Origin of the sequence: Qipengyuania sp. HL-TH1, from assembly GCF_036365825.1 — a bacterium.
In the GTDB taxonomy this organism is placed as follows: Bacteria; Pseudomonadota; Alphaproteobacteria; order Sphingomonadales; family Sphingomonadaceae; genus Qipengyuania; species Qipengyuania profunda.
The window spans coordinates 57,672-965,314 of record NZ_CP142675.1 but is presented as its reverse complement, the minus strand read 5'-3'; the positions used below and the strand labels follow the sequence as shown (position 1 = coordinate 965,314).

Here is a 907,643-nt window from a genome sequence, read left to right as displayed (position 1 = left end):
CGGTCCCATTCGGAAAGCGCTCCCTTGGTCGCTTCGTCGAGCTTTCCGGTGACGGTGAGGTCATTCGCTTCCTGGAACCCGCGCAGCGCGTTTTCGGTGCTCATGCCCATCTTGCCGTCGATGACGCCGGGACCGAAACCCACCCGGTCGAGCACGACCTGCGCCTGCATAATCGGGCGCTCTTCGGGATCGGGAATGTCGGTGGTTTGCGCCTGGTCGCCCGACGCGTCGTCGTTCGATGCCATCGTATCGGCGTGGTTGTCCGTGCCATAGGTCTCGTAGCCGACGTCGTCCCCGCTCTCGGCGCTGGCGACGCTATCGGTATCCTGGTCCTCGTCGGACCCTTGTGCGCCACAAGCAACCAGGGCGAACGATGAAACGGCGGCGAGAATAAGGGTACGCATGAGGGGACCTCTCCTGAAATGACGGGACGCGACCGCCCCTTTCAGAATAGCCAACTCACGCGGCGGCGATTTGCTCCGCAAAGGCTTTCACCGCAGCCACTTCGTCACCATTCCAGATCGCCCCGGACACGGCGAGGAAATCGGCCCCGGCCTCGACCAGCGGCTGGCAATTGGCGGGCGTGATTCCGCCGATCGCGACGCAGGGAATCTCGAACAGATTGCTCCACCATTCGAGGATTTCGAGTTCGGGACGATGTTCGCTCGCCTTGGTCGTGCTGTCGAAGAAGGCGCCGAAGGCGACATAGTCCGCGCCCGCTTCGCCCGCTTCCATGGCGAAATGCTTCGACGCGTGGCAGGTCACGCCGATCTGCGCCTCGCGGCCGAGTTCCTCGCGCGCATCGCGCGGCTCGCCGTCGCCCTGCCCCAGGTGCACGCCGTCGGCCCCAAGCCGTTTGGCCAGCGCGACATCGTCATTGACGATAAAGGCGACGTCATGCGCCGCGCAGATCGCCTGCAGCGGCGCGGCCAGGCGCGCCGCCTCGTGCTGGTCGAGCCCCTTCACACGGAACTGGAAGGCGGTAACCAGCCCGGGGCCCGCCTCGATCGCGCGCTCGAGCCGCTGGGGGAAATCGCCCGATACGTCGAGCGGCGAGATAAGATACAATTGGCAATCGGTCATCGCGCCGCCCTAATGCGCTTCGCGGGTTTCGTCACCTGTTCAGGCAGGTGAAAGCGGCGGCGCGTTCTATCGCCTGCATGAAAACCCTCCTCGCCTCCCTGATGCTCGTACCGCTCGCAGCCTGCGCGGTGATTCCCGACACGCCGCGCGCCAATGGCGACGCTGCCTCGCAAGGCAGCGCGGTCGCCATCGGTCAGCCGGTATGGACGGGCGATACGATCCTGACGCCGCTGGCGGTGACCGAGGACAGCCGGTGTCCGATCAATGCGCGCTGCGTGTGGGCGGGCAAGCTGACCGTCTCCGCCCGCATCGCCGCCACCCACTGGGCGCAGACCGCCCCGCTCACGCTGGGCGAACCCTATGAAGTGATGGGACGGACCTATGTGCTGGTTTCGGCCACGCCCGGGCAAACCACCGACCGGGAAATCCCGGCCGGCGAATATCGCTTCATATTCGAAAAGCGCTGAAGGCCTCAGGCCACGCTGGCAGCCTGGATCTTGTCCATTGCGGCAGACAGCGTCGCATCGAATTCGGCATCGTCCTGCGCGGCGCGCAGGTCCTGCAGCAGACCGCGGCTGAAGCTGGCGATCATGCCGGGGTTCTTGGCCAGTTCGCGGCAGGCGTCGTCGGTCGAATAGCCGCCCGAGAGCGCGACCACGCGCAGCACCTTGGGATGGTTGGTCAGACCGCCATAGATCCCGGCTTCCTTGGGGATCGACAGCTTGAGCATGATCTGCTGGCCTTCGGGCAGCGCGAGGAGGCCTTCCTCGATCGCTTCGAGCATGATCTTCTCGCCCTCGGCGCGGTCGGCAGCCGTGATGTCGTATTCGGGTTCGAGCATGGGGACGAGGCCGCAGGACAGGATACGCGCACCTTCGGCGAACTGCTGGCGAACGGCTTCCTTGATGCCGACGGGGTTGGCTGACTTGATGACAGAGCGCATCTTGGTGCCGAACACGCCGAGTTCGCGCGCGCGGTTACACATCGCTTCGAGGCCGGGATTGGGCTTCATCAGCTGCGCGCCGTTGCGTTCGTCCTCGAGCCCCTTGTCGACCTTGAGGAAGGGCACGATGCCGCGTTCCTTGAGACGCGCGGGCACGCTCTTGCCGCCGCTCGTCCCGTCCATAGTCTTTTCGAACAGGATCGCGCCGATGACCTTGCCATTGCCGAAGCAGGGGCTCTCGATGATCCGCTGGCGCATTTCGTGGATCAGGCCGAACATCTCGTCTTCGGTGGTCCAGGTATCCTCGGCAACACCGTAACCGGCCAGCGCCTTGGGGGTCGAACCACCCGACTGGTCGAGCGCCGCGATAAAGCCCTGGCCCTCGGCAATACGCGCCTTCATTTCATCGAAAGTCATCTGGAAAACCCCGTCGCTGGTAGTGGTACTGCAATCGTATGCGCGCCGCATACAAAAGCGTCCTTAAGGCTGCAACTATGGCGCGAAACTATTGTCACAGTGATTTCACGCCGCGCCGAACCGGCGCCCGAAGTCCGCATGCGGGGGCATGGCCGCAAGCGTCTGATCGAGCTGCGCGCGGATCGTACCCAGCGCGCGGTCGAGCTGGCGCGGGTCGAAAGCCTCCGCGCGGCGATCATGCCGTTCGGGGATCACGCCGAAAGCCATGAGCAGGTCGATCCAGAACTGGCGATCGACCACCTCGCCATCGAATTCGGGCAAGCGACCCCGACTGCGGAACTGGTCGATCCGCAAGGCGAGCCCCTCGGGCGGTGCGGCTTTGCGTAAGTTCCGCCAATGCCGTTCGGTCCGCCGGCTGAGGAACAGCGGGGCGGCGACCAGTTCATCGAACCGGGACACGCTGCGCGAATGGAGCTGGTTGAAGCGCCGCGCCTCCACTGACATGTCCGCGCTGGCGGGCAGGCATTGCGCAAGGTGCACCGCCTGCGTCAGAAGCAGCCGACCGTCCACCGAGAATAGCGACCCGAGCCAGGCAGAGGCGGGGCCGAGGCGGATCAAATTGGCCACCCATGGTGCCTGCAACGCAAAGGGCCGAGCCGTAGAAGGCGATGACTTTGCTTGAGCGATGTAGCGAGGCAGCGGTTCCGCATTGAGGTGCGCCCGAACCGCCACCCCACCTGCGAACGCCGTATCAAGCACGGGGAGCGCCATAGTCTCCCCGCCGTCCACCGTTTCACCCGGATCGCGTAGGTCTATAAACACATCGGCGGTCACCTCCGCGCCATCCTCAGTCCATGCGGCGAGCACCCGGCCATTGTTGTCACGGTCCAGTCTCGCGATTTCGCCCGCGACGCTTTTAACCCGATCGTTGGCGAGGCGTTGGACGAGCAGCGAGGCCAGTGCCGAACTGTCGATGATCGCCAGCGGCCCGAGCATGGCGAGCGGCGAGTCCGGCGCATCTCCGGGCAAGCCCATGCGCCCCTCGGCCGCAGCGCGGGCACAGAAGCGGAAGCCCTCGTACAGTTCGGCCAGTCGGTCCAGTGCCCCGGCCTCACCTGCGACGCGCCGCAGGACATGGTGAAGCGCCAGCCCCCCGATGGCCGGAAGATCACCCGAAGGTGCGGCGACGATCTGCGACTCCGAGCCGAGAAAGCCATCGAGCGCATAGCCAAGCACAAAACTCGCTCCGGCATGGGCCAGGTCCGGTGCCCTCAGCTCCAGCGCGTGGAAGTAAGGATCCTCAACCGGCAGCGCGACCAGCTCACCGGAGCGGTCCGCGTCCTCGACGACCGTGATGGCAATGCTGGCGGGTAGCTGTGCGGCGAGCATGGCCGCCACCGGCCAGACGTCGGCTTTCGCGCCAAACAGGAGGTAGGAGCGGACGGGCTGGCTCATCCTGCGGTTTCGCCCAAAGCCTCAAATGCAGCGCCAGATCGGGCAATGAAATCGAGATGATCGGGCATTGCCGCAGCGTCGCGGGCGATGCGCTGGTGTATCCCCTCGAGCCAGGTGGCGAGTTCGGCTTCGGGCAAGCCCGCGGTTCGTGGGTCCCATGCCTCGGGCACCACATTCTGGCCGAGGAAGACCGATATCCAGCTCACCTGCTGGAACAGGCCATGCGCATACTCGGGCAGGATCGCACGGCAGCGAAAATCCTCGATCTTCTCCGCCAGGCTGTCGGGGATCGCCATGGTGCGCATCGCGCGCCAGAACTCCGCACCCTCGCGCTGGTTGGCGACATAATGCAACACGAGAAAGTCGCGGATACGCTCGAATTCGAGATCCATCAGGCGGTCGTACTCGCGCCTGGCGGCGGGTTCGATCGCCGCTCCGGGAAACAGGTCGACGAGATTGAGGATACCGCTCTGGATCAGGTCGATACTGGTCGATTCGAGCGGTTCGAGGAACCCGCCAGCCAGACCGATGGCGACGCAATTACCTTGCCATAGCGAGCGGCGGCGCCCGGTCGTGAAGCGCAGCTGGCGCGGCTCTGCCCCCGCCTCGCCCTCCAGATTCGCCATCAGGCAATCGGCAGCGTCCTGATCGTCCCACCAGGCATCGCAATAGACCAGCCCGTTGCCCACCCGGTGCTGCAAGGGGATGCGCCATTGCCACCCCGCCTTGCGTGCCGTCGCGCGGGTATAGGGGCCGTGATCGCCGCCATTGGCACAGGGAACCGCGTATGCGCGATTGCAGGGCAACCAATGGCTCCAGTCCTCGAACGCCGTGCCCAGCGTGTCGCCGATCAAGAGCGCGCGGAAGCCCGAGCAGTCGATAAACAGATCGCCTTCGATGGCCTCGCCCGATTCCAGGACCACCGCATCGATGTCGCCGCTCTCGCCCTTGCGGCGAACCTCGGTGATCTTGCCCTCGCGCCGGGCAACTCCCACCTGCTGCGCGAGTTCGGCGAGCCATGCGGCATAGAGCCCGGCATCGAATTGGAAGGCAAAGTCATAAGGCTGGCGCACATCGTCCGGCTTGGGCGGTTCGAACCGCCCCGTCCATGCGGCGACAATCGGCAGCGAATAGTCGCCGATCGGTGCTGCCTTGCCCGCTGCGCGAGCACGCGCCCAATAGTCGATGAAGCTCGCTTGCCCGATCTCTTCGCCATAGGTGCCGAAGGGGTGGATGTAGCGATCACCGATCCGGCCCCAATCGCGGAATTCGATACCCAGCTTGATGGTCGCGGCGGTGCGCGCCATCATCTCGCGTTCGTCCAGTCCCAGCAGGCGGTTGAAGGTGCGGATCTGAGGCAGCGTCGCCTCGCCCACCCCGACCGTGCCGATGGCAGTGGATTCGACCAGCGTGATCGACAGGCCCAGCCGCCCGAGCAGACGGGCCAGCGCGATCGCGGTCATCCAGCCCGCCGTCCCGCCGCCGACGATCACTACCCGGTCGATCTGCTGCGCTCGCGCGGTCATGCACAAGCCATAACCAGCGTGGCAAAGACCGACAACTGCGCGGGGTAACTATCTCGTCGCCAATGCGTATCTCAGGCACACCCAAGGAGGAAGCATGCTCGACCAGACCCAAGAGACCTTGTGCGACGAGAACACGACCGACTTTTCCGACCTCAAGGCGCTAACGATCAACTGCACGCTCAAATCCTCGCCCGAGGGGTCGCATACCGACAAGCTGCTCGGCGTGACCGAGGCGATCCTGGTGCGCAACGATGTCGCACTCGAACAGGTGCGACTGGTCGACCACACGATCGCGCCCGGTGTCTATCCCGACATGACCGAGCATGGCGCAGCGCAAGACGATTGGCCCGCGATCTGGGACAAGGTCGCTGCCGCCGATATCCTCGTGATCGGCACGCCGATCTGGCTGGGCGAGAAAAGCTCGGTCTGCCAGCGGCTGATCGAACGCCTCTATGCGCATTCGGGCCAGACCAACGACAAGGGACAATACGCGTTCTACGGCAAGGTCGGCGGCTGTATCGTCACCGGCAATGAGGACGGCATCAAGCATGTCGGCATGGGCGTGCTCTATTCGCTGCAGCATGTCGGCTACACCATCCCGCCGCAGGCCGACTCCGGATGGGTCGGTGAAGCGGGGCCCGGCCCGAGCTATGGCGACGCCAAGGAAGACGGTGACGGCTACGAAGGGTTCGACAACGATTTCACCCGCCGCAACACCACCTTCATGGCCTGGAACCTGATGCACATGGCACGCATGCTGAAGGATGCGGGCGGCATTCCCGCGTGGGGCAATTCGGTCGATCTGTAGCAGGAAGGCCGCCGCTTCGACGCGCCCAATCCCGAATACCGCTAGCGGGCGAATTCTTCGAGGAAGCGCTGCGCGATAGGGCTTTGGGCAACCTCGGCCTTGACCAGCGAATTGTCCCACCAGATCGCCTCGGTATTGGCGAGGACGATCAGTGTCAGCCGCTTGCCGGGCACCTTGAGGTAAAGCGCGGAGCCCTTCTGCTCGTTCCAGCCCGAATGCCACAGCAGGCGCTGGCCGTTCCAATCCTCGAGGAACCAGCCGCGCCGATAGTCGCCAAGCGGGCCGATATCGGCTTCGACCAGCTCGCGGATCAGCGCTGGTGGGATGAGCACGCCGGAATCGAAGGCGATATCGAACTTTGCCATCTGGAGCGGGCTGGCAATAATACCCGCAGCCGCGCGGAAATCGTCATCGGGCAGGACCTGCTTGACGAGACGCCCATCGACCGGGTGGAAGGGCGGTGCGAGGAACCGCAGGGCATCGCCGCCTTCGGGATCGCGCCAGCCGAGCGCGACGTTGCGCATCCCCGCGGGCTCGGCCACGCGGTCCCGCACGATGGCGCGCAGATCGCGCCCACCCGCGCCGCTGATGGCGCGGTCGACCCGCGCATAGGCAATGGGGTTGTAAACGAAGTCCTCGCCATTGGCGCGCATGTCGAGCATTTGCGAGAGCGTCAGCTGCTTGGCGCAATCCATCGCCGACACTGCATTGCCATGCCGGTCCTCGCCGCCGCTGCCAAAAGGAATCGGGGACTGCGACAGCCAGTCGCATGTGTCGGCAAAGCCTTCGTCCGCACGCATCGGCAGGTCGAGCGACAGCCCGCCCGCGAGTGCCTCGGCCATGATCGCCGTAGCAGCGATGGGCTTGGTCGTCGAAGCGATCTTGTAGGTGGTATCCGCGCTGGTTGCGACCTCGCCTTCGTCATCGGCCCAGCCGTAATAGCCTTCCCACGCGATCTGCCCGTCGCGGACGATCACCGCGCTCAGCGCCGGGACGCTGTTTTCCTCGCGGAATTCGGCGAGAAACCGGTCGAAACTCGCGAACTCATCCGCCGGGTCGCCCGCTTGCGCCGAGGTGACCGAGGGCAGCAGAAGCAGGGCGAACAGGCAGAGAAAACGCACGGACCTATCTCCTGGTGATCTTCCGGATAATGCCGTTGAAGCTGAGCACCGGCTTGCCGTCGGCGCGGATCATGCCGACGACATAGATCGTCTTGCCGCCTGCGCGAACGACTTCGCCGCGCGCCTCGATCAGCTGGCCGACGCTGGCCGGATCGAGGAAATCGCCCGCGAGATGCATGGTGACGCCATGCGATCCGGCGAGTTCGTCGGTCGCGATGGTGAAGATCGCGCTGTCGGCGAAGGTCATCATGCAGCCGCCGTGCATGAAGCCCGCGCCGTTCATGTGCCGCTCCTCCGCGCGGAAGGCGGCGACCATGCTGCCGTCATCATCGCGCCGTTCGTAGAACGGGCCCGCGCGCTGCTCGAAAGCATCGCTCTGCCAGGTCGACCAGCCGGACCATTCGCCCTCGGTGACGGGTACGAGCCCGCCGCTCGCGCCTACTGCTTCGTTCTCGCTCATGCGGTCAGCGCCGCCACGCCGGGAAGCGGCTTGCCTTCCATCCATTCGAGGAAGGCGCCGCCTGCGGTCGAGACAAAGGTGAACTCGTCCTTCACCCCGGCATGCGCGAGCGCGGCGACCGTATCGCCCCCGCCCGCGACCGAGATCAGCGAACCGTCCTGCGTCAGCGCCGCGGCGGTCCTGGCCAGCGCGACGGTGGCGGTGTCGAAAGGTTCGGTCTCGAATGCGCCCATCGGGCCGTTCCACACCAGCGTACGGCAGGTCTTGAGCACGTCGGCCAGCGCCTCGGTCGCCAGCGGGCCGACATCGAGGATCATCTCGTCATCCGCAACCTCGTGGACATTGCAGGTACGCAGGGACGCGGGATTGGCGGCAAATTCCTTCGCCACCACGACATCATAGGGCAGGTGAACCGTGCAGCCCGCATGCGCGGCTTCGTCGATGATGCGATTGGCGGTGTCGGTCAGTTCGTGTTCGCACAGCGACTTGCCGACATCGACACCCTTCGCCGCGAGGAAGGTGTTCGCCATCCCGCCGCCGATGATCAGGTGCTGCACCTTGCCGACCAGATTGGTCAGCACGTCGAGCTTGGTCGAGACCTTGGCCCCGCCGACGACCGCGGCGACCGGCGCTTCGGGATTACCCAGCGCGGCGTCGAGCGCCTTCAGTTCGGCTTCCATCGCGCGGCCCGCATAGGCCGGGAGATGGTGCGCCAGCCCCTCGGTGCTGGCATGCGCGCGGTGCGCCGCGCTGAACGCGTCGTTGACGTAGAAGTCGCCATGCGCGGCCATGCCACGCGCGAATTCGGGATCGTTAGCTTCCTCGCCCGGCCAGAAGCGGACATTGTCGAGCAGGCCGATATCGCCATTGGCAAGGATGCCGATCGACTGTTCGACCACGGGGCCCATGACCTCGGGGATGAACATGATCTCCTTGTCCAGCACCTTCTCGACATCGCCCTGCACGAAGCTCGTGCTCATGGTCGAATAGCGCTTGCCCTTGGGACGCCCGTAATGCGCGAGCAACAGGACCTTGGCACCCTTTTCGGCGAGTTCGAGGATGGTCGGCTTGACCGCCTCGACGCGCGAGACGTCGGTGGCCGAACCATCCTTCATCGGCAGGTTGAGATCGACGCGCACCAGCGCGATCTTGCCGGTGATGTCACCGAGATCGTCCAGGGTCTTGAAGCTGCTCATTGGTCGGGCGTCCTTTGGCGGAACTTGGCGTTAGAGGAACTTCGCCATCACGCCGGCGGTGTCGATCATGCGGTTCGAAAAGCCCCATTCATTGTCGTACCAGCTGACGACGCGGGCAAGCTTGCCTTCCATCACGCTGGTTTCGAGGCTGTCGATGGTCGAGCTGGCCGGATAGTGGTTGAAGTCGCTGCTGACGAGCGGCTGGTCGGTATAGTCGAGCACGCCCTTCATCTTGCCTTCGGCGGCTTCCTTGAGCGCGCCGTTCAATTCTTCGACGCTGGTGTCGCGGCCGGGGGTGAAGACGAGATCGACGAGGCTGACATTGGGCGTCGGCACGCGCACGCTCGAACCGTCGAGCTTGCCCGCCAGTTCGGGCAGGACGAGGCCGACCGCGCGCGCCGCGCCGGTGGTTGTCGGGATCATGTTCTGCGCGCCGCCGCGCGCCCGGCGCATGTCGCTATGCATCTGGTCGAGCATGCGCTGGTCGTTGGTGTAGCTGTGGATCGTGGTCATGAACCCGCGCTCGATGCCGACGGTGTCGTGCAGCACCTTCGCCATCGGCGAGAGGCAGTTGGTGGTGCAGCTGGCGTTCGAGACGATCACGTCCTCGGCGCTGAGCGTTTCGTGGTTCACACCGTAGACGATCGTGGCCGAAACGTTCTTGGCCGGGGCCGAGATCAGCACGCGCTTGGCGCCCGCCTTGAGATGCGGTTCGGCGGCTTCGTGGCTCTGGAAGAAGCCGGTGCATTCGAGGACGATGTCGACGCCCTGGTCGCCATGCGGCAGGTCGCCCGGATCGCGTTCGCTGGTGACCGCGATCGACTTGCCGTTGACGATGATAGCCTTGTCGCCGACCTCGACCGTGCCGGGGAAGCGGCCATGCGTGCTGTCATACTGGAACAGCAGCGCATTCGACTTGGTGTCGGCCAGGTCGTTGATGCTGACGAGTTCGAGATCGTGATCGTCACGCTCGAGAATGGCGCGCGCCACGAGGCGGCCGATACGTCCAAAACCGTTGATTGCAACCTTCGTCGCCATTGCAAAAACTCCTGCTTAACCGTTCAGTTTGTTCATGATTTGCGGAACGATGGCGTCCGCAGTGAAGCCGAATTTCTCGAACAGATCGCCCGCCGGCGCGCTGGCACCGAAGCGGTCGATGCCGATCCGCAGACCGTTGGTCATCGTGTAGCGATCCCAGCCGAATGTCGTCCCCGCCTCGATGCTTACGCGAAGCGTTTCGTCGGGCGAGACGTCGGGCAGCAGCTCGGCCTTGTAGGCATCGTCCTGCTCGTCGAACAGCTGGGTGCAGACCATCGACACGACGTCCGCGCCGATGCCTGCCTTCTCCAGTGCGGCGGCGCATTCGGTCGCCAGGCTGACTTCCGATCCGGTCGCGATCAGGATGACCCGGCGCGGCGATTCAGCGGCCTTGAGACGATAGGCCCCGCGTCCGCTGAGGTTCTCCGCAGCCGCCTCGGTGCGCAGCTGCGGCAGCCCTTGGCGGGTCAGCGCAAGAACCGTCGGGCGGTCCTTCTCGCGCAGCGCGATGTCCCAGCATTCGGCGGTTTCGACCGTGTCTGCGGGGCGCATGACCAGCAGGTTCGGGATCATCCGCAGCGACTGGATGTGTTCGATCGGCTGGTGCGTCGGCCCGTCTTCGCCCAGCCCGATGCTGTCATGCGTCATGACATAGACCACGCGGGCCTGCTGCAGCGCGGACAGGCGGATCGCGGCGCGGCAATAATCGGTGAACACCAGGAAGGTGCCGCCATAGGGGATCACGCCGCCATGCAGCGCCATGCCGTTCATCGCCGCGGCCATGCCGAATTCGCGGATGCCGTAATAGATATAGCGTCCGCTGCGGTCGTCGGCGGTGAACGGACCGATACCGCCCGCTTTGGTGTTGTTGGACCCGGTCAGGTCGGCGCTGCCGCCGATCGTATCGGGCAGGTTGGCGTTGATTTCGCCCAGCGTCATCTCGCTCGCCTTGCGCGTCGCGACCTTCTGCGGTTCGTCGATCAGCGACTGGATATAATTGTCCAGGCTGAAGCTCTCGGGCAGATCGCCCGCCATCCGGCGTTCAAATTCGGCCTTGTCGCCATGAGCCTCGAGCCGGTTGCGCCATTCGGCGCGCTCCGCCGAACCACGCTCGGCCGTCCCGCGCCAGTCGGACAGCACCTGTTCGGGAATTTCGAACGGCGCCGCGTCCCAGCCCAGCACCTCGCGGACTGCAGCGATTTCATCATCGCCCAGTGGTGCGCCGTGAGTGGCACTGGTGCCCTGCTTGTTGGGTGAGCCCTTGCCGATGACCGTCTTGCACGCGACCAGCGAGGGTCGTTCGTCGGCTACCGCTTCATCGAGCGCGCGGCGGATGTCGTCGAAATCGTGCCCGTCGCAGCTGACGACATGCCAGCCGGTCGCTTCGTAGCGCGCCTTGATGTCTTCGCTGGTCGACAGATCGGTGGTCCCGTCGATGGTGATGTTGTTGTCGTCCCACAGCACATTCATGCGGCCGAGCTTGAGATGGCCGGCAAGACCGATCGCTTCGTGGTTGATGCCTTCCATCAGGCAGCCGTCACCCGCGATCACCCAGGTGCGGTGGTCGACGATGTCGTCGCCGAATCCCGCGTTGAGGTGCCGCTCGGCAATCGCCATGCCCACCGCCATCGCCAGACCCTGCCCCAGAGGGCCGGTGGTGCTTTCGACGCCGTCGAGCAGGAAGTTCTCCGGGTGGCCGGCACAGGGGCTGCCAAGCTGGCGGAAATTGCGGATATCCTCCATCGTCGGGGCGGCATAGCCCGACAGGTGGAGCAGGCTGTAGATCAGCATTGAGCCATGGCCCGCGCTGAGCACGAAGCGGTCGCGATCCGCCCAGTCGGGTGCGGCGGGGTCGTGCTTCAGATAGTCGCTCCACAGCACGGTCGCGACATCGGCCATGCCCATCGGCATGCCGGGGTGCCCCGAATTCGCCGCCTGCACCGCATCCATCGAAAGTGCCCTGATGGCATTGGCCATCGGGACCATGCGAGCGGTGGCAAGACTCATGGGATTTATTCTCCGGAAACTGGGTCGATTCGACGCGCGCGAAGCCTTCGCGGAGCGTAGGCGCGAGGTCAACCCGCGCACCGCGCCATGCACAGCCGGCAATTCCCTCATTCCACTTATCAACAGAATAGGCCAAGCCTTTGACCGGACGCGGCAATCTTGGTATTTCCTACGGTGTCATGACTTCGCAACGCATTCAATCGGCGATGGACCGCATCGACCGCGCGCTGGCGCGGATCGAAACGCAGGCCGCGCTCGCCTCGCATTCCCCCGCTGCGGGCGCGCCGACCAATGCCGAACTCGTCGCCCGCCACGAAGCGCTGCGCGAAAGCGTGACGACCACCATCTCGCAGCTCGACGCCCTGATCGAAGGGCTGGCCCCATGAGCGATGTCAAACTGGCCGTCGGCGGGCGCAATTACACCGTTTCCTGCGCCGATGGGCAGGAAGATCACGTCCAGCGGCTGGCCGGCATAATCGACAGCAAGCTGGGCTCGATGGGCGCCAACCTGTCGAGCAATGAAGCCAAGAACTTGCTGTTCGCCGCCTTGCTGGTGGCGGACGAACTGGACGAGGCCAAGCGCGCGGCAGAGCCGCCCCCGGAACCCGATTTCGACACCGAGCGGCTGGCCGGACAGCTCGAACGGATGGCGGCGGCGCTGGAGAATGCGGCATCGACCCTTGAGGGCGAGGCTCCTGCGTCCTAGATAGCATGATGGCGGGGCTGCCCGGCACGAGCCGCATGAACATCCCTGAGGCTATAAGCATTCCTAGGGAGCTGTCCCTGTCCTGGTCTACCGGTTCGGCCGTGGGACCGGGACATACGGAACCCACCTGACGTTTACGCGTCAGAGGATTTCGCCGGAAACGACCCATGGTGGTCCCGCCACTTTCCGGACTAGCTATCGGCACCAGCCCGCGCCTTTCACCGGGCGGCGGCGGCAGCCATCGACGCATGGCGATAGCGCACCCACGAGCGGGGCCATTGGACGCGCCGCGCCTCTACCGATAAGGACCCCTGCGTGACCAAGGACGAGCTTCGCAAACACCTGCGCATTACGCGGCGCGAGGAAGCCACCGCGCTACCGGAAAACATGCGCACGCTGGTGTTCATGCGCCCGCCTGCGCCGCTGCTCGAACTGGTCCCCGAAGGTGCGGTGATCGGCCTCTACCGCGCCAATCCCTATGAAGCGCCCGCGGCATCCTATGCCAGGTTCTTCTTCGAACAGGGGTACGATCTCGCCCTGCCCCGCTTCGCCGACCGCGGCGCGGCGATGCACTTCGCGCAGTTCAGCGACCCGTTTGGCGAACGCGATCTCGAGACTGGCCCGTTCGGACTGCTGCAACCCATGGCCGATGCCGCAGCGCTGGAACCGCGCGTGCTGTTCGTGCCGCTGGTCGGGTTCACCGCCGAAGGCGCCCGGCTTGGCCAGGGCGGCGGGCATTACGATCGCTGGCTCGCAGACCACCCGGGAACGACCGCCATCGGGCTTGCCTGGGACGGCCAGCGGGTCGATGACCTGCCGACCGAGGCGCACGATATCCCGCTTGCGGCAGTCGTTACGCCCACCCGCATCTATGGACCTTTCGCATGAGGCAAGAACCCACCTGGCGTATCCCGGTCGGCATCCTCGGATTGCTGCTGGCCCTGACCATCTATGGCGTGGTCATTGCACGCTATGCGCCCGGGCTGATCGGCGACTGGCCGACACTGGTCCAGACGCTGATCTATGTCGTGCTCGGGCTTGTCTGGCTGCTCCCGCTGCGCCGCTTCCTCATCTGGATGGAAACCGGCCGCTGGAGCTGATTGCCAAGTCGACTGCCCTACCCTAGCCTCCATGCCCAAGGGAGAGGGCATGACCACACGCGAAGCGGTGGCCGACAAACCGTCGGTCTGGCTCAAGCTGGCGCACGGATCGGGCGCTGCCGCGTTCGGCATCAAGAACGGCGGCTTCGACTATTTCCTGTTGCTGTTCTACGGCACGGTGGTGGGGCTCGAACCCGGCCTCGTCGGGCTCGCTATCCTGATTGCACTGGTGGTCGATGCGATCAGCGATCCGCTGGTCGGCTATTGGTCCGACAATCTGCGCAGTCGCTGGGGACGGCGCCATCCCTTCATGTATGCTGCGGCGCTGCCCGTTTCGCTGAGCTATTTCCTGCTGTGGAATCCGCCCGACTGGGGCCAGGCGGGATTGTTCCTCTACCTGACAGCGCTGGCGGTGCTGATCCGCACCTTCATCACCTTTTACGAAACGCCCAGCTCGGCGCTTATTCCCGAGCTCACCACCGACTATGACGAACGCACCAGCATGCAGGCCTATCGCCTGCTGTTCGGCTGGTCGGGCGGCACCGTGATGAGCATTGTGGTATTCGGAATCCTCTTCACCGGGCCGCTGGGAATGCGCGATCCCGAAGCCTATGCCCAATACGGGATCATCGCATCGGCGCTGATATTCGCAACGATCATGATCTCGGCGCTGGGAACGCACAGCCGTATTCCCCATCTCCACCGCCCGGTCGCGACGGGCGAGCGGTTCAGCATCGGGCGCATTTTCCGCGAGATGATCGAGACGCTGAGCGAGAAAAGCTTCCTCGCATTGTTCGTCGCCACCGTGCTGTTCGCCATTGCGACCGGCCTGTCGGCGGCGCTCGCCTTCCTGATACTCAACTATTTCTGGGGGTTCAGCGAATTCCAGATCTTCATCTGGACCTGCTCGGTGCTGCTCTCCGCACTGATCGGTTTCCTGATTGCGCCATGGGCGACCCGCAAACTCGGCAAGAAGCGCGCGACTATCGTTCTGGGCCTGCTCGCCTTCACCATCCAACCCTCCCCCGTCCTGCTGCGGCTGGCCGGGCTGATGCCCGAAAACGGCGACCCGCTGCTGTTCCCGCTGGTGCTGGGTATCAATGTGATCGACCTGGCACTGATCATTGCAGTGCAGGCGGTGGCCTATTCGATGATCGCCGACCTGGTCGAAGCCAACCAGGTGCGCACCGGTCGGCGTTCGGAAGGCGTCTATTATGCGGCGATGACCTTCACGCGCAAAACCACGCAGGGGTTCGGCGTGCTCGCGGCGGGCCTGATCCTGTCGCTGATCGACTTTCCCGAAGGTGCCGACCCGGCGAGTGTGGACCCCGATATCCTGTGGCGACTGGGTGCGTCCTACGCGCCCGCATTGCTGATCCTGTGGCTTTCCGCGCTGTTCTTCATTGCGCGCTACCGGATCGACAAAGGCATGCATGAAGAGAACCTGCGCCGACTGGCGGATGCGGAAAAATCCGCATCCGCCTAGGCGTCAGACTATTGTCAGAAAACGTCCCAAGTGGCGCGAGTGACGGGGCTCGAACCCGCGACCTCCGGCGTGACAGGCCGGCACTCTAACCATCTGAGCTACACCCGCTTGAAGCGTTGCACCGCTTGGGAGCCGCGCCACTAAGGCAGGGTCCGATTCCTGTCAATGGCCGATGTTGCGGTTTTTTGGCACTTGTCCGCACGCGCCGAAACCGGGACCGGATTTACCCATTTTTAACCCTCTTTGCCGATAATCTGATCAGACTTTGCACGCGGGGTAAAATGGGGGGCTGACATGCTGACAAGAGCCATTCTCGCCTTTTCCATCGGCCTGCTTTGTGCCGGCGGAGGTGCGACCCAATCGGCTTTCGGCATCCAGCAATCGGCCTATATCGCACCGGGGTCCGGCGGCGACGGCGATACGCGGATTAGCCGCCTCGCCCAGCGGCCCTAACAGCTTTCATATTTCCAGTTACGCCGCTTGCCCTCGCCGATCCATACGGCAGCGGTGGCAATGCGTTTCGCGCGGGTCGCTTCGCGTTTGGCGCTTACCACCCAATCGAGATAATCGCGTCGCTGGGCATCGGTAAAACCCTTCCAGACGGCAATCGCACCGTCGCACCTGGCGAGCGCATCGCGGAAATCGTCGGGCATCGCGATCGGCGGCTTCGGCCTCTGCCGGGCGGCCATAGGCGCTTGCGCATCCTGGGCCGCCTGTTTGAACCGCGCGATCAGCTCATCATCGGCGGGAAGCATGTCGAGCGCGGTGATCCGGCCGAAATTTCCCATTCCGCCGCCAGCGAATTCTTCGCTGCACAGCATTAGGGACGCATGGTTCTTGAACGCCGCCATCCCGACGGCATTCTTCCCGCCTACCACGAAATGCGGGACGCCCCATTTGATCGCCTCGACCGTATCGGGCAGCGCCCGGTGCACGAGATCACGAATGTGGTGCAGGATCGGCTGCGCAAAAGGCTGCGCCCTGTCGATGTATTCGTCGACTCGGCTGTCACGCGTCATGCGTGACAGCCTAGCAGATCAATCCACGAGGATCAGCGCCGGGGTTTCGAGCAGCTTCTTGAGCGCCTGGACGAAGCTCGCCGCGTCCCAGCCATCGACCACGCGGTGGTCGCAGCTAATCGAGATATTCATCAGCTTGCGCTTCTCGATCCGCTCGGCGCCATCGCTGCCGGTGACATACATCGGGCGTTCGATGATGCGGTTGGGGCCGATGATCGCGACTTCGGGGCGATTGATAACCGGTGTCGTCGCCACGCCGCCCAGGGGGCCGAGCGAAGTGACCGTCAGCGTGCCGCCCTGCAATTCCTCGCTCTTCGCCGTGCCGCTACGGGCTGCCTCGGCCAGGCGCGAGATTTCGTTGGCGAGTTGCCACGGGTTCTTCGCCTGCGCATCCCGGATCACCGGGACCATCAGCCCGGCATCGGTCTGCGCAGCCATGCCCAGATGCACCGCGCCGTGACGTGTCACCACACCGCCTTCGTCGTCGTAGCGGGCGTTGATCATCGGGAAGTCGGGCAGCGTCTTGCAGATCGCGGTGATCAGCAGCGGCAGGATGGTCAGCTTGGGCTTGTCGCCGCGGTTGCTGTTGAGCTGCGCACGCAGCACTTCCAGATCGGTGACATCGCATTCCTCGACATAGGAGAAATGCGGGATGTTGCGCTTCGATGCAGCCATGTTCTCGGCGATACGGCGGCGCATGCCGATGACCTTCTTCTCTTCGTCCGCACGGGGCGCGGCGGCGGCGCCATAGCCGGCATTGTAGGACAGGAACTGGTCGAGATCGCCGTGCCGAACGCGGCCGTCCTCGGCCGGCTTCACCTGCGCCAGGTCGACGCCGAGGTCCTTGGCGCGCTTGCGCACCGCCGGGGTGGCGAGAACTTTGGCGTGCTGGACCGGTTCGGGCGCGGGCGTCGGCGCAGGAAGCGGCTCGGGCTTCGGATCGGCCGCCAGCGCATCGTCGGCATCGGACGCATCCGAGTTCTCGACCTCGATCCGTTCCTCGACCGCCTCGTCCTTCGGCGCGGGGGCCGATGCGGGCGCAGCCTCGGTTGCAGGCGCGGCTTCCTCGACGACATCCTCAGGCACTTCGCCTTCGACCTCGATGACGACGAGCATCGAGCCGATCGATACCATGTCGCCCTCCCCGCCGGCGATCTCGAGGATCTTGCCGTTCACGGGGCTTTCCATCGGCACGGTGGCCTTGTCGGTCATCATGTCGACGAATTCTTCGTCTTCGCTGATCTGATCGCCGACCTGCTTGTGCCATTGCACAATCTCGGCCTCGGCGATGCCTTCGCCGATATCGGGCATGTTGAAGGTGAATTTCGCCATGGGATCAGTCCTTGAGGATCTTGTCGATGGCCTCGCCGATGCGGATCGGACCGGGGAAATAGGCCCATTCGAGGCTGTGGGGATAGGGTGTGTCGAAGCCGGTCACGCGTTCGACCGGGGCTTCGAGATGATAGAAACAGCGCTCGGTCACCAGCGCGGAAAGCTCCGCCCCGAAACCGCTCGTCCGGGTCGCTTCGTGCACGATCAGGCAGCGCCCGGTGCGTTCGATCGAGGCTTCGATCGCTTCGATGTCGAGCGGAACCAGCGTGCGCAGGTCGAGGATGTCGGCTTCGACGCCCTTCTCGCGGCACACCGCCTCGACCACATGGACCATCGTGCCATAGGCGAGGACGGTCAGCCGGTCGCCTTCGGTGACGTGCCGCGCCTTGCCCAGCGGGATCTTGTAATAGCCTTCGGGCACGACGCTGGCGTCGAACTTCTTCCACGGCTGCACCGGCTTGTCGTAATAGCCCGAGAACGGGCCGTTGTAGATGCGCTTGGGTTCGAAGAAGATGACCGGGTCATTGTCCTCGATGCACGAGATCAGCAGCCCCTTGGCGTCATAGGGCGTGGCCGGGATAACCGTCTTGAGGCCCGATACATGCGTAAAGATCGCTTCTGGGCTCTGGCTGTGCGTCTGGCCGCCGAAGATGCCCCCGCCAAAGGGCGATCGGACGGTCATCGGTGCAATATATTCGCCTGCCGAACGATAGCGCAGGCGCGCCGCCTCGGAGATCAGCTGGTCGAGCCCGGGGTAGATGTAATCGGCGAACTGAATCTCAGGCACCGGGCGCAGGCCATAGGCGCCCATCCCCACTGCCACCGCGATGATCCCGCATTCGTTGATCGGCGTGTCGAACACGCGCGTCTTGCCGTATTTGTCCTGCAGCCCCGCGGTGCAGCGGAAGACGCCGCCGAAATAGCCGACGTCCTCGCCCATCACCACGACATCGTCGTCGCGGCCCATCGACACGTCGAGCGCATCGTTGATCGCCTCGATCATATTGAGACGGCGTTCACCGTCCTGCGTGCCTGCGGGCAGGTCCTTGGTCTGGGTCTCGCTCATGCCTCGGGCAATCCTTCGGGAAACTTGGTCTTGCGCTCGTGCACCGCCTGGTCAGCCTGCTCGCGCAGGTGCCAGGGAAGCTCTTCGAAGACGTCTTCGAACATGGTGCGGAACGGGTGGTGGAGACCGTGGCCGAGGATACCGTTGGCCTCGGCTTCCTTGGTCACCTTCTTGACGTGTTCGGCCGCCTCGAGGTCCATCTTCTCCTGCCGCTCCTCGTCCCATTCGCCAAGCGCGATGAGGTGGTTCTTCAGCCGCATCACCGGATCGCCGAGCGGCCATTCGCTGCGTTCCTGCGCGCTGCGATAGCCGCTAGGATCGTCCGAGGTGGAATGCCCTTCGGCCCGGTAGGTAAAGAACTCGATCAGCGTCGGCCCGGCGTTGGCGCGCGCGCGATTGGCTGCCCAGCGTTCAGCGGCATAACACGCCAGCGCGTCGTTGCCGTCCACCCGCAGACCCGCAAGGCCGTAGCCCAGTGCGCGTGCGGCAAAGGTGGTGCGCTCCGCCCCGGCGAAACCACTGAAGCTGGAGATCGCCCACTGGTTGTTGATAACGTTGAGGATAACCGGTGCATTATACACCGTCGCGAAGGTGCAGGCCGAATGGAAGTCGCCCTCCGCGGTGCTGCCCTCGCCCACCCACGTCGCGGCGATCCGGCTGTCGCCCTTCATCGCGCTGGCCATTGCCCAGCCCACCGCCTGCGGGGTCTGCGTCGCGAGATTGCCGCTGATGGTGAAGAAGCTGTGCTCGCGGCTCGAATACATGATCGGCAGCTGGCGGCCCTTCAGCTTGTCGCCCTTGTTCGAGTAGATCTGGTTGATCATCTCGATCAGCGGGTAACCGCGCTGGATCAGGATGCCCTGCTGGCGGTAGCTGGGAAAGACCATGTCGTCCCCCGCCAGCGCCATCGAGGCCGAGACGCTGGTCGCCTCCTCGCCGGTGCACTTCATATAGAAGCTGGTCTTGCCCTGCCGCTGGCCGCGAAACATGCGTTCGTCGAACGCGCGCGTCATCGCCATGTGGCCGAGCATGGCGCGCAGCGTGTCCGCGTCGAGCTTGGGATCCCACGGCCCGTGTGCCTTGTCGTCATCGCCCAGCACGCGGACCAGCCCATAAGCCAGATCGCGCATCTCCGCAGGGTCACAGGCCTCGTCGGGCCGCGCCATGCTGCCGGCCTCGGGCACGTCGATGTGCGAGAAATCGACCGTGTCGCCCGGCCGGAACTTGGGTTCGGGCACATGCAGCGAGAGAGCCGGACGGTTCTCGCCTTCTGCACTACCCTTGGGCCTGTCGGCCATAGAATCGTCTCCCAGACGCAATCTTACGCTTAGGCGTTATTTTATTTCACGGATGGGAAACGGTCAAGTCAGGGGCCGAATCACACCGCGACGGGCGCCTTGATCGGCGCATGCGGCGTGTAATCGTGAACCACGAAATCCTCGATCGCGTAGTCGAAGATGGAAGGCGGACGCCGCACTATCTCAAGGCGCGGGCGACCCTGCGGTTCCCGCGACAGCTGCTCGTCTATCAGTGCTTCGTGGTTGAGATAGAGGTGCGTGTCCCCGCCCGTCCAGACGAGCTCGCCGGGCTCGAGGCCGACCTGCTGCGCGATCATCCGCGTCAGCAACGCTGCCGACCACAGGTTGAACGGCAGCCCCAGCGCGACATCGCAGCTGCGCTGGTAGAGCAGGCAGTTGAGGCGATCCCCCGCAACATGGAACTGATAGGTCTTGTGACACGGCGGCAGCGCCATCGCATCGAGTTCGGCGACGTTCCAGCCCTCGATGATATGCCGCCGGCTACCCGGATTGCTGCGCAGCGATTCGACCACCTGCGCGACCTGGTTGATCCCCGGCCCCGACCGGTAGCTGCCATCGCCCTGCGCTTCGTAGGTCGGCCAATCAACCCATTGCTTGCCGTAGACCGGGCCGAGGTCGCCCCAGCGCGCGGCGAAGGTTTCGTCCCCCGCGATCCGCTGTACGAATTGCTCCAGCGCGATCGCCTCGCCCGTTTCCTTCACATAGCGCGCATGCGGCCATTCGTTCCATATCTTGACGCCTTGGAGCACGAGCGGGCGGATGTTGGTGTTGCCGGTAAGGAACCACAACAATTCGCGCGTCGCGGTCTTCCAGTAAACCCGTTTGGTCGTCACCAGCGGCATCGCGCCGTCGGCGAGGTCGAACCGCAGCATCGCGCCGAAGACCGACCGCGTTCCGACGCCGGTCCGGTCCATCCGTTCGTCACCCTCCGACCAGATGCGGCGCATGAGTTCGAGATAGGGCTGTTCAGGGTGCGATTCGGACACGGGATGCTCGTTTTGCTGCGGAGATTCTTCCTAGGCCCGATTTGCCCGAATTGCCTGCTTGCGTGTGCCGCAATCCCCACCTATAGGGCGCGCCTTGCTTCGCACCCAAGGCTTCACAAAGCCGCGGGCCGATCCGGTCGGGGAGTAGCTCAGCCTGGTAGAGCACTGTCTTCGGGAGGCAGGGGCCGGAGGTTCGAATCCTCTCTCCCCGACCAACTTCTATTGTAGCATCCAGATCGAGGATCCGCTTGCGTCCCTGTGGCGGAACGGCACGCGGCCGCGCGCGATTTGAGCTGATCACTAGCCGCTTTCGGCGTGTCCGGATGCGTCCCGGAACACAGGCCAATATCCGCTTTACGCGCCATCCGGATCGGTAAGCGCCAGCAAGCAGGCCAGCATGGTGGCGGCGACGGATTCGATCTGTTCGCGCGTCGTGGTGCTCATTTTCAGGCCGACGATCGAATGGTGGAGCATTTCGCCAAGCCCCTTGGCGGTAATGTGCCGGCGTTCGAGCGCCTCCTGATATTCGAGCAGGAATTCACAAAGATTGCGCTGTGCCTCGAGGTGAACCTCGACGAGTTCCTGCTTGATCGTGGTGGCCAGTTCGAGCTCGAGCTCGTCGGCATGCGGCATCGACTGCATCGATTCCCAAGGCTCGATGACCAGATTGTCGAGCAATGCCTCGAACCGTTTGCGCCGGTCAGGGGTCGTGGCGCAGAACTCGCGTATCGCCCTCCACTTCGATTCGAAATGATACCGCGCGACGCCGAGCAGCAGCGCCTCGCGATTCGGGAAGACATTGTATATGGTCTGGCGCGAAACTCCCGCTGCCGTAGCGACATCGTTCATTGTGGCGCGTCTGATGCCGTACTGGCTGATGACCCCATAGCCCGCCGCGGCGATCCTGCATGCTCTCTCTTCCATGCAGGTTAACTGGACATCTGATGCAAAAATGTCAATTTACAAGTGTATCGAAATTGTCAAAACGCGGCGCTAATCGCACCACCGGTCGCAGGGTGAGTCGCACCTCGCAAGGAATCCCCATGACGCATCTTCGCACTCTGCTCCTGCTTCTGCTCGGTCTCGTAGCCGCCGCCTGCTCGTCACCCGATACGGCGCCAGAGGGCCAGGCCATCCCGGTCCGGACGATCACGGTCGGCGAAACCGATCTCGACAACATTCTCGAACTGCCCGGACGCGTCGAGCCGGTCCGGGTCGCGGAAGTCCGCGCACGCGTCACCGGGATCGTCCAGCAGCGGGTCTATGAAGAGGGCACCGATGTCGGACAGGGGCAGGCACTGTTCCGCATCGATCCGGCGGAACTGCGCGCCAGCTATGCGCAGACGCAGGCCAGCCTCGCGACCGCGCCAAGGCCACTGCGGCAAATGCAAATGCAGTGGTCGCACGCTATCGCCCGCTGGTTGCCGAGAATGCCATCAGCGGTCAGGAATTCGACGCTGCGCAGGCCGCCGCGCGCGAAGCCAATGCCAATGTCGCGCAGATCCAGGCGCAGCTGCGCGCGTCCTCGCTCCAGCTCGGCTATACCACGGTTCGCGCACCGATTTCGGGCCGCGCCGGACGTGCTGCGGTGACCGAAGGCGCGCTGGTGTCGCAGGCGGAGGGAACGCTGATGACGCGGATCGAGCAGATCTCGCCGATCTACGTCTCCTTCTCGCAATCGGCCACCGAAGTGCTCCAGATCCGCCGCGCGATTGCCAGCGGTCAGCTTGACCTTGCTCCCGGCGATGCGGTCGAGGTCCGGCTGCTGTTCCCCGATGGGACCGAATACGAACTGCCCGGTCTGATCGAATTCCTCGACTTCTCGGTCGACGAGGCGACCGGCACGGTCCAGCTGCGCGCCGAGTTTCCCAATCCCGACGGGCTCCTGCTGCCGGGCGAATTCGTCAACGCGCGAATTTATGCCGGCAAGGTCACCGATGTAATCGCCATTCCGCAGCGCGCGGTCACGGTGGCCGATGCGGGCGGCACGGTGATGATCGTCGACAAGGACGGGAAGGCCGCGGTCCGCCCCGTCAAGCTGGGCCAGCTGATGGGTGATAGCTGGGTCGTGGAAAGCGGGCTCAAACCCGGCGACCGGGTGATCGTGTCGAACCTGCAGAAACTGCAGCCCGGCATGCCCGTGCAGATCGCCAATGCCGCCACCGGCCGCAAGGCCGCAGCCCCCACGCCCGCTGCAAAGGCGGATTGATCATGGCGCGTTTCTTCATTGACCGGCCGATCTTCGCCTGGGTGATCTCGCTGGGCATCCTGCTGTCGGGCTTTATCGCCCTGCGCGCCTTGCCGATCGAACAATATCCCGAGGTCGCCCCGCCTTCGTTGGCGATCAACGTGGTCTATCCCGGCGCCGATGCGGAGACGCTCGAGCAGAACGTCACACAGGTGATCGAACAGCAGCTCAACGGCGTCGAGGGTTTCCTCTACATGGCCTCGTCGAGCCTTTCGAACGGGACCGCCTCGATCACGCTGACCTTCGAAGCGGGCACCGATATCGATATCGCGCAGACCGAGGTGCAGAACCGGCTGAGCACGGTCGAGGCCCGGCTGCCCGAGGAAGTCCGCCGCCAGGGGATTACCGTGCGCCAGGCGAATGCCGGCTTCCTGATGATCGTCGCGCTGACTTCGGAATCGGGCACGCTCGACTCGACCGATCTCGGCAATATCGCCTCGACGCAAGTGATCGATGAATTGCGCCGTGTGACCGGCGTCGGCGATGTCACGCTGTTCGGCTCCGAATATGCGATGCGCATTTGGCTCGATCCCGAAAAGCTGGCTTCCTACAATCTTTCGCCCAGCGCCGTGGTGGCCGCGATCCGCGAGCAGAATGCGCAGACCGCGGGCGGTTCTCTGGGCGCGCTGCCGCTGCAAGAAGGCCAGCAGATCACCGCCACGATCACGACCGAGAACCGGTTCGAGACCGAGGACGAGTTCCGGCGGATCATCCTGCGCGCAGATGCGGGCGGCGCCAGCGTCCGGCTGGGCGATGTCGCGCGGGTCGAGATCGGCGCGCAGAGCTATGCCACATCGACCACGCTCAATGGTCAGGCGATGGCTGGGATGGCGGTCCAGCTGGCCACCGGCGCCAACGCGCTGGCAACCGCCGAGGGGGTCAACGAACGGATGGCCGAAATCGGTGCGGGCCTGCCCGACGATGTCGCCTGGTCGATCCCTTACGATACCACGCCCTTCGTCGAGGTTTCGGTTGAGGAAGTGGTCAAGACCCTGATCGAGGCGATGGTGCTGGTCTTTCTCGTCATGTTCCTGTTCCTGCAGAACTGGCGCGCGACGCTGATCCCGACGCTGGTCGTCCCGATCGCGCTTGCCGGTGCCTGTCTGGGCCTGTGGCTGTTCGGCTTTTCGATCAACGTGCTGACGCTGTTCGGCATGGTGTTGGCGATCGGCATCCTCGTCGATGACGCAATCGTCGTGATCGAGAATGTCGAGCGCATCATGCGCGAGGAAGGGCTCGGCCCGCTCGCGGCAACGCGCAAGGCGATGGACCAGATCACCGGCGCGATCATCGGGATCACGCTGGTCCTGATCGCGGTGTTCCTGCCGATGGCCTTCTTCCCCGGTTCGACCGGCGGGATCTACCGCCAGTTCTCGGTCACACTCGCGATCTCGATCTTCTTCTCCGCCGTGCTGGCGCTGTCGCTGACGCCCGCGCTGTGCGCGACTTTTCTGCGGATGGAAGACGTCCAGGATCATAATGCAACAGAAGAAGGCGAGCTGGACGAACCGCGCCCACTGCCCGAGGGCTGGCGCGGACGGGTCGAACAGGGCCGCCGTGCAGCGGGACGCTTTTTCGGCGGCTTCAACCGCTGGTTCGCGCGCATGACCGAGAAATACGGCCGCACGAATGCCGCAATCCTCGGCCGCCCGATGCGTGGGCTCGCGGTCTTCCTTCTGCTGGCGGGGATCACCGGCCTGCTGTTCGTCCGCCTGCCGGGCGGGTTCCTCCCGACAGAGGACCAGGGCTATGTGATCACGGTGGTGCAATCGCCCACTGGCTCGACGCAGGAACGGCTCGACGAAGCCATCGCACCGGTCGAGGCATTCTGGCAGTCGCGCGAGGAAGTCGAACGCGTGGTCGTGGTGCGCGGCTTCAGTTTCTTCGGCCAGGGCCAGAACAACGCGATGATGTTTACGCCGCTCAAGGACTGGAGCGAGCGCAGCGGAGCCGAAAGTTCGGCCGAAGGGCTGGTGGGCCAGGCCATGGGGACGTTCATGCGGCTCGACAATGCCCTCGCCTTCGCGATCCAGCCGCCTGCGATCCAGTCGCTCGGCCAGGCCAGCGGCTTCACGATGAAGCTGCAGGACCGCGCCGGTCTGGGCCGCGATGCGCTGACCGACGCGCGCAACCAATTGCTCGGCATGGCCTCGCAAAGCGAGACGCTGGCCAATATCCGCCCCGAAGACCAGCCGCCCGCGCCGCAGTTGCATGTCGAAGTCGACCGGGTGCAGGCCCGCGCGATGGGCTTGTCGATGGACGATGTGAACAATGCGTTGTCGATCAATTTCGGGTCGGCCTATGCCAATGACTTCAACCGCCAGGGGCGGGTCCTGCAGGTGCTGGTGCAGGCCGACGCGCCGCACCGGATGACGCCCGAGGACGTGCTGTCGCTGCGCATCCCCAATGCCCAGGGGGCGCTGGTGCCGTTCAGTTCCTTCGCCACTGCCGAATGGACCGCGGGCCCGCCCAGCCTGGCGCGCTACAATGGCTATCCGGCGATGACCCTTTCGGGAACCGCGGCCCCGGGCCAGTCCTCGGGGGCGGCGCTGAGCGAAATGGAACAGCTGGCAAGCCAAATGCCCGAAGGGATCGGCTTCGAATGGACCGGGATCAGTTATGAGGAAAAGCAGGCGGGCGGCCAGATCGGCCTGCTGCTGGGCCTGTCGGTGGTGATCGTCTTTCTCGTGCTCGCGGCGCTTTATGAAAGCTGGTCGGTGCCCCTCTCGGTACTGCTGATCGTTCCGATGGGCGTGCTGGGTGCGGTATTGTCCACCATGGCGCGCGGCCTGTCGGCGGATATCTACTTCAATGTCGGACTGATCACCATCATCGGGCTGGCGGCCAAGAACGCCATCCTGATCGTGGAATTCGCGATCGAGCAGGAAGACGACGGCAAGAGCCCGCTCGAGGCCGTGAAGACTGCGGCACTCCTGCGCCTGCGGCCGATCATCATGACCTCGCTCGCCTTCATCCTCGGCATGGTTCCGTTGGTGCTGTCGACGGGGGCCGGCGCGGCCAGCCGCATTGCGGTCGGTACCGGCGTCATGGGCGGCATGATCGCGGCGACGCTGATCGGGATTTTCGTGATCCCGCTGCTCTACCTGCTGGTCCGCACGCGCATCGGCAAACGCAAACCTACGCCCGCCAGCGACCTCGAAGGAGAACCGGCATGAACCGCATGCTCTGCGCCAGTGTGATGGCGCTGGCGCTGGCCGGCTGCGTCAATATGGCGCCCGACCACACGCGCCCGCCGCTCGCCAGTGCCCCGGCTTACGATCCCGAGTATCGCCCCGACGGAACGGTCGTCGCCAGCACGCTGTCCTACCGCGACTGGTTCATTGACCCCCGCCTGGTCGCGCTGATCGATACCGCGGTAGCCAACAATCGCGACCTGATTGCCGCGACCGCGCGGATCGAACAGGCGCGCGCGCAGTACCGCATCCAGGACAGCCGCCGCCTGCCCACCGCCGTGGCCAACGCTTCGGCCAGCCGCACGCGCACACCGCTCGGCACGGTGGACCCCGCGGCGAGCGGATCGGTGACCACCGATCGCTTCGATGTCGGTGTCGGGGTCACGTCCTTCGAGCTCGACTTCTGGGGCCGGGTCGCCAATTTGTCCGACGCGGCGCGAGCGCAATATCTGGCCACCGAAGCCAACCAGCGCGCCTTCTATCTCTCGCTGATCGCCGATGTCGCCTCGACCTATTTCGAGCTGCTCGAAACCGATGACCAGATCGACCTTGCCCAGGCCACGCTGGAAAGCCGGCAGGAGGGATTGCGGATCGCGCAATTGCGGCTCGATGCGGGCGTGACCTCGGCGCTGCCGTTCCGGCAGGCGGAAACGCTGCTCACCACGGCGGAGCAGCAGCTGGCATCGGAGAAGCTGGCGCAGGCGCGGCTGCGCAACCAGCTGTCGGTACTGGTCGGCGGCGGGTTTCCCGCCGATCTGCCTGCCGCGCTGCCGATGGTCGCGCAGGAAAACGCGATGGTGCTCGACGCGGCAACGCCGTCGGATCTCATGCTGGTCCGGCCCGATATCGTCGCTGCCGAGGAACAGTTGCGTGCCGCGCGCGCCAATATCGGCGCCGCACGGGCCGCCTTCTTCCCGAGCATTTCGCTGACCGGCAGCGCCGGTTTCGCCTCGAGCGAGCTGGGTGATCTGTTCGGTTCGGACGGGCTCAGCTGGTCGTTCGGCCCCTCGATCTCGTTGCCGATCTTCGACTGGGGCGCCCGCGAAGCCGACCTCGATCTCGCCAGGGCGCGCGAAACCGAACAGGTCGCGCTGTATGAAAAGGCGGTCCAGACCGCATTCCGCGAAGTGTCGGACGGGCTTGCCGGACGCCGCTGGCTGGCCGAGCAGGTCGCCGCGCAGGAACAGGGCGTCGCCGCTCAGGAACGCATCGCGCGACTGGCGCGCCTGCGCTACCGCGAAGGCGTGGCCGATTACCTCGAAGTCCTTGATGCCGAACGCAATCTGTTCTCCGCCCGCCAGCAATTGCTCGCCACGCGCCGGGCCTATCTGCAGAACGGCACGACGCTGTTCGTCGCGCTGGGCGGGGGTCTCGACCGCTCTCCCTAAGAGAACCTATGGCGGGCTGAGGACCGCCTACCCTGCCCCCAATGGATCGGGCCGCGGCTAAAGCCCCACTTCTACGCCGGCCCAGACCGTGCGCGGGACGCCGAAGTCGATCGATCCGCCCTGGTTACGCGTGACAATGGTCTCGTCGGTGAGGTTCTCGCCGCGCAGGACCAGCGCGATAGTGTCGGTCAGCGGCACTTGGACGAAGGCATCGAGCGTGGTGGCCGCGGGCAAAAGGTCGGTTTCCAGATCGTCTTCGAATTGTGCGCCGACATGGCGCAGCGTGGTCGACAGCAGCCAGTTTTCCGCCGGGCGCCAGGCCAGCGTCGCGCCGGCGACGAACCGCGGGGTCTGCGAGGGGCGATTGCCATCGAGCGCCGCGGCGAAGCCCGAACCCTGCGCTTCGGCATCGGTCCATGCTGCCGAGGCATCGAACGACACCTCGCCCAGGGTCGCGGAAATAGATGCCTCAATCCCCCGCGCATGCACCGCATCGATGTTGCGGCGCTGGCGCAAATTGGTGTCGAGCGTGACATTGGCGACCGCATTCTTCACGCGGTTGTCGAACGCGGTCAGCGACAGGCCCACCCCCGGCGCCGGAGTCACATCCACGCCCAGTTCGAAGCCTTCGAGCCGTTCGTTCTCGAGCGCCGCATTGGCCTGGGTCACCACGGGGAAAACCACGAAGGGCCGGTAGAGCTCGTTCAGTGTCGGCAGGCGCAGGCCCGAATAGGCTGCGGCGCGCAGCGCCACCCTATCGCTTGCGCGGAAGAGCAGACCGCCGCGGAAGGAGGCATCCCACCCCGCACGGTCACCATAGGTGGTCGCCAATACCGGCGCTCCGGCGCCGTCGTTCTCGCGGTAGAAGCCATCGCGGATGGTCCAGCGGTCGAGCCGCGCCCCCGCGGTCAGCACCAGCGCGCCCAGCGTCCAGTCGTCCTCGGCAAACACGCCCAGATCGGTATTGGTCCCCCCCGCATTGCGGCGCGCGGTGACCGCGCCAGAAAAGGCACTGATCGCGGTTTCGAACAATTCGCCGTCCGCACGTCGATAGTCGACGCCCAGCCGCAAGACATGTGCCCCGCCCACCGGCGGCCGGATCTCGAACTTTCCGCCCAGCCCCGTCGCCGGCGTGTTGCGCTGGTCGAGCACGGGCACGAAGCGGGTCGAGCTGACCACGATGTTGGTGAAGTTGCGCGCCTGCACATAGCCGATGGCGTCGAATTCCCACGCACCGCGCCCGACCAGGCGCAGGCTGGCGTCCTGCCCCTCGATGCTGCTGTCCGCGCCGTCGAACCGCAGCGTGCGTTCATCGCGATAGGCCAGCCCGCGAACCTGCAGTTCGATATCCTGCGATAGGGGCGCGACCCCGCGGATCTGCGCGGACCAGCCGTCGAATGCGGCGCGCGCGCTGAGCGGGGCGCGATCGGCTTCGGGCGTGGTGAAGAAGCCCTTCCCGCGGTCCCAGCGGCCCGAAGCAACCACGAAGCCGCTCCCCAGACTGGCGCCCGCGCTGCCCGACAGTTCGGTTTCGCCGCGGTCGTTGACGAGCGCCTGTCCGGCGAAGCCATCCAGCGCGTCGATCCCGGCGCTTTCCAGCTCGATCGTACCCGCGAGCGCGCCTGCGCCGAACGGACCCGATCCGCCGCCCCGCGTAACGCGGATCTGCGCAAGCCGCTCGGGCGCGATCGCGCTGAACGGGATATAACCGAAGAAGGGATCGCTCATCGGCACGCCGTCGAGCAGCACCAGTGCCCGGCTGGTGGCGTTACCGCCCAGCGCGCGCAACGTCGCCCCTTGCGCCGAGGCATTGGCCGAACGGCTGTCCGACCGGCGGAATTGCTGGAACCCGGCGACCGCGGACAGCGCATCCTCGATCCGCCCCGAAGGAACCGCGACCAGCTGGTCGCGGTCGATCACCTGCGTATCGTAGGCGGGTGCGGCGGGGGTCGCATCGAGACCCGCACCGGTGACGACGATCACCTCGTCCCCATCTGCGTCTTGCGCGGCCGCGGGTTCGACAAGGGCCAGCGCGAGGGCTGTACCGGACATCAGATATCTCAGAATAGGCATCGCCGCGTGCCCTAACCGGTGATCCGCGCGAAGGCGAGAGCAAGCTAACCGTTGCAGCCGCGCGGCGATTGCCTAGAGATGGTCTTGGAAGAGGAGACAATCGGGATGACCGACGCAGATGCGCGTTCGCAATGGGTAAAACGGCCCGCGGCAGCGACCGAAGGGACAAATTGCCCGCTCGAGGAATACCAGGCGCTCTACGCCCGCAGCATCGAGGACAGCGATGCCTTCTGGGCCGGGCAGGCCCAGCGGCTCGACTGGATCACGCCGCCCAGGACAGTGGCCAACTGGTCCTATGATCCGGTGTCGATCAAATGGTTCGAGGATGGCGCGCTCAACATCTGCCACAACGCTGTCGACCGCCATGTCGCGGCCGGCCATGGCGAGCGGCTGGCGCTGATCTTCGAGCCCGACGATCCCGCAGGCGAGGTCCGCCGGATCACCTATGCCGAACTGCAGGCCGAAGTCATCCGTATGGCCAATACGCTCAAGGCGATGGGCGTCGCCAAAGGCGACCGGGTGACGATCTATATGCCGATGGTGCCCGAAGGCGCCTTTGCCATGCTGGCCTGCGCGCGGATCGGTGCAATCCATTCGGTGATTTTCGGCGGCTTCAGCCCCGAGGCGATCGCCGGCCGGGTCGAGGATTGCGAGAGCGACTGGATCGTCACCGCCGATGAAGGTCTGCGCGGCGGCAAGCGTATCCCGCTGAAAGCCAATGTCGATGCCGCGTTGGACAAGGTCCCCGCCAAGGCGGTGCTGGTCGTGCGCCACACCGGCGGCGACGTGTCGATGACCCCGGGCCGCGACCATTGGTATCACGAGCTTTCGGCGGATGTGGCGAGCGATTGCCCGTGCGAACCGATGAATGCCGAGGACCCGCTGTTCATCCTTTACACTTCGGGTTCGACCGGCAGCCCCAAGGGCGTGTTGCACACCACGGGCGGCTATGCGGTGTGGACCGAGACGACCTTCCGCTATGTCTTCGACTACCGCGAGGGCGAGGTCTTCTGGTGCACGGCCGATATCGGCTGGGTCACCGGGCACAGCTATATCGTCTATGGCCCGCTGTTGAACGGGGCCACCGCGCTGATGTTCGAGGGCGTGCCCAATTATCCCGATCACGACCGGTTCTGGGCGGTCTGCGAGAAGCACAAGGTCAATATCTTCTACACCGCGCCCACCGCGATCCGCGCACTCATGCGCGAGGGCGAGAGCCATGTGGTGAAACACGATCTGTCCGCACTGCGCCTGCTGGGCAGCGTCGGCGAACCGATCAATCCGGAGGCCTGGCGCTGGTATCACGACACCGTCGGCAAGGGTGAGTTACCGGTCATCGATACCTGGTGGCAGACCGAAACGGGGGGCGTGATGATCACCACCCTGCCCGGCGCGCATGATATGAAGCCGGGCAGCGCGGGCCGACCGTTCTTCGGCGTTTGTCCGCAGCTGGTCGACAATGAGGGCGAGGTGCTCGACGGTGCTGCCTCGGGCAATCTGTGCATCACCCGCAGCTGGCCCGGCCAGGCGCGCACGGTCTATGGCGATCACGCGCGCTTCGTGCAGACCTATTTCAGCACCTATTCGGGCAAGTATTTCACCGGCGACGGCTGCCGCCGCGACCGCGACGGCTATTACTGGATTACCGGCCGGGTCGACGATGTGATCAATGTGTCGGGCCACCGCATGGGGACCGCCGAGGTCGAAAGCGCGCTGGTGCTGCACCCGCAGGTGTCCGAAGCCGCAGTCGTCGGCTTCCCGCACGATATCAAGGGTCAGGGCATCTATTGCTACGTCACGCTCAATGCGGGCGAGGTTGCGGATGACGATCTGACCGGAGCGCTACGCGCGCATGTGCGGAAGGAGATCGGCCCGATAGCCACGCCCGATCACCTGCATTTCACCCCCGCACTGCCAAAGACACGCAGCGGCAAGATCATGCGGCGTATCCTGCGCAAGATCGCGGAAAACGAATTCGCTGCGCTGGGCGACACATCGACGCTTGCCGATCCGAGCGTCGTCGATGCGTTGATCGAGGGACGCAAGAACCGCTAGGTCTGCCGCCAGCCAATCGAGCGATATGCGGGAACCGCCCGTATTATCGTTATCGGGTGATTAACCGGGCTTCTGCATAAGCCTCATATGAATGTGGACCGTGCGCAATGTGGGTGGTGAAACAAATCGCCACGCGGTCGCGTGGATCCGATTGGCGTGGCTATTTCCTGATCGCCTGCGTCATTATCCTCGCGCTGCTGCTTGCCGGCACCAGCTGGAGCGCATGGCAATCCTCGATCGAGCGCGCGGCGGCCGAGGCCCGTCAGGATTACACGCTCGAAGTCCTGCTCGAAACCGATCAATTGCGCACTGCCGCACTGCAGCAGATCCGCGGCGGACGCGGATATCTGCTCACCGGCAAGCGCATCTTCCTGACCCCCCATACCGAGGGCAAGCGTAGTGCCAGCGCCGCCTATGACCGGCTGTCGGGCTTGCTGGCAGACGATACCGACCAGGCCCCCCGCATCAGGGCGCTGAAGACCGATCTCGCCCATCTCGACACCGTCATCGGATCAATGATCGCCAGCGCCGCCGACGGACGCCAGGCCGATGCGCTGCGGACCATGCGCAGCGGCAGCGACCGCGACGCAATCGAAGCGATCATACGCACACTCGACGAGATCGAGGGCACCGAGCGCGCCGCACTCGCCACGCGCACGGCGATTGCACAGAGCCGGGCAATCGCCAACGAACGCTACCAATATATGCTCGCGGGTATCGGCCTGCTGCTGCTGTGGCTGTCGATCCTCGCGACGGTCTATGTCCGCAAGGCGCTGGCGCGCGAACATGCAGTGCGGCGCGAGCTCGAACAGTTCGCGCTGACCGATCCGCTGACCGGGCTGCCCAACCGGCGCGCTTTCATGAAAGCGCTGACCCGATCGATGGCCCGGGCCGAAGTGGACCGCGACCGCAAGCTCAGCCTCGCCATTTTCGACATAGACCACTTCAAGCGGGTCAACGATCTGTTCGGCCATCCGGCGGGCGATGCGGTGATCAAGGAAGTCGGTGCACGCGCATCCAGGGCGCTGCGCGAGCGCGATCTGGTCGGACGGATCGGCGGCGAGGAATTTGCCGTGCTGCTCCCCCGCGCCGACATCGAAACCGCACGGTTCGCCTGCGAACGGCTGCGCGAAGCGATCGCCGGGGCGCCCATCGTCCATGGCGATGCGATCATCCCCGTCACCGCCAGCATCGGGATTGCCGAGTTTCAACCGGGCGAAGATAGCGACAATCTGATGATCTGCGCCGACGCCGCGCTCTATGAAGCGAAGACCGGCGGGCGCAACCAGGTTCGGCTCGCCGCCTGAAGGTTGCACATTCCGGCATCGCCGGATTAGGTGGGCCGCATGGCAACACCGCGTATCCTGTTCGTCTGCCTCGGCAATATCTGCCGTTCCCCGCTCGCCGAAGCGGCCTTTCGCGAGGCGGCGCGCGAAGCCGGGCTCGAGGTCGAGGTCGATAGCGCCGGAACCGCCGATTACCATGTCGGCGAGCCACCCGACCCGCGCAGCATTGCCGAAGCGCAGCGGCGCGGCATCGATATCACCGGCTATCGCGGGCGGCAGCTACACGCGCAGGATTTCCATGTGTTCGATCATATCCTCGGCATGGACCGGTCGAACATGACCAATATCGCGCAAGTCGATCCGGGTGACGGCAAGGCCAAGGTCGCGATGCTGCTGGATATCGTGCCGGGCCAGGAGGGCCGCGAAGTAGCCGATCCGTGGTATGGCGAAGCCGACGGGTTCACTGCGACCTGGGCTGAGGTGGATGCCGGTGCCCGCGCGCTGCTTGCGGTGCTGCTCGACCAAACATCCTGACCCTGCGGCAGTGCAGGCGCGCAGCCGCTAGCCGCCGCGTAGCGTCTTCACCCCGAAATCGCGCTCGAACAGATAGAGCAGCACGCGCGCCGCTTCGCCGCGCTTGCCTTCGAGACCGCCGTCGCGCTCGATCAACAACCGCGCATCGTCATGCGCCTTGGGCAATAAGGCGGTGATCTGCTCCAGCGTGGCAACGTTGAACGCGCTGTCGCCCGATTGCCGCGTACCGAGCAATTCGCCGCCGCCGCGAAGGCGCAGATCCTCCTCGGCCAGCAGGAAGCCATCCTGCGTCTGGCGCATCAGCTTGAGCCGTTCCTGCGCGGTTTCCGACAGCGTTTCGCCATGCAGCAGCACGCAAAGGACTTCTCGCTACCGCGGCCCACGCGCCCGCGCAGCTGGTGCAATTGGGCCAGCCCGAACCGTTCGGCCTGTTCGATCACCATCAGCGTGGCATTGGGGACATCCACCCCGACTTCGATCACGGTGGTCGCGACCAGCAGCTTGGCATCGCCGCGCGCAAAGCGTTCCATCGCGGCATCCTTGAGTTCGGGGGCAAGCTGGCCGTGGACCATCACCACATCGTCGCCGAACCGCTCCTTCAGCATGGCATAGCGCGCTTCGGCAGCAGCGATATCCTCGGGCCCGTCCATCTCGCGCACCATCGGGCAGACCCAATAGGCCTGCCGCCCCCCGGCGATCTGCGCGGCCAGCCGCTCGATCAACGCGGGCAATTTGTCCTGCCCCATCACCACCGTGTCGATCGCCTGCCGGCCGGGCGGCAATTCGTCGAGCTGGCTGACGTCGAGCTCGCCATATTGCGCCAGCGTCAGCGTGCGCGGGATCGGCGTCGCGGTCATGGCGAGCACATGCGGCGCGCGCTTGCCCTTGCTGGCGAGCATCAACCGCTGGCCGACCCCGAAGCGGTGCTGCTCGTCGATCACCACCATCGCCAGATTGCGATAGGCGACCTTGTCCTGGAAAATCGCATGGGTGCCGACCACCAGGTCGATACTGCCATCGAGCAGCCCCATCAGCGTCGCTTCGCGCGCGCGGCCCTTGTCGCGCCCCGTCAGCAGCGCGACGCGCGCACCGGTGGGTTCGGCCAGGCGGCGCAGGCTCTCGTAGTGCTGGCGCGCAAGGATCTCGGTCGGCGCGAGAAGCGCCGCCTGCGCCCCCGCCTCGACCGCGATCAGCATTGCTTCGAGAGCGACGACGGTCTTGCCCGCCCCGACATCGCCCTGCAGCAGCCGCAGCATCGGCGCTTCCTGCGCGAGGTCACCTTCGATCTCGGCAATCGAGCGCTTCTGCGCGCCGGTCAGCGGAAACGGCAGGTCAAGCTTGGCGCGATAGCTGCCGTCACCCTGCAATTGCTGGCCCTTGCGCTTGCGATTGTCTGCGCGGACCAGCATCAGCGCAAGGCTGTTGGCGAGCAATTCGTCATAGGCCAGCCGGTCGCGCGCCGTCGCATTCTCGCCCTTGTGCGCCAGCATCAGCGCATCGCGCCAGCTGGGCCAGCCTTCCTGGTCCACTTGCGACGGCTCGATCCATTCGGGCAGTTCGGGGGATCGCGCGAGCGCCTGATCGACCAGCCCCGCCAGCTTTGGCTGCGTCAGCCCTTCGGACAGGCGGTAGACCGGCTCGCACAATCGCTGCAGCGTCTCGCCGCCCTCTTCGACCACATGGTCGGGGTGGACGATCTGGAGCATGTCGCCAAAGCGTTCGAGCTTGCCCGCCACCCAGCGTGTTTCGCCCTCGGGAAGCTGCTTCTTCGCGGTGTAGGAAGCGCGGCCGAAATAGGTCAGCGCGAGCACATTGCCGACCGCATCCTGCGCCAGCACGCGATAGGGCGCGCGCGGCGACCGGCCGCCGCGATGCTCGGTCACGGTCAGCTTGACGACGATCTGCTCGCCCTCGCCCGCCTCGTCCACATTCTCCACTGCGCGGCGCGTCACGAAGCGTTCCGGAAGATGGTAATCGAGGTCGCGCACCCGCGTCAGGCCGAGCTTGTCGAGCGGCTTCTTCAGCTTGGGACCCACGCCGTCGAGCGTCTCGCTTTCGGCGAACAGCGGGTTGAGGATATCGGGGCGCATCGCCGCTTCCTAGCCCAAGGCAAAACGGCCCGTCACCCCCGTGTGGGCGGGCCCCCCGATAAGCTGTCGATATCGCTCGGGCCTGATGTTCGCTGGATCCCTGCCTACGCAGGGATGACGAGGCGAAAGTTTGGCGCTAGTGGACCCACCATGGTCCAAGCCCTGACATTTGAAGGCCGCAAGCAACGCGCCAGGTTCCGCGCCTGGCATCGCGGCACGCGCGAAGCCGATTACATGATCGGCGGCTTCTTCGACCGCTATCATGAAAGCTGGGACGAGGGGGAACTCGCCTGGTTCGAGGCACTGCTCGAACAGGACGATGTCGATGTCATGGCATGGGCGCTCAAGACCCAGCCCACCCCGCCGCCCTTCCAGGGGCCGCTGATGATGGCGATGCAGGAACTCGACTACGTCGATATTCCGCGTTGACGGGCTAGCCACAGCCCCTATCTCCCTATTCGCACACCGCGCACCCCCTTCCCGTCCGGGCAGGGGGCATTCTTGCGTGTGCGGAACGCGCGGCCCCTTCGAACGCTAGGAACACGATGTCCGATCTTTCCAATATCCTGAACGCCCGCGAACCGCTCACGCTGGCGCAGGTGGCACGGGGCGCGCAGCCGCTGGTCCTGGCCGATCTGGCCCGCGCCAGCACGGGGCGCGCGGTGTTCATCGCACCCGACGATGCAGCGATGCGCGGGATCGTCGAGGCGGCGGCGTTCTTCGCCCCCGAACTCGACGTGATCGAATTTCCCGCGTGGGATTCGCTGCCCTACGACCGCGCCAGCCCGGCGCTGTCGATCAGCGCACGCCGGCTGGCCGCGCTTCACCGGCTGCAGACGGGCAAGGCCAAGGCGCAGCTGATCGTTACCACCGCCAACGCCGTTCTCCAGCGCGTGCTCACCCCGTTCCGCATCCGCGAAAGCGTGCGCGAGTTCAAGGTGGGGACCGAGATCGGGCGCGAGAGCCTCGCCGCGTTGCTCCAGCGGCAGGGCTACAGCCGTGCGGACACGGTGATCGACAAGGGCGAATATGCCGTCCGCGGTTCGATCGTCGACATTTTCCCGAGCGGTATGGAAGAGGCGCTGCGGCTCGACTTCTTCGGCGACGAATTGGAGAGCCTGCGCACCTTCGATCCCAATACGCAGATGAGCACCGGGCGGCTCCAGTCGCACCTGTTGCTGCCCGCCAGCGAAGCGCTGCTCGACGATGACAGCATCAAGCGGTTCCGCAGCCGCTACCGCGAGATGTTCGGCGCCAATGCCACGCAGGACCCGCTTTACGAAGCCATCAGCGAGGGGCGTAGGCTGGCGGGGATGGAGCACTGGCTGCCCTTGTTCGAGGACAAGCTGGCCACGCTGTTCGACCATCTCGGCAAGGACGACCTCATCGTGATCGACCAGGCGGCGCTGGCCGCTGCGGACGAGCGCGTGAAGGATATCGGCGATTATTACGACCAGCGCACCGCCATCACTGGACAGGCCAAGGGCAATTACCGGCCCCTGAAGCCCGATGCGCTCTATCTCACTGCGGGCGAATTCAAGGCCGGCCTTGCTGCCGCCCCCGCCCACCGCGCGACGCCTTTCGATGAACCCGAAAGCGCCAAGGTGGTGAATTTCGGCTTCCGCTCGGGCCGCGACTTCGCGCCCGAACGTGCCCGCGGGGACAATGTCTATCCCGTGCTGGCCGACCACCTCAAAGCGCTGGCGAAAGCGGGCAAGCGTCCGCTGCTCGCCGCCTATTCCAAGGGTAGCCGCGCGCGCATCGCCTCGATCCTGGAGGAAGCAGGTACGCCGGTACAGATGGCCGACACCTGGCAGGAAGCGCTGGGCCTCTCGGCTGCGAAGGGATCGGGCGTACCCAGGCCCACGGCGATGATCCTGCCCATCGAAGCCAGCTTCGCCAATGACGAGCTCGAACTGCTGACCGAGCAGGACATCCTTGGCGACCGGCTGGTGCGGCGCAAGAAGAAGCGCAAGGATGCCGACGCCTTCCTCGCCGAATTGCAGGCGCTCAGCGTAGGCGATCTGATCGTCCACACCGAACACGGAATCGGCAAATATCTCGGTCTCGAACCGATCGCGGTGGGCAAGTCCAAGCACGATTGCGTCCAGCTCGAATACAAGGGCGGCGACAAGCTGTTCATCCCGGTCGAGAATATCGACGTCCTCAGCCGCTATGGCTCGTCCGAAGAGGCGGTGCAGCTCGACCGGCTCGGCGGCGAAGCATGGCAGAAACGCCGCGCGCGGCTGAAGGAGCGGATCCTCGAGATTGCCGGCGAACTGATGCAGGTCGCCGCTCAGCGTGCACTGAAGAAAGCCCCCGTGCTGGAGGTGGAGGACGGCCCCTACAACCAGTTCCTCGACCGCTTCCCGTGGGAAGAAACCGACGACCAGGAACGCGCGATCGAGGATGTCCTTGGCGACCTCGAAAGTGGCAAGCCGATGGACCGGCTGGTCTGCGGCGATGTCGGGTTCGGCAAGACCGAGGTCGCACTGCGCGCCGCCTTCGTCGCGGCAATGAACGGCCAGCAGGTCGCGGTGGTCGCGCCGACCACCCTGCTCGCGCGCCAGCATTTCGAGAATTTCGCTGCGCGCTTCAACGGCTTCCCGCTCAAGGTCGGCCGCCTGTCGCGGCTCGTCCCGGCGCGCGAGGTGAAGGAAACGCGCGCGGGGCTGGCCGATGGGCAGGTCGATATCGTCGTCGGCACGCATGCGATCCTGTCGAAGCAGACCAACTTCAAGAACCTCGGACTGGTCATCGTCGACGAGGAACAGCGCTTCGGCGTCACGCATAAGGAAAAGCTCAAGCAATTGCGCGCCGACGTGCATATGCTCACGCTCACCGCCACGCCGATCCCGCGTACGCTGCAAATGGCGATGACCGGGCTGCGAGAGCTGTCGACCATCCAGACCCCGCCGGTCGACCGCCTCGCGGTGCGTACCTATGTGATGGAGTGGGACGACATGGTGATGCGCGAAGCCCTGCTGCGCGAACATCACCGCGGCGGGCAAAGCTTCATCGTCGTGCCCCGGATTTCCGACATGGAAGCCATTTCCGACTGGCTCCACGAGCACGTGCCCGAGGTCAAATTCGTCGCCGCGCATGGCCAGATGGGTGCAGGCGAGATCGAGGAGCGGATGAGCGCCTTCTACGAGGGCAAATACGAAGTGCTGCTGGCGACTACCATTGTCGAAAGTGGGCTCGACTTGCCCAGCGCGAACACGATCATCATCCACCGCGCCGATATTTTCGGCCTCGCCCAGCTCTACCAGCTGCGCGGACGCGTGGGCCGTTCGAAGCTGCGCGCCTATGCCTATCTCACCTACGCCACCGACACGCAATTGTCCGAAGTGGCGGAAAAGCGCCTCAAGGTGCTGGGCGATCTCGACAGTCTCGGCGCAGGCTTCCAGCTTGCCAGTCACGATCTCGACATTCGCGGTGCGGGCAATCTGCTTGGCGACGAACAATCGGGCCACATCCGCGAGGTCGGGTTCGAACTCTACCAATCGATGCTGGAGGATGCGATCCTTGCAGCCAAGGCGGGCGAACTGGGGCTGGAAGCCAAGCCCGAACGCGTCAGCCCGCAGATCACCGTCGATGCGCCGATTATGATCCCCGAGAACTACGTCCCCGACCTCGCGGTGCGCATGGCTCTTTACCGCCGCCTCAACGATGCGCAGGACAAGCCCGAGATCGATGCGCTGGCCGCCGAGATGATCGACCGCTTCGGCGATCTACCCGCTGCCACCGCCAATCTCGTCAAGCTGATCGAGATCAAGCACCAGGCGATCGAGGCCAATATCGCCAAGATCGATGTCGGGGCGCAGGGTACGCTGGTGACCTTCCACCAGGACGATTTCCCCGATCCGGTGGGGCTGCTCGCCTATGTCGACCGGCTGAAGGGCACCGCCAAGCTGCGCCCCGACATGAAGCTGGTCATCAGCCGCGCATGGGGTTCGCCCGAAAGCCGCCTCAACGGCTTGATCCAGCTGACCAAGGGGCTGTCGGGTATCGTCAGGAAATCGCGCAAGCGCGAGAACGCGGGGGCCTAGGTTCCGTCAGGTCAGGCTGAGGAACGCGCTTGCGCTCATCGGCTTGGCGCGCAGGAACCCCTGGTAATATTTACACCCTTCCTTGCGGACGAATTCGCGCTGCTCCTCGGTCTCGACTCCCTCGACCAGCACCTGCAGGTCGAGCGCCTCGGCCATCGCTATGATCGCGCGGATCACCGCCCGGTCGCGCTCGTCGTCCAACACGCCGTCGAGCATCGAGCGATCGAGCTTGAGAGAGTCGATTGGCAGGACCTTGAGATAGCGGAAGTTGCAGAAGCCTGCGCCGAAATCGTCCAGCGCGATGCAGATGCCGAACAGTTTCAACTGTTCGAGCACGCGGCAGACACGGTCGAGATCGGCGAGCAGCACCTGCTCGACAATTTCCAGCGTGATCCGCTCGAGCGGGAAGCCCGTCTTTTCCGCCATCTGTGCAAAATCGATGGCGAAATTCTCTGCCGCCAGATCTTGTGGGGTGATGTTGAGCGACAGCTGCAGGTGCTCGGGCCAGTGCAGCGCCTTTTCCAGCGCGCGCATCACGATATGGCGTGACAGGTGCGCCACATGGTCGGCCCGCTCGGCAACCTGGAACAGCGTCCCGCCGCCAATGCGGCCGATCACCGGATGGTCCCAGCGGGCCAGCGCCTCGGCCCCGATCAACCGGTCGTCGTCGAGCGCGTATTGCGGTTGGAAGAGGATCTCGATCTCGTTGCGGTCGATTGCCGCGAGCAGATCCGCTTCGAGCTGCTGGTTCGAGCGGCCCGAGCGCGCGACATCGCCCGTCGACCAGTCGATCCGCCGCCGCGCGCTGTCGCGCATGCGGGCGGCGACTTCCGACAGGCGATCGAGCACGCTGTCGGGATCGTCGTTCTGGGTCACGCGCATCAGGGCGATGCGCGGCCACAGCCGCAGGCTCGCTCCGCCCTCGGGATTGGCGATCGGCATGCCGATGGCATCGGCCAGCGCCTCGGCCAGCCACTGCCAGCGTTCGCGGCTGCATTCCTGCCGCGCAACGAGGAGGAAATTGCCCCCGCCAAGGCGCGCCGCGGTCCAGGCGCTGCTGCTTTCGAGTTCGTCGCCCGCGAAATGCCGGATGCGCTGCGCCACTTCGACCAGCGCCCCGTCGCCCGCCGATTCCCCGAAGGCGACATTCACCGTATCGATCCGCCCGAGCGTGATCATCATCGCGTGCATGGGGCAGGCGATCGTGTCGCGGGGCCATTCAGCCAGCCAGCGCTCGATCGTCTCGCGCGCCTGGGACTGGTCCGCCAGGCCGGTTAGCGCATCGCGCGTGTCGCCGGTTGTGTCGCTGGGTATGCTGGCCATGTGACAGTCCTTATGAGGCCCGGGGCTAAGCGGTATCAGTTTTTGCAGTGTGTTGCCAAATGGGACGCGCGACCATAGGAAACCCGCGTGCCCGGCGAGCTCGTCCCGGCACGGGAGGATGCGAGGGGACCCATGTCCGAATTCAGCCGACTGGCCTTGCTCGTGTCCGACGCCCCGCGTGCGCAGGAAGCCGCCGACAAGGAATTCCGCGCGGTCGCCGACTGGGTGCCGCTCGAAGAAGCCGATGCGGTGGTCGTGCTCGGCGGCGATGGTTTCATGCTCCAGACGCTGCATGCCATGCTCGACAGCGGCCGGATCATTCCCGCCTACGGGCTCAACCTCGGCACGGTCGGCTTCCTGATGAACCGCAACCGCAACCCCGAAACGCTGCTCAAGCGGATCGGGCGGGCCAAGCGCCACCATATCGCCCCGTTGCGGATGGAAGCGACCACGCAGGCTGGCGCGCAGCACACCTTCTGCGCGATCAACGAGGTCAGCCTGCTGCGTGAGACGCGCCAGACCGCCAAGCTCGAAGTGACCGTCGACGACAAGGTGCGGATCCCCGAGCTGGTCTGCGATGGCGTGTTGCTCGCCACCCCCGCAGGATCGACCGCCTACAACCTCTCGGCCGACGGCCCGATCCTGCCGCTCGATTCGAACCTGCTCGCGCTCACCCCGATCAGCCCCTTCCGCCCGCGCCGCTGGCACGGCGCGATCCTGCCCGACCGCAGCCGCATCACGCTGCGCGTGCTCGAGCAGGAGAAACGCCCGGTCTCGGTCGTGGCCGACCAGCGCGAACTGCGCGATGTGGCGGAAGTGAACCTCGAAATCGCCCGCGACAGCGAATTGACGTTGCTGTTCGACCCCGGCCACGCGCTCGACGAGCGCATCGTCGCCGAGCAGTTCGTGGTCTGAGCGGCACAGCGGAACCGCGGCGCACAATTTTTGCCATTTGCCCGCTTGCCAAACCGTATGACCGCCCATATAGGCGCACCCCTGCCCAGCGGGCTGCTCCCCGATAGCTCAGCGGTAGAGTAGGTGACTGTTAATCACTTGGTCGTTGGTTCGAATCCAACTCGGGGAGCCACTTTTCTCATACATTCAGCAGCAAGCGCCCGCCCACCCAGGCGGTGAGCGCGGCTGTGCCGTAGCGGATCCAGCGTTGCGGCAGGTATTTGAGCGCCAGCAGGCTGCCGATCTGCCCGCCGATCGCGACCGCGACCAGCAGCGGCAGGCCGAAATCGATCGCGGCACCGAGGCGTCCCGTGCCGCCCTTGAGCAATTGCCCCGCCAGACCGAACAGCGAATTGACGAGGATGAACAGGCTCGCAGTCGCGGCAATTGCGCGCGCGCTGTCCCAGCGCGTCAGGTGCAGGAACGGGGCGAGGAATATCCCCCCGCCAATGCCGACCAGACCCGCGAGATAGCCGAGGGGCACCGCCAGCACCGGCATCAGCCGCGCGAACCGCGGCGGCGCTCCCGTCGCCGTATCGCGCGGTCGCAGCAGGAGCGTCAGCGCGGTCAGGACGAGGCTGGCCCCGAGAATGGTGAGGAATGTCGTCTCGTCGATCGGGGTGAGGCCGCCGAGCAAGGCGGCGGGCGCCGCGACCCCCGTCAGCAGCAACGCATTTCGCCACGGCGTTACCTTGGCGCGGGCAAAGCGCAGCGAACTGCCCGCCACCACCACGATATTGCACGCCAGCGACAGCAGCGGAAGCAGGCGATAGTCGATCTCGGCGAGCGCCAGCAGCGCGGTGTAGGTCGACCCGCCACCGAACCCGACGCTGGCATAGAGCAAAGCTGCCACGAAAAATGCGACGACGAGGGAGGCCATGGCGCTCGCCTAGACCGCCACCGCGCAGCGCGCTAGCGTCGCGGCACGGGAGGACGAGGGATAATGCAGGCAGGTAACATCGAACTTGGCGAGGCGCTTGTCCGCGCCGGGCCTGGCGATGCCCGCAGGATCGGCGACATCACCGCCGAGGCCTTCCGCAACGATCCTTTCAACCTCTGGCTGTTCGGCAAGTTCGCCGGGATCCGCAACCTGTTCCACCTGCAGGCGCGGCGCATCTACGTCCCGCGCGGCTATAGCTATTCGCTGGGCGACGAGGGCGCGTGCATGTGGATGTTGCCCGGCGGCGAGGCGAGCTTTTCGCTGCGGGATTATGCCGCTTTCGCCCTCCCCACGCTGTTTCGCTGCGGACCGGGAGCGGTGGCGCGCGGGATCCGTACCGGCGATGCAATGGCGCAGTGCCATCCCGCCTTCGATCACGCCTATCTGTTCAGTATCGGCCTGCGTCCGGCGGCGCAGGGCAAGGGACTGGGGCGCAAGCTGATCCGGCCGGTGCTCGATGCCTGCGACCGGATGCAGCTGCCCGCCTATCTCGAGAATTCGAACCCGGCGAACACCGGCTTCTATACGTCCTGCGGCTTCGAGCCCTTTGGCGTCCCGATCCATCCGGAACCCGGCAGCCCGCCACTGGTACCGATGGTCAGGCAGCCCCGCCGCACCTAGCGGCAGAGCTGCCCCGACCGGGCATCACGCATTGGCGCTGATGGCGCCGTGGCAATGCTTGTACTTGTTGCCCGAACCGCACGGGCACGGCGCGTTGCGGCTGATGTCCATGCCCGCATAGGGGTTCTCGCTCACCGAACCGCCCGGCCCGACCGCAGCGCGCGAACTGCCCGCCAGTGCACCGAACAGCGCCGCGCGTCCGGCCGAGCCATCGCCGTCGTTGGAATTGTCGAGCCCGGTCAGCGGGTCGATGTGACCGGTAAGGAAGTCGGGCAAGTCGGGCAGATCGACCTGCGGCAACGGCGCAGGTTCGACCAGTTCGAGCCGGATGAGCTTGTTGGTCACCGTCTCGCGCAGCTTGTCGAGCATGGTTTCGAACAGGCTGAAGGCTTCCTGCTTGTATTCGTTGAGCGGCTGCTTCTGCGCATGCGCGCGCAGGCCGACCACCTGGCGCAGCGCGTCGAGCGTGGCGAGGTGGTCCTTCCACTGCCCGTCGAGTTCCTGCAGCAGCACGCTCTTTTCGATCCGCCGCCACAGCGCGGGATCGGCCGCAGCGATCTTATTGTCCATGATCGTATCGATTTCGCTGGCCAGCCGTTCCTCGATGATTTCGGGTTCGACCTGGTCTTCCTCGATCCAGTGCTCGATCGGCGGTTCGATCGTCAGCACTTCGGCAATGCGCGTCTTGAGCGCCTCGATATCCCACTGCTCGGGATAGGAACCCGGCGGGCAGGCTTCCGAGACGATCGAATTGATCGCATCGTGACGCATGTCGACCACCACATCGTCGACCGCCTCGCTGTCCATGATCTCCGCGCGCTGTTCGTAGATGACCTTGCGCTGGTCGTTCATCACATCGTCGTATTGGACGACCTGCTTACGGATTTCGTAATTGCGCGCCTCGACCTTCTTCTGCGCGGTCTCGATCGCCTTAGAGAGCCATTTCGAGCCGATCGCCTCGCCATCCTCGAGATTCGAGTTGAGCATCTTGGAGAACAGCGTGTCGGGTCCGAAAATGCGCAGCAAATCGTCTTCCAGACACAGGTAGAATCGGCTGAGGCCGGGATCGCCTTGGCGGCCCGAACGGCCGCGCAACTGGTTGTCGATACGGCGGCTTTCATGGCGTTCGGTGCCGAGCACGAACAGGCCCCCGGCCTCGAGCACCTTTTGTCGCTCGGCCGCGACCTCGGCGGTGATGCGAGCGATTTCGAGGTCCTTCTTGGCCCCGTCCTCAAGCTCGGAGAGCTCGTCGCCGATCCGGAAATCGACATTGCCGCCCAGCTGGATGTCGGTCCCGCGGCCGGCCATGTTGGTAGCGATGGTCACCGCGCCGATACGCCCCGCCTGCGCCACGATATGCGCCTCGCGTTCGTGCTGGCGCGCGTTGAGAACCTCGTGCTCGACGCCTTCCTGCCGGAGGAATTCGCTGAGCATTTCCGATTTCTCGATCGACACCGTGCCGACCAGCACCGGCTGGCCAATGGCGTTCTTCTCGGCGATCGCCTTAGCGATGGCTTTGAACTTGTCCTGCGTGTTCTTGTAGAACTCGTCATCCTCGTCGATGCGCGAAACGGGGACATTGGTCGGGATCTCGACCACGTTCATCTTGTAGATGTCCCAGAATTCGGCCGCTTCGGTGGCCGCGGTGCCGGTCATGCCCGACAGCTTGGGATACATGCGGAAATAGTTCTGGAAGGTGATCGAGGCGAGCGTCTGGTTCTCGGGTTCGATCTTGACGCCTTCCTTGGCCTCGACTGCCTGGTGCAGCCCGTTCGACCAGCGGCGACCATCCATCATGCGGCCGGTAAATTCGTCGATAATGACGACCTTGTCGTCCTTCACGATGTAATCGGTATCGCGCTTGAACATGTGCACCGCGCGCAGCGCCTGGTCGAGATGGTGGACCACCTGCGTGTTCTCGACATCGTAAAGATTGTCGGTTTCGAGCAGGCCTTTTTCTATCAGCAGCTGTTCGACCGCTTCGGTGCCTTCTTCGGTCAGCTGGATGCTGCGCTGCTTTTCGTCCTTCTCGTACCAGTCCTCGGGGAACTCCTTCACCACCTCGTCGATCGAGGTGTAGAGATCGGACTTGTCCTCGGTCGGGCCGGAGATGATCAGCGGAGTACGGGCCTCGTCGATCAGGATCGAATCGACTTCGTCGACGATAGCGAAATTGAAGGGGCGCTGGACCATCTGGCCGCGCTCGTGCTTCATGTTGTCGCGCAGGTAATCGAAGCCAAGCTCGTTATTGGTCGAATAGGTGATGTCCGCGTTATAGGCCTCACGGCGCTGGTGCTCCGGAAGGTTCGGAACGATCACGCCGACAGTCAGGCCGAGGAACTGGTGCAGCCGGCCCATCCATTCGGCATCGCGCGCGGCGAGGTAGTCGTTGACGGTGACGATATGGACACCCTTGCCCTCGATCGCATTGAGATAGGTCGCGAGCGTGGCCACCAGCGTCTTGCCCTCACCCGTGCGCATCTCGGCGATTTCGCCGCGGTGAAGCACGATACCGCCGACCATCTGCACATCGAAATGGCGCATGCCGAGCACACGGACCGAGGCTTCGCGCACGGTGGCGAAGGCTTCGGGCAGGATGTCGTCGAGCGTCTTGCCATCGGCCAGCTGCGCGCGGAACTTGTCGGTCTGCGCCGCCAGTTCTGCGTCCGAAAGCGCCTGCAGCTGCGGTTCGAGCGCGTTGATCCGGTCGACGATCTTGCCGATCGATTTGACATAACGGTCGTTGGACGAACCGAATACGGTCTTCATGATGGAATTGAACATAGGGGGCCTGGCGCCTTCCGGATGAATTCTATGGGGTATGGTGGGAAGCCCGCGCACAGCGTGCGTGGCGGACGAAAATCGGGGGATGTCGCGACCGGCCTATTCGTAGGCGCGGTCGATGCCCATCTGCACGGTCGGGATGACGACCGAAAGGACCGGCGCCGGCTGGCCCGGTCCGGTCGCACGCGGCGCAACCAGCGAATGGCGAGCCGTGTGGAGACGGATGCTTACCTCGCCGTGGCAGGGCTTCTCGGTATCGGCTGCGCGCTCGACGCCCGATGCCGCATCATAAACCACCGCATGGGCAGGCGCGCCGGCAGCAGCGAGGCCGGTCAGGAGCGCGAGGCAGGCGAGCAGGCGTTTAAGCATCCTGACCGGCGAGATAGTGACGCGGAGGCGGATCGTCCAGCCCGAAGCCGGTAAACTCGCCGAAAGTCCCGCCTCCGGCGCTGGGGACAGATGCGGGCCAGCAGTCGAATTATCTTTCCAGTAAACATACGCTCCTAAGCGTCGCACTCGAAACGGGATTGCAGGGGGCAAGAATGAGCACTGTCGACGGGACCTTGGGTAGCAAGCCGAGCGGCTATGAAGAGCGGGATGACCCCGCCGTCGTTACCCGCCTGCTGCTGGCCAGCGGGCTCATGCTCTTCGTCGAACTCGCGCTGATCCGCTGGCTCGGTTCGAGCGTCGTCCACCTGTCCTATTTCTCGAATTTCGTCCTGCTGGGGTCGTTCCTCGGCATTGGCGCAGGCTTCCTGATCAGCCGCAAGGAATGGTCGATCTGGCCGATTTCACTGCCGCTGCTGGCGATCCTCGTGATCGGCGTGATCCAGTTTCCGGTCTCGATCGAACGGCAGGGTTCGGACCTCATCTATTTCACCGCGCTCGAAATCGAAGGACCACCCGCCTGGCTTGCGCTGCCCGTGGTCTTCGGGCTGGTCGCGGTAATCCTTGCCGGACCGGCGGAACTTGTCGGGCGGTGTTTTCCCAAGATGCGCCCCCTGTCTGCCTATCGCTATGACCTGATCGGTTCGCTGGCCGGGATTCTCGGCTTCACTGCCCTGAGTTTCCTCCATGCACCCTCGCTCGTCTGGGGCGTGGTCGCCATGGTTCCGATCATGCTGCTGACAGCGCCCAACCGCCGGATCATCAGCGCCGGCTGGGGCGTGGTGCTGCTGGCGGGCCTCGCGATGGAAACCTTCACCCCCGGGGTGAGCTGGTCACCCTATTACAAGATCAATGCCGAACAGATGGAAGAAGCCGATTCGGGTTTCGTCCTGATCCGCGCGAATGGCGTCCCGCACCAGTTGATGGCTCCGGCGGAATGGAAGCTGGAACAGGGCGAACGGATTTACGAGACGCCCTATCTGCGGCTTCCGGGCAAGCTCGACGACGTGCTGATCGTCGGCGCTGGGTCGGGTTCGGACGTTGCGATCGCGCTGCGCGAAGGGGCCAAGCATGTCGATGCCGTGGATATCGACCCGCGCATCATGCAGATCGGGGTCGAGATGAACATCGACCGCCCCTACGCCAACCCCGGCGTCCAGCGGCATGTCAACGACGGCCGCGCTTTCCTCGAAAACACCGAGCGCAAATACGATCTCATTCTTTTCGCGCTGCCCGATTCGCTCACGCTGGTGAGCGGCGCATCTCAAATCCGCCTCGAATCCTTCCTCTTTACCGAGGAGGCCATCCAGTCGGTCCGCCGCGCGCTCAAACCCGACGGCGCGTTTGCGATGTACAACTATTACCGCGAACCCTGGCTGATTGACCGGCTTGCCGGGACCACGCAGGCGGTGTTCGGCCATGAACCCTGCGTCGACACCTGGGCCGATGCGCAGGCCGTCGTCAGCATCGCGGTGCAGGTGGAATCGCAGACCTGCGGCGAACCCTGGGTTCCGACAACCGAAATCACCACGGTCAAGGACGATGCCCCGTTCCTCTATTTCCGCGGAAACAGCTTCCCGCCGCTCTATGCCTTCACCATCGGGGCCATCCTGCTCGCCTCGCTGGTGACCGTGCGGCTGCTGGGCGGCCCGCTCGGCACGATGCGGCCCTATGCCGACCTGTTCTTCATGGGTGCGGCGTTCCTGCTGCTCGAAACCAAGAACATCGCGACCTTTGCCTTGCTGTTCGGCACCACATGGTTCGTCAACGCGCTGGTGTTTGCCGGCGTGCTGGTGATCGTCCTCGCCGCGGTAGAGACCGAGCGGCGGGTCAAGACACCGCCACTCAAAGTGGTCTTCATCGCGCTGGCGGCCTCGCTTGCGGCGGCCTGGGTCATCAAGCCCGAATGGCTGCTGCCACTGGCTTTCTGGCCGCGGCTGGTCGTGGCGACCGTGCTAGCCTTCCTGCCGATCTACCTCGCCAATATCGCCTTTGCGAAACGCTTCCGTGAAAGCAGCGATTCGCAATCGGCCTTTGCGATCAACCTGCTCGGCACGATCGTCGGCGGGTGTCTCGAATATGCGGCGCTGTTCACCGGCTACAACAACCTGCTGATCGTGACCGGGCTGCTGTATCTGGTCGCCTTCCTGCTGGTGCCGAGGGTTGCGGGCCGCGCAGCCTGACGCTTGTCTGGCGCGCGGCGCGGGGCTAGCGCGCGGGGAATGGATCTAACGCCTTCTCCGCTCGCCCGCCCCTTCCCCGCGCTGCCGGTAATCGACGGCGTAACGCTGCGCGTGGCGCGCGCGGGCTACAAGGCGTGGAACCGGTCCGATCTGACCTATGTCGAACTCGCCGCCGGCTGCGCCGTGGCGGGGGTCTTCACCAAATCGGCCTGCGCCTCGAGCGAGGTCGAGATGGGCCGCGCGCAGGTGGAGCAAGGCCGCGCGCGGGCGCTGATCGTGAATGCAGGCAATTCCAACGCCTTCACCGGCTATCGCGGGCGCGAGGCGGTCGAGCAGATCGTCGCCCAGGTAGCCGAGGCACTCGACTGCCCGGGGGACGAGGTGTTCGTGTCCTCGACCGGCGTGATCGGAGTGCCCTTGCCCAAGGACAAGGCGCGCGCCGGCGTGGCTGCGGTGCTCGGTGCCGAAAGCTGCGGCTGGGAAGACGCGGCGAGCGCGATCGGGACCACCGACACCTTCACCAAGGGCGCGGCAGCGGCGGCTTTCATCGGGGACCAGCGGGTCGAACTCGCCGGGATCATCAAGGGCAGCGGCATGATCGCGCCCGACATGGCGACGATGCTGGGCTATGTCTTTACCGATGCGGCAGTGGATCCGGCCTTCCTGCAGGAGATGCTGTCCAAGGCGAATGAGGCGACGTTCTCCTGCATCACGGTCGATGGCGATACCTCGACCAGCGACACGGTGCTGCTGTTCGCAACCGGCAAGGCCGGCAATGCGCCGCTGACCACATGGGACGACCCCGGCGCCGATGCCTTCTACGCGGCGCTGCACGATGTCTGCCGCGAACTCGCCCTGCTGGTCGTGCGCGACGGCGAAGGCGCGCAGAAATTCATCGAGATCGCGGTCACCGGGGCGGCGGACGACGCCAGCGCGCGCCGCGTCGGCCTGGCGATTGCCAACTCCCCGCTGGTGAAGACCGCGATTGCCGGGGGCGATGCCAATTGGGGCCGCGTCGTCATGGCGGTAGGCAAGGCAGGCGAACCCGCCGACCGCGACCGATTGTCGATCGGCTTCGGCGGGACCTGGGCCGCACGCGATGGCCAGCCCGTCGCCGATTACGACGAGGCGCCGGTCGCCGCGCATCTTGCCGGGCAGGACATTCGCATCGAGGTCGATCTCGGCCTCGGCGAAGGCCGCGCGACCGTGTGGACCTGCGATCTCACGCATGACTACATCTCCATCAATGCAGACTACCGCTCGTGAGCGCGCTCGACCGCGATATCCTCGCGCTGATGCAGCGGGTCACCGAGCAGGCGATCCTCCCGCGCTACCGCAACCTCGCCGCGGGCGAAGTCGAGGACAAGGGCGGCAACGACCCCGTCACGGTGGCCGACAAGGAGAGCGAGGCGCTGCTGCGCGAGGGGCTGGCCGCGCTCGACGATACGCTCGCCTTCGTGGGCGAGGAAACCGCGCATGCGGACCCGGGCATACTCGACCGGCTCGACCGCCCGTGCTGGATCGTCGATCCAGTCGACGGGACCCGCAATTTCGCCAGCGGCAAGCCGCCATTCGGGATCATCATCGCGCGCGCCGAAGGCGGGGAAGCACAGTCCGGGTGGATTTACGACTGCCTCAGCGGTCGCTTCTGCACCGCGCATCGCGGCCAGGGGGCGCAGGTTGATGGCGCCAAGGTCGCCGCCCGCCCCACCGGCATGACGCCGCCGATCGCCGCCCTGTCGCTGATCTTCATGCAGGAAGAGCGCCGCGAGGCGACACGGCGGCATATCGCGCCGCAGTACGAACTCGTCGACATCCCCTATTGCGCCGCCGAGCAATATCCGCGGCTGGCGCTGGGCGTGAACGATGTGTCGATTTTCGAACGCACGTTGGCCTGGGACCACGCGGCGGGTGCGCTATGGCTCAACGAGGCGGGCGGAAAAGCAGCGCGGCCCGACGGCTCACCCTATCGCGTGGACGAGGTGGGCCGAACGGGCCTGCTGGGTGCGGCGAGCCCGGCCCTGTGGGACGAGCTCGCCGAGCTATATGCGAAGCTGGATTAAAGCTCGCTCTCAAGCCACTGCTTGAGCTGGCCCTTGGGCGCAGCGCCGCGCATATGGGCAGCGGCTTCGCCATTCTTGAACAGCACGAGATAGGGGATCGACTGGACGCCCATCGAACCGGGGACGTCGGGGTTTTCCATGATGTCCATCTTGGCGATGGTGACCTGCTCGCCCAGTTCCTCGCTCAGTTCTTCGAGCGCGGGTGCAATCATCTTGCACGGACCGCACCAGTCGGCCCAGAAATCGACCAGCACGGGCTTGTCGCTTTCGAGCACGTCGGATTGGAAGCTGGCGTCGGTGACGGCGGTGGTGGCCATGGGAAATCTCCTGAAATTCGCTTGGCCCCCGATGTGGGCAGCCCGGTCAATTACACAACGGGCGGCAGGGTAAAACTTTCCTGCGGCGCCGCAAACGCGCTCTTGTAAGCAGCCAGTATCGCGGGCGGCAAGGCGAACAGCTGCGGCGTCTGGGTATAGAGCACTGCGGCTTCGACCCGCCGTCCGGGATAGATCGTCTCCAGCGCGGCGACATAGGCCGCCATCTGCTTGAGCGTGCTGTCGGGAATGTCACCAAGCGTGGCCGGCGGGCGCCGCGCGGTCTTGAAATCGACCACGGTGACCGTCTCGCTCGTGACCAGCAACCGGTCCGCCGTGCCCATCACGACCTGCCCTTCGACCGTCGCGGCGAGCGGCACTTCGGCCAGCGCCTGCGGACCGAACACATGCGCGAAGGCCGGGTCCTCCAGCACCGCGCGAACCCGCGCGAGCATTTCCGCGCGCTCCGCCTCGGTCAGATCGGGGGCCTGCCGCGCGAGCCAGCCGCGCGCCTGTTCTTCGCGCATATCCTCGGCCAGCTGCGGCATCCGTTCGAGCAGCGCGTGGATCAGCGTCCCGCGCCACACCGCCTCTGCCGCATGGGCGGGAGGAAGCGGCGGATCGCTGCCCTCGACCTCGCCCAGCCCCGAGGGCGCGAGCGGGCGCGGCGGCCGCGGTTCGGGACCGATCGGGCGCGTGGCCCATACGGGCAGCATCGGCTGCAAAGTCTCGGTGGTGTGCTCGGCCGCTGGCGCTACTGACGGGGCGCGTTCGCCGATTTCCCAGCGCGCGCCCCAGATCGGGTCAGCCAGCCCCTCGTCCTCGCCGAACAGCGGCTTGAGGCGCGCATACCAGCTATCCTCATGCGGGCCGTTCTTCGCATCGCGCGGACCCAGCGAGCCGGTGATGAACAGCGCCTCCTGCGCCCGCGTCAGCGCGACATAGAGCAGCCGCCAGTGCTCCTGCATTGCCTTGGCGGTTTCGAGCTCGCCCGCCAGCCGCACCGGACCGACCTGTTCGCCCTTGGCAAGGACGGGCAGCGGGACCGCGCGTGCCTCGCCCCCACCGGGGAGGTCCTCGTGCAGAACCACCTCGCCCGCACCATCGGGGCGGATCGCGCTATCGGCAAGGATCACGATCGGCGCTTCGAGCCCTTTCGAGCCATGCACGGTCATGACGCGGACCTGGTCGCCGCCCTCGCCCGCTTCGCGTTTCAGGTCGCCATCGCCGGCATCGAACCAGCGGATGAAGCCCTGCAGGCTGGCGGTATGCGCGCTGGCATAGGCATTCGCCGCATTGAGCAATTCGTCGATCGGATCGTTCGCCTCGCGCCCCAGCCGCGCGACCAATTGCCGCCGTCCGTCCATCGGGCCGATCAGCATCCAGTGGAGCAATTGCTGCGGACTGTCGTAATCGGCGCGGCGCAGGATTTCGCGCAGGATACCCATGGTTTCCTCCACCCGCTCGGCATCGCTTTCGCGCAAATGCTCCCACAGCCGGACCCGCGGCGGGCGATGGCCGTAGCGCAGCAATTCGTCCTGGCTCCACCCGATCAGCGGCGAGACGAGCAGGCTGGCGAGCGTGAGATCGTCGAGCGGTTGCGCGGCAAAGCGCAGCGCCGCCATCAGATCCTTCACCGCCAGCGGATTGCCGAGCCGCAGGCGATCGACCCCGGCGACGGGAACACCGTGACGATAAAGCCGCGCGACGATCAGCGACGCCAGCTCGCGCCGCTTCTGCACCAGGATCATAACATCGCCGGCGGTCGCGCGGCGCGGATTGCCCTTCGACAGCGTGAAGCCCTCGCCCGCAGGATCGAGCCACTGTGCCACTTGCTGCGCGATACGATCGGCCAGCTGGCGATCGTGCCGTGCAAGCCAGCCTTCGCGCTCGCCGTCATCGTCCTCGCCTTCCGTGACCCGGACGACCTGCCACAAGCCGATCAGTCCCGGCTCCGCGCTGCCCGTATGCGGGTCGCCGCGCTGGTCGAGACCGAAACCGTCATAGCCAATCGCGTCGATCGCCCGATCGACGAAGCCCAGCACCTGCTGGTTGGTGCGATAGCTGCGCCCGAGCCCGTATTCCTCCAGCCCGCGAACATCCGGCGCGCCGCGGGTTTCGCGCGCGGCCTGCGCAGCGGCATCCAGCTTGTCGCGGAAGTAATCGCGCGCTTCGCGGAAGTTTTCCGGACTGGTGCCCTGGAAACCGAAGATCGCCTGCTTGTAGTCGCCGACTGCAAAGATGGTGCGCACCGCATCGCCCTGCGCCCCGGCCCCGTCGAAGTAATCGTCGGTCAGCGCCTTGACGATGCTCCATTGCGCCGCATTGGTATCCTGCGCCTCGTCGACGAGGATATGGTCGAAACTGCGGTCGAGCTTGTAGCGGATCCACTCGGCCATCGCGCTGTTCGACAGCAGGCTGGCGGCACGCGCGATAAGGTCGTCGAAATCGACCAGCCCCTCGCGCTCCTTCGCCTTATGCCAGGCGAGCGCGAAGGCGCGCCCGGCCTCGAGCTGCGGAGCGAGGAATGCCGCCAGCTCGATCAACGCGGCGCGTTCGCGCACCAGCGCCACGGCCTCGGCCACCTGCTGCTGGTTGTCCGGAAAGGCAGGATCCGCCTTCTCCGCCCCAGCAAGTTTGCGCGGCGTTCCGTCCTTCTTGAGCAATGTGGCGCAGAAACCCTCGAGACCAGCTCGGCGCGCATCCGCATCACCGGCGAGCCAGCTCTCGATGAAATCGGCGCATTGCTGCCCGGTCTTGGCGGGCCATGCGCGCGTCGCGGGCAGGCAGGCGCGCAATGATTCCACCGGGAAGGCCTCGTCCGAACAGGCCTCGGCCACCCACGCCTCATCGGCATCGGCGGGAATGCCTAGCAGGCGGTGGACGCGTGATTGCATCGGCGGCTGCCAGCTTCCCGGTCCGCGCCATAGTTCCATGTGCCGTGCGCAGCGCATCAGCCAGCCGCGGACCGCATCGGGGCCCTTGCGCTTGCTCATCTCGGCAATCGCGCCGGTTATGCGAATGTCGCCTTCGCCGAGCAGCGCCGCAAGCACCTCGCGGCTGAGCAGGTCGCGCTCGCGGTCTTCCATCGGGCGCGATCCGGGCAACATGCCCGCTTCGCCGGGGAACGCGGCGAGAAGATACTGTGCGAAGGCGTGGATCGTATCGATCCGCAAGCCGCCGCCGGGACAATCGAGCACGCGCGCGAACAGTGCGCGGGCCCGCGCGCGCGTGGCGAGATCGGCCGGCGCGCCAAGATAGCCGAGCTCCTTGCCCAGCTGCGCATCGTCCATCCGCACCCACCGCGCGAGCACCGCGTTGACCCGCACCGCCATTTCTGCCGCGCCTGCCTTGGTGAAGGTCAGGCACAGCACCTGCGAAGGATCGGCACCCGGTTCGAGCAGCAGCCGCAGCACACGCGCCGACAGCACCTGCGTCTTGCCCGTCCCCGCGCTCGCCGACAGCCACACGCTGTCCTGCGGATCGACCGCGAGCCGCTGCTTGTCCTGCAGTTCGTAAACGGTCCCGCTCATGCGTCCTCTCCGCCATCCTGATGCGCGATCCATTCATCGAGCCGCATCAGCTGGTCATAGGTGTCGTAGGCGGGGTAATTGGGGTTCTCGCGCGCGGTGAAGGGATCGCGGCCCTTGATGAAACGGCCGATAGCCAGCGTCAGCTTCTCGGCGGTGAGCGGGAGGAATTCCTCGGGCAGCACACCCGAAGTCTTGCGCCCGACCTTGAGCGGGATGTCGACATAGCCGAAGCCGAACGGGTTATCGTCATTATGCGCCTTGCCCAGCGACCAGTATTCATAGCCGTGCGGATCGCCCGACAGGCCGCCAAATCCGCCCCGCTCGGCGATCAGGCCGAGGATACCGAGCTGGAGCGCAAAGCCCTGCTCGACCATCGCCGCGCTGGGCGGCTTGCCGGTCTTGTAGTCGATGATCGCAAGACCGCCGTCCTCGAGCCGGTCGATCCGGTCCGCGCGGCCATGCACCTGCACGCCTTCGAAAGTCATCGCGCCCTTCTTTTCGACCGCGAGCACGCGGCGATCATCGTAACCGGTCACCTGGTCCTCGATCCAGCGCAGCGCTGCTTCGAGGCGGGGCTGCCACAGCCCGCGCATCAGCGGATCGGCGTTCTCCTCGTCGAGCACCGCGTCCATGATCGGTGCCAGCGACGCCGCCGGGTCGGCCTCGCGCGCCTCGTGCCAGCGCTGCAGGATCGTATGCGCGACATTGCCCTGCCACAGCGCCGACGGCTCGGCATCGAGCGCGTCGAGGTCGGACAGACCCATGATCTTGCCCGCATAGAACTGGTAGGGATCGCCCAGCAGTCGATCGAGCGCGGTGGCAGAAATATCGACATCGCGCTGTTCCGGCGCCGGATCGGGCGCGGGCCGCGGATAGCGTTCGGCCGCCGGTGCGCGCGTCATGGCGCGGGCCAGCGCGACCGCTTCGCGTTCCTCGTAACGCGGCTGCATCTCGCCCAGCAATGCCTGGACCCGCAGCAGGAAACGCGAGGGGATCGCAGGGCCGGCCTCGTCGCGCTCCGACCGCGAGAGCACGACCTCGGGCGCCCCCATCGCGCCGGCCAAATCGTGCGCCGACAGGCCGATGCGGAAATCGGAGCCGGGAATGCCCAGCGCGCGCAGCACGGCGGGCGCGAGCAGCGCGTCGATCCCGCCCCTGGTGGGCCAGACGCCTTCGTTGAGGCCCGCACAGATGACCAGTTCGGCGCGGTTCATCCGGCTTTCCAGCAGACCGAGAATTTGTACCCGCGCATGCCCGCCATAGGGCGGCCGCACTGCGACCTGCTCCATCGCATCACGCAGCGCGATGCCCGTCTCGGTCGGCGCGAGCGCAAAACCCGCCTCGCGCGCATGCAGGCGCAAATCCTCGACAAAGGCGGAGAGCGCGCGGCCGTCTTCCCTGGCCCACAACTTCTCGCCGCACAGCGCCTCGCCCGCTTCGGCCAGCGCATCCAGCACTTCGGCCAGCGGCGCGCTTTCCTCCTGCCGCAATGCGAGCAGCGGCATCAGCGCCTGTTCGACTACCGCATACCATGCGCCGACGCGCGGGTGGGTTTCGAACAGCCGGGCTGCGATCTTCGCAAGCGGGACAAGGCCGCCCGCCTGCCGCGGCCCGCGCAGGTGCCGCTCGACCCGGCGCAGCTGGCGCAGCCAGGTACCGCGCTCCATCCCGCCATCGACCAGCGGATGCGCCAACAGCCCCATCAGCGGCACGGGCGCGGCGTCCTCCGCCATCACCTCGGCCAGCAGCAGGAGCAACCGCCCGGCCGGGGTCTGCGAGAGCGGGCGGCCCGCCGAATCGTCGGCAGCGATATTCCAGCGGTCGAGATGATGCACCACCCGCCGCGCCAATGCGCGGTCCGGGGTGACGACTGCCACGCGCCGTTCGGGTTCCTCGAGCGCTTCGCGCACCAACAGCGCGATCGCCTGCGCCTCTTCCTCTGGCGTCGCGCAGGTCATCGTCCGCAGGCCAGACAGGCGGCGCTTTTCGGGCGGCAGATCGACCCAGCCCTTGCTCGCCTCGGGCGGGAGAAACAGCGAGCCGATCGCGTGACTACGCTCTGGCGGCGCCGCGGCGAGGCCCTTGCGATGCCACGGCTGCACTTCCCCGCGCGCCACCCCCATGCGATTGAGCAGCAGCTTGAGGTGATATTGCGGATGCGTCACCGCATCGTCGCGCGCAAACGGCGTCGCTCCCGGCTCGGGCGTCGCGCCCGCCCGCCCCAATTCATCCCAGACCGCCTGCGGCATCGTCAGGTCGAAATCGGGCAGGATGACCGCGCCATGTTCGAGATCCGCCACGACGCGCAACAGCCGCGCGAGCGACGGCGCCGCGCTGGTCACCCCCGCAGCCACGATCGGCGTGGGCGGCGGGGTTTGCTTCCAGCGCGAGGCGGCCCAGTCGAACAGACGATTGCGCCGCGCGGCCGCGTCGAGCGCGTCCCATTCGCGCAATTGCGCCAGCCATTGTGCCTGCACGCTGGCGAACAGGTGGAGGCTTTGCTGCCAATGGCCCGATAGCGATCCGAACAGGTCGAGCACGGGCTTGCCAAGCAGTTCCTCGGGGTCCACGCCTTCGACCAGCAGCCGGTCCATCGTCGCGCCCATCTCGCGCGCCAGCCGGAGCAGGGTCGCCCCGCCGGGCGCCTGGTCGCCCATGGTTTCGCCAATAAGCTGGGCCAGCGCGAACAGCCGCCGCTGCGGATCGATCGCGGGCGGAACATCTGCCGCCCCAAGCGGGTCGAGCAGCGGGCCGAGCGTCTCGTCGAGATCGAGATCGCCAACCACCGCCATGCGCGGCATCAGCAGCCCCGGTGTGGCATGCTCGCCCGCGTGACGGATGAAAGCCTCGGCAATCGTCCGCCGCGCACGGCTGCTCGGGACCAGCAGCGTCAGCCGCGCAAGGCCGAACTCGGGTTCCGAATATCGCGGGACGAGACCCGCCACCAGCGCATCGGCAAAGCCGCGGTGGGCAGCAATCGAATAGACCTGCGGCAGGTGCCGTTCAGCCACCCTTGAGCGCCTGTTCGGTCGGGCGAATATGCGCCGGCGTGCCGACTTCGTACCAGTGCCCGGTAAAGGCGAGCCCGAACAGGCGGCCTTCGGCGATCGCCCGGTCCCACAGGACATTGGTCGAGAACTTGCCTTCGGGCGCATCGCGCAGCAGCCGCTCGGACACAAGCTGGATCCCGGTATAGATGAAAGGTGCGATCCGCCCCGGCAGCTTGCGCTGCAACAGCCCCGCCCCGTTCATGTAGAAATCGCCCACGCCGTCGAAATTATACGCCCGCGCGTGGTTCACGACCAGCAGCAGCGCGTCCATCCGGTCGGGGTCCCAGCGCGCCGACAGATCGGCAAAGGCATTGCGCGGACCATCGAGCCAGATGCTGTCGGCATTGCAGGCGAAGAACTGGCTGGGCAGCAGGCCCGCCGCCGCGGCCTTGACCATGCCGCCGCCGGTTTCGAGCAAGTGTTCACGCTCGTCCGAGAAGGTCACAGCGGGCGCCTTGCGCGGCCCGATATGCGCCTCGATCGCATCGGCGAGATAGTGGACATTGACCACCGCCTTGGCGATCCCGGCTTCCTCCAACCGGTCGAGCGCCCGGTCGATCAGCGGCTTTCCCGCGACGCGTACCAGCGGTTTGGGCGTGCTCGCGGTCAGCGGGCGCATCCGCTTGCCCAGGCCCGCGGCCATCAGCATGGCGGTATCGGAGGCCAGTTCGCTCACTGGATTTCCCCACCCGCCGTATCGCGGATTTCCTGCGGGATATTGGCGGCAAACCAGTCGGCGACCGGCCGCAGCGCTTCATGCGCGAGATCGCGCTCCATCGCGGTCCAGACCCGCGGGATCATCGCGAGGTAGCGGGCCTTGCCATCGCGCTTCCACAGCCGGGTGAAGATGCCGACGATCTTGGCGTTCCGCTGCGCGCCGAGCCGCGCGTAATCGGCTTCGAAGTGCTCGCCCGGATCGGCCGCAGCACGGTAGCGACCGAGCATTTCGCATTCGAGGTCTTCGGCAACATCGCGGCGGGCATCCTGCAGCAGGCTGACGAGATCATAGGCGGGGTGGCCGACCAGCGCGTCCTGGAAGTCGATCAGCCCCTGCGCGCCCGCCAGCTTGCCGGGCTCGAGCAGCATGATGTTTTCCGCATGGTAATCGCGCAGCACGGTTACACCCGGCGTCTGGCGAGGCAGCACGGGCTCGAAAACGGCCTCCCACGCCTTGCGATAGCCCTCGACATCGACGTCGAGCCCCATCGCCGGACAATACCATTCGACCAGCAACATGGCTTCGCGCAGGTAAACCGCCATGTCGTAGGGCGCGAACGGACCCGGCGGCAGCCGGTGCAGCTGCACCAGCGTGTCGATCGCCTTGGCATAGATGTCGCGTTCGTCACCCGGATTGTCGTCGATCCATTCGCGCATCCGCTGGTCGCCGAAATCTTCGGTCAGCACCCAACCGCGCGCGGCGTCTTCCGACAGGATATGCGGCGCGCGCAGGCCGCTGGTTTCCAGCCAGTGCGCGACATGCAGGAAGGGCCTGGGATCTTCCTCGGGCGGCGGCGCATGCATCAGCATTGCGCTCTTGCCGCCGAGCTTGAGCCGGAAGTACCGGCGGAAACTGGCATCGCCGACGAGCGGGGCGATCTCCGCCCCTTCCCATTCGGTATCGCCAAGGAATGCGTGAATATCGTCAAGAAGCGCGTCGCTCATAGCCAGCGCCCTTGCCAAGATGTGCCCGGGGTTACAACGGCCTCGCGCCCGTCACCCACCTTTTCGAGATCAATCGCGAGACACGTCGGCTCATGCGCGAAGCCGCCGGCATGGTCGGGCCATTCGGCAAGCAGGACCGCGCCCTCGCGATAGTCGTCGAGCCCGAGCTCCTCGACCTCGGACGGATGTTCCAGCCGGTAGAAATCGGCATGCACCACCGGCGGGTTCAGCTCGTCATAGGTCTCGATAATCGTGTAGGTTGGCGACGGCACTTCGCCGGCATGGCCCAGCGCGGCAAGGATCGCCCGGGCGAGCGTGGTCTTGCCCGTCCCGAGGTTGCCCGAAAGCGCGACGACATCGCCCGGGGCGAGCAGGGCCGCGATACGCTGGCCGAACGCCTCCATCGCTGCGAGATCGGGCAAGGCAATGGTCACGGCAGGGTGATCGTGGCCGTGGTACCGCCGTTCTTGCGGCTGTGGATTTCGAGCGTTCCGCCATGCGCTTCGATCAGCTGCCGCGCGAGCGGGATACCCAGCCCCTGCCGCCGCTCGATCCCCTTGCCATCGGCAGACATGCGGATGCCCTCGAGCGCGCGCGCCAGTTCGTGCTGGCTCATCCCGCGGCCATTGTCGGCGATGACGATCTTGGTCTCGCCGCGCTTGCGGCCGATATCGACCAGTATCCGCCCGCCGCGCGGAGTGCCGTTGATGGCATTGTCGAGCAGCTGCGAAATTGCCCGGCGCAACTGGTGCGGATCGGCGGTGACGCTCTTCTCGGGGCTTCCCTTGAGGTCGAGCGTCAGCCCGCTGTCGAGTATCCGCCGTTCCTGCTTGCGCACGATCTGCGTGACGAAGGGCAGCAGTTCGAGCTTGCTCTGGCGCAGCGGCATCAAGCCCGCTTCGGATTGCGAGAGATCGAGGACGTTCTCGACCTGCTCGGTCAGCTTGCCGACCGACAGCGAGATTGCCTGCGCATATTCCTCGGCCTGCGGGGGCAATTCGCCCGCAATGCCGCTGGTCAGCAATTCGGCAAACCCGCCGATCGAGGTCAGCGGCGTACGGAATTCATAGCTCATGTTCGCCAGGAAGCGCGTCATCACCGCATCGGCTTCCTCCAGCGCGCGGTTACGCTCGCGCAAGGCCTGTTCGGCCTGGCGCGAGGCGGTCACGTCGAGCACGGTCAGCAGGCCATTGCCATCGGGCAGCGGGACCCCGGTGAAGTCGAGCGTGCGCCCATTGGCGAGTTCGATGCGGCCATCGCTCTTCTTGCGATCGAGCGTCGCCGCACGGATGACCTGGTTGATCCGCGAGACCGCGCTGGGATCGGCAAGGTTCGGGGCAATCGCGCCGAGCAAATCCTCCGCCTGCGGGTGGCCGTCGAGAACTTCGTGTTCGATCCCCCAGGCGCCGGGAAAGCCGCGGTTCCACAATTCCAGATGCCCGTCGGGAGCAAACACCGCCAGCGCCTCGAACAGATTGTCGAATGTCGCGGTGCGCGTGCGCAGCAGCGTGTCGCGCGTCGCCGACAGCGCGAGCTGCTCGGTCCGGTCCTCGGCGATCATCACCAGTCCGCCATCGGGGAGCGGCTGCGCGACGATCCGCAGATGCGTGCTGTCCGACAGCGACCAGGCTTCTTCATGCGGCTCGTCGCGCTGGAACCACTCGGCCAGTTCGTTGCGCCAGGCGGGGAAGTCGCGCACTTCGGGGATGCGGCCGTTCTCGCGGGCAATCAGCAGCATTTGCTGGAAGGTCGTGCGATCATTGACCACGCCCGGCGGCAGCGAGAACACGCGGTGGAACGGCTGGTTGGCGAAGGTCATCCGGTGCGCCGCATCGAATTGCGCCACGCCGATAGACAGCTGGTCGAGCATCGAGCGCTGCGCCTCGCGGAAAGCACGGAATTCGCGGGCCTGCTCCTCCATTTCCTCGATATCGACCGCGTAACCGGCAATGCCTTCGCCCATCAGCGGCAAGTCGGTCACCCGGATGGTGCGCCGCGCACGGTCGATCGTCGCGCTGACAATGCGCTCGATCGGCTGGCGCCGGTCGGCCGCCTGTTGCGCGACCTCGGTCGCCGTCCGGCCATTGACCGTTTCGACCAGCTCGATCTGTTCGGTGACCACGCGGTCCGCGCTGTCCGCGCCGACGGCTTCGACATAGGCCTGGTTGACCAGCCGCAATTGCATGTCCGCACCGCGGAACCACATCGGCATGGGTGCGGCTTCGATCAGGCCGACGAGCGCACCGAAATCCTCGCGTGCACGCGCGGCTTCCTCGCGCAATTGCAGCAGTTCGGCTTCGCTCTCACTGAAATCGAAGACCCAGATCAGCGCCGCCCCGCCCGGCGAAACCGCGGGGTCTGCCAGCGAACCCTGCATCGCCAGCGACTTGCCCGAGCCCGGCGCCACGGTGATCGCCATGCGGAAGGGCTTGGCGGTTTTCTGCGTGCGGCGCACGTTGCGCGTCAGATCGTCCATCTGCGCTTCGGTCAGGCCGCGGCCATCCGCGCCCGCCAGTTCGGACATGTATTCGGGGACCTTGTCGAGCCCGATCCAGCGCGCCAGCCGGTCGGGCGCCTCGATCCGCCCGTCGGCGCGGACCAGCAGCGGGATCGCGGGGGCTTCCTCGATCAGGCGCGAAAGGCGCTGCGCAACCTGCCTGCTGGCGATCGATTTCTGCTCGCGTCCGCTCGCGCGCAGCATCGCCCAGACTGCACCTGCGGTCCATAAGGCCAGCAGAAGGCCGACGATGGCCAGCAGTGCGGGAGAGGTTTCCATTACCGCCAGCTATGCGGACGCGCGCGGGGATGCAATGCCCCCGCGCGCGTTCGTGCCACGGTAGTGCCGCAGTTTGCGGCGATCAGTAGCGGTAGTGCTCGGGCTTGAACGGGCCATCGACCGGCACGCCGATGTAGTCGGCCTGCTTCTGGCTGAGCTTGGTCAGCTTCACGCCGAGCTTGTCGAGATGCAGCGCCGCGACCTTCTCGTCGAGATGCTTGGGCAGGACATAGACGTCGTTCTGATATTCATCGCCCTTGGTCCAAAGTTCGATCTGCGCCAGCGTCTGGTTGGTGAAGCTGAAGCTCATCACGAAGCTGGGGTGACCGGTCGCGCAGGACAGGTTCACCAGCCGGCCCTTGCCGAGCACGATGATTTCCTTGCCATCGGGGAACTTCACCAGGTCGGTGCCCGGCTTGAGTTCGTTCCACTCGTAATTATCGAGCGCGGAAATCTGCAGCTCGCTGTCGAAGTGACCGATGTTGCAGACGATCGCCTTGTCCTTCATCGCCTTCATCTGTTCGGCGGTGATGACATGCTCGTTGCCGGTCGCAGTGACGAAGATATCGGCAACACCGACCGCTTCGTCCATGGTCACGACTTCGAAGCCGTCCATGGCCGCCTGCAGCGCGCAGATCGGATCGATTTCGGTCACCAGAACGCGTGCGCCGCCATTGCGAAGCGACTGCGCCGAACCCTTGCCGACATCGCCGAAACCGGCGACGCAGGCGACCTTGCCCGACAGCATCACATCGGTCGCACGGCGGATCGCGTCGACCAGCGATTCGCGGCAGCCATAGAGATTGTCGAACTTCGACTTGGTCACGCTGTCGTTCACATTGATCGCGGGGAACGGCAGCTTGCCCTGCTTGGCGAGGTGATAGAGGCGGTGGACGCCGGTGGTGGTTTCTTCCGAGACGCCAACGATGTTCTGAACCGACTTGGTCAGATATCCCGGCTTGGCCTTGAGGAACGCCTTGAGCGCACGCTGGAATTCGATTTCCTCGGCGTTCTGCGGCTCGGGCAGTTCCTCGCCCGCTTCGATGCGCGCGCCCCACAGCGCGAACATGGTGGCATCGCCGCCATCGTCGAGAATGATATTGGCGGTGCGGTCGGCATCGTCCTCGGTCGACCAGTCGAAGATGCGGCCGACATAGTCCCAGTAATCGGCGAGGCTTTCACCCTTGATCGCGAACACGGGAATGTCCTGCGCCGCGATTGCAGCGGCGGCGTGGTCCTGCGTCGAATAGATGTTGCAGGTGGCCCAGCGCACATCGGCGCCCAGCGCGACCAGCGTTTCGATCAGCACGGCGGTCTGGATCGTCATGTGCAGCGAGCCGGTGATGCGCGCGCCCTTGAGCGGCTTGTCGGCATATTCCTCGCGCAGCGCCATGAGGCCCGGCATTTCGGTTTCGGCAATGGCGATCTCGTCGCGGCCGTATTTGGCCAGCGCCAGGTCCTTGATAACGTAATCGGTAAATTCGGTCACGATGATGTCCTCGACTTTTCGGGGTGGTGACCGCACGCAAAAGGGGCGGCCGCCGCATTGGCGCCGCCCCTAGCCCCTCCACGAACCGGGGGCAACAGCCCCCCGACCGTTGCGAACCCGAAGGGGCCCCGGCGCGCCGCGAACCGTCCCCCGTTGCGCGGCGCAGCAGCGAGCCGTTTCATCGCTGCAATCTCGCATTTCATGGGATAGGGTAAAGGGATTACAGTAACTTAAAGCGGCGCGGTAAAGACGTCTTAACGCTTGCACGGCGGTTCCGCGGTGCCGTGCCCGTCGAGGAAGGTTGCGCGGGCCTTCGCGCCCGCCTACCCATGCGCCGGACGACATTAACGGAGTTTCCAACATGACGATTTCGGTGGGCGACAAGCTGCCTGATGTGAAGCTGGTCAAGGCGACCGAGAATGGCCCCGAACAGGTCAGCTCGAGCGAATATTTCAAGGGCAAGAAGGTCGCGCTGTTTTCGGTGCCCGGTGCCTTTACCCCGACCTGTTCGGCGCGCCATCTGCCCGGCTATGTCGAAAAGGCCGGCGACCTGAAGAGCAAGGGCGTCGACGAAATCGTCGCGACTGCAGTCAACGACGCTTTCGTCATGGGCGCGTGGAAGAGCTCGGCCGGATCGGACGACATCACCATGCTCGCCGATGGCAATGGCAATTTCGCCGAAGCCGTGGGCCTGACGATGGACGGTTCGGGTTTCGGTATGGGCAAGCGCGGACAGCGGTATTCGATGGTTGTCGAAGACGGCGTGGTCACGCAGCTCAATGTCGAGGCACCCGGCGATTTCTCGGTCTCGAGCGCGGAACACATGCTCGGCCAGATGTAGGCCTGTTTCGGCCTGCGCCGTTACGGAATGACCGCCCCGCCCGGCCCTGCGCCGGGTGGGGCGTTTTCGTGAGTCCCGTGCGAAGGTCGCCCTCCCGCCTGACCAAAATATACAAGACACGGGCCAAAATACCCTGAAGCCTGTCCCGATCGCCCCCCCATCAAGGAACCCGATCGGTACCCTCAGCTCCCTGCAAGCGGGCCCTCTCGCGACAGGGCAGGTTGAGGCACGACTCAATGCCTATGATAGAAAAAACAAGAGATTATGTCACCGTTCTCCGACAGCAGGCCACGCAGCTGAACGAACTTGCCGATACGCTGGAAAAAGACCTTGGCTGCGCTGCCCGCCCAACCAAACCGGCTTCCGCTCCGAAAGTATCACCGGTCGAATTGGTCCCGGTAGCCCAAGCGATGTTCTCGCTGCGACGCAGGCGCGAAAAAATCCTGCCGCCGAAATTCCTCGGCGAACCGATGTGGGACCTGCTGCTCCATCTGTTCGAACGCACGGCGAACGACCACCCGGTATCGATCACCAAGGCCAGCTATGCGGCGCACGTTCCACCGACCACCGCGCTACGCGCCATTTCGGTCATGGAGAACGAGGGGTACCTCGTCCGGACCAAGCCCTGCGCGAATTCGCGCAATGTCCAGCTGAAGCTGACCGACAATGCGATGGATGCCATGTGCAGCTATCTGCAATCCTCGGATCCGCCGCGCCTGTATACCGAGGCGCTGGTTCGCAGGATCGGTTAAATCGGCGTGTCCTGATGGGCCGACTATACTCCGAATGCCGTTGAGACTGCACTCGGGGAAGCGAGGTCAGCCGTACCCCATCAGGCGGAGCACTTCCTCGCGGCTGCGGTGATCGTCGAGGAACGTACCCATCATGCGGCTGGTGACCATGCCGACACCGGGGGTTTTGACCCCGCGCGCGGTCATGCAGCTATGCGACGCCTCGATAACCACGGCGACGCCCTGCGGCTGAAGGTTCTCCCAGATGCAATCGGCGACTTCCGCGGTCAGGCGTTCCTGCACCTGCAAACGCCGCGCGAAACCGTGCAGCACCCGGGCCAGCTTGGAAATGCCGACCACGCGGTCATGGGGCAGGTAAGCGATCGCCGCCTTGCCGATGATCGGCGCCATATGATGTTCGCAATGCGACTGGAACGGGATGTCCTTGAGCAGGACGATCTCGTTATAGCCGCCGACTTCCTCGAACACGCGGCCGAGATGGTAGGCGGGATCTTCCTCGTAACCGAGGCAATATTCCTTCCACGCGCGCGCCACGCGGGCGGGGGTATCGAGCAGGCCTTCACGCGAGGGATCATCGCCGGTCCATTCGATCAAGGTGCGAATGGCATCCTGGACATGGTCGGGTACCGGCAGCTTGCCGCGGGGATCGTCCTCGTCGGGTCCAACTAGGCTGCTCACGTTCCCTTGATCCTCCTGAACTTTTCGCGAAACCGCGCGAGCCTGCTGCCTTTGCGGAAAAGGCCGCCCTTTGCAAATGGCTCGAACATCTCTTCCGGGTGCTCGGGATCGAGCAGCGCGCTTTCGGCCAGGGTCTGCTCGACTCCATTGAGTTCGGGCGCGTGGTAACGCCGCAGATTGCGCCCGCCGTCTTCCTGCGAGTGGTCGATCAAACGGGCCATCGACCCGTAGCGCGACAGCAGCTGGCCGACCTCCCCTTCGTCGATCCCGCAATGCTCGCCGAGCAGCGATCGCCGCAGGTCGGCAATGCCGGCACGCGCGTGATCGTTGCCCTCACGCGTGGCATCGATGAACACGTCGCATTCACTATCGAGTCCCATCGAGCGATTGTTGAGATTGGCCGAGCCGATCCGCAGGATATCGTCGTCGATGATCATGATCTTGGCGTGGACATAGATCGGGGTCTCGCCGGAAAATGGTGACCACAGCGAGAACCGGTGGTGCTTATCCGCCTCTTCTATCGCGCGCACCAGTTCGGCGCGTGCGTGGTCCATCGCCTGCTGCTCCAGCCAGCCATCGGCATGGCAGGGATGGACGATGACGATCTCGGGCGGTTCGTCTTCCTGCAGCCGGGCGATGATCGCCTCGGCAATCGCGCGCGAGGCGAAATACTGGCTTTCGGCGTAGATGAAGCGTTTGGCCGCCCCGATCTGCTTGAGATAGAGTTGCTCGATCTCGTCGACCGCCTCCCAGTCACGATAGGATGCGCGGGTGCGGGCGATGCCGATTTCGACATTCTCGAATTGCGCCTCCAGTGCATCGGGCCAGGGCGTACCGGGGCTTTCGGGCACGTCGGGAAGTTCATCGCCGCCAGCGCAGGTCCAACGGTCGTCCCCCAATTGTGCAAGGGCGACGGCGATTTCGCCTTCCATCATCATCGCGGCATCGTGCCACGGCTTATAGGGCCGCCCATGCGGCGTCTTGCGCCGCGGATCATCTTCCTTGTGTTCGCGCGTGTCCCAGCGCTGGTCGGTCATGTCTATCCCGCCGCACACGGCGACCTGGTTGTCGAGCACCGCGATCTTCTGGTGGTGGGTACAGCCGACCGGATGGGCGGTGTCGAATTTGAAGGTGATCCGCGAATGCCGGATCCACCGCGCGAGATCCCACCACATCGAGGCACGCCCGATGGTCGAAAGCGCACCGACGCTCCATTTGAGGATACGGATATCAAGCTGTTTGCGGTGCCGGGCAAGCCAGGCGATGAAACTGCCCAGGCGCGAGGGATAGCCGCGCTTCCACCCACGCTGCCACCAGCGACGTCCGCGTTCGAGATGGATGCGTGTATCGAAGTCCCAACCGATCAGCAGGATACGCCGCCGCGACTTGAGCATCGCTTCCTGCACGAGGGCGAAATAGTCAGCTGCGTCGACGATAACGCTGGCGCGCGTAGCCTTGGCATAGCGCCACACCCCCGGTTCGACCGAAGGTTCGAGCCCGGAAACCCGGCTCGGGTCGCTTGTGCCCGCTTTGCTCACCTCCCGCCCCCTGCCAGCGCTATTCCTTGGCGTCTTCCTTTTTCTCGGGCGTGACCTCGGCCTCGGCCATTTCCTCGCGCTTGCGGCGCTCGAACACCTTTTCCATGTGCTTCATGTCGTCATCGTCGAGATATTGCTCGAAGTCGGGGAAGTGATCTTCCTCTTCCTCGTTGATGTGATGACGGTACTGGTGGTCGAAATTCTTGAACTTCGTCAGCCAGCCACCTTCCGACATATCGGTAGCCGCCAGATCGTTGAGCGCTTCCTCGATCTCGTGGTGCTCGGCGACCGAGTGGCGCGTCTCGCCGGTGGTCGGCGGTTTGCGCAGCATGGTCGAATAGAGCGCCTGTTCCTCTGCCGCGGCGTGCGACTTGAGTTCCTTGGTAAGCTCTTCGAACAGCGTCACGCGCTCGCTGCTGTCGCCGCTCGTCTCGAGCAATTTGTCGAGCAGCTCGCGGTGCTGGTCGTGATCCTGCTTGAGGCGCGCGAAAATTTCTGAGGCGTCGGTCATGGAAAATGATCTCCTTTCACCAATGAACCGGCTACCGGCGGCGCGGTTCCAGTCTTGTGCCGGGCGGCGCGCGGTCCCATCTCCATGGCCATGCACGACCGCCAGGCCCCGTCGAAACCGCAGATGCAGATGATGGCGCAAGCCGCACTCGCTGCCCTGCCCGCGCAGTTCCGCGAGCAGCTGGGCGATATCGTCCTGCAGGTGGAAGACTTTGCCACCCCCGAGCAGCTAGCTTCGGTCGGCATGGAGGAACGCTGGCACCTATCCGGCCTCTATGAGGGCGAGCCCCTCCCCGACCGGTCGATCTGGGAAAGCGGACGCCTGCCGCCGCGAATCTGGCTGTTCCGCGAACCGCTGATTGCCGAATGGCGCGAGACCGGCGTGCGCATGGATGACCTCGTTCGCCACGTGGTGGTCCATGAAGCCGGCCACCACTTCGGCTTCAGCGACGACGATATGCATTGGCTCGAGGACCAGGCGGACTAGCGCCGCACCCGGAAGGACAGGCCACCGCGGTAGCGTGGGTCTGGCCGTCCTCAGCTCTCAAAAGCAAATTTCCCTACGCCAGAACCACAAGAGGCCACCCCTCTTGCGAGAGATGGCCTCTTGTGGCGCGCCCGGAAGGATTCGAACCTCCGGCCCCCAGATTCGTAGTCTGGTGCTCTATCCAGCTGAGCTACGGGCGCGCTTGGAGGGCGGCACATAGGCAGGTGCCCCCAGCTTGGCAATCCCTAATTCAAGGTTTTGCAAACAAGTGCCGCATGAGCTCGATATCGAGCGGCGGTTTGTCGAGCGACTCGATCTCGCGCGGCGCAAACCATGCGATTTCGCCCCCTTCGCGGGCCTCCACCGGACTGCCGTCCCACACCGACCTGTAAAGCATTATGACAATCGGCGGACGCGCTTCGGCAAGCGTTTCTTCGGCGAAGGCGACCGGCCAAACCTGCTCCGGCGCAAGCGCCAATCCGAGCTCTTCATCGATCTCCCGGACCAGCGCATCCCGCGGTTTTTCCTCGATTTCCACCTTGCCGCCGGGGAATTCCCACAACCCGCCATGGTGCTTGTGCGCGGGCCGCCGGTGCATCAGCCAGCGGCCCTTCCCGTCGCTGAGCGCCAGGGCCACCACACAGGTCCATGTCGGAATATTTTCCAAAACCTTCGCCGCCCTCAACCCTTTCTTAACCCGATCAGCCGTACTCACCGATTGTCAGCTTAGGCAAGTGACGAATGGGGCAACGAACATGGTCGAATTCCTGCGCAATCTGGGACGCGACACACGCGGAGCCACAGCCGTCGAATACGGGCTGATCCTCGCACTGATCTTTCTTGCCATGATTGGCGGGATTCAGGCCTTCGGCACTACGGCTACGGCCATGTGGACGAGCATTGAAGCCGCGGTTGTCGCGGTCACGAGCGGCTGACGGGGAAAATGGGATGCTCGGAGTGTTAGGATTTTTTCAACCACTTCGATGCAAAACCGAAAATGTTCGAACCGGATTTTCGGGACGGACCGGGTACGAAGACTGAACCAGGAGACGACACATGAAGTTTTTCCGTAAGCTGCGCCGCAATGAAGAAGGCGCAACCGCTATCGAATACGGCCTTATCGCTGCCCTGATCGCCGTTGCTGCGATCACCGCAATGCAGAGCCTGGGTGACGAACTCAGCACGACCTTCAACAAGGTCTCGACCACGCTGAGCGCCGAAAACTAAGTTCGACGCGATCGATAAAGAGAGGGCGGCGGGTTCAACCCGCCGCCCTTTTCTTTTGTCCGGCGTCGGCGTGACGCGTTAGCGCCCGCGGACGACGATCTTCACCTTCTGCCCCGCGCTGACCCCTTGGTTCGAGGCCAGCCCGTTGAGCACGCGGAAACGTTCTACCTGATTGTCGCTATAGGCCATCCGGCTCGCCAGTGAATTGACCGTATCGCCGCTCCGCACCGTGACCACATCGATCACGCGCGGGATGATATTGGCCGCGGTCTGCGCGTCGATCCGCCGCATCGAACTGAACATCTGGTTGAACGTCGATGCCTGGCCCGCCGGCGTGATGGCGAGGAAGTGATAGGCGACACTGTTCGAAAATTCATACGCGAACACCGTCACATCGACCTGCCCATTGCCCGAGTTTACCCGCGCGGTTCCGTAAGCGGCCGGCAATCCGTTGACGGTCGTCTTCTGGATCGACTGCGGGCGGATCTGCTGCTGCTCGCTCACCCCGGCGAAGACGCTGGTGACGTAGCTGTCGAGATTGTTGCTGTACGGTGCGAGCGTGAACTGTGCCTGTCCGCTCTGGCCGTTGATCGACACGGCGCGCGTGCCATTGACCATGTAGAAACCCTGCGGCGCGGTGAAGGCGAGCCGCAGTTCGGGATGGATGAACTGACGGCCTTCGACCACGCCCTGCGCCGGGTCGTCGCCATAGGTCAGCCCGTCGATCCGGGTGAGGAAGGTGTCGCGATTGGTGATCCCGCCGCCGACGCCCGCGGCTTGCGCGGTCGTCATGGCGCTCTGGACGCGGCTGGCCGGATCGGGGTGGGTCGAAGCCCATTCGGGAATGCTGGCATTGTCGCGGCCCTGGACCCGGGCATCGAGCGCGTTCTGCATCGCCAGGCTCTGCAGGACGGTCGCCATCGCGCGCGGATCGTAGCCCGCCTGGTTGAGATAGCGGATGCCAAGTTCGTCGGCTTCCAGTTCCTGCGAACGCGAGAATTTCAGCGTCAGCAATTGCGAACCCTGCAATGCGGCCTGGCCGATCTGCTGCCCAATCCCGCTATTGCCGAGCAGGATGCCCGACAGGATGGCACCTGCTGCGCCAAGCAGCGTATTGCGCTGCGAGGCGGCCTGGCGCCGCTGCGAATGGCGCGCGGCGACATGGCCGACCTCGTGCCCGAGCACGCCGGCCAGTTCGGCTTCATTGTTCATCAACGCGACCAGCTGGCGCGTCGTGTAGATATAGCCACCGGGGATCGCGAAAGCGTTGTTCACCGGGCTGTTGAGCAGCGAAACCGTGAACGATTCGCGCGCATTGCCAAGCCCGGACTGGACCGCGATGTTCTTGCCCACCTGCTCGACATATTGCGCATGGCTGCCGCTCATCGCGCCGCCGAATTCGGCGAGCAGCTGCGGATGCGCTTCGGCACCCATCTGCGCTTCGCTTTGCGTAATCGGGGTGGATGCGCTCGGAATGTCGCCCCCGCCCATGCAGCCGGCCAGCGCCAGCGACAAAGCGGTGACGGAGGTGGCGGCGGTAAATCTGATGCGCGACATAAAAGGTCTCCCCGATTGGCAAACGCGCGCGGGCCGACTTGAAGCGACCCGCGCGGCGGTGTTTCATACAAAAGGGAAAACCTGAACGGGGGGAAGTTTGTTCCCGCCTTGGCGGTTGGGGGTCAGCCCGCCAGCGTCAGGAAACGCTCTTCCCGCAAGCGTTTGAGTTCGTGCGGCGCATAACGGCCAAGCTTGTCGAGCTCTTCGGCGATCGCGATTCCCAGCGTGCTTACCGCCAATCGCGGATCGCGATGGGCGCCGCCGACCGGTTCGGGCACGATGCGATCGATCACGCCGAGGCTGGCGAGATCCTGCGCGGTGACCTTCATCGCCTCCGCCGCATCGGGCGCCTTTTCAGCGGTCCGCCACAGAATCGACGCACAGCCCTCGGGCGAAATGACCGAATAAACGGCGTGCTCCATCATCAGCACGCGTTCGGCGCTGGCCAGCGCCACCGCGCCGCCCGATCCGCCCTCGCCCACGATGGCTGCAACCATCGGGACAGGCAGTGCGAGGCAGGCCTCGGTCGAACGCGCGATCGCCTCCGCCTGGCCGCGCTCTTCGGCTTCGACGCCGGGGAAAGCGCCCGAGGTGTCGACCAGCGTGACCACCGGCAGGCCGAACCGCCCCGCCAGTTCCATCAGGCGGATCGCCTTGCGATAGCCCTCTGGCTTGCCCATGCCGAAATTGTGCCGGATGCGGCTGGCGGTATCGTTGCCCTTCTCGTGCCCGATGACCACCACCTTGCGCCCGTCGAGCTTGGCAAATCCGCCGAGGATCGCCTCGTCATCGCCATAACATCGATCGCCGCCGAGCGGGACGAACTCGTCGAACGCATGTTCGATATAGTCGCGGAAATGCGGGCGCGAGGGATGCCGGGCCACCTGCGTCTTCTGCCACGGGGTGAGCGCCTCATAAGTGCTGGCAAGCAGCGCAGCGCTCTTCGTCTCGAGCCGCTGGAGCTCGGTGGAGATGTCGACGTCGTCGCCCTCGGCTGCATTGCGCAGTTCGGCAATGCGCTGTTCAAGCTCGGCGACCGGCTTCTCGAATTCGAGATAGGAAATCATGCGGTGGCGCTAGTCCGAAGCGCGCTGCTGCGCAAGCGGGTGCCGCTCGTTGACCAGTCTCACCAGCCGTGCGGCATCGACATGGGTGTAGATCTGGGTGGTCGAGATATCCGCGTGGCCGAGCAATGTCTGCAAGGCGCGCAAATCCGCCCCGCCCTCCAGCAGATGCGTGGCAAAGGCATGGCGCAGGACATGCGGGCTGAGCTTTTCGGGCGGCAGATCGGCGCGCACTGCCAGTTCGCGGAGCAGCTGGAACAGCCGTACACGCGAGAGATGCCCGGTGCGCGAGGGAAACAGCCAGGGGGAATCGCTATCGCGCAAGGGCAGCCACCGCTGCAGCGCGGCACTTGCGCGCTGGCTGACGGGGACCATACGCGCCTGCCCGCCCTTGCCGATCACCGTCAGGAAGGGCGCATCGCGCGGGACCGCCGATAGCGGCAGCGCGACCAGCTCGGTCGCCCGCAAACCCGATCCGTAGAGCAATTCGAGAAAGGTGAGCATGCGCACGGCGGCGGGCGAATCGGCAGTCGCCGCCTCTTCGGCGGCGGCGAACAGCGCCTCTACTTCGGCATGGGAAAGAATCCGCGGTAGCGGGCGGCGGGTTGCCGGGCGTGGCAACGCATGTGTGGGATCGTCTTCGCGCAGCCCTTCGTCGATCACGAAGCCGAAGAATTGCCGCAGCGCCGAGATCTTGCGCGCCAGTGTCGACGGGGCGAGCGACGACCAGCCTTGGCCCAGCCGCGCCAATTGTGCCGGACTCGCCTGATCGAGGGTTCCCCCGACCAGTTCCTCTGCCTGTTCGAGGTCTCTCCCATAGGCAAGGATCGTGTTTCTCGCCGCCCCCCGCTCTGCCGCGAGCATGGCGAGGAAATCGGCGATCGCGCTCACGTCAGGCGCGCGCGACCGCCTCCGCGGCGATCATCCGGGCTTCGGCCTCGAGACCCACGCGGCGCAGTGCCGAAACGATGTGATAAAGGTGGCGGGCGGTCATGCGGTCCCAGCTCGATCCCTGCATGCCAAGGCCTGCGAGCATCGCCACCAGCGCGGGATTGTCGACCTCGGCCGCGCGATCGATCATCCGCGTCCAGCGGGTCTGCGCGGAAAAATCCAGGCCCAGCCGCCCGCTATACTCGGCGATCTCGCCGCTGCCGATCCGCTCGAGCCCGGCGAGCCCGGCAAGCAGCAGCCGCGAACGGCGCTGGCCTGCGGACCCGTCATCGTCGACGAAACTGTCCAACTCGCCGTCGGTGACGCCCACCGTGCGGCGGGGATCGGCCAGTGCCAGCAGGGCCCATGCCTCGCTGCCCGCATCCACCGTGCCCGCCCAGCGCATGGCATCGCCATCGAGGCCCGCGGTCAGCATCGACGCAATCAGGGCGCCCGTGTCGTCACCAAGGTCGGCATCGACCGGGAGGCGCGCCGCCGCATAGGCGGTCAGGACCATGCGACCGTACGCATAATCGCCGCCGCCCGACCAGATATCGCGGATTGCCGCCAGCCGCCGCATCGGGTCAGTCCCGACATAGGCTTCGCGCAGGCGCGAGGCGGTCAGCGCAGCATCGCCCTCGGCGCCTTCTTCGGCGTAGAGCTGGCTGTAGAGATCCACCATCGCCGAGGCCGACAGGATGCCGCTCGCCCCCGCGATCTCCGCACCGCGTGCGCGCTGGACTGGCGCGAGTGCGGGGGTCAGCGCCGCGGTGCGCACCAGTTCGGGGGCTGCATCGTCCAGCAACCCTTCGGGGATCGGTTCGCCCAGCGCATTGGCGAGGGCAAAGCGCCACGGGGTGATCGCGCCCGTACCGTCCCATTCGATCGTCACCGCACGGCGCCCGCGGCCGGCCGAGCCGGCAAGTCGCTGCGCTAGCAATACGTCGATCCGGTCGTCTTCGGTGCGGGTGAGCAGGCGGCGCAGATCATTCTGCGCGCGGGTCGCCTCGCCGGCGTAGGCGTTGCAAATCCCCGCCAGCATCTGCCATTCCTGATCGTCGCGCCCGGTTTCAACCAGGCGCACGGCCGGGCAGGCACCGACTATGTCGGCGGTGCCGATATAGGCGGCAACCGCGGCATCGGTCAGCGCGGGCGAGTAATTCGCGGTGTCGACATCCTGCACCAATGCGCGGGCGACACTGTGTTCGCCCATCGTGTTGAGCACTTGCACGCGAAGGGCCGCGAATTCGACTGGGTCCATGCCTTCGGGCGCCGCCAGCCTGCTGGCCAGCGCGCGGCGCAGCAGGATATGGCCCCAACGCGAAACCATCGGCTGCTGCATGCCCGCGAGCACCGCGCGGACCAGCGCCGCGGGCTGGCGCGCCAGTGAGCCTGCGGGCAGGCCGCCCTCGCTTGCATCCATCACACCGACCCGGTCCATCGACCGCCGGGCCGCAGGCGGGATATCGAACTTCGGCTTCAGCCCGAGCAATTCGTCGAGATCGTCGGTCGACATCGCCTCCAGCTCTTCGAGCGTAGGCAGATTGGACAGATCGAGATCGGCACGCGGCGCCGCGGACTGCACCGGCAGCGGCTGGACGATCTCGCCCGCCTGGCTCTCGGTCGCCTGCTGTGCAGCGGGCTGCTCAGGTGCCGCCAGCGCGGGCGTGCGCGTAGCGCGCGGGGTAGGTGTCGGCGAAGGCGCCGGGCTGTCGAAGCCGGGGGGCAGCAGGTCCACGGGCGCTTCCTGCGCCAGCACCATCGCGGAACTGAACGCGAGCGCCGCGCCGCCGACAAGCCATGCCGATTTCATCGCGCTGCCTCCGGCAATTCGACCGCCTGCTCGATCGGGTGCAGCGGCTCTTCCCCGCCATCAACCAGCGCCACGGCGAGCAATAAAACGAACAGCACCGCCAAGAGGCCTCCGATCCTTCTGCCGCTCATCGCCAAGATTTTCACGTCCCGTTTCAAGTGCTGATACCTTGCTCGCGCCCTAGCCCAGTTCTAGGCACGGCGGCAATGACCCATGCAACGACCCTCACCCCTGCCGACATCGGCGGCATCGCGCGCCGGATCGACCGCCCCGTGGTGCTGGTCGGGCTGATGGGCGTGGGCAAGTCCACCGTCGGCCGAAGACTGGCGGCAATGCTCGACAGGGACTTCGTCGATGTCGATGAAGAGATCGAACGCGCCGCCGACCGGACGGTGAGCGAGATTTTCGATTCCCATGGCGAGAGCTATTTCCGCGACGGTGAGCGCCGCGTGATCGCGCGGTTGATGGACGAGGCGCATGGGGTGATCGCCACGGGAGGCGGCGCGTTCGTCGATCCCGAGACCCGCGCCGCAATCCTCGACCGGGCGATCGCCGTGTGGCTCGATTGTGATATCGACACGCTGGTCGAGCGGACCGCACGCCGCGACAATCGCCCGCTGCTGCGCTCGGGCGACCCGCGCGAGATACTTACCGCGCTCAAGGACCGGCGCGGTGCCGCCTATGCGGAAGCACAGATTCACGTGGTCACCGACGACGCGCCGCATACCGAAACCGCGCAACGCATCCTGGAGGCGATCGACGCATGGCTGTGATTCCCGTCGAACTGGCCGGGCGCGAGTATGAGGTCCGCGTCGGGACCGGCCTGTTGGCCGATGTCGCAGGACAGGCGCGTCCTTTCCTGCGCAAACACCAGGTCTGCATCGTAGCCGATGAAAACGCGCGCGCACATTGGGGCGAGACAATCGCCGGGTCACTCGGCGCAGCCGGGATCGAACCGCGCTGGTATGATGTAGCGCCGGGTGAAGGCTCGAAAAGCTGGGATAGCCTTGCCCGGCTGACCGACTGGCTGCTCGCCCAGGGAGTCGAGCGCGGCGACCACGTATTTGCCCTGGGCGGCGGGGTCGTTGGTGATCTGACCGGGTTCGCCTGCGCCATCCTCAAGCGCGGCTGCGGCTTTGTGCAATTGCCGACCACGCTGCTGGCGCAGGTCGACAGTTCGGTCGGCGGGAAGACCGCGATCAATACAAGCGCGGGCAAGAACCTTGTCGGTGCCTTCCACCAGCCCGCGCTGGTGCTGGCCGATCTCGATACGCTCGGCACGCTCCCTGCACGCGAATTGCGTGCAGGCTATGCCGAAGTGCTCAAATACGGCGTACTGGGCGACCGGCCGTTCTTCGAATGGCTTGAAGGACACGGCGAAGCGGTGGTTGCGCTGCAACCGCAACCGCTCGAACAGGCGGTTGCCACCAGCATTGTAGCCAAGGCCCGGATCGTGGCCGAAGACGAGCGCGAAACCAGCGGCGCGCGGGCGCTGCTCAATTTGGGCCACACATTCGGTCATGCGCTGGAGGCGGAAACCGGCTTTTCGGACCGCTTGCTGCATGGCGAAGGCGTGGCGCTCGGCATGGTGCTGGCAGCGCGTTATTCGGCGCGCCGCGGCGCGCTTTCGCTGGACGATGCCCGGCGCGTTACCCGCGCGGTCGATGCTGCGGGGCTGCCTGCGGAAATCTCGGCGCTGGGTCTCGAGTGCGACGGCCGCCAACTGGCCGATCACATGCTGCACGACAAGAAGATGGATGCAGGCACGCTGCCTTTCATCCTGCTGCGTGCGATCGGCGAAGCGCATCTGGCACGCGATGTCGAACTGGCCGATGTCGCCGCCTTCCTCGACGAGGAATTAAAGGCGCATTGAGCTTAGCCGGAGGCGGCAGGCTCAGCCTGTCTGCGCTAGCTGAGACGCGGTGCCAGCCGGGTGATCTTGCCCACGCCGACCGGTTGATAGTCCGCCATCATCGCATCGTGTTCGGCAAACAGCCGCTCGATCTCGCCGCGGCGGTCGAGCAGCGTGCAGGCGATGCCCGGGGCCAGGCTTTCGCCGTCACCGATCTTGCCGAGGATGCTGGCGAGATCGCTCACCGTCGCCTCCTCGGGCGATTTGAAGAAGTGGCCCCTCGCGTCGAAGAACCCGGTACCCTTGCGTGCCATGTCGCTACCTCCCGCATGAAAGCATGAGCCGACTCAGAGCGCACAGGATTCCCCGCAGCGGTCAGCCTTACCAGCGCGTTTACCAACAAAGCCGGTGAACTCGGGCAAATTCGCAACAACGATACTCTATCAGGCGCCGAAAATTGCGCGTTGATGTGAGAATGCGCCAGTCCCGCCTGCCTATTCGAGCTCGAGAATCACCTCGTCTACAGCCAGGCTGTCGCCCTCCGCAGCGTTGATCTTGCCGACCGTGGCCTGCTTTTCGGCGCGCAGGATATTTTCCATCTTCATCGCCTCGACCGTGGCGAGTGGCTGGCCGGGATGGACTTCCTCGCCCTCGCCCACATGCAGTTTTACCAGCAGGCCGGGCATCGGGCAGATCAGCATCTTGGACAGATCGGGCGGTGTCTTCTCGATCATATGCGCGGCCAGATCGGCGATGCGCGTCTGCAGGATGCGCAAGTGATGCGTCGCGCCGCGCGTGGTCACCGCGTAGCCGGTGCGCATGGATTTGAGCTGGAGGGTATAAGCCTCGACCGGGTCGGCATCTTCGTCCGCCCCGTTCTCGAACAGCGCGACGTCGACCATCGGTTCGCCCGGCGTGTACTGCATCTCGATAGTGACCGGTTCGCCGTCGACGGTCAGCGCGTTCTCTTCGAGCCGCACCTCGTGCGACGTCGAGCCTTCCTCGCGTTCGCCGATGCGCACGGTCCAGTCGCCCGGAGCGTAGAGGTCGTCTGACAGCTGGCCCGCGATGCGCCGCGCACGGTCGGCATCGGCGGTGGCAACCACCCCGCCAACAGCGGCCAGAACCCTCGTCAGCTGGTCGGACGCGGGCGCGCCGGTGAACCCGTCGGGATATTCCTCGGCGATGAAGCCGGTGGTCAGTTCGCCCGAACGGAAGCGCGGGTGCTGCATGATCGCGCTGAGGAAATCGACATTGTGCCCCAGCCCTTCGATCCGGAAGGCATCGAGCGCCGCGATCTGCAGATCGGCCGCCTCGTCGCGCGTCTCGCCCCAGGTGACCAGCTTGGCGATCATCGGGTCGTAAAACATCGACACTTCGCCGCCTTCGAACACGCCGTCGTCGACGCGAACGCCGTCGACGCCGCGGCGGCCATTCTCCTGCCCGTCATCGGCCCAGGGTTCGACCGGCGGCTGGTAGCGCACCAGGCGGCCGGTGGACGGCAGGAATCCGCGATAGGGATCTTCGGCATAGACGCGGTTCTCGATCGCCCAGCCGTCGATCTTCACATCATCCTGCGTCATCGCCAGCTTCTCGCCTGCCGCGACACGGATCATCTGCTCGACCAGGTCGACCCCGGTGATCGCCTCGGTAACCGGATGCTCCACCTGCAAACGGGTGTTCATTTCGAGGAAGTAGAAGCTCTCGCCGGTCTTGTCGGCGCCGCTGACGATCAGTTCGACCGTGCCCGCGCTGTGATAGCCCACCGCCTGCGACAGCGCGACGCATTGCTCGCCCATCGCCTTGCGCATCTTGGGGGTGACGAAGGGCGACGGAGCCTCTTCAACCACCTTCTGGTGGCGGCGCTGGATGCTGCATTCGCGCTCGTTGAGATAGATCACATTGCCGTGCTTGTCGCCGAGGATCTGGATCTCGATGTGGCGCGGGTTGAGGATGAACTTCTCGATAAACACGCGGTCATCGCCGAAGCTGTTGAGGCCTTCGCGCTTGGTCGCCTCGAAGCCTTCGCGCACGTCCTGTTCGGAATAGGCGAGCCGCATGCCCTTGCCGCCGCCGCCCGCGCTGGCCTTCATCATCACGGGGTAGCCGATTTCGTCGGAAATCCGCACCGCATGTTCGGTATCCTCGATCTCGCCGACGAAGCCGGGGACGACGTTGACGCCCGCTTCCATCGCGAGCTTCTTGGACTCGATCTTGTCGCCCATCGCGGCGATGGCGTTCACCGGCGGGCCGATGAAAGCGATGCCTTCCGCTTCCAGCGCTTCGACGAAGCTCGCGCGTTCGGACAGGAAACCATAGCCCGGATGCACCGCTTCGGCGCCGGTCCGCTTGGCCGCGGCGATGATCTTGTCCGCCACCAGATAGCTTTCCGAAGCGGTTGCGGGGCCGATATGCACCGCCTCATCCGCCATGCGAACGAAGGGCGCGCGCGCATCGGCATCGGAATAGACCGCCACGGTCGCGATACCCATGCGCTTGGCCGTCTTGATGACGCGGCAGGCGATTTCGCCACGATTGGCGATGAGGATTTTCGTGAACATCGGTGTCAGTTCTCCGTTCCGGGTTTCGCTTCGCCGGACATCTGATTGCGCGTCAATTCGCGCAGTTCTTCGGTTCGCCGCTCGGTCAGAGCGGTCATGCAGGTGCTGTGGAGGAGCGGTTGCATCGTTCCCCCGCGCGCATCGTAGCTCGACAGCCGGCAATGCGCGTCGCGGTACGCGATCCAGGCGCGCTGGGCCTCCAGCAGGCTTTCCCAATAGCCCGGCTGGTCATCCTCGACCGCAGACCCGTCCTCGCGCTGCATGATCGCGCGCACTTGCGGCCACAGCGCGTTCAGTTCGGCATCGGCCTGCTCCCATTCCCGATGCGCGCAGATGTTCATCTCGCTTTGCACTTGTGGGTCGGCGCAGTCGGGCATGCCGGCAGCGGCCTGCGCAGTCAGCAGCAGGGACGACAGGATGATCATTCGGCCGGCTCGGCCACCTTGCAGGCGCGCATCGGTTCTTCCTGCTGCAGCGCCGTCAGGCCCAGCTTGGCGAACAATGCGGCGTCGGTGTCGTCGCCCGCATTGGGCGCGGTGAGCAGCTTGTCGCCGGTGAAGATCGAATTCGCCCCGGCGAGGAAGCACAGCGCCTGCGTGGCCTCGCTCATGCTCTCGCGTCCGGCGGACAGGCGCACCATGCTCATCGGCATGGTGATGCGCGCGGCCGCGACGGTGCGGACGAATTCGATATCGTCGATCTTGGCGAGCGGCGTGTCTGCCAGCATATCGCCCAGCACCGTGCCCTTGACCGGGACAAGCGCGTTGACCGGGACGCTTTCGGGATGGCGTTCGAGTGTGGCGAGCGTGTGGACGAAACCCACCCGGTCGCTGCGCGTTTCGCCCATGCCGACGATCCCTCCGCTGCACACGTTGATGCCCGCATCGCGGACGTTCTGCAGCGTATCGAGACGGTCCTCATACTTGCGGCTGGAGATCACGCGTTCGTAATATTCCGGCCCGGTGTCGACATTGTGATTGTAATAGTCGAGGCCCGCTTCCTTGAGCATGTCGGCCTGTTTCGGCGTAAGCATGCCCAGCGTCATGCAGGTCTCCAGCCCCATCGCGCGCACGCCTTTCACGATCTCGACGATCGCGGGCATGTCGCGGTCCTTGGGATTGCGCCAGGCGGCGCCCATGCAGAACCGCTGGCTGCCCGCATCCTTCGCCTGCGCCGCGCGCTGAAGGACCGATTGCACTTCCATCAGCTTGGTCGCCTCGACCCCGGAATCCGCCTTCACCGATTGCGAGCAATAGCCGCAATCCTCCGGACAGCCGCCGGTCTTGATCGACAGCAGCGTGCACAATTGCACCTGGTCTGCGGGATGGAACTCACGATGCAGCGTGGCTGCACGGAAGAGCAGCTCGGTAAAGGGAAGGTTGAACAGCTCCGCGATTTCCTCGCGGGTCCAGTCGGTGCGGATGTCAGTCAAAATTCCCTCTTTCTAAAAAATCGATGGGTCGCGTAGCCCCACAGTCCTATCGTGATAGCGGCGATGACCGCTGCATCGCGTCGCTTGTCACTCATGCATTCCTCAAAGCCTGCCTCGAAAGGCGGCAAGCATTCCGACATCGCATTCATGACGAAAAGTCCGAATCCGATACCAAGGATCGGCGCAGTGACGAAAAAGAGCCAGGCAGCCCACCTCACTCCGCCGCCTCGCCCAGATCCTCACCCGCTGGCGGCATGTTGTGTCCCAGCAGGCGCAACACATCCGCTGCGCATTCGACGACATTGCTGCCCGGGCCGTAGATCCCCTGTACCCCGGCATCGCGCAGGAAGTCGTAATCCTTCTGCGGGATCACCCCGCCCGCGATCACCTTGATGTCGCTGCGGCCCGCCTCCTTGAGCAGCCCGATCAGTTCGGGAATCAGCGTCTTGTGACCTGCCGCAAGGCTGCTGGCGCCGATCGCGTCGACGTCCTTGTCCAGCGCCATGTCGCGGGTTTCCGCCGGTGTCTGGAACAGCGGACCACTGACCACCTCGAAACCCATATCGCCAAAGGCGCTGGCGATGACATTGGCGCCGCGGTCGTGGCCGTCCTGCCCCATCTTCGCGACCATCAAGCGGGGCGCGCGGCCCAGACGGCGTTCGACCGCCTTCACGCCTTCGACCACCTGCCGGTAGCGATCATCCTCGGCATAGGCCTTGGAATAGATCCCGCGCACGGGGGTGGGCAGCGTGTCATAGCGGCCATAGGCGTCTTCCATCGCCTGGCTGATTTCGCCCAGCGTCGCATCGTGCCGCGCAGCCTCGACCGCCAATGCGAGCAGATTGCCTTCGCGCTGCGCCGCCCCGCGCGCCAGCGTATCGAGCGCGGCCTTGCAGGCGAATTCATCGCGTTTGGCGCGGACTTCCTGCAGCCGGGCGATCTGGCTCTGGCGCACCGCGTGATTGTCGATATCGAGTGTGTCGATCTCGTCCTCGGTCTCGCGGCGGTACTTGTTGACGCCGACGATAACCGTTTCGCCGCGATCGACGCTCGCCTGCTTGGCCGCGGCTGCGCTTTCGATCGCCGCCTTGGGTTTACCGCTGGCGACATATTCGGTCATCCCGCCGGCCGCCTCGACCTCGTCGAGCATGGCCTTGGCCTGTTCGACCAGCGCGGCGGTGAGGCTTTCGATGTAATAGCTGCCGCCCAGTGGATCGGCGACATTGGTGATGCCGGTCTCCTCCTGGATCACCAGCTGCGTGTTGCGCGCGATGCGGGCGCTGAAGTCGGTTGGCAGCGCGATCGCCTCGTCCAGCGCATTGGTGTGCAGCGACTGCGTTCCGCCCAGCACCGCCGCCATTGCTTCCACGGTGGTGCGGATGACGTTGTTGTAGGGGTCCTGCTCCTGCAGGCTCACGCCGCTGGTCTGGCAATGGGTGCGCAGCATCTTCGACTTGGGGTTCTGCGCCCCCAGCCCTTCCATGACATCGTGCCACAGCGCGCGCGCGGCGCGCATCTTGGCGATCTCCATGAAGAAGTTCATGCCGATGCCCCAGAAGAAGGACAGGCGCGGTGCGAAGGCATCGATATCGAGCCCCGCTTCCATCGCGCGCTTGGCGTATTCCTTGCCGTCGGCGATGGTGAAGGCGAGTTCCTGCACCGCGGTCGCCCCGGCTTCGTGCATGTGATAGCCCGAAATCGAAATACTGTTGAATTTCGGCATGTTGGCCGAAGTATATGCGATGATGTCCGAAACGATCCGCATGCTCGGTTCGGGCGGATAGATATAGGTGTTGCGGACCATGAACTCCTTTAGGATGTCGTTCTGGATGGTCCCCGACAGCTTGTCCTGGGCGACGCCCTGCCGTTCGGCGGCAACGATGTAGAAAGCCAGCACGGGGATGACCGCGCCGTTCATCGTCATCGATACGCTCATCGTGTCGAGCGGGATCTGGTCGAACAGGATCTCCATGTCGCGCACCGTATCGATCGCGACGCCCGCCTTGCCGACATCGCCTACGACGCGCGGGTGGTCGCTGTCATAGCCGCGGTGCGTGGCGAGATCGAATGCGACCGACAGACCCTTCTGACCAGCGGCAAGGTTGCGGCGATAGAAGGCGTTCGATTCCTCTGCCGTGGAGAAGCCAGCGTACTGGCGGATGGTCCACGGGCGCCCGGTGTACATCGAGGCGTAGGGCCCGCGCGTGAACGGCGCGATCCCCGGCACCCCGGGATCGACGAGCGTGGCGGTGTCCTGCGACGTATACAGCGGCTTTACCGCGATTCCTTCGGGCGTGTGCCAGGTGAGATCGCGCCCCTTCACTTCCTTGTCGGCGAGGGGCTTCCAGTCGTCATAAGTCGGCTTGTCGGTCATGCACGGTCCTAAACCACAATCGTATGCACAGGAAAAGAGCGGGCTCTCGTATCTGAGGCCAACCTTCCACGTCACCCCCGCGAAGGCGGGGGTCCAGATAAGGGTGCGATCAATGGCAAGCTTGGCTGGATTCCCGCCTTCGCGGGAATGATGACGATGGTCGGGGTGGCCCTACTCGCCCTTGAAGTCCGGCTTGCGCTTCTGGAGGAAGGCCATGCCGCCTTCCATCGCATCCTTGCTCGCGCCCGCCAGCCGCTGGCCCTCGGCCTCGGCCAGCAGCACCTCGGTGATGGTGCCATCCATCGCAGTGGCGATGTTCTTCTTCATCGTGGCGTAGGCCAGCGTCGGACCATTGGCGAGCTTGTGCGCCAGCGCCCGGGCTTCGCCGATCAGCGCGTCGTCATCGCAGGCCTTGTAGATCAGGCCCCAGTCCTCGGCCTGGCTGGCCCCGATTTTCTCGCCCAGCATCATCATCCGCGTCGCGCGGGCGCGGCCGATCGCGCGGCTGAGCAGCCAGGTCGATCCGCCATCGGGGACGAGACCGATATTGACGAAGGCCTGGAGGAAATAGGCGCTCTTGCCCGCGAGAACGAAGTCGCCCGCCAGCGCGAGGCTGCAGCCGACGCCCGCGGCAGGGCCGTTGACCGCGCAGATCACGGGAACGGGCGCGCGCAGCACCTGGTTGATCGCGGGATTGTAATGGTTCTGCAGCGCACGGTGGCTGCCGCCCTTGTTCTGCAGCGCGCTGCCCTCGCCCCGCGCGGCGAGATCGGCGCCCGAGCAGAAACCCTTGCCCGCGCCGGTTATCAGAACTGCGCGGCTGTCGCCCAGATCGTAGAAAGCCGCGCCGATTTCGTCCGCCATCTGCGGCGGCATCGCGTTCAGCCGGTCGGGCCGGTTGAGCGTGATGGTGGTCAGCGGGCCGTCTTTCTCGACGATGATGGTTTCGTAGCTCACGCGTCTCTCCCAAAGGTTTCTTTTCGCCACCGACCTTGGCTGCGATGACGCTTGCGCGCAAGGGGCTTGCGCAGCGAACGGAGTTCAGGCGGACGCGCTCGACCGTGCCGATACCCGCTCATGCCATGCGGCCAGCGTCGCGCATTCCCCGGGCATTTCGAGCCCGACGAACTTGGCGAAATCGAGTGTGGTCAGCAGCAGGATATCCGCAGCGGAAAAAGCCTCGCCGGCAAGGTGGTCGCGCCCTTCGAGCGATTCGTCGAAGAAGCGCATCGCCTCGGCCACGCGCGGCCGATTGGCCTCGCCCCACTCCGTATTGCGGCCCGGAAGCGCGGCGGTGAAGGGATGCGTGTGGACCCAAACCGCACCGACCGGCGGCATGAGGATCATCTCGACCCGGCGGCACCACATCTCGATGTCCGCGATTTCGCGCGCGGTGGTGCCGAACAGCGGCGGCTCGGGATGCTCGGCCTCGAGATAGCGCATGATTGCGACGCTTTCGGCGATCACCGTGCCGTCGTCGAGCTCGAGGATGGGCGTCTGCCCGCGCGGGTTCTTGGCGACGAAGTCCTCCGCCTTCTGCTCGCGCTTGGGGATCGAGACTTCCTTGCTCGGCAGCTCAATGCCCTTCTCGGCGGCGAAGATACGCACGCGGCGCGGATTGGGCGCCGGGTTCGGGCTGTCGTAGAATAGCATCGAAGTTCCTCTCATTTCCGCCGTCTTTTCCTCGTCATCCCCGCGAAGGCGGGGATCCAGATAACGGTCGTTCAGTCTCGCCAGGTCAGCTGGACCCCCGCCTGCGCGGGGGTGACGAAAAAGGTTGGTTGGGGCGCGATCAGATCCCCACCCACCCCTCAGTTCGACCAGTGCGCGTCGTCCTTGGGCGTTTCCATGATCTCGGTCAGCTGGCCCATCATGTCCTTGGGGTGCAGGAAGAAGATCGGCGTGCCATGCGCGCCGATGCGCGTGGGGCCGAGGATGCGCTTACCCATGTCCTCGAACCACTTACGCGCGTCCTCGATGTCCTCGACTTCGTAGCAGAGATGGTGCTGCCCGCCGGCGGGGTTCTTGGCGAGGAAACCGGTCAGCGTGGACTGCTCGCCCAGCGGCTCGATCAGCTCGATCTGCGTGCCATTGGTGCCGTTCTCGCCCGGCGTGTCGACGAAGCAGACCGTCACGCCCTGCTCCTCGAGATCGAAGGGCTCATGCGTGATGCTAGCGCCCATAACATCGCGATAATAGCGCAGCGATTCCGCGATCGAAGGCGTCGCGACGCCGATATGGTTCAACCGTCCCAGCTTCATGCGTCTACTCCTCTCAATTCGTCATGCTGAACTTGTTTCAGCATCCAGTCTTCCTACTGCAATGACCGCGCGTTCCCAAAGCTGGACCCTGAAATAAGTTCAGGGTGACGGAATTCGGCGATGCGCATCATCGCTCAATGGCGGGTGATACGATAGAGTGCCATCACAAAAGCCCCATTCTCTCAAGAAAGAGAACAGCACCCATCGAAAACAATATTAAGCCCAAGACGAGGACAAACAGATTTGATGCCTGGCCTAGTCGGTACTTAAGTGGGGTGTAGGATTTGTCCCATCGAATGTTCCATTCCTCGAATTCGACAGCCCTTTGTCGGACGCTTTTTCTGTGAGCCAGCGACATCCAGATTGTGAGTACCAAGCCCACCACGATTAAGACAGGTATCGAAGGCTCTATCTCGCTCACAACGGAATATTGTCGTGCTTCTTCCACGGGTTCTCGAGCTGCTTCGTCCGTAGCTTCCTGAGCCCCAGCGCAATCCGCTTGCGGGTCGAGTGCGGGTAGATCACCTCGTCGATATAGCCGCGGCTTGCCGCCACGAAGGGATTGGCGAAGCGGTCTTCGTATTCCTTGGTCTTCTCGGCGATCTTGTCGGGATTGTCGCGGTCCTGGCGGAAGATGATCTCCACCGCGCCCTTGGCGCCCATCACGGCGATCTCGGCGGTCGGCCAGGCGTAGTTGAGGTCGCCGCGCAGGTGCTTGGAGGCCATCACGTCATAGGCGCCGCCATAGGCCTTGCGGGTGATCACGGTGATCTTGGGCACGGTCGCCTCGGCGTAGGCGAACAACAGCTTCGCGCCATGCTTGATAATACCATTGTGTTCCTGGCTGGTGCCGGGAAGGAAGCCGGGCACATCGACGAAGGTCAGGATCGGGATCTCGAAGGCATCGCAGAAGCGCACGAAGCGCGCGGCTTTCTTCGAAGAATTGATGTCGAGCACGCCCGCGAGCACCATCGGCTGGTTGGCGACCACGCCCACCGTGCGCCCCTCGACCCGGCCGAAGCCGCAGATGATGTTCGCGGCATGGCCCGGCTGCACTTCGAAGAAATCGCCTTCATCCAGCGTCTTACGGATGACTTCGTGCATGTCGTAAGGCTGGTTGGCATTGTCGGGGATCAGCGTGTCGAGGCTCGGCTCCTCGCGGTCCCAGGCATCGCTCGTCGGCCGCTCGGGCACCTCCTCGCGGTTGGACAGCGGCAGGTAGTCAAAGAAATCGCGCGTCGCGAGCAGCGTCTCGATGTCGTTCTCGAAGCTGTTGTCCGCCACGCTGGTCTTGGTCGTATGCGTCTTCGCACCGCCCAGCTCTTCCTGCGTCACGACTTCGTTGGTCACCGTCTTCACGACATCGGGGCCGGTGACGAACATGTAGCTCGAATCTTCGACCATGAAGATGAAATCGGTCATCGCCGGGCTGTAGACCGCCCCGCCCGCGCATGGCCCCATGATCAGGCTGATCTGCGGTACCACGCCGCTGGCGAGCACGTTGCGCTGGAACACCTCGGCATAGCCGCCCAGCGACGCGACGCCTTCCTGGATGCGCGCGCCGCCGCTGTCGTTGAGGCCAATTACCGGCGCGCCGACCTTCATCGCGGTGTCCATGACCTTGCAGATCTTCTCCGCATGGCGTTTCGACAGCGAGCCGCCGAAGACGGTGAAATCCTGGCTGAAGACATAAACCAGCCGCCCATTGATCGTGCCCGATCCGGTGACCACGCCGTCGCCCGGGATCTTCTGGTCCTGCATGCCGAAATCGACGCAGTCATGTTCGACATAGGTGTCGAGTTCTTCGAAGCTGCCTTCATCGAGCAAGATGTCGAGCCGTTCGCGCGCGGTCAGCTTGCCCTTGGCGTGCTGCGCGTCGATCCGCTTCTGCCCGCCGCCCATCTTGGCGGCATCGCGGCGGCGTTCCATTTCGGCGATATTGGCGGACATGCTCTCTCCGTGAATAGGTTTTGATGTGCGACTAGTGCCAAGCGAGGCGCAAGGTCAATCGCGCGGCGCGCTTCTCTCGGCGCTGATGAGGAACTCGATATTGCCTTCGGGGCCGGTGATCGGGCTTTGGGCGATGCCCTGGACCACGAAGCCCAGCGCCTCGGCCCATGCGCGTACGTCGTCGCAAACGCGGCGGTGTAGCGCGGGGTCGCTGACCACGCCCTTCTTGCCCACTTCCTCGCGCCCGACCTCGAATTGCGGCTTGATCAGCGCGACGAGGCGGCACTGCGGGGCCGCGAGCTGGAGCGGACGATCGAGTACCTTGGCCAGCCCGATGAAGCTGGCATCGCACACCACCCAGTCGCATGGCCGGTCGATCATGTCCGGCGTGAGGATGCGTGCGCTGGTCTGTTCGAGCACGGTGACGCGCTCGTCCTGCCGCAGTTTCCACGCCAACTGGTTGGTGCCGCTATCGACCGCGAAGACATGCTCCGCCCCGCCCTGCAGCAATACGTCGGTGAAGCCGCCGGTCGAACTGCCGATGTCCATCACCACCGCGCCGCGCGGGTCGAGGTCGAAATGCTCGATCGCATGCGCCAGCTTGATGCCGCCGCGCGAAACCCAGGGGTGATCGCGCCCGCGCACGTCGAGCGGCGCGTCCACGGGCAATTGCTGGCCGGGTTTGGCCAGTTTCTGTTCGCCGCTGAACACCAGCCCCGCCATGACCAGCGCCTGCGCGCGCGTCCGGCTCTCCACGAGCCCGCGGTCCACCAGCATTTGATCGAGGCGCATCTTTTTCGGCATTGGAAACATGCGCGTTAGCGATCATTGTGCAGGCATGAAACCGATCTATTTGCATCTGGGCGGCGCGCTGGCGCTGAGCTTCACCATCGCGGCCTGCGTGCCCGCTCCGCAGCCGACGCCCGCGCCCACGCCCGCACCGACGCCGGTTGCGACTACCCCGGCACCGCGGCCCCCGATGCCCGCGCCCGCCCCGGCAGAGAACTGGATCGACCGTCCGCAGACCGCCGGCAACTGGACCTATTCGGACCTCGGGGAGAATGCGCTCGCGCAATTCGTCGATAGCGGCGGCGCGCCTGCTTTCTCCTTGCTGTGCCTCACCGCCGACCGCCAGGTCGGGCTGGTGCGCACTGCCATGTCGGGCGGCGCAGGCCAGATGATCATCCGGACCGAAACCGCCGACCGCGCGCTGCCCGCCCGCGCCTTCACTCCCGACAGCGCCGGACGGCCCCGATCGATCGCCTATCTCGACGCGCGCGACCCGCTGCTCGATGCGATGGCGCTGACGCGCGGGCGATTCGCTGTGGAGACTTCGGGCTTATCCACACTTTACCTTCCGGCCTGGGCCGAGGTGACGCGCGTGATCGAGGAATGCCGCTGAGCGGAGTCGCAGGATCGGCCGCCTCCGGCATGAGCGCGGCGAGCAGGCACAAAAATGGCCCGGAAACCGATCCGAGCCAGAAACGCCAATTCTGACGTGGGAAAACTTTTTTACAAGGGTTGTTTTAACCCTCTGGAAGACTCAAATATATCCACAAGATCAGCGGCGAAACGCGGTCTTGTTCCCCGGAGACGGGGTACTTTGGCTCTAAACAGCGCGAAAGGAGGTGATCCGATGTCTCATGGTTCAGCAGAGAGGTCGGCAAGTTTCCGCGCGGAGCACTATCGGTAAAACCAAACCCTTAGAGGCTTCGTGAGCGGCACTTCCCGCCGCTGACCATGCGAAGGGCAGTTCCACCTACGGGCGTGGGGCTGCCCTTCTCATTGTGCCAGGTCCAAACCGGACCGGTTTCCCGCCTTCGCCGCATCCATCGGTTTTTGCCGGTGACAGACGCCCATCAGACTCATCCTTGCCTCGCGCGCGCCTTCCGATTACCCGCGCTGCATGGATTTCGAGCATCTTCCCCACCCCGCCCCCGTCCCTGGCGAAACACGCCAGCAGGCGCTTCTCGACCCCGGTTTCGGCAAGCTGTTCACCGATCACATGGTTGTGATCGATTACGACGCCGACAAGGGCGGGTGGTACAAGGCGACGCTGCGCGCGCGCGAGCCGATCAGCCTAGATCCGGCGGCGGCCGTGCTGCATTACGCGCAGGAAATCTTCGAGGGCATGAAAGCCTACAAGCAGGAAGACGGCTCGCTTGCGCTCTTCCGGCCCGAGCAGAACGCACGCCGCTTCAATGAAAGCGCGCGGCGGATGGCGATGCCCGAACTGCCCGAAGAACTGTTTCTCGAATCGATCCGCCAGCTGGTCACCCGCGATCGCGACTGGGTGCCGACGATTGCCGATGGCGCACTTTACCTGCGACCCTTCATGTTCGCCTCCGAAGCCTTTCTCGGCGTGCGGCCCGCGCGGCAGTACAAATATGTGCTGATCGCATCGCCCGTCGGCGGCTATTTCAAGGCTGGCGCGCAATCGGTGAAAATCTGGGTCAGCCGCAATTACACGCGTGCTGCGCCCGGCGGCACCGGCGCGGCCAAGACCGGCGGGAATTACGCTGCCAGCCTGGTCCCGCAGGCCGAAGGCATCGAGAATGGGTGCGACCAGGTCGTCTTCCTCGATGCGGTCGAGAAGAAATGGGTCGAGGAACTGGGCGGGATGAACCTGTTCTTCGTGTTCGACGACGGCAGCGTGATCACCCCGCCGCTGACAGGTACGATCCTGCCTGGTATCACCCGCGACAGCCTGATCCAGTTGCTGCGCGAAGAAGGCCTGGAGGTGCGCGAGGAGCCCTACAGCATCGACCAGTGGCGCGTGGACGCCACCACGGGTCGCCTGCTCGAGACGATGGCCTGCGGCACCGCCGCAGTGGTCACCGCGGTCGGCACGGTACTTGGCCCCGATGGCGAGTTCACCATCGGCAGCGGAGGTACCGGCCAGATGACCAACAAGGTCCGCGAGAAACTGGTCGCCATCCAGAAGGGTGCCGTCGCCGATACCCATGGCTGGACAGTAAAGCTCGGCTGATCAGAACCGCGGGCGGACCAGGAACCGGCGGGTGAAGGTTTCGCTCGGCCGCAGCACGATGATGGCGACGCCGGCCAGCGCAATGCCGCCGCCAACGACCAGCCGCCCGCCAATCGCGTCCCCCGTCAGCCATGCGCCGAAGACGATGGTCAAGATCGGCGTGAACAGCGTCAGCGGCACGATCAGATTGGTATCGTATTCGCGCAGCATCCGGTAATAGGCGGTATGCGCGCCGACCGACACGACGATTGCGGCGAAGAACAGGCACGCGGCCAGCTTCCACGGTGAGGTGGCCAGCGATGCGACCTGCCCGCTTTCCATCACCGCGGTCAGCGGCAACAGCACCGCGACCGAGGCGAGCGCCGCCCATGCCTGCAAACGGATCGATGACAGGTCGAGCCGTTTGACGAAGACCGTGCCGAGCGCGCCCACGACTGCAGAGATGAATACCAGCAACAGGCCGGTGCTGGTCTCCATCTGGTTCTCGCCCGCCATGGCGAACAGCACACCGCCGAACGCCAGCCCGATCCCGAGCCCGCGGCGCCAGCGGATACGCTCGCCCAGGAACAGGATCGCGAACAGCACCGTCATCGGCGCGCCGGTCAGGCTGACGACCCCGGCAGCCGAGGGGCTTGCGGTGACCAGCCCCATGAACAGCAGCGCAAAGGACCCTCCGCTGATCGCCAGACCGATGAGCAGCACACGCCCGAGATTCTCGGGAAGCGGACGCAGCAGCGGGATGAGGACGATCGCCACGATCAGCGACCGCAGCAGCGCATAGAACAGCGGCGGCGAAGCTAGGTCGACGATCGCCACCTTGCTGACGACGATATTGAGTGCCCAGACGATGTTGCACATCATCATTATCAGCAAGGCCCGCGCCGACATGGTCAGTCACCATCCAGCGGCGGGAGGGCCGCGGCGAGTTCGGCGATCCACGTATCGGCCACCGCATCGCTGGGCGCGCGCCAGTCGCCCCGCGGGCTCAGCGCGCCGCCCGCGCTGACCTTGGGCCCATTGGGAATGGCGCTGCGCTTGAACTGGCTGTACCCAAAGAAGCGCTTGAGAAACTTCTCCAGCCAGGCCGCGATCGTGGCGAGCTCGTATTCGTTCTTCGCCTTTTCGGGGAAGTCGATCGGCCACAGTCCCGCGTCCGCCTGCTTCCAGGCATGCCACGCAAGGAAGGCGACATGGCTGGGCTTCTGCCCCCAGCGGATGATGTGGTGGAGGAAGAAGTCGTTGAGTTCGTAGGGGCCGATGATCGATTCGGTGCTTTGGATCACACCGTCCTCGCCCGCGGGAACCAGCTCGGGGCTGATTTCGGTGGCAAGGATATCGGTCAGCACGGCGTCGACGCCCGCATCGAATTGCGCGGTCTGCGTGGTCCAGCGAATGAGGTACTGGATCAGCGTCTTGGGCACGCCCGAATTGACCGCGTAATGGCTCATCTGGTCGCCCACGCCGTAGGTACACCACCCCAGCGCGAGCTCGCTAAGGTCGCCGGTGCCGATGACCCAGCCGCCATTCTGGCCGGCGAGGCGGAAGAGATAATCGGTGCGCAAGCCCGCCTGAACGTTCTCGAAGGTCGTGTCATAGACCGGTTCGCCATCGGCGAAGGCATGACCGATGTTCTCGAGCATCAGCCGCGCGGTGGGCGAGATGTCGATCTCCTCGGCGGTGATGCCGAAGGCCTCCATCAGCCGCCAGGCATTCGACTTGGTGTCGTCCGAGGTGGCGAAGCCGGGCAAGGTATAGCCGCGGATATCGCTGCGCGGACGCCCCAGCCGGTCCATCGCCTTGGCTGCGACGATCAGCGCATGCGTGCTGTCGAGCCCGCCCGAAATACCGATGGTCAGGCTTTTCGGCCGGGTTGCCTGGATCCGCCGCATGAGCGCATCGACCTGGATGTTGAACGCCTCGTAGCAGTCCTCGTCGAGCTTGTCCGCGCGGTTGGGCACGAAGGGGAACCGCCGGATCGGGCGGTTGAGGCCGATATCGGCGCGCGGCGCCGCGCGCTCGAACGCGATCCGCCGGTACCAGTCCTCGGGCCGCCCGGCGGCCTCGGCGGCATCGTTGAAGGTCTGCATCCGCATTCGTTCGGACAGGATGCGCTGCGTATCGATATCGGTGACGCACAGTTCGGGGGCGAGATCGAAGCGCACGCTTTCGGCCATCAGATCGCCCAGCTCGTAGATCATCCCCTGCCCGTCCCACGCGAGGTCGGTGGTGCTTTCGCCATGCCCGCTGGCCGAATAGGCATAGGCGCAGACCGACCGGCTCGAGCTTGCGCGGCTGAGCAAATGGCGTTCGTCAGACTTGCCGATGACGATGTTCGATGCCGAGAGGTTGAGCAGGATCGTCGCCCCCGCCAGCGCGGCCATGGTGCCGGGCGGATTGGGCGCCCAGAAATCCTCGCATATCTCGATGCCAAAGGTGAACCCCGGCAGATCGCTGGCGGCGAAGATCAGATCGGTACCGAAAGGTACCTCACGGGTGCCACAGCGGATCGTCAGGCCGACGCATTCGCGGCCATGCGCGAACCAGCGCTTTTCGTAATACTCGCGATAGTTGGGCAGGAAGCTCTTGGGTACCACGCCGAGCAATTCGCCCCGCGCGACGACCAAGGCGCAATTGTAGATCCGGCCATTGCGGCGCAGCGGTGCCCCGAAGACCAGCACCGAGCTTAGTTCGCGCGAGGCGGCGATGATTGTCTCGACCTGCGCTTCGACCGCATCGAGCAGTGCGAGCTGCATATGCAAATCGTCGATCGTATAGGAAGACAGCGCCAGTTCGGGATAGAGCAACAGGTCGACATGCTGCGCATGCGCCTTGTGCGCGGTCTCGAGAATACCCTCGGCATTATAGGCGATGTCGGCTGTGCGCACCTTGGGCGTACTCGTCGCGAGGCGGACGAAGCCATGCGTGTGCATGTCGTAGAAGGGATGCGTCGCGCTTCCGCTCATGGGGGCGGTACCTTTCTGATCGGATGGTGCAGGAGCCGGTTCGAGCCAGTCGGCCGGCTGGCAAATGCCCAGTTCGGCCAGCCGTTTCTGGACGGTGGCGCGCGCGATCTTGCCCTTCGCCTCCCAGCCATAGACGGTCCGGCTTGGCCAAGGCTGCGGCTCGCCGAAACGCGCACCGAAGTCCTCCGCACTGAGCGGAGGGCGCTGCGCTTCGCGCCACTGGCGTATCTTGAAGCCGGCCAAATGCATGGCCGCCGAGGTATCCTTTTAGGCTACCCTACGCAAGTTCGGACTGGTCTTCCTTGCGCATTTCGGTGCGGAAGCCGTTGAGCACGGGCCCCGCATGATGCGTTGCCTGGGCCTGGGCGGCAAAGGCGGCAAGCAATTGGCTGCCCAGTCCGCCGCCCGGATCGGTAAAGGCATCGGCGCCCACACCGTCATCCTCGATAGTGAACCGCCACGTGTCGCCGCGCACGTGGAAGAAGACCGCGATCGTGCCGGTCCGGTCATCGGGAAAGGCGTATTTGCACGCATTGGCGACTGCTTCGTTGAGATAGAGCCCGATCGCCACCGCCTCGTCGGGGGTCAGCGTCGCCTGGTCGATTTCGCGGAACAGCCGCACCGATGGCGGCAGGCTCGATCCCTCGATCCGGTCAAGAAGGTATTCCAGATAGGGCTTCATCGCGACATCGGGATTGTCCGACTGCTCCAGCGCCAGCGCCGAATAGGCATCGGCAAAGGTCCGCACGCGGCCCACCGCGTCGTCGAGCGGGGCATGGAGTTCGCGCTGCGGGATACGGCGCTTCTGCAATTCGAGCATGCTGGCGACCAGCGCGAAATTGTTCTTCGTGCGGTGCTCGAGCTCGGCCAGCAATGTCAGTCGCCGGTCGGCGCGCTCGCGGATTTCGTCCATCGTCGCATGCGCGGCACGGCGAAAGGCCTCGGCGAAGACGAGCACGATCAGCGCGCAGGCGGCATTGAGGACCACGCGTGCGGGATCGGTAAGGTCGGCGAACAGGAACGAACGCGACGGCGGCAGGATAAAGAACCACGCCCAGAAGAAGGTAATCGTAAAGGCGACCACGCCCGCGCGCCAGTGTCCGTAAAGCGTCGCCAGCAGGATCGTGGGATAGATCAGCGCGAAGGGCCCGGAGACCGGCGCCCATACGTCGACCAGCGAACGCAGGCCGACCATGGCCGCAGCGCACATGGCACCGAACACCACTTGGGCGGCAATCTTGCTGCGCGGGCTGAGGAATTGGCGACTGACATCGAAATTGGCGAGCCGGTGCATGGATACGACATTCCGGCGGAGAACCGATGCCCGCCGTTGCCCCGTTGCACGCGCGGACGCGCGATGGCTCCGCACCATCGGCACCCTGCATCTATCGCAAACTTCCGAAAAGCAGAAGCCCTTCTCGCGTCTGCGCGCTACGCGGCGAGCAATTCCTGCGCGCTCGGACTTTCCTGCAACAGGTTGATAAGCCCGCGTTCTTCGCGGGTCAGCCAGCGCGTGGCGCGCGGCAGGCGCAATTGCGCGCGCCAGCTTTCCTGATCCTCGAGCAGTTCGAACACCGCCGGGTGGATATAGCTCTTGCGGGTCACCGCGGGCGTATTGCCGAGATGATCGGCGACGCATTCGAGCAGCGCCTTCATCGGCATCGCGCCTTCGCCGTCACGAAGGCATGACAGCGCCTTTACGCTGGCATGCCAGGTGCGGAAATTCTTGGCGGTGAAGTCCTGCCCCATGGTCTCGCGCAGATAGTCGTTCACATCGCTCGACCCGACCGTGTGTAGATCGCCTTCATCGTCGGTATATTTGAACAGGTGCTGCCCCGGCAGGTCCTGCATTTTGCGCACCATGCGCGCCAAGCTACCATCGGACAGCGTCACTTCGCGCAGCTTGCCCGCCTTGCCCTTGTACCGCAGGCGCAGCACCTTGCCGGTCAGTTCGGCGTGGCGCTGGCGCAAGGTGGTGGCACCGAAACTCTTGTTGGCCTTGGCGTAGCCTTCGTTTCCGACGCGCACCGCGCCGAGGTCGAGCAGGCGAACGACACTGGCGATCGCGCGTTCACGCGTCAGCTTGTGACCGCGCAAATCCGCCTCGACCCGCTTGCGCACCAGCGGCAAGAGGCTGCCAAAGGTGACACAGCTGTCGAACTTCTCGCCTTCGCGCGCCGCGCGGAATTCGGGATGGTAGCGATATTGCTTGCGCCCCTTGGCATCGATCCCGGTGGCGAGGATATGGCCGTTGGGCGCGGGGCAGAACCAGGCATCGGTATAAGCGGGCGGAAGCGCAACCGCATTGAGCCTGCGCTTCTCCGCTGCATCGGTCAGCAGCTTTCCCTCGGGGTCATAATAGGCCCATCCCCTGCCCGCCCCCTTGCGAGTGATTCCGGGCAGGTCGTCGTCGACATAGATGAGCTTCGTCATGGCGAAGGGAAGAACCGTGGGACGCCGGTCACGGTTCCCCACCTTGCGACGAATGGAAGGCTGTTTTAGCCCATCCGCCTGAGGAGAACGATCTTGGCCGATTCCATCTATACGCCGCCCGAAGTTTGGACCCACGATTCCGAAAACGGCGGCCGCTTCGCCAATATCAACCGCCCTACGGCGGGTGCGCGTGAGGACCGCGAGCTGCCCGTGGGCGAGCATGACTTCCAGCTTTATTCGCTCGCCACGCCCAACGGGGTTAAGGCAACGCTGATGTTCGAGGAATTGCTCGAGGCGGGACATGCTGGCGCCGAATACGATGCCTGGACGGTCAATATCGGCGAAGGCGACCAGTTCGGCTCGGGCTTCGTCGACCTCAATCCCAATTCCAAGATCCCGACCCTGCTCGACCGTAGCGGGCCTGAGCCCGTTCGCATCTTCGAGAGCGGCGCGATCCTGATGCATCTGGCCGAAAAGTTCGGAGCCTTCCTGCCCACCGATCATACCCGCGCCGAAGTACTTAGCTGGCTGTTCTGGCAAGTCGGCAGTGCGCCCTTCATCGGCGGCGGGTTCGGTCATTTCTATGCCTATGCACCTGAAAAGTTCGAATATCCGATCAACCGCTATGCGATGGAAACCAAGCGCCTGTTCGACGTCACCGACCAGCGACTGGCGCAAAGCGAATTCCTCGGCGGCAAGGACTACACGATCGCCGATATGGCCACCTGGCCCTGGCTGTCGCCCTTCGTTCTCGGCAATATTTACGGCGAGGCGCGCACCTTCCTCTCGATCCACGAATACACCCATGTCGAACGCTGGGTGAAGCAGATCGCCGAACGTCCTGCGGCGCGCCGCGGCCGGATCGTCAACAAGACCTGGGGCGATGAAGACGCGCAGCTGCGCGAACGCCACTCGGCAGCCGATTTCGACGGCAAGGCAATCTGACCCGCCGCCCGTTTGGCTTGACTTAACCCCTCCCATGCCGTCCCATCGCGGCGGTATGGGAGGATACAGATTTGCGTGATCCGGTGCGCCCCGTCGGCCGACTGGAGAAGATCGGCTATGGGATGGGCGATCTCGCGTCGTCCTTCTATCTCAACTTCTTCAATCTCTACCTACTGTTCTTCTTCGTCGAGCTGGGCGGCGTGGCGCCTGCAGCCATGGGGCTGATGCTGTTCCTGACCAAGCTGATCGATGCGGTGACCGACCCGATGATGGGCGCGCTGGCCGATCGCACGCGCAGCCGCTGGGGCCGGTACCGCCCCTACCTGTTGTGGGGCGCGATCCCCTTCGGCCTGACCGGGGCGGCGATCTTTGCCGCGCCCGATCTCTCGCCCGGCTCGATGCTGATCTGGGCCTATGTCACCTATACCGCGACCATGCTCGCCTTCACCGCCGCCAGCGTGCCCTATTCGGCGCTGATGGGCGTCATTTCCCCCAGCGCTGACGAGCGTTCGAGCTTCGCCGCCTATCGCATGGTGTTTTCCGCCGCTGCGGTGATCCTGATCGGGGTGGTCGGGACGACGCTGGTGCGCGAACTGGGCGCGGGCGACGAGCGGCGCGGCATCATGCTGACCATGTTCGTACTCGCCGGACTGGGCGTCGCGACCTACTGGATCGCCTTTGCCGCCAGCCGCGAGCGTATCCCGCCTGCACCCACCAACGGCCGCATTATCGACGATCTCAAGGTTCTGGTGCGCACGCCCGCATGGATCGCCGTGGCGGTGGCCGCGCTGCTCGCCCCGGTTGCGCTCTCTGCGCGTGCGGGCAGCGCGCTGTTCTGGTTCCGCTATGTCGCGGGCGACGATGGCGCGCCGGTGTTTTTCTTCCTCGACCGGATCGGGCTGTTCTATTCGGCGCTCGCCATCGGCCAACTGATCGGCGTTATCGGGGCCAATTACCTGGCCCGTAGGTTCGACAAGCCGGTGCTCTTGATCGTGGCCGGAGGGCTGAAAATCGCCGCCATGCTGGTTTTCTACATGCTGCCGTTCGATGCGGTCTGGATGCAGACCTTCGTGCAGCTGTTCGTCGGCGTGGGTTTCGGCATGATGATGGTGCTCGCCTATTCGATGTTCACCGATATCGCCGAATATCTCGAATGGTCGAGCGGGCGGCAGATGACCGGCCTGGTGATCTCCGCCTCGATCTTCGCGATCAAGGCGGGTGTGGCCTTCGGTGCGGCGCTGCCGGGCTTCCTGCTGGCGCTGACCGGCTTCGAAGCGGGCGCGATCCAGTCTGCCGAGGCGCGCATGGGGATCGAGCTCGCCTTCGCGCTCGTCCCCGCCGCCGCGATCGTTCCGGCGGGTGTGGCGATGTATTTCTACCGGCTCGACCGCGCGACCATTGCGCAGGTCGAAACCGAACTGGCCGAGCGTCGACTCGTTTCGCCTTCCAACCCCTTCCCTTCCGCGCCCGAGGCGTTATAGGGGCGCTCACTCGCTGGGGTGTAGCCAAGTGGTAAGGCACCGGTTTTTGGTATCGGCATTCGCAGGTTCGATCCCTGCCACCCCAGCCAGCTTTCCAAGTGATCCACGCGACTAAAGCCAAGGTTTGCCTGCGGGCCAACCCGCCCGGCACCCTGCGGTAATACGCTTTCGCGATATCGATCACCACTCCGAACTACCGAGACGATCGCGAGCAAGCGCGCCGGACTGCCCGCGCGCTTCATCCGCAATCAAGTGTATGGTTAGGGCATCTTAACTCTCACCCCTTAAGCTCCTGCGCGGGAAGTAGATGGGGGCAGGGAACAGCCGATGACGGCGGCGTTCATTCTCGGGATCAACATGTTCATCGCCGCGCTGTTCGGCGTGGCGTTTGCGGTGGTCGCGCGCTCGAACCCGGTCGCCCGGGGCGCAGGTTGGTTGGCCGCCGCCTATGCGCTGGGTATCGTCGATGTGATGCTCGAGTTCATCATGCGTTGGACCGAACATCCCACGCCGGTCATCACCGGCATCTTCTTTACCTATCTCGCGGCACTCACCTGCGGCCTTGTCGGCGTAGCGAAGTATTATCGCACTGGTCCGCAGACCAGGCCCATAGTGGCCGTCTGGATCCTTGCCGGAATGCTGGCCCCCGTGATGCTGATGCTTCCTTACGGCACGGGCGCTCGCACGCTGCTCTATCACCTTCCCTATTTCACCATGCAGGTACTGATGACCTTGATCGTGATCCGGTCCGGGCGCCGCATGCTGCTCGACCGCTTGCTGGTCTTCGTCAGCTCGGCGGCTGCGCTCTCCTATCTGGCCAAGCCGCTTATCGCCTGGCGGATCGGGGGTGCCGACACGCCACAGAACTACCTCGCATCGGATTACGCCGCGATTTCACAAAGCCTGGGTTCTGTCATCCTGATCGCGCTCGCGCTCGTACTGCTGCTGGTCATGATGCGCGACATGACGATCGAGATGATCGCGCGCTCGGAAACCGATCCGCTATCGGGCCTGCGCAACCGCCGCGGGTTCGAGGTTCATGGCGAGCAGATGATCGCTAACGCCATCCACGGTCACCAGCCCCTGACGCTGGTGACGGTCGATATCGACCGCTTCAAGACGATCAACGACCGCTTCGGCCACCCGGTCGGCGACAAGGTGATCATCGCGGTCGCCGAGTTGCTTTCAAGTGCGACTGGAGAAGGGGATCTGGTGGCACGGCTCGGGGGCGAGGAATTCGCGCTCGTGCTTGCTGGGCAGGAGATCGAGCAGGCGGCGCGTTCGGCCGAACTAATGCGGCAGCGGGTGCAGACCGAACTGTCGCAGGCGGTCGGCAACGCGCAGGTAGTCTCGGCGTCCTTCGGCCTGGCCCAGCTTTCCCCGGACGAAGCGCTGTCCAGCCTCGCCCGCCGGTCTGACCTCGCACTCTACGAAGCCAAGAACACCGGCCGCAACAAGGTTTCCCTTGCCCCGCTCGAACAGACGCCAACACGGCCGGCACGTCCCGTGCTAGCGACGCGCAGGGCCGCTGCCTGATCGCACCAGGCCGGGTGCAAGGTGGTTCTTGCCCCCAATTCTCCTCCAGGTTTCGGTTGCAGCATGAAACCCGCTTGCTAGGCAGGGCAGCAAGAGGAGAGCATGCGTGCCCGAGCAGGATCCCGAGAATATTCCCGTCATCGTCGGTGTCGGACAGGTCAACGACCGCCCCGAGAACCCCGGGGATGGGCTCGACCCCATCCACCTGATGGCCGAGGCGCTGCGACGGGCCGATGCGAATGCGGGCGGCGACCTGCTTGCCGAATGCGATTCGCTGGCGGTGGTGGCGCAACTGGCCTGGCCGCAGCTCAACCCTGTCGATGGCAAGCTGGCCGAGGTACTGGGGATCGATCCTGCGCACCGGATGCAGACCGCGATGCCCAATGGCGACAGCCCGATCCTGCTGCTCAACGAAGCCGCCAATCGCATCGGTCGCGGCGAGGCGAAGATTTGCGCAGTGACCGGCGGCGAGGCTCTGCGCACTGCGGGCCAGCTGGCAGCGCTGAAGAAGCGCACGGATGGCGCAAAGCCCAACGCCCTGCGCGATGCGAGCCACCGTGTCCGCAAGGGCTATGCGCAAGGATACGGGCTGGTCGTGCCGACCGATGTCTACCCGCTTTATGAAAACGCCGGACGCGCCGCTTACGGGCAATCGCTCTCCGAAGGACAGGCGGAAAGCGGCGCGATCTGGGCCGGGATGAGCGAGGTCGCAGCGCAGAGCGAAGGCGCCTGGATCCGCAAGCCGGTGAGCGCGGACGATGTCGTCACGCCCTCTGCCAGCAACCGCCCCATCGCCTTTCCTTACACCAAGCTCCAGGTCGCCAATTCGTCGGTCAACCAGGGCGCCGGGTTTATCGTAACTTCGCTGGCCGAAGCGCGGCGGCGCGGGATTGCGGAGGACCGGCTGGTCTATGTCGGCTACGGCGCGGCGGCGCATGAAAGCGACAGCTTCCTGTCGCGCGATCGCTATGACGCCTCCCCCAGCCTCGCCACCTCGATCGAGCGGACGATGGCGCTGAACGGTGTCACCACCGCCGACCTCGCGCATGTCGAGCTTTACAGCTGCTTTCCCTGCGTGCCGAAAATGGCGCGCCGGGTGCTCGGCTTGCCGCTCGAGCGGCCCGCGACCGTTTTCGGCGGATTGACTTTCGGGGGCGGTCCGATCGGCAATTACATGAGCCATGCGGTCGCCGCGATGGTCGAGAAGCTGCGCGGCACCCGCGACAAGGGGCTGCTGTTCGCCAATGGCGGCTATGCCACGCACAACCACACGATCCTCGTATCGGGTGCCCCGACGCAGGCCGCCTTCCCGCAGGACTTCGACTACCAGGCCGAGGCCGACGCGCGGCGCGGGGACGTTCCGCCGCTGGACAAGACCTATACGGGTCCCGCGACGATCGAGAGCTACACCGTGCATTACGACCGCACCGGCACGCCAAGCTCGGGCGTGATCGTGGCCCGCACGCCCACGGGATCGCGCACGCTGGCCAGCGTTTCCGGCGATGATGGCGATATGATCGCCTTCCTCACCGAAGGACGCGGCGAACCCGTGGGAAGCGGCGGGATGATAACGCGCTCGGGTGAGGGTGAGGCACTGGCGCTCTGGTCGCGCGACTGACCGCTGGACCCGCGGCTTAGAACTGCAGCGCCTGCACCTTCGCCCCTACCGGCAATTCGGCTTGGCCCGGCGGGCAGCGGATAAGCCAGTCCGCACGGGCCAGTCCGCCCTGCACGCCGCTGTCCTGATTGCCGAGCGGGCACAGCCCCTCACTCACCCAGGCGGCCCGTGCGAAGGTTTCCCGGTCGCCGGTCGCGGGCAGGCCCCCCGCCAGCGGCATGCTGCGCCAGCGGTGCGCAGTGCTCGCGCCCTGCAGCAGCGCGAGGATCGGCTGGAGGAACAGCCGTGCGGTCACCATCGCCGAGGTGGGATTGCCCGGCAGGCCCAGCACCAGCGTTTCCCCCGCGCGGCCCAGCCACACCGGCTTGCCCGGCTTGATCGCCACCTTGTCGAAGAGCTGCTCGAGCCCGTGCGCCGCGAACATCGGTTTCGCAAAGTCACGTTCGCCGACCGACGCGCCGCCGGTGACCACCACCAGATCGGCACTGCCGAGCAATTCGCCCGCCTGTCGTTCGAGCGCGGGCAAATCGTCGAGCCCGCGTTCGCGGGTGGTCACCACCCCGCCCTCGCGTTCGACCAGCGCCGCCAGCGCATAGCTCGTGCTGTCGGGGATGGCGTAAGGCGCGCGCTGCGCCGATCCGGGCTCGGCCAATTCGTCTCCAGTGGCGAGCAGCGCCACCTTCGGTTGGCGATGAACGGCAGTTTCGGACCTGTCTCCCGCCGCAATGGCGACCAGCGCTTTCGGGTCGCAGCGCGTGCCCTGCTCGAGGACGATATCGCCTTTCGCGAAATCACTTCCCTGCTGGCGGATGTGGCGGGCCGGGCCGAACCCGGCGGAGAAACGCACATCCTCACCCTCGCGCGAGGCATGTTCCTGCATGATGACGCAATCGGCGCCCTCGGGCAGCGGCGCCCCGGTGAATATCCGCACGGCCGTCCCGGTGGCCAAAGGGCCGTCATAGGGGCAGCCGGGCCGCGCTTCACCGACCACCCGCATCGGCGCGTCGGAGACGACACTCTCCAGCCTTACCGCATAGCCATCCATGGCGGAAATCGTCCGGCGCGGTGACGGGATATCGGCAGTAACATCGGCGGCGAGAGTCCGTCCTGCAGCCTTGGATAGCGCAATCGTCTCAGCCTCGAGCGGAGCGATATGCTTGGAAAGCAGCGCCATCGCCTCGTCGAAAGATATCATGCGCGCTGCCAGTCACCCGACTGGCCGCCTTCCTTGGCGGTGACGCGGATGTCCGCGATGGTCATGCCCTTGTCGACCGCCTTGAGCATATCGAACAGCGTCAGGCAGGCGATGGACACTGCGGTGAGCGCTTCCATCTCTACCCCCGTGCGTCCTTCGGTCCGCACCGCCGCTTCGACGATGAAGCCGGGCCGCGCATCGTCGAACGCGATCGTCACCTCGACCTGCGAGAGCGGTAGCGGGTGGCACAGCGGGATCAGGTCCGCCGTCCGCTTGGCGGCCATGACCCCGGCCAGTTCCGCAGTTGCGATCACGCTGCCCTTGGGGGTCTTGCCCGCCTTCACCAGCGCAATCGTATCGGCTGCGCAATCCACCCGGCCCGCTGCCGTGGCGCGGCGCCCAGTAACGGGCTTGTCGCCGACATCGACCATGCGCGCACGGCCCTGCTCGTCGATATGGGATAGCTCGGCCAATTGCGGGTCCTCGATTGCTGCGGTCGGGCGGCGTTCGAGCATCATCGCGCGCGCCTGTCGAGCGGCTTCGCGAAAAAGACCACTATCTACGGTCAGACGGTCCGCCATCAGGGGGAGAAACTCGCGGACCGCCGCAAAACCTCAAGTTTGATTGACATTCAAATTTCTGCCCATGCCATAGTTTATCGTGTGGGGTTCTGATTGGTGACGCGATGCATTGGTGCAGGATGCCGGCATCGCCGACCGCGACGCGCATCAGCGCGACTTGCGGGGTGCTGGCTTAGGCGCGAAGAACCGCACTCACCCCGGCTTGGACAAGCCGGCGACGCTTTGCGGGAGAATGTTGGCGCTTGGCGTAGCTGGCGCTTGCGCCAGCCGAACGGCTACGGGCGCGACCCGCTCACCGAAAACGGACAGGGGGTTTCGGCATCGTCGGCCGCATCCGCGTCAACGTCACCGATCTGCCGGTCGGCCAGGCGGTGGATGTTCGGCGCATCGGGTTCGCGATACTGCCCCAGCAAGGCCAGCACGCCCTCTTCATCGAGCGGGCGCCCGAGATAGAAACCCTGTCCGAACTCTGCGCCCAGTTCGAGCGCGGTCTCTCGATCGCCGACGGTGGCGATATATTCGGCAATGCTTTCAAGCTTCATCGCCTCGATCATCTTGATAACGCCGCGGAGCATGTCGCGCCCTTGCGGTTCGCGCGCGCCCCGGATCAGCGAGCCATCGATCTTGACCTTGTCGAACTTGATTTCGCGCAGATAGACCAGCGATGCAAAGCCGGCACCGAAATCATCGAGCGCGATGCGGCAGCCTGCGCTACGCAGGAGTTCGACATTCCGGCGGGCGACGTCGAAATTCACCAGCATGGCGGTTTCGGTGATTTCGAACTGCAGGCGGTCGGACGGGAAATTCTTCCGCTTGATCAGATTGACGATTTCCGCTGCGGCGTTCTCGCTGCAAATATGGGCGGCGCTGAGGTTAAACGACAGACGGCAAGGCGGGACCCATTCGGCTGCAAAATCGAGCGCCTTGCTAAGCAGCGAGAGGGTGATTTCGCCGATCCGGCCCAGACGCTCGGCTGCCGGAATGAACAGCGCCGGCGAAACTTCGCCGAAGGTCGGATGATTCCAGCGGGCAAGCGCTTCGAAAGAGGTCAGTTCACCCGTCTTGAGATTGAGGATCGGCTGATACGCGAGCGTCATGTGTTCGATCGTGCCAATTTCCATCAGCTCGGCTTCGATGGCGTGCAATCGCCCCGTTTCTTCCTGGATCGCGCCATCGAACAGCTTGGTGGTCTCGAGATTTTCGCGCTTGGCGACATACAACGCCGCATCCGCATCCCGCAGCGCGCGATCGACATCGGGTGCATCTTCGCCCAGCACGCATGCGCCCGCGCATCCCCCGACGCTGACCAGCGCATTCGACAGGCGCATGGGCTTGCGCAGTTGCACCAGCGCATCGTCACAGGTCGCGACCAGCGCGCCGAGTTCCTCGGGGCACGACGATCCGCCGATAAAGATGCCGAATTCGTCCCCGCCCAGCCGACCGACGATCGTTCCCGCCGGCGATACGCGTTGCAGGCGGCGGGCGACATGGCGCAGCACGACATCGCCGGCATGGTGGCCATAGAGGTCGTTGATCGGTTTGAAGCGGTCGAGGTCGATTACTGCCAGCAGCCCGCATTGCCCGCCGTCCAGCTTTGCCTCGACATCGTGGATGAAGGCGAGGCGGTTGCGGACACCGGTCAGATTGTCGAACTCGGCCTGGCGCTGGGCAGAGCGCCGGGCATCGATCAGTTCGAGATTGGTTCGCTCCATTCCAACCAGCGCTGCATCGGCATCGAACTGCGCCTTGAACAGGCGGAGCTGCATCTTGTAGCTCGTCTCGGCGAGATACAGGCTGACCACGGTCAGCACGATGACCGCGACCGAAGCCGGCAGGTTGTTGCCTGCGTAGATATACAGCACGGCAGCGGCCAAGGGCAGCACGAAGCAGAAGAAGATCACCCGCGAGGCGAAGATAATCCCCGTCAGCGCAGCGCCCTGGGTCAAGGCCGCCAGCAGCGCGAGCGAGAGAATCTGCAACCACGCCGTGTTACCATTGTTAAACGCGACGCTGCCGAACGCGAGCAAGAGATAGAACAGCGTCTGCGAGCAGGACAGCAGCACGACCATGAAACCTGTCACGCGTGCTGCAACCGGATTGACGTCTTCCGACGCGCCTGCGGGCAGCGGCAACACCCAATGCCGGAAGCGCGTGATAACAGCGAGCACCAGGACGCCTGCCATGATCCGGGTGGGGGTCTGGTCCCAGGTCACCCACGCGATCCCGATAAAGGGCGCGATGATGGTCAGATAATAGATATGGATCGTGTTGCGCACCGACTTGATGCGTTCCCGACTGAACTTGGCGGCGATTTCGTTGTCGGATTCAAATCCGATCAACCTATCTATACGCCGCCAAAATTGCACTCGAGCCTTAAACATTAAGCCGAGGTGGCAGGCCGGAACGAAGGTATGGTAAACCGCACATCAGGGGAACTACGGTGTTGTGGCGCCCCGACGCGTGCCGAAGAACCTCTCCAATGGTTAACGGCACCAACGAAACCGCGCGAAAAACCGGCTGGATCGTCACGACGCAGCAACCGTTCGGTTCGGCGAACCGGAGCACGGGGCGTCCCTCCATGCTCGTTCGGATCGCGTGCTAGCCCTTGCGACATGGGAAACGCCGCGTGCGAACTCGGGAATGCGCGCAATCCCTACGCGCTCACGCGCCGCAGAATGTCGTCGATCGCCGCGACGAGTGCGGCGTTCAGCGACGGGTCGAGCGCATCGGGATGCGGATTGCGAAACTGGCCGCTGTCATTGTCGAAATAGCGGCCCGAGGCATGGTCGAACTCCGACGACACGGCCGCCCGCCGCAGGATGTCGGCCCCGATGCCGAGGTCCTTGCCGTCCATTCCATAGGCTTCCTTGACCATCTTGCTGCCGAGGAGCGAGCCGGGGTTCACTGCAATCACCGCCGGTCCGGCATCGGCGAACTCGTCCGCCATGTGGCGCGACCACATGGTCAGCGCGAGCTTGCTTTGCGCATAGACGTCATTGTCGGATAGCCGCTCCTCCCCCGCGAGCGCGGCGAGCGATACCGGGGCCTGTGCCGCCGAAGACAGGTTCACGATCCGCCCGCCCATGCCGATATGGAACGCCAGTTCGCTGGCTAGCACATAGGGCGCAATCGTGTTGACGACGAAGCGGACGTCGAGCCCATCGCCCGTCATGGGTTTGGCGATGCTGAAGACGCCGGCATTATTGATCAGCACGTCGAGATCGGGCTCTGCGCGGCGGATTTCATCCGCGAGGTGCCGCGTCGCCGCAATCGAGGACAGATCCGCCTGGTAGGTCGCGATCCGGCCATCGCCGTCCACGGCCGCGACAGCAGCGCGCGCCGCGTCCAGTTTCGCTGCGCTGCGCCCATGCAGCAGGACGGAGTGCCCTGTGGCGCGGAGCACCTTGGCGGTCTCGAAGCCGATGCCATCGGTAGCGCCGGTGATCAGGATGGTTTTGCTCATGATTGTCCGTTTGATATGCCTAAGGGCCGCTGGCCGAAATCCATCCGCCAGCCGTTATTCGGCGACGGTGAAGGCCGCGCTCGTTCGAATATAGAGAAGGCAGTCGTCTTCGGCGTCGCAGCTGATGGTGTGGACAGCATTCCCCATCGATCCGAAATAGCTGCCCGCCCCCAGCGCCACTTCAGCCGTGGTCTGCGGATTGGTGTAGCGAATCCCGCCGGACGTAACGACAGCCCGCAAGGTCCCGGCGCCTGTCTCGATCCGCGATGACGAACCGCCAGGCAGGCGCAGAAGCGATCCGCGTTCGCCGGTTTCCCGATCAGCCCACAGGAACGCCGTCTGCGCGCCGGATCCGTCGCTGGCAGGAAGGAAGGTCACATCGCCGCCATCGAGCCACACGAGATTGGACGCCGCAACATTGATCGGACGCTCGCCATTGTCGAACGCTTCGGCGGACGGCTGGACGAGATACGGACCGGAATCGATTTCGATATAGGCCATGTTGAACGCACCCCTCGCGGCGGTGACATGATCCTCGCCAGCAGGCTGCGTCCAAAAGGAGGACGGCGACAGCCACAGCGGCGCAGCCTCCGGGTCGTCATTGTGGATCTTCCCGCCGATCACGATACCGCGATAGGTGACATTGTGAATATGCGGCGGGGAGGAGAACCCTTCGTCGAAACGGACAAGGAAACCGGAGGCCTTGTCGCGGGCCCGATCGCCCCACAGATCGCCGGCCCGCGGGCTCGCATCGCCGCGCGCCGGGTTGAGCGCGCCCCATTCGACTGCATCGAATTCAACCACCTCGTAATGCGGCGTATCCGCGGCCGCGGCAGGCAGCGACGCCAGCATGGAGATGGCAGTGGCGGCGGCTATGATCGGCTTGGTCACGGAACTGCTCCTGTTGAGCCGGTCCAGCAAGACGGCTCTGGTGATGTTCGAGCATTTCGACATAATAGAGTGCCTTTTCGATATAAATGCGCCATGTGAGGTAACAGTATTCGTAGATCGGGTATAATCGATGGACACTGACAGCCTGCGCCTGTTCGTACGCGCCGCCGAGAAACTGAATATCAGCGCTGCCGGGCGCGATCTGGGACTGGCGCCTGCGGTAGCCAGCGCCCGGCTCGCGAGGCTCGAGCATGAAGTCGGCGCCCAGCTTCTCCACCGCTCCACGCGCAAAGTCTCAATCTCGATTGAAGGTGAGGAATTCCTGCCCTTCGCGCGCGAAATCCTGGCGCAGCGCGATGCGGCTATGGCCGCGCTGGGGCATGGCCGCGCGCAGGCCGAGGGCACGATCCGGTTCGCCGCCTCGAGCACCTTCGCACAGCTCTACGTCGCGCCGCTGCTGCCCGAATTTCTCGCCCACAATCCCGGCCTCCGCCTCGATCTGCGGTTTTCGGATACGCCTTTCGATCTGCTCGAAGGCAGTTTCGATCTCGCGCTGCGCAACAGCGCGCTCGACGATAGCAGCCTGAAGGCGCGCAAGCTGGCCGAGGTGCGCGGCGTGCTGTGTGCTTCGCCGGACTATCTCGCGCGGCGCGGAACCCCCGCCTCCCCCGCCGATCTCGCAGACCATGACCTGCTAGCCTTTCGCAGCATGGGTACGAGGACGCTGATTTCGAGCCGCGGGGAGAAAGCCGAATTCGCCTGCCCCGAGGAAAACTGCCGGGTGGTGATCGACGATGGTGCGAGCATGCGTTTCGCCGCGATTGCCGGGCTGGGCATCTCTCCCCATGCCGACTGGAACGTCGAGCAGGCCCTGCGCGACGGTACGCTGTGCCGGGTACTTCCCGAGTGGCATGTGCAGGACAACACCGCGCTCTGGCTGGTCTATCCCAAGACCAATGTCCTGACCGCCAAGGTGCGCGTGCTGATCGACTTCCTCGTCGAGAAAATCGGTCGCGATCCGCCCTGGCTGCAGTAAACCGCGCAGCTCCCTTCCCGCCACCCTCCCACGAAGACCACGAACCCCGCATGTCCATCCGTCCCGCCACCAGCCACGATCGCGACGCGGTCTGGCATATCCTCGAACCGGTGTTTCGCGCTGGCGAGACCTATGCCGTCGATCCCGCGATCTCCAGGCAGGATGCCCTGGCCTATTGGATGGGCGGCGACAGCGAGGCCTTCGTCTTCGAGGACGCGGGCGCAGTCCTGGGGACCTATTACCTGCGCCCCAACCACGGCGGCGGCGGGGCCCATGTGTGCAATTGCGGCTATATCACGGCCACCGCAGCGGAGGGTCGCGGGATAGCGCGGCAGATCGGCGAGGACTCGCTGCGCCGCGCACGCGAGCGCGGGTTCCGCGCGATGCAGTTCAATTTCGTGGTCGCCAGCAATGTCGGTGCGGTTCACCTGTGGAAAACGCTGGGCTTCGCCGCGGTCGGCCGGCTGCCGAACGCCTTCGACCATCCGGCCAGGGGCATGGTCGATGCGCTGATTATGTATCGTCAACTATAGAACAACCGACCAGGCCGATGGGGTGGCGGCTTGATTATAGCGAAAACCGGAAAACTCTTTGCCGGTCACGGGCGGTTTTCTTGCTTTGCCAATGTAATTATCTCGACTGACAAGACACGCATGCTTCGCGCAGCGTGCACAACAGCCAAGAGGTAAGCATATGACCGCTCTCGCCCCCCTCGTCCGCACCGGCGACGCCATCGTCGAAACGGCCAAGGCCCGTTACACCACCAAGTCCTACGACGCCTCGCGCCGCATCCCCGAAGCCGATCTGCAGGCCGTGCGCGACCTGCTCCGCTTCAGCCCCTCGAGCACCAATGCCCAGCCCTGGCACTTCATCCTGGCGGGCACGCCCGAAGGCAAGGAACGCGTGGCGAAATCGACCGCGGGCGGTTTCGGGTTCAACCGCAGCAAGGTGATCGACGCATCGCATGTGGTGGTGTTCGCGGCGCGCACCTCGATCGAGGAGGACTATCTCCAGCATATCCTCGACGTCGAGGATGCCGATGGCCGCTTCGTCGCCGATCCTGCAGCACTGCGCGAACAGATGCACGGCGCGCGCTCGATGTTCGTCAACATGCACAAGGAAGCGGGCGATCTCGACGCCTGGAGCCAGGCGCAGACCTATCTCAACATCGGCCAGTTCATGCTCGGCGTCGCCGCACTGGGTATCGATGCCACGCCGATGGAAGGCGTCGATCTCGACCTGCTCGACGAGGAGTTCGGCCTGCACGAAAAGGGTTTCCGTGCGCTGGTCGTCGTATCGCTCGGCTACCGCGCCGAAGACGATTTCAACGCCGCGCTGCCCAAGTCGCGGCTACCTGAAACGGAGGTCATCACCGAAATCTGACCCCCCTCTCTTTGGTGATACCTTCGAAGGCCCCGTCGAGTGATCGGCGGGGCCTTTTTGCGTGTTCGATCACACCTGGAGGGAAGCGGGAGAGCGTGTCGGGGAGGCTGTATTCCGCCCCTCCCTAACACGCTCGCAATCACAGTCAGCCGACGCTTTCCATTGTCAGCACCTTGCCGACCCATTCGGGCGCCTCGACCGCATCGGCCAGCAGCTTCGCGACATCGCCGCGCGCAGCTTCGCCCTTGGGATCGACATTCTCGCCCAGACGGACCTCGCCGGTGCCGTCCGCATCGGTCAACGATACCGGGCGCAGGATCGCATATTCGAGATCGGTCGCCTTGAGATGCTCGTCGGCCTCATGCTTGGCTTGGAGGTAGTGCGCGAGTTCGCTGTCCGGATCCGGATTGTCCGCCCCGACGCTGCTGAGCATCACGAAGCGGCGCACGCCATTGGCCACCGACAGGTCGATGAGCCGCTTGGCGCCGTCGCGGTCGACCTTGTCGGTCATCTCCGCCGGCGTGTCTCCACCCGAGCCCGCAGCGAACACGACCACGTCGCATCCCTTGGTCACGTCATCGGCCAGATCGGTCAGATCGGCCTCGCGCTGCTCCACCCCCTCGGGCAGGCCCGAGGTATCCGAACTGGCGCGCACCATGGCGACGGTATCGAGGCCCCGGTCGTGCAATTCGCGCACGAGCCTGAGGCCGGTATTGCCGGTCGAACCGGCGACGAGGACTTGCATGGATATTCTCCGAATTGGGTTGATGGGTCGCTGTCGACCGGGGTTTTAGGAAGGCAGGAAGATCGCCTTGGCGTTGACGAATTCCTTCATGCCGAAGCCGCCATGTTCGCGGCCGTAACCCGAATCCTTGACGCCGCCGAAGGGCATGTTGGGGTCCGCGGCGCCGAAGGAGTTGATCCGCACCATGCCGGTATCGAAATGATCGCGCGCCAGCCGGATCGCCTTGTCTTCGTCCCTGGTGAAGATGCCCCCGCCCAGGCCATAACGGCTGTCGTTGGCGATCCGCATTGCATCCTCGTCATCCTTCGCGCGGATGATCGAGGCCACCGGGCCGAACAGTTCGTCGTCATAGGCGGGCATGCCGGGCTTGCAGTCGGCGAGCACGGTGGCGGGGTAGTAATAGCCCTCGCCCTCCTCCGGATCGCCGCCGCACAGCAGCGTCGCGCCCTGCTCCACGCTCTTGCCGACCTGCTCGACCAGCGTGTCGAACTGCTCCTGGCTCGACACCGGACCAAGCTCGGTATCCTCGGCGGTCGGATCGCCCATCTTTGCACGCTGCATGCGCGCGACGAAGGCGGCAACGAAATCGTCATAGACCGCCTCGGTCACTACAAAGCGCTTGGCGGACACGCAGGTCTCACCATTGTTATAGAGCCGCCCCTGCGCGCAGGTTTCGACCGCGAGGTCGATATCGGCGTCCTCGAGCACGAGATAGGCGTCGTTGGACCCCAGCTCGAGGACGGTCTTCTTGAGGTTCTTCGAGGCAAGCTCGCCGATATGGCTGCCCGCGCCGTCGCTGCCGGTCATGGTCACCGCGCGGATCAGCTTGTGTTCGATGACCTTGTCGGACAGATCGTGCCCGACGAGGATGACCTCGAACAAATCCTTGGGCAGGCCGGCTTCAAGGCACAGATCGCGCAGCAGCAACCCGCTACCGGTGCAGATCGATGCATGTTTGAGGATCACCGCATTGCCCGCCATCAAATTGGCGGCGAGCACGCGCACCGGCTGGTAAACGGGGAAGTTCCACGGCTGCACGCTGTAGATCACCCCGATCGGCGAGAAGGTCACGATCCCGCGCTTGCGCCCGCCGCTGTGCTGGCGTTCTTGGTCGGCCAGTTCCTTCGGCCCATGGTCCGCAGTATATTCGAAAATACGCGCGCAGATCTCGACCTCGGTCTTCCCGTCCTTGATCAGCTTGCCCATTTCGCGCGTCATCAGTTCGGCAAAGCGGTCGGCATTGGCCCGCAGGACCTCGGCGATCTTGCGTAGATAGGGCGCACGCTCGTCATGCGATTTGGTGCGCCAGTCGAGAAACGCGGCATGCGCCGCTTCGATCTTGGCGAACACCTCGCTCTCGCTCATGGTCTCATAGGTTTCGAGCGGCTCGCCGGTGGCGGGGTTGCGGGTCTGTATCTGGGTCATGTTTCGCTTTCTCGCTGTGGGGGGAGCGCTCGCCGATCCGCCCGGGACCGGCGCAGCTGCACGCCGCAAGGTTCAGCAAGACAACGGGAGCGACCACCCCCCGTTCCGTTCGCACCCGCAACAAACGCGTTCACGCGCTCGAACGTGCGTCAGGCAGGGTGGTTTGGCGCAAGGGGCCGGACAGGCCCACGACAGGCGTCGATTGGGGAGCGGGAGTTGCTAAGATGGGTCGTGCGCAGCAGCCGAAAGCTGCCGCTGCTGCACATAGCTATGCCAATTGAATTGGTAGCGGAGGAGGGACTTGAACCCCCGACACGCGGATTATGATTCCAACGGAAGCGGCTGGTAGACGCGTCTACGTAGAAGGTGTCAAAGTTCGCGGCATTGATAGCTGGAACCGCGTTTCAGAGCGGTCGGACAACACCTGCATTTCGCCACCATGAGCCTGGGCGATTTCCCTCACGATGAAAAGGCCGAGGCCCAAACCCTTCTCGCGATTGGAAACCTCCCCGCGCTGGAAGGGCATGAAAAGCTTCTCGCGAGCCGCTTCAGGGATCGGTTCGCCCTGATTAACAACCGCAAGATGGAACTCATCGCCTTCGACACCCGCTTCCAGTAAAATTGGTTTGGATAGGTCTCCATACCTGACTGCATTAGATAGCAGGTTAGAAACTAGCTGTCCGATCCGGTGCGTATCGCAATCGACCGCTTCCAAATCAGCAAGTGCGCAGTCAATTTCTACATCCACAGCAACAGCCGTTATCTCTTGGACAACATGACGCAAAACATCCGCTAGACTATCTTTGTTTGAATAGTCGAGCGGGATCCCCGTCCCCAATCGGCCCCTGGCGAAATCGAGCACGTCGTCGATCAGGCCATTAGCGCGCGCGAGGCTTCCCCTCATCTCCCTTATTACGGTCGATGTGCGTTCATCCCCCTCTGCGTGTCGCTCCAATATCCACGTTCCGGCCGCTATGGCCGCGAGCGGATTGCGCAGATCATGACCGAGAACGGCTATGAATTGATCCCGCAGCTCAAGTTGCGCGTGTTCATTCTTAAACCGCTCTTCAGCCCTGGCCCTAGCCTCAACCAACGAGCGCTCGAATTTCAGGCGTTCGGTCGCTTTGAACAGCGTGAGCCGGGTGAAGAGGTGCTCCCCGTTTAGTCCCCGCTTTTCCTTGGCATTCCCGATAACGGGAATCTTGTCAGCGTCACCGACTTGCAGGTCGAACGCGATCTCATGGGCTTCGCCTTGCAGCCGCAGCATCGGTGCGAGATGGGTCTCGAAAGCGATCTTGCCGCCGAACGACAGGATCTTATGGACCTGCTTACCCATTAAGTCGTCCGGCGAACAGTTTAACCAGTCGGCCAAAGTTTGATTCAACTTCGCAATCCGCGCGTCCGGAGTGACGGAGAGATACCCGCACGGAGCCTCATCATAAAGCTCGACTAGATTCTCAGTTGGAAGATTTGAGGAAGTCACGGATCGCGTTGATCACCTCGTCTGGCGCACTGAGATTTGGGCAGTGCCCGGTCGCTCTAAGCAACCTGTATTCGCTGTTCGGCAAGTTAGCATGAACATATTGCCCGACCTTTTCTGGAGCGATGATGTCCTGCTGGCACTGAAGAACCAGCGTTCGCGCGGTGACGTCCGGCAGATCCTTCCGGTTATCTCCGTAGAATGTCACCCTTGCGAATTCGCGAGCGATGTCCGGGTCGGTCGCGCAAAACGATTTCGTGAGCCGCTCGCCCAGTTCCGGTCTATCGCCGTTACCCATAATCTGGGGTGCCATTGCGGCTGACCATCCGAGGTGGTTCTCATCTAGAAAGCTTAGCAGCTCCTCGAGCTGCGCCTTAGAGAAGCCTCCCAAATAATCGTCGTCGTCGATGTAACGGGGCGATGGGCCGACCATCACGATCTCGCCAAACTGATCCGGTCGCCTGATCGAAGCGAGAGCGCCGATCATTGCGCTGACAGAGTGCCCAATGATCACAGCATTCTGAAGGCCGAGCGCATTTCCAATTTCAACCAAGTCGGACGCATAACCGTCTAGCGACGAGTATTTGGCTGGATCATAGGCTGATAAGTCGGACTCCCCCGCACCGACATGGTCGAAAAGCACAACCTGAAAGTCTGCCTCGAATTGGTGCGCAACGTCCTTCCACATGTGTTGATCACAACCGAAGCCGTGAGCAAAAACTAGCGCTCGTCCCTCGTTGCCGCGCACCGACACATTGTTTCGAGTCAGAACGAGATCATCCCCCATGCTCGGGTTCTAGAACTCGTTACAGAATTTGCAAATTGCGATGATCCGATGGGTTGGCGAGAGCATGTGCTCCGGTTTTTTGCAAGATGGCCCCCAACCCCGCCTCTCCCCAATCTCAAGGGCCACATTCTTCTCGGGATCACGAAGAACGTGAGTGTGGAATAGCGGAGCCGCAGATTATGATTCCAACGGAAACGGTTGGTAGACGCGTCTACGTTGATGAAGATTGAACTCTAGGACCCAATCCTTCGTTTCCCCTCCTCTAGAAAGTCGGTGAGCAATTCGGCTTTGTATCCGGCGTTTTCGAAACCGAGATCCAAGCCGCCACACCCACAAAATAGGCTGAGTATGGTTTGTTGAATAGGCATTGCAACTTTCAGAACCAATCGCCTGGCAGGCAACTTTCCACTCGTCACTACCTGAAGTTTCCAGCACTGCGCAACGGTTTAGGGCGATGTATGCTCTTACATCACCGGCTTCAGTGCGCCCATACCAAAGGGCCAGAATCTGGCAATAAGCTTCAACTGTAGAGCTAGCGCTTTACCAAATTTGGTAGCGGAGGAGGGACTTGAACCCCCGACACGCGGATTATGATTCCGCTGCTCTAACCACCTGAGCTACTCCGCCCCATAGAGGCATGCCGGGGCGATAGCCCCCTCGGCAGGCGGCGCATTTAGGGCGGTCCGCGATTGCGGTCAACCGCGCAAATGCGCCTCGTCCGCGTTTTCTGCGGATGCTTGCGATGCCGCCTCGTTCATGCGCCGGACCTTGGCTGCCAGCCCACGGTTGAGCGCATGCGTCAGCGCGGTATCGACCTCGGGCACGGCGCGCGCATAATGCGCCAGCGCATCGCGGTCGAAAGTCGCCACGCGGGTGCGTTCGGTCACCACCACCGTGGCCGAGGCGGTCTGGCCCGACACCAGACTCATCTCGCCGAGAAACTCCTCCGGGCCGCAGGTGCCCACGACCTTGCCGTCGCACTCCACCCGCGCCGCGCCGCGCGCCACATAGATCAGCGGCGGGTCGGGCTGGTGCTGGTTCATCAGCACCGCGCCCGCGTCGACATCGCGCCATTCCATCAGATCGCGCAGGCGCTGCTGGCGGCCGGCATCCTCGATACCGAGCAGGCGCTGGAACAGGCTGGTTTCCTCTTCCAGCATCGCGCCGCGCCGCGCACGGCGGCGCAGCACCGATATCTGCATCCCGTTGATGATCAAAAAGACCGCGGCGATGATTGCCCAGCCAAGCTGGTCGGTCAGCGCGAAATGCGCCAGCGCTGCAAGCCCGGCGACAAACATCGCATAGCGCAGCTGCCTGATCGTGGTCGCTGCCATCGCCGCGACCGCCAGCAACGCCGCAGCATAAGCCAAGATAGTGGCGATTTCAGCCATCCCCCGTCCCCTCGTAAAGCACGGCTCTTATGCCGCGCTCCGGCCCCTGAATGCAAATTCCTTTACCGCTTCCCACGGCCCGCCGCGATAGCGAAAGAGCGCAAGGCCGCGAAAGGCGAAGGGGCGGGGTTCGATCGTGCCCGCCAGCGCCGCTTGCAGCGCCTTGGCCTCCTTGGCGGTGACCTTGTTCTGGATCGTGACGTGCAAGCGCGGGCGATGCTGGTCCTGCTGCGTCAGCATGCCGCGAAAATGCTCGGCGATCATGTCGCGCAGCGCGAGCATGTCGGGGCTGGACAGCTTGATCGCAGTGCCGCCGCCGAGCGACATCAACCCCTCGACCTGCCCCGCAACCGGCGCGAATTCGCCCGCAAGGCGTTTGAGATGGGTACAGGCCTCCGCCTCGCACATGGCCGGAAGCGCGTGGAACAGCGTGACATGCGCGTCGAGATAGTTGCGCTCGGGCGGGAAATGCTCGGTTCGCAGCGCCGTGTAACGGGCGTGCAGGTCGCGCGGCAATTGCGCGGTGACGATCAGCGGGGCGGCGTCCGCCGCGCTCACATTTCCCCGCGGCGGCGGCGGATCTCGAACCATTCGGCGACGTTGCGGTTATGCTCTTCCAGCGTCTCCGCAAAGGCATGCCCCCCGGTGCCATCGGCAACCATGTAGCGCGCGCTCGTTTCCGCGGGGTTCAGCACCGCCGCGATCGCTTCGCGCCCGGGATTGGTGATCGGCCCCTTGGGCAGGCCGACCATCGTATAGGTATTGTAATCGTTGATCGCGGCGATTTCGGACTGGCGGATGCGCCGCCCCAGCGGCTTGCCCTTGGTGAGCGGGTAGATGATCGTCGGGTCGGCCTGCAGCAGCATGCCGTCCTTCACGCGGTTGGAATAGAGCCCGGCGACCATCCTGCGCTCGCGCGCGACCCCGGTTTCCTTCTCGACGATCGAGGCGAGGATTACTGCGTCCTTCACATTGTCGACCGCGATGTCGGGCGCGCGCTTGGGCCAGGCTTCGGCGAGATAGTTCTGCATGGCCGCCTGCATCCGCGCGAGCACCGCGCTGCGCGCCTCGCCGCGCTCGAAGTCATAGGTATCGGGCAGCACCGAGCCTTCGACCGGCACCGGGATTTCGCCGGTCAGGTGATCTTCCGCCATCAGCCGTTCGTGGACCAGTACCGAGGGCAGGCCTTCGGGAATGGTCACGAAGCGCCGGATCACCTCGCCATGCTGGAAGGTGTCGAGGATCTGCGCATTGCTCACCCCGGCGGGCAGCAGAAATTCGCCCGCCATGATCGGATCCGACGAACCGAACAGCTTGGCGCGCAGCAGGAAGCCTTCGGGATTGGCGATCAGCCCTTCGTCACCGAGCTTGTCGGCGACCGAAGTCAGGCTGGCCCCCGACGGAACGATGAAGTTGGTGTCCTCGTCGATCTCGGCGGTGCCCCACCAGCCCGACAGGAACCAGATCGCCCCGATGGCGAGAACCAGCGCGAGGACGCCTGCGAGGAGGCACCCGGCCTTTTTCACGTCAATCGACCTGTTTGAGGATCAGCGATGCATTGGTGCCGCCGAACCCGAAGCTGTTGTTGAGCACCGCCTTCACTTCGCGCTGCTTGGCCTGCTTGGGGACCAGGTCGACACCTTCGGTGCCCTCGTCGGGATTGTCGAGATTGAGTGTGGGCGGGACGATCTGGTCGCGGATCGCGAGGATGCAGAAGATCGCCTCGACCGCACCGGCGCCGCCCAGAAGGTGCCCGATGGCCGATTTGGTGCTGCTCATCGATGCACCGCCCAAATCGTCGCCCAACACGCGCTTGACCGCGCCCAGCTCGATCGTGTCGGCCATGGTCGATGTGCCATGCGCGTTGACGTAATCGATATCCGCAGCGGTCAGGCCCGCCTTCTTGAGCGCCATGCGCATGGCCAGTTCGGCGCCCTTGCCTTCGGGGTGCGGCGCCGTGACGTGATAGGCATCGCCCGACAGGCCATAACCGACCACTTCGGCATAGATCTTCGCGCCGCGTGCCTTGGCGTGTTCGTATTCCTCGAGCACCACCACGCCCGCGCCCTCGCCCATGACGAAACCGTCGCGGTCCTTGTCATAGGGGCGGCTGGCTTCGGTGGGGCGGTCGTTCATGCTCATGTTGAGCGCGCGCGCCTGCGCGAAACCGGCCACGCCGAGCGGGTTGATGGTGCCTTCGGCGCCGCCCGCCAGCATGACGTCGGCATCGTCGAGCGCGATCATCCGCGCGGCATCGCCGATCGAATGCGCCCCGGTCGAACAGGCCGTCACCACCGCGTGGTTGGGGCCCATCAGCCCGTATTTGATCGAGACCTGGCCCGAGATGAGATTGATCAGCCGCCCATGGACGAAGTGCGGCGACACGCGGCCGGGGCCGCGCTCGTGCAGCACGATGCTTTCCTTCTCGATTCCCGGCAGCCCGCCGATGCCCGAGCCGATCGAGACGCCGGTGCGCAGCTTGAGTTCGTCGTCCATCTCGTCGAGGCCGGCGTCTTCCAGCGCCTGGCCCGCGGCATCAATGCCATAGATGATGAACGGATCGACCTGCCGCTGGACCTTGTGGTCGACGCGCTTGTCGGGGTCGAAGCCGAACTCGTGGTCCTTGGGCTTCACCTCGCAGGCGATGGTGCATTTCTGCCCCTCGGTGTCGAAGCGCGTGATTTGCGCGGCTCCGCTCTTGCCCGCGATCAGGTTCTTCCATGAAGTCTCCACGTCACCGCCCAGGGGGGTGACGAGGCCAAGTCCGGTTACGACCACACGACGCATGTAATTCTCCGCAGATAAGACAACAGGCCCGGCCCGCTATGGGGTCGGGCCTGTCCGGTCCCGCATATAGTGCGGGATTCGAAAAGCGCGAGGCTTAGCCCTTGTGCTCTTCGATATACTTGGTCGCGTCGCCGACGGTGGTGATCTTCTCAGCCGCATCGTCGGGGATTTCGACGCCGAATTCCTCTTCGAAGGCCATGACCAGCTCGACGATGTCGAGACTGTCCGCACCGAGATCGTCGATGAAGCTGGCTTCCTGGGTGACCTTGTCGGCCTCGACGCCGAGGTGCTCGACGACAATTTTCTGCACGCGGTCGGCAGTATCGCTCATTTGTGTCCCTCTCAGATTGGGGGTTTGTGAATTGCCTGTCGCCCTAATGAACGCCGCTGGCAAGCGCAAGGGGCTCGCGACAGCAGCATAATAAAGCGATTTCCCTACCAAACGCCAACCGCGCCCAGCTTATCCCGGCGGATAGCGGCGGTCGAGCTGGCGTTCGGCGCGCATCCGGCTCGCCACGCGGTCGAGACCGGCTTGCGCATAGGCCCGCCCGTCGGCCGTCATCCGCGTGCGCTGATACAGATCCGCCGCTTCTTCCAGCCGGCCATCGCGTTCGGCGCACAAGCCTGCATTGAACAGGAGCGACGCATGATCGGGATAGGAGGGCAGCATCGCTTCGAACTGGACGCAGGCCGCCGCCTGATCGGACTTGGTCAGCCGGACCGTCTCCCTGAAAGCGCTGGAATCGGCGTTCGCCAGGCCCTTGCGGCTTTCCATGATGCGCACATCCGCGCGCCTGAATTCGGGAGCAAGGTCATAGCGTACGCGCTGGGCAAACTCGTCCACCATCGAATCCATCATGCGCGCGGGCGAAGGCTCGGACTTGTCGTTCGCGCAATAGCGCTGCGATTGCACCAGGTCGTCGTCCGCCGCGTAGAGCGTCCCGCCTTCACGCGCGATGAGTCGCAGCGAAGGAGAGAAGCGAACGGTCATCTTGCGACAGCGGAACACATCGACCGTTTCCTCGATGCATTTCTTGTTATCGTCGCGGCGCACGCAGCGGGTGCGCTTCTCCGACCCGTCGCGGACTTCCGAAACCTCGCCGCTTGCGGTGCCCCGCAGCGTGGCTCCTACCGGACCGCTGAAGGCCTCCTCGGGCGCCCCACCAGCCGCACCGTAGATATGGTAGGTGTTACCGCCGCCCGTCGCCGACTTGATCGTGAAATAGGGCTGCGAATCCAGCCGGACATCCTCCAACCGGTCGGTGATCGCAATGGCGAGCTGTTCGCCGACATCGCCGCCGAAGCGTTCGACCGTGATTTCCTCGACCTCGACCGCACCGGCCGTGCGCGCCGGGTAGACACCTTCGACGGTCAGCACCTCGGCCAGCGCGATATCCGGGCTGGCCAGTGCCAATCCCGCCATCGCCAACAGTGAATATGTCCGCATTCCATCCCCCGTTTCTCCGAGGGAAGGTCTAGGTCAGCGCGGTGACGCTGTCATGAACAAATCGGTCAGCTATTGTCAGGCTTCGGCGCTTCCACGGTCCGGACATGCACGTCGCGCAGCTGGCGCGGGCTGACGAGATTGGGCGCGCCCATCATCAGGTCCTGCGCCTTCTGGTTGAGCGGGAAGGCAATCACTTCGCGAATGTTCGGCTCGTCGGCTAGCAGCATCACGATGCGGTCGATCCCCGGGGCCGAACCGCCATGCGGCGGGGCACCCAGCTTGAACGCCTCGATCATGCCGCTGAAGTTCTCGTCGACATCGGCCTGGCTGTAACCGGCCAGTTCGAACGCCTTGTACATGATGTCGGGGCGGTGGTTCCGGATTGCGCCCGAGGACAGCTCGTAGCCATTGCAGACGATGTCGTACTGCCACGCGAGGATATCGAGCGGGTCCTTGGTTTCCAGCGCTTCCATCTCGCCCTGCGGCATCGAGAAGGGGTTGTGGCTGAAATCGATTTTCTTCTGTTCTTCGTCATATTCGAACATCGGGAAATCGACGATCCAGCAGAATTTGAAGCAGCCTTCCTCGATCAGGCCGAGTTCCTCGGCCACGCGGGTGCGCGCGGCGCCAGCCAGCTTGGCGGCGTCCTTTTCCTTGCCCGCGGCAAAGAACAGGCCATCGTTCTCGCCCAGCCCCAGCTCGGCATAGAGCTTTTCCATGCCTTCGGTGCCGTGGTTCTTGGCGATCGGACCGCCGAATTCGCCGCCCTTGCGGGTGACATAGCCAAGGCCCGCGAAACCTTCGCGGCGCGCCCAGTCGTTCATCTCGTCGAAGAACTTGCGGCTCTTCTCATGCGTGTTCGGTGCGGGGATCACCCGCACGCGGCCGCCACCGCCGACGATCTTCTCGAACAGGCCGAAGCCGGAGGTTTCGAAGTGTTCGGTCACGTCCGAGATGATCAGCGGGTTGCGCAGGTCGGGCTTGTCGCTGCCGTATTTGAGCATCGCTTCGGCATAGGGGATGCGCGGGAATTCGCCCGCGGGGGTCACGCTCTTGCCGCCCGAGAATTCCTCGAACACGCCCGCCAGCACGGGTTCGATCGCCTGGAAAACGTCTTCCTGCGTGACGAAGCTCATTTCGAAGTCGAGCTGGTAGAACTCGGGGCTGCGATCGGCGCGCAGGTCTTCATCGCGGAAACACGGCGCGATCTGGAAATAGCGGTCGAAGCCGGCGACCATCAGCAGCTGCTTGAACATCTGCGGCGCCTGCGGGAGCGCGTAAAAGCGGCCCGGGTGCAGGCGGCTGGGTACGAGGTAGTCGCGCGCGCCTTCGGGGCTGGAAGCTCCCAGGATCGGCGTCTGGAACTCGCTGAAACCCTGGTCGGTCATCCGGCGGCGCAGCGAGGTGATGACCTTGTTGCGCAGCATGATGTTGGCATGCACGCGCTCGCGCCGCAGGTCGACGAAGCGGTACTTCAGACGCGTCTCTTCCGGATAGTCCTCGGCCGAGTTGACGATCAGCGGAAGATCGTCCGCGCGGCTCTGGACGGTGACCGCGCGGGCAAAGACCTCGATCCCGCCGGTCGGCAGGTTCGGGTTCACCGCGGCATCGGCGCGCGCCTTGACCACGCCATCGATGGTGACGACCGATTCCAGCTTGAGCTTGTCGAGGACCGGCAGCGCCTCGCTGTCTTCGTCGGCGACGATCTGGGTGATGCCGTAATGGTCGCGCAGATCGACGAACAGCACACCGCCATGATCGCGCTTCTTATGCACCCAGCCCGACAGGCGAACGGTATCGCCGACATTGTCCTTGGTCAGCGCGGCGCAGGTATGGGTACGATAGGCGTGCATCTAAAGCTCGATCTTTCTGCCGGAGATTGGTTGGAACCGCGCGCGCATCCGGGCGCCGCACGAGAGCGCGCCCCTAACAGCCACCAAGGGCCGTTTTGTCAAGATTTCTCTGGGTCCGCGCTAGGCGAGTCGCGCGCGGCGCAAGGCGCGCAGCGTGCCGGCTCGCACCCACGGGCGCACCCCCGGCTCGGGCGCCCTCACCCCGCAGCGCGCGAGCAGGCCGTTCATCGCCCAGGCATCGTCCTGCATCAGGCTGCTGTGCGAACGCCAGGTCACCGAGAGCGAGATCGACGGCTCGGTCCCGACCGTGACCGTGTGCGGGGCCTTGAAGGGAACGTGGAGCGCATCGCCCGGGGCAAGGTCGAAGGGCCAGCCCTGCGCCGCCAGTTCGGGTCGCCATTCGAGCAGATTGTCGCCGCTGCGGTGGAAGCGTTCATTGTCCGACCGGGACGGCAGGCCGCAGGATGGCGGCAGGATCGTGAACCGTTTGCGGCCGGAGATCTGGAACAGGATATTGTATTCCGGATCGAAATGCAGCGGGGTGACGAGCCCCGGCGAGCTGATGAACAGGAACGCGGTGGGTTTGACGATCGCCCCGGTACGCGGCTCGACCACCGGCGCCACGGCCTGCAGGATATCGGCGACGAGCGGCGCGAAATCGGGCCATCTGTCCAGCTCGCGCAGCATGATCCAGCGCTTCGCGCCCTCGAGGCCGGGCACCATGGGCCGCAGGTCCGCCGGATACTCGGGCAGCACGCGGAAGCGCTGCTGCGGCGTATCCTCGCGTATCTCGATCAGCGCGCGATCGGCCGCCGCGATGGTATCGGCCAGCCGCGACCAGTCGAAGCACGGTTCGACGTCGAGCCGGTGCGAAAGCAGGTGCGCGGCTTCGGGATAGGCCCCCCACAGCGGTGCGCGGTCGAAGCCGGGCGTGGCTGCGACTGCATCGAAAGCATGCTGGAATTCCATGCGGGACATGGGGGGCACCATGGCACCCCAAGCGTTAAGACCAGCTTGACCGGACTTGCGGCAGGTCTAAAGCGGCGCGCATCGCGACGGTGCATAGTTGCCGCCGAACGATTGCGGGCCACGCCAGACGCGCTAGCCTGAACCTGCGGGACAAGCCCGCAACTCGATGGGCCCCGGCCCGGGGGCGGCACTCCGCCCGACAGAAACGAAAAGATACGATGAAAATACACGAGCTTATTACCGAGACTGCACCGCTGGCCGAATTGTGCGAGCGACTGGCGAAAAGCGATTTCGTCTGCGTCGATACCGAATTCATGCGCGAGAACACCTATTGGCCCGAGCTGTGCCTGGTGCAGATCGGCAATGAGGAAGAGGCCGCGGCGATCGACCCGCTGGCCGACGGCATCGACCTCACCCCGCTGTGGGACCTGATGTGCGACAATGACGAGGTGCTCAAGGTCTTCCACGCCGGCGGGCAGGACGTCGAGATCGTCTATAATTTCACCGGCAAGACCCCGCAGCCGATCTTCGATACGCAGATCGCGATGATGGCGATCAGCCAGAGCGAACAGATCGGCTATGCCAATCTGGTCGAAAGCTGGCTGGGCCTCACGATCGACAAGGGAGCGCGGTTTACCGACTGGGGCCGCCGCCCGCTGACCGAGCGGCAGATCGAATATGCGATCGGCGATGTCACCCATCTGGCGGACATCTTCCCGCGCATCCTCAAGAAGCTGATGAAGACCGGCCGCGGCGTGTGGCTCGATGCCGAAATGGAAAAGCTGGCCGATCCGGCGAATTACGCCAATGACGCCGACATCGCGTGGAAGCGCATTCGCTCGCCGGGGCGCAATCCGGCGGTGCTCGGACGGCTCAAGGCGCTGGCCGCGTGGCGCGAGAGCGAGGCGCAGCACAAGAACATCCCGCGCGGGCGCATCATGCGCGACGAGACGCTGGCCGATATCGCCAGCCACCCGCCCAAGAAACAGCCCGACCTGATCAAGGTCCGCGGCCTGTCGAACGCGTGGAAAGACAACGACATCGGCAAACGGCTTCTCAAGGTGCTCGACAAGGCCGAACCGCTGCCGAAAGAGGAAATGCCCGACAAGCCCAAGCGCGGTGCACCGCTGGGCAAGGAAGGCGCGCTGGTCGCCGATCTGCTCAAGCTGCTGCTCAAGATCCGCGCGCGCGAGATCGACGTCGCGTCGCGCCTGCTGACCAAGGCCGACGAGATGGAAGCGCTCGCCGCGGGCGCGCGCGACCTCAAGATTCTGACCGGCTGGCGCTACGAAGTCTTCGGCAAGGATGCGCTCGAACTGGTCGAAGGCCGGCTGGCTTTCGCGGTCAAGGACGGCCGCCTGCTGATGACCCATGTCGATGAACTGCACGCGGGCATGGTCGAAGCGCAGGCAGCGGAGTGATCCGCGCGGCAAATATCCTCCCCGAGACGGGGAGGGGGACCATCCGCAGGATGGTGGCGGGGCACGTCGATAGGCTCCGAACCGACGATTTTGCCCCTCCACCCCGCTTCGCGCGGTCCCCCTCCCCCGTCGGGGGAGGCTACGCATGAGCACTTATCTTCCCACGCTCAAGCAGCTCCAATATCTCGTCGCGCTCCACGAGCACGGCCATTTCGGGCGCGCGGCGGATGCCAGCTTCGTGTCGCAATCGACGCTGTCGGCGGGCATTCGCGAGCTCGAATCGCTGCTCGGCGTAACGCTGGTCGAGCGCAGCCGCCGGGTCGTGCGCTTTACGGCGCTGGGCAACCAGGTGGTCGACAAGGCGCACCGCATCCTGCGCGAGGCGGAGGAACTGGCCGATCTGGTGCAGGCCGCGGGCAAGCCGCTGGCGGGCCAGCTGCGGATGAGCGTGATCCCCACGATCGCACCGTTCCTGCTGCCGCGCTTCCTCCCGCGCCTGCGCCGCGAACGGCCCGACCTCGAACTGCTGCTGCGCGAGGAAACTAGCCACGATGCAGTCGAATCGCTCCAGCACGGCCGCGTCGATTGCGTGCTGCTCGCGCTGCCCTTCACTACCGGCGAGGTGGAAAAGGCGCATATCGCGCATGACGAACTCTACGTCGCCTTCCCCAAGGACGACCCGCGCGATCCGCCCGAATTCGTGCCCCCGAGCATGATCGACGAGGGGCGGCTGCTCCTGCTCGAGGACGGCCACTGCCTGAAGGACCACGCGCTGGCCGCGTGCAACCGCCCCGAAATGCGCGCCAGCGCGACGATGATCGGCACCAGCCTGCACACGCTGGTGCAGATGGTCGATAACGACCTTGGCCTGACCATGCTGCCCAAGATGGCGGTCGATGCGGGGATCCTCAACGGGACCGACGTCGTCGCCCGCCCGCTCAAATCGAAGAACGCCACCCGCGAGATCGCACTGATCTGGCGCAAGAACTCGCCAAGGCGCGCGGATTTCGAACTGCTGGCCGAGGAATTGCGCGCGGGTTAGGCGGCAAGGGACGGCATTTGTCCCATTGCCGCCAAAGCAAGTTTACGCGGATTTCGTCCGCCTTGCGCCCTTGCGTCGGTCATTCGCGAGTAGCTACTTAGCTCCCAGTTCCAGTCACTACTCCCCTTAGCGCCACCCTTGACAGGCATTCTCCACGGGCACCTTCTTTGGAAGGCGGGCGGCCAGAGCGCGAAACCTCTCTCGTCCACACCTTGATATGAAGCACAAAATTCTGCGCTTTTTGGAAGGCGCTCTGTGGCAACCGAAGTATCAATGTGGAATGCGTATTGCTGATCGTAGATGATCGGGCGTTTTGCCGCTAAACTATTCGAATGACGGTTCAGATATTTACCAGCCGGGAAGAGCTTGAGCCCCATATTGAATCCATCCGTCAAGCGGCGGATTCTGAGCGCGCATCCTTTGGCTTCTTGCCCCCGAATGCCTACCGAGAGTTCGTGCAGCAAGGGCGGGCGGTCGCGGCCATCGATGGCTCGGGCGAAGAGCTCGTAGGATATTGCTTGTATGGGGGAGTGTTTCCCCAAGCGAAGATATTTCAAACTTATGTAGCGCCTAATTTTCGCGGCCATTCTATTGGTGAAAGGTTGCTGACTACCGTCTTGGAGGGGCTTGAAGAAAAAGGCTTCTTGAGCGCCGTAGCAAACGTCGCAGCCGACCTATCTGCGGCCAACCGATTCTACGAGAAAATGGGTTTTGATGTCGTCGCGACGAAGGAAGGCGGCAAAACGACGAAGCGGCTTATCAAGGTTCGTGCAAAGGAGCTTTCATCTCCCAGCTTGCTTGATCTGATCGACCAGCCGGCAAGCCAAGCTCGCGCACCGGTAATGCGAGGACCAAGACCCACTTCGGTGCCTCGATATGTTCTCGATCTAAATGTCATTTTCGACGTTACGAAGATGAGGCCTCGTTCGGAAGTCGCACAAGGTGTCGTGGCGGCAGCACTGGAAAACGACGTGAAGCTCGCGATTACGGCCGAGATATCGGCTGAGTTAGAGAAGCATAGTCGAAAGGATCAGCCGGATCCGATCCTGAATCTCTGTCGAGCGATCCCAACATTGCGATTGCCCGATCAAAAGACCCTATTGAGGCTGCGCGAAGAGCTACTCCCGATGGTCTTCCCTGAGAAAGCTCATCAAACCACGCTAAAAGCAAATGATGAGGCGGACCTTCGCCACCTCGCGACTGCGATCGAGGAAAACGTTGTTGGTTTCATCACATCCGACGAAGCCATTCTTCGCGCGGCTGACAAACTCAATGCTCGATATAACCTAAGCATCTTATCTCCGAGTACTTTCGGTCAGGGGTTTGAGGCCGAATTTGGAGCCAGACCACGAGCGTTCATCCAGACAGCGTCCTCCACCCTTCAACCGGCGAGTTTTGAAGAACAAGACAGGGAAGCCATCGGGCAACTCTTGCGAAACTATCACCTAAGCGACGTCCGCATACGCGGTACTCTCGCCGCAGGGACCGCAACTTCACCTCGTCGACGAGAGCTTGTTCGATCGGCAGAGGGGCTAGTGTGCTTTGCTAGCTGGGACTCGCCGCGACCTTCGGTCGTCGAGCGAACCTTACATATCTATGCGGACGAAACTCACCCCGACGCGATTCTGGCCATTAGGCACCTGCTGCGAATTGCTTGTCAGGACACAGGCGCGTGCCCCCTCACAATCTTCTCAATTAAGCCGCACCTTATGCAGCACCTAATTAGGAAAGTGGCTGTCGCGAACCATTTCTATGCGGATGGTTCCGATGCACCAAGAAATCCTGCCCTCCGTAAGGTTTCGCTCGGACGTGCGGTTCAAAGCGAGAATTGGTCAAATGCAGCGTCGACAATCGAACAAGCCACCGGCGTAAAACTCACTGGCGAACCGTCTACGACTAATGCGACGGCGATCCAGTTGACCGATGCCAGAGGCTCGAAGCGTTTTGCGAGCCTGAAAGAGATTGAAGAACTCTTCAGTCCCACGATTATCTGCGCCAGTGACCGCCCCGGCGTTATATTACCTATCAGGTCTGGATACGCTGAAGAGCTCTTCCACGGCGGGCAGCAACCCTATCTACTTGACCATGCCCAAGCCGCGCTAAAGGATACAAAAGCCTACATAGGAGGCAACTACGGCAGCGTCCCCGAAGGTGGGTTGGCATTCTTCTACGAGTCTGCTCCGCGTGGAGGACGAAAGGCGATCACGGCAGTTGCTCGAATCTTAGCGCGCTATGCTTTGCCTACAGATCAAGCTGCTGCAATCAGCCGCGACCGTGGTGTCTTACCTGTTGCAGAGTTTGAAAAAGCACGCGGGCGCGGGCTGAAGACGGTTATCGACATCGATACGGTGATGCTGTTTAGGAATCCCATCAGCAAGGATCGCCTTTGTGAAATCGGGTGCTGGGATGGCGCCAACCTCGTGACTGCGAAGGTTATCGATCCCGCCTCAGTCGCAACGCTCATGAAAGAAGGGATGCCGCAGCTTGGCTAAGAGTGAGATCCTAATTTCTGTCGAGCCAAGGTACCTTGCCAGCATTCTGTCTGGTGAGAAGACAGTCGAACTTCGTCGAAGAGCTCTCCGCATAACCGAGGGAGCGACAATATGGCTGTATTGCAAAGCCCCAATTGCGTCGATTTCGGCGGTCTGTCAGCTTCGCTATTCAGAGACCCTATCCGTGGCTGATCTCTGGGCTAAACACAGCTCTCAATTGGCGCTTTCGAAATCCGAATATGATGATTACGTTGAAGGACGTGATACCGCGCACGCTTTAATTCTGAGCGAGGTCAGATCGCTCGATAACCCAATCGATTTGGAGGCAGCGCGAGCTCTTCGGCTCAATTTCCAGCCTCCGCAATTCTTTATGCACCTTCGACCAGGTTGCGAATTGAAGGAACGCTTATCGATGTCCGCAGGATAGACATGACAAGACGATGCCGGTCGGAACGGACCGATTTTCCCCGAGGGGCTAGTTTACCAAATGTCGGCTCTACCCGTTCCAAGGTCAACGAGAGGACAGTCCGCTCCCGTCCCCATCCCGACATTTCCTACTCGCCCGCGCTCCGCTAAAATGGCGCCCGCTCTTTCTCGCCGTCGAACCAGCCCGATCCCGCCCCTTTCGCACCCCCGCGTTTTTTGCGCTTGGACCGTGTAACACCCGGTCCATGTCTACAGAGTGGCCGAGGGCGAATCCTAATCCATGTGCTTGAGGCCGACGCGCAGGTAATCCCAGCCGGTGATTACCGTCAGCACGGCTGCCGCCCACAGCGTAGCGAGGCCCACCGTGTGCGGGATATTCGCTTCGACCGCGCCGATCATCATGGTCCATTGCGGCAGGCCCTGGCCGAGGATCAGCGCGCCCAGCGCGACCATCTGGAAGGTCGTCTTCCACTTGGCCAGCCGGCTCACCGGGACCGAGACCTGCAGCGGGCCGAGAAACTCGCGCAGGCCCGATACGGCGATCTCGCGCATCAGGATGATCAGCCCGGCCACGACATGCATGTCGCCGACATAGGGTCCGCGTAGCACACCCTGCGCGGCCAGCACGAGGATCACCGCGGCAACCATGATCTTGTCCGCGATCGGATCGAGGAAGATGCCGAGCTTTGAGACGGTCCCGCTGGTGCGCGCCAGATAGCCGTCGAAGTAATCGGTGATGCCCATCAGGCAGTAGAGCCCGAAGGCGAGCAAAAAGCCGGTTTCCCAGCCTGGCCACCACAGGAACCAGGCGAGCAGCGGAATCGCGAAAATACGCGACAGTGTCAGCATGTTGGGCAGCGTCAGCATCGTGACGCCAGCCCTAGCGGCAATCGTCCCGTCGCAAAAGCCGCTGTGTGCCCTTGTCCGCCACCGCGATGGCACTAGACTTGGGCCACAAATGGGTTTCTGCCCGGGGGGTCATGCTTACATCCACGCATTTGCTGCGGCGCCGGCGGTTCCTGCCGCTGTTCGTCACGCAGCTGTTCAACGCCTTCAACGACAACCTCTACAAGACCACCATGGTCCTGTTCGTCGTTTACGCGGTCTATAATGACGAGACGACCGAGGCGGGGTTCAGCGGGCTCGCTTCCGCGCTGTTCATCCTGCCGTTCTTCATCCTGTCCGCGCTGGCGGGCCAGCTCGCCGACATGCGCGACAAGGCGAAGATCATCCGCACGGTCAAGCTGTGCGAGATCGGGTTGATGATGATCGGCGCGGCCGGCCTCTACATGGCGTGGCAGGGCATCATGGTGCAGACGGTGGCGATCCCGCTGCTGCTGCTCGCGCTGTTCCTGACCGGGGTGCAGTCGACCTTCCTCGGGCCGATCAAATACGCGATCCTGCCGCAGCACCTCAAAAAGGAAGAGGTGCTCGCGGGGACCGGACTGGTCGAGGCCGGGACCTATATCGCCATTCTTGCCGGCACGATCCTCGCCGGGCCGCTGGCGGTGGAACATACCGGCTGGGCCGCGATCGGCATTATCGTGACCGCCTGCATCGGCTATCTCGTCAGCCGCCAGGTGCCCCCCGCCCCGCCCATGGGCGAGATCGAGAAGCTCGACTGGCACATCCTGCGCGCCTCGGCGAAGCTGGTGCGCGATACGATGCACAATCCGGAAGTCTATTACGCGATCCTCGCGATCAGCTTCTTCTGGACCATCGGCGCGGTGCTGTTCATCCAGTTCCCGCCGCTCGCCAAGAACACGATCATGGCCAGCCCCGAAGTCGCCAGCCTGTTCCTGGTGGTGTTCTCGGTCGGCGTGGCGATCGGATCGGTGGCGGTCAATGCACTGCTCAAGGGGCGCGTCTCGGCGCGGTTTGGACCCGGATCGGTGATCGCGATGGGGGTGTTCGTGGTCGCCTTCTACGTCGTGGCGAAACTGTGGGAAGCGGACCAGCCGACCAGCCTGCTGGGGGTGAGCGAGTTCCTCGCCTGGCCCATGGCAGCGGTGCTGCTGCTGTGCCTGCTGGGCATCTCGGTCGCTGGCGGAATGTTCGTGGTGCCGCTCTACGCCTTCCTCACCACGCGCGTTTCGCCCGACAAGGCCTCGCGCACGATCGCGGCGAACAATATCGTCAATTCGGGCGCGATGGTGGGCGGGTCGCTCGTGGCGATGGGCATGAGCGCCATCGGGGTGCCGATTACCGAACAGATCCTGCTCTGCGCAGCGATGTGCCTGGTTTCCGCATGGCTCGCACGCAGGCTGATCGCGGCGGAGAACCACGCGGCCGCCGAAGCCGTTGCTGCCGGCGCCTAAGCGCTACACGATAAAGGCGAACACCGCGGCGAGTGTGGCGAAATAGGTCGTTGCGACCCCGCGGACATCGTCGCGGGTCAGGCGCCAGTCGACCGTCCTGCTGGCGGGTAGATCGGCGAAGGCCGCACGTCGCTGCGGCAGGCTTGCCCGGAACCAGTGGCGGGCGGCTTCACTCGAAAGGACCAGGGCGCGTCGCATAGGCCCTTGTTAACGCTTTCTTAACCTTTTGGAACCGCTTTTGGTCCAACTGTCCCCGACTGGAACGGCGCGCGCGCAAATCGCCGATCGAGCTCGCAATTGCGCCGCTGCATCAGGCGGGCTAACCGGCGCTATCATGCAAGCGCCCAACACCCCGCCCGCCGCCCGATTGCTCGTCGATTGCCTCATCGAACAGGGCTGCGACCGCGTCTTCACCGTGCCGGGGGAGAGCTTCCTCCAGGTGCTCGACGGTCTCGGCCAGCAGGACGCGATCGACGTGGTGACCTGCCGGCAAGAAGGCGGCGTGGCCTTCATGGCCTGCGCCGATGGCGCGATGACGGGCCGCCCCGGGGTCGCCTTCGTCACGCGCGGTCCGGGGGCGACCAATGCCAGCATCGGCGTGCATGTCGCAATGCAGGATTCACAGCCGATGATTCTGTTCGTCGGCGATGTCGATAGCGAAATGCGCGACCGCGAAGGTTTCCAGGAAGTCGATTTCGCGGCGTTCTTCGGACCGATCGCCAAATGGGCGGCGCGGATCGATTCCGCCGAGCGCATCCCCGAATATATCGCGCGCGCCTATGCCACCGCGATCTCGGGGCGGCCCGGACCGGTCGTGCTGGCTTTGCCCGAAGACATGCTCAGCCGGGACACCACGGCGAGGCCTCGCCCGCGTGTCGAACGTCCGGCCCAGGCGCCCTGCCCCGATGCGATGCAGGCGATGATGGCGCTGATTGCCGATGCTGCAGCGCCCGTGGCGATCATCGGGGGCGCGGGCTGGAACGCCAAGGCCCGCGCACATTTCCAGCTCTTCGCCGAGCGGCTCGGCATTCCGGTGGCGACGGCGTTCCGCCGGCAGGACGCGATTTCACCCGCGAGCTCGGTCTATGCCGGCAATCTCGGGTACGGACCCAACCCCGCGCTGGTCGAACGCGTCAAACAGGCCGACCTGATCCTCGCGATCGGTGCGCGGCTCGGGGAAGCGACCACCGATGGCTACACCGTCCCGCCGCTGACCGCGCCTGAGCGCAAGCTGGTCCACGTTCATCCCGATGCAAACGAACTCAACCGCGTCTACCCCGCCGATCTGGCCATCTGCGCCAGCATGGATGAATTCGCGGAAAGCGCCGCACTGTGGGACGACGGCGATGCAATCGACTTCGATGCCGGGTCCGAGGCGCATGCCGAATGGGAAGACTGGGCAACCGCGCACCCCAACGACCATGCGCTGGACATGGGTCAGGCGGTCCAGTTCATGCGCGACACGCTGCCCGCAGACACGATCATCTGCAACGGCGCGGGCAATTTTGCCGGCTGGTGGCATCGCTACTGGCGCTACGAGGGCTTTCCGACCCAGCTCGCCCCCACCTGCGGCGCGATGGGTTACGGCGTTCCCGCGGCGGTCGCTGCGGCGCTGCGGTATCCGCAACGCACCGTGGTCGCGGTGGCAGGCGATGGCGACTTCCTGATGAACGGGCAGGAACTGGCCACCGCGGTCCAGCATGGCGCCAACCTGCTGGTCATCGTGGTCGACAATTCGGCTTACGGCACGATCCGCATGCACCAGGAACGCGAATTTCCCGGCGAGGAACGGATCAGTGCCACCCGCCTTGCCAATCCCGACTTCGCCGCGCTCGCCGAAGCCTTCGGCGGCTGGTCGGCGCGGGCGGGAACGACCGAGGAGTTCAAGCACGCGCTGGTCGAGGCGCAGGGTCGCGGCGGTGTGCGGCTGATCCACTGCACCATCGATATCGAACAACTCGCCGCCAGCGGCGCCAGTATCAGCGGCCTGCGCGGCGGTTAGCGTCTCGGGCGGCTAGATCCCGGCCGTCGCGCAGATCACAGACCATTCGTCGGGCTTGATCTCGGCCACCGACAGGCGCGAGAGCCGGACCAGTTCGCAATCCGCCAGCTTGGGTTCGGCCTTGATCTGCTTGAGCGTGACCGGATGCGGCAGCTTGGTTTTAGGCTTGACCTTCACCGCGGCCCATTTGCCTTCGGGATCGGTCGGGTCGGTAATGCCCGCCACGCTGACTTCGCAGATGCCGACGATCTCGAGCCCTTCGCGCGAATGGTAGAAGAACGCCTGGTCCCCCACTTCCATCGCCGCGAGATTGTTCTTGGCCCGGTGGTTGCGCACCCCGTCCCACGTGCCTTCCTTCTCGGCGATGAGATCGTCCCAGCCATATTTGAAGGGTTCGGATTTCAACAGCCAGTAACGCATCGGGGAACCTGCTCCGTCAATTTTGCTCGGGTTCGCAGCGGGTAGCGCGTGCAGCCCGCAGTGACCACCCACCGCAGTCCCCGGTTAACCTGTTTTTAGGCGGCCTTGCCTAAGCAAGCCCTGCAGCCACAACTCAGGGGGCGGGCTTGACCGCGAAAACTGCCAAGACACATGAGGATCGACGCACGCAAGCGGGCAGGAAACCTGCGCCTCGCGAACGTGATTTCGTCACTCTCGGGATCGCCTTTGCGGCGATTATCTTGTTCGTGGGGACGGCGGGCGTCGTCCTTCCCGACCTGATCAAGGCATGGACCGGCAAGGAGGCGTCGCCCGACACCGCATTAACCAATGCCCTGCTGCTCAATATCGCGCTGATCCTGCTCGGCTGGCAGCGCTACAAGGCACTGTCCGACGAGCTGGACACCCGCCGCGCATCCGAGGAAGAAGCGCGCCGCCTGGCCGATCTCGACCATCTGACCGGCTGCCATAACCGCCGCAGTTTCACCACCGCGCTGGGCGACCTGCTCAACGACCTCGAGCGCCGCGAACAGGCGCTGGCGGCAATTGCTGTCGATCTCGACAATTTCAAACAGGTCAACGACCTTCACGGCCACCAGGCCGGCGACGAAGTTCTGCGCACCACCGCGGCGCGCATCCAGCGCCTGCTGCCCGATGGCGGGATCCTGGCGCGGCTTGGCGGCGACGAATTCGTCTGCGTCGTGCCCTATCACCCGCAGGTCCCCGATCGGGTCGACCAGCTTGCCACGCGGATGATCGAACAGGTCGCCCGGCCGGTTCCCTATGGGGATTCGCCGGTCGATGTGACCATGTCGATCGGCATCGCCTCGAGCACGCAGATCGAAGACATGCGCCACGGCACGACGTCGGCGCAGAAGTTGATGCACAAGGCGGATATCGCGATGTATCACGCCAAGAAGCAGGGCAAGAACCGCTTCTACTGGTTCGAACCGCCGATGGAAAACGAGCTGCGCTTTCGCAACGAGCTCGAAGCGGGCATTCGCAAGGGCATCGCCAATGGTGAGTTCCGGCCCTATTATGAACAGCAGGTCGATCTTGAATCGGGCAAGCTGGTCGGCTTCGAAATGCTCGCCCGGTGGGAATCGCCCGAAATGGGCGTCGTCGGCCCCGATATCTTTATCCCGATTGCCGAGGAAATCGGCGTCATCGGCGAAATGAGCGAAGCGCTGATCGCGCGCGCCTTCGAAGACGCCAAGGAATGGGATTCGCAGCTCACCCTGGCGGTCAATATCTCGCCCGTGCAGATGCGCGATCCGTGGTTCGCCCAGAAACTGCTCAAGCTGCTCGTGCGGCACAATTTCCCTGCCAACCGGCTGGATATCGAGATCACCGAAAGCTGCCTCCACGAAAATGTCGGCATGGTCCGCTCGATGATCAGCAGCCTGCGCAACCAGGGCGTCGGGGTCAGTCTCGACGACTTCGGCACCGGCTATTCGAGCCTGTCGCAGCTGCGTAGCTTGCCGTTCGACCGCCTCAAGATCGACCGCACCTTCATTTCCGAGCTCAAGCAGGAAGAACATGGAGAAAAGCTGGTCGATGCGATCCTCGCGATGAGCGACGGGCTCAAGCTGCCGGTGACCGCCGAGGGGATCGAGAACGAAGTCGTGCTCGAAGCGCTCAAGCGGATGGGCAAGATGAAGGGCCAGGGCTATCACTATGGTCGTCCCGAACCCGCCGGGCTGGTCCTTGAACGGCTGAGCCGGCAGGACCTGCTCGCCAAGGACAAGCTCGACAATGTCACCGAGGTCGATTTCACCGCGCAGGGTAGCAAGCGCGCTGGCTGAGACGGCACTGGACGCTGCGGCGGCGAGTGCATAGATGCGCCGCACGATGCGCGTCGATTTCATCAAGATGCACGGCCTGGGCAACGACTTCGTCGTGCTCGACGCCCGCACGCGTACCCTCCCCGCGATCGACGCGCCCGTTGCCCGCGCACTGGCCGACCGCCGCACCGGGATCGGCTGCGACCAGCTGATCCTGCTCGAGCCGAGCAAATCCGCCGACTTCCGCATGCGCATCTTCAATCAGGACGGCACCGAGGTCGGCGCCTGCGGCAATGCCAGCCGCGCAGTCGCGCTGCTTCATGGCGCTGCCGTCAGGGTGGAAACAGCGGGCGGCGTGATCGCGGTCGAACCCAGCGGCACTGGCGCCAGCGTCGACATGGGCGAACCGCGCTTCGACTGGGAGGCGATCCCGCTTGCCTATGGCATGGACACCGCCGTCATGCCGGTCGGCTGGGAGACCCTCGACCAGCCCGGCGCGGTCAATGTCGGCAATCCGCATGTGATCTTCTTCGTGGAGGATACCGACGCGGTGCCGCTCGAAACCGTCGGCGCGCAAATCGAGACCGATCCGTTGTTTCCCGAGCGCGTGAACGTCAACGTCGCGACAATCCTCGACCGCCGGCATATCCGCCTGCACGTATGGGAACGCGGTGCCGGTATCACGCGCGCCTGCGGCACGGGTGCCTGCGCGACCGCCGTGCACGCCATGCGGCGCGGGCTGGCCGAACGCGAAGTGACCGTCACCCTGCCCGGCGGCGATCTCGTCATTGCATGGGGCGAGGACAATCGCATCCGCATGACCGGCCCCGCAGCGGAGGCCTATCGCGGCAGCTTCGAATGGGACGATTTCGCGTGAGCGAGGCGCAGGTTATCTCGCTCGGCTGCCGGTTGAACATTTCCGAAAGCGAACAGATCCGCGCGATGCTGGGGCAGGAACGCGACCTGGTGGTGGTCAATAGCTGCGCAGTGACCAGCGAGGCGGTACGCCAGACGCGGCAGGCGATCCGCCGCGCGCGGCGCGCACATCCCGATGCACGGCTGCTGGTGACCGGCTGCGCCGCCGATATCGAGCGCGACCAGCTTGCCGCCATGCCCGAAGTCGACGGTCTCGTCGCTAACACGGCCAAGCTCGATGCGCGCGCCTGGAATGTCCCCGCGGAAACACCCGCCATTCCGCAGGACCGCACCCGCGCCTTCATCGCGGTCCAGAATGGCTGCGACCATGCCTGTACCTTCTGCGTCATTCCACAAGGCCGCGGGCCCAGCCGTTCGCTGACCATCGCGCAAGTGCTGGCCGAGGTCGAACGCCATCTTATCCACGGAGCGCCCGAGGTGGTGCTGACGGGCGTCGATGTGACCTCGTGGGGCCATGATCTGCCCGATACGCCGCCACTCGGAGAACTGGTCCGCGCGGTACTCGACCGCTTCCCCGAATTGGTGCGCCTGCGCATGTCCTCGCTCGACGGGATCGAGATCGACCCGCTGCTGTTCGATCTCTTCGCGGGCGAGGAGCGGCTGATGCCGCATCTGCATCTCTCGCTGCAGCATGGGCACGACCTGATCCTCAAGCGGATGAAGCGGCGGCATCTGCGCGGCGATGCGATTGCGCTGGTAACCCGGCTGAAAGAGCGCCGCCCCGATATCGCCATCGGCGCGGACCTCATTGCGGGCTTCCCGACCGAGACCGAGGAGCATCACGCGGCCAACCTCGCGATCATCGAGGAGTTGCAGATCGTCCACGGGCATGTCTTCCCCTACTCGCCCCGCCCCGGCACGCCCGCCGCGCGGATGCCGCAGGTCGAACGCGAAACCGTCAAACGCCGCGCCGCCGAATTGCGCACCCGTGCCAAGGTAACCCGCGACGGCTGGCTCGCGTCGCTCGTCGATAAGCCGCACAGTGTCCTCGCCGAGCGCGATACGACGGGCTACACCCCGCATTTCGCCCGTGTGGCCGTGCCCGAAGGCACACCCGCCGGGGCGATCGTCTCCGTGACGCCGACGCAAATCGAGAATGGCCTGCTGCAATGAATGACACATCGAGCTGGAGCGACCGGCTGTTCGGGGGCTTTCGCAAGACCTCCGAGAAACTGACCAGCAACCTCACCGAAGTCGTTGGCACGGCAAAACTCGACGATGCAACGCTCGACGATGTCGAGGATGCCCTGATCCTGTCGGACCTTGGCCCGGCGGCAGCCGCGCGGATCCGGACCAAGCTGGCCGAAAAACGCTTCGGGCTCGAGATAACCGAGCGCGAGCTGAAAGAAGCCGTCGCCGAGGAAATCGCCGCAATCCTACGCCCGGTGGCGAAACCGCTCGAGATTACCGCCTTCCCGCGCCCGCAGGTCCTGCTGGTGATCGGCGTCAATGGCAGCGGCAAGACCACCACCATCGCCAAGCTCGCGCATCTGTTCCAGGAAGACGATTACGCGGTCATGCTGGCGGCGGGCGATACCTTCCGCGCCGCTGCCATCGGCCAGCTGGCGACCTGGGCCGACCGCGTAGGCGTTCCCATCGTGCGCGGCCCCGAAGGCGGCGATCCGGCGAGTATCGTGTTCGACGCGGTCAAGAAGGCGACCGAGATCGGCACCGATGTGCTGATCGTCGACACCGCCGGACGGCTGCAGAACAAGCGCGAGCTGATGGACGAGCTGGCCAAGATCCGGAAGGTGCTCGGCCGCCTTAATCCCGAGGCCCCGCATGACGTGGTGCTCGTACTCGACGCCACCAATGGCCAGAACGCGCTCAACCAGATCGACGTGTTCAAGGAAGTCGCGGGCGTCACCGGCCTGGTGATGACCAAGCTCGATGGCACCGCGCGCGGCGGGGTGCTGGTGCAGGCGGCAGAACAGTACGGCCTGCCGATCCATGCGATCGGCGTGGGCGAGAAGATCGACGACCTGCGCCCGTTCGATCCCGACCTTGTGGCGCGCGTAATCGCGGGGGTCGCCTAGTTCAGCCCATCGTCATGGCGATGGGGCGAAGGCGAACCCGATATTTCCGCGCGATTGCGCTGCACGTAACGACTGACTGAGAGAATGATGAGCGAGACTGACAGCAACACCGCGGCCAAGCCGAAACCCAAGACGGGCTGGCTCAACATTCTCGTCGATTATGGGCCGCTGCTGGTCTTCCTCGGCGTGTACAAGTTCTACCAGCCGCCCGAAACCTCGACCTTCGGCGAGATCGCGGCGGTCATCTACGGCACCATCGCCTTCATGATCGCGGCCGTAGTGGCGCTGGTCTTCAGCAAGTTCAAATTCGGCCATGTCAGCCCGATGCTGATTCTCTCGACCGCGCTGATCGTCGGCTTTGGCGGGCTGACGATCTGGCTGCAGGACGAAAGGTTCATCCAGATCAAGCCGACCGCGATCTACCTATTGTTCGGCGTGCTGCTGATCGGCGGCTGGCTGCGCGGCAAGGCGCTGCTGCAAATCCTGCTCGAGGCAGCCTTCGAAGGCCTCGACCGCGAAGGCTGGCTCAAGCTGTCGCGCAACTGGGGGCTGTTCTTCTTCTTCATGGCCGCGCTGAACGAAGTCTTGCGGATGCAACTGGACTTCGAAAGCTGGCTGTGGGCGAAGCTTTGGGTGTTCATGCCGCTCAGCTTCCTGTTTACCTTCACCCAATTGCCCATGCTGATGAAACACGGGCTGGCGCTGGAAGACCGCGATGAGGTGGTGAAGGACGAACCGCCGACCGCGTAACTGCACGGTTCAACCCAGCGGCACAGGGCCGCGTTCAGGCCCTCTAAGCCCGGTCCTAAATCTCGACCTGGCTCCCCAGCTCGACCACGCGGTTGGTCGGCAGGCGGAAGAAATCCATCGCGGTCGCGGCGTTGCGCAGCATCCAGGCGAAGATCTTCTCGCGCCAGATCGGCATGCCGGGCTTGTCGCTGGCGAGCAGCGTCTGGCGGCTGAGGAAGAAGCTGGTGTGCATCATGTCGAACTCGCCGCCGCAGCGCGACATTTCCTTCAGCCCCTGCGGGACATTGGTTTCCTGCATGAAGCCGTAATGCAGCGTCGCGCGGTAGAAGCCGTCACCAAGGTCATGAATCTCGCACCTCTCGGTGGTGTCGACATAGGGCGCATCCGCGATCAGCACGGTCAGGATCACGACACGTTCGTGCAGCACCTTGTTGTGCTTGATATTGTGCAGCAGCGCGCTGGGCACGCCCGCGGTCTGGCTGGCCATGAAGATCGCCGTGCCGGGTACACGTGTCGCGGAATTCTTCGCGCTCTTGGCGAAGATCTCGATCGGCAATGCGGTCTCGCTCATCCGGTCGCGCATGAGCTTGCGCCCGCGCGCCCAGGTGGTGAGCAGCGTAAAGGCGACCAGGCCGACCACCAGCGGGAACCAGCCGCCATCGGGCACCTTGGCCAGGTTGGCGGCGAAATAGGCCCCGTCGACGATCAAGAAGAACGCCACCACCGGCAGCGCGATGAACCATTTCCATTTCCACACACCGACGAACAGCACGCCCATCAGCAGCGTGTCGATCGTCACCGCCCCGGTCACCGCGATGCCGTAAGCCGCCGCGAGATTGGAGGATGTCTGGAAGGTCAGCACCAGCAGGATAACCGCCACCATCAGCGACCAATTCACCACCGGAATGTAGATCTGTCCCGCCGCGGTCTCGCTGGTATGGCGGATCGACAGGCGCGGCATGAAGCCCAGCTGCATCGCCTGGTGGGTAATGCTGAACGCACCCGAGATCACCGCCTGGCTGGCAATAAAGGTCGCAACCGTGGCGAGGATGACCAGCGGCAGGCGCCATTCCTCGCCCGCCAGCAGGAAGAAGGGATTGCGCACCACTTCGGCGGCCTGTTCGGGCGGCAGGCCAGCGATCATGGCGCCCTGCCCGAAATAGTTGAGCAGCAGGCACGGCATGACGAAGCCGAACCAGCTCAGCCGCATCGGCCCGCGCCCGAAATGGCCCATGTCCGAATAGAGCGCTTCCGAACCGGTCACCGCGAGCACCACGGCCCCCAGCGCGAAAAAGGCCACCGCACCGTCGGTGACGAAGAACATTACCGCGTAATAGGGATTGAGCGCCCACAGGATGTCGGGATTGAGGATGATCTGGTTGAGGCCGAGCCCCGCGATGGTCACGAAATACACGATCATCACCGGTGCGAAGAGCGCGCCAACCTTGGCCGTACCGCGGCTTTGCAGCAGGAACAGGCACACCAGCAGCACCAGCGCGATGGGGATCACCAGCGGATTGAGCCGCTGGTCGACCACCGTCAGGCCCTCGACCGCGGACAGGACCGAGATGGCCGGCGTGATCATGCTGTCGCCATAGAACAGCGAGGTCGCGAAGACCCCCAGCAGCACGACCAGCCAGCCGTAGCTCGACTTGCCGATATGGCGGCTGAGCAAGGCGACCAGCGCGAGGCTGCCGCCCTGCCCCTTATTGTCCGCACGCATCAGAATGGTGACATACTGGATCGCCACGACGACCAGCATCGACCAGAAAATCAGGCTGACCACGCCGAGCACATGCAGGCGGTCGATGGCGATGCTCGCGGCCCCGGCGAACGTTTCGCGAAAGGCATAGAGCGGGCTGGTCCCGATATCGCCGAAGACGACACCGATCGCCCCCACCGCCAGCGCAGTGCGCGAGCCGCCGTGGCCGTGGCCACCCTGCTCGGTTACGGGAGGCACGCCATCCTGCTGGAGCGGCGCAGAAGCGGTATCATTCATGCGGGATTGGGTTCCGACAACATCGTGTCACATGGCCTGCTTGGCGAAGTCGCGGCGATTAGCAGCAAGGCTTCGCACTCGCAACAAATCGCGCATCGCATTGATTACTCTTCGCTTTGTTGGGCAGCGGATGGCTGTGCAACGCCCAACATCGTCTCCAGCCGGTCGAGTCGCGCGGCCAGCGGTGCCCGCCACTCGGCATTTTCGGGTGCCGCTTCGAGCAGTTCGCGCCACAGCGCGAGCGTGCGGCCCGGCTCCCCTGCCCGCAGGAATGCGAGCCCAAGGAAGTAGGTCGGCGCGGGATTATTCGGCGCAGCCTGCTCACCGCGCGAATAGGCGAACAGCGCCGCCGCAGTCAGCTGGCCATCGGCATGTTCCACCAGCGCATTGCCCAGCGCCACCCAGGCCTCGCCGTCATTCGGGTTCTCCGCCACCGCATTGCGCAGGAAATTCGCCGCCTGGTCGTGTTGGCCACGCCGGGTGAAGGCATCGGCAGTGACCACGAAGCGCGAGGGCAGCCTACCCGCCGGATAGAATTCGCGCCGCGCCTCGACCATCAATTCGCCGGTCTGCGCGGCATTGTCGGTCACCGGAGTTGCGGGCGCGCCGGCCTGTCCCGGGTGGCCCTGCAAGGCGTAGCCCGCGAGCCCGAACAGCAGCGCCGAGCCAAACAGCATCCACAGGCTGCGCGGCAGCTTGAGCAGGACGACCGCGAGGCCAAAGACCAGCGCCGCGAGAACAATGATCGGCAACCAGCTCATGCACGCCCCCGGAACCGGCGCAGCAGCACCGCGCCCGCACCCAGTATGAGCAGCAGCGGGATGGCGAAGAGCGGCCAGGTCGTGGCGCTCACCGCGGGTTTGTAGCTGACGTAATCGCCATAGCGCTGCATCAGCCAGCTGCGAATGTCGCCGGGGCTTTCACCCGCCGCGATGCGGATCCGCACCTGGTGGCGCATGTCGCCCGCCATGGGGGCGTCGCTATCGGCAATCGACTGCGACTGGCACTTGAGGCAGCGCAGCGTCTCCATCAGTTCCTGCGCGGCCTGTTCCTGCGCTGGATCGTCGAGCTGGCGATAGGCATAGGGTGCGGGCGGCATGCTTTGCTGCGCGGTAGCCGGCAGCGCGAGCGCGAGCACGAGGGCGGCCAGAAAGGCGCGGATCATCGGGCCTGCTCCAGCTGTTCCAGCAGCACCGGGACATCGCTCGCACGGACATCGCCGATATGCTGGTAGCGGATCACGCCCTCGCCATCGATCACGAAGGTTTCCGGCACGCCGGAAGAGCCAATCGCCAATTGGACTTCGGACAGGTCGTCGCGTCCGATGCGGCTGTAGGGATTGCCATGCTGCGCGAGGAACCGGGCAATGTCTTCGGGCCGGTCGCGGATCGCGACGCCGACGATCTCCGCGCCCTGCCGCTCGAGGCTTTCGAGATGCGGCGCTTCGGCGATGCAGGGCAGGCACCAGCTTGCCCAGATATTGAGCAGGCGCGGCCGGCCATCGGCAAAGGTTGCATTGGATACCCCTTCGACCCCGTCCATCGCCGGCGGAAGATCGAAATAGGGTAGTTCTTCGCCGACCATGCCGCTGGCGACGAATTCGTCCTTGGGCTGCGTCAGCTGATAGGCCGCGAGGCCGATGAACAGCGCGAACAGGAATAGCGGGACCCACAGACGCCAGCTCATGCGAGCGCCTCCCGGTCCGCGCGGCGCTCGGCAATGCGCACTGCGAGGCGGCGATGCCTCAGATCGCTCAGCAGCCGGCCGAGCAAGGCCAGCACGCCGCCCAGCGCCACCAGCAGGCCGCCGTACCAGATCAGCGGGACAAAGGGCTTCCACCACAGCCGGACCTGCCACCGCCCGTCGGGTGCGCGGTCGCCGATCACTGCATAAAGCTGGCCGTTCCACCGCGTGACCAGCGCGCTTTCGGTGGTCTGCTGCGGCGGGGCCCAGAAATTGCGCGATTGCGGGGTCAGGATGTGCGGTTCGCCGCCATCATAGCTTGCCGCAAGCCGCCCCTGGATCGCGGTCCAGTTGGGACCCGCGACCGGCTCGACGCCCTGCAAGGCGATCGTCCACGGGCCAACGGTGGCGTTGCCGCCTTCCGCCACGGCGGCGAGCCGTTCCTTGGTAAAGGCGCTTTCGCTCGCCATGCCGATCAGCGCCACCGCGATACCGAAATGGGCGACTACCATGCCCCATGTCGCAAGCGGGGTGCGGCCCAGCTTGCGGCGGCGCAGCGGCAGCAGGCTGGCGACCGCCAGTCCCAGCCCGAAGGCGAGCCCGAGCAGCGGCAGCAGCGCGATCTCCGCAAGCAGGCCGAACAGGACCAGCCCCGCGAGCACCAGCGCGGCGAACAGCGCCACTTCGCGGCCGATCCGGTCGATCCGGTCCTGCCGCCAGCGCAGCAGCGGCCCGACTGCCATGGCCGCGAGCATGGGGATGACGAAGATCGCCCCGACGGGATTGAAATAGGGCGGCCCGACCGACACGCGCACATCGAATGCCTCGGTCAGCAGCGGGTAGAGCGTACCCAGCAGCACGATGGCCAGGATCGAGCTCAGCATGACGTTGTTGAAGACCAGCGCGCCTTCGCGGCTGGCGAGCGCGAACCGTTCGCCCTCGCTGATCGTATTGGCGCGCAGCGCGAACAGCAGCAGCGCCCCACCGATGAAAATACCGAGCAGCACGAGGATGAAGGTCCCCCGCTCGGGATCGACGGCGAAGGCGTGCACGCTGGTCAGGATGCCCGAGCGCACGAGGAACGTGCCGACCATGCTCATCGAGAAGGCGACCACGCCGAGCATGATCGTCCAGGTGCGCAAGGCGTCGCGGCTGGCTAGAACACTGGCCGAGTGCAACAGGGCGGTGGCTGCCAACCACGGCATCAGCGAGGCGTTCTCGACCGGGTCCCAGAACCACCAGCCGCCCCAGCCAAGTTCGTAATAGGCCCAGTAACTGCCCGCGGTGATGCCCACCGTCAGCATGACCCACGCGCCGAGCACCCACGGCCGCATTGCGCGCGCGAAATCGGGGGTCACCTGCCGCGTCAGCAGCGCCCCCACGGCGAAGCTGAAGGCAACCGACAGGCCGACATAGCCGAGGTAGAGCGTGGGCGGATGGAAGGCGAGACCGATGTCCTGCAGCAGCGGATTGAGCCCCATCCCCTCCGCAGCGGGGGTCGGCAGGCGTTCGAAGGGATTCGAACTGAGCAGCAGGAAGGCGTAAAATCCCAGCGAGACCACGCCCTGTGCGGCCAGCGTGGCATTCATCGTCCGCTCGGGCAGACGCCGCTCGACCAGCGCGATCAGGGCACCGGCGAGACCCATCACGGTCACCCACAGCAGCATCGAGCCTTCATGATTGCCCCATGTGCCCGACAGCTTGAACACCAGCGGTTTCATCGAATGCGAATTGGAGGCCACCAGCTTGACCGAGAGATCGGTGACGGCAAACAGCCACACCAGCATTGCGAAGGAGAACGCGACGAGCACACCCTGGACGATCGCCGCGGGGCGAATCAGCCCGGCCAGTTCGCTCGCCCCGTCATTGCGCACCGCCATGAAGCCGACGGCCATCTGCAGCGCGGCCAAAGCAGCGGCGAGCCACAGGGCGGCAAGACCCAGTTCGGCGATCATTCCAGCCCGACCGTCGTTTCCTCGGCCATTTGCGCGGCCTGGTGCTGGTCCATGTCCTGCAATTCGCGCGGCACGTAATTCTCGTCATGCTTGGCGAGGAGATTGTCGGCGATGAATATCCCGCCGGGCCCCAGCCGCCCTTCGGCGACCACACCCGAACCTTCGACGAACAGGTCGGGCGCGATCCCGCTGAAGCGTACCGGCACGCGCGATCCGTCATTTCCCGTGACGGCGAAGGTCAGCGTGACCCCGTCGGCCGCGGTTTCGAGCGATCCTTGCTCGACCATACCGCCCAAGCGCACCGCCTGGCCGACCTCGGGCGGGTCGGCGAGCATCTGCCCGGGCAGATAGAAATAACTCGCCTGGTTGCGCAATGCATAGGCCGCGAGCAGGCCTGCCCCGACCAGCGCCACGAGCGCGAGGACGACCAGCACGAGCCGCTGGTGCTTGGGTTTGGGCGCGTTCATTTCCGGCGGCTTTCCTCGCGGCGCTTCTCGGCGCGTTTCATGTCGAGCCATGCCCAGCCGACCATCGCCAGCGTGCCGATCACGCCCACTGCATAGGCTGCGACGACGAAGGTCCATTGATCGAGTGCTTCGCGCATCAGGCGGCTTCCATCGCGCGGCGGCGCAGGCGCGCCTCGGCCTGCACATCGGCGAGCAGCGCGCGCATGCGTGCGAGTACGACTCCGCCGAACAGCAAAGAGAAGCCGGCCACTGCAACCAGCAGCGGCACGAGGAATTCGGCGTCGATCGCGCTCTTGCCCAGCGTGATGCTGGGCGGCTGGTGGAGCGAATTCCACCACACCACGCTGCGATTGATGATCGGGATGTTGATCGCGCCGAGCAGGCCGAAAATGGCCGGAATGCGCGGCGAAACACCTTCGCGTTCGGCGGCCTGCGCCAGCGCGATATAGGCGAGATAGAGGAAGGCGAGCACCAGCATGCTGGTCAGCCGCCCGTCCCACACCCACCAGGTGCCCCAGGTCGGGCGTCCCCAGATGGATCCGGTGGCGAGACAGATGATCGTGAAGACGAGGCCGGGCAATGCCGCAGCGCGTGCGGCCAGCGCGGCGAGCGGGTGCCGCCAGACGAGGAATACGAGGCTTGCCACGGCGATCGCGGTCCAGCCGCCCATCCCCAGCCATGCAGCCGGGACATGCAGGAACAGGATGCGCACCGTCTCTCCCATCAGACGGTCGGGAGGCACCTGGAACAGGCCCCAATAGAGCGCGGCCGCGCTCACCACCAAGCCGCCGACCAGCAGCAGCGGGGTCAGCGGGTTGGCGAGCGCGAGGAAGCGCTTGGGATTGGCGAAGCCATGCATCGAATATACCGTCCGGCACCGCTTTGGCAGCGCGCCACCGGCCTCGCAAGGGCGCAGTTCAGCGGCCGATCAGTTCCTGTGCCATGCGATCGGCAACCTGGTCGGGCGAGACCCCGCTCCGGTCGCTTTCCTGCCAGATCTGTTCGAGCCGCCCGGGGATCAGCGCGATGCGCTTGCGGACCTCGTTGATATCGCACGGCGCCTTGTCCCGGCGACAGAGATATTCGAGCGTTACCGAGATGATTCCGCCGGCATTGATCACATAATCGGGGGCATAGAGAATGCCGCGTTCGGCCAGCATCGGGCCATGTTCCGGACGCTTGATCTGGTTGTTCGCACCGCCCGCCACGATCTGGCAATCGAGCCGCGCAATACCCTCGTCGTCGAGGATCGCGCCCAGCGCATTGGGGCTGAAGACATCGCAGGAAACCGACATGATTGCATCGGCCGCAGCGGTCTCCGCACCGAGTTCGGCGGCAAGCGCTTCTGCGCGGCCCGCGTCGATGTCGGAAAGCGTCAGCCTGGCCCCATCGCGCGCCAGCAAGCGGGCAACGCCGCCGCCGACACTGCCCGTGCCCTGCAGCGCAACATGCACGCCTTCGATGCTGTCCTTGCCGAGCTTGTACCGCACCGCGGCCTTGATACCGAGGAAGATGCCGAGCGCGGTGAACGGGCCCGGATCGCCGCCTGCGGCGTCCTCGCCCTCGACCGGGAGGCCCGAGACATATTGCGTGCGCTGCGCGACCGCGGCCATGTCGGCTTCGGAAATGCCGACGTCTTCGGCGGTGACGTACTGGCCGTTGAGCCGCTCCACCGCATCGGCGAAGGCCGCCAGCATTTCGGGCGTCTTGGCGGTGTCCTTCTTGGCCAGGATCACGGCCTTGCCCCCGCCCATCGGCAGGCCCGCCATGGCGTTCTTGTAGCTCATCCCGCGCGACAGGCGAAGCGCATCGCGCATGGCATCGGCGGGTTCGGCATAATGCCAGAAGCGGGTGCCGCCGGCACCGGGACCGAGATGGGTCGAATGGAGCGCGATGATGGCGGTCAGGCCGCTTTTCGCATCGCGGACCACCTCGACCAGTTCATGGTCGTCGAAATCCGCTTCGGTCCAGAATGCCGTCATGCAGCGAGTCCCCAAAATGCTCTGATGGACGGCCATGATGGGGGAGAATATGGGGCGATCGACGGGGTTCGAACCCGCGACCTCCGGTACCACAAACCGGCGCTCTAACCAACTGAGCTACGATCGCCACATGCCCCCGGAACCGCCCGGGAAAGGGGGGCTGTTACGCATGAGCGGGACAGCGTCAAGCCGCCTGCGCAACGGCGCGTGCCTGTTGCACAATGAAGCCGAATAGGGAAGCGAAAATCGCAACCGCCGCAGCTGTGCGCAATTTTCTTTCGCGGTTGAAGCGCGTTGCGCGCGCGCTATCGTAAAAGTGATGACGGGACCGGGCGAGATCTTCGAGCGAGATGCTGCTGGCGCGCGAGGGCATGCAACGCGTGCCGAGCGACAAGATCGAGCTGTTCCAGCTGCGCGACTTCGTCCCCCTCGCCCTGCGTGCCGGATTGATCCGCCTGATCGAGCAGGACCGGCGGCCCTCGACGCTCGCCGATGCGGGCGACGACCGCTATTTTCGCACCAGCGAAACCTGCGACCTCGATACGACTGAACCTGCCGTCCAGGCACTCGAAGACTTGCTGTACGACCTCAACGGGATCGACCCCGCGCATGGCGAACCGCTGCAGGGCCAGCGCTATGACGTGGGGCAGGAATTCAAACCGCATTGCGACTATTTCAATCGCGGCGGGGCCGACTGGGCGACCTATTGCTCGGTCGCGGGCCAGCGGACCTGGACCTTCATGATCTATCTGAACGAGGTCGAAGGCGGCGGGGCGACCCGCTTCAAGGCGGTCGGTAAGACCTTCCAGCCCGAGGCGGGCAAGCTGGTCTGCTGGAACAACCGGCGCCCCGACCTGCGCGAAAACCCCAATACGCTCCATCACGGGATGAAGGTGCGCAAGGGGATCAAATATGTGATCACCAAATGGTACCGCGAGAAGCCCTGGGGCTGGTGACGCGGCTATCCGGCGCGCGGCGTTCGTCCAACGAGAAAGGGCGGCCCCGCGGGACCGCCCTTGCGTAAACTCTTGGACTGGTTGCGCTCAGCCCTTCTTGAGCGACAGGCCGCCGAAGCGCTTGTTGAAGGCTGCGACGCGGCCGCCTTCCTGGATCTGCTTGGTGCCACCGGTCCATGCCGGATGGCTGGTCGGATCGATGTCGAGCGTCAGCGTTTCGCCCTCGTTGCCCCAGGTGGAGCGCGTCTGGAATTCGGTACCATCGGTCATCTTGACCGTGATCATGTGGTAATCGGGGTGACCTGCGGCCTTCATGATAAACGTCCTTCTAGCATCGGAACGGTTCCGACCGGTCCAGCTGTTATGGGAAAGGCGCGCGCATAGCGGCGAGCGCCCGAATTGACAACCCTATTCGGGTGCGTCGGCAATCATCGCGGTGAACTGCACTTCGCAGGTCACCTTGCCATCCACGCTCGCCTTGCCGGCGAACTTGCAGACCTTGGCGCGCTTCTGCACGAATTCGGCCTTGAGATCGAGCAGCACGCCCGGCGTCACGGGCGCGCGGAACTTGGCGTTCTCGATCGCCATGAAATAGACCAGCTTGCCCGAATCCGCGAGACCGAGGCTCTCCACCGCGAGCACGCCCGCGGCCTGCGCCAGCGCCTCGATCTGGAGAACGCCGGGCATGATCGGCGCGCCGGGGAAATGGCCCTGGAAGAAATCCTCGTTGAAGCTGACCGCCTTGACCGCGTGGATACGCTCGTCGGCGACCAGTTCCTGCACCCGGTCGACGAGCAGCAGGGGATAGCGATGCGGCAGGCGCTTAAGCACCCCGACGATGTCGAAACCGGTCTCGCTCATCACCCTGCCCCTCTTGTCGTGCCTAGCGGCCGGTCGGCTGCGCGGGCTGCTGCTGCTGCTGCTGCGCGGCCTGCTGGGCTGCCTGCTGCTGCGCGACACCGAGGAGGACCTGCGACACGGTCTGCTGCGCGGACAGCGATTCCTGACGGGGACGCCAGTCGGCCGGCGGCGTGATCTGGACGCTCGGCATGCGCTGGTTGAGCGCGGCGACGAGGTCGTTGGTCACATTGACCGCTTCGGGTGCCCACTGGATCGCGTCCGGGTTCAGCAGCAGCTGGATGTTCTTCTGCTGGATGACCTGCTGCTGGACATTCTGGTAATCGTTGATCAGCTGCTCGATAGCATAGGTCTGCGCGAGCACGATCGGCTGCGAAGCCTGGCCAAGCTGCTGCTCTTTCTGCTGGAGCTGCTGCACGACCGTAGGGTTGGCCTGCGCTTCGGCCTGGCTCAGCTGGCCATTGTTGTCGGTATCGAGGCTCTGCTGCAGCGTCTGCATTTCCTGACGCAGCGTGCGGATCTGCGCGATCTGCGCCGAATACTGCTGGTCGATCTGCTGATAGGCATTGATGCGCGCCTGGCTGCGCACGATCACGGCTTCGGGGCTGCTGGTAGCGATGCCCGAAACCTGCGCGGCGGCGGGAGTTGCGATGGCTGCAGTGCCCGCAAGCGCGGCGGCAGCAATGGTCTTGGCAAAAAGTTTCATCAGAATTGCGTTCCTACGTTGAAGGAGAAGGTCTTGGTGTCGTCTCCGACCTGCTTCTTGAGCACGTGAGATACATCGATCCGGAACGGACCGAAGGGCGAGTTCCAGTTCACGCCAATGCCCACCGAAATACGCGGTGCGGGGCTGTCGCCGACGAAGACTTCCTTAAAGAAGGTCCCGCCGATGACGTTGCGTTCGTTCTCGGTCCCATCGGGTGCGAAGCGATTGGTTACTGCCTGGAGGATGTCGTTGCCTTCATCGTCTACGCCGGGCTGCAGATAAAGCAGATTGCCGTCCCCGTCAGTGGCTTGCAAGCCATCGGGGTAATCCTGCAGGACCGGGCGGGTAACGCTGAACAACGACCCTACGTCCAGGAAGATCGACGGACGCAGGCCCATCTCACGCGCTCCGCTGCCGAGCGGAATCTCGAGTTCGGCGCGGCCGAGGTAATAGGCCTTGCCGCCCAAGGCATCGTCCACGCGGCTATCGCTGGCGAGCGCTTCCTCGATCGTCTGCGAGACCCGCGGCGTGGCGGCATCGCCATCGTCGTCCAAATACTGCAGGCGCACGATGCGCGGTCCAACACCGCGGATGTCGAACCCGCGCATTTGCGGCTCGCCGAGGAAGAAACGATCGGTCAGGCGAACGTCGTCCTGCCCGGCTACGTTATTGTCCTCGAGGCTGCGAATCCAGCCGCCCTCGCCGGTCACCGAGAAGATGAAGCCGCCGCCGACGGGCCAGTACTTACCGGCGCGGGCGCGCGAACGGACATATTTCACATCGCCGCCGAGCCCGGCCAATTCGGTCGTCCAGCTGATCGTCTCGCCGCTTGTGGGACGCAGGCGACTGTTGAGCGTGTTGTAGTTGAGCGTGAGCCCGACGATCGAGCTGGTCCGCTGCCCGATTGCCTCGCACAGATAACGACTGGCAAGGATCGGATCGCAGGTCGCAACCCCGTCGCCATCGCGATCAGAGAAATACAGTCCTTCATCGAGCGTCACGTCGTCGTAATTGAACGTATAGCTGGCAACCGCCGAGGTGTACTCGGTCAACGGAACGCCCGCACGCAGCTGGGCGCCGGTGGTCGACTGCGCAAAGGTGGTGTTGCGCTCGTTATTGCGGAAGTTGAAGCTGTTGGTGTCGCGGCGATAGATATCGACGCCCGCCGAGATATTGCGGTCGAACACATAGGGTTCGGAAAAGCTCACCTGCGCCGATTTCGAATAGCGCGAATAGTTCAGGCTGAGGCCGACCGTCTGCCCGCGGCCGCGGAAGTTGCGCTGACGGATCGAACCAGCAAGAATGAAGCTCTCGAGGCTGGAGAAACCAGCCGATAGCTGCAGCTCGCCGGTCGCCTGTTCTTCGACATTGGCTTCGAGCACGATCCGGTCGGGGGCGCTGCCCTCGACCTGGTTGATTTCGAAGTTTTCCTGGAAATAGCCCAGCGAATTGATGCGTGCGGTCGAACGCGCGACCGACAGCGAATTGAAGGCATCACCTTCGGCCAGACGGAATTCGCGGCGCACGACCTTGTCCTGCGTCAACGTGTTGCCGTTGACGTCGATCCGTTCGACATAGACGCGGGGCGCTTCGCGCAAGGCGAAGGTCACGTCCATCGTCAGCGTGTCCTGGTTGCGGCTGAACTGCGGCTGGACGTCGGCAAAGGCGTAACCGAAGGTCCCGGCCAGCTCGCTGAGCTGCTCGACCGTGTCTTCGACCAGCTTGGCATCGTACCAGTCGCCGCCCTGCATCGGCAGACGCGCGGTCATCGCCTCATTGTCGAAATCGCGGATCTGCGATTCAACATCGACCGTGCCGAATTTGTACCGCTCGCCTTCCTCGACGACATAGGTGATGATGAAGTCGCGCTTGTCGGGGGTCAGTTCGGCGACCGCCGAAACCACGCGGAAATCGGCATAGCCTTCGGTCAGGTAATACTGGCGCAGCTTCTGCTGGTCAAAGGCCAGACGATCGGGATCGTAGCTGGTGTTGGAACTGAGGAAACTGGTCAGGCGGGCCTGCTTGGTCAGCATCTCGCCGCGCAGCTTCCCGTCGGAGAAAGCATCGTTGCCGATGATGTTGATCTGGCGAACCTTGGACTTGGGTCCTTCGCTGATCTCGAACACGATATCGACGCGGTTCTGCGACAGTTCGACCATCTTCGGCTCGACCGTGGCGGCGAAGCGGCCCTGGCGCTTGTACAGCTCGATGATGCGGGAGACGTCGGCGCGGACCTTCGAACGGGTAAAGATCTGCCGCGGCGACAGCCGGATTTCGGGCAGCACCTTGTCGTTCTTCAGCCGGCGATTGCCTTCGAGGATGATGCGGTTGATGACCGGGTTCTCGACAATGGTGATGACCACATCGCCATTGTTGTTGACCACATTGGCGCTGGAGAACAGCTCGGTCGCGTAGAGGTCCTTGAGGACCTCATCGCCCGCGGCCTGCGTCCACGTGTCGCCGGGGCGCAGCTTGATGTAGGACAGGATCGTCTGCGCCTCGAGGCGCTGGGCACCGCTGACAGCGATCGTGCGCACGACATCCTGCTGGACCGCCGGGGCGACTGCCGGGACTGAGGCAGCCTCTTCCTGAGCAAGAACCGCGGTGGGCACACCTGCAAGCATGGTGCTGGCCAGCAGGCCGATAGCCAGCCGCGCGGCAGGGTTGCGTCGCGTGGCGGCAGAAGCAAAATTAGTCATCGACAAGGAGATTCCCGTCCTCGTTACACTTACAGCAGACCCGGCTGGTGCAGCCCCGATCCGGCATCGGGCCGCGTTGTGCGGGGCGGCCTTGCCGTCCCCTGCCCCATGCGTCCGTGGCGATCAAGCTTTGCTGCGGTCTATTGCCGGTTACCCGCTCCCTTTCCCCGGCTAATTCCCGAAAACGGGAAGCGTCACCAGATCGTTGATTGTGACGAACACCATCAGCATGAGCACAAGGGCCACACCGGCGCGGTACGCCACTTCGGTTCCACGGGGGCCGACCGGCTTCCGGCGGACCGCTTCTGCCGCGTAGAAAGCCAAGTGCCCGCCGTCGAGCGCCGGAATTGGCAGGAGGTTGATGAATGCCAAGTTAAGCGAAATCAGCGCCGCGAAATTGATAAAGGCCATCGCGCCGAGGCTGAGCTGTTCGCCCGAGAATTTCGCGATCTTGACCGGCCCGCCCAGTTCCTGGACCGACCGCTCGCCGGTGAATATCTGGCCGATGCCGGTCACCATCATGTCGACGATCCCGATCGAGTGATCGACCGCCAGGCCAAGCGAGGCAACCACGCCCTGCGGTTCGAACTCGAAGCCCGCGGCCGCCGGTGCGATGCCGATCAGCCCGATCTTGGATACATTGCCGAACCGGTCTTCCATCTCGACGCTGCGGACGGGCACGGCAAAGCTCTGCTCGGCGCCGTCCCGTTCGACCGTGATATCGAGCGTACGCCCGGGATAGAGCATGATCGAATCCTGCAGATCGCGGAAGTCCTCGATCCGCTCGCTTTCGACCGCGACGATGCGGTCGCCGATCGCGATCCCCGCCGCACGTGCGGGCGAGATTTCGGCGAATTCGGCAACGGTCAGCTGTTCTTCGGGATTGCCCGGAACCGGCTTGCCGTAAAAGGCGAAGAAACCCGCGAAGATCGCCAGCGTCAGCAGGATATTGGTTGCCGGCCCGGCGAAAACGATCAGGGCGCGCTTCCATAGCGAGGCATGATGGAAGCTTCCCGCGCGCTCTTCCGCGCTCGCTTGTGCCGCGGCGTCGGCATCGGGAATGCTCGCCGGGTTCATATCGCCCTTGAACTGGACATAGCCGCCCAGCGGCAGCGCGCTGAGCTTCCATCGCGTGCCACGTTTGTCCGTGAAGCCCCAGAGTTCCTTGCCAAATCCGACCGAGAACGCTTCTGCATGGACGCCGAACCAGCGGCCGACCAGATAGTGGCCCAGCTCATGGATCGTCACCAATGGCCCCAGCAGCAGCGGGAAACCGATGACGTAATAGAGCCACAAAGGCAGGTTCAGTTCCAAGGTCAGGCAGGCTCCAGAATGCGGGTGGCACGGGTGCGGGCGTCTTCGTCTACGCGCAGGACCTCTTCGAGGGTCCGCGGCGCTTGGGGCAGATCACCCTGATCGAGAACGCTCTCGACCAATACCGCGATGCGGCTGAACGCAATCTGACGCTTCAGGAAAGCGGCCACCGCGATTTCGTTCGCGGCATTGAGCACCGCCGGGGCCGCCCCGCCCGCTTCGGCGGCCAGGCGTGCCAGTCGTGTCGCCGGAAAACGGTCTTCATCGGGGGCGAAGAAGGTCATCTCGCCAATTGCCGGCAGGTCGAGCGGAGCCATGGGCGTATCCATCCGCGCCGGCCAGGCAAGGCACGAGGCGATCGGTACGCGCATGTCCGACGGCCCCAGCTGCGCCAGTGTCGAACCATCGCGATATTCGACCATCGAATGGATCACGCTTTGCGGATGGACGACGATGCGGATGCGGTCGAGCCCGACGGGAAACAGGTGATGCGCCTCGATCAGTTCGAGACCCTTGTTGAACATGGTCGCGCTATCGACGCTGATCTTGGCCCCCATATCCCAGTTGGGATGCGCGATGGCCTGTTCGGGCGTCACTGCGGACAAATCCTCGACCATGCGCAGCGGACCGCCGCTGGCAGTCAGTGTGATCGAGCGGACGTCCGCGATCTTGCCGCCCTGCAGGCACTGGAAGATGGCGTTGTGCTCGCTGTCGACGGGTAGCAGCGTGGCCCCGTGCCGGGCGACGGCGGCGGTCATCACCTCGCCTGCGGACACCAGCGCTTCCTTGTTGGCCAGCGCAATCGTGCCGCCCTGCTCGATCGCCGCCATCACCGGGCCCAGCCCGGCGCAGCCGACGATTGCCGCCACGGTGATCGCGGCAGGACGCGCAGCCGCTTCGCAGAGCGCACTACGCCCGGCCGCGGCTTCGATCCCGCTGCCCGAAAGCGCGTCGCGCAGGTCATCGAGGCACTTCTCGTCGGCGACGACGGCAAGTTCGGCCCCGAATTCACGCGCTGCCGCAGCCAGCCCCGCGACGTTGGAATTGGCGGTTAACGCGACGACGTTCCAGTCCCCTGGATTGCGGCGGAGGAGGTCGAGCGTCTGCTCGCCCACCGAACCCGTCGCGCCGAGGATGGAGATCGAACGGGTCATTGCGCGGCACCCAGAAGGACGCCAGCGAGCAGCACGACGGGGATCATCCCGTCGGTCCGGTCGAACACGCCGCCATGACCCGGGATGAGCTTGGACGAATCCTTCACCCCCGCCTTGCGCTTGAGCCAGCTTTCGAAGAAATCGCCGGCCTGTGCTGCCACGGCAGTGAGCGCGCCAAGGCCGAGCATCTGGCCGAACCGGGTAACATCGATGGCAGCAGCCGCATCGCCGCGCATGGCGGGGGCGACGAAATAGCTCCAGACCGCGATCCAGATCGTCGCACCGACGATCCCGCCAAGCAGGCCCGCCCAGGTCTTCGATGGGCTGATCGAAGGCGCGATCTTGGGGCCACCCAGCGTGCGGCCGAAGAAATAGGCAAAGCTGTCGACGAACACGACGGCGCCGATCACGCCGACCACCAGCGGCAGCGGGAACCGCGCCAGCATATAGCCCGCAAGCCCGATATAGATCGCGCCGCCAAGGATACCGGCGAGGCGGAAGGCCACGGACGGGGTGGCTTTCACCATCAGCAGGACGAATTCGACCATGGTCGCAAGCGTGACGGCGAGGATGAACCAGCCCAGCCACGGGGCACCGGCGACCAATGCGCCGACTGCGAGCGCAATCATCACCACGGCGGAGACGACCCGTACGGGCAGATCTGCATTCTTGCGTACGGGCGATGCCGTAGATGTCTCAGCGTCCGCCAAAGCGCCTCTCCCTCTCCGCGAACTCGGCCAGCGCCTGTTTCAGGTGATCGGGCGTAAAGTCCGGCCAGAGGACGTCGAGGAACAGCATCTCCGCGTAGGCCGCCTGCCACAAGAGGAAATTCGACAGCCGCACTTCGCCGCTGGTGCGGATCAGCAGGTCGAGCGGCGGCAAATCCGCGCTGTAGAGATGCCGGGCGATGCCTTCTTCGGTGATCTCGCCCTCGGCCGCCGCTTGCCGCGCCGCCTGGACGATTTCGGCATGCGAACCGTAATTCAGCGCGACCGCGAGCGTGCGCGAGCCCTTCGCGGTCTGCTCCAGCGCATCCTCGAGCATTTCGACGATATCGGGCGCAAGTCCGCGCCAGTCACCGAGAATATGCAGCCTGACGTCGTTGGCCACGAATTCCGGCAGGTCCGATTTGATGAACTTGCGCATCAAGTTCATCAGATCGTCGACCTCTTCCTCGGGCCGCTTCCAGTTTTCGCTGCTGAAGGCATAGAGCGTCAGGCACTCGATCTCGGTGCCCTGGAGACCGCGCACCAGTTCGCGCACCGCTTCCACGCCCTTGCGATGCCCCATCGCGCGGGGCAGATGCTTGCGCTTCGCCCAGCGGCCGTTGCCATCCATGATGATGGCCACATGGCGGGCGCTCGCCCCTTCCCCAGTCATCCTTTCACTCCGCGTCCTGTCCGCCTTACTGCGTCAGGATTTCCTTTTCCTTCTGCACAGCGGCAGCATCTGCTTCGGCGACATAGGTGTCGGTCAGCTTCTGCACTTCATCTTCGCTGCGCTTGCGCTCGTCTTCCGAGATTTCCTTCTTCTTCTCGTCTTCCTTGAGCGCTTCCATCCCGTCTCGGCGGACATTGCGGATGGCGATCTTGGCCTGTTCGGCATACTGGCCGGCCAGCTTGGCCAGTTCCTTGCGGCGTTCCTGCGTCAGATCGGGCATCGGCAGGCGGACGTTCTGCCCGTCGATCATCGGATTGAGCCCGAGATTGGCCTTGGCTATACCCTTTTCGACCGCAGTGACATTGGCCTTGTCCCACACCTGCACGCTGAGCATGCGGGGTTCGGGCGCGCTGACCGTGGCGACCTGGTTGAGCGGCATCATCGAGCCGTAGACCTCGACCATCACGGGATCGAGCAGGCTGGTGTTCGCCCGGCCGGTGCGCAGGCCGCCAAGATCGCTCTTGAGGCTCTCGACGGCACCCTTCATGCGGCGCTCGATATCGGCTTTGTCGTACTTGGCCATGGCGGCTTCCTCTGTCTTGTCTTTGCGTTCAGTTCTTGACGATCGTCTGCACGCCTTCGCCGCTCAGCACACGGGCAAGATTGCCCTTGTCGCGGATCGAGAAGACGACAATCGGGATCTTGTTGTCGCGGCACAAAGCAACGGCGCTGGCGTCCATGACCTTGAGGTCGTCGGCCAACACCTTGCCGTAAGTCACGGTATCGAAACGTTTGGCGTCCGCGTTCTTCTTGGGGTCGCTGTCATAGACCCCGTCAACGCTGGTACCCTTGAGCAGTGCATCGCAATTCATTTCCGCCGCGCGCAGCGCAGCACCGCTATCGGTAGTGAAATAGGGCGCGCCGACACCCGCGGCGAAGATCACGATCCGGCCCTTTTCGAGATGGCGTTCGGCGCGGCGACGGATCACCGGTTCGCATACCTGGTCCATCTGCACCGCGCTCTGCACGCGGGTCTGGACACCAAGCTGCTCGAGCGCGCTCTGCATCGCCAGCGCGTTCATCACCGTGGCGAGCATGCCCATGTAATCGGCCTGCGCGCGGTCCATCCCCTGCGCTGCACCGGCCATGCCGCGAAAGATATTGCCCCCGCCGATGACGAGACAGATTTCGAGGCCGGTTTCCTTTGCCTGCTTCACTTCCTGCGCGAGTTCCAGCACGAAGGCCGGATCGATCCCGAATTGCTGGTCGCCCATCAGCACCTCGCCCGAAAGCTTGAGGAGGACACGTTTCATCGTCGAAAGAGGCATGGGCGGAGAGGTATCCGTGTAGCGTAGGGAGTTGCGGGTCCTTAGCCATGAAGCAGGAAACGCGCAAAGGGAAAGCCGGGGTTCGGCGCGGGAGGGGAAAACGGCGGGTCCCAGTTCGGAGACCTCGCGCGAGCGCGAGGCAAACGGCCCGCCGGACACGAAAGCGGTCGCCGAACCGAAGTCCGACGACCGCTCCCGAATTCACGCGTCCCGGAAACATCGGGCGCAGGAAACTGCACAGATAAAGAACTGACGGTCCAGCCCTTTATCGTGCGCGATACACAGAATTAGCCAGCGACGGCTGCCGCGACTTCCGCGGCGAAATCGCTTTCTTCCTTCTCGATGCCTTCGCCGAGCTGGAAGCGGACATAATCCACCAGTTCGATCTTGGCGCCGGCATCCTTGCCGGCCTGCTCGACGACCTGCGCGATGGGGGTCTTGTTATCCATCACGAAGACCTGGCTGAGCAGCGCGTTTTCCTTGGCGTACTTGCCGATCGCGCCTTCGACCATCTTGTCCTGCACGGCTTCGGGCTTGCCGCTTTCGGCAGCCTTTTCCTTGGCGATCGCGCGTTCACGCTCGATCACGTCGGCGTCGAGGCCTTCGGCGGTCAGCGCCTGCGGGAATGCCGCGGCGATGTGCATGGCCAGCTTCTTGCCGAGTTCTTCGAGCTTGGCGGTATCGCCTTCGCTCTCGAGTGCGACGAGCACGCCGATCTTGCCGAGGTCGGGGGCAACCGCGTTGTGCATATAGGGCACGATCACGCCGTTGGTGACCGAAACGGTCTTCATGCGGCGAACCTGCTGGTTCTCACCGATGGTCGCGACATTGTCGGTCAGCTTGTCCGAGACGGTGCCGCCATCGGGATAGGAAGCAGCCTTGAGCGTGTCGATGTCGTCACCCGAAACGCCCAGCGCGACCTGCGTGGTCTTGCGGACGAAGTCCTGGAACTTGTCGTTCTTGGCGACGAAGTCGGTTTCCGAGTTCACTTCGACGGCCACGCCCTTGGTGCCTTCGACGGCCACGCCGACAAGACCTTCGGCCGCGGTGCGGCTCGACTTCTTCTGGGCGGTGGCGAGACCCTTGGCGCGCAGTGCGTCGACCGCGGCTTCGATATCGCCATTGGCGCCTTCGAGGGCCTTCTTGGCGTCCATCATGCCCGCGCCGGTCTTCTCGCGCAGGGCCTTTACGTCAGCAGCAGTGAATGCAGCCATGGTCGTTTCCTTCTTGGTATGGTGTGCGGGCACCGGGCCAGCTGGTGGGCGGCCCGGCGCGTAACTCCGCTTTGTGACGGGCGCATGATGGCGCCCGGTCAATCGAGGGATCAGGCCTCGACGGTTTCTTCCGGCGGGTTTTCCATCGCGCCGACATCGGCACCCGAATCCTGCACGCTGTCACCCTTGCCGCTCTTCGCGGCATTGGCGACTGCATCGCAGTACAGGCGGATAGCGCGGGCCGCGTCGTCATTGCCCGGGATCGGGAAGGCGATGCCTTCGGGATCGACATTGGTGTCGAGCACCGCAACCACCGGGATGCCGAGGACGTTGGCTTCCTTGATCGCCAGGTCTTCCATGTTGGCATCGATCACGAACATCACGTCGGGAATGCCGCCCATGTTGCGAATGCCGCCGAGCGACATTTCAAGCTTGTCCCGCTTGCGGGTCAGGTCGAGCACTTCCTTCTTGGTCAGGCCCGCAGTGTCCCCCGACAGGCGCTCGTCGAGCGTCTTGAGGTACTTGATGCGTTCGCTGATGGTCTTCCAGTTGGTCAGCATGCCGCCGAGCCAGCGATGGTTGACGAAGTGCTGGCCCGAAGCGAGCGCGGCTTCGCGGATCGCGTCCTGTGCCTGGCGCTTGGTACCGACGAACAGCACCTTGCCGCCCGAACGTGCCGTCTGCTGGATGAAGTCGAGCGCACGCGCGAACAGCGGCACGGTCTGCGACAGGTCGATAATGTGGATGCCATTGCGCGCGCCGAAGATATACGGCTTCATGCGCGGGTTCCAACGGTGGGTCTGGTGGCCGAAATGCGTGCCGGCCTCGATCAGTTCCTGCATCGTGACGGTAGGAGCCGCCATAAGTAAATTCCTTTCCGGTTATGCCTCTGGAAAGCTGGAACCCGAATGCGGTGATGTCCCGCGGCGGGCACCGGTCTGTGCGCCTTCCATGTGGATTTGCCCGCTGCGCTGCAGCCGAAAATCGGCCGAATCCGCTGCGGACCGCGCGCACTTAGCGCCGATGAGTGGGAAAATCCAGACTCGATTTGCCGCAAAAAATGCGGGGCCGAACGGGAAACCGCTTGACAGTCGAGAACAAAAAGGGAACATTGTTCTCATTCGCCGGAACCTCCGGCGGGCGCTACGGGTTTTCCACTAGATTTCCCCGGTCTGTCAACAGGCTTGTCGGCAACCGGGCAGGGAGATTTCGCGATGTTCGCATTGTTCCTCATTACCCTTCTCGCTGCCATCGGCCTGGCAACCGCGACCGTGCTCGCCGACAGCGGGCTGCGCTGGTGGTCCACTTTCGCCCGGCTGCGGAGTGAATTGAAGGGCGCGCCCGCCCCATTGCCAGCACTGCGACCGGCCACGACTGCCGTTGCGCAGGCCGCGTTCGATCGGTCGGGTACGGTACGTTCCGCCGGCGGTAGGGTCAGCTACGCCGCTTGACCCGCGAATAGCGCAGCAGGCTGTAGGGGAGCAGCAACAGATACCCGGCGCAAATGGCGCTCAGCGTCCACCAGGGTTCGACCAGCAGCGCCGCGAAGGTCAGGCCCACAAATGCCAGAACCTCCAGCCGTATCCCGCGGCGCGGACGCAGCGAGGTCCAACTCGGCGTGGCCATGTTCGAAATCATCAGCAGCGCAATGACGGTCAGCCAGATCCCCACCAGCAGCGGATGGCGCAGCAAGTCGAGACCAGTGGCCATCCACAGATAGAAGGGCGAAAAGGCGAGCCCCGCCCCGATCGGTGCGGGAACGCCGGTCAGGAAGCCAAGCGATTTGTGCGGCTGCTCGGACACATCGATCTGCGCATTGAAGCGCGCAAGGCGCAGCGCGCAGCAAATCGCGAACGCCAGCGCGGCAAACCAGCCGAGGCGCGGCTCGGCCACCAGCGACCACAGGAAGATGATGATTGCCGGTGCAGTCCCGAAGCTCAGCGAATCAGCGAGACTGTCGAGCTCCGCACCGAACCGCGACTGCGCCTTGAGCGCGCGCGCGATCCGTCCGTCGACCCCGTCAAGGATCCCGGCGATGATCACTGCCACCACTGCAGCAGACCAGTTCTCGTCAATCGCGAACCGGATCCCGGTCAGGCCCGAACACAGCGCGGCCGCGGTGATCGCATTGGGGATCATCGCGCGTAGGGTCAGCGCCCGCGTGTGTACCTCGGTGGGTTGCTCGTCTTCCGTCGCCTTCGGGCCGAGGCGGGCTCCGCCCTCCGGGTCGGCGCTTGGGGGGGTCACTGCGACACGCCCTCGATCAACCGCTGCGAACCGATTTCGGCCAGCACGGTTTCACCCGCGATGACCTTCTGCCCGAGCAGGACCCGGGAATCGGTCCCGGCGGGCAGATAGACATCGACCCGGCTGCCAAAGCGGATCAGGCCGATCCGTTGGCCCACGCCGACACTGTCGCCGGGCTTGACGAAGGGCACGATCCGCCGCGCGACGAGGCCGGCGATCTGCGTGAAGCCGATCTTCTGGCCGTCCATCCGTTCGATCAGGACGTGCTGGCGTTCGTTTTCCTCGCTCGCCTTGTCGAGGCCCGCGTCGACGAAACTGCCGGGGATATAGACCACGCGGCGCACGGTCCCGGCGATCGGGGTGCGGTTGATGTGGACATCGAACACCGACATGAAGATCGAAATGCGCGTGACCGGTCCCGGCGTCAGCCCGGCATGGCCGCTGCCATCGTCGATCATCAATTCCTCGGGCGGTTCGACTTCGGCGATCAGCGACACCAGGCCATCGGCCGGGGCGACGAGCAGATTGTCATCCTGCGGCACCACGCGCTCGGGATCGCGGAAGAACGCGAACACGCCAAGCGACAGCAGCAACAGCGGCCAGCCAATGATTTCCCAGTCGAGACCGATCAGGAACACAAGGCTGACAAGCACCGCGATGACGCCGAACTTGCGACCTTCGGGATGGATCGGGGGCCATGACCAGCGAACATCGCCGCGGCCACGATTGTCGAGTAAATCACCTGCCATGTCGGCCAAGTAGGGCCTGCGGGCAGCAGTCACAAGATGTTATGCCACCTTACGCACGAACACCGCACCCGCCGAATAGCCCGCGCCGAAGCTGCAGATCAGGCCCGTATCGCCCGCGGCAAGGTCTTCATTGTGCTTGTGAAAGGCGATGATCGAACCCGCGCTCGACGTATTCGCATAGGTATCGAGCACCGTCGGGCTCTCGTCCGGCGTGGCCTCGTGGCCCAAGACGCGCTGTGCGATCAGGCGGTTCATCCCGGCATTGGCCTGGTGCAGCCACAGCCGCCTCAGCGTCTGCGGTTCGATGCCCAGCCGCTCGGCTTCGGTGACGATCATCTCGGCCACCATCGGGACGACTTCCTTGAACACCTTGCGGCCTTCCTGGACGAACAGCTTGTCCGGCTTGCCCTCACCCTCGGGCGAAGCGCGGTTGAGGAAGCCGAAATTGTTGCGGATGTTGTTCGAGAACACGGTCTTCAGCCGCGTGCCGAGAATATCCCAATGCTGCTTGGGCGCCACAGCGACATCCTCGACCAGCACCGCCGTGGCCACATCGCCAAAGATGAAATGGCTGTCACGATCGCGCCAGTTGAGATGGCCGCTGGTAATCTCCGGGCTGACCACGAGCACGCTCCTGGCATTGCCCGAGCGGATATAGTCGGCCGCAGTCTGGATGCCGAAGGTCGCCGAGGAGCAGGCGACATTCATGTCGAAGCCGAAGCCGTCGATGCCCAGCGCCTGCTGGATTTCGATCGCCATTGCCGGATAGCCCCGTTCCATGTTTGACGCCGCGCATACCACCGCATCGACATCCGCAACATCGCGGCCCGCCCGCTCGAGCGCCTGCCGCGCCGCCTTCACGCCGATTTCCGCCATCACCGAAAGTTCGTCGTTCGACCGCTCGCGCAGCCGTGGCGCCATGATTTCCGGATCGAGGATGGGCGCCTTGGTCATCACATGGCGCGCCTTGATTCCGCTCGCCTTTTCGATGAATTCGACCGAACTCGGCTGAAGCGCTTCGACTTCCCCCGATGCAATGGCTTCCGCATTGTCGGCATTGAATATCTCGACGTAGCGATTGTAGCTTTCGACGAGCTCTTCGTTGGTGATGGTGCCTTCGGGCGTGAACAGCCCGGTGGAGGAGATGACGGGGCGCCCCGTTAAATTGCTATCGTGACTCATGCCGGCTGGTTAGTCCGGCTCCGGCCATCCCGCAAGTTCCGGTCCTGCCCGCGGTGCAGACATGCCTTGGCATCGCCGCGGGCACCCGATAGTGCTGGCGACATGCAGGATATGCAGCCTTCGCGCCCCCGCAACTTTTGCGATAGCTGCGCCATTCGCAACCGGGCGATCTGCGCCGAGCTGGACGAGCGCGAGATCGACCTGCTCAACACCATCGGGCGGCGCCGCACCCTGGCAGCGGGCGAACAGCTGATGTGGGAAGGCGACGAGGCGGTGCTGGTCGCCAATGTGATCGAGGGCGTGCTCAAATTGTCATCGCACTCGGCCGACGGCAAGGAGCAGATCCTCGGCCTCGTCTATCCTTCCGATTTCCTCGGTCGGCCCTTCGGGGAAACCTCACCTTATGGCGTCGAAGCGCTGACCGAGGCGCAGATCTGCGTGTTCGAACGCGCGGACTTCGACCATTTTGCCCGCGAACATCCGCGCCTCGAACACAAATTGCTCGAACGCACGCTCGGCGAACTCGACCGAACCCGGCGCTGGATGCTGCTGCTTGGCCGCATGAATGCCGAACAAAAGGTCGCCAGCTTCCTGCTCGAAATGGCCGACCGACTGGGCAACGGCGTCGCGGGCGCGCAGACCAGCCTGATCCTGCCCGTGTCACGACAGCAGATCGCCGATGTACTCGGCCTCACGATCGAAACGGTCAGCCGTCAATTGACCCGCCTGCGCAGCGCAGGCGCGATCGAACTCCCCTCGCGGCGCGAAATCATCCTGCGCGACCGCGCCGACCTCGAGCAGCGCGCAGGGTAATCCCAATCACGCGGATTGCCGCCGAAGATCCCGACGACGTCAACGGATATGAGAGTTTCGGAAAGGGTGGCGGTGGTGGCAGGGCTTGAATCGAACTTCAAAAATAAGACTTTGAAATCAATCTAGTACTCAGATGCAGCGTAAACGCTCCCCCACACTCTCCCCCACATTTTTGTTCATATAAGCCTTGTTCGATTCAGCTTTTCGTCAATTAAGCTGAATATTTCGGTCTTTCGCAAGACACTCACATGCGATTTTCGGGGTCGTTGGAGACCTACCGAACTCCACCTACAGGCACCGTTCACGGCCGTCGAGCACCTGGGTGCAAGTTTGACGCGAGAACTAAATTTGGCCCCCTCCCCAGTTCTTGGTATTGACGTACGAAGCTCACACTGACTCAAGGAGTCCGATGAGAAGACATTGCGGACGAAATCTGATCGGCAGGTGCAACCATTCCAGCATCTTGCTAGGCGTCGGATAATGAAGACCGACCTTGATCACCTGCCGCCACAGAAGCAGCGCGAGCTGGAACGCGTGGTGCAGCTGATCTTCGAAGAGTTCGACGATGCCTTCGCGCTCGCCAGGCACGAATGGAAGAAAGCCGGGCGCATCCTCAAGGTGATCCTCTACGGCAGCTACGCGCGCGGTACCTGGGTCGATGAGCCGCATACCGCCAAGGGCTATCAGTCGGACTACGACCTGCTCGTTATCGTCAACGACAAGCGGCTGGTCGACCGGGTCAAATACTGGTCGAAGCTCGATGACAGGCTGATGCGCGAATATGGCGTGACCAAGTCGCTCAAGACTCCGGTCAATTTCATCGTGCACACCCTGCAGGAAGTGAACGATGGGCTGGCGCACGGGCGCTACTTCTTCATGGACGTAAAGCAGGACGGGATCGCGCTCTACCAGTCCGATGAAACTGAGCTCCACACGCCCAAGCCCAAGACCCCGCAGCAGGCATTGGCGATGGCGCAGGAGTATTTTGAAGACTGGATGCCGAGCGCATCAGATTTCTTCGACGGCTATGTCGACGCTAAGGCTCGTGGGAAGTTCAAAAAAGCTGTGTTCGATCTGCACCAATCGGCAGAGCGGATGTACCATACAGTTCTCCTTGTGTGCACTTTTTACACACCCCACGTTCACAATCTCGGCTTTCTACGCACCCAAGCTGAACGCATCGACGCGCGTCTCACCTATGTCTGGCCTCGCGAGACCAAACGCGATCGTGCGCGCTTCGAGAAGCTCAAGGAAGCCTACGTCAAGGCGCGCTACTCGAAACACTATCGCATCACGAAGGAAGAACTTGAGTGGCTCGGCGAGCAAGTCGAGGAGCTAGGCCGTGTCGTGCACGCGGTGTGCTCGGAGCGGCTTGCAAAGTTGAGGACTGAAACCAACGACTGATTGAGATCAGCGGTCAATGGCCACAGTCATCAACGTTAGGTCAGATCAATATTTCCGCTGGCGCAGTGCACTCATCACCTCGGTCACAAGCGATGTCGGTAGATCGAAGAAATCGAAGACATTGTAGAACGGTTGGAGGAACTGGTGGACCAGCTCGTTTGAGTTCGGCCCCAGCATCGCGCCATCGAACGCTGATCCAAGCGAAATTGTCGCTTGGCGGGAAATCCTATGGTGAATGTATCTGGTTCCGATGCTGTATAGCCTACGACCTTCCATCCCTGTGTAAGAAGCCAACAATCTCACACTGTAGGAGCCGCTCAATAAGCGACTTGCCAGACTTTCAATATACGCCAAGACTTCAGCTGTGATCGCTACGGGCCACTCGACCTCGATCCACGTTCCTGGTTCAGCGGGCATATTCCGGGAACCAGATAGATCATCTTCGCGATAGCCCCGTAGGAAGAAGCCGAAACCGTCAGGAGACACACGCCAGAAATCGGCCATTCCGGCTCCGTGATTGCCGAAACCCTCTTCGTTGTCGCCGCCGATCCAGCATTCTACCAGTCCTTCAAAGGGATAGGGGCGAATACCGAATCGCGTCGGGTACCAAAATGGCGGCCAACCACTCAGATTGACCTCAGAGTCGCGTAACGCCTCACTGAATTTGGCGCCTGGAAGCTCGCGCAATTCTCCATCAAATTCGAATGCGTACCACATGTAACCATGAGGGCATCGCTCGGGTGCATCTACTGGCAATCCATCTCGTAGATCGAGCCAACGCTCTAACGATTTCTCGCTCCATTCAGTCAGTCGATCTGGTGTCGTTTCAAGGGAAGCCTCGGGGACCGCTCCTGAGATTAGTGCCCGAATTTGGTCGAACATTTCATCACGCCTGTGCGACAAACAACGCGCCAATAGAGTGTCCCAATCATGTGCGGACTGCGGGACTTCGCTACGTGGTCCGGGACGCCGTATATAGATGCTGTTGTCTTTGACGATCTGCCCATTTGGGCCGCCGCGCTTGGATCTTACCGGGACGCGATGCCCGCCAGGTATCACGACAATCGGATGGAGCAGCCCGTCAGGTCCCGAACGAAGATGAACAGCGCAATGAAATGCCGGATCAGCGTAGTTGTGAATGATCCCGTTTAGATGATCTACCCCATAAGCTTCGAGGGATCGCGGTCGCCCCTCCGAGGGGACCATCCCTTCGTCAGTTTCAGTCATGCCGATGATGATGATGCCGCCGCCATTGTTAGCAAGCGCTAGGGCTGCCTTGGCGAAATTGGCCTTCGCATTCTCATCTGACTTCAGATCAAGCCAGTTTTTGACTTCGACGTCCAAATCTTCTCGAGGCTCGACAAGTAGTTCCGAAAATCGATCCTGCACTTCGTCCGTCATGGCAAGTTGAGAGCTCCCTTATATTTCGGCGCTGATGAGAAGGATAAGAAGGAATGGAAGGGATGGCGAGATAAAAGCAGCGCCGTCGGTCGGGCGGCAGGTGGTTGGTTTCGTTGAGCAATTTGCGACGGCTCTTAAAGCAACCGTGCGGCGGTCTTCAAAAATTTTCGTTTTTTTTCAGTTTAGTTGGCGACGGCGCTTGCTTGAATGATGCTCAAGATCGTCACGATTTGCCAGAGAGCTCTCGTCTAAACTTGTCCATACGGATGTGTGCAGATGCATCGTTCTCAGGCGATCTCGCACACCTGCGCACTGGAGTGAGATCGGCTGCCGCAGCGTAGAAACGTCATGTGGCGCAATCGGGCCTGATCGAAGGATAATCGGTGTCGATGGCGGGCCTGACCTGCTCCCCCTCTATGTCCCCAGGTCGGCCCGTCATCACTCTAAAGATGAAAGGACCGACCGGAATGTCGATACCGGACACGAGCAAGACTTCCGCTGACCCTAAGCACCGAACCACCATCGAACCGATCACAATGCGTGTTCCCCAAGCGTGTCGCTATCTAGGGATCGGACGAAGCACTCTCTATGTGCTGATCAACGAGGGTAAGATCGAGATCATTAAGCTCGGCAGTTCGACGCTTGTTCTGACCGAGAGCCTTAGATCTCTTGTCGAGAAAAAACGCAAAGGATTGAATCAATCTACCGACAAGGCTCCTTGACCATACATCCGCACCTTGTTCACACGGGAATCCTCACGGCAAGACCGCTTCTTGGAGCAGCAATGCAGCTAATTCTGAGCTTTCGCAGCTACTGCCTCCGGCCCGTCTGGAATTTCCTCATCTCGAAAGTAGCGCCACATTGCACGAACGAGATTCTTGAGCATTTCGCTCTCACGACCCTCTTCATGCGCCCGAATGAGCGTTCCATAGACGACGTCAGGTATTTTTTGGCTGTCCTTGCTTGGATGGACTCCAAATGGTTCACACGCTTCAGCAAGACATGCCGCGTGCACGTCAGGCGTAAGATCGTCCTTGAGTTTCAGTTCCAGCGTTTTCTCGAAGTGGGCGTAGCAATCCGCAATCAGATCAGTTGTCGGTGCGGCTTCAAACTGCTGCTCGGGCTTCGCTAGCCGAGAAAGCGCAAGATCGGTTGCGGGTGATCGCTTTTCTTCAGGCAACTGCTGGTCACAATCCCAGAGAATAAAGGTTGGGATGCCCAACTCGCGAAAGATCACATACGGACGGTCGAGATTTGCCTTTCCTTCGGCTGAGAGAATGGCGATTCCAGCCGCCTCGAAGTTCACACCCATCATGCGCGCCGTCGCTGTGAGCGCCGCCTTATCGCTGCGCCCCTCGACGAGAATGACGCCATTCGCAAAAAAGCCTTCGGAAAGTTCGGGGCCGAGAATGTGCAATCTCGGAATGAGAGTGAGGGCAGTAAATTGCTCCGGGGGCTTGTCCCAGGCCACACTGAGTTTGTGCGCAACGTTCGACAAGTCGAGTGCCTGCAATACGCATTGCTTGAACTCACTATCGGCGCAGGGCGCCCGCCGTGCCAATCTAATCTCATCAGCTTTGCCCATTGAAATGAACATAGGCGAATGGGAGCCAAATATTATCTGCGTATGACCTTGCACGCCTGGGAGCGTGCCGCTGCTCAAACCGCGCAGCACGTCCGCGAAGTGTCTCTGCTTTGTCGGATGCTGGTACAACTCGGGCTCTTCGATCGCCAAGATCAGAGTGGGCGCTTGTGCGGGTGCAACAACCGGCCCAGGCGCATCAGGATCGACGTTTGCATCCACGGTAACTTCGTTACCTTCCTTTACAGTTGCGCGCGCGAGATGCTGGAGGAGCGTGAAAATAAACGCGCGCTGGAGACCATGGCCCTGCCGATCGACAGGAGCGCCAAAACCATCGTCTTTAAGAAATACGTCCGCCATAGGCAGAGGGACCGGCATTTCGCCAATTTCGCGCCAGTTCAACGAGACTTCGGCATCCTGATACAAGCCTTGCAGATCGTTGGTGAGCGTTCCGGCGAGTGCGCCAAGTTCCGGCATGTTGTCGTCAGCTACCAACGCTTGGTACGCTTCAGTCATAGTTGCCTTGAAAGCTTGAACGTCGGGCCGTTGGAGAATTTGACTTCGCACCAATAGTTCGAGCAGTTTTCCGATCACACTGGCCTTACCGTCAGCCGCGTCTACAGACGCCTCTCGGACGGCAGGGATGAAAACGAAGCTAGTGTGTTGCTGAAGCTTGCCCCGACTGTTGTTTTGGAAGCCAAAAAACTGACCATCATCGAGGAGCAATTCGAGTTGCTCTGGATTGTTTGTTTCCCAATCGAGAAGCGCCTGATCGACCGCCGCCTGACTTCCGACTGTCGGTAGCCCAGCATAGACTGGATTGTTCTCGCGGAGCGCATTGTAGGCAGCACGTTTTGGCGTAGCGGCAGCGTGGGCGCGGATTGCTACAAAATCGGGATTCTGCGGCACGACACCGTGATACCTGCCGCTTGATGGGCTCTGATCGAAAATTCTTGTGACGACCAGCTTTCCATCACGCACTCGCTCCTCGAAAGCAGCGATCTCATGGTCACTCAGTTGGTGAAACGTTAGTTCGATCTCTATTGGCTGGGTCTGATCACGGCCGAAAAAGTCGTCGGCATCGCATGTCTTCGACGTAGAGTAAAAGGTCTCTATAGCCTTCAGGATTGAGGATTTGCCCGCACCATTGCCCCCGATCAGTGCTGTGTGCGTGCCGAATGCAACTTCGACATCTTTCAGTGATCTAAAATTCTTGATGCGCGCACGTTCAAGCTGCACCTCATCCTCCTAAATGTGAGCTACGGCCCTCATTTCACAGGCAGCCAAGAGACTTGTCAGCCAGCTCTTTGGAAAGCCCGCTACCAGGGCGACGTTTTCATCGCAGCTTTGCTGAATACCGCTTGCTCACGACCTTGTTTATGAAGGAGTTTAGGCCTTCCCCGGCTCGCGCAAGAGTCACCATTCGATCGAGATTCTCCGGCCCGACTGAGGTAGCTGTATATCGGTAAACTGCTCCAGTCTTGAATTGAACGTCAATTTGGCCCTCGGAAATCTCAAAGGCGCGGACTCCGGAATCGTTATCCCAATCTCTATATGGTTCCACAGTTCATCCCGATCTTGTTTGTTTGGTCAAAAGACTATGAGACAAGCGCCGGGCAATCAACGACATGCGGGCACGTTTCTTTTAGCCTATCAGTCTAGTTGCCTAATACCGTCCAGCAAAACCGCTGTAGCTCGGCAATCGTCCTCGTTGTAATCCAGAATACGCTGCTTGATAGCTGGGTCACCGCTCTCTACCCACCGATGAAACCATTCGATTGATGCGGCTCCTGAAGGATCCGTATCCCGCCACTCAAAGCCGAGGTGCTTCGCTAAGGTCTTGATCGAGTGATTATAGGTGGGCCACTCGGTCGCTTTCAGGACGACATCATAATAGAGATCGATGGATCGAGGGGGAGTGAAGAGCTCTTCGATATCTTCTGCAGAACAGACGTCCGGATAACGCTGTTGCAGCTTGCGATATTCCGTCCGCTCATACTTCGAATAATAGTAAAGCGTGGCGTTGGGGCGCTGCTTGATCCAATCTATTGCGCCAGCGAAGGCTTCTCGCTCGTGTTCCCGTTCCACTCCTTCCGCATAGAAGGCGGTGAATGTTTCTTTCGTCGGATCGCTTCGCAGCCTTTCAACAAATCCGTGAAGATAGACGAGATCACGCATCGGGTCGGCCTCGATGTCAAAGAAGATTTCCGTGTCAGTAATCGGAAGCTCAACTGGAGCGCGCAGGAAAGCTGTTGCCTCTGGCTCTGTGAGCATTTGCGCTCGTTGATGGAAGAGTCTCAGCCGGTCCGCACCAAGCCTCGGGAACTGAGTCTTCTTCCCTTCGATGAAGGCCTCAGGATCGCTAATCGCAAACTCCTGGACCGAGCCAATGGTATCCGACATTGTGTCACGGAGGGCTCGACCTAGCGCGGGAATGAGAGAAAGATCGCCGGCTCCGACGAGCTCAGTTTTGCACTTAGCTCGCCAGTGGCAAAGCCCGCAAATGGAGGCCAAGGCTCCCTTCGTTTCGACTACCCCGTCAAGAATTAGTGTGACCTCGTCGCGCACGCGCTCATAGAAGTCCCACCAAGTCTCTGTGCCCGTCTTCGTGCGTGTTTCGGAAAAATCATATGGGACACGCTCGCCTCGAATGTCCCATATTTCTGCTATGCGCCCCGAGCTTTGGCCGAGCTTCTCCAGAATCTCTGTGTAGAGGGCTACCTGGACGGCATAGTGGGGTTTGAGCGATCCATAGTCGCCTTCGTCGCCGCCGGTCTCGCCACGGCCAGACTTTATGTCAGCCGCGATGTAACCATTACCACGCAAGATCAGAAGGTCAGGCTCCCCTAGCAGGCCGTCCGACGCGATGCGTCCTCCATAGATGACCGGACGGCGTGCCGCGATTGCTTCGATTGTGCGGCTCAGCTTTTCTTCCCCCGCCAAATCCACGATAACCTCCGTTTCTTCTGGGAGGGTTTCAGCGACCTGCCGTTCGAAAGCACTGCCCCGCTCCCAAAGGAGGCGTACGAACGGGCTGACCTCTTCACGTTCGGCGATTTCCCCGAATGTATCGAGCGCAACTCTGTGGGGACACGCAATGTAGTCGTAAAGTTGTGCAGCAGTCACCTTGGCCATCGGAAATCTCCCCTCACCCGCTCTTTTCCTCAATCAAGCGAGCCGACACAGATTGAATTCTAGAAATTGATTTTCACTGCGAGACAGAAAATGAAGGCGGTAAGCTACCGACGTTGAAATTGCGCAAGCGTTGCGTCCGCTTCTCTGGAGGTCGCCCAGATGCAGACAAACCGCTTCATGCCCAGTCTCGGAAGCCCCCTAGTTGCCTCACCAGATCGCATTAATTGGCCGGATATGAGCTTGTGTTTATGGGCGTTCGTACCAAATTGTGCGAAGGCGACAAGGGAGGAAGCGCGAGAAGTGGCAAGCCTGTTCTTTTCATATTCGCACGCGGACGAAAATCTTCGCGATCAATTGGAAACTCAGCTTGCGATGCTAAGGCGGCAAGGCGCGATTGAGGTTTGGCACGACCGGCGTATCGGTGCAGGCGATGAATTCGAGCCCGAGATCATGCAGCATGTTGAGAACGACGACATCATTCTGCTGCTGGTAAGTCCTAATTTCCTCGCATCAGACTATTGCTATGATCGCGAAATGCTGCGCGCCATGGAGCGCCACGAGGCTGGCGAGGCAATCGTAATTCCCGTAATCCTACGCGCATGCGAGTGGCATCACGCGCCATTCGGTAAGATCAATGCAACGCCTCCGGATGGAAAGCCGATTACGCAGTGGCCAGACCGCGATCAGGCCTTCCTCGAAGTGGCCAAGGCAATCCGAAAAGCGGTCGAGAAGCTCGAGCCTGGCGCCCAGTCCGTTCAACTAAACCCTACTGTTCAAGTGCAAGGTAGGTTGGCGAACGAGGCGACGAATCCGAGGTCCAGCAACCTGCGATTGGCGAAGCAATTTACTGAGAGACAGAAGGATCAGTTTCGCGTCGATAGCTTCGAATTTATCGCTCGGTACTTCCAAAACTCGCTCGCTGAATTGCAGGATCGCAATGACGGAATCGAAGGCGTATTCCGCCGAGTTGATGGAAACCGCTTTACCGCGTCGGTCTATCGAAGTGGCAAAGCACTTGCCCGTTGCACAATTTTCCTGGGCGGCGGGTTCACCGGGAACGGCATAGCTTTCGTTCATGGTGAAACGGATTCCAGCAACACGCTCAACGAATCCCTTTCCGTCGATGCGGACGATCAATCGCTCTTTCTGAAGAGCTTTGGAATGTCTGCTGCGATCAACGGAAAGCAAGAGGCGAAGCTTTCTCAGGAAGGCGCAGCGGAGCATTACTGGGCAATGCTGATCGAGCCACTGCAGCACAATTGAGAGGAGCGGTCGATGCTATCACCCTCGGAACTTGCTGTAGGCGCGCTAGCCGGCGCACCTCACATGTCATTGGTGATCCCGCACGACGAGCGTTCAGGATGCTTCATCCCCTTGCGACTGGAAGGTCGCGGAACTTTCGCCGTTTTCCTAACCGGTGAAGATCGGTTCCGGTTCTTTCATTACGGGAGACCCGATGACGAGGAAGACGCCTATTTTCTGAAGGGTATCGTGATTTCGCAGATTGCAATCGAGCTTGATGAAACGTCGGTCTATGATCCTGATAGCGGCAATCGTGCGCTTGGATCGTTGATCCGCACACAGGACAGACTTGAGATAGTAGTCAGGAGTGCGCGTGAACGAGTAGGCCAAACCATGTCTCTTCCAATGATAACCGATCTGCCAACGTGCGAAACCAGTGCAAGAGCAGGCTTTACCAGATGGCGCATCGTTCTTGGAAAAGGTCAGGAAAAACGTGAGCTCGTGCTGGTCAATTGTGTGGAAGTTCAGGCCTGAGCCAATCTGCACGATTTCCGGATCGACATTCAAAGAATATCGAAACGAGGTTAGGTATCATCAGCAATGATAAGAAAAGCTGCGTCGCGCTGCTCTGCGTGCTTCCGAGCTGCCGCTTCGGCAAGTTCGACAGTCGCATATTCTCCATTCTCGGAAAATCCGGACATGGCGCCCTGAAGCATGAAACCTGATTGGACCTGACCATTCCAGCCCTTGCTGAGTTTCAGATACGCAACAGGTTTTCCCTTAGGTAGCCGAATAATGTCCATCGCATTCCCTCCGCAATATGGCCGACTAGGTCGTCCATTGAACAGCATCAACGCGGCGCTGGCGAGCTTGCTCGTGCATGTTCACAGGCGTTGCGCCCAGAACTCGCGTCACCATGGCGTTCAGAAAGCAAGACGGTGACAGGTTGGGTGGCGTGAGATCCGCCAGAATAGTCACTTTAGGCAATTCGGGGACAGACTGATCTTGATCTGACGTCGACGCGGCGGCTGAATCATCTTCATCTGCTAATGCTTCAGCGCCTGGCTCAAGTATGCCTTCGGGATCTGACTCTGTCTCGTCTACAGGCGCTGCGCCGTCGTCATCGTACTGCATCAGAATGAGGCAGGTCGCATGGTAAGCATCGTCTTCCTGCCCAAGCTTCGCCAGAAGATCGAAGAGCCAGTCTGCTGTTCTGGGTTCCTTCTGCAGAATGTCAGAACGCAGTCCGAACATGAAGCCCAGCGCAGCGAGGGGGTGGCGCAGCCGCAAGTTCTTGGCGTCGCCGTAAGATTCTTCAATACGATTAGGCGCATTCTTGCCGTAGGAGGAATCCATACGCTTGGTCGATATCAGGATCTCGGGCCCTGTTGCCCAATCTGTCATGATCACGTCGACCTGCTTCAAATAATTCTTGCCCAGGATCGCTGCCGACGATGAGGTCACCCCGGTAATTGAAGACTTGCTCTCGACACGCTGCGCGATTTGCTCACGCAGCTTCATAGGAAGCGATTGAATCAACGATGCGACGGGTGCAGGCAAGATACGCGGATTTGCCGGGCGCGGCCAAACCTGATCGCGGTCGAAGCCAGCGCGGCGAAGTTCGTAGCTCAGCCAGACGTCGAGCGCGAGCGCTGGCACACCAGACTGGGTATTTGCTTTGAGATAGAGGGGAACGCCAAGCAGTCGTTCAAGGGTGGCATAGTCGGGCTCAAATAGCAGTTCGCCGTTGGCCGAATTCGACCAAGGGTTGGTATGCGCACCGTCCGGTGCCGCCTCTGAAACGATGCGGTCAAAAAGCACCCATGCTTGCGACTTCGTCGAATCAGCCATTCGCTTGGCCTCCACGGTTCAAATTGTTGAATGAAGAAAGCCGGGACTGCCAAGCTGTGGAGTGTGCGGATCCAACCGAACATGCCCTTCCAAATGCCCACCTTTCAGTCAGCATAGTGGCGCCAGCGTTGCATTGTTTTCACTGCGTCTTCGAGTTCTTCGTCACGCTCTTTGCCGAACGTGGGGATAGCAGGGAAGACGATGCGACCCGCCTCGCGTGGCTCAAGCTTGAGCATTCCGCCGCCTAGCGCGTGACCTTCGAGTTCGCAGCTTAGGCGCACAAACGGCGAGGACCATTGTCCAAGATACTTTGCCGCTGCCTCTTTGTCCCTGATCCGGATCGAATGAACGCTGTTCGTACAGGAAACGCCGGCTGCATTGCGAACAAGATTGGCGCGACGTCCAGACATATAGCTGAGGACATAGTCGGGGATTTGAACGTCAGGCACTGCATACCAAGGCGCGCGATTACGGCACTTGTACCCTTGTCGCGCAGCTCGTCCGGCGCTGCTGTTGAGGTAATCGCGGATTGAAGTCGGCAGCTCCTGATCACGGGTGAGCCGAAGCAACAATATGGGGTCGTCATTGCGCTTCCAACTCTCGACGGTGGCTTTGGTGATTTGCCGCTCTGGCATGGCCCGCCCGTTGCGAACTGCTGGCTGCAGAAACCTGTCGGGGATACTAAGTCGCTCCGCTTCCGAAGGCCGCAAATGGAAAAAGTTGTTGTCGCCGCTGATATATCCGATTCCGACATTCGCGAAGTCAGCAAGGCGCCGGGCCTGCTGGTCATCGAGCGTATCAGCATAAAGATTGCGGACCGAGACGGGCAGCAGGTAGGGCCGAAGCCGCCGATTCCAGATGGAACGCCATTCGTCGAGATTGACCCGTATTGTTGGCTTAGGCGGAGCCTTCGTTGACTTGAACTCGTCGACAATAGTGAACTCAATAGCTTCGCTCTTGCCGCCGAAGCCCTCGGTGTAGAGCAACCAGCAGTCTTCCGAGAGATCTGGGAATAGCTTTTTGCGCACCGCGACAATCTGCACTCGGGTAAACGAGGCGACGAGATATTCGAGAAGCGGTGCTGCGTAAGGCGCATGGCCAATCTCAGCTGGCACGACGAAAGCCATTCGGCCGCCCTGTTTCAGGAGACCCGCAGTAGCGACCAGAAACGGTGCCCAAGATGAGGTAAGCCCGCTGAAGCGTGCGCCGAGATCAAGGCAAAGATCGAGTGCGCGACGTCGCATTTCGCCCTTGAAAGTCTGGTAGCGAATAAACGGAGGATTTCCGGCTGCACATTCGAAGCGCTCATGGGTTTCAATTGCCCAAGTGAAGAAATCGCCTTCGTGGACCAACGCGCCTGGAGCACGCTCGATTGCTAGATGGGCCGATACCGGGTTTTGCTCAATGCCGACGCTATTGCGGTGTTTGGCCAAGAATGCGCCATCGCCACACGAGGGGTCGATCATGCGATCGCTTGGCTTTTGGCAAGCCCAGGAAACGAGCGTCGCGCTGACGCTGTCGGGGGTAAAATAGGCCCCTGACCGCTTCTTTGAAAATTCCGGAGACGTACCCAACATGATGCACACCTTAGATTATTTGCGCTACCCGGCAACAGGGCGGAGTAGGAACATATAGTGAACATCAAGAATTGGCAACGCCCCTTCGGGGATAAGAAGCAGCGGTCGTCCCGAAGCTTTCTGTCGCACCGTTTCGTGGAGCGGCTGGTAGCAAGCCCGACAACCTACTCAATTTAGGCTCAAGATTTTAAAGCCCATATCTTGTATCGCATGTAGAGGCTGCCCTTGCGGGCGACCTGCTCTATCCGCTGCGCGGACCGGGCCTGTAGTCCCGGCCCATTCGGGTGACGATCAGGAGCAGTTTGATGTTGAGCGGGAATTTCTGGATGACGCGCTCTGTCCCGCGCTGCGCGCTCCTGAGGGCGCGGCGTCCTTGAGCTAACCCGCAGGCACTCTTGCCTCTCTCATTGCCGGAAGCCCGCTGGCGCACTGCTCGCGCGCGCAGGGCGTCCGGCTGCTTCGCGCCGTGCAAGGGTGCCGTTGTTTGTGTGGATCGCGGACGCGATCCTTGCGCGGGAACGCCAAGGGCTTCGCCCTCTCGTTCCCGAAACCGCAAATAGACGCCCCCGGGTGGCGGGCTGACGCCCGCTGGCCCGCGCCAGAGCATCGATTTGCGGTTTTCCCTCCCCCTCCCATCCTCGCCGGAAGGCAGGCGGCATGGCGAAGCCATGCGCGCCAGCGGTGGGAGTGGTGTGTCAGCCGAGGGCGTCGCGCTGGTCTTGCGCGTTGAGAGCTTCGCTGACTGTGACTGTACCGGAGCAATAGGCACCCCACGCATCCATGAGCTTCACTCGCATACCGGGGTCCTCTTTGGTGCCAAGGTATGTGGTACGGCGATAGGCAGCCTGCACCGCGTCGGGCGTCTTGTGCGCCAGCGCGGCCTCTACCACCGCGTTAGGGAAGCCCGCATTCGCCGCCCAGTCCGTGAAGGCCGAGCGAAAGCCGTGAACGTGGAAAGGCTCCTGCATGTCGCGCAGCACCTTTAGCAGCGTCATGTCGGACATCGCTTTGCCGGTTGCACCAGAGAAGACGACTTCGGCACCTTCGATCCGGAATGCATCTGCTTTCGCTAGCACTCCCAATGCAGCCTCCGAGAGCGGGACCACATGTGCCTTGCTGCGCTTCATATGTTCGGCAGGGATCGTCCAGAGCCGTTCCTCCAGATCGAATTCTTCCCACGTCGCGAGTCGGACCTCCTGCGAGCGCGTGCCGGTCAGGATCAGGAGATCGAGCGCGAAGCGTCCGAAGGATGGTCTGCGCCTCAATGCGGTCAGAAACGCTGGAATGGCGACATAGGGCATCGCCTTCCGATTCTGGGTTTTCTTGATCTGCCGTGGGAGGCCTCTCCCCGCTTTCAGGCTGCTGTTGCCAGATGGCGCTTCGGTCGAACGCCAGCCTTTGGCGTGTGCATAATCCAGCACGGCGCAAATCCGGTTGCGTACCTGGCGCGCGGTTTCCGGGATTTCCTGCCAGATCGGCGTCAGGACCTCGATGATGTCAGCCGCTGTGATGCTACCAGTCGGCAAATCGCCAAGCTTCGGGAAAGCGTAGTTCTCCAGACTGGCCAGCCACTGGCGCGCGTATACAGCGCTCTTCCAGCCCGCCTCGTTTTCGGAGTGATACTGTGTGGCGGCTTCGCGAAAGGTCACCTTGGCGGCAGCCTCGTCCTTGCGCTCCGTGAGAACGTCGCGCTTTTCGACCTTTATGGCCTTGCGGAGTTCGTTTGCTTTTTCGCGTGCGTCAGCAAGCGTCACGAGTTTAGCGCTGCCCAGTCCTAGGTCTTGTCGCTTGCCGTCCCGCTGAAGTCGCAAATTCCAATAAGCGCCTCCGCGCTTGTCCACTTTCAGAAAAAGGCCGTCACCGTCCTGATAGGTCCCCGGATTCGCCAAGGCTGCCTTTACCGCTACCGCCGAAAGTTTACCCATAATCTTACCCCCACACCTTTCCGCATGAGATCGCCAATCCGAAGTGTGGGGGTAAGCACCTTTACCCCCACATTACCCCCACACTTGACCTCGGATGCGGGTGGATCGCGATGGTCAGAGGTGGACGGAATAGAGGTAATATACCGCAGAAATCCAGGGGTTTCCATGGATTTCTGGGGATGCAGATAGATGCTAAAAGAAAGGGCGGTGGTGGACAGGGCTGGATTCGAACCAGCGTACGCTTGCGCGGGCAGATTTACAGTCTGCTGCCTTTAACCACTCGGCCACCTGTCCACACGGGCCATTTCGCTGAGGAAATCGAGGGATCGACAAGCCGACCCCGTGCCGAGAGGCGCCCCTTTGGCGAAGCGACGCTTGCCTGTCAATGCCCTCGCTGGCACAGGCCGCAACCAATGATGCAGACAGGACGAATTTGATGGCCAAAGGCGAACGCAGACGCGCGCTCCGTGGACGGGCAGGACGAATGAAGGGCGGTCGCGGCAGCGGGCGCGCGAGCACCGGGCAGGTCCGGCTGTGGGGCCGCCATGCGGTGGAAGCCGCGATAAAGAACCCCGACCGGGTCCATCAGAAGCTGTGGGCGACGCGCGAAGCGATCGACACGCTCGACGGCGAACTGCCGGCCGACTTCCCGATCGAATATGCCGATGTTGCCGATCTCGCCCGGATGGTCGCCAAGGATGCCCCGCACCAGGGGCTGGTGCTCGAATGCGCCGCGCTGGAAGATATCCATCTCGACGAGGTTCTCGACAGCGAGCCCACCCGTCCCATCATCGTGCTCGACCAGGTTACCGATCCGCATAATGTCGGCGCAATCCTGCGCTCGGCCGCGGCTTTCGGGGCGGCCGCACTGGTCACGCAGGATCGCCATGCGCCGCCCGAAGGCGGGGTGATTGCCAAATCCGCATCGGGTGCGCTCGAAACCGTGCCTTGGGTCCGCGTGATCAATCTCGCGCGCGCGCTCGAGCAAATTGCCGAGGCCGGATACTGGCGCATCGGCCTGACCGGCGCGGCGGAGGCAACGCTGGCAGAAGCGCTGCCGGCAGGCCCCGTGGCGCTGGTGCTGGGCGCGGAAGGCGAAGGGATGCGCCAGAATATCGAATCGCATTGCGACGCGCTGGCCAAGCTGCCGATTGGCGACCAGATCGAGAGCCTCAACGTCTCGAACGCGGCAGCCATCGCGCTTTATGCGGTCGCCACTAGGTAAATTAATTCGAATGGGGGGAGTTCATATGAAACGCATCGTGATCGCTTTGCTAGCACCGCTACTGCTGGGCGGGTGCCTGTTTTCACCCGGCAAATTCACCAGCGAATTGCAGCTGTTCGCCAATGACCAATTCGCGTTCACCTATGACGGCGAGATCCAGATGCTGGCGCTGGGCAAGCTCGCCGAAATGGCCAACAACAGCGACGAGAACTTCGTCGCGGAATGTTATGACGCCGATTTCGATATGGCCGAATGTTCGGAGGCGGAGATCGCCGAGCAACGGGCAGAATGGGATGCGGGTGCCGGGGATCGGCGCGCCGAGCAGGCCCGCGAAGCCGAAAAGATGCGCGCCGTTCTGGGCGGTATCGATCCGGCGAACCCCGAAGCCGCACAGGAAGTGGCCGCACGGCTCGAACGCCAGCGCGGTTGGCAGCGCGTTACCTACAAGGGCGATGGCGTGTTCGACGTGGCGTTCGCCGTATCCGGCACTCTCACGCATGACTTCACCTTCCCCACAATCGAGGGAATGTTGGGCGCCAATGCGTTCGTCAGCGTCAATCTGCGCGATGGGGCGCAAGTCCGCGTCGATGCGCCGGGTTTCAGCCGGCAACAGGACAGCAACCCGATGTTCGGTGGCGGCTCGCTTGCGGCGTTTGCCGCCATGGCCGAAGCCGATGATGGCGGGGACATGCCCCAGATCGTCATGCCCGAAGGGACCTTCACCATCGTGACCGATGGCCGCGTGCTGGCCAACAATACCGACGAAGGCCCTGCCCCACACGCTGCGGGCCAGTCGCTGTCGTGGAAGATCGGGGCCACGACACGGCAGGCGCCGACCGCGCTGATCGCCTTCGACTGACCGATAGGAAAACGCCGCGCATTCCGGATTGGAATGCGCGGCGAGGTTCGATCCCGTTGTCGCACCGCGAGGCGTGGCGGCGCGCCGGTGAGAGAAACCGGCTTAGTTGACTGCGTCCTTGAGACCCTTGCCCGCCTTGAACTTGGGCTGGTTGGATGCCTTGATCGTCATCGGTTCGCCGGTGCGCGGGTTGCGGCCCGTCGAGGCCTTGCGCTTGGCTACCGAGAACGTGCCAAAGCCGACCAGGCGCACTTCGTCACCGCTCGACAGGGCCTTGGTGATGGCATCGAACACGCCTTCGACGGAGCTCGCTGCATCGCTCTTGGAAAGGCCGCTGGAATCGGCAACCGCGCTGATCAGGTCGTTCTTATTCATTAGGAAAACCCCCTTGTTCTTATCGGGAAATGGTATTGGCTGAATCGCCTCGGCGAAGACGCCCAAATTGAGAGTTTTTTGCCCGCACTGTCAAAGGCAAAATCGGCTAAAAACGGCGGTTTCCGGGGCTGAAGCGGTTAATATTAGGGTGAAGCACTTATTCACCATCCCGATACCCGACCCGCAGCGGCGGGACGGGCCCCGGCATATCACCGGAGCCCGTCCGATTCGCTGCAGCGCAGCACATCTTTTGTTAATGTGCTGTCGGGGGCGGCGCGGGATGTGCGTGGCTCGGCTGACTCGCGAGATCGTCGGCCTCGGTCCATTCGATCGGCTCGGGCACACTGCACAGCGCCTGTGCGAGCACCTCGTCGACATGGCTGACGGGAATGATTTCCAACCCATCCTTCACATTGGCGGGTATCTCGGCGAGGTCCTTCACGTTTTCTTCGGGGATGAGGACCTTCTTGATCCCGCCCCGCAGCGCCGCGAGCAGCTTTTCCTTGAGCCCGCCGATCGCCAGTACACGGCCACGTAGCGTCACTTCGCCGGTCATCGCCACATCGGGCCGCACCGGAACACCCGACAGCGTCGAGACGATCGATGTGACCATTCCCACGCCCGCGCTCGGCCCGTCCTTGGGCACTGCGCCTTCGGGAAGATGGATATGGATGTTGCGGCGGTGGAACAGGCTTGGCTTGATTCCATAATGCGGCGCGCGCGCCTTCACGAAGCTGAAGGCCGCGGCGACGCTTTCGTTCATCACCTCGCCGAGCTTGCCGGTGGTCTTGATTTCGCCCTTCCCGGTCGTGGTGACGCTTTCGATGGTGAGCAATTCTCCGCCCACTTCGGTCCACGCCAGACCGGTGACCGCACCGACCTGCGCTTCGTCCTCGCCCATGCCGTGCTTGAACTTGCGCACCCCGGCGAAGTCGCTGAGATTGGCGGGAGTGATCGTGACGCTCTCAACTTCCTTTTCGAGGATCTTGCGCAGGCTCTTGCGTGCCAGCCGCGCCAGTTCACGCTCGAGCGTGCGGACGCCCGCCTCGCGCGTATAATAGCGGATCAGATCGCGCAGCCCGTCTTCGGTCAGTTCGAATTCGCCGGCCTTCAATCCATGCTCGCCAATCTGCTTGGGCAGCAGGTGGCGCTTGGCGATCTCGACCTTCTCGTCCTCGGTATAACCTTCGAGCCGGATGATCTCCATCCGGTCGAGCAGCGCCTGCGGCAGGTTTAGGCTGTTGGCGGTGGTGACGAACATGATGTCCGACAGGTCAAGGTCGAGTTCCAGGTAGTGGTCCTGGAACTTGCTGTTCTGTTCGGGGTCGAGCACTTCGAGCAGCGCCGATGCGGGATCGCCGCGGAAGTCCTGGCCCAGCTTGTCGATCTCGTCGAGCAGGAACAGTGGGTTGATCTTGCCCGCCTTCTTTAGGTTGGTGACGATCTTGCCCGGGAGCGAACCGATATAAGTGCGCCGGTGCCCGCGGATTTCCGCTTCGTCGCGCACGCCGCCGAGCGACTGGCGCACGAATTCGCGTCCCGTCGCCTTGGCGATGCTCTTGCCCAGTGATGTCTTGCCAACGCCCGGCGGGCCGACGAGACACAGGATCGGCCCCTTCAGCTTGCGCGTGCGCGCCTGCACCGCGAGATATTCGATGATCCGGTCCTTGACCTTCTCGAGCCCGTAATGGTCGGCATCGAGCACCTGCTGCGCTTCGCCGATGTCCTTCTTGACCTTGCTCTTCTTGCCCCAGGGCAATCCGAGCAGGACATCGAGGTAGTTGCGAATGACAGTTGCCTCGGCGCTCATCGGCTGCATCGCCTTGAGCTTCTTGAGCTCGGCCTCGGCCTTTTCGCGGGCTTCCTTACTGAGCTTGGTCTTGCCGATCTTCTCGGTCAGTTCGGCAATCTCGTTGCTGCCGTCCTCGTCGCCGCCAAGCTCGTTCTGGATCGCCTTCAATTGCTCGTTGAGGTAATATTCGCGCTGGGTTTTTTCCATCTGACGCTTCACCCGGCCGCGAATACGGCGCTCGACCTGAAGCACTGACAGTTCGCCTTCCATGAAGGACATGACCATTTCGAGGCGTTTGAGCGGGTCCTTCTCGACCAGTAGCGCCTGCTTGTCGGACACCTTGGCATTGATCGCCGCCGCAATCGTGTCGGCCAGTTCGCCGGCGTCGTCGATGTCGCCCAGCTGTTCGGCAGCTTCTTCGCCCAGCTTCTTGTTGAGCTTCGCGTATTCGCCGAACTGTTCGACCACCTGGCGCATCATGGCCACGACTTCGCTACCCGACGCGGTGACCGCGTCGTTCATGGCAACCGCCGCTTCGACATATTCGCCGCGTTCGCTCAGCTGCTCGAGCTGCGCGCGCGAACTGCCCTGGACCAGCACGCGCACGGTGCCGTCGGGAAGTTTGAGCAATTGGAGCACCTGCGCCACCACGCCGACATCGAACAGATCGTCGCGCTCCGGATCGTCGCATCCGGGATCGAGCTGCGCGAGGAGGAAGATGTCCTTGCTGCCTTCCATCGCCGCTTCGAGCGCAGCGACCGATTTATCGCGACCGACGAATAGCGGGACCACCATGCCGGGGAACACCACAATGTCGCGCAGAGGCAGGAGAGGATAGGTCTGGGTCATCAATCAAATTCCAAATCGAGGCCGTCTGTGGCCGTTCGCAAGGAATATGGTGAGCCGTGTCCCGCAACGCAACGCCATGCACCAAAGTCATGTGGATGGCGCACTATTACAATGAATCGCTCGTTAAGGTAAGGTATATGCGCCGGGAGGTGGGGAGAGGAAATTTATTTCCTTTTGGAGTCAGGACAATGCTGGGTTCGGTAATCTGCAAAGTTAGCGGCCATCGGGTAAACCGGCGTCGTGTGTGGCACGATGGATTGGATTTTCGTACCAATTGCGAACGGTGCGACCTTCCCTTGATCCGCGATATGGCGAAGGGGTGGCGGCCGTTCGACAGCGCGCGCGACCACCAGGCCCATCGCAAGGGTCATCCCCATCATGCGTGATGGAGCGCGCGCAAAATAACTCGGCCTTTGCGGCTCGGCACGCACCCCATGGTATGCCGCACGAAGGGTCGCCGGGTTTCCGTCTCGCTCTCGGAAGCCCGAACTCCGCGCTCACATTCCCGGCAGTTTGAAACCCGGCGGCAAGCCCACGTCCTGCTGGATTTTGTTCATTTCCTCGGCGGAAACGCGATCGGCCCGGTCGCGCGCATCGTTGAACGCCGCGGTCACCAGATCCTCGACCATCTGCTTTTCTTCGGGTTTCATCAGGCTATCGTCGATCGCAACGCCAAGGATGCGTCCGCGAGCAGTCGCGCGCACCTTGACCAGTCCGCCGCCGGCCGAACCCTCGACTTCGATATCATCAAGCTTGGCCTGCGCTTCGCCCATCTGCTTCTGGATGGTCTCGGCGGCCTGCTTGGCCTGCGCGAGCATTTCTTCCATGTTCATGCTTTTCTACTCCAGGGTATTTCGCGGCGCTCGGGGGGCGCGCCGCCTTCTTCGATCAATTCGGCATCGGGGAAGGCATCGAATGCCGCCTTCACCAGCGGGTGCGAGCGCATGGCAGCGGCTGCAGCCGTGCGTTCCGCTTCGAGCACTTCGACCAGCGACGGCGCACCGGCACCGCCGGCCACTTCCTCGACCGTCCAGCGCTTGCCGGTATGGCGATGCAGCGCCTCGCGCAGGACCGGGGCGATATCGTCGGTGAACTTGCCGTCGCGCCCGTAGCGCAAGATGCCGTCGGCAAGCTCGACGACCCGCACCTGCAGACGCATGATGCTGGCTTCCTGCAACAGGCCGGATGCATCGATGGCGTCGACCAGTCCCTGCCAGTCCGGTTGCGCGGTAGCGGTCGGCGCTGCCTCACCCCCGCCGGCGGGCATGGATGTGGGAGCCGGCCCAGCTTCCGCGAGCGCCTCGATCTTCTTCGCCAGCTTGCCCGGATCGGGCATTTGCCCGGCATGCAGCGTCCGCAGCAGTGCCATGCGCAGCGCCACCAGCGGATCGGGTGCCAGCCGGACTTCCTCGTGCCCCTTGAGCAGCAATTGCCACAGCCGGTGCAGTTGACCTGCCGGCAGGCGCGATGCCCATTCGGCCAATTGCTCGCGTTCGTCGGCGCTGGCGCCTTCGGGTTCGCTGCCCGAGACCTGCGCGACGGTGATACGATGGGCGACGTCCATCTGGGCGCGCATCAGTGCAAGCGGTTCCACACCAAGCGCATATTGCTCGTCCACTGCCTCCAGCAGGGCCTTGCCCTCGCCTTCGAGAATATGGCCGAACAGGCGGCGCTGCGCGCCTTTGTCTGCAAGGCCGAGCATGTCGCGCACCCGCGCCGCGCTCACCCGTCCCTCGGTATCGAGATCGGCATGCGCGATCGCCTGGTCGAGGATCGAAAGCCCGTCGCGGACCGAACCCTCGGCGGCATTGGCAACGATGTGCAGCGCTTCGGCATCGGCCTCGACGCCTTCCTTGCGGCAGATTTCGGCAAAATGCGCTTCGAGCAGTTCGACCGGGATTCGCCGCAGGTCGAAGCGCTGCGTGCGGCTGAGCACTGTGACCGGCAGTTTCTCGACTTCGGTCGTGGCGAAGAGGAACTTCACATGCGCCGGCGGCTCTTCGAGCGTCTTGAGCAGCGCATTGAAGGCATTGCGCGACAGCATGTGGACTTCGTCGATGATGTAGATCTTGTAGCGCGCCGAAACCGCCGCATAGCGCACCGCCTCGATGATCTCGCGCACGTCGTCGACACCGGTATGGCTCGCCGCGTCCATTTCGATGACATCGATATGGCGCCCTTCGGCAATCGCGCGGCATGGTTCGCATTGACCGCAGGGGCTGATCGTCGGGCCACCCTGCCCGTCCGGGCCGATACAATTGAGGGCCTTGGCGATCAGCCGCGCGGTCGAGGTCTTGCCGACCCCGCGCACGCCGGTCATCAGGAAGGCATGCGCCAACCGATCGCGCGCAATCGCATTGGCGAGCGTGCGCACCATCGCCTCCTGCCCGATAAGCTCGGCAAAGGTCTGCGGGCGGTATTTGCGTGCCAGTACGCGATAGGGCTGCGCCGGATCGGGTGTAACCGGTGGGGTCACGGGAGCGGTTGGGGGCGCGGTCTCAAGCTCGGCCTTCTGCTCGGGCTCGCCAGCAGGCGCACCGCCGAACATCGCTTCCTGTCCGGCGTCCTCGAGTTCCGCCACGCTCGGCGTGTCAGCCTCTTCGGCCCCGCTTTCCCACGGAAGGCCGTCAGGATTGTCCGGTGAATCACCCATGCCCGACTAGGTAGGCACTGGCGCGGCAAAAGTCATGCCATGGCGCATACGAAATGTGGGTGAAAAAGGAGCCGGCCGACCCGCCGCAATCCACCTGGGCTGCTTCCTTCCGGACCTGACCCGGTGAGCGAACGCAAACGTCCGACCGACTCCCGGCGCGCCATATGGCGGCGGGAGCGAGAAAAATCAATTACCGAAAATTGTCGGCGTAGGCCTGCAGCTTGAGGCTTTTGGCAGGCGTCGCGTGAACGCGCGCGACAATGCCGTATTTCTCGGCATAGGCCTTTGCTTCATCCTTGCTCGGGAAGGTCAACTGGACTTGTGCCTGCGTATCGCCGCTGCCGGTCCAACCCATCAGCGGATCGGCCTTGCGCGCTTCGGACTGCTCGAATTCGAGCACCCATTCGTCGGTACGTGCCCTGCCGGACTGCATGGCGTTCTTCGGTCGCTGGTAGATACGTGCTGACATTTCTCTCGATCCTTCAGGCGCCGGGCGGCAAACACCCCTCGCCTGGCTACCTCGCATGAACCCTAAACAGGCTCGCCCTTGCCTCGCCTTCGGCGTGGAAGTCAACTAGCGCGAGCGGTCGAAGGCGTTCCTGGTCTTCAAACTTGGCGCTTCGGTCCAGGGTTCCTCCGGCCAGCGATGTTTGGGATAGCGCCCCTTCATTTCCTTGCGCACTTCGGCCCAGCTTCCCCGCCAGAAGCCGGGCAAGTCGCGCGTCGACTGGATCGGCCGCCCCGCCGGGCTGGTCAGCTTGAGTAGCAACGGCGTGTCGCCGACCATGGGATGGCGCTCCAGCCCGAACAGTGCCTGGACGCGAACCTCGACGCTCGGGGCATCGTCGCCAATGTAGTCGATCTCGTGGGTGGTCCCTGCAGGCGAGGTAAAAGCGCGGGGCGCCAGCCGGTCGAGCCGCTGGCGGCTGTCCCAATCGATCTGGCCGAGCACGGCATCGACCAGCCTGCCCTGCGGCAGCGCCAGATCACGCCTGTCCTGAAGTAGGGGTGCCAGCCACACATGTGCGGTAGCGGCGAGGCTCGCACTGGAAAGGCTTTCGATGCCGGCATGACCGGCCCGAGCAAGCAGCGCTTGCGGAAGCAGCTTCGCCGGGTTCTCCAGAGCCTTGTCCACAAGCATGTCCACAATTGCGCGGGGGTCGGGTGCGGGATCGGGACCGCGCGCCAGCGTGATCGCGCCGAGCCTGCGCTCGAGCAAGGCCTCGACCCGGTCCCCCGTCCAGCGCAGGACCTGTCGGCGCTCGATACGGTCGGGGAGCCAGCGTTCCAGCTCGATTTCTTCCAGAGCAATACCCGAGGTTATCCGCGCGCCCTTCGCTTGCCCCTGCGCATCGCCCACGACCATGAACGCCGCGCGAGCGAGCGGGGAAGTCGGGTCAAGGACGAAACCCCTGCCGCCTGCGGCGAGCCACTGTTCACCGCTGGCATCGCGCCGCTTGGCAATGAATTCAGGCCGCCCAGCCGCCAGCAGGATCGCGGGCGGCGGCGCATTGCCGGTCGAAACCGGACCGGCAAGGTCGGCGGCGCGCTTGGCCCATCGCCCGGCCAGCTTGCGACTGGCATCGGCCCGGCGACCGCGATCGGCATTCCAGCGCGACAGACGCGCTTCCAGATCCTCCCCCGGACCACCCAGCCCGCGTTCCTGTAGCAACAGCGCCAGCCGCGCGGCTTGTTCGGCTGCGCCATGCTCGGCCCCGAACAGCACGGTCGCCGCACCTTGCGGATCGAGCGGCAGTTGCGCGAGCTTGCTGCCACGCGGCGTAATCCGGCCGGTTTCATCCAGCGCGTCCAGCGCCGCCAGCATTGCCGCGCCGCGCCGACCGAAGCTTCCGGGGGTGGATCGAGCCATGCGAGGTCCGCAGGATCGCCGCTTCCCCATTGCGCCAGTGCCAGCACCAGCGGGGCAAGGTCGGCCGTCACCATTTCGGGCGGATCGTAGGCGGGCCGCCCGGCGTGCCCGGCTTCCTCCCACAAGCGGTATGCCACCCCTGGCCCCTGGCGGGCCGCGCGCCCGGCGCGCTGCGCCGCCGCTGCCTGGCTTGCGCGATGCGTCACCAGATGCGTCGTGCCTGCGGCCCGGTCGAATTCGGCCCTGCGCGACAGCCCCGCATCGACCACTACCGAGACCCCGTCGAGCGTGAGCGAAGTCTCCGCGATCGCGGTCGCAAGCACCACCCTGCGCCGCTCGCCGGGATCGCGTTTGATCGCCGCGCGCTGGCCCGCCGGGTCGACCTGTCCGTGTAGCGGCAGGATGAGCGCAGCGGGCAGCCGCGCTTCGAGCCGTTCGCGCGTCCGCTCGATCTCGCGGACACCAGGAAGGAAGGCTAGGATATCGCCTTCCTCCTGACGCCATGCGGTGCCGATGGCCTGCGCCATGGCGTCCTCGACTGCGACCTGCGGCGACGAGCCGAGCCATTCGATACGCAGCGGATAGGCCCGGCCGGCGCTTTCGATGACCGGTGCATCATCCCCCAGCAAGCGCGCAAAGCGGCTGCCGTCGATGGTCGCCGACATGACCAGGACGCGCAAATCCTCGCGCAGCACCGCGCGGCTTTCGAGCGCCAGCGCCAGCCCGAAATCGCTGTCGAGATGGCGTTCATGCGCCTCATCGAACAGCACCGCCGATATGCCGGACAGTTCGGGATCGGCGAGGATCGTGTTCACGAAAATAGCCTCGGTCACGACGAGCACGCGGGTTCGTACCGAACGCTTGCTGTCGAGGCGGGTGAGATAGCCGATCGTTTCGCCAGGTTTCTCCCCCAGCGTTTCGGCCATTCGCTCGGCCGCTGCGCGCGCGGCAACCCGGCGCGGCGACGTCAGGATTATCGTCCCGCGACACCAGTCCTGGTCGAGCAGCGCGGGCGCGACCGCAGTGGTCTTGCCCGCGCCGGGCGGTGCGACCAGCACGGCACCGGTCTGCTCGCGCAGAGCATCGAGCAATTCGGGAAGGACGGAGTGGATCGGCAGTGCGGGCACGCCAGTGGCCCTAGGACGGATCAGTACCCGCGCGCTACCGCGAACAGCGCCGCCTGCGTCATCGCCTGGCGCGCGGTGCTGTCGGGGAAGATCGACAGTGCATCGATCGCCCGCTGGGCAAAGTGCCGCGCGCGCAGTTTGGTATCGTCGACCGCGCCATGGCGGTCGATCAGCGCAATTGCCTGTTCGAGGTCATCGTCGCTGGTCCGGAAGCCGCCGATCGCGGCTTTCCAGAAGGCCCGCTCTTCCTCGTCGCCGCGGGCATAGGCGAGGATGACCGGCAGCGTCATCTTGCCCTCGCGGAAATCGTCGCCGCGATCCTTGCCCATGGTAGCGGCGTTCGAATCGTAATCGAGCGCATCGTCGACCAGCTGGAATGCAACGCCGAGATTGCGACCGTATTCGTCGAGCGCCTGCTCCTGCTCGTCGCTGCACTCGGCAATGACGGCGGCAATCCGGCTGGCCGCGGCAAACAGCGCTGCGGTCTTGGCGCGGATGATATTGAGGTAGCGTTCCTCGCTGGTGTCGATCTTGCGCTGCGCGGTGAGCTGGTCGACCTCACCCTCGGCAATGATCGCGCTCGCACCCGAGAGGATCTTGAGCACCTTGAGGCTGCCGTCCTCGGTCATCAGTTCGAACGAGCGGCTGAAAAGGAAATCGCCGACCAGCACGGTCGCGGGATTGCCATAGATGATATTGGCGGCTGCCTTGCCGCGGCGCAGGTCGGACCCGTCGACGACATCGTCGTGCAGCAGCGTGGCGGTGTGAATGAACTCCACTGCGGCAGCGAGCTTGTGCTGGCGCGTGCCGCTGTAACCGACCAGTTCGGCCCCCGCGAGCGTCAGCATCGGGCGCAGGCGCTTGCCCCCGCCCGCGATCAGATGCCCGGCAAGCGCGGGGATCAGCGGCACTTCGCTCTGCATCCGGTCGAGGATGACCTGGTTGACCCGGTTCATGCCCTGCGCAGTGAGAGCCAGCATGGGTTCGATCGAGCCCTCGGGCTCTGCGCGATTCAGGGGGATTACGTCGGCAGACATTTCGGCTTGGCCATGGTCTGCCCAAGCTTTCTTGGCAAGACGGGATTTGCTGTTAGCGTGATCGCATGTCCGACGCCCCACAGACCGATGCCGTCCTTGCCGGCTTTCGCAAAAGCATCGACAATATCGATGCCGCGCTCATCCATATGCTCGCCGAGCGGTTCCGGATCACGCAGGCGGTTGGCGAATACAAGGCCAGGGTCACGCTGCCCCCGGCCGATCCGGCGCGCGAGCAGGAACAGATCATGCGGCTGCGCCGGTTGGCCGAAGACAGCGAGCTCGATCCCGAGTTCAGCGAGAAATTCCTGCGCTTCATCATCGACGAGGTGATCCGCCACCACGAACGCGCGGCGCGGCGCTAGATCCGGCTTACAGCGCGCTGCGCGGCAGGGTGAGCTTGACCAGCAGGCCGCCCAAATCCTCGCTCTCGCCCAGTTCGACCGAGCCGCCGTAGATCTCTACCACATCGCGCACGATGGCGAGGCCAAGTCCGGTTCCGGGCTTGCCCGTATCGAGCCGTGCACCGCGGTCGAAGATGCGCGGGCGTTCGCTTTCCGGGATACCGATACCGTCATCCTCGATCCAGATGATGCAGCGGCTTGCTGCCGGATCGGCATCGATGGTGACGAACACGCTGCCCCCGCCGTATTTGGCCGCATTCTCGATCAGATTGCCAAGGATTTCATCGAGATCCTGCCGCTCCATCGAAACCGCGGCATCTCGATTGCCATCGAGGTCGAAGCGGGTTTCCTCGTAGATACGGGTTACCGCACGCAGCACGCTTTCGGCGCTGGGCCAGACCTCGGCGCGGGCATGCCCGCTGGCGCGGCGGCCCACCGCGCGGGCGCGCGCCAGGTGATGTTCGACATGGCGCTGCATGGTCTTGGTTTCGCGGCAGACAAGGTCGGACAGACGCGGATCATGCGCGGTGGCGGCATTGGTCAGCACCGTCAGCGGGGTCTTGAGCGCATGCGCCAGGTTGCCCGCATGCATCCGCGCTTCCTCCGCCTGCTGTTCGGTATGCGCGAGCAGCGCGTTGATCTCATCGACCAGCGGCTCGACTTCGAGCGGGAGCGGATCGGTGATCCGATTGGTGCCGTGGGTGCGCATGGCCTGGATTGCGTTGCGCACACGCCGCAGCGGCGAAAGGCCGTACCAGCTTTGCAGCATCGCCATCGCCAGCAGGCCAAGCGCCAGGGCGGCGAAACTCCAGACGAGAATCGAGCGGATCCGCGTAATCTGGTAGTCGAGTTCGCCGCGCGCCGAGGCAACCGCGAAGGTCCAGCGCGTGTCGCTATCTGGCAGGATGACGGTCCGTTCGACGATCCGCAGGGGTTCGTTCTCGAACTGGTCCGAATTGTAGAAATGCGGCTCGTTGTCGATGTGGTCGCCCTCGACCGTCAGGCTGCGATCCCACAGGCTGCGGCTGGGAAACGGCTGGTGCCCCTCACCGGTGATCTGCCAATAGACGCCGCTATTGGGTTCGAGAAAGCGCTGGTCGCCGAGCGAGCGGTAGAGCTGCACATCGCCGAAGCTGTCGATTTCGGCCGAGGTAATCAGCGCGGTCTGCACATATTCGAGCTGCTCGTCGAAATTGTCCTCGACCAGCCGGACCAGCGTGCGGTCGAGCGCAAAGCCGCCGCCGAGCAGCAACACGCCGATCCACAGCGCGGCGATCGCCATCATGCGCCGCGCAAGACTGCGCTTCGCCGGCGGTGCAGCGAGGGTCACCGGGCTGTCGGCAGCCGGGTCTGGCGGCGGGGATCGCCCGACCTTCAGCACCGTGCCGGGCGCAGCATCAGGCGCGCGGCTGGTCGGCGGGGTCGTCGAGGCTGTATCCGAGTCCACGGATCGTCGTGATCACTTCGGCGCCCAGCTTCTTGCGGATGCGCGTGACGAAGACCTCGATCGTGTTCGAATCGCGGTCGAAATCCTGATCGTAGATATGCTCGATCAGTTCGGTGCGGCTGACCACCTTGCCCTTGTGGTGCATGAGGTAGCTCAGCAGCTTGTATTCCTGCGCGGTCAGCTTGACCGGTTCACCCTTGAGCGTGACGCGGCCTGAGCGCGTGTCCAGCCGGACATGGCCGGCAGTCAGTTCGCTCGACGTGTTGCCCGATGCGCGGCGGATCAACGCACGCAGACGGGCTATCAGTTCTTCGGTCTGGAAGGGCTTGGCGAGGTAATCGTCCGCGCCTGCATCGAGGCCGGCGACCTTGTCCGACCAGCTGTCGCGCGCGGTCAGGACCAGGACCGGGAACTTGCGGCCTTCCTTGCGCCACATGCCGAGCACGGTCAGCCCGTCGATTTCAGGCAGGCCGAGATCGAGGATCACGGCGTCGTAATCCTCGGTGCTGCCGAGAAAATGGCCGTCTTCGCCATCGGTGGACAGATCCACCGCATAGCCGTTCTGCTCGAGCGTCGACTTGAGTTGCTGGCCCAGGGTGGGCTCATCCTCGACGATCAGGATCCGCATAAATGTCCGTCCTCGGATTGTTTGAAGCGCGTTTCGTTCATGTAGATGAACGCGTCAACCTGAACGGAGTTGCACCGGCGGAAATCAGCGGCTGCGCCGAAGGACTTTCCCGGTGCGCGCATCGACATCGACATACATCACGCGGCCATCCCTGATAAACTTCAGGCGATAGGCCATCGCGGTCGAATCGTAGGCCGGGCCGAGATATTCCGCCCCGCGCATGGTCGGCAGGATACGCGCCTCGATATCGCGCAGTTGCAGGATATTGCCCGCACTCATCTCACGCCGCGCCTCGCCCTGTTCGGAACGGGGCTGTGCGACAGCGGGCGCGGCCATGATCGGGCCGGTAACGAGCCCCAAGGCGAGGAAAGAGGCGAAAATGCGTTTCATAATGCGAACCTGCCTAGCCTTGGGGCATTGAACAAGGACTGAATGTCCGTGCTTGCGCTCATCCGGCCTAGCGGGTCATCTCGAATTTTACGGTCAGCGAAACCATCGTGCCAACCAGACCCGGTTCGACCGGCGTCGGCGCCGCCGATACCTTGATCGCCTGGCGGGCATCCGATTCGGCAAAAGGCATCGGTCCGCTCGATGCGACGGATTCGCTCACTTCGAGCAGCCTCACGCCGCCAAAACCCGACCATTGGGCATATTCCTCCGCCTGTGCCCTCGCCTTGTCGAACGCCGCCTTGCGCGCCTGCGCGCGCGCCGGGCTGTCATCGTCGAGCGAGAAGCGCGGACCGCCGATATCGGTCGCTCCTGCAGCGACCAGCGCATCGAGCACCTCGCCGGCCCGCTTCACGTCGCGCAAGGTGACGCTCACGCGGTTCGAGGCCTGGTAGCCGCGGAACACCTGCTGGCGGGTCGACTGGTCGTAATCGTACTGCGCGCCAAGATTGATTCCGGTCGTCTGGATATCGTCTTCATCGATCCCGAGCGCCTTGATGCGGTCGATCACCGCGGTCATTTCCCGCGCGTTGATCTGCATCGCCTCGACCGCGGTGCGCGCCTGGCTGGTCACGCCGGCGCTGATGTCGACGATGTCGGGCTTGGCATCGACGGTTTCGCTCACCGACAGTTCGACCACCGGCCCCTGGCTGACGATCTGGACTTCGGCGGCCTGTACCTGCGAAGCGGTGGCGGCAATGGCCAGCGCGGGAATAGCGAAACGGATCATGGATTTGCTCCTCATTTGTCGAGCGTAATGTCGGCTTTACAGCTTTACGGCTTGCTGAACGGAAGTGTTCCCGCTTTTCTCGGCCCTTGCTTGCCGCTAGCCATAGCGCCGATCGAGAGGGAATGAATGACAGCCTGGAAATATGCGCTGGCCGCCTTGGCCATGGTAGCGACGCAGCCGCTGGTCGCGCAGATGGAGCCCGTGCCCGCGCGCGCCGCCGACGAGGGCGAAGGTCCCTTCGGCAAGCTGCTGATCCGCGGCGCGACGGTGATCGAGGGCAGCGGCGCGCCGCCGGCGGGACCGATCGACATCATGGTCGAAGGCAATCGCATCGCTGCGCTTTATCCGGGCGGCGCCCCCGCCGCCGAGGCGCAAGACGTGCAGCGCGTGATCGATGCCAAGGGCATGTATATCCTGCCCGGCTTCGTCGACGTGCATGGCCACAATGGCGATGCTTCGAAAGCGCCGCAGCCATCCTATGGCTACAAGCTGTGGCTCGCGCATGGCGTGACCACGGTCCGCGGGGTGAGCTTCTACTTCGGCCCCGATACGCCCGACCTTTCGGACGCGCGCCGCAGCGCCGCCAACACCATCACCGCTCCGCGCCTGATCCCCTACGCCGTCTTTGGCGATAAATGGTCGCGCGGAGCGCCCGACACCCCAACCGAGGCGCGCGAATGGGTCCGCTGGGCCAAGGCGCAGGGCTATTGGGGTGTCAAATTCTTCAACGGCTATTCGCCCGCAGTCTTCGCGGCGGCTTTCGACGAGGCGGAGAAGCAGCAGATGGGCACCGTCGCGCATCTCGCGCAGACCGGCGTGGCCGAAGTCAATGCGCGCAAGGCGGTCGAACTCGGCCTCGACGACGTGACGCATTTCTACGGCCATTTCGAAAGCCTGCTGAAAGACGCCGCGCTCCCCTATTATCCCGAGGACTACAATTATTTCGACGAGCAATCGCGCTTCGCCTGGGTTGCCCGGCTTGCCCCGCAGGCCGTCGAACCCGGTAGCGAGACGTGGGACGATTACGTTGACCTGCTGATCGAGAGCGGCGTGACGCTGAGCCCGACCTTCAACATCTACGCCGCCAGCCGCGACGTGATGCGTGCGCGCGGGTTCGATTGGCATGCACGGTACACACTGCCCTCGTTGATGGATTTCTACGCGCCCAGCGCGACCAATCACGGCAGCTATTACAAGGACTGGACGAGCGAGGACGAGGTCGAGTGGCGGAATTTCTACGCCAAGTGGTTTGCGCTGACCAAGGACTTCCATGACCGCGGCGGGCGCGTCACCGCCGGTTCCGACCCCGGTTACATCTACCAGACCTGGGGCTTCGCCTATATCGGCGAGCTGGAAATGCTGCGCGAGGCGGGCCTGTCGCCGCTCGCCGTCATTCGCGCGGCAACGCTCGACGGGGCGCGTGCGCTGTACGAACCGCTGGGCGAGGAACCGCCGATGGGCCGGATTGCCGTGGGCCAGCTGGCCGATCTGGTGATCGTGCCCGAGAACCCGCTGGCCAATCTCAAGGTGCTCTATGGCACGGGCCATACTCGGCTCAATCGCGAGACCGGCGTGATCGAGCAGGTCGGCGGGGTGCGCTGGACCATCAAGGACGGGATCGTTTACGATGCGCCGCAATTGCTCGCCGACGTCGCGCGGATGGTCGCGGAGCAGGAGGCGGCGCGCTAGCGTCTTGCGGAGCGGCGTCCGCGCGCCTACCTCGCGCGGCCTATGGCACAGCCCCCCATTCTCAGCCTCGAAGGCATCGCGCTGCAACAGGGCGGCAAATGGCTGTTCGGCGGGCCCGATCACGACCCGCTCGACCTGCATGTCGGCCCGCGCGACCGCATCGCGCTGATCGGGCGCAATGGGGTGGGCAAGACCACGCTGTTCCGGATGATCGACGGGCAGGTCGAAACCGATGCCGGCATCCGCAAGACCAAACCGGGCACGCGGATCGTCGTACTCGAACAGGACCCCGACCTTTCGGGCCATGCCACGCTGATGGAGTGGGCGCTGGCGGGCGAACATGCGCCGCAGGAGCACGAGATCGACGCCATTGCCGGCCAGCTCGGTATCGACATGGCGCGCGAGACCAAGGGCGCAAGCGGGGGCGAGAAACGCCGCGCAGCGATCGCGCGAGCGCTGGCGCAGGACCCCGACCTGCTGCTGATGGACGAGCCGACCAACCATCTCGACCTCGGCGCGATCGACTGGCTCGAAAGCTGGCTCGAACGCTACAAGGGCGCCTTTCTCGTCATCAGCCACGACCGGACCTTCCTCAAACGCCTGACCCGCACCACGCTGTGGCTCGACCGCGGAAGCCTGCGCCGCAAGGAAGTGGGCTTTGGCGGCTACGAGGCATGGGAAGAACAGGTCTATGCCGAGGAAGCCCGCGCGGCGGAGAAGCTCGACGCCAAGCTCAAGCTCGAGGCACACTGGCTCGAGCGCGGGGTCACCGCGCGGCGCAAGCGCAACCAGGGCAGGCTCGAGAAGCTGGGCCAGATGCGCGCGCAACGCGCTTCGATGATCGACGCCGCTGGCACCGCCAAGCTCAAGCTGGCGACCGAGGAAGACTTCAAGTCCAAATCGGTGATCGCGGCCGAGAACATCACCAAGGCCTATGGCGACCGGACGATCATCAAGCCGTTCTCGCTGCGAGATCCAGCGCGGTGACCGGATCGGCATTGTCGGCGCCAATGGCGCGGGCAAGACCACGCTGCTCAAGATGCTTACCGGCGAACTCGCACCCGACAGCGGCAAGGTCGACATCGCCAAGACGCTGACCGGGGTGATGATCGACCAGCAACGCCAGCTGCTCACCGCCGACAAGACGGTGCGGCACGTGCTCGCCGAAGGCGGCGACTGGATCGATGTGCGCGGCAATCGCAAGCATGTGCAGGCCTATCTCAAGGACTTCCTGTTCGATCCAAAGATCGTCGACATGAAGGTCAGCGTGCTGTCGGGCGGCGAACGCAGCCGGCTGCTGCTGGCGCGCGAGTTCGCCAAGGCGAGCAACCTGCTGGTGCTCGACGAGCCGACCAACGACCTCGACCTCGAAACGCTCGACCTGCTGCAGGAGGTCATCGCCGACTACGAAGGCACGGTGCTGATCGTCAGCCATGACCGCGACTTCCTCGACCGCACGGTGACCATTACGCTCGGCCTCGACGGGACCGGCAAGGTCGATGTGGTCGCGGGCGGCTACGAGGACTGGGAGCGCAAGCGCCGCCAGCCGGTCGCGGGCAAACCCAAGGCTGAGAAGCAGGCCGAGAAACCCGCCGCCCCGCCGCCCCCCGCAAAGTCGAACAAGCTTTCCTACAAGGACCAACGCGACTTCGAACTGCTGCCGACGCGCATCGAGGAACTCGAAACCGCGATTTCCAAGGGCGAGGCGATCCTGTCCGATCCCGAACTCTACACTGCCGATCCGCAGCGCTTCGCCAATATCTCCAAGGGCCTGGAGAACGCCCGCGCCGAGAAGGATGCCGCGGAGGAGCGCTGGCTGATGCTGGCGGAGGCGGTCGAAGGGTGAGCCTCGAGGCCGAGATCGCGGCCTGCCGCATCTGCGCCGATCACTTGCCGCACGGCGTGCGCCCCGTGGCCAGCTTCTCGGCAACCGCGCGGTTGCTGATCATCGGTCAGGCGCCCGGATCGAAGGTCCATGAAAGCGGCATTCCGTGGGATGATGCCAGCGGCGACCGGCTGCGCGAATGGACCGGGCTGAGCAAGGACCAGATGTACGACCCTGCGCGAGTCGCGCTGGTCCCGATGGGGTTCTGCTATCCTGGCAAGGCGAGCGGCGGCGACAAACCGCCGCGCCGCGAATGCGCCGCACAGTGGCACGAGCGCGTGCTCGACGTGCTGCCCGAGGACCGGCTGACCCTGCTGGTCGGCACCTACGCGCAGGCGCGATATCTGCCCGCGGCGCGCACGCTGTCGATGACCGACCGGGTACGCCAATTCCGCGACTACCTCCCGCACTTCATCCCCCTGCCCCACCCCGCGTGGCGCTCGACCATCTGGATGCGCCAGCACCCGTGGTTCGAAGCCGAAGTGCTGCCCGTATTGCGCAAGGCGGTTGCGCAGCGCGTATAGGACTGGACGGTTGGCTCCCAACGACATGGACCACATGGACCACTGTCCTGCGCAAAATATCCCGCCTCAGCCGATCCGGTAGAAAACCGCCACCCGGTCGAGCGCGAGCTTGAGCACCAGCTTGCCGCTGCGTGCGGGCCATTCAAGCGCGCGTTCGGCCCCCGGCAGCCCCTCGCCCGCACACGCGACACGCCATAGAATGTCGCTGAGCCCGGGTCCTGCCTCGCGCATCGCACAATCGAAGCGGTCCTTTGCCGCAAGCTGGTGCTCGGTCGGGGTAAGGTCGCGGTCCGCGGCGCCGCCATCGACCCGCACTGGATCCCAACGCATGGAGGTCGAAGGGGCGATCTGCGCGCGTTCGTAATCGGCGCGTAGCCGTTCCCCGGCATCGAACTGTCGCTCGGTCAGATGCCCGCGTGCATGCAGCCAGGTAAGCGGGCTTTCGGCGAGATTGACCGTTACGCTGCGCCGTTTGCCATGCGCGGCGGCGCCGCGGCGCGGCCCTTCCTCGGTCAGTTCGCGTTCGACAAGTGTGCGGCGCATGGCAGTCTCCCTAGTTCTGAAAGTTTGACCTTGCGCCGAGTCGGTTCCTGTAGGAAACAGGAAAAACCAAATCGGTTATCTGTGGGGCAGCCAAGTGATCAACCGGATCCGCGACATCCGCAAGCAGAAGGGCCTGACGCTGGCCGACTTGGCCGAGGCCTGCACGCCGCCGACCACCCCGCAGACGGTCGGACGGCTCGAGACCGGGATGCGCAATCTCTCGCTCAAATGGATGGAGCGGATCGCCGCGGCGCTCGAGGTCGATCCCGAAATGCTGGTGCGGAGCGAAAAGGCCGGGCACCCGCAGGTCGTCGCCACGCTGGCAAAGACCGGACCCGAAGCGCTTGCTACGCCGCAGGATGCCATCCTCGCCACCGATCTGGGCGGCGATGGTTCGCTGATGGTGCTCGATATCGCCTATCCGCATGGCGAGTACCGCCCAGGCGACCAACTGTGGTTACGCCAGCTCAATCCCGAAGAGGCGGCGCGCGCGATCAACCGCGATGTGCTGGTCCCCAAAAAGGGCGGGCGCTTCGCCTTCGGGCGGCTGATCGACCGGCAGGGCAAGATGGTCGGCCTGCTCCCTCCCGGGCATGGCGAGAAGCAGCAGGTGGTCGATAGTCCCGCCTGGATCGCGGTGGCGGAAATGCTGGTGCGCCGGCTGTGAGCGTCGCCAAGACCCGCCGCGTGCTGTCGCTGGCGACGCTGTTTCCCAATGCCGCCAATCCGCGCTTCGGCGTCTTCGTGGCCAAATCGCTCGAGGCGCTGCAGCGCGATACGCATTGGGATGTCACGGTGATCAATCCGCTCGGCCTGCCCCCGGTCGCGCTCGGGCGCTACCGCGCATTGGCGGGTGCCGCCGAGGATGGGCGCGAGTTCGGAATGGCAGTTTATCGCCCGACCTTTCGGCTGCTTCCGAAGATCGGTGGCAGGCTCAACCCCGGGTTGATCGCCAAGGCGGTGCTCCCCCTCGCCCGCCGCCTGCATGCGGACCATCCGTTCGACCTGGTCGATGCGCAGTTCTTCTATCCCGACGGACCCGCGGCGATGATCATCGCGCGCGAACTCGGCCTACCCTTCTCGGTCAAGGCGCGCGGGGCCGATATCCATTACTGGGGCGCACGCGCCTATGGCCGCGACGCATTGCTCGAAACCGCGCGCGAGGCGGCGGGTGTGCTGGCGGTATGCGCGGCGCTGGCCGATGACATGGCCACGCTGGGCATGGCACGCGACACGATCACCGTGCATTACACCGGGCTCGACCGCGACCTGTTCCGCCCGATGGACCATGTCGGGCTGCGCGCGCGGCTGGGCGAGACCTTCTCGATTCCCATCGCCAGCGGCGATCGGCTGCTGGTGAGTGTCGGCGCGCTGATCGAACGCAAGGGCCAGTCTTTGGTGATCAAGGCGCTGGCCGATCTGGCGCAGGCGCGATTGCTATTGGTCGGCAAGGGCGAAGACGAAACGAGCCTGCGCGCGCTGGCGAAAGAAGTCGGCGTGGCCGAGCGGGTCCATTTCCTTGGCAGCTTGGCCCCGACGATGCTGCCGCCGATCCTGTCGGCTGCCGATGCCATGGTGCTGCCTTCGGCCAGCGAGGGCCTTGCCAATGCCTGGATCGAGGCGCTGGCCTGCGGAACGCCGCTGGTCATCACCGACGCGGGCGGCGCGCGCGAAGTGGTGACCGCGCCCGAAGCCGGGGTCATCGTCGCGCGCAATTGCCGCGCCATTCGCGAGGGGATCGACCTGGTGACCCGCCGCCCCCGCTCACCCGAGACGGTGGCGGCGACGGTCGAGAAATTCAGTTGGGAAGCGAACGCCGCGGCGCTCGCCGCCCATTACGACGCGATTGCCTAGACCAGGCCGCGCGCCTTCTTTTCCTGCTGGTCGGCCACGGTTTCGGTAGGCACGAAGCTGTCGCTGGTGACGCCCAGCCAGACGAGGATCGGCGCCGCCATATAGACCGAGCTGTAGGTACCCACGAACAGGCCCAGCGTGATGCCAGCGACCATGCCGAACAGGCTGGCCGGCCCGAACAGCAGCAGCGGCAGCAGAGCGATCAGCAGCGTCAGCGAGGTCATCACCGTCCGCGCCAACGTTTCATTGACCGACAGGTCAAGGAGCGCAGGCAATTCCATCTTGCGGAACTTCTTCAGATTCTCGCGGATGCGGTCGTAAACGACGATGGTATCGTTGAGCGAATAGCCGATGATCGCGAGAATCGCCGCGATGATCTGCAGGCTGAATTCCATCTGGAACAGGGAGAACATGCCCAGCGTCAGGCTGACATCGTGGAACAGCGCGAACAGCGCCCCCACGCCGAACTGCCATTCGAACCGGATCCAGATGTAGAGCGCGATCGCCCCCATCGCGGCCAGCAGTGCATACAGCGCTGTTTGGCGGAATTCGCCCGAGACCTTGCCCGAGACATTGTCATTCCCGTCGAGCCGGAAGTCCTCGTAATCGGTCTGCAGCGTCTCGACGATATCGTTCGCGGCAGCCTGAGCGGCTTCCTTGTCGGCCGAAACCTCGTCGGGCAGGCGCACGCGGATCGAGACCTGGTTGTCTTCGCCGAAGCGCTGGACCACCGGATCGCCATAGCCGAGTGTGGCCACCTTTTCGCGCAATTCGCCCACCGGGGCTTCGACGCTCTGGGTGAAGGTCGCGCGCACTTCGAGGCCGCCGGCGAAGTCGACGCCGTAATTGAGCCCCTTGGTGAAGACCAGCGCCCAGCTGGCCGCGATCAACAGGATGCTGATGGCGAAGAAGGGCACGCGCCAGCGGAGGAACTTGATGTTGGTGTCGTCGGGGACGAGCTTGAGCAGTTTCATATCGTCGCCCTCCTTACAGCACGATGTCTTTGGGCTTGGCCTTGCGCAGCCAGTCGGCCACCCACATGCGGGTCAGCGTGACCGCGGTGAAGACGCTGGTGAACAGGCCGATGATCAGCACCACCGCGAAGCCGCGGATGGGGCCCGATCCGAACAGGAACAGCAGCACGCCGGCGATGAAATTGGTGACGTTGGCGTCGTAGATCGCACGGCTGGCTTCCTTGTAGCCGTTCTCGACCGCGGCAACCACGCGGCGCCCGCGCTTGCGTTCCTCGCGGATACGCTCGTTGATCAGCACGTTGGCGTCCACCGCCGCACCGATCGTCAGCACGAAACCGGCAATACCGGGCAAGGTCAGCGTGGTGTTGAGCGCGGCCATGATGCCCAGCAGCATGGCGACGTTGATGACCAGCGCGACCGTGGCGTAAACGCCGAAACGGCCATAGCTGGCAATCATCAGCGCGATGACCAGCAGCGAACCGACCAGCATGGCGAGCATGCCGCGCTTGATCGAATCGGCGCCGAGATCGGGACCCACGGTGCGTTCCTCGATCACTGCGAGGTCGACCGGGAGCGCGCCCGAGCGAAGCGAAATCGCCAGCTGGTTGGCAGTCTCGACCGAGAAACCGCCCGAGATCTGCGCCGTACCGCCCCGGATCGGCTCGTTGATATTGGGCGCGGACAGCACCGTATCGTCGAGGATGATCGCGAAGGGCTTGCCCACGTTCTCGGTGGTCAGCTTGGCGAAGCGGCGCCCGCCATCGCTGTCGAACTGGATATTGACCACCGGCTCATTGGTCTGCGGGTCGAAGCTCTGCTGCGCGCCGGTCAGATTGTCGCCGCGGATGCCGCCGAGGCGGCGCACTGCGAGCGAGGATCCGGCAAAGGCGGACGTATCGGCATAGGCGAAGATTTCGGACCCCGGCGGGGCGAGGCCCTGCTGCACATCGCTGGGCAGCGCGTTCTGGTCGACGAGCTTGAATTCGAGCTTGGCGGTCTGGCCGAGCAGCGCCTTGAGCTGGTCGGGGTCCTGCAGGCCGGGGACCTGCACCACGATGCGCGTATCGCCCTGGCGGATGATCGTCGGTTCGCGCGTGCCGAGTTCGTCGATACGCTTGCGCACGACTTCGGTCGCGCTTTCCATTGCATCGCCGACCGCCTGGTCGATCCCCTCGGAGGTGGGGGTGAGGATCATGCGATTGCCATCCTCGACCGCCAGATCCCATTCGCGCACCAATCCGGTGCCATTGATCGACGGCAGCAGCAGTTCGCGTGCGCGGTCGACCTGCCCCGGATCGTCGAGCATGAAGCTCAGCCGTCCGTCACGGGTCGATACGTCACCGATGCGGATCCGCGGTTCGGCGCGGCGCATGGTGTTGCGCACATTCTCTTCCATGTTCTCGAGCCGCTGCGTCGCCACCTGCGCGGCATCGGCCTCGAGCAGGATATGGCTGCCACCGGCAAGGTCGAGACCGAGGTTGACCATCGGGTCGGGCAGCGCATCGGGCCAGCGGACACTGGTGGCCGACAGCAGCGAGGGCAGCGCGGCGGCGATGCACAGACCGGTAATCAGCCAGAGCCAGACCTTACGCCAGGTAGGGAAATCGAGCATGGAGGTGAGGCGTCCCTAGTCGTTCGCGGCGGGCGTGTTGCGCGACGACAGCACTTCGCCGATCGTGTTGCGCACCGCCTTGACGGTCATGCCCTTGGCAAGTTCGACGTGGACGAAATGCTCGTCTACCTTGGTGATCTTGCCGACGAGACCGCCGGCGGTGACCACTTCGTCACCCTTGCCAAGCCCGGCAACGCGTTCGCGGTGCTGTTTCTGCTGGCGCATCTGCGGGCGCAGGATGAGGAACCACAGGATCAGCAGCATGCCCAGCGGCAGCACCCAGCCGGTCCATGCGGGCGGCCCGGCGGCGGCGCTTCCGGCGGCGGCGAGAAAATCGATCATCGGAGGAATACCTGTCGGAAATTTGCGTGTCGGTCGGATCCGCAATTGGGCGATGCGCGCGGCCGGTTCAAGCGGCCTGCGCAGTCCTTCTTGCGAAAGTGCGGCGCGGTTAGCAGCATTGCGATGCCGGGGCAACGAAATGCCTGCGAACTCCGCTTGCCATGCACAAACACCCGCCCTATAGGGCCGCCTCCACTGGTTTCGGGATGTAGCGCAGCCTGGTAGCGCACCATACTGGGGGTGTGGGGGTCGCTGGTTCGAATCCAGTCATCCCGACCAGTGGTTTCCCTCCCATTTCGCCGAACCGACGCGCCCAAGCGGACGCGCAAACACGCGAATCATTTTCCTACACGAACCGATGTGGTTATCTGATTCGGTCTCACCAACCGGAGACGCCTTATGCCGCTTATCGAATCGCTTATCGGCCCGATCGCCTCGATCATCGACAAGGTGATCCCCGACAAGGAAGCGCGGGCGAAGGCCAAGCTCGAACTGCTCGCGCTCGAGGGCACGCAGGAACTGCAGCAAATCGAGGCGCGCCTGTCCGCTATCGTCGCAGAGGCACAGAGCGCCGACCCCTGGACCAGCCGCGCACGGCCGAGCTTTCTTTATGTCATGTATGCGCTGATCCTGTTCAGCGTCCCGATGGGCGTGATCGCCGCCTTCGACCCCACCGCCGCGCGCGCGATCGGCGAAGGCATGACCCGCTACCTCGCCGCCCTGCCCGAAGCGCTCTACGCGCTCTTCGGCACCGGCTACCTCGGCTACACCGCGGCGCGCCAATGGGGAAAGGTCAAGGGCGTGGACCAGTAGTTGGGGAGGCTGCTATTGGGTGATGGGGTGGACGCCCCCCGACGGCATCGATGTGCCATAGTGGAGGTGTTTACACACCACTAGTGAAGGAGGCGTCCATGTCGGAAGTTAGCATAATTGGTCTCGATATCGCAAAGTCTGTTTTTCAGGTGCACGGCGCGGATGCATCGGGGCGCGCGGTGCTCCGCAAGAAGGTCAGCAGAGCCAGGCTGCTGGAGTTCTTCGCCTCGCAGCCGCCCTGCCAAGTAGTGCTGGAGGCCTGCGGCGGCGCGCATCACTGGGCTCGCGAGCTGAGCAAGCTGGGCCACGATGTCCGTTTGATCGCGCCGGCTTACGTAAAGCCGTTCGTGAAGCGTCAGAAGAACGATGCGGCGGATGCCGAAGCTATCTGCGAGGCGGCACAGCGGCCGAGCATGCGGTTTGTGCCGGTGAAGACGGAGGCGCAGCAGGCAGCCGCGCTGGTGTTCCGGGCGCGCGACCTGCTGGTCAAGCAGCGCACGCAAATCAGCAACGCCGTTCGCGGCCACATGACCGAGCATGGCTGGATCGCGCCGCAGGGTCTGGCGCATATGAAGAAGCTGGCCGCGCTGCTGGAGGATCCAGATGCAGTTCCGCAGGCTGCAAGGCCAGTGCTGAGAACCTTGCTGGACCAGATGGCAGTGCTGAGCGACCGCATTACCGAACTGGATAAGGAGATCGCTCGGCGTGCTCGCGAGGACGAGACCGCGCGCCGGCTCATGACGATTCCGGGCATCGGGCCGATCACTGCTACCGCGATCACCGCGCTGGCGCCGCCGCCGGGCACCTTTGCCAAGGGCCGCGACTTTGCCGCATGGGTCGGGCTTACTCCCAGGCAGCACTCGACTGGCGGCAAACAGAAGCTGGGCGCGATCTCAAAGATGGGCGAGCGCACATTGCGAAGGCTGCTGATCATCGGCAGCAGCGCAGTCGTGCTCCAGGCCAGCAGACGCGGTGCGCCCAAAGGATCGTGGCTGGAACAGATGCTGGCGCGCAAACCGCGCATGCTGGTAACGGTCGCGCTGGCCAACAAGACGGCGCGGATCGTTTGGGCAGTGATGACCAGGAACGAGGATTACAGAGCTCCGGTCGCGGTCGCGGCGTAAGCCGAGGCGGACCAGAGGTCGTCGGAAGGACGTAGGCGGACGAAGGAGAGTATGGCAAAACAGTCGGCGAGACGGGATCGGAAGAACCAGGGCTTTCCACCGTGCTTCATCAGCACGCTAAGGGTGATGTGGTTCCGGTCCGCGAACTCCCATACGGGCCCGCAGCACAAAAAGCTGCACCAGGAGGCCGGACAGATGGCAGCATCCGACTACGTGCCAAAACTCTCAAAAATCCGCTTGCATCCTGCGGGGCGTCCACAGATGGAAAGCGGACCATTCGAGAGGGTTCAATTGTCATCGGCAGCGAAGCGTTTCATAGTCGTTTGGTGAAAGCTATCTTCGTTCTCCCTTTGTTGACGCCACTTCTCGGTTGCGAGCAACCTCAACCTGCCATTTCGGATGAGGAATTTATCGCGTTCCGGGAATCCCATCCGGGCATGGTCCAAACCTGTCTAGACGAGGTTCGCTTTGGTGGTTTCATCGAGTGGCGCCCTGACGACCCTGATTGCTATGAAATGCTCCCAGCACAGCGATGGAGTGGGCTTTGGGAGCATGGGTGGGAATGGACTAACTTCTGTCCTGACCCAGCAGATACTTGCGATTGGATGGCAAAGCGCGGCATTTGGCTTGAGTTTGCGGATAACGTTGAACTGGATGACATTCCACCTGATGGTATCCATCGCATCGAGTTTGTGGGGAGACGAACCAAGGTGCCAGGATACTTCGGCCACGCCGCCAGCTACGAGCACCTCATGATCATTGACCAAATTATCTCGCTCGAACCCGTCACCGCCCAGCGATAGTTCATATCCTTCGCTGACGCGCTTGAAGGTCCGTTATCAGGTCGCCAGCCGACCTTCCGCTTTGCCATATTGCGGGCAGCCGCTAACCCCTTCCCCATGACCGACACCGTCTTTGTTCTAAACGGCCCCAATCTCAACCTGCTCGGCACGCGCGAACCGGAGATCTACGGCTCCGATACGCTCGCCGATATCGAGGCTATGCTAGGCGAGAAGGCGCGCGAACTGGGCCTCGAGATCGAATTTCGCCAGACCAATCACGAGGGCGTGCTGGTCGACTGGCTGCACGAGGCACGCAATGTCGGAGCCAAGGCGGTGCTGCTCAACGCCGCGGCCTATACGCATACCTCGATCGCGCTGCTCGATGCGATCAAGGCGATCGAATTGCCCGTAATCGAGGTCCATCTGTCCGACCCTGCGACGCGCGAAGCCTTCCGTCACATCTCCTATGTGGGCATGGGCGCGGTGGACGAGGTCAAAGGACTGGGCGCGCGGGGCTATGCCGTAGCGTTGGAGAAAGCGGCCGCGCTCTAATTCGCCCGCACACCCCTTGCCCTATCGCCGCGCGGGTAGCATAGGCGGCGCAAACAACACACAAGGGGTTCCATGGCCGATCGTAAAGCCAGCGCCGGCAAATCCGGCATGAATGTCGACACCGCTCTCGTACGCGAGCTGGCCGAGATGCTGGACGACACCGGACTTACCGAAATCGAAGTCGAGGATGGCGACCGCAAGATCCGCGTTGCGCGCGGCGGCGGCGTGGCCATGGCAGCCGCTCCCGCGATGGCGGCGCCAGCGGCGGCGGCTCCGGCAGCGCCTGCTGCTGCGGCTCCGACACCTGAAAGCGCAGGCGCCGCGCAAGCGGACACCGCCGGGGCGACCAAATCGCCGATGGTCGGCACGGTCTATCTGGCCCCCGAACCGGGTGCGGCCGATTTCATCAAGGTCGGCGACAGCGTCAAGGAAGGCCAGACGCTGGTCATTGTCGAAGCGATGAAGGTGATGAACCCGATCACGGCCGACAAGGCAGGAACGGTGAAGGCGATCCTCGTCGAAAACGCCCAGCCGGTCGAATTTGACCAGCCGCTCGTCGTCGTCGCGTAAGCCATGGGTATCTCGCGCATATTGATCGCCAATCGCGGCGAAATCGCGCTGCGTATCCACCGCGCGGCACATGAAATGGGTATCGAGACCGTCGCGGTGCATTCCACTGCCGACGCCGATGCCATGCATGTCCGGCTCGCCGATCACGCGGTGTGCATCGGGCCGCCGCCCGCGACCGACAGCTATCTCAATGTGGCCAACATCATTTCCGCGGCCGAGGTCAGCCAGGCTGACGCGATCCACCCGGGCTACGGCTTCCTGTCGGAAAACGCCAAGTTCGCCGAGATCGTCGAGGCGCATGACATCGCCTGGATCGGGCCCAAGCCCGAGCATATCCGTACCATGGGCGACAAGGTCGCGGCGAAGAAGACCGCCGGCGCGCTTGGCCTGCCGCTGGTCCCGGGTTCCGACGGCGCGGTCGAAACGGTCGAGCAGGGCCGCGCGATCGCGGACGAAATCGGCTATCCGGTGATCATCAAGGCTGCCAGCGGCGGCGGCGGGCGCGGCATGAAGGTCTGCGAAAGCGAAGACCAGCTCGAAACGCTGATGAAGCAGGCGGGCAGCGAGGCCAAGGCCGCCTTCGGCGACGCCACCGTCTATATCGAGAAATATCTCGGCGACCCGCGGCATATCGAATTCCAAGTCTTCGGCGACGGCAATGGCGGGGCAATCCACCTGGGCGAGCGCGACTGTTCGCTCCAGCGCCGTCACCAGAAGGTGTTCGAGGAGGCCCCCTCCCCCGTGCTGGGCGAGGACGACCGCATGCGGATGGGCGAAATTTGCGCGCAGGCCATGCGCGACATGGCCTATCGCGGCGCGGGGACGATCGAATTCCTGTGGGAAAACGGCGAGTTCTATTTCATCGAAATGAACACCCGCCTGCAGGTCGAACACCCGGTTACGGAAGCAATCACCGGCGTCGATCTGGTGCGCGAACAGATCCGTATCGCCGAGGGCAGGCCGCTCTCGATCACGCAGGACGAAATCGAGTTCAAGGGCCACGCGATCGAATGCCGCATCAACGCCGAAGATCCCTGGACCTTTGCCCCCTCGCCCGGCGAAGTGACACATTATCACGCGGCCGGCGGCATGCATGTGCGCGTCGATAGCGGGCTTTATGCCGGTTACCGGATTCCGCCCTATTACGACAGCATGATTGCCAAGCTGATCGTCTATGGCCGCACCCGCGAAGGCTGCATGATGCGCCTCAAGCGCGCGCTGGAGGAAATGGTGGTCGAAGGCGTCAAGACCAGCATCCCGCTGCACCAGGAACTGCTGCAGCAGGACGATGTGAAGAGCGGGAACTACTCGATCAAATGGCTCGAGGAATGGCTCAAGACGCGCGAGGGGTGACGACGGCTATCGGCCGGATGGCAGCTACCGGCATTCAAGCTTTCCGGCCTCTTTTCGAACCAGGCGGAACAGTTTCTCGACCCGCGGTGACCGGGCCCTTCGCTTGAGTTCCACCAGATGCAGTTCGAGGAAACTGGGCTGGGGGCATTGCGCAATCGAAAGCTGCTCGCGCCCCGGGTACGCGAGGACCCCGCTGCGCGGGAGGATCGAATAGCCCAGTCCCCGCGCCACGGGCTCGGGAATTTGCCCGATCTGGTTGACGGTGCTGCGGACGTGCAGTCTTTCCGCGCCCCGGTATTCCTTGGCGAAGTTCGATCCGAGCACGGCATCCGCATAGGTCGTGCCGTCCGGATGCTGGACGAACCCCAGCGATTGCAGGTCCTCGAAACGCGGCTGGCGTCCGTCCCATTTGCGGGGCAGGATGAGGTCCAGCGGCTCCGCCCCCAGATATTCGGCGGTCAGGCGGGGATGGCGCGGCGCGTTCGCGATCACGCCGACATCGTAGCTCCCTGACAGGACCCCCGCGACGATACTGTCCTCGGGCGCCGCCGTAAGGCTTGCGGAAATTCCGGGCGCGTCCGCCATCCACTGTATCAGGGCAGGATAGAGCAGCATTGCGAAGCTGCTCGAACTCGCCGCGCTAATCTTGCCGCGGTCTTCGTCTTCATCATCGAGGCTTTCGAGAAAGTCGCGTTCCTCGCGCCATCGCGCGCGCGCCATGGCGAGGGTTTTCTCTCCTGCATCGGTCAGGGCGAACCCCGGGGCATCGCGTTCGATAAGCGCCACGCCCAGTTTCTGCTCCAGCTTCGCAATGTGCTGGGACATGCCGGGCTGGGTCATGTTGAGGCGCGCTGCCGCTCGGGTGAAATGGCGTTCCTCGCACAGGACGGTGAAGGACTTTAGCCATAGGGAATTGAGGTCATTCATAACCTGACCTTATCACGATTATGAGATATGATAATTTCAAATTGTCATGTGCGAGGTCGATATCGGCGGGGTCAGCGAGTGAAAGGATCCCCCATGAACGTATCGCCCAAGACCTTCTCCCATATCGGCCTCTCGGTCCCCGACCTCGAAGCCGCGGTCAAATTCTACACCGAAGTCCTCGGTCTCTACACCATCATGGAGCCGACCGAGGTGTTCGAGGACGACAGCCCGATCGGCGTGATGTGCACCGATGTGTTCGGCCCGAACTGGAAATCGCTGAAGATCGTGCACCTTGCCACCGCCGACCGCGTGGGCATCGAAATCTTCGAGTTTCCGGGCAATTATGCCCCCGAGGACAATCTCGCCCACAAACGCCACGGAACGTTCCACTTCTGCGTGCAGGATCCCGACGTCGAAGGGCTGGTCGAAAAGATCGTCGCTGCCGGTGGCAAGCAGCGCATGCCGATCCGCGAATATTACCCCGGCGAGAAGCCCTATCGCATGTGCTATGTCGAGGACCCGTTCGGGATCGTCTTCGAAATCTACAGCCACAGCTACGAGCTTACCTATTCGGAAGGCGCGTACTCGTAACCCCGGCGCCGGGCGGGGCGGGTTCTCTCGCCTCGCCCGGCTTGCCCGATACCTTGCAGGTGGGCGCCAGTCCCTGCCCGCCACCGCTGACGCTAGTCGAAGGTGAAACCCGCAGCCTTGGCTTCCGCGATCACCTCTTCGCCGGTCTGGCGCGGATGGTCGCCTTCGATGCGGCACCAGTCGGCGCGTTCGTCGACGAAGATCTCTTTCTCGATCGCATGGTGGGCCGCCGCATCGAACAGGCCCGCGGAAAAGCTGCGGTTGCCGGTCGGCAGGAAGCGGAACCACAGATTGCTGCCGCATTGCGAGCAGAAGGCGCGTTCGGCCCATTCGCTCGAGCGGTATATGGTGGCCTTGTCCTCGCCCGTAATCTCAACGCGCTCACCGGTCTGCGCAGTGTAGAACGAGCCGCCCCAGCGCCGACACATGGCGCACTGGCAGATCTCGATTTCATGCGCCGGATTGTCGAGCGCGATGGTGACCGCGCCGCACAGGCAATGGCCCTCGATCCGCTCGACCGCGCTCATAGCGGGACGCCGGGTTCGTGCTTGCTGGTGCGGATGGTGAGCGAGGTTTTCACGCTCTCCACATTGGGCGCCGGCGTGAGCTTGCTGGTCAGGAATTCCTGGAAGCTTTGCAGATCCCTGCTGACGATCTTGATGATGAAATCGATCTCGCCGTTGAGCATGTGCACTTCGCGCACCTCGGGCAGGTCGCGCATCGCGACTTCGAATTCGCGCAAGGCGTCTTCCGCCTGGCTCTTCAGACTGACCATCGCGAAGACGGTGATCGAGAAGCCCAGCTTCGACGGATCGAGCTCGGCATGATAGCCGCGGATAACGCCCTCTTCCTCGAGCGCGCGCACGCGCCGCAGGCACGGCGGTGCGGTCAACCCGACCCGATGGGCCAGTTCGACATTGGTGATTCGTCCTTCGGACTGGAGTTCCGCCAGCAAACGACGGTCGATATCATCAAGATTGGCCATATACGCTGCCCCTGCTAACCCTGCGCCACGAGCGAGTCATCGCGAAACTTCCACGAAATGTTGGAAACGCGATGCAGCCCTCTTGGCTAACATTATTAGCTCTGCCAGCAATTGTCCCGCTTTGCAACGCGAAGGCAACTTTCCGTTCAGCCTAAGTTTTACACCTGTAGAAACGTTGTGCTGCGATGGGTTACGTGTAGCGGACCCCCACGCCACCCGGAGAATCAATGCATTTCGACGATCGCCTTGCCACTGTGCTGCGCCACCGCGCTGCGGGCGAGCGCGCGGCGAAGACGCAGTTCCGGCAATTGCTCGATCTGCTTGGCGAGCGGCCGCAAGGCGGTGATCCTGCGCTCAAGGCGGCGGCGTATCTGCGGCTGATCGCGCTCGCCGAGGTGATCCCGACCGACGAACGCGCGGGCATCGTGGGCGAGAACGGCTGGCGCTTCCGCAACCCCGAACTCGTGCGCTGGTTCGGCGAAGCGCATCCCGCCATCGCCGGGGCCGCGCTGTATCGCGCGCAATTGACCGACGAGGAATGGGCTGCGCTGATTCCGCGCCTGCCGATCCGCGCGCGCGGCTTCCTACGCCATCGCCGCGATTTGCCCGCCGGTGCGGTGCGCGTGCTCGACCGGCTCGGCGTATCGGATCGCGCGCTGCCGGCGCCAGCACCTGCGCCCCAGCGCAAACCGGCCGCGCAGGACACACGCGACCCGATCGATCTCGAAGAGCTCGAACCGCTGGTACTGCGCCCCGCGAACGAGAATGCCGTGCCCACGGATGAGCCCGACGGCATCGTTGAAGCGGATCCGCAGCCCGCGCCGGTACCAGTCGCTGAAGACACCGCTCCAGCATCCGAGGCGGAAACGCCTGCCAAATCCGATGGCATCCGTGCGCTGGTCGAGCGGATCGAGACGTTCCGCAAGGCCCGTGCGCCCGGCGCACAGGGAGCCAGTGCGCCGACACTGCCGATGGCGGGGCTCGAAGAGACGGCGCAGCGCAAACCGCTTGACGGGTTCAGCTTTGGGACCGGGTCCGAAGGCCGGATCGACTGGGCCGAACCCGAAATCGCTCCATTGGTGATCGGGATCGACCTTTCGCAGCGGCGCGCAGGTAGCCAGGTGGGCGAGGATTTCGCCACCGCCTTCGTCAACCGCCAACCGGTCCGCGACGTGCCGATCAGCCTGCGCGGGGCCGAGGCGATCGAAGGTAACTGGATCGTCGATGCCGCCCCGCGTTTCACTCGCGGCGACGGGCGTTTCTATGGCTATGTCGGGCGCTTCCGCCGCGCGCTCGCACCGGTCGACAACCGCGCCCAGCGCAGCGCCGATCGCCTGCGCCAGTTGCTTCATGAGCTGCGCACGCCGGTTAATGCGATGCAGGGCTATGCCGAGGTGATCCAGCAGCAGGTCTTCGGGCCCACCCCGCATGAATACCGCGCATTGGCCGCGACGATCGCGGGCGATTCCGCGCGCATCCTTGCCGGGTTCGACGAGCTCGACCGGCTCGCGCGGCTCGAGACCGGCGAATTGGATCTGGAAGCGGGCGAGAGCGATTTTGCTGCCATCGTTCGCGCGCAGGTCGGTCAGTTGCAGACTGTGCTGGGCCCGCGGGTTGCGCGGTTCGATGCAGAGATCGCCGAAGCGCCTGCCCCAATGGCGCTGGCGCAGAACGAAGCCGAGATGCTTGGCTGGCGCATCCTGGCGACGCTTGCAGGAGCGACCGGAGCGGGCGAGAACGTCGCGCTGGCCCTCGCGCTGGATGGCGAACAGGTTGCGCTGCGTGTGCAGCTACCCGCCAAGCTGGCTGAAACCGAGGACGTCTTCGTCTCCGATGTCCGCTCGGGTGGCAGCACCTTGAGCTCGGGCATTTTCGGCGCCGGCTTCTCGCTCCGCCTCGCGCGCGCTGAAGCCCGCGCGGCTGGCGGCGAGCTCCTGCGCGAAGAGGGCGTCCTCATCCTCGCGCTCCCGCTCTTGACCGGCGTGGATGCGCTGCCTAGCCCTGCCGATGCACCTGATCGCGCCGCCGGCTAGGACCCACCGCCATCGCCCATGCCAACCTCCTCGACCCGCCCCACCCATCGCAGGTCGCGCGCTATGCAGACGGGTTCGGCCAGCGTTCGCTGCTGACGGTCGATACCGAGGAAGAATTCGACTGGAACGCCCCGTTTCGCGCCGATGGCTATGGGCTGGACCATGTCCGCGCGATCACCGGTTTCCAGGAGTTCTGCGAAGGGCTCGGCGTCTCGCCCGTTTACATGGTCGACTGGCCGATCGCGACCGACCCGCTGGCGCGCGAGATCATCGGCGATGCGGTGCGCGCGAAAAAGGCCGAAGTGGGCGTGCAATTGCACCCCTGGGTCAATCCGCCGCACGAGGAAGAAGTTACCACGTACAATAGCTTTGCCGGCAACCTCCCGCACGAGCTGGAGCGGGACAAGTTTTGCCGCCTGCGCGATGCGATCGAAGAAGGCTTCGGCACCGTTCCGCGGATTTATCGCGCGGGCCGCTATGGCCTCGGCCCGCAAACCGCCAAAGTGTTGAGCGAGACCGGCGTGGCGATCGATAGTTCGGTGCGCGCGCGTTACGATTATTCCGACGCGCACGGCCCCGATTACAGCCGCCATCCGGTCGTCCCCTACTGGACCGATGCCGAGCGCACATTGCTCGAACTCCCGCTTACCAGCGTGTTCTGGGGCATGTTGCGCAAGCAGGGCCAGCAGATCTTCCCGCTTGCCCGCAAACTCCCGCTGCTCGGCGGCGCGCTGGCGAAGCTCGGGCTACTCGAACGCATCGGGCTCACCCCCGAAGGCGTGACCAAGGAAGAGGCGCTGCGCGCGGTCGATATCGCGATCGACGACGGCCTGCCGGTACTGGTGCTGAGCTTCCACAGCCCCTCGCTGGCGCCCGGTCACACACCCTACGTCCGCACCGAAGAAGACCTCGACGCGCTCTATGACTGGCTGCGCGGGGTCTACGGCTATCTCGACATGCGCGGCGTCCGTCCGACCACGGTCGCGGAAATCATGACGGCAGTGGACGCCTAGCGCTTGCATGCCTCACGCCCCGGGGCTAGGCGCGCTGTTCCGCAGGGCGTGCCTTGGGGCCTGTAGCTCAGTTGGTTAGAGCTGGCCGCTCATAACGGCTAGGTCGCGGGTTCGAGTCCTGCCGGGCCCACCAAGCTCGGCGTCTTGCGGGAAATCGGTCGGGGAGTGGCGCAGCCTGGTAGCGCACTTGTTTTGGGTACAAGGGGTCGCTGGTTCGAATCCAGTCTCCCCGACCAGTATTTCGTAATGCGAAGCCGCCGCGTGGGCGGCTTCGTCCGGCAGGCTTCAGCCGCCGTTGCGGGAGTTCCACCGTTTGAACACCGCCGCCTCGCCCACCATCGACACCCGGCTGATCTGGGCCATCGCGCTGCCCGCCATGGTGACCAATGTCGCCACCGCACTGATCGGCGTTGGCGATATGTGGATCGTCGGGCGGCTGGGCGATGCCTCGACGCAGGGCGCGGTCGATGTCGGCGCCAAGCTGTTCGCGGCGCTGTTCACCGTGATGAACTTCCTCAAGACCGGCACCACGGGCATGGTCGCGCAGGCGGGTACGCGTTCGGGCGCGCAGGCGCAGGCCGAGGTGCTGATCAAGGGGCTGGTGGTCGGCCTGTCGATCGCCGCGCTGCTGCTGCTCGCCAAGCCGGTGCTGCTCCCGCTGTTGCTCGACGCGCTGGGAGCCGAGGCGCAGGTGCGCAGCGCGGCGCTGGTCTATGCCGATATCCGGTACTGGAGCGCCCCCGCCGTAATGGCGAATTTCGCGCTGGTCGGCTTTCTCGTCGGACGCCGCCGCATGCGCGAGGTGCTGGCGATCGAGGTATTCTACAATCTGCTCAATGTCGCGCTGGGCCTATGGCTGGCGCTGGCGCTCGACTGGGGCATCGCGGGGATCGGCTGGTCGAGCTTTATCGCCGAATTCGCCAAGCTCGCCGTCGCGGGCGTCGTGATCTGGCGGATTGCAGGCAGCGATATCCGCGCGGCGCTGCACACTGGGACCAGCATGTCGCTCGCAGCGCTCAGGCCCTTCCTGTCGGTCAATCGCGACCTGTTCCTGCGCACGGTGGTGCTGATCATCGCCATTGCCGCGCTAACCCGGCTGGGGGCAGAACGCGGACCGGTGGCGCTCGCGGCGAACGGGATCGTGTACCAGCTCTTCGTGCTCTCCGCGCTGCTGCTCGACGGATTCGAGAATGCCGCGCAGGTGCTCAATGGCGAACGCGCCGGGGACAAGGACCGCGCTGGCTTCACGCTCTATATCCGCGCGATCCTGTGGCGCTGCCTGGGCGTGGCGGCCGTGCTGGCGCTGTTGTTTGCCCTCCTCGGCGGGCCGATCACCGACAGTTTTGCCGCCACCGCCGCAGTCGCCGCCGAAGCGCGAACGCTGTGGCCGTGGCTGGTGGCGATCCCGCTGGCGGGCTTTGCGGGTTTCGTACTCGACGGCGTGTTCGTGGGCGCCAGCTGGACCCGCGCACTCCTCCTCGCAATGGCAGGCGCGGCGGCGGGCTATGGCGTAATGCTGTGGCTAACCTGGCCGCTTGGTAATCATGGATTATGGGCCAGCTTCGTCGGGTTCCTGCTGCTGCGTGCGGCGATGCAAGCAGCGCTCATGCCGCGCTTGCTGCGGCGGGAACTGGGCTAGGCGCGCACTTCGCGCGGATCGGGACCCTGCTTGAGGGGGGAGACGACGGCGCGTGGTCTGTCGTCGCCATCGGCGGAAGTGCAATTGCGGCCGCCTTCCTTTGCCCGGTAGAGCGCGGCGTCGGCACGCGCGAACAGCCTGCCATAACCTTCGTCCGTGACCCATTGGGCGACGCCGAAGCTAGCCGTCAGCCGGACGTCATCCGAAATGCCCTCGATCGGCAATTGCTCGAACCGCGCGCGGATACGTTCGGCTAGGTTAAGCGTGGGCTCCTCCGGGCAGTTCCACACGAGGATGCAGAACTCCTCCCCACCGATGCGCCCGGCAATGTCGGTATCCCGGATCGTCGAGCGCAGCAGGTCCCCGAAGCTGGCGATCGCCGTATCGCCGACCTGGTGCCCCCAGATATCGTTGACCCGCTTGAAGTGATCGATATCGGCCACGATCACGCTCACCGGGACGTCCTTGTCGCGAGCGCGGTTCAGCATGGCGATTGCCTGGGCTTCGAAGGGGCCCCGCATCTTCAAACCGGTCAGCGCATCGCGCTCCGCATCTTCGCGCACCGCCTTGGTCTGGTCGGTCAAGGCCGCCCCCAGCAAGATCAGCGCCAGAGATACCGCCGCAAGCGCCAGCGACACGACCATCAGGGCGTAGAACGGCGTTTCGCGATATTCGGCAGCGGTCATCGACCCTTCGACCATGATCGCGACCAGCGGGCGGACGAAGAACTGGAAGGTGCCGATGGCAAGAAGGAGAATTATCGCCTTGTCGAGCAACTCCGTGCCTGCCTTGCGCGCGGCTGTCTGGGTGCCGAGAGCAAGGATCAGGCCGTAACAGGCGTTGGCGGTATACAGACGGGCATTGTAATCTACCCCGAAGCTCGCGCCGATCATCAGGATCATGCCGGTAACGGCAATCGCGATATAGAGCCTGTGATTGATCGGCTGCCCGTACCGTGCGCATATTCCCCACACCAGGCTGATCGTGCCGAGCGAATAGCACAAGTGCATCAACACGATCGCGATGATCCCATTGGGGTCGTCGGTGAAATGGAAAATGAAAAACCCAAGCGCGCTGGAGAAATATCCCACGGCTATGATCGCGATCCAAGTGGCGCTGGGGTCGCGTCGCCACAAGATGAAGAACGCAAGGGCGAATACCGTGCTAAGCATCGGATTCGCCAAAGCTAAAATGTTCTCTGACATGCGCTACCCCGACCCTCTCACCCGATCCCTAGGTGATAACAGTTAAGGCCCGATTGAAAAACATCGGTTTAGTTTTCGCAGGACAAGTGGCTTGGCGCAGGGACATAGCGCAGCTTGATTCGAGTTCTTGGCTAAACGCTCGCTTCGCGCCGCTCCTCGACGCTCTGCGTGATCGAGGTGACCACGTTGCGTTTCTTACCCGCACTGTCGCGCACCGTGCGGTTGCGGCCGCCTTCCTTGGCCCGGTAGAGCGCCGCGTCGGTCCGCGCGAACAGTCGGCCGTAACCTTCGCCCTCGATCCGCCCGGCAGCGCCGAAGCTGGCGGTGAGCCGGTGATCGTCGGGCATGCCCTCAACCTGTGTGTGCGCGAACTTGGCGCGGATGCGCTCGGCCATGGTGACCGCCGCGGTTTCGTCGCAATTCCACGCGAGAATGCAGAATTCTTCGCCGCCGATACGCCCGGCAAGGTCGCTATCGCGAATTGTCCCGGTGATGATCTGGCCGAATTGCGCGATCGCATGGTCGCCGACCTGGTGACCCCAGACATCGTTGACCGCCTTGAAGTGGTCGATATCGGCCACCACCAGCGAGACCGGCAGGCATTCCTGCTTCGCTCGCTCGAGCAGTTCGACGACATCCTGTTCGAAGGCGCGCCGCGTGCGCAGCCCGGTCAGCCCGTCCACCTCGGCCTGTTCGCGCACCGCCTTGATCTGGTCGTAGACGCACGCACCGACCAGCGTGACGGCCGTCATTAACGACTGAATGGTGACGGCCACGCTCAGAACCGAATAGTAGATGGATTCGCGATAGGCGCTCGCTTCGCTGCCGCCAGCCAAAAGCAGCGTGAGCACCGGCCGGATGAGGAACTGAGCCGATGAGACAGCGAACAATAGGATAACCAGCGTGTCGATCGCGGTACGGCGCTGGGCCTGCAGCATTGCCAACGCGCCCATCAGGAACATGACGGCATAGCCCGCATTCACGATATAGAGGCGGGGTTCTGTCTGCGACGACAGCGCTACGGCGACCGCCAATGTGGTTGCTGACAACAGATAGACAATACCTAGGCCCGTCAGCGAGATCGGCTGCCCCATTCGCCGCGCGGCCCCCCAAACGGCGGCGACACTCCCCAGCGAATAGAGGCCTTGCGTCAGGTGGAACACATACCATTGGCCCGGATCGACCGCATGGGTCGCAAGAAAGCCGAGGCCGAAAAAGAAATAGGCACCGGCGAATGCCAGGACGTAGTCGCCCATCCGGCCTCGCCGCCACAGCACGAGAAAGACGACGACGAATACCATCGCCATCATCGGTGTTATCAGCCCTAGAATCTGTTCGCGCATGGACTGCCCCTGCCCTCCTGCCAATGCGATAAAGAGGTTCGGTTAAGAGTTGGTGTAGGTGAAACCCCCGAGTGCCGGCCCCATTCGTTTTATTGCCGGCTTTGTCCAGATGTCATTGCGCGTTAACACGCAATTCCCGTCGCGATACCTGCAGCGGCGAAGCTGTGCCCTCGTCATACTTGCCCCGCGAGGCTCGGACGACTATCTGCGCCCCCAAACATGAGGGCCACTGTGCCCGCCCAGCCAATTCCATTTCTCGAAGGATTTTCGCCCGATGGCCGCCCAGTACGCTTTCGTCATGAAGGACATGACCAAGACCTTCCCCGGTGCGCCCAAGCCGGTGCTCAGCAACATCAACCTGCAGTTCTACCAGGGCGCCAAGATCGGCATCGTCGGCCCCAATGGGGCGGGCAAGTCCACGCTGATCAAGATCATGGCCGGGATCGATACCGATTTCACCGGTGAAGCCTGGCCGGGCGAGAACATCACCGTCGGCTATCTCGAGCAGGAGCCCGAGCTCGACGAGAGCAAGACCGTGCTCGAAAACGTCAAGGACGGTGCGCGCGAAACCGCCGGGCTGGTCGACCGCTTCAATGCGATCAGCGCAGAAATGGGCGATCCGCAGGACGACACCGATTTCGATGCGCTGATGGAAGAAATGGGCGATTTGCAAGCCAAGATCGACGCAGTCGACGGCTGGACGCTCGACAACCAGCTCGAAGTGGCGATGGAAGCGCTGCGCTGCCCGCCGGGCGACTGGTCGGTGACCGACCTCTCGGGCGGCGAAAAGCGCCGTGTCGCGCTGACGCGTCTGCTGATCCAGAAGCCCTCGATCCTGCTGCTCGACGAACCGACCAACCATCTCGACGCCGAAAGCGTCCAGTGGCTTGAAAACCACCTCAAGGAATATGCCGGCGCGGTGCTGATGATCACCCATGACCGCTACTTCCTCGACAATGTCGTGGAATGGATCCTCGAGCTCGATCGCGGCAGCTACTATCCCTACGAAGGCAATTACTCGACCTATCTCGAAAAGAAGGCCAAGCGTCTCGAGCAGGAAAGCCGCGAGGAAAGCGGGCGCCAGAAGGCGCTGGGCCGCGAACTCGAATGGATCCGGCAGACCCCGGCCGCGCGCCAGACCAAGTCCAAGGCGCGTATCCGCAAGTTCGAACAGCTCCAAGATTCGCAGAAGGACCGCAAGCCGGGCAAGGCGCAGATCGTCATCCAGGTCCCCGAACGCCTCGGCGGCAAGGTGATCGAGGCCAAGAACATCACCAAGGCCTATGGCGACAAGCTGCTTTTCGAAGACCTCTCCTTCATGCTGCCCCCGGGCGGGATCGTCGGCGTGATCGGCCCCAACGGCGCAGGCAAGTCGACGCTGTTCAAGATCCTTACCGGAAAGGAAGAGCCCGATAGCGGGACAGTTGAAATCGGTTCCACCGTGCATCTGGGTTATGTCGACCAGAGCCGCGACCATCTCGATCCGAGCAAGAACGTGTGGGAGGAAATCTCCGACGGGCACGATTACATGAAGGTCAATGGTCACGACACCAGCACCCGTGCCTATGTCGGAGCGTTCAACTTCAAGGGCGCCGACCAGCAGAAGAACGTCGGCAAACTGTCGGGCGGTGAACGCAACCGCGTCCACATGGCCAAGATGCTCAAGGAAGGTGGCAATGTCCTCCTGCTCGACGAACCGACCAACGATCTCGACGTCGAGACGCTCGGCGCGCTCGAGGAAGCGATCGAGAACTTCGCCGGATGCGCCGTGGTCATCTCGCATGACCGTTTCTTCCTCGATCGCCTCGCCACGCATATCCTGGCCTTCGAAGGCGACAGCCATGTCGAATGGTTCGAAGGCAATTTCGAAGCTTACGAGGAAGACAAGCGCCGTCGTCTCGGCGATGCGGCAGATCGTCCCACACGTCTCGCCTACAAGAAGCTGACGCGTTAAGCCTCCGGTAAGGCCCGGCCATCCACGCCGCGGCCAAGGGGGGACTGAGTTGGGCAGGCAAAAGTTTGCGGTTTCGGCGGGCTCGGAACTGACGTGGGCGATCATCTTCAGCCTCGGCTGGCTCGTGTGCGCGATGATCGCACTCGAGCTCACCCAAGGTGCGGATGGCCTGGCGGCGGTCTGGCCTTCCAGCGGCATTTTCGTCGCTGCGCTGCTGCTGCTCGGCCCCCGCGGGCGCAAGCTGACCAGCATCGGCGTAGCCCTCGCCAGCTTTGCAGCAAATATGTGGTCCGGCGTGGGGGTCTTGCCCTCGGTGGGATATACCATTGCCAATCTGATCGAAGGCTGGCTGGTCTTCGTGCTGATGGGCGGCGGGCGTGCGGAACATGTCCTGCTGGCGCGTCCGCTCAACCTGCTCCGTTTCGCCGCCTCCGCATTGGTAGGCGGCATTGCCAGCGCAATCATGGCGGGCATCCTTTCCAGCAATTTCGATACCGTGTTCCTTACCTCGTGGATGAGCACGGTGACGCTGGGCATGCTCGTGGTGACCCCGGTCGTCATGTTCCTCCATCAGGACGAAGCGCACGAGACCCGCATGCTGTCGCTGCGCGGCTTCTGGACCTTCGTATTCGTCGCGCTGACCGCGCTGGCGGCCTTCGGGCAGGCCGAGTTCCCCTTGCTGATCCTGCCGCTGGTCGCGATCTCGATCACCACTGCGGCATTAGGTCTGAGCGGCGCGATGGTCGCGCTGCTGCTCGTGACCGCGATCGGCTCGGTCCTGACGATGTTCGATCTCGGTCCGGTGGGTGCCTTCTTCCCCCCGGTCGAGCAGCAGGTGCTGGTGTTCCAGGTCTACCTGCTCGCCCTGCTGGTCTCGACCCTGCCCGTTGCGCTGTCGCTCGCCCGCAACCGGCGCGATCTCGAGGAAATTGCCACCAGCAAGCGGCTTCTCGAAGCTGCGGAGCGCGCCGCCAAGGTCGGCCATTGGCGGCATGACCCGGATACCGATGCCATCTATTGGTCGGAAGAAGCCGGCAGGATGCTGGCGCGCGACCCCCTGCCTGCCACACTGACCGAGATGGCGGAGATGTTCCACGAGGATGACCGCCCGCGGGTGATGGGCTTGCTGGCGGGCGCACGCCACACCGGCATCCCGTTCATATTCGAAGCCCGCATCGATTCACCCGATGGCACGCCGGGCTATTTCGAATGCCGCAACGAGGTGGAAACGAACACTCGCCATGGGCCCGCGATCATCTTCGGCACCATCATGGATGTGACCGAACGCACCGAGGCCATGCGCGAACTCGAGCAGGCAAAGCTGCGGGCCGAGACCGAGGCAGCCGAAGTCAGGATCCTGGCCGAGACCGACCATCTCACGGGCATTCCCAACCGCCGCAAGGTGCTGTCCCGGATCGGCGGGCAGATAGCGAAAGCCTTTTCCGGCAGGCATCGGTTCACCATCGCGATGATCGACATCGATCACTTCAAAACCATCAACGACCGGTTCGGCCACGAGATCGGCGATCTCACGCTGGTAAAGGTCAGCCAGGTGCTGGAGGCGCATTTGCGCTCGGGCGAAATGGTGGGCCGCGTCGGCGGCGAGGAATTCCTCTTCGTCTGGCCGGGCAGTGACGCGCTTGCGGCACGCGAACGCTGCCTGGCCATCGGCCGCGCGCTGGCAGCTACCGAATGGCACAAAGCCGGCCTCGAACCGGTGACTGTCAGTATAGGCATCGCGGAATATGACGTGCGCTGGGACGAAAGCCAGCTGCTGCGGTCGGCCGACGACGCGCTATATCGCGCCAAGCACGCCGGCCGCGCGCGCTGCGTGATCTACGAAGAACCCGCCGTGATCTAACGGACCGCGTGGATCATCCCCCACCCTAGGCGATGAATCGGCAGGCAGTGAGCGAGCTGCGCCGACTGCATTTGACTAGCACCGGCTGAGTTGCGACAATCAGGGGCAAGGCGCTCGATTACGAGTGCGTTCCCGGACGGCCCATGGCGGCCGCAAAATCCAATTTCGAAAAGGACATTTATGCCCACTCCCAAAAACGGTGATACCGTATCCATCGACTACGTCCTGCGCCGGAGCGACGGCGAAGTGGTCGGCAACACCGAAGAACAAGGCCCGCAGGACATCGAACTGGGCAGCGGCCAGATCTTCCCGCAGATCGAGCAGGCGCTGACCGCGATGGAAGTCGGCGACGAAGAAACCGTCGCGATCGAATGCGAAAGCGCCTTCGGTCCGCGCCGCGACGAGCTGATCATCGAAATCCCGCGCGAGAACCTGCCGCCCGAACCCGCTCCGCAGCCCGGCATGGCGCTGCAGGCACAGCAGCAGGACGGTTCGCCGATGACGCTCTATGTCGTCGATGTGAACGACCAGTCGATCAAGGCCGACGGCAATCACCCGCTGGCCGGTGAAGACATTACTTTCGCCATCACGCTGCGCGAGATCAAGCAGGCAGCCTGACGGAATACTGGCGGGCGGTCCGGGCCCACGGCCCCGATCGGGCACGTGGATGGCCGCCCGCCATCGTATCGATACATGCGCGAGAGACCGAAGCGGCTTGACCGATCCCAGGCTCTAAGGCGCAATCCAGCGGGCGGCGCCGTGGCGCGCCAGCACCGCCCGGCGATGGCCGTGGTGGGCCAGCGAAAACCAGTCGATCTCCTCGGCCTGCATCACCAGCACCGCGAAATTCTCGCGCGCGGGGACAAGCTGGACATCATCGGGCTCGTCGCGCTCGAATTCGAGCGGTAGCCCCGAGGTGGGCACATCCGAGATCGCACCCGGCCCTTCCCCAAGGTAGCAACGCCGCGCGAAATTGGTGCTTTCTGCCCACGCCGCATCGACCATCGCCCCGTCGCGTTCGATCCGTGCGGTGCCGCGCAGGCGCAACTGTATCTTGGCGTCGCGGTCATAGGCGAGCACCGCCATACGCGGATCGCCTTCGATCACCGCGACCTTGGGCGACCGGGCGTCGGTGTGGAAGCGCAGCGTCCAGTGATCGGCATCGAAGGCGCGCAGGACCATCACCCGCGCATCGGCATCCGTCGTCGCCACCACCGGCGTGTGCATGGGTGAATGGCGGTTTGCCGCCGCATTGGCCAGCCTGGCGGAGATATCGGCGCGGACTTCGTCGAGTGTATCGTACATGGCCGTAGCAATGCCTGCGCACCGACCCGGTGCCAACCCCCACGACATTCATATTTTCCTATCGAAACATGAACGAAACCCCGACAGGCCGGTTCAGTTTGGGGTCAGGCCGTTGTGTTACAAACTGCGACATCGACAAATGCCGCGGGTGGTGGAGCGGTACCAAGCGTAAGAAGAGGACACGCTCCATGAATCTGACCAAGCTCCTGAAAGGAAGCGCGCTGAGCGCTCTCGCTGCGGCGATGGCGATCACCGCCCTGCCCGCAGAAGCCGAAGCGCAATCGCGCGACCGGCAGGAACGCGCCCAGCGCGACCGCGGCGACCGCAGCGAAACCCGCCAGCGACGCTCCGCTCCGCGCGCCGAGCGCCAGCAGCGCAGCGAACGCCGCGCCCAGCCCCGCGAGGCACAGCGCCCGCAACGCGTCGAGCGGGTGCAACGCGCGGAATCGCGTGGCAACAATCGTGCGGACATTGCGCAGGCCCGTGGCTCAAGCACTTCGGACCGGCGCGGAGAAGCGGCTCGCGAACGCAACAGCCGGCGCGAGATCCAGCAGCGTACCCGCAGCTCCACGGGCGATCGCAACCGCGCCAATGCCGACCGCGACCGCGCCAATGCTGATCGCAATCGCAGCGAACGGCGAAGCGAACAACGGACCGACCGACGCGAAGACGCGCGCCGCGAAGCCTATCGCGACGGTCGCCGCGACCAGCGCGAGCGCAACACGCGCGAGGAGCGCCGCAGCCGTAGCGATGCCAATCGGACCAGTTCGCGCAGCGTGCGTCACGACAATCGCCGGGCGCGTTATTACGACGGACGTCAGTGGCGGGATTACGATCGGTGGGACCAGCGCCGCTGGCGCAGCAACAATCGCTACGACTGGCAGCGCTATCGCTACAACAATCGCAGCACCTACCGGCTCGGTCGCTACTACGCGCCCTATCGTAACTACAATTATCGCCGCCTGAGCATTGGCCTGCGCATCGGCAGCCTGTTCTTCGGCAGCCGCTACTGGATCAACGATCCCTGGCGGTATCGCCTGCCCGAGGTCTACGGCCCCTACCGCTGGGTGCGCTATTACGACGACGTGCTATTGGTCGATATCTACAGCGGCGAAGTGGTCGACGTGATTCACAACTTCTTCTGGTAAGTCACGCCGCCGACCGGATTTCGTGAGTAGTCCGGGCGGCAATCAGGCCCCCGCCACGTGACTGGCGGGGGCTTTTTCGTAGCCCGCCTCAGCTCGGCACCTTGCCGAAGGGCAACATGCGGAAAATGCCGCCGTTGCGATCGAAGAAAGTATGCTTGAGCGCGCCGAGTATGTGCAGGCCTATCAGGGCAATGAAAATCGATCCACCCAGGGCATGGGCGTCGAAAATCTGACCTGCCAGATCGCTATTCTCGCCGACCGGGAGCGCGGGAATGGTGAACAGTCCGAAGACGTCGATCGTACGTCCTCCCAGCGAATTGGCCAGCCACCCGCCCAGCGGAAGACCGATCAGCAGGACATAGAAAATCGTATGCACCGTGCGCGCCAGTGCAGCTTCCCAGCGGGCGAGGTCAGCGGGAAGCGGCGGAACGCGGTGCGTGAACCGCCACATCAGCCGACCCAGGGTCAGAGCGAGGATCACCATGCCCCAGGCCTTGTGATAGCCGAAAACTTCCGCCTTGAGCGGCATCTCCAGCGATCCAGCGCGTTCGGCGATCTGCCAGTTCATGATCACCAGGATCGCGATTGCCCAGTGGAACAGCATGGCTCCCTTGGAATAGCGGCGTGCGTGCGTCTCGCTCATCATTCACTCCCTATGGATAGGACGCCATCCTAGCGCTCGCGACCTGCCCGGCAAGCGGCTTACTTGAAGCCCTGCGCATGCTTGCTAACAAGGGCCCCGATGACAAAGACCGCTACCGTTCCCGACCAGGATGCTCTCAAACGCGTCGGCGCCATGGTGCGCAAGCGCCTTGATGCCGACCCGCAGGCATACAAGATCCCCACCGATCGGGCAGAAATCTACGCCATTGGCGATTTCCTCTCGCCCGATGAATGCCAGCGCCTGATGGGCATGATCGATGCCGTCGCGCGCCCGAGCGAGCTGCACGAAACCGCCTATATCGCCAAGTTCCGCACCTCCTATTCGGGCAATTTCGATCCGCACGATCCGTTCATCAAGGCGATCTCGCGGCGGATCGACGATCTGCTCGGACTGCCGGGCAAGACGGGGGAAAACATCCAGGGCCAGCGCTATCTTCCCGGGCAGGAATTCAAGCCGCACAATGACTGGTTCTATACCGACCAGGAATATTGGCAGCTGGAACGCAAGCGTGGCGGGCAACGCTGCTGGACCGCGATGGCCTTTCTCAACGAGGTCGAGGAAGGCGGGCATACGCATTTCGTCGAGATCGGCGCCTCGATCGAACCGAAACCCGGCGTGCTGATGGTATGGAACAATGCCACGCCCGAAGGGCTACCCAACGAGGACACGCTCCATGCCGGGACCCCGGTGATCGCGGGACAGAAATACGTGCTGACCAAGTGGTTTCGCACGCGCAAGCACGGGTAACCCCGCTCAGTCGAGCGCGCGCGCCGCTGCGGGTACGCGGATGGTGGCCTGGAACCCCGTGGGTTCGAAGCGCATCTCGACCCCGCCGCCAAGGCCGCGGATAACGCCTTCGATCAGCCGCGTGCCCGAACCCGTACCCTTGATCTCGGGATTGGCTGCAAGCGGGATCGCCCCCTGTCCGCGTGTCTCCTCCCATTCGATCACCAGCGTGCCTTCCGCGACCTCCCAGTCGATCGTGACCTTGCCGTCCTGATGCGCCAGCGCGCCGTATTTGAGCGCATTGGTCGCCAGTTCGTGCAGCGTAAGGCCCAGCGGGGTGACATGCTTGCGCGGCAATTCGATGAGTTCGCCGCCAAGGTCGATGCGGTCGCCGCGCGCACTGCGATAAGGCCGCATGACCGCTTCGACGAGATCGCGCAGATTGCTGCGGTCGTGGTTGAGCCCTTCTGCCGCCAGCGAGACCCGGTGCGCCCCCGCGAGTGCTTCGACCCGCCGCTCGATCTTGCTCGAAAGTTCGCCGACGTCCTGCGAATTGCGCGCCGACAGCCGGACGATGGCGACCAGGACGGCGAACAGATTGTCGGTCCTGTGCCGCAATTCCTCCGCTACGCGCTCGTTCTCGACAATCGTCTCGCGCGCGGCGAGCAGTTCGGTGATGTCCCATTGCGAACCGAACAGATACGCCAGATCGCCATTCTCGTCGTAGATCGGGCCGACATGGACCGCGTTCCAGAAAGACGATCCGTCCTTGCGGTAGTTGAGGATATCGACGACCGTATATTCCCCGCTCCGCACCGCTTCGGCGAGCTTTGCGACAGCCGAGGGCTTGGTGCCGCGCCCTTGCAGGAAGCGGCAATTGCGGCCGATAATCTCGTCGCGGTCATAGCCGGTCAGATCGACAAAGGCCTGGTTGCAATAGACCAGCGGGCAATCGTCCTGATGCGGATCGGCGATGGACAGCGCCATGCGTGTCTGTTCGGTCGTCTGCATGAATAGCTGCGACGAGCCGATCTTGAGATCGGCAAGACGGCCGACCATGCGCGCCTCATGCTCGGCGCGTTCGACTGCCTTTTCGACCCCGCTGGAAGGTGGAGTCCGCCCATTGTTGCCGTCCATGGCGCGACCCATGGCGCCTCCCCCTCTCAACTACCCATCTATCCGGAGTAGAGACTGTCGCGGTTGGACAGGGATTGCAAGTCCCTGCCCCGGCGTTTCTGCGACGCTCGGTCGAGGTTCTTGGACCGGTCAGCCGCGTGCCAACGCCTCGGCAATGAGCTTGCGCGTATTCGCGACCCCGTAAAGCGCGATGAAGCTGCCCATGCGCGGACCCTGATCGCTGCCGAGCAGCGTCTGGTAGAGCGCCTTGAACCAGTCGCGCAGCGAGGCGAAGCCATAGTCTTCGCTTTTGCCGATCTCATAGACCTGCGTTTGCAGGTCTTCGGCGCTGGTATCTTCGGCGGCCCCCGCAAGATAGCTGTCGAGCGCGCGCAGCGCGTCCGCTTCGTTGGCGGTGGGCGCGCGCTTGGACAATGTCGGGACGATGTAGTCGCGCGTATAGGTAACCGCAGTACCGATCAGCACTTCGAGCTCGGGCGTGATCCGGCCGTCGCCGATATAGCTGGCGAGGTAATCGCGCAGCGCATCTTCGCTTGCCTCGGCGCCCAGCACGCTGGCGAGGTTGAGCAGCAGGCCGTAGGTCACCGGCAGGCTTTCACCTGCGCCGGGCGCCTCCGCCGCCTCGAAGCCGCCATTGGCTCGCGCCAGATGCCACACCGGATTGCCGAGCTGCTTGTCGAGCTCCTGCTCGGCCAGCCGCTCGCGGAACTGCCAGTAATCGTCCACTGCACGCGGGATGACGCCGACGTGCAGCTGCTTGGCGCTCTTGGGATTGGGGAAGATGTAGAAGCCCAGGCTCTCTTCCGACCCATAGGTCAGCCATTCGTCGATGGTCAGCCCGTTGCCCTTGGACTTGGATATCTTCTCGCCGTTTTCGTCGAGGAACAGCTCGTAGATCAACCCCTCGGGCTTGCGCCCGCCGAGTACCTGCACGATCTTGCCCGACTGCACACCGCTGTCGGTCAGATCCTTGCCGTACATTTCGTAATCGACGCCCAGCGCATACCAGCGCATTGCCCAGTCGACCTTCCACTGCAGCTTGCTCATGCCGCCCAGCGCGCTCTGCTCGATGACAGTCCCATCCTCGTCGGTGAAGCGGATCGTGCCCGCCTCGGCATCGACTACCTCGACCGGCACCTGCAGAACGCGGCCGGTCTGCGGACTGACCGGCAGCACCGGCGAATAGGTCTGGCGGCGTTCCTCGCGCAGCGTCGGCAGCATGATGTCGAGGATCTGCTGGTTCTTGCGCAGAACCTGGCGCAGCGCCTCGTCGAAGGCACCCGAATTGTAGCGATCGCTGGCCGAGACGAACTCGTACTGGAAGCCGAAGCGGTCGAGGAATTCGCGGAGCATCGCATTGTTGTGCGCGGCGAAGCTGGCGTGGTCGGAATCGAAGGGATTGGGCACCCGGCTCAGCGGCAGGTGCAGATTGTCCTGCAACAGCTGCTGGTTGGGCACATTGTCGGGCACCTTGCGCAGCCCGTCCATATCGTCGGAAAACGCGACCAGCCGCGTCTTGCCGTCTTCGGGCCGCGCCCCAATCAGCGCTTCGAAGGCGCGGCGCACCAGCGTGGTGCGCAGCACCTCCTGGAAAGTGCCGATATGCGGCAGCCCGCTGGGGCCGTAACCGGTTTCGAACAGGACCGGCGAGCCGTCGGGCTTGGTGCCGTCGGGATAGCGTTTGAGCAGGCGCTGTGCCTCCTGGAATGGCCAGGCCTTGGACACGCGTGCAGCGGCGATCAGATCGGTCATGCTCATGTGAAACGCCATTGCGGGTGACCGCCGCTTTCGCAAGTGCGAAGTGTTGGACGCGTGTTGGAACGCGCGAAGACGAGTCCAGTCACATGGACCGCATGGACCACGGTCCTGGAAGAGAAAACCCGCCGGGCCTTTCGCAGATGTGATAGAGGTAGCGTTCAAGAACAAAGGTCTGCGGCATGCGCCGGGGAGTATCCGGAAAGCGCCGTGTAGGACAGACGTTGGCTTATATCGAACAAGGCGCGACGAAAGACGCTGCGGCACGATATGCTGCGATGGGCACAGTCGCCAATAGGGGCGCCTACTCGTCGGAGTAGACGCCCCTACCGCTGCGACACCTATCGAGGGTCAGGAGGGATTTAGGTCGTCGCAGGTCGCCAGCCGCGCAGTTCGGGCCAGACATTCGCGTACTGGCTGAGATCGATGCCCGGCTTGCGATCGGTGAAACGGGTACCAATCGATTGCAGGATGAGGCGGGCGCGCTTGGCACGGGCCTTGTGCGAGGCGAAGGGGTTGGCGCGATCGGGCCGCGCGTTGATCATCCGCTGGAGCAGGCGCCCCCGCTCGGCACGGCTAGGCGGCAGTTCGCTTGGCAACTCGACTGCTGCGCCATTGCTGGTAGCGGCGGATGGCGACTTACTCGCCAACGTGTTGCGCGCTTCAGGAGCATGCGCCGTCACAGGGGCTTCGCGCTCCACGATCGGCGACGCACCGACGATTGGCCGCTCGATAACTGGCGTATCGCCGGTGCGACGACGGCGGCGCGAGCGGAACAGCAGCAGCGCTGCCAGACCGATTCCCCCTGCGCCAAGGAGCGCGAAGAGCAGGGCCGCGCTCGAGGCGTCCCCTACGGGCTCCTCAACCGGTACGATCTCGGCCGAAGGGGCAGGCTGCACAGCGCTTGCGCCAACAGCCAGAGGAGCTTCCTCCGCTGCGACTGCGGTATCCGCCGTGGCCACGGGTGCAAGTGTCGCTTCTGGAGCGGTTGTAGTTGCTACGGCAGGTTCCCGAGCTTCAGCACGAGGTTGCGTCGGGGTGGCCTGCGTGGTCCGCGTGGTGGCGACCGGTGCGGGATCGTTCACGACCGGGGGTTCGACCACCGGTTCGGCCTGTGGCAGGTCGATCACGATCGGAGCAGGCGCGGGCGCTGAAATTACGATCGGAGCGGGCGATGCGGCCGGCGTTGGCGCCGGCAAATCGAGCACGATCGGTGGCGCTTCCTGAGCCATGGCGGCTGGTGTATGGAGCGCGGCCATCGCGGCAATCGCGATAGGGGCGCTGGCGATCATATGGCGGGTCTTGGTCATGCCAATAGAACGGGCATGATTTCGCCACAGTTCCTGTCATCTGGCGTTCAGGAAACTCCAAATAACTGATATTGAACGTGTTCTCAAAATCATTTCGCGGTCAAGCACCGACCGCTTGCGACGAACCGAAACGCTCTTGGCATAGTCTCGCCGCCCTCTGTTTACTTTTCGTTCCCGCCCTTACATGGTCTTTTCCGTGAGCCATTTGCTGCCCCTCCCCGCTCTTCATGCCAGCCACGCCGGCACCTGGCTGCGCGATCCGAATGGGTCGACGCGTGGGTGTTCGAAGGGCGAGGCGGTCATGGCCGCGGCCGATACGCCGCAGCTGCTGATGAATGCGCCGCTGGTGGCGAGTCGGCTCGGCTATCCCGACCTGTCGGGGCTCGACCTGCTGGAACTGTTCGCCTTCGTCCACCCGGCGACCTTCTGCGTGCCCACGCCCAAGGGGCTGGCGCATGCGCTGGGGCTGGACGAACCGGCGGACGATGCGGGCGTCCCCATGCTGCTGCAACAGGCGGCGGGAGTCCTGGTGGCGACCTGCGAGAGCGAAGACTGGTCGCAGCGCGAAGGCGCATGGTCGTCGCTGCAATCGCTGGCGCGGCTGCGCTGGCCCTGGGCAGGCGTGCTCGCGCCGCATATCAAAAGGCCCGATCGCGCGGAGAAGTGGCTGTTCAGCCGCCTGCCCGAATGGGAGGAGACGCCCGACCGTCCGCAGCCTGCACAGGTGCTGATCGACGAACCCGAGATCGAGGCACAACTCGAACGGCTGACCGGCGAAGGCGCGGAACGGCGCGAGGGCCAGCGTGCGTTTTCGAAGGGTGCAGGCCATGTCTTCGGCCCGCGCGACAGCCAGAAGCGCCCGCATATCCTGCTCGCACAGGCGGGTACCGGGATCGGCAAGACGCTGGGCTATCTCGCCCCCGCCTCGCTCTGGGCAGAGCGATCGGGCGGGACAGTCTGGGTCAGCACCTATACCAAGAACCTCCAGCGCCAGCTGCGCCAGGAAAGCCGCCGCGCATGGCCCGCCAGCCGCGCCGACGGATCACCCCCGGTGGTGGTGCGCAAGGGGCGCGAGAACTATTTGTGCCTGCTCAATCTGGAAGACGCCTTGCAGGGCGGTTTCGCGGGACGCCCCGCAATTCTCGCGCATCTGGTTGCGCGCTGGGCGGCCTATTCGCAGGATGGCGACATGATCGGCGGCGACCTGCCCGGCTGGCTCGGCACGCTGTTCCGCAAGCGCGGGATCGCCGCGCTGACCGACCAGCGCGGCGAATGCGTCTATGCCGGGTGCCCGCATTACCGGAAGTGCTTCATCGAACGCAGTGCCCGCAATGCGGCGCAGGCCGATCTCGTCATTGCCAATCATGCGCTGGTGATGGTCAATGCCGCGCGCGGACGCGATGCCGCGACGCGCCCGACGCGGATCGTGTTCGACGAAGGGCACCACGTGTTCGACGCCGCCGACAGCACCTTTTCCGCCGCGCTGACCGGGCAGGAGGCGATCGAGCTGCGGCGCTGGATCATCGGCCCCGAAAAGAACAGCCGCGGGCGCCGCCGGGGCCTTTCCGCGCGTCTCGCCGATGTCGCCAGCTATGACGACGCCGGCGGCGAAGCGGTCGAGGCGGCGGTCGAGGCAGCCAATGCCCTGCCCGCCGATGGCTGGCTCGGGCGGCTGGCCGAAAGCGGCCCCATCGGCCCGATCGAGGAATTGCTCGCCGCCGTGCGCGCGACCACTTTTGCGCGCGATGAAAGCGGGCTCGAGATGGGCTATGGCATCGAGACCGAGACTGCGCAGCTGCCGGGCGAACTGGTCGAGGCGGCAGGCACTGCGGCGCAGGCGCTGGCAACCATCCGCACGCCGCTACTCAAACTTGCCGGACGGCTCGAAGCGATCGTCGAGGACGCACCCGACTGGCTCGACGGGCAAGGCCGTGCGCGGATCGAAGGCGCGCGCCACTCACTCGCCTGGCGGATCGACCTGATCGCAGCGTGGGAAGCGCTGCTGTCGCGGCTCGGCGGGCCGGCCGATCCCGAATTCATCGACTGGCTGCAGGTCGACCGCAACGATTCGCGCGAATTCGATGTGGGGATCTATCGCCACTGGCTCGATCCGATGAAGCCATTCGCCAAGGTCGTGCTCGAACCCGCGCACGGGGTCATGCTGACCAGCGCCACGCTGACCGACCGCGACGAGACCGGGCCCGACTGGCCGCATGCCATCACCAAGAGCGGCGCGCAGTATCTGGAACTGGCACCGAAGACCGCGGAAGCGCAAAGCCCCTTCGATTACGCGGGCCGTGCAGAAGTGCTGATCGTCACCGATATTCGCAAGGGCGATATCCCGGCGCTGGCAGGGGCCTATGCGCGGCTGATCGAGGCGAGCGATGGCGGCGTGCTGGGGCTGTTTACCGCGATCCGGCGGATGCGCGCGGTCTATGGCCGGATCGCGGACCGGCTCGCACGCGCCGGGCTGCCGCTCTATGCGCAGCATGTCGATCCGATCGATACGGGGACGCTGACCGACATCTTCCGCGACGATGCGCGCGCCAGCCTGCTGGGCACCGATGCGCTGCGCGACGGGGTCGACGTGCCTGGCCGGAGCCTGCGCTGCGTGGTGATGGAAAGCGTGCCGTGGCCGCGCCCGACCATTCTCCACCGCGCGCGCCGCGCCGCCGCGGCGGACCAGGCAGGCGGCGCCAAGCGCTATGACGACCGCATCATCCGCGCGCGGCTGGCGCAGGCCTTCGGGCGGCTGATCCGGACGCGCGAGGATGCGGGCCATTTCGTCGTGCTTTCCCCCGCCTTCCCCAGCCGGCTGTTGTCCGCCTTTCCCGAAGGCACCCCCGTCACGCGGCTGACACTCGAAGAGGCTTTACAGCGCGTCACCGAGGGTGTTGTTAGCCCCGACCTTTCGACAGCGGAGACCCTGCCCCAGTGATGACGCGCGCATGAAAATCCTCGGCCTGCTGCGTCATGCCAAGTCCGACTGGGGCCAGAGCGACAAGCGCGATTTCGATCGCGGCCTGAACGATCGCGGCCGCCGCGGGGCGCGGGTGATCGGTGATCATATCCGCGCGCAGGGGGTGGATTGGGACCGGCTCGTCGCCAGCCCCGCCGAACGCGTCAAGCAGACGCTGGCCGCCGCGCTTCCCGCGCTCGCGCCGCAATGGGACGAGCGGCTGTACCTCGCCGGGACCGACACCATCATGGACGTGATCCGCGAAGCCGGGGGCGACGGCGATGCCCTGCTGCTTTCGGGCCACAATCCGGGGCTCGGCGACATGCTGTTCGAACTGGTCGCACCGAAGAACGAGAACGCGCTCTACGACGAGGCCAAGGTCAAATTCCCCACCGCCGCCTATGCGGTGTTCGAACTCGATATCGACGACTGGGCCGACCTGCGCACGGGCTGCGGCACGCTCGCCCATTTCGCCCGCCCGCGCGATCTCGATGCGGAGCTTGGGCCGGAGTATTGAAGCCGGCTGGTTCGGTTAGAGGTGCAGCACACTCGCTATGTTTTGCCGGCTTCTGAGTGAAAAGCGGACATCGGATCCTCCGGCCTAGAACGTGCCACGTTCAGTTGTTGTGGAGCTTCCAGTTACGTCTCGTAAAACCCCACCCTCGTATCTGAAGACAAGCGCGGCTGCGTTGGATCCATCTCGCAGCAACAGCACCTCCACCTTGATGGGTCCACATGCGGCTGTGCTAAACGGTCCAGCGCTAGCGGACAGGGTTTGATAGCTCGTTGGTTCAAGCTTCTTGAAGAACTCTACGGCTGCCTCCGGTCCAGTCTTCCGGGGGCCTGCGCCAACGTCACCATGGAACGTTGCGAACCGAGCATTCGGTGATATCGCTTTGCCTAGTGTCGCCGCGTCACCTTTCAACGCCAGCCCTATAAGTACCACCGAATGTCGCAAATAGGCGTTGTAAACTGATGCGACGTTACCCTCGCCGACTTGATCTGTTTCGCCACAGCGAAAATCGATAACGGGTGACTGAAAAGATACCGACGCAATCGACGCAATTAATATCCCGCTCATTCAACCTTCTCCGTGCTTGCGTTATCAGAATGTGAAGACGGAAATGCGGGTCGTCCGCTGTGCGGATGCTAGCGAGCCGTCTGCAACTACCGCAAAACCCGCGGCCCCGGTCCGCCCTCGGCGGCGATGTCGTCGGGGTTGTAGAGCTTGCAGGTCTTGAGGCTGAGGCAACCGCAGCCGATGCAGCCATCGAGATTGTCGCGCAGTGCCTGCAGTTGCGCGATGCGGCGGTCGAGGCTTTCGCGGATGGCTTCGCTGATCTTCCACCAGTCGAAACTGGAGGGATTGCGTCCCTTGGGCAGGCTGCGCAAGTGATCGCCGATTTCTTCGAGCGAGAGCCCCAGCTTCTGCACGATCAGGATAAAGCTGAGCCGCCTGATATCGCTGCGCAGGAAGCGCCGCTGGTTGCCCGCGGTGCGGAAGGATTCGATCAATCCCTTGTCCTCGTAAAAGCGGATCGCCGAGGCGGAAAGGCCGGTCCGGCGCGCCAGATCGCCGATGCTGAGGTGGTCGTTCGCATTCATCGATCAGAGTGATAGGGCAATTGAAGCTTGATCTCAAGTGAAGTTGAAGTTGCATATGCCTGTGCATCGCAAACCGGCGGTCCGGCCAATCCATGGCCCCGCCCCCGCAAAGGAGATGCACCATGGCCAAAGGCCGCCTCGAACACGCCAATATCTCGGTTACCGATCCCGAACGCAGCGCCGCGCTGCTGAAGGATTTGCTCGGCTGGGAGGAGCGCTGGCGCGGCCCCTCGCAGAAATACGGGCGTTCGGTCCATATCGGGGGCGAACACGATTACATCGCGCTCTACACGGGCGACCATGTTCGCGGCGAGTTCGCCAAGGGCCACCCGCTCAACCATATCGCCTTCACCGTCGACGATCTCGACGCAGCCGAAAAGGCAGTGACTGCGCATGGCCTCACCCCCTTTGGGCATGACGATTACGATCCCGGGCGGCGGTTCTATTTCTTCGACTGGGACGGGATCGAGTTCGAGGTGGTCAGCTATGAATGAGCCCATGCCCCGCGCGCCTATGTTTGCGCGACGCGCCGCTCGCCCGCAGGTCCGTGAAAACCCGACATCGCGGCCAGCGGAACCTCCTCGAACCGGCCCAGCCAGCGGCGTGCGATCTTGGCCAGCGGCACCGGGTTGAGATAATGCCGCTTGCAGCGCCCGTCGCGCTCGGAGGCGACCAGTTCGGCCGCCTCGAGCACGGCGAGGTGCTTGGCCACCGCCTGCCGGGTCATCGGCAGGTCTTCGGCCAGGTCGGACAGCGTCAGCCCGCCCGTCTCGCTCAGCCGGTCCAGCAGGAGCCGCCGCGTGGGATCGGAAAGGGCGGTGAAAGTGTCCGTCATGCGACCATGGTTAAGAAGGCGCGGCCGAGTCGCTCAAGATTCGGCGCGTCTCCCCCGCCGACTTGTCCACCGCCGGAAGCTAGCGCGGCAGGGTGCCGGTCTGGCGCAAGGCTTCTGCCAGCGCGATCGCCGCGCTGGTCGCGACGTTGAGCGACCGCACTTCGGCGCGCATCGGCAGGCGGACCATGGCGTGGCTGGCCGCAGCCACATGCTCGGGCACGCCCGCGCTTTCCTTGCCGAACAGCAGCACATCGTCGGCGCGAAAGGCGAAATCATAGGCCGACCGTGTCGCCTTGGTGGTAAACAGGATCACTCGCCGTTCACCCAGCTCCGCGCTGAATGCGTCGAAACCGGAGTGGCGCGTGACCTCGACCTCGTCGATATAATCCATCGCCGCACGTCGCACGCGGCGGTCGTCCCAGGTGAAGCCGAGCGGTTCGATCAGGTCGATACCCGCGCCCATGCACGCGCCAAGACGCAGCACTGCGCCGACATTCCCCGCGATCTCGGGCTCGAACATCGCGATGCGCATACCCATCACGCATTACCCACGACAAAGCACGCCGCGGCAACCAGCGCGCCGGTCCAGCGATTGGCACGGAAGCGGTTTAGCGGATTGGCGCCATCGGTCCCGTCGAGCGTGGCGACCTGCCATGCCAGATGCGCGGCTGCGGGAAGCAGCGCGAGCAGCGCCACCCAGTCCGCGCGGTAGAGCCAGAAGGCCAGCGCCCACAGCGCGACGGCGCCCGTATAGAACAGCGCCACCCCGCCCTGCACATGCCCGCCCAGCCGCAGCGCGCTCGAGCGGATACCGACCAGTGCATCGTCTTCGCGGTCCTGCACGGCGTAGATCGTGTCATAGCCAATCACCCACAGTGCCGCGCCGGCATACATCGCCGCAAGCGCATCCCAGTGGTCGGCGCGCAACTGCGTCCAGCCGACCAGCAGCCCCCAGGTGAACACCATGCCCAGCCAGGCCTGCGGCCACCAGGTGATCCGCTTCATGAATGGATAGGCGGCGACCAGCGCTACGCTGGCGAGCGCCACGCCCTGCGCGAGCGGACGCAATTGCAGCAGGACCAGCAGCCCGATGGCGCACAGCACGAACAGCCAGCCCCATGCGAGCTTCTTCGATATCCGTCCGCTTGCCACGGGCCGCACCGCAGTACGCGCGACCTTCCGGTCGAGATCGGCATCGACGATGTCGTTATAGACACAGCCCGCACCGCGCATCGCGATAGCCCCCAGCAGCAACCAGGCAAGCAGCGCCAGCTGCCAGCCCGCGCCGGTCAGCCAGACGCCCCAGGCGCAGGGCCAGAACAACAGCCACCAACCGATGGGGCGGTCGAACCGCGCGAGCTGCGCCAGATCGCGCGGCATTTGCGGCAGCCGCGCGACGAGGCCGCGGTGTTCACTATCGGGGACGACGGTTTCATTCATCGGGATGCGCCCTATCAATCTCGTCATCCCAGCGGAAGCCGGGATCGCTGCCGGCCTTCTTGCCAGAAGTGACCCGATCCCGGCTTTCGCCGGGATGGCGGATGTGATTAGAGGGGCCATGCCCGCTACCCCCGCCTGGCCGCCCAAGAGCGCACCCCGTCTGTTTGTCGAACAGCCGCTTTCCGCTAGCGAACCGGTGACGATCGAAGGCAACCAGGCGCATTACCTGTCCAAGGTCATGCGCGTTGCGCCCGGCGACGCGGTGATCCTGTGCGACAATGTCACGGGCGAATGGGCCGCCGAAGTGATCGAGGCGGGCAAGCGGCAGGTCCTGCTCCAGCCGCGCGACCACCAGCGGCCGCGCGAGCCGGTGCCCGATTTCTGGCTCTGCCCCGCGCTGCTCAAGAAGGACCGCTTCGATCTCGTGCTCGAGAAGGCGACCGAGCTCGGTGTGGCGCGGATCGCGCCGGTGCTCACGCGGCGCTGCGTCGCCGACAAGCTGAATGCCGAACGCGCTGCCGCAATCGTGACCGAGGCGGCCGAACAATGCGCGCGCACCGCGCTGCCCGAAATCGCGCCCGTGGCGAAGCTCGACGCATTGCTGCGCGACTGGCCGCAGGAGCGCGACCTGTTCTTCGCCGACGAGGAAGGCGGCGAACCTGCCGCCGATGCGTTCTGCTATGCTGATCGCCCCGCAGCGCTGCTGATCGGCCCCGAAGGCGGGTTCGACGAGGCCGAGCGCGCGGCGATCTGCGCCCATCCCGCCACCGTCGCGATCAGCCTCGGTCCGCGTATCCTGCGCGGTGAAACCGCGGCCATTGCGGGCATGGCGGTATGGATGGCCGAAGCGGGCGACTGGCTCGACGCAGATTAATTTCCTTTTCACGCAAGGTTCGGTTGCCTATCGCCACGCGTCATGAGCACGCGCGAAACATCGGGGACCGAAGATCCCATTATCGAAAGCCGCGACCAGCTGGTCGCCCCGATGCAGCGCGGCGAGAAGCCGAAGGCCGACTGGCGCATCGGTACCGAGCACGAAAAACTGGTCTATTGCTGCGATGAACATCGCGCGCTGTCCTATGACGAAGAGGGCGGCATCCGCGACATCTTGCTGTCGCTGCGCGAGTTCGGCTGGGAACCGGTCGAGGAAGGCGGCAAGGTCATCGCGATGCGGGGCGACGACGGCACCGTCAGCCTCGAGCCCGCGGGCCAGCTCGAACTGTCGGGCGCGCCGCTCGAAAACCTGCACGATACCTGCGCCGAAACCGGGCGCCATCTCGCGCAGGTCAAGGAAATCGGCGAGCGCAAGGGGGTCGGCTTCCTCGGTCTGGGCATGTGGCCCGACAAGACGCGCGAGGAACTGCCGGTCATGCCCAAGGGGCGCTACGACATCATGATGCGGCACATGCCCAAGGTCGGCAATCTGGGCCTCGACATGATGCTGCGCACCTGCACTATCCAGGTAAATCTCGACTATTCGAGCGAACCCGACATGGCGCAGAAGTTCCGCACCGGGCTGGCGCTGCAACCGCTGGCCACTGCGCTGTTCGCCAACTCACCCTTCACCGAAGGGAAACCCAACGGTTACCTGTCGTATCGCAGCCATATCTGGAGCGATACCGATCCGCATCGCACCGGCATGCTGCCCTTCGTCTTCGAAGACGGCTTCGGCTACGAGCGCTACGTCGATTACATGCTCGACGTGCCGATGTATTTCGTCTTCCGCGACGGCAAGTACATCGACGCCGCGGGCCTCAGCTTCCGCGATTTCCTCGAGGGCAAGCTGTCCGTCCTGCCCGGCGAGAAGCCGACCGAAAGCGATTGGTGGGACCATCTGTCCACCGCCTTCCCCGAAGTGCGCCTCAAGAGCTTCCTCGAAATGCGCGGTGCCGATGGCGGCCCGTGGAGCCGGATCTGTGCATTGCCCGCCTTCTGGGTCGGCCTGCTCTACGACCAGTCCGCGCTCGATGCGTCCTGGGATCTGGTCAAGCACTGGTCGATGGAAGAGCGTGAGACCCTGCGCAATGCAGTGCCCAAGCTGGCGCTCGACGCGCCGCTGCCCGGCGGCGGCAAGCTGCACGATCTGGCCAAGGAAGTGCTGGCGATCGCGCGCTCGGGCCTCGCAGCCCGCGGCCGTCTCAACACCTCGGGCGACAATGAAACCGGCTTTCTCGAAACGCTCGACGAGATCGTCGCCACGGGCAAGGTCCCGGCGCAGGTGATGCTCGACCGCTATCATGGCGAATGGGGCGGCGATATCGACCGCATCTACAAATACAGCTTCTGAGAAGCGTGGGAGACAAGCGATGATCCAGATCAACGGCACCATCAAGCTGGGGCGTTCGATCGACGCCGCGACGCGCAAGGCGATTGTCGAGATGGTCCGCGCCAGCCGCGCCGAGGACGGGTGCCTCGATTACGCTTTCGCCGGCGACCTCGCCGATCCGGACACGCTGATCTTGTTCGAACGCTGGCGCGATCGCGCCGCGCTCGACGCGCATGGCAAGTCCGAACACATGGCCGAGTTCCAGACCTTCATGGCCGCCAATCCCCCCAAGGCGCGCGAATTGCGTGTCTATGAAACCGACGAAGGCCAGCCGCTCGGCTGATTACTCGGCGGGTTCCGCCGTCAGCGACGGGCGCGGCCTGATCCGGTTCCACAACCGCGTCAGTGGCGCGGTCAGCAGGCCGTGCTGCGCCATCCACGCATGGTAGGCGCGATATTTCGGGTCTTCGGCGAGCAGATGCGCTTCCTCGGTCTTGGCGCGCCAGAAATAGATGCCGTTCACCACCGCGAGGAAGAAGCAATTGCGGATCGCCTCGACCGGCGAGCCGCTGGTCACCAGGAACGGCAGGATCGCCGCCCACCAGAACAGGTTCTTCGAGACATAGGCCGGATGCCGGGTGAAACGGTACGGGCCATTGGTCACCACACCGCGGTAGGTAAGGTTGGAAAAGCGCAGGCCGAAAGCGAAGGTCGCCCAGGCGTAGATGCCGGTCAGCACCACCAGCAGCGCGCCCCACAGCGCGATCAGCGTGTCATTGCCCGCCATCCAGTGCAGCCAGCCCGCGGTATCGTATTCGTAATTGATTGCCCGGCCGCCGCCGAGGATGCCCCACACGATCGGCGGGTAACAGATCAGCGCCGCGACCCAGCCGCCCAGCAGCGGATTGCCCGAGCGAATATGCGCGTCGAGCGGGCGCATGGTGACGATATAGCCGACGGTGCCGATCATCACGTCGATCATGAACATCGCCTCGATGATCGTCAGCGCGATCCGTTCGGGCCGGGCAAACACCTCGGCGAAGTTCGCGGTCACGATATGATTGAAGGCGAAGGGGGTGATCGAGAGCATGAAGGCGGTGAAGAAGGCCTTGATGATCCACGCCTGCCAGTGCTTGGCAATCTGGCCCATGTCCCAGCCCGGGCGCATCAGCAACAGCGCGCCGAAATGCCACGCGGCATCGCGCCGGTTCACCAGCGCGCGGTCGATCCACAGGACGTAAGGCACCGACAGCACCACCAATGGCAGCGCGGCATAGGCGAGCACCTGCATTGCGAAGACATATTGCCCCTCCCAGTACCAGCGACACAGGCAATAGAGCCCCGCGATGATCGCCCAGGTCGCCCACAGGCCGACCAGCTTGACCAGCGTGACACCGTGATCGGGCGCTCGGCTACGCACCAGCGACCAGTCGAGCCCGGTCGAGGCGCGCAGATGCACCTTGTCGACCAGGATCGACCATGCCGCCATCGGGATCGCGGCGGCGAGCAGGCCCACCAGCGCCGAATTGCGCCCGCCCAGCGTATCGAGCGGTACTGGCCAGTCGAAGGCTTCGGCCAGTGCGGGAAAGGCACGCGCGAACGCCACCCAGGCAAACAGCCCGGCCAGACCCACCAGCCCCACGGCCGCGGAGACATCGCTCTTCGGCCGGGCGTGGGGTGCTTGCTCCGTCGCGCTCATGACCGTCCCTCGTTAGCCCGATTTGGTTAACACGGCGGTCACGCTAGCATGGAAATCACCGGAAAGCGGTAATCCTGCCGCTGTCGTCGAGGATGTAGAGCGTGTTGTTGGCCACCACCGGCGCCAGCGACACCGGCTGGTCGAGATCGGTGAACAGGCTGGCCGAACCCTCGCCCGAACTGATGCGGTAGACTTCGCCTTCCGAATTCACCGCCCACAAATTGCCTCCGGCGAGCACCGGTCCCGACCAGAAGATCGGACCCTTCTTGTCCTCTTCATCGCGCCAGCGCGGCAGCTGCGTCAGCCAGCGCACCTTGCCCGTGGCGCGCGCGATGGCGAGCAGGCGGGCATCGTCGGTCAGCGTGAAGATCCATTCGCCCGCGATTGCCGGGGTCGAAATCCCCGCAAGGTTGAGTTCCCAGATCCGCTGGCCGGTGACGAGTTCGTAGGCGGCCATGCGGCCACCCTGCCCCAGCGCGTAAACGCGGCCATTGTCGATGATCGGATCGGCATCGATATCGGTAAGCGAGCCGACCTGCGTCGAGATCGAGGTGCGCGCCAGCGCGTCGGCCCACAATGTCCGCCCGTTTTCATAGCGATGCGCGATCAGTTCACCCGAGCTGTAGCCGGCGATTACCGTGCCCTGCGCGGCTGCCGGAGCCGCGACCCCGAACACGCCCGCCTGCGTCGACGAACCCGATTCCTGCCACCGCACCGAACCGTCGGCGGCATCGAGCGCGAAGATCTGGTTGTCCTGCGTCATCACGAAGACCGAACCGAAGGCGATCGTCGGGGCGCCGCGCAGCGGGCCCGAAGGCTTGACCTTCCACAGTACCGATCCGCTGGCGGCGGTCAGCGCGACGACGTCGCCCGCGCCATCGGTCATATAGACCTTGCCATCGTCATAGCTGGCGCCGCCGCCGAAGGCCGAGGATTTGAGATCGCTCGCGAGATCCGGATTGTAGCTCCACCGCTGCGCGCCCGACTGGGCATCGAAGGCCGTCAGGATGCCGTCGCTGCCGACCGCGAAGAGCATGCCCTGGCCGATGACCGGAGAGGCACCGAAGCGGCGGCGCTGGCTGGCACCTTCGATCGAGACGGTGAAGGCCTTGGTGGGCGAACCCGACAGCGCCAGATGGCCATAGGACTTGCCCGCATTGCCCCCCGCCTGCGCCCAGGCATCGTTGACCTGCGCCGGGGGCAGGACCACCGACACGCCGGCCAGCGCCGGATCGACCTGTGCGCCGGTTTCGATACGCGAGAGGATCGGCTGACGATCGCCCAGCGTCGGAGTGACCTTCTTGTCTCCGCCGCCGCCGAAGAGACCGCCGCTGCAGCCGCCCAGCCCGATGGCCAGTGCCGCAACGAATGCCGTACGCGATAGGTTCTTGCGCTTCATCTGTATCCTCGTTCCGTATCTCTTGGCGGGCCGCAGGGGCCTATTCGGTTGCGGCCGCGGCGTTTTCGCTCGCGGCTTCGTCACGCTGGACCCCTTGCTCCTCGAGCACCGCATCGACATCCTCGATTGCATCGACACCGAGCACACCCGCCATCTGGCGCGCACGCGAGCGGACCGATTCCGGGCTATTCTCATCCTTGGCGATCTGGGCGAACATGGCCCCGGCCTCGGCGCGCTTGCCCTGGTCGAGATAGGCATGCGCCACGAACTCGCCCGCGCTGGCGAAATAGGGTTTTCCCGGTACCGCTAGAGGCTTGAGCGTGGCGATGATATCGGCGCTCTTCATGCTGTCGTAATTGAGCGCCACATCGCGCAGGCGGGCAAGATCGCGCATCGCGGGCGCCGCGCTGTCATTGTCCGCAACGCGTTTGAAGATCGTCGAGGCTTCTTCACTATCGCCGCGCTGCTCGGCAATTCCGGCGCGCATCATTGCCGCAGCGACCGCCGCGCCGCCGCCTTCGCGGCCCGCAAGCTCTTCCAGCCGGTCGTACCCGCTGTCGATATTGCCCGACTGGATCTGGTCGAGCGCGCCCACGAGCGCCTCGGAATCGCGTTCCATCGCGGCTTCCTGGCGGCTGTCCCAATAGAGATACCCGCCGAAGGCCACGAGCCCCGCGACCAGCAGGCCGAACAGCGGCTTGCCCCAGCGATCGAGAAACTGCTCGGCATCGCTCTGCCGCACGGCTTCATCGACTTCGCGCAGCAGCGCTTCCTGCTGGGCATTTTCCTGCTTGGCGCGCTTCTCTTCGCGGGACAGTTCGTTCTTCGGTGTCAGGGCCACAGGGGCGGGCTCCATCTGGATAGATATCGGTTTGGGCGGCTCTTTAAGGCCCGGCGCGGACAAGGGCAATGGTCGCAACCGCCTGTCCCCGCTCGCGTGAACGCTGGCTGAAACGGCTTAGAGGTCAATTTTCATCGCACTCGAATAAAGGCGGCGATAGGTCGCGATCATCTTCGCCGCGTCGAATTCGGCAACCGCCTTCGCGCGGTTCGCCTCGCCCACCTCCTTGCGCAGTTCCTTCGACACGGCGAGCTGGACCAGCGCCATCCGCAGTTCTTCCTCGTCACCCGGCGGGGCGATGAACTCCGCATTCGGCTGCGACACCATCCCCGCGATATCGCCGACCGCCGGGGCGACGACCGGCAGGCCCGCCGCCATCGCTTCCACGACCGACAGCGGGAATTGTTCGGAATCGCTCGACAGCGCGAAGATGTCGAACAGGCCGACGACCCGTTCCGGCGCGGCGACCGCGCCGGGCAGATGGACCCGGTGGTTGATCTGCAATTGGTCGGCCTCGGCAAGGATCGCATCGCGCGCCTCGCCTTCGCCCAGGATCACCAATTGCCAGTTTTCGGGCAGGTCGGTGAATGCCCGGACCAGCCGCGGCAGGTTCTTGATCGTGCGGAGCCCCGCCAATGTGCCGACCCAATATTCGCCCGGTCGTTTGATCAGCCGCAGCGCGTCCTTCTTGGGGCGCATGGCGAAGGCCTTGGTATCGATCCCGTTGGGAATGCGGCGCACCCGGCCCAGCGGCTGCTGCCAATCGACCAGCGCGATCTCCTCGAGCCGTTCGGACGGCACGACCAGCCCGGCGCTCTTGCCCAGTGCAATGCGGCGATACCACGTGCGGCTGGTCTTGAGCTTCTTCAGCTCGCTTTCGTCGAAGCCATCCTCGTGATGGATCAGCGGCGGCAGATTGTGCAGGTCCTTGAACAGCGTATGCGCCATCACCGCATCCATCGCGCCCCAATTGTAGGTGCAGACGAGATCGAAGCCGCGCATCGCCTTGGCCAGTTTCTGCAGCCGCCCCGGTGTGGGCCGCCCCTTGAGGCTGGGAAAATCGGGCTGCAGGCGGACATCGATGGTCCGGGCAATCCGTTCGGCCGCGCCCAGCCGCTCGGGTTCCGCCGAGACGATCGTATGCCGCGCCTTCTTGCCGAAGGCGTTGATCAGCTGGACCGTGCGCAATTCCTTGCCCCCGGGGGCGAAGGTCGAATGCAGGTGGAGGATATGCGGGACCGCCCCGCCGCGCGCCGTGTTCATGCGACACGCGCCAACAAGGCGTCGATCGCGGCGCGGGCTTCGGGCTCATCGAGCGTCGGCGCATGTCCGACATGGGGGATCACCGCGCTGTCCGCCCCCGTCGCAACCTTTTGCATATCGGCAAGGCTGCGCGCGGACAGCAGCGTGGACAGTTCACCGCGCAGCAACAGCAGCGGCTTGCCCTTGAGCGCGTGGAATGCGGGCCACAGATCGACCGGTGCCGCCGCCTCGGGCGTGGCAAGGATTGGTTCGGCCAGCTTCATGTCATAGTCGAACACGATGCGTCCGCTGCTCGACAGCGTCATCGTGCGCTTGGCCATGGCGATCCACGCGTGGAGATCGAAAGCCGGGAAGGATGTGCCATGCACTTCCTCGAGCGCGCGTGCCGCGTGCATCCAGGTGGGAAAACTGCGGCCCTGCCCGACATAGGTCTTGATCGTATCGAGACCCGCGGTTTCGAGCACCGGCCCGACATCGTTGAGCACCGCCGCGGCAATCCGTTCGGGCTGCGCCTGCGCCAGCAGCATCGTCATCAGCCCGCCCATCGATGTCCCGATCGACACGAATTGCGTGATGCCTTCCTGCTCCAGCAATGCCAGCAGGTCGTCGACATAGGTCGGCAGCGCATAGCTATCCGAAACCTCGGCATAATCGCTGTCGCCGCGCCCGCGCATCGACGGGACCAGCACGCGCCAGCCCTGCGCGGCGATATGCGGCGCAAGCGCTTCGAAATCGCGCGCATTACGCGTCAGGCCGTGCAAGCAGATCACCGGTGGGCGATCGCTGGCCGTGCCGTATTCGCGGCAATGCAGAGTGAGACCGTCGGCGCTGTGCCAGTGACGGTCGGTGAAGCTGGTATCCATGTCTGGCGGCGAAAACCTTAGTCGCTTGGCAATCCTGCCCTTGTATCGGGCTGTTTCGCCGCCCACTATCGCCGTATGCGCGCCGAACCGCAACCTGTCCCGAGCAATGTCGCAGCGGACGCGAGCTATCGCGCCGATACGCCGATCGAAACCATGGCTGAATGGATCGGTGATGAGGTCGCACCGGCGGCCTTTCCCGAAACCATCCTGCGCTTTCGCAACGATCGCCATGCGGCCGGTATCGGCCTGGCGCAATTGTCGGACGCGGACTGGGTCAAGCATTTCGGGCGGTTCGAGCCGTTGCCCGGCAATCTGCCCCGCCCGCTGGCGCTGCGCTATCACGGGCACCAGTTCCGCGTGTACAATCCCGAGATCGGCGATGGCCGCGGGTTCCTGTTTGCGCAGCTGCGCGACGGCGCGGATCGCCTGCTCGACCTCGGCACCAAGGGATCGGGCCCGACGCCGTGGAGCCGGAGAGGCGACGGACGACTGACGCTCAAGGGTGCGGTGCGCGAAATCCTTGCGACCGAAATGCTCGAAGCGCTGGGGGTCTATACGTCGAAGACCTTCAGCGTGATCGAGACGGGGGAGGAGCTGACCCGCGGCGACGAACCTTCGCCGACGCGCTCGGCGGTCATGACCCGGCTGAGCCACGGCCATATCCGCATCGGCACGTTCCAGCGGCTGCTGGCGCTCGAAGAGCGCGCGCATATGGCGCAGTTGGTCGATTACTGCCTCGAACAGTTTCCCGGCCCGCCCCCGCCCGAGGATGCGCCGGGGCGCGACGACCCCGCAGTGCGGCTGATGCATCTGGTGGTCGAGCGGATGGCGGATCTGGCAGCCAGCTGGATGGTCGCGGGCTTCGTCCACGGCGTGCTCAACACCGACAATATGAACATTTCGGGCGAAAGCTTCGACTACGGTCCGTGGCGTTTCCTGCCCCAATGGGATCCGGGCTTCACCGCCGCCTATTTCGACCATCAGGGGCTTTACGCCTTCGGGCGCCAGCCCGAGGCGCTGCACTGGAATTGCGGCCAGTTCGCGATTGCGCTGCGGCTGCTGGCCGATGCGCCGCCGCTGATTGCCGCGATGGAGCGCTTCGGGCCGCTCTACATGGAAGCGATCGGTCGGCGCTGGTGCTGGCGGCTGGGCGTTGCCAGCCGCGGGCCCGAGGGCGATGCCGCAGTGGTGGCGGCGAGCGAGAAGGCGTTGAGCGAAACCGGCGTGGCGCCCGACCGATTCTTTTTCACCCACCGCGCCGGGCGCGCCGCCGAAGGCGATCTGGCGGATGCGCTTGCAGGGTACGAACCGCTCGCCAGCGAACATTCCTATTGGGACGGACCGGGCCCGCAGTCCATGCTGATCGACGAGGTCGAGGCGATCTGGGCGGCCATTGCCGAAGCCGACGATTGGCAGCCGCTGAGCGACAAGGTTGCCGCCCTGCGCGACATGGGCGCGGCGCATGGCGCACCCCCGCTGCCCGCCGGCCATGTGTGGGACACCGCCACGACTTGAATTGACGTTGCGCGCCGGACCCCCCACTTAAGACGCACTTCGAGGCGCAAACAGGAATATCATACCGTAATGGCAACCGATCTGGTCTCAACCGAACCGGCGACCGGCAAGGAAATCTGGCGTGGCAAGTCGGGCAATGTCGATGCTACAATCGAGCGCGCGCGCAAGGCGATGCGCGACTGGGCGCGCGAGCCGCTGGCCCGCCGGATCGAATTCATGCGCCGCTTCGCCAATGAAGTGCGCAAGCATGCCGAACCCTTCGCCGAACTGATCGCGCGCGAAACCGGCAAGCCGCTTTGGGAAGCGCGGACCGAAGTCGAAGCCGTGATCGGCAAGGTCGAAATCTCGGTCACCGCCTATGCCGAACGGACTGGTCAGAAGAAGCTCAACAGCGCGCTTCAGGGCACTGCCGCGCTGCGCCACAAGCCGCATGGCGTGATGGCGGTGTTGGGCCCCTACAACTTCCCCGCGCATCTGCCGAACGGCCACATCATCCCCGCGCTGATCGCGGGCAATGTCGTGATCTTCAAGCCAAGCGAGAAGACCCCGGCAGTGGGCGAATTCTTCACCCGCTGTTTCCACGAGGCCAAGCTCCCCGAGGGCGTGATCCAGTGCATCCACGGCGGAGTCGAGGTGGGCCAGGCGCTGGTCGAACACTGGATGGTCGACGGCGTCCTGTTCACCGGTTCGGCGCGCGCAGGCATCGCGATCAACCGCAAGCTCGCCTCCGACCCGGGCAAGATCGTCGCGCTGGAAATGGGCGGCAACAACCCCATCGTCATGCTCGACACGCCCAAGATCGAGGATGCTGCGGCAACGATCGTCCAGTCGGCGTTCACTACCGCGGGCCAGCGCTGCACCGCCGCGCGGCGGCTGATCGTGGTCGATTCGGTGTTCGACCAGATCGTCCCCGCGGTGAAGGCGCTGACCGAAAAGCTGATCGTCGACGAACCCTTCGCCGATCCGCAACCCTTCATGGGCTGCGTGATCGACAACAGCACCGCCGACCTGCTGTCGGAAAGCTTCGTCGCGCTGATGAGCCGCGGCGGTTCGCCGATCATGCATATGAAGCGGCGCGACGAGAACCTGCCGTTCCTGTCGCCGGCGATCCTCGACGCGACCGATATCCATGAACGGCCCGACATCGAGCTGTTCGGCCCGCTGCTGCAGGTCGTCCGCGTGGCCGATTTCGACGCGGCAATCTACGAGGCGAACGCCACGCGCTATGGCCTCTCGGCCTCGCTCATCGGCGGCAAGCCGCAGGATTTCGAGACGTTCTGGAACGAGATCCGCGCCGGCATCGTCAACTGGAACCGCCCGACCAACGGCGCGTCCTCGTCCGCCCCCTTCGGCGGTGTGGGCCTGTCGGGCAACCACCGGCCGGCGGCCTTCTATGCCGCGGACTATTGCGCCTATCCGGTTGCCAGCAATGAGATGGAACAGCCGCGCGCCAGTATCGGCGTTGGCATCAAGGGAAGCTAAACCGCTCTTCAGTCGGTGGTGACGAGGTCGATTTCGGTCACACCCTGCGGCAGCCGCCGACCGTAGACGACATAGGCCGACTTGCCCTTGGTCCCGCTCAGCACGTTGTCGCCCGCGCTGACGACATGCTCGGCGCTGTAGCCGGACGCCTTGGCGCGGGTGTGATAGAACGACAGCACGTCCTCAAGCGCGACCGGCGTAAGAAAGGTGACCACGCGGAGCGCGCAATCGCCTTCGTCGGTCCCGGCTGCTTCCTGCGTATTGCCGCGCGGATAGACGGGGAAAGCGGCGGGCAGTTTTGCCGCCCAGGCCGAGGTGTATTCGACCTTCTCGCCGCAATTCTCGCCCCCGGGGGCAACCGCGGCGCGGGCTGCAGCGACCATCGCCTGGCTCGGTTTTGCGTCTTCAGCCAGTGCCCGTGCAGCGGGAACCGCGATCAGCGCGCTGCGCCCGCCGACCAGTTCGGCCGCGCGGCTGCGCGCAGCCTCGATGGCGCGCGGCGATTTGTCGATATTGGGGATCGCGGCATTGCCCGTGCCCGACAGCGCGGCATTCGCCTCGTTGCGGCCAGCAAGATCCGGATCGGTCATCAACTCGTCGTTGAGAGCCTGTTCGCTGGCCGGGTCCATGGCGTCGCCTGCCGCCTCGTCCTCGGTCTTGTCGCCGCAGCTTGCGAGCAGGACGACGGGAACAAGGGAGGCGAGCAGGCGACGTTTCATCGGTAGACCTTCAGCTTGGGAACACGAACGGCATAAGACCGGACCGCCAAACTGTGCCAGTCCGGCGAACACCGTTGCACCATAGCGGGACATGCGCGCATGCAAAGGTTAAAGGGCGCCGCCCGCCTCCTCTGTGGGAGATCGGACGACGCCCTCACGGCTCGGTGGAACCGTGGTATCCGGCCGTGGGTGGGCACGGCCGGAACTGGTAAAGCTGATTATCCGCAGCGTGTGCTTGAGCGGTCGATCGAACGGCCGAGCAAGGCCCCGGCTGCGCCGCCGAGGATGGCGCCCAGCGTGCGGTCGCCGCCGCTGCCCGCCACTTCATGGCCGAGCAGCGCGCCGACCCCGGCTCCGACCAGCAGGCCGGTCGTGCCATTGTCGCGCTTGCAGTAGTAGCGCCCGTCATTTCCACGCCAGACACGGGTATTGGCGCGGACCGGCTGACCGTATTGGCGGTCGTAGCCCATGTAATAGGGGCGGGACTGCGCGCCGCGATAATCGTTGTTGCGGTTGCGATCATGGCCGTGCGAGCGCTGTCGCTTGTGCTCGAAACTCATGTCCCCGATGACCGTAACGTGGGCGCCGGGGGCTATATGCGTGGCAGGGGCAGCGCTGGCCGGCACGGCGAATGCCAGACCCGCTGCGGCGATCGCCATCGAGGCGTTCCGAAACGATTTGAGCATGATAGGTCCTTTCCTGAGCGGGAGCCGAGAGGGGCACCCCTGCAATGCCGTTAAGCTTTAAGCACTCTAACCTGAACCGTTTGCAACGCCGCCGTCAGCTTTCGGGAAATTCGACGAAGCGAGGTTTGGGCGCCGACGAATTGCCGCTTGCGGGCGCCAGCGCACCCGCCTAGCGCGCGGGGAATGGATGCGAGCGCCCCACCCCAGCATGACCGGACGGGCCTCGCCGCGGCCTTTGGCGCCTATGTCATCTGGGGCTTCCTGCCGCTCTACCTGATTCTCGTCCGCAGTGTTCCGGCCTTCGAATTCGTCGGCTGGCGGATCATCTGGACGCTGCCGCTGTGCCTGCTGATTGTGCTGGCCCGCAAGCAATGGCCCGATTTGCGCACCGCGCTTCGAAACCGGCGCACGGTCGCCTGGCTCGCCGCGAGCGCAACGCTGATCGCGATCAACTGGGTGGTCTATGTCTGGGCGATCCAGAACGGGCAGGTCTATGCCGCAAGCCTGGGCTATTACATCAACCCGCTGGTCAATGTGCTGCTCGGCACGTTGCTGCTGGGCGAGAAACTGACCCGCGCGCAATGGGTGGCGGTCGGCCTCGCCGCGATTGGCGTATCATTGCTTGCAGCCGGCGCGCTGACGACCTTGTGGATCAGCCTGACGCTGGCGCTGAGCTTCGGCACATACGGCCTTATCCGCAAGCAGCTGGATGTGGGCGCAGTGCCCGGCCTGACCATAGAATCGACGCTGTTGCTGCTGCCTTCGCTTGGTGTGGCATGGTATTTCGCGCAGACGCAGGGCTCGTCCTTCGCCGTGTCGACCGAGATGAGCCTGTCGATCATGGCGGGTGGCCTGCTGACTGCCTTTCCGCTGCTGCTGTTCGCCATCGCCGCGCGCAAGCTGCCCTATTCGACGCTCGGCTTCATCCAGTTCCTCGCACCCAGCATCGTCTTCATTCTCGGCCTGACCGTCTTCGGCGAGGAGCTGAAGCCCGCGCAGGCCGCGTGTTTCGCCTGCATCTGGGCAGCCGCGGTGATCTTCATGTGGGACATGGTCAAACGGTCACGCAGCCAGAGCAGGATCAGGGCCGCCAGCTAGGTCCGCGCCAATCAGGCTTGCACGCGCCAGTCGAGTGTTTCGCCCGCGTGGAACGGCACGATCCGCGCCTCCCCGCCGTCGACTTCGGCAGGCACCGTCACCGGGGCCTTCTCCAACGTGATCCGCTCCTCATTGGGCGCGAGACCGTAGAAGGCAGGACCGTTGAGGCTGGCGAAGGCTTCGAAATGGCCGAGCGCCCCCTCATCCTCGAATACCTGGACGTAGCTTTCGAGCGCAAAGGGCGCGTTGAAGATACCCGCGCAGCCGCAGGCGGTTTCCTTGGTATGCCGGTGGTGCGGCGCGCTGTCGGTGCCGAGGAAATACTTGGCCGACCCGCTGGTCGCCGCGCCGCGCAGCGCCAGCCGGTGCTGTTCGCGCTTGGCCACCGGGAGGCAGTAGAGATGCGGGCGAATACCGCCGACGAGGATGTCGTTACGGTTGATCTGCAGGTGCTGCGGGGTGATCGTCGCCGCGACATTGGGCCCCCCGTTTTCCACGAAGCCGACCGCCTGCATGGTAGTGATATGTTCGAAGATCACGCGCAGCGTTGGCAGCCGATCGACGAGCGGCTGCAGCACGCGGTCGATGAACACTGCCTCGCGGTCGAAAATGTCGATATCGGGCGTGGTCACTTCGCCATGGACGCACAGCGGCATGCCGATGTCGGCCATCCGTTCGAGCACACCCATGATGTTGGCGACGTCGGTGACGCCGTGCGCGGAATTGGTGGTGGCGCCAGCGGGATAGAGCTTGGCGGCGGTAAGCACGCCGTCGGCATGCCCTGCGGCGAGATCGTCCGCATCGCTTTCATCGGTCAGGTAAGCGGTCATCAGCGGGGTGAAATCCATCCCCGCGGGCACCGCGGCAAGGATCCGGTCGCGATAGGCCGCGGCCAGCGCGGTGGTAGTCACCGGAGGCGCCAGATTGGGCATCACGATCGCGCGGGCGAATTGCCGCGCGGTATGCGGGACCACGGCACGCATGGTGTCACCATCGCGGAAATGCAGATGCCAGTCGTCGGGGCGGCGGATTGTCAGCGATTCGACCATGTGGTTGCCTATGGCGTCGGGCGGCCTATCTGTCACCCATGACTGCTACCCGCCTGTTCGACCGCGCCGTAATCCGCCTGAGGACCGAGGACCCGGAGGAAGACGTTGCCGACTTCCTTCAGGGGCTCGTCACCAATGACGTTGCTGGCACGCTCCCCGCCTATGCGGGGCTGCTGACGCCGCAGGGCAAGATGCTGTTCGATTTCATCGTCTGGCCGGGTGCCCAGCGCGAGTTGCTGCTCGATTGCGAGGCAGATGCGGCGGACGATCTGGTGAAGCGCCTGTCGCTCTATCGTTTGCGCCGGAAGATCGAGATCGCGGTCGATCCCGAAGTCGCGGTGCACTGGCAGCGCGAGATGGGCGATGGCGGCGCGGCCGACCCGCGGCTGGGCGCGCTGGGCCAGCGTTGGCTCGCTCCCGCCAGCGAGAGCGACGAAGCGGCAGACACGGCGTGGCAGGCGCACCGCCTTGCGCTTGGCGTTCCCGAAGGCCGCGCGGAACTGAGCGATATCCTGTGGCTTGAAACCAATGCGGTCGAACTCCACGGGGTCAGCTTTGGCAAGGGGTGCTATGTCGGGCAGGAAAACACCGCGCGGATGAACTGGCGCAGCAAGGTCAACCGGCGGCTGGTCGTGGTGCCGCTCGACCAGTCGGAGGAGAAACGCCGCAAGGCGGAATATCGCGACCTTGGCCTGGCGGTGGACCACTTGCGGGTGGCGGACATCGATCCTGAAATCGCACCCGACTGGATGCGGGGCGCGCTTAGCCCTGCGGAACCGTCGGATCAATCGAACGGGTAAGCATACGCTCGGCGCGGTCGCGCGCGGCGGTTTCGGGCAGGCCAAGCGACCGCGACAGCGCCGTTCCGATCAAGGCATCGCCCATCGCCATAAGGACCAGCGCGAGCGTTTCCTCATGCACTTGCAGCGGGCCAGCGCCATGCCCGGCCTCTTCGGGGGCGATTTCGTCGACCAGTTGATGGATGGTCTCGACGATCGGCGTCAGCGCGTCTTCATTGCCGGTGAGGATCATCCAGCTGGCCAGCGCGCCCGCGCCTTCCTTGTCGAAAGCGTCGAAAGCGAGGTCCACCACTTCGCGCGGGCTGCCGAGCCCGGCGCGGCTGGCGCGGACCGCATCGATGATCGTGTTGCAGACCGTCCCCGCCAGATGCCCGGCAAGCGCCTTCTGCAGCCCCGCGGCCGAGCCGAAATGATGCAGCAGATTGGCATGCGTACGCCCGATCCGCGCCCCGACCGCCTTTAGCGTGACCGATTGCGGGCCGGTTTCGATCAACAGCAGGCGGGCTGCCTCGAGCGCGGCGAGGCGCGATTCCTCGGGGCTAAGTCTTTTGCGTGTCGCCATATACCGCCTGCGTTAACCCATCGATCGGGTCGTGGGAAGCAGCTAGACCCCGTTATTGACAGTCCTGTAAGTAAGCGTTACTTACATCAATGTCAGTTAAATCTCGCGGAGCTACCCATGAACGCGCCCGTTTCGATCGATTCAGACTACCGTACAGCCGCGCCGACTCCGGCCGATCTCACCATCACCGTGCGCGACGAGCGCTTCAACCGTGGCACCAATCCGCGGCGCTGGTGGGCGGGCGAACCGTTCGGCACCGCCTGGCACAATGCGCTATCGGCCACCTTCCCGCGCGGCGAGGCGTTCTTCATCGAAGCGGTCAAGGCCCATCGCGAAGGCGCACCGCCCAAGCTCGATGCCGAAATCCGCGCTTTCGTGAAGCAGGAAATCAACCACACGCGCGAGCATATCGCCTTCAACCGGCTCGCCGAAGATGCCGGCTATGACATCAAGGCGATCGACGCCCGCGTGGCCGAACTGCTGGCGCTGACCAAGGATCGCCCGGCCATAGCCAATCTCGCGGTGACCATGGCGCTCGAGCATTACACCGCGATGATGGCGGCCGAATTCCTCGCGAATCCGGCGCATTTCAAGGATGCCGACCCCGAAGTCCGCGACATGTGGCGCTGGCATTCGGCGGAGGAAATCGAGCACAAGGGCGTTGCCTTCGACACCTGGAACCACGCGACCAGGGACTGGAAACCAAGCAAGCGCTGGCAGGTCCGCAGCCTCGTCATGCTCACCGTTACGGCGCGCTTCTTCAAGAACCGCTGGACCGATTCGCTGGCATTGCTCGAACAGGACGGCATCACCGGCTGGAAGGCGAAGTGGGGCCTGTTCAAATACCTCACCGCCACCCCCGGCATCGTGCGCCGCATCTTCCCCGCATGGCTCGCCTATTTCAAGCCGGGCTTCCACCCGTGGGACCATGACGACCGCGCGCTGATCAAGCTGTACGAAGGCGACTTCGAAGACGCCGTGATGCCCGCCGAATAGGCGCTGGCACCAATCGGGACGGGCCGGAACAAGCAGGCCCCGCGATCGCTCGCGGGGCCTTTTCCTTATCACGCCGCGATCGGCGCGACCTTCTCGCATTCGTCGAGGCACAGGCGATAGAGCGCGCAGGGCACGTCCTCGCCGCGTCCCTTGCTGAACCGCGGCACCGCCCGCCCCGTGGGCACGAAGCCGAGCTTGCGCAGCACACGCCCCGATGCCGGATTGTCGAGGAAGTGCCCGGCGGTGATCTTGCGATGGCCGAGCAACCGGGCGATCTCGAGCACGCCGCGCGCCGCCTCGGTGGCATATCCCCGCCCCCAGAAAGGCCGTGCGATCCAATAGCCGAGTTCCACCCCGTCTTCATGGTCGCCCAGGCCGACCGCTCCGATGACCCGCGAGCCCTTGCTACCGGGCAGCGTCATCAGGAAGGCGGGCATTCGCGGATCGGTTTCGCGAGTGACGAATTCACGCGCATGTTCGGGAAGATAGGGCCACGGCGCGCGCGCAAGATTGCGGACGATCGCTTCGTCGGCGATCCCGCCAAACAGCGCATCGGCATCTTCGGGCCAGGCAGGCCGCAACAGCAGCCTCTCGGTAACATGGAACATCGGTTATCTCCCCTGTGGTCCACGCTCCGGGCTCCTAGGCCGGACGCGTGACAATTGCGTGATGGCGAAAGAAAGTTTCGCCGCGAAATCGAAGAGGGAGAAACGACAAGAGGGAGACGGGTCGGCCCCATCTCCCTCTTCGGTTGCCGGATCATGGACCCGGCTGGGACCGTCCTGTCTGGACGATCCCGTTATCGGAGCGTCCTGTTATTCGGCGGCTTCGGCCATCATTTCGACCGAGACGAATTTGCGGTCGAGTTTGCCCTTGTGGAATCGCACAATACCGTCGGTAAGCGCGAACAGGGTGTGGTCCTTGCCCATGCCGACATTGGCGCCCGGATAGACGCGCGTGCCGCGCTGGCGCACGATGATGTTGCCGGCGACGACGTTCTCGCTGCCGAACTTCTTCACACCGAGGCGACGACCGGCCGAATCGCGACCGTTGCGCGACGAACCGCCTGCTTTCTTATGTGCCATCGTCCGTGCTCCTTACTTCTTGTCTGCGGTCTTTTTGGCGGCGGCCTTCGCAGGCGCTGCCTTCTTGGCCGGAGCCTTCTTCTCGGCGGCTTCCTTCTTCGGAGCAGCCTGCTGGTCTGCAGCGTCGTCCTGCTTGGCCGCTTCCTTCTTCGGAGCTGCCTTCTTGGCCGAGCCGGTGCCGACATCGGTGATGCGCAGCAGGGTCATCTGCTGGCGATGACCGTTCTTGCGGCGATAGTTGTGACGGCGACGCTTCTTGAAGACGATCACCTTCTCGCTCTTGGCCTGCGCAATGATCTCCGCCGAAACGGTAACCTTGCCGGCATCCGAAAGCGTATCGCCTTCGCCTGCAAGCAGGATATCGCCCAGCGTGATGGTGTCGCCGGCTTCGCCAGCCAGCTTCTCAACCGCGATCTTGTCTCCGGCGGCAACCCGGTATTGTTTGCCGCCCGTGCGCACTACTGCGAACATGGTGGTTATCTCTCGTTCAAATTGCTGTGCCGTGATCTTGCGATTGCACGGCGCACCCGTCAGGCTGTCAGAGCCAGCCCCGGAAAGAAGCGTGCCGTTAAGCGATGGGTGGCCGCAAGTCAACGCCCGGTGCGAGGAAATTTGCATCCTCGCTGGCGCGCTGCGGCCCGCGTGATATGGAGAAGGCGATGATCGACCGCAAGCATCTCGTCCTTCCGCTCACCGTATCCCTGCTGGCGGGCTGTGCAGCCGGCTCGGGTGATGGCTACCCTTCGCTCGCCGTTCGCGATGTCGAACGGGCGGAGGGCACCTTCGAGCCCGTCCCCAGCCCGCGCCTCGATGTACCGCAGGTCCCGGTCGAATTGGCCGGCGGGCTCGATGCCCGGCTCTCCGCCCTGGTCGAACAGGCGCGGCAGGCGCACGCCGACTTTACCGGCGCCGTTCCCTCCGCCGAACGCCGGGTTCAGGCGGCATCGGGCAGCGCTATCGGCAGCGACAGTTGGGCAGCGGCGCAGGTCGCGCTGGCGGATCTCGATTCGGCACGCAGCATCGCCGCGATTGCGCTGGGCGATCTGGATATCCTCTATACTGCCGCGACGGTGCAGGCCGGGGATGCCACACCGATCGCCGCGGCACGCATGACGGTGATCACGCTGGTGGCCGAAGAGGATGATGTTCTGGCCCGGCTACGCGCGCAGGTCCGCTAGTTCCTACGCGCAAGCAACGCGGAGCCGGTTGCCCGGCCCCGCGCCTCTCCCCGGTATTCGATCGCTCAGACGAGCGCAGCGATCGTTACCGTGACTATGCCCCAGCAGAAGATCAGCGCCGGGAGGATCAGGACCTGCGCCATCGCGTCACGCGCCGTCACCCGGCCCGTATGCGTGGAGATGCCCTGGCTGGACAATTGGGCCCAGCTCATATTCCGGCCGCTGTGCTCCGGCCCGATCCGCGTCCACAGCGCCGGGAGACCGAAGCCTGCAACGATGAACAGCGTGAAGATGGCCATCGGGATGATCAATCCCGGCGACGCGAACCCGACTGCAGTAATCGCCAGAAAGCCCAGATAGAGCGCGACGGTCCCGACATAGAACCCCTTGGGCAGTTCGAAACTGCGGTCGGCCTCGTGCGCAACCTTGGGTGCGTCGCGGATGATGGCCTGTTCGGCAACGAGTTCACGGATCAGATGCTTGGACATGACGTGCTCCTTTGTTGGAGCCGTGATGCCGTCAGCTGAGCGTGCGGTCTTTGATCTGGATCAAGAACCGGCGATTAATTCCACCGCGCAAGGTCCGCGTGATCGCGGTCACGTGGAGTAATCCAGTGCCAGCCGTCATCGCGCTTCTCGCGTTTCCAGAACCAGGCGGCGGATTTGAGATGGTCCATCAGGTAATCGGCCGCCTCGAACGCATCCCGCCGATGCCGCGCCGCAGTAGCGACCAGCACGACCGCCTCCCCGGGCCGCATCACCCCGATCCGGTGCCAGGCGAGCACGCCGCCCAGACCGAATCGCGCCTGCGCCGATTGCGCCAGCGCCGCCATGCCCGAATGCGTCAGCGGTTCGTAATGCGTCAGTTCGAGCGCCTTCACACCGTCATCGGGCCGGACCTTGCCGAGGAAGGAAACGATCCCGCCCGCCTGCTCATGCGCGGCATTGAATGCCGCCAGCGCTTCGCCGACCGACAGCCCCTTGTCGAGCAGCCGGACGTCGAGCGGGGTCGCGAGCGTAAGCCTAGCCACCACTCACCGGCGGAAGCAGCGCGACTTCATCGCCATCGCGCGCGTCGAGCGCGGTCTTGTCGGCCAGCACCTTGCCGCCGCATGCCACATGCACGCGCGCGTCATCCAATTGCGCGGCGATCTCGGGACCGGCTGCGGCAAGCAATCCTGTCCAATCGAGCGGAGCGGCCACCTCACGCTCCTGCGTACCGGCGAGGTCGGCCAGCGGGCCCAGGAAGAGAATGCGCACGCTCATGGCTCAGGTCTCCAGATACTGCCCGGTAATCCCCGGTGCTCCGCCAAGATAGGCCGCGGTCGCGTCGACTGCCGGCCCCTCGCCCGCAACGATATTGATCCGGCGCGGCGTATGCTTACGGGCGAGCCCGGCCGCGATCGCCAGCCGCCATTCGCGATGCGTGTGATCGGCGGCGGGCAGCGCCAAAAGGACATCTTCGCCCGTTCGCAGGATTTGCTCGACATGCGCCAGCCAATGCTGGTGGAAGACTCCCGCCGCAGCCAGCGGGTCGCCGGGCAGCCCGTCGACCGTGATGCGTTTCATTCACGCCGCTCGCGGTGAAGCGTGATGCCGATCTTCTCGCCCGCCTCGGCAATCGCCAGCTTGACGATCTTCACCGTCACCGCGGTGATGCGCACATCCTGGAGGAACAGCGTTTCGCAGACGTGGTCGGCGACAGCCTCGATCAGCTTGAAGTGCACGCCTTCGGGCAAGGCAGCGGAAGCGGCGAACTTCAGGTCCATGTAGTTCTTCGAATGCTCGAGCGAGGTATCGGGCTCGTAGCGATGCAGCGGCTTCATCCGCGCCTGGATCGTGAACCTCAACGGCTGCGGCCGGCCGGTTTCTTCGGAATAGATGCCGGTGAGCACATCGTGCTCGAAATCGGCCACTTCGAGGATCAGCGAATCGTCCATGGGCAGCGTCCTAGCGCGGATTTGACCAGCGCGCGAAGATCGCGGTTGGAAGGAGCCGGCCATCGTCCTGTTCCTGCACCGCGAGGTCGCCATGTTCGATCGTGCCAGGCAGGTCGGCAAACAGTTCCTGCAGCAAGCCGGCCAAGGCAAGGCTGCTCATGCGGACGGCGTAGACGGTGAGAAACAGGAACCGGCTGTCGGCATCGAGCAGCTGGCGGCAATCGGACACCAGCTCCGGCAGGCTGTCCTCAAGCCGCCACACCTCGCCATCGGGACCGCGCCCGAACTTCGGCGGATCGAGGATGATCCCGTCATAGCGCCGTTCGCGCCGCACTTCTCGCGCCGCATATTTCATCGCATCCTCGACCAGCCAGCGAATCGGGCGATCCTCCAGCCCCGCCATGGCGGCATTCTCGCGCGCCTGCGCCACCGCCTTCTTGCTCGCATCGACATGCGTGACGCGCCCGAACCGGCTCAGCGCCTGGGTGCCCACGCCGGTGTAGCCGAACAGGTTCATCATCTCGGCATCGCGCGCATCGCCGAGTTGCCGGCCCATCCATTCCCACACCGGGGCCATGTCGGGGAAGAAACCGAGATGGCGGAACGGTGTGCATTGGGCCGTGAAACGCGCTTCGTCGCCCCAGCCCAGTGTCCAGCCATCCTGCGGGACGTCCTGTGCAAACTGCCAACGCCCGCCGCCATCTTCATCGCTGCCGGGGACGAATTCGCCATGCGCGTCCCATTCGACCAGACGCGGAGACCACATTGCCTGCGGTTCGGGCCGGATGAAGCGATAGGCGCCGTACTGCTCGAATTTGCGCCCATGGCCGCTGTCGAGCAGACGATAGGCATCCCAGCCTTCGCCCACCATCAGCACCGGATCGCGCCGCAGTTCCGCCATCAGGCCGCGTGCTCGACGATATGGTCGCGGACCGCCTCATAGGTGCCGGGCAATTCGATATAGGCTTCTTCGCGTGCGAACAGGTCGCCGACCCGCGTCGGCAGCGCGGGCCGATTGCCGGTGGCGCGTTCGACCGCGTCGGGAAACTTCGCGGGATGCGCGGTGGCAAGCGTCACCACGGGAGTATCGCCAGCCAGCTCGGCGTGGCGCGCCGCGTGGAGACCGATCGCGGTATGCGGGTCGACGATCTCGGTGCATTCCTCGCTCGCCCAGCGCATCGCGCGCGCCATGTCGTCCTCGTCCGCGCGCATGCTGGTGAACAGCGCGGCGGCGCCTTCGCGCTGCGCATTGGTCAGACGCATCGCGCGTGCTTTCTCGAACGCGCGCATCTGTTCGGCCATGGCGGCCCCGTCGCGTCCGCCGACGTCGAACAGCAGCCGTTCGAAATTGGAGCTGACCTGGATGTCCATGCTCGGCGCGGCAGTCGGGGTTACGGTGCCGGTGGAATAATCACCCGCACTCAGAGCGCGGTGGAGGATGTCGTTGACGTTGGTGGCGACGAGCAGTCTCTCGATCGGCAGCCCCATTTGCGCCGCGACATGGCCCGCGAAAACATCGCCGAAATTCCCGGTAGGAACGCTAAAGGCGGGTTTGCGCTCGGGTCCGCCCAATTGCAGCGCGGCGGCGAAGTAATAAACCACCTGCGCCATCAACCGCGCCCAGTTGATCGAATTGACCGCACCGATCCGGTGCTTATCGGTGACGTCCTTGTCGGCGAAGATGCGCTTCACCATCGCCTGCGCATCGTCGAAGCTGCCGTCGATCGCGATGTTGTGGACGTTGGGCGCGCGCACGGTGGTCATCTGGCGGCGCTGGACATCACTGACGCGCCCCTTGGGGTGGAGCATGAATATCTCGACCCGGTCGAGCCCCGCGACTGCATCGATGGCCGCGCTACCCGTATCTCCGCTGGTGGCGCCGACGATGGTCAATGTGCCGCCGTCCCGCGCAAGGAATTCCTCAAACAATAGGCCGAGCAATTGCAGCGCCACGTCCTTGAAGGCGAGCGTGGGGCCGTGAAACAGTTCGAGCAGCCACTGGCGCTCGTCGAGCTGGGTCAGCGGCGTGACCGCGGCATGGGCGAAACGGCCATAGGCCTTGGCGGTCAGTTCGCGCAGCCGTTCGGGCGTCAGACAATCGCCGACGAAGGGCTGCATCACCCGCGCGGCGAGTTCGGCATAGGGCAGGCCGCGCATCGCCGCGATTTCTTCCAGCGTGAACTGCGGCCACTGTGCCGGGACATAGAGCCCGCCATCGCTGGCCAGGCCGGCGAGCGTGACGCCGGCGAAATCGAGCGACGGAGCGCTGCCGCGGGTGGAAACGTATTTCATCGGTTGGGCGGTTAGCGGGGCATGCGAAGGCGGGCAAGCAAGCGGTCATTCGCCAGTCGTGATTTCCGCTTTGTCTTCGAGCGCCGACTTCAGCTGCAGGAGGCCTTCCGCCGCGCGCTCGGCATGGGGGCCGATCCAGCGGGCGTGCAGCGCCTGGATGGGCATGGCATCGAGATGGTTGAAGCGCTCGCGCCCCTTGCGCACAGGCACCACCAGCCCCGCCTCTTCCAGCACCCGCAAATGCATCATCACGGTGGTGCGATCGAGTTCGGAGAAGCAGCTGGCGAGCTGACCGGTGGTGAGCGGACGGACCTTCAACTCATCGCAGATCGCACGGCGAATGCGATTGGCAAGCGCCTTGAACACACGGTCGAGATCGTCGTCGGGAGTTCTGTTCTCGTTTGACATGTTAGTTTTTTATAACATAATGGACCGCGACTCAAGGGAGAAGCTCGATGGAAATCAATTTTCGTGTCTCCGGCCGCATCGCCAAGCCGCTCGAGGAAGTGTTCGAAGCAGTCGCGGACCCGGCGCAGCTATCGCAATATTTCACCACTGGCGGCGCCAAGGGACGCCTCGAAACCGGGGCCACGGTGATGTGGGATTTCCACGATTTCCCTGGCGCCTTCCCGGTCGAGGTGATCGAGGTGGTCCCCAATGAAAAGATCGTGCTCGAATGGCCCGGGCACGAAGCCGAGAGCGGCGAGATCGGCGCCAAGGGCCGAGATGGCGACTATCGCACCACCGTCACCATGCTGTTCAAGCCGACGGACGATGGCCGCACGCTGGTGGAGATCGTCGAGGAAGGCTGGCGCGAGACCGCCGAAGCGCTGCGCGGGTCCTATATGAATTGCGAGGGCTGGACCGGTGTGATCCTCGCGCTCAAGGCGTGGATCGAGCACGGCATCAACCTGCGCCAGGGGCTCTACAAATAGGTCAGCCCTGCTTGCGCAAACGCGCCCTCAGGGCGAGCACGTAGATCACCAGCGCGGTGAGCGCGAAAAAGAACCACTGCCCGGCATAGGCAAGGTGGTTGTTGGGCAGATTGGCAGGATCGGGGCGGGCGAGCGGTTCGAGACCGCCCTGCCCCTCGTCCGCGACCAGCTTCACCGTGTCGCCCTGGGGTGCGATCAATCCGCGGACGGCGCCGCCATCCCACGAGGGTGGCTGCGGCTCACGCGACCAGCCAATCGCGATATCGACCGTGCCCTCGCCACCGTTCGCGCAGCGGGCGATGTGCGCCCATCCCGGCGCATTCGAGCGCGAGCGACCCGCGACGCTATCGATCGCGCGAACGTCGCTGCATTCGACCGTGGTGTGCCGAAACAGGCTGGCTTCGTACTCGCTTGGCGATGGCCAATCGACATCGGCCGAATTCCGCAACGCCGTTTCGTAGCGCGTGATCAGCGCTTCCTTCTCGTTCATCCGGCCAAGCTGCCAGACGCCCAGCGCGACCATCGTGGCGATCGCGGCAGCGACTATGACGGTCGGAACGATCGGAAAACGCATTACAGATTCCAACTCTTTGTCTCGCGCGCATCGCCTGTAGGCGCTATCGTCCCAGCGCCCACTCGCGGGTATAAACCGAGAAGGGCAGCCTCGGCGGTGCCGGGCTGCCCTTCGCGTTGTTCGAGCCTGTCGGCAGCCATCAGTGGACGGCGGCGCCCCAGCCACCCCAGACGTAGACGGTGATGAACAGGAACAGCCACACCACGTCGACGAAATGCCAGTACCACGCTGCCGCTTCGAAGCCGAAGTGCTGGCGCGGGGTGAAGTGGCCGAGATAGGTGCGGCGCAGGCAAACGATCAGGAAGATCGTGCCGACGAGCACGTGGAAACCGTGGAAGCCGGTCGCCATGTAGAACGCCGAGCTATAGGTGTTGCCACCGAAGGCGAACGGCGCATGGGCATATTCATATGCCTGGATGGCGGTGAAGATCGCCCCGAGGATGATGGTCAGCCACAGGCCTTTCTTGAGCCCGTCGCGGTCGCCATGGATCAGCGAGTGGTGCGCCCAGGTCACCGTCGTACCCGAACACAGCAGGATCAGCGTGTTGAGCAGCGGCAGGCTGAACGGGTCGATGACCGCCTCGATCGCCGCGGGCGGGAACACCCCGCCGACCACGTCGGACAATTCGCTCGGGAACAGCGCGAAATCGAACCAGCTCCAGAACCAGCCCACGAAGAACATCACTTCGGACGCGATGAACAGGATCATCCCATAGCGCATGTGCAGCTGGACGATCGGCGTGTGGTCGCCGCGCTCGGCTTCCTTCACGATGTTCGAGAACCACGCATAGAACGTCGCGATCAGGCCGGCGATGCCGAGGCCGAGCACGAGGTGCGCGCTCCCCATTTCGTGCATGTACAGGACCATGCCGCTGGTGAAGGTCAGCGCCGAGAGCGAGCCGATCAGCGGCCAGATATCGGGTTCGAGGATGTGATATTCGTGATTGACGTTACCGGCCATTGTACTCGCGTCCTGGGTTTCGCTTTGCGGGTGCCCTTAATGCGCCATCGCGCGCGGGTCTAGGGGCTACTCGGCAGAATCCAGCGCCCGGTGGAAAGTATAGGAGAGCGTGATCTGCTCCACCCCGTCCATATTGGGATCGTCGAGCGCCTTGGGATCGATGTAATAGAGCACCGGCATGCGCACTTCCTGCCCCGGCTGCAGCACCTGCTCGGTGAAGCAGAAGCACTGGATCTTGTTGAAATAGGCGCCGGCCTGCTCAGGCTCGACATTGAAGGTCGCGGTGCCGGTGATCGTCTGGTTCGAATTGTTCTTGGCCAGATAGATCGCCATGTCGCGCTGCCCGATGGTGACGGTATCGGTCACCTGCTCGGGGCGGAAGCTCCACGGGACGTCACCCGCCGTGGTGCCGTCGAAGCGCACCGAAATCGTCTTGCCGCCTGCGCTTGCACCAAGCCGCTGGGCGATGTTCGCCTCGCTCTCGGTGGCGCGTTGGGTCGTGCCGCCGAAACCGGTCACCTGGCAGAACAGCTGGTACAGCGGCACTGCGGCATAGCCCAGACCGAGCATCGCCAGAGCGCCGCCAAAAGCCAGCAGCGCGGTGCGGTTCTTGCGGGTTTCGAGGGTTGCAGCAGTCATGGCGTGGCTCACATCCGGGCGATGGTAATCACATAGAACAGCACGGCGAAGAACAGCAGGATGCCGCCCAGCACGAGGTTGCGGCTCTTTTGCCGCCGCTTGAATTCGATTTCTTCTTCGGGGGTCATGCGATCCATCCCTGATAAGCCAGCACCCGGTCCGCGACCAGCGCGGCGAACAGGGCGAAAAGGTAGATGATGCTGAAAGCGAACAGGCGCTTTTCGGGCTTCATCGTGTCGTTGGCTCCAGTCTGCCGGAAAGCGACCGGGACCGAAAGCGCAAGGAAAGCAAGCGATAGCGCAAGCGAAGCAACACCGTAGACGAAGCCCGTCCCGCCGATGAACCACGGCGCGGCGGCAATCGGCACGAGCAGCGCGGCATAGATCAGGATCTGGCGGCGGGTCGAGGTTTCACCCTTGACCACCGGCATCATCGGAATGCCGACATTGGCGTAATCGGTCTTGACGAACAGTGCCAGCGCCCAGAAATGCGGCGGTGTCCACATGAAGATGATCGCGAACAGCAGCACCGGCATCAGCGTGATCTCGCCGGTCACTGCGACCCAGCCGATCAGCGGCGGAAAGGCCCCCGCCCCGCCGCCGATGACGATATTCTGCGGCGTGCGCGGCTTGAGCCAGATGGTATAGATGACCGCGTAATAGAAGATCGACAGCGCAAGGATCGCTGCCGCGAGCCAGTTCACCGCGAGCCCCATGATCATCACCGAAGCGGCCGAGATCAATACGCCGAAATCGCGCGCATCGGTGCGGTTCATGCGTCCTGCGGGAAGCGGGCGTGCAGCAGTACGCTTCATCCCCGCATCGATATCGGCTTCCCACCACTGGTTGAGCGCCGCCGCCCCGCCCGCGCCCAGCGCGATGCACAGGATGGCGCTGAAGCCGAGGACGGGATTGATATGGCCCGGCGCGGCGAGCAGGCCGCACAGGCCGGTGAAGATCACCAGGCTCATCACGCGCGGCTTGGTCAGCGCAAAGAAATCGCGCCATTCCGCGGGGAGGTGTGTGGGAACTGTCTGGGTCATGGAATCGGGCGGCATATAGGGCGTCAAAGGCGCTTTAGCCAGTCAATCAGGATCGAATTGACTGCATAGGGCCGCTCCTGCTGGGTCCAGTGCCCGACGCCGTCGAGAATATGCCCTTCGGCGCGCGGCGCAAACATCTTCACCAGCGCCACCGGATCCTCGATCGCGCCGAACAGGAAGGTCGCGGGATCGCGCGTGCCGCCGATGAACAAAGCGGGCTGTTCGATGCGCTTGCCCGCCCAGCCCTGCAACCATGCGTAATCGGCCTCGTGATTGCGATAGCGGTTGAGCGGACCGCGGAAGCCCGAGGCGGCGAATTCCGCCTCGTAGAAATCGAGATCGTCTTCGGTCAGCCAGGCGACCGGTGCAGGATCAGGGAGCCCTTCGAGGAAGGTCGCGCCCAGCGGCTTGTCCCAATAGTCGCCCGGCGGGACATCGCCGCTGATCGAATACATCATCCGCTGGACGAAATCGCGCGGGTCCTTCTCCGCCTCCGCCTCGGCGATACCGGGCTCCTGGAAATACTCCTGGTAAAAGAAGCGGCCCTGGCTGGTGAAGTGTTCGCGGAAGACCTCGGTGAACGGGCGGCTCGGCACGCCCGCGAAGGGCACTGACAGACCGGCAACTGCGCGGAAATGCTCGGGGTGCGTCAGCGCGGAATTCCACACGATCGGCGCGCCCCAGTCATGGCCGATAAGCACGGCGGGCGCATCGGGCGACAACGCCTGCCGCAGTCCGACGAGGTCACCGACGATATGCTCCATCCCATAGGCATCGACCGGCTCCGGCTTGTCCGACCCGCCATAGCCGCGGACATCGATCGCACAGGCGGTAAAGCCCGCTTGCGCTATCGGACCGATCTGATGGCGCCAGCTGTACCAGCTTTCGGGAAAGCCATGGACCATGATCGCCAGCGGCCCCTCACCTTCCACGGCGCAGCGCAGGCTGACCTTTCCCGTATCGATGGTACGCATTTCGAGCATGGCACTCCCCCGTGCAGATATCCGGCAGACAAAAGAAAACGGCCGGTCCACCATGGGACCGACCGTTTGCTTGTGTCCAGTGCTTCGCGCCTAGCTCGCGGCGGGCGCAGCCTTGCTCATGTGATCATGAGCGGTGTGATGATCCTCGATCACCGGCAGCGTCTCGAACTGGTGGAACGGCGGCGGGCTCGACAGCGTCCATTCGAGCGTCGTTGCGCCTTCGCCCCACGGATTGTCCGCCGCCTTCTTGCCCGCCACGAAGGCGTAGACGATGTTGACGAAGAAGAAGATCATCGAGCCGGCCATGATCACATAGCCGATCGAGCTGATCTCGTTCCAATAGGCATAGGCGTCGGCATAGTCGGGATAGCGACGCGGCATGCCCTGCAGACCGAGGAAGTGCTGCGGGAAGAAGATCACGTTCACGCCGATGAAGAAGCCCCAGAAGTGCAGGTGGCTGAGGAGCTCGGAGTGCATCCGGCCGCTCATCTTGGGGAACCAGTAATAGAACCCGGCGAAGAGCGAGAACACCGCACCCATCGACAGCACGTAGTGGAAGTGCGCAACCACGAAATAGGTATCATGGACCACGTCGTCGATGCCGCCATTGGCGAGATAGACGCCGGTGACGCCGCCGACCGTGAACAGGAAGATCATGCCGATCGCCCATACCATCGGGGATTTGAACTCGATCGAGCCGCCCCACATGGTCGCGATCCAGCTGAAGATCTTCACCCCGGTCGGGACCGCGATGACCATGGTCGCCGCGGTGAAATACATCTTCGTGTTCACGTCGAGACCGACGGTGTACATGTGGTGCGCCCACACGACGAACCCGACCACGCCGATCGCGACCATGGCGTAGGCCATGCCGAGATAGCCGAACACCGGCTTGCGGCTGAAGGTCGAGACGATCTGCGAGATCATGCCGAAGCCCGGCAGGATCATGATGTAGACCTCAGGGTGACCGAAGAACCAGAACAGGTGCTGGTAGAGGATCGGATCGCCGCCGCCAGCGGGATCGAAGAAGGTCGTCCCGAAGTTACGGTCGGTGATCAGCATGGTGATCGCGGCGGCCAGAACCGGCAGTGCGAGCAGCAGCAGGAAAGCGGTGACCAGCACCGACCACACGAACAGCGGCATCTTGTGCAGGGTCATACCCGGCGCGCGCATGTTGAAGATGGTGGTGATGAAGTTGGTCGCGCCGAGGATCGAACCGGCACCGGCAAGGTGCAGCGAGAAGATCGCGAAATCGACTGCCGGGCCCTGGCTGCCGGTGGTCGACAGCGGCGCATAGACGGTCCAGCCCACGCCTGCGCCCGGACCCGTACCGCCCGGCACGAAGAGCGAGAACAGCAACGACATGAAGCCCGCCACGGTCAGCCAGAAACTGACGTTGTTCATGCGCGGGAACGCCATGTCTGGCGCGCCGATCATCAGCGGGACGAACCAGTTGCCGAAGCCGCCGATCATCGCGGGCATGACCATGAAGAAGACCATGATCAGGCCGTGGGCGGTGATGAACACGTTCCACATATGCAGCGAGGTGTCGAAATCGGCGTTGCCGCCCATGAACTGCGCCCACCACTGCAGGTACTGGATGCCGGGTTCGGCCAGTTCCAGACGCATGATGCCCGAAATCGCGCCACCGACGATGCCCGCGATGATCGCGAAGATCAGGTAGAGCGTACCGATGTCCTTGTGGTTGGTGGACATGAACCACCGCGCGAAGAAACCGGGCGTATGATGATCATCATGCGCGTGGTCTTCGGTGTGGGCCTGGAAGCTGTCGGCGGTGGTAGCCATCGTGCTATACTCTCGAGCTAATCGTAAATCTTAAGCGGTCGGGGCGGCGCCGGCACCGGGTGCACCGGGAACCGAGCTTTCGGGTTCCTGCAGCGGCGCGACCGAAGCCGCGGCGTCTGCGGCACCGGCGACGGTGCCGCCCTGCGCCAGAACCCAGGCATTGTACTGCGCCATCGGCAGTGCTTCGATCGCAATCGGCATATAGCCGTGGCGCGCGCCGCACAGTTCCGAACACTGGCCGTAATAGACGCCGGGTTCTTCGATCAGCAGCAGCTTCTCGTTGAGACGACCCGGAACGGCGTCGAGCTTGAACCACAGGCTCGGCACCGCGAAGGAGTGGATCACGTCGGCAGCAGTGGTCTGCAGACGGATCGGCACGCCGGCGGGGACGACCATGCGGTTGTCGACTGCCAGCTGGTGCGGTTCACCGCTCGCTTCGGCCTCTTCCTCGGTCAGCATGTTCGAAACGACTTCGAAATCGCCATTGTCGGGATAGGCATAGCCCCAGTACCACTGGTAGCCGATCGCCTTGATGGTGATCGCATCCTTGGGGGGCGTCTTGTACTGCGCGCTCAACAGGCCGATCGACGGCACGGCGATGCCGAGCAGGATCAGCGCCGGAACGACGGTCCAGATCACTTCGATCAGCGTGTTGTGGCTGGTCTTCGAAGGCACCGGATTGGCGCGCTTGTTGAAGCGCACGATGACATAGAGGAACAGCAGCAGGACGAAGATGCTGATGATCGCCATGATCCATACCAGGGCGATGTGCAGCCCGTTGGCCTGCTTGCCGATCGGCGAGAACTGCGACTGCACGTCGATCGCACCCGCAACCGGCATGCCTTTGCCTTCGGTCGGCTTCATCGGCGTATAGGCGCCTGCACCGGCAGCCACATCTTCGCTCGATGCGTCGGCGGCAACCGCCGGGTCGAGCGTTTCAAGCTGTTCGGTCGCCGCAGATTCGGCAGCGTCCTGCGCCGCCGCGGCCTGCGCGCCGAAAGCCAGCATCGCCGCCATCGCCAGGCTGGCGACAATCCGGTGGAACCCGTGGAGGGAGCCGAAGTTCTTCATCGTCGTGGCACTCTTTCGTGTCGTGTCTCGTTCGGGGCCTGTGGCTGGGGCAAATCCCGCGCTGCGTGGCGGGACGCGCCCCATGCAAGGGCCCGATTGCGCCCGCCCTATAGGCAGGGATTGCGTATGCCTCAAGCGGCTGGCCGATAAAAATGTGCAAGCGCCTTTGCCTCTTGCGCAATCGCGCGCGAGACGCTTTGGACCACAGCATCATGACCGATGAAGAAATCCTCCACGAGTTCCGGGCCAGCGAAGCGCTGCTCGAGGGCCATTTCAAGCTGTCCAGCGGGCGCCACAGCGGACACTACCTGCAATGCGCGCGCGTGCTGATGAACCCCGACCGCGCAGGACGCCTCGCCTTTGCGCTCGCCCAGAAGATCCCGCGCGATATTCGCAGCCGGATCGATGTGGTGGTCAGCCCCGCTATGGGCGGGATCATCATCGGTCAGGAAATGGGCCGCGCGCTGGGCAAGGACGCGATGTTCCTCGAACGGCCCGAGGGCGAGTTCCACCTGCGCCGCGGCTTCCGGCTCGAGCCCGGCGCCAAGGTGCTGATGGTCGAGGACGTGGTCACCACCGGGCTCTCCAGCCGTGAAGCGATCGCCGCGGTTGCGCGTGAGGGCGGCGAAGTGATCGCCGAGGTCGCGCTGGTCGATCGCAGCAATGGCGCCGCCGATCTCGGCGTACCCTTCTTCCCGCTCGTCGACATCAATTTCCCGACCTATGCCGAAGGCGAAGTGCCCGCCGAACTGGCGGCGATCGGGGTGACCAAGCCGGGCAGCCGCGCGGCGTGAGTGCTCCCTTGCGCCTCGGGGTCAATATCGACCACGTCGCCACTATCCGCAATGCGCGCGGCGGCGATCATCCGGACCCGGTGCGCGCGGCGGAAATCGTCGCGGCGGTGGGCGGCGACGGGATCACTGCGCATCTGCGCGAGGACCGGCGGCATATCCGCGATGACGATCTCGAACGGATACAGAAGGCGACCGATCTCCCGCTCAACCTAGAGATGGCAGGCACGGAAGAGATGCTGGCGATCGCCCTTGCGCACAAGCCGCATGCCGCCTGCATCGTCCCCGAGAAACGCGAAGAGCGCACCACCGAAGGCGGGCTCGATGCTGCCGGGCTGCACAACCAGCTCGCCCCGATCGTCGGGAAGCTGTCCGACAACGGCATCCGCGTCTCGTTGTTCATCGAAGCGAACGAGCGGCAGCTCGAAGCAGCGCAGCGCTTGCGCGCGCCCGTGGTCGAATTCCACACCGGCGAATATGCGCATGCGGGTCTCGACGGCGATCACGACCGCGAGGCGCGCGAGCTTGAGCGGATTGCGGCCATGTCCCGGCTGGCGCGCGAGATGGGGATCGAGCCGCATGCCGGGCACGGCCTGACCTATGAGAACGTGAAGCCCGTTGCCGCCATCCGCGAACTCGCCGAACTCAACATCGGGCATTATCTTGTTGGCGAAGCGGTTTTCGTCGGGCTGGAAACCGCAGTGCGCCGGATGCGCGACCTGATGGACGAGGCGCGCTAGGTGTCGCTCGACAATGCCTTGAACATCTGGCGGTCGATACGGACCACCTTCGTGCTGTTCCTGGTCGTGGTTCCGCTCGTCATCCTCGCGAATCTGCACGGCGATGACAGCGCGGGATCCAGCTGGGACGAACTCGCGCTGCCGGCAGTGGGATTGGTCCTGGTCGCAGGGCTTTTCGCTGAAATCGGCCGGCGCCTGATCAACCACTTCGCCGGCACACCGATCTGTACCTGGAAACCCCGAGCATGATCATCGGCCTTGGCTCCGACCTGTGCAATATCGAGCGGATCCAGAATTCGCTCGACCGGTTCGGCGAACGCTTCGAGCAGCGCGTCTTCACCGAGATCGAGCGTGCCAAGGCCCGCCGCCGCCCCTTCACCATCGCGGGCACTTACGCCAAGCGCTTCGCCGCCAAGGAGGCGTTCTCCAAGGCAGTCGGTACAGGGTTCCGCCGCGGCGTGTTCATGAAGGATATCGGGGTGGTCAATGCGCAATCGGGCGCACCCACGCTGGCGCTGACCGGGGGCGCGGCGATCGTGCTTGCGGAAATGGTGCCGCACGGCCATGAGACGCGCATTCATCTCACCCTCACCGACGACCATCCATGGGCGCAGGCCTACGTCATCATCGAGGCCCTACCCAAGTGACCACCGGTGCTACGGCAGTGAACAAGACATCCGACAAGAAATCCGACGACAAGGTCGACTGGATCGCGGAAATTCGCGGGCTTGCGCTGATGCTGCTGGCGGTGTTCGCCTTTCACAGCTTCATCGCCAAGCCGTTCTATATCCCGTCGGAATCGATGATGCCCAATCTGCTGGTGGGCGACCGGCTGGTGGTGAGCAAATATCCCTATGGCTGGAACTGGAGCTCGATCAGCTTCCACCTCGCCCCGCGCGGTGACTGGCGAATTGCCGGATCGACGCCCGAATATGGCGACATCGTCATTCCCGTGCATCCCGAGCGCGACGAGGATTACATCAAGCGCGTGGTTGCGCTGCCCGGTGACCGGATCGCGGTGCAGAACGGCCGCATCATCCTCAATGGCGCGCCGGTCGAACAGAAGGTCGAGCCTGCCATCGCGCTGCCGCTCGATGCCAATTCGCGCTGCGATGGCTTCGGCTTCGACGATTTCCGCGCGGAGAACGCCGCCGGCACGCCCGTCTGCCGCGTACCGGTGATGCGCGAGACGCTGCCCAATGGGGCGACCTATCTGGTGATCGACCACCAGACCCAGGAACTCGACAATTTCGCCGAAATCACGGTGCCGGACGATCACGTTTTCGTGATGGGTGACAATCGCGACCATTCGGCCGACAGTCGCGAGCTCAACCATTCGCGCGGCCTGCTCGGCCCGATCCCGCTCGAAAACATCGGCGGGCGCGCCGAATTCATCACCTTCTCGCTCGACGGCACCACCTCGCTCAATCCGGTGAGCTGGTGGACAAGCCTGCGCGAAGGCCGCGCCTGGTCGACCCTGCGTCCCGCCATTGCGGAACGAAAAGCCGCTTCCGAGCGCTAGGGTCCTGAAACGAAGGGGCGCGCATGGCCGACGAGACGCAGGACATTCACGACCAGGACCTCGGCACCAGCCCTTCGCGGATCAACGATCCACGTATCCGTCACGAGGTTGCCCGTGCCATCGTATGGGTCGGCGTGGTCGGCGCAGTGGCGCTGGCGATCTGGATCGCCCGCCCTTTGCTGGTGATCTTCGGCGCCATGGTCTTCGCCTCGATGATCGATGGCGGCGCGCGCCTGCTTGGCCGGGCGCTCAACATCGCGCGGGTCTGGCGCGTCTCGATCGTTCTGTTCGTCACCGCCGCCTTCCTGCTGTGGCTGGCCTATTTCGCCGGATCGACGATTTCGCAGGAAGCGGCGCAGTTTCCCGCGATCATCGAACGGCAGATTACCGAGCTGATCGACTGGGCGGGCCGGCAGGGCTTCCAGGTCGACCAATCACAGCTGCAGAACTATCTCGGCAATATCGGCAGCGGCATCAGCACCGTCACCAAGGCGCTGGGCGGCATTCTCGGCGGCGCGGCGACCATCGTCCTGATCCTCGTGATCGGGGTTTATGTCGCGATCGACCCGCAGCTCTACGAACGCGGGGTCGCCTGGATGCTCCCACGCGAGCAGCGCGACCGCTTTTACGTCACCGCTGCGCGGATGGGCCAGACCATGCGCCGCCTGATGGCGGGGCGCCTACTCGGCATGGTGGTCGAGGCAGTGTTCACCTATGTGATGCTCGCCTGGGTCGCCCCGCTGGTGGGGATCGGCGCGGTGCCGATGGCGGCGCTGCTCGCGATCCTGACCGGCCTGCTGGCCTTCGTCCCTAATCTGGGCGCGCTGATCTCGGGCGCGCTGATGGTGCTGGTCGGCTTCTCGGGCGGGGCGGAAATGGGCATCTACACCATCGCGGTCTATTTCTTCGTGCAGAATTTCGACGGCTATGTCGTCATCCCGATGATCGCCAAGAAGACGGTCGATCTGGCGCCGGCGCTGGTGCTCGCGTTCCAGTTGATCATGGGCATATTGTTCGGGATACTCGGCCTGTTTCTGGCCGATCCGCTATTGGCGATGATCAAGGTCGCGCTCGAACGCCGGGCCGAACAGGCGAACGAGAACCAAACCAGAGAGGGTGCCAAAGATGGCGCGTAAGTTCCTGTACTTCATTGCGGTCTGCATCGTGCTGGTCATCATCGGCGGGATCGCGCTGACGATCTGGTCGCGTGAAGCGACCGAGATCGCTTTCGTCCCCCGTGGCGACTTCGTCGAGCAGGCGCCGCTCGACGCCAATGCCTACCAGGACCCGGAGATGTGGTATTCGCGCCCCGGCCTCGGCACCAGCGATCCGGCGCGCTACCAGCCGGCGGTCGCCGACGCCCAACCAGACCCGGCTGGACGCGAACCCTCGCCCGACGCACCCGCTGCCGAACAGAGCCTCGACCGCGGCGACCCGCTTGCGACCACCACCTCGACCACGGGCGAAGCGGCAGACCCGCAGGCGCTACCCGAGTTCGCGGTCTTCTTCGTTCCGCCGACCAGCTATATCCAGGCGGGCGGCGACTGGAACGCGACGCTCGAAGATGCGACCACCAACAATCGCGCGCGCGTCTTCCTCAAGGGACTTGCCAGCCCGTTCAATCGCGCGGACGAATTGTGGGCGCCCAAATACCGTCAGGCGGCGGCAGGGGCCTTCCTGACCAACCGGCCCGAAGCGCAGCAGGCGATCGATGCCGCCTATGCCGATGTCGCGCAGGCGTTCGACTATTTCCTCGACAGCGTGGACGAAGACAAGCCGATCGTGCTCGCCGGGCATAGCCAGGGCGCCGCGCATATCCTGCGCCTGCTGCAGGACAGGGTTGCAGGGACGCCGCTCGAAGCGCGGATTGCCGCAGTTTACGCGCCCGGCTGGCCGGTATCGGTCGAGCATGATCTGCCTTCGCTGCCCTTCCCCGCCTGCGCTTCGGCGGACCAGGCGCAATGCCTGCTCGCCTGGTCGGCCTTTTCCGACGATGGCGATGCCGACATGATCATGCGCCGCTACGAGGCCACCGTAGGCTATGACGGCGAGCCGCGTGGCACCGGGCCGATATTGTGCGTCAATCCGCTGACCGGCAGCGCAAATGGCGACGCCCCCGCCAGCGCCAATCTGGGCACGCTGGTCCCCGACGAAACCCTTTCGAAAGGCGAACTGGTCGCGGGCGCAATCCCGGCGCGCTGCGGCGCGAATGGCCTGCTCTATATCGGAGATCCGCCCGAGCTGGGCGAAGGCGTGCTGCCGGGCGGCAATTACCACGTTTACGATATCCCGCTGTTCTGGAAGAACTTGCAGGAAGACGTCATTGCACGGGTGAAAGCATGGACGGCAGCGCGGGTCTCGTAACCGACAACGCGCTGACCTATGGCGATGCATTGCCCGAGGGCGGTGCTTTGCTCGGGCTCGATCTGGGCACCAAGACCATCGGCGTCGCGACCTGCGATGCCGGCTGGCGTTATGCCACCGCGGGCAAGACCATCACGCGCAGCAAGTTCACCAAGGATTGCGGCGCGCTGCGCACGATCGTCACCGAGCGGAAAATTGCCGGTGTGGTGATCGGCCTGCCGCGCAATATGGACGGAACCGAGGGCCCGCGCGCACAGGCCAGCCGCGCTTATGCGCGCAATCTTGCGCAGACGCTGCACTTGCCCGTCCTGCTATGGGACGAGCGCTGGTCGACTTCGAGCGCCGAGGCCGCGATGATCGGGCAGGACATGAGCCGCGCCAAACGCGCCACCAAGATCGACAGCCATGCCGCCGCGATCATCCTGCAGGGCGCGATAGACGCGCTGGCCGGCGGCGGGCTATAGTGCCAGCCGCGATGCGGCTGATCGACGCCCTCAGGCACCTCGTGACCGGCGAAGGTGCGGATCCCGACACCGGGCTGGGCCACCGCGAACGCGCCTTGTCGCGGGCGTTGGCGATTATCGCTGCGATCTTCCTGATCCTCGGCTTCGCGCTGTTCGCGATGCTCTATGGCTGAAGCCGGGCGCGGCGCGCCTGCGCCTCGCGTGCCAGCATGACATCCCCCGCCAGTTCAGCCTCGCGCCACAGAGCGTCGCGCTCCGCCGCGCTGCTGGCGAGGCCCGCTCGCGCTTCGAAACAGGCCAGCCGCATCCGTCCGCTGGGATGGTGTCGTCCGAAGTCTTCGGCCAAATCGAGAGCGTCGGCATCGCCCAGCGCGACTGCGCAGCGCAGGAAGGTCTCGCTGGCCGAAGGGTTCAGCACCGCGCTCACTTCCGACCTCTCGAGGTCGAAGCCATATTGGTCGAACCAGTCCTGCCCCGCCCCGACGCGCATGATGTTGAGCGAAACCGAGGTTGCCTCGGGCGGGAGCTGCGCATGCACATCGAGATGCGCGCGGTAGTGCATCAGCCGCCCCTTATGCAGCGCGCTGCGTTCGACGAACCGTAACGCGACGCGCTCGCCTAAGTAGCCGGCGATCGAGGGGTAGTCGATTTCGTAATAGTCGCTGCGATAGCCGGGCCCGAAATAACCCGCAGTGAGGAAATCGAAATTGTGGTCGTGCGGCACGCCATAGACAAAGCTGCCCGCGCCGCTGCTGCGGAAACAGCTTTCATCCTCGCTCGGCCAGATATTGGCGCGGAGGAAACAGCCGCCGACCATTGGGGACAGCACGATGACCTGCGGTCCGTAGGCGCTGTCCTCGAATGTATCGCGATGCCGCTCGCGCAAATGGTCGATCAGCAGGTCACCGAGAAAATTGCGGTTGTTGGCCAGCCGCGCGAGCGCGGCTGCCGCTTCCATGGTGCTGCTCTCGTCCTGCGGATCGAACCCGTCGGCAATCGCTTCCACGGTTTCAGCGAGGCTCGCCAACCGGGTTTCGTGGTTCGCGATTATGCGGGGCATGGAGCGGGCTCCCATCGAGCGAGCTGCGGATGGGCTTCCACCAGCCGGGCGCGCAATGCGCCCGCCTCGGGGGCCAGATCATCGGTGGGATCGGTTGCAATCCTGCCGAGCGCGGCAAATCCCGCCGCGCTGTCGAGCGCCAGGCACTCGCGCAAGGCCTGCCAGCGCAAGTGATCGCTGCCCGAACGGGTCATCGCTGCAAGCACGGGCGCGGCATCCTTGCGGCGCATCCGGCCAAGCAAGGCCATCATCATCTCGTCACGGCTTTCGTGCCGGTCCCCGCTCGCGCGATGCACCAACCTGCCCGTGGCGAGGTCGTACTGGCGGGTCGGCCGGGGCCGTGGGGCGATCCGGGTGAGGCGCAGAGTGAGAAACCGTCCGTAAACCCGGCGGACCATCCGTGATTTGGCCGCGCCGGCAAAGCTGAGCCGGTCGCCTGCCCCGATGGTGCGGCAGCTTCTGTCGATGACCGCATGATCGCGACGCTCTCCGCGGATTTCGAGCAGCGCGATATCGGCCGCCCCCGCCAGCACGATTTCATCCCATTCGCTATCGGGGAACGTCGCCACTGCATTGGCATCCTGCGCCGCTTGATCGTCGTGGAGCGCCAGACCCAGCGCGGCGCGCCCCTTTGCCGCCAGCTGGAGAAAGTGGAACCCCGGGCGCGACTGGTGGCGAAATGCCAGCTGTGCGAGCGGACACGCGCGGTGCACTTCCACCAGCCTCCCGACGAGCGGCGCCATGACGCGCATCGCCGCCCCGCCATTGGCAAAGAGGCCCGTGAGCGCCGGACAATCATCCAGCCTTGCCCCCGAACCGTAGGCCTCGAGCTCCCGCAGGACAGGCGCCAGGCCCGCGTCCTTGCGGCACTCCGCAACAATTTGGACAACTGCCTCGCTCATGGCGCGCTGCGCGGCAGTGTCGCCACGCAGCGCGCCGATTTGCGGATCGATATGCATCTCGCCGTCAACCGGTCAGAGCAGCATTTCGACCAGCATGTGGTCGTAAACATAGACCATGATCGCCACGATCGTGTCGTCCGGTCCAGCGGACGAGAAGCTGCCGAACAGCCCGGTCGCGGCATCCAGATCGGGCAGACTGCCCAGCTCGATCTCGGGAAATTTCATGTGGTTCTCCTACATTCGGGCGAACCCCGACCCCGTGTCCCCGTCCGCCACTGGCGAGACTGGCGAAGCGCGCGGCCCGCATGAAATTAAAACATTGTAAGCGCGTGAACTGCGCGGCTATCGCGGCAGGCGATGAGCGAGCAGCCGCGAAAATTCGATCCGTCCAAGGCGACGTCCTTCTTCACGGGACGCGGCCATCCGGGCTGGCTGGGGCTGAAATATTCGGACCATGGCGACGACTGGGTCGAACTCGAACTGCCGTGGCGCGAAGACCTGCTTGGTGAAGAAGGCCAGCGCGTGCTCGCCTCGGGACCGATCCTCAGCCTGATGGACATGGCCAGCGGCATGGCGATCTGGCGCGCGATGGACGAATTTTCCGCCATCGCCACGCTTGACCTGCGCGTCGATTACGTGCGCCCCGCACGTGAGGGGGCGAGCGTCTTCGGGCGGTCGCAATGCTATCGCCTCACGCGCAGCGCGGCGTTCGTCCGGGGCCTCGCGCATGATGGCGATGCCGATGATCCGGTGGCCCATATCCAGGCGGTCTTCATGAAGATCGCGTCGACGGCGAGGCTGTGACCATGGCGGATATCCCCGAAATCGAGGCGTTGACGCCCTATGCCCGTTCGCTCGGCATTACGCTCGACAGCTGGGAGGATGGCACGCCAATTCTGTCGGTGCCGTTCGACGAGATAGTCGAGGGACGCCCAGATCATTACCATGGCGGTGCGACCGGCGGCCTGCTCGAAACCGCGGGCTACGCCGTCTTGCGTGCCGAGCTGGCACGGCAGGACCGTGCCGCCATGCTCAAGCCGATCAACATCACCGTGCAATATCTCGCGGCGGGCAAAAGCCGCACCAGCTACGCAAAGGGGCGGATCACCAAGCTCGGGCGGCGCAGCGCGAACATCACCGTCGAAGCCTGGCAGGACGAGCGCAGCCGCCCGATAGCGACTGCCGTGATGAATGTCCTGATGGCCGGACCGACCGGCTAGTTACCCGCGTCCTCGGTCTCGCGCAGCCGCTCGTCGCGGCGGTTGCGGATCGCCTCGAAGCGGCGCTCGTCCGCGCGGCGACGGGCTTCCTCGATCGCTTGTTCGTCCACGGCGAGGCCATCCTCACCGATAGTAATGTCGACCGGGATGCCGTCGATCTCGGTCGAGAATACCGCCTCGCCATCGCGGATGCGCAGGCGCGAATTGCCATCGCCCAGCGGAATATCATCGAGGCCGGGGACGTCGAGCGGCTCGATCGGCGTGCCGGGGTCGTTTTGTTCGCGCGGCGCGGGCTGGCTCGGCGCAGCCTTCACGTTCATCGCCCCGTTCATGAAATCGCGCCAGATCTTCGCGGGCAGCCCCCCGCCGCTGATCCCGCCTGCGAGCGGCGAATTGTCGTCGTTCCCGATCCATACGCCGACCACCAGATCGCCCGCATAGCCGACGAACAGCGCATCGCGATTGTCTTGGCTGGTCCCGGTCTTGCCGAAGTTCGGCCCGCGCAGCATCGCCGCGCGCCCGGTGCCGTCATTGATGGCGGCGCGCAGCATACCCTGGATATCGTCATGTGTCCGGCCCGATAGCGAACCCGGCCCGTCCCACAGCGTCTCCCACCAGCCCTTTTCCTCGCGCGCGAAGGCATGCGGCTCGACCGGGAAGGCATTGGCGGCAATCCCCGCATAGGCGGCGGTCAGTTCGATCAGCGTCATGCTGGTGGACCCCAGTGCGATGCTCGGATCGCCTTCGACGAAAGAGGCGCGGATGCCGAAGTCGCGCGCGGTCTGGATTACCTTCTCCGAGCCCACTTCGTTGAACAGCCGCAGCGTCGCGACATTGCTCGACCGGGCAAGCGCATCACGCAGCGTGATCGTGTCCGAATAGCGCTCGTTGGCATTGCGCGGGCGGTAGCTGCCCTCGGTGATCTCGGTATTCGCGATCTCGTCGTCGGGCGACCAGCCATCGCGCAGCGCCGCCAGATAGACGAAAGTCTTGATGGTCGATCCCGGCTGGCGCTTGGCCTGCGTGGCGCGGTTGAAGGGCGATTTCGCATAGTCCTTGCCGCCGATCATCGCCACGACCTCGCCATTGCGGCGCATCGCGACAAGCGCGACCTGCGCCCCGCCCAGCGGCGCGCGCTGCGTCACCTGCCGCGCGATATTCTGCAGGCGGCTGTCGAGCGTGGTGGTCAGCGTCTGGCGTTCATAGCCCTGCTCGGTCAGTTCGCGCGCGCCGGGCAGCGCCCAGTCGGCGAAATAGGTCCCCGTGGGCAGATCGTTGCGCGTGCGCACATCGAGCGCGGGCGGCTTCATCGCGCGCGCTTCGGCCTCGGTGATATAGCCCGCATCGACCATCGATTGCACCACGATCCGCATGCGCCGTTCGGCGCGGTCGTAATGCCGCGTCGGGGCGTAGGCGCTCGGCGCCTGCAACAGCCCCGCGAGCATCGCTGCCTGGTTGGGCTTGAGGTTCTCCGGCTTGCGATAGAAATAGTGCAGGCTCGCCGCGCGCAGTCCGTAAACATTGTCACCGAAATAGGCGTTGGAGAGATAGCGGCTGAGGATGTCGTCCTTGGTCAGCCAGCTTTCCAGCCAGAAGGCGATCAGCGCCTCGCGCGCCTTGCGCGTCAGCGTGCGTTCGGGGGTCAGGAAGGTGAACTTTGCCAGCTGCTGGGTGATCGTGCTGCCCCCGCCGGTCCCGGTGAAGGCCGCCCGGGCAATCCCGCGCGGGTCGATCCCCCAGTGCGAATAGAAGCGCCGGTCCTCGGTGGCGAGGAACGCCTCGACCACATGCGGGGGGAGGTCCGCGACCGCGACCGGTTCGTCGGTTATCGCCCCATTGCGTGCGATCGGCGTGCCATCGGCGGCAAGCAGCGTGATCTGCGGGGCGGCTATCGGTTCGAGCGATTTCGACAGCGGCGCGGTTATCGCCAGCCATGCGACCAGCACGATGAACAGGGCGATTATCGCCGCGAGTATGCGCCCCAGCCACCAGCGCTTGCGGCGTTCGCGCCAGTAAACGCGTTGCCACCAGCGCAGGCGCTTTTTCTCTTCCGCCTCGAGCGCGCTGTCGTGGCGGTCGAGCCGGCTGTCCCAATCGTCGTAATCGAGCGCATCGTGGGTGGCGTAATAGCCGCTATGCGACGGAAGTTCCGCCTGCGGCTGCGGCCTGCGCCGGAAGAGGTTGAATACGCCCATCGCCTACTGTGTTAACCGAACAATACAGGCAGCGATAGGGGGTCTCGCCTTAACTCTTGCCAACCACGCTCTCGGGCAGGTCGTCGCCGAACACGCGCTGGTAGTATTCGGCCACCAGCATGCGCTCTTCCTCGTCGCATTTGTTGAGGAAGGACAGGCGGAAGGAGAAGCCGACATCCTTGAAAATGGCGTAGTTCTGCGCCCACGTGATGACCGTACGCGGGCTCATCACGGTACTGATATCGCCATTGATGAAGCCCTGCCGCGACAAATCGGCGACCTTGATCATGTCGGCGAGGATCTTGGGATCGATATCGGGGTTCTTCGCCTCGACGATTCTCTGCTCAGTTTCGGCGGGCAGGTAGTTGAGGCCGACGACGATGTTCCAGCGATCCATCTGCCCCTGGTTGATCTGCTGCGTGCCGTGATAAAGGCCCGAGGTATCGCCCAGCCCGACCGTGTTGGCGGTGGCGAACAGGCGGAAGCCCGGATCGGGGCGGATGACGCGGTTCTGGTCGAGCAGCGTCAGCTTGCCCTGCTGTTCGAGCACGCGCTGGATCACGAACATCACATCGGGGCGGCCCGCGTCATATTCGTCGAACACCAGCGCCACCGGGTGCTGCAGCGCCCACGGCAGCAGGCCTTCGCGAAATTCGGTGACCTGCAATCCGTCGCGCAGCACGATGGCGTCGCGCCCGACAAGGTCGATCCGGCTGATATGCGCATCGAGGTTGATGCGGATACACGGCCAGTTGAGCCGCGCGGCGACCTGTTCGATATGCGTCGATTTGCCCGTGCCGTGATAGCCCTGCACCATCACGCGGCGATCGTGCGCGAAGCCTGCCAGGATCGCCAGCGTCGTGTCCGGGTCGAACACGTAGGATTCGTCGAGGTCGGGCGTGCGCTCGTCCGGCTTGGAGAAGGCGGGCACCTGCCAGTCGATATCGATCCCGAAGGTTTCGCGCACGTCGACAGTGGTGTCGGGCGCGGGGAGGACGGTCTTGGCGGAAGCGTCGAAGCTCTTGTCGGTCATATCGTTCATCGCGTGTGGCGGGGTAGCGGGATGGATAGGTAGCTGCAAGCAACGAAATTGCACCCCGGCCCAAGCATCCCTCGACTCCCCTTGCAAGCGGTCGCATAGTCGCGCCGATGCCGCCGATCCCCTTGTCCGAACGCCTCCGCCTCAAGCTCGTCGAGCAGGTGCGCGGCGTGTTCAACGACGTGGAGAGCGGGCAACAGCCGGTGCCGCCCTCGGACGAGGCGCTGTTCGCCAGGGACACGCCGATCCGGATGGTCCATGCCGATATCGTGGCAATGATGGTCGGGGGGATCCGCGGCCTGCTGCTGCAGATGCTGCATCCGCATGCGCTGCAGGGCGTGCTCGACCATTCGAACTTCCGCAGCGACATGCACGGCCGGCTGCGCCGGACTGCACGGTTCATCGCGGTGACGACCTTCGGCCACCGGGACGATGCGCAGGCGGCGATCGAGCGGGTCAACCGCATCCACGCAGCCGTCGGCGGGACATTGCCCGACGGATGGCCCTATTCCGCCAGCGACCCGCGCGTACTGGCATGGGTGCATGTGGCCGAAGCGACCAGCTTCCTCGCCGCCTATCTGCGCCACGTTCGACCCGACATGCCGGGCGCCGAACAGGACGAATACTATCGCCAGTTCGCGGTTATCGCATTGGCGCTGGGCGCCGATCCGGTGCCGACGAACCGCGCCGAGGCGGAGGCGATCTTTCGCGAATTGCGCAGCGACCTGGCCGCATCGCCCGCGGCGCGCGAGGTGGCCGATCTCGTGCTTAGCCAGCGCCCCAAGGGCGCCCCGCCCGCGGTGCAGGCTCTGCTCGGTGCCGAAGCGGTGGCGCTGCTGCCACCATTCGCGCGCTCGATGCTCGGTCTCGAACGCCCCGGGCTGGCGGCGATCCCCGCGCGCGCGGCAACCTGGGGGATGGGCAAGACGCTGCGTTGGGCATTCCGCCAGACCTAGGCGATCGGCGCGGGCAATTCGAAGATATCGGCATAGGCAAGCGCCAGATCGCGGTCCCCCTCGATCACCAGCCCGGCATCACGCTCCAGCTCTTCGGCTCCTACCCCGCCATAGAGCAAGCCCGCGAGAACCGGGGCGCCGGGGGCGCGGAACACCGCCTCGGCAACACCCGGATCGGCGCGCTCGATCGGCAGTCGGCCATCCGCCATGCGCGCGACGAAGGTTTCGCCCCCGATGTCGAAGCCGATCGTCGCCTGCATGCCCGCGGCCTTGGCGGGATCGAACATCGTGCGCATCGACAGCATCAGCGATACCGGCGAAAGCGGCAGCGTGGGATCGTGCCGCGACGACATCGCCGCCCAGCGCCCCAGCTCCTGCACCAGCGGTTCGGCGCGATAGCCCCATTCGGTCAGTTCATAGACCTGCGCCGACACCGGCGGCGGCAGCTTGCGCCGGTTCAGCACGCCTGCTTCCTCCAGCCCTGCCAACCGTTCGGTCAGGACCTTCGCGGAAATGCCCGGCAGGTTGGCGCGCAGGTCGGAAAACCGCCGGGCACCGAACATGAGTTCCCTCACAACGAGCAGCGCCCAGCGTTCACCTACCAGCTCCATCGCAAACGCCGTTCCGCAAGCGTCGTCGTACCATTTTCCGTGACCCATAGTTTCTTTTTGTAACTTCATAGTTGCTTTTAGTAACTCATCGACGCATCACACTCAAGGTCCGAGTCGGTCGGGCCCTGAGGGAGAGCGTCATGAGCAAGTTGATATTCGTAAACCTGCCGGTCACGGACTTGGCACGATCCACGGCGTTTTACGAGGCGGTCAGTTTCACCAAGAACCCCAAGTTCAGCAATGAGCAGGCTTCGTGCATGGTGTGGTCGGACACAATTCACTTCATGCTGCTCAGGCATGATTTCTGGAAGACCTTCACCGACAAGCAGATTGTCGATGCGCCCAAAGGGGCGCAGGTCCTGCTGTGCCTGACCCGCGACAGCAGGGACGAGGTCGATGCCATGGTCGCGCAGGCCGGGGCCGCCGGCGGCGCACTCGACCCGACACCGGTGCAGGACATGGGCTTCATGTATGGGCGCAGCTTCGAGGATCCCGACGGCCATATCTTCGAGATCAGCTGGATGGACCCGCAAATGGCCGCCGAAGGTCCGCCCGCCGAAGCGATGGCCTGACAGCAGACTGGAGGAGCGAGCAGATGTATATCGACGGATTTGTGATGGCGGTCCCCACCGCCAACAAGGACAAGTTCACTGCGCATGCCGAAATGGCGGACAATGTTTTCATCGACTTAGGCGCGACGCGTGTGATCGAATGCTGGGGCGACGACGTGCCCGATGGCGAAACCACCGATTTCCGCAAGGCGGTGAAGGCCAAGGATGACGAGGCCGTGGTGTTTTCCTGGATCGAATGGCCGGACAAGCAGACCCGCGATGCCGCTATGGCGAAGATAATGTCCGAGGACTTCTCCGACGAGCGGATGGATCAGGAGAAGAACCCCATGCCGTTCGACGGCAAGCGGCTGATCTTCGGCGGGTTCGCCCCCGTCGCCGAACTCAACGGAGCATGACCATGACCAACGCCCAGGGCGATTTCGTGTGGTACGAGCTGATGACCACGGATGCCGATGCAGCGCAGGCGTTCTACGAACCGCTGATCGGCTGGACCTTCGCGGATAGCGGCACGCCGGATGTCGATTACCGGATCGGCAGCATGGCAGGCACCGAAGTGGTCGGCATGATGCAATTGAGCGAGGAGATGCAGCTGGGGGGCGCACGCCCGGCGTGGATCGGCTATATCGCAGTGGACGAGATCGGCGCTTCGATTGCCGCGCTGAAGGACAAGGGCGGCCAGCTGTTCATGGAACCCAACCACCTCGACGGCGTGGGCCATATGGCAATGGTCGCCGATCCGCAGGGCGCGCCTTTCTACCTGATGCAGCCCGAAGGCGAGGGCAGCGAATCCTTCGCCAAGCACGAACCGCGCGATGGGCATTGCGCCTGGAACGAGCTGGTCACCGACGACCGGGACGCAGCGGGCGCTTTCTATTCCGCGCTGTTCGGCTGGCAGAAGGGCGAGGCGATGGAGATGGGCGAACTGGGCCTCTACCAGATGTACAACCATGCCGAGTACGGGCTTGGCGCAATGATGGCGCGGCCTGAACAGATGCCAGTGTCGCTGTGGCGCTACTATTTCCGCGTCCCCGAAATCGGCGCGGCGAAGGCTTATATCGAGACAAACGGCGGGCAGGTCGTCAACGGGCCGATGGAAATTCCGGGCGGCGAATTTGCGCTCCAGGCGGTCGATCCGCAGGGCGCGATGGTCTCGCTGATCGGTAAGTAGGGAAGCTGGGAAAATGGCGGATTATACATTCTACACCAATCCGATGAGCCGCGGGCAGATCGTCCGCTGGGCACTGCACGAAGCGGGTGCGGATTACGAACAGCAGATCGTCGAATATGGCCCGACGGAGGGCAAGCCCGCGGCGTTCATTGCGGCCAACCCGATGGGCAAGGTTCCCACTCTGGTCCACCATCACGGCGATCACGATCATGTCGTGACCGAGGCTGCCGCGATTTGCCACTACCTTGCAGAAATGCACCCCGATACCGGCCTACTTCCCGAAGCACATGAAAAAGCGCGATATTTCCGCTATCTGTTCTTTGCCGCCGGGCCGGTAGAGCAGGCCATCATCGCCAATTCGATGGGCTGGTCGGTCGATCCGCAAAAGGAAGGCTCGCTGGGCTTTGGCAGCTACGAACGCATGGTCGACGCGTTCGAAGCCATGCTGACCGGGCGCGCTTACGTGTGCGGCGATCACTTCACGATGGCGGACGTCTATGTCGGCAGCCAAGTCGACTGGGGCCTTGCATTTGGCACCCTGCCGCAGCGCGATGCCTTCGCCGCCTATGCCGAACGGTTGCGAACGCGCGAGGCGTATATTGCCGCCAAGAAAATCGACAACGACCTGATCGCACAGCGGGAGGGCGCCGATGCCTGAGGTACGCAAGGCGAGTGTATTTCTATGGTTCGACAGCGAGGCGGAGGACGCGGCGCGGTTTTATGCCGAAACATTCCCCGACAGCCGGATCGACAATCTCGTGCGCCCCGTAAACGCCGTGCCCGGCACCAAGGCCGGCGAGGTCCAGATCGTCGAGATGACCTTGCTCGGCATACCCTACGCGCTGCTCAATGCGGGGCCGCACACCGTCCCCAACGATGCCTATTCGCTGCAGGTCTATACCGAGGACCAGGCAGAGACCGACCGCTACTGGGATGCGATTGTCGGCAATGGCGGCGAGGAAATCATGTGCGGCTGGTGCAAGGACAAATGGGGCTATCGCTGGCAGATCACGCCCCGCGCCTTGATGGCGTCACTGACCGATCCCGATCCCGCAGCGTCGAAGCGCGCGCAGAAAGCGATGCTGACGATGAAGAAGATCGACATCGCCGCGATCGAAGCCGCCAAACGCGGAGATTGATATGGCACGCAAGATTACCGGTTCGCTGTTCGTTTCTCTCGACGGGGTGATCCAGGCACCCGGCGGGCCAACCGAAGACCCCACCAACGGGTTCGACGAAGGTGGTTGGCTGTTCAAGCTTCCGGACGACGGCGTGAACCAGACCTTGGGCGAGTTGTTCGGCGGCGCATACGATCTGCTGCTTGGCCGCCGGACCTACGATATCTTTGCCGCTTATTGGCCGTATGTCGAAGGCCCCGAGGCAGCGCTTGGCAAGGCGTTTTCCCACGCCAACAAATATGTGCTCACCGGTAACAACGCCCCGCTGCCGTGGGAGAACAGCCACCGCCTGACGGATTGGGAGGAGGTGGCCAAGCTAAAGGAGAGCGAGGGCCCGGACCTGATCGTGCAAGGTTCGGGATCGATCTACCCTGGCCTGCTGGACGCCGGTTTGCTCGATCGACTGATCCTCATAACCTATCCAGTAATCCTGGGCCGCGGCAAACGCTGGTTCGGGGCGGAAACGCCGGCTCGCAAGCTGGACATGATCGACCACTACGTCACCGACAAAGGGACGATCATTGCCAGCTTTGCCCCGGGTGGCGATTTGCCGGCATACCCTGCCGACGCGCTCACACCGAGCACCAGCGACCGCGAAGCGGAACGGCAAGCTCGGATTGCCCACGGCACCTGGTAGGCTGGTCAGGCGATCGCGCGTGATCTGCGCAGCATCTGATAGGCTTCGACCACGCGGTTGAGCCGCGTTTCGTGCTGGCGGTCTCCGCCGTTGCGGTCGGGGTGGTAACGGCGCACGAGTTCGGAATAGCGGCGACGCAGGCCGCGCCGGTCGACGTCGAGCCCCAGCCCCATGGTTTCGAGCGCCTCGGCTTCCTCGCGGCTGAAGCGGCCGTCCATCGCCATTTCGGCTTCGCGGCGCGCGCGGCTCTTGATCCCGCTGGCGCGCGCGGAAATCGCGTCGAGCGGGTCGGTGAAATCGGCCCAGCGCGGCATGCCGTCCACCCCGGCGGTGGGGCGAAAGCTCGGGCTTTCGGTGCGCCAGCCCGCACCCGGCGCCTGCGCGGCGAAGATTTCCTCGGCGCTCATGCCCTCGAACCAGTCATAGCCGGCATTGAATTCGCGCACATGGTCGAGACACAGCCAGCGCCATTCGGCGGGCCCGTCGAAACCGTGGCCCTGCCCGCTGGGCGCACGAAATTCGCCCGGCTCGTCGCAGGTGGGATGGGCGCAGACCCGGCCCGAGCCTGCATGTTGTCCGTGAAACTTTGTCTGGCGCATTCGTTCTAGGATGGGGAGCGAAGTGCGCTAAGGAAACCCCCAAAGAGGAGATTCGAACCCGTGTCAGGACCCGTCCAGCAGGAAATGGAACGCCTTTTGAGCCAGGCATTCAGCCCGACCCGGCTCGAAGTGATCAATGACAGCGCCAAGCACGCCGGCCATTCGGGCGACGACGGCAGCGGCGAATCGCATTTCACCGTGGTGATCGAAGCCGCCGCCTTCGCCGACCAGAGCCGCCTCGAACGCCAGCGCATGGTGAACCGCGCGCTGGGCGATATCCCCGGCGAGCGCGTCCATGCGCTGGCCATCCAGGCTTCGGCCCCGACCAGCTAGGAGGTTCGCGAAGATGAGCCAGATCGACCAAGTCCTTGTCCCGACTACGCACGATCTCGGCCAGTTTACGGTCCGCCGCGTGCTGCCCGCACGCCAGCGCAGCATGGTCGGGCCATTCATCTTCGTCGACCAGTTCGGCCCCGCACAGCTCGATCTTGGCGCGGGCATGGACGTCCGCCCGCACCCGCACATCAATCTCGCCACGGTGACCTGGCTGTTCGAAGGCGCGATCGACCACCGCGACAGCCTCGGCACGTTTTCGACCATCCGGCCCGGACAGGTCAATCTGATGACCGCCGGGCGCGGCATCGTCCATTCGGAACGCAGGGGCGGACCCAAGCTGTACGGCATGCAGACCTGGCTGGCGCTGCCCGACGGGCGCGAGGAAATCGATCCCGCCTTCGAAGCGATTACCGAACTGCCGGTGATCGAGGACGGGCGCGCCACGGCCATCGTCATAATGGGCGAACTGTGGGGCGAATGCGCGCCGACGACCACTCACGCCGCGACGATCTATGCCGAGATCGTGCTGGGCGCGGGCGGCGCGATCCCGCTCGAAGACGATGCCGACGAACGCGCGGTCATGCTGGTCGGCGGCGACGCGAGCGTCGATGGCCATGCGCTGAAGGAATTCGAGCTCGCCGTGCTCCAGCCGGGGCGCGACATGACGCTGGCGAGCACAGGCGGTGCGCGAGTGATGCTGATGGGCGGCGAGGCGTTCACCACCCCTCGCCATGCGTGGTGGAATTTTGTCAGTTCGAGCCGCGAGCGTATCGAGCAGGCGAAGCAGGACTGGCGCCAGGACCGCTTTCCAAAAGTACCGGGTGACGAGGATGAGCGCATCCCGCTGCCCGAAGGCGCGCCGAAGACCGTAACCTATCCTTGAGGGGGGAGAATAATGAGTTTCGAAGGCAAGACCGCCTGGATCACGGGCGCGAGCAGCGGCATTGGTGCGGCGCTCGCGCGTGAATGGGCGGCACGCGGCGCGCGGATCATCCTGTCGGGCCGCGACGCGGCGCGGCTGACGCAGGTCGCCGGCGGTATCGAGGGCGAAACGCTGATCCTGCCCTTCGACGTGCGCGACGAGGCCGCGATGACAGCCGCAACGCAGCAGGCGATCGACTGGCGCGGCGGGGTGGACACCTTTGTCGCCAATGCGGGTATTTCGCAGCGCAGTGCGGCGGTCGATACCGACATGGCGGTATACCGCGAGATCATCGATATCGACCTCACCGCGCAGATTGCCGCGACACAGGCGCTGCTGCCCCATCTGGTCGCGCGGCAGAGCGGCACGCTCTTGTTCATCAGTTCGATCGCCGGAAAGGTCGGCGTGCCGATGCGCACCGCCTATTGCGCGGCCAAGTTCGGGCTCATCGGTTATGCTGACGCGCTTCGGGCCGAGCTGTCGCAGCAGGGCGTTTCGGTTCATGTCGTGTGCCCGGGCTCGGTCGCCACCGATGTCAGCCGCAACGCGCTGACCGCCGACGGCAGCAAGCGCGGGCACAGCGACAAGGTGATCGACAACGGCATTGCCCCGAATGAGGCCGCCAAACGGATCGTCGACGCGGTAGAGGCCAACCAGCGCGAGATCATCGTCGCCGAAGGCGTGGAAGAGGCGATGGGCGAACTGCGCCGGACACCCGATCAACTGCTCGACCAGGTCGCGGGCATGGTCGCGGCCGGATATATGGACAAGATGAAGGCGGACAGTTGAGCATGCCGCTGCAGCAGAAGCGCGTGGTGCTGGCGAACGGCATCGAACTCGATGTGGCGGACGAAGGCCCGCGCGATGCGCCCGTGCTGATCTTCCTGCACGGCTTTCCCGAAAGCCACCGCACCTGGCGCAACCAGATCCCGCATTTCTCCGACCGTTTTCGCTGCATCGCGCCCGACCAGCGCGGCTATCGCGGCTCGTCCAAGCCGCAGGAGGTCGAGGCCTATACGCCCGACAAGCTGGTGGGCGATGTGTTCCTGCTCGCCGATGCGCTGGGCGTTGACCGGTTCACCATCGTCGGTCACGACTGGGGCGGCGCGATCGCCTGGGGCGTGGCCTATGGCGGCATGGCGAACGGCCGCGTCACGCGCGCGATCATTGCCAATGCGCCGCATCCGGTGCTGTTTCCCAAGCTGCTCTACACCAATCGCCAGCAGCGCGAGGCGAGCCAGTATTTTACCGAATTCCGCGATCCCGCGAATGATGCGCTGGTGCGCGAACATGGCCTTGCCCCGCTGCTGATGAAAGCCTTCGAAGGCCAGGTCATGAGCAGGATCGAGGAAGATGAAGCCGCAGCAATGCTGAAGGACTGGTCCGATCCCGATGCCGCGTTCGGAATGCTGAACTATTACCGCGCCAGCCCGATGGAGGTGCTGCCGCTCGATGCGCCCTACGAGCTTCCGGAAAACTACCAGCCCTACCCGCTGCCGAAACTGACGCTGCCGACTCTGGTGATCTGGGCGATGGCCGACGAGGCCTTGCCGCCGGCAAATCTCAAGGGGCTGGACGAAGTGATTGCGGACCCGGAAGTCGTGCAAGTCCCCGATTGCGGGCATTTCGTTCAGTGGGAAGCACCCACTGCCTTCAACGCGGCGATCGACGCGTTTCTCGAACGCACCGCCTGATCAGCCAGCCCATTCGATCCAAGCGCCGTGCGGATGCGCGGTGGCTAGCTGATGCCAGCTGTCCCCGCCCGGCCAGTAGCGCACCGTCAATTCGTGCCGGTGGGTATCGCGGTTGGCCTCGAGACTGACCCAGGCAAGCGGCGTGGTTTCGCCCGCGCTCTTGCCGGCCGCTTCCATCAGGGCGACGATCCGCTCGCGCTCGTCGGCGGGGATATATTGCCAGACCACCGAATGCATCAACACCCGCGTGGTCCCTTCGGGCTGCGGCTCGCCAAGCCGGTCCTCGAGAAAATCGGCCGCGTTCATCCGTTCGATCTCGGGCGGGTAGGTGTTCGCGGCTTCGACCGCGGCATCCATGCGCGCGAAACGCTCGGTAAACTCGGGCCAGATGTAGGCCTTCAGGCGCAAGGCTTGCGCCGGGTCGGTGAGGTCGACAGGGGCGACATCGCACCCTCGCGCGCCGACAATATCGAAGCTGCGCGCAGGCGGCGCCTCCCCGCGCCATTCGGGCATCAGTTTCATGCGCGAGGTCTTCGGCCCGACCGCCACCCCGCCCAATTCGTAGCGATAACGCCGCATCATCAGATTGATCCCTGCGCTCGATCCAATCTCGAGCAGGTCGAGATCCGCAGGCAGACCGCGATCCACCAGCCACAGGAAAGCCGCGGCGAAATTGGCCGACCGCCCGGCCTCATTGGTCTGCGGCGGTCCGTCGAGCCAGGGCATGAGATAGGGTTCGTGCCGCTCGATCGCATCGGCGATCAGTTCGGCGGCATGGGTCGGGCCCAGCCCTTCGTAGATCGGGGCCAGCGCGGGTTCCTCGCCCCCAAGGTGCAACGCATGCAGCCCGCCCGCGATACGCAGGGGCAGCGCATCTGCCAGCGCGGGTCCGGCCCAGCGCCGCACACGGCGCATCACCGCGCCGCCGCGTTCGGTGTCGAGCAATTGATAAAGCGCCTCGCAGACCAGCGCGGTAATCGGCGCCCCGCTGTCGCGGCAATAGGCAACCTGGTTTTCGAACGCCCGCGCCACTGCCTCGGGGCCGATGGCCCCCGGTTCGGTTACGCGATACTGAGCCTTGTCGATCGCCATTGCCCTTTACACCCCCGCTGCCTATCTGCGCTTCCCATGAATGATCGCCTGACTTTCGCCGTTCCCAAGGGCCGCATCCTCGATGAGGCGCTGCCGGTCATGGCGCGTGCCGGCGTCGTGCCGGAAGACGGCTTCCACGACAAGGCCAACCGCTCGCTGACATTTGCCACCACGCGCGCAGACATGCACCTCATCCGCGTGCGCGCTTTCGACGTGGCGACCTTCGTGGCGCATGGCGCGGCGCAGCTGGGCATCGTCGGATCGGACGTGATCGAGGAATTCGATTATGCCGATCTCTACGCGCCCGTCGATCTCGACATCGGCCATTGTCACCTGTCGGTGGCCGAACCCAGGGAAGGCGGCGCCAGTGTCGATGGCGCGAGCCACCTACGCGTCGCGACCAAATACCCCAACCTCACCCGCCGCCATTTCGAGCGGCAGGGCATCCAGGCCGAGTGCGTCAAGCTCAACGGGGCGATGGAAATCGCCCCTGCGCTGGGCCTCGCCGGACGGATCGTGGATCTCGTTTCGACGGGCACCACCCTGCGCGAGAACGGCCTGGTCGAAACCAGCCGCATCCTCGATATTTCCGCGCGCCTGATCGTCAACCGGGCGGCGCTGAAAACCGATCCGCGGGTCGCCGCGCTGGTCGAGGGCTTTCGCGCCGATGCAGCGAAGCGCGAGGCCGCCTGATGCGATGGTTACGAACTTCGGCTGAGGGCTTCGAGAACGCCTTTGCGCGCATCGTGCGCAACCGGCGCGAAAGCGACACGCAGGTCGGGCGCGATGTCGCGAACATGATCAATGAAGTGCGCGAGCGCGGCGATGATGCGCTGGTCGATTACACCGCGCGCTTCGACCATCACCGGCTGAGCGAAGACACCGACTGGCGGATCGACGCTGCCGATTGCCACGCCGCCTATGACGCGCTCGACCCCGAGCTGCGCGATGCGCTCGAACTCGCGGCCAGCCGCATCCGCGCCTATCACGAAGGGCAATTGCCCGAAGATCGCGACTATACCGACGATATCGGCATGCGGCTGGGCGCCCGCTGGAATGCCGTCGATGCTGCCGGGCTCTATGTTCCTGGCGGACGCGCGGCCTATCCCTCCTCGCTGCTGATGAATGCGATCCCCGCCAAGGTCGCGGGCGTCGAACGGCTGGTGGTCACCACCCCGACGCCCAAGGGCGAGGTCAATCAACTGGTGCTCGCCGCCGCGCATATCGCGGGGGTGGACGAGATCTGGCGGGTCGGCGGTGCGCAAGCCGTGGCCGCGCTCGCCTATGGCACCGAGCGGATCGGCAAGGTCGATGTCATTGCCGGACCGGGCAATGCCTGGGTCGCCGAAGCCAAGCGCCAGCTGTATGGCGTGGTCGGGATCGACATGGTCGCCGGGCCCAGCGAGATCCTCGTCATCGCCGATGGCAATAACAATCCCGACTGGATCGCCGCCGACCTGCTCAGCCAGGCCGAACACGACCCGACCAGCCAGTCGATCCTGATCACCGACAGCGAGCCGCTGGCGCGCCAGGTCGAAGATGCGATCGATGTCGCACTGATGAGGCTGTCGACCGCCAAGACCGCCAAGACCAGCTGGGATGGTCACGGGCTGATCATGATTGTCGACAGCCTCGATGAAGCCCCCGCCCTGTCGGACCGGCTAGCGGCGGAGCATGTCGAGCTGATGGTCGACGAGCCGCAGGCGCTGTTCGACCGGTTGCGCCATGCCGGCAGCGTCTTCCTCGGCCGGCACACGCCCGAAGCGGTCGGCGATTATATCGCCGGTCCCAACCACGTCCTTCCCACTGGCCGCCGCGCCCGTTTTGCGAGCGGACTGTCGGTGCTCGATTTCATGAAGCGCACCAGCTTTATCGATGCTTCCCACGCCGCGCTTGCCGCCATCGGCCCCGCAGCGGTGAAGCTGGCCGAAGCCGAAGGCCTTCCCGCGCACGCCCTATCGATTTCCACGAGACTGAAATGAGCCAGAACCCCAAATCCCAGGCCCGCAGCGCCGCCCGCCTCGGCGCTGTCCAGGCGCTTTACCAGCAGCATATGGAGGGCACCAAGCTTGCCCGCCTGCTCGACGAATTCCACCAGCATCGCCTCGGCCGCGTGATCGAGGACGAGGAATATGCCGATGCCGACACCGACTTCTTCGACGATATCGTCGGTGGGGTGGATGCGCGGCGCGAAGAAATCGACGAGCGTCTGACCGCGCGTCTGGCGCAGGGATGGACGCTGGCACGGCTCGACAAGACCATGCTGCAGATCCTGCGCGCAGGCACCTATGAACTGATCGCCCGGCCCGATGTGCCCAAGGCGAGTTCGATCAGCGAATATGTCGATGTCGCCAAGGCGTTCTTCGACGATCGCGAGGCGAAATTCGTCAACGGCATTCTCGATGCGGTCGCCAAAGAGGCGGGGCGCTGAACGAAAGCGCGTTCATCGCCGCGCTGAAGGCGCTGGCCGACACGCCCGCCGCGCGCGGCCTCGACGATGACGCCGCGATTATCGAAATCGGCGGCGAACAGCTCGTCCTGACGCACGATACGCTGGTCCAGGGCGTCCATGTCCGCGAGGACGAGGACCCGGCCGATATCGCGTGGAAGCTGGTGGCGGTGAACCTGTCCGATCTTGCCGCCAAGGGCGCCGCCCCCGTCGGGGTGCTGGTATCGCATATGCTGGGCGACGCCGACGAAGGCTTCGTCGCGGGCCTGCGCGAGGTGCTCGAGACCTATGCCACCCCGCTGTTGGGCGGGGACACGGTGCGCGCCGATGGACGCCGTGTGTGGGGCTGCACCGCAATCGGCCGGGCCACGCACACGCCCGTCCCCGACCGGCGCAGCGCGCGTGCAGGCGACGCGATCTTCGTCACCGGCACGCTTGGCCGGGCAATGCTGGGAATGGTCGATCGCGGGTCTGGCAGCGCCGACGACCTTGCTTATCGCCGCCCCCGTCCGCTACTGGCCGAAGGGCGCGCCCTGGCACCGCATGTCGGCGCGATGATGGACATCTCGGACGGTCTGCTGCTCGACAGCTGGCGCATGGCGAAAGCGAGCGATGTCAGGTTCCACCTCGATCGCGGCGCGATCCCCGTCGCCGACCCCGAACGCGCGGACGAATGCATGCGCTGGGGCGACGATTACCAATTGCTGTTCACCGCGTCGCCCGACGCCGATTTGCCCGTCCCCGCAACGCGTATCGGGACGGTTGCCGAGGGTCCGGCCCGGCTCGCGCTGGACGGGGCCATCCTCACGCCCGAAGACGGTCTCGGCTACCGCCACTGATCGGTTGCGCCGCACGCAGCTGGCAGGTTCCGATTGCTGCGCATTTCGGCCTTGTCACGCAACCCGCGCCGCTTATACCTCTCGAGACGTGCTCCGGCGTTTCCCACGCCGGGGCGCATAAATATAAAAATCAAACGGGAGGGGGAAATTTCGTGGACCTAGTTCTCATAGCAATTCTGCTGGGACTGCTGGCCGTCGTGTACGGCTTCGTCACCAGCCGCCAGGTGCTTGGCGCAGGCGCCGGCAACGAGCGAATGCAGGAAATCGCCAGCGCAATCCAGGAAGGCGCGCAGGCCTATCTCAAACGGCAGTACACCACCATCGCGCTCGTCGGCGTGGTCGTGGCGGTGCTGGTATTCGTGTTCCTCGGCACCGTGCCGACGATCGGCTTTGTCATCGGGGCGATCCTGTCGGGTCTCGCGGGCTTCATCGGGATGAACATCTCGGTGCGGGCCAACGTCCGCACGGCCGCCGCCGCGCAAAGCGGCTTGCAGCAGGGCCTGACCCTCGCCTTTCGCGCAGGTGCAATCACCGGCATGCTGGTGGCCGGCCTCGCGCTGCTCGCGATCGCGGTGTTCTTCTGGTATCTCACCGGACCCGGCGGGCATGCACCCAACAGCCGTGAAGTCATCGACGGCCTCATCGGCCTCGCCTTCGGGGCCTCGCTGATCTCGATCTTCGCGCGTCTTGGCGGCGGGATTTTCACCAAGGCCGCCGATGTCGGTGCCGACCTCGTCGGCAAGGTCGAGGCGGGCATCCCCGAAGACGATCCGCGCAACCCTGCGGTCATCGCCGACAATGTCGGTGACAATGTCGGCGACTGTGCGGGCATGGCTGCCGATCTGTTCGAAACCTATGTCGTCACCGTGGGTGCCACGATGGTCCTCACCGCGCTGCTTTTCGGCGACGCGCTGGGCGACCTGCTCATGCCGATGATGGCCCTGCCGCTGCTGATCGGCGGTGCATGTATCGTCACCAGCATCATCGGGACCTATTTCGTGAAGCTCGGCAAAGGCAGTACGAACGTGATGGGCGCGATGTACAAGGGCTTCATCATCACCGCCGTGCTGGCGGTACCGCTGATCTGGCTGGTCATGGACCAGGCACTTGGCGGGATGACTACCGAAATCGGCGGCGCACCCGCCGGGATCGACCCGGGCGCCCCGCTGGCGGAAGAAGGTATGGCCGAACAGGTCCGCACCTTCACCGGCTGGGACCTGTTCTGGAGTTCGGTCGTCGGTCTGGCCATCACCGGCCTGATCATCTGGATCACCGAATACTACACCGGCACCAATTTCCGCCCGGTGAAGTCGATCGCCAAGGCTTCGGAGACGGGTCATGGCACCAATGTGATCCAGGGTCTGGCAATCAGCCTTGAATCGACCGCGCTGCCGACGCTGGTGATCGTCGCCGGCATCATCGCCTCCTTCCAGCTCGCCGGGCTGATGGGGATCGCCTATGCGGCCACCGCCATGTTGGCCCTGGCAGGCATGGTCGTGGCACTCGATGCCTATGGTCCGGTGACCGACAATGCCGGCGGAATTGCCGAAATGGCCGGTCTCGACGACAGCGTGCGCGAAAAGACCGATCTGCTCGACGCAGTGGGCAATACCACCAAGGCGGTGACCAAGGGCTACGCGATCGGTTCGGCAGGTCTGGGCGCACTGGTGCTGTTCGCGGCCTATACGACCGACCTCGCGGAGTTCTTCCCCGATGCGGACGTCGATTTCAGCCTCGAGAACCCTTACGTGATCGTTGGCCTGCTGCTCGGCGCGCTGCTCCCGTACCTGTTCGGTGCGATGGGCATGACCGCGGTGGGCCGCGCCGCTGGCGACGTGGTCAAGGATGTGCGCGACCAGTTCGCGGGCGACCCGGGGATCATGGCGGGCACCAGCAAGCCCGACTACGCCCGCACGGTGGATCTCGTCACCAAGGCCGCGATCAAGGAAATGATCGTGCCCTCGCTGCTGCCGGTGCTGGCGCCGATCGTGGTTTATTATGCGATCTACTTCCTCGCCGGGCAGGAGAACGCCTTCGCCGCTGTCGGGGCCCTGCTCCTCGGCGTGATTATCGGCGGGATCTTCGTCGCGCTCTCGATGACCGCCGGTGGCGGCGCATGGGACAATGCGAAGAAATATATCGAGGACGGCCATCACGGCGGCAAGGGCAGCGAAGCCCACAAGGCCGCAGTGACCGGCGATACCGTGGGCGATCCCTACAAGGACACGGCTGGTCCGGCGGTGAACCCGATGATCAAGATCACCAATATTGTCGCCCTGTTGCTGCTGGCAGCACTTGCGGCGGGCTGATCTCCGACCCAACCAAGTCGAGGGGCGGCGGCATCACCAGGTGCCGCCGCCCTTCCCTTTTAGCGCCATCCTTTTCAGCGCGTTAACCGAGTTTAAGCGCCTTGCCCCCTAAGCTTTCGCCCCAAAGGAGGGCCGAGTGACGCATATTGACGATCTTGCGACCGGTGCATGGTCCGATCGCGCTCGGGAGCTTCCCGCAGATGCAGCCCTCACCGAAGGATTCTCGGTCCTGCCGTGGACGGGGGTTGTCGGCAGCAGCTTTGCCGAACATTGGCGCCGTCTTGCGCAACATTGCGCCACGCCGAACCCCTTTGCCGAAGAATGGTTTTTGGCGCATTCGCTGCGCCACTTCGATCCTGGTGGAAGCATATTCCTCGCCTGCCATGTATCCGATGGCGAACTGGTCGGGCTGATGCCGCTGATGCGCGACAGGGACTATCACGGGCAGCCTGTGCCGCACCTTGCCAATTGGGTACACGCCAATGCGTTCTGCGGCGAACCGCTCGTCAAGGAAGGCTATTCGCGGCCGTTCTGGGAATATTTGCTCGATTGGTGCGATAGCCATGCGGGCACCAGCGTTTTCCTGCATCTGACCCACATCCCGGCCGACGGCGCCAGCTACACCGCATTACAGGACATTTCCGCCACCACTGGCCGCAAGCTGAGCGTCGTCCATAGCCTGCAACGTGCCGTGTTGCGATCCGGACCGGCGCCCCAGGAACATCTCAGGTCTGCGCTCGACAGAAAAAGGCGCAAGGAACTGCAGCGCAAGCGCCGCCGCCTTGAAGAATCGGGGCATTTCGTCTTCTCGCGCCAGACTGACGAAACCGGCGTCGATCGCTGGATCGACGAGTTTCTCGCGCTCGAACGTGCCGGCTGGAAGGGGGAACAGGGCTCCGCCATGGCTAGCGCGCCCGCGACCGAAGCGCTGTTTCGCGCCAGCCTGACCGAAGCGGCCAAGCTGGGCAAACTGGAACGGCTCGCCTTCCATCTCGGCGGGCGCCCGGTGGCCATGCTGACCAGCTTCGTCACCCCCCTCACGCTTTCGGCTTCAAGACGGCGTATGACGAGAGCCTCTCGAAACTTTCACCCGGAATGCTGTTGCAGGTCGAAAACCTCGCCATTCTGGAATGCAAGAGTGTTACGCTGTCGGACAGTTGCGCAGCACCGGACCACCCGATGATAGGACAGATTTGGCCTGACCGCCGCGAAATCGCGATGCTCACCATCCCCATCGGCGGACGTCTCCGCCGCGGGATCGGGGCCGCGCTGACGGCGATCGAACTCTACCGCACGGGGAAAAGGCAGTGACCAAACACGATCCCGCCCTCTCCGCAGCAGCGATCCGCGTGTTCCCGCACCAGTCCGTGGCCGCCTTTGCTCGCGGCTATCCGGAAACGCCGCATGTCCTGCGCCACCGGCTGGATGCCGACGCGCGCCTGTCGCTGGACCGGCTTGCGCAATTGGGCGAGGACCTGCCCGCCGCATCGGTCGAGTACAATCGCGGCGATCTGCCGATCGGGATCGACGGCAAGCCCGGTTCCAACGGCATGACCATCGGCGAAACGATCCGGCATATTGCCACCAGCAACAGCTGGGCAGTGCTCAAGAATATCGAGCAGGTCCCGGCCTACGAAGCCCTGCTGATGGCGCTGCTCGAAGAACTGCGACCGTCGATCGAGGCCGCCACCGGCAAAATGCTGACGCCGCAGGGGTTCATTTTCACTTCCAGCCCGAACGCGGTGACGCCCTATCACTTCGACCCCGAGCACAATATCCTGCTGCAGGTGAAGGGCACGAAGGTGATGACGCAGTTCCCCGCAGGCGACACGCGTTACGCACCCGATACGGTCCATGAAAGCTATCACTTGGGCGGACCGCGCGAATTGCCGTGGGACGAGAGCTTGCGGTCCGGCGGTCTGGCCATCGCCCTCGAGCCGGGCGAAGCCGTATACGTCCCGGTGATGGCCCCGCATTTCGTCAACAACGGTTCGGAACCCTCGCTCTCGCTTTCGATCACCTGGCGCAGCGAATGGAGCTATGCCGAGGCTGGCGCGCGGTGCTTCAACGGCCTGGTACGCAAGCTCGGCATCACCCCCGCGCCGCCCCGGCGCTGGCCTGCCCGGAACACTGCCAAATCCCTTGCCTACCGCGCGTGGCGCAAAGCCTTCGGGACCCCGGGATAGGCTGTCGATGGAGCGGATGGGGTCCGGCGATCGGCGCATTCACGACAGCGCGCTATTCGACGCTCTGGCCGAGCAGGGCCCGGCGCGCCGCAGTTTCCTGCGCGCTGCATGGTTCGACGCTGCCACGCCCGCGCCCGATCGCTTCGTCCTCGCCGACAGGCACGGTGCGCCGCTTGCCGGACTGGCACTGAACGAACGCCGCAAGGGCCCCCTCACCCTGCGCGAAGTGGCTGGCGGATACTGGCCGTTCCGCGGCGTGCCTCTGGCCCGCGATGTACAGGTGGTGCCGCTCGCACAAGCGCTGGGCGATCATCGCGAGCGGCTGGGCCGAATCTGGCGGCTGGGGCCCGTGGAAGCCGGCGACCCGTCACTCGAAATGCTGAGCGCCGCCGCCCGGATGGCCGGTTGGCACATGCTGTCGCGCCCGCTCGGGCGGGTCTTCGAACTGGATCTCGCGGCGCTTGGTGCGCAGGGCGATTGGCCCTCGGCGAAGACCAAGCGCAAGAACCGGTGGCGCAAGCGCAGGCTCGAGGAAGAAAACGGACCGCTGCGCGTGGAGTTCTTCACCGGGACCGACTGGACCCCCGCCCAGCGCGACGCGATGGCGCAGGTCGAGGCGGCAAGCTGGCTCGGCCAGCTCGACCATGGCGGCGATACCAAGTTCCGCAACCCCGCAATGCGCGGCTATTGGGAGGCGCTCTGCGCGGACCCGCAGCTGGCCGCCATGCTGTTCGGCAGCCTGATGTGGCTCGGCGATACTCCGGCGGCCTTCACCTTCGGGGTGCAGGCGGGGGATGTCCGCTATTACATTGCCAACAATTACGACCAGCGCTTCACCCAGTTCGGGCCCGGACGCGTCTTGCTGTATGACGACTTCGCCCGCGCGGCCGAACACGGCATCACGCGCATCAGCTGGGGCCTGGGGGACGCGGGATACAAGAGCGAAATGGGCGCGCAGCCGGGGCCCGAAATGGTCGATCTGCTGTTCGTGCGCGGCGCGCTGCTGTCCCGGCTGCTGTCCCCGTGGTGGGAGCGTGCCGCATGACCCGCTCGCAATGGTTCATCCTTTCCAGCGCAATCCTCTGGCTTGGCTTCCTGGTCGGCATGGCCGCTTATGAGCAAAGCGTATTCGACTGGCATTTCGCCCGCGAGGAAATGCCGGTGCATGATGGCTGGCATTGGACGCGCAGGCTGGTAACCGCCGGCTTGAGCTTCCTGCTCGTCGCGGCGCTGGCCGGGGCGCGCATACACAGCGAACGGATAGGCGGCGGCGCATTGATGCTGGCCTGGTCGGTCACGCTGCTTTCGGTCGCTGGCGAGGCCCTGCTCGGGATAAGCCCTGCGGCCTTTGCCCGCGTCGGCGCAGAGGATAGCGCGATCGAATGGCTGTCCGCCCTGCTGCTGTTCGGTGCCGCTGGATTGATGGCGCTGCGTTTGCAAACAGTGCTGCGCCTTACCCCGGCGCATGGTCCCCGCTGGATCCCGGTAGTGATCGCTGCGGGCTTCACCGCGCTGTTCGCGCTGATGGCCCTGGAAGAGGTCAGCTGGTTCCAGCGTCAGATCGGCTTCGACACGCCCGAAGCGGTCGCCGCGCGCAACTGGCAGGGCGAATTCAACCTGCACAATTTCCACACCGACATCACCGAACTGGCGCTATATTCGGGCACCGGCATCTTCCTCATGCTGCTTCCCCTGCTGCGCGAAAGCGAAGTGGCGCGCTGGCCCCTGGTGCGCGTGCTGGCGCCCTTCCTGCCCGACCGCACGGTGGCCGCGGTCTCCGCGCCAATGCTGGTCTTCACTTACAGCCACTGGACGCTCCTGCCGGTGCAGGCGGCGTTCTGGATCGGTCTTGGCGTCTGCATCGCTTTTGCGCGCAGCAGCATCACGCGGCATGGCACGGTGCTATGGAGCACGCTGGCGGTATGGGTCGCAGCCGGCCAGTTGTTCATGCTCGCCTTCGGACATACCATGGTGATGATCTTCGACAGCTCCGAATATCGCGAGCTTTTCATCAGCATCGGGCTGGTAGTCTACGCTTTCCGACAATCGCGCGCCCGTGACGCTTGACGCAAACGTAAAGCACCCGCAAACCGCTGGGCGTGAGCATTGAAAAGACACCAGAAGAGCTCGTCGCAGCCTTTATCCGCCTGCTGACCGTTTCCCGCGATGCCGAGGACGCCTTTAGCGGCCTCAAGCAGCCTGACGGAGTGGGCCGCGTATTTGGCGGGCAGGTCATCGCGCAGGCGCTGCAGGCGGCGCAGGCGACCGCGCCGGAAGGCCTCGAGGCACATTCGCTCCACGCCTATTTCCTGCGCGGCGGCAAGGAAGGTGTCGATATCGCCTACAACACCGCGCGCGACTTCGACGGGCGCAGCTTCGCCAACCGCCGGGTGGTCGCCAGCCAGCCGGACGATAGCGGCGCGCCGCGACCGATTCTCAACCTTACCGCCAGCTTCCAGCGGCCCGAGGACGGGCTGGCGCATGACGATGTGACCATGCCCGATGTCGCGCCGCCCGAAGAGCTGAAGAGCGATATGGAGATGCGCCACAAGATGGTTGAGCGTGCGGGTGACCGTATGACCGAGCAGCAACGCAATCTCGTCCTGCGCCCCCGCCCGATCGACATGCGCACGGTCGACCGGCTGCACTGGATGAACAGCGAACCGCGCGAACCGCGCGCGCACAGCTGGTTTCGAACGGTCGCCCCGCTGCCCCCGATCGAACAGAACGCAGCGCTGCACCGCGCGGTGATCGCCTATGCCAGCGATTACACGCTGCTGGGCACCAGCGCGCTTCCGCACGGCCTGTCGTGGATGCGCGGCGAACTGGTCGGCGCCAGCCTCGACCATGCGATCTGGTTCCATCGCCCTGCACGCGCGGATGAATGGCTGCTCTATGCCACCGACGCCCCGTGGAGCGGTGGCGGCCGCGGATTCAACCGCGGCCGCATTTTCAACCGCCAGGGCGAACTGGTCGCCAGCGTCGCGCAGGAAGGCATGATGCGCAAACGGGTACAGAAGGACGCCTAGGCGCCCTACTCCGCCGCCAGCGCCTCCTCGATCGCGCCCAGCGGGACCAGCTTGAAGTTCTGCGCCTTGCCGTCGTTGATCCCGTCCTGCGCGATGAACAGGCCGCCGGGGAAGTTCGGACCGAAATCGCCGCGCATGGCTTCGATCCCGTCGGTTTCCTCGGTGCTGCCGAAGCGGCCCTCGGCGATCCGGAACCGTCCTGCCGGGGTCATGTCGGGCAGCGCGTAGCGCATGTAGGTGTTGTCACCCTGGCTCGAGGCATAGAGCCAGCCGCCAGAACTGCCCTCGGGCACGAGGGCCAGCCCCTCAAGATCGGCGACGAGCTTGCGCCCATCGACCGCGGCAACCAGCTCGCCCGTGACCGTGCCGGGGGCGAACCGCCAGACGCCGCCCGCTTCCTCGCCGATGTAGAGCATGCCGCTACGATGATCGACCGCGCAGCCCTCGGGCTGCGAGGGGACCTGCATGGTGCGCAGTTCGCGCGCGCGGGGAGTATCGCCCAGGGCGATTTCCCACTCGCCGATCCGCCCGCTCTTGGGCGCGGTGTAGACCACCAGCTTGTCATCGCGGCGTGTGCCGCAGATGCCGTAGGCTTCGCTCGGACCCGTGGCCAGGCGGGCCAGTTCGGTGAGCGCGCCCTTCGCCGTGTCGAGACGGTAAAGCACGATCCTGGCGCTGGCGAGATCGCTGCGATCGCTGGCGAAGACGATCACGCCCGTCTCGCCCATGTCGACGAGGTCGACATTGTTGAGCGCGGGATGCTCGCTGAAGCTCTTCACCTTGCCGTCGAGGCCATAGACATACAGCCCCGCCTTCTTGTCGGTCGCGACGATCAGGCTGTCGGCGGGCGATGCCGCATTGCGCCAGATCGCCGGATCGTCGGCGGCGTCCTCGTTGGTGGTGACCACCGGCACGGTCTCCGCCACTGCGAAGACCGGCACGGCGGGATCGCCGACGGCCGGGATCGTCGCGCAGGCGGCGGCGATCCCGAGGCTGGCAAGTGCGAAAATCTGGAATTCACCGCGCATCAGAACGTCACCCTCAAGCCACCCTTCATGGTCCAGTTGTATTCCTCGTATTGGTAGAGGTTACGCTGGCTGCCGAAGGTGTTGTAAGCGAAATATTTCGCGTTGTTGATGTTCACCCATTCGTAGAACACCTGCACGTTGTCGGTGACCCGCAGCTTGGCCGACAGGTCGAGCTGGAAGTGGTCGTCGACATAGCGGTCGAGATCCGCCGTATCGGCGAGCTCGTCGAGATATTTGTCGCGATAGGTGCCCGACAGGCGGATATCGATGGGCCCCTTGTCGTAACCGACCGAGAAGTTGGCGGTATGCTTGGCAGTGGCGGGCAGCGCAATCGAGCGCGGCCCTTCGCTGGCCAGCGTGGTGACCGTACCCTCGGCATCGGTGTAGGTGTAGTTCGCCTGCACCACGACGCCGTCGAGCGCGCCGGTGAACGCCTGCGCAAAGCCCAGCTCGATACCGAAGATGTCGGCCTCGTCGCCATTGCGGGCGATGGTCGCCTCGTCGAATGCGAGGCCACGGAAACTGCCCGCGACATCGGTGTTCACATCGACAATGAAATTGTCGAGGCTCTTGTAGAAGACCGAAGCGAACAGCGCGCCGTTCGAGCTCATGTAATATTCGACCGCCGCATCGAAGTTCCATGCCTCGGTCGGCAGCAGCGCGGGATTGCCGAACTCGCCTTCGCGCTCGCCGTCATCGGCTTCCTCGACTGCGAAGTGCGGTGCCTGCTGGAACGGCGTGGGACGCACGATCGAGCGAAAAAAGCCCGCGCGCAGGACGAGGTCGGTCTGCGCTTCATACCGCACATTGAGGCTCGGCAGCCAGTGGTCGTAGCTCTTGTCGATCGAAATGGGCGAAACGAGTACGGTATCGTCACCCGCGATCGAGCCATCCGGCAGCGTTCCGTCTTCCTCGACCAGCAGGACATTGTTGCCTGCCAGCGTGTTGTCGGTGTGCTCGTACCGCAGGCCATAGACCACGCGCAGGTCCGCGCTTTCCCAGCGGCCGAGCAGATAGCCGGCCATGATGTCCTCAGCGACCGCGAAATCCTCGACCGCGCTGTCATAGGCGCTGTCGGCTTCCTGCAATTCGAAATTGCCGAAGTTCGCGCGGAAGAAGTCCGAACCGGCAGTGAAGCCGGCAACCGGCGAGATATCGGCCAGGCGATAGGTCTGGCCTTCACCCAGCGCGTCGGTCAGCGTCATCGCGTCGTTTTCGTAGAATGCGACATCCGCGTCATAGGTCTTGTCGCGCCAGCGGCCCTTGAACCCGACCTGCACGGTGAATTCGCCATTGTCGGCGGCAAAGCGGCGGCCGATATCGAATTTCGCCGACCATTCCTCGTCCTGCGAATCGGAGAGCGTGACGAATTCCACGTCGTTGAGTTCGAATGCTCCGGGATTGCGGAAGTCGCCGCTCGGGTCGGTGGCGGTATAGAGCGGGATGCGCGGATCGCTGAAGTCCAGCCCCACGCCAAAGCCTTCTTCCTCATATTCGCGTTCGAACGAGATCGGATCGAGGCTGCCGTTTTCGAGCTCGCTCGATTTTGCCCAGCTGGCCGAGTAATTGGCGAACCATGCACCCCAGTCGCTTTCGCCGCCGAAGACGAGCGAGCGGATCTTCTGACTTTCGAAGCGGTCCTTGATGTCGCGTTCGACGGTGATCGCAGCGTCCTCGTCCGGATCGGGGTCGGTATCGCTGTAGTTGACCGTGCTGCCCGAACCCGAGACGATCGCGTCGCCGAGATCGAAGATCAGGCGGCGGCGGCTCTCCTGGTCGTCGAACTGGCTGTACACGCCGCGAACATACAGCTCGGTGCTGTCGCCCGCGCGGACATCGAAGCCCAGCGTCGCGCTGATACGCTCGCGCTCGACATCATAGTCGCGATATTCGAGGTCCTCGGCATAGATGACGCCATCGTCCTCTTCCCAGCCATCGGCCTCGATATTGTCGGTTTCGAAGGTGCGCTTGTAATAGCTGACGCCGCCCGAAATGCCGAAATTGTCGCCCACGCGACTGGCGAAATCGAGGCTTCCCTTGGGACTGATCTGGTCGGCGTAATCGTTATAGCTGCCTTCGATCTTGGCGGTCAGCAGGCGCTTCTTGCGGTCGAAGGCGCTGGTCGTCTCGATCTCGACCGAGGCGCCGATCGTATCGGCGTCCATATCGGGAGTGAGCGACTTCTTCACTTCGATCGATTCGATGATGTCGGAGGAGATCACGTCGAGCGCGACCGAGCGCACATCGGCTTCGGGCGACGGCAGGCGCACGCCGTTGAGCGAGGAGGACACGAGGTCGGGTGCAAGCCCGCGCACCGAAACGAAGCGGCCTTCGCCCTGGTCATTGAGGACATTGACACCGGGCAGGCGGCGCAGGCTTTCGGCGACGTTCTGATCGGGGAACTGGCCGATCGCATCGCGCGTCAGCACATCGGAGACACCGTCGGCTTCCTTCTTGCGCGACAGCGCGCTCGACAGGTTCGCCGCCTGGCCGATGACGAGGATCTCGTTATCGCCGAAGCCGGACATCGCGATGTCCGCGCGCACCGCGCCGGTGGCGGGAACGCTGACCATGCGGGTGACGGTTTCGGCACCGACATAGCTGATTTCCAGCGTGTATTCACCCGCGGGGACATCGGCGAAGAGGAAGGAGCCATCGCGCTCGGACGTCGCCACGCGGTCGAGCTCGACGATGCGGATCTGCGCGCTGCGCAAAGCGATGGTATCGCTGGCATCGGACACGGTGCCGACGACTTCGCCGGCATGCGCAATGGCGGGAAGCGACAGCGCCGCAATCGCGGCTCCGGCGAACAGCGTGGTTCTGATTTTCATGAATTGCCCTCCAGGTAAGATGAAGGCGCAATATGAGCGCTGGTTGACCGGATCATTGCCGGACGAAGAAATCTGCAAGACAATCGAGCGGTTTGTGACCCGCAACTGTAACATCCGGACCGGCCGCCGGATCGACGTTTGCGAGCACTGATTTCGCACCTGCAAAATATCGCAAGCCAAACCGCCTCGAATACGCTATAGGCGGTCCCGAGCGTGCAGGTGCCAAACCCGCCGACGCACCCCTTATTCGCGCCAGCCGGGCGCATTGCTACACCTCCCCCTCCTCCTCGCGTCGCATTCCGCGATGCCTCCGTTCTATCGAGTCCTATGTCTTTCGAAACTCTCCCGCCGGTTCTCGGCGAAGCGCTTGCCGCCCGCGGCTATGAAGCCCCCACCCCGGTCCAGGCCGCCGTCATCGCTCCCGATGCGGCCGGCCGCGACCTGATCGTCTCCGCGCAGACCGGCAGCGGCAAGACCGTTGCCTTCGGTCTCGCGCTGGCACCCGAACTGCTTGGCGAAACCGGCAGCATGCCGCTGTCCGAAAAGCCGCTGGTGCTGGCCATCGCGCCCACCCGCGAGCTCGCGCTGCAGGTCAGCCGCGAGCTTGGCTGGCTTTATGCCGGTGCGGGCCTGCGCATTGCCACCTGCGTTGGCGGGATGGATGCGAGCAAGGAACGCCGCGCGCTGCGCGGTGGGCCCGCGATCGTCGTCGGCACGCCCGGACGCCTGCGCGACCACCTTGAACGCGGCGCGCTCGACCTCTCGGGACTGGTCGGCGTGGTGCTCGACGAGGCCGACGAGATGCTCGACATGGGCTTCCGCGAAGATCTCGAGGAAATCCTCGACGCGACTCCCGATACGCGCCGCACGCTGCTGTTCTCCGCCACCATGCCGCGCCCGATCGAACGGCTGGCCGAACGCTACCAGCGTAATGCACTGCGCCTGTCGCTTGCCGGCGAGACACGCGGTCATGGCGACATCACCTATCAGGGGATCACCGTCGGCCCGTCCGAAATCGAGAACGCAGTGGTCAACATGCTGCGCTTCCACGAAGCCGAAACCGCGATCTGTTTCTGCGCCACGCGCGAAAGCGTGCGCCGCCTCCACTCCACGCTGCAGAACCGCGGCTTCGGCGTTGTCGCGCTTTCGGGCGAGCATTCGCAGTCCGAGCGCAACCAGGCGCTACAGGCGCTGCGCGACCGACGCGCCCGCGTCTGCGTGGCGACCGATGTCGCCGCGCGCGGGATCGACCTGCCCACGCTCAGCCTGGTGATCCATGTCGAGATCCCGCGCGATGCCGAAACGCTCCAGCACCGCTCGGGCCGCACCGGACGCGCAGGCAAGAAGGGCACCGCTGCGATCATCGTGCCCTACAATCGCCGCCGCCGGGTCGAAGGCATGCTCCGCGGGGCCCGCATCGAGGCCCAGTGGATGGACGCCCCCACCCCCGAGGCGATCCGCAAGAAGGACCACACGCGCCTCATCGAGAAGCTCACCGAACCGCGCGAGATCGACGAGTCCGATCGCGAGACGGCCGCCGAGCTAATGGCGCGCATGACGCCCGAGGACATCGCCGCCGCGCTGGTCCAGGCACACCGGGCGAAGATGCCCGAGCCCGAGGAGCTGATCGCCAACACCCCCGAAGCGCATGAGAAGGCCAAGGCCGAGCGCCACCGTCCCGGCTTCGAGGACGTGACCTGGTTCCGCATCGACATCGGCCGACGCCAGAACGCCGAGCCGCGCTGGATCCTGCCGCTGATCTGCCGCCGCGGCCACATCACCCGCAACGAGATCGGCGCGATCCGCATCGGCCAGACCGAAAGCTGGTTCCAGGTGCCGCGCGCGGTGGCGGGCAAGTTCGCCGATGCCGTGCAGCGCACTGCCTCGCCCGAGGACGAGCAGGATGCGATCGCGATCGAGGAGGCCCCCGAGGGCCCGCGTATCGAAGCGCGCGAGAACCGCCGCAAGCACGGCGGCGGTGGCGGCGCGGGCAAGATCCACGCGCGTCCCGCGGGCAAGGGTCCCGGCGGTCCGGGTGGTCCCGGCAAGGGCCCCGGTGGCAAGCCGCCGTTCAAGCGCGGCAAGCCCGGCGGCGGCAAACCCGGTGGCGGCAAGCCCTTCGCGGGCAAGCCCAAGTTCAAGCCCAAGGGCAAGCCGGGCGGTCCGCGCAAGGACTGATCCGGCCCCCGGCCCAGCGTCAATGCGTCAGCAAGAGCGGGATGCGCACTCCGGTGAGCATCCTGCGCGTCACGCCGCCGAACACGCGTTCGGTCAGGCGCGTATGGCCATAGGCGCCCATGACGAGCAGCCCCGCTTTGCGCGTGGCGGCCTCGGCCTGCAACGCGGCGGCCACGCCCTCCTCATGCGGCGCGACCTCGATCATCTCGCAGGAGATGCCGTGGCGCGAGAGGTAGTCCGCCCCCGCAACCGGCGGCAGGTCGGGCTCCTTCGCCGCTTTCGCCGGTTTCCCGGCTTCCTTGACCGTTGCGAGATAGACCGCGCTCGACAGCCGGAGCAACGGCACCGCCGCTTTGAGCGCGTGCGAGGCTTCGGCCGATCCGTCCCACGCGACCAGCGCGGGCGCTTCGGGGTCGATCCGCGTGCAGGTCTCGGGCAGCACCAGCACCGGGCAGGACGCCGATAGCGCCAGTTCGCCCGCGGTGAAGGACGGCGTATCCGGGCCTGCTGACTGATCGCGCGCGCTCACCACCACCAGATCGTTCAGCGCGGATTCGCGCAGCAGCGCCAGCGCCGCCGGCCCGCCCGCATCGACCCAGTTCCACGGCACGTCCTCATTGGCGAGATCGGCCAGCGTCGCCTCGCGCAGCCGCGCCGCCTCCTCGCGCCAGATCGGTACCATCGCGGCAAAGGCGGCGCCCTGGAAATCGAGCACGCCCACCGCTTCATAGGGGATCGCGTGCAGCAGCGTGAGATGCGCATCGAACCGCCGCGCCAGACCAAGCACGGCATCGAGCCGTCCGGGAAAGGCGTCGTCCCCGGCGGCGTTGAACAGGATCGTCTTCATGGCTCGTCTCCCAGTTTGCAGGATGGCCAACGGGCCGATTCCCCGCGTGATGCGGCCAGTATAGCAGCTATCCGGCGCGGCTCCTTGATCGAGATCAAACCGCGCGCTGGCATGGACCGCGAACCGCGCGCCCCAAAAGCGTGACCTTCATCGCGCATCATGCCCGCCCCGCGGCCGTGCGCGTGCGCGAGAGCAGCGCGAGAAGTGCGGTTTCGTCGGGCTTGCGGACCACGCCGACATAGCGCCCGCCGCGCAGCATGACCTGCCACAGCCCGGTCGCAACCCGCCATTCGAGCTCGGGGATCGTGAACCTTCCGGTGTGCCTCTCGCGCCGCGCGTGCAGCCGCCAGCGCCGCCTCGAGCCGCACCCGCCCGGCCTCCGAACGCGGCCGCGCGAGCGCCACGTCCCACGCCGCCGCAAAGCCTTGCGCCCCGGGCCGCGCGCGCAGGCGATAGGCGGTCTCGCGCGCCATCGAAACGCCGCGCGCCGCCGCCGCGACCGAACGCGTCGCGGCAAGGTGCCCGATGAACTCCGCCTGCCGCACGGGCGTCCACCCATCGGCGCGATGACGCAGCGGGACGGCATGGAACGGCGGGATGGTGATGGAGGGCGTGCGCGGTTTTGCGATGGGCGGCGGGTAGTGCTTCATCCGCGAGAGTAAGGCACGGGATAGGGTGTGTAGGAAAGCCCTGCCGCCACGGCGTCAGCCCAGCCCCACTTCGTCATCCCAGCGAAAGCTGGGATCGCCCTCGGCCCAGCCCCACCAAGGCAGCCAGCCCCGCCACGTCAACTCTGCCCCGCCACGTCATCCCAGCGAAAGCTGGGATCGCCCGCAATCAAAGAACTACGCTGAAAAGATCGTCCCACTCAGGATTAGCACCCTCGATCAGTTCGATCTTCCACGCGCGCTTCCACGCCTTCATCGCCTTCTCGCGCGCGATCGCGTCCTCGATGCTGTCATGCTCTTCCGCATAGACAAGCCGCGTCAGCCCGTACCGCCGGCAGAAGGCCGAGCCCTTCCCCTCCCGATGTTGGACAATCCGCCGAGAGAGGTCGGCGGTCACGCCGATATAGAGCACCCCATCCTTGCGGTTGCTCATGATGTAGACCCATGCGCTCATGCGCCCAGAAAGCTCGCAGCGTGCGGCGAGCGATCCCAGCTTTCGCTGGGATGACCGAGATTTGGGTGGAAACCGGCCGCTAAACTAATGACGGTTCTGTCTTTCGCAAACAGCCGTTTCTCATCGCGAATTGTTTTTCTTCAACATTGGCAACAGCTCGAAGGCTAAGCCAACTAAAGCCCCAATTGCTACGGACTTAGTAACTGTAAACCAGGCGAACTCGGGCTGAAAAATCGCAATCCCAACGCCGATTAACAACGCGAGGGTCGCAGTTCCCCACACCGCATTTTGCCCCCTGCGAGCGTAAATGCCCAAAGCGATGACACCGCCAGCAATGACAAACCACCAAACGCTCATTCCCCCTGTCTCCTCAGCTTGAGCGCCTTTGGCAGCCTTCCTAGGCCCCCAATCGTCGTTCGCTACATACTCAAATGTGTATGCATTGGTCTATCAATAGCCTCAATCGGGTGTCAGCCAACAGTCTGGTATCGACGCGCCATTAGTTTGGTAGTGTTCGCGTCAGACCGGTAATCACGAGTGGTCGCTCCCAAGCGATTGCATGCTCGATCTGCAGGTGGCTCGCGTTCCTTCGACAACCACCGTGGCTGCTTCACCAGTTAGAACTGGCGTCGACGTCTTGATGCCTTTCCAGCTGAACTCGAAGTTGATTGGTCCAATGAGCCGGCAAACTGCGCCCTTGCCTTCCGCCGCGCACATGGTCGCGGCTCGCTTATAATCTTCGACCGTTGCTGGCTGCAGGGGGTCGACGTTCACAGAGGTCGCGGCGGTCCCACCGAACAGCACACGCTGACCAAAATTAAGCGCGTTGGCTGACCAAGTCGTCTCGCCATCGATCGTTTGCGTTCTTTCGATCCCCGCATTCTCGGCAAGGCGAGCGCAGAAACCCGAAGGATCACTCCCTGCCTGCAAAGGCGTCTGGACGATAAGAGCAATGAAAGCTGCCGAAGATGCAGCAAATCGCATGGTCTTGTTCAAGTAGGTCTCCGATGCGCGTAGAAACGAGAGAAGAAGTCGAGAAGGAAGCGAGCCAATTAAGCCGGTCCTGACGTTCCGCCAATACCAAAAAGCGGCTCACGATCATTACGTTACCGTCCTAATGCTAGCAGATCGCTCGCTAACCGCATAAGCCACATAGCTGTCCCACCTAGTTTCGAAACGGCGGGACGCGTCCGTAATTTCTATCGGTCGCCCTTCGCTCAGGTCGTGACCCGCAAACTCAATGGCGGTGGTTTCCCCGAGCAGTCCCTCCGCCACCACTATCCGAAGTTCATTCTCTGGTGGTTCGCCAATCCCTCTTACATAGAGATTGAGCGACCCTTCGGAAATTCGATCGCACACCCTCCCAATTCGCATGAAGCCAGTGGACTAACTGTTTGGTCTCAATGTCCGCAATCGAGTCGTTAGCGGACCTTGCAAGCCTCACCCACCCGCGTGGTAGAAATCATACACCTGCTGCGCCACGCCCGCGCTGATACCGGGCGCGCGTTTGAGGTCGTCCAGCGCCGCCGCGCGCACCTTCCCAGCCGTGCCGAAATGCAGCAGCAGCGCGCGTTTGCGCGAGGGGCCGATACCGGGGATTTCGTCGAGCGGTGAGGCGGTGATCGCGCGGCTGCGTTTGGCGCGGTGGGCGCCGATGGCGTAGCGGTGGACTTCGTCGCGCAGCGTCTGGAGATAGAACAGCAGCGGCGAATTGACCGGCAGCGTCTTTTCGCGCCCGTCGGGGAAATGGAACACCTCGCGTCCTTCGCGCCCGTGATGCGGGCCCTTGGCAATCGCGATCAGCGGGACGTCCTCGATCCCCATTTCCTCCAGCGTGTCGCGCACGCTCGACATCTGCCCCTTTCCGCCATCGATCAGCACCAGATCGGGCCAGATCGCCTCGTGCCCCTTGCCCTCGGTGCGCGCGTCGAGATCGCGCCCGGTCTCGGCTAGCTTGCGGAAGCGGCGTTCCATCACCTCGCGCATCATGGCGAAATCATCATTGGTCTGCGCGGTCTTGATGTTGAACTTGCGGTACTGGCCCTTCTCGAAGCCTTCGGGACTGGCGACGACCATCGCGCCCAGCGCCTTGTCGCCCTGGATATGGCTGTTGTCGTAGACCTCGATCCGCTGCGGGACCTCTTCCAGTTCGAGGAATTCGGTGAGCTCGCGCAGCACCTTCGTCTTGGTCCCGGTTTCGGCCAGCCGCCGCTCGAGCGCCTCGACCGCGTTGCGGCTGGCCTGCTGCATCAGCTTGCGCCGCGTGCCGCGCTGCGGGATCGAGATCGCCACGCCATGCCCCGCCTTCTCGCACAGCGCTTCGGCGACGAGATCCTGTTCGGGCAAGGCGCGGTCGACGAGGATGGTGCGCGGCGGCGGCACTTCCTCGTAGAATTGCAGCAATACGTCGGACAATACCTCTTCCTTCTCGAGCTCGCCCGTATTGCGCGGATAGAAGGTGCGGTGGCCCCAGTTCTGCCCGCCGCGGATGAAGAAGGCCTGCACGCCCACCTGCCCGCCCTTGGCGGCCAGCGCGAAGACATCGGCATCGCCCACGCCCTGCGCATTGATCGCCTGGCTGCCCTGGATGAAGGTCGCCGCGCGCAGCCGGTCGCGCAGGATCGCCGCGGTCTCGAAATCGAGATCTTCCGCCGCCTTCGCCATCTGCTTTTCCAGATCCTGCTGCACCGCGCTCGACTTGCCGCCGAGGAAGTCCTTCGCCTCGCGCACCAGTTTCTCATACCCCGGCTCGTCGATCCGGCCGACGCAGGGCGCGCTGCAGCGCTTGATCTGGTAGAGCAGGCAGGGCCGGTCGCGATTGTTGAAGAAACTGTCGGTGCAGCTGCGCAGCAGGAACAGCTTCTGCAGCGCGTTGAGCGTCTTGTTGACGCTGCCCGCGCTGGCGAAGGGGCCGTAGTAATTGCCCTTGGCCTTGCGCGCGCCGCGATGCTTGGTGATCCGCGGGAAGGCGTGGTCGGCGCGCAGCAGGATGAAGGGGAAGCTCTTGTCGTCGCGCAGCAGCACGTTGAACGGCGGGCGATAGCGCTTGATCAGCTGCGCTTCGAGCAGCAGCGCTTCGGCCTCCGAATTGGTGACCACGATTTCCATCGCCCGGCACTGGCTGATCATCCGCTGGATGCGGTTGGTGAGGCCCTTGATCTGCGTGTAATTGGCGACCCGCGCCTTGAGGCTGCGCGCCTTGCCGACATAGAGCACATCGCCGCGCGCATCGAGCATCCGGTAGACGCCCGGGCGCGGCTTGAGCGTCTTCACCGTTTCGCGGATCGCGGCGATGCCCGCTTCGAGATCGGGCTGCGCACCGGCCACGGTCTTGGTGGCGCGGTCCTCGTGGAACCGCTCCTTACCTCTCGGATCATGCGGGGAACCGGCTTTCGTGCGCGACATGCAGGGGGAGATAGTGCGCCGCATCGGCTTGTGCAAAGCCGGTTTTGCCGCCATCCCCCGGGCGATGGACCCAACCAAAATTGCACCGCCGCGCACGGTCGGCTTCTGGGGCACGTCGCTGTTCCCGCTCAACGGGATGATCGGCGCGGGGATTTTCGCGCTGCCCGCAGTGCTGGTGGCCGCGGTGGGCAACTTCGCCCCGTGGATGATGCTGGTCGGCGGCATCCTCTTCCTGCCGCTGGCGCTGTGCTACGCCTGGATGGCCACGCGGTTCGAGCATAGCGGCGGATCGGTGCTTTATGGCGAAGCCGCCTTCGGGCGCTTCGTCGGCTTCCAGGCCGGCTGGGCGCGCTATGCCAGCGCGATCGTGACCGCGGCGGCCAACATGCATGTGATGGTCGCTTATCTCGCCGCGCTGTTCCCCGAACTGGCGGGGCCGGTCGCTTCGCCCGTCGCGGTGGCGGTGGGGCTGGCGCTGATCACCGCGATCAATCTCTACGGCATGCGCGCCTCGGTCGGCGCGCTGGGGGTGATGACCGCGATCAAGCTGCTGCCGCTGGGCGCGCTGATCCTCTCGGCCTTCTTCGCGGGCGGCGAGATGGGCGCGGTGACGCTGCCGCAGTTCAGCCAGGTCGAGACGGTCATCCTGCTGACCTTCTACGCCTTCATCGGCTTCGAGGGCGTGGTCGAGGCGGCGGGCGAGTTCAAGCACCCCAAGCGCGACGTCCCGCTGTCGATCGTGACCATGGTGAGCGGGGTAACGCTGCTCTACATGGCGATCATCTGGGCCTTCATCGCGATCGGTCCCGAGTTCGCGGGCGAGGACAATGCGCTGGCGGGCGTCGCCGGCGCCTCGATGGGGCAGATCGGGTCGCTCGCGATCGTCGTCGCGGCCAGCTTCAGCATCGGGGCGAACAATTTCGCCAGCGGCGTGGCGCAGCCGCGGCTGATGTACGGCATGGCCGAGCGCGGCATGCTCCCGCGGTGGTTCGAATATGTCCACCCGCGCTTCCTTACCCCGTTCAACGCGATCCTGTTCTACGGCGTGGCGGCAATGCTGTTCGGCCTGTGGGAAGGCTTCGAAGTGCTGGCGATCGCGGGGACGCTGGTGCGCCTGGTGACCTATATCGTGACCAGTTGCGCGCTGCCCGTGCTCGAACACCGCGAGGGGCGGATCGTCCCGTTCCATCTGTTCTGCGTGATCTTCGCGGTGGGCAGTTCGCTGTTTATCGCCGCGCAGGCGCAGGCGCAGGCGTGGCTGGTGCTCGGCGGGTTCATCGCTGCAGGCACGCTGCTGTATGTCATCGCGGCGCGGCAGAAGCCCGAGTACCCGATCGACGAGGCTTAGCGCGCAGGCGGCGACAGGCCGGGCGCCCCTATAATACAATCTATTTATTACGGTGATCGCCCGATCTTGCCTGAAAGACGAAAAAGGCGCTGATTAGATATACTTGGCGATAACCACGCCGCCGCCACCTGTAACGGGCGGCGCAATTCTACAATTCTTCCGATCTTTTCAAAGACATTGTCCGCTCACTCGAGTCGGAATGAGTCAATGAGAACCGTCGATTATGGCGGCGTACGGTCGCGTCTGCAAAACATAGCAAACAGGAGACCGCCAATGTCCGGCCATGAACATCACGGAATGAAGCCCCTCGAAGGGATGAGCGCCTATTGTCGGCGCGGGCACCAGCCCGACCACCAGCGCGACGATCGCTTCGGGCGGTTGTTCCCCAAGCTCAGCCCCGCCTACATCCCGATCCACACGCTCGAGGCGATCGGCCGCAAGGGCGGGCCGATGGATGGCAAATCCAAGAACGACCGGACCGATACCGTACCCGTCGGCATGGTGTTCTTCGGCCAGTTCGTCGATCACGACATCACGCTCGACGCCAGCACCACCTTCGACAGCGTGGTCGATGATCCGGGCGAGATCGCCAATGTCCGCACACCCACGCTCGATCTCGACTGCATCTATGGCGTCGGACCCGAAGCGCAGCCCTATCTCTACGAACAGGCGGGCGCGTTCGCGGGGCCCAAGCTGCTGACCGGGAGCGACAATCCCGGCCAGGCGGGCGAGCGCGACCACGATCTGCTGCGCAGCCCCAATGGCCGCGCGATGATCGGCGATCCGCGCAATGACGAGAACCGCATCATCAGCCAGCTGCAACTGGCGATCATCCGCTTCCACAACCACGTCTGCGACACGCTGCATGCGGAAGACGGCTTCGAGGGCGAGGAACTGTACGAACACGCCCGCGAGGAAACCACCTGGCATTACCAGTGGGCGGTGGTGAACGACTTCCTCGCCGCCATGTGCGGCCGCCCGGTGGTCGAGCGTATCCTCGGCTGCGGACGCGCGCATTATTGCGGCGATACGCCCTTCATCCCGATCGAATTTTCGGTGGCTGCCTATCGCTTCGGCCATTCGATGATCCCGATGAAAATCCAGGTGCAGAAGGGCAAGTCGCCGCTCGAACTGTTCGGCGCGATACTAGGTGGCGGATTCGATGCGCTGGGCACACCCGATGGCGTGGTCGACTGGCACGAATTGCTGTTCACCCCGGCCAACCGCCAGGTCGAACGCGCGCAGAAGCTCGACCTGCTGCTGGCGGGCGATCTGCTGCAATTGCCGTTCATCACCAATGCCGAAAACTCGCTCGCGACCCGCAACCTGCTGCGCGGCAATGCCTTCCTGCTGCCCGGCGGGGAGAAAGTGGCGGAAGCGATCGGCTGCGATCCGAAATGGACCGCCAAGGTGAAGAAACGGATCGCCAAGCTGTCCGACGCGGTCGATGGTGCGCTGTCCGAACACGGCGTCCCGCTATGGCTGTGGATCCTTGCCGAAGCCGAGGTGATCGGACGCGAGGAAAGCGACGGCAGCACCAAGGAAGGCGAAGCGCTCGGCCCGGTCGGCGCAACCATCGTCGCCGAGACGATCATCGGCCTGCTCGAGAATGACGACCACTCCTATCTCGGCAGCAACCGCAACTGGTCGCCGCGGCCCGAGTGGGACACGCTGGGCAAGCTGGTGACCGCCGCGCAGCCCTAAGGGCTTGCACACCGCCCCCGCGCGGCTAGGGCGCTTCGCATGGAACATGGCTTCGATGCGATCGTCCTGGGCGCCGGGGCTGCGGGCCTGATGTGCGCGGCGCGTGCGGGGCAGCGCGGGCGCCGCGTGCTGGTGCTCGAACGCGCGAGCGCGCCAGGGAAGAAAATCCTCATCTCGGGCGGCGGGCGCTGCAATTTCACCAATATCGGTGCGGGTCCGGCCAATTACCTGTCCGCCAACCCGCATTTCGCCAAATCGGCGCTGGCGCGCTACACCGCGCAGGACTTCCTCGAACTGGTCGAAAGCTATGGTATCGCCTGGCACGAAAAGACGCTCGGCCAATTGTTCTGCGACGGCTCGGCCAAGCAGATCGTCGCGCTCCTGCTCGAGGAATGCGCCAAGGGCGGCGTCGAGATCCGCTGCGGCGAAGAGATCGCGCGGGTCGAACAAGACGACGGTTTCACAATTACCACGCAGACCGGCAGCTATCGCGCCCCGGCGCTGGTAATCGCGACCGGCGGCCCTTCCATCCCCAAGATGGGCGCGACCGGCTTCGCCTATGATCTCGCGCGGCAATTCGGTCTCAAACTGGTCGAGCCGCGCCCCGCGCTGGTCCCGCTGACGCTGGGCGGCGAGGAAGTGCTGTTCCGCGACATTTCGGGCGTGTCTGCGCCGGTCGCCGTATCGGCCAATGAGGCCAGCTTTGCCGAAGCCGCGCTGTTCACGCATCGCGGCCTGTCCGGCCCGGCGATCCTGCAGGCCAGTTCCTATTGGCGACCGGGCGAACCCCTGTTCGTGGACTTCCTGCCGCAGCGCGACGCGGCTTGGCTGCTCGACGCCAAGCGCGCCAATCCGCGCGCGGGCCTGCGCGCGCACTTGCGCGACGCCTTCCCCGCTCGGCTGGCGGATATTCTGACCGACAAGCTCGCGCTCGAAGGCGAGCTGGGCAATCTGCCCGACAAGGCGCTGCGCGCCGCGGGCGAACGGCTCAAGCGGTGGGAATTCCGCCCCAATGGCACCGAGGGCTTTGCCAAGGCCGAGGTTACCGTGGGCGGCATCTCGACCGCCGAACTGTCATCGAAGACGATGGCCGCCAAGCGTATCCCCGGCCTCTATACCATTGGCGAGGCGGTCGATGTGACCGGATGGCTGGGCGGCTACAATTTCCAGTGGGCCTGGGCGAGCGGGGTCGCGGCGGGCGACGCGCTGTAGCTTCGCGCGCCGCCCCTGCCGCTAGAACATCTTGCGCAGATCGACGCCGATATAGCGCCCGACCGGGTCGATCCGGCGCGGGTCGTAGGCTTCGGGGACAAGCCCGCTGGCATCGACCACGCGGCGCTGCCCGTCGAACACATTGTCGAGCACGAAAGCGACGCGGAAGCCCTTGAGGAAGCCCTCGTCGCGTTCGAGGATTTCCCCGAGATCGGCGAACAGGCGCAGGTCGAAGGTCACCAGGTCGCCGAAGAACAGATCGCTCGATCCGGGCAGGCCGCTACCGCGCAGCTCTGCTTGCCCGAGGTAATTGCTCGACAGGCGCACGCCATACCCATCGATGAACATCCCGGCTTCGAGCCGCGACGTGTGCTCGGGGATCGCGCCGCTACCCAGCACGAAGCCGTCGAGCTGGTCGAACACCGGCCCGCCAGCCGCCAGCGTCACTTCGTTTTCGAGCGCGATGGTGTGGTTGAGGTTGACGAAATAGCGCCCGCCCGAGCCGCCACGCCGGGCGAAGGGGTTCATCCCGCCGCCGCGCTGCTGGCTTTCGCCCTGCGGCGAACCACCCGCGCCATCGGCGGCACACGTGCGCTCGCGGAAGGCCTTGAGCCGCTCGGGATCGATCTCGCCATCTTCGCCGCGCAGCCGTTCGAGCATCTGCGGCGGCAGCTGGTCGAGCTGCGGCGGTTCGGAGCACAGCGCGGTGCGCAGCTCGGCGAAGCGGCCGATATCGGCCTCGCCCTCGGCGCTGCACAGCCGCTGGCGGAGCATCTCGACGCGCGCCGGATCGGGCTCGCCATTCTCGTCGAGCAGGCGGGCCCGCATCCCCTCGGGCAGCTGCGCCAGGTCGGGTGTGCCGGAAGTGGGTGCGGCGCACAGTTTCTCGCGCATCGCGGCAAAGGCCGCAGGATCGAAGCGCGAACCGCCTCCGCCGCCACCGGGGCGCCCAGCATTGCGGCCAGCCGCCGGCGGACCGCCACGGCTGCTTTCGCCGCTATCCGAACCGCCGAAGCTGCCGCGCGTCGACAGACCGAAGCTGAGCGTACGGCTGCGCGTTTCGTACAGCGTCACCGGACTACGGTCGATCGCCAGCAATTCACCCGCCCCATTGCGCGTCACGCGATCGGGGAAGGCCTGTTCGAAGGCCGAGGTGAAAGCCGGCGAGGACAGCGTGACATCGCGCGAGCGGTTGATCGCATAATCCGCCTGCAACCGCGTGCCTTCCCAGAAGGGCAATTCCCAGTTCGCGCCGAATTTCCAGTCGGACTGCGTTTCGGCACGCAGATTGGGATTGCCGCCGGTGATCACCGTGACCAGCACATCCTGCCCGGTGGCGAAATCGAACACCGAGACATTAGCCTCGTCGATCCGCGGCGAGCCCAGCGCGCTCAGCCCGGGGGCGACTTCGCGCCATATCCGCGTCGCCTGCAGGTTGAGGTTTTCGAATGGCGACCAGTTCACGCCCAGGCTCCAGTCCTGCAGCGTGCCGAAGTCCGACAGATGGTTGATGCCCGCCTGCCCGGAAACCGAGATGTCGCCAACGGCATCGAGGAAGCCGGTACGGCGGCTGGTTAGCGGGACGACGATATTGACGCCGCCCGACAGATCGCCGCGCGTCAGCTGCGTATCGAAAGCGGTGCGCGTGTCGTCGCTCTCGATCCGCTGCCAGTCGTAACCGACATCGAAGGTGGTCGCGATCTCGCCCGCCGGAATTTCGACCGCGATGCCGCGGAGCGTCACCAGATTGGTCGCGTTCCACGTGGTCGAGCGCGAAATATCGTAGCCCGCAGCAGTACTGCGATCGACTTCGCTGCGCGTCTTGGTGCGGCCGCCATCGAAGGTAGCGGTCAGCTGGAAGTCGCCGACCGGCTGGGTGTAGCTGGCCGCAGTGGACAGCGTATCGGTGCGGTTGCGCCGTTCGATCGGTTCGAGCACGCCATCGACCTGGCGCAGGCCCGACAGGCCGAGGCTTTCCTCGCGCGAGCCAGTCAGGTTGAGGCTGATCGAGGAACCGTTGTCGATGAAGGCCTTGGCATAGTTCGCGGTCGCCTCGACGCCGTAGCTGTCCGAGACGAGGCTGCGGAACGGGGCTTCGTCGGCGACACCGAGGATCGACGAAGCGGTCACCAGATCGCGCTCGTCCTCGGTCAGCAGGCTGACGTCTTCGACCTCGAGATTGAGGTTGATCCGCGCGCCGTCATTGATCGAGAGGTAGCCGATCTCCTGCTCGTTGCGCCAATAGCCGCCGCGCGCGGGGGCCTCGGCCTCGACTTCCGCAGTGATCGAGGAATAGCTTTCCTGCAGCACGATATTGACCACGCGCTGGTCGGGCGAATAGCCGAAGCGCTGCGCCACTTCCTCGGCGAAAACCTCGATCTTGGCGATGCTTTCGGGCGGATAGGAACGGAATTCGCGGAAGCTGGACACGCGGATGCCGTTGATCAGGAATACCGGTCGGCCGCTGCCACGCCCACCGCGGGCGCTGCCCGTCGCGGGTTCGATCGCGGCGATGATATCGGCGATCGAGCTGCCGCCGAACGCCGCGATATCCTCGCTGTCGTATTCGGCTACGGGCGGCTGGTCGACGATCAACTGGCCGCGGATGCGCGCGCCGGTGACGACGATCGTCCCGGGTGCGGACAGCACGTCTTCATTGACCTCGGGCGCAGGCTCGGCCGCCTGGCCGCTATCCTGGGCGTGGACAGCCGAGGCCCAGCCGAGTGCGAGGAGCGAAGTTGCGACAAATGATAGGGATTTCAAGCGCAGGGCCTTCCGTCTTAAATTATCCAACCGCCCCCGTGTGGCAGGCTATTGCGACGATGAATGCCGACAGGCAAGCGGGGTTTCCGTATCGGTTTGTCGCTGAACGAATAGGATATACGTTCCGTCGATGGCACTTGGATGCAGCGAGGCTTCCCTTTTCCCCCCGTCACCGCTAAAGGCCGCCGCTCATATTGCACAATCGAACGGATACGAAGACCTACATGGCGAAAGAAGAACTTCTCGAAATGCGCGGCAAGGTGGTTGAACTGCTGCCCAATGCGATGTTCCGCGTCGAGCTCGAGAACGGCCATGAAGTGCTTGGTCACACCGCCGGCAAGATGCGCAAGAACCGCATCCGCGTGCTGGTGGGCGACGAAGTCCTGTGCGAACTCACGCCTTACGATCTGACCAAGGCGCGGATCACCTACCGCTTTATGCCCGGTCGCGGCGGCCCCGGCCCGCAGTAAGCGCCGGTGGGCCAGCCCACACTCATCCTCGCATCGGCCAGCCCCCGCAGGCGCGAATTGATCGCGCGCCTCGGGCTGGAGCCGGCTGCGATCAATCCCGCCGATATCGACGAAACGCCCGCTGCCGGCGAACGCCCGCGCGACTATGCCATCCGCATGGCGCGCGAGAAGGCGCAGGCCGCCGCATCGGACGACGGCTTCGTGCTTGCCGGCGATACGGTGGTCGCCGCTGGACGCCGCATCCTGCCCAAGGCTGAGGACGAAGTGACCGCGCGGAAATGCCTCGAACTGCTTTCGGGCCGCCGCCACCGTGTGCTCTCGGCAATCGCGCTGCGCGCGCCCGATGGCCATATGCGCGAACGGCTGTGCGAGACCATGGTCCTGTTCAAGCGTCTCTCCGCCGAGGAGATCGACGCCTATCTCGCCAGCGGCGAATGGGAGGGCAAGGCCGGGGGCTATGCCATCCAGGGCCTCGCCGAGGGGCTGATCTCGCGCATCCAGGGCAGCCATTCGGGGGTTGTCGGACTGCCGCTCTACGAAACGCGCGCGCTGCTCAAATCCGCAGGGTTCCAGATTGTCTGACAGCGGGGGGCCTGGCAGCGACGGGCCCGAATGGCTGGTCGAACACGGGATCGGCGAAAGCCGCGCGCTGCTGGTCCACGGCGAAGAGGTGGTCGCCGCAAAATTGCACTGGTCGGGCGACCTCCCGGTCGACAGCACCGCGCTCGCGCAACTGGTGTCCAAGCCCGCCGGGGGTGCACGCGGGCTCGCGCGGATGGCGAATGGCACCGAAATCCTCATCGACCGCATTCCGCCCCGGGCGACCGAGGGCAGCGCGCTGACCCTGCGCATAACCCGCGCCGCGATTGCCGAGCGCGGGCGCTTCAAGCGCGCGCAGGGCCGCGTTATCGAGAGCGAGGCCGACGCACCGCCGCCGCGCGACAATGTCTTCGTGCTGGGCGTTGCGGTCCGCCGCCTGCCCGGGGGCGAGTGGGACGAGATCTGGCATGCCGCCGCCGCGGGCGAGGTCGCGTTCACAGGCGGCGCACTGCTGTTCAGCGTGACACCCGCGATGACGCTGATCGATATCGATGGCGATCTGGCGCCGCGCGACCTCGCGCTTGCCGCGATCCCCGCGATTGCGCGCTGGCTGCGCCTGTTCGACCTCGGCGGTTCGATCGGGATCGATTTTCCCACGCTGGCCGCCAAAGCCGACCGCAAGGCGGTCGATACCGCGCTCGACGCCGCGCTGGCGGGCTGGCCGCATGAACGCACCGCAATGAACGGCTTCGGCTTCGTCCATATCGTCGCGCGGCTGACGGGGCCCTCGCTGCTCCACCGCTTCGCCTCTGCGCGCGTGGGTGCTGCGGCGCGCATGGCGCTGCGCCGCGCGGAGTTGGTCGACGGGCCGGGCGTGACGCTGCTGGCCATCCACCCGGCGCTCAAGGCCAGGCTCAAGCCCGAATGGATCGCCGAACTCGAACGCCGCACCGCGCGCCCTTTGCGGATAGAGACCGATCCCGGGCTTGCGATCGAGGCCGCCACCGCCCAGATCGTGCCGCATGACGAGTAAGCCCCGCCCCTGCCCGATCTGCCGCAAGCCGCGCAGCGAGGAGCACACGCCGTTCTGTTCGACCCGCTGCCGCGACCGCGACCTCGCGCAATGGTTCGGCGATGGCTATGCGGTGCCGGCGCGCCCCGCCCTGCCCGAGGAAATCGCGGCGGAAGTCACCAAGGGGCAGGACGACTAATTACCCCCTTGCCAAGGCGGGCCAGCTTCGCCATAGGCGCGCTCTCATTGCTCGCGGGGCTGTTCAAGCCCCTCCGCCGAAGCAGTGTGCCCGGGTAGCTCAGGGGTAGAGCAGACGACTGAAAATCGTCGTGTCGGTGGTTCGAATCCGCCCCTGGGCACCACTTCGCTGCGATGGCTTCCCCTGCTTCGCCGCCCGCGCTAGTCAGCCGGGATGCATGATACTGCCAGCACCGCGCTCTCCGCTTTCGACATCGCCGCAATCCTTGTCGTCGCTTCGGCGCTGCTTGGCTGGTTCAACCATCATTTCCTCAAGCTGCCGCATGTCATCGGGCTGACCGTTATGGGCGCGCTGGGGGCAATCGGGCTGACAGTGGCCGATGCCTTCATTCCCGGCGTGACGCTCGACGACTGGGTCGCCGACACGCTGCAGCAGATGAATTTCACCGAGACGCTGCTGCAGGGCATGCTCAGCTTCCTGCTGTTTGCCGGCGCGCTGCATGTCGATCTCGACCGCCTCAAGGTCGCGTGGCTGCCGGTGCTGCTGCTCTCCACCGTCGGCGTGATGATTTCGACCGTGCTCGTCGGGCTCGCCATGTGGGGCGTGGGCATGGTGCTCGCGCTGGGGATCGCGCCGATCTGGTATTTCGTCTTCGGCGCGCTGATCGCCCCGACCGACCCGGTTTCGGTGCTCGGCGTGCTGCGCGAGGAGAAGGTCCCGCAATCGCTGCAGAGCGCGGTGGCGGGCGAAAGCCTGTTCAATGACGGCGTCGGCATCGTGGTGTTCATCATCCTGCTCGGCGCGGCAGTGAGCGGGAATGACTTTTCCTTCGCCGAGGGCGCACGGCTGTTCGCGATCGAGGCGGGCGGCGGCATCCTGATCGGGCTCGTCGCGGGCTATGTCGGCTACCGCGCGCTGGCGGGGATGGACGAATACACGCTCGAGGTGCTGGTCACGCTGGCAGTGGTCATGGGCGGCTATGCGCTATGCAATTACCTGACGCTCTCGGGTCCGCTGGCGATGGCGGTGGCCGGCCTGCTGATCGGCAACCACGGCGTTACCTATGCGATGAGCGACGTGACGCGCGATTATCTCGTCAAATTCTGGGAGCTGGTCGACGAATTGCTCAATTCGGTGCTGTTCCTGCTGATCGGGCTGGAAATGATCGTGCTGGTCGCGGGCTTTGACGAGTTAGTGCTGGCGCTGGCCGCGATCCCGCTGACGCTGGCCGCGCGCGGGGTCGGTATCTTTGTCTCGACCAAGGCGATCCCCGCTGCACGGCTGCAGGACAAGGGCGCAGGCCGCGTGCTGTGGTGGGGCGGGCTGCGCGGCGGCATTTCGATCGCGCTGGCGCTGTCGCTGCCCGCGGGCGAGACGCGCGATCTGATCCTCGCCGCGACCTTCGCCGCGGTGCTGTTCAGCGTCCTTGTCCAGCGCGCCACGCTGGGGCGGTTGATCGAGAAGCTGAAACGCGACCACGCCCCCGCGGTCGAAGACGATACCGCCGCCGCAGCAGGCCCGCCGCCTCCGCCCTAGGACGCGGCCACATCGTCCGCCGCGGCGGCGATTTCTGCCCAGACCCGGGCGAGATCGGCTTCATCGATACAATAGGGCGGCATGACATAGACGGTGTTGCCAAGCGGCCGCAGCAGCAGGTCTGCTTCGCGGAACCGGCGCAGCAGCTTCGGCCCGAGGTCGGACAGATAGCTCCCGCCCGGCTCGCCCAGTTCCAGCGCGGCAATCGTCCCGCAGCGCCGCGCGTTGCGCACCATGGCGTGCTCCGCGAGCGTATCGAGATGCGCCTGCTGCTTCGCTGCCAGCGCCGCGATCCGCTCAGGCACCGGTTCCTCGCGCCAGATCGCGAGATTGGCATTGGCCGCCGTGCAGGCCACCGGGTTCGCGGTATAGCTCGACGAATGGTAGAAAGTGCGCGTGCGGTCGGTCGAATAATGCGCATCCCAGATCGGTTCGCTCGCCATGGTCACCGCTAGCGGCATCGCCCCGCCGGTGAGCCCCTTGGACAGGCACATGATGTCGGGCACGACATCGGCCTGTTCGCAGGCGGTCAGCGTGCCGGTACGGCCCCAGGCGGTCATCACCTCGTCGGCGATGAACAGCGTGCCGTGCCGGGCGCAGATCGCGCGCATCTCGGCCAGCACTGCGGGCGGATACATCAGCATGCCGCCCGCCCCCAGCACCAGCGGTTCGACGATGAACGCCGCCGCCCCGCCCGCGCATTCGGCTTCGAGCGCATCGTAGGTGGGCTGCGGATCATTGCCGGGAAAAGGCACGCGTCCGACATCGAACAGCATCGGTGCATAGGCGGCGTTGAATACCCCGCGCGCGCCCACCGACATCGCGCCGATCGTATCGCCGTGATAGGAATGCTCCATCACCACGATCCTGCTGCGGTTCTCCCCGCGGTGCGTCCAGAAGCCGAGCGCCATCTTCAGCGCGACCTCGACTGCAGTCGAACCGCTGTCGGAAAAGAACACGCGGGTCAGCTCTTCGGGCAGGATCCGGCACAATTCACGCGCGAGATCCTCTGCCGGTTGGTGCGTCCAGCCGGCGAAGATCATCTGGTCGAGCCGCTGCGCCTGGTCGGCGATCGCCGCCATGATCCGCGGGTGGCAATGGCCATGCGTGGTCACCCACCAGCTCGAGATCGCGTCCACCACGCGGCGGCCGTCCTCGGTATGCAGCACGGCGCCCTCGGCATGCGTGACCAGCGGAACCGGATCGCCCAGCCCGTGCTGCGTGAAGGGATGCCATACCGGGGAATGGGTCATGTGAAATCCGCCAGGTCGAAATTGTCGGTAAAGGCCTGGGCGAGCGACGCCGCGTCGAGCGAGCAGAGCAGCGGCAGCCGGCCCAGCCGCTTCACGGCGCCGAGCCGGCAGATCGTCGCTTCGCTGTCCTCCACCGCGTCGCCGACGAAGGCCACGCCGTGGATTGCCACCCCGCGCGCGCGCAGCGCTTCGATCGTCAGCAGCGAATGGTTGATCGTGCCCAGCGCGGTGCGCGCCACCACGATCGCAGGCAGGCCCCAGCGCGCGAACATGTCGGCGTAGAGCAAGTCCCCACCGAGCGGGACCAGTGCGCCGCCGGCCCCCTCGACCACTAGCGGACGCTGCGCGGGGAGCGCCAGCCGGTCGGGATCGATGGCGACCCCGTCGATCTCGGCGGCGCGGTGCGGCGAACAGGGCGTCGCCAGGCGATAGGCCTCGGGCAGCACGCGGGTTTCGGGCAATCCCGCAAGCTTCGCCACCTGCGCCCGGTCGCCGCCTTCTTCCAGCCCCGCCTGCACTGGCTTCCAGTAGTGCGCATCGAGCGCGCCAGTGAGCGCGGCAGCGAAGACGGTCTTGCCGACGTCGGTATCGGTTCCGGTGACAGTGAATGCACTCATGCGAGAATCTCCGAAAGCGTGCCGGCCAGCGCATCGATCTGTGCCCGGCCGCTATTGAGAGTGAGCGAGATGCGCAGGCGGCTGCTGCCCGCAGGCACGGTGGGCGGGCGAATGCCGCGGATATCGAAGCCCGCGCTGCGCAGCGCGCCGGCAATCTGCATGGTGCGTGCTTCGTCACCCAGCACCAGCGGCATAATCTGCGATCCGCTGGCGCTGACGCCGAAGGGCGCGAGTTTGCAGCCCGCATAGCCGACCAGATCGTGCAGCGCTTCACGCCGTCCGGGCTCCTCCTCCACGATCCTCAGCGCCTCGCGCACGCAGGCAGCCATCAGGGGCGATGGCGCGGTGGAGAAGATGAAGCCCCGCCCGCGGTTGATGACATGGTCACGCATTACGCGCGGCCCACACAGCAGCGCCCCTTCGCCGCCCAGGGCCTTGCCGCAGGTGCGCAGCACGATCGCGTTATCGCGCCCGTCGATATCCGCTGCCAGCCCCCGGCCGCCATTGCCGAACACGCCGGTGGCATGCGCATCGTCGGCCAGCAGCACCGCGCCATGGCGGTCAGCCAGGTCGGCCAATTCGGCAATCGGCGCGCGGTCGCCGTCCATGCTGTAGAGCGTTTCGACCGCAATCCAAGCCTGGCCCGCGGCATTGCCGGCCCGCCAGTGCGCGAGCGCTTCGGCAAAGGCGCCGACATCATTGTGCGGCACGGCAATGCATTCGGCCCGCGACAGACGCATCCCTTCGTGCGCGCTGGCATGGACCAGCGCGTCGTAGAAGATCGCATCGCCGCGTTGGGGCAGTGCCGACAGCAGGACGCTGTTGGCGCCGTAGCCATTGGCAAGGAACAGCGCGCTTTCGCAGCCGAAGAAGCGCGCGGCCTCCGCCTCCAGCGCTTCGTGTTCGGGGTGGTTACCGCGTAGCAGCCGCGAACCGCCCGAACCGACTGGGACGCCGCGCTCGAGCGCGTCCATCACGGCGTTCTTGAGCCTCCCGCTGCCCGCCAGCGCGAGGTAATCGTTCGACGAGAAATCGGTGCCGCCGGGAAGCGAAAGGCTGCGCAGCCGCGCCGCGTGCGCCAGACCCGCCAGATCATCGACCTGCGCGGCAAGCGGAGTGTTGGTGGTGCGCCCCGTATCCATGCCGCGCGCGCTAACCACCGCGCCGCGTGCCTGCAATTGCTTTCGTCAATCGGCTTCTGTATGGCTCGCTAAACGCCCCGGCAGTCGCAATCGCCAGTCGATTCCGTCGCCGGGGCGCAGGCTTTTCTAGCGTGAAGGAATGCATATTCATGGCTCGTCGGCGCCAGATCTACGAAGGCAAGGCCAAGATCCTCTACGAAGGTCCCGAACCGGGCACGATCATCCAGTATTTCAAGGATGATGCGACCGCGTTCAACGCCGAGAAGAAGGGCACGATCAACGGCAAGGGCGTGATCAACAATCGCATCAGCGAATATGTGTTCACGCGGTTGTCGCACATCGGCATTCCCACGCATTTCATCCGCCGCCTCAACATGCGCGAACAGCTGGTGCGCCAGGTGGAAATCATCCCGCTCGAAGTGGTGGTGCGCAATGTCGCTGCGGGTACGCTGAGCAAGCGCCTCGGGATCGAGGAAGGCGAGCTGCTGCCGCACACACTGATCGAATATTGCCTCAAGGACGATGCGCTGGGCGACCCCAAGGTCTCCGAAGAGGAAATCGCCTGCTTTAACTGGTGCAGCCATGAAGAGCTGCAGGACATGTCGAGCATGGCGATCCGCATCAACGACTTCCTCTCGGGCATGTTCAGCGCGATCGATATCCGCCTGATCGACTTCAAGCTCGAATTCGGCCGTATCTGGGATGGCGATTTCAGCCGGGTGATCCTGGCCGACGAGATCAGCCCCGACGGCTGCCGCCTGTGGGACATCAACACCGGCGAAAAGCTCGACAAGGACCGCTTCCGCCGCGACCTCGGCGGCGAAAGCGAAGCCTATCAGGAAGTCGCGCGGCGTCTCGGCCTGCTGCAGAACGAAGACAGCGGCCCGGGCGAAGTGCTCGACATGAACGCGCATCGCGGGCGGCTGCGGACTCCTCCAAGCCGAAGAAGTAACGCGGTCGGCCGCGTCCGGCGCAAGCCCGCGGCGCAGCGTAGGCATAGAAAAAGGGCCGGAGGGATCGCTCCCCCGGCCCTTTTCTTGGTCGGTCGTCCGCGCGCTTAGTAGCTGACGCGGGCCGAGATACCGAACACGCGCGGATCGTTGACGAAGGCGGTGTTGTTGTTGAAGTCGATGCCGCCCTTCACATTGTCGGCATCGAGGATGTTGCGCACGAAAGCGGCGACTTCGAACGTGCCGTCGAGCTTGGCATAGCCGACGCGCAGCCCGCCTTCGATCTGGTTGTTGGTGTTGAATTCGGCGCTTTCGTAGATGAACAGGTTGGTCTTGCCCTGGTAGGCCCAGTCGGTGAAGGCGAAGATCTCACCCGCATTGCCCACCGGAACGCCGTAGCGCGCGGTGATGTCGGCGATCCATTCGGGCGCATTGGGGAACGGGTTGCCGTCCACCAGCGCGCGCGTGTTGCCCGACAGGACCACGGTCGGGTCGGTCACGGTGCACTGCGCACAGATGCCCACAGCCAGCGTGTCGTCCTGGATCTCGGTCTTGTTCCAGCTGACGCCTGCAGTGACGAGGAAGTCGGGCGTGATCTGGAAGGCGCTGTCGAGTTCGAAACCGTAGCCGCGGCCTTCCTCGGCATTGACCAGCTGCACGAGGTTGCCCGCGCCGCCCACCGCAGTGAACTGCGGATCGTCGATCGTGTAGTAATAGACCGCGCCGTTCAGACGCACGCTGCGGCCCGCGAATTCGGACTTGAACCCGGCCTCGTAGCTCATGATCTTTTCCGAGGTCGCGATCGACGGTGCCGAACCGAAGGCGACGTCGCGGCCCTGGATGGTCGGCGCGCGGAAACCGCTCGCTACGCGGGCATAGACGCTGGCGTCGGTGCCGACATCGTAGAATGCGGCAAGGTCCCAGCTGATCCGCTCGTCCTTGACGCTGCGCTCCTGCGCATCCGGACCCGAGATGAAGGAGGTCTGCGTCACCGCGAACTGCTTCTCGTCCTCGGTATAGCGCAGGCCGCCGGTCAGCTTGAGCGCAGGGGTGATTTCACCCGTCACCTGGCCGAATACCGCCCAGCTTTCATTGGTGTGGTTGACGGTGACCGGCGGCGGGAACGGGAAGCCGATGGTGGTGACGTCGAAATCGCTGTCGAAGTAGAAGCCGCCGACCTGCCATTGCACCGGGCCGTTCGAATTCGAGGCGATGCGGACTTCCTGCGTGAACTGCTCGAGATCGATCGAATCCTGCGTATCCGATTCAAACGGGATGAAACCGGGACCGGTCTCGATCACATCGCCATTTTCATCGCGAACGATCCATCCACCGTCGATATCGCCGCGGCTGCGGCCTTCGCTGTTGGCCCAGCTGGTGATGCTAGTGAAGGTCGCGAAATCGGCTTCGTAATCGACCTTGGCACTCGCGATCTCGGCCTTGTAGGCGGCTTCGTTACGCCCGCCGGCGTCGTAGAACACGGTGTCGCGGTCGTAATTGTCGTTCAGCTCGTTGTCGCCCGGGCCGAGGATATTGGCGCGGAACAGCGTCGACTGGCCGTCGAGGTCGCGGATCGAGTAGCTGCCGAGGATCGAGAGGCGATCGCCGGGGGTGATCAGCAGCTGCGCACGGCCGGCGACTTCGCTGTAGGCGCCATAGGCGTCCTCTTCACCGGTGAAGCCGTTGTCGACCCAATTGTCGCGCTGCTGCCACAGGCCCGAAAGGCGCAGCGACACCACCCCGGGTGCGAGCGGCAGCGTCACGCCGCCATCGGCCGAGATGCTGTTGAAGCTGCCGTAGCTGACCGAACCGTCAACCGCGAATTCGTCACCGGGCTTGACCGTGTCGATCTTGACGATGCCGGCGGGCGTATTGCGGCCGAACAGCGTGCCCTGCGGCCCGCGCAGCACTTCGATGCGCTCAACGTCGAAGATCGGGAAGGACTTGAGCGTGACGTTTTCCATCACGACATCGTCCATCACCACCGAGACCGGCTGCGATGCGGCGAGATCGAAATCGGTATTGCCGAGCCCGCGGATGTAGAAGCGCGGTGCGGCGCGGCCGTTCGAGCTTTCGATGAACAGACCCGGCACGCGCGCGGCCAGCGCGGTGATTTCAGCGCCCGCATCGAAGATCGTGCGCACGGTGCTGGCATCGAGCGTCGCTGCCGAAACCGCGACATCCTGCAGGTTTTCCTCGCGCCGGTTGGCGGTCACGATAATCGTGTTGAGCTGGCCCGCGCCGGCTTCTGCGGTGCCGGAGCTGTCGGCGTCGACATCCTGCGCGAGGGCGGGTTGCGCAGCGAACGCCGCGAAGGCGAGCGTGCTGGCGCCGAGAAAACGGGCAGCGGTGGATCGAATGGTCATGTAGGGGAATTCCTGCTTGAGCGCGCACATGGGGGGCGGGCATTTGGAGGGAAGCGGCACGATCGCCGTGCGCATCCGATAGCAGGTTGCGCGGTAAATTGGCGCGCGACGCTCAGGGTTGCGACAGATTGATTGCAAATGTTGCAATCGCGCTACAATCCGTCGCGCATATGCCACCCTTGCAACCTTCCCCGCTGTGCATGCGCGCGGGCTTGAATGCACGCGGGTGCTGCGCCATAGGCGCGCCAACACGAAAGGCCTGCTCGATGAAGATCCGCGTCCATGTTTCGCTCAAGCCCGGCGTCCTCGATCCGCAGGGCCGCGCCGTCCACCATGCCCTCGAAGGGCTTGGTTTCGACGGGGTTGCCGATGTTCGCGTGGGCCGGCTGATCGAACTCGAAGTGGCCGATGGCACGAGCGACGCGGCGCTGACCGATATGTGCGAGAAGCTGCTCGCCAATACGGTGATCGAAAACTACCGCATCGAGAAGGTCGGCTGATGGCTTTCCGCGCCGCCGTCATCACCTTCCCCGGTTCCAATTGCGACCGCGACATGGCGGTGGCAATCGAGCGGGTTACGGGCACTGCCCCGCTGCGGGTCTGGCATGCCGATGCCGAACTGCCCGAGCGGCTCGATTTCATCGCCCTGCCCGGCGGCTTCTCCTATGGCGATTACCTGCGGTCGGGCGCGATGGCGGCGAACAGCCCGGTCATGCGCGGCGTCAAGCAGCAGGCCGAACGCGGCGTGCCCGTGCTGGGCGTGTGCAACGGCTTCCAGGTGCTCACCGAAGCCGGCCTCCTGCCCGGTGCGCTGATGCGCAATGCCAGCCAGAACTTCATCTGCCGCACCGTCCCGCTGACGGTCGAGAACAACCAATCACTGTTCACCGGCGGCTACGACCAGGGCCAGACGATCCATATCCCGGTCGCGCATCACGACGGCAATTACTTCGCCGACGAAGATACGCTCGACCGGATCGAGGGCGAAGGCCGCGTGGCGTTCCGCTATGTCGAGAATTGCAACGGTTCGCGCCGCGACATCGCCGGAGTGCTCAATGCCGCGGGCAATGTGCTCGGCATGATGCCGCACCCCGAACGCGCGGTCGATCCGGCGCATGGCGGGACCGACGGCCTGGCGCTGTTCGAAAATGCCCTGAAAGCGCTGGCCGAAGCCTGATCAGGCGCTTTTGAGCCGCTGCTCCGCTGCCCGGCGGGTAAAGACGCCCGCAACGTCGTCGCGCGGCATCGGGCGACCGAAGTGGAAGCCCTGGATCTTGGTGCAGCCCATGCTGCGGATCATCTCCGCTTCTTCCTCGTTCTCGACGCCTTCGGCGGTCGTGGTCATGCCGAGGCTGTCGGCCATGGCGACGACAGCGCGGATGATCGCGATCGATTCGGGGCTCTGCTGCGCGGCACCCTGCACAAAGGTGCGATCGACCTTGATGGTCGAGAACTTGAGCTTGCGCAGGTAGCCGAGCGAGGAATAGCCGGTCCCGAAATCGTCGAGCGCGACCGAGCATCCCAGTGCCATGCACTCTTCGAGCGCGTTACGCGCCACGCTGGCATCGCGCAGGAAAATGCTTTCGGTCACCTCGATCTCGAGCCGCTTGGGATCGAGCCCGCTATCCGACAGCGCGCGCACGACCGTGGCGGAGAAATCGGTTTCGAGCAGCTGTTCGGGCGAGACATTGACGTTGACCTTGATGTTGGTCGGCCAGTTGTCGGCTGCCTCGCGGCAGGCCTCTTGCATCACCCAGGTGCCGATCGGCACGATCAGGCGGGTATCTTCCGCCAGCGGGATGAACTTGCCCGGGCTGACGAAGCCGTGATCGGCGCTGTCCCAGCGGATCAGCGCTTCGAAGCTGACGATCTCTTCGGTCGTGGCGTCCACCACCGGCTGGTAGTGCAGCAGCATCTCGTCGCGTTCGAGCGCATTGCGCAGCGAATGTTCGAGCTGGCGTTTCTCTTCGGCATTGGCGTGGAGCGAGGGTTCGTATTCGCGGTGCATGCCGCCGCCTTCGCCCTTCGCACGATACAGCGCGAGATCGGCGTTGCGGAGCAATTCCTCGACCGTGCGCCCGTCGCGCGGACCCAGCGCCGAACCGACGCTGGCACCGACATAGAGCACCTGGTTTTCGATGTGATAGGGTTCGGAAAGCCGCTGGATGATGTCACGCGCCAGCGTGTCCATGCGTTCGCGGTTGGCAATGTCGCGGATGACCACTGCGAATTCGTCGCCGCCCAGGCGGCCTACGACCTCGCCTTCGACGACCAGGCTTTTCAGCCGCGCGGCGACTTCGCCAAGCATCCGGTCGCCGACCAGGTGTCCAAGCGAATCGTTGATTGCCTTGAACCGGTCGAGGTCGATCATGAGAAACGCACAGCGCGAGCGCCATTCGGCAGCATATTTGAGCGCCTCGCCCAGCGCCTCGTTGAGCATGCGGCGGTTGGGCAGCTGGGTCAGCGTGTCGTAGCGCGCAAGATATTCGATCTTCTCCGAGGATTCGCGCTGCTCGGTGACATCGGAGCCGACCCCGCGGAACCCCTGATAGGTTCCCATTTCGTCGACGATCGGTGTGCCCGACAGCTCCCACCAGCGGTCCTGGCCGTCGATCGAGACCCTGACCACGAGGTTGGAGAAATTCTTCTTTCGCTTCAGCTTATCGGCCAGCTCGTGCAGGCTCGGCGGGAAGCGGCCGGTTTTCCAGCCGTCGCCCGAAATCAGCTGGAGGAAGGATTCCCCCTCGATCTCGCTGGGCTGCTTGCCCAGCGAAAAGGCGAAACGCGGCGAGACCGATTTGAGGCGGCGACGCGGATCGATCTGCCACAACCAATCGGCCTGGCCTTCCTCGAATTCGCGCAGCAGCATGGAGACGACTTCGCTCTTCTCCTGCATCGCCGATTCGGCGAGCCGCGCAGCCACGCGGATACGGGCGCTTTCGATAACGCCGAAGATCGCCAGCAGCGTGGTCATGAGCACGACGACGGCAAGTCCGTACTGGGCGGTGATCAGGCTGGCTGCGAACCCGCCTGCTCCGGCGGCCAGCGTAAAGGCAATCGAGCTGAGCGGCGCGCCGAAGCGGCTCGCGCTGCTCGCCACGACAAGCATGGCAACGACGGCCCAGACGAGCACGACCGATGCCGGATCCGCAAGCCAGGCGCAGGCAAGCATGCCCGCCGACCACACCGCACCCTTGGTGCCCGTGGCCATCGCATGGGATTTCATCTCTGCGAGTTCGATAAAGCGATTGTCGGCATCGCCCAGCCCGAGGTCGGAGCGGGAGGCGAAGCCCACCGCAACAAGCAGCGCAAGCCCCCACAACCCGAGCACGACTGTCGGAAGCGAACCATAGAGCGTCACCGCAACGAGCAGGAAGCTTGTCAGATGCAGGCCGATACGGACCTTCACCCGTTCCTGCAGCAAGGCATATTGCTGGCCGTGAACCACGCCCCAATCGGAGCCCTCGGGCGCTTCAAGCCCGATGACCTGCCGAGTCGACAGCGCAGGTGCACTGGTTTGTTGGGGGTTTACCGGCTCGCTCACCCGGGGACGATTAACCGCAAAACCTTATCCTCTGGTAAAAGACGGACCAAACAGTTGAGGCAGGAAAAAACGGTCAAACCGGCCCTAAGTTACTCCACAGTAACAGATTTCGCCAGATTTCGCGGCTGATCGACATCGGTGCCTTTGACGCAAGCCACGTGATAAGCGAGCAATTGCACCGGTATCGCGTAAACCAAAGGTGCGATCAGCGGATGGACGCGCGGCATCTCGATCGTCGCGAGACAGCCCTCGCCGGCAGCTTCCAAACCCTCGGCATCGGAGATCAGCACGATCTGTCCGCCACGCGCACGCACCTCTTCCATATTCGACACGGTCTTTTCGAACAGCGGACCTGAAGGCGCGAGCACGATCACCGGAACATCGTCGTCGATCAGCGCAATGGGGCCATGCTTCATTTCCCCGCTGGCATAGCCCTCGGCGTGGATATAGCTGATCTCCTTCAGCTTCAGCGCCCCTTCGAGCGCGAGCGCATAATCAGGCCCCCGGCCCATATAAAGAACGTCGCGCGCCGGGGCGATCAGATGCGCCATGCTGGCGATATCGTCATCATGGTCGAGCGCGGCGTTGAGCGCGGCAGGCGCTTCGAGCAGATGCGCGACCACCTCCTGCTCCTCGGCGCGGCTCATCAGCCCCTTCTTCACCGCCATATGCGCGGCCAGCGCAGCGAGTACGGCAAGCTGGCAGCTGAAGGCCTTGGTCGAGGCGACGCCGATCTCGGGCCCGGCATGCGTCGGCAGCAGCAGGTCCGCCTCGCGCGCCATCGAGCTGGTCGGCACGTTGACGATCACGCCGATCGTCTGGCCGTTTTGCTTGCAATGACGCAGCGCGGCGAGCGTATCGGCGGTTTCGCCGCTCTGCGAAATGAACAGTGCCAGTCCGCCTTCCTCCAGCACCGGCTCGCGATAGCGAAACTCCGATGCCACATCGATATCGACCGGCACGCGGGCGAAGCGTTCGAACCAGTATTTTGCCACCATGCCGGCATAGAAGGACGTGCCGCAGGCAACGATGGTGATGCGCCTGACGCTGGAAATGTCGAAATCGAACTGCGGCAATGCGACCGAATTGTCCGACTGGCGCAGGTAGGAGCCGAGCGTCTGCGCGACCACGGTCGGCTGCTCGAAAATCTCCTTCTGCATGAAGTGGCGGTAATTGCCCTTCTCGACCGCCGCGGCCGAGGCACCCGAACTGCGCACCTCGCGCTCGACCGCCTGGTTCTCCGCGTCATAGATAGCGGCGCCATCGCGCGACACGACCACCCAGTCGCCTTCTTCGAGATAGCTGATCTGTTGCGTCAGCGGGGCCAGCGCCAGCGCGTCCGACCCGATATAGGTCTCGCCATCGCCATAGCCGACGACCAGCGGCGAGCCGCGGCGGGCGCCGATCAGCAGATCGGGATGGTCGCGGAAGGCGATCGCCAGCGCAAAGGCCCCGCGCAGGCGCGGCAACACCGTGGCGACGGCTTCCTGCGGACTGCTGCCCGTTTCGACCAGCCGCGACACCAGATGCGCGACCACTTCGCTATCGGTATCGCTTTCGAGCGTGCGGCCATCGGCACGCAGTTCGGCACGCAGCTCCTTATAATTCTCGATGATCCCATTGTGCACCAGCGCCACCTGCCCGGTCGCATGCGGATGCGCATTCTGCGCGGTCGGCGCGCCGTGCGTGGCCCAGCGCGTATGCGCGATTCCGGTGTCGCCGGGGGCGGGATTGTCCGCCAGTTCGACCACCAGATTGTTGAGCTTGCCCTCGGCGCGCCGACGGATCAGTTCGCCCTGGTCGAGCGTGCAGATCCCGGCGCTGTCATAGCCGCGGTATTCCATCCGGCGCAGGCCATCGACCAGCCGTTCCGCCACGGGTTCTGCCCCGACAATACCGATAATTCCGCACATGCGCCGTATTCTCCGATTGGCTGTGTGGCGCGAGACTTAGCGGTTCCTGACGGGCAATCAATCGGTCCGGCAGAATGGGTGCGCGCGGCTCGCCTTCAACATCGTGGATCGCCGCGCGCGCGGGACGTGCTTACGCGTCACCCCCTATTAGGGAATAATCAAGGTTTCCAAATTATTCACCACGCTTCTAGAGGCGGACTTGGGCGCATAAGCGCAAGGTTCCGCTGGGCGAATCAAGAGTTTCTTCGGGGGTTACCGGAATGAGCGCATTCGGACGGAAAAACGGGCCGGCAGGTATGGGCGCCGGTGCCCGTCCGCAATTTGGTGTGGCCAAACCCATGCGGGGCGGCTCGCCCACCCCTTCGCCATCAAAGCCCGACCGGGACGATGGCGGAGACCAGTTCCCCCCGCTGCCTGAAAACGACGTACCTTCCGCCGGGTCCAACAGCACCGGCGACGCGATGTCGCGGCTCGAAGAGCGGATGAATTCCACACATTCGGGCCAGAGCGAAGTCGGCGGGTTCGAAGCCAGCGTCCACAAGATCAAGGAACAGGTGCTGCCGCGCCTGCTCGAACGCGTCGATCCCGAAGCCGCGGCCACATTGTCCAAGGATGAGCTGTCGGAAGAATTCCGTCCGATCATCATGGAAGTGCTGGCCGAACTGAAGGTCACGCTGAACCGCCGCGAGCAATTCGCGCTCGAAAAGGTCCTCGTCGACGAATTGCTCGGCTTCGGTCCGCTCGAGGAATTGCTCAACGATCCCGACGTCTCGGACATCATGGTCAACGGCCCCGACCAGACCTATATCGAAAAAAAGGGCAAGCTGATCATCGCGCCGATCAAATTCCGCGACGAGACGCACCTCTTCCAGATCGCCCAGCGCATCGTCAATCAGGTCGGCCGCCGCGTCGACCAGACCACGCCGCTGGCCGACGCCCGTCTCAAGGACGGCAGCCGTGTCAACGTCATCGTCCCGCCGCTGTCGCTGCGCGGGACCGCGATCTCGATTCGTAAATTCTCCGAAAAGCCGATCACGCTCGACATGCTCAAGGACTTCGGTTCGATGAGCGACAAGATGTGTACCGCGCTCAAGATCGCCGGCGCCTGCCGGATGAACGTGGTCATTTCGGGCGGTACCGGTTCGGGTAAGACGACCATGCTCAACGCCCTGTCGAAAATGATCGACCCGGGCGAGCGCGTGCTGACGATCGAGGATGCGGCCGAATTGCGTCTGCAGCAGCCACACTGGCTGCCGCTCGAAACCCGCCCGCCCAACCTCGAAGGACAGGGTGCGATCACCATCGGCGACCTCGTCAAGAACGCGCTGCGTATGCGTCCCGACCGCATCATCCTGGGCGAAATTCGCGGCGCGGAATGTTTCGACCTGCTCGCCGCGATGAATACGGGCCATGATGGTTCGATGTGTACGCTTCACGCCAATAGCCCGCGCGAATGCCTTGGCCGTATGGAAAACATGATCCTGATGGGCGACATCAAGATCCCCAAGGAAGCCATCAGCCGCCAGATCGCGGAAAGCGTCGATATCATCGTCCAGGTCAAGCGCCTGCGCGACGGTTCGCGCCGGACGACCAACATCACCGAAGTGATCGGGATGGAAGGCGACGTGATCGTGACGCAGGAACTGTTCAAGTTCGAATATCTGGACGAGGGCGAAGACGGCAAGATCATGGGCGAATACCGCTCGTCGGGCCTGCGTCCCTACACGCTCGAAAAGGCGCGCCAGTTCGGCTTCGACCAGGCGTATCTGGAAGCGTGTCTCTGACGCGCGCCCTCTGGTGCAGGCGATCTAAACCCGCGGAATTGTAAGAACACGCCGCACAAAGGCGACTTCTTACAATCACGTACCGTCCGACCGGCGTATACCCGCTTTAAGGGTAGGAACACGCCATGTTGAACAAGCTTCTCTTTCTGGGCCACCGCAAGCCGAAGCGGGACACGCTGCGCGATCTCGCGCGCGAACGGCATTTCGAGGCGCTGTACATGCAGAGCTTCACCGAAATGCGCGCGCGCAGCCCCAAGGCCGAGCACGCTATCCCTGGATAATCGCGGGGATCGACGCTGCCAGCAGGCCGCCGGCAAACACCGCAAAGGTCAGGAACAGCCCCGTCCACGGCATCCAGCCGACGCGGTTGAGCACCGTCCGCTTCATTCTGCGCCGCTCCATCGCAAGACAGAACAGCGCCGCCACCAGGAAGGCCGCGGCCCAATAGGCGGCGAGTTCGGCATCGCTTGCGAACAGCAGGAAATCGGGTTCTTCCATTACGCGGCCATATGGGCAGACCATGCACCGCCTGCAATCTCCCGTTTGCACACCGCCATGGCTGGGCTAACCGCCCCGTGCGATGCAGCCCGAAAGCGATCATCCCCACCATCGGCCCCTGCTCGCGCTGGGGCTGCGTCTTGCCGCCGCTTTCGTGCTCGCCGCGCTGCTCGCCTGCGTCAAGCTGGCCAGCGACAAGGGCATCCATCTCGCCGAAATCATGTTCTGGCGGCAATTGCCGACGATCCCGATCCTGTTCGCCTGGTTCGCGCTGCGCGGCCGGCTCGATGTGCTCGCCACGCGCCGCACCGGATCGCACCTGCGCCGCTCGGGCTTCGGCCTCGTCGGCATGGCGATGAATTTCGGCGCGGCGACCCTGCTGCCGCTCGCGGTCGCGACCACCCTCAATTACAGCTCGGCGATCTTCGCGGTACTGCTGTCCGCGCTGATCCTGCGCGAGCCGACGGGCGTATGGCGCTGGAGCGCGGTGGCGATGGGCTTTGCCGGCGTCGTGCTGATCGCGCAGCCCTGGAGCGGCGAACTGCCGCTGCTGGGCGCGGCGATCGCGCTCGGCGCCGCGCTGATGATCGCGCTGATCTCGGTCCAGTTGCGCGATCTGGGGCGAACTGAGCACCCCTTCACTATCGTATTCTATTTCTCGCTCTTCTCGGTCCCGGTCCTCGCGCTGGCAATGCCCATCGTCGGCAAGGCGCATGCGCCCGAGGAGTGGCTGCTGCTGCTGGCCTGCGGGGTCATCGGGCTGCTGGGGCAGGTGCTGCTGACCGCGGCGCTGCGCTACGGCGCGGTCGCGAATGTCATCGTGATGGATTATTCGGGGCTGATCTGGGCGACGCTGTTCGGCTGGCTGGTCTTCACCAGTCTCCCGCCCGCGTCCTTCTGGTTCGGCGCGCCGCTGGTGGTGGGGGCCGGATTGCTGATCGCCTGGCGCGAACACCGGCTCGGCCTGGCGCGCAGGGCATTGATGGAACCGAAGGAAGCATGATCCGTTGAATCTTTCGCACCCCGCGATGGGAGCCCTTTGGGAAGGAAACGATAATGATCAAGAAAATCCTGCTCGCCCTCGGCATCACCACGATGACGCTGACCGCCGCCGCCTGCAACACCGTGCGCGGCGCGGGCGACGACCTGCAATCCGCCGCCAACACGGTCGACGACGCGACCTGAGTAGAGCCAACAGTTGACAGCGAGACGCCCGCCCTCACCGGCGGGCGTTTTCGTATGCGGGCTATTTCCCCGTCAGGCGTTTCCACACCCAGCGCCAGAAGCGGGCCTCGAGCACCATCAGCCGGGCGATCACCGGCGGGATGCCTTGCCGCTCGAGGGCGGCAGCGCTCGGCGCTGCGCCAAAGACGATCCGCAACATGGCCATGATCGCGGCGGCTTCGAACAATAGCAGTACGATGAGCCCGACCCAGCGCAGACCCGCGCCGAATCCCAGCAGGTCCTGCGCTTCGGGCGGGACGATCTGGCCCGCCAGCCAGATACCGCCGCAAAACAGCGCAAGCATGCGCAGCGCGAGCGCCCGGCGCGGCATGTCGCGATAACAGACCGCGAACAGCACCGGCATGAAGATGCACCAGTCGAACAGGACAATCGCTTCGCCCAGCTTCGGTTGCTGGTTCCACATAGGCGCACCGCGCAAGGACCAGGAGGCGGCAAGCCACACGGGCAGCAGCAGATAGAACCAGTGGCGGCTGGCGAGTTCACGAATGGATAGGGCGGTCATGAGGCGTCTCCCTCATGCGACACCCTATCGGCGAGGCGTGGCGGCGCAAGTGTGCTCGCGCTGAGCAGAAGACAATCGCGCCGCCTGCGACAAGCCCGCATCAGACGGTTCGCGGGTAGTGCGTGGTTCGGCGCGGATCATGTTTCACGGTTCCCGCCGCTGCCAGAGTCGGGCTCGAATGGCATGAGTTCTGCTTTGGGGTGGAAAGCGGAAATCGCGAAAGCTAGACAAACGAGGCTATGAACCACCCTCAGATGCTCACTGAAATTGACGTCAGCCAGCTTGCAGACGCCTTCCCCATGTCGATGAGGACAAACGCGGTCGAAGCCGGAAAGGTGGTCCATGGCCTTCTTGATCCACGACAATGGGCCAAGCAAGTGAGCCTTCTAGTTGGCGGAGAGAAAATACTCGTGCCGCGACGGCTGCGATATAGCGAGGCCCAAAGCGCATCCTCGAACGACGGCCGCATCGCGCAAATGGCCGCCTGTCTCCAAACTCAGAGTTCCAACGGCTTTGACCGGCAGCGTGCTTTGCGATCACTTCTACCCGCGGTGCAGCCATGGTCTGCACCCTTTGTGGTAACCCTGATCGGTGAGTATGTCGTCGAGATCATCGAGGACATCGCAGGTGCGACCACTCCGTCAAATGTTGACGCGATGATCTCATTTATCTCCGAAAATTGTGACTATTGGGAACTGACTAAGCAGCGCGTGGCCAGTTACTGGAATGCCTACTACAGACATAAATACACAAAGCTGAATTACCCCGGATTTCAGCTAGTGAGGACACTTGAGACTAGCCTACGCGCACGCGCTGCATGATGTCCGGTTTCGGGTCGTTAGCCGGCATTCCCCCTTAGCCTCGCCGGTAGACCAGCGCCAGATTGTTGGCAGGCATCGCGTGGCGCGCAGTTCGGCGCAGGCCGTGGTCTGCGGCAAGCCGGTCGAGATCGGCGGTATTGCGCAGACCCCATTCGGAGTTGCGCTGTTTGAGCGACTGGTCGAACGCCAGGTTCGACGGCGCGGTCTCCAGATCGGGTTCGATGAAGGGGCCGTAAAGCACCAGTGGTGCGCCGCTGGCCAATATCCGCCCTGCCCCCGCAAACAGCCCGACCGCCGCGTCCCATGGGCTGATATGCACCATGTTCACGCACAGCACCGCATCCGCCGCCGTGATCGGCCAGTCGGCCTGCGCGGCATCGAGTGCGATTGCAGGGTGCAGGTTTGCGCAGCCGCCTTCGGCCGCCCAGGCATCGACCGAGGCCAGTGCCTCCGCATCGTGATCGCTCGGTTGCCAGCCCAGCGCGGGAAAGCGCCGCGCGAGGAACGCCGCGTGTTCGCCGCTCCCGCTGGCGATTTCGAGCACCAGCCCGCTCGCGGGCAATTCCTCCGCCAGCACCCCGGCCAATGGCTCCGAATTGCGCGCGGTGGCGGGTGCGTGGCGCTTCAATTGACCTGCCTGTCGCGCCCTTCCCAATAGGGGGCGCGCAATTCGCGGCGCAGGATCTTGCCGCTGGCGTTGCGCGGCATTTCGGGAATGACATCGACCGTCTTGGGGACCTTGAAGCCTGCCAGCCGCTCGCGAGTGAAGGTGATGATATCCTCGGCATCCACTTCGCTGCCCGGCTTGGCCACGACGCAGGCCTTGACCGCTTCGCCCCAGGTATCGTCGGGTACGCCGATCACCGCGACCTCGCCCACTGCCGGGTGGCCGTAGATCGCGCTTTCGACCTGCGCGGGATAGACGTTCTCGCCGCCCGAGATGATCATGTCCTTGATGCGGTCCTGGATATAGACGTAGCCATCCTCGTCCATATAGGCGGCGTCGCCCGTGTGCATCCAGCCGTCCTTCAGCGCGCCGCGGGTGGCATCGGGCAGGTTCCAATAGCCCTGCATGTTCGACGGACTCTTGCAGATCAGTTCACCCACCTCGCCGCGCGGAAGTTCGGCGCCGTCTTCGCCGACCACCTTGAGCTCGGCACCCGGTACGGCCTTGCCCGCACTGCGCATGCGCTGGTTGCCGTCGAGCGCGTGATCCTCGGGCGGGAGCATGGCAATGGTGCCGGTCGTCTCGGTCATGCCGTAGCATTGCAGGAAGCCCGCGCCGGGAATGGTCTGGACCGCCTCGCGCAGCAGGTCGAGCGGGATCGGCGCGGCGCCATACATGACATATTTGACCGCCGACATATCGGTGTCCTTCGCGCGCGGGTGCTGGACCACCATTTGCAGCGCGGCGGGCACGATGAACAGCCGGGTGATCCCCTGTTCGAAGCCGTCGAGCACGCCATCGGGCGTAAACTCGGACTGGACGATGCCGCGGATGCCCGCCGCGATCGCCATGATGCCAAGCCCGGTCCCGCCGATATGCGCGCAGGGCATGCAGATCAGGATCGCCTCGTCCTCGTCCCAGCTCGACCATGGCTGTGCCGCCGCTTCGGCGGGCTGGCGCAGCGAGAAGAGGTTGGCATTGGTCAGCACCGCGCCCTTGGGATTGCCCGTGGTGCCCGAAGTGTAGAGCTGGAGGACCGGATCGTCGGGTCCCGCGCCGTCGAATGCATCGGCCGGTGCGGCGGCGATTTCGCGCTGGGCGGTCGGCGTGTCGATAATCTCGGGGGGTGTATCCAGTTCGCCGCAGGCCTTGGCGGCAAGTTCGCCGAACCCTTCGTCGATGAACACCAGCTTCGCGCCCGTATCGCCGAGGATATAGGCGATTTCGGGCGCGGCGAGACGCCAGCCGATCGGCACCATGACCACCCCGATGCGCGCGGCGGAATAGAACAGTTCGAAATAGTGCCGCGCGTTCTTGCCGAGCCAGGCGATCCGGTCGCCCTTGCCCACCCCGTGCGCGGCGAGCATCGCCACGATCCGGCGCGAGCGGTCCTCCAGCTCGGCGAAGGTCAGCGCAGCGCCATCCTGTTCGAGCGCGACCTGATCGGGCTTTTCCTGCGCCCAATGCGTGATGAGCTCATCGAAAGTGAGCTTTTCGGTATCTGCCATATATCCTCTCCGCTGTTTTCAGCAGTTGGAGGCATCATGGCAGGTCGGTTGCGTTGCGCAACCCGATTCCGACAGGCGTTACTGCCAGCGTCCGCCGGCCCGCGCACGACGTTCGCGAATGGCCAGCCACAGGAACAGGCCGAGCGGCCCGGCAAAGAAGGTCGCGAGCAGGATCGGTGCCTGCAGCAGCCGCGAAAAGCCCTTGGCATCGGCATCGCGCGCAATCCACAGACCGGCGAAGAGATCGAAGGCGAGGTAGTGGATCCAGCCGACGGTCACGCCGCCATCGCTGGAGAAAATCGCGCGGACGCCCTCGATCGTCGAGAAGCTGGCGGCTTCACCCGAGCCGAGGGGAACGGGGTCGAAGGCGCCCGTCAGGATACCGATCAAGCCGACGGTATAGGCAAGGCACAGCAGCCCCACCCCGGCATAGAGCACCGCCGCCAGCAGCGCCGGCCAGCGCGGCAGCAGGATCAATCCGGCCCACATGATCATGGCGAGCGCATTGGCTGTCCCGAAAGCCGTATCCCACATCAGAGCACCTCATGTTCGATTTGCGGCAGCGTATGCGCCGCGCGCTGGATGGCGTCGTTATCATGCACGAAGCGGCCGCGTGCGGCCCGCTTTGCAAGCGCCAGCGCCGCGCGGGCAACGACATCGGCCTTGATACCACGATACTGGCGATATTTGCCATGGAGCAGCAGGTTCGCCACCGGCGCTGCCGCGATGCCGAACCGCTCGGCAGGTCGGCGATCGTTCTCGCGCGTGCCGCGCAGCAGGCCGGGGCGCAGGATGTCGAGCCGGTTGAAGCGCAGCTTGGTCAGCTCGCGCTCGACCTCGCCTTTCACGCGCAGGTAGAACGGTTTCACCATCGGATCGGCGCCGACCGAGCTGATATGGACGAAGCGTTCGACCCCCAGTTCGCGCGCCGCGCGGGCGGTGTCGAGCACGAGGTCCTGATCGACCGCGCGAAACGCCGCCTCGTCCGCGCCCGCCTTTTTCCAGGTCGTGCCCAGCGCGCAGATGATCGCCTTGGGCTGGACCGCCTCGATCACCTCGCCCCATTTGGCGGGCTCGGCGACGAACAGCTCCATGCGGATACCGCGCGGCAGCGCCACCTCGCGCCGCGCGATACCGGTAAGGCGCAGGTCCTCGCGCCCGACGCATTGCCCGATCACGCTCGAACCGACGAGCCCGGTGGCGCCGATCAGGGCGATGCGAACCGCGTCAGACATTGCTCAGCCCTTCGGGCGTGCTGCCGTAGATGCGGTTGCACTGGGTGATCGCATAGCGATCGGTCATTCCGGCGATGAAGTCCGCGATATGGCGGCTGCGCTGCGGTTCCTGCGCGGGCAACGTGGCGAGCCAGTCGTCGGGCATGGTGCGCGGGTCGTCGTGATAGGCGGCGAACAGCCGCGCGATCACGTCGCGCGCGCGTTCGGCGGTGGCGAGCTGTTCCTCGTGATAATAGAGCCGGTCGTACATGAAGCGCTTGAGCACGCGTTCGCGTTCACCCATCGCGGGCGAGAACCCGGCCAGCTGGCGGCCCGCGCCGCGCACTTCTTGGACGCTGGCAATGCCCTGTACCTGTTCGCGCGTATGCGTGAGGACGTCGTTGACCATCAGCCCGATCTGCGTGCGGACCAATTCGCGCAGCTGGCGATCGCGCGGGGCGAAGGGAAAGCGTTTCTCCACCGCGCGCCACTGATCGGCCAGCCAGTCGAGCGCGAGCAGATCGTCGAGTTCGAGGAAGCCGGCGCGCAGGCCGTCGTCGATGTCGTGATTATCGTAGGCGATGTCGTCCGCGACCGCCGCGACCTGTGCCTCCAGCGAGGGCCAGGTCGCGAGATCGAGCGGGAACGCACGATCGATTTCGGCCAGCGCCCAGCTCGGCGCGGCGACCGGGCCGTTGTGCTTGGCCAGCCCTTCGAGCGTCTCCCATGTGAGGTTGAGCCCGTCGTGGTCGCAATAAGGGCTTTCGAGCCGCGCCAGCGTCCGCAGGCCCTGCGCGTTGTGGTCATAGCCACCGGCATGGACCATGGCCTCTTCAAGCGCCTTTTCGCCCGCATGGCCGAAGGGCGGGTGGCCGATGTCGTGACCCAGGCACAGCGCTTCGGTCAGGTCCTCGTCGAGCCCCAGCTCGCGCGCCAGCACGCGGCCGACCTGCGCGACCTCGAGACTATGCGTCAGCCGGGTGCGGTAATGGTCGCCATCGGGCGAGACGAACACCTGCGTCTTGGAACGCAGGCGGCGGAAGGCGATCGAATGGACGATGCGGTCGCGGTCGCGCTGGAATTCGCTGCGCGGGCCGCGCGATCCCTCGCGTTCCTCGGTGAATTCGCGCCCGCGGCTGGCGGCGGGATCGGAAGCGTAGGGGGCTGTGTGCATGCCCGCCGAGGCTTAGGTCAGCGCCGGGTGGGCGACAACGTGAACGAAAGGCGAACCCGGCGGGTTTTCGGCAGAATGTGCGCGCGGACAGCCGGGTTCGCGGGTTTGCGGATTCAGCCCAGGATCCAGTCCGCCGCGGCGCGGCAGTGGATATCGGTGGAATCGTAGACCGGCAGCACGTTGGCGTCGGTGTCGACGACCAGCTCGAGCTCGGTACAGGCCAGCACGATCGCCTCGGCGCCGTCCTTTTCCTTCATCGTGATGATCGTCTTGAGCGCACGCTCGGCATCGCGGGTCACGCGGCCGAGCATCAATTCCTTGTAGATGATCCCGTCGACCAGTTCGACATCATTGGGATCGGGCGGGAGCAGATCGACGCCGTGGCCGACCAGCCGCTGGCGATAGAAGCTTTCGGTCATCACGAAGCGCGTGCCAAGCAGTGCGGCGCTCTTGCAGTCGGCGTCTTCCATCGCCTGGCCGACGCTGTCGGCGATATGCAGCACTGGGATCGAGACCGCTTCGGTCAGCCGGTCATAGACCTTGTGCATGGCATTGGCCGCGATCACCAGGCCTTCGGCCCCGGCGCTTTCGAGCCGCCGCGCGGATTCGACCAGCGTGGCGGCGATCGCGTCCCAGTCATCGGCATTCTTGGCCGCGGCGATGGGCGCGTAATCGAGGCTTTCGATCAGCAGCGGCGGGCTGGCCAAGGGGGCCGCCCGCTTCTGCACCGATTTGTTGATCCGTTCGTAATAGGCGCGGGTCGAGATCCAGCTCATCCCCCCGATAATGCCAAGCTTGCGCAACCGTTTGTCCCCTATTCCGCCCTCATGTTCGCACGATCGCGGTGTGCCCGCGTATCAGGGCCTTACAACGGGCGGGTCACGAGGCGGTTCCTTCGTCCGCGACATCTTGCGAGGCGAGCACTTCGCCCAGCCAGATCCGCAGGTCCGCAACGCTTTGTTCGGGCGCTTCTTCCATCGGGATATGGCCGACGCCGGGATAATTCGCGAGCGTCGCATTGGGCAGGTGTTCCATGTACCAACCGGCCGCCGCATAGGGGATCAGGCTGTCTTCCTCGCCCCACATCACCAGCGTGGGAACTGTCACCGCCGCGATCTGCGCAGCGTCGAAATTCCGGCGCGGCGTTGCAAAGCGCTGGCGCGTCGCATTGCGGTTGCCGGGATAGCGGGCAAGCTCCCAATAGCGGTCGACCGTGCCGGGGGTCACGACCGCCTGGTTGGAAACGCTTTGCGACAGGCTGCGCTCGACCAGCGAACGCGGCAGCAGCTGGCTCATCACATTGCCCACACCGGGCATGGCGGCCAGCTGGAAGGCGAGATTGCCACCACCGTCGCGCTCGACTGGCGCGCCGGCGGCATCGACCAGCACCAGTCCATCGAGCCGGTCCGGATTGGCGATCGCATAACCCAGGGCGATGGCCCCGCCCATCGAATTGCCCGCCAGCGTGAAGCGTTCGACATTGAGCGCGTCGGCGACCGCGTCGATATCTTTCACGAAGGCATCGAGCGCGTAATCGCCATCGGCCGCAGGACCGGTCAGCCCATGCCCGCGCTGGTCGAAACGGATCACGCGGTAGTCGCTTTTGAGCGCGTCGGCCCAGGCCTGCCAGGTGTGGAGATCGGCATTCGAGCCATGCAGCAGGATGACGACCGGTGCATCGCGCGGACCTTCGTCGCGGACATGCACGCGGCGGGTCCTGTCGATTCCCAGCATCTGCGATGGCGGGGTGCCATATTTAGCATACATGGCGCCGGCATCGGTATCGGGTACGCGCAGGACGAAGAATGCGGCCACAAGGACGAGCGCCAACCCGCCCAGAATGCGCCAGAACCATTTCACGGGGCCATCTCCTCGATCCAGCGGCGCACGATGGTGAGCCCTTCTTCATCGACCGTCGCCTTGCCCAGTTCGGGCATCGCCACACCGGGTTCGGGGCTGGCCATGCGATAGGTGAGGATCGACGCATCGGGCGATCCGGGCACGATATCGAACAGGTGTCCGCCCGCCCCGCGCCCGGCCGCCACGGGTCGCTTGCCGATCCCCAGTGCCTCGGGCGCCTGTTGCTCCCACCTCAGGTCGAGCCCGCTGTTCGAGGCGGTCGCGCCAGGCTGGTGACAATGCGCGCAGTTCACGTCGAGATAGGCGCGCGCGGCGGCGGACAGCGGCGCGCTTTCACGCTCCTCCCACAGCGGCAACTGGTCGGCATCCTGCGGCACCCTATCGAGGTGCCCGGCCGTGACCATCCGGCTCAACCAGGCGTGCGACAGATTGCGCGCCTTGGGGCCGATGGGCACCACTTCACCGCTCAGCCCGTGGCATTCCTTGCACTGGTTCTTGTTGGGGACGCGGTAACTGATCGCCTGCCCTGCCGGGGTGGTCAGGGCGATCCGCGCACCCACGACCGCCAGCCGCGCATCGGTCTGCTCGTCATTCCACAGATAGGGCAGCGCCAGCCAGCCGTCCGCGCGGTGCAGCAGCACGCGCGTTTCGATCAGTCGCCGTTCGCTGCCCTCGCCGAAGGCAAAGGTCTTGATCAGCGCCGTGCCCACCGGCAGGTCGAGCAGGCCGTCGCCCTGCGCGGTGAACTGCGTGCCCGCTGCGCGGTAGACAAACCGCATTTTCTCCGCGCCATCGGAATAGAGCGGCGTGTTCAGGCGATATGGATGGACCCCGGCCACGGGCACTTGCGCGCCCGGATCGTCGAAAAAGCCGTAGTCCGACAGCAGGCGCGGCATGCCATCGCCCATGATCGCGGCGTCATTGACGTATTCGGGCGGCGGCGGGGTCGCACGCGCGACCATCGCGCCCGAAAGCGCGACAGCAGCACAGGCGAGCCAGCCGGCTGACCTCATCCGCCAAGCCGTTGTTCGAGTTCGGCGGGTGCGCCGATCCCGCTACGATCGAATTCGCTGGCGGGCGTCCCGACTGCCAGCGGACCGGGCTGCGCCGCGCCCAGCCCCTTGCCCGCTTCGGTCAGGTTGAGGTTCCAGCCCGCGGTGCCTTCGACAGCCGACAGCGAGCCGAGGCCATCCCACAGCACGGGCGGCAGTTCGCCGCCGAAGGCTGCCAGCAGCATGTCCGCACCCTCGAGCTGCGGATCATAGCCGCCGCCGTCATAGCGGTTTTCGCCCACCACCACGTCGCGCGGCAGCGGATTGTACCGCTCGTCCTCGAACTCCTGCGTGTAGGCGATGACCATGATCGGAGCGGTCGGATTGCGCGACAGGATGTTGTCTTCGATCAGCACCTTGTCATTGGCCATCACCATGATCCCGGTGCCGCGCGGTACGCCCGCCACGATATTGCCCGGAGGCGCGAAATTAGGCGTGTCGTTGGCGATCACCAGATTGTTGGCGACGATTACATTGCCGCCGCCCATCACCGGCAAATTGGGCAGGTCGAAGACCAGTATCCCGCCGGTGTTGCGCGTGGCGAGGTTGTGTTCGACCAGCGCATTGCGGCTGTTCTCGATTTCGATCCCGGCGACATTGGCCTCGGCAATCGAATTGCGCACGGTGATGTTCTGCGACTGGCCGACATAGATGCCCGCATCCGATGCGCCGGTGACCTTGACGCCATCGACCAGCACGCCGTCGCTTTCGACCGGATAGACGCCATAGGCGCCGTTCTCGGGATGCGGACCGCGCGTCCAGGTCACGCGGATGCGGTAATAGACGATATTGTCCGCGCCCTTGGATTTCACTCCGTCGCCCTTCGGGTTCTCGAGCGCGAAATCGCGCAGCGTCACGCCGTCGCTGGTTACCAGCAGCCCTTCGCCCGCGCCCTGCTGCGTGGTGAAATCGAGCACGGTGCCATCCATGCCCGCGCCGCGCACGGTCACATCGTCGACATCGAGGCTGAGACCATCGGTCAGCGTATAGCGGCCCGCAGCGAGCACGATCTCGTCTCCCGGCTCGGCGAGGATCAGCGCTTCCTGCAAGGCTTCCTGCGCGCCTTCACCCGGTGCGACATTATGCGTGGCGGCAATGGCAGGCGCAGCGCTTGCAAGCAGCGCGGCGGCAATCGACAGTCTGATCATCATGAGTCTCTCCCTTGCAACCTATAGTGCCGCAAGGACGGGCGATTGCAAGCGTATCGGACGTATCAGCGTCCCGCGAAGGCACAGACGGCGGCAGAGCTGGCCGCCACCTCCAACACCTCGCTGTCGCCCACGCGGCGAACGCGTTCGAGCAATTCGGCGATGCTCAGCGGAACGCCTGCTTCGCCGTCTTCGGCGCGCAGGTTTTCCAGCTTGCGCAATTGGGTAACCGAAAGCCGCTGCGCCATTCGTCCAGCCATGCATTCAGCCATTGGCTGCGGCAATCCGCGCGCGACGAACTCGTCCTCCAGTCGGTCCTCGACCGTGGCCTGCAGCCCGCCGCCGACGGTCGCCCAGAGGACCAGCCCGCCGACGACCAGCAGCGCGAGGACGATCAGCACGCGTTTCATCTCAATCGAGCGCTTTCACGATTTCCTCGACCATCTTCTTCGCATCGGACAGCAACATCATCGTCTGGTCCATGTAGAAGACGTCGTTATCGACCCCGGCATAGCCGACGCCGCCCATGCTGCGCTTGATGAAGAACACCTGCTTGGCCTTGTCGACGTCGAACACGGGCATGCCGTAGATGGGCGATGACTTGTCGGTCTTCGCCGCGGGATTGACCACGTCGTTGGCACCGATGATGAAGGCGACGTCGGCCTGCGCGAACTCGCTGTTGATGTCCTCCAGCTCGAATACCTTGTCGTAATCGACGCTGGCTTCGGCGAGCAGCACGTTCATGTGCCCGGGCATGCGGCCCGCGACCGGGTGGATGGCGAACTTCACCTCGACGCCCTTCTCCTCGAGGATGTCGGTCATCTCCCGCAGCGCATGCTGCGCCTGCGCCACCGCCATGCCGTAGCCGGGGATGATGATGACCTTCTCCGCCTGTTCGAGCATGAAGGCCGCATCCGCCGCGCTGCCCTGCTTGTAGGGACGCTGCTCGCGCGGTTCGCCGCCAGCCGCCCCGCCGTCCTCCGCGCCGAAGCCGCCCGCGATCACGCTGAGGAAGCTGCGATTCATCGCGCGGCACATGATGTAGCTGAGGATCGCGCCCGAAGAGCCCACCAGCGCGCCGGTGATGATCATCGCGCTGTTGCCCAGCGTGAAGCCCATCGCCGCCGCGGCCCAGCCCGAATAGCTGTTCAGCATCGACACCACGACCGGCATGTCCGCCCCGCCGATCGGGATGATCAGCAGGAAGCCGATCAGGAAGGCCAGCACGGTTAGCGCGATGATAAGCGGCAGGGTTTCGGTGTGTCCGGTCAGGGCGAAAAGACCGATGAGCACGATGATCGCGGTCAACGTACCGAGGTTGATGATGTGGCGCGCGGGCAGCAGGATCGGCGACCCGCTCATCCGCCCCGAAAGCTTGGCAAAGGCAATGACCGAGCCGGAGAAAGTGATCGCGCCGATGGCGATGCCGAGACCCATCTCGACCTTCGAGACCGCGCCGATATTGCCGCCCACCAGCAGGCCGAATGCGCTCGGATTGAGATAGGCCGCCCAGCCCACCAGAACCGCTGCGAGGCCGACCAGCGAGTGGAAAGCTGCGACCAGTTCGGGCATCGCGGTCATGGCAATACGGCGGGCGATGACGAGGCCGATCACGCCGCCGACCGCGATAGCGATCAGAATCTCGACGATGTTGGCGATGTCGTGCGTCACCAGCGTCGTCACCACCGCGATCAGCATGCCGATCATGCCGAAGCGATTGCCCGTCCGGCTCGTCGCGGGCGAGGACAGGCCGCGCAGCGCGAGGATGAAGAAGACGCCCGATACGAGATACGCGAGCGCCACCCATGGGTTCACCGGACCGTGTGCGACTGCCTCTGCAACAGGCGCAGCTGCAAGGAGAGAAAGCATCACTTCTTCTCCTTCTTCTTGTACATCGCAAGCATGCGCGCCGTAACCGCGAAGCCGCCGAAGATGTTCACGCTGGCGAGCACGATGCCGAGCAGCCCAAGCCACTTCGCCCCCGGCACGTCCGCCGCCGCCGCCGCGATTAGCGCGCCGACGATGATCACCGAAGAGATCGCATTGGTCACCGCCATTAGCGGCGTGTGCAGCGCAGGCGTGACCGACCAGACCACGTAATAGCCGACGAAACACGCCAGCACGAAGATCGACAGGATCGAAATGAAGTCCATGTGCGGCCCCTCCCCGGGCCCGGATTACGCGGTGGTCAGTCTCTCGTTCACGACCTTGCCGCCCTGCGTCAACCGCACGGCATCGCCGATTTCCTCGTCGAGCACGGGCTTGCCAGCTTCCTTGTCCCAGAATGCCGAGAGGAAGTTGAACAGATTGCGCGCAAACAAGGCCGACGCGTCCGCCGCGAGGTGCCCTGCAGTGTTCGAATAGCCGACGATCTTGACCCCGTGCTTCTCAATCACCTCGTCGGGCTTGGAGCCCTCGACATTGCTGCCTTGCGCAACGGCTAGGTCGAAGATCACGCTGCCCGGCTTCATGCTGGCGATTTGCGCATCCGAGATCAGCCGCGGTGCGGGCCGGCCCGGGATCAGCGCGGTGGTGATGACGATGTCCTGCTTGGCAATGTGGCCCGATACCAGCTCGGCCTGTGCCTTCTGGTATTCTTCGGACATTTCGGTGGCATAGCCGCCCGAGCCTTCGCCCTCGATGCCCGCGACATCCTCGACGAAGATCGGCTTGGCGCCGAGCGACTGGATCTGTTCCTTCGTCGCCGAACGGACATCGGTGGCCGAGACCTGTGCGCCCAGCCGCTTGGCGGTGGCGATTGCCTGCAGGCCCGCCACGCCCACGCCCATCACAAAGACCTTGGCCGCCTGGATAGTACCGGCAGCGGTCATCATCATCGGAAAGGCGCGGCCATAGACATTGGCCGCAGTCAGCACCGCCTTGTAGCCGGCGAGGTTCGACTGGCTGGAGAGCACATCCATGCTCTGCGCGCGGGTGATGCGCGGCATGAATTCCATCGACAGCGCTTCGAAGCCGCCCTTGGCATAGGCTGCGACCAGCTCGCCATTGCGGAACGGGTCGAAGGTCGCTGCGACCCATGCGCCCGGCTTGGCCCCCGCGAGCGCCATGAGCTCGGGTGCCTGCACACCGAGCACGATATCCGCCTCCGCGACCGCCTGCTGCGCTGTGAGCACTTCGGCCCCTGCGTCGCGATAGGCCTGGTCGGTGATGGCGGCGGCCAGACCGGCGCCCTCCTCCACTGCGACTACAGCCCCGAGAGCGGCAAATTTCTTCGCCGTTTCGGGAGTCAACGCAACCCGGTTCTCGCCCGGTGCGCGCTCTTTCAGCGCCGCGATGCGTAGCGCCATGCGGCTAGTCGGCAATCAGGATGACGACGACCAGCGTGATGATGGCGATCAGCGGGACCGACCATTTGAGCGTGCCGATGAACGAGCCGTAGGTCTGGTTGTGCGCCTTGTGGTCGTTGGCGGATTCCATGTCGATAAGTCCCTGTGTGGCAGTGATGTGTGAACGAGTGTTGCGGCGGGGTCTATCGCGGCGGGGCCGGGTGCTCAAGCCCCGCAATCGCCGCCATCATCGAAACAGGCTTAATCCGGTCTTTACCCGTTTCGGTTAGGGCACTTTGCACAAGGGCGTGGTCTGCATGCCCGAGGGGTCCAAGGGAGTTTGGCGAGACAGATGGCGACACAGCAATCACGCGTGTTGATGCTGATCGACGACGAGCCGGCACAAAGCCGGCTGGTGTCCGCGCTTGCCGCGCGCGACGGCTGGCGCACGCTGACCGTTGCCGATGGCGAACAGGCGCTCGCGCTGCTCGCTTCGCCCGAAGGCCGCGACATCACGGCGATCCTGCTCGACCAATGGGTGCCGGGCGACCGCGCCTGCGACCTGATCCGCGATTTGCGCGCCGCGCGGCCCGATGCACCGCTGCTGATGCTTACCGCCAGCGCCTCGCCCCGGCTCGCCGTCGAGGCGATGCGCGCGGGCGCTACCGATTACGTCGTCAAACCGGTCGAACCCGACCGCCTGCTGCAGGCCTTGGCAAGCGCCACGCGCGCCGGACGGCCCACCGCCGAACTCCAGCCGCTGGCCGAGAAGCTTCCCCACCCGGTAGACTTCGACGGCATGGTCGGCACCGCCGCCCCCTTCCGCACCGCGCTGGCCAAGGCTGCAACCGCCGCGCGCGGGCATGCGCATGTGCTGGTCGAGGGCGAAAGCGGCTCGGGCAAGGACATGCTCACCAATGCGATGCATGCCGCCAGCACGCGCGCCAAGGCCGCGATGCGCAAGGTCCATTGCGCCGGGATGCCGCCCGCCTCGCTCGAATCGCTGTTGTTCGGCCATGAACAGGGCGCCTTCGCCGGGGCATTCGACCGCCAGCGCGGATTGATCGAGCATTGCGACGGCGGCACGCTGATCCTCGACGATGTCGACCGTATACCCGCCGAGCAGCAGGAGCGCCTCGCCGAAGTCCTCGCCACCGGGATCGTCCGCCCGACCGGCGCCGCGCACGGCTTTCGCGTCGATTTGCGCATTTTCGCCACCAGCGATTTCGCGCTGGCCGAGCTCGCCGCGACGGGCGGGTTCTCGCAGGCCCTTTACGACCAGCTTTCGGCCACCCGCATCCGCATGCCCGCGCTACGCGAGCGGCTGGGCGACATCCCCGGACTGACACGCTATTTCCTCGCCAAGATCGGCGAACAGCCGGGGCTCCAGCACCACTCGATCGCCGACAGCGGGCTGAGCCTGCTCGAAGCCTATGACTGGCCGGGCAACGTCCGCCAGTTGCAGGCGGTATTGTTCCGCGCCTGCGTGTTCGAACAGCGCGAGGCGCTGACTGCACACAGCTTCCCGCAGCTGGCCGAACTGCTCGGCGACCAGGCCGATCGCGGCGAGAGCCGCGCGCGCGGCCTGGGCGTGCTGCTCTACACCGATGACGGCAATGTCCGCCCGCTGGAAGAGATCGAGGCCGACATCATTCGCCTCGCAATCGGCCATTACCGCGGGCGCATGACCGAAGTCGCGCGCCGGCTCGGGATCGGCCGCTCGACGCTCTACCGCAAGCTCAGCGAACTCGGCATCGACAACGCCGCCTGAGCGGCCTAGCCCTGTCGCCATGGGCAAGCTCGACGACATGCTGTGCGTGGTTACCGGCGGCGCACGCGGCATCGGCAAGGCGATATGCGCCGCTTATCTGGCCGAAGGCGCGCGCGTCGTGCTCACCGATATCGACGAAGACGAAGGTAGGAAAGCCGCCGCCGAGCTCGGCTGCAGCTTCCACCGCCTCGACGTCGCCAGCGAGACCGAATGGGACGCGCTGGCCGCGGCCTTCCCCGCGATCGACGTGCTGGTCAACAACGCCGGCATCACCGGGTTCGAGGACGGCCCCGCCCCGCACGATCCCGAGAACGCCAGCCTTGCCGAATGGCACCGCGTGCACAGCGTCAATACCGACGGCTGCTTCCTCGGTTGCCGCTACGCCCTGCGCGCGATGAAGGCCAAGGGTACCGGCTCGATCATCAACATGTCCTCGCGCTCGGGCCTCGTCGGCATTCCCGGCGCGGCGGCCTATGCCGCGAGCAAGGCGGCGATGCGCAACCACAGCAAGTCGGTCGCGCTCTACGCCGCGCAGCAAGGCTGGGCGATCCGCTGCAACTCGGTCCACCCCGCCGCGATCCTCACCGACATCTGGGAGCCGATGCTGGGCGACGGGCCCGACCGCGACGCGAAGATGGCCGCGCTGGTCGCCGATACGCCGCTGAAGCGCTTTGGCACGGCCGAAGAGGTCGCCGCGGCCTGCGTCTACCTCGCCAGCGCCGACAGCGGCTATATGACCGGCGCCGAACTCACGCTCGACGGCGGGCTGCTGGCGGGCAGCGCCGCTTCGCCCGGAAGCTAGGCTCGCAGCTAGGCGGGCAGGTCGGCGAAGTCGGTCAGCGCGGCATCGCGCAGGCCGCGCCAGACATTGCGCGCCTGCACCGTCTCGGCGACATCGTGGACACGCACCAATTGCACGCCCGCGCGCATCCCCTCGAGCGCCAGCGCCACGCTGCCGCCCAGCCGCTGCTCGACCGGCGCTTCCTTCGACAGCGCGCCGATCATGCGCTTACGGCTGGCCCCCAGCAGCAGCGGATGACCCAGCGCGTGGAACAGCGGCAGCGCGTTCATCAGCGCGAGGTTTTCCGCCAGGCTCTTGCCGAAGCCGATACCCGGATCGAGCAGGATGTGCTGCGCCGCTATCCCCGCTTCGAGCGCCGCATCGCGCCGCGCGCGCAGCGCGTCGAACACGTCGAACACCGCGCTGGCATAGTCGCCGCCCGCATGCAGGTCCTCGCCCGCCGCGCCGGGCGCATGCATCAGCACCACCGGACAACCGGCGCGTGCGACCACTTCGGCGCTGCGCGGATCATGCGCGAGGCCCGAGACGTCGTTGACCAGATGCGCGCCCGCTTCCAGCGCGGCTTCCATTACTGCCGCCTTGCGCGTGTCCACGCTGACCGCCGCGCCCATGCCGGCGCAGGCCTCGATCGCGGGAACGACGCGCTTGATCTCGTCGCCTTCCCACAGCGGCTTGGCGCCCGGGCGCGTGCTTTCGCCGCCCACATCGATGATCGCTGCCCCCGCTTCGACCATGGCGGCGGCGTGGTCCCGGCCTGCCTCGGCATCGTCGAGGAAGCGCCCGCCGTCGCTGAAGCTGTCGGGCGTGACGTTGAGAATGCCCATCACCTGCGGCTGGTCGAGACGGACCGTGCGCGCGCCCAGCTCGAGCGCGGGGTGCGCGAGCGTGAGATTGGCCCATTGCGCCTCGCCCTCGGCGCCAAGCTCGTCGGGCAGGCGGCCGAGCGCTTCGGCCATGGTGTCAGGCGCGGCAAGCCAGCGCTCGACCACTTCGCCATCTCGGCGCAGGATCACCGCAAAGCGGCTCGCATAGACCATGGTTCCCGCCAGCCGGATGGCATTGCCATGTTCGGACTGCGGGCCCGGAACGAGCCCGATCGGGCGGATATAGACCTGCCCGCTCATTGTTGGACTTCCCCAGAGCAAGCACCGCGACATGGACCGGGTGTTACACGGTCCAATGCGAAAAAAGCCGCAGAGGGGTTTTGCTGTGCGAAGCGGAGCGGGGCAGAAGCTATGAAGCGCTGGATCATGCGCTGAGTGTTAGCGCGCGAATGCACTGTAGGACAGTCACCCTATGGCGGTTTGCTACTCCCCTGCCCCGGTACGGAGCGCAGTTCCTGCATGAAGCGGGCGCTTCATTTGCGGGAGAGCAGGCAATATGAGGGTTGGCGCGACGACTTCCGTATCGTTTGTGAAGCCACCCGAATACCTAAACCGACTTTCCGAACACGGCCAGCCACTGGATGCGCGCTCGAACGCTTCCGTTTCTTGGCAGCCGTGTAGCCATCGCGATCATACGGTAGGGATTGTCCCACCATCGATGACATACTCGGATCCAGTGATCGTCGCCGCTCGATCGGAAGCAAGAAAAGCAACCAGATTTGCGATCTCCCCGGGTTCGGATGGGCGACCGATCGGCACACCCCCAAGCGAGTCCATGATCAGCTGCTTTCCCTGCTCTACGCTTACGCCATGATCAGCTGCGAGGCGTGCTGCGAGAGCGATTGAGCTTTCTGTCGCGATCCAGCCGGGCGAGACGCGAACAACGCGAACGCCCTTGGGTGAAACCTCCTTCGAAAGCGCCTTGCTATAGGTCGATAGAGCGGCCTTGGCTGCAGCGTAGGCGGTTGTAGCCTCGGGCAATGGCAGCTCGTTCTGGATCGACGTGACGTGGATTACGACGCCGGATCCTCGCGTCGTCATCGAAGGAAGCAATGCCCGGTCGAGGCGAACTGCGGGCATCAAGTTGAGGTCGAGTTCTCGGGACCATTCTTCCTCGGTGAGCGCTTGATACCCACCGGCCGGTGCAGAAGAACCGCCGAGCATGTGCACAACGATATCAACCCCGCCAAGGCGATCGAATACGGCGCGCGCCACGCGAGCGCATCCATCCGGAGACGTGAGATCGGCCGCCACGAAATTCGCCGTCTTCATGTCCTCTGGCTTGCTCCTCGCTGTAGTCAGGACGCGGGCGCCGAGTTCGGTTAGAAGTGCGACGGTCGCGGCACCTGCTCCGCGGGTCCCCGACGTGACGAGCGCCCGCTTGCCGCAGAGCGAGAGGAAGTCGCTCATGGCACGATCTCAAGCCGGGCGATCTTGTCGTCTGCGAAGGTGAAGATGTAACGCAGATCGACCGGGCTACCGGGGAAATTGCCCGCCAGATGTCCTGTCACGACAATCCGACCGTGCTCGGGAGCGATGGCGATCGGCTTGACGGTGTAGGTATATTGAGTGGAGGCATTCGCCATCCACTGGCGGATGGCTTCGCGTCCCGTGTAGGTATTCCCTTCGTCGATCACGACCGCGTCTTCGGCGAAGCATTGGGCGATCGCATCGGGATTTGAAGACTTGTCGGCCTCGAAATACTCGCGGACCACGTCAGGCAAATGAATAGGCATTATCATTCTCCAGATTGGTTTGGTGTTCGGCGAAGAGCACCGGCCTGTTCGGCACCATCCGAATAGGCCTTTACCTGCATCCCGATAATTGAGATAAATCTGGATGAGCCATCTGGATTTTGAGGACAATGAGCGGCTACAGCTTGAGCGATTTCGAAGCCGTCCTTGCGATTGGTCGCAAAGCATCGTTTCGCGCAGCAGCGGTCGATCTGGGTATCTCGACTAGCGCATTGAGCAGCGCAATCGCCAAGCTGGAGAGCCAGTTGGGTGTTCGCTTGTTCAATCGTACGACCCGTAGCGTTGCTTTGACCGAAGCAGGCCGCCGGTTTGTCGATCAGGTCACCCCCGCCTTACGGGACGTCCATCAAGCACTCGACACCGTCCGATCGCAGCAGGACACACCTTCCGGGACATTGCGGATCAACACTTTCCCCACTGCCGCTCGCGAGATCATGGCACCACTCGTCTTGGAGTTCCTGAGACGCTTTCCCGAGGTCTATATCGATCTGGTCACGGAGGGCAATCTTACCGACATCGTCGCAGCCGGCTTCGACTTCGGTGTAAGGAGCCGGGACCTGGTTCCGTCAGACATGATCGCCATTCCGATCACTCCAGCCAGGCGGTACGTCGTGGTGGCTTCCCCAGCATATCTGGCTGGGCGAGAACGCCCGCAAGTACCGGCAGACCTACTCTCTCATGCATGTATCCGCATACGCCTTCCGAACGGAGCAATGTACCGCTGGCATTTCGAATCCCAGGGCCAGCCAACGCAAGTCGATGTCCGAGGTCCGATCATCCTCGATGAGGCAAGCTTGGCTCGCATGGCCGTCCTCGAGAATGTTGGCTTCGGGTTCTTTATGGAATCGGATGTCCGGTCCGACATCGATGCGGGGAGGATGGTGCAGGTTTTGGAAAACTGGACCCCCGCGCTTGCGCCCCTGTGCCTCTATTATCCTAGTCGTCGCAACCCACCCGCGGCGGTTAAGGTCTTTGTTGATCTCGCCCGCGAACTCGCACGCGCGGCAAAACAGAACTAAAAGCCAGAAACCCTGCTTCAAGGCCCGGATGCCCCCTCTTGCAGGCTAGCGGCCCCATGGCGTTCGGCCACCGGCATGGGCCTCTGCCGAGCGGGGACATGCAACTCGCGTTGGGCCTGCCATTTCACCACCGCAAGTTGAGCTGGCGCGCGCGGCGCCGATGGGTTTGATTACGACGTCCTGTGCGAAGTGCCAGAAGGCCCAGCCATATCCGTTTCACGCGCTGCTTGGTGCTGTGCATTCGTAATTACTGCGCGCGCCGACAATTAGCCGCGGAAACGACACCCGACAGGCGTATCCTGCCTCCTGCGACTCGGGCCGACAGCGGCCGTTCGCCACCCATGCTTGCCGTATTTCACCCTCCCACACGCAAAGGAGACCGGAAATGCCGTTTGTCACCACTCAGGACAATGTCGAAATCTTCTACAAGGATTGGGGCCCCAAGGAGGCGCAGCCGATCGTGTTCCATCACGGCTGGCCGCTCAGTTCCGACGACTGGGACGCGCAGATGCTGTTCTTCCTGTCGCATGGCTTCCGCGTCGTCGCGCATGACCGCCGCGGGCATGGCCGCTCGGCGCAGGTCGATCACGGTCACGACATGGACCATTATGCCGCGGATGCCGCAGCCGTGGCGGCCGCGCTCAACCTGCGCAATGCGGTCATATCGGCCATTCGACCGGCGGCGGCGAAGTGGCGCGCTACGTCGCGCGCCATGGCGAGCCCGAGGGGCGCGTGGCCAAAGCGGTGCTCGTCGCCGCGGTCCCGCCGCTGATGCTGAAAACCGACGACAATCCGGAAGGCACGCCGCGCGAGGTGTTCGACGGTTTCCGCGCCGCGCTGGCGGGCAATCGCGCGCAGTTCTTCCGCGACGTTCCCGCAGGCCCGTTCTACGGCTTCAACCGCGAGGATACCGAAACGATGGAAGGCGTCATCCAGAACTGGTGGCGCCAGGGCATGATGGGCGGCGCGAAGGCGCATTACGACGGGATCGAGGCATTCTCCGAAACCGACCAGACCGGGGACCTGCAGGCGATCGCCGTGCCCACGCTGGTGCTGCATGGCGAAGACGACCAGATCGTGCCGATCGCCGCCTCGGCGCACAAGGCGATCGACCTGCTCGCGAACGGCACGCTCAAGACCTACCCCGGCCTGTCGCATGGTATGCTGACGGTGAATGCCGACCAGCTCAACGCGGACATACTGGAATTCATCACTGGCTAGAGGCGTCGCGCCCCCCGGCCTGCCAGGCGGCCCGGGGGGATGCGCGCGCTATCCGGCGAGGCCGCGCAAGAGGATCAGTCCTCCACCGCGAGCAGGTAGAGCTGGCGCGCGGCGTCGATCGGCTTGATCTCGCCGCCCTGTTCGAAGTGCCAGAAGGTCCAGCCGTTGCAGCTGGGCGCGCCTTGCAACTCCTTGCCGAGGCCGTGGATGCTGCCGGTCTGTTTCTCATGCGCCAGCGAGCCATCGGCGCGGACGGTCGCGGTCCAGCGGCGCTTCTTGTCGAACACCTTGGTGCCGGGCTTGATGAAGCCGTTTTCGACCAGCGCACCGAAGGCCACCTTGGGCGCGCTGCGGCCCGCCTGCATCGTGGTGAGCGCGCTTTCGTCGAGCGGGAGTTCCTTCTCGATCCGCTTGATCGCGGCGTCACGGTAATTGCCTTCGCGCTCGCAGCCGATCCATTCGCGCCCCAGCCGCTTGGCCACCGCGCCGGTGGTACCGGTGCCGAAGAAAGGATCGAGCACCACGTCGCCGCGCTCGGTGGTGGAGAGCAGCACGCGGTAGAGCAGGCTTTCGGGCTTCTGCGTCGGGTGGACCTTGTGGCCGCCCTCCTTCAGCCGTTCGGCGCCGTTGCATATCGGCAGCACCCAGTCGCTGCGCATCTGCAATTCGTCGTTGAGCGTCTTCATCGCGCGGTAGTTGAAGTGGTACTTGGCCTTCTCGCCCTGGCTGCACCACAGCAGCGTTTCATGCGCATTGGTGAAGCGCGTGCCGCGGAAATTGGGCATCGGGTTCGACTTGCGCCAGACGATGTCGTTGAGGATCCAGAAGCCCAGGTCCTGCAGGATCGCGCCGACGCGGTAGATGTTGTGATAGCTGCCGATCACCCACAGCCCGCCATCGGGCTTGAGCACGCGCTTGGCCTCGGTCAGCCATTCGCGGGTAAAATCGTCGTAGATCTTGAAACTGTCGAACTGGTCCCAGTGATCGGTCACTGCATCGACATGGCTGCCGTCGGGCCGATTGAGATCGCCGCCGAGCTGGAGATTGTAGGGCGGGTCGGCGAAGACGAGGTCGACCGACGCGGTGGGGAGCGAGCGCATGGCTTCCACGCAGTCGCCATCGAGAATGCGCCCGAGCGGCAGCAGTTCGCGCGGCGTTTCGGCCGGTTTTACAGCCGCTTTCGCGCGACTCTTCGTGGTCTCGATGACCCCCATCATATGCTTCCCTGTCCTGAGTTATCCACAGGGTGAGTCCAAACGGAGTCGCGGTCAAGCACCAATATTCCGCGCGCTGCGAGGTGCGGCGGAATGCGCAGAGAGAACAGAAGGTGTCCGCTACAACATCTTGAGTCCCCCGCGAATCTGCGGACTCAAGATGCTGCGGTGTGGCCGCGAGGACTCTATCGCGCGGCCTTCGCAGCATTTCTTAGGCGATCCGCCTGCGCTGTGGTACAAGCGCTGCTGCTACCGGTCGCGAACGACGGGTCTGGGGGTCCCCTGGCAAAGGGCACCCGCCTCCTTTCCGCCTTCTAGCTACAGCCCCCGCCACTCGGGCCGGGTTGTTGTGCTATCCGCAAGGAGCCTGCCCATGAAACTCGCCGACCGCCTGTCGAACCTGTTCCGCGTCTCGCGTCGCACACAGGACCCCGCCCCCGCCAACGATGCCTTGCCCTGGGTTGGCAGCGATCCGGAAATCGACCGCCAGATCGCCGAATGGCATGCGCTGATCGAACAAGGTCAACCGACCGCCGGAGCCACCGGCAGCGACCAGACGCACAAATAAGCGTTTGGTATCGGCAGGCGCCCGTGCTAGTGCATAATTGCTGACGTCGAATTATGCGACGGACTTCGGGTTTTGACGACCGCCGCTTGCTTTCAGTAGCCCCGGCGCAAACCAGACGACGACTTCCTTTCATTGGACGATTTTAAGCACGACCGCTCCACATGTTGTGGCGCGGCAACCTCTCGCGTTCTCGAAAGGAACCATCATGAGCAAGACCGGAACCGTAAAATTCTTCAACACCGACAAGGGCTATGGCTTCATCCAGCCCGACGACGGTTCGGACGACAGCTTCGTCCACATCAGCGCAGTGCAGGCCGCCGGCATGCAGTCGCTCGATAAGGAACAGCGCCTCAATTACGAAGTCGAAACCGGCCGTAATGGCAAGGCAAGCGCCGTGAACCTCTCGGCTGCCGATTGATCTCACGCGGCCGCGCGGCGTCGTCCCCACGGATGACGCCGCGCAGCCCATCCCTTCTGCAGCAACGGAGATGATCGATGGCGAATCCGACCTACGAATTCTATTCAACCCGTGCTGCCGAATCCGCAGCGGAGGCCAAGGCGGCGACGCTGGATAATGTCCGCGATCGCGCCTTGCGGTCCGAAGCGACCTGGCAGGCGCTAGCCGATCAGGCCCGCGCCGTAGCGCGGCAGCGCAAGAAGATCGAAACCGCCAAGGCCGAAGCGCGCGAGGCCGAAGCCCGCGATCTCGCCGAGCGCGAAGTCGGCGTCCCTACGCCACCCTACTCGTAAACAGATCCGCCTGCGCCACGGGCGCAAAACTGCGCCTGTGCAAGGGCGTGGGCCCATGCACGCGCAGCGCCTCGACATGTTCGGCGGTGCCATAGCCGGCATTGCGTTCCCACCCGTAATGCGGGTGCCGCGCGGCTGCAGCGCGCATCAGCGCATCGCGATGTTCCTTGGCGAGGATCGAGGCCGCGCCAATACACCGTTCCTTGCCGTCACCGCCGACGATCGGCCGGGCCTGCGCCCAGCGCCACTCGGGATGTCGCCCGTGCGGGGTCATGTTCCCGTCGATCAGCACCGCTTCGGGTTCGCACCCCAGCGCCGCGACCAGCCGCGACACCGCAACGGTCATCGCCAGCATGGTCGCGTGGAAGATATTGAGCCGGTCGATCTCCGCCGGCTCCACCACCGCCAGGCCCCACGCACAGCGCGCCATGATCTGCGGCTCGAGCGCCGCGCGTTTCTTGGGCGAAAGCCGCTTGGAATCGTCGAGCCCGCCGGGGCATGGCTTGCATAGCACCACCGCGGCTGCGACAACCGGACCGGCCAGGGGCCCGCGCCCCGCCTCGTCGACGCCGATCACCAATGGCGCGGCACCAAGCCCTCGTTCGGGAGTTGCACTGAACATGAAAAAGACCTCAATCCTTGCCGCCACTTTATCGCCCCTCCTGCTCGCTTCAAGCTGCGGCTCCACCGGATCGGGGGATAGCCCGCCGACGCAGGCATCGCCTTCGGGCGAGACCGGCGGCGCATGGGACGGCGGCTTCGTAACCACCGAACACGGGAGTTTCGCCGAACCATGGGCGGCGGCCTTCGTCCCGGGTACCGCGATGCTGTTCGTCACCGAAAAGGCGGGCACGGCGAAGATCGTCGATACGGCAAACGACCGGGTCATCCCCGTCACCGGCCTGCCCGAAGTCGATTACGGTGGCCAGGGCGGGCTTGGCGATGTCGCCTTCCTGCCGTCGCAAAGCGCCTCCACCATCGGTCGCCGCGCGATCTATCTCAGCTGGGCGGAAGCCGGCGAAGGCGATACGCGCGGCGCGGCCGTGGGCCGCGGCGAACTGGTCTGCGCAGCATCGGACAGCTGCCGCATCGACGGCCTCGAGGTCATCTGGCGGCAGACCCCCAAGGTTTCCGGACGCGGTCATTATTCGCATCGCCTGGTGCTGAGCCCCGACGAGCAGCACCTGTTCGTCGCCAGCGGCGAACGCCAGAAACAGACCCCCGCGCAGGACAAGCAGAGCCATCTGGGCAAGATCGTCCGGCTCACCCTCGATGGCAGCCCCGCAGGCGATGGGGCGATCGGCGGGGCGCTGCCCGATATCTGGTCGATGGGTCATCGCAACATCCTCGGCATCGATTTCGATGCGCAGGGGCAATTGTGGGAAGTCGAGCACGGCCCCAAGGGCGGTGACGAACTCAATCTCGTCCGGCGCGGCCAGAACTACGGCTGGCCGGTGCGGTCGAACGGGGTGAACTACGACGGCTCGGACATTCCCGACCATTCGGCGGATGACGGCTTTGCCAAGCCCGCAGTAAGCTGGACGCCGGTCATCGCGCCCGGAAACATGATCTTCTACACCGGCGACCTGTTCGACGGGCTGGCGGGCGATCTGCTGATCGCGGGCCTCAAGACCGAAGCGATCGTGCGCGTCGCAACCGATGGCGACACGGCGCGCGAGACCGCCCGCTATGATATGGACAACCGTATCCGGCAGATCGTCGAAGGACCCGATGGTGCGCTGTGGGTGCTCGAAGACGGCGACGGCGGACGGCTGCTGGAACTTCGCCCCTGATAAGGCGAAATTGATCGACACCGGCCATGGGCAGCCCTAATCGGCGCGGCCCATGGCTAGCCTCGTCCCCCTTTCCGCAATCGATCCGGCGCTGGTCGAGCAATTGCTCGACGCGGCGTTCGGCGAGGAGCGGCATGCACGCACCGCCTATCGCATCCGCGCGGGGATGGACTGGCTCGAAGGCGCGAGTTTCGCTGCGCTCGACGACGAGGATTACCTCGCCGGGACGATCCAGCTGTGGCCGGTGGCGCTGACTGACCCCAAGGGCCGCGCACACCCGATGATCATGGTCGGCCCCGTCGCGGTCATGCCCGGGCGACAGGGCGAAGGCTTCGGCAAGGCGCTGATGGCCGCCAGCCTCGGCGCCATCGACGCAGGCTTCGAAGAGGGCGCAGCCCCGCTGCCGCAAGTGATGATCGGCGATCCCGACTATTACGACCGCTGGGGCTTCCTGGCCGATCATACGGGCGGCTGGCACTGCCCCGGCCCCTACGACCGGGACCGGCTGCTGGCGCGCACGGGCAATCCGGCGGTGCTGCCTGCCGAGGGCATGTTGGGGCCGTGGAATTCCTAATGCGTGCGGTCAGGACATCCGTCCTGACCTTGCTGTTCCGTCCCGCTCCCCCTCCCGGCCACCCAATAGAGTACCGTGCCGTGGGTGGCCGGGAGGGGGAGCGGGAGCGAACAGGGCGCAGCGACTGACGCAGTCAGCCGCGAACAGACGCCATTACCGCGTCGTCATCCCTGCGCAGGCAGGGATCCAGATAGCCTCGCCTCTCGAGCCTGACGTGGAGTCATCCAGGCCCCTGCCTGCGCAGGGGCGACGGGGTATTGAGTGAGCGGGAGTGTTCTGCCATCGCTCGCGTCGTGCCTTACACTCCGCCCCCCGAACTTGCCGGAATGTCGCTGGCCCAGATCGCGGAGGCGGTTGCCGCGCGCAAGCTGCCCCCGGTCGAGCAATGGTCGCCCGAGAATACCGACGACAGCCACATGCGCATCGCCGCCGATGGCACTTGGTATCACGAGGGCTCGCCGATCAGGCGGGGGGGCATGGTGCGCGCCTTTGCCGGCCTGCTCAATCGCGAGGACGACGGCAGCTATTGGCTCGTCGTACCCTATCAGAAGCTGTCGATCGCAGTGGACGATGCCTGTTTCATCGCGACCGACGTGTCCGAAACCGAAGGCGACCTCGCCTTCCGCCTCAACACCGACGAACTGGTGGTGGCGGGTCCGGGCCATGCAATCCGCGCGGCGGGCGATCCCGACAGCCCCGCGCTCTATCTGCACGTGAGGCGCGGCTGCGAAGCGCGGCTCAACCGTTCGACCTATGAACAGCTCGCGCGCATTGCGCTGGCGCGGGGCGAGGACTGGACCGTGAACAGCGGCGGCGAAACCTACTCGCTCCTGCCCACATGAGCGCGATCTTCGATCGGCTGACCACGCTGTTCCAGCAGGGCCATACGCGCGAGTTCGATGATCTCTTGTCCGACAGCCGCTTTGCCGATGCCAGCCGCACTGCCGATGCGGCGGTGCTGATCGCAGTGACCGAACAGCCCAACCCGACCGTTCTCCTGACCCAGCGCCCGCGCACCATGCGCGACCACCCCGGCCAGGTCGCCTTTCCCGGGGGCAAGCTCGACCACGGCGAAGACGCGGTGCAGGCGGCGCTGCGCGAGGCGTGGGAAGAACTGTCGATCGAGCCCGAGCATGTGCGCCTGATCGGGACCACCGACCGCTACCAGACCGGGACCGGGTTCGACATCACCCCGGTGCTTGCCACGGTGCCGCATGACCTGCCCATCCGCCCCGATCCACGCGAGGTCGAAAGCTGGTTCGAATGCCCGCTCGACAAGCTGATGGATGCATCGCAATGGAACCGCAATTCGGTGTTCTGGAAAGGCGCGATGCGCGAATATCTCGAAATGGACCATGACGGCTACCGGATCTGGGGCGTCACCGCGGCGATCTGCTGGAACCTGTCGCGCAGGGTCGAATGGCTGCGGGCGCAGGATGACTGAGCATCTTCCGCGGGCCGATTGGACGCAGCGTGCCAGCCTCGCGAAGCTGGTCGAGGCGCTGGGCGCGGAGGATCTGCGCTGGGTCGGCGGCTGCGTGCGCGACACGCTGCTGGGCTATCCCGCCAACGATATCGATGCCGCCACGCGCCACCTGCCCGCAACCGTAATCGACCGCTGCCGGTCGGCGGGCATCCGCACCGTGCCCACCGGGATCGACCACGGCACGGTGACCGCCATCCTCGAGGATGGCCCGGTCGAGATCACCACCCTGCGCCGCGATGTCGCGACCGATGGCCGGCGCGCGACGATCGCCTTTTCCGAAGATTGGCGCGACGATGCAGCGCGGCGCGATTTCACCATCAATGCGCTCTATGCCCACCCCGAAACGCTGGCGATCGACGACTATTTCGGCGGGCTGGACGATCTGTCCGCGCATCGCGTGCGCTTCATCGGCGATGCCGCAACCCGGATCAAAGAGGATCACTTGCGCATCCTGCGCTATTTCCGCTTCGCCACGCGCTTCGGCGATGATTGGGATGCCGAGGCGAGCCGCGCCTGCAGCGAGCTGGCGCCCACGCTCAAGGGCCTCAGCCGCGAACGGGTGGGCTGGGAATTGCAGAACCTGCTCGCGCTGCCAGATCCCGCGGCCACGGTGGAGCGGATGCGCGAATTGGGCGTGCTGCAGGAAGTGCTGCCAGAAAGCGGCCGGCGCGAGGTCGCGCAGCTCGCCCGGCTTGTCGATGCCGAACGCAGCGCCGCAATCGCCCCCGCCGCAATGCGCCGGATGGCCGCACTGCTGCCCGCCATCGTTCCGGTCGCGGAGACGGTGGCTGCACGCCTGCGCCTCTCGCGCAGCCAGCGCGGCCGGCTGACCTGCATCGCCCGGCGCGAGCCGCAGGACGCGGCGCATCCGCAGGGGCTTGCCTATATGGTCGGACGCGAATGCGCGGTGGACCGCCTGCTGATCGGCGGGGCCGATCCGGCCCCGATCATCGACTGGGAGGCCCCCGCCTTCCCGCTCAAGGGCGGCGAGATCGTTGCCCGCGGCGTCGCCAGGGGCCCTGAGGTTGCGCGGATGTTGCAGTGCATCGAAAAGCGCTGGGTGTCGGAGCGTTTCCCCTCCCGCGAACGGGTCGAGCAACTGCTCGACGAAGAGCTGGCCGCGCGCTGAACCCCGCCTTCGCGCGGCTTCAGCGTGGCTTAAGGTGCAATGCACCATAAACGCCCCGCGGTTGCGAAATGATGCAATCCGTGAAATAGAGAAGCCGTTCTCCCTTGGGGGACTGCGGGGGGCGCAGATCACCATTCTCGTCCGCTCTTTCCAGTTTAGTCGGCTCGATCGCGCGTTTCGCGTGTGGGAGAGCCGCGAGTTCCGAATAACAAGCCTTGGAGTTGCATATGAAAATCGCGAAACTGGCGCTCGCCGCCGTTGCCCTCACCACCACCGCCGCTGTCGCCCCGGGCGTCGCCACCGCGCAGGAAGCTGCCGCCGGTGTGACCGCTGGCGCGATCGTCTATGGCAATGACGGCGTCGAAATCGGCACCGTCGAAAGCGTCGAAGGCGAAACCGCGGTCCTCGTGGTCGACGGCATGAAGGCCCCGGTCCCGGCGGCTGCTTTCGGCACCGGTGAACAGGGCGCCACGCTCAACGCCACCAAGGCGCAGATCGTCGGCATGCTGGAGGCCGCGCATCAGGAAGCCATGGCCAAGCGCGACGCCGCGCTGGTTGTCGGCGCCGAAGCCGTGACCGCCAAGAATGCGCCGCTCGGCACCGTGCTCGAGATCGAAGGCGACAATGTCATCATCGCCCGCGGCGGTGACGAAACCAACAAGATCACGCTGCTGCGCGAACATTTCGCCGCCGCGCCCGACGGCGCGCTGATGGCGCTGATGACCAATGCCCAGATCGATGCCGCGATGGCTGCATCGGCCCCGGCTGCCGAAAGCGCTGGCGAATAATACGACAGCCCTTCAAGGGTCGCATGAAGGCCGGGGACGAGCGATCGTCTCCGGCTTTTTCTTTGGGTGCGTCTCTTCTGCGTGCGCTGGCGGCATCCGCCGCCAGCTTGCTGGCTGTTCCATCCCACGCCCCCTCCCGGCCACCCATAGAATACCGTGCCGTGGGTGGCCGGGAGGGGGCGTGGGACGGAACAGCAAGGTCAGGACGGATGTCCTGACCGCACCCGACAAACCTCAACCAAACTTGTTATCCCGCGGGAAGCCCTGCGGCGGGAGGCGGCCGGCGCCGCCGCGGGCGACTTTCCATTGCCACATCTCGCCCTCGGTGCGGGTGCGGTCGCCCTTGCCGCCCATCTGCCATGACAGGCCGTCCTCGAGACGGAAGGTGGTCGCATCGGCCAGCCCGCCGTCACGATAGCGTTGCAGCGTCACCCCCTGCCCGCGCGCGAGTTCGGGCAGTTCCTCGAGGTTGAAGACCACCAGCTTGCGATTGTCACCAACCACAGCGACATGATCGTGCCCCTCGGCGATCGCGCGCGCGACGACCAGCTTCGCCCCGTCCTTGAGATTGACCACCTGGCGCCCCTTGCGCGTTTCGGCGAGCAGATCGTCGGTGGTCGCGCCAAAGCCCTTGCCGGTATCGGCGGCGAGCAGCAGCCGCTGGCCCGGCTTGTGCACGATCACCGTCATGATCTGCGCGCTGGCGTCGATATCGAGCGTGTTGCGCACCGGTTCGCCAAAGCCCCGCGCGCCGGGCAGCTTGTCCGCGCCCAGCGTGAAGAACCGGCCCTTGTCGGTCGCCAGCAGCAGCTTGTCGGTCGTCTGCGCGTGGAAGACGAAGGCCGGCCCGTCGCCTTCCTTGTATTTGAATTCCTGGTCGAGCGGCAGATGCCCCTTGGCCCCGCGGACCCAGCCCTTTTGCGACAGGATCACCGTCACCGGCTCCTTCTCGATCATCGCATCCATGCTGAATTCCACCGCGGGCGCCGCTTCCTCGATCGCGGTGCGGCGGCGACCAAGCGCGGTGTCGGGGCCGTATTCCTTGCGCAGCGCCCCCAGCTCGCGTTTCAGACGCGTACGCTGGCGAGCGGGCGAACCGAGCAGCTTCTCGAGCTCGTCCTGCTCCTTGAGCAGATCGTCCTTCTCGCCGCGCAGCTGCATCTCTTCCAGCTTGCGCAGGGACCGCAGCCGCATGTTGAGGATCGCCTCGACCTGCCGGTCGGTCAGCTTGAACTCCTCCATCATCACCGTTTTGGGATCGTCCTCGGTGCGGATGATCTCGATCACCCGGTCGAGGTTGAGGAAGGCGATGATATAGCCTTCGACCAGCTCCAGCCGCCGCGCGATCTGGTCGAGCCGGTGCTGGCTGCGCCGTTGGAGGATATCGATCTGGCTGGCGATCCAGTGGTTGAGCAGCTCCTTGAGCCCCATCACCATCGGCGTGCGGCTGGCGTCGAGCACGTTGAGATTGAGCCCGAAACGCGTTTCCATATCGGTCAGCTTGTAGAGGCTTTCCTTGAGCAGGTCGGGATCGACATTGCGGCTGCGCGGGACCAGCACGATGCGGATCTGCTCGTCGCTTTCATCGCGCACATCCTCGAGGATCGGCAGCTTGCGGTCGCCGATCGCGGCGGCGATCTGCTCGATCAGCTTGCCCTTGGCGACCTGGTAGGGGATTTCGCTGATGACCAGCTGCCACTGCCCGCCGCCAAGCCGCTCGATCCCCGCCTCGCGGTCCTCCGCCTTCTCGGCTTCGGCAGCGTGGAAGCTGCCACGCACGCGAAACGACCCGCGCCCGGTCTCGTAAGCGGCGGCGACCGTCTCGGCGCTTTCGGCAACGATCCCGCCGGTGGCGAAATCGGGGCCCTTGAACAGTTCCATCAACCGCGCGTGTTCGACATGCGGATTGTCGATCACCTCGAGCGTGGCATCGACGATCTCGGCGACATTGTGGCTCGGGATATTGGTCGCCATGCCCACCGCGATGCCGCTTGCGCCATTGGCCAGCAAATTGGGGAACAGGCCGGGCATGATCTCCGGCTCTTCTTCCTCGTTATTGTAGGTCGGGATGAAATCGACCGTGCCCGCGTCGAGGCCTTCCATCAGGCGCATCGCGGTCTTCGTCAGGCGCGCCTCGGTATAGCGGTAGGCAGCCGCGTTATCGCCGTCGATATTGCCGAAATTGCCCTGCCCCTCGACCAGCGGATACCGCAGCGAGAAATCCTGCGCGAGGCGGACCATCGCGTCATAGGCCGCGGTGTCGCCATGCGGGTGGTACTTGCCGATCACCTCGCCGACCACGCGCGCCGATTTCTTGAAGCCGCTGGAAGGGTCGAGCTTGAGCTGCCGCATGGTCCACAGCAGCCGGCGATGGACCGGCTTGAGCCCGTCACGCAGGTCGGGCAGCGAGCGCGCGGTAATCGTGCTCAGCGCATAGACGAGATAGCGCTCGGACAGCGCCGAATCGAACGGGGCGTCGACGATCGCGTCGAACGGGTCTTTTTCACTGTCGAGAGTGGTGTCGTTAGCGGCCATGCGATCCGCCCTATCACCGCCACGCCCTACCTAGAAGAACGGAACGGTGCGCTTTCCCCACGCGTTGCAAGGGCAACATCAAATCAAGGAGTTCCCCTATGACAAAGCGCGTAATGATCCTCGCCACCGATGGCTTCGAACAGTCCGAACTGATGAAGCCCAAGGCCAATCTCGAAAAGGCCGGCATCGAAACCGAAGTCGTCAGCCTCGAGGAAGGCTCGATCCGCGGCTGGGACCAGAAGGACTGGGGCGAAAGCGTCGCGGTCGACAAGACGGTCGATGCGATCGAGAATTGCGACGGCTACGATGCGCTGCTGCTGCCGGGTGGCCAGATGAACCCCGACATCCTGCGCATGAACGAGCGCGCGGTCGCCATCGTCCGCGAATTCGCCTTGGCGGACAAACCGATCGCGGCGATCTGCCATGCACCGTGGCTGCTGGCGGAAGCGGGCCTGATCGACGGCAAGACCGTCACCAGCTGGCCCTCGATCCGCACCGATCTCAAGAATGCGGGCGCCAATGTGGTCGACCAGGAAGTCGCCACTGATGGCAAGTTCATCACCAGCCGCAACCCCGACGACATCCCCGCCTTCAGCAAGGCGCTGATCGACATGCTGGGCGAAACCGTTGCGGATGACGAGCTCGAAGCCGCCTGAGCCATACGACAATTTGAAGCATGACCCCGCTGCGCTCGCGTAGCGGGGTTTTGTTTGTTCGGGACCGATCGCAGCCGCGGTGCATTCGGACCGCATGGGGAATCGTCACACCAGCTTCATCCGCGTGCTCATCGCACTGTTCTACGCGCTGTTCGCCTTCCAGGCGGTCGCCCAGTCCGATCGCACGGTCGCGGAGGATTCGAAGGCCTTCGTCTATGAGGTGGAGCGGCTTGAGAACGGCACGCCCGCCGGCCGGATCCCGCTCGATCTCGATACGCCGATGGGGCTTATGGAAAGCTTCATGGCCGCGGGCGAGGACGGGGACTGGTCGCGCGCCGCCGCAGCGCTCGATCTGGCGAATGTCGATGCGGCGGAGCGCGATCCGGACCGCTTCGCCGCCCGGCTCTACGACCTCATGCACCGGTCGGTCGCGTTCGACTGGGCCCTGCTGCCCGACCGCCCCGACGCGGTCGACACCACCACCACCTCGAAGGACCCGATGGCGGGGGTTGCGCGCCGTTCGCTGACCATCGGCCATCTCGAACTGGCCAATCGCACGGTTCCGATCCGGCTTGCCCGCGTGCAGGCGCCGGGAGGCGAGCCGGTATGGGTCTTCAGCCGCCAGACGGTCGAGAATGTCCCCGCGCTCTACGATATTTACGGGCCGACCCGGTTCGAGAAGAGCCTGCCCCCCGTGCTCCGCCAGCAGGCGTTCTGGACGCTGGCGTGGTGGGAAGCGATTGCGCTGCCGCTGATCCTGTTCGTGGGGGCGCTGGCGGCAGCGCTGACCTATCTAGGCATCGCTCGCTTGCGGCGCAGGCAGGAAGAGGATTCGCGGCTCTATGGCGTGTGGCAGGCGATCCACGTTCCCGCCACGCTGCTGGCCTTCGCGGGCACCTTTGCGCTGGTGCGGCTGACGCTGTTCCGCCTGTCGGGCCCGGTCAAGGACCTGCTCGATCCGCTCCAGCTGGTGCTGATCATCGCGGCCATCGTCGGCATCGCGCTGTCGGTGATCGAGGCGCTGTTCGATTTCGCGACCTCGCAGCGCACCGATGAACTAGAATCCCCCGAGAACAATCCCGACCGCAATTTCTATACCAAGATGAGCGCGGTCCGGCGGATCGTGACCGTCATGATCCTGCTGGCCGGCATCGGCTTCCTGCTGGTCGCCAGCAATCTGTCGAGCACGCTGGGGTTCTCGATCATGGCCTCGGCGGGCATCCTGGGCCTCGTGCTGGCCTTTGCCGCGCGCAAGGTGCTGGGCGACATCATGGCGAGCGTGCAGATCGCCTTCGCCCAGACCGCCCGCATCGGCGATGCGATCCGCTATGACGGGCAATGGTGCTATGTCGAGAAGATCGGTTTCACCCATCTGCGGCTGCGCACCTGGGACGAACGCCGCCTGATCGCGCCGGTCAGCGATTTCACCAGCGACAGTTTCGAGAACTGGACCAAGCAGGAATCGCGGCTGATGATGCATGTCGAGCTCGAATTCGACAATCGCGCCGATGTCGAGGCGCTGCGCCAGCCGTTCCGCGAATTCGTGGAGAATGACGAGGATGTCGTCGATCCCGAAGACGCGAAATGCCAGGTCATCGCGCAGAACGCGCAGGCGATGACGGTGCGCTTCATGGCCCGCTCGACCGATCCAAAATGCGGGTGGGACATGCATTGCCGGCTGCGCGAACACATGCTGCGCGCCGCTTCGGAAATGGATGCTGCGGCCGAGCGCGAACCGGTTCCTGCCTATCTTCCCCGCGAACGCGAAGTGCGGATGGATCTGACGGCGGCCGAAGAAGCCTGACGCCGGGCCTAGCGGCTCATATCGTAGCTTTCGGCAGGAATGCGCACCTTCAACCCGTCGAGTTCGGGGGTGAGGTCGATCTGGCACGACAGGCGGCTGGTGCGCGCGACGCCGGCGGCGAGGTCGAGCATGTCCTCTTCCTCCTCGCTCGCTTCATGGAGCAGGTCGAACCAGTGGGGTTCGACGATCACATGGCAGGTCGAACAGGCCATCTGGCCTTCGCAGGTCCCCCTCGAGCGGGAGCCCCGCGGCCTGCGCGACGCGCAGGAGGTTGTCGCCCGGTTCGGCCTCGGCGGTCACCACCTCGTCGGTCGCGGTAACGAATTCGATCTTCACAGCCCTTGCGCCTCCGCTGCAGCGTTGATCTTGCCCGCCGCTTCCTCGATCTCTTCCATGGTGGTGTAGCGCCCGAAGCCGAGCCGGATCGAGCTTTTCGCCTGCTTGTCGGACAGGCCGATGGCCTTCAGCACATGGCTGGGACGGCCCGAGCCGCTGGCACAGGCACTACCCGCGGAAAACATCACGTCGCGGACATCGCTCATCAGCCGGTTCACATCGAGCCCGTCGCGGCGGATGTTGAGATTGCCGGGCCAGCGCGCATCCTCGCTGCCGTTGAGCGTCCAGTCGCCGAACAGGGCGCGCGCGCGCGTCCGGAGCGCATCGATATGGTCGCGGTCCTGCTCCATCCGGTCCTTCGCCTCGGCAGCCGCGGCGCCCATCCCGGCGATCAGCGCGGGACTGAGCGTGCCCGAACGCAGGCCGAATTCCTGCCCGCCGCCGGTCTGCACCTCGTGCAGATCGACCCCGTCGCGCAGCCACAACGCACCGACGCCCTTGGGGCCGTGGAACTTGTGCGCCGAAATCGCGATCATGTCCGCACCGGTCACTTCGATCCGGCCATAGGCCTGCACCGCGTCGCACAGGAACAGCGCATTGTGCTGCTTGGCCTTGCGATGCCATTCGATCGTCGGCTGGATCGTGCCGATCTCGTTATTGACCTGCATCACGCAGACCAGCCGCGTGTCGGCGGGCAGGTCCTGCTTCGTATTGCACTGGCCGTTGCTGGCGACATTGAGCACATGGCTCTTGCCCGCGGCTTGCGCGGTATCGCCGACCGCCGAATGCTCGATCGCGGAATAGGACACGGTGCCGCCCTCGCCCGACCCGCGGATCGCGAGGTTGAGCGCCTCGGTCGCGCCCGAGGTGAAGATCACGCGGCCACCCGCAGGCAACAGCGCAGCGACCTGGTCGCGCGCGAGCTCGATCGCCGCCTTCGCCTGGCGCCCCATGCGGTGCGCGCTGTGCGGATTGCCGAAGCCGGTCCCGCCGGGTCCGTCGAGCCAGCGCAGCATCGCATCGCGCGCTTCGGGCGCAAGCGGGGTGGTGGCCTGGTAGTCGAGATAGATCACGGGGTTCTCATACAGTCATTGCGCGCAAAGCGAAGCCATCCAGTTCTGGCTGGGCTGGATTGGCGCGGAGCCTGCGGCTCCCCGCAAGGGCTGGTCGGCTATGCACCGGCCAGATCAAGCCAGACCTCGCAGAAGCGTTCCACCTCGGCGCGGGTCGTGTTCCAGCCCAACGACACGCGGATGGTATTGGCGGCGATCTCGGGTTCGACCTGCATCGCTTCGAGCACGCGGCTGGTCTTCATCGTCCCGCTGGAGCACGCGCTGCCTTGCGACACAGCGATCCCCGCCATGTCGAAGCGCATGACCTGCGCGGTGGCGCTCATCTTGGGCATGGCGATCGCGCGGATATAGGGGGTCGGGTCGGACAGGCGGTCCGACAACCAGGTGCCGCCGAGCTTGCGGCATTCCCCGGCCAGCGCGTCGAGCGGTTCGAGCACCTGCGGATCGAGATAGGTTTCGGCGCAAGCCTCGAGCGCTGCCGCCATGCCCATCACGCCGGGCATGTTCTCGGTCCCGCGCCGATAACCGCGCTCCTGCCCGCCGGAAGGGGCAAGCATCGCATAGTCCTTCACCAGAAGCGCACCGATCCCGATCGGCCCGCCGAACTTGTGCGCCGAGATGATCGCCATGTCGCAGGACGGCAGTGCGAAGCGGCCCGCACCCTGCGCGCAATCGGCGAGCAGCAGCCCCCCGGCCTGGTGGACGATACCGCCGATGGCGGCGAGATCCTGGCGATTGCCGGTTTCCGAATTGACCTGCTGCACCGCCACGAGCGGGCGTTCGCGCTGGACCGCCTCGGTCAGCACTTCGAGATCGAGCGCGCCGTCGCTGCGCACCGGCAGGCGTTCCGCAGTGGGAGTAGCCTGCAGCACACAGTCGTGTTCGACCGAGGCCACCAGGCGTGCGCCGGCCTGCGCATGGTCCAGCGCCAGCGCTGCCGCCTCGCTTGCGCCCGAAGTGAAGATCACCTCGTCGTCCCAGCCAAGCGCCGCCTTCACCCGCTCGCGCGCCTCTTCGAGCAGGCTGCGCGCCTTGCGCCCGGCAGCATGCGGGCTGCTCGGATTGGCCCAGAGCGCAAAGCCATCCTGCATCGCCTGCAGCGCTTCGGGGCGCAGCGGCGTGGTGGCGGCATGGTCGAGATAGATGGGCGTGGAAATGGCGGATGCTCGAAAATATTGCGAAATGGGTGTTAATCACTATATAGCGCGCCACTTCGCGCAAAGCTTCATCCGGTTCAAGCCGGGGGTGCCCGCGCCCCGACATTTTCCGACAGGGTATACCTCTCCATGCCGACCGTGATCTTTCCCGGCCCCGAAGGCCGCCTCGAAGGCCGTTTCTCCCCAGCCCCGCGCCCGCGCGCACCGGTGGCGATGATCCTCCACCCGCACCCGCAAGGCGGCGGGACGATGAACGAGCAGATCACGCAGCGGCTCTACAAGACTTTCGTCAATCGCGGTTTCGCCACGCTGCGGTTCAATTTCCGCGGCGTCGGGCGCAGCCAGGGCAGCTTCGACAATGGTGTCGGCGAATTGTCCGATGCCGCCAGCGCGCTCGACTGGATGCAGCAGGTCCACCCCGAAGCGCAGGTGACGTGGGTCGCCGGGGTCAGCTTCGGCGCGCTGATCGGCATGCAGCTGCTCATGCGCCGCCCCGAGATCCGCGGCTGGATCAGCATCGGTGCGCCCGCGAGCATGTACGATTTCTCCTTCCTCGCCCCCTGCCCCGCCAGCGGCATCTTCATCCACGGCGCGCAGGACACGGTGGTCCAACCGCAGGCGGTGACCAAGCTGGTCGAGAAACTGCGTACGCAGAAGCACATTACCGTGCATCACGAAGAAATTCCGCGCGCGAACCACTTCTTCGAAAACGAGCAGGAAGAGCTGATGAAGTCGGTCGACAATTATCTCGACTTCCGTCTCGACCCGAGCTGTCCGATCAAGTGATCGGGCGGCCCGCGGCGCGGGCCACACCCGGCGTTCGAAACGGCTAAGGTTGCGGAATGCAACGTGAAATCTCTTCGCCCAACGATAGTAATGTTGTAACATTCTCCACGTGAGGAGGCATCAGAGCCTTCCGCATGGAAGAGGAGCAACACCATGTCCTATACCGACCAGACCCGCGGGCCCTCGCCCGCCAGCATGGCGGCGGTGATCGGGGTTCACGCCGCCATCGGCGCTATTCTTGTCGCCGGGCTCACCGTGAGCGGTACGGTGCCCGATATCATCACGCCGATCGACGCGACCAATATCCCGATCGAACCGCCCCCGCCTCCGCCCAAGCCCCCCGAACAGGTGCAGCCGACCCCCCGCGACACTGCCCAGCCAGTTCCGAAACCGCCGGTGCCCCCGATCGACATCACGAACACTGCGTCGACCCGGCTCAAACCGCCGCCCATGCCGACCTTCCCACCTGTGGATTTTCCATATGGCAAGGAAGCCGCCAAGCCCGAACCGATCAGCAGCTTCACCCCGGTCGGGGCCAAGCCGAGAAACGATCCGGCGGCGTGGCTATCGACCGATGATTATCGCCCGAGCTGGGTCAGGCGCGAACTGACCGGCCTGGCGCGGTTCCGGCTCGAGATTGCCGCGAACGGACGCGTTACCGATTGCACCGTCACCGGTTCGACCGGCCATGGCGTGCTCGATACGGCGACCTGCAAGCTGGTCACGCAGCGTGCGCGGTTCGAACCCGCGCGCAGCGGGACGGGCGAAGCGGTGGCAAGCACCTACTCGGGCGCAGTGCTCTGGCAACTGCCCGAATAGTCGCGCTTTACCCGGGGTCCTGCTCGAGCTTGTCGAGCGGGGCCTCGCCCCCGGCGTCGGGCAACACCCAGATCGCCACATTGGCCAGCGCGACCGCGGCCAGCAGCACCATCAGCAGCGCATTTTTTACATTGCCGGTCCGCCGCCAGAGAAAGAAGGCGCCCACCAGCAGGAGGAGCGCGGCCAGGACGGTGATCGAAAGCACGGTGTCGAGCATGCCTTTCCCATAGCCCGCTGCCCCGCCGCCGCAAGTCACCAAACCGGAACGCGGCGACGCTCTACCCGTTCGAACAGATGAAGGAGACGGCAGCATGAGCATTTTCGGCAAGATCAAGGACGCGGTATTCGGCAAGAAGGCCGAAGCGCAGGACACCCCGAAGCCCGCGCCCAAGCCGACCGGGAATGCCTGGGCCGATGCCCCGGTGGTCGAACAGAAGGCCAGGCCGGTGGTCGATATCGAGAACAATCTCGACAATATGCCCGGCGCCGACACGCTCAACTGGCGCACCTCCATCGTCGATCTGATGAAGCTGATCGGGGTCGATTCCGATTACGAAAGCCGCAAGGCGCTCGCCGTCGAGATGGGCCGCGAGGATTATGCCGGCAGCGCCGAGGACAATATCTGGCTGCACCGCCGCGTCATGAACGAGTTGGCCGCCAATGGCGGCAAGGTCCCGCCCGAATTCCTCGATTGATTTGACAGGCTTGCACGCGGGAAGCACACCTGCGGGCATGACCCAGACCACCACCGCCATCACCCGCCGCCAGGCCCTCGCCGGCCTTGGCGCGACCTCCGCCCTTGCCCTCTCGGGATGCGCCGCCACTGCGCGGCCCGAGGCGATCGCCCGCGCGCAGGCGATCGGTGCGCAGCGCCTGCTCGAAGTGGTCGGCTACAATCTGCTGGCGCACGAGCCCGAACGGGCGACCGCGCTGGGGGTGGATACCGGCCGGTATTACGATCTGCGCGGCAAGCTCGAAGACCAGTCGCCCGCGGGCCAGGCCGCTTATGCCGCGACGCTCAGGCAGGATCTTGAGCGGGTACGCGCGCAGCCGCGCGATGGTCTCGACAGCGCGACGGTGACCAGCCTTGATGTCGTCGAAAGCGCCTATGAACTCGCGCTCGACGGCTTTGCGCTGCCCTATGGCGATACGCCGGTCGGAAATTGGCGCACCGCGCCCTATGTGGTGATCCAGAACGTCGGCGAATATCTCGCCCTGCCGCGCTTCATGCAGTCGAACCACAAGGTCGAGCATGGCGACGCTGCCGACGCCTATATCGAACGCATGGAAGCGATGCCCTCCACGTTCGATGGCGAGCTGGCGCGGATTCGCCAGGCGCGCGGCATGGGGGTGGTCCCGCCCGCCTTCCTGCTCGACAAGGCGCTGAGGCAGATGGAACAGACCATCGCCAGCACGGGCAAGGGCGAGTTGTTCGCCGACGACCTGCGCGCCAAGCTGCGGGCCGCGGGCATGCCCGAGAGCCACGCCAATCGCGCGCTGGCACTGGAAAGCGGGCCGATCGCCGAAGCGCTGACCCGCCAGCTCGAGGAATTGCGCGCCGAACGCGCGGTCGCCAGCGATGCGCCGGGTATTTCCGCGCGCCCACACGGCGAGGAATTCTATGCCTGGGCGCTGCGTTCGAGCACGACCACACGCCTGTCCGCCGACGAGGTTCACCGGCAGGGCCTCGAGGAACTCGAAACGCTGCATGCGCGTATGGACCCGATCCTGCGCGGCATCGGCTATACCAGCGGTTCGGTGGGCGAACGCATGCAGGCGCTGGCTGCCGACCCGCGCTACAAATTCGCCGAGGGCGATCCGGGCCGCGCCGAGATCATGGACTTCATCGCCGAGCGGGTCGAGTGGATCAAGGCGCAGATGCCGCGCGCCTTCAACACGCTGGTCGATCCGAACATGGAGGTGCGCCGTATCCCGCCCGCCGAGGAAGTCGGTGCGCCAGGTGCCTATGGCGGCGCGGGCAGCAAGGACGGCAGCATCCCCGGCCGCTTCTGGATCAATCTGCGCAGCACCGATCTGCACCGCAAATACGATCTCGCCGATCTCACCTATCACGAGACGATCCCCGGCCACGTCTGGGAAGGCGAATATTCGAACCGGCTGCCGCTGATTCGCTCGATTCTCGCCTTCAATCCCTTCAGCGAAGGCTGGGCGCTCTATGGCGAGCAGATCGCCGACGAACTGGGCGCCTATGAGGATTTCGAAGTCGGCAAGCTGGGTTATCTGCAAAGCTTGGCCTTCCGCGCCTGCCGGATGGTGGTGGACACGGGCCTGCACGCCAAGGGCTGGAGCCGCGCGAAGGCAGTCGATTTCTTCGTCACGCGCAATGGCAGCAAGCCCGCGGAGGTCGAGAGCGAAGTCGATCGCTATTGCAGCTGGCCGGGCCAGGCGACCGGCTACAAGCTGGGCCACAGCCGGATCGTCGACCAGCGCGCGCGGGCACAGGCGGCGCTGGGATCAGCCTATGACTTCAAGGCATTCAACGACGCGGTGGTGCTGGGCGGCAATGTCCCGATGGATGTGCTGGAAAAGAACGTCGGCCGCTATATCGCAAGGGCGGGCGCATGATCTCTCGCGGGCCCGCGCAGCTCATCGCTGCATCATCGGTAGCGGTCGCACTCGCAACGGGAAGCCAGGCCACGGCCAGCAGCCCCTATCAGGTCGAGGTGACGTGCGCGGTTGGCGGCGAGCAATTCGAACACACCGCGACCGCCAGCTATTCGACCTGGGGATCGCGGCCCGATGGAAAACCCTATGGTAGCTGGGTCTTCCCCGGCCCGCTTCCCGAATGTCCCGGCAACAAGCTGGTTATGTACCGCGAGTTCACGCCGCAGGAGGTCGCACAGCTCGAGAAGCTGATCGCAAGCAACGACTACCGCGCGTTGCACGATGAAACCGACTATTTCCGGGCGCAGTGGATCGAGGATCGGCTTGCCATCGAGCTGCCGGAGCCCTGGCTGCTCATGCGCGCAACCTGGCAGACCGATCACGATCCGGCCTTGCGGAAGCGTTATCTCGAAGCCTTTATCGCACGGGCCGCGCTGGTCGAGGTCGATGGCGCAGACCTCGATACGCTTACACTGCGCTACCTGCTCGCCAATGCATACCGCGAGACTCGGTCGTTCGACGACGCACTCCTGACGCTGGAGACCATTCCGCTGGCCGTGCTCGCTGTCGAGGTTCCGGATAAGAAAGAGGCTGGCTGGAATGCCTATCGCGAAGCCAAGGACCGTTTGTGGTTGGCAAGGCAGATCGCCATCATGCGCGATGTGATTGCCGAAGGGAATGCTTCGCGCGAACCGCTGCGCCTGATCCCCGAGGCCATGGCGGCCTATCGCTGCAAAGAGATGATCGGGTCCGGCGAGCCTGGGATCGATGAATTCTGCTATTCAGAGCAGGTCCAGGCGGAAATCGCAGGAAGAGCATCGGGGTCCGGCGCCGCAAGCGAGGCCGCGGCGGCAGCCTCTGACGCTGCGGACGCGATGGCAAATATTGAAGCCGCTGGCGACTGGGAGTAGCGAACCGAGCCATGGAAGCATTGGGCGAAAATCTCGAGACCATGCCGCGCGTGCCGCTGGCCGACCACCATGTCGCCGCGTTGCACCGGCTGGGCCGGATCAGGACCTATGCCGAGGGCGAAGTGGTGGTCGAGGCGGGCGATCCGATGGACAGCTTCGTCTATGTCCTCGACGGCGAAATCGAGGTGGTCGATCCGCGCTCGCGCAACCGGCTGATGGAAAGCTCGATCGGCCCAACGCAGTTCATGGGCGAGATTGCCTTCCTCAACGCAGGGGCGAACATCCTTCCGATGCGCGCGGCCAAGCCGACCCGTACGCTCGAAGTCCCGCGTCAGGCGATGCTCGACCTGATGGCGCGCGTGCCCGAATTGTCGGACCATGTCATCGGCGTGTTTTCCGCCCGGCGGCGGCGGCAGTTCGAGCTGAAGAACAGCGCGGTCAAGCTGATCGGCGCAGACCGCGACGCGGCGGTGCAGAAGGTCGAACAGTTCCTCAGTCGCAACCGCATCCCGTTCGAAAGCCTCGATCTCGACGGAAGCGACAATGAAACACTGGCTGCCTGCAACCTTACCGGTCACCGCCCCAGCGTCATCCTGGGCCAGGACCACATGCTCGACGACCCCACTCCGCGCAAGGTGGCGCAATATCTGCATCTCGATTTGGATGTCTGCTGCGAGACGCTTTACGACCTGCTGATCGTCGGCGGCGGCCCCGCAGGTGTGGCAGCATCGGTCTATGCAGGTAGCGAAGGGCTGTGCGCGCTGACAATCGAAGACACCGCGATTGGCGGGCAGGCGGGTACCAGCAGCCGGATCGAGAATTACATGGGCTTTCCCACCGGGATCAGCGGGGCCGACCTGGTCTATCGCGGGCAGATCCAGGCAATGAAATTCGGCACGCGCTTCGCCATGCCGCGCAGCGTCGAGGGGCTGGTCCGGCGCAGCGACGGGACGTTTTGCGCCCAACTGGACGATGGCGACGAGGTTTGCGCCAAAGCAGTGCTGGTCGCCACCGGGGTGCAATACCGCCGCCTGCCGCTCGACCGGCTGGAGGCGTTCGAAGGCGCGGGGATATTCTATGCCGCGACCGATATGGAGGCGCGTTTCTGCCACAACACCGAAGCGGTAGTGGTTGGCGGCGGCAATTCGGCGGGGCAGGCGGCAATGTATCTCAGCCGCACCGCGACCTGTGTCCACGTTGTCGTCCGCGGCAACAGCCTCGCCGCGTCGATGTCGAATTATCTCACGCAGCGGCTGGAAGCCGACCCGGCGATAAAGATCCACTACGACACCGAGATCACCGATCTGCATGGCGATAGCCATCTCGAAGCCGTGACCTTCACCACCCCCACGGGCGAGCGCGTGATCGACACGCGCGCGCTGTTCGTGATGATCGGTGCCGCGCCCAATACCGGCTGGCTGTCGGGACTCGTCGAGACCGATGACCGCGGCTTCGTGAAGACCGGCGCGCAGGTCGGGCGCGAAAGGCCGTACGAAACCGCCACCGACGGCGTCTTTGCTGTCGGCGACGTGCGCTCGGGATCGGTCAAGCGTGTCGCCAGCGCGGTTGGCGAAGGCTCGGTCGTGGTGAGCCGTATCTGGAGCTATCTCGACCGGCTGGCAGTACCCGCCAGCACGGTCTGAGCTGCCGCTACTTCTTGCCGAACAGTCCGCTGGCCATTCCGGCGATATCGTCGAGCGGATTGCCGTCGCCATCGAGGTCGAGCATGCTGGCAAACTTGGCCAGCGAGCCTTCGCCGCCGATCGCATCGCGGATCTGTTCGAGCAACTGCGTGTCCATTCCGGTCTTGGCCGAGGCAACCTCGATCGTGTCGCCCGGATCCTGATGCGCTTCGCCCAGCGCGGCCACGGCTTTCGCCGCGAGCTCGGGATCGATGCCGAATTTTTCTGCCATGTTGGTCACGGTCGGATTGTCACCGACCTGGCTGAGGATGCTGTCGAAAAGGCCCATCGCGAAAATCTCCTGCGGTAAAGTGCGCGCACAATGGCAGGTGGACGCGCAATGTTAAAGCCCCCGGTCCGCATTGCTGCGGCCGGGGGCCTCCTCTCCGACTGGTGCGCTCCCGAGCGGAGCGAAACGGGTCAGGCAGCGACCGACTTGCTCGGCGCCGCGTCGCGCACGCCCTGGTCGACATGCGCTGCAAATGGTTCGAAATTGTCGACGAAAAGCTGCACCAGCTTGCTGGCGGTGCGGTCGTACTCGTCCTTGTCCGCCCAGGTCGAGCGCGGGTCGAGAATGCCCGTATCGACGCCCGCGACCGCAACCGGCACTTCGAAACCGAAGTTGGGGTCCTTGCGGAATTCGGCGTCGTTGAGCGACCCGTCGAGCGCGGCATTGAGTAATGCGCGGGTGGCCTTGATCGGCATCCGGCTGCCCACGCCGTACTTGCCGCCGGTCCAGCCGGTGTTGACCAGCCAGCAATGCACTTCGCCCTTGGCGATGCGTTCTTTGAGCAAATTGCCGTAGACGCTGGGGTGGCGCGGCATGAAGGGCGCGCCGAAGCAGGTGCTGAAGGTGGCTTCGGGTTCGGTCACGCCGATTTCGGTGCCCGCGACCTTGGCGGTGTAGCCCGAGAGGAAGTGATACATCGCCTGATCGGGCGTCAGCCGCGCGATCGGGGGCAGCACGCCGAAGGCATCGGCAGTCAGCATGATGACGTTGGAGGGCGGCGGGCCCATGTTCTTTTCCGAGGTGTTCGGAATCGACGACAGCGGATAGGCACCGCGGGTGTTCTCGGCGAGGCTGTTGTCGTCGAGGTCGATCTCGCCTGCATCGTTCATCACGACGTTTTCGAGCACGGTGCCTTCCATCTTGGTGGTGGCGTAGATTTCCGGCTCGGCCTCGGGGTTGAGACGAATCATCTTGGCGTAGCAGCCGCCTTCGAAGTTGAAGACCGCCGTATCCGACCAGCCATGCTCGTCATCGCCGATCAGCGTGCGGCTGGCATCGGCCGACAGCGTGGTCTTGCCGGTGCCCGACAGGCCGAAGAACACCGCGGTCTTGCCGTCGGGGCCGATGTTGGCGCTGCAGTGCATCGGCATCACGCCCTTGGCGGGCAGCAGGTAGTTGAGAATGCCGAAGACGCTCTTCTTCATCTCGCCGGCATATTTGGTGCCGCCGATCAGGATCAGCTTTTCTTCGAGATTGACCGCGATCACGGTCTCGCTGCGCGTGCCGTGGCGTTCGGGGTCGGCCTGGAAGCCGGGCAGGTCGATGATGGTGTATTCGGGCACGAAGCCGTCGAGCTCGGCCTCGGTCGGGCGCACCAGCAGCGTGCGGATGAACTGGTTGTGCCACGCGAGTTCGTTGATCACCCGGACATTGACCCGGTACTCGGGCTGCGAGCCGCCGAACAGGTCGGCGACGAAAAGCTCGCCCTTGTCCGCCACCGCCTTGAGGAAATCTTCCTTGAGCGCGGCGAAATGCGCCGGCGTCATCGAGGCATTGTTGTCCCACCATACGGTGTCTTCGGTTTCGGCGTTGCGGACGATGAACTTGTCCTTCGCGCTGCGGCCCGTGTGCTTGCCCGTTTCGACCACCAGCGGACCGTCCTTGGCGCGGCGGCCCTCGCTGCGCTCCAGCGCGGCGGCGGTCAGCTCTTCCGACGTCATGTTGGGATGAATGGTGGCGGAAGTCTCGATGCCCTGGTCGGCAAGCGAATGGGAAAGCGAAAAGGTCACTGAATTCTCCAGCGCGGAATGCGGGTTCGTCCGAAAGTGGCCTGCGCATACGAATGCGCGGCTGTCTTCAAAGCCAATAGTCCGGCTGCCACCCGCCGTCAAACCACTGGCTGCCGATAAGTGCGCGGCATGCGACCGCCCGCGTTGTTTTGCCGCGGCAATGCGGCTAGTCATCGGGGCATGGAGCACATGGGCGCAGAGGCGATGCCGCAGGGCGAGACGAACCGCACGGTCATCGCGCTGGTCGATGACGACCGCAATATCCTCACCACCGTCTCGATCGCTTTGCAGGCCGAAGGATTCGCCACGCGCGTCTATTCGGATGGCGAGGCGGCACTGGGCGCGCTGCTGTCCAACCCGCCCGATCTGGCCATCTTCGATATCAAGATGCCCAAGATGGACGGGATGGAGCTGCTCCGCCGTCTGCGCGAACAATCGCCGCTGCCGGTGATCTTCCTGACCAGCAAGGACGATGAAACCGACGAGCAGGCGGGCCTCGAAATGGGCGCGGACGATTATATCGCCAAGCCGTTCAGCCTGCGCCTGCTGCTGGCGCGTATCCGCGCGATCCTGCGGCGCAGCGGCGGCGACCATCCGCTGCTGTTGTCCGAGCAGTTCGACGACAAGCCGGGCGAGCTGGTCGAACGCGGGCGCCTGTTCATGGACCCGGCGCGTCACCATGTGACCTGGGATGGGCAGCCGGTATCGCTGACCGTAACCGAATTCCTGCTGCTCGAGGCGCTGGCTGCGCGCCCCGGCGTGATCAAGAGCCGCAACCAGCTGATGGATGCCGCCTATCCCGACGACGTCTTCGTCGACGACCGCACGGTCGACAGCCATATCAAGCGCATGCGCCGCAAGTTCCGCAGCGTCGATGACACCTTCTCCGCCATCGAAACCCTGTACGGCGCAGGCTACAGCTTCAACGAGGGCTGAGGCGAGGCGCAATGTCCGAAACCGGCAGTGTCCTCAAAGGCGATCCGCGAATCGAGAAGCAGCGCTGGTCGCGGCGGCTCTCGCTCACCAGCCGCATCCTGTTCGTCAACGTGCTGCCGCTGGTGCTGCTGGGCGGCGGGGTCATCTATGTCGATGCCTATCGCAAGCAATTGCTCGACGAGCGTTTCAAGCTGGCGCTGGTCGAAGCGCAGATCACCGCCGAAGCGCTGGCTGGCGCGACCCCGCAGCGGCAGGAAGCGCTGCTGATCCAGATCGGCAAGGAGCAACGCTTGCGCCTGCGGGTCTACAGCCCCGACGGCACGCTCGAATCGGATAGCTTCAAGCTCGCCCCGCCCAGTTTCGTCCTGCCAAGCGCGAAGGAAGTCGACCAGAGCGCCTTCGCATTGCGGCTCGATCGCTGGTTCGACCGGGTGGTGGGCGCCCCGGCCCTGCCCGACTATGTCGAGCCCGAGACCGACGATGTCGGTGACTGGCCCGAACTGACGCGGGCGCGCGAGGACAGCCTGACGCAGATCGTCCTGCGCGATGCACCCGACGGCACGCATGTGATCAACGCCGCCGCGCCGGTCGGGCTCGACGGCGATACGCTGCTGCTGACGCGCAACCCGGTCGACATTACCGAAAGCGTGCGCGAGGCCCGCTCGACCGTAGCGCTGGTCGTGCTGCTGGCGCTGGTGATCTCGACGCTGCTGTCGTTCTTTCTCGCGCAGACCATCGTGCGTCCCTTGCGCGAACTGGTCCATGCCGCGGTGCGCGTGCGGCAGGGCCGCGACCGGCAGGTCGAAGTGCCGCGCCTGCCGCAGCGCCGCGACGAGATCGGCATGCTCGCCCGCTCGATCTCGGACATGACCGCCGCGCTGCGGCAGCGGATCGATGCGGTCGAACATTTCGCCGCCGATGTCGCGCATGAGATCAAGAACCCGCTCGCCTCGCTGCGCAGCGCGACCGAATCGCTCAGCAAGGTCGAGGATCCGACCTTGCGCGCGCAATTGCTCGATATCGCCACGCATGACGTGCGGCGGATCGACCGGCTGGTCACCGAGATTTCGGACGCCAGCCGGATCGATGCCGAAATGTCGCGGACCGAATTCGAACCGGTCGATCTGGCGCAATTGCTCTGCACGATCGTCGAAAGCCGCGAGGCGCGCGACGAGAACGAAGGCCGCACGCTCGAAATCACGGGCGCGGACCGCCCGGCGCGCGTGATGGGTGTCCCGGTGCGGCTCGAGCGCGTGATCCAGAACCTGCTCGACAATGCCGTGTCCTTTTCGCCGCCTGCGGGTCGCATATGGGCCGACCTCAGCCGCCGCGACGACTGGATCACCCTGACGATCTGCGACGAGGGTCCCGGCATCCCCGAGGAAAAACGCGAGAAGGTCTTTCGCCGCTTCCATTCGGACCGCCCGGCGGAAGAGGATTTCGGCAATCATTCGGGGCTCGGCCTCGCCATCGCGCGGACCATTGCCGAAGCGCATGACGGGACGCTGGTCGCCACCTCGCGCATGGACGGCGAAAGCGGGGCCTGCCTCCACCTGGGCCTTCCGGCCAAGCGCTGAGCATGGCGGTGCTCGCCAATATCACTGCTGTCGGAGTCGCCGGGCGGGTGCTGCTGATCGAGGGGCAGCCGGGGTCGGGCAAGTCGGCGCTCGCGCTGGCGCTGATCGATCGCGGAGCTATTCTGGTGGGTGACGATGCCGTGTCGGTCGTCCGCATTCGCGACACGCTGTTGGCCGCACCGCCACCGAATACCTGCGGGCTGATCGAGATACACAATGTCGGTATCGCGGAGCTGCCCGTGACCGAAGGTCCGGTCGCGCTGCTGCTTACGCTCGATCCCGCTGCACCGCGTTTCCCGATGGACATTCCCGTGCGCGACATCGAGGGCGTGCCCATTCCGATGCTGCCTTTCGCCCCCGGTGATGCGGTGCAGGCGCTGCGCGCCGAATATGCGTTGGAACTGCACGGGCTTCCCCTCCCCAAAGGCGATGAAAAGGCATAGGCACCCCCGCCATGGCTGATGATTCGCCCCCTTCGCAGCGCATCCTGCTCGTCACCGGACTGTCCGGCGCGGGCAAGTCGACCGCGCTGCAAGTGCTCGAAGATCTCGGCTGGGAAACGATCGACAATTTCCCCATTCGCCTGCTGGGCGGATTGGTCGGGGGAAGCGATGCGAACACCCGCCTTGCGATCGGTTTCGATTCGCGCACCCGCGGCTTCGTGCCGCAAGAGATCATCGCACTGTGCAAGCAATTCGAAGCGCGCGACGATATCGAACTGACCACGGTGTTCATCGATTGCACCAGTGCCGAGCTCGAGCGGCGCTATAACGAGACGCGGCGGCCGCATCCGATGGCGCGCGGGCGCACCGCGCTCGACGGGATCAAGGCCGAGCGCGAATTGCTCGACCCGCTGCGCCGCTGGTCGGATACCGTCATCGACACATCCGATTACGCGGCCAACCAATTGCAGCAGGTGGTGCGCGAACGCTTCGCCGAGAATGCCGAACCGGGGATGAGCGTGACCGTGTCCAGCTTCGGCTTCGCGCGGGGCATGCCGCCAGTCGCCGATTTGATGTTCGACATGCGCTTTCTCGACAATCCACACTGGATCGAGGGGCTGCGCGAACAGACCGGGCTCGATGAAGCAGTCGGCACGCATATCTCCGCCGATCCCGCCTTCGACCCCGCTTTCGAAAAGATCACCGACCTGCTGCTCGAGGTCATGCCGCGCTACGCCGCGCAGGGCCGCAGCTATCTCAACATCGCCTTCGGCTGTACCGGAGGGAGACACCGCTCGGTCTATAGCGCGGAACGTGCCGCCGAGGTCTTGCGTGAGGCCGGATTTTCGCCCACGGTCATTCACCGTAACCTTGGTTCGCGTCCCGCCGATCCGCTCGAGCGCCGCTAGACCCGGGGGCAAGGAATGATTAAGCGCCACGCTGGCATATTCTTCGGGCATCGCAACGGAACTGAAGCTGCATGATCGGCATGATCCTCGTCACCCACGGCAAGCTGGCCGAACACTTCATCGATGCGATGGAGCACGTCGTCGGCAAGCAGGAAGCCGTGGCCACCATCTGCATTGGCCCCAATGACGACATGGAGCAGCGCCGCGCCGACATCGCCGACGCGATCAAGGCGGTCGACGATGGCCAGGGTGCGATCATCCTGACCGACCTGTTCGGCGGGACGCCCTCCAACCTCGCCATCTCGCTGCTCGATACGGGCCACATTGAAGTGATCGCCGGGATCAACCTGCCGATGCTGATCCGCCTCGCGGGCGCGCGCAAGAGCATGAATGTGGTCGATGCGGTCAACGCCGCGCAGACCGCCGGACGCAATTACATCACGGTCGCGAGTGAATTCCTCGGCCAGGATATCGCCGGCGCACGGAAAGCCTCTTGAACGAACTGCGCAAGAGCCTTGTGGTAGTCAACCAGCGCGGGCTCCACGCCCGGGCGAGCGCGAAGTTCGTCAATGCGGTGGCCGAACTGCCCGAAGGCTGCAACGTGCGCGTGGCGAAGGGCGAGAACGAAGCTGCCGGCGGGTCGATCCTCGGGCTGATGATGCTCGGCGCGGCCAAAGGCGACACGATCGAGATCGTGGTTGCAGGCGAGGATGCGGATGCGGTGATGGCGCAGCTTTCGGCCATGGTCGAGGATGGCTTCGGGGAGCCCTGACGTGAGCCCGACACGCCGCGAAATCACCGGCTTTTCCAACCCCACGGTCAAGGCGCTGCGCGCGCTGCGCGAAAAGAGACACCGCAAGGCCGCCGGCCGCTTCCTTGCCGAAGGGCTGCGGCTGCTGACCGATGCGCGCGAATGCAGCTATCTGCCCGAAGTGCTGGTGCTATCCGACAGGCGCGAGCCGCACCCGCTGCTGGCCGCGCTCGAAGAGGCGGTCGAAGCCGATGGCGGCGAGATTATCGAAACCACGCCCGACATCCTCTCCAAGATCACCGGCAAGGACAATCCGCAGGCAGTCGCGGGGGTCTTCGCCGAATTCGACACTTCGCTCGCCGCGCTCGACCGCAGCAGCGCCGATATCTGGCTGGTCGCGCAGGCGCTGCGCGATCCGGGCAATCTGGGCACCATGCTGCGCACCGGCGATGCGATCGGTGCGGGCGGCGTGATCCTGCTCGACGATTGCGCCGATCCCTTCAGCGTCGAGGCAGTGCGCGCGAGCATGGGCGCGGTGTTCACGCAGCGCCTTGCGCAGGCGCGGTGGGAGGAATTCGAACCCTGGCTGCGCAGCGGCGCAGGGCAGCTTGTCGCCGCCAGCTTGCGCGATGCGCAGCCCTATCGCGGCGCACCCTATAGCGCACCGTGCTTCGTCATGGTCGGCAATGAAAGCCGCGGCCTGCCCGAACCATACGAGATGGCCTGCGACCTGCGCGTGACCATGCCGATGAAGGGCCGCGCCGATAGTCTCAATGCCGCGGTCGCCGCGGCGGTGCTGGGTTATGAGGTATTGGCCTCGCTCTGAGGGGCGTGCGGCGTCCCGTGGCCGGGCGAAGGGGATGTTAACCACAGTTCCCTATTAGTGGGCCCGACGCCCATGACCTCACCCGATCGCTTTGTCTCCCTCGACGGATTGCGCGGCGTTGCGGCGATCGCGGTCATGCTGTTCCACATTTCGCTGGGGTACATGCCCGGCGGCTATCTGGCGGTCGATTTCTTCTTTTGCCTCAGCGGCTTCGTGATCGCGCTGGCGTTTGGCAAGCGGTTCGCAGACGGACTGTCGTTTCGCGCCTTCGCCAAGGCCCGCTTCGCCCGGCTCTATCCGATGATGTTCATCGGCGGTCTGCTCGGCATTATCCTGCATGGCGGCAATCCCAATATCCTGCTGCTGGTACCCGATTTTCTGGGACTGAGCCTGTTTCCGACCAACCCGCCGTTCTGGTCGCTGCTTGCCGAAGTGCTTGCCAATATCGCCTTCGCGCTGGTGCTCGTCGGGCTTTCGACGCGCAAGCTGGCGCTGGTTGCATTGGTTTCCGGGGTACTGCTCGCCTTCGCGATCCTGTCGGGCCCGTGGCCACGCGAACTGGGCTCGCATTGGAACGGGGCCGGATGGGCGGTCCCGCGTACGCTCTACTCTTTCACTGCGGGCATGCTGATCTATCGCTGGCATGCGCAGGCAGCGCCGGTACGGCGTATCACCCGGCTTGCGTTGCTGCTGCCAGCCGCGCTGCTTGCCCTGACCTATTTCGGCGGACCCGACCGCGCGCTGTGGGACACCGCCGCGATCCTGTTCGGCCTGCCCGCAATCGTCTGGCTCGGCACGCGAATGGAGATGCCGTTCCAGCCGCTATGGCAGCGGATGGGCGCGCTGTCCTACCCGCTCTATTGCATCCATGTGCCGCTCATCGCGCTGGCCGACGATCCCCTCGTCCGCCTGAGTATCGCGGCGGTGCTGGTACCCGCGGCGCTGGCGCTCGATGCGTGGTACGACAAGCCCGTCCGGACGCTGCTCGCCAGGCGGTTTTCGCAGGCCAAGCCCGCCGCCATGCCCGCCCCTTAGATACGGGGGTGCCCTACTCTGCTGCTTCGCGCCCGTCGGCGATCTGCGCGGCATCTTCGGCGTTGTAGCGTGGCGTTCCCTCGACCAGCGGGACGTCGGGAATCTCTGCCTTGCCGATCTCCACTCCCTTTTCCGCCATTCGGCGTCCCGACGACAGCACATTGCGCTCGAAGCTGCCGACGAATTTGTTGTAATTGTTCACTGCGCTTTCCAGTCCGCCGCCCACGCGCTTGAGATGCTCAGACGCGGCGCGAAGCCGATCATACAATTCAGCCCCCATTGCGCCGATCTCACGTGCTTCGTCAGCCATTTTGTCCTGCCGCCAGACCTGCGCCACGGTGCGCGCGATGGCGACGAGGTTGGTCGGCGTGGCCAGCAACACCTTGTTGCGAAAGGCGAAGTCCCACAATTCGGGATCGTGTTCGAGCGCGGCGGCGACAAAATGCTCGCCCGGAACGAACATGACGACATAGTCGGGCGTGTCGTCGAACTGGCTCTGGTAGCTTTTCGAACCCAGCGTCTGGACATGCCCGCGCATCGATTTCGCATGCAGGTCGAGATGCCGGATGCGTTCGTTCTCGTCATCGGCCTCGAACGCGGCCTGATAGGCGTTCAGGGAAACCTTGGCGTCGATCACCAGCTTCTTCTGGCCCGGCACATGGACCACCGCATCGGGGCGCAGCCGCCCTTCGTCGGTCTCGATCGAATGTTCGAGAATGAAATCGGTGTGTTCGGACAGGCCGCATTGTTCGAGCACGTTCTGCAGCGCGCGCTCGCCCCAGCGGCCGCGCGCCTTTGGCGCGTTGGTGAGGCTGTTGCCGAGCCGCTGCGCCTCGCGCCGGACCTCTTCCTGGCCCAGCCGCATCTGCTCGATCTGCGCTGCGAGCGAGGAGAACGCATTGGTGCGCTTTTCCTCCAGCGCGGCGACCTGGTCCTCGTATTTCTTGAGCCGGTCGCCCACCGGCTGCAGCAATTCGCGGATCTTCGCTTCGGAGGTTTTCTCCGAATGCCCCAGCCGCTCGGTCGCGCGTTCGAGAAAGGCATCCTGCGCCTTGGTCAGCACCGCCGAACCGGTGTTCTGGAATTCCTTAAGCATTTCCTCCCGCGCTTCGATCAGCAGGCGTTTCTGCTCTTCGAAATTGGCGGTCTTTTCCTTCAGCGTCGCAAGCTCGGCGCTGAGCGCCCCGTTATTGCGGCGCATTTCATCTAGCACCGCCTCGTGCTGGCGGCGCGTTTCGCGCAATTCGCCGTCGAGCGCGTCGGCCCGCTCCGCCCGGACCGTGGCATTTTCCAGGTCGACGATCGCCTTGCGGAACTTCGCGTCGAGTTCCTTGGCCTCCGCATCGCGCTCGCCGTGGCGCGCCTGCCAGTCCTTGACCGGCGCGGAGCCGAGACGGTGACCGAGGAAATATCCCAGCGCGAGGCCGAGGACGAGCACGATGATGGCGATGAGGGTCGGATCCATGGCGCGACCCTACGCAGAACGGAGCGGGAACGCTAGGTGCACATTGCCACAATCAACACATGCGTCGCCCCTGCGCAGGCAGGGCCCCAGATAACTTCGCGAAAGAAACCCAACTCAGCTGGATCCCCGCCTGCGCGGGGATGACGCAATTCTGAGGGAGGTCCTTACGCCGCTTCGCGCAGCTTCTTTAGCTTCTTGAGCGCCATGTTGCGTTTGAGACGGCTGAGGTGGTCGATGAACAGGATGCCTTCGAGATGGTCCATCTCGTGCTGGATGCAGGTGGCCATCAGGCCTTCCATGTCCTCTTCATGCGTTTCGCCCTCGAGGTCCTGATAACGCACGCGGCAGGCCGCCGGACGGTCGACATCGGCGAAGATGTCGGGGACCGAGAGGCAGCCTTCCTGGTAGCTGGCGAGGTCTTCCGCGGGATCGAGGATTTCGGGGTTGATGAACACCCGCGGTTCCTTCTTCGTCGGATAGTGGACGTGTTCGTGCCCGTCGTGATTGCACGGTTCGGGTTCCGCATCCTCGTCCTCGGGCTGGAGGTCGATCACCAGCACGCGCTTGGGCACGCCGACCTGGATCGCGGCAAGGCCGATACCGGGCGCGGCATACATGGTTTCGAACATGTCGGAGACGAGTTCGTTCAGCTCGTCGCCGAATTCGGTGACGGGTTCGGACACGGTTTTGAGCCGGGGATCCGGCACTTCGAGGATTTCACGGATAGCCATGGGTTGCCAGATAGTCGCGCCATGCGGATTCTTCAATTGTTCGTTGCGTGCGCGCCGGACTTCCGTCCGGCTCTTGCTGTACCATCCCACGCCCCCTCCCGCCTCCCCATAGAATACCGGGCCGTGGGTGGCCGGGAGGGGGCGTGGGATGGCACAGCCGCAAGGGAAGCGCGGAGGCGCTTCCCGCACGCATCAAAAACCTACCCCAGCGGCCGCCGCGCGCGTAGCGCCTGTGCAAGCGTGCCTTCGTCGAGATAGTCGAGTTCGCCGCCGACCGGCAGGCCGTGGGCGAGCTGCGTGATGCGCACGGGATGCTCCTCGAGCCGTTCGGCGAGGTAATGCGCGGTCGTCTGCCCTTCGAGCGTGGCGTTCATCGCCAGCACCACTTCGTCCACCCCGCCCGCCTCCACGCGCGCCAGCAATTGCGCGATATTGAGGTCTTCGGGCCGCACGCCGTCGAGCGCGGACAGCTTGCCGCCGAGCACGTGGTACTTCCCGGTGAACAGCTTCGCGCGGTCGAGCGCCCACAGGTCGGCGACATCCTCGACCACGCAGAGCGATTTCAGATCGCGCCGCGGATCGGCGCAGATCCCGCACGGGTTGGTGGTGTCGACATTGCCGCAGGTGTCGCATTCGACCAGCGCTTCGCCCACCGTGGCGAGCGCTTCGAGCAGTGCGGGCAGCGCGCTTTCGCGGCGCTTGACCAGCCACAGCACCGCGCGCCGGGCGCTGCGCGGTCCGAGCCCGGGCAGGCGCGCCAGTGCGGCGGCGAGGGTTTCGATCTCTTGCGATGCCATGGGGCGACAGATAGGGGCCGCAGCCAAACAGAGAAAGGCCAACCGCCCAATCATGCGCATAATCTTCATGGGAACGCCCGATTTCGCAGTGCCGACGCTGCAGGCTCTGGTCGATGCGGCGCATGAGGTCGTCTGCGTCTACACCCAGCCGCCGCGTCCGGGTGGCCGCCGCGGGAAGGAACTGACCCCCACCCCGGTGCACCAGCGCGCCAGCGATCTGGGGATCGAGGTCCGCCATCCCAAATCGCTGAGATCGGCCGAAGAGCAGCAAGCCTTCGCCGCACTCCACGCCGATGTCGCAGTGGTCGCTGCCTATGGCTTGATCCTGCCGCAGGCGGTGCTCGATGCGCCCGAACATGGCTGCCTCAACGTGCATGCCTCGATCCTGCCGCGCTGGCGCGGTGCGGCGCCGATCCACCGCTCGGTGATGGCGGGCGACAAGGTGACCGGCGTCACGATCATGCAGATGGAGGCCGGGCTCGATACCGGCCCGATGCTGGCGATGGCGCGCACCCCGATTGAGGGCAAGACCACCGGCGAGCTTACCGGGGAACTGGCCGAACTCGGCGCGCAACTGATGGTCGGCACCTTGCGCGACCTCAATATCCATGTGCCGATCGCGCAGGACGATGCCGATGCGACCTATGCCGCCAAGATCGACAAGGCCGAGGCGCGGATCGACTGGGACCGTCCGGCGGTGGAGGTGGTTCGGCACGCCCATGGCCTGTCGCCCTTTCCGGGAGCCTGGTTCGAACTCGATGGCCAGCGGGTGAAGCTGCTGCGCGCCGAGGTGGTCGAGGGGTCGGGCGCGCCTGGCGAAGTGCTCGACGAGCGGCTGGCGATCGCATGCAGCGAGGGAGCGATCCGTCCGCTCGAACTGCAACGCGCGGGCAAGCCGAAGATGGACCTGGACACCTTCCTGCGCGGCAACGCGGTGGCCAAGGGTGTCGTTCTCGAATGACTGCCGACCCTGTCCGTCACCCCCACAAAGGCGGGGCCCCAGATACCCTCTCGCCTGCCGCGATCGTCGGCTGGATTCCCGCCTGCGCGGGAATGACGGGTGTGGGGAGTGTGGGCCGCCGATGACCCGTTTCGCGCTTACTCTCGAATTCGACGGGACACCCTTCTTCGGCCTGCAGCGGCAGAAAGACGGGCCGAGCGTCCAGCAGGCGGTCGAGGAAGCGGCGTTTCGCGTGCTGGGTGAGGAGGTGCGGCTGCACAGCGCCGGCCGGACCGATGCAGGCGTGCACGCGATCGCGATGCGCAGCCATCTGGATGCCGAAAAGGACATCAAGCCTTACCGCCTGATGGAGGCGCTCAATGCGCACCTCCGCCCCGATCCCGTCGCGGTGACGCATTGCGCGATCGTCCCCGACGACTGGCATGCGCGCTTTTCCTGCACCGGGCGGTCCTATGTCTACCGGATTGCCAACCGCCGCGCGCCGCTGACGCTGGAACGCGGCCGCCTGTGGCAGGTGCCGCAGGAACTCGACGCACAGGCCATGCACCGCGCGGCGCAGGCGCTGGTCGGGCTGCATGATTTCACCACTTTCCGCTCGGTCCATTGCCAGTCCGACAGCCCGGTGAAAACGCTCGACCGGCTTGATGTCGAGCAGGTGGCGACGCCGATGGGCACGGAAGTCCGCGTTCACGCTGAAGCGCGCAGCTTCCTCCATCACCAGGTCCGCTCGATGGTCGGCTGCCTTGCGCTGGTCGGCATGGGCCGCTGGCCCGAAGAGCGCATGGCCGAAGCGCTGGCCGCGCGCGACCGGCAGGAATTGGGATTGAACGCGCCCCCGCACGGCCTGTATTTCGTATCGGCGAGCTACCCCGCGGATAGTTGACCCAACGTCACCCTAGCCAAGCGCCACGAGCGCGCCTAGCGATAGGCCGGTTAGGTCCAGAATTGAATTGGGAGAATGCAGATGACCACCACCGGAAAGCAGCTTTTCACCACTCTTGAAAGCGACGGTACGCTGACCGTCGAGATCGCGCAGAGCGAATTTCCCGATCCCACCGGTAATCAGGTGCTGGTCAAGATGGAAGCCGCGCCGATCAACCCGTCGGACCTCGCGATCCTGACCGGCGCGGCCGATTTCGAGAACGCCGACTATTCCCCCGGCAAGGTCGTCGCCAAGATGCCCGAGCCGTTCAACTCCGGGCAGAAAGCCCGCCATGGCCAGCGCCTGCCCGCAGGCAACGAAGGCGCAGGCACGGTCATCGCAACCGGCGACAGCGACATGGCCAAGGCGCTGATGGGCCAGCGGGTCGCCTGCGTGCCCGGCACTGCCTACAGCGAATACGCGATTGCCGATGCCGCCATGTGCCTCCCGCTGGGCGATAACAGCGCCGAAGCCGGCGCGTCGAGCTTCGTCAATCCGATGACCGCGCTCGGCTTCGTCGAGAACGCCCGGATGGATGGCCACAAGGCGATCCTGCACACCGTCGGCGCATCCAATCTCGGCCAGATGCTCAACCGCATCTGCCTCGAGGACGGCATGGGCCTCGTCAATATCGTGCGCAAGGACGAGCAGGCCAAGCTGCTCAAGGACCAGGGCGCGACGCATGTCGTGAATTCCTCCGACGACGATTTCCTCGACCAGCTCAAGGCGGCGATCGACGATACCGACGCCTTCTACGGCTTCGATCCGATCGGCGGCGGTAAGATGGTCGACACCTGCTTCAAGGCGATGGAACAGGTCGCGGTCGGCAAGATGACCGAATATTCGCGCTACGGCTCCAACCAGCAGAAGCGGATGTTCATCTATGGCCGCCTCGACTTCGGGCCGACCACGCTGACGCCCAGCTACGGCTTCGGCTGGACGCTCTCGGGCTGGCTGCTGACGCCGTTCCTGCAGACCGCGGGAATGGAAACGGTGATGCGCATGCGCAAGCGCGTGCTCGACAACCTCACCACCACCTTCGCCAGCGGCTACAAGACCAAGGTCGATCTCGAGGGCATGCTGACCAAGGATGCCATCCTCGATTATCGCCAGATGAAGACCGGCGAGAAATATCTCGTGATGCCGCACGGCTGATCTACGAACATGCCCCCTCCTCTTCAGAGGAGGGGCAACGAGACTTGGCAAGCCGCAGGCGAGCCTAGTCGCAGTGGGGTGGTGATAGCGGCAAGCGCGACGCTGGCGCGTCGCCACCACCCCCAACCCCCTCCTCTTAAGAAGAGGGGGCCTTAACGCCCGTCGAAGGCGCGCTGGATGGCGGCGGGATCGCTTTCGCCAGCGGCCAGCAGCAATTGCAGCAGGATGCGCGCCTTTTGCGGGTTGAGCGCACGCGCGGCAACGAAGCCATTGCCGGCATCCTCGGGCTCGCGATCGACCAGCCCTTCGTCGGCCCGGCTCGCCCGGACCACGCAGATGCCGCGCGCGGCCAGCCGTGCCAGTTCCTGCCGAACGCTCTCGGGCATATTGCCCTCGCCCACCCCGGCCACCACGATCCCGCGCGTGCCCTCGGCCAGCTGCCGCGATACCGCGGCCGCATCCAGCCCGGCGTGGGCGTAAAGGATCATCACCTCTGGTAGCTCATCGGACCAGGCGAAGGCCGCGTCGGTCCCGCTGCGCCAGGGCGCGCCGAACCATTCGAGCGAAGCGGGCGTGACCAGTCCGACCGATCTCGCGCGGGAAACCGCGAAACGCCTCGGTCCCGCGGGTACGGACCTTGTAAACATCGCGCGCGCCGAACACGCGGTCGCCCATCACCACCAGCACCCCGCGCCCCGCGGCATCGGGATCGCTCGCCACCCGCACCGCATTGGCGAAATTGCGCAGCCCGTCATAGCCGACCGCATCGGCGGGCCGCATCGCGCCGACCACCACCACGGGCTTGTTCCCCGGCAGCGTCAGGTCGAGCAGGAAAGCGGTTTCTTCCAGCGTATCGGTGCCGTGGGTGACGATGATCCCGTCGCATTCCGGGTTGCTAAGCGCGGCCATCGCGGCGGCATGCAAGGCCTGCCACACCGCTGGCCCGATGTCGGCCGAATCGATATTGGCGATCTGCGTGCCCGACAATTCGGCCTCGAGCCCCAGCCCGCCGACCTTTTCAAGATAATCCTCGATCCCGATCTCGCCCGACCGATAGTCATGCGCGATGGCGGAACCGGCGATCCCGGCAATCGTGCCGCCGGTGGCGAGGACGGTAAGCTTGGTCATGGGCGGGGCGAATAGCGGCCACGCGGCATTCTCGGCAATTGATTTTCAAGGAACAGCCGCTATGTGCGCTTCCACCCCGATGGACAGGGGGGCGCTTAGCTCAGTTGGTAGAGCATCTCGTTTACACCGAGAGGGTCGGCGGTTCGAGCCCGTCAGCGCCCACCATGTCTTGCAATGCAGAAGACTAAGCTCTTCGAGCGTATTCCGAGGCAGACAGTCCAGATCTCGAATAGAAAAGCAGCGAGCGTTGCCCGCTCTAAATTGTTTCCTAAAAGGAACCAAAAAGCGGATTAGCGCATATCCGCCCGCATTCCCGATTGGAACTCATCGACCGTCATGCCGACGCATTCGGCCATGAGGGCGATGAACTCATCGTTGCTTGACGAACCTACCGTATAGACCTGTCGGCGCTTGACCCAAAAATCCTCAAAGCCCTCGTAGGCGCCAAAGGAATTCTTACCGTTGCGCTCGCCAACGACGATCTCACGGCTTTCCGGACAATGGCGAAGGTTGCGAAACTGGACACTCGCTGGGTCCTTCATGTTCTGCGCTGCGACCTCTTTCGCCTCTGCAAACTGGTCGAACGCCCCGCATGCGGTTAGCATCAACAGCCCCGCTAAACTCAGTGCAACCCTCATTTTGCTCCCCTTAGAGCTATAATTCCCAATCATCCCGCGATTGCCGCGTCGATGGCGGCGCGGGCTTCTTCGCCCGACCAGTCGTACTCGCCCTGCACGCGCCAGACTTCCTCCCCCGCCGCATCGTAGAGCACGGTGGTCGGCATCACCCCGCCGCCGAGCGTGAAGCCGAGTTCGTTGTCCGGATCCATCCACGGTTCGAGCCGGGCATAGCCGCCGGTAGCGAAAAAGGGTTCGACCACCGCGGCGCCCTGCATGTCCTGGCTCACCGTCAGCACCCTGAGGCGGCCGTCATATTCGCTGGCCAGCGCGTCGAGCAGCGGCATTTCCTTGACGCAGGGCGCGCACCATGTGGCCCACAGATTGAGCAGCACCGGCGTCCCGCGCAGCGCGGCGAGATCGAGCGTGCGTCCCGTCGGATCACTCACCGTCATCGCGGGCATGGGCGTGCCCGCCTCGCTCGGGTCGATCTGGACGGTTGGCGCGGATGAAGCGCTGCTTTCTTGCACCGCACCGGGTGCGCCCCTATCGCAGCCCGCGACAGCAAGACCGAGGACAAGTGCAAGCGTGAACGACAATCGGGACACGAAAAGCTCCAACAGCATGTGGGGCGGCAGGTTCGCCGAAGGGCCTAGCGCGATCATGCGCGAAATCAACGCCTCGATTCCGTTCGACAAGGCGCTGTGGCGCGAGGATATCGCGGGCAGCCGTGCGCATGTCGCAATGCTGGCCAAGCAGGGCATCGTCTCGCCTGAAGATGCCGCAACGATCGACAGCGGTCTGCAGCAGATCGCGGGGGAATACGAACGCGATGGCGTCCCCGAGGACTGGGATCTCGAAGACATCCACATGACCGTCGAAGCGCGGCTGACCGAGATCGTCGGCGCGGTCGCGGGGCGGCTGCACACCGCGCGCAGCCGCAACGACCAGGTGGCGACCGATTTCCGCATGTGGGTGCGCACCGCCAACCAGCGCGCCATCGCCGGGATCGAAGCGGTGCTGGGGGCGCTCGTGACGCGCGCGGAAGAGCATGCCGACAGCATCATGCCCGGCTTCACGCATTTGCAGACCGCGCAGCCGGTCACGCTGGGCCATCACCTGCTGGCCTATTTCGAAATGCTGATGCGCGACCGTTCGCGCTTTACCGATGCGCTGGCGCGGATGAACGAATGCCCGCTGGGCTCGGCTGCACTGGCGGGGACCGGCTTCGACCTCGACCGCGAGATGACCGCCGAGGCGCTCGACTTCGCGCAGCCCACGCGCAACAGCCTCGATGCCGTGTCGGACCGGGATTTCGCGCTCGATTACCTCATGGCCGCGAGCCAGTGCGCGCTCCACCTCAGCCGTCTGGCGGAGGAATTCATCATCTGGGCCAGCCAGCCCTTCGGCTTCGTCAAACTGCCCGATACGCTGTCGACCGGCAGCTCGATCATGCCGCAAAAGCGCAATCCCGATGCCGCCGAACTGGTGCGCGGGCATGCGGGCCGCGTGATCGGCTGCGCCACCGCGCTGATGGTGACGATGAAAGGCCTGCCGCTCGCCTATTCGAAGGACATGCAGGACGACAAGCCGCCGGTGTTCGAGGCCGCGGGCCTGATCGATCTGAGCCTTGCCGCGATGGCGGGCATGGTCGCCGATAGCGGGTTCGAGACCGCACGCATGCGCAAGGCCGCCGAAGCGGGCCACGCCACCGCGACCGATCTGGCCGACTGGCTGGTGCGGCAGGCGGATATCCCCTTCCGCGAGGCGCACCATATCACCGGCGCCGCGGTCAAGCTGGCGGACGAGCAGGGCGTGGCGCTCGACGGCTTGTCGATTGACGATCTGCAGAAAATCGACAGCCGTATCGATGCGCGCGTGTTCGATGCGCTGTCGGTCGATGCCTCGGTCGCCGCGCGTGCATCCTATGGCGGGACCGCGCCGGTTCGCGTAAGACAGCAGGTAGCCGCGGCGAAACAGCGTCTCGGCATGGAGGTTTGATGCGCAAACGGATCGCCCTTGCCGCTTTCGTGATGCTCGGCGCCTGCGGGCAGAAATCCGCGCTGCAGCCGGTCGAGGGGGCCGCCCTGCCGCCTGCGCCCTATGGCGCGGCGGTGCAGCCGACGGCGGACGAATTGCTCGCGGTCGAACCCACCGCGGCGCCCGACCGCAGCGTGGAACTGCGCACGCGTTCGGAAGAGCGCGAGGATGATCCCTTCGAGCTTCCGCCCGAGTAATTTCAACGCCGCAAGCAAGCCTTGCTCGACATGCAGCGGGGCTTTGGGCAGAGGCGGTGCCCATGGATCATTTTGAGCTGAGAGACGGCGTATTGCATGCCGAGGGCGTGCCACTGCCACACATTGCCGAAGAGGTCGGGACGCCGGTCTATATCTATTCGCGTGCCACGCTGGAACGGCATGCGCGCGTGTTCCGCGAGGCGCTGGGCGCGCTCAAGGACCCGCATATCGCCTTCGCAGTGAAATCCAATCCCAACCTCGCGGTGCTCAAGATACTCGCCAATGAAGGCTATGGCGCCGACGTGGTGTCGGGCGGCGAGCTGACCCGCGCGCTGGCCGCGGGGATGAAGCCCGAGGACATCGTCTTCTCGGGCGTGGGCAAGACCCATGCCGAGCTGCTGCAGGGGCTCGAGGTGGGCATCGGCCAGTTCAACATCGAGAGCGAGGAAGAGGGCTACGAGCTGGCTGCCATCGCCGCACGGCATGGCAAGCGCGCCGCCTGCGCGCTGCGCGTCAATCCCGATGTCGATGCGCGCACGCATGAGAAAATCTCGACCGGCAAGCGCGAGAACAAGTTCGGCGTACCGCTCGACCGGGCGGCGGAGATCTATGCCCGGCTGGCCGAAGAAGACGGCCTCGATATGCGCGGCGTGGCGGTGCATATCGGCAGCCAGCTGTCGACGCTCGAGCCGCTCGAGACCGCCTTCGGCAAGGTCGGGGCGCTGATCGCTGAATTGCGCGCGCGCGGCTGCACCGTCACCCATGCCGATCTCGGCGGCGGGCTGGGCGTACCCTACAAGGCGGGCGAGGAACTCCCCTCCCCGGCCGAATATGGCGCTATGGTCGCGCGCGTCACGAAGGATTGGGACGTGCGCCTGATGTTCGAGCCGGGCCGCGTGATCGCGGGCAATGCGGGCGTGCTGCTGACCCGCGTGATCCGCGCCAAGCGCAGCGGCAACGGCCCGCCCTTCGTGGTCGTCGATGCGGCGATGAACGACCTTGCGCGGCCCGCCATGTATGGCGCGTGGCATGATTTCGACGCGGTCGAACCCAGCGGCGAGCGCATGACCGCGCATATCGTCGGGCCAATCTGCGAAACGGGCGATACCTTTGCGATGGACCGCGATTGCGATGCGCTGGTGGCGGGCGATCTGGCGGTGTTCCGCACGGCCGGGGCCTATGGCGCAACCATGGCCTCGTCCTACAATTCGCGCGGCTTCGTGGCCGAAACGCTGGTCGATGGCGATCGCTATGCCGTGGTCGCCGACCGGATCGCCGCCAGCGCGATCATGGATGCCGAACGCGTGCCCGAATGGCTCGATTGATGCGGTACCGCGATGCATAGCCTGCCGCTGTTCCACCGGATCGCCGGGCGACGCGTCGTGGTGGTCGGCGATGGCGACATGGCCGGCGCCAAGGCGCGGCTGGTCGAACGCGCGGGCGGAATTCCCTGCGCCGAAACCGAAGCGCATCACGCCGCGCTCGCTTTCGTGGCGCTGGACAACCCCCGGGCGGCCGAGGCCGCGGCATTGCGGCTCAAGCGCGCGGGCCTGCTGGTCAATGTCGCCGACCGGCCCGAATTGTGCGATTTCACCCTGCCCAGCCTGCTCGACCGCGATCCGGTGCTGGTGGCGGTGAGCACGGGTGGTGCCTCCGCCGGACTGGCGAAGCATTTGCGGCTGCGGCTCGAAGCGATCCTGCCGCAATCGCTGGGCGCGCTGGCCAGCACGCTGAGCGCGGCGCGCGAGCGCATTCGCGGGCGGTATCCCGATGGCGACACCAGGCGGCGCGCGATCGACGCGGCGCTGCAGGAAGGCGGCGCGCTCGATCCCTTCGCACCCGGCAGCGCGGACGCAGTCGAGACATGGCTCGATGGCAAGACAGCCACAGAAGAGACACGCGTGCTCGACTTCACGCTCACCAGCGACGATCCCGAAGACCTGACCATCCGGCAGGCTCGCGCGCTGGGCCAGGCGGATACGGTGCTGCACGATCCCGCAATTGTCGAAGCGGTACTGGTCCGTGCGCGCGCCGATGCGGTGCGCCAGCCGCTTCCCGCAGAGCCACCCGCGAGCGGGCTGACAGTCCTGCTGCGGCGCGGCTAGACGACCGCGAGTTCGGTCGCGCCGACTGCCGCGAAATAACGCGCCAGCGCATCGGCAGTTCTGTCCGCCAGCGCGATATAGGCGCGGCGGCGGTCATGCGGATCGGATACGCGCACCAGCAGATCGGCATCGACCATCTGCCCGATCCAGCGCAGGGCGGTGGTCGCGGGAACGCCCGCGGCGATACATAACGAGGTGACGCAGACCTGCTGCCGCTCGGCCCGCGCGGCGGCGAGATCGAGCAGGATATCCCACGCCGGATCGGCAAACAGCTGAGCGTCCAGAAAGCGCACGCGCAACTGGCGCGCCTTGATCAGCTTGCGCAGCACCGCGGCCTCGGGAAGACGCGGGCGATCGCTCCCGTCTCGCGCGACTTCATAGTCCTCCCCTTCACCGCGCCACGCAGGTGCGGGCGATTCGAAGCGGAACGCGCCGCCGCCTTCGCGCTGGCCGGGGGACAATTGCTCGAGCCGTTCGGCGATCTGCCCAACCTGTTCGGTCAGGCGGAGCAGCATCAGCCGGTCTTCCTCGCCCATTTCGCGCAAGCGCAGATTGGGCACCCGCGCGAGCACGCGGCCGATGGCGATGATGCGTTCGGCGCGGCCCGGATCGACGAGGATCTGCGGTGCCGACATCGAGAAACAGCCGAACACGCTGTCGAGCGCGCCCATGGTGGTGGACACCACAAGCTGCGCGCCTGCCTTGCCCCCACGCATGTCCAGCCGCGACAGCAGTGCCAACGCATCCGCGCTCGCTTCCGCGCAATCGACCAGCACGAGATCGCCCAGCGCACCAAGCGGCCCCTGCGCATATTCCTCGAGACTGCAGCATTCGCGTATCCGGAACCCTGCCGCGGCGGCATCCTCGCGCATTTCGGCGCGGATATGCGCGCGGTCGGCGAGCACGGTCACCGCCAACTGGCACCCGGCGGCATCGCGCACCGGCTCATATTGGAAATCCGCCTCCATCGACTCGTCCTCCGTTTGCTCGAATACAGGAACAGGATGAGAACAAATGTGGATCACGTCAAGAAGGCGGGCAAAATTCCCGTTCGTGATTGAACCATTCCCCACCCTGCTGCGACTATCGGGTCATGGCAGCTATCGAAGCCTCATCGCCCGATGCCGGGCGGCTGTATGACGAATTGCTCGTCACGCTGGTGCAGTCGGGTGACCGGCGCGCGGGCGAACGGCTGGCGATCCGCTGGCAGCCGCGTCTGGCAAGAACCGCACGCCGGTTGCTGGGCGATGAAGAGGCGGCGCTGGTCGCGGTGCAGGAGGCGTGGCTGTCGATCCTGCGCAATATCGCAGGGCTGCGTGACCCGTCGCGGTTTGCCCCCTGGGCCTTTGGCATCCTGCGCCGGCGCTGCGCCGACCGGATCCGGCAGGCGCAGGCGGACCGCGCCCGCCGGGGCGAAAGCGAGGACGAGCCCGCGCTCCCCGCCGCGGCGGATGACGCGCTGGCCATTCGCCAGGCTTTTGCTGCGCTACCGGGGGAACAGCGGCTCGCCGCGCAATTGTTCTTCGTCGAGGGGCTGACCCTCGCCGAAATCGCCGAGGTGCAGGCGGTGCCGCCGGGTACCGTCAAGACGCGCCTCTTTCATGCCCGCCGCAAATTGAAAGCGGCCCTGTCCGGAGACGAAACATGACCGATATCGACACCCGTATCCGCGGCGCGCTTGACGCGGATGACGAGGCTTTCCTCGCCGCGCTCGATCCCGACCGCGGAATGTTCCAGCAGATCGGCGACAGCATGCGCGGCCCGCTCGGCGGCTGGGCCAAGCTCAGCTTTGCCATCGCGATCATGATCGGCGTGGCGCTCGCCTATTCCTTCTACCGCGCGCTGACTTTCGCCAGCATGGAGGAACTGGTCGGCTGGGGCCTCACCTGTATCGCGCTGCTGGTGATGCAGGGCTTCCTCAAGGAATGGATGTTCGCACGCATGAACATGCTGACGCTGCTGGCGGAAGTGAAGCGGCTCCAGCTGCAGGTCGCGCTGCTCGCTGACAAGCGCGGCTAGGGGCGGATCTCGATCGGCGTGCCGTCGGGGATCAGGCTCCACAACTCGGCGATCTCGGCATTCGACAGCGCGATGCAGCCATCGGTCCAGTCCCCCGGTATCCGCGTTTCATAGGGCAGGCCGTTGGGCTGGCCGTGGAGGAAGATCAGCCCGCCCGGCGACCGCCCGCGCGATCGCGCATAGGCGCGGTCCTGCGCATTGGGATAATCGATGTGCAGGCTGAGGTAATAGCTCGACTGCTCGTTGCCATAGGTGATCGTATAGCGCCCCTCGGGCGTGCGCTCGTCCCCCTGGAAGCGTTTGTGGCCCTGCGGCGCATCGCCATATTGCAGGCCCGAATAGGTGCGGATCGCCCGCCCGCCCTGATAGACCCACAGCTTGCGCTCGGACTTGTCGATCAGGACGAAATCGGCCCGCTCACCCGGCCGCGCCTGCTGCGCATGCGCTGTCGGTACCGGCAGCGCAGCGGCGCAAGACAGGGCGGCGAGGAAGACGGCGAGAATGCGCATGGTGCCGCCACCATAGCGCAGATTTCTCATCAATCCATAAACGGATCGCGCATCAGGATCGTATCGTCGCGCTCGGGACTGGTCGACACCAGCGCGACCGGCGTTTCGATCAGCTCCTGCACGCGCTGGATGTACTTCACGGCATTGGCGGGCAGGTCGGCATAGCTGCGCGCACCCGCGGTCGATTCGTGCCAGCCTTCCATGCTTTCGTAGATCGGTTCGACCGCGGCCTGGTCGGCGGCATGGCTGGGGAAATAGTCATAGACATTGTTCCGCAACCGGTAGCCGGTGCAGATCTTCACCTCGTCGAGCCCGTCGAGCACGTCGATCTTGGTCAGCGCGATCCCGGTCACGCCGCTGATGGCGCAGGTCTGGCGCACCAGCACGGCATCGAACCAGCCGACCCGGCGCTGACGCCCGGTGACGGTGCCGAATTCATGGCCGCGCTCGCCAATGCCCTTGCCCACCTCGTCGTCGAGCTCGGTCGGGAACGGGCCGCTGCCGACGCGGGTGGTGTAGGCCTTGACGATGCCGAGCACGAAGCCGGTGGCATTGGGCCCCAACCCGCTGCCTGCCGCGGCGGTGCCGCTGACCGTGTTCGAGCTGGTGACGAAGGGGTAGGTCCCGTGATCGATATCGAGCAGGACGCCCTGCGCGCCTTCGAACAGGATCTTGGCGCCCGCCTTGCGGACCTTCTTCAGCCGCTTCCACACCGGCTGCGCATATTTGAGCACGAAGGGCGCAATCTCGCGCAGTTCGGCGAGCAATTGCTCGCGGTCGACCGGGTCCTGCTCGAACCCGGCGCGCAGCGCGTCGTGATGCGCGCACAGTCGGTCGAGCTGCGGTTCGAGATGATCCAGATGGGCCAGATCGCACACGCGGATTGCGCGGCGGCCGACCTTGTCCTCGTAGGCCGGACCGATACCGCGCCCGGTTGTGCCGATCTTGCCCGATCCGGCGGCCGCTTCGCGCAGCCCGTCGAGATCGCGGTGGATCGGCAGGATCAGCGAGCAATTGTCGGCCACCGCGAGGTTGTCGTCATTGATGGTGACGCCCTGCGCTTCGAGCTTCTCGATCTCGGCCTTGAGCGCCCACGGGTCGAGCACCACGCCATTGCCGATCACGCTGAGCGTGCCCGAAACGATACCGCTGGGCAGAAGCGAGAGCTTGTAGGTGGTGCCGTCGATGACCAGCGTGTGGCCCGCATTGTGGCCGCCCTGGAAGCGCACCACGGCATCGGCGCGGCTGGCCAGCCAGTCGACGATCTTGCCCTTGCCCTCATCGCCCCATTGGGCGCCGATCACGGTGACGTTGGCCATTCGATAGTTCTCGCAAATGTAAGGAAATCAAACGCCGCGGGCGTTAGGCTGATCTAAGGCACGGGGCAAGGCGCTTTGCCGGAAACATGGCGGCGCAAATCCGTTGGTACGGCAAAGGAGATCTTATGACCGATTATCCCACTCTCGCGCTCAATGACGGCCGCCAACTCCCGCAACTGGGCTTCGGCACCTACAAGATCGACGAGGGCGATGCACCCGAAGCGGTCAAGACCGCGCTCGATGTCGGCTACTGGCTGGTCGACACCGCGGCGATCTACCAGAACGAGCGCGGGGTCGGCAAAGGCGTCGGCGACTGGTCCGACATTTTCCTGCAGACCAAGATCTGGAACGAAAGTCAGGGCTTCGAGCGAACCAAGAAGGCCGCCGACAAATGCCTCGAACGGCTCGGCCGCGACCATGTCGACATGCTGCTGATCCACTGGCCCTGCCCCGAAAAGGACCTGTTCGTGGAGACGTGGAAAGCGTTCATCGAACTGCGCGGCGAAGGCAAGGCGAAGTCGATCGGCGTGTCGAACTTCCGCGAGCAGGACCTGCGCCGGATCATCGACGAAACCGGCGTGACGCCCGCGCTCAACCAGATCGAACTGCACCCCACCTTCCAGCAGCGCGAACTGCGCAAGCTGCACGAGGAACTCGGCATCGTCACGCAGTGCTGGTCGCCGCTGGGCCAGGGCGCGGGGATCGAGAACGAGACCATCGCCGCGATCGCCGAGGAAACCGGCCAGCCCGCCAGCGCCGTAATCCTGCGCTGGCACATGCAGCATCGCCTGTGCCCGATCCCCAAGGCATCGAGCCGCGACCACATCGAAGCCAATTTCGCTGCGCTCAAGTTTACCCTCACGGACGACCAGATGGCCCGCATCGACGCGCTCGACGATCCCGAAGGCCGGATCGGACCCGATCCGGGCGATTTCGAAGGCTGATCGCCGCTAGAGGATCGAACCCGACTTACTTGACTGTATTATATGGACATGACACCTCCTGCGGCGATTTCGGGAGAATGTCATGTCCATTTTTCTTGCCACCCTGCTCGCCGCGACGATGCCCTCGGCGCCGATGACGAGCGAGGCGAACGATCCGGTGTCCATCGTCGACCACGCGGCGCGCGATCGCGGCGATCTGAGCGAAGTGCTGGTGTTGGGCAGCGCGCATCTCAGTTCGCTTCCAGAGAATTTCGATACCGTCCGCTTCGACCCCCTGCTGGGACGCCTCGTGGACTGGCAGCCGGATGCAATCGCGATCGAGAACCTTGATGGACCGCAGTGCGATTTCCTGCGCGCTTATGTGCATTCCTATGCCGACACCGCGGAGAATTATTGCCCCGATCCCACACCGGCACGCGAGGCGCTGGGCATGAGTGCAGCGCAGGCGCACCGCGAGATCGGTGAACTGCTTGGCGAGGGGGCAACCGAGCGCTCGGCATCGCAGCGGCGGCGGCTGGCCGCGCTATTCCTGGCGATTGGCGATCCGAACTCGGCGCTGGTCCAATGGCTCCGCCTACCCGAAGCCGACCGAATTGCGGACCACGCGCTCACCACCGAGCTTGTCCAGACGCTAGCGAAACGGATGGCACGCCTGAACGAATCCAGCCTGATCGCCGCGAGGCTGGCCGCCCGGCTCGGCCATGAGCGGGTCTATCCGGTGGACGATCACACCGGCGACATCGCGGGGCATCCGATCGACGAAGAGACCTTCGGCACGCAGATGCGCCAGATCTGGGACAATCCCGCCAGTGCCGAGCGGCTGGCGGCCTATCAGAAATGGCAGGAGCAGTTGGAAGGCGGCACGCTTTCGGTGCTCGAATGGTACCGCAGCCTTAATACTGAGGAACAGGCGCGGCTGGCGATGAAGAGCGATTTTGGCGCTGCGGCAGGGTCAACGCTGCCGGGCAATGCGGGGCGCAAATATCTCGCGTATTGGGAGACCCGCAATCTGCGCATGGTCGCGAATTTGCGCCAGGTGATCGGCGACGAGCGCCGCGTGCTCGCCATCGTCGGCGTCTCGCACAAGCCCTATTACGAACGCTACCTACGCATGACGAGCGATGTCAGGCTGGTCGATACAAGCGTGGTTCTGGAGATCGACTGATCGGCGGGGGTGCCTGCACGGCCAAGCCCTGCTAACGGGACGCGGTGATGTCCAAGCCCCCGATCCGCATCGCCGCGCTCTATCAGTTCGCGCGGTTCGAAGACCCGTCCGCGCTGCGTGCGCCCTTGCTCGCCGCGTGCGAAAGCAATGCGGTGCGCGGGACGCTGTTGCTGGCGAAAGAGGGCATCAACGGGACCATCGCCGGCAGCGGCGAGGGAATCGCCGCGGTGATCGCGCATATCCGCATGCTGCCCGGCTGCGGCGCGATCGAGGTGAAGGAATCGCGCGCCGCCACCATGCCCTTCAACCGCACCAAGGTCCGGCTGAAGAAAGAGATCGTGACCATGGGCCAGCCCGATCTCGATCCGCTGGCAGGCGTTGGCACCTATGTCGCGCCCGAGGACTGGAACGCGCTGATCTCCGACCCGGAAACGATCGTGATCGACACGCGCAACGATTACGAAGTGCAGATCGGCACCTTTGCAGGCGCGATCGACCCGCAAACCACCAGCTTCGGCGAATTTCCCGAATGGTTTCGCGCCAAGCGCGCCGAACTGGAAGCCGAGGGGCGCAAGCCCAGGATTGCCATGTTCTGCACCGGCGGGATTCGCTGCGAGAAATCGACCGCTTTCGCGCGCGCCGAGGGGGTGGACGAGGTCTATCACCTCAAGGGCGGCATCCTGAATTATCTCGAACACGTGCCCGAGCAGGACAGCCTGTGGCGCGGCGAATGCTTCGTTTTCGACGAACGGGTCAGCGTCGGCCACGGACTGGCGGCGGGCACCCACGGCCTGTGCCGCGCGTGTCGCAGGCCGCTGAGCGAAGCCGACATGGCGCATGCCCACTTCAGCGAAGGCGTGTCCTGCCCGCGTTGTCATGACGAGCGCAGCGACGAGCAGCGCGCGCGTTATGCCGAGCGCAACCGGCAGGCGCGGCTCGCACGCGAACGCGGCGAAGAACACATCGGGCGGCGCGGCGAAGCTGGGCGCGATGGCTGAACCGATCCTCTACAGCTTTCGCCGCTGTCCCTATGCGATGCGTGCACGCATGGCGCTGCGGATCGGCGGGGCATCCTACGAACACCGCGAGGTCGTCCTGCGCGACAAGCCGCCGGAAATGCTCGAGGTGTCGCCCAAGGGCACGGTGCCGGTGCTGGTCGCCGGACCGGGCGAGGTGATCGAGGAAAGCCGCGACATCATGCGCTGGGCGCTGGGGCGCAGCGACCCCGAAGGCTGGCTCGAGCGCGACGATCCGGAGTTGGTCGAAACCAATGACGGGCCGTTCAAACACCATCTCGACCGCTACAAATACGCTACCCGTTACGACGATGTCGATCCGGCGCAGCATCGCGCGGCGGCGCTGGAGATACTGCGCACGCTGGACGAGCGGCTTTCCCGGTCAGCCTATCTGCGGGGCGAGACGCGCGGCTTTGCCGATATCGCGATCTTTCCCTTCATCCGCCAGTTCGCCAATGCGGATCGTGAATGGTTCGATAGTCAGGCGCTGCCGCACCTTCAGATCTGGCTCGCAGGCCTGATCGATTCCGACCTCTTCGCCGGGATCATGGCCAAGCACCCGCAATGGGTGGCGGCCTAGAGCGGTTTGGGCTCGGTCCCGTCGAGCACATGCGAGCAGCCGAGCGCGCGCGCATCATCGCTGTCCGACACCGCTGCCACGGTCCGCCAGCCGATCGCCCGCAGGCGTGCGCCGACATCGCGGTCGTGGCCCAGCGGCAGGAACAGGATCTCGCGCTCATCGGCCTCGGGTCCGCCCAAGGCATCGAGCAGCGGATCCATATAGAGCGAGAACCCGGTCGCGGGTTCGTCGCTGCCCTTGATCGTATAGGTCCCCCCACGGCCCAGCGCGCCGCGCGCGCCCTCGCCATAGAGCGTGAAGCCGAACCAGCTCTGGTATTCGAACCCGTGCCGCTCGGTCGGGTCGAGCGTGACCCGCGCACGGTCGCCGATGGTCGCGGCAATTTCGCGCAAGCCGGTGATCCGGCTGCCCAGCGCGCCGTCCACATCGATCTTCGCCAGCGTGTCGATCGCCTGATCGAACGGGCCGGTGGCATACAGCAGCGGGAGGTAGGCCTCACCGCCTGCGTCGCGCAGACCGCCGGCGTCCTTTGTATCGAGCTCGCGGCGAACCGCGGCGCGGCGTTCGGGATCGAGCGGCAGCGTGTCTTCGGCCAGCGTATCGACCAGGTCGGGCAGCGTGAAATCGACCGAGATACTGGCCACCCCCGCCGCCTTGAGCGCCGCGATCGCGACCGAGACCATTTCGCTGGCAGCGGCAACACTGTCGGTGCCGATCAGTTCGGCCCCCACTTGCAGTCGCTGGCGCGCCGGGTCGAGCTGGTCCGCACTCAGCAGCGCGATATCGCCGGCATAGCATAGACGCAGCGGACGCGGTGCAGCGGCCATGCCGGTGGCGGCAATGCGCCCGACCTGAACGGTCATGTCGCTGCGTAGCGCCAGCGTGCGCAGGCTTTCGGGGTCTGTGAAGCGCACCATGCGGCGCGTCGCGACGCCATCCATCCGGCCTGCCAGCGAGTGTTCGAATTCGACCAGCGGCGGACGCACGCGATCGTAGCCATGGCTGTCCATCGCATCGAGCATCGCGCGCTTGGCAGTGGTGATCGCGCGCGCGCGCGCCGGCAGCGCGTCTTCGAGGCCGATGGGCAGGAGGTCGTCTTGATTGGTCATCGCGCCGCGCCCCCTGCCCTATCGTTTGTCAGAATGCCAGTGGCATCACGACCTTGACGCCTTCGAGCGCGCAGGCCTGCTCGACCACCTCGGGCGGGATCGGCGCGTCGACGCTGAGCAGCACGGTGGCCTCGCCCCCGGCCTGGCGGCGACCGAGGTGGAAGGTGCCGATATTGATACCCGCCTGCCCGAGCAACGAACCGATCCGGCCGATGAAACCGGGTGCGTCTTCGTTGACGATATAGAGCATGTGGCCTTCGAGTTCGGCCTCGATTCTGCACGCCGAACAGCTCGACCAGCCGCGGGGCATCGGCCCCGAACAGCGTACCCGCCACCGACCGGTCGCCCTGGTCGGTGCCCACCGTCACGCGGATCAGCGTGTTGTAGACGCCTTCCTTCTCGTGCCGGATCGAACGGATGTCGAGCCCGCGCTCCTTCGCCAGATAGGGCGCGTTGACCATGTTCACCGTGTCCGAATACTGGCGCATCAGCCCGGCCAGCACCGCGCCTTCGATCGGCTTGCCCGACAGTTCGGCTGCCGCGCCTTCGCGCTCGATCGAGATCTTGGTCAGATTGCCATGCGCCAGCTGGCCCACGAGGCTGCCGAGGTCTTCGGCCAGACCCATATAGGGGCGCAGCTTGGGCGCTTCCTCGGCGCTGAGGCTGGGCATGTTGAGCGCATTGGTGACGCCGCCGCTGACGAGATAATCCGCCATCTGTTCGGCCACCTGCAGCGCGACATTGACCTGCGCTTCGGTGGTGCTGGCACCGAGGTGCGGCGTGCACACGAAGTTGGGCTTGCCGAACAGCGGGCTGTCCTTGGCAGGCTCGCTCTGGAACACGTCGAGCGCGGCCCCGGCAACCTGCCCGCTGTCGAGTGCGTCGGCCAGCGCCGCCTCGTCGATCAGGCCGCCGCGCGCGCAATTGACGATCCGCACGCCCTGCTTGGCCTTGGCGAGGTTTGCCGCCGACAGGATATTGCGCGTCTCGTCGGTCAGCGGCGTGTGCAGCGTGATGAAATCGGCCTTGGCCAGCAGCGTGTCGAGATCGGCTTTCTCGACCCCGATTTCGACCGCGCGTTCCTCGGTCAGGAAGGGATCGTAGGCGACGACCTTCATGCGCAGGCCCAGCGCGCGGCTGGCGACGATGCTGCCGATATTGCCCGCGCCAATCAGGCCCAGCGTCTTGCCCGTCACTTCGACGCCCATGAAGTCGTTCTTGGGCCATTCGCCCGCCTGCGTGCGGACATTGGCGGCGGGGATCTGCCGTGCCAGTGCGAACATCATCGCAATGGCGTGTTCGGCCGTGGTGATCGAATTGCCGAACGGCGTGTTCATCACCACCACACCCTTGCCGCTGGCGTAGGGGATATCGACATTGTCGACGCCGATGCCCGCACGGCCGATCACCTTGAGGTTTTCGGCAGCGTCGAGGATTTCGGACGTGACCTTGGTCGCGCTGCGGATGGCAAGGCCATCGTACTGGCCGATCACCGCCTTGAGTTCGTCGGGCGTCATGCCCGGCTTCACGTCGACGTCGCAACCGCGCTCTTCGAAAATGCGGGCGGCGTTCGGGTCCATCTTGTCCGAAATAAGGACTTTGGGTTTGTTCATGATTTTTCTCTCGTCATCCCAGCGAAAGCTGGGATCGCTTTCGATTTGGTCGGAGCGAGCGGATAGCGGTCCCAGCTTTCGCTGGGACGACGCCAATTATGCCGCTTTCACCTGCTCGTAGGCCCACTCGATCCACGGCAGCAGGCGTTTCAGATCTTCCTGCTCGACCGTGCCGCCGCACCAGATGCGCAAGGACGGCGGGGCGTCGCGATAGCCGTTGAAGTCGTAACCGACGTCGCGATCTTCGAGCAGCTTGACGATCTTCTTCGGCACCGCTGCCTTCTCGTCGTCGGGCAGGCTGTCATACCACTCGCCCTGGAAGACAAAGCACACGCCGGTGTTGGTGCGCTTGGCCGGATCGGCGACCATGTTGCGCAGCCAGGGGGTTGCCTCGATCCAGTCGAGCACGATCCTGGCATTGGCATCCGCGCGTTCGAACATCGCCTTGCGCCCGCCCATCGCCTGCGCCCATTCGAGCGCGTCGATATAGTCCTCGGTCGCCAGCAGCGAGGGCGTGTTGATCGTCGCGCCCTCGAAAATGCCGGTGTTGATCTTCCCGCCCTTCTTGAGGCGGAAGAGCTTGGGCAGCGGCCATTCGGGATCGTATTCCTCGATCCGCTGCACCGCCTTGGGGCTGAGGATGAGCATGCCGTGCTGCGCTTCGCTGCCCATCACCTTCTGCCAGCTGTAGGTCGTGGCATCGAGCTTGGACCAGTCCATCTCCATCGCGAAAACAGCACTGGTGGCATCGTTGATCGTCACGCCTTCGCGGCCCGGCGCCAGCCAGTCGGTGTTCGGAATCTTGGCGCCCGAAGTGGTGCCGTTCCAGGTGAAGACGACGTCGTTGTCCTGCGGGATGCTCGCGAGGTCTGGAATTTCACCGTAATCGGCATCCATCACCGTCAGTTGCGGCAGCTTGAGCTGCTTGACCGCGTCCTGGATCCAGACATTACCAAAGCTTTCCCATGCCGCGACGGTCGCCGGGCGATCGGGGCGCAGCATGGTCCACATCGCGCATTCGAGCGCGCCGGTGTCCGATGCGGGCATGATGCCGACGAGGTAATCCTCGGGCACGCCGAGCATTTCCTTCGACAAGTCGATGGCATATTTCAGCCGCGACTTGCCGAGCGCGCTGCGATGCGAGCGGCCGAGCGATTCGGTTTTGAGATTGGCGGCTGACCAGCCCTTGTGCTTGGCGGTCGGTCCGGACGAAAAGAAAGGGCGCTCGGGTTTGAGCGTAGGTTCGGCAGTCATGTATTCTCTCCTTGCAGAGAGCTCGCGCGGCGTTGGGACCGCGTGGCCCGCCGCCCGCACTAATGTTGCGCCGCAGCAAGTCAATGCGAAATAGCTATGCATCGGTGAACCGCCTTTGCGACACGACCGGCGCCGTCGGGCGAAAGGCTGAGTTGGCGGCACGTTTTGCGCGCCTTTCCAGCATCGTAGGCCCGGCCCATGCTGCGGATGGACGGCATCGGACAACTTCCCTAAAGCCGCGCGCAATGGATGTGACCGATCTCCGCATCGCGCTTTTCAGCGGGAACTACAATTATACCCGCGACGGGGCCAATCAGGCGCTTAACCGGCTGGCGGACTATCTGCTGCGCCAGGGCGCGGCGCTGCGCGTCTATGCCCCGGTGGTGGCCGAACCCGACTTCCCGCCGACGGGCGATCTCGTCGATGTGCCCAATGCCCGCATGCCCGTGAAGGGCCGCGGCGAATACCGCCTGCCCCTGCGGATCGACGCCAAGGTGCGCGCGGACCTGGCGGAATTCGCGCCCAATATGCTGCATCTGTCCTCCCCCGATCCGGTGGCACATGGCGCGCTCAAATGGGCGCGCGAGCGCGATTTGCCGGTGCTGGCATCGGTCCACACGCGGTTCGAGACCTATCCGCGCTATTACGGGCTCGGCTTCCTCGAACCGGTGGTCGAGGGGATCCTGCGCCGCTTCTATCGCCGCTGCGATGCGCTGGTCGCGCCGTCGCAAAGCCAGATCGCCGAACTGAAGGCGCAGGAGATGCATGACGACATCTCGATCTGGTCACGCGGCGTGGACCGGACGGTCTTCGACCCATCGAAGCGCGATCTCGAATGGCGCCGCACGCACGGCCTTGCCGATGACGATGTGGCGATCGTCTTCCTCGGCCGGCTGGTGATGGAGAAGGGCCTCGACGTCTTTGCCGAGACCATCGTGCAATTGCGCAAGCGGCAGGTGCCGCACAAGGTGCTGGTCATCGGTGACGGCCCGGCGCGCGGCTGGTTCGAAAAGGCGCTGCCGGGCGGCATTTTCGCCGGGTTCAAGACCGGCAAGGAGCTTGGCCGGGCGCTCGCCAGCGGCGACATCTTCTTCAACCCGTCGATCACCGAAACCTTCGGCAATGTCACGCTGGAGGCGATGGCCTGCGGGCTGCCCGTGGTAGCTGCAGGTGCGACCGGCGCCGCGAGCCTGGTCCAAGAAGGCGAGACCGGGCGGCTCGTTGCGCCGGGCCGGCCCGAAGTGTTCGCCCCCGCCTGCGCCGAAGCGCTCGCGCCCTATTGCACGGACGATGCGCTGCGGCTCGCCCACGGCGCCAATGGCGAGCGGGCGGCGCGCGCCTATTCCTGGGATGTGATCAACCAGGCCGTGGTCGATACCTATCTGCGACTGCTCGAAGCGCGCAGGGCTGCGGGCTAGGCCCTCAGCGCAGCACGCCAGCCGCGCCCATCCAGCGCGAATACCAGACCGAAAACAGCGTCGAGATCCAGATCGCCGCCATCAGCCCGGGGTTCTGGAGGCTGTCGGGGATTTGGGACACCACCAGTTCGAAATAGGTGGTGGCGATCAGCCCGATGGTCGCCACGACGAAGGCGGCCAAGGCCAATTTCCGGCGCAGCAGCAACAGGACCGAGCCGGTGAAGGCGCCCCATACTCCCAGCGCCCATGCCGCATCGGCCCAGGCGGGGAAGCCGTCGAAATAGGCGATCTGGTCGGGGGTCATGCCCAAATCGGCCAGACTTCCCGTTTGCGTCATCGTATAGCTGTAACAGCCAATCGCATTGAACAGCAGCGTCGCGATGCCGACGACCCACAAATGCCACGGCGTTTTGATTGCCTGTTCCATCGAACTCTCTCCCCAAATGAGACCCGCGAGCGAAGCCTAACGCTTCTCCCGCGGATCGCCAAATGGGTCGGGGTCAGAGCCGTTCGATCTTCTTCGCAAGATCGTCGACCAGATCGACGATTTCCTGCACCGTCTCCTCATCGAGCTTGCCCGAGCGGGCACGGTTCTTGAGCACATTGGCGAGGTTGCCGACCGCGCGGAACATTTCCGGCGTGGCATAGGCGCGGCGATGCTCGCCATGGCCCGACAGACGTTCGAACAGCGCCGCGACCTCATCGGCGCGCTCGTCCAGTTCGGTCCGGCCGGCGGCGGTGGCTTCATAGGCCTTGCGGGTCTCGTCGCCCGCGGCCTGCGCGATCGCGCCTTCATCCTCGAGCAGCGCGAGCGTGGGATAGATCGTCCCGGGGCTCGGCGCATAGGACCCTTCGGTCAGTTCCTCGATCGCCTTGATCAATTCGTAGCCATGGCGCGGCTCGTCGGCGAGCAGCTTGAGCAGGACGAGCCGCAGCTCACCCGAACCGAACATGCGGCGGCGGCGGCGGCCACCCCGCGCGCGGGCCGAAATCGAACGTCCAGCCGGGGCCGCCAAACTTGGCCGAAGCGCCAAAGCCATCGCGGCAATCCGCCTCGTTCATCATCGCCGCCACGAAGGGCCAACCGCCCATTCGGCGCATCCTGCGCCATTTGTCTGCCTTGTGCATTGTCATATCCTCGTATGATCTTCGATAGCTCTAAGATATATCTTAAAGCCGAGTCTGCAAGAGGGCACTGCAAATCCTCGGCGAACACCCTATGTCAGCCGACCAATGGCCGACCTGTTTCCCGACGACCTGCCCCAGGCAGCTGCACCCGACACCCTGCGCGAGGATGCGCCGCTGGCCGACCGGCTGCGTCCCGCAAGCCTCGACGAGGTGATCGGGCAGGACCATCTGACCGGGCCCGAAGGCGCGATCGGGCGGATGGTCGCGGCTGGCCGCCTGTCGAGCATGATCCTGTGGGGACCGCCCGGCACCGGCAAGACCACCATCGCACGGCTGCTCGCCGACAGCGTGGGGATGCGCTTCGAAAGCGTCAGCGCGGTGTTCAGCGGCGTGGTGGACCTCAAGAAGGCCTTTGCCGCTGCCGACAAGGCCGCGCAGGCGGGGCAGCGCACGCTGCTGTTCGTGGACGAGATCCACCGTTTCAACCGTGCACAGCAGGATGGCTTCCTGCCCTTTGTCGAACGCGGCACGGTGACGCTGGTGGGCGCAACGACCGAAAACCCCAGCTTTGCGCTCAATGCGGCATTGCTCAGCCGCGCGCAGGTGCTGATCCTCCAGCGGCTCGACCACGAGGCGCTGGGCCAGTTGCTCGACCGCGGCGAGACGCTCGAGGGGCCCCTCCCCCTCACGCCCGAAGCGCGCGATGCGCTGGTCGCCAGCGCCGATGGCGATGGGCGGTTCCTGCTCAACCAGGCCGAAACGCTCTACAATGCGCAGATCGCCGATCCGCTCGACCCGGCGGCGCTGGGCCGTTTCCTCCAGCGGCGCGTCGCGGTCTACGATAAGGACCGCGAGGGGCATTACAACCTCATCTCCGCGCTGCACAAGGCGGTGCGCGGGAGCGACGTCCAGGCGAGCCTCTATTACTTCGCCCGCATGCTCACCGCGGGCGAGGAACCGCGCTTTCTCGCGCGGCGGCTGATCCGCATGGCGGTCGAGGACATCGGCATGGCGGACCCGCAGGCGCTGGTGCAATGCATGGCTGCGAAGGACGCGTTCGAATTCCTCGGTTCGCCCGAAGGCGAACTCGCGCTAGTGCAGGCCTGCATCTACCTCGCCACCGCGCCCAAATCGAACGCCGCCTACAAGGCGCAGAAAGCCTCCTTCAAATCGGCGAGAGAAACCGGCAGCCTGATGCCGCCGCAGAACATCCTCAACGCGCCGACCAAGCTGATGAAGGACATCGGCTACGGGTCGGGCTACAGCTATGATCACAACGCGGAAGAGGGCTTCTCGGGCGACGATTACTGGCCCGAGGAGATGGAGCCGCAGAGCTATTACCAGCCGGTCGAACGCGGGTTCGAACGCGAGGTAAAGAAGCGGCTCGACTATTGGGACAAGCTGCGGCGCGAGCGTGGGCAGGTTTAACCATTTCCTCGCAATCGACTGGTCCGGCGCCAAGGGGCCGGTCCAGAAAGGCATAGCGCTGGCGCTGGCCGATGCGGCTGGCGGCCCGCCCGTGCTGGTCGAGCGGGGCCGCGGCTGGTCGCGCGCCGATGTGCTCGCGCTGCTGCGCGAGGACCTGCCCGACGATACGCTCGTCGGAATGGACCTCGGCATTGCGCTGCCCTTCGCCGATTGCGGGGCCTATTTTCCCAAGCGCAACGTGCTGCTGCCCGATGCCCCGTCCCTGTGGGCGCTGATCGACGATATCTGCGCTGGCGATCCCAATCTGGGCGCGCAAAGCTTTGTGGATCATCCCGAGTTCGCGCCCTATTTTCGCAACGGCAGCGATACGGGCGCGCATTTCGGCTGCGATGGCGCCGCGCATGGACGCGGACGTTTCCGGGTCACCGAACGCGCGCAGGCGGAGATGGGCTGCAAACCCTATTCAAACTTCAACCTCGTCGGCGCGGCACAGGTGGGCAAGTCGAGCCTGACGGGGATGCGGGTGCTGCACCAGCTCCGCGGGCGATTGCCGGTGTGGCCGATCGACCCGCTGCCAGAACGCGGCTCGGCACTGGTCGAAATCTACACCAGCCTCGCCGCGCTGGAAGGCGGGAGAGGCGCTTCGAAAGCCAAGATGCGCAGCCATGAGGAACTCGACGCGGCGCTGGCCCATCTGGACAGCCCGGGAGTGGGCGGCCACGGGCCGATCGACGACCATTCATCCGATGCCCTGCTCACCGCAGCGTGGCTGCGTCACGTCTCACACGATCACAATCGCTGGTCGCCCGCAGGTCTGACCCGGGGGATCGCGCAAACCGAAGGCTGGACCTTCGGCGCGCTCTAGATTTCGGGCAATTGCCCGCTGAAGACCGACCAGCCGGTCCTCCGCGCAATTTCTGCCAGCGCCTTGGCGCCGAGCAGGCTCGTCCCCGCGCGATTGAGCCCGGGCGACCAGACCGCGATTGCAGCACGGCCCGGAACGCTGGCGAGGATTCCCCCGCCCACGCCCGATTTCCCCGGGAAGCCGACTTCGAAGGCGAACTGGCCCGAATTGTCATAGTGACCGCATAGCAGCATCAGCGCATTGATGCGCCGTGCGCGGCTGGCGGAGCACATTTTCTGCCCCGTCACCGGGTCGGTGCCGTCGAACGCCAGGAACAGCGCACTTTCGGCGAGCTGCCGACAGCTCATCGATAGCGCGCATTGGCGGAAATAGACCGACAGCACCTCTTCCACCGGGTTCAGCAGCCTCCCGAAATCGGCGAGGAACCATGCCAGCGCGCGGTTGCGTTCGCCCGCCTCGCTTTCGCTGCGCGCGACATCCTGATCGAAATCGATCTGTGGGTTGCGGCCCATCCGCCGCAGGCGATCGATCAGGTCGCGCACCGCCTCGTCCACCCCGCGCCGGCCGATGAAACGGTCGGTGGTGACGATGGCGCCCGAATTGATGAAGGGATTGCGGGGAATGCCCTTCTCCTTCTCGAGCTGCACGATCGAGTTGAAGGCATCGCCCGACGGTTCGCGGCCCACCGCGTCCCACAGCGCCGATCCCTCGCGCTCGAGCGCTAGCGCCAGTGCAAACACCTTGGAGATCGACTGGATCGAGAACTTCTCGTCCGCATCGCCGGCGCTGGCGACCTGGCCGTCATCGGTCGCCAGCGCGATCCCGAACTTGCATGGATCGACCGCCGCGAGGGCGGGAATGTAACGCGCGGGCGTGCCCCCCCGCGCTCATCCGCAAGGGCATTCCACGTATCGGTGACGATTGCCTGCAAATCCATGCGCGCCGCGATAGGCGGGGCCGGTGTACAGGGCAAATGGTGAAACCTGGTGGAGCCGAGCGGGATCGAACCGCTGACCTCGTCATTGCGAACGACGCGCTCTCCCAACTGAGCTACGGCCCCGTTCCAGGTTTGCGGCGCACCAACAAGCATGATGCGCGGCGCGCCACCTAGCGAAAGGCGGCGCGCCTGAAAAGCACCAATCTGCCTAGTTCGGCGAGCTGTCGTCCCCGTCCCCGCTGTTGGGGATCGGCTGGACGACGGGCACCGAGGCGCGCGTTTCGTCGACCGGCACGATCGGAATCTTCGCTCCGGTATCGGGGTCGATGACCTTGGTTTCCTGCAGCGGGGTCGCGCTCAGCGATGCGGGATCGGCACCCGGCTGCGGCGTCTGGAACGGACGTGCGTTCTGGACGGCGACATAGCCCGGCTGCGAATCTCCATAGCGATCGCCATAGCGGGCATCCCATGCGGAGGATTCGCGCTGGTACTGCTCATAGGCGACGAAGAACCGTTCGAACGGTCCTTCGAGAGCGGAGAAATTCGCCAGTGCGAAGCCGGCCGGATCGACTTTTTCGGAAGCCAGATATTGCTGCGAGATGCCCAGTGCGGTGCGGCAGAAGTCCGAGCGTGCGGGCGGCAGCGCGAAGTAGTTGTAGACCATCGTCATCTGGCTCTCGCGCGCCATGATGGCGGGCCGGCCCCGGCCGTATTCCTGCCGGTACTCGGCATCGATGCGGTCGTTCACCTGCTTGAGCGGGCGGGCGTGATCCTTGATGTACCTGCTATAGGCATCGAGGATCGGCTGGTATTGCGGGTCGAGGCAATTGAGCGCGGCGACGTTCCAGGCCGAGCGGAAGTGCCAGACCTTCTCGTCGTCCGAAATGCCGAGGTTGACCGTTTCGCGCAGCCCCAGCGAATTCACCGGCGGGATGGCCATGGCATAGGATGCCTGGCCCGGCGGCAGTGGGCGATACGGGACTGCTTCGACCGCCGGCGGCGGCGGTGGCGGGGGCGGCGGTGGCGGCGCGGCGCAGGCCCCCAAGACGGCGAACCCGGCAGCCGCGGCTGCCATGCGAATGGTGATGTTTGAACCGCGACTCATAGCGCGTGGCACTCCTCGATAAATCTGGCATTCATCCTGCGCTGCCGTCCCTTGACGGAGGATGAAGACACGCGTCCTAGCCCTCGCCGGATGCAAAGAAAATGCCCGAGGCGCTGGTTACGCCCCGGGCACGTTCAAACGATTCCTGTGTGCGACGAGTGGTTTACTCGCGGCTGCCCATGAAGCGCAGCAGGAACAGGAACATGTTGATGAAGTCGAGATAGAGGCTCAGCGCGCCCATGATCACGGCCTTGCCGGCAAATTCCGTCCCGCGCAGGTAATCATACTCGCGCTTGAGCCGCTGCGTATCGTAGGCGGTGAGGCCGGCGAAGATCAGCACGCCGATAAAGCTGACGGCCAGCGCCAGCGTGCTCGACTGCAGGAACATGTTGATGACCATTGCGATCAGCAGCCCAATGACGCCCATCACCAGGAAGGTACCCATGCCCGACAGGTCCTTCTTCGTGGTGTAGCCGAACAGGCTGAGACCGGCGAAGGCACCCGCAGTGGCGAAGAACGTCGCAGCGATGCTTTCACCCGTATAGCGGAGGAAGATCGTCGAGAGCGACAGCCCCATGACGGTGGCGAAAGCCCAGAACATCAGCTGCAGCGTCGCCTGGCTGAACTTGTTCACGCCGAAGCTCATCGCGAAAACGAAGGCGAGCGGCGCGAGCGCGACGATCCACATCAGCGGACCGCTGGCGAAAGTCAGCGCAAGACCACTGCGGGCAGTCAGCAGCGCGACCAGGCCGGTCAGCAACACGCCCGAAGCCATGTAGTTGTAAATCTTGAGCATGTGGGCGCGCAGGCCCGCATCAAAGGTTTCCTGCCTGGCAACGGCGTCGCCAACGCGCGGCACCGAGCCGAAGCCCTGCCTCTGGTCGGTGTCGTTCCAATTGGCCATGTCTATGCAACTCCTTTTGGCGGCGCGGTCATACGCGCCGCTCGTGAGGGGAATATCGGCACTTTACCGCTCGATTTCAAGCGAAACCGGAATTTGTAAGGCTAACGCGATTTAACCGATCGGGAGGGCGGCTCAGGCCTCGCCGACGGCGTCCACCATCGCCGCCTCGAGCGCCTCGCTCGGTGTGCGCCCGCCCCACAGCACGAACTGGAACGCTGGGTAGAAGCGATCGCATTCGTCGACAGCGATTTCGACCAGCGCCTGCGCCTGGCCCAGGCTGAGCATCCCGTCGTCGCCCAGTATGGTGGCATTGCGATAGAGCAGGACGCCGCCATTCGACCAGATCTCGAAATGGCCGAGCCACATCTGTTCGTTGATCATGCTGACGAGCTCATACGCGGGGGTCAGCTTGTCCTTGGCAATACGGATATCGGGCAGGCACAGGATCTGCAGCACCATATCTTCCGGACGCCAGATGCCGCGCAACTGGTACTTGGTCCAGCTTCCCTGGATCTCGCCGCTCATTTCTGTCGCGGTCGATTCGCATGGCCAGCCACGCGCTTCGAACAGGGCTACCAGCAGGTCGAGCGGCGCCGCGTCCTCCTCGACCTCGTAGCGATCTTCTGATGGTCTCATCGGAGCTGTTCCATGCGCGTCATGACTTGCTGGATGCAGAAACGCGGGGCCGCTTGGCAATGGATGCACGCCTCGACGCTGGGGAGAACCGTTAAGGGTTGTGCAAAGCTTGTGAACAAAACCGCCGCGCGCGTTAACCTTTGCGCGGGTCTACAGCTTTTCGATCACCTCGCCCTCGGCGCTGGTGAAGGTGAAACAGTCGACGCCCAATTCCTTGAGTTCCTTGACCATTTCGCGCGCCTTCGCGGCGCTGTCATAGGGGCCGGACAGCAGGCGATTGGCCTCGACCCAGGGGGTGACGAACGGCCCCTTGCCGTCGAGCTTGCCCTCCGCCTTGCGCGAAATCCGGCGCCAGTCGAACTTGAGCGCCGAAACGTCCTTGCCGGTCGCGACCTGCACCCAGTGCCGGGCCGGATGGGCGGGCGGCGGCGGCGGCTTGGGTTCTTCGCGTTCGCGCGGGATGGCGAGGCGCGTGATATCCACCGCGCCGCTGGCCGAAGGCGTCGGCGTGCCGGGCGCAAGCGTGAAACCATCGAAGGCATCGGCGACCGATGCGGGCTGCGGCTCGGGCTCCGGTTGGATGGGCGCGGGCGGCGGCGGTGGCGCGGGCGATGGCAGGACTGTCGTACCCATCGGAACCGATGGCGGTGGGTCTGCGCGCGCTATGACCACCGGGGCAGTGTCCGGCTGCGGCGCGGGTTCTGGTTCGGTAAGCGTTGTCGTCAGCGAAGGCGCAGGGCTCGGCGCGGGGACCGCTGACGCGGCCGGAGGAGACGAGGGCACATCATCTGGCGCTGGTGCTGGAGCCGCAACCGATGCGCCGGCGCTCGCTCCTGCGCTCGTAGCCTTGCTGCCCGTCAGATCGGGACGACGCCGGGTCTGGCGAGAGCGCGGATCGGCGGCGGCGGGCGAAGGCGTGGAGGCCTGCCGCACTGGCGGCGGTCCGGCACGGGCGATCTGCACCGCATCGCCCGCATAACCGGCAATCCCGGCATCGTCCGTGCCGATGCTGGCGGTGCGCGGGAAGACGCCCAGATTGCCCGCTGCCGCCTGCTGCGCCTTGGTCAGCCGCGGCATATATTCGAAATAGGCCGCCATGCGTCCGCCGATCCCTGCGGGCAGCATGGTGTTGGCGATGTCCTTCGCCTCGCGCGCGTCACCCAGGATCGCCAAGCCGAAAGCGCGGGTACGGAAGGCGGCGACATCGCGCTGTTGCAGCAAGGGAAGCAAGGCGCCTTCGAAGCCCTCCCGATCGCCCGAAATTGCCAGGCTCAGGGCCAGGCGGCGGGTCGCTTCGGGACCGGCCCCACTGGCCAGCGCGAGCCGGTACAATTGCTGCGCGCTGGCGGAATCGCCGACGAGGTCGAAGGCCAGCCCGCGATCCTCGGCCATCCGCGCATTGGCGACACCCGCCTGCTCGGCCTCGGCGAACAGGCGCAGCGCCTCGACCGGACGGCGCGAGCGGGTGTAGGCCTTGGCCAGCCCCACCTTGCTGCGCGAATTGCCCGGCGACAGCTCGTTGGCGCGGCCGAAAAAGCCGATTGCCGCGTCGATGTCACCCAGTTCCAGCGCTGCTTCACCCGCATCGAGCAGTGCCGTGACATCGAGCGAATTGCGCGCCAGCCGCGACAGCGCGTCACCCAGCCTGCGCTCGCCTTCGGCGGGTAAGGGCTGCACGATCTCGCGCTGGGCCGAGACACGCTCGGCCTGCGCTGCCAGAGCCAGCAACGCCACGGCAGCAGCAAGTCGCCCGGTCGAAATCATGTCCTGTCCCTCGCCGCGCGGGCGTTAACCCGCGCTGACGCGGCCCTATCTACTGGTTGTTCTGGCGTCCGAGGAAGCGCGGGATGTTGAGGCCGCCACTGCTGCCGCCATCATCGTCTTCGTCTTCGTCATCCGCGCCTTCGGGATTGCTGGCCCCGCGCGAGAGATTGGCCATCCGTTCGAACAGCGTATTCCCCGGCAGCGAGCCAGAGCCCGCCCCGCCGCTGGAACCCGAACCGCTGCGCGCCGGCTGTTCGTCGCCAGCGCCTTCGCCCGGGAACAGCGGTTGCTTGCGCCCCGGCTTGGTCGCGAGCGGGCTTCCCGTGTCGCGCTGGTCGTCGCCGAGTTCGAATTCGTCCTGCGATCCGCCTTCGGTTTCGCGCATTTCGCCCGACAGGTCGAGCGGGGGGCGGTCTTCGTTCCAACCGTCCTTCGCCGGCGTGCTGCCGAATTCGCGGTCATCGGCAGGCGCGGGTACGCCCTCGTCATCGTCGCCTTCGAAGCGTTCGGTATGTTCGTTGCGCAGGCCGGCGAGCGGATCGACGATGCCGTCGACATCGTTATAGCCTTCCTCGTCATCCTCGTCGAACGATCCGGAAGTCGCCGGCGAGAGGCCGAAGCCCTGGCCGACATCCTCTTCCTCGGCTTCGTCGGTGAGATCGAACGCATCCGCCTCTGCCGCGATCGGCTCCGGTTCGGGAGCGGGCTGCGGCTGGTAGGACGGCTGTTCGGGCTCGGGATCGGCCGAGAGGCCTTCGTTGAGTTCGAACGGCTCTTCCTCGGCCACGTTGTCGCTCGGCAGGTCGAGCACCGGACGCCGCGGCGCGCTGCTTTCGCGCATCGAGAATGCCCGCGCGGGCGCTGCCGCGACCGAACCGTCGGGTTCGATCCCGGTGGCGACGACCGACACGCGGATCTTGCCGTCGAGGTCGGGATTGAAGGCCGAACCCCAGATGATGTTCGCATCTTCGTCGACCAGCTCGCGGATATGGTTCGCCGCTTCGTCGACTTCGAGCAGCTTCATGTCCTCGCCGCCGATGATCGAAATGATGACGCCCTTGGCGCCGGCCATCGACACGCCGTCGAGCAGCGGGTTGGCGATGGCGCGTTCGGCGGCTTCGAGTGCGCGGTTGTCGCCTTCGCCCTCGCCGGTGCCCATCATCGCCTTGCCCATCTCGCTCATCACCGAGCGGACGTCGGCAAAGTCGAGATTGATCAGGCCGGGCATGACCATCAAATCGGTGATCGAACGCACGCCCTGCTGGAGGACCTCGTCCGCCAGCATGAAGGCTTCCTTGAAGGTCGTTTCCGCCTTCGCGACCAGGAACAGGTTCTGGTTGGGGATGACGATCAGCGTGTCGACGTGCTTCTGCAGTTCGTCGATACCCGCTTCGGCTGCGCGCATGCGGCGCGTGCCTTCGAACAGGAACGGCTTGGTGACCACGCCGACGGTCAGCACGCCGCGCTTGCGCGCCGCTTCGGCAATAACGGGGGCCGCACCGGTGCCGGTGCCGCCGCCCATGCCCGCGGCAATGAACACCATGTTCACCCCGTCGAGCGAATCCTCGATTTCCTCGACCGTTTCCTCGGCCGCGGCCTTGCCCACTTCGGGGCGTGCGCCTGCGCCAAGTCCGCCGGTAATGTCGGGGCCGAGCTGGATGCGTTTTTCGGAGGGCGACGTACTCAGCGCCTGGGCATCAGTATTGGCGACGATGAAGTCGACGCCCTCGATCTCTGCCTGCATCATGTTGGCGATGGCGTTGCCGCCCGCACCACCGACACCGACGACCATGATCTTGGGACGAAGATCGTCGTCTGATGCCGGTCCGATATTGATACTCATCAAGAGTCCCCTGGGTATTCGAAAAGTCGCTTGCTGGCTTTATGTCACAACTTTGGCACAAAGCGAATCGCACGTCGAAGTCATGATTGCCTTATCCACAAGGCCTAAAGGCGTGTTTGCACGGCGGTTCAACCCTCAGAAATACTCGCGCAACGCGAGTAAGACACGGTTGATCAGACCCATGCCGCGATAACGCTTGGTGGGCTGGTAGCGCGGACCCACCGAACGGATGTCGACCGGGTCGTCGGACGCATACAGGCACAGGCCCGCAAGCGTGGCGAAACCGGGCGTGGCATGCGCCTCGGGCAGGCCCTGCAATACGGGCGGTTTGCCAATGCGGACCGGCCGGCCGAGCGCGCCCTGCATGAATTCGGCGATCCCGTGCAGTTCCGCCCCGCCGCCGGTGAGCACGACCTGCCCGCCCTGCGCACCGGAGAAGCCCATCGCCTTGAGCGCCTTGCCCACTTCGGCAGTGGTGATGCCCAGACGGTCGGTGACGATCGAAACGAGTTCTGCACGGGCGATGCGATTGTGCTCGTCCGCGCCGCGGGCCAGCCGTCCGCCGGGCTCTTCGCCGGGGCCGCTGACGGGGATCATCTCGCGGTGGTCGGTCGGCGTCGCGATGGCCGAGCCCGACACGCATTTGAGCCGTTCGGCCTGGCTGCGGCGAATGCCGAGCGAGGAGGCGATCGCGTCAGTAATGTCGTTCGACCCGATGGGGATCGATTTCAGCCCCAGCAGCATGCCTGCCGCATGGACCGAGACATTGGTCACCTGCGCGCCGATTTCGACCAGCGCGACACCCAGGTCGCGTTCCTCGGCAGTGAGACAGGCATAGGCCGCCGCCAAAGGGCTGGCGACCACGCCTTCGACATCGAGATGCGCGGTCTGCACCGCTTCGATCAGATTGCGGACGGGCGGACCTTCGGCCAACGTGACATGGACATCGACCCCCAGCGCCTCGGCATGGAGGCCCTTGGGATTGGCAACACCATGCGCCCCGTCGAGTGTGTAATGCGCCGGCTGTGCATGCAGCACCATGCGTCCGTCGGGGTGCAGGTGGTCGCGCGCGGCATAGAGCAGATGCTCGATGTCGTCTTCCTCGATCCGGCGCCCGCCGATGGCGATTTCGACACTGGAAATCTTGCTCGACAGCCCCGCTCCCGCGCAGCCAATCCACACGCTCTGGATCGAGGTGTTGGCATTCGCCTCGGCCTTTTCGATCGCGGTGCGTATGGCATGGCTGGCGGCGCGCATATCGGTGACATAGCCGCGCTTGATCCCGTCGCTGGCGCGGTGGCTCGAACCGAGCACGACCATCTCGCCGCCCTCGGCCTGGCCCATGATCATGGCCGAAACGCGGAACGACCCGATGTTCACGGCGCCGAAGACACGGGTGATGCGCGGCTGTTCGGAGGCCATTATTCGGCCTTCCCGTTGAGCGCCATCTGCTTGGGACACGGCCCGTCCGCGCAGCGCAGATAGGCGCGGTCGGGCACGCGCATGTCGATTGCGATGGGCTTGCCCCCGATGAGCCGGTGCATCCCGTCGAGCTGGGCGAATTTCACCAGCGCGGGCGCGCCCAGATCGCCTTCGGGCAGCGCGAGCAACTGGCCGGTCTTGAAGGTCAGGTTCCAGCGCCGGTTGCCGACCCATTCGGCAGACGCAATCTGCGGCTTGAGTGCAGGGGCGGCATCGAGCAGCCGCCCGAGTTCCTCGACCTGGCGCGCGGCCCCGGGCCCCTCGATCAGCAATTTGCCTTCTGCATTCTTGGAGCTGATCGGTTCGAGTTCGTTGCCCCGCGGGTCGATCAGCACTAGCCGGTCGGGCTTGCGCAACACCGCATGCGGCACGCGCTCGACGATATCGATCTTGAGCGTATCGGGTAGTTGGCGCGAGACGCGCGCATCGGCTACCCACGGCAGGTCGAGCAGGCGCGCGCGGACCGCATCGAGCTCGACCAGCGGCATCGGGCGATCCTGTTCGGCCAGCACCCGCTCATAGACCTGCTGTTCGTTCATCCGCTCGACGCCCGAGACGCGCACCCGGCTGACCTCGAACCCCGAGCGCGAGGCCGACTTGGCCAGTTCCGCCTTCGCCATTTCGGGCACGCCGGCATAGCTCGCGATCGTCCAGGCGATACCCAGCCCCGCCGCGATGATCACGAACAGGAAAAACCTGTGCCACTGCTCCTCGGTGAAGGGCAGCGCAGCCATGACGCGATCGAACAGCCCGCTCGTATGCTTGCGTGCGGCATGCGCCTTCTGGCTGCGATTGCGCGCCGCCGCAGACCGGCGCACGCCGGTGGGTGAGCGTTTGACCTTAGCCATCCTTGCCCCCGGAGCGGGCGGCGTGATCGCGCAGCGCCGCGGCCACGATCAGCTCGCACAGCGTGGCATATTCGATCCCGGCGTAACGGGCCTGTTCGGGCACGAGGCTGAGCGGGGTCATCCCCGGCTGGGTGTTGGTTTCGAGCACGAACAGCCCGTCCTCGCCCTGTTCCTCGTCCCAGCGGAAATCGGTCCGGCTGGTCCCGCGGCACCCGAGTACCTTATGTGCGGTCAGCGTATATTCGAGGCAGAGTTCGGCGATCCGCGGTGGGATGTCCGCCGGGCAGATGTGATCGGTCATGCCGTCGGTATATTTGGCGTCGAAATCGTAGAACCCGCTCTTGGGCTTGAGTTCGGTAACCGCCAGTGCGCGCGGCCCATCGGCGAAATCGACCACGGCCGCGGTCAGCTCGCGGCCCTTGATATAGGGTTCGGCAAGCAGTTCGGCGAAGTCCTGCCACGGCCCCTTGGCATCGGCTGCGATGGGATTGCCGTAATTGCCTTCGTCGGTGACGATGGCCACGCCGACCGAGCTGCCTTCGTTGACGGGTTTGAGAACGTAGGGGCGCGGCATCGGATCGCGCTGGTGCAGGTCCGCGCTCTTGACGATCCGCCCGCCGGGCATGGGGATGCCGCGCGGCACCAGTGCCTGCTTGGTCAGCTGCTTGTCGATCGCGACAACCGAGGTCGCGAGGCCCGAATGCGTATAGGGCACGCCCATCAGGTCGAGCATGCCCTGCACGGTGCCATCCTCGCCGGGCACGCCATGCAGCGCGTTGAACACGACATCGGGCGCGGCCTCGGCGATCCGCGCGGCGACGTGGCGGTCCATGTCGATCCGCGTCACGCGGTGCCCGCGCTCTTCCAGCGCCTTGGCAATGCCTTCGCCCGACATCAGCGACACCGGGCGCTCATTGGCCCAGCCGCCCATCAGGACGACGATATGGAGTTTGGGGAGATCGGTCATTGTCGGTCCTTAGGGTCGCCCCACACGCTGGATTTCCCATTCGAGTTCGACACCCGAATGTTCGTAAACGCGGCGTTTCACTTCTTCGCCCAGCCCTTCGATATCGGCGCTGGTGGCATTATCGACATTGAGCAGGAAATTGGTGTGCTTCTCGCTCACCTGCGCGCCGCCCATGCGCAGGCCGCGGCAACCTGCGGCATCGACCAGTTCCCACGCCTTCTTGCCCGGGGGGTTCTTGAAGGTCGATCCGCCGGTCTTGGTGCGCAAAGGTTGCGAGTTTTCACGCGCCTCGCCGATCGCATCCATCTTCGCACCGATTGCGGCGGGATCGCCCGGCTGGCCCTGAAAGCGCGCCGAAATCACCACCGCGCCATCGGGCAGCGCCGAATGGCGATAGGTATATTGCAGGTCCGCGACGGGCAGCGTGAGGCACTGGCCACCGGGCATGACCACCGTGCAATCGATAAGTACGTCACTGACTTCGCGGTCATAGGCGCCGCCGTTCATGCGCACGAAACCGCCGACCGTGCCGGGGATACCGCGCATGAATTCGAGCCCTGCCACGCCGGCATCGCGCGCCGCGCTGGCAACGAGGATGCCATGCGCACCCGCGCCGCAATCGACCACGCAGGTCGCTTCGTCGATTGCGACATCGGCAAAGGATTTGCCCAGCTTGACCACGACGCCGGGCACGCCGCCATCGCGAACGATCAGATTGGATCCAAGTCCCAGCGCCATCACCGGCAGATTGCCTTCGAGCCGCTGGAGAAATTCCTTGAGGTCTTCTGCGTCGGCGGGCTCGAACAGCCAGTCGGCCTTGCCCCCGGCCTTGAACCAGACGAGCTTGGCGAGCGGCGCATCGGGGGTCAGCTTGCCGCGCAGGCCCTGCGTGTCGATCGGCGCAGCCACACCGCCCTCGACTTCGCAATCGGGGGCCATGCCGCTGTCGCGGTTCCACACATCGCCCGGCTGGTCACCCGCGCTCATGCAGTACTCGCTTTCGCAATGCCATTGGCGAGGCCCGCCGCCCATTGCGTGATATCGCCCGCGCCGAGGCATACGACCAGATCGCCCGGTTGCAGATCGGCGGCCAGCTTTTCGGCGAGGTCTTCCTCGTCTGCGACCGTCTGCGCGGCGCGGTGGCCGCGCGCCTTGAGCCCGGCGACCAGCGCATCGGCATCGACCCCGTCGATGGGATCCTCGCCAGCGGCATAGACCGGCGTCACATAGACTTCGTCCGCCTCGTTGAAGCAGCTCTGGAAGTCTTCCATCAGATCGCGCAGCCGGGTGTAGCGATGCGGCTGGACGACCGCGACGACGCGGCCCTTGCCGGCGCTTTCGCGCGCGGCGGACAGCACCGCCCTGATTTCGACCGGGTGGTGACCGTAATCGTCGATGATCGTCGCCACGCCGTCGCCGCTGGGCACTTCGCCCACCCGCGTAAAGCGCCGCCGGACCCCGCCGAAAGCGGAGAAGCCGTTACAGATAACGTCGTCGGGGCAGCCCATCTCGATCGCCACCGCAATCGCCGCCAGCGCGTTCTGGACATTGTGGCGGCCCGGCATCGGCAGGCGCACGCCCTCGATCCGGCGATCTTCCTGCCCGCGGCGACGCACGATGACATCGAACACATTGCCGCCCGCATCGGGCTGGATGTTCACGCCGCAGATATCCGCCTGCAGGTTGAAGCCATAGGTCACGACATTGCGATCACGCACCTTGCCGATCACCGCCTGCACTTCGGGGTGATCGATGCACAGGATCGCCGCGCCGTAGAACGGGACGTTGTGAATGAACTCGACGAAGGCGTCCTTCACGCCGTCGAAATCGCCGTAATGGTCGAGATGCTCGGGATCGATATTGGTGACCACCGCGATGGTCCCGTCGAGCCGCAGGAAGCTGCCGTCGCTCTCGTCCGCCTCGACCACCATCCATTCTGAATCGCCCAGTCGCGCGTTCGAACCGTATTGTTCGATGATCCCGCCATTGATCACGGTGGGGTCGATATTGCCCGCATCGAGCAGCGCGGCGATCATGCTGGTGGTGGTGGTCTTGCCATGCGTGCCGGCCACGGCAACGGTGGATTTCAGCCGCATCAGTTCGGCCAGCATTTCCGCGCGGCGCACAACGGGAATGCGGTTTTCCAGCGCATAGGCGACTTCGGGATTGGTCCGCTTCACCGCGGTCGAGGTGACGACGACCGCCGCGCTTTCGACATTTTCGGGAGCGTGGCCGATCGCAACTTCGATCCCGCGCTGGCGCAGGCGTTCGACGGTCGCGCTGTCCTTCACGTCGGAACCCTGGACCGCATATCCGAGATTGTTCATCACTTCGGCAATACCGGACATGCCGATGCCGCCGATGCCAACGAAATGTACGGTGCCGATATCGGTAGGGACGCCCCTCATTCCGCAGCCTCCCGCACCGCACCCTGGCCGGCGGGCACACCCTGCGAGGACCCGCGCGCATTGTTGCCGCCGACGCGGATGACATCCATCAGCTCCGCTCCGCCGAAGCTCTCGACGAGATCGGCCAGGTCCTCGACCGCCTTGGGCCGTCCGCAATTCCACGCTGCATGCGCCGCCTTGGCGAGACCCTGCGGATTTTCCGCCAGCACCTTGATCTGCTTGGCCAGCTCCTTGCCGGTGAAACGCTCCTGCCGGATCATCCGCGCGCCGCCCGATTTCGCCAGTTCGCGCGCATTGGCGGCCTGGTGGTCGTCGGTCGCGATCGGCAACGGGATGAGGATTGCAGGGCGACCGACCGCAGTCAGCTCGGCAATGGTGGATGCGCCCGCACGCCCGATGAACAGATGCGCATCGGCGAGGCGGGCGGCCATGTCCTCGAAATAGGTCGCCAGTTCGGCGGGAATGCCATGCGTGCGATAGCGTTCGCGGACCGCGTCGAGATCCTCGGGGCGGCACTGCTGCGTCACCTGCAGCTGCTGGCGCAGCGCAGGCGGGAGCATGGAAAGACCGTCGGGTACCACTTCGGACAGCACCCGCGCGCCCTGGCTGCCGCCGGTGACGAGCACCCGCAGCAGGCCGTCTTCGGTAAAGGGAGGGAACGGTTCGTCGCGCAGGCTGAGCACGCCTGCGCGCACCGGATTGCCGACAAGGTGGACCTTCGCGGCGTGTTTCGCATCGAGCCGCTCGACTTCGGGATAGGCGGTGGCGACCGCGTCCACCCGTCCGGCGAACAGGCGATTGACCCGGCCGAGCACGGCGTTCTGCTCGTGCACGACGGTGGGCACGCCGGTGCTGGTGGCAGCGAGGATCGCGGGCAGCGAAGGGTAGCCGCCAAAGCCGACCACCGCGCTGGGCTGGAAACTGTCAAACAGCCGCAGCGCCATGCGCCGCCCTTCCCATACCGCCTTGAGGCCCTTGAACCAGCTGAGCGGGTTCTTGCCGAACCGGCCTGCAGGGATGACATGCGCGGGCAGGAAATCGGGCTTGCCGGGGATGTCCGCGCCGCGCTTGTCGGTGATCAGCGCGACATGATGACCGCGCCTGTGGAGCTCGGCCGCGAGCGCGAAGGCGGGCAGCAAATGCCCGCCGGTGCCCCCGGCAGCGAGGACGAAATGGCGACTGGCGCCGGTCATGGGTGAATCTCCCGGCGTGCGGAACCCGTAGTGTCTTTCATCGGGGCCGTCTGCCCGAAGCCGAGCCTATCGCCAAGTCCAATGGTCCGGCTTTTCAGGAACGGGTTGCGCCGGGTGATCGCCAGCATCAGCCCGACATTGAGGCAGATGGCGATGGTCGAGGAGCCGCCATAGCTGACCAGCGGCAGCGTCATCCCCTTGGACGGAAACAGCTGCAGATTGACCAGGATGTTGATGAATGCCTGTCCGCCGAGCAGCGCGATCAGCCCCGCACCGGCCAGCAATGCGAACAGGTCTTCCTCGTCGATCAGGCGCATCAACACACGCACCACGATGGCGAGATAGAGCAGCACGATCATGCCACAGACGATCAGGCCGAATTCCTCGCCGATGACGCTGAAGATATAATCGGTATGCGCCTCGGGCAGGCTCATCTTGCGGATGCCGAGGCCATAACCTGCGCCCGTCCACCCGCCCGCCAGCAGCGTGCGACTGGCGAGGTCGACCTGGTCGAAAGCGGTCCCGCCGCCGAGGAAGGCGTCGATCCGGTGACGCGCATTGTCATAGAGGAAATAGGTCGCGGTCAGGCCGATGATGCAGCCGCCGACGACGCCGCCCAGCCGCTTCACATCGACCCCCGAGAGCACCACCATCACGAACCACACGCCGCCGAACAGGATCGTGCTGCCAAGATTGGGCTGCATCATCATCAGCACCGCGATCAGCGCCAGATAGGCGGTGGCGATGCCCAGCACCGGCAGGTTGGGATCGCGCATGCGCCACGACAGGATCCACGCCATGGCGATGGCGAAACCGGGCTTGAGGAATTCCGACGGCTGGAACTGCATGCCCAGATTGATCCAGCGCCGTGCGCCGTTGATCTCGACCCCGATCAGCGGGACGAGGAACAACAGTCCCGTCATCACCGCCGCCAGCACGATGGCGAGCCGCCGCGCATTCTCGCGCGTGAGCATCGATATGCCGAGCAGCGTCCCGATGGCGAGCACCTGCCAGGCGAGGTGGCGGTAGAAGAAATACAGCGGGTCGAGCGTCTCGCTCGCGGTCGACAGGCGATCCGCGCTGGCGGGCGAAGCGGCTGCGACCGCGATGGTGCCAAAGCTCATCAGCAGCAGCACGAGCAGCAGCAGCACGCGGTCGATCTCGCGCCACCAGATCTTGATTTCGGACCAGCGCGACAGCTTGCCCTTGGGCATATGCGCAGGTTGGCGCTTGCCGGGGACATAGGGCTGCATCGTGTTCATGCCAGCCGCTCCACCAGCGCGCGGAAATGGTCGCCGCGTTTCTCGAAGTCGGCATATTGGTCGAAGCTGGCGCAGGCGGGCGAGAGGAGGACTGTGTCGCCCGGCGCAGCGTTTTTCGCAGCGCTGGCGACCGCATGGTCGAGCGTTTCGCATTGTTCGACCGGCACGCGGCCGTCGAGCAGCGCCGCGAAGTCCGGCCCGGCTTTGCCGATGGTATAGGCGGCTTTCACATGGCCCAACTCGGCCTCGCATTCGCCCAGCCCGGGCTCCTTGGCGAGCCCGCCGACGATCCAGTGGATATTCTCGAACGCGGCCAGCGCGGGGGCGGAGGCAGCGGTGTTGGTACCCTTGCTGTCGTTGACATAGGCGACGCCGGAAACCTCGGCGACACGCTCCATGCGGTGTGCAAGGCCGGGGTAGCTCTTGAGCCCGGAGCGGACCTGCTCGGGCGCAATCCCCAGGATGTCGCAGACTTCGATGGCCGCTGCCGCGTTCTCGCGATTGTGCGGTCCTTGCAGCGATGGCCAGTCCGCTTGCTCGCTTGGCGCGATGCCCCTGTTCTGGAGCACATCCTCGAGAATGCTCGCAACCGAGCCTTCGGCGAACTGCCCCAGCACCCGCGCATCGGTAAACCGGGCGATCGAATTGTGGCCGCGCGTCTGCATTCCCAGCAGACGCGATTTGCTGGCGGCATATTTGCCGAAATCCCCATCGTACCGGTCGAGATGGTCGGGGGTGATATTCAGCAGCACCGCCACGTCGCAGTCGAGCGAATAGGTCAGGTCGATCTGGTAGCTCGACAGTTCGAGCACATAGACCCCGCCTTCGGGAAGCGGGTCCTGCTCGAGGATCGGCAGGCCGATATTGCCGCCCATCGCGGTCGGCATGCCCGCCTCTTTCAGGATGTGATGCACCAGCGCCGTCGTGGTCGATTTGCCATTGGTGCCGGTGATCCCGACGACCTTGTGCGGCGGCAGATCGCCCCGCGCCTGCGCGAAGAGTTCGATATCGCCGATGACGGGCACGCCGATACTGTCGGCATGCGGCTTGATCGGATGCGTGTTGAGCGGCACGCCGGGGCTGACCACCACGCCCCCATAACCGGTAAGGTCCGCCTCCAGCGGGTCGCCGATAGCGCAGCGCCCGGCAAAGGGTTCGCGCGCTTCGGTGCGGTCGTCCCACACCAGCACGTCGGCGCCGCTCGCCAGCAGCGCTTCGACCGTCGCCCGGCCGGACCGCGCGAGGCCAAGCACCGCGTATCTTTTGTCCTTCCAGGCAGGTGAAGTGATCATCGTAGCTTGAGCGTCGCGAGCCCCAGGAGTGCCAGCACGATTGCCACGATCCAGAACCGGATCACGACCTTGCTCTCCGACCAGCCAAGCTGTTCGAAATGGTGGTGGATCGGTGCCATGCGGAAGACCCGCCGTCCGGTGCGCTTGAACCAGACCACCTGGATAATGACGCTCAGCGCCTCGAACACGAACAGCCCGCCGACGATCGCGAGGACGATCTCGTGATGCGTCGCCACGGCGATCGCGCCCAGCGCGCCGCCCAGCGCAAGGCTGCCGGTATCGCCCATGAAGACCGCCGCGGGCGGGGCGTTGAACCACAGGAAGGCGAGACCCGCGCCCATGATCGCGGCACAGAAAATTGCCAGCTCGCCCGCACCCTCGACATGGGGAATGCCGAGATAGGTCGAGAAGTCGACGCGCCCGACGAGATAGGCGATCAGCGCGAAGGTCCCGGCGGCGATGATGACCGGCATGGTGGCCAGTCCGTCGAGCCCGTCGGTGAGGTTCACCGCATTGCCCGCGCCGACGATGACGATCGCGGCAAAGGCGTAGTAGAAAACCCCCAGCTCGACCCCGAAGTCATTGACAAAGGGGACATAGACGAAGGTGTTGATCTGGCTGACGATGATGTAGCTGGCGATACCCGCAACCGTGAATTCCATCAGCAGGCGGATGCGCGCCGAAACGCCCTTGTGGCTGGCCTTGGTGACCTTGTCGTAATCGTCGAGGAACCCGATCAGGCCGAAGCCCAGCGTCACGGCGAGACAGGCCCAGATGAACGGATTGCGCAGATCCATCCAGATCAGCACCGACAACGTCAGGCTGATCAGGATCATCAGCCCGCCCATGGTCGGCGTGCCTCGCTTGGCGAGGTGGGTCTGCGGCCCGTCCTCGCGGATCGGCTGGCCCTTGCCCTGGCGGATGCGCAGCATGGCGATGAAACGCGGGCCAATGACGAGGCCGATGACCAGCGCGGTCATCAGTGTCGCTCCGGCACGGAACGTCTGGTAGCGCACGAGGTTGAAAAAGCCTTCGAAATTCAACCATTCGGCGAGGATGTATAGCAAATCGGCCTCTCGTCGCGCCTAGCCGGCGCGGGTGAAATGATCCACGAGCCGGCCAAGACCGACCGAGTTGGAGCCCTTGACCAGCACGGCATCGCCCGCGACGACGCCGAAGTCCTCGAGTAACCCGATCGCCTCGTCGGCGGTATGGCAATGCGCCCAGGCGATGGGCTTGCCAAGGACGGAGCTTTCCGGTTTCCCCAGTTCGCGCGCCAGGGCCAGCATCTCGTCGCCGACCAGCAACGCATAGTCGACATCGGCGGCGAGGATAGGTTCGGACAGCGCGGCATGGAACTGCGGACCGAAATCGCCCAGCTCCTTCATCGCACCCAGAACGGCGATGCGGCGGCCCGAGGGCGTTTGCCCGAGCTGCGCGAGGGTGGCGCGCATGCTGGCTGGATTGGCATTGTAGCTTTCGTCGATCAGCAGCGCCTTGCCACCGGGAACGTCGATCCCGTGGCGCGCGCCGCGTCCCTTGAGCCCGCCCATTTCGGCCAGCGCGAGACCGGCAGCCGCCATATCGCCGCCCGCCGCCCGCACCGCGGCCATCACGGCAAGCGAGTTGACCACCCAGTGATCGCCGGGTTCGGCGACGGTGTAGCACAGCCGCCCTTCGGGGAATTCGCAGGTCACGAGGCTGCCGCCGTTGGCGCTGGGGATTGCATCGAGCAAGCGGACATCGGCGAAGCGTGCCCGGCCGAAGCTGACGACGTTCGCGCCTGCCCGCAGCGCGGCCAGCTTGAGCGGTTCGTAATGTTCGCTGTCCGCGGGGATCACCGCGGTCCCGCCCGGTTCGAGGCCGGCGAAAATCTCGGCCTTGGCGGCGGCGATCGCCGCCATGCTGCCGAGATTTTCGATATGCGCCGGGGCGATGGTCGTGATGACCGCGACATGCGGGCGGACCTGCGTGGTCAGTTCCGCGATCTCGCCGGCATGGTTCATGCCCATTTCGAACACGCCGAACCGGCTGCGCGCGGGCATCCGCGCCAGGCTGAGCGGCACGCCGACATGGTTGTTGTAACTGCGCGTGGAGCGATGCGCCGCACCGCGGCTCGCGCGTTCGAGACTGGCGAAGATCGCTTCCTTGACGCCCGTCTTGCCGACCGAACCGGTCACGCCGATAATGGTCGCCTCGACCCGGCTGCGCGCCGCACCCGCCAGCGCCTGCAGCGCCTTGGTGGTGTCGTCGACGAGGATATGCGGCCAGTCGACCGGCCGGTCGACGATCGCCCCCGCTGCGCCATTGGCGAAGGCGGTGCCGAGGAAACGGTGGCCGTCCATTGCCTCGCCCTTGAGCGCGACGAACAGGTCACCATTGACGACGTCGCGGCTGTCCATCTCGACGCCCGCGACCTGGAAATCATGGCTGGCAGTGCCGCCCACGGCCTCGGCAATGCTCCGCGCGTCCCACAGCGTCAGCGGCAGCCGGTCGCGCGGGTCGGCGGGCCATTCGACATAGGCCGGATGGCGCAGGATTGCCGCGCTCATGCATCACCTCTGGCGATCTGCGCGGCGCATTCGCGCGCGACCTCTACGTCGTCGAAGGGTAACACCCGCATGTTCTCTCCCGATCCGATGATCTGACCCGTTTCATGTCCCTTGCCGGCGATCAGGACGATGTCCTGCGCACCCGCTTCGGCAATGGCTGCGAGAATGGCTTCGCGACGCCCGCCTATTTCGCGCGCCTGCGGCGCACCTGCAAGCACCTGGCGGCGGATTTCCGCAGGATCTTCGCCGCGCGGATTGTCGTCGGTAACCATGACGAGGTCGCTCGCCTTGGCCGCTGCCTCGCCCATCGGCGCACGTTTGCCATGGTCGCGGTCGCCGCCCGCGCCGAAAACGGTGATAAGCCGCCCGCTGACATGCGGGCGCAGCGCCGCGATGGCGGCTTCGAGCGCGTCGGGTGTGTGCGCGTAATCGACATAGACGGGGGCGCCCGAGGGCGCGATCACCGCCCGCTCGAGCCGCCCGCGGACCGGCTGGAGCCGCGCGACCGCATCCCAGACCAGCCCGGCGTCGCTGCCGGTGGCAAGCGCCAGCCCGGCGGCGGTCAGCGCATTGGAAACCTGGTAGGCGCCGATCAGCGGCAGGTTGATCGTCCGGCTCTGCCCCGCATGCTCGACCGTCAGCGACTGGCCCAGCTGGGTCGGTTCGCGGCGGGTAAGGCGAATGGCATCGCCCTGCTCGCCGACGGTCATCACCGCAAGACCGCGCCGTGCCGCATGGTCCACCACGCGCGCATTCCAGCCGCAATCGCCCGCGCCCATCCAGATTACTGCCGTCGCGCCGTCCGAAACGACTTCGTCGAACAACCGCATCTTGGCGGCGAAATAGTCTTCCATGTCGGCATGGTAATCGAGGTGGTCGCGGCTGAAATTGGTAAAGCCCGCGGCCTCGACGGGCACGCCTTCGTTGCGAAATTGCGAGAGGCCGTGGCTCGACGCTTCATAGGCGACATGCGTCACGCCTTCGCGGGCCAGCCCGGCGAGGTTCGACAGGAAGGTGACGATGTCGGGTGTGGTCAGTCCGGTGGAAACGCTTTCGTCGGGCGTGGTCACGCCCAGCGTGCCGATGCTCGCCGCGCGCTCGCCCGCCATGCGCCAGATCTGCCGCGTCATCTCGACGGTCGAGGTTTTCCCATTGGTGCCGGTGACCGCAACGATATGGTCGGGCACGGGGGTGAAGAACCGTGCTGCCAGCGCGGCGAAGGCCCGGCGCGGCGTATCGTCTGCGATGTGAATAGCGCCTTCCACCGTCGCTTCGGGCCGCGCGACCACCGCCACCGCACCGCTTTCGATCGCGGCGGGGATGAAATCCTCGCCATTGACCTGCGCACCCTGGAAAGCGCCGAACACGGTGCCCGGTGCAACCTTGCGATTATCGATGGCAAAGCCGGTCACCATGACGTCGGCATCGCAAGCGATCCCTGCCGCGGTGCAGAGCTTGTCCAGCTTCACTTATTCGCCTCCGGGATCAGCGGCTTGATATCCGAAATGTCGACGTCGCGCGTATCGTCGGGGCGCACGCCGATCAAAGGCCCGATGCGCGGCACCAGCCGGCCGACGATCGGCGCCGCGTTCCATGCGGCAGTGCGCTGGTAGGAGCTGGCCAGCGTCCCGCGCGGCTCGTCGAGCATGGCGATCACGACATAGCGCGGGCGGTCCATCGGGAAGGCGGCGGCGAAGGTCGAAACCAGCGCGGTCTTGCGATAACCGGCGCTGCCGCCGGGTTTTTCGGCCGAACCGGTCTTGCCGCCCACGCGGTAGCCCGGCGCATCGGCATTCTTGCCGGTGCCATAGACCGCGATCGCGCGAAGCAGCTGGCGCATCCGGCTCGAGGTCGAGGCCTTGAACACGCGGCGGCCCTTGGGCGCTTCGCCCGGGCCGAGCTTCTTGAGCGTGGCGGGGCGCCAGATGCCGCCATTGACCATCGCCGCATAGGCGCTGGCGAGATGCAGCGGCGTGACCGCGATACCGTGGCCATAGCCGACCGTCATCGACCGCAGCCGCGGCCATTTCTCGCCCGGCCAGATCGGGAAGCCCTTGGCGGGCAGTTCGATATAAGGCCGTTCGTTCATCCCGAGGTCCATCATCGTGCGGCGCATGCGGTCGGGGCCGAGTTCGTCGACCAGCCGCGCGGTGACGGTGTTGGACGAATGGATCAGCGCCTCGACCGCGTTGAGGTCGGCGCCCAGGTCGTGGCTGTCCTTGATGCTGAAACGCCCGACCTTGACCGGGCTGGCGTCCCAGCGCTTGCCCAGATTGCGGACGACGCCGGCATCGATCGCGGCGGCGACAGACAGCGGCTTGAAGGTCGAGCCCAGTTCATAGACTTGGTTGGTGACGCGGTTGAACATCAGCTTTTCGCCGCGCGCATCGATCTTGTTGGGATCGAATTCGGGGAGCGATGCGAGCGCCAGCACTTCGCCGGTATCGACATCGAGCACGATGCCCGCCCCGCCCTGCGCCTGGACCAGCTTCATCCCGCGGCGCAGCTCGTCCTCGAGTGCGCCCTGCACGCGGGAATCGATCGACAGCGCAATCGGCGTACCGCGGGTCGAAGGGTTGGACAGGTGATCGTTGAGCACCTGCTCCATGCCGACCCGGCCATTGCCGTCTGCAGCGACATAGCCGAGCACATGCGCGGCCATCGAACCCTGCGGATAGTGGCGGTCGTTTTCCATCGGCATTTCAAGCGCAAGCTCGCCGATTTCCTGCACCCGGTTGGCTTCCTCGGGCAGCACGCGGCGGCGGATATAGCCCTGCTTGCCCGCGGCGAATTGCGCAGCAACTGCCTTTTCGTCGAGATCGGGGAAGATCGCTTTCAGCTTGCCGATGACCGTCGCGGGATCGCGCACCAGCGGCGCTCCGTCTTCGCCCAATGCTTCCGGGTTGAACCACAGCGCATAGGCGGGAAAGGCGCGCGCCAGCGGCACGCCATTGCGATCGGTAATCTCGCCGCGCGGCGGCAGGAGGGCTTCCTCGAGCGAGGTGCCGCGCAGGCCATCGTCGGACATGCCGAGATAGCCGATCCGGACAAGCGCGAGCAGCGCGACAAAGGCAAAACTAAGCGCAATCCACAAGACCCGCCAACGGGCAAGCGTCAGCGATTGCTGGCGGATGGTGACGAGCTGGACGCGGCCCGAAGCCACCGCCATGCTCACCGCCCCCTGCCCGCTCCTGCTGCCCGCGGCGATGGCGGGGCCGAAGCCGGAAAAGGCGTTCACTGGCTCACCTCGGCGACCGCGGCCATGCCGACCGCGGGGCTCGCCAGCCGTTCGGCGAGACCGCCCGCAGCAGCAAGCTCGCGGCGTTCGGGCCGGGCGGCGCTGTCCGCGCCCTCGTCATCCATCCATTCGGCGAACAGGCTCTCGCTTTCGGGCGCGGGCCGGTTGAGCGCCACGCGCACCGGGTCCGGCGCATCGATCCCGCGAGGGGTCCCGAGCACGGCGAGCTGGCGTTCGCTTTCGAGATATTGGTCAGCGCGCGGCGCGGCATAGCCGAATTCGACCGCGTTCCAGTCGGACAGCTGCTGCTGGCTGGCGCGGGTCTCGAATTCGGTGTCGAGCATGAGCTTGGCCTGCTGCGCGGCAATGATCTGGCGTTCGGCGAGGCGCACGTCGCTTTTCACCGCATTGACCTTGAAGGTCAGCGCGAGCAGCAGCGCAAAGCAGATGCCCAGCACCAGTGCCCAGCCGATCTGACGGATGCGCGAACCCCCGACCATCACGCGGCTTCCCGCGCCGGTGTGGCGGTACGCGTGGCATGGCGCAGCACGGACGAGCGCGAGCGCGGATTGCGCGCGATTTCGGCCTCGCCGGGCTTGATCGCCTTGCTGACATTGGAAAAGACCGGATCATCCTGCGCCGCCAAGGGGACATGACGCGAGGCACTCGGGGTTGAGGACGCCTCGCGCAGGAAGCGCTTGACGATCCGGTCTTCGAGGCTGTGGAAGCTGACCACCGCGAGGCGGCCCCCTTCGCGCAGCAAATGCTCGGCCGCCGACAGGCCATGGGCCAGTTCGTCGAGTTCGCCGTTCACATGAATCCTGACCGCCTGGAAGGTCCGCGTGGCGGGGTCCTTCTTGTCATGCGGTTTGTGGCCGAGCGCCTTGCGCACGACCCGCGCCAGCGCGCCGGTCGTTTCCAGCGGACGCGCAGCAACGATGGCGCGCGCGACGCGGCGCGACTGGCGCTCCTCGCCATAGAGATAGAGCACGTCGGCGATCGCTTTTTCGTCCGCCGAATTGAGGAAATCGGCCGCGCTTTCGCCGTCCTGGCTCATGCGCATGTCCAGCGGTCCATCGGCCGAGAAGGCAAAGCCGCGCTCCGCCTGGTCGAGCTGCATCGAGGAGACGCCGATATCCATCACCACCCCATCGACCCGCGCAACGCCCGCCGACGTCATGACGTCAAGCATTTCGGAGAAGCGATGCGGATGGAGAACGAGGCGCGGCGGGTTCTCGCCCGTTTCGTTCCAGCTGCGACCCGAAGCGATGGCGTCGGGATCGCGGTCGAAGGCATGCACGGTGGCGCCGCGCTCGAGCAGCGCGCGCGTATAGCCGCCCGCCCCGAAGGTCGCGTCGACGATCACGTCGCCCGGCTGCGGATCAAGCGCGTCGATCACCTCGTCGAGGAGCACGGGAATATGCGGCGCGGCGCTCATTTGCCCTTCGCCTTCGCATCGGCGAGGAAGCTTTCGCAGGCCGCCTTCGCGCCCGCCCAATCGTCGCCCATCTGAGCGAGTTCACCCGGGTTCCACAGCGTGAAGAACCGGCCACCGCCCTGGAAATAGAGCCCGTCCTCGATCTTGCCGAGCATCCGCAGATGTTCGGGCATGACGAAGCGGCCGCTGTCGTCGAACGGCATTTCCTGGAAGCCGAAAAGCTGGCTGGAGCGCGTATCGCGGTCGAATTCCTTGCCCAGGCGGACGGCGAGTTCTTCCTCGCGGTCGAGCTGCGCTTCGAGTTCGGGTTTGCGCGAGAGGCCGAAGCCGACGAGGCAGTTCCAGCTGGGGTGCTTCATCAGGCACAGCACGCGGCCATCGCTGCTGTCCTTCACCGCCTTGCGAAACAGGGGCGGAAGCACAAAGCGGCCCTTATCGCCTGCTGGCGAATAGGCCTGACCGCTGTACCCTCCGAACGACACTGTCTCCAAACCCCAATACCGGTTTAATTTGCCTCCTCACCGGGCAAAACCTTCCTCCCTCGCCCGAGCATGGGGGCGAGCCGCTTGGCCCACGGGCCGAGCGCGCAGAGACAGTCCTTGTCCGATGTGATTGCGGTTTATCGCGGGTCAGCCGGGGATGGAAGGGAAAATTGCGGGATTTCACGGGATAAGCCCGTAGGCTATTGTTTTACAGCCATATTTTTCCCGCGCCCGGCCTCGAATTCGTTACCAGTTCCTTAACGAAGGGACTGGAAACGCGTGGCTTTGTGCGGAGTCGAGCGAAGAATCCCGCGATTTCTCCGGGCCTCACCCGTGAAATCCCCGGTCAGTCGGTATCGGCTGGTTGGTCGAGGGTCACCGGCCCGAGCACGGCCCACAGGGCGTCCTTGCGCTCCTGCGGAACGGGGCCGCTGCCGTCCCAGTCGAGCACCGCCGCATCGGCGAACAGGACCGCCAACCCGCTGCCGCGCGCGCAGCGGACGAGCAACCCATCGGCAAGGATCGCGCAGGAACTGCTGTCCTGACGCGCAAAACGGCCGCGCAGCGCCACCGGGACGGCTTGCCCCTGCACTTCGGCCATCCGCTCCCCGCCGGGCTGACTGTCGTCGAACAGCAGTTCGACCCCCCAATGCGAGAAGATCGGCGACAAGAGGACGACATCCTGTGGTCGGCGCCGGTCGCCGATCGGGTAGCGCGAGTGGCGCGTCAGCATCGGATCGGCGAGGATCACCGCCTGTCCGCCCTGCATCACCCATTGATCGAAAGAGACATTCTCCGACGGTGCCAGCGCGCGCGGCTGCGCCAGGATCACGCGGTCGAGCCCTGCCAGTGCATCGGGCTCAAGCGTATCGAGCGGGACCAGTTCGAAACGCGTCTCGAGTTCCTCGCGCACCCAGTCCTTCTGGCCCCCGCCTTCCAGCATCGCGCCGAACTCGCCCTCGCCCCAATAGAGCGGCAGGCTCGAGAACAGCCCGACGCGCGGTTTGGAAACCACTTCATGCCGCGCCTCCCCCGGAGAGCAGGCCGCGGCGAGCAGCGCCATGAGCAAGGAAAGCGTGCTAGTTAGCAGCGGGAGGCGGCGCATCGGTCGTGGTCTGCGGCCCAGAGGTCGGCGCGGCATTGGGCGTCGCGCTGGGTTCGGCCGGAAGATCGGGAACCACGCCGGCCTCGACCAGCGGGTCGTTCTGCGGCGCGGCCTGCGTCGGTTCGGTGGTCGGCGCGGCCGCAGGCACGGTCGTCGCGTCGGTTTCCGCGGCGCGGTTCTGGATGATACTCGCCAGCCCGACGAGCAGGATCATCATGACGATGCCGGTGATCCCGATCTGCAGGCGCTGCACGGTGCGTTCGCGCCGGGCATCGCTACCCGGCACTTCGGGCAGCTCACCCACCGGCGGCTTGCGGCTCATATCGAAAAATTGGTGCACGCGCATAAGCGTAGGGACCCGTGGCGGGCAGTCAATCGCCGCTTTGCAACCAATCGAACACCGGCAGGCCCTTCGCGGCCAGCCATTCGGCGCTGTAGAGCGTCGAGAGGTAGCGGAAGCCGGTGTCGCACAGGATGGTGGCCACGCGCGGGTTCTCGCGCCCTTCGGCCACCAATTGCTTGCCCAGCGCAATCGCGCCGGCCACATTGATGCCCGAGGACAGGCCGAGGCACAGACCCTCTTCGCGGAGCAGGCGGGCCACCCAGGTCAGGCCTTCCTCGTCTGAAATGCGGAACTGCGTATCGATCGGCGCACCTTCGAGATTGCCGGTGATGCGCCCCTGCCCGATCCCTTCGGCCACGGAAGACCCTTCGGCCTTGAGCTCGCCATTGGCGAAGTAGTTATACAGCGCCGCGCCATGCGGGTCGGTCAGCGCGATGGTGACGGTTTCGTCCAGTTCCTTCAGCCCCATGCCGACGCCGGCGATGGTGCCGCCCGTGCCCGCCGCGCAGGTGAAGCCGTCGATCCGGCCCTCGAGCTGGTCCCACAGTTCCTTCGCCGTGGTTTCGATATGCGCCTTGCGATTGGCGGTATTGTCGAACTGGCCCGCCCAGACCGCGCCGTCGAGTTCTTCCGCCATGCGGCGCGAGACGTGCTGGAAATGGTTGCAGTCGGCATATTTGGTCGGCGGCACCGTGACCAGTTCCGCGCCCAGGGCGCGGAGCGTGTCCATCTTTTCCTTCGACTGGTTGTCGGGCATCACGATAATCGTGCGATAGCCCAGCGCATTGGCCACCAGCGCGATGCCGATCCCGGTATTGCCCGCGGTCCCTTCGACCACCGTGCCACCGGGTTTGAGTTCGCCGCGCTCTTCTGCATCACGGATGATGTAAAGCGCCGCGCGATCCTTCACGCTGGCGCCCGGATTGGCGAATTCGCATTTACCAAAGATGTCGCAGCCGGCTTCCTCGCTCGGTCCTTGGAGGCGGACCAGCGGAGTGTTGCCGATGAGGTCGAGCGTATGCTCGCGTACGGGAATTGCAGTCATGGGTCGGGAATTAGGCGCGCCGGCCCGAACCTGCAAACAACATCAGTCTTCAGGCGCGATAGTAACCTTCAACCCGTCGAGTTCCGCAGTGAAGGGGATCTGGCACGACAGGCGCGAAGTCGGCTGGCGGTGATCGGTGGATTCGAGCAGGTCGTCCTCGTCCTCGCTCAGTTCGGGCAGCTTGTCGGCAAACGCCGGATCGACATGCACATGGCAGGTCGCGCAGGAACAGCAGCCGCCACACAGCGCCAGCAGCTCGTCGAAGCCATTGTCGCGGATCGCTTCCATCACGGTCAGGCCGTCGGCGACGTCGATCTCGCTGGTTTCGCCTTCGCGGGTGGTCACGGTCAGTTTCGGCATTGCGTGTTTCCTCGGTTGCAAAGGGCTACTGGTCGACCCTATGCGTCGCGCTGCTATTCAATCGCGACGGGGAAGGCAAGCGCACTCGCCATGGGGCTGACCAACGCACAATTGCGCACGCACCTCGATACGGTCGCTGCATCCGACCCCGTTGTAGCCGGGGCGCTGGAGCGCTGCGGCTATCCCGAAGAACGCATTCGCCCCACCGGTTACCGCACGCTGCTGCGGACGATCGTCGGGCAGCAGGTCAGCGTCGCGTCCGCGGATGCGGTGTGGGCCAAGCTCGAAGCCGAACTGGGCGAAGCCATGCCCGCGCACGAAGTGCTGGCGCGCGATTTCGATACGCTGCGCGCCTGCGGCCTGTCGCGGCAGAAACAGGGCTATGCGCGCAGCCTATGCGAACTGGTGGCCAGCGGCGAACTCGACCTCGCGAGTCTTCCCCAGGACGATGAGGCGGCGATTGCCGAGTTGACCCGGATCAAGGGCATCGGGCGCTGGTCGGCGGAAATCTATCTGCTGTTTGCCGAAGGGCGGCCCGATATCTGGCCCGCGGGCGATCTGGCGGTCCAGGAAGCGGTCGGCCGCATGCTCGAACTGGCAGCGCGGCCGAGCGAAAAGGAAACCCGTACCATCGGCGAAGACTGGCGGCCGCATCGCGGCGCAATGGCCATCTTCACCTGGCACGCATACACCAATGCCGCGCTGTAGCGCGCACGAGGGAGAGAGACAGTGAGCGAGCGCAAGGCGATTTTCATCACCGGCGGCGGGTCGGGTATCGGGCGCGCGGTCGCGCTGCATTTCGGCGAGCGCGGCTGGTTCGTCGGTCTGGGCGATATCGACAAGGCGGGCATGCGCGAAACCGAGGACATGATCGGTAACGGCTTCGTCTATGGCCATGTCCTTGACGTGCGCGACCGCGCGGCATGGGACGAAGCGCTCGAGGCGTTCTCGGTGGCGGCGGGCGGCCGGATCGACGTGGTCTTCAACAATGCGGGCATCCCGCTTGGCGGCTCGCTGCTCGAAAACAGCGCCGAGGAAATCGAGCGCTGCCTCGATATCAATCTCAAGGGCGTGCTGTTCGGCGCGCAGGCGGCGCATCCGCATCTGGCGAAGACCGCGCCGGGATCGTGCCTGCTCAACACCGCCAGCGCGGCGGGCATTTATGGCACACCGGGGGCAAGCGTCTATTCAGCGACCAAGTTCGGGGTGCGCGCGGTGACCGAGAGCCTCGATGGCGAATGGGCCGAAGACGGCATCAATGTCCGCTCGCTGATGCCCAGCTTCATCGACACGCCGCTGCTCGATCACAATCCCAACGCCCGGTCCAATGAAGGCATCCGCCAGCGCGTGACCGATTCCGGCCTCGAGATCACGCCGGTCGACGACGTGGCGGCGGCGGCATGGGCCGCTGTGCATGGTGAAAGGCTGCACACCACCGTCGGCAAGACCGCCAAACGCATGGCCTTTGCCGCGCGTTGGTTGCCGGGTCGGGTACGCAAGGGAACCCGCGCTGGCGGGCGCCCGATGGGCCGGTAAGTCCTAGCCGAGCAGCGCGTCGATCTTGCGCGCCATCTTGACGTCGCGCAGCGACAGCCCGCTGGCGTCATGCGTGGTCAGGGTGATCTCCACGCGGTTGTAGACATTCGACCATTCGGGATGATGGTCGCGCGTCTCGGCGATCATCGCGACGCGGGTCATGAAGGCGAAGGCTTCGGAAAAGTCGGCGAATTCGAAGCTCCGCACGATTGCCTTGCCATCACGGGCGAGGCTCCAGCCGGTCAGCCCGCGCAGCCAGCTGCCACGCTCTTCCTCGGTCAGCTGTTCAACGGTCATGGCTGCGATTCTCCTCTACTTGTCGGTGGCGCGCCTTTTGCCTATCGCCACCGCCCATGCAACCTCGCCTCGTCGCAAAGGATATTGCCTGCCGCCGCGGCGAAAGGCTGCTGTTTCGCGGGTTTTCGCTCACCTGCGATGAAGGCGCTGCCGTGCATGTGACCGGCGCGAACGGGATCGGCAAATCGAGCCTGATCCGCATTCTCGCCGGATTGCTGCATCCGTTCACCGGCTCGGTGGACCACGCCGGAGCGATGGGACTGGTCGACGAACGGCTCGCGCTCGATGCCAATCTGCCACTGGGCAAGGCGCTGGCATTCTGGGAAGCGCTCGACGGATGCACCCACCCGGGCCGCGCGCTCGAACTGCTGCAGCTCGACCCGCTGATGGAGGTACCGGTGCGTTATCTCTCGACCGGGCAGAAGAAGCGCGCCGCGCTTGCGCGATTGCTCAACCGCAACTGCCCGATCTGGCTGCTCGACGAACCGCTCAACGGTCTCGACAGCCACGCACAGGCGGCTTTCGAGGCGCTGATCGCGCAGCATTGCGCGGGCGGCGGGATCGCCATTGTCGCCTCGCACCAGCCGATCGCCCTGCCCGCGCCGCAAGTCATCCAGCTTGCCGAGTATGCCGCATGATCGGCACGCTGCTCAGGCGCGATCTCGGGCTGCTGCTGCCCGGCGGGCGCGGCGGCGGCGGGGTGCTGCCGCTGCTGTTCTTCCTTGCGGTGGCGATGCTCTACCCTTTCGCGGTCGGGCCCGACGCGCAATTGCTGGCGCGGACCGGCGGAGGCGTGATCTGGGTGGCGGCGCTGCTTGCCGCGATCCTGCCGCTGGACAAGCTGGTTTCTGCCGATCTCGATGCGGGCATGTTCGACCAGTTGCACTTGCGCGGGGTGAGCGAGGAGGCGGCGATGGCGGTGCGGCTGCTCGCGCACTGGCTGGCCTTCGCGCCGCTGCTGCTGCTCGCCACGCTGCCCGCGGCGGCGTTGCTGGGCCTGCCGGGAGAGACGGTGCGCACCGTCCTGCTGGGCCTGCTGGCGGGCACCCCCGGCCTCGCCGCGGTCGGCCTTGCGGTGGCCGCGCTCACCGCGAGCCTGCGCGGCGGTGCGGCGCTGGCGGGCCTGATGGTCATTCCGCTAGCAGTGCCGATCCTGATCTTTGGTGCAGGCGCGCTGTCGCGCCCTGATCCGGGCGCGTTGCTGCTTACCGGCGCAATCAGCCTGGGGCTGTGCGCGGTGACACCCTTTGCCGCCGGGGCGGCGATACGCGCCGCGCGCGAAGGCTAGTAAGGCGGCTTGTGCAGCCCCTTGGGGCTTTCGGTGAAAATCTCGACGCCGTCATCGGTAATGCCGATCGAATGTTCGAACTGCGCCGATAGCGACTTGTCGCGCGTCACCGCGGTCCAGCCGTCGCCCAGCACCTTGGCATGCGCGCGCCCGGCATTGATCATCGGTTCGATGGTGAAGAACATGCCCGGCTTCATTTCCGGCCCCGTCCCGGCGCGCGCCGCATGGATCACCTCCGGCGCATCGTGGAACAGCCGGCCGAGACCGTGGCCGCAAAACTCCTGCACCACGCCATAGCGGAACTGGCGCGCATGCGCTTCGATCGCGGCGCCGATATCGCCCAGCCGCGCGCCCGGCTTGCTCGCCGCATCGATCCCCAGCATCAGGCATTCATAAGTCACCTCGACCAGCCGCTTGGCCTTGATCGAGGGTTCGCCAGCGAAGAACATGCGGCTGGTATCGCCATGCCAGCCGTCGAGCAGCGGGGTCACGTCGATATTGACGATGTCGCCGTCCTTCAGCGCCTTGTCGGACGGAATGCCGTGGCAGATCACATGGTTGATCGAAGTGCAGCAGCTGTGTTCATAGCCGCGGTAGCCCATCGTCGCGGGCACCGATCCGGCATCGAGCATCATGGTGCGGACATAATCGTCGATCGCGCCGGTGGTTACGCCCGGCTGCACGAAAGTGGTCAGCTCGTCGAGAATTTCGGCAGCCAGCCGCCCCGCCTTGCGCATGCCCTCGAAACCTTCGGGGCCATGCAGCTTGATCGTGCCGTCGCGATAGACGGTCTCGTCCGCCTCGATTACCTGATATTCAGTCATGCCGCCCACATAGGCGCTTTGCGCGGCAATTGCGAGATGCCTAGCGGCTCACGCTGAAAGCCCTGGCATGCGCGGGCTTCACTGCATCGACGACCGAGGCGGTGACGGGGAAATCGAGCTCGTAATCGCCCTCGGCATAGGCGCCCGCGACATAGGGGCCGAAATACACCGTGATCCGGTCGAAGGTCTTGCCGTTGGACGACCCGACCAGCACGCTGGCCTCGTCGAGCCCGGGGCATTTGTCGAACATGTCGTCGCTGCCTTCCTCGATCTCCATGCCGCGCCGTTCTTCGCGCGCGGCGTTGAGCGTGTCGCACAGCCTATTGCCCAGCGCCTGTTCGAGCGCGACGGGCGAGTTGAACAGGTCGATTCCCTTCATCGCCGCGCCCGCCTCGCGGTCCCAGACCAGCGATTGCATGCCATACATGCCATGCGCCCCGCCCGAATAGGTCGCCAGATGCCCCGACAAGCTCAGGTAACCGGGCAGATCCGCCACCACTTGCCACTCCTCGCTGGCGCTGTGCTGGCGCGGCGTCCACTCGCTCCCCTGCGACGAGTTCCAGTCTTCGTCGGCTTCCTGCTCGAGTTCGGCGCGCATCGCGTCGGCCTTCTGCCCGAGGAACGCCGCCAGCGCCGGTTCGGCGGCGACTTGAGCGGGCCAGGAATAGGCGAACTGGTAACGCTCGGTTTCCTGCTCGACCGCGTAGGCTTCTGCCGCCGGCGCGGCGGTGGCCGAGGCACTTGCGGTCGCACGGTCGCTGACCCCCGCCTTGTCGGCATACTCGGCGCTGTCGGAACAGGCCGCACTCGACAGCGCGAGGGAAATCAGGAACAGGGGCGCACGCATCGCGGTTTCCTTTGCGAAAGACGAATTCATTAGAGGCACCTCCGATATGGCCGACAAACAGCCACTGATCCAGCCCGACCGCGGGCAGGATGCGATTTCCATTCACCTCGTCAACCGCGACGGCCTGGGCGACTGGCTCAAGCAGCTTTCGACCAGCCAGCGGGCCGCGCTCGAGGCGCAGAAATTCGACGGCGGCGGCTACCAGACCGCGATCGTGCCCGACGGTGATAGCTGGTTCGCTGTGGGCGGCGTGGCCGATCCCGAAAACCTCTCGAGCTGGTGCATGGCGAAGCTGGCAGAGAGCCTGCCTGCGGGCACCTATCGCCGCGCGAAGGGTGTGCCCGGCCCCGCGGTGCACGGCTGGCAGACCGCGCAATATGTCTTCGACCGCTATAAGCGGCCCGAACGCCCGGTCGGCCCGCGGGTGCTGCTGACACAGGATGTCGGCGCGATCGACGGCGCAATCGCCGAGGCGCAGGCCGTGTGCCTCGTCCGCGATCTCGTCAATACGCCTGCCGAGGATATGGGCCCCGCCGCGCTGGAAGAGCAGTGCGAGACGCTCGCCAAGCAGCATTCGGCCACGCTCAAGGTGACCATGGGCGATACGCTGGAGCAGGAATATCCGATGATCCACGCGGTCGGCCGCGCCGCCGCGCGCCATCATGCCCCGCGGCTGCTGCATCTGACCTGGGGCAAGGAAGGCGACCCGGTCCTTGCCATCGTCGGCAAGGGCGTCTGCTTCGACAGCGGCGGGCTCGATGTGAAAAGCTCGACCGGAATGCTGCTGATGAAGAAGGACATGGGCGGCGCGGCGCATGCGATTGCGCTGGCGGGACTGGTCATGCGCGCGGGCCTGCCGGTACGGCTGCACCTGCTGGTCCCTGCGGTCGAGAACGCGATCAGCAGCAACAGCTTCCGCCCCGGCGACGTACTGCGCTCGCGCAAGGGCCTGAGCGTGGAAATCGGCAATACCGATGCCGAGGGCCGGCTGGTGCTTGGCGATGCGCTTCAGCGCGCCAGCGAGGAAGGGCCCGCGCTGATCCTCGACTTCGCCACACTGACCGGCGCCGCCCGCGTCGCGCTTGGCCCCGATTACCCCGCGCTGATGGCCCGCGAGGATGCGACCGCCGCGGCGCTGATCGACGCCGGCCGCGCGCATGACGACGAGCCGTGGCGCCTGCCGCTGCCCGATGCCTATCGCGAATGGCTCAATTCGGACATCGCCGATACCAACAACGCGCATGGCAATGCCTTTGCCGGGGCGAGTGTCGCGGGCCTGTTTCTCGACAAGTTCGTCGGCGACGGGATCGACTGGGCGCATTTCGATACCTTCGCCTGGCGCCCGCAGGCCAAGCCGGGCCGTCCCAAGGGCGGCGATGCCTATGGCCTGCGTGCTGCATGGCACATGCTGAAGGGCCGTTTCGGTGGAGCCTGAGGCCCGCCGTCTTGCGGGAAAGCGCGCGCGGGGTTAAGCGCCCGCAACGTTCACAACCGGATTTTGCACACAGCGTGACTGCCCCTGCCCGTTACTCCCTCCCCGAAGGTATCGTCGGACTGAAGGGCCCGGTCGACAAGCCCGCCCCCGGAACGCTGCCGCTGCGCGGCGATCTGGCGCATGTCGCATTGGCGGATCGGTATCTCGCCGCGCACTATGTGATCCCGCATGTGCGGACCATCGGCAGCGCGCCCGCGACGCTCAAGCTGACCATGCGCGACGATGCCGACGAGGGCGCGACACTCGCTGCGGGTCAGGAGATCGAGCTGCTCGACTGCGCGGGCGATTGGGCATGGATCACCTGCGGTCCCGAGGGGCCGAGCGGCTATGTCCGGCTTGGCATGCTCGCGCCCGGCCAGTGACGCACACGGTCTTCATCGACGGTGCCGCGGGCACCACCGGCCTCGAAATCGCCGAGCGGCTCGAAGGACGCAGCGAGTTCACCCTCATCCGGCTCGACGATGCGCAGCGCAAGAATGCCGAAGCGCGGCGGGAAGCGCTGAACGAAGCCGATATCGCCATCCTCTGCCTGCCCGACGATGCCGCCCGCGAAGCGGTGGAACTGATCGATCCCGCCACTGGCACGCGCGTCATCGATGCTTCCAGCGCGCATCGCACCACCGAGGGCTGGTGCTATGGCTTTCCCGAACTGGTCGGCAGCGAACGGGTCGCCGATGCGCGGCGGGTAAGCAATCCGGGGTGCTATCCCACCGGTTTTCTCGCGCTGGTCGCGCCGCTGGTACGCGCAGGTCTCCTCCCCGCGGACTGGCCCTATACCGTCAATGCGGTCAGCGGGTATTCGGGTGGCGGCAAGGCACTGATCGAACGGTTCGAAGCCGAAGGCGCACCGGCGTTCCGCGCCTATGGCTATGATCTTGCCCATAAACACCTCCCCGAGATGAAGGCGCACGCCGGACTAGAGCATCCGGTGCTGTTCGCGCCCTCGGTTGCCGCGGCCTATCGCGGGATGATCGTGGAGGTCCCGCTGCATCTCGGTGCGATGGACAACGATCCGCATGCCGATAGCCTGCGGGATGCGCTCGCCAGCTTCTACGAAACTTCGGCAGTGGTGACGGTGCACGGCACCGCTCCGGTCGGGGAACTCCTGCTCGACAGGGATGCCGCACCGTCGGACGATATGGAACTGTTCGTGTTCGGCAATGACGGCGGATGGAACGCGCGCCTCGTCGCGCGGCTCGACAATCTTGGCAAGGGAGCCAGCGGGGCGGCGGTGCAGAACCTCAATCTGATGTGCGGCCTGCCCGAAACCGCCGGCCTGCGCTTGCCCGTTGCCTAAAAAACAGGCATCGCCTGTCTGCGCTTCGGGCACGATTGCCCGGGCGCGATGCTCGAACCTGCGCACTTACGCCCTGCCGCCCAATTGGCACGGTTCTTGGAACACGGGCGAGCGCGACGCGTAAATTACGTGCATTACGGCTAGCAGAACTCTCGGGGGGACACCGCCAGGTGAAAAAGATCGAAGCGATCATCAAGCCATTCAAGCTCGACGAAGTGAAGGAAGCCCTGCACGAAATCGGCGTGTCGGGGATCACTGTTACCGAAGCCAAAGGCTTCGGGCGGCAGAAAGGCCATACCGAGCTTTATCGCGGCGCCGAATATGTCGTCGATTTCCTGCCCAAGGTGAAACTCGAGGTGGTCGTGCCCGAAGGCATTGCCGACCGCACCGTCGAAGCCATCGCCGCTGCCGCCCAGACCGGGCGCATCGGCGACGGCAAGATTTTCATTTCGTCGATCGAAGGCGCGCTGCGGATCCGCACGGGCGAGCGAGACGACGACGCCATCTAATAATCGCGGGATCAACCCGCTCCAGCAGTTCCAGTTCAAACGGAGGCAATACCAATGGCAAGTGCAAGCGACGTCCTGAAACAGATCAAGGACGAAGGCATCGAGTGGGTCGACCTGCGGTTCACCGACCCCAAGGGCAAGTGGCAGCACCTGACCATGGTCGCGGGCGTGCTCGGCGAAGACGAACTGGAAGACGGGCTGATGTTCGACGGTTCGTCGATCGCCGGCTGGAAGGTCATCAATGAAAGCGACATGATCCTCAAGCCCGACCTCGAGCGGGTCTATGTCGATCCCTTCAGCGCCGAACCGATGCTGATCGTCTTCTGCGATATCGTCGAGCCGTCGACCGGCGAATGGTATGCGCGCGACCCGCGCTCCACCGCCAAGCGCGCCGAAGCCTATCTCAAATCGACCGGCGTCGGCGACACGATCTATGTCGGCCCCGAAGCCGAATTCTTCATGTTCGACGATGTCCGTTTCGAAGACGGCTATGCCGGATCGGGCTTTACTCTCGACGATGTCGAGCTGCCGACCAACAGCGGCCGCGAATATGAAAGCGGCAACCTCGCCCACCGGCCGCGCGCCAAGGGTGGTTATTTCCCCGTCGCCCCGGTCGACAGCGCGGTCGACATTCGCGGCGAAATGGTCTCGACCATGATCGAAATGGGCCTGCCCTGCGATAAGCACCACCACGAAGTGGCCGCCGCGCAGCACGAGCTCGGCCTGACCTTCGGCACGCTGGTCGAAACCGCCGACAACATGCAGATCTACAAATATGTCGTGCACCAGGTCGCGCATATCTACGGCAAGACCGCGACCTTCATGCCCAAGCCGATCAAGGACGACAATGGCTCGGGCATGCACACGCATATGTCGATCTGGGAAGAAGGCAAGCCGACCTTCGCCGGCAACCAGTATGGCGGGCTGAGCGAGAACTGCCTCTATTACATCGGCGGCGTCATCAAGCACGCCAAGGCACTCAACGCCTTCACCAACCCGACCACCAACAGCTACAAGCGTCTCGTACCGGGCTTCGAGGCGCCCGTGCTGCTCGCCTATTCGGCGCGTAACCGCTCGGCCTCGTGCCGCATCCCCTATGGTGCGGGCGACAAGGCCAAGCGCGTCGAGTTCCGCTTCCCCGATGCGATGGCCAATCCCTATCTCGCCTATGCCGCGCTGCTGATGGCCGGGCTCGACGGGATCACCAACAAGATCCATCCGGGCGAAGCGATGGACAAGAACCTCTACGATCTGCCGCCCGCCGAACTGGCCGACGTGCCGACCGTCTGCGGCAGCCTGCGCGAAGCGCTCGAGGCGTTGATGGCCGACCACGAGTTCCTGCTCAAGGGCGACGTCTTCACCAAGGACCAGATCGAAGCCTATTGCGAGTTGAAATGGGAAGAAGTCCTGCGTGTCGAAACCACGCCCTGCGCGGCCGAATTCGACATGTACTATAGCTCGTGATCCGATTCCGCCGGTAACGGCAGAATGATTTTGACTGGGCGGCCGGAGCGATCCGGCCGCCCTTGTCTTTGAACTAAATCAAAAAGTGCGTCCCTTAAGCAACAATAAACCATAAAACATGACGGGAGGGGAGCGCAAAGCCCTTCCCTTTTCGTCCCCCCCGGTTCTAGAACATTCGCATTGCGCGGCTTGGGCGCGCCTTAACGAATATTTCCTGGAGGGACACTCGGAATGAAATCCACGTTCAATCGCACCGGAAGCCGCCTTTTGGCTGGCGCCGCAACCATCGCCTTGTCGACAGTCGCGTTGAGCACGCCGGCTCACGCCATCGTCCCCAATGACAATTATACGCCCGACGACATCGTCGATAAGGACGAAGACTTCAGCGGCGTCGGCATGTTCTTCCGCAACGACGGCTTCGTCTGCTCGGGTACGCTGATCAATCCGCGGACGGTGCTGTTCGCCGCGCACTGCGTTAACGATGTGGCCGAAACCGATTTTCGCGACGATGCGCTCCGTGCGGCGTGGTCGTTCAACGTCAATGCGCTGCCGGGCTTCCAGAACTGGATCGGCAACGCCTTCACGAGCAATCCCGACCTCGCGGTCTTCGACGTCAACCGCATCTATTACGATCCGCGGTCGGTCGCGCGTCCCGACGGCCAAGGCTTCCTAGAAGGTGATATCGCCCTCGCCAGCCTCGACACGCCAGCAGCCGACCTGCCGACCTGGTCGCTGCTGTTCTCGCCCTTGCCGACGCCCGAGGAAATCGACGACACCGATGGCACTGGCTATCACGTCAACATCACCGGCTACGGCCGCACCGGCTCGGGAACCGCGGGCGACAATCTCGGCATCGACTGGCGCCGCAAATCGGCCGAAAACATGCTCGGCTCGCTGACTTCGTTCGACGACCGCAACACATTCCTGTTCGGCGCGGCCTTCGGCGATCTGCCGCAGGTCCTCTACCGGCTCGACTTCGACGATCCCAACAAGACCAACCCGTTCGACTTCAACCTCTACAAGGACGAGCCGCGCGAACGCGAAGGCACGACCGCAGGCGGCGACTCGGGTGGTCCGCTGGTCCTCGATGCCGCGAACAACACGCTGAGCGACGAAGACCTCGTCATCGCGGTGCTGTCGGGTGGTTCGCGCTTCTTCGGCCCGCAGGTCTTCTCGAGCTACGGCACCGAAAGCTTCTACCAGCCGCTCTACCTGTTCTGGGATTATATCGTCGCCACCAACCCCTATCGTTATGTCTCGGCGGTTGAAGGTGACGGCAATTGGGAAAATGCCGATCACTGGGTCACCACCCTCGATCCCGTCTACCGTATTATCGACGAGAACGGCGATGTGGTGAACGGCCTGCCGACCACGCCGGGCAACGGCGTCATCGGCGATGCGCCGCAATTCGGCGAAGTCTGCTTCGATCCCGAAGGCGACAACCCGGGCGATGGCTGCGAAGACCTGTCCACCGGCGATCCCACCCCGCCGGCACGCACGGCCGACGGTACGGTCAATTCGGGGATCGGTGAAGCCGATGGCGACATGCTGGATGCGCTGGGCGGCGGGGAAACCCAGGCCTCGCCCGAAGCTGCGGGCGGCCGCGGCGCGCTGGCGCGCAACGGGCTGATCAATGCCAATGAAGCACAGAACGGCGCTCCCGAATTCGCCGAGGAAAACCCGCATGCCAGCGATGGCGGCAGCCCAGAATTCTCGGACGATCCGCTGCCCGATCCCACGCTCGACAACGGCCTGCCCGGGGCGACCGATTTCGTCCCCGACAACATCGATCCGGTCGTAAGCGCGGATGCTGCGGTCAATGTCGACCCGCGCTATTTCGATGTGACGCTGGCCAACGCGGGCACCACCACGCTGAGCAGCGACGTCACCATCGACCGGCTCACCGTACGGAGCACTGCAGGGCTCAACATTACCGCAGACGCCAGCCTGACCTCGCTGATCGACGTCACCCAGTTCGGCGGCACGATCACCGTCGACGGCGGCCTTACGTCGGTTGGCGACTACACCCTCTTCGGCGGCGCGCTGCAGGGCGGCGGGACGATTACCGCGCCCTTCGTGACGGCATTCATGGGCGCAATCTCTCCTGGGAGGATTGGGACCATCGATACGCTGACTATCGATGGATCGCTGATCATGACGACGGCGTCGACGCTGATGATCGACATCGGACCGAATGGCACTTCCGACCTCGTCGCAGTCACAGGAGAGGCGGCGTTTGGCGCCCCGGCTGACCCTGACGCGGAGGAAGACGAAGAACCGACCGGTCCCATCGTGGCTGTAGGTGCAGGGATACTCGGCCAAGTTAACGGTCTTGGCCAAGTCTATACGATCGTAACTGCTGAAGGGGGCGTGAGCGGGGAATTCGTACCCGACGATATTTCGCCGATCCTTCGCCAGTCGTTCACCTACACCGACAACGCCGTGCTGATGGAAATCCTCGCGGCCAGCTATCGTACGGCGGTCACAGCGAATCCGGTGCAGCGCAGCTATGCCCGGCTGTTCGACCAGAACCGTGGCAACGCCGCGCTGGCCGAGCTTTACCAGCTCGATTTCGCAGATGCGGCGACGATCCAGTCGACCTTCGACGGGCTGGCTCCAGTAGCGGAAACCGCGGTCCAGCAATTGGCGACGCAGTCCTTCCACAACCTCCAGTCGTTCAACGCTTCGCGCCTGCGCGAATCGGATCTCGCCAGTTCGGGCGGGACGATCGCCACGCTCGGCAGTCCGATCCAGACCGCCCAGATGTCGGTCTCGCGCGGAAGCCAGCCGATCACGGCGGGTGCGCTCGGGCTCGACCAGAGTGACGAGCCGACGCGGGTACAGGAAGGCGCCATCCGCGAGGATATGGCGATCTACATCGCCGGCGGCCTGCTCCGGGGCAGCGGGGCATCGATGCCCGGCTACACCCAGAGCGATACCGACGTCGATGGCTACTTCTTCGGCGGCGGGATCGAGTACTTCCCGAGCGAACGGTCGATGATCGGCCTGTCGGGCTTCTACTCGGACCTCGAGGCGGATGTGGCGCTCAACCAGCAGGCCGATGCGAAAGCGCTGGCGGTGTCGCTCTATGGCAGCGCCAAGACCGTCGACGGCTTCGTCGTCGATGGCCAGGTCAGCCTGATCGATCTCGATATCGATACTGAGCGGACCGTGTCGTTCCTCGGTGGTTCGCAGACGCTGACCAGCGAAAGCAGCAACCGCGGCTTTGCCGCCGCGCTGGGCCTGGCCTACGATTTCGAAGGCCCGCTGGGCACGATCTCGCCGGGTATCGAACTTCGCTACGTCGACCATTCCTTCGATCCGGTGAGCGAAACGGGTGGTTCGCTGGCCCTGACGATCGACCGCGAGGACGTGGAAAGCCTGCAGGGCCGTATCGGGCTCGATTACCAGAGCGCGGGTGGCCCGATCCAGATCGATGCCAATATCGACTTCGTGCATGAGTATGAGGACGGACCCTCGGTCTTTACGGCGCAGTTCGCCAGCGGGACCGGACCGGCCGTTCCATTCCTTCTGGCCGACCAGGCCAAGGACTGGGGCGAAGCAGGCTTCTCGCTGCAATATGTCAGCGGGGGCGCACAGTTCGGCGTCGGCTTTGACACCACGATCGGACGCGACAATGCCGATGCGCAAACCTACCGCGCGATGGCGAGCTTCAAGTTCTAAGCCAAGCCGGACTTTCAGTTCCGACAAGATGGGCCGTCCGGGAAACCGGGCGGCCCTTCTTGTTGGGCGAAAGCATTTTCCTACTCCCTCCGCTTGTGCCTACTCGGTCGGCCTCATTCATCATGGAGGCCGTAGATGAACCGCAAACCGCTATTCGATGCCATCCGCAAGCTCTTGGGGCGCGGGTTCCGGCAAGCCGAGGTCGAGGCGCTGGACAAGGCGATCGATACCGTCGCCGGACGCGCGCCAAACGGAGGGGCACACAGCATCGGCGCTCAGGGGCTCGCGCTTATCCGGCAATTCGAAGGCTGCGCGCGCCTGCGCCCCGACGGAATGGTCGAAGCCTATCCCGATCCGGGCACTGGCGGCGAACCATGGACCATCGGCTGGGGCGCCACCGGGCCCGGCATCGGTCCGGGCAGCGTATGGACACAGCAGCAATGCGATGCACGGCTCGAGAGCGACGTCGCACGGCATGCACGGGATGTCGCAATTGCGCTGGGCGATGCACCGACCACGCAGGCCCAATTCGATGCCCTGGTCAGCTTCCATTACAACACCGGCGCGATTGCGCGGTCGACGCTGCTGCGCCGCCATTTGGCGGGCGATTACGGGGCGGCGGCGGGGGAATTTGCGCGGTGGAACCGGGCCGGCGGACGGGTGCTCAAGGGCCTCGTCCGTCGCCGTGCAGCCGAAGCGCGCCTCTATCGCTCACGCTGAAAGCCGCGGAATTCTGCCATCCACGCCGAACGATTAGCCGGAACCCGAATGCTCCCGCCGCCGTTAGGCCAGCAAAGGAGTATCCCAAATGCGTATCTTGGTCGCAGGAGCGGCCGCCATCGCACTCGCGGCGGGCGGCGCTTACGCCGCGCCCGGCAAGGGGCAGGGAAACGACAAGCGGAATAACGACCGCGGGGCCGCCCAGTTGGAGCGCGGTAAGCCAGACAACGGGCGAGCGAACAGCGTCCGCCAGCGCGCAAAGCCCAACACCGAGCGACGCGATAACCGCATACCCGACGTGCCCACCGCACGCGATCGCAGCGATGGCGCGCGCGCCTTCCTCGATCGCGACCGCAACCGCACACTGATCGCCGGATGCCCACCGGGGCTTACGCGCAGGAACAGCGATTGCGTCGCACCGGATCAGGCCGGCACCTCCCCGGTCCGCAACCGGCGGTGGAACGGCTACGCCTACGATCCGGGCCTGTTCGGGCTGAGCCACTACGATGCGGGTCGCTATCACTACGAAAGCGGTTATCTGCTGCGCCGCACGAGCGAAGGCCGGGTGACCGGCTATCTCCCGGTGCTTGGCGGGGCGCTGGCGATCGGCAATGTCTGGCCAGCGAGTTACGAGAGTTATGCGGTCCCCGACTATTTCGTCGACTATTACGACCTCGGCCCGATGTCGTCCTATCGCTATGCCGAGAACGTCCTCTACCGGGTCGATCCGGAGGATTCCGCGATCACCTCGGTGGCGGGGTTGCTGACCGGCGACACATTCACCGTCGGGCAGCCGCTACCGGCAGGCTACGATGTCTACAACGTGCCCTATTCCTACCGCGCGCGTTACGCCGATACGGCCGATGCCTGGTACCGCTATTCGGACGGGCATGTGTACCGGATCGATCCTGAAACACAGCTGGTCGCGGCTGTGATCGACCTGCTGGTCTGAAAGTGCACCCATGACACCCTTGGTGAGAACAGGTTTCGCAGCGCTGGCGCTGGCGGCGTTGCCGCTCTTGGGCGGTTGCGGCGAGGCCGAGGACAAGCAGTCCGCGCCGGTCACGCAGGATGACGCAACGCTGACGCTGGCCGCGGCACTGGGCGCGAACAAGGCGCTCGGCATCTTGCAGAGCGCGATCGAGCAATCGGAGCTTTCGGGCGTCCTCGACGGACGGGCGAGCTACACGGTGCTTGCCCCCCAAGGATCGGGCGTTCGCCGCGCTGGGCGAGGACGGCGCAGCGTTGCTGGAGGACGAGCAGCGCCCGGTACTGATTGCGATATTGCGTGACCACATGCTGCCCGGTCACCTGACACCCGAAGCGATCGGCGCAGCGATCGACCGGCGCGGCGGCCCGGTCACCATGACCACGCTCGGCCAGACCGAGGTCCAGTTCGCCAGATCGGGCGAAACGCTGACGGTTACCATGGATGGAGGCGCCAGCGCGCATGTGTCCGGCACCGCCATTGCCGCCAATAACGGGGTACTGATCCCGATCGACACCGTGCTGCTCCCGCCCCGCGGCTGAGCGGCGCCTAATAGTCGCGACTGATTTCCGCGACCACGCTTTCCCGGCCCACCGTCGAAACCGCCGCCAGCAGCGATAGCCAGCTGGTCACTCGGAACTCCAGCTCGGTCGCGCTATATCCGCGTCCGTCGGTGATGATCTCCGCATAGAAACGCCGGCCGAAGTTCTTGCCCAGCGCCACGCCGGTGCCGCGGCCCAGCGCCGGGTCGGCGCTGACGATCCGCAGGCGATCGAGGCCGATGGCGCTGCGCAGCTGGTTGATCGGATCGAGCCCGCCGCCGCCGCGCAGGCTGGCAACCGCCGCCCCCAATTGCAGTGCATCGGTGGCCGACAGGCTGGTGACCGATCCGCCGAACAGTAGCCGCGCCAGCAATTCCTCTTCGGGCAAGGAGGGGTTCGAGCTGAAGGCGATTTCGGGCTGGGTCGCGCTGCCCTGCACCGTGGCTTCGACGGTCAATCCGTCGCGTTCGGTCTCCGCCACGATATCGAGCCGCGGATCGACCGGCACATTGGCATCGAATTCGATCTCGCCGCGGGTCAGCTCGAATTGCGTTCCGGCAAAGGTGTAGTCGCCACGCACCACTTCGGCGCTGCCGCCAATGCGGGGGTCGTCGGTGGTCCCGCGCAGGATCACATCGGCCGACCATTCGCTGTCGAGACCCATGCCATCGACATTGATCCGGCTCGCCGCCGTGGCATCGATCAGATAGCGCCACGGCCGAGACGGGGCGACCTGCGGGGCGCGGTTGGCGGGCGCGTTGATCTCGCGCGTGGCAATCTGCGGCAGGCGCAGATCGTCCGATGCAGTACCCAGCCGCCAGCTTGCCTCATTGACGCGTACGCGGCCCGCAATCGTCCCGCCGAGCCCGTTGGAAACAATCCGCAGCGGTCCGGTGATGGTGGCGCTGACCCCGCCGGTATCGAGCAGGCGGGCATTGCGCGCCGAGGCACGCAGATCGATGATCGGCCCGCGGATTTCGAGCACCCGGCCTTCCACCGCTTCGCCCAGCGTGCGCAGATCGACGATCCCGCTGCCGCTCACGCTGCCGCCGTTCACCGCAGTGCCGGCAAAGCGCGCGATCTGCAGGCGCGATCCGCGGAACCGCCCGCGCAGCGTGATGTCGCGAATGTCGGTGCCCGACAGCGAGCTGCGCAATTGCAGCGTGTCGCCCGAGATCGAGCCGCGCACGGTGGGGTCCTGCAAGGTCCCGCTGGCATCGGCAGCGATCGCGATCGGGCCGGTGATGTCGAAGGTGTCGAGCGCCGCCAGCCGCCACAGGCTTTCTGCCGCGCCGCGATAGCGCAATTGGGCCAGCAGGCTACCGGCACGCAGCCGGTCGATCAGCATCCCCTGCGCAGGCAATCCAGTGATCTGCGCCTGTACGCGGCCGCGCTGGATATCCTCATTCTGCAGCAGTGCGCGGGCCTCGAGCTCGCTTTCGGTCAACCGCGCAACCAGCGCCACATTGACCGGACGCGAAGTCAGCACGAGTCCCGAACGGGTCAGCCCGTCGATCTTCACCTTGGCATCGCTCACGGGGAGCCGATTGGCACCGACGCGATACTCCACCGTACCCGAGATTATCCCGCCCAGCCCGGTATCGGGCCGCACGATATCGATCAGCGACAGCGGCATGCGTGCAAGCTTGAAGTCGAAATCGAGATCGCCGCCGCCAAAGCTGCCCGAAGCAATCATCCCGCCATCGCCATAGGACAATTGCGTCAGCGCAAGACGCCACCCGCCATTGTCGAGGCTGGTGAGCACCGCGCGGCGCGGCATGGAAATGCGGTGTCCGGCAAACTCGCCCTGTGCGGCCAGCGCGATCTGGTCGGGGCGGATGCCCGCGTTCACATCGAGCACGAACCGGCCGCTGCGCCGCCCCGAAAGCGATGCATCGACGCTGCCTACGCCGTTCTCGATCTCGCCCTGCGCCGCCAGCCGTCCGATGAACAGCGTGCCATAGGAGAGCCCGACCGCAGTGCCTGTGCCGGAAAAGCTCGTATGGCCTTTACGGATCAGCCCCGAGGCGTCGATATCCGCGCGTGCGATCCGCAGCGGCGTCTCACCGCCAAAGCGCGCATTGCGGGCCTTGAGAGCGATATCCAGCCCCTGTCCGCCGCCACGCGGTGCCAGCGCGACAGTGCCGTCGAGCCCGCCCCCGGCGAAGGCGAGCGTTCCGTCGGCGCCGCCATCGACCAGCGTCAGCCCGCCGGTGACATTCGTTTCGGATACGCGCATGCTTTCGATCGCGATCCGGGTCGGTCCGCCCTCGGGCGCCAGCAGCGCCAGCTGTCCGGCGAAGGGCCCGAGGAGCGACTCGCCCTCGGTATCGATCGCAAAGCCTTCCTCGCTTGGCGCGATTGTCAGGCGAACATTCTCGAGCCCGGTCGCGGGGCTGGCGAAGACCAGCGCGGCGCTGGGCCCGGCTTCGGTCACGCTGGCTTCGACGGTGAAGGGGCCGTAATCGACATGCGTGCCGCTGCCTGCCACCTGGGTGGTGCCATCGCGGACGCTGCCGTCGAGCGCGAGGCTCAGCTTGCTGGCATCGACGCGCAAACGGTTGAAATCGAGCGGCGCATTGCCGCCGACCGCGACACCGCCGCGCACGCGGATCGGTGTCCCGGCGAGATTGGCCAGCGTAGCATTGGTTACCGGCGCGATCCGCGCGTCGAGATCGGCTGCCAGCCGCCACGGCGCCCCCGAAGCCAGCACGAAGTCGATCACGGCGGTTCCGCCCAGCGTACCGACATTGTCGAGCGCAAGCCGCTCCGCGCGGACCGGACCGCGCAGCTCGTAACGACCGCTCGCCAGATCGCCGCGCAGCGCAAGGTTGGCCGAAGTGCCGGGAAAGGCCACGCTCAGATCGTCGGACAGCAGCGTCGAACCGCTGAGCACCAGAGTGCCGCGGCCCACGCCGTCGACCAGTCGCGGATCGACCCAGGCATTGCCGCTGGTGACCTTTGCGACCGCGACATCGAGCGGCAGCGTCCAGCGCGTCCCGTCATACCGCGCAGTGCCCTGTTGCCGAAGCCCTGCCAGCACGGTGCCTTCGAGGTCGAGTTCGCCGATGCGCAAATCGTGGACCACCGCCAGATCGCTGAATGCGCCGTCGAGCGTGGCCGAAAGGCGCGTGTCGCGGAGCGCCATGCCCTCGCCCAGCACATTCGGATCGCGCACGCGGACGACGAGTTCCAGGTCCTCGGCGCGGTTGGCTGCGAGGTCGACAAGTCCATCTGCATCGAGGCTCAGCCCGCGCCCGATCAGGGTCGTCCGGCCATCGAAAGCGCGGTCGTCGATCGCCAGATCGGCTTTCAGCGCGACATCATCGCCCAGCGCTCGCGCGGGGATACCGGAGAGGAAATCGGACGGATCGAACTTGCCCAGCAGGCCGAAGCGGCCCGCCTGGTTGGTAACGCGCATGGCCGCCACACGCTCGTTCTCGCTGCGCACCAGCAGCCCGCCGGTCCACTGCGACCAGGTTCCATCCCCGCGCAGCCGCGCGGTATAGGCGCGGTCGAGGCCTGCCAATGCTGCCAGCGGGCCATCTTCGGCCGCGGCAAGATCGAAGGAGAGATCGAAATCGTCGCCATCGGGTTCGGCGTCGAGCAGTAGCGCCAACCGATCACGCTCGCCCAGCGCGCCGTCCACGTCGAGCAGCAGGCGCCTGTCGCTGACCGTCGCGTTCCCGCTCAGATCGACCCGCTGCGCCTGATCCCCGGCAATGCCGGGTGCGAGCGTAAGCCGGTCGATCGTGAAGTCTTCCACCGCGATGTCGAAACCGGGCAGGATCGGCCCTTCTTCCTCGCTGGGCAGAAATTCGGGGATCCGCGCCAGCGTCGCGCGGCGCGCGGCGAAGGTGTCGATCTCCAGCCGGTTCGAAAGCCATGCGCCGGGGTTCCAGTCGACCTCCGCGCGCGGGATCGTCAGGAATACGCCCCGCGGGTCGGACAGCCGCACATCGTGCAGCACCGCCGCGCCGTAGAGATTGCCCTCGATCCGCCCGATCTGGACGTTCAGTCCATTGGGGAAGGTCCGCTCGGCGATCCGGTTGGCAAGGAAACGTTCGCCCAGCGGGGTGTTGAGCACAGCCAGCGCGCCGGCAATCAGCAGCACCAGCGCGCCGATAATGCCCAGCAGCCACTTGCCACCACGCGGCCGGCGGCGGGCGGCGGGCTCGGTTTCGCGCAACGCGTCCTCGCTCATCAGAAGGCCTGTCCGAGCGAGATATAGACCCCGACCGCGGAGTCTTCGGGTTCGGGATTGAGCGGTATACCCACGTCGAACCGGATCGGGCCGAAGCCGGTCGCATACCGCAAGCCTATGCCCGCGCCCATCTTGATCTCGGCGAAATCGGGCGTGGTCGAGGTCGACACGCTGCCCAGATCGAAGAACGGCACGACCGAAACCGCGCCATCGAAGAAGCCGGTCCCGATCCGCGCCTCGAGCGAGGCTTCGACCAGGCTGCGCCCGCCGGTCGGCTCCATGAATTCGTTCTTGGGTCCGATCGCCTGATAGCCATAGCCGCGCACCGAGCCCCCGCCGCCCGCATAGAGCCGCCGCGAGGGCGCGATGCCGACGAGGTCGGCGCCCTGGATGCTGGCGAAGGCGCCGCGCGCCGCGATCACCGTGCGCGCGCCGACCGACTGGTAGAACGCGCCGTCAACGCGGTTACGCAGGTAATAATACTGCTCGCCCTCGGTGCGCGAGGTTTCCGGGGCGAGGAACCCGGTCACCCGGAACCCGCGCGTCGGGTCGAGCAGCGAGTCGCTGGTATCGATCGTCGCTCGGCCGAACAGCGAGGCGACGAAATAGGTCTGGCGGGGCCGCGCCACGCCATCGACGATGCGGTTACGTTCGTCGGTCGCAAGCACTTCGGCGCCGATGCCCCAGGCGAGCGGTTTCTGGAACAATAGCGTCGAGGTGCGTTCATAGGTCCCGGTCAGCGCCACCGTGCGCGCATCATAGGCGGTGGTATCGATGCTGGAGGCATAGGCATCGACGGTGAGCACCTTGTCGCGGCCGCCGAAATTGTTCTTGCGGAAGGTCACCCCGGCCAGCTGTTCGCGCGTGCCGAGGATGCCGCGCAGCCGCAGCGCGCCTTCGGGCGGGAAGAAATTGCGATGCTCCCAGCTTGCCTGGATACGCACGCCCTCTTCGGAGCCATAGCCGATCGCGCCCGCGATCGTCCGCAGCTTGGCGCGTTCGAGCGTCACGTCCATCGCCACCACGCCGGGTTCGTCACCCTGCGGCGGCGACACTTCGCGCGCTTCGACGCCGACGGTCGATACCAGCCCCGTGGCGGTCACCGCGCGGCGCAGGTCGAAGGCGAGGCTGCGCTGATAGACATCGCCCGCATCGAACCGCGCGATGCTCGCGAGATGGCGGCTGGAGAGAAACGCCTCGTCGCTGCTGACCACTTCGCCGAAGACGTATTTGCCGTTCGGGCGGACCGGCATCGTCAGGTCACCCTCGACCCGCTCGTGATCAATCAGCAATTCGGGATTGTCGATCTCGGCAAAGGCGTAACCGGTCTCGCCCAGAGCGCGGTCGAGATCGAACCGTTCGGCGAGGATATCGTCGGACTGGAGATAATCGCCCGGGCGGATTTCGAAGGCGTCGCGCAGATCGCCGGCATCGGGCGCGGCGGCCAGATCGCCCAGCGCAATCGCGCCATAGGTGTAGCGGGGGCCCGGGATGACATCGAAGCGTACGCGCGGGCGCTGGTCGGCCGCCTCCTCGCCCGCATCGCGCGTGGCGATGGTGCGGACGATCTCGCCATCGTAATAGCCATAGACGCGCAGCAGCGTGCGCAGCAGTTCCTCGTCCTTGCGCGCGCGTGCGGCAAGCTGGGCGACATTCTCGTCGCCATCGTCGAGCTCCTCGATCGTCGAAAGCGCCTCGAACCGGTCGATGAAATCCCCGCGCTCGCTGAACGGCGGTTCCTTCTGCGGGAAGCCCAGCACCAGCGTATCGGACAGTTCTTCCAGATCCGCTTCGTCGAAAGCGATCTGCGGCACATCGGCCAGCAGGTCGGCAAAGACGATATCGGTTTCGGGTTCGAGCGGCTCGAGCGGTTCGAAGACGACATCTTCGGGCCATGCCACCGACATGCCCGGAATTTCGGAGACCGCGGTCTCTGCCCGGAGGTCGCTCGCGGTGTCTTCCACGGCAATCTCGGTAGGCGCGTCAGTGCCCTGCTGCGCCCAGGCCTCGGGATCGCTAACCGCGCTGTCGGGGATTAGGTCTTCGAGCGAAGGCGGAGCATCGGCATCCTGCGCCGCGAGCGGCTGGACGCCCGCGATTGCAATCGCGGCAAGACAGCTAGCCAGCGCGTGACGCGCCAGGTCAGTCGGCAATCCGGTACTCGGCCGCGAGCCCGTCCTTGGCCGGCAGCGCTTCGTCGCGGCGGCTGGTGCGCGGGGCGGTAGCAGCGGCGATGAGGCGCTTCTGCTCGTCATCGGACATGCGCTCCCATCCGCCACGGGTAAGCCGTTCGAGCGGGCGATAGCGGACTTTGTATTGCATCCGCTCAGCCCCATCGACCCAATAGCCGAGATAGACGTAGGGCAGGCCGCTGGCGGCCGCACGGCGAATGTGGTCGAGGATAATGTAGTTCCCAAGCCCGGCGCGATCCCCATGCTCAGAGTTGTAGAAGCTGTAGATCATCGACAGCCCGTCACCCTGATAATCTGTTAGGCACGCCCCCACGAGGCGGCCCGGTTCGGTGCCGATGCCCGGCTCCCGATATTCAATGACATAGCTGGTGACACTGGTGTGTTCCACCATGTCGGCAAAGTCACTTTCCTCCATCTGCGTCATCCCGCCACCGGGGTGGCGGGCTGCAAGGTAACTCTGCAACAGCTCGAATTGTTCCGCAGTTGCCCATGGACGGCATTCAGTGGCGATCAGATCGTCATTGGCCTTGAGCGTGCGCTTCTGTGACGAGGACGGCTTGAACTCGTCTGCTACCACCCGCACCGAGACGCAGGCCTGGCAATCGAGGCAGGATGGGCGGTAGGCGACGGTCTGGCTGCGACGGAAGCCGATCCGTCCGAGCGCTTCGTTCAGCTCATCGGCATTGTCGCCGCGCAATTCGGTAAAGACCTTACGCTCGCTCTTGCCCGGCAGATACGGACACGGCGCAGGGCTGGTCACGAAGAAGCGGGGGAAGCGAATCGGTGCGGTCACTTTGGGTTGCATCCTCTCAGAGGTTAACAATTCCTTACCTGTCGCAGACATTAATGACAGAGCGGGTCTCTGGTTAAAACCCTCTTAACCATGAAAAGCGCAAACCGCCCGTCGAACGGTCCCTTGGAGACTGGGAAATCGGGCCGTGCCCAGCGCTGACCCGCGACCTAGATCAGGCCAGTTCGGCCAGTTCTACGGTGTAGCCTTTGTCGCGCAGGTTGCGCACCAGCCGGTCGATCTGCTCGCCATCGCGCGCTTCGCATTCGATCTCGGCGGTCAGCCCCTTGGCCGGCAGCGTGGTGAAGATGCGCTGGTGATAGATCTCGATGATATTGACGTTATGCGCGTTGAATTCGCGCATCACCTTGAACAGCGCGCCGGGGCGATCCTGCAAGACGACCTGCAACCGCGCCAGGCGGCCCGACCGCGCGAGATCGCGCAGCAGCACATTGGCCAGCAGGCGGGTGTCGATATTGCCGCCGCACAGCACCAGGCCGATGGTCTTGCCGGCGAATTTCTCCGGGTTGGACAGGACCGCGGCCAGCCCTGCCGCGCCCGCCCCTTCGACCACCGTCTTCTCGATCTGCAGCAGCAGCGACACCGAATGTTCGAGCGTGGATTCCTTGACCAGCAGAACCTCGTCGACCAGCTCGGCAATGATCTGGCGGGTGAATGCACCCGGCGCCTTGACCGCGATCCCTTCGGCCAGCGTATCGCCCCCGCAGGGGCGATCATCACCGGTGACGGCGGAATACATCGAGGGGTAAAGCTCCGCCTGCACCCCGACCATTTCGATCGCGGGCTTGAGCGCCTTGGCCACCGTTGCCATCCCGCTCATCAGCCCGCCGCCGCCGATCGGCACGACGAGGCAATCGAAATCGTCCTTTTCGGCCAGCATTTCGAGCGCCACCGTGCCCTGCCCCGCAGCGACCAGCGGATCGTCGAAGGGGTGGACGAAGGTAAGACCGCGTTCCTGCTCCAGTTCGAGCGCATGGGCATAGGCCTCGTCGAAGGTTTCGCCGAACAGGACAACATCACCGCCAACGCTCTGCGTCTGCATCACTTTCACGCTGGGCGTGGTTTCGGGCATCACGATGGTCACCGGCACGCCCAGACGGCGGCCATGATAGCTCAGCCCCTGCGAGTGATTGCCCGCCGAGGCGGCGATGACGCCGCGTGCGCGCTGCTCCTCGTCGAGATGCAGTAGCGCATTGAGCGCGCCGCGTTCCTTATAGGCCGCGGTGAACTGGTGGTTCTCGAACTTGAGCCAGATGTCGGCCCCGGTAATTTCCGACAAGGTCTGCGAGCGCAGCATCGGCGTGCGGACCACCGCGCCTTCGATCCGCGCCGCAGCAGCGCGGACATCGTCGAGGGTGAGGAGGTCGGTGGCCTTGGTTGCGGCCCGCACGGGAGATGCCTTTGTCATCCTTCGCCCCTACGGCGCGCGGCCACAGGGCGCAATCGCCGAAAGGGTTTGCCTCAACCAAGCTTTGCCTTATCGCGAACCATCGAATTCGAGACGGGACCGCAGTGAAATGACACGCAAATTCCTCGCCGCCATGATCGCCCTGACGCTCGCCGCACCGGCGCAGGCCGATGTGCTGATCGACAATGTCGAAGGCCTGACCATCGGTGAAGACGGCACGATCCAGCGCTTCACCGCACTGGTCATCGACGACGACGGCAAGGTCGCGCAGATCCTTTCCGCCAAGGACAAGAAGCCACAGACCGATTACCGCGAAGACGGCGAAGGCGCGGTGATGATCCCGGGGCTGGTCGATGCGCATGCCCATGTCATGGGGATCGGGATCGGCGCGCTGACGCTCGACCTGTCGGACACCACTTCGCTCGAAGAGGCGCTCGACAAGATCCGCCGGTTCGCCGCCGAAAACGAGGCCCGGCCGTGGATTCTCGGGCGCGGCTGGAATCAGGAGAAATGGGGCCTTGGCCGGTTCCCGACCGCCGCCGAACTCGACCGCGCGGTATCCGACCGTCCGGTCTATCTCCAGCGGGTCGACGGCCATGCCGGTTGGGCCAACAGCCTCGCAATGCAGGCAGCAGGCATCGACGCGAACACCAAGAGCCCGGCGGGCGGGCGGGTCGAACGGATCCCCGGTTCGCAAGCCCCCGCGGGCGTATTCGTCGATGCCGCCGAAGCGCTGATGATGCGCGCGATCCCCGCACCGCGCCCCAACGAGCGCGATCTCGCCTTTGCCGAGGCGCAGAAGGTGCTGCACAGTTTCGGGATCACCGCCGTGGCCGACATGGGCACATCGATCGAGGACTGGCAGGCGTTCCGCCGCGCAGGGGACACGGGCGCGCTGACGCTGCGCATCATGGCCTATGCTGCGGGTCCGGACCAGATGGAGCTGATCGCGGGCGCACGTCCTTCGCCGTGGCTCTATGACGACAAGCTGCGGCTGAACGGGGTCAAGATCTACCTCGATGGCGCATTGGGCAGCCGCGGGGCGTGGCTCAAGCGGCCCTATGCCGACGACCCGGGCAATACCGGCCTGCCGCTGACCGGCCCGGCCAAGCTGCGCAACATCCTCGTGCGCGCCGCACAGGGCAATTTCCAGCCCGCGATCCATGCGATCGGCACTGCCGCCAATGAAGACGCGCTCAACGCGATTGCCGAGCTGGCCGAAAGCTTCCCCGGCGATCGCCGCTGGCGGATCGAGCATGCGCAGATCGTCGATCCGGTCGACCTGCCCAAATTCGGGCAGCACGGCATCATCGCCTCGATGCAGCCGGTCCACCAGACCAGCGACCGCGTGATGGCCGAAGCCCGGCTGGGCGCCGATCGCCTCGACGGCGCCTATGCCTGGAACACCATCCTCGGGCTTGGCGGCAGGCTGGCCTTCGGCTCGGACGCCCCGGTGGAATCGCCCGATCCCTTCGCCGGTCTGGCCGCCGCGGTGACGCGGATGGATGCCGCTGGCGAGCCTTTCGGCGGCTGGCGCGCGCAGGACCGGGTCAATCGCGAACAGGCGCTGGCCGGTTTCACCAGCGAAGCGGCCTATGCCGGTTTCGCGGAAGGCCGCTTCGGCCGGCTACTGCCCGGCGAACGCGCCGATTTCGTACTGATCGACCGCGACCCGATGCTCGCCTCACCCGGCGAATTGCGCGCCACCAAGGTGCTCGAGACCTGGGTCGGCGGGCGTAAGGTTTACGACGCCGACTGAGTTTCCTCGGCCTGCTCGTCTTCCGCCTTGCGGCGCTTTTCGGTCAGCCGCATCAGCAGCAGCGAGCCTTCGAACAGCAGCAGCAGCGGGACGGCCAGCAGCAGCTGCGATCCCGGGTCGGGCGGCGTGATGATCGCTGCCACGGCAACGATCAGCACGATCACATAGCGCCGCGCGGATACCAGTTGCGCGCGCGTGACGATGCCCGCGCGGTGCAGCAGCAACAACAGAACGGGCAGCAGGAAGCTCATCCCGAAAGCGAGGATGAACTGCATCACCAGCCCGAGATATTCGTTCGCGGTCGGCAGCGCCTGGATCTCGAGCCCGCCGGCCGTCCCCTCGAAGCCGAGGAACCATTCGAAAGCGGTCGGCATGACGACGTAATAGGCCAGCGAGGCGCCCAACAGGAACAGCACCGGCGTGGCCAGCAGGAAGGGCAGGAAGGCCTTCTTTTCCTTCGCATAAAGCCCCGGCGCGACGAACGCCCACAGCTGGTTGGCGATGACCGGGAAGCTCAGGCAGAAGCCGGCAAACAGCGCGACCTTCAGTTCGACGAAGAACACTTCGTAGAGCTTGGTGAAGATCAGCTGCCCCTCGCCTGCGGGAAAGGCGTTCTTGAGCGGCTGGATCAGGAAGCCGAGGATCGGATCGGCGAAATAGAGGCACCCGCCAAAGGCCAGCGCCAGCGCCAGCACGCAGCGGACCAGCCGCGCGCGCAGTTCGATCAGATGATCGAGCAGCGGGGCCTGGCTCTCGTCGATATCCTTGATCACCGCCATCTCAGCCGTCCTTGCCCGGGGGTGGAGCAAGTGGCGGCGGGGACGACGGGTCGTCCGCATGTTCGGGTGCCTTCACCGGCGCGGCGCGCTTGATCGCGGCTTCGGCGGCGGCATCCGCATCGGGCACGTCATCGGCCGCGGCAAGCGGTTCCATTTCGCCCGGCAGCAGGTTCTCGGGCCCGCCCCCTTCGGGGGTCGAACCATCGGGATATTCGGCCATGATCTGCTTGTTGCGCGCGGCCCACTTCTCTTCCATTTCCTCGATCTCGGCCTGGCGGACGACCTCGTCCAGCCCGGCGCGGAAATGGCTCGACATGCGGCGCAGCTTGCCGATCCAGCGACCGGCATGTTTCAGCGCTTTTGGCATGTCACTGGGGCCGATCACGAGGATCGCCACAATGACGATCACCAGCAATTCGCTGGCGCCGATATCGAACATGGCCTGCCTCCGCCCGCTAGCGGATCACTTGGTGTCGGAGGTCTGCTTGACCTGGTCGGGGGTCAGCCCCTCGTCGGCCGGCTTGGCGTCATGCCCAAGCTGCTTCGCGGGCGCTTCTTCCTCGTTCATGCCTTGCTTGAAGCTTTTGATGCCCTTGCCGAAATCACCCATCATTTCGGAAATGCGACCCCGGCCGAACAGGACGAGGACGACGACGGCGATGATGGCGAGCTGCCAGACACTGAGACCCATGGGACCTTCTCTTTCAGATTGCTTGGCACCGAATATAGGCGTTGCGGCGGGTTAGCGCCAGTCAGGCTTCGTCGGCAGGCTCATCAACCTCTTCGGCGGCGCTCTGCCCCTCTTCGGTGCCCTCCTCGCCGATCAGTTCTTCATAGGCATCGTCGACGGGGTCGAGCAGTCCCGTAGCGCGCAATTCCGCGATTCCGGGCAGGTCGCGGCGGCTCGAAAGGCCGAAATGGTCGAGGAAATCGGGGGTCGTCGCGTAGATCGTCGGCCGTCCCGGAACCTCGCGCCTGCCTGCGATCTTCACCCATCCCGCTTCCATCAGCACGTCGAGCGTCCCGCCGCTGGTCTGCACACCGCGGATCGATTCGATCTCCGCGCGGCTGACCGGCTCGTGATAGGCGATGATCGCGAGCACTTCGGTGGCGGCGCGGCTGAGGCGGCGCACCTGTTCCTTCTCGCGCCGCAGCAGATGCGCCAGATCGGGTGCGGTTTCGAAATGCCAGCGCTTCGCGCGTTCGACCAGATGCACGCCGCGCTTCTCGTAATCCGCCGCCACGCTGCGCAGCGCCTCGCGCACATCGCCCACTGCAGCGCCGCCGAGAAATCCCGCCAGCGCCTCGGCCGTCATCGGTTCCTCCGCCGCGAACAGCGCGGCTTCGACGGCGCGGGCGAGCTCGTCCATCAGGCGGGCACCCGCCGCAGGTGGAGCGGTCCGAAGGTATCCTCCTGTTGCAATTCGGCCCGGCCCAGCCGCGCCAGTTCGAGCGCGGCGACAAAGCTCGAGGCCAGCGCCGAACGTTTGAGCCGCGGCTCGGCATGCGGCGGAAGGAAATCGCGCAATTCCATCCAGTCGAGCGTCACCCCGAGCATGTTGGAAACCCGGTCGAGCGCCGATTCGAGCGTCATCACGGGGCGTTCGCGCACCATGTGGATGGCGGGCGCCGTGCGCGCCTTCACGCGTCCATAGGCCTCGATCAGCGCGAACTGGTCGCAGTGCCACAAGGTCTTGCGCGCAATTTCCAGCCCCTCGGGCGTGCCGCGCAGGAAAACGTCGCGCCCGATCCGGTCGCCGCCCATCAGCCGCGCCGCCGCATCGCGCATCGCGCCGAGCCGCTGGAGCCGCAATTGCAGCTTGAGCGCCAGTTCCTCGGGGCTGGGATCTTCCTGCTCTTCCTTGGGCAGAAGCATGGCCGATTTGAGATAGGCCAGCCACGCGGCCATCACGAGATAGTCGGCGGCCAGTTCGAGCTTCAGCGCCTCTGCCTGGTCGATATAGCCGAGATACTGATCAACCAGCGAGAGGATCGAAATCGAGCGCAGGTCGACCTTCTGCCGCCGTGCGAGGTCGAGCAACAGGTCGAGCGGCCCTTCCCACCCATCGAGCTCGAGATAGAGCGTGTTCTCGTCGACCGGCGCCTCGGCGGCAATCCCGTCCCACTCTTCCTGAGCGTCATCGGCCGGATCGGCGAAGAGCAGTCCGTCGCTGGTCACGCCGCGGGCTCCTCCGCGAGCGCGAGCAGCGCATCGCGCTTGGCCAGCAGTTCGGCAGTCTCGGGCCCGTCCTGCGGTGCCCGCATTGCCGCATGGACGCGGTCGAGCCGCGCGGCGGATTTTTCCGCCAGCGTCCCGCCAAGTCCGGCGATGGCTTGCTGGTCGGCCATCTTCGCCCAGCAGTTGAGCACGATATCGCAGCCCGCTGCGAGGGCGCGCTCGGCGCGTTCGGGGATCGTGCCGTCGAGCGCTTCCATATCGATATCGTCGGACAAAAGCAGGCCATCGAAGCCGATCCTGCCGCGGATCACATCGTTTATGACCATCCGCGACAGCGTGGCGGGCGCTTCGGCATCCCACGCTTCGAACACGATATGCGCGCTCATGCCCAGAGGATGCGCTGCCAGCGTGCGGAAGGGTTCGATATCGACTTCGAGCTCGGCGTTGCTCGCGGTGACGACGGGCAGTTCCTTATGCGTGTCGCAGGTCGCGCGGCCATGCCCCGGCATGTGCTTGAGGCAGCCGACCACGCCTGCGCGGCCCATCCCGTCGAGCACCGCGCGGCCCAGCGCCGCCACCTGCAAGGGATCGCTGCCCAACGCGCGGTCGCCGATCACATCGTCGGTTTCGGGGCGGCGCACATCGAACGGGGCGTGATAATCGACCGTGATTCCCATCTCGGCCAGCTCGCGCCCCATCGCTTCGGCATTCGCGCGCGCGGCCTCGATCGCCGAAGCGGGCGCGATATCCCAAAGCCGCGCGAACGCTTCGCCCGCCGGATAGCGCTGCCATTCGGGCGGTTTCATCCGCGCGACACGCCCGCCTTCCTGGTCGATCGAGACGATCAGATGCTTGCGTCCGTGGATCGCGCGCAGATCGTCCGTCAGCCTGCGCAGCTGCGTACCATCGGCGCAATTGCGCGCAAACAGGATGTAACCCGCAGGGTCCGCCTCGGTGAAGAAGGCGCGCTCGTCGGCCGTTAGTTCGAGACCGGAGATGCCGAAAATGGCGGGTGTCATCGCCGGAAAGTGGAACCTTGGCCCGAGTCCCGCAAGCTAAGCCCCTGCGGGAGGTGTGGAAATCAGATTCGAGACGCGCCTATTTGACGAAACAGGCGAGCCCGTCCGCCTTGAGCGCGGCGCATAACCGGCTTGCGCTGGCGCGGTCGCCCGTGATCGCCTGCAGGCGATAGACCGTGCCGATATCGACCTGTGCCTCGACCACGCGGTGGCTGACGCCGTTGAGCGCTTCGGTCTGCCGCATCAGGTTCGACCACGCCGCTTCGGCATCGGCGCGGCGCGGATAGGCGCCGACCTGCACCGAAGTGCCCGCCACCGGGGTCGCGCGGGTGCCTTCGTTGACCGTCGAGGCAATGGTCGGACCGGAGGACGTGCCCGCATCGACCGGCGGTGTGGTGGTGCTCTCGGCCAGCTTGCCTTCGCGCGTCTGCCCCTCGCCCACCGCGAAACTGGTGTCGCCGGTGCCGGCAAACGTCTTGCCGCCCGGGTCTTCCGGTTTGGTCTTGTAGGGTTCTTCGGGGGCCGCGATCACGCTGCCATCGGGTTCGGGTTCGTCCGAGGCCCGGTTGGTCAGGAACCAGATACCGCCGACAACCGCGCCGAGCAGCACCAGTGCGAGTACGCCGAGCAGGATCAGGCGCGAGGTATCGAAACCCGCGGCGTGGTCATCGTCCTCGGCCGCCTCGAGCCAGGGCAGGCTGTCGTCTTCGGCAAGGTCGAGCTGGTCCTCGGCCCCGCGATCCCCGCCCATGTCATACGGTGTCGATCCCACCATGCTCACATCTCCTCGACCGCTTCGACCCCCAGGATGGCGAGGCCGTTGCGGATTACCTGCCCGACCTGCGCCGCCAGGAACAGGCGCGCGGCGGTCAGTTCGGCGTCGCCTTCCTGAATGATCCGTTTTGCCGGATCGTCATTACCCGTATTCCAGAAGCTGTGGAAGGCAGCGGCCAGGTCGCCGAGGAAAAACGCGATACGGTGCGGCTCGCGCGCCTTGGCCGCGGCTTCGACCACGCGCGGAAATTGCGCCGCTTCGCGCACCAGCGCCAGTTCGTCGTCGCCCAGCCGGTCGAGATGTTCGTCGCTCGGCTTCACACCCGCCTTGCGCAGCGTCGAATGGATCCGCGCATTGGCATATTGGAGGTAAAAGACCGGATTGTCCTTCGACGCCTCGACCACCTTGGCGAAGTCGAACTCCATCTGCGCGTCGGGCTTGCGCGTGAGCATGGTGAAGCGCACGACATCCTTGCCCACTTCATCGACCACTTCGGCCAGCGTGACGAAAGTGCCCGAGCGCTTGGACATCTTCACCGGTTCGCCATCGCGCAGCAATTTGACCATCTGCACCAGCTTGACGTCGAACGGCACATCGCGCCCCGCGCCCTTGGTCAGCGCCGCGACCGCCGCGCGGATCCGCTTGACCGTCCCGGCATGGTCGGCGCCCCAGATGTCGATCAGCGCGTCGGCCTTTTCGGCCTTCTGGAAATGATAGGCGAGATCGGCCCCGAAATAGGTCCAGGCGCCATTCGACTTCTTGATCGGGCGGTCCTGGTCGTCGCCAAACTCGGTCGAGCGGAACAGCGGCAGTTCGACCGGCTCCCAGTCCTCGGGCGGCGCCTTGCCCTTGGGCGCTTCGAGCACGCCGTCATAGACGAGGCCCTTCTCGCGCAGCCACGCCTCGGCTGCTTCGGGCTTCTTCGCCGCCTGCAATTCGGCTTCCGATGAAAACAGGTCGTGATGGATGCCGAGCAAGGCGAGATCGGCGCGGATCATTTCCATCATCGCGGCGACCGAACGCTCGCGGAACAGGCCGAGCCATTCGCTTTCGGCAGCATCCTTGTAGGCGGGGCCGAACTCCTGCGCGAGCCGCACGCCAACCGGCTTGAGATAATCGCCGGGATACAGCCCTTCGGGAATGGCACCGATATCGTCGCCCAGCGCCTCGCGGTAGCGCAGATGCGCCGAGCGGGCGAGGACATCGACCTGCCCCCCGGCATCATTCACGTAATACTCGCGCACGACCCGGTAGCCCGCCCATTCAAGCAGGCCGCACAGCGCATCGCCGACGACCGCACCGCGGCAATGGCCCATATGCATCGGGCCGGTCGGATTGGCGGAGACATATTCGACATTGACCGTCCGCCCGTCGCCCAGTGCCGAGCGGCCATAGTCGTCGCCCTGGGCGGCGATCGCCAGCAGTTCGCGGCGCCACGCATCGGGCGACAGGCGCAGATTGATAAAGCCGGGACCGGCGATTTCGGCGGCGTCGATGTCGGGTTCACGCTGCAGATGCTCGACGATCTTCTCGGCCAGCGCGCGCGGATTGGTCTTGGCCTGCTTGGCCAGCACCATCGCGGCATTGGTCGCCAGATCGCCGTGCGAGGGATCGCGCGGCGGTTCCACGGTCACATTGGCGCGCGGCGTATCCGCGGGCAGTACGCCCTCCATTTCGAGAGCGTTGAGAACGGCATCGATCCGGGCCGCAAAAGCCGCGTGAAGTGTCTGCATGTCAGCCATGCCGCGCGCCTAGCCTATCGGCGCAAAATGGCAAGACGCGAGCGCTGCTAGCGCGTGGCGTTGTAGCGCAGCTGCGCTTCGGTCAGCTGGAAACCGACCAGCAGTTCGAAGGTCGCGCGCTGCACCGCGGCACGCACCGCCGGATCGGCCAGCGGATCGAGCGCAGCATCGGGATCGCCGGGTTCGCGCTTGCGCGTGATCTGCTCGCGGATTTCGGCGGGCAGCGTGGCATCGGCGCGATTGACATAGGCGCCGGCGGTGCCGCGTGCCTGCGCGCGCTCCTGCCCGTCGGCGAATTGCAGCGTGACATTGCCGACGCGCTTGGTGACGACCGACGAACCGCCGCGCAGCACGGTGGAGAAATAGGGCAGCGTGACCGTGCGGCTGCCGCGCGTATCGCTGCGGCGCGCAACGACGTCGAAGCTCGCTTCCGTATAGACCCGGTCGCCCGCTTCTTCATTGCAGGTGGAGCGCAGATTGGTGATTGCCGCGGTCACGTCGAGATCGGCCATGGTGGTCGCCCCCGCAGTGCGGAAAGTAGTGATATCGCCCGTGTAATCGGGGATGCCGACCGCCGGGCAAGTGCTGCGAACCGCGGAAATGCCGACGCCTTGGTCGACAATCAGGTCGCCTTCCCTGGCGCAACCGGCCAACGCCAGGCCAAGGGCAAGCGCGGGAAGAAGACGGTTACGGATGGTCATGCGGCTAAATTCCCTTTTGCGGTCATTCGAAATCGTAGCCCGGCGGGCTGCGGGATGCCCTAGCTTGGCCTGCACGAAAGCGCTAGAGGGCGGGACATGAACGCCCCCTTTCAATCCCCGCCCAGTTCGCCCGGCAGCGACCCGCGCCAGCCGCTCAAGCTCCTCATCGCTGCGCCGCGCGGCTTTTGCGCAGGCGTCGACCGCGCGATCGAGATCGTCGAGCGCGCGCTGCAGAAATACGGCGCACCGGTCTATGTCCGGCACGAAATCGTGCACAATCGCTATGTGGTCGACAGCCTCAAGGCCAAGGGCGCGATCTTCGTCGAGGAACTGGACGAAGTGCCCGACGATGCACCGGTGGTCTTCAGCGCACACGGGGTGCCCAAGACGATCCCGGCCGAGGCCGAGCGGCGCAAGATGCTGTATGTCGATGCGACCTGCCCGCTGGTGAGCAAGGTCCACCGCCAGGCCGAACGCCAGATCGAAAAGGGCCAGCACATCCTGTTCATCGGCCATGCGGGCCATCCCGAGGTGATCGGGACGATGGGCCAGGTGCCCGAAGGCCGGATCACGCTGGTCGAAACGATCGACGATGTGGCGACACTCGATTTCGCGCCCACCGATGATCTTTCCTATCTTTCGCAGACGACGCTATCGGTGGACGACACGCGCGACATCATCAATGCGCTCGAAGCCCGCTTCCCGCAGATCATCGCGCCCAAGGCGGAAGACATCTGCTACGCCACCAGCAATCGCCAGGCCGCGGTCAAACAGATCGCCGCGAAGTGCGACCTGGTGCTGGTGATCGGGGCGCCGAACTCTTCCAACTCGCTGCGTCTCGTCGAGGTTGCCGAACGGCTCGGGACCAATGCCCGGCTGATCCAGCGCGCCGACGAGATCGATCCGGCATGGCTTGAGGGGGTTGGCACCATCGGACTCACGGCAGGCGCCTCGGCACCCGAAAAGCTGGTCCGCGAAGTGGTCGACCGGCTGTGCGACTGGCGGCTGGTCGACGAGGAGGTGATAACCGCCACCGAAGAGAACATGGTCTTCAAGCTGCCGCGCCAGCTGACCGACTAACGTGGCCGTCTATACCCATCTCGGGGCCGAGGAACTTGCGCGACTCATCGCGCATTACGATGTCGGCGAACTCGTCTCGTCCAAGGGCATTGCCGAAGGGGTGTCGAACTCCAACTGGCTGGTCGAAACTACGCGCGGGCGCTTCATCCTGACGATGTACGAACGGCGGATCGAGACCGCCGACCTGCCCTTCTTTCTCGGCCTGCTCGACCATCTTTCCGCGGCGCGATGCGCGGTGCCGCGCACGATCCATGACCGCGACGGCGCCGCCTGGCGCATGGTGGGCGACAAAGCGGTCGCGCTGATCGAATTCCTCCCGGGCGTCTCGCCGAGCAACCCGACACCGGCGCAGGCGCGCGCAGTGGGTGTTGCGCTGGCACAGGCGCACCTCGCCGCGCATGATTTCCCCATGGCGCGCGAAAACACGCTCGCCCCGCGCGATACGCTGGCGATCCTCACGCAGTGCGGAGCCGCGGCACTCGCGACGATCGACCCGCATCTGCCCGCGATGCTGGACACCGGCGAGGCGATCGTGCGCGACTGGCCGGAAGATCTGCCGCAATCGATTATCCATTCGGACCTCTTCCCGGACAACGTGTTGATGCTGGACGACCGGGTCACCGGGATGATCGACTTCTATTTCGCCTGCACCGGCGCGATGGCCTATGACCTGGCGGTGACGCACGCCGCCTGGTGTTTCGACGATGCGGGCGAGACTTGCGATCACGCGCTGGGTCGCGCGCTGATCGAGGGCTACGAAAGCGTGCGGGCGCTGAGCGAGCCGGAGCGCGCCGCGCTGCCGCTGCTGGCGGAGGGCGCCTGCCTGCGCTTCATTGCCAGCCGCGCGCAGGACTGGCTCGATACCCCCGAGGATGCGCTGGTCCGCCGCAAGGATCCGATGGATTTCACGCGGCGGCTGGAATTCTATCGCGCAAACGGCCAGAGGGCGTTCGCATGAAGAAGGTCGAAATGTTCACCGATGGCGCCTGCAAGGGCAATCCCGGCCCCGGCGGCTGGGGCGCGCTGCTGCGGATGGGCCAGCACGAGAAGGAACTGTCGGGGGGCGAACCCGATACGACCAACAACCGCATGGAAATGACCGCGGCGATCAAGGGGTTGAGCGCGTTGATCGAACCCTGCGAGGTCGATCTCCATACCGACAGCAAGTACCTGATCGACGGGATCACCAAGTGGGTCCACGGTTGGAAGAAGCGCGGCTGGATAAATGCCAGCAAGAAGCCCGTGCGCAATGCCGAGCTATGGCATGAGCTGATCGAACTGACCGCGCACCACCGGGTCCACTGGCACTGGGTTAAGGGCCATTCGGGTCACCCCGAAAACGACCGGGTCGACCAGCTTGCCAGCGATGCCGCGGAACAGTTCGCCCGCGCGGATTGATCAGCTGTTGTCGACGGTTTCCGCGCCGGGGCCGTTCTTCTTGATCGAATCGATGGCGTTCTGCGCACTCGCCTTCGAGGCATATCCTTCGGTCGAGAACATCACTTCCGAATTGTATTTGAAACGGACGCGAAATTCGCCGGCCTTGTCCTTGTAGATCTCGAAGTGGTGGCTCATTGATTTGTCTCCGTCATAAGCTTGGATTGGGGGCGCACCCTAACAAATGATGCCGGCTTTGCTAGCCAAAGCGGGCCGCTGAATAGAGTTCATGGTCGAGACCCGCAGTCACCGCATCGGGTTTTTCCTCCAGCAACAGCTGGCGCCCGAGCCGCGCGGCGGCGGGCGAAGTCTGGATGCCGAAGCCGCCCTGCCCCGCGAACCACGCGAAGCCTTCGACCTTGGGATCGGGGCCGTAAACCGGCCGGCGGTCCGGCGTAAAGCTGCGCAGGCCCGCCCATTTGTGCTCGACCGCTTCGACCCGCCAGTCGACGACTTCCTCGAGCCGCGCGATCGCTTCCGCCACCGCCAGTTCTTCGGGCGCGGCATCGCAGGGCTCGCTCGGTTCCTCGTCATGCGGGCTGACCCACAACCGTCCGGCTTCGGGTTTGAAATAAAACCGCCCGCGGATGTCGAGCACGAGCGGAAGGTCCTCGGGCACCGGCGGATCGACGCGCACCTGCACCACCGTACGGCGATAGGGGCTGATCGCGGCTGGCTGCGCACCGGCCAGCCGGGCGATCTCGTCCGCCCAGGCCCCGGCCGCGTTGACCAGCACTGCGGCGTGATGGGTCTCGCCGCGCTCGGTCGTCAGCGTCCATTGCCCGTCGGCGCGGGTGGCATTTACGAGCCTCGCGCGGCATTCCAGGCTGGCACCGCCGCCCTGCGCCTGGGCAAGGAAATGCGCATGGAGCCGGGCCACGTCGATATCGGCGCACATCGGCTCCCAAATCGCATCGGACCAGTCATGGCGAATTCCGCCGATCCGCCGCTGCAATTCCGCCCGCCCGAGGTGCTGTATCGTCGCCCCGGTCGGAACGAAGCGCTGCATGAACTGCGTCACCAGCTCCTCGTCGCCCTCGCGCCCGATATACAGCGCACCGCGCTGGTGGAGGAACCCGCCGTCGCGCAGATAGGCCCCCGATGCGAGCGTCAGCGGTACGATCTCCGGACCGCCGTAGCACTCTTCCCAAAAGGCCGCGGAACGCCCCGTGGCGTGATAGCCGGGCCGGTCCTCGGCCTCGAGCATCAGGACGCTTGCGCCGCCGTCGGTCAATTCGGCGGCGAGACTGGCCCCGGCGATTCCGGCGCCGATGATGGCAAAGTCGTAGCTGGTCACGGGTTCTCCTGCGGAGCCACGCGATCGAGGAATTCGGCCATGCCCGCAAGGGCGCGCTCGCGCACCGGATCGATTTCGCGCAGGATTTCGTGGCGTGCCTCGTCACCGAAGGCGATCAATTCGCCCTTAGGCAGGCGCCGCGCCGCGCGCACGGCGGATGCGTGGCTCACCAATCGATCCGCCGAAGTGCTCACCACCAGCACGGGCACATGCACCTTTTCCATCGCTCCGCGTTCCTCGAGCCGCCGGCTCGAGGCATAGGCGCGTTCCACCCAGCCCCAGCTACCCGGCCCCATGACCAGTTCTGGGCGTTGCTCGCGCCACCACAGCTCGTCGGCATAGCGCGCGCCGTCATGGGTGAGCAGGTCGCTGCGATCGGCGGGCATTTCGCCGGGCTTCTCGCTCCATTTCCAGGCCGGACGCGTTGGCTTGCCGACCTTCGTCATAAGCCGCGCTGCCGCATGCAGCACGCCGAGCGGCAATGGCGGCCCGGCCATCCCGACCATCGGTGCGCTGAGAATGGCGGCATCGGGCGCGACCAGACCATCGACCAGCGCGCGCAGGACCAGATGCCCGCCCATCGAATGGCCGGCCAGGATATGGGGCCCCGGTGTGGCCGCCTTCCATGCGGTCCAGAGATGCGCAAGATCCGCGGTCCAGTCGGAAAAATCGTCCACATGGCCGGTCACCGCGTCATTGCCGAGCCGCCCCGACCCCGCCTGTCCGCGCCAGTCGGCAGCGGTGACGCGCCAGCCTGCACGATGCCATTGCTCCAGCGTTTCGAGATACTTCTCGTAGAAGTCGCCGCGACCGGGAAGGAACAGGATCGACCCGCGCTGTCCGCCACCTGCGCCGGGCCAGTCGATCCGCCGAATCGCGTGGCCATCGGCCAGCGCGAAGGTGGATTCGCGCGCTGCCGGCGGGATCGCGCGGCGATCGATGGGTTCCTGCGGCGCTGGCATGTCGGCGATCACGACCTCCTCTATGGTTACTTTTTGGTAAGCACGTTCCTGTAGCACCACATCCCGAAGGGTTGCCCGGGGAGCGTCATGCAAAGCCAGATTTTCACCTACGTATTGCTTGCCGGATTGGCAATCGCACTCCTCTGGGTGATCGTGACCGACCTCAAGAGCCGGACGATCAGCAACCGGCTGACCATGACGGTCGCCCTCGGAGCGCCGCTCTACTGGCTCTCGATCGGGCTGCCGCTATGGCCCGGCGTTGCGTTCCAGATCGGACTGGCGCTGCTGGTCTTCGCCGTGTGCTGCGTCTTGTTCGCGATCCGCCAGATGGGCGGCGGCGATGTCAAGCTGCTCACGGCGCTCGCGCTGTGGGTCCCGCCATCGCAATTCACGCTGCTGCTGGTCGCCATGGCGATGCTCGGCTGGGTGCTGACCATGGCTATCGGCGCATGGCGGGTCGCGCATTCGAAGACGATCAAGACCAAGCCCGCGCGCGATACCGTGCTGCTCGTCATCGGCACCGCCATTGCCGCGCTGTTCGCCAGCGCAGTGCTGGGCGGGCCCAAGCTGCCGATGCCGCCGGGTCTCGCCGGGATGGGCACGACCAGTCCGGCCGCCGCGATCGCGCTGATGCTCGCCCCGTTCACGATATTGCTCATCGTCACGCTCGGTTCGATCCGCATCATCCGCCGCCACGACCGCGATCTGTGGGTCCCCTACGGGCCAGCCATATCACTCGCCGGCATCTGGATCGTGGTCAGCGGGCAGTTGCTCGCAGGCCACGCAGCCGCGGCGGGCGGTTGAAAACGCGATCTTAACCAATTCGCCCTTAGAGCGTGAAACCATACTTGCCCGCGATAGGATTTGCCGGGCTGAACTAGGGGGCTAGATAGCCATGGATAGGAAGAAGCTGGTTCTGCTGATTGCCGCACTGGTCGTTGCGGTCGGAACGGCGCTTGTCGCGCGGAGCATGTTCGCCGGGGCGAGCGCACCGCAGGCCGAAGCCGCACAGGCCCAGGCGCAAGGACCCAAGGTCCTCGTCGCACAACGCGCGCTGCCGGTCGGCACGATCATCACGGCCGACGCGATCGGCTTCCAGATGTGGCCTGAAGAGCTGGTCCAGGACGCCTACTTCCTCGATGGCGAAGCCGATATGAGCAAGCTGCTCGGTACGGTCGTGCGCCATCCGATCACGGCCGGTGAACCGGTCACCCAGGGCTCGCTCGTCGCGCCCGGCGACCGCGGCTTCCTCGCCGCCGCTCTGGCCCCGGGTATGCGGGCCATCACCGTTCCCGTTAACGCCCAATCGGGCGTGGGCGGCTTTGTCTTCCCGGGTGACCGGGTGGACATGGTCCTGACCCAGCAGGTCGAAGGCAATGAAGGCACCAGCCTGAAAGCCTCGGAAACCATCCTTCGTAACCTCCGCGTGCTTGCCACCGACCAGTCGACCGTGTCGGAAAAGGCCGAAGACGGTTCGACCGTGGTCAAGGAATTCCGCACCGTGACACTCGAAGTGACGCCGGTGATCGCGGAAAAGGTCGCCGTGGCGCAAACCATCGGCTCGCTGAGCCTGTCGCTGCGCTCGCTCGCCGACAACCAGACCGAGCTTGAACGCGCGATCGCTGCCGGTGATGTCACCATTCCCGACGATGCCACGCCCGAAGAGGAAGAGCGCCTGCTGCGCCAGGCGATGGCCCGTCCCGACGATGGCAAGAGCAGCTATGTGACCGGCGGCGATGTCTCGCGCTTCCAGCGCCGTACCATGCCCTCGCAAGGCACCGTCGCTCCGGCTGCACCGGGAGGTGCGCCTGCGGGCATCGGCGGACAGCCGGTCCGCCAGGGCCCGAGCGTGCGCGTCACCCGCGGCAAGGACACCGAAGAGGTCCCGGTCGGCAAGACCGGCGTGACTGCCTTCGTCGGCCAGCAGGCCGCCGGAACCGCGCAAGCCGCGAGGACGGTACCCGTCGCCCAGGCGGCCATGATCAAATGAGCCCGATACAAGATACGGAACGCCATTCAGGGGGCAATTCCATGAAACGTCGTCTTACTACCAAATTGCTGCTCGCCAGCCTGGCCATTGCGCCGCTGGCAGCCGCGCCGACGACCGTTGCGACGGCCCAGTCGGTCGTCAGCCCCGGTTCGGAGATCGTCCTTTCGATCGGTCGCGGCGAATTGGTCAATGTGCCCGGCACGATGGCCGACATCTTCGTCGCCGACGACAATGTCGCCGACGTGCAGGTCAAATCGCAGCGCCAGCTCTATGTGTTCGGCAAGGCCGGCGGCGAAACCACGATCTACGCCAGCAACCGCGCCGGCGATATCATCTGGTCCGCCAATGTCCGCGTCGGCTCGAATATCGGCAGCATCGACCAGCTGATGGCGCTCGCCATGCCCGATGCCAAGATCTCGGTCGCGACGATGGGCACCAACGTCATCCTCCTGACCGGCACGGTTGCCGCACCCGAGGATGCCGAAGAGGCGCAGCGCCTCGTCGAAGCCTATGTCGGCGAAGACGCGAATGTCATCAGCCGGCTGCGTATGGCGACGCCGTTGCAGGTCAATCTGCAGGTGCGCATCGTCGAGGTTAGCCGCAGCTTCGTTCGGGCAGTCGGTGTCAATCTGACCAGCGTCGACTCGACCGGCGGTTTCCAGTTCGGCGTGGGCCAGGGCCGCGAAGGCGCGGTGACGATCGGATCCGCAGGCGAAGGCAGCAATTTTACTGCCATCAGCCCGGGCACGACTCTCGCCGGGTTTGGCAAATTCCTCGGTCTCGACCTCGGTGCTGCACTCGATCTGGCTGAAACCGAAGGCTTCGCAACCACGCTGTCGCAGCCCAATCTGACGGCCCTGTCGGGCGAAACCGCCGAATTCCTTGCCGGCGGCGAATTTCCGATCCCGCTCAGCCAGGGACTTGGTGCGACGAGCATCGAATATAAGAACTATGGCGTCAGCCTCGCCTACACCCCGACCGTCCTTGCCAATGGCCGCATCTCGATGCGCGTTCGCCCGGAAGTGTCGGAACTGACCAGTCAGGGCGCAATCACGCTCGAAGGTTTCCAGGTACCGGCGCTGACTACGCGCCGCGCGGAAACCACCGTCGAACTCGGTTCGGGCCAGAGCTTCATGATCGCCGGCCTGCTGTCGAACAATGCGACCAACTCGGTCGACAAGGCCCCGGGTCTCGGCGACGTGCCGATCCTCGGCAATCTGTTCCGCTCGACCACCTACCGCAAGGGCGAAACCGAGCTAGTGATCGTGGTCACGCCCTATCTGGTGAAGCCGGTCGATGCCAATGACATCAAGCTGCCGACCGACGGGTTCCGCAAGCCGACCGAATTCCAGCGGCTGCTGGGTCTGCAGCAGAGTGACGGCGTAACCGGCGCCGACCGCCCCAAGCCGCGCGCGGTCGAGACCGCTCCGGCAGCCCCGGGCATTTCCTACGGAACCCCGGGCGACAGTGACGAGCAGCAGGCGGCTGCCAAGCCCGACGCACGCCGTAACGAACGTACCGCGTCGGCGCAGCCCGGCTTCAGCTTCGAATAAGAGGGACGAGTACCATGGCAAAGGCAATCACTCGCAAGCTTACCGGTTCGCTGGCCGTCTCGCTCAGCCTCGTGCTCGGCGCCTGTGGCGGTTTCCCGACCGAGAACCGCTCGCTCTACAGCGCGCGTCAGCCGGTAGTGGAACGGACCAATTTCACGCTCGATGTGAACACTGTCGGCGATGGCCTGGCGGTTAGCGAGCAGCAGCGCGTGTCGGGCTGGTTCGAGGCCATGGGCCTCGGCTATGGCGACCGCGTCTCGCTCGACGATCCCACCGCCAATCCGGCGTTGAAAGACGACCTTGCGGCGCTTGCGGGTCGGCACGGGCTGCTGGTTACCGAGGGTTCGCCGGTCACCGCTGGCTATGTCGAGCCGGGCCAGGCCCGGATCGTCGTGACCCGTTCGACCGCCAGCGTTCCGGGTTGCCCCGACTGGTCGGCCAATAACGAGGCCAACGAGTATAACGCGACCTATCCCGGCTACGGCTGTGCCGTGAACGGCAATCTCGCCGCCATGGTCGCCAATCCCGAAGACCTGATTTCCGGTCAGCAGGGCACCGGCCAGACCGTCGTCACGACTTCGACGAAAGCCATCCGGAGCTATCGCGAGAAGGCGCCGACCGGCGCGGGCGATCTGACTGAAGTCAGCACCAATGAAGGAGGCTAAGCAGCCATGAGCGCTTCACTTAAATCGAGCATGGCGGGCAACCGCGACGCCTTTGCCGCCTATATCTGCGACGAGACCGCCCTCGACGTGCTGCGTCCTGTGGTGATCGAACTCGGCTGGCAGCCCGAAAAATGCAACAAGGGCGGTCTGCGCAATGCGATCCAGTCGCTGTCGGTGGCGGCCAGCCCGAACATCCTCATGGTCGACCTGTCGGAAAGCGGCGACCCGCTGAACGACATCAACGCGCTGGCGGAAGTCTGCGAGCCGGGCACGGTGGTGATCGCCATCGGCCAGGTCAACGACGTCCGCCTTTACCGCGACCTGCTCGCGAGCGGCATCCACGACTATCTGCTCAAGCCGCTGTCGGCCAGCGCGGTGCGCGATTCGCTCAATCAGGCGCAAGCGGTGTTCCTGGCCCCGCGCAGCGGCGAGGACGAGGGCGTCAAGCGTCACATTTCGGCCGCCGTGATCGGTACGCGCGGCGGCGTGGGCGCATCGACGCTGGTGACCTCGCTGGCATGGATTTTCTCGGTCGACCAGCGCATGCCGACCGCCCTGCTCGACCTCGACGTGCATTTCGGGACCGGTGCGCTCGCGCTCGATCTCGAACCGGGCCGCGGCCTGACCGATGCGATCGACAACCCCGGCCGGATCGATGGCCTGTTCATCGAACGCGCCATGATCCGCGCCAACGAAAATCTCGCCATCCTGTCGGCGGAAGCGCCCATCAGCCAGCCGCTGATGACCGATGGCGCGGCTTTCCTGCAGTTGCAGGAGGAGTTCAAGCACCAGTTCGAAATGACCGTGGTCGACATGCCGCGCAACATGATGATCAATTTCCCGCACCTGCTCAACGACGTGAATGTCGTCGTGCTGGCCACGGAAATGTCGCTCGCTTCGGCGCGTGACACCATCCGCATCCTGTCGTGGCTCAAGACCCATGCTCCGCAAGCGCAGCCGCTGATCGTCGCCAACAAGGTGCAGCCGGGCGTCGCGGAAATCAGCAAGGCCGATTTCGAGGCCTCGATCGAACGCAAGATCGATGTGACGATACCGTTCGACCAGAAGGCGGCGGCCAATGCCGCCAAGCTGGGCAAGACCTTCGTCGATGCCAATGCCGGTGCCAAGGCCACCTCGGCGATCAAGCAGCTCTCTTCGCGCATCATCGGCATGGGCGACGAGGAAGCCGAGAAAGCCGCGGAAGCAGGGGCCAAGAAGTCGCTGCTCGGCGGGCTCGATTTCAAGAACCTGCTGGCGAAGAAGAAAGACCCGCGGACCGCAGTGCCCGCGGAATAACGGCTTCCGGGGGCGACCCCGGACCCGCGATCGGATAATCGGAGAGTACGCATGAACATCTTCCAGCTGGTGCTGTTGGCCTTCGGGGTCCTGGCTTTGCTGGCGATCGGCTACGCTTTGTTTTCCGGTCCGAACACGGCCAAGGCGAGCCAGCGCCGGCTCCAGCAGGTACGCTTCCGGCATTCGGAAAGCACCGACACCAAGGTCGAATCGCAGCTCAAGAAAGCCATTGCGGCGCGCAGGCCGAAGATGCGCGGCGTTGCCGGATCGTCTTCGCGCGTGGAGGCCCTGGCCATCCGGCTCGACCGGACCGGCAAGGGCTGGACGCTCAGCCAGTATGCCTATGCCTCGCTCGGTCTCGGGGTCGCGGTCGCGCTGCTGATGTATCTGCGCAGCGGATCGCTGGCTTTTTCGCTTGGTCTCGGCGTGCTGGTCGGCGCAGGCCTGCCGCACTTCCTTGTCAGCCGCGCGATCAAGAAGCGCACCAATGCCTTCAATGCCAAGTTTCCCGACGCCATCGAACTGCTCGTTCGCGGCCTGCGTTCGGGTCTGCCGGTAACCGAAACCCTGTCGGTGGTATCGCAGGAAGTCCCCGGCCCTGTCGGGGCGGAATTCAAGGGCATCGTCGAGCGCATCAAGATCGGCCGGACCATGGAGGATTCGCTCCAGGAAGCCGCCAACCGGCTCGAGATTTCCGAATTCAACTTCTTCTGCATCACGCTCGCCATCCAGCGCGAAACCGGCGGTAACCTCGCCGAGACGCTGTCGAACCTGGCGGACGTGTTGCGCAAGCGCGCGCAGATGAAGCTCAAGATCAAGGCGATGAGCTCCGAATCCAAGGCTTCGGCCTATATCGTCGGCGCGCTGCCCTTCATCGTGTTCTTCATGATCTGGTGGATCAATCCCACCTATATCGGCGGTTTCTTCGAAGATGACCGCCTGATCGTCACCGGCCTCGGCGGCCTCGTCTGGATGAGCATCGGCGCCTTTATCATGGCCAAGATGGTCAGCTTCGAAATCTGAGCTGGGGAAGGACTAGCGTAATGGATCCCGCAACCGGCCCCACCCTCTTGGGCTTCGACATATTCGTGATCGGCTCGATCCTGTCCGGGGTCGCGGCGCTCGCAGTGCTGTTCGCAATCTACACCGCGGTCACGATCAAGGACCCGATGAGCAAGCGCGTGAAGGCCCTCGAAGGGCGCCGCGAAGAGCTCAAGATGGGCCTCGTCACCGCAAGCGCCAAGAAGCGCCAGAGCCTCGTTCGCAACAGCGACACGACCGACAAGATCAAGGACACGCTCGGCAGCATGAAAGTGCTGCAGCAGAGCCAGATCCTGACGGTCCAGCAGAAGCTCGCCCATGCCGGTATCCGCAACAAGGAGCTGGCGATCGTCGTCATCGGCCTGCGCGCCGTGCTGCCGATCCTCCTCGGCGGCTTCGCCTTCGTCATGCTGTATCTGGTCGAGGTCTATCCCGACTGGGAGATGAAGCGTGTGGCGGCGCTCGCCCTGGCCGTGTTCGTCGGCTACAAGGGTCCCGAAATCTACCTCGGCAATCTTGCCAAGAAACGCTCCGACGCGATCCGCAAGGGCCTGCCCGACGCGCTCGACCTGCTGGTGATTTGCGCCGAGGCCGGCCTGACCGTCGATGCCGCGTTCAACCGCGTCGCCAAGGAACTGGGCCGCGCCTATCCCGAGCTGGGCGACGAGTTCACCCTGACCGCGATCGAGCTGTCCTTCCTCAACGAACGGCGCCAGGCGTTCAACAACCTCGCCTATCGCGTCAATCTCGACGCGGTGAAGGGCGTGGTTACCACCATGGTCCAGACCGAACGCTACGGTACGCCGCTGGCCTCCGCGCTGCGTGTGCTGTCGGCCGAGTTCCGCAACGAGCGCATGATGCGCGCCGAGGAAAAGGCCGCCCGCCTGCCCGCGATCATGACCGTGCCGCTGATCATGTTCATCCTGCCGGTGCTGTTCATCGTCATTCTCGGCCCGGCAGCCTGTTCGATCGCCGACGCCTTCAGCGGCGGTATCGGCTAGCCCACGACTCCTGCGACCAGTCGCAAACCCGGGAGCCTGGCCGACAGCCTAGTCGGCCAGGCTTTCCGCGTCGAAGTCCCCCGCCTGGTCGCGCACCCGCGCGAGCATGTCGAGCAGGCTGGCCCGCTCATCCTCGCTCAGCACGGCGAACAGCTGCCGTTCAATCTTGAGCGCCAGCGGCATGATCCCCGCATGCACCGCGCGCCCTTCCGCAGTCAGTTCGAGCAGATGCGAACGCCCGTCGCTCGCATTGGGCGAACGCTGCGCCAGCCCGCGCTCCTCCAGCCGCTTACACGCGCGGTTGACGGGCACCTTGTCCATCAGCGTCTGCTGCGACAATTGCCGCTGCGTCAGCGCGCCGTGGTCTCCCAGGACCGCCATGATCCGCCATTCGGTGGTCTTGAGCGCGAACCTCTTGCGATACTGCTCGGCAATCCGGGTCGAGACCGCATTCGAGGCGATCGACAGTTGATAGGGCAGGAATTCTGCAAGGCGTTGGGCGGGCTGGCGTCTGGACATGCGGTTACATTTAGATGACGGCCCCGACTTGGCAAGGCCGTTGCGATTGTAACCTTTTGCCGGGACTCAGCTGTAGCCTGGTTCGTCCCACCACGGGTAGAAATCGGGCATGTTGCCGCTCACCGTATCGGGATATTCGGGCGCGCGTTTTTCGAGGAAGCTGGCGATACCTTCCTTCGCATCCTCGCTGCGGCTGAGGCGATAGATCGCGCGGCTGTCGATCCGGTGCGCATCCATCGGATGCCCGCCTGCGCCAAGCCGCCAGAGCATTGCGCGGGTCATGGCCACCGATACCGCGGAAGTGTTGTCGGCAATCTCGCGCGCAATGCCGCGAGCCGCGTCCATCAGTTCACCCTGCGGATGAACCGAGCGCACCAGCCCGCGATCGAGCGCTTCGCCGGCATCGAATATCCGCCCCGTCATGCACCATTCGAGCGCGGTCTGCATTCCGACCAGTCGCGGCAGGAACCAGCTCGAGGCAGCTTCGGGCGTGATCCCGCGCCGCGCGAAGACGAAGCCGAAGCGCGCATTGTCGCTCGCCAGCCGGATATCGAACGGCAGCTGCATGGTCGCACCAACCCCCACGGCCACGCCGTTGCATGCCCCGATCAGCGGTTTCTTCGAATTGAACAGCCGCAGCGTCAGCCGGCCGCCGCCATCACGCACGCGTTCGTCGGACAGGTCATCGACCGGATTGGGATCGGAGAAGACGTGTCCCCCGCCCTCGGGCGTGAGGTCGGCACCGGCACAGAAAGCCCGGTCGCCATGCCCGGTCACGATCACCGCGCGGACGCTGTCATCGGCATCGGTGGTGTCGATCGCGTCGATGACTTCATCCATCATGACGCGGGTGAAAGCGTTCATCTTCTCTGGGCGATGCAGTGTGATGGTGGCAACGCCGTCGGCGATATCGAGCTTGATCTGCGTGTAGGACATGGTCTGGGTTTCCTCTCCGGTCATCCCGTCAGGATGGAACACATGGAACACGGTCCTGCGGGTAAAAGCAAAGCGCCCCCGCCCGCGCCGTTTTCGGCATGCGGACGGAGGCGCTGGAATGGTTCATGCGGGCAAGGCTAGATGTCCCGCCCGCAGTAGGAAAGCCGTCTGGCGATCACCGCGGCGCCATGCGGATGGCACCATCGAGACGCACATCCTCGCCGTTGAAATAGCCGGTTTCGATCATGCACATGGCGAGCTTGGCATATTCGCCTGGCAGGCCGAGACGCTTGGGGAACGGCACCGATGCGGCAAGCGCTTCCTTCACCTGCGGCGGCGCAGCATTCATCAGCGGGGTTTCGAAAATGCCCGGCAGGATGGTGTTCACGCGGATGCCTTCGCGCATCAGGTCGCGCGCGATCGGCAGGGTCATGCCGACGACGCCGCCCTTGGACGCGGAATAAGCGGCCTGGCCCATCTGGCCGTCTTCGGCCGCGACCGAAGCGGTGTTGACGATCGCGCCGCGATCCCCGTCTTCGCTCAACGCGTCGAGCGTCATCATGCCCGCCGCCGATTTGGCGATGCAGCGGAAGGTGCCGATCAGATTGACCTGGATGACGAAATCGAAGGCCGACAGCGGGAAATGCTTGATCTCGCCGCTCTGCTTGTCGCGGCTGGCGGTCTTGATCGCATTGCCGATGCCTGCGCAATTGACGAGGATGCGTTCCTGGCCATGCGCTTCGCGCGCCTTGGCAAAACCCGCATCGACGTCTTCGTCGCTGGTCACATTTACCTTGCAGAAGATGCCGCCGATGTCCTTGGCGACCGCTTCGCCCTTCTCTTCGTTCATGTCGAAGATGGCGACCTTGGCGCCCTTGGCGGCCAGCGCACGCGCAGTCGCTTCGCCGAGACCCGATGCACCGCCGGTGACGACGGCGGGGGTTTTGCTACTTACTTCCATGGATTGTCCTCTCAGATTTCAAGTGAATTAAAGCGCCTCGACGATGGTGACATTGGCGACGCCGCCGCCTTCGCACATCGTCTGCAGGCCGTATTTCTTGCCGCGCGCCTTGAGCGCGTGGACCAGCGTGGCCATCAGCTTGGTGCCCGATGCGCCGAGCGGATGGCCCAGCGCGATCGCGCCGCCATTGACGTTGAGCTTGGCGGGATCGGCGTCAAGATGCTTGAGCCATGCCAGCGGAACCGGGGCGAAGGCTTCGTTGACCTCATACAGGTCGATATCGCCGATGTTCATGCCGGCGCGCTGGAGCGCACGATCGGTGGCGAACAGCGGTTCTTCGAGCATGATCACCGGATCGCCCGCGGTCACGGTCAGATTGTGGATCCGCGCGAGCGGGGTGAGGCCGTAGTCCTTCAGCGCCTGCTCGCTGACCACCAGCACCGCGCTCGACCCGTCGCAGATCTGGCTGCTGCTGGCCGCGGTGATCTTGCCTTCGGGGCTGAGCAGCTTGACGCCGGCGATGCTGTCCAGCGTGGCGTCGAAGCGGATGCCCTCGTCGACCGTGTGGCATTCCTCGCCTTCGGGGGTTTCGATCTCGACGCCGACGATCTCGTTTTCGAAGGCGCCCGACTTGGTCGCTTCGATCGCCTTCTGGTGGCTCGACAGCGCAAAGCGGTCGAGGTCATCCTTCGAGAAGCCGTGCTTCTGCGCGATCATTTCCGCGCCCATGAACTGGCTCCACTGGATGCCGGGGTATTTCTCCTCCAGTCCGGGCGATTTGTAGTTACCCAGCCCTTCCTTCATGTGGAACATCGCGGTCGAGCCCATCGGCACGCGGCTCATGCTCTCGACACCCGCGGCGATGACAACATCCTGCGTGCCGCTCATCACCGCCTGCGCGGCGAACTGAATCGCCTGCTGGCTGGAGCCGCACTGGCGGTCGATGGTGACGGCGGGAACGCCCTCGCCCAGATGCTTGCTGGCGAGCACCGCGTGGCGCCCGACCTGCATGGCCTGTTCGCCGCCCTGGCTGACGCAGCCCATCACCACATCGTCGACCGCCTTGGCCTCGAGACCGCTGCGCTCCATGATCGCATCGAGCGACCTGGCGGCGAGATCGACCGGGTGCACACCGGCCAGGCGGCCACCGCGGCGGCCACCGGCGGTCCGCACGGCTTCGACTATATAGGCTTCGGGCATCGGCATCCTCATACGGTTATAGGTTTTGAAACGGGACCGTTTGCCTAGTCCCGCCTTACGTAAACGTCAAGCAAGCTGGAAAAGGGGTCGTTTGCGACTATTGCCGAGCCGGCCATCCCCGGTGAAACTTTCACATACTCCGGTGTGACATCGACGTCACACCCGTTACGCCAAACCCCCACGAATGTAACAAATGCTTTGCATTGGGCGCGTCCCTAAAGGCACATGCCGGGTTCCACTGGAGGGACTGCACATACGTATGGCTGTTTAGGCCATGCGAATTCTTTAGTTCCTCCCAGGGGTTCCTTGGAGATCCGACCTCAGGGGTCGGTCGATCAATAGAGGGATTATCAGAGTGAAACTTCAAACCTACTTCAAAGCCAGCGCGGCACCCGCCGTTCTCGGTCTTGCGCTTCTCGCGCAGCCGGCGATGGCACAGGTCGGCCCGGCCGACGAAAGCACGGTTGGCGACGTCGGTGAAACGGCGACTCCCACCGGCGCGATCGTCGTTACCGGTTCGCGTATCGCACGTCCCGACGTCGACAGCGCCAGCCCGGTTACCGTTATCGGTGCCGGTGAAGTCGCCGACACGGGTACGGTCCGCGTCGAAGACCTGGTCAACTCGCTGCCGCAGGTTGTCGGCGGCCAGAACGCCTTCATCGCCAACGGTGCATCGGGTACCGCCACGGTCGACCTTCGCGGTCTCGGCACGTCGCGTACGCTCGTCCTCATCAACGGTCGCCGCCTGCAGCCGGGTGACCCGGCTGCGCCCGCAGCCGATCTTAACCAGATCCCGGCGTCGCTCATCGAGCGTGTCGAAGTTCTGACCGGTGGTGCTTCGGCTACCTACGGTGCCGACGCTGTGGCCGGTGTTGTCAACTTCGTCATGGACACCGACTTCGAAGGCGTCCGCCTCGATGCGACCTATGGTTTCTACCAGCACGACAACGGCACCAGCCAGATCGTCAACGACAATGGTTCGACCATTGGCGACCTCAACGATGCCCGCGGCTTCACCCCGCCGAGCGGCAATGATGTCGGTGGTTCGCAGTACAATGTCGAACTGACCCTCGGCTCGTCGTTCGACGATGGCCGTGGCCACGTCACTGCCTATGCAGGTTATCGCGAAGTCGATGCCCTGCTGCTCGGCGACCGTGACTATTCGTTCTGCGCCCTGACCGGGTTCGGCGGTTGCGGTGGTTCGTCGAACGCGATCAACGCAACCATCACCGACGCCTTCTTCAACTACACCTTCACCACGGGTCCGACCCTGGTGGCGGACGGTTCGGATGACTTCGGTGCACCGTTCCAGGCGTACAACTACAACCCGATCAACCACTTCCAGCGTCCGGATACGCGTTACACCGCAGGCTTCTTCGGTGATTACGAAATCTCGCCGGCAGTCACGGCCTATGCCGAGTTCATGTTCATGGACGACCGCTCGCAGGCCCAGATCGCTCAGTCGGGTACCTTCTTCGCCGAAGCCTACGACATCTCGTGCGACAGCCCGCTGTTCAACGCGGCACAGGGCGACTACCTGTGCGGCCTGATCGACGGCAATGCCGACTCGGGTGACACGGTCGTCGACCGTGTCATCCCGCTGTACATCGGTAAGCGTAACGTTGAAGGCGGTCCGCGCTTCGATGACCTGCGTCACACGGCCTATCGCCTTGTCGCCGGTCTGCGGGGCCCGATCAGCGATTCGATCAGCTACGATGCATCGATCCAGTACGGCACGACGATCTTCCAGCAGAAGTACAATAACGACTTCTCGGTGTCGCGTCTGCGCAATGCCCTTCAGGCAACCACTGATGCCGACGGCAATGTGGTCTGTCAGTCGGTCGTCGACGGTTCGGATCCGAACTGCCAGGTGTACAACCCGTTCCAGGGTGCTGGCATCGTGGCCAGTGGCGACCCGCGTGACGGTATCACCCAGGCAGCGATCGACTATGTCAGCATCCCGCTGCTTTCGACCGGTGAAACCGAAGAAGTCATCGCCAATGCGTATATCTCGGGCGACCTCGTTTCGCTCGGCAACGCAAGCCCGGTTGGCTTCGTCCTCGGCGCCGAATATCGTGAAGAGTTGATCTCGACTTCCAACGATGCCGGTTTCCAGACCCAGGACGGTGCCGGACAGGGTAGCCCGCAGCTCGACGTGTACGGTCGCTTCGACGTGAAGGAAGTCTTCGGCGAACTTCGCGTTCCGATCATCGAAAACGGCTTCGTGGACCTTCTGGCTCTCGAACTCGCTTATCGCTATTCGGACTATAGCACTGGCGCTTCCACCGATACCTACAAGATCATCGGTGAACTGGCTCCGGTCGACTGGGTCCGTTTCCGTGGTGGCTACAACCGCGCAGTCCGCGCCCCGAACATTCTCAACCTGTTCGCTCCGAACCGGATTGCGCTGTTCACGGGTAACGATCCCTGCGCGGGCGCTACTCCGGTTTACTCGGAAGCACAGTGTGCGAACCTGGGTGTCCCCACCGCTCGCTACGGTAGCGTGCCGGTCAGCCCCGCTGGCCAGTACAACCAGTTCATCGGCGGCAACCCCGACGCTGAACCGGAAAAAGCCGACACTTACACCGTGGGTCTGGTTCTCGAACCCGACGCGATTGTCCCGGGCTTCGTGATGGCGGTCGATTACTACGACATCAGCATCGAGAACGCGATCTCGACGATTGGTGCGCAGACGACCATCAACCAGTGCGGCATCACCGGTGATGCGCTGTTCTGTGACAACGTCAACCGTGCTCCCGGCAGCCTCGCGCTGTGGGTGAACGGTGGCTTCGTCAACAACACCACGCTGAACATCGGTGGTGTGGAGACGAGCGGCGTCGACATCACGGCTTCGTACAACCGTTCGATCGGCGCTGGTCGACTGAGCCTGTCGTTCAATGGTTCGTGGCTCAACGACTTCACCATCGACACGGGCATCGCTACCGCCAACACCGATGGTCGTTACGACTGCACCGGCCTCCACGGTAACAACTGTGGCACGCCGCTGCCGGAATGGCGTCACCAGGCGCGTCTGGGTTACACCTTCGACTTCGGTTTCGGTGCCTCGATCCGCTGGCGTCACTTCGGTGCCGTCGATTGGGATCAGACCAGCACGGATGACGATCTCGGCACGGGTGCAGATGCCTCGGTTGGCGACATCAGTGCGCAGAACTACTTCGACCTGACCCTGTCGTATGACCTGGATCCGGTGAATCTGCGCCTCGGCGTCAACAACATCTTCGACAAGGAACCTCCGATCATCGCTTCCAACTATGGTGGCTCGAACGGCAACACCTATGTCGAAACCTACGACCCCGTTGGTCGTCGCATCTTCCTCAGCGCCTCGCTTCAGTTCTAAACTTTAGCGCTCTGAGAAAACAGGAAAGGCGGGCTTCGGCCCGCCTTTCTTTTTGCCTGACCGAGATTTGCCCGGACGCCAGACGCGGGCATACACCCGCGGCTAAACCGTCCGATCAAGCCAGTCTGAATTTGGAATCAGCGCAGCGCGGCGTCGAAGGCGACGGTCAGCCGCTCGCCCGCCGAAAACGGCCGGGTCCCGTGCCATGTCCACGAGGGGAACAGCGCCAGCCGGCCCTTCGCCGGCTCGATCAGCCGCAGGGGTGCCCAGTCGAGCCCGAACTCGCGCGGCGGTTCACCCAGCGCCAGCCAGCCATCCTGACCCGCCTCGCCTGCCCCCAGCGTATCGGGCAAGGCGAGATAACACGCCGAACTGATATCCCCGAGATTGTGGAAGTGCGCGACGTGAAAGCCGGCATCCTGCAGCCGGACCGACCAGGCCCCGGTGAACCGGCGGACCTCGCGCGGCAGCGACAACCAGGGATGGGCCGCATCGCGCGGCGGCAGTGCCGCAAGATATTCGCTCACGGCATCGACCACCGCGGCCTTGAGTTCAGCAATTTCGGGCGCGGTCCGCGCAAACAGCATGCCATCGGTCTGCGTTCCGCCCCGCAAGGATTGTTCCAGCGGTTGGCGCTGCGACGTGTGGATGCTGCGCAAGTGCTCCGCCAGCGCGTCGACGTCCTTGATCCGCGAAGCGATATCGGCCGTTCCGATCAGTTCGCCATCGCGTTCCAGCCAGTGCCAGCGGTCGGGGTCGCTCCCCCGCCATGCCAGCGAGAGATAGGGCAGCACGTCGCGGGCATAGCCGGCGCGCAGCAGGCGCTTGCCAAGTTTCGCCAGTTCGTCCCAGCGATGCATCCGCGCCAGCCAGCGCGCGCGCAGCATGTCCGCGCGGGGATCTTGCCATGACGCCACAGCCGCGATGTCATGTTCGCGCTCGGCAAAATCCTCTGCCTCGCATGCGGCCTGTGCGGCCATGAATGCGACCTCGCGCGTGTCACCCAGCGCAGTCCGCGCGCGATCGACGATCGCAAGCGCCGCCTGCGCGCCCGAGTGGCGCTCGGCCAGACGCGCATATTCCGCCCAGACTTGCGGCGGGCAGCCGGGCCGGGCCACCGCCTGTTCGAACCCCTCCATCGGGTCCTCGCCCGTGGCTGCCTCCCAGCGCAGCTGCGCGCGGGTCCGCAGCGCATCGAGCCGGAATGGCTGCGCGGCGATCACTTCGCCCAGCAGGCGATCCCCCTCGGCGCTGCGGCGTTCGGCATGCAGCGCGGCGGCGTGCTTGATCGCCAGCACGGCATTGCCCGGATCGGCAGCGCTGGCGCGCGCGAAATGCGCCGCGCTCGGCTCGCCTGTATCGAACTGCGCCAGCGCGCGTATCCGCAGGGCGGAAGGATCGCCCGGCGTCGCTGCCAGAACGTGCTCGCTGGCCGCAATCGCGCGTTCGGTTTCGAGCGCGTCGCGCTCGAGCATGGCAAGGTTGCGCCAGCCGCGCAGATGCGCGGGATTGTCGCGGGCTATCTGCCGCAGGTCCTCCAGCGCCGCCGCGCGGTCGAGCTTCTGCGCCTGCAACACCGCCCGATCGACCGCGGCATCGACCAGCCGCGGTTCGAGCTGCAACGCGCGATCATAGGCCTTTACCGCCTCGTCGGGGCGCCCCGCATCATCCAGCGTGCTGGCATATTCGGCCCATAGCGGCGCCTCACGCGGGGATAGCCGCAGCGCCTTCTCGAGCAATTTTGCGGCCCCGCGCGCATCGCCTTCGGCGCGTGCCAGCCGCGACGACAGGTAAAGCACCGCCTTTTCGCGCGGCATCGCCTTGCGCACGGGGGCGAGGAATGCCTTGGCCTCGGCCAGATGCCCCCGCTGCAGTGCCTGCTGCGCCGCCTGAAGCGCCCGCTGCGCGGCTGCGGCATCCATCAGTCGATACGCTTGACGCCGCGCCAGCCGCGCTTGCCGGCAATCGACAGCCTGAGCGTGCCCAGAACGCCCTTCTCGATCGTCACCTTCTCGCCCGGCTGGAAAAATCCGTAGCGCAGCGAGCCCGAAGACTTGGCTTCCCAAACGCTCCCATTGTCGAGCTGGAAACGCAGGATGTTGTAGGTCTGGTTGAAATCGACATGGGTGATCGTGCCGTCATATCGGTCGGCGCGGTCCTGTTCGTCCGCAACGGGGTTGCCGAAATTGTCGCGGCGCAATTCTTCACGCTCGGCTTCGGCGACCTCGTCGACCCCGAAGATGGTGTTCATCGCATCGTCGAAACAGTCGAGACGCTGCGCGTTCTTCTCCATCGCGCGGCATTCGAGCAGCAAGGCGTCGTTACCCGTTTCCTGCGCGCTGAGGCCGACGGGTGTGGCTACGAGAATGGCAGCAAGGCCGAAGAGACGCAGCATCTGGGAGTTTCCTCTCTCGAATATGGTTCGTGACATCGCTCGCGAACCTAACAGATTGCCCTTCGGTCACAAGATGATGCGTAGCCGGGAGCGATCTTTACGCCAGCATGATTGTTGCAGATTTGCGACAGTTTCAAACAGGATCACTTTTTGGTTCGAAATTCGACGAACGGCCATTGCTAGCGTGCGGGTCTCAAGTTCAATGGGCGCTGTGCACTAATGCACGGTCGCAAATCAGGGAATACAGATGACCCATACAACCCCGCTTCTGCGGGGCCGGCGTCTTGCGCTCTTCACAAGCGCAGGGATCGCAGCCCTCGCCATTTCCACCCCCGTTTTCGCTCAGGATGCTGATGACAGCATCGTCGACGAGCAGGTCGAAGCCGCCCCCACACCCGGCAACGCCATCATCGTCACCGGTTCGCGTATCGCCTCGCCCACGGTCGAGTCGCCCGCGCCGCTCCAGATCGTCGATAGCCAGGTTATCGATGATGCCGGTGTTACCAACATTCAGGAAGTGCTGCTCGAAAACCCCGTTTTCGGCACGCCCACCCTCAGCCGCACCAACTCGGCTTTCCTTACCTCGGGTACCGGTGTTGCCACGGTCGACCTTCGCGACCTCGGCTCCGACCGTACGCTGGTTCTGATCAACGGCCGTCGGGTCGTCGGCAGCGTTGCAGGTTCGGCCACGGTCGACCTTAACGTGATCCCGACGCAGTTCATCGAACGCGTTGACATCCTTACCGGTGGCGCTTCGTCGCTTTACGGTTCGGACGCGATCGCCGGTGTTGTGAACTTCGTTTACAAGACCGATTTCGAAGGCGTCGAAGCCAACGCCCAGTATGGCATCACCGAAGAAGGTGACGACGCACGGTACCAGGCCAACCTCACCGCGGGTACCAACCTCGCTGGCGGCGATGGCAACATCATGGTCCACTTCGGCTACTCGAACGAAGAAGGCCTGCTGTCGAACAGCCGCGCCAACACCCGCGTCGACGATCTCGATTCGATCTATTTCGGCGGCGAGTTCGGCGTTCCGACGGAACCCTATTACTCGAGCTTCCCTCCGCAGGGCCGCTTCGTCACCCCCGGCGGGACGTTCACCTACGATCCGGACGGAAACCTGCAGGACTGCTTCACCACCAATGGCCCGACCTGTGCGTCGACCATCGGATCGGGTACTGGTCCGAACGGCTTCAACCGCCAGGACTTCCGCACGCTGGCCGTTCCGGTTGAGCGTTACCTGTTCGCCGCCCGCGCCAATTACGCGCTGTCAGACAACGTCAGTGTCTTCGCTGAAGGTACCTTCAACAAGACCACCTCGTCGCGCATCATCGAGCCGTTCCCGCTTGAATCGGGCGGCGCCAACGGGATCTACCCGACCGATGGTGGCTACAACATCGAGAACTACCTCCCGGGTACCAGCACGATCGTAGCCAACCCGTTCGTCCCGGCGGAAATTCTCGCTGCCGCGACCGATTCGAATGGCGACGGACTGCGTGACATCGGCTTTGCCCGTCGCCTGTCCGAATTCGGCGGCCGCACCGGCTCGACCTCGCGCGATTTCTATCGCTTCGTGGTCGGTCTCGAAGGTGGCCTGTTCGACGACAAGTTCAGCTGGGACATCAGCTACAACTACGGCGACGTCAGCGAAAACCAGGTCTCGTCGGGTCAGGTCAATGTGATCAACTTCCGCGATGCACTCGCCGTGCGTTCGGAAGTCGGTGACGAAAACGGTAACGGTATCGCTGGTGAAGCGATCTGTATCGACCCCGAAGCGCGTGCAAACGGTTGTGCTCCGGCCAACATCTTCGGCGCGGGCAGCATGTCGCAGGATGCCGTGAACTACATCCAGGCGCAGGGCACCTACCAGACCGGGATCACCCAGCAGGTCGTGCAGGCCAACCTTTCGGGTTCGCTCTTCGAGCTTCCCGCAGGTTCGGTCGGCATCGCTGTCGGTGCGGAATACCGCAAGGAAAGCTCGTTCTCCGACAATGATGCGCTGACCAATGCCGGCCTCAACGCCGGTAACGTCCTGCCCGACACCAGCGGTTCGTTCGACGTGAAGGAAGCCTACGGCGAAATTCGCGTTCCGATCCTTGCCGATACCCCGTTCTTCGAAATCCTCGAAGTCGGTGCAGCGGCGCGTGTATCGGATTACTCGACCGTCGGGACGACGTTCAGCTGGAACGTGACCGGCACCTGGGCACCGGTTGAAGACGTTCGCTTCCGCGGCACCTACGCCAAGGCGGTTCGTGCGCCTAACGTAGGCGAGCTGTTCTCGGGTCTGTCGCAGACCTTCCCGAGCGGCCTGACCGATCCCTGCGAAGGCATCGGTGCCACCGGCGGCGGCGCACTGGGCGACAATTGTCGTGCAGCTCCGGGCGTAGCGGCGAATATCGCTGCGAACGGTACGTTCACGCTGAACCAGTCGGACATCCAGGGTATTTCCGGCTTCAACGGCGGCAACCCGGACCTGCAGGAAGAAACTGCAACGTCGTGGACTGCGGGTGTGATCATCAACCCGCGCTCGTTCGACGCTCTGCGCAACCTCACGATCACCGGCGACTACTACAATATCGAAGTAGAAGACGTGATCTCGGGCTTCCCGCGGCAGTTCAGCCTCGACCAGTGCTACGGCCAGGGCAATGCTACGTTCTGTGACCTGATCACGCGCCGTCCGACGGCGACCGCGGTCAACAGCGCGGGTTCGATCGATCTGATCAACTCGCTGTCGGTCAATGCTTCGGTCCTGAAGACCTCGGGCATCGACGTGACCGCGAGCTGGTTCACCGGTCTCGGCCTGATGGAAAACGATCGTCTGACGATCCGTGGTGCATACACGCACATCCTCGAGAACGACTTCTTCTCGCTTCCGGGTGGCGACGCCGACCGGACCGATGGTGAAGTTGGCACCTCGAAGGATCGTTTCACTGCAAATGTTGCATATGGAACGGGCGATTTCCGCACGACGTTCACCGGTACCTTCATCGGCAGCGCCTACATCGACGACCAGTTCGATGGCTCGCGCGTCTATGAAATCCCGGCTGAATTCTACCTCGACATGCAGACGACGTTCTTCGCTGGCGACCGGTACGAATTCTATCTCGGCGTCGACAACCTGCTCGACAACGATGCCCCGAACATCCTCAGCGGTGTGACCGGCAACGTTACCGGGTCGGACACTGCCGCAGACGTCTACGACGTCTTCGGTCGTCGCTACTACGCTGGTGTTCGCCTCACCTTCTGAGGCCTCGGCAGCTAACGACACAAAAGAAAGGGCCCCGGAATTCCGGGGCCCTTTTTCGTTTCGGCATCAGGTCGGCGCGGTCAGGTGATCGTCATCGCCAGTTCGCCGTCGCCCTCGTCGATCGCGACCTTGGAGCCGTCGGGGACCTTGCCCGACAGGATCATGTCGGCGAGCGGGTCCTGCACGTACCGCTGCACCGCGCGCTTGAGCGGGCGCGCGCCATAGACGGGGTCGTAGCCCACGCGGCCGAGCCATTTCTTCGCTGCCTCGCTCAGCTCGAGCACGATCTTGCGATCCGTGAGCAGCTTCTGCACCCGCGCGACCTGTATCTCGACGATCGGCGCCATGTGTTCCTGCGCCAGGCGGTGGAACAGGATGATCTCGTCCAACCGGTTGAGGAACTCGGGGCGGAAATGCCCGCGCACCACATCCATCACCTGCGGTTCGACATCCGCTACCTTCTGGTCATCGTCCATATTGGCGAGATACTGACTGCCGAGGTTCGAAGTCAGGATGATCAGCGTGTTGCTGAAATCGACCACGCGGCCCTGCCCGTCGGTCAGCCGCCCGTCGTCGAGCACCTGCAGCAGCACGTTGAACACGTCGCTATGCGCCTTCTCGACCTCGTCGAACAGCACCACCTGGTAGGGGCGCCGGCGGACCGCTTCGGTCAGCACGCCGCCTTCCTCGTAACCGACATAGCCCGGGGGCGCGCCGATCAGCCGCGCGACCGCGTGCTTCTCCATGAACTCGCTCATGTCGATGCGCACCATCGCGCTGTCGTCGTCGAACAGGAAGCCGGCAAGCGCCTTGGTCAATTCGGTCTTGCCCACGCCGGTCGGGCCGAGGAACAGGAAGCTACCCAGCGGGCGCCCCGGATCCTGCAGGCCCGCGCGCGCACGGCGCACCGCCTTGGACACCGCATCGATCGCCTGGCTCTGGCCGATCACCCGCTTGGCGAGGATGTTCTCCATGTCGAGCAGCTTCTCGCGCTCGCCTTCCATCATCCGGTCGACCGGAATACCGGTCCAGCGGCTGACGACACCGGCGATATCGTCTTCGGTGACCTCTTCCTTGAGCAGCGCATTGTCGGTGTGGCCCGACGCCTCCACGAGCTTCTTCTCCAGCTCGGGGATTCGCCCGTATTGCAGCTCGCCCGCCTTCTGCAGGTCACCGCCGCGCTGCGCCTGTTCGAGTTCGATCCGCGCCTGGTCGAGGTCTTCCTTGATCCGCGCCTCGGCGTGGATCTTGTCGCGTTCGTTCTGCCAGCGCGTGGTCAGCTCGCTCGATTGCTGTTCGAGTTCGGACAGTTCCTTGCGCAGGTTTTCGAGCCGGTCCTTCGACGCGGTGTCGGTTTCCTTCTGCAGCGCCTGTTCCTCGATCCGCAGCTGGATGATGCGGCGGTCGAGGTTCTCGATTTCCTCGGGCTTGCTCTCCACTTCCATGCGAATGCGACTGGCGGCCTCGTCCATCAGGTCGATCGCCTTGTCGGGCAGGAAGCGGTTCTGGATATAGCGGTTGGACAGCTGCGCCGCAGCGACGATCGCGCCATCGGTAATCCGCACGCCGTGGTGCAGCTCGTACTTGTCCTTGATCCCGCGCAGGATGCTGATCGTGTCCTCGACGCTGGGCTCGTCGATGAAGACCGGCTGGAAGCGCCGCTGCAGCGCGGGGTCCTTCTCGACATATTTCTGGTATTCGTCGAGCGTGGTCGCGCCGATGCAATGCAACTCGCCGCGGCTGAGCGCAGGCTTGAGCAGATTGCTCGCATCCATGCTGCCCTCGCTCGCGCCCGCACCGATCAGCGTGTGCATCTCGTCGATGAACAGGATGATCTGCCCTTCGGCACCCTTCACTTCGTCGAGCACCGCCTTGAGCCGTTCCTCGAACTCGCCGCGGTACTTCGCCCCGGCGATGAGCGAGCCCATGTCGAGCGCCATCAGCGTGCGGCCCTTGAGGCTGTCGGGGACATCGCCATTGGCGATACGCAGCGCGAGGCCTTCGGCGATCGCGGTCTTGCCGGTGCCGGGTTCGCCGATCAGCGCGGGGTTGTTCTTGGTCCGGCGCGCGAGGATCTGCACGGTGCGGCGGATTTCCTCGTCGCGGCCGATCACCGGGTCGAGCTTGCCGTCGCGCGCTGCCTGCGTCAGGTCGCGGGCGTATTTCTTCATCGCGTCGTAGCTTTCCTCGGCGCCCGCGCTGTCGGCGGTGCGGCCACCGGTGACCTCCTGGATCGCGGCCTCGAGCGCCTTGGCATCGATCCCCGCGGCGGTCAGCGCCTTGCCTGCCGAATTGTCGGCCAGCGTGAGCGCCTGCAACAGGCGCTGGACGGGGACGAAACTGTCGCCCGCCTTCTCGGCGAGCTGTTCGGCCTGGTCGAGCGTGCGCACGGCGTCATTGTCGAGCCCGGGCGTCGCTTGCGCTCCACCGCCCGAAACCGCCGGCACCTTGGCGAGCGCATTGTCGACTTCGGTGATCGCCACGCCGGGGTTGCCGCCGGCACGCTGGATGAGCTGCGCGGCCATGCCCTGCTCGTCGTCGAGCAGCGCCTTGAGCAGATGCGCGGGCGAAATCCGCTGGTGGTTCAGGCGGATCGCAACGGTCTGCGCAGCCTGCAGGAAGCCCTTGGCGCGGTCGGTGAATTTCTCGAGATTCATGCAAACACCCCAGTTATGAATTGTCGCCCGGATATGGTGTTGCGATTATGCAACACAACCCCTCCCCGCGAATTTTCACGAGGTGTGTTAGCTACATATAGGGGTCGCGGGAGGCTTGTGAAGCCAGCCCGGGCGCAATTTAGGCCAGCCGCGCACCATCCGCGACACCCGGTTCGGGACGGGCCAGCAGGACCTCGCCGTCGCTATCGGGGAACCCGAGCACCAGGATTTCGGACATGAAGGGGCCGATCTGGCGCGGAGCGAAATTGACCACTGCCATCACGCGCTGCCCGACCAGGGCGTCGGGCGTGTAATGTGCGGTGATCTGCGCCGAGCTTTTGCGCTCGCCGATCTCGGGTCCGCAATCGACCCACAGCTTGATTGCCGGGCGGCGTGCCTCGGGGAAGGGTTCGGCGCGGGTTACCGTGCCGGCGCGGATGTCGAGAGCGGCGAAATGCGCGAAATCTGCATGGTCCATGACGCCGGTCTATGCCGAGCGCCGGCGTGCATCAACCTTCGGCCAGCGGCTCGAGCCCGGGAACCATTACCGTACGGTCGCCGCCGAAATCCTCGCGCACCACGACCAAGCCCTGCCGCTCAAGATGGTCGAGCAGCCGCCGGATACGGCCGGGCGAGCTGGTGCCATAGGCACGTGCGAGTTCGGCCTCGTCGACCTGCGTTTCGCCCGCATGCGCGGCCTTGGCGATCACCAGGAACGGGCCGAGCAGGTCTTCCTCCACGGCGCCCGCCAATTGCATGATGCGCGCCTGCAGACCATCGTCGAGCTCTTCCAGTCCGGCACCGGCAACCGCGAACCGGCGGCGGAAGGCGCGCATGTCGGGCATCGGGCCGATCAGACGTTCGCGGCGGCAGCGGGTGAGGAAGGTCTGGTATTGTGCGCTGGCGGACTGGAAGGCGATCCCTTCTTCCTGCGCCAGCTCGCTGATGATCTGCGCGATCCGCGTGGCGACCACCGTGGTATCCACCGGCTCCGCGCGGGGCTCGACCTGGCGCTCCTCCGCCCGGGCGATGCTGTCCTCGATCTCGTCGACCGGCGGCGCGGGCGGCGGGGCAGGCGGCGGCGGCGCCTTGGCCACATCGGCCGCGAGGTCGGTGGTGAGCAGCGCCGCCATATCGGCGGGCGCGGTATCGGGTAGCGCCATCAACCCTTCGCTGCGCGCGTGGTGACCGGTTTTCACCGGGCCGATCTTCACCGCGAGCGGCAGCCGCGTGATCGCCGGGCCGAGCGCAAGGAAATGCCCGCGCTCGAGCTCGCGGATACGCTCCGCCTGCCGCCGCTCCATCCCGAGCAGATCGGCCGCGCGGATCATGTCGATGTCGAGGAAGGTGCGTCCCATGAGGAAGTTCGACGCTTCGGCCGCGACGTTTTTCGCCAGCTTCGCCAGCCGCTGCGTGGCGACGACCCCCGCCAGCCCACGCTTGCGCCCGCGGCACATGAGGTTGGTCATCGCCGCCAGCGTCATCCGCCGCGTGTCCTCGGCCATCTCGCCCGCGGCGGCGGGGGCGAACATCTGCGCTTCGTCGACCACCACCAGCGCCGGATACCAATGCTCGCGCGGGGCATCGAACAGCGCGGTCAGGAATTGCGCGGCGCAGCGGATCTGCTGCTCGACCTCGAGCCCGTCGAGATCGAGCACCACGCTGGCGCGGTGTTCGCGAATGCGCCGCGCCAGCGCCTCGATCTCGCCCGGCGAATAGGCGGCGCCGTCGATCACCACATGGCCGAACTCGTCCGCGAGCGAGGGGAAATCGCCTTCGGGGTCGATGACCACCTGCTGCACCATCCCCGCGCTTTCTTCGAGCAGCCGCCGCAGCAAATGCGACTTGCCGCTGCCCGAATTGCCCTGGACGAGCAGCCGGGTGGCGAGAAGCTCCTCGATATCGAACTCGACCGGCTTGCCGGACGATTCGTGGCCGATGGTGATCTGGGCTGTCACGCAGCAGCGATTAGCCAGTCGAATCCGCAAGGGGGAACAGCGCCGCGGCGGTTTTGCCCAATCGCATTGCGTCACCCCGCTGCGCTCGCTAATCGGGTTGCAAGAGAGGACGGAAATCTATGAGGAACTCGCTGGGGCGCATTGGTTTTGCGCTGCTTCTGCTCGTGCTGGTTGCATTCATCGCACTGGCGACGTGGGAACCCTTCTGGGCCAAGCGCGGCGATGTCGCCCTGCCCGACCGGACCTACACCGCCGAAATCAGCCGCGATGAATTCGGCGTACCGCATATCTACGCCGCCACCGATGCCGATGTCGCCTATGGCGTGGCCGTGGCGCATTCCGAGGATGATTTCTCCACGCTGCAGGATGTGATCGCGATGAGCCGCGGGCGCTATGGCGCGATCGCGGGCGAGGAGGGCGCGGCATTCGACTATGCGTATCACCTGCTCGACGCGCGCGGCACGGCAGAGCGCGAATATCCGCTGCTCCCCGCAGACACGCGCGCCTTGTTCGATGCCTATGCCGTCGGCCTCAACGATTTCGCCGAAGCGCATCCCGGCGAAGTGAAGCTGGGCAACCTCTTCCCGGTCGACGGAGTCGATGTGGCTGCGGGTTTCGCGCTGCGCCAGCCGTTCTTCTTCGGCCTGGGCGGGATTATCGAACCGCTGGTGTCGGGCGAGCCGCTGCTGCCCGAATACGGCCCCGCAATCCCGCGCGATACCGGCGGGGCAGCCCCGGCCATCGAACCTGCCGAAGTCATCCGCACGGAGGCCGCACCCGGCCCCGACCTGGCCCGCGCCGGGCCGCTCCCCAGGGGTGAAGAGGCCGCTCTGGCGGGGTCCAACGCATTTGCAGTCACGCCCGAGAAATCGGGCGGCCCGACAATCCTGGTGTCGAACAGCCACCAGCCCTGGCGCGGCGGCGTGGCGTGGTACGAACTGGTCGTCGAAAGCGAGGAAGGCTGGCATTATGCGGGGGCGAATTTCCCCGGCAGCCCGTTCCCCTTCCTCGGCCATAACGAACATCTCGGCTGGACCAATACGGTCAACACCCCCGACATGACCGATATCTACCGGCTCGAGATGAACGAGGACGAGACGCAATACAGCATCGGCGACCGGTGGCGCGAGCTCGAGGCGCGAACGGTCACCCTGCCCGTCAAGCTCGGCCCGGTCACCCTGCCGATCCGCCGCACGGTCTATCGCAGCGTCCATGGCCCGGTGATCAAGAACGACGAGGGCTTCTTCGCGGTGCGTTATGGCGGGATCGGCAATCTCGGCCAGCTCGATGCCTATTACCGGCTCAACAAGGCGACCAGCCTCGAGGAATTCGAGCGAATCCTCGCGCGGATGGACATCCCTTCGACCAATTTCATCTATGGCGACGAGGCAGGCAACATCGCCTATGTCTACAACGCCGCCATCCCCGACCGCGCGAAGGGATATGACTGGCGCACGGTGTTGCCGGGCGACGATCCACGGGCCATCTGGTCCGGCCCGGTCGCCTATCAGGAACTGCCGCGTTACGTGAACCCGGCCAGTGGCTGGCTCTACAACGCCAACAACACGCCCTATACCGCCGCGGGCGCCGGGAGCGATCTTTCGCCCGAGGATTTCGCCCCCGAACTCGGCATCGAGCTCAAGCAGACCAACCGCTCGCGCCGTGCGTGGAAATTGCTGAGCGAGGCGGGGCAGCTCGACCGCGCCACGCTCGAGGCGATCAAATACGACACGGGCTACGACCGCAGCGGCTATGTCGCGAAGCTGTGGGACGAACTCGCCGCGCTCGACCTGTCGGACGATGGCGAATTGGCGCAGGCACGCGACATGCTGATGGGCTGGGACTTCACCGCCGACAGCATCGGCGAAGCCGATGCGCTGGCGCTGTTGATGATCCGCGAGTTCATGTCGTCCAGCTACCAGAACAAGCCATGGCCCGATGCCCGGGCCGAACTGGCCAAGCAGGTCGCGCATCTCAACACCCATTTCGGGCGCATCGACCCGCCGATGGGTGATTTGCTGCGCCTGCGGCAGGGCACGGTCGATCTGCCGCTCGATGGCGGATCGGACACGCTGCGCGCCTCGACGCTGTGGGATGTCGATGACGACGGCCGCCTGTCGGTGCGGCACGGCGACAGCTTCATCCAATGGGTCGAATGGCTGCCCGGCGAGCGTGTTTCCTCGCGTTCGATCCAGCCGTTTGGCGCCGCCACCACGCGGCCCGATTCCCCGCATTACACCGATCAGGCTGCGCTGTTCGTCAAGCACCGGTTGAAGCCGGTGCATTTCTGGCGCGAGGATGTGCTGGCCAATGCGAAGTCGCGCAAGACCGTGACCAATCGCCGCTAACGCGTTAGCATCGCCCAAACCCGAATTTCGAACACACCATCGAGGTATCATGCGTATCAAGCCCCTCCTGACCGCCAGCGTGCTGGCCCTCACCCTCGGGGCCTGTGCTCCCGCCATGACCGCCAGCGCGCCGGAAACCGCGCCCGTCGTAGCAACGGCCGATGCCGCCCCGGCAGAGCTCGCCGCGCTGGTCGAGCAGGTCGACATCCCGTTCGAGAAATTCACGCTCGACAACGGGCTCGACGTGATCGTCCATACCGACCGCAAGGCCCCGATCGTCGCGGTGGCGGTGTGGTACAATGTCGGTTCGAAGGACGAGCCGAAAGGCAAGTCGGGCTTCGCGCATCTGTTCGAGCATTTGATGTTCAACGGCAGCGAGAACGCCCCGCAGGACTATTTCCAGTACCTGCAGGAAATGGGCGCGACCGATTACAACGGCACGACCAATTTCGACCGCACGAACTATTTCCAGACCGTGCCCCGCCCCGCGCTCGAACGCGCGCTGTGGCTCGAAAGCGACCGCATGGGCTATCTGCTCGGCGCGGTCACGCAGCAGAAGCTCGATAACCAGCGCGGCGTGGTGCAGAACGAAAAGCGCCAGGGCGACAACCAGCCCGGCGGGCTGGTGTTCTACGAGATCGTCAACACGCTGTTCCCCGCGCCGCATCCCTACGACCACACGCCGATCGGCTCGATGGCCGACCTCGACAGCGCGAGCATGGACGATGTGCGCGACTGGTTCCGCGACAAATATGGTCCCAACAACGCCACCGTGGTGCTGGCCGGCGACATCTCGCCCGCAGAAGCCCGCCCGCTGGTCGAGAAATACTTCGGTCCGATCGCGCGTGGCCCGGTCAACAACCCGGCCGAAGCCGCCGTCCCCGAGCTTGCCGAAGACGTCCGCACGGTGATGCGCGACCAGGTCGCTGCGGTCAGCATCGACAAATACTGGACCGCGCCGGGCATCACCGATCGCGAACTTACCGCACTGACCGTGGGCGCGCGGATCCTCGGCGGGTTGTCGTCGAGCCGCCTCGACAATGCGCTGGTGCGCGACGAGCAGCTGGCGGTGAGCGTTTCGGCCGGAAACTACGCCTGGCAGCGCGTCGGCATCCTCAACGTCGCCGCCACTGCCCGTCCCGGCGTTGACGAGGCCGAGGTCGAGCGCCGTCTCGACGCGCTGATTGCCGAATTCATCGCCGAAGGCCCGACCGAAGATGAGGTCCGCCGCGCGGCGACCAGCTCGGTCGCCAGTACGATCCGCGGGCTCGAACAGGTCGGGGGGTTCGGCGGCAAGGCCGTGACCCTGGCATCGGGCGAAGTGCTGGCGGGCGATCCGGGTTTCTATGCGCGCGAGTTCGAAATCCTCGCCACGCTGACCCCGGGGGAAGTCCAGGCGGCAATGCAGCGCTGGATGACCCGCCCCTCGATGACATTGATCCTCGAACCCGGCGAACGCGGCGACGCTTATGAAGAAGCGGCCAGTGTCGCCGAAACCGACGCGAAGGGGGAAGAGGGTGCGGCCGAAGAGCTGACCGTCACCAAGGACCGTCCCGCCCCGCCGATCGACTCGATCGCGCAGCTCGACTTCCCCGACGTGCAGCACACCGCGCTGGCGAACGGAATGACGCTGCATTACGCGCAGCGCGACGCGATCCCCGCGACCTATGTCACGCTCTCCTTCGATGCGGGCAGCAGTGCCGACCCTGCGGACAAGCGCGGGCTTGAAAGCCTCGCGCTCGGCCTGTTCGAGGAAGGCACCACCAGCATGAGCTCGCGCGAGATCGCCGAGACCAGCGAACGGCTGGGCGCAAATATCTCGCTCGGCGGCGGCGCCGACCGGTCGAGCTTCACGTTGTCCGCGCTGTCCGCCAATCTCGTGCCCTCGCTCGAACTCCTGTCCGACATCGTCCGCAACCCGGCCTTCGCGCAGTCCGAAATCGACCGCGTCCGCGCGCAGCGGATCACCAGCGTCGAACAGGAATTGCGCACCCCGGCCTCGATCGCGCAGCGCACCGCCGCCCCGCTGATCTATGGCGCGGACAGCCCCTATGCCGGACCCGAAAACGGCACGGTGGAATCGCTCTCGGCGATCACCCGCGCCGACATCACCGGCTTCAAGGACCGCTGGATCCGGCCCGACAATGGCGAAATCTTCGTCGTATCAGACCGCCCGCTGAACGAGATCGTCACCTCGCTCGAGGCCGTATTGGGCGATTGGGAAGCACCCGCGATGGCGAAGGGCGCAAAGAGCTTTGGCCCCGCCCCCGCAGCGCCTGCCGAAAGCCGCATCGTGCTGGTCAACCGGCCCAATTCGCCGCAGAGCTACATCTATGGCGGCCAGCTGACCGCAATCGATCCGCGCGGCGAGACCTATGTCGACTTCCTCAACGCCAACAACGCTCTGGGGGGCAATTTCCTCGCCCGGCTCAACATGAACCTGCGCGAGACCAAGGGCTGGAGCTACGGTGTGCGCGGCGCCCCGCTGACCAATGAGAACGCGGTCGCCTATACCGTGCGCGCGCCCGTCCAGGCCGACCGCACCGGCGATGCGCTGGCCGAGCTGATCCGCGAAACCGGCGAATTCCTCGACACGCGCGGCGTCACCGACGAGGAGCTGACCCGGATCGTCACCGCCGAAATCGGCGAACTGCCCGGCCAGTTCGAAACCTCGGGCGCGATTCTCGGTGCGATGCAGAGCAATGCGCTCTATGGACGGCCCGACGATTACTACGAGATCATCGCCGACCATTACCGCGAACAGACCACCGCCAGCCTCGATGCTGCCGCCCGCGCCGCGATCGATACCGACCGGTTCGTCTGGGTCGTGGTGGGCGATGCGGCGGTGGTCGAACCACAGCTCGAACAGCTCGGGCTCGCGGTCGAACGCATCGAAATGACGGGAACCGACTAATTGACATTCCTGTCAGCAGGCCCGATTGAAAAGGGACTTTGAACCTTCAAGCGAAGAGAGGAATACCCATGTCCGTAGCAGGTACCTATGACACCGTCGTAAAGAGCCCGATGGGCGACCAGAAGGGCACGCTGACCGTGGTGCCGGGCGACGATGGCAACAGCTTCACCGGCTCGATGGCCGGCGGCATGGGCTCGATGGACATCACCGACGGCACGATCGAAGGCGATACCCTCAAGTGGAAGATGGACATGACCGTCCCGATGCCCATGACCCTCAACTGCACCGCCACGGTGACCGGCGACCAGATGACCGGCACCGTCAATGCGGGCGCTTTCGGCGACATGCCGCTGACCGGCGAACGCCAGGGCTAAGCCTCGCAGCTACCCAACACAAAGGGCCGCCGGAGCGATCCGGCGGCCCTTTTTATTGTCGCATTGGCCGGGGTTAGTCGGTGATGGAAAAATCGAAGATCCGCGAGGTCTGGGCGCCAACGCTGGCCATGCCTGCCCCGCCACCGGTTTGCGACGAATACAGAAATCCGTACTCACCGGGCTCCAGATCGATGTTCGGTTGCACTCTAAACACGCCCGGAGCCAACCGCTCGTAATCGAAGGGGATTTGATCTTTGGTCATGACCCCGGCTTTGGCCCCGCCGATGTTAAACTTGCCCACCTTCGCTTCGCGGCGGTTCTTCTTCACGTCGAATTTGACGAGGCTGAACTCTGCGGGAGAGGTTACCGCACCGGCCATCCAGAAGTTCCCGCCACCGCGGTTGGAAAGCGAGCTGTTGGCTTCATCGAAATAGAAGTAAAAGGTCGGTCGCTGCACGGTCGCGGCGGTTCGGGCCGATCTTTGTGGGATCACAGCCTTGAAGCTCATCGAAGCGATTCCGCCGGTCAGCGCATAACCCAGAAACCCCCCGGTTTTGGTCTGGTTGGTGGTCGTCGCATCGATGTACTGCATCTTGGGATCGGGCAGCCAATCCGCCATCAGATAGACACCCGATGCATGCGGAACCATCGGATCGGGATCGTCCATCGATACGGTCGCTGAGGTCGAAACGCTCGGAGCATTCGATTTCGCGATCATTGCCGCAATGACCGAAGACGGCACTCCGGCATTCTTCAGCCCAATGAGCTGATTAGTCGTCACGTCGAAGCGGGAGGCTGTCGCATCGATCTTTGCGATGATCGCTTCTTCGCCGAGCCCGACATCTACCAATTGCACGATCGCTTCATTGTCCAGCGTCTCGGCAGACAGCGGCGCAGAAAGTGCGGCCGCAGCCAGAATGGCGACAATAGTTTTGGTTTTCATGGAGCCCCCAATTTATCAGCCCCATACTGTATTGGCAGGGACCCACGCGTCAATCTCAATACCACGGGGCAGACGCAGTTAATTTCTAGGAAGTCATCGCAATTTCTTGTGTGGCGCGTGCGCCCGATGCGAACAGGAAGGGCCGCCGGAGCGATCCGGCGGCCCTTTCTATTTGCGGCGAGGCGAACGGGTCCTAGCGGACTACGTCCATTTCCTCGATCAGGCCGTGGGCGCCATCGACCTTGTCCATCACCCACAGCATGTAGCGCGTGTCGACATGGATCGTACGCGTGGTGCGCGGGTCGAAATCCCAGTCCGAATTGACGCTTTCGAGGGTCCCGTCGAACAGCAGGCCGACCAGCTCGGCGCGCGCGTTGAGCGTGGCCGAGCCGCTGTTGCCGCCGGTGCTGTCGAGATCCGACAGGAAGTTGACCGGCACCGAACCGATGCTGTCCAGCGCATAGGGGCCGTAATCGCCCGCACGGATGCTGGCGAGCTGCCCCTCGGGCGCATTGAACGGCTCCTCGCCGGTATCTTTTTCGAGGATGCCTTCGAGCGTGGTGAACGGCAGATAGGCCATGCCGTCGCGCGGGCTGCCGCCCAGCACCTTGCCATAGGTCACGCGCAGCGTGCTGTTGGCATCGGGATAGGTCGCCGCGCCCTGGCTGCGCTGCCACTGCGTGATCGCGTCCATATAGGCCGGACGCAGCGCCAGCGCGCGGCCTTCGCGTTCCTCGCTCTCGGCCTCGAGCTTGCGCTCGTAATCGTAGAGCGCAACCGCCAGCTGCATGAAGGGGTCATCGCTCGCCTCGAGCTCGGCGGCGCTCGCTTCCATCAGCGCAAGCCGGGTCTCGCTCTCGTCCAGCGTGGTGCCCGCATAATAGCCATCCACGATCGCATCGAGCTGCTTGGCATCATCGACACCCGTCAGGCCCAGCGCCTCGTCGAACACCGCCACGCGTTCGGCTTCCGGCTGCGCAAGATAGCCCTCGAGGAAAAGCAGCCATTCGGCCTTGTCGACCGCCGAGTCATAGCGCCGGTCGAGCGCCTGCAGGCCCTGGCGAAAGAACGCCATGTCGCGCTCCTGGTAGCCGCTTTCGCGCTGCGCATCGGGCAGGTCGCGTTCCTTGGCGAGGCGATAGAGCCGCTGTGCCGCCGACAGCAGCTGCGCGCGCGTGCCATTGCCATACCAGAAATTGGTCCGCGCCGCGGTGGCGCTTTCCCCGGTCAGCGTGTCGAGCGAAGCCAGCGCCTCGCCATAAGGGCCGCGCGCGGCATCGGCGGCGATCCACGCATCGAGCGCGGCCTCGCGCTGGCGGCGGCGATCGACCAGCCCGACCCGGCGCGCGCCATCGATCTGGCCGCGCAGGTTCTTTTCGTAATTGTTGAGCCCGGCTAGCCGCGATTCGTACTTCACGCGCGCGTCGGAGCCGACCGGCGCGGCCTCCTCGATCGTGTCGATCCAGTCGTTGAGCAGCGTGACGAAGGTCGGATAGGTCCATTCGAAGGTGTTCTCGACTTCGCCCAGCCGCGCATAGCGCTGGGTGGACCCCGGATAGCCCGCGGCCATCACGAAATCGCCATCATCGAGCCCGGCTGCGCTCACCTTCAGATGGTGTTCGGGCCGGTAGGGGACATTGTCCTCGGCATATTCGGCGGAGGAGCCGTCGGGGGCGACATAGGCGCGGTAGAAGGCGAAATCGCCGGTATGGCGCGGCCACATCCAGTTATCGATATCGCCGCCATATTTCCCGACCGCGTCGGCGGGGGCATAGACCAGCCGCACATCCTCGACCTCGAGCCGCTTGATCAGCGTGTATTCCTTGCCGCCGTAGAAACCCGCGACGAGGCAGCGATAGCCCGCTTCCTGCTCGCATTCGGCGGTGATGTCCTTCACCCGTTGGTCGACCGTGTCATAGCGCTCGGTCGGCGAAAGCGTGTCGATCCCGTCGCGCACCCGCGCGGTGACATCGCTGATTTCGGTGGTGACATAGACGCGCGATCCGGGCGCGGCGGGCAGTTCATCGCCCTTCGCCTGCGCGAGGAAGCCATTCTCGAGATAGTTGTTCTCGGCGGTGGAGTTGTACTGCACCGAACCGCGCGCGCAGTGATGGTTGGTGACCACCAGCCCCTCGGGCGAAACGAAGCTCGCCGAACAGCCCTGCAACTGGACGATCGCGCCCATCGGGAAATCGGTCAGGTCGGACAGCTTCTCGGGCGAAACCTCGAGCCCCATGGCCCGCAGATCGTCGGCGATTTCGGGTAGCTGGCCGGGGGTAAACATCCCCTCCTTGGCAGCCAGCGGAGCAGATGCGACGCAGGCCATCAGCGCTGCGAACACGGCAGTGTTTCTCATCGGGATACAGTCCTCATTCCAGATGCGCGAAGACGCGCCAATGGCGCAGAGGCTAGGCCCCCGCCGAGGGCGGGGCAAGCGCGCGCTCGGCGAGCTTCATCTGGGCTCGACCGGCGCCGCCGAAACGGCCCGGTCAGGCGGTCAGCCCAGCTTGTCCTTGAGGATCTGGTTGACCACCGCCGGATTGGCCTTGCCCTGCATCGCCTTCATCGTCTGGCCGACGAAGAAGCCGAACAGCTTGTCCTTGCCGCCGCGGTACTGTTCGACCTTGTCCTCGTTATTGGCGAGGATTTCGTCGATCGCGGTCTCGATCGCGCCGGTGTCGCTGACCTGCTTGAGGCCCTTCTCATCCGCGATCTTCTCGGGCGCGCCGCCTTGCTTGAGAACGATTTCGTAGATTTCCTTGGCCTGGCCGCCCGAAATCTCGCCCTTGTCCTGCATCGCAAGGATACTGGCCTGCGCTTCGGCGGTGGCATTGGCCATATTGGCCTCGTCGCCAAGCGACTTGACCACGCCTGGGGCGACCGAGAGCGCCCAGTTGGCGACCTGCGTCGCGACCTTGGCCTCGGGCTTGCCGATCTTCTCCGCCGCCACCTTGAGCAGCGTTTCGAACCGCGCGAAGGTTTCCACCTCGGCGGTCAGCTCGCGGGCATTGTAGGGCGTCAGGCCCAGCTCGTTTTCGTAGCGGGTGCGCTTGGCGTCGGGCAGCTCGGGCAGCGACGCGCGGCATTCGTCGAGGAAACCGTCTTCGAGCTCGAGCGGGAGCAGGTCGGGATCGGGGAAGTACCGGTAATCATGCGCATCTTCCTTGCTGCGCATCGACCGGGTTTCGTTGCGGTCAGGGTCGTAAAGCCGCGTTTCCTGGACCACCGTACCGCCATCCTCGATCAAGTCGACCTGGCGGCGTGCTTCCTGCTCGATCACCGCCATGACGAAGCGGACCGAATTGACGTTCTTGGTCTCGGTACGGGTGCCGAGTTCGCTGTCACCGACCTTGCGGACCGAGACGTTGACGTCGGCGCGCATCGAACCCTGCTCCATATTGCCGTCGCACGATCCGACATAGCGCAGGATGCTGCGCAGCTTGCGGACATAGGCGCCGGCCTCTGCGGGCGAGGTCATATGCGGCATGGACACGATTTCCATCAGCGCGACACCGCAGCGGTTGAGATCGACATAGGACATGGTCGGATGCTGGTCGTGCATCAGCTTGCCCGCGTCCTGCTCGACATGGATGCGCTCGATGCCGATGACCTTGTCGTCGGGGATGCCGGCCTTCTCGTCGGCCTCGATCAGCAGCTGCCCCTCGCCCACGATGGGGTGGTAGAGCTGGCTGATCTGGTAGCCCTGCGGCAGGTCGGCGTAGAAGTAGTTCTTGCGGTCGAACCGGCTGTATTTGTTGATCTGCGCCTCGATCGCCATGCCCGTGCGCACCGCCTGGCGGATGCATTCGCGATTGGGCACGGGCAGCATGCCCGGCATCGCCGCATCGACAAGGCTGACCTGCGTGTTCGGCTCGGCCCCGAATTCCGTACTCGCGCCGCTGAACAGCTTGGCGTTGGAAGTGACCTGCGCATGGACCTCGAGGCCGATCACGACCTCCCATTCGCCCGTGGCGCCCTGGATGCGGTAAGTGCTCATATCAACTCTCACGTCATCCCAGCGAAAGCTGGGATCTTTCTCGGTCACGTCCGACCTGGCGGACAGCGATCCCAGCTTTCGCTGGGATGACGAAAATTACCACCACTTCTCCGGCTGCGCGTCGAACCCGGCGCGCTGCTGGATCGCTAGTCCCGTGTTGAGCACGCCCTGCTCGTCGAAGGGCTTGCCCACGATCTGCAGGCCGAGCGGCAGGCCGTCCGCATTGACCGTGGCGGGCACGCTCATCGCGGGCAGGCCCGCGAGCGACGCGGGGACCGCGAAGACGTCGTTGAGATACATCGTCAGCGGGTCTTCGTTGAGCGAACCGAGCGGGAAGCTGGCGGTCGGCGTAGTGGGCGCGAGGATCGCGTCGCACAGGCCAAAGGCTTTTTCGAAGTCCTGAGCCACCAGCGTGCGGATCTTCTGCGCCTGCGTGTAATAGGCATCGTAGAAGCCTGCGCTCAGCACATAGGTGCCGATCAGGATACGGCGCTTGACCTCGTCGCCGAAACCGGCGGCGCGGGTGGCGGCATACATGTCCTGCAGCCCCGCCCCGTCAGGCAGGTCGCGCAGGCCATAGCGCACGCCGTCATAGCGCGCGAGATTGCTCGAGGCTTCGGCAGGCGCGACGATGTAATAAGCGGGCAGCGCGTATTTGGTATGCGGCAGCGAGATATCGACGATCTCGGCGCCCGCGTCGCGCAGCCATTCCTTGCCCTGCTCCCAGCTCTTGAGGATTTCCTCGTCGGTGCCGTCCATCCGGTATTCCTTCGGGATACCGATCTTCTTGTCCTTGAGGTCTGCCGACAGGCCCGCTTCCCACTGCGGCACGTCCAGCTTGAGGCTGGTCGCGTCCTTGGGATCGAAGCCCGCCATGGCTTCGAGCATGATCGCGCAATCTTCGACGCTGCGTGCCATAGGGCCCGCCTGGTCGAGGCTGGAGGCGAAGGCGACCACGCCCCAGCGGCTGCAACGGCCATAGGTCGGCTTGATCCCGCAGATACCGGTGAAGGCGGCGGGCTGGCGGATCGAACCGCCGGTGTCGGTGCCGGTTGCGGCGGGCGCGATCCGCGCGGCGACCGCGCTGGACGAACCGCCCGACGAACCACCCGGGCTCATCGCGGCATTGGTGCCTTCCTTGCGCCAGGGCGAATTGACGTTGCCGAAATAGCTGGTCTCGTTCGACGAACCCATCGCGAACTGGTCGAGATTGAGCTTGCCCAGCATGCCCGCACCCGCATCCCACAGCTTCTGCGAGACGGTGCTCTCGTATTCGGGGGTGAAGCCTTCGAGGATATGGCTCGCGGCAGTGGTCTGCACACCCTTGGTGGCGAACAGATCCTTCATGCCAATCGGCACGCCGCCCATTGCGCCCAGATCCTCGCCCCTGGCGCGCTTGGCATCGGCCGCATCGGCCGCCGCCAGCGCATGGTCGGGCGTGGTCACGATGAAGGCATTGAGGTCGGCGGCGTCGGCGACGGCGGCGTTGAAAGCTTCTGCCACTTCGCGCGCGGTGAAGCTGCCGCCCGCCACGCCATCGCGGATCGCCTTGACACCGAGTTTGGTCAGTTCGGTCATGGTCTCGTCTCTTCCGTCAGCGCATGGCCTTCGACAAGCTCAGGCTGAGCGGGTTTATGGTATGAAGCGATCAGATCCGCTCGTCCTGAGCCTGTCGAAGGACACTCACGACGCAGCATTATTCGATCACCTTGGGCACGCCGAAGAAGCCGTGTTCCGCCGCCGGGGCGTTGGCGAGCACATCCTCGCGCCGCCCGCCGCCGGTCTTGGGATCGGCGTCGACCACATCTTCGCGCAGGCGCAGTGTGTTGGGAATGACCGCGGTCATCGGCTCGACGCCGCTGGTATCGACCTCGCCCAGCTGTTCGACCCAGTCGAGGATGTTGTTGAGTTCGGGGACCATCGTATCGAGCTCGTCATCGCCCATCTTGATGCGGGCGAGCGAGGCGATCTTGGCCACTTCTTCGCGTGTGACTGACATGCTCGCGCACTAGCCGCGCGGGGGCCGCGCTTCAAGCAGCGATGCTGCAGCGCAATGCTATTCGAAAGGATCGCCCGCGGGCTGGCCATCGATATAGACCCGCCGCCCGCTCCATTCGCGGATTTCGACCTCAGAATTGGCGGTTTGATCTGGCGTGGCTTCAAACGCTTCTACGGCGAGGACCGCTTCCATAGCAACAGCGCCTGTCGGGCTATCGTCGACCGCTTCGCCAAGATCGAAGCTCAATTTCCGCACATCGCCACCTTCGACCATGGCGACCTTGCGCCGCCCATCTTCGCCAGCACCAAGATCCAGTGCAACACAAGGCTTGTCGCAATACGAGCCATTCCCGCGAACGGAGCCGCGCACATGATCGCGCAACGCCTCATCTTCGAATTCGAATCGGATATTTGCGAGGCGCTCATCGCGGTTCGTGTCGCGATAGCCGCGATATGGTCGCGAATCCTGCGTTTGCGTCTCGCGGGCGATTTTCGCGATTTCGGGATCATTGCTGTCGGTCAGTCGCGCCAGCGCCTCCCTTCCAGCATCGCCGAAATCCCAGCGCAGCGCGTCGAAATCGAATTCGTCCACCGCGACCTCGCCCGCATCGAGCCGCGCGATCTGGTTGCGCGCGGAGATCGCGCCGAAATCGAACAATGGCAGTGCGAGAATGAAGGCGAGCACGCAGGTCGCCACCGCGAGATGCATGTTGGCGCGGCGTACGCGCTCCATCCACCCTGCAATGCGCCCGCGGATCGGTGCGGCGAAATAGGCGACGCCGTAGGCCACCGCGACCGCGACCGCGACGATGCCCCACAGCCGTTCGGGGCTGAGCCCGTATTCGGCAATCCGCGTGCCGGCCGAGACTGCCGCCAGCAGCGCCAGCGGGAGGATCGCTAGCGCCAGCACCAGCGAAGCCCAACGCAGCGCGCGGTTACCGCTGACCTCGTCATCGGCGTTGCGAATCACCGCATTGACGAGGACGAAGGCCGCCACCGCCACCGACAGCAGCAGCGGCGTGGGGCTTTCGGTAGCGTTCCACAGCGCCGCTATGCCGCTCGCCAGCACGGCCAGCAGGAAGATCGCCAGCGCGGCCGCCAGCGGCACCGCGATGATCGAGAACACCAGCATCACCACTGATTGCAGCGTGCCGATGATCTTCAACTGGTTGCGCAGCACGCCCAAGGCGGCGCCAAATGCCGCACCCGAGAAGGTCCAGCCGAACCATGGTTCGTCGACCACGTTCTCGACGATATCGATATCGATGGCCGAGAATAGCGCCGCCAGCAGCACCACCAGCAGCCAGGAAACACCGGTGAAGACAAGCGCCCCGGCACCGCTGATCGCATCGGTCCAGACATGGAAGTGCGTCTGGTCATAGGCCGTCCGCCAGCGCAGCCGGTGGAAACCCGCCTGGAACAGCGGCATGGCCAGCGTGATCGCGACCAGCCCCGCGGCAAGCCAGAAAGATTCGTCGGCATGGCGGTCACCCGCGACCGTGACGCGCCAGGCAATCCCCGCCATGACCAGCGCGACCAGTCCGGCAAAGACCAGCGGCTCCTTCCAGCGGAGGCGATCGACGGTGAAGGCAAGCGCCAGCGGACCAAAGGCAAATGCGGCGACCAGCGCGGCGCGCCACGGCGGCATGTTGTCCGCATTCCAGTCGGAGAACAGATGGACACAGAGCCCGGCGATGCCGAGCAGTGCCGCAAGAAGCCACGGGCGCAGCGGCCAGTCGGCATGGGTGGCGGGCGCGTGGGCCTGGGTCATCTCACTCATGCGCCCCTCCCCTTTGTGGCCGGATTACTGGCCCGGTGGCGGTCCCGCCTGGCCTTCGGCGCCCTGTTCGCCCATCATCTGCTGCAGCGCAGCGGCACGGGCCTGGAAATCGTCGCGGCTCATGAAATCGACCACTTCGACCTCGAACACCAGGTCGGCATTGGCCGGGATCGGCGAGCCCGGGGGCGGTTCGGCGCCATAGGCCTGTTCGGCGGGAATCGTCAGCACGTAGCTGCCACCCTTCTGCATCTGCTGCAGCCCCTCGATAAAGCCGTCGATGATCGCGCCTTCTTCGAGCAGCAGCGGATTGCCTTCGGGGAACAGGCCCGGCGGTACCGGCAGCGGCTGCGAGCGGTCGAATTCGGTCCCGTCGGCGAGCTTGCCGACATAATTGACGAACACAACGTCGCCGACCTGGGGCGAATCGCCTGCACCCGCGGTCACCGTCTCGACTTCGAGCCCCTTGGGCATGGCGGCCCAGGCCAGACCGGCGCCGATCAGGACGGCGAGGATCACCCCGAGCCACAGCTTGGTCAGCGAGCCCTTGGCGACGGGCTGGAGGGGAACGCGGGTAATCTCGGTCATGGGTAATTCTTCCGGATACGCAAAGGGCGCGGATTGCTCCGCGCCCTCATGGCTTAGCTTCGATATCGCATCAACGGCTTATTTGACGCCGTCGCGCTCCATCCGCTTACGCTCGAGCTTGCGCGCGCGGCGCACGGCAGCGGCCTTTTCGCGGGCGCGCTTCTCGCTCGGCTTCTCGTAGTGGCGGCGCAGCTTCATTTCGCGATACACACCTTCACGCTGCAGCTTCTTCTTGAGCGCGCGGAGGGCCTGGTCGACATTGTTATCGCGAACCATGATCTGCATAAACTTCAATACCTCGACTTTGCGGGCCAGAGCCCGCGCAAAAGCGGGGTATGCCTCCTTGAATAGGGTTTCGCTTGTTCAACGAAAAGCGCGCCGAATCCGTCCGGACCGGCTCGAACGGAGGCGCACATACGGATTCTCGCGACTGAAAGCAAGTATTACTCGCTCGTTGCAGCATCGGGATGACGAACGCGCAATTGGCGGCTAAGGGCAGCGGCAATGTCCACCTTTACTCCATTTGTCGCCGCACTGCACGTCTTTGTCGGCGGCGGGTTCGGCGCAGTGCTGCGCTGGCAGCTCGGCCGCGCGATGACCGGCTGGCTCGGCGTGCCCATCGTCACCGCCTTTCCTTTCGCCACGCTCGCGGTCAATGCTGCAGGCAGCCTCGCCATGGGCCTGCTCGCCGGATGGCTGGCGCGCCACGGCGGCGGGGGCGGCGAACAATTGCGCCTGCTGCTGGGGGTCGGCCTGCTCGGCGGGTTCACCACCTTCAGCGCGTTCAGCCTCGAAATGGTCATGCTGCTCGAACGCGGCAATTATCTTTTCGCCCTGCTCTACGGGATCCTGTCGATCGCCATGGGCATCACCGGGCTGATGGTCGGGCTTGGCGTGATGAGGATGGCAGGATGAAAACCTCCGACGAAGTACGCAGCTTCACCGTGGACGCCGACGATGACGGGATTCGCGTCGACCGCTGGTTCAAGCGACACCTGCCGCAGGTCGGCTTCGGCACGGTCAGCAAATGGGCGCGCACCGGGCAGGTCCGCGTCGACGGCAAGCGGGTGAAGCCCGACGACCGGCTGGCCGAGGGGCAGCAGATCCGCGTGCCCCCGGGCGGCGATGCGCCGCACAAGCAGGCCAAGACCAAGCGCGAGCTCAAGCCCGCCGAGATCGAACAGGCCGAGGCCATGCTGATCGAGCAGACCAAGAGCGCGCTGGTGATCAACAAACCGCCAGGCCTTGCGACGCAGGGCGGGACCAACACGTTCAACCATGTCGACGGCCTGCTCGACGCCTATGTCGAAGGCGAAGACGATCCGCGCCCGCGCCTCGTGCACCGGCTCGACAAGGATACCAGCGGTGTATTGCTGGTCGCGCGCACCCCGGGCAGCGCAGCCTATTTCTCGAAGCGCTTCTCGGGCCGCAGCGCCAAGAAGATCTACTGGGCGCTGGTGATCGGCGTACCCGATGTGAAGGAAGGCGTGATCGAGGCGCCGCTTGCCAAGCAGCCCGGATCGGGCGGCGAGAAGATGCATGTCGACCACGAGGGCGGCCAGCCGGCCAAGACCAAGTACCGGGTCGTCGATGCAGTGGGCAAGAAAGCCGCCTGGCTCGAATTGCAGCCGCTGACCGGGCGCACGCACCAGCTCCGCGTGCATTGCGCGGCGATGGACCACCCGATCGTGGGCGACGGCAAATATGGCGGCAAGGAAGCCTTCCTGACCGGCTCGATCAGCCGCAAGATGCATCTCCACGCGCGGCGGCTGATCATCGACAGCCCCGATGGCGGCAAGCTCGACGTGACCGCGGACCTGCCCGAACATTTCGCCGCTTCGATGGAGCAGCTCGGCTTCGATGTGAACCTGTCCGATGCCACCCCCATGCGCGACGATCCGCCGCCCAGGACTCGCGAGGAAAAGAAGCAGCAGGCGCGTCAGCATGCGAAGAACTATCGCAAGTCGCAGCGCTCTCCGCGGCGTGCGCGCGGTGCCGCGCCGACCAAGCCGAAGAAGCCCCGGGGCAAGGCCTGATGCATCCCAACCCGCTCTTCCACGGTGACGATCGGTCAGCCATCGAAGCGATGATTGCCCAAATCGGCGTGGGGACCGTGTTCCTGCAGACCCCCGCCGGTCCGCGCGCGGCGCGCACCCCGCTTGTCATGGGCGGGCAAAACCGCATTCACTTCCATCTGGCGAAAGCCAATGCGCTGTTCGATCACCTGGACGGGGCCAGCACGCTGGTCACCGTGGACGGGCCCGGCGGCTATGTCTCGCCGCGCTGGTATGCCAATCGCGACACGGTCCCGACATGGAACTATGTCGCGGTCGAGGCGGTCGGAACGGTGCGCCGCATGGCCGACGACGAACTCGAAACCTTCCTCCATCGCCTGATCGCGTTGCAGGAAGACCGGCTGGGCGCGGACCGCTGGTCCGCCGACGAAGCCAGCGAAACCGTGTGGCAGCGCCTGTTCACCGGGATCGCGGGTTTCGAACTCGCGGTCGAGGAATACCGCCCCACGATCAAGCTGTCGCAGGACAAGCCCGCCCCCGTTCGCGCGGCCATCGCTGCGGGCCTTGAAAGCGCAGGCAATCGTGACCTCGCCGCGGCAATGCGCGAGCTGCCCGCATGAGCCGCTTCGTCGTATTCGATTGCGATGGCACGCTGGTCGACGGGCAGGCGGCGATTTGCGAGACGATGGAGCTCGCTTTCGCCAATGCGGGCCTGGTCGCGCCCGAACGCAACAAGGTGCGCCGGATCGTCGGGCTCAGCCTGCCCTATGCGCTGCGCGAACTGGCGCCCGAGGCCAGCGACGACCAGCGCCACGCGGTGGTCGAAGCCTACAAGCTGGGCTATCGCGACCTGCGCCTGTCGGGTGCGCTCCGCGAACCGCTGTTCGAAGGCATCGCCGCGCTGATCGACGAGCTCGACGCCGAAGGGCGGCTGTTGGGCGTCGCCACGGGCAAGAGCGACCGCGGGCTGCACGCCTGTCTCGACACGCATGGCATCAAGCACCGGTTCGTATCCTTGCAGACCGCCGACCGCCATCCGTCCAAGCCGCATCCCGCCATGCTGGAAGCCGCGCTGGACGATGCAGGCGTGTCCCCGGCCGATGCAGTAATGATCGGCGATACCAGTTTCGATATGGAAATGGCGGTCGCCGCCGGCGTGCGCGCGATCGGGGTGTCGTGGGGCTATCACGAACCGCAGGAACTGTTCGATACGGGCGCCAGCGCTGTCGCCGAAACCGCACAGCAATTGGGAGATTTGATCCGTGGACCAGCATGATCCGGCCAAGGCGCGCTTCCTGACGATCCAGGCCGTCCGCCTGTCGGGCGTGGCGCTGGCGGTGCTCGGCGCGCTGGTGCTGGGGCAGATCCTGCCGCTGCCAGAATTCGTCGGCTACATCTTCCTCGCGCTGGGCGCGGTCGACGTATTTATCCTGCCGATCTTCCTCGCCAAGCGCTGGAGAAGCGGCGAGTGAAGCGGTTCTACAAGGACGTCAGTGTCGAGCGGAGTGCAGCGGGCTATCACGTCGCGCTCGACGGTCGCCCGGTCAAGACGCAGCGCGGCGGGAGCCAGGTCGTCGGTTCGCAGGCGCTGGCCGAAGAACTCGCCGCCGAATGGGCGGGCCAGGGCGAGACGATCGACCCCGCGCGCTTGGCCTTTCGCGACATGACGGATTATGCGCTCGATGTCGTGCCCGCCGACCGCGCGGGGATAGCCGCCAAGCTGCTGCGCTACGCGGAAACCGACACGCTCTGCTATCGCGCCGATCCGGACGAGCCGCTGTGGCACCGCCAGCGCGAGGTTTGGGACCCGCTGGTCGATGCGCTGGAAGCGCGCGAGGGTGTGACGCTCGAACGCGTCAGCGGCGTCGTCGCCCGCCCGCATCCGGCGGCAACGATGGAAACCCTCAAGGCGCGCATCGAAACCCACGACGACTTCACGCTCGCCGCGCTGGAGCAATTGACCGCGCTCGCCGCATCTCTGTGCATCGGCCTTGCCGCGCTGGATCACGATGCCGACGGAGAAGCGCTGTGGGCCGCCGCCAATCTGGAAGAAGACTGGCAGATCGAGCAATGGGGCGCGGATGAAGAAGCCGCCGCGCGCCGCGCGAAGCGGCTTGAGGCGTTTCTCAAGGCGATCGAATTCGTGCGGCTGGCGCAGACCGCGCGCTGATGCCCGCGCCGCGTGTCCTCAGCGTCGCGGCAAGTTCGACACATAGCTTTTCCAAGCAGGTCCGCGAAACGATCGACGTGGTCGCGGGACTCGGCGTTGCGGGCGACGCGCATGCGGGAACGACGGTCAAGCACCGCTCGCGCGTCCGCGTCGATCCGACCCAGCCCAATTTGCGTCAGGTGCACCTGATCCATACCGAGCTGCTCGCCGAACTGGCTGGACGCGGCTTCGCGGTCAAACCGGGCGATTTGGGAGAGAATATCCTCACCACGGACATCAATCTGCTTGCGCTCCCACGAGCAAGCGTGCTGGCGATCGGTCCATCGGCGCGGCTCGAAGTCACGGGGCTGCGCAATCCGTGCGCGCAGATCGAGGCGTTCCAGTCCGGTTTGCTCGCCGCCGTGATCGACCAGGCCCCCGACGGCTCGCTGATCCGCAAGGCGGGCATCATGACTATTGTCTTGGCAAGCGGCCCGATCGGGCCAGAGGACGCGATTTCAGTCGAACTCCCACCTCCGCCGCATCACGCGCTCGAGCGGGTTTGATGCCTCAGCCGACCCAGTCGGCGATTTCTCCGGCGACCTGGTTGGCCGCCTGATTGAGCGCCGGGCCGACGAAGGCGGTTTCGGGCGCGCTAACGGGGACGCGCGCTTCGAAGCGGCGCGTCATCGGCTCCGCGTCATTGGTGTTGCGCACCGCATCGAAGGTCACCACGGCTTCGCGCGTGCGCGCGTCATAGCCGAAGGCGCGCAGCGAGCCGTGCAGGCGATCGGTCGCGTTGACCCCCGGATCGGCGCCATCGATGACCACGCGGCCGGTGCGCGAACGGATCGTTTCGGCGACCAGCTGGCCGAACAGGCGCGCAGGCCGATCGACCCAGACGGCGTCCTGCAGATAGGCGAGCTGCGTATCGGTGACCTGCACCGGCACGCGGGTGACATCGAGCGCGCGGGTCGCTTCGAACTCGACCATGGCCAGCGCGGTGCCCTGCGCGGCAACCGCGCCGGCGCCCGCGGGTGCAGTCGCGGTGGGCGTCAGCGTCAGCAGGCTGTCGGGCGCTTCGCCGCCGAAGCTGAGGCAGCCACCGAGCAGCAGGACCGGGGCCAAGGCGGCAAGTGTGATGGTGCGTATCATGCTCTGGCCCCTTACGGCTTGTAGTCGGGCAGCGGCTGGCTCGAAAGCAGCGCGCCCGCGCCCTTCTCGTCGATCGTCTCGGTCACATCGCGCAGCGCCTTGCTGGTCGCGCGCAGGTCGCGCAGCGTCGCTTCGGCGGCGGGCAGCGTGCTTTCGGTCAGCTGCCGGGTGGCCGGGCGCGCTTCGTTGAGCGTGTCTTCGAGCGCCTTGGCCGCGCCGCTGGCGGATTCGAGCGTCGAGCGCAGGTCGCGCGCGATCGCCTCGCCCTCCTGGTTGAGGATGCGATCGGTCGAGGCGGTGACCTTCTCGAACTGGTCGAGCGCCTCGCTCGCTTCGCGCAAGGTCACCTGCAGTTCGGCCATCGTGCGCTCGAGCTGCGGCGCTGCAGCGGCAAAGCCCGCGCTGGCGGCATTGGTGTTGGCGAGGATCTGCGAGATTTCTTCCTGGTTGCGGTCGCTCAGCAGGACCGTCAGCCGCTCGGTCAGCGTGGCCAGCCGCTCGAGCAGCAGCGGCGCGCTGGCGAGCACGGCGCCGAACCCGCCGCCGGTGGTGGGCGGAATGATCGGCACGCCTTCGGTGCAGGCGGTGGTCTCGCACGAAATCGGCGGCGCACCGCTGCGCGCCCCGTCGAGCGTGATCGTCGACACGCCGGTAAAACTGCCCTGAATCGTCGCGGTGGTGCCGACGAGGATGGGTACGCTTTCCTTCACCTTGATCCGCACGCGGACGAATTCGGGGTCCTTGTCCCACAGCACGATTTCATTGACCTGCCCCACGGGCACGCCGGCGAAATCGACCGAGCTGCCATTGGCGAGGCCGGCGACCGACTGCTTGAAGAAGATGTCGTATTCGTTCTGCGCCCCGCCCCCGAGGCGCGCGAGCCAGACGATGAACAGCGCGAGCGCGCCGAGGATCAGCAGCGTTACCGCACCGACCCAAACGTGATTTGCCCGCGTTTCCATTGGTTTCGCCCTATGCCTTGCCCGCAGGCGGTTTGTCCAACGCTTTGACCGCATGCGCGGCCACCGGTTTGTCCATGTGCCGGCGCAATTCGTCGAGCGCCTGCGCGGTCAGCGCCGCACGTCCGCGTGGACCGTTGAAATATTGCTGGATCCACGGATGGTCCAGCTCCATCAGATTGGGAACGGTGTCGACCGCGATCACCTGCTTGTCCGCCAGCACCGCCACGCGGTCGCAGATTTCGTGCAGCGTATCGAGATCGTGGGTGATCAGGAACACGGTCAGCCCGAGCGTTTCCTTCAACTCCAGCGTCAGCCGGTCGAAAGCCGCCGCACCGACCGGATCGAGCCCCGCGGTCGGCTCGTCGAGGAACAGGAGTTCGGGGTCGAGCGCGAGCGCGCGGGCGAGCCCGGCGCGTTTCTTCATCCCGCCCGACAGTTCGGAGGGAAACTTGGCCACCGCTTCTTCGGCAAGGCCCGACAGCACCACCTTGTAGCGCGCGATCTCGTGCCGCAAATCGGGTTCGATATCGGGGTAGAACTGCTTTAGCGGGACTTCGACATTCTCGCCCACGGTCAGCGTCGAGAACAGCGCCCCGCCCTGGAACAGGACGCCCCAGCGGTTGCGGATGCCGATGTTCACATTGGGATCGGTGTCGATGATCGACTTGCCGAACACGCGAATATCGCCCGCCGTCGGCCTTTGCAGCCCGATGATCGAGCGCATCAGCACGCTCTTGCCGGTGCCCGATCCGCCGACCACGCCAAGGATTTCCCCGCGCCTGACCTTGAGGTCGAGGTTCTCGTGAACGACCTGCGGGCCGAAGGCATTGGTCAGCCCTTCGACCACGATCGGGTAATCGCCGCGATAGCGTTCGTGGCGGCCCAGTTCGCGCCCGGTTTCGTCCTGCGCCATCAGCCCCACCCGATTTCGGTAAAGAACACGGCGAAGAAGGCGTCGATCACGATCACCGCGAAAATGCCCGTCACCACCGCCATGGTGGTGCGCAGGCCGACGTCTTCCGAATTCCCCTTGACCTGCATGCCGTGATAGCAGCCCGCCAGCGCGACGATCAGCCCGAACACCGGCGCTTTGACCAGCCCGACCCACAAATCGTAGATCGGGACCACGTCCTGGATCCGGGTCAGGAAGGTCCAGAACGGAATGCCCAGCATGAATTGCCCGACGAACGCGCCGCCGATAATCGCAACCCCGGAGGCATAGAAGCCGAGCAGCGGCATCATCAGCACCGCGGCAAGGATCCGCGGAACGACCAGCGCCTCCATCGGCGAGATGCCAATGGTCTGCATCGCGTCGACTTCCTCGGTCAGCCGCATGGTGCCGATCTGCGCGGCAAAGGCGCTGCCCGACCGGCCCGCGACCATGATCGCGGTCATCAGCACACCCAGTTCGCGCAAGGTGATGCGCCCGACGAGGTTGACCGTCAGCGTCTCGGCGCCGAATTGCTGCAATTGCACCGCGCCCTGCTGCGCGATGACGACGCCGATCAGGAAGCTCATCAGGCCGATGATCGGCAGCGCCGACACCCCCACCAGTTCAAGCTGGCGGACCAGCGCGAGCACGCGGAAGCGGCGCGGATGGCGGATCAGGCTGCCGATGGAGATCAGCAGCGCGCCCAGAAAGCCGATCACGCCGTATGCACCGTGGCGGGCGTTGAACAGCTTGTCGCCCACCGCCTGCGGCACGCGCTCCCACACGGGCAGGCGCGGCGCGGTGATGTCTTCCTCGACGCTCATGCCCTCGAGCGCGCCGACCAGCCGCTTGGCGCGATCGCTCGCACCGACGATCTCGGCATCGTGCGTCTTCGACAGGCTGCAGGCCACCCATGCGCCGACCGTATCGATTTCGCTGATGGCAGACAGGTCGATGGTGCCGATGGGCCCATCGAGGACCCGCAAATCCTGGTCGATCGCACCAATGGTCGAGACCAGATAGGGCCCGGAGAGCACGAGGACCGTAGCCCCGTCATCATCCTCGATCAGTTCGTATTCGGCGAAACCACCCATTGCGGCGTCGTATGCGAGCAAATCCTCCACTTGCCAAGCGGCTATCGCGCGACTTCACCTGCAGCGTTGCATCGCACCAAGGGCGCTGGCAAAGGCCAGTCGCATGAGCACCGAGCTACCCACGACCTTCGACCCCGCAGAAATCGAGCAGCGCTGGTACGCGCATTGGGAAGACCAGGGCCTGTTCCGGCCCGACCGCCCCGACGCGCAGCCCTATACGATCGTCAATCCGCCGCCCAACGTCACCGGTAGCCTGCATATCGGCCATGCGCTCGACAATACGCTGCAGGACATCATGGTCCGCTACGAACGGCTGCGCGGCAAGGACGCGCTGTGGGTGGTGGGCACCGACCATGCGGGCATTGCCACGCAGATGGTCGTCGAACGCCAGCTGGAGGCGAAGCAGGACAAGCGCACCAATTACAGCCGCGAGGATTTCGTGGCCAAGGTGTGGGAGTGGAAAGAGGAAAGCGGCGGCACGATCACGCGCCAGCTGCGCCGCCTCGGCTGCTCGATGGACTGGAGCCGCGAACAGTTCACCATGGACCCGCATTTCAGCGCGGCGGTGACCAAGACCTTCGTCGATCTTTATAACGACGGGCTGATCTACCGCGACAAGCGGCTGGTCAACTGGGACCCCAAGCTCAAGACCGCGATCAGCGATCTCGAGGTCGAAACGCAGGATGTGAAGGGTTCGTTCTGGCACTTCCGCTACCCGCTTGAAGAGGGCGTCACGCTGGCCGACGGGCGCGATTATATCGAGGTTGCGACCACGCGCCCCGAAACCATGCTGGCCGACATGGCGGTGGCGGTGCATCCCGAGGACGAGCGCTACAAGAGCGTGGTCGGCAAGCACGTCGTGCTGCCGATCACCGGCCGACGCGTGCCGATCGTGGCCGACGAACATGCCGATCCCGAACTGGGCAGCGGCGCAGTGAAGATCACCCCGGGGCACGACTTCAACGATTTCGAAGTGGGCAAGCGCGCCGGGTTCAAGCCCGCCGAGATGCTCAACATGCTCGATGGCGAAGCGAACGTCTGCCAAGTGAACGACGCTGCAAAGATTCCCGACGAGTTTATTGGCCTCCACCGCTTCAAGCGCGACGGGGTGGACGGCGCGCGCGAACTGGTGGTCCAGCGGCTCAAGGAAAGCGGCCATCTGATCCCGCATATCGCCAAGACCAAGAAGGGCGAGGAGCAAGAACTCGACGCCGAACCGCGCACCATCGCGACGCCTTTCGGCGACCGCGGCGGCGTGGTGATCGAACCCTGGCTGACCGACCAGTGGTATGTCGATGCCGAGAAGCTGGCGGTGAAGCCGATCGAGGCAGTGAAGAACGGCGAGGTCGAGATCGTCCCGAAGAGCTGGAAGAAGACCTTCTTCAACTGGATGGAAAACATTCAGCCATGGTGCGTCAGCCGCCAGCTGTGGTGGGGGCACCGGATCCCGGCGTGGTACGATGCTGAAGGCAAGGCCTATGTCGCACTGAACGAGGAGGAAGCGCAGGCGCAGGCAGGCGAAGGCGCCGCACTGACCCGCGACGAGGACGTGCTCGACACGTGGTTTTCCTCCGCGCTCTGGCCCTTCGCCACGCTCGGCTGGCCGGAGCAGACCGACCTTGTCGCCAAGCACTATCCCAACGACCTTTTGGTCAGCGGCTTCGACATCCTGTTCTTCTGGGATGCCCGCATGATGATGATGGGGCAGTACACCACTGGGCAGAACCCGTGGCCCAAGCTATATCTGCACGGTCTCGTCCGCGCGGCGGATGGGCAGAAGATGTCCAAGTCGAAGGGCAATGTCGTCGACCCGCTGGGCCTGATCGACCAGTACGGCGCCGATGCGCTGCGCTTCTTCATGGCGGCGATGGAAAGCCAGGGCCGCGACATCAAGATGGATGACAAGCGGATCGAGGGCTACCGCAACTTCGCCACCAAGCTGTGGAACGCGACGCGCTTCTGCCAGTCGAACGGCATCGGCGCGAGCACCAGCATTGCCGCACCCAAGACCACCCATGCGGTCAACCGCTGGATCATCGGCGAAGTCGTCCAGACCAGGCAGGCGCTCGATGCGGCGCTGGCCGATCTGCGGTTCGATGCGGCGGCGAACACGATTTATCACTTCGTGTGGGACCGGTTCTGCGACTGGTATCTGGAACTGGTCAAGCCGGTTCTAGGTGTGAATGTTTTTGCGGAACCCGCGATTTCAGCGTCTTCGAGCGAACAACTTGAAGCTCTTCGCAAGAAGGCAAAAGAGAAGCGCGAATTTGCTGAAGCAGCGCACGCGGAAAACGTCGCTGAGACCAGAGCCGTAGCCGGCTGGGCGCTCGACCAGATCCTCGTGATGCTGCACCCCTTCATGCCCTTCATCACCGAAGAACTGTGGTCCAAGCAGGGCAACCGCGCCGATTATCCGCTGATCACTGCAAAGTGGGTCGATCCGCAGGCCGAAGTGGATGCCGAGGCCAAGGCGGAAATCGACTGGCTGATTGCGCTGACCAGCGCGATCCGCACCGCCAAGAACGAGCTTGGCATTGCGCCGGGCGCCAAGCTGGAAGCCTTCTGCCCCGCGCCCAGCGCGCTGGCGAAATCGGTGGCCGAGGCCAATGCCGGTGCCATCGAACGGCTGGCGCGCCTGACCGCGATCCACTTCGCCGAAGCGCCCGCTGGCGCGGCGATGCAGATCGCAGCGGGCGAGGATGCGCTTGTCATTCCGCTCGAAGGCGTGATCGACATCGAGGCGGAAAAGATCCGCCTGTCGAAGGCGCTGGAGGCGTCCGCCAAGGAAGCCAAGTCGCTCGAAGGCCGGCTGTCGAACGCGAACTTCGTCGAACGCGCCAAGCCCGAAGCGGTCGAAAAGGCACGCGCCGACCATGCGCACCACACCGCCGAAGTCGCGCGGCTCGAAGCCGCCCTGGCGCGGCTGGGCTGACAAAGCACGCCTAACCCTCTCGTCGCCCCGGACTTGATCCGGGGTCAGGCTTCTTCGCTCGGCCTTGTGCTCGCAACGAAGAACGCCCGACCCCGGCTCGGAGGCCGGGGTGACGCGTGGTGGCGATTTCCTACGCAGCCCGATTGTGTCATGAACGTGCCAATGGCCCACGCCCCTACCCTAACCTCCGACGCGCATCTTCAATCGACCCACTCGATCAAACCCCGCATGACTGATCGGTTCGATTTTTGCGCCTGGACCGTGGTCCATGCGGTCCATGTGTGCGCCGCGCACGACGAACCGAGTGAGCCTGCCCGATGCCGCTAGTCCTCGCCACGCAGGCTCCGGGTGAGCCGGAGATCTTCGCCAGCGTGCAGGGCGAAGGGCCGAGCGCGGGCATGCCCTGCACCTTCCTGCGCCTGTCGCGCTGCAATCTCGCCTGCGTGTGGTGCGACACCGCCTATACCTGGCATTTCGCGGGCGACGAGCGGCCGCACCGCGACGGGGTGGAATTCGATCGCGCGGCCAACCAGCTCACGCTGGGCGAGGAGGAGGTCGCCGCGCGGATCACCGCGCTGGGCCAGAAGCGCCTCGTCATCACCGGCGGCGAACCCTTGCTGCAGGCCCCGGCGCTAGCGCGGCTGCTGGGCCATCTGCCCGATGTCACGGTGGAGATCGAAACCAATGGCACGACCAGGGCAAGCCCCGCGCTCGACATCCGCATCGACCAGTTCAACGTCAGCCCCAAGCTCGCGCATAGCGGCAATCCGGCCGAACTGGCCCTGATCCCCGAGCGGCTCGACGCCTATGCCACCGACCCGCGCGCCTGGTTCAAATTCGTGATCGCTGCGCCGGCGGACCTCGACGAGGTGCTGGCGCTGCGCGATCGCTACCGGTTCAAGCCTGACCACGTCTTCCTAATGCCCGAAGGCACCGACAGCGAGACGCTGCGCGACCGCGAGCAATGGCTCGCGCCGCTATGCGTCGAGCACGGCTTCCGGATGAGCGACCGGCTGCATATCCATTTGTTCGGCGATACGCGGGGCACTTGAGACGTCAGTCATTGCAAGCGTAGCGAAGCAATCCAGTTCCGAGCGTTCGGGCCAGTGCCGAGTACTCTGGATTGCCGCGTCGCCTGCGGCGCCTCGCAATGACTCATATGGGCGGATCAGCCCTGCGAGCGCCAGCGCTGGACGGTGCGCTGGACCATGTCCTCTTCGCCGCCGGCATTGTTCCACAATTCGACGAAGCTGGGGTCTTCCGACGCGGGCCGTTTCGATTCCTCGAGATTGTCGAAGCTCATGCGGATCGGGACGGCGACACCCTCGCCGCAGATGATGCACTCGCGGTTGCGCAGTGCGGGGATCGCATCGAGGAAACCGCGCGCGCCTTCGGGCATCGCGGCGCGGACGAATTCCTGGTCGCGGTCGTTGTTGAGACGCATCGAGAGGATCGTGCCGCACTGCGACAGCACGCCTTCGGCAAGGTCGGAGGGACGCTGCGTGATCAGGCCCAGGCTGATGCCGTACTTACGGCCTTCCTTGGCGATCCGCGACAGGATGGTGCCGACCGAATTGCCATCGGCGTTCTTCTCGTTGGGGACATAGCGGTGGGCTTCTTCGCAGACCAGCAGGATCGGCGAGGTCCGCTCGTCGCGGCCCCAGATGGCGAAATCGAACACCAGCCGGCTGAGCACCGCCACCACGGTCGAGGTAATGTCCGACGGGACGCCCGACACATCGATGATCGAGATCGGCTTGCCGTTCGACGGCATGCGGAAGATCTTGGCGATGAAATCGGCCATCGTGTCGGCCACCAGCATGCCCGAGAACATGAACTGGTAGCGCGGATCGGCCTTGATCTCGTCGAGCTTGTTCTTGATCCGCATATAGGGGGCGGAATTGGTCGATTTGTCGAGCTTGCCCATCGCGTCCTGGATCTCGTTCGAGAGGTCCGAGAGCAGGTAGGGGATCGGCGAATCCACGGTGATCTTGCCCATGTGCTCGGCCAGCCGGCTCTTCTGCCGCGCCTTGAGCAGGCACTTGGCGAGGATGTCGGCGTCGACCTGGTGGTCATTGCCGGTGCTGGTAATCAGCACTTCGCAATGTTCCTCGAAGTTCATGATCCAGTAGGGCATCTGCAGGTTCGAGACGTCGAGGATCACGCCCGTATTGCGAAACGCCGAGGCATATTCGCCATGCGGATCGATCATCACGATATGGCCCTCGGGCGCGGCCTCGCAGATGCGGTGCAGGATCAGCGCGGCGCTGGTCGATTTACCCGTACCGGTCGACCCGAGCAGCGCGAAGTGCTTGCCGAGCATGGCATCGACATAGATGCCCGCGCGGATGTCCTTGGTCGGATAGACCTTGCCGATGGTGATCGCGCTGCGCCCGTCGCTGGCATAGACCTGTTTCAAATCCGCCGTCGTCGCGGGATAGACCATCGCGCCGGGGACCGGATAGCGCGTCACACCGCGGCGGAAGCGGTGGAGTTTGCCGGTCAGCTTTTCTTCGGTGCCTTCGCCGAGGAAGTCGATATTGGCGAGGATCGACCCCGCCTTGCGGTCCTGGCGCTGGTTGCGCACGCTGGCGAGCAGCCAGCTGTTGCCCACGCGGATCTTGATCTGCGAGCCGACCTGGCCGGCCATGGCGACCGACGGATCGGTATCGTCGGCACATTCGTTCAGCCGCTGGAGGTCGATCGCGATCTGCGAACTGGAACCGGCGATTTCGAGCACGACGCCGATCGGCTTGCCGGCGTTCTCCCCGACTGCCTCGGGTTCCTGCGCCGGCTCGGGCACCTCGCCGGTCTCGGGTGCGGCGGCAGGTTCGGGCGGACGCGGCGGTGCTTCACCGAGCGTGGCGGCAGCGGGCGGGACGGGACGTTCCGCAGGGTCTTCGCTGCGGGGCACCTCGAGCGGCGCGGGCTGCGGCTGTCCCTCTGGTTCCGGCTGGCTGATCTCGGCAACAGGCTGCTGCGGCTGGTGGACATAGCCCGAAGGCGACACCGCCGGAGCGGAGGACTGTTCGGCGCTGCGGCGGATGCGGTCGCGTAGCGAATTGCTACGCGGCTGGGGCGGCTCCGCGCCGTCTTCCTGCGCGGGGTCGAAACTGCGGTAATCCGGATTGCCTGTGTCGTTCATCGATCTGGCTGTGCCCCAACGTCAAACGCGCCCATCGCGCTGGCAGCCTGCCTGACCGAAACTGCTTAAGATGTGGTCAACGATAGTGCCCGGGAAAGGTCAGATCAGCGCGAATAATCGCCCGGCCGCCCAGCCCATTCCGACCGACAGCGCAACCGCCAGAAGGCCGTAAACCAGCGCCCATTCCTGCGAGTAGACCGCGACGATCCGTTCGAAGCCGACTTTCTTGACCTCGACCTCTGCCAGCGCCGAGGCAATCACCCGGCCATCGCGCACCGCGAAGGTCTCTGCCGTATAGGTGCCGGTGGAGACATTGGAGGGCAGCGAGATACGCGACTGGTAGAGCACCTGTTCGCTGATCTGGACCCCGCCGAAATCCTGCTTGTAGAGCTGCTGGCGGGTCTTGAGATCGACCAGCCCGGATTTGAACCGCGCCTGTTCCTCGGGGTCGATCACCCCGCTGGGCGACAGCTGGATGTAATCGGTCCCGAATTCGTAGATCGCGGCGGTTTTCTCGTCGACGATCGCGTCGATCGGCTGCGAGGATGCGACCGCGAAATAGGACGGGACCGAGCGGAAATCGCTGGTCGCGGCATTGACCCATACGCCGACAAAGCGTTCCTTCTCGCGCAGCCGGACGGGTTCGGAGGGGCCCTTGAGCACGACCACGATGTCGTAATCACTGCCAGCCGCGCGGCCCTGCGGGTCGAGCACTGCGCCGAACAGCAGCAGTTCGGTGCCGGTGAACCCCTGCCGCACCTGCACCTCGTGCTGGCTGACTTCGGGCACGAGGATAGGATCGCGCTGGCCCATCAGCGCAAAGGCGAAGAGGAGAAGCAGCAGCGCCCTCATAGCGGATACAACGTGTAGATTTCCTCGGGCTGGTAGAACAGGCCGAGGAACATGCGGAAGGCGACCGCCAGAACAGTCGCGGCGAGGATCAGGCGCAGCACTTCGGGCTTCGCCTTGACCGCGATCTGCGAACCGATCTGCGCACCCGTGACCGAGCCGACCAGCAGCAGGAAGACCAGCACGATATCGACCGCCTTGGTGGTCAGCGAGTGCATGATCGTGGTCGCCATGGTCACGAACAGGATGTTGTAGAGCGAGGTGCCGACGACGACATTGGCGCTCATCCCGAGGATATAGAGCATCGCGGGCACGAGAATGAACCCGCCGCCCACGCCCATGAGCATGGTCAGCACGCCCACGACGACGCCCACCAACAGCGGGGCGATCGGGGAGATATAGAGACCCGAGCGGTAGAAGCGCCAACGCATCGGCAGGCTGGCGACAAGAGGGTGGTGCCGCCGCCGCGCGGCTTGCGAACCGCCCTTGCCCCAGATCGTCTGGACCGCTTCGCGCGCCATCAGCATCCCGATGGTACCGAGCAGGACGACGTAGAGCGCGCTGATAACCACGTCGATCTGGCCGATCGCGCGGAAGAACCGGAACAAAAGCGCGCCGAAGCCCGAACCGATCACGCCGCCCGCCACCATCACCGCGCCCATGCGATAATCCACCCCGCCGCGCCCGCCATGCGCCAGCACGCCGGTGACGCTGGCACCGGTGACCTGAGTCGAGGCCGAAGCCGCGGCCACGGTCGGCGGGATGCCGTAGAAGATCAGCAGCGGCGTAGTCAGGAAACCGCCACCCACGCCGAACAAGCCCGAAAGGATCCCCGTCAGCCCCCCCAGCGCGACGATCCATAGTCCGTTGACGGACAGGTTCGCGATGGGGAGGTAGACGTCCATGCCTGCGCCCTATCGCAGCCGGGTGACGGATAAAAGCTGAACTGTGTCAGAAGCCGGTCGAAAGCGTCACAACCCCGCCATTGCCCGGCTCGGCATCGCCCGCCACGCGCCAGCGATAGTCGGCCTTGATCGCATCCTCTGCTGCGAGCGAGAGCCTTCACCTACCGCCAGCCCCAAAGGACGCGCGCCATAATCGAAGCCGCCGATGGTTGATGTGATCTCAGGCGAGGACTGGACTACCTGCCATGCGACATTCGCCTACTTCGTGTTCGGCGGGGCTTGCTTGCTACTAGCGGCATTCATATTGGCTGCTATTGGCAATCGGTAAAGCACTCACCAAGCAAGCAGGCTAGGCGCGTCCGAAAATACCGGATAAACACACCCTAGGGGAGAGAACATGTTCGGTATCTGGCGCACGCTACTCGCCCTCGAGGTGGTCGCGACACACCTCATCTCGATGAAGATATTCGGCCCCTATGCGGTCGTAGCGTTCTTTGTCCTCTCCGGCTTCCTCATGACTCTCATCATGCAGGGCAGTTATGGGTACACGCAGCAAGGACGCTGGCGCTTCGCCACCAATCGCGCGCTGAGGCTACTGCCCGCCCATTGGTTCGCCTGCGCTGTTGCCCTGGCGCTCATCGCGATACTGCCCGCCTTCGCCTCCGCATATCATCCCGCGCTGACGGCGCCCCAAACGGCCAGCGAATGGCTCTCCAACCTCACGCTGATTTACCCGTCGCTTTACCCGCAAGAGGTGTTCCCGCGGCTGTCGCCTGCCACTTGGGCGCTGACCGTCGAAATCTTCTGGTATGCGCTGATCGCCCTCGGCTTATCGCGCACCAAAACAAGCACCCTTCTCTGGCTTTCTGCCTCAGCTGGCTACTGGCTGGCGGCGCTGCTCTTCGACGTGGGACAGCATGCGGTCTATGGCTCGATCATGGGTGGCAGCCTGCCTTTTGCTATCGGCGCAGCGGCGTATCATTTCCGCACCGAGCTCGAGACTGCGATCGGCCGGCGCTGGGAAACGCTTGCCGGCCTCGTGTTCGGGCGCTGGGGTCTCTGCCTCGCCATGCTGGCGCTATATGCGTTCGGGGATCTCGACTGGCGCGTTCGCGCGATCGGTAATGTCGTCAATGCGCTCCTCGCCGCGGGCACCGTAGTCTATCTTTTCGGCACCAAGATGCCGTGGCGATCGCTTGACAAGCGCATCGGAGATTTCAGCTACCCGATATACCTTCTGCACTGGCCTGCCGGAATGATCGCGGCCTATTTCGTTCTTGGCGAACCATACCACGGGGCGAGCTTGCCGGGCCTGGCAGCCCTTGCAGTTGCTTTGCCTGTTCTCCTCATCTTGTCCTGCGCCGTCGTGTATGGGATCGACCCACTGGTAGAGACGCTTCGCAGCAAGGTCAGGCGTCAGGCACAGGTCGCGCGGGATATAGGATAGAATTGGAAGAAGGTTTCGCCGACCCATTCGCCTGCGCCGGATAGGGCGTCGTCAGCGAACGGGCGATGGCCGTGACAGGCTCTGCGCGCCCATCCTGTTGTGAATGGACTGCGCTTTGGCGAGCACGCTCAATGCGATCGCCAGACCCAACCAGTCGGCAAGGTCCAGATCGCCCTGAGACACCAACTGCGTCAGCGTAATCACATAGATCACACCCGAGAATGCACCCAGGGCAAGACGCCTTACCGCTCGCGGCATTTGCTGGTTGATCATGAGGGCGAAGGCTTTGACTGCGAGCAGGCACAGCACCCCGAACCAGATGAACGATGCCAGCAGCCCGATCATCCCCGCCGACAGGTAATTGAACAGAAACAGATTGTGCGGGTAGAGATAGCTGGTGTCGCTGAATGACAGCGGGATGCCCATGCCGCCGCCCAGCATCCCGAGCTCGCCCAGCCTTACCAGCACCCGGTCGAGGTCGGTAAACCTCGGGTTGTTCATAATCCGGTAGGCGTATTCCTCGAAAGTCCCCTGCGCTGAGGCGCTGACTGCGATGTACATGATCGCGCTCAAACTCACCCAGAGACCTCCGAAAGTGAGCCATGCGCCGAGCTTCCAATTCCCGTGCATGAAACCGAAATAGGAGAGGTGCGCAATTATCAGGAGGGCACCGTATATCTGCACGCGGTCGCTGAATGCGATCATGATCACGAACACCGCGTTTATAAGCGCCAGCCACACCGCCCAGTCCCGCTTGACGCTGCGGTATCTGGTAAGCGCCCGGTCCGCGGCGACGACATGAACCGCCGCAATCGCCGTGGTAACGAAAGCGCTCCCGAACGAATTGGTCGCCTTCGGGGCGATGGAGGAGAAGAAGCTGGAAACCCCCTCGACCCCGAGGCCCTTCATGCCGCCGACGAAATAGAGCGCTTTGAAATTGCGCAAGTCGCCGCTCGTCGCTGCTTCGATGAGGACCGATATGGCATTTTGACCACTGAGCGCGTGCCCGACGAATAAGGAGAGGTGAAACGCTACGGCACCAGCGAAAGCGCCATAGGCCAGAAGATCTGCCAGACGCGTCAGGCTGAGCCGCGACGCCATCAAGCAGAAGGCCAGCGCGATCACGCAGTTCGAGAAGCTGATCATGAGGGAAAGCGCACCCGTCGCGACCAAGGGCGACCACGCCAGCGAAACCAGCAGCACCGCGAGTTGGGTGAAGAACGCGAATGCCACCATCCTCACGATTCCCGTGCCTTCGGGGGATCCCGGGAGCATCGTCGGACTCAGCAACAGCAGCGCAGCGGCGAAGATATGGATCGGCTTCAGGAACGGCGTTCCAAGAAAGGCCAGCGGCAGGAACCCGAGCCCTACGAGCGCGATGCAAGAGAGCAGCACAAACCATAGAAGCTGGTCCTTGCTGCTCGGTTTACGAGCTGCCGTGCGGACCGGTACCGAAGGCGAGTGGGGCATCATGCCGCTGCAGCAAAGCCTGGCGCGGGACTATGCGCGCGCGATGTTGTAGCAGGAGATAGGGTCATCGACGTTCAATTCGCTTCGTATATTCGCGGTACGGCAACCTGCTCAGTACCCATCACGGGTTGTGCATCCAAAAATACAGGGAACGTGGCGCGACGATTGGACCTCAAAGGCAGGTCCAACCCGTATCGCACGCATAGTATCCGCACAAGTGCATCTCGCCGCGGCCTCACGCCTCACGGGGCACCTCCGACGGAACTCTGCGAAGGATTTCGTACCCGCCGGACGCCGAGCCCCTCGAGCCAGTCACCTAGGTCCCGAGGGGTCAAAATCCGTCGCAATCGAGGTATGTTGGTAACGCAATATGCGAAGGCGCCTGAGAGGACGAGAGTAGCGAAGACGAGAACCAGACCCACTGCAACCTCATGCTCGCGCAGCACGTCGGGGGCCGCTCTTCGAAGCAGCCTCACCAGTACCGAATAGAAAATCTGATGGCTGAGGTATATCAGCAGAGAGGAACGCCCCAACCACGCCAGCAAGGCCGGTCGGACCGATAAAGCCAAGAGCAAAACGACTGCGGAACAAGCCGCGATTGCAAGCAGGGCATGGACGACGAGCGAATGCAACTCGCGAATGTCGTAGTACTTGAAAGCTGCCAGCACCAATGTCGACGGGCTGAGAGACGCTATGAGGGTACAGAGAGCCAGAACGATGACGGAAAGGACACCGCAGGTGAGCAACCGGAAACGGCTTCCCGCCAGTGCATATGTCATGAAGGCCCCAAACACGAGGCAGGGCCCAAGGGCGTAGAGCGCGATCGGAAGGCCAAGTGGAATAAAGGGTTCAATCCGATCGGGTAGCAACCCGGAGAACAGGAACCCGCTCACAGCGACAACGGGGAGTAGATATCGCTCCCATCCCCCGGTCTTCGCAATGGCCCACCGAATTGCGGTCAAACCCAGCAAGGCCGGCAAAAACCAATACAGTCTCGCGCCCGACGCGTCTCCCAGAAAATCCGCCGACCCGATCACGACCGCCAAAAGCCACGCCAAGACTTTTTGCAGAGGTTGATCCCAGCCTCCGGTGGAGGCCCAAACCAATGTGAAAAACAAGATGAACGGAACATAGTAGCGTACCGCTCGAGTCAAGAAGAACCCGGGCTCGTGCGGGCGAAAGGGAAGAAAGGCGGAAATCAGGAAAAAAGAATAGACATGCCAGTTGTATAGAAACCATCTCCCGCTTGGAAATGCATCTACCAATTGGTGGTTATGACCGACCACGATGAGAAATATCAAGATTCCTTTCGCACAATCCAGCGTGTCGCGCCGTTCAGTCTGAGATAGCATGCCCATTTACCCAGTCGTTCGGCGATCCAATCCGTGTCGGTCACCTGCACTCGCGACGGATAATCTGTCAACCTGCCAGCATATGCCCTTCGCTGGCTAGCCAGTCGGCTGGTCTGCGAAGAAGACCGCTAGCGGCGCTTCCTCCAGCTCCTCGGCCGGTTCTTGCGGCGCTGATACGCTACGAATGCGCCGATTGCCGCACACATGAGAAGCGCAATGAGCGCGTATGCAAGGATAGTTCGAAGTTCCATGACTCGGGCGTGATAATTGCTCTTCTACGGGATGGTTAATAGCAGAATAGCGCCGCCGGAGGCGAATTTTAAGACTGTGTCAGAAACCGGTCGAAAGCGTCACGACCCCGCCATTGCCGGGCTCGGCATTGCCCGCCACGCGCCAGCGATAGTCGGCCTCGATCCGCGCGGGCGCCGCGCCGAGGCGCAGGTCGACGGTGAGGCTTGGCCCGATGTCGAGCCGCGCCGCACCCTGCTGCGCGCCGCCCCACGCACCGCCGCCCAGCGCCACGCGGCCAAGATCAAACCGCGCGACCTCGCGCTCGGCCACGAAAGCGCCATCGGCAAACGCAGTGGCGAATTCGCCGCCGACATAGCCGGCCTGGCCATATCCGCGCGCCACCAACTGTGCGGGCAGGTCGATACGGTCGAAACCGCCGGCCACGAAGGCTGCGGGGCGTATTTCGGGGCTGTCGCCCGGCCGGATGGTCAGCCGGGCCTCCGCATGGAGGGCGAGCGGGATGCGTCCGAACGGTTTTGCGCGCAGTCCCAGCGCACCTTCGGTTTCGCCGCCATCGACCAGCGCACGGCTGGCGCGAAGATAGGCGGCGGGGGCATGCGGCGTTCCGGGTGCGAGGCGGTAGGACAGAACTGCGCCAAGCTGGCTCGCGCCATAGCTGGCTGGACGCGTGCCGCTCTCGGAAAGCTGGAGACCGTCCTCGCGCAGCACGACCCAGCCATCGAAGCGCCACGGGGATGATGCCCGGCGCGGGATCGACCGGGTGGCAGGCTGCAGCATGCCCTGCTCGCGGTCGAGCAGGGCGGCAACGCTGCGCGGTAGCGGCAGGCTTGCCATCCCCGCGGCGAACAACAGATTGTGGCCAGCAGCGCGCCGGTGCGTGTCGAAATGTTCGAGGGGGTCGGATCGCTCGAAAGGCGGCCGCTGGGCAGTACTTGCTACCGGGCTGCGGAAAACAGGTAGCGGTGCGGAACGCCCTGCGGCTTCATCTGCGAGGCGGTCATTGCTCGCAAGGAGAGCGACGATACCATCGTTCAGCCCGGCTGCGGTGTAGGGCTGGCGCAGATCGGCGCTGGCGAAGTGGAGCGGCTCGGGCAGTCCGAGTGCCTGCGGCCACGGGCTTTCCCAGGTGAGCACCCGCAGCAGGCACCAGCCCGCCAGTAAAAGGCCGAGGAACAGCACAGGCTGACCCTGCCGCCGGGCGACCGCATGGGTCATGCTGTACCCCTACCCGGCAGGACGAGCGCCGGATGATCGCGGTGCTCGGTCTTGTCCCAGACGATCGGCGCTCCGCGCAAAGTGCCGACATAAGCGGCGAGCGCACGCCGCCCGGCCATGATCGAGACGATATTCGACACCAGTGTCCGCGGGATCGCGAGCAGGCCCTGTCGCCAGCCATATTCGCGCGCGGTGAAACAGGCCCGCGCCGCGAACCGTCCCGCCAGCCCGACGAAATTGATCCAGAACAGCACGCTTAACAGCGGCGTGGTCGGGGGCGGTTCGACCAGTCCCAACTGCTCTAGGATCAGGCCCACGGCGACGAGACACACGAGCAGATAGGCCACGACCAGAAGGATCGCTGCCAGCGGGCCGCGCCGGTCGCGCAACTGCATCCACAGTTCGACCGGCTCGCTGTCCCAGCCCAGCCGGTCCCACCCCTGCAAGGCAATGCCATGCATCCAGCGCGTCTTCTGCCGGATCGATTGGTCGAGCCGTGAGGGGAAGAAGGCACGGGTCGCGATCAGCCGTCCATCGGCCCCGCGCACACGCAGGAACCGGCCCTGCCCGCCCGCCTGCGCGATCTTCAGGCCAAGCTCGTAATCTTCGGTCAGCGATTCCTCGGCAAAGGGTTTGCCGCCCTGCCGATGCGCGAGCTGGCCGAGCGAGCCGCGCGCGATGGCACAACCCACCCCTGCCCCCGGGATCGCCGCGCCCAGCGCATCGCGCACCACCAGCGTCTTGCCATGCGCTTCGGCAAATTCGTCCGAATAATGCGACCCGATCCACGGCGAATGACGCTGCGGCAGCGCGAGCACCGGAAGCTGGACGAAATGCGCGTGCCACAGCGCCTGGTCGAGCAGGTCGAGCGCGGCGGGATCGACCATGTCTTCCGCATCGTGCAGCACGACCATCCGTGCTCCCACGCCCGAGCGCTGCTCGTCTTCCGCCAAAGCGGCATAGAGCCGGTTCAGGCAATCGGCCTTGGACGTCGGTCCATCCTTGCCATGCACCACCAGCCGGACGCGCGGATCGCCGCGCACTGCAGCGACGACCGAGGCCATGGTCGAGACATCGTTGCGATAACAGCCGACATAGACCGTGAGTTCATCCTGCGGCCAGGCATCGAGCATGTGCACCAGCGTGGGTCCGATGACATCGGCTTCCTCCCACGCGGGAATGAACACGGCCGCGCGCCCCGCCAAGCCGTCGATTCCGGCCAATCCGGCTTCGTCGAGCCGCGGGGTGCGGATGCGTCCGGTCAACCGGCACCAGAGATAGGTACAGTCGAGCGCAAATTCATCGATTATGCCGAGCGTGAAAAAGGCTGCCGCGAACAGCAGCAGCTCGTGCTGTACGACCAAAAACCATTCAGCGACCGTGAATGCCCCAGATACCAAGCGTACCCCCTGCCTTTCTGGATAACCGCGTGCTTCAAGACTTGCAACGCGGGCCGCTTTGCGAAAGAGAGCGTGCCCAAGATGACCGAACGCCCTTCAGCATTTCGCCTCGTGTTTGCCCCCGTCCGCGCGCTCTTCGTCAGCGACGCCTCGGCGGGCATTCTGCTCATCCTCGTCGCGGCCGCTGCAATGCTCGCGGCCAATTCGCCGCTGGCCGGCGAATACGAGCAATTGTTCTACGGCGAATTGCCCTGGACCCCGATCCCCAAACTCGATGATCTGCACCTGTGGATCAACGACGGCTTGATGGCGGTGTTCTTCTTCGTCGTCGGGCTCGAGGTGAAGCGCGAATGGATCGAAGGGCAGCTCTCCACCGCGCAATCGCGCCGTCTGCCGATCCTGGCGGCGGCGGCGGGCATGGCGATCCCGGCGCTGGTCTATGTCGGCGTGGTCGGCGGCGATGCCGAACTGCTGCGCGGCTGGGCGATCCCTGCGGCGACCGACATCGCCTTCGCGATGGGCGTGCTCGGCCTGCTGGGCAATCGCTGCCCCGCATCGCTGCGGCTGTTCCTGCTGACTGTGGCGATCGTCGACGATATCGGCGCGGTTATGGTGATCGCGCTGTTCTACACGGCGAATATCAAGCTCGGCTGGCTGGCTGCCTCGGCGGGCGTGGTGGTCGCAATGATGGTGCTCAACCGGATGCGCGTGGCGCGTTACTGGCCCTATATCCTGCTAGCCTTGGCACTGTGGTACTTTGTGCTCAATTCGGGCATCCACGCGACGATCGCGGGCGTGGTCGCCGCGCTGTGCATCCCGATGGTCGGCCCTGACGACCAGACGATGGTCGAACGCATGGAGCATGGCCTCGCCCCGTGGAGCGCCTATCTGGTGGTGCCCGTATTCGGTTTCGCCAATGCCGGCGTGCCGCTGGCCGGGATGGGGCTCGAGCACCTGCTCGCTCCGTTACCACTGGCGATTGCCGCGGGCCTCGTCATTGGCAAGCAGGTGGGCATCTTCGCCGCTATCGTGGCCGCCGACAAGCTCGGTTTCGCACCCCGCCCCGACCAGGCCACCTGGCCCGAGATCTGGGGCGTCTCGATCCTGTGCGGGATCGGCTTTACCATGTCGCTGTTCATCAGCGGGCTGGCCTTTGCCGGGCAGCAATTGCTGATCAACGAGGCGAAGATCGGCATCCTGCTCGGATCGCTGATCTCCGCCATCGCCGGTTATGTCATCCTGCGACTGTCGGCGACGCATCCGGATGATGCGCGCTCGCCCTATATCGACTGAGCTGGCCGATGAGGCACCGAGAGCTTACCAGCTCCCGGTGTTCTCCATGCTGGCCCAGGGTTCCTGCGGGTCGAGATAGCCGTCCTGCAGCAGTTCGACCGAAATCCCGTCGGGCGTCTTGACGAAGGCCATATGCCCGTCGCGCGGCGGGCGGTGGACCGTATGTCCCGCATCGAGGATCGCCTGGCAGGTCTCGTAGATATTCTCGACCCGGTAGGCGAGATGGCCGAAATTGCGCCCGCCCGTGTATTCTTCCGGCGCGCTGCCGTCTTCGGCTGGCCAGTTATAGGTCAGCTCGACCTCGGCCACGCCTTCCTGCCCCGGCGCGGCGAGAAAGATAAGCGTGAAGCGCCCAGCCTCGACATCGAAGCGGCGCACTTCCTCAAGACCGATCAGCTTGAAGAACGCCACCGTCGCATCGGGGTCGCTCACGCGGATCATTGTGTGCAGATATTTGGTCAAGCAAAACTCCATTCATCGCTATTCAAACACGGTTCATCGCTCAAGCCCTATCGCCAGTCTTGGGAGACACAGGTCAGAGAGGAAGGCGAACATGCCCGAAGAAACCGAAAGCGTGCACAATGGTGCCACACCGCGACATGGCGATGCAACGCTGAAGCGCTGGCTGGGAAGCGCGAGCATTGTCGCGCTGGGCCTGATCGTCGGCGGCTTCGTACTTGGCGACGGGTTGGTGCGCATGAAAGCGGCCGAGCGCAGCGTGACCGTGCGCGGTCTGGCCGAGCGCGAGGTTACTGCCGATCTGGCAACATGGACGGTGTCGTTCGCTTCTACCGCGACCAATCTGCAAACCGCGCAAGCCAACACCGATCGCGACGCCGAGGCCGTGCGGGCCTTTTTTGAAGAGCTAGGCTTTCCCGAAGAGGAACTGACCCCGGCCGGGATCAATGTTTCGAGCTACACCAATGACGGGACCCTGTTCTACACTGTGCGCCAGCGCACCGTCTTGCGCACGCGCGATATCGACCGCGCCCAGCGCGCGGTTCGCCGGCAGGCCGAGCTGGTGCGCGATGGCGTGGTGCTCGAAGACGGATCGGGGATCAGCTACACCTTCACCGGGCTCAATGACATCAAGCCCGAAATGGTGGCCGAGGCGACCAAGGACGCGCGCGCGGCGGCGGAGCAGTTCGCGCAGGACAGCGGCGCTGCGGTGGGCGGCATCCACAAGGCGACGCAGGGCTATTTCTCGATCGACGCCCGCGATGGCGAAGCGGGCGGATGGGGTATTGGCGATACGCCGTTCAAGAAAGTCCGTGTGGTGACTACGGTCGATTTTGCGCTCGACTGACGCGAAAAGGGGGGCGCGCTGGCATGCGCCCCCCTCCGGGGAATTCCCGCCAGTGAATTCTCAGAAACTGGCGGAAATCGTACCCACGATGGCATCGTCGGTGAAGTCGTTGATCGAAGGACCTTCGACGCCGATATAGGCGACGCCTACTTCGAAATTGCCCTGGGCAACGCTCGCGCCGATCGACCAGTCGAGACCGGTATCGTCGGTGTCACCGGCGAGCAGCGGCGGGGCCAGAGCACCGTCGGTGTAGCCGATGTGGCCCGAAATGCTGAACGGGCTGTCGGCGATGCCGAAGCCGACATCGGTATAGAGATAGAGGTTGTCGTCCCCGCCAAGCGAATCCTGCTCGGGCGCATAAGCGACCCCGAAGGTGGCTTCGGCCGGTCCGAAACTGGTGCTGATCGAGGCATAGGGTTCGATGTAATCGGTATCGAGCCCCAGATCCTCGGTCGGATAAATATAATACAGCACGCCGATATCGACGCTCACCGCATCGCTCAGATTGCCGCCCCAGCCGGCATAGACATCGAATTCGAGATCGCCATAGGACGGGCCACCCTTGATCGATGACGCCCAAGTGCCGACGTAGAACCCGCTTTCATGTCCGACGTCGAAGCCGCCCTGGATGGCAGGTTCGCCGCCCGAGAGCGAGACGCCGCGGAAGCGGTAGTCGGTGGTCAGGGCCACATTGGCGGAGGTGGTGAACCCGCTGTCGTCTTCCGACTGAGCCATGGCGGGAGTTGCGAGAGAAAGGCCCGCGGTAGCGAGCGAAACGGCCATGAGGCCGCGAAAGGACGTGAGCATTACAAACTCCTGTACGAGTGTCGCTTCGTCCCACCTGCGAATCCGTCGGGGCCATTTTGTTAGGCTCCTCGTCCGGATACGGTCATAAACCTGCACACTTTGCCTGGTTGACGCAAGCTTCAGCCGCGAGGTTTTCGCATACGCAACAAAAGCTGTGCTTTTCTCGCAACTGCAACAGTAGCGGTGCAAGCGCATTTGTTGCTCCCGCCGCAGCTTGCGCCTATCTGGTCGGCTTCAAACCAGAACCAGGCTCGAAGTCGCACAATCCTGACATGCTGAAACTCGCAAAACTGTTCAACAAGGGCGCCTCGGCCAAGCCCCTTCCAAGGGTCCCGGAGGGCGAGCGCTTCTACGTCATCGGCGATATTCACGGCCGCTGTGACCTGTTCGACGAACTGATCCTTGCTATCGAAAACGACGATAGGAAGGCCGGCGATGCGCGCAGTACGGTCGTTATGCTGGGCGATCTGATCGATCGCGGTCCCGAAAGCGCGCGCGTGATCGAAACCGCACGCCAATGGCGCGACCACCGCGCGGTCCGCTATATCGCCGGCAATCACGAGGAAATGTTCCTCGAGAGCTTCGAAGACAAGGAAATGCTCCGGCATTTCCTCAAGCATGGCGGGCGCGAGACCGTGCTGAGCTACGGCATCAAGAAAAAGCGCTACAACGAGCTCACCATGAAGGAACTGCAGGCCGAGCTCCACGAACTCGTGCCCGGGAAACATCGCAAGTTCCTCGCGGAGATGGAAGATATCATCGTGGCGGGCGACTATGTCTTCGTCCATGCCGGGATCAATCCCAAGCACAGCCTCGAAGACCAGAAACAGTCCGACCTTCGCTGGATTCGCGAACGGTTTCTCAAGCATCGCGAACCGTTCAGCCATGTCGTGGTGCATGGGCACACGATCTTCGAGGACATCGAGCATACCGATTACCGGATCGGGATCGATACCGGCGCCTTTCGTACCGGCAAGCTGACCGCCCTGGTCCTCGAAGGCGACCAGCGCCGGCTGATCCAGACGCAGGACATCGATGGTACGATCACAGTCACGCACAAAGAATTCGCCTAGCAATTGGTTTCGACCATTGGCGCGGTGCAGTGCGTGCGCCAGCCCCATTCCAGAATCCGGCATCCTGCCTTGAAGGAGTTCCCCGCGTGCCGATCGATCACCCCGAAGGTCTGGAAAATCCCGTCGCCAAATGGACTGTCGTCGCGACGATGGTCGCGCTGGTCCTGCTGATCGGCATTTCGATCTGGGCGGCGTTCTCGATCAGGCTCGATACCTTTGCCCGCATCGACGAGGGTACCGACCGCATCCATATCCGTGGCACAGAAACCAAGTTCGTCGGCTATGCGACGGCCCGCTATGCCGGGCGCGACGTGCTGATCGAAGGCCTGCCGACCATCGAGCAATTGCAGGAGCTGCCGCTGGCATGGCGCGCGCTTTGCGTGGTGCGCGACGATCCGCGGACCGATTGGACCAAGGCCGATCCGATGCTCAAAGTGCATTTGCATTCCGACGAGATGAACGAGGCGTGCCGCCCATTCGAAGGGCTCGAAGTCGATGGGCAACTGGTCCCCGAAGAGACCCCCACGCCCTCGCTATTGCCCGCAGTCGAAGATTTGCCAGGGGGCCTGTAAGCCGGGTTCTGTCCCGCACGCGGTATCCTAAGGGACCGGCCGTGCGGTGGCAGCCATTCGTCTAGGCTGCGGATTGCTCCGCGGCTCAAGCAGCCAACCCGGGCGGTCGATGCGAAACGCACCTGCCCGCTTGCGCGGACGCGCCGCCCCTATTCGGCCTTGCTCCGGGTGGGGTTTGCCGTGCGGGCCGCGTTGCCGAAGCCCCGGTGCGCTCTTACCGCACCCTTTCACCCTTGCCTGAGCCTGCAAGCAGGCCATCGGCGGTTTGCTCTCTGTGGCACTTTCCCTCGGCCGATCTCAGAAGAAACCGGCCGGGCGGGCGTTACCCGCCACCCTCGTTTCGTGGAGCCCGGACTTTCCTCGTACCTTGCGGCACGCGGCTGCCCGGCCCCCTGGCAACGTGGCAGATAGGGCAAGGGGTCGAGAGTGCAAAGTATAAATAGGGACGCTTGCCTTGGCGGCGGCATCGGTCCCCCACGCGGGACTCATCCATCACGCGTACCCGCTTCATGACGAATTCGTTAACCTCTACGACCTAGGCGGCCCGGCGGTCTGCAATCCATGCGGGCGCGCGCGCGAGGATTCATGCTGATAGTCGGCTGCATTATAAACGATCACAATCTCTGGTTCGTCCTCATGGCTGCGGTGATGTGCATCGCCGGGTCAATGGTTTCGGCGACCCTGTTCCGCCGCACGCTGTCCGAGGACGGGATTGCGCGGGTCCACTGGTGCTTCTTGTCCGCCGTAACGGCGGGTGCCGCCACCTGGGCAACTCACTTCATCGCCATGCTCGGCTATCAGCCGAACACGCCCGTCACGTTGGACGGGGCACTTACCGTTGTCTCTGCCTTGATCGCAGTTGCGGGCATCGGCGCCGGGCTTGCGCTGGCTTCTTCAAAATTCGCCCGGCTCGCTCCACTCCTCGGCGGGTCGATCATCGGCCTTGCGATGGGGGCCATGCATTACGTGGGTATGTTTGCCTATCGCGTAGACGGGATCGTGCATTGGGACTGGCGATACGTGGTAGCATCGATGGTCATCGCCATCACCTGCTCCTCGCTAGCAATCCGCGTGTTGCGCCGTAGTTTCGGCGCTCTTGGCATCTGGCATGCTGGAACCCTGCTGATGCTGGCGATCATCGGACTGCATTTCGGCGGTATGGCGGGGTTCTCGGTCTCGGCGATGCCCGGCTTTTCGCAAGGAGCGAACAGCGAAGCCTTCGCCGCTCTGGCAACCGCGATCGCGATGGTCGCGCTGCTGATTGTCGGGACCGGTATTTCGACCTATCTTGTCGAACGCAAGACGAGTTCCGACGGCGAGAGCCGGATTGCGCACATCGCCATGCACGATGCGCTCACCAATCTCGCAAATCGTCACCAGTTCACCGAAGCATTACGTCTCGAATGCGACAAGATCGAGCTGTTCGGCCGCCCCTTCACACTGATGATGGTCGATCTGGACCGCTTCAAACCGATCAACGACACGCTCGGCCATCCAGTCGGTGACGTGGTCCTCCAGCGCCTGGCGCACAGGCTTACTCTGGCGGTTCGGGACGGCGACATGGCGGCGCGCATCGGCGGCGATGAGTTCGCCGTCTTGTGCTTCGGCATTGGCGACCATCGCCAAGCCTCGATCATTGCCGAGCGAATCATCGAAATCCTGTCGCGGCCGATGATCATCGATGGCAATGTGGTCGAGCTCAGCGGGAGCGTCGGAGTGGCCTTGGCTCCGGACCATGGGGTCACCCCCGACGTCCTGATCCAGCATGCGGATATCGCGCTGTACTCGGCCAAACATAATGGCAAGCAGACCTATCGCGTGTTCGAACCCACGCTCATGGAAGCCATCCAACGTCGCCGGGCGCTGGAAGCCTCACTGCGTCGGGCGTGCATGCGGGACGAGTTCACGATCGTCTATCAACCTGTCTTCGCCTCGCAGAGCGGCGCGATATCGGGCGCCGAAGCCTTGCTGCGCTGGACCTGCCCCGATCAAGGAGAAATTTCGCCGACCGAGTTCATCCCGATTGCCGAAGATCTGGGCTTGGTCACGCGGATCGGAGCAGATGTCCTGCGGCAAGCATGCAAAGATGCGGCCTCCTGGCCCGGACACATCGATCTGGCGGTCAATGTTTCGCCGGTGCAGTTGCTCGATCCGCGACTGCCCCAGATCGTGACCCAATCACTGGCCGACTCGGGCCTGGCGCCGCATCGGCTCGAACTCGAAATCACCGAGACTGCACTGCTCAACAACGATCTGGCGGCGCTGCGTACGCTCACCCATATCCGCGACCTTGGGGTACGTATCTCGCTTGATGATTTCGGGACCGGATATTCCTCGCTGAGCTACCTGCACCGCTTTCCGATCAGCCGGATCAAAATCGACAAGAGCTTCATTCAGAAACTGCCCGACGATGTAGGCAGCGCGTCGATCGTGCGGGCGATCGCCCAATTGGGTGCCAGCCTGAACATGAAGATTACCGCGGAGGGCATTGAAACGGACTCGCAATTGTCCTTCATCCGCGATCACGGATGCGATGAGGTCCAGGGCTTCCTCACCGGCCGCCCAATACCGCCCGCAGCCTTCCTTGCCTTAGCCGGCACCCAAACCGATTTTGCCGAAGCCTAGGTCCGGGAGAAGATCATGCCCATCAGCAGGCTATTGTACACCAGCCGCTCCTGCCTCACTCCGGATGAACTCACGGTCGAACAGCAGGTCAGCAATATCGCGGCACGTGCCGCCATCCGGAACAAGGAGGTCGGTGTCACCGGGGTACTCGTCTTCGTCGAAAACCAGTTCATCCAACTGCTCGAGGGCGAAGGTGAGGTGGTCGCAGAAGTGTTCGAGCGGATCTGCTGCGATTTCGATCACGCTCAGTTGCGCCTGGTCGATCTGGTCGGGGTCAAGGACCGCATGTTCGCCCGCTGGCACATGGCCGAACTTTCAGGCGGAGAGGATCCAGCATCCCCGCTCGACGAGGAACTGCAGAACATCCGTTTCCTGATGGGCGTGAATGCACGCGTCGCTGTCGACAAGATGCAGGAATGCCTGCTCGACTGCGATGCAAAGGGATTGCTGCCACCGACCTGATCGGGCGGCGCGGTCGCCGGATTACCGGGCGTTCCCCCGGTCGCGATCGAGCAGGAGCTGGAACAGGATCGCGCGCACTTCGCCGTCGATTTCCCCGTCGATCTTCTCGGGGCGCCAACGGCGCTGGAAGGCCTCGACCGCCTTGTGCCCATCGGTGATATCGTAGCCGAAGCGCTCGAGCGCGAGGTAGAACGAGGCGTCATTGTCGAACGGATCGCCCCGTTCGAGCTTCTTCGGGCGCGGCAGGCACAGGCCATATTCGGCCAGTCGCTCCCACGGGAACAGCTCGCCCGGATCGATCTTGCGCGCCGGGGCGACATCCGAATGGCCGACCACATTGGTGCGCGGAATATCGTATTGCTTCACGATCCGCGCAACCAGCGGCACCAGCGCTTCGAACTGCGCATCGTTGAACTCGCGATAGCCATATTTGTGGCCCGGATGGTCGAGCTCGATCCCGATGCTGGCCGAATTCACATCCTTGTGCCCGCGCCAGTAGGACTGGCCCGCATGCCAGGCGCGCTTTTCCTCGGGGACCAGCCGAACGACCTCGCCCCATTCGCCGATCAGGTAATGCGCCGAGACCTTGGCTTCGGGATCGCACAACCGTTCGATGGCGAAGCCCTTGTCCTCCATCTCGGTATAATGGATCACCAGCATGTCGATCGGCATGGTGCGTTCGTCATGGTTGGGCGAGAGCACTTCGCGGTCGACGAGTTCGTCCTTGCTGGCGGGGAGCCCCTGGCCCAGCTTGCCGAAATCGGAGCTCACCCGATCAGCCCTTCACCCGCAGGCAGGACCGCGCCGAGCACCAGCGCATCGGGGCCCTTGTGATATTGCAGCCCACCCCCGCTTTCGGTGGCCAGCAGATTGATCATATGCGCAGCCGCCGTACGGCTGGTCAGGTCGGCGCGGTCGAGCGACCCGTCGAGCGCCTTGCCGATGGTCTCGTCGAAAGCGATCTTGGGCCCGATCGCGCGAACCACGATCTCGCAAGCGCCGTCGCGCATTTCGGCACCGATATCGAGCGTACCGCCGCGCACCAGCGCATCGATCGCGATCTGCGCGAAATTGAGCAGCACCTTGACCGCGGGCTTGCCCAGCGTGGGTTCGGCCAGCGCCCATTCGATCGTGATATTGGGCTTGTCGGCGATCAGCGCCTCGATCAGCGCCTTCGGTTCGGCAATCTCGACGCGTTCGCCAAAGCCGCCTGCGGCCCCGAAGGCGAGGCGGAAGAATTTGAGCTTGTTGGTGCTGATCAGCGCGCTTTGCTCGAGCAGCTGCATCACATTGGCACGCATTTCGGCATCGGATTCCATCGCCAGCAGCTCGAGCCCGTTGGACAGCGCCCCGACGGGACTGAGCAGGTCATGGCACAAGCGCGAGCACAGCATCGCGGCAAGATCGATCGATTGGCGGTCGTCCATTGAGATTCCGAGTGGTGAATATTCGATTACGGTCTTAGCGAGGGGCAAGCTCATAGGGAAGCTTCTCGAACCCTGCATCCCCCGAACGCCACAAGGTGATTCGCCCTGCCGCGATTATCGCCCAGATCGCCCCGTCGCCCGCCGCGAGCGAGCGATCGGTGGCCGAGGGCTCGGCCACGCCATTGGGGTGCGAATGGTAATAGCCCAGTACCTGCGGACCGCCCTCGCGGGCCTGGCGATAGACATCGACCAGAGCCTGGGGGTCGATCTCGAACCGGCGCGCGGGATCGGGGTGGACATTGCGCGCGGGCCGGATCGCGGTGATCGCGTCGCCGCTGCCCAGCAGGAGTCCGCAGCATTCCTGCGGATGCGCCGAACCCGCCTCGGCGAGGAGGCGTTCGACGACATCGCTTGAGACTTGGGCCGGCATCGCGCATGGCCCTAGCATGGCCGATGCCGATATCATCACCGGAAAACTGACCAGCAGCGGCCGCCTCGACAAGGCACTGGCCGAAGCGACCGAATTGTCGCGCGAACGGATCAAGGGCCTGATCGCCGAGGGCGCGGTGACCGTCGGCAAGACGGTGGCGCGCAGCGCATCGGCGAAGGTCCAGGGCGAGGAACGCTTTGCCATCGTCCTGCCCCCGCCCGAACCGCTGGCAGCCAAGCCGCAGGACATCCCGCTCGATGTGGTGTTCGAGGACGCGCATCTGGTGGTCGTGAACAAACCGGCGGGGATGGTGGTTCACCCGGCAGCGGGCAATCCGGACGGCACGCTGGTCAATGCGCTGCTGCATCATTGCGCGGGTCAGCTGTCGGGGATCAACGGCGTCGCGCGGCCGGGAATAGTCCACCGCATCGACAAGGACACCTCGGGCCTACTGGTCGTCGCCAAGTCGGATGCAGCGCATGAAGGACTGGCGCGCCAGTTCGCCGACCATTCGATCACCCGCCGCTATCTCGCGGTGTGCGCCGGCCACCCGAACCCGCCCGCGGGCACGATTGCAGGGCGGCTCGGCCGTTCGGACCGCGACCGCAAGAAGATGGCGGTGCTTCCCGACGACACGGCCCGCGGCAAGCACGCGGTCACCCATTACGAGACCCTCCGGGCGCTGACCCACGCATCGTTGATAGAATGCCGCCTCGAAACCGGCCGCACGCACCAGGTCCGTGTTCACTGCGCGTCAATCGGCCATGCGCTACTAGGGGACCCTGTCTATGGACGCACCCCGAAGGCCCTCAGACCCCTGCTCGAAGAGCTCGGTTTCGCGCGCCAGGCATTGCACGCCGCTCGGTTGGGATTCAGACATCCTATCAGCGGCGAAAGCTTGGATTTCTACGCCGAACCGCCCTTCGATATGCGGGAACTGATCGACCAAACCGCACGTTGAAATCGACGAAAGGCGTGTGCAATCTGGGCTGCGTCCGGTATAGGTAACCTTAGTGGCCCGAAGGTCGGATGCCCATCAGGGGTCCGCCACACGAGGTCGACGCTAGAAAGGTCAGGGTACAAGTGAGCAATACCAAAACTTTGAGCGTTCCGGCGCTCGGCGGTGAGCAGAGCCTCAACCGCTATCTCTCCGAAATCAAGAAATTCCCCGTGCTGACGCAAGAGCAGGAATACATGCTCGCGAAGCGCTACGAGGAACATGACGATACGGAAGCTGCTGCGCAGCTCGTCACCTCGCACCTGCGTTTGGTGTCCAAGATCGCCATGGGTTACCGCGGCTATGGGCTGCCGGTGTCCGACCTCATTTCCGAAGGCAATGTCGGCCTGATGCAGGGCGTCAAGAAGTTCGAGGCCGATCGCGGCTTCCGCCTCGCGACCTATGCGATGTGGTGGATCAAGGCGAGCATCCAGGAATATATCCTGCGTTCGTGGAGCCTGGTGAAGATGGGCACCACCGCCGCGCAGAAGAAGCTGTTCTTCAACCTGCGCCGGATGAAGAAGAACCTCGACGCTTACGAGGACACCGATCTTCATCCCGACGATGTGACCAAGATCGCCACCGATCTCGGCGTGCCCGAGCAGGAGGTGGTCAATATGAACCGCCGCATGCTGATGGGCGGCGATGGTTCGCTCAACGTGCCGATGCGCAATGGCGAAGAAGGTTCGGGCGAATGGATGGACTGGCTCAAGGACGATGGTCCGTTGCAGGACGAGCTGGTCGCCGACGCGCAGGAATCCGAAGTGCGCCACGACATGCTGGTCGAGGCGATGGACAGCCTCAACGAGCGCGAAAAGCACATCCTTACCGAACGGCGCCTGACGGAAAACCCGCAGACGCTGGAGGAACTGAGCCAGGTCTACGACGTCAGCCGCGAACGTATCCGCCAGATCGAAGTGCGCGCGTTCGAAAAAGTGCAGAAGGCGATGAAGACCATCGCCGGTGACCGGCTGCTGGCCGGCGTGGCGTAAGCCAGACGCAAACCGACAGAAAAGGCCGCCGATACCCTTGGGTGTCGGCGGCCTTTTCGTATCACCAGTTCTAACCGGCGGGTGCCAGGTCCAGCACCGCGGCGACCATTGCCTCGGTTCCCAGCGTAACGCTCTCGCGCGGGGCGATCTTGAACAGCGGCGAGTGATGCGACGGGACCGGCGGTCCGCCGTTCTCCGCCGCGTCGAACGCAGCCTGAGGGGTACCGCCGACCGCGAAGTAATAGCCGGGGACGCCATATTCCTCGGCTACGAAATAGGCGAAATCCTCCGCCCCCATGCCGCGCTGCACGAAGGGGATAAAGACATCCTCGCCAAGATCACGCTGCATCACCGCATTGAGCCGGCGCGCCAGCGCGGGATCGTTATTGGTGACCGGGGTCCCTTCCGAAACGCGGACCTGCACCGGCATATCGTCGGGCAGGCCATGCGCGGCGCCGATATTGACCGCAATCCGTTCGATCGCGGCAAGCAGCTGCGCCCGCGTGCCCTCGTCATTGGCACGCACGGTCAGTTGCAGATCGGCGCGGTCGGAAATGATGTTGTGCTTGGTGCCCGAATGGAAGGCGCCGACCGTGATCACGGCGGGTGACAGCGGCTCCACCTCGCGGCTGACGACCGATTGCATCGCGGTGACGATCTGCGAGGCGATATAGACCGGATCGCGGCCCGCATGGGGGCTGGCCCCGTGCGCGCCCACGCCGGGGACCATGATGTCGACCGAATCCGCGCTGGAATACTGGATGCTTTCCGAGGCCGAAATCTTGCCTGCGGGCAGGATCGAGGCGACGTGGAAGGCCAAGGCGTAATCGGGCGTGCCGAAGCGGTCGTAGAGGCCGTCCTCCAGCATTGCCGCCGCGCCGCCGACGCGTTCCTCGGCCGGCTGCACGACGAACATCAGCGTACCCGACCACTGGTCCTTGGTCGCCATCAGCCGCCGTGCGGTGCCGACCATCGAGGTGATATGCACATCGTGGCCGCAGGCATGCATGACCGGGTATTCTTGGCCATCCTGCCCGACCTGCGTCGCCGTGGACGCATAGTCGAGGCCGGTCTTCTCGGGCAGCGGCAGCCCGTCCATATCCGCACGCAGGAGGATCAGGGGCCCGTCGCCATTGCGCACCATGCCGACCACGCCCGTTCCCCCGACGCCTTCGGTCACCTCGAGACCTGCGGCGCGCAATTCCGCCGCCATCCGCGCGGCGGTTGCGGTTTCGAGGAAGGACAGTTCGGGATTGGCGTGAAAGTGCAGGAACAGGTCTTCGAGATGGCTGTCGTAATCCGCCGCCACTGCCTGCTTCACTGCCGCGGGATCTGCCGCTGCAGGCGTCGCGCCCCAGGTCAGTGCCATCGCCGAAGCGGCCAGTCCGAAAATTGCCTTACGCATGAAAAAGTTCCCTCCAGGCCCCCGTGGCCGCGCGGCAAAGTAAGCATGCGTGGCGGCGCGCGGCAAGCAGGCAGATTGCGTTGCCCTGTCCCCGCGGCTAGATGCGCTGGCATGCGCTGGCTGGTCCGTTTCCTGTTCAAGACATTGATCGGCTTCGTGGGCCTAAGTCTCGCGCTCGTCCTGCTGTTCAAATTCGTGCCCGTGCCGGTGACCGCCACCATGCTGCTCGACGGCAATGGCATCACCAAGGACTGGACCGCGCTGTCCAACATCGACCGCAACATGGTGCGCGCGACCATCGCGGCTGAGGACGGGAAGTTCTGCACCCATGACGGGTTCGACCGCGAAGCGATCGAGAACGCCATCGCCAGCAATGCGCGCGGCGGACGGATCCGCGGCGGCTCGACGATCAGCCAGCAGACCGCCAAGAACGTCTTCCTGTGGCAGGGCGGCGGCTATGTCCGCAAAGGCTTCGAAGCCTGGTTCACCGTGCTGATCGAACAGATCTGGGGCAAGCGGCGGATCATGGAAGTCTATCTCAACGTCGCCGAAACCGGCATCGGCACCTATGGCGCGGAGGCTGGCGCGCGCCGCTATTTCGGCAAGTCCGCCGCCTCGCTCACCCCGCTCGAAGCCGCGCGGATGGCCGCCGCATTGCCGCTCCCCAAGGAACGCTCGGTCGTCAATCCCCGCGGCTGGCTGGCGCGCCACGGCAACACAATATCCGCACGCATCGGGTCGGTATCCCGTGACGGGCTCGATTCCTGCGTCTATCGGTAGGGTCGATGGGAGCGGGTCACAGCCATTCGCATGATCACGGGCATGGGCACAGCCATGCCCCCGCCGATTTCGGCAATGCCTTCCTTATCGGTATCGTCCTCAACACCGCATTCGTGGCGATCGAGGCGGTGTATGGCTGGATCTCCGGCTCGATGGCGCTGATCGCGGATGCCGGGCATAATCTCTCCGATGTCCTCGCCCTGCTGCTCGCATGGGGCGCCAGCGTCGCTGCCAGACGCCCCGCGTCGGAGCGGTTCACTTATGGGTACAAGAGCTCGACCATCCTCGCCGCACTGGCCAATGCCGGGCTGCTGCTGGTGGCTATCGGGGCGATCCTGTTCGAGACGCTCAACCGGATTGCCGAACCCGCCCCGGTCGCGGGGGAAACCATGGTGGTGGTCGCCGGGATCGGCATCGTCATCAATGCCGGCACCGCTGCGCTGTTCATGCGCGGACAGCACGATATCAACATCCGCGGCGCGTTCCTGCATATGGCAGCCGATGCGCTGGTCAGCCTCGGCGTGGTCATCGCGGGGCTGGCAATCATCATGACAGGGGAGCGCTGGATCGACCCGGCGGTCAGCCTGGCCATCGTGGCGGTGATCGCCTGGGGGACCTGGGGCCTGCTGAAGGACAGCGTCGCCATGAGCATGCTCGGCGTGCCCAAGGGCATTTCGGAGAACGAGGTGCGCGCCTATCTGTCCGGCCTGCCCGGGGTCGAAGCAGTGCACGATTTGCATATTTGGCCGATGAGCACCACCGAGACCGCGCTGACCGCGCATCTGGTGATGCCCGGCGGCCATCCGGGCGATCCGTTCCTGCTCGAACTGGCGCATGAACTGGAGCATCACCACCGCATCGGCCATCCGACCATCCAGATCGAAACGACCCGCGCCAATTGCGGAGCGGGCTGCTGATGCAACCCGCCAGCCAGGAAGCCCGCGATCGGCTCAAGGCTGCCATGAGCCGGCTCGCCAGCGGCGACCGCGCGGCGCTGGAGGACATCTACCGCGCGACCTCGGCGAAACTATTGGGCATCTGCTACCGTATCTTGGGGGACGAAAAGGAAGCCGAGGACGCATTGCAGGACGTCTATCTCACCCTCTGGCGGCGCGCGGATCGCTACGATCCGGACCGCGCCAGCCCGATCGCCTGGCTGGCGACATTCGCGCGCAACCGCGCGATCGATCGCCTGCGCACGGGCAAGGTGCGCCGCGGTTCGGTATCCGAGGACGAGGCGGCGCCGCTGGCCGACGAGACCCCGCTTGCCGAAACCATGCTGATCGACGCCGAACGCGAAGCCCGCGTGCATGGCTGCCTCGAGACACTGGACGACACCCCGCGCGATGCCATCCAGACCGCATTCTTCGAAGGGCGTACCTATGCCGAGCTGGCCGATCGCATGGACGAGCCGTTGGGGACGATGAAAAGCTGGATCCGCCGCGGCCTCGCCAAGCTCAAGGCCTGTATGGAGGCGGGTGGATGACCGGCGACCAGACCCTCGCCGCCGAATATGCCCTCGGCCTGCTCGAAGGCGAAGATCTGCTCGCGGCGCGTGCACGCGTGGCCAGCGATGCGCTGTTCGCCGCCGAGGTCGACCAGTGGCACGAGCGCCTCGCCCGCTGGCCGACCACATCCCCCCGCGCCTGCCGCGCGCGGAGGTGTGGCAACGGATCGAAGCCGAACTGTCCCGCGATACCGGCAGCGCCGAAGTGGTTTCGCTGCGCCGCAGCCTGCGCCGCTGGCAATTGGCGGGCGGGCTGAGCGCGGCCGCCGCCGTCGTGCTGGCTTTCCTTGCGCTGCCGCAATTGACCGGCCCCGGCGATACGCTGCCCGATATTGCGCAGGGCCCGGCTACCGCAGGCCCGCCGCTGGCCGCCAACATGCCCATCGCGGGCACGCCGCTGCGTCTCGACTTTACCTATCTCCCCGCAGAGGACAGCCTGCTGGTCGGGGCGATCGGGCTGACGGCGGACGGGGTCCACGATCACGAAATATGGTTCGTCCCGCCCGAGGGCGAGCTGGTGTCGCTGGGCATCGTGACACCCGGCAAGGTGGTTGCACACGATGTGCCCGATGCGGTCGCGCAGGCCTTGCACGACGGTTCGCAGCTGGTGCTGACCCGCGAACCGCTCGGCGGCAAGCCCGCCGACGCCGGGGCGGGTCCGGTGGTCGCCGAGGCCCGTTTCACCGCTATCTGAAAATAAATCGAGCGGCGGCGTGCATCCGGCGCGCAGCTCCTTGCGTAACTCGGTGCACAGGCTGGACGGGGCCTGGCGCAAAGGAGAGTTACACATGCCGATTTCCAGCACGCTCAAGGCCGCGGCCTTCGCATCGATCGCCGCCATGGGCAGTTTCGCCCTCATGACCGGTACCCCGGCATTTGCCGACCACCACGCCAAGGCGGCCGAGGCAAGCCAGCCGAATATCGTCGAGACCGCGATGGGCACGGGCGTGCACGGCACGCTGGTCGCCGCGGTCAAGGCCGCCGATCTCGTCGAGACGCTGACTGCCCCCGGCCCCTATACGGTCTTCGCCCCAACCGACGATGCCTTTGCCGCTTTGCCCGCAGGCACCGTCGACACGCTGCTCAAGCCCGAGAACAAGGACCAGCTGACCTCCATCCTGACCTATCACGTGGTCGCGGGACGGGTTCCCGCTGCGGCGCTGACGCAGGCGATCCGCGGCGCGGGCGGAAGCTATGAATTCGCGACCGTCGCCGGCGAGACGCTGAGCGCGCGCTTCGACGGGCACACCATCGTGGTGACCGACGGCGCGGGCCGCGAAACCAAGGTCGTGCAGGCCGATGTCGATACCGCCAATGGCGTGATCCACGTGACCGACGGCGTGTTCCTGCCCGGCTAAGCCATCCCCACGGGTGCCGATCGGGTCACTTCCATCTCCGCCCGGCACTCCACTGTCCCCGTCCGGCGCTCAGCAGAGGCCGGGCGGGGTTTTTTGTCGCGAGGACGAAGCCCGCTCAGCCGATAAAGCGCGTCATCTTGCGCTCGAGCAGGTCGATAAGGTGGGGGTCCATGTACCGATAGCGATCGGGTATCCCGAGGCAGACGATCGGTGTCGAACCCAGCGACGATCTGAACTGCCGCCGGACGGCGGTCCGGTGTCTCTGTTCCATCACGAAAATGCGGTCCGCCCAGCACACCAGCTCGTCATCGAGCGGCGTGTCGGCTTCGGATGCAATTCCGGCAGAAAGGACATCCACGTCCTTCCTGCCGGAAAAAATATGCTCTGCTGTCGGACTTCGCCAGCGATTCTTGCCGCAGACGAACAGGAAGCGCTGCCTGGTCAGGCCGCCTCTTCCTCGTCCTTCTTGCCGCCATGGACCTGGATCGGCTCTTTCTTGCCTTCGACCACGTCCTTGTCGATCACGATCTCGGTCACCCCGTCCATGTCGGGCAGGTCGAACATCGTGTCGAGCAGGATGCCTTCGACGATCGAACGCAGTCCGCGGGCACCGGTCTTGCGCTTGATCGCGCGTTCGGCGATCGCGCGCAGCGCTTCGTCGGTGAAGGTCAACTCGACATCCTCGAGCTCGAACAGCTTGTGATACTGCTTGGCGATGGCGTTCTTCGGTTCCTGCAGGATCGTCACCAGCGCATCGACATCGAGGTCGTGCAGCGTGGCGATGACCGGCAGGCGGCCGACGAATTCGGGGATCAGGCCAAACTTGAGCAGATCTTCCGGTTCGCTCTTCTCGAGCAGCTCACCCACGCGGCGCTTGTCCGGGTCGGCGACATGTGCGCCGAAGCCGATCGAACGCTTCTGCAGGCGGTCGCCGATGATCTTGTCGAGCCCGGCGAAGGCGCCGCCGCAGATGAACAGGATATTGGTCGTGTCCACCTGCAGGAATTCCTGCTGCGGATGCTTGCGTCCGCCCTGCGGCGGGACCGAAGCGGTGGTCCCTTCCATCAGCTTGAGCAACGCCTGCTGGACGCCCTCGCCCGATACGTCGCGCGTGATCGAGGGGTTTTCCGCCTTGCGCGTGATCTTGTCGATCTCGTCGATGTAGACGATGCCGTGCTGGGCCTTCTCGACATTGTAGTCGGACGACTGGAGCAGTTTGAGGATGATGTTTTCCACGTCCTCGCCCACGTAACCGGCTTCGGTCAGCGTGGTCGCATCGGCCATGGTGAAAGGCACGTCGAAAGTGCGCGCCAGCGTCTGCGCCAGCAGCGTCTTGCCCGAACCGGTCGGACCGACGAGCAGGATGTTCGACTTGGCCAGTTCGACATCGCCCGCCTTCGCGCCGTGCTTCAACCGCTTGTAGTGGTTGTGCACCGCGACCGAGAGGACGCGCTTGGCGCGCTCCTGGCCGATCACATAATCGGCGAGCGTGGCGCAGATTTCGGCCGGCGTGGGAACATCGCCTTCCTTCTTGCCGGTCAGCCCTGCCTTGGTTTCTTCGCGAATGATGTCGTTACACAGTTCGACACATTCGTCGCAGATGAACACGGTCGGGCCCGCGATGAGCTTCCTCACCTCGTGCTGCGACTTGCCGCAAAAGCTGCAATACAGGGTCGATTTACTGTCGGTTCCGCTCAACTTGGTCATATCCTAACGTCTTTCCCGCGTCCCCATCAGAAGGCTCCAGACTGTAGGGGCCATGGGGTATGGGTCAATATCCCAGGTATCACACACCCCTTGCCACAGTCTGAAGCGGCAGGGTTGCCCAATTCCTACGACATTCTTGCAACAGTCCCACACGGGCACACTACCCGTGCCGGAACCTGAGTGCCGTCCTATTCGGGCGCGCCGCCCGAACCTTCGGCATCGCCGTTTTCGGATTCGGGACGGGTTTCGAATACCTTGTCGACGATACCGAACTTCATGGCCTCATCGGCTTCGAGGAAGGTATCGCGGTCCATCGCCTTCTCGATATCGTCGAGGCTCTGGCCGGTGTATTTCACATAGAGGTCGTTCATGCGCTTCTTGATGCGCAGGATCTCGCGGGCCTGGATCTCGATATCCGAGGCCATGCCGCGCGCGCCGCCCGAAGGCTGGTGGACCATGATCCGCGCATTGGGCAGCGCGATCCGCATCCCCGGCTCGCCCGCGGCAAGCAGGAACGAACCCATGCTCGCGGCCTGACCCATGCACACCGTCGACACACGCGGCTTGATGTATTGCATCGTGTCATGGATCGCCATGCCGGCGGTCACCACGCCGCCCGGCGAATTGATGTACATGCTGATCGGCTTCGAAGGGTTCTCGCTTTCGAGGAACAGCAGCTGCGCGGTGATGAGCGAAGCCATGCCGTCTTCGACCTGGCCGGTCACGAACACGATGCGTTCGCGCAGCAGGCGGCTGAAGATGTCGAAGCTGCGTTCGCCGCGGCTGGTCTGTTCGACCACCACGGGCACGAGCGCACCGGTTACGGGATCGGTGGTGAACTGGCCCTGCGCGCCGTGGGCGTTGCTGCCGAACAGGTCGATCATGAATAGTCCTCTTGTCGGATCAATTGGCCGCCTATGTCGCCATGCATCCCGGGATGTTCAAGGGCCTTAACCCTCGAAAGCCGCGGATATGTCGGATGCGGCCAAGATCGGGGCACTTTCCCGGCCTATATGGAGAGGCATACACTACAGGTGGCTGTCCGGAATCCGTTTGTCGGACGTGGAACGACATCGGTCGAGGCGCCATTGGCCCGCTCGCCTACACTCGTAGACGAACGCTCGACGAGATGGCGGGGAGGCTAATAAACCATGACTTTACGTTCGTTGACGCTGGCAGCGTCCACCCTTGCGCTGATTGCCGCTGCGCATGCACCGGCCCATGCCCAGGGCAGCGACGATGTGGCGGATACCGCCACCCCGGCGACCGCGCCAAGTGCCGGCGCGCAGGTGTTCGAGCCGGCCTATTTCGACCAGTTCGCACCGCGCAATGCGCTCGACATGGTCGATCGCATCCCCGGCTTCTCGATCAGCGGGGGCAATGACCAAGGCCAGCGCGGGCTTGGCCAGGCGACGCAGAACGTGATCGTCAATGGTGAGCGCCTGTCGAGCAAGTCCGAAAGCGTGCACGACCAACTGCGCCGCATCCCCGCACCCGATGTAATCCGGATCGAGATACTCGACGGCAATGCCACCAGCATCCCGGGCCTGACCGGGCAGGTCGCCAATGTCGTTTACACCACCACCGGCTCCTCCGGACAGTTCGAATGGACGACCGGTTTTCGCCCCTACAACACCGCGGCGCAGCTCTTCGGCGGCGAAATCTCGGTGATCGGCAGCAGCGGCGCGCTCGATTATACGGTTTCGCTGTCGAACGAGAACAACCGCTTCGGCGCGGACGGACCGGTCACCATCACCGATCGCGACGGGGCGCTGATCGAACTGCAGGACACCAAGTTTTCGGGCCGGTTCGACAATCCCAAGCTCTCCACCGCCTTCTCCTACGATTTCGGCGGCGGCGTGCTGGCCAATCTCAACCTCAGCTACGGGGTCGACTACTATTCGCGCCAGGAACCCGAAACCGGGACGCGCGCATCGGGCGAAACTCGCACCCGCGAATCGCGGACCGATGAAGATGGTCCCTTCTACGAGCTGGGCGGCGACATCCAGTTTCCCTTCGGCCCCGGCTCGCTCAAACTGATCGGCCTCGAACGGTTCGAGCGCGATAATTACGCCTCGACGCTGATCGACAGGTTCTCCGACGGTAGCCCGTCGCGGGGCTCGCGCTTCCAGCAGACTAACGGCGAAGGCGAGCGGATCGGGCGCTTCGAATATGACTGGCGATTGTGGAAGGCCGACTGGCAGCTGTCGGGCGAGGCCGCCTTCAACCGGCTCGACCGGCGTTCGAGGCTGTTCGAACTGGAAGCCGGTGACGAATTCGTCGAGCGCGCCTTCCCGCAAGGCACCGGCGGGGTGACCGAAGATCGCTACGAAGCCAGCCTCAGCGTCTCGCGGTCCCTGTCACGCACACTGTCGGTCCAGCTGATCGGAGCAATGGAATTCTCGACCATCGAGCAGACCGGCTTTGCCGCCAATTCGCGCAGCTTCAAGCGGCCCAAGGGATCGTTTGCCGCGACCTGGAAACCGCGCGACGATTTCGACGTCTCGGTCACGCTGGCGAAACGCGTCAGCCAGCTGTCCTTCGGCGATTTCCTCGCCTCGGTATCGCTCAACAACGACAATCAGAACGGCGGCAATAACGAGCTCGTCCCCTACCAGAGCTACAATGTCGAGATCGAAGCCAACAAGACCTTCGGTCCATGGGGCTCGATCAAGCTGGAAGCCCGCAAGGCGTGGTTCGAAGATTTCATCGACTGGTTCCCGCTGCCCAATGGCGGCGAGGCGCGCGGCAATATCGGCGATGCGGACCGGCTCCATCTGCAGGCCAATGCGACGCTCAACCTCGACCCCGTCGGGTTTCGCGGCGCGCGGCTCGATGTCGAGGTGATCAAGCGGTTCATGAATGTCACCGATCCCTTCACCGGTCTCGAGCGCCCCTTCTCCTACGACCAGGAAGGCGCGTTCGAGATCGATTTCCGCCACGACATTCCCGGCAGCGCCTGGGCGTGGGGCGCCAGCCTCGATCACGATGACCCGGCGCCCTATGCGCGGCGATACGAGGAGGGCCGCGAATGGGAAGGCCCTGTGTGGGGCGGGCTGTTTATCGAGCACAAGGATGTATTCGGCCTCACGGTTCAGGCCCGCGCGAGCAATCTGCTGGGTGCGCGCAATTACTTCCGCCGCACGGTCTACGACGGCGAGCGCCCCGATGGCGATATCCGCTTCGAGGAGTATCAGGATCGCCGCATCGGCCCGATCTTCCGCCTGACTGTCAGCGGGGATTTCTAGCGCCTCGCGGACCCCTCCCGCGTTCCACGCGTTAGGCGGAACAAGGGAGACCATCTTGGAATTCGATCCGCGTATTGTGATGTTCGTCGTATTCGGCGCCGGGCTGACGCTGGCCGTCACGCTCGAACGGTGGTTGGCCCGCTACTGGCTGTCGCTGCCGATCCTCTATGTCGCGGTCGGGTTCGCGGTGTGGTCGCTGCCGCTGGGGCTGCCGCATTTCAACCCGACGGTCGACGGCTTCGATGCGATGACGCTGGAATATGCCACCGAATTCATCGTCATCGCTTCGCTGATGGCCGCTGGGATCGCGATCGACCGGCCCGTCAGCTGGGTCAACTGGCGCCAGATCTGGCCGCTGCTGGTGATCGCTATGCCGCTGACGATCGGCGCGGTCGCGCTGCTCGGCTGGTGGGGCCTGGGACTGGCCCCCGCCAGCGCGATCCTGCTAGGCGCAGCCCTGGCCCCGACCGATCCGGTGCTGGCGCGGAGCGTCCAGGTCGGCCCGCCGGGCGAGGACCAGCGGCACGACGTCCGGTTCAGCCTGACGGTCGAAGCCGGGCTCAACGACGGCTTCGCCTTCCCCTTTACCTATCTGGCGATTGCCGCGGTCGGGATGACCGCGCTGGGCGGCTGGACGCTCGAATGGGCCGCGCTCGACCTTGGCTGGCGGATCGTGATGGGCTGCGCGGTCGGCTGGGCCGTCGGCCGCATCGGCTCGTGGTATGTCTTCGAACGCGAAGCCGATTCTCCCATGGAAGATATCGACGAGGCCAGCGAGAGCGCCGCTGAGCCCAGCTATTCGACCAGCGAGGGATTGATCGTGCTCGGCACGCTGCTGCTCGCCTATGGGCTGGCCGAGCTGGTCGAGGGCTACGGCTTCCTTGCGGTCTTCGTCGGCGCCGTGACCGCCCGCCAGCGCGAGAACCGCAGCCGCTATCACAAGATCAGCCACCACTTCATCGACCAGATCGAGCAGATCGTGCTGGTCGCGGTGCTGTTCGGCTTTGGAGCGATGCTGGCAAGCGGCGTGCTGTCCGCGCTGACCTGGCCCGCCGCGCTGCTGGGGACTGCGCTGATCTTCATCATCCGCCCGATTGCGGGTCTGCTCGCAGAGCTGAACTGCGATCTGCCGATGGTCGGCAAGCTGGCGGTGGCGTTCCTCGGGGTGCGCGGAATGGGTTCGATCTATTATCTCGCCTATGGCCAGAACCACGCCGACTTTGCCCAGATCGACCTGCTATGGGCTACGGTCAGCTTCACCATCCTGCTATCGATCGTGGTCCACGGCGTCGTTTCGGGGCCGCTTATCCGCCATGTCGAGAACCGCCGTGCGCATGTCCATGCCGGGCAGGATACCAGCATGGAAGCGCTATCGCCCGAGGCGGCAAAGCCGGAATAACCTCGCCCAACGACAAGGGGCGGCGAACCGTAGTCCGCCGCCCCTCGCGTAACCCGTGGTGCGGGATTATTTCTTTGCGGCGGCCTTCTTGGCAGGCGCTTTCTTGGCGGCCGGCTTCTTGGCAGCGGGTTTCTTCGCCGGAGCCTTGTCCTCGTCCTTGGCGGCAGCAGCCTTCTTCGGCGCGGCTTTCTTGGCAGGCGCCTTCTTGGCGGCGGGCTTGTCGTCCGCGTCCTTGGCAGCATCCTTCTTGGCCGGAGCCTTCTTCGCGGCGGCCTTCTTGGCCGGGGCCTTCTTCTTCGGCTTTTCCTCGGTGGTCTCTTCCGCTTCGATCGCGGCTTCGAGTTCCTCGCGGGTCACTTCCCGGTCAGTGATCTCGGCCTTGTCGAACAGGAAGTCGACGACCTTGTCCTCATAGAGCGGCGCGCGCAGCTGGGCGGCGGCCATCGGCTCGGACTGGACGTACTGGACGAACCGCTCGCGGTCTTCGGCGCGATATTGCTGCGCTGCCTGCTGGATGAGCATGTTCATCTCATTGGCATTGACCTCGACGCCGTTCTTCTGGCCGATTTCCGACAGCAGCAGGCCAAGGCGGACACGGCGTTCGGCGATCTTGCGATAGTCGTCCTTCTCGTCGTCCATTTCCTTGAGCATGGCTTCGGCATCGTCCGACTGCGCGGCTTCCTGCTGGAGCTGGGCCCAGATCTGTTCGAATTCGGCTTCGACCATGCCCTGCGGCACGGCGAAATCGTGACCGGCGGCGAGCGTGTCGAGCAGCTGGCGCTTCATCTGCGTGCGGGTGAGGCCGGCAGTTTCCTGCTCGAGCTGGCCGCGCAGCAGTTCCTTGAGCTTGGCGAGATCCTCGAGGCCGAGGTTCTTGGCGAACTCGTCGTCGATCGCAGTGTCGGTCGGGACCTTGACCTGCTGGACGGTGATGTCGAATTCGGCATCCTTGCCCTTGAGGTTTTCGGCCGGGTAATCGTCGGGGAAGGTGACCGTGATGGTCTTGGTGTCGCCAGTCTTCACGCCCGTGAGCTGTTCTTCGAAGCCGGGGATGAACTGGCCCGAGCCGATTACCAGCGGGGTGTTCTCGGCCTTGCCGCCTTCGAATTCGGTCCCGTCGACACGGCCGACGAAATCGATGATCAGCTGGTCGCCCTCGCCCGCCTTCTTGGTCTTGGCGGCGTCCTTATAGCTCTTGTTGTTCGACGCGATCCGCTCGACTGCTTCCATGACCTGCTCGTCGGTCACCGGAACGGTCAGGCGTTCGAGTTCGAGGCCATCCACTTCGGGGGCGTCGATTTCGGGAAGGATTTCGACTTCGACGCTGAGCGAGGCATCCTTGCCTTCTTCATAGCCCTCGTCGATTTCCACCTTCGGCTGCATCGCAGGGCGCAGCTTGTTGTCGGCCATCACCTTGTCGACCGATTCGCGGATCATGTCGTTGACCATCTGCGCGTGCAGCTGTTCGCCGTGCATCTTGCGGACCAGGTTCGCCGGCACCTTGCCCGGGCGGAAGCCGGGCATCTTCACCTGCGGGGCGATCTTCTTGACTTCGCTGTTGACGCGCTCGTCGATTTCCTTGGCAGGAATGGTGACGGTGTAGGCGCGCTTGAGGCCCTCGTTGGCGGTCTCTTTGATCTGCATGGGTTGAAACTCGTGACTTTCCAAAAGCGACTATGTGCAAGGGGATTCGCGCGGCGGCGGCACTGGTGCGGGCGAAGGGACTCGAACCCCCACATCTTTCGATACTGGTACCTAAAACCAGCGCGTCTACCAGTTCCGCCACGCCCGCTAACCCGAACGAAGCTGCGCGTTGGCGACATGCGCTACGCGTGTAGGCGCGTGCCTCTAGTAGGATGCGACCAAATGCGCAAGCGCGGCGACGGATGATGGAACGGCTTTGCGCGCGCACGCGTTTTGTAATCATGCACGACTACGATAAACCCAAGCCGCCGGCCAATACTCCGCCGGTCATCGATCCCGGGGCACAGCAGGAAAGCCCGGCCGGAGCGAAGGCCGATGGCGAGGTGCCTGCCGAAGACACCGAAGACGAAAAGATCGAAGTCGAGAAAGCGCTCGGCAACGCGCAAGAAGGCGGGCGCGACGGTGCAGGCGAAGCCGCGCTCGACAGTCCGCCACCCGATTGAGGATACCATACATGGCGACGCAACCCGACCCCGATCCCGACACCATCAATCCCGGTGCACCCGACGAGATGCCGCCCGCGAGTCCGCCCGACGAGGCACCGATGCATGAACCGCCCGGTTTCGAGCCGCCGCAGCCCGACTTCGACGAGCCCGACCGCGGTCCCGATGAAACACCCCCGCCGCCCGATTGATCTTGCCCGCGCGCGCGCGCCGCAGTATCGGCGCGCGCCATGAGCGAAGAAACCAAGAGCCAGACCCCGCCCGATCACCTTTCGGTCAATCCGGATAGCGAGCATTTCAAGATGGAAGCGCTCGAGCGCGGCGTCGGCATCCGCTTCAAAGGCAAGCAGCGCACCGACATCGAGGAATATTCGATTTCCGAAGGCTGGGTGCGCGTTCAGGCAGGCAAGACCGTGGATCGCCGCGGCAAGCCGCTGACGATCAAGCTGACGGGTCCGGTCGAAGCCTGGTTTGAAGATATGGGCGACGAACCGCCGGTGGCCAAGGCCGACTGATCAGTCTGCGAAATCGGCAAAGGCGCTGAGAAACCTCTTCGAGGTTTGCTTGCGCGCCGGGGCCATTGCGATCTGGCGGCGCGGCTGCGGCTGCCGATCGCTATAGATGAAGCCATCTACCGGCCAGGCCGTCGTCCCGACCTTGCCCAGCGGGGCATACCAGACGCGCACCTCGCTCCAGTCATTGTTGGGCGAAACGTCGACCGCGAGCACATCCTTTTCGATCTGCCCGCGGCGGCCGTTGATCGGCGACCAATTGGCGTGGTCGAGCAGCACCCGCCGCGAATCGAGCACGCGGCTGACCGCGGCCACATGACCCAACTGCATATTGCGATGCGCGCTGAAGGCCATCACTGCGCCGGGACGGGGCGTCGAGCCGGTGGCGTAGCGGCCTTGCGCCTGGTCCCACCAGGTATGCGCATCGCCGTAGATCTGGATACCTGAGACATCGCGCGCATAGGGTACGCACTGGAGGTAGGCGTCCAGTTCTGCGCCGTGGGCGGCGAAGTTGTCGAAGTCCTCGGCAAGCGCAGGTGTGGCGCAGGCAAGCAAGGCGATCACGGCAAGATTCTTCCTCATACCGGCAGGATTATGCCGGTTAAGCTTATCGCGATCTTTCCGGTTACGGTTAACGCGATTTAACCATGATCCCTGCTGCCGCTTGCAAAGCGGCGCGCAAAGCGCCACTTGCCGCGCCATCATGGTGCCCTCCTCCTCCAAGCCAACGGTGATCATCATCGGCCGGCCCAATGTCGGCAAATCGACGCTGTTCAACCGGCTCGTGGGCAAGCGCCTGGCGCTGGTCGACGACCAGCCCGGCGTCACGCGCGACCGGCGCTTCGGCAATGCGGAAATCGCCGGGCTCGAATTTCAGGTGGTCGACACTGCCGGATGGGAGGACGAAGACCCCGCCAGCCTGCCCGGCCGGATGCGCATGCAGACCGAAGTCAGCCTCGAGGGCGCCGATGCCGCGATGTTCGTGTTCGACGCGCGCGTCGGCCTGACCCCGCTCGACGAGGAAATCGCCCGCTGGCTGCGCGGGCAGTCGGTCCCCGTAGTGCTCGTCGCCAACAAGGCGGAAGGCACGCAGGGCGACGCCGGTATCTATGAAAGCTTCTCGCTCGGCTTTGGCGAGCCGGCCGGCATCAGCGCCGAACATGGCGAAGGGATTGGCGACCTGTTCGAACGCCTCTGGCCGATCATCGGTGACAAGGCCGAGGCGGCTGCCGAAACGCTCGAATTGAGCGAAGAAGATGAAGAGGCGCTGCTTGCCGGACCACTGAAGCTGGCGATTGTCGGCCGTCCCAACGCAGGCAAGTCGACGCTGATCAACCGCATGCTGGGCGAAGACCGGCTGCTGACCGGTCCCGAAGCCGGGATCACGCGCGATTCGATCGCAGTCGATTGGGAATGGCATGACCCGCGTAGCGGCGAAGACCGCGAAATCCGGCTGATCGACACAGCGGGCATGCGCAAGAAGGCGCAGGTCATCGACAAGCTTGAACGGCTTTCGGTCGCCGATGCCCGCCGCGCGGTCGACTTCGCCGAAGTGGTGGTGCTGCTGCTCGATGCCACCCGCGGTCTCGAATCGCAGGACCTCAAGATTGCCAGCATGGTGCTCGAAGAAGGGCGCGCGCTGATGATCGCGATCAACAAGTGGGATGTCGCCGAAGGCGCCAGCGCGCTGTTCAACGGCATCCGCGAAGCGCTCAACGAAGGTCTGGCGCAGGTCCGCGGAGTGCCGCTGTTCGCGGTCAGCGCGAAGACCGGCAAGGGTATCGACCAGATGCTCGGCGCGGCGTTCGACCTGCGCGAAGCATGGAGCCGCCGTGTGCCCACCGCCGCGCTCAACCGCTGGTTCGACGATGCACTGGAAGCCAATCCGCCGCCCGCCCCCAAGGGCAAGCGGATCAAGCTGCGTTATATCACGCAGGCCAGCATTCGCCCGCCGCGTTTCGTGGTGTTCGGTACGCGGCTCGATATGCTGCCCAAGAGCTATGAACGCTATCTGATCAACGGCATCCGCGACAAGCTGGGCTTCGACGCGGTGCCGGTCCGCGTGGTGCTCAAGAGTCCCAAGAACCCCTTCCAGAAGGATTGAGTTTGCCGCTGCTCGACATCCTGTCCGGCGTCGGCGCTTTCGACCTGATCGAGCGCACCAGTTCGACCCTGCGTGTGCAGCAGGTCGTCCAGCTCAGCCTCGCGCCGGCCTTCCTGCTTGCTGGGATCGGCGCGGTGATGAACGTCATGACCAACCGGCTGATCTGGGTCGCCAACAAGATCGAGCGGATTCTTAACGCGGGGGAAGATGGCGATGTCAAAGCCATGCGCGCCGAACTGCCCGCGCTGGAAATGCGCCGCAATTACGCCCAGCGCGCGGTCATGTTCAGCACCGCTTCCGCGCTGGCAATCAGCGTGGTCATCGTCCTATTGTTCGTGAGCGCCTTCGTCACCACACCGCTGGGCACGCTGGTCGCCGCGACATGGGTGATGTGCATGGGACTGCTTGTTGCTGGGCTCGCGTCCTTCCTGATGGAAACCCGCACCGCCGCCCGTCGCAACCGCGAACGGATCCGCGAACGCCGGGCTGCCGCCAAGTCCTGACTCAGTTTGCGCCCCGCGCGCGACCGACCGAAGTCATTTGCGCGACGATTGGCGTAAAAACGTCGGCCACGGTTCATCTCCACCTGTCATAAACGCGGCGGGGCAAGGAGGTGAGATATGAGCAAACTCCGCGTTTCGATCCACGGGCATGCCAATCGCGTGGACGATCAGTTCGCGCTCGAAGCACTCGACATCGCCACCGCATTGACGATAGCCGATATCAACGTCGGCACGGGCGATGCGGAAATCTGGGATGGCGAGCAGCGGCTGGCGCGTCTGTCCAAGCACGGCGGCGTCCACGCGACCTTCTGGCGCGTCACCTGACCGGCGTTATCCCGGGACCGAACACAGCGGGACGAGGCGTGGCAAAGAGGCTGAGACTGCGTGGCTTCGAATGAGCCGGCTCTAGGTCAGCCCGCTTCGCCCTCGCCCACCGGCTTGCTGTTGAGCTGGACATAGTTTTCCAGTCCCATCCGCGCGATCATGTCGAATTGCGTTTCGAGGAAGTCGACATGCTCTTCCTCGCTGGCGAGGATGTCTTCGAAAATCTGGCCCGTGGTAAAGTCGCGCACGTCCTGGCAGTAATCCGCCGCTTCTTTGAGCAGCGGGATCGCTTCCATTTCCATTGCAAGATCGGCCCTGAGGATTTCCTCGACCGTCTCGCCGACCTTGAGCTTGTGGATCGCCTGGAAGTTGGGGAGCCCGTTGAGGAACAGGATCCGCTCGGCGAGGATGTCGGCATGCTTCATCTCGTCGATCGATTCGTGCCGCTCGTACTCGGCGAGCTTGGTCACGCCCCAATCGGCCAGCACGCGATAGTGCAGCCAGTACTGGTTGATCGCGGTCAGTTCGTTGGTGAGCGCCTTGTTGAGGAACTCGATGACCTTGGAATCGCCTTTCATGGCCCTGTCTCCTGGCTGCTGGATGCGGCGCAGCTATGCGCTTTTCCACCGGCGCTTGGCAAGGTCGAAGATCGAAAAATCGGCGTAATTCCGCCAGTTGCGAGCAATTCTTGTTAGCGGAAAGTCACGCCGCGGCAGAGACGAGACCGAACTCGCGTTCTTCCTGCAGGATGTCGTCGGCATCGTCGAGACAGGTTCCGCAGCACGGTGCCTTGCCCAGCGCGGCATAGCACGCCTCGGCATCGCCCGAGACATGGCGCGCAGCACGGCGCAGTTCGCTTTCCCGGATCGCGTTACAGATGCAGACGTACACTCGACAACTCCTGCGATTGACTCGCATGAGCAGTTCTAGTGAGAGTCGTTCTCATTATCAAGCGTCGTTTTCCACGGCGCGCTCAGCGCCGCAGCGGAAACATTTGCCAGTAGGTCAGGCAACGCCACAACCATTCGAGCGGGCCAAACCGGAAACGCGTCAGCCACGGTTTCGACCACAGCAGCATGAGCGCCCAGGTGGCGAGCATGACCAGATAGAGCTCTCTGCGTCCCAGCTCGCCATAAAGCCCACCTGCCCAGCCGTGGAACACCAGCAGCATGACCAGCGATGTGCCGATGTAATTGGTGAACGCCGCACGTCCCGCCGCCGAGATCCGCTCCATCAGCCAGCCCGATGTGCGCGTGCCGATCACGGCGAGCACCGCAGCGAGGCCGAGGACGACGGGCAGGCGCGGGAGCATCGAAAAGCTCATGAAAGCGGCGAGCGTGCTCCAATAGGAGAACCCGATCCCCTTGACCCACAGCGCGATCAGCAGGGTCACCGCGCTTCCGATCGCGATACCGGCCAGCCCCCAGCGCAGCTGCCTGCCCGGGTTCATGCGGCCGCTGAACAGGCCGAACCGGTAAAGCGCCATACCGATCAGCATCAGCGGTACGGATTCGAGCGCGAAGAGGAACAGTCCGAACAGCGGGTCACCGCCATGTTCCGTGATGTTGTGGCGCACGTAGTCCGGGTAAGAGCCTTCGACGATGACCTGCCGCTCGGCCTGTCCCTCTTCGAGCGTGGTTTGCTTATCCGCGGCCAGTTGCTCGCGCAATTCGGCATAGGCGGGCTGTTCGCCGAGCGCCGTCTCGGCGATGAAATAGGGGGAAGCGGTGAAGCTGGCGACCATGGCGATCCCCGCAGCATATCCGAGCAGGCCGACGAGCAGCTGGGTCTTGGCCGCCCAGCGTATGCCGATCATCGTGACAAGGCCGAACACGGCATAATAGATCAGAATGTCGCCGCGCCAGATCAGGTAGAAATGCACCAGCCCGAACAGCAGCAGCCAGAACAGGCGGCGGGCCTGGAGCTCGCGCCCCTCGCCCTTGGCCCAGGCCTTCTCCATGAACAGATACAGCCCCGCGCCGAACAGCAGCGTGAACAGGCCGCGCATCTTGCCGTCGATCAGGACGAATTGCGCCACCCACATCCAGTCATCCGCGTCGCTGTGCGGGACGAGGAAGCCATCGGGGTACATATAGGCGGAAAAGGGTTGGCCGAAGGCAACGATATTCGCCGCCAGGATACCCATGACGGCGATGCCGCGGATGAAATCGAGACTAACGATACGGTTGCCCGCGAGCGCGCTCGGCAGCGGATCGTCCCCTGCAGTATCGGCGATCGCCGCCCGATCGTTCGCTTGGCTCATCTGATGCCCCCTTCGCCTGCGGGCCTTAGCCCCGACAAGCGGAAGAGCAACCCATGTGCTTGCGCCCTAGCGGGTGACGAGGCAGCCCTGCCCGCTACGCTTGAGCGAAGCACAGGCCGCCGCCGCCTGATCGCGCGTGGCATAGCCGCCTGCCAGCAGCTTGGTCAGCCGCCCCGATTTCTCGAGCAGGCGGGTGCGCCCGGCAATTTCGCTGCGACCGGCCAGCTGGCTCCATAGCCGTTCGGCATTGCCCGGCACGCCAAACGCGCCAAGCTGGACCTTCCACGGACCAGCGACTGCTGCCACGCGCGTGACTGCGGCGGGGGCCGGCGCGGGAGATGAGGGAACCGGGCTGGACGCCACGACCACCGCCTCGCGCGAAAGAGCTTCCTCGTCCTGCCGCGCGACGACTGTCGGGCGCGAGGCGGGGAGCGTGTAATCCGCCCCCGCGGTTGCCGGTGCAGAGGCCGCGGTACTGCCCGCGACACGCGGGGTCCCGGCGGGACGCGTCGTCGGCGCGGGAGCGGGGGCAGTGACCACCGGCCCGGTCGGCGCATCGGTGCCCAGCGCGAGATCGACCGCGGCCAGTTCGCGCGCGCGCGCCGCTTCGGCCTCGGCCTTGAGCGATGCGGCGAGCGGCTGTGCGGCCTGTCGGTCCTCGAGCGAGATATATTCGTCCATCTGCGCCAGCGCGCCGCGTGCCTGCGGCAAGCCCGCCGAATTGGCCAGCGTCAGCAGCGCATAGGCGCGGCGCCAGTCCTTTGCGACGAGATCGCCGTTGAAATGCGCGATGCCGAGAAGATATTGCGCGCGCGGATCGCCGCGTGAGGCAGCGGCCGAAACATAGGGCAGCGCTTCCTCGCGCGCGCCGCGCTGGAATAGCAGCAGCCCGTAATTGTCCGCCGCCTTCACATGCCCCTGCGCTGCGGCCAGCGCATAGAGCGCCTCGGCCTGCTGCGGATCGGCGTCGAGCCCGCGGCCCAGACGGTAAGCCTGCGCCATGTTGAACTGCGCATCGGGGTCGCCCTGCGCGGCGGGCCCTGCCCATTCGCGCACTGCGGTGGCGAAATCGCCCCGCGTCCAGGCATCGACACCGGTTTTGACGTCGGCCTGCGCCGGAACCGAAACCATCGTTGCCGCGGCCATTGCGCCGGCCAGCCATGCTGCTTTCGCCACTCGTAGCATCGTACCCTTCCCATGCGACGACGCGCGGGAACGCGCCGGATCAGCGGCATCCTATAGTAAATCACTCGTTAGCAAAGTGTTGCGAGGCGTTTTGCTGCGTTCGGCCCTGACCAAAGTCGCATCCGGTTAACCCAAAATTAGGGGTAGTCTGCGATTTCCATGACAAGAGCGCTGCAAAGCAAAGCAGCACGAGTGAATTGAATACTGGCGCAAACCAGGGGGACCAAGTCTTGCGTGTACTGGCATTGGCATCGCAGAAGGGCGGATCGGGCAAGACCACGCTCTCGGGACATATGGCCGTTCAGGCCCAGCGCGCCGGCGCCGGTCCCGTCGTCCTGATCGATATCGATCCGCAGGGGTCGCTCGCCGATTGGTGGAACGAACGCGAGGATGAATATCCCGCTTTCGCCCAGACCACCGTCGCCCGCCTGGCAACCGATCTGGCCATTCTGCGCCAGCAAGGTTTCAAGCTGGCGGTCATCGACACCCCGCCGGCCATCACCATGGCCATCCAGTCGGTTATCTCGGTCGCCGAACTGATCGTCGTCCCGACCCGTCCCAGCCCGCACGATCTGCGCGCCGTGGGCGCCACGGTCGATCTGTGCGAACGCGCCGGCAAGCCGCTGGTGTTCGTAGTCAATGCCGCGACGCCCAAGGCCAAGATCACCTCGGAAGCCGCCGTCGCGCTGTCACAGCACGGCACGGTCGCGCCGATTACCCTGCACCACCGCACCGATTTCGCTGCGTCGATGATCGATGGCCGCACGGTGATGGAGGTCGACCCCGAAAGCCGCTCGGCCGCCGAGGTCACCGCGCTGTGGAAATATATCGCCGACCGTCTGGAAAAGAACTTCCGCCGCACGGTCTTCGCCGCGCCCAATTCGCAATCCGCGATGCCCGGCGTCCATCGTCCTGCCGGTGGCTTTGGCCGCCGCGTAGCCCAGTAACAGGAAGGGCGGAGACTCCCGGATGTCTGACGCCAATTTCGCCTCTCTTTCCTCGACCCTGCTGGCACGCAAGGGCGGCGCGAAGCCTGCCATGCGTCCCCAATCGGGGATTCTCGGCCCGGTCGACGGCAAGGAAGCCGCCGCCAGCCTCGAGGATCTCGGCTGGAACGACATGGGCGAGAGCGAGCAGGCCCCGGCCGATCCGGCCGAGGAAAAGGTGGTCGCGATTACCTCGCGGGCCGCGAATGAAGCGGGCGCACCCAACCAGGTGCGCGAATCGCTGACCAAGATCCAGGCGCAGCTCGAACGCCCCGCCCAGCCCCGGCCGATGGTCCGCAAGGCCGCCGCCGCGCAGGGCAAGCGCGCAGCCTTCACGCTGCGGCTCGACCAGGAACGCCATCTTATGCTGCGTCTCGCCTGCACCGTCCGCGGTCGCAGCGCACAGCAGCTGGTGACCGACGCGCTTGACGCGTTGCTCGCCGAAATGCCCGAAATCGCAAGCCTCGCTGCCCAGGTCCAGCGCGGCGAATAAGCACTTTAACGACGTGGGATCGCCTTCAAGGGGGTAATTATGAGCATCGAGACGAAAGCCAGGAACAAGCGGTTCGTCCAGCTCGCCGTCACCACGGCGCTGGCGACGACCGCGCTTACGGCGTGCACCGGCAAGGCTGCACCCAGCCATTCCTATTCGGCTGCGCATGCCGAACAGGCACTGAGCAAGGGCCGCACCTCGAAGGCCGTCCAGCACGCCGAAGCGGCAGTGCTGGCCAGCCCGCGCGACGCCTATTCGCGCACGCTGCTGGGCAATGCCTATCTCGAAGACGGGCGCTTCGCATCGGCCGCGACGACTTTCGCCGAGGCCGTCGAGCTGGGCGACACTGCCCCGCGCACCATCATCAGCTATACGCTGGCGCAGATCGCCATTGGTGATCAGGTCGGCGCGCTGGCAACGCTCGATCAGTTCGAAACCGCGCTCGACCCGGCCGATTTCGGCCTGGCCATCGCGCTCGCCGGTCGTCCCGACCACGGCGTTCATGTACTGAGCAATGCGCTGCGCGCGGGCCAGAACACGCCGAAGGTTCGCCAGAACCTCGCCTATGCCTATGCGCTGCAGGGCAATTGGCGCTCCGCGCGCATCATGGCGGCGGAAGACGTGCCCGCAGGCGAAGTGGGCGATCGGATGGCCCAGTGGGCCGCGGTCGTCCGCCCCGAAGCCTTTACGACCCGCGTTGCCAATCTGCTCGGCGTAGAGCCGCAGGCCGATCCGGGGCAGCCGCAGATGCTCGCCCTCGCCAACCATCCCAGCGTCAACATGCTGGCCGCGCAGGAAGTGGGCGAGCTGGAGGCCGTGGCCGAACCGCAGGGCGATTTCGCCTTTGCCGAGGAACTTCCTGCAGTTGGCGCCGCGCCGTCCATCGACGATCGTGCCGACGCAGCGCTCGCCGACGGCGGCCTTGCGCCGAGCATCGGCGGTGTTCGCTATGTGTCGCGCGAAGTGGTCCAGCAAACGCCGGTCCAATCGCGCAAACCCGTTGCCCCGCGCATCGCGGGTGCCGCAGCGCCCGCCAGCACTGCCCGCAGCGGCGACTACAACGTCCAGCTTGGCTCGTTCTTCTCGATGTCGGATGCCAATGAGGCCTGGAAGCAGTTCCAGAAGCGCTATCCCGAACTCGGCGATGCCGAGCGCGTGATCACCAAGGCGCGCGTCAATGGCAAGATCTACTACCGCGTCGCGGCTGCCGGTTTCGCCAAGGCATCGGCCGATTCCATGTGCCGCACGGTCAAGGGCAAGGGCGGCGGCTGCATCGCCTATGCCTCGAGCCGGCCGCTGCCCGGCGCGATCGACGTTGTTGCCGGTGACATGCGGGTCGCCGCACGCTAGTCGGCCCACCAAACCAGACCACCGAGCGACCCCGTCCGGAGCAATCCGGGCGGGGTTTTTCGTGGCGCCTAGTGGTGGATCCGGACGCCGCCCTTGAACAGTGTCTTCACACGCCCTTGCGTAGGCTGGCCGTCGAACGGTGTATTGCCGGCGGTGGCTTCCATCCGGGCGCTCTGGATTACCCAGGGCTGGTCGGGATCGACGATGGCGATATCGGCTTCGAGCCCGACTGCGATCGCTCCGGCATTGACCCCGAGGATGCGCGCGGGCGCCGTCGCCACCAGCGCGAAGGCCCGCGTCATATCGATAAGCTCGTCGCGCACCAGCGACAGCGTCATCGCCAGCAGCGTCTCGGCCCCTGCCATCCCCGGCTCGGCATCGGCAAACGGCAGCCGCTTGTCTTCCGGGCCGCGCGGATCATGACCGCTGGCAATGACGTTGACCGTCCCGTCGACGATCGCCTCGCGCACCGCATGGCGGTCGTCCTCGGTGCGGAGCGGCGGCGACAGCCGGGCGAAGGTCCGGAAATCGACCGTCGCCAGATCGGAGAGCATGAAATGCGCCGGGGTGACACCGCAGGTGACGGGTAGTCCGCGCGCTTTTGCCTGGCGGACGATATCCAGCCCTGCCCGCGTGGTGACTTGGCGGAAATGGATCCGTGCGCCCGCCATCTCGGCCAGCGCAATATCGCGGGTGAGCGCGATTGCCTCGGCTTCGGCAGGTGCGCTTGGCAGGCCGCGCCGCGTGGCGATTTCACCCGCGGTGGCGACCGCGCTGCCGACCAGAGCGGCGTCCTCGGCATGGGCGACCACCACCAGATCGAGCATGGCGGCATATTGCAGCAGTCGCAGCATCGCCCCCGAATCTGCGATCCACTGCCGCCCGGTGGCCACGCCGCGTGCGCCCGCTGCGCGCATCAGGCCCAGTTCGGCGATCTCGCGTCCTTCGAGCCCGCGGGTCGCGGCGGCGAGCGGATGGACCCAGAAATCGGGCTTGCCGCTCTTGGCGATGTAGGAGACCCGGCTGGGCAGATCCAGCGGGGGGGATTGGTCGGGCATCAGCGCCGCGCGGGTGATCCCGCCGAAATGGAAAGCCGGCTTGTCGATTGCGAACACGCCGAGATCGACCAGACCGGGGGCAACCAGACGGCCCCTCGCATCGACGATCTCATCGCCATCCTGCGCTTCGCCGCCGATCGCCTCGATGCAGCCGTCGACCAGCCGCAGCGCGCCTTCGCGCACGCCGTCGGGTGTCACCAGCCGGCCGCCGGTGATCGTCAGCGGAGTTTGCTGCTTCATGCCGCGTCTCCCCAGCCGGTCACGCCGCGGGCACGGCGGGTGAGCACGTCGAGCGCGGCCATGCGGATCGCGACGCCCATCTCGACCTGCCGGGTAATGATCGACCGGTCGATCATATCCGCCACCTCGCTGTCGATCTCGACCCCGCGGTTCATCGGACCCGGATGCATCACGAGCGCGTCCTTCGAGGCTTTCTCAAGGCGCTTTGCAGTCAGTCCATAAAGGTGGTGATACTCGCGGGCAGAGGGGATGAACTGGCCGCTCATCCGCTCGGTCTGGAGGCGCAGCATCATTGCGACATCTGCGCCGTCGAGCGCCGCATCGAAATCGTGGAACACTTCCGCCCCCATCGCCTCGATCCCCACCGGCATCAGCGCCGGCGGCGCACAAAGCCGCACAGAGGCACCGAGCGCCTGCAGGCAGAGCAAATTGGAACGCGCAACCCGGCTGTGCAGGATATCGCCGCAGATGACGATCTTGAGCCCGGTGAAATCGTCCGCCGTCTCGCCCCGGTCGCGCAGGGCATGCCGCAGCGCGAGCGCGTCGAGCAAGGCCTGGGTCGGGTGTTCGTGCTGCCCGTCGCCCGCATTGAGCACCGGGCAGTCGACCTTGTCGGCAATCAGCTGCGTCGCCCCGCTCGACCCGTGGCGGATGACGATCGCATCGGCGCGCATGGCGTTGAGCGTGATCGCGGTGTCGATCAGCGTCTCGCCCTTCTTCACGCTCGACTGCGCGGCATGCATATTGACCACATCGGCGCCAAGGCGCTTGCCCGCGATTTCGAAGCTCAGCAGCGTCCGCGTCGAGTTTTCGAAGAAGGCGTTGATGACCGTGAGACCCGAAAGCACGTTCTCGTGCTTGGTCGGCTGCCGGTTGAGCGCGACCCATTGCTCCGCCTCGTCGAGCAGGAAGAGGATTTCGTGCCGCTCCAGCTGGCCGATCCCGATCAGGTCGCGGTGCGGGAAAGCGAGCGCACCCGCCGGATAGCGGGCCGCAGGGGGCGAAGTTTCCGTCGATGTCATTGAGACCACGCCCTTAGTCGAGGGGTATCATGTGCTCAAGCGCTTTCCGGTGGCAAAGCGCCACGCCCTCCCCTAACTCTCCCGCAACAGGAGATTTTACGCATGCAGTTCGCCGGAAAAGTGTGGCGCCTTTTGGTCGGTATCAAGGACGGGCTCGTCCTTTTGTTCATGCTGTTGTTCTTCTCCGCCCTGTTCGCAGTGCTGACTGCGCGCCCCAGCCCAGCTGCGGTGCGCGACGGAGCGCTGCTGCTCGATCTCAACGGCGTGGTGGTCGAGGAACGGACGCGGATCGATCCGCTCGAGGCGCTGCTGTCGGGCCAGACCCCGATGGGCGAATACCAGGCGCGCGACCTCGTCCATGCGCTCGACGAGGCGGCGGGGGACGAACGGATTTCGGCCGTGGTGCTCGATCTCGACCGCTTCATGGGCGGCGGGCAGGTCCATCTGCAGGAAATCGGCGAAGCGCTCGACCGCGTGCGCGCGGCGGAAAAGCCCGTACTCGCCTATGCCACCGCCTATAGCGACGACGGCATGCTGCTGGCCGCGCATGCAAGCGAGGTGTGGGTCAACCCGATGGGCGGCGCGGTCGTCGCCGGCCCGGGCGGCGAACGGCTCTATTACGCCGGTCTGCTCGACCGGCTGAAGGTCAACGCGCGGGTCTACAAGGTCGGCGACTACAAGAGCGCGGTCGAACCCTACAGCCGCGCCGACATGTCCGACCCGGCGCGCGAAAACGCCCGTGCGCTCTACGAGACATTGTGGGAAGAATATCGCGCCAATCTCAAGAAGGCGCGGCCGGCGGCGGATATCGAACGCATCACCACGCAGCCGGTCGCCTGGATCGAAGCCGCGCAGGGCGACCTCGCCACGGCCGCGCTGCAGGCCGGGCTGGTCGACCAGATCGGCAGCCGCGCCGACTTCGAGCAGCGCGTCGTGGAGCTGGTCGGCGAAGACGAATGGGGCGACGGCGCGAATGCCTATCCGCACACCAGGCTCGCGGTGTGGCTCGAGGACAATCCGCTGCCGACCCCCGGCCGCCCGATTGGCGTGATTACCGTGGCGGGCGAAATCGTCGATGGCGAGGCCGGCCCCGGTGTGGCGGGCGGCGACCGGATCGCCGCGCTGCTCGACGAAGCGCTCGAGGACGAGCTGGCCGGACTTGTCGTCCGCGTCGATTCTCCCGGCGGATCGGTGCTTGCCAGCGAATTGATCCGCGAGGCAGTGCTGCGCCACAAGGCGCAGGACATCCCGATCGCAGTCTCGATGGCCAATGTCGCAGCGAGCGGCGGCTATTGGGTTTCCACCCCCGCCGATCGCATTTTTGCCGAGCCCGAGACGATCACCGGATCGATCGGCATCTTCGCGGTCATCCCCACCTTCGAGGAAACCGCAGCCGCAGCCGGTGTCACCAGCGACGGCGTGCGCACCACGCCGCTGTCGGGCCAGCCCGATCTGATCGGCGGCTTCACCCCCGAAACCGACGCGATCCTGCAGGCCTTCATCGAAAACGGATATGAGGATTTCCTCGACCGCGTCGGCGAAGCGCGCGGCATGACACGCGACCAGGCCGATGCGGTCGGCCAGGGCCGCGTCTGGGATGGCGGAACCGCACGCCAGTTGCGGCTGGTCGATGAATATGGGGGCATGGAAGAGGCGCTGGCGTGGACCGCCGCGCAGGCCGACCTCGGCAGCGACTGGCATGTCGTCTACCTCGGCACCAACCCGTCGACCTATGACACGCTGCTGCGGCAATGGCTGATCGGCGATGGCGAGGAAACCGGATCGGGCGGCGATGTCTTCGCCCGCATGGCGCGCGGACAGGCGAGCGTGGTGACGCAGGTCGCCGCCGATGCCGACCGCCTGCTCGGTGCCAAGGGCGCGCAGGCCTATTGCCTCGCCTGCCCTTCGCCGGACGCCGGGCAATCGCAGGCCAGGGCGCCCGACGGCTGGCTCGCGCGGATCGCTGCGCTGCTGTTCGGCTAGGGTGCTTGCCATGCGCCGATTCGCACAGTAAAGGCGCGCCCCTGCCCTGCCGCGGCTCCGCCCGCGCGCACCATCGGGCGGGCGCGTAGCTCAGTGGTAGAGCACACCCTTCACACGGGTGGGGTCGCAAGTTCAATCCTTGCCGCGCCCACCATCTTTTCAGTGACTTAGAGGAGATGGTCGGGGTTTCCATGAAAAGAACGTGAAAAACGTGGGTGGTCCTCGGCGAACATCGGCGGTTATCTCCCCGCCACATTCCGTCAGGCTGCTCTTGGTGGAATCTGCCGGTCAGCTAAGCGCCCCCATCCCGGACGTTTACGGCTACTTTTGGATGCCCTTTTAGCTATCGCGCGCCGCGAATTCGAAAAGCAGACGCAGAGCCGGAGACTACCAGCGGTCCGCGGGCTGCTTGGCTAAAAGTGCCCTTCAGCAGTCAAGATCAGAACGCGGTTCTCCAACCAGCCACACGCCTGTAGCCGCCACCAGTTCCATAGAACAGATCGGCGCGCCATCTTGGTAGAGATCGGCTTGGCCAGCTTTGACCATGGCCTTGGCCTTGTCCAGAGCGCCGGCAATCGAAAGACATTCGAAATCGATTTCTTCAATCACTGAATCGTGATCATCGCGGGCGCGCAGCTTGTAACTATGCATCACTTGCTTTCCGCCCCGTTTTCGCGCGAATTCTGTTGGCCGCCCCGGCCGGAGCCGGACTTGTTGCCGCCGCCGCTTTCCTTGTTGACGGTCGCCCAGGCGCGGCGTTCGGCCTCTTCCCGCGACACGCCGCGGTCCTCATAGCTCTTTTCGATGTGCTCGGCCTTGCGCTTCTGCTTGTCGGTGTATTTGTCCTTGTCTCCCTTTGCCATCACGTTTCTCCTCGTCTCGTATCGAGAACCCGTCCGCACCAAGAAAATATATGAGCAACCCCGTATGGGGCAAGGGTCCCACGAAGAGATTGTCTCACCTTTGCAACGGGTTATCGTAGGGGCGCTGCACGGCTGTCTACAGGAGAGAGCATCCCACCCGGCAATTGCAGCACTCGGGTCGGTTGTCCTATCAGCTTGCGGCCAGCGCAAAGACCCCATCCCGGGACCCGGGCAGAAAGCGGAATAGCGAACCATGGAACTCAATCCTGTCACATCCCTCGAATGGCTCGATTGGGATATCATCAGCCGGCTTGGCGTGGCTGCGATTCTCGGTCTGGTGCTGGGACTAGATCGCGAATGGCGCGGCCATGCCGCCGGCATGCGAACGCATGGCCTGATCTGTGTCTCGGCTGCGGCCATGGTCGTGTCGATCATGGCCCTGTACCATCAGCTCGACGGTCCGCGGATGGACCCTCTGCGACTGTTCGAGGCAGCCGGAGCGTTCATCGGGATAATCGGGGCCGGTCTGATCGTCTTCAGCAAGGGCCAGCTCCACAATTTGACGACGGCGGCCCATTTATGGCTGGCGACCATGGTGGGTATTGCCTGCGGTGCTGCGCAATGGCCCCTGGTGGCGATTCTCACCGTAGTCAGCCTGATCATGATCACGGTCTTGCGGGTTGCGGAGGACAAGTTCGGCAAGGAGGATCGCAACATCGCGCGCTCGATCGGAAGGTCGCCCGACGAATAGGGGGCCGCGGCGGACCCGCATCTTCGTCGGAGCAGCCCAAACTGGTCGGCCGCGCTGTGTCGCCCCCTTACTCGGGCTAGCCGGGAGGTCACATCATCGGTTTGCCGCCGGTAACGGCGATTGTGGCTCCCGAGATGTAGCTCGCTTCATCGCTCGCCAGCATGACGTATGGAGGCGCGAGTTCGGCGGGCTGCGCAGGGCGGCCAAGCGGATAATCCTTCCCGAATTTGGCGACCTTCTCTTGCGGCATCGTCGAGGGGATAAGCGGTGTCCAAACCGGCCCGGGCGCGACGCAATTCACCCGGATTTTCCGGTCTGCCAGTAGTTGCGCGAGGCCTGCGGTGTAATTCTGGATCGCCCCCTTCGTCGTCGCGTAGGGGAGCAGCGTAGGATTGGGCTGGTCGGAATTGATCGATGCCGAATTGATGATCGAACTGCCTTCGCCCATGTGCGGCAAGGCGGCTTTGGCAAGATAGAACATCGCGTGGATATTGGTGGCGAAGGTCCGCTCCCACTCCTCGTCGGGAATGTCCTCCAATGTCTCGAAAGTCATCTGATGGGCAGCGTTGTTCACCAGCACATCGATGCCGCCGAAGGTGCGGACAGCCTGGTCGATTATCGCCCGGCAATGCGCCGCATCGCTAATATCGCCGCGCATAAGGACGCATTTGCGCCCGGCTTTTTCGACCCATTCCTTCGTTTCCTGCGCGTCGTGATCCTCGCACAAATAGGCTATCAGCACATCCGCGCCTTCGCGCGCGAAGGCGATTGCGACCGCGCGACCGATCCCGCTGTCACCGCCGGTGATGACGACCCTTTTTCCTTCGAGACGGCCGGAGCCCTCGTAGCTGTCTTCGCCGTGATCGGGCTTGGGGTGCATTGCCTCGGTCGCGCCCGGAACACGCTGTTGCTGCTCAGGCAGGGGCGGCTCGATCCGGTTGGTGGTTCCTTGTCCCATGATGGTCTCCCAAGAGATTACGGAATGTGAGCGTTCCGGGCCGTCAGGACTTCGTCCCGGGGTAGGTGTCGCCTGCGAGAAGTTTGGCGAGATGCGCGGCATTGATCGCGCACATCTGCGCAGTCTCGGTCACCGCATCGGGGGTTTCGGCCAGCTCCTTGAAGTCGATGCTGCCCATCGCCTCGCCGACCCAATAGCAAGCCGCGCCCGCCGGGATCGTCCAGCCGGTGTCGTTGAGCGACTGGAACAGCTGTGCCGAGCTCCAGTGCGCGCCATCTTCATTGCCGACGATCGCGGCAATCGCCACCTTGCCGAAGCTCGGCATCCGGCCCTGGTCATCGGTTTCGCTGGTGAAGGCATCCATGCGTTCGAGCACGCGTTTGGCGACCGACCCGATCTGGCCCATCCAGATCGGCCCGCCGAAAACGAGGATGTCGTGGTTCAGGATCTTTTCGCGGATACCCGGCCAGTCGTCACCCTCACCCTCGTCCGACGTTACGCCCGGGGGGACATTGTAATCGGCGATACGGATGGTTTCGGCCAGTTCGACATCCTGCTCGGCAAGATGCTCTTTCAGCACGGCGATCATGGCGTCGGTCGAGCTTGCTTCGCCCGAAGATTTCTTGAGCGAGCAGTTCAGGGCGATGGCGGTGAGAGGCATAGGTGTTCTCCTCGGTTTCTTGCAGATTGGCGAAGGCGCGCGGGCCTAGCGATCGTCGGGTTCGGCCATGCGCCGGTGCATCTGTGCCAGCACCGTGTCGGGGATCACGCCGGCGAACATATCCTGGATCTTGTTCATGAAGCCGCTGACGGTGTGCGCGTCGCCTTCGAGAAGGGCCTTGTAGCCCGCCTCGGCGACCATGGCGGGATCGTCCTTGCTGTCCGATTTGCCGACATCGGTGTTCTCGAGCCCGGCGCGGTCGAAGAACTGGGTATCCGTCGGAGCCGGCATCAGGCACGAGACGACGACATCGGTATCCTTGAGCTCGTTGCGCAGCCCGAAGCAGAAGTAATCGATGTAGCTCTTGGTGCTGTTGTAGACGAGCTGGAACGCGCCGGGGATGTGCCCCGCGATCGAACCGGTCACGAGGATGCGGCCGGCATTCTTCGCCCGCATCTTCTGCCCGACATGGTGCAGCAGCCAGGTCGTGCCGGTGACATTGGTGTGGATGACATGGGCGATGTCCTTCCACTCCTGATCGAGGAACGCTTCGCCCAGCCCATGGCCGGCATTGGCCAGCAGAACATCGGGCGTACGGTCGCCGAGCGCCGTCATGAGGGCCTGGAGGCCATCGCGAGTGGCGAGATCGGCTTCGACCGTCTCGACACCTGCGGCACCGCACTGCCGCGCGGCGGCTTCGGCCGCGCCAAGATCGCGGTCGGCGGCGAGGATCAGGTCGCAGCCATCGCGGGCCGCCAGCTTCGTGAGCTCTAGCCCGATGCCGCTCGAAGCACCGGTGATCACGCACAGCCCGGACAGCTTGTCGATCTTCCCGGCCATGATCAGTTCTCCATCCCGGGCTTCAGAATGACCTTGGTCCATTCATTCTGCTGCTCCTTGAAGTTCTTGTAGCCCTCGGCCGCCTGTTCGAGCGGCAGCCGGTGGCTGATCAGGAACGTGGTATCGAGCGTGCCATCCTCGATCTTCTCGAGCAGCTGCTTGGTATATTTCTGGACATGTGTCTGGCCGCCGCGGACCTGCAGGCCTTTTTCCATCATCGCCCCGAGCGGCCATTTGTCGGTCATCCCGCCATAGACGCCGGGGATCGAGACCTTGCCGCCGAACCGGACCGCGAGAATCGCTTGCTTCAGCGCGCTCGCGCGGTCGGCGCCCATGCCGACCTTCTGCTTCACCACGTCGAACATGTTGTCGATCGCGAAGCCGTGCGATTCCATGCCGACCGCGTCGATCACGGCATCCACGCCGATCCCGCCGGACATTTCCATCAGGGCCTCGCGCACATCGGTCTCGCGGAAGTCGATGATCTCCGCGCCCAGCTGCTTCGCCAGCGCCAGGCGGTTCGGATAGTGGTCGATCGCGATTACCTTGGATGCGCCCATCACGATGGCCGACTGGATCGCGAACAATCCGACCGGTCCGCAGCCCCACACCGCAACGGTATCGTCGGGCTGGATGTCGGCATTTTCCGCCGCCATCCAGCCGGTCGGGAGGATGTCCGAAAGGAACAGCACCTTGTCGTCCTCCAGATGGTCGGGAACGACGATCGGGCCGACATCGGAAAAGGGCACGCGGGCGTATTCGGCCTGTCCGCCGGAATAGCCGCCGGTCAGGTGCGAATAGCCGAACAGCGCGGCCATCGGCTGGCCGAACAGCGTCGCCGACATATCCTGCTTTTCAGCCGGGTTGGAATTGTCGCAGGCGGAATACTGCTGCTGCTTGCAGTGGAAACAGCCGCCGCAGCTGATCGTGAACGGCACGACGACGCGCTGCCCTTTCTTCAGATTGCTCGCAGACCCCGTCTCGACGACTTCGCCCATGAATTCATGGCCCAGCACATCGCCCGGCGCCACGCCGGGAATGACGCCATCGTAAAGGTGAAGGTCGGACCCGCAGATGGCCGTGCTGGTGATCTTGATGATCGCATCGCGGGGATTGATGATTTCCGGATCGCTGACCGTGTCCACGCGAACGTCGTTGGTTCCATGCCAGGTAAGTGCTCGCATCATCCGTTCTCCTGCTTGGCTGCACGGGTTTCGTCCCGCGTTCGCGCCGATGTCGCTATTTCCCCGGTTTCCATGAGCATCTTGAAACGCTTCAGATCATGCCGGGCCTGGACCTGCGGCTCACGCAGGAACAGCTTCGCCACCGCTCGGCCGAGCGCGCCTGCGGGCGGGTCGTAGGCCATCACCAGGCTGACCCTGGTTCCGCGCTCGCCCGGTGCATCCTCGAAGCGAACCTCGCCGCTGGTTTCGATCTCGGACTCCTCGACCGAGCGCCAGGCGATCAGCTCGTCATGCTTCTTGCTGGCGATTTCGGTTTTCACCGCGACCGTCTGACCCGCGGGGGCCTTGATCCGCCAGGTCGATGCTCCGTCTGCGCCGGCTTCGATCGCTTCCACATTCTCCATGAATTGCGGCAGGTTGGAAAAGTCCGACCAAAATGCGAACAGTTCGGCTCGCGGCTTGCGGATGGTTACCGATCTGCCGACCTGCGCGTTGTCGCCTTCAGGCCGGCGTTTGGTATGGTTGGCGGCATCGTCATATCCGCGATTCTGGTGCCTGTTGGACAGGAACGCTCCGAATGCGATCGCTCCGGCAGTAAGAACGACGCCGCCCAATCCGGCGCCGATTTTGGAATTTTGAGACATAGATTTTCTCCGCGACATGATGACGCAGCGAATTCCCGCTCAAACAGTTCCGGACATTTTCGGCGAGGCGTTGGTGGGTTGGGGTCAATCCTACCGAGGCACTGTTCGGCGGTGCTGCGGGCCGCGTGCGGGCCTCAGCCGTGCTCGCCTAGCGCCTCGCGCAAGGGAGCGAGCCATGGCGCGTAGGGTTTCCATGCGTCCTGTCCGCTGCGGTTGATCGGCTGGCGAACCTGTTCGCTGCTCGCGGTGCGCACCGCGCGGCGGGTCGTGTGGAAGGCGAGGCATTGGTCCTCGAACGGCAGGCCGAGATAGTCGAGCATGCGGCGCGTCTGGCCTTCGAGATCATCGAGCACGTCTTCATGCTGCACGCGCAGGATCTTGCCTGGCAGCACCGTGTCCCAATGGTCCATCAGTTCGACATAATCGGCATAGTAACGCCCGATCTCGGGCAGGCCGTAGGTGAACTCCTGCCCTTCGGCGAACAGCTGCTTGAAGCCCGAGAAACAGCAATCCATCGGCGCGCGGCGCGCGTCGATGATCTTCGCATTGGGCAGGATCAGGTGGATCAGGCCGATGTGGCGGAAATTGTTGGGCATCTTGTCGATGAAAAATGGCGCGCCCTGCCGGTGCACACGGGTATCCTCGATGAATTTCGCGCCGAAGGCGGAAAGCTGTTCGGCGGTCAGATCATGCAGCACTTCGGGATAGCGCGACTGCCCTGCCCGGCGGCCGCGCAGGCGGTGGGCCAGCGCGAGGATATTGGGCAGTTCCAGCGTCCCGTCGATCTGGCTGTGGCTGGCGAGCACCTGCTCGAGCAGCGTCGAACCCGCGCGCGGCAGGCCGAGAATGAAGATCGGATCGGGCGCGGGATCGCCCGCGCCCTCATGTCTGGCAAACAGCTCGGGCGTGCAGATGTCGCGCTGCCGGGCCAGTTCGGCGCTCATCGCGTCGGCGCTGTAGCGAGTCTGCGCGCGCTTGAGCGTATTGCCGCGCTCGTAATGCACGAAGCTGTCCGCGTAGTCGCCGCGGTCCTCCAGCGCCTTGCCCAGCGCGAAGGACAGGTGGACCCGGTCCATGAAGGCGAGATCGGGACGCGCCGCCTGCTCGCGCATCCGTTCGATCTCGTCGTCGGTGAAGCGATAGGTCTTGAGATTGGCGAGCGCATACCAGGCATCGCCATGGTCGGGTTTGGCCGCGAGCGCCGCCTGGTAGCTGGCGACCGCATCCTCCTGCGCGCCGGTGGTCTTGAGCGCATGGCCCTTGCTGGTCAGCGTCGCGGGATCGCGCGGCAGCGTGGCAAGCACGGCATCGAACAGTTCGAAGGCGCGTTCGTAATCGCCGGTCTGCATGCTCTCGATCGCCAAATGCGACTGGAACAGCGGATTATCGGGATCGCGCGCATGGAGTGCCTCGGCCTGTTCGCGCGCCTGCGCGAATTTCTGCCGCCGCCGCAGCGCATCGATATAGTCGAGCCGGATCTGGATGTTGTCGGGTTCGAACGCCTGCGCGCTGTCGAGCAGGAACTCCGCATCGTCGAGAATGCCCAGCTTGATGCCGATCTGCGCGAGCAGCCGCATGCCTTCGACATTGCGCGGATTGGCGCGCAGGAAATGGCGGCAGATTTCCTCTGCCCGCAGCAACCGGCCTTCGTGAAGATGGTGCGTGACCGCGACCAGTTCGCGCGGGAGCGCGGCGATACGTTCGGCCTGCGCGCGGGCCGCCTGTGCTTCGGCAGGGCGCCCCCGGCCCTGTTCGAGCTCGGCCAGCGCGCGCCAGCTCGCATCGAGCGCGGGATTGAACCGTGTGGCGCGGCCGAAAGCGGCGATGGCGGCGGGGATATCGCCCGTCGCGCGCGCAAGATGTCCGGCTTCCTGCCATGCGCGGCCGTATTCGGGCATGGCGGCATGGAGCGCCGCCAGATGCCGGTCGGCCTCGTCGAAATGTTCGAGATAACGCGCCGCGACCGCGGCCAGGTAGAGCGCTTCGCCATCCGCCGGATCATCGACGAGCAAAGGCTCGACCAGCGCCGATCCCTTCGCGAAATCGCCCGCCTGCAGCGCCTGCTGCGCCCGCGCCAGTCTGTCGTCGCGTGTCGTCATTGCCTGCGACCCTTACAAAGAGAAACGGCGGAGGCGAACCCGTGTTCGCCCCCGCCGCCCCGTTTTTCCAAAGGCAGGGATCAGTAGTCGTAGCCGACCCTGATACCGACCGTCAGCGGACGGTTGGTGCTGATCCGTGCGCGATCGTTGACGTAATTGCCCGAGATCTGCGCGCGTTCGTCGAACAGATTGTCGCCGAACAGCTCGAACTTCCAATTGTCCGAGGTGATGCCGGCGGCGAAATCGACCACGGTGTAGCTGTCGAGCTCGAGCTTGTTGATCTCGATCACATCGGTGAACTTCGACGCCGAATAGCTGACCTGCGGCTGGACATAGGCGCCCAGCGTCGCAGACAGGTCCCATTCGTAACGGACGCGCAAATTGCCCTGGAACGACGGCGCGAACGCGAGGTCCGAACCTTCGACGACGTCGGACGTCGGGATCAGCACTTCGGTGATCTCGGTATCGAGCACCGAAACGGCACCCGCCACCGTCAGCCCCGGCGCCGAATAGGGCGCGAAGGTGAAGTCCGCCTCGACGCCCTTGATCCGCGCATCCGCGGCATTGGCCGAGAAGAACAGATTGGTGATCGAGGGATCGAAGATCGTCGTCTGCAGACGGCTGATGTCGACATAGAAGGCGCTGCCGTTGAAGCGGAACTGGCCATCGGCAAGATCGAGCTTCCAGCCCAGTTCGTAGTTCTTGACTTCATCGGTTTCGAGTTCGAACGGCACGGTAAAGCCCGCGCCATTGGTCGCGCCGCCGGGCCGGTTGAGCAGGCCGGGACGGAACCCTTCCGAATAGGTCAGGTAGAACAGCAGGTCTTCGGTCGGGGTGATCGTTGCCGTCGCCTTGTAGATGAACCCGTCGGTCTTGGCCGTGTCGGGCGCGCGGACGGCGTTGAACACCTGCTGCGCCTGCGTTGCCGAAAGGCCCGCGGCCTGGATGTCGGCAAGGCTGTCATCGAGGTCGAAGGTCTGCCGCAGCGAGGCATCGCACGAGCCGATGAAAGTGTATTCGCCGTCGCCATCGTAGAGATCGTTCAGATCGGTGCCGAAGGCGTTGGCATCGGTGGCCGCGCCGCTGTTGCAGAAGCTGCCGTTGGCGCTGCCTTCGAAATCGACTTCGATATCGTAATAGCGCGCGCCCAGCGTGACGGTGAGCAGGTCGGGCACGATGTCGAAGCTGGCTTCACCGAAGATGCCCCACTGTTCGTCCGTCCGGCGGATGTCGTTACGGAAAATCGTTTCGGCGGGGAACGGTCCGGGATCGGTGGTGAACCCTTCCTGCGGGAAGTTCGGGGCGAAGGGACCGAAGGGCTGCGCAAGGACATTGCCCGGATAGGCGAAGTCATTGCGTTCCTTCAGCTCGAGGTCCGAATAGAACCCGCCTGCCGTCACGCGCCAGCGGTTTTCCGCCGGCGTGCTGAAGCGCAGTTCCTGCGTGAACACGGTCGTCTTGCTGGCCGAGGTCACATAGAGATTGGGCGCCTGGCAGGTGCCGCTCGGATCGGCCGCGCCGGGATAGCTGACGCTGCCGTCGCAGATGTAATACGGCAGGTACTGGCCGACGAAGAGATAGTCGGAATAGTCGACGCGCTGTTCGGTTTCGCGGTCGGTATAGGCACCGGTATAGACGACATCGAGCATCGCCAGGCGGCCTTCCACCGTCCAGCTAGTGTTCGAGAAGTCGTCTTCGAGGCGGTCTTCCTCGTAACGCTGGATCTCGAGGTCATCGAGCCCGCCGAGCTCGGGATCGGCGAAGAACACGCCATCGCTTTCGACGCTCTGACGCGAATGCGCGACGGTCACGGTCCAGTCGGGGGTGATTTCCCACAGCGCGGTCGCCCGGAAGCCGGCGTATTGCGTGTCGTTGAAATCGTCTTCGACCATGCCGGCGTTGTCGGCATCGATGAAGCTCACGTTCGACAGGTCGGCGCCGGCCTGGAAGCCGCCGCGCAGCGGGCTGACGGGCACGCCGTTCGAACGCACCGTTCCGGCGGGACGGAAGCGGGCGCTTTCGCTGGCGTTGCGGGTGCCCGCGACATTGTCGACATAGCCGCCCTGGTCGTCGAGATAGACCACGCCGCGCAGCGCGAGGGTGTCGGTGACGGGCACATTGACCATCGCATCGACCTTGTAGCTCGACTCGCCGCCCTTGGTGAAGGACACGCCGGTGTTGAACCCGGCGTCGAAGCCGCCAAGGTCGGGCTTGTTGGTGATCAGGCGAACGACGCCGGCCTGCGAACTGGCACCGAACAGCGTGCCCTGCGGACCCGAGAGCACTTCGATCCGCGCCAGATCGGCGGCATAGACATCGAGGTTGCGGCCCGGCTGCGCAAGCGGCTGCTCGTCGAGATACATGGCGACATTGGGCGCGAGCCCCGCAACGCCCGCGGTGGTGAGGTTGGGCGTGGTCGAGGCGAGGCCGCGAATATAGATCGTGCTCTGGCCCGGGCCGCTACCGCCCGCAGTGACGGTCGGCAGCTGCTCAAGGTAATCCTCGAAGGTGTCGATGGCGAGCTCTTCGAGCCCTTCTTCGCCGATCGCGGAAACCGAGACGGGCACGTCCTGCAAATCTTCGCTGCGCTTCTGCGCGGTCACGATGATGACGTTGACGCCGCCCTGGCGTTCCTGCGTGGCAGGTGCGGTGTCTTGCGCCGCAACAGGTGCGGCGGATGCAATAGCCAGCGCGCCCAACGACGCACCGCTTACAAGATATTTCATTTCGGGAAGCCCTCGCTCTCGATTATGTCTCAATTGCCTCGCGGACAGACCCCGGTCCGACCGGCAAAAACAGGGCGCGAATTCAGATTGAACTCTTCGCCCTCGAAAGCAGTAACAAGCTAAATCGAACGCGACCACCGGAGACACCGGATAGGCGGGGGATTATGGTCACGCCTGTGACATCGAAACAACATTTAATTCCGCCAGAGAGATTACTTTTTCACTCTGCCATGAAAATGCCAAATATTCATTTTGGGGACTTATAATTTGAAATTGCGCCTGGACTTTACTTATATGATGCGCAAATACCCACCAAGTGGCCGCGGATATCCATTTCGATCCGCCACCAATTGCCCAAAACTCTAGGAAAGCGGTTACTTGCCGGCAGCGATTTCGTTGCAGGCCTGCGCAGTAGTGGGCACCCCGTGATGCTTGCGCCGCAGGTCGTAGGCCACCGCCTTGAGGATCGCGACGCCCATGATCGCCACCACGAAGCTGAACGGCAGAGCGCCGATGATCATGGTGATACGGATCGCATCGATCCCGCCGAGGATCAGCATGCTGCCGACCACGAAGGCCAGTGCCGCACCCCAGAACAGGATGTGATGACGCCGCTCGCCTTCGCTTTCCCCCGCCCCGTTTATCGTGTTGACGATCAGGATGGCGCTGTCGGCGGAGGTGATGAGGTAGGTCATCAGCAGGAGCACCACGAGGCCCGACACGACCGAGGCCACCGCGGGGTCGAGAAGCACCGCCAGCGTGGCGAACAATTGGTCCGAAATTCCGGCGTTGAGAATGCTGCCCTGCGCCGCGCCGCTCAGTTCGAGATCGATCGCGGTCCCGCCGACGATGGTCATCCACGCGAAGCACATCAGCGAGGGCACGAGGATCACGCCGAGAACATATTCGCGGATCGTCCGTCCACGCGAGATGCGCGCGATGAACATGCCCACGAACGGCGCGAAGGCGATCCACCACGCCCAGTAGAACACCGACCAGTCGAGCTGCCATTGCACCAGCGCATCGCCGAATTCGCCGCCGCCCTGGAACAGGGTCAGTGAATTCGGAACGAGCGTGCGGATGTAATCCCACGTGCCCACACCCAGCAGTTTCAGGCCGTAGAGACCCGAGCCGGCCACGAGGAAGAGCGCCAGCAGAGCGAAGGAGAGGCCCATATTGAGATTGGAGAGCCATTTGATCCCCCGGCCCACGCCGGAGAGCGCGCTCAGCGTGGAGGCACCGACCAGCACGAAAAGCGCGACGATCACCGCGAGGGCGGAGGACGACCCGTCGGGATCGAGCAACCAGTCGCCCAGTCCCAGGCGGGCGAGTCCGGCGACGAACTGCTCCACGCCAAGGCCCATGGTCACTGCCACGCCGAGGATCGTCGCAACGACCGCGACGATGTCGACCACATGCCCCCACCCGCCCGAGAGACGCAGGCCGAACAGCGGTGCGAGCGCCGAGCGGATGGTCAGCGGCAGGTCGCGGCGATAGGCGACATAGCCGATCGCCAGCCCGACCAGCGCATAGGTGCCCCAGGCGGCGAACCCCCAATGGAGGAAGGTATAAACATAGGCGGGACGGATTGCTTCGGCAGTCTGCGCCTCGATGGTACCGCGGATAATGTCGGGATTGTTCGCGAAATGCGCCATCGGCTCGCCGGTCGAATAGGTCAGCATGCCGATCCCGATGCCCGCGCCGAACAACATGGCGAACCACGAGAAGCGCCCGAACTCGGGTTTCTCGCCGGGATTGCCGATGCGCAGGCTGCCCGACTGCGGGACGATCGCGAGCACGAAACACACCAGCATCAGGAACGCCACAAGATAGACGTACCAGCCGGAGAACGTGGCGATGATGCTCGAATTGGCAGCGGTGAGCGTCTCGCTCGCGCTGACCGGGAAGAAGATCGCCCACATGATCAGCAGCGAGACGATGATCTTCGAGGGGATCGTCACTTCACGGCTGAAGCCATCGTAAAATCCGCGGGAGGCGGTCTTGATCGGTAAATCTATCAGCGGAGGCTCGACTGGATAATCGGTCTCGGCTGTCATGCTATCTCCTGCCCTTGCACACCCTGACGGGTGCGAAGTGGTCATATGTTTCGGGGGGACCGTGTGGGGGAAGCATAGAAAGCGGGGCGCAAGATGCAAACGTCTTGTCCCCGGAACGCAGAAGGGCCGCCCATCGGGGCGACCCTTCGCTAGTCCAAAACGGACGAGACGGTGTCAGGCAGCCTTGGCCTTGGCCGTGCCCGCGGGCGCCGTCGAAGTGTGCGGCGGGGTGGTGGTGTCATCGCCCGTCTGCTTCTTGTCGATGACCTTCTTGACGACGTAGCCGCCAACGCCGAGCGCAACCATTGCAGGCAGGCTCATCCGGCGCAGGACGCTGGTGGCGACCACGCCAAGCGCGGCACCGCTGGCGCCCCCGATACTGCCGGTTTGCTTGGCGAGCCTGTCGCCGACGAATGCTCCGATTACCTTGCCGATCATGTCGATTTCTCCTTTGGAAAACCAACGGCCCCGCCGCCCGGTGGTTCCAGAGAAGCAAGCCTAGCGCCCGATCCCCTGCGTCAGCAAGATATTGGCACGGCGTGCGATTTCCGTGAAATCGGGGTCGCCCTCGCGTCCCCAGATGACATAGCGCAGGCCGAGGAACACGTTCATCCCCATCAGCGCCCAGGCTTCGGGCGTGCCCAGCCCCGGGACGAATTCGCCGCTGTCGCCGCCCTGCCGGAGCCGTTCCTCGATGCGGGCGCCGATGGTTTCGTAATGCGTGCGGTAGCTGTCCGGATCGACGAATTCGGCTTCGTCGATAATGCGGTAGATTTCCTTGTGCTCGGCGGCGAATTCGAGAAACGCGCGCAGCGCGGCGCGTTCGATCTCGAGCGCACCCATCGACGGGGCGAGCGCCTCGCGCGCCGCCTTGCCGACGCCCGCGCTCATATCGGAAACCAGCGCGCGGAAGACCGCATCCTTGCTGTCGAAATAGGTATAGAACGTGCCCAGCGCGACGCCGGCACTGCGGGTGATCCCGCTGATCGAGGCTTCGTGAAACCCCTTGTCGGCAAATTCGGTCGCGGCTGCGTCGAGCAGTTTGCGCAGGGTTATGCGCCCACGCTCGGTGCGCGGCGTCTTGTCGCTCGGGCGGTGCGTTGCGGCCAATGTCGATCCCTTCGAATGCGCGGCCAGCCTATCAAATCGCACCCCCTGCGCAACAACAAACTTGAAAGGTGGTTCAGGTTTCAGTATTGTACCTCCAACAAGATAATCGGGAGGGAGATACCGAAATGCGTCCGACACAGATTCTAACCGCCAGCTTGCTTTGCGGTGCAGCGACTGCCGCGCTTGCCGCAGCCCCTGCACAGGCCCAATCCGCCAGTGACGAAATCGCCGAGGCCGCACCCGCCGCCGACGACAACGTCATCATCGTTACCGCGCGCCGGCGCGAGGAGCGGCTGATCGACGTGCCGGTGGCCGTTACCGCGATCAGCGGCGAAGAGCTTTCACGGCGCGGCGCGCTCGACATTACCGATGTCGGCCAGAGCGTGCCCAACGTCACTCTCGAAGCCAGCCGTGCGACCAATTCGACGCTGTCGGCCTTTATCCGCGGGATCGGCCAGCAGGACCCCGTTTCGGGCTTCGAACAGGGCGTCGGCATCTATCTCGACGATGTCTATCTCAACCGCCCGCAAGCCGCCGTGCTGGATATCTATGATGTCGAGCGCATCGAAGTCCTGCGCGGTCCGCAGGGCACGCTCTATGGTCGCAACACGATTGGCGGCGCGGTCAAATACGTCACGCGGCGCCTGCCGCTCGATCCCTCGATCGAAGTGCGCGCGACTTACGGCACCGACGACCAGGCCGAAGGCGTAATTACCGCCTCGGCGCCGATCAGTGATCTGGTTCGCGTCGGCGGATCGGTCGCGCGGCTGTCGCGCGGTGGGTTCGGCGACAACCTCACCACCGGCCTGGAAAACTACAATAAGGATATCTGGGGCGGCCGGATGAGCCTCGAGGTCGGCGGCTACGGCGAGCCCGGCTTCATCCGCATCCAGGGCGATTACACCAAGGATACGAGCGATCCGCGCGGCGGCCACCGGCTCATCCCCGGGCTGGTGTCGGGCGCGCCCGTGCTCGACAATGTCTTTGACACGCGCGGGGCGCTCAACGATCCCGAGCAAGAGGTCGAATCCTACGGCCTGGCGATGCATGCCGAAATCGAGCTGAGCGACGCGCTGACGCTGCGGTCGATTTCCGCCTGGCGCAAGGACGACAGCTATTCGCCGATCGATTTCGATGCGCTCCCCGCAGTCGATCTCGACGTGCCCGGCGCCTATCTCAACGAACAGATCAGCCAGGAATTCCAGCTTCTGTGGGATAATGACGGACCGTTCGCCGGGCTGCTCGGATTCTACTACCTCGATGCCAAGGCGGATACGCTGTTCGATGTGCGTATCTACACCACCTTCGCCGGCCTGACCGCTTTCACCCAGGCGAATGTCGATACCGAAACCTTCGCCATCTTCGGCGATTTCACCTATGATCTGACTGACCAGTTCAGCCTGTCGGTCGGCGGACGCTATACCTGGGACGAACGCAGCGCGGAAATCCTGCGGCAGAACTATCTCGGCGGCGGGTCGCCCGAGTTCGGCGGGGCGGGCGTACCCTTCGGGGCCGCAAGCACCGATTTCAACGGCAGCCGCGAGTTCAAGAAGTTCACGCCGCGTGCCTCGCTCAGCTTCATGCCGACGCCCGATCACAATATCTACGCCAGCTATTCGAAGGGCTTCAAGGGCGGCGGCTTCGATCCGCGCGGGGTCGGCACCAACGCGCCGGCAGCCACGCCGGGGGCGCCGACCGATGCCGAAGTGGCCGCGTTCCTCAGCTTCGCACCCGAAGAGGTCGACAGCTACGAAATCGGCTACAAGGGCAATATCGGCATCCTCAACATCGCCGCCGCCGCCTTCTATGCGGACTACACCGATGTGCAGATACCGGGTTCGGTCGCCTGCGAGGTGGGCGGATTGCCCAGCTTCTGCGGCGTGGTATCGAATGCCGGCAAGGCTACCTTCAAGGGGGTCGAACTGGAAGCCAATGCCCGCTTCGGCGGTGGTTTCGGCCTTGCCGGGTCGCTCGGCTATATCGACGCGCAATACGATGAATACATCACCAATATCGGCAACACGCCGACCGATGTGGCGGCGTTCCGCGTGGTCCAGAACACGCCCGAGCTGACCGGCAGCATCACTGCCAGTTACGATACGCCGGTTGGCGCAGGCGATCTCTATCTGGGAACGACGCTGTCCTATCGCAGCAAGACCAGCCAGTTCGAGATACCCAACCCCTATCTCGACCAGGGCGGCTATGCGCTGCTCGACGCGAGCGTGGTCTATAGCGCGCCCGACGATCGCTGGAGCGTGGGGCTGTACGGGAAGAACCTGCTCGACAAGGAATACAAGACCAGCGGCTACACCTTCGTTGCCACCGATCCGGTCACCGGCGACATCGTCAATGGTGCCAATGGGTTCCCCGTCCCGACGCTCGGGCCCGAGGGTACGCTTACGGCGTTCTACGGCAACCCGCGGCAGGTCTTCGCCACGGTTACCTTCAGCTACTGATCGACTGAGATTGGCAAAGGGGCGGGAAGTTCGCTTCCCGCCCCTTTTGCTTGCCTATTCGGCCAACCGCATGCGGGGTAACGCCGGAGCGTCGCCCACCGGAATGCCGTATGTCTCGGTATAATCCGCAAACAGCGCGTCCACCTCGCCCTCGCCCAATCCGAATTCTCCGAGGCTGTAGCGATGCGGGTGCCGCTTGAGCCGGGCCGAACGGTCGAGATAGTCTTCCATCCCCGCGACCGCGGGTTCCATCTCGAGATCGAGGAAGCGGTAGACGCGCTCCATCGTGCCGCGCCAGTCGGTTTCCATGTCCTCGTACTGGACATCGATCATCCTCTCGCGCGGGATCGCGTCGCGCGCCGCGCGCATCCGGGCGATCATGGTCGCGGTCTTGCCCAGCCAGTCGCGGCCGGTCTGCGCGGGATCGTTGTGATCCGAATAGATGATGGTCTGGTTCCAGGCGAGCGAGGCGGCGCTGCCGACCACCTGCTTGGGATCGCGGTGGGTGAAGATCAGCCGTGCATCGGGGAAGACCTCGAGCAGTGCGGGCAGGTCGAGCATGTGCTGCGGGGTCTTGAGGATCCACGGGCGCAGCGAACTTTCCTGCTGCGACCAGCCGATCAGGCGCAGCAGGTTGGCCATGTGCCGGTATGCGGGAATGGCGCTCTCCTCGTGGCACCATTCGGCATAGGACGGCACGTTCCACTGCGCTTCCCACTTCATGCCGTACATCGACGCGGCAACGAGGCCGAGTTCCTCCTCCGGCTCGTAGGCGCCAGTCGGATGGATCGACAGCGTGCGCGGGTTGGCGAGCCGCGCGACCTTGAGAATGCGCGCGGCCAGCTTGGGCCGGAAGTCCTCCGCCTCGCCGGCTAGGACCTGCTCGAACTCGGGCCGCGGCACCGGGCTGATGGTTTCGAAACTGCGCAGGTGGGCAAAGCGCTGGTCGGCCGCGAGCAGGCGGTGAAGCCGCGTGGTACCCGACCGCATCGGGCCGACGATAACCACCGGGTTCTTGAGCGGGCGCGCGAGGATTTCCGGGTGCCGCTTGAACCACATCTGCGTGTAGAGCCGGTCGCGCAGCACGTGGTGAAACATCTTCATGGCGGAAAATTCGCCCGCCGCGTTGAGCTGGGCTTCGCGTTTCACGCTGTCGAGCAGGACTTCGAGGGGGCGTTCGAACCAGCCATCGCCGAAATCGTCGAGCCCGGTGGCCTGTACGGCCTCTTCCATAAGGAAGTCCTTTTCCAGCCGCGCCGGGCCGAACACCCCCAGCTTGCGTCCGCCCCGGATCACCCCGTCCGCAATATCGATAAAGCGCGTGCGGCGCGGCGGCTGGATCGGCTGGTCGTTCAAGCTGGCAGCCCTTTCAAGCTCTTGGATGTCCCCCTGAACGTCCGGGGCCTAATGCGGTGCCCGCAAAAGGACAAGCTCGCCCGGCTCGAAGTGACTGGCCAAGCGGGAAGCGAAAAGGCATAGGCCGCGCCATGCACGACATCGCCTTTATCCGCGCCAATCCGCAGGAGTTCGACGCCGCCCTCGCCCGCCGTGGGGCCGAACCGGTGGCCGACCGCATCATCGCGCTCGATGCGCAGAAGCGCGAGGCGACGACCAAGGTCCAGCAGGCGCAGAGCCGCCGCAACGAGGCGTCGAAAGCGATCGGCCAGGCGATGGGCCAGGGCGACACGGACAAGGCCGAAGCACTCAAGTCCGAGGTCGCCGAGATCAAGGCGTCGATGCCCGAATGGGAAGAGGCCGAACGCGCTGCGGCGGCAGAACTCGACCATCTGCTGGCGACCTTGCCCAACCTCCCCGCGGAGGATGTGCCCGACGGCGCGGACGAGTGCGACAATGTCGAAATGGCGCGATGGGGCGAGAAGCGCAGTTTCGATTTCGAACCCCGCGAACATGCCGATATCGGCTCCGCGCTGGGAATGGACTTCGAAACCGGCACCAAGCTGTCGGGTGCGCGCTTCACCTTCCTGCGCGGCGACATCGCGCGGCTGCACCGCGCGCTGGCGCAGTTCATGCTCGACAAGCAGACGCGCGAGAACGGCTATACCGAATGCAACCCGCCCGTGCTGGTGGGTGACGACGCGATGTACGGCACCGACAAGCTGCCCAAGTTCGCGGAGGATAGCTTTCGCACCACCGATGATCGCTGGCTGGTCCCGACCTCCGAAGTCCCGCTGACCTATTCGGTCGCAGGCGACATCCTTACCGGTCTCACGCAGCCGATCCGCCTGACCGCGCATACGCTGTGCTTCCGCTCCGAAGCGGGATCGGCGGGCCGCGATACGCGCGGCTTTATCCGCCAGCACCAGTTCGAAAAGGTCGAGATGGTGAGCATCTGCCGCCCCGAAGACAGCGAGGCGGAGCATGAGCGTATGACCAAATGCGCCGAGGGCATCCTCGAAGCGCTCGAGCTGCCCTATCGCCGGATGCTGCTGTGCACGGGCGACATGGGCTTTGGCGCGCGCAAGACCTACGACCTCGAAGTCTGGCTGCCCGGCCAGGATGCCTATCGCGAGATTTCCTCCTGCTCGAACACGGGCGATTTCCAGGCGCGCCGGATGAATGCGCGCTATCGCCCCGAAGGCGAGAAGAAGACCGCTTTCGTCCATACGCTCAACGGTTCGGGCCTCGCAGTCGGCCGCACGCTGGTGGCGGTGATGGAAAACTACCAACAGGCCGATGGCAGCGTCGCCGTCCCCGAAGCGCTGGCCCCCTATATGGGCGGTGTCACCAAACTGGAGCCTGCAGCCTGATGCGTATCCTTCTGACCAATGACGACGGCATCCACGCGCCGGGTCTCGCGGTGCTCGAGAAAATCGCGCGGCAGTTCTCCGACGACATCTGGATCTGCGCGCCCGACGAGGAACAGTCGGGCATGGGCCATGCGCTTACCCTCACCCGCCCCGTACGCCTGCGCAAGCATGGCGAACGCCGCTTTTCGGTGACCGGCACGCCGACCGATGCGGTGACCATGGGTCTGCGCAAGGTGATCGAGGCGCAGCCCGACGTGATCCTGTCGGGCGTCAACCGCGGCGCGAACCTCGCCGACGACATCACCTATTCGGGCACCGTCTCGGCGGCGATCGAAGGCGCGCTGGCGGGCGTCCGCTCGATCGCGATGAGCCAGGTCTATACCAAGGAGACCCGCAACAGCGATTCCGCCTTCGCCGCTGCGACCGAATGGGGCGCGCGGGTGCTCGGCCCGCTGCTCGACACGCCGCTGCCCAAGCGCACGCTGGTCAATGTGAACTTCCCCCCGATCGCGCCCGATGCGGTCAAGGGCGTTCGCGCGGTGCGGCAGGGGTTCCACGATTATTCGCGCGGCACGGTCGTCGAAGGACGCGACCCGCGCGGCTTCCAGTATTACTGGTTCGGCCTCGAGGCGATCGAACACACGCTCGACCACGGCACCGACCTCGAGGCGATCGACGAGGGCTATATCTCGGTCACCCCGCTCCAGCTCGACCTGACGCACCATTCGTCGCTCGGCGCGCTCGCGGCACGCTACGAAGGCTGAGCCGACGCTATGCTATTGACCCTGCGGTCTTCCGCGCGCACCTAGGCGGCGCATGAGCAGCGAGAAAAAGGTCGACCGGATCGCCGCAAGCACGCGGGTGCGGACCTATCGAGGGCCCAGTTTCCAGCCCTTGCGCCGCGCGGTGAAATTGCCCGTCTGGGGCGATCTGGGGATCCGGCTTGGCGCGGCGCTGTTCCTGATTTTCGTCGTGGTGCTGGTCCATTGGTGGGACCGCGAGGGACTGGTCGACAATCTCGACGGCGAGGTCAGCTTCCTCGACGTCGTCTATTTCACCATGATCTCGATCACCACCACCGGGTTCGGCGACATCGCCCCGATTTCGGACCGTGCAAGGCTGGTCGAGGCAGTCATCGTTACCCCGATCCGCTTTGCGGTGTTCTTCATCTTCGTGGGCACCGCCTACAATTTCCTTATCAAGCGCAGCTGGGAGAAATGGCGCATGGCCCGCATCCAGGAACAGCTCTCGAACCATATCGTGGTGCTCGGTTACGGCATCTCCGGCTCCGAGGCGGTGGGAGAACTGATCGAACGCGGCACCGATCCCAGCTGCATCGTGGTCATCGACCCGAGCGAGGATCGGCTGCACGAGGCCGAAGCGCTCGGCTGCAATGTGATGGCGGCCGACGCGACACGCGACCAGACGCTGAAGGCAGTGCGCATCGCCGAAGCGCAGAACGTGCTGGTTTCGGCCGGACGCGACGATACCACCATCCTGATCACGCTCACCGTGCGCGCGCTGGCGCCGCATGTCCCGATCAGCGCGGTGGTTCGCGCCGACGATAACGAATCGCTCGCGCGGCAGGCGGGCGCGAACAATGTCATCAACCCGGTGCGCTTTACCGGCCTGCTGCTGGCGGGCAGCGCCAAGGGCGAACATATCGCCGACTACCTCGCCGATCTCGCCAGCGTGTCAGGCCGCGTCCAGCTGGTCGAACGCGAAGTCACCGAAGAGGAATGCGGCAAGACCATCGGCGAGCTGACTACCGGCGGGCGCGGGCTGCGCGTCTATCGCAACGGCCAGGCGCTCGGCTTCTGGGAAGAAGAATGCCAGAGCCTGCTCGCGGGCGACATCGTGGTGGAAATCATCCCGACCCCCAATGGCGAAACCCGCGGCGACGGGCACGACCGCGACGATCTGGATAATAGCTAAGCGCTAGCGGAAGAGCAGGAAGACCCCGCCCATCGCCGTCATCCCGACGATGAAATGGCCCGCATCGATCAGGAAATGCGCGAGGGTCTTGCGCAGGTAGAGATAATTGATCCCGATCGCGGGCACCATGATCGTGGCGCCGAAGCCGACGGCCATCATCATCACCGCCCGGTCGCTTGCGCCGCTGCGCGCGATCCCGTGCCACAGTGTCAGCGAAATCACGAGCTCGGCGAGAAACGTGAGCGCGAAAATCAGCGCCATATTGCCGCTCTGGATTTTCTCGTCGCTCATTCCCGCAGCCTTCTGCCAGGCCTGCGAAAACAGCACGCCATACCAGATCGCGCCCACCAGAAAGAACGCCAGCGCCCCCAGCAATACTGCCAACCAGTTGATTTCGGCCATATCCCATCCTCCCCATGTCTCTCGATGCGCAGGAAGCTAGCCTAATTGGGCGCACGGGTGTAGGGGCGCGCGCAATCATGAGCACGACCACCACCGCAATCCCCGACCAGAAGAAGGTCGGCATGGTATCCCTCGGCTGTCCCAAGGCACTGGTTGATAGCGAGCGCATCCTCACGCGGCTGCGCGCCGACGGCTATGCGATGAGCCCCGATTACGCCGGGGCCGACGTGGTACTGGTCAACACCTGCGGCTTCCTCGATTCCGCCAAGGAAGAGAGCCTGCAGGCGATCGGCGAGGCAATCGCGGAGAACGGCCGCGTCATCGTGACCGGCTGCATGGGCGAAGAGGCCGACGCGATCCGCGCCGCGCATCCGCAGGTGCTCGCAGTGACCGGCGCGCATCAGTACGAGCAGGTCGTCGATGCAGTGCATACGCACGCCCCGCCCAGCCAGGGGCCCTATGTCGACCTGATCCCGCAACCCGACATCAAGTTGACCCCGCGCCACTACAGCTATTTGAAGATTTCGGAGGGCTGCAACCATTCCTGCGCCTTCTGCATCATTCCCGACCTGCGCGGAAAGCTCGCCAGCCGCCGGATCGACGCAGTGCTGCGCGAAGCCGAAAAGCTGGTTGCGGCGGGCACGAAGGAACTGCTGGTCATCAGCCAGGATACCAGCGCCTACGGTGTCGATACCCGCCACGAGGAACGGCTGTGGAAGGGTAACCCCGTCCGCGCGCATATGACCGACCTCGCGCGCGAGCTGGGCCAGCTCGATATCGGCGGCGGCACACCGCCGTGGGTGCGGCTGCACTACGTCTATCCCTATCCGCATGTCGACGCGGTCATCCCGCTGATGGCCGAAGGCCTGCTGACGCCCTATCTCGACATTCCCTTCCAGCATGCGAGCCCCAAGGTGCTGCGCGCGATGCGGCGCCCCGCAAACGAAGCCAAGGTGCTCGAACGGCTTAAGGGCTGGCGCGAGATCTGCCCCGAGATCGCGATCCGCTCCAGCTTCGTGGTCGGCTTCCCCGGCGAGACCGAGGACGATTTCAAATATCTGCTCGACTGGCTCGAAGAAGCCCAGCTCGACCGCGTGGGCGCGTTCCGCTTCGAACCGGTCGAAGGCGCGCGGGCCAACGCCCTGCCCGATCCGGTACCCGAAGAGATCAAGGAAGAACGCTACGCCCGCGTGATGGAAGTCACGGAGCGGATCAGCGCTGCCAAGCTGGCGGCCAAGGTCGGCAGGAACATCCCGGTCATCATCGACGAAGTGGGCGAGCCCGACGAGGACGGCGATGTCGGCGCGACCGGTCGCAGCGAGGCCGATGCCCCCGAAATCGACGGCGCGGTGTACCTGCGGAACGTGCCGCAAGGCCTAGCCCAGGGCGATATCGTAACTGTCTCAATTGAGGACAGTGATGCCCACGATCTGTTCGGGGTGGTAATCGAGTAAGCCCTCAATGGGCCGTTAACCTAGTGAAGTTACGCAGTAGGTATGGTCATAACACGTTGTTATACAACATCTAATTGGACGTGCGCGGTAACGAGATCCGCGGCAAGCGTGAATTCTCTTCACCCCAGTTCCTAAACCGGAATTTACCTTCGCAACCCGCGGCCCGGGTGGGTTACGAGGGATTCGCGCCCGCACCATCAAAACTTTCTTAAACTTAAGAGCGCCATAAGGGCGTTCGATGGGTGACCAACGCATCTCGAACCTTGCCGGGCCAATTGTGACCCATGGCCGTCTGCTGTTCCGCGGAGGGCTGATCGAGCGCTTGCGCCACGTATTGTGGGCAGGGCTGATCAGTCTGGCGATGTATGCGGTTTTCCTGTTCCAGCCTATCGATCAGTTCCTCTGGCTGGTACAATCGCGCGCCGCCGATCGCAGCCCGACGGGCGATGTGGTCTTCGTCGCCTCCGACGAGGCGCTGAACGATCCCGACGTTCCCGAGAAGCGCTATGAAGTTGCCGCCGCATTGGACGAGCTCGACCGCAGAGGCGTGGGGAAAGTCTTCCTCGACGTTTCATTCGCGGAATCTGGGGATTCGAATGCCGATAAACGCCTTGCGCGCGCCATCGCCGACCTCGGGCCGCGTATCACACTGGTCAACCGGATCGTCGAAGGAACCGGCGTAGACGAATTTCTCCGCACGACCTCACCGGCTATTGGTGGTACCGCACCCCATGTCGTGTCCGACCAGACCGACCGCAACTGGCTGGGTTTTGCGTGGGAGCTTCACTACGCCTACGAGGTCAATGGCAAACAGGTCCGGTCCTTCGGTGCAGCGATTGCCGGTGTAGAAGCCAAACCCAAAGCCACGTTCTCGGTCGACTATGGCTTCGCTCTCGATCGCATTCCCGTCTTGCCCCTCGCCACTTTGTCGAAGAGCAGCTCCGAAGGTGCCACCATTCCGGTCGAAATTACCGGGAAGACCATCGTGGTCGGCCACACCGGCCGGGTGCCCGGAAGCCAACAAGCCATGCCGCGCAAGATCGACGCAGCGGCGAGCTATGTCGATATCTATGCCGGGGAGTCGCTGAAAGCGGGCTACACCGGCAATCTTCGTGGACCTATGGTTCTGTCGCTGTTCGCATCCTTGTTACTGATCGCCTTGTTGGTATGTCGGCCGAGGAAGCATCGCTGGATTGCGTATTCGGGGATTGCCCTCCTCGCGCCCGTCCTCCTGTTTGCCTCTGCAAAGATCGGCGTCCGGGTCGAGCTCTCCTATGCTCTCGGGTTTCTGGTGGTTTATGCAGCCTTCCGCTCGCGCATGCGCTGGAAGCGTCGCGTCGAAATGGTCAATCCGGACACCGGACTGCCGAAATTGCGCGCGCTCGAGGCGCGGCTGGTGCGCGATTCGATTGGCAATGGTCACATCGTCATCGCCAAGATCCAGAATTACGAACGCGTTTTGAAAACGCTACGGGCGGACGACAAGGGCAGCTATGTTCTCAAGCTCGTCGACCGGCTGCGCGCCGCCGATCCAAACCTCGCGGTTTACAGCGAAGGCCATAGCCTCGGCTGGCATGTGGCGAGCGACGAAACCGATGCGGTCGTAGAGCATCTCGAAGGACTGCGCGCGATCTTTGCCGCCCCGGTCCAAGTCGGCGGCTTCTCGGTCGATGTAGGCATTACCTTCGGGGTCGCATCGATCGAGGGCGATCCGCCCGCTCGCCTGGCGGCTGCCGTCGCGGCGGCCGAGGAAACGTCCGAGGCCCATAATCCGATCGCCATCGCCGAAACGGGGTCCGAGACCGATCTCCTCTGGGACATCTCGCTCCGCGCGCGGATCGACGAGGCGATGGAAGCCGGTGAGATTTACTGCGTCTACCAGCCCAAGATCGACCTGGCGTCGAAATCCATGGTCGGGGTCGAAGCGTTGGTACGCTGGCATGATCCGGCCCGCGGTTTCATTTCGCCGCTGCACTTTATCCAGCAGTGCGAAAAGGCCGGGCGGATGGAGCATCTGACCCGCTACGTCCTGCAAAGCGCCTGCTCCGCTGGTCAGCTCCTGCATTTCCGCGGCCGGACCATCTCCATGTCGGTCAACATCTCGGCCACCCTGCTGGGCGACATGCGCGTGGTTGGGCTGGTGCGCAACGTGTTGCAGGCGACGCGGTTCGATCCCCAGTATCTGACGCTCGAGATCACCGAGACGGCGCGTATCTCCGATCACAACGTGGCTTCGAGCATCCTTCAGGAACTGCGCTCGATCGGCGTGCGCATTGCCATGGACGATTTCGGCGTCGGTGCGGCCAGCTACGAAGCGTTCTACGAATTGCCGTTCGACGAGATCAAGATCGACCGGCTCTTCATTACCAATATCGCCAAGGACCCGAAGGCCCGAGCCATCGTGTCGAGCATCGCGGCAATGGGCCGCGAAGCACGAATCACCGTGGTGGCAGAGGGCCTTGAGAACCCGCAAGACATCGCCTTGCTCGAGCATGTCGGGTGCCAGCAGGTGCAGGGTTTTGCATTTTCTCGTCCTCTCTCATTATCCAATCTTTTGGAATATCAGGACTTTACGTCAGACAGGGCCATCGCAAACATGGTTTAGACTTTACAAACAGACATGGTTAATGAAATATAACTCTTGAGCAATCAGGAGGTACGACCATGTGGAATATTTGGGAATGGCTGTTCGACGGCTGAATTTCATAACTTAAGTGATTCAAAGGGCCCCGTTTACGGGGCCCTTTTTCGTTTCGCAGGTGCGAAACGAACCTGCGGCTGCGGCGTTGACCCTTCATATGCCGATCTCCATCGAAACCCGCTTCGCCTTCCACCTGCCCGCACCCACCGATGTGCTGCTGCAGTTCGAGGTGGCTGCCATCCCCGAACAGACGATCCTGTCGAGCGAGACACGGCTGGGGGACAGCGAACATTGTGCCCGCGTCCCCGCGCGCGACCATATCGGCGAACGGATCTGGATCCGTGCCGAGGGCGATTTCGAAGTCGACTATCGCGCACGCGTCGACCTCAACCGGCAACTCGATACGCTGGAAGATATGGCCGCCCTCGCCCCGCACGAGCTGCCCGGCGAAGCGGTCGAATACCTCTTCGACAGCCGCTATTGTCCCGCGGACGATTTCCAGTCCTTTGTCGAGGCGCAGTTTGCCGGCACCACCGGCGGTGCGCGGGTGGCCGCGATCCGCGACTGGATCGCCGAACATTTCACTTACACGCCCGGCAGTTCGACCACCGAAACCGGGGCCGCGGAAACCTTCATCTCGCGCAAGGGCATCTGCCGCGACTATGCGCATGTTCTGGTGACGCTCGCGCGCGCCAGCACGATCCCCGCGCGCTATGTCGCCTGTTTTGCCCCCGGCGTGCAGCCCCCCGATTTCCATGCGATAGCAGAGGTCTTCCTGGCCGATCCAAGCCGCGCCGACGGGGGGACCTGGCAGCTGGTCGATGCGACGGGCATGGCCGACCCGGCCGAAACCGTGAAAATCGGCGTCGGTCGCGATGCCGCCGATGTCAGCTTTCTCACCAGTTTTGGCCCCAACGACTTTCGCTCCAGCTCGGTCAGCGTGAAGAAAGAATAGGAATGCAGGCGGCTGGTGTGCATGAGTTGGCGCTGGTACCCGCATCGACCAGGAGTGACCAACCGATGATTGCCTGCCCCCGCGCATGAGTGTGAACGCCGACCGCCTGCTGCTCTTCGGCGCGACCGGAGACCTCGCGCAGCGCATGCTGCTGCCCTCGCTCTGCGCGCTGGATGCCGACGGCCTGCTCGAGCCGGACCTCAAAATCGTCGGCACCGCCCGCTCGGAAATGACCACGCGCGAATACCGCGACTGGGCCCGCGCCGCGCTGGAGAAAAATCTCCCCGACCACCGCCGCAGCGGTGTCGCCACCTTCCTCAACCGCCTCAGCTACGTACCCGTCGATGCCACGACGCTCGACGGCTATGACGAGCTCGCCAAGGAAGTCGGCACCTATGACAAGGGTCTGGCGATCTTTCTGTCGACCGCGCCCAGCCTGTTCGAACCGACCATCGACGGGCTCGTCCATGCCGGGCTGACCGAAGGCAATGTCCGCATCGGGCTGGAAAAACCGCTCGGCACAGATCTCGCCAGCAGCGAGGAAATCAACAATGCGGTCGCCAAGGCGTTCAGCGAAGACCGCATTTTCCGCATCGACCACTACCTCGGCAAGGAGACGGTGCAGAACCTGCTCGCGCTGCGCTTTGCCAATCTGCTGTTCGAGCCGGTCTGGAACGCGACCTATATCGATCACGTCCAGATTACCGTCGCCGAAACGATCGGGCTGGAATCGCGCGTCGCCTATTACGACGACAGCGGCGCCCTGCGCGACATGGTGCAGAACCACATGCTGCAATTGCTCGCGCTGGTGGCGATGGAGCCGCCGACCAGCTTCGATTCCACCGCCGTGCGCGACGAGAAGGTCAAGGTCCTGCGCGCGCTGCGACCGATCGCAAAGGGCGAAACCGTGACGGGCCAGTACCGCGCGGGCGCGGTCGATGGGGCCGCGGTGCCCGGCTATGACGAGGAACTGGGCAAGCCCAGCGACACCGAAACCTTCGTCGCATTGAAGGCGCATGTCGACAATTGGCGCTGGAAGGGCGTGCCCTTCTACCTGCGCACCGGCAAACGCCTGCCCGAACGCGTGACCGAAATCGTGATCCAATTCCGCTGCATCCCGCATTCGATCTTCGAAGGCCGCGGCGCGAGCACCAAGCCCAACCGCTTGGTCATCGGCATCCAGCCCGAAGAAAACGTCCAGCTGTCGATGATGGCCAAGGTGCCGGGGCTCGACCGCGAGGGCATCCGCCTGCGGCAGGTACCGCTCGATATCGCCATGCCCGATGCCTTTTCCGGCACGGTCCGCCGGATCGCCTACGAGCGCCTGCTGCTCGACCTGATCGAAGGGGACCAGACGCTGTTCGTCCGCCGGGACGAGGTCGAGGCGCAATGGGAGTGGATCGATGCGATCCGCGCATTGTGGGAGCATGAGGAAATCGCGCCCAAGCCCTATGGCGCGGGCAGCTGGGGGCCCAGCGCGGCCATCGCGCTGGCCGAACGCGACGGAGTGACCTGGCATGACGAATAAACCGCTCAACGACACGATCCACCGCGTCACCCAGCGGGTGATCGACAATTCGCGCGACAGCCGTAGCGACTATCTCGACCTGATGGACCGCGAAGGCGACCGGCAGGTCAACCGCGGTTCGTTGTCCTGCTCGAACCTGGCGCACGCCTTTGCCGGGGCGGAGGAAGACCAGGCCGCGATCATGGCCGCGCGGGGGCCGAACCTCGGCATCGTCACCGCCTATAACGACATGCTTTCCGCGCATCAGCCTTACCACCGCTACCCTGAGCGGATGAAGATCTGGGCGCGCGAGGTGGGCGCTACCGTTCAGGTCGCGGGCGGCACCCCCGCCATGTGCGACGGGGTGACGCAGGGCGAAGCGGGGATGGAACTGTCGCTGTTCAGCCGCGACACGATCGCGCTGTCGACCGTCGTCGCGCTGAGCCACGCAATGTACGATGGCGTCGCGCTGCTGGGCATTTGCGACAAGATCGTGCCGGGCCTGCTGATGGGGGCGCTGCGCTTTGGCCACCTCCCCGCGATCTTCGTGCCCTCCGGCCCGATGGGGACCGGCATTTCCAACAAGGAAAAGCAGCGCGTCCGCCAGCTCTATGCCGAGGGTAAGGCGACCCGTAAGGAACTGCTGGCGAGCGAGATGGGCAGCTACCATTCCGCGGGCACCTGCACCTTTTACGGCACTGCCAATTCCAACCAGATGATGATGGAGATGATGGGCCTGCACGTGCCCGGCGCCGCCTTCGTCCAGCCGGGCGCCAAGCTGCGGCAGGAACTGAGCCGCGCGGCCACGCATCGGCTCGCGGCGATCGGCAAGTCGGGCGACGATTACCGCCCCCTCGCCCGCGTGGTCGACGAAAAGTCGATCGTCAATGCGGCGATCGGCCTGCTGGCCACGGGCGGATCGACCAACCACGCGATCCATATCCCTGCGATGGCGCGCTCGGCAGGCATTCGCTTCGACTGGGCCGATCTGGCGGAATTGTCCTCTGTCGTTCCGCTCGTCGCACGAGTCTATCCCAATGGCTCGGGCGATGTGAACCATTTCCACGAGGCGGGCGGGATCGGCTATGTGATCGGCACGCTGCTGGATGAGGGCCTCGCCCATTCCGACATCATGACCATCTGGGATGGCGGGTTCGAAAGCTATTCGCGCGAACCCGGCATGGACGGGGAGGCGCTGACCTGGCGCGACCCGGGTCCTTCGGGCGACAGCGAGATGCTGCGCCCGGCCTCCGCGCCGTTCGAACCCGATGGCGGCATGCGTCTGGTCGAGGGCAATCTTGGCCGTGCCTGCTTCAAATCCTCCGCCGTCGAACGCGAGCGCTGGACCGTCGAGGCACCATGCCGCGTGTTCGAGACGCAGCATGAGGTGAACGAGGCGTTCAAGCTGGGTGAGCTCGACCGCGACGTTGTCGTCGTGGTCCGTTTCCAGGGACCGCGGGCCAATGGCATGCCCGAACTGCACAAGCTCACTCCCGCGCTCGGTGTCCTGCAGGACCGCGGATACCGCGTCGCGCTGGTCACCGATGGCCGCATGTCGGGCGCATCGGGCAAGGTCCCCGCGGCGATCCACTGCACACCCGAAGCGCGGGGCGGCGGTCCGCTGTCGCGGCTGCGCGATGGCGATATCGTGCGGGTCTGCGCCGCCACGGGGACGCTATCCACCGAGGCCGATCTCGACAATCGCGATCCCGCCACGGCGCCCCCGCCCGAGACCGGCATGGGCCGCGAATTTTTCGCGATGTTCCGCGCGAACGCCGATGGCGCCGAACAGGGTGCCTCCTCGATGCTGGCGCTGGCCGGGCTGTGAGCGTGGATCTCGTCAGCGTCGATATCGGGGGCACCCATGCGCGGTTCGCGCTGGCCACCGTGCATGACGACGGCACGATCGTCCTCGGCGAGCCCGAAACGCTGCACACCGACGAATATGCCAGCTTCCAGACCGCATGGGAGGATTTCCGCAAGCGGATGGGCGGCACCCTGCCCCCGCGCGTGGCGATGGCGATCGCGGGGCCGGTGGGCAGTGATGTCATCCGCTTTACCAACAATCCGTGGATCATTCGCCCCGCGTTGATCAAGCAGAAGCTGGGCGTCGAGAACTACTTCCTCGTCAATGACTTCGAAGCGGTCGCACATGCAGTGGCGCGCGCGCCGGAGGAGCAGTTCCTGCACCTTGCCGGGCCCGACGAACCGCTTACTGCCGATGGCACGATCAGCGTGCTTGGTCCCGGCACCGGGCTGGGCGTCGCTCACCTGTGGCGCTCGGGCAGCGATTACCGGGTGCAGGCGACCGAGGGCGGCCATATCGATTTCGCCCCGCTCGACAGCATCGAGGATGCGATCCTTGCCCGGCTGCGCAAGCGCCATACGCGCGTATCGGTTGAGCGGGTCGTCTCCGGACCGGCGATCGTCGACATCTACGAGACGCTGGCCGCAATGGAAAAACGCAAGACGCGCGACGAGGAAGATATCGCGATCTGGACCCGAGCCATGAGCGACGAAGAAAGTCTCGCCGCCGCAGCGCTCGACCGGTTCTGCCTGTCGCTGGGCAGCGTCGCGGGCGATATCGCGCTGGCGCAGGGCGGCTTTGGCGGTGTCGTGATCGCGGGCGGACTTGGCTATCGTCTGCGCGACCACCTGCCAAAGTCGGGTTTTGCCCAGCGCTTCCGCGCCAAGGGCCGCTTCGCCCAATTGATGGCGACCATTCCGGTCAAGCTCATCACCCATCCCCAGCCGGGCCTGTTCGGCGCGGCCGCAGCCTTCGCCAGGAGACACGCTTGACCATTGCCGACATCATGCAGACCGCGCCGGTTATTCCGGTGATCGTGATCGATGAGTTGAAGCATGCCGAACCGCTCGCGCGCGCGCTGGTGGCGGGCGGGCTGCCGGTGCTGGAAGTGACGCTGCGCACGCCTGCCGCGCTCGAGGCGATCCGCGCGATGCGCAAGGTCGAAGGAGCCGTGGTCGGCGCGGGAACGGTTACCAACCAGTCCGAGCTTGCCGCTGCAGTCGATGCCGGCAGCCAGTTCATCGTTTCGCCCGGGCTGACCGAACCGCTGGGCAAGGCTGCCATTCGCGCGGATATTCCCTTTCTGCCCGGCATCGCCAATGCGGGCGACATCATGCGCGGGCTCGATCTGGGACTCACGCATTTCAAGTTCTTCCCCGCGATGGCCGCCGGCGGCCTGCCCGCGCTCAAGGCCTTGGCCGCACCTTTCGGCCAATGCCGCTTCTGCCCGACCGGAGGTATCTCGCTAGCCAATGCGCCCGAATGGCTCGGCTTCGATCCGGTCCTGTGCGTCGGCGGCAGCTGGGTCGCCCCGCGCGGCGCCATCGATGGAGCGGAAGTAGAGCGTCTGGCCCGCGAAGCCGCCGCGCTGGCTGCTTAGTACCAGCGCCGATCCGTCCCTGTGCGGGGCGTTCTCTCCAGCCTAGGTGGAAAATTCACCCATTCATGCGCATAATGGGTGGATGGACGTGATTCTGAAATGGATCGGCGGGGGAACCGTCGTTGCGGCGCTGGTGCTGGCGGGCGTCGCTATGGGCGGCCACGCAACCGCGGAAGCGGAAGCGCCCGAAGTGGTGGCCGCCGCCTCTGAGCCGAATCTAGTGGGACAACCCATCGAAGTCCATGGCGCGCTTGCAGCCAAGGCGGTTGCCGATGCTAAGCGCCTTTACACCGTCCGCAGGATCCTGCCGATCGACGGACCGATCAAATATGGCGAATGGCATTGGGATGACGAAGGCGTCCCCGATGGCCCGCTGCTGGTGACCGTCGACCTCGAAGCGCGGGTGATCTCGATCTTTCGCAGCGGGTATGAAATCGGCGCCGCGGCGGTCATGCTGGGCACGGACGAGCATCCGACCCCGACCGGTGTCTTCCCGATCCTGTGGAAGCAGCGGCACAATGTCTCCGAGAAATACGGCAATGCGCCGATGCCTTGGAGCATGTTCCTGACCACCGACGGGGTCGCCATCCATGGCGGCAGCGTCGTCGAAAACGGCTATGCCAGCCATGGCTGCATCGGCGTGCCCGACGACATCGCCAAGCGTCTGTTCGCGATCGCCAAGAAGGGCGACAAGATCGTGATCACCAGGGGCGAGCAGATGAGCGTCGGCGACAGCATCATCTGATGTGTATCAGCCGCTGCGACGCGGCGGTTCCGGCGTGCAGATAAACCTATCGCCGCGCCGTTCGACCAGCACTCCCGCGATATTGCCGCGCCGATCCGCCGCTTTCAGGAATGCGGCGACCTCGCCATGCGAAATCTCGCCGCCAAGGATGGCAATGGCACGTGCGACCAGCCGCGCGGACGTATCGCGCGTGGGGCCGACCGGCACCGCAACGCGTGCATCGCCGATCACAGCCGCATCTTCCCACAATTGGTCCGCGACTAACTGTAGCGCCTGCTCCGCCTCTTCTAGATGCGACGCGGAACGAGCCAGCGCCACGGGGTCGATCCAGTCGGCCGCTTCCAGCGCACGCCGGATACGCACCCGGTCGTAGCTTTGGTCGCGGTTGCTCGGGTCCTCGGCAAACGGAATTCCCAGACGCTCAACGAGATCGCGTAGCTCCTGCTTGCGGAAACCGAGCAGCGGGCGAAGCACCGGAACCGCGCAGCCCGCGATCATCGTCGACGAGCGGATGCCTGCAAGTCCCGCCAACCCGCTTCCGCGGTTGAGCCGCATCAGCAGCGTTTCGGCCTGGTCGTCGGCATGGTGCGCCGTGGCGATCGCGGCCAGCTCGCGCGCCTGCGCCCATTTGCCCAATGCCGCATAGCGCGCCGCACGCGCGCGGTCCTGCACATTGCCATCTTCCACGCTGACGTTGAGCACGCGGCAGGCGATGCCCCGGTCCGAGCAGACCCGCGCGACCAGCGCGCATTCCTCGGCTGCCTCGGCGCGCAGGCCATGGTCGACCGTCGCGACCTCGATCGCATCGCCGAGCAGGTCATGCGTCAATGCCAACAGCGCCATGCTGTCGGGCCCGCCCGATACTGCGAGGCCCAGCTTTCCGTTCAGCTGGAAGCGGTCAAAAGCCGCTTCGAAGCGCGCTAGCAGCGCGGGAGCGATATCCCCGTCAATTGCACGTCACCTTGCCGCGATTGGCCTCGTACTGGCTCTGCAAGCGGCCCGCGGCGAGCGCGGGATAGGTCTCGGAGAATTCGGCCAGCGCGATGCAGGCACGCCGCGTGTCGTCGAGCGCGATCATGGTCTCGGCAAGATACAGGAGGCTGTCACCCGCGCGCGCGCCGGTCTTGTCTTCCTGGTAGTTCTTGAGGAACCACGGCGCCGCTTCCTTGGCCTTGCCGTCATCCAGATAGGCCCGGCCGAGCAGGTTGCGGCCATAGGTCGTGCGCCAGTGATCGGGATTCTGCTCGACGAACAGCGTCAGCTGCTGCTGCGCTTCGGGAAAGAAGCCCGCATCCCACAGGCGGAAGCCATAGGAATATTCGTCGTCCGCCGCATCGTCGGTCTGCGGCTTGGCAATCGCCTGCACCGCGGCGACACGTTCGTCGCTCGGCCCGGCAGCGGTCGCCGTCGCGGCAACATTGCGCGTTGCGCCCGTACTCGCGGCAGGCGTGGCAGTGGGCGTCGTCGCCGCGACCGTGGCCGATCCCCTACCACCTTCGAGCGTATCCATCCGCTCGCTCAGCAGGCGGACCGCATTGGCGTTTTCCTCGTTCAGCGCAGTCTGGCGCTGGAGCTGCGCTTCGAGCGCGTCGAGCCGCGTCAGAATGTCGGTCACCGCCGTGGTCGACGTACTCGGCGCGGTCGAGGAAACGGTCGGCTGCGCCGAGATTTGGGGTTCGAAAAAGCGCCCGTCGCCGCCGGGGAAGACCTTGCGCTGCAGCGCCCGCACCTCGGCCTCGAGCCGGCGCATGCGCGCTTCGTCATTGCCGTCCTGCGGCAGCGCCGGCGTGGCAGTCGCCAGCAAGGCAAAACCCGCCCCGAGAAACGACAGGTTGCGGGTAATCGATCCGAAAGTCATCGGGAGGCTCCTGGTGGGATGTCCGTAGGCGGCGGAAATTGCCCTAGCCCCGCGAATCTGTCGAGGCCATGAAACGCGCTTATCCCCCTTTCGGAAGGGGAAAATTAACCGCCGTCGGCGGCGGGAGAGGCGGGGGTTGCCGGTCGTTCGGCGCGCGCCAGCAGCGCTTCGGCGGTGATCGGCGCGTCCTTGATGACCTCGTCCACTTCGGACAGCTTGGGGACCGAACGGCCGCCCACGGTGATCGCCAGCGCATAGGGCCGACCGGTCCAGACCTGCGGCCCTTCGGCATCGGCGGGCACGGTGAAGCTGTCACCCTCGGCCATCTGCGCCTCGTACAGACGCTCGCCATTGGCGTCGTAAAACTTGACCCAGGTGCCATCCATCTCGCTGGTGAAGACCACCGGACCTGCAGCCGCGGGGGCCGCTGCCTGCGCGGGTGCATCGCCGTTCGCGGCCTTGTCCGCGACCTCGGCCTTCGGGTCCTGCAGCGGCGCAGGCCCCATGCCGGGGGCAAAATAGCTGCTGTAGAAGGCGTAGATCCCGCCCAGCAGCAGCACGGCTGCGAACAGCGCGAACCACGCCAGTCCGCGCCCCGGGACGCGCGCCGGATCGCCGGGCTCGAACTTGGCGGGGGCATCACCGACATCTTCGCCATCGGCAAGCTCCAGGCGGGCCTGTTCGACGATCTCGCGTTCATCGAGCCCAACCAGCCGGGCATAGGTGCGCGAGAAACCGACCGCATAGGTTCGTGCGGGGAGATCGGCGAGCCGGCCGTTCTCGATTGTCAGCAAATGGCGCTGCGGTATGCGAGTCTCTGCCGCGACCTGCGTCAGCTCCATCCCCGCGTCCTCGCGCGCCTGTTTGAGCCGCGCGCCGACGGTGCCGGCTGGTACAACCGGTTCCTGTTCAAGAATTTCTTCGTCGCTCATGCGATCCCCGATAATGCGATCCTGCGGTTTTCCCGCATGTGGTCTTGACGCAGGAAAAGCGAACCCGCGGTACGCCTGTCAAGCATGCATCATAACACAGTTGGTATCTATGGACGAGAAGAGGCGGTTTCGCGACGAAATCAGTCGAGATCGATATCGCGTTCGCTGGCCCATTTGTGCAACTCGGCGCGCATGTCTTCGGGCGGGGATGCCAGCAGGCGCGTCATATGCTCGGTCAGTTCGGCCAGATCGACCTTGCGCACCAGTTCCTTGATCGGGCCCACCGCGGCGGGCGTGATCGATAGCCGCCGATAGCCGATCCCCAGCAGCGCCAGCGCTTCGAGCCGCCGCCCACCCATTTCGCCGCAGATGCCAAGCCGGACATTCTGCCCGACCAGCGTCTGCGAAACGCGTGCAAGGAAGCGCAGAATAGCCGGGCTGAGCCAGTCGTAGCGCTCCGCCAGCTTGGGGTTGGCGCGATCGGCTGCAAACAGGAACTGCGTGAGATCGTTGGTCCCGACCGAGATGAAAGACAGCTTGGGCGCCAATACGTCGAGCATGTCGGCCAAGGCCGGCACTTCGAGCATGCAGCCATATTCGATCGTTTCGGGCACAAGCTTGCGCCGGTCGCGCAGGAAGGCGAGCTGTTCGTCGAACACTTTCTTCCCGGCATCGAACTCCCATGGCTCGCTGACCATCGGGAACATCACCGAAAGCGTGCGGCCCGCCGCGGCTTCGAGCAGCGCCCGCGCCTGGGCCTTGAGCAGCCCTTCGCGTTCGAGCGAAAGCCGCAGCGCGCGCCAGCCCATCGCCGGATTCTCTTCCCGCTCGGCCACGGCATTGGCGAGATAGGGGACCACCTTGTCGCCGCCGATATCGACCGTGCGGAAGATAACCGGCTTGTCGCCCGCCGCGTCGAGCACATCGCGATAGAGTCGCATCTGGCGGTCGCGCTGCGGGAGGGTGGAGGACACCAGGAACTGGAATTCGGTGCGAAACAAGCCGACGCCGTCCGCGCCGCTCATCGCCAGCGCGCTCATGTCGTCGCGCAGGCCCGCATTCATCATCACGGTGATGCGCGTCCCATCGCGGGTAAAGGGTTCGACATCGCGCAGTTCGGCGTAGGCAGCCTGTTTTTCGCGCGTCCTGGCGAAGCGGGTCTCGAATGCCTCGAGCACCTGCTGGTTGGGGCGTAGAGTGACCCGCGCCCTGTCGGCATCGAGGATCACCTCGTCGCCTTCGGCAACCCGCGTCCGAATACCTGTGACGCGGCCCAGTACCGGTACGCCCATGGCGCGCGCCACGATCACGACATGAGCGGTGAGCGAGCCTTCCTCCAGCACCACACCCTTGAGCCGGCGCCGGTCGTATTCGAGCAGTTCGGCCGGACCGAGATTGCGCGCGAACAGGATCGTGTCACGCCGCAGCCCCTGCGTCGCCGCGGTGCCAAGCTGGCCAGACACGATCCGCAGCAGGCGATTGGAGAGGTCCTCCAGATCGTGCATCCGGTCCTGCAGCAGCGCATCGTCGATTTCGCGCATGCGCATGCGGGTGCGCTGCTGAACGCGTTCGATCGCCGCCTCGGCGGTCAGGCCGCTGTCGATCGCCTCGTTGATCCGGCGGCTCCAGCCTTCGTCATAGGCGAACATCTTGTAAGTCTCGAGCACTTCGACATGCTCGCCGCCCTTGCCGAATTCCGCTTCCTTGCCGAGCGCATCGATCTGGTCGCGCATCTTGTCGAAGGCGCGATAGACGCGCTGGCGCTCGGCTTCGATATCCTCGGCCACGACCTGATCGATCTCGATCCGCGGCTGGTGGAAAACCGCGTGGCCTGCCGCAAGGCCTTTCACCAGAGCCAGTCCCTCGAGCACATCATTCTCGACATGCGTAACCTCGAGGTCGATCGGCCCTTCGCCATCGACCAGTTCCTTGTGCGCGATCAATTCCGACAGGACCATGGCGGTGGTCTGCAACGCCTCGATCTCGATTTCCTCGTAGCGGCGCGGATCGACATGCTGGACGCACAATACGCCCACTGCGCGTTCGCGGTAGACGATCGGCACGCCGGCGAAGGAATGGAATTTTTCCTCCCCCGTCTCGGGGCGATAGGCAAAATCGGGGTGGGCCTTGGCCTCGGCCAGGTTGAGCGTTTCGATATTGTTGGCGATGGTCCCGGTCAGGCCCTCGCCCACGGCCAGCCGCGTGACGTGGACCGCTTCGGCATTGAGGCCCTGCGTCGCATACAGCTCCAGCGCGCCTTCGCGCAGCAGGTAGATCGAGCAGACCTCGCTCGACAGGCTCTCGGCGATGATCTCGACCACGCGGTCGAGTTTGTGCTGTGCATGGGTACGCCCGGCCATGACCTCGTGCAGGCGCGTAAGTATCTGGCGGGCGGAAGCAACTGCGGACATGCCTCAGCCTATAGCAAATAACTGGTCGGGCGGAAGCGGGGCACGTGGCCCCGCCCCCCGTTTGCCATCGTCAGCAGGAAGCGATCTCTTCCTTGATCCGGAGTTTCTGCTTCTTGATCTGCTGGATCATCGCGATGTCGGGTGCCGGTCGGATCTGTTCCTCGTGCAGGCGGACCTCGAGACCGGCGTGCTTGGCTTTGAGCGCGTCGACATGGGATGATTGCATCGGGTTGTCTCCTTGACGGTTGTTTGACCCCAGGAGCGACTCGTACGCTTGCGCGGAACGAGCCGCAGACCAGGTAACAAACCACAGGATTGCCAATTTACAAAGAGCCTTGTTGTGGGCATGCGACAAAGCGGTCGCGAGGGGCGATTGTCCGGAAAGGTCGGCGTGAACGAACAGGAACTGCGCAAGAGGCTCGCGCTGCTCCGCAGCGAGCATCGCGATCTCGATGTCGCGATCGCGGCACTGACTCACGCGGGCGAGCAGCGGGGCTTTACCGACCAGTTGCAGATGGCCCGGCTGAAAAAGCGCAAGCTCGTGCTCAAGGATCGGATCGCCGCGATCGAGGATGTGCTGCTGCCAGATATTATCGCCTGATTCCCGCAGCTTGCGTCGCACCCGCTGTCATGCGAGCGGCGCCGTGGTTAATCCGCTGGAAGGAATGACGCGAAATGCGTAATAAAAGCGCATGTCGGCCCGCGATATCAACGAAGAGATCATCGAAGATCTCTACAGCGCAGCGCTTATGCTCGCCGATGATGCGCGCGCGGCTTTCGACCTGCGCTGTGAAGACACCAGCGCCGATCCCGACGACCTGACGCGCGTGGCGCTGTCGATCGAGGGGCTGCGCGCGACCACCCGGTTGATGCACGTACTGGCGTGGTTGCTCAACCAGCGTGCCTATATGGCGGGCGAGCTGTCCGAGCAGCAGCTTGAGCGGTGCGGCACCCTGCCCGAGGAACGCGAAGCCGATGCGGACAATCTTGCGCGGCTCGAACCGAGCACCCGGGCGCTGATCGAGGACAGCGAGCGGCTGCATGCGCGCGTGGCACGGCTCGATCGCCACCGGCGCTCGCAAGTCGTGGCAGCCACGCCGGTTGCCTCGCTGCAAGGGCGGATCGCGCAGGCCTTTGCCACCGGCTGATCAGGCGGCGGTCAGTGCCCGCGCGTAACGCGCAAGGCGGGCTTCGCGCACGTCCCCGGTCATCTGCGGATTGAACGTTTTTCCGCCGCCGCGCATGGCCTGCGCGGCCCTTTCTAGACTATCCTGCATCCCGGATCCGACAGCAGCGAGGATGGCGGCGCCGAGCGCGGTCGTCTCGACAAAATCGGGCCGTTCGACTTCGAGATCGAGAATATCGGCCAAGTCCTGCGCCATCCAGTCGTTGGCGCTCATCCCGCCGTCGATATGCAGACGGCACCAGGGGGCCCCGTCCGCCGCGAAGGCGCTTGCCAGATCATGCGTCTGGTGCGCCATCGCCTCGAGCGCCGCGCGCGCGATCTGTGCGCGCCCGCTGGCAAAGCTGAGGCCCGAAATGACCCCGCGCGCATCGGGGTTCCAATGCGGCGCACCCAGCCCGGCAAGTGCGGGCACGATCACCACCTCGCCGCTATCCTCGATCGAGCGCGCCAGATCCTCGGTCTCGGCAGCGCTGCCGATCAGGCCAAGCTGGTCGCGCAAATACTGGATAAGGCTGCCCGCGACGAAGCATGAACCCTCGATCGCGTAGGTCCGCACACCGTCCTGCTGATAGAGCACCGTGCCGAGCAACCGATGCTCCGAGCGCGGGATTTCCTGCCCCATATTGGTCAGCACGAAGGCCCCGGTGCCGTAGGTCGCCTTGGTTTCGCCGAAACCAAGGCACCCCTGCCCGATCGTCGCCGACTGCTGATCGCCCGCCAGCCCGCAGATTGGAACCGCCGCGCCGAGCCACTGCGCATCGCAGGTCGCCAACTGCCCATGCGTATCGACCACTTCGGGCAAGGCGGCGCGCGGCACGCCGAACAGTTCGCACAGATCCTCGTCGAACTGCGCCCCGTCGAGCGGAAGCAGCAGTGTGCGGCTGGCATTGCTTGCATCGCTCAGATGCGCGCCGCCCGACAGTTTGTAGGCCAGCCAGCTCTCGACCGTGCCGAAGGCCAGCGTGCCGGTTTGCGCGGCCGACCGGACACCCTCGTCATGGTCGAGCATCCAGCGCATCTTCGTGCCCGAGAAATAGGGATCGAGCAGCAGGCCGGTGCGCCGCTGCACTTCCGGTTCGTGGCCATATTGCTTCATGTCTGCGCAGAAACCCGCAGTCCGCCGGTCCTGCCACACGATCGCACGTGCCAGCGGCTCGCCGGTCTCGCGGTCCCAGGCCACCACGGTCTCGCGCTGGTTGGTAATGCCGATGGCGCCGATCCGGCCGACATCGTCTCCGGTCACTTCGCGCGCGCAGGCGAGCGTCTTGTCCCAGATCTCGGCGGCATCGTGCTCGACCCAGCCGGGCCTGGGATAATGCTGCGTCAGCGCCTGCTGCGCGACCGCTTCCATCGTGCCGTCGGCGGCGAACATCATGGCCCGTGTGGAGGTGGTCCCGGCGTCGAGGACGAGGATGCAATCGGCCATGCTGTCTCCCATGCAAGCGGCGAGACGTGACATGGCGCAGCCTAGTCCCCATATGCAAGGGCATGGCTGGACCTCCTCCCAAACCGTGGCCGACCGGCAAGGCGATGCAACTCGAGCCGCTGGTGCGGCGCGTGCTGGCGCCGAACCCCTCGCCCTATACCTACACCGGGACGCAATCTTACATCGTCGGTATCGGCGATGGCTGCGCAGTGATCGATCCCGGCCCGAACGAGACCGAGCACCTGCTCGCGCTCGATGCCGCGATCGGCGAAGAACACGTCTGCGCGATCATGTGCACGCATACGCACCGCGACCATTCGCCCGCAGCGAAGACGCTGGCCGCGCGCACGGGTGCGCCGATTGTCGGCTGCGCGCCGCTGGTGCTCGACGACAGCGGCCCGCGCGCCGATGCCTCATTCGACCGCACCTATGAACCCGACAGGGTCATGGAAGATGGCGAACAGATGACCGGTCCCGGCTGGACGCTGACCGCGGTCGCCACGCCCGGACACGTGTCGAACCACCTCTGCTTCGCGCTGGAGGAAAGCGGCGCGCTGTTTACCGGCGACCATATCATGGGCTGGTCGACCAGCGTCGTGATCCCGCCCGATGGCGACATGGGCGATTATATGAAGAGCCTCGAGCGGCTTTATGGGCGCGAGGACCGGGTGTTCTACCCCGCGCATGGCGAAGCAGTCGACAAGCCGCGCCAGCTGGTGCGCGGGATGATCGGCCACCGCCGCCAGCGCGAGAACCAGATTGTCCGCTTGCTGGGTGAAGGCCCGCATGAAGCCCCCGATTTCGTCGGCAAGATGTACAAGGGCCTCGACCCCAAACTGCACAAGGCGGCCGAAATGTCGGTGACCGCGCATCTGATCGATCTGGAACAGCGCGGCCTCGTCGCCCGTTCGGGCAATACATGGCAGACGATCTGAAACCCGCCGTACAAACCATCGCACCTGAACTGCGCGAGGAGCGCCCGCTGGCGCGCGTCCAGGCGGTGCCGTGGCTGATCGTCATCGTTCTGCTTGCGGCAGTCGCCTGGCTCGGCTGGCGGGCCTTCTTCTACGAGGAAGAAGGCGACCCGGTGGGCAGCGCGATGCTGGCGTTCGAGAAGCAGAATTCGCTAACCGTCTTTTCCAGCCGCTTCGAGGTTGTTGCCGAGAGCGTCGACCGGCGCGGCGTGCTGAATATCGACCTGCTCGAAAGCCGGCAGGCGGCGATCATTCCAGCGACGGTCGAATACCGCCTCGACCTGTCCAGCATGGACCGCGACCGGTTCGCCTGGGACGCCGAGAGTGAAACCTTGTCGGTGATCCTGCCCCCGCTGCGTATCTCACGGCCCAATCTCGACGAGGCGGCGCAGAAAACCTTTACCGAAGGCACCTATGTCAGCCGTGATGCGAGCGCCGACCTTGCACGCAACAATTCGCAGCAGGCCGAACGCAAGGCCGCCGCCTTTGCCAAGAACCCCGAAGTCCTCGCGCTTGCACGGCAGGCCGCAAAGGATGCGGTGCGGCAGAACCTCGCCATTCCGTTGCAGATTGCCGGCTATGGCGATGTGACGGTGGCAGTCCGGTTCGACGGGGAAGCCGCGCCCGGAAATTGACGCTCCGCGAACCGCCGGGTAACCTCCTCCAAAAATAGCCAGGTCGCGTTTTTGGAGGAGATACGGGATCATGGCGACCATTCATCCGCCGCAGGTTGCAGCGCCGCGCGAACAGACGCGGTTTTTCTTTGTCATGGCTTTGGTCATGGCGCTGGTGATCGTGGGCGGCTTCACCCTCCAGCTGGCGATGGGCCGGTCCAGTTTCGCGGTTCCCGCCACCTATCACCTGCATGCCGCGGTCTTCATGGGCTGGATCGGGATCTATCTGATGCAGCACGTCACCGCGCTGCGCGGGCAATGGGCATGGCATGCCGGTTTTGGCCGGATCGCCTATCTCTGGATCCCGCTGATGCTGGTCTTCGGCAGCGTGCTGATGGTGGTGGTCGCGCGGCGCACCGGCGGGCCGTTCTTTTTCCACGTGAGCGAGTTCCTGTGGAGCAACATGATGCTGCTGTGGTGTTTCGGCGGCCTCGCCTTCTGGGCACTGCGTAGGCGGCGCTACACCGGCTGGCACCGGCGCTTGATGCTGTGCGCGATGGCGATCCTGACCGGACCCGGTCTCGGCCGGATCCTGCCCTTGCCGCTGATGATCCCGCATGCCTGGACGATCACCACGCTGGCTACGATGGTGTTTCCGCTGATCGGCATGATCGCCGACAAGCGCGCCAACGGACGCGTGCATCCCGCCTATCTGTGGGGCCTCGGCATCTACGCCGCCGTCTTCGTCCTGTCGCTGGTGCTGGCCCATTCGGAGACGGGGATGGCGATTACCAGCAGCGTGATCGCGGACACGCCGGGCGAACTGCGTCCGATGGAGGCGTTTCTGCCGCCCGGCTTCACAATGTAGGAACGCCCTCGCCTTCCGGGCCGTTCAGTCTATAAGCGCCCCAAACGCAGCAGACGGGACCCCACATGACCGCACAGACCGACCTGCCGACCGGCCAGGACCTGCTCGCCGAGATCAATCGCCTCCGCAAGGAGAAGAACGCGATCATTCTCGCGCATTACTACCAGACTGCCGATATCCAGGACCTTGCCGATTTCGTTGGCGACAGTCTGGAATTGAGCAAGAAAGCCGCCGAAACCGATGCCGATGTCATCGCCTTCTGCGGCGTGAAGTTCATGGCCGATACGGCCAAGATCCTCAGCCCCGAAAAGATCGTGGTGCTGCCCGACATGGACGCGGGCTGCAGCCTCGAGGACAGCTGCCCGCCGGACAAGTTCAGGGCCTTCCGCGAAGCACATCCCGACCATATCGCGCTGACCTACATCAATTGCTCGACCGAGGTTAAGGCGCTGAGCGACGTGATCGTCACCAGCTCCAGCGCGGAAACAATCATCAGCCAGATCCCCGAAGACCAGAAGATCATCTTTGGCCCCGACCGGCATCTGGGCGGCTATATGAGCCGCAAGTTCAACCGCGAGATGCTGCTGTGGCCGGGCGTGTGCATCGTCCACGAGGCCTTCAGCGAGACCGAGCTTCTGAAGCTCAAGGCGCAGCATCCCGACGCCCCGGTCGCCGCGCACCCCGAATGCCCACCGACCATCGTCGATCATGCCGATTACGTCGGTTCGACCAGCGGCATACTGCAGTTCGCGGAGACCTTCGAAGGCGACACGCTGATCGTCGCGACCGAGCCGCACATCATGCACCAGATGGAAAAGGCGCTGCCCAACAAGACCTTCATCGGCGCGCCCGGTGCCGACGGCAACTGCAGCTGCAACATCTGCCCCTACATGGCGCTCAACACGATGGAAAAGCTCTACGCCTGCCTGCGCGATCTCGAACCGCGGATCGAGATCGAGGAAGGCCTGCGCCTCAAGGCCAAGCAGAGCCTCGACCGCATGCTCGAAATGGCCAGCGGCACGATCGGCAAGGGCGATCTGGGTCGCGTCTAGGATACTAATTCAGGGAGAGAATTGATGGTCGCACGTCTGGCGCTGGCCGCCGCGCTCGTTTTCGCCGCCGCACCGATTACGGCGCAGGGGAGCGATGCGGAGGATCCGTATATCTGGCTCGAGGAAATCCAGGGTGAGCGCGCGCTGGCCAAGGTCGACCAGTGGAATGCCGATACCGAAGCGGTGCTGACCGCGCAGGCGGAATATCCGCTGGCCAAGGCCTGGGCCAGGCAGATCCTCGACGATACGCGCCAGATCGCCATGCCCGATGCGATCATGGGCGATCAGGTCACCAATCTGTGGCGCGACGCGGACAATCCGCGCGGGCTGTGGCGCACCGCGACGCTCGACAGCTATCTGGCGGGCGCCCCCGAATGGCGCACACTCATCGATGTCGACCAGCTTGGCGAGGACGAGGGCCAGAGCTGGGTATGGCACGGCGCCAACTGCCTTGCGCCCGATTACACCCGCTGCCTGGTCTCGCTTAGCCCGGGCGGCACCGATGCCGACGTGGTCCGCGAGTTCGACATCGCGACCGGCGCTTTTGTCGAAGGCGGGTTCACGCTTCCCGAAGCCAAGTCCAATGTCGCCTGGTATGACGAGAACACGCTGTTCGTCGGCACCGACGAAGGCGCCGGATCGTTGACCGATTCGGGCTATCCGCGTCTCGTCAAACTGTGGGAGCGCGGAACCGATTTTGCGCAAGCCCGGCTGATTGCCGAGGGCGAACAGACCGATATCAGCATGAACGGTTTCTCGGTGCTCGACGGTGAGACCCGCTACCGTTTCGTGCGCCGCGGCCCCAGCTTCTGGACCAGCGAATATGCGCTGGTGACCGACAATGGCGACACCGTCCCGCTGCCACTGCCCGAGGATGCCGAGTTCGAGGCGGTGCTTGGCGGCTTTGTGATCGGCAAGCTCAATTCCCCGATGGAAACATCTACAGGCACCGAACAGCCGGGCGCCCTGCTCGCCTGGTCGCTCGACGACGTGCTCGACGGGGGCGATCCGCAGCCCTTTGCGGTCTTCCGTCCGAGCGAAACGCAGGCGGTCGAACAGGTCGCGGCGTCGGAAAACAAGCTGTGGGTCAAGGTGCTCGACGATGTCTCGGGCAAGCTCATCGAGCTGACACCCGACGCCACCGGCTGGACCGAACGCGCAATGGACCTGCCCGCCAACAGCACCATCCAGATTGCCGAGACCAGCGGTACGGGTGACACCGCTTTCGTCACCGTGGAAAGCATGCTGACCCCGCCCACGCTCTATGCCGTGCCGAGCGAGGGCGAGCCCGTCGCCATCGCGAGCGAGCCGGCACAGTTCGATGCGAGCAAGTTCAGCGTCGAGCAGAAGTTTGCCACGTCGAAAGACGGCACCAAGGTGCCCTATTACCTCGTCCGTCCCGCAGGCGCCGAAGGGCCGCTGCCCACGCTGATCCACGCCTATGGCGGGTTCCGCGCGGCGCAGACGCCGAAGTATCTGACCGCCGAACCCTATCGCAGCGGGCCGCTGGGTCTCTTCTGGGTCGAAAGCGGCAATGCCTATGTCCTCGCCAATATCCGCGGCGGCGGTGAATACGGGCCCCGCTGGCACGAAGACGCGCTGCGCGAGAAGCGCCAGAACAGCTTCGACGATTTCCATGCAGTGGCCGACGATCTCGTCGCCAACCGGTTGGCCAGTCCGGGCCGCATCGCCGCATCGGGCCGCTCAAACGGCGGCGTACTGGTCGGCGCGGTCGCGAACCAGCGCCCCGATCTCTACGGCGCGATCATCTCGGGCAGTCCGTTGATCGACATGAAGCGCTACAACAAGCTGCTCGCGGGCGCATCGTGGATGGCCGAATACGGCAATCCCGACGTACCGGCGGACTGGGCCTTCATGCGCGAATGGTCGCCCTACCAGAACATGCGCGATACGCCCGACGTCCCCGCGGCGTTCTACTATCTGTCGACGCTCGATGACCGCGTGCACCCCGGCCATGCGCGCAAGGCGGCGGCCAAGCACGAAGCCTGGGGCCAGACCTTCTATTATCACGAGTACCGCGAGGGCGGCCATTCGGTCGGATCGGACCATGAGGAAGACGCCAAGCGCGCCGCATTGCTGCTCGCCTATCTCAATCGCGAGATCGGTAGCGGAGCGGACTAGGCACGGAGATGGGCTTCGCGCGTTCATCCCCTGACCGCAACTGGCAGGGGATGGGTGCGTGACCGCCGACATACGCTTTTTCTGGGCACGACTGAACGCGAATTACTGGTTTTATCCGGCGCTGTTCTCGATCATGGCGGGCGCGCTGGCGTTCATCATGGTCTGGCTCGACCGAGCGGGGCTGGCCGAATTCCTCAACGAAGTCGACTGGATCGTGCCCGCGCGCCCCAAGGGGGCGGCGGACATGCTCACCGTGATGGCGGGGAGCATGATCGGCGTCGCCTCGACCGTGTTTTCGATCACTATCGCCGCGGTCGCCTATGCCAGCGGCAATTACGGTCCGCGGCTGCTGACCAATTTCATGGAGGATTGCGGCAACCAGTTGAGCCTGGCGACCTTCATCGGCAGCTTCGTCTATGCGCTGATCGTGCTGCGCGCGGTGCGGGCCGAAGATGAAACTCCCGCCGCGCTGGCCGATGCCACCGCCACCGCCCTGCCCGGCTTTACCCCGCAATTGTCGCTGCTGGTCGCCTATGTCCTGATGGGCCTGTGCGTCGCGGTGCTGGTGTTCTTCCTCAACCATATCCCGTCGAGCATTCGCATCAACAAGGTGCTCAAGGGTATCGGCGAACGGCTGCTCGAGGCGGTCCGCGAGACCTATCCGGTCGAAGACGAGTTTTACGAAGCAGTCGAACCCAAGGGCGGCAAACCCTTGACCGCACGCGGCACGGGCTATGTCCAGCTGGTGGACTTCGACGAATTGGTGAAGATCGCGCGCGATTGCGGCTGCACCATCTCGCTACGCGTGCGCACGGGCGACTTCGTCCATCGCGACATGCCGTTCCTGGATGTCGATGGCTGCGATCCCGCGACCATCGATGAACGCATCCGCGGTTGCTTCACGCTCGGCTCCACCCGGACACCCGAACAGGATCCCCAATTCCTGATCGACGAACTGGTCGAGATCGGGCTGCGCGCGCTGTCGCCCGGGATCAACGATCCCTTCACCGCGATCACCGCGCTCCATTGGCTGGGTGCCGCGACCGCAGAGATCGGGCGGCGCGACTTGCGCAAGGATATCTGCGGCGAGGATTGCGACGATTGTCCGGTGATCCCGCTGCCCGACGATTTCGCCCACTACGTAAGCCGCGGGTTCGGCGCGATCCGCAGCGGGGTAGCGAGTTCGCCCACTGCAGCGGAAGTCATGCTCGATACGCTTGCCAATGCCGCGGTGCCGATTCGCGACGAGCGGCGCCAGACGCTGCTCAAGGACCAGGCCGACAAGCTTGCGCGGCAAACGCGGCTGGTGCTTGTCGGCCCGGATCTCGATCGGTTCGAGCGTCACGTCGCACGGTTCAACAAGGTCTTCTGGTAGGGGCTAGCGAACCCGGCCCGGCCGCCCCGCGCGCGCCAGTACCAGCGCGGTACCGACCAGCACCATGCCGACGACATCGAGCGGTGCCAGCAATTCGCCGAAAGCCAGCCAGCCGACCGTGGCGGCAATGGCGGGCTGGGTCAGCAGCGCCATCCCGATGATCAGCGGCGGGAAATGGCGCAGCGAGAAGACCAGCAAGCCCTGCCCGACAAGCTGGCTGCTGAGCGCGAGCACCAGTACCGGCGTCCACCCCGCCTCGCCCGGCCACACCGGTTCGCCCGCAGCCAGCGCGATGGCGAGCAGCAGCGGCGCCGCGATGAGGCTGACCAGCAGCAGCACTGCCCACGGCCCCAGCGCGGCGCGTGCCCGCTGGGCGGGAAGCAGGTAGAAGGCATAGAAGATGCCCGCTGCGAGGCAGAACAGGTCGCCCACGAAGGTGGTCGCGGAAATCTCGAGGCTGCGGCCCAGCAATATGCCCGCGCCGACCAGCGCTGCGAGCACGCCTACCCCTTCCTGCCCCGACGGCGCACGCCGCGCCGCGATGATCCCCCAGGCCATCAGGATCACACTGCCCGAATTGCCGAACAGCGTGGCATTCGCGAGCCGGGTCCGCTCGATCCCGACATGCCAGCTGGCGAGATCGACAGCGAAAAACGCGCCGGCGAGCAGGCACAGCAGCACCAGCCGCCCGTCGATCGGTCCCGGCGAACGGCCGCGCCAGGCGAGCAGCGCCAGCACCGGGAGCGGCAGCAGAAGCCGCCAGAAACCGGCGGAGACGGGGCCGGTGTCGGACAGCCGGACGAGCCATGGACCCAGCGCCAGCGCGATGTTTCCCGCGACCAGCGCGGCGAAGTGCCATGCACTTGCCTGAAAGCCATTCTTGTCCGGTGTGGCGGTTGCACTGCCCATGACCCGCCCCTAGCTCAATGGCCAACACGCGCTAGCAAAAAGGATTTGCCCGCATGCACGAAAGCCTGTTCCAGCCGCTCACCATGGGTGCCCTCGAAGCGAAGAACCGTATCTTCATGGCGCCGCTGACCCGCGGCCGCTCGACCCAGCCCGGCTCGGTCCCCAACGAGATGATGGAAACGTACTATCGCCAGCGGGCGAGTGCCGGCCTGATCATTTCCGAAGCCACCGGGATCAGCGTCGAAGGCCTCGGCTGGCCCGCCGCACCGGGGCTCTGGAGCGACGAACAGGTCGAAGGCTGGAAGCCGATCACCGACGCCGTCCATGCAGAAGGCGGGCTGATCGTTCTCCAGCTATGGCACATGGGCCGTCTGGTGCACCCCGATTTCCTCGGCGGCAATCCGCCGGTGTCCGCCAGCGCGACCACCGCGCCGGGTCATGCGCATACCTTCGAAGGGCGCAAGGATCACCAAGCCGCGAGGGCCCTGTCGGTCGATGAAATTGCGCGCGTGGTCGAGGACTATCGCCATGCCGCCGAGAACGCGAAGAAGGCCGGCTTCGATGGAGTCCAGCTGCACGCGGCGAATGGCTATCTGGTCGACCAGTTCCTGCGCGACAGCACCAATCTGCGCGATGACGATTATGGCGGTAGCCCCGAAAACCGCAGCCGCTTCCTGCGCGAAGTGCTGACCGCGCTGGTCGATGTCTGGGGTGCGGACCGCGTCGGCGTCCGCCTGTCGCCCAATGGCGAGACGCAGGGCTGCGACGATAGCGACCCGGCAGCCACCTTCGGCGCCGCCGCCCGGGTGATCGAGGAACTTGGCGTGGCTTTCCTCGAGCTGCGCGAACCGGGCCCCGACGGCACCTTCGGCAGCACCGACGTTCCCAAGCAGAGCCCGCTGATCCGCGAGCTCTATACCGGCGCGCTGGTGCTCAACAGCGATTACACGCCCGAGGGTGCCGTGGCCGATCTCGAGGCCGACCGGGCCGACGCGATCAGCTGGGGCCGCGACTTCATTTCCAATCCCGACCTGCCGGCACGCTTCCGGACGGGCGCGGAGATTGCGCCGAATGTGAATGTGCCGCATAGCTGGTATGGTCAGGGACCTGCCGGATACATCGATTACCCGATGCTAACTAAGCAGGAGCAAGCTGCGGCCGAGTGAGTCGCCGTGCGGCGACACTTCGGAGGCTGAATGCGGTCGTGGATACTCATCCCGGCAGATAACGAGAAGGCGATCGGCTCGGCAGCGGGCACGGGGGCCGAGGCGGTGGTCATCGACCTCGCCCGGCCCCTTCGTGCTGCCCAGCAGGCCACCGCACGGATCGCCGCGACGACCTGGCTGCGGCTGCATCGCGAACAGCTGGTGGCGCAGCGCAAGTTCCAACGCTGGGTGCGCATCCCCGCGCTCGGCACCCCGCACTGGCGCGATGATCTGGATGCCGCGATGGATGGCTCGCCGCACGGGATCGTGCTGTCGCACTGCCGCGGCGCGGACGATATCCGGCAATTGGCTTCGGTACTGTACGAATTCGAGGACCGGCTCGGGCTGGCGGCAAACATCACGCGGATCATGCCCGAACTGGGTTCGACCCCTGCCGGCGCGTTGACGATCCGTCGGCTCGCCGACGAGCTGCACCCGCGCGTGTCGGCTCTGACCTGGGACGCAGTCGGGCTGGCCCATGCCATCGGCGCGCGCCGCCTACGCGGGCCCGGCGGGCGGTGGGGAGACGCGCTGGCGCAGGTCCGCGCGCAAATCCTGCTGATCGCCCATGCCCGCGGGATCAGTGCCATCGAACACCCGTTCCGTGATATTCGCGACAGTGAAGCGGGGGCCCGTATCGCCGATGCGGCGCGGGCGGACGGCTTTACCGGGATGTTTGCCATTCATCCGGGGCAGGTCGAGGGCATCAACGCCGCCTTCGCCCCGCTCGAGAGCGAAATTTCCGACGCGCACAAGATCGTTTCGGCCTTTGCGACCAATCCCGGGGCGATCTCGCTGTCGGTTGGCGAGCGCCGCGTCGACCAGGCAGATCTGGAGCGCGCCAGGCGGCTGCTCGGCGAGGACTGACTAGTCCCCGGCGGGGTCGTCGCCCGCTTCTTGCGCGGCCGCCGGAGCAGGCGCAGGTTCGCTGGCTTCCTCGGGTTCGGCCGGCGCATCGCTGGCTGGGCCCGCAGCGGACGGCTGGCTCGGCGCTTCGCGTACCGGCGGCGACTGCGAGCGCAGCCGGTCGAGCGGGATCATCGCATCGCTGATCGTTCCGCCGATAACTTCACCCTTGGCATTGCGTTCGGCCTCGACCTCGGTCTCCGCCGGGGGCGCGTCGTCCCCGCAGCCGGACAGGGTCGCGGTGGCAGCGACAAGCAAGAGAGCCGAACGTATCATCATGGCAGCGCGTTGGCCTTTCCTTCGAGCGCCGCGAGGAAATCCCCGAAGCGCGCCCGCAATGCCTCATCGAAGGCCGCGGGCGCAAGATCGATTCCCAGCCGTTCGAGGCTGGTCACGCCAAACTCCTCGATCCCGCAGGGGACGATGCCGGTAAAGTGCGACAGATCGGGCGCGAGATTGACCGAGAAGCCGTGCATGGTCACCCAGCGCCGCACCCGCACGCCGATGGCGCCGATCTTGGCTTCGCGCCCGTCGACATCCTTCGTCCAGATGCCGACCCGGCCCGCACTGCGCCAGCTGGTCACGCCGATATCGGCCAGCGTGGCGATCACCCAGCCTTCAAGCGCATGGACAAAACCGCGCACGTCGCGTCCGCGTTCGCGCAAGTCGATCATGGCATAGCCGACCCGCTGGCCCGGCCCGTGATAAGTATAGCGCCCGCCGCGCCCGGCCTCGACCACTTCGAAGCGCGGGTCGAGCAATTCGGCCCCATCGGCGCTGGTCCCCGCGGTATAGACCGGCGGGTGTTCGAGCAGCCACACCATCTCGCGCGCCTCGCCCTCGGCGATCGCACGATTGCGCGCGGTCATCGCGTCGAGCGCATCGCGATAGCCGATGCGGCCCGGCTCGGCGCGCCATTCGACGGTTTCGGGGGGTGCAGACGACATGCACGATTGCGTGGCGACTGGCGAAGCGCTTATCAAGAGGCAAACGGGAGAGCCGCTGCATGAAATTCGATCTCGACACCGCGTGGAAAGACACCATGGGGCTGCTGTCACGCAATTTTGGCCTGCTGGCGGTGCTGGCCGGCGTCTTCTTCTTCCTGCCCTATGCCGGGTTCATGATCGCCGTGCCCGAAATGGGCGCTATGCAAAGCGCGCAGGCAGGCGGTGACTTCGAAGTCGTGATGGCGGCGGTGACCGAGCTGTATCTCGAATATTGGTGGGTGTTCCTGCTGCTCGCGCTGATCCAGGGCGTCGGACTGCTGGGGATGCTGGCACTGGTCCGGCGACGCGCCAACCCAACCGTGGGCGAAGCGCTGGCGACCGGCGCGCGCTCGGTCCCCAGCTATATCGCGGCGCAATTGCTGCAGACCGCGCTGATCGTGATCGTCGCGACGCTGCTTCTGACCGTCGGCGCGCTCACCGGCTTGAGCGCGCTTGCGGTGCTTGGCGGGATCATCGCTTTCGTCATCACCTGCTATATCGTGACCAAGCTGTCGCTTGCCGCCCCGGTCATTGCGATCGAGGGGCAGCTCAACCCGGTCAAGGCGCTACAACGCTCGTGGTCGCTGACCCGCGGCAACAGCATGCGCCTGTTCCTGTTCTACCTGCTGCTGACGGTCGCCTTCATCGTGGTATCGGCGGTCGTCTCGCTGGTCCTCGGCCTCGTGTTCGCGCTTGCCGGGGAACAAGGCGCGCTGCTGGGCGAGGCGATCGTATCGGGGCTGCTCAACGCGGTGATGTTCGTGCTGATGGTGTGTGTGATGGCAGCGGTGCACACGCAGTTCAGCCGCTTGGCTACCGCCCCGCAGCCCGACGCCGAAGACTAGCTTTCGCGATCCTTCCAGCCCCAGAAGAGCTGGCAGGGAAGCACGTTGAGCAGTTCGAACCCGCGATCGATGCGGCGGAAATGGCGCGCCATGAAGTCGCGCGCCTTGGCCGAGAACTGGTAGACAAGGAAGGCCCCGCCCGGGCGGATCACGTCATAGGTCGCCTGCGCGATCGCGGGGCCGACCCCATCAGGCAGGGTCGAAAAGGGCAGACCCGACAGCACGTAATCGGCGCCGTCATGGCCATGTGCCTTGACGATCTCGACCACATCGGCGGCCGATCCGTGGACCGCATGGAAGCGGCTGTCGCGGAAATGCTTGCGCAGATAATCGACATAGAGCGGGTTGGTGTCGATCACGATCAGCGTACCGTCGCGCCGCAAGCGGTCGAGCACCGGCTGGCAGAAAGTGCCGACCCCGGGGCCGTATTCGACGAACACCTCGCACTGGTCCCAGTCGACCGGGGCGAGCATCTTGCGGATGGTGAAGCGCGAAGACGGGATGATCGAGCCAACCATCCGCGGTTCTTCGACAAAGCCACGGAAGAACACCCCCCACTGGCCGAAGAAACGCGCCGCGCGTGTACGCAGCCGGGGCCGCGAAATGGTGCCAACGCCCTGATGTCCGGTCAAAATCGCGTACCCTGTGATTGTTTCACTAAGGCGCCGGTTTGCCAGTCCCGCTGCACCATTGCAAGGAGCCGAGCGCGCGCCTACCGCCTTGGCGATGGCCGATGTCGAACCCACCGCCCCGCTGGCACCGCCGCCGCCGGCGCCCCCTGCGCGCACCATTCCGCGCGGGCGGATGGCGCTGCTGTTCGCGGTCATGCTGACCACCGCGGCGGGCAATACCGCGATGCAGTCGGTAATGCCCTCGATCGGCACTTCGCTGGGCGTGAACGATGTGTGGATCAGCCTCGCCTATAGCTGGTCGGCGCTCTTGTGGGTGATCTGCGCGCCGATCTGGGCGCAGAAATCGGACCAACGCGGGCGCAAGGCGATGATGGCGCTGGGCATGCTCGGCTTCATCGCCAGCTTCCTGCTGTGCGGGCTCATGCTGTGGCTGGGGCTGGCGGGTATCCTCCCGGCATTCTGGGCGTTGATGCTGTTTGCCGCGGCGCGCAGCCTCTATGGCGGGTTCGGCAGCGCCGCGCCGCCCGCGGTCCAGGCCTATGTCGCCAGCCGCACACCGCGTTCGGAACGCACGCAAGCCTTGTCGCTGATTGCGTCGAGCTTCGGGCTCGGCACGGTGATCGGCCCCGCACTTGCGCCGCTGATGGTGATGCCCGTGTTGGGCCTTGCCGGGCCGTTCCTGGTCTTCGCGCTGATCGGGCTGGTTACGCTGATCGCGCTGCGCCTGCGACTGCCCGATGACGAGCCGCAATTCGCCGCGCGCGGCAGCGCCTATGATGCGCCCTATTCGGGCGGCCCGACTGCCGAGGTTTCGAAGGACGAGGACGAGGGCGACGAGCCTGCGCCGGGTAAGCTGCGCTGGTTCGAACCGCGCCTGCGTCCCTGGGTCATCTCCGGCCTGCTGGGCGGGCATGCGCAGGCCATGATCCTGGGGATTGCGGGCTTTCTCGTGCTCGACCGCCTTGGGCTGCGCGGCGATCCCGCAGCGGGGGCCGGACCTGTCGGGCTGGTGCTCATGGCGGGCGCGATTGCCACGCTGCTGGCGCAATGGGGGCTCATCCCGCGGCTCGACCTCGGGCCCCGCGCGGCTTCGCTATGGGGCATCGCCATCGCCGCGGCGGGTACGGTGGTCCTCGGTCTGGGCCAGACCATTCATACCATCGCCCTGGGATATTCGATCGCCTCGCTTGGCTTCGGCCTGTTCCGACCCGGGAATACGTCAGGCACATCGCTGGCGGTGACCCGCGCCGAGCAGGGCCAGGCAGGCGGGGTCACCGCCTCGGTTGCGGGCGCGAGCTTCATCTATGCGCCCGCGCTTGGCGTCTGGCTCTACAGCCATTCCGACTGGCTTGGCTTCGGGCTGATCGTGGCGCTATGCGCGATCGTGTTCGTCTATGGCTCTCGCGCGCTGCAAGCCGACGCTGCGCTGACGCAGGACCGCCGCTAGAGAATTTCGAGCACGGTGTCCTGCGGCCGGCACAGACGGACGCCCTTGTCGGTTTCGACCAGCGGACGCTCGATCAGGATCGGGTCGGCCGCCATTGCCGCCAGCACATCCTCCGCCGAAGCCTCGGGCATGCCGCGCTCCGCCGCATCGGTTCCGCGCAGGCGGAGGCCCGCGTTCGGGGTGGTGCCCGCATCCTTGTAGAGCTGCGCCAGCTTTTCCGCGCTCGGCGGATCCTTCAGATATTCGATCACCTCGACCTCGACCCGCGACAGGTTCTCGAGGATGGCCAGCGTCTTGCGCGAAGTGCCGCATTTCGGATTGTGCCAGATAGTCGCTTTCATCGGTCCGATCTCCTTTTCCGGCTCGCTACGCCAGCCAAACCCCGACGAAAAGAGGGCAGTGTCGAAAATCCCAGAGACTTCTTGCAAATGCGACTGACTCGCAATATCAGCGCAGCGGACGCAAAACAGCATCAACAGGGAAAATCATGGGATCGACATTCGAACGCACTGGGCGCGCCTCCGGCATGGCTGCACGCCAGCGGCTGGCCACATTCAAGCTGGGCTCGGCACTCGCCGCGCTTGCCGCAGCGAGCCTTCCGGCGCTGGCTATCGCTGCCGAGGAGGATTTGCCGGGAGACGACCAGATCGTGGTGACGGCCACGCGCACCCCGCTCCAGATCGAGGACGCACCGGCCACGATCACCGTGATCGATGACGAGCAGATCGCCGATGAACTGGCCACCGACATCAAGGACCTCGTGCGCTACGAACCCGGTGTATCGGTGCGCCGCGCGCCCGCCCGCTTCGGTGCCGCGCTGGGTGCGACTGGCCGCGCGCGCAACGAAGACTTCATCATCCGCGGCATCGGCGGCAATCGCGTGCTCATCCAGGTCGACGGCATCCGCAGCCCGCAGGGCTTTTCCTTTGGCGCGCAGGATGCGGGGCGCGGCGGCTACACCGATGTTTCGCTGGTCAAATCGGTCGAGATCCTGCGCGGTCCGGCTTCCGCACTATACGGCAGCGACGGGCTGGCCGGCGCGATCAGCTTCACCACCAGCGACCCGGTCGATCTCGTCGAAGCGGGCCAGCGGTTCGGCGGATTTGTCCGCGCCTCCTATTCGAGCGCCGACGAGGAATTCACCGAAACCGCGGCGATCGCAGGCCTGTTCGGCGATCTTTCGGCCATGCTGTCCTACACCCGCCGCGATTTCCACGAGCTGGAAAACGCGGGCGAAGTGGACGGCCTGGGTAGCGGGCGCACGCTACCGAACCCGCAGGACGGGACTTCCAACGCATTTCTCGGCAAGCTGGTGTGGGATACCGGCGCGCACCGGGTGCGCCTGTCGGGCGAATATCTCGAGACCGAAGTCGCCACCGATGTCCTCTCCGGGCAGGGTCCGGCCTTCCTCTTCGGCCCCTTCCCCAGCTGGATCGTCGACGATCTGACCGCACTCGACACTACCGAACGCGGCCGCTTGTCGATCGACTGGACCTATGTCGGCGAAGGCGCGATCGACTACGCGCATGCCGCAGCCTATTACCAGACGGGCGAAGACGTGCAGTTCACCGATGAGGACCGCTCGCCCGTCAGCGCCACACCGCGCCCCGATCGCGAGCGGCTGAACACCTTCGAAAACGAAGTCTATGGTTTCTCCGCCGAAGCCCGTAGCGTGTTCGGCGGCGATGCCTTCCGCACCACGCTCGCCTTTGGCGGCGATGTCAGCTGGACGCGGCAGGAGGGCCTGCGCGACGGGACCGAACCGCCGTTCGGCGAGGTGTTCCCCACGCGCGCCTTCCCTGCCACCGACTTCATGCTGGGCGGCGTGTTCCTCGCCACCGAATTCACCTTCCTCGACGGGGCGGTGACGCTGTTTCCCGCGCTGCGGTACGATTTCTACGATCTCGATCCGACCGACGATCCGCTGCTGCCCGATTTCGCTGGCTCCGCGCAGAGCGATGATCGCCTGTCGCCCAAGCTGGGCGTGACGGTGAAGCTGGCGGACGACGTCCTGCTCTACGGCAATTACGCCCAGGGCTTCCGCGCGCCGACACCGTACCAGGTGAACAACTTCTTCGAGAACCTGGCCTACGGCTACACCTCGCTGCCCAATCCCGATCTGGGCGCCGAAACCAGCGAGAGCTGGGAAGCCGGGATCAAGTTCTCGACCGAGGCAGTGTCGCTGCAAATTGCCGCCTTCACTGCCGACTATGACGATTTCATCAGCCAGCAGGTCGTGGGCGGGTCGTTCACCCCGATGGACCCGGCGCAGTACCAGTTCGTCAATTACGATGCGGTCGAGATCGAGGGCGTCGAGGCCAAGGCGAATTTCCGCATGGAGAACGGCTTCTACAGCCGCTTCGCGATCGCCTATGCCGATGGCGACATCCTGTCCCCGGGCGCGGCACCCCGCCCGCTCGACACGATCGACCCGCTCAATCTGGTGGTCGGCATCGGCTATCGCGAGCCGCAAGGCCGCTTCGGCGGCGAGCTGATCGCAACGCATCACGCACGCAAACCGCTCGACGAGACCGACGGCGGCTATCGCCCCGATGCCTTCACCATCCTCGATGCCACGGCTTTCTTCGCCGTAACCGACGCGTTCAAACTGCGCGCGGGCATCTTCAACATCTTCGACGAGAAATACGCCTACTGGCAGGACGTCAGGGGTCTCTCGGCCACATCCACCACGACCGACGCCTATACCCGGCCCGGCCGCAATGCGAGCGTTTCGCTCAGCTTCCAGTTCTGAGGGAGGACACCATGACCAACGTACGAACTTTCTTCCGCACCGCCCTTCTCGCCACCGCACTCGTCGCCGCGCCCGCATTGGCCGACGGCCCGATTGCGGACCGCGGCGAAGCGGTCGAAACCGCGCAATTCGAGCGCGACCGCGCCACCATCCTGAACATGGCAGGCGACTACAAGGTCCGCTTCGACATGCAGGAATCGACCCCGTGGATGGCAGGCTACGAACCGCTCGACCGCAAGATTTCGGGCGGGCACGAATCGGTCCGCGTGATCGAGGATACCGGCACCAAGATCATCCTCCAGCACCTGCTGGTGGTCGGGTCCGAGGGCGAGGAATTCGTTATAAAGCACTGGCGCCAGGACTGGGAATACGAGCCCGAGAAAATCCTCGCCTATACCGGCCCCAACAGCTGGGAATGGATGGAAATGCCCGAACGGCTGCGCAACGGCCGCTGGTCGCAGACGGTCTATCAGGTCGATGATAGCCCGCGTTATGCCGGGTGGGGCGAATGGCAGGACAGCCAGGGCATCCGCCGCTGGCGTTCGAACTGGACGTGGCGCCCGCTTGCCCGCCGCGATGCGGTGCGCGACCCGGTCTATGATCGTTATGCGTCGATCAACCGCCACCAGCTGACCCCGACCGGCTGGATCCACTGGCAGGACAACACCAAGATGATGCCCGACAGTGCGGGTGAGGATGGTCTGGCGCCGGTGGTGCAGGAATATGTCCTCAACACCTATGACCGGTTTGACGATTACAATGTCGCCGCCGCCGACGAATACTGGGCGGCGACCGCGGATTACTGGGCAGCCGTGCGCACGCAATGGGACGCGGTGGCCGAGGCCAATGGCGGGATCGCGATTGCCGAGGAAGCGCAGACCGGCACGGTCATCTCGGGCCGCCTGCTGACCATCGCCAACGAGATCAAGGATGGCGCGCTGAGCGAAGCCGATGCCATCGCCGAGGCGCGGCAGCTTATCACCCAGGCCACTGCCGAAGGCGCCGCAACGGCGGCTGAAGTGGCCGAGGCCAACGGCGAATATTGATCCGATGGCCGGGTGCGCGGCTGCGCGCCCGGCTATTCGCGCGGTTCTGGGGCGCTGATTGCGGGGACTTCCTGCGCGGCGTCCCCGGCGCTGATTCCGGGCGCGGGTGCGGCGCTGATCGTCTCGGTCCGCCGCGTCACCCGCGCCGCACGCTGGATCGAACGGACCAGCCGCGGATAAACCCCGCAGCGGCACAGATTGGGGATCGCCGCTTTAATTTCGGCTTCGGACGGCGCCGGGTTCTTGGCGAGCAGCGCGCTCGCCGCCATGACGATGCCTGGCGTGCAATAGCCGCACTGGATCGCCTGTTCGGCCACCATCGCCTGCTGCACCGGGTGCGAGCGGTCCCGGCTCAGCCCCTCGATCGTGGTGATGAAGCGCCCTTCGGCTTCGGCAATGGTGATCAAACAGCTGCGCAGGGCCTCGCCATCGACATGGACCATGCACGCGCCGCAATCACCCTCGCCGCAGCCGAACTTGGTGCCGGTAAGGTTGGCCGCATCGCGCAGCGCCCACAGCAGCGGGGTGTCGGGATCCATCAGGAAGCGGAGCGGCTTCCCGTTGACGGTCATTCCGGTCATGCGCGCCGTGCCTTACGTCCTGCGCCTGTGGCCGGGTTCAGGATTTCCAGCTGTCGTCGATCTTCGACACGCGGCGCTTCCACGCTTCGAAATCAAACACGCCCGCGCCGCCCTGCGATTGCATCACCGACAGGTCGCGCTGGTGCACGTCGACCACCTCCTGCGAGATCACATTGGCTTCGCCCTGGCTGAGCGTCGCGACCTGGATTTCGCACGCCCGCTGGAGCGCCCACATCTTCACGAACATTCCCTGGATGGTCTTGTCCATCACCACCGGGCCGTGATTGCGCAGCATCAGGATCGAATGATCGCCAAGGTTCTGGACCAGCCGTTCGCCTTCTTCACTGCGGACGGTAACGCCTTCGAAATCGTGATAGCCGATCTGCCCCTGGAAATTGCAGGCGTAGAAATTGGTCGGCACCAGCCCGTCCTTATGGCTGCACACTGCCATCGTGGCAGTCGTGTGGACGTGGCAGATCGCATTGGCGCGGGTGCCCAGCTTTTCATGGAAATAGGCATGCTGCGTGAAGCCCGCCTTGTTGACCATATATTGCGACGGGCCGACATTGTTGCCCTCGACATCGATCTTGACCAGGTTCGACGCGGTAACCTCGTCGTAGAGCAGCCCGAAAGGGTTGATCAGGAAGACGTTTTCCTCACCCGGCACCGCCACCGAGATATGATTGTAAATGCTTTCGCCCCAGCCGAGATGGTCGAAGATGCGATAGCATGCCGCAAGATCCTGCCGCGCCTGCCATTCGGCATCGCTGCATTCGAAATCGCGGGTCTTCATTTGCGTCGCCATGGCAAGCTCTCTCCGTAAGGGGTTTTGTTTGAGGACCTGTATCGCACGGCCGGGCGCGAGTCCGCAAGACGGCAGGACTTGGCGCTATGCAAGCCAGCCCCGCCCCGCTAACGCCGCCCGCGATGAGCGAGATGGCCAAACTCACCCGCGGGAGCATTCGCGGCCATCTCGTCAGCCAGACGATGCCGATGATCTTCGGCGTCGCGGCGATCATGTCGGTCGGGCTGATCGATGCCTATTTCATCGGCCAGCTGGGCGCGCAGGAACTGGCGGCGGTCAGCTTCATCTTCCCCATCACCATCGCGCTTTCGAGCCTTGGCGTCGGCGTCATGGTGGGGATCAATTCGGTTATCGCCCGCGCGCTGGGCGAAGGCGATGTGCCGCGCGCGGAGCGGCGGGCGAATTTCGGCGCGGTCTTCGCGCTGGGCGCCGGGCTCGTCCTCGGGCTGGGGCTTTATCTGCTGCTCGATCCGCTGTTCCGGCTGATGCAGGCGTCGGAAAACCTGCTCCCGCTGATCGGCCAGTACATGCGCCCTTATGCGCTGGGGCTGCCGATCATGCTGCTGCAGATGGGGCTCAACGGCGTGCTGCGCGGACAGGGCGAGGCGCGCAAGACCAGCTATGTCTCGCTGACCTATTCGGTGGCCAATTGGATGCTCGATCCGATCCTGATCACCGGCGCATTCGGCATTGCCGGTTTCGGTATCGCCGGGGCCGCCTATGCTACGATTGCCGGGTTCTTCATCGCCATCCTCGTCGCGCTGTGGCTGATCCGCGGCGCGAAACTGCACATCCACCCCGCCGCGATCCGCGATTGCGATGTCGGCGCTTCGAGCAAGGCGATCCTCTCGGTCGCCGCGCCCGCCGCCTTTTCGAACGCGATCAATCCGATCGGCCTGTCGGTCCTCACCGCGCTGCTTGCCAACCAGGGCGAGGCCGCGGTGGCAGGTTTCGGTGCGGCCGGACGGCTGCAGAGTTTCGCGGTCGTGCCCTTGCTTGCCCTGTCGGGATCGATCGGCGCGATCGTTGGACAGAACTGGGGCGCGCGCCGCCCCGATCGGGCACGCTGGGCGATGTGGTGGTCGGGGCTGTTCTGCATCGGCTATGGCCTCGCAATCGCGCTGGTCCTGTTCTTTACCGGCGACTGGTTTGCCGACATCTTCACCGACGATCCCGCAGTGATCGAGGAATTCTCCCGCTATCTCGCGATTTCGGTGTGGGGCTATGCCGGTTTCGGCCTGCTGATCGTGGCCAATGGCGCGCTCAATGCCGTCGACAAGGCGGGCTTCGCCCTCGCGCAGAGCGCCGCGCGCGTGTTCCTGGTGATGCTGCCGTTCGGCTGGCTGCTGCGCGCATATTGGGGCTCGCCCGCGATTTATGCTGCCGAACTGGTCGCCAATCTCGCCGGCGGGGCGCTGGCCGCGTTCATCGTCTGGCGCGTGCTGCGCGCACCGTCCGAAAAGGGCGCCGCCGCCCAAACCAATAGTTAACCATCCTCGTCCATAGCCGTTCGCATCGTACGAGGGGCTTACAATGATGGATGACCTGCTGGCGGATTTCGTGGCCGAAACCCGCGAAATGCTGGAAGCGAGCGGCGGCGAGATCGTCGCCTGGGAAGCCGATCCTTCGGACAAGGCGCGGCTCGATACCATTTTCCGCTTCGTCCACACGGTGAAGGGCAATTGCGGCTTCTTCGATTTTCCGCGGCTGGAAAAGCTCAGCCACGCGGCCGAAGACACGCTGGCCGAATGCCGTTCCGGACGCCGCGAACCCGACCGCGCGCTGGTATCCGCCGTCCTCGCAATCATCGACCGCATCAGCGAGATGACCGATTCGATCGAAGCGGGCGAGGAATATCCCGAAGGCGGTGACGACCAGCTGATCGCCGCATTGCAGGCAGGCGCAACCATCGAAGTCACCGGCGGCGCATCGTCGCAGCCCCCTACCGAAACACCGGCCGCAGCAAGCGAGGAAGACGCCGCGCCGAAAGCCGCGCCCAATGCGGGTGTCCAGCGCTCCATCCGCCTGCCCACCGAATTGCTCGACGAAGTAATGAAGGGCGTGTCGGACATGGTCCTTGCGCGCAACGACCTTGCGCGCCGCCTGCGCGAAGCGGGCGAACAGCCGACCATCGATGGCCCATTCGATCGCCTCAGCGCGATCCTTGCCGATGTCCGCACCTCGATCACCCGCATGCGTATGCAGCGGCTCGAACATCTGTTCACCTCGCTGCCGCGGCTCGTGCGCGACCTGTCGAACGAGCTCGGCAAGCAGGTCATGGTCGATTTCGAAGGCGGCGAAGTCGAACTCGATCGCGAAATGGTCGAGATGGTCCGCGACCCGCTCACCCATATCATCCGCAATGCCATCGATCACGGGCTCGAAGGCCCGGGCGAACGCCTCAAATCGAACAAGCGCGAAATCGGGCTGCTCAAGTTTGCCGCGCGTCAGGCGGGCAACCAGATCACCCTGACCATCACCGACGACGGACGCGGGATCAACACCGATCGGCTCGCGGCCAAGGCCGTCGCGGCAGGCATCTACAGCCAGTCCGAAGTCGACAAGATGTCCGAACGGCGGCGGCATTACCTGATCTTCGAACCCGGCCTCTCGACCGCCGACCAGGTCAGCTCGGTATCGGGCCGCGGCGTGGGGATGGACGTGGTGCGCGCCAATATCGAACGCGTCGGCGGCTCGATCGACGTCGCCACCAAGCCGGGCGAAGGCACCAGCTTCTATCTCAAGCTGCCGCTCACGCTGAGCATCATCGCCGCGCTGACCGTGGGAAGCAGTGGGCCAGCGCTACGCGATCCCGCGCAGCTATGTCGAAGAAATCGTCTTCGGTTCGAGCGACCATGTCGACTTTGCCGAAGCGGGCGAACGCCAGCTGATGACCTTCCGCGGCAAACGTGTGCCCTGCCTCTCGCTCGGCGAGATTCTCGGCACCGAAACCAACCAGGACACCGACTGGCAGGACAAGACGCTCGTGCTCATCCGCCTTGCCAGCGAGGATGTCTTCGCGCTCGCGGTCGACCGGGTCTATGACCACGAAGACGTCGTGGTGAAACCGATCGCACCCGCAATCATGGAGACCCGGCTCTACGCCGGGACCACGCTGCTCGACGATGGCCGCCCGATGATGCTGCTCGACCTGCCGAGCATCGCCGAGCAGCGCCAGCTGGTGAATGAAATGCGCAGCTCGACCCGGGTGGACGAAGAAGAACAGGTCGAACGCCGCAAGACCCATCCGGTCATGCTCTTCACCGGCCTCGACGGGCGCCGCCGCGCGGTCCGTCTCGAACTGGTCCGCCGCATCGATACGATTGCGCGCGAAGCGATCGATATCGAGGGCGCCCGCGCCCAGGCAGTCATCGACGGGGCGATCTTCTCGCTCGTCGGCCAGGAATATGGCGACCTGCCCGAAGACAAGTGCCGCCTGCTGCGCCTGTCGGATGGCGAATGCGAAGTGGTCTATGCGGTGCGCGAGGTGCTCGACGCTGCCGATATGGATGGCGACATCATCCCCTCGCATGGCGATACTTCGGTCGAGGGCGTCACGCTGATCGGCGACCAGCCGGTCCCGGTGATCGACGGCCATGCGCTGTTCGCCAAGCACCACGCGCCGCGTCGCACCGAGCAACCGATGTCCTGCCGTCTGCCCGCCGATAGCGATTGGGCCCGGACCATTCTCGAACCGCTGGTCGAAGCTGCCGGTTACCGCGTTTCCACCGACGAAACCGAGGAAGCCGACGTCGCGATCGAACTCGCCGAAAACGCGCCCATGGCAAGCGGGCCGGCGCGCCGCGTGATCCGCCTGCGTCCCGAACCCGAATTACCCGAGACCGCGGACGACACCATTTATCGCTACGACCGCGACGCACTGCTCGACGCGCTCAAGCAAGCTCGCATGGGGAAGACAGCATGAACGAACTCCTGCTCATGTGTCTGATCGCCGGGCGCCGTGCGGCGATCCCCGCGATTCGCGTCCAGTCGGTGATCGAGATCGACGACATCACGCCCATCCCGGGCGTACCGTCCTTCATCCGCGGCCTGACCGCCTTGCGCAGCCAGGCGCTCACCGTAATCGATTGTCCGGTCGCGCTCGGCTTTACCGGCCGGCAGGATACCTCGGGACAGCGCGCCGCCGTGGTCGATGTCGAAGGGCATCTCTACGCGCTACTGGTCGATGAAGCCTATGATGTGGGCGAGGCACGGAGCGATCCGGTCGGGGTTCCCGGCGGCTTTGGCGAAGGCTGGCAGGCCGCCGCGCGCGGCATGGTCGAAACCGATGGCGGCCCGACCCTGCTGATCGATGTCGAAGCGCTGGTTTCAGGACCGATCGCGCAGGCGGCTTAAGCTAATAGTTACCTACTGACTCTACGAATTGCTGGGAAACACCAGAGGGTATTAGAATGAAATCTTGCCTTATCGTCGACGATTCGCGCGTCATCCGGAAGGTTTCGAGGCATATCCTCGAGACGCTGGGCTTCCATGTCGAGGAGGCCGAGAACGGCCAGGAAGGCCTCGACAAATGTGCCGAGGGGATGCCCGATGTGGTCCTGCTCGATTGGAACATGCCGGTGATGACCGGCATCGAATTCATCACCCAGCTGCGCCAGCGTGATGGCGGCGACAAGCCCAAGGTCGTGTTCTGCACGACCGAGAACGATGTCGCGCATATTCGCGAAGCGATCAGCGCGGGCGCCGACGAATATGTGATGAAGCCGTTCGACCACGAAACATTGCAGATCAAGCTCCAGCTTGTCGGCATGGCCTGAGGAGGCGTGACATGGGCGCGCTTCTCCGTTCCGAACCCGTAGCTTCCGACCCCTCCAACCCCACTTGCGCCGATCCGGTGCGGGTGATGATCGTCGACGATTCGCTGACCGTGCGCACGGTGTTCACGCGCATGATCGGGCTTGAAACCGACATGGAAATCGTCGCGACCTCCAACACGGCGGAAAGTGGGCTTAGCGAGCTGGCTTCGGTCACTGCCGACGTCATGCTGCTCGACCTTGAGATGCCCGGCATGGGCGGGCTCGAGGCGCTGCCCAAGATCATGGAAGTCGCACCCGAGACCAAGGTGCTTGTCATCTCCTCGCTCACCGCCGACGGCGCGGAAGCGACCGTCAAGGCACTTTCCCTGGGTGCCGCCGACACGATGCTCAAGCCGCGTCCGGGCGGTTTCAACGACGATTACAAGTCGACCCTGCTGGGCAAGATCCGCGCGCTCAAGGGCATTGCGCCCGACGCGAACTCCGCCTCCCCCGCTATCAAGGGATTCGGCAAGCCGCCCCAGATCGTCGCCATCGGCGCCTCGACCGGCGGGATTCATGCGCTCAACCTGTTCCTCGCCCAGGTACCGAAGAATTTCGACCTGCCGATCCTGGTGACGCAGCATCTTCCGCCCAGCTTCATCCCCGTGTTCGCCCAGCAGATGGAAATGGCTGCCAAACGGCCTGCGATCCTCGCCGACGAAGGCGTGCGGATCGAACGCGGCAAGATCTATATCGCGCCCGGCCACGGCCATATGGTGGTGCGCAAATCGGGCGGCTTTCACACCCTCGGGCTCGCCTATCATCCGGTGAAGAGCGGCTGCATGCCCTCGGTCGATCCGATGTTCGACACGCTGGCCGAAGCCTATGACGGGCATGTCGCCGGCGTCCTGCTGTCGGGCATGGGCCGCGACGGTAGCGATGGCGCCCAGTCGATCGTATCGGCGGGCGGAACGATCTTCGCCCAAAACGCCGAAACCTGTGCTGTCTGGGGCATGCCCCGCGCCGTGACCGAACTGGGACAGGCGGCTGCCGTTCTGCCCCCGGCCGAACTCGCCGACGAGTTGCTCGCGAGCGCGGGAGCCGACGCATGGCGGTAGACGACGCTTCGCATCGCATCATCGGTGAACTTCTTGCACAGCGTACAGGACAGCAATTGACGGAAGGGCGCCGCTGGCGTGTCTCGAGTGCGCTGTCCGGCCTGTTCCGCGAATTCGAGATCGAGAATGTCGACCAGCTTGCCTGCATGCTGGAACGCCCCAGCGAGCAGCAGTTGGCGACCAGGGTGGTCGAGGCCCTGCTCAACAATGAGACCTATTTCTTTCGCGACAATGCCTATTTCTCGGTGCTCGCCAACCAGGTCCTGCCCGACCTTGCGCGCAAGCGCGAAGCACGCAAGCGGCTGACGATCTGGTCGGCCGGCTGCTCGACCGGACAGGAAGCGCTGAGCCTGGCGATGATCTTCGCCGAACAGCCTGCCCGCTGGGCCGACTGGACGATCGAGATCCTCGGGACCGATGTGTCGAGCAAGGCGATCGATACCGCGCGCGACGGGCTTTATACCCAGTTCGAAATCCAGCGCGGGATCAGTGTCGCGCAGATGCTGAACTTCTTCGTCGAGGACAAGGGCCACTGGCAGGCGACCGACAGGATCCGCGCGATGACCCGCTTCCAGCAGCACAACATCCTCGACTTTCCGCCCTCGCCGGGTCGGTTCGACCTGGTGATGTGCCGCAATGTCCTGCTCTATTTCGATCCGCAGACCCGTGCGACCGCTTTCGACCGGCTCGCCAGTGGAATTGCGGCCGATGGCTGGCTGATGCTCGGCGCGGGTGAAACGGTGGTCGGGCAGACCGAAAGGTTCAAGCCAGCCGAATTCGGATCGTCGCTTTATGCGCCAATTCACGAGGACACGTCCTTGGCCGCCGCACCGCGCCAGCGGGCCGCCGGGTTCTGACTTCACCCGGCGAAGCTTCGCCAAGGTAAACCGCTGATTTACCCTTATTTAGCGAATGAACTCTAAGTCACTGCAAGGATCGTAATAAGAGGCGCGTGTTGAGGGATGACGGTGGGCTCGTACCAGTCTGACGAATGCGGCGGCACGCGGACGATCATCTTCGGTCCGATGGCTGCGCTCGTGGGCATTTTCATCCTGACCTGGCTGGTCGCGCTGGCCAATCGTCACCTCGACTTCAGCTCGCCGTCGGTCATTCTCGGCTTCGGCGCACTGGCGTCCAGCGTCGCAACCGCCATCTGCGCCTATCTCGGAGTGCGCTACCTGCGCCGCGTCGATCAGCTCTCACGCAGCGACAGCCTCACCCTGCTGCCCAATCGCCGCGCGCTGCATTTCGATATCCAGCAGGAATACCGGCAGGGCCATGAAGTCGCGCTGGCGATGATCGATCTCGATGGCTTCAAGCAGATCAACGACCATTACGGGCATTTCGTCGGGGACGCCGCGATCCGCGAATGCGCCGAAATCTTCCTACAGGTCAGCGATGGCGAGGCGACAATCTATCGCCTTGGCGGCGACGAATATGCAATGATGATCGGCGGACCGGTCGCCGGAACGCTGCTCGAAGGATTGTGCCGCCGGATCATCGACCGGCTGACCAAGCCCATCCATGTCGAGGACCGCCGGCTGACACTGGGGGCCAGTATCGGTCTCGCTCGCCGGACCATGCAGGACGACGTGCCCTCCTCCGAATTGCTCCGCCGTGCGGACATTGCGATGTATGCCGCCAAACAGGGCGGCAAGATGCGTTGCACCTGGTTCAACACCAGCTTCGACCGCAGCCGCGAACAGCTTAAGGAAATGGATGACGAGCTGCGCCACGCGCTCGCCAATGACGAGTTCCGCGTACACTACCAGCCGCTGGTCGACAGCAATACGCGCGAGATCGTGGCGGTCGAATGCCTGCTGCGCTGGGCGCGTCCCGACGGCAAGGAACTGGGGCCCAACGTGTTCATCCCAGTCGCCGAACAGAGCGGGCTGATCAATGCGATCGGCTTGTGGGTCATGCGCCAGGCCTGCTGCGATGCGCTCGCGTGGGACGACATCACCTTGTCGGTCAACATTTCCGCGGCGCAATTGCGCAATCCCGAATTTCCGATCCAGCTGGGGCATATCCTCGAGGAAACCGGCTTCGATGCCCACCGCCTCGAACTAGAGATTACCGAGACCTGCCTCGTGCTCGACCCGGTGGTCGCGGAGCGCAGCCTGGCGGTCATCCGCAGCTTCGGGGTCAAGATCTCGCTCGACGATTTCGGCACCGGTTATGCATCGATCGGTTTCCTGCGCCAGTTCCGCTTCGAAAAGCTCAAGCTCGACCGCAGCCTGGTGGTCCAGGCGAGCGAGGACGACGGCAGCCGCGCGATGATGCTTTCCAGCATCACGGTGGCACGCGCCATGAAAATGGCAGTCACCGCTGAAGGCGTCGAAACCGAAGAACAGGCCGCGATGGTCCGCGCCGCAGGGTGCGACCAGATCCAGGGCTGGCTCTATTTCAAAGCCATGCCGCCCGAGGAAATCGGGCAGCATCTGGGCAAGCCGATCGCGCTCGCCCGCAAATCCAAGAACAAGGGAACCAAGGTCGCATGAGCGCGCTTGATGACATGGTCAACGGCATGGTTGCCGAACACGAAATTTCTTCGCCCGGTACTGTACCCGAAAGCCCGGCCTATCCGCACCCGGCCGGCAGCGCGCCGGACGAGGAAGTCGCGAGCGGCTGGAAAGGCTGGCTGTCCAACCGCTCGGTCGGCGAGAAGCTGCAGAGCATTTCGCACGCCAATATCGCCGTGGTGCTGCTGTGCCTGACCGCCACCTGTCTCGGCGGGTATTTCGCGCTGGAAGCGCGCACCGAACGCATGGCGATCACTGCCGCGGCCGTGTCAGCCGAACGGATGGTGGCAGATACCAATGAAGGCCGGCTGTTCGTGCAGCGCTATGCCGTCTCGGGCGAGCGTAGCGATCTGGTCGCCGCGCAGGATGCATTCAACGACACCGACCGGGCACTGAGCGCGCTCGAGGGCCAGGTGACCGATGTCGCCCCCTCGGTGCTGCCGCAGATCGACCAGCTCGACGCAATGCTCGCCCGGATGCGCCTGCGCATCGATGCTGCGCAAAGTTCGCGCGGCACGCAGGAGCAGTGGCAGGAATTCTCCGACAGCGTGTATTTCGAAGGACAGGATTTCGTCGATCTCGCCATCACCTCGCGTGAGGAAATCGAGCGGATCGGCGAAGAGTCGGACGCCGAGTCACAGGGAATGGTGATGTGGATGTTCGCCGCCTTCTTCATGGTCGCCGCGATCGGCATTGCGATCGCGATGCTGAGCGCGCGTTACCTCGGCCGTGATGTGTCGACCACGCTGCACCGCATGACCCATGTCGCCACGCGCCTCGCCAATGGCGAGAAGGACATGCATATCCCCGCGACCGGCCGCTATGACGAGATCGGCGATCTGGCCCGCGCACTGGAGGTTTTCCTCCAGCGCGCCTGGCAGCTGGAAAAGCTGTCGCAGGAACGCGAGGCCGAACGCCGCGAGCGTGGGCAGGATATGGTCCGCTTCGCCGAACGCTTCGAAACCACTGTCGGCGAAGTCGTCAACGGCGTGGCCTCGGCCTCGGCGCAGCTTCGGGTCACCGCCGGATCGATGGCCACCGCCGCCGAGCAAGCTTCGACCAAGACGTCGAACGTCACGGTTTCGATGGAGCAGGCTTCCAACGGGGTTACCGCAGCCGCGGCAGCCTCGGACGAATTCGCCATGTCGATCAACGAGATCAGCCGCCAAGCTTCGCATTCGGCCAACCTTGCGCGCAAGGCCACCGATGCCGCGAGCGGAGCCGATGAAACGATTTCCGCGCTGGCCAGCTCGGCCGAACAGGTCGGCCAGATCGTCGAGCTCATCCAGTCGATCGCGCAGCGCACCAATTTGCTCGCGCTCAATGCCTCGATCGAGGCCGCGCGTGGCGGCGAAGCCGGACGCGGGTTTGCCGTCGTCGCCAGCGAAGTGAAGGAACTGGCCGCGCAGACCAGCCGGGCGACCGAAGAGATCGCCGACCAGATCCGCGCGATGCAGGATTCGACCGGTGCCAGCGTCGGCGCGCTGCGGTCGATCGCAGGCCAGATCAAGGAACTCGAGACCACCGCCACATCGATCGCCAGCGCGGTCGACCAGCAATCGGTCGCCGGGCAGGATCTGGCGCGCAGCATCGATCTGGCTGCGCGCTCGACCGATGAGGTGTCGACCAATATCGGGCAGGTCCGCGAAACCAGCCTCGCGACCGGTGCGGCGGCGAGCCAGGTGCTCAATTCCTCGACCGAATTGGAAGCGCAGGCCGGCACACTCAAATCGCAGGTCGCGCAGTTCCTCCAGCTCATCCGGGCAGCTTAACGCGATCTCAAGCATTCCCCCTTAGGGTTGATGCAGCCTTAAGAGGGGGATGCTTGGGGATGAACGCGCATAGTTCGATTATAGCGGACGACTTGGCCAGCGAAATCGCGGAAGTCGAAATCGCCGATGCCATGGATGGTGAAGAGCTGACCGGCGTGAGTGGCTGGTTCATGCGGCGAACGCTCGCAGCCAAGGTCAGGATCGCTTCGGTCTTCTCGCTCGGCGGGTTGGCCGCGATCACCACCTTCGCCCAACTGGGCTTCTTCTTTCCATCTTTCGCCCCGACCGCGCAGGTGCTGACGCTGGTCGTCGCCGGAATATCGCTGCTCGTCGGGTTCGCCAGCATGCACTTCGTGCTGCGGCACATCGTCGAGCCCTTCATCACGCTCAAGGACGGCATGGCGCGCCTCGCGCAGGGCGAACGCGACATCGAAGTGCCCGACACGCACCGGCAGGACGAGATCGGCGACCTTGCGCGCTCGCTCTCGGTGTTCCTGCGCTCGGGGCACAAGCTCGACGAGCTCTTTGCCGGGCGCAAGAAGGCCTCTGCCGAGCGCAAGGCCGAACTGATCCGCATGGCCAACGATTTCGAGGGCGGCGTGAGCGATGTCGTCAGCGGCGTGGCCACGGCGGCCAGCCAGCTCAATTCGACCGCTTCGGGGATGGCCGCGATTGCCGACCAGGCGGCCGACCAGTCCAACCAGGTCACCGCATCGATGGAGCAGGCCAGCGGCGGGGTTACCGCAGCGGCTGCCGCATCGGACGAATTCGCCATGTCGATCGGCGAGATCAGTCGTCAGGCCTCGCATTCCGCCGAACTCGCACGCAAGGCGACCGATGCCGCCAATGGCGCCGATGTCACCATTTCCGCACTGGCCAGCTCGGCCGAGCAGGTCGGCCAGATCGTCGAACTGATCCAGTCGATCGCCCAGCGGACCAATCTGCTCGCGCTCAATGCCTCGATCGAGGCCGCACGGGGCGGCGAAGCGGGGCGCGGCTTTGCCGTTGTCGCCAGCGAAGTGAAGGAACTGGCTGCGCAGACCAGCCGCGCGACGCAGGAAGTCGCCGAGCAGATCCGCGCGATGCAGGATTCCACCGGTGCCAGCGTCGGCGCGCTGCGTTCGATCGCCGGGCAGGTGAAGGAACTGGAATCGACCGCCATCTCGATCGCCAGTGCGGTCGACCAGCAATCGGTCGCCGGCCAGGATCTGGCGCGCAGCATCGATGTGGCGGCACGCTCGACCGAGGAGGTTTCGGCCAATATCGGTCAGGTCCGCGAGACCAGCCTCGCGGCGGGCGCCGCTGCCAGCCAGGTGCTCAATTCAGCTTCCGAACTCGAAGGCCAGGCAGGCGCGCTCAAGAGCCGCGTCGATGCTTTCCTGAACCATATTCGCGCAGCCTGACCGCGGCTGGACAGGCGCCGAAACAGGCGGCGCGGGATCGTTTCCCGCGCCGCCATTTTTTTGGGCTCACTCCCACCAATAGGGCAGGCGCCGGGCAGAACCGGTCTCGACCTCGTTCATGGTGCGGGCATCGTACAGCCGCCCACCCAGCATGACGCGATCGATCTTATCCGAATTGCGGATGTTCTCGCTCGGGTCGGCGGACAGGACGAGCAGGTCGGCGAGCTTGCCCACTTCGAGGCTGCCGATATCGCGGTCCATGCCCAGCGAACGGGCGGATTCGATCGTCCCGGCACGCAGCGCCTCGACCGCGGTCATTCCGCCGCGGGCAAAGCTCCACAGTTCCCAATGCGCGGCGACCCCGGCCTGCTGGCCATGCGCGCCGATGCTGACCTTGACCCCGCGCTCGGCGAGCTTTTTCGCCTCGCGCGCGGCTTCATCGTCGACGAAAGCCCAATCGGGGGCGGTCACGCGGCGTGCGGTCTGCGCAATCAGCTGGCGCGGCGGGGTGTGGACCATCAGCGGGTTGTCGAACACGTCGGTCGCCTGCCGCCAATAGGGATCGCCGGCGAGACCGCCATAGGTCACCACCAGTGTCGGTGTGTAGTTCGACTGCGATCCCTGCCAGAACTGCAACACGTCCTCGTAGAAGACCTCGCCCGGGACATTGTGCTCGATGGTCGAATTGCCATCGGCGATCAGGTTCATGTCCATGCCGAACAGCGAGCCGCCCTCGGCCACCACGAGCATGTTTTCCGCGCGTGCGGCGGCGACCACCTGCTGGCGTTGGTCGCGCCGGGGCTGGTTGTAGTTCTTGATCGAAATCCCGCCCTGCGCCTTGATCCGCTGGATATGCGCCAAGGCGTCGTCATAGCTGTCGATCCGTGCATAGACGCTGGGCGCCTTGGCGCCGTAAACGATCTCCGCAGTCGAGAAGATGCGCGGGGCGAGCAATTGCCCCGCCTGCTGCCGCTCCGAAGCCGAGAAGATCATGCTCGCGCTCGAGGAGGGATCATGCAGCGTCGTCGTGCCCATCGCGAGGTTCTGCACCAGCGACCAGTTCTGCTGCGGGACCAGATCGCCGACGCCTTGCGGGCCATGCGCATGCGCATCGACCAGGCCGGGCATGATCGTCTTGCCGCCGGCATCGATCACCGTCGCGCCCTGCGGGACCGTGACGCTCGACGCGGGGCCGATCGCCGCGATCCGGTTACCCGTGATGACGATGGTGCCATTGGCGATTTCGCCTGCGCCCTCGCCCGCCATGGTGAGGATTTTCGCGCCGGTGATGGCGACCGTGCCGCGCGGCTTGTCGGCCGCGATGGTACGTTCGAGCGAGGTACCGCTGGTCGGCGGGACGAACTTGGGCGCGTCCTTGTCCTTGGGCGCGTTGGCGAACATCGATGCCACGCTGGCACGATAGAGCACCGGCCCCATCGTCCAGGTCAGCATGTCGCCATCCTGCGTCCAGCCGATGTAATCCGCCCCGCCCTTAGACGCGCGCACGACCGGCAGCGAACTCGCCTTTTCGCCCACGGTTACCGCCTGCCCGCCGGGCATCAGCGGCGTGGCGAAGACTTCGTAATTCTCGCGGAAAGCGACGAAATCGCCGCGCGGGCTGACGTGGTATTCGGTCGCCAGCTCGCCTTCGGCATGGACCTGCCGCGCCTCGCCATCGAGATCGGCGCTGAGCAGCTGGAGCTTGCCGTCCTTGCGCCCGAGCATGAACACGCGGTCGCTCGACGCGCCGAACTGCGGGTTCGAGGTATCGCGGGCAACCAGCTGCGCCGCCCCGCCACTCGCGCTGACACGGTAGATGCCCTCGTTCTCCGAATATTCGGGTGCGGTCAGATACCCGCCCGAGCGCTTTTCGAAGACGATGGTCGAGCCATCGGGCGAAAACCGGGGCTGGGCGTAATGCCCGGGCATGCGGGTGACCGCACGCGCGCCCGAACCGTTGGCATTGGCGCTCATCACCTGGCCAAGCCCGTCATCGGTCCAGCGGATATAGGTGATCCGGCGTCCGTCGCGCGACCAGGACGGCCAGAGCTCGAGCGCTGCATCGCTAGCCGAAGTCAGCCGCCGCGCAGTGCCCCCTGCAACCGGCTTTGCATAGAGCTTGCCGAGGCTTTCGAACACCACGGTGCGGCCATCGGGCGAAACGCTGGCGAAGCGCGGAATTTTGGCGGTGAAGCTGTCGGGCGCGACCGGGATGACCGGATGCGGCGCATCGGCCACGCCGCGCGTATCGTTGACGCTGAAAGGAATCACGCTGTCGCCGCTGCCATCGGCCGCCACGAGGCGCAGCTTGCCCCCGGCCCAGAGGACCAGCGCATTGCCATCGGGCGTCCAGTCGATCAGCGGGTAGAACCCGTGGACTGCCCAGGTTTCCTGCATGTCCATGTCGAGATCGCCGTAGATCATGCGCTGCTCGCCGCTGGCGAGGTCCTTGATCCACAGCTCGGTCTGGTCCTTGTCGCGGCGGATGAACGCCAGGCTCTTGCCGTCGGGCGATGGCTGCGGGCGGACCGCACCGCCAAAGCCGCTGACCGCCGTGGTGACTTCACCCGTCGCCAGGTCATAGCGTTCGATGGCGAAGGTGCCCTGCGTCGAATCCTGCGCATATTCGAAGATCGGACCCGAGGTGACGTTGCGCGAATAATAGACTGCGCCGCCATCGGGCGAATAGACCGGTTCGCCCAGCTCCTTCTGCAGCGTGTCGCTGGCGCGCGCGACCAGCTTGACGCCGCCGCCGCCCGATACATGGTAGAGCCAGATCTCGCCGGTACCGAGCGACCGCTGGGTAGTGAAATGCTTCTTGGCGACGATGTAATTGCCATCGGGCGACCAGCTTGCCTGGTTGAGCAGGCGGAAATCTTCCTTGGTCAGTTGGCGCTTGTCCGACCCGTCGGCATTCATGATCCAGATATTGTCGCCGCCGCCGCGGTCGCTGGTGAAGGCGATCCGCTGCCCGTCGGGCGAGAAACGCGGCTGCACTTCCCATGCCAGTCCTTCGGCGATCCGCGTGGGCGCGCCGCCCGTGATCGGCATGGTGTAGACATCGCCCAGCAGTGAGAAGGCGAGCATCCGGCCGTCGGGCGAGACATCGACATCCATCCACGTGCCTTCGTCGGTGCGGATCGGCACTTGCCGGATCGTTGCTCCGCGCGGCGCGGTGACATCCCATTTCTCGGCTTCGCCGTCGTCGGCGCCCGGATTGGCAGTCGCCGGGGCAGCGTCGACCGTCATGCCGCTGCCTTCGGCGGGACCACTTTCTGCCGAGGCGTCGACCTCCTGCTCCTCGACCGGATTGGGGCTCGGCTCGGGATCCTGCGCATAGGCCGCCTGGCTGGCGAAGAGAACGGCAAGGACGGAGGCAATACTGGTTTTCATGGCTATCTCTTTCAAACGAACAGGCAAGGTCAGCGCACGCTCGCGCGCTCGACAAGATGGACCGCGACGCGCCGCTCGGGACGCTCCGCTTCGGAGGCAAGCGCGGTTTCGACCAGCAATCTGCCGGCCAGCGCAAAATCGGGTTCGACAGTGGTCAGCGGCGGCGCGCTGAAGGCACCCGATCCCAGCCCGTCGAAGCCGATCACGGCAACATCGTCGGGGACCGAAATCCCGCGCGCGGCGAGTTCTTCGAGCGCGCCCAGCGCCATGGCATCGCAGGCGAAAAACAGCCCGTCGAAACGCGCGCCGCTATCGACCATCTGCGCAGTGGCATTGCGGCCCTGTGACACGCGGTCCTCGCCCGCGCTCACCACCGCCTCGCCCGGTGTCAGGCCGGCGGCTTCCATGGCGCTGCGATACCCCTCGTACCGCTCGCGGAACTGGCGCTGGGAAGAGGTTGGATCGCCGACGAAGACGATGTGCTTCGCCCCGCCCTGCACCAGCCGTTCGACCGCCAGCTGTCCGCCCGCGCGATTGTCCGAGCGAACCCAGACGCTGTCGTCGAAGGGCGAGCCCCAGAAGGCCATGCGCGGCGCTTCTTCGGCGCAAGTGCGGAAATAGTCCCACGCGGCTTCATTGGTTGCGGTGCCGATGACCACCACGCCATCGGCATGGCGCCGTGCGACATAATGGCCGAAGAATTGTTCGGGCTTGGCCTGGAACGAAACCAGCGCTTCATAGCCGGCCTCGGCGGCGGCGGCGCAGGTGCTGCCCAGCAGGCTGTAATAGAACGGATTGATCGCGGTCGGTCCCTCCCCGTCGCGGCCGATGACGACAATCGCGATGGTTCCGGTCTCGCCCCGGCGCAGCCCCGCGGCGCGGGCATTGACCTGATAGCCGAGTTCCGCGGCAGCGCGCTCGACGCGGCTGCGGGTCGCTTCGGTAATCGTCTCCGATCCCGCCAGCGCGCGGCTCACGGTTGACTGGCTTACTCCCGCCCGCTCGGCCACGTCGATCGATGTAACCCGCCGCGGCTCGGGCTTGTCGCTACTGGACATGCTCTGACGGCTCTCCCTTTGCGGCTGCCCTACCGCAGGCTTTTGCCGAAAGCGAGAGCGAAGCGCCATGCTGCGGGCCCCGCGCGTGGGCGCGGTTAGGTTGCGTGCTGCAACTGAGGCTGGCGCTACGCCGCAGTCTGGGTTACGTTCTCGTCTCTTGGGAGAGAACAATGAAGAATACGGCGACCGATTTCGACGTGATGATCGTAGGTGCGGGGATTTCCGGCATCGGCATGGCGGCGCATATGAAGGAAAAGACGCCGGACCATGGCTTCGTCATCGTCGAACGCCGCGAGAATCTGGGCGGGACCTGGGACCTGTTCCGCTATCCCGGCATCCGCTCGGACAGCGACATGCATACGCTGGGCTTCGATTTCGAACCGTGGAAGCACGAAAAATCGATCGCCGATGGCCCCGCCATCCTCGATTATCTCGACGACATCGTCGACGAGCGCGACATCCGCAAGCACATCCGCTTCGGGCACAAGGTGATCGCCGCCGACTGGCGCGAGAGCGAGGCGCGCTGGCATGTCACGCTGGAGACCAGCGAAGGCGAGCGCAAGCATTTGACCGCCAATTGGCTCTATCTCGGATCGGGCTATTACGATTACGACGAGGCCTATGATCCGGGCTTCGATTTCGGCGAGTTCGAAGGCACGGTGATCCACCCGCAGTTCTGGCCGCGGGACCTCGATTATACCGGCAAGAATGTCGTCGTGATCGGTTCGGGCGCGACCGCCGTCACCATCGTCCCGTCGATGAGCGACAAGGCGGCCAAGGTGACGATGCTGCAACGCACGCCGACCTGGATGTTCAGCCGCCCGGCCAAGGACGCCATGGCCAATTTCCTGCGCAAGATCCTGCCCGAGAAGGTCGCCTACCGGATCACCCGGTGGAAGAATATCACGCTGCAGGACATCGGCTTCAAGCGCGCGCGCACCAAGCCGCAGAAGATGGGCGAGGCGCTGCACAAGCGCATCCGCAAGTCGCTGGGCGAGGATTGCGATCTGGCGCCCTTCACCCCGCCCTACAATCCATGGGACCAGCGGCTCTGCCTCGTCCCCGACGACGATCTGTTCAAAGCGCTGAAGAGCGGCAAGGCCGATATCGTCACCGGGCATATCAAGGCCTTCGAAAAGGGCGGTGTGCGGCTGACCGACGACCAGTTCATCCCCGCCGATATCGTGGTCACCGCGACCGGTCTCAAGCTGGCGGTGGCGGGCAAGATCGCGCTGTCGAAGGAAGGCCAGCCGATCGATCTGTCCAAGCACTTCTATTACAAGGGCTGCATGTTCTCGAACGTGCCCAACCTGGCAGTGGTGTTCGGCTATCTCAACGCCAGCTGGACGCTGCGTGCGGACATCAATTCGGATTATGTCTGCCGCGTTTTGAACACCAGCAGGAAGCGCGGGGTCGACGTGACCGAGCCGATCCTGACCGCGCAGGCCGAGGCCGCGATCGAGGAGGACGACATCTTCGATTTCTCCTCCGGCTATATCCAGCGCGGCAAGGCGATCATGCCGCGCAATGCGGTGGCCTATCCCTGGCGGCTCAACCAGGAATATGTCAGCGATCGCAAGCGCATGAAGGACGACCCCGTCGATGACGGCGTGCTCGAATTTCGCCGTCACGGGGCCAATGCCCGCGGCGCCGATGAGCAGCTCGAAGCAGCGGAGTAGCTTTCGCCCGCCAACCGCGTTACGCCAGCCGTCATGACCGAACGCATCTACACTGCCGGCCTCGTCGTGATCGGCGACGAGATCCTCTCCGGCCGCACGCATGACAAGAACATCGCGCAGATCGCCAGCTGGCTGCAGGTACAGGGCATCCGCCTGTCCGAGGTCCGCGTGGTGCCCGATGTCATCGAGCGGATCGTCGAGGCGGTGAATGCGCTGCGCGAGAGCTACGACTATCTCTTCACCACCGGCGGGATCGGCCCGACGCATGACGACATCACCGTCGATGCAGTGGCCGCGGCACTGGGCGTCCCCGTAGTCGTCCATCCCGAGGCGAAGGCGATGCTGGAACGCTATTACGCCAGCATCGACAAGGAACTGACCGAAGCGCGGTTGCGGATGGCCCGTGTCCCTGAAGGGGGCGAGCTGATCCCCAACCGCATGTCGGGCGCACCCGGGATCAAGCTGGGCAATATCCATCTGATGGCCGGGGTGCCGCATATCACCGCGGGCATGCTCGATGCGCTGACCGGCACGCTGGAAGGGGGCGCTCCGCTCCTGTCCGAAACCGTCGGCTGCTGGACACCCGAAAGCGAGGTCGCCGATATCCTGCGGCAGGTCGAAAAGTCCCACCAGGACTGCCAGATCGGCAGCTATCCGTTTTTCCGCGAAGGCCGCGTCGGCGCCAATTTCGTCGTCCGCTCGACCAGTGCGGAAAACCTCAAGAGCTGCGTCGACAGCCTGTGCGACGGGCTTGCCACCGCCGGGTTCGACTTCACCCCCGGCGGCATCTGACCGGATCGAACGGTCATCGCGCTGCTGCCGGGTGCATGCTAGGGTGTCGCCGATGACCGCGGTCTACATCACCATCGATACCGAGTATTCGGCGGGGCTGGCCATCCGGCTGGGGCTGCATGCGCGCGAGGCGGTATATGCCCGGTCGATCGCCGGCCACACCGCCGATGGCGCGGTAGGTATCGAGCATCAGATGGAAGTGATGGATGCGCATGGGATCAAGGGCGTGTTCTTCGTCGACCCGATGCCCGCGCTGGTCTGGGGCACCAAGTCGATCGCCGAAGTGGTCGAGCCGATCCTGGCGCGGGGTCACGACGTGCAATTGCATCTTCATCCGGAATGGATGGAAATCGCCGGGGACGCCAATCCGCTGAATGGCCGAACCGGGCGCAATCTGCACGATTTCACCGAGGACGAGCAGGTCGAACTGCTCGAACTGGCACGCGAATATCTGATGCAGGCAGGGGCGCCTGCCCCCACCGCCTTTCGCGCGGGGAATTACGGTGCCGACGACGCAACGCTGCGCGCTCTGCACCGGGTCGGCATTCGCTACGACAGCAGCCATGTGCCGGGGATTGCCGGGTCGGACTGCCGCATCGGCCTTACCTCCGCCGACCGCGAGGTGGTGCGCCGCGAGGGAACGATCGAGGCGCCGGTCGGGTCAATCCGCAGTTTTCGCGGCCAGCGCCATGCGCAGATCACTGCGCTGTCGCATTGGGAAATGGCCGCCGCGCTGCGCTTCTGCGTGCGCGAGGGCGTGGCGATGTTCAATATCGTCAGTCACAGTTTCGAGCTGATGAGCCGAGACCGCCGCCGCGCCAATGCCATCGTGCGCGGCCGGTTCGCCAGGTTCTGCGAGACCGTTGCCGCGACCCCCGGCGCGCATGGTGCCACTTTCACCAGCCGCCCGCCGCAGATCGGCGATGGCACCGGCGCGGCAGGCATGCCGCACAGCGAAATCCGCAGCGCGGCGCGGGTCGCCGAACAATTGGCCTCCAACGCATTGTACGGGGCATCGTGAGCGACGGTTCGATGCACTCCTACCGGATACCCTTCTTCATTGGTTCGCGCCGCCTGCTCACGGTCGAACGCGATGTCGCCACGCTGGCCTTCTCGCTCAGGGATATCCTCTCCGAGCGGACCCCGGCGGTGCCGTCGCTCAACAATGTCGAGGGTTTGCGCGTACTGTCCGCCCCGCAAGCAGGCGAAGCGCGGCTGCGCGAGGCGCTGCCGGGCTTCCTGATCGGCGGGCGCGAGGAATATGCGCGCAGCTATATCGACATGGCGCGCGGCTATGACCAATACTTCGCGCGGTTCTCGGGCAAGACCCGGAACACGCTGCGGCGCAAGCGGCGCAAGTTCGAAGAAGCTTCGGGTGGCGAACTCGACCTGCGCACCTATCACTCGCCCGATGAAATGGACGAGTTCGTCCGGCTGGCGCTGCCGCTGTCGCAGCGTACCTACCAGGCGCGGCTGCTCGATGCGGGCCTGCCCGAAAGCGAAGCCGCCCGCGCCGAAATGCGCGAACTTGCTTGGCAGGATCGCGTGCGCGCCTTCCTGCTGTTCCTCGATGGAAAGCCGGTCGCCTATCTTTATCTGCCGATCGAACGCGACACGCTGGTCTATGCGCATCTGGGCCACGATCCCGACCATGGCGGCCTGTCACCCGGTACCGTGCTCCAGCTCGCGGCGCTCGAAACTCTGTTTGCCGAGAACCGCTTTCGCTATTTCGATTTCACCGAGGGCGAAGGCGCGCACAAGGCGCTGTTCCGGACCGATAGCGTCCGCTGCGCCAGTTTCCTGATGCTGCGCCCGAGCTGGATCAACCGGACGTTGCTCACCGGTCTGGAAGCGTTCGACCGGACGGTCGCGACGGGCAAACGGGTCGCGCAGCAGACCGGCGCGGAGACCGCGCTGCGGCGATTCCTGCGTTAGAGGTCGATGTCCTTCTGCGGACGTTCGGCCACTTCTTCGCGCAGTTCGCGCGCGCCGCGCTCGGCCGCGCGATCGACCGACCTGGAGGTCTTGCGATTGCGCAGCCACGCATAGACGAGCGCTGCGAGAAGTAGGATCGGGCCAAGGACGGTGGCGACGGGAAGAATGGCTTCCATGGAAAATCTCCTGCGTATCTTGCCCCATCAACGCCCCAGCACCGCGATCTTTCCGATCGCCCATGCAAAAGGGCCGGCAGGTCTGCACCCGCCGGCCCTTTCGGAAATCTATTCGGCCGTAGGAAGGCGCAGCGTTCCCGCTGCCATCGCTACGGGCGTAAAAGCGTCAGGCGCCTTCGACTTCGGCGAGGTCGACCTTGAGGCCGGGACCCATCGACGACGTCAGCGTGATCTTCTGGACATACTTGCCCTTGGATCCCGACGGCTTCGCCTTGACGATCGCATCGGTCATCGCCTTGAAGTTCGCCTTCAGGTCTTCGTCCTTGAACGACAGCTTGCCGATGCCCGAGTGGATGATGCCCTGCTTCTCGACGCGGAATTCGACCTGGCCGCCCTTGGCGTCCTTCACGGCCTGTTCCACGTTCGGGGTCACGGTGCCCAGCTTCGGGTTCGGCATCAGGCCCTTGGGGCCCAGCAGCTTACCGAGACGGCCGACGACACCCATCATGTCCGGCGTGGCGATCACGCGGTCATAATCGAGATTGCCGTTCTGCATGTCTTCCATGAGGTCTTCGGCACCGACCTTGTCGGCTCCGGCAGCAAGAGCCTTGTCGGCATTGTCGCCCTTGGCGAAGACGGCAACCTTGACGTCCTTGCCGGTACCGCTCGGAAGCGACACCATGCCGCGGACCATCTGGTCGGCGTGGCGCGGGTCGACGCCGAGGTTCATCGCGACTTCGACGGTCTCGTCGAACTTCGCCTTGTATTCGCGCAGCGTGGCGATGGCCTCGTCCACGCTGTAGAGCTTCTCGCTGTCGAGCTTGGCGACAGTCTGCTGCTTCTTGGTCTGCTTTGCCATGGTCTTAGCCCTCCACCACGTCGAGGCCCATCGAACGCGCGCTGCCTTCGATGATCTTGGTGGCCTGTTCGATGTCGTTCGCGTTCAGATCCTTCATCTTCTGCTCGGCGATTTCGGTCAGCGCCGAACGCTTGATCGATCCGGCAGAAACCTTGCCCGGCTCCTTCGAGCCCGACTTGAGCTTGGCGGCCTTCTTGATCAGGAAGCTGGCCGGCGGGCTCTTGGTGGTGAAGCTGAACGAACGGTCGGCATAGACCGTGATCGTGGTCGGGATCGGCATGCCCTTTTCCAAGCCGTCGGTGGCGGCATTGAAGGCTTTGCAGAATTCCATGATGTTCACGCCGCGCTGACCCAGCGCAGGGCCGATGGGCGGCGAGGGATTGGCGGTGCCGGCAGGCACCTGCAGCTTGATATAGCCGTCGATCTTCTTGGCCATGAATGGCCTCCTTTCTCACTGTTGCCGCGGCACTTTCGAACCGCGGCTCATGGTAAGCGGTCCAGCGGTCCGCCTTGGCGAACCTCCCGCACGGGTTTCCCGAGGATGACTTGGGAAGGCGCGCACATAGCGATCTGGCCCCCAAATGCAAGCGATTCGCCGCCTCGGGGGCGTTCAAGAGCGGGTATAAGGGAGGTGCCCAACTATCGCGCCGCGCCCACCATGCTACCACAAGTTCCCGCTAGTGGAGCACACATGCAGAACTTCATCGAAATCTGGCAATATATGCCGCATGGCATGTGCCTGCTGTGGCAACCCTGGCTGGTGGCATTGTGGGCCGGCAGCGACCTGCTGATCTTCCTGTCCTATACCGCCATTCCCTTCGCGCTGCTGACGGTGCTGCGCAAGCGCAAGGACATTCCCTTTTCCGGCCTCGTGGTGCTGTTCGCGAGCTTCATCCTGCTGTGCGGCCTCACTCATCTGATGGGTATCGTCACGCTGTGGTATCCGATCTATCCTTGGGTCGGAATGCTGAAGCTGGCGACCGGCCTCGTGTCGGCAGCCACTGCAGTGGTCCTGTTCCGGCTGATCCCGACACTGACTGCGCTGCCCTCGCCCGCGCAGCTGGCCGAAGCCAACCAGCAGCTCGAGGCGGAAGCCGCCGCCCATGACGCGACGCTGGCCAAGCTGGAAGAACTCGTCAGCGAGCGAACCGAGGAATTGCGCGTGGCCAATGCGAATCTCGCCGTCCAGGCGCGCGAAGCAGTGCACCGTAGCGCCAATCTGCTCTCGGTCGTCACCTCGCTCACCCGGCAGACGGCACGCGGGCACGAGCGGACCGACGAATTCGTCGATACGCTGCTGGGCCGCATCCATTCGCTGGCCCGCGCCACCTCGACCGTTATCCGCGGGGACGACAACTATTCGGGCGACCTTGCGACGATCGTCAAACTGCAGCTCGAACCCGTCCTGCTGACCTATGGCGAGCGGATCGACATCCAGGGTCCGCCCACGCAGATCATCAGCGAAGCGGCGCAGCAGATTTCGCTCGCGATCCACGAACTGGCGACCAATGCCCAGAAATACAGCTTCGCGCGCGATCCCGGTGCACGGGTGGCAATCGCCTGGACGGTCGAGGATCGCGACGGAAGCCAGCTGTTCACGCTGACCTGGCGCGAGGACCTTCCCGGCGGCGGCACAGCCGAAGAACCGTCTGCGGAACAGGCCGGGTTCGGTACCACGCTGCTGACGCGGATCGTCCCGCGGGTGCTGCGCGGGACCGCGGTGCGCACGCTGGCCGACGGCAAACTCGAATACCGTCTCGAAGCGCCCGCGTCCGCCGTGCTGGCCGACCCTGCCGATACCGCAGCGGCCGCGCTCGCCGCGCGGCTCGTCGACGAGAATTTCGACGACGACTAGTCCGCAATCCCGGCGCAGCACGCGGCGCGCCGGTCGGACGGGGTGCGCCCCTGATCGACCTGCGTTCGCGCGGCGCGCCATAATCGTCTATGGCTATGGATCATGAGCAAAGCTCTGACCTCGATCGCTGTTGCCGCGCTGCTGAGCATGGCTTCCGCCTCTTCCGCCCAGGACCCGTCAGCGGCAACCGTGCGCATGCCCGAACTGCCGTCTGCCGAGTTCGACGAGACGCTGGCCATCGGCGGCGAGGAAATCGGCGCGCGCAAGCTGCGCAGCCGGATGACCGTCGATGTCATGGTCAACGGCACGGGCCCGCACAAATTCGTCGTCGACAGCGGGGCGGACAGCTCGGTGGTGGGCGAAAGGCTGGCCGGGCGGCTCGCCATGCCCGCCGGTTCCCCGGCGATGCTACACGGTGTGACCGAGAGCAAGCTGGTCGACCGCGTATGGGTCGACGAGATCGTGCTCGGCCCCACGACGACGACCGATCTCGAACTGCCGGTACTGGACGAACGCGACCTCGGCGGAGACGGAATGATCGGGCTCGACGCGCTGGTCGAACAACGCCTGCTGCTCGACTTCGAGAAACGCCATATCAGCGTGGACGACGGCTTCACCCCCGAACCGGTCATGGACGGCGTGATCGTGGTGCGCGGCCGCCTGCAGCGGGGCCAATTGATCCTGACCGAAGTCAAGGTCGGCCGGCAGACGGTCGAGGCCGTGGTCGATACCGGGTCGGAGATCACCATCGGGAACCGGGCGCTGCGGAACCGGCTGGCGCTGAAACGCGCGGGCAATTTCAGCAAGATCAAGGTCTATGGCGTCACCGGCAAGGAGATGGAGATCGACTTCATGCTGGTGAAGGAGATGAAGCTCGGCCCGATCATGCTGCGCAATGTACCGATCGCCTTTGCGGATATTCCGCCGTTCGCGGTCTTCGGGCTGGAGGACAAGCCCGCGCTGCTGCTGGGCACCGATCTGATGGAGAACTTCCGCCGGGTGTCGCTCGATTTCAAGGACCGCAAGGTGCGTTTCCAGTTGAAGAAGTGCAAAGCCACTTCGCTGGTCCTGCGCACTACCACGATCGCGTCGCGCCTGCGCGCGGACCGGTCGACCGCGTGCAGCTGACCCGCGCAACCGATATTGCACCGCCGCCGCAGCGCGCTTAAAGGCGCGGCCGATGGAAGGCGTGCGCTCAACCAACGCGATCTGGCTGTTGCTGGCGGCAACGCTGTTCCTGCGCGCGCTGGTCCCCGCCGGGTGGATGCCCGATACGGCCAGCGGCGGCGACGTGATCGTGGCCAAGATGTGCAATTCATCGATGGTGGTCACCATCCCGCTCGGCCGCGACCCCGCGCCCGGTGACAGCACCGCGCATCAAAGCGAAACCTGCCTGTTCGCGGGGTTCGCGGGCGATGCTCCGCTGGCATCCGCCGGCCTCGCGCTGGTGGCTGCGCCGCCGGTCGAGCAGCAACCCGTCGCCGTCCTCGCGGCGCTGCTGCTGCAGCGCACCGCCTTCCTGCTGCCGCCCGGTCGCGGACCTCCTGTCGCCGTCTGACCGGCGTTTCCCGTCGTCTTGGGGAGCGCCGCAATCTCGGCACACCCATTTCACGACAGGAATATACAATGAAACACGCTTTTGCGCGCGCCGTTCTGGCGTCGCTGCCGCCGCTCGCCGCCTATCCCGCCTATGCGCAGCAGACCCCAGAGGGTCCGCCCGCAGCGGAAGAACCGATCGTCGTCACGCCGGTGGCGGTCTATCCCGCCGCCGGGCTGATGAACGGGCATACCCATGACGGGGGCGAGTTCATGATCGGGCTGCGCTACACCCGCAACAGCTATTCGGGCGCCAACCAGTCGGGCACCGATCCCGTGTCCAATGCCGAAGTGCTTGCTGCAGGCTACACCGTCGCGGCGAGCGAAATGAACATGGACATGGTCATGCTCGACCTGATGTATGCCCCCAACGACACGCTCACCTTCATGGTCATGCCGCACTGGATGCGCCACGAAATGACCATGGTCGGGATCGATCCGGCCAATACCGGCATGCCGATGGGCGGCATGGCGATGGACGATATGGACCATGGTCACCACGGGCTCGCCTTCGGCCAGAGCATGACCCATTCGACCCAGGGCTTCGGCGATACGCTGGTTTCGGTGAGCTATCGCCTCGCCAACGCGCCGGGGCTCAAGGCGCATGCGACGCTGGGCGTCTGGGCCCCGACGGGCAAGGTCGACCGCAAGAACGCCGACGGCACTTTCGCGCACTACATGATGCAGTCGGGCAGCGGGACATGGGACATCGAGCCCGTAGTGACCGTAACCGGGCAGTCGGGAATGATCGGCTATGGCGCACAGACAAGCTATCGCTGGCGCACCGATGATGCGAATGAAAGCGGCTTTGCCTTCGGCGACAAGGCGCAGGCGAGCGGCTGGGTCAGCTATCTGGTGGATAGCGGTTTCAGCCTGGCCAGCCGCCTGACGTGGGAGCACGAGGGGCAGATCCTCGGCCATTACAACGGCCCGCACAACCATCGCACCCCGTCCGACATCCCGGCCAATTACGGCGGCGACACGGTGCTGGCCGGCTTCGGGGCGAATATCGCGCTACCCGTAAGGGGGCGTCATCGTCCGCAGGTCGGGATGGAAGTCGGCGTGCCGCTCTACCAGGACCTCAACGGCATCCAATTGCCCGAGGATTGGCGCGCTTCACTCTCGCTGAGCCAAACCTTCTGAAACAGGCCAGCCCTGCCCGGTTTGCCCGGGCAGGGCCCCAGTGGGCATCGGGACCGCATTAATCGCGCCCGTTTGGCCCATATGGGACATTATCGCCCCCTCCGGTCCCCGCTAGGCGGCACGAACCAGTCAATCAGCGGATCGTGCCCGATGAAACATCTTTTGATAACAGCAGCCTCGCTGACCATTGCCGCGGTCGGCCTGGCCGCGGTTCCGGCCGAAGCCGGGCCGTTCGACAAGCTCAAGAAGGCCGTCAAGAAGGTCGAGAAGACCGCCGAGGATGCCAATGACGTCGTCGATACGGTCGATGATGCGCAGCGCACCAATGGCCGCAGCCTGCTCGGCGCGGCTGCGAGTAGCCGCACCGTCGCCACCGCAACCGGCGGCGCGGGCCGCGCCGGTCCGGTGCCTGCCAAATACGCCTCGCTCACCCAATGTGCCGGGCTGCCGATCGACAATGCCTTCATCGGCAAGTGGGGCGATTATACTTTCCAGAAAGGCCTGTCGCAGGAGTCGCGCAGCGGCGTGATCGACCGCGAGCCGGTCAGCGCCAGCAACGGCTGTTTCATGCCAAGCATGGGCAGCGGCGACGTGCTGTACATGGAGGTCCCTGCCAAACAATGGGCTGCCATGAAGGGCAGCTGGAAAATGCAGTGCGTGGACATGGCCACCGGGCAGAACGCCCACCCCTCGGCATTGCCCAGCTGGAGCAATGTCTCGGGCAAGGACATCATGCTGCACACCGGCAATTCGCTGGGTTACACCCCGACCGCTTCGGGCAGCAATGCGAGCCGTTCGGGGGCTTGGGATGCGGATCTGGAACGGCGCGGCATGCATATGCTCGGCTTCAACATGCCCAATCTGCACACCGACAAGGGCACCGATTTCTATTGCCAATATTACAACGAGGCGTCGGGCAAGAGCGTCGTCGCCTTCGCCTACCGCAGAAGCGCCACCATGCGCTGAGTCATGCCGGGTCTGGAACAGCTCTGCTCACGTCCCATGGCGATCTCGAGCATCCAGGCCGGTTAAACCCGTCGATCCTCCATGCGCTCGCGACCCGCGCACGAGCATCGACGGCGATGCGGGTGGGGAGGCATAGCGCCGCCCCGCCCGCATCATCATGACGAAGCTGCACCAACCGCTTCGCCGCGGCCTTGTGTCATCGCGATTGCCCTCTATGACCCTGCCCGGGGGAGGATCGCGATGGGCAGCGACGACAGGAACGCGCAGCTGAACGAGGTGGTCGCCAAGGCCTATGCAGCGATCGCGAATCCCGAAGGCTTCGTCCCGCTGCTGTCGGAGATGGTCGAAGCGGATGCCAAGCTCGCCGGGTTCGAAGAAGCCACCGAGCTGCATTTCGAGAACGCCTTTGCGATTTTCGACAAGATGTATCCGCTGCAAGACACCGACTACAGCGGGCTCACCACGCGGCGTGAACAGGCCGTGGAATGCGACCTCGAACTCGATGCCAATCTAACCGTCGTCTCCTGCAACCAGCGCCTGTTCCCGAGCGGTTCCGTCCGTATCGGCAACGGCATTCCCGAATGGCTGCTCGACCCCGTCAGCGAAAAGCGCGATCGCACCCGTCTGCGGGCCCTTGTCGCGGGGAAGCTGGAGAACCCGCGCCTTTTCCTGCGGCTGTTCACCTCTCCCGAGGACGAAAACGGACGCTGGTTTCGCGCCTGGCCGATAGCGTCGGAAGACGCAGCCGGGATCGCGCTTCACGCGGTCCGGCTGCGATGGACCGACAAGGTCGGCGACATATTCCGCGAGGCGCTCGGCCTGACCAAGACCGAGCTCGCGCTGACCGGTCACCTGGTCAGGGGCGACAGCCTGAGAGAGTTCGCCGAACAGCGGGGGCGAGCGGTGGGCACGGCGCGCAACCAGCTGAAAGCATTGCAGCGAAAACTGGCGATCAATTCGCAAGCGGACTTGCTCCTGCTCTACGCGGGCTTCGTCCATTCGCTCGATACGCCCGGCGACGAAGACGCGCCTGAAAGCTACCAATGCGGGAATATCTTTACCCAGGCCGATGGCAGTACCATCGCATGGGAGGAGTTTGGCGACCCCGACGGCCAGCCCGTGCTCTATTGCCACCCCCTCGAAGGGCTGTTCCTGAGCAGCGGTGCGCAGGCTGCCGCGCGCCGTGCGAAACTGCGCATCATCGCACCCTGGCGCCCGTTTCACGGGGCGAGCACCGGCAAGGCACACGGGCGCGGCTCACCGCGTGAATTCGCGCGGCGCATTCCCGCATTTCTCGATCACCTCGGTATCGAGAGGGTAGTCGGCATGGCAGCGCAGGCCGGAATGCCATGGCTCGCGGGGCTGGCAGCCAGCTGTCCCGACCGGTTGATCGCGGCTGTCGGAGTGGGGGCATTCCTGCCGCTGATCGGATCGTCCGACTACGAATTCCTGTCGAAACGACAGCGGATACATTTCCGCATCAGCCGCAGCGCTCCGACATTCGCGAAAGTCCATATGCGCGCGATGCTGGCGAGCATGGGCACTGGCGAGTTCTATCGCTTTGTCGAGGATTTCTACGAGGGGTGCCCGCGCGAGTTGCGCGCCTTCCAGGCCCCCGAAACCGTGCGGGGGATGCGCCGCGCCGCTGCCTATATGCTGCAATCCGGAACCAAGGGCCCGATCGACACCATGCTCAACTGGTCCGCCGAATGGTCGCCACTGCTGAAGGATGCGGCGGTCCCGATCGAACTGCTTCAGGGCGAAGACGACGCGAACATTTCCCCGCAATTCGCACGGCTGACCGCGCAGCGCTTCGGGTTACCCGAACCGCGCATCATCGCCGATGCGGGCAGCTTCCTGCTGTTCGACCAGCCGGAACCCGTCATGGAGTTCATCGCGGGGAAATTTGCCCGCAGCTGAGCGGGCAAAGAACGCCTTACTTGACCAGTTCGACCTGCTCGAAATCGAGTTCGACCGGCGTCGCACGACCGAAGATCGAGACCGAGACCTTGACCTTCTGCTTGTCGAAATCGAGTTCCTCGACAAGGCCGTTGAAGCTGGCGAAGGGGCCGTCGAGCACCTTGACCTGGTCGCCGATTTCGTAATCGACGCTGATTTCCTTCTTCGGTGCCGAACGCGCTTCCTCGACTCCGCCGAAATAGCGCGCCGCTTCCTTTTCGGAGATCGGCTGCGGCTTGTTGTTGTTGCCGAGGAAGCCGGTCACCTTGGGCGTGTTCTTGACCAGGTGATAGACGTCGTCGGTCATGTTCAGCTTGGCCAGCACGTAGCCGGGCATGAACTTGCGTTCGATCTGCACCTTCTTGCCGCGCTTGATCTCGGTGACGGTCTCGGTCGGAACCTCGACCTCCTCGACGCCCTCGGACAGGCCAAGGCGTTCGGCCTCGGCGATGATCGCGTCGCGGACCTTGTTCTCGAAGCCGGAATAGGCGTGGATGATGTACCAGCGTGCCATGTGTTCTCGTTACCCTGTCGAAATGCGGATCAGGCGAGCGTCAGCAGCCAGCGCACCACGGCACTGAACAGCGAATCGACGCCGAGGAAGAAAAGCGAGAGAATGACCATCATGATGAACACGAAGATAGCGGTGCGCACCGTTTCCTCGCGCGTCGGCCATACGACCTTGCGCCCTTCGGCCTGCACCTGCCGGAGGAATTCCGCCGGACTGGTCTTCTTCTCGTCTGCCATGCTCACGTCTCTCGCGTAAAAATCGTGCCGCCTTCCGTCACGTCCCTTTCAGGTAGGGTCTTTCGCCGCCCCGGTTCAAGACCGGGAGGGGCTTTTATCGATCCCAATGTCGGAAGACGGCGCTGCATCTAGTCCCGCGCGGCGCAAAAGGCAAGCCGGGGACGCGCCCCATTCTCCCCCTTTGCAAGCGACCGCAGCGCGACTAGCTTGCGCGCTTTCCAATTCCGGGACGCATGAGGGGAATTATCGACATGGCAACAGGCCAGGCGCCGAGTCTGGGCGAGCGGTTGATCCAGCCGGTCACCAACATATCCGATTTCATCTGGGGCGGGACGTGGAACGGCGAAGCGGTAATCCCCTTCCCGCCGCTGGCGATCATCCTGCTGGGGGTCGGCCTGTGGTTCATGGTCGGGCTGCGCTTTTATCCCATCGTCCGGCTGGGTAGCGCGATCAAGGGCCTGTTCGCCGGACGCAAGGGCACCGGCGCAGGTGAAATTTCCCCTTTTGCCGCGCTCTCGACCGCGCTGTCGGGCCAGGTCGGCACCGGTAATCTAGCGGGCGTCGCCACGGCGATCGCACTGGGCGGACCGGGCGCGATCTTCTGGATGTGGGTCACTGCCCTGTTCGGCATGGCGTTGGCCTTCGCCGAAGGTTCGCTGGCGATCCGCTACCGCGAGAAGACCAGCGACGGCGTCTATCGCGGCGGCCCGATGAGCTACATCATGATGGGTCTCGGCCCCCGGTTCACCTGGCTGGCGGTGGTCTTCTGCCTCGGCACGCTGTTCAGCGCGCTGGTGACCGGCAATTCGATCCAGGCCAATGCGATGGCCGACGGGATGAACGAATTGTTCGGCCTGCCCGAATGGCTGGGCGGTCTGGTAACGGCGGGACTGGTCTTCATCGTCATCATCGGCGGCATCAAGTCGATCGGCAAGGTCGCCGAAAGCGTGGTCCCCTTCATGGCGGCGACCTATATCGTCATGGCGGTGGTCGCGCTGATCCTCAATTTCAGCGATCTGGGCGAGACCTTCGGCCTGATCTTCAACGGTGCCTTCAACCCGCAGAGCGCGGTTGGCGGGTTTACCGGCGCAGCGATCATCATGGCGATCCGCGCGGGCGTTGCGCGCGGCCTGTTCTCGAACGAGGCGGGCCAGGGCTCGACCCCGATCGCCCATGCCGTGGCGCAGACCAACGATCCCGAACAGCAGGGCCGCATGGCCATGCTCGGCACCTTCATCGACACGGTGGTGATCTGCACCATGACCGCGCTGGTGATCCTGACCGTGCGCGGCGATTTCACCGCGGGCGGCGAAGCGGTGGCGCATGCCTGGCAATCGGACCGGGTCGGCTTCGAGATGACGAGCGGTGCCTTCGCGGCGGCGTTCCCGATCGAGATCGCCGCGATCCCGATCGGCACGCTGATCGCCTCGATCGCCTTGATCCTGTTCGTCTTCACCACGCTCCTGACGTGGAGCTATTACGGCGAGCGGGCGATCACCTTCCTCTACGACCGGGTGAAGGGATCGACGCGCGAAGGCGAACGGAAGCTGCACATGGCCTGGCGCGTGCTGTGGTGCGTGGTGATCTTCATCGGCGCGGCGCAACCGAGCGAGCTGGTCTGGCGCCTCGGCGACATCTCCAATGCGGCGATGGCCCTGCCCAACCTGCTGGCGCTCGCGCTGCTCAGCGGCGTGGTGTTCAAGCTGGCCCGCGGCCAGCGCGATGCCGGGCCGACGCACACCGCCAAGACACCGGAAGAGCCTGAAGAGTACTAAGCGGCGCTCCAGCGGCACAGAACAGGGGCCGGGGGTCGATATGACCTCCGGCCCCTTTCCTTTGGCGAAACCCCCAAGGGCAGGTGAGGAGTGGACTAGCTGACCGGCCGGTCCGACTTGCCGCCGCGGCTCCAGACCAGCGCGAGCAGCGCCAGCGCAGCCAGCGGCATCAGATTGACCCCGAGCGGGAAAGCCAGCGCGCGCGTGGCGTAGGGCGCAAGATAGAGCAGTATGAGGCCCAGCTTCTCATAGGGACGGAAGCCGCGCTCGAGACCCTGCACGACCAGCCACAGCGTCGGGAAGATCAGGAAGGGCAGGTCGTAATTGAACAGATAGGGCGATGCGAGCGCGGTCGCAGCCAGGACCGCCGCGCCCGTGGCCCGCGCGTCGCCGCCAAAGCGCCGCCATGCGCCAAGCGCGACCGCCACGCCAAGCAGGCCGGACACTGCGCCCGCCGCTAGTCCCGCGCCATCGCCCCACAGCAATCGGCCCTGCGAGTAGAATGTCGTCATCCGCAGCAGGAAGTCGGGATTGATCCCCTCCATCAGCAAGCCGCTTGCGCGCCAGCTGGTGGTGTAGCCGGCAATGGTCTCACTGCCGAAGACGAACCACGAGGCCGCGCCCAGCATCAGCGCGGTGACGCCAGCCGCGCAGAAGGCGCGCCATTTGCCCGCCGCGGCAAACCAGAACGGCGCGAGCAGCGCGAGGTGAGGCTTGATCACCAGCGCGCCGATGGCTGCGCCGGAGAGGATCGGCCGCCGCGCCAGGTGCTGCGCCGCCAGCACCAGCATCGCCCCGGTCAGCAGACCGGTCTGCGCATGGCCTGCGGCGAGCAGCGCGCCCGGATAGGCGATCACCAGCGGCCACAGCCGCGGAAAGGCACGGATGCTCGCCCAGGCCCACAGGCCCCAGGTGACCGCCACCCACGCGATCCAGGCGAGCGCGAACGGCAGCATGCCGAACGGCGCGGCGATGAAGAGAAATGGCGGCGGATTGACGAAGGCAAACCAGCCTTCGCTGCCGGTGCCGGTCTGTACCCGTTCCTGCGCGGCAAGGTCGTAGGCCGCCGCGGGCGCGCCTTCGGCGGTCAGCTGGCCCGCACCCCAGAAGGCAAGGAAATCGGTCCCTGCGGGGCCCATCGCCTTGAGATAGGAATTGGCCAGCAGCGCGAGGCTGGCGAACGCCAGCAGCAGCGCATAGCCGCGCACCCGCTCGCGGGTCAGCCAGTCCGCCCGGCGCAGCCAGTCCATCGCCGCTTACCCCTCTATCGCGTCAGTTGGCGACCGAGGTAGCGCGCCCAGCAAAAGGGAGCCAGTTCGGGCGGGAGCCAATCCCCCGCCCGGACCGTGGTTCAGCTTGCCTTCGATGCGATCCAGCGGTCGATCTTGGCTTCGAGCACCGGCATCGGCAGGCTGCCCGTATCGAGGACTTCGGCGTGGAATTCGCGAATGTCGAAGTTCTCGCCCAGCTGCTCTTCGGCCTTCTCGCGCAGTTCCTGGATCTTGAGAGCGCCGACCTTGTAGGCGAGCGCCTGCGTCGGGATGGCGATGTAGCGCTCGACCTCTGCGACCACTTCGGTGCGGGTCATGCCCGAATTGGCGAGCATGAAATCGATCGCCTGCTCGCGGCTCCAGCCCTTGGCGTGGAGGCCAGTATCGACCACCAGCCGCATCGCGCGCAGCTGCTCGTCCTGCAGCGTGCCATAGCGGTTCCACGGATCGTCGAAGAAGCCCATTTCGTAGCCCAGCGTCTCCGAATAAAGCGCCCAGCCTTCGACATAGGCGGTGTTGCCGCCAAAGCGCATGAATGCGGGCAGCGCCTCGTTTTCGCGCGCGAGGCTGATCTGGAAGTGATGCCCCGGCGCACCTTCGTGCAGGTAGAGCGTGACATTGCCCGTGGTGAGGCGGCTCGGCAGGTCATAGGCGTTGAAATAGAACGTGCCGGGGCGCGACCCGTCGGGCGCGCCCGACTGGTAGGAGCCGCCCGCCTGGAACTGCTCGATCGAGGGATCGTAGGGCTTGATCTCGAGCGGGGTCTTGGGAACCAGCGAGAAATACTCGCCGATCTTCGCATCGACTTCCTTGCCGATGTCGTAATAGCTCTGCGTCAGTGCCTCGCGGCTTTCCGGCTTGAACTGCTCGTCGGTGCGGACGTAGTCGAAGAACTCGCCGAGCGTGCCGGTAAAGCCGACCTCCTGCTTGATCTCTTCCAGACCCTGCTTGATCCGGGCGACTTCGCTGAGCCCGAGATTGTGGAGGTAGTCGGCGGTAAGCGGCAGCGTGGTCGTGTTCTCGATCATCTGCGCATAGAGCTTGTCCCCGCCCTTCATCTGGCTGAGGCCCACGCTGTCGCGCGCCACCGCCAGATATTCGTCGCGCAGGAAATCGCGCATTGCGGCATCGGCCGCGTAGAGCTCGGCGGTCTTGGCAGCATAGGCCTCGGTCAGCCGGGCCTTGTCCGCGTCGGAGAAGTCTTCGGGGAAGTTCTTCACCGGCTTCATGTACTGCGATTCCTCGATCGGGATCGCCAGCAGCGTGTCGAGCTGCTTGATCACGAGGCCGATGGTGAGCTTGGTCTCGACCACGCCGCTTTCCATGCCTTCGCGGAACTTGCCGATCGCGCGCTCGGAGATCTCGATATAGTCGTCGTGGCGCGAGAGGTTGTCCTCGTAATTGGCCAGCGTCTTGAACTGCGCCGCGGAATCGCCGCTCGCGAAATTGGGATAGAAGGTGTGGAAGCCGGTGAAATGATTGACCGGGCGCACTTCGGTCAGCGCGCGGATTTCATCGGTCTGCCCGCGCAGCGCCGATTCCTGGTTATATTTGAACACATCGTAGGCGAGCTGGTCAGTGTCGCTCAGCTTGCTGCGATCGATCAGCGCCAGCTTGGCAAGATTGAGCTGCGTGTCGAGGCGGTTGGCATAGAAGGACGAATCGGTCAGAAAATCGCCCAGCCGGTCGGCATTGCGATCGTCGCCGCGGAACAGCCGGCCCAGCGGATTGAGCTCGAGGCTGCGCGCATCGGATTCGGCGAACAAAGCGACCAGCTTGTCGTGCTCGGTCGCTTCGGCGGCGGTTTCGGTCTCAGCATGGTGATCGCGCGCGAAGGCCGGATTGGCGGCCAGCGCGAGCGAAAGAGCGGCACCCGAAGCGAGTGCGTGGCGGACGAGTTTCATGGTAATTCCCCTGCTACCTGTATTACTTTGTTAAAACACGCTTCCGCGCCCGCACGCAAGCGCGCGGTGCGACGAACGCGTGACAGTGTTCGACCAGCGCCATGCGGAGCGGTGCCGCGCGCGGTGCCGCGTTCGATCAGTCGATGATCCGCCCGCGAACCATCACCCAGCCGACATTTTCAAGTGTGGCGGTATCGTCCAGCGGGTTGCCGTCAACTGCGATGAGGTCGGCCGAATAGCCCGGCGCGAGCCGGCCGATCTGGCTTTCCATGCCCAGCACCCTGGCGGCATTGGTCGTCGCGGCGGCAAAGGCATCGCGGTGGCTCATTCCCTGTTCGACCATCAGCGCGAATTCGCCCGCATTGCGGCCATGACCGAACACGCCCGCATCGGTGCCAAAGGCGATCGGCACGCCCCAGCGCAGTGCCTTGCCCATGAATACGCGCGCAGTATCGGCAACGTCGCGGATCTTGGCTTCGACCACCGGCGTGTAGATGCCCTGGCCCAGCCGTTCGGTGACCCCCTTGAACGCCATCAGCGTGGGCACCAGCACAGTGCCATTCGCTTTCATCGCGCGTGCGGCGGCTTCATCGAGGTAGGTGCCGTGTTCGATCGAATCGATGCCAGCGCGGCTGGCCGCCTCGATCCCGCGCGCGCCATGCGCATGCGCCATGACCTTGAGACCGAGCGAATGCGCGGTATCGGCGATGCTCTTCATCTCGGGATCGGTGAAATGCGCCTCGAGCCCGCGGCCCTGCTGGCTGAGCACGCCGCCCGTGGCGGTGATCTTGATGATATCCGCGCCGTTCTGGCTGGCGAGGCGGACCTTCTCGGCGCATTCGACTGCGCCGGTGCAGGTGAACCCGCTGTCGAGCAGTTCGTTGACCTCGGGGCGAAAGCCGCTGACATCGCCGTGCCCGCCCACGATCGCAAGCGAGGGGCCCGCGGCGATGATGCGCGGTCCGTCGATGAAGCCCTCTGCGGTTCCGCGCCGCAAGGAAAACGCGCTGGCGGGGCCGCTGCCCGCTTCGCGTACCGTGGTGAACCCGGCAAGCGCGGTCAGCCGCGCATTCTTGGCGCCGACGACGACATCCCATTCATCGGGTTCGACCGCGCCCTTCCAGAAATCGCCGCCCGGATCGCCGGTCAGATGGACATGCAGGTCGATCAAGCCGGGGGCGATCGTCTTGGTCTTGAGATCGACCGTCTGCGCATCTGCGGGACCGGGGGCGAAACCATCGGTGATCGAGACGATCCGCCCGTCGGTCACGGTAATGGTGGACGCCCCGCGCGGCGCGCTGTCGGCATCGACGATCACCGCACCTGCATGGATCACGGTGGTATCGGCCAGGGCGGGTGCGGCGACCAGCGCTCCGGCGAGCGCGAGCAATGCGGCAGTTCTCATTCTCTATCCCCTTGGTTTCGCAAGGGGATGCCTGCACGGCCCGCGCGTATCAAGCCATATCAGAAAGTATAGCCGATCCCGAGTGCGCCCATCCACTGATCGGCACTGCCGCGGATCGCGGTGAACGGCGTGCGTTTGGAATCACCCAGCTGGCGCGAATAGCCGCCCAGCGCGATGAGCGCGAGACCGCCATTGGTCAGGTCGCCATCGAGATCGATGCCGGTCAGCAGGTTCACGCCGACGCTGTTCCAGCCGCCATCGGCCTGGAAGGCAGGCAGCGCGCCGCCCGCCGGGACCGAATAGTAATAGTCGGCATAATCGTCATCGACATAGGTGCCGCTGACCGACAGCGAAATCGCCGCGCCGCGGCTGACCGGGGTGAAGTAGGTGACGCTGGGATTGACGGTCATGCCGTCATGCGCCCCGGCAACATCCCACAGCGTATCGATGTTGAAGCTGAGGCTGTCGTAGGGGTTGAGCACGCCCGGCAGGCTGACGCCGATCGTGGGGCCGACTTCGAAGGCGGTGTCGAGTTCGCCGTAGGACAGCACGACCTCGTCCTCGATCTGCGAGGCCCGGTTGCGGTTCAGCTTGGCCGCCACGCCTGCGGAAATCTTGGCGCCGTCGCTATCGTCATTGACGAAATCGAGCGCTGCGCCGCCGGGACGCGGACTGATGCGGACGCCGCCGATCTTGCCCTGGATGATCGGGATTGCCGACACGACGTAATCGTCCGATCCGTCGTAGCTGGGCGAATAGACGGCTCCGGCGCCGATCGAGATCCAGGTGTCGTCGTAAACGACATCTTCGCCGCCCTCGGGCAGTGCCTCGACGTTCTGGGCCAGCGCAGGTGTTGCGCAGATGAGCGCAAGCGAACCGGTTGCGGCGAACAGTGACTTCATGATGGATCCCTCGATAAATCTATTTGTCGTCCAACTATCGTCACAATGCCACGTTCCCGTCGCTTGTACCAAACCGTTTGCCGCATGTGCGCTTCACCCCTAAGTCCTGCGTCAATGAGCGGGCGCATGATCGATCTGGCTATCGTCGGCGGCGGGCTGGCTGGCGGGCTGGCCGCGCTGGCGGTCCACCGCGCGCATCCGCACATGCGCATCACCCTGTTCGAGGCGACAGACACGCTTGGCGGCAACCACCGCTGGAGCTGGTTCACCAGCGATCTCGATGCCGACGGTACCGCGCTGCTCGCTGCGTTTCGCAAGACCGAATGGGATGCGGGCTATACGGTCCGCTTCCCCGGCCATGAGCGCTGCCTGTCATCAACCTATCGCTCGCTTGCCAGCTACGATTTCGACGCTGCGCTGCGCCGCGAACTGCCGCAGGACGCGGTCCGCACGCAGGCCAGCGTCACCCGGCTTGCCCCCGATGGCGTCACGCTGGAGGATGGCGAGCACATTCCCGCGCGGGTGGTGGTCGACTGCCGCGACTTCGAGCCTTCGCCGCATCTGCGCGGCGGCTGGCAGGTGTTCATGGGTCGCCACCTGCGCACCGCCACGCCGCATGATGTCACCCGGCCGATCGTGATGGATGCCCGCGTCCGGCAGCACGACGCCTACCGCTTCGTCTACACCCTCCCGCTGGGGGCAGAAGAGCTGTTCGTCGAGGATACCTATTACGCCGACGATCCCGTGCTCGACCGCAATGCGCTGTCGGGCCGGATCGACCGCTATTGCGAAGCCGCGGGCTGGCACGGCGATATCCTCGGCGGCGAAACCGGCGTGCTGCCGGTCATTACCGGGGGCGATCTTGCCGCCCATCGCCGCGATCTCGGCCCGCCCGGCGTGGTGCGCGCGGGCGCACGCGGCGGCTTCGTCCATCCGCTGACCAGCTATACCCTGCCCTTCGCGGTCGCCAATGCGCTGGTGCTGGCGCGCGAGGCGCGGCTGCCCGGCGAGCAGCTTGCCGCATTGTTCGACAAGCGCGCGCGCGATCACTGGCGCGCGATGCGCTTTTACCGCAGCCTCGGCCGGATGCTATTCGATGCGACGCGGCCCGAGGAACGCTATCGCGTATTCGAACGCTTCTATCGCCTGCGCGAACCTCTGGTCGAACGTTTCTATGCCGGGCGCACGACCCGCCTCGACAAGCTGCGCATCCTCTCGGGCAAACCGCCCGTATCTGTCTTCGCTGCCATCCGGGCGCTGCTTGGCAATGGCAGGCCGCTCGTCCATGAAAGATCGCCATGACCCCCGACACCGCCACCCCCGCTTCCATCAACGATCCCGCCGAACCGCGCGAGCCTGTCGCCGCCGGCCGGACGGCCTGCGTCATCGGCGCGGGCTTCGGCGGGCTGGCGCTGGCGATCCGGCTGCAATCCGCCGGCATCCAGACCACCGTGGTCGAAGCGCGCGACCAGCCCGGCGGGCGTGCCTATTACTGGGAACGCGACGGCTTCACCTTCGACGCGGGTCCGACGGTCATCACCGATCCCGACTGCCTCAAGGAATTGTGGGCGCTGTCGGGCCACGACATTGCCGAGGATGTCGAGCTGATGCCGGTGACGCCGTTCTACCGGCTGACCTGGCCCGACGGGACGCAGTTCGACTATTCGAACGATGAAGAACAGCTGTTCCGCGAAATCGCGCAGCTCAACCCGTCCGACGTCGCGGGCTACCAGCGCTTTCTCGAATATTCCGCCGCGGTTTACGAAGAAGGCTACGTCAAGCTGGGCCATGTGCCCTTCCTCGATTTCAAGTCGATGCTCAAGGCGGCGCCCGCGCTGGCCAAGCAGCAGGCCTGGCGCAGCGTCTATTCGATGGTTTCGAGCTTCGTCGACAATGAGAAGCTGCGCGAGGCGCTGAGCTTCCACACGCTGCTGGTGGGCGGCAACCCGATGAAGACCAGCAGCATCTACGCGCTGATCCACAAGCTCGAAATGGATGGCGGCGTATGGTGGGCCAAGGGCGGCACCAATCGCCTGATCGCGGGCATGGTGCGCCATTTCGAACGGCTCGGCGGGACCGTACGGATGCATGATCCGGTGGTCCACATCCACACGCTGGGCAAGCAGGTGAGCGAAGTCGAGACGCACTCGGGCTGGCGCGAACGTTTCGATGCCGTGGCGAGCAATGCCGATATCATGCACAGCTACAAGGACCTGCTTGCCGGGTCCAAGCGCGGCGCGGATTACGCCCGCAGCCTGTCGCGCAAGAGCTACAGCCCGAGCCTGTTCGTGGTCCATTTCGGGATCGAGGGGAGCTGGCCCGGCATCCCGCACCACATGATCCTGTTCGGACCGCGCTATAAGGGCCTGCTCGAGGATATTTACGACCACGGCGTGCTGCCGCAGGACTTCTCGATCTACCTGCACCACCCGACAGTGACCGATCCGACCATGGCGCCCGAGGGGATGAGCACGTTCTACGCGCTGGTCCCGGTGGCGCATATGGGCAAGCTGGCGGTCGATTGGGAGGAAATGGGCCCGCTGCTCGAGAAGCGCATCCTCGATGAACTCGAACGGCGGCTGATACCCGATCTCCAAAAGCGGATCGTCACCAAGTTCCATTATGCGCCGCGCGATTTCGCGATGGATCTGAACGCACATATGGGCAGCGCCTTCAGCCTCGAGCCGGTGCTGACGCAGAGCGCCTATTTCCGCGGACACAATCGCGACGATGTGCTGGACAATTTCTACCTCGTCGGGGCAGGGACTCATCCCGGCGCCGGGATTCCCGGCGTGGTGGGCAGCGCCAAGGCGACTGCCGGACTGATGCTGGAGGACCTCGCGGAATGAGCCGCAAACTGAACCGTATTGCCGTCTATTGCGGCTCCGCCTCGCCCGACGACCCTCGCTATATCCAGCTGGCCTATGACGTGGGCCGCGGGCTGGCCGAACGCGGCATCGGTGTGGTCTATGGCGGCGGCCGCCTCGGCCTGATGGGCGCGACCGCGCGCGGCGCGCTGGAAGCCGGCGGCGAAGTGATCGGCGTGATCCCCGATGCGCTGGCCAATAGCGAAGTCGCCAATCACGATTGCACCAAGCTTTACACCGTTGGCGGCATGCACGAGCGCAAGCAGCGTTTCACCGACCTCAGCGACGGCTTCGTCACCATCCCCGGCGGGGTCGGCACGATGGACGAATTGTGGGAGGCGATGAGCTGGGCGCAATTGGGCTATCACGACAATCCGGTCGGCCTGCTCAACGCCTTCGGCTTTTACGACGAACTGATCGCCTTCAACAGCAAGATGGCGCAGGTCGGTTTCGTGCGGCCGGTGCATCAGAATATCCTGGTGCACGATACCGCGCTGGCGGGGCTGATCGACAAGATGGCGTCATACGAACCGCATACACCGATCTTCCAGATGAAGGCCGACGACCTCTGAGCAAGCCGCGCACCCTCGTCCAGTCGCGCTATCTGCGTGCCACCCCGGCCCGCGCCGGGGGTGGCCGCGATCGCGCGGTGCTGGTCGACAAATCGCTCGAGTCGATCGAGCAGGGCTCGCACAGCTTCGCTGCGGCCTCGAAGCTGTTCGACCGGGCCACGCGCGAGCGCAGCTGGCTGCTCTATGCCTGGTGCCGCCGCTGCGACGATATTGCCGACAATCAGGACAAGGGCGGCCCGCTGGGCGACCAGGGCAGCCTGAAAGATGCCGAGGACCGGGTGCAGGCGCTGCGCATCCTCACCAAGCGCGCTTTCGAGGAACAGCCGACCGCCGATGCCGCTTTCGACGCCTTTGGCCTCGTCGCCGACGAATGCGGGCTGACGCTGGCCGAGGCGAACGACGTGATCGCCGGTTTTGCGCTCGACGCCGCGCGCTGGAGCCCGACGACCGAAGCCGACATGCTGCGCTATTGCTATCACGTCGCGGGTGCGGTGGGGATCATGATGGCGCGGATCATGGGTGTGCACCCGGACGATGGCGAAACGCTCGACCGCGCCTGCGACCTCGGCCTCGCTTTCCAGATGGCCAATATCGCGCGCGATATCGTCGAGGATGCCGAAGCCGGGCGCTGTTACCTGCCGCGCACCTGGCTCGACACGATGGGCTGGCAAGCGGGCGAACACGCGCTGCCTGAAAACCGCTTCAAGCTCGCCAGCCTGATGCCGCGCCTGATCGCGCTGATGGAAAAGCACGAGGCGGCGGCCAAGCTGGGTGCCAAGCGCCTGCGGTTCCGCCAGCGCTGGGCGGTGCTGGCCGCAGCACGGATCTATGGCGCGATCGGCCGCAAGGTCCTCGATCGCGGGCAGCTGGCCTGGGACACGCGAACCCGGGTGAACGGGATGGAGAAGGTGTGGCATATGTTCGCCGCCTTCTTCGAAGCGATCTGGAACCGCCCGGCCCAGCCGCAGGAGCCGATCATCTGGTCGCGCCACGATTTCAAGCCGGTGGCCGGCTGGTAGCCGCCCGCGGTTTGAATTCGGTGCAGCCCGCAATGGCTCCGTGAATTCAGCCGACACTCGGGGCGGCAGATCGCTACGCCAAGCCCTCGCAATGACCCGGGAAATGGGTTAGCGGCAGCGCCATGATCCAAAAGCTCCTTATCGCCAATCGCGGCGAGATTGCCTGCCGCATCATCCGCACCGCGCGCGCCATGGGCGTGGCCACGGTCGCGGTCTATTCGGACGCCGACGCCAGGGCGCTGCATGTGCGGCAAGCCGACGAGGCGGTGCATATCGGCCCCTCGCCTGCGGCGGAAAGCTATCTCGTCGGCGACAAGATCATCGCTGCGGCGAAGCAGACCGGCGCGGACGCGATCCACCCGGGCTACGGCTTCCTGTCCGAAAACGCCGGTTTTGCGCAGGCCGTGATTGATGCCGGCCTGATCTGGGTGGGTCCCAAGCCGTCGAGCATCGAGGCGATGGGGCTCAAGGATGCCGCCAAGACGCTGATGATGGAAGCGGGCGTCCCGGTCACGCCCGGCTATCTTGGCGCCGACCAGTCGGCCGAACGGCTGAAGAAGGAAGCCGACGCCATCGGCTATCCGGTGCTGATCAAGGCGGTCGCGGGCGGCGGCGGCAAGGGTATGCGCAAGGTCGACAAGGCCGACGACTTCGAAACGGACCTGCAAAGTTGCCGCCGCGAGGCCAAGGCCAGCTTTTCCAATGACGAAGTGCTGCTGGAAAAATGGATCACCTCGCCCCGCCATATCGAGGTGCAGGTGTTCGGCGACAGCCACGGCAATGTCGTCCACCTGTTCGAGCGCGATTGCAGCCTCCAGCGCCGCCACCAGAAGGTGATCGAAGAGGCCCCTGCGCCGGGCATGGACGAGGCGACGCGCCAAGAAATCTGCGCCGCCGCCGTGCGCGCCGCCAAGGCGGTCGATTACGAGGGCGCGGGCACGATCGAATTCATCGCCGACGCCAGCGAAGGCCTGCGCGCCGATCGCATCTTCTTCATGGAAATGAACACCCGCCTGCAGGTCGAACATCCGGTGACCGAGGAAATCACCGGGGTCGATCTGGTCGAGTGGCAGTTGCGTGTCGCCAGCGGTGAGCCGATCCCGCTGCAGCAGGATGAACTGCGCATCGACGGCCACGCCATCGAAGCGCGGCTCTATGCCGAGGACCCGGCCAGCGGCTTTCTCCCTTCGACCGGCCCGCTCGACCATTTCGACCTTGGCAGCACGGGGCGGATCGAAACGGGTGTTGCGGAAGGCGATATGATCTCCCCGCATTACGATCCGATGGTGGCCAAGCTGGTGGTGTGGGAAGAGACGCGCGACAGGGCGATCGAGACATTGGCCGACATTGCCGAGAGCGTCGAAGTGTGGCCGGTCAAGACCAACGCCGCCTTCCTTGCCAACGCGCTGCTCGAGGACGATTTCGGCGAGGCAGAACTCGACACCGGCTTTATCGAACGCAAGCTCGACCGGCTGGTCGGCGACGACGCACCCGATGATGCGATCTGGCAGGCCGCAGCCGATTTCACCTTGCTCGATGCGCTAGAAGAAACCGCTCCGGCGGCGATCGGCTTTCGCCTCAATGCCGCGCCGCGCGTTGCCACCACGCTGTGCTACAAGGGCGAAAGCCGGACGATTGCCGTGACCGGCGAGCGCGATGCCGCGCATGCGACCGGCTTCGTCGAAGATGCGCGCACCGTGGTCTTTGCCGATGGCCAAAGTTTCGAATTCGCGCTCGAAAGCCGCGGCAGCGGGGCCGCTGCAGCTGGCGACGGGGCGATCCTGGCGCCCATGCCGGGCAAGGTCATCGCGGTCGATGTGGCCGAGGGCGACACCGTCACCGCTGGCCAGCGCCTGATGGTGCTCGAAGCGATGAAGATGGAACACGCGCTCACCGCCCCGTTCGACGGGACCGTGACCGAGCTCGCCGCCACCGAAGGCGGACAGGTGCAGGTCGAGGCGGTGCTGTGCGTGGTGGAGCCTGCAGAGGAATAGTCTTCTTCCGTCACCCTGAACTTGTTTCAGGGTCCATTTCGCCGCATGCATCTTCGCACGAAGCCGAAGAATGGATGCTGAAACAAGTTCAGCATGACGGGAGTGGTTTTGAGCTGGGAAGCTGAACTCGAGGAACTGCGCCGGCGCGAGGCGCTGGCCGAGCAGATGGGCGGCGAGGAAAAGGTCGCCCGCCAGCATGGCCGGGGCAAGATGGATGCCCGCGCCCGGCTCACCGCGCTGTGCGACGACGGCACCTTCCGCGAAATCGGCAAGATCGCGGGCAAGGGCAGCTACGACGAGGACGGCAATCTCCAATCCGTCCTTCCTGCCCCCTTCCTGTTCGGCAAGGCCCGGATCAACGGCCGCCCGGTGGTTGCCACTGCGGACGATTTCACCATTCGCGGCGGCGCGGCGGATGCGGGGATCAGCCGCAAGATGGTGCAGGCCGAGAAGATGGCGCACGAGCTCAAGCTGCCGATCATCCGCATGATCGACGGCACCGGCGGCGGCGGCAGCGTGAAGACCCTCGAACAGATCGGCGCGACCTATATCCCCGCGGTGCCCGGCTGGGGCGATGTCGTAACCAATCTCGACACCGTGCCGGTGGTCGCGCTTGCGCTTGGCCCCACCGCGGGTCTGGGCGCCGCGCGCGTGGTGGCGAGCCATTATTCGGTCATGGTCAAGGGCCTCAGCCAGATCTTTGCCGCGGGCCCCGCGGTGGTCGACGGGCTCGGCGAAAGCTACAAGGGTTCGGCCGACCACCAGCAGGCCAAGGAAGACCTCGGCGGCAGCGGCATCCATACGCGCAACGGCGTGGTCGACGACGAGGTTGCCAGCGAGGCGGAGGCTTTCGCGCGCGCACGGCATTTCCTCGCCTTCATGCCCGAACATGTCGGCCAGCTTGCCCGGCGTTCCAACTGCACCGATCCGGTCCACCGGCGCGAAGAGGCGCTGCTGGACCTCGTCCCGCGCGATCCCAAGGCGGTCTATTCGATGCGGCGCTGCATGGAGATGGTGTTCGACCAGGGTACCGTGTTCGAAATCGGCCGCATGTGGGGCCGCGCCTGCATCACCGCGCTCGCCCGGCTCGACGGCTGGCCGGTGGCGGTGCTTGCCAGCGACCCGTCCTATCTCGGCGGCTCATGGGATGCGAAATCGAGCGAGAAGGTTGAGCGCTTCGTCAAGCTGGCCGACCAGTTCCGCCTGCCGATCGTCCATCTGGTGGACAATCCCGGCTTCATGATCGGGCGCGAAGCGGAGATGGCAGGGACGATTCGCTACGGGGTGCAGGCGATGAACGCGGTCTACAAGGCCAGCGTCCCGCTCGCCTCGGTTGTCCTGCGCCGCGCCTATGGCATCGCAGGCAGCGCCATGTCGAATGCCGAAACCTATCAGTACCGGTTCTGCTGGCCGTCGGGTGACTGGGGCAGCCTGCCGATCGCGGGTGGTCTGGAAGTGGCCTATAAGTCCGAGCTCGAAGCCGCCGCCGACCCGGAAGCCGAACTCGCCGCGATCCGCGCGCGGCTCGACCAGGTGACCTCGCCCTTCCGCAGCGCCGAACGCTTCAATGTCGAGGACATCATCGACCCGCGCGACACCCGTCCCTTGCTGTGTGAATATGCCGAGCTTGCGTGGCGCAGGCTGGCCAGCGAAGCCTAGGTTTCCTCGACATCCGGATCGGGCGGCCCGAACAGCGCACCGCGTTCTGAAAAGAGCACCAGCAGCAGGCTGACGGTGGCCGTTACCAGCAGCGCCAACGCCAGCGGACGCGCCGTGCCGTCATAGGCATAGCCGATACCCGCACCCAGCAACGCCCCGGTGGTCATGCGCAGGAAGCTCTGTGCACTCGACGCGGCGCCCGCAATGTGCGGGAACGGCTGCATCGCGATCGAGCCGAAATTGGCCCCGATAAAGCCGAGCAGGCTCATGTTCGCCGCCATAAGCGGAATGAAAGTCCACAGGCTTTCGTTCGGCTGATAGGCGAACCACAATTGCAGCCCGGCGACGAAGATGAACACGAACAGCGCGGTATGGCTGACGCGCCGTGCGCCAAGCCGTTCGACGATGCGGCTGTTCGACCAGTTCGCCAGCGCCATGCACCCCGCGCACAGCGCGAACAGCAGCGGGAACATGTCGCCCGCCCCGAAGGCCTCGCCGATCAACTGCTGCGAGGAATTGATGAAGCCGAACAGGCCGCCGAACACCAGCGCGCTCGCCAGCGTATATCCAACCGTCGACCGCAGCGTGACCGCACTGCGCATGTTGCGCGCGATGACGGCAAGATCGATGCGCTGCCTGTCGTCCTCGTGCAGCGTTTCGGGCAGGCGGACATAGACCCAGACGGACATCAGCGACCCGAAGACCGCCATCGTCACGAAGATCCAGCGCCAGTCGCCCAGCAGCAGCAGCACGCCCTGCCCGATGCTCGGCGCGACGGCGGGAACCAGCAGGAAGATGACAAAGATCAGGCTCATCATCCGCGCCATCTTGTCGCCGCCCACGCGGTCGCGGATGATGGCCGGCGGCAGCGCGATGATGCCTGCTGCAAAGAAACCCTGCAGCGCACGCAGCACGATCATGGAGGTGAAATCGGTGACCAGCGCGCAGCCGAGCGACAGCACGATGTAGAAGCCCAGCGCGGTAAACAGCACCGGCCGGCGACCGAAGCGGTCGGCGAAGGCCCCCGGGATCAGCGTCCCGATCCCGGCAGCGAGCAAATAGACACCGACGATGAACTGCCGATCGTTGCCCGGCGCACCCAGCGACAGGGCGAGATCGTCCAATGCCGGGAGGATCGCATCGATGCCGAAGGCATTACATGCCATCAGCAGCGCCATCATCGTGATCAGCTCGCGCTCGCCAATGTACTTGCCTTTGGCAGCGTCGGCTATCGGACGTTCGCCGCCGGCAAGAGGTTCGCTTCGCATCTGCACAAAATGTCAGGTGGCGGACAAGGTTCCGCTTTGCAACCCGCAGGGCTATCTATTCGCGCATGAGCGAAGGCCAGGGCAATCCCGATGACACCGATGGCGAGGCCGATGGCCTGCGCAAGATCATCCATGTCGATATGGATGCGTTTTTCGCGAGCGTCGAGCAGCGCGACAATCCCGAGCTGCGCGGAAAACCCGTTGCCGTGGGGGGATCGAGCGGGCGCGGCGTGGTTGCTGCCGCCAGTTACGAAGCGCGCCGGTTCGGCGTGCGCAGCGCGATGCCCAGCGTCACCGCCAAGCGGCTGTGCCCCGACCTGGTGTTCTGCAAGAGCCGCTTCGACGTCTATCGCGAGGTCAGCCAGCAGATTCGCGCGATCTTCCGCCACCACACCGACCTGGTCGAACCGCTCAGTCTCGACGAAGCCTATCTCGACGTGACCGAGGACAAGCTCGGCATCGGCAGCGCAACGCGCATCGCCGAGCTGATCCGGCAGGAAATCCGCGCCAAGACCCGGCTCACCGCAAGCGCGGGGGTGAGCTACAACAAATTCCTCGCCAAGATCGCCAGCGACCAGAACAAGCCCGACGGACTCTGCGTGATCCGGCCCGGCCAAGGCGCGGCCTTCGTCGCCGAACTGCCGATCCGCCGGTTCCACGGCGTGGGTCCGAAGGGCGCCGAGAAAATGGCCCGGCTGGGAATCGAGACCGGCGGCGATATCGCGGCCAAGGAGATCGAGTGGCTGCGCGCGCATTTCGGGAGCTTTGCCGACTATCTCTATCGCGCCGCGCGCGGGATCGACCTGCGTCCGGTCCGCTCGAGCCGGATCCGCAAGTCGGTCGGCGGCGAGCGGACCTTCAGCCGCGACCTGTCCGCGGGCGCCGAACTGCGCGAGACGATGGAAGACATCATCGATATCGTGTGGGGCTATATCGAGCGTGCCGAGGCGCGCGGCCGCACGGTGACGCTCAAGATGAAATACAGCGATTTCCAGATTTTCAGCCGTGCGAAAACGCTCGACCGGCCGATCGCCAGCAAGGCCGAGTTCGCTGCAGTCGGGCGCGCGCTGCTCGAAGAGGTACTGCCGCTGCCGATGCCGATCCGGCTGATGGGGCTGACGCTGTCGAAGCTCGAACGCGGCGGCAGCGACGAGGACAAACGTCCCGACGCGCAGCTATCGCTGCTCTAGGTCCCGCGCCGACCCCAGCAGGTCAGTTCTTGCGGTTCTGCCACAGCGCGAGCCGCGCGGTGGTGCGCGCGCTGAGCGGTTCGGGCAGCGAATGGATCGGGAAAAACCGCGCCTCCACCACTTCGCGCCCGTCCACCCGAGGCATCGCATCGACCACGCCGGCAAAGATATGCGCGCTGTGCGGGGCGCCCGAGAGTTCTTCCTCGATCACCCCGAGCGGTTTCAGCCCCTCGATGGTGCAGCTTATTTCCTCGCGAATTTCGCGGTGCGCGGCCTGTTCGGGAGTCTCGCGGCGCCCGATCCCGCCGCCTGGCAGGAACCAGCCCGCCGGACCGTAGCTGTGGCGGACGAGCAGGATCTGGCCGCCGAGGTCGCGCGCGATCACGCTCACCCCCGCGCCCGTTCTGCCGCTGGCCTTGCGCCAATGATGGCGCAGCCGATGGGCCAGACGGAGTGCCAACCGGTGCAGCGGCTTGGGTATCAGGTGAAGCATGTGACCGGCTGTTTAGCTGCGCCCAGCAGGCGTGCAACCGGGAAATCATGTTTGCCCACAAGGGCTTGTTCGAAAATGGCACGCTTCTCTTCGCCGCGGATGACGAACAGCAATGCATCGCTCGCGAGCAGTGCGGGCATGGTCAGGCTGATCCGGTCGAAGGGCGCCTCGGGCGGCAGCGGGTCGGGGGTCAGGCGGACGATCCGGCGCGGGTCGTCGACCCGGGGATCGGTATTGGGAAAGAGCGAGGCGATATGGCCATCGGTGCCCATGCCAAGCCAAGCGAGCGAGAAGCGCGGCACCGCTTCCATCTCGGTGAGCGTGACCACTTCGGCCCCGGCAGGTTCGAACAGATCGCGCAAGCGGCCGGTGTTCGACGCGGCATGGTCTTCGGGCACCACGCGGTCGTCGCCCGGCCAGACGACCAGCCGGGTCCAGTCGAGATCATGCGCCAGCAGCGCTTCGATGATCGGGAACGGGGTCGAACCGCCGGGCACGGTGATGGTCACTGGCCCCGTACTCGCGCTCAGCGCGTCGCCCAGCCGCGCCGCCAGCCAGTCGGCGATGGCGGCATCATTGCAGTTCTCGACGATGGTCACATTATCCATGCGCCCCTGATACACCAAGGCCGCCCTTCCCCAAGGGGAAAGGCGGCCGGTGTGCCTGTATGAGGCGGATCGCTTACTTGCTGGTCTGGTTGAGGAACCAGATGCGTTCCTCGCATTCGTCGATCCAGTCGTCGACCACCCCGCTGGTGGCGTTGTCGCCCGCTTCTTCGGCGGCTTCCTTCACCTCGAGCAGACGCCCGTGCAGCGTCTTGTTGTCGTCGCGCAGTTCCTTGACCATCGTGTCGGCCGAGAGCGTGACGTCGTCCTGATCCTTGATGCGGGTATTCTTCATCACGCTGCCGATCGAAGTGAGCGTATATTCGTCATTCTTGCGCACGCGCTCGCCAAGATCGTCGACCGTGCCGACCAGCTGGGCAGCCTGTTCGTCGAACAGGACGTGCAGGTCGCGAAAGCGCGGCCCCGCGACATGCCAGTGGAAATTCTTCGTTTTGAAATAGAGTGCTACCGTATCGGCCAGCGCGCCATTGAGCGCGCTTACCAGACCAGCTTTCGAGTTATCGCCGACGTCTGCCATTTGATTTGCCCCTTCATGATTGTGGAATTCACTACACTAACGCCGAACGTCGATTTGGGTTTCTCGATTATCGGTGGTGGCAGTGATCGATTTATCCGATAATGCCCCGCGCGCTCAGCCCCGTGATCGCGGCAAGGATGAACAAGATCAGCGCCAGAGCGATCCTGATCGCGCGCAGGGGCAGCTTGTCTTCCAGCGCCAATCCGAGCGACCAGCCCACCGCCACCGCGCCGCCGCCGCCCAGCGCCCCGCCCAGTCCCGCGAGCGGCCAATAGGCGAAGACCACCGCGAAAGCCGCGACGAGGAAGCGCGAGGCATCGGTCAATTGCCGCGCGAACAGCACGATCGCGAGCGCGCCGAGCGAGCGGGTCGGTTCCCTCGGCGTTTTCTCGCGATTGGGCCAGGCGCATTCGACCGCCGCGAGCAGCAGGGCGATGGCGACGAACATGGTCGCTGCATCCTCCGACATGGTCCGGGCCAGCCAGGCACCCGCCCATGCCGCAATGCCCGCGGTGACCGCCGAGCTTGCCAGCGCCACGACCAGCAATGGGGTGGACGCGCCCAGCACGCCCGCCAGCCGCGCGACAAGCAATTGGTCGCGCGCGCCCGTGGCGGTCAGGAAGCTCGCGACCATGGCAAACAGCAGCGATGTCATGGCGGTCTCGGCTCCCCTTCCTCTACCCGTCGGCTTGCGATAGCACGGGCGCAAGGGAAACATAGAGGGGAGAGCAAGAGTGAAATTGGAACAGGGCATGGCAGCCGTCGTCACCGGCGGGGCATCGGGCTTGGGCAAGGCGAGCGCGCAGGCGCTGGCCGATGCCGGGCTCAAGGTGACGATCTTCGACGTCAATGGCGAAGCCGGCGAAGCCCATGCCAAGGCCATCGGCGGCACCTTCGCGCATCTCGATATCACCGACGAGCAAGCGGTGGTTGACGGCTTCGCCACGGCGCGCAGCGCGCATGGCCAGGAACGCGTGACAGTCCATTGCGCGATGACCAGCCGCCGCGGCAAGACGCTCGGCTGGGACAAGGCAAGCGGCGGCTACAAGCGCCTGTCGACCGAGGATTACGCGTTCGGGGCCGAGGGCATCCTCGTCTCGTCCTACCGGGTCGCCAGCCTGTCGGCGCTGGGCATGGCCAATGCCGAACCGCTGAACGAGGATGGCGAACGCGGCTGCATCACGCTGACCGCCAGTGTCGCCGCGCAGGACGGGCAGATTGGCCAGGTCATCTACGGCAGTTGCAAGGCCGGGGTGAACGGGCTCGTCCTGCCGATGGCGCGCGATCTGATGGATCTGGGCATCCGCGTAAATTCGGTCATGCCCGGCATTTTCGCCACGCCGCTGATGCTCGGCATGAAGGACCGCAACCCGCAGATGTGGGACCAGCTCAACGCCAGCGTGCCCTTCCCCAAGCGGCTCGGGCATCCGGAGGAATTCGCTTCGCTGATCTGCGAGATTGCGCGCAACAGCTACATCAACGCGCACCAGTTCCGGCTCGACGGCGCGATCCGCATGCCGCCGCGATAGTCAGGGCCGCGCGGGGCCTAGATGCACCAGTCCTTCTGCTGGCCCTGCCGGGCCTTGCCGTCGAATTTCTCGCGGCCATGGATCATGTCGGCGGCCAGCCGGTGCACCGCCCGGCTGCCCGTGCTCTTGCACCAGAACGGGAATATCCCGTGTGTGATACACGCCAGCCCGGCGACGATCAGCCGTCCCCCGAAGCGCGATGCGCTGACGAGGTGCTCGCCATAGCTCTCGCCGATCGCATGGGGATGGTCGGTGAAGATCGACATCGGGATTGCTCCGCTGGCTAGATGAAATGCGCGAACGACAGCGCGAGGATGAAAGCGACGAGTGTCGATCCTACCACCGGCACGAACGAGCGCCAGCCATGCGCGAGGATTCCCGACAGATTGGCCTTGATCGCGGCAGAGGTTACCGCGAGCAGCAGGAAGAAGCTGGCCGCGCTGGCACCCCATTCGCCGGCCATGGGCGGGAGTGCAACGGTGCTGTTGAGCGTCACCAATGCGACAAACCCCGCGATGAACCAAGGGATACCCCGGCGTAGCGAAAGCGCGGGTCCGGTGCCCGCATCGCGCGTCCCGCCGCGCTGCAGCAGCAGCCCGACCACGATCAGCAGCGGCACCAGCATGGCCACCCGCGACAGCTTGACCACCGTCGCGACTGCCCCCGCCTCGTCCGAAAAGGCAAAGCCGCCCCCGATCGCCTGCGCGACATCGTGAATGGCCGCGCCGATTAGGAACCCCGCCTGCCGGTCGTCCAGACCCAGCGCCCCGGCGAGCGCGGGATAGGCCACCAATGCCAGCGCGCTTGCCAGCGTGGTGCCGAGCACCACGATCGCGAAGCCTTCCTGCCCCACGCGCTTGCTGCCGATGATGCTCCATAACGCCAGCGCCGCGGAGATCCCGCAAATCGCAGTCGCGCCGCCGGCCAGCAGGCCGAACTGCCAGTCGAGCCGGACCAGCCGCGCGGCAAGGATGCCCATGCCGATCACGCACGCCATGATCGCGAGCAGCGCCAGGAACGGTCCCGCCCCGAGGCTGGCGATTTCCGCAAAGGTCACACGCAGGCCAAGCAGGACGATGCCGACCCGCAGCAATGTCTGCGAAGCGAGGTCGAACCCCGGCAGGAGCCGCGCATCCTCGCCTGCGAAATTCAGCGCGAAGCCCAGCAACAGCCCGATCAGGATCGCGGGCGCGCCGTAATGCTCGCTCAGCCACAGCGCCGCGCAGGCGGCAATTGCGACCAGCAACAGCCCCGGCACCACCGCCAGCCACGAACGTTTCGCTCCGGGCGGCTCAAGCTGGAGCTCGCCGTAGAGATCGGCCATCCAGTAGCTGTCGGTCTTGTCGCGCATGGCCCCCATTCGCATGCATCGCCCCCGGCGGCGATACCGCCGGCGCCGCCGATCCCCCGCAAACGGACCTGGTGAGTGGAGCGGGTGAAGGGAATCGAACCCTCGTCGTCAGCTTGGGAAGCTGCTGCTCTACCATTGAGCTACACCCGCAAGGCATTGGCAATCGCGGAGAAATCGAGCTGGCAACCGCGGGGGTTGCCGGTCGGTTCGCTCATGCTGCGTGCCATGCGCGGGCCGCTTGCCACGATCCCCGGCATTTGGTCAATACGGGACTGAACGGCACCCGCGCCCCGCGGGGATGAGGAACCGCCCGCGCCGCTTCCCACGCGCGGTTAGGAACGCATACGCGCCCGGAGCGCTGTTTCGCCTGAAGGGAAGGCACATGGCAGCACGCGCATACTGGCAGGGGCAGATCAGGCTGGCGCTGGTTTCGATCCCGGTCGAAATCTACTCGGCGACCAAATCGGGGGCGAAGATCCGGTTCAACCAGATCCACGAACCCAGCGGCAAGCGCATCTCCTACGAGAAGGTCGTGCCCGGGATCGGTCCCGTCGACCGCGACGAGATCATCAAGGGCTACGAGGTTTCGAAGGGCAATTACGTCCTGCTCGACGAGGACGAGATCGACGCGGTCAGGATCGAGAGCAAGCGGACGCTGGAACTGGTGCAGTTCGTCGATGCCTGCGAAATCGACCCGCTCTATTTCGAAAAGCCCTATTACGTCGCGCCGCAGGACGAACTTGCCGAGGAAGCGTTCATCGTGCTGCGCGAGGCGCTGCGCAAGGCTAAGAAGGTCGCGCTGGGCCAGCTGTCGGTGCGCGGCAGCGAGAAACTGGTCGCGGTGAAGCCCTGCGGCAAGGGGCTGCTGCTCGAAACGCTGCGCTATGCCGATGAAGTGCGCGCAGGGCAGGCGTTTTTCGACGATATCGACGATGCCAAGCCGAAGAAGGAACTGCTCGAGCTGGCGAACACGCTGATCGAGCAGAAGAGCGCGCCCTTCGATGCGAGTGAATTCGAGGATCGCTATGGTCAGGCGCTGCGCAAGCTGATCGACAAGAAAGCGAAGTCGAAGAGCAAGACCGCGGTGATCGAGGATGTCGACGATCCCGATGCCGGTGGCGGCTCCAACGTCATCGACCTGATGGCGGCGCTCAAGAAGTCGGTCGGGGAGGAGAAGCCCGCCAAGACCTCGCGGCGCAAGAAGTCCGCCTAGGCCATGGCCGCGCGCAAGGACCCCCTCGCCGAATACAACGCCAAGCGGGACTTCTCGCTGACCCCCGAACCAGCGGGCGAGCCGCTCGCCAGCGAGACCGGCAACCGCTTCATCGTCCAGAAGCATGACGCAACCCGTCTGCACTGGGACTTGCGGCTCGAGGTCGATGGCGTGCTCAAGAGCTGGGCGGTGACCAAGGGGCCGTCCCCCGATCCCGATATCAAGCGGCTGGCGGTACGGACCGAAGACCACCCGATGTCCTATGCCGATTTCGAAGGCGTGATCCCCAAGGGCGAATATGGCGGCGGCACGGTGATGCTGTGGGACCGCGGGACGTGGCAGCCAATCGAGGGCAAGAGCGCGAGCGACCTCGAGGAAGGGCATTTGCACTTCTGTCTCGAAGGCGAGCGGATGAAGGGCGAATGGCTGCTGATCCGGCTGAAGCAAAAGCCCGGCGAGAAACGCGAGAATTGGCTGCTGCGCAAACTGCAGGACGACAATGCCGAAGCGGGCGACGGGCTGGTCCAGCGCGAATTGACCAGCGTGCTGACCGGGCGTTCGATGGCCGGGATCGCCAGCGACAAGCAGGGCGAATACCCGCTGGCAGGAAAGAAGGACGATGCCTTCCTTGCGCAGATGCAAAAGGCCTCCGCGCGCAATGCCGGCAAATCCAAGCCCAAACGCAGCAAGGCCGCCCCGCTGCCCGATTACCGCAAGCCGCAGCTGGCGACGCTGGTCGACGACGTGCCCGCCGGCAATCGCTGGATGCACGAGATCAAATTCGACGGCTATCGCACGCTGGTGGCGGTCAAGGGCGATACCGTCCGCGTGTTCACCCGCAACGGCAAGGACTGGACCGACAAGTTCGGCCCGCTGGTCGAGGCGATTGCCGCGCTCGACCTGCCCTCGTGCCTGATCGACGGCGAAGTCGTCGCTTACGACGGCAAGGGCAATCCCGACTTCTCCACCCTGCAACAGGTGCTCAAGCGCGGGCACGGATCGCAGGCCAAGGAGGACAAGCTCGCCTTCCATGCCTTCGACCTGCTCGAACTCGATGGCGAGGATCTGACCGGCCTGCCCAATATCGAACGCAAGGAACGGCTCGAAGCGCTGCTCGATTCCGCCGATCCGCCGATCCATGTTGCCGAACACGTGTTGGGCGCGGGCGAACATCTGTACCGCGCGATGTGCGATGCGGGGCAGGAAGGCATCATCTCCAAGACCGTCGACGGCAAATATGCCGGGCGCCGCAGCAAGGCCTGGGTGAAGGTCAAATGCACGCGGCGACAGGAATTCGTGATCATCGGGTGGAAGAAGTCGAGCGCGAAGGGGCGGCCGTTCGCTTCGCTGCTGGTCGCGCAGCACGAGGGCGACGACCTCGTCTACAAAGGCAATGTCGGCACCGGATTTTCCGCCGACGATCTCGACGAACTCGCGGGCAAGATGAAGCGGCTGGCGCGCAAGACCCCGCCGGCGGAAGTCGACCGGGCCTCGTCGCGCGGGGTCACCTGGGTCACGCCCAAGCTGGTCGCGGAAATCGCCTTTGCCGAGTTTACCGCCGACGGGAATGTCCGCCACGGCAGCTATCTGGGTCTGCGCGGCGACAAGGATGCGAGCAGCGTGCAGCCGGAAACGCCGGCCAAACCGGCCGAAACCAGCGACGCGGTCAGGATTTCCAGCCGCGATCGGGTGATCTTTCCCGACAGCGGCCAGACAAAGGGCGCGCTCGCCGACTATTACGAGGCCGTGGCGGCGATCATGCTGCCCTTCGCCGCGCGGCGCCCGATCAGCCTGGTGCGCTGCCCTTCGGGCCGGGCGAAGAAGTGTTTCTTCCAAAAGCACGATAGCGGCAGCTTTGGCGATGCGGTGCACCCCGTGCCGATCCGCGAGAAGGATGGCGGGCACGAGGATTACCTGTTCGTCGACGATGCGCGCGGGCTGCTGCAATGCGTGCAGATGGGGACGATCGAATTTCACGGCTGGTGCGCGCGTTCCGATGCGGTCGAACGGCCCGACCGGATGATCTTCGATCTCGACCCCGACGAGGGGCTGGGGTTCGACGAGGTCAAACAGGCGGCGCGCGACATCCGCGCCCAGCTGGCCGATCTCGGCCTGACCAGCTTTGCCATGCTGACGGGCGGCAAGGGCGTGCATGTGGTGGTGCCGCTGACGCCCGGCCATGACTGGGAGGCGCACAAGGATTTCTCGCGCCGGTTCGCCGAGGCGCTGAGCATGGCCGAGCCCGAGCGCTTCACCGCCACCATGAGCAAGGCGAAGCGCAAGGGGCGGATCTTCATCGACTGGCTGCGCAACCAGCGCGGGGCGACGGCAGTGGTGCCCTATTCGGCGCGGGCGCGCTCGGGTGCGCCGGTGGCCATTCCGCTGGCATGGAACGAGCTCAAGGCGATGGAGAACGCGCATCCCTATTCGATCGACGATGCCAAGACCCTGCTCGATCGCGCGCAATCGAAATCGCTCCACGGCTGGGGTTTCGCCGACCAGCGCCTGCCCGACCTGTAGGCCGCGCCTCGCCGACTCCATAAATTTGCGCAAATGCGGACACCTTTCGCGCGGAAAGGGTTAATCGGGTAAAGGAGGCGTCCTTGGCCGAGACAATATCCGTAAATGGAACCCAGCACCCGATCCCCGAAGACCCGCGGGTCTCTCTTCTCGATTTCCTGCGCCGCGATGTCGGCCTGACCGGTACCAAGAAGGGCTGCGATCATGGCCAGTGCGGGGCCTGCACGGTCATCGTCAACGGCATCCGCATCAACAGCTGCCTGACGCTCGCCGCGATGCACGATGGCGACAGCGTGACGACCATCGAGGGGCTCGGCACGCCCGACGCGCCCTCGCCCTTGCAGCGCGCATTCCTTGAGCATGACGGCTTCCAGTGCGGCTATTGCACGCCGGGGCAGATCTGTTCGGCCACCGCGATGATCGAGGAGCTGGCGAATGAATGGCCGAGCGATGCGAGCGGCGATCTCGGCGCCATCAAACTGAGCGACGAGGAAATCCGCGAGCGGATGAGCGGCAATCTGTGTCGCTGCGGCGCTTATGCCAACATCGTTGCCGCGATTCGCGAAGTCGCTGAGGAGGAGGTTACATGAGGCCCTTCCAATACAGCCGCGCGCGGACGCTGGCGGATGCGGCGCAAATGCTCGCCGAACCCGAAACCACTGCAATCGCCGGCGGGACCAATCTGCTCGACCTGATGAAGCTGCAGGTCGAGACCCCCGGGCAACTGGCGGACGTCAACCGGGTGGGCTTTGCGGAGATCGAGGACACCGATGCTGGCGGGCTGCGCATCGGCGCGCTGGCCACCAATACGGCGACCGCGGTGCACCCGCGGGTCCGCGCGGACTATCCCGTGCTGGCGCGGGCGATCTTGGCTGGGGCGACGCAGCAATTGCGCAACAAGGCCACCACCGGCGGCAATCTGTGCCAGCGCACGCGCTGCTTCTATTTCATGAATATCGACCAGCCGTGCAACAAGCGCGAACCCGGTAGCGGCTGCGGCGCGATCGACGGGATTGCCAAGCTGCATGCGATCCTCGGCACCAGCGAAGAGTGTATCGCCACCTATCCCGGGGACATGGCGGTGGCGCTGAGCGCGCTCGATGCGACGGTCCATATTGCCACCGGCAATGCCGAACGGACTGTCCCGGTACGTGATTTCCATTGCCTGCCGGGCGATACGCCGTGGATCGAGAATGTCCTCGAACCGGGCGAAGTGATCACGGCGGTTACGCTGCCGCGCCCGGTGGGCGGAACGCAGCTTTACCGCAAGGTGCGCGAACGCTCGTCCTATGCCTTCGCCTTGGTCTCGATCGCGGCGGTGGTCGAAATGGAAGGCGGCAAGATTGCGCGCGCCGATCTCGCCTTTGGCGGCCTTGCCCACAAGCCGTGGCATGATCCGCGGATTGCCGAGACGCTGGTCGGGCAGGTCCCGTCTGCCGAACTGTTCGATGCCGCGGCCGACATGCTGCTCGAAGGCGCGCGCGGATATGGCGAGAACGACTTCAAGATCCCCCTGGCGCGGCGCACCCTGCATGCGGTGTTGTCGCAAGCGACGGAGGACGCCGCATGAGCGCGCATCTCAAGCAGGACGAGCCCGATACCGCCAACCGGCTGGATTCGATGAAACAGGGCGTGATCGGAAAACCGCTTAGCCGTGTCGAAGGGCTGGCCAAGGTCACCGGCACGGCGCCCTATGCTGCCGAATACCCGGTGGACGGTTGCGCCGAAGGCGTGCTGGTCACGGCCACCATCACCCGCGGCGAGATCGTCCGCATCGACAAGGACAGCGTGCTGGACCGGCCCGGTGTCATCGCGGTGATCGACGATGAACGGCTGACCACGCGCGCCGCCCAGGGCACCGCGAACGAGGCGCCGCAGCAATCGCCGCAAACCGTCTGCTATTGGGGCCAGCCCATTGCGCTGGTGGTGGCGGAAACGTTCGAACAGGCGCGCGACGCGGCGAAGCATCTGGTCGTCGAATATCGCGAAGAGCCGGGCGCGCCGCTGTTCCCTGCCGAGGTCGAGGCGGAGGAACAGGAAGACGAGACCGTCCGGCAAGGCGATCTGGCGCAGGCCATGTCTACCGCCGCGCATAGCGTCGACGTCACCTACACCACCAAGGGGCATGCTTCTGCCGCGATGGAACCGCATGCCGCCATTGCCGAGTGGGATGGCGAGAAGCTGACCGTCCACGCATCGCTGCAGATGCTGAACTACAATATCACCGAGCTGGCGGATTCGCTGGGCCTCGAGGAAGACAAGGTCAGGCTGGTCTCGCGCTTCGTCGGGGGCGGGTTCGGCTCGAAGCTGGGGATCAGCGAGGAAACCGTCGCCGCATCGCTTGCGGCCATGGAACTCGAGCGCCCGGTGCGCGTCGTCATGTCGCGCCAGCAGGTATTCCAATGCATCATGCGCCGGTCCGAAACGACCCAGCGCCTGCGGCTGGCGGCAGATGCGGATGGCCGGTTGACCGGGTTCGGCCATGAAGCGCTGGTGTCGAACCTGCCGGGCGAAACCTTCGCCGAACCTGTGCTGCAATCCTCCCACTTCCTCTACGGCGCCGACAATCGCGAGCTGATGCTCAACGTCGCGCGAATTCACCTTATGACCGCCGGCTCGGTCCGCGCCCCAGGCGAAGCGGTGGGCATGCCCGCGCTCGAAGGCGCGATGGATGTCCTCGCCGAGGAGGTGGGTATCGATCCGGTCGAACTGCGGCTGCGCAATATCCCCGAAGACGATCCTGAAGAGGGCTTGCCGTTCTCGTCGCACAAGCTGGCCGAATGCCTCAGGCAGGGCGCCGAGGCCTTTGGCTGGGACGCGGGGCCGCGCAAGCCGCGGATGACGCGCGAGGGCGAATGGTGGGTCGGGACCGGGATGGCGAGCGCCGCCCGCGTTCACAATGTCGGCGAAGCCAAGGCGCGCGTGACGCTCAAGCCCGATGGCACCGCACTGGTCGAAACCGACATGACCGATATCGGCACGGGGACCTATACGATCCTCGCGCAGATCGCAGGCGAGATGCTCGGCCTCGATACCGCCGACGTGCTGGTCGACCTTGGCGACACACGCCACCCGCGCGGTCCGGGTTCGGGCGGCAGCTGGGGTGCGTCTTCAAGCGGTTCGGCGGTCTATGTGGCGTGCAAGGCGCTGCGCGAGGAACTGGCGTCGCGTGTCGGCGTGGCCGAGACCGAGCTCGATCTCGCCAATGGCCAGGTCGTCGGCGGCCAGACGCTGGTACAATTGCTGGGTGGTGAGGACCTCGCGCAGGAAGGCCATTACGAACCCGGCGCTATCGAAGACGACTTTACCGCGGCGGGATTTGGCGCCTTCTTCGCGCAGGTGCGGGTCAACCACTATACCGGCGAGACCCGCGTCGATCGCATGCTTGGCGCATTCGGCTTCGGCCGCGTGCTCAACCGCAAGACCGCGCGTTCGCAATGCCTTGGCGGGATCACCTGGAGCATCGGCGCGGCGCTGACCGAAGCGCTCGAATTCGATCCGCGCGATGGCCATCTGGTGAATTGCGATCTGGCCGAATACCACGTCCCGGTCCACCGCGACGTGCCCGATCTCGAGGTCATCATGGTCGAGGAACGCGATCCCGCGGCCAGCCCGATCCAGGCCAAGGGCATTGGTGAGCTGGGCATGTGCGGCGGCGCCGCGGCGATTGCCAATGCGATCTACCACGCCAGCGGCGCACGGCTGTTCGACTATCCGATGACCCCCGACCGCGTGCTGGCGTGCATGCCCGATTGATGCTGGCCGACCCGGCTCTCCATCTTTCCGCCGACGAGGATCACGCCGCGCTGGTCGCAGCCTGCGAACCCGGCGTCGGGCTGTGTACGATTGTCGGGATCGAAGGCAGTTTTTCGCGGCGGCTGGGCGCGCAACTCGCGGTGCTTCCCGATGGGACGACCGTAGGCAGCCTGTCCGATGGCTGTCTCGAAGCGCAACTCGCAACCGATCTGCGCGCGCAGGCGGGCCCGCGCGTCATCCGCTATGGAAGCGGTTCGGCGATGGTGGATTTTCGCCTGCCCTGCGGCGGCGGGCTGGATATCCTGCTCGATCCTGCACCCGACCGGCTCGCATGTCGCGAGATCGTGCGAATGCTCGACAGCCGCCGCCCGGCCATACTCCCGCTGCCATCCCCTTCCCCGCTGGCTGAGCGTCGCTATCACCCGCGCCTGAAAATCGCGGTTATCGGCGAGGGGCCCGAACTCGACGCCTTTGCTCGGCTCGGGGACGCGATGGGACTGCATGTCGAGGTGCATCGCAAAGACGACCTTACGCTCGGCTCCCCCGCCCCGCATATCACGCTCGACCGCTGGACCGCCGCGCTGCTACTATTCCACGATCATGAGTGGGAAGCCGCGCTGCTCGAACAATTGACCTCGGGCCAGGCATTCTACATCGGCGCGCAGGGGGGCGAGAATGCGCGGATCGAACGCGCGCTGACGCTCGCCGCGCGCGGCGTGGACGAGCAGGCCATTGCTTCCATCTGCAGCCCGATCGGCCTGATCCCCTCATGCAAGTCACCCACCACGCTGGCGCTGTCCGCGCTGGCGGAGATCGTTGCCGAATACGAGCAATTGCGTGCCGCCGATTGACCCCGAGGTGGGCTTCATCCTGCTTGCCGCGGGCCAGGGAAAGCGGTTCGGCCGCGACAAGCTCACCGAGGACTTCCGCGGCCAGCCATTATGGTCATGGGCCGCGCTGGCGGCAGAAGAAGCTGGGTTTGCGCAGCGCTACATCGTGAGCGGCCCGCATTCAGGCATCCCGGCGCGGAGCGGCTGGCATCCGGTCACAAACGACCGCGCCGCCGACGGCATGGGGACGTCGATTGCGGCAGGCGTACGGGCCGCGCAAGGCTGTTCGCGCGTGGTCATTGCACTGGCCGATATGCCGCTGGTCGAGCCTGACCATCTCCGCCGGCTGGCCAAAGCCAATGGCCCGGTATTTACGCGCTATGCCGACGGGGTCGAAGGATCGCCCGCGGGCTTTCCGCGCAGCACCTTCGACCGCCTCTGCGCCTTGCAAGGCGAAGCGGGCGCACGGAGTCTCGGTTTGCCGGACGCAACCGCGATCGCCCCGGCCAGCGCCGCGGCGCTGGCGGACATCGATACGCCCGAAGACCTGCTCACGCTCTCGTCGCGGCACACTGCCGGGCGCCGCTAACCCCTTCGGCCATCCCGTGTTCCCAGCTTACGCAATGATGGTTGGGAGGCAGCGATGCCGCCTCGCCCGTTAGCCGGGGGAAGCCAATCAAGGGGACCAGTTTTGCATATCGTATCGCTCGCACTCGGCGGCTGCCTGAAAGGCGAGCCGGTCCGGTACGGGATCACCGAAGATACGGGGGGGCACATCACCTACATCCTGGGCGAGATGGAAGCGCTTGCCCGGCGCGGCGATGTGGAAATGGCGGAAGTCATTACACGGCGGTTCGACGATCCGCGGCTCGGCGCGATCCATGCCGAGGCCGAAGAATGGCTTGGTCCCAAGCTGGTCATACGGCGGATCGACAGCGGCAACCGGCGCTATCTGGCGAAGGAAGCGCTGAGCGCCGACCGCGCCGCCTTTACCGAAGCGCTGATTGCGGAGCTGGGGCAGCGCGAGCGCTTGCCCGACCTCATCCACGCGCATTTCGCCGATGCAGCGGATGTGGCGCGCAAGGTCGAAGACGCGCTGGGCATTCCTTTCATCTACACTGCGCATTCGCTCGGCATGGACAAGCGCATGGCAATGCCTGCGCCCAGCGCCGCGCTCGAGGGGCGGATCGCGGAAGAGAACCGGGCGATCGCGGGTGCGCGGGCTATCATTGGCTCGTCGCGCGACGAATGCGAACGGCAGCTTGCGGCCTATCCTTCGGCCCGGATCGGCAAGATCCATCGCCTGATCCCGGGGATCGACCGCAGCGCCGCGGGCGGGGAAATCTCGTCGGCGATCGAACTCGTTTCCCCATTCCTGCGCGAACCGATGAAGCCCGTGGTGCTGGCGATCGCCCGCCCCGTCCACAAGAAGAATCTCGTCCGGCTGGTCGAAGCCTTCGGCAAGTCGCCTACGCTGCGCGAACAGTGCAATCTGGTGGTTCTCGCCGGGCTGCGCGACGATCTGCAATCGGGCGAAGCGGAGCAGCAGGATGTGCTGCGCGGTCTCGTCGATGCCATCGACCGCCATGATCTCTACGGCAAGGTCGCCTATCCCAAGTCGCACACGCGCCAGCAGGTCAAGGAACTCTATACTCTCGCCGCCCGGACGCGCGGCGTGTTCGTCAATCCGGCGCTGACGGAGCCCTATGGCCTGACATTGGTCGAGGCTGCGGCGCATGGCGTTCCCGTCGTCGCCACCAAGATCGGCGGCCCGCAGGACATCGTCGGCGAGCTCGAGCATGGGTTGCTGGTCGACCCGGGGAGCGAGAGCGAAATCGCCGAAGCGATCGAGCGATTGGTGACCGATCGCCGACTGTGGGAAACCTGCTCGCACAATGGACAGGCCAACAGCCGGGAGGTCAACTGGGATGCCTATGCGGGCGGCTTCATGGCAATCGCCAGGCAGGTCACCGCGCCCGCCACCGCGCTGCGCCCGAGACCTGCCCATTTGCTGGTCAGCGATCTCGACAACACGCTGACCGGGTGCGACCGCGGCGCGCTGCGCATCGGGCAGTTCTTCCAGCGGCAGGCGCAGTTCGGCTTCGTCATCGCCACCGGTCGCTCGATCGTCGAAGCGCGGCGGCTGGTGCGCGACTGGAAACTGCCCGATCCGCGCGCCTGGATAACCTCGGTGGGTACCGAGATCTATGTCGAACGTGGCGGCGATCTCGTGCTCGACACCGACTATGCCGACGGCATCGGCTATGAATGGCACCCCACTGCCATCGACGATGCGCTGGACGATCTGCCGGATTTGATCCCGCAGGCGAGCTACGAGCAACGCCCCTTCAAGCGCAGCTACTTTGCCAACTCGCCCGGGATGGCGGCGCAGGTCGAGGACCGGCTGCGCAGCCACGGCATTCCGGCGCGCGTGGTGTTCAGCCACGACCGCTTGCTCGATGTCCTGCCCCCCATGGCAGGCAAGGCAGCGGCGATGGGCCATGTTGCCCGCATGTTCGATGTTCCGGTCGAGCAGGTCTTCGCGGCCGGCGACAGCGGCAATGACGAGGATATGCTGACTGCCTGCCAGAACGCGATCATGGTCGGCAATCACGCGGCCGAGATCGCCGCCTTGGCGAGGCGCCCCAATGTCTATCTGGCGCGGCGCAGCCACGCAGCCGGCACGCTCGAGGGCATTCTTGCACAGCACCGCGCGCAGCGACTTCGCGAGCGCCGGGATACGAGGATTTCAGCATGAGCATGACCGGACCCATTGGCTATTTCGTCCATCACCAGGGGCGCGGCCATGCCGAGCGCGCGGCGGCGATCGCCAATGAACTGATCGGGTCGCGCGGCGTGACGCTGTTCTGCGCGCGGGACGACATCTTCCCCGTGCTCGACGAGCGGATCGAAATCCGGAAAATCCCCTCGCTGTTCGAACCCACCGGGCAGGAAGCGCCCGCCATGGCAGCGCTGCCGATGCCCGAGACGGTTCACTGTGCCCCGCTCGGCTGGCCGACGATTACCGATGCCTTTGCCGCGCTTTCGGGGTGGTTTGCGCAGGCCCGCCCAGCCCTCTTCGTGACCGATGTCTCTGCGGAACTGGGCCAGTTGGCGCGGCTGTGTTCGGTGCCGCATGTCGCGGTGCTCCAGCATGGCGAGCGCGGCGATGCAGGGCATCTCGCGGCCTATGACAGCGCGGTCGGCCTGCTGGCTCCCTATTCGGAACGGATCGAGCAGCACGACCGCCCTGCCTATCTGCGCCGCAAGACGCAGTATGCCTCGGGCGTAGGGATCGACTGTTCGCCGTTCCCCGCCAAGCGCGAGGCGCGGCGCAAGCTCGGACTGGGCGAGGAGGACGACATCGTGCTGGTCATCGCCGGCGGCGGCGGGGAAGGTACCCCGTCCACTCCGCTGACGCTGGGCGCGCGCGCCGAGCCCGAGGCCCGCTGGATCACCATCGGCAAGGTCCGTAGCGAATGGCACGAGACCCCACCGGGCAATCTCGAGCATCGCGGCTGGGTCGAAAACCCGCGCGACTGGATCGCCGCGGCGGACCGCGTTGTCTCGTCCTGCGGAAATACCACCGTCCATATGGTGCTGGCAGCGGGCAAGCCCTGGGTCGTCATTCCTGAATGGCGCTACTTCGATGAACAGTTCTGCAAGGCCGAAGTGCTCGATCGCGAAGGCTTGGCGGCGGTCTCCCGCCACTGGCCTTCGCACCCAGCCGCGTGGGAGCGGCTGTGGACGGCCGCGGCGCTGATCGATGTCGAACAGCAGCGGGCGATCATCGAACCACGCCCGGCCCAGGCCGCAGCGGCCTGGCTCGACAGTCTCGCGGCCGAGCTGTGGCGGGGGACGGAAGGCAAGCCCGCGCTGGAGATTGTGGCATGACGATTTCGGTATGTACGCTCGCGCATGGCCGTGAGGACCATCTGCGCAATCTGGTCAGCGGATTGAACCATTCGCGCCGCCCGCCGTGCGAACTGGTGGTCGCGGTCATGCAGGATAATCGCTACGATCTCCCCAGCACGAGCTTCCCGGTCCGGCAGGTATTGCTGGGCAGCAAGGGCATCTGCCTCGCGGAGGCAAGGAACACGGCTGCCGAACATGCGCGCGGCGAATTGCTGATCTTCCTCGATGTCGACTGCATCCCCGCGCCGGGATTGATCGAGGACTATGCCGCCGCCTCTGCCTTCAACGAAGGCGTGCTGATGGGCGAGGTCGGCTATCTCCCACAGGGCGCGACCGAGCATGGTATCGACTATGCGCAGTTCGAACGGCTCGCGGTCACGCATCGCGACCGCGCCGGTCCGCCGCGCGGAATGGTCGGGCACTGCGGCGACTACCGCTGCTTCTGGTCGCTCAATTTTGCGCTGCCCGCCGCAACCTTCCGCGACCTCGGCGGGTTCGATCCGCGCTATCTCGGCTATGGCGGCGAGGATACCGATTTCGGTCGCACGATTGCGGCGCATGACGTGCCGCTGTGGTGGGCGCGCGGGGCGAAGGCCTATCACCAATATCACAAGCATCACATGCCGCCGGTGCACCATCTCGACAGCGTGGTCGCCAATGCGCAGATCTTTGCCGAGAAATGGGGCGAGCCAACGATGCAGCACTGGCTTCGCGCTTTCCGCCTCATGGGGCTGATCGAGCCCGATGGAAACGGCGGCTGGATCAAGCTGCGCGAACCGGGCGAAGCGCATTTTGCACTCACCCGGCAGCAGGAACACCAGCCCTATGCGAGCAGTTCGGTCGTGCTCGAAGAGCTCGAGGCCCAGGCAAGCCGCGGCAAAGAAGCGAGCCGCGCACCGGCGATGACCTTGGCATAGCAACGCTCGTAGCCTGTGATCATCGCTCCGATCGAGAGCTGGCTGGTCGCCCGTTCGCGGCACGCGGCGCGATCGATCGAACCAAGCCTCCGGATGGCGTGCGCCAGCGCGCCGACATCGCCGCCTTTGACCAGGATCCCGCAGTCTCCCACGACTTCGGACAGCGCCCCGCGATTGAACCCTGCGACGGGTGTGCCGCAGGACAGCGCTTCTGCCGCCACCAGGCCGAACGGTTCGTCCCACAAGGGCGTGACCAGCGCGCCCCGGGCCTGCGCGACTTCCTGTCGCAAGTGTTCGGCGCTGCGGTGTCCGTGAAATTCGATTCCCCCGTCAAGGAACGGTTCTACCTTGGCGGCGAAATAGGCAGCATCCTCGACCGGCCCGAAAATCTTCAGCCGGGCCCGCGCCTTGCGCGCCGCCTGGATCGCTTCGGCCAGTCCCTTGTCGGGGACGATGCGGCCCACCCATGTCAGATAGTCGCCCGGATCGCCCGCGGGCACCCAGCGATCGGTATCGATACCGTTGGGGATCACCTCGAGATCGGGACACCCGCGATCGGCCCATAGGGATTGCTGGTCATGCGAGGTCACGGTGAAGCCGATATTCGGCTGCGCGCGCGCCGCTTCCACGGCATCGAACATCGTCCCGAAGGGCGGGACGTGCTGCGAGGTGACGCAGGGAATCCCCGCTTGCGCGCACCAGGCGATGATCTCGGGAAACAGCGAGTTGTTGTGGACCACATCATACCCGCCCCCGCCGATCTTCAGCAGCACGCGCTCGAAGGCGGCACGCTGGTAGGCGGCGAGTTCGCTGGTGCCGCGATAGACGCGCCAGGGCAGCACCTCGTCATAGGGCGCCGCGCAGATCGGTACCAGATTCTCGTCATGCGACCCTTCGGCGGCGAACAGATCGACCTCGTGTCCGGCTGCGCGCAGCCCGCGGCACAGCATGTCGCAATGCGCCTCCATCCCGCCGCCGAAGGGTTCGGCGATGGCATGGCGGATATGGGCGAGGACCGCGATTTTCATGGGCGGATCGGGCTGTTGAAAGACATGACAGGCAAACGCACCATGAGCCGCGCTTCGGCAAAGCTAACATTTATGCAATGTGCTACCGGAACGGCCGACACCGCATTGCATTTTGTCGACAGGAGGACATGATGGCGCTCACCGACGAGCTGGACCGCTATCCCAAGACTGGACGGTTCCTGACCGGGCGCTTGCGGCACGACATGAGCGATGCCGAGAAGTCCGAACTCGAAGGTCTGGTCGCGCGGACGCTGACGCTGCAAGACGGCGAGCGGCTGATCGCGCGCGGCGAGGAATGCGATTGCTCCACGCTGCTGATCGACGGCTTCATCCTGCGCACGCTGGAAAGCGAGGACCGGCGCTATGCGGTGAGCTTTCACGTGCCGGGGGATTTCGTCGACCTGCATTGCTTCGCGCTCAAGCGGCTCGATCACAACATCGATTGCGTGGGTTCGGTGAAACTCGGCCAGGTGCCGCATACAGCGATCGCGGAGGTGATGGCGAACCGCCCGCATCTGGCGCGCCTGTTCTGGTTCTCGACCCTGCTCGACGCGGCGATGCATCGCGAATGGATCATGAAGCTCGAACAGCTCACCGCACCCAAGCGCATTGCGCATATCTTCGCCGAAATCTGGCGCCGGCTCGAAATGGTCGGCATTGGCTATGCCGATGGCTTCGAGACCCCGCTGCGGCAAAGCGACATTGCCGACATGTGCGGTGCGACCTCGATCCACACCAACCGCGCGCTGGCCGACCTCAGGAAGAACGGGCTGGCCGATTTCCAGCGCGGCAAGGTACGGATTGCGGACCGCACGAGGCTGGAGGCCTATGCCGGCTTCAACCCCGATTACCTCTATGGCGACGGCGCCTTGTCGCTGCGCGAATTCGCGTGAGCCAGCGCCCCAATCGCTTCGTGTTCGTCGCCGGGCTGCATCGGACCGGAACGAGCCTGCTGGCGCGTATTCTCGGCGCGCATACGGCGGTCGGCGGCATCGAAGGCACGCCGGTGCCCGAGAACGAGGGATGCTATCTGCAGGGCGGTATCCCGCATACCGCATGCGATGGACGGCCGGGGCACTATGCGACCGACCCGCACCAGCATCATACCGAAGGGTCGCGCTGGAATACTCTGGAAACGCAGCAACGTATCCTGTCGGACTGGTCGCCATGGCTGGACCGGGGCAAGCCCTGGTGGCTCGAAAAATCGCCGGTGAACCTCACCCGGATGCGATTGTACCAGCAGCTGTTTCCGACCTCGCAATTCGTCGTGATCCTGCGCCATCCCGAAATGATGGCGGCAGCGCTGGCGAAATGGGTCGATCACGAGCCGGATGCGCTCATCCGCTATGCGCTCGACGCCTATGACCTCGTGGCCGGGGACCTGCCTTTCCTGCATGCCGCGCTGGTCATTCGCTACGAGGATCTCGTCGCCCGCCCCGATGTTACGCGGCAGGCGCTGTTCGCCTTTCTCGATTGCGAGGATCACGACCCCGGCATCGCACTGCGCGATGGCAATGCCGACTACGCAGCCGCATACCGCGCGACCGGCGACCTTGCCGGGCGACTCACAAACTGGGGCTACGGCGCCGGCGGAAAGGTCGCGGGCTTCACCCCGCTCTGCGCGCATCCCCTGCGCCGGGTCGAGGAAGCAACCGTGCGGGTCTTGACCGCGCAAGCGGACGAAAAATGATGCCCGGGCGCAAAAAGAACAGAAAGCTAACATGCGTTAATAGACGGTGTTTGCGCGACTTGCTTTACCGCGCGCGATGAACGGGACCACCGAACTCCTGGGAACGGCAAGCTTCCCCCTGACCGGCAATTTCCTCGCCGGACGCCTGCGTCACAACCTCAGCCTCGACGATCTGCAATATATCGAGGGGCTGGTGGAGAGCGTCGAGGAGCATGACGACGGTGCGCGTCTGCTGTCCCGCGGCATCAAGACCGATCGCAGCACGATCCTGATCGAGGGATACATCTTCCGCACCATCGAGAGCGGCAACAAGCGGTTCATCACCGGCGTCCATGTCCCGGGCGATTTCGTCGACCTGCATGGCTTTGCACTCAAGCGGCTCGATCACAATATCGACGCGGCGGGCAAGGTGAAGGTGGGTTCGGTCAGCCATGAGACGCTGCGCGCGGTGATGCGCGATCGGCCGGGCGTCGCGCGGGCAATGTGGTTTGCCACACTGCTCGACGCGGCGATCCATCGCAAATGGATCCAGACGCTGGAGCAACTCGACGCGCCGCGGCGCATCGCGCATCTCTATGCCGAATTGCATACCCGGCTGGAACTGGTCGGGCGCGGCGTGACGCGCGCGCTGCGGACACCTTTCACCCAGTTCGACATGGCCGATATGTGCGGGGTGAGCGCGATCCACGCGAACCGCGCCGTGGGCAAGTTACGCGAGCTGGGCATTGCCGAAATCCGGCGCGGCGATCTGTACACCCGCGACTGGGCCGCGCTGAAACGCTATGCGCAGTTCGACCCCGATTACCTTTACGGCGACGGGCCGCTGAAGGTGAAGGAAGACTGGGACTAGTCTTTCAGGTCATCCGGGCAGTGAACGTCGGACAATGCCTCGGCATCGCCCCAGCGCACATCCTGGCGCGGGATCACCGACAGCTCGCCATTGGTTTCCAGCACCACCCAATTGGCATCGGCGTTGGCGGTGATACCGTTCTGCCGCAATGCGGACCTGATCTCTTCCTCCGAAATCCGCGTACGCTCCATCGCGTCGCGCAGATAGTCGCCCTTGTGCGTCAGCAGCGTTGGCTCGGCCTTGACGACGTCGGCGGCGGTCTCGCTTTGCTGGACCATCCGCGTGGTCAGATACTGGCAGGCTGCCAGCACGATGATCGCGGTCACCGCATCGAGCGTCGCGACATTACGCAGCAGGATGCCGCTCGCAGCCAGGCTGCCGACCGCGACATTGATGATCCAGTCGAAATTGTTGAGCTCGCTGGTCGTGCGCTTGCCGACCAGGCGCACCATGATGATGATCAGGACGTAGAAGAGAAAGGCATTGCCGGCGATTTCGAGCATCCGGGGCCAGCCGGACCAGAAATTGATGGCCTCAGCCACTCGCGCTCACCTCATAGTCGATCGGCCTGAACGATCCGCCGTTGGAATCGTAGGCCGAACAGGCTGTCAGGCCGATGATCAAATCCATCTCCGCGCGCATGACGATCGTGTCGCCCGGCTCGCTCAGCGGCGGCTTGACCGTCAGCACACCGCTGTCGCCATCGACCGGGACGTTCATGAACAGGTTGAACGCGGTCGGAATGTCGTCCGGCCCGATGCCATAGGGCTCCAGCGCCTCGGCCAGATTGCCGAAGCAGCCGCGATGGAGCGGCTTGTCTGGATAGAAATGCCGGAACGTGTCTTCCGAACACGGGGTCAGCAGGAAATCATGCCGTTTGACCGTATCCGACGTGATCGTCAGCATCGGGTTCGACCGGTTCGACCACAGGCGGTGCCCCCGCCCGAGCCGGATGGTTTCTTCATAATCGAAGGTGCGCCCGTTGGAGATGACTTCGCGGACGTCCTGCGCGTTATAAGCCAGCAGGTCGGAAACCTGGCTGCCTTCGGGATCGCAGACGGTGAGCTGCGCGCCTTTCGGCAGTTCGAACGCCACGCCGCTGCGCGGTTCTATGCGGTTCATTGCTTCTCCATTCGGGGATCGCGGAACGGGCAGGTCCAGTCGTCATCGACGGCCCGGCCGCTATATTGGCGCGCTTCGCTGCTCTCACCGTGGCGGGCGAGCATCGGGTTGATATCGCCTGCCAGAGTGCGGTCGCGCTCGAGGATCGCCTCGCGCATGCGCTCGTACCGCCCGTCCTCGCGCAGCGCTTCGAACTGGTTGTGCAGGTTGAAGACCATCGTCGGATAGGCAAAGCGCCGCGCCGGGCGCGAGGCATGCGGGTGCAGGCCGACGACGAAATAGGCTTCGCCGCCAAAGCTGAGCGAAAAATGCGGATCGGTCGGATCGGGGCTGACGCTGGGGTCGTAGCTCTGGCCGAGCCATTTGTCCTTTTCGGCAAAGGACTGGAGCCGTTCCCACAACAGGCTTTCATATTCGCTCTCGTCGAGCGAGCCAGGTTGCTCGAACACCACCGCCATGCTGCGCAGGCCCTCGGGATCGTTGCGGTACCGCTCGGCCCATTCGATCAGCCGGTCGTGGATCCGCAGATCGTCCCAGCCGCTGCGCATGTCGTGCGCGACGAGCACGTCGAGCAGGTCGCGCGCCTGGGCCGATTTTGCACCGACGCAGGGGAACGCCGTATCGGCGATATGCGCGCGGAACTGTGCTTCGATATCGCGGGCGACGCTATCGTCGACCGCCAGAACGCCGGGTTTCATTGCGACGACACTCCTTCGGGCACGAATTGGAGGCTGGTGTCCTTCGTGCGGCCCATCGACCAATTGGCTTGCAGGCGAACCTTGGGATTGGGGGCGCACCAGATCTCGCCCGACCCGTCGAGCGCGGTGACCCAGATCAGATTGTGTTCGACCCCATAGTCGATCACGGCAAAGGCCAGCCCCGCACCCTTGTCGGTCACCAGCACCGGAAGCGGTGGATTGAGTTGCGTGAACACCGGAAACCTCGCGTTAAGCCCATCAGACGGCCGCAGGGCCCGCGCGCCGCGCCAGCCCCACGTATGCAACACGCGCCCGATCGGACGCGCGTATCACTACCGGCCCAACGCATTTGCGCGCTCGTTGATCCGAGACTGACATGCGTTAGCTTGCACCCGGAACGGGTAGGCACCCGTACCGCGAGGCCACCCGGAACGAGGGTGAAGGCCGTTTGGCTTTCCCCGTCCGCCGCGCTAGGCCGCGCGCAAACCGATATCGAAGGACGGGTTTCATCACGCCATGATCAGCGACGACAGGATTATTCTCGGGCTGCTCGCCCTGGTGCTCGGCTTCGTTTTCGCCACGCGCGACCGACCCGGCTGGCAGCGCTTCTACATCTTCGTCCCGATCATCCTGGTCTGCTATCTCGTCCCCAGCCTGATGACGACTTTCGGCCTGATCGACGTGTCCGAGAGCAATCTGTGGCCGGTGGCGAAAGATTATTTCCTGCCTGCCGCGCTGTTCCTGATGACGCTGTCGATCGACATCAAGGGGATCCTCGGTCTCGGCAGCAAGGCGATCGTCATGTTCCTGACCGCCACGGTGGGCATCGTCCTCGGCGGGCCGTTGGCACTGTGGATCGTGGCGCAGTTCGAACCTTCGATCATCGGTTCGGGCGATACCGCCGCATGGCGCGGGCTGGCGACGCTGGCGGGAAGCTGGATCGGCGGCGGCGCCAACCAGACCGCGATGCTCGAGGTCTATGGCTACCCGCTCGAAGGCTTCGCCGCGCTGCTGGCGGTGGACATCATCGTCGCCGAGATCTGGATGGTGTTCCTGCTCTATGGCGCGGGCGCGCATGAGCGCGTCGACAAGTGGCTGGGCGCGGACAGTTCGTCGATTGCCCGGCTGCGCGACACGATGGCCGATTACACTGCCAGCATCGAACGCGTCGCCAAGGCCAATGACTATGTCCTGCTGTTCGGCGTGACCTTCGCCATCGTCGGGCTTGCGCATCTGCTCGGCGGCTGGCTGGGCGGCTGGTTCGCCGCGATGCAGGGCGAGGACGCCACGCTGGCGAGCGAATTCTTCTGGGTCGTGGTCATCGCCACCACCGCGGGGCTCGCCGCCAGCTTCACCCGCGCCCGCGAGCTGGAAGGGATTGGCGCGAGCAAGTTTGGCGTGTTGTTCATCTTCCTGCTCGTGGCGGTGATCGGCACACGGATGGACGTGACCAAGATTACCGATGCGCCCGCTTTCATGGCGATCGGCTTCATCTGGATGCTGTTCCACGTCATCCTGCTGCTGAGCGTGGCGAAGATCATCAAGGCGCCGTTCTTCTTCGTCGCGGTGGGCAGCAAGGCGAATATCGGCGGCGCGGCGTCGGCGCCGGTGGTGGCGGCGGCGTTCCACCCCGCGCTGGCCCCGGTCGGCGTGCTGCTGGCCGTGCTGGGCTATGCGCTGGGGACCTATGGCGCGATCCTGTGCGCGCAGATGATGGCCGGCGTCGGCTAGCCGCGCGCGGCAAAGGTTTCACCCGATACCGGTTGCTTTCGGACCTTGCGCGCGTATGGGCCGTTGCAAAGAAAAGAGAGGAACTTTCATGCGTCAGCTTGACCATTTCATCGTCGGCGGAGCGAGCGCTCCCGCGGCCCGCACCCACAAGATCTGGAACCCCTCTACGGGCGAAGTCCAGGCCGAGGTTCCGTTGGGCGATGCCGCCTTGCTCGACCGCGCGGTCGCCGCCGCCAAGAAGGTCCAGCCCGAATGGGCGGCCACCAATCCGCAGCGCCGCGCGCGGGTGATGTTCGAATTCAAACGGCTGGTCGAAGCCAACAAGCAGGAACTGGCCGAACTGCTCGCCAGCGAACACGGCAAGGTCGTGGACGATGCGCATGGAGATGTGCAGCGCGGGCTCGAGGTCATCGAATATGCCTGCGGCATCCCGCAGGCCTTGAAGGGCGAATATTCGCAAGGCGCGGGCCCCGGCATCGATGTCTATTCGATGCGCCAGCCGCTGGGCATCGGCGCGGGCATAACCCCGTTCAACTTCCCCGCGATGATCCCGATGTGGATGTTCGGCATGGCGATCGCGGTGGGCAACGCCTTCATCCTCAAGCCGTCCGAACGCGATCCCAGCGTGCCGATCCGGCTGGCCGAACTGTTCGTCGAGGCCGGCGCGCCCGAGGGGCTGCTGCAAGTGGTCCACGGCGACAAGGAAATGGTCGATGCGATCCTCGACCACGAGGATATCGCCGCGGTCAGCTTCGTCGGGTCGAGCGATATCGCGCATTACGTCTACAAGCGCGGCGTCGCTGCGGGCAAACGCGTCCAGGCGATGGGCGGCGCCAAGAACCACGGCATCGTCATGCCCGATGCCGATCTCGACCAGGTGGTGGGCGATCTCGCCGGGGCCGCCTTCGGCTCTGCCGGCGAACGCTGCATGGCGCTGCCGGTGGTCGTGCCCGTGGGCGAGGACACCGCCGAGAGGCTGCGCGAAAAGCTGATCCCCGCGATCAATGCGCTGCGCATCGGCGTTTCGACCGATCCCGACGCGCATTACGGCCCCGTCGTCACGCCCGAGCACAAGGCGCGGATCGAACAGTGGATCGACACTGCCGAGCAGGAAGGCGCCGAAGTGGTCATCGACGGCCGCGGCTTCACGCTGCAGGGCCACGAGAAGGGCTTCTTCGTCGGCCCGACGCTGCTCGACCGCGTGACCACCGACATGGAAAGCTACCGCGAGGAAATCTTTGGACCGGTCCTGCAGATCGTACGCGCCGACGATTTCGAGCATGCACTGCGGCTGCCGAGCGAGCACCAATATGGCAATGGTGTCGCCATCTTCACGCGCAACGGCCATGCGGCGCGCGAATTCGCGCACCGGGTGAATGTCGGCATGGTCGGGATCAACGTTCCGATTCCCGTCCCCGTCAGCTATCACAGCTTCGGCGGATGGAAACGTTCGGGCTTCGGCGACACCGACCAGTATGGCCAGGAAGGCCTGAAGTTCTGGACCAAGGCCAAGAAGGTCACCCAGCGCTGGCCCGATGGCGGCGGCGACGGATCGAACGCCTTCGTCATCCCCACGATGGGGTAAGCGCCGCGCCAGGCGAACTTGGGAGAGAAACGATGAACCGCACACTGTTCCCCGCCACCCTGCCGCTGGTCCTCTTGCTTGCCGCCTGTTCGGGCGGGTCCGACGATGCGGGTGAGCCCGAGCCTGCCGAAACGATGATGCCGGTCGAACCCGATGGCGGGATCGGCGACGGCGCCGGACCTCCCGGACCCGTCGTTGCAGAAACCATCCCCGCCGCTTTCCGCGGCGTGTGGGACTATGTCGAGGGAAGCTGCGATCCGGCTTCCGACCTGCGGGTCGAGATCGGCCCGAAGACCATGCAATTCTACGAATCGCATGGCGATGTGACCGGGGTCGAAGTCGGCAGCCCGCGGGACATCGTCGTTTCGCTGGCGATGGAAGGCGAAGGCGAAACATGGGACATGGCGCGCAAGTTCACGCTCACGGACGGTGGACGCACGCTGACGTCCGCGCCTGTCGGGGAAGAGCAATTCGAACCGATGCCGCTCAAGAAATGCGAATAGGAGTGTTGCCATGCGTATCCTGATCTTCACCGCACTTGCCCTGCCCCTGGCCGCCTGCGCCGGTTATTCCGAACCCGCGCCTGCACCGCCCGCCCCGCCTCGCGACGCCATGTTCGGGGCCTGCGACGCAGCCCCGGCGCAGGCGCATGTCGGCCGTGAAGCGACCGAGGAAGCAGGCGCCGCGATCCTCGCGGAAAGCGGCGCCGAAGTGCTGCGCTGGGGGCCGCCCAATTCGGCATGGACGATGGATTACCGCACCAATCGCGTAAACGTGCGCTATGACGAAGCGCGGCTGATCACCGAGATCACCTGCGGATGACGCGCCGCCGCGCCTTCACCGGCTCCCCGTTCGAAGCGCAGTTCGGCTTCGCCCGCGCGGTGCGTGACGGCAATCGCATTCTCGTTGCGGGGACCGGACCGATCGAAGATGACGGCAGTTCCACCCCGGGCGGCGCCGCGGCCGAGGCCGAACGCTGTTTCGTGCTCATCCTGCGCGCGATCGAGGAACTGGGCGGCAGCGCGAAGGATGTCGTGCGCACGCGGATGCTGTTGACCGATCCGGCAGATCAGGAAGCGGTCGGCGAAGTTCATGCCCGCTTCTTTGGCGAGGCCCCGCCCGCCGCAACGATGGCAGGTGTGGCCTGGCTCTGCCGACCGGAATGGAAAGTCGAAATCGAGGCCGAAGCAATCATCGAAGGCTGACCGCAGCAGCCCTTTTCACGCCCCCTCACCACCGCTAGGTCACCCGCCATGACAGGACAATTCCAGCTTACCGAAGAGCAGCTCGCGATCCAGGAAGTGGCGCAGCGCTTTACCGCCGACAACATCACTCCGCATGCCGGCGAATGGGACCAGACCTCGCATTTCCCGGTCGATGTGATCAAGCAGAGCGCCGAGCTCGGCTTCGGCGCAATCTACGTATCCGAAGAAGCCGGCGGTATCGGCCTGGGCCGGCTCGAAGCGGCGCTGATCATGGAAGCCATGGCCTATGGCTGCCCTGCGACCAGCTCGTTCATCTCGATCCACAACATGGCCGCCTGGATGATCGACCGGTTCGGGGGCGACGAACTGAAGGGCCGCTACCTGCCCGAGCTCGTCACCATGGAGAAGATCGCCAGCTATGCGCTGACCGAACCCGGCAGCGGATCCGACGCGGCGGGGCTCAAGACCGGCGCCAGGCTCGATGGCGATCACTACGTGCTCAACGGCACCAAGCAGTTCATCTCGGGTGCGGGCTTCAACGACGTCTATGTCACCATGGTTCGCACGGGCGAGCACAAGACCAAGGGCATCACCTGCCTGGTGATCGACAAGGACACCCCCGGCGTGTCCTTCGGCAAGCCGGAGAAGAAGCTCGGCTGGAATGCCAGCCCGACCGCGCAGCTGATCTTCGAGGATGCACGGGTGCCCGTCGCCAACCGCGTCGGCCCCGAAGGCGACGGCTTCCGCTATGCCATGATGGGGCTCGACGGCGGCCGCCTGAACATCGGCGCCTGCTCGCTCGGCGGGGCGCAGCGCTGTCTCGACGAGGCGGTGAAGTACACCAAGGAACGCCAGCAGTTCGGCCAGGCGATCGCCGATTTCCAGAACACGCAGTTCATGCTCGCCGACATGGCGACCGAATTGGAAGCGGCGCGCGCGCTGCTCTATCTCGCGGCCGCGAAGGTCACCGACAATGCGCCCGACAAGAGCAAGTTCTCCGCCATGGCCAAGCGGCTGGCGACCGATAGCGGCAGCAATGTCGTCAACAATGCGCTGCAATTGTTCGGCGGCTATGGCTATCTGAAAGAATACCCCATCGAACGCTTCTGGCGCGATTTGCGCGTCCATTCGATCCTCGAAGGCACCAATCAGGTCATGCGCATGATCGTGGGCCGGGAGATGCTCCGCCAATGACTGAAACCGTCGACCTTCACACCCACACCCATGGCCGCACCGGCCATCTCTCGCTCAACCGCCCCAAGGCGCTGCATGCGCTGACGCTCGACATGTGCCACGCGATGAGCGCGGCGCTCGCCGGTTGGGCGTGCGACGACGGCATCGAGGCCGTCATCCTCGATCATGCCGAAGGGCGCGGCTTCTGCGCGGGGGGCGACATCAATCTGCTGCGCCATTCCGCACTCAACGATGGCGGGAAAAGCGGGCGCGAGTTCTTCCACGACGAATACCGGCTCAACCACCAGATGTTCGAATACGGCAAGCCGATCGTCGCCTTCATGGACGGCATCACCATGGGCGGCGGCGTCGGTATCGCACTGCCGTGCAAATATCGCGTCGCGACCGAGAACACGCGCTTTGCCATGCCCGAAAGCGGCATCGGCCTCTTCCCCGACGTCGGCGGTGGCTGGCACCTGTCGCGGCTGGGCGGGCGGCTCGGCCAGTTCCTCGCGGTGACCGGTGCGCGGCTCGACGGTGCGGAATGCGTCTGGGCGGGTATCGCCACGCATTACCTGCCGGCCGAGAAACTCGCCGAAGCCAAGGCCCGGATTATCGAGCATCCCGACCGGATCGGCGGAATCCTGTCCGAACTTTCCACCACCCCGCCGCCCGCGCGGCTGGAAGAGAATGCCGCGCTGATCAAGAAGCACTTCGCCTCGGATCGCTACGAGGACATCCTCGCCAGCCTCGAGGCAGACGACAGCGAATGGGCGGCGAAGGAGCTCGCCACGCTACGCGGCAAGAGCCCGCAGACCTGCAAGGTCGCGCTGCGCCAGCTGAGCGAGAGCGAACAACTCGGCAGCTTCGCCGACAACATGCGCATGGAATATCGCATCGCCAGCCGCGTGCTGACCCGGCCCGATTTCGCCGAGGGCGTGCGCGCGGTGATCGTCGACAAGACGAACGACCCGCAATGGGACCCCGCAGCGCCCGAGGACGTGAGCGAAGAACTGATCGACTGCATCTTCGCCCCGCTTCCCGAGGGCGAGGAATGGACGCCGCTCGAACGGTGATATCCGTCGCCCCTGCGCAGGCAGGGGCCCATACGCCGTTGCGGTTCCGCGCGGCCGACAAGTCATCTAGGCTCCTGCCCTCGCAGGAGAGACGTGGAGAGAACATTGGCTTACGAAACCATCACCGTCGAACAGCGGGACGCGGTCACGCTGATCACGCTCAACCGTCCCAAGGCGCTCAACGCGCTCAACAGCACGATCCTTGCGGAACTGACCGAGGCCTTCGCCGCCTATGAAGCGGACAAAAGCCAGCTCTGCGCGGTTCTGACCGGATCGGGCGACAAGGCCTTTGCCGCGGGCGCGGACATCAAGGAAATGAGCGAGAAAGCCGCGGCCGATTTCTACCTCGAGGATTTCTTCAGCCCCTGGACGAGCGAGATCGTCAAGAAAACGCGCAAGCCGTGGATCGCGGCGGTCAACGGCTTCGCGCTGGGCGGCGGCTGCGAGCTCGCCATGATGGCCGATTTCATCATCGCCAGCGAAAACGCCAAGTTCGGCCAGCCCGAGATCAAGCTGGGCGTCGCGCCGGGCATGGGCGGATCGCAGCGTCTGACCAAGGCGGTCGGCAAGTCCAAGGCGATGGAGATGTGCCTCACCGGCCGGATGATGGATGCCGCGGAAGCCGAGCGCAGCAATCTCGTCGCGCGCGTGGTCCCGCATGACACGCTGCTCGACGAAGCGCTGAAAACCGCCGCGCAGATCGCGAGTATGCCGCCGATGGCCGCGATCGCAAACAAGGAAATGGTCAATGCGGCCTTCGAAACCAGCCTCGACCAGGGCTTGATCATCGAACGCCGTATTTTCCAGATCCTCGCCGCGAGCGAGGACAAGGCCGAAGGCATGGCTGCCTTCGTCGAGAAGCGCGAAGGCAAGTGGAAGGGGCGGTAAGCCAGTGGTGCGAAAGCACCGCTTTCCTACGCCCCCGCGAAACTGTTAAGCCCGTTTCCGGCTGGGGGCCGCCATCTGGGCCGGGGGGGGCGTCATATTGGCAAAGCTGTCGCCTTCGCCCCAAAAATATATCATAATTCAGCACCTTGCGATGTTGGATTGGGGCGACACACTGTCGCCCTTGTCGCCCGAATGTCGCCAGGGCACGGCAATTTGCGAGAGGATAGATCATGAAAATCGCCTTTATCGGCCTCGGCAATATGGGCGGCGGGATGGCCGCCAACCTCGTGAAGGCCGGGCATGCCGTGAATGCCTTCGACCTTTCGGAAGGAGCGCTCGCGACAGCTAAGGACAACGGCTGCACGCCCTTCACCGATGCCGCCGAGGCCGTTCAAGGCGTCGATGCGGTGGTTTCAATGCTGCCCAATGGCGGGATCGTGAAGTCGGTCTACGAGGGCAGCGTCATCGGCAAGGCGCCCGCAGGCGCGGTGCTGCTCGATTGCTCGACCATCGACGTTGCCACCGCGAAGGAGGTTATCGCCGAGGCCGAGGCCGCCGGTTACGACATGGTCGATGCGCCGGTCTCAGGCGGGATCGCGGCGGCGAATGGCGGCACGCTGACCTTCATGGTCGGCGGCACCGAGAAAGCGTTCAAGCGCGCCGAAGAGGTGCTCAACGCGATGGGCAAGGCGGTGATCCACGCGGGCGACGCTGGGGCGGGCCAGACCGCCAAGATCTGCAACAACATGCTGCTCGCCATCTCGATGATCGGCACTGCCGAGGCGATGAAAATGGCCGAGAAGCTCGGCCTCGATCCGCAGAAGTTTTACGAGATATCGAGCCAGTCCTCGGGCTATTGCTGGTCGCTCAATGCCTACACCCCCCTGCCCGGCGTCGGCGTCGAAAGCCCGGCGGACAAGGATTACCAGGGCGGTTTCGCCACGGGACTGATGCTCAAGGATCTCAAGCTGGCGATGGAGGCGGCCGAGACCGCCGATGCCTCGACCCCGCTCGGGCGCCACGCCAAGGAGCTTTACGAGCAATTCGCCGAGTACAATGCGGGGCTCGATTTCAGCGCAATCATCAAGACGCTCTGATCTCCTCAAGCATCCGCGCGAGCCATTCGCGCGGGGCCATGCGGCGGCCGATATCGGCAACGAATTCCTGCCCACGCGCCACGCTCTTGAGCCGCCCACCGCGCAGCCAGCGGTCGGCGCGGTCGTGATAGCTCAGCCCGCCGTGTTTGAGCCAAGCGGGGCGCCCCCATAGCGAGGGCGGTCCCTCGGGCACGGTGAGGCGCAGCGCATCGCTCGCTTGCCGCGCTTCCACGCCGGGGCCTGCATAGATCACGTCGTTGCGCGCATGGAGCGCCAGCGCATGCGGATGGCCGCGCGCGACCAGATAGTCGGGTGCACCCTGCGCGAGATGGGTGATTTCGGCCACTTCGAGATAGCCGAAGATGCGGTGGTGGAGATCGCCGTCTTCCTCGCGGAACAGCCCGAAGAACAGGAACACATCCCCCGGCCCCACGCCCCGGTTCGCCAGATGGGTCTGCGCCGCGCCGCATTGGCCGAACAGGCAGGTGCCATCGGCGAGGAACATCGGGTCGTGGTGACACAGCGTCCCCGCATCGACCCGCCCGCGGCTGGCGCGCGCGGCATGTTCGCCCAGACCGAGATCGCCATAAGTGGTGCGTGAGGCGGTGCCTGCGGGGATCGGCAGGCTGACCGGCCGACTCTCGACGATCGGCGATGGGCCGCCGCCCGAGGCGCTGTCGAACCCTTTGCGGGAGAAGATAATTCGCACGCCCTCCCCGTGCCTTAAGCGCGCGACAGTGACAACCGCGCCATTCGGCCCTATTTGCGCGCCCATGACACAAGACAACAATGGCAAGGTCACCGCGCTGATCATGGCGGGCAAGCGGTCGGGCGTGCTCGATCCACTCGCCGAGCGCGCCAATGTGGCCCAGAAATGCGTTGTTCCCGTCGGCGGCATGCCGATGATCGAGCGCGTTGTGATGAATGTCGCCGCCAGCCCGCGCATCGGCGAAATCCGCGTCGTGGCGCATGAGGCGGACGAGATCGCCGCCATTCCCTCGATTGCCAAGCTCCAGGCCGAGGGCCGGCTGGTGTTCAAGCCCGGCGCGTTCAATCTCGTCGACAGCGTCTTTGCCGGGGCCGAGGGTGCGGACTATCCGATCCTCATCACTACTGCCGACAATTGCCTATGGCTGCCCGAGGACTTTACCGAATTCGCCGACAAGGCGATTGCCAGTGGTGCGGGCGCTGCAGCTGCCCTGGCGCACAAGGAAGACGTTCAGGCCGCGGACCCCGAAGGGCAGAAGAAGTTCTACGAATTTTCCGATGGCGGCTATTCGAACTGCAATGCCTATTGGATCGGCAGTCCGCAGGCACTTGCGGCGGCCGAGATCATGCGCGGCGGCGGGCAGTTCGTGAAATTCCCGAAGCGCATCGCCAAGGCTTTCGGCGTGATCAATCTGATCCGCTTCTTCCTCGGCTGGGGCACCAAGGAAAAGCTCTTCGCGCAGGTTTCGCGCCGGTTCGGCTTCGCCATGGTGCCGATCGAAATGAGCCACGGGCACTGCGCCATCGATGTCGACAACGAGCGGACGTTCCAGGTCACCGAAAAGCTGCTGACCAAGCGGCTCGCCACCATCTGACGCCGCCGGCCGGACGATGCATCGCCTGCTCCGCAATATCGGTTGGTTGCTGACCGGGCGCGGCCTCAACGCCGTTTTGAGCATCATCTACCTGGCGCTCGCCACGCGGACGCTGGGGCTCGACCATTTCGGCTATTTCGCGATCATCCTAGCGCTGGGGCAGACGGTCACCGGGCTGGCCAATTTCCAGACCTGGCAATTCGTCGTGCGCTGGGGTGCGGACGAGGACGGGCCCGCCGATGCGACCGGCTTCGCGATTGCGCTCGACCTGCTGTCGGTCGCGCTGGGCCTCGTGCTGGCAGCCGCGCTGGTGGGGAGCGCACCGCTCTGGCTGCCGCTGCCCGACGAGCTATTACCGGTGGCCTTCGGCTATTGCGTGATCTCGCTGCTGGCGATCCGCACCACCCCCACCGGCCTGCTGCGGCTGCGCTTCGCCTATGCGCGCACCACCGCGGCCGAAGCGGTGCAACCAGTGGTGCGCGCGGCGGGCGCGGCAATTGCCGCAATCGCCATGCCGACCGTGACCGGCTTTATCCTCGCCTGGGCCGCCGCAGAAATCGCGGTGGCCGTATCCTTGTGGATCGCGGCCGGCCGGCTCGAGCGGATCAACCTCTCGCGCATCAGCCTGCGCCATATTCCGCGCGCGCATCCGGGTGCCTGGCGCTTCGTCTGGTCGACCAATATGTCGGGCAGCCTCAATGTCGGCGCCAAGCAGGTGCTGATCCTGCTGGTCGGCGCGATCGGCGGCGAAACCGCGGCGGGCGGGTACCGCGTCGCCAGCCAGCTGGGACAGGCGCTCGTCAGCCTGGCGCAGACAGTCTCCAAGGCGATCTATCCCGAACTGGTCCATGCCCGGGAAACGGCGCATGACATGGCCCGGCGGATGGCCAATATCGCGCTGATCGCCGGGGTGCTGGCGGTGCTGGTAACGCTGTTCTTCGGCCGCACCGCGCTGGTCCTGATCGCGGGACCCGAATTCCGCGTGTTCTGGACCATGGTGATTCTTGCCATCGCGGGCGCGATCGAACTGGTCGGGGCCAGTCTCGAATCGCTGCTGGTCAGCGCCGGCCGGGCAGGCACCGCCTTCCTGATCCGCGCGATCCCCACGATCATCGGCCTGGCGCTGCTCGAAGTGGCGATGGGCTGGAACGGGCTGAAGGGCGCCGCCTTCACAGTGATGGGCGCGTCCGCGCTGTCGGTGCTCGGTTTCTGGGTTGCGATCATCTCGCTGGCGCAGATCACGATCACCGTGAAGCCCGCGCCCGAGCTGCCGCCCAAGGGTTAGCGAATTCCGAGCGCTTCCGCTTCGGCGCGCAGCCGTGTGGCGGCGGAGGGATTGGCCGCGACCGCATCGCTCAGCGCCTTGCGCGCGCGATCGGGCTGACCCAGCGTGGTGCGCGACCGCATCAGCATCACCCACCCGTCGAGGTTCGACGGATCGGCGACCAGCTTCTGTTCGAGGCTGGCGACCATGCCCTCGGCCATCTGGCGCTGCTCGCCCGGGGGCATTTGCGAAGCGGCGGCAAGCTGGGCGGCGTTCGGCCCGGGTATCGCGCCGGTCGCGGTCAGCCCCGCGCCCGTCGCTGCGGGGACTGACCGCGCAGCCTGCGCGCGTTCGAGCCGCGGAGCGACCTCGAGCTTGTTGATCGTCGCCACCTGCTCGATCGTCCGCGCGAGATCGGCTTCCCACGGCGCGCCCGGCGGCGTGTCTTCGAGCAGTTCCAGCCACGCGGAAATCGCGCCTTCGTGGTCGCCATCGAGATCGCGCTTCACGGCAAGGAAATAGCGCGCCCGTGGGTCTGCCGGATCGAGCGCGATTGCGCGGCGGAAAGCGGCCAGCGCTTCGGACGGCAGCGGATCGCGCTGGCTGTCCATCACCAGCGCTTCACCGTATGCCGACCACAGTACTGCAGTGTCCGGTTCGAGCGCGGTGGCTTCGCGATAGGCCGTGGCCGCCGCGCCGAATTCACCGCGTCCGTAGCGGGTGAAGCCCAGCTCCTGCCATGCCGCGGCATCGCCGGGTTCTTCGACGACACGCGCCTCGAGCGCTTCGAGCGGTGTGGCCGCGGGCGATTCGTCCGTATCGGCATCAACCCCGTCGAGCGCGCGGTAGCCAACTGCGGCAAGGATGGCTGCGAGCGCCAGGCCGAACAGCAGTACCCCCCTGTCACGCGGTTGCCGGTCTTTTTCTCGCCCATCACGTCCCCCTTGCCCGCTGGCTATCGCGGCTGGGCCCGACAAGCAATTGCCACCGCTTGAGTTTTGCCTATGATGCCGCCTCATAACAAAATACGGGTTCGCAAGCCTCCGGGGGGGATTGCGGTTTGGGCGATAGAGTTCGTGTAGCGATTGTAGGCTCCGGCCCCGCCGGGCTGAGCGCGGCTGCGCATGCGGCAGATCGCGGCATGAGCCATGTGCTGCTCGAAAAGACCGACCATCTTTCCGATACCATCTACAAATACCAGAAGGGCAAGCACGTCATGGCGACGCCCAGCAATCTGGTACTGCGCAGCGATCTGGATTTCGATGCCGGCAAGCGCGAGGTGATCCTCGACACCTGGGACCGGCAGGTCGCGGACGGCAAGGTCGCGGTGCGCACCAATGCCGATGTCACCGGCATTGCGGGACAGGCGGGCGCATTCACGCTGACGCTGCAGGACGGATCGACGGTCGAGGCCGAAGCGGTGGTGCTGGCGATCGGGACGCAGGGCAATCCCAACTTGCTCCGGCTGCCGGGCGGCGACCTGCCGCACGTCCAGTATCAGCTCGACGATCCCACCGAATATGTCGACGAGCACATCACCGTGATCGGTTCGGGCGATGCGGGGATCGAGAACGCGCTCGGCCTCGCCGCCGACGAGGCGCAGGGCAATGTCGTTACGATCCTCAACCGCCGCGCCGATTTCGCGCGCGCCAAGGGCGCCAACGTCAAGCTGCTCGAAGAAGGCGAGGCCGACGGACGCATCTCGGTGCGCCGCGAAACCAGTCCGCTCGAGGTCCGCGCGGGCGAACTCGTCCTCGAAACGCGCGACGGAGAGGAAACCATACGCTGCGACCGGATCATCGCGCGTACCGGCTCGCAGCCGCCGCGCGCCTTTGTCGAAGCATGCGGCGTCGAGTTTGCGAGCGAGGACCGCACTGCCTTTCCCAAGCTGACCCCCAGCTTCGAGACCACGCAGCCGGGTATCCATGTGATCGGCGCGCTAGCGGGCTATCCGCTGATCAAGCACTGCATGAACCAGGGCTATGACGTCATTGAATTCCTCGATGGCAACACCGATCTCAAACCGGCCGACGAACCGATCCTGGCGGAGAAGTTCGCTGCGCTGCCGGGGGACCGTTCGGTCGGCGACTGGCTCGAGGCGTTCCGGTCGCAGGTCGTCATCCTGCAGGAGCTGAGCCCGCTACAGATGCGCGAGCTGATGCTCGACAGCCGGGTCCATGCCTATGACCGCGGCGAAGTGATTTTCACCCGCAACGAGCCGGGTTCGTCGATGTTCGCGATTGCCGAGGGATCGGTGCTGGTCGAGGTCGATCCCGAAGACAGTTCGATTACCGTGCCGATCGAAACCGGCTCGATCTTTGGCGAGGTCGGGCTGATTTCGGGCCGCAAGCGCGGGTCCACCATCCGCGCTCCCGAACCCACGGTGGTGGTCGAATTCTCGCGCCTTGCCGCGCTCAAGCTGCTGGCTACCGCGCCCTCGGCCAACCGCGCGGTCAATCGCATCTCGATCGAGCGGCAGGTGCTGCAGATCTTCGGTGCTGGCCTGACCCCGGCCGACATCGCCGAGCTGGTCGAGGCCGCCGAAGTGGTCTCGGTCCCCGCGGGCGAAGTGGTGGTGGAAGAAGGCGCCGACGACAAGGACATTTATATCGTCCGCGTCGGATCGATGGTGGTGGAGAAGGACCTCGGCGGCAAGCCGGTGTTCCTCTCCTACCTTCCTGCCGGCTCCTATTTCGGCGAAATGGCAGTGATCGACGGGTCGAAACGCTCCGCCAGCGTCCGCGCGGCAATCAAGAGCGAGGTGATCCGCTTCCCGGGCGAGATGTTCAACGCATTGCTCGACGCCAAGCCCGATATCCGCACCCGCGCGCTCAAGGACATGGCGGCGCGGCGCGAGATCAACGACTTCGTGGAAAGCCGCAAGGCGAGCTTCGGCGGCGCGGTCGACATGTATTCGCAGACCGCGCAATTCCTCGTCGAGAACGGGCTTGGCGAAGCGACCGACGTGCTGCTGATCGACGAGAAGCTGTGCGTCGGCTGCGACAATTGCGAGAAGGCCTGCGCCGACAGCCATGACGGGCTCAGCCGGCTCGATCGCGAGGCGGGGCGGACCTATGCGCATCTGCACGTGCCGACCTCGTGCCGGCATTGCGAGCATCCGCACTGCATGGCCGACTGCCCGCCCAATGCGATCAAGCGCGGCCCCGACGGCGAAGTGGTGATCGACGAGACCTGCATCGGCTGCGGCAATTGCCAGCGCAACTGCCCCTATGGCGTGATCCGGATGGATGCCAAGCCGCCGCCCAAGCCCGGCCTGCTCAGCTGGCTGCTGTTCGGCGCGGGGCCCGGCCCCGGCGAAGCCAGCTACGCATGGCGCACGCGCAAGGCCGCCGAAGTGGGCGAGACCGCCAAGCTGGCGATCAAATGCGACATGTGCAGCGGGATCGAGGGCGGTCCCGCCTGCGTGCGCGCCTGCCCGACCGGCGCGGCGATCCGCGTGAGCCCCGAACGCTTCCTCACCGTCGCACGGCTCGAAGAAGGGGCCGACTGATGGCAACCGTCTCCTCCAGCGACGATGCCACGGGCTATGCCGAGATCGAGCAGCGCCGCTCGGCCAATCACGAAAGCTTCCTCGCCCACCGCGCCTATTACTGGGCCCGGGTGGCAGCCTTCCTCGGGCTCTTCGTGGTGCTCACCTATGTGCTGATCGACGTCGATCCGCGGCACAATGGCGGGAGCTGGTACGGTTATACGCTGGGCACGGTAGGCGCGGGGCTGATCGTCTGGCTGGCATGGCTGGGCATTCGCAAGCGCCGCCCGACGCCGGGCAGCTGGAGCCTCAAGGCGTGGACCAGCGCGCATGTCTATCTCGGCCTGTCGCTGGTGATCATCGGCACGCTGCACACCGGCTTCCAGCTCGGCTGGAACGTCCATACGCTGGCCTGGGTCCTGATGATGCTGGTGATCATCTCGGGCGCCTATGGCATCGCGGTCTATGCCTCGCTGCCGCAGGCCCTGTCCGAAAACCGCCGCGAGATGACGCGCGAACAGATGATCGAAAGCCTCGCGGCGATCGACAAGCAGCTCGAGGCCGCCGCGCAGCCGCTGTCGCGCGACGATGCCGACCGGGTGATCGCCGCACTCGAACAGGATGTCTTCTCTTCCGGGATCGCCGCGCGGTTCCGCGGATCCAGCCGCCGCGATGCGACACGCGCGGCGCTGCAGCATATCTCGACCGGGCGTGCCTATGACGACGACACGCATGACCTCGCGCAGCAGAAGGTCCGCTCGCTGCTCGGCAAGCGCGCCGCACAGATCGACCAGATCCGCCGCCAGATGCAGACCAAGGCGCTGCTCCAGATCTGGCTCTATGTGCATGTGCCGCTGACCATCGCGCTGCTCGCGGCACTGACGGCGCATGTCGTCAGCGTGTTCTATTATTGGTGAGGCGCGGATCATGACATTCCTCATCCGCACCATCGACCTCACCGCCACCGGGCGTGAAATCGTGCGCGACCGCGTTGTCGAAGGCGACAGGCTGGCAATCGGCCGCGCGACGACCAACGATGTGGTGGTGGCCGACCTTGCGGTCGAGCAGCACCATGTCTCGGTCACCCGCACCGACCGCGGCCATTTGGCGATCGAGGCCGCGGGCAGCCGCGATTTCACTTTCGACGGGCACAAGCGCAAATCGGTCAGCATCGACCCGGCGGCGGGCGGTGCGCTGACGCTCGGCCTCTATACGCTGACCTTCGGGCTGGAGGCGGACGGGCGCACGCTGGTCACGGTGACGCAGGAAGAGCGCGAATTCGGCAATCGCGATGCGGTGCGCGGCTTCGATCTCGCCAGCGTCATGCCGAGCAAGCGCGCGGCCGCGTGGATCGGCGTGCTGGTGATCCTCATCGCCTTCCTCGCCGTGCCGATCTGGACCAATCTCGCACGCGCGGACAAGCAGCCCGGTGCGCATGGCGTGGACCAGGTGGCATGGGATGACAGCTGGAGCACCGGCAAGCTGAGCCTCGCGCACCATTCGCTCGAGAACAATTGCGAGGCCTGCCACGTCGAGCCCTTCGTCTCGGTCCGCGACGAGACCTGCCTGTCGTGCCACGAGAATATCGGCGACCACGCCGAGATGGACCGGCTCGCCGCCTCACGCGGGCCGATGGGTACGGGCGAAGCGCTGCTGTGGGACGTCGCCGGGGTCTTCGGCAAGGAAGGCCCCGAAGCCTGCACCACTTGCCATACCGAGCATGAAGGCGCCGGGCGGATGGAGCCTGCCGCGCAGCAATTCTGCTCGAGCTGCCACGAGGCGATGGACACGCGGCTGGGCGATACCGCGCTCGGCAATGCGCATGATTTTGGCACCGACCACCCCGAACTGCAGGCGCTGGTGTTCACCGAGGCAGGCAGCGATCGCACCGCGCGCGTAACGCTCGACGGCAAGGCGCGCGAAAACAGCGGGCTGCGCTTCCCGCATGACATGCATCTCTCGGAGACCAATGGCGTCGCGCGGATGGCGGGGACGCTGCCCGATTATGGCGAAGCGCTGGTCTGTGCCGATTGCCACCGTCCGACCGCCGACCGCATCGGCTTCCTGCCGGTGGAAATGGAAAGCGATTGCGAGAGCTGCCACAGCCTCGTCTACGACAAGGTCGGCACGACCTTCCGGTCCCTGCGCCATGGCGATGTCGCGCAGATGCGCGCCGACCTGATCGCGATGGACCGCGCCCCGCGCGAACCGATCACCAGCGGGCTGAGGCGCCCGGGCGAATTCAAGCGCGGCGGCCGCTATTTCCAGGATTTCGGCGCACCTGCGCGCAACTATCTCGGTGTCGCACGGGCGCTGTCCGAGGATGGCGTCTGCGGCGAATGCCACATCCCCACCACGGTTGACGGGCAGCCAAGCGTCGTGCCGGTGTTCCAGAGCAGCCACTATTTCCTCAATGGCCGGTTCGATCACAAGGCGCATGAGCAGGAGGAATGCAGCAGCTGCCACGCCGCCGACACCTCCGCCAGCGCCACCGACCTGCTCCTGCCGACGCTGACCAGCTGCCGCGAATGCCACCAGGGCGCCGACGCAGTTGCGGCGGATGTCCCGTCGACCTGCGCCATGTGCCACAGCTATCACCCGCCGACCTTCCAGCGCCGCGAGGACGGCCCGCAAAGCCCGGTGCCCGATCGGGTGGCCCGCCTGTCGCGGCAGCGCGAGGGCAGCGAATGAGGGTCGGCGTGGCATCAGGGGGAGAGACGCTTTGCTGATCGCTCAGATGACCGATGTCCATATCGGTTTCGATCCGGACGCGCGTCCGGAAGAACTCAACCGCATCCGCTTCGGCGCGGTGCTCGAACGGTTGGCAAAGACCCCGCACACGCTCGATTTCCTCGTGCTGTCGGGCGATCTCACCGACCATGGCGACCGTGACAGCTTTTCCAAGATCGCCGCGGTGCTGGCCGATATTCCCTGCCCCATGCTCCCGCTGGTCGGCAATCACGACGACCGCGAAGAACTGCTCCGCGCATTTCCCGACACGCCCTGCGAAGGCGAGTTCCTGCAGTATGTGGTCGAGCAGGACGGGTTGCGGATCATCTGCCTCGATACGTTCGAGCCGGGCCGTCATGGCGGCGCCTTCTGCGAAAAACGGCGCGACTGGCTACGCGCGGCGCTGGCGAGCGGCGACGGCAAGCCCTGCGTCATCTTCATGCACCACCCGCCGATCGTCGCCGGGATCGACTGGATGGACCCTGCGCCGGACGAGCCGTGGATTGCCAACTTCGCCGCCGCCGTGGACGGGCACCAGGATACGATCCAGGCAATTCATTGCGGGCATCTGCATCGCCGCGTCGCAGCGCGGTTCAGGGGCATCCCGCTCGGCATCACGCCTTCGGTCGCGCCGCTGGTGGCGCTCGACCTGCGCCCGATCGACGAGCATGCAGCGGACAATCGCGCGCTGATCACCACCGAGCCGGCCAGCTACGCATTGCATTACTGGGACGGCACGGACCTGGTGACGCATTACGAAAGCTGCGGTGAATGGGAAGTGCTTGCGCATTATGGCGAGCATCTCAAACCCATGGTGCGCGAAATGAAGGCCGAGCGCCGGTAGTCCTGCCCAGCCCCTGATGGGGCGGCGCCCAGCGATGTGACTTCCTGATCCGGGAAATACTCCGGGGCGCTCAGTCGCCCAGCGCCGCCCGGTCCGGGTCCAGCCACGGTCCGCGCCCGCCGACCCATGCGCCCATATCGGGCTCGTCCGAAACCTTCCACGGTACGCCGGCGCGGGTGAGGAACAGCTTTTCCATCTCCTCGCGGTTGAACGGGCGCGATCCGAGCCGCCCGAAGACCGCCATCTGACCGCCGGTTTCATCGACCCCGCGGTCGCGGTCGATCCCCTTGCTGAGCGCGCGCGCGGCCCCCTTGGTCCGCGCCCAGGCGATCAGTTCGGGCTTGGGCGCGGGGCTGAAGCCATAGAAATTCGGCTGGCTGTCGGGCGTCGTCAATTGCAGCACCTTCAACCCGTTGCGCCCGTCGGCGACATAGGCGAACAGCGTGGCATTGGTCGAACCGACGATGACATCCTCGGCATCGTTGAGCGTCCCGCCCAGCGTGACCTTCTGATAGATGCGGGGCGATAGCGGTCGCGTCACATCGAGGATCACCAACCCGTCCTGCTTGGCCGCGACATAGGCATAGGTACGCGCGACATAGACCCGCTGCGCATCGGCCAGCGGCACGCTCGCCTGCGGCATGGCGACCGGATTGCGCATGTCGGTGACGTCGAACAGCTTCACCCCCTCGGCATCGGTCACCCAGAGATAGCGGAACTGGATGGTGGAGGCGCGGGCATCGGTAAGCGCGCGCACGGCCATCAGCTGCGGGTTTGCCGGGGTTGCCAGGTCGACCACCACCAGCCCGGCGTCGGCGGTGATGAAAGCGATGTCGCCGGCGAGCGTCACATGCCGCGCACCCGCGAGCACACCATCGGGGTTCCACGCCGTGCTGCCATCGGCAAACCGCGTGCGGTCGAGCTGGTTGTTGCGAAATTCGCCATCGGCCATCGTCACGATATCGACCAGCACCAGCCCTTCGACCGCGTCGGTGACCACGGCGTAGTCGTAGATCGGCTTCATCGGCTGTTCTTCATTGACCTGCAGCAGCGTCATCGGCGTACCGTCGGCATTGAGCACCGGATTGCCCGCGGCATCGTTGACGGGGGTAGCGGCCATTGCCCGGTTGCGGTCGGGCCGGACCGGCTGGGTGGTCGCCAGCGCCATGCAGGTGGCATTCTTCGTCTTCACATGCGTGTCGTGCCCCATCGCGCTGAACGGCGCGGTGAGGATGCGTTCGGAGACGCCCTTATTGGCGATCGAGGCGACATCGTAGACGCGGAAGCCGCCCTTCCCTTCGGCGACGAACATATATTCGCCGCGCAGTTGCAGACAGCCGACGCCATCGCGCGTGCCTTCGTGGACATTGGCGAATTGCTCGAAGGGCTTGGTTTCGCCGCTGGCATCGCCATCGAAGGTCTGGCCGCGGATCCAGTCCTTCAATTCGCGATCATTGTCCTCGACATGCATGCGCCAGTAATCGGGATAGGCGTATTTGTGCAAATAACTGCCCAGCACGGTCTGCGGTTCGTCCCATTCGGTTACGCGCACCGCCTCGAAGCCGGTATCGAGCCCGACCCAGGCGTTGAGTCCGACGAAATTGACGAAATTGGTGCCGAGCAGCAGCAGCTGGCTCATGATCGCATTGTTATCGTCCGCCGCCGACAGATGGCAGTCGGTGCAGGTCTTGGTCTCGGTCAGCCGCACCGTATGCGGGAAATGCGGCGCGAAGGCCTGGCTCGAATAGCCCGAGGCCGCGACCGGGGGCTGCTGCACATAGATCCGCTCGCGGTTGATATTGGTCGAGGACAGCACCAGCGCGCTGGTAGAACGGATCGGCGCGACCTGGTTGCCCTTGGTGGTCTGGTGACGGCCGAGCTGGAACATCTGGTCGCGCGCGACCTGCGGATTGTAGGTCGCGAAATTGCGCGTTTCCTCGGTCCCGTAATGGTGCGACTTGGTTTTCCAGTTAGCCTCGATCGGGAGGTGGCACCCGCCGCAGCTGGTGGTCCATGACAAATGGCAGGTGAAACAGGCCATTTCCTCGGTGCCATGCGCGCGGTCTTCGGGCGCGATGCCGGTGCCGAATTCGAACAATCCGGTTTCCGCGCCTTGCTTGCTCATCAGCTTAGCGCGCGCGGCCTTGGCATTGAAGTCATGCGAGACCGGGTCGACGCTGTCGCGCACGAGGCTGACTTTCCATTCAAGCGCGGGATCGACGATCGAACGCTGGACGAGCACCCGCCGGCCATCGTCGCCATAGGTCCATTCGAACCGCCGCTTGCCATCCGGATTGCGCAGCAGCGAGAGATCGTTGCCCTTGGGCGGCGCAGCGGGGCCGCTGGTGAGCAACGTGGGATAGGCATCTGCTGTGCCGTGGCAATCCTTGCAGCCGATCTCCACCGCATTGGCGACCTCGGCATAGATCAGCCCGTTGCCGTGGCTGTCCTGCGCGAAATGGCAATCGGCGCATTGCAGGCCCTTTTCGGCATGGATGTCCATCATGTGGACGGTCTTGCCCGGATTGGTGCCGGGTTCGACGAACTTGCCCTCGCCTTCGCGCCGCCATTTTTCCGGATCGTCGGGCGGGACGATATTGTCGTCCTTGTCGAGCAGATTTCCCTCGCGGTCGCGTTTCAGGATCGCGCGGAAATTCCACCCGTGCCCGTGATAATCGGCGAACTGGGTGTCCTTGAGCTCGGGATTGAGGTCGTAGACATTGCGCAGGAAGTCGAGATCGGCCCACTTGCCCTTGGGTGCGGCGGCTTCGGGGTTGCGATCGAGCACCGCGTGCACTTCTTCGGCGGTGGGGTATTTCTGCTCCTTGGGCCACATATGCGGCGCATCGCTCTCGTAGTCCCACATCGTGTAACCGAGGTAGGAATTCAGGAAGATGTTCGGCTGGTGCATGTGGCAATTCATGCATTGCGCGGTCGGGATCGACCGGGTGAAGATATGCCGGATCGGATGGCCGCGTTCCTTGTCCGGGCCATCGCCGGGCCGATCCACCGCATGATCGTCATCCCCCGGCTGCTTGACCGCACCATGGCCCGCGTCGTCGCCTGCGCCGTGGCCCCCACCATGCGCATCCCCGCGCGCGCCTTCATAGAGCCCGGAGATGGTCGGATCGACAGTCGCGCTCTGCCCGTCGCGGCCATATTGCGCATAGGTCAGCGAATGGCGCGGCTCGCGGTCGTTGGCATAGACCACGTGGCAGCTCGCGCAGCCCGAATGGCGATAATCGCCCGGCTGGTCGTTGGTCCCCATAAACCACATGAAGGGATCGTTGAGGCGCGTCTTGTGGATGTTGAGCACGGGAATCGCCACGCGCAGGCCCGTGCCCGCACCGCGGTTGGACTGCTTGAGATCGGGCCGCCCCGGTTCCTCCAGCCGCTGGATCAGCCCGGTGGGATTGGGAATGCCGACCTCGGGAAACTGGCTGGCGACATTGCGCCCGCCGCGTTCGAACACGCGGAACACGTCGCTCGGCGGGATCACATGCCAGGTCGGCAGCGGATAGAGCGCCGCCAGCGCACCGCGCGCCTCCTGGTTGTCGGTCACACTGGCTACCGGCGCGCCGGGGCTTTCGATCTTCGCGGGTTCGCCCTCGCGCGTGTAAGCCTCGCCGAGAATGTAGCGTTTGAAGGGCAGGATGCCGTTGTTGTAGGACGCACCGCCCCACAGCATCGCGCCGGTCGCCATGATCGAGCGTTCGGAAGCCTCGATCGTCTCGATATGGCAGGCGCCGCAGGCTTCGCGCACCACGCGATAATCGCTCGGGTTGACGAAGCGGACGAAGACCGGGTCTTCCTTATTGAGCAGGCCATAGCTGCGCTTGGGATTGGCGGACGAGGGCCAGTGCCAGCTTTCGGGATATTTGGGCAGCACATGCGCCGCATCGCGCGCGGCGGTATAGGCGGGATCGTCATGCGCCAGCTCGCTGTCGCCGAAGACCTCGGCATTGCCGCCATGACAATCGATGCAGCCCAGCCGCACTGCGGGCGTTTCGTGCATCGTCGATTGGTCGGTGCGGACATGGCAGGAAACGCAGCCCGCCGATTTCGCCGCCATCTGCGCCTCGGTCTGGACCCGCGGCGCAGGCGCGGCGGTGACGAGGCTGTAGTCGCGTTTGACCGGGTTTTCCTTCTCCGCCGCGCGCAGGCCCACGGCCCCGGCGAGAAGCATGACCGCGATGGCCAGCAGGAGGCGGGAAAGACTGCGCATCAGTAGGTCAGCACCGCGTTTGCGAGCACCGAATAATAGGCGCGCGGATTGCCAAGCGAGGTGAACAGATCGTCGAAACCGTCACCGGAAATGAGCGTCGCCGCGGACAGGCGGAAAACGATGTTCTGCGTCGCCTTGGGCCGCCAGATCGCTGCGGCGGACAGGTCCCAGCCGATCGCCTTGGGGATCGAGCCTTCGTTGCGCAGCGCCTGCAGCGTCGCCGTGTTCTCGAACCACAAATGGTTGGCATTGGCGGAGAGGCGGAACTCGGGCGTGATATCGAAATCGGCGCCGGCGCCCAGCAGCATCAGCCCGGGATTGTTGAAATTCGACTGCCCCTGCTCTTTCGAACTGCGCAGCGAATTGAGGATGCCATTGCGCCCGTTGACGCTGATCGCGCGGCCGCCGCCGGCAAAGGGGATCGTCTGGCGGATCCAGTAGGACGTATCGGCTCCGGCAAAGACGGGATTTTCGAAGATCGCGTCATAGCCGGTCTCGACATCGTCATAGGGATCGCCGTCGCCGCTGCCATAGGCGGCGGACAGGCGGAAACGGATCCAGTCGCGGTCATAGCTCGCCTCCAGCGCGGCGAAATAGGCGCTGATATCGGCGGGCCGGTCGGTGAAGAAGGAATTGCGGTCCTCGCCGAAGGCATAATAGGCGCTGCCCGTCAGATTGATCCGTCCGATCCGGCCGTCGGCATTGTAGCCGACGTAGAAGACATCGTAATCGCGCCCGCGCAGCGACCCCAGCAAGGCGGGGCGCACCGGGAAGCCATTGTCGTCGATCTGGACGTCTTGGGCTTCGCGATTGGCATTCCACACGAAGGTCAGCTGGCTTGTCAGCGCGGGGATCAGGAAATCCTGCCGGTAGGCGTTGACGTAGAACACATAATCATCGCGCGGCGTCTGCAGCACCGCGTTGAGCCCGCTATTGGTGTCTTTCTCGAGCCGCCAGAAACCGCCGAAATTGTACTGGAAGCGGTTGTTGTCGCGCGTTCCAAAAAACCGCACGCCAAGCTGGTTGTCGTTGAACAGGAAGCCGCGGAAGTCAGCCTGGAAGGGCTGGATGCCGATCCGCACGCTATCGAAATCATACCGGTCAGAGACATTGCGGAAGTGATAGTCGAAGAAGGCTTCCTGCACGCCGACGAAGTGGTCGAAACGATGCGAGGGCTTGCTCGGTTCGACGAACAGCACGCGCCGCTCGGGCACATCGACATAATTGAGATTGGCCGCCAGCGTGACGCGGTATTCGACATCGGGCGGCTTGTAGGCGGTGCTGCCCTTGAGCAGCGCGGCGCCGACGATGAAGCTCTGCGACAGGACATAGCTGGTGTCCTTGCCGAAAACGTCGATGCTGTCGGGCCGCTCGGTCGTCTGCACACCCACCGGAATGGGGAAGGTGCGCGGTTCGAACACCGTGTCGCTTATCGCATTGACGATGAAGAACCAGTCGTCGCCGGTGATCGGCAGCCACGGCACCTTGTCCGGATTGATCGGCCGGTCGCCCTTGTAGGTGTTCTGGTTATAGGGGTCCCACCAGCGTTCGGTCACGAGGCCGAGACTTTCGACCAGCCGCCAGCGGTCGGGGATCGGGACCTGGTCGACCGGGAACGCCTCGGGCGGCGGCGCGCGCACCGCGCCCTCATTGGTCTGAGACACCGCATCGGGCAGCGGCTCGGTATAATCGGGACGGCGGCGGCCATCGATGATCGCCGGGTCGACCGCGGCGGGTTCGCCCGGTTCGGGATTGACCACCGGCGGCGCTTCCGCAGACGCGGGCTCAGGCGGCAGTTCCGCCTGGGCAGCGAGCAGCAAAGCCAGCGGGGTAAGCGCGGCCGCCGCCATCACAGCCCCTCGCAGACATTCTGGCGGGGATCGTCGAGAAACGGCGCGAAGGGGCAATTGACGTAGCGCAGCCGCACGTTGCTACCGTTGACATTGACCACGATCCGGTCGGCGCGGATCTCGAAGCGTGCATTGCCGATACCGCCCGTGCGCTGCCCGCCATTATGCAGGCCAAGGAAGCTGACCATGTCGTCCTGGTCGATCCCGTCACCCGATACCCCGATGCCGCCGACGAGCTGGTCCCCACGATAGATCGGTACCGAACCGGGGAAGATCTGGATGCCATTCGCCAGCCGCTTCCCGCCGCCCGGCGCATCGGGCACTTGTGTGCAGGTGCGCGGCGTATCGGGACTGGCCCCGCCCGAAATCACGAAGCCGAGATGCTGGACGAGATTGGGGACGATCAGCTCGGTCTGCAGCCCGGTCATGAACGGGCTGAACTGGCCCGGCCGTTCGACCGAGAGCGGGCCGGCCACATCGCCCACCTCGCCATCGGGGAAATAGGGCCGCGACAGATTGCCGCCCGACCGATCGGCAAAGGCGAAGGTCCCGGTCAGCGCGTTGGCATCGCCGAGGAAGCTGCGCACCCGCTGGACATAGTCCGCCACTGCGGGTCCGGCAGCCTGCAATTGCGCCGCTGCAACGCGGTTGGAGAAGAAGGCCGCAGTGCGCGCCTTCTGCAGCGATACATCGGTGCCGAAGATCGGCCCGTCGGGCGAACGCACGATCCCGAGCACCGCGCCATGCGTATCGACCACGCTGATCGTCGCCTGCATCCGGCTGTCGAGCGGGCGGCGGATCTGCGCGCGCGCGCGGCTGAGGACGGTAAATGCCTCCTCCATCGCCGCGCGGACTTCGGCAGCGCTCAGCGGATCGGCAATGCTTGCGGCGTCGGTCCCCGCGCGGATCGGGAAGCGCGGTGTCCCGGCCGCGTCGACCAGCACATAGGCATCGCGATTGGCAAACTCGCTCGCGGTGCTGCGGCGGATGCCCGAGGCGTTGGTGCCATAGGCGGTCCCCGCGCGGATCGTGCCGTCATTATAGCCGAACACCGGCACAAGCGTGCCCGAAGGGCCGTTAACCGCGCCGAAACTGCGCTGCAGCGGGCCCAGGTCGCTGGCCGCGATATCGCTATAGCGCAGGCTGGTGCCGTCGACCGGGATGCGGTCCGCCTCGATCGCACGCGGCGGGGTGAACCCCTGTGTCCCTGCAACCGCGGCGAATTCCTCGGCGGCGCGGTCCACGTCGATCGTATCGGGATCGAAGCCGTAATCGCCGTCGCCGGCAACGCCGATGCCGCCGACCACAACGCCGTACTTGTAAAGCGGGAAACCGCCCGGATCTGCGGCCAGCCCCAGCGGCGAGCGCTGCGGGCCGATCATCCCGTCGCTCATCCGCGTGGACAGGTCCGAACAGGGCAGCTGGCTGAACTGCACGCCGAACAGCGGCCCGCTTTCAAGCCCCACGGTCGAGGCGGCGGGCGGGAAATGCTCCTGCACGATCTGGCTGGCCGTGCGGGTCGAAAAGGCATTGCCTCCGCTCGAGAGATAGGCACCGGTGATCGCCTTGGCGATGGCGGCGGCGGCGGTGGGCACCTGGACGCCCTGCAGCCCGACCTCGTCACCCGGCACGGCGCGCCCGGCAATCGTGCGCCGGCTGATGCGGGTGTTGCCGGGCGTGCCGGTCATGGCGAAAACGCCGAGGACATTCCCCACCCGGTCGACCACCGCGACGGTGGCGGGGAGGCCGCGCGCCTGTGCCTCGCCCACGGCTTGCGCGATGATCTGCTGGACATCTCCGACCGACAGCGCGCGCTGCGCCGGATCGGTGAACAGCCGCCCCCCGGTGGTCGGCGTTGGGCTGGGTGTCGGAGACGCCGTGCCGCCTCCGCCGCCGCCCGTCGTTCCGCCATCACCGCCGCAGGATGCCAGGACCAGAGCGAGGGCCCCCGTCAGGCAGCCAAGCGCGCGCCGGCGCATTATCGCAGGCTCCCGATCGCGGATGTCGCGCTGGCCAGCGCGCTGCGGAATGCGGCGGGACGATAGGTCTCCGGCGCGGCCACTGCGGCATAGGCACGGTTGATATTGGCGCGGATCGCAGCCGCCGCGCCGACCGTCACGCGGCCTTCGCGGACCAGTGCATTGAGCAGCGTATCGACCGCCATCACCGCCTGGACCGACCCGGTGTAATCGGTAAAGCGCGGCGCGGTCGCCTGCGAGGCGATCGCCGCGATCACCTGATAGGCATCACTGCTGCCGAACGAGCGCGCGGCCAGCGCATTGGACAGCGCCTGCGCCCGCTCGCGCAAGGCAATCGCGGCTTGCTGCGCGCTGCCGCGGTCGCGGCCCATCGCGCGGTGGAATTCCACGCTCGCGTCACCGAAAGCCTCGCCAGCGCCGGGGGCCAGCGCCCGGCCGACCGCGGACAGCATGATGATGTTCTCATCGTTGAACGGCGCATTGCCGAAGGGGATCGGGCGGCCGGGATTGGTCTCGAAAGTCAGCCGCCGGGCGGGCCCGTCGGTGATCGCGCGGTGGCAGCTGTGGCAGTCGTAGAAATAGAATTCGGGGAACATGCCGCGCATGCCGAAGCCGGGCCGCGCGAACAGATCGGTCGCCCGCGCAACCGCTTCCGCCTGGCCCACCGCCCACAACCGCACGCTGTCGCTGCGCCCCTTGCGGCGGGCATAGTCGGCATCTTCGGTGTGATGCTGCTGCAGCGAGGAGAAAAGGTCGAGCTCGAACGAAATCCGCGGGTGGCCCGCAGCCATCATCGAATGGGTGACGAACTGGCCCGTATCGGTGCTGCCGTAATGGCAGTCGAGACAGATTTTCGCGCGCACCTGCGGATCTTCGAGCGGCACCAGCCCCGCGCGCACATTGGAAGCATGGCTGGCGGCCTTCTCGTAATGGACCTGCAGCCAGCCTTCTGCCGCGCCATGGCAGCTCTCGCAGCCCACCCCGTCGCTGGTGTGGAAACGCGCGCCGCGGCGCGATTGCGGGACATAGGTTGCATGGCAGCCGAGGCAGGCGGGCGCGGAGGTCGCCGCCCCCAGCCCCAAGGTCTGCGCGATCTGGCGGCCGCGGCGGCTGGCGAGCACCGAATAGGCACGGCTATGCGCCCCGCTGGCCGAAGACGGGGCCTGCCAGGTCGCGATCTCGTCCTGCCGGACGACCGCGCCATTGCCTTCCGAACGGCCGTGGCAGGTCGAGCCGGCACAGGTTGCCACGCCTTCGAAGTTTGCAGTCGAGGACTGGGCGTTGGCGGCGGAGGAATCGGGGCCCGCGGGCGCGACAGCGGCCAGCGCAAGCAGCAGCGCGAGCGCAAACGCCCGCACGGCTCCGCCCCGTCCCCCTTGCCAGCGTGCTGCCCGGCGTTTCATCGGCCCTCCCCGATTGCCCTAATCTGCTGCTGCCGCCCCCCGCGGCAGCCGCCATGCCCCGTGCCGCGGGGCCACCGGTAGTTGCTTAGCTCGCCAGTTTCTCGCTCAAGAGGTCAAGCTGGCCCATGCAACCCAGATTGGCCAGCGCAACGGCTAGATCTTCGGGATCTTGCGGCGTTTCGTCCAGCGCGATGAATTCGAGGCGCTGCTTCGCCCCGCCCGCCGGACCCGACAGGTCGTAGAGCCGGTTCTGCGCCAGCGGCAGTTCGTCGGCGCTGAGCGACGCGGTGGCGGAGCCGTCCTCGAAGGTGAAATGGAGGTGGAAATCCGAAATCGCCGAACCCAGCACCCAGGTTTCCCCGCCTTCGATCGAGGGACGCCAGAAGGTGATGGCATCGCCTGCCGGGAGGCAGACCTTGCCCGGACGGCTGATGTCGATGTTCCACAGATTCGAATTGGTGGACGATCCGGTAGCCCCGCCGCGCACCGCCCCCGTCCGGACGCGGGCGCCCGACTGCTGGCGGGTGAGCATGGCAAAGGCGGTCCGCTTGCTCGCGCCGCGTGCCCCCACCCGGTGCGTGCCCGGACCCGAGATAACGCGTGTCCCGCTGCCGGTCAGCACGGTGATGCTGTCGCCGGTGCGGAGCGTAACGCTCGCCGCATCGTCGAGCTTCTTGCCCACCGGATAGGTTTCGGCAGACGGCCCGCTGGACTTGACCACCACCCCGGCCTGCGCGGGTGTCGATCCAAGAAAACCGAGCGCTGCAAACGAGAGCGCGGCCCCTGCGAGTATGTTCTTAACCGAGGACATAAGCCCCTCCATCATCCAGGTTCTGAATTCGATATAACAGGTTTTCCAGCGCCGTGTCAGCCGGATGACGGCTGACGACATCGGCGATGATCTCCGCTGCCCTAGCATCGTCCGTCCCGACCAGCTTGTATGCATCCGCCAGCAATGCCCGATCGGCAGCGGGGAAATCGGGTACCGGCTCCATCAGCTCGACGGCGCGCGCGCGTCCGCGCAGGACCACGCGGCCCATCGGACGCCACCAGTCGAGCCCCGCCCGGTCGGAGAATTCGCGGCTGGCCATGACGCTGGATGCCAGCGCCTTGTTGGCCGCCTCGAGCCGTGCGGCAGTGTTCATGCTGTCCCCCAGCGCGGTATACTGGATGCGGTTCTCGCCGCCGAAATTGCCGACCACCGCCTCGCCGAAATGCAGCCCCACGCGGGTTTTGCCGATCTTGGGCAGCCCGGCGTCCATCGCCGCGACTTCTTCGCGAAACGCCTCGCCCGCCTGCCACAGGGCGTAACCGGCGCGGGCGGCGCGCTCGCCATCGTCGGGCCGCGCGATCGGTGCGCCCCAGAAGGCGACCACCGCATCGCCGACGAATTTGTCGATCACGCCGCCATGATCGAGCACCACGTCCGACAGCATGTCGAGATAGCGGTTGAGCAGCTTGGCGACCATTTCCGGCTCGATCGCATGGCTCATCTTGGTGAAGCCTTCGAGGTCCGAGAACAGTACGAAGAGTTCCTTCTTCTCGCCATGAAGCGAGAGCAACTGCGGGTTTTCGAGGATTTCCTGCGCCATTTCGCGCGGGAGGTATTTGCCCAGCGCGCCTTGCGCGAAATTCCGCTGCACCGCGCCGCTCGCGCGCGCGGCGGACACCACTGCGGTAAAGGCGATGATCCAGCCAAGCAGCCAGCCGGCAGCGGGCACGCCGAGCGTATCGACCCCCTGCCATTCCATCACGAAAGGCACGCCGATAAAGGTGCCGAACTGCGCCGCGAGCAGCAGGTAGATGCGCCAGCTACCCCATTCGAGCAGACCGGTGAGCACGGCAGTGGCGACCACCAGTATCGCCATCATCCACAGGGTGAGGCCCCCCACCTGCCCGCGCCGATCGCCGTCGAGCATTTGCGCGATCATATCCGCATGGACGCGCAGCCCGGCGGGATTTTCGCCGATGACGCTGGAGAGGGTGGTCTGGACGCGGTCGTAATCGATGATGTCGCCGCCGACGAGGATATAGCGGCCTTCGATCTGTTCGCGCAGCATGGCGCGCACCTCGGGAATTTCCATCAGCACCGGATCGAGGAAATTGTCGATCTGGAGACGTCCGTACATCGGCTCGTTCTCGAACGCGGGATGGCGATAGCGCAACGCCCCTTCGTAGCCCGGCAGTGCCAGCTCGCCCTCGCCCGCGGCGCGGAGCATGGCGCGGCCCAGCACCGGCGGCAGGTCGGGTTCGATGCTCGGCCATTTGCGCGTCACGCCATTGGTGTTGTCGAGCCGGATGCTGGCGGGGGTCGCATTCGACCCTTCGAGCTGGGCGAGGAACTCCTCGAGATAGACCTGCTGGTCGTAGACGATATCGGCTTCATTGGTCGCGAAATTGGCGTAGCCGACGAGCGTCGGGGTCTGCATGCCGCGCAAGGTGGCGAGCAGCTCGGCATCCTCGTCCTGCGGCTGGTCGAACAGAATATCGAGCCCGATCGCCTTGGGCTCCATCCCGTCGATGATCTGCAGCGCGCGCGACAGCATCCCGCGATCGAGCGGCGAGCGTTTGCGCGCGGCGATCAGCGTCTGGTCGTCATAGACCACCATCGTGATGCGATCGTCCTGTTCGATCTTGTCCGCCAAGATCGAGCTGCGCCAGTCATACAGCGCGCGTTCGGCGTCGCCCGTACCCGGCGTGGTGATGTCGACATTCTCGGCGCCTTCGATACGCCATTCGTCGGGGACCACCTCGTGCGGGATGTTCCAGCTGTAGCGCGCGATCAGCAGCGCCATGAGCACCAGCACCGCGGTCAACACCAGACGACGCGGGCCGGCCTCGCGCACATTGCGCCAGCCGCGGATCAGCAGATTGTCGTCCCTGTCCTCGCTCAACCCCCGCCTCCCCGCGGTCCATCGAACGACCCATTTTTATTGTGTTATCCGGCGGTTGTAGAGCAGTAACGCAATGCCGCAACCCCCGTTAGCGTCATGCCATATCGGGATCGTTCCACGCCAGCACCGGCTTGCGCGCGGCCTGCGTTTCGTCGAGCCGGCGCCGCGGCGCGTAGTGCGGCGCGGTCTTGAGCGTTTCGTCACCCGCCTTGGCGCGCCCGGCTACGCTGCGCAGCGCCATGATGAACTGGTCGAGCGCCGCCTTGCTCTCGGTCTCGGTCGGTTCGACCAGCATCGCGCCATGCACCACCAGCGGGAAATACATCGTCATCGGGTGATAGCCCTCGTCGATCAGCGCCTTGGCCAGATCGAGCGTCGAGACATCGTCGGCGAAGCCTTTGTCGCTGAACAGCGCTTCATGCATGCACGGCCCGCTGTGGCCGAAGGGTGCATCGAGCACGTCTTCGAGGCTGCGCAGGATGTAATTGGCATTGAGCACGGCGTCTTCGGACACCTGCTTGAGGCCATCGGCACCGTGGCTGAGGATATAGGCCAGCGCGCGGGTGAACATGCCCATCTGACCGTGGAAAGCGGTCATCCGGCCGAAGGCCTTGGTGTGGTCGAATTCGGCAGCGTTCTCTTCCTCGACCAGGCGGACCACGCCATCCTTGGTCCGCGCGGTGAACGGCAGCGGGCCATAGGGGCAGAGCGCTTCGGATAGCACGACCGGGCCCGAACCCGGGCCGCCGCCGCCATGCGGGGTGGAGAAGGTCTTGTGCAGGTTGATGTGCATCGCATCGACGCCGAGGTCGCCGGGGCGCACCTTGCCGACGACGGCATTGAAGTTCGCGCCGTCGCAATAGACGAAGCCGCCGGCCTCGTGGACCGCATCCGAAATCGCCTTCATGTCGCGTTCGAACAGGCCGCAGGTGTTGGGATTGGTGATCATCACCCCCGCAACATCGGGGCCAAGGCGCGCCTTCAGCGCTTCTAGATCGACCCTTCCGTCGGAATTGGCCGGAATATCCTCGACACGGTAGCCGGCGAAAGCCGCGGTGGCGGGGTTGGTGCCATGCGCGCTTTCGGGGACGAGGATGACCTCGCGCGCATCGCCGCGGGCTTCGAGCGCGGCACGGATGCACAAGATGCCGCATAATTCGCCATGCGCCCCGGCCTTGGGGCTCATCGCGACGCCCTGCATTCCGGTCAGATCGATCAGCCAGAATGCCAGTTCGTTGATCACTTCGAGCGCGCCTCGCACCGTATCGACCGGCTGCAGCGGATGGACGTCGGCAAAGCCAGGCATGCGCGCGATCTTCTCGTTGAGCCGCGGATTATGCTTCATGGTGCACGAGCCGAGCGGGAACAGACCGAGGTCGATCGCGTAGTTCTGCCGGCTCAGGCGCGTGTAGTGGCGCACGGTTTCGGGTTCGGACAGGCCCGGCAGGCCGATCGGATCCTTGCGGTCGAACCCGCCGAGGCGATTGGCTCCCGCCTGCGGTTCGGGCAGGTCCACCCCGGTGGTTTCGACATGGCCGATCTCGAACAGTAGCGGTTCCTCGAGCATCAGCGCGCGGTTGCCGGTGGCGGTATCGGGACCGCTCATCGCATTGTGTCCTTCGACGGGGGTGCCGGGCTTCCAGCCCGATGCGTTGGGCGCGTTCATGCCAGCACCTCCTCGAGTGCGGAGGCAAGCGTTTCCACATCCTCCTCGGTCGTTGTTTCGGTAACCGCGACGAGCAGCCCGTTGGACAGCGCATCATGGCCCGGGAACAGCCGTGCGAGCGAGACGCCCGCGAGGATGTCCTGCTGCGTCAGCTTGCGCACGATGCTGCGCGCATCGCCGTCGAGCAGCAGCGTGAACTCGTTAAAGAAGGTGTCGTTGAGCAGCTTCACGCCGGGCACCTTGGCCAGCCGGTCGGCGGCAAAGCAGGCGAGCCGGTGGTTCTCCATCGCCAGCCGGCGCAGCCCCTTTTCGCCGAGCAGCGTCATATGGACATTGAACGCCAGCGCGCAGAGCCCCGAATTGGTGCAGATGTTCGAAGTCGCCTTCTCGCGGCGGATATGCTGTTCGCGCGTCGACAGCGTTAGCACGAAGCCGCGCTTGCCCTCCGCATCGGCAGTCTCGCCGCACAGGCGCCCCGGCATCTGCCGGACATGCTTTTCATCGCGCACGGCGAACAGGCCGAGATAGGGGCCGCCGAATTGCAGGCCGACGCCGATCGACTGGCCTTCGCCAACTACGATATCCGCGCCCAGCTCACCCGGCGATGCAATCGCGCCGAGCGCCACGGGTTCGGTGTTGACCGCGATCAGCAGCGCGCCCTTGTCATGCGCGGCCTCGGCGATTTTCGCGAGGTCGGGCAGGCGGCCGAGGATATCGGGATATTGCACCACGACGCAGCTGGTGTCCCCGTCGATCCGCGCGATCAGCCCGTCATCGTCGGGCCTGGCGGTCAGGCTGGGCGGCGCACCGGCGATCTCGTCGTCGGTGAACTTGGCCATCGTCCGCACCACTTCGGCATAATGCGGGTGAAGCGCGCCCGAGAGCACGACCTTGCGCTTCTTGCCGCGCGCCACACGGCCCGCCATCGCCACCGCTTCCCAGCATGCGGTCGAGCCGTCGTACATCGAGGCATTGGCGACCGCGCAGCCATAGAGCCGCGCGACCTGCGTCTGGAATTCGAACAGCATCTGCAGCGTGCCCTGCGCGATTTCGGGCTGGTAGGGCGTGTAGGCGGTCAGGAACTCGCCGCGCTGGATGATGTGGTCGACGCTGGCCGGGATATGGTGCTTGTACGCCCCTGCCCCGAGGAAGAACGCCGCATCGGCTGCGGCGAGGTTCTTCTTGCTCAGCCGCCGCATATGCTTCTCGACCGCCATTTCGCTGGCGTGCATCGGCAGGCCTTCGATCGGGCCGGAGAGCCGCGCCGCCTCGGGCACATCGGCAAACAGCGCATCGATATCGGGCGCGCCGATCGTGTCGAGCATGGCCGAACGGTCGGTATCGGTCAGGGGTAGGTAGCGCATCGTGGTTCCTTCACGCCCCACAGGGCATCAGCGGATCAAAGCCCGTCGCAGAAGCTCTTGTAGGCGGCCAGGTCCATCAGACCGTCGAACTCCGACTTGTCGCCGATGGTCATCTTGAAGAACCAGCCGTCCTCTTCGGGAGCGGTGTTGACCAGCGCGGGGTCGTCTTCGAGCGCGTCGTTGGTTTCCATGATCTCGCCGCTGATCGGCGCGTAGACATCGCTCGCCGCCTTGACGCTTTCGACCACGGCGGCATCCTTGCCCTTCTCGATCACGCTGCCGACATCGGGCAGTTCGACGAAGACGATGTCGCCCAGCTGGCCTTGTGCGTAATCGGTGATCCCGACGGTGGCGGTGTCGCCCTCGACGTCGATCCATTCATGTTCATCGGTAAAATAGCGGGCCATTTCGATCATTTCCCTCTGTGGTAGCGATGGGGGACGAAGGGGAGCGAGGCGACCGTGGCGGGGAGCCTCTTCTTCCGCACCTCGACTTCGAGTTCGGTGCCTTCGGCGGCAAGCGCGGTGTTGACATAGCCCATGGCGATGGGCCGTTCGAGCGTGGGGGAGAAGCCGCCGCTGGTGATGCGGCCGACCTGCGTATCGCCCGAATAGACCAGCGCGCCTTCGCGGGCGGGCATCCGGCCGTCGATGGCGAGGCCGACGCGCTTCTGGGCGGGTCCCTCGGTAAACGCCTTCATCACGGGTTCGTGACCCATCCAGCCGCCTTCCTCGCGGCGGCGCTTGGTCAGCGCAAAGCCGAGATCGGCGGAGACGGGATCGGTTTCGGGGGTGATGTCGTGGCCATAGAGCGGCAGGCCCGCTTCGAGCCGCAGGCTGTCGCGCGCGCCCAGACCGATCGGGCGCACTTCGATTTCGGCGCACAGGCGATCGGCGAGGCTTTCGGCGAATTCGGCCGGGACCGAGATTTCGAACCCGTCCTCGCCGGTATAGCCCGAACGCGTGATCCGCAGAGGCCATTCGCCGAAGTCGTGGACCACGCTTTCCATGAAGACCATGTCGTCGATGACATTGCGCATCACGCGGTTGAGCGCGGTCGCCGCATTGGGGCCCTGCAGCGCGATCAGCGCGTGTTCGTCCATGTGGGTGAGCGTGACATCGTCATCGAGATGTTCGCGCAGATGGGCGATGTCGTCCCATTTCATCGCGCCATTGACCACGAGGTAATAGGCCGGTTCGCCCCAGTGTCCCTCGGTGCCCGCTTCTTCGTCGCCTTCGATCCACGGCGTCGCATTGGTGACCATGAGATCGTCGAGGATGCCGCCATCCTCGCCGATCAGCAGCGAATAGCGCACCTTGCCCGGCTTGAGCGATGCGATCGCCCCGGGTAGCAGCTTTTCGAGTTCCGCAGCGGCCTTGTCGCCGGTGACCATCAGCTGGCCCATATGGCTGACATCGAACAGGCCTGCCTGGGTGCGGGTCCAGCCATGTTCGATAACGATGCCTTCGTACTGGATCGGCATGTGGTACCCCGCAAAGGGTACCATCCGCGCGCCCTTGCGGCGATGCCACGCATCGAGCGGCAGCGTTTCGGTTTCGGCAATCGTATCTTCGGTGTCGTCGCTCAAGTCCCGTCCCTCACAAGCATGGGGGCGCGCCCTCGCGGTGCGCCGAAAACCATGCCCCCTCTGTCGGGAAACCTGAGAGACTGGCGCACGGATGGGTGCGCTTACCCCTTCGGTGGCCGCGCGCAGGCGCGCGGCGCTTTCCAGAGTGCCGATGGAGCGCACGGTCCGTTTAGCCTGAGAGTTTCCGGGGCGGTTGCTCCTTCGGCGCCGGATGGACGTCGCCATCCGGGCTCTCCCGTGCGCGCCTGCCGCAGAATCGCTCCTGCAGCCGACCTGTGCTGCACTGCGATATTACCGCAGCGCGGTCAATCCAGGTTTGGCCGCAACCAGCGTTCCGCCGTGGCGATATCCACATTGCGGCGGGCGGCATAGTCTTCCAACTGGTCGCGCCCGACGCGGGCCACGCCGAAATATTGCGCTTCGGGGTGGCCGAAATAGAACCCGCTGACCGCGGCGGTGGGATACATGGCGAAGTTCTCGGTCAGGCTGATGCCGGTATTCGCCTCGGCATCGAGCAGTTCGAACAGGATCGGCTTGAGGCTGTGATCGGGGCAGGCGGGATAGCCCGGCGCTGGGCGGATCCCGCGATATTGCTCCTTGATCAGCGCTTCATTGGTCAGCTGTTCCTGCGGGGCATAGCCCCACAGATCGGTGCGCGCATGCTGGTGCAGCCGCTCGGCAAAAGCCTCGGCGAACCGGTCCGCCAGCGCCTTGAGCAGGATGTCCGAGTAATCGTCCTTGTCGGCGAGGAAGCGCTGCGAATGCTCCTCGATCCCGTGGATGCCGACCGCGAAGCCGCCCAGCCAGTCACCCGCCGGATCGATGAAATCGGCGAGGCACATATTGGCGCGGTCGCGCGATTTCTTCACCTGCTGGCGCAGGAAGGGCAGCGTCACATGCCGCTCTTCCTCGGCCAGGTGCAGCGTGACATCGTCGCCATCGCGCGCGCAGGGCCAGAAGCCCGCGACCCCGCGCGGGGTGAACCATTTCTCGGTCACGATCCGGTCGAGCATTGCCTCGGCATCGGCCTTGAGGCTGCGCGCGCTTTCGCCGACCACCGGATCGTCGAGAATCTTGGGATAGGTGCCGTGCAATTCCCACGCACGGAAGAACGGCGTCCAGTCGATATAGCTGCGCAGTTCGGCAAGGTCCCAATCATCGAACACATGCACGCCGGGGTGCAGCGGCGGGGCGGCCTTGTCGGACAGGAACGCGTCGTAGAAATTAGCCCGCGCATCGGCGAGGCTGAGCAATTCGCTCTGCCCCTTGCCCGCACGTGTATCGCGGACATGGGTATAGTCGGCGGCGGTGGTGTCGACGAATTCATCGCGCTGCGTGTCGGACAGGAGACGGCTGACCACGCCGACCGCGCGGCTGGCGTCGAGCACGTGGATCACCGGCCCGGGATAGGCGGGATCGATGCGCAGCGCGGTGTGCACCTTGCTAGTGGTCGCCCCGCCGATCAGCAGCGGCATGGTCATTTCCGCGGTCTTCATTTCCTCCGCCACGGTGACCATTTCGTCGAGCGAAGGGGTGATAAGACCCGACAGGCCGATCATGTCGGCATCGTGTTCCTTCGCCGCGGCAAGGATCTGCGACCAGGGCACCATCACGCCCAGGTCGATCACTTCATAGCCATTGCACTGCAACACCACGCCGACGATGTTCTTGCCGATGTCGTGCACATCGCCCTTCACCGTCGCCATGATGATGATGCCCTTGGCGCGCGCGCCTTCTTCCTTCCCCGCTTCGATGAAGGGAATCAGATGCGCGACCGCCTTTTTCATCACGCGCGCCGATTTGACCACTTGCGGGAGGAACATCTTGCCGCTGCCGAACAGGTCGCCGACGACATTCATGCCGTCCATCAGCGGGCCTTCGATCACTTCGATCGGACGGTCGAAACGCTGGCGCGCCTCTTCGGTGTCGGCCACCACATGCGCGTCGATGCCCTTGACCAGCGCGTGTTCGAGCCGGCGTTCGACCGGCCAGCCGCGCCATTCCTCGGCGGCCTTTTCCTCGGCCGCGGTCTTGCCCTTGTAGCTCTCGGCAAGGTCGATCAGCCGCTCGGTCGCATCGGGGCGGCGCATGAGGATCACATCCTCGCACGCCTCGCGCAGGACGGAGTCGATCTGGTCGTAGACGTCGAGCTGGCCCGCATTGACGATCGCCATGTCGAGCCCGGCGGGGATCGCATGGTAGAGGAAGACCGAATGCATGGCGCGGCGCACGGTCTCGTTACCGCGGAAGCTGAAGCTCAGATTGGACAGTCCGCCGCTGGTGCGCACATGCGGGAGCTGCGCCTTGATCTCGGCCAGCGCTTCGATGACGTCGAGCCCGTAGCGGTCGTGCTCCTCGATCCCGGTCGCGACTGCGAAAATGTTCGGATCGAAGATGATGTCCTCGGGCGGGAAGCCGATCCCGGTAAGCAGGTCGTAGGCGCGCGAGCAGATGGCGACCTTGCGATCCTTGGTGTCCGCCTGACCGGTCTCGTCGAACGCCATGACGACCACTGCCGCGCCATAGTCCATGCATTTGCGGGCTTGCTCGAGGAACTGCGCCTCGCCCTCTTTCATGCTGATCGAATTGACGATCGGCTTGCCCGAAACGCATTTGAGGCCGGCCTCGATCACGTCCCATTTGGAACTGTCGATCATCACCGGGACACGCGCGATGTCGGGTTCGGCGGCGATCAGCTTGAGGAAGGTGGTCATGGCATGCTCGGCATCGAGCAGGCCCTCGTCCATATTAACGTCGATCACCTGCGCACCGTTTTCGACCTGCTGGCGCGCGACTTCCACCGCGGTATCGTAATCGCCCGCCATGATCAGTTTCTTGAACCGCGCCGAGCCGGTCACATTGGTGCGTTCGCCGATATTGACGAAGCGGGCGGTGGATTGGTCGGTCATTGCTCAGTCTCGGTCGAGTTCGCGTGCGAGCACGACATCATCGTAAAGTGTGCCGCCGACATCGAAGCGGCGCGTCGCGATCTTCCTGAACCCCTGCTTGGTATAGAAGGCGATGGCGCGGCGGTTGTCGTCCTTTACGCCGAGCAGCAGACGCTGATGCCCCCGCGCACCGGCCTTGGCCGCGTCGAACAGCTCGCGCGCGATACCGCTGCCGTGGAACCGCGACAGCAGGTAGATTTTCTTGAGCTCGATATCGCCATCGCGCGCGGCATCGAGTTCGGGCCGGTTGAGCAGGGCGTAGCCGACCGGGGCATCGTCGACTTCCGCCAGCCATGCCCGCGCGCCTGCGTCCAGAAGCCGGGCGAGATAGGCGGGTGCATGCTGCGTCTCGCAATGCGCGACCAGTGCATCGCCCGCGATCATTCCGGCGAAGGTTTCGAGGAAGGAGGCGTTGGCGATCAATGACAGCCGCCCGGCGTCAGCGACGCCTGCGGTGCGGATGACCGCGCGGTTCGCAAGCGAATCGCTCATGCCGCAACCGTAAACGGCTCGAGCCCCGCGAGGCGCATGTCGGGCTTCGTGCTCGGCGGGATACGCGGCGCCAGCCCTTCGACCGCTGCCGCCATCGCGGCGATATGCGCCGGGGTCGAGCCGCAGCAGCCGCCCAGCGCATTGATGCGGCCGTTCTCCGCCCAGACCCGGGTCAGCGCCGCGGTGGTTTCGGGCAGCTCGTCATATTCGCCCAGATCATTGGGCAGGCCGGCGTTGGGATAAGCCATCAGATAGGTATCGGCGATATCGGACAGCAGCTGGACATGCGGGCGCAGCTGTTCGGCGCCGAAGCTGCAATTGAGTCCGATGGTCAGCGGCTTGGCATGCCGCACCGTGTACCAGAACGCCTCGACCGTATGGCCCGACAGATTGCGCCCCGACAGGTCGGTCAGCGTCAGCGAGATCATCAACGGGAGATCGCGGCCAAGCTCGCGTTCGAGCTGTCTCACCGCCATGATCGCGGCCTTGCAATTGAGCGTGTCGAACACGGTTTCGATGAGAATGAAATCGGCCCCGCCCTCGACCAGCGCGCGGCACTGGTCGACATAGACCGCGACGATTTCGTCGAAGGTAACCTCGCGAAAGCCCGGGTCCTCGACATCGGGCGACAGCGACAGCGTCTTGTTGGTCGGCCCCACCGCCCCCGCGACAAAGCGCGGTACGCCATCGGTGCGCGCGTCGATCGCCTCGCGGATGATGCGCGCTGCGGCGACATTGATCTCGTGGACCAGGTCCTCCGCCCCGTAATCCGCCTGGCTGATCCGGTTGGCGTTGAAGGTGTTGGTGGCGAGGATATGCGCGCCCGCGTCGATATAGCTGTCGCAGATCGCCCGGATCACCTGCGGCTGGGTCAGGTTGACGAGGTCGTTATTGCCCTTCTGGTCCTGTTCCAGAGCGGTGCCCGCAGCGTAGTCTTCAGGCTTCAGCCCGGCCTGCTGGATTGCGGTGCCATATGGGCCGTCCTTGATCAGGATCCGCTGCGCCGCGGCAGCCTCGAATTGCTCGCGCTTGGTCATGGCTTCGCTTTCGGACGCAGGCCGAGCATGTGGCAGATCGCATAGCTGAGCTCGGCGCGGTTGAGAGTGTAGAAATGGAACTGGCGCACCCCGCCCGCATAGAGGCGGCGGCACATTTCGGCGGCGATGGTCGCGCTGACCAGCTGGCGCGCGGCGGGCTGGTCGTCGAGCCCTTCGAACAGCCCTTCCATCCAGTGCGGGATCGCGGTGCCGCAAAGCCCGGACATCCGCTGGACCGCGGCGAAGCTCATCACCGGCATGATCCCGGGCACGATCTCGCCCTCGATCCCGGCGGCGGCGGCCTTGTCGCGGAACTCGAAGAAGCATTGCGGATCGAAAAAGAACTGCGTGATCGCGCGGGTCGCGCCGGCATCGAACTTGGCCTTGAGATTGGCGATGTCGGCCTGCGCATCGGGGGAATCGGGGTGAACCTCGGGATAGGCGGCGACCGAAATCTCGAAATCGGCGATCTGCTTCAGTCCGGCGATCAGCTCGACCGCATTGGCATAGCCGCCCGGGTGCGGCGTGTAGCGCGAATGGCCGTCGGGCGCGTCACCGCGCAGCGCGACGATGTGGCGGATGCCTTCCTCCCAATAGTGCCGCGCGACCGCATCGACCTGTTCGCGCGTTGCATCGACACAGGTCAGATGCGCAGCGGCGGGGATATGCGCTTCGTTCTGGATGCGCACGACCTGTTCATGCGTGCGTTCGCGCGTCGAACCGCCTGCTCCATAGGTGACGCTGGCGAAGCGCGGTCCAAGCGGGGCGAGCGTTTCGACGCTGTGCCACAGCGTTTCGTTCATCTTGTCATTCTTGGGCGGGAAGAATTCGAAGCTCACCTCGACGTCGCCGGGCAGGCCGGAGAACAGCGGGGCGTCGAGCGCGCGCTGGGCTTCGCGCATCTGGTCCATCGTCGGGCTCATGATGCGGCCTTCCTGTTTGCGGCGCGCCGCTGCGCAATCCAGATCTTCACCACCAGTTCTCCATCCTCCAGCGCCATCGGGGCCGCTGGCTCGAACCCTGCTTCGTCGAGCAGGCTGGCCATCTGGCCATCTTCGAAGCCCAGCCGCGCATGCGCATGGCGATCGCGCAACTCCTCGCGCTGGTGCGCGGCGAAATCGACGATCGCGATCCGTCCTTCGGGGCGCGTCACACGCGCCGCCTCGGCCAGCGCCGCGCCCGGGTTCTGCGCGAAATGCAGGACCTGATGGAACAGCACCGTGTCGAAACTTTCCGCGGCAAACGAAAGCGAAGCGAAATCGCCCTGCACCAGTTCGACCCGTTCGGTCGGCAGGTGCTGCAGTTTGGCGCGCGCCACCCGCAGCATCGCGAGGCTCTTGTCGAGCGCCACGATCCGCTCGGCGCGTTCGGCGAAAAGTTCGGCCATGCGGCCCGTGCCGGTCCCGATATCGAGCAGGCGTCCGAGCGACCTGGTGCCGAGGGCTTTGCCCAGCGCGGCCTCCACCGCCTCGTCAGAGGAATGCAGGCGGCGCAGTTCGTCCCAATCATGCGCGTGGTCGGAGAAATACACTTGCGCTTCGCTCTCGCGATGCTGGCGGATCGCTGCAAGCTTGCGGCGGTCCTGCTCGCATTGCTCGGCAAATGGCGCGTCGGTCGCTTCGGCTTCGACCAGCAGATCGGCAACTGCCGCGCATAGCGGCGGCGCCTCGCTGGCATTCGCGCAAGCGCGCAGGAAGACCCAGCTGCCTTCGCGGCGGCGTTCGGCCAGACCCGCATCGCACAGGATGCCGATATGCCGCGATACGCGGGGCTGGCTCTGCCCCAGCACCTGCGCGACTTCGCCCACGGCCAGTTCCATCGATCCCAGCAGGCGCATGATCCTGAGACGGGTAGGGTCGGCCAAGGCCCGGAAGAGAGTATCGGTGCGCATTGCAGGACGGATATAAAGATATTTTTATATCTGTAAATCACCTCCCTTCACAAGCGGCTTGCGGCGCGACCCACAAAGCGAAGAACCTACCAAAACAAGATGTTTACCTATTTGTGGGACACGGGCCTGCCATGGCACGCCGCCCCACCGATTACGCCGCCGAACGCGAGCGTTTCGTTGAAGACCTGCTCGCCATCATGTCGGTGGAGGAGAAGGTCGGGCAATTGGCGCTCGAACGCGCGCCCGATCCAGCCGATACCGATGCAATCGATCGCGTGCGCGACCAGCTCCGCCGGGGCCAGTTGAGCGGTCTCGTGGGTCCCGGCTCGCCCGCCGAGTTTGCCACTCTCCAGAGTATGGCCATCGAAGAAACCCGCTTGGGCATTCCCCTGCTCTATGCCGCCACTCCCGGTCGCGGCGAAGCGGTCATCATGCCGAGCCCCTTCGCGCTGGCCGCAAGCTGGGCGCCCGAGGTGGTCGAGCGCGCCGCGCGCATCGTTGCCGCCGAGGCGCGGGATAGAGGCAAGAACTGGCTGCTCGGGCCCTCCGTCGCGCTGAGCACATCGCATACCGACAAGGATCTTTCCGCGAGCTGGGGCGCATCAGGGCTGCTGGCCCGGTGCCTGGCATCGGCCACCGTGCGCGGGCTGCAGTTCGAGGATCAGGAAGGCGGCAGCATGCTCGCGTGCCTGCGCGTGGATAACCCCTCGTGGACGGGTCGCCGCGGCGCGCACTTGCCCGCGGACCAGCTGCGCCTGGTCGCAGGTGTGCTGCGCGAATCGCCCCCGGCCAGTATCGCGCTTGGCCGGATTGCCTCTTCGCTCGACAACGGCGACCAGTCGACCAGTGCGACCTTTGCCATTGGCGGGCCTGGCGGTTTCGAAGGGATCGACCTCGCCGAATGGACGGAAATCGCCAAGGCGGCAGGACAGGATCTGACCGGCGCACCCTATGCCGACATCTCTGTCGCCGCAGTGGTGGCAGCGGTTGCAGACGGGCGCGTGACGCCGCTGCAGCTCGACGATGCCGTGCGCAAGGTGCTGGGCGCGAAATACGACCTTGGCCTGTTTCGCAGCGCGGGACCGGAAGAAACCGAAACGCCGAAGCGGTCGGCGGCGGGAGCGCGAACCGTTGCGCTCGATGCCGCACGCCACGCGATCATCCTGCTCCGCAACGACCCTGCGCTGCTTCCGCTGAGCATCGATTCGGGCGAAATCCTCGTCGTCGGCCAAGCTGCCGGTGACCGGTCGCTGCCCACCGGCGGATTGCCGCAGGAAGGGGCCAGCCTGATCGACGGGTTCGACACCCGTGAACTGGCGCACAATTTCGTACCCGGGCTGGCCTTGCGCCGGGATCAGGCAGGATCGTCGTCGGGTGATCTGATCGATGCGGACCATATGGCGATCGGCATGGCCAGCGAAGCCGCCCGCCGCGCGGGAACGGTCATTGTCACGCTCGGCGAAACCAGCACGCTGACCGCAGCGCAGCAGACGCTGCTCGAGGCGCTCTATGCGGTCAACCGGAGCATCGTGCTGATCACGCTCGGAGCGCGTCCGCTCGATCCCGACATCAGCGGCGCGAAACTGCCCTGCATTATCCACGCGGGTCAGCTGGGCAGTATGTCGGGCCATGCCATCACCGATGTCCTGACTGGCGAATTCGCGCCCTGCGGCCGCCTGCCGATACCGCTGGTCGACCGCGGCCGGGTGGGCCTGACCTTCGGGCACGGGCTCAATTATTCCGAATTCGGGCTCGGCCAGACCACGACCGAACTGGGGCACGACCGGCTCGTTGTGAGTACCGTTCTGCACAATGTCGGGGGCCATGAGGGCACCGAAACCGTCCAGCTTTACCTGCGCCGCCCCGGCGGACGCGGGCAGGAGCGGACCGAACTGGCCGATTTCCAGCGGGTCTTGCTCGGCGGCGGGGAAACCCGCCAGATACTGTTCGAAGTCGGCGGCAACCAGCTTGGCCGGTTCGAACGCGACGGACGCTTCGTGATCGATCCGGGCACCTATGAAGTCTCGGTCGGGCTGAGCGAGGACCGCGCCCACGCGATCGAGATCGCAGTTCCGCAAGCGGTCGCCGACGCGATGGGCAAGGCGCGCGCCTCCGAACCGCTGCCGGCCCTGTTCGGCAAACTGCGCAGCGTCGGTTAGCCGCCTTCCCCAAGGCGCCAAAAATCCGTTTCGGCTTCGCCCGCCAGCGTGTAGGGCACCGCCATGCGCGACGCTTTCGGCCGCCAGATCGACTATATTCGCCTGTCGGTGACCGACCGCTGCAATCTGCGCTGCACCTATTGCATGGCGGAAGACATGCAGTTCCTCCCCCGCCGGGACCTGCTGACATTCGAGGAAATCGAGGCGCTGGCGCGGCATCTGGTCGCGCGCGGCGTCCGCCGCATCAGGCTGACCGGCGGCGAACCCCTGGTGCGCAAGGGCATTATGGATCTGGTCGGCAGGCTGGCGCGGCTGCGTAGTGAAGGCCTCGAGGAACTCACTCTCACCACCAATGGCACCCGCCTGCCCGACATGGCGCAGGATTTGTATGATGCGGGCGTGCGGCGGATCAATGTCAGCTTGGACACGCTCGACCGTGAACGCTTCGCCCAGCTGACGCGGCGCGACGAGTTCGACCGGGTTATCAGCGGGATCGAGGCGGCCCGCGCGGCAGGCCTCGCGATCCGCATCAATGCCGTGGCGATGCGCGGTCTCAACGATGACGAACTGCCCGCGCTGCTCGGCTGGTGCAGCGAGCGCGGGCTGGACCTTGGCCTGATCGAGGCGATGCCGCTGGGCGAAGTGTCGCTCGACCGACAATCGACGCATCTGCCGCTCGACGAGGTTCGCGCCAAGATCGAACGCAGTTTCACGCTCGTCCCCTCGCTCCACCGCACGGGCGGACCGGCACGCTATTTCGATGTCGCGGATACCGGCACCCGGCTCGGCCTCATTACGCCGCTGAGCGACAATTTCTGCGCGGGCTGCAATCGCATCAGGATCGGCGCGACGGGGACGGTCTATGGCTGCCTCGGGCACGACCAGAAGGTCGAACTGCGCGATATCATCCGCGCCGGCGGCGAAGAGGCGCTCGACGCGGCGCTCGACCGGCTGCTCGCGGGCAAGCCGCTGCGCCATGCCTTCGACGTTGACCAGCGCGAACCCGCGCTCGCCCGCCATATGAGCGTGACCGGCGGCTAGGTGAGGCCCGCGGTCCGGGCACCCGCGATTCCCGCGTAGGCAAAATCGCTTCGCCGCGTTAGGAACCCTGCAATGACACGATCGCCCTGGTACAGCCGCCTCGCCCTTGTCCTAGCGCTTCTGCTGCCGGTCTATTTCGCGGTCGCCGCGCTGGGCACCAAGTTCGGGCTGTGGAGCTGGCAGACGGGGCTGCTGACGATGACGATCAAGGCGGGGCCCATCCTGCTCGGCATCGTCGCATTGGTGGCGTTGGTGGCGCTAGTCGCCACGCTGCTGCGCAAACCGCGCCGGGGCTGGCTGCTTGCGTTGATCGCGCTGCTTGTGCCGCTCGGGATTTTTGCTGCGCTGGGCTATGTTCGCGGCCAGGCCGCGGATATTCCGCCGATCCACGACATCGCCACCGATGTCGCCAATCCTCCGACCTTCTCGCAAGCGGCAGTCGATCGCCGCAATGCGAGCGATGCCAATCCGCTCAACGACTACACCACCCCGCTCGGCGAACTGGATATGTGGGCCCAAACCGAAGCGCCGCTCGCGAACCAGTCGCATGCGCAGGTCATCACGCAAGCCTATCCCGATCTCGTATCGCTCCCCATTGGCACGGCCGACCGCGCGGCAGCTGTCGCGGCCGTGGCGGAGGCAATGGAGGAACTGGGCTTCGTGGATGTCACGGCCGATGCTGCAGCCGGGCACGTCGAAGGCGTCGCGGAGACTTTCTGGTTCGGCTTCAAGGACGACATGGTGGCCCGCGTTGCCGATGGCGAGATCGATTTCCGTTCGGTCTCGCGCGTCGGGATGAGCGACCTGGGTGCCAATGCGGCGCGGATCGCGAAATTGCGCGACGCGGTCGCCGCACGCCTCAATCCCTGAATTGCGTCACTGCCAGCGCGCTACGCTGGAACACGGTCAGCACGCATAGTGCGGCATAGCCATAGGCAATCGGCACGAACCATGCCGGGAACAGCGCAAAGGCGATGAACACCGCGATCGTTTCCGCGCCTTCGGCAAGTCCGGTGGAATAGAAGAAGCTCTTGCGGCCATGCGCGCGGGTTTCTTCGCCGCGCTCAGCCGCGACAACCGCGAAGGCCAGGAAGCTGACCCCGGTCAGCACGAACGCAGCGACCAGCACCAAGGCTGCTTGCGTGTTGGCGGGATCGAGGAACCCAAAGGCCAGCGGGATCGACACGTAGAAGGCGAAATCCGCGACGATATCGAAATAGCCGCCCAGCGCGGTGGGACCGTTGGCGCGCGCGACGGCGCCGTCGAGCCCATCGAGCAGCCGGTTGGCGATGATCAACGCCAGCCCGATTGCAAGCTGGCCAAGGGCAATCGCGCCAGCGCCCGCCAGCCCGAGCACGAGACCGAGGAAGGTCAGCATGTTTGCCGTCACGCCGCCCGCTGCCAGCGCACGTCCGATGCGATTCAGCGGCGGGTCGATCAGCGGGCGCAGCCTCGCGTCGAACATCGGTCGGCCTCCTTCCAGCTCATGCCCAGGTGATCAGCCCGATCCAGGCACCGGTCATGGCCGTCGCCATATTCCCCGCGATCCAGCTGCGGACGCCCAGTCCCGCCACTTCACCGCGCCGCTCGGGGCATAACGTGCCGATCGTCGAAACCAGCAACCCGATGCTCGCGAGATTGGCGACGCCGCACAGCGCATAGGTCACGATGAGCAGGCTGCGCGGAGCGAAGGTGCCGCCCGGCAAAGCGGCGAGTTCGAGATAAGCGACATATTCGTTGAGGATCGCCTTGGTGCCCATCAGGCTGCCTGCGGCCTGTGCCTCGCCCCACGGCACACCGATCAGCCACATCAGCGGGGCGAACAGCCAGCCGAACCCGCGCTTGAGCGTCAGCGGATCGCCGTCGACCAACGGCAAGAGCGCGAGCACTTGGTCGGCCAGTGAAACCAGCGCAAAAACCACGATGATCACTGCGATCACCGCGAGGAACAGCTGCATCCCGTCCATCGTCCCCTTGATGATCGCATCGATGCTCGATTCGTAGCGCAACCCGGGCACCTTGAGCGCGGCCTCCCCCTCGTTCTCACCGTCGACCGCAGCCTCACCCGGCACCATCAGCTTCGCGATCAGCAGTGCTGCTGGAAGCGAGATGAGCGAGGCCGAGATCATATGCCCCACCGCATCGGGCACGGTCCGCGAGAGCGTGGTGGCATAAAGGATCAGGATCGCCCCGCTGATCGTCGCCATCGCAAGCACCATTACCTGGAACAGGTCCGCGCGGCTCATCCGGGCGAAATAGGCGCGCACCACCAGCGGGCTCTCGACCACGCCGAGAAACATGTTCGCACCGCCCGACAGACCGACGACGCCGCTGACCCGGAGCGTTCGGCGCAGGAGGAAGGACAGGCCATTCACCAGCCAGCGCAATACGCCCCAGTGCCACAGCAAGGCGGCAAGCGCGGAGAAGACGATCACCAGCGGCAGGATCTGGAAGGCGATCACCACCGGGGCGGCCACGCCTTCCTTGAGCGCGAAAGGCAGCGGGGCACCGCCGAGATAACCGAACATGTAGGACGAGCCGTCGAGCGTCGCGCGCTCGATCGCAGCCACGACCTCATTGGCGAGCGTGACCGCATCCCAGACGATCGGCACACGCACGATCAGCAGCGCGAGGAACGCCTGCAAGGCAACCGCGCCTGCGATCCACCCCCATGACGGGCGGCCCCTGCGGTCTTCGGACAGGCCCCAGGCAAGCAGGATCAGCAAGGCGATGCCGATCAGGCCGCGAAACTGGTCGAAAATCTCCACTGCCGCCCCTCGCTGGCCGTTCAGCCCTTCCGCTTGACCAGGTTGTCGAGCGCCAGCGTGTCATGTTCGCGAAACGCGATCAGCGCAAGCGCGGCGCCCGCCACGGTGATCGACGGGAAGAACAGCAGGTTTGCTTCCTCGGGGCTGGCGAACAAATACCGTCCGAAGGGATCGAGAAAGTGGCGCCAGATCGGCAAGGCGCCGCCAACGAGGATGATGGCAGCGCCGACCAGCGACACGCGCCGGAACAGGCCGAGGACGACCAGTGCGCCGATCACCACCTCGGCGCTGGCGAAGGCGAGCTGGATATTGCTCGCCGCGCCGACCCCGCCGTAATACTTCTCTGCAAGCTTGGTGCCCATGCCGTCATCAAACAGCCTGACGCTGCCCCACAGGACCAGCAGCATGCCGGTTCCGACACGCATGATGAGCAGGGATATCTTGCCGAGCATGGTATTCTCCAGTCCGCTTGGACGCGCTTAACCGCGGCGCCAATTGTGATATTTCTCGACCAGCGCGAGCAGCGCCTCGGGCTTGTGCGCCTTCTTCCATTCGCCCGCGGCGAATTTGTTCGCCTCCGCCATGGTCGGATAGGAATGGATCGTGCCGAGGATCTTGTTGAGCCCCAGTCCGTGCTTCATTGCGAGCACATATTCGGCCAGCAATTCGCCCGCATGCGCGCCGACGATAGTCGCACCGAGGATGGTGTCCTTGCCGGGCGGGGTCAGCACTTTGACGAAACCGCGCGTCTCGCTTTCGGCAATGGCGCGGTCGAGATCGTCGAGATCGTAGCGGGTGACTTCGTAAGCGATGCCCTGCTCTTCCGCCTCGACCTCGTTGATGCCGACCCGCGCGATCTCCGGATCGAGGAAGGTGACCGCGGGGATGACGCGGTAGTCCGCCTTGAACCGCTTGAACTGACCGAACAGCGCGTTGACGCTGGCAAACCAAGCCTGGTGGCTGGCCGTATGCGTGAACTGGAACGGACCCGCCACATCGCCAGCGGCGTAGATATTGGGAAACTTGGTTGCCAGGAATTCGTCCGTGACCACCGTCTTGGCCGTGTCGATGCCAATGTCTTCAAGACCGTAGCCGGTAAGCCGGGCGGCGCGCCCGACGGCAACGATCAGGCAGTCGAAATCGATACCGACTTGCGCGCCATGGCAATCGGCAAAAAGGGTCCCGTCCGCGACCCTGATCGCACGGTGATCGGTCAACACTGACACACCCGACGCCTCCAGCGAAATCTTCGCGGTGGCAGACACCTCGGGATCTTCGCGGCCCAGTACCCGGTCCGCCATTTCGACCTGCGTCACGCTTGAGCCGAGCCGGGCCAGTGCCTGCGACAGCTCGCAGCCGATCGGTCCACCGCCCAGCACTGCGATGCGGGCAGGCACGCGGTCCATCTGCGCGAAGGCATCCCACATGGTGTCGCTGGTCAGATACCCGCTTCCCTCCAGCCCCGCGATCTGGGGGACGAAGGGTTCGGCGCCCGCGGCGATCACGATGGCGCGCGTGGTCAGGCGCTGCGTCGTCCCGTCCTTGCGTGCAATCTCGACCGTCCACGGATCCACGACCTTGGCGTAGCCTTCGACCACATCGACCCCGAGGCCGGTATAGCGTTCGACGCTGTCATGCGGCTCGATGGTCTTTATCGCCCCCATCACCCTGGCGATGGTTTGCCGGAAAGGAATCTCGGGTTCGGATGGCTCGAGGCCGTACCGATCCGCATGGCGCATCTGTTCGGCGACCTTGGCACTCTTGATCAGCGCTTTCGAAGGCACGCAGCCGGTGTTGAGACAGTCGCCCCCCATCCTGTTCGCTTCGACCAGCGTCACCTTCGCCTTGACCGTCGCGGCGATCAACGAGGACACAAGGCCGGCCGACCCGGCGCCGATCACCACCAGATTGCGATCGAAGCTCTTCGGCCTGGCAAAGCCGGCATAGACCTTGCGGCGCTTGATCCAGCCGATGATCGCCTTGGCAATCCAGGGGGCGATACCGAGCAGGGCGAAGGAGGCCAGCACGGCGGGCGAAGCGATGCCTGCCAGACTGTCGATTTGCGCCAGCTGCGTGCCCGCATTCACATAAACGATCGTGCCCAGCAGCATGCCTACCTGGCTAACCCAAGCGTATGTGCGAGCCCTGATCCGCGTCAGCCCCATGACCAGGTTGACGACGAAGAACGGAAACAGCGGGATCATGCGGATGGTGAAGAGATAGAATGCGCCGTCGCGTTCGAGCCCCTGGTTCACCGTCTTGAGCCGCGCGCCGAAACGCTGTTCGATCGTATCGCGCAGCACATAGCGCGAAGCGAGAAAGGCCAGCACGGCGCCCAATGTCGAGGCGAAGGAGACCACGATAGTGCCGACCACGACCCCGAACAGCGCGCCTGCCGCCAGCGTCATCACCGCTGCACCGGGCAAGGATGCCGCGGTCACTGCGACATAGGTCAGGAAGAACAGCGCAATGACCTGTAGCGGATTGCGCTCGTAATAGCCGCCGACCTCGCCTGCGACCTGCTTGATGCCGTCGACGGTAAGATAGTCGCCTAGCCCGAAGAAGAAGTAGGCCGCGACCAGCACAGCAAGGGCCAGAATGATGAGAATCTTTTTCATGAGTTCTTTCTGTCGCTCGCCTGTTCGTCGCCGTGGGCGAGCGGGTTACACCGGATCGGTCGATTTGGCGAAAGATGTCACCCAGCGCCGGTCGATCCAGCGCTTCAACGCGGCTGCCCAGCGCCCCTGCACAGCAAACGGGCCATAGCTTGCGATCGCTTTTCCCGATCCGGTCGAGAGAAGATAGAGGCTGGCGGGCCGGGGGCGGTAGCTGCGCAGTCCCCCCTTACCGGCGACGAGGCAGCGCAAATTGGCAGCGAGGACCGGGCCCGTATGGACGGCATGGACGCCCGAACGCGGCACCCGGCGGTCCTGTCTCGCCGCGACATCGCCCGCCGCAAGGATATGCGGATGCGACAGCGAGCGCTGGTAGCGGTCGACCGCGATGTATCCGTCGTTGTCGACTGCGAGCCCGTTCTCTTTCGGCCATCGCGGGGCCGCCGCGCCCAGCGAGGCGACGATGAGGTCGACCGGCTCAATGCTGCGCCCCCCGGCGGTGAGCGCGCCGGCCTCGATCCGCGCATCCTCTTCGATCGAAAGGATATCCTGTCGCGCCAGCTCACGCCGCGCCAGCACGGTGGTCCGGCGTCCGAGATTATCAAGCAGGCCAGCCCGCCCGGCTACCAGCGTGATACGCGCGTTCCCACCGGCGAAACGCCGGCGCAGGGCGAAGGCCAGTTCCACCCCGCCCGCACCGCCGCCAGCCACCACTATGTGCCTGGGTATATCGCGCGTAATGCTCTGCCACTCGGTCAACCGCGCAAGGAAGCTGCCGATCGGCCGGACGTCGACGATCCGTGGATCCATGCCGAGAACAGTCTTGGCTCGCCCCACGCCGCCGACATCGATCGAACAGATGTCGAAACCGACCGATCGGCCATTGCCCGTGGCGATCGTCCGCTGCTCCGGATCGATCGCGGCGCAGCGGTCGAGGATCAGTTCGACCCCCGCCCGCCTGGTAAGCGCCACGAGATCGATGCGTCCATGTTCATCATCATATTCGCCCGCAACCGTTCCCGGGACCATACCCGAATACCGCGTGTAGCGATGTGGCGAAATCAATGTTGTGCGTGCCTCGGGACCGCCGCGGCGCACCCAATCGGCCAACACCCCGAGATGCGCATGCCCGCCACCGATGAGCATGAGTTTGGGTCCGGCCGTCCGCATCCTCTCGGTGGGTGTGGCTCACGGCTATAGAAGTCAATCGGATTGGGAACCGGCGAGCGAAACTCCCGGCGGCCCATCGGGATCTGTGCGCGGCGGAGGCGCGTCACCGACCGGAAGAAGTGGTTTCCTGCGGTTTGACTACAAGACACCGCCGGAGCCCGCCGTTGACAACGCAAGACAATCGGGCCACGGAATTGCCGATGGCCCGCGGAGCAAAGCGATCGACGATCGTCGATGTCGCCAAATTGGCGGAAGTGTCGCCGAAAAGCGTGTCGCGCGTTTTCAACGACGAACCGCATATCACGCCCGCGCTGCGCAAGAAGGTGCTGCGCGCGGCCAAGGAACTCAACTACCACCCCAATGTGATGGCGCAGGGCCTGGTGCGCCAGCAATCCTATCTCATTGGACTCGTCTATGAAAAGCCGAGCCCCAGCTATGTCGTCGAATTGCAGCGCGGCGCGCTCGAGCGGTTGCATGGGGAGCGGTATCGGCTGATCGTGCTGCCGGTCGAATCCGTCGCCGACCATCCGCAGGACGTTGTCCGCACCATCCGCTCCGCCGCGCTGGACGGCGTCATCCTCGCGCCGCCCGCGTCCGACCACGCCGAGGTTCTCGACGGGCTCACGCAGGCGCGCATTCCGTTCGCCCGGATCACCCCGCAGTCGCACGAAGGCGTGGGGCTCGCGACGACGATGAACGATATCGCCGCGGCCCGCGAGATTGCGGATCATGTGCTTGGCTACGGCCATCGCCGGATCGCGATCATCAAGGGCGATCCCGACCACCCGGTAAGCGCGCAGCGGCTGATCGCCTATCGTGCGGCCTTCGATGCAGCGGGCGTGGACTACCTGCCCGAGCTCATCGAAACGGGCGATTGGAGTTTTGAGTCGGGTTATGAAGCGACCAAGCGGATCCTCTCGCGCAAGCTGCGCCCGACCGCCATTCTCGCCGAGAATGACGACATGGCGGTCGGCGCGATGTCGGCCGCGCGCGAGCTGGGGTTCGATGTCCCCGCCGATCTCAGCGTGGTTGGCTTCGATGATTCCGAGATTGCCCGCGTCGTCTGGCCGCGGCTAACGACAGTGCGGCAGCCGGTCGTCGAAATGGCGCATACCGCTGCGGACATGCTGCTGCGCCAACTGGCGGGCGAGGACCCGGGGCCCACCGTCATCCATACCCACCGGCTGATCGAACGGCTGACCGTCGGTCCTCCGCCGGCTTAGACGCGATCACAGTGCCCGTTGTAGGCCCGTCAGCCTCTAACGGTTGGCCCAGCCTGCTCCGGCACCGAAATTGGGGCGCCGCGTCTCCTTCGGATCGAGCAGTCGGTCGAGGATCGCATCATGCGTCGGCGCCGCTGCGCGAAAGGCGCCCATCGCGTCGCGCAATTGCACGATCACCTTTCGCACCTCCTCGAACGGCGCGACATCGACTAGCGGGTCGATCGCCGCCGGGCGCAAGCCCATACCGGCGGCGACATAGAACCAGCTGATATCGGAGAAGAGTTCGCGGTGCTTCGACATGATCCGCCCGGTGCGCTCGAACAGCGCCATCTTCTCTACCAGCGTATCGGGCAGTTCGATATTGCGGACATGGTCCCAGAAGGGCTCGCCCTCGCGCTGGTTGGGACAATAATGCAGCAGCAGGAAATCGCGAATATGCGCATATTCGCGTTCGACGTCGCGATTGTAGCTGTCGATCAGCACCGGGTCGAAGCTGCGGTCGGGAAACAGGTCGAGCAGGCGATTGAGCCCGGTGTGGATGAGATGGATGCTGGTCGATTCGAGCGGTTCGAGAAACCCCGCCGACAGGCCGAGCGCGAGGCAATTGCCGATCCACACGCGTTTGCGCAGCCCCGGGGTAAAACGCAGCACGCGCGGATTGGCAATCGGCGGACCGCCCAGACCCTCGCGCAGTTCTTCGGCCGCGTCGTCATCCCTGATGAAGTCGCTGCAATAGACGAGGCCGTTGCCCGTCCGGTGATGGAGCGGAATACGCCATTGCCACCCCGCCGATCGCGCGGTGGCCACCGTATAGGGCGCGCGAACCGATTGCGCAGCGGTCGGTGCTGCGACCGCGCGGTCGCAGGGTAGCCAGCGGCGCCAGTCATCGAAGCCCGCCTCCAGCGCCTCTTCGATCAGCAGCCCGCGAAAGCCCGAACAATCGATGTAGAAATCGGCCGAGAGCGATTCCCCATTGTCGAAATGGACCGCGGCAATGTGCTCGCCCTCGCCGCGTTCGGCGCGCAGGATGCGGCGGTCGAGCCGCTCGACTCCCGCCGCCTCGGCATGTTCGCGCAGGAAGGCGGCCACCAGACCGGCATCGAAATGCAGCGCATAGGCCACCGCACCGCCCGGCCAGTTGCCGTCGGGCGAAGGGAAGGCGAACTTGTTGTCTTCCGCCAGCGCGACCGATGGACACAAATCGGCCAGTCCCTCGTCATGCCCCTCGGCGAGGTTCTTCCAGTAGTAGTGATGGAATGGCCGCTGGTTGATGGTGACACCCAGATTGCCAAACGGATGCCAGTAGCTGTGCCCGCGGTGCAGCCAGTCGCGAAACTGGATACCCAGCTTGAAAGTCGCCTGACAGCGCCGGATGAAGGCAACCTCGTCGGCGCCGATATTGCGCAGGAAATCGAAGATCGGCGGGATCGTCGCCTCGCCCACCCCCACGGTCGGGATATCGGACGATTCGACCAGCGTGATGCGGCAGCCGCTGCCCTGCAGTACACGCGATAGCAGCGCGGCGGCGGACCAGCCCGCGGTGCCGCCGCCGACGATGCAGATCGATTGCAGGGCCTGCGGCGAGGCCTCGCCCGTATGCGTGTGATTCATCACCCGGTCTCCCACATGCGTCGTCGGAAAATCGATGGCGGCCCGTACCAATCGGGGCCGCCATCAGTTCCGGGAGGGACCGAAATCAGAAGTTGAATTTCACCCCGCCATATATCCGCCTTGAACCGGATTCGAAGCGGAAGGGCAATTCGGGAAATTGCAGGTACACGCTGGTATCCGCCTTGGTGATATTGATCGCCTCGGCAAAGACCTCGAAATTGTCGGTCAGCTGGTAGCTGATCTGCCCATCGAGCTGGCCGAAGGATTTCTGGTAGATCCCCAGCGTCCGCGTAACCGACCCGTCGGCGAAACCGAAATTGCCCAGGTACTGCTTCGAACGCCAGCTATAGGATGCGCGCGCGGCGAACCCGTAGCGTTCGAAATAGACCTGCCCGTTCGCCGAATGCTTCGACACGCCCGGCAGCGGGAGGTTGTCGGTGAAATCGGTGCTGAAATCGGTTTCGGTGTCCGAGAAGGTGTAGTTTGCGGTGAAGCCCAGGCCGAAGTCGAAGGCATATTGCGCCGCCAGTTCGAAACCCTTCACGCGGCCGCCCGAGCCATTGGCCGGCTGCGACACCGGTCCGAGCCGTCCGCCGGCCTGATCGTTGACGAAAACGGCAACCGTTTCGTTGACGATGAAGCTGTCGACCTCCTTCCAGAACAGGCCAGCCGAGAGCAGTCCCTGGCTACCGAAATAGTGCTCGAAGCCGAGGTCGAACTGATACGCCCGGAACGGATCGAGTTCGGCATTGCCGCGCGCACCATTGGTGAACTTGAACAGATCGTCGGCGGGATCGCGGGTAAAGTCGGTCGAGAAGCCCTGACCCAGCGAAACCAGCGGTTGGCGGGCGACCACGCGTGCTGCGGAGAAGCGAACCTTGCTGTTCTCGCTCACGTCGAACACCGCGTTCGCGCTCGGCAGGAAGTCGGTGTAGCTGCGCATCACCGTATTGGTGGTGAAATCGCGCAGCACGCCGTTCCAGCTATCGGTGCCCCAATAGCTCGGATCGGCATTGGCCGGCTGATTCTGGTCGATGGTCAGGTCGGTGTTGACGATGCGCAGGCCCACATTGACGTGGTACGGATCGTCGACCCCGCCCAGATCGGCCATGATGTAACCCGACTTGGTTTCTTCCTTCACCCGATAGGTCTGCAGCGGGTCTTCGAAGAAGCTGAACGGCGTGTCGGGATAGAGCGCCTGGATCCATTCGAGCGCATTGGTCATCCGCGACCGATCGGCGACGAGCACCGTATCGCCTTCGATCCTGCCACCACCGGCGAAATTCGTGATCGCCTCGACGCGTTCGGGATTGCTCAGGAAGGTTTCATAGGGCTTGAACACTGCGGGCGAATCCCCGAAGCGGCTGCATCCGGCAAACGCCGCAGGCTTGTTGACCTCGGGCAGATCGCAGATCTTGAAGCCGATCGCCCCGTCCTGGAAATAGCTATAGGGCGTCCAGTTGTAGGAAAAGCCGTCGACCCGTTCGGATTCGGGGATCGCGGTGGCGTCGAGTTCGCCCTTGCCGCTCAGATCGGCGAGATAGCGCCCCGATGCGAAGTCCACCGTGCGCTGGCCATAGCGGAACCCGGCGCTGATCGTGACGGTATTGGTATAGTCGTTGTCGACATCATAGGCGAAGTCCGCGCGAAGCGAGTGACCTTCGATGTCGGAGCGGTCGCCAAACGCCCAATGCGACTTGAAGAAGCCGAAATCGGGATTGTTGAACAAATCCTGCGGGCTCCCCGGCGCGATGCCGAAACTGGGAAACTCGCCATTGCGATAGGTGAAGTCGAAAGTCGGCGGCGCAGCCGAATTGGGTGTGAATCCAGGCTGCGGTCCCGAAGTGCCCGGCCCGCGCACGCCATAGGCGGTATAGCGCACGTCGTTATTGGCGACCTCACGCTTCATGCTCGACGAGGAGTAATTCGCCATCATCGAGACGCGGAAATTGGTATCGTTGTCCCAGTCGAGGCCGAATTGCACATTGTCCGACTTGATGTTCGACACATCGACAAAGGAAATTGCCTCGGCCGATTGCGCGCGTACCGTACCTTCGGTCAGCACGCCGTTGCCATCGATCGAATAGTCTCCGACGAGACCCTGCGATTCGCCCTGTCCGAAGGGGAATTTGACCGAGGCCTCGCGCGTGTCGATCTTCAGGTCCGAGTGGAAATATTGCGCGCTGACCTCGAGCTCGTCGGTCGCGCGGTAATTGATGCCGATCGAGGCACCCCACCGGCGGCGATACTGGTCGCGGTCGGTGACGTAGCGATATTCGGGCGCATAATAATTGGTCGGCACGGTCGCGGTGTCGCGGCGTCCTTCGTCGAAGGCCCAGTTGCCGCGATTGTCGCCGCCCAGAACGTTGACGTGATTGTTCGTCTTTTCGTAGCTGAAGGTGGCAATGACCCCGAGGCGATCGTTGAAATTGTAACCGAGGACTGCAGCGCCCGCCGGCTCCCAACCCGAAATCTCGCTGCCCTTGCTGCCCTTGACGTTGCCCGCCAGCGTGAAGCCTTGCTTGAGGTCGAGCGGATTGCGCGTCTTGAGGTTGACGATCCCGCCAAGCCCGCCTTCGAGCAGCGATGCATTGGGCGACTTGAAGACCTCGATCCCGCCGATCAGCTCCGAAGGCACGCCTTCGAGACTGTCATTGCGGTTATAATTGCCTTCGCCGACCTTGTAGACCTCGAGGCCGCTGACGAAGAGCTCGCCGTTCAGCAGCGTGACGTTCTGGTCGAGGCCGCGGATGCGGACTTTCGAACCCTGCCCGTTTTCACGGTCGATCTGGATACCCGGCAGGCGCTGGAGCGATTCCGCGACATTCTGGTCGGGGAATTTGCCGATGTCTTCCGCAGTGACCGATTCGATGATGAGGTTCGAATCGCGCTTGGCATTCAGCGCGTTTTCGAGCGATGCGCGAAAGCCGGTGACGATGATGACGTTGTCCGTCTCGTCGGCGGCCTCGGGCCCGGTGTCGGTCACATCCTGCGCCAAGGCTGGCGCTGCGGTTGCTCCCATTGCAAATATCGACGCGGCAGCCATCAAGGCCGCACGGTTGCGCAAAATCCCGCTGTTCATCTCTCTCTATCCCTCCCAAGCCGCATCTTTGCGTGCGGACTTTCGTACGTATCGGCAGCTTGACCCACGACTCGCGGGGCAGCTTTCCGTTCGCGACTTACTGGTTGCATATTTCTGTCAACGTTGTCAAACATCGCCTCACATTTGGACTGAAGCCGGGCGTTTGTGTGACTTTTCTGTCAAGGTTGTCAGAGGCGACCCGGCCTCGAGTGTACCGGCCAGAGCCGGATGATGGGACGGGGTTTATGCTTTCGAAAACAATCTTTTCTGGCGCCGCCACGGCGGCGTTCGCAGTGTCGGCACTGTCGGCCCAAGCGGCGATCGACGAATCGATAACGGCTCCTGCATCGGAAGCCATCGTCCACCCGGAGCAATGGCCCGAAGTCGCCTTTCCCACGGTGCTGACCGAAGAAGGCGAAGCGCATGTTCAGGCGCTGCTCGCGCAGATGACGCTGGAGCAGAAGGTCGGTCAGATCATTCAGGCCGATATCGCCAGCGTGACTCCTGAAGAGGTTCGCGAATACCGGCTCGGATCGGTGCTCAACGGCGGCAATTCGGGGCCCGGAGGCGATGACCTTGCCCCGGCGGAAGAATGGCTGGCGTTGGCGGACGCCTTCTACGCCGCTTCGATGGATACCGCACCGGGCGAACCCGCGATCCCGATCGTCTGGGGCACCGATGCAGTGCACGGCCATAGCAATATCGTCGGCGCGACGATCTTCCCGCACAATGTCGGGCTCGGCGCGGCGCGCGATCCCGATCTGATCGAGCGGATCGGGCAGGTTACTGCGGTCGAGATCCGCGTCACCGGGCAGGAATGGACCTTTGCCCCGACCGTCGCGGTGCCGCAGGATTACCGCTGGGGCCGCGCCTATGAAGGCTATTCCTCGGACCCCGCGCTGGTTGCCTCCTATGTCGGCAGCATGATCCGCGGCCTGCAGGGACCGCCATCGACCAAGCCGATCCTTTCGGGCCCGCACGTCGCGGCCAGCACCAAGCACTTCCTTGCCGATGGCGCCACCACCGACGGCAAGGACCAGGGCGATGCCGCCATTTCCGAAATCGAGCTGCGGCTGATCCATGGCGCGCCCTATCTGCCGGCGATGGAAAACGGGGTTGCCACCGTGATGACCAGCTTCTCGAGCTGGAACGGCGTCAAGCTTTCGGGGCACCGCGGGTTGGTGACCGACGTTCTCAAGGAGCGCATGAATTTCGGCGGCCTGGTGGTCACCGACTGGAATGCGCATGGTCAGGTGGCAGGCTGCAGCAACGCCAGTTGCCCCAAGGCAGTCGATGCCGGAATCGACATGTTCATGGCGCCCGACAGCTGGCGCAGCCTCTACAACAGTACGCTGGCCGAGGCGCGCGACGGGACGATCTCGATGGCGCGGCTCGACGACGCGGTTGCCCGCGTTCTCCGCCTCAAACAGCGCCTCGGACTGTTCGAGGCGGGCAAGCCTTCCGCGCGTGCGCTGTCGGGAAAGTACGAGCTGCTCGGTGCCGACGAACACCGCGCGGTGGCCCGCGAGGCGGTGCGCAAATCATTGGTGATGCTCAAGAACAACGGCGTGCTGCCGGCCAAGCCGGACGGGCACATCCTTGTTGCAGGTGATGGGGCCGACGATATCGCGCGCCAATCGGGCGGCTGGACGCTGAGCTGGCAGGGAACCGGCATGGACAACAGCCAGTTCCCCGGCGCGACTTCGCTGTGGCGCGGGATCGAACAGGCGGTGGAGGCCAGCGGCGGCAGCGCCGAACTGGCGCCCAATGGCGAGTACGAGCAGCGACCCGATGTCGCGATCGTCGTGTTCGGTGAAACGCCCTATGCCGAATTCCAGGGCGACATCGCCTCGCTCCAGCTGCGCCCCGAGCTGCGCCGTCCGATCGAGACCATGCGCAGGCTGAAGGCGGAAGGAATTCCAACCGTGGCGGTGATGATCACCGGTCGCCCGCTCTATGTGAACGAAGCACTGAACAGTGCCGACGCCTTCGTGGTTGCCTGGCTTCCGGGTTCGGAGGGCGCCGGGGTTGCCGATATGCTGCTCGCCGGGGTGGACGGCGAACCCGCTTTCGAATTCCAGGGACGGCTGCCGACCGCCTGGCCCGCGACCGCGCAGCACGGCGGGCCCACGCTGTTCCCCTTCGGCTACGGCCTCCGCTATGCCGAAGGCGCGCGGGCATGGACGACGCTGGCGGAAGACAATGGCGTCGATGACGATGGCAGCGGCGGCGGGGTCTTCTTCGACAAGGGCGTACCGGCTTCGTCGTGGTCGCTCACCGTCGCGCGCGCCGATGGCAGCGATTCGCTTCGCGTGACGACCGTCCCCGCGACCGCGCTGTCGGGGCGTGCGCGCATATCGGCCACCGACCACGACGTGCAGGAAGGCGCGCGCAGCTTCGCCATCGATGCGCATCCGGCAGGAGCCGCGGTCGAACTCGGGACGCATGACGCGGTCGACCTGTCGCGCGAGACCAATGGCGATGTGCTGCTGCTGACGACGGTCCGGCTCGACGCACCGCTTGCCGCGCCGCTGCGCATGTCGGTCCTCTGCGAAGGAGCATCGTGCGGGGCGGATGTCCCGATTGCCGAATTCGGTGCGCTGCCCGTGGGTCAGTGGCAGACGGTAGGCGTGCTGCTCAAATGCTTCCGGGCGGCGGGCGCGGACATGACGCGGATCACCGCGCCGTTCCGTCTGACGACCAGCGACGCGGCGCAGTTCAGCCTCGCGCGGATCGCGCTCGGCAGCCTGTCCGAAGCCGATGTGATCGCACAATGCCCGACTGAGTAAGGACGGCGGCAAGGTGCGCGCCTTGCTGCGCGGGGCACCGACGCGACTAGTCGGCCGGGCTTGCGGGGCGCTCACGCACCGCCAGGATCATCACTGCCCCGGCAAACGTCAGCACGGCAAAGGCGAGCATGACAAGCGTGAAGTCCTCGGGAGTGGCCAGCTGCCACACGATCAGCGTTCCGATCATCGAGGGCAGCGTGTTGGCCAGATTGACCAGCCCCAGATCGCGGCCCCGGCGATCGGGTTTGGGCAGCAATTGCATCGCGAAGGTCGCATGCAGGCTCAGGAAGACTGCCGTCCCCGCAGCGAAGACGCAGAAGGCGATCGCTCCCTGCCAGGCATCTGCCGCCGCGGCCATCCCGAGCAGGCCCATCGCCCCGACCGCTGCCGAGACAAACAGGAACGGGCGGCGCACACCCGAACGGTCGGACCACCGCCCGGCGATCACTGCTACCGGCAGGGGGATGATGTAGGAGACCATCAGCAGCGTCCCCACCCCCGCGGCGACATCGAGATCGTCCGTCACGAGCGTCTGGAAGTAATAGAGCAGATATAGTCCCAGCGTGGCGCAGGCCAGCTGGACCAGCAGGCGCGAGCCCGAGGCGATAAAGAGATCGCGCCGGTCCCAGCTTTGCACCGGTTCCGGCATAGGGTCGAAGCGGCGCGTGCGCAGCGCCAGCAGCGGGAGCAGCAGCCCCACCGCAGCCACCGGAACCAGCGCGAACCGAGCCATATCGGACAGTCCCGCCACCGCCAGCAGCATGACCGCGAAGGTCGCCGCGACCGGATTGCCGAGCGAGAGTAGCCCGCCCGCCAAGCCCTTCTGGCTGCTCGGAACTTCCTCCGCGATGATCGCGAACAGCGGGGCGAGCACGGCATTGATTGCCGCCTGTGCCAACGCCACGGCGATCAGCAATTGCGCCGGTGTTAGCGCCAGCGCCAGCGCCGGATAGGAAAGCGCCAGCGCGCACAGGCCGATCACGACCCACCGCCGCCGCCCGCCGCCCGCCTCGACCGATCGATCGCTCAGCCAGCCGAAGAGGATATTGGCCACGCTCGCAGCGACGCCGCCGATCAGTACCGCAGCGGTGAGCAGGTCGATCTTCGCCGATTTGCCCAGCGCCTCGACCTGGAGCGGAAGCAGCAGCGTCACCAGCGGCATATAGGCCACTACGCCGCCGGCATGCGCCAGTGCGACCGCAGTCAGCAGGGGATTGGTCCGTATCCTTGGCAAGGGCCGCTCCATCTCGCGGCAACCTGCCTCCCGCACCGGCGGAAGGCAATGCGCCCGGCGTTGCGCGAATTAAGCGGTCGCGGGCCGCCGTGCGTAGAAGCCGAACACCGCGATCACCGCATAGCAGGATGCGGGCAGTACCAGCGACAGCGCAAGGCTGCCCGTCAGGTCGGCGAGCGCGCCCGTGGCCAGCGGGACCACCGCGCCGCCGAAGATCGCCACATTGATGATCCCCGACCCGTCAGCCGCGCGGCTGCCCAACCGCTCGCAGGCGAGCGAGAAGATGGTCGGGAACATGATCGAATTCATCAACCCGATCGCCAGCAGGCTGTAGGCGGCCAGCGTGCCGCTGCTGTTGGTCGAGATCGCGATCAGCGTGATTGCGCCGATCGCCACCGCGGTCAGGATCAGGCCCGGGCTCACCATGCGCAGCAGCGCGGAGCCGATGAAGCGCCCGACCATCGCGCCGCCCCAGTACAGGCTGACCATCCAGCCGACGATGTTTTCGGGTTGGCCGAGCACGTCGTCGAGTATCAGGTAATTGATGACGATCGAGCCGATCGCCACTTCGGCGCCGACATAGAGGAAGATCGACAGCGCGCCAAAGCCGAACCGCGGCCGCTTGAGCAGGTCGAAGCCCGCGAGCCCGCTCGAGGGTTCGTGCTTTTCGCCCTCCAGCCGGTTGCGGAACAGCCACACTGCGCCCGCCACCACGGTGATCGCGATCGCGATGCCGAGATAGGTTTTCACGATCATCGCCGATTCCGCTGTGCGATAGGCCGCCAGCGCGGCGCCCTCGAAATCTTCAGCGGAAACATCGGCCAGTGTGCCGAGGATCAGTCCCGCACCGACCAGCGGAAAGAGGAAGGTGCCGAAGGAATTGAATGCCTGCGCGAAAGTGAGGCGGCTGTGCGCGGTCTTCTGCGGGCCGAGCAGGCTGATCAGTGGATTGGCCACCACCTGCACGATCACCACCCCGCTGGCGAGAATGAACAGCGCCAGCAGGAACAATGGATAGGTCGCAGTGGTGCTGGCGGGGATGAACAGCAGGCAGCCCAGTGTCATCGTCAGCAGGCCCGCCACCGCGCCGCGCATATAGCCGATCCGCTTGACCAGCTTCGCGCCTGGAATGCCGATCACCAGATAGGCGGCGAAAAAGCAGAACTGGACCAGCATCGCCTGCGTGTAATTGAGCGTGAACAGCTCTTTCAGCTTGGGGATCAGCACATCATTGAGGCTGGTGATCCCGCCGAAGATGAAGAACAGCGCGAAGACGAAGGGCGGCAGGCTTGGCGCATGCACATGGCCCTCTGCCTCGTCACCCACGGGATCGCTTGAAGAATAATGCTTCGCGGCTTCCGCCGCGGCCCCCGTTGCCGTCACCACGTATCGTTCTCCCAATTCGCCGCCCGCTTCCACTATAAGGTGCAGGCTAGCGCGGGCAGAAATTAGGAGCGCAGCGCATTCCTGTCAACGTTGACAAAAAATAGGCCCGAGTTGGTGGCGAGGCGATTTGAGCAAGGGCCTGCCGCCGCGCAGCAAGGGTTGAAAACTGTTTGAGACAAACCCCGCGAAGCAGGCAAGTGCACTTCGCGTATCGGAGCCTGTCCGAAGAACGATGGCCGAATAGATGGGCCGCGTGACGAACGTCCCGAATGGCGGCGATACTCAGCGCCGCAGCCGCGCCCGTTTCTTAACGGCGTTGTGCCGCGTGGAAGAATAAGCGAGAACCTGAGCGATGTCGCTCTCGCTCAGAGGCTTGTTCATCGCGCTGCCGATCGTCGCGCTGGTCATCGGTGCCATGGCCTGGAGCATCTATGTCGGCAGCATCGACGACGATCGCGCCAATGCACTGCGCGAACTCGACATCGCCAATGCCGCCGCTGCCGATACGCTCCGCCGCGAGATCTCGCTGATCGCCGAGACCGAGGAAAAGGCGGTCGCCACCATGGCGCGCAAGCTGGAGCAGCGCAGCCCGACTACGCTCGGCGATATCTTCGCGCCTGCGACAGACGGGGCTTTCCATAGCCGTGACGATTTGTGGGAAGGCCGCGCATCCGCAGGAGCGATCCAGCTGCGCGGCATCGGCGGCTTTCTCGCCCCGCCCCAACCGGACGATGACCGCCGCGCGGCCATCCTCGCCGCCTTCGACACGCTGCGACAGATGAGCAATGGCCTGCCGAGCGATGTCGAAAGCCTCTATTTCTTCTCGCCCGCCAACGACCTGCTGATCTACGCGCCGCAGCGGCCCGACGAATTGTCCTTCTATCGCACAGCCCCGGCCGATTTCGATTTCCAGGAGGCTGAATTCAGCCGGATTACCTCGCCGGCAGAGAACCCCGCCGGGATGCTGCGCTGCACCAGCCTGCAACGCCCGCTGTATGACGAGACGGGCGACAATTGGACCACCGGGTGCATGCTGCCCATCCGCGTCGATGATCGGCATGTCGGCGCCTGGGGTATTAGCATCCCGCTGGACCAGTTCACCAAGCGGTTGACGCCCCCGCCCGAGGACGCCTTCACCATCATCGTCAGTCGGGACGGCAAGCTGATCCATCACTCGGGCGTGGCCGGGGACGACAGTCGGCGGCTCGAGGCGAATGTCGACCTCGCGACTTCGGAAGAGCCCCTGCTGCGCGCCATCTGGGATTATGTAAACGCGGGGATCGACGACCAGACGGTCTTCGCGCAGCCGCTCGATGCCTATGTCTCGGCGCGCGAGTTGCAGGCGCCCGACTGGTACGTGCTGACCGTGCTGCCCGAACAGGCGCTGAGCGCGCGCGCATGGTCGCTGGCGCAGCGGGTCATCCTTATCGCGTTGACCGGGGCGCTTGCGCTCGGCCTCGTGCTGTCGGCGATCTTCCACCGGACCGTCGCCTCGCGGATCGCCCGGCTTGCGACGCGGATCGACCGGGTCTCGGCCACCGAAGGCGTGGCGCTGGATGCGGGGACCAGGGACGAGATCCGCCAGCTCGAGCATGCCTTCGAAAAGATGGAAGACCGGCTGGCCACGGCGCGCTCGCGCGAGCAGCATTCGTTCGACGTGCTGGTCAATGCGGCGGCACGCTATGCGATGGTGCTGTTCGACGACCAGGGACAGCTGATCCGGGCGAGCAAGGGCGCGCTCGATTTGTTCGGCGAAAAGGAACTGGTCAAGCTGCCGAGCGAATGGGGCCTGTCGGCCGAGTCCGCGCCTCCGACCGGCCATCCCGCCGGGCCCGGACCGCAGCCGCGGATCATCGCGCGCAAGCTGGCCGACGGGCGCGAAGTCTGGCTCGAGGAAATCCTGATCTCGCTCGAGGATCACCTCGGCGCGCCGTTCGGGACGGCGTATATCGGCCATGACATTACCGAAAAGCACACCGCGCAGCGCGCGATAGAGGAAAACCTGCTCTATCTCGAACTGGCGCAGTCGAGCGCACAGGCGGGGCATTTCGCACTCGATCCGCACACTATGGAACTGTCGCTTTCGGGCTGGCTGCGGGAAAAGCTGGGCGTGGAGACGCCAACCATCCCACTCGCGGAGCTTGCCGCGCTGATCGATGAGAGCAAGCGCGAAGAAACCATGGCGGAAATCGCCGCGGCGATCGAAGCGCGAACCGAATTTTCCTTCGAAACGCTGGCGATCGGTGCCGAGGGGGACCGTCTGCCGATCGTCGTGCGCGGGACGGCGGTGTTCCAGGATGCCGACAATACCGAAGAGCTGGCTGGCTTCTACGGGATCGCACAGGATATTACCGAGCAGAAGAAAGCCGCCGAGGCGCTGTTGCGTGCGCGCGACGAGGCCCGCGCCGAAGCGCGATCCAAAACCGACATCCTCGCGGTCATCTCGCACGAAATCCGCACGCCGATTTCGGGCATTCTCGGCCTGATCGACCAGATCCGCCGCGAACGGTCGGAAAGCGAGCGCAGCCGCGCGCTGACGCTGGTGGAGGATTCGTCCGAGGCGCTGCTCAAGACGCTCGATGCGACGCTCCAGCGGACCCGCTCCGAGCGCGAACAATCGGTCTCACGGGACGAGGAGTTCAACCCCGCCGCGCTGGTCGAGCGCGTGGCCGAGCTGTTTCGCCCGCTGGCCCGCCGCAAGGGCCTCGCCATCGATGTGCTGGCGGGTTCCGAGGGCCGGGCTTGCGGCCAGCCGGCGCGTATCCAGCAGGTGCTCGCCAATTTCGTTTCCAATGCGATCAAGTTCACCCCGATAGGGAAGGTGACCCTCTCGTTCAGCGCGCCCGAACCCGGGTCCGATCTTTGGACATTCTGCGTCGAGGATACCGGGGGCGGGATCGATCCCGAGCGGATGAAGACGATCTTCGAGCCATTCTCCGGCAGCGCGCCCGATACGCTCGGGCGGTTCTCGGGCAGCGGGCTGGGCCTGTCGATCACGCGCGATCTCGCGCAGCAGATGGGCGGCACGGTTGCGGCCGAAAGTTCGGCAAGCGGCGGGACGCGGATGACGCTGACGTTGCCCCTGCAAACCGCCGGGCCTGAGGAGGAACAAGCCCCTGCCCGCGGCACTATCGCGATCAGGCTGGCGCGCGCTTCGCTCGCTGTGCGCGTCGAAGTCATCGCGCATGCGGAGGGGTTCACGGTTATCGACTCTGCTTCGGATGATGCCGGGGCTACCGTCAATATCGTAGTGAGCGACGATGCGGAATTCATCGCCCAAAGCGGTGCCGAATGGAGCATCCAGCTCGCCGAAGCGGCGGAGAGCGCACGCGACGGCAAGCACATCGTGGCCAGTGAGGCGGATTTGCTCGACATGCTCCCCCGCATCCTCGACGAGGTCGCCGATGGATAAGATGGACGACATCCCCGCCGAGCGCCGCGCCGAGATCCTTGCCACGCGGCTGGAGCGTAGCGAACGTGCGCTAAGGGGTGCCGAAGCCGCGCTCGAAAAGCGGATGAAGGAGCTGTTTCGCGCCAATCAGGACCTCAGCCTGCGCCAGAGCGAACTGGCGCGAAAGCTCGAGATCGAAAGCGCGCTCCTGCTCGGCGCCCTGTCGACCATCCGGATGGCCACGCTGTATGGCGAACGCGAGCGCGGGTTCACAATGTCCGAAAGTGCCGGACCGATCCTGGGCCTGGCCGATGGCGAGGAACCCACGATCGAGAAGCTCGCCGCGACGCTCCATCCGCTCGATCGCGACCGGATCATGCGTGTGGGGCTGGCGTTCTTCAGCGAGGCCGAGCCAGGGGTGGCGCATGCCTATGAACATCGCATCGTCCGGCAGGACACGGGGGAGACCCGCTGGCTCAGATGGTCGATCACGCGCGAGACCGGCACCGAGGATCGTCCCGGCCATCTGATGGCGACGATGCGCGACATCACCGAAGAACGCCAGAACGAGCGCGGTGTGCGGGCGCTGCAATTGCGAGCCGAGCGAAGGGTGCGCGAGCTTGCGCACCTCCAGCTGGAGCTAGCCGGTGCGAAGGATCGGGTGGAAGAGGCGCTCAGCGCGCGCAACCGGTTCATTTCCGAAATGGCGCATGCCATTCGCACGCCGCTTGCGGCGTTGAGCGGCGGGCTAGAACTGCTGCGCTCGAAGGTCCGCATGGACGGCGAGAAGGATCTGTCGGTCGCGCGCGAGGCGGCCGAGCAGCTCGGCGAACTCGCATCCCGGCTGATCGAAGAAGCGGCCTCGGATGGCGAGGCGGAACCGGTCGCCTATGCCAGCGGGGTCGGCACGCCCACACCGGAAACCGCCTCGACGCTGCCCGACCAGCCGCGCATCCTGCTGGCCGAAGATACCGAGAGCAATCGCTATGTCGCAGAGCGCATGCTCGTCGATCTGGGTTGCCTCGTCACCTCGGTTGAAAACGGCGCCGCCGCGGTCGAGGCGATCAGGCGCCAGAGTTTCGATCTCGTCCTGATGGATGTGATGATGCCGATCATGAATGGGGAGCAGGCCACGCAGGCGATCCGCGGGCTCAGCGGGCCGGCCGCACGCACCCCGATCATCGGAGTGACCGCGCATAGTCTGCAATCGGAACGCGAACGGTTGCTGTCGGCGGGGATGACCGCCTGCATGGCCAAGCCGGTCAAGAAGGAAGCGCTCGAAACCGCCATCCGCACCGCGCTGATCTCGGGCCGCGACGTTCGCCAGAACCAGGCGCGGTTCGATCACGACCTCTTCCGCCGGACCTTCACCGATCTGCCCGACGCCTATCGCGACCGGATGCGCGATGCCGCGAAGAAGGACATCACCAAATATGCGGGCGAAGTGCTGACCGCGGTCGAGGCCGATGACGAGGAAGACCTGTCCCGCGCGGCGCATGCGCTGACCGGGGTGTCGCTCAATATCGGGGCGGTCGGGATCGTCGAAGAGCTGGCGCATTACCGCGAGGCCCGCGCGCTAGGCGAGGCATCGATCGAAGCCTTCCGCGAAGCGGTCGCCGCCTGCCTGCTGGCAGTCGACGACCTCTACGAAGCGTTGATCGCGAGGGATCAGTAGGCGCCGCGCCCGCCGGTCACCGCGGGCATGGAGGGTCCGTGGAATTGATTGTCCCCGTAGCGGCGAACGTCATGCAAAGACGCTCCGTCCATCTGAATTGAAGATGTTTTTCTGGCCCGCAAGACGACGACGCTTGTTAATTGTGGCGTTTCGCAATTTGCAGCGGTCACTCATGCAATTTGCATCCTCGCAAATTGCGAAACTGTTCTTGAGCAACGTTCCAGAACCGCGGAATTGCGTGATTTTTAGGTTTGGCACGGACCTTGAATAATTCTCGGTAACCATACGCCGAGGCCCCCATCCCTTCTTTTCGCCCTCCCTTTCACCCACTCGCCGCCTCGCAGACCCACCAAGGCGTCTCCGCGCGCAATCCGGGCCGTAGCGAAGGCACGCGGCCATCCGCTGCGCGGCATACACGAAACGCTCGCCGGGTACCCGCCGAGCAGCGCCGTCCGGGCCCGCACCCGCGGCGCGATTGTCGCCTGATCCAGTTTCAAGGAGACCAGCCATGACCGCCCCCCGCATGTCTGTCGTCATGCCCGTCTACAATGTCGAGGCCTATATCGCAGAAGCCATTGAGTCGGTCCTCGACCAGACCTTCGAGGACTTCGAACTGATCGTCGTCGACGATGGCGGCCAAGATGGATCGATGGATCTCGCGCGCAGCTTCGACGATCCGCGTATCCGCATCGTTTCGCAGGAAAATCGCGGCCTCGCCGGCGCGCGCAATACCGGGATCGCCGAAGCGCAGGCGCCCTATATCGCGCTGCTCGATCCCGATGACCGCTGGCACGAGGACAAGCTGAAGCTGCACTTCGACCACCTGCAGGCGAACCCGCATATCGGGGTGAGCTATGCCGGCTCGCGGATGATCGACGAGCACGGCGCGGTCATCTCGGCCGCGATGCGGCCCAAGCTGACCGATGTCGCCGCTGGCGACATTCTGTGCCGCAATCCGATCGGCAATTGCAGCGCGCCGGTTCTGCGCCGGACAGCACTCGACCGCGCGGCATTTCCGCACCCGCAGGAGCGGACCCGGACCTGCTGGTTCGACGAAAGCTTCCGCCAGTCGGAAGATATCGAGTTATGGGTGCGCCTCGCCTCGCTGCATGAGGTCAGCTTCGAAGGCATCGAAGGGTTGCTGACCGATTGCCGGATCATTGGCCGCGCGCTTTCCGCCAATGTCGTCAAGCAGTACCTTAGCTGGTCGCGCATGCTCGACATCGCGCGTGACAATGCGCCCGAACTGGTGGCGGAACACGGCGACGCGGCCCGCGCTTACCAGCTGCGCTACCTTGCGCGCCGGTCGGTCCAGCTCGGCAATGCAGATCTGGCCAACGATCTGATCAGCCGCGCCGCCAGCCTCGCCCCGCGGATATTTCTCGAGGAGCCGGTCAAATCGACGGTGACCTGGGGCGCCATCAAGCTGGCCCGGCTGACCGGCCCCGAACGTTTCCGCCGCCTCGCGCGCCCCTATCTCAAGGCGACGGCATGATCCGGATTACCCATCTCCTTGACGATGTCGACATAGGCGTGGTCACCCGCGCGCTATCGCTGTTCGACGACCCGCGCATGACGCGCGAGGCCGAGTCGCGGGCGATCCGCATGGGCCGCGGACCGGCCGGCGCCGTGCGGCTCGATAGCGAGCTTATTGTCATCCATGTGCCGCCCTCATGGGGCCGGCTGCCGTATCTGGCGGCGCTCAGGCTCAAGAACCCGCATGCCCGGATCGTCCAAGTCGATTATTCCCACACTCGCGCTTTCGAAGCGGAGGCGGTGTCCTCCCCGGGGCGGTTCCGCACGCTGCTGCAGACTGCCGCACGGCCGGTCGATGAAGTGATTGCCATGTCGGGCGCGCAGCGCCGGTGGCTTGCCGAGGCAGGCGTTCCTTCTAGAAAGCTGCACACGATCCATCCGTGGAGCGGCCGCGACGATCTGTACAAGGTCCCCGATCTCGAGCCGCGCGGCGGCCCGCTTCGCCTGCTCGCCTATGGGCGGCTGGCCCCGGAGAAGAACTTCGCCGCACTGATCGAAGCCATGGGCTCTTTCCGTGCCGACGAGGTCACGCTGACGCTGGCCGGTTCGGGCCCCGAAGTGAAACGGCTGGTGGAACTCGCCAGTGAGCGTGACAACGTTCGGCTGCTGCCTGCCACCAATGCGATCGACGCTCGGCTTGCGGCCTGTTCCGCGGTGGTCGTTCCGTCGCGCTACGAAGCCTTCGGCCTGGTCGCGACCGAAGCCCGCATGGCGGGCCGCCCGGTGCTGGTCGCCGATATCGACGGCCTGCCCGAACAGGTTCGCAGCGGCGGCGGGGTTGCCGCACCAATGCGCAATGCCGCCGAGATCGCCTGCGCGATCATCCGGCTGAAAGGTGCGGACTTGCCGACGATGGGCCGGGCCGCACGCGCCGGGGTCATCCAGCAGCACGATGAAATCATCACGGGTTGGCAGGCGGTTTTACGCCGTGCCGAACCCCTCCGAAAGAAAGCCGGTGTGCAACCGGCCATGGCTGCCGGCGCCTGAATTGCGACCCCAGGTGCCGCAGGGCCGCCTCGTTCCCTCCGCTATGCGGATGGGGGCGGGGCGGTTTCCCTTTGGGGGCGACGCAAAAGGCCAAGCGCGGCGCGCACCCGGCTGGAATCGGCGCGGGGCTCATCGAACAAGGGTGGCCTGGAACCGGAACCCCGCGCCGATCGCGGCAATCAACTGATAATCTGACTGTGTCTCCGGCAGGCTGCAATTTCGGGCGGTTGGCACGAAGCGCGTTTTGCAATCTGCGGTGCATGCCTCTCGCATTTTGCAAAGCTTGAGGTGCGGAATGCGATCAGTCGCCGAGGCGCCGCCATTAAGCCTATGATTCGCAATCATTTTAGACTTTGGCACGGGTCGTGAAAAGCAAAGTCCCGAACACTTCGAATGGGGACAACACATGCTTTTTCTAGTTCTCGCAAACGCAGCAGCTCTGGCAGGCGCGCAGGCATCCGACACCGGCCGCCCGCAGAGCGCTCCGATGTCCTTCGAGCGCGATGCCAACCACAACCGCGTCATCATCTCGGGCTCCGCCTCACAGGGTAGCAGGCTGATGGCCAATCCCGCTCGGCGGCATCGCCAGGATAGCCGCGCGATTGCGATCGCCAACATGGTCAACGTCACGGTTCACGGCAGTAACAACACGGTTGTCGTGAACGCGCGTCAAGCCAGCTCGGGCAATCAGAAGGCCGTTGTCGCGGCCAGCCCTGCCTCGCTCGGACAGGGAGGGTAAGGTTATGATCGGGGGAAAGAAACTCGTTCATCGGGCTATCGCTCTGGCAGCGACCGGCCTGACCCTGGGGGGATGCGCAAGCTTTGCCGACACGCCGCCCCAGCGGATCACGCCCCTCAGCGGCGCGCGCGTTACCGATGGGGACACCGCCTATTCGGGCATTCTGCGCTGCATGGCTTCGCACACAAGCGCCATCGCACAGCCGCGGATCGCAGTGGGCGAAGTTGCCGATTACACCGGGCGGCTTGACGGGCTGAACGGCTCGGTCGCTCCCCAAGGGGCAGCGCTCATGGTGATTTCCGCGCTGGCCAAGGCAGGCTTCCCGCTTGCCGAGAGACTGGATCTGCGGATTGCCTTGCAGGAACTCGATTACGCCAACAGCAAGCTGCTCGGCCCGGACGGCCAGCCGACCGACGACTATCGCCGGATTTATTCGGGGTCAATCGCGGAAGCCGATCTGATTGTCCTGGGCGGCATCACCGAACTGGATTTCAATATTCGCAGCGACGTGGCCGAAGCCTCGATCGGGCCGGTGGGCGGCGGAGCCCGTTCCTATGTCATGTCGGTCGGTGTGGACCTCCGCCTGATCGATGCGCGCAGCCTGCGGGTCGTCAACGTCGCCAGCCTGCAAAAGCAAATCCGCGGCCGCGAAATCCGCGCCGGAATCTTCGAATTCATCGGCAATACCACCCTGGATCTCGGCGTCGGACGCCGCCGCCAGGAGCCGGTGCATGGAGCGATCAGGGCGATCATCGAAAAGGCGGTGATTGACCTGATGCGCGAACAAAGGGGCGCCGACGCGCCCCGCTGTCCAACCAACGTTCAATCGGTGAGCTACGCCGTAGAACAAGCGGCGAGCCCGCAAACTCAATTTGAAGGAGACTGAAAATGACGAAGTTTTACCTGATGACTACGGCGGGCCTGCTCGCCATGGCCGCAGCCCCTGCAACCGCACAAGTCTCGCTGCCGACCGAACCCGACCCGCTGGTTGCAGTCGATGTCGATCTTTCGACGGGCGCGCTCCTCGGTGACCAGTCGGTTCTCGATGCCGTCGTCGAAGTTGGCGGCGGCGAGCTGCTCGACGTCTATCTCGGCCTGCTCGAAGGCTCGACCGGCGGGACCAACTTCCAGCTGCTCGACGGATCGATCCTGACTGCCCTCGAGACGCTTGGCGGCCCGGAACTGGTCAGCGCGTTCGAAAGTCTCGTCGGCACCACGGCCCGGACCGCCGATTATGTCACGGACCAGTCCAATTCCGCCACTCAGGATTCAATCCTCAGCGCTACGGCAAACTCGGTTGCCAGCGTGAATGCAACCGCGGCGAGCATCGGCAACAGCTATGCGCTCGATGCGGCTGCGAATGTCGTGGCGGATCTGGCCCAGATCAACCAAGGCTACGGCACCAGTTCGGTTGCGACCGTCTATAACGCCGTCAGCGAAGTGACCGACACCGCCGCTTCGATCGGGAACACCGGATCGTTCAACGCCGACGGCGCGCTCCTCGACCTGGCGATCGATCAGAACAATCTTGGCGGTCAGACTTCGAATCTGGTTACCATCCAGAACATGGTCGCCGAGGCCACGAGCACGGCAGCATCGATCGGCAATTCCCTGGCCGTGGAAATGCCCGGCGGCAGCAAGCTGACCGCAACCCAGAGCAATTCCGGCACGATGATCGCCGATCTGACGGGCATGATAGCATCCACCGTCGATTACACCGCGACTGCGGCGTCGATCGGCAACAGCTACGCCCTGACCAGCCTCGACAGCGGTATTGCCGGCAATGTTTCCAGCTCCCTGAACCAGTGGAACGGTGCCGGTCAGATCGCCAAGGTCACTGCCAACATTGCGGCCAGCACGAACGCCGCCGCGACCGCGGCCGCTATCGGCAACAGTGTCAGCATCAACGTCGAATAGCTTCCCCCCGGGTGGTCCGCACTGCAAGCGCAGTGCGGGCCACCAAATCTTTCGGATTACCCGGTCAGCCAAGAGGCTGTCATGCACTCGGCGCCCGCCAAAGCGCAAAGCGCCGCGAGGATCAAGCGATGTGCTGCATCGCGAACCCTCCAGAACAGCCAGATCGCCAAAACATCGTTGCAATATGCGAGAGTGACTTTTGCAAATTGCAAGGGAATGCTGCATATTACGGCAATCATGACGCCGTCATCGCCCGATACGCCTGTCCTCATTCCGGCACAGCCTTTGCATCGATGCACTCACATCGCAGCACAGCATTCGGAGATTACGGTGAAAGGCATTATCTTTTCGGAACTGGTCGGTTTTCTCGATCGCGCCGGCGGGCCGGAACTCGCCGAGAAGGTGTTGGCCGATGCCGGCCTCCCGCATGGCGGTGCCTATACCCGCGTCGGCCAATATCCGTGGCAGGAAGCCGTCCGCGTGGTCGAAGCCGCCTCGCGCGAGACGGGGGCCGAATTTGCCGATCTGTGCCACCAGTTCGGCGCCTTTCTCTTCGAGCGTTTCACCGTGCTCTATGGCGATATCGTCGGCCGCTATGCCAGCGCAGAGGAACTGCTGTCGCATGTCGGGGATCACATCCACGAAGAGGTCAGGATCCTCTATCCCGATGCGCAGCCGCCGCAGGTTACCGTCCATGACGAAGGCGACGTATTGCGCGTGGAATATGCCTCGCACCGCCCCTTTGCGCATATCGCCCATGGGCTGGTGGCCGGCGCAATGAACCATTTCGGCGACCACCGCGCGCTCAACTGGGTGGGCGCAAATGACGATGGCTCGCGCGCCGAATTCGCACTGACGGGATAATTATGTCGAAACCCGCCATTCTGATCATCGAGGACAGCGCCTCGCTCGCCCTCGGCTTTGCCGCCCAATTGGAAGAGGCGGGGTACGAAGTGGCGCTTGCCGCCACACTTGCCGAAGCGCGCGATGCGCTGGCGAACACGCGGTTTTCGGCTGCACTGCTCGATCTGCAACTGCCCGACGGGGATGGTCTCTCGCTGCTCGAGCAACGCGACGAGACGTCACCCGCCTTTGTCGTCATCACTGCCGATGGTTCGCTGTCGCGCGCGATCGCCGCCATGCGGCTCGGCGCCTTCGATTTCCTCGTCAAGCCGGTTGCGGGGACCCGCCTGCTGGCGACGATCCGGGCCGCGGTCGAACAATCGAAAACCGCACCGGCAAAGGCCGTCATCAAGCCGGTCGAGGACGGCACACGCTTCCATGGCTTTATCGGCCAGTCGCCCGTCATGCGCGCCGTGTTCCGCACGATCGAACAGGTCGCCGATTCGCGCGCGAGCGTCTTCGTCACCGGCGAAAGCGGGACGGGCAAGGAAGTGACCGCCGAGGCGCTGCACGCGGAATCGCGCCGCCGGAACAAGGCTTTCGTCGCGATCAATTGCGGTGCCATTCCCGAAAACCTGCTCGAGAGCGAGCTGTTCGGCCATGTCAAAGGCGCCTTCACCGGAGCGATCGAGAACCGGATCGGCGCGGCCAAGGCTGCGGATGGCGGAACGCTGTTCCTCGACGAGATTTGCGAGATGGAGCTCAAGCTCCAGGTCAAATTGCTACGGTTCATCCAGACGGGGATGATCCAGCGGGTCGGATCGGCCCAAGCCGAACCCGTCGATGTGCGCATAGTCTGCGCCACCAATCGCGATCCCTTGCGCGAAGTCGCCGAGGGGCGCTTTCGCGAAGACCTGCTCTATCGCCTCAATGTCATCCCGATCCACCTGCCTCCGCTCCGAGATCGCGGCGACGACATCGTCCTACTGGCCGACCGGCTGACCGAATCGATCGCGCAGGAAGAACGCCGCCCCGGGCTCCAGCTCAGCGCGGCGAGCCGGGCGAAAATCCGCGCCCATTCCTGGCCGGGCAATGTGCGCGAGCTGCAGAACGCCCTGCGGCGGTCGGTGGTGATCGGCGAAGGCGATCAGATCGAGATCTCGATTCCCAGCGGCCCGGCTGCGATGCCCGAAACCTTGCCGCCCCCCTCGTTCAAGCCTGCCTTTACCGAGCCTTCGGGCACGCCCGCGCCGTCACCCGTCATCCCGCACACCGAACTGGCCTTCGAGGGCATGACCCTGGCCCAGATCGAGCACCTCGCGATCGAGGCGGCACTCAAGCGACACGGCGGCAATGTCACCCGCGCCGCCAAGGAATTGGCGGTCAACCCGTCGACGATCTACCGGAAACTGGAAAAGCAGCGCGTCCAATCCGGCTAGGCGCATCGCCTGATCCCCGCGTCAGGGTGGTGAGGCGCTGGCGATCATATCCATGATATTGCGCGCCGCCTCGCGCTCGGCCGGGTCCTCGAACGCGACATCCAGATCGGGAGCGGCGTCGAGCATGTAGAGTAGCGTCCACAGCGCAAAGCGTCGGCCGCTGTCGCGCTCGAGCCCGAAATCGACGCGCATGCGATCGATCCCGGCGGGCAATGCGACCGGGTCGACCTTGGCCAGATCGGGTGTTCCGAAATAGCGCTGCAACAGATCCTGCATCTCCATTTTCCCGCGCTAGCGCACCGGGCGCGGGCTGCATACTCTCCGCCCCCTATTTCCTTTGGGCACAGCGCAATTGGCTGTTAAGGGGCCGCGCATGCTTACCATCGACGGTGTCACAGTGCGGCTTGGCGGCCGGACCATTCTCGAACGCGCCAGTGCGACGGTGCCGGTCGGCGCACGCGTCGGGCTGATCGGCCGCAATGGCGCGGGCAAGTCGACGCTGATGAAGGCGCTGATCGGCGAGATCGAACCCGATGACGGGGACATCACCAAACCGTCGCGCGCGCGGATCGGCTATATCGCGCAGGAAGCGCCCAGCGGCACGATGACACCCGAGGAAGTCGTGCTGGCGTCGGCCACCGAACGCGCCGAACTGCTGGCCGAGCTGGAAACCTGCACCGACATGGACCGGATGGGCGATGTGCATGACCGCCTGCTGGCGATCGATGCCTACAGCGCGCCTGCCCGCGCGGCCAAGATCCTCAACGGTCTGGGCTTCGACGAAGAGATGCAGCAGCGCCCGGTCGAAAGCTTTTCCGGCGGGTGGAAGATGCGCATCGCGCTGGGCGCGCTGCTGTTTTCCGAGCCGGAAATCCTGCTGCTCGACGAACCGTCGAACCACCTTGATCTGGAAGCGACGCTGTGGCTCGAGAATTTCCTCCGCTCCTATCCCGCGACTTTGGTGGTCATCAGCCATGAGCGCGACCTGCTGAACAAGGTGGTCGATCACATCCTGCACCTGCAGGGCGGCCAGCTGACGCTGTATTCGGGTGGCTACGATGCGTTCGAGAAGCAGCGCGCCGAACGCGCCGCGCAACTGGCGGCGGCAAAGGCCTCACAGGATGCGCAGCGCGCCCGGCTGCAGGATTACGTCGCCCGCAACAGCGCGCGTGCCTCCACCGCCAAGCAGGCGCAATCGCGCGCCAAGATGCTGGCGCGGATGCAGCCGATCGCGGCGCTGATGGAAGACCCCTCGCTGAGCTTCGACTTTCCCGATCCCGAAGAGCTGCGTTCGCCGATGATCACGCTCGAGCAGGCGGCAGTGGGCTATGGCGAAGCGCCGCCCATCCTGCGGCGGCTCAATTTCCGCATCGAGGCGGACGACCGGATCGCGCTGCTTGGCCGCAACGGCAATGGCAAGACGACGCTGGCGCGGCTCCTCGCATCGCAACTTGCGCCCGCAGAGGGCGAGGTCAGCGCGCCCGGGCGGCTGAAAGTGGGCTATTTCACGCAGTATCAGGTCGAGGAACTGGCCGGCGAAGACACGCCGCTCGACCTCATGAACCGCGCGATGGAAGGCGCGGCGCAGGGCGCAGTACGCGCGCAGTTGGGCCGCTTCGGCTTTTCAGGTTCGCGCGCGCAGACCCGCGTGGACAAATTGTCCGGCGGGGAACGGGCGCGGCTGGCACTGGCGCTGATCACGCGCGATGCGCCGCACCTCCTGATCCTCGACGAACCGACCAACCATCTCGATGTCGATGCGCGCGAGGCGCTGATCCAGGCGCTCAACGACTATTCCGGCGCGGTCATCCTGATCAGCCATGATCGCCACATGGTCGAACTGACCGCCGACCGGCTGGTGCTGGTCGATGAAGGCACGGCGCGCGAATATGCCGGCAGCATGCAGGATTACATCGACTTCGTCCTCGGCCGCAAACCGAAGGAAAACCGGCGCGGCGGGGCAGGCAAGAAACGCGGGTCCAATAGCGCGGACACGGCGGCGCAGGCCCGCTCGGCCAAGGCGGACCTGACCAAGTCGGAAGAGGCGATGGCGCGGCTCACCGCCGAGTTGGAAAAGCTCGACCGGCTGATCCTCGACCACACGCAGGACGGCGCGAAGATGCAGGACCTGCTCACCGCTCGCGCCGAGGCCGCCGATACGCTGGCCGCGACCGAGGAGAAATGGCTGGCCGCCGGTGCCGCGCTAGAGGCTGCGGAACGCGGTTAGGTTGCCGTTGCGGTCCCGACAACAGTCTCTCAGCCCTCTTCGCTACCGCTGAGCAGCCCGCTCAGACGGCCCAGGGGCCCGTGATCGCCAGCGTGCGGGTGGGCGAATAGGCGTTGACGAAGAACCATTTGCCGTCGGGCGAGAAACACCCGCCAGCTAGTTCGGTCTGCATCCGCAGGCTGCCGAACGTATAGGCCCGGCCATCGGGCGTGATGCCGCGCAAATGGTTGTCCACGACATCGGTATACTGGTCTTCGCAGACGATCAGGTGGCCATTGGGGCCGACGGTGAGGTTGTCGCCATAATTGAGCTGGTCCTCGCTCTCGCTCTCGAAGAACAGTTCGATCATGTCATGGCTTCCGCCCCGCCCCGGGACGAGCTTGAAGATCTGGCCGAGCTTGCGCTGCCCGCCATTGGTCGAGCAGATGAACAGTTCATCCATGCCCATGTGGATACCCTCGCCCCGGGCGATCAGCGCGGCGCCGCGCGCGGCCGAGCGGTGGCGCAAATCATCCGCGGGCGCTTCGACATCGTCGCAATCGATCCAGCGCACCGGATAGCTCGCACCGACGGGCATATCGGGCGCCGACCAATTGCGCGTATCCGCAAGGCCATCGACAACCATGGCCTGCAGCTGTCCGCCGTCGTGCAGACGTCCGGGCGTCTTGGGAACAAACCGATAAAGCACGCTGTCGCCGCGATCCTCGGTCAGGTAGATGACACCTGTTGCCGGATCGACGCAGGCGGCTTCGTGGTTGAACCGGCCCATCGCCTTCAGCGGCACCGCGTCAACCAGCCCCGTCGCAGCTGCCGGGACTTCGAACACCCAGCCATGATCGAGCGCGAGCCCGTCGCCATAGCGCTGTCCCGGGCCGGTCGGCGCTTCCTCGCAGGTCAGCCAGCTGCCCCATGGGGTAATGCCCCCCGAACAATTGCGGATCGTGCCCGCCAGCGTGCGGAATTCGCGCTTCACTTCGAGCGTGCGCGCATCGAGCACCAGATTGGTCGTGCCGCCGGGAACGATCGATCCGTTGCGCGAGCCATAGCCATGGACGAGCGGGCCGCCCGCATCATCACCCGGGACGAGTTCATGGTTGCGGATAAGGACGATCTCATCGCCGCCAAGCGGCAGGCAGCCCATGCCATCCGCCTTGTCGGGTACCGCCCCGCCATCGGCCATGGCATCGCCCAGGCTCGACAGCAGCCGGTAGGTAAACCCGCGGGGCAGGTCGAGCATTCCCGCCGGATCGGGTACCAGCGGTCCGTAATCTGCAAAAGCGGCGGGTGCCGTCATCGCCGAGCCGGTCCGGCCCGCGCACCCGTTCAGCAGCAATCCGCTGAAGGCCGCGCCGGTCGCGCCCATGAATCCTCGACGATTGATCTGCACTTCGCTTCTCCTCGCAAGCCCCGGGCAACACGCTGCGCTGGTGCGGAGCCCGTGCCCGGCCCCATATGCTGGATTAGCGACAGTTCGGTGGCAAGCGTCTTGAGACCGGCATTTCGCCGACCCCAAGACGCCCGCCCCTCCCCGAGGTCAAGCGATCAGAACTCGCCCGCCACGCCGACCCGCGCCGCGGTATTCTTGCCGCCGCTGTAGGAAACGCCCATCGTGACCGCGAGCGGCGTGTCCGAATTGACCCGCGCCGCCACCGATGCGCCCAGACCCAGCTCTCCGCGATAGACCGAGGCGTTGGCCGCATAGCTGACCCGGCCGACTTCGGACGGCATCGGCGCCGGGGTCAGCGCCACCGCTGCGGCGATCCCGCGGTTGGTCTCGCGCCGCTCGACGGCGGCCAGGTCGAACAGCGTATCGACCCGCCCTTCGAGCGAACCGATCCGCCCGGCCGCGCTTTGCAGCAAGCCGATATCGAGCGTGCTGACGCCCAAATTGCCCGCGGCATCGGTGGTCACCAGCGACACCGGCCCGGACTGGCGGGCAGCGCTTTCGGCCGAATTCAGCCCGGCGAAAGTATAGGTACTGTCGCTGCCGCCCAGGGCCACCTGTCCGTCCATCGTCGCAATCGCGCCATTGCCGATCGCGACCGCGCCCGCGCCATTGGCGGAGGCTGCGTTGCCCAGCGCGATCGCGCCATTGCCCACCGCGCTGTTCAGATTGCCGATGGCAACCGCGCCGGTGCCGGTCGCGGTGTTATCCGCGCCCAGCGCCACTGCGCCGGTCCCCGTCGCCACATTGGGATCGCCGATGGCCACGGCGCCATTGCCCGACGCGATATTGCCCGCCCCGATCGAGACCGCCTGGCCGTCGATGGCCTGGGCATTCGACCCGATCGCCACCGAGCGGTCGCCGCTGGCGAGGCTGCCGGACCCATGGCAAGCGCATCGGTGCCGGTGGCGGACGCCGCCGGGCCGGTGCTGTTGGTGTCGAAGAACGCCAGCTCGGCACTGTTCGCCTCGGCGCGGGCCAGGGCGGTATTGGCATCGGACTGTGCCTGCTGCGCCTCGGAGCGCGCCAGATTGGCGGTTGCCTGCGCATCGACCGCATTCTCGAAGGCGGCATCGGCCCGCGCCTGGGCCGCTGTCGCACCCGAACCCGCTTCGTCGGCAGCCCGCTGGGCCGCGCGGGCTTCGGCGCGCGCCGTGTCGGCGATGCTCTGCGCGGTGGCCGCATTGTCGAAAGCGGCATCGGCGCGATCCTGCGCGGTTGCCGCTTCGGCGCGGGCGGTGTCGGCCGTGGTCTGCGCCGTCGCGGCATTGGCCAGGGCGGTGTTTGCAGTCCCCTGCGCGGTCGCCGCATTGGCCAGCGCTGTATCCGCCGTCCCTTGCGCGGTAGCGGCATTGGTGAGCGCCGTATCGGCGGTCGTCTGCGCTGTCGCGGCACTCGTCACCGCACTGTCGGCAGTCGCCTGCGCCGTTTCAGCAGTCGTTTGGGCGGTCGCCGCATCGGCAAGCGCCGTATTCCCCGTGGCTTGGGCCGAAGCGGCAGCGGTCACCGCGCTGTCGGCGGTCGCCTGCGCCGCTTCCGCCGCAGTCTGCGCGGTGGCGGCATCCGCGAGCGCGGCATCCCCGGTAGCCTGGGCAGCCGCCGCATTGGTCACTGCGGTATTGGCCGTCGTCTGTGCCGCGGCGGCCGCTGTCGCCACGCTGTCGAGCTGGCCCTTGTTGACCGCATCGGTCGCCTGCGTTCCGGCGGCAAGGTTGACGATCTGCCGCTCGCTGCCGGTGCTTCCGACAGAGACCGTATCGGCCCGGTCGGCGACCGAGCCCGTGCCCAGCGCAACCGCATCGGCCGCACTGGCCTGCGCGCGCGCACCCACGGCAATGGCACTGGTAAAATCGGCCAGCGCATCATTCCCGATTGCGATGGCATCGGTGGCCGACGCCAACGCGCCGACAAAATCGCTGGCGGTACCATCGCTCCCGATGGCGATCGAGCGGTCACCGCTCGCTGTCGCAAAGGTGCCGGTGGCGGTGCTGTTCATGCCACTGGCCGTGCTGTTCGACCCGGTCGCCGTGGTGTCGTCGCCCGCCGCATAACTGTTCGCCCCGGTCGCAGTGCTTCGCTCACCGTTGGCGAAGCTGTTCGACCCGGTCGCCGTGGCGTCTTCGCCCGCCGCATAACTGTCCGCGCCGGTCGCAGTGCTGGCTACGCCAGACGCCGTGCTATTACTCCCGGTCGCAGTGCTTACCAAGCCGGTGGCTTCGCTGTTCCCCCCGGTGGCGGTGGTACCCAAATTACTTGCAACGCTCCTAACACCTGTGGCGGTGGAGTCTGTACCATTGGCGGTAGCGAGAGCGCCCGTCGCTGTGCTGAGCAAGCCCGTAGCGGCGCTCTGCCCTCCCGTAGCGGTGCTGCCCCCGCCGGCCGCCCTAGCGTCAAAGCCGCAGGCCAGGTTCGTCAAGCCATCGGCTGATGCGTCGCCGTCATCGTCGGTCGCCGTATCGATGGTGCCATTGTCGTTCCTGTCGAGAAAACAGGTTTCGGCCATGGCCGGACTGGAGATGGCGATCGCGCCGACGCTGGTCGCGACGAACAGGCTGCGCCGAAGCGCCTTTGTTGAAATAGACATGAATTTTCCCCTCCGAAATAGTCAAGCAATCGGTCGGCAGCGGCTGGGACCGCTTCCGGGCATGGACAAGCGCTTGGGAACGCACCTCGTCGCCGCGCCAGTTGGCCGGCGGTGACGGTGACATTGGTGCAGGCGGGGCTGCCTGTTGCCGGGGCCCGCAGTCCCGGCGCGCTACGCGAACCGGCACCGGCTGGCACACGCAACGACGGCGCCGACCAACAGCGCGGCGCGCAGTTTCTGCCCCCTCGTTTACGTCATCTTCCCCAATCCCCGAAACCTTTGAAAACAGGGCCAAGCGGCTAAATAGTGCGGTGCGAATTCAGCAATTTCGGACCATTTGAGGCAAGAGGGATTCCGGTGAATGGCAAGCATGGCATCTGAATGGAGTGAAAACCTGATCGAGCTCGAAGGGGGGCCTCGGCGGTTCGGCAGCGAGGTGGACATCTGGCAGCTTGCCGAATTGCCCGAATATCTCGATCCGCCGTGTTGGGCGGTTATTGCCGCGCGGCTGCTGCTGTCGCTTCCGTTCGAGGAAGCGGTTCCGCAGGTCCTCGAATATATCGGCGAGGCCGCCAGGGCCGATCGGACGTGGGTGATGCGGTTCAATGACGATGTCACGCTGCTGCGCAATTCGAACGAATGGTGCCGCGATGGTGTGTCGTCCCATGTGGCGGATCTGCAGAATGTGCCGGTCACCATGATGGGGGAGATCCTCGCCCCGCTGCGCGAGGGGCGCAGTGTCGCGATCAATGATGTCGCGATGCTGCCGCGCAGCCTGCGCAGCCTGCAGGTCGAATTCAGGCACCAGCAGATCCAGAGCACGCTGACCGTCCCGGTCCATAATGATGACGGGCGGCTGATCGCGTGTATCGGGCTCGATGCCGCGCGCAGCCGGCGTCGCTGGACGATCGACGAGGTCCATGCGCTGATCCAGATCGCCGCATTGATGGGCGTGGCGAACACCGAAGGCGCCCCCAGACGCAAGCCGAAGGACGAGGAATTCTCGGTTCCGATCTATCTCAAATCGGGCAGGTCGGCCCGCGGCGTTCCGGTTGCGTCGATCGCCTCCGTTCGCGCCGACCGGGACGGGTCGCTGGTCGGCCTGCGGGACGGTGCGCAGCTGACCGACGACCGCCCGCTGCGCTGGTGGCAGTCGGTCCTGCCCGACCAGGATTTCCTGCGAGTCCATCGTTCGGCGCTCGTGAATATCCGGCTGGTCGACCTCCTGCGGCGGCGCGCGGGTGGTCAGGATCTGGAATTGCTCGTCAAGGGCTGCCCCGCGCCGGTCCCGGTCTCCCGCCCCTCGACCGCCGAACTGCGCCGCCGCCTGGGCGCGTGACCAGGAGCGGAAGTAGGAAGTCTAGCAGGCGGATACCCCTCAGAACGAATATTTGGTCGAGACCTGGACCTTCTGGAGATTGCCCGACTGGCCGTCTTCGGTGGTCCGCTCGGCATACATGTACTCGATCCCGATATCGATCGGACGCACGGGCGAGTAGATGAGGTTTGCCAATACGTTCCAGCTTTCGTCGGTGACTGCGCCCGAGGTCAGCAGGACCGGGTTGTCGGCCTTGAAATAGGACCCCGCGACACTCGAACGCAGCTGGTCCGACCATTGGTGGCGAAAGGCGCCAAAGCCCGAATAGGTGAAGATCGGGTCGAGATCGCCATTGGCATCGACCGCGGCATCGTTGACGATGTTGAGGCCGATGTAGCGCCCCAGCCCGTCGCCTGCCGTACCCATGAACCGGAAATCGTCGCGCTCTCCCAGCTGGACCTTGCCCGAGACGCTCAAGCCATAGCCCAGCGCGCTGTCCGAACCCGTCCCGAAATCATCGTCGGTGACACGCAGGTTCCTGAGAATGCCCGCCGCGGTAAGAGAGCCCCAGTCGCCGCTGAAATTGTAGCGCGCCACTATGTCGGGAATGGTGTCGTCGCCGGGCAGCACGCGCGCGCCATTGCTCGCGGTCACGGTTGTTTCGGGCTGCTCCGCCGCCAGCATGAAGCCGCCGGCGGTATAGCGGATCATCGGCTGGCGGACGAACACCGTGCCCGGCGTAGTCCCGATGAAGTCCAAGCTGTCCGGCAGTGCGCCGACATTCTGGAAGGTCGACCATGCCTGGCCGAACAGCCAATTGTCATAAGTGATGAACGCTTGCCGCAGGCGCGGCTGGTAGCTGTTCGAAATCCGCTCATCGCCATCCGGGGTGACCATGAAGTCGAGCTCGATCTGCGAGCCGAGCGTATGCTCGCCCCCGACATCGGTCGCGGTCTTGAACACGAGGCGGCTCTGGCGGGCATTGAAATCGGTGTCCCAGCCCGATGCCTCCCCGCCCACCGGAATGGCGCCGGGGATGAGGAAATCGCGCACGATACTGCTTGAGCCCACCTGCCCGGCACTGGTGCGCTGGGTGATCGCATCGAGCTTCACATAGCCGGCGTAGGAGACCCGCGTGTTGCCGACCCGGAAGCCCTTGCCGTCCTGCTTCTGCGATTCGTCGATCTGCGCCGCGAGTGCTTCCTGGCGCTCATGAAGATCACGGGTTTCGGCCAGCGCCTGCTGCGTCTGGATAACGGTTTCGGCCTGCCGGGCATCCAGTTCGCCGTCCTTGGCGTCGAGCCGCTCGACCAGCTGTGTGACCAGCCGTTCGAGCCGGTCCAGCCGCGCCTCGACATCCTCGTCCTGTGCCGCCACCGGTGCCGCCACAAGGCAGGTCCCGGCAAGAAGTCCTGCGCGGATGAATTTTCCGAATGCGCTGCCACCCATGTTTGCCTCCCTCAGATATTATCAGGGGGATGATGCGCGCATCGGGCCGGACAGATAAATCGGCAGATGGTCGTAAGACCTTGGTCTGACAGCGCGTATGGTGCCGGAACTGCTATCCGGGTCGGCAGACAAGGGAGATAGTCCATGCTCGATGTTGTCCGCCGCCTTGGCAACGCCGAAGCAAGCCGGTGCACGCTCGAACAGTTCGACAGCCTGTATGATCGGTCGATCGAGGACGGCGACGGCTTCTGGCTCGAACAGGCAAAGCGGCTGGACTGGTTCCACGAGCCGTCCAGGGCGGGAGAATGGTCCTACGACCCGGTGGAGATCGCCTGGTTCGCCGATGGGAAACTGAACCTGTGCCACAATGCGGTCGACCGCCATCTGGATCGGCGCGGTGACGATATGGCGATCATCTTCGAACCCGACGACCCGCAAGGCGACGGCCGCACGCTGACCTATCGCCAGGTCCACGCGGAAGTCGTTGCCATGGCCAACGCGCTCAAGGCGATCGGAGTAACACGCGGCGACCGCGTTACCATCTACATGCCGATGATCGTCGAAGGGGTCCTGGCCCTGCTGGCCTGTGCTCGCATCGGCGCGGTCCACTCGGTGGTCTTCGGGGGGTTCTCGCCCGAAGCGCTGGCCGGACGGATCGAAGGGTGTGGCAGCCGCTTCGTGATCACCGCCGACGAAGGCCTGCGCGGCGGCAAGCGCGTACCGCTCAAGGCGAATGTCGATGCAGCGATCGCCGAGCCCGACCACGATACTCCGATCGACGGCATGCTGGTGGTGCGCCATACGGGCGCGGACATTCCGATGACCGCAGGCCGCGATCACTGGTATCACGAGGTCGCCAGCGGTGCCGACTGCCCGTGCGAGCCGATGGATGCCGAAGACCCGCTGTTCATCCTCTATACCTCGGGTTCGACCGGCAAGCCCAAGGGCGTCGTGCACACGAGCGGCGGCTACGGAGTGTGGACCGCGACGACCTTCGCCTATGTCTTCGATTACCGACCCGGCGAAGTGTTCTGGTGCACCGCCGACATCGGCTGGATTACCGGCCACAGCTACATCGCCTACGGCCCGCTGCTGAACGGCGCCACGCAGGTCGTTTTCGAAGGGGTGCCGAGCTATCCGGACCACGGCCGCTTCTGGGAAGTGGTCGACAGGCACAAGGTCAATATTCTCTACACCGCGCCCACCGCCATTCGCGCATTGATGCGCGAGGGCGACGATTTCGTGACCCGCCACGACCGTTCCTCGTTGCGCTTGCTCGGCACGGTGGGCGAGCCGATCAACCCGGAAGCCTGGCGCTGGTACTTCGATGTCGTCGGCAAAAAGCGCTGTTCCATCGTCGATACCTGGTGGCAGACCGAAACCGGCGGCGTGATGATCACCACCCTGCCGTCTGCCCACGACATGAAGCCGGGCAGCGCGGGCAAGCCGTTCTTCGGCGTTCGGCCGCAATTGGTCGACCATGAGGGCGCGGTGCTCGACGGCGCGGCCGAGGGCAATTTGTGCATCACGCATAGCTGGCCCGGCCAGGCGCGCACGGTCTATGGCGATCACGAACGCTTCGAGCAGACCTATTTCAGCACCTACCGCGGCAAATATTTCACCGGAGACGGCTGCCGCCGCGACGAGGACGGCTATTACTGGATCACGGGCCGCGTCGACGACGTCATCAATGTCTCGGGCCACCGCATGGGCACCGCCGAAGTCGAAAGCGCGCTGGTCAGCCATGCCAAGGTCGCAGAGGCCGCGGTGGTCGGATACCCGCACGACATCAAGGGACAGGGCATCTATTGCTACGTCACGCTCAACGCGGGCGAGGCGGGTTCGGACGAACTGCACACCGAGCTGCGCAGCCATGTCCGCACGGAGATCGGCCCGATCGCCTCGCCCGACCATATCCAGTTCTCCGACGGCCTGCCCAAGACGCGTTCGGGCAAGATCATGCGCCGCATCCTGCGCAAGATTGCGGAGAACGATTACGGCTCGCTCGGCGATACATCGACGCTGGCCGACCCAAGCCTGGTTGATCGCCTGATCGAAGGAAGGCAGAACCGCTGATCGAGATGGCAAGTCGCATCATCATCGCCGACGACCACCCCCTGTTCCGCACGGCGCTGAGCCACGCGGTAGCCAAGGTGTGGCCCGGGGCCGAGATCGTCGAAACGTCGAGCGCGACCGAGGCCCGGCGCGAGCTGGAACAGGGCGCCGAAGTCCTGCTGCTGGACCTCCACATGGAGGATTCGAACGGGCTGAGCGCCCTGATGGACTTCCGCCAGGACTTCCCCGCGCTTCCCGTCGCGATCATCTCGGCGAGCGAGGAACCACGCGTGTATGATGCGGCAAGCCAGCTGGGCGCGGCGGCCTTCATTCCCAAGTCGGCTAGCCTCGAACTCATGCGCGAGGCACTGTCATGCGTGCGCGAAGGCGACGACTGGTTTCCCGAAAGCGACGGCACCACCGACGACGACCTCGCCCGGATTGCCAATCTCACGCCCGCGCAGCGCCGGATACTCGGCCAGTTAAGCGAAGGGCTTTTGAACAAACAGATCGCCTATGAACTCGACATCAGCGAGGCGACGGTAAAGGCGCACATCACCGCGATCTTCCGCAAGCTGGGCGTGGTGAACCGTACGCAGGCGGTCCTGCTGGCTGCCAAGCTGGACGTGGCTCAGGACGTAGCGGCCCCGACCTCGGCCTGATTTTCAGGCGTGCTGCGCGCCACGCAATCCGAAAACAGCGCCCGCAGCGCGGCTGGCGATGAGGGTTTCAACAGCCGGTTCGCGCCCATGCGCGCCGCGGCGGCCTCGGTTTCCTCGCTCGCTTCGGCGGTAAGCAGGATCGCCGGCGGGCGGGTGCCCCAAGCGGCACACAGGACCTCGTAAACACCGTCGCCGCGCGCGTCGTCATCGAGGCGAAAATCCACGACAACCACGTCGGGCGCGGTCGGCGCGAGTGCGAGCGCTTCTGCCTCGCCCGAAGCACAGGTTACATCGAGCTGCCAACGGTCGAGCAGCGCGGCGGTCGCGCTGAGAGCAGCCGGATCGTTGTCGACCACGAGGATGCGCGCATTCGCAAGCGTCGACGCCTTGCGACGCCGACGCTCCGGTTCGATGCGGGCGCCCCAGCGCAGAACCGGCAGGCGGACCGAGAAGCTGCTTCCGCGCCCGGGGACCGAGCGCGTCACGACTTCGATCGCGAGCAGCGCAGTGATGCGCCGCACGATGGCGAGGCCCAGGCCAAGACCCTCGCGGTCGGGCGTACGCCCACGCTGGAACTCGCCGAAGAGCCGTTCGACATCCTCCCCGGCAATGCCCGGCCCGGTGTCGAAGACGCACAGCTCGATGTCGGCACCCGCCCGCCGCACGCCGAGTAGCACGTCCCCACTCTCGGTATAGCGGATCGCATTGCTCATCAGGTTGCGCACCACGCTTGCCAGCAGCGCGCGGTCGGTCTGGATCCACGCGCTTGTTGCCACCCGGCGGAACGTGAGCCCCTTGTTCTCCGCCTGCACCGAAAACTCGCGCATAATCTCGTCGAAGACATCGTCGACCGCGACGGGCTCGTACTTCGGCTCAATCCCGCCGCCGTCGAGCTTGGAGATATCGAGCAACGTGCGGATCAACCGGTCCGCCGAGGTGATCGACCCGTCGAGGTCCTTGACCAGTGCTTCGAGCTGTTCGCGGCCCCGCACTTCCTCGCCCAGCGCCGAGGCGAAGAGCCGCGCGGCGTTGAGCGGCTGGATGAGATCGTGGCTGGCCGCGGCAAGGAAGCGGGTTTTCGAACGCGTCGCCGCCTCCAGCTTGGCATTCGCTTCGCTCAGCTGCTGGGTCCGCTCCAGGACTTTCTGTTCAAGCGCCTGCTCGGCGCGGCGGTCGGCAGTGACATCGCTATAGCTGGTGACATAGCCGCCGCCGGGCGCCGGATTGCCGATGATGCGCATGATCCGCCCGTCATGCTGTTCGCGCTCGAGGCGATGCGTGCGACCGGCGCGCATATGCTCGAGCCTGCGGGCGACCTGCAGCTCGATTTCCTCCTCGGGCACCCCGCCCTGTTCGAGATTGTAGCGGATGAGGTCGGCGATAGGCGTGCCCACGCTGGCCATTTCGTCGGGCAGCGAGAACATGTCCTGGTAACGGCTGTTCCAGGCGACGAGGTTCATGTCCAGATCGACGAGCGCGACGCCCTGGTCGATGTTCTCGATGGCAAGCTGCAGCAGGTCGCCGCTGAAGGAGAGCCGGCGGTTGGTCTCGTCGAACATGGCCACGACTTGCTCGAGCGGCACGGGATCCCCTTGCGCCCAGCTCGACATGAGCATGCGCGCCGAAGGGGTGCCGACCACGCCCGCAATCGTGCGCTCGGCCATGGCGAGGATCTGCGGATCGGCCGGATCGCTGTCGCGATAACCTGCGCCGAGCGTCTCGCTCGCCCGCTTCTGGCCGACAAACTGGGCGAGCAGCAGGCGGACGTCGGCGATACGCTTGGCGGTGGTGAAGGCGGGCCGCGCTCCCGGCGCCGCCGTGCCGACGAAGGCCGCCGCCTGCGCGGCATCGACCAGCGTCTCGCGGCCCAGCGCCGAACCGGCCCAGAAGGCCGCCGTATTGGCGCCGAGGCTCACCAACACGCCCGAGACCAGTGGGTCCGGATGAATGAGGAATACCGGCACCTGCCCCGTGGCGGGCGGGAGGATGAGCAGCACCAACCAGCAGGCAAAACCTGCCAGCAAGCCGCAAACCATGCCGACCTTGTTGCCGTTCCGCGTGATCATGCCGAGCACTAGGCCCGGCGCGAACTGCGCCATGGCGGCAAAGGCCAATGTCCCCAGACCGGCAAGGTTCGCCGTGTTGCCGAAGCCGAGATAGACGAGGTAGGCGAAAAACAGCAGCGCGGCGATGACGAGCCGGCGGATCATCAGCAGGCGGGTTGCGAGCCGGGTCCGGTCACCCCGGCCCTTGAGTTCGCGCCGGAACACCAGCGGCGAGACGAGATCGTTGGTGATCATCGTCGAGAGAGCCACGCTGGCGACCACGATCATGCCGGTCGAGGCGGCAAAGCCGCCGATGAAGACGAACAGCGCGAGCACCGCATTCCCGCTTTTGAGCGGCAGTTCCATGACGATCAGGTCGGCGGGCGTGGAAGCGGGAAGCACGGCGATCCCCGCCAGCACGATCGGCACGATGACCAGCGACGTGACCACCAGATAGGCCGGGAAGATCCACTGCATCCGCGGGCCGGCGCGGTCGGTCTGCGCTTCGACAAAGCTCATGTGGAACTGACGCGGAAGGCACAGCGCGGCGCAGGCCGCGATCAATGTGAGCACGGCAAACCGCGCATCGAACTGGCGAGCCGAAAACGGCGAAACCGAAGGCGCAATCACCTCCGGCCGGTCCGCGACGATGGTCAGCGCGAATGCCGCCACCGCCAGCAGTGCAAGGATCTTGACCGCCGATTCCACCGCAATGGTGAGCACCAGTCCGGCATTGTCGCCTGCCCGGCCGACGCGGCGCGAACCGAACAATATGGCGAACAGCGCCATGCTGCCTGCCACCAGCAGCACCAGTTCATTGGCCGAAACCCTGGCCTTGAGCTCAGGATCGAGCGCGAGCAGCGAGGCGCCGACCGATTGCAATTGCAACGCCATGTAGGGAAGCGACCCGATCGTGGCGAAGATGGTCACCAACGCCGCAACGATGGCGCTCTTGCCATAACGCGCGGACAGGAAGTCGGCGATCGAGGTCGAGTGCTGCGCCTTGGCCTGCGCGAGAATGCGCCGCACCAAGCCGAAGCCGAGAGTGAAGACCAGCACCGGGCCGAGATAGATCGGCAGGTAGTGCCAACCCGAACTCGCCGCCGACCCCACACCGCCGAAGAAGGTCCAGCTGGTGCAATAGACTGCAAGGCTGAGCCCGTAGGTCCAGTCGCGCCTGCGCGCGGAGACGACCTGTCCCGCATCGGCCAGCCGGTCCTGCCGCGCGGCGATCCAGAACAGCAGCGCCAGGTAGAGCGTCGCCGCGATGATCGCTGCACCGAACAGCATGGCTGTCTCCCTCCGCGTGCCAGACTATCGCAACTGGCGCTTCATGCAAGAAAGGGCGGCGCCGGCAGCACCGCCCTTCCCTGCGACCGGCCCGATGGCCGTCAGTGTGCGTGGGCGTCTCCGGCGCCGCGCGGCACGCGGATCGAATCGACCAGCTTGCGGATCTCCACCGGCGGGCTCGCCGTCATCCTCGAGACCGCGATCGCGACACCGAAGTTGAGCACCATGCCGACTACGCCGATCCCTTCAGGCGAAATCCCGAACAGCCAGTTCTCCGCCACATTCGCCGCCGGATTGGCCAGCTTGAAGTAGAAGATGTAGCCGAAGGTGAAGGCCAGACCCGTAACCATGCCCGCAATCGCCCCTTCCTTGTTCATCCGTTTCGAGAAGATGCCCATGAAGATGGCGGGGAACAGGCTGGCTGCGGCGAGGCCGAAGGCGAATGCCACCACCTGTGCCACCCAGCCTGGCGGGTAGATGCCGAGATAGCCTGCAACCACGATCGCCGCGGTCGCCGCGAGACGTGCCGCACGCAGTTCGCCTTTCTCCGATATGTCGGGCTTGAACGTCGACTTGAGCAGATCGTGGCTGACCGAGCTGGAGATCACCAGCAACAGGCCGGCTGCGGTCGAGAGCGCCGCAGCGAGCCCGCCGGCAGCGACCAGCGCGATGACCCAGCCCGGCAAATTGCCGATTTCCGGGTTGGCGAGGACCATGATGTCGCGGTCGACATAGACCTCGTTCGCACTGTCGGCGACGGGTGCGTTGGTGACCACGCGCTCGCCCGAAGGTCCGGTGCCTTCGCCAAAGGCGGGGGCTCCTTCGAAGGCATCGCCGCTGCGATATTGCATCACGCCGTCGCCGTTCTTGTCCTGGAAGGCGATCAGGTCGTTACGCTCCCAGTTCTTGAACCACCCGGGTGCTTCCGAATAGCTCGTCTCGTTCACCGTATCGATAAAGTTGAGGCGGGCGAAGGCACCCACCGCAGGCGCGGTGGTGTAGAGCAGGGCGATGAACACCAGCGCCCAACCAGCCGACTTGCGGGCGTCGGACGCCTTGGGGACCGTGAAGAAGCGCACGATCACATGCGGTAGCCCCGCGGTCCCGACCATCAGGGCCAGGGTGATGCAGAACACATCCACCATGCTCTTCGACCCGTCGGTATATTCGCCGAAGCCGAGATCGGTGAGCACCAGATTGAGTTTCTGGAGCACGTATAGCCCCGACCCGTCGTTGATCTGGCTGCCCAGGCCGAATTGCGGGATCGGGTTGCCGGTGATCATGAAGCTGAGGAAGAAGGCCGGCACCATATAGGCGAAGATGAGCACGCAATATTGCGCGACCTGCGTATAGGTGATGCCCTTCATCCCGCCGAGCACGGCGTAAATGAAGACGATTCCCATCCCGATGATCACGCCCATGGTGATGTCCACGTCGAGGAAGCGCGAGAACACGATCCCCACGCCGCGCATCTGGCCTGCGATGTAAGTGAAGCTGATGAAGATCAGGCAGATCACCGCAACCACGCGCGCTGCGTTGGAATAATACCGCGTGCCGATGAAATCGGGCACGGTAAACTGGCCGAACTTGCGCAGATATGGTGCCAGCAGCAGCGCCAGCATGACGTAACCGCCGGTCCAGCCCATCAGGTAGACCGACCCGTCATAGCCGAGGAAAGCGATGAGACCGGCCATCGAGATGAAGCTTGCCGCGCTCATCCAATCGGCTGCGGTCGCCATTCCGTTGACGACCGGGTTGACCCCGCCGCCGGCGACGTAGAATTCCTTCGTCGAACCCGCCCTGCTCCACAGGGCGATGCCGATGTACAGGGCGAAGCTGGCGCCGACGAAGAGATAGATCAGAGTTTGCGTGTCCATCGTCCCCTCCTCAATCGTCGAGATCGTATTTGCGCTCGAGCTTCCTCATCTTGACGACGTAGTAGAAGATCAGCGCAATGAAGATGTAGATCGAGCCCTGCTGGGCGAACCAGAAGCCGAGCGGATATCCGCCGACCGTGAACTGGTCGAGGAAGTCGCGGAACAGGATTCCGGCCCCGAATGAACAGGCGAACCAGATCGCCATCAGCGTGACCAGCAGGCGGATATTGTCGCGCCAGTAGGCGCCCTCCGCTTCGCTGGTCTGATGGGTTTCGTTCTCGTCGGACATGGAATCCCCCTCCCTTTCGAATGTGCAAAGCGCCCAGGAATTGGGAAGCTTTGCGAAGGGAGGCTATGCCGCGCCGCCCCGCGCGGCGAGCGCGACAAAAGTCTAATGAGGTGACTCTAGAGCGCCTCCAGGCGGCCGAGGCGGGTGTCCGTGGGCATGCGCGAGAGCTGCGCCAGCAGCAACTCGCCGGCTGCCAGCGCATCGGACAGCGCATCGTGCTGGCTGTAAGCGGGCAGGCCGTACCGCGCGCGGGTTGCAGCGAGACGATATGCCCCGCTGCCGGCGAGGTTGGGATTGAGCCTGCGCTCGAGCGCCAGCGTGCAGATCGACCGGACCGGGAGCGCGATGCCGAAGTGCACCCGGGTCACGCGGACGATCACCTCGCGTTCGATCGACGCACCATGCGCGACCATGACGCGTCCCGCGAGCGCCCCGACCAGTTCGCCCACGACGTTGCCCAGACTATCCCCGGCCCGCGCCCGCTGTTCGCCGATCCCGTGGACCGCGACGGCATCGTCATCGAGCCTGCGAACGCTTTTGACGTCGAAGGATCGCGCGGTGCCGAGATCGATCCCGCGCGCGTCAAACGTCAGCCAGCCAGCCTGCAGCACATGCGCGTTGCCTGCGAGACCATCGAGCTCGAAATCGAGCGCGAGCAAGGATGCATCGCCGATGGGCGTGTCCGCACCGGGCCAGTCGGCCTGCGCATAATGCGCGAGCAGCGGATCGCCCTTGGCCGCGCAGGCTTTGAGCCCGCGCGCGAAGCGCCACGACCGCAGCGCCTCACGCAATGCCGCCCGCCAAATTGCGTTTGAGCGATTCCAGCCCGCCGCGAATTACCGAGAAGGCATCCTTGAGATAGTCCCGCTCGAGCGGAGAGAGCGAGGCGGGGTCGATGACATTGTCCGGCGCTTTGGCCCGGCGAAGCTGCGCTGCCTGATGCGCAATCCGCAGCTCGTTGACGAGCAGAAACGCATCCTTGAGACTTTCCGCATCGCCCTTCGCCATCCGCCCCGCTGCGGCCAGCGCGGCGAGCCTTTCGAGCGTGCCGACCGCGGATATGCCTTCGGACAGGGCGAAGGTGCGCGCGATCGCGATCAACGGCAGGATGGCCTGTGCCTTGGCATCGAAGCCCTTGGTGCCGTCGGCGGTTTTTTCCAGCACGAGATTGCGGAAGATGCCGAGCGGAATGCGGCTGCGCTGCGCATCGCGCGCGAGGTAGCTCAGGAACAGGCGGTTGCTCGCGACTTTCTCGAGGACGTAGCCCCGCAAGTCGCGTTCCACCTCGAGCCTGCCGTGGACCACGCGCATGTCGAAGAAGATCGTCGCGCGCAGGATCTTGTCCTCGTCGGGATTGTCGATCCAGTCGTCGTAACGCGATTGCCATTCACCCAAGGTCAGCCGCTGGTCGGCATTGCGAGCCATGATGCCGCCATTGCAGTAGACGAAGCCCGCCTGGTGCAGCGTATCGGAAATGCGCGTGCCCAGCGCTTCGAAATAGGCCCGGCCGGCCGCATCGACCCGGTCGTCGATCACCAGGCCATTGTCCTGGTCGGACCCGACCAATTGTTCGCCCCTCGCAAGCGAACCGAAGACCATCAGCGCATAGGGGACGGGCGGCGGGCCGAGTTCTGCCTCCGCCAGCTCTGCCGCTCGGCGATGCACTGCTTCGCCGAGTGCGGAGGTGAAGCGCATGGTGTGCTCGGCATGAAAGCCGCCCGCATCCATCCGCGTAAAACCCTCGGGTATGCGCTCGGCCGCAGCGACCAGCGCCTCCGGCGTTGCCGCTCGTGCGACAAGCATGCCCGTGTCGATCGCGCTGTCGCCGAGGTGGGCCAGGATGTCGGTCGCGCTCAAGATGGCGAACAACTCCCCGTCCGGACCAAGCAGGGGTATATGGCGAAACCCGCCAGCGGCCATCATCGCCATGGCCTCCGAGATATTCGCACTTTCGGGCAGCGTACATGGCGCCGGGGTCATGACGGCACTGATAGGCGTATCGAAACTGCGCCCCGTCGCGACCACCCGGTTGCGCAGGTCCTTGTCGGTGAAGATCCCGACGAGCTTGTCGTTTGCGCAAATCGCCAGCGTGCTCACATCATGGTGGCTCATCAGCGTGGCGGCATCGGAAACAAGCGTATTCGGATTGCACGAGACCGGTCGGCGATGCGTGAGGAGTTCCCGGATACTGCGCTGTCCGAGCAGGCTGGAGTGCCTGCTCTTCAGGTCGCGCACGGCATTGCGGATGCGCGCGCTCTCGTTTTCGGCAAAGAAGTCGCGAAAGGCGGTCGATTTCTGGCGCAGCTCGCGAAACAAATCCCCCGGCAAGAGATAGGCGAGCGTATCCTCCAGCGCGACGGTCGTATTGCGCACCTCGCCCCCGCGCAGCAGCGAGGGAAAGGCAAAGCAGCTTCCCGCATCGAGATGCGCCGTCAGATCGTCTCCCGCAAGCCGCAGTTCGACCGATCCCGAACGCACGACATAAAGATGCTCATTGTGCCCGCCGCTCGCCAGGATTTCCTCGCCGGAGCGGTAGTACCGAACCGTCACCCGGCGTACGGCAGAGACCAGCGTGTCGCGGTCGAGTGCGTCGAACGGGGCCGTGTGCTCGAGAAAAGACCGGATATCGCTCAGCTCGCTGACCATCGAGCCAGGATAGCACGACTGGCGCCATTTGGCGTGTCGACGTTAGTCTGACCACGCGGGAGCAGCAACATGACAGGACGATGGAGGCTTTCGCAGCAGATCAGAAAGGTCATCTACTGCCGAGGCCAACACCGGCTTTCCACGGTTGGGAGGTCTTGCAGCGTCATGTAGTGCTCACCGTCTGGTACGGCGGTTTGGCGCTGTTCGGGCCGGCGAAGAAAAGGTCGCGCGCGCCGTCTTGTCCGTCAACGCTGCCCGAGCAAAAGCAAATGGCGGAGCAGGAGGGATTCGAACCCTCGATACGGGGTTACCGTATACACACTTTCCAGGCGTGCGCCTTCGACCACTCGGCCACTGCTCCGCATTCCCGTCCGGCCCACCGCGTTTCGCGTTCCTCGAGACCGCGATCCGGAGAACCCGCCCCAGCGCTCAAACCGTGAAGCGATTGGGCTGACAAGAAGGCGCGCGTCTAGCGGCGCTGCGGGGGAATCGCAAGCCGCTGCGGAACCGGGATGGTCGGGCAGGCGTTTTTCGTGGTACAAGCCGGTTCAACGACGGTGCTGCGCGGATCAGGCATCCCCTGCGAACACCGTCTCGAAGCCCCCTCCCGCCCCTTCAATGTGCGAGAGGGGGCTTTTGTTTTATGCGGGCGGGTGGCACCCCTTCTTCCATGACCAGATCGCTTCTCCCTGTCGCCGCGCTGCTTGCGCTGGGTTCACCCGTAATGGCGCAAGAGGAAACAGCCGCGCCCTCTCCCAATCAAATCGTGGAGGAGGCCGCGCGCGAAGAATGGGTCGCGATTGCGCCCGAAGACCTGCTGGTGATGACGCTTGCCCCCGCCGCAGACGGCACCGAGCGCGAGGTGGTGATCCAGCTGATGCTCGCGCCCTTCAGCCAGGGCTGGGTCGAAAACATCCGCACACTCGCGCGCGCCGGGTGGTACGACGGCATCACCGTCAACCGGGTGCAGGACAATTACGTGGTCCAGTGGGGCGATCCCAATTACGACAATCCCGAGGCGGAGGGAGCGGCGAAACCGCTGCCGGAAGGTCTCCGGACCATGTCAGAAGGCGACTATGTCGACTCGGCCCGTGTGGTAGAATCCGATAAAGACACGATCGTGCTTCGGCATCCGAAACACGATCTCGTTGACAGTTATGCTGACAGCGCAAGCTTTAGCGAGGGGTGGCCCATCGGTATCGAGATTGCCGAAAAGGGCAAAGTTCTGCGACGCTGGCCTGTCCATTGCTACGGCATGGTCGGGGTAGGCCGCGGATACTCGCCCGACACCGGCAGCGGCGCCGAGCTCTACACCGTGATCGGCCACGCACCGCGCCACCTTGACCGCAACATCGCGCTGGTCGGGCGCGTGGTCGAAGGGATGGAGCACTTGTCTTCGCTGCCTCGCGGTTCGGGCGCGCTGGGCTTTTACACTGCCGAGGAAGCGGACAAACGCACGCCAATCCTCTCCGTGCGCGTTGCCAGCGATTTGCCCGAGGGCGACCCGGCATCAAGCAGCGAAGCGGTAGGCCAACAAACACGCCCCGCTTTCGAATTCCTCTCGACCGAGAGCGAGGCCTTCGCGCGCTATGCCGATGCGCGTGCCAATCGCCGCGATCCGTTCTTCATCCATCCGGCAGGCGGGGCGGACATCTGCAACATACCCGTCCCCGTGCGCCGGGGGGCCGATTGAGCGAAAGCGTCTCCGTAGTCGCGCCCTTGTGGCGCTGGACCGCGAAGAACGGCGTCAGCTGGTTTTTCGCGACCATCGACGGCGATCAAGGCGAGGAGCTGTCGGCGACCGAAGCGATGCGGCGGCTCGAGCTGGGCGGCCAGCGCGGTTTCCGCTCGCTCAAGGTCGAGGCGCGCATCGGCGCAACCGTATGGCAGACATCGTGTTTCCCGCGCGACAAAGGCGGCTGGCTGCTGCCGGTCAAGGCTGCGGTGCGCAAAGCGACAGGGATTGCCGAGGGTGACCCGGTCGCGGTGACGCTGCGCCCGCTCTAGACCCGCTGCATCAATTCGATGCGATTGCCGAAGGGATCGGCGATATCCCCGCGCACATAGCCTTCGAACGGCTTGCCCGGTTTGAAGCGGATACCCGCTTCGCCCAGCCGCGCGACCAGCGCGGCGAGGTCGCCGACGATGAGCGCGGGGTGTGCGCGGCGCGCGGGCAGGAAGGCATCCTCCACCCCGCAATGGATCGCCACCTGGCCGCTTTCGAACCAGCAACCGCCATTGACCGCGAGCTGCGCGGGCTTGGCGACCTCTTCCAGCCCCATGAGATCGACCCAGAAGCGCCGCGCATGCGGTTCCCCGCCATGCGGCATGGCTAGCTGGACATGGTCGATGCCCAGCACGCCGGTCATACGCGTTCGGCCTGCGCGATCGAATCGCTGGCCCGCAGCGCGCTGAGAATGCGGGTAAGATGCGGCACGTCCTGCACTTCGAGGTCGATTTCGTAAGTGGTGAAGGGATGGTCGAGCTGGGTCTGCTCGAGGCTGGTCACATTGACGTGGTTCTGCGCGAAGATGCCTGCCATTTCGGCCAGCGTTCCGGGCCGGTCGTAGAGCGTGACGCGTAGCCGCCCGACCGCGCCGCGCGAGCGTTTGCCCCACGACAGGTCGAGCCAGTCGCTGTCGATCCCGCTGGCGAGGTGGTTGCAGTCGATCGTATGGACCTCGACGCCTTCGCCGGGCTTGCGCAGGCCCACGATCCGGTCGCCAGGAACCGGGTGGCAGCATTCGGCGAGCTGGAAGCCGACCCCCGGGGTCAGCCCGCGGATCGACAGCGCCTTGCCGCTCTTGGCCCAGTCGGGCTCGTTTTCGAGCTCGGCGGTGCAGCCGGGGACCAGTGCTTCCATGACCGCGCGATCCTCGATCTTGGCCGCACCGATGGCGTAAAAGAGGTCCTCGTCCTCTTCCATCTCCAGCCGTTTCAAGGCTTCGCGCAGTGCCTTTTTGCCGACCTTGGCGGGCACACGCAGCGCGATTTCGTCGAACAGCTTCTGCCCGATCTCCGCCACTTCGGCGCGTTCCTTGAGTCGGACGGCGCGGCGAATGGAGGCACGCGCCTTGCCGGTCACGACGAAGCCCAGCCAGCTCAATTGCGGATCGGCATTGTCGCTCTTGATGATCTCGACCACGTCGCCATTGTTGAGCTGCGTACGCAGCGGCATGTGCCGCCCGTTGATCTTCGCGCCCACCGTCTGCGCGCCGAGGTCGGTGTGCACGGCAAAGGCGAAATCGACCGGGGTCGCCCCCTTGGGCAGCTGGAACAGCGCGCCCTTGGGAGTGAAGGCGAAGATCCGATCCTGGTAGATCGCCAGGCGCGTGTGTTCGAGCAGCTCTTCGGGATCGTGGCTCGCGTCGACGATCTCGATCAAATCGCGCAGCCAGCCGACCTGCCCGTCAGGCCGTTCATCCTGCTTGTAGGCCCAGTGCGCGGCAAAGCCGAATTCATTCACACGGTGCATTTCGCGCGTGCGGATCTGCACTTCGACACGCATCGACTTGCCGTAGATCAGCGAGGTGTGGAGCGAGCGGTAGCCGTTGTTCTTCGGCGTCGAGATGTAGTCCTTGAACTTGCCCGGCAGGAACTGCCATGTCGTATGCAGCACCCCCAGCGCGCGGTAGCAGTCGGCCACATCTTCGCAGATGATGCGGAAGGCCATGATGTCGGTGACCTGTTCGAACGAGACATGGCGTTCGGCCATCTTGCGCCAGATCGAATAGGGGTGCTTTTCACGCCCCGAAACCTCGCTGGTGATCCCCGCCTCGAGCAGCGCGTGCTTCATGTCGAGCGCGATGGCGTCGACCTGGCCGCCGTCCTCGCTGTGGATCTGATTGAGCCGCTGCGTGATCGTCTCGTATGCTTCCGGCTCGATCTGCTCGAAGGCGAGCATCTGCATTTCGCGCATATATTCATACAGCCCGATGCGCTCGGCCAGCGGGGCGTAGATATCCATCGTCTCGCGCGCGATCCGCTGGCGCTTCTCGGGCTTCTTGATGAAGTGCAGCGTGCGCATGTTGTGCAGCCGGTCGCCCAGCTTGACCAGCAGCACGCGGATATCCTCGCTCATCGCCAGCAGGAACTTGCGCAGGTTTTCCGCCGCGCGCTCGTTCTCGGGCATCTGCTCGATCTTCGACAGCTTGGTCACCCCGTCGACCAGCCGCGCGACATCCTTGCCGAAGTGCTTCTCGATATCGTCGATCGTCGCCAGCGTATCTTCGACCGTATCGTGGAGCAGCGCGGTGGCGATGGTTTCCTGGTCGAGCTTGAGATCGGTCATCAGGCCGGCGACTTCGACCGGATGGCTGAAATAGGGATCGCCGCTGGCGCGGGTCTGCGTGCCGTGCTTCTGCACGGTATAGACATAGGCGCGGTTGAGCATCGCCTCGTCGGCGTCGGGATCGTATTCCTTGACCCGCTCAACGAGTTCGTACTGGCGCAGCATGTGTTCGAGATAGGTGCGCTTCACCCGCCTGAACAGATGGAATCTTCACGCAGGGCCGCTGCGGGTGGCATGCGCCGCGCAGCGATCCTACCTGTGCATCACATCATCCGGAGAGAGACAGGCCATGACCCAGACGCGCACCGAAACCGATTCCATCGGCCCCATCGAAGTCCCTGCCGACGCCTATTGGGGCGCGCAGACGCAGCGCAGCCTGACCAACTTCCCCTTCCCCGCGCACCAGCGCATGCCGGTCCAGATCGTCCACGCGCAGGCCGCGGTGAAACAGGCGGCTGCGCGGATCAACCGCCAGCACGGGCTGGGGGCACCGCTCGCCGAGGCGATCGAGAGTGCCGCCACCGCGATCCGGGCAGGCGAGTATGACGACCAGTTCCCGCTGACCATTTTCCAGACGGGCAGCGGCACGCAGACCAATATGAACGTCAACGAAGTGATCGCCGGGATCGCCAATGAAGCGCTGACGGGCACGCGCGGCGGCAAGGAGCCGGTTCATCCCAACGACCACGTAAACCGCTCGCAAAGCTCGAACGACAGCTTTCCCACCGCGCTGCATATCGCCGCCACGCTGACGTCGCGCGATGCGCTGCTGCCCGCGCTCGACCGGCTGGTCGCAGCGCTCGATGCCAAGGCGCGGGCCTTTGCCGATATCGTCAAGATCGGCCGCACGCATACGCAGGACGCCACCCCGCTGACGCTGGGGCAGGAATTTTCCGGCTATGTCGCGCAGCTGACAAGCTGCCGGGTGCGGATCGAAAGCGCATTGGAGAATGACATCCGCAAGCTCGCGATCGGCGGAACGGCGGTCGGCACCGGGCTCAATGCGCCCGATGGCTGGGCTGCGGATATGGCCCGCGCGATCAGCGATATCACCGGCTTCGCCTTCGAGCCTGCGCCCAACACCTTCGAACAGCTCGCTGCGAAGGACGGGCTGGTGTCCTTCTCGGGCGCGCTCAACACGCTCGCGGTGGCGCTCAACAAGATCGCCAACGATATCCGCTTCCTCGCATCGGGTCCGCGTTCGGGCCTTGGCGAACTGTCGCTACCCGCGAACGAACCGGGCAGCTCGATCATGCCGGGCAAGGTCAACCCGACCCAGTGCGAGATGCTGACCATGGTCGCGGGCCAGGTGATCGGCAATCACCAGGCAGTGACGGTGGGCGGAATGCAGGGCCATTTCGAGCTCAACGTGTTCATGCCGCTGATCGGTTCGAACGTGATCCGCTCGGTCGAATTGCTTGCAATCGGGATGGAGGGATTTGCCACCCGCTGCGTCGAGGGGATCGAGGCGAACGAGGAACAGATCGCCGCACTGGTCGAACGCTCCTTGATGCTGGTGACGGCATTGGCGCCCGAGATCGGCTACGACAATGCCGCCAAGATCGCCAAGCATGCGCACCAGACGGGGCAGACGCTCAAGCAGGCCGGCCTCGAGCTGGGGCTGGTGGACGAGCCGACTTTCGACCGCCTCGTCCGCCCCGCCGATATGGTGTGACCTAGCCCTCGGTCCCGAGAATGCGGTCGACCCCGCCGCGCGTTACCGCGTGGTAGCTGCCACGGGTCTCGGCATAGATGCGCTGCGCGATCGGCCGGCCCCATTCGTCTTGGTCCCACAGCACCTGGAACAGCGGGCGCACGAATTTCGCGCGGCCGACTTCGGCGAGGAATTCCTCCGTCTGCGGCACCGCGGGTTCGTAGCGGTTGGCGAGCGCCAGTTCGAGCCACAGGAACAGCTCCTCGTTATTGCCCGTGCCCGACAGGCCCAGCGCTTCGTTCAGCGCGGCGAGTTGCTCGGCCGTGCGCTGCTTGGGGATATTGTCGAGGAAGCGCTGGCGCTCGGCGCTGCTCCACTGCGCATAGCCCGCCGGGATCGTGCCCTCGGCGACATAGGCCGACACCGCGGCATCGACCGCGGCGAATGCTGCCGGGTCGGGCTTGGCCACATTCGCGGGCAGGCCCGGCTCGAAGATCCATTCGCGGAGTTGCAGCCGGTCGGCCTCGGCCTCGCCCCGCACCAGGTTTTCCATCATGTCCGCAAGGAACAACTCGCTGGTCGCTGGCTGGAAGGCATGGTTGTCGAACCACTGGCGCAGCCAGGCATCGAAACGCTCGCGACCGACAACGCTTTCGACCGTGCGCAGGAAGAACGCGCCCTTGTCATAAGCGATCGCGCTGCCGAGCTGGTAGCCGCCATCGGTGCTCAGCGCGGTGCCCGGGGCATCCTCGCCGACCTCGGCCAGCGTTTCCTGGATATTGGCGAACATCAGCGCGGCTTCCTGCTCGGCGCGCTGCTTGCCATAGACCGCCTCGACGATGCGGTTCTCGAAATAGGTGGTCACGCCCTCGTTGAGCCAGCTGTCGCCCCACACCGCATTGGTGACGAGGTTGCCCGACCAGCTATGCGCCAGTTCGTGCGCCACGAGGCCGTTGTTCGACCGGTCGCCCGCGATGAAGGTCGGGGTGAGGAAGGTCATCACCGGGTTTTCCATCCCGCCATAGGGGAAGGCGGGCGGCAGCACGATCATGTCGTAGCGGCCCCAGCGGTATTCACCGTAGAGCTCCTCCGCCGCGACGACCATTTCCTCGGTGTCGTTCACTTCGCGCCAGGCCCGGTCGAGCGTGGCGGGTTCGGCCCAGACGCCGGTGCGCGGGCCGATCGCGCGGAAATCGATATCGCCCGCCGCGATCGCGATGAGATAGGGCGGCACCGGCTTGTCCATCACGAAGGTGAAGGCACGGCGGCCGTTGCCGAGGTCCTCGGGCTCACCCTGGCGCACGCCGCTCATCACCACGTCGAGCGGCTCGGGAGCGGTGATCCGTGCTTCCCACGTCTGGCGGATGCCGGGGCTGTCCTGCGTCGGGATCCAGCTGCGGTTGAGGATCGCCTGCCCCTGGCTGAAGAGGAAGGGATGCACCCCGCCCTTGGTCTGTTCGGGGCTGAGCCATTGCAGCGCGCTGGCATCGGCGGGCGCGCGATAGGCGATGCGCAGCGTCTCCGCGCCGTCGAGGCGGATCGTCAGCGGCGCGCCCTTGCCGCCTTCGGCCACCGGCTCGCCCACCGTATGGGACAGCGCGCGGCCCTGCCCGTCGGTGACCTGCGCGATCTCGAGCCCGTTGGTGTCGAGCACGATCTCCTCGGCCCCCGGCGCGGCCAGCACGCTCAGTTCCGCCGTCCCGCCGACACGCCTGGCGTCGAAATCGAGGTCGAGATCGAGCGCGACATGCGTCACCCGCGCGACCTGCGGCTGCGCATGGGTCAGCGTATCGACTGCCTCGGGTGAAGTCAGGATCGGCGCGACCATCGCTGCGGAAGGCGCGGTCGATCCGACCGGTTCGCCCGGCACACCCGCGCAGGCGGTCGCGGCAAGCAGGATGGCGAGGCTGAAGACATGGCTGCGCATTGGGTTCTCTCTTGCATGATGGGCGCGCCGGGACGGCGGCAGATCGGAAATTCGCCGCGCTATATCAACGATCGCGCCACACCTTTCCAGCCCGCAGAGCGAATACCTATCCACGGACTTCCGCAATGCGCTCCAATGCGCAATGGTAACGTTATCAACGATTCGGAGAGGATCCTATGAACCGCTTTTCGATGCTCAGCCTCGGCTGCGCGCTTGCGCTGGGCTGCGCCGTCCCGGCACAGGCCACCGACGCCGGGGATGCACTGGCGCAGGCCATGACGCCCGAGCGCGAGCTGCTGTTCGCCGACGAATTCGATACCGGCACGCTCGACCGCGACAAATGGATCGTGATCGGGACCGACTTCTGGGTGAACAACGAGCAGCAGGCCTATATCGACGACCCTTCGACCATCGCCTTTCGCGATGGTTTAGCGGGCGCCGATGGCGGCGTGCTGGTGCTGCGGCCCGTGTTCACGCCGGGCACCGATCCCAACAAGGACCGTGACGCGCCCTTCGTGTCGGGCCGGATCGAAAGCCAGGGCAAGTTCGACTTCACCCATGGCCGCGCCGAAGCGCGCATCAAACTGCCGGACAATGTCGGCGTCTGGCCCGCCTTCTGGCTGCTCGGCAACGGCCAATGGCCCGACACGGGCGAAATCGACATCATGGAATATGTCGGCGAGAAGGACTGGATCGGGGTCGCGCTGCACGGCCCGGGCTATTCGGGCGAGACCCCGATCGTGAACAAGTTCTTCTTCCCCGAAGCGCTCGATGTGACGGGCTGGCACACCTATTCGGTCGAATGGACCGACCGCCAGGTCGACTTCATGGTCGACGGCCATGTGCTGTATCGGGCCACCCGGGCGATGGTCGAACATTACGGCGATTGGCGGTTCGACAATGCCAAATACCTGATCCTCAACTTTGCCATGGGCGGTGCGTATCCGGTCAAGACCAATGGCATCCAGAAGCCCTATGTCGGCATCCCGCAGGAAACCGTCGACGCGGTCGAGCGGGGCGAGGTCGAGATGCTGGTCGACTGGGTCCGGGTCTACGCGCCGGAGGAGTGATCAGCTCCAGACCGCCTCGGGCGGCAGGCTCATCAAGATCGCGTCGATATTGCCGCCGGTCTTGAGCCCGAACAGCGTGCCGCGGTCGTAGACCAGGTTGAACTCGGCATAGCGCCCGCGCCATTCGAGCTGGGTCTGCTTGTCCTGCGCCGTAAACGCGCTGTCCATCCGGCGGCGCACCAGCCGCGGGAAGATATCGAGGAAAGCCTCGCCCACGTCCTTCGTGAAAGCGAGATTGCGGTCGAACGCGGCCCCTTCGTCGACAGCGGAATCCTCGCATTCGAGGTGGTCGTAGAAGATCCCGCCCACGCCGCGGTGCACGCCGCGATGGGGTATGTAGAAATAGTCGTCGGCCCACTTCTTGAAGCGTTCGTAATAGGTCGGGTTGTGCGCCGCGCAGGCCGCACGGAAACAGGCGTGGAATTCGTCCGTGTCCTCGGCATAGGGGATCGGCGGATTGAGATCGGCCCCGCCGCCGAACCACGCCTTGCCGGTGGTCAGGAATCGCGTGTTCATATGCACGGCGGGCACATGCGGATTGGCCATATGCGCGACCAGGCTGATGCCGGTGGCAGTGAAGCCCGGGCTGTCCGCGCTGGCGCCATTGATCGTGGCGGCGAATTCCTTCGCGAAATTGCCGCGCACGGTCGAGACGTTAACGCCGACCTTTTCGAACACCTTGCCCTTCATCAAGCCGCGCGTCCCGCCGCCGGGATCGGCATTGCCTTCCTCTTCGCGGTTCCAGCTGTCGTACTGGAAGCCGGCATCGCTGCCCGCCTCGCGCTCGATGGCTTCGAATTCGGCGCAGATACGGTCGCGCAGGCTTTCGAACCAGATGCGGGCGGTCTCGGTCTGCTGGGTCCAGTCGGTCATGGCAAAAGCCTTGCCATCCCCACTTCGCTACGGCAATAGCGAGCCATGGTTCCCCTTTCGTTCGCAGGCGAGGAATGGCTCCTCACCGAAGGCCGCGCGCTGTACTGGCCGCGCGAGCGCGCGTTGCTGGTGGCCGACCTGCATCTGGAAAAAGGCAGTTTCTTCGCGCGGCACGGGCAGCTGATCCCGCCCTATGACAGCCGCGAAACGCTGGAGCGCGTGGCGCTGGCGATCCGCGAAACGGGCGCGCGGCGGGTCATCACGCTGGGCGACAATTTCCACGATTCGGCCGGATCGACCCGGCTCGAAGAGCATGCTGCGGGGATGCTCCACGCGCTGACCCGCATGGTCGACTGGGTCTGGATCACCGGCAATCACGATCCCGAAATGGAAGCCCGCTGCGGCGGCACGCTGGCGGAAGAACTCGAGCTCGGCGGACTGATCCTGCGCCACCGCGCCATGGCCGGCGAAATCCGCCCGGAACTGTCGGGCCACTACCACCCCCGCCTCCAGCTCAAGGTGCGCCAGCGACATATCCGCCGCCCCTGCGCAGTAATCAGCGCCAACGATGGCCCCGGCGGCAAGCCGGGCGGACGCATGATCCTGCCCGCCTTCGGCGCCTTTACCGGGGGGATGGATGCCGCCGATCCGGCGATCCTGAAGGCGCTCCAGCCAGCGCAGCGGATCGATGCAGTGGTCCCGGCCAGGGGCCAGCTGGCGCGCTTCAACCTGTGGAACCGCGCTGCCTGAGGGCAACAACAGCGCGCAAATATGCGCCCCATTCGCATAACACACTTCCGAATCCCCGGAACAATGCCTACATGCTGGCTTTCCGAATACCGCAACCAGTTCCGAATACGGCCACCAAAGGAGAGTGCCCCATAGCCCGTCCACCCCGGCGCAGCATGCAAATGCCCGTGAAAAGCGGCCCGCGCTACGATAACATGATCAATGTGCCGAAAGTCCGTGTGATCGACCACGAAGGCGAAAACATCGGCGTTATGTTCACCCGCGAAGCGGTCGAGCAGGCCAATGAACTTGGTCTCAACCTCGTCGAAGTGTCCCCCAATGCGGACCCGCCGGTGTGCAAGTTCCTCGATGTCGGCAAGCACCGCTACGAGGCGCAGAAGAAAGCCAACCTCGCCCGCAAGACGCAGAAGACCCAGGAAATCAAAGAGGTCAAGATGCGCCCGAACATCGACACCCACGATTACGAGGTGAAGATGCGCAATGTCGTCAAGTTCCTCGAGAACGGCGACAAGGTGAAGTGCACGCTGCGGTTTCGCGGCCGCGAAATGGCGCACCAGCAGCTCGGCATGGATCTTCTCAACCGCGTCCGCGACGATGTCGAGGAAATCGCCAAGGTCGAAGCCTTCCCGCGCCTCGAAGGGCGCCAGATGATCATGGTGCTCGCGCCCAAGTAAGGCGCGCATCACACTGCATTGCGAAAGGGCGGCGCTTCGGGGCCGCCCTTTTCGTATCGGGCATCCATGCGCCTGGCGCGTTGCCCCGCCCGCGCGCCGCTGTTAGCAGTTCGCGCCAAGGGGGGATCGCAGCACATGGCGGCCAGACATATCGGATTGCTGGTGGGCGCTGCGGCGCTGCTGGCCAGCATTTTCCTGCCCACACCCGCGGGCATGCAGCGCGAGGCATTCATCGTCGCCGGGCTGGTGGTGCTGATGGCCGCCTGGTGGATGACCGAGGCGCTGCCGCTGACCGCGACCGCGCTGATGCCGTTCATCGTGCTGCCCTTTGCCGGGGTGATGAGCGCCAAGGAAACCGCCAGCGCCTATTATTCCGACATCCTGTTCCTGCTGCTGGGCGGCGGCTTCATCGCGCTGGCGATCGAACGCACCGGCCTGCACCGGCGGCTTGCGCTGGGGATCCTCAGCCTGCTTGGCGGGCGCGGCGGACAGGCCGGCCTGCTGCTGGCCTTCATGATCGCCGCCGCGATCCTGTCGATGCTGATTTCGAACACTTCCACCACCCTCATCATGATGCCCATGGCGATGGCCGTCCTCGCGGGTGGCGGGGTGCTGGCCGGGGACGGCGACGGGCTGGCGGGCGCCTTGCCCATGGGGATCGCGTTTGCGGCCAGCATCGGCGGGCTCGGCACGCTGGTCGGATCGCCGACCAATGCGATTTCGGTGGGGCTGCTGGACACGATGATCGGCACGCAGATCAGCTTTGCCGAATGGTCGTTCTACGGCTTTCCCATCGTGTTGCTCGGCGTTCCGCTCGCGGCTTTCCTCGTCGCGCGGGTCCAGCGCGTCTCGGCGCATCCCTTCGATGTCGCTGCGGCGCGCGCAGCGGTGGCCAATGAACAGCCGATGGGGTCCGCCGAACGGCGGCTGATGATCGTCGTCGCGCTGACCTTTGCCGCGTGGATGACGCGGCTGGTACTGGGACCCTACCTGCCGGAAGGGTCGTGGACCGATGGCACCATCGCCATTATCGCCAGTCTGGCGCTGTTCCTGTTGCCCGATGGCACCGGGCGGCCGCTGCTGGTGTGGGAAGAGGCCAACCGCGCGCCGTGGGGCGTCATCATGATGTTCGGCGGCGGGCTGGCGCTGGCAGCCGGTATGAGCGCGAGCGGGCTGGCCGACTGGCTGGGCTATGCGCTGCTTCCGCTCGAGGCCTTTCCGCTCGTATTCGTCGCGCTTGCCGTGGTCGCCATGGTGGTGCTGATCACCGAGTTTGCCAGCAATGTCGCCACCGCCACCGGGATCATCCCGGTAATCGCCACGCTGGTGGTGGCGCTGGGCGTCGATCCGATCCTGCTCGCAATGCCCGCCGCGCTTGCGGCGAGCTGGGGGTTCATGCTGCCCGCCGGCACCGGCCCCAATGCCATCGCCTGGTCGACCGGGCACATCCGCATCGACCGCATGGTCAAGGCCGGGCTGCTGCTCGACATCGCCGGCATATTCATGATCGTCGGCGTGGTGTGGGGCATGGCGGCGCTGATCTAGCGCGATGACGCGCGGCGCGGGCCTGCGAGATTTCCTGCCTTGGCCCCTGCGCGCTAGAGCCCGCCGCATGCCCGGTGCATCGCATTTCCGCCCCTATTGCCATGACTTATTGGCGGACCGCGCGTTTTTGCATCGGGACCGTGTTCCATGCGTTCCATCCTGTGGGGATCGTCGCAGTTGAAACCAACTTCGGTCCACCATATGGAATGCCCAATAGTGGCGGCCGGTGGAGAAGCGTTCCTGCGGAGGTTAGGAACGGGCGCCCCGGCCCATCCGACTTGGCTCCCGCCTTCCTGGGAGCGTTGATCAGGAAGGAGGTTCGCCGATGAGCGACCACGATATCGACCCGACCTCGCCGCGTATGGCGCCCAAGCCCGAAGTCACCAAGATCGACGGGCGCGAACTCAAGCCCAGCACGCTGATGATGGGTTATGGCTATGACCCCGTCTTGTCCGAAGGCAGCCTCAAGCCGCCGATCTTCCTCACCTCGACCTTTGCCTTCCCCAGTGCCGCCGACGGCAAGCGCCATTTCGAAGGCATTACGGGCAAGCGCCCGGGCGGCGCGGACGGCCTCGTCTATTCGCGCTTCAACGCCCCCAACCAGGAAATCCTCGAAGATCGGCTGTCGGTGTGGGACGGCGCCGAAGACGCGCTCAGCTTCTCCAGCGGGATGACCGCGATCTGCGTGCTGATGCTCGCCTATGCCAGCCAGAACGACGTGATCGTCCATTCGGGCCCGCTCTACGCCGCCTCCGAGGGCTTCGTCGCCAAGGTGCTCGCCAAGTTCGGCGTCACCTATGTCGACTTCCCCGCCGGTGCCACGCGCGAAGAGATCGACGCCGTGATCGAGAAGGCGCAGGCGCAGGCCGACGAGCAGGGCGGCAAGGTCTGCATGGTCTATCTCGAAAGCCCGGGTAACCCGACCAATGCGCTGGTCGACATCGAAGCGGTCCGCGCGTCGGTCGATGCGGCGCAGCTCGACTGCCCTATCGCGATCGACAACACCTTCCTCGGCCCGCTGTGGCAGCGCCCGCTCGACCAGGGCGCCGACATCGTCGTCTATTCGTTGACCAAATATGTCGGCGGCCATTCGGACCTCGTCGCGGGCAGCATCGCAGGGGCGAAGAAATGGATGGATCCGGTGCGTATGCTGCGCAACACCATGGGCGGCATCTGCGATCCGAACACCGCGTGGATGCTGATGCGCAGCCTCGAGACGGTCGAACTGCGGATGAACCGCGCGGGCGAGAACGCCGCCAAGGTCTGCGATTTCCTCGCCCGGCACCCCAAGGTCGAAGGGCTCGGCTATCTCGGCATGATCAAGGATGCGCGCCAGCAGGACATTTATGATCGTCACTGCAAGGGCGCAGGCAGCACCTTCTCGCTACTGCTCAAGGGCGGCGAGGCCGAATGCTTCCGCTTCCTCGACAGCCTCAAGATCGCCAAGCTGGCGGTCAGCCTCGGCGGGACCGAGACGCTCGCCAGCCACCCTGCTTCGATGACGCATCTCTCGGTTGCCGAAGGCCGGCGCGCCGAGCTGGGCATCTCGGACAACCTCGTGCGCATCAGCATCGGCATCGAAGACGCCGACGATCTGATCGCCGACTTCACGCAGGCACTGGAGGCGGTCTGACCCGGATCGGCTTCCTCGCCTGTCCCGAAACGCTCCCCGGCGATGAACCTCGCCGGGGGGACGCGTTCGAGCACGATCTCGAGGTCGCCGCGCTGCGGCCCGCATTCGAGGCGGCGGGACTGGAGCTGGTCGTGATCGACTGGCGCGCGCCGCTCGATGCATTCGACGGCCTTGCGATGATCCTGCTAGGCACCGCGTGGGATTATCAGGACTATCCCGAGCCGTTCCTCGCCCGGCTCCAGGCGCTTGTCGCGAAAGGCATCGCAGTCTCCAATCCGCCCGAGGTGGTCCGCTGGAATGCGGACAAGCGCTATCTGCGCGAACTGGCCGGGCGCGGGGCACCAACCGTGCCGACGCTCTGGCTCGACAATGCGGGCCCGACCGACGTGCGCACGGCGATGGAGGATTTCGGTACCGATCGGGTCGTGGTCAAACGCCAGGTCGGCGCGGGCGGGCTGGGTCAGCACAGCTTTGCCAGCGATACGCTGCCCGGCCCCGGCTGGACGATGGGCCGCCCCTGCATGATCCAGCCCTTCCTGCCGAGCGTGGTCGCGGAAGGCGAGTACACCTTCGTTTTCATCGACGGCGCTTTCAGCCACGGTGTGCTCAAGCGCGCGGGCGCGGACGACTATCGCATCCAGTCGCTCTATGGCGGTTACGAGCGCGATTATGCACCCGAGCCGCAGGACCTCGCGAAGGCCGAGGCCATCTTGGCCGCGCTGCCGTTCGACGAACTGCTCTACGCGCGCATCGACATGGTGCGGCTGCCAGCAGGCGAACTGGCGGTGATGGAAGCGGAACTGATCGAGCCTTATCTCTACCCCGAGCAGGGACCGGACTTGGGCCGCAGGCTGGCAGCGGCTATCGTCGCCCGGCTGTAGGGAGGCGAGCATGACGGAGAGGGTATTCCTGGTAATCGGCGCGGGCGCGGGGATCGGCGGCCATGCGGCCGCGCGCTTCTCCCGCGGGGGCTACCACGCGGTGCTGGCGCGGCGTTCCGACGACGCGGGGCTGGCCAGGCTGGTCCACGCGATCGAGGAAGACGGCGGCAAGGCCACGGGCACGCTGCTCGACGCGGCGGCGGATGGATCGATCGAGGAACTGGTCGACCGCGTCGAGCGCGACATCGGGCCGATCCACACCGTGCTCTACAACCTCGGCGCGCAGATCGGGAACCGCACGCTCGGCGACACCCCGCATCGGACCTTCGAACTGGGCTGGCGGCTGGGCTGCTTCGGCCTGTTCCGGCTGGCACATGCGGTGACCCCGCTGATGGTCGCGCGCGGGAGCGGCACCATCCTCGTCACTTCGGCCACCGCCGCCGTACGCGGCAATGCCGGACAGCACAGCCACGCCGCAGCGATGGGCGGACGCCGGATGCTGTGCCAGACGCTCAATGCCGAATTCGCCCCGCAGGGTGTGCATATCGCGCATGTGGTGGTCGATGGATCGGTCGATGCGCCCGATACGCTGGGCAAGCTGCTCGGCGAGAGGTTCGAGGCCTACAAGGCGGCGAAAGGCGAAGACGGGGTGATCGATCCGGGCGCGCTTGCCGAAACCTATTGGCACCTCGCGCACCAGCCGCGCAATTGCTGGACCCACGAAGTGGATGTCCGACCGTTTACTGATGCCCCGTGGTGGAACGACAATCCAATTCCGGCGATCGATACCAAATCGAAATAGCCGCCTTGGCGGCTAGCCCTTCCACTCGCGGCGTTCTTCGGCCGCCTTGAGCACTTCATAGGCCAGCTGCAGCTTCTGGAATTCGGCCGCGGCTTCCTTGTCGCCCGGTTTGACGTCGGGATGGACGGTCTTCGCCTTGTCGCGCCAGGCCTTCTTGATCGCGACGAATTCGGCGTCCGATTCAAGTTCGAGCACGTCGAGCGCGCGCATTTCGTCGGCGCTGCGCGATCCGTCGCCGCTCCCGCTCCAGCCATAATGCTGGGCTTCGGCATAGCCCGCATTCTCGCTGCGTTCGGCAGTGGTGCGGGCTTCCTTCTCGGCCTTGTCGAGGCCTTCGAAATAGTCCCACTTCTGATTGTATTCGGCCGCGTGCTTCTGACAGAACATCCAGCGTTCGGGACTGTTCGGGGCCTTGGGCGCGGGGCATGCCCCCGGCTCTTCGCAGCCGTGCCGATCGCACAGGCGCACGGTCGTCGCCTCACGCGACGAGCCATAGCCCCGCCAGCGCGGGAAGCCCCAGTCGTTGGAGCGGCGCGGCTTAGCCATGCGCCGGGACAATCATTTTTCGGGTAAGCATGGCGTCAATCTAGGAGGATAGGCGAAAGGTGCAAGCGCTCAGGAACCAGTTTCAAATTGAAATGTTGCAGTGCAAGCAATGCTTAATATTTTCGCCCTAGGAAGCCGACCGATGAAACCGACCATGAGCAAACAGCTGTGCCTGTCCGCAACCGCCGCGATCCTCGCGATGGCGGTCTTCGTGCTGATCGCAGGACGGGGCGGGCTCCATGCGGACACTGCCGACCAGATGGCCGCCCAGGCGCCGCTGGTGAGCCTTACCGCCACGCAATAGGCATCGCCCGCACATTGCAGGCTTGAAAGGGCTCCCGGGATCCGGGAGCCCTTTCCATTTGATCAGCTGATGGTGATCGTCGCCGCGCGGCGGTTTTGCGCCCACGCCGATTCGTTCGAACCCAGCGCAACCGGGCGTTCCTTGCCATAGCTCACCGTACGGATACGGTTTGCCGGGATGCCGATCGAGACGAGGTAGTTCTTCGCCGCATTGGCCCGGCGTTCACCCAGCGCGAGGTTGTAGTCGCGCGTGCCGCGCTCGTCGCAGTGACCTTCGATGGTGAAGGTCACCTGCGCATACTGGCTGAAATACTGCGCCTGGCGCTGCAGCTTGGTCTGGTCTTCGGCGTCGATATTGAAGCGGTCGGTATCGAAATAGACGACCGTATTTTCCTGTCCGACGGCATTGACGAAATGCTGCTGCGAACCGACCGACGGACCGCTCGGCGCGGGGGCCGGTGCAGGCGTTTCGGTCGGCGGCGGCGGCAGTTCCTCAGGCGCCTTCTTCTGGCAGGCTGCAAGCGCGATGGTCGATGCAAGCATCAGGCCGGTAGCAACACGGGTATTCATAGGCTGTCCCCTTTTAAACAGCGTGGTGAAATCGGTTTTGCCCCCCGAATTCGGTCCCTGTTGTAGTTCAATGCAGTTACGGCAGGATCGGTCCCCAGGCCGGGTCCGACGCATCGACCGGGGTAGGCAGGCGGCGCAGATTGTCGCCGGTCAGATCGACCTGCCACAGCGATGTCTTACCGCTGTTTCGCTCGGTGCGGAAGAACTGGATGATGCGGCCATTGGGGGCCCACGTCGGGGCCTCGTCCTGCCAGCCATTGGTCAGCGAGCGCAGGTTGCGGCCATTGGGGCTCATCACCGAGACATTGAAATTGCCCGCGATGTGCGTGAAGGCAATCTGGTCGCCGCGCGGGCTCCATTCGGGCGTTGCCGCGCGTCCGCCGAAGAAGGACAGGCGGCGCTGTCCGGTGCCATCGGCATTCATGATGTAGATTTGCTGGCTGCCCGACCGGTCGCTTTCGAACACGATCTGGCTGCCGTCGGGCGAATAGGACCCGCCGATGTCGATCCCCGGCGTATCGGTCAGCCGCTGGCTTTCCCCGCCCCGCGCGGCAACGCGGTAGATGTCGGTATTGCCGCCGACCGCCATCGAATAGAGGATCCAGCGTCCGTCGGGGCTCCAACGCGGCGCAAAGGTGGGATTGCTGCTTTGCGTCACCAGCGTCTGGCGACCGGTACCGATGTCATAGACATAAATCCGCGGATTGCCGTCGACATAGCTGAGATAGACCAGCTGCTTGTAGTCGGGCGAATAGCGCGGTGTCAGCGCGGTCGAGCGGCCGGTGGTGATGAAGCGGTGGTTCGCCCCGTCGCTATCCATGATCGCGAGCCGCTTGGTGCGGTTATCCTTGGGGCCGGTTTCGGCGATATAAGCGATGCGGCTGTCGAAGAACGGGCTTTCGCCGGTCAGGCGCGCATAGATCAGGTCGGCGCATTTATGCGCGGCGCGGCGCCAGTCGGCCGGCGGGACCACCCAGCCTTCGCGGACCAGTTCCTGCTGCAGCGCCATGTCGTAGAGATAGCAGCCGACCGTCAGCCGATCGTCGCTGCGCCCGCGGACATAGCCATGGACCAGCATTTCGGCGCCGCGGTTGGACCATGTCGACCAGTTGGGGGCAGTAATTTCGCCAAAGCTCGGCTGCGGCAACGCGTCGGGGCCGGTCGGCTTGAACAGGCCGTTATTGCGCAAATCGGCGGTGATGACGCGCGCCAACTCCTTGCCCAGTGCCGCAGTGCCCGATGAACTCGCCGGTGTCGCGACGTCGCGATCGGTGGCGAAGCCGGGGATCGCGATCCCGAGATCGTCGAGATTGCCATCGAAGCTGACCGTTCCCGAAAGGCCTTCGCCCTCTTCGATGGTCTCGACCTCGCCGCCTTCGAGAACCGGCTGGCCGAGGTCCTGGTTCTGCGCTGCGAGCGGCGCTGCGATCAGGAGCGATAGGACGAACAGGGCTGATTGCTTCATCGGGACAGGTTCCAGTCGAAATCAACGGTTACGGTCTTCCACGCCTCGTAATATTCGGGCGGGAGGTCGAAAGGGGCGGCGAGTTGAACCGCCCTGATAGCATTTTCCGCATGGCGCGGCGCCTGCGCGCGATTGGCTTCGGTTTCGCCGCGCTGGCCGACCAGGCTTGGCGCCCCGGCCAGTGTCCCGTCCGGATTGAGCCGGAAGCGGATCCTCGACACCAGCTTCTCGCGATCCGCGCCGTCTACCGGGCGCCAATGCGGACGCAATTGACGGGCGACGGCCTGGAACAGCGATGCTTTGGCACTGGCACCGATTTGCGATGCGGGAACGCGCGTTTCATCGGTCGTCGTGCTGCTTCCCGAACCTTCGAGGAAATTGTCGCTTAGCCGCGAACCGCCACTACGCTGGCTGCTTTGCGGCTGGCTCTGGCTGCGCTGTGGCTGCGCTTCGCTACGCTGCGCCGGGCTCTGCGTGCGCGGCGGATCGGGGCGCCGCCGCAGACTGGTATCGGCACGGACATTGGGCGAGGGAACGGGCGATTGCACCTTCGGCGGTGTCGGGCGCGTGACCTGCGGCGGGACCGGCAGTTCTTGTGCAGGCGCAGGCGCTGGATTGATGTCGAGCGTCGGCGCGGTCGAAGCGCGGCTTTCGGTGACCGGATCGGGTGCGGTGGCTTCCATCCCGACGTCCTCGGCGAGGCTCACCGTCATCCGCTGCGGCGGGTCGATCACGGGGGCGGGGAACAGGCCCTGCACGATCAGCATCGCAAACAGCGCGAGGTGCAGCACAACCGCGACCGCCAGTCCGGTCCGTTCCTCTGCGCTGATGCCTGTCCTCTCCATGGCTCGCCGCTACGATTCGTCCGATGAACGGGTGTTGACCGCCGGGGCGGCGCTGTTGGTGATCAGCGAGATACGATTGAGCCCGGCGCGGTTCAATTCGCCCATCACCGCCATGACCCGGCCATAATCGAGCGCACGGTCAGCACGCAGCGTGATATCAGGCCCGTCCCTGCCCATGCGCGGCAGGCTTTCGAGCGCCTGCGGCAGGCCGCCGAGCGGAACCTCTGTGTCATCGATATAGACATACCCCGCCTGGTCGATGCTGATCGTGACCTGCTGCTGCTCGTTGGACAATTGCGCAGCGCGGCTGTCGGGCAGGTCGATCGGCACACCCGCGGTCAGCAGCGGCGCGGTGACCATGAAGATGATCAGCAGCACCAGCATGACATCGACGAAGGGCGTGACGTTGATCTCGGACATCGGCTGGCGACGCCCGCCGCGCCCGCGCCGGGGCCCCCGCGCAGAGGCCAGACCCATAGCCATCAGCGCGTTTCCAGCTGGCGGCTGAAAGTCGCATTCAGCTTGTCGGCAAACCGCTGGAGGCGCGCCTCGTAGCGATCGACGCGGTGGCTGAAGCGGTTGTAGGCGATCACGGCGGGGATCGCCGCGAAAAGGCCGATCGCGGTGGCGAACAGCGCTTCGGAAATCCCGGGCGCGACCACGGCGAGCGAGGAGCTTTCCTGCGCACCGATCTGGAAGAAGCTGTTCATGATCCCCCAGACGGTACCGAACAGCCCCACAAAGGGCGCAACCGACCCGACAGTGGCAAGAAAGTTCAGCCGTTCGGCAATGTCATCGGCTTCCAGTGCGATCTGGCTGTCCATGGCAGTCGCAATGCGTCCGCGCAGGGCTTCGGGATCGCGGACCGGATTCTTGGTCGAACGGCGGTATTCCGCCACCGCCGCCTGCGCGACGCGGGCGGCGGGAATGTCCTTGTGGCCGCGCTCGGAAGTCAGCCGGTCGAAGCTGTCGGCTTCCCAGAACTCGCCTTCATAAGCGATCGTCCGGCTGCGCAGCTTGCGCATCCGCAGGCTGAAACTGACGATGATCATCCACACCCAGATGCTGGCCAGCAGCAAGCCCACCATGACCAGCTGGACGACGATATCGGCGTCGAGGAACAGGCGGATCGGATCGAGCCGGGTCGGTGCCACGGCGGCGAGGAGAGTAAGCGAGCTCATGGGTTCCCTTGATCGGCAAAACGCGCGAAAGCCGCGCGCCATTCCTCCGGCTGGCGCCTGGGCCGGCCTTCGGGTGAAACGAAGCCGACGCGCAATTGTGCCTCGGCCAGAAGTTCGCGCTCTTGACCCGTCAACCTGAACGCAAGCTGGTGCATCCGGCACGATGCCGCGCGCAGTTCGGTGCAGCGGGTTTCGATCAGCACATCGTCGTCGAGCTTGGCGGGGCGAAGGTATTTCAGATTGACCTCCGACACCGCATAGGCACCCACTCCTGCCTCGATCGCCGAACGCTGGTCGATCTCGAGCTGGCGCAGCAGATCGCTGCGCGCGCGTTCGAACCAGCGCAGGTAATTGGCGTGATAGGTGATCCCCGAAAGATCGGTGTCTTCGTAATAGACACGCACGGCATAGAAGTGCCGGTCGCCGTCGAGCGTGCCATCGGGGAAGGTGGGCAAGGTCATATGCAAGCGCGCCCCTTAGACGAGCCGCCATTCCCGCGGCAATGCAGAACGACGAAACGACATATTCGAGCGACCAGCCGGAAGCGGGTCACTCGCCGCGCAGATCGGACAGCTTGCGCTCCCATTGCAGCGCATGGGTGATGATCTGCGCCAGATCGGCATGTTTGGGCTGCCACGGCAGCGTTTCGCGGATGCGCGAGGGGTCCGAGACAAGCTCTGCCGGATCGCCCGCGCGGCGCGCTTCCAGCCGCCGTTCGATCGTCTGGTTGGTCACGCGGTCCACCGCGTCGAGCACCTCGAGCACCGAGAACCCGCGCCCGTAGCCACAATTCATCGTGAGCGAGCGCTCGGGCTGTTCGATCAGCGCCTCGAGCGCCAGCAGATGCGCGGCCGCAAGATCGCTGACATGGATATAGTCGCGCACGCCGGTACCGTCGGGGGTGTCGTAATCGGTCCCGAATACCGCCACCGCGTCGCGCTTGCCGGTTGCGGCCTCGCAGGCGACCTTGATCAGATGCGTCGCGCCGGCGGTAGACTGGCCGGTGCGCGCCTGCGGGTCGGCCCCCGCGACGTTGAAATAGCGCAAGGCGCAGAAGTTGAAGCCATAGGCCGCGCTCGAATCGGCCAGCATCTGTTCGGTCATCAGCTTAGACCAGCCATAGGGGTTGATCGGCTGCCGCGGACTGTCTTCGGAAACCGGCGAGCTGGCGGGCGTGCCATAGGTCGCCGCGGTCGAGCTGAAGATGAAATGCTGCACCCCGCCCTCGACCGCCGCCTCAATCAGCGCCCGGCTCTTCACCGTATTGTTGTCGTAATAGGAGAGCGGGTCCTCGACCGATTCGGGCACGATGATCGAACCGGCGAAATGCATGATCGCCTCGATCCCCTGCTCGGCGAAGATCTGCTCGAGCAGGATGGTATCGGATATGTCGCCTTCGTAGAGCGGCACGTCTTCGGGCACCGCGAAGGCGAAGCCGGTCGACAGATTGTCGATCACGGCCACCGGCCAGCCTGCGTCGCGCAGCGCAAGGACCGCATGGCTACCGATATAGCCCGCCCCGCCGGTTACCAGCACGGGCACTTTCGTCGTCTCGCTCATGGCCTGCGGACGTAGCATACCAAATGGTAACGGCAACTTTCTAGATCTGTGGCCGAACGCCCGGTGCGGATTTGCATCGTCATGCGTTGCAGGGACAGGCATTCAGGCCGCTACGACGTTAGAAGGATCGCCAGAGATGAACCGCTTCCCCCTCGCCCTGGGCATCGCCGCCACCCTGACACTCGCGGGCTGCACCACGCCGGTCGGCCCGGTCGAGGTGACCCGCTTCGTTGCGCCTGAGCTGGCGGCGCAATTGGGCCAGGGCAGCATCTTCGTCGAAACCGCGCCGGGCACGGGCGGCGACAGCCTCGCGCTGGCCCCCTACAAGGCTGCAGTCGCCGAGGAATTGCGCCGGCTGGGCTATAGCGAAACCGACCGCAGCGGCGCACGCCAGATCGCGCAGGTATCGCTGTCGCAATACGTTATCGGCAGCGGCGGAAAGCGCAGCCCGGTCAGCGTAGGCGTCGGCGGATCGACCGGCAGCTATGGCTCGGGCGTCGGCGTGGGGATCGGGATCAATCTGGGCGGCGGGGCGAAGGATCGCCTCGGCACCGAGCTTGCCGTAACCATCCGCGACGAAGCCACCGGGCAGAGCATCTGGGAAGGCCGCGCCGATTTCCAGCCGCCCGAGAATTCACCCCTTGCGCGGGGCCAGGCGAACGCCCAGACGGTCGCCTCAGCGCTGTTCCGGGAGTTCCCCGGCAACAATGGCGAAACGATAGAAGTAGAGGTTACCGAGTGAACGATATCCGGATCGATTCTGCCTTCGACAGTGGCAATATCGAGGTCCTTTCGGTGGATGGCGCCAGCGCGAAGCTGGCGATCCCGAAGGACACCCATAGCGATTTCAAACAGTGGTTCCATTTCCGGGTCGCAGGCGCTGCGGGACGCGAGCTGGTACTGATGATCACCGGCCTCGAACAGAGCGCCTACCCCGGCGGCTGGCCCGATTACGACGCCTGCGTATCCGAAGATCGCGACTATTGGGGCCGCGCTGTCTCGTCCTATGACAAGGATGCCGACGGCGGTACGCTGACGATCCGCTATACGCCCGCCAGCGATATCGCCTGGTTCGCCTATTTTGCGCCCTATTCGATGGAGCGCCATCACGATCTCATCGCCGAAGCCGCGTCGTCCGAAGGCGTCGACCATGTCCATCTGGGCACGACGCTCGACGGGCAGCCGCTCGATTGCCTCGAAATGGGCGAAGGCCGCTTCAACGTGTGGCTCTATGCGCGCCAGCATCCGGGCGAAACGCAGGCCGAATGGTGGATGGAAGGCGCGCTTGAAGTGCTGACCGATCCCGCCGACAGCGTGGGCCGCGAATTGCGCAAGCGGTGCCGCCTGAATCTGGTGCCCAATTGCAATCCCGACGGCTCGAAGCGCGGCAATCTGCGCGTCAACGCAGCGGGCACCAACCTCAACCGCGAATGGGAAAACCCGACCGCGGAAAAATCACCCGAAGTCCTCGCGATCCGCAACCACATGGACAAGACCGGCGTCGATTTCGCCATGGACGTCCACGGCGACGAGGCGATCCCCGTCAGCTTCCTGGCCGGTTTCGAAGGCATCCCCAGCTGGACCGACGAACAGGGCGAACGCTACTATCGCTACGAAGCGATCCTCGACCGCCGCACCCCCGATTTCCAGACCGAGCTGGGCTATACCAAGTCGGCACCGGGCCGGGCCAATCTGTCGATGAGCACCAACCAGGTCGCCGAACGCTTCGGCGCGACCGCGATGACGCTGGAAATGCCCTATAAGGACAACAAGGCCAATCCCGAGCCCGAGCAGGGCTGGAGCCCGGAACGCTGCAAGATGCTCGCACGCGACTGCCTCGCGTCACTGCTCGAACTGATCGAAACGCAGGACAGCTAAGCGCAGGCTTCAGTCGTCGAGGATCTTGCGCGAGACTTCGTCCATCGTGCCGGTGACCAGCAGCGGCTGGCCGCCGACGATGCCGACGGTGGTCTGGCCGTTTTCGGCCGCACGCAGCCATGCGATGTTGGACGCAACTACGAGGTAGTTTCCGCCACGCGAATCAAGGGCAACGAATTTCATAGTGGGGGGTGTCTCCTGACTCTCCCCCGATAGCCCGAAACCACCTGGGAAGCGATCACGATCGCGTGGCTTCAGGCAACAGCCGGTTCGAGCATCCGCAGCGTCCGCGAAGCGGCGTCCAGTTCAACGGGGACATTGACCGGCAGGCACAGCTGGTTGCGGACATGGCCGGTGTTGAAGCCTGCGATCACCGGCTTGCCCAGATCGCCCAGATGCCAGTCGAGCACATCGTCGAGCGTAAACCCCGCATAGTCGGGATCGCGCACCGTGCAGCGGGTGCATTGGCCGAAGACCACGCCCGCCGCGCGTTCGAATATCCCCGCCAGCCGCAATTGCTGAAGCATGCGGTCGACGCGGTAAGGCTCTTCATTGATGTCCTCGAGAAACAGGATCGCGCCATCGAGGTCGGGAAGCCAGCCGGTGCCCATCAGAGTCGAGAGGATCGTCAGATTCCCGCCCAGCAGCCGCCCTCTCGTAGTGCCGGGTACGAGAGTTCGTGCGGGCCGGCCGGTCGCCTCCTCGATCCTCCCGCCACCGAGCATGGGCACTCCCCCGGCAAAGGCGATGCGCCACAGGCTGTCCCAGCTTTCCCCCTCCCACCGGCTCGCGGCATTGGGGGCATGCAGCGTCGCGAAACCGGCGCGCGCGGCGATGGCGAGATGCAGCGCGCTGGTATCGCTGTAACCGATCAGCAGCTTGGGATTGGCGCGGATCGTGTCCCAATCGAGCAGCGGGAGGATGCGTGCCCCGCCCCAGCCCCCGCGCACCGCGAAGATCGCGCGGACGTCGGGCGCGGCGAACATGGCCGCGATATCCGCCGCCCGGTCCGCATCACTGCCGGCAAGATAGCCCTCTTGGTCCGCGACATGCGCACCAAGCTTGGGGACCAGCCCCATGCCGCGGATCCAGTGGATCGCGCGGTCGAGTTCGTCGGGCAGCGTCACGGCGCTCGCGGGGGCGACGAGGCCCACCGTATCGCCCTGCCGCAACCGCGGCGGTTTGCGAGGAGGCGCTGCCGCCAGTCGGCCCGGCGTCACCGCTGCACCCGCCAGCCCGCCAAGCAGGCCCAGCGCGGTACGCCGCGCGATCATCCGAGGCTCGCGGGTCCGAAAGCGTCGGGCAAAAGGTCGGACAGGCGCACCTTGCGGACGCTGTCCGGCCCCACGCAGAGCACTTCGGGATCGGTCCCGCCAAGCTGCGCGAGCTCGTTGAGCACCTGCCTGCAGCGTCCGCAGGGAGTGATGGGATCGGCCCCCGGCCCGGTCACCGCCACCGCTTCGAGCCCGCCGCGCACGCCATCGGCCATGGCCTTCGAAACCGCGACCGCCTCGGCGCACAGCGCGAGGCCATAGCTCGCATTCTCGATATTGGTTCCGGTCACCACGCTGCCGTCGGCAAAGCGCAGGGCGGCGCCCACTGCGAAGTTCGAATAGGGCGAGTAGGAATGGCGCGAGGCCGCGCGGGCGGCGGCGATCAGCTCTTCGTCGGTCATCACACTATCCTCAGGGCCGGACCACGACCCAGCGTAACGGCTCCTGCGCCGCTTCGGTCTGGTACCAGCGATTGGCGGTCCACATCAGCCAGGGGCGTGTGGCATATTCGGGTTCGAACCAGCTACGGGTCAGCCACAATTGCCGGTCGAAGCGGCGCGACGGGGCATAGGCCGCCTCGAAATCCTCGACCGGGGCCAGGATGGCGGGTTTGCCCGCATGCGCCTCGATCTGGTTGACCAGCGTCGTCAGTTCGCTCTGCACCGCGGCGTCCGATACCCGCGTCGGGCAATCGTCCGCGGTGGTTTCAAGCAGGATCGCGGGCGGCAGCAGCTCGGCATCGCGCGGGACCATGGTGACGAAATTGCCCGATTGTCCATCGGCCACGGCGCAGGGATCGAAGCGATGCGCCGCGCCGACCTGCAGACCGGCATTGCGCGCACGGGCGAAGTTGGGCCCGAAACCGGCATCCTTGCGCGCGGCCCCGTCGCTGGCCTCGAGATAGACGAATTGGGCGCCGAGCCCGGCCAGCGTGTCGAAATCGACCGCGCCATCGCCCGCACTCACCAGCGCGCCCTGGTCGGGCCAAAGCTCCTCGTCCGGCCGCCAGTCGCGTCCTTCGTGCCAGGCATAGGCCGCCCCGATCAGGGCGATGAGCACCAGGAACATGGCGGTCTTGCCCGCGCGCGACAGCACCGGGGGCAGGCGAACCGTGCGCCGTTTGCGTCCGCGTTTGGCCATGCGCTCTCCCTCAGCCCTTGATATGCAGCACGCAGATCAGCGTGAACAGGCGGCGGGCGGTGGCGAAATCGGTTTCGATCTTCCCCTCGAGCCGCTCCATGAGCAATTCGGCGGCCTGATTGTGGACGCCGCGGCGGGCCATGTCGATGGTCTCGATCTCCGACGGGGTGGCCTTGCGGATGGCCTGGTAATAGCTGTCGCAGATCGCGAAATATTCGCGGATCGGGCGGCGGAAACGTGCCAGGCCGAGCAGCAATTCCTCGAGCAATTGCTGCTGTTCGTCGGCGATTTCCATCAGCAATCGCCCGTCGCGCACGGCGAGCTTGAGACGATAGGGTCCATCGGCGCCGCGTTCGGCCGCGCGCAGCGGCTTGAAGGTATTTTCCTCGATCAGGTCGAAGATCGCGATCCGCCGTTCCTGCTCGATATCGGCATTGCGCCAGATGATCGTCTCCTCGTCGAGCTCGATATGCGCGATGCGATGGTCGCCCGGGGAGGTTGCGGAATCGGTCATGGCTGGGCGCTGCTTTCGCAGAGATAGGCAGGGTGCGGCAAGGGCTTGGCGATGTGTCCCCACTATCCACAGCCCGCACGAAAAATTTAGCTGCCCAAATTCCTTGTCATCCATGCACGGCGAAGCGCATCAGGGCGCGATGCCCGATACCGACCTTCTTGTCCCCGCCGACGATTCGACTTCCACGAAACCGGCGAAGGGCCCCGTGCTGCCCGCCAACCTCGAAGCCGAAGCCGCGTTCCTCGGCGCGGTGCTGATCGACAACAAGGTGATCGAGGAACTGACCACGCCGCTGATGGCGGAGCATTTCCACGAGCCGGTGCACCAGCGCATCTACGAGCGCGTCCTGCGGCTGCTCGATCGCAATTCGGTCGCCACGCCGGTCACGCTGCGGCCCTATTTCGAAGCCGACGAAGCGCTCAAGCAATTGGGCGGGGTGACCTATCTCGCGCAGCTGACCGCCGACGGGCAGGGGCTGCTCCACCCGCGCCAGCTGGCCGAACAGATCTACGACCTTGCGCTGCTGCGCGAACTGGTCAGCGTGGGGCGCAATCTCGTCGAAGGCGCGCTCGACACCTCTGATGAGGTCGAGCCGCTGCGCAAGATCGAGCAGGCCGAAGCCGATCTCTACCGCGTGGCCGAGGGTGCCAGTTCGGGCAATGAAGCGCAGACCTTCCGCAAGGCTGCCTTCGGCGCGCTGGAAGTCGTCCAGGCGGCGATGAATTCGGGCGGGCGCTTTTCGGGCAAGACCACCGGTCTCGACACGATCAACGACAAGACCAGCGGCTTGCACAATTCGGACCTCGTGATCCTCGCCGGCCGCCCGGCTATGGGCAAGACCTCGCTCGCGACCAATATCGCCTTCAACGCCGCGCGCCGGCTGATGGACGATCAGAAAGCGGGGATCGAGCCCGACAAGTCGCCCGGTGCCGGTGTCGCGTTCTTCAGCCTCGAAATGAGCGCCGACCAGCTGGCTACGCGTATCCTCGCGGAACAGGCCGAGATTTCGAGCGAGAAGCTGCGTTCGGGCAAGCTCAGCCGCGAGGAATTCCAGCGCCTCAGCTTTGCAAGCCAGGAACTGACCGATCTGCCGCTGTATATCGACGACACCCCCGCACTGACCATCGGCGCGCTGCGCACCCGCGCGCGGCGGCTCAAGCGGCGGCACAATATCGGGCTCGTCATCGTCGACTATCTGCAATTGCTGCAGGGTTCGGGGCGCGCCAGCGACAACCGCGTGAACGAGATTTCGGAGATCAGCCGGGGCCTCAAGACGCTGGCCAAGGAACTGCATGTCCCGGTGGTCGCACTGTCGCAGCTCAGCCGTCAGGTCGAACAGCGCGAGGACAAGCGCCCGCAGCTGTCCGATTTGCGCGAATCGGGCTCGATCGAGCAGGACGCCGACATGGTGTGGTTCATCTTCCGCGCCGAATATTACCACAATGCGCTCAAGCCCGACACGCCCGACGAAACCTCGTCGGAAGAAGTGCGGATGAAATATGCCGAATGGGAAGCGCGCCATCTCGAACTGGTCAACAAGGCCACGCTGATCGTTTCCAAGCAGCGTCACGGCTCCACCGGCAACGTCCCGCTGCTGTTCCACAGCGAGTTCACCAAGTTCAGCAGTCCCGACGTGCGCCATTACGACGATTACGAATAGGTCAGATGCCCAGGTTGAGCCTCCGGGTCACCGTGTAGTCGATCACCGAAACCAGCAGCCAGCTGAGGTTCCAGCGGATGCGGTTCCACAGCGTCGCTCGCTGCTTGTGCAAGGGGACGGTGATGCGCTGCGACGCGGCAATCTGCTGGCTGACGAAGTCGCGCATGCGGTCGGCCAGCGCGGCATCTTCCACCTTCAGCATCAGTTCCAGGTTGATATAAAGGCTGCGCATGTCGAAATTGGCGCTGCCGAGATAGACGGCATCGTCGAGCACGATTAGCTTGGTGTGCAGCTTGCACGGCGCGAACTCCCAGATCTGCGCGCGTTTCGACAGCAGGTAGGAATAGAGCGAGCGGCTCGCACCGATGGTCGCGCCATTGTCCGACTTGCCCGCCATCACCAACCGCGTCGCGCCCTTTTGCGCGATCGCGCCCATGCGGCGCAGCAACCGCTTGGGCGGGCTGAAATAGGCCATGAACATGTCGAGCCGTTCGCCGTTCAGCAGATCGTCCGACACGCAGCGTGCCCAGCTCGACAGGCCGCGCGTCGGCCCGCCGACCAGCCAGGTGACCCCCGGCTGCTGCCATTGCCAGTCGCGCACCGTCCGCGCGATCTCGCGCGCATGCTGTTCCTCGCGCTCGGTCCAGTGGCGCAGCCGGGCATACCAGTCGTTGAGGCCTTCGACCGCCGATCCCTCGATGACGATGCCGAGATCGGCCCAGCCGTTCTGTTCGGGCGGCGCGAAATAGGCATCGGCGATGTTGAACCCGCCGAACATCGCACGCACGCCATCCGCAATCACCAGCTTCTGGTGGTTGCGAATCAGATAGCGCCGCGTCCATTTGGCGGAAAAGCGCAGGCACACGCCGCCGGCATCGGTCAGCGGGCGCAGGAAATCATCGCTCGCGCCCGCACCGAACTGGTCGACGATCAGCGTTACGCGGACCCCGCGCCGCGCCGCTGCCGCGAGCGCATCGCGAAACTGCGCCCCGACGCCGTCTTCGGCGAAGATGTAGAAGCACACATCGAGCCGCGTGCGCGCGCTTTCGACCAGGTCGAACAGCGCTGCGCGCCGGTCCGCCCCCGCCGGATAGAAGACCAGCCGCTGCCCCGCGGCCTCGGCCTCGAACGGCGCCGGTTCGGCATAATCCGCATTGCGGTCGGCGGCTTCGGCAGTTCCCATCGCGGAGGGCTTAGCCGCTTGTCCGCACCGCGCAAATCCTTGACTATTTCCCGCGCGGAACCTATGTGGCGCGCTTTCCCGGAATCACTTGATTTGCATCGGAGTGCCCCATGGCGCGCGTTACCGTCGAAGACTGCGTAGACAAGGTCCCCAACCGTTTCGATCTCGTCCTGCTGGCTGCCCAGCGGGCGCGCGAGATTTCGGGCGGTGCGGAGCTGACCGTCGATCGCGATCGCGACAAGAACCCGGTCGTCGCGCTGCGTGAGATCGCCGAACAGACGATCAAGCCCAAGGAACTGCACGAAGCTGCGGTTACCAATTTGCAGAAAATCCTGCCCGACGACGATGACGAGATGGATGAAGTCGGCTCGCTCAGTCAGTCGGCCGAAGCGCTGCGGATCACCGCTTCCGCGCCGACGCGCTCGACCTCGATCGGCGCCGATTACGACGGCTGAGCCGTTCGATACCGACGATGCTTCCCTGAAAGGCCGCCCTCGGGCGGCCTTTTTGCATTGCAGCATGGGGGCCGAGCGCATTACCCTGTCCCGCGACAGGGAGGCATCATGACCGATATCGCAGAAGGGCTCGGGACAGCCGTGGAAGGCGGGTTGTTTGCGCGCGCCGTGGCCGGCAAGTCGAGCCGGGCGACGACGCTTAGCAAGGGCCATTTCGCCGAGGGTGCATGCCTCAACTGCGGCACCGAACTGATTGGCGACCATTGCCATTCCTGCGGACAGCAGGCGCATCTGCACCGCACACTCAGCGCATTCATGCACGATCTGCTGCATGGCGCACTTCATTTCGACGGCAAGACCTGGCGCACGCTGCCGCTGCTGGTCGCCAAGCCCGGCGAACTGACCCGGCGTTACATCGATGGTCAGCGCAAGCGCTTCGTCAGCCCGATGGCGCTATTCCTGTTCTGCATCTTCCTGATGTTTGCCGTGTTCCAGATCGCCGGGATCAGCGCGCCCGTCGACATCCCCGGCGACACCGACGCGCAATTGCAGGAACTGACTGCCGAGCAGCAAGGCGAATTGCTCGAACGGCGCGATCTCTTCGCTTCGCGCGTAAATGATCCCGAGATCAGCGAGACGCGCAGGGAACGCGCGCAGGAATCGCTGGCCGACGTCGAACGCCAGCTCGATGCGCTGGTAAGGGCGCGCAGCGAACTGCCCTTTCTTGGCGAACCGAAGGCAGGCGCACGCCCGGCCGTTGCAGCAGAAGCGCCCACGGAAGGCAGCGACACTGAAATTGCACCGGCGGACGCAAACAGCGAACTGGTCACGGTCGAAGGCTGGGAAGGCGAGCTGGAAAGCGTTCCCTGGTTCCAGGCCGCGGTCAAGAAGTGGCGCATGAACCCCGGGCTCATGCTCTACAAACTGCAGACCAACTTCTACAAATTCAGCTGGCTCCTGATTCCGCTCTCGATACCCTTCGTGTGGGTGCTGTTCGCGTGGAAGCGCGCATTCAGGGCATACGACCATGCGATCTTCGTCACCTACTCGCTGAGCTTCATGACGCTGTTCATTCTGGCAATTGTGCTGGCGGGTCTCGCCGGTGCGGGCGCCTCGACCATGACGCTGTTGTCGATCTTCGTCCCGCCGATCCACATCTACAAACACTTGCGCGGCACCTACCGGCTGTCGCGCTTCTCGGCGCTATGGCGACTGGCGGTGCTCAGCGTCGCGATCATGTTCATTCTCTTGATGTTTACCGTCCTTCTGGCGCTGCTCGGCCTGTTCTAGCCGAGGCGGGCGACGCAACGAAAAAGCCCTCCCGATCGGAACCGGAAGGGCTTTTCGCGTCACAAGGACGATTTCTCTGGCGCGGGATCAGGCACCCTGCGGTGCGGGCCCTCCGCCAAGCTTGCGGCCTGCTTTGGGCACCGCGATGCCCCCGACCGGCTTGACCGCGATCGGGCCCTTGGGCTCGTCGGGGCGGTCGATCTTGCCGTCCTTCATCAACTGGTCGATCTCGTCACCGGTCAGCGTTTCGTATTCGAGCATGGCCTGCGCGAGCAGGTGGAGCTTGTCCTCCTGCTTGGTCAGAACGTCCTTGGCGCGCGCCAGGCCTTCTTCGACCAGCCGCTTGATTTCGGCATCGATCAACTTGTTGGTCTCCGCGCCCGACATGGTGCGTGCGGTCTGGCCCATGCCGAGATAGCCTTCCTGGCTCGCCTCGTATTGCAGCGGCCCGAGCTTGTCGCTCATGCCCCATTTGGTGACCATGTTGCGCGCCAGATCGGTGGCATACTGGATGTCGCCCGAAGCGCCGCTCGACACCTTGTCGTGGCCGAAGATGATTTCCTCGGCGACCCGGCCACCCATGGCAACCGCGAGGTTCGCATGCATCTTGTCGCGGTGGTAGGAGTAGTTGTCGCGCTCGGGCAGGCGCATGACCATGCCCAGCGCGCGGCCACGCGGGATGATCGTCGCCTTGTGGATCGGGTCCGACGCGGGTTCATTGAGGCTGACCAGCGCATGACCGGCCTCGTGATAGGCGGTCATCTGCTTTTCGTCCTCGGTCATGACCATCGAACGCCGTTCGGCGCCCATCATGACCTTGTCCTTGGCGTCCTCGAACTCCTGCATCGCGACAAGGCGCTTGTTGCGCCGCGCAGCGAGCAGCGCCGCCTCGTTGACGAGGTTGGCGAGATCGGCACCCGAGAAGCCCGGCGTACCGCGCGCGATGGTGCGCGGGTTCACATCGGGCGCCAGCGGTACCTTCTTCATATGGACGGCGAGAATCTTCTCGCGCCCTTCGATATCGGGCACGGGCACGACGACTTGGCGGTCGAACCGGCCCGGACGCAGCAGCGCGGGGTCGAGCACATCTGGGCGGTTGGTCGCCGCGATGATGATGATGCCTTCGTTCGCCTCAAACCCGTCCATCTCGACCAGCAGCTGGTTGAGCGTCTGTTCGCGTTCGTCGTTCGAATTGCCGAGGCCGTGGCCACGGCTACGGCCGACCGCGTCGATTTCGTCGATGAACAGGATGCAGGGCGCGTTCTTCTTCGCCTGTTCGAACATGTCGCGCACGCGGCTGGCGCCGACGCCGACGAACATTTCGACGAAGTCCGAACCCGAGATGGTGAAGAAGGGCACGCCCGCTTCACCCGCGATCGCGCGCGCCAGCAGCGTCTTGCCGGTACCGGGCGAACCGACCAGCAGCGCGCCCTTGGGGATCTGCCCGCCGAGCTTGGAGAAGCGCTGCGGATCCTTGAGGAATTCGACGATTTCCTCGAGCTCCTCGCGGGCTTCGTCGATCCCCGCGACATCGGCGAAGGTGACCTTGCCCTGCCGTTCGGTGAGCATCTTGGCCTTGGACTTGCCAAAACCCATCGCGCCGCCCGCGCCGCCGCCCTTCTGGACCTGGCGCAGGGCGAAGAAGGCGATGCCGAGGATCAGCACGAAGGGCAGGATCTGGATCAGCGCGTAGAGCAGGAGATTGCCGCTATCGGCCTCGACCCCCGAATAGCGCACGCCATTGTCTTCGAGCAGCTGCGGCAGCGTGGTGTCATTGGGGACGGGAATGGCCGAGAACTGCTCGCCATTCTTCATCTCGCCGACAATCGAGGTGTCGGAAATCTGCACGCTGGCAACCGAACCTTCGGCGACCTTGTCGCGGAAGTCGGAATAGAGGATCTGCGCGCCACCGCCGCTCGACCCGCCGCCGAAGACCGAAACGACCATCAGCAGGGCAAGGAAGATGCCGCCCCAGATCATCAGGCTCTTCACCCAGGGGTTCGGGCCGTTGCCCTCAGGCTCGGGCGGGGAATTCTGGTCGCTCATGCACGGAGTCCTTTCGTTCCCGATTATGTAGGGTGCGACAGGTGAATGGCAAGTTGCGCCGAGCCAAGGGAATTCCCGTTATGCTCGCTGCGGGCACGGTCGGGCCGACGGCAGCGCTGGCTAAAGGAACGGCAGGCCCGCGCCGTCGCCCGAAGAATTGAAGTACATGGCAAGCCCCAGAGCGGTGGCAAGCGCGGTAAAGAGGAGCGCTCCCAGCACCAGGGCGCCGTCGCGTACGGTCAGGGCCAGGCCCAAAACCGCTATGGCGAGCATCGGAACCGAACTGGCGAAAGGCAGGAATTCGAGCGGCGGGACCGTGCAGCACAGCAGGATCACCGCCGCGGCGACCAGCCTGATCGCGGCGCCCTGCGTCAGGCCTTCCAGCCGCCCTTCGCTATGGTGATCGAGAAAATTGGCGAGCCCGCGCAGTTTGCGGACCGATTTATGCAGTTTCTTCGAGCCGACCGAGCGCTGCTGGACGAAGCGCGGCATCCATACATGGTCGCGCCCCACGAGGAGCTGGATCGCGATCAGCGCGATAAACAGCGCCAGCGCGGTGGGCAGGCCGGGGATGCCGCCGATGGGCGTGATTTCAAGCAGCGCGGGGAGCATGATGAACGGGCCGAAGCTGCGTTCGCCGAAATCGTCGAGCACATCGGCAACGCAGACCTCGTCATGCGTCGAGGCCAGCTCGTCGAGCTCACCGAGCACTTCGCGCATGCTGGTCGGTTCGTGTTGCACCTCAAGCATCTCCCTTGCGCCATAAACGCGCCGGGAGCCAAAAGGTTACTCCCGCGGAACGGGACGGCGTCAGGCGGGTCGCTTGTTGAGCAGCGCCGAGCGTTCGCAGCGGCACACCACCTCGCCGCGCTGGTTCACTGCCTCATGGAGGAAGGTGACGATCCCCGCATCGGGCCGCGACTTGCTCTCGCGCAGGCCGATTACCTCGCTCGTCGCATGCAGCGTATCGCCGATGAAGACGGGCTTGGGCATGACCAGCTTGTCGTAACCCAGATTGGCCACAAGGGTACCCAGCGTGGTGTCACCGACACTGAGCCCCACCATCAGCGAGAAGGTGAAGGTCCCGTTGACGAGGATCTGCCCGAACTCGCTCGCCTTGGCCGCTTCCGCGTCGAGATGGAGCGGCTGCGGGTTGTGCGTCATGGTGGTGAACAGCAGATTGTCGGTCTCGGTCACCGTCCGCCGGATGTCGTGCGTCAGCGTATCGCCGACCTCCCATTCGTCGAAATACTTCCCCGCCATCAGCCGTGTCCCATGACGGCTTTGACCTCTAGGAAGTCGTGGAAGCCCCATTCGCCCCATTCGCGGCCATTGCCCGACTTCTTATAGCCACCGAAGGCGGCGTTGAGATCGTAGCCGCCATTGATCGCCACGCGGCCCGCGCGGATGCGCTTGGCAAGGCTGCGGGCGAGTTCGATGTCCTCGCCGGTGATCGCGCTGGCGAGCCCGTATTCGGTGTCATTGGCGATGCGGATCGCGTCCTCGTAATCCTCATATCCGAGGATACACAGCACCGGGCCGAAGATTTCCTCGCGCGCGATGGTCATTTCGTTGGTGACATCGGCGAAGACGGTTGGCTTGACGTAGTGACCGGTCTCCAGCCCCTCGGGCTTGCCGGGGCCGCCTGCGACAAGCGTCGCGCCTTCCTCAACGCCCTTCTCGATCAGGCCCTGGATCTTGTCCCACTGCGCGCGGCTGACCACCGGGCCGATCGCCGCGTTGCCCTTCGGATCGCCGGGAATGACGCCCTCGGCAGCTTCCTTCGCTGCCGCCTTGGCTTCCGCCATCCGCGCATGCGGCACCAGCATCCGGCTGGGCGCGGTGCAGGTCTGGCCCGAATTGCCCATCATCGCGACCGTGCCCTTGGCAACCGACTTGGTGAAAGCGGAATCGTCGAGCACGATATTGGGGCTCTTGCCGCCCAGTTCCTGCGCCACGCGCTTGACGGTATCGGCGGCATTCTTCGCGATCGCGATGCCTGCGCGAGTCGAACCGGTGAAGCTGACCATGTCGATATCGGGATGGCCGCTGATCGCTTCGCCGACGCCCGGCCCGTCGCCATTGACCAGGTTGAACACGCCTGCGGGAACACCCGCCGCATGCATGATCTCGGCAAAGATATAGGCGTTGAAGGGCGCGATCTCGCTGGGCTTGAGCACCATGGTGTTGCCCGTCGCCAGCGCGGGGAAGACCTTGCAGGCGATCTGATTGAGCGGCCAGTTCCACGGGGTGATCATGCCGACCACGCCGACCGGCTCCCACACATGCAAGGTGGGGCCGTCGAGCCGTTCGAACGCGAAGCCTTCGAGCACTTCGATGGCCTTCTGGCAATGTCCGGCGAGCAGGCCGACATGCGGCCCATTGGCGAGGCTCAGCGGCGCGCCCATTTCGTCGCTGACCGCAGTCGCGAGCTCTTCTTTGCGGGTCTCGATCTCCGCCTGGATCGCGCGCAGCAGGGTCAGCCGTTCTTCCTTGCTGGTCTGGCTGAAGCTCTCGAATGCCCTGCGCGCGGCAACCACGGCCTTGTCGACATCGGCCGCGGTGCCGAAGCTGATGTGGCCGATGGTCTGCTCGGTGGCAGGGTTCTCCACCGCAACGGTGTTTTCCTCGACCGGGTCGACCCACTGGCCGTCGATGTAGAACTGGGTGCAATCGCGCATCGGAAACTCTCCTTTGCGCGCGCCTCTAGCTCTCCTGACGCCAGCGCGCCACCACCTCTTCGCCATCGCTGGCACTGTCGCGGATCGTGTTGGGCGTGCGGTCGAACCGCGGTGCGGGGGCAGTGTGCCAGCGCCCGCCGTGTTCGACGAAAGCCCCGCGCGCCTTCATGTGCGGATGGTCCTTGGCGTGATCGAGCGGAACGACGGGCGAGAAACAGGCGTCGGTGCCTTCGAGCAATTCGCACCATTCATCCTGCGTCTTCGTCACGAACAGCGCGGCCAGATCCTCGGCATAGCTGTCCCAATTGGCCGGGTTCATCTGCGCCTCGCGCAAATGCTCGGGCGCATCGGCGCGCTGGAGCAGTTCGGCGTAGAATTGCGGTTCGATCGCGCCGACGCTGATTTCCTTGCCATCCTTGCAGGTATAGCAGCGATAGAAATGCGCCGCCCCGCCCAGCAGGCCGGCGCCGCGATCCACCGTACGCAGCGCGCTGTGCGGCTGGCCGTAGAAGAAGCTCATCAGGCTGGTCACGCCGTCGACGATCGCGGCATCGACCACCTGCCCCTTGCCGCTGCGTTCGCGTTCGAACAGCGCCGCGAGGATGCCCATCGCGCAATACATCGATCCGCCGCCGAAATCGCCGACGAGGTTCTGCGGCGGCACGGGCAGTTCGCCGCGCTTGCCGATCGCGTCGAGCGCCCCGGTGATGGCGATGTAGTTGAGATCGTGGCCGGCCGCCTGCGCCAGCGGGCCGTCCTGCCCCCAGCCGGTCATCCGCGCATAGACCAGCCGCGGATTGGCCTCGAGCAATTCCTGCGGACCGAGACCCAGCCGTTCCATGACGCCGGGACGGAACCCTTCGACCAGCACGTCGGCATGCGCCAGCGCCTGCTTGACGAAGGCCTGGCCTTCGGCGCTCTTGAGGTCGACTTCCGCGCGGTGCCGCGCGCGTTCGACCACCGGGTTCATCGGCTGGTGTCCGGCGCGTTCGATGCGCACGACCTCCGCGCCCATATCGGCCAGCATCATGCAGACATGCGGGCCCGGGCCGATGCCCTGGAATTCGACGACCTTGAGGCCGGTCAGCGGACCGTTCGACATTTCTCTCTCCTCGAAAACTTGTGTGTTCTAGAAACTCTTGGGCAGGCCCAGCACATGTGTGGCGACATGGCTCAGGATCAGGTTCGTGCTGATCGGCGCGACCTGGTAGAGGCGCGTCTCGCGGAACTTGCGCTCGACGTCGTATTCCTCGGCAAAGCCGAACCCGCCGTGGGTCTGGATGCACATGTCGGCGGCAAACCAGCTGGCCTCGCTCGCCAGCATCTTCGACATGTTCGCTTCGGTCCCGCCGGTTTCGCCCGCATCGAACATGCGCGCCGCCTTGGTCACTATTTCGGCGGCCGCGGATAGCTGGACATAGGCGCGCGCGATGGGGAACTGGACGCCCTGGTTCTCGCCGATGGCGCGGCCGAACACGCTGCGGTCCTTCGCATAGGCTGCCGCGCGGTCGATGAAGAAACGTCCGTCGCCGATGCATTCACTGGCGATCAGGATGCGCTCGGCATTCATCCCCGAAAGGATGTAGCGGAACCCCTTACCCTCCTCGCCGATCAGCGCGCTGGCGGGCACGCGCAAATCGTCGAAGAACAGTTCAGTGGTGGCATGGTTGAGCATGGTGCGCACCGGCCGGATGGTCAGCCCGTTGCCCACCGCCTCGCGCATGTCGACCAGCAGCACGCTCATCCCGTCGGAGGGCTTGGCGCATTCCTCGCGCGGGGTCGTGCGGCATAGCAGCACCATCAGGTCCGAATGTTCGGCGCGGCTGATCCAGATCTTCTGGCCGTTGACTACGTAATCGTCGCCATCGCGCTTGGCGAAGGTGCTGATCCGCGTCGTATCGGTACCCGCACCGGGTTCGGTCACGCCAAAGGCCTGCAGCCGCAATTCGCCACTGGCGATCTTGGGCAGATATTCGCGCTTCTGCTGGTCCGAGCCATGCTTGAGCAGCGTGCCCATCGTGTACATCTGCGCATGGCAGGCACCGCCGTTCGATCCCGACCGGTGGATTTCCTCGAGCACCGCGCAGGCTGCCTCGAGCCCGAGGCCCGAGCCGCCATATTCCTCGGGAATCAGTACCGACAGGAAGCCGGCCTCGGTCAGCGCGGCAACGAATTCGCTCGGATAGGCGCGCTCGCGGTCGAGCTTCTGCCAGTATTCGCCGGGGAAGCGCGCGCACAGCCGCCGCACCGCTTCGCGGATTTCCGGAAAGGTCTCACTCAAATGTCCGTCTCCCATTGCAACCTGTTTGGCGCGGGAAGACGGCTTTGGCAACGGATGTGAGGAAACTGGATGCCCCGTGAGGATTCGAACCTCAATTGACGGAGTCAGAGTCCGTAGTCTTACCATTAGACGACGGGGCATCAGCTGGCCGGGCGGGCGAGAATCGCGGGCCGCTCCGGAACAGAGGCCGCGCATCTAGTTTTGCCGGGACGCGAGGTCAACCCCGCGCGCGCCGCCTGCCCTTGCCCCGTCTCCGCTTCACCGCTAGCATCGCCGCCAAGTCCCCGTGCACGCTGGTTTGCGCGGGAGGAACAAGAAAGCTCTCGATATGGCGGATCATTCTCCGCCGGACACGAACAGGGGGCCAGGGACAAAACGGGGCGGCAAGTCCGGCAAGGTAGCCGATTTCCGCTACAAGCGCCCCTCCCGGCCCGACGGCAAGCACGGCGACCGGCGCAATGCGTCACGCCGCGATGGCACCTTCGCGCCCCGCCCGAATGTTGCCGCAGCCAGCCCTCCCGCGCGCCGCCAGGCCTATGCCGCGCTCGATCTCGGGACCAACAATTGCCGCCTGCTGATCGCCCGCCCGTCGGGTGAAAATTTCACCGTGATCGATGCCTTCAGCCGGGTCGTCCGGCTGGGCGAGGGTCTGGCCGCGAGCGGCAAATTGTCCGACGAAGCGATGGAGCGCACACTCGCCGCCTTGCAGGTCTGCGCGGAGAAGCTGCGCCGGCGCAATGTCCGGCTGGCGCGCTCGGTCGCCACCGAGGCGTGCCGCCGCGCCAGCAACGGCCCGGCCTTTATCGAACGGGTCCGCCGCGAAACCGGGATCATGCTCGACATCATTTCCGCGCAGGAGGAGGCGCGGCTGGCGGTGCTCGGCTGTCATGTCCTGCTCGAGGAAGGCAACGGCCCGGCGATCATCTTCGACATCGGCGGTGGTTCGACCGAGCTCGTGCTGGTCCAGCCGGGCGAGAACGTGCCGCGCATCGTCGACTGGCTGAGCGTGCCCTGGGGCGTGGTTTCGCTGACCGACACGGTCGAGGGATCGGACGACACCGAAACCACCCGGCTCGAACGCTATTGCGAGATGCGGCGTACCGTCGGACGCAGCTTCGCCGAATTCGCCGAGCGCATCCGCGAGCATACGCATTCGCGCGAACCGATCCGCCTGCTGGGTACCAGCGGCACCGTGACGACGCTGGCGAGCCTGCATCTCGAACTGCCGCAATACGACCGGCGGGCGGTTGACGGGCTGATCGTGCCGTCGCAATCGATGCGCGATATCTCCACCCGCCTGTCGCGGATGAGCAGCGCCGAACGCAAGCGCCTGCCGTGCATCGGCGACGACCGCGCCAATCTGGTCATCGCGGGCTGCGCGATTCTTGAATCGATCCTCGACATCTGGCCCGCCGAACAATTGGGCGTGGCCGACCGGGGCATCCGTGAAGGGATCCTGCGCAGCCTGATCGCCGCCGATGCCGAGGGTGAACGCAGCCGCGCGACAGTACAAAGAATGCGAGAACAGGATGTCTAGATCGGGCAAGGATCGCGACGTTCGCGTGCGCACCGCAAAGAAACGCACGGCGAGTTCGACGCGCTGGCTCCAGCGCCAGCTCAACGACCCCTATGTCAAGCAGGCCAAGGCTGACGGCTATCGTAGCCGCGCGGCGTATAAGCTGACCGAGCTGAACGAGAAATACGACCTGCTCAAGGGCGTCACCCGCGTGGTCGACCTCGGCATTGCGCCGGGCGGCTGGAGCCAGGTGGTGCGCAAGCTCAAGCCCAAGGCGCTGGTCGTGGGAATCGACCTGCTCGAAGTCGAGCCGATCGAGGGCGTCACGATCTTCCAGATGGATTTCATGGATGACGACGCCCCGCGGGTGCTCGAAGAGGCGCTGGGTGGCAAGGCCGAGCTGGTGATGAGCGACATGGCGGCCAATACCGTCGGCCACAAGCAGACCGATCACCTGCGGACGATGGGGCTGGTCGAGGCCGGAGCATGGTTTGCTATCGAGAACCTCGCACCGGGTGGGACCTTCCTTGCCAAGGTGCTCGCAGGCGGGACCGACAACGATCTGCTCGCGCTGCTCAAGCAGCATTTCCGCACGGTGAAGCACGCCAAGCCGCCCGCCAGTCGCAAGGACTCGAGCGAGTGGTACGTCATCGCGCAAGGCTTCAAGGACAACGGCTGAAACGAAAAAGGCCCCGCCGCAGCGAGGCCTTTTCGATTATCCCGTGAGGGAAGGCTTATTCGTCGACCTTGGTCGCGCCATCGTTGTTGGTCGCGGCATTGCCCGCCGGGACCGGCTGGTCCGCGCCCATGCTGCCAGCCGATTCCATGGCCGCGGCTTCGGCGCCTTCGACCGGTCCGGCACCCGCGCCGGGCGCGTCTTCACCCTCGGTCGGCTCTTCTTCCGCCACGACTGGCGCAGGCTTGGCCGGCGCACCGCCATAGGTGGACATGAATTCCATGACATTGGCGCGGTCTTCAGCCTTGCCGAGACCGGCGAAGCTCATCTTGGTGCCATTGGCGAAGGCGCGTGGGCTGGTCAGCCATTCGTCCATCGCTTCCCAGGTCCAGGAGCCGCCCTTTTCGGCCAGCGCCGAGCTGTAGGCAAAGCCCGCGGCGTGCCCGCCGATCGGCTTGCCCATCACGCCATAAAGGTTCGGGCCGATGCCGTTGGCGCCGCCCTGGTCGATCGTGTGACACGCGGTGCACTTGGCGAAGACCTTCTCGCCCGCCGCGGCATCCGCGCTGGCGAGCAGCGTGCCGAGGTCGGGGCCCGCATCGGCACCGCCTTCTTCGGCTGCGCCTTCGATGAAGTAGCCCGGCTCTTCGGGGTGCTCGGCGCTATCGGCATGGAAATACATGCCCGAAACGATGGAGCTGCCCAGTGCCACGATACCGGCGGCAAGGACCCAGCCTGCAGCGGTGTTGAAACGATCGTCCATTGCGTAAAATACCCGGCGAAAATCGGTTGGTCAGATGGTTGCGCGCCGCTCTAGTGTGCACCGCCGCCTTTCGCAAGTGCGCAAGCCGCAATAGCGCTTGATGCGACCGGAACGCAGCCGTAACGCCCGCAGACCATGCGCCAGTTTGCCAAGCCTGCCCTCGCCCTTGTCGATTCGATGCGCGCCGCTGCTGCGCAGGAACCGCTGCGCGCCATCGCCTTTGGCGGGGCCCCGGGATCGAATTCGCACCAGGCGGCGATGCAATTCGCTCCCGAGGCATTGCCGCTGCCGTGCTTCAGTTTCGAGGACGCGCTCGAAGCGGTGGAAAGCGGCACGGCGGGCTGCGCGATGATCCCGATCGAGAACAGCCAGCACGGGCGCGTGGCGGATATCCACTTCCTGCTCCCCGAAAGCGGGCTGTCGCTGGTGGCCGAACACTTCATGCGCATCACCCATTGCCTGATGGCGCTGGGGCCGGGTCCGTTCGACGCCGCCTACAGCCATCCGCAGGCGCTGGGCCAGTCGCATAAATTCCTCAGCGAGCGGGGCATCGTCGGCCTCGCGCATGCCGATACGGCGGGCGCGGCCGCGTTCGTGGCGGAAAGCGGGAAGACCGACATCGCCGCCATCGCCCCCGCGCTCGCCGCCGACCTCTACGGGCTCGAAATCGTCGAGCGCGAGGTCGAGGATGCGCCCGACAATACGACACGCTTCGTGGTGCTGGCGAACGAGGCACTCGATCCGGCCGCGCTGGCGGGCGCGCAGGCGATGACGACCTTCATCTTCGAAGTGAAGAACACTCCCGCCGCGCTGTACAAGGCGCTGGGCTGCTTCGCGACCAATGGCGTCAACATGACCAAGCTGGAAAGCTACCAGAAGGGCGCAAGTTTCGCCGCGACGATGTTCTTTGCCGACATCGAGGGCGCGCCAGGCGATGCCCGGGTCGACACGGCGCTGGAGGAACTTGCCTTCCAGACCAATGGCGTGCGCCTGCTCGGCAGCTATGCGCAGGCCCGCCCGCGCGGCTGAAGGCCTACTCGTCGCCGTAGATCGCCACTTCGCGCAGCCCGTCGCTGGTAGCGCGCCCGCGGTACATGCCCGAAGTGTTCATGCTGAACAGCGGATGCCCGTCGCGCGTCACCACAATCACCCCGCCGTCACCCCCGAGACTGCCGACATCGGCAATGACCGCGTCGATTTCCTCCTGCGCCTGCGCGGCGTCGAGACCGAATTCGCTGGCGTGGACGATATAGGTCGGAAACCCTTCGTCATCGAGCGGCACACTGGCCTGCGCGGCGTCGATTTCGGTGCGGTAACGATGCCGTAGCCGGGTGCAGATTTCATGCGACACGCCGACGCGGATGAAGAACTCGCCCCAGCCGGTGGCCGAGACCGCGCAGGCGCGGTTGTCGGCATAGGTGCCCGCACCGATGATCGGCGCATCGCCGATACGGCCCCAGCGCTTGCCGGTCATTCCGCCGGTCGATGTGCCCGCCGCCATATTGCCATCCCGGTCGAGCGCCACCGCGCCGACCGTGCCGAACTTGATATCGACATCGATCGCGGAGAGCCGCTCGGCCTTCATCCGCTCGAGCGCCTTCTGGCGGCGTTCGGTCTCGAACCATTCGGGGGGCATAGTCGCCAGCCCCTGCTCGGCCGCGAACTCAGCCGCACCGGCCCCGGCCAGCATGACATGCGGACTGTCGGTCATCACCTTGCGCGCAAGCGCGATCGGATGGCGGATGCCCGTGACGCCTGCGACGGCGCCCGCATCGCGGGTACGGCCATCCATGATCGAGGCGTCGAGTTCGATGTCGCCGTCCCAAGTGAATACCGCGCCGCGCCCGGCGTTGAACAGCGGATCGTCTTCCATCGGCTCGATTGCGGCCTGGATCGCATCCATCGCGCTGCCGCCTTCACGCAGCACCTGCGCGCCCGCGTCGAGCGCGCTTTGCAGTGCAGCGCGATAGGCCGCATCCTGCTGCGGCGTCATATCGTCGCGCGCGATGGTCCCCGCGCCGCCATGAATGGCGATCGACCAGCCGGGCTCGTCCTCAGCCGCGGCAGGTACTGCGATAAAGACGAAAAGCGCGGCAAATGCGCGGGCGATGCGGGTTGAAAATCCTCTCATGTAAAAGCGGTAGCATGACCGCTTTTCCACTTCATCCGTTAATGCGTTTTGGAGAATAACGGTTTGCGTGATAGCCCTTCCCTTACGGAAACCACTTGGGGGACGGGGTTATGATTTTCGACCGCTATCGTTTCGACGAACAGGTGGCGATGGAACTGGGAGAAAAGATTCTCCTCGCCGTCGTCGCGCTGATCATCACCTGGCTTATCGCGCGCGGGGCCAAATGGGCCTTCGCCAAACTCGTCGATACCGTCGACTTCTTCAAGCGCGGGACCGGCAGCGGCCAGTCGCTGGGAGAATCGCTCGGCAAGATCGTCAGCCTGCTGGTCTGGCTGTTCGGCCTGCTGATCATTCTCAACATCCTCGAACTCGGCGGAGTAGCCGGCCCGATCGACAGCCTGCTCGAAAACGTCGTCGCCTTCCTCCCCAACCTGCTGTGGGCGGGGCTGATCTTCTTTATCGGGATGATGGTGGCGCGGATCGTCCGCGACCTCGTCGTGACCATGCTGCAGACGGTCGATTTCGACAAATGGGCCAATCGCGGCGGGGTCGAAGGTGTCACCGGCAACAGCGCCATCAGCAAGACCATCGGCACGATCATCTATGTCCTGATCGCCATTCCGGTGGCGATCGCCGCGCTCGAACAGCTCGGGATCGATTCGATCAGCGCGCCGGCCAGCGAAATGCTGCGGATGATCTTCGCCGCCATTCCGAACATCATCGCTGCGGCGGTCCTGCTCGGCATCGGCTATCTCATCAGCAAGTTCGTGGTCCAGATCGCCAAGGAAGTCCTGCCGGGGCTGGGCGTCGACCGGGCCATGGCCGAAAGCGGGCTGGTGACCGAAGGCACGACCGCATCGAGCATCATTGCGCGGGTCGCACAGGTCGCGATCATCCTGTTCTTCGCGATCGCGGCTACGCGGCTGCTCGGCTTTCCCGAGCTGACCGTGATCCTCGACCAACTGCTCGAACTGGGCGGACGGGTGATCTTCGGGGCGGTGGTCATCGCCTTCGGCTTCCTGATCGCCAACCTGCTCGCACGGCTCATCGCCGGCGATGCGGGCGGATCGACCGCCGGCACCATCGTGCGCTGGGCGACCATCATCCTGTTCGTCTTCATGGGCCTGCAGTTCACCGGCATCGGCGGGATGATCCCGGCGAATGCGCTGACGATCCTCATCGCCGGCGTCGCGGTGGCTGGCGCGCTTGCCTTCGGCCTCGGTGGCCGCGACTGGGCAGCGCGCAAGCTCGAGCAGATGGACAGCGACCTAGGCGGCGCCTCCGCACCCAAGCCGGGCCGCAAGGCCGCGTCCAAATCGGCCGATCCGCTCCCCCCGGGGGCCTAAGCCAACCGACCTTTCGGTCTCGCAAATTACGGGCGTGGGATTAATCATCCCGCGCCCTTTTTTCTGTGCTACGCCGCCTTGCAAAGGGAGAGAGCGTATGAGCGAGTTCGGGTTCGAAAGCACGGCCGACGAGGTCCTTGCAGGGCACGATCTGAACGGGCGGACCGCGCTGGTCACGGGCGGATATTCGGGGCTCGGGAAGGAAACCGCGCGGGCAATGGCGGCCAAGGGTGCGCATGTCATCCTGGCTGGGCGCGATGCGACCAAGCTGTCCGCCGCCGCCGACGAGATTGCCGAGGGAACCGGCGCGAGGGTGGACACGCTCGTCTGCGACCTCGCCTCGCTCGACAGCGTGCGCGCGGCAGCCAAGGATGCCGCCAATCGCTTCGACAAGATCGACCTGCTGATCAACAATGCGGGGGTGATGGCTTCCCCGCTCGATCGCACCGCCGACGGTTTCGAAATGCAGTTCGGCACCAACCATGTCGGTCATTTCCTGCTGACCAATCTGCTCATGCCCCTGATCGAACGGGGCGAGGCCCCGCGCATCGTCAATTTGTCGAGCCGCGGCCACCATATCGACCGCATGCATTTCGACGATCCCAATTACGAGCAGCGCGATTACGACAAATGGGAGGCCTACGGGCAGTCGAAGACCGCCAACATCCTGTTCTCGGTCGGGCTGGAACGAAGGCTCGCGGACAAGGGCATCCATGCCTATGCGGTGCATCCGGGCGGGATCATGACCAACCTCGGACGCCACATGACCGAGCAGGACCGCGAATGGATGATGGAGCGGATGCGCAAGTCGGCCGAGGAAACGGGCCAGCCGGGTCAGGGCTTCAAGACCATTCCGCAGGGGGCCGCGACCACCTGCTGGGCGGCGACGAGCGACGCGGTTGCCGGTAGCGGCGGGCTGTATTGCGAGGATTGCCATGTCGCCGACCAAGACGATGCAAGCCCGATGGGCGGCGTGCGCAGCTATGCACTCGACCCCGACAGCGCCGAACAGCTGTGGGCGATGAGCGAGGACCTGGTCGGCGAACGTTTCGCTTACTGACCGAGGCGGGCGCGGCGGTCGGGCGCGTCACCATGCCGCCGCTGGTGCGCTGGTAGTCAGAGCCAGCGCAACCGGCGGAAGGCGACGATCAGCCCGGTGAACAGCAACCCGCACAGCGCCACCACCGCCCAGAAGGCGTCGGGGTCCTGCATCCCGGGCATACCGCCGACATTGATCCCCAGCAGGCCGGTGAGGAAGCTCAAGGGCAGGAAAATCCCCGCGACGATGGTCAGCATATAGGTCGCGTGCTCGCTCGAGGCGAGGCTGCGCGCCCGGATCTCGTCCTGCAGCACCAATGCGCTTTCCTTGCTGATGTCGATATCGTCGAGATAGCGGCGCAGGCGGGCGATGCTCTCGGCGATCTCGCGCCGGTCGTGTTCCTCGAACCAGAAGGGCGCGTCGCGGCTGATCTGTTCGAGCGCCTCGTGCTGCGGCGCCATGTGCCGCTTGAGCCCGAGGCAATTGCGGCGGATGGTCGAGATCCGTTTGAGCATGCGCTCGGCATGTTCTTCGGGATCGTCGTGTTCGAGCACGTCGAGCACATCGTTCATGTCCACGATCGACTGGCTCATTCGCGCGATCAGCAGTTCGGCGAGCAGCGTGATCGTTGCCCCTGCATCAGGCGGCCCATCGCCGCGATCGAGCAGCGCCACGACCTCGCGCGGGATCTGCAGCGGGTCGCGGCGCAGCGTGACCAGCCGCCGCCCGTCGCACCAGAACTGCATCGAGATCATGTCTTCGGGTTCGGCGCCGGGATTGAAATTGATCCCCCGCAGCGTGCCGACCAGCGTTTCGCCTTCGCGAAAGGCGCGCGGACGCGTCTGGTCGCTGACGAGCAGTTCCGCAGTCGGCTCGGGGATATGCAAGCGGCCCTCGAGCCATTCCAGCACGCCGGGGCGGTTGCGGCAGATATGCAGCCACAGCACTTCGCCCGCGGCGGTGGGCTGCCACTCCAGCGCCTCCGCCAAGGCGATCGGCCGCGCCCCGCCCTGGCCATCGAGCACCCGCCCGAACAGCAGCGGTGTTTCGGTCTCGGCGGCGTCGGTTGTCTGGCTCATACCCGCCTGAATGCCGCATCCATCGGGGCGGTGGAAGGGGGAATGCGCCAACCGCGCAGCCCGATGAGCAACCGCAGACCGGGCACCGCGCGCCCGATGCGGTAGAACAGCCAGCATCCGATCGCGGTGATCGCCACGGTCAGCAGGAACGCCGCCCCCGCGGGCATGGCTACCGGGCGTAGATACCAGATGAACATGACGATGATGGTCTGGTGAATGATATAGAAAGGGAAAGACCGCCTCGTTGAGCATGGTCCGACAGCGCGCGTCGCGGTTCCAGAAGCGGTCGGCGACCCCAAGCAGCGCGACGATCGTGCACCATGATTGCACCCCGCGCACCACGGCGTAGATCGCCGCCGCCCCGTCCGACCATTCGTGCCCGGTCAGCCACCAGACCTGTCCGACCATGGCCGCCGTAGCCACCAGGGCGATCAGTCCCGCAAGGTGCCAAGTGACGCGGATGGCCGACCACAGCGGCGCGGAATGGCGCAGCAGGAAACCGAACAGGAAAGCGGCGAGGAAAATGTAGTGCGCCGCGAAATCGTCGAGCAGCGCATGCGTATCCTCGACCCCGGGAAAGATAAAGAGGGGGCGCAGCACGGCCCACAACACCGGGATCGCCAGCAAGCCGCCTGCGGAGGCGAACACCTTGCCCAGCAGCTTGACGATCCAGCACCGAGCCTGGGCGGGAAGCAGTGCATGAAGCGCGAGGATGACCAGCGTATAGGCGAACAGATAGACGACGAACCACAGGTGCTGCCACGTCGGCATGACGATGCCCTCGAGCGTGCCGAAGCGGAAGTAATCGGTGCGCCAGAACGCCGCGAAGGGCTGCGCATATCCATGATTGTACATCAGATCGATCCACACCTGCGGCGGAATGACGACGATGATCGCAAAGACGGTCGGGATGAGCAGGCGCGCGCTGCGCGACCGCAGGAAAGCGAGCCGTTCGCTGCGGGCAAGCAGGGCCGCGGTGGCATATCCCGACACCACGAACAGCAGCGCCAGCCGCCAGCCGTTCAGCGCCAGCATGGGCAGCCGGGAGAACTCGCTGATCTCGTTCCATTTCACATGCCAACCCCAGGGCACGAAAGCCATACCGACATGGTAGAGGATGAGCAGCGCGAAGGCCGCGATGCGCAGCCAGTCCATGCCGAAATGGCGGCCGGATATCGGGTCGGGCAGCGGGTTTGTGTCCATGCCCCGAGGATTAGGCGAAGCACCGCCCGCTCTGCTATCTCTAGGCCATGAACGGGGGAGCGGCAGGGATGGATGGCACCGGACCGGGGACAAGCGGCGGGCCGCGAGGGACGAACGGCAATCGCTATCTCGTCCTGCTGGGCGTGGTGGCGGCGTTGCTGGTCTATGCGGCGCTGCAGCTGTGGGCCAATGTCGGGTCGAGGCTGACCGATAGCGAAGGCAGCGCCGATCCACAGACCGTCTGGACGCTCGAACTGACCAGCTTTGCCGCATGGTGCATCGTCGTCCTGCTGCTGTGGCGCACGATCCCGCATATGCTGCCGCCGCGCCGCAGCTGGCCCGTCGCAGCGGTCCTGCTGGTGGTGGGTGCCCCCATCGCCTCGGCGGTGCATGTCGGCCTCATGGTCGGCCTGCGCGAGATCGCTTGGGCGCTTGCGGGCGGGGACTACCATTTCCCCGAAGGGATGCGCGGTTTCCCCTATGAATTGCGCAAGGACATTGCCGACTATGCCCTGCTGGCTGCGATTGCCGCGGCACTCCATTGGTACACGCTGCGTCCGGCCCCCGGGCACGGGGCCAGCGCCGAGCGCGTCCTCGAGATATCCGACGGCAGCCGCCGCATCCGCGTGCCGCTTGCCTCCATCGACCGGATCGAGGCCGCCGCGAATTACGTGGAAATCCACGCGCAGGGCAAGACCTACCTATACCGCGCAACGATGGCGGCGGTGGAAGCCGAACTGGGCCCCGCCTTCGCGCGCATCCACCGGAGCCGTCTCGTCCGCCGCGATGCCGTGCGCGCGATCGAGAGCGGACAGAGCGGGGACTTCACCGTCACGCTGGCAAATGGCGAGCGCGTGCGCGGCAGTCGGCGCTATCGCGACGCCCTCGTCTAGCAGCGTCATTGCCCCTTCACACTGGGGGCTCTATATTGCCGCACATGTCTTCAATTCGTCCCTGGCGCACTATCGAGCGCCGACCGTCCCGCCAGATCATGGTCGGCAACGTCCCCGTCGGCGGCGATGCCCCGATTACCGTGCAGACCATGACCAACACGACGACCGAGGATGTCGGCGCGACGATCGACCAGATTCGTCGCTGCGAGGATGCCGGGGCGGACATCATCCGCGTGTCTTGCCCCACGGCGGAATCGACCGAACATTTCGACAAGATCACCGCGGCGGCCAATGTCCCGATCGTCGCCGACATCCATTTCCACTACAAACGCGCGCTCGAAGCGGCGGACAAGGGCGCCGCCTGCCTGCGGATCAATCCGGGCAATATCGGCAGCAGCGAGCGCGTCGCCGAAGTCGTCCGCGCAGCGAAGGCCAATGGCTGCGCGATCCGCATCGGGGTAAATGCCGGCAGCCTGGAAAAGGACCTGCTCGAAAAATACGGCGAGCCCTGCCCCGAGGCGCTGATCGAAAGCGCGCTCGACCATATCAAGCTGCTGCAGGATCACGATTTCCACGAATACAAGGTCGCGGTGAAGGCGAGTGACGTATTCCTCGCGGTCGCCGCTTATCACGGGCTCGCCGAAGCGGTCGATTGCCCGCTCCATCTCGGCATTACCGAAGCGGGCGGACTGATCGGCGGCACCGTCAAGAGCTCGATCGGCATCGGCAGCCTGCTGTGGGCGGGCATTGGCGACACGATCCGCGTTTCGCTTTCCGCCGAACCCGAACAGGAAGTGAAAGTCGGCTTCGAAATGCTCAAGGCGCTGGGCCTGCGCACCCGCGGCGTGCGCGTGGTGTCCTGCCCCAGCTGTTCGCGCCAGGGGTTCGATGTCATCCGCACGGTCGAGACGCTCGAAAAACGGCTCGAGCATATCAAGACGCCGATGAGCCTCTCGGTGCTCGGCTGCGTGGTCAACGGCCCCGGCGAAGCGCGCGAAACCGACATCGGCATCACCGGCGGCGGCGCGGGCAAGCACATGGTGTTCCTCTCGGGCGTGACCGACCATCATGTGAAGAGCGAAGACATGCTCGACCACATCGTCTCGCTGGTCGAAGCCAAGGCCGCGCAGATCGAGGCAGGCGAGGCGGTTGCCTTCGATCCGCACGCCCCGCAGCCTGCCGAAGCGGCGGAATAGGCACTTTACGCCAAATTAAGCCCGATCGCGCATGCTGGCGCCATGCGCGAGGCCATCTTTCTTGCCATTGCCATGCTGGCCTTCGTCGGTGCCGCTTTCGTGCCCGGCGGCGCAATCGATTCGGCGACCGAGGGCGCAGAAGACTTCGCGAGCGAAAAGACATCCGACCCCGCCGCTCTGGATCGCCATTCGAACAGCAGCGCCAGCTATGCGAGCTGGGCCGCGGGCGCGACCGAACTGCCGCGTGCAGCGGACGGACATTTTTACGCCGACACGCGGATCAACGGATCGCAGGTTGAATTCTTGGTCGATACCGGCGCGACCAAGGTCGCACTGACCGGCAGCGATGCGCGCGCAGCGGGGCTCTACTGGTCCGATGCCGATGTGCACGAGGTCGCCCGCGGGGCTTCGGGGCCCGTCTATGGCGTCAGCGTCACGCTCGACCGCGTTACGCTTGGCGGGCACGAAGCGCGCGATGTCGCGGCGATTATCGTGCCCGAAGGCCTCAGCGTGTCGCTGCTTGGCCAGAGCTTCCTGTCGACCATCCACCCGGTCCGCATCGAACACGATCGCATGGTGCTGGGCGAATAGCTGCGCCGTTTCGCCGCAATATTCATGACGTGGCCAGCACAAGGCTGTTAAGGTGCCCAAGATGAAACGTCGCGATATTCTCAAAGGCTCGCTTGCCGCCGGTGCGGCGCTGACCCTGCCCGCGCGCCTGTTCGCACAGGTCAATCCCACCGCCGCGCGCGATGCGCAGCTGATGGCGATCGCGCGCGATGAACTCGCGCGGACGGGCAGCAACATCTGGCGCAAGGATGTGGTCGGCATCGCCGATTTCGGGCTGCATTCGGCGCAGAAGCGGTTCCATTTCGTCGATCTCGCGAACGAACGCGTGGAGAGTTTCCATGTCAGCCACGGTACCGGTTCCGACGGCGAACACGACGGCTGGCTCAAGCGCTATTCCAATATCGAGGGCAGCGAAGCCTCCAGCCGCGGCGCGTTCATGACGCGCAGCTGGTATGTCGGGCGCTACGGCACCTCGCTCCGGCTCGACGGGCTCGATCCGACCAATTCCAACGCGCTGCCGCGCGCGATCGTGATGCACCAGGCGAATTACGCCACCCCCGGCCACGTCGATCGCTTTGGCCGGTTAGGCCGCTCGAACGGGTGCTTCGCGATGGGGCCCGAACAATTCGACCGTGCGCTGATCGACCTGTCGGGCGGCCGCCTGCTGGTCGCGGGCAGTTATGGCATTGCCGAAGACGGCAGCCGCGTCACGCCGCCGGTCGCGCAATACGACCTGCTGCAGAATGACCACGGCGGCACGTTCGAACGGACCAATCCGGGCGTCTACTAACCCCTTCAGGTCGTCTGCAGGTCGTCGACGATCTCCACCACTTCTTCGCTTGTCTTGCGCGCCCGGTCACGCTCGCGCGGGGCGTCGAGCGCGGCCAGTACCGGCGCATCGCGATCGTAGATGTCGGCGAACTTGGTCAGATTGCCGTTAACGTCCACCCCATAGGTGAAATAGGTAATGTAGACCGGCCACTGCTTTTCCATCGGATAGCGTGTGTAGGTCCCGCTGGCAGTGATTTCTGACACTTCCTGCTGGATGACCGGCAGATCCTCGCGCGTTTCGGCATTGCCCAGCATCGCCATCGTCATCGCCAGTTCGCGTGCGCCCTGCACGCGGATGCAACCGTGGCTGAGCGCGCGATTGTCCTGGTTGAACAGCGCCTTGGCGGGCGTGTCATGGAGGAAGATCGCATGCTCGTTGGGCATGTCGAGCTTCATCAGGCCGAGCGAATTGCCCGCCCCCGGCTGCTGCACCACGCTGACCCAGCCATTCGCGCCCTTGGTCGCCTTGTAGCCATTGGCGCGCGCCCAGGCGGGGTTGTTGAGCACTTTCGCGCCCAGTCCTTCGCCCTTCACGATCGATTGCGGCACCGTCCAGGTCGGGTTGAAGATCACCGCCTCGACCATTTCGGAGAGTTGCGGCGTGGCGGTGCGACCGGCCTTGCCCACCACAACGCGGTAATTCTTGATGATCCGGTCGTTCACCGTCAGCCGCAGCTGGTATTCGGGGACGTTGGTCAGCAGGTACTGCTTGCCCAGATCGCGCGCCAGCCAGCGCCAGCGATCCATGTTCGCGCGGATCAGCTTGCGCTTTGCCGGATCGGTGGTCTTCGCCAGCTCGGTCTTGAGCCGCGCATAGTCGGGCGACACCGGATTGAGCGCAGCCAGCGTACCCGCGATATCGCTACTCTCGACCGCCTGTTCGAGCAGGCGATGCGACGGCAGCACATCGGGGTCGGGATCGACCACGAACCACTGCCGCCGCGCGTCCATCGGCGTGCGCCCGTCGCGCAGATCCTCGACCAGCCAGATGAAGATCTGGCTCGCGATGTCATTCAGCGCCGCGCCTTCGCCCGCGGCGATTGCAGCGGACAGCTCGGCACTGCGGTAATCCGCAGGCACCAGCCCCTCGGCTTCGACAGTGGGGATGAAGGCCAGCAGCTTTTTCGCCTGCGGGATGCTCCATTCGCGGACCATCACCGGCAATTGCTGGACCACTTCGCCCGAGCTCGTACGAATATCGTCGAAGCTGTCCTCGACGCTCGACGGCGGCGCGCCTGTAGGAACGCCGGCTGTGTAATCGGGCAGTTTCTCGGTTACCTTCGCCGGTTCGGGCGGCAGCAGGTCTTCGGGCGCATTGTCCTGCGCCATTACCGAAGTTGCACACAGCGCCGCACCCATTGCGGAGCCAAAAATCAGACGGAAGCGTGTCATAAGTCCTACCAGATGCACCCCGCGCCCCTGTAGCGCGTATGGGGGGATATTAGTCCAATGCGCCAAGCTAATCCAATATCCCGGCTTTCGCAGTGCTGAATTACCGGTGACGGTTGCAGGATGCGCGGATAGAGCCGTGCGGTGACCCGCGACCATGTCCTGCTTCCTGTCTTCATGGCCGCACTGGCGGTTGCCAGCCTGTCGCTGATGGATGCCTTCATGAAGAGCGCCGCATTGGCGGTAGGGGCGCTCACCGCCTCGTGGCTGCGGTCGGTAATCGGGACGGGAATTGCGCTGCCGCTATGGCTGGCGCGCGGCGGCCGCTGGCCGCAGCGGCATGTGCTCAAGCTGCATCTGCAGCGCTCGGTGGTCGCCACCTTCATGGCACTGGCTTTTTTCTATGCGCTGACCAAGCTGCCGCTGGCGGAAGCGATCGCGATCAGTTTCATTGCCCCGCTGATCGCGCTCTATCTCGCGCGTATCCTGCTGGGCGAAACCATCCGCCGCGAAGCGATCGCGGCGTCGCTGCTCGGTTTCGCGGGGACGCTGGTCATTGTCGGCGGCAAGATCGGGCAGGCCGATTTCGACCGCGACGCCGCGCTTGGGCTCGCCGCCATGCTCTTCTCGGCACTGCTCTATGCCTATGGGTTCATCCTTATCCGGCGCCAGTCGCAGGTTGCCGGCCCGGCCGAGATCGCCACCTTCCATTCGGGTGTTTCGGTGGTCCTGCTGGGCGTGGCCGCGCCGTTCGTGTTCGAAATGCCCGATAGAGCCACTTTGATCGATCTTGGCGCCGCCGCGGCGCTGACCGTGGCCGGGGCGATGGCTTTTGCCTGGGCCTATGCCCGCGCCGAGGCGCAAGTGCTGGTCCCGCTCGAATATTCGGGTTTCCTGTGGGCTTCCCTGTTCGGCTGGCTGTTCTTTGCCGAGCAGCTCACTCTGCCGACCGTGATCGGAACGGCGATCATTATCGCATCGTGCTGGCTGGCGACCCGCAGGCCCCGCGCGGCAGCGATGCCCCAGCTGCCCTAGCGCGCCTGTTCGACTGCAGCGGCGCGAACCGGCTGGTCGGCAAAGGTGAAAGCGGCGGTAAAGCATCCCGCCACGCCCAATGCGACCGCGGTGATGGCGATCCGCAAGGACCGGCGAGACCTGTCGCGGGCATCGAAAAACGAAGGCATTCAAATTACTCCTCATGCGGCCCTGGTGCCGGTGCGGGGTCAACGCCCCGATTCTGGCACACCAAGCGCACAAATCGCGCAAGGGTTCCTGCGAATACGCGATGTTGCACCGCCGCACACTTGATTTTTGCGGCGTTCCGGCGCAGGTGCGCGGCACATTCTGCAGTCCCGGCCATTGGGCAGGTGACGGCTCTCAAAAGAAAGGATCAACGCGCGCATGACCCAGGTCGGTAAGGACACGCTCGGAACCCGCTCAACCCTCACCGTGAACGGCAAGGACTACGCTTATTATTCCTTCGCCAAGGCGGAAGAAAAGATCGGCGACGTGTCGAAGCTGCCCTTCAGCCTGAAGGTCCTGCTCGAGAACATGTTGCGCTTCGAGGACGGCGGCTTCACCGTATCGACCGATGACGCGCAGGCGATCGCCGACTGGCAGAAGAACCCGGCGACCGGCAAGGAAATCCAGTACCGCCCGGCGCGCGTGCTGCTGCAGGATTTCACCGGCGTGCCCTGCGTGGTCGACCTTGCCGCAATGCGCGATGCAATTTCCAAGCTCGGCGGTGACACCGCCAAGATCAACCCGCAAGTTCCCGTGAACCTCGTGATCGACCACTCGGTCATGGTCGACGAGTTTGGCCATCCCAAGGCGTTCGAAAAGAACGTCGAGCTCGAATATGCCCGCAATGCGGAGCGTTACGACTTCCTCAAATGGGGATCGAAGAGCTTCGAGAACTTCTCCGCCGTGCCCCCGGGCACCGGCATCTGCCATCAGGTGAATCTCGAGTATATCGGCAAGGGCGTATGGTCGACCGATGACCCCGACGGTAATGCGGTCGCCTATCCCGACACCTGCGTCGGCACCGACAGCCACACCACCATGATCAACGGCCTCGGCGTGCTGGGCTGGGGTGTCGGCGGGATCGAAGCCGAAGCCGCCATGCTCGGCCAGCCGATCTCGATGCTGATCCCCGAAGTGGTCGGCTTCAAACTGACCGGCGCGATGGCCGAAGGCGTCACCGCCACCGACCTCGTGCTGACCTGCGTGCAGATGCTGCGCGAAGTCGGCGTGGTTGGCCGGTTCGTGGAATTCTACGGCGACGGCGTCGCCAATCTCAGCCTCGCCGACCGTGCGACGATCGCCAATATGGCGCCCGAATACGGCGCGACCTGCGGGTTCTTCGGCATCGACGAGAAGACGCTCGAATACATGCGCCTCACCGGCCGCGACGAGGAAACCATCGCGCTGGTCGAAGCCTATTCGAAAGAACAGGGCATGTGGTTCACGCCCGAGGCCGAGCCGGTCTTCACCAAGACGCTCGATCTCGACGTGTCCAAGGTCGTCCCCAGCCTCGCGGGTCCCAAGCGTCCGCAGGACCGCGTCGCGCTGCCGCAGGTCGACGAGCTGTTCAATTCGGATCTCGAGAAGATCTACAAGAAGAGCGCGCCAGTCCGCGTCGAAGTCGAAAACACGCATCACGATATCGGCGATGGCGACGTGGTGATTGCCGCGATCACCAGCTGCACCAACACCTCCAACCCCGATGTGCTGATCGCTGCCGGCCTCGTCGCCAAGAAGGCGCATGAAAAGGGCCTCAAGCCCAAGCCGTGGGTCAAGACCAGCCTCGCACCCGGATCGCAGGTGGTCACCGACTATCTGGTCAAATCCGGCCTGCAGGAAGACCTCAACGCCATGGGCTTCGATCTTGTCGGCTATGGCTGCACCACCTGCATCGGCAACTCGGGCCCGCTCGCCCCGCCGATCAGCAAGGCGATCAATAATAACGACATCGTCGCCGCCAGCGTCCTGTCGGGTAACCGCAATTTCGAAGGCCGCGTGTCGCCCGACGTGCGCGCCAACTTCCTTGCCTCGCCGCCGCTGGTGGTCGCCTATTCGATCCTCGGCACGGTGACCAAGGACATCACCGACACCCCGGTCGGCCAGGACCAGCAGGGCAATGACGTGATGCTTGCCGACATCTGGCCGAGCAATGCCGAAGTACGCGAACATCGCGCCGCCAATATCGACCGCGAGATGTTCGTCACCCGCTATGCCGACGTCTACAAGGGCGACGAGCACTGGCAGGCGATCAATGTCGAAGCCAGCGACACCTATCGCTGGAATCCGACGAGCACCTATGTCGCCAGCCCGCCCTTCTTCGAAGACATGGAGATGACGCCTGCGCCGGTGACCGACATCACCGACGCGAAGCCGCTGGCGATTCTCGGCGATTCGGTCACCACCGACCACATCTCGCCCGCCGGTTCGATCAAGGAAGACAGCCCTGCGGGTTCCTATCTGCAGAGCCACCAGGTCGCCAAGCAGGACTTCAACTCCTACGGCTCGCGCCGCGGCAACCACGACGTGATGATGCGCGGCACCTTCGCCAACATCCGCATCAAGAACGAAATGGTCCCCGGGGTCGAAGGCGGCGTGACGACCTACAATGGCGAACAGATGCCGATCTACGATGCGGCAATGAAGCACAAGGAAGACGGCACCCCGCTGGTAGTCGTTGCCGGCAAGGAATACGGCACGGGTTCGAGCCGCGACTGGGCGGCCAAGGGCACCATCCTGCTGGGCGTCAAGGCGGTGATGGTCGAAAGCTACGAGCGTATCCACCGCTCGAACCTGATCGGGATGGGCGTACTGCCGCTGCAGTTCAAGGATGGCGATACGCGCAACACGCTGGGCCTGACCGCGACCGACAGCTTCACGATCAAGGGCCTCGCCGATCTCAGCCCGAGCCAGGACGTTGAAGTCGAGGTGACCCGCGAGGACGGCTCGACCTTCAGCTTCACCGCGCTGTGCCGCATCGATACTGCGAACGAAATGGAATATTACCGCAATGGCGGCATCCTCCATTACGTCCTGCGCAAGCTCGCCGCGGCCTGATCCGACAGGTACGGTAGCGCTCCGGTAGCATGTCGGTCTTTGACCGCCTGTCACAGCTGCTGGGGCGCGCCGAACCCGATCCGCAGGCCGATCCCGCCATCATGCGCGCGATCGGCACTACGGTTCGCGAACGGCTGCTGGCCGACCCGCGCGTCGAACCGCGTGGCGGGGGGAAAGCCGACCTGTTCCTGATGCGCGGACTGCTGACACAGCAGCAATGCCGCAAGCTGATCGCGGTGATCGACAGCCGCATCCAGCCATCGGTGCTGTTTTCGGACAAGGCATCGCCGCGCGGACGCACCAGCTCGACCCACTTCTTCGCCAAGGACATGCCTGAAACGAAGACGCTGGCGCGCAAGATCGGTGCGGTCACCGGCATCGCGCCGGTCCATGCCGAGCCGCTACAAGGCCAGCGCTATCGCGAAGGCGAGGAATATCGCCACCACCGCGACCATTTTCGCCCCGACCGACCGCACTGGCAGGTCGAGCGGCGACGCGGCGGGCAGCGCAGCTGGACCGCGATGGTCTATCTCAATGCGGTAGAAAGCGGCGGCGAAACCGAGTTTCCCGAGCTCGACCTCAAGATCGTTCCCGAACCCGGCCTGCTGGTGATGTGGGACAATATGGATCGCAGCGGGCAGCCCAACCGCGCGACGCGGCATGCCGCGCTACCCGTTGGCGCAGGCACGAAATACGTCGTGACGCAGTGGTATCGGCAAGGCGAATGGAGCCTCAGCCAGCGCGATTGAGCGCGGTCGGCGTTGGCCTTAGGCCGCGCGTTTGATGCGGAACTTGCGGCGTCCGAGGATCGCGGCGGCGGCAAAGCCGAACAGCGCCATCATCGGCGGGGCGGGCACATCGGTGCCGCTGCTGCTGCCCGAGGTCGACGAACTGGTCGAAGACGAGGTCGAGCTCGATGTCGAGGTGGAAGACGAGGTCGAACTCGAGCTCGACGTGCTGGTCGAGGAGGAGCTGCTCGTGCTGGTGGTAACGTTGCCGCTCGAGGTCGAGACCTCACCGGTCGAAGTCGAAACGCTGCCGGTAGAGGTCGACACTTCGCCCGTGGAGGTCGAAACTTCACCGGTGGAGGTCGAGATCGACCCGGTCGAGGTCGAGGTCGACGTGCCACCGGTCGAGGTGGTCGTGGAGACGTCGACGATCACATCGGGCGTGTCGCCGCCGGTGGTGGTGGTCGAATTGACGATCACGCTGCCGCCGCCGCTCGATCCGGAGAAGAAGCCGCCGAAGAAACCGCCGCCGCCGAAGCCGCCGCCACCCGAAGTGCTGCTTCCGCCGATCGAGCGCGATGCGCCGCCACCGCGTACCGGCGCGGCTGCGGGCAGCGGCGGGACGGGAACGGGCGCCATCGCCTGGCGATAGACGGGCGGGCAGATATTGTTCGGGCTGTTGGCCGCTGCGGGCGAATCGGCGGGCACGCATTCGACGGGGCGCGGAATCGTCCGGGCCCGCGGCACGGTCGGCCGGGGTACGGCGCGCGGGGTCGCCTGCTTGACGTATTTGACCGATTTCGATTTATATTGCGGATTGTCGGAGATCGGACGCTCGGCGACATGTACCGCACCGCCCGCAAGCAGCGCGCCACCCGCCGCGGTGGCCGAGAGTTTGGCGAGAGCTGACTTGACCGACATAACCATGACTTCCTGTTGCGACCGAGGAAAAGGGTTCTTTTTCCGTCCCTTACCACGATCCGGATGTACTCCGGCGAATCCCTTCCTCGGGGACTCGCCAATCTTTACGTTTCGCGGTACGCCTAGAAAGTAAATTTTTCGCCGAAATGCGAGCTTTGCGCAAGCCCCGTCCCGTTTCGGGACCGACTAGCGGTGCTTTCCTACCGCTGTGGTAACCTCATTTGTCGAACATGTTTCCCTGCGGTGTGGACGGCGGGGCAAGGCCCAAGTGCAGCCAGCCGCCGTCGTTGAGACAGCGCCCGCGTGCGGTCCGCGCGATCAGGCCGAGCTGGATGAGATAAGGCTCGATCACCTCCTCGACCGTGTCGCGCGGCTCGCTGAGACCCGCCGCGAGCGTTTCCACCCCGACCGGCCCGCCCTTGTAGGTGGTGGCGATCATGGTGAGATAGCGCCGGTCCATCGCGTCGAGACCGAGGCCATCGACTTCGAGCCGGGTGAGCGCATCGTCGGCCACGCGGCTGGTCACCACCGCCTCGCCCAGCACGCTGGCGAAATCGCGCACGCGGCGCATCAGCCGTCCCGCCACGCGCGGCGTCCCGCGGCTGCGGCGGGCGATCTCGCGCGCGCCGCCCTCGTCGATCCCCATGCCGAGCAGCCCCGCACCGCGCGTAACGACGCGGAGCAGTTCGTCCTCGGTGTAGAAGTTCAGCCGCACGGGGATACCGAACCGGTCGCGCAGCGGCGTGGTCAGCAAGCCCTGCCGCGTGGTCGCGCCGACCAGCGTGAACGGCGGCAGGTCGATCCGCACGCTGCGCGCAGATGGTCCCTCGCCGATGATGATATCGAGCGCGCGGTCTTCCATCGCCGGGTAAAGCACTTCCTCGACCACCGGATTGAGCCGGTGGATCTCGTCGATGAAGAGCACATCGTTGGGCTCGAGATTGGTCAGCAGCGCGGCAAGGTCGCCCGCCTTGGCGATTACCGGCCCGCTGGTGGCGCGAAAGCCGACGCCCAGTTCCTTGGCGACGATCTGCGCCAGCGTGGTCTTGCCGAGGCCGGGCGGACCGAAGAACAGCACATGGTCCATCGCCTCGCCGCGGCCCTTCGCGGCCTCGACGAACACGCGCAGGTTCTCGCGCGCCGCCTTCTGCCCGACGAATTCGGCAAGGCTCTTGGGGCGCAGCGCAGCGTCGGGGTCTTCGGCCTGGCGGTCGGGGGAGTGGATGGGGACGGGTTCGGTCATTGAGGCGCTCTACCAAGCTGGAAGATGTATCCTGCAACCGGTTCGGAACGACGGAGACAGAACCGTTCTCGACCCAATCCGTCACCCTGAACTTGTTTCAGGGTCCATGTCGCGACACGCTCCCCGTCATGCAAGTTGATCGCGATCCCTGCGTCTACATCCTCGCCAGCCAGCCGCGCGGGACGCTGTATATCGGCGTGACAAGCAGCCTCATCCAACGGCTCTACCAGCACCGGCAAGGCATCACTGGTGGTTTCACCAGCCGCTACGGAGTCCACCGTTTGGTCCGCTTCGAGATGTTCGGCGCCATGGAGCTTGCAATCATGCGCGAGAAACAATTGAAGCGTTGGCACCGTCAATGGAAAATCAATCTGGTCGAACGAGACAATCCGCATTGGGTAGATCTTGCGATCGACCTTGGGTTTGATCCGCTTGCTCCGAGCAGAGCGAAAGATGGATCCTGAAACGAGTTCAGGATGACGGAGGCTTGAGGTTTTCTCTTTCCTCAAAACGGGTTCACCGTGTAGCCCGCCTGCTGCAATTGAGCATGCGCAGTCATGGCGGAGAGCGCGAGTTCGACCCCCGGGATGAAGTCCGCCTTGGCCACGCCATGCGCCGCCGCGCTCTGGCCGCAGACGATGAAGCGCACGCCGTAGTCGAGCAGCTGCGTCACCATGTAGTGCGAGCCATTGCCTGCCTCATCGTCGAGCAGATCGTGCACCGCCTTGCCGTGGACGACCACCGCGACCCGCATGTTCACCGGGTCGACCGCGTGCGAAGCATGCATGTTGATGAACCGCGCGGCGCTTTCGAACCCGCGGTTGCGCCTGCCTGCATCGGCCTGTTCGGCGACGTCGAAGGCAATCGCGAATTCAGTGTCGGGGGCGAAGGTGCCGATGCCTTCGACCGGCGCGTGGGCACCGAACTCCTCGAAGATCGGCCCGGTGCGAAAGGCGCTCATGTCCTGTGCGCTGGCCGCAGTGGCCTGCAGCGCACCCGCAGCTGCCAGAATAGTGAAACGTATCGCCGTCATCGTCATCCTGCCGCCTTCTTCAATGCCACGCGGATCAACTCGCCCTCGCCCGCGCCCTCGCCCAGTTCGCCCTGCGCCGCGGCAACCGCGCGCGCGGCGACTGCAGGCTTGAAGCCGAGGTTCTCCAGCGCGCTCACCGCGTCGGCACTGGCGCCGCCTGCCGGGCTTACCCCCGGACCAGCGCCCGCCGTACCGCCACCCGGCAGCGCACCCGCCTTGTCCTTCAATTCATTGACGATCCGCCCCGCCAGCTTCGGCCCGACGCCGTTGGCGCGCGCGACCGTGGCGGCATCGCCCTGCGCGCAGGCCTGCTGCACTTCGCCGATCGACAGCGCCGAGAGGATTGCCAGCGCGACCTTGCTGCCCACCCCCTGCACCTGCGTCAGCAGGCGGAACCAGTCACGCTCCGCCGCCTCAGCGAAACCGAGCAGCCGCATGTCGTTCTCGCTTACCTGCAGATCGGTAAAGACAGTGCAGGCTTCGCCCACCTCGCCCAGCGCGGCGAGCGTCTTGGACGAGCAGTGCACCAGATAGCCGACGCCCGCGACGTCGATCACCGCCCAGTCGGTACCGGTTTCGTCGAGCAGGCCCTTCAGCTTCGCAATCATGGTTTGTTCTTGGGCGTCAAGAAGGATTTGGTCCAGCGAGAATGGACAGGCGCCCACAGTTGCGGGCATGAGATGCGCCATGAGCTGGAATACATTCGGACGGACGCTGCGCTTCACCACCTGGGGCGAGAGCCACGGACCCGCGATTGGTGCGGTGGTCGATGGGTGCCCGCCGGGGCTGGCACTGGCCGAGGAAGACATCCAGCCCTTCCTCGATGCGCGCAAGCCGGGGCAGAACAAGTTCACCACCCAGCGCAAGGAACCCGATGCGGTGCGCATCCTGTCGGGCGTGTTCGAAGGCACCACCACGGGCACGCCGATCTCGCTGCTGATCGAGAACACCGACCAGCGGTCGAAGGATTATTCCGAGATCGCCAACACCTACCGCCCCGGCCATGCCGATTACGCCTATGATGCGAAATACGGGCTGCGCGACTATCTCGGCGGCGGGCGCAGCAGCGCACGCGAAACCGCGATGCGCGTGGCCGCGGGCGCAGTGGCGCGGCTGGTCATCCCCGAGGTTTCGATCCTCGCCTATGTCGCCGAAATCGGCGGCGATGCGGTGGACCCGGCGAATTTCGATGCCGACGAGATCGCGCGCAATCCCTTCTGGTGCCCCGATGCCGCCGCCGCGAAACGCTGGGAGGCGCTGGTCGACGAGGCACGCAAGGCGGGGTCCTCGCTGGGCGCGGTGGTCGAATGCGTCGCCACCGGTGTGCCCGCCGGATGGGGCGCGCCGATCTATGCCAAGCTCGACAGCGATCTGGCGGCGGGGATGATGAGCATCAATGCGGTCAAGGGCGTCGAGATCGGCGACGGCTTTGGCGCGGCGCGGCTGACCGGCGAACAGAACGCCGACCCGATGCAGCCCGGCAATGACGGCCCGCGCTTCGCTGCCAACCACGCCGGGGGGATTGCGGGGGGCATTTCGACCGGCCAGCCGGTTACCTGCCGCGTCGCGTTCAAGCCGACCAGTTCGATCCTCACGCCCGTGGACAGTATCACACGCGGCGGCGAGGCGACCGAAGTGCGCACCAAGGGGCGGCACGATCCCTGCGTCGGCATTCGCGGCACGCCGGTGGTCGAAGCGATGATGGCGCTGGTTCTGGCCGACCACAAGCTGCTGCACCGGGCGCAATGCGGCTGAAACGCGCGTAGGCTGCTCCATATGGCAACCCTATTGCCCTGTTCGAACAAGCGGGTAGGAAGGCCCTGTGACACCCGGCAAGCATCCCCAGGAAGAGGAACGGCTGCGCGAACTGCGCCGCTATGGCATTCTCGATACCGAACGCGAGCGCGATTTCGACGAGATCGTCGAACTGGCTTCCGAACTGTGCGGCAAGGCGGTCTCGGTGGTGAATTTCATCGATGACGACCGCCAGTGGTTCAAGGCCGAAGTCGGCCTCGGCGTGCGCTCGACCCCGCTCGACACCAGCCTGTGCGGCCATGTCATCCTGCAGGACGATTTCGTCGAGATTCCCGACACGCTGGCCGATCCGCGCATGGCGGACAATCCGCTGTGTACCGAGGAGCCGGGGTTCCGTTTCTACGCGGGCGCGGTGCTCAAGGGCGCGAACGGCCTGCCGCTCGGCACGCTCTGCGTGCTCGATCACAGTCCCGGCACGCTCAACGACACCCAGCGCCGCGTGCTGAAGGTCCTCGCACGGCAGGTCATGCGCGAGCTCGACCTGCGGCTGTCACTCGAGCGCGAAACCGCGCTGCGCCGCGAGATCGACCACCGGGTCAAGAACTCGCTCGCCTCGTTGGGGGCGATCCTCGCGATGCAGGCGCGGCGGTCGGACGACCCCGCAGTGCGCGCGGTGCTCGAGGAAGCCGGCGGGCGCGTCCGCGCGCTTGCCTCGCTGCATGCCGAGCTGCACGGCTTCGACGATGGCCGCAGCGTCGATATCTCGTCGCTGTTCAACCGGGTCGAAACCGATTTCCGCCAATTGCTGCCCAAGGGCATCCAGCTTGCCATCACGGTCAAGGGCGACCGCGCAAGCGCGGAACTGGCCAATGCACTGCTGCTGACAGTCAACGAATTCGTCTCCAACGCGCTGAAGCACGGATTTCCCGATGGCACGGGGACGATTGCGGCACGGATCGCGGTCAATGCCGAAGGCTGGTCGCTGGTGTGCAGCGACAATGGCGGCGCCGATGCCGAAGCGGCCGATCGCGCAGCGGCGGGAGCGGGTCTGGGCACGCGCGTGATCGCCTCGCTCGCGCATTCGATCGGCGCGCAACCTGCCTGGTGTGCAGTGGATGGCGGGATGCAGCTGACCCTGCGCGGCGAGCGTCAGGACGACAGCTGAGCCGCGCGTCGAAGCTTTCGCAGCCGGAAAACATCGTTCCACGTCTGTGATAGAAAATTCCGATGCTCGCAATCGCAACATATCGCTTTTGTGCATCGCAACAATGCCTATCTGACACTCTCGAGTTTCAACCCGAACAACGGAGTACACCCATGGGTATCATCGGATCGCAGATCAAACCGTTCACCGCCACCGCCTTCCAGGCCGGCAAGGACTTTTTCGAAGTCACCGACGAAGACGTGAAGGGCAAGTGGGCCATTTTCTTCTTCTACCCGGCCGACTTCACTTTCGTATGCCCGACCGAGCTCGAAGACCTCGGCGAGCAGTATGCGATGCTCCAGAAGATGGACGTCGAAGTCTATGGCGTGTCGACCGACACCCATTTCAGCCACAAGGCTTGGCACGACACCTCGGAAAAGATCGGCAAGCTGCAGTTCCCCTTCCTGGGTGACCAGAACCACGTTCTCGCGCGCAATTTCGACGTGCTGCGCGAAGGCGTCGGCCTGGCCGATCGTGCCACCTTCGTGGTCGATCCCGATGGCGTAATCCAGATCATGGAACAGACCTGCGAAGGCGTCGGCCGCAATGCCAACGAACTCGCGCGCAAGATCAAGGCGGCACAGTACGTCCGCGCCAACCCCGGCCAGGTCTGCCCGGCGGCTTGGGAAGAAGGCAGCGACACGCTGGCTCCCTCGCTCGACCTCGTCGGCAAGATCTAGGCGTTAAGCCAAGCGAAAGATCGGGCGTCCTAGCGGCGCCCGCACAAGAGCCCGGGATTCGTCCCGGGTCACTGGAAGGCCCGGGGCACCCCCCTCCCCCCGCCCCGGGCCTTTTTCCTCCCGAATTTTCGAACGTCCGTTTCCCTTCCCGCCCGGAGTCCGCCCATGCTCGACGCAACGATGACCCAGCAACTCAAGACCTATCTCGCCAATCTGCGCGAGCCGGTCGAGCTCGTCGCCTCGCTCGGCGATGACGACAAGAGCGCGCAGACGCGCGAACTGCTCGAGGAAATATCCGCGCTGCACGATCTCGTCAGCGCGAGCTTCGACGGCACCGACGAGCGCAAGCCGAGCTTCATCATCCGCCGCGGCAGCGATGCGGAGAAATGGGTCCGCTTCGCCGGGCTGCCGATGGGGCACGAGTTTACCTCGCTGGTGCTCGCGCTGTTGTGGGCCGGCGGGCATCCGCCCAAGGTCGATGCCGACCTGCTCGAACAGGTCCGCGGGCTGGAGGGCGATTTCAATTTCGAGATGTATTTCTCGCTGTCGTGCCACAACTGCCCCGACGTGGTGCAGGCGCTGACGCTGATGGCGCTGGAAAACTCGCGCATCACCGCGACGCTGATCGAGGGCGGCACGTTCCAGGACGAGGTCGAGCGCCGCGATATCATGGCGGTGCCCGCGACCTTCCTCAACGGCGAACCGTTCTATAACGGCAAGCTCGAACTGGCCGAAATCCTCGCCAAGATCGACAAGGGCAGCGAAGCCAAGGCCGCCGAGAAGCTGGCCGCCAAGGACCCGTTCGAAGTGCTGGTGGTGGGCGGCGGGCCCGCAGGCGCGGCGACCGCGATCTACACCGCGCGCAAGGGTTTTCGCACCGGGATCGCCGCCGAACGCTTCGGCGGCCAGCTGCAAGACACGCTCGGCATCGAGAACCTGCCCGGCACGCCCTATACCGAAGGGCCCAAGCTGGCGGGCGAGCTCAAGCGCCATGTCGGCGAATACGACATCGATGTGATGGACCTCGCGCGCGCGGTGAAGCTGGTGCCTGCCAAGCAGGAAGGTGGCCTGCACACGGTCGAACTGGGCAATGGCGCGCGTCTGAAAGCACGCAGCCTGATCCTCGCGACCGGTGCGCGCTGGCGCAATCTCGGCGTGCCCGGCGAAGCCGAATATCGCAACAAGGGCGTCGCCTATTGCCCGCATTGCGACGGTCCGCTGTTCAAGGGCAAGCGCATCGCGGTCATCGGCGGCGGCAATTCGGGCGTGGAAGCGGCGATCGATCTGGCCAAGATCGTCGGCCATGTGACGCTGGTCGAATATGACGACAAGCTGCGCGCCGACGAAGTGCTGCAGGCCAAGCTGCGCAGCATGGACAATGTCGAGATCGTCACCAGCGGCCAGACCACCGAGATCACCGGCCGTGACGGCAAGGTCGACGGGATGATCGTCAAGGACCGCGCAAGCGGCGATGAACGCCGTATCGAGCTCGAAGGCGTGTTCATCCAGATCGGTCTCGTGCCCAATACCGAGTGGCTGCAGGACAGCGGGCTCGAGCTGACCAAGCATGGCGAGATTGCCACCGACGAGGAAGGCCGCAGCAATCTGCCCGGTATCTTCGGCGCGGGCGATGTGACCGATGTGCCGTACAAGCAGATCGTGGTGGCAATGGGCGAAGGTTCGAAAGCGGGCCTGTCCGCTTTCGATTACCTGATCCGCACCGAACCGGTCGAGGACATCGCGCAAGCGGCCTAGACTTCTGCCTTTCCCCTCTCTGACTTGCGAATATATAGAATTGAAGTAGTATTCGCGAGTTGGGAGGGGGGCAAATTGACGAATAATAGAAAGTTTATATCGGCTTTGGCCGTGACGGCACTTACCGCATCCTGCACTGGCTCTGGGGATGACGGGCGTGGTCCAGCTAGTGGACCGGTAGAAACGCCGACGCCCGTCCTCACGCCGCCACCTCCACCGCCACCACCACCTCCTCCTCCGCCACCTCCACCGCCGCCGCCTCCACCGCCGCCAGTTCCCGATCCGCCACCCTCACCGACACCCACGTGGACGGCCTCGCCGGACCTGCCGCCCCGCACAGGCTCACAGCCTGTCCACATCGAGCCGATTGTCGCGGGAAGTTCCGGATACGATAGCTACGCGATGCTGGTGCAGGCCCATTCGGAGGCCGCAAACTGGCTCACCGGAGGCGACAGCGGCACGCTGACGGAAGAAGGGCTGCAGTCGATCCTGGGGGCGTGCGAGGAATTGAATGTCCGCCCCCGCGCTTGTGCTTCCAGAATTGTCAATCGCACCCGTCCCTTCGAGACCATGCGCGATGAGGCAGCGGCAGAGGCAGCACTGCTCTTGCGGGAATGCAGCGCATCGCAAACTCTCGGGGAATGCCGGCAGGATATCGAGGACGCCCGGTACGTCCGGGACCAGAACATCGGCCTAGCCGAACCGGCCACTCTCCAAATGCGCCAGTCCGAGCGGATTGATTGGCTGGTGTCGATAAAATCGACCGATCTCGAGTTCGATCCGGGTCGGCGCAACATCACCGTGGCCTCTCCGACCGAGGCCGAGCCTGACCGCCGCGCACGCGTCGAAAACGCAATCGTCTATACCGAGAACACCTGTTTCGTTCTGGAATACGACCCGCAGGAATTCAACGTGGCGGCAGATCGCAGCTGCCCGGAATACCGGGGTGGTTCCATTCCCTACGTTGCCAAGTGGAAGGTGAAGCCGCTGAAATCCGGTGAGCGCCAAATCTCCATCAGTGCGGTGTATGTGCGCGATGGCCGCGCATTCGGCACCGCAACGGTCCCGCCCAGCCCGTTCAAGATTGAGGTGGAAGACTGGAAAATAGCGTGGATCAAGGATCTTGAACTGTGGCAGCAGCTCCTCGCCGCAGTCGGACTGATATTTACCACGGTAATGGGGTGGAAAATCTGGCAGCTGTTTCGGGGACGGAATAAATCGGGTCCAGGCGAGGCATAGCGCGTCGTCCCGTGCTTCGCGCGCCTCGACGAGTGATCGCACAAGACAATCAATTCGACGCAATTAATCGATTGGACGAATTACAGGGATTGGCCCATTCCTTCATCTGTAAGATTTTCCGAGTCTAGATGGAGAGATGAACGATGGACGCTAAAACCGGTGAGATGAGTGGCTGCCCCTTCAGTGGCAACGGGGGCACGCGTGACCTCCTCGGTCGCAACAATCGCGACTGGTGGCCCGACCAGCTGCAGATCGAAATCCTCCAGACGGGTGGTCGTAATCCCGACCCGATGGGCGACGACTTCGATTATTGCGAAGCCTTCAACGCGCTCGACTATGCTGCGGTGAAGCGCGATCTGACCGCGCTGATGACCGACAGCCAGGAATGGTGGCCGGCGGATTACGGGCACTATGGCCCGTTCTTCATCCGCATGGCGTGGCACGCGGCGGGTACCTATCGCACCGGCGACGGCCGCGGCGGCGCCTCGAGCGGGCAGCAGCGCTTCGCCCCGCTCAACAGCTGGCCCGACAATGGCAATCTCGACAAGGCCCGGCGCCTGCTGTGGCCGATCAAGCAGAAATACGGCAAGCATCTCAGCTGGGCCGACCTGTTCGTGCTCACCGGCAATGTCGCGATCGAATCGATGGGCGGGCCGGTGTTCGGCTTCGGCGGCGGCCGCAAGGACGTGTTCGAGCCCGAACTGGTCTATTGGGGCTCGGAAGAAAAGTGGGTCGACGAGGGCGTCGAAACGCGCATCAATCCCGATGAGGGCAAGGCGCTCGAAAACCCGCTCGCGGCGATCCAGATGGGCCTGATCTACGTCAATCCCGAAGGCCCGGGCGGCAATCCGCACGATGCCGAAGGCATGGCGCGCGACATGCGCGAAACCTTCGCCCGCATGGCGATGAACGACGAGGAAACCGTCGCGCTGACCGCAGGCGGCCACGCTTTCGGCAAGTGCCATGGCGCAGCCCCGTCGGACACGTTCGGCGGCGGTCCCGAAGGCGAAGGCCTGCACTCGATGGGCTTTGGCTGGCTGACCGACCCCGAGGAAATCGGCAAGGGTCACATCACCACGTCGGGTATCGAAGGGGCATGGACCCCCAATCCGACGCAGTGGGGCAATGACTATTTCCGCCTGCTGTTCAAATATGACTACGAGCTCACCCAGAGCCCGGCAGGTGCGAACCAGTGGACCCCGATCAACCCCGAGCCGGAGGACATGGCGCCTGACGCGCGGGACCCGAACAAGAAGGTCCCGACGATCATGACCACCGCCGACATGGCGCTCAAGCGCGACCCCGAATATCGCAAGATTTCGGAACGCTTCCGCGACGACCAGGCGGCGCTCGACGATGCCTTTGCCCGCGCGTGGTTCAAGCTGACCCACCGCGATATGGGCCCCAAGGTCCGTTACCTGGGTCCAGACGTCCCTGCCGAAGAAATGATCTGGCAGGACCCGGTCCCCGCCGGAACCACACCTTCGGATAGCGCCGTGGCCGATTTCAAGAAGGCCGTGCTGGACAGCGGGCTGAGCGTTCGCGAACTGGTCAAGGCAGCCTGGGCTTCGGCTTCGACCTATCGCAATTCGGACCATCGCGGCGGCGCCAACGGCGCGCACATCCGCTTCGATGAGCTGAGGAACTGGAAGGTCAACGATCCCGAGGAACTGGGCAAGGTGCTGGCCAAGCTCGACGAGCTGCGCGGCGATATCTCGATGGCCGACGCCATCGTGCTGGGCGGCGCGGCGGCGATCGAGAAGGCGGCCAAGGACGGCGGCTTCGACATCACCGTACCGGTTACCACCGGCCGCGGCGATGCCCGTGAAGACCAGTTCGATGCCGAGAGCTGGGAGCCGCTCGAGCCCTTCGCCGATGGCTTCCGCAACTATCTCAAGACCAAGGCCGAGGTGAAAACCGAGGATATGCTGGTCGACCGGGCGCACCTGCTCGGCCTGTCGATGCCCGAAATGACCGTGCTGGTCGGTGGCATGCGCGGGCTGGGCGCAGTGTCCAAGCACACGCAGCACGGCAATAACATCGGCGTGCTGACCGATCGCCCCGGCGTGTTGTCGAACGACTTCTTCGTCAACCTGCTTCACATGGGCACGGTCTGGGAAGTGATCGACGAGAGCGGTGACGAGGAATTCGTCGGCAAGTGCCGTCTCAAGGGCGATGTCAAATGGCACGCCACCCGCACCGACCTCGTCTTCGGCTCAAACTCGCAATTGCGCGCCGTCGCCGAAGTCTATGCCGAGAACGGGCACGAGCGGAAGTTCGTCGACGATTTCGTCGCGGCCTGGACCAAGGTCATGGACGCCGATCGCTTTGACATCATGTATCAGAAGTATCATAATTGATGGACAGACGGCCTGGCTGGTCGTCCACCGAGAGCCCCCGACCACGTGTCGGGGGCTTTTTTGTTGTCTTCTCACCAACTTGCCCGCGAATCGCCGCGAGTAGGTGAACGGGACCGAGCGCGGTCTGAAGGCAGCCCAAGCGGGCGCAAGCGGCGCCAGTGCCGCTACGAGCTACCTAACTACCCAGCTATTTCGCGCCTCTGGCGGACAATTTGTCACATTTCGTGGGTTGTTGCCCCGCGCAGTCGCCGGCCCTGGGCCGTCCGATCAGCGTTCGCGCTTGAGGACGATATATAGCGCGCCGTCGCCGCCATGGCGCTGGTGCGCGCGGCGCACGGCGGCGATAGCGGAATGGTGGCTCGAGGCGGCCAGCCAGTCGAGCACCTTGGCGCGGATTGCACCGCGCCGCGACGCACGGTCCGCCGCTTCGACCGCACGCGCTTTCCCGGTGACCAGCAGGATCGTGCGCGCGCCGATCGCCCGGGCCTGCGCCACCCCGCTCATCAGGCGGTCATAGGCGGCGTCGAGATTGTGGCCATGCAGGTCGAGCGTGAGCTCGGGCTGGAGTGTCCCCGACTTGAGCCGCCGGTCCCAATGCGAATCGAGCCCGCGGTCCTGCACCGCGACCGGTTTGGGCGGCGCTATCGGCGCGGGCCGGGGTGGCGGCGCGGGAGCGCGCCTGACCTGCTTGGGCGGCGCGGGCGGTTTGGGCGCGACAACCGCTTTCGGCTGCACCGGTTTGCGCGGATGCAGCGGGGCCACGGTGGCAGCCAGCTTTTCCCAAGCCTCCGCCTCTTCGGAAGATAAACCGCGCGGGGAACTCACCGGCGCGATTCAAGACGGTCGAGCGTACCGCGTGGCAGGAGCACCAGCGCCGACCCGCGCGCGCTCATGCCGCCGGCGATCTCGCGCGCATCGGCGCCATTGCCCCAGAAGGTATCGAAGCGGTTGGCGCCCTTGATCGCGCCGCCCGTATCCTGCGCAATCCACAGACCGTCGGCGACCGGGCGATCCATGTCGAGGAAGACCGGCGCGCCGTAGGGGACGAACAGCGGATCGACCGCGACCGAGGCTTCGCGCCGCACGGGTACCCCAAGCGAACCCAGCGGGCCGTCGGTGTTGAGTTCGCGAAAGAAGATCCAGCTCTTGTTGAGCCGCATGATGTCGCGGCCGTCGGCAGGATTGTCGCGGATATATTCCATGATGCCCTGCATCGAGGTGGCATAGGGCGTGCCCTCGCCGATCATCCCGCGTTCGCGCATGACGCGCCCGATACCGACATATTCGCGCCCGTTCTGCCCCGCATAGCCGATCCGCATCAACTCGCCATCGGGCAGGCGGACCAGCCCCGAGCCCTGGATCTGGAGAAAGAAGAATTCGACCGGATCGGCGGCCCAGGCGATCTCCAGCCCGCGGTTGGCCAGCGCGCCGAGTTCGATCTGGGTGCGGTCGTAGAACAGCACGAACTTGCCGCTGGCATCATACCGACCCAGCGGCGGCCGGCCGGTGCGTTCGCTTTCGGGCATGTCTTCGGGCCATGCGCGGACGAGTTCGGGCGGCGGGGCGTAGATCGGCACGTCATAGCCGGGCGCGCGGGTGCGGCTGCCGCGTATCTCGGGTTCGAAATAGCCCGTGGCGAAGGCCGCGCCATCGCCGACCCGCGCGGTTTCGAAATAGCTGGTGAAGAAGCGCCGCGCATCGGACACCGGCCAGCTTGTCGCGGCCTCGCAGGCGGGGCGCCAGTCCTCGGCGAAAGTCAGCCCGCTCTGGTCCTCGCGCGTGAGCACGGCCGGGCAGGATTCGAGGAAGGACACAAGCGCGGTGCCCGCATCATCGGGGGTAATTCCCAGCGCATCGACATCGACCCCGCGCACCAGCGGCGAAAAAGCGGCGCTGGATACGGTACCCGGCGGCAGCGGAACCGCCACTTTGGGCGCGGTATCGGGCACCATGCGTACGCAGGCGGCCAACATCATGGTTGCCGCGATCACCAGCAGATAGCGCATTATCCCTCCCCGGGTTGCGCGGAGCGTCAGCCCTCGTCGGTCTCGTCGAGGATCCAGTTGGGATTGGCAGCACCGACATGGCGACTGAAAGTCCACACGTCGCGGCTTTCGATCGCATCGTCGAGCGAACCGGCGATGACGGTGCCGTCGCTGTCGCGTGTCACGGCAGCGATATCGGCGACGAACAATACCGCGATGCGCGCGGTACGGCCATCGAGTTCGGCCGATCGCACGGTCGCGTCCTCGATCCGGATGAGGCGGTTGTCGAGCGTTTCGCCCGCTGCCTCGCGCGCGTCGATCGCACCGGCGAAGCTGTCATAGACATCGTCATCGGTCAGTTGGCGCAGCGTGTCCTTGTCGCCCTTCCAGAAGGCTTCGAGGATCACGCCATAGGCGCTCTTCGCCCCTTCGAGGAAGCCGAGCAGGTCGAAGCCCGGTTCGGCGGCGGCAATCGCGCGGATGCCCGCTTCATTGGCCGGGGCGCGGTTGTCGCCCGCGCGCAGCACCACCGGCTGACGGACCGCGCGCGGCGCATTGTCTGCCTGCGGCGGGGTATCGCTGCGTTCGAAGCGGTGCGGAATCGCCTCTTCCTCGTGCTCCGACCGGCGGCCGAGCACCGAATAGAGCCGCAGCCCGAGAAAGGCGGCGATCATGGCGAGGATGACGATCTCGGTGATCACGGTAATAACCTGCTTCCCAACTTCATTCCGGCGGCAACGCCCCCGGCAGTCCAACATTTGTCCTGCCCTAGATAGGAAAGAAATACAAACCGACAATGGTCCTGCGATGAACGGGACGCCGCCCGGCGTGCGGTCGCGGGCTGCGGATTGCTACGCGCGCCCGACAGTGCTAGTCGCGCGCACCGACGGTCCGGCGCGGCCCCGGCAGCGCACGCGACCAGCAAAATCGGATAATTGGAAAGCGAATTCTCATGGCCGACGAAGGCGACGTTCTCACCGACCTCAACATGGATCCCGCAGCCGGCGCCAACGGGGCCGATACGCAGCCCAGCGCGGGCGTGATCTCGCAATATATCAAGGACCTTTCGGTCGAGAACCCCAATGCCCCGGCCTGCTTCCAGTGGACCGAGCAGCCGCAGCTCGACGTGCAGGTCAATATCGCCGCCGACAAGGTCGCCGACGATGTCCACGAAGTCACGCTCAAGGTGACCTGCACCGCCAAGACCAGCCAGGGCAATCTCTACCTCATCGACCTCGACTATTGCGGGCTGATGGGCATGCGCAATCTGCCCGACGAGCACGCGCACGCCTTCCTGTTCGCCGAAGCGCCGCGCATCCTGTTCCCCTTCGCCCGCCGCGTCATCGCCGATGCCAGCCGCGATGCCGGCTTCCCGCCGCTGATGCTCGATCCGATGGATTTCGGCGCGCTCTACCAGCAGCAGCTGGCCGCGCGCGCGCAGGAACAGCAGCAGGGCGAAGGCGCGATCCCGCCCGCCGGCGAGGCATAGGGCGCTGAACCGCAGCCGGGGCTCTGACGCGTGAGCCTGCTCAAGAACGTCGGGACGATCGGCGGGCTGACCGCGGTCAGCCGCGTGTTCGGCTTCGTGCGCGACATTCTCGTCGCGCGCGTGCTGGGCGCGACGCCGATGGGCGATGCGTGGCAGCTCGCGTTTATGCTGCCCAATATCTTCCGCCGGCTGTTCGCCGAGGGCGCCTTTGCCAGTGCCTTCGTGCCGCTGTTCAACCGGCGCATGGTCGAAGGGCGAAGCGAAGCGCAGCGCTTTGCCGAAAGCGTGCTGTCGATCCTGCTGCCGATCCTGATCGTGTTCGGCGCGATCGCGATGATGGTGATGCCCTGGGTGGTCGCCTATTTCGCGCCCGAGGGGCTAGAACGCGATCCCGAAGCGCTGCCGATCGCGGTGATGATGGCGCAGATCACCTTCCCCTACCTGCTGTTCATGAGCCTCGCGACGCTGGTCGCCGCGGTGCTCAATTCGCTCTCGCGCTTTGCCGCGGCGGCGGCGGCACCGATCCTGCTCAACCTCTGCCTGATCGCCGCGCTGCTCTATGGCGCCTCGCTCGGCGAAGGGGTTATGGCGCGGCGCGAAACCGCCTTCTGGCAATCGGTCGCGCTCAGCGCCTCGGGGCTGCTCCAGCTGGTCTGGCTGTCGTTCTGGATGCACCGCGCGGGCTTTCGCATCCGCATGGTCCTGCCGCGCGTGTCGCCGGGGGTGAAGGAGCTGGGCATATTGATCGTGCCTGCAGTGTTCGGCGCGGGGATTTACCAGATCAGCCGCTTCGTCGACCTGTTCTTCCTCTCCACGCTGCAGGTCGGCAGCTATACCTACCTCGCGATGGCCGACCGCTGGAACCAGTTGCCGCTGGGCATCATCGGCATCGCGCTGGGCACCGCGATCCTGCCCGCGCTGTCGCGCTATCTCGCGCGCTCCGAAGATGCCGAGGCGCAGCGCCTGCAATCGAACGCGATCGAGCTGGCGATGCTGCTGACGGTGCCCGCCGCGGTCGCGCTGTTCGTCGCGGGAAGCGCCTTCACCCGCGTGTTCTTCGCCGGCGGCGCGTTCAGCGTGGAAGACGCGATGATTACCGGCACGGTGGTCAGCGCGCTGGTCATCGGCTTGCCTGCCTATGTGCTGGTCAAGGTGCTGACGCCCAATTTCTTCGCCCGCAAGGACACCCGCACCCCGGTCTTCACTGCCGCGGTCTCGCTGGTGATCACAGTGGGGCTCAACATCCTGCTGGTCCCGCGCCTGGGCGTGCTGGCGCTGGCGATAGCGGGATCGATCGGCGCATGGTGCAATGTCGCGCTGCTTTATGCGATCCTTGCGCGGCGGGGCTATTTTCGCCTGCCTACGCGGATCGCGGGGCGCATCGTGCGGATCGCCATCGCCGCGCTGGCGATGGGGGCGGCGCTGTGGCTGCTGATGGACCCGCTCGATCCGTGGTTCGACGGCACGGTGCTCGAACGCACTGGCGGGATTGCCGCGGTGACATTGACGGGCAGCGCGGTCTACGGCATCGCGGCCTTCCTTCTGGGGGTACTCGACCGGGATACGATCGCCCGGCTGCTGCGCCGCCAGACCTGAACTTGATTGAGAGAATTCATGCGCCCTGAAATGCGGGTAGTCTCCGGCATCCAGCCCACCGGCAATCTCCACCTCGGCAATTACCTCGGGGCGATCCGCAATTGGGTGCGCATGCAGGACGAGATGAAGGACGGCGAACAATGCCTGTTCTTCCTCGCCGATCTGCACGCCATTTCCATGCCGCACACCCCGGCCGAGCTGCACAAGGCCACGCTCGAAATGGCTGCGGCGGTCGTCGCCTGCGGGATCGACCCGCAGCGCAGCGTGCTGTTCAACCAGGCGCAGGTGCCCGCGCATGCCGAGCTGCAATGGCTGCTCAACGGCACCGCGCGGATGGGCTGGCTCAACCGCATGACGCAGTGGAAGGACAAGGCGGGCAAGAACCGCGAAGGCCAGTCGGTCGCGTTGTTCGGTTATCCCGTGCTGCAGGCGGCCGACGTGCTGCTCTACCAGACCACGCATGTGCCGGTGGGCGAGGACCAGAAACAGCATCTCGAGCTGGCGCGCGACATCGCGCAGAAGTTCAACAACGATTTCGCTAGCGAGGATGCGCCGGTCTTCACCCTGCCCGAAGCGATCACCCCGCCGCAGGCTGCGCGGATCATGAGCCTGCGCGACGGGTCGAAGAAGATGAGCAAGTCCGACCCCTCCGAAATGAGCCGGATCGAGCTGGCCGACGACGCCGACACGGTGATGAAGAAGGTCAAGAAGGCCAAGACCGACCCCGAACCGCTGCCGAGCGAGGCCAAGGGCCTGGTCGGCCGGCCCGAAGCGCTGAACCTGGTGACCATCTATGCCGCGGTCACCGATAATACGGTCGATGCGGTGCTGGGCGAGTTCGGCGGCGAGGGCTTTGGCAAGTTCAAGCCCGCGCTGGGCGAATTGCTGGTCGAGACGCTGCGTCCGATCTCGACGCGCTTCAACGAGCTGCTCGGCGATCGCGAGGCGCTCGATGCGATCCTCGCGCGCGGTGCCAGCCATGCGCGCGAGCTGGGCCGCCCGACGCTCGATGCGGCTTACACCGCGCTCGGCCTCGTTCGCTGACGCGCGCACCGGTGCAACATATGTGAATCGGGATATTCAATCCGGGTTCATCGACGTACCGCTAAATCCCCGGACATTCGCCGCCAATCCAGCGCGGCAGATTGGCGGGCTGCACGGGCGTGGAAAATCGTGTATTCCCCGCCCGTTACTCGAAAGGTATTGAGTATGACCAACCTGAAACAGGGTTGGGGGCGCAAACTCAAGCTCGCCTCCGTTCCCATGATCCTCGCGGGCCTTGCGGCCTGTGCCACCCCGTTCAAAGCGGATGTTTCGCGCTTCCAGTCGCAGCTGCCCGCCCCGCAGGGCGAAAGCTATGCCGTGGTTGCCGATGACCCGGCGCTCGCCGGCGGGCTCGAGTTCGCTCAATATGCCGATCTCGTCGAAGCGCAGATGACCCGCCTCGGCTATACGCAGGCGGCTTCGGTCGATGACGCATCGCTGCTGGTGCGGTTCGACTACACGGTCGACAAGGGCCGCGAGCGCGTGCGTTCGACGGGCTTCCGCGATCCGTTCTATTCGCCCTGGTACGGCTACACCGCACGCGGCTACCGCGCGCGTCCGGGCTATTACAGCCCGCGCTATTACGGCAGCCATTGGGGCTACGGCTTCAACGATCCGTGGTTCGGCGGGCCCGAAGTGCGCAGCTACACCGTCTATACCAGCGGCATCGATCTGAAGATCGACCGCGCGGCCACCGGCGAGCGCCTGTTCGAAGGCGAGGCGCAGGCCGTCTCGACCTCGAACCGGCTGCAATATCTGGTGCCGAATCTGGTCGAAGCGATGTTCACCGACTTCCCCGGCAATTCGGGTGAGACGGTGCGTATCTCGATCGCGCCGGAAAAGACCACCGTGCGCCGGATCGAAGACTGACGATAGCTTCCCGGACGGGATGATACGAGAGAGGGCGGTTCCGGATCGGGCCGCCCTTTTTCATGCGCGGGTCAGGCGAGCTTGGCGTGACCGCCGGTGGAGCCGAACCCGCCCGCGCCGCGCGTGGTGGTGTCCAGTTCGCCGACCTCTTCCCACGCGGCCTGCGTGACAGGCGCAAGGACCAGCTGCGCGATCCGGTCGCCGCGCTGGATCGTAAAGTCGCCGGCGCCGTGGTTGATCAGGATTACCTTGAGCTCGCCGCGATAATCGCTGTCGATCGTGCCGGGCGTATTGGGCACGGTGATGCCGTGTTTGAGTGCAAGGCCCGAACGCGGGCGCACCTGGATTTCGTACCCTTGCGGGATTGCCACGGCGAGACCGGTGGCCACCGCATGCCGCTGGCCGGGCGCGATCACGCAATCTTCGGCTGCGAGCACATCCATCCCCGCCGCACCGCTGGTGGTATAGGCGGGCAGGGCCAGCCCCTCGCCATGCGGCAAGCGTTTGAGACGCACACCGACGGGATCAGTCATGATCGTCCTCGACGGGAGCGAGCGCCGCGGCGGCGCGGCGCACCAGTTCGCGCGCAACGTCTTCCTTGGGCATTTCGGGCAGGCTTTCGACCCCGCCCGAGGTGACGATATGGACCTGGTTGAGATCGCCGCCCATCACGCTGTTGCCTTCATTGCTTGAGACATTGTTGGCGATGATCCAGTCGGCGCCCTTGCGCTTGCGCTTCGACTTGGCGTTTTCGATCACATTCTCGGTCTCGGCGGCGAAGCCGATCAGCAAGGTCGGTCGCTTGCGCCCTGCCGCAGTGCCCGCGAGGATATCGGGGTTCTCCGCCAGGATCAGCGCGGGCGGTGCTGAGCCGCGCTTCTTCATCTTCTCGCCCGCGACATGGCGGCTCTTCCAGTCGGCGACCGCAGCAACCATGAAGGCGATATCGACCGGCAATGCGCGGCGCACTTCCTCGGCCATATCCTCGGCGGTTTCGACATCGACGCGGTCGACACCCACCGGGGTGGGCAAATGCACCGGTCCCGCGATCAGCGTGACCCGCGCCCCGGCGGCAGCGGCCATCGCGGCAATCGAAAAGCCCTGCTTCCCGCTCGACCGGTTGGCGATATAGCGCACCGGATCGATCGGTTCATGCGTCGGTCCGGCGGTGATCAGCACATGCTTGCCGTAAAGCGGGCGGTGCTCGGGATCGGGATCGAAGGCAGCCTGCCCGGCGAGCGGCGAATCGTCGAAGGCAATTTCCGCGGTCTGCACATCATTCGCGATCTGCTGCGGCATGGCGCGCGCTTCCTGGGCCGCCGGGTCGAAACCGAGCGCTGCAGGATCGGTCGGCGGGGCGGACGACGCCTTGCCCTTCTTGGCGAGGATCGGTCCGGCATCGGCGCCTTCGGGGATGGGAACGTCGAGCGGATCCGGCAGGCCGGGCATATCCGGCTCCGGTTCGGATTCGGGCTCGGCTTCGAGGTCGGCCTCGATCTCGTCATGGCTGCGCTGCTCGGTCGAGCGCGGGATGATCATCGAGAGCAGTTCGCCCAGCCCGCCGCCGCCCTGTTCGGCTTCGCCCTCTTCGCCATCGGCTTCGGTGTCAGCTTCGGCCTGCTCCTCGACCTCCGCTTCCGTTTCGGGTTCGCGCGCCGTGAGGACATCGTCCACAGGCGCCTGCACCACCGGCGCGGCGAGCTGTGCCGCGGCTGGCGGGGCCAGTTCGGGCACTTCGATATCGAGATCGAGTTCCGCGGCTATGCGGCCGAGAATCGCGGGCGGTTCGGGCATCCGCCCGGGACCGAATTCTCCGCAGGCCATCGGACCTTCGTCGGGATCCATCACCGCGACGCCCGCCTGCCGCAGCCAATCGGCATTGCGCTGGGTCGCGTGGTGTTCCCACATCTTCACATTCATCGCCGGAACGGTCAGCACCGGCTTGTCGGTGGCGAGGATCAGCGTGGTCGCCAGATCGTCGGCAATGCCCGCCGCCATTTTCGCCAGCATATCGGCGGTGGCGGGGCATACGACCACCAGGTCGGCCTCGCGGCTAAGCTGGATATGGCCCATCTCGACCTCGTCCTTGAGATCGAAGAGCGAGGTATAGACCTTGTTCTCGCTCAGCGCGGCGAGCGCCATCGGGGTGACGAATTGCTGGCCGCCCTCGGTCAGCACGCAGGTCACCTCGCCGCCCGCCTTGCGGATCAGGCGGACAAGCTCGCACGCCTTGTAGGCCGCGATGCCCCCGCCGATGACAAGCAGGATCCGCGGACCGCTCATGCGGTGCGCCCTGCGGCTTGAGGCATGCTCGCGCGGGTCCGCGCGGATCGGCGAATGGATACCCATTGTGTCATCGCTGCGCTTGCTAGCGCCCCCCATCGATCATGGCCAGCGGGTTGCGCTGGCGTTTTTCCCATTACGCCTTAACCTTACGAGGTGAAAAAAACGGAAACGGGGGAGGTTCCGATGCATGTGATTCTAAGCGCGATACTGCTCGCGCTGGCGATACTCGACCTGGTGCTGGGGACGAGCTTCCTGGTCGACCCGGACAGTGCGGCCGCCGATTTCGGCATTGCGATCGTCACGACGCACGGCGAATCGACGCTGCGCGGGGATATGACCGCGTTCTTCTATGTCACGGCCCTGTCGCTCGCCTGGGGCGCGTGGAAACGGCGCGGCGACGTCATGCTGCCGGCGCTGGGCCTGTTCGGCATCGCGCTTGCCGGACGCCTTATCAACCTGGTGGCGCAGGGCCCCTATGAGGGCTGGATCGTGCCGGTGGGCGTGGAGGCGTTCCACTGCCTTGTCATCGTCCTGGCGATGCGGGCGTGGGGCTGGCCCAAGAGGGACGCCTGAGCGCGGCGGCGAGGTCGGCCACTGCGCGCGGCAGGAAGGCGAGACCGACCCCGTAGGCGGGAATGAACAGCCCCATCCAATAGAGGTTCTCCTGCCGCGCGAAGATCGCGGCGGCGGCGATGAACCCGGCGAACCACAGGCTGGCCAGCGCGCCCAGCCTGCCGCCCGCGGCAAACCAGCCGAGCAGCGGGAGCACCCCCAGCGGTCCCGCGAGCCAGATCGGGAGTGTCTGCAGCAGGGTGGAGATATGGATGCCGTAGAGCGGCAAGGCGGGGCCCATCAGCCCGTGCCAGCCCGAGGACACGAGATCGCCGGGCTGGCGGATATTCGCCACCGCCGCAGCATGCAGCGCCAGCCCGATCGCGAGCAGTGCGAGAACCACAGCGATCGCGCGCGCCTGTCGCCGGTCTTGCGCCAGCAGGGCAACCGCGCCCCAGGCGAGCAGGAAAGGCAGCGCCAGTTCGCGCAGCGCCACCGCGCAGGTTGCGAGCAGCAACCCGCCTATTGGGGCATTGCGCGCGGCAAGCGCCAGCGCGAGCGACAGCATCATCCCGGCAAGCAGTTCATGGCTGAACGGGATATCGGCGATAAACGCGACCATGCCGGACAGACCGGCAAGCCCCGCCCCCGCCAATCCTTCGAACCGCCCCCGGTCGCGCAAGGCCACGAACCAGGCGAGGATATTGGCGGCCCACAGGACCACCGCGATGATCCGCCAGCCGTCTTCACTCCATAGCGCGCTGGTCCACGCCAGCACGGGCGTGCGCACGGTCACGAAGGGGCTGGTCGGCATGGTGAAGCTGCGATGCTCGATCGCCGCCGCCGCGTAGTAATCCTCGCCCGCGGCAACGCGCGCATTGATCGCGCGGTAGAGGTCCATATCGACCCGCTCGCCGCGGCCAAGCCGCTCGGCGACATCCGCCTCATGCGCGGTGTTGCGCGTTTCCAGCGCAAAGCTGTTCCACACAGCTGCAAGCAGCGTCACCAATACCAGCGCCAGCGCCGCCCAGCGCGGCAGGCGCGACAGCGGCCGAGCGGGCAAGGTCATGGCCGCCCCCGCGCTGAGCGCAGCAGCGAGGAGAGCGCCATCGGCAGGAAAGCGAGGCCGATGAACATGGCCGGGGCGACCACCGCGCCCCAGTAGAAATTGTTCGCCCGCCCGGCGAGCATGAAGGCGAGGCCATAGCCGAGATAGAGGAAGCTGCCCGTGGTTCCTGCTGGCGATTTCCACCCGGCCCAGCCGAGCACCATCAGTACGACCAGCGGGCCGGCGATGGCATGCGGCAGGAAGCGCAGGTTCGAACTCAGCACGATATTGCCAAGCCAGCCCGACAGTCCGCGCAGCACCAGCCAGTCGGGGCTGGAGGGATCGCCCGGCGCCACTTGCGGCGCGAGCTGCGCCCAATGCCACGCCATCGCGCCGCAGAAGACCGCGACCAGCGCGCCCCATGCTGCGGCTTCCTTCCAGTCGCGGCGCCACACGGCCATTGCCCCCAGCAACAGCACAAACGGCAGCGCATGTTCGCGGATCGCCAACGCCAGTGCGGCGATTGCCAGCGACCAGCCCCAGCGGCCCGGCCGATGGAGACCGAAGGCTAGCGCGATCAGCATCCCCGCCCACAATTCATGCAGGACGAAGTAATAGCGGTTGAGGCCGAGCGATGCGCCCATCAGCATCAGCGCGGCGCCGACCCGGCGCATCCGCGGGCCGCCGGGTTCTTCGCCCAGCCGCCGCCACCATGCCCAGACGGTCGCCGCCATCAGCGCGATCGCCAGCGCGATCATGCCGCCCTCGCCCAGCCATGCATGGACATAGGCGAGCGTGGGCAGGCGCACGGCAAAGCCGGGGCGCACGGGATAGTCGTGCGCGCGCTGTTCCTCGACGATGAAGTCGTAATAGGCCTCGCCGCGCGCGATCCGCTCGATCACCGTATCGTAGAAGGCGAGATCGTCGTCGCGCGGCGGTTCGCCGCTTGCTGCCGGCGCGTCCTCGACCAGACCGGTCGCCGGCGTCGCCACCTCTTCCCCGTCGACCGCCAGCGGCGTCAGCGCGGCGAGCACCAGCAGGATCGCCGCCAGCGCGAGCAACACCCGCGCGGGCCATGCGCCCCAATGGGCGAAGCGGTCCCAGGCGGGCACCGCGCCGCCGCTGCCTAGCCGATCCACCCCTGCGTTATCGCTGCCCATGTAGCGAGCCCCCCTGCCACTGCCGCAACGGCATAGCCCAGCCAGCCGCGATCATGCTCCTTGCGGCGGCGCCTTTCCCCCATCAATTCGATATCGGGGAGCGGAGGCGGCTCGGGCGCGCCGCCCTTGGGCGGGAAACGATCCTCGATCCGGCGCACCAGTTCGGGAATCCGCAGGAAGGTCGCGGTATCCTCACGGATGCGATCGGCGATCGCCGCTTCGGGGCCGAGCTCGTCGCGAATCCAGCTGCGCACATAGGGTGCGCTGACATCCCACATGTTGATCGTGGGATCGAGCTGGGTGGCGATGCCCTCGACCATCACCATGGTCTTTTGCAGCAACAGCAGGTGCGGCTGCGTCTGCATGTCGAAATCGCGCGTGATCGCGAACAGGCCGTCGAGCATCTGGCCGACCGAAAGTTCGCTCACCGGCTTGCCGCGCATCGGCTCGCCCACCGCGCGCAGCGCCGTCGCGAACTCGTCGACATTGTGATAGCTGGGGACGTATTGCGCCTCGAAATGGATCTCGGCGACGCGTTTGTAATTGCCCGTCGTCAGCCCGTAGAGGATTTCCGCCAGCCACATCCGCGCGCGGCGGTCGATCCGCCCCATGATGCCGAAATCGATCGCCGCGATCGTGCCGTCGGCTTTCACGAACAGATTGCCCTGGTGCATGTCCGCGTGGAAGAAACCCGCTGCGATGGCCTGCTTGAGAAATGCGAGCACCAACCGGCTGGCGAGGTCCTTGGTATCGTGTCCCGCAGCCCTCAGCGCGGCGACATCGCTGATCTTGATCCCGTCGATCCAGTCGACCGTCAGCACGCGGCCATTGGTGCGGTCCCAGTCGATCCCCGGAATGTCATAGCCCGCCGTGCCAACCATATGCTCGGCCAGTTCGGATGCGCTGGCCGCTTCGCGCCGCAGGTCGAGCTCGCGATTGGTCCAGCGCTTGAAATTGGCGATGATCAGCCGCGGGCGCAGCCGTGCCGCCTCGCCGCCGAAGCGTTCGAGATGCGCAGCGGCCCATTCATAGGTGCCGATATCGCGCGCGAAACGTTCGCGCACGCCGGGGCGGAGCACCTTGACCGCGACCTGCCGGCCGTCATTCGTCACCGCGCGGTGGACCTGCGCGATCGACGCCGCGCCGACGGGCACGGGATCGAAATCGGCCCACAGCGCTTCGAGCGGCTGCTCGAAACTGGCTTCGATGCTGGACTTGATCTCTTCGAAATCGACCGGGGGGAGATTGTCCTGCAGGGTCAGGAGGTTGCGCGCGGCATCCTCGCCGACGAGGTCGGGCCGCGTGGCCAGCGTCTGCCCCAGCTTGATCGCGGCGGGACCGATATCGCGAAAGGCGCCCGCATAGTCGGGCTCCTTGGGCTGCACCGTGCCGAAACGGGCGATCCGCGCCAGCCGCTTGACCTGCGGCGGCGTGTTGGGATCGTTCTCGATCCCGCGCAGCGCCCCGTGACGCGCCAGCGTGCGGCCCCACTTGAGCAGGCGCAGGATATGCGTCGAGGGTCTGGCCACCCTTTAGACCTTCCACCCCGAGTGGATCGCGACGAGCCCGCCCATGATCGGCTCGACGCGGGTATTCTCGAAGCCCGCATCGCGGATCATGCGCTCGAAACCGGGCATGTCGGGGAAGCGGCGGATCGATTCGACGAGGTAGCGATAGCTGTCCTCGTCATTGGCGATGGCCTTGCCGATCTGCGGCACCAGCTTGTGCGAATAGAGGTCGTAGGCTTCCTTGAAACCGGGCCATTCGACAGTGCTGAATTCGAGGCAGTAGAACCGCCCGCCGAACTTGAGCACGCGGTGCGCTTCCTTCAGCGCGCGGTCGATATGGGTGACGTTGCGGATGCCGAACGCGATCGTATAGGCATCGAAGATACGGCTGGAAAAGCTCAGTTCCTCGGCATTCTGGCGCGACCAGACAAGGCCGTCGATCCCGCGTTCCATCGCGCGTTCGATGCCGACATCGAGCATGTCCTGGTTGATGTCGGACACGGTCACGCTGGCGCCGTGCTGGGCCATGCGGAAGGCGATGTCGCCCGTGCCGCCCGCCATGTCGAGGATCGTCTCGCCCGGCTGCGGCTTCACCCGCTTGACGAAACGGTCCTTCCACAACCGGTGCATGCCCGCGCTCATGGCGTCGTTCATCACATCGTATTTGGCGGCAACATTGGAAAAGACCTCGCCCACGCGGCCGGTCTTTTCCGCGGCATCGATATCTTCGTAGCCGAAGGAAACGGTTTCGCTCATGCGGGGGGCCTTAGGGGGAATTGTGGCCGGGGCAAAGGCCTTGAATTAGCCCGTCATCCCAGCGAAAGCTGGGATCGCCCTCCGACAACGACCCCAGCTTTCGCTGGGGTGACGAGATTTTCAAATGCCCGAGCTCCCAGAAGTCGAAACCACCGTGCGCGGGCTGGCCCGGTTCCTCGAGGGCGAGCGGATCGTCAGCGTGCGCGTCAACCGCCCCGACATGCGCCGACCCTTTCCCCCCGGCCTGGTGCAGGCGCTGACCGGGGCGACTGTCTCGGGCCTCTCGCGCCGCGCGAAATACGGGCTGATCCACACCAATCGCGATCATGCGTTGGTCTTCCACCTCGGCATGAGCGGGCGCTGGCGGATCGATCCGGAGGCGCCGGACAAGCACGACCATCTGGTGCTCGCGACCGAAGACCACGTCTTCGCGCTCAACGATCCGCGCCGGTTCGGCTCGGTCGATCTGCTGCTGAACCCCGAACTCGACCTGTGGCCGCCCTTTGCCGCGCTTGGCCCCGAACCGCTGGGCGCCGATTTGACGCCCGAGCATTTGCGCGAAGCGACGCGCGGCCGCAAGCAGGCGATCAAGCTGCTGCTGCTAGACCAGCGGATCGTGGCGGGTCTGGGCAATATCTATGTGTGCGAAGCGCTGTGGCAGGCGGGCATTCACCCGCGCAAGGCCGGCGGCAAGGTGACCCTGCCGCAGCTGAAGCGCCTCGTCCCCGCGATCAAGGACGTGCTCACCCGCTCGATCCGCGACGGTGGCTCCACGCTGCGCGATTTCGCGCAGCCCGACGGCGAGCTCGGCTATTTCGCCACGCGCTTCCATGTCTACGGGCGCGAGGGCGAGGCCTGCCACCACGAAGACGGCGGCACGATCCGGCGCATCGTGCAGGGCGGGCGGAGCACGTGGTTCTGCCCGGTTTGTCAGAGGTGATGACCCGGTCGGCCCAGCACGGGTCATTCGACAACGCACTATCGAGACGAATCGGAGGCTCATTTTCCGACGCGCCATGGCTACGTTCGAAGAGGCTCGACGAAACATTCAATCTTCTGCGGAGGGAGATCGATCTCGTACACGGCGTCGATGAATATCGGATCTTCGGGGCCTGCGCCTAGAATATTCCTGCATTTGTCGATTTCTACGTTGCGCGGATGCCGATCGACAATTTTCGGAATCCTTGTCTGAACATATATTTGATCGCCTCTGATGGCCCAAGCACCTTCAAGGTTCAGCGGCCCCCTGAGTTTGATGCATGCGCTCCAACTCCCATCTTTCGCGAAAAATTCGGAGAACGGCGGATAGTTGGGCTCAGCGACTCTCGAATTCGAAATGCCTCTCCCGATGAGCCTTTCCAAGAGGCTCTGTCCATCGAATGGGACGAGATCGAGTGGCATGGCGAAGTACCTTTTGGTTGGTAACCTTTACAAAGGTCAGCGAGCTCTCACCGCGTATTCTCGCGCCTCACGCATCAACCAGCGCGTAATGCGGCGGCGGCGGCAAACCTTCCATCTTCTCGCTCAGCAGCGGGCGGAAGCTGGGACGGCTTTTCATCACCGAATACCAGTGCCGCGTCTGGTCGTGGCCCTTCCAGTCGATCCCGCCGAGATAGTCGGCGACCGACAGCTGCGACGCGCAGGCGAGGTCCGCCAGGCTCAGGGTCGCGCCGCCGAGCCATTGGCGGTTGTCGACCAGCCAGTCGATGTAATCGAGATGTGCATGCGCATTCTTCATCGTCTCGCGCAGCATTCGCGAATCGGGCGGCTGGCGCAGGACCAGCCGCTTCTTCATCCGTTCGTGCAGCAGCGGCCCGGTAACATCGGCATAGAGATTTTCGTCGAACAGCGCGACCAGGCGGCGGATTTCCGCGCGCTGCAAGGCCGAGCCATTGACCATCGGGCTACGCTCGACGGTCTCTTCGAGGAATTCGCAGATCGCCTGGCTGTCCGACAGGCTGACCCCGCGCGCCGGGTCATGCAGGACCGGTGTGCGTCCGGCGGGGTTGAGGTGCCAGAATTCGTCGCGCCCCTCCCACGGATACTCGCGCACCAGTTCGTAGGCGATGTTCTTCTCGCCCATCAGCAGGCGCAGCTTGCGGCTGAACGGGCAAAGGGGGAATTGGTAGAGCTGCCACATGGATTCGGTCGCCTTGCCACAAGCCGCGGGGGCGCGTCCACTGGCGTGCCGGGGGCGCTCGCTAATTTTCGTGGGGATCAGTTGCGCGGCGGGATCGCGCCGCGCATCTGCCCCGCCATGTCGCGCAGCAACGGTGCCATCGCGGCGAGGCCTTCCGCCATGGTCCCCGCAGCCTGCATGGCGCGCGGGACAGTGCGGGCGACCTCATCGCCCACCCGGTCCGCCTGCGGCACGGCGCGGCGCAAGGTGAGGTCGGGATCGATGTCACGGGTCTTCTCGCCCGCCATTTCGGCAGCGGCCTGCGCCAGCGGGGCAATCGGCATGTCGAGCAAGACTTCGGTCATCGCCTGCAGCATCAGCGCCATGTCGCGCTGAGAGGCAGGATCGCGCATCTGCTCGCCCAGATCGGCCAGCGGTGCAGCAGGCGCATCCTGCGCCAGCGCGGGCACTGGGAGAGTGCAGGCCGCAAGCGCGGCGGGCAGGACGAAGTTACGCATGGGTGGCCCCTGAAGCGATCGATGAGGCGATCAACGAATGGCCGCCAAGCTGGCGCACCCGCGCTGACCCTGTGCTGAACGCGGTGTCAGAGCCCTGCGGCGTCGAGCATCAACAGGCAGGCTGGCATCACCTCGTCGACCCGTTCGGGGCTTCCTTTGAGCGCTGCGTGTTCGCGCATCACCAGCCCCATGATGGTCTCGCGGCTGGCCCCGAGCTCGTCCATCAACTGCGCGGTGGTGCGGACGAAGAACTCCTGTCCGCGCTCGGCCATGACGGGATACGCCGCCGCCGCTTCGTCGCCGCTGTTCTGCGCGCGGTGGACCAGCCCGAAAGCGACCGAACAGCGCAGCGAACTGGACTGTTCGAGCGTCAGATCGGGGAGCTCGGTGGCGGCAGTCGGCGCACCGCCCGCAGCTTGCAGGAAGGACAGGGCGAGCGGGGCAAGAAGCAGGTGCATGGCATGCTTCTATACCCGCCGCGCTGAACCGCAAGCGACGAGATGCGATCGTCGCTTGTCACGATGCCATCCACGATTAAGGTGGCGAAACGAAACTCACAGGAGAGAGATACGATGTTCAACCACATCATGATCGGCACGAACGATATCGACAAATCGAAGGCCTTTTACGAAAAGGTGCTCAAGGTTATCGGTGTCGAGGGGGCGATGGACAACACGCTCGACAGCGGGATCAAGCGCGTATTCTTCATGCATGACGGCGACGTGCTCGCGCTGTCGCAGCCGATCGACGGCGAGGTGGCCACCTGCGCCAATGGCATGACGATCGGCTTCAAATGCGACTCGCCCGAACAGGTCAAGGAACTGCACGATGCGGCGATCGCCGCGGGCGGGACCAGCATCGAAGATCCGCCGGGCCTGCGTGAAAGTTCGATGGGCGCGCTGCACCTGTGCTATTTCCGCGATCTCGACGGCCACAAGATCTGCGGCCTGCATCGTCCGGGGTAGAATGCGGCGCGGCGGCGGCGGAGCACCGAGCGTGCCCGCCCGCCGCGCGGGCCTGACGCCCGCCTAGCGCGACAGCTCGAATACGGCGAATTCGGCGCGGGCATTAGCGCCGATGCGCGCAATCGGGCGCTGATGCGAAAAATACCAGTCGCGCTCGATCGTCGCGGCTTTCTCGCGCGCGAGGTCCCGGAAATCCGCGATCGTGACGTGGTGGATGTTCTGCGTTTCGTACCAGCTCACCGGGATGCTGCGCGTCACCGGCATGCGCCCGCCGACCAGCAGCGCGGCGCGCGTGCGCCAATGCGCGAAATTGGGGAAGCTGACAAAGGCGCGCGTGCCGACGCGGAGCAGTTCGTCGAGCATGCGGTCGGGCCGCACTGCGGTCTGCAGCGTCTGGCTGAGCACGGCATAGTCGAAGCCCTTGTCGGGGTAATCGTGCAGGTCGCGATCGGCATCGCCCTGCACCACCGACAGGCCCTGCGACACGCAGCGCTCGACGCTGGCGCCGTCGATCTCGATCCCGCGCACATCGCACCCCAGATCGCGCAAAGCGAGCATCAGCGCCCCGTCGCCGCAGCCGATGTCGAGCACGCGGCTGCCCGGCGTGACATGCGCTGCGATCACGGCAAGATCGGGACGCAGGCTCATGCGAGGAACCCCTGCACGACCCGGTCGAGCGCAGGCACATCGAGCAGGAAGCTGTCATGGCCATGCGGGGCGGACAGTTCGACGAAGCTCACCGCAGCCCCTGCGGCATTGAGCGCATGGACGACATGGCGGCTCTCGCTTGTCGGATAGAGCCAGTCGCTGTCGAAGCTGACGAGGCAGAAGCGCGCGGTGGTCCCGGCGAAGGCATCGGCCAGCCGTCCGCCATGCTCTTCGGCGAGATCGAAATAATCCATCGCGCGGGTGATATAGAGATAGCTGTTGGCGTCGAACCGCCGGGTGAAGCCGCTGCCCTGGTAGCGCAGATAGCTTTCGACCTGGAAATCGGCGTCGAAGCCGAAGCTCTTGGCACCCTTCGTCCCGTCGGGCCGATCCTGCAGATTGCGCCCGAATTTCGCGGTCAGCGCCTCTTCGGACAGATAAGTGATATGCGCCGCCATCCGCGCCACGGAGAGCCCGCTGTCGGGCGCTTCGCCGCCGTAATAATCGCCGTCCTGCCAGCGCGGATCGGCCATGATCGCCTGCCGCCCCAATTCGTGGAAACCGATGTTCTGCGCCGAATGGCGGCTGGTCGAGGCGATGACGAGCACGCGCTCGGTACGTTCGGGCCAGTTCGCGGCAAGGCTCAGCGCCTGCATCCCGCCCATCGACCCGCCGACCACTGCATGCAGCCGGTCGATCCCCAGCACATCGAGCAGGGCGACATGCGCGCGGACCATGTCGCGGATGGTGATGACCGGGAAGCGCATCGCATAGGGCCGCCCGTCGCTGGCCTCGCTGGCGGGACCGGTCGAGCCCATGCAGCTGCCGATCACATTGGGACAGATGACATGGAAGCGGTCGGTGTCGATCGGCTTGCCGGGACCGACCATGCGCTCCCACCAGCCGGGCTTGCCGGTCACCGGATGCACGCTGGCGACATGCTGGTCGCCCGTCAGCGCATGGCACAGCAGGATCGCATTCGATCCGTCGTCGGCCAGCGTGCCATAGGTCTCATATGCGACCTCGACACGCGCCAGTTCGGCGCCGCCATCGAGCGGCAGCGGGTCGGGCAGGAGCAGCGATTGGGGTTGCGCGTTCAAATCGGACCTTGGGATGAAACAATCAAACGCTGTCTCTATCGGCAAGCCTCCGGCTTGTCGAAGGGCCGTATTTCTTTCATGCGGCGAAGCTGAAATGGCAGACACACCCATCATGAAGCCCTGGATCGAAGGCATCCATGCCTATGTCCCGGGCAAATCGACCAGTGCCGACGGGCGCAAGCTGGTCAAACTGTCGGCAAACGAGAACCCGCTGGGGTGCAGCGCCGATGCGCTGGCGGCGCTGGCCGTGGATCATACCCCCGCGGCCTATCCCGATCCCGACGCCGCTGCTTTGCGCGCTGCGCTGGGCAGACAGCACGGCATCGATCCCGCGCGGATCGTTTGCGGCACGGGCTCGGACGAATTGCTCAATCTCGCCGCGCAGGGCTTTGCCGGTCCGGGCGACGAGGTCCTGTTCAGCCGCTACAGCTTCGCGGTTTACGACATCGCTGCAAGGCGCTGCGGCGCGACCCCGGTGGAAGCGCCCGACGCCGATTACGGCACCGATGTCGATGCGCTGCTGGCCGCGGTGACCGAGCGCACCCGCGTGGTGTTCCTCGCCAATCCGAACAATCCCACCGGCACCTGCCTGCCCCGCGCCGAGGTCGAGCGGCTCCATGCCGGATTGCCGGGCGACGTGCTGCTGGTGGTCGACCAGGCCTATGCCGAATATCTCGAGCCCGGCGAGGACGACGGCGGTCTCGATCTCGCCGCGCACCACGCGAACGTGCTGGTCACGCGGACCTTCTCCAAGATCTATGGCCTGGCGGGCGAGCGGATCGGCTGGGCCACCGGCGTGCCGGGGCTGGTCGATGTGCTCAACCGCATCCGCGGGCCGTTCAACGTGACCGCAAGCGGCCAGCGCGCCGCGCTTGCGGCCTTGGCCGACACGAACTTCCTCGCCCGCTCGCGCGAAGCCAACCGCGAGGAGCGCAAGCGGTTCGTCCATGCGATCGAGGCGCTGGGCAATCACTGGCTGCGCGCAGTGCCGAGCAAGGCCAATTTCGTGCTCGTGCTGTTCGAAGGCGACCTGCAGGCAGAAACCGCGCTGCAGGCGATCGCCGATGCGGGTTATGCGGTGCGTCACCTGCCCGGACAGGGGCTGCCGCAGGCGCTGCGCATCACCATCGGGACCGCGCGCCAGATGGACGACATCACCCGCGTATTGCGCACGCTGTGCGGTGCGGGCGCATGACGATTTCGCGCGTCGCAATCATCGGGCTGGGCCTGATCGGCGGTTCGATCGGTCTGGCGGTCCGCGAGATGCTGCCCGGTGTGGCGACCACCGGCTGGGATGCCGATGCCGCCGTGCGCCGCCGCGCTGCCGAACGCGGGCTGGCCGGCACCATTTGCGAAACCGCGGGCGACGCCGTGCGCGAGGCCGAGCTGGTGATCCTGTGCGTACCCGTCGGCGCGATGAATGCGGCGGCCGAGGCGATTGCCGCCGACCTTGTCCCCGGCACCATCGTCAGCGATGTCGGCTCCTCCAAACGCCGCGTCGGCGAGGCACTGGCCAAGACGCTGCCCGGGGCAGTGGTCATCCCCGCGCACCCGGTCGCAGGGACCGAGAACAGCGGACCCGATGCCGGTTTCCCCGAACTGTTCCGCCATCGCTGGTGCATCGTCACGCCGGACCACACGGCCCCGCCCGCAGCGGTAGAGGCGCTCACGCAGTTCTGGGAAGGGCTTGGTGCCACGGTCGAAATCATGGACCCGGCGCATCACGACCTCGTGCTCGCAGTGACCAGCCATATCCCGCATCTGATCGCCTATACCATCGTCGGCACTGCCTCCGATCTCGAGGATGTAACCCGCGGCGAGGTGATCAAATATTCGGCCGGTGGCTTTCGCGATTTCACCCGCATCGCCGCGAGCAATCCGACGATGTGGCGCGACGTGTTCCTGTCCAACCGCGACGCCGTACTCGAAGTACTGGGCCGGTTCACCGAAGATCTCAGCCTGCTCCAGCGCGCGATCCGCGATGGCGATGGCGAGACGCTGTTCGACCTGTTCGAACGCACCCGCGCGATCCGCCGCTCGATCATCGAGGAGGGCCAGGACGACGCGCGGCCCGACTTCGGGCGGACCGATCACTAAAGGCCGTGTGAGACTGACGACCGGCCCGGCGCACCGGGCGGGGTCTCAGTTCAGCGCGTTGATCGCCTCGCGCACACGCTCTTCGACTTCGGCGCGTGGCAGGCCCGGCGGGATCGGCTCGCCAAAGCGGTAAGTGATCCGCCCCGACCGCTTGAGCCGCCGATGGTAGATCGGCCCGCTGTCCACTGCCACCGGCACCACCGGCAGGCCAAGCATCTTGTACAGCCCCGCGAAACCCGATTGCAGCGGCCTCCGTTCACCATGCGGCACCCGCGTGCCTTCGGGAAAGATCACCAGCGGGCGGCCATCCGCGATCAGCGCCTTGGCGTGGCGGATCATCTTCATCAGCGCCTTTGCGCCTGCCTCGCGTTCGACCGGGACCAGGCCGAAGGCGGCCGCGGCGCGGCCCCATAGCGGGATCTTGAACAGCTCCTGCTTGGCGAAAACACTCGGGCAGTTGAACAGCGCGGGCGCATCGATCGCTTCAAAGAAGCTCTCGTGCTTGATCGCATAGAGCACCGGCTGGTCGAGCGGCGCCCCCTCGTGGACGATCTCGCAGCCGAGCATATGGGTGACGCACCAGCGCTGCCATTGCGACCAATTGCGCACCCGCGCACGGAACGCGGTCACGCTGAACGGCAGCGAGGCCAGCGACGCCGTCGTGATCAGCAGCGAGCCGCTGTAGAAGGCGAGATAGAAGGCGAGGTTGCGGAGAAAGAGCATGGGCTGCGTCAGCGCGGCAGACCTTGCGAGATCGCCGCCGCCAGCAGCTTGTTATATTCGAGATAGAGCGTCGCGAGCTGCGGGTGCGAGACCACCGCGTCCTTGACCACGAGCATGTCGGGCGGCAGCGTTTCGCTGAATTCGGCGGCGGAGCGCGCCATGTGCCAGTCGGTCGTCACGAGGCGCACCGAGGTGAACTCGTTTTCTTTGAGCCATTGCGCCGCTTCGCCGGCATTGCTGCGCGTATCGACCGCGAGATAGCCGAGCTTGACGCAGCATTGCATCACCCGCCGCGAGACATCGAATTCGGCGGCGAATTCGGCGGGCGTCACATCGGGATCGACGCCCGAGACGAACATTTCGCGCGCCAGCCCCTGCTCGACCACATCCAGACCCCGCGCTATCCGGCCCGGCCCGCCGGTCAGCACGATCACCGCGTCGGTCTTCTCATCCGCAGCCGGTTGGGGCAGCGAGACGGCAAAGCCGAGAAAACCGAACGCATAGACGAGCATGACGGCAGCGAAGAGGCGGAGGATCACAACATTTTCCTGAGCGACGCGAGCACGGTGAACCGCGCCGTATAGACCGCTAGAACAACCGCCCCCACAGGGACAAGGGCCAAGACCAGCCAATCGCTGGTTTCGAGCCCGCCGCCTGTCACGAGTCCCGAATCGAGCGCCGCGAATTGCGCGCCCATCACCCAGACCGCCGCCGCGCCGAGCGCCAGTCCGAGCACACCCCCGCCCAGCGCATCGACCAGGATCGAGCGCTGGAAGATCCGCGCGATCTGGTCGTCATTGCCGCCCAGCAGATGGACGATCTCGATCGTGTCGCGATTGCTGCCCAGCGCATTGCGCGCCGCCAGCCACACCGCCGCCGCGCCGGTGAAGGCAAGCAGGCCGATCAGCCCCAGCGCCATCCAGCCGAGCGCCGAGAGCGCGGCGAGCACGGGAGCGAGCCATTGCGCCTGCGCATCGATCCGCGCCGCGGGGACGCGGTCGGCGAGCAGGCTGCGTAGCCGGTCGAGCGTGGCGGCGTCCGCGCCATCGCGCAGCCGCAGGTCGATCAGCGCAGGGATCGGCACCGTATCCTCGGGCGTGTCGGTGCCCAGCCACGGGGCGAGAAGGGCCTCGACCGATTCCTGCGGGACCACCGCGAGCCCGGCGACCGCCGGGTCCTGCACCATGATGGTCGCCGCATCCTCCGCCTGCCGCGCGCGCGATTGCGGATCCGCCTCGACGATCTGGACCGTCGCGCTGCCGGACAATTCGCCGCGTGCGCGGTCCGCGAGATTGTCGAGCGCCAGCCCGCCCCCTGCCGCCAGCACCGTCAGCGCGACCATGATCGCGATCACCCATGGCATCGGTCCGCCCAGCCGCGCTTGCGGCAGCAGATGCGCCGCGCGGCGGCCCTGGAAAGGCGAGCGGCCACGCTCGACCATGCGCGGCGGGACCGGCGGCTTCTTCATTCGCCCGCCCCCACCCGCCGCGGCGGATAGCGCAGCGCGCCGGTGGGATCGGACAACAGCCCCTTGTCGAGCCGCATGATCAGCGAATCGGGCACCTTGCGCAGCAGGTGGACGTCATGCGTCGCCACAACCACGGTTGTGCCCAGCCGGTTAAGCGCTTCGAACAGGCGAATCAGCTTGAGCGCCATTTCCGGATCGACATTGCCCGTCGGTTCGTCGGCCACGAGCATGTCGGGACGGCCGATGACCGCGCGGGCGATGGCCACGCGTTGCTGCTCGCCGCCCGACAGCGTCGCCGGGCGCGCGTCGGCGCGGTGGGCCAGCCCGACCCAGTCGAGCATGTCGGACACCGGCCCCTGCAAATCGGCTTCGCGTACGCCCGAAACGCGCAGCGGCAGCGCGACATTGTCGAACGCCGACAAGTGATCGACCAGCCGAAAATCCTGGAACACCACCCCCATCCGCCGGCGATAGGCAGGCAGGCGCTCGCGCGGGAGGGTGATGACATCGGTCCCGAACATGCTGATCGCCCCGCGGGACGGGCGCTGCGCGAGATAAAGCAGGCGCAGCAGCGAGGTCTTGCCCGCCCCGCTGGCGCCGGTGAGGAAATAGAACCGGCCGGGGAACAGCGTGAAGGAAACGTTCGACAGGATTTCACGATCGGTGCCGTAACGCAGCCCGACATTGTCGAACCGGACGACCTCGTCCTCGGGCGCGCTCATCGCATGGCCCGGTCGTTCAAGAGGAAAGTTGCACCCGTCATTGTAGGAAACTGCCTATAACCGCGCTTGCATGTGGAAAAAAGCCGCTCTCGGGGTTTGCGAACAGGGCTGTCGCTTGTCGTGATTCGCAACGGGTCCTAAGGCCTTGGGTCACCATGATCATTGCCTGCCCTGCTTGTTCCACGCGCTATGTCGTGCCCGACAGCGCTATCGGGATCGACGGGCGCACCGTGCGCTGCGCGAAATGCAAACACAGCTGGTTCCAGGACGGCCCCGATGCCGAACGGCTCGCCGCGGTTGCTGCCGTCCCGGTCCCGCCGCCCGCTGCGCCATCCGCTCCCAGACCGGCGCCGCCTGCGCCGCCACCGCCCCCCGTGGCGGAAGGTCCCGACCCGCAGGCGCAACCCGGCTTCAGCTATGGCGAAACCGCCACAGCGGCGCCTGTGCGTGATGCCCCCACCCGCGACGCGCCCCTGCGCGACGGGCCCGATTTCGACGAAACCACCCCGCCCTATGGCGAAGTTCAGGACGAGCTGCCCCCCGCGCCCACGCCCGAGAGCGACGATTCCCGCTCGCGTTTCGACCATGCGCCGCCGTTCCGTCCGCGTCGCAACCTCACCAAGCTGTGGACCTGGGCGGCCACGATTTTCGCAGTGATCGCGATCGGCACGATTGCCGCGGTCAATTATGCCGGCCTACCCGACTGGGTGCCGGTCAGCCGCCCGCTGTTCGGGGCCGCGCAGCCCGATCTGGAATTGTCCTTCCCGGTCGAGCAGCAGGAACGCCGCACGTTGCCCAACGGCACCGAATTCTTCGGCGCGCGCGTGATCGTCAAGAATACGGCGCGCGAATCGCGCCCGATCCCGCAAATCCT

The 907,643-nt window shown here is 64.9% G+C and carries 844 protein-coding genes, 19 tRNA genes, 3 other RNA genes, 11 pseudogenes and 1 riboswitch (2 of these 878 cut by a window edge); of the genes and pseudogenes, 409 read left to right on the top strand and 468 right to left on the bottom strand.

Annotated features, from left to right (window positions below):
- Together VWN43_RS05305 and thiE are read right to left on the bottom strand one after the other, a co-directional pair.
- Positions 1-404: the 5' end (the start) of a L,D-transpeptidase family protein gene (locus VWN43_RS05305; protein ID WP_320180373.1), read on the bottom strand. It extends 829 nt beyond the left edge of the window; only the first 404 of its 1,233 coding nucleotides appear in the window; it begins with the start codon at positions 402-404; its stop codon lies off the left edge, out of view.
- Between the two features lie 55 nt (positions 405-459).
- Positions 460-1,083, bottom strand: a complete 624-nt coding sequence (gene thiE, locus VWN43_RS05300; protein WP_320180374.1) for a thiamine phosphate synthase — start codon at positions 1,081-1,083, stop codon at positions 460-462.
- Between the two features lie 77 nt (positions 1,084-1,160).
- On the opposite strand from thiE, the gene VWN43_RS05295 reads away from it, so the two are divergent.
- Positions 1,161-1,550, top strand: a complete 390-nt coding sequence (locus VWN43_RS05295; protein ID WP_320180375.1) for a hypothetical protein — start codon at positions 1,161-1,163, stop codon at positions 1,548-1,550.
- 5 nt (positions 1,551-1,555) lie between these two features.
- Here VWN43_RS05295 and VWN43_RS05290 read toward each other — a convergent pair whose 3' ends face one another.
- The 3 genes from VWN43_RS05290 to VWN43_RS05280 all read right to left on the bottom strand — a co-directional run bounded on the left by VWN43_RS05290 (position 1,556) and on the right by VWN43_RS05280 (position 5,424).
- On the bottom strand, positions 1,556-2,443 hold the full coding sequence (locus VWN43_RS05290) for a fructose bisphosphate aldolase (protein ID WP_320180376.1): 888 nt from the start codon (positions 2,441-2,443) through the stop codon (positions 1,556-1,558).
- Between the two features lie 105 nt (positions 2,444-2,548).
- Entirely contained in the window at positions 2,549-3,898 is a 1,350-nt protein-coding gene (locus VWN43_RS05285; RefSeq protein WP_320180377.1) for a tryptophan 7-halogenase, read from the bottom strand.
- Positions 3,895-5,424 (bottom strand): tryptophan halogenase family protein, encoded by a 1,530-nt coding sequence (locus VWN43_RS05280; RefSeq protein WP_330768300.1) that lies wholly within the window; start codon positions 5,422-5,424, stop codon positions 3,895-3,897. The genes VWN43_RS05285 and VWN43_RS05280 overlap by 4 nt, the downstream gene beginning before the upstream one ends.
- A gap of 94 nt (positions 5,425-5,518) precedes the next feature.
- Between VWN43_RS05280 and VWN43_RS05275 the strand changes: the two genes are divergently transcribed.
- Positions 5,519-6,232: a flavodoxin family protein gene (locus VWN43_RS05275; protein ID WP_320180379.1), complete on the top strand. Its 714-nt coding sequence runs from the start codon at positions 5,519-5,521 to the stop codon at positions 6,230-6,232.
- Positions 6,233-6,273: 41 nt separating this feature from the next.
- On the opposite strand, the gene VWN43_RS05270 is transcribed toward VWN43_RS05275, so the two are convergent.
- Genes VWN43_RS05270 through tkt form a run of 5 tightly spaced genes read right to left on the bottom strand, consistent with a single transcriptional unit; the run spans position 6,274 to position 12,054 of the window.
- Positions 6,274-7,353: a serine hydrolase domain-containing protein gene (locus VWN43_RS05270; protein WP_320180380.1), complete on the bottom strand. Its 1,080-nt coding sequence runs from the start codon at positions 7,351-7,353 to the stop codon at positions 6,274-6,276.
- Between the two features lie 4 nt (positions 7,354-7,357).
- The gene (locus VWN43_RS16325) at positions 7,358-7,813 is read right to left on the bottom strand and encodes a PaaI family thioesterase (protein ID WP_367398966.1); all 456 of its coding nucleotides are present in this window, start codon (positions 7,811-7,813) and stop codon (positions 7,358-7,360) included.
- Positions 7,810-9,009, bottom strand: coding sequence for a phosphoglycerate kinase (locus tag VWN43_RS05260; RefSeq protein WP_320180381.1), 1,200 nt, complete (start codon positions 9,007-9,009; stop codon positions 7,810-7,812). The genes VWN43_RS16325 and VWN43_RS05260 overlap by 4 nt, the downstream gene beginning before the upstream one ends.
- A 30-nt stretch (positions 9,010-9,039) precedes the next feature.
- Positions 9,040-10,047, bottom strand: a complete 1,008-nt coding sequence (gene gap / locus VWN43_RS05255) for a type I glyceraldehyde-3-phosphate dehydrogenase (RefSeq protein ID WP_320180382.1) — start codon at positions 10,045-10,047, stop codon at positions 9,040-9,042.
- A 15-nt stretch (positions 10,048-10,062) separates the two neighbouring features.
- Positions 10,063-12,054: a transketolase gene (tkt, locus tag VWN43_RS05250; RefSeq protein WP_320180383.1), complete on the bottom strand. Its 1,992-nt coding sequence runs from the start codon at positions 12,052-12,054 to the stop codon at positions 10,063-10,065.
- 179 nt (positions 12,055-12,233) lie between these two features.
- Between tkt and VWN43_RS05245 the strand changes: the two genes are divergently transcribed.
- The 6 genes from VWN43_RS05245 to VWN43_RS05225 all read left to right on the top strand — a co-directional run bounded on the left by VWN43_RS05245 (position 12,234) and on the right by VWN43_RS05225 (position 15,346).
- On the top strand, positions 12,234-12,440 hold the full coding sequence (locus tag VWN43_RS05245; RefSeq protein ID WP_320180384.1) for a hypothetical protein: 207 nt from the start codon (positions 12,234-12,236) through the stop codon (positions 12,438-12,440).
- Positions 12,437-12,760: a cell division protein ZapA gene (locus VWN43_RS05240; RefSeq protein ID WP_320180385.1), complete on the top strand. Its 324-nt coding sequence runs from the start codon at positions 12,437-12,439 to the stop codon at positions 12,758-12,760. Before VWN43_RS05245 ends, VWN43_RS05240 begins: the two co-directional genes overlap by 4 nt.
- An 11-nt stretch (positions 12,761-12,771) precedes the next feature.
- Positions 12,772-12,941: non-coding RNA, 6S RNA (gene ssrS / locus VWN43_RS16370), on the top strand.
- Positions 12,942-13,075: 134 nt separating this feature from the next.
- Entirely contained in the window at positions 13,076-13,648 is a 573-nt protein-coding gene (locus tag VWN43_RS05235) for a 5-formyltetrahydrofolate cyclo-ligase (protein WP_320180386.1), read from the top strand.
- A complete protein-coding gene (locus VWN43_RS05230) occupies positions 13,645-13,860 on the top strand; it encodes a DUF2842 domain-containing protein (protein ID WP_320180387.1) in 216 nt (71 codons plus the stop codon). The genes VWN43_RS05235 and VWN43_RS05230 overlap by 4 nt, the downstream gene beginning before the upstream one ends.
- A 49-nt stretch (positions 13,861-13,909) precedes the next feature.
- A complete protein-coding gene (locus VWN43_RS05225; RefSeq protein ID WP_320180388.1) occupies positions 13,910-15,346 on the top strand; it encodes an MFS transporter in 1,437 nt (478 codons plus the stop codon).
- 31 nt (positions 15,347-15,377) lie between these two features.
- Here the strand turns inward: VWN43_RS05225 and VWN43_RS05220 are convergent.
- Positions 15,378-15,454: transfer RNA gene (locus tag VWN43_RS05220), tRNA-Asp, on the bottom strand.
- Between the two features lie 186 nt (positions 15,455-15,640).
- Here VWN43_RS05220 and VWN43_RS05215 point away from each other — a divergent pair.
- Positions 15,641-15,799, top strand: coding sequence for a hypothetical protein (locus VWN43_RS05215; RefSeq protein WP_320180389.1), 159 nt, complete (start codon positions 15,641-15,643; stop codon positions 15,797-15,799).
- On the opposite strand, the gene VWN43_RS05210 is transcribed toward VWN43_RS05215, so the two are convergent.
- The 5 genes from VWN43_RS05210 to thyA all read right to left on the bottom strand — a co-directional run bounded on the left by VWN43_RS05210 (position 15,796) and on the right by thyA (position 21,068).
- On the bottom strand, positions 15,796-16,365 hold the full coding sequence (locus tag VWN43_RS05210) for a YdeI/OmpD-associated family protein (RefSeq protein WP_320180390.1): 570 nt from the start codon (positions 16,363-16,365) through the stop codon (positions 15,796-15,798). The two genes, VWN43_RS05215 and VWN43_RS05210, sit on opposite strands and share 4 nt — an antisense overlap.
- An 18-nt stretch (positions 16,366-16,383) precedes the next feature.
- Positions 16,384-17,697: a dihydrolipoamide acetyltransferase family protein gene (locus VWN43_RS05205; protein WP_320180391.1), complete on the bottom strand. Its 1,314-nt coding sequence runs from the start codon at positions 17,695-17,697 to the stop codon at positions 16,384-16,386.
- A 4-nt stretch (positions 17,698-17,701) separates the two neighbouring features.
- On the bottom strand, positions 17,702-18,763 hold the full coding sequence (locus VWN43_RS05200) for an alpha-ketoacid dehydrogenase subunit beta (RefSeq protein ID WP_320180392.1): 1,062 nt from the start codon (positions 18,761-18,763) through the stop codon (positions 17,702-17,704).
- Positions 18,760-20,061: a 3-methyl-2-oxobutanoate dehydrogenase (2-methylpropanoyl-transferring) subunit alpha gene (locus tag VWN43_RS05195; protein ID WP_253516380.1), complete on the bottom strand. Its 1,302-nt coding sequence runs from the start codon at positions 20,059-20,061 to the stop codon at positions 18,760-18,762. The genes VWN43_RS05200 and VWN43_RS05195 overlap by 4 nt, the downstream gene beginning before the upstream one ends.
- 80 nt (positions 20,062-20,141) lie before the next feature.
- The gene (gene thyA / locus VWN43_RS05190) at positions 20,142-21,068 is read right to left on the bottom strand and encodes a thymidylate synthase (RefSeq protein WP_320180393.1); all 927 of its coding nucleotides are present in this window, start codon (positions 21,066-21,068) and stop codon (positions 20,142-20,144) included.
- Positions 21,069-21,206: 138 nt separating this feature from the next.
- Here thyA and VWN43_RS05185 point away from each other — a divergent pair.
- A tRNA-Pro gene (locus tag VWN43_RS05185) sits at positions 21,207-21,283 on the top strand.
- A gap of 139 nt (positions 21,284-21,422) precedes the next feature.
- On the opposite strand, the gene VWN43_RS05180 is transcribed toward VWN43_RS05185, so the two are convergent.
- Entirely contained in the window at positions 21,423-21,992 is a 570-nt protein-coding gene (locus tag VWN43_RS05180; RefSeq protein ID WP_320180394.1) for a TetR/AcrR family transcriptional regulator, read from the bottom strand.
- Between VWN43_RS05180 and VWN43_RS16380 the strand changes: the two are divergent.
- The 4 genes and pseudogenes from VWN43_RS16380 to VWN43_RS05160 form a co-directional block, all read left to right on the top strand.
- Positions 21,977-22,342 (top strand): annotated as a pseudogene (locus VWN43_RS16380) (hypothetical protein); the annotation flags it as partial. The gene VWN43_RS05180 and the pseudogene VWN43_RS16380 overlap by 16 nt on opposite strands.
- Before the next feature lie 122 nt (positions 22,343-22,464).
- Positions 22,465-23,277, top strand: coding sequence for an efflux RND transporter periplasmic adaptor subunit (locus VWN43_RS05170; protein WP_330768293.1), 813 nt, complete (start codon positions 22,465-22,467; stop codon positions 23,275-23,277).
- A gap of 2 nt (positions 23,278-23,279) precedes the next feature.
- Positions 23,280-26,492 carry an efflux RND transporter permease subunit gene (locus tag VWN43_RS05165; protein ID WP_320180396.1) on the top strand — a complete coding sequence of 1,071 codons (3,213 nt, stop codon included), beginning with the start codon at positions 23,280-23,282 and terminating at the stop codon, positions 26,490-26,492.
- On the top strand, positions 26,489-27,898 hold the full coding sequence (locus VWN43_RS05160) for an efflux transporter outer membrane subunit (RefSeq protein WP_320180397.1): 1,410 nt from the start codon (positions 26,489-26,491) through the stop codon (positions 27,896-27,898). Before VWN43_RS05165 ends, VWN43_RS05160 begins: the two co-directional genes overlap by 4 nt.
- 57 nt (positions 27,899-27,955) lie before the next feature.
- On the opposite strand, the gene VWN43_RS05155 is transcribed toward VWN43_RS05160, so the two are convergent.
- Entirely contained in the window at positions 27,956-29,950 is a 1,995-nt protein-coding gene (locus VWN43_RS05155; RefSeq protein WP_320180398.1) for a TonB-dependent receptor, read from the bottom strand.
- A gap of 126 nt (positions 29,951-30,076) precedes the next feature.
- Here VWN43_RS05155 and acs (VWN43_RS05150) point away from each other — a divergent pair, with 126 nt between their 5' ends.
- From acs (VWN43_RS05150) to VWN43_RS05140, 3 genes are all read left to right on the top strand, one after another.
- Entirely contained in the window at positions 30,077-32,026 is a 1,950-nt protein-coding gene (gene acs / locus VWN43_RS05150; protein WP_320180399.1) for an acetate--CoA ligase, read from the top strand.
- Between the two features lie 107 nt (positions 32,027-32,133).
- Complete coding sequence (locus VWN43_RS05145) at positions 32,134-33,333, top strand: GGDEF domain-containing protein (protein WP_320180400.1); 1,200 nt, start codon at positions 32,134-32,136, stop codon at positions 33,331-33,333.
- Between the two features lie 39 nt (positions 33,334-33,372).
- Positions 33,373-33,846, top strand: coding sequence for a low molecular weight protein-tyrosine-phosphatase (locus VWN43_RS05140; RefSeq protein WP_320180401.1), 474 nt, complete (start codon positions 33,373-33,375; stop codon positions 33,844-33,846).
- Between the two features lie 27 nt (positions 33,847-33,873).
- Here the strand turns inward: VWN43_RS05140 and recG are convergent.
- A pseudogene (gene recG, locus VWN43_RS05135) lies at positions 33,874-35,936 on the bottom strand (ATP-dependent DNA helicase RecG).
- A 150-nt stretch (positions 35,937-36,086) separates the two neighbouring features.
- Here recG and VWN43_RS05130 point away from each other — a divergent pair.
- Both VWN43_RS05130 and mfd read left to right on the top strand, forming a co-directional pair.
- Positions 36,087-36,365, top strand: coding sequence for an FAD assembly factor SdhE (locus VWN43_RS05130; RefSeq protein WP_320180403.1), 279 nt, complete (start codon positions 36,087-36,089; stop codon positions 36,363-36,365).
- 116 nt (positions 36,366-36,481) lie between these two features.
- Positions 36,482-39,988 carry a transcription-repair coupling factor gene (gene mfd / locus VWN43_RS05125; protein WP_320180404.1) on the top strand — a complete coding sequence of 1,169 codons (3,507 nt, stop codon included), beginning with the start codon at positions 36,482-36,484 and terminating at the stop codon, positions 39,986-39,988.
- 6 nt (positions 39,989-39,994) lie between these two features.
- Here the strand turns inward: mfd and VWN43_RS05120 are convergent, their stop codons facing one another.
- Positions 39,995-41,311, bottom strand: a complete 1,317-nt coding sequence (locus VWN43_RS05120; protein WP_320180405.1) for a bifunctional diguanylate cyclase/phosphodiesterase — start codon at positions 41,309-41,311, stop codon at positions 39,995-39,997.
- Between the two features lie 132 nt (positions 41,312-41,443).
- Here VWN43_RS05120 and VWN43_RS05115 point away from each other — a divergent pair, with 132 nt between their 5' ends.
- Both VWN43_RS05115 and VWN43_RS05110 read left to right on the top strand, forming a co-directional pair.
- Positions 41,444-42,226: an NAD kinase gene (locus VWN43_RS05115; protein WP_263606639.1), complete on the top strand. Its 783-nt coding sequence runs from the start codon at positions 41,444-41,446 to the stop codon at positions 42,224-42,226.
- A 97-nt stretch (positions 42,227-42,323) separates the two neighbouring features.
- A tRNA-Asn gene (locus VWN43_RS05110) sits at positions 42,324-42,398 on the top strand.
- Positions 42,399-42,404: 6 nt separating this feature from the next.
- On the opposite strand, the gene VWN43_RS05105 is transcribed toward VWN43_RS05110, so the two are convergent.
- Positions 42,405-43,145, bottom strand: a complete 741-nt coding sequence (locus VWN43_RS05105) for a sulfite exporter TauE/SafE family protein (protein WP_330768285.1) — start codon at positions 43,143-43,145, stop codon at positions 42,405-42,407.
- Between the two features lie 63 nt (positions 43,146-43,208).
- Between VWN43_RS05105 and VWN43_RS05100 the strand changes: the two genes are divergently transcribed.
- Complete coding sequence (locus VWN43_RS05100; protein ID WP_320180407.1) at positions 43,209-43,826, top strand: GNAT family N-acetyltransferase; 618 nt, start codon at positions 43,209-43,211, stop codon at positions 43,824-43,826.
- Between the two features lie 24 nt (positions 43,827-43,850).
- Here the strand turns inward: VWN43_RS05100 and secA are convergent, their stop codons facing one another.
- On the bottom strand, positions 43,851-46,610 hold the full coding sequence (secA, locus tag VWN43_RS05095) for a preprotein translocase subunit SecA (RefSeq protein ID WP_320180408.1): 2,760 nt from the start codon (positions 46,608-46,610) through the stop codon (positions 43,851-43,853).
- A 99-nt stretch (positions 46,611-46,709) separates the two neighbouring features.
- Positions 46,710-46,979 (bottom strand): hypothetical protein, encoded by a 270-nt coding sequence (locus tag VWN43_RS05090; protein WP_320180409.1) that lies wholly within the window; start codon positions 46,977-46,979, stop codon positions 46,710-46,712.
- A gap of 173 nt (positions 46,980-47,152) precedes the next feature.
- Here VWN43_RS05090 and VWN43_RS05085 point away from each other — a divergent pair, with 173 nt between their 5' ends.
- The 3 genes from VWN43_RS05085 to VWN43_RS05075 are packed head-to-tail and all read left to right on the top strand — an operon-like array spanning position 47,153 to position 51,243.
- On the top strand, positions 47,153-49,180 hold the full coding sequence (locus VWN43_RS05085; protein WP_320180410.1) for a spermine/spermidine synthase domain-containing protein: 2,028 nt from the start codon (positions 47,153-47,155) through the stop codon (positions 49,178-49,180).
- Positions 49,181-49,219: 39 nt separating this feature from the next.
- Positions 49,220-50,446, top strand: coding sequence for a bifunctional glutamate N-acetyltransferase/amino-acid acetyltransferase ArgJ (gene argJ, locus VWN43_RS05080; protein WP_320180411.1), 1,227 nt, complete (start codon positions 49,220-49,222; stop codon positions 50,444-50,446).
- Between the two features lie 29 nt (positions 50,447-50,475).
- Positions 50,476-51,243, top strand: coding sequence for an inositol monophosphatase family protein (locus VWN43_RS05075; RefSeq protein ID WP_320182121.1), 768 nt, complete (start codon positions 50,476-50,478; stop codon positions 51,241-51,243).
- Here the strand turns inward: VWN43_RS05075 and trxA are convergent.
- The 8 genes from trxA to ahcY all read right to left on the bottom strand — a co-directional run bounded on the left by trxA (position 51,240) and on the right by ahcY (position 64,067).
- Complete coding sequence (gene trxA / locus VWN43_RS05070; protein ID WP_253516442.1) at positions 51,240-51,560, bottom strand: thioredoxin; 321 nt, start codon at positions 51,558-51,560, stop codon at positions 51,240-51,242. The two genes, VWN43_RS05075 and trxA, sit on opposite strands and share 4 nt — an antisense overlap.
- A 50-nt stretch (positions 51,561-51,610) precedes the next feature.
- Positions 51,611-55,090, bottom strand: coding sequence for a double-strand break repair helicase AddA (gene addA / locus VWN43_RS05065; protein ID WP_320180412.1), 3,480 nt, complete (start codon positions 55,088-55,090; stop codon positions 51,611-51,613).
- Positions 55,087-58,101, bottom strand: a complete 3,015-nt coding sequence (gene addB / locus VWN43_RS05060; protein ID WP_320180413.1) for a double-strand break repair protein AddB — start codon at positions 58,099-58,101, stop codon at positions 55,087-55,089. The genes addA and addB overlap by 4 nt, the downstream gene beginning before the upstream one ends.
- Entirely contained in the window at positions 58,094-58,816 is a 723-nt protein-coding gene (locus tag VWN43_RS05055) for a nucleotidyltransferase family protein (protein ID WP_253516451.1), read from the bottom strand. The genes addB and VWN43_RS05055 overlap by 8 nt, the downstream gene beginning before the upstream one ends.
- Positions 58,813-59,802, bottom strand: coding sequence for an aminoglycoside phosphotransferase family protein (locus VWN43_RS05050; RefSeq protein WP_320180414.1), 990 nt, complete (start codon positions 59,800-59,802; stop codon positions 58,813-58,815). Before VWN43_RS05050 ends, VWN43_RS05055 begins: the two co-directional genes overlap by 4 nt.
- A complete protein-coding gene (tsaE, locus tag VWN43_RS05045) occupies positions 59,799-60,236 on the bottom strand; it encodes a tRNA (adenosine(37)-N6)-threonylcarbamoyltransferase complex ATPase subunit type 1 TsaE (protein WP_320180415.1) in 438 nt (145 codons plus the stop codon). The genes VWN43_RS05050 and tsaE overlap by 4 nt, the downstream gene beginning before the upstream one ends.
- Complete coding sequence (locus VWN43_RS05040) at positions 60,233-62,578, bottom strand: sensor histidine kinase (RefSeq protein WP_320180416.1); 2,346 nt, start codon at positions 62,576-62,578, stop codon at positions 60,233-60,235. Before VWN43_RS05040 ends, tsaE begins: the two co-directional genes overlap by 4 nt.
- 82 nt (positions 62,579-62,660) lie before the next feature.
- Entirely contained in the window at positions 62,661-64,067 is a 1,407-nt protein-coding gene (ahcY, locus tag VWN43_RS05035) for an adenosylhomocysteinase (RefSeq protein ID WP_253516472.1), read from the bottom strand.
- A 361-nt stretch (positions 64,068-64,428) separates the two neighbouring features.
- Here ahcY and VWN43_RS05030 point away from each other — a divergent pair, with 361 nt between their 5' ends.
- Both VWN43_RS05030 and VWN43_RS05025 read left to right on the top strand, forming a co-directional pair.
- On the top strand, positions 64,429-64,908 hold the full coding sequence (locus VWN43_RS05030) for a peroxiredoxin (RefSeq protein WP_320180417.1): 480 nt from the start codon (positions 64,429-64,431) through the stop codon (positions 64,906-64,908).
- Between the two features lie 242 nt (positions 64,909-65,150).
- Entirely contained in the window at positions 65,151-65,660 is a 510-nt protein-coding gene (locus VWN43_RS05025; RefSeq protein ID WP_320180418.1) for a hypothetical protein, read from the top strand.
- Positions 65,661-65,726: 66 nt separating this feature from the next.
- Here VWN43_RS05025 and folE read toward each other — a convergent pair whose 3' ends face one another.
- From folE to VWN43_RS05010, 3 genes are read right to left on the bottom strand one after another with little or no spacing between them, the layout of a single operon-like run.
- On the bottom strand, positions 65,727-66,338 hold the full coding sequence (gene folE / locus VWN43_RS05020) for a GTP cyclohydrolase I FolE (RefSeq protein WP_253516481.1): 612 nt from the start codon (positions 66,336-66,338) through the stop codon (positions 65,727-65,729).
- Positions 66,335-67,876 carry a phospholipase D-like domain-containing protein gene (locus VWN43_RS05015; RefSeq protein ID WP_320180419.1) on the bottom strand — a complete coding sequence of 514 codons (1,542 nt, stop codon included), beginning with the start codon at positions 67,874-67,876 and terminating at the stop codon, positions 66,335-66,337. Before VWN43_RS05015 ends, folE begins: the two co-directional genes overlap by 4 nt.
- A gap of 19 nt (positions 67,877-67,895) precedes the next feature.
- On the bottom strand, positions 67,896-68,387 hold the full coding sequence (locus tag VWN43_RS05010; RefSeq protein WP_253516487.1) for a hemerythrin domain-containing protein: 492 nt from the start codon (positions 68,385-68,387) through the stop codon (positions 67,896-67,898).
- A 90-nt stretch (positions 68,388-68,477) separates the two neighbouring features.
- Here VWN43_RS05010 and VWN43_RS05005 point away from each other — a divergent pair, with 90 nt between their 5' ends.
- Complete coding sequence (locus VWN43_RS05005; RefSeq protein ID WP_320180420.1) at positions 68,478-68,873, top strand: metallopeptidase family protein; 396 nt, start codon at positions 68,478-68,480, stop codon at positions 68,871-68,873.
- A 123-nt stretch (positions 68,874-68,996) separates the two neighbouring features.
- Here VWN43_RS05005 and VWN43_RS05000 read toward each other — a convergent pair.
- Together VWN43_RS05000 and VWN43_RS04995 are read right to left on the bottom strand one after the other, a co-directional pair.
- A tRNA-Arg gene (locus VWN43_RS05000) sits at positions 68,997-69,073 on the bottom strand.
- A 50-nt stretch (positions 69,074-69,123) separates the two neighbouring features.
- Positions 69,124-69,588, bottom strand: a complete 465-nt coding sequence (locus VWN43_RS04995; protein ID WP_320180421.1) for an NUDIX domain-containing protein — start codon at positions 69,586-69,588, stop codon at positions 69,124-69,126.
- 40 nt (positions 69,589-69,628) lie between these two features.
- Here VWN43_RS04995 and VWN43_RS04990 point away from each other — a divergent pair, with 40 nt between their 5' ends.
- The gene (locus VWN43_RS04990; RefSeq protein WP_253516499.1) at positions 69,629-69,808 is read left to right on the top strand and encodes a Flp family type IVb pilin; all 180 of its coding nucleotides are present in this window, start codon (positions 69,629-69,631) and stop codon (positions 69,806-69,808) included.
- Between the two features lie 121 nt (positions 69,809-69,929).
- Positions 69,930-70,100 (top strand): Flp family type IVb pilin, encoded by a 171-nt coding sequence (locus VWN43_RS04985; protein ID WP_253516502.1) that lies wholly within the window; start codon positions 69,930-69,932, stop codon positions 70,098-70,100.
- A gap of 78 nt (positions 70,101-70,178) precedes the next feature.
- Here VWN43_RS04985 and VWN43_RS04980 read toward each other — a convergent pair whose 3' ends face one another.
- From VWN43_RS04980 to VWN43_RS04960, 5 genes are all read right to left on the bottom strand, one after another.
- Positions 70,179-71,657 (bottom strand): M48 family metalloprotease, encoded by a 1,479-nt coding sequence (locus VWN43_RS04980; RefSeq protein WP_320180422.1) that lies wholly within the window; start codon positions 71,655-71,657, stop codon positions 70,179-70,181.
- 122 nt (positions 71,658-71,779) lie between these two features.
- Positions 71,780-72,724: an acetyl-CoA carboxylase carboxyltransferase subunit alpha gene (locus tag VWN43_RS04975; RefSeq protein ID WP_320180423.1), complete on the bottom strand. Its 945-nt coding sequence runs from the start codon at positions 72,722-72,724 to the stop codon at positions 71,780-71,782.
- 9 nt (positions 72,725-72,733) lie between these two features.
- Positions 72,734-73,612 (bottom strand): tyrosine recombinase, encoded by an 879-nt coding sequence (locus VWN43_RS04970; RefSeq protein WP_320180424.1) that lies wholly within the window; start codon positions 73,610-73,612, stop codon positions 72,734-72,736.
- Between the two features lies 1 nt (position 73,613).
- Complete coding sequence (locus tag VWN43_RS04965) at positions 73,614-75,464, bottom strand: hypothetical protein (protein WP_320180425.1); 1,851 nt, start codon at positions 75,462-75,464, stop codon at positions 73,614-73,616.
- Entirely contained in the window at positions 75,461-75,622 is a 162-nt protein-coding gene (locus VWN43_RS04960) for a hypothetical protein (RefSeq protein ID WP_253516511.1), read from the bottom strand. Before VWN43_RS04960 ends, VWN43_RS04965 begins: the two co-directional genes overlap by 4 nt.
- A 48-nt stretch (positions 75,623-75,670) precedes the next feature.
- On the opposite strand from VWN43_RS04960, the gene VWN43_RS04955 reads away from it, so the two are divergent.
- Both VWN43_RS04955 and aroB read left to right on the top strand, forming a co-directional pair.
- Positions 75,671-76,237 (top strand): shikimate kinase, encoded by a 567-nt coding sequence (locus VWN43_RS04955; RefSeq protein WP_320180426.1) that lies wholly within the window; start codon positions 75,671-75,673, stop codon positions 76,235-76,237.
- Positions 76,228-77,337, top strand: coding sequence for a 3-dehydroquinate synthase (gene aroB, locus VWN43_RS04950; RefSeq protein WP_320180427.1), 1,110 nt, complete (start codon positions 76,228-76,230; stop codon positions 77,335-77,337). The genes VWN43_RS04955 and aroB overlap by 10 nt, the downstream gene beginning before the upstream one ends.
- Positions 77,338-77,372: 35 nt before the next feature.
- On the opposite strand, the gene VWN43_RS04945 is transcribed toward aroB, so the two are convergent.
- The 10 genes from VWN43_RS04945 to VWN43_RS04900 form a co-directional block, all read right to left on the bottom strand.
- On the bottom strand, positions 77,373-77,630 hold the full coding sequence (locus VWN43_RS04945; RefSeq protein ID WP_253516528.1) for a hypothetical protein: 258 nt from the start codon (positions 77,628-77,630) through the stop codon (positions 77,373-77,375).
- A gap of 180 nt (positions 77,631-77,810) precedes the next feature.
- Positions 77,811-79,877 carry an acetyl/propionyl/methylcrotonyl-CoA carboxylase subunit alpha gene (locus VWN43_RS04940; protein ID WP_320180428.1) on the bottom strand — a complete coding sequence of 689 codons (2,067 nt, stop codon included), beginning with the start codon at positions 79,875-79,877 and terminating at the stop codon, positions 77,811-77,813.
- A 5-nt stretch (positions 79,878-79,882) separates the two neighbouring features.
- Positions 79,883-80,302, bottom strand: coding sequence for a lysozyme inhibitor LprI family protein (locus tag VWN43_RS04935; RefSeq protein WP_320180429.1), 420 nt, complete (start codon positions 80,300-80,302; stop codon positions 79,883-79,885).
- Positions 80,299-81,309 (bottom strand): biotin synthase BioB, encoded by a 1,011-nt coding sequence (gene bioB, locus VWN43_RS04930; RefSeq protein ID WP_320180430.1) that lies wholly within the window; start codon positions 81,307-81,309, stop codon positions 80,299-80,301. The genes VWN43_RS04935 and bioB overlap by 4 nt, the downstream gene beginning before the upstream one ends.
- A gap of 214 nt (positions 81,310-81,523) precedes the next feature.
- Positions 81,524-83,683: a methylmalonyl-CoA mutase gene (gene scpA, locus VWN43_RS04925; protein WP_320180431.1), complete on the bottom strand. Its 2,160-nt coding sequence runs from the start codon at positions 83,681-83,683 to the stop codon at positions 81,524-81,526.
- A 171-nt stretch (positions 83,684-83,854) separates the two neighbouring features.
- Positions 83,855-84,640, bottom strand: a complete 786-nt coding sequence (locus VWN43_RS04920; protein WP_320180432.1) for an enoyl-CoA hydratase-related protein — start codon at positions 84,638-84,640, stop codon at positions 83,855-83,857.
- 84 nt (positions 84,641-84,724) lie between these two features.
- Positions 84,725-85,336, bottom strand: a complete 612-nt coding sequence (locus tag VWN43_RS04915; RefSeq protein ID WP_320180433.1) for a glutathione S-transferase family protein — start codon at positions 85,334-85,336, stop codon at positions 84,725-84,727.
- A gap of 158 nt (positions 85,337-85,494) precedes the next feature.
- On the bottom strand, positions 85,495-85,944 hold the full coding sequence (gene mce, locus VWN43_RS04910; RefSeq protein WP_320180434.1) for a methylmalonyl-CoA epimerase: 450 nt from the start codon (positions 85,942-85,944) through the stop codon (positions 85,495-85,497).
- A gap of 417 nt (positions 85,945-86,361) precedes the next feature.
- Entirely contained in the window at positions 86,362-87,894 is a 1,533-nt protein-coding gene (locus VWN43_RS04905; RefSeq protein WP_320180435.1) for an acyl-CoA carboxylase subunit beta, read from the bottom strand.
- Positions 87,895-87,948: 54 nt separating this feature from the next.
- On the bottom strand, positions 87,949-88,698 hold the full coding sequence (locus tag VWN43_RS04900; protein ID WP_330768265.1) for a TlyA family RNA methyltransferase: 750 nt from the start codon (positions 88,696-88,698) through the stop codon (positions 87,949-87,951).
- Positions 88,699-88,732: 34 nt separating this feature from the next.
- Here VWN43_RS04900 and VWN43_RS04895 point away from each other — a divergent pair, with 34 nt between their 5' ends.
- Both VWN43_RS04895 and VWN43_RS04890 read left to right on the top strand, forming a co-directional pair.
- Complete coding sequence (locus VWN43_RS04895; protein WP_320180437.1) at positions 88,733-89,296, top strand: hypothetical protein; 564 nt, start codon at positions 88,733-88,735, stop codon at positions 89,294-89,296.
- A gap of 504 nt (positions 89,297-89,800) precedes the next feature.
- Positions 89,801-90,883: a branched-chain amino acid aminotransferase gene (locus VWN43_RS04890; RefSeq protein WP_320180438.1), complete on the top strand. Its 1,083-nt coding sequence runs from the start codon at positions 89,801-89,803 to the stop codon at positions 90,881-90,883.
- Here the strand turns inward: VWN43_RS04890 and VWN43_RS04885 are convergent, their stop codons facing one another.
- The 4 genes from VWN43_RS04885 to VWN43_RS04870 form a co-directional block, all read right to left on the bottom strand.
- Positions 90,884-91,747, bottom strand: a complete 864-nt coding sequence (locus VWN43_RS04885; protein WP_330768262.1) for a DMT family transporter — start codon at positions 91,745-91,747, stop codon at positions 90,884-90,886. It lies immediately after the preceding gene.
- 26 nt (positions 91,748-91,773) lie between these two features.
- The gene (locus VWN43_RS04880) at positions 91,774-93,846 is read right to left on the bottom strand and encodes an NAD(+) synthase (RefSeq protein ID WP_320182122.1); all 2,073 of its coding nucleotides are present in this window, start codon (positions 93,844-93,846) and stop codon (positions 91,774-91,776) included.
- A 277-nt stretch (positions 93,847-94,123) separates the two neighbouring features.
- Positions 94,124-95,140 carry a sensor histidine kinase gene (locus tag VWN43_RS04875; protein ID WP_320180440.1) on the bottom strand — a complete coding sequence of 339 codons (1,017 nt, stop codon included), beginning with the start codon at positions 95,138-95,140 and terminating at the stop codon, positions 94,124-94,126.
- Between the two features lie 137 nt (positions 95,141-95,277).
- A complete protein-coding gene (locus VWN43_RS04870) occupies positions 95,278-96,279 on the bottom strand; it encodes a DNA topoisomerase IB (protein ID WP_320180441.1) in 1,002 nt (333 codons plus the stop codon).
- A 93-nt stretch (positions 96,280-96,372) separates the two neighbouring features.
- Here VWN43_RS04870 and yghU point away from each other — a divergent pair, with 93 nt between their 5' ends.
- From yghU to VWN43_RS04845, 5 genes are all read left to right on the top strand, one after another.
- Entirely contained in the window at positions 96,373-97,224 is an 852-nt protein-coding gene (yghU, locus tag VWN43_RS04865; RefSeq protein ID WP_320180442.1) for a glutathione-dependent disulfide-bond oxidoreductase, read from the top strand.
- A 71-nt stretch (positions 97,225-97,295) separates the two neighbouring features.
- The gene (locus tag VWN43_RS04860; protein WP_320180443.1) at positions 97,296-98,705 is read left to right on the top strand and encodes an MFS transporter; all 1,410 of its coding nucleotides are present in this window, start codon (positions 97,296-97,298) and stop codon (positions 98,703-98,705) included.
- 14 nt (positions 98,706-98,719) lie between these two features.
- Positions 98,720-98,794: transfer RNA gene (locus VWN43_RS04855), tRNA-Gln, on the top strand.
- Positions 98,795-99,032: 238 nt separating this feature from the next.
- Positions 99,033-100,241: a GGDEF domain-containing protein gene (locus VWN43_RS04850; RefSeq protein ID WP_320180444.1), complete on the top strand. Its 1,209-nt coding sequence runs from the start codon at positions 99,033-99,035 to the stop codon at positions 100,239-100,241.
- A 106-nt stretch (positions 100,242-100,347) separates the two neighbouring features.
- A complete protein-coding gene (locus tag VWN43_RS04845) occupies positions 100,348-101,859 on the top strand; it encodes an acetyl-CoA acetyltransferase (RefSeq protein WP_320180445.1) in 1,512 nt (503 codons plus the stop codon).
- A 16-nt stretch (positions 101,860-101,875) separates the two neighbouring features.
- Here VWN43_RS04845 and VWN43_RS04840 read toward each other — a convergent pair whose 3' ends face one another.
- The 5 genes from VWN43_RS04840 to VWN43_RS04820 all read right to left on the bottom strand — a co-directional run bounded on the left by VWN43_RS04840 (position 101,876) and on the right by VWN43_RS04820 (position 107,989).
- Positions 101,876-103,054 (bottom strand): molybdopterin molybdotransferase MoeA, encoded by a 1,179-nt coding sequence (locus VWN43_RS04840; protein WP_320180446.1) that lies wholly within the window; start codon positions 103,052-103,054, stop codon positions 101,876-101,878.
- Positions 103,051-103,527, bottom strand: coding sequence for a cyclic pyranopterin monophosphate synthase MoaC (gene moaC / locus VWN43_RS04835; protein ID WP_320182123.1), 477 nt, complete (start codon positions 103,525-103,527; stop codon positions 103,051-103,053). The genes VWN43_RS04840 and moaC overlap by 4 nt, the downstream gene beginning before the upstream one ends.
- A gap of 383 nt (positions 103,528-103,910) precedes the next feature.
- Positions 103,911-105,974, bottom strand: a complete 2,064-nt coding sequence (locus tag VWN43_RS04830; RefSeq protein WP_320180447.1) for a putative bifunctional diguanylate cyclase/phosphodiesterase — start codon at positions 105,972-105,974, stop codon at positions 103,911-103,913.
- 314 nt (positions 105,975-106,288) lie between these two features.
- Entirely contained in the window at positions 106,289-107,098 is an 810-nt protein-coding gene (locus tag VWN43_RS04825) for an SDR family NAD(P)-dependent oxidoreductase (protein WP_320180448.1), read from the bottom strand.
- Positions 107,099-107,152: 54 nt separating this feature from the next.
- The gene (locus VWN43_RS04820) at positions 107,153-107,989 is read right to left on the bottom strand and encodes a DUF4437 domain-containing protein (protein ID WP_320180449.1); all 837 of its coding nucleotides are present in this window, start codon (positions 107,987-107,989) and stop codon (positions 107,153-107,155) included.
- Between the two features lie 130 nt (positions 107,990-108,119).
- Here VWN43_RS04820 and VWN43_RS04815 point away from each other — a divergent pair, with 130 nt between their 5' ends.
- From VWN43_RS04815 to nfsB, 3 genes are all read left to right on the top strand, one after another.
- Entirely contained in the window at positions 108,120-109,025 is a 906-nt protein-coding gene (locus VWN43_RS04815; protein ID WP_320180450.1) for a LysR family transcriptional regulator, read from the top strand.
- A gap of 50 nt (positions 109,026-109,075) precedes the next feature.
- Complete coding sequence (locus tag VWN43_RS04810) at positions 109,076-109,558, top strand: GNAT family N-acetyltransferase (protein WP_320180451.1); 483 nt, start codon at positions 109,076-109,078, stop codon at positions 109,556-109,558.
- 160 nt (positions 109,559-109,718) lie between these two features.
- On the top strand, positions 109,719-110,408 hold the full coding sequence (nfsB, locus tag VWN43_RS04805; protein WP_320180452.1) for an oxygen-insensitive NAD(P)H nitroreductase: 690 nt from the start codon (positions 109,719-109,721) through the stop codon (positions 110,406-110,408).
- 145 nt (positions 110,409-110,553) lie between these two features.
- On the opposite strand, the gene VWN43_RS04800 is transcribed toward nfsB, so the two are convergent.
- The 13 genes from VWN43_RS04800 to VWN43_RS04740 all read right to left on the bottom strand — a co-directional run bounded on the left by VWN43_RS04800 (position 110,554) and on the right by VWN43_RS04740 (position 123,301).
- Positions 110,554-111,153: an SDR family oxidoreductase gene (locus VWN43_RS04800; RefSeq protein WP_320180453.1), complete on the bottom strand. Its 600-nt coding sequence runs from the start codon at positions 111,151-111,153 to the stop codon at positions 110,554-110,556.
- Between the two features lie 45 nt (positions 111,154-111,198).
- Positions 111,199-112,578, bottom strand: coding sequence for an NAD-dependent succinate-semialdehyde dehydrogenase (locus VWN43_RS04795; protein WP_320180454.1), 1,380 nt, complete (start codon positions 112,576-112,578; stop codon positions 111,199-111,201).
- A gap of 355 nt (positions 112,579-112,933) precedes the next feature.
- On the bottom strand, positions 112,934-113,914 hold the full coding sequence (locus VWN43_RS04790) for a sensor histidine kinase (RefSeq protein WP_320180455.1): 981 nt from the start codon (positions 113,912-113,914) through the stop codon (positions 112,934-112,936).
- Positions 113,915-114,035: 121 nt separating this feature from the next.
- Positions 114,036-114,845 carry an alpha/beta fold hydrolase gene (locus tag VWN43_RS04785; protein ID WP_320180456.1) on the bottom strand — a complete coding sequence of 270 codons (810 nt, stop codon included), beginning with the start codon at positions 114,843-114,845 and terminating at the stop codon, positions 114,036-114,038.
- 550 nt (positions 114,846-115,395) lie between these two features.
- Positions 115,396-115,472: transfer RNA gene (locus VWN43_RS04780), tRNA-Met, on the bottom strand.
- A 68-nt stretch (positions 115,473-115,540) separates the two neighbouring features.
- A complete protein-coding gene (locus tag VWN43_RS04775; RefSeq protein WP_320180457.1) occupies positions 115,541-116,236 on the bottom strand; it encodes a Crp/Fnr family transcriptional regulator in 696 nt (231 codons plus the stop codon).
- A 27-nt stretch (positions 116,237-116,263) separates the two neighbouring features.
- Positions 116,264-116,794 carry a 2'-5' RNA ligase family protein gene (locus VWN43_RS04770; protein ID WP_320180458.1) on the bottom strand — a complete coding sequence of 177 codons (531 nt, stop codon included), beginning with the start codon at positions 116,792-116,794 and terminating at the stop codon, positions 116,264-116,266.
- Positions 116,791-117,762, bottom strand: a complete 972-nt coding sequence (gene mltG / locus VWN43_RS04765) for an endolytic transglycosylase MltG (protein WP_320180459.1) — start codon at positions 117,760-117,762, stop codon at positions 116,791-116,793. The genes VWN43_RS04770 and mltG overlap by 4 nt, the downstream gene beginning before the upstream one ends.
- 1 nt (position 117,763) lies before the next feature.
- Positions 117,764-119,023: a beta-ketoacyl-ACP synthase II gene (gene fabF / locus VWN43_RS04760; protein ID WP_253516681.1), complete on the bottom strand. Its 1,260-nt coding sequence runs from the start codon at positions 119,021-119,023 to the stop codon at positions 117,764-117,766.
- A gap of 94 nt (positions 119,024-119,117) precedes the next feature.
- Positions 119,118-119,354, bottom strand: a complete 237-nt coding sequence (locus tag VWN43_RS04755) for an acyl carrier protein (RefSeq protein WP_006834437.1) — start codon at positions 119,352-119,354, stop codon at positions 119,118-119,120.
- A gap of 129 nt (positions 119,355-119,483) precedes the next feature.
- Positions 119,484-120,470 (bottom strand): tetratricopeptide repeat protein, encoded by a 987-nt coding sequence (locus VWN43_RS04750; RefSeq protein WP_320180460.1) that lies wholly within the window; start codon positions 120,468-120,470, stop codon positions 119,484-119,486.
- 65 nt (positions 120,471-120,535) lie between these two features.
- Positions 120,536-122,323: an aspartate--tRNA ligase gene (aspS, locus tag VWN43_RS04745; protein WP_320180461.1), complete on the bottom strand. Its 1,788-nt coding sequence runs from the start codon at positions 122,321-122,323 to the stop codon at positions 120,536-120,538.
- A 120-nt stretch (positions 122,324-122,443) separates the two neighbouring features.
- Positions 122,444-123,301 (bottom strand): cupin-like domain-containing protein, encoded by an 858-nt coding sequence (locus tag VWN43_RS04740; protein WP_320180462.1) that lies wholly within the window; start codon positions 123,299-123,301, stop codon positions 122,444-122,446.
- A 209-nt stretch (positions 123,302-123,510) separates the two neighbouring features.
- Here VWN43_RS04740 and rnd point away from each other — a divergent pair, with 209 nt between their 5' ends.
- The 3 genes from rnd to VWN43_RS04725 all read left to right on the top strand — a co-directional run bounded on the left by rnd (position 123,511) and on the right by VWN43_RS04725 (position 128,247).
- Entirely contained in the window at positions 123,511-124,713 is a 1,203-nt protein-coding gene (gene rnd / locus VWN43_RS04735; protein ID WP_263606559.1) for a ribonuclease D, read from the top strand.
- Between the two features lie 145 nt (positions 124,714-124,858).
- A complete protein-coding gene (locus tag VWN43_RS04730; protein WP_253516695.1) occupies positions 124,859-125,755 on the top strand; it encodes a hydrogen peroxide-inducible genes activator in 897 nt (298 codons plus the stop codon).
- Positions 125,756-126,087: 332 nt separating this feature from the next.
- Positions 126,088-128,247, top strand: a complete 2,160-nt coding sequence (locus VWN43_RS04725) for a GNAT family N-acetyltransferase (protein WP_320180463.1) — start codon at positions 126,088-126,090, stop codon at positions 128,245-128,247.
- 699 nt (positions 128,248-128,946) lie between these two features.
- On the opposite strand, the gene pgsA is transcribed toward VWN43_RS04725, so the two are convergent.
- Positions 128,947-129,540 (bottom strand): CDP-diacylglycerol--glycerol-3-phosphate 3-phosphatidyltransferase, encoded by a 594-nt coding sequence (pgsA, locus tag VWN43_RS04720; protein WP_320180464.1) that lies wholly within the window; start codon positions 129,538-129,540, stop codon positions 128,947-128,949.
- 113 nt (positions 129,541-129,653) lie between these two features.
- Here pgsA and VWN43_RS04715 point away from each other — a divergent pair, with 113 nt between their 5' ends.
- Entirely contained in the window at positions 129,654-130,991 is a 1,338-nt protein-coding gene (locus VWN43_RS04715; protein ID WP_320180465.1) for an MFS transporter, read from the top strand.
- Positions 130,992-130,994: 3 nt separating this feature from the next.
- Here the strand turns inward: VWN43_RS04715 and VWN43_RS04710 are convergent, their stop codons facing one another.
- Entirely contained in the window at positions 130,995-131,189 is a 195-nt protein-coding gene (locus VWN43_RS04710) for a hypothetical protein (protein WP_253516709.1), read from the bottom strand.
- Positions 131,190-131,325: 136 nt separating this feature from the next.
- On the opposite strand from VWN43_RS04710, the gene VWN43_RS04705 reads away from it, so the two are divergent.
- Positions 131,326-132,993 carry a thiamine pyrophosphate-binding protein gene (locus tag VWN43_RS04705; protein WP_320180466.1) on the top strand — a complete coding sequence of 556 codons (1,668 nt, stop codon included), beginning with the start codon at positions 131,326-131,328 and terminating at the stop codon, positions 132,991-132,993.
- A gap of 12 nt (positions 132,994-133,005) precedes the next feature.
- On the opposite strand, the gene VWN43_RS04700 is transcribed toward VWN43_RS04705, so the two are convergent.
- Positions 133,006-133,413 (bottom strand): EVE domain-containing protein, encoded by a 408-nt coding sequence (locus VWN43_RS04700; RefSeq protein ID WP_320180467.1) that lies wholly within the window; start codon positions 133,411-133,413, stop codon positions 133,006-133,008.
- 146 nt (positions 133,414-133,559) lie between these two features.
- On the opposite strand from VWN43_RS04700, the gene VWN43_RS04695 reads away from it, so the two are divergent.
- From VWN43_RS04695 to VWN43_RS04675, 5 genes are all read left to right on the top strand, one after another.
- Positions 133,560-135,236 (top strand): putative bifunctional diguanylate cyclase/phosphodiesterase, encoded by a 1,677-nt coding sequence (locus VWN43_RS04695; RefSeq protein ID WP_253516718.1) that lies wholly within the window; start codon positions 133,560-133,562, stop codon positions 135,234-135,236.
- Between the two features lie 46 nt (positions 135,237-135,282).
- Complete coding sequence (gene dapF / locus VWN43_RS04690; protein ID WP_320180468.1) at positions 135,283-136,092, top strand: diaminopimelate epimerase; 810 nt, start codon at positions 135,283-135,285, stop codon at positions 136,090-136,092.
- Positions 136,089-137,264 (top strand): MiaB/RimO family radical SAM methylthiotransferase, encoded by a 1,176-nt coding sequence (locus VWN43_RS04685; protein ID WP_320180469.1) that lies wholly within the window; start codon positions 136,089-136,091, stop codon positions 137,262-137,264. The genes dapF and VWN43_RS04685 overlap by 4 nt, the downstream gene beginning before the upstream one ends.
- The gene (gene ftsY / locus VWN43_RS04680; protein WP_263606549.1) at positions 137,261-138,187 is read left to right on the top strand and encodes a signal recognition particle-docking protein FtsY; all 927 of its coding nucleotides are present in this window, start codon (positions 137,261-137,263) and stop codon (positions 138,185-138,187) included. The genes VWN43_RS04685 and ftsY overlap by 4 nt, the downstream gene beginning before the upstream one ends.
- A gap of 87 nt (positions 138,188-138,274) precedes the next feature.
- The gene (locus VWN43_RS04675) at positions 138,275-138,937 is read left to right on the top strand and encodes an inner membrane-spanning protein YciB (RefSeq protein WP_320180470.1); all 663 of its coding nucleotides are present in this window, start codon (positions 138,275-138,277) and stop codon (positions 138,935-138,937) included.
- A gap of 55 nt (positions 138,938-138,992) precedes the next feature.
- Here the strand turns inward: VWN43_RS04675 and VWN43_RS04670 are convergent, their stop codons facing one another.
- From VWN43_RS04670 to VWN43_RS04620, 11 genes are all read right to left on the bottom strand, one after another.
- Positions 138,993-140,936: a potassium transporter Kup gene (locus VWN43_RS04670; RefSeq protein ID WP_253516745.1), complete on the bottom strand. Its 1,944-nt coding sequence runs from the start codon at positions 140,934-140,936 to the stop codon at positions 138,993-138,995.
- A gap of 104 nt (positions 140,937-141,040) precedes the next feature.
- Positions 141,041-141,697, bottom strand: coding sequence for a tetratricopeptide repeat protein (locus VWN43_RS04665; protein WP_320180471.1), 657 nt, complete (start codon positions 141,695-141,697; stop codon positions 141,041-141,043).
- The gene (locus VWN43_RS04660; RefSeq protein WP_320180472.1) at positions 141,694-142,101 is read right to left on the bottom strand and encodes a cytochrome c-type biogenesis protein; all 408 of its coding nucleotides are present in this window, start codon (positions 142,099-142,101) and stop codon (positions 141,694-141,696) included. Before VWN43_RS04660 ends, VWN43_RS04665 begins: the two co-directional genes overlap by 4 nt.
- Complete coding sequence (locus VWN43_RS04655) at positions 142,098-142,622, bottom strand: redoxin family protein (protein WP_320180473.1); 525 nt, start codon at positions 142,620-142,622, stop codon at positions 142,098-142,100. The genes VWN43_RS04660 and VWN43_RS04655 overlap by 4 nt, the downstream gene beginning before the upstream one ends.
- Positions 142,619-144,574 (bottom strand): heme lyase CcmF/NrfE family subunit, encoded by a 1,956-nt coding sequence (locus VWN43_RS04650; protein WP_320180474.1) that lies wholly within the window; start codon positions 144,572-144,574, stop codon positions 142,619-142,621. The genes VWN43_RS04655 and VWN43_RS04650 overlap by 4 nt, the downstream gene beginning before the upstream one ends.
- Positions 144,571-145,041: a cytochrome c maturation protein CcmE gene (ccmE, locus tag VWN43_RS04645; RefSeq protein WP_320180475.1), complete on the bottom strand. Its 471-nt coding sequence runs from the start codon at positions 145,039-145,041 to the stop codon at positions 144,571-144,573. The genes VWN43_RS04650 and ccmE overlap by 4 nt, the downstream gene beginning before the upstream one ends.
- Positions 145,038-145,178: a hypothetical protein gene (locus VWN43_RS04640; RefSeq protein WP_253516766.1), complete on the bottom strand. Its 141-nt coding sequence runs from the start codon at positions 145,176-145,178 to the stop codon at positions 145,038-145,040. Before VWN43_RS04640 ends, ccmE begins: the two co-directional genes overlap by 4 nt.
- A complete protein-coding gene (gene ccmC / locus VWN43_RS04635; protein WP_320180476.1) occupies positions 145,178-145,900 on the bottom strand; it encodes a heme ABC transporter permease CcmC in 723 nt (240 codons plus the stop codon). Before ccmC ends, VWN43_RS04640 begins: the two co-directional genes overlap by 1 nt.
- A gap of 58 nt (positions 145,901-145,958) precedes the next feature.
- The gene (locus tag VWN43_RS04630; protein ID WP_320180477.1) at positions 145,959-147,023 is read right to left on the bottom strand and encodes a Leu/Phe/Val dehydrogenase; all 1,065 of its coding nucleotides are present in this window, start codon (positions 147,021-147,023) and stop codon (positions 145,959-145,961) included.
- A gap of 50 nt (positions 147,024-147,073) precedes the next feature.
- Positions 147,074-147,150: transfer RNA gene (locus tag VWN43_RS04625), tRNA-His, on the bottom strand.
- A 57-nt stretch (positions 147,151-147,207) separates the two neighbouring features.
- Positions 147,208-147,396: a hypothetical protein gene (locus VWN43_RS04620; protein WP_330768224.1), complete on the bottom strand. Its 189-nt coding sequence runs from the start codon at positions 147,394-147,396 to the stop codon at positions 147,208-147,210.
- Here VWN43_RS04620 and VWN43_RS04615 point away from each other — a divergent pair.
- On the top strand, positions 147,395-147,979 hold the full coding sequence (locus VWN43_RS04615) for a prolyl hydroxylase family protein (protein WP_330768222.1): 585 nt from the start codon (positions 147,395-147,397) through the stop codon (positions 147,977-147,979). The two genes, VWN43_RS04620 and VWN43_RS04615, sit on opposite strands and share 2 nt — an antisense overlap.
- Positions 147,980-148,066: 87 nt before the next feature.
- On the opposite strand, the gene rpmE is transcribed toward VWN43_RS04615, so the two are convergent.
- From rpmE to rpsB, 12 genes are all read right to left on the bottom strand, one after another.
- Positions 148,067-148,294, bottom strand: coding sequence for a 50S ribosomal protein L31 (gene rpmE, locus VWN43_RS04610; protein WP_253516775.1), 228 nt, complete (start codon positions 148,292-148,294; stop codon positions 148,067-148,069).
- A 93-nt stretch (positions 148,295-148,387) separates the two neighbouring features.
- Positions 148,388-148,840, bottom strand: coding sequence for a 3-hydroxyacyl-ACP dehydratase FabZ (gene fabZ, locus VWN43_RS04605; RefSeq protein ID WP_320180479.1), 453 nt, complete (start codon positions 148,838-148,840; stop codon positions 148,388-148,390).
- A gap of 22 nt (positions 148,841-148,862) precedes the next feature.
- A complete protein-coding gene (locus VWN43_RS04600; protein ID WP_320180480.1) occupies positions 148,863-149,543 on the bottom strand; it encodes an OmpH family outer membrane protein in 681 nt (226 codons plus the stop codon).
- Entirely contained in the window at positions 149,543-152,242 is a 2,700-nt protein-coding gene (gene bamA / locus VWN43_RS04595; protein WP_320180481.1) for an outer membrane protein assembly factor BamA, read from the bottom strand. The genes VWN43_RS04600 and bamA overlap by 1 nt, the downstream gene beginning before the upstream one ends.
- 171 nt (positions 152,243-152,413) lie before the next feature.
- Positions 152,414-153,556: an RIP metalloprotease RseP gene (gene rseP, locus VWN43_RS04590; protein ID WP_253516785.1), complete on the bottom strand. Its 1,143-nt coding sequence runs from the start codon at positions 153,554-153,556 to the stop codon at positions 152,414-152,416.
- A 2-nt stretch (positions 153,557-153,558) separates the two neighbouring features.
- Complete coding sequence (gene dxr, locus VWN43_RS04585) at positions 153,559-154,710, bottom strand: 1-deoxy-D-xylulose-5-phosphate reductoisomerase (RefSeq protein ID WP_320180482.1); 1,152 nt, start codon at positions 154,708-154,710, stop codon at positions 153,559-153,561.
- Positions 154,707-155,339: a phosphatidate cytidylyltransferase gene (locus tag VWN43_RS04580; protein WP_320180483.1), complete on the bottom strand. Its 633-nt coding sequence runs from the start codon at positions 155,337-155,339 to the stop codon at positions 154,707-154,709. The genes dxr and VWN43_RS04580 overlap by 4 nt, the downstream gene beginning before the upstream one ends.
- A gap of 67 nt (positions 155,340-155,406) precedes the next feature.
- Positions 155,407-156,090: a polyprenyl diphosphate synthase gene (uppS, locus tag VWN43_RS04575; RefSeq protein ID WP_320180484.1), complete on the bottom strand. Its 684-nt coding sequence runs from the start codon at positions 156,088-156,090 to the stop codon at positions 155,407-155,409.
- Between the two features lie 25 nt (positions 156,091-156,115).
- On the bottom strand, positions 156,116-156,673 hold the full coding sequence (frr, locus tag VWN43_RS04570; RefSeq protein ID WP_320180485.1) for a ribosome recycling factor: 558 nt from the start codon (positions 156,671-156,673) through the stop codon (positions 156,116-156,118).
- A gap of 28 nt (positions 156,674-156,701) precedes the next feature.
- Positions 156,702-157,418, bottom strand: coding sequence for a UMP kinase (gene pyrH, locus VWN43_RS04565; protein ID WP_253516796.1), 717 nt, complete (start codon positions 157,416-157,418; stop codon positions 156,702-156,704).
- A 287-nt stretch (positions 157,419-157,705) separates the two neighbouring features.
- Complete coding sequence (gene tsf, locus VWN43_RS04560; RefSeq protein ID WP_253516798.1) at positions 157,706-158,632, bottom strand: translation elongation factor Ts; 927 nt, start codon at positions 158,630-158,632, stop codon at positions 157,706-157,708.
- A 110-nt stretch (positions 158,633-158,742) separates the two neighbouring features.
- Complete coding sequence (rpsB, locus tag VWN43_RS04555) at positions 158,743-159,495, bottom strand: 30S ribosomal protein S2 (RefSeq protein WP_253516799.1); 753 nt, start codon at positions 159,493-159,495, stop codon at positions 158,743-158,745.
- 351 nt (positions 159,496-159,846) lie between these two features.
- On the opposite strand from rpsB, the gene VWN43_RS04550 reads away from it, so the two are divergent.
- Positions 159,847-160,083, top strand: coding sequence for a hypothetical protein (locus VWN43_RS04550; protein WP_320180486.1), 237 nt, complete (start codon positions 159,847-159,849; stop codon positions 160,081-160,083).
- Here VWN43_RS04550 and VWN43_RS04545 read toward each other — a convergent pair.
- From VWN43_RS04545 to VWN43_RS04535, 3 genes are read right to left on the bottom strand one after another with little or no spacing between them, the layout of a single operon-like run.
- Positions 160,067-160,879 carry a CDP-alcohol phosphatidyltransferase family protein gene (locus tag VWN43_RS04545; protein WP_420493517.1) on the bottom strand — a complete coding sequence of 271 codons (813 nt, stop codon included), beginning with the start codon at positions 160,877-160,879 and terminating at the stop codon, positions 160,067-160,069. The genes VWN43_RS04550 and VWN43_RS04545 overlap by 17 nt on opposite strands.
- A complete protein-coding gene (locus VWN43_RS04540) occupies positions 160,876-161,628 on the bottom strand; it encodes a phosphatidylserine decarboxylase (RefSeq protein ID WP_320180487.1) in 753 nt (250 codons plus the stop codon). The genes VWN43_RS04545 and VWN43_RS04540 overlap by 4 nt, the downstream gene beginning before the upstream one ends.
- Before the next feature lie 39 nt (positions 161,629-161,667).
- Positions 161,668-162,810 (bottom strand): beta-ketoacyl-ACP synthase III, encoded by a 1,143-nt coding sequence (locus tag VWN43_RS04535; RefSeq protein WP_320180488.1) that lies wholly within the window; start codon positions 162,808-162,810, stop codon positions 161,668-161,670.
- Between the two features lie 102 nt (positions 162,811-162,912).
- On the opposite strand from VWN43_RS04535, the gene VWN43_RS04530 reads away from it, so the two are divergent.
- Together VWN43_RS04530 and VWN43_RS04525 are read left to right on the top strand one after the other, a co-directional pair.
- Entirely contained in the window at positions 162,913-163,623 is a 711-nt protein-coding gene (locus VWN43_RS04530) for a Crp/Fnr family transcriptional regulator (protein WP_320180489.1), read from the top strand.
- Between the two features lie 480 nt (positions 163,624-164,103).
- On the top strand, positions 164,104-165,027 hold the full coding sequence (locus tag VWN43_RS04525) for a HEPN domain-containing protein (protein ID WP_320180490.1): 924 nt from the start codon (positions 164,104-164,106) through the stop codon (positions 165,025-165,027).
- Between the two features lie 45 nt (positions 165,028-165,072).
- Here the strand turns inward: VWN43_RS04525 and VWN43_RS04520 are convergent, their stop codons facing one another.
- Positions 165,073-166,428, bottom strand: a complete 1,356-nt coding sequence (locus VWN43_RS04520) for an RNA-binding domain-containing protein (protein WP_320180491.1) — start codon at positions 166,426-166,428, stop codon at positions 165,073-165,075.
- A 467-nt stretch (positions 166,429-166,895) separates the two neighbouring features.
- On the opposite strand from VWN43_RS04520, the gene VWN43_RS04515 reads away from it, so the two are divergent.
- Positions 166,896-167,150, top strand: a complete 255-nt coding sequence (locus VWN43_RS04515) for a helix-turn-helix domain-containing protein (RefSeq protein ID WP_320180492.1) — start codon at positions 166,896-166,898, stop codon at positions 167,148-167,150.
- Between the two features lie 68 nt (positions 167,151-167,218).
- Here the strand turns inward: VWN43_RS04515 and VWN43_RS04510 are convergent, their stop codons facing one another.
- Together VWN43_RS04510 and VWN43_RS04505 are read right to left on the bottom strand one after the other, a co-directional pair.
- Positions 167,219-169,249 (bottom strand): ATP-dependent nuclease, encoded by a 2,031-nt coding sequence (locus VWN43_RS04510; RefSeq protein WP_320180493.1) that lies wholly within the window; start codon positions 169,247-169,249, stop codon positions 167,219-167,221.
- Between the two features lie 414 nt (positions 169,250-169,663).
- A complete protein-coding gene (locus VWN43_RS04505) occupies positions 169,664-171,145 on the bottom strand; it encodes a TM0106 family RecB-like putative nuclease (RefSeq protein WP_320180494.1) in 1,482 nt (493 codons plus the stop codon).
- Positions 171,146-171,445: 300 nt separating this feature from the next.
- Between VWN43_RS04505 and VWN43_RS04500 the strand changes: the two genes are divergently transcribed.
- The gene (locus VWN43_RS04500; RefSeq protein ID WP_320180495.1) at positions 171,446-172,408 is read left to right on the top strand and encodes a toll/interleukin-1 receptor domain-containing protein; all 963 of its coding nucleotides are present in this window, start codon (positions 171,446-171,448) and stop codon (positions 172,406-172,408) included.
- A 12-nt stretch (positions 172,409-172,420) separates the two neighbouring features.
- Positions 172,421-172,921 carry a hypothetical protein gene (locus tag VWN43_RS04495; protein WP_320180496.1) on the top strand — a complete coding sequence of 167 codons (501 nt, stop codon included), beginning with the start codon at positions 172,421-172,423 and terminating at the stop codon, positions 172,919-172,921.
- A gap of 50 nt (positions 172,922-172,971) precedes the next feature.
- On the opposite strand, the gene VWN43_RS04490 is transcribed toward VWN43_RS04495, so the two are convergent.
- The 5 genes from VWN43_RS04490 to VWN43_RS04470 all read right to left on the bottom strand — a co-directional run bounded on the left by VWN43_RS04490 (position 172,972) and on the right by VWN43_RS04470 (position 178,034).
- On the bottom strand, positions 172,972-173,190 hold the full coding sequence (locus VWN43_RS04490) for a hypothetical protein (RefSeq protein ID WP_320180497.1): 219 nt from the start codon (positions 173,188-173,190) through the stop codon (positions 172,972-172,974).
- A 25-nt stretch (positions 173,191-173,215) separates the two neighbouring features.
- Entirely contained in the window at positions 173,216-174,238 is a 1,023-nt protein-coding gene (locus tag VWN43_RS04485) for a hypothetical protein (RefSeq protein ID WP_320180498.1), read from the bottom strand.
- 104 nt (positions 174,239-174,342) lie between these two features.
- Positions 174,343-175,815 carry an N-6 DNA methylase gene (locus VWN43_RS04480; RefSeq protein ID WP_320180499.1) on the bottom strand — a complete coding sequence of 491 codons (1,473 nt, stop codon included), beginning with the start codon at positions 175,813-175,815 and terminating at the stop codon, positions 174,343-174,345.
- Positions 175,816-176,510: 695 nt separating this feature from the next.
- Entirely contained in the window at positions 176,511-177,740 is a 1,230-nt protein-coding gene (locus tag VWN43_RS04475; RefSeq protein ID WP_320180500.1) for a tyrosine-type recombinase/integrase, read from the bottom strand.
- A 208-nt stretch (positions 177,741-177,948) separates the two neighbouring features.
- A tRNA-Tyr gene (locus VWN43_RS04470) sits at positions 177,949-178,034 on the bottom strand.
- A gap of 142 nt (positions 178,035-178,176) precedes the next feature.
- On the opposite strand from VWN43_RS04470, the gene rlmB reads away from it, so the two are divergent.
- Together rlmB and VWN43_RS04460 are read left to right on the top strand one after the other, a co-directional pair.
- A complete protein-coding gene (gene rlmB, locus VWN43_RS04465) occupies positions 178,177-178,965 on the top strand; it encodes a 23S rRNA (guanosine(2251)-2'-O)-methyltransferase RlmB (protein ID WP_320180501.1) in 789 nt (262 codons plus the stop codon).
- 25 nt (positions 178,966-178,990) lie between these two features.
- The gene (locus tag VWN43_RS04460; protein WP_320180502.1) at positions 178,991-179,824 is read left to right on the top strand and encodes a hypothetical protein; all 834 of its coding nucleotides are present in this window, start codon (positions 178,991-178,993) and stop codon (positions 179,822-179,824) included.
- A 102-nt stretch (positions 179,825-179,926) separates the two neighbouring features.
- On the opposite strand, the gene VWN43_RS04455 is transcribed toward VWN43_RS04460, so the two are convergent.
- The 8 genes and pseudogenes from VWN43_RS04455 to VWN43_RS04420 form a co-directional block, all read right to left on the bottom strand.
- A complete protein-coding gene (locus VWN43_RS04455) occupies positions 179,927-180,199 on the bottom strand; it encodes an HU family DNA-binding protein (protein ID WP_253517060.1) in 273 nt (90 codons plus the stop codon).
- A 253-nt stretch (positions 180,200-180,452) separates the two neighbouring features.
- A complete protein-coding gene (lon, locus tag VWN43_RS04450) occupies positions 180,453-182,840 on the bottom strand; it encodes an endopeptidase La (RefSeq protein WP_320180503.1) in 2,388 nt (795 codons plus the stop codon).
- Positions 182,841-183,337: 497 nt separating this feature from the next.
- The gene (locus tag VWN43_RS04445; protein ID WP_420493518.1) at positions 183,338-183,673 is read right to left on the bottom strand and encodes a YbaB/EbfC family nucleoid-associated protein; all 336 of its coding nucleotides are present in this window, start codon (positions 183,671-183,673) and stop codon (positions 183,338-183,340) included.
- The gene (locus VWN43_RS04440; protein ID WP_320180504.1) at positions 183,670-185,493 is read right to left on the bottom strand and encodes a DNA polymerase III subunit gamma/tau; all 1,824 of its coding nucleotides are present in this window, start codon (positions 185,491-185,493) and stop codon (positions 183,670-183,672) included. Before VWN43_RS04440 ends, VWN43_RS04445 begins: the two co-directional genes overlap by 4 nt.
- A gap of 61 nt (positions 185,494-185,554) precedes the next feature.
- Positions 185,555-185,649, bottom strand: an RNA gene (ffs, locus tag VWN43_RS04435) — signal recognition particle sRNA small type.
- 34 nt (positions 185,650-185,683) lie between these two features.
- Positions 185,684-185,962, bottom strand: coding sequence for an ETC complex I subunit (locus VWN43_RS04430; protein WP_253517078.1), 279 nt, complete (start codon positions 185,960-185,962; stop codon positions 185,684-185,686).
- Positions 185,963-186,067: 105 nt separating this feature from the next.
- Positions 186,068-188,490: pseudogene (gene hrpB / locus VWN43_RS04425) on the bottom strand (ATP-dependent helicase HrpB).
- A 20-nt stretch (positions 188,491-188,510) separates the two neighbouring features.
- Positions 188,511-189,527, bottom strand: a complete 1,017-nt coding sequence (locus tag VWN43_RS04420) for a polyprenyl synthetase family protein (RefSeq protein WP_253517083.1) — start codon at positions 189,525-189,527, stop codon at positions 188,511-188,513.
- A 65-nt stretch (positions 189,528-189,592) separates the two neighbouring features.
- Between VWN43_RS04420 and VWN43_RS04415 the strand changes: the two genes are divergently transcribed.
- Positions 189,593-189,889 (top strand): chorismate mutase, encoded by a 297-nt coding sequence (locus VWN43_RS04415; protein ID WP_253517085.1) that lies wholly within the window; start codon positions 189,593-189,595, stop codon positions 189,887-189,889.
- A 7-nt stretch (positions 189,890-189,896) separates the two neighbouring features.
- On the opposite strand, the gene VWN43_RS04410 is transcribed toward VWN43_RS04415, so the two are convergent.
- The 4 genes from VWN43_RS04410 to VWN43_RS04395 all read right to left on the bottom strand — a co-directional run bounded on the left by VWN43_RS04410 (position 189,897) and on the right by VWN43_RS04395 (position 193,180).
- Positions 189,897-191,213 carry a sensor histidine kinase gene (locus VWN43_RS04410; RefSeq protein ID WP_253522936.1) on the bottom strand — a complete coding sequence of 439 codons (1,317 nt, stop codon included), beginning with the start codon at positions 191,211-191,213 and terminating at the stop codon, positions 189,897-189,899.
- Between the two features lie 112 nt (positions 191,214-191,325).
- A complete protein-coding gene (locus VWN43_RS04405; RefSeq protein ID WP_253517088.1) occupies positions 191,326-192,003 on the bottom strand; it encodes a response regulator transcription factor in 678 nt (225 codons plus the stop codon).
- Between the two features lie 84 nt (positions 192,004-192,087).
- On the bottom strand, positions 192,088-192,393 hold the full coding sequence (locus VWN43_RS04400; protein ID WP_253517091.1) for a PepSY domain-containing protein: 306 nt from the start codon (positions 192,391-192,393) through the stop codon (positions 192,088-192,090).
- A 67-nt stretch (positions 192,394-192,460) separates the two neighbouring features.
- A complete protein-coding gene (locus VWN43_RS04395; protein WP_320180505.1) occupies positions 192,461-193,180 on the bottom strand; it encodes an SIMPL domain-containing protein in 720 nt (239 codons plus the stop codon).
- Between the two features lie 126 nt (positions 193,181-193,306).
- Here VWN43_RS04395 and VWN43_RS04390 point away from each other — a divergent pair, with 126 nt between their 5' ends.
- From VWN43_RS04390 to VWN43_RS04380, 3 genes and pseudogenes are all read left to right on the top strand, one after another.
- Positions 193,307-194,869: an amidohydrolase family protein gene (locus VWN43_RS04390; RefSeq protein ID WP_320180506.1), complete on the top strand. Its 1,563-nt coding sequence runs from the start codon at positions 193,307-193,309 to the stop codon at positions 194,867-194,869.
- Positions 194,870-194,911: 42 nt separating this feature from the next.
- Positions 194,912-196,715: pseudogene (locus tag VWN43_RS04385) on the top strand (ABC-F family ATP-binding cassette domain-containing protein).
- Entirely contained in the window at positions 196,712-197,278 is a 567-nt protein-coding gene (locus VWN43_RS04380) for a uracil-DNA glycosylase family protein (RefSeq protein ID WP_320180508.1), read from the top strand. The pseudogene VWN43_RS04385 and the gene VWN43_RS04380 overlap by 4 nt, the downstream one beginning before the upstream one ends.
- A 66-nt stretch (positions 197,279-197,344) precedes the next feature.
- On the opposite strand, the gene VWN43_RS04375 is transcribed toward VWN43_RS04380, so the two are convergent.
- Positions 197,345-197,821, bottom strand: coding sequence for a DUF6456 domain-containing protein (locus VWN43_RS04375; RefSeq protein ID WP_320180509.1), 477 nt, complete (start codon positions 197,819-197,821; stop codon positions 197,345-197,347).
- Positions 197,822-197,915: 94 nt separating this feature from the next.
- Here VWN43_RS04375 and VWN43_RS04370 point away from each other — a divergent pair, with 94 nt between their 5' ends.
- Together VWN43_RS04370 and VWN43_RS04365 are read left to right on the top strand one after the other, a co-directional pair.
- Positions 197,916-198,488 carry a helix-turn-helix transcriptional regulator gene (locus VWN43_RS04370; protein WP_320180510.1) on the top strand — a complete coding sequence of 191 codons (573 nt, stop codon included), beginning with the start codon at positions 197,916-197,918 and terminating at the stop codon, positions 198,486-198,488.
- Entirely contained in the window at positions 198,485-199,675 is a 1,191-nt protein-coding gene (locus tag VWN43_RS04365) for a glycosyltransferase (protein ID WP_320180511.1), read from the top strand. The genes VWN43_RS04370 and VWN43_RS04365 overlap by 4 nt, the downstream gene beginning before the upstream one ends.
- On the opposite strand, the gene secF is transcribed toward VWN43_RS04365, so the two are convergent.
- The 3 genes from secF to yajC are packed head-to-tail and all read right to left on the bottom strand — an operon-like array spanning position 199,672 to position 202,603.
- A complete protein-coding gene (gene secF, locus VWN43_RS04360; RefSeq protein WP_253517111.1) occupies positions 199,672-200,649 on the bottom strand; it encodes a protein translocase subunit SecF in 978 nt (325 codons plus the stop codon). The genes VWN43_RS04365 and secF overlap by 4 nt on opposite strands.
- A 13-nt stretch (positions 200,650-200,662) precedes the next feature.
- Positions 200,663-202,261, bottom strand: a complete 1,599-nt coding sequence (gene secD / locus VWN43_RS04355; protein WP_320180512.1) for a protein translocase subunit SecD — start codon at positions 202,259-202,261, stop codon at positions 200,663-200,665.
- Between the two features lie 15 nt (positions 202,262-202,276).
- On the bottom strand, positions 202,277-202,603 hold the full coding sequence (gene yajC, locus VWN43_RS04350; protein WP_253517118.1) for a preprotein translocase subunit YajC: 327 nt from the start codon (positions 202,601-202,603) through the stop codon (positions 202,277-202,279).
- Between the two features lie 202 nt (positions 202,604-202,805).
- On the opposite strand from yajC, the gene VWN43_RS04345 reads away from it, so the two are divergent.
- From VWN43_RS04345 to accC, 7 genes are all read left to right on the top strand, one after another.
- Positions 202,806-202,882: transfer RNA gene (locus VWN43_RS04345), tRNA-Pro, on the top strand.
- A gap of 120 nt (positions 202,883-203,002) precedes the next feature.
- Entirely contained in the window at positions 203,003-203,416 is a 414-nt protein-coding gene (locus tag VWN43_RS04340; protein ID WP_320180513.1) for a holin family protein, read from the top strand.
- A gap of 98 nt (positions 203,417-203,514) precedes the next feature.
- Positions 203,515-204,540, top strand: coding sequence for an IS110 family RNA-guided transposase (locus VWN43_RS04335; protein ID WP_320179836.1), 1,026 nt, complete (start codon positions 203,515-203,517; stop codon positions 204,538-204,540).
- A gap of 326 nt (positions 204,541-204,866) precedes the next feature.
- Positions 204,867-205,343: a hypothetical protein gene (locus tag VWN43_RS04330; protein WP_320180514.1), complete on the top strand. Its 477-nt coding sequence runs from the start codon at positions 204,867-204,869 to the stop codon at positions 205,341-205,343.
- Positions 205,344-205,439: 96 nt separating this feature from the next.
- Complete coding sequence (locus VWN43_RS04325; protein WP_320180515.1) at positions 205,440-205,874, top strand: type II 3-dehydroquinate dehydratase; 435 nt, start codon at positions 205,440-205,442, stop codon at positions 205,872-205,874.
- 72 nt (positions 205,875-205,946) lie between these two features.
- On the top strand, positions 205,947-206,444 hold the full coding sequence (gene accB / locus VWN43_RS04320) for an acetyl-CoA carboxylase biotin carboxyl carrier protein (RefSeq protein ID WP_320180516.1): 498 nt from the start codon (positions 205,947-205,949) through the stop codon (positions 206,442-206,444).
- A 3-nt stretch (positions 206,445-206,447) separates the two neighbouring features.
- Complete coding sequence (accC, locus tag VWN43_RS04315; protein WP_253517128.1) at positions 206,448-207,797, top strand: acetyl-CoA carboxylase biotin carboxylase subunit; 1,350 nt, start codon at positions 206,448-206,450, stop codon at positions 207,795-207,797.
- A gap of 24 nt (positions 207,798-207,821) precedes the next feature.
- Here accC and VWN43_RS04310 read toward each other — a convergent pair whose 3' ends face one another.
- Positions 207,822-208,724 (bottom strand): LysR family transcriptional regulator, encoded by a 903-nt coding sequence (locus VWN43_RS04310; RefSeq protein WP_320180517.1) that lies wholly within the window; start codon positions 208,722-208,724, stop codon positions 207,822-207,824.
- A 93-nt stretch (positions 208,725-208,817) separates the two neighbouring features.
- On the opposite strand from VWN43_RS04310, the gene VWN43_RS04305 reads away from it, so the two are divergent.
- A complete protein-coding gene (locus VWN43_RS04305) occupies positions 208,818-209,315 on the top strand; it encodes a lactoylglutathione lyase family protein (RefSeq protein ID WP_320180518.1) in 498 nt (165 codons plus the stop codon).
- 92 nt (positions 209,316-209,407) lie between these two features.
- Here the strand turns inward: VWN43_RS04305 and VWN43_RS04300 are convergent, their stop codons facing one another.
- A complete protein-coding gene (locus tag VWN43_RS04300) occupies positions 209,408-209,842 on the bottom strand; it encodes a GFA family protein (protein ID WP_320180519.1) in 435 nt (144 codons plus the stop codon).
- The gene (locus VWN43_RS04295; RefSeq protein WP_253517135.1) at positions 209,839-210,300 is read right to left on the bottom strand and encodes an Lrp/AsnC family transcriptional regulator; all 462 of its coding nucleotides are present in this window, start codon (positions 210,298-210,300) and stop codon (positions 209,839-209,841) included. The genes VWN43_RS04300 and VWN43_RS04295 overlap by 4 nt, the downstream gene beginning before the upstream one ends.
- Before the next feature lie 227 nt (positions 210,301-210,527).
- Between VWN43_RS04295 and VWN43_RS04290 the strand changes: the two genes are divergently transcribed.
- On the top strand, positions 210,528-212,333 hold the full coding sequence (locus tag VWN43_RS04290; RefSeq protein ID WP_320180520.1) for a histidine kinase dimerization/phospho-acceptor domain-containing protein: 1,806 nt from the start codon (positions 210,528-210,530) through the stop codon (positions 212,331-212,333).
- On the opposite strand, the gene VWN43_RS04285 is transcribed toward VWN43_RS04290, so the two are convergent.
- The gene (locus VWN43_RS04285) at positions 212,330-212,497 is read right to left on the bottom strand and encodes a hypothetical protein (protein ID WP_320180521.1); all 168 of its coding nucleotides are present in this window, start codon (positions 212,495-212,497) and stop codon (positions 212,330-212,332) included. The two genes, VWN43_RS04290 and VWN43_RS04285, sit on opposite strands and share 4 nt — an antisense overlap.
- A 60-nt stretch (positions 212,498-212,557) precedes the next feature.
- Between VWN43_RS04285 and VWN43_RS04280 the strand changes: the two genes are divergently transcribed.
- The 4 genes from VWN43_RS04280 to VWN43_RS04265 all read left to right on the top strand — a co-directional run bounded on the left by VWN43_RS04280 (position 212,558) and on the right by VWN43_RS04265 (position 214,985).
- Positions 212,558-213,346 (top strand): polysaccharide deacetylase family protein, encoded by a 789-nt coding sequence (locus VWN43_RS04280; protein WP_320180522.1) that lies wholly within the window; start codon positions 212,558-212,560, stop codon positions 213,344-213,346.
- Between the two features lie 56 nt (positions 213,347-213,402).
- A tRNA-Ile gene (locus VWN43_RS04275) sits at positions 213,403-213,479 on the top strand.
- Positions 213,480-213,505: 26 nt separating this feature from the next.
- Positions 213,506-213,582, top strand: a tRNA-Pro gene (locus VWN43_RS04270).
- Positions 213,583-213,659: 77 nt separating this feature from the next.
- Positions 213,660-214,985 carry an MATE family efflux transporter gene (locus VWN43_RS04265; protein ID WP_320180523.1) on the top strand — a complete coding sequence of 442 codons (1,326 nt, stop codon included), beginning with the start codon at positions 213,660-213,662 and terminating at the stop codon, positions 214,983-214,985.
- On the opposite strand, the gene VWN43_RS04260 is transcribed toward VWN43_RS04265, so the two are convergent.
- Both VWN43_RS04260 and VWN43_RS04255 read right to left on the bottom strand, forming a co-directional pair.
- Positions 214,982-216,157 (bottom strand): GGDEF domain-containing protein, encoded by a 1,176-nt coding sequence (locus VWN43_RS04260; protein ID WP_330768197.1) that lies wholly within the window; start codon positions 216,155-216,157, stop codon positions 214,982-214,984. The two genes, VWN43_RS04265 and VWN43_RS04260, sit on opposite strands and share 4 nt — an antisense overlap.
- A 164-nt stretch (positions 216,158-216,321) precedes the next feature.
- Complete coding sequence (locus VWN43_RS04255; RefSeq protein WP_320180525.1) at positions 216,322-217,533, bottom strand: GGDEF domain-containing protein; 1,212 nt, start codon at positions 217,531-217,533, stop codon at positions 216,322-216,324.
- 274 nt (positions 217,534-217,807) lie between these two features.
- Between VWN43_RS04255 and ettA the strand changes: the two genes are divergently transcribed.
- From ettA to VWN43_RS04240, 3 genes are all read left to right on the top strand, one after another.
- The gene (gene ettA / locus VWN43_RS04250) at positions 217,808-219,487 is read left to right on the top strand and encodes an energy-dependent translational throttle protein EttA (RefSeq protein WP_253517153.1); all 1,680 of its coding nucleotides are present in this window, start codon (positions 217,808-217,810) and stop codon (positions 219,485-219,487) included.
- A gap of 49 nt (positions 219,488-219,536) precedes the next feature.
- Positions 219,537-221,348 (top strand): sensor domain-containing diguanylate cyclase, encoded by a 1,812-nt coding sequence (locus tag VWN43_RS04245; protein ID WP_320180527.1) that lies wholly within the window; start codon positions 219,537-219,539, stop codon positions 221,346-221,348.
- A gap of 180 nt (positions 221,349-221,528) precedes the next feature.
- Complete coding sequence (locus VWN43_RS04240) at positions 221,529-221,966, top strand: FKBP-type peptidyl-prolyl cis-trans isomerase (RefSeq protein ID WP_320180528.1); 438 nt, start codon at positions 221,529-221,531, stop codon at positions 221,964-221,966.
- Positions 221,967-222,080: 114 nt separating this feature from the next.
- Here the strand turns inward: VWN43_RS04240 and VWN43_RS04235 are convergent, their stop codons facing one another.
- Positions 222,081-222,653: a pyridoxamine 5'-phosphate oxidase family protein gene (locus VWN43_RS04235; RefSeq protein ID WP_320180529.1), complete on the bottom strand. Its 573-nt coding sequence runs from the start codon at positions 222,651-222,653 to the stop codon at positions 222,081-222,083.
- 188 nt (positions 222,654-222,841) lie between these two features.
- On the opposite strand from VWN43_RS04235, the gene VWN43_RS04230 reads away from it, so the two are divergent.
- Positions 222,842-223,801, top strand: coding sequence for an RcnB family protein (locus VWN43_RS04230; protein WP_320180530.1), 960 nt, complete (start codon positions 222,842-222,844; stop codon positions 223,799-223,801).
- A gap of 88 nt (positions 223,802-223,889) precedes the next feature.
- Here the strand turns inward: VWN43_RS04230 and VWN43_RS04225 are convergent, their stop codons facing one another.
- Positions 223,890-224,444 carry a cytochrome b gene (locus tag VWN43_RS04225; RefSeq protein WP_320180531.1) on the bottom strand — a complete coding sequence of 185 codons (555 nt, stop codon included), beginning with the start codon at positions 224,442-224,444 and terminating at the stop codon, positions 223,890-223,892.
- Positions 224,445-224,543: 99 nt separating this feature from the next.
- Between VWN43_RS04225 and VWN43_RS04220 the strand changes: the two genes are divergently transcribed.
- Positions 224,544-225,212 carry a prolyl hydroxylase family protein gene (locus tag VWN43_RS04220; RefSeq protein WP_320180532.1) on the top strand — a complete coding sequence of 223 codons (669 nt, stop codon included), beginning with the start codon at positions 224,544-224,546 and terminating at the stop codon, positions 225,210-225,212.
- 6 nt (positions 225,213-225,218) lie between these two features.
- On the opposite strand, the gene VWN43_RS04215 is transcribed toward VWN43_RS04220, so the two are convergent.
- The 3 genes from VWN43_RS04215 to VWN43_RS04205 form a co-directional block, all read right to left on the bottom strand.
- A complete protein-coding gene (locus tag VWN43_RS04215; RefSeq protein ID WP_320180533.1) occupies positions 225,219-226,340 on the bottom strand; it encodes a PAS domain-containing protein in 1,122 nt (373 codons plus the stop codon).
- A gap of 117 nt (positions 226,341-226,457) precedes the next feature.
- Positions 226,458-228,086 carry a lysine--tRNA ligase gene (locus VWN43_RS04210; RefSeq protein WP_320180534.1) on the bottom strand — a complete coding sequence of 543 codons (1,629 nt, stop codon included), beginning with the start codon at positions 228,084-228,086 and terminating at the stop codon, positions 226,458-226,460.
- 359 nt (positions 228,087-228,445) lie between these two features.
- On the bottom strand, positions 228,446-229,393 hold the full coding sequence (locus VWN43_RS04205; RefSeq protein ID WP_320180535.1) for a hypothetical protein: 948 nt from the start codon (positions 229,391-229,393) through the stop codon (positions 228,446-228,448).
- Between the two features lie 196 nt (positions 229,394-229,589).
- Between VWN43_RS04205 and VWN43_RS04200 the strand changes: the two genes are divergently transcribed.
- Both VWN43_RS04200 and VWN43_RS04195 read left to right on the top strand, forming a co-directional pair.
- On the top strand, positions 229,590-232,331 hold the full coding sequence (locus VWN43_RS04200; protein ID WP_320180536.1) for an ATP-dependent DNA helicase: 2,742 nt from the start codon (positions 229,590-229,592) through the stop codon (positions 232,329-232,331).
- A gap of 10 nt (positions 232,332-232,341) precedes the next feature.
- Positions 232,342-232,869: a SixA phosphatase family protein gene (locus VWN43_RS04195; RefSeq protein ID WP_320180537.1), complete on the top strand. Its 528-nt coding sequence runs from the start codon at positions 232,342-232,344 to the stop codon at positions 232,867-232,869.
- A 650-nt stretch (positions 232,870-233,519) separates the two neighbouring features.
- Here the strand turns inward: VWN43_RS04195 and soxR are convergent.
- A complete protein-coding gene (gene soxR, locus VWN43_RS04190) occupies positions 233,520-233,957 on the bottom strand; it encodes a redox-sensitive transcriptional activator SoxR (RefSeq protein WP_253517200.1) in 438 nt (145 codons plus the stop codon).
- Between the two features lie 122 nt (positions 233,958-234,079).
- Between soxR and VWN43_RS04185 the strand changes: the two genes are divergently transcribed.
- Positions 234,080-234,451 (top strand): VOC family protein, encoded by a 372-nt coding sequence (locus tag VWN43_RS04185; protein ID WP_320180539.1) that lies wholly within the window; start codon positions 234,080-234,082, stop codon positions 234,449-234,451.
- Between the two features lie 17 nt (positions 234,452-234,468).
- On the opposite strand, the gene VWN43_RS04180 is transcribed toward VWN43_RS04185, so the two are convergent.
- The 3 genes from VWN43_RS04180 to ubiA form a co-directional block, all read right to left on the bottom strand.
- A complete protein-coding gene (locus VWN43_RS04180; RefSeq protein WP_320180540.1) occupies positions 234,469-234,792 on the bottom strand; it encodes an ArsR/SmtB family transcription factor in 324 nt (107 codons plus the stop codon).
- Between the two features lie 79 nt (positions 234,793-234,871).
- Positions 234,872-235,324: a tRNA (cytidine(34)-2'-O)-methyltransferase gene (locus tag VWN43_RS04175; protein WP_320182125.1), complete on the bottom strand. Its 453-nt coding sequence runs from the start codon at positions 235,322-235,324 to the stop codon at positions 234,872-234,874.
- Between the two features lie 5 nt (positions 235,325-235,329).
- Positions 235,330-236,232: a 4-hydroxybenzoate octaprenyltransferase gene (gene ubiA / locus VWN43_RS04170; RefSeq protein ID WP_320180541.1), complete on the bottom strand. Its 903-nt coding sequence runs from the start codon at positions 236,230-236,232 to the stop codon at positions 235,330-235,332.
- A 118-nt stretch (positions 236,233-236,350) separates the two neighbouring features.
- On the opposite strand from ubiA, the gene VWN43_RS04165 reads away from it, so the two are divergent.
- The 3 genes from VWN43_RS04165 to VWN43_RS04155 are packed head-to-tail and all read left to right on the top strand — an operon-like array spanning position 236,351 to position 238,841.
- The gene (locus VWN43_RS04165) at positions 236,351-237,106 is read left to right on the top strand and encodes a 16S rRNA (uracil(1498)-N(3))-methyltransferase (protein ID WP_330768578.1); all 756 of its coding nucleotides are present in this window, start codon (positions 236,351-236,353) and stop codon (positions 237,104-237,106) included.
- Between the two features lie 42 nt (positions 237,107-237,148).
- Entirely contained in the window at positions 237,149-238,519 is a 1,371-nt protein-coding gene (locus VWN43_RS04160) for a glutamate--cysteine ligase (protein ID WP_320180542.1), read from the top strand.
- A 19-nt stretch (positions 238,520-238,538) separates the two neighbouring features.
- Positions 238,539-238,841, top strand: a complete 303-nt coding sequence (locus VWN43_RS04155; protein WP_253517216.1) for a putative quinol monooxygenase — start codon at positions 238,539-238,541, stop codon at positions 238,839-238,841.
- Here VWN43_RS04155 and VWN43_RS04150 read toward each other — a convergent pair whose 3' ends face one another.
- The 5 genes from VWN43_RS04150 to VWN43_RS04130 form a co-directional block, all read right to left on the bottom strand.
- Positions 238,842-240,197, bottom strand: coding sequence for a methyltransferase family protein (locus tag VWN43_RS04150; protein WP_320180543.1), 1,356 nt, complete (start codon positions 240,195-240,197; stop codon positions 238,842-238,844).
- Positions 240,198-240,252: 55 nt separating this feature from the next.
- Positions 240,253-241,596: an outer membrane protein assembly factor BamB family protein gene (locus VWN43_RS04145; protein WP_253517222.1), complete on the bottom strand. Its 1,344-nt coding sequence runs from the start codon at positions 241,594-241,596 to the stop codon at positions 240,253-240,255.
- Positions 241,597-241,636: 40 nt separating this feature from the next.
- Positions 241,637-242,437, bottom strand: coding sequence for a tetratricopeptide repeat protein (locus tag VWN43_RS04140; RefSeq protein ID WP_320180544.1), 801 nt, complete (start codon positions 242,435-242,437; stop codon positions 241,637-241,639).
- Positions 242,438-242,554: 117 nt separating this feature from the next.
- Positions 242,555-243,700, bottom strand: coding sequence for a glycosyltransferase family 4 protein (locus VWN43_RS04135; protein WP_320180545.1), 1,146 nt, complete (start codon positions 243,698-243,700; stop codon positions 242,555-242,557).
- Positions 243,697-244,563, bottom strand: coding sequence for an alpha/beta fold hydrolase (locus VWN43_RS04130; RefSeq protein WP_320180546.1), 867 nt, complete (start codon positions 244,561-244,563; stop codon positions 243,697-243,699). The genes VWN43_RS04135 and VWN43_RS04130 overlap by 4 nt, the downstream gene beginning before the upstream one ends.
- Positions 244,564-244,638: 75 nt before the next feature.
- Between VWN43_RS04130 and VWN43_RS04125 the strand changes: the two genes are divergently transcribed.
- Positions 244,639-246,078, top strand: coding sequence for a protein adenylyltransferase SelO family protein (locus VWN43_RS04125; RefSeq protein ID WP_320180547.1), 1,440 nt, complete (start codon positions 244,639-244,641; stop codon positions 246,076-246,078).
- Positions 246,079-247,560, top strand: coding sequence for a succinylglutamate-semialdehyde dehydrogenase (gene astD / locus VWN43_RS04120; RefSeq protein ID WP_420493535.1), 1,482 nt, complete (start codon positions 246,079-246,081; stop codon positions 247,558-247,560). It abuts the gene before it with no gap.
- Between the two features lie 8 nt (positions 247,561-247,568).
- Here astD and VWN43_RS04115 read toward each other — a convergent pair whose 3' ends face one another.
- Both VWN43_RS04115 and VWN43_RS04110 read right to left on the bottom strand, forming a co-directional pair.
- On the bottom strand, positions 247,569-248,279 hold the full coding sequence (locus VWN43_RS04115; protein ID WP_320180548.1) for a hypothetical protein: 711 nt from the start codon (positions 248,277-248,279) through the stop codon (positions 247,569-247,571).
- 218 nt (positions 248,280-248,497) lie between these two features.
- Entirely contained in the window at positions 248,498-248,965 is a 468-nt protein-coding gene (locus VWN43_RS04110; protein WP_320180549.1) for a glycine zipper 2TM domain-containing protein, read from the bottom strand.
- Between the two features lie 183 nt (positions 248,966-249,148).
- On the opposite strand from VWN43_RS04110, the gene rarD reads away from it, so the two are divergent.
- Positions 249,149-250,063, top strand: a complete 915-nt coding sequence (rarD, locus tag VWN43_RS04105; RefSeq protein WP_320180550.1) for an EamA family transporter RarD — start codon at positions 249,149-249,151, stop codon at positions 250,061-250,063.
- A gap of 11 nt (positions 250,064-250,074) precedes the next feature.
- Here rarD and pyrC read toward each other — a convergent pair whose 3' ends face one another.
- Positions 250,075-251,112, bottom strand: coding sequence for a dihydroorotase (gene pyrC, locus VWN43_RS04100; protein WP_320180551.1), 1,038 nt, complete (start codon positions 251,110-251,112; stop codon positions 250,075-250,077).
- A 38-nt stretch (positions 251,113-251,150) separates the two neighbouring features.
- Between pyrC and ygfZ the strand changes: the two genes are divergently transcribed.
- Complete coding sequence (gene ygfZ, locus VWN43_RS04095) at positions 251,151-251,912, top strand: CAF17-like 4Fe-4S cluster assembly/insertion protein YgfZ (protein ID WP_320180552.1); 762 nt, start codon at positions 251,151-251,153, stop codon at positions 251,910-251,912.
- On the opposite strand, the gene VWN43_RS04090 is transcribed toward ygfZ, so the two are convergent.
- Complete coding sequence (locus tag VWN43_RS04090; protein WP_253517285.1) at positions 251,875-252,474, bottom strand: TetR family transcriptional regulator; 600 nt, start codon at positions 252,472-252,474, stop codon at positions 251,875-251,877. The two genes, ygfZ and VWN43_RS04090, sit on opposite strands and share 38 nt — an antisense overlap.
- A 117-nt stretch (positions 252,475-252,591) precedes the next feature.
- On the opposite strand from VWN43_RS04090, the gene VWN43_RS04085 reads away from it, so the two are divergent.
- Complete coding sequence (locus tag VWN43_RS04085; RefSeq protein WP_320180553.1) at positions 252,592-253,470, top strand: metal-dependent hydrolase; 879 nt, start codon at positions 252,592-252,594, stop codon at positions 253,468-253,470.
- A 68-nt stretch (positions 253,471-253,538) separates the two neighbouring features.
- On the opposite strand, the gene VWN43_RS04080 is transcribed toward VWN43_RS04085, so the two are convergent.
- The 3 genes from VWN43_RS04080 to rplU form a co-directional block, all read right to left on the bottom strand.
- Positions 253,539-254,078 (bottom strand): GNAT family N-acetyltransferase, encoded by a 540-nt coding sequence (locus tag VWN43_RS04080; protein ID WP_320180554.1) that lies wholly within the window; start codon positions 254,076-254,078, stop codon positions 253,539-253,541.
- A 207-nt stretch (positions 254,079-254,285) separates the two neighbouring features.
- Positions 254,286-254,555 (bottom strand): 50S ribosomal protein L27, encoded by a 270-nt coding sequence (gene rpmA / locus VWN43_RS04075; protein WP_253517293.1) that lies wholly within the window; start codon positions 254,553-254,555, stop codon positions 254,286-254,288.
- A gap of 12 nt (positions 254,556-254,567) precedes the next feature.
- The gene (gene rplU / locus VWN43_RS04070; protein ID WP_253517296.1) at positions 254,568-255,026 is read right to left on the bottom strand and encodes a 50S ribosomal protein L21; all 459 of its coding nucleotides are present in this window, start codon (positions 255,024-255,026) and stop codon (positions 254,568-254,570) included.
- Positions 255,027-255,202: 176 nt separating this feature from the next.
- Between rplU and VWN43_RS04065 the strand changes: the two genes are divergently transcribed.
- Positions 255,203-255,733: a hypothetical protein gene (locus tag VWN43_RS04065; RefSeq protein ID WP_320180555.1), complete on the top strand. Its 531-nt coding sequence runs from the start codon at positions 255,203-255,205 to the stop codon at positions 255,731-255,733.
- Between the two features lie 65 nt (positions 255,734-255,798).
- Here VWN43_RS04065 and VWN43_RS04060 read toward each other — a convergent pair whose 3' ends face one another.
- The 8 genes from VWN43_RS04060 to VWN43_RS04025 form a co-directional block, all read right to left on the bottom strand.
- A complete protein-coding gene (locus VWN43_RS04060) occupies positions 255,799-256,221 on the bottom strand; it encodes a Rossmann-fold NAD(P)-binding domain-containing protein (protein WP_320180556.1) in 423 nt (140 codons plus the stop codon).
- 74 nt (positions 256,222-256,295) lie between these two features.
- Positions 256,296-256,763, bottom strand: a complete 468-nt coding sequence (locus VWN43_RS04055) for a molybdenum cofactor biosynthesis protein MoaE (RefSeq protein WP_320180557.1) — start codon at positions 256,761-256,763, stop codon at positions 256,296-256,298.
- Entirely contained in the window at positions 256,756-256,998 is a 243-nt protein-coding gene (locus VWN43_RS04050) for a MoaD/ThiS family protein (protein WP_320180558.1), read from the bottom strand. The genes VWN43_RS04055 and VWN43_RS04050 overlap by 8 nt, the downstream gene beginning before the upstream one ends.
- 3 nt (positions 256,999-257,001) lie before the next feature.
- Entirely contained in the window at positions 257,002-257,301 is a 300-nt protein-coding gene (locus tag VWN43_RS04045) for a Rossmann fold domain-containing protein (RefSeq protein WP_320180559.1), read from the bottom strand.
- Positions 257,298-257,672, bottom strand: coding sequence for a dihydroneopterin aldolase (locus VWN43_RS04040; protein ID WP_320180560.1), 375 nt, complete (start codon positions 257,670-257,672; stop codon positions 257,298-257,300). Before VWN43_RS04040 ends, VWN43_RS04045 begins: the two co-directional genes overlap by 4 nt.
- A gap of 10 nt (positions 257,673-257,682) precedes the next feature.
- Positions 257,683-258,573, bottom strand: coding sequence for an RsmD family RNA methyltransferase (locus VWN43_RS04035; RefSeq protein WP_320180561.1), 891 nt, complete (start codon positions 258,571-258,573; stop codon positions 257,683-257,685).
- Positions 258,573-259,964 (bottom strand): threonine synthase, encoded by a 1,392-nt coding sequence (gene thrC, locus VWN43_RS04030; protein WP_320180562.1) that lies wholly within the window; start codon positions 259,962-259,964, stop codon positions 258,573-258,575. The genes VWN43_RS04035 and thrC overlap by 1 nt, the downstream gene beginning before the upstream one ends.
- A gap of 45 nt (positions 259,965-260,009) precedes the next feature.
- Positions 260,010-260,372 carry an ArsR/SmtB family transcription factor gene (locus VWN43_RS04025; protein WP_320180563.1) on the bottom strand — a complete coding sequence of 121 codons (363 nt, stop codon included), beginning with the start codon at positions 260,370-260,372 and terminating at the stop codon, positions 260,010-260,012.
- Between the two features lie 47 nt (positions 260,373-260,419).
- Between VWN43_RS04025 and VWN43_RS04020 the strand changes: the two genes are divergently transcribed.
- Positions 260,420-260,899 (top strand): SRPBCC family protein, encoded by a 480-nt coding sequence (locus VWN43_RS04020; RefSeq protein WP_320180564.1) that lies wholly within the window; start codon positions 260,420-260,422, stop codon positions 260,897-260,899.
- Position 260,900: 1 nt separating this feature from the next.
- Here the strand turns inward: VWN43_RS04020 and VWN43_RS04015 are convergent, their stop codons facing one another.
- From VWN43_RS04015 to coxB, 7 genes are all read right to left on the bottom strand, one after another.
- Positions 260,901-261,473 (bottom strand): SURF1 family cytochrome oxidase biogenesis protein, encoded by a 573-nt coding sequence (locus VWN43_RS04015; protein WP_320180565.1) that lies wholly within the window; start codon positions 261,471-261,473, stop codon positions 260,901-260,903.
- A 139-nt stretch (positions 261,474-261,612) separates the two neighbouring features.
- Positions 261,613-262,434, bottom strand: a complete 822-nt coding sequence (locus VWN43_RS04010; protein ID WP_253517325.1) for a cytochrome c oxidase subunit 3 — start codon at positions 262,432-262,434, stop codon at positions 261,613-261,615.
- A gap of 66 nt (positions 262,435-262,500) precedes the next feature.
- On the bottom strand, positions 262,501-263,073 hold the full coding sequence (locus tag VWN43_RS04005; RefSeq protein ID WP_320180566.1) for a cytochrome c oxidase assembly protein: 573 nt from the start codon (positions 263,071-263,073) through the stop codon (positions 262,501-262,503).
- A 124-nt stretch (positions 263,074-263,197) separates the two neighbouring features.
- Positions 263,198-264,115 (bottom strand): heme o synthase, encoded by a 918-nt coding sequence (locus VWN43_RS04000; RefSeq protein ID WP_320180567.1) that lies wholly within the window; start codon positions 264,113-264,115, stop codon positions 263,198-263,200.
- A 23-nt stretch (positions 264,116-264,138) separates the two neighbouring features.
- Entirely contained in the window at positions 264,139-265,098 is a 960-nt protein-coding gene (locus tag VWN43_RS03995; RefSeq protein WP_320180568.1) for an alpha/beta fold hydrolase, read from the bottom strand.
- 90 nt (positions 265,099-265,188) lie between these two features.
- Positions 265,189-266,904 carry a cytochrome c oxidase subunit I gene (gene ctaD, locus VWN43_RS03990; RefSeq protein ID WP_253517332.1) on the bottom strand — a complete coding sequence of 572 codons (1,716 nt, stop codon included), beginning with the start codon at positions 266,902-266,904 and terminating at the stop codon, positions 265,189-265,191.
- 30 nt (positions 266,905-266,934) lie between these two features.
- The gene (gene coxB / locus VWN43_RS03985) at positions 266,935-267,975 is read right to left on the bottom strand and encodes a cytochrome c oxidase subunit II (RefSeq protein WP_320180569.1); all 1,041 of its coding nucleotides are present in this window, start codon (positions 267,973-267,975) and stop codon (positions 266,935-266,937) included.
- A 212-nt stretch (positions 267,976-268,187) separates the two neighbouring features.
- On the opposite strand from coxB, the gene pyrE reads away from it, so the two are divergent.
- Genes pyrE through VWN43_RS03940 form a run of 9 tightly spaced genes read left to right on the top strand, consistent with a single transcriptional unit; the run spans position 268,188 to position 274,029 of the window.
- Positions 268,188-268,769 (top strand): orotate phosphoribosyltransferase, encoded by a 582-nt coding sequence (gene pyrE, locus VWN43_RS03980; RefSeq protein WP_320180570.1) that lies wholly within the window; start codon positions 268,188-268,190, stop codon positions 268,767-268,769.
- Complete coding sequence (locus tag VWN43_RS03975) at positions 268,766-269,506, top strand: pyridoxine 5'-phosphate synthase (RefSeq protein WP_320180571.1); 741 nt, start codon at positions 268,766-268,768, stop codon at positions 269,504-269,506. Before pyrE ends, VWN43_RS03975 begins: the two co-directional genes overlap by 4 nt.
- On the top strand, positions 269,507-269,755 hold the full coding sequence (locus tag VWN43_RS03970) for a hypothetical protein (RefSeq protein WP_320180572.1): 249 nt from the start codon (positions 269,507-269,509) through the stop codon (positions 269,753-269,755).
- A complete protein-coding gene (gene acpS, locus VWN43_RS03965) occupies positions 269,752-270,153 on the top strand; it encodes a holo-ACP synthase (RefSeq protein ID WP_253517345.1) in 402 nt (133 codons plus the stop codon). Before VWN43_RS03970 ends, acpS begins: the two co-directional genes overlap by 4 nt.
- Positions 270,150-271,028 carry a signal peptidase I gene (gene lepB / locus VWN43_RS03960; protein WP_330768166.1) on the top strand — a complete coding sequence of 293 codons (879 nt, stop codon included), beginning with the start codon at positions 270,150-270,152 and terminating at the stop codon, positions 271,026-271,028. The genes acpS and lepB overlap by 4 nt, the downstream gene beginning before the upstream one ends.
- Positions 271,029-271,051: 23 nt before the next feature.
- Entirely contained in the window at positions 271,052-272,164 is a 1,113-nt protein-coding gene (locus VWN43_RS03955; protein ID WP_253517349.1) for an AI-2E family transporter, read from the top strand.
- Positions 272,154-273,392: a DUF3089 domain-containing protein gene (locus VWN43_RS03950; protein ID WP_320180574.1), complete on the top strand. Its 1,239-nt coding sequence runs from the start codon at positions 272,154-272,156 to the stop codon at positions 273,390-273,392. The genes VWN43_RS03955 and VWN43_RS03950 overlap by 11 nt, the downstream gene beginning before the upstream one ends.
- On the top strand, positions 273,368-273,856 hold the full coding sequence (ruvX, locus tag VWN43_RS03945) for a Holliday junction resolvase RuvX (protein WP_320180575.1): 489 nt from the start codon (positions 273,368-273,370) through the stop codon (positions 273,854-273,856). Before VWN43_RS03950 ends, ruvX begins: the two co-directional genes overlap by 25 nt.
- Positions 273,856-274,029, top strand: a complete 174-nt coding sequence (locus VWN43_RS03940) for a hypothetical protein (protein WP_330768162.1) — start codon at positions 273,856-273,858, stop codon at positions 274,027-274,029. Before ruvX ends, VWN43_RS03940 begins: the two co-directional genes overlap by 1 nt.
- Here the strand turns inward: VWN43_RS03940 and VWN43_RS03935 are convergent.
- From VWN43_RS03935 to VWN43_RS03925, 3 genes are read right to left on the bottom strand one after another with little or no spacing between them, the layout of a single operon-like run.
- Complete coding sequence (locus tag VWN43_RS03935; protein ID WP_320180577.1) at positions 274,020-274,916, bottom strand: transposase; 897 nt, start codon at positions 274,914-274,916, stop codon at positions 274,020-274,022. The two genes, VWN43_RS03940 and VWN43_RS03935, sit on opposite strands and share 10 nt — an antisense overlap.
- On the bottom strand, positions 274,904-275,875 hold the full coding sequence (locus VWN43_RS03930; RefSeq protein WP_320180578.1) for a hypothetical protein: 972 nt from the start codon (positions 275,873-275,875) through the stop codon (positions 274,904-274,906). Before VWN43_RS03930 ends, VWN43_RS03935 begins: the two co-directional genes overlap by 13 nt.
- 15 nt (positions 275,876-275,890) lie before the next feature.
- Positions 275,891-276,043, bottom strand: a complete 153-nt coding sequence (locus VWN43_RS03925; RefSeq protein WP_253517366.1) for a hypothetical protein — start codon at positions 276,041-276,043, stop codon at positions 275,891-275,893.
- 132 nt (positions 276,044-276,175) lie between these two features.
- On the opposite strand from VWN43_RS03925, the gene VWN43_RS03920 reads away from it, so the two are divergent.
- Together VWN43_RS03920 and VWN43_RS03915 are read left to right on the top strand one after the other, a co-directional pair.
- Positions 276,176-276,622, top strand: coding sequence for a PaaI family thioesterase (locus tag VWN43_RS03920; RefSeq protein ID WP_320180579.1), 447 nt, complete (start codon positions 276,176-276,178; stop codon positions 276,620-276,622).
- A 2-nt stretch (positions 276,623-276,624) separates the two neighbouring features.
- Positions 276,625-277,038, top strand: coding sequence for a PaaI family thioesterase (locus tag VWN43_RS03915; RefSeq protein WP_320180580.1), 414 nt, complete (start codon positions 276,625-276,627; stop codon positions 277,036-277,038).
- Here the strand turns inward: VWN43_RS03915 and VWN43_RS03910 are convergent.
- A complete protein-coding gene (locus VWN43_RS03910; RefSeq protein WP_320180581.1) occupies positions 277,035-279,233 on the bottom strand; it encodes a transglycosylase domain-containing protein in 2,199 nt (732 codons plus the stop codon). The genes VWN43_RS03915 and VWN43_RS03910 overlap by 4 nt on opposite strands.
- Before the next feature lie 49 nt (positions 279,234-279,282).
- The gene (gene cobS, locus VWN43_RS03905; RefSeq protein ID WP_253517388.1) at positions 279,283-280,275 is read right to left on the bottom strand and encodes a cobaltochelatase subunit CobS; all 993 of its coding nucleotides are present in this window, start codon (positions 280,273-280,275) and stop codon (positions 279,283-279,285) included.
- A gap of 107 nt (positions 280,276-280,382) precedes the next feature.
- Here cobS and VWN43_RS03900 point away from each other — a divergent pair, with 107 nt between their 5' ends.
- Complete coding sequence (locus VWN43_RS03900) at positions 280,383-281,228, top strand: oxygenase MpaB family protein (RefSeq protein WP_320180582.1); 846 nt, start codon at positions 280,383-280,385, stop codon at positions 281,226-281,228.
- Here the strand turns inward: VWN43_RS03900 and VWN43_RS03895 are convergent.
- Positions 281,225-281,839 carry a winged helix-turn-helix transcriptional regulator gene (locus tag VWN43_RS03895; RefSeq protein ID WP_320180583.1) on the bottom strand — a complete coding sequence of 205 codons (615 nt, stop codon included), beginning with the start codon at positions 281,837-281,839 and terminating at the stop codon, positions 281,225-281,227. The genes VWN43_RS03900 and VWN43_RS03895 overlap by 4 nt on opposite strands.
- A 140-nt stretch (positions 281,840-281,979) precedes the next feature.
- Here VWN43_RS03895 and VWN43_RS03890 point away from each other — a divergent pair, with 140 nt between their 5' ends.
- The 6 genes from VWN43_RS03890 to VWN43_RS03865 are packed head-to-tail and all read left to right on the top strand — an operon-like array spanning position 281,980 to position 285,394.
- Positions 281,980-282,411: a VOC family protein gene (locus VWN43_RS03890; protein ID WP_320180584.1), complete on the top strand. Its 432-nt coding sequence runs from the start codon at positions 281,980-281,982 to the stop codon at positions 282,409-282,411.
- Positions 282,412-282,434: 23 nt separating this feature from the next.
- Positions 282,435-282,806: a DUF1428 domain-containing protein gene (locus VWN43_RS03885; RefSeq protein ID WP_320180585.1), complete on the top strand. Its 372-nt coding sequence runs from the start codon at positions 282,435-282,437 to the stop codon at positions 282,804-282,806.
- A 2-nt stretch (positions 282,807-282,808) separates the two neighbouring features.
- Positions 282,809-283,579, top strand: a complete 771-nt coding sequence (locus VWN43_RS03880) for a VOC family protein (RefSeq protein ID WP_320180586.1) — start codon at positions 282,809-282,811, stop codon at positions 283,577-283,579.
- A 13-nt stretch (positions 283,580-283,592) separates the two neighbouring features.
- Entirely contained in the window at positions 283,593-284,237 is a 645-nt protein-coding gene (locus tag VWN43_RS03875; protein WP_320180587.1) for a glutathione S-transferase family protein, read from the top strand.
- Entirely contained in the window at positions 284,230-284,718 is a 489-nt protein-coding gene (locus tag VWN43_RS03870) for a VOC family protein (RefSeq protein ID WP_320180588.1), read from the top strand. Before VWN43_RS03875 ends, VWN43_RS03870 begins: the two co-directional genes overlap by 8 nt.
- A 1-nt stretch (position 284,719) precedes the next feature.
- Positions 284,720-285,394: a dihydrofolate reductase family protein gene (locus tag VWN43_RS03865; RefSeq protein ID WP_320180589.1), complete on the top strand. Its 675-nt coding sequence runs from the start codon at positions 284,720-284,722 to the stop codon at positions 285,392-285,394.
- 5 nt (positions 285,395-285,399) lie between these two features.
- On the opposite strand, the gene VWN43_RS03860 is transcribed toward VWN43_RS03865, so the two are convergent.
- Positions 285,400-285,993 (bottom strand): J domain-containing protein, encoded by a 594-nt coding sequence (locus tag VWN43_RS03860; RefSeq protein ID WP_320180590.1) that lies wholly within the window; start codon positions 285,991-285,993, stop codon positions 285,400-285,402.
- Positions 285,994-286,053: 60 nt separating this feature from the next.
- On the opposite strand from VWN43_RS03860, the gene VWN43_RS03855 reads away from it, so the two are divergent.
- From VWN43_RS03855 to VWN43_RS03840, 4 genes are read left to right on the top strand one after another with little or no spacing between them, the layout of a single operon-like run.
- A complete protein-coding gene (locus tag VWN43_RS03855; protein ID WP_253517439.1) occupies positions 286,054-286,326 on the top strand; it encodes a BolA family protein in 273 nt (90 codons plus the stop codon).
- A 13-nt stretch (positions 286,327-286,339) separates the two neighbouring features.
- On the top strand, positions 286,340-287,212 hold the full coding sequence (locus VWN43_RS03850; protein WP_320180591.1) for a pirin family protein: 873 nt from the start codon (positions 286,340-286,342) through the stop codon (positions 287,210-287,212).
- Positions 287,213-287,224: 12 nt separating this feature from the next.
- Positions 287,225-288,040 (top strand): SDR family NAD(P)-dependent oxidoreductase, encoded by an 816-nt coding sequence (locus VWN43_RS03845; RefSeq protein WP_320180592.1) that lies wholly within the window; start codon positions 287,225-287,227, stop codon positions 288,038-288,040.
- Positions 288,041-288,042: 2 nt separating this feature from the next.
- On the top strand, positions 288,043-288,945 hold the full coding sequence (locus VWN43_RS03840; RefSeq protein WP_320182127.1) for an alpha/beta fold hydrolase: 903 nt from the start codon (positions 288,043-288,045) through the stop codon (positions 288,943-288,945).
- Here the strand turns inward: VWN43_RS03840 and VWN43_RS03835 are convergent, their stop codons facing one another.
- Entirely contained in the window at positions 288,946-290,037 is a 1,092-nt protein-coding gene (locus tag VWN43_RS03835; protein ID WP_320180593.1) for a DUF2332 domain-containing protein, read from the bottom strand.
- A 36-nt stretch (positions 290,038-290,073) separates the two neighbouring features.
- Between VWN43_RS03835 and hisG the strand changes: the two genes are divergently transcribed.
- The 11 genes from hisG (at position 290,074) to VWN43_RS03780 (ending at position 300,849) form a co-directional block, all read left to right on the top strand.
- A complete protein-coding gene (gene hisG / locus VWN43_RS03830; protein WP_320180594.1) occupies positions 290,074-290,730 on the top strand; it encodes an ATP phosphoribosyltransferase in 657 nt (218 codons plus the stop codon).
- Positions 290,730-292,019 (top strand): histidinol dehydrogenase, encoded by a 1,290-nt coding sequence (gene hisD / locus VWN43_RS03825; protein ID WP_320180595.1) that lies wholly within the window; start codon positions 290,730-290,732, stop codon positions 292,017-292,019. The genes hisG and hisD overlap by 1 nt, the downstream gene beginning before the upstream one ends.
- The gene (nusB, locus tag VWN43_RS03820; protein ID WP_253517458.1) at positions 292,016-292,468 is read left to right on the top strand and encodes a transcription antitermination factor NusB; all 453 of its coding nucleotides are present in this window, start codon (positions 292,016-292,018) and stop codon (positions 292,466-292,468) included. Before hisD ends, nusB begins: the two co-directional genes overlap by 4 nt.
- Positions 292,465-293,325 (top strand): thiamine-phosphate kinase, encoded by an 861-nt coding sequence (gene thiL / locus VWN43_RS03815; RefSeq protein WP_330768577.1) that lies wholly within the window; start codon positions 292,465-292,467, stop codon positions 293,323-293,325. The genes nusB and thiL overlap by 4 nt, the downstream gene beginning before the upstream one ends.
- Positions 293,326-293,477: 152 nt before the next feature.
- Complete coding sequence (locus tag VWN43_RS03810; protein ID WP_320180596.1) at positions 293,478-295,634, top strand: sodium-translocating pyrophosphatase; 2,157 nt, start codon at positions 293,478-293,480, stop codon at positions 295,632-295,634.
- A 136-nt stretch (positions 295,635-295,770) separates the two neighbouring features.
- The gene (locus VWN43_RS03805) at positions 295,771-296,817 is read left to right on the top strand and encodes a GNAT family N-acetyltransferase (protein ID WP_330768150.1); all 1,047 of its coding nucleotides are present in this window, start codon (positions 295,771-295,773) and stop codon (positions 296,815-296,817) included.
- On the top strand, positions 296,814-296,945 hold the full coding sequence (locus VWN43_RS03800; protein WP_330768148.1) for a hypothetical protein: 132 nt from the start codon (positions 296,814-296,816) through the stop codon (positions 296,943-296,945). Before VWN43_RS03805 ends, VWN43_RS03800 begins: the two co-directional genes overlap by 4 nt.
- Complete coding sequence (locus tag VWN43_RS03795) at positions 296,942-297,820, top strand: cupin-like domain-containing protein (protein WP_420493519.1); 879 nt, start codon at positions 296,942-296,944, stop codon at positions 297,818-297,820. Before VWN43_RS03800 ends, VWN43_RS03795 begins: the two co-directional genes overlap by 4 nt.
- A gap of 7 nt (positions 297,821-297,827) precedes the next feature.
- Complete coding sequence (locus tag VWN43_RS03790) at positions 297,828-298,865, top strand: GNAT family N-acetyltransferase (RefSeq protein ID WP_320180598.1); 1,038 nt, start codon at positions 297,828-297,830, stop codon at positions 298,863-298,865.
- Positions 298,862-299,887: a hypothetical protein gene (locus tag VWN43_RS03785; protein WP_320180599.1), complete on the top strand. Its 1,026-nt coding sequence runs from the start codon at positions 298,862-298,864 to the stop codon at positions 299,885-299,887. The genes VWN43_RS03790 and VWN43_RS03785 overlap by 4 nt, the downstream gene beginning before the upstream one ends.
- A 32-nt stretch (positions 299,888-299,919) precedes the next feature.
- Complete coding sequence (locus VWN43_RS03780; RefSeq protein WP_253517475.1) at positions 299,920-300,849, top strand: acyl-CoA thioesterase; 930 nt, start codon at positions 299,920-299,922, stop codon at positions 300,847-300,849.
- A gap of 5 nt (positions 300,850-300,854) precedes the next feature.
- Here the strand turns inward: VWN43_RS03780 and VWN43_RS03775 are convergent, their stop codons facing one another.
- Positions 300,855-301,877 carry a phytase gene (locus VWN43_RS03775; RefSeq protein ID WP_320180600.1) on the bottom strand — a complete coding sequence of 341 codons (1,023 nt, stop codon included), beginning with the start codon at positions 301,875-301,877 and terminating at the stop codon, positions 300,855-300,857.
- Complete coding sequence (locus VWN43_RS03770; RefSeq protein WP_320180601.1) at positions 301,877-304,708, bottom strand: TonB-dependent receptor; 2,832 nt, start codon at positions 304,706-304,708, stop codon at positions 301,877-301,879. The genes VWN43_RS03775 and VWN43_RS03770 overlap by 1 nt, the downstream gene beginning before the upstream one ends.
- Before the next feature lie 19 nt (positions 304,709-304,727).
- Here VWN43_RS03770 and VWN43_RS03765 point away from each other — a divergent pair, with 19 nt between their 5' ends.
- Both VWN43_RS03765 and VWN43_RS03760 read left to right on the top strand, forming a co-directional pair.
- Complete coding sequence (locus tag VWN43_RS03765; RefSeq protein ID WP_320180602.1) at positions 304,728-304,859, top strand: hypothetical protein; 132 nt, start codon at positions 304,728-304,730, stop codon at positions 304,857-304,859.
- A 176-nt stretch (positions 304,860-305,035) separates the two neighbouring features.
- Positions 305,036-306,886 (top strand): DEAD/DEAH box helicase, encoded by a 1,851-nt coding sequence (locus VWN43_RS03760; protein ID WP_320180603.1) that lies wholly within the window; start codon positions 305,036-305,038, stop codon positions 306,884-306,886.
- A 19-nt stretch (positions 306,887-306,905) separates the two neighbouring features.
- Here VWN43_RS03760 and VWN43_RS03755 read toward each other — a convergent pair whose 3' ends face one another.
- From VWN43_RS03755 to uvrC, 6 genes are all read right to left on the bottom strand, one after another.
- Complete coding sequence (locus tag VWN43_RS03755; RefSeq protein ID WP_320180604.1) at positions 306,906-307,733, bottom strand: universal stress protein; 828 nt, start codon at positions 307,731-307,733, stop codon at positions 306,906-306,908.
- A gap of 157 nt (positions 307,734-307,890) precedes the next feature.
- Positions 307,891-308,154: a hypothetical protein gene (locus tag VWN43_RS03750; RefSeq protein ID WP_320180605.1), complete on the bottom strand. Its 264-nt coding sequence runs from the start codon at positions 308,152-308,154 to the stop codon at positions 307,891-307,893.
- A gap of 416 nt (positions 308,155-308,570) precedes the next feature.
- A complete protein-coding gene (locus VWN43_RS03745) occupies positions 308,571-308,855 on the bottom strand; it encodes a GIY-YIG nuclease family protein (RefSeq protein WP_320180606.1) in 285 nt (94 codons plus the stop codon).
- 120 nt (positions 308,856-308,975) lie between these two features.
- Entirely contained in the window at positions 308,976-309,212 is a 237-nt protein-coding gene (locus VWN43_RS03740; protein WP_320180607.1) for a hypothetical protein, read from the bottom strand.
- Between the two features lie 174 nt (positions 309,213-309,386).
- Complete coding sequence (locus tag VWN43_RS03735; protein WP_320180608.1) at positions 309,387-309,851, bottom strand: hypothetical protein; 465 nt, start codon at positions 309,849-309,851, stop codon at positions 309,387-309,389.
- 444 nt (positions 309,852-310,295) lie between these two features.
- Positions 310,296-312,260: an excinuclease ABC subunit UvrC gene (gene uvrC, locus VWN43_RS03730; protein WP_320180609.1), complete on the bottom strand. Its 1,965-nt coding sequence runs from the start codon at positions 312,258-312,260 to the stop codon at positions 310,296-310,298.
- A 64-nt stretch (positions 312,261-312,324) separates the two neighbouring features.
- On the opposite strand from uvrC, the gene VWN43_RS03725 reads away from it, so the two are divergent.
- The 3 genes from VWN43_RS03725 (at position 312,325) to VWN43_RS03715 (ending at position 316,524) form a co-directional block, all read left to right on the top strand.
- Positions 312,325-313,608, top strand: a complete 1,284-nt coding sequence (locus VWN43_RS03725) for an APC family permease (protein ID WP_320180610.1) — start codon at positions 312,325-312,327, stop codon at positions 313,606-313,608.
- 273 nt (positions 313,609-313,881) lie between these two features.
- Positions 313,882-315,312 (top strand): peroxidase family protein, encoded by a 1,431-nt coding sequence (locus VWN43_RS03720; protein WP_330768135.1) that lies wholly within the window; start codon positions 313,882-313,884, stop codon positions 315,310-315,312.
- 39 nt (positions 315,313-315,351) lie between these two features.
- Complete coding sequence (locus VWN43_RS03715) at positions 315,352-316,524, top strand: BaiN/RdsA family NAD(P)/FAD-dependent oxidoreductase (RefSeq protein ID WP_320180612.1); 1,173 nt, start codon at positions 315,352-315,354, stop codon at positions 316,522-316,524.
- Between the two features lie 21 nt (positions 316,525-316,545).
- On the opposite strand, the gene VWN43_RS03710 is transcribed toward VWN43_RS03715, so the two are convergent.
- A complete protein-coding gene (locus VWN43_RS03710) occupies positions 316,546-319,287 on the bottom strand; it encodes a TonB-dependent receptor (protein ID WP_320180613.1) in 2,742 nt (913 codons plus the stop codon).
- Between the two features lie 224 nt (positions 319,288-319,511).
- Here VWN43_RS03710 and infA point away from each other — a divergent pair, with 224 nt between their 5' ends.
- The 6 genes from infA to VWN43_RS03680 all read left to right on the top strand — a co-directional run bounded on the left by infA (position 319,512) and on the right by VWN43_RS03680 (position 323,044).
- Complete coding sequence (infA, locus tag VWN43_RS03705; RefSeq protein ID WP_047806247.1) at positions 319,512-319,757, top strand: translation initiation factor IF-1; 246 nt, start codon at positions 319,512-319,514, stop codon at positions 319,755-319,757.
- A 6-nt stretch (positions 319,758-319,763) separates the two neighbouring features.
- A complete protein-coding gene (locus VWN43_RS03700) occupies positions 319,764-320,339 on the top strand; it encodes a Maf family protein (RefSeq protein ID WP_320180614.1) in 576 nt (191 codons plus the stop codon).
- Positions 320,332-321,330: a ribonuclease E/G gene (locus tag VWN43_RS03695; protein WP_320180615.1), complete on the top strand. Its 999-nt coding sequence runs from the start codon at positions 320,332-320,334 to the stop codon at positions 321,328-321,330. The genes VWN43_RS03700 and VWN43_RS03695 overlap by 8 nt, the downstream gene beginning before the upstream one ends.
- On the top strand, positions 321,320-321,508 hold the full coding sequence (yacG, locus tag VWN43_RS03690) for a DNA gyrase inhibitor YacG (protein WP_253517537.1): 189 nt from the start codon (positions 321,320-321,322) through the stop codon (positions 321,506-321,508). Before VWN43_RS03695 ends, yacG begins: the two co-directional genes overlap by 11 nt.
- An 88-nt stretch (positions 321,509-321,596) precedes the next feature.
- Positions 321,597-321,671, top strand: a tRNA-Phe gene (locus VWN43_RS03685).
- A 50-nt stretch (positions 321,672-321,721) separates the two neighbouring features.
- Positions 321,722-323,044: a cation:proton antiporter gene (locus tag VWN43_RS03680; RefSeq protein WP_320180616.1), complete on the top strand. Its 1,323-nt coding sequence runs from the start codon at positions 321,722-321,724 to the stop codon at positions 323,042-323,044.
- Here the strand turns inward: VWN43_RS03680 and VWN43_RS03675 are convergent.
- Genes VWN43_RS03675 through VWN43_RS03665 form a run of 3 tightly spaced genes read right to left on the bottom strand, consistent with a single transcriptional unit; the run spans position 323,041 to position 326,056 of the window.
- Positions 323,041-324,297, bottom strand: a complete 1,257-nt coding sequence (locus VWN43_RS03675; RefSeq protein WP_320180617.1) for an adenosylmethionine--8-amino-7-oxononanoate transaminase — start codon at positions 324,295-324,297, stop codon at positions 323,041-323,043. The genes VWN43_RS03680 and VWN43_RS03675 overlap by 4 nt on opposite strands.
- A complete protein-coding gene (bioD, locus tag VWN43_RS03670) occupies positions 324,294-324,914 on the bottom strand; it encodes a dethiobiotin synthase (protein ID WP_320180618.1) in 621 nt (206 codons plus the stop codon). Before bioD ends, VWN43_RS03675 begins: the two co-directional genes overlap by 4 nt.
- On the bottom strand, positions 324,911-326,056 hold the full coding sequence (locus VWN43_RS03665) for an 8-amino-7-oxononanoate synthase (protein ID WP_320180619.1): 1,146 nt from the start codon (positions 326,054-326,056) through the stop codon (positions 324,911-324,913). Before VWN43_RS03665 ends, bioD begins: the two co-directional genes overlap by 4 nt.
- Positions 326,057-326,205: 149 nt before the next feature.
- Here VWN43_RS03665 and purC point away from each other — a divergent pair, with 149 nt between their 5' ends.
- Entirely contained in the window at positions 326,206-327,117 is a 912-nt protein-coding gene (gene purC, locus VWN43_RS03660; protein WP_320180620.1) for a phosphoribosylaminoimidazolesuccinocarboxamide synthase, read from the top strand.
- Here purC and VWN43_RS03655 read toward each other — a convergent pair.
- Complete coding sequence (locus VWN43_RS03655) at positions 327,114-329,372, bottom strand: TonB-dependent receptor (protein ID WP_320180621.1); 2,259 nt, start codon at positions 329,370-329,372, stop codon at positions 327,114-327,116. The genes purC and VWN43_RS03655 overlap by 4 nt on opposite strands.
- A gap of 266 nt (positions 329,373-329,638) precedes the next feature.
- Here VWN43_RS03655 and purS point away from each other — a divergent pair, with 266 nt between their 5' ends.
- Positions 329,639-329,872: a phosphoribosylformylglycinamidine synthase subunit PurS gene (gene purS, locus VWN43_RS03650; protein WP_320180622.1), complete on the top strand. Its 234-nt coding sequence runs from the start codon at positions 329,639-329,641 to the stop codon at positions 329,870-329,872.
- Positions 329,872-330,549: a phosphoribosylformylglycinamidine synthase subunit PurQ gene (purQ, locus tag VWN43_RS03645; RefSeq protein ID WP_320180623.1), complete on the top strand. Its 678-nt coding sequence runs from the start codon at positions 329,872-329,874 to the stop codon at positions 330,547-330,549. The genes purS and purQ overlap by 1 nt, the downstream gene beginning before the upstream one ends.
- Here purQ and VWN43_RS03640 read toward each other — a convergent pair whose 3' ends face one another.
- Entirely contained in the window at positions 330,550-332,916 is a 2,367-nt protein-coding gene (locus tag VWN43_RS03640) for a putative bifunctional diguanylate cyclase/phosphodiesterase (protein WP_320180624.1), read from the bottom strand.
- Positions 332,917-333,005: 89 nt separating this feature from the next.
- Complete coding sequence (gene glmS, locus VWN43_RS03635) at positions 333,006-334,829, bottom strand: glutamine--fructose-6-phosphate transaminase (isomerizing) (RefSeq protein WP_320180625.1); 1,824 nt, start codon at positions 334,827-334,829, stop codon at positions 333,006-333,008.
- A 260-nt stretch (positions 334,830-335,089) separates the two neighbouring features.
- On the opposite strand from glmS, the gene VWN43_RS03630 reads away from it, so the two are divergent.
- Positions 335,090-336,613, top strand: coding sequence for a TadA family conjugal transfer-associated ATPase (locus VWN43_RS03630; protein ID WP_320180626.1), 1,524 nt, complete (start codon positions 335,090-335,092; stop codon positions 336,611-336,613).
- A 125-nt stretch (positions 336,614-336,738) separates the two neighbouring features.
- On the top strand, positions 336,739-336,894 hold the full coding sequence (locus VWN43_RS03625) for a hypothetical protein (RefSeq protein WP_253517602.1): 156 nt from the start codon (positions 336,739-336,741) through the stop codon (positions 336,892-336,894).
- Here the strand turns inward: VWN43_RS03625 and VWN43_RS03620 are convergent.
- Entirely contained in the window at positions 336,881-337,111 is a 231-nt protein-coding gene (locus tag VWN43_RS03620; RefSeq protein WP_253517605.1) for a hypothetical protein, read from the bottom strand. The genes VWN43_RS03625 and VWN43_RS03620 overlap by 14 nt on opposite strands.
- A gap of 82 nt (positions 337,112-337,193) precedes the next feature.
- On the opposite strand from VWN43_RS03620, the gene VWN43_RS03615 reads away from it, so the two are divergent.
- On the top strand, positions 337,194-338,114 hold the full coding sequence (locus VWN43_RS03615) for a DMT family transporter (RefSeq protein WP_320180627.1): 921 nt from the start codon (positions 337,194-337,196) through the stop codon (positions 338,112-338,114).
- Positions 338,115-338,167: 53 nt separating this feature from the next.
- The gene (locus VWN43_RS03610) at positions 338,168-338,296 is read left to right on the top strand and encodes a hypothetical protein (RefSeq protein WP_263606348.1); all 129 of its coding nucleotides are present in this window, start codon (positions 338,168-338,170) and stop codon (positions 338,294-338,296) included.
- A gap of 61 nt (positions 338,297-338,357) precedes the next feature.
- On the opposite strand, the gene VWN43_RS03605 is transcribed toward VWN43_RS03610, so the two are convergent.
- Complete coding sequence (locus VWN43_RS03605) at positions 338,358-338,858, bottom strand: hypothetical protein (RefSeq protein ID WP_320180628.1); 501 nt, start codon at positions 338,856-338,858, stop codon at positions 338,358-338,360.
- A gap of 254 nt (positions 338,859-339,112) precedes the next feature.
- On the opposite strand from VWN43_RS03605, the gene VWN43_RS03600 reads away from it, so the two are divergent.
- A complete protein-coding gene (locus VWN43_RS03600) occupies positions 339,113-339,679 on the top strand; it encodes a hypothetical protein (protein WP_320180629.1) in 567 nt (188 codons plus the stop codon).
- Between the two features lie 34 nt (positions 339,680-339,713).
- Here VWN43_RS03600 and VWN43_RS03595 read toward each other — a convergent pair whose 3' ends face one another.
- From VWN43_RS03595 to VWN43_RS03530, 14 genes are all read right to left on the bottom strand, one after another.
- Positions 339,714-340,307 (bottom strand): DUF938 domain-containing protein, encoded by a 594-nt coding sequence (locus VWN43_RS03595; protein ID WP_320180630.1) that lies wholly within the window; start codon positions 340,305-340,307, stop codon positions 339,714-339,716.
- Positions 340,304-341,854, bottom strand: coding sequence for a fatty acid--CoA ligase (locus VWN43_RS03590; RefSeq protein ID WP_330768113.1), 1,551 nt, complete (start codon positions 341,852-341,854; stop codon positions 340,304-340,306). Before VWN43_RS03590 ends, VWN43_RS03595 begins: the two co-directional genes overlap by 4 nt.
- Positions 341,855-341,932: 78 nt before the next feature.
- Entirely contained in the window at positions 341,933-342,388 is a 456-nt protein-coding gene (locus tag VWN43_RS03585; RefSeq protein ID WP_320180633.1) for an ABA4-like family protein, read from the bottom strand.
- Positions 342,388-343,089, bottom strand: a complete 702-nt coding sequence (locus VWN43_RS03580; protein ID WP_320180634.1) for an NAD(P)H-binding protein — start codon at positions 343,087-343,089, stop codon at positions 342,388-342,390. Before VWN43_RS03580 ends, VWN43_RS03585 begins: the two co-directional genes overlap by 1 nt.
- On the bottom strand, positions 343,082-344,242 hold the full coding sequence (locus VWN43_RS03575) for a deoxyguanosinetriphosphate triphosphohydrolase (RefSeq protein WP_320180635.1): 1,161 nt from the start codon (positions 344,240-344,242) through the stop codon (positions 343,082-343,084). The genes VWN43_RS03580 and VWN43_RS03575 overlap by 8 nt, the downstream gene beginning before the upstream one ends.
- Before the next feature lie 113 nt (positions 344,243-344,355).
- Positions 344,356-345,045 (bottom strand): aspartate/glutamate racemase family protein, encoded by a 690-nt coding sequence (locus VWN43_RS03570; RefSeq protein ID WP_301298639.1) that lies wholly within the window; start codon positions 345,043-345,045, stop codon positions 344,356-344,358.
- 76 nt (positions 345,046-345,121) lie between these two features.
- Entirely contained in the window at positions 345,122-346,102 is a 981-nt protein-coding gene (locus VWN43_RS03565) for an alpha/beta fold hydrolase (RefSeq protein ID WP_320180636.1), read from the bottom strand.
- Positions 346,099-347,115 (bottom strand): SO2930 family diheme c-type cytochrome, encoded by a 1,017-nt coding sequence (locus VWN43_RS03560; protein WP_320180637.1) that lies wholly within the window; start codon positions 347,113-347,115, stop codon positions 346,099-346,101. Before VWN43_RS03560 ends, VWN43_RS03565 begins: the two co-directional genes overlap by 4 nt.
- Complete coding sequence (locus VWN43_RS03555; RefSeq protein ID WP_320182130.1) at positions 347,112-348,302, bottom strand: parallel beta-helix domain-containing protein; 1,191 nt, start codon at positions 348,300-348,302, stop codon at positions 347,112-347,114. The genes VWN43_RS03560 and VWN43_RS03555 overlap by 4 nt, the downstream gene beginning before the upstream one ends.
- Positions 348,303-348,367: 65 nt before the next feature.
- The gene (locus VWN43_RS03550) at positions 348,368-348,712 is read right to left on the bottom strand and encodes a hypothetical protein (protein WP_320180638.1); all 345 of its coding nucleotides are present in this window, start codon (positions 348,710-348,712) and stop codon (positions 348,368-348,370) included.
- Position 348,713: 1 nt separating this feature from the next.
- Positions 348,714-350,171 (bottom strand): NAD(P)(+) transhydrogenase (Re/Si-specific) subunit beta, encoded by a 1,458-nt coding sequence (locus tag VWN43_RS03545; protein WP_320180639.1) that lies wholly within the window; start codon positions 350,169-350,171, stop codon positions 348,714-348,716.
- On the bottom strand, positions 350,171-350,455 hold the full coding sequence (locus tag VWN43_RS03540) for an NAD(P) transhydrogenase subunit alpha part 2 (protein ID WP_006833497.1): 285 nt from the start codon (positions 350,453-350,455) through the stop codon (positions 350,171-350,173). The genes VWN43_RS03545 and VWN43_RS03540 overlap by 1 nt, the downstream gene beginning before the upstream one ends.
- A gap of 24 nt (positions 350,456-350,479) precedes the next feature.
- Positions 350,480-351,610: an NAD(P) transhydrogenase subunit alpha gene (locus VWN43_RS03535; RefSeq protein ID WP_320180640.1), complete on the bottom strand. Its 1,131-nt coding sequence runs from the start codon at positions 351,608-351,610 to the stop codon at positions 350,480-350,482.
- Between the two features lie 4 nt (positions 351,611-351,614).
- Positions 351,615-351,740: an aa3-type cytochrome c oxidase subunit IV gene (locus VWN43_RS03530; RefSeq protein ID WP_320180641.1), complete on the bottom strand. Its 126-nt coding sequence runs from the start codon at positions 351,738-351,740 to the stop codon at positions 351,615-351,617.
- Positions 351,741-351,941: 201 nt separating this feature from the next.
- On the opposite strand from VWN43_RS03530, the gene VWN43_RS03525 reads away from it, so the two are divergent.
- Together VWN43_RS03525 and VWN43_RS03520 are read left to right on the top strand one after the other, a co-directional pair.
- Positions 351,942-353,360: a sigma-54-dependent transcriptional regulator gene (locus tag VWN43_RS03525; protein ID WP_320180642.1), complete on the top strand. Its 1,419-nt coding sequence runs from the start codon at positions 351,942-351,944 to the stop codon at positions 353,358-353,360.
- Positions 353,361-353,379: 19 nt separating this feature from the next.
- Positions 353,380-354,162, top strand: coding sequence for an SDR family oxidoreductase (locus VWN43_RS03520; RefSeq protein ID WP_320180643.1), 783 nt, complete (start codon positions 353,380-353,382; stop codon positions 354,160-354,162).
- 8 nt (positions 354,163-354,170) lie between these two features.
- Here the strand turns inward: VWN43_RS03520 and folP are convergent, their stop codons facing one another.
- The 3 genes from folP to VWN43_RS03505 all read right to left on the bottom strand — a co-directional run bounded on the left by folP (position 354,171) and on the right by VWN43_RS03505 (position 356,782).
- On the bottom strand, positions 354,171-355,286 hold the full coding sequence (gene folP / locus VWN43_RS03515; protein WP_320180644.1) for a dihydropteroate synthase: 1,116 nt from the start codon (positions 355,284-355,286) through the stop codon (positions 354,171-354,173).
- A 390-nt stretch (positions 355,287-355,676) separates the two neighbouring features.
- Entirely contained in the window at positions 355,677-356,456 is a 780-nt protein-coding gene (locus VWN43_RS03510) for an SDR family oxidoreductase (RefSeq protein WP_320180645.1), read from the bottom strand.
- Complete coding sequence (locus tag VWN43_RS03505; RefSeq protein ID WP_320180646.1) at positions 356,453-356,782, bottom strand: nuclear transport factor 2 family protein; 330 nt, start codon at positions 356,780-356,782, stop codon at positions 356,453-356,455. Before VWN43_RS03505 ends, VWN43_RS03510 begins: the two co-directional genes overlap by 4 nt.
- A 128-nt stretch (positions 356,783-356,910) precedes the next feature.
- On the opposite strand from VWN43_RS03505, the gene VWN43_RS03500 reads away from it, so the two are divergent.
- Both VWN43_RS03500 and VWN43_RS03495 read left to right on the top strand, forming a co-directional pair.
- A complete protein-coding gene (locus tag VWN43_RS03500) occupies positions 356,911-357,819 on the top strand; it encodes a LysR family transcriptional regulator (RefSeq protein WP_320180647.1) in 909 nt (302 codons plus the stop codon).
- A gap of 385 nt (positions 357,820-358,204) precedes the next feature.
- Positions 358,205-359,040, top strand: a pseudogene (locus VWN43_RS03495) (alpha/beta fold hydrolase).
- 74 nt (positions 359,041-359,114) lie between these two features.
- Here the strand turns inward: VWN43_RS03495 and VWN43_RS03490 are convergent.
- Positions 359,115-360,254 carry a site-specific DNA-methyltransferase gene (locus VWN43_RS03490; protein WP_320182131.1) on the bottom strand — a complete coding sequence of 380 codons (1,140 nt, stop codon included), beginning with the start codon at positions 360,252-360,254 and terminating at the stop codon, positions 359,115-359,117.
- Positions 360,255-360,627: 373 nt separating this feature from the next.
- Between VWN43_RS03490 and VWN43_RS03485 the strand changes: the two genes are divergently transcribed.
- From VWN43_RS03485 to VWN43_RS03475, 3 genes are all read left to right on the top strand, one after another.
- Positions 360,628-360,822, top strand: coding sequence for a hypothetical protein (locus tag VWN43_RS03485; RefSeq protein WP_320180648.1), 195 nt, complete (start codon positions 360,628-360,630; stop codon positions 360,820-360,822).
- Between the two features lie 205 nt (positions 360,823-361,027).
- On the top strand, positions 361,028-361,240 hold the full coding sequence (locus VWN43_RS03480; protein WP_253517780.1) for a cold-shock protein: 213 nt from the start codon (positions 361,028-361,030) through the stop codon (positions 361,238-361,240).
- Between the two features lie 77 nt (positions 361,241-361,317).
- On the top strand, positions 361,318-361,572 hold the full coding sequence (locus VWN43_RS03475; protein WP_253517784.1) for a hypothetical protein: 255 nt from the start codon (positions 361,318-361,320) through the stop codon (positions 361,570-361,572).
- On the opposite strand, the gene VWN43_RS03470 is transcribed toward VWN43_RS03475, so the two are convergent.
- On the bottom strand, positions 361,553-362,194 hold the full coding sequence (locus tag VWN43_RS03470; protein ID WP_320180649.1) for a ribonuclease HII: 642 nt from the start codon (positions 362,192-362,194) through the stop codon (positions 361,553-361,555). The two genes, VWN43_RS03475 and VWN43_RS03470, sit on opposite strands and share 20 nt — an antisense overlap.
- Here VWN43_RS03470 and VWN43_RS03465 point away from each other — a divergent pair.
- The 6 genes from VWN43_RS03465 (at position 362,193) to VWN43_RS03440 (ending at position 367,342) form a co-directional block, all read left to right on the top strand.
- Entirely contained in the window at positions 362,193-363,365 is a 1,173-nt protein-coding gene (locus VWN43_RS03465; RefSeq protein WP_320180650.1) for a PQQ-dependent sugar dehydrogenase, read from the top strand. The two genes, VWN43_RS03470 and VWN43_RS03465, sit on opposite strands and share 2 nt — an antisense overlap.
- Before the next feature lie 52 nt (positions 363,366-363,417).
- Positions 363,418-363,939 carry a GNAT family N-acetyltransferase gene (locus VWN43_RS03460; RefSeq protein ID WP_253517826.1) on the top strand — a complete coding sequence of 174 codons (522 nt, stop codon included), beginning with the start codon at positions 363,418-363,420 and terminating at the stop codon, positions 363,937-363,939.
- A 293-nt stretch (positions 363,940-364,232) separates the two neighbouring features.
- The gene (locus tag VWN43_RS03455; RefSeq protein ID WP_320180651.1) at positions 364,233-364,781 is read left to right on the top strand and encodes a DUF1285 domain-containing protein; all 549 of its coding nucleotides are present in this window, start codon (positions 364,233-364,235) and stop codon (positions 364,779-364,781) included.
- The gene (locus VWN43_RS03450) at positions 364,778-365,383 is read left to right on the top strand and encodes a CoA pyrophosphatase (RefSeq protein ID WP_320180652.1); all 606 of its coding nucleotides are present in this window, start codon (positions 364,778-364,780) and stop codon (positions 365,381-365,383) included. The genes VWN43_RS03455 and VWN43_RS03450 overlap by 4 nt, the downstream gene beginning before the upstream one ends.
- Positions 365,376-366,554 (top strand): CCA tRNA nucleotidyltransferase, encoded by a 1,179-nt coding sequence (locus VWN43_RS03445; protein ID WP_320180653.1) that lies wholly within the window; start codon positions 365,376-365,378, stop codon positions 366,552-366,554. Before VWN43_RS03450 ends, VWN43_RS03445 begins: the two co-directional genes overlap by 8 nt.
- A gap of 227 nt (positions 366,555-366,781) precedes the next feature.
- Positions 366,782-367,342 carry a hypothetical protein gene (locus VWN43_RS03440; protein ID WP_320180654.1) on the top strand — a complete coding sequence of 187 codons (561 nt, stop codon included), beginning with the start codon at positions 366,782-366,784 and terminating at the stop codon, positions 367,340-367,342.
- Positions 367,343-367,576: 234 nt separating this feature from the next.
- Here the strand turns inward: VWN43_RS03440 and parC are convergent, their stop codons facing one another.
- Positions 367,577-369,877, bottom strand: a complete 2,301-nt coding sequence (parC, locus tag VWN43_RS03435) for a DNA topoisomerase IV subunit A (protein ID WP_320180655.1) — start codon at positions 369,875-369,877, stop codon at positions 367,577-367,579.
- Between the two features lie 98 nt (positions 369,878-369,975).
- Between parC and VWN43_RS03430 the strand changes: the two genes are divergently transcribed.
- Both VWN43_RS03430 and VWN43_RS03425 read left to right on the top strand, forming a co-directional pair.
- Positions 369,976-370,533, top strand: a complete 558-nt coding sequence (locus tag VWN43_RS03430) for a type 1 glutamine amidotransferase domain-containing protein (protein ID WP_320180656.1) — start codon at positions 369,976-369,978, stop codon at positions 370,531-370,533.
- A gap of 94 nt (positions 370,534-370,627) precedes the next feature.
- Positions 370,628-372,337, top strand: a complete 1,710-nt coding sequence (locus tag VWN43_RS03425; protein ID WP_320180657.1) for a mechanosensitive ion channel family protein — start codon at positions 370,628-370,630, stop codon at positions 372,335-372,337.
- Between the two features lie 8 nt (positions 372,338-372,345).
- Here the strand turns inward: VWN43_RS03425 and VWN43_RS03420 are convergent.
- The 3 genes and pseudogenes from VWN43_RS03420 to VWN43_RS03410 all read right to left on the bottom strand — a co-directional run bounded on the left by VWN43_RS03420 (position 372,346) and on the right by VWN43_RS03410 (position 374,891).
- Positions 372,346-372,673 (bottom strand): annotated as a pseudogene (locus VWN43_RS03420) (2Fe-2S iron-sulfur cluster-binding protein).
- Complete coding sequence (locus VWN43_RS03415) at positions 372,670-373,746, bottom strand: cysteine desulfurase family protein (protein WP_320180658.1); 1,077 nt, start codon at positions 373,744-373,746, stop codon at positions 372,670-372,672. The pseudogene VWN43_RS03420 and the gene VWN43_RS03415 overlap by 4 nt, the downstream one beginning before the upstream one ends.
- Before the next feature lie 98 nt (positions 373,747-373,844).
- Complete coding sequence (locus tag VWN43_RS03410; RefSeq protein ID WP_420493536.1) at positions 373,845-374,891, bottom strand: cysteine desulfurase family protein; 1,047 nt, start codon at positions 374,889-374,891, stop codon at positions 373,845-373,847.
- A gap of 141 nt (positions 374,892-375,032) precedes the next feature.
- Between VWN43_RS03410 and VWN43_RS03405 the strand changes: the two genes are divergently transcribed.
- Both VWN43_RS03405 and VWN43_RS03400 read left to right on the top strand, forming a co-directional pair.
- Positions 375,033-375,689: an alpha/beta hydrolase gene (locus VWN43_RS03405; protein WP_253517895.1), complete on the top strand. Its 657-nt coding sequence runs from the start codon at positions 375,033-375,035 to the stop codon at positions 375,687-375,689.
- Between the two features lie 153 nt (positions 375,690-375,842).
- Entirely contained in the window at positions 375,843-376,508 is a 666-nt protein-coding gene (locus tag VWN43_RS03400) for an energy transducer TonB (protein ID WP_320180659.1), read from the top strand.
- 7 nt (positions 376,509-376,515) lie between these two features.
- On the opposite strand, the gene VWN43_RS03395 is transcribed toward VWN43_RS03400, so the two are convergent.
- The gene (locus VWN43_RS03395) at positions 376,516-376,725 is read right to left on the bottom strand and encodes a hypothetical protein (RefSeq protein ID WP_320180660.1); all 210 of its coding nucleotides are present in this window, start codon (positions 376,723-376,725) and stop codon (positions 376,516-376,518) included.
- Positions 376,726-376,819: 94 nt separating this feature from the next.
- Between VWN43_RS03395 and VWN43_RS03390 the strand changes: the two genes are divergently transcribed.
- Genes VWN43_RS03390 through VWN43_RS03375 form a run of 4 tightly spaced genes read left to right on the top strand, consistent with a single transcriptional unit; the run spans position 376,820 to position 381,687 of the window.
- Positions 376,820-377,203, top strand: coding sequence for a DUF3597 domain-containing protein (locus VWN43_RS03390; RefSeq protein ID WP_253517903.1), 384 nt, complete (start codon positions 376,820-376,822; stop codon positions 377,201-377,203).
- A gap of 37 nt (positions 377,204-377,240) precedes the next feature.
- Positions 377,241-379,094: a DUF885 domain-containing protein gene (locus tag VWN43_RS03385; protein ID WP_320180661.1), complete on the top strand. Its 1,854-nt coding sequence runs from the start codon at positions 377,241-377,243 to the stop codon at positions 379,092-379,094.
- Entirely contained in the window at positions 379,091-380,044 is a 954-nt protein-coding gene (locus VWN43_RS03380; RefSeq protein ID WP_320180662.1) for a hypothetical protein, read from the top strand. Before VWN43_RS03385 ends, VWN43_RS03380 begins: the two co-directional genes overlap by 4 nt.
- An 11-nt stretch (positions 380,045-380,055) precedes the next feature.
- Positions 380,056-381,687 carry an FAD-dependent oxidoreductase gene (locus VWN43_RS03375; RefSeq protein WP_320180663.1) on the top strand — a complete coding sequence of 544 codons (1,632 nt, stop codon included), beginning with the start codon at positions 380,056-380,058 and terminating at the stop codon, positions 381,685-381,687.
- Between the two features lie 7 nt (positions 381,688-381,694).
- On the opposite strand, the gene VWN43_RS03370 is transcribed toward VWN43_RS03375, so the two are convergent.
- Both VWN43_RS03370 and VWN43_RS03365 read right to left on the bottom strand, forming a co-directional pair.
- Positions 381,695-382,015 (bottom strand): hypothetical protein, encoded by a 321-nt coding sequence (locus tag VWN43_RS03370; RefSeq protein ID WP_253517916.1) that lies wholly within the window; start codon positions 382,013-382,015, stop codon positions 381,695-381,697.
- Between the two features lie 131 nt (positions 382,016-382,146).
- Complete coding sequence (locus VWN43_RS03365) at positions 382,147-383,745, bottom strand: phosphoenolpyruvate carboxykinase (RefSeq protein ID WP_320180664.1); 1,599 nt, start codon at positions 383,743-383,745, stop codon at positions 382,147-382,149.
- Positions 383,746-383,925: 180 nt separating this feature from the next.
- On the opposite strand from VWN43_RS03365, the gene VWN43_RS03360 reads away from it, so the two are divergent.
- The 8 genes from VWN43_RS03360 to VWN43_RS03325 all read left to right on the top strand — a co-directional run bounded on the left by VWN43_RS03360 (position 383,926) and on the right by VWN43_RS03325 (position 390,221).
- A complete protein-coding gene (locus VWN43_RS03360; RefSeq protein WP_301298643.1) occupies positions 383,926-384,681 on the top strand; it encodes a response regulator transcription factor in 756 nt (251 codons plus the stop codon).
- An 11-nt stretch (positions 384,682-384,692) separates the two neighbouring features.
- Positions 384,693-386,258, top strand: coding sequence for an ATP-binding protein (locus tag VWN43_RS03355; RefSeq protein ID WP_253517922.1), 1,566 nt, complete (start codon positions 384,693-384,695; stop codon positions 386,256-386,258).
- Positions 386,259-386,260: 2 nt separating this feature from the next.
- Positions 386,261-386,701: an HPr kinase/phosphorylase gene (locus tag VWN43_RS03350; protein WP_320180665.1), complete on the top strand. Its 441-nt coding sequence runs from the start codon at positions 386,261-386,263 to the stop codon at positions 386,699-386,701.
- Between the two features lie 11 nt (positions 386,702-386,712).
- The gene (gene rapZ / locus VWN43_RS03345; RefSeq protein WP_320180666.1) at positions 386,713-387,609 is read left to right on the top strand and encodes an RNase adapter RapZ; all 897 of its coding nucleotides are present in this window, start codon (positions 386,713-386,715) and stop codon (positions 387,607-387,609) included.
- Positions 387,610-387,680: 71 nt separating this feature from the next.
- Positions 387,681-388,106 (top strand): PTS sugar transporter subunit IIA, encoded by a 426-nt coding sequence (locus VWN43_RS03340; protein WP_253517932.1) that lies wholly within the window; start codon positions 387,681-387,683, stop codon positions 388,104-388,106.
- Positions 388,103-388,381, top strand: coding sequence for an HPr family phosphocarrier protein (locus tag VWN43_RS03335; protein ID WP_320180667.1), 279 nt, complete (start codon positions 388,103-388,105; stop codon positions 388,379-388,381). Before VWN43_RS03340 ends, VWN43_RS03335 begins: the two co-directional genes overlap by 4 nt.
- Before the next feature lies 1 nt (position 388,382).
- Positions 388,383-389,186, top strand: a complete 804-nt coding sequence (locus tag VWN43_RS03330) for a TrmH family RNA methyltransferase (RefSeq protein ID WP_320180668.1) — start codon at positions 388,383-388,385, stop codon at positions 389,184-389,186.
- A gap of 72 nt (positions 389,187-389,258) precedes the next feature.
- Positions 389,259-390,221 carry an acyltransferase family protein gene (locus tag VWN43_RS03325; RefSeq protein ID WP_320180669.1) on the top strand — a complete coding sequence of 321 codons (963 nt, stop codon included), beginning with the start codon at positions 389,259-389,261 and terminating at the stop codon, positions 390,219-390,221.
- 13 nt (positions 390,222-390,234) lie between these two features.
- Here VWN43_RS03325 and VWN43_RS03320 read toward each other — a convergent pair whose 3' ends face one another.
- The 3 genes from VWN43_RS03320 to recR form a co-directional block, all read right to left on the bottom strand.
- Positions 390,235-391,686, bottom strand: a complete 1,452-nt coding sequence (locus tag VWN43_RS03320) for a DNA recombination protein RmuC (protein WP_320180670.1) — start codon at positions 391,684-391,686, stop codon at positions 390,235-390,237.
- A 164-nt stretch (positions 391,687-391,850) separates the two neighbouring features.
- A complete protein-coding gene (locus VWN43_RS03315; RefSeq protein WP_320180671.1) occupies positions 391,851-392,417 on the bottom strand; it encodes a peptide deformylase in 567 nt (188 codons plus the stop codon).
- Positions 392,418-392,617: 200 nt separating this feature from the next.
- The gene (gene recR, locus VWN43_RS03310) at positions 392,618-393,214 is read right to left on the bottom strand and encodes a recombination mediator RecR (RefSeq protein ID WP_253517967.1); all 597 of its coding nucleotides are present in this window, start codon (positions 393,212-393,214) and stop codon (positions 392,618-392,620) included.
- Between the two features lie 52 nt (positions 393,215-393,266).
- Here recR and fmt point away from each other — a divergent pair, with 52 nt between their 5' ends.
- From fmt to VWN43_RS03295, 3 genes are all read left to right on the top strand, one after another.
- Positions 393,267-394,175, top strand: a complete 909-nt coding sequence (gene fmt, locus VWN43_RS03305) for a methionyl-tRNA formyltransferase (protein ID WP_253517970.1) — start codon at positions 393,267-393,269, stop codon at positions 394,173-394,175.
- Between the two features lie 121 nt (positions 394,176-394,296).
- Positions 394,297-395,058: a tRNA pseudouridine(38-40) synthase TruA gene (gene truA, locus VWN43_RS03300; protein WP_320180672.1), complete on the top strand. Its 762-nt coding sequence runs from the start codon at positions 394,297-394,299 to the stop codon at positions 395,056-395,058.
- An 81-nt stretch (positions 395,059-395,139) separates the two neighbouring features.
- Positions 395,140-396,252, top strand: a complete 1,113-nt coding sequence (locus tag VWN43_RS03295; RefSeq protein ID WP_320180673.1) for a zinc-binding dehydrogenase — start codon at positions 395,140-395,142, stop codon at positions 396,250-396,252.
- A gap of 152 nt (positions 396,253-396,404) precedes the next feature.
- Here VWN43_RS03295 and VWN43_RS03290 read toward each other — a convergent pair whose 3' ends face one another.
- On the bottom strand, positions 396,405-396,740 hold the full coding sequence (locus tag VWN43_RS03290; protein ID WP_330768111.1) for a hypothetical protein: 336 nt from the start codon (positions 396,738-396,740) through the stop codon (positions 396,405-396,407).
- A 13-nt stretch (positions 396,741-396,753) separates the two neighbouring features.
- Positions 396,754-397,380: an asparaginase domain-containing protein gene (locus VWN43_RS03285; RefSeq protein ID WP_330768110.1), complete on the bottom strand. Its 627-nt coding sequence runs from the start codon at positions 397,378-397,380 to the stop codon at positions 396,754-396,756.
- 89 nt (positions 397,381-397,469) lie between these two features.
- Here VWN43_RS03285 and VWN43_RS03280 point away from each other — a divergent pair.
- Positions 397,470-397,545 (top strand) — tRNA-Val (locus tag VWN43_RS03280).
- Between the two features lie 125 nt (positions 397,546-397,670).
- On the opposite strand, the gene VWN43_RS03275 is transcribed toward VWN43_RS03280, so the two are convergent.
- Together VWN43_RS03275 and VWN43_RS03270 are read right to left on the bottom strand one after the other, a co-directional pair.
- Positions 397,671-398,018, bottom strand: a complete 348-nt coding sequence (locus VWN43_RS03275) for a hypothetical protein (RefSeq protein WP_320180675.1) — start codon at positions 398,016-398,018, stop codon at positions 397,671-397,673.
- A 29-nt stretch (positions 398,019-398,047) separates the two neighbouring features.
- Complete coding sequence (locus VWN43_RS03270; RefSeq protein WP_320180676.1) at positions 398,048-398,623, bottom strand: TlpA family protein disulfide reductase; 576 nt, start codon at positions 398,621-398,623, stop codon at positions 398,048-398,050.
- 37 nt (positions 398,624-398,660) lie between these two features.
- Between VWN43_RS03270 and argH the strand changes: the two genes are divergently transcribed.
- From argH to VWN43_RS03250, 4 genes are all read left to right on the top strand, one after another.
- Positions 398,661-399,998 (top strand): argininosuccinate lyase, encoded by a 1,338-nt coding sequence (gene argH, locus VWN43_RS03265; RefSeq protein WP_320180677.1) that lies wholly within the window; start codon positions 398,661-398,663, stop codon positions 399,996-399,998.
- Positions 399,998-400,234, top strand: coding sequence for a hypothetical protein (locus tag VWN43_RS03260; protein WP_320180678.1), 237 nt, complete (start codon positions 399,998-400,000; stop codon positions 400,232-400,234). The genes argH and VWN43_RS03260 overlap by 1 nt, the downstream gene beginning before the upstream one ends.
- A gap of 62 nt (positions 400,235-400,296) precedes the next feature.
- Positions 400,297-401,559 (top strand): diaminopimelate decarboxylase, encoded by a 1,263-nt coding sequence (gene lysA / locus VWN43_RS03255; RefSeq protein ID WP_320180679.1) that lies wholly within the window; start codon positions 400,297-400,299, stop codon positions 401,557-401,559.
- A 12-nt stretch (positions 401,560-401,571) separates the two neighbouring features.
- Positions 401,572-402,339 carry a precorrin-2 dehydrogenase/sirohydrochlorin ferrochelatase family protein gene (locus VWN43_RS03250; protein ID WP_320180680.1) on the top strand — a complete coding sequence of 256 codons (768 nt, stop codon included), beginning with the start codon at positions 401,572-401,574 and terminating at the stop codon, positions 402,337-402,339.
- Here VWN43_RS03250 and VWN43_RS03245 read toward each other — a convergent pair.
- Entirely contained in the window at positions 402,336-403,307 is a 972-nt protein-coding gene (locus VWN43_RS03245; RefSeq protein WP_320180681.1) for a MarR family winged helix-turn-helix transcriptional regulator, read from the bottom strand. The two genes, VWN43_RS03250 and VWN43_RS03245, sit on opposite strands and share 4 nt — an antisense overlap.
- Positions 403,308-403,432: 125 nt before the next feature.
- Here VWN43_RS03245 and VWN43_RS03240 point away from each other — a divergent pair, with 125 nt between their 5' ends.
- Together VWN43_RS03240 and VWN43_RS03235 are read left to right on the top strand one after the other, a co-directional pair.
- Positions 403,433-403,987, top strand: coding sequence for an RNA polymerase sigma factor (locus VWN43_RS03240; protein WP_320180682.1), 555 nt, complete (start codon positions 403,433-403,435; stop codon positions 403,985-403,987).
- Entirely contained in the window at positions 403,984-404,358 is a 375-nt protein-coding gene (locus VWN43_RS03235; RefSeq protein WP_320180683.1) for a DUF6768 family protein, read from the top strand. Before VWN43_RS03240 ends, VWN43_RS03235 begins: the two co-directional genes overlap by 4 nt.
- On the opposite strand, the gene VWN43_RS03230 is transcribed toward VWN43_RS03235, so the two are convergent.
- Together VWN43_RS03230 and VWN43_RS03225 are read right to left on the bottom strand one after the other, a co-directional pair.
- Positions 404,355-404,897 carry a L,D-transpeptidase family protein gene (locus VWN43_RS03230; RefSeq protein WP_320180684.1) on the bottom strand — a complete coding sequence of 181 codons (543 nt, stop codon included), beginning with the start codon at positions 404,895-404,897 and terminating at the stop codon, positions 404,355-404,357. The genes VWN43_RS03235 and VWN43_RS03230 overlap by 4 nt on opposite strands.
- Entirely contained in the window at positions 404,897-406,186 is a 1,290-nt protein-coding gene (locus VWN43_RS03225) for an adenylosuccinate synthase (protein ID WP_320180685.1), read from the bottom strand. Before VWN43_RS03225 ends, VWN43_RS03230 begins: the two co-directional genes overlap by 1 nt.
- Positions 406,187-406,311: 125 nt before the next feature.
- Between VWN43_RS03225 and VWN43_RS03220 the strand changes: the two genes are divergently transcribed.
- From VWN43_RS03220 to VWN43_RS03205, 4 genes are all read left to right on the top strand, one after another.
- Complete coding sequence (locus VWN43_RS03220) at positions 406,312-407,130, top strand: aldo/keto reductase (protein WP_320180686.1); 819 nt, start codon at positions 406,312-406,314, stop codon at positions 407,128-407,130.
- An 82-nt stretch (positions 407,131-407,212) separates the two neighbouring features.
- Positions 407,213-408,295, top strand: coding sequence for a DUF5694 domain-containing protein (locus VWN43_RS03215; RefSeq protein WP_320180687.1), 1,083 nt, complete (start codon positions 407,213-407,215; stop codon positions 408,293-408,295).
- A 47-nt stretch (positions 408,296-408,342) separates the two neighbouring features.
- Positions 408,343-409,293 carry an oxygen-dependent tRNA uridine(34) hydroxylase TrhO gene (trhO, locus tag VWN43_RS03210; RefSeq protein ID WP_320180688.1) on the top strand — a complete coding sequence of 317 codons (951 nt, stop codon included), beginning with the start codon at positions 408,343-408,345 and terminating at the stop codon, positions 409,291-409,293.
- Positions 409,286-409,891, top strand: a complete 606-nt coding sequence (locus tag VWN43_RS03205; RefSeq protein WP_320180689.1) for a glutathione S-transferase — start codon at positions 409,286-409,288, stop codon at positions 409,889-409,891. The genes trhO and VWN43_RS03205 overlap by 8 nt, the downstream gene beginning before the upstream one ends.
- On the opposite strand, the gene VWN43_RS03200 is transcribed toward VWN43_RS03205, so the two are convergent.
- From VWN43_RS03200 to VWN43_RS03190, 3 genes and pseudogenes are all read right to left on the bottom strand, one after another.
- Positions 409,888-411,000: an ATP phosphoribosyltransferase regulatory subunit gene (locus VWN43_RS03200; RefSeq protein ID WP_320180690.1), complete on the bottom strand. Its 1,113-nt coding sequence runs from the start codon at positions 410,998-411,000 to the stop codon at positions 409,888-409,890. The genes VWN43_RS03205 and VWN43_RS03200 overlap by 4 nt on opposite strands.
- A 28-nt stretch (positions 411,001-411,028) precedes the next feature.
- A pseudogene (serA, locus tag VWN43_RS03195) lies at positions 411,029-412,613 on the bottom strand (phosphoglycerate dehydrogenase).
- Positions 412,614-412,709: 96 nt separating this feature from the next.
- The gene (locus VWN43_RS03190; RefSeq protein ID WP_320180692.1) at positions 412,710-413,867 is read right to left on the bottom strand and encodes a phosphoserine transaminase; all 1,158 of its coding nucleotides are present in this window, start codon (positions 413,865-413,867) and stop codon (positions 412,710-412,712) included.
- Between the two features lie 245 nt (positions 413,868-414,112).
- On the opposite strand from VWN43_RS03190, the gene VWN43_RS03185 reads away from it, so the two are divergent.
- Entirely contained in the window at positions 414,113-415,285 is a 1,173-nt protein-coding gene (locus VWN43_RS03185) for a glycosyltransferase family 4 protein (protein WP_320180693.1), read from the top strand.
- 4 nt (positions 415,286-415,289) lie between these two features.
- On the opposite strand, the gene VWN43_RS03180 is transcribed toward VWN43_RS03185, so the two are convergent.
- The 3 genes from VWN43_RS03180 to VWN43_RS03170 all read right to left on the bottom strand — a co-directional run bounded on the left by VWN43_RS03180 (position 415,290) and on the right by VWN43_RS03170 (position 416,413).
- On the bottom strand, positions 415,290-415,712 hold the full coding sequence (locus tag VWN43_RS03180; protein WP_320180694.1) for a hypothetical protein: 423 nt from the start codon (positions 415,710-415,712) through the stop codon (positions 415,290-415,292).
- 73 nt (positions 415,713-415,785) lie between these two features.
- Positions 415,786-416,238, bottom strand: coding sequence for a PadR family transcriptional regulator (locus VWN43_RS03175; RefSeq protein ID WP_330768109.1), 453 nt, complete (start codon positions 416,236-416,238; stop codon positions 415,786-415,788).
- The gene (locus VWN43_RS03170) at positions 416,222-416,413 is read right to left on the bottom strand and encodes a hypothetical protein (protein ID WP_330768108.1); all 192 of its coding nucleotides are present in this window, start codon (positions 416,411-416,413) and stop codon (positions 416,222-416,224) included. The genes VWN43_RS03175 and VWN43_RS03170 overlap by 17 nt, the downstream gene beginning before the upstream one ends.
- 105 nt (positions 416,414-416,518) lie before the next feature.
- On the opposite strand from VWN43_RS03170, the gene VWN43_RS03165 reads away from it, so the two are divergent.
- Both VWN43_RS03165 and VWN43_RS03160 read left to right on the top strand, forming a co-directional pair.
- Positions 416,519-417,841 carry a replication-associated recombination protein A gene (locus VWN43_RS03165; RefSeq protein ID WP_320180696.1) on the top strand — a complete coding sequence of 441 codons (1,323 nt, stop codon included), beginning with the start codon at positions 416,519-416,521 and terminating at the stop codon, positions 417,839-417,841.
- Complete coding sequence (locus VWN43_RS03160) at positions 417,828-418,706, top strand: hypothetical protein (RefSeq protein ID WP_320180697.1); 879 nt, start codon at positions 417,828-417,830, stop codon at positions 418,704-418,706. The genes VWN43_RS03165 and VWN43_RS03160 overlap by 14 nt, the downstream gene beginning before the upstream one ends.
- Here the strand turns inward: VWN43_RS03160 and VWN43_RS03155 are convergent.
- The 26 genes and pseudogenes from VWN43_RS03155 to VWN43_RS03030 all read right to left on the bottom strand — a co-directional run bounded on the left by VWN43_RS03155 (position 418,703) and on the right by VWN43_RS03030 (position 445,910).
- Positions 418,703-419,643: pseudogene (locus VWN43_RS03155) on the bottom strand (glutaminase). The gene VWN43_RS03160 and the pseudogene VWN43_RS03155 sit on opposite strands and share 4 nt — an antisense overlap.
- 47 nt (positions 419,644-419,690) lie before the next feature.
- Positions 419,691-419,766, bottom strand: a tRNA-Ala gene (locus VWN43_RS03150).
- 85 nt (positions 419,767-419,851) lie between these two features.
- Complete coding sequence (locus VWN43_RS03145; protein ID WP_330768107.1) at positions 419,852-420,748, bottom strand: hypothetical protein; 897 nt, start codon at positions 420,746-420,748, stop codon at positions 419,852-419,854.
- Positions 420,749-420,911: 163 nt separating this feature from the next.
- Positions 420,912-421,652 carry a Bax inhibitor-1/YccA family protein gene (locus VWN43_RS03140; RefSeq protein ID WP_320180699.1) on the bottom strand — a complete coding sequence of 247 codons (741 nt, stop codon included), beginning with the start codon at positions 421,650-421,652 and terminating at the stop codon, positions 420,912-420,914.
- 132 nt (positions 421,653-421,784) lie between these two features.
- Positions 421,785-422,288, bottom strand: coding sequence for a type III secretion system chaperone family protein (locus tag VWN43_RS03135; protein ID WP_253518113.1), 504 nt, complete (start codon positions 422,286-422,288; stop codon positions 421,785-421,787).
- 150 nt (positions 422,289-422,438) lie between these two features.
- Complete coding sequence (locus tag VWN43_RS03130; RefSeq protein ID WP_320180700.1) at positions 422,439-424,052, bottom strand: tetratricopeptide repeat protein; 1,614 nt, start codon at positions 424,050-424,052, stop codon at positions 422,439-422,441.
- A gap of 49 nt (positions 424,053-424,101) precedes the next feature.
- Positions 424,102-425,895, bottom strand: a complete 1,794-nt coding sequence (gene ftsZ, locus VWN43_RS03125; RefSeq protein WP_330768106.1) for a cell division protein FtsZ — start codon at positions 425,893-425,895, stop codon at positions 424,102-424,104.
- Positions 425,896-426,030: 135 nt separating this feature from the next.
- Entirely contained in the window at positions 426,031-427,317 is a 1,287-nt protein-coding gene (ftsA, locus tag VWN43_RS03120) for a cell division protein FtsA (protein WP_320180701.1), read from the bottom strand.
- Complete coding sequence (locus VWN43_RS03115; protein ID WP_320180702.1) at positions 427,317-428,225, bottom strand: cell division protein FtsQ/DivIB; 909 nt, start codon at positions 428,223-428,225, stop codon at positions 427,317-427,319. The genes ftsA and VWN43_RS03115 overlap by 1 nt, the downstream gene beginning before the upstream one ends.
- A complete protein-coding gene (locus VWN43_RS03110) occupies positions 428,218-429,192 on the bottom strand; it encodes a D-alanine--D-alanine ligase (RefSeq protein ID WP_320180703.1) in 975 nt (324 codons plus the stop codon). The genes VWN43_RS03115 and VWN43_RS03110 overlap by 8 nt, the downstream gene beginning before the upstream one ends.
- A gap of 9 nt (positions 429,193-429,201) precedes the next feature.
- Positions 429,202-430,131 (bottom strand): UDP-N-acetylmuramate dehydrogenase, encoded by a 930-nt coding sequence (murB, locus tag VWN43_RS03105; RefSeq protein ID WP_320182133.1) that lies wholly within the window; start codon positions 430,129-430,131, stop codon positions 429,202-429,204.
- 44 nt (positions 430,132-430,175) lie between these two features.
- Positions 430,176-431,600, bottom strand: a complete 1,425-nt coding sequence (murC, locus tag VWN43_RS03100; protein WP_320180704.1) for a UDP-N-acetylmuramate--L-alanine ligase — start codon at positions 431,598-431,600, stop codon at positions 430,176-430,178.
- The gene (murG, locus tag VWN43_RS03095; RefSeq protein WP_320180705.1) at positions 431,597-432,793 is read right to left on the bottom strand and encodes an undecaprenyldiphospho-muramoylpentapeptide beta-N-acetylglucosaminyltransferase; all 1,197 of its coding nucleotides are present in this window, start codon (positions 432,791-432,793) and stop codon (positions 431,597-431,599) included. The genes murC and murG overlap by 4 nt, the downstream gene beginning before the upstream one ends.
- Positions 432,790-434,046: an FtsW/RodA/SpoVE family cell cycle protein gene (locus VWN43_RS03090; RefSeq protein WP_420493537.1), complete on the bottom strand. Its 1,257-nt coding sequence runs from the start codon at positions 434,044-434,046 to the stop codon at positions 432,790-432,792. Before VWN43_RS03090 ends, murG begins: the two co-directional genes overlap by 4 nt.
- Positions 434,047-434,051: 5 nt before the next feature.
- Positions 434,052-435,347: a UDP-N-acetylmuramoyl-L-alanine--D-glutamate ligase gene (murD, locus tag VWN43_RS03085; RefSeq protein ID WP_320180707.1), complete on the bottom strand. Its 1,296-nt coding sequence runs from the start codon at positions 435,345-435,347 to the stop codon at positions 434,052-434,054.
- Complete coding sequence (gene mraY, locus VWN43_RS03080; RefSeq protein ID WP_253518155.1) at positions 435,344-436,414, bottom strand: phospho-N-acetylmuramoyl-pentapeptide-transferase; 1,071 nt, start codon at positions 436,412-436,414, stop codon at positions 435,344-435,346. Before mraY ends, murD begins: the two co-directional genes overlap by 4 nt.
- 18 nt (positions 436,415-436,432) lie before the next feature.
- Positions 436,433-437,899, bottom strand: a complete 1,467-nt coding sequence (locus VWN43_RS03075) for a UDP-N-acetylmuramoyl-tripeptide--D-alanyl-D-alanine ligase (RefSeq protein WP_320180708.1) — start codon at positions 437,897-437,899, stop codon at positions 436,433-436,435.
- A complete protein-coding gene (locus VWN43_RS03070; protein WP_320180709.1) occupies positions 437,896-439,368 on the bottom strand; it encodes a UDP-N-acetylmuramoyl-L-alanyl-D-glutamate--2,6-diaminopimelate ligase in 1,473 nt (490 codons plus the stop codon). The genes VWN43_RS03075 and VWN43_RS03070 overlap by 4 nt, the downstream gene beginning before the upstream one ends.
- On the bottom strand, positions 439,365-441,068 hold the full coding sequence (locus VWN43_RS03065) for a peptidoglycan D,D-transpeptidase FtsI family protein (protein ID WP_320182134.1): 1,704 nt from the start codon (positions 441,066-441,068) through the stop codon (positions 439,365-439,367). The genes VWN43_RS03070 and VWN43_RS03065 overlap by 4 nt, the downstream gene beginning before the upstream one ends.
- Before the next feature lie 65 nt (positions 441,069-441,133).
- Positions 441,134-441,637 (bottom strand): hypothetical protein, encoded by a 504-nt coding sequence (locus VWN43_RS03060; protein WP_320180710.1) that lies wholly within the window; start codon positions 441,635-441,637, stop codon positions 441,134-441,136.
- Entirely contained in the window at positions 441,637-442,575 is a 939-nt protein-coding gene (gene rsmH / locus VWN43_RS03055; protein WP_320180711.1) for a 16S rRNA (cytosine(1402)-N(4))-methyltransferase RsmH, read from the bottom strand. The genes VWN43_RS03060 and rsmH overlap by 1 nt, the downstream gene beginning before the upstream one ends.
- Complete coding sequence (locus VWN43_RS03050) at positions 442,572-442,997, bottom strand: division/cell wall cluster transcriptional repressor MraZ (protein WP_320180712.1); 426 nt, start codon at positions 442,995-442,997, stop codon at positions 442,572-442,574. Before VWN43_RS03050 ends, rsmH begins: the two co-directional genes overlap by 4 nt.
- A gap of 406 nt (positions 442,998-443,403) precedes the next feature.
- Entirely contained in the window at positions 443,404-444,162 is a 759-nt protein-coding gene (locus VWN43_RS03045; protein ID WP_320180713.1) for a Gldg family protein, read from the bottom strand.
- Positions 444,137-444,502 carry a hypothetical protein gene (locus VWN43_RS03040; RefSeq protein WP_253518179.1) on the bottom strand — a complete coding sequence of 122 codons (366 nt, stop codon included), beginning with the start codon at positions 444,500-444,502 and terminating at the stop codon, positions 444,137-444,139. Before VWN43_RS03040 ends, VWN43_RS03045 begins: the two co-directional genes overlap by 26 nt.
- 31 nt (positions 444,503-444,533) lie before the next feature.
- Positions 444,534-445,550 carry a cysteine synthase A gene (locus tag VWN43_RS03035; protein ID WP_253518183.1) on the bottom strand — a complete coding sequence of 339 codons (1,017 nt, stop codon included), beginning with the start codon at positions 445,548-445,550 and terminating at the stop codon, positions 444,534-444,536.
- Positions 445,551-445,592: 42 nt separating this feature from the next.
- Positions 445,593-445,910, bottom strand: coding sequence for a 2Fe-2S iron-sulfur cluster-binding protein (locus VWN43_RS03030; RefSeq protein ID WP_253518186.1), 318 nt, complete (start codon positions 445,908-445,910; stop codon positions 445,593-445,595).
- A 90-nt stretch (positions 445,911-446,000) separates the two neighbouring features.
- Between VWN43_RS03030 and VWN43_RS03025 the strand changes: the two genes are divergently transcribed.
- Together VWN43_RS03025 and VWN43_RS03020 are read left to right on the top strand one after the other, a co-directional pair.
- A complete protein-coding gene (locus tag VWN43_RS03025; RefSeq protein ID WP_320180714.1) occupies positions 446,001-446,618 on the top strand; it encodes a DNA-3-methyladenine glycosylase family protein in 618 nt (205 codons plus the stop codon).
- Positions 446,619-446,639: 21 nt separating this feature from the next.
- Entirely contained in the window at positions 446,640-447,446 is an 807-nt protein-coding gene (locus VWN43_RS03020) for an SDR family oxidoreductase (RefSeq protein WP_320180715.1), read from the top strand.
- A gap of 3 nt (positions 447,447-447,449) precedes the next feature.
- Here the strand turns inward: VWN43_RS03020 and VWN43_RS03015 are convergent, their stop codons facing one another.
- A complete protein-coding gene (locus VWN43_RS03015) occupies positions 447,450-447,743 on the bottom strand; it encodes a 4a-hydroxytetrahydrobiopterin dehydratase (RefSeq protein ID WP_320180716.1) in 294 nt (97 codons plus the stop codon).
- A gap of 56 nt (positions 447,744-447,799) precedes the next feature.
- On the opposite strand from VWN43_RS03015, the gene ccmA reads away from it, so the two are divergent.
- Both ccmA and VWN43_RS03005 read left to right on the top strand, forming a co-directional pair.
- Positions 447,800-448,381 carry a heme ABC exporter ATP-binding protein CcmA gene (gene ccmA, locus VWN43_RS03010; RefSeq protein ID WP_320180717.1) on the top strand — a complete coding sequence of 194 codons (582 nt, stop codon included), beginning with the start codon at positions 447,800-447,802 and terminating at the stop codon, positions 448,379-448,381.
- On the top strand, positions 448,378-449,031 hold the full coding sequence (locus VWN43_RS03005; protein WP_320180718.1) for a heme exporter protein CcmB: 654 nt from the start codon (positions 448,378-448,380) through the stop codon (positions 449,029-449,031). Before ccmA ends, VWN43_RS03005 begins: the two co-directional genes overlap by 4 nt.
- Here VWN43_RS03005 and map read toward each other — a convergent pair.
- Entirely contained in the window at positions 449,028-449,855 is an 828-nt protein-coding gene (gene map / locus VWN43_RS03000) for a type I methionyl aminopeptidase (RefSeq protein ID WP_320180719.1), read from the bottom strand. The genes VWN43_RS03005 and map overlap by 4 nt on opposite strands.
- 40 nt (positions 449,856-449,895) lie before the next feature.
- The gene (locus tag VWN43_RS02995; RefSeq protein ID WP_320180720.1) at positions 449,896-450,702 is read right to left on the bottom strand and encodes a DUF3298 and DUF4163 domain-containing protein; all 807 of its coding nucleotides are present in this window, start codon (positions 450,700-450,702) and stop codon (positions 449,896-449,898) included.
- A 46-nt stretch (positions 450,703-450,748) separates the two neighbouring features.
- On the opposite strand from VWN43_RS02995, the gene VWN43_RS02990 reads away from it, so the two are divergent.
- The 10 genes from VWN43_RS02990 to VWN43_RS02945 all read left to right on the top strand — a co-directional run bounded on the left by VWN43_RS02990 (position 450,749) and on the right by VWN43_RS02945 (position 461,401).
- Positions 450,749-452,137, top strand: coding sequence for a leucyl aminopeptidase family protein (locus VWN43_RS02990; RefSeq protein ID WP_320180721.1), 1,389 nt, complete (start codon positions 450,749-450,751; stop codon positions 452,135-452,137).
- Positions 452,138-452,211: 74 nt separating this feature from the next.
- Positions 452,212-452,559 carry a hypothetical protein gene (locus VWN43_RS02985; protein ID WP_320180722.1) on the top strand — a complete coding sequence of 116 codons (348 nt, stop codon included), beginning with the start codon at positions 452,212-452,214 and terminating at the stop codon, positions 452,557-452,559.
- The gene (argC, locus tag VWN43_RS02980; protein WP_320180723.1) at positions 452,556-453,494 is read left to right on the top strand and encodes an N-acetyl-gamma-glutamyl-phosphate reductase; all 939 of its coding nucleotides are present in this window, start codon (positions 452,556-452,558) and stop codon (positions 453,492-453,494) included. Before VWN43_RS02985 ends, argC begins: the two co-directional genes overlap by 4 nt.
- Before the next feature lie 170 nt (positions 453,495-453,664).
- Positions 453,665-454,003 carry a P-II family nitrogen regulator gene (locus tag VWN43_RS02975; RefSeq protein WP_067462894.1) on the top strand — a complete coding sequence of 113 codons (339 nt, stop codon included), beginning with the start codon at positions 453,665-453,667 and terminating at the stop codon, positions 454,001-454,003.
- Positions 454,004-454,057: 54 nt separating this feature from the next.
- The gene (glnA, locus tag VWN43_RS02970; RefSeq protein WP_253518226.1) at positions 454,058-455,467 is read left to right on the top strand and encodes a type I glutamate--ammonia ligase; all 1,410 of its coding nucleotides are present in this window, start codon (positions 454,058-454,060) and stop codon (positions 455,465-455,467) included.
- A gap of 231 nt (positions 455,468-455,698) precedes the next feature.
- A complete protein-coding gene (locus tag VWN43_RS02965) occupies positions 455,699-459,151 on the top strand; it encodes an autotransporter domain-containing protein (RefSeq protein ID WP_320180724.1) in 3,453 nt (1,150 codons plus the stop codon).
- Between the two features lie 135 nt (positions 459,152-459,286).
- Positions 459,287-459,871: a lysozyme gene (locus tag VWN43_RS02960; protein WP_320180725.1), complete on the top strand. Its 585-nt coding sequence runs from the start codon at positions 459,287-459,289 to the stop codon at positions 459,869-459,871.
- Between the two features lie 88 nt (positions 459,872-459,959).
- The gene (locus VWN43_RS02955) at positions 459,960-460,823 is read left to right on the top strand and encodes a hypothetical protein (RefSeq protein ID WP_320180726.1); all 864 of its coding nucleotides are present in this window, start codon (positions 459,960-459,962) and stop codon (positions 460,821-460,823) included.
- A 22-nt stretch (positions 460,824-460,845) separates the two neighbouring features.
- Positions 460,846-461,163, top strand: coding sequence for a hypothetical protein (locus VWN43_RS02950; protein ID WP_330768103.1), 318 nt, complete (start codon positions 460,846-460,848; stop codon positions 461,161-461,163).
- A complete protein-coding gene (locus VWN43_RS02945) occupies positions 461,066-461,401 on the top strand; it encodes a fasciclin domain-containing protein (RefSeq protein ID WP_330768102.1) in 336 nt (111 codons plus the stop codon). Before VWN43_RS02950 ends, VWN43_RS02945 begins: the two co-directional genes overlap by 98 nt.
- Before the next feature lie 7 nt (positions 461,402-461,408).
- Here VWN43_RS02945 and VWN43_RS02940 read toward each other — a convergent pair whose 3' ends face one another.
- From VWN43_RS02940 to VWN43_RS02925, 4 genes are all read right to left on the bottom strand, one after another.
- Positions 461,409-465,605, bottom strand: a complete 4,197-nt coding sequence (locus tag VWN43_RS02940; protein WP_320180728.1) for a translocation/assembly module TamB domain-containing protein — start codon at positions 465,603-465,605, stop codon at positions 461,409-461,411.
- Positions 465,605-467,758, bottom strand: coding sequence for an autotransporter assembly complex protein TamA (locus tag VWN43_RS02935; protein ID WP_320180729.1), 2,154 nt, complete (start codon positions 467,756-467,758; stop codon positions 465,605-465,607). Before VWN43_RS02935 ends, VWN43_RS02940 begins: the two co-directional genes overlap by 1 nt.
- Complete coding sequence (locus tag VWN43_RS02930) at positions 467,748-468,590, bottom strand: arginyltransferase (protein WP_253518262.1); 843 nt, start codon at positions 468,588-468,590, stop codon at positions 467,748-467,750. Before VWN43_RS02930 ends, VWN43_RS02935 begins: the two co-directional genes overlap by 11 nt.
- A gap of 172 nt (positions 468,591-468,762) precedes the next feature.
- The gene (locus tag VWN43_RS02925; RefSeq protein ID WP_320180730.1) at positions 468,763-470,016 is read right to left on the bottom strand and encodes a threonine ammonia-lyase; all 1,254 of its coding nucleotides are present in this window, start codon (positions 470,014-470,016) and stop codon (positions 468,763-468,765) included.
- Between the two features lie 109 nt (positions 470,017-470,125).
- Here VWN43_RS02925 and VWN43_RS02920 point away from each other — a divergent pair, with 109 nt between their 5' ends.
- The gene (locus tag VWN43_RS02920; RefSeq protein ID WP_320180731.1) at positions 470,126-471,775 is read left to right on the top strand and encodes an amidohydrolase; all 1,650 of its coding nucleotides are present in this window, start codon (positions 470,126-470,128) and stop codon (positions 471,773-471,775) included.
- Here VWN43_RS02920 and tatC read toward each other — a convergent pair.
- From tatC to VWN43_RS02875, 9 genes are all read right to left on the bottom strand, one after another.
- A complete protein-coding gene (gene tatC / locus VWN43_RS02915; protein ID WP_320180732.1) occupies positions 471,760-472,554 on the bottom strand; it encodes a twin-arginine translocase subunit TatC in 795 nt (264 codons plus the stop codon). The genes VWN43_RS02920 and tatC overlap by 16 nt on opposite strands.
- 1 nt (position 472,555) lies before the next feature.
- The gene (gene tatB / locus VWN43_RS02910; RefSeq protein ID WP_320180733.1) at positions 472,556-472,993 is read right to left on the bottom strand and encodes a Sec-independent protein translocase protein TatB; all 438 of its coding nucleotides are present in this window, start codon (positions 472,991-472,993) and stop codon (positions 472,556-472,558) included.
- A 24-nt stretch (positions 472,994-473,017) separates the two neighbouring features.
- The gene (locus VWN43_RS02905) at positions 473,018-473,245 is read right to left on the bottom strand and encodes a twin-arginine translocase TatA/TatE family subunit (protein ID WP_253518294.1); all 228 of its coding nucleotides are present in this window, start codon (positions 473,243-473,245) and stop codon (positions 473,018-473,020) included.
- A 61-nt stretch (positions 473,246-473,306) separates the two neighbouring features.
- Complete coding sequence (gene scpB, locus VWN43_RS02900) at positions 473,307-473,924, bottom strand: SMC-Scp complex subunit ScpB (RefSeq protein ID WP_253518297.1); 618 nt, start codon at positions 473,922-473,924, stop codon at positions 473,307-473,309.
- Positions 473,924-474,733: a segregation and condensation protein A gene (locus tag VWN43_RS02895; protein ID WP_253518300.1), complete on the bottom strand. Its 810-nt coding sequence runs from the start codon at positions 474,731-474,733 to the stop codon at positions 473,924-473,926. The genes scpB and VWN43_RS02895 overlap by 1 nt, the downstream gene beginning before the upstream one ends.
- A complete protein-coding gene (nagZ, locus tag VWN43_RS02890; RefSeq protein WP_320180734.1) occupies positions 474,730-475,752 on the bottom strand; it encodes a beta-N-acetylhexosaminidase in 1,023 nt (340 codons plus the stop codon). Before nagZ ends, VWN43_RS02895 begins: the two co-directional genes overlap by 4 nt.
- A gap of 79 nt (positions 475,753-475,831) precedes the next feature.
- A complete protein-coding gene (locus VWN43_RS02885; RefSeq protein WP_320180735.1) occupies positions 475,832-476,527 on the bottom strand; it encodes an SPOR domain-containing protein in 696 nt (231 codons plus the stop codon).
- Between the two features lie 2 nt (positions 476,528-476,529).
- Positions 476,530-478,269 (bottom strand): arginine--tRNA ligase, encoded by a 1,740-nt coding sequence (argS, locus tag VWN43_RS02880; RefSeq protein WP_320180736.1) that lies wholly within the window; start codon positions 478,267-478,269, stop codon positions 476,530-476,532.
- Between the two features lie 47 nt (positions 478,270-478,316).
- Positions 478,317-478,970, bottom strand: a complete 654-nt coding sequence (locus tag VWN43_RS02875; RefSeq protein WP_320180737.1) for a hypothetical protein — start codon at positions 478,968-478,970, stop codon at positions 478,317-478,319.
- Positions 478,971-479,066: 96 nt separating this feature from the next.
- On the opposite strand from VWN43_RS02875, the gene ispH reads away from it, so the two are divergent.
- From ispH to rnhA, 3 genes are read left to right on the top strand one after another with little or no spacing between them, the layout of a single operon-like run.
- Complete coding sequence (ispH, locus tag VWN43_RS02870) at positions 479,067-480,050, top strand: 4-hydroxy-3-methylbut-2-enyl diphosphate reductase (RefSeq protein ID WP_320180738.1); 984 nt, start codon at positions 479,067-479,069, stop codon at positions 480,048-480,050.
- Position 480,051: 1 nt separating this feature from the next.
- Positions 480,052-481,008: a homoserine kinase gene (thrB, locus tag VWN43_RS02865; protein WP_320180739.1), complete on the top strand. Its 957-nt coding sequence runs from the start codon at positions 480,052-480,054 to the stop codon at positions 481,006-481,008.
- On the top strand, positions 481,005-481,448 hold the full coding sequence (gene rnhA, locus VWN43_RS02860) for a ribonuclease HI (protein ID WP_320180740.1): 444 nt from the start codon (positions 481,005-481,007) through the stop codon (positions 481,446-481,448). The genes thrB and rnhA overlap by 4 nt, the downstream gene beginning before the upstream one ends.
- Here the strand turns inward: rnhA and VWN43_RS02855 are convergent, their stop codons facing one another.
- The 3 genes from VWN43_RS02855 to VWN43_RS02845 form a co-directional block, all read right to left on the bottom strand.
- The gene (locus VWN43_RS02855) at positions 481,449-481,625 is read right to left on the bottom strand and encodes a YegP family protein (protein WP_263606220.1); all 177 of its coding nucleotides are present in this window, start codon (positions 481,623-481,625) and stop codon (positions 481,449-481,451) included.
- 61 nt (positions 481,626-481,686) lie between these two features.
- Positions 481,687-482,784, bottom strand: coding sequence for an NAD(P)/FAD-dependent oxidoreductase (locus tag VWN43_RS02850; RefSeq protein WP_320180741.1), 1,098 nt, complete (start codon positions 482,782-482,784; stop codon positions 481,687-481,689).
- Positions 482,781-483,746 carry an alpha/beta hydrolase gene (locus tag VWN43_RS02845; RefSeq protein ID WP_320182135.1) on the bottom strand — a complete coding sequence of 322 codons (966 nt, stop codon included), beginning with the start codon at positions 483,744-483,746 and terminating at the stop codon, positions 482,781-482,783. The genes VWN43_RS02850 and VWN43_RS02845 overlap by 4 nt, the downstream gene beginning before the upstream one ends.
- A gap of 87 nt (positions 483,747-483,833) precedes the next feature.
- On the opposite strand from VWN43_RS02845, the gene VWN43_RS02840 reads away from it, so the two are divergent.
- From VWN43_RS02840 to VWN43_RS02810, 7 genes are all read left to right on the top strand, one after another.
- Positions 483,834-484,550 carry an A24 family peptidase gene (locus VWN43_RS02840; protein WP_320180742.1) on the top strand — a complete coding sequence of 239 codons (717 nt, stop codon included), beginning with the start codon at positions 483,834-483,836 and terminating at the stop codon, positions 484,548-484,550.
- Between the two features lie 91 nt (positions 484,551-484,641).
- The gene (gene cpaB / locus VWN43_RS02835; protein WP_253518363.1) at positions 484,642-485,736 is read left to right on the top strand and encodes a Flp pilus assembly protein CpaB; all 1,095 of its coding nucleotides are present in this window, start codon (positions 484,642-484,644) and stop codon (positions 485,734-485,736) included.
- A gap of 41 nt (positions 485,737-485,777) precedes the next feature.
- A complete protein-coding gene (locus VWN43_RS02830; RefSeq protein ID WP_320180743.1) occupies positions 485,778-487,289 on the top strand; it encodes a type II and III secretion system protein family protein in 1,512 nt (503 codons plus the stop codon).
- 14 nt (positions 487,290-487,303) lie between these two features.
- Positions 487,304-487,954, top strand: a complete 651-nt coding sequence (locus VWN43_RS02825; RefSeq protein ID WP_253518370.1) for a CpaD family pilus assembly protein — start codon at positions 487,304-487,306, stop codon at positions 487,952-487,954.
- Between the two features lie 6 nt (positions 487,955-487,960).
- Entirely contained in the window at positions 487,961-489,250 is a 1,290-nt protein-coding gene (locus VWN43_RS02820; protein WP_253518373.1) for a CpaE/TadZ family protein, read from the top strand.
- 51 nt (positions 489,251-489,301) lie between these two features.
- Complete coding sequence (locus VWN43_RS02815; protein WP_253518376.1) at positions 489,302-490,273, top strand: type II secretion system F family protein; 972 nt, start codon at positions 489,302-489,304, stop codon at positions 490,271-490,273.
- Positions 490,274-490,293: 20 nt separating this feature from the next.
- The gene (locus VWN43_RS02810; RefSeq protein WP_320180744.1) at positions 490,294-491,292 is read left to right on the top strand and encodes a type II secretion system F family protein; all 999 of its coding nucleotides are present in this window, start codon (positions 490,294-490,296) and stop codon (positions 491,290-491,292) included.
- Between the two features lie 48 nt (positions 491,293-491,340).
- Here the strand turns inward: VWN43_RS02810 and VWN43_RS02805 are convergent, their stop codons facing one another.
- The 4 genes from VWN43_RS02805 to VWN43_RS02790 form a co-directional block, all read right to left on the bottom strand.
- Positions 491,341-491,811, bottom strand: coding sequence for a MarR family winged helix-turn-helix transcriptional regulator (locus VWN43_RS02805; RefSeq protein ID WP_253518407.1), 471 nt, complete (start codon positions 491,809-491,811; stop codon positions 491,341-491,343).
- Between the two features lie 66 nt (positions 491,812-491,877).
- The gene (locus VWN43_RS02800) at positions 491,878-492,747 is read right to left on the bottom strand and encodes a crotonase/enoyl-CoA hydratase family protein (protein WP_320182136.1); all 870 of its coding nucleotides are present in this window, start codon (positions 492,745-492,747) and stop codon (positions 491,878-491,880) included.
- Between the two features lie 175 nt (positions 492,748-492,922).
- Complete coding sequence (locus VWN43_RS02795) at positions 492,923-493,708, bottom strand: SDR family NAD(P)-dependent oxidoreductase (RefSeq protein WP_320180745.1); 786 nt, start codon at positions 493,706-493,708, stop codon at positions 492,923-492,925.
- Between the two features lie 27 nt (positions 493,709-493,735).
- Positions 493,736-494,908, bottom strand: a complete 1,173-nt coding sequence (locus VWN43_RS02790) for an acetyl-CoA C-acetyltransferase (protein WP_320180746.1) — start codon at positions 494,906-494,908, stop codon at positions 493,736-493,738.
- A gap of 355 nt (positions 494,909-495,263) precedes the next feature.
- Between VWN43_RS02790 and VWN43_RS02785 the strand changes: the two genes are divergently transcribed.
- On the top strand, positions 495,264-498,266 hold the full coding sequence (locus VWN43_RS02785; RefSeq protein WP_320180747.1) for a TonB-dependent receptor domain-containing protein: 3,003 nt from the start codon (positions 495,264-495,266) through the stop codon (positions 498,264-498,266).
- Positions 498,267-498,403: 137 nt separating this feature from the next.
- Here the strand turns inward: VWN43_RS02785 and VWN43_RS02780 are convergent, their stop codons facing one another.
- Entirely contained in the window at positions 498,404-500,188 is a 1,785-nt protein-coding gene (locus VWN43_RS02780) for a putative 2OG-Fe(II) oxygenase (RefSeq protein ID WP_320180748.1), read from the bottom strand.
- Positions 500,188-500,661, bottom strand: coding sequence for a hypothetical protein (locus tag VWN43_RS02775; protein WP_253518422.1), 474 nt, complete (start codon positions 500,659-500,661; stop codon positions 500,188-500,190). Before VWN43_RS02775 ends, VWN43_RS02780 begins: the two co-directional genes overlap by 1 nt.
- Positions 500,662-500,908: 247 nt before the next feature.
- On the opposite strand from VWN43_RS02775, the gene VWN43_RS02770 reads away from it, so the two are divergent.
- Complete coding sequence (locus VWN43_RS02770) at positions 500,909-503,911, top strand: TonB-dependent receptor plug domain-containing protein (RefSeq protein WP_320180749.1); 3,003 nt, start codon at positions 500,909-500,911, stop codon at positions 503,909-503,911.
- Positions 503,912-503,991: 80 nt separating this feature from the next.
- Here VWN43_RS02770 and clpB read toward each other — a convergent pair whose 3' ends face one another.
- From clpB to VWN43_RS02755, 3 genes are all read right to left on the bottom strand, one after another.
- Positions 503,992-506,568 (bottom strand): ATP-dependent chaperone ClpB, encoded by a 2,577-nt coding sequence (gene clpB, locus VWN43_RS02765; RefSeq protein ID WP_320180750.1) that lies wholly within the window; start codon positions 506,566-506,568, stop codon positions 503,992-503,994.
- Positions 506,569-506,707: 139 nt separating this feature from the next.
- Positions 506,708-507,046: a tRNA-binding protein gene (locus VWN43_RS02760; protein WP_320180751.1), complete on the bottom strand. Its 339-nt coding sequence runs from the start codon at positions 507,044-507,046 to the stop codon at positions 506,708-506,710.
- 31 nt (positions 507,047-507,077) lie between these two features.
- Positions 507,078-508,526, bottom strand: a complete 1,449-nt coding sequence (locus VWN43_RS02755) for an ATP-binding protein (protein WP_320180752.1) — start codon at positions 508,524-508,526, stop codon at positions 507,078-507,080.
- A 119-nt stretch (positions 508,527-508,645) separates the two neighbouring features.
- Here VWN43_RS02755 and VWN43_RS02750 point away from each other — a divergent pair, with 119 nt between their 5' ends.
- The 3 genes from VWN43_RS02750 to VWN43_RS02740 all read left to right on the top strand — a co-directional run bounded on the left by VWN43_RS02750 (position 508,646) and on the right by VWN43_RS02740 (position 514,162).
- Positions 508,646-510,874, top strand: a complete 2,229-nt coding sequence (locus VWN43_RS02750; RefSeq protein WP_320180753.1) for a penicillin acylase family protein — start codon at positions 508,646-508,648, stop codon at positions 510,872-510,874.
- A gap of 49 nt (positions 510,875-510,923) precedes the next feature.
- Positions 510,924-513,788: a M16 family metallopeptidase gene (locus tag VWN43_RS02745; RefSeq protein ID WP_320180754.1), complete on the top strand. Its 2,865-nt coding sequence runs from the start codon at positions 510,924-510,926 to the stop codon at positions 513,786-513,788.
- Between the two features lie 68 nt (positions 513,789-513,856).
- Positions 513,857-514,162: a hypothetical protein gene (locus VWN43_RS02740; RefSeq protein ID WP_320180755.1), complete on the top strand. Its 306-nt coding sequence runs from the start codon at positions 513,857-513,859 to the stop codon at positions 514,160-514,162.
- Between the two features lie 73 nt (positions 514,163-514,235).
- Here VWN43_RS02740 and VWN43_RS02735 read toward each other — a convergent pair whose 3' ends face one another.
- The 8 genes from VWN43_RS02735 to rpsU form a co-directional block, all read right to left on the bottom strand.
- Positions 514,236-515,105 carry a hypothetical protein gene (locus VWN43_RS02735; RefSeq protein ID WP_320180756.1) on the bottom strand — a complete coding sequence of 290 codons (870 nt, stop codon included), beginning with the start codon at positions 515,103-515,105 and terminating at the stop codon, positions 514,236-514,238.
- Positions 515,106-515,298: 193 nt separating this feature from the next.
- Positions 515,299-517,461 carry a S46 family peptidase gene (locus VWN43_RS02730; protein ID WP_320180757.1) on the bottom strand — a complete coding sequence of 721 codons (2,163 nt, stop codon included), beginning with the start codon at positions 517,459-517,461 and terminating at the stop codon, positions 515,299-515,301.
- A gap of 141 nt (positions 517,462-517,602) precedes the next feature.
- Positions 517,603-519,102 carry an Asp-tRNA(Asn)/Glu-tRNA(Gln) amidotransferase subunit GatB gene (gene gatB, locus VWN43_RS02725; RefSeq protein ID WP_320180758.1) on the bottom strand — a complete coding sequence of 500 codons (1,500 nt, stop codon included), beginning with the start codon at positions 519,100-519,102 and terminating at the stop codon, positions 517,603-517,605.
- A 96-nt stretch (positions 519,103-519,198) separates the two neighbouring features.
- Positions 519,199-520,680 carry an Asp-tRNA(Asn)/Glu-tRNA(Gln) amidotransferase subunit GatA gene (gene gatA, locus VWN43_RS02720; protein ID WP_320180759.1) on the bottom strand — a complete coding sequence of 494 codons (1,482 nt, stop codon included), beginning with the start codon at positions 520,678-520,680 and terminating at the stop codon, positions 519,199-519,201.
- A gap of 118 nt (positions 520,681-520,798) precedes the next feature.
- Entirely contained in the window at positions 520,799-521,101 is a 303-nt protein-coding gene (gene gatC / locus VWN43_RS02715; protein ID WP_320180760.1) for an Asp-tRNA(Asn)/Glu-tRNA(Gln) amidotransferase subunit GatC, read from the bottom strand.
- 57 nt (positions 521,102-521,158) lie between these two features.
- Complete coding sequence (locus VWN43_RS02710) at positions 521,159-522,880, bottom strand: DUF4153 domain-containing protein (RefSeq protein WP_320180761.1); 1,722 nt, start codon at positions 522,878-522,880, stop codon at positions 521,159-521,161.
- Between the two features lie 24 nt (positions 522,881-522,904).
- Positions 522,905-523,465 carry an FKBP-type peptidyl-prolyl cis-trans isomerase gene (locus VWN43_RS02705; protein WP_320180762.1) on the bottom strand — a complete coding sequence of 187 codons (561 nt, stop codon included), beginning with the start codon at positions 523,463-523,465 and terminating at the stop codon, positions 522,905-522,907.
- 78 nt (positions 523,466-523,543) lie between these two features.
- Positions 523,544-523,750 (bottom strand): 30S ribosomal protein S21, encoded by a 207-nt coding sequence (gene rpsU, locus VWN43_RS02700; RefSeq protein WP_007011585.1) that lies wholly within the window; start codon positions 523,748-523,750, stop codon positions 523,544-523,546.
- Between the two features lie 219 nt (positions 523,751-523,969).
- On the opposite strand from rpsU, the gene crcB reads away from it, so the two are divergent.
- From crcB to VWN43_RS02665, 7 genes are read left to right on the top strand one after another with little or no spacing between them, the layout of a single operon-like run.
- The gene (crcB, locus tag VWN43_RS02695) at positions 523,970-524,380 is read left to right on the top strand and encodes a fluoride efflux transporter CrcB (RefSeq protein ID WP_253518522.1); all 411 of its coding nucleotides are present in this window, start codon (positions 523,970-523,972) and stop codon (positions 524,378-524,380) included.
- On the top strand, positions 524,377-525,501 hold the full coding sequence (locus tag VWN43_RS02690) for an RluA family pseudouridine synthase (RefSeq protein ID WP_320180763.1): 1,125 nt from the start codon (positions 524,377-524,379) through the stop codon (positions 525,499-525,501). The genes crcB and VWN43_RS02690 overlap by 4 nt, the downstream gene beginning before the upstream one ends.
- Positions 525,501-526,100 (top strand): FMN-binding negative transcriptional regulator, encoded by a 600-nt coding sequence (locus VWN43_RS02685; protein WP_320180764.1) that lies wholly within the window; start codon positions 525,501-525,503, stop codon positions 526,098-526,100. The genes VWN43_RS02690 and VWN43_RS02685 overlap by 1 nt, the downstream gene beginning before the upstream one ends.
- On the top strand, positions 526,097-526,756 hold the full coding sequence (locus VWN43_RS02680) for an HAD-IA family hydrolase (protein WP_320180765.1): 660 nt from the start codon (positions 526,097-526,099) through the stop codon (positions 526,754-526,756). The genes VWN43_RS02685 and VWN43_RS02680 overlap by 4 nt, the downstream gene beginning before the upstream one ends.
- Entirely contained in the window at positions 526,743-526,952 is a 210-nt protein-coding gene (locus tag VWN43_RS02675) for a hypothetical protein (RefSeq protein ID WP_320180766.1), read from the top strand. The genes VWN43_RS02680 and VWN43_RS02675 overlap by 14 nt, the downstream gene beginning before the upstream one ends.
- Positions 526,949-527,650 carry an ATP12 family chaperone protein gene (locus VWN43_RS02670; RefSeq protein WP_320180767.1) on the top strand — a complete coding sequence of 234 codons (702 nt, stop codon included), beginning with the start codon at positions 526,949-526,951 and terminating at the stop codon, positions 527,648-527,650. The genes VWN43_RS02675 and VWN43_RS02670 overlap by 4 nt, the downstream gene beginning before the upstream one ends.
- Positions 527,650-528,195, top strand: coding sequence for an MOSC domain-containing protein (locus tag VWN43_RS02665; RefSeq protein WP_320180768.1), 546 nt, complete (start codon positions 527,650-527,652; stop codon positions 528,193-528,195). Before VWN43_RS02670 ends, VWN43_RS02665 begins: the two co-directional genes overlap by 1 nt.
- 4 nt (positions 528,196-528,199) lie before the next feature.
- Here the strand turns inward: VWN43_RS02665 and VWN43_RS02660 are convergent, their stop codons facing one another.
- The 4 genes from VWN43_RS02660 to VWN43_RS02645 are packed head-to-tail and all read right to left on the bottom strand — an operon-like array spanning position 528,200 to position 531,771.
- Positions 528,200-528,784, bottom strand: a complete 585-nt coding sequence (locus tag VWN43_RS02660; RefSeq protein WP_320180769.1) for an ABC-type transport auxiliary lipoprotein family protein — start codon at positions 528,782-528,784, stop codon at positions 528,200-528,202.
- Positions 528,785-528,795: 11 nt separating this feature from the next.
- The gene (locus VWN43_RS02655; RefSeq protein WP_253518579.1) at positions 528,796-529,746 is read right to left on the bottom strand and encodes an MlaD family protein; all 951 of its coding nucleotides are present in this window, start codon (positions 529,744-529,746) and stop codon (positions 528,796-528,798) included.
- A gap of 10 nt (positions 529,747-529,756) precedes the next feature.
- A complete protein-coding gene (locus tag VWN43_RS02650; RefSeq protein ID WP_320180770.1) occupies positions 529,757-530,659 on the bottom strand; it encodes an ABC transporter ATP-binding protein in 903 nt (300 codons plus the stop codon).
- A complete protein-coding gene (locus VWN43_RS02645; protein ID WP_253518585.1) occupies positions 530,659-531,771 on the bottom strand; it encodes an MlaE family ABC transporter permease in 1,113 nt (370 codons plus the stop codon). Before VWN43_RS02645 ends, VWN43_RS02650 begins: the two co-directional genes overlap by 1 nt.
- 103 nt (positions 531,772-531,874) lie before the next feature.
- Between VWN43_RS02645 and VWN43_RS02640 the strand changes: the two genes are divergently transcribed.
- The gene (locus VWN43_RS02640) at positions 531,875-534,703 is read left to right on the top strand and encodes a valine--tRNA ligase (RefSeq protein WP_320180771.1); all 2,829 of its coding nucleotides are present in this window, start codon (positions 531,875-531,877) and stop codon (positions 534,701-534,703) included.
- 317 nt (positions 534,704-535,020) lie between these two features.
- Entirely contained in the window at positions 535,021-535,755 is a 735-nt protein-coding gene (locus VWN43_RS02635) for a 7-carboxy-7-deazaguanine synthase QueE (protein ID WP_320180772.1), read from the top strand.
- 116 nt (positions 535,756-535,871) lie between these two features.
- On the opposite strand, the gene VWN43_RS02630 is transcribed toward VWN43_RS02635, so the two are convergent.
- The 3 genes from VWN43_RS02630 to VWN43_RS02620 all read right to left on the bottom strand — a co-directional run bounded on the left by VWN43_RS02630 (position 535,872) and on the right by VWN43_RS02620 (position 539,602).
- Positions 535,872-537,848, bottom strand: a complete 1,977-nt coding sequence (locus tag VWN43_RS02630; RefSeq protein ID WP_320180773.1) for an ATP-binding protein — start codon at positions 537,846-537,848, stop codon at positions 535,872-535,874.
- A gap of 99 nt (positions 537,849-537,947) precedes the next feature.
- The gene (locus VWN43_RS02625) at positions 537,948-538,700 is read right to left on the bottom strand and encodes a TIGR02186 family protein (RefSeq protein WP_320180774.1); all 753 of its coding nucleotides are present in this window, start codon (positions 538,698-538,700) and stop codon (positions 537,948-537,950) included.
- A complete protein-coding gene (locus VWN43_RS02620; RefSeq protein ID WP_253518607.1) occupies positions 538,697-539,602 on the bottom strand; it encodes a sulfite exporter TauE/SafE family protein in 906 nt (301 codons plus the stop codon). Before VWN43_RS02620 ends, VWN43_RS02625 begins: the two co-directional genes overlap by 4 nt.
- 397 nt (positions 539,603-539,999) lie before the next feature.
- Here VWN43_RS02620 and VWN43_RS02615 point away from each other — a divergent pair, with 397 nt between their 5' ends.
- Complete coding sequence (locus VWN43_RS02615; RefSeq protein WP_320180775.1) at positions 540,000-541,049, top strand: acyltransferase family protein; 1,050 nt, start codon at positions 540,000-540,002, stop codon at positions 541,047-541,049.
- 51 nt (positions 541,050-541,100) lie between these two features.
- Here the strand turns inward: VWN43_RS02615 and VWN43_RS02610 are convergent, their stop codons facing one another.
- The 4 genes from VWN43_RS02610 to VWN43_RS02595 form a co-directional block, all read right to left on the bottom strand.
- Entirely contained in the window at positions 541,101-542,522 is a 1,422-nt protein-coding gene (locus tag VWN43_RS02610; RefSeq protein ID WP_320180776.1) for a hypothetical protein, read from the bottom strand.
- Positions 542,523-542,761: 239 nt separating this feature from the next.
- Positions 542,762-543,871, bottom strand: coding sequence for an acyltransferase family protein (locus tag VWN43_RS02605; protein ID WP_320180777.1), 1,110 nt, complete (start codon positions 543,869-543,871; stop codon positions 542,762-542,764).
- A 330-nt stretch (positions 543,872-544,201) separates the two neighbouring features.
- Positions 544,202-545,338 (bottom strand): hypothetical protein, encoded by a 1,137-nt coding sequence (locus VWN43_RS02600; protein ID WP_320180778.1) that lies wholly within the window; start codon positions 545,336-545,338, stop codon positions 544,202-544,204.
- Positions 545,335-546,702, bottom strand: a complete 1,368-nt coding sequence (locus VWN43_RS02595; protein ID WP_320180779.1) for a glycosyl transferase family protein — start codon at positions 546,700-546,702, stop codon at positions 545,335-545,337. Before VWN43_RS02595 ends, VWN43_RS02600 begins: the two co-directional genes overlap by 4 nt.
- A 117-nt stretch (positions 546,703-546,819) precedes the next feature.
- Between VWN43_RS02595 and nhaA the strand changes: the two genes are divergently transcribed.
- Entirely contained in the window at positions 546,820-548,031 is a 1,212-nt protein-coding gene (gene nhaA / locus VWN43_RS02590) for a Na+/H+ antiporter NhaA (protein WP_253518619.1), read from the top strand.
- A 24-nt stretch (positions 548,032-548,055) separates the two neighbouring features.
- On the opposite strand, the gene VWN43_RS02585 is transcribed toward nhaA, so the two are convergent.
- Complete coding sequence (locus tag VWN43_RS02585; protein WP_320180780.1) at positions 548,056-548,493, bottom strand: VOC family protein; 438 nt, start codon at positions 548,491-548,493, stop codon at positions 548,056-548,058.
- Positions 548,494-548,584: 91 nt separating this feature from the next.
- On the opposite strand from VWN43_RS02585, the gene VWN43_RS02580 reads away from it, so the two are divergent.
- Positions 548,585-549,337 carry an SIMPL domain-containing protein gene (locus tag VWN43_RS02580; protein WP_320180781.1) on the top strand — a complete coding sequence of 251 codons (753 nt, stop codon included), beginning with the start codon at positions 548,585-548,587 and terminating at the stop codon, positions 549,335-549,337.
- 60 nt (positions 549,338-549,397) lie between these two features.
- On the opposite strand, the gene VWN43_RS02575 is transcribed toward VWN43_RS02580, so the two are convergent.
- Positions 549,398-550,072 (bottom strand): TorF family putative porin, encoded by a 675-nt coding sequence (locus VWN43_RS02575; protein ID WP_330768074.1) that lies wholly within the window; start codon positions 550,070-550,072, stop codon positions 549,398-549,400.
- Positions 550,073-550,416: 344 nt separating this feature from the next.
- On the opposite strand from VWN43_RS02575, the gene VWN43_RS02570 reads away from it, so the two are divergent.
- Complete coding sequence (locus VWN43_RS02570) at positions 550,417-551,217, top strand: metallophosphoesterase (RefSeq protein WP_320180782.1); 801 nt, start codon at positions 550,417-550,419, stop codon at positions 551,215-551,217.
- Here the strand turns inward: VWN43_RS02570 and VWN43_RS02565 are convergent.
- Both VWN43_RS02565 and rnpB read right to left on the bottom strand, forming a co-directional pair.
- Positions 551,214-551,720: a hypothetical protein gene (locus VWN43_RS02565; protein ID WP_320180783.1), complete on the bottom strand. Its 507-nt coding sequence runs from the start codon at positions 551,718-551,720 to the stop codon at positions 551,214-551,216. The genes VWN43_RS02570 and VWN43_RS02565 overlap by 4 nt on opposite strands.
- A 50-nt stretch (positions 551,721-551,770) precedes the next feature.
- Positions 551,771-552,185: RNase P RNA component class A (gene rnpB, locus VWN43_RS02560), an RNA gene on the bottom strand.
- A gap of 189 nt (positions 552,186-552,374) precedes the next feature.
- Here rnpB and VWN43_RS02555 point away from each other — a divergent pair.
- Together VWN43_RS02555 and VWN43_RS02550 are read left to right on the top strand one after the other, a co-directional pair.
- Complete coding sequence (locus tag VWN43_RS02555) at positions 552,375-554,414, top strand: putative bifunctional diguanylate cyclase/phosphodiesterase (RefSeq protein ID WP_320180784.1); 2,040 nt, start codon at positions 552,375-552,377, stop codon at positions 554,412-554,414.
- A 15-nt stretch (positions 554,415-554,429) separates the two neighbouring features.
- Positions 554,430-554,876, top strand: coding sequence for a BLUF domain-containing protein (locus tag VWN43_RS02550; RefSeq protein WP_253518663.1), 447 nt, complete (start codon positions 554,430-554,432; stop codon positions 554,874-554,876).
- A 21-nt stretch (positions 554,877-554,897) separates the two neighbouring features.
- Here VWN43_RS02550 and VWN43_RS02545 read toward each other — a convergent pair whose 3' ends face one another.
- The 3 genes from VWN43_RS02545 to VWN43_RS02535 all read right to left on the bottom strand — a co-directional run bounded on the left by VWN43_RS02545 (position 554,898) and on the right by VWN43_RS02535 (position 556,733).
- Positions 554,898-555,548 (bottom strand): N-acetylmuramoyl-L-alanine amidase, encoded by a 651-nt coding sequence (locus VWN43_RS02545; protein WP_253522984.1) that lies wholly within the window; start codon positions 555,546-555,548, stop codon positions 554,898-554,900.
- 95 nt (positions 555,549-555,643) lie between these two features.
- On the bottom strand, positions 555,644-556,303 hold the full coding sequence (locus VWN43_RS02540) for a histidine phosphotransferase family protein (protein ID WP_320180785.1): 660 nt from the start codon (positions 556,301-556,303) through the stop codon (positions 555,644-555,646).
- A gap of 34 nt (positions 556,304-556,337) precedes the next feature.
- The gene (locus VWN43_RS02535) at positions 556,338-556,733 is read right to left on the bottom strand and encodes a M67 family metallopeptidase (protein WP_320180786.1); all 396 of its coding nucleotides are present in this window, start codon (positions 556,731-556,733) and stop codon (positions 556,338-556,340) included.
- Positions 556,734-556,749: 16 nt separating this feature from the next.
- On the opposite strand from VWN43_RS02535, the gene VWN43_RS02530 reads away from it, so the two are divergent.
- Positions 556,750-557,694, top strand: coding sequence for an RluA family pseudouridine synthase (locus VWN43_RS02530; protein ID WP_320180787.1), 945 nt, complete (start codon positions 556,750-556,752; stop codon positions 557,692-557,694).
- 122 nt (positions 557,695-557,816) lie between these two features.
- Positions 557,817-558,722 carry an RNA polymerase sigma factor RpoH gene (rpoH, locus tag VWN43_RS02525; RefSeq protein ID WP_253518675.1) on the top strand — a complete coding sequence of 302 codons (906 nt, stop codon included), beginning with the start codon at positions 557,817-557,819 and terminating at the stop codon, positions 558,720-558,722.
- A gap of 70 nt (positions 558,723-558,792) precedes the next feature.
- Here rpoH and VWN43_RS02520 read toward each other — a convergent pair whose 3' ends face one another.
- Positions 558,793-560,127, bottom strand: a complete 1,335-nt coding sequence (locus VWN43_RS02520) for an amidohydrolase (RefSeq protein ID WP_320180788.1) — start codon at positions 560,125-560,127, stop codon at positions 558,793-558,795.
- Between the two features lie 111 nt (positions 560,128-560,238).
- On the opposite strand from VWN43_RS02520, the gene mtgA reads away from it, so the two are divergent.
- From mtgA to VWN43_RS02495, 5 genes are all read left to right on the top strand, one after another.
- Complete coding sequence (gene mtgA, locus VWN43_RS02515) at positions 560,239-560,907, top strand: monofunctional biosynthetic peptidoglycan transglycosylase (protein ID WP_253518681.1); 669 nt, start codon at positions 560,239-560,241, stop codon at positions 560,905-560,907.
- Positions 560,908-560,912: 5 nt separating this feature from the next.
- Positions 560,913-561,824 carry a cation diffusion facilitator family transporter gene (locus VWN43_RS02510; RefSeq protein WP_320180789.1) on the top strand — a complete coding sequence of 304 codons (912 nt, stop codon included), beginning with the start codon at positions 560,913-560,915 and terminating at the stop codon, positions 561,822-561,824.
- Complete coding sequence (locus tag VWN43_RS02505) at positions 561,824-562,393, top strand: sigma-70 family RNA polymerase sigma factor (protein WP_320180790.1); 570 nt, start codon at positions 561,824-561,826, stop codon at positions 562,391-562,393. Before VWN43_RS02510 ends, VWN43_RS02505 begins: the two co-directional genes overlap by 1 nt.
- Before the next feature lie 115 nt (positions 562,394-562,508).
- Positions 562,509-563,108 (top strand): anti-sigma factor domain-containing protein, encoded by a 600-nt coding sequence (locus tag VWN43_RS02500; protein WP_320180791.1) that lies wholly within the window; start codon positions 562,509-562,511, stop codon positions 563,106-563,108.
- A gap of 94 nt (positions 563,109-563,202) precedes the next feature.
- Positions 563,203-563,772, top strand: a complete 570-nt coding sequence (locus tag VWN43_RS02495; RefSeq protein WP_320180792.1) for a fasciclin domain-containing protein — start codon at positions 563,203-563,205, stop codon at positions 563,770-563,772.
- A gap of 115 nt (positions 563,773-563,887) precedes the next feature.
- Here VWN43_RS02495 and VWN43_RS02490 read toward each other — a convergent pair whose 3' ends face one another.
- The 3 genes from VWN43_RS02490 to VWN43_RS02480 all read right to left on the bottom strand — a co-directional run bounded on the left by VWN43_RS02490 (position 563,888) and on the right by VWN43_RS02480 (position 566,363).
- Positions 563,888-564,130 (bottom strand): phosphotyrosine protein phosphatase, encoded by a 243-nt coding sequence (locus tag VWN43_RS02490; protein ID WP_320180793.1) that lies wholly within the window; start codon positions 564,128-564,130, stop codon positions 563,888-563,890.
- An 83-nt stretch (positions 564,131-564,213) separates the two neighbouring features.
- On the bottom strand, positions 564,214-565,479 hold the full coding sequence (clpX, locus tag VWN43_RS02485; RefSeq protein WP_253518729.1) for an ATP-dependent Clp protease ATP-binding subunit ClpX: 1,266 nt from the start codon (positions 565,477-565,479) through the stop codon (positions 564,214-564,216).
- Positions 565,480-565,667: 188 nt separating this feature from the next.
- Complete coding sequence (locus tag VWN43_RS02480) at positions 565,668-566,363, bottom strand: ATP-dependent Clp protease proteolytic subunit (RefSeq protein WP_253518732.1); 696 nt, start codon at positions 566,361-566,363, stop codon at positions 565,668-565,670.
- Positions 566,364-566,630: 267 nt separating this feature from the next.
- Here VWN43_RS02480 and VWN43_RS02475 point away from each other — a divergent pair, with 267 nt between their 5' ends.
- A complete protein-coding gene (locus tag VWN43_RS02475; protein WP_320180794.1) occupies positions 566,631-568,727 on the top strand; it encodes a TonB-dependent receptor plug domain-containing protein in 2,097 nt (698 codons plus the stop codon).
- 55 nt (positions 568,728-568,782) lie between these two features.
- Positions 568,783-570,126, top strand: coding sequence for a cation:proton antiporter (locus VWN43_RS02470; RefSeq protein WP_320180795.1), 1,344 nt, complete (start codon positions 568,783-568,785; stop codon positions 570,124-570,126).
- A gap of 66 nt (positions 570,127-570,192) precedes the next feature.
- On the opposite strand, the gene tig is transcribed toward VWN43_RS02470, so the two are convergent.
- Positions 570,193-571,770, bottom strand: coding sequence for a trigger factor (tig, locus tag VWN43_RS02465; RefSeq protein ID WP_320180796.1), 1,578 nt, complete (start codon positions 571,768-571,770; stop codon positions 570,193-570,195).
- A 63-nt stretch (positions 571,771-571,833) separates the two neighbouring features.
- Positions 571,834-571,918: transfer RNA gene (locus VWN43_RS02460), tRNA-Leu, on the bottom strand.
- 133 nt (positions 571,919-572,051) lie between these two features.
- On the opposite strand from VWN43_RS02460, the gene VWN43_RS02455 reads away from it, so the two are divergent.
- The 3 genes from VWN43_RS02455 to VWN43_RS02445 are packed head-to-tail and all read left to right on the top strand — an operon-like array spanning position 572,052 to position 572,788.
- Positions 572,052-572,273 (top strand): hypothetical protein, encoded by a 222-nt coding sequence (locus VWN43_RS02455; RefSeq protein ID WP_320180797.1) that lies wholly within the window; start codon positions 572,052-572,054, stop codon positions 572,271-572,273.
- 11 nt (positions 572,274-572,284) lie between these two features.
- A complete protein-coding gene (locus tag VWN43_RS02450; RefSeq protein ID WP_253518763.1) occupies positions 572,285-572,464 on the top strand; it encodes a hypothetical protein in 180 nt (59 codons plus the stop codon).
- Positions 572,465-572,503: 39 nt separating this feature from the next.
- Positions 572,504-572,788 carry a DUF3297 family protein gene (locus VWN43_RS02445; protein ID WP_253518766.1) on the top strand — a complete coding sequence of 95 codons (285 nt, stop codon included), beginning with the start codon at positions 572,504-572,506 and terminating at the stop codon, positions 572,786-572,788.
- Here the strand turns inward: VWN43_RS02445 and VWN43_RS02440 are convergent, their stop codons facing one another.
- The gene (locus VWN43_RS02440) at positions 572,789-573,526 is read right to left on the bottom strand and encodes a CHAP domain-containing protein (RefSeq protein ID WP_420493520.1); all 738 of its coding nucleotides are present in this window, start codon (positions 573,524-573,526) and stop codon (positions 572,789-572,791) included.
- Between VWN43_RS02440 and der the strand changes: the two genes are divergently transcribed.
- The 3 genes from der (at position 573,489) to VWN43_RS02425 (ending at position 575,716) form a co-directional block, all read left to right on the top strand.
- On the top strand, positions 573,489-574,889 hold the full coding sequence (der, locus tag VWN43_RS02435; RefSeq protein WP_253518772.1) for a ribosome biogenesis GTPase Der: 1,401 nt from the start codon (positions 573,489-573,491) through the stop codon (positions 574,887-574,889). The two genes, VWN43_RS02440 and der, sit on opposite strands and share 38 nt — an antisense overlap.
- A 2-nt stretch (positions 574,890-574,891) precedes the next feature.
- The gene (locus VWN43_RS02430) at positions 574,892-575,392 is read left to right on the top strand and encodes a DUF2721 domain-containing protein (RefSeq protein ID WP_320180798.1); all 501 of its coding nucleotides are present in this window, start codon (positions 574,892-574,894) and stop codon (positions 575,390-575,392) included.
- 117 nt (positions 575,393-575,509) lie between these two features.
- The gene (locus VWN43_RS02425) at positions 575,510-575,716 is read left to right on the top strand and encodes a hypothetical protein (RefSeq protein WP_320180799.1); all 207 of its coding nucleotides are present in this window, start codon (positions 575,510-575,512) and stop codon (positions 575,714-575,716) included.
- An 86-nt stretch (positions 575,717-575,802) separates the two neighbouring features.
- Here the strand turns inward: VWN43_RS02425 and bfr are convergent, their stop codons facing one another.
- The 4 genes from bfr to VWN43_RS02405 form a co-directional block, all read right to left on the bottom strand.
- The gene (gene bfr, locus VWN43_RS02420) at positions 575,803-576,294 is read right to left on the bottom strand and encodes a bacterioferritin (RefSeq protein ID WP_320180800.1); all 492 of its coding nucleotides are present in this window, start codon (positions 576,292-576,294) and stop codon (positions 575,803-575,805) included.
- 124 nt (positions 576,295-576,418) lie between these two features.
- Positions 576,419-576,607: a (2Fe-2S)-binding protein gene (locus VWN43_RS02415; RefSeq protein WP_253518781.1), complete on the bottom strand. Its 189-nt coding sequence runs from the start codon at positions 576,605-576,607 to the stop codon at positions 576,419-576,421.
- Between the two features lie 82 nt (positions 576,608-576,689).
- Positions 576,690-577,979 carry a DUF418 domain-containing protein gene (locus tag VWN43_RS02410; RefSeq protein ID WP_320180801.1) on the bottom strand — a complete coding sequence of 430 codons (1,290 nt, stop codon included), beginning with the start codon at positions 577,977-577,979 and terminating at the stop codon, positions 576,690-576,692.
- Between the two features lie 66 nt (positions 577,980-578,045).
- Positions 578,046-579,164 carry an SPOR domain-containing protein gene (locus tag VWN43_RS02405; protein WP_320180802.1) on the bottom strand — a complete coding sequence of 373 codons (1,119 nt, stop codon included), beginning with the start codon at positions 579,162-579,164 and terminating at the stop codon, positions 578,046-578,048.
- Positions 579,165-579,394: 230 nt separating this feature from the next.
- Between VWN43_RS02405 and VWN43_RS02400 the strand changes: the two genes are divergently transcribed.
- From VWN43_RS02400 to VWN43_RS02390, 3 genes are read left to right on the top strand one after another with little or no spacing between them, the layout of a single operon-like run.
- Positions 579,395-580,111 (top strand): ParA family protein, encoded by a 717-nt coding sequence (locus tag VWN43_RS02400; protein WP_253518805.1) that lies wholly within the window; start codon positions 579,395-579,397, stop codon positions 580,109-580,111.
- A gap of 22 nt (positions 580,112-580,133) precedes the next feature.
- On the top strand, positions 580,134-580,643 hold the full coding sequence (locus VWN43_RS02395) for a hypothetical protein (RefSeq protein WP_253518808.1): 510 nt from the start codon (positions 580,134-580,136) through the stop codon (positions 580,641-580,643).
- A gap of 39 nt (positions 580,644-580,682) precedes the next feature.
- Positions 580,683-581,993: an SPOR domain-containing protein gene (locus tag VWN43_RS02390; RefSeq protein WP_320180803.1), complete on the top strand. Its 1,311-nt coding sequence runs from the start codon at positions 580,683-580,685 to the stop codon at positions 581,991-581,993.
- A 68-nt stretch (positions 581,994-582,061) separates the two neighbouring features.
- On the opposite strand, the gene VWN43_RS02385 is transcribed toward VWN43_RS02390, so the two are convergent.
- Positions 582,062-583,291, bottom strand: coding sequence for a dihydroorotase (locus VWN43_RS02385; protein WP_330768057.1), 1,230 nt, complete (start codon positions 583,289-583,291; stop codon positions 582,062-582,064).
- The gene (locus VWN43_RS02380; RefSeq protein ID WP_320180804.1) at positions 583,288-584,313 is read right to left on the bottom strand and encodes an aspartate carbamoyltransferase catalytic subunit; all 1,026 of its coding nucleotides are present in this window, start codon (positions 584,311-584,313) and stop codon (positions 583,288-583,290) included. The genes VWN43_RS02385 and VWN43_RS02380 overlap by 4 nt, the downstream gene beginning before the upstream one ends.
- 102 nt (positions 584,314-584,415) lie before the next feature.
- On the opposite strand from VWN43_RS02380, the gene sppA reads away from it, so the two are divergent.
- Entirely contained in the window at positions 584,416-586,296 is a 1,881-nt protein-coding gene (sppA, locus tag VWN43_RS02375) for a signal peptide peptidase SppA (protein ID WP_253518849.1), read from the top strand.
- Between the two features lie 79 nt (positions 586,297-586,375).
- Positions 586,376-586,450: transfer RNA gene (locus VWN43_RS02370), tRNA-Val, on the top strand.
- Positions 586,451-586,722: 272 nt separating this feature from the next.
- On the opposite strand, the gene VWN43_RS02365 is transcribed toward VWN43_RS02370, so the two are convergent.
- A complete protein-coding gene (locus VWN43_RS02365) occupies positions 586,723-586,947 on the bottom strand; it encodes a hypothetical protein (RefSeq protein WP_320180805.1) in 225 nt (74 codons plus the stop codon).
- Positions 586,948-586,961: 14 nt separating this feature from the next.
- A pseudogene (locus VWN43_RS02360) lies at positions 586,962-587,159 on the bottom strand (plasmid stabilization protein); the annotation flags it as partial.
- 253 nt (positions 587,160-587,412) lie between these two features.
- On the opposite strand from VWN43_RS02360, the gene VWN43_RS02355 reads away from it, so the two are divergent.
- Positions 587,413-587,910, top strand: a complete 498-nt coding sequence (locus VWN43_RS02355) for an MgtC/SapB family protein (RefSeq protein WP_050599070.1) — start codon at positions 587,413-587,415, stop codon at positions 587,908-587,910.
- Between the two features lie 88 nt (positions 587,911-587,998).
- On the opposite strand, the gene VWN43_RS02350 is transcribed toward VWN43_RS02355, so the two are convergent.
- The 10 genes from VWN43_RS02350 to VWN43_RS02305 all read right to left on the bottom strand — a co-directional run bounded on the left by VWN43_RS02350 (position 587,999) and on the right by VWN43_RS02305 (position 600,189).
- The gene (locus VWN43_RS02350) at positions 587,999-588,868 is read right to left on the bottom strand and encodes an SDR family oxidoreductase (RefSeq protein ID WP_320180806.1); all 870 of its coding nucleotides are present in this window, start codon (positions 588,866-588,868) and stop codon (positions 587,999-588,001) included.
- A 43-nt stretch (positions 588,869-588,911) separates the two neighbouring features.
- On the bottom strand, positions 588,912-589,529 hold the full coding sequence (locus VWN43_RS02345; RefSeq protein ID WP_320180807.1) for a flavodoxin family protein: 618 nt from the start codon (positions 589,527-589,529) through the stop codon (positions 588,912-588,914).
- 45 nt (positions 589,530-589,574) lie between these two features.
- Positions 589,575-590,369, bottom strand: coding sequence for an SDR family NAD(P)-dependent oxidoreductase (locus tag VWN43_RS02340; RefSeq protein WP_320180808.1), 795 nt, complete (start codon positions 590,367-590,369; stop codon positions 589,575-589,577).
- Between the two features lie 2 nt (positions 590,370-590,371).
- Positions 590,372-591,553 carry a zinc-dependent alcohol dehydrogenase gene (locus VWN43_RS02335; protein WP_320182138.1) on the bottom strand — a complete coding sequence of 394 codons (1,182 nt, stop codon included), beginning with the start codon at positions 591,551-591,553 and terminating at the stop codon, positions 590,372-590,374.
- Positions 591,553-592,197 carry an SRPBCC family protein gene (locus VWN43_RS02330; RefSeq protein WP_320180809.1) on the bottom strand — a complete coding sequence of 215 codons (645 nt, stop codon included), beginning with the start codon at positions 592,195-592,197 and terminating at the stop codon, positions 591,553-591,555. Before VWN43_RS02330 ends, VWN43_RS02335 begins: the two co-directional genes overlap by 1 nt.
- Positions 592,198-592,331: 134 nt before the next feature.
- Positions 592,332-594,296 (bottom strand): sulfotransferase, encoded by a 1,965-nt coding sequence (locus VWN43_RS02325; protein WP_320180810.1) that lies wholly within the window; start codon positions 594,294-594,296, stop codon positions 592,332-592,334.
- An 80-nt stretch (positions 594,297-594,376) separates the two neighbouring features.
- Positions 594,377-597,022, bottom strand: a complete 2,646-nt coding sequence (locus VWN43_RS02320; protein ID WP_320180811.1) for a TonB-dependent receptor — start codon at positions 597,020-597,022, stop codon at positions 594,377-594,379.
- A 374-nt stretch (positions 597,023-597,396) separates the two neighbouring features.
- The gene (locus VWN43_RS02315; protein ID WP_320180812.1) at positions 597,397-599,079 is read right to left on the bottom strand and encodes a BCCT family transporter; all 1,683 of its coding nucleotides are present in this window, start codon (positions 599,077-599,079) and stop codon (positions 597,397-597,399) included.
- Positions 599,080-599,253: 174 nt separating this feature from the next.
- Positions 599,254-599,517 (bottom strand): hypothetical protein, encoded by a 264-nt coding sequence (locus VWN43_RS02310; protein WP_320180813.1) that lies wholly within the window; start codon positions 599,515-599,517, stop codon positions 599,254-599,256.
- Between the two features lie 60 nt (positions 599,518-599,577).
- Positions 599,578-600,189, bottom strand: coding sequence for a TetR/AcrR family transcriptional regulator (locus VWN43_RS02305; protein ID WP_320180814.1), 612 nt, complete (start codon positions 600,187-600,189; stop codon positions 599,578-599,580).
- A gap of 125 nt (positions 600,190-600,314) precedes the next feature.
- Between VWN43_RS02305 and VWN43_RS02300 the strand changes: the two genes are divergently transcribed.
- The gene (locus VWN43_RS02300; protein ID WP_320180815.1) at positions 600,315-602,645 is read left to right on the top strand and encodes a TonB-dependent receptor; all 2,331 of its coding nucleotides are present in this window, start codon (positions 600,315-600,317) and stop codon (positions 602,643-602,645) included.
- Between the two features lie 54 nt (positions 602,646-602,699).
- Here the strand turns inward: VWN43_RS02300 and VWN43_RS02295 are convergent, their stop codons facing one another.
- Positions 602,700-604,001, bottom strand: coding sequence for a sulfotransferase family protein (locus VWN43_RS02295; protein ID WP_320180816.1), 1,302 nt, complete (start codon positions 603,999-604,001; stop codon positions 602,700-602,702).
- Between the two features lie 131 nt (positions 604,002-604,132).
- Between VWN43_RS02295 and serS the strand changes: the two genes are divergently transcribed.
- The 3 genes from serS to VWN43_RS02280 are packed head-to-tail and all read left to right on the top strand — an operon-like array spanning position 604,133 to position 607,348.
- Positions 604,133-605,413 carry a serine--tRNA ligase gene (gene serS, locus VWN43_RS02290; RefSeq protein WP_320180817.1) on the top strand — a complete coding sequence of 427 codons (1,281 nt, stop codon included), beginning with the start codon at positions 604,133-604,135 and terminating at the stop codon, positions 605,411-605,413.
- Positions 605,413-606,177 carry a 5'/3'-nucleotidase SurE gene (surE, locus tag VWN43_RS02285; RefSeq protein WP_253518948.1) on the top strand — a complete coding sequence of 255 codons (765 nt, stop codon included), beginning with the start codon at positions 605,413-605,415 and terminating at the stop codon, positions 606,175-606,177. Before serS ends, surE begins: the two co-directional genes overlap by 1 nt.
- Positions 606,178-606,229: 52 nt before the next feature.
- A complete protein-coding gene (locus tag VWN43_RS02280) occupies positions 606,230-607,348 on the top strand; it encodes a potassium channel family protein (protein WP_320180818.1) in 1,119 nt (372 codons plus the stop codon).
- Positions 607,349-607,351: 3 nt separating this feature from the next.
- Here the strand turns inward: VWN43_RS02280 and VWN43_RS02275 are convergent, their stop codons facing one another.
- A complete protein-coding gene (locus tag VWN43_RS02275) occupies positions 607,352-607,750 on the bottom strand; it encodes a DUF1761 domain-containing protein (protein WP_320180819.1) in 399 nt (132 codons plus the stop codon).
- A 77-nt stretch (positions 607,751-607,827) separates the two neighbouring features.
- Here VWN43_RS02275 and rimO point away from each other — a divergent pair, with 77 nt between their 5' ends.
- From rimO to VWN43_RS02235, 8 genes are all read left to right on the top strand, one after another.
- Positions 607,828-609,204: a 30S ribosomal protein S12 methylthiotransferase RimO gene (gene rimO, locus VWN43_RS02270; RefSeq protein WP_320180820.1), complete on the top strand. Its 1,377-nt coding sequence runs from the start codon at positions 607,828-607,830 to the stop codon at positions 609,202-609,204.
- Positions 609,205-609,442: 238 nt separating this feature from the next.
- A complete protein-coding gene (locus tag VWN43_RS02265) occupies positions 609,443-611,809 on the top strand; it encodes an EAL domain-containing protein (protein WP_320180821.1) in 2,367 nt (788 codons plus the stop codon).
- Positions 611,810-612,002: 193 nt separating this feature from the next.
- Complete coding sequence (locus tag VWN43_RS02260) at positions 612,003-612,800, top strand: transglutaminase-like domain-containing protein (RefSeq protein WP_320180822.1); 798 nt, start codon at positions 612,003-612,005, stop codon at positions 612,798-612,800.
- Positions 612,801-612,885: 85 nt separating this feature from the next.
- Positions 612,886-614,328 carry a glucose-6-phosphate dehydrogenase gene (gene zwf, locus VWN43_RS02255; RefSeq protein WP_320180823.1) on the top strand — a complete coding sequence of 481 codons (1,443 nt, stop codon included), beginning with the start codon at positions 612,886-612,888 and terminating at the stop codon, positions 614,326-614,328.
- Positions 614,318-616,135, top strand: a complete 1,818-nt coding sequence (gene edd / locus VWN43_RS02250; protein WP_320180824.1) for a phosphogluconate dehydratase — start codon at positions 614,318-614,320, stop codon at positions 616,133-616,135. The genes zwf and edd overlap by 11 nt, the downstream gene beginning before the upstream one ends.
- Positions 616,136-616,137: 2 nt before the next feature.
- Entirely contained in the window at positions 616,138-617,106 is a 969-nt protein-coding gene (gene glk / locus VWN43_RS02245) for a glucokinase (RefSeq protein WP_420493538.1), read from the top strand.
- A gap of 14 nt (positions 617,107-617,120) precedes the next feature.
- Complete coding sequence (eda, locus tag VWN43_RS02240) at positions 617,121-617,714, top strand: bifunctional 4-hydroxy-2-oxoglutarate aldolase/2-dehydro-3-deoxy-phosphogluconate aldolase (protein WP_320182139.1); 594 nt, start codon at positions 617,121-617,123, stop codon at positions 617,712-617,714.
- A gap of 82 nt (positions 617,715-617,796) precedes the next feature.
- Positions 617,797-618,459 carry a L,D-transpeptidase family protein gene (locus VWN43_RS02235; RefSeq protein ID WP_320180825.1) on the top strand — a complete coding sequence of 221 codons (663 nt, stop codon included), beginning with the start codon at positions 617,797-617,799 and terminating at the stop codon, positions 618,457-618,459.
- A gap of 6 nt (positions 618,460-618,465) precedes the next feature.
- On the opposite strand, the gene tilS is transcribed toward VWN43_RS02235, so the two are convergent.
- The 5 genes from tilS to VWN43_RS02210 form a co-directional block, all read right to left on the bottom strand.
- Positions 618,466-619,335 carry a tRNA lysidine(34) synthetase TilS gene (tilS, locus tag VWN43_RS02230; RefSeq protein WP_420493561.1) on the bottom strand — a complete coding sequence of 290 codons (870 nt, stop codon included), beginning with the start codon at positions 619,333-619,335 and terminating at the stop codon, positions 618,466-618,468.
- 70 nt (positions 619,336-619,405) lie between these two features.
- The gene (locus tag VWN43_RS02225) at positions 619,406-620,317 is read right to left on the bottom strand and encodes a tetratricopeptide repeat protein (protein ID WP_320180826.1); all 912 of its coding nucleotides are present in this window, start codon (positions 620,315-620,317) and stop codon (positions 619,406-619,408) included.
- A gap of 104 nt (positions 620,318-620,421) precedes the next feature.
- Positions 620,422-621,249: a helix-turn-helix domain-containing protein gene (locus tag VWN43_RS02220; RefSeq protein WP_320180827.1), complete on the bottom strand. Its 828-nt coding sequence runs from the start codon at positions 621,247-621,249 to the stop codon at positions 620,422-620,424.
- Between the two features lie 140 nt (positions 621,250-621,389).
- Complete coding sequence (ptsP, locus tag VWN43_RS02215) at positions 621,390-623,660, bottom strand: phosphoenolpyruvate--protein phosphotransferase (protein WP_320180828.1); 2,271 nt, start codon at positions 623,658-623,660, stop codon at positions 621,390-621,392.
- Between the two features lie 70 nt (positions 623,661-623,730).
- Positions 623,731-623,886 (bottom strand): YdcH family protein, encoded by a 156-nt coding sequence (locus tag VWN43_RS02210; RefSeq protein WP_253519010.1) that lies wholly within the window; start codon positions 623,884-623,886, stop codon positions 623,731-623,733.
- A gap of 165 nt (positions 623,887-624,051) precedes the next feature.
- Between VWN43_RS02210 and VWN43_RS02205 the strand changes: the two genes are divergently transcribed.
- Together VWN43_RS02205 and VWN43_RS02200 are read left to right on the top strand one after the other, a co-directional pair.
- Positions 624,052-624,261, top strand: coding sequence for a YdcH family protein (locus tag VWN43_RS02205; protein WP_253523001.1), 210 nt, complete (start codon positions 624,052-624,054; stop codon positions 624,259-624,261).
- A gap of 91 nt (positions 624,262-624,352) precedes the next feature.
- Positions 624,353-624,808 (top strand): DUF1465 family protein, encoded by a 456-nt coding sequence (locus tag VWN43_RS02200; protein ID WP_320180829.1) that lies wholly within the window; start codon positions 624,353-624,355, stop codon positions 624,806-624,808.
- Here VWN43_RS02200 and VWN43_RS02195 read toward each other — a convergent pair whose 3' ends face one another.
- On the bottom strand, positions 624,809-626,272 hold the full coding sequence (locus tag VWN43_RS02195; RefSeq protein ID WP_320182141.1) for a glycerol kinase: 1,464 nt from the start codon (positions 626,270-626,272) through the stop codon (positions 624,809-624,811).
- Between the two features lie 62 nt (positions 626,273-626,334).
- Here VWN43_RS02195 and VWN43_RS02190 point away from each other — a divergent pair, with 62 nt between their 5' ends.
- From VWN43_RS02190 to VWN43_RS02165, 6 genes are all read left to right on the top strand, one after another.
- On the top strand, positions 626,335-627,207 hold the full coding sequence (locus VWN43_RS02190; protein ID WP_320180830.1) for an MBL fold metallo-hydrolase: 873 nt from the start codon (positions 626,335-626,337) through the stop codon (positions 627,205-627,207).
- Positions 627,192-627,881, top strand: coding sequence for a DUF4230 domain-containing protein (locus VWN43_RS02185; protein WP_320180831.1), 690 nt, complete (start codon positions 627,192-627,194; stop codon positions 627,879-627,881). Before VWN43_RS02190 ends, VWN43_RS02185 begins: the two co-directional genes overlap by 16 nt.
- A 70-nt stretch (positions 627,882-627,951) precedes the next feature.
- Positions 627,952-628,728, top strand: a complete 777-nt coding sequence (locus tag VWN43_RS02180; RefSeq protein WP_320180832.1) for a hypothetical protein — start codon at positions 627,952-627,954, stop codon at positions 628,726-628,728.
- A gap of 65 nt (positions 628,729-628,793) precedes the next feature.
- Positions 628,794-629,780, top strand: a complete 987-nt coding sequence (nadA, locus tag VWN43_RS02175) for a quinolinate synthase NadA (protein WP_253519027.1) — start codon at positions 628,794-628,796, stop codon at positions 629,778-629,780.
- Between the two features lie 24 nt (positions 629,781-629,804).
- A complete protein-coding gene (locus VWN43_RS02170; RefSeq protein ID WP_320180833.1) occupies positions 629,805-631,922 on the top strand; it encodes a prolyl oligopeptidase family serine peptidase in 2,118 nt (705 codons plus the stop codon).
- Between the two features lie 58 nt (positions 631,923-631,980).
- The gene (locus VWN43_RS02165) at positions 631,981-633,297 is read left to right on the top strand and encodes a DUF2254 domain-containing protein (RefSeq protein WP_320180834.1); all 1,317 of its coding nucleotides are present in this window, start codon (positions 631,981-631,983) and stop codon (positions 633,295-633,297) included.
- 3 nt (positions 633,298-633,300) lie between these two features.
- Here the strand turns inward: VWN43_RS02165 and VWN43_RS02160 are convergent, their stop codons facing one another.
- Entirely contained in the window at positions 633,301-634,206 is a 906-nt protein-coding gene (locus VWN43_RS02160; RefSeq protein ID WP_320180835.1) for a DMT family transporter, read from the bottom strand.
- Positions 634,207-634,259: 53 nt separating this feature from the next.
- Here VWN43_RS02160 and VWN43_RS02155 point away from each other — a divergent pair, with 53 nt between their 5' ends.
- Both VWN43_RS02155 and VWN43_RS02150 read left to right on the top strand, forming a co-directional pair.
- On the top strand, positions 634,260-635,372 hold the full coding sequence (locus tag VWN43_RS02155; RefSeq protein ID WP_320180836.1) for an alkene reductase: 1,113 nt from the start codon (positions 634,260-634,262) through the stop codon (positions 635,370-635,372).
- Between the two features lie 30 nt (positions 635,373-635,402).
- Positions 635,403-636,278: an HpcH/HpaI aldolase/citrate lyase family protein gene (locus VWN43_RS02150; protein WP_320180837.1), complete on the top strand. Its 876-nt coding sequence runs from the start codon at positions 635,403-635,405 to the stop codon at positions 636,276-636,278.
- Here VWN43_RS02150 and VWN43_RS02145 read toward each other — a convergent pair whose 3' ends face one another.
- Positions 636,279-636,596: a hypothetical protein gene (locus VWN43_RS02145; RefSeq protein ID WP_320180838.1), complete on the bottom strand. Its 318-nt coding sequence runs from the start codon at positions 636,594-636,596 to the stop codon at positions 636,279-636,281.
- Entirely contained in the window at positions 636,593-637,264 is a 672-nt protein-coding gene (gene lipB, locus VWN43_RS02140) for a lipoyl(octanoyl) transferase LipB (protein WP_330768030.1), read from the bottom strand. The genes VWN43_RS02145 and lipB overlap by 4 nt, the downstream gene beginning before the upstream one ends.
- Before the next feature lie 59 nt (positions 637,265-637,323).
- On the opposite strand from lipB, the gene VWN43_RS02135 reads away from it, so the two are divergent.
- Complete coding sequence (locus VWN43_RS02135; protein ID WP_320180840.1) at positions 637,324-638,148, top strand: glycerophosphoryl diester phosphodiesterase membrane domain-containing protein; 825 nt, start codon at positions 637,324-637,326, stop codon at positions 638,146-638,148.
- Here VWN43_RS02135 and VWN43_RS02130 read toward each other — a convergent pair.
- Complete coding sequence (locus VWN43_RS02130; protein ID WP_420493539.1) at positions 638,145-638,753, bottom strand: class I SAM-dependent methyltransferase; 609 nt, start codon at positions 638,751-638,753, stop codon at positions 638,145-638,147. The two genes, VWN43_RS02135 and VWN43_RS02130, sit on opposite strands and share 4 nt — an antisense overlap.
- 121 nt (positions 638,754-638,874) lie before the next feature.
- Between VWN43_RS02130 and VWN43_RS02125 the strand changes: the two genes are divergently transcribed.
- Positions 638,875-640,227, top strand: a complete 1,353-nt coding sequence (locus VWN43_RS02125; RefSeq protein WP_320180841.1) for an MFS transporter — start codon at positions 638,875-638,877, stop codon at positions 640,225-640,227.
- On the opposite strand, the gene VWN43_RS02120 is transcribed toward VWN43_RS02125, so the two are convergent.
- Positions 640,224-640,568: an arsenate reductase family protein gene (locus VWN43_RS02120; RefSeq protein WP_320180842.1), complete on the bottom strand. Its 345-nt coding sequence runs from the start codon at positions 640,566-640,568 to the stop codon at positions 640,224-640,226. The two genes, VWN43_RS02125 and VWN43_RS02120, sit on opposite strands and share 4 nt — an antisense overlap.
- A gap of 146 nt (positions 640,569-640,714) precedes the next feature.
- Here VWN43_RS02120 and VWN43_RS02115 point away from each other — a divergent pair, with 146 nt between their 5' ends.
- Together VWN43_RS02115 and VWN43_RS02110 are read left to right on the top strand one after the other, a co-directional pair.
- On the top strand, positions 640,715-642,979 hold the full coding sequence (locus VWN43_RS02115; protein ID WP_320180843.1) for a TonB-dependent hemoglobin/transferrin/lactoferrin family receptor: 2,265 nt from the start codon (positions 640,715-640,717) through the stop codon (positions 642,977-642,979).
- 11 nt (positions 642,980-642,990) lie between these two features.
- A complete protein-coding gene (locus VWN43_RS02110; RefSeq protein WP_320180844.1) occupies positions 642,991-644,025 on the top strand; it encodes a DUF6607 family protein in 1,035 nt (344 codons plus the stop codon).
- Positions 644,026-644,057: 32 nt separating this feature from the next.
- On the opposite strand, the gene VWN43_RS02105 is transcribed toward VWN43_RS02110, so the two are convergent.
- Positions 644,058-644,606, bottom strand: a complete 549-nt coding sequence (locus VWN43_RS02105) for a (2Fe-2S)-binding protein (protein ID WP_320180845.1) — start codon at positions 644,604-644,606, stop codon at positions 644,058-644,060.
- 37 nt (positions 644,607-644,643) lie between these two features.
- Positions 644,644-645,411: a class II aldolase/adducin family protein gene (locus VWN43_RS02100; protein WP_253519087.1), complete on the bottom strand. Its 768-nt coding sequence runs from the start codon at positions 645,409-645,411 to the stop codon at positions 644,644-644,646.
- A gap of 122 nt (positions 645,412-645,533) precedes the next feature.
- On the opposite strand from VWN43_RS02100, the gene VWN43_RS02095 reads away from it, so the two are divergent.
- From VWN43_RS02095 to VWN43_RS02050, 10 genes and pseudogenes are all read left to right on the top strand, one after another.
- The gene (locus VWN43_RS02095; protein WP_320180846.1) at positions 645,534-646,901 is read left to right on the top strand and encodes an MATE family efflux transporter; all 1,368 of its coding nucleotides are present in this window, start codon (positions 645,534-645,536) and stop codon (positions 646,899-646,901) included.
- Positions 646,902-646,944: 43 nt separating this feature from the next.
- Positions 646,945-648,108, top strand: a pseudogene (locus VWN43_RS02090) (chemotaxis protein CheA); the annotation flags it as partial.
- A gap of 94 nt (positions 648,109-648,202) precedes the next feature.
- The gene (locus VWN43_RS02085) at positions 648,203-649,336 is read left to right on the top strand and encodes a chemotaxis protein CheW (RefSeq protein WP_330768025.1); all 1,134 of its coding nucleotides are present in this window, start codon (positions 648,203-648,205) and stop codon (positions 649,334-649,336) included.
- The gene (locus VWN43_RS02080) at positions 649,333-649,767 is read left to right on the top strand and encodes a chemotaxis protein CheW (RefSeq protein ID WP_253519095.1); all 435 of its coding nucleotides are present in this window, start codon (positions 649,333-649,335) and stop codon (positions 649,765-649,767) included. Before VWN43_RS02085 ends, VWN43_RS02080 begins: the two co-directional genes overlap by 4 nt.
- 56 nt (positions 649,768-649,823) lie before the next feature.
- Positions 649,824-650,189, top strand: coding sequence for a response regulator (locus VWN43_RS02075; protein WP_263606091.1), 366 nt, complete (start codon positions 649,824-649,826; stop codon positions 650,187-650,189).
- 11 nt (positions 650,190-650,200) lie between these two features.
- Complete coding sequence (gene cheB, locus VWN43_RS02070) at positions 650,201-651,286, top strand: chemotaxis-specific protein-glutamate methyltransferase CheB (RefSeq protein ID WP_253519103.1); 1,086 nt, start codon at positions 650,201-650,203, stop codon at positions 651,284-651,286.
- On the top strand, positions 651,277-652,143 hold the full coding sequence (locus VWN43_RS02065; RefSeq protein WP_253519106.1) for a CheR family methyltransferase: 867 nt from the start codon (positions 651,277-651,279) through the stop codon (positions 652,141-652,143). The genes cheB and VWN43_RS02065 overlap by 10 nt, the downstream gene beginning before the upstream one ends.
- A gap of 105 nt (positions 652,144-652,248) precedes the next feature.
- A complete protein-coding gene (locus VWN43_RS02060) occupies positions 652,249-653,787 on the top strand; it encodes a putative bifunctional diguanylate cyclase/phosphodiesterase (protein WP_320180848.1) in 1,539 nt (512 codons plus the stop codon).
- Positions 653,784-655,580, top strand: coding sequence for a methyl-accepting chemotaxis protein (locus VWN43_RS02055; RefSeq protein WP_320180849.1), 1,797 nt, complete (start codon positions 653,784-653,786; stop codon positions 655,578-655,580). Before VWN43_RS02060 ends, VWN43_RS02055 begins: the two co-directional genes overlap by 4 nt.
- A 92-nt stretch (positions 655,581-655,672) precedes the next feature.
- Positions 655,673-656,983 carry a methyl-accepting chemotaxis protein gene (locus VWN43_RS02050; RefSeq protein WP_320180850.1) on the top strand — a complete coding sequence of 437 codons (1,311 nt, stop codon included), beginning with the start codon at positions 655,673-655,675 and terminating at the stop codon, positions 656,981-656,983.
- A gap of 66 nt (positions 656,984-657,049) precedes the next feature.
- On the opposite strand, the gene VWN43_RS02045 is transcribed toward VWN43_RS02050, so the two are convergent.
- Together VWN43_RS02045 and VWN43_RS02040 are read right to left on the bottom strand one after the other, a co-directional pair.
- Entirely contained in the window at positions 657,050-660,376 is a 3,327-nt protein-coding gene (locus VWN43_RS02045) for an amidohydrolase family protein (RefSeq protein ID WP_320180851.1), read from the bottom strand.
- 29 nt (positions 660,377-660,405) lie between these two features.
- Entirely contained in the window at positions 660,406-661,434 is a 1,029-nt protein-coding gene (locus tag VWN43_RS02040; RefSeq protein WP_320180852.1) for a LacI family DNA-binding transcriptional regulator, read from the bottom strand.
- A 170-nt stretch (positions 661,435-661,604) separates the two neighbouring features.
- Here VWN43_RS02040 and VWN43_RS02035 point away from each other — a divergent pair, with 170 nt between their 5' ends.
- From VWN43_RS02035 to VWN43_RS02020, 4 genes are read left to right on the top strand one after another with little or no spacing between them, the layout of a single operon-like run.
- Positions 661,605-663,113: a flavin-containing monooxygenase gene (locus VWN43_RS02035; protein ID WP_320180853.1), complete on the top strand. Its 1,509-nt coding sequence runs from the start codon at positions 661,605-661,607 to the stop codon at positions 663,111-663,113.
- 33 nt (positions 663,114-663,146) lie between these two features.
- Positions 663,147-663,905, top strand: coding sequence for a competence/damage-inducible protein A (locus VWN43_RS02030; protein WP_320180854.1), 759 nt, complete (start codon positions 663,147-663,149; stop codon positions 663,903-663,905).
- Positions 663,906-663,957: 52 nt separating this feature from the next.
- Positions 663,958-664,926: a polysaccharide deacetylase family protein gene (locus VWN43_RS02025; RefSeq protein WP_320180855.1), complete on the top strand. Its 969-nt coding sequence runs from the start codon at positions 663,958-663,960 to the stop codon at positions 664,924-664,926.
- Positions 664,923-665,840: a GNAT family N-acetyltransferase gene (locus VWN43_RS02020; RefSeq protein WP_320180856.1), complete on the top strand. Its 918-nt coding sequence runs from the start codon at positions 664,923-664,925 to the stop codon at positions 665,838-665,840. The genes VWN43_RS02025 and VWN43_RS02020 overlap by 4 nt, the downstream gene beginning before the upstream one ends.
- Here the strand turns inward: VWN43_RS02020 and VWN43_RS02015 are convergent.
- The 3 genes from VWN43_RS02015 to rplK form a co-directional block, all read right to left on the bottom strand.
- Complete coding sequence (locus VWN43_RS02015) at positions 665,837-666,016, bottom strand: hypothetical protein (protein ID WP_253519189.1); 180 nt, start codon at positions 666,014-666,016, stop codon at positions 665,837-665,839. The genes VWN43_RS02020 and VWN43_RS02015 overlap by 4 nt on opposite strands.
- Positions 666,017-666,182: 166 nt before the next feature.
- The gene (gene rplA / locus VWN43_RS02010; RefSeq protein WP_253519206.1) at positions 666,183-666,875 is read right to left on the bottom strand and encodes a 50S ribosomal protein L1; all 693 of its coding nucleotides are present in this window, start codon (positions 666,873-666,875) and stop codon (positions 666,183-666,185) included.
- A gap of 4 nt (positions 666,876-666,879) precedes the next feature.
- Positions 666,880-667,311: a 50S ribosomal protein L11 gene (rplK, locus tag VWN43_RS02005; protein ID WP_067462399.1), complete on the bottom strand. Its 432-nt coding sequence runs from the start codon at positions 667,309-667,311 to the stop codon at positions 666,880-666,882.
- 255 nt (positions 667,312-667,566) lie between these two features.
- On the opposite strand from rplK, the gene VWN43_RS02000 reads away from it, so the two are divergent.
- The 6 genes from VWN43_RS02000 (at position 667,567) to VWN43_RS01975 (ending at position 674,355) form a co-directional block, all read left to right on the top strand.
- Positions 667,567-668,730: a sensor histidine kinase gene (locus VWN43_RS02000; protein ID WP_253519210.1), complete on the top strand. Its 1,164-nt coding sequence runs from the start codon at positions 667,567-667,569 to the stop codon at positions 668,728-668,730.
- Between the two features lie 102 nt (positions 668,731-668,832).
- Positions 668,833-669,858 carry a retroviral-like aspartic protease family protein gene (locus VWN43_RS01995; protein ID WP_320180857.1) on the top strand — a complete coding sequence of 342 codons (1,026 nt, stop codon included), beginning with the start codon at positions 668,833-668,835 and terminating at the stop codon, positions 669,856-669,858.
- A gap of 52 nt (positions 669,859-669,910) precedes the next feature.
- Positions 669,911-670,288, top strand: coding sequence for a hypothetical protein (locus VWN43_RS01990; protein ID WP_320180858.1), 378 nt, complete (start codon positions 669,911-669,913; stop codon positions 670,286-670,288).
- Positions 670,289-670,356: 68 nt separating this feature from the next.
- Positions 670,357-671,469 carry a transporter family protein gene (locus tag VWN43_RS01985; RefSeq protein ID WP_320180859.1) on the top strand — a complete coding sequence of 371 codons (1,113 nt, stop codon included), beginning with the start codon at positions 670,357-670,359 and terminating at the stop codon, positions 671,467-671,469.
- Between the two features lie 150 nt (positions 671,470-671,619).
- Positions 671,620-672,435, top strand: a complete 816-nt coding sequence (locus tag VWN43_RS01980) for a hypothetical protein (RefSeq protein WP_320180860.1) — start codon at positions 671,620-671,622, stop codon at positions 672,433-672,435.
- 240 nt (positions 672,436-672,675) lie between these two features.
- Positions 672,676-674,355, top strand: coding sequence for a bifunctional helix-turn-helix transcriptional regulator/alpha/beta hydrolase (locus tag VWN43_RS01975; protein ID WP_320180861.1), 1,680 nt, complete (start codon positions 672,676-672,678; stop codon positions 674,353-674,355).
- 16 nt (positions 674,356-674,371) lie between these two features.
- On the opposite strand, the gene nusG is transcribed toward VWN43_RS01975, so the two are convergent.
- Together nusG and secE are read right to left on the bottom strand one after the other, a co-directional pair.
- The gene (nusG, locus tag VWN43_RS01970) at positions 674,372-674,908 is read right to left on the bottom strand and encodes a transcription termination/antitermination protein NusG (protein ID WP_253519255.1); all 537 of its coding nucleotides are present in this window, start codon (positions 674,906-674,908) and stop codon (positions 674,372-674,374) included.
- A gap of 29 nt (positions 674,909-674,937) precedes the next feature.
- Positions 674,938-675,141 carry a preprotein translocase subunit SecE gene (gene secE / locus VWN43_RS01965; RefSeq protein ID WP_253523008.1) on the bottom strand — a complete coding sequence of 68 codons (204 nt, stop codon included), beginning with the start codon at positions 675,139-675,141 and terminating at the stop codon, positions 674,938-674,940.
- Between the two features lie 251 nt (positions 675,142-675,392).
- On the opposite strand from secE, the gene VWN43_RS01960 reads away from it, so the two are divergent.
- Positions 675,393-676,916, top strand: a complete 1,524-nt coding sequence (locus VWN43_RS01960) for an alanine/glycine:cation symporter family protein (protein ID WP_253519259.1) — start codon at positions 675,393-675,395, stop codon at positions 676,914-676,916.
- Between the two features lie 95 nt (positions 676,917-677,011).
- On the opposite strand, the gene VWN43_RS01955 is transcribed toward VWN43_RS01960, so the two are convergent.
- From VWN43_RS01955 to VWN43_RS01940, 4 genes are all read right to left on the bottom strand, one after another.
- Positions 677,012-678,166, bottom strand: coding sequence for a glycosyltransferase family 87 protein (locus VWN43_RS01955; RefSeq protein WP_320180862.1), 1,155 nt, complete (start codon positions 678,164-678,166; stop codon positions 677,012-677,014).
- Between the two features lie 101 nt (positions 678,167-678,267).
- Positions 678,268-680,091: a DUF885 domain-containing protein gene (locus tag VWN43_RS01950; RefSeq protein ID WP_320180863.1), complete on the bottom strand. Its 1,824-nt coding sequence runs from the start codon at positions 680,089-680,091 to the stop codon at positions 678,268-678,270.
- Between the two features lie 136 nt (positions 680,092-680,227).
- Complete coding sequence (locus tag VWN43_RS01945) at positions 680,228-681,496, bottom strand: metal-dependent hydrolase family protein (protein WP_320180864.1); 1,269 nt, start codon at positions 681,494-681,496, stop codon at positions 680,228-680,230.
- Between the two features lie 59 nt (positions 681,497-681,555).
- Complete coding sequence (locus tag VWN43_RS01940; protein WP_320180865.1) at positions 681,556-682,398, bottom strand: MipA/OmpV family protein; 843 nt, start codon at positions 682,396-682,398, stop codon at positions 681,556-681,558.
- A gap of 126 nt (positions 682,399-682,524) precedes the next feature.
- Between VWN43_RS01940 and crtY the strand changes: the two genes are divergently transcribed.
- From crtY to VWN43_RS01910, 6 genes are all read left to right on the top strand, one after another.
- Positions 682,525-683,700, top strand: coding sequence for a lycopene beta-cyclase CrtY (crtY, locus tag VWN43_RS01935; protein ID WP_320180866.1), 1,176 nt, complete (start codon positions 682,525-682,527; stop codon positions 683,698-683,700).
- On the top strand, positions 683,697-685,247 hold the full coding sequence (locus VWN43_RS01930; protein WP_320180867.1) for a phytoene desaturase: 1,551 nt from the start codon (positions 683,697-683,699) through the stop codon (positions 685,245-685,247). The genes crtY and VWN43_RS01930 overlap by 4 nt, the downstream gene beginning before the upstream one ends.
- An 8-nt stretch (positions 685,248-685,255) precedes the next feature.
- Entirely contained in the window at positions 685,256-685,837 is a 582-nt protein-coding gene (locus tag VWN43_RS01925; protein WP_320182142.1) for an LOG family protein, read from the top strand.
- A gap of 77 nt (positions 685,838-685,914) precedes the next feature.
- The gene (locus tag VWN43_RS01920) at positions 685,915-686,856 is read left to right on the top strand and encodes a phytoene/squalene synthase family protein (protein ID WP_320180868.1); all 942 of its coding nucleotides are present in this window, start codon (positions 685,915-685,917) and stop codon (positions 686,854-686,856) included.
- Between the two features lie 122 nt (positions 686,857-686,978).
- Positions 686,979-688,850 (top strand): acetyl/propionyl/methylcrotonyl-CoA carboxylase subunit alpha, encoded by a 1,872-nt coding sequence (locus tag VWN43_RS01915; RefSeq protein WP_320180869.1) that lies wholly within the window; start codon positions 686,979-686,981, stop codon positions 688,848-688,850.
- Positions 688,851-688,958: 108 nt separating this feature from the next.
- On the top strand, positions 688,959-690,509 hold the full coding sequence (locus tag VWN43_RS01910; RefSeq protein WP_320180870.1) for an acyl-CoA carboxylase subunit beta: 1,551 nt from the start codon (positions 688,959-688,961) through the stop codon (positions 690,507-690,509).
- On the opposite strand, the gene VWN43_RS01905 is transcribed toward VWN43_RS01910, so the two are convergent.
- Positions 690,506-691,777 carry a multidrug effflux MFS transporter gene (locus VWN43_RS01905; RefSeq protein WP_320180871.1) on the bottom strand — a complete coding sequence of 424 codons (1,272 nt, stop codon included), beginning with the start codon at positions 691,775-691,777 and terminating at the stop codon, positions 690,506-690,508. The two genes, VWN43_RS01910 and VWN43_RS01905, sit on opposite strands and share 4 nt — an antisense overlap.
- A 65-nt stretch (positions 691,778-691,842) precedes the next feature.
- Here VWN43_RS01905 and dinB point away from each other — a divergent pair, with 65 nt between their 5' ends.
- Positions 691,843-692,967 carry a DNA polymerase IV gene (gene dinB, locus VWN43_RS01900; RefSeq protein WP_320180872.1) on the top strand — a complete coding sequence of 375 codons (1,125 nt, stop codon included), beginning with the start codon at positions 691,843-691,845 and terminating at the stop codon, positions 692,965-692,967.
- Positions 692,968-692,989: 22 nt separating this feature from the next.
- Here the strand turns inward: dinB and VWN43_RS01895 are convergent, their stop codons facing one another.
- The 4 genes from VWN43_RS01895 to VWN43_RS01880 all read right to left on the bottom strand — a co-directional run bounded on the left by VWN43_RS01895 (position 692,990) and on the right by VWN43_RS01880 (position 695,258).
- Positions 692,990-693,460 (bottom strand): NUDIX domain-containing protein, encoded by a 471-nt coding sequence (locus VWN43_RS01895; protein WP_320180873.1) that lies wholly within the window; start codon positions 693,458-693,460, stop codon positions 692,990-692,992.
- Positions 693,448-694,068, bottom strand: coding sequence for a 6-phosphogluconolactonase (locus VWN43_RS01890; protein ID WP_320180874.1), 621 nt, complete (start codon positions 694,066-694,068; stop codon positions 693,448-693,450). The genes VWN43_RS01895 and VWN43_RS01890 overlap by 13 nt, the downstream gene beginning before the upstream one ends.
- A gap of 73 nt (positions 694,069-694,141) precedes the next feature.
- A complete protein-coding gene (locus VWN43_RS01885) occupies positions 694,142-694,603 on the bottom strand; it encodes a Dps family protein (RefSeq protein ID WP_253519336.1) in 462 nt (153 codons plus the stop codon).
- A 91-nt stretch (positions 694,604-694,694) separates the two neighbouring features.
- A complete protein-coding gene (locus VWN43_RS01880; RefSeq protein ID WP_320180875.1) occupies positions 694,695-695,258 on the bottom strand; it encodes a hypothetical protein in 564 nt (187 codons plus the stop codon).
- Positions 695,259-695,337: 79 nt separating this feature from the next.
- On the opposite strand from VWN43_RS01880, the gene VWN43_RS01875 reads away from it, so the two are divergent.
- Positions 695,338-696,132 (top strand): SDR family oxidoreductase, encoded by a 795-nt coding sequence (locus tag VWN43_RS01875; RefSeq protein ID WP_320180876.1) that lies wholly within the window; start codon positions 695,338-695,340, stop codon positions 696,130-696,132.
- 17 nt (positions 696,133-696,149) lie between these two features.
- Here VWN43_RS01875 and VWN43_RS01870 read toward each other — a convergent pair whose 3' ends face one another.
- The 3 genes from VWN43_RS01870 to VWN43_RS01860 all read right to left on the bottom strand — a co-directional run bounded on the left by VWN43_RS01870 (position 696,150) and on the right by VWN43_RS01860 (position 697,633).
- Positions 696,150-696,398 carry a DUF6356 family protein gene (locus VWN43_RS01870; protein WP_320180877.1) on the bottom strand — a complete coding sequence of 83 codons (249 nt, stop codon included), beginning with the start codon at positions 696,396-696,398 and terminating at the stop codon, positions 696,150-696,152.
- Positions 696,399-696,415: 17 nt separating this feature from the next.
- Positions 696,416-697,483, bottom strand: coding sequence for a YeiH family protein (locus VWN43_RS01865; protein WP_320180878.1), 1,068 nt, complete (start codon positions 697,481-697,483; stop codon positions 696,416-696,418).
- A 76-nt stretch (positions 697,484-697,559) separates the two neighbouring features.
- A tRNA-Gly gene (locus VWN43_RS01860) sits at positions 697,560-697,633 on the bottom strand.
- Positions 697,634-697,865: 232 nt separating this feature from the next.
- On the opposite strand from VWN43_RS01860, the gene ku reads away from it, so the two are divergent.
- The 10 genes from ku (at position 697,866) to VWN43_RS01810 (ending at position 710,634) form a co-directional block, all read left to right on the top strand.
- A complete protein-coding gene (gene ku, locus VWN43_RS01855) occupies positions 697,866-698,696 on the top strand; it encodes a non-homologous end joining protein Ku (RefSeq protein WP_320180879.1) in 831 nt (276 codons plus the stop codon).
- A gap of 3 nt (positions 698,697-698,699) precedes the next feature.
- Positions 698,700-701,216, top strand: a complete 2,517-nt coding sequence (gene ligD / locus VWN43_RS01850) for a DNA ligase D (RefSeq protein ID WP_320180880.1) — start codon at positions 698,700-698,702, stop codon at positions 701,214-701,216.
- A gap of 83 nt (positions 701,217-701,299) precedes the next feature.
- Positions 701,300-701,806: a 2Fe-2S iron-sulfur cluster-binding protein gene (locus tag VWN43_RS01845; protein ID WP_320180881.1), complete on the top strand. Its 507-nt coding sequence runs from the start codon at positions 701,300-701,302 to the stop codon at positions 701,804-701,806.
- Entirely contained in the window at positions 701,803-702,786 is a 984-nt protein-coding gene (locus VWN43_RS01840; protein ID WP_320180882.1) for an FAD binding domain-containing protein, read from the top strand. Before VWN43_RS01845 ends, VWN43_RS01840 begins: the two co-directional genes overlap by 4 nt.
- Complete coding sequence (locus tag VWN43_RS01835; protein ID WP_320180883.1) at positions 702,783-704,972, top strand: xanthine dehydrogenase family protein molybdopterin-binding subunit; 2,190 nt, start codon at positions 702,783-702,785, stop codon at positions 704,970-704,972. Before VWN43_RS01840 ends, VWN43_RS01835 begins: the two co-directional genes overlap by 4 nt.
- Positions 704,972-705,823, top strand: coding sequence for an XdhC family protein (locus tag VWN43_RS01830; RefSeq protein WP_320180884.1), 852 nt, complete (start codon positions 704,972-704,974; stop codon positions 705,821-705,823). The genes VWN43_RS01835 and VWN43_RS01830 overlap by 1 nt, the downstream gene beginning before the upstream one ends.
- Positions 705,810-706,391, top strand: a complete 582-nt coding sequence (locus VWN43_RS01825) for a nucleotidyltransferase family protein (RefSeq protein ID WP_320180885.1) — start codon at positions 705,810-705,812, stop codon at positions 706,389-706,391. The genes VWN43_RS01830 and VWN43_RS01825 overlap by 14 nt, the downstream gene beginning before the upstream one ends.
- A gap of 102 nt (positions 706,392-706,493) precedes the next feature.
- Positions 706,494-708,560: an HAD-IIB family hydrolase gene (locus VWN43_RS01820; protein WP_320180886.1), complete on the top strand. Its 2,067-nt coding sequence runs from the start codon at positions 706,494-706,496 to the stop codon at positions 708,558-708,560.
- A 2-nt stretch (positions 708,561-708,562) separates the two neighbouring features.
- Positions 708,563-709,696, top strand: coding sequence for a hypothetical protein (locus VWN43_RS01815; protein WP_320180887.1), 1,134 nt, complete (start codon positions 708,563-708,565; stop codon positions 709,694-709,696).
- Positions 709,693-710,634, top strand: a complete 942-nt coding sequence (locus VWN43_RS01810; protein WP_320180888.1) for a glycosyltransferase family 2 protein — start codon at positions 709,693-709,695, stop codon at positions 710,632-710,634. Before VWN43_RS01815 ends, VWN43_RS01810 begins: the two co-directional genes overlap by 4 nt.
- Here VWN43_RS01810 and VWN43_RS01805 read toward each other — a convergent pair.
- Complete coding sequence (locus VWN43_RS01805; RefSeq protein WP_320180889.1) at positions 710,541-711,662, bottom strand: glycosyltransferase family 4 protein; 1,122 nt, start codon at positions 711,660-711,662, stop codon at positions 710,541-710,543. The two genes, VWN43_RS01810 and VWN43_RS01805, sit on opposite strands and share 94 nt — an antisense overlap.
- Before the next feature lie 128 nt (positions 711,663-711,790).
- Here VWN43_RS01805 and VWN43_RS01800 point away from each other — a divergent pair, with 128 nt between their 5' ends.
- The 3 genes from VWN43_RS01800 to VWN43_RS01790 all read left to right on the top strand — a co-directional run bounded on the left by VWN43_RS01800 (position 711,791) and on the right by VWN43_RS01790 (position 714,202).
- Positions 711,791-712,555 carry a Crp/Fnr family transcriptional regulator gene (locus VWN43_RS01800; RefSeq protein WP_320180890.1) on the top strand — a complete coding sequence of 255 codons (765 nt, stop codon included), beginning with the start codon at positions 711,791-711,793 and terminating at the stop codon, positions 712,553-712,555.
- Positions 712,552-713,352, top strand: a complete 801-nt coding sequence (locus VWN43_RS01795) for a sulfotransferase family protein (protein ID WP_320180891.1) — start codon at positions 712,552-712,554, stop codon at positions 713,350-713,352. Before VWN43_RS01800 ends, VWN43_RS01795 begins: the two co-directional genes overlap by 4 nt.
- Positions 713,353-713,428: 76 nt before the next feature.
- Positions 713,429-714,202 carry a Crp/Fnr family transcriptional regulator gene (locus VWN43_RS01790; RefSeq protein WP_320180892.1) on the top strand — a complete coding sequence of 258 codons (774 nt, stop codon included), beginning with the start codon at positions 713,429-713,431 and terminating at the stop codon, positions 714,200-714,202.
- On the opposite strand, the gene VWN43_RS01785 is transcribed toward VWN43_RS01790, so the two are convergent.
- The 4 genes from VWN43_RS01785 to VWN43_RS01770 are packed head-to-tail and all read right to left on the bottom strand — an operon-like array spanning position 714,199 to position 716,258.
- Positions 714,199-714,744 (bottom strand): DUF421 domain-containing protein, encoded by a 546-nt coding sequence (locus VWN43_RS01785; protein WP_320180893.1) that lies wholly within the window; start codon positions 714,742-714,744, stop codon positions 714,199-714,201. The genes VWN43_RS01790 and VWN43_RS01785 overlap by 4 nt on opposite strands.
- Positions 714,737-715,324, bottom strand: a complete 588-nt coding sequence (locus tag VWN43_RS01780; protein ID WP_320180894.1) for an urea carboxylase-associated family protein — start codon at positions 715,322-715,324, stop codon at positions 714,737-714,739. The genes VWN43_RS01785 and VWN43_RS01780 overlap by 8 nt, the downstream gene beginning before the upstream one ends.
- Entirely contained in the window at positions 715,321-716,022 is a 702-nt protein-coding gene (gntA, locus tag VWN43_RS01775; protein WP_253519435.1) for a guanitoxin biosynthesis heme-dependent pre-guanitoxin N-hydroxylase GntA, read from the bottom strand. The genes VWN43_RS01780 and gntA overlap by 4 nt, the downstream gene beginning before the upstream one ends.
- Positions 716,019-716,258: a hypothetical protein gene (locus VWN43_RS01770; protein ID WP_253519439.1), complete on the bottom strand. Its 240-nt coding sequence runs from the start codon at positions 716,256-716,258 to the stop codon at positions 716,019-716,021. The genes gntA and VWN43_RS01770 overlap by 4 nt, the downstream gene beginning before the upstream one ends.
- Before the next feature lie 280 nt (positions 716,259-716,538).
- On the opposite strand from VWN43_RS01770, the gene VWN43_RS01765 reads away from it, so the two are divergent.
- From VWN43_RS01765 to mmsB, 9 genes are all read left to right on the top strand, one after another.
- Entirely contained in the window at positions 716,539-717,753 is a 1,215-nt protein-coding gene (locus tag VWN43_RS01765; protein ID WP_320180895.1) for a DUF819 family protein, read from the top strand.
- Between the two features lie 88 nt (positions 717,754-717,841).
- Positions 717,842-719,338, top strand: a complete 1,497-nt coding sequence (locus VWN43_RS01760; RefSeq protein ID WP_320180896.1) for a CoA-acylating methylmalonate-semialdehyde dehydrogenase — start codon at positions 717,842-717,844, stop codon at positions 719,336-719,338.
- A 32-nt stretch (positions 719,339-719,370) separates the two neighbouring features.
- Positions 719,371-719,841: a hypothetical protein gene (locus tag VWN43_RS01755; RefSeq protein ID WP_320180897.1), complete on the top strand. Its 471-nt coding sequence runs from the start codon at positions 719,371-719,373 to the stop codon at positions 719,839-719,841.
- 10 nt (positions 719,842-719,851) lie between these two features.
- Entirely contained in the window at positions 719,852-720,160 is a 309-nt protein-coding gene (locus VWN43_RS01750; RefSeq protein WP_320180898.1) for an I78 family peptidase inhibitor, read from the top strand.
- Positions 720,157-720,543, top strand: coding sequence for a RidA family protein (locus tag VWN43_RS01745; protein WP_320180899.1), 387 nt, complete (start codon positions 720,157-720,159; stop codon positions 720,541-720,543). The genes VWN43_RS01750 and VWN43_RS01745 overlap by 4 nt, the downstream gene beginning before the upstream one ends.
- A 48-nt stretch (positions 720,544-720,591) precedes the next feature.
- Positions 720,592-721,737, top strand: a complete 1,146-nt coding sequence (locus VWN43_RS01740) for an acyl-CoA dehydrogenase family protein (protein ID WP_320180900.1) — start codon at positions 720,592-720,594, stop codon at positions 721,735-721,737.
- Positions 721,734-722,792: an enoyl-CoA hydratase/isomerase family protein gene (locus VWN43_RS01735; RefSeq protein ID WP_320180901.1), complete on the top strand. Its 1,059-nt coding sequence runs from the start codon at positions 721,734-721,736 to the stop codon at positions 722,790-722,792. The genes VWN43_RS01740 and VWN43_RS01735 overlap by 4 nt, the downstream gene beginning before the upstream one ends.
- 105 nt (positions 722,793-722,897) lie before the next feature.
- A complete protein-coding gene (locus VWN43_RS01730; protein ID WP_320180902.1) occupies positions 722,898-723,680 on the top strand; it encodes an enoyl-CoA hydratase-related protein in 783 nt (260 codons plus the stop codon).
- Between the two features lie 230 nt (positions 723,681-723,910).
- Positions 723,911-724,777, top strand: a complete 867-nt coding sequence (mmsB, locus tag VWN43_RS01725; RefSeq protein ID WP_320180903.1) for a 3-hydroxyisobutyrate dehydrogenase — start codon at positions 723,911-723,913, stop codon at positions 724,775-724,777.
- Here the strand turns inward: mmsB and VWN43_RS01720 are convergent.
- The gene (locus VWN43_RS01720; RefSeq protein ID WP_320180904.1) at positions 724,764-725,486 is read right to left on the bottom strand and encodes an Nmad3 family putative nucleotide modification protein; all 723 of its coding nucleotides are present in this window, start codon (positions 725,484-725,486) and stop codon (positions 724,764-724,766) included. The two genes, mmsB and VWN43_RS01720, sit on opposite strands and share 14 nt — an antisense overlap.
- Before the next feature lie 64 nt (positions 725,487-725,550).
- On the opposite strand from VWN43_RS01720, the gene VWN43_RS01715 reads away from it, so the two are divergent.
- Positions 725,551-726,360 carry an NTP transferase domain-containing protein gene (locus VWN43_RS01715; RefSeq protein WP_320180905.1) on the top strand — a complete coding sequence of 270 codons (810 nt, stop codon included), beginning with the start codon at positions 725,551-725,553 and terminating at the stop codon, positions 726,358-726,360.
- A 16-nt stretch (positions 726,361-726,376) separates the two neighbouring features.
- Positions 726,377-727,645 carry a lipopolysaccharide biosynthesis protein gene (locus VWN43_RS01710; protein ID WP_320180906.1) on the top strand — a complete coding sequence of 423 codons (1,269 nt, stop codon included), beginning with the start codon at positions 726,377-726,379 and terminating at the stop codon, positions 727,643-727,645.
- Here the strand turns inward: VWN43_RS01710 and VWN43_RS01705 are convergent.
- On the bottom strand, positions 727,642-728,601 hold the full coding sequence (locus VWN43_RS01705) for a tetratricopeptide repeat protein (protein ID WP_320180907.1): 960 nt from the start codon (positions 728,599-728,601) through the stop codon (positions 727,642-727,644). The two genes, VWN43_RS01710 and VWN43_RS01705, sit on opposite strands and share 4 nt — an antisense overlap.
- 83 nt (positions 728,602-728,684) lie before the next feature.
- Between VWN43_RS01705 and VWN43_RS01700 the strand changes: the two genes are divergently transcribed.
- The 4 genes from VWN43_RS01700 to VWN43_RS01685 are packed head-to-tail and all read left to right on the top strand — an operon-like array spanning position 728,685 to position 734,688.
- A complete protein-coding gene (locus VWN43_RS01700) occupies positions 728,685-731,135 on the top strand; it encodes an NAD(P)-binding domain-containing protein (protein WP_320180908.1) in 2,451 nt (816 codons plus the stop codon).
- Positions 731,135-732,031 carry a hypothetical protein gene (locus tag VWN43_RS01695; protein ID WP_320180909.1) on the top strand — a complete coding sequence of 299 codons (897 nt, stop codon included), beginning with the start codon at positions 731,135-731,137 and terminating at the stop codon, positions 732,029-732,031. The genes VWN43_RS01700 and VWN43_RS01695 overlap by 1 nt, the downstream gene beginning before the upstream one ends.
- 10 nt (positions 732,032-732,041) lie before the next feature.
- Complete coding sequence (locus VWN43_RS01690) at positions 732,042-733,805, top strand: cytochrome c3 family protein (RefSeq protein WP_320180910.1); 1,764 nt, start codon at positions 732,042-732,044, stop codon at positions 733,803-733,805.
- 46 nt (positions 733,806-733,851) lie between these two features.
- Positions 733,852-734,688: a metallophosphoesterase gene (locus tag VWN43_RS01685; protein ID WP_330767989.1), complete on the top strand. Its 837-nt coding sequence runs from the start codon at positions 733,852-733,854 to the stop codon at positions 734,686-734,688.
- Positions 734,689-734,758: 70 nt separating this feature from the next.
- Here the strand turns inward: VWN43_RS01685 and VWN43_RS01680 are convergent, their stop codons facing one another.
- The 15 genes from VWN43_RS01680 to VWN43_RS01610 all read right to left on the bottom strand — a co-directional run bounded on the left by VWN43_RS01680 (position 734,759) and on the right by VWN43_RS01610 (position 758,025).
- Positions 734,759-738,913: a multiheme c-type cytochrome gene (locus VWN43_RS01680; protein ID WP_320180912.1), complete on the bottom strand. Its 4,155-nt coding sequence runs from the start codon at positions 738,911-738,913 to the stop codon at positions 734,759-734,761.
- Positions 738,913-740,763 carry a porin family protein gene (locus VWN43_RS01675; protein WP_320180913.1) on the bottom strand — a complete coding sequence of 617 codons (1,851 nt, stop codon included), beginning with the start codon at positions 740,761-740,763 and terminating at the stop codon, positions 738,913-738,915. Before VWN43_RS01675 ends, VWN43_RS01680 begins: the two co-directional genes overlap by 1 nt.
- Positions 740,763-742,742 carry a heme-binding protein gene (locus tag VWN43_RS01670; RefSeq protein WP_320180914.1) on the bottom strand — a complete coding sequence of 660 codons (1,980 nt, stop codon included), beginning with the start codon at positions 742,740-742,742 and terminating at the stop codon, positions 740,763-740,765. Before VWN43_RS01670 ends, VWN43_RS01675 begins: the two co-directional genes overlap by 1 nt.
- Positions 742,742-744,145, bottom strand: coding sequence for a multiheme c-type cytochrome (locus VWN43_RS01665; RefSeq protein WP_320180915.1), 1,404 nt, complete (start codon positions 744,143-744,145; stop codon positions 742,742-742,744). Before VWN43_RS01665 ends, VWN43_RS01670 begins: the two co-directional genes overlap by 1 nt.
- Before the next feature lie 85 nt (positions 744,146-744,230).
- On the bottom strand, positions 744,231-744,956 hold the full coding sequence (locus VWN43_RS01660) for a hypothetical protein (protein WP_253519574.1): 726 nt from the start codon (positions 744,954-744,956) through the stop codon (positions 744,231-744,233).
- Positions 744,943-747,039: an adenylate/guanylate cyclase domain-containing protein gene (locus VWN43_RS01655; protein WP_320180916.1), complete on the bottom strand. Its 2,097-nt coding sequence runs from the start codon at positions 747,037-747,039 to the stop codon at positions 744,943-744,945. The genes VWN43_RS01660 and VWN43_RS01655 overlap by 14 nt, the downstream gene beginning before the upstream one ends.
- A 94-nt stretch (positions 747,040-747,133) precedes the next feature.
- Positions 747,134-748,705: an aminomethyl-transferring glycine dehydrogenase subunit GcvPB gene (gcvPB, locus tag VWN43_RS01650; RefSeq protein WP_320180917.1), complete on the bottom strand. Its 1,572-nt coding sequence runs from the start codon at positions 748,703-748,705 to the stop codon at positions 747,134-747,136.
- Entirely contained in the window at positions 748,702-750,069 is a 1,368-nt protein-coding gene (gene gcvPA, locus VWN43_RS01645; protein ID WP_320180918.1) for an aminomethyl-transferring glycine dehydrogenase subunit GcvPA, read from the bottom strand. Before gcvPA ends, gcvPB begins: the two co-directional genes overlap by 4 nt.
- Positions 750,070-750,104: 35 nt before the next feature.
- Positions 750,105-750,476, bottom strand: coding sequence for a glycine cleavage system protein GcvH (gene gcvH, locus VWN43_RS01640; RefSeq protein WP_320180919.1), 372 nt, complete (start codon positions 750,474-750,476; stop codon positions 750,105-750,107).
- Positions 750,477-750,481: 5 nt separating this feature from the next.
- Positions 750,482-751,657: a glycine cleavage system aminomethyltransferase GcvT gene (gene gcvT, locus VWN43_RS01635; RefSeq protein ID WP_320180920.1), complete on the bottom strand. Its 1,176-nt coding sequence runs from the start codon at positions 751,655-751,657 to the stop codon at positions 750,482-750,484.
- Between the two features lie 151 nt (positions 751,658-751,808).
- Positions 751,809-751,905: riboswitch (glycine riboswitch) on the bottom strand.
- 57 nt (positions 751,906-751,962) lie between these two features.
- Positions 751,963-754,566 (bottom strand): methionine synthase, encoded by a 2,604-nt coding sequence (metH, locus tag VWN43_RS01630; RefSeq protein ID WP_320180921.1) that lies wholly within the window; start codon positions 754,564-754,566, stop codon positions 751,963-751,965.
- A 3-nt stretch (positions 754,567-754,569) separates the two neighbouring features.
- The gene (locus VWN43_RS01625; protein WP_320180922.1) at positions 754,570-755,097 is read right to left on the bottom strand and encodes a GNAT family N-acetyltransferase; all 528 of its coding nucleotides are present in this window, start codon (positions 755,095-755,097) and stop codon (positions 754,570-754,572) included.
- Entirely contained in the window at positions 755,094-756,134 is a 1,041-nt protein-coding gene (locus tag VWN43_RS01620; protein WP_320180923.1) for a homocysteine S-methyltransferase family protein, read from the bottom strand. Before VWN43_RS01620 ends, VWN43_RS01625 begins: the two co-directional genes overlap by 4 nt.
- Complete coding sequence (gene metF / locus VWN43_RS01615; protein ID WP_253519620.1) at positions 756,131-757,057, bottom strand: methylenetetrahydrofolate reductase; 927 nt, start codon at positions 757,055-757,057, stop codon at positions 756,131-756,133. Before metF ends, VWN43_RS01620 begins: the two co-directional genes overlap by 4 nt.
- The gene (locus VWN43_RS01610) at positions 757,054-758,025 is read right to left on the bottom strand and encodes an ArsR/SmtB family transcription factor (RefSeq protein WP_253519624.1); all 972 of its coding nucleotides are present in this window, start codon (positions 758,023-758,025) and stop codon (positions 757,054-757,056) included. The genes metF and VWN43_RS01610 overlap by 4 nt, the downstream gene beginning before the upstream one ends.
- Before the next feature lie 131 nt (positions 758,026-758,156).
- Here VWN43_RS01610 and VWN43_RS01605 point away from each other — a divergent pair, with 131 nt between their 5' ends.
- From VWN43_RS01605 to VWN43_RS01595, 3 genes are all read left to right on the top strand, one after another.
- On the top strand, positions 758,157-760,184 hold the full coding sequence (locus tag VWN43_RS01605; protein ID WP_320180924.1) for a glycoside hydrolase family 3 C-terminal domain-containing protein: 2,028 nt from the start codon (positions 758,157-758,159) through the stop codon (positions 760,182-760,184).
- 63 nt (positions 760,185-760,247) lie between these two features.
- Positions 760,248-761,225, top strand: coding sequence for a GTP 3',8-cyclase MoaA (moaA, locus tag VWN43_RS01600; RefSeq protein ID WP_320180925.1), 978 nt, complete (start codon positions 760,248-760,250; stop codon positions 761,223-761,225).
- A gap of 72 nt (positions 761,226-761,297) precedes the next feature.
- Positions 761,298-762,095 carry a DUF1499 domain-containing protein gene (locus VWN43_RS01595; protein WP_320180926.1) on the top strand — a complete coding sequence of 266 codons (798 nt, stop codon included), beginning with the start codon at positions 761,298-761,300 and terminating at the stop codon, positions 762,093-762,095.
- Here VWN43_RS01595 and VWN43_RS01590 read toward each other — a convergent pair.
- From VWN43_RS01590 to VWN43_RS01570, 5 genes are read right to left on the bottom strand one after another with little or no spacing between them, the layout of a single operon-like run.
- Complete coding sequence (locus tag VWN43_RS01590; RefSeq protein WP_320180927.1) at positions 762,085-762,690, bottom strand: CDP-alcohol phosphatidyltransferase family protein; 606 nt, start codon at positions 762,688-762,690, stop codon at positions 762,085-762,087. The genes VWN43_RS01595 and VWN43_RS01590 overlap by 11 nt on opposite strands.
- A gap of 19 nt (positions 762,691-762,709) precedes the next feature.
- Complete coding sequence (locus tag VWN43_RS01585; protein ID WP_320180928.1) at positions 762,710-763,993, bottom strand: NupC/NupG family nucleoside CNT transporter; 1,284 nt, start codon at positions 763,991-763,993, stop codon at positions 762,710-762,712.
- A 20-nt stretch (positions 763,994-764,013) separates the two neighbouring features.
- Positions 764,014-764,445, bottom strand: coding sequence for a hypothetical protein (locus tag VWN43_RS01580; RefSeq protein WP_320180929.1), 432 nt, complete (start codon positions 764,443-764,445; stop codon positions 764,014-764,016).
- Positions 764,446-764,472: 27 nt separating this feature from the next.
- On the bottom strand, positions 764,473-766,611 hold the full coding sequence (locus tag VWN43_RS01575) for an FAD-dependent oxidoreductase (RefSeq protein ID WP_320180930.1): 2,139 nt from the start codon (positions 766,609-766,611) through the stop codon (positions 764,473-764,475).
- Between the two features lie 45 nt (positions 766,612-766,656).
- Entirely contained in the window at positions 766,657-767,754 is a 1,098-nt protein-coding gene (locus VWN43_RS01570; protein WP_330767976.1) for an FAD-dependent oxidoreductase, read from the bottom strand.
- Between the two features lie 224 nt (positions 767,755-767,978).
- Here VWN43_RS01570 and VWN43_RS01565 point away from each other — a divergent pair, with 224 nt between their 5' ends.
- Positions 767,979-769,001, top strand: a complete 1,023-nt coding sequence (locus tag VWN43_RS01565) for a LacI family DNA-binding transcriptional regulator (RefSeq protein ID WP_320180932.1) — start codon at positions 767,979-767,981, stop codon at positions 768,999-769,001.
- Positions 769,002-769,037: 36 nt separating this feature from the next.
- On the opposite strand, the gene VWN43_RS01560 is transcribed toward VWN43_RS01565, so the two are convergent.
- On the bottom strand, positions 769,038-770,612 hold the full coding sequence (locus VWN43_RS01560; RefSeq protein WP_320180933.1) for a tryptophan halogenase family protein: 1,575 nt from the start codon (positions 770,610-770,612) through the stop codon (positions 769,038-769,040).
- A gap of 85 nt (positions 770,613-770,697) precedes the next feature.
- A complete protein-coding gene (locus VWN43_RS01555) occupies positions 770,698-773,634 on the bottom strand; it encodes a TonB-dependent receptor (protein WP_320180934.1) in 2,937 nt (978 codons plus the stop codon).
- A gap of 305 nt (positions 773,635-773,939) precedes the next feature.
- Between VWN43_RS01555 and VWN43_RS01550 the strand changes: the two genes are divergently transcribed.
- Positions 773,940-776,483: a glycoside hydrolase family 3 protein gene (locus VWN43_RS01550; RefSeq protein ID WP_320180935.1), complete on the top strand. Its 2,544-nt coding sequence runs from the start codon at positions 773,940-773,942 to the stop codon at positions 776,481-776,483.
- Positions 776,484-776,529: 46 nt separating this feature from the next.
- On the opposite strand, the gene VWN43_RS01545 is transcribed toward VWN43_RS01550, so the two are convergent.
- Together VWN43_RS01545 and VWN43_RS01540 are read right to left on the bottom strand one after the other, a co-directional pair.
- Positions 776,530-777,717: an MFS transporter gene (locus tag VWN43_RS01545; protein ID WP_320180936.1), complete on the bottom strand. Its 1,188-nt coding sequence runs from the start codon at positions 777,715-777,717 to the stop codon at positions 776,530-776,532.
- A gap of 69 nt (positions 777,718-777,786) precedes the next feature.
- Complete coding sequence (locus tag VWN43_RS01540) at positions 777,787-779,100, bottom strand: sugar MFS transporter (RefSeq protein ID WP_420493540.1); 1,314 nt, start codon at positions 779,098-779,100, stop codon at positions 777,787-777,789.
- A gap of 355 nt (positions 779,101-779,455) precedes the next feature.
- Between VWN43_RS01540 and VWN43_RS01535 the strand changes: the two genes are divergently transcribed.
- The 9 genes from VWN43_RS01535 to VWN43_RS01495 all read left to right on the top strand — a co-directional run bounded on the left by VWN43_RS01535 (position 779,456) and on the right by VWN43_RS01495 (position 791,630).
- Entirely contained in the window at positions 779,456-782,515 is a 3,060-nt protein-coding gene (locus VWN43_RS01535) for an ATP-binding protein (RefSeq protein WP_320180937.1), read from the top strand.
- Positions 782,508-784,169 (top strand): response regulator, encoded by a 1,662-nt coding sequence (locus tag VWN43_RS01530; RefSeq protein WP_320180938.1) that lies wholly within the window; start codon positions 782,508-782,510, stop codon positions 784,167-784,169. The genes VWN43_RS01535 and VWN43_RS01530 overlap by 8 nt, the downstream gene beginning before the upstream one ends.
- 508 nt (positions 784,170-784,677) lie before the next feature.
- Positions 784,678-785,664, top strand: coding sequence for a glycosyltransferase family 2 protein (locus VWN43_RS01525; RefSeq protein ID WP_320180939.1), 987 nt, complete (start codon positions 784,678-784,680; stop codon positions 785,662-785,664).
- On the top strand, positions 785,661-786,692 hold the full coding sequence (locus VWN43_RS01520; RefSeq protein WP_320180940.1) for a glycosyltransferase family 4 protein: 1,032 nt from the start codon (positions 785,661-785,663) through the stop codon (positions 786,690-786,692). The genes VWN43_RS01525 and VWN43_RS01520 overlap by 4 nt, the downstream gene beginning before the upstream one ends.
- A gap of 406 nt (positions 786,693-787,098) precedes the next feature.
- Positions 787,099-787,431 carry a hypothetical protein gene (locus VWN43_RS01515; RefSeq protein ID WP_320180941.1) on the top strand — a complete coding sequence of 111 codons (333 nt, stop codon included), beginning with the start codon at positions 787,099-787,101 and terminating at the stop codon, positions 787,429-787,431.
- 4 nt (positions 787,432-787,435) lie between these two features.
- Positions 787,436-788,317 (top strand): CsgG/HfaB family protein, encoded by an 882-nt coding sequence (locus VWN43_RS01510; protein ID WP_320180942.1) that lies wholly within the window; start codon positions 787,436-787,438, stop codon positions 788,315-788,317.
- A gap of 2 nt (positions 788,318-788,319) precedes the next feature.
- Positions 788,320-789,348: a hypothetical protein gene (locus tag VWN43_RS01505; RefSeq protein ID WP_320180943.1), complete on the top strand. Its 1,029-nt coding sequence runs from the start codon at positions 788,320-788,322 to the stop codon at positions 789,346-789,348.
- A 330-nt stretch (positions 789,349-789,678) separates the two neighbouring features.
- A complete protein-coding gene (locus VWN43_RS01500; RefSeq protein WP_320180944.1) occupies positions 789,679-790,212 on the top strand; it encodes a heme NO-binding domain-containing protein in 534 nt (177 codons plus the stop codon).
- Between the two features lie 2 nt (positions 790,213-790,214).
- Entirely contained in the window at positions 790,215-791,630 is a 1,416-nt protein-coding gene (locus VWN43_RS01495) for a sigma-54-dependent transcriptional regulator (RefSeq protein WP_320180945.1), read from the top strand.
- Positions 791,631-791,651: 21 nt separating this feature from the next.
- Here the strand turns inward: VWN43_RS01495 and VWN43_RS01490 are convergent, their stop codons facing one another.
- On the bottom strand, positions 791,652-791,912 hold the full coding sequence (locus VWN43_RS01490; protein WP_320180946.1) for a hypothetical protein: 261 nt from the start codon (positions 791,910-791,912) through the stop codon (positions 791,652-791,654).
- A 91-nt stretch (positions 791,913-792,003) separates the two neighbouring features.
- Between VWN43_RS01490 and VWN43_RS01485 the strand changes: the two genes are divergently transcribed.
- Entirely contained in the window at positions 792,004-793,857 is a 1,854-nt protein-coding gene (locus tag VWN43_RS01485; protein ID WP_320180947.1) for an ABC-F family ATP-binding cassette domain-containing protein, read from the top strand.
- Positions 793,858-793,918: 61 nt separating this feature from the next.
- Here VWN43_RS01485 and VWN43_RS01480 read toward each other — a convergent pair whose 3' ends face one another.
- From VWN43_RS01480 to VWN43_RS16315, 3 genes and pseudogenes are all read right to left on the bottom strand, one after another.
- The gene (locus tag VWN43_RS01480; RefSeq protein ID WP_320180948.1) at positions 793,919-795,244 is read right to left on the bottom strand and encodes an alkaline phosphatase PhoX; all 1,326 of its coding nucleotides are present in this window, start codon (positions 795,242-795,244) and stop codon (positions 793,919-793,921) included.
- Between the two features lie 155 nt (positions 795,245-795,399).
- The gene (locus VWN43_RS01475) at positions 795,400-796,047 is read right to left on the bottom strand and encodes a hypothetical protein (RefSeq protein ID WP_330767968.1); all 648 of its coding nucleotides are present in this window, start codon (positions 796,045-796,047) and stop codon (positions 795,400-795,402) included.
- Positions 796,048-797,084: 1,037 nt separating this feature from the next.
- Positions 797,085-797,804, bottom strand: a pseudogene (locus tag VWN43_RS16315) (hypothetical protein); the annotation flags it as partial.
- Positions 797,805-798,246: 442 nt separating this feature from the next.
- On the opposite strand from VWN43_RS16315, the gene VWN43_RS01465 reads away from it, so the two are divergent.
- Entirely contained in the window at positions 798,247-799,224 is a 978-nt protein-coding gene (locus VWN43_RS01465; protein ID WP_320180951.1) for a GAF domain-containing protein, read from the top strand.
- Between the two features lie 39 nt (positions 799,225-799,263).
- On the opposite strand, the gene VWN43_RS01460 is transcribed toward VWN43_RS01465, so the two are convergent.
- Positions 799,264-800,652, bottom strand: a complete 1,389-nt coding sequence (locus VWN43_RS01460; RefSeq protein WP_320180952.1) for a DcaP family trimeric outer membrane transporter — start codon at positions 800,650-800,652, stop codon at positions 799,264-799,266.
- Between the two features lie 144 nt (positions 800,653-800,796).
- Between VWN43_RS01460 and acs (VWN43_RS01455) the strand changes: the two genes are divergently transcribed.
- Entirely contained in the window at positions 800,797-802,728 is a 1,932-nt protein-coding gene (gene acs, locus VWN43_RS01455) for an acetate--CoA ligase (protein WP_320180953.1), read from the top strand.
- Positions 802,729-802,733: 5 nt separating this feature from the next.
- Positions 802,734-803,369 (top strand): response regulator transcription factor, encoded by a 636-nt coding sequence (locus VWN43_RS01450; RefSeq protein ID WP_253519783.1) that lies wholly within the window; start codon positions 802,734-802,736, stop codon positions 803,367-803,369.
- Here VWN43_RS01450 and VWN43_RS01445 read toward each other — a convergent pair.
- The 6 genes from VWN43_RS01445 to VWN43_RS01420 form a co-directional block, all read right to left on the bottom strand.
- Positions 803,339-806,704, bottom strand: coding sequence for a PAS-domain containing protein (locus VWN43_RS01445; protein ID WP_330767967.1), 3,366 nt, complete (start codon positions 806,702-806,704; stop codon positions 803,339-803,341). The two genes, VWN43_RS01450 and VWN43_RS01445, sit on opposite strands and share 31 nt — an antisense overlap.
- 101 nt (positions 806,705-806,805) lie before the next feature.
- Positions 806,806-808,581, bottom strand: a complete 1,776-nt coding sequence (locus VWN43_RS01440) for a sodium:solute symporter family protein (protein WP_320180958.1) — start codon at positions 808,579-808,581, stop codon at positions 806,806-806,808.
- A 10-nt stretch (positions 808,582-808,591) separates the two neighbouring features.
- Positions 808,592-808,870, bottom strand: coding sequence for a DUF4212 domain-containing protein (locus tag VWN43_RS01435; protein WP_253519796.1), 279 nt, complete (start codon positions 808,868-808,870; stop codon positions 808,592-808,594).
- A gap of 116 nt (positions 808,871-808,986) precedes the next feature.
- Positions 808,987-809,661 carry an exonuclease domain-containing protein gene (locus VWN43_RS01430; protein WP_320180959.1) on the bottom strand — a complete coding sequence of 225 codons (675 nt, stop codon included), beginning with the start codon at positions 809,659-809,661 and terminating at the stop codon, positions 808,987-808,989.
- On the bottom strand, positions 809,654-811,516 hold the full coding sequence (locus VWN43_RS01425; protein WP_320180960.1) for a DUF294 nucleotidyltransferase-like domain-containing protein: 1,863 nt from the start codon (positions 811,514-811,516) through the stop codon (positions 809,654-809,656). Before VWN43_RS01425 ends, VWN43_RS01430 begins: the two co-directional genes overlap by 8 nt.
- A 270-nt stretch (positions 811,517-811,786) precedes the next feature.
- Positions 811,787-811,877 (bottom strand) — tRNA-Ser (locus VWN43_RS01420).
- A gap of 309 nt (positions 811,878-812,186) precedes the next feature.
- Between VWN43_RS01420 and VWN43_RS01415 the strand changes: the two genes are divergently transcribed.
- The gene (locus VWN43_RS01415; RefSeq protein WP_320180961.1) at positions 812,187-813,209 is read left to right on the top strand and encodes a peptidylprolyl isomerase; all 1,023 of its coding nucleotides are present in this window, start codon (positions 812,187-812,189) and stop codon (positions 813,207-813,209) included.
- Positions 813,206-813,523, top strand: coding sequence for a DUF1905 domain-containing protein (locus tag VWN43_RS01410; protein WP_320180962.1), 318 nt, complete (start codon positions 813,206-813,208; stop codon positions 813,521-813,523). The genes VWN43_RS01415 and VWN43_RS01410 overlap by 4 nt, the downstream gene beginning before the upstream one ends.
- Here VWN43_RS01410 and VWN43_RS01405 read toward each other — a convergent pair.
- Positions 813,520-813,885 (bottom strand): VOC family protein, encoded by a 366-nt coding sequence (locus VWN43_RS01405; RefSeq protein ID WP_320180963.1) that lies wholly within the window; start codon positions 813,883-813,885, stop codon positions 813,520-813,522. The genes VWN43_RS01410 and VWN43_RS01405 overlap by 4 nt on opposite strands.
- The gene (locus VWN43_RS01400; protein ID WP_320182144.1) at positions 813,882-815,972 is read right to left on the bottom strand and encodes a RelA/SpoT family protein; all 2,091 of its coding nucleotides are present in this window, start codon (positions 815,970-815,972) and stop codon (positions 813,882-813,884) included. Before VWN43_RS01400 ends, VWN43_RS01405 begins: the two co-directional genes overlap by 4 nt.
- A 124-nt stretch (positions 815,973-816,096) precedes the next feature.
- On the opposite strand from VWN43_RS01400, the gene fumC reads away from it, so the two are divergent.
- Positions 816,097-817,482, top strand: a complete 1,386-nt coding sequence (gene fumC, locus VWN43_RS01395; RefSeq protein ID WP_320180964.1) for a class II fumarate hydratase — start codon at positions 816,097-816,099, stop codon at positions 817,480-817,482.
- A 1-nt stretch (position 817,483) separates the two neighbouring features.
- Here the strand turns inward: fumC and VWN43_RS01390 are convergent, their stop codons facing one another.
- Positions 817,484-819,388: a M1 family metallopeptidase gene (locus VWN43_RS01390; protein ID WP_320180965.1), complete on the bottom strand. Its 1,905-nt coding sequence runs from the start codon at positions 819,386-819,388 to the stop codon at positions 817,484-817,486.
- A 176-nt stretch (positions 819,389-819,564) separates the two neighbouring features.
- Here VWN43_RS01390 and VWN43_RS01385 point away from each other — a divergent pair, with 176 nt between their 5' ends.
- Positions 819,565-820,458 (top strand): glycoside hydrolase family 16 protein, encoded by an 894-nt coding sequence (locus tag VWN43_RS01385; RefSeq protein ID WP_320180966.1) that lies wholly within the window; start codon positions 819,565-819,567, stop codon positions 820,456-820,458.
- Here the strand turns inward: VWN43_RS01385 and hemF are convergent, their stop codons facing one another.
- The gene (gene hemF, locus VWN43_RS01380) at positions 820,459-821,331 is read right to left on the bottom strand and encodes an oxygen-dependent coproporphyrinogen oxidase (RefSeq protein ID WP_320180967.1); all 873 of its coding nucleotides are present in this window, start codon (positions 821,329-821,331) and stop codon (positions 820,459-820,461) included.
- 45 nt (positions 821,332-821,376) lie between these two features.
- On the opposite strand from hemF, the gene pdeM reads away from it, so the two are divergent.
- The 6 genes from pdeM (at position 821,377) to VWN43_RS01350 (ending at position 827,616) form a co-directional block, all read left to right on the top strand.
- The gene (pdeM, locus tag VWN43_RS01375) at positions 821,377-822,081 is read left to right on the top strand and encodes a ligase-associated DNA damage response endonuclease PdeM (RefSeq protein ID WP_320180968.1); all 705 of its coding nucleotides are present in this window, start codon (positions 821,377-821,379) and stop codon (positions 822,079-822,081) included.
- A gap of 155 nt (positions 822,082-822,236) precedes the next feature.
- Positions 822,237-822,755 carry a translation initiation factor IF-3 gene (infC, locus tag VWN43_RS01370; protein WP_082835772.1) on the top strand — a complete coding sequence of 173 codons (519 nt, stop codon included), beginning with the start codon at positions 822,237-822,239 and terminating at the stop codon, positions 822,753-822,755.
- Positions 822,756-822,890: 135 nt separating this feature from the next.
- On the top strand, positions 822,891-824,300 hold the full coding sequence (locus VWN43_RS01365) for an SLC13 family permease (protein ID WP_320180969.1): 1,410 nt from the start codon (positions 822,891-822,893) through the stop codon (positions 824,298-824,300).
- A gap of 325 nt (positions 824,301-824,625) precedes the next feature.
- Entirely contained in the window at positions 824,626-825,933 is a 1,308-nt protein-coding gene (locus VWN43_RS01360) for a cystathionine gamma-synthase family protein (RefSeq protein ID WP_320180970.1), read from the top strand.
- Positions 825,934-826,064: 131 nt separating this feature from the next.
- Positions 826,065-826,814 carry an ATP-grasp domain-containing protein gene (locus VWN43_RS01355; protein ID WP_320180971.1) on the top strand — a complete coding sequence of 250 codons (750 nt, stop codon included), beginning with the start codon at positions 826,065-826,067 and terminating at the stop codon, positions 826,812-826,814.
- Between the two features lie 10 nt (positions 826,815-826,824).
- Entirely contained in the window at positions 826,825-827,616 is a 792-nt protein-coding gene (locus VWN43_RS01350; protein ID WP_320180972.1) for an SDR family NAD(P)-dependent oxidoreductase, read from the top strand.
- 12 nt (positions 827,617-827,628) lie between these two features.
- Here the strand turns inward: VWN43_RS01350 and VWN43_RS01345 are convergent, their stop codons facing one another.
- Positions 827,629-828,162, bottom strand: a complete 534-nt coding sequence (locus VWN43_RS01345; protein WP_253519891.1) for a J domain-containing protein — start codon at positions 828,160-828,162, stop codon at positions 827,629-827,631.
- A gap of 142 nt (positions 828,163-828,304) precedes the next feature.
- Between VWN43_RS01345 and VWN43_RS01340 the strand changes: the two genes are divergently transcribed.
- Entirely contained in the window at positions 828,305-828,466 is a 162-nt protein-coding gene (locus tag VWN43_RS01340) for a hypothetical protein (protein ID WP_320180973.1), read from the top strand.
- Positions 828,467-828,528: 62 nt separating this feature from the next.
- Here VWN43_RS01340 and pal read toward each other — a convergent pair whose 3' ends face one another.
- The 7 genes from pal to galE form a co-directional block, all read right to left on the bottom strand.
- Positions 828,529-829,035, bottom strand: coding sequence for a peptidoglycan-associated lipoprotein Pal (gene pal / locus VWN43_RS01335; protein WP_253519897.1), 507 nt, complete (start codon positions 829,033-829,035; stop codon positions 828,529-828,531).
- A gap of 76 nt (positions 829,036-829,111) precedes the next feature.
- The gene (tolB, locus tag VWN43_RS01330) at positions 829,112-830,500 is read right to left on the bottom strand and encodes a Tol-Pal system beta propeller repeat protein TolB (protein WP_320180974.1); all 1,389 of its coding nucleotides are present in this window, start codon (positions 830,498-830,500) and stop codon (positions 829,112-829,114) included.
- Complete coding sequence (locus VWN43_RS01325) at positions 830,497-831,345, bottom strand: energy transducer TonB (RefSeq protein ID WP_320180975.1); 849 nt, start codon at positions 831,343-831,345, stop codon at positions 830,497-830,499. Before VWN43_RS01325 ends, tolB begins: the two co-directional genes overlap by 4 nt.
- A 9-nt stretch (positions 831,346-831,354) precedes the next feature.
- A complete protein-coding gene (locus VWN43_RS01320; RefSeq protein ID WP_320180976.1) occupies positions 831,355-831,828 on the bottom strand; it encodes an ExbD/TolR family protein in 474 nt (157 codons plus the stop codon).
- Positions 831,828-832,526 carry a protein TolQ gene (gene tolQ, locus VWN43_RS01315; protein WP_320180977.1) on the bottom strand — a complete coding sequence of 233 codons (699 nt, stop codon included), beginning with the start codon at positions 832,524-832,526 and terminating at the stop codon, positions 831,828-831,830. Before tolQ ends, VWN43_RS01320 begins: the two co-directional genes overlap by 1 nt.
- Entirely contained in the window at positions 832,523-832,987 is a 465-nt protein-coding gene (locus VWN43_RS01310) for a YbgC/FadM family acyl-CoA thioesterase (protein WP_320180978.1), read from the bottom strand. The genes tolQ and VWN43_RS01310 overlap by 4 nt, the downstream gene beginning before the upstream one ends.
- 88 nt (positions 832,988-833,075) lie before the next feature.
- Positions 833,076-834,086, bottom strand: a complete 1,011-nt coding sequence (gene galE / locus VWN43_RS01305) for a UDP-glucose 4-epimerase GalE (RefSeq protein ID WP_320180979.1) — start codon at positions 834,084-834,086, stop codon at positions 833,076-833,078.
- 136 nt (positions 834,087-834,222) lie between these two features.
- On the opposite strand from galE, the gene VWN43_RS01300 reads away from it, so the two are divergent.
- Both VWN43_RS01300 and VWN43_RS01295 read left to right on the top strand, forming a co-directional pair.
- Positions 834,223-834,828 carry a DUF4136 domain-containing protein gene (locus VWN43_RS01300; RefSeq protein ID WP_320180980.1) on the top strand — a complete coding sequence of 202 codons (606 nt, stop codon included), beginning with the start codon at positions 834,223-834,225 and terminating at the stop codon, positions 834,826-834,828.
- Complete coding sequence (locus tag VWN43_RS01295; RefSeq protein WP_320180981.1) at positions 834,825-835,964, top strand: M14 family metallopeptidase; 1,140 nt, start codon at positions 834,825-834,827, stop codon at positions 835,962-835,964. The genes VWN43_RS01300 and VWN43_RS01295 overlap by 4 nt, the downstream gene beginning before the upstream one ends.
- Before the next feature lie 9 nt (positions 835,965-835,973).
- Here VWN43_RS01295 and VWN43_RS01290 read toward each other — a convergent pair whose 3' ends face one another.
- The 5 genes from VWN43_RS01290 to VWN43_RS01270 form a co-directional block, all read right to left on the bottom strand.
- Positions 835,974-836,147 carry a hypothetical protein gene (locus tag VWN43_RS01290; protein WP_253519927.1) on the bottom strand — a complete coding sequence of 58 codons (174 nt, stop codon included), beginning with the start codon at positions 836,145-836,147 and terminating at the stop codon, positions 835,974-835,976.
- A gap of 71 nt (positions 836,148-836,218) precedes the next feature.
- Entirely contained in the window at positions 836,219-837,238 is a 1,020-nt protein-coding gene (locus tag VWN43_RS01285) for a S66 peptidase family protein (protein ID WP_320180982.1), read from the bottom strand.
- Positions 837,235-837,639 carry a cytidine deaminase gene (locus tag VWN43_RS01280; protein WP_320180983.1) on the bottom strand — a complete coding sequence of 135 codons (405 nt, stop codon included), beginning with the start codon at positions 837,637-837,639 and terminating at the stop codon, positions 837,235-837,237. Before VWN43_RS01280 ends, VWN43_RS01285 begins: the two co-directional genes overlap by 4 nt.
- A 10-nt stretch (positions 837,640-837,649) precedes the next feature.
- Positions 837,650-838,378 carry a glycoside hydrolase family 25 protein gene (locus VWN43_RS01275; RefSeq protein WP_320180984.1) on the bottom strand — a complete coding sequence of 243 codons (729 nt, stop codon included), beginning with the start codon at positions 838,376-838,378 and terminating at the stop codon, positions 837,650-837,652.
- A gap of 10 nt (positions 838,379-838,388) precedes the next feature.
- Positions 838,389-838,892, bottom strand: a complete 504-nt coding sequence (locus VWN43_RS01270; RefSeq protein ID WP_320180985.1) for a UPF0262 family protein — start codon at positions 838,890-838,892, stop codon at positions 838,389-838,391.
- A 139-nt stretch (positions 838,893-839,031) separates the two neighbouring features.
- Between VWN43_RS01270 and VWN43_RS01265 the strand changes: the two genes are divergently transcribed.
- Positions 839,032-840,552 (top strand): replicative DNA helicase, encoded by a 1,521-nt coding sequence (locus VWN43_RS01265; protein ID WP_253519943.1) that lies wholly within the window; start codon positions 839,032-839,034, stop codon positions 840,550-840,552.
- Position 840,553: 1 nt separating this feature from the next.
- Here the strand turns inward: VWN43_RS01265 and VWN43_RS01260 are convergent, their stop codons facing one another.
- A complete protein-coding gene (locus VWN43_RS01260) occupies positions 840,554-841,735 on the bottom strand; it encodes a phospholipase D-like domain-containing protein (RefSeq protein ID WP_320180986.1) in 1,182 nt (393 codons plus the stop codon).
- Between the two features lie 110 nt (positions 841,736-841,845).
- Here VWN43_RS01260 and rpoZ point away from each other — a divergent pair, with 110 nt between their 5' ends.
- Positions 841,846-842,190, top strand: a complete 345-nt coding sequence (gene rpoZ / locus VWN43_RS01255) for a DNA-directed RNA polymerase subunit omega (protein WP_253519965.1) — start codon at positions 841,846-841,848, stop codon at positions 842,188-842,190.
- Between the two features lie 108 nt (positions 842,191-842,298).
- Positions 842,299-843,480: a DUF3667 domain-containing protein gene (locus VWN43_RS01250; protein WP_320180987.1), complete on the top strand. Its 1,182-nt coding sequence runs from the start codon at positions 842,299-842,301 to the stop codon at positions 843,478-843,480.
- Between the two features lie 87 nt (positions 843,481-843,567).
- Here the strand turns inward: VWN43_RS01250 and ftsH are convergent, their stop codons facing one another.
- The 7 genes from ftsH to VWN43_RS01215 form a co-directional block, all read right to left on the bottom strand.
- Positions 843,568-845,526, bottom strand: a complete 1,959-nt coding sequence (ftsH, locus tag VWN43_RS01245) for an ATP-dependent zinc metalloprotease FtsH (RefSeq protein ID WP_320180988.1) — start codon at positions 845,524-845,526, stop codon at positions 843,568-843,570.
- Between the two features lie 120 nt (positions 845,527-845,646).
- Positions 845,647-846,276: an exopolysaccharide biosynthesis protein gene (locus VWN43_RS01240; protein WP_320180989.1), complete on the bottom strand. Its 630-nt coding sequence runs from the start codon at positions 846,274-846,276 to the stop codon at positions 845,647-845,649.
- A 60-nt stretch (positions 846,277-846,336) separates the two neighbouring features.
- A complete protein-coding gene (locus VWN43_RS01235; RefSeq protein ID WP_320180990.1) occupies positions 846,337-846,789 on the bottom strand; it encodes a MaoC family dehydratase in 453 nt (150 codons plus the stop codon).
- Positions 846,789-848,207: an aldehyde dehydrogenase family protein gene (locus VWN43_RS01230; protein WP_320180991.1), complete on the bottom strand. Its 1,419-nt coding sequence runs from the start codon at positions 848,205-848,207 to the stop codon at positions 846,789-846,791. Before VWN43_RS01230 ends, VWN43_RS01235 begins: the two co-directional genes overlap by 1 nt.
- Before the next feature lie 25 nt (positions 848,208-848,232).
- A complete protein-coding gene (locus tag VWN43_RS01225; protein WP_320180992.1) occupies positions 848,233-849,309 on the bottom strand; it encodes a CaiB/BaiF CoA transferase family protein in 1,077 nt (358 codons plus the stop codon).
- A 27-nt stretch (positions 849,310-849,336) separates the two neighbouring features.
- Complete coding sequence (locus VWN43_RS01220; RefSeq protein WP_320180993.1) at positions 849,337-850,503, bottom strand: acyl-CoA dehydrogenase family protein; 1,167 nt, start codon at positions 850,501-850,503, stop codon at positions 849,337-849,339.
- Between the two features lie 51 nt (positions 850,504-850,554).
- A tRNA-Gln gene (locus tag VWN43_RS01215) sits at positions 850,555-850,628 on the bottom strand.
- Between the two features lie 188 nt (positions 850,629-850,816).
- On the opposite strand from VWN43_RS01215, the gene VWN43_RS01210 reads away from it, so the two are divergent.
- Positions 850,817-852,025 carry a Ppx/GppA phosphatase family protein gene (locus VWN43_RS01210; protein ID WP_320180994.1) on the top strand — a complete coding sequence of 403 codons (1,209 nt, stop codon included), beginning with the start codon at positions 850,817-850,819 and terminating at the stop codon, positions 852,023-852,025.
- Positions 852,018-852,683: an RlmE family RNA methyltransferase gene (locus VWN43_RS01205; RefSeq protein ID WP_253520005.1), complete on the top strand. Its 666-nt coding sequence runs from the start codon at positions 852,018-852,020 to the stop codon at positions 852,681-852,683. The genes VWN43_RS01210 and VWN43_RS01205 overlap by 8 nt, the downstream gene beginning before the upstream one ends.
- Positions 852,684-852,738: 55 nt before the next feature.
- Here VWN43_RS01205 and VWN43_RS01200 read toward each other — a convergent pair whose 3' ends face one another.
- Positions 852,739-853,443 carry a c-type cytochrome gene (locus VWN43_RS01200; protein ID WP_320180995.1) on the bottom strand — a complete coding sequence of 235 codons (705 nt, stop codon included), beginning with the start codon at positions 853,441-853,443 and terminating at the stop codon, positions 852,739-852,741.
- Between the two features lie 135 nt (positions 853,444-853,578).
- Here VWN43_RS01200 and VWN43_RS01195 point away from each other — a divergent pair, with 135 nt between their 5' ends.
- Positions 853,579-854,472, top strand: a complete 894-nt coding sequence (locus VWN43_RS01195; RefSeq protein ID WP_320180996.1) for a prephenate dehydratase — start codon at positions 853,579-853,581, stop codon at positions 854,470-854,472.
- 4 nt (positions 854,473-854,476) lie between these two features.
- Here the strand turns inward: VWN43_RS01195 and VWN43_RS01190 are convergent, their stop codons facing one another.
- On the bottom strand, positions 854,477-855,574 hold the full coding sequence (locus tag VWN43_RS01190) for an isoaspartyl peptidase/L-asparaginase family protein (RefSeq protein ID WP_320180997.1): 1,098 nt from the start codon (positions 855,572-855,574) through the stop codon (positions 854,477-854,479).
- Positions 855,575-855,684: 110 nt separating this feature from the next.
- Between VWN43_RS01190 and VWN43_RS01185 the strand changes: the two genes are divergently transcribed.
- The gene (locus tag VWN43_RS01185) at positions 855,685-856,920 is read left to right on the top strand and encodes a mechanosensitive ion channel (RefSeq protein ID WP_253520040.1); all 1,236 of its coding nucleotides are present in this window, start codon (positions 855,685-855,687) and stop codon (positions 856,918-856,920) included.
- Between the two features lie 97 nt (positions 856,921-857,017).
- A complete protein-coding gene (locus VWN43_RS01180; RefSeq protein ID WP_320180998.1) occupies positions 857,018-857,980 on the top strand; it encodes an SDR family NAD(P)-dependent oxidoreductase in 963 nt (320 codons plus the stop codon).
- A 56-nt stretch (positions 857,981-858,036) separates the two neighbouring features.
- Here VWN43_RS01180 and VWN43_RS01175 read toward each other — a convergent pair whose 3' ends face one another.
- Positions 858,037-860,241: a CorA family divalent cation transporter gene (locus VWN43_RS01175; protein WP_330767941.1), complete on the bottom strand. Its 2,205-nt coding sequence runs from the start codon at positions 860,239-860,241 to the stop codon at positions 858,037-858,039.
- Positions 860,242-860,288: 47 nt separating this feature from the next.
- Here VWN43_RS01175 and VWN43_RS01170 point away from each other — a divergent pair, with 47 nt between their 5' ends.
- The 4 genes from VWN43_RS01170 (at position 860,289) to VWN43_RS01155 (ending at position 863,690) form a co-directional block, all read left to right on the top strand.
- The gene (locus VWN43_RS01170; RefSeq protein WP_330767939.1) at positions 860,289-861,134 is read left to right on the top strand and encodes a LytTR family DNA-binding domain-containing protein; all 846 of its coding nucleotides are present in this window, start codon (positions 860,289-860,291) and stop codon (positions 861,132-861,134) included.
- 44 nt (positions 861,135-861,178) lie between these two features.
- The gene (ispG, locus tag VWN43_RS01165) at positions 861,179-862,330 is read left to right on the top strand and encodes a flavodoxin-dependent (E)-4-hydroxy-3-methylbut-2-enyl-diphosphate synthase (protein ID WP_320181002.1); all 1,152 of its coding nucleotides are present in this window, start codon (positions 861,179-861,181) and stop codon (positions 862,328-862,330) included.
- 42 nt (positions 862,331-862,372) lie between these two features.
- Positions 862,373-862,921 carry a retropepsin-like aspartic protease family protein gene (locus VWN43_RS01160; protein ID WP_320181003.1) on the top strand — a complete coding sequence of 183 codons (549 nt, stop codon included), beginning with the start codon at positions 862,373-862,375 and terminating at the stop codon, positions 862,919-862,921.
- Positions 862,922-862,982: 61 nt separating this feature from the next.
- A complete protein-coding gene (locus tag VWN43_RS01155; protein WP_320181004.1) occupies positions 862,983-863,690 on the top strand; it encodes a murein L,D-transpeptidase catalytic domain-containing protein in 708 nt (235 codons plus the stop codon).
- Between the two features lie 5 nt (positions 863,691-863,695).
- On the opposite strand, the gene VWN43_RS01150 is transcribed toward VWN43_RS01155, so the two are convergent.
- Positions 863,696-865,123, bottom strand: coding sequence for a L,D-transpeptidase family protein (locus tag VWN43_RS01150; protein WP_320181005.1), 1,428 nt, complete (start codon positions 865,121-865,123; stop codon positions 863,696-863,698).
- 141 nt (positions 865,124-865,264) lie between these two features.
- Between VWN43_RS01150 and VWN43_RS01145 the strand changes: the two genes are divergently transcribed.
- Complete coding sequence (locus VWN43_RS01145) at positions 865,265-866,155, top strand: DMT family transporter (RefSeq protein ID WP_253520067.1); 891 nt, start codon at positions 865,265-865,267, stop codon at positions 866,153-866,155.
- On the opposite strand, the gene VWN43_RS01140 is transcribed toward VWN43_RS01145, so the two are convergent.
- Positions 866,152-866,304 (bottom strand): hypothetical protein, encoded by a 153-nt coding sequence (locus VWN43_RS01140; protein ID WP_320181006.1) that lies wholly within the window; start codon positions 866,302-866,304, stop codon positions 866,152-866,154. The two genes, VWN43_RS01145 and VWN43_RS01140, sit on opposite strands and share 4 nt — an antisense overlap.
- 217 nt (positions 866,305-866,521) lie before the next feature.
- Between VWN43_RS01140 and acnA the strand changes: the two genes are divergently transcribed.
- Genes acnA through VWN43_RS01125 form a run of 3 tightly spaced genes read left to right on the top strand, consistent with a single transcriptional unit; the run spans position 866,522 to position 870,577 of the window.
- Positions 866,522-869,197, top strand: a complete 2,676-nt coding sequence (gene acnA, locus VWN43_RS01135; protein ID WP_320181007.1) for an aconitate hydratase AcnA — start codon at positions 866,522-866,524, stop codon at positions 869,195-869,197.
- A gap of 29 nt (positions 869,198-869,226) precedes the next feature.
- The gene (locus VWN43_RS01130; protein WP_320181008.1) at positions 869,227-869,946 is read left to right on the top strand and encodes a prolyl hydroxylase family protein; all 720 of its coding nucleotides are present in this window, start codon (positions 869,227-869,229) and stop codon (positions 869,944-869,946) included.
- 43 nt (positions 869,947-869,989) lie between these two features.
- On the top strand, positions 869,990-870,577 hold the full coding sequence (locus VWN43_RS01125) for a hypothetical protein (protein WP_320181009.1): 588 nt from the start codon (positions 869,990-869,992) through the stop codon (positions 870,575-870,577).
- A 486-nt stretch (positions 870,578-871,063) separates the two neighbouring features.
- Here the strand turns inward: VWN43_RS01125 and ruvB are convergent, their stop codons facing one another.
- The gene (gene ruvB, locus VWN43_RS01120) at positions 871,064-872,089 is read right to left on the bottom strand and encodes a Holliday junction branch migration DNA helicase RuvB (protein ID WP_320181010.1); all 1,026 of its coding nucleotides are present in this window, start codon (positions 872,087-872,089) and stop codon (positions 871,064-871,066) included.
- A 128-nt stretch (positions 872,090-872,217) separates the two neighbouring features.
- On the opposite strand from ruvB, the gene VWN43_RS01115 reads away from it, so the two are divergent.
- Positions 872,218-872,553, top strand: coding sequence for a GIY-YIG nuclease family protein (locus VWN43_RS01115; RefSeq protein WP_320181011.1), 336 nt, complete (start codon positions 872,218-872,220; stop codon positions 872,551-872,553).
- Between the two features lie 41 nt (positions 872,554-872,594).
- On the opposite strand, the gene VWN43_RS01110 is transcribed toward VWN43_RS01115, so the two are convergent.
- Together VWN43_RS01110 and ruvA are read right to left on the bottom strand one after the other, a co-directional pair.
- Positions 872,595-873,122, bottom strand: coding sequence for a DsrE family protein (locus tag VWN43_RS01110; protein WP_320181012.1), 528 nt, complete (start codon positions 873,120-873,122; stop codon positions 872,595-872,597).
- Positions 873,123-873,124: 2 nt separating this feature from the next.
- Complete coding sequence (gene ruvA / locus VWN43_RS01105) at positions 873,125-873,730, bottom strand: Holliday junction branch migration protein RuvA (RefSeq protein WP_320181013.1); 606 nt, start codon at positions 873,728-873,730, stop codon at positions 873,125-873,127.
- Positions 873,731-873,809: 79 nt separating this feature from the next.
- On the opposite strand from ruvA, the gene aroC reads away from it, so the two are divergent.
- The 6 genes from aroC (at position 873,810) to katG (ending at position 882,115) form a co-directional block, all read left to right on the top strand.
- A complete protein-coding gene (gene aroC, locus VWN43_RS01100) occupies positions 873,810-874,877 on the top strand; it encodes a chorismate synthase (protein WP_320181014.1) in 1,068 nt (355 codons plus the stop codon).
- 67 nt (positions 874,878-874,944) lie between these two features.
- A complete protein-coding gene (locus VWN43_RS01095; RefSeq protein WP_320181015.1) occupies positions 874,945-876,042 on the top strand; it encodes a sensor histidine kinase in 1,098 nt (365 codons plus the stop codon).
- Between the two features lie 152 nt (positions 876,043-876,194).
- Positions 876,195-876,761: an alkyl hydroperoxide reductase subunit C gene (gene ahpC / locus VWN43_RS01090; RefSeq protein WP_320181016.1), complete on the top strand. Its 567-nt coding sequence runs from the start codon at positions 876,195-876,197 to the stop codon at positions 876,759-876,761.
- A gap of 165 nt (positions 876,762-876,926) precedes the next feature.
- Positions 876,927-878,516, top strand: a complete 1,590-nt coding sequence (gene ahpF, locus VWN43_RS01085) for an alkyl hydroperoxide reductase subunit F (RefSeq protein WP_320181017.1) — start codon at positions 876,927-876,929, stop codon at positions 878,514-878,516.
- A gap of 402 nt (positions 878,517-878,918) precedes the next feature.
- Entirely contained in the window at positions 878,919-879,755 is an 837-nt protein-coding gene (locus VWN43_RS01080) for a hypothetical protein (RefSeq protein WP_320181018.1), read from the top strand.
- A 143-nt stretch (positions 879,756-879,898) separates the two neighbouring features.
- A complete protein-coding gene (gene katG, locus VWN43_RS01075) occupies positions 879,899-882,115 on the top strand; it encodes a catalase/peroxidase HPI (protein ID WP_320181019.1) in 2,217 nt (738 codons plus the stop codon).
- A gap of 267 nt (positions 882,116-882,382) precedes the next feature.
- Here katG and VWN43_RS01070 read toward each other — a convergent pair whose 3' ends face one another.
- From VWN43_RS01070 to VWN43_RS01060, 3 genes are read right to left on the bottom strand one after another with little or no spacing between them, the layout of a single operon-like run.
- A complete protein-coding gene (locus VWN43_RS01070; RefSeq protein WP_320181020.1) occupies positions 882,383-882,940 on the bottom strand; it encodes a Smr/MutS family protein in 558 nt (185 codons plus the stop codon).
- Entirely contained in the window at positions 882,937-884,121 is a 1,185-nt protein-coding gene (gene mltA, locus VWN43_RS01065; protein WP_320181021.1) for a murein transglycosylase A, read from the bottom strand. Before mltA ends, VWN43_RS01070 begins: the two co-directional genes overlap by 4 nt.
- 26 nt (positions 884,122-884,147) lie before the next feature.
- Entirely contained in the window at positions 884,148-884,801 is a 654-nt protein-coding gene (locus tag VWN43_RS01060) for a Tim44/TimA family putative adaptor protein (protein ID WP_320181022.1), read from the bottom strand.
- A gap of 251 nt (positions 884,802-885,052) precedes the next feature.
- Between VWN43_RS01060 and secB the strand changes: the two genes are divergently transcribed.
- From secB to VWN43_RS01040, 4 genes are all read left to right on the top strand, one after another.
- Positions 885,053-885,589 carry a protein-export chaperone SecB gene (secB, locus tag VWN43_RS01055; protein WP_253520134.1) on the top strand — a complete coding sequence of 179 codons (537 nt, stop codon included), beginning with the start codon at positions 885,053-885,055 and terminating at the stop codon, positions 885,587-885,589.
- Between the two features lie 30 nt (positions 885,590-885,619).
- On the top strand, positions 885,620-887,185 hold the full coding sequence (murJ, locus tag VWN43_RS01050; RefSeq protein ID WP_320181023.1) for a murein biosynthesis integral membrane protein MurJ: 1,566 nt from the start codon (positions 885,620-885,622) through the stop codon (positions 887,183-887,185).
- A 30-nt stretch (positions 887,186-887,215) separates the two neighbouring features.
- The gene (gene trpS, locus VWN43_RS01045; RefSeq protein ID WP_320181024.1) at positions 887,216-888,229 is read left to right on the top strand and encodes a tryptophan--tRNA ligase; all 1,014 of its coding nucleotides are present in this window, start codon (positions 887,216-887,218) and stop codon (positions 888,227-888,229) included.
- A 165-nt stretch (positions 888,230-888,394) separates the two neighbouring features.
- On the top strand, positions 888,395-889,099 hold the full coding sequence (locus tag VWN43_RS01040) for a DUF4136 domain-containing protein (RefSeq protein WP_253520141.1): 705 nt from the start codon (positions 888,395-888,397) through the stop codon (positions 889,097-889,099).
- A 71-nt stretch (positions 889,100-889,170) separates the two neighbouring features.
- Here the strand turns inward: VWN43_RS01040 and dut are convergent, their stop codons facing one another.
- Entirely contained in the window at positions 889,171-889,632 is a 462-nt protein-coding gene (dut, locus tag VWN43_RS01035) for a dUTP diphosphatase (protein WP_320181025.1), read from the bottom strand.
- Positions 889,625-891,382 (bottom strand): bifunctional phosphopantothenoylcysteine decarboxylase/phosphopantothenate synthase, encoded by a 1,758-nt coding sequence (locus VWN43_RS01030; RefSeq protein ID WP_330767918.1) that lies wholly within the window; start codon positions 891,380-891,382, stop codon positions 889,625-889,627. Before VWN43_RS01030 ends, dut begins: the two co-directional genes overlap by 8 nt.
- A 186-nt stretch (positions 891,383-891,568) precedes the next feature.
- Here VWN43_RS01030 and VWN43_RS01025 point away from each other — a divergent pair, with 186 nt between their 5' ends.
- The gene (locus VWN43_RS01025; protein WP_320181027.1) at positions 891,569-891,958 is read left to right on the top strand and encodes a hypothetical protein; all 390 of its coding nucleotides are present in this window, start codon (positions 891,569-891,571) and stop codon (positions 891,956-891,958) included.
- Here VWN43_RS01025 and VWN43_RS01020 read toward each other — a convergent pair.
- From VWN43_RS01020 to VWN43_RS01005, 4 genes are read right to left on the bottom strand one after another with little or no spacing between them, the layout of a single operon-like run.
- Entirely contained in the window at positions 891,909-893,006 is a 1,098-nt protein-coding gene (locus VWN43_RS01020; protein ID WP_320181028.1) for a hypothetical protein, read from the bottom strand. The genes VWN43_RS01025 and VWN43_RS01020 overlap by 50 nt on opposite strands.
- The gene (locus tag VWN43_RS01015) at positions 893,003-894,145 is read right to left on the bottom strand and encodes a hypothetical protein (protein ID WP_320181029.1); all 1,143 of its coding nucleotides are present in this window, start codon (positions 894,143-894,145) and stop codon (positions 893,003-893,005) included. The genes VWN43_RS01020 and VWN43_RS01015 overlap by 4 nt, the downstream gene beginning before the upstream one ends.
- Positions 894,112-895,674, bottom strand: coding sequence for a 2-polyprenylphenol 6-hydroxylase (gene ubiB, locus VWN43_RS01010; protein WP_320181030.1), 1,563 nt, complete (start codon positions 895,672-895,674; stop codon positions 894,112-894,114). Before ubiB ends, VWN43_RS01015 begins: the two co-directional genes overlap by 34 nt.
- A 3-nt stretch (positions 895,675-895,677) precedes the next feature.
- Positions 895,678-896,409 carry a class I SAM-dependent methyltransferase gene (locus tag VWN43_RS01005; protein ID WP_253520163.1) on the bottom strand — a complete coding sequence of 244 codons (732 nt, stop codon included), beginning with the start codon at positions 896,407-896,409 and terminating at the stop codon, positions 895,678-895,680.
- A 124-nt stretch (positions 896,410-896,533) separates the two neighbouring features.
- On the opposite strand from VWN43_RS01005, the gene mutM reads away from it, so the two are divergent.
- Positions 896,534-897,349, top strand: coding sequence for a bifunctional DNA-formamidopyrimidine glycosylase/DNA-(apurinic or apyrimidinic site) lyase (mutM, locus tag VWN43_RS01000; protein WP_320181031.1), 816 nt, complete (start codon positions 896,534-896,536; stop codon positions 897,347-897,349).
- 80 nt (positions 897,350-897,429) lie between these two features.
- Here the strand turns inward: mutM and VWN43_RS00995 are convergent, their stop codons facing one another.
- The 4 genes from VWN43_RS00995 to VWN43_RS00980 all read right to left on the bottom strand — a co-directional run bounded on the left by VWN43_RS00995 (position 897,430) and on the right by VWN43_RS00980 (position 899,504).
- Positions 897,430-897,810 (bottom strand): hypothetical protein, encoded by a 381-nt coding sequence (locus tag VWN43_RS00995; RefSeq protein ID WP_320181032.1) that lies wholly within the window; start codon positions 897,808-897,810, stop codon positions 897,430-897,432.
- A gap of 67 nt (positions 897,811-897,877) precedes the next feature.
- On the bottom strand, positions 897,878-898,549 hold the full coding sequence (locus tag VWN43_RS00990) for a glutathione S-transferase family protein (protein WP_253520175.1): 672 nt from the start codon (positions 898,547-898,549) through the stop codon (positions 897,878-897,880).
- A 77-nt stretch (positions 898,550-898,626) separates the two neighbouring features.
- Positions 898,627-899,046 carry a hypothetical protein gene (locus VWN43_RS00985; RefSeq protein ID WP_320181033.1) on the bottom strand — a complete coding sequence of 140 codons (420 nt, stop codon included), beginning with the start codon at positions 899,044-899,046 and terminating at the stop codon, positions 898,627-898,629.
- Positions 899,047-899,132: 86 nt separating this feature from the next.
- Complete coding sequence (locus tag VWN43_RS00980) at positions 899,133-899,504, bottom strand: hypothetical protein (RefSeq protein ID WP_320181034.1); 372 nt, start codon at positions 899,502-899,504, stop codon at positions 899,133-899,135.
- A 114-nt stretch (positions 899,505-899,618) separates the two neighbouring features.
- Between VWN43_RS00980 and VWN43_RS00975 the strand changes: the two genes are divergently transcribed.
- Positions 899,619-900,011, top strand: a complete 393-nt coding sequence (locus tag VWN43_RS00975) for a VOC family protein (RefSeq protein WP_253520181.1) — start codon at positions 899,619-899,621, stop codon at positions 900,009-900,011.
- Between the two features lie 63 nt (positions 900,012-900,074).
- On the opposite strand, the gene metW is transcribed toward VWN43_RS00975, so the two are convergent.
- Both metW and metX read right to left on the bottom strand, forming a co-directional pair.
- Positions 900,075-900,659, bottom strand: coding sequence for a methionine biosynthesis protein MetW (metW, locus tag VWN43_RS00970; protein WP_320181035.1), 585 nt, complete (start codon positions 900,657-900,659; stop codon positions 900,075-900,077).
- Positions 900,656-901,759, bottom strand: coding sequence for a homoserine O-acetyltransferase MetX (gene metX / locus VWN43_RS00965; protein WP_320181036.1), 1,104 nt, complete (start codon positions 901,757-901,759; stop codon positions 900,656-900,658). Before metX ends, metW begins: the two co-directional genes overlap by 4 nt.
- Before the next feature lie 94 nt (positions 901,760-901,853).
- Between metX and hisC the strand changes: the two genes are divergently transcribed.
- Together hisC and VWN43_RS00955 are read left to right on the top strand one after the other, a co-directional pair.
- Positions 901,854-902,954, top strand: a complete 1,101-nt coding sequence (hisC, locus tag VWN43_RS00960; protein WP_320181037.1) for a histidinol-phosphate transaminase — start codon at positions 901,854-901,856, stop codon at positions 902,952-902,954.
- Entirely contained in the window at positions 902,951-903,856 is a 906-nt protein-coding gene (locus VWN43_RS00955; RefSeq protein ID WP_320181038.1) for a prephenate/arogenate dehydrogenase family protein, read from the top strand. Before hisC ends, VWN43_RS00955 begins: the two co-directional genes overlap by 4 nt.
- A 45-nt stretch (positions 903,857-903,901) precedes the next feature.
- On the opposite strand, the gene VWN43_RS00950 is transcribed toward VWN43_RS00955, so the two are convergent.
- Genes VWN43_RS00950 through ftsE form a run of 4 tightly spaced genes read right to left on the bottom strand, consistent with a single transcriptional unit; the run spans position 903,902 to position 906,769 of the window.
- Positions 903,902-904,579, bottom strand: a complete 678-nt coding sequence (locus VWN43_RS00950) for a lysophospholipid acyltransferase family protein (protein WP_253520193.1) — start codon at positions 904,577-904,579, stop codon at positions 903,902-903,904.
- Between the two features lie 8 nt (positions 904,580-904,587).
- Positions 904,588-905,118 carry a YdcF family protein gene (locus VWN43_RS00945; protein ID WP_320181039.1) on the bottom strand — a complete coding sequence of 177 codons (531 nt, stop codon included), beginning with the start codon at positions 905,116-905,118 and terminating at the stop codon, positions 904,588-904,590.
- Positions 905,115-906,047 carry a cell division protein FtsX gene (locus tag VWN43_RS00940; protein WP_320181040.1) on the bottom strand — a complete coding sequence of 311 codons (933 nt, stop codon included), beginning with the start codon at positions 906,045-906,047 and terminating at the stop codon, positions 905,115-905,117. Before VWN43_RS00940 ends, VWN43_RS00945 begins: the two co-directional genes overlap by 4 nt.
- Complete coding sequence (gene ftsE / locus VWN43_RS00935; protein WP_253520202.1) at positions 906,044-906,769, bottom strand: cell division ATP-binding protein FtsE; 726 nt, start codon at positions 906,767-906,769, stop codon at positions 906,044-906,046. The genes VWN43_RS00940 and ftsE overlap by 4 nt, the downstream gene beginning before the upstream one ends.
- A 155-nt stretch (positions 906,770-906,924) precedes the next feature.
- Between ftsE and VWN43_RS00930 the strand changes: the two genes are divergently transcribed.
- Positions 906,925-907,643, top strand: the 5' portion of a protein-coding gene (locus VWN43_RS00930) for an MJ0042-type zinc finger domain-containing protein (RefSeq protein ID WP_320181041.1). It continues 160 nt past the right edge of the window; 719 of the gene's 879 nt are visible here — the first part of the coding sequence; it begins with the start codon at positions 906,925-906,927; its stop codon lies beyond the right edge, outside the window.

What these genes read in the sequence shown, in the direction of transcription:
- thiE (WP_320180374.1), bottom strand. Translation starts at nt 1,083, where the DNA reads ATGACCGATTGCCAATTGTATCTTATCTCGCCGCTCGACGTATCGGGC.
- VWN43_RS05295 (WP_320180375.1), top strand. Translation starts at nt 1,161, where the DNA reads ATGAAAACCCTCCTCGCCTCCCTGATGCTCGTACCGCTCGCAGCCTGC.
- VWN43_RS05290 (WP_320180376.1), bottom strand. Translation starts at nt 2,443, where the DNA reads ATGACTTTCGATGAAATGAAGGCGCGTATTGCCGAGGGCCAGGGCTTT.
- VWN43_RS05285 (WP_320180377.1), bottom strand. Translation starts at nt 3,898, where the DNA reads ATGAGCCAGCCCGTCCGCTCCTACCTCCTGTTTGGCGCGAAAGCCGAC.
- VWN43_RS05280 (WP_330768300.1), bottom strand. Translation starts at nt 5,424, where the DNA reads ATGACCGCGCGAGCGCAGCAGATCGACCGGGTAGTGATCGTCGGCGGC.
- VWN43_RS05275 (WP_320180379.1), top strand. Translation starts at nt 5,519, where the DNA reads ATGCTCGACCAGACCCAAGAGACCTTGTGCGACGAGAACACGACCGAC.
- VWN43_RS16325 (WP_367398966.1), bottom strand. Translation starts at nt 7,813, where the DNA reads ATGAGCGAGAACGAAGCAGTAGGCGCGAGCGGCGGGCTCGTACCCGTC.
- VWN43_RS05260 (WP_320180381.1), bottom strand. Translation starts at nt 9,009, where the DNA reads ATGAGCAGCTTCAAGACCCTGGACGATCTCGGTGACATCACCGGCAAG.
- gap (WP_320180382.1), bottom strand. Translation starts at nt 10,047, where the DNA reads ATGGCGACGAAGGTTGCAATCAACGGTTTTGGACGTATCGGCCGCCTC.
- tkt (WP_320180383.1), bottom strand. Translation starts at nt 12,054, where the DNA reads ATGAGTCTTGCCACCGCTCGCATGGTCCCGATGGCCAATGCCATCAGG.
- VWN43_RS05245 (WP_320180384.1), top strand. Translation starts at nt 12,234, where the DNA reads ATGACTTCGCAACGCATTCAATCGGCGATGGACCGCATCGACCGCGCG.
- VWN43_RS05240 (WP_320180385.1), top strand. Translation starts at nt 12,437, where the DNA reads ATGAGCGATGTCAAACTGGCCGTCGGCGGGCGCAATTACACCGTTTCC.
- VWN43_RS05230 (WP_320180387.1), top strand. Translation starts at nt 13,645, where the DNA reads ATGAGGCAAGAACCCACCTGGCGTATCCCGGTCGGCATCCTCGGATTG.
- VWN43_RS05225 (WP_320180388.1), top strand. Translation starts at nt 13,910, where the DNA reads ATGACCACACGCGAAGCGGTGGCCGACAAACCGTCGGTCTGGCTCAAG.
- VWN43_RS05215 (WP_320180389.1), top strand. Translation starts at nt 15,641, where the DNA reads ATGCTGACAAGAGCCATTCTCGCCTTTTCCATCGGCCTGCTTTGTGCC.
- VWN43_RS05210 (WP_320180390.1), bottom strand. Translation starts at nt 16,365, where the DNA reads ATGACGCGTGACAGCCGAGTCGACGAATACATCGACAGGGCGCAGCCT.
- VWN43_RS05205 (WP_320180391.1), bottom strand. Translation starts at nt 17,697, where the DNA reads ATGGCGAAATTCACCTTCAACATGCCCGATATCGGCGAAGGCATCGCC.
- VWN43_RS05200 (WP_320180392.1), bottom strand. Translation starts at nt 18,763, where the DNA reads ATGAGCGAGACCCAGACCAAGGACCTGCCCGCAGGCACGCAGGACGGT.
- VWN43_RS05195 (WP_253516380.1), bottom strand. Translation starts at nt 20,061, where the DNA reads ATGGCCGACAGGCCCAAGGGTAGTGCAGAAGGCGAGAACCGTCCGGCT.
- VWN43_RS05180 (WP_320180394.1), bottom strand. Translation starts at nt 21,992, where the DNA reads ATGGAAGAGAGAGCATGCAGGATCGCCGCGGCGGGCTATGGGGTCATC.
- VWN43_RS05165 (WP_320180396.1), top strand. Translation starts at nt 23,280, where the DNA reads ATGGCGCGTTTCTTCATTGACCGGCCGATCTTCGCCTGGGTGATCTCG.
- VWN43_RS05160 (WP_320180397.1), top strand. Translation starts at nt 26,489, where the DNA reads ATGAACCGCATGCTCTGCGCCAGTGTGATGGCGCTGGCGCTGGCCGGC.
- VWN43_RS05155 (WP_320180398.1), bottom strand. Translation starts at nt 29,950, where the DNA reads ATGTCCGGTACAGCCCTCGCGCTGGCCCTTGTCGAACCCGCGGCCGCG.
- acs (WP_320180399.1), top strand. Translation starts at nt 30,077, where the DNA reads ATGACCGACGCAGATGCGCGTTCGCAATGGGTAAAACGGCCCGCGGCA.
- VWN43_RS05145 (WP_320180400.1), top strand. Translation starts at nt 32,134, where the DNA reads ATGTGGGTGGTGAAACAAATCGCCACGCGGTCGCGTGGATCCGATTGG.
- VWN43_RS05140 (WP_320180401.1), top strand. Translation starts at nt 33,373, where the DNA reads ATGGCAACACCGCGTATCCTGTTCGTCTGCCTCGGCAATATCTGCCGT.
- VWN43_RS05130 (WP_320180403.1), top strand. Translation starts at nt 36,087, where the DNA reads ATGGTCCAAGCCCTGACATTTGAAGGCCGCAAGCAACGCGCCAGGTTC.
- mfd (WP_320180404.1), top strand. Translation starts at nt 36,482, where the DNA reads ATGTCCGATCTTTCCAATATCCTGAACGCCCGCGAACCGCTCACGCTG.
- VWN43_RS05120 (WP_320180405.1), bottom strand. Translation starts at nt 41,311, where the DNA reads ATGGCCAGCATACCCAGCGACACAACCGGCGACACGCGCGATGCGCTA.
- VWN43_RS05115 (WP_263606639.1), top strand. Translation starts at nt 41,444, where the DNA reads ATGTCCGAATTCAGCCGACTGGCCTTGCTCGTGTCCGACGCCCCGCGT.
- VWN43_RS05105 (WP_330768285.1), bottom strand. Translation starts at nt 43,145, where the DNA reads ATGGCCTCCCTCGTCGTCGCATTTTTCGTGGCAGCTTTGCTCTATGCC.
- VWN43_RS05100 (WP_320180407.1), top strand. Translation starts at nt 43,209, where the DNA reads ATGCAGGCAGGTAACATCGAACTTGGCGAGGCGCTTGTCCGCGCCGGG.
- secA (WP_320180408.1), bottom strand. Translation starts at nt 46,610, where the DNA reads ATGTTCAATTCCATCATGAAGACCGTATTCGGTTCGTCCAACGACCGT.
- VWN43_RS05090 (WP_320180409.1), bottom strand. Translation starts at nt 46,979, where the DNA reads ATGCTTAAACGCCTGCTCGCCTGCCTCGCGCTCCTGACCGGCCTCGCT.
- VWN43_RS05085 (WP_320180410.1), top strand. Translation starts at nt 47,153, where the DNA reads ATGAGCACTGTCGACGGGACCTTGGGTAGCAAGCCGAGCGGCTATGAA.
- argJ (WP_320180411.1), top strand. Translation starts at nt 49,220, where the DNA reads ATGGATCTAACGCCTTCTCCGCTCGCCCGCCCCTTCCCCGCGCTGCCG.
- VWN43_RS05075 (WP_320182121.1), top strand. Translation starts at nt 50,476, where the DNA reads ATGCAGCGGGTCACCGAGCAGGCGATCCTCCCGCGCTACCGCAACCTC.
- trxA (WP_253516442.1), bottom strand. Translation starts at nt 51,560, where the DNA reads ATGGCCACCACCGCCGTCACCGACGCCAGCTTCCAATCCGACGTGCTC.
- addA (WP_320180412.1), bottom strand. Translation starts at nt 55,090, where the DNA reads ATGAGCGGGACCGTTTACGAACTGCAGGACAAGCAGCGGCTCGCGGTC.
- VWN43_RS05050 (WP_320180414.1), bottom strand. Translation starts at nt 59,802, where the DNA reads ATGAGCGACGCGCTTCTTGACGATATTCACGCATTCCTTGGCGATACC.
- VWN43_RS05040 (WP_320180416.1), bottom strand. Translation starts at nt 62,578, where the DNA reads ATGGAAACCTCTCCCGCACTGCTGGCCATCGTCGGCCTTCTGCTGGCC.
- VWN43_RS05030 (WP_320180417.1), top strand. Translation starts at nt 64,429, where the DNA reads ATGACGATTTCGGTGGGCGACAAGCTGCCTGATGTGAAGCTGGTCAAG.
- VWN43_RS05025 (WP_320180418.1), top strand. Translation starts at nt 65,151, where the DNA reads ATGATAGAAAAAACAAGAGATTATGTCACCGTTCTCCGACAGCAGGCC.
- VWN43_RS05010 (WP_253516487.1), bottom strand. Translation starts at nt 68,387, where the DNA reads ATGACCGACGCCTCAGAAATTTTCGCGCGCCTCAAGCAGGATCACGAC.
- VWN43_RS05005 (WP_320180420.1), top strand. Translation starts at nt 68,478, where the DNA reads ATGCACGACCGCCAGGCCCCGTCGAAACCGCAGATGCAGATGATGGCG.
- VWN43_RS04990 (WP_253516499.1), top strand. Translation starts at nt 69,629, where the DNA reads ATGGTCGAATTCCTGCGCAATCTGGGACGCGACACACGCGGAGCCACA.
- VWN43_RS04985 (WP_253516502.1), top strand. Translation starts at nt 69,930, where the DNA reads ATGAAGTTTTTCCGTAAGCTGCGCCGCAATGAAGAAGGCGCAACCGCT.
- VWN43_RS04980 (WP_320180422.1), bottom strand. Translation starts at nt 71,657, where the DNA reads ATGTCGCGCATCAGATTTACCGCCGCCACCTCCGTCACCGCTTTGTCG.
- VWN43_RS04975 (WP_320180423.1), bottom strand. Translation starts at nt 72,724, where the DNA reads ATGATTTCCTATCTCGAATTCGAGAAGCCGGTCGCCGAGCTTGAACAG.
- VWN43_RS04965 (WP_320180425.1), bottom strand. Translation starts at nt 75,464, where the DNA reads ATGAAATCGGCATGGCTTGTCGGCGGCGCGGCGCTCGCGTTCAGTTCC.
- VWN43_RS04955 (WP_320180426.1), top strand. Translation starts at nt 75,671, where the DNA reads ATGACCCATGCAACGACCCTCACCCCTGCCGACATCGGCGGCATCGCG.
- aroB (WP_320180427.1), top strand. Translation starts at nt 76,228, where the DNA reads ATGGCTGTGATTCCCGTCGAACTGGCCGGGCGCGAGTATGAGGTCCGC.
- VWN43_RS04945 (WP_253516528.1), bottom strand. Translation starts at nt 77,630, where the DNA reads ATGGCACGCAAGGGTACCGGGTTCTTCGACGCGAGGGGCCACTTCTTC.
- VWN43_RS04940 (WP_320180428.1), bottom strand. Translation starts at nt 79,877, where the DNA reads ATGTTCACGAAAATCCTCATCGCCAATCGTGGCGAAATCGCCTGCCGC.
- VWN43_RS04935 (WP_320180429.1), bottom strand. Translation starts at nt 80,302, where the DNA reads ATGATCATCCTGTCGTCCCTGCTGCTGACTGCGCAGGCCGCTGCCGGC.
- scpA (WP_320180431.1), bottom strand. Translation starts at nt 83,683, where the DNA reads ATGACCGACAAGCCGACTTATGACGACTGGAAGCCCCTCGCCGACAAG.
- VWN43_RS04915 (WP_320180433.1), bottom strand. Translation starts at nt 85,336, where the DNA reads ATGCTATTCTACGACAGCCCGAACCCGGCGCCCAATCCGCGCCGCGTG.
- mce (WP_320180434.1), bottom strand. Translation starts at nt 85,944, where the DNA reads ATGAAGCTGGGACGGTTGAACCATATCGGCGTCGCGACGCCTTCGATC.
- VWN43_RS04905 (WP_320180435.1), bottom strand. Translation starts at nt 87,894, where the DNA reads ATGTCCGCCAATATCGCCGAAATGGAACGCCGCCGCGATGCCGCCAAG.
- VWN43_RS04900 (WP_330768265.1), bottom strand. Translation starts at nt 88,698, where the DNA reads ATGCCGAAAAAGATGCGCCTCGATCAAATGCTGGTGGACCGCGGGCTC.
- VWN43_RS04895 (WP_320180437.1), top strand. Translation starts at nt 88,733, where the DNA reads ATGAAACCGATCTATTTGCATCTGGGCGGCGCGCTGGCGCTGAGCTTC.
- VWN43_RS04890 (WP_320180438.1), top strand. Translation starts at nt 89,801, where the DNA reads ATGGATTTCGAGCATCTTCCCCACCCCGCCCCCGTCCCTGGCGAAACA.
- VWN43_RS04885 (WP_330768262.1), bottom strand. Translation starts at nt 91,747, where the DNA reads ATGATGATGTGCAACATCGTCTGGGCACTCAATATCGTCGTCAGCAAG.
- VWN43_RS04880 (WP_320182122.1), bottom strand. Translation starts at nt 93,846, where the DNA reads ATGAGCGGAAGCGCGACGCATCCCTTCTACGACATGCACACGCATGGC.
- VWN43_RS04875 (WP_320180440.1), bottom strand. Translation starts at nt 95,140, where the DNA reads ATGCACCGGCTCGCCAATTTCGATGTCAGTCGCCAATTCCTCAGCCCG.
- VWN43_RS04870 (WP_320180441.1), bottom strand. Translation starts at nt 96,279, where the DNA reads ATGACGAAGCTCATCTATGTCGACGACGACCTGCCCGGAATCACTCGC.
- VWN43_RS04850 (WP_320180444.1), top strand. Translation starts at nt 99,033, where the DNA reads ATGACGGCGGCGTTCATTCTCGGGATCAACATGTTCATCGCCGCGCTG.
- VWN43_RS04840 (WP_320180446.1), bottom strand. Translation starts at nt 103,054, where the DNA reads ATGATATCTTTCGACGAGGCGATGGCGCTGCTTTCCAAGCATATCGCT.
- VWN43_RS04825 (WP_320180448.1), bottom strand. Translation starts at nt 107,098, where the DNA reads ATGAGCAAAACCATCCTGATCACCGGCGCTACCGATGGCATCGGCTTC.
- VWN43_RS04815 (WP_320180450.1), top strand. Translation starts at nt 108,120, where the DNA reads ATGGACACTGACAGCCTGCGCCTGTTCGTACGCGCCGCCGAGAAACTG.
- VWN43_RS04810 (WP_320180451.1), top strand. Translation starts at nt 109,076, where the DNA reads ATGTCCATCCGTCCCGCCACCAGCCACGATCGCGACGCGGTCTGGCAT.
- nfsB (WP_320180452.1), top strand. Translation starts at nt 109,719, where the DNA reads ATGACCGCTCTCGCCCCCCTCGTCCGCACCGGCGACGCCATCGTCGAA.
- VWN43_RS04800 (WP_320180453.1), bottom strand. Translation starts at nt 111,153, where the DNA reads ATGCAAGTCCTCGTCGCCGGTTCGACCGGCAATACCGGCCTCAGGCTC.
- VWN43_RS04795 (WP_320180454.1), bottom strand. Translation starts at nt 112,578, where the DNA reads ATGACCCAGATACAGACCCGCAACCCCGCCACCGGCGAGCCGCTCGAA.
- VWN43_RS04790 (WP_320180455.1), bottom strand. Translation starts at nt 113,914, where the DNA reads ATGGGTAAGCAGGTCCATAAGATCCTGTCGTTCGGCGGCAAGATCGCT.
- VWN43_RS04785 (WP_320180456.1), bottom strand. Translation starts at nt 114,845, where the DNA reads ATGGGGGATGATCTCGTTCTGACTCGAAACAATGTGTCGGTGCGCGGC.
- VWN43_RS04775 (WP_320180457.1), bottom strand. Translation starts at nt 116,236, where the DNA reads ATGGCTGAAATCGCCACTATCTTGGCTTATGCTGCGGCGTTGCTGGCG.
- fabF (WP_253516681.1), bottom strand. Translation starts at nt 119,023, where the DNA reads ATGCGTCGTGTGGTCGTAACCGGACTTGGCCTCGTCACCCCCCTGGGC.
- VWN43_RS04755 (WP_006834437.1), bottom strand. Translation starts at nt 119,354, where the DNA reads ATGAGCGATACTGCCGACCGCGTGCAGAAAATTGTCGTCGAGCACCTC.
- VWN43_RS04750 (WP_320180460.1), bottom strand. Translation starts at nt 120,470, where the DNA reads ATGCGGACATATTCACTGTTGGCGATGGCGGGATTGGCACTGGCCAGC.
- aspS (WP_320180461.1), bottom strand. Translation starts at nt 122,323, where the DNA reads ATGCACGCCTATCGTACCCATACCTGCGCCGCGCTGACCAAGGACAAT.
- VWN43_RS04740 (WP_320180462.1), bottom strand. Translation starts at nt 123,301, where the DNA reads ATGTCCCGCATGGAATTCCAGCATGCTTTCGATGCAGTCGCAGCCACG.
- rnd (WP_263606559.1), top strand. Translation starts at nt 123,511, where the DNA reads ATGAAAATACACGAGCTTATTACCGAGACTGCACCGCTGGCCGAATTG.
- VWN43_RS04730 (WP_253516695.1), top strand. Translation starts at nt 124,859, where the DNA reads ATGAGCACTTATCTTCCCACGCTCAAGCAGCTCCAATATCTCGTCGCG.
- VWN43_RS04725 (WP_320180463.1), top strand. Translation starts at nt 126,088, where the DNA reads ATGACGGTTCAGATATTTACCAGCCGGGAAGAGCTTGAGCCCCATATT.
- pgsA (WP_320180464.1), bottom strand. Translation starts at nt 129,540, where the DNA reads ATGCTGACGCTGCCCAACATGCTGACACTGTCGCGTATTTTCGCGATT.
- VWN43_RS04715 (WP_320180465.1), top strand. Translation starts at nt 129,654, where the DNA reads ATGCTTACATCCACGCATTTGCTGCGGCGCCGGCGGTTCCTGCCGCTG.
- VWN43_RS04710 (WP_253516709.1), bottom strand. Translation starts at nt 131,189, where the DNA reads ATGCGACGCGCCCTGGTCCTTTCGAGTGAAGCCGCCCGCCACTGGTTC.
- VWN43_RS04705 (WP_320180466.1), top strand. Translation starts at nt 131,326, where the DNA reads ATGCAAGCGCCCAACACCCCGCCCGCCGCCCGATTGCTCGTCGATTGC.
- VWN43_RS04700 (WP_320180467.1), bottom strand. Translation starts at nt 133,413, where the DNA reads ATGCGTTACTGGCTGTTGAAATCCGAACCCTTCAAATATGGCTGGGAC.
- dapF (WP_320180468.1), top strand. Translation starts at nt 135,283, where the DNA reads ATGCGCGTCGATTTCATCAAGATGCACGGCCTGGGCAACGACTTCGTC.
- ftsY (WP_263606549.1), top strand. Translation starts at nt 137,261, where the DNA reads ATGAATGACACATCGAGCTGGAGCGACCGGCTGTTCGGGGGCTTTCGC.
- VWN43_RS04675 (WP_320180470.1), top strand. Translation starts at nt 138,275, where the DNA reads ATGAGCGAGACTGACAGCAACACCGCGGCCAAGCCGAAACCCAAGACG.
- VWN43_RS04670 (WP_253516745.1), bottom strand. Translation starts at nt 140,936, where the DNA reads ATGAATGATACCGCTTCTGCGCCGCTCCAGCAGGATGGCGTGCCTCCC.
- VWN43_RS04665 (WP_320180471.1), bottom strand. Translation starts at nt 141,697, where the DNA reads ATGAGCTGGTTGCCGATCATTGTTCTCGCGGCGCTGGTCTTTGGCCTC.
- VWN43_RS04660 (WP_320180472.1), bottom strand. Translation starts at nt 142,101, where the DNA reads ATGATCCGCGCCTTTCTGGCCGCCCTCGTGCTCGCGCTCGCGCTGCCG.
- VWN43_RS04655 (WP_320180473.1), bottom strand. Translation starts at nt 142,622, where the DNA reads ATGAGCTGGCGTCTGTGGGTCCCGCTATTCCTGTTCGCGCTGTTCATC.
- VWN43_RS04650 (WP_320180474.1), bottom strand. Translation starts at nt 144,574, where the DNA reads ATGATCGCCGAACTGGGTCTTGCCGCCCTGTGGCTCGCCGCTGCTTTG.
- ccmE (WP_320180475.1), bottom strand. Translation starts at nt 145,041, where the DNA reads ATGAACGCGCCCAAACCCAAGCACCAGCGGCTCGTGCTGGTCGTCCTC.
- VWN43_RS04640 (WP_253516766.1), bottom strand. Translation starts at nt 145,178, where the DNA reads ATGCGCGAAGCACTCGATCAATGGACCTTCGTCGTCGCAGCCTATGCA.
- ccmC (WP_320180476.1), bottom strand. Translation starts at nt 145,900, where the DNA reads ATGCATGGCTTCGCCAATCCCAAGCGCTTCCTCGCGCTCGCCAACCCG.
- VWN43_RS04630 (WP_320180477.1), bottom strand. Translation starts at nt 147,023, where the DNA reads ATGACGGCATTCTGGACCGAAGCGGATTTCGACGACCATGAACTGGTC.
- VWN43_RS04615 (WP_330768222.1), top strand. Translation starts at nt 147,395, where the DNA reads ATGCAACGCGTGCCGAGCGACAAGATCGAGCTGTTCCAGCTGCGCGAC.
- VWN43_RS04620 (WP_330768224.1), bottom strand. Translation starts at nt 147,396, where the DNA reads ATGCCCTCGCGCGCCAGCAGCATCTCGCTCGAAGATCTCGCCCGGTCC.
- rpmE (WP_253516775.1), bottom strand. Translation starts at nt 148,294, where the DNA reads ATGAAGGCCGCAGGTCACCCCGATTACCACATGATCACGGTCAAGATG.
- fabZ (WP_320180479.1), bottom strand. Translation starts at nt 148,840, where the DNA reads ATGAGCGAGACCGGTTTCGACATCGTCGGGGTGCTTAAGCGCCTGCCG.
- VWN43_RS04600 (WP_320180480.1), bottom strand. Translation starts at nt 149,543, where the DNA reads ATGAAACTTTTTGCCAAGACCATTGCTGCCGCCGCGCTTGCGGGCACT.
- bamA (WP_320180481.1), bottom strand. Translation starts at nt 152,242, where the DNA reads ATGACTAATTTTGCTTCTGCCGCCACGCGACGCAACCCTGCCGCGCGG.
- dxr (WP_320180482.1), bottom strand. Translation starts at nt 154,710, where the DNA reads ATGACCCGTTCGATCTCCATCCTCGGCGCGACGGGTTCGGTGGGCGAG.
- VWN43_RS04580 (WP_320180483.1), bottom strand. Translation starts at nt 155,339, where the DNA reads ATGATTGCGCTCGCAGTCGGCGCATTGGTCGCCGGTGCCCCGTGGCTG.
- uppS (WP_320180484.1), bottom strand. Translation starts at nt 156,090, where the DNA reads ATGACTGGGGAAGGGGCGAGCGCCCGCCATGTGGCCATCATCATGGAT.
- frr (WP_320180485.1), bottom strand. Translation starts at nt 156,673, where the DNA reads ATGGCCAAGTACGACAAAGCCGATATCGAGCGCCGCATGAAGGGTGCC.
- pyrH (WP_253516796.1), bottom strand. Translation starts at nt 157,418, where the DNA reads ATGCCTCTTTCGACGATGAAACGTGTCCTCCTCAAGCTTTCGGGCGAG.
- tsf (WP_253516798.1), bottom strand. Translation starts at nt 158,632, where the DNA reads ATGGCTGCATTCACTGCTGCTGACGTAAAGGCCCTGCGCGAGAAGACC.
- rpsB (WP_253516799.1), bottom strand. Translation starts at nt 159,495, where the DNA reads ATGGCGGCTCCTACCGTCACGATGCAGGAACTGATCGAGGCCGGCACG.
- VWN43_RS04550 (WP_320180486.1), top strand. Translation starts at nt 159,847, where the DNA reads ATGTTCGCATTGTTCCTCATTACCCTTCTCGCTGCCATCGGCCTGGCA.
- VWN43_RS04540 (WP_320180487.1), bottom strand. Translation starts at nt 161,628, where the DNA reads ATGGCAGGTGATTTACTCGACAATCGTGGCCGCGGCGATGTTCGCTGG.
- VWN43_RS04535 (WP_320180488.1), bottom strand. Translation starts at nt 162,810, where the DNA reads ATGAGTCACGATAGCAATTTAACGGGGCGCCCCGTCATCTCCTCCACC.
- VWN43_RS04530 (WP_320180489.1), top strand. Translation starts at nt 162,913, where the DNA reads ATGCAGGATATGCAGCCTTCGCGCCCCCGCAACTTTTGCGATAGCTGC.
- VWN43_RS04525 (WP_320180490.1), top strand. Translation starts at nt 164,104, where the DNA reads ATGAAGACCGACCTTGATCACCTGCCGCCACAGAAGCAGCGCGAGCTG.
- VWN43_RS04520 (WP_320180491.1), bottom strand. Translation starts at nt 166,428, where the DNA reads ATGACGGACGAAGTGCAGGATCGATTTTCGGAACTACTTGTCGAGCCT.
- VWN43_RS04515 (WP_320180492.1), top strand. Translation starts at nt 166,896, where the DNA reads ATGTCGATACCGGACACGAGCAAGACTTCCGCTGACCCTAAGCACCGA.
- VWN43_RS04505 (WP_320180494.1), bottom strand. Translation starts at nt 171,145, where the DNA reads ATGGCCAAGGTGACTGCTGCACAACTTTACGACTACATTGCGTGTCCC.
- VWN43_RS04495 (WP_320180496.1), top strand. Translation starts at nt 172,421, where the DNA reads ATGCTATCACCCTCGGAACTTGCTGTAGGCGCGCTAGCCGGCGCACCT.
- VWN43_RS04490 (WP_320180497.1), bottom strand. Translation starts at nt 173,190, where the DNA reads ATGGACATTATTCGGCTACCTAAGGGAAAACCTGTTGCGTATCTGAAA.
- VWN43_RS04485 (WP_320180498.1), bottom strand. Translation starts at nt 174,238, where the DNA reads ATGGCTGATTCGACGAAGTCGCAAGCATGGGTGCTTTTTGACCGCATC.
- VWN43_RS04480 (WP_320180499.1), bottom strand. Translation starts at nt 175,815, where the DNA reads ATGTTGGGTACGTCTCCGGAATTTTCAAAGAAGCGGTCAGGGGCCTAT.
- VWN43_RS04475 (WP_320180500.1), bottom strand. Translation starts at nt 177,740, where the DNA reads ATGGGTAAACTTTCGGCGGTAGCGGTAAAGGCAGCCTTGGCGAATCCG.
- rlmB (WP_320180501.1), top strand. Translation starts at nt 178,177, where the DNA reads ATGGCCAAAGGCGAACGCAGACGCGCGCTCCGTGGACGGGCAGGACGA.
- VWN43_RS04460 (WP_320180502.1), top strand. Translation starts at nt 178,991, where the DNA reads ATGAAACGCATCGTGATCGCTTTGCTAGCACCGCTACTGCTGGGCGGG.
- VWN43_RS04455 (WP_253517060.1), bottom strand. Translation starts at nt 180,199, where the DNA reads ATGAATAAGAACGACCTGATCAGCGCGGTTGCCGATTCCAGCGGCCTT.
- lon (WP_320180503.1), bottom strand. Translation starts at nt 182,840, where the DNA reads ATGACCCAGACCTATCCTCTCCTGCCTCTGCGCGACATTGTGGTGTTC.
- VWN43_RS04445 (WP_420493518.1), bottom strand. Translation starts at nt 183,673, where the DNA reads ATGAACATGGAAGAAATGCTCGCGCAGGCCAAGCAGGCCGCCGAGACC.
- VWN43_RS04440 (WP_320180504.1), bottom strand. Translation starts at nt 185,493, where the DNA reads ATGGGTGATTCACCGGACAATCCTGACGGCCTTCCGTGGGAAAGCGGG.
- VWN43_RS04430 (WP_253517078.1), bottom strand. Translation starts at nt 185,962, where the DNA reads ATGTCAGCACGTATCTACCAGCGACCGAAGAACGCCATGCAGTCCGGC.
- VWN43_RS04420 (WP_253517083.1), bottom strand. Translation starts at nt 189,527, where the DNA reads ATGTCTGCCGACGTAATCCCCCTGAATCGCGCAGAGCCCGAGGGCTCG.
- VWN43_RS04415 (WP_253517085.1), top strand. Translation starts at nt 189,593, where the DNA reads ATGTCCGACGCCCCACAGACCGATGCCGTCCTTGCCGGCTTTCGCAAA.
- VWN43_RS04410 (WP_253522936.1), bottom strand. Translation starts at nt 191,213, where the DNA reads ATGATGGCGATCGCCGCGCTGTGGATCGGCGTGTTGCTGCTCGGCGGC.
- VWN43_RS04405 (WP_253517088.1), bottom strand. Translation starts at nt 192,003, where the DNA reads ATGCGGATCCTGATCGTCGAGGATGAGCCCACCCTGGGCCAGCAACTC.
- VWN43_RS04400 (WP_253517091.1), bottom strand. Translation starts at nt 192,393, where the DNA reads ATGAAACGCATTTTCGCCTCTTTCCTCGCCTTGGGGCTCGTTACCGGC.
- VWN43_RS04395 (WP_320180505.1), bottom strand. Translation starts at nt 193,180, where the DNA reads ATGATCCGTTTCGCTATTCCCGCGCTGGCCATTGCCGCCACCGCTTCG.
- VWN43_RS04390 (WP_320180506.1), top strand. Translation starts at nt 193,307, where the DNA reads ATGACAGCCTGGAAATATGCGCTGGCCGCCTTGGCCATGGTAGCGACG.
- VWN43_RS04375 (WP_320180509.1), bottom strand. Translation starts at nt 197,821, where the DNA reads ATGCGCCGCACACTTGTCGAACGCGAACTGACCGAGGAAGGGCCGCGC.
- secF (WP_253517111.1), bottom strand. Translation starts at nt 200,649, where the DNA reads ATGAAACTGCTCAAGCTCGTCCCCGACGACACCAACATCAAGTTCCTC.
- secD (WP_320180512.1), bottom strand. Translation starts at nt 202,261, where the DNA reads ATGCTCGATTTCCCTACCTGGCGTAAGGTCTGGCTCTGGCTGATTACC.
- yajC (WP_253517118.1), bottom strand. Translation starts at nt 202,603, where the DNA reads ATGATCGATTTTCTCGCCGCCGCCGGAAGCGCCGCCGCCGGGCCGCCC.
- VWN43_RS04340 (WP_320180513.1), top strand. Translation starts at nt 203,003, where the DNA reads ATGCCGCTTATCGAATCGCTTATCGGCCCGATCGCCTCGATCATCGAC.
- VWN43_RS04335 (WP_320179836.1), top strand. Translation starts at nt 203,515, where the DNA reads ATGTCGGAAGTTAGCATAATTGGTCTCGATATCGCAAAGTCTGTTTTT.
- VWN43_RS04325 (WP_320180515.1), top strand. Translation starts at nt 205,440, where the DNA reads ATGACCGACACCGTCTTTGTTCTAAACGGCCCCAATCTCAACCTGCTC.
- accB (WP_320180516.1), top strand. Translation starts at nt 205,947, where the DNA reads ATGGCCGATCGTAAAGCCAGCGCCGGCAAATCCGGCATGAATGTCGAC.
- accC (WP_253517128.1), top strand. Translation starts at nt 206,448, where the DNA reads ATGGGTATCTCGCGCATATTGATCGCCAATCGCGGCGAAATCGCGCTG.
- VWN43_RS04310 (WP_320180517.1), bottom strand. Translation starts at nt 208,724, where the DNA reads ATGAATGACCTCAATTCCCTATGGCTAAAGTCCTTCACCGTCCTGTGC.
- VWN43_RS04305 (WP_320180518.1), top strand. Translation starts at nt 208,818, where the DNA reads ATGAACGTATCGCCCAAGACCTTCTCCCATATCGGCCTCTCGGTCCCC.
- VWN43_RS04300 (WP_320180519.1), bottom strand. Translation starts at nt 209,842, where the DNA reads ATGAGCGCGGTCGAGCGGATCGAGGGCCATTGCCTGTGCGGCGCGGTC.
- VWN43_RS04295 (WP_253517135.1), bottom strand. Translation starts at nt 210,300, where the DNA reads ATGGCCAATCTTGATGATATCGACCGTCGTTTGCTGGCGGAACTCCAG.
- VWN43_RS04290 (WP_320180520.1), top strand. Translation starts at nt 210,528, where the DNA reads ATGCATTTCGACGATCGCCTTGCCACTGTGCTGCGCCACCGCGCTGCG.
- VWN43_RS04285 (WP_320180521.1), bottom strand. Translation starts at nt 212,497, where the DNA reads ATGGTCCAGCCCATAGCCATCGGCGCGAAACGGGGCGTTCCAGTCGAA.
- VWN43_RS04280 (WP_320180522.1), top strand. Translation starts at nt 212,558, where the DNA reads ATGGTCGACTGGCCGATCGCGACCGACCCGCTGGCGCGCGAGATCATC.
- VWN43_RS04260 (WP_330768197.1), bottom strand. Translation starts at nt 216,157, where the DNA reads ATGCTTAGCACGGTATTCGCCCTTGCGTTCTTCATCTTGTGGCGACGC.
- VWN43_RS04255 (WP_320180525.1), bottom strand. Translation starts at nt 217,533, where the DNA reads ATGCGCGAACAGATTCTAGGGCTGATAACACCGATGATGGCGATGGTA.
- ettA (WP_253517153.1), top strand. Translation starts at nt 217,808, where the DNA reads ATGGCCGCCCAGTACGCTTTCGTCATGAAGGACATGACCAAGACCTTC.
- VWN43_RS04240 (WP_320180528.1), top strand. Translation starts at nt 221,529, where the DNA reads ATGCCCACTCCCAAAAACGGTGATACCGTATCCATCGACTACGTCCTG.
- VWN43_RS04235 (WP_320180529.1), bottom strand. Translation starts at nt 222,653, where the DNA reads ATGTACGATACACTCGACGAAGTCCGCGCCGATATCTCCGCCAGGCTG.
- VWN43_RS04230 (WP_320180530.1), top strand. Translation starts at nt 222,842, where the DNA reads ATGAATCTGACCAAGCTCCTGAAAGGAAGCGCGCTGAGCGCTCTCGCT.
- VWN43_RS04225 (WP_320180531.1), bottom strand. Translation starts at nt 224,444, where the DNA reads ATGAGCGAGACGCACGCACGCCGCTATTCCAAGGGAGCCATGCTGTTC.
- VWN43_RS04220 (WP_320180532.1), top strand. Translation starts at nt 224,544, where the DNA reads ATGACAAAGACCGCTACCGTTCCCGACCAGGATGCTCTCAAACGCGTC.
- VWN43_RS04215 (WP_320180533.1), bottom strand. Translation starts at nt 226,340, where the DNA reads ATGGGTCGCGCCATGGACGGCAACAATGGGCGGACTCCACCTTCCAGC.
- VWN43_RS04210 (WP_320180534.1), bottom strand. Translation starts at nt 228,086, where the DNA reads ATGAGCATGACCGATCTGATCGCCGCTGCACGCGTGTCCAAGGCCTGG.
- VWN43_RS04205 (WP_320180535.1), bottom strand. Translation starts at nt 229,393, where the DNA reads ATGACCAAGACCCGCCATATGATCGCCAGCGCCCCTATCGCGATTGCC.
- VWN43_RS04195 (WP_320180537.1), top strand. Translation starts at nt 232,342, where the DNA reads ATGAAAATCCTCGGCCTGCTGCGTCATGCCAAGTCCGACTGGGGCCAG.
- soxR (WP_253517200.1), bottom strand. Translation starts at nt 233,957, where the DNA reads ATGAATGCGAACGACCACCTCAGCATCGGCGATCTGGCGCGCCGGACC.
- VWN43_RS04185 (WP_320180539.1), top strand. Translation starts at nt 234,080, where the DNA reads ATGGCCAAAGGCCGCCTCGAACACGCCAATATCTCGGTTACCGATCCC.
- VWN43_RS04180 (WP_320180540.1), bottom strand. Translation starts at nt 234,792, where the DNA reads ATGACGGACACTTTCACCGCCCTTTCCGATCCCACGCGGCGGCTCCTG.
- VWN43_RS04175 (WP_320182125.1), bottom strand. Translation starts at nt 235,324, where the DNA reads ATGCGCATCGCGATGTTCGAGCCCGAGATCGCGGGGAATGTCGGCGCA.
- ubiA (WP_320180541.1), bottom strand. Translation starts at nt 236,232, where the DNA reads ATGAATGAAACCGTCGTCCCCGATAGTGAACACCGCGGCCTCGTCGCG.
- VWN43_RS04165 (WP_330768578.1), top strand. Translation starts at nt 236,351, where the DNA reads ATGCCCGCTACCCCCGCCTGGCCGCCCAAGAGCGCACCCCGTCTGTTT.
- VWN43_RS04160 (WP_320180542.1), top strand. Translation starts at nt 237,149, where the DNA reads ATGAGCACGCGCGAAACATCGGGGACCGAAGATCCCATTATCGAAAGC.
- VWN43_RS04155 (WP_253517216.1), top strand. Translation starts at nt 238,539, where the DNA reads ATGATCCAGATCAACGGCACCATCAAGCTGGGGCGTTCGATCGACGCC.
- VWN43_RS04150 (WP_320180543.1), bottom strand. Translation starts at nt 240,197, where the DNA reads ATGAGCGCGACGGAGCAAGCACCCCACGCCCGGCCGAAGAGCGATGTC.
- VWN43_RS04145 (WP_253517222.1), bottom strand. Translation starts at nt 241,596, where the DNA reads ATGAAGCGCAAGAACCTATCGCGTACGGCATTCGTTGCGGCACTGGCC.
- VWN43_RS04135 (WP_320180545.1), bottom strand. Translation starts at nt 243,700, where the DNA reads ATGAACACGGCGCGCGGCGGGGCGGTCCCGCATATCCTCCACCTGCAT.
- VWN43_RS04130 (WP_320180546.1), bottom strand. Translation starts at nt 244,563, where the DNA reads ATGGATACCAGCTTCACCGACCGTCACTGGCACAGCGCCGACGGTCTC.
- VWN43_RS04125 (WP_320180547.1), top strand. Translation starts at nt 244,639, where the DNA reads ATGCGCGCCGAACCGCAACCTGTCCCGAGCAATGTCGCAGCGGACGCG.
- VWN43_RS04115 (WP_320180548.1), bottom strand. Translation starts at nt 248,279, where the DNA reads ATGAAACGTCGCCTGCTCGCCTCCCTTGTTCCCGTCGTCCTGCTCGCA.
- VWN43_RS04110 (WP_320180549.1), bottom strand. Translation starts at nt 248,965, where the DNA reads ATGCTCAAATCGTTTCGGAACGCCTCGATGGCGATCGCCGCAGCGGGT.
- rarD (WP_320180550.1), top strand. Translation starts at nt 249,149, where the DNA reads ATGGATGCGAGCGCCCCACCCCAGCATGACCGGACGGGCCTCGCCGCG.
- pyrC (WP_320180551.1), bottom strand. Translation starts at nt 251,112, where the DNA reads ATGGTCGAATCGCTGACAATCCGCCGCCCCGACGACTGGCATCTGCAT.
- ygfZ (WP_320180552.1), top strand. Translation starts at nt 251,151, where the DNA reads ATGACTGCTACCCGCCTGTTCGACCGCGCCGTAATCCGCCTGAGGACC.
- VWN43_RS04090 (WP_253517285.1), bottom strand. Translation starts at nt 252,474, where the DNA reads ATGGCGACACGCAAAAGACTTAGCCCCGAGGAATCGCGCCTCGCCGCG.
- VWN43_RS04085 (WP_320180553.1), top strand. Translation starts at nt 252,592, where the DNA reads ATGAACGCGCCCGTTTCGATCGATTCAGACTACCGTACAGCCGCGCCG.
- VWN43_RS04080 (WP_320180554.1), bottom strand. Translation starts at nt 254,078, where the DNA reads ATGTTCCATGTTACCGAGAGGCTGCTGTTGCGGCCTGCCTGGCCCGAA.
- rpmA (WP_253517293.1), bottom strand. Translation starts at nt 254,555, where the DNA reads ATGGCACATAAGAAAGCAGGCGGTTCGTCGCGCAACGGTCGCGATTCG.
- rplU (WP_253517296.1), bottom strand. Translation starts at nt 255,026, where the DNA reads ATGTTCGCAGTAGTGCGCACGGGCGGCAAACAATACCGGGTTGCCGCC.
- VWN43_RS04065 (WP_320180555.1), top strand. Translation starts at nt 255,203, where the DNA reads ATGGAGAAGGCGATGATCGACCGCAAGCATCTCGTCCTTCCGCTCACC.
- VWN43_RS04060 (WP_320180556.1), bottom strand. Translation starts at nt 256,221, where the DNA reads ATGTCCAAGCATCTGATCCGTGAACTCGTTGCCGAACAGGCCATCATC.
- VWN43_RS04050 (WP_320180558.1), bottom strand. Translation starts at nt 256,998, where the DNA reads ATGAGCGTGCGCATTCTCTTCCTGGGCCCGCTGGCCGACCTCGCCGGT.
- VWN43_RS04045 (WP_320180559.1), bottom strand. Translation starts at nt 257,301, where the DNA reads ATGAAACGCATCACGGTCGACGGGCTGCCCGGCGACCCGCTGGCTGCG.
- VWN43_RS04040 (WP_320180560.1), bottom strand. Translation starts at nt 257,672, where the DNA reads ATGGACGATTCGCTGATCCTCGAAGTGGCCGATTTCGAGCACGATGTG.
- VWN43_RS04035 (WP_320180561.1), bottom strand. Translation starts at nt 258,573, where the DNA reads ATGGCGGAACTGCGGCGCGATCCGGTGCTGATGGTGGGCGAAGGCTGG.
- thrC (WP_320180562.1), bottom strand. Translation starts at nt 259,964, where the DNA reads ATGAAATACGTTTCCACCCGCGGCAGCGCTCCGTCGCTCGATTTCGCC.
- VWN43_RS04025 (WP_320180563.1), bottom strand. Translation starts at nt 260,372, where the DNA reads ATGTCAAACGAGAACAGAACTCCCGACGACGATCTCGACCGTGTGTTC.
- VWN43_RS04020 (WP_320180564.1), top strand. Translation starts at nt 260,420, where the DNA reads ATGGAAATCAATTTTCGTGTCTCCGGCCGCATCGCCAAGCCGCTCGAG.
- VWN43_RS04015 (WP_320180565.1), bottom strand. Translation starts at nt 261,473, where the DNA reads ATGCGTTTTCCGATCGTTCCGACCGTCATAGTCGCTGCCGCGATCGCC.
- VWN43_RS04010 (WP_253517325.1), bottom strand. Translation starts at nt 262,434, where the DNA reads ATGGCCGGTAACGTCAATCACGAATATCACATCCTCGAACCCGATATC.
- VWN43_RS04005 (WP_320180566.1), bottom strand. Translation starts at nt 263,073, where the DNA reads ATGACTGCTGCAACCCTCGAAACCCGCAAGAACCGCACCGCGCTGCTG.
- VWN43_RS04000 (WP_320180567.1), bottom strand. Translation starts at nt 264,115, where the DNA reads ATGACCCAGACAGTTCCCACACACCTCCCCGCGGAATGGCGCGATTTC.
- VWN43_RS03995 (WP_320180568.1), bottom strand. Translation starts at nt 265,098, where the DNA reads ATGCTCGAAATGCGTACCATCGATACGGGAAAGGTCAGCCTGCGCTGC.
- ctaD (WP_253517332.1), bottom strand. Translation starts at nt 266,904, where the DNA reads ATGGCTACCACCGCCGACAGCTTCCAGGCCCACACCGAAGACCACGCG.
- coxB (WP_320180569.1), bottom strand. Translation starts at nt 267,975, where the DNA reads ATGAAGAACTTCGGCTCCCTCCACGGGTTCCACCGGATTGTCGCCAGC.
- pyrE (WP_320180570.1), top strand. Translation starts at nt 268,188, where the DNA reads ATGACCGATGAAGAAATCCTCCACGAGTTCCGGGCCAGCGAAGCGCTG.
- acpS (WP_253517345.1), top strand. Translation starts at nt 269,752, where the DNA reads ATGATCATCGGCCTTGGCTCCGACCTGTGCAATATCGAGCGGATCCAG.
- VWN43_RS03955 (WP_253517349.1), top strand. Translation starts at nt 271,052, where the DNA reads ATGGCCGACGAGACGCAGGACATTCACGACCAGGACCTCGGCACCAGC.
- VWN43_RS03950 (WP_320180574.1), top strand. Translation starts at nt 272,154, where the DNA reads ATGGCGCGTAAGTTCCTGTACTTCATTGCGGTCTGCATCGTGCTGGTC.
- ruvX (WP_320180575.1), top strand. Translation starts at nt 273,368, where the DNA reads ATGGACGGCAGCGCGGGTCTCGTAACCGACAACGCGCTGACCTATGGC.
- VWN43_RS03935 (WP_320180577.1), bottom strand. Translation starts at nt 274,916, where the DNA reads ATGCCCCGCATAATCGCGAACCACGAAACCCGGTTGGCGAGCCTCGCT.
- VWN43_RS03930 (WP_320180578.1), bottom strand. Translation starts at nt 275,875, where the DNA reads ATGCATATCGATCCGCAAATCGGCGCGCTGCGTGGCGACACTGCCGCG.
- VWN43_RS03925 (WP_253517366.1), bottom strand. Translation starts at nt 276,043, where the DNA reads ATGAAATTTCCCGAGATCGAGCTGGGCAGTCTGCCCGATCTGGATGCC.
- VWN43_RS03920 (WP_320180579.1), top strand. Translation starts at nt 276,176, where the DNA reads ATGAGCGAGCAGCCGCGAAAATTCGATCCGTCCAAGGCGACGTCCTTC.
- VWN43_RS03915 (WP_320180580.1), top strand. Translation starts at nt 276,625, where the DNA reads ATGGCGGATATCCCCGAAATCGAGGCGTTGACGCCCTATGCCCGTTCG.
- VWN43_RS03910 (WP_320180581.1), bottom strand. Translation starts at nt 279,233, where the DNA reads ATGGGCGTATTCAACCTCTTCCGGCGCAGGCCGCAGCCGCAGGCGGAA.
- cobS (WP_253517388.1), bottom strand. Translation starts at nt 280,275, where the DNA reads ATGAACGATATGACCGACAAGAGCTTCGACGCTTCCGCCAAGACCGTC.
- VWN43_RS03900 (WP_320180582.1), top strand. Translation starts at nt 280,383, where the DNA reads ATGCCGCCGATCCCCTTGTCCGAACGCCTCCGCCTCAAGCTCGTCGAG.
- VWN43_RS03895 (WP_320180583.1), bottom strand. Translation starts at nt 281,839, where the DNA reads ATGGAGCTGGTAGGTGAACGCTGGGCGCTGCTCGTTGTGAGGGAACTC.
- VWN43_RS03890 (WP_320180584.1), top strand. Translation starts at nt 281,980, where the DNA reads ATGAGCAAGTTGATATTCGTAAACCTGCCGGTCACGGACTTGGCACGA.
- VWN43_RS03885 (WP_320180585.1), top strand. Translation starts at nt 282,435, where the DNA reads ATGTATATCGACGGATTTGTGATGGCGGTCCCCACCGCCAACAAGGAC.
- VWN43_RS03880 (WP_320180586.1), top strand. Translation starts at nt 282,809, where the DNA reads ATGACCAACGCCCAGGGCGATTTCGTGTGGTACGAGCTGATGACCACG.
- VWN43_RS03875 (WP_320180587.1), top strand. Translation starts at nt 283,593, where the DNA reads ATGGCGGATTATACATTCTACACCAATCCGATGAGCCGCGGGCAGATC.
- VWN43_RS03870 (WP_320180588.1), top strand. Translation starts at nt 284,230, where the DNA reads ATGCCTGAGGTACGCAAGGCGAGTGTATTTCTATGGTTCGACAGCGAG.
- VWN43_RS03865 (WP_320180589.1), top strand. Translation starts at nt 284,720, where the DNA reads ATGGCACGCAAGATTACCGGTTCGCTGTTCGTTTCTCTCGACGGGGTG.
- VWN43_RS03860 (WP_320180590.1), bottom strand. Translation starts at nt 285,993, where the DNA reads ATGCGCCAGACAAAGTTTCACGGACAACATGCAGGCTCGGGCCGGGTC.
- VWN43_RS03850 (WP_320180591.1), top strand. Translation starts at nt 286,340, where the DNA reads ATGAGCCAGATCGACCAAGTCCTTGTCCCGACTACGCACGATCTCGGC.
- VWN43_RS03845 (WP_320180592.1), top strand. Translation starts at nt 287,225, where the DNA reads ATGAGTTTCGAAGGCAAGACCGCCTGGATCACGGGCGCGAGCAGCGGC.
- VWN43_RS03840 (WP_320182127.1), top strand. Translation starts at nt 288,043, where the DNA reads ATGCCGCTGCAGCAGAAGCGCGTGGTGCTGGCGAACGGCATCGAACTC.
- VWN43_RS03835 (WP_320180593.1), bottom strand. Translation starts at nt 290,037, where the DNA reads ATGGCGATCGACAAGGCTCAGTATCGCGTAACCGAACCGGGGGCCATC.
- hisG (WP_320180594.1), top strand. Translation starts at nt 290,074, where the DNA reads ATGAATGATCGCCTGACTTTCGCCGTTCCCAAGGGCCGCATCCTCGAT.
- hisD (WP_320180595.1), top strand. Translation starts at nt 290,730, where the DNA reads ATGCGATGGTTACGAACTTCGGCTGAGGGCTTCGAGAACGCCTTTGCG.
- nusB (WP_253517458.1), top strand. Translation starts at nt 292,016, where the DNA reads ATGAGCCAGAACCCCAAATCCCAGGCCCGCAGCGCCGCCCGCCTCGGC.
- VWN43_RS03800 (WP_330768148.1), top strand. Translation starts at nt 296,814, where the DNA reads ATGATAGGACAGATTTGGCCTGACCGCCGCGAAATCGCGATGCTCACC.
- VWN43_RS03790 (WP_320180598.1), top strand. Translation starts at nt 297,828, where the DNA reads ATGGAGCGGATGGGGTCCGGCGATCGGCGCATTCACGACAGCGCGCTA.
- VWN43_RS03785 (WP_320180599.1), top strand. Translation starts at nt 298,862, where the DNA reads ATGACCCGCTCGCAATGGTTCATCCTTTCCAGCGCAATCCTCTGGCTT.
- VWN43_RS03775 (WP_320180600.1), bottom strand. Translation starts at nt 301,877, where the DNA reads ATGCGCGGTGAATTCCAGATTTTCGCACTTGCCAGCCTCGGGATCGCC.
- VWN43_RS03770 (WP_320180601.1), bottom strand. Translation starts at nt 304,708, where the DNA reads ATGAAAATCAGAACCACGCTGTTCGCCGGAGCCGCGATTGCGGCGCTG.
- VWN43_RS03765 (WP_320180602.1), top strand. Translation starts at nt 304,728, where the DNA reads ATGAAGGCGCAATATGAGCGCTGGTTGACCGGATCATTGCCGGACGAA.
- VWN43_RS03760 (WP_320180603.1), top strand. Translation starts at nt 305,036, where the DNA reads ATGTCTTTCGAAACTCTCCCGCCGGTTCTCGGCGAAGCGCTTGCCGCC.
- VWN43_RS03755 (WP_320180604.1), bottom strand. Translation starts at nt 307,733, where the DNA reads ATGAAGACGATCCTGTTCAACGCCGCCGGGGACGACGCCTTTCCCGGA.
- VWN43_RS03745 (WP_320180606.1), bottom strand. Translation starts at nt 308,855, where the DNA reads ATGAGCGCATGGGTCTACATCATGAGCAACCGCAAGGATGGGGTGCTC.
- VWN43_RS03740 (WP_320180607.1), bottom strand. Translation starts at nt 309,212, where the DNA reads ATGAGCGTTTGGTGGTTTGTCATTGCTGGCGGTGTCATCGCTTTGGGC.
- uvrC (WP_320180609.1), bottom strand. Translation starts at nt 312,260, where the DNA reads ATGTCGCGCACGAAAGCCGGTTCCCCGCATGATCCGAGAGGTAAGGAG.
- VWN43_RS03725 (WP_320180610.1), top strand. Translation starts at nt 312,325, where the DNA reads ATGGACCCAACCAAAATTGCACCGCCGCGCACGGTCGGCTTCTGGGGC.
- VWN43_RS03720 (WP_330768135.1), top strand. Translation starts at nt 313,882, where the DNA reads ATGTCCGGCCATGAACATCACGGAATGAAGCCCCTCGAAGGGATGAGC.
- VWN43_RS03715 (WP_320180612.1), top strand. Translation starts at nt 315,352, where the DNA reads ATGGAACATGGCTTCGATGCGATCGTCCTGGGCGCCGGGGCTGCGGGC.
- infA (WP_047806247.1), top strand. Translation starts at nt 319,512, where the DNA reads ATGGCGAAAGAAGAACTTCTCGAAATGCGCGGCAAGGTGGTTGAACTG.
- yacG (WP_253517537.1), top strand. Translation starts at nt 321,320, where the DNA reads ATGACGAGTAAGCCCCGCCCCTGCCCGATCTGCCGCAAGCCGCGCAGC.
- VWN43_RS03680 (WP_320180616.1), top strand. Translation starts at nt 321,722, where the DNA reads ATGCATGATACTGCCAGCACCGCGCTCTCCGCTTTCGACATCGCCGCA.
- VWN43_RS03675 (WP_320180617.1), bottom strand. Translation starts at nt 324,297, where the DNA reads ATGACCCATTCCCCGGTATGGCATCCCTTCACGCAGCACGGGCTGGGC.
- bioD (WP_320180618.1), bottom strand. Translation starts at nt 324,914, where the DNA reads ATGAGTGCATTCACTGTCACCGGAACCGATACCGACGTCGGCAAGACC.
- VWN43_RS03665 (WP_320180619.1), bottom strand. Translation starts at nt 326,056, where the DNA reads ATGGATACGGGGCGCACCACCAACACTCCGCTTGCCGCGCAGGTCGAT.
- purC (WP_320180620.1), top strand. Translation starts at nt 326,206, where the DNA reads ATGGCTCGTCGGCGCCAGATCTACGAAGGCAAGGCCAAGATCCTCTAC.
- VWN43_RS03655 (WP_320180621.1), bottom strand. Translation starts at nt 329,372, where the DNA reads ATGACCATTCGATCCACCGCTGCCCGTTTTCTCGGCGCCAGCACGCTC.
- purS (WP_320180622.1), top strand. Translation starts at nt 329,639, where the DNA reads ATGAAGATCCGCGTCCATGTTTCGCTCAAGCCCGGCGTCCTCGATCCG.
- purQ (WP_320180623.1), top strand. Translation starts at nt 329,872, where the DNA reads ATGGCTTTCCGCGCCGCCGTCATCACCTTCCCCGGTTCCAATTGCGAC.
- glmS (WP_320180625.1), bottom strand. Translation starts at nt 334,829, where the DNA reads ATGTGCGGAATTATCGGTATTGTCGGGGCAGAACCCGTGGCGGAACGG.
- VWN43_RS03630 (WP_320180626.1), top strand. Translation starts at nt 335,090, where the DNA reads ATGAGCGCATTCGGACGGAAAAACGGGCCGGCAGGTATGGGCGCCGGT.
- VWN43_RS03625 (WP_253517602.1), top strand. Translation starts at nt 336,739, where the DNA reads ATGTTGAACAAGCTTCTCTTTCTGGGCCACCGCAAGCCGAAGCGGGAC.
- VWN43_RS03620 (WP_253517605.1), bottom strand. Translation starts at nt 337,111, where the DNA reads ATGGAAGAACCCGATTTCCTGCTGTTCGCAAGCGATGCCGAACTCGCC.
- VWN43_RS03615 (WP_320180627.1), top strand. Translation starts at nt 337,194, where the DNA reads ATGCAGCCCGAAAGCGATCATCCCCACCATCGGCCCCTGCTCGCGCTG.
- VWN43_RS03610 (WP_263606348.1), top strand. Translation starts at nt 338,168, where the DNA reads ATGATCAAGAAAATCCTGCTCGCCCTCGGCATCACCACGATGACGCTG.
- VWN43_RS03605 (WP_320180628.1), bottom strand. Translation starts at nt 338,858, where the DNA reads ATGACCGCCCTATCCATTCGTGAACTCGCCAGCCGCCACTGGTTCTAT.
- VWN43_RS03600 (WP_320180629.1), top strand. Translation starts at nt 339,113, where the DNA reads ATGCTCACTGAAATTGACGTCAGCCAGCTTGCAGACGCCTTCCCCATG.
- VWN43_RS03590 (WP_330768113.1), bottom strand. Translation starts at nt 341,854, where the DNA reads ATGGCAGATACCGAAAAGCTCACTTTCGATGAGCTCATCACGCATTGG.
- VWN43_RS03585 (WP_320180633.1), bottom strand. Translation starts at nt 342,388, where the DNA reads ATGTGGGATACGGCTTTCGGGACAGCCAATGCGCTCGCCATGATCATG.
- VWN43_RS03580 (WP_320180634.1), bottom strand. Translation starts at nt 343,089, where the DNA reads ATGTCTGACGCGGTTCGCATCGCCCTGATCGGCGCCACCGGGCTCGTC.
- VWN43_RS03575 (WP_320180635.1), bottom strand. Translation starts at nt 344,242, where the DNA reads ATGCACACAGCCCCCTACGCTTCCGATCCCGCCGCCAGCCGCGGGCGC.
- VWN43_RS03560 (WP_320180637.1), bottom strand. Translation starts at nt 347,115, where the DNA reads ATGAGGTCAGCCGGCTGGCTCGCCTGTGCTGCTGTCGCGCTTTCGGGC.
- VWN43_RS03555 (WP_320182130.1), bottom strand. Translation starts at nt 348,302, where the DNA reads ATGATCAGACTGTCGATTGCCGCCGCGCTGCTTGCAAGCGCTGCGCCT.
- VWN43_RS03550 (WP_320180638.1), bottom strand. Translation starts at nt 348,712, where the DNA reads ATGAAACGCGTGCTGATCGTCCTCGCGCTGCTGGTCGTCGGCGGGCTG.
- VWN43_RS03545 (WP_320180639.1), bottom strand. Translation starts at nt 350,171, where the DNA reads ATGCTTTCTCTCCTTGCAGCTGCGCCTGTTGCAGAGGCAGTCGCACAC.
- VWN43_RS03540 (WP_006833497.1), bottom strand. Translation starts at nt 350,455, where the DNA reads ATGGACTTCATTTCGATCCTGTCGATCTTCGTGCTGGCGTGTTTCGTC.
- VWN43_RS03535 (WP_320180640.1), bottom strand. Translation starts at nt 351,610, where the DNA reads ATGGCGCTACGCATCGCGGCGCTGAAAGAGCGCGCACCGGGCGAGAAC.
- VWN43_RS03530 (WP_320180641.1), bottom strand. Translation starts at nt 351,740, where the DNA reads ATGGAATCCGCCAACGACCACAAGGCGCACAACCAGACCTACGGCTCG.
- VWN43_RS03525 (WP_320180642.1), top strand. Translation starts at nt 351,942, where the DNA reads ATGGCGACACAGCAATCACGCGTGTTGATGCTGATCGACGACGAGCCG.
- VWN43_RS03520 (WP_320180643.1), top strand. Translation starts at nt 353,380, where the DNA reads ATGGGCAAGCTCGACGACATGCTGTGCGTGGTTACCGGCGGCGCACGC.
- folP (WP_320180644.1), bottom strand. Translation starts at nt 355,286, where the DNA reads ATGAGCGGGCAGGTCTATATCCGCCCGATCGGGCTCGTTCCGGGCCCG.
- VWN43_RS03510 (WP_320180645.1), bottom strand. Translation starts at nt 356,456, where the DNA reads ATGAGCGACTTCCTCTCGCTCTGCGGCAAGCGGGCGCTCGTCACGTCG.
- VWN43_RS03505 (WP_320180646.1), bottom strand. Translation starts at nt 356,782, where the DNA reads ATGCCTATTCATTTGCCTGACGTGGTCCGCGAGTATTTCGAGGCCGAC.
- VWN43_RS03500 (WP_320180647.1), top strand. Translation starts at nt 356,911, where the DNA reads ATGAGCGGCTACAGCTTGAGCGATTTCGAAGCCGTCCTTGCGATTGGT.
- VWN43_RS03490 (WP_320182131.1), bottom strand. Translation starts at nt 360,254, where the DNA reads ATGGGGGTCATCGAGACCACGAAGAGTCGCGCGAAAGCGGCTGTAAAA.
- VWN43_RS03485 (WP_320180648.1), top strand. Translation starts at nt 360,628, where the DNA reads ATGAAACTCGCCGACCGCCTGTCGAACCTGTTCCGCGTCTCGCGTCGC.
- VWN43_RS03480 (WP_253517780.1), top strand. Translation starts at nt 361,028, where the DNA reads ATGAGCAAGACCGGAACCGTAAAATTCTTCAACACCGACAAGGGCTAT.
- VWN43_RS03475 (WP_253517784.1), top strand. Translation starts at nt 361,318, where the DNA reads ATGGCGAATCCGACCTACGAATTCTATTCAACCCGTGCTGCCGAATCC.
- VWN43_RS03465 (WP_320180650.1), top strand. Translation starts at nt 362,193, where the DNA reads ATGAAAAAGACCTCAATCCTTGCCGCCACTTTATCGCCCCTCCTGCTC.
- VWN43_RS03470 (WP_320180649.1), bottom strand. Translation starts at nt 362,194, where the DNA reads ATGTTCAGTGCAACTCCCGAACGAGGGCTTGGTGCCGCGCCATTGGTG.
- VWN43_RS03460 (WP_253517826.1), top strand. Translation starts at nt 363,418, where the DNA reads ATGGCTAGCCTCGTCCCCCTTTCCGCAATCGATCCGGCGCTGGTCGAG.
- VWN43_RS03450 (WP_320180652.1), top strand. Translation starts at nt 364,778, where the DNA reads ATGAGCGCGATCTTCGATCGGCTGACCACGCTGTTCCAGCAGGGCCAT.
- VWN43_RS03445 (WP_320180653.1), top strand. Translation starts at nt 365,376, where the DNA reads ATGACTGAGCATCTTCCGCGGGCCGATTGGACGCAGCGTGCCAGCCTC.
- VWN43_RS03440 (WP_320180654.1), top strand. Translation starts at nt 366,782, where the DNA reads ATGAAAATCGCGAAACTGGCGCTCGCCGCCGTTGCCCTCACCACCACC.
- parC (WP_320180655.1), bottom strand. Translation starts at nt 369,877, where the DNA reads ATGGCCGCTAACGACACCACTCTCGACAGTGAAAAAGACCCGTTCGAC.
- VWN43_RS03430 (WP_320180656.1), top strand. Translation starts at nt 369,976, where the DNA reads ATGACAAAGCGCGTAATGATCCTCGCCACCGATGGCTTCGAACAGTCC.
- VWN43_RS03425 (WP_320180657.1), top strand. Translation starts at nt 370,628, where the DNA reads ATGGGGAATCGTCACACCAGCTTCATCCGCGTGCTCATCGCACTGTTC.
- VWN43_RS03405 (WP_253517895.1), top strand. Translation starts at nt 375,033, where the DNA reads ATGCCGACCGTGATCTTTCCCGGCCCCGAAGGCCGCCTCGAAGGCCGT.
- VWN43_RS03400 (WP_320180659.1), top strand. Translation starts at nt 375,843, where the DNA reads ATGTCCTATACCGACCAGACCCGCGGGCCCTCGCCCGCCAGCATGGCG.
- VWN43_RS03395 (WP_320180660.1), bottom strand. Translation starts at nt 376,725, where the DNA reads ATGCTCGACACCGTGCTTTCGATCACCGTCCTGGCCGCGCTCCTCCTG.
- VWN43_RS03390 (WP_253517903.1), top strand. Translation starts at nt 376,820, where the DNA reads ATGAGCATTTTCGGCAAGATCAAGGACGCGGTATTCGGCAAGAAGGCC.
- VWN43_RS03385 (WP_320180661.1), top strand. Translation starts at nt 377,241, where the DNA reads ATGACCCAGACCACCACCGCCATCACCCGCCGCCAGGCCCTCGCCGGC.
- VWN43_RS03380 (WP_320180662.1), top strand. Translation starts at nt 379,091, where the DNA reads ATGATCTCTCGCGGGCCCGCGCAGCTCATCGCTGCATCATCGGTAGCG.
- VWN43_RS03375 (WP_320180663.1), top strand. Translation starts at nt 380,056, where the DNA reads ATGGAAGCATTGGGCGAAAATCTCGAGACCATGCCGCGCGTGCCGCTG.
- VWN43_RS03370 (WP_253517916.1), bottom strand. Translation starts at nt 382,015, where the DNA reads ATGGGCCTTTTCGACAGCATCCTCAGCCAGGTCGGTGACAATCCGACC.
- VWN43_RS03360 (WP_301298643.1), top strand. Translation starts at nt 383,926, where the DNA reads ATGGAGCACATGGGCGCAGAGGCGATGCCGCAGGGCGAGACGAACCGC.
- VWN43_RS03355 (WP_253517922.1), top strand. Translation starts at nt 384,693, where the DNA reads ATGTCCGAAACCGGCAGTGTCCTCAAAGGCGATCCGCGAATCGAGAAG.
- VWN43_RS03350 (WP_320180665.1), top strand. Translation starts at nt 386,261, where the DNA reads ATGGCGGTGCTCGCCAATATCACTGCTGTCGGAGTCGCCGGGCGGGTG.
- rapZ (WP_320180666.1), top strand. Translation starts at nt 386,713, where the DNA reads ATGGCTGATGATTCGCCCCCTTCGCAGCGCATCCTGCTCGTCACCGGA.
- VWN43_RS03340 (WP_253517932.1), top strand. Translation starts at nt 387,681, where the DNA reads ATGATCGGCATGATCCTCGTCACCCACGGCAAGCTGGCCGAACACTTC.
- VWN43_RS03325 (WP_320180669.1), top strand. Translation starts at nt 389,259, where the DNA reads ATGACCTCACCCGATCGCTTTGTCTCCCTCGACGGATTGCGCGGCGTT.
- VWN43_RS03320 (WP_320180670.1), bottom strand. Translation starts at nt 391,686, where the DNA reads ATGGATCCGACCCTCATCGCCATCATCGTGCTCGTCCTCGGCCTCGCG.
- VWN43_RS03315 (WP_320180671.1), bottom strand. Translation starts at nt 392,417, where the DNA reads ATGGCTATCCGTGAAATCCTCGAAGTGCCGGATCCCCGGCTCAAAACC.
- recR (WP_253517967.1), bottom strand. Translation starts at nt 393,214, where the DNA reads ATGGCATCGCAAGAGATCGAAACCCTCGCCGCCGCACTGGCGCGCCTG.
- fmt (WP_253517970.1), top strand. Translation starts at nt 393,267, where the DNA reads ATGCGCATAATCTTCATGGGAACGCCCGATTTCGCAGTGCCGACGCTG.
- truA (WP_320180672.1), top strand. Translation starts at nt 394,297, where the DNA reads ATGACCCGTTTCGCGCTTACTCTCGAATTCGACGGGACACCCTTCTTC.
- VWN43_RS03295 (WP_320180673.1), top strand. Translation starts at nt 395,140, where the DNA reads ATGACCACCACCGGAAAGCAGCTTTTCACCACTCTTGAAAGCGACGGT.
- VWN43_RS03290 (WP_330768111.1), bottom strand. Translation starts at nt 396,740, where the DNA reads ATGATCCTTTACGCCCACGCCGGGCTGGATGCGGCCGCGGTATCGCGG.
- VWN43_RS03285 (WP_330768110.1), bottom strand. Translation starts at nt 397,380, where the DNA reads ATGACCAAGCTTACCGTCCTCGCCACCGGCGGCACGATTGCCGGGATC.
- VWN43_RS03275 (WP_320180675.1), bottom strand. Translation starts at nt 398,018, where the DNA reads ATGAGGGTTGCACTGAGTTTAGCGGGGCTGTTGATGCTAACCGCATGC.
- VWN43_RS03270 (WP_320180676.1), bottom strand. Translation starts at nt 398,623, where the DNA reads ATGCTGTTGGAGCTTTTCGTGTCCCGATTGTCGTTCACGCTTGCACTT.
- argH (WP_320180677.1), top strand. Translation starts at nt 398,661, where the DNA reads ATGCGCGAAATCAACGCCTCGATTCCGTTCGACAAGGCGCTGTGGCGC.
- VWN43_RS03260 (WP_320180678.1), top strand. Translation starts at nt 399,998, where the DNA reads ATGCGCAAACGGATCGCCCTTGCCGCTTTCGTGATGCTCGGCGCCTGC.
- lysA (WP_320180679.1), top strand. Translation starts at nt 400,297, where the DNA reads ATGGATCATTTTGAGCTGAGAGACGGCGTATTGCATGCCGAGGGCGTG.
- VWN43_RS03250 (WP_320180680.1), top strand. Translation starts at nt 401,572, where the DNA reads ATGCATAGCCTGCCGCTGTTCCACCGGATCGCCGGGCGACGCGTCGTG.
- VWN43_RS03245 (WP_320180681.1), bottom strand. Translation starts at nt 403,307, where the DNA reads ATGGAGGCGGATTTCCAATATGAGCCGGTGCGCGATGCCGCCGGGTGC.
- VWN43_RS03240 (WP_320180682.1), top strand. Translation starts at nt 403,433, where the DNA reads ATGGCAGCTATCGAAGCCTCATCGCCCGATGCCGGGCGGCTGTATGAC.
- VWN43_RS03235 (WP_320180683.1), top strand. Translation starts at nt 403,984, where the DNA reads ATGACCGATATCGACACCCGTATCCGCGGCGCGCTTGACGCGGATGAC.
- VWN43_RS03230 (WP_320180684.1), bottom strand. Translation starts at nt 404,897, where the DNA reads ATGAGAAATCTGCGCTATGGTGGCGGCACCATGCGCATTCTCGCCGTC.
- VWN43_RS03225 (WP_320180685.1), bottom strand. Translation starts at nt 406,186, where the DNA reads ATGGCCAACGTCACCGTGATCGGCGCCCAATGGGGCGATGAGGGCAAG.
- VWN43_RS03220 (WP_320180686.1), top strand. Translation starts at nt 406,312, where the DNA reads ATGACCGATTATCCCACTCTCGCGCTCAATGACGGCCGCCAACTCCCG.
- VWN43_RS03215 (WP_320180687.1), top strand. Translation starts at nt 407,213, where the DNA reads ATGTCCATTTTTCTTGCCACCCTGCTCGCCGCGACGATGCCCTCGGCG.
- trhO (WP_320180688.1), top strand. Translation starts at nt 408,343, where the DNA reads ATGTCCAAGCCCCCGATCCGCATCGCCGCGCTCTATCAGTTCGCGCGG.
- VWN43_RS03205 (WP_320180689.1), top strand. Translation starts at nt 409,286, where the DNA reads ATGGCTGAACCGATCCTCTACAGCTTTCGCCGCTGTCCCTATGCGATG.
- VWN43_RS03200 (WP_320180690.1), bottom strand. Translation starts at nt 411,000, where the DNA reads ATGACCAATCAAGACGACCTCCTGCCCATCGGCCTCGAAGACGCGCTG.
- VWN43_RS03190 (WP_320180692.1), bottom strand. Translation starts at nt 413,867, where the DNA reads ATGACTGCCGAACCTACGCTCAAACCCGAGCGCCCTTTCTTTTCGTCC.
- VWN43_RS03185 (WP_320180693.1), top strand. Translation starts at nt 414,113, where the DNA reads ATGGATGTGACCGATCTCCGCATCGCGCTTTTCAGCGGGAACTACAAT.
- VWN43_RS03180 (WP_320180694.1), bottom strand. Translation starts at nt 415,712, where the DNA reads ATGGAACAGGCAATCAAAACGCCGTGGCATTTGTGGGTCGTCGGCATC.
- VWN43_RS03175 (WP_330768109.1), bottom strand. Translation starts at nt 416,238, where the DNA reads ATGTTCGGTTCGGGTGAGCTGCGGCTCGTCCTGCTCAAGCTGCTCGCC.
- VWN43_RS03170 (WP_330768108.1), bottom strand. Translation starts at nt 416,413, where the DNA reads ATGCACAAGGCAGACAAATGGCGCAGGATGCGCCGAATGGGCGGTTGG.
- VWN43_RS03165 (WP_320180696.1), top strand. Translation starts at nt 416,519, where the DNA reads ATGGCCGACCTGTTTCCCGACGACCTGCCCCAGGCAGCTGCACCCGAC.
- VWN43_RS03145 (WP_330768107.1), bottom strand. Translation starts at nt 420,748, where the DNA reads ATGAGTCGCGGTTCAAACATCACCATTCGCATGGCAGCCGCGGCTGCC.
- VWN43_RS03140 (WP_320180699.1), bottom strand. Translation starts at nt 421,652, where the DNA reads ATGGCCAATTGGAACGACACCGACCAGAGGCAGGGCTTCGGCTCGGTG.
- VWN43_RS03135 (WP_253518113.1), bottom strand. Translation starts at nt 422,288, where the DNA reads ATGAGACCATCAGAAGATCGCTACGAGGTCGAGGAGGACGCGGCGCCG.
- VWN43_RS03130 (WP_320180700.1), bottom strand. Translation starts at nt 424,052, where the DNA reads ATGATTTCGACCGGGCGACTTGCTGCTGCCGTGGCGTTGCTGGCTCTG.
- ftsZ (WP_330768106.1), bottom strand. Translation starts at nt 425,895, where the DNA reads ATGAGTATCAATATCGGACCGGCATCAGACGACGATCTTCGTCCCAAG.
- ftsA (WP_320180701.1), bottom strand. Translation starts at nt 427,317, where the DNA reads ATGGCCTCCGAACAGCCGCGCATCACCCGTGTCTTCGGCGCCGTGAAC.
- VWN43_RS03115 (WP_320180702.1), bottom strand. Translation starts at nt 428,225, where the DNA reads ATGGCTAAGGTCAAACGCTCACCCACCGGCGTGCGCCGGTCTGCGGCG.
- VWN43_RS03110 (WP_320180703.1), bottom strand. Translation starts at nt 429,192, where the DNA reads ATGACCGATCTCCCCAAACTCCATATCGTCGTCCTGATGGGCGGCTGG.
- murB (WP_320182133.1), bottom strand. Translation starts at nt 430,131, where the DNA reads ATGGCCCCCGATTGCGAAGTCGAGGGCGGTGTGGCTGCGCCGATCGAC.
- murC (WP_320180704.1), bottom strand. Translation starts at nt 431,600, where the DNA reads ATGAGGGGCGTCCCTACCGATATCGGCACCGTACATTTCGTTGGCATC.
- murG (WP_320180705.1), bottom strand. Translation starts at nt 432,793, where the DNA reads ATGACCGGCGCCAGTCGCCATTTCGTCCTCGCTGCCGGGGGCACCGGC.
- VWN43_RS03090 (WP_420493537.1), bottom strand. Translation starts at nt 434,046, where the DNA reads ATGCAGCCCTATGTCCCCGGCAAGCGCCAACCTGCGCATATGCCCAAG.
- murD (WP_320180707.1), bottom strand. Translation starts at nt 435,347, where the DNA reads ATGATCACTTCACCTGCCTGGAAGGACAAAAGATACGCGGTGCTTGGC.
- VWN43_RS03075 (WP_320180708.1), bottom strand. Translation starts at nt 437,899, where the DNA reads ATGAGCGCGGCAATCCTGCGCCATCCGGCCTATGTCGAATGGCCCGCC.
- VWN43_RS03065 (WP_320182134.1), bottom strand. Translation starts at nt 441,068, where the DNA reads ATGGCGGTGGCTTCGGGCCGCGTCCAGCTCGTCACCATCCGCCAGCAA.
- VWN43_RS03060 (WP_320180710.1), bottom strand. Translation starts at nt 441,637, where the DNA reads ATGGTCGGGGGTTCGCGCATCCGTCAGATCGGCTGGGCACTGGTGCTG.
- rsmH (WP_320180711.1), bottom strand. Translation starts at nt 442,575, where the DNA reads ATGAGCGCCGCGCCGCATATTCCCGTGCTCCTCGACGAGGTGATCGAC.
- VWN43_RS03045 (WP_320180713.1), bottom strand. Translation starts at nt 444,162, where the DNA reads ATGCGCCGCCTCCCGCTGCTAACTAGCACGCTTTCCTTGCTCATGGCG.
- VWN43_RS03035 (WP_253518183.1), bottom strand. Translation starts at nt 445,550, where the DNA reads ATGACTGCAATTCCCGTACGCGAGCATACGCTCGACCTCATCGGCAAC.
- VWN43_RS03030 (WP_253518186.1), bottom strand. Translation starts at nt 445,910, where the DNA reads ATGCCGAAACTGACCGTGACCACCCGCGAAGGCGAAACCAGCGAGATC.
- VWN43_RS03025 (WP_320180714.1), top strand. Translation starts at nt 446,001, where the DNA reads ATGGGGCTGACCAACGCACAATTGCGCACGCACCTCGATACGGTCGCT.
- VWN43_RS03015 (WP_320180716.1), bottom strand. Translation starts at nt 447,743, where the DNA reads ATGACCGTTGAACAGCTGACCGAGGAAGAGCGTGGCAGCTGGCTGCGC.
- ccmA (WP_320180717.1), top strand. Translation starts at nt 447,800, where the DNA reads ATGCAACCTCGCCTCGTCGCAAAGGATATTGCCTGCCGCCGCGGCGAA.
- VWN43_RS03005 (WP_320180718.1), top strand. Translation starts at nt 448,378, where the DNA reads ATGATCGGCACGCTGCTCAGGCGCGATCTCGGGCTGCTGCTGCCCGGC.
- map (WP_320180719.1), bottom strand. Translation starts at nt 449,855, where the DNA reads ATGACTGAATATCAGGTAATCGAGGCGGACGAGACCGTCTATCGCGAC.
- VWN43_RS02995 (WP_320180720.1), bottom strand. Translation starts at nt 450,702, where the DNA reads ATGCGTGCGCCCCTGTTCCTGATTTCCCTCGCGCTGTCGAGTGCGGCC.
- VWN43_RS02990 (WP_320180721.1), top strand. Translation starts at nt 450,749, where the DNA reads ATGGCCGACAAACAGCCACTGATCCAGCCCGACCGCGGGCAGGATGCG.
- glnA (WP_253518226.1), top strand. Translation starts at nt 454,058, where the DNA reads ATGGCAAGTGCAAGCGACGTCCTGAAACAGATCAAGGACGAAGGCATC.
- VWN43_RS02965 (WP_320180724.1), top strand. Translation starts at nt 455,699, where the DNA reads ATGAAATCCACGTTCAATCGCACCGGAAGCCGCCTTTTGGCTGGCGCC.
- VWN43_RS02960 (WP_320180725.1), top strand. Translation starts at nt 459,287, where the DNA reads ATGAACCGCAAACCGCTATTCGATGCCATCCGCAAGCTCTTGGGGCGC.
- VWN43_RS02955 (WP_320180726.1), top strand. Translation starts at nt 459,960, where the DNA reads ATGCGTATCTTGGTCGCAGGAGCGGCCGCCATCGCACTCGCGGCGGGC.
- VWN43_RS02940 (WP_320180728.1), bottom strand. Translation starts at nt 465,605, where the DNA reads ATGAGCGAGGACGCGTTGCGCGAAACCGAGCCCGCCGCCCGCCGCCGG.
- VWN43_RS02925 (WP_320180730.1), bottom strand. Translation starts at nt 470,016, where the DNA reads ATGACAAAGGCATCTCCCGTGCGGGCCGCAACCAAGGCCACCGACCTC.
- VWN43_RS02920 (WP_320180731.1), top strand. Translation starts at nt 470,126, where the DNA reads ATGACACGCAAATTCCTCGCCGCCATGATCGCCCTGACGCTCGCCGCA.
- tatC (WP_320180732.1), bottom strand. Translation starts at nt 472,554, where the DNA reads ATGGCGGTGATCAAGGATATCGACGAGAGCCAGGCCCCGCTGCTCGAT.
- tatB (WP_320180733.1), bottom strand. Translation starts at nt 472,993, where the DNA reads ATGTTCGATATCGGCGCCAGCGAATTGCTGGTGATCGTCATTGTGGCG.
- VWN43_RS02905 (WP_253518294.1), bottom strand. Translation starts at nt 473,245, where the DNA reads ATGGGTCTCAGTGTCTGGCAGCTCGCCATCATCGCCGTCGTCGTCCTC.
- scpB (WP_253518297.1), bottom strand. Translation starts at nt 473,924, where the DNA reads ATGGACGAGCTCGCCCGCGCCGTCGAAGCCGCGCTGTTCGCGGCGGAG.
- nagZ (WP_320180734.1), bottom strand. Translation starts at nt 475,752, where the DNA reads ATGACACCCGCCATTTTCGGCATCTCCGGTCTCGAACTAACGGCCGAC.
- VWN43_RS02885 (WP_320180735.1), bottom strand. Translation starts at nt 476,527, where the DNA reads ATGGTGGGATCGACACCGTATGACATGGGCGGGGATCGCGGGGCCGAG.
- argS (WP_320180736.1), bottom strand. Translation starts at nt 478,269, where the DNA reads ATGGCTGACATGCAGACACTTCACGCGGCTTTTGCGGCCCGGATCGAT.
- VWN43_RS02875 (WP_320180737.1), bottom strand. Translation starts at nt 478,970, where the DNA reads ATGACCATCCGTAACCGTCTTCTTCCCGCGCTTGCCCTTGGCCTGGCG.
- ispH (WP_320180738.1), top strand. Translation starts at nt 479,067, where the DNA reads ATGAACGCCCCCTTTCAATCCCCGCCCAGTTCGCCCGGCAGCGACCCG.
- rnhA (WP_320180740.1), top strand. Translation starts at nt 481,005, where the DNA reads ATGAAGAAGGTCGAAATGTTCACCGATGGCGCCTGCAAGGGCAATCCC.
- VWN43_RS02855 (WP_263606220.1), bottom strand. Translation starts at nt 481,625, where the DNA reads ATGAGCCACCACTTCGAGATCTACAAGGACAAGGCCGGCGAATTTCGC.
- VWN43_RS02845 (WP_320182135.1), bottom strand. Translation starts at nt 483,746, where the DNA reads ATGCCAGCGCCGCAGGAACCCATCGATCGCCGCGCGATCCCGCCGGCA.
- VWN43_RS02840 (WP_320180742.1), top strand. Translation starts at nt 483,834, where the DNA reads ATGCAAAGCCAGATTTTCACCTACGTATTGCTTGCCGGATTGGCAATC.
- cpaB (WP_253518363.1), top strand. Translation starts at nt 484,642, where the DNA reads ATGGATAGGAAGAAGCTGGTTCTGCTGATTGCCGCACTGGTCGTTGCG.
- VWN43_RS02830 (WP_320180743.1), top strand. Translation starts at nt 485,778, where the DNA reads ATGAAACGTCGTCTTACTACCAAATTGCTGCTCGCCAGCCTGGCCATT.
- VWN43_RS02825 (WP_253518370.1), top strand. Translation starts at nt 487,304, where the DNA reads ATGGCAAAGGCAATCACTCGCAAGCTTACCGGTTCGCTGGCCGTCTCG.
- VWN43_RS02820 (WP_253518373.1), top strand. Translation starts at nt 487,961, where the DNA reads ATGAGCGCTTCACTTAAATCGAGCATGGCGGGCAACCGCGACGCCTTT.
- VWN43_RS02815 (WP_253518376.1), top strand. Translation starts at nt 489,302, where the DNA reads ATGAACATCTTCCAGCTGGTGCTGTTGGCCTTCGGGGTCCTGGCTTTG.
- VWN43_RS02810 (WP_320180744.1), top strand. Translation starts at nt 490,294, where the DNA reads ATGGATCCCGCAACCGGCCCCACCCTCTTGGGCTTCGACATATTCGTG.
- VWN43_RS02805 (WP_253518407.1), bottom strand. Translation starts at nt 491,811, where the DNA reads ATGTCCAGACGCCAGCCCGCCCAACGCCTTGCAGAATTCCTGCCCTAT.
- VWN43_RS02800 (WP_320182136.1), bottom strand. Translation starts at nt 492,747, where the DNA reads ATGTCCTACACGCAGATCAAGCTCGATATCGCCGACGGCGTTGCCACC.
- VWN43_RS02795 (WP_320180745.1), bottom strand. Translation starts at nt 493,708, where the DNA reads ATGGAAGTAAGTAGCAAAACCCCCGCCGTCGTCACCGGCGGTGCATCG.
- VWN43_RS02790 (WP_320180746.1), bottom strand. Translation starts at nt 494,908, where the DNA reads ATGCCCGAAGCCTATATAGTCGAAGCCGTGCGGACCGCCGGTGGCCGC.
- VWN43_RS02780 (WP_320180748.1), bottom strand. Translation starts at nt 500,188, where the DNA reads ATGGATGCCGCAGCCGCGCAGCGGGCGCTTCAGGCGGCGCAGCAGGCA.
- VWN43_RS02775 (WP_253518422.1), bottom strand. Translation starts at nt 500,661, where the DNA reads ATGCTGCGTCTCTTCGGCCTTGCTGCCATTCTCGTAGCCACACCCGTC.
- VWN43_RS02770 (WP_320180749.1), top strand. Translation starts at nt 500,909, where the DNA reads ATGACCCATACAACCCCGCTTCTGCGGGGCCGGCGTCTTGCGCTCTTC.
- clpB (WP_320180750.1), bottom strand. Translation starts at nt 506,568, where the DNA reads ATGAATCTCGAGAAATTCACCGACCGCGCCAAGGGCTTCCTGCAGGCT.
- VWN43_RS02760 (WP_320180751.1), bottom strand. Translation starts at nt 507,046, where the DNA reads ATGGACCATGCAGATTTCGCGCATTTCGCCGCTCTCGACATCCGCGCC.
- VWN43_RS02750 (WP_320180753.1), top strand. Translation starts at nt 508,646, where the DNA reads ATGAGGAACTCGCTGGGGCGCATTGGTTTTGCGCTGCTTCTGCTCGTG.
- VWN43_RS02745 (WP_320180754.1), top strand. Translation starts at nt 510,924, where the DNA reads ATGCGTATCAAGCCCCTCCTGACCGCCAGCGTGCTGGCCCTCACCCTC.
- VWN43_RS02740 (WP_320180755.1), top strand. Translation starts at nt 513,857, where the DNA reads ATGTCCGTAGCAGGTACCTATGACACCGTCGTAAAGAGCCCGATGGGC.
- VWN43_RS02735 (WP_320180756.1), bottom strand. Translation starts at nt 515,105, where the DNA reads ATGAAAACCAAAACTATTGTCGCCATTCTGGCTGCGGCCGCACTTTCT.
- VWN43_RS02730 (WP_320180757.1), bottom strand. Translation starts at nt 517,461, where the DNA reads ATGAGAAACACTGCCGTGTTCGCAGCGCTGATGGCCTGCGTCGCATCT.
- gatB (WP_320180758.1), bottom strand. Translation starts at nt 519,102, where the DNA reads ATGAGCACTTACCGCATCCAGGGCGCCACGGGCGAATGGGAGGTCGTG.
- gatA (WP_320180759.1), bottom strand. Translation starts at nt 520,680, where the DNA reads ATGACCGAACTGACCAAACTCGGTGTCAAGGCGATCCGCGATGGCGTG.
- gatC (WP_320180760.1), bottom strand. Translation starts at nt 521,101, where the DNA reads ATGTCAGTCACACGCGAAGAAGTGGCCAAGATCGCCTCGCTCGCCCGC.
- VWN43_RS02710 (WP_320180761.1), bottom strand. Translation starts at nt 522,880, where the DNA reads ATGAGTGAGATGACCCAGGCCCACGCGCCCGCCACCCATGCCGACTGG.
- VWN43_RS02705 (WP_320180762.1), bottom strand. Translation starts at nt 523,465, where the DNA reads ATGACCGAGATTACCCGCGTTCCCCTCCAGCCCGTCGCCAAGGGCTCG.
- rpsU (WP_007011585.1), bottom strand. Translation starts at nt 523,750, where the DNA reads ATGCAGATCATGGTTCGCGATAACAATGTCGACCAGGCCCTCCGCGCG.
- crcB (WP_253518522.1), top strand. Translation starts at nt 523,970, where the DNA reads ATGTCCACCTTTACTCCATTTGTCGCCGCACTGCACGTCTTTGTCGGC.
- VWN43_RS02690 (WP_320180763.1), top strand. Translation starts at nt 524,377, where the DNA reads ATGAAAACCTCCGACGAAGTACGCAGCTTCACCGTGGACGCCGACGAT.
- VWN43_RS02685 (WP_320180764.1), top strand. Translation starts at nt 525,501, where the DNA reads ATGCATCCCAACCCGCTCTTCCACGGTGACGATCGGTCAGCCATCGAA.
- VWN43_RS02680 (WP_320180765.1), top strand. Translation starts at nt 526,097, where the DNA reads ATGAGCCGCTTCGTCGTATTCGATTGCGATGGCACGCTGGTCGACGGG.
- VWN43_RS02665 (WP_320180768.1), top strand. Translation starts at nt 527,650, where the DNA reads ATGCCCGCGCCGCGTGTCCTCAGCGTCGCGGCAAGTTCGACACATAGC.
- VWN43_RS02660 (WP_320180769.1), bottom strand. Translation starts at nt 528,784, where the DNA reads ATGATACGCACCATCACACTTGCCGCCTTGGCCCCGGTCCTGCTGCTC.
- VWN43_RS02655 (WP_253518579.1), bottom strand. Translation starts at nt 529,746, where the DNA reads ATGGAAACGCGGGCAAATCACGTTTGGGTCGGTGCGGTAACGCTGCTG.
- VWN43_RS02650 (WP_320180770.1), bottom strand. Translation starts at nt 530,659, where the DNA reads ATGGCGCAGGACGAAACCGGGCGCGAACTGGGCCGCCACGAACGCTAT.
- VWN43_RS02645 (WP_253518585.1), bottom strand. Translation starts at nt 531,771, where the DNA reads ATGGGTGGTTTCGCCGAATACGAACTGATCGAGGATGATGACGGGGCT.
- VWN43_RS02640 (WP_320180771.1), top strand. Translation starts at nt 531,875, where the DNA reads ATGAGCACCGAGCTACCCACGACCTTCGACCCCGCAGAAATCGAGCAG.
- VWN43_RS02635 (WP_320180772.1), top strand. Translation starts at nt 535,021, where the DNA reads ATGCCGCTAGTCCTCGCCACGCAGGCTCCGGGTGAGCCGGAGATCTTC.
- VWN43_RS02630 (WP_320180773.1), bottom strand. Translation starts at nt 537,848, where the DNA reads ATGAACGACACAGGCAATCCGGATTACCGCAGTTTCGACCCCGCGCAG.
- VWN43_RS02625 (WP_320180774.1), bottom strand. Translation starts at nt 538,700, where the DNA reads ATGAGGGCGCTGCTGCTTCTCCTCTTCGCCTTTGCGCTGATGGGCCAG.
- VWN43_RS02620 (WP_253518607.1), bottom strand. Translation starts at nt 539,602, where the DNA reads ATGGACGTCTACCTCCCCATCGCGAACCTGTCCGTCAACGGACTATGG.
- VWN43_RS02615 (WP_320180775.1), top strand. Translation starts at nt 540,000, where the DNA reads ATGTTCGGTATCTGGCGCACGCTACTCGCCCTCGAGGTGGTCGCGACA.
- VWN43_RS02610 (WP_320180776.1), bottom strand. Translation starts at nt 542,522, where the DNA reads ATGATGCCCCACTCGCCTTCGGTACCGGTCCGCACGGCAGCTCGTAAA.
- VWN43_RS02605 (WP_320180777.1), bottom strand. Translation starts at nt 543,871, where the DNA reads ATGCTATCTCAGACTGAACGGCGCGACACGCTGGATTGTGCGAAAGGA.
- VWN43_RS02600 (WP_320180778.1), bottom strand. Translation starts at nt 545,338, where the DNA reads ATGACCCATGCGGTCGCCCGGCGGCAGGGTCAGCCTGTGCTGTTCCTC.
- nhaA (WP_253518619.1), top strand. Translation starts at nt 546,820, where the DNA reads ATGACCGAACGCCCTTCAGCATTTCGCCTCGTGTTTGCCCCCGTCCGC.
- VWN43_RS02580 (WP_320180781.1), top strand. Translation starts at nt 548,585, where the DNA reads ATGCCCGAAGAAACCGAAAGCGTGCACAATGGTGCCACACCGCGACAT.
- VWN43_RS02575 (WP_330768074.1), bottom strand. Translation starts at nt 550,072, where the DNA reads ATGGCTCAGTCGGAAGACGACAGCGGGTTCACCACCTCCGCCAATGTG.
- VWN43_RS02570 (WP_320180782.1), top strand. Translation starts at nt 550,417, where the DNA reads ATGCTGAAACTCGCAAAACTGTTCAACAAGGGCGCCTCGGCCAAGCCC.
- VWN43_RS02555 (WP_320180784.1), top strand. Translation starts at nt 552,375, where the DNA reads ATGCTGATAGTCGGCTGCATTATAAACGATCACAATCTCTGGTTCGTC.
- VWN43_RS02550 (WP_253518663.1), top strand. Translation starts at nt 554,430, where the DNA reads ATGCCCATCAGCAGGCTATTGTACACCAGCCGCTCCTGCCTCACTCCG.
- VWN43_RS02545 (WP_253522984.1), bottom strand. Translation starts at nt 555,548, where the DNA reads ATGCCGATCGACATGCTGGTGATCCATTATACCGAGATGGAGGACAAG.
- VWN43_RS02540 (WP_320180785.1), bottom strand. Translation starts at nt 556,303, where the DNA reads ATGGACGACCGCCAATCGATCGATCTTGCCGCGATGCTGTGCTCGCGC.
- VWN43_RS02535 (WP_320180786.1), bottom strand. Translation starts at nt 556,733, where the DNA reads ATGCCGGCCCAAGTCTCAAGCGATGTCGTCGAACGCCTCCTCGCCGAG.
- VWN43_RS02530 (WP_320180787.1), top strand. Translation starts at nt 556,750, where the DNA reads ATGGCCGATGCCGATATCATCACCGGAAAACTGACCAGCAGCGGCCGC.
- VWN43_RS02520 (WP_320180788.1), bottom strand. Translation starts at nt 560,127, where the DNA reads ATGCGTAAGGCAATTTTCGGACTGGCCGCTTCGGCGATGGCACTGACC.
- mtgA (WP_253518681.1), top strand. Translation starts at nt 560,239, where the DNA reads ATGCGCTGGCTGGTCCGTTTCCTGTTCAAGACATTGATCGGCTTCGTG.
- VWN43_RS02510 (WP_320180789.1), top strand. Translation starts at nt 560,913, where the DNA reads ATGGGAGCGGGTCACAGCCATTCGCATGATCACGGGCATGGGCACAGC.
- VWN43_RS02505 (WP_320180790.1), top strand. Translation starts at nt 561,824, where the DNA reads ATGCAACCCGCCAGCCAGGAAGCCCGCGATCGGCTCAAGGCTGCCATG.
- VWN43_RS02495 (WP_320180792.1), top strand. Translation starts at nt 563,203, where the DNA reads ATGCCGATTTCCAGCACGCTCAAGGCCGCGGCCTTCGCATCGATCGCC.
- clpX (WP_253518729.1), bottom strand. Translation starts at nt 565,479, where the DNA reads ATGACCAAGTTGAGCGGAACCGACAGTAAATCGACCCTGTATTGCAGC.
- VWN43_RS02480 (WP_253518732.1), bottom strand. Translation starts at nt 566,363, where the DNA reads ATGATCGACCTGTTCGGCAGCAACGCCCACGGCGCGCAGGGCCAGTTC.
- VWN43_RS02475 (WP_320180794.1), top strand. Translation starts at nt 566,631, where the DNA reads ATGACTTTACGTTCGTTGACGCTGGCAGCGTCCACCCTTGCGCTGATT.
- tig (WP_320180796.1), bottom strand. Translation starts at nt 571,770, where the DNA reads ATGCAGATCAAAGAGACCGCCAACGAGGGCCTCAAGCGCGCCTACACC.
- VWN43_RS02455 (WP_320180797.1), top strand. Translation starts at nt 572,052, where the DNA reads ATGCACGACTACGATAAACCCAAGCCGCCGGCCAATACTCCGCCGGTC.
- VWN43_RS02450 (WP_253518763.1), top strand. Translation starts at nt 572,285, where the DNA reads ATGGCGACGCAACCCGACCCCGATCCCGACACCATCAATCCCGGTGCA.
- VWN43_RS02445 (WP_253518766.1), top strand. Translation starts at nt 572,504, where the DNA reads ATGAGCGAAGAAACCAAGAGCCAGACCCCGCCCGATCACCTTTCGGTC.
- der (WP_253518772.1), top strand. Translation starts at nt 573,489, where the DNA reads ATGGTGCCCTCCTCCTCCAAGCCAACGGTGATCATCATCGGCCGGCCC.
- VWN43_RS02440 (WP_420493520.1), bottom strand. Translation starts at nt 573,526, where the DNA reads ATGATGATCACCGTTGGCTTGGAGGAGGAGGGCACCATGATGGCGCGG.
- VWN43_RS02425 (WP_320180799.1), top strand. Translation starts at nt 575,510, where the DNA reads ATGAGCAAACTCCGCGTTTCGATCCACGGGCATGCCAATCGCGTGGAC.
- bfr (WP_320180800.1), bottom strand. Translation starts at nt 576,294, where the DNA reads ATGAAAGGCGATTCCAAGGTCATCGAGTTCCTCAACAAGGCGCTCACC.
- VWN43_RS02410 (WP_320180801.1), bottom strand. Translation starts at nt 577,979, where the DNA reads ATGAGCCAAGCGAACGATCGGGCGGCGATCGCCGATACTGCAGGGGAC.
- VWN43_RS02405 (WP_320180802.1), bottom strand. Translation starts at nt 579,164, where the DNA reads ATGCTACGAGTGGCGAAAGCAGCATGGCTGGCCGGCGCAATGGCCGCG.
- VWN43_RS02395 (WP_253518808.1), top strand. Translation starts at nt 580,134, where the DNA reads ATGTCTGACGCCAATTTCGCCTCTCTTTCCTCGACCCTGCTGGCACGC.
- VWN43_RS02390 (WP_320180803.1), top strand. Translation starts at nt 580,683, where the DNA reads ATGAGCATCGAGACGAAAGCCAGGAACAAGCGGTTCGTCCAGCTCGCC.
- VWN43_RS02385 (WP_330768057.1), bottom strand. Translation starts at nt 583,291, where the DNA reads ATGAAGCAGCAAACTCCGCTGACGATCACCGGCGGCCGGCTGGTGACA.
- VWN43_RS02380 (WP_320180804.1), bottom strand. Translation starts at nt 584,313, where the DNA reads ATGACATCGACGGAAACTTCGCCCCCTGCGGCCCGCTATCCGGCGGGT.
- sppA (WP_253518849.1), top strand. Translation starts at nt 584,416, where the DNA reads ATGCAGTTCGCCGGAAAAGTGTGGCGCCTTTTGGTCGGTATCAAGGAC.
- VWN43_RS02365 (WP_320180805.1), bottom strand. Translation starts at nt 586,947, where the DNA reads ATGCATAGTTACAAGCTGCGCGCCCGCGATGATCACGATTCAGTGATT.
- VWN43_RS02355 (WP_050599070.1), top strand. Translation starts at nt 587,413, where the DNA reads ATGGAACTCAATCCTGTCACATCCCTCGAATGGCTCGATTGGGATATC.
- VWN43_RS02350 (WP_320180806.1), bottom strand. Translation starts at nt 588,868, where the DNA reads ATGGGACAAGGAACCACCAACCGGATCGAGCCGCCCCTGCCTGAGCAG.
- VWN43_RS02345 (WP_320180807.1), bottom strand. Translation starts at nt 589,529, where the DNA reads ATGCCTCTCACCGCCATCGCCCTGAACTGCTCGCTCAAGAAATCTTCG.
- VWN43_RS02340 (WP_320180808.1), bottom strand. Translation starts at nt 590,369, where the DNA reads ATGGCCGGGAAGATCGACAAGCTGTCCGGGCTGTGCGTGATCACCGGT.
- VWN43_RS02335 (WP_320182138.1), bottom strand. Translation starts at nt 591,553, where the DNA reads ATGCGAGCACTTACCTGGCATGGAACCAACGACGTTCGCGTGGACACG.
- VWN43_RS02330 (WP_320180809.1), bottom strand. Translation starts at nt 592,197, where the DNA reads ATGTCTCAAAATTCCAAAATCGGCGCCGGATTGGGCGGCGTCGTTCTT.
- VWN43_RS02325 (WP_320180810.1), bottom strand. Translation starts at nt 594,296, where the DNA reads ATGACGACACGCGACGACAGACTGGCGCGGGCGCAGCAGGCGCTGCAG.
- VWN43_RS02320 (WP_320180811.1), bottom strand. Translation starts at nt 597,022, where the DNA reads ATGAAATATCTTGTAAGCGGTGCGTCGTTGGGCGCGCTGGCTATTGCA.
- VWN43_RS02315 (WP_320180812.1), bottom strand. Translation starts at nt 599,079, where the DNA reads ATGACAGCCGAGACCGATTATCCAGTCGAGCCTCCGCTGATAGATTTA.
- VWN43_RS02310 (WP_320180813.1), bottom strand. Translation starts at nt 599,517, where the DNA reads ATGATCGGCAAGGTAATCGGAGCATTCGTCGGCGACAGGCTCGCCAAG.
- VWN43_RS02300 (WP_320180815.1), top strand. Translation starts at nt 600,315, where the DNA reads ATGCGTCCGACACAGATTCTAACCGCCAGCTTGCTTTGCGGTGCAGCG.
- serS (WP_320180817.1), top strand. Translation starts at nt 604,133, where the DNA reads ATGCACGACATCGCCTTTATCCGCGCCAATCCGCAGGAGTTCGACGCC.
- surE (WP_253518948.1), top strand. Translation starts at nt 605,413, where the DNA reads ATGCGTATCCTTCTGACCAATGACGACGGCATCCACGCGCCGGGTCTC.
- VWN43_RS02280 (WP_320180818.1), top strand. Translation starts at nt 606,230, where the DNA reads ATGAGCAGCGAGAAAAAGGTCGACCGGATCGCCGCAAGCACGCGGGTG.
- VWN43_RS02275 (WP_320180819.1), bottom strand. Translation starts at nt 607,750, where the DNA reads ATGGCCGAAATCAACTGGTTGGCAGTATTGCTGGGGGCGCTGGCGTTC.
- rimO (WP_320180820.1), top strand. Translation starts at nt 607,828, where the DNA reads ATGAGCACGACCACCACCGCAATCCCCGACCAGAAGAAGGTCGGCATG.
- VWN43_RS02265 (WP_320180821.1), top strand. Translation starts at nt 609,443, where the DNA reads ATGGGTGACCAACGCATCTCGAACCTTGCCGGGCCAATTGTGACCCAT.
- VWN43_RS02260 (WP_320180822.1), top strand. Translation starts at nt 612,003, where the DNA reads ATGCCGATCTCCATCGAAACCCGCTTCGCCTTCCACCTGCCCGCACCC.
- zwf (WP_320180823.1), top strand. Translation starts at nt 612,886, where the DNA reads ATGAGTGTGAACGCCGACCGCCTGCTGCTCTTCGGCGCGACCGGAGAC.
- edd (WP_320180824.1), top strand. Translation starts at nt 614,318, where the DNA reads ATGACGAATAAACCGCTCAACGACACGATCCACCGCGTCACCCAGCGG.
- eda (WP_320182139.1), top strand. Translation starts at nt 617,121, where the DNA reads ATGCAGACCGCGCCGGTTATTCCGGTGATCGTGATCGATGAGTTGAAG.
- VWN43_RS02235 (WP_320180825.1), top strand. Translation starts at nt 617,797, where the DNA reads ATGGACGTGATTCTGAAATGGATCGGCGGGGGAACCGTCGTTGCGGCG.
- VWN43_RS02225 (WP_320180826.1), bottom strand. Translation starts at nt 620,317, where the DNA reads ATGACTTTCGGATCGATTACCCGCAACCTGTCGTTTCTCGGGGCGGGT.
- VWN43_RS02220 (WP_320180827.1), bottom strand. Translation starts at nt 621,249, where the DNA reads ATGAGCGACGAAGAAATTCTTGAACAGGAACCGGTTGTACCAGCCGGC.
- ptsP (WP_320180828.1), bottom strand. Translation starts at nt 623,660, where the DNA reads ATGTCCGCAGTTGCTTCCGCCCGCCAGATACTTACGCGCCTGCACGAG.
- VWN43_RS02210 (WP_253519010.1), bottom strand. Translation starts at nt 623,886, where the DNA reads ATGCAATCATCCCATGTCGACGCGCTCAAAGCCAAGCACGCCGGTCTC.
- VWN43_RS02200 (WP_320180829.1), top strand. Translation starts at nt 624,353, where the DNA reads ATGTCGGCCCGCGATATCAACGAAGAGATCATCGAAGATCTCTACAGC.
- VWN43_RS02195 (WP_320182141.1), bottom strand. Translation starts at nt 626,272, where the DNA reads ATGGCCGATTGCATCCTCGTCCTCGACGCCGGGACCACCTCCACACGG.
- VWN43_RS02190 (WP_320180830.1), top strand. Translation starts at nt 626,335, where the DNA reads ATGGCTGGACCTCCTCCCAAACCGTGGCCGACCGGCAAGGCGATGCAA.
- VWN43_RS02185 (WP_320180831.1), top strand. Translation starts at nt 627,192, where the DNA reads ATGGCAGACGATCTGAAACCCGCCGTACAAACCATCGCACCTGAACTG.
- VWN43_RS02180 (WP_320180832.1), top strand. Translation starts at nt 627,952, where the DNA reads ATGGCGACCATTCATCCGCCGCAGGTTGCAGCGCCGCGCGAACAGACG.
- nadA (WP_253519027.1), top strand. Translation starts at nt 628,794, where the DNA reads ATGACCGCACAGACCGACCTGCCGACCGGCCAGGACCTGCTCGCCGAG.
- VWN43_RS02170 (WP_320180833.1), top strand. Translation starts at nt 629,805, where the DNA reads ATGGTCGCACGTCTGGCGCTGGCCGCCGCGCTCGTTTTCGCCGCCGCA.
- VWN43_RS02160 (WP_320180835.1), bottom strand. Translation starts at nt 634,206, where the DNA reads ATGGGCAGTGCAACCGCCACACCGGACAAGAATGGCTTTCAGGCAAGT.
- VWN43_RS02155 (WP_320180836.1), top strand. Translation starts at nt 634,260, where the DNA reads ATGCACGAAAGCCTGTTCCAGCCGCTCACCATGGGTGCCCTCGAAGCG.
- VWN43_RS02150 (WP_320180837.1), top strand. Translation starts at nt 635,403, where the DNA reads ATGCGGTCGTGGATACTCATCCCGGCAGATAACGAGAAGGCGATCGGC.
- VWN43_RS02145 (WP_320180838.1), bottom strand. Translation starts at nt 636,596, where the DNA reads ATGATGATACGTTCGGCTCTCTTGCTTGTCGCTGCCACCGCGACCCTG.
- lipB (WP_330768030.1), bottom strand. Translation starts at nt 637,264, where the DNA reads ATGTCGTCTGCACCCCCCGAAACCGTCGAATGGCGCGCCGAGCCGGGC.
- VWN43_RS02135 (WP_320180840.1), top strand. Translation starts at nt 637,324, where the DNA reads ATGAAATTCGATCTCGACACCGCGTGGAAAGACACCATGGGGCTGCTG.
- VWN43_RS02125 (WP_320180841.1), top strand. Translation starts at nt 638,875, where the DNA reads ATGGCCGATGTCGAACCCACCGCCCCGCTGGCACCGCCGCCGCCGGCG.
- VWN43_RS02120 (WP_320180842.1), bottom strand. Translation starts at nt 640,568, where the DNA reads ATGAAAGCGACTATCTGGCACAATCCGAAATGCGGCACTTCGCGCAAG.
- VWN43_RS02115 (WP_320180843.1), top strand. Translation starts at nt 640,715, where the DNA reads ATGGGATCGACATTCGAACGCACTGGGCGCGCCTCCGGCATGGCTGCA.
- VWN43_RS02110 (WP_320180844.1), top strand. Translation starts at nt 642,991, where the DNA reads ATGACCAACGTACGAACTTTCTTCCGCACCGCCCTTCTCGCCACCGCA.
- VWN43_RS02105 (WP_320180845.1), bottom strand. Translation starts at nt 644,606, where the DNA reads ATGACCGGAATGACCGTCAACGGGAAGCCGCTCCGCTTCCTGATGGAT.
- VWN43_RS02100 (WP_253519087.1), bottom strand. Translation starts at nt 645,411, where the DNA reads ATGGCGACGCAAATGAAGACCCGCGATTTCGAATGCAGCGATGCCGAA.
- VWN43_RS02095 (WP_320180846.1), top strand. Translation starts at nt 645,534, where the DNA reads ATGAGCGAGATGGCCAAACTCACCCGCGGGAGCATTCGCGGCCATCTC.
- VWN43_RS02080 (WP_253519095.1), top strand. Translation starts at nt 649,333, where the DNA reads ATGAACGAACTCCTGCTCATGTGTCTGATCGCCGGGCGCCGTGCGGCG.
- VWN43_RS02075 (WP_263606091.1), top strand. Translation starts at nt 649,824, where the DNA reads ATGAAATCTTGCCTTATCGTCGACGATTCGCGCGTCATCCGGAAGGTT.
- cheB (WP_253519103.1), top strand. Translation starts at nt 650,201, where the DNA reads ATGGGCGCGCTTCTCCGTTCCGAACCCGTAGCTTCCGACCCCTCCAAC.
- VWN43_RS02065 (WP_253519106.1), top strand. Translation starts at nt 651,277, where the DNA reads ATGGCGGTAGACGACGCTTCGCATCGCATCATCGGTGAACTTCTTGCA.
- VWN43_RS02060 (WP_320180848.1), top strand. Translation starts at nt 652,249, where the DNA reads ATGACGGTGGGCTCGTACCAGTCTGACGAATGCGGCGGCACGCGGACG.
- VWN43_RS02055 (WP_320180849.1), top strand. Translation starts at nt 653,784, where the DNA reads ATGAGCGCGCTTGATGACATGGTCAACGGCATGGTTGCCGAACACGAA.
- VWN43_RS02045 (WP_320180851.1), bottom strand. Translation starts at nt 660,376, where the DNA reads ATGAAAACCAGTATTGCCTCCGTCCTTGCCGTTCTCTTCGCCAGCCAG.
- VWN43_RS02040 (WP_320180852.1), bottom strand. Translation starts at nt 661,434, where the DNA reads ATGTCCAGTAGCGACAAGCCCGAGCCGCGGCGGGTTACATCGATCGAC.
- VWN43_RS02035 (WP_320180853.1), top strand. Translation starts at nt 661,605, where the DNA reads ATGAAGAATACGGCGACCGATTTCGACGTGATGATCGTAGGTGCGGGG.
- VWN43_RS02030 (WP_320180854.1), top strand. Translation starts at nt 663,147, where the DNA reads ATGACCGAACGCATCTACACTGCCGGCCTCGTCGTGATCGGCGACGAG.
- VWN43_RS02025 (WP_320180855.1), top strand. Translation starts at nt 663,958, where the DNA reads ATGACCGCGGTCTACATCACCATCGATACCGAGTATTCGGCGGGGCTG.
- VWN43_RS02015 (WP_253519189.1), bottom strand. Translation starts at nt 666,016, where the DNA reads ATGGAAGCCATTCTTCCCGTCGCCACCGTCCTTGGCCCGATCCTACTT.
- rplA (WP_253519206.1), bottom strand. Translation starts at nt 666,875, where the DNA reads ATGGCAAAGCAGACCAAGAAGCAGCAGACTGTCGCCAAGCTCGACAGC.
- rplK (WP_067462399.1), bottom strand. Translation starts at nt 667,311, where the DNA reads ATGGCCAAGAAGATCGACGGCTATATCAAGCTGCAGGTGCCTGCCGGC.
- VWN43_RS02000 (WP_253519210.1), top strand. Translation starts at nt 667,567, where the DNA reads ATGCAGAACTTCATCGAAATCTGGCAATATATGCCGCATGGCATGTGC.
- VWN43_RS01995 (WP_320180857.1), top strand. Translation starts at nt 668,833, where the DNA reads ATGAGCAAAGCTCTGACCTCGATCGCTGTTGCCGCGCTGCTGAGCATG.
- VWN43_RS01990 (WP_320180858.1), top strand. Translation starts at nt 669,911, where the DNA reads ATGGAAGGCGTGCGCTCAACCAACGCGATCTGGCTGTTGCTGGCGGCA.
- VWN43_RS01985 (WP_320180859.1), top strand. Translation starts at nt 670,357, where the DNA reads ATGAAACACGCTTTTGCGCGCGCCGTTCTGGCGTCGCTGCCGCCGCTC.
- VWN43_RS01980 (WP_320180860.1), top strand. Translation starts at nt 671,620, where the DNA reads ATGAAACATCTTTTGATAACAGCAGCCTCGCTGACCATTGCCGCGGTC.
- VWN43_RS01975 (WP_320180861.1), top strand. Translation starts at nt 672,676, where the DNA reads ATGGGCAGCGACGACAGGAACGCGCAGCTGAACGAGGTGGTCGCCAAG.
- nusG (WP_253519255.1), bottom strand. Translation starts at nt 674,908, where the DNA reads ATGGCACGCTGGTACATCATCCACGCCTATTCCGGCTTCGAGAACAAG.
- secE (WP_253523008.1), bottom strand. Translation starts at nt 675,141, where the DNA reads ATGGCAGACGAGAAGAAGACCAGTCCGGCGGAATTCCTCCGGCAGGTG.
- VWN43_RS01960 (WP_253519259.1), top strand. Translation starts at nt 675,393, where the DNA reads ATGGCAACAGGCCAGGCGCCGAGTCTGGGCGAGCGGTTGATCCAGCCG.
- VWN43_RS01955 (WP_320180862.1), bottom strand. Translation starts at nt 678,166, where the DNA reads ATGGACTGGCTGCGCCGGGCGGACTGGCTGACCCGCGAGCGGGTGCGC.
- VWN43_RS01950 (WP_320180863.1), bottom strand. Translation starts at nt 680,091, where the DNA reads ATGAAACTCGTCCGCCACGCACTCGCTTCGGGTGCCGCTCTTTCGCTC.
- VWN43_RS01945 (WP_320180864.1), bottom strand. Translation starts at nt 681,496, where the DNA reads ATGAGAACTGCCGCATTGCTCGCGCTCGCCGGAGCGCTGGTCGCCGCA.
- VWN43_RS01940 (WP_320180865.1), bottom strand. Translation starts at nt 682,398, where the DNA reads ATGAAGTCACTGTTCGCCGCAACCGGTTCGCTTGCGCTCATCTGCGCA.
- crtY (WP_320180866.1), top strand. Translation starts at nt 682,525, where the DNA reads ATGATCGATCTGGCTATCGTCGGCGGCGGGCTGGCTGGCGGGCTGGCC.
- VWN43_RS01930 (WP_320180867.1), top strand. Translation starts at nt 683,697, where the DNA reads ATGACCCCCGACACCGCCACCCCCGCTTCCATCAACGATCCCGCCGAA.
- VWN43_RS01915 (WP_320180869.1), top strand. Translation starts at nt 686,979, where the DNA reads ATGATCCAAAAGCTCCTTATCGCCAATCGCGGCGAGATTGCCTGCCGC.
- VWN43_RS01905 (WP_320180871.1), bottom strand. Translation starts at nt 691,777, where the DNA reads ATGCGAAGCGAACCTCTTGCCGGCGGCGAACGTCCGATAGCCGACGCT.
- dinB (WP_320180872.1), top strand. Translation starts at nt 691,843, where the DNA reads ATGAGCGAAGGCCAGGGCAATCCCGATGACACCGATGGCGAGGCCGAT.
- VWN43_RS01895 (WP_320180873.1), bottom strand. Translation starts at nt 693,460, where the DNA reads ATGCTTCACCTGATACCCAAGCCGCTGCACCGGTTGGCACTCCGTCTG.
- VWN43_RS01890 (WP_320180874.1), bottom strand. Translation starts at nt 694,068, where the DNA reads ATGGATAATGTGACCATCGTCGAGAACTGCAATGATGCCGCCATCGCC.
- VWN43_RS01885 (WP_253519336.1), bottom strand. Translation starts at nt 694,603, where the DNA reads ATGGCAGACGTCGGCGATAACTCGAAAGCTGGTCTGGTAAGCGCGCTC.
- VWN43_RS01880 (WP_320180875.1), bottom strand. Translation starts at nt 695,258, where the DNA reads ATGACATCGCTGCTGTTTGCCATGGTCGCGAGCTTCCTGACCGCCACG.
- VWN43_RS01870 (WP_320180877.1), bottom strand. Translation starts at nt 696,398, where the DNA reads ATGTCGATCTTCACCGACCATCCCCATGCGATCGGCGAGAGCTATGGC.
- VWN43_RS01865 (WP_320180878.1), bottom strand. Translation starts at nt 697,483, where the DNA reads ATGCGCGACAAGACCGACAGCTACTGGATGGCCGATCTCTACGGCGAG.
- ku (WP_320180879.1), top strand. Translation starts at nt 697,866, where the DNA reads ATGGCAGCACGCGCATACTGGCAGGGGCAGATCAGGCTGGCGCTGGTT.
- ligD (WP_320180880.1), top strand. Translation starts at nt 698,700, where the DNA reads ATGGCCGCGCGCAAGGACCCCCTCGCCGAATACAACGCCAAGCGGGAC.
- VWN43_RS01840 (WP_320180882.1), top strand. Translation starts at nt 701,803, where the DNA reads ATGAGGCCCTTCCAATACAGCCGCGCGCGGACGCTGGCGGATGCGGCG.
- VWN43_RS01835 (WP_320180883.1), top strand. Translation starts at nt 702,783, where the DNA reads ATGAGCGCGCATCTCAAGCAGGACGAGCCCGATACCGCCAACCGGCTG.
- VWN43_RS01830 (WP_320180884.1), top strand. Translation starts at nt 704,972, where the DNA reads ATGCTGGCCGACCCGGCTCTCCATCTTTCCGCCGACGAGGATCACGCC.
- VWN43_RS01815 (WP_320180887.1), top strand. Translation starts at nt 708,563, where the DNA reads ATGACCGGACCCATTGGCTATTTCGTCCATCACCAGGGGCGCGGCCAT.
- VWN43_RS01810 (WP_320180888.1), top strand. Translation starts at nt 709,693, where the DNA reads ATGACGATTTCGGTATGTACGCTCGCGCATGGCCGTGAGGACCATCTG.
- VWN43_RS01805 (WP_320180889.1), bottom strand. Translation starts at nt 711,662, where the DNA reads ATGAAAATCGCGGTCCTCGCCCATATCCGCCATGCCATCGCCGAACCC.
- VWN43_RS01800 (WP_320180890.1), top strand. Translation starts at nt 711,791, where the DNA reads ATGATGGCGCTCACCGACGAGCTGGACCGCTATCCCAAGACTGGACGG.
- VWN43_RS01790 (WP_320180892.1), top strand. Translation starts at nt 713,429, where the DNA reads ATGAACGGGACCACCGAACTCCTGGGAACGGCAAGCTTCCCCCTGACC.
- VWN43_RS01780 (WP_320180894.1), bottom strand. Translation starts at nt 715,324, where the DNA reads ATGAACCGCATAGAACCGCGCAGCGGCGTGGCGTTCGAACTGCCGAAA.
- gntA (WP_253519435.1), bottom strand. Translation starts at nt 716,022, where the DNA reads ATGAAACCCGGCGTTCTGGCGGTCGACGATAGCGTCGCCCGCGATATC.
- VWN43_RS01765 (WP_320180895.1), top strand. Translation starts at nt 716,539, where the DNA reads ATGATCAGCGACGACAGGATTATTCTCGGGCTGCTCGCCCTGGTGCTC.
- VWN43_RS01760 (WP_320180896.1), top strand. Translation starts at nt 717,842, where the DNA reads ATGCGTCAGCTTGACCATTTCATCGTCGGCGGAGCGAGCGCTCCCGCG.
- VWN43_RS01755 (WP_320180897.1), top strand. Translation starts at nt 719,371, where the DNA reads ATGAACCGCACACTGTTCCCCGCCACCCTGCCGCTGGTCCTCTTGCTT.
- VWN43_RS01750 (WP_320180898.1), top strand. Translation starts at nt 719,852, where the DNA reads ATGCGTATCCTGATCTTCACCGCACTTGCCCTGCCCCTGGCCGCCTGC.
- VWN43_RS01745 (WP_320180899.1), top strand. Translation starts at nt 720,157, where the DNA reads ATGACGCGCCGCCGCGCCTTCACCGGCTCCCCGTTCGAAGCGCAGTTC.
- VWN43_RS01740 (WP_320180900.1), top strand. Translation starts at nt 720,592, where the DNA reads ATGACAGGACAATTCCAGCTTACCGAAGAGCAGCTCGCGATCCAGGAA.
- VWN43_RS01735 (WP_320180901.1), top strand. Translation starts at nt 721,734, where the DNA reads ATGACTGAAACCGTCGACCTTCACACCCACACCCATGGCCGCACCGGC.
- mmsB (WP_320180903.1), top strand. Translation starts at nt 723,911, where the DNA reads ATGAAAATCGCCTTTATCGGCCTCGGCAATATGGGCGGCGGGATGGCC.
- VWN43_RS01715 (WP_320180905.1), top strand. Translation starts at nt 725,551, where the DNA reads ATGACACAAGACAACAATGGCAAGGTCACCGCGCTGATCATGGCGGGC.
- VWN43_RS01710 (WP_320180906.1), top strand. Translation starts at nt 726,377, where the DNA reads ATGCATCGCCTGCTCCGCAATATCGGTTGGTTGCTGACCGGGCGCGGC.
- VWN43_RS01695 (WP_320180909.1), top strand. Translation starts at nt 731,135, where the DNA reads ATGGCAACCGTCTCCTCCAGCGACGATGCCACGGGCTATGCCGAGATC.
- VWN43_RS01690 (WP_320180910.1), top strand. Translation starts at nt 732,042, where the DNA reads ATGACATTCCTCATCCGCACCATCGACCTCACCGCCACCGGGCGTGAA.
- VWN43_RS01685 (WP_330767989.1), top strand. Translation starts at nt 733,852, where the DNA reads ATGACCGATGTCCATATCGGTTTCGATCCGGACGCGCGTCCGGAAGAA.
- VWN43_RS01680 (WP_320180912.1), bottom strand. Translation starts at nt 738,913, where the DNA reads ATGCGCAGTCTTTCCCGCCTCCTGCTGGCCATCGCGGTCATGCTTCTC.
- VWN43_RS01675 (WP_320180913.1), bottom strand. Translation starts at nt 740,763, where the DNA reads ATGGCGGCGGCCGCGCTTACCCCGCTGGCTTTGCTGCTCGCTGCCCAG.
- VWN43_RS01670 (WP_320180914.1), bottom strand. Translation starts at nt 742,742, where the DNA reads ATGCGCCGGCGCGCGCTTGGCTGCCTGACGGGGGCCCTCGCTCTGGTC.
- VWN43_RS01665 (WP_320180915.1), bottom strand. Translation starts at nt 744,145, where the DNA reads ATGAAACGCCGGGCAGCACGCTGGCAAGGGGGACGGGGCGGAGCCGTG.
- VWN43_RS01660 (WP_253519574.1), bottom strand. Translation starts at nt 744,956, where the DNA reads ATGTCCTCGGTTAAGAACATACTCGCAGGGGCCGCGCTCTCGTTTGCA.
- gcvPB (WP_320180917.1), bottom strand. Translation starts at nt 748,705, where the DNA reads ATGAACGCGCCCAACGCATCGGGCTGGAAGCCCGGCACCCCCGTCGAA.
- gcvPA (WP_320180918.1), bottom strand. Translation starts at nt 750,069, where the DNA reads ATGCGCTACCTACCCCTGACCGATACCGACCGTTCGGCCATGCTCGAC.
- gcvH (WP_320180919.1), bottom strand. Translation starts at nt 750,476, where the DNA reads ATGGCCCGCTATTTTACCGATGAACATGAATGGATCGACGTCGAGGGC.
- metH (WP_320180921.1), bottom strand. Translation starts at nt 754,566, where the DNA reads ATGACCGACCAATCCACCGCCCGCTTCGTCAATATCGGCGAACGCACC.
- VWN43_RS01625 (WP_320180922.1), bottom strand. Translation starts at nt 755,097, where the DNA reads ATGAGCGATTCGCTTGCGAACCGCGCGGTCATCCGCACCGCAGGCGTC.
- VWN43_RS01620 (WP_320180923.1), bottom strand. Translation starts at nt 756,134, where the DNA reads ATGACCAAGCGCGAGCAATTCGAGGCTGCCGCGGCGCAGCGGATCCTG.
- metF (WP_253519620.1), bottom strand. Translation starts at nt 757,057, where the DNA reads ATGAGCCCGACGATGGACCAGATGCGCGAAGCCCAGCGCGCGCTCGAC.
- VWN43_RS01610 (WP_253519624.1), bottom strand. Translation starts at nt 758,025, where the DNA reads ATGCGCACCGATACTCTCTTCCGGGCCTTGGCCGACCCTACCCGTCTC.
- VWN43_RS01605 (WP_320180924.1), top strand. Translation starts at nt 758,157, where the DNA reads ATGGCACGCCGCCCCACCGATTACGCCGCCGAACGCGAGCGTTTCGTT.
- moaA (WP_320180925.1), top strand. Translation starts at nt 760,248, where the DNA reads ATGCGCGACGCTTTCGGCCGCCAGATCGACTATATTCGCCTGTCGGTG.
- VWN43_RS01595 (WP_320180926.1), top strand. Translation starts at nt 761,298, where the DNA reads ATGACACGATCGCCCTGGTACAGCCGCCTCGCCCTTGTCCTAGCGCTT.
- VWN43_RS01590 (WP_320180927.1), bottom strand. Translation starts at nt 762,690, where the DNA reads ATGTTCGACGCGAGGCTGCGCCCGCTGATCGACCCGCCGCTGAATCGC.
- VWN43_RS01580 (WP_320180929.1), bottom strand. Translation starts at nt 764,445, where the DNA reads ATGCTCGGCAAGATATCCCTGCTCATCATGCGTGTCGGAACCGGCATG.
- VWN43_RS01575 (WP_320180930.1), bottom strand. Translation starts at nt 766,611, where the DNA reads ATGAAAAAGATTCTCATCATTCTGGCCCTTGCTGTGCTGGTCGCGGCC.
- VWN43_RS01570 (WP_330767976.1), bottom strand. Translation starts at nt 767,754, where the DNA reads ATGCTCATCGGTGGCGGGCATGCGCATCTCGGGGTGTTGGCCGATTGG.
- VWN43_RS01565 (WP_320180932.1), top strand. Translation starts at nt 767,979, where the DNA reads ATGGCCCGCGGAGCAAAGCGATCGACGATCGTCGATGTCGCCAAATTG.
- VWN43_RS01560 (WP_320180933.1), bottom strand. Translation starts at nt 770,612, where the DNA reads ATGAATCACACGCATACGGGCGAGGCCTCGCCGCAGGCCCTGCAATCG.
- VWN43_RS01555 (WP_320180934.1), bottom strand. Translation starts at nt 773,634, where the DNA reads ATGGGAGCAACCGCAGCGCCAGCCTTGGCGCAGGATGTGACCGACACC.
- VWN43_RS01550 (WP_320180935.1), top strand. Translation starts at nt 773,940, where the DNA reads ATGCTTTCGAAAACAATCTTTTCTGGCGCCGCCACGGCGGCGTTCGCA.
- VWN43_RS01535 (WP_320180937.1), top strand. Translation starts at nt 779,456, where the DNA reads ATGTCGCTCTCGCTCAGAGGCTTGTTCATCGCGCTGCCGATCGTCGCG.
- VWN43_RS01530 (WP_320180938.1), top strand. Translation starts at nt 782,508, where the DNA reads ATGGATAAGATGGACGACATCCCCGCCGAGCGCCGCGCCGAGATCCTT.
- VWN43_RS01525 (WP_320180939.1), top strand. Translation starts at nt 784,678, where the DNA reads ATGACCGCCCCCCGCATGTCTGTCGTCATGCCCGTCTACAATGTCGAG.
- VWN43_RS01520 (WP_320180940.1), top strand. Translation starts at nt 785,661, where the DNA reads ATGATCCGGATTACCCATCTCCTTGACGATGTCGACATAGGCGTGGTC.
- VWN43_RS01515 (WP_320180941.1), top strand. Translation starts at nt 787,099, where the DNA reads ATGCTTTTTCTAGTTCTCGCAAACGCAGCAGCTCTGGCAGGCGCGCAG.
- VWN43_RS01510 (WP_320180942.1), top strand. Translation starts at nt 787,436, where the DNA reads ATGATCGGGGGAAAGAAACTCGTTCATCGGGCTATCGCTCTGGCAGCG.
- VWN43_RS01505 (WP_320180943.1), top strand. Translation starts at nt 788,320, where the DNA reads ATGACGAAGTTTTACCTGATGACTACGGCGGGCCTGCTCGCCATGGCC.
- VWN43_RS01495 (WP_320180945.1), top strand. Translation starts at nt 790,215, where the DNA reads ATGTCGAAACCCGCCATTCTGATCATCGAGGACAGCGCCTCGCTCGCC.
- VWN43_RS01490 (WP_320180946.1), bottom strand. Translation starts at nt 791,912, where the DNA reads ATGGAGATGCAGGATCTGTTGCAGCGCTATTTCGGAACACCCGATCTG.
- VWN43_RS01485 (WP_320180947.1), top strand. Translation starts at nt 792,004, where the DNA reads ATGCTTACCATCGACGGTGTCACAGTGCGGCTTGGCGGCCGGACCATT.
- VWN43_RS01465 (WP_320180951.1), top strand. Translation starts at nt 798,247, where the DNA reads ATGGCAAGCATGGCATCTGAATGGAGTGAAAACCTGATCGAGCTCGAA.
- VWN43_RS01460 (WP_320180952.1), bottom strand. Translation starts at nt 800,652, where the DNA reads ATGGGTGGCAGCGCATTCGGAAAATTCATCCGCGCAGGACTTCTTGCC.
- acs (WP_320180953.1), top strand. Translation starts at nt 800,797, where the DNA reads ATGCTCGATGTTGTCCGCCGCCTTGGCAACGCCGAAGCAAGCCGGTGC.
- VWN43_RS01450 (WP_253519783.1), top strand. Translation starts at nt 802,734, where the DNA reads ATGGCAAGTCGCATCATCATCGCCGACGACCACCCCCTGTTCCGCACG.
- VWN43_RS01445 (WP_330767967.1), bottom strand. Translation starts at nt 806,704, where the DNA reads ATGCTGTTCGGTGCAGCGATCATCGCGGCGACGCTCTACCTGGCGCTG.
- VWN43_RS01440 (WP_320180958.1), bottom strand. Translation starts at nt 808,581, where the DNA reads ATGGACACGCAAACTCTGATCTATCTCTTCGTCGGCGCCAGCTTCGCC.
- VWN43_RS01435 (WP_253519796.1), bottom strand. Translation starts at nt 808,870, where the DNA reads ATGTCCGACGAGAACGAAACCCATCAGACCAGCGAAGCGGAGGGCGCC.
- VWN43_RS01425 (WP_320180960.1), bottom strand. Translation starts at nt 811,516, where the DNA reads ATGGTCAGCGAGCTGAGCGATATCCGGTCTTTTCTCGAGCACACGGCC.
- VWN43_RS01415 (WP_320180961.1), top strand. Translation starts at nt 812,187, where the DNA reads ATGACCAGATCGCTTCTCCCTGTCGCCGCGCTGCTTGCGCTGGGTTCA.
- VWN43_RS01405 (WP_320180963.1), bottom strand. Translation starts at nt 813,885, where the DNA reads ATGACCGGCGTGCTGGGCATCGACCATGTCCAGCTAGCCATGCCGCAT.
- VWN43_RS01400 (WP_320182144.1), bottom strand. Translation starts at nt 815,972, where the DNA reads ATGCTGCGCCAGTACGAACTCGTTGAGCGGGTCAAGGAATACGATCCC.
- fumC (WP_320180964.1), top strand. Translation starts at nt 816,097, where the DNA reads ATGACCCAGACGCGCACCGAAACCGATTCCATCGGCCCCATCGAAGTC.
- VWN43_RS01390 (WP_320180965.1), bottom strand. Translation starts at nt 819,388, where the DNA reads ATGCGCAGCCATGTCTTCAGCCTCGCCATCCTGCTTGCCGCGACCGCC.
- VWN43_RS01385 (WP_320180966.1), top strand. Translation starts at nt 819,565, where the DNA reads ATGAACCGCTTTTCGATGCTCAGCCTCGGCTGCGCGCTTGCGCTGGGC.
- hemF (WP_320180967.1), bottom strand. Translation starts at nt 821,331, where the DNA reads ATGACCGACTGGACCCAGCAGACCGAGACCGCCCGCATCTGGTTCGAA.
- pdeM (WP_320180968.1), top strand. Translation starts at nt 821,377, where the DNA reads ATGGTTCCCCTTTCGTTCGCAGGCGAGGAATGGCTCCTCACCGAAGGC.
- infC (WP_082835772.1), top strand. Translation starts at nt 822,237, where the DNA reads ATGCAAATGCCCGTGAAAAGCGGCCCGCGCTACGATAACATGATCAAT.
- VWN43_RS01365 (WP_320180969.1), top strand. Translation starts at nt 822,891, where the DNA reads ATGGCGGCCAGACATATCGGATTGCTGGTGGGCGCTGCGGCGCTGCTG.
- VWN43_RS01360 (WP_320180970.1), top strand. Translation starts at nt 824,626, where the DNA reads ATGAGCGACCACGATATCGACCCGACCTCGCCGCGTATGGCGCCCAAG.
- VWN43_RS01350 (WP_320180972.1), top strand. Translation starts at nt 826,825, where the DNA reads ATGACGGAGAGGGTATTCCTGGTAATCGGCGCGGGCGCGGGGATCGGC.
- VWN43_RS01345 (WP_253519891.1), bottom strand. Translation starts at nt 828,162, where the DNA reads ATGGCTAAGCCGCGCCGCTCCAACGACTGGGGCTTCCCGCGCTGGCGG.
- VWN43_RS01340 (WP_320180973.1), top strand. Translation starts at nt 828,305, where the DNA reads ATGAAACCGACCATGAGCAAACAGCTGTGCCTGTCCGCAACCGCCGCG.
- pal (WP_253519897.1), bottom strand. Translation starts at nt 829,035, where the DNA reads ATGAATACCCGTGTTGCTACCGGCCTGATGCTTGCATCGACCATCGCG.
- tolB (WP_320180974.1), bottom strand. Translation starts at nt 830,500, where the DNA reads ATGAAGCAATCAGCCCTGTTCGTCCTATCGCTCCTGATCGCAGCGCCG.
- VWN43_RS01325 (WP_320180975.1), bottom strand. Translation starts at nt 831,345, where the DNA reads ATGGAGAGGACAGGCATCAGCGCAGAGGAACGGACCGGACTGGCGGTC.
- VWN43_RS01320 (WP_320180976.1), bottom strand. Translation starts at nt 831,828, where the DNA reads ATGGCTATGGGTCTGGCCTCTGCGCGGGGGCCCCGGCGCGGGCGCGGC.
- tolQ (WP_320180977.1), bottom strand. Translation starts at nt 832,526, where the DNA reads ATGAGCTCGCTTACTCTCCTCGCCGCCGTGGCACCGACCCGGCTCGAT.
- VWN43_RS01310 (WP_320180978.1), bottom strand. Translation starts at nt 832,987, where the DNA reads ATGACCTTGCCCACCTTCCCCGATGGCACGCTCGACGGCGACCGGCAC.
- galE (WP_320180979.1), bottom strand. Translation starts at nt 834,086, where the DNA reads ATGAGCGAGACGACGAAAGTGCCCGTGCTGGTAACCGGCGGGGCGGGC.
- VWN43_RS01300 (WP_320180980.1), top strand. Translation starts at nt 834,223, where the DNA reads ATGAACCGCTTCCCCCTCGCCCTGGGCATCGCCGCCACCCTGACACTC.
- VWN43_RS01290 (WP_253519927.1), bottom strand. Translation starts at nt 836,147, where the DNA reads ATGAAATTCGTTGCCCTTGATTCGCGTGGCGGAAACTACCTCGTAGTT.
- VWN43_RS01285 (WP_320180982.1), bottom strand. Translation starts at nt 837,238, where the DNA reads ATGATCGCGCGGCGTACCGCGCTGGGCCTGCTTGGCGGGCTGGCGGGT.
- VWN43_RS01280 (WP_320180983.1), bottom strand. Translation starts at nt 837,639, where the DNA reads ATGACCGACGAAGAGCTGATCGCCGCCGCCCGCGCGGCCTCGCGCCAT.
- VWN43_RS01275 (WP_320180984.1), bottom strand. Translation starts at nt 838,378, where the DNA reads ATGGCCAAACGCGGACGCAAACGGCGCACGGTTCGCCTGCCCCCGGTG.
- VWN43_RS01270 (WP_320180985.1), bottom strand. Translation starts at nt 838,892, where the DNA reads ATGACCGATTCCGCAACCTCCCCGGGCGACCATCGCATCGCGCATATC.
- VWN43_RS01265 (WP_253519943.1), top strand. Translation starts at nt 839,032, where the DNA reads ATGCCCGATACCGACCTTCTTGTCCCCGCCGACGATTCGACTTCCACG.
- VWN43_RS01260 (WP_320180986.1), bottom strand. Translation starts at nt 841,735, where the DNA reads ATGGGAACTGCCGAAGCCGCCGACCGCAATGCGGATTATGCCGAACCG.
- rpoZ (WP_253519965.1), top strand. Translation starts at nt 841,846, where the DNA reads ATGGCGCGCGTTACCGTCGAAGACTGCGTAGACAAGGTCCCCAACCGT.
- VWN43_RS01250 (WP_320180987.1), top strand. Translation starts at nt 842,299, where the DNA reads ATGACCGATATCGCAGAAGGGCTCGGGACAGCCGTGGAAGGCGGGTTG.
- ftsH (WP_320180988.1), bottom strand. Translation starts at nt 845,526, where the DNA reads ATGAGCGACCAGAATTCCCCGCCCGAGCCTGAGGGCAACGGCCCGAAC.
- VWN43_RS01240 (WP_320180989.1), bottom strand. Translation starts at nt 846,276, where the DNA reads ATGCTTGAGGTGCAACACGAACCGACCAGCATGCGCGAAGTGCTCGGT.
- VWN43_RS01235 (WP_320180990.1), bottom strand. Translation starts at nt 846,789, where the DNA reads ATGGCGGGGAAGTATTTCGACGAATGGGAGGTCGGCGATACGCTGACG.
- VWN43_RS01230 (WP_320180991.1), bottom strand. Translation starts at nt 848,207, where the DNA reads ATGCGCGATTGCACCCAGTTCTACATCGACGGCCAGTGGGTCGACCCG.
- VWN43_RS01225 (WP_320180992.1), bottom strand. Translation starts at nt 849,309, where the DNA reads ATGTCGAACGGTCCGCTGACCGGCCTCAAGGTCGTCGAATTCCAGGGC.
- VWN43_RS01220 (WP_320180993.1), bottom strand. Translation starts at nt 850,503, where the DNA reads ATGGGAGACGGACATTTGAGTGAGACCTTTCCGGAAATCCGCGAAGCG.
- VWN43_RS01210 (WP_320180994.1), top strand. Translation starts at nt 850,817, where the DNA reads ATGGCGGATCATTCTCCGCCGGACACGAACAGGGGGCCAGGGACAAAA.
- VWN43_RS01205 (WP_253520005.1), top strand. Translation starts at nt 852,018, where the DNA reads ATGTCTAGATCGGGCAAGGATCGCGACGTTCGCGTGCGCACCGCAAAG.
- VWN43_RS01200 (WP_320180995.1), bottom strand. Translation starts at nt 853,443, where the DNA reads ATGGACGATCGTTTCAACACCGCTGCAGGCTGGGTCCTTGCCGCCGGT.
- VWN43_RS01195 (WP_320180996.1), top strand. Translation starts at nt 853,579, where the DNA reads ATGCGCCAGTTTGCCAAGCCTGCCCTCGCCCTTGTCGATTCGATGCGC.
- VWN43_RS01190 (WP_320180997.1), bottom strand. Translation starts at nt 855,574, where the DNA reads ATGAGAGGATTTTCAACCCGCATCGCCCGCGCATTTGCCGCGCTTTTC.
- VWN43_RS01185 (WP_253520040.1), top strand. Translation starts at nt 855,685, where the DNA reads ATGATTTTCGACCGCTATCGTTTCGACGAACAGGTGGCGATGGAACTG.
- VWN43_RS01180 (WP_320180998.1), top strand. Translation starts at nt 857,018, where the DNA reads ATGAGCGAGTTCGGGTTCGAAAGCACGGCCGACGAGGTCCTTGCAGGG.
- VWN43_RS01175 (WP_330767941.1), bottom strand. Translation starts at nt 860,241, where the DNA reads ATGGACACAAACCCGCTGCCCGACCCGATATCCGGCCGCCATTTCGGC.
- VWN43_RS01170 (WP_330767939.1), top strand. Translation starts at nt 860,289, where the DNA reads ATGAACGGGGGAGCGGCAGGGATGGATGGCACCGGACCGGGGACAAGC.
- ispG (WP_320181002.1), top strand. Translation starts at nt 861,179, where the DNA reads ATGTCTTCAATTCGTCCCTGGCGCACTATCGAGCGCCGACCGTCCCGC.
- VWN43_RS01160 (WP_320181003.1), top strand. Translation starts at nt 862,373, where the DNA reads ATGCGCGAGGCCATCTTTCTTGCCATTGCCATGCTGGCCTTCGTCGGT.
- VWN43_RS01155 (WP_320181004.1), top strand. Translation starts at nt 862,983, where the DNA reads ATGAAACGTCGCGATATTCTCAAAGGCTCGCTTGCCGCCGGTGCGGCG.
- VWN43_RS01150 (WP_320181005.1), bottom strand. Translation starts at nt 865,123, where the DNA reads ATGACACGCTTCCGTCTGATTTTTGGCTCCGCAATGGGTGCGGCGCTG.
- VWN43_RS01140 (WP_320181006.1), bottom strand. Translation starts at nt 866,304, where the DNA reads ATGCCTTCGTTTTTCGATGCCCGCGACAGGTCTCGCCGGTCCTTGCGG.
- acnA (WP_320181007.1), top strand. Translation starts at nt 866,522, where the DNA reads ATGACCCAGGTCGGTAAGGACACGCTCGGAACCCGCTCAACCCTCACC.
- VWN43_RS01130 (WP_320181008.1), top strand. Translation starts at nt 869,227, where the DNA reads ATGTCGGTCTTTGACCGCCTGTCACAGCTGCTGGGGCGCGCCGAACCC.
- ruvB (WP_320181010.1), bottom strand. Translation starts at nt 872,089, where the DNA reads ATGACCGAACCCGTCCCCATCCACTCCCCCGACCGCCAGGCCGAAGAC.
- VWN43_RS01115 (WP_320181011.1), top strand. Translation starts at nt 872,218, where the DNA reads ATGCAAGTTGATCGCGATCCCTGCGTCTACATCCTCGCCAGCCAGCCG.
- VWN43_RS01110 (WP_320181012.1), bottom strand. Translation starts at nt 873,122, where the DNA reads ATGACGGCGATACGTTTCACTATTCTGGCAGCTGCGGGTGCGCTGCAG.
- ruvA (WP_320181013.1), bottom strand. Translation starts at nt 873,730, where the DNA reads ATGATTGCGAAGCTGAAGGGCCTGCTCGACGAAACCGGTACCGACTGG.
- aroC (WP_320181014.1), top strand. Translation starts at nt 873,810, where the DNA reads ATGAGCTGGAATACATTCGGACGGACGCTGCGCTTCACCACCTGGGGC.
- ahpC (WP_320181016.1), top strand. Translation starts at nt 876,195, where the DNA reads ATGGGTATCATCGGATCGCAGATCAAACCGTTCACCGCCACCGCCTTC.
- ahpF (WP_320181017.1), top strand. Translation starts at nt 876,927, where the DNA reads ATGCTCGACGCAACGATGACCCAGCAACTCAAGACCTATCTCGCCAAT.
- VWN43_RS01080 (WP_320181018.1), top strand. Translation starts at nt 878,919, where the DNA reads ATGCTGGTGCAGGCCCATTCGGAGGCCGCAAACTGGCTCACCGGAGGC.
- katG (WP_320181019.1), top strand. Translation starts at nt 879,899, where the DNA reads ATGGACGCTAAAACCGGTGAGATGAGTGGCTGCCCCTTCAGTGGCAAC.
- mltA (WP_320181021.1), bottom strand. Translation starts at nt 884,121, where the DNA reads ATGCGCTATCTGCTGGTGATCGCGGCAACCATGATGTTGGCCGCCTGC.
- secB (WP_253520134.1), top strand. Translation starts at nt 885,053, where the DNA reads ATGGCCGACGAAGGCGACGTTCTCACCGACCTCAACATGGATCCCGCA.
- trpS (WP_320181024.1), top strand. Translation starts at nt 887,216, where the DNA reads ATGCGGGTAGTCTCCGGCATCCAGCCCACCGGCAATCTCCACCTCGGC.
- VWN43_RS01040 (WP_253520141.1), top strand. Translation starts at nt 888,395, where the DNA reads ATGACCAACCTGAAACAGGGTTGGGGGCGCAAACTCAAGCTCGCCTCC.
- dut (WP_320181025.1), bottom strand. Translation starts at nt 889,632, where the DNA reads ATGACTGATCCCGTCGGTGTGCGTCTCAAACGCTTGCCGCATGGCGAG.
- VWN43_RS01030 (WP_330767918.1), bottom strand. Translation starts at nt 891,382, where the DNA reads ATGAGCGGTCCGCGGATCCTGCTTGTCATCGGCGGGGGCATCGCGGCC.
- VWN43_RS01025 (WP_320181027.1), top strand. Translation starts at nt 891,569, where the DNA reads ATGCATGTGATTCTAAGCGCGATACTGCTCGCGCTGGCGATACTCGAC.
- VWN43_RS01020 (WP_320181028.1), bottom strand. Translation starts at nt 893,006, where the DNA reads ATGACCTTGCCCGCTCGGCCGCTGTCGCGCCTGCCGCGCTGGGCGGCG.
- VWN43_RS01015 (WP_320181029.1), bottom strand. Translation starts at nt 894,145, where the DNA reads ATGGGCAGCGATAACGCAGGGGTGGATCGGCTAGGCAGCGGCGGCGCG.
- VWN43_RS01005 (WP_253520163.1), bottom strand. Translation starts at nt 896,409, where the DNA reads ATGAGCGAAACCGTTTCCTTCGGCTACGAAGATATCGATGCCGCGGAA.
- mutM (WP_320181031.1), top strand. Translation starts at nt 896,534, where the DNA reads ATGCCCGAGCTCCCAGAAGTCGAAACCACCGTGCGCGGGCTGGCCCGG.
- VWN43_RS00995 (WP_320181032.1), bottom strand. Translation starts at nt 897,810, where the DNA reads ATGCCACTCGATCTCGTCCCATTCGATGGACAGAGCCTCTTGGAAAGG.
- VWN43_RS00990 (WP_253520175.1), bottom strand. Translation starts at nt 898,549, where the DNA reads ATGTGGCAGCTCTACCAATTCCCCCTTTGCCCGTTCAGCCGCAAGCTG.
- VWN43_RS00985 (WP_320181033.1), bottom strand. Translation starts at nt 899,046, where the DNA reads ATGCGTAACTTCGTCCTGCCCGCCGCGCTTGCGGCCTGCACTCTCCCA.
- VWN43_RS00980 (WP_320181034.1), bottom strand. Translation starts at nt 899,504, where the DNA reads ATGCACCTGCTTCTTGCCCCGCTCGCCCTGTCCTTCCTGCAAGCTGCG.
- VWN43_RS00975 (WP_253520181.1), top strand. Translation starts at nt 899,619, where the DNA reads ATGTTCAACCACATCATGATCGGCACGAACGATATCGACAAATCGAAG.
- metW (WP_320181035.1), bottom strand. Translation starts at nt 900,659, where the DNA reads ATGAGCCTGCGTCCCGATCTTGCCGTGATCGCAGCGCATGTCACGCCG.
- hisC (WP_320181037.1), top strand. Translation starts at nt 901,854, where the DNA reads ATGGCAGACACACCCATCATGAAGCCCTGGATCGAAGGCATCCATGCC.
- VWN43_RS00955 (WP_320181038.1), top strand. Translation starts at nt 902,951, where the DNA reads ATGACGATTTCGCGCGTCGCAATCATCGGGCTGGGCCTGATCGGCGGT.
- VWN43_RS00950 (WP_253520193.1), bottom strand. Translation starts at nt 904,579, where the DNA reads ATGCTCTTTCTCCGCAACCTCGCCTTCTATCTCGCCTTCTACAGCGGC.
- VWN43_RS00940 (WP_320181040.1), bottom strand. Translation starts at nt 906,047, where the DNA reads ATGAAGAAGCCGCCGGTCCCGCCGCGCATGGTCGAGCGTGGCCGCTCG.
- ftsE (WP_253520202.1), bottom strand. Translation starts at nt 906,769, where the DNA reads ATGAGCGCGCCCGAGGACGAGGTCGTCCGGTTCGACAATGTCGGGCTG.